The sequence below is a fragment of the Amycolatopsis sp. GA6-003 genome (assembly GCF_046267895.1).
Taxonomy (GTDB): domain Bacteria; phylum Actinomycetota; class Actinomycetes; order Mycobacteriales; family Pseudonocardiaceae; genus Amycolatopsis.
In genome coordinates this window covers 171235-1074545 of sequence record NZ_CP176499.1, presented here as the reverse complement: position 1 = coordinate 1074545, position 903311 = coordinate 171235, and the positions used below count along the sequence as shown (strand labels likewise).

Here is a 903311-nt window from a genome sequence, read left to right as displayed (position 1 = left end):
CGCCGACGCCGAACTGTCCACACCGGACTACTGGGCGGCGCACGCCCGCGAGGCCGTCCGGTTCTCCGCCGGCATGCGGACCCTCGCCGGCGAGGGCGTCACCACGTTCCTGGAGATCGGCCCCGGCGCGACCCTGACCGAGCCTGCCTCGGACTGCCTGGACGACGCCGAGGACGCGGCCGTGCTCCCCGCGGTCCGGGACGACGACGTGCGCGCCGCGATCGCCGCCCTGCACGTGCGAGGGCACGGACCGGACTGGGCCGCCTGGTACGCCGGAAGCGGAGCGCGCCCGGTGCCCCTCCCGACTTACGCCTTCCAGCGCAGCCGGTTCTGGCTGCCCCCCGAAACCGCACCCGCCGCGGAAAGCAGCGAGGACACGGAGTTCTGGGAAGCCGTCGCCGACGGCGACCCGGAGCGGTTCGGCAAGCTCCTCGGCACCGACCTCGACGTCACCCGGCTGCTGCCCGTGCTGGCGCGCTGGCGACGCGGCCGCGACCGGGACGCCGAGGCGGACCGGCTGCGGTACCGGATCAGCTGGCAGCCGGTCGCCGACCGCGACGCCACCGAACGGAACTGGGCCCTGCTGCACCCCGCCGGGCACTCGGTCCCCGAGCCCTTGGCCGCCGCGCTCGGCGGAGCCGTGCGCGCCGTCGAGCCCGGCTCCTCGCGCAGCGAGATCGCCGCGCTCCTGCGCGAATGCGGACCGGTCGACGGCTTCGTGTCCTTGCTGGCGCTGGACGAACGGCCGCACCCGGACGCTCCCGGCGTCCCCGTCGGGCTCGCCCTGACCACCGCCCTCGTCCAGGCCGCGGCGGACCTCGACCTCGAAGTCCCGCTGTGGTGCGCGACCCAGTCCGCCGTCTCGACCGGCCCCGGCGACCGGCTCGACGCGCCCGCCCAGGCGATGGCCTGGGGTCTCGGCCGGGTCGCGGCGCTGGAGCATCCGCGCTGGTGGGGCGGGCTGGCCGACCTGCCGGGGACGGTGGACCGGGCGGCGGCCGAACGGCTGGCCGGGGCGCTGGCCGGGGACGAGGACCAGATCGCGGTCCGCGCGTCCGGGGTGTTCGCGCGGCGGCTGCTGCGCGCCCCGGCGGCGGACGGGGCAGGCGGCTGGCCGCGCCGCGGCACCACCCTGGTCACCGGCGCGTTCGGCGCGCTGGGCCGCCGGCTCGCCCGGTGGCTGGCCGCCGAAGGCGTCGAGCGGCTGCTGCTGACCGGCCGCCACGCCGGCGACCCCGGGTTCGTCGCCGAACTGACCGCGCTCGGCGCGGAGGTCGAGGCGGTCGCCTGCGACGTCGGCGACCGGCAGGCGGTGGCGGACCTGCTGGCCGCGATTCCCGCCGACCGGCCGCTGACCGCCGTCGCGCACGCGGCCGGGGTGCTGGACGACGGCGTCCTCGGCGCACTGGACCCGCAGCGCCTCTCGCGGGTGCTGCGCGGCAAGGCCGGCGGCGCCCGTCACCTCCACGAGCTCGCCAGCGGACTGGAAGCCTTCGTGCTGTTCTCCTCCGCGACCGGAGCCGTCGGCAACGCAGGACAGGCCAACTACGCGGCGGCCAACACCTACCTCGACGCGCTCGCGGACCAGCGGCGCGCGGACGGGCTGCCCGCCACTTCGCTGGCCTGGGGGCCATGGGGCGGCAGCGGCATGGCGGTGGACGGCGCGGACGCGACGGCGGTCGAGGGTCGGTTGCGCCGCAACGGAATGACTGTGCTCGATCCCGACGTCGCCCTCGCCGCGATGGCGAAAGCGGTCGCCCGCGGCGAGTCCGGTCTCGTGCTCGCCGACGTCGACTGGGACCGGTTCCTCCAGGCGTTCGCCGGCGCCCGGCCCAGCCCGCTGCTCCGAGAGCTGCCGGAAGCCCGCCAGAGCCAGGCCGCCGCTCCGGCGGCCGAACCGGCCAGGCTGCGGCTGACGGGCCTGTCGACGGCGCAGCGCCGCCGCGAACTGCGCGAACTGGTCTGCGAGCGCGCCGCGTCGATCCTCGGGCACGCCTCGGCCGCGCAGGTCCAGCCGAACCGGCCCTTCCACGAGCAGGGGCTCAGCTCGCTCGGCTTGGTCGACCTGCGCAATCAACTCGGCGCGCGGACCGGGCTGCGCGTGCCCGCCAGCGCCCTGTTCGACCATCCGACCCCGGTCGCGCTGGCCGCGTACCTGGAAGCCGAACTCGCCGGCGCCCCGGCCGATCCGCCGCCAGCGGCCGAAGAAGGTTCCGAAGCGTCCGAAGCGGACGTGCTCGGCCGGGCCGAACGGGAAGTCCTGCTGGCGCTGGAGGAGCTCATCGATGACTGACAACGGCGAGTTGCTGGCCACGCTGGACCGGGTGACCGCCGCGCTGCGGGACACCCGGGAGCGGCTGCGCGCGACGCGGGAGCGGGCGCGGGAGCCGATCGCGATCGTCGGGGCCGGCTGCCGGTTCCCCGGAGGGGTGACCGACCCGGACGCGCTGTGGCGGCTGCTCGAAGACGGCAAGGACGCGGTGACGGCGTTCCCCGCCGACCGCGGCTGGCCCGCCGACCTCTCCGGCGCGGGCGGCTTCCTCTCCGACCCCGCGTGGTTCGACGCCGCGTTCTTCGGCATCGGCCCGCGCGAAGCCGAGTCGATGGACCCGCAGCAGCGGCTGCTGCTGGAGGTCTCCTGGGAGGCGCTGGAACGGGCCGGCATCGACCCGGAGGGCCTGCGCGGCTCCCGCACCGGCGTGTTCACCGGCACCAGCGAGCAGGACTACCGGCAGCTGCTGCTGCCCCGCCTGGACGAGCACGCCGACCATCTGGCGACCGGCACCTCGGCCGCCGTGGTGTCCGGGCGGGTCGCTTACCTGCTCGGGCTGGAAGGGCCGTCGGTCTCGGTCGACACCGCGTGCTCGTCTTCGCTGGTCGCCCTGCACCTGGCGGTGCGCGCGCTGCGCGGGGGAGAATGCGACCTCGCGCTGGCCGGCGGCGCGCTGGTGATGTCCACTCCCGGCATCTACCGCGCGTTCGAACAGCAGGGCGCGCTCGCCGCCGACGGGCGCTGCAAGGCCTTCGGCGACGGCGCGGACGGCGTCGGCTGGGGCGAGGGCGCCGGCGTGGTCGTGCTGGAACGGCTGTCCGACGCCCTCGAACACGACCGTCCCGTGCTGGCCGTGGTCCGCGGCACCGCGATCAACTCCGACGGCGCTTCCAACGGCCTGACCGCGCCCAGCGGACTGGCCCAGCAACGCGTCATCCGCGCCGCCCTCGCCGACGCCGGGCTGCGCCCCGAGGACATCGACGCGGTCGAGGCGCACGGCACCGGCACCCGGCTCGGCGACCCCATCGAGGTGGCCGCCCTGCAAGCGGTCTTCGGCGGGGACCGGGCCGCGCCGCTCGCCCTCGGCTCGGTCAAGTCCAACCTCGGGCACGGCCAGGCCGCCGCGGGGATCGCCGGACTGCTGAAAATGGTGCTCGCCCTGCAGCACCGCACCCTGCCCCGCACCCTGCACGCGGACACCCGTTCGTCCCAGGTGAACTGGACCGGCTCGGTCGAGGTGCTCACCGAGAACCGCCCGTGGCCGGCCGGGGAAGGGCGGCCGCGCCGGGCCGGCGTGTCCGCGTTCGGCATCAGCGGCACCAACGCGCACGCGATCGTCGAAGAGGCGCCGGACCGCCCCGCCGCCGCACCGGCCGGGAAGGACCAGCTGCCCTGGGTGCTGTCCGCGCGCACCGAATCCGCTTTGCTGGCCAGGGCCGGCCAGCTGCTGTCCCATGTGGACGGACGCGATCCGGTGGCGCTGGCACACGCGCTGATCGCTTCGCGCAGCACCTTCGAGCACCGCGCCGTCGTGCTGGACGAAGACCCGCGGACGGCGCTGGACGTGCTGGCCTACGATTCGATCGCCCCCGGCCTGGTGCGCGGGACCGCCGATCTGACCGGCAAGGTCGTGTTCGCCTTCCCCGGACAGGGCGGCCAGTGGGCGGGCATGGCCGCGGACTTGCTCGACAGCTCCCCGTTGTTCCGCGAGCACCTCGAACGGTGCGCCCGGGCGCTGGCCCCGCACACCGACTGGGACCTCCTCGCCGTCCTGCGGCAGGAACCGGACGCGCCGTCCTTGGAGCGCGTCGACGTCGTGCAGCCCGCGTTGTTCGCGGTGATGGTGTCGCTCGCCGCCGTCTGGCGCGCCTCGAACATCGAACCGGACGCGGTGATCGGCCACAGCCAGGGCGAGATCGCCGCCGCGCACGTCGCGGGAGTGCTGAGCCTGGAAGACGCCGCGCTCGTGGTGTGCCGCCGCGCGAAGGCGCTGACCGCGCTGTCCGGCCTCGGCGGCATGGCCTCGGTCGAACTGTCCGCCGAGCTGCTGCGGCCCCGCCTGGACGAGCGGCTGGTGCTCGCCGCGGTCAACGGACCGGACGCGGTGGTCGTCGCCGGGGATCCCGAAGCGCTCGACGCGTTGGTGACCGAGATGGCCGAGTCCGGGATCAAGGCCCGCCGCCTGGAGGTCGACTACGCCTCGCACTCTCCGGCGGTGGAGGCGGTCCGCGAACGGCTGCTCGCCGAACTGGCCCCGGTCACGCCCCGGGCCGCGAAAATCCCCTTCCACTCCACGGTGACCGCTTCCGTGCTGTGCGGAGCCGAACTCGACGCCGGGTACTGGTACCGGAACCTGCGCCAGCCGGTGCGGTTCGCCGAAACGCTGGCGGGCCTGCCGGCGCCGGAGTTCGCCTTCTTCGTCGAGGTCGGCCCGCATCCGGTGCTCGCGCCCGCGATCGCCGCGACGGTCGGGGAGGACGCCGTCGTCACCGGCACCCTGCGCCGCGGCGCGAGCGGCCGGGAAGCGTTCTTCGGCGCGCTGGCCGAGGTCTACGTCCGCGGGTTGCGTCCGAAGTGGACGGAGCTGGGCGAGCCGGGCAGTCCCGGGTTCGCCGCGCTGCCGACCTACCCGTTCGAACGCAAGCGGTTCTGGCTGGCGCGGAAGGAAATCCGCCGCAGCACCCATCCGGTGCTCGACCCGCCGGTCGAGCTGGCGGGCGCCGGCGAACTCGTGCTCGCGGGCAGGCTGTCGACGGCGGAGGCGCCGTGGCTGGCCGATCACCGCGTGCTGGACGCGGTGGTGTTGCCCGGCACCGCTTGGCTCGAACTCGCCTTGACCGCCGGCGCCGCGGCCCGGTGCCCGGCGGTCAAGGAACTCACCCTGGAACGTCCGCTGATCCTCCCGAACGATGCGACGGCGGCGGTCCAGTTGCGGGTCGGCGCCCCGGACGCGGACGGGCAACGCGGCTTGGAGCTGCACGCGAAAGTCGACGGTTCGGCGTGGGTGCGGCACGGCGAAGGGATTCTCGGCCCGCGGCAGGCGGAGCCCGAGCCGCTCGGCGCGTGGCCGCCGGAAGGCGCGGAACCAGTCGCGCACGACGGGCACTACGCCAGCCTGATCGAGCGAGGATTGCGTTACGGCCCGGCCTTCCAGGGCTTGCGCGAGGTGTGGCGGCGCGGCGACGAGGTCTTCGCCGAGATCAGCTGCCCGGTCGACCCCAAGGGTTTCACCGTGCACCCGGCGCTGCTCGACTCCGCCTTGCACGCCCTCGGTTTCGCGGCCGGCGTCCCCGCCGTCGACGGCCCGATGCTGCCGTTCAGCTGGACCGACGTGACCGCGCATTCCGCGCGCCCGGCGGCGTTGCGAGTCCGCCTGCGCGGAGGGCTGGACGGCTCGGTGCGGCTGGACGTCGCCGACGGCCATGGCGCTCCGGTGCTGTCGGTGGGCTCCCTGGCACTGCGGCCCGCCGCGGCCCGCGACGGAGTGCCCAGGGACGCGCTGTTCCGGGAGAAATGGGTCGAGGTTCCCGCCACCGGCGGCGCCGCGGGCACTGTCGTGGCTGTCGGCACGGACACCGCACAGTTCCCCGCGTACGCGGACCTGAACGCGCTGGCCGCCGCTGTCGTGGCGGGAGAACCGGTGCCGAACGCGGTGCTCGTCAACGCTTCCGAGGGCTCGGTGCGGGACTCCGCGCACCGAGCGCTGGCGCTGGTGCAGTGGTGGCTCGCCCATCCGGCGTTCGCCGCGTCCAAGCTGGTGTTCCGCACGACGGGCGCGGTCGCGGCCCGCAGCGGTGACGAGCTGCCGGACCTGGCCGGCGCGGGCGTGAGCGGCCTGGTGCGCTCCGCCCAGACCGAGGAGCCCGGCCGGTTCGTCCTGCTCGACGCCGACGAGGTCACGCCCCTGACTGTGGCTGCCGCGCTCGGCTCCGGCGAACCCGAACTCGCCCTGCGCGGGGGAGTGCTGCTGGCACGCCGCCTGGTGCGGGCGTTCGCCCCGACGCCCACGCGGTTCGCCGGCGCGGACGACGTCGTGCTGATCACCGGCGGCACCGGCACTCTCGGCGGACTCCTCGCCCGCCACCTGGCGACCGCCCACGGCGTGCGGCGGCTCGTGCTGCTCAGCCGCCGCGGCTCCGCCCCGGACCTGGTCGCCGAACTCGCCGGGCTGGGCGCGACGGCTGTCGTGGAGTCCTGCGACGTCGCCGACCCGGCCCAGCTGTCCCGCGTGTTCGCCGAACACCAGCCCACCATCGTCGTGCACGCGGCGGGCGCGCTCGCCGACGGCATCGTGGCGGCCCAGACCCCGGAGCAGCTGGACACGGTGCTGCGGCCGAAGGCGGAGGCCGCGCTGCACCTGCACGAGCTCACGAAAGACAAGCCGCTCAAGGCGTTCGTGCTGTTCTCCTCGGCCGCGGCCGTCGCGGGCAGCGGCGGCCAGTCGAACTACGCCGCCGCGAACGCGGTCCTCGACGGGCTCGCCCGTCGGCGGCACGCACTCGGCCTGCCCGCGCTTTCGCTGGCGTGGGGGCGATGGGCCGAGCGCAGCGAGCTGACCCGGCACCTCGCCGCCGGCCCCGGCGAACTGGCCACCGGGGAAGCGCTCGCGCTGTTCGACGTCGCGGTGTCGCTGCGCGATCCCGTGCTGGTGCCCGCCCGGTTCGACCCGGAGGGCGCCGAGGACCGGCCCCTGCTGCGGGAACTGGCCGAACGGCCGGACACCGAGGACGGCGACCTCCGGCAATGGCTGGACGGCCTCGCCGGCCGGGAACGGGAGCAAGCGCTGCTCGACTTCGTCCTCGCCGTCGTCGCGGGCGCGCTCGGGCACGAGGACGCCGCGGACCTGCGCCCCACCGCCGGGTTCCTGGAGATCGGCGTCGACTCGCTGGCCGCGGTCCGCATCCGCAACCAGCTCGCCGGGGCCCTGCGGCTGCGGCTGCGCGCGACGGTGACCTTCGACCACCCCAGCCCCGCGGTGCTGGCCCGGCACCTGGCCGAACTGCTGTCCACCGGCGCGGAGGAGGCGATCGACGAGGAAGGCGCGCGGATGCGCGAATCGGTGCTGCTCGCCCGCGACTCCGCGTGGCAGGCGACCCGCGTCTTCGCCGACTCCGTCGCCGAGCTTGCCGAGCGGCCCGCCCCGGTCCGGCTCGCCGGCGGCGACGCGCGCACCGCGCTGGTCTGCGTCCCCGGCATCGTCGGCATGTCCGACCCGGTGCAGTTCGCGCGGCTGGCCAGGTCCTTCAAAGGCGAGCGGGACGTCTGGGCGGTGCGGCACCCGGGGTACCGCCGCGCCGAGGCACTGCCCCGGACCCGGGAAGTGCTGGTGGACCTGCACGCGGAGGCCTTGCGCGCCGAACTCGGCGACCGGCCGTTCGTGCTGACCGGACTGTCCGCCGGCGGACTGGTCGCGCACCAGATCGCGCGCCGCCTGCACGAACTGGGCACGCCGCCCGCCGGGGTGGTGGTGCTCGACAGCTACGTGCCCAGCGAGCACCAGCGGCTGGTCCGGCTGCTGCCGGGGCTCGGCGAGGAAGCACAGGCCCGGATGGACAACCCGGACCTCGCGGTTCCCGGCGACGACGGCTGGATCACGGCGATGCTGCACTACCAGGACTTCGACTGGGCCCCGGCCGAACTGCCGATCCCGGTGCTGTTCGTCCGCGCCGCCCAGCCGCTGGAGGGCTGGCCGGCGGACTGGGCGCCGGTCTGGCCGTTCCCGCACACGCTCGCCACCGCGCCCGGCAACCACTTCACCATCCTCGAGGAGCACGCGGCGGACACCGCGGCGCTGATCGGGGCGTGGCTGCGCGACACCCTCCCGCCCGCGGGCGGCGAGCACTCCGACCGGACGACCACCTGAGGGGATCCACCGTGGCACCCATGCGAACCGCCCGGCTGGCCGGGCACACCCTTGGCGAAAGCCTTGCCCTGCTGGCGAAATCGACCCCGGAGGCGCACGCCAGGTTCCCCACCGCGGGCGACGGGATCACCGCCGCCGAACTGGATCTCGCCGCCACCTCCGCCGCGCACGAGTTCCTCCGCGCCGGGGTGCGCCCCGGCGACGTGGTCGGCGTGCTGGTGCCGACCGCCGCCCGCTTCTTCACCACGATCTTCGGCCTCTGGCGAGCCGGGGCCGCGGTGAGCGTGCTGCCGGTGCAGGCCGGATTCGCGGACGTGCCCAACACCGCGCGGCGGCTGGCCCGCATCGTGACCGCCGCGGGCATGCGCGACCTCGTGCTCGATCCCGGCTACGCCGAACTCGGCGAGGCGCTGCGGGAACTCGGCACCGGCGTGGCGCTGGCGCCGCCGCCGGACCCGCACGGCACCGGCGACGCGCGTTCGCTGCCGGCCGTCGAACCGGACTCGCTGGCCGTCGTGCAGTTCACCTCGGGCAGCACGAGCCTGCCCAAGGGCGTGATGCTGCCGCACGCCACGACCATGGCCGGGCTGCGGGCCTGCGTGGTCTCCGGCGCGTTCAGCCCCGACGACGTGTTCCTCCAGTGGGTGCCGACCTTCCACGACATGGGATTGATCGGGCTCCAGTCGCACTGGCTGAACGGCGCGGACGTGCACGTCTTCGCGCCGACCACCTTCCTGCGGCGCCCGGAAGCGGTGCTGGCGCACTTCGCCGAGCACCGCGGCACGGTGATGACCGGCCCCAACTTCTCCTACGACTACCTCGTCGACCGCGTCCCCGCCGAGCGGCTGGCGGCCATGGACCTCTCCAGCTGGCGGCTGGCCTTCAACGGCGCGGAACCGGTCAGCGCGGCGACCGTCCGCCGGTTCGCCGAAGCCTTCGCGCCCAGCGGCGTGGACCCGTCGGTGATGTACCCGGTGTACGGGATGGCCGAAGCCACCCTGTCGATCAGCTACCCCAGCGCGGGTTCCCTCCCGCGGATCCGCGCGGTGGACCGCCAGGCGCTCAGCGGCGCCGGCCTCGCGCGTCCGGTGCCCGAATCCGCGGCCGCGGCCAAGCCGGTGGTTTCGGTCGGCCGCGCGGTGCACGGCCTCGAGCTGCGGGTGATGCGCGACGACGGCGCCGTCGCCGCCGACGGCGAACTGGGCGAAATCCAGATCGCCGGCGAAGCGGTGACCACCGGCTATTTCCGGGACCCCGAAGCGACCGCCGCGGCGTTCGACTCCGGCTGGTTCCGCACCGGCGACCTCGGCTTCGCATTGGACGGCGAGCTGTACGTCACCGGGCGGCGCAAGGAGATGGTCGTGGTGCACGGCCAGAACTTCTTCCCCGACGACGTCGAGACTGTCGCCCGGACCGTGCCCGGGATCTACCGCGGCCGCTGCGTCGCCTTCGCCGACACCGACGGCGAAGGCGGCGAACGGATCGGCGTGATCGTCGAGACCGCCGAAGACGCCGCCGCGGTCAGCGAGGCGGTCCGCCGGCGGATCGCCGCCGAGGTGGACCTGCCGCGGGTGGCGGTCTACCCCGTCAAACCGCGCTGGATCCCGCGCACCACGAGCGGGAAATGGCAGCGGGTCCTGGCCGCGCGGCTCCTCGCCGAGGGCGCCGGGGGAGCCGCGGGCGCCAAGGACCGGGCCGAAGTTTCCGAGACCGCACCCGACGCGCAAGGAGAACGAGTGTGAACGCCAGGACGACTTCGCGGGCCGGCGTGCCCCTGCTCGCCGACGAGCAGATGCACAGCGCCCGCATCTTCGCCGAATACCAGCACGCCACCTGGGAAATGCACCACATCCCGTGGCAGGAGTTCGATCCGCGGGCGGTGCGGCCCGAGCACGTGGTCTTCGCCAAGGGCGCGATCATCGGCGAGTCCAATGTGGTCGCCGCGACGCACGGGCTGCTCAACGAGTTCGGCGCGGACTACGACTTCTCGCAGTTCGCCTGCATCTGGGGCTACCAGGAAATCCAGCACCACCTCGCGTTCCAGACCTGGCTGCAGCTGGCGGGTCACCGCATCGAGCACCGCACCATCGCGTCGATGCGCGAGGCGTACCCGCCGGGCGTGACCCGGGCGGCGACCTTGGCCACCAATGTGATCTGCGAGGTGCTTGCCACCCACGCCTACAAGTGCGTGGCGCGCAGCATGGAAGAACCGGTGCTGGCGGAGATCCTGCGCAAGGCGAGCGGCGACGAAGCCCGGCACGCGCGGGAATTCGTGTACTACACGGCGCAGCAGCTGGCCGAGCGGCCCGAAGAACTCGCTTCGGTGGTCGAGACCCTCTACATCTACATGGGCACGACCCGCGACCTGTACCGCCACCCGGTGAGCCGCTTCAAGGGCAACCTGCCCGAGCTCGAGGGCCACGAGACCATCGACGAGATGTTCGCCTACTTCGCCGAGGTCGACGAGGACGGCGCGGAGTGGGCGAAGTGCTGCGAGCAGCTGTTCAAGTACTTCTCCGCGATCACCGGGTACAAGCTGACGAAGATGGCCGACGTCCGGCGCGCGATCGCCGAGGAGTCGATCAAGGCCGAGGCGGCCGCGGTATGACCGTCGCGTCGTCTCCGCCGGGGGAGGAGATCGACTTCCCCTGGCACGCCGAACCGTCGTTCAACTGCTTCGGCTGCGGGCCGGGCAACCCGGTCGGCCTCAAACTGCGGATGCGGAAGCTGCCGAACGGCGAATTCGGTGCGGTGACGATGTTTTCGCCCGACTACGCGTCCTATCCGGGGATCGTGCACGGCGGCATCGTGCACGTGCTGCTGGACGAGGTCATGGGCGACACCCTCGCGCTGGTGCACGGCATGCTCGCCTTCTCGGTGAGCCTGAGCAGCCGGATGCTGCTGCCGCTGCGCGTCGGCGTGCCGTACACGACGGCCGCGCGGATCGCCGGACAGGGCAACGGCGTGCTGCACACCGAAGCCGAGATCACCGGACCGGACGGCGAGGCGCACGTGATGGCGCGCGGCACCTTCCAGCCGATCCGCTCCGAACAGGCGAAGGACCTGATGGACCTGGACGAGGCCGCCTTCGGCCGCGTCAGCCACTATTTCGACCACGGAACAGGAGAATCATGAACGCCGACACGATCACCCGCGAGGAGATCGCGGCCGCGACCGCCGAGACCCTCGCCGGGGAGCTGAAGATCCCGGCCTCCGACATCGCCGCCGGCGACGTCCTGCGGGACCTGCCCGGCGCGGACTCGATGAAGATGCTGCGCGTGGTGTCCAAACTGGAACGCCGGTGGGACGTCGAGTTCGAGGACGAGCAGATCTTCGCGGTCAAAACCGTCGACGAACTGGTCGAGCTGGTGCGGAAGGGCATCGGGGCCGAACTGGCGGGGTCATGACCGCGCTGACCCCGCAGCAGGCGCGCGACGCGACGAACCGGCATTACGAGCTGCCGCCGGAGCTGTTCGCGCTCTATCTGGACCAGCGGCTGAAGTACAGCTCCGCGCTGTACGACGCCGAGCACACCGGCCTCGACGAAGCGCAGACGAACAAACTGCACTTCGTCGCGCGGCAACTCGGCCTTCGCGGCGGGGAGCGGCTGCTCGACATCGGCTGCGGCTGGGGAAGCCTGCTGCTGTTCATGGCACAGGAATACGACTGCCGCGTGACCGGCGTGACGCCGTCCGGGCCGCAAGCGGACTTCATCCGGGCGCGCGCGGAGGAAACGGGCGTCTCCGAACTGGTCACGCTGGTGCCCGGGGCGTTCACCGGCGCCGAGGTCTCCGGGCCGTTCGACGCGGTGACCATGCTGGGCTCGATCGTGCACATGCCCGACCGGACCGACGTGCTGCGCAAGGTTCGCGGGCTGCTGCGGCGGAACGGGTCGCTGTACGTGTCGGAAAGCTGTTTCCGCGACCACGAGACCTACCGCGAGTTTTCCCGGCGGCCCGGCACCGTGCACGTCACCGACAGCATTTTCGGCTTCGCCGACATGGTGCCCGCGTCGGTGCTGGTGGAGGCGATGGAGACCGCAGGATTCAGCCTAGCCGGGCTGACCGACCTGACCGCGCACTACCACCGCACGATCGAGCAGTGGGAGGAACGCGTGCACGCGCGGCGCGAGCGAGTCGAAGAGATCGCGCCCGGCATGAGCGAACCGCTGGTCCGGTATCTGCAGACGGCGAACGCGGGCTGGGGCTACACCACCAAGCACTACGCGTTCACCGCGGTCAAATCGCGCATGGGCCCGACGGAGGTGCGATGAACCCGGCCGCGGGGCCCGGCGCCCGTGCGGGACTGCCGCCGGAGGAGATGCGGCGGCTGGCCGGCGTCGCGGTCAGCCGCGCGGGCGCCCGGCAGTGGTCGGCCGACGACCTGGCGTGGGACGCGCTGCGCCCGGAGGAGCTGACCGAGACCGACAGCTCGGTGGTCCGGTTCATCACCTTCATCGAGGACCACATTCCCGGGTACCTGACGTATTTCCTCGAAGCGTTCCCGGTCTCCGGCGGCGACCAGGCGATCGAGGAGTTCTGTTTCAACCGGGAGTACTTCCGGTTCCTGATCTCCTGGGCCAACGACGAGGAACGGCACGCTTCGGTGCTGACCAGGTACCAGATCGAGGCGGGCATCAGCGATCCGGACACGCTGATGCGGGAGCTGGCGCAGGAAGGGCGGAAGAAGTTCGCGCTGCCCTACGAAACGCCGGTGCAGGCCTTCACCTACACGCTGGTGCAGGAGAAGGCGACGCAGCTGTTCTACCAGCGGTTCAAGGCGGTCGCCGCGGAGCCGGTGCTGCGCGATCTGCTGCACCGGCTGGCCCGGGACGAAGCCCGGCACTTCGCGTTCTACACCGAACTCGTCGGCGCCTACGTCGAGCGGCACGGACTCGGCGCGACGGTGGCGGACCTGAAGGACGTGCTGGCCACGTTCCGGATGCCGCTGGCCGACACGCTCAAGGGCTACTGGCGGTGGTCGATGAAGGTCGCCGACGCCACGTCGTACGACCACACCGAGGCCTACGACGCGCTGGTGCGGCTGGTCACCGGCTTCGCCGGCGAGAGCGGCCGGGCCTCCGCCGCGGACCTGACCGAGTTCGTGCACCGGATCCGCGCCATCTGACCAGTCTGACCAGTCTGACCAGGGACGAGACGAGATGAGCACACTGTTCGACCCCCGCGATCCCGCGATGCGCACCGATCCGTACCCGGTGTACCGGAAGCTGCGGGAAACCGATCCCGTGCACCGGTCGGACTTCGGGTTCTGGGTGCTCTCGCGCTACGCCGACGTGGATGCCGTGCTGTCCGCCTCCGGCGTGTCCAGCGAGTTCTACCGGAGCCGGAGCTGGACCGAACGGCGGGGCGGCCCGGACAGCCCGCTGGTGACCAGCGTGCGAAGCTGGATGCTGATGCTGGACGGCCCCGCGCACCGGCGGATCCGCGCGGTGATCGGGAGAGTCTTCACCCGCGCCGCGGTGGACCGCCTCCGCCCGAGGGTGGCGGCGGAGACCGGCCGCCTCCTCGACGCCGTCGGCGAGGGGCCCGCGGACTTGATCGCCGACCTGGCCTTGCCGCTGCCGGTCACGGTCACCTGCGATCTGCTGGGCCTCCCGGCGGAGCACCGGGACCGGTTCCGCCGGTGGACCGAACAGATCAGCCGGGTGATCGACCCGGCGATCACCGCCGGGGACTCGGCGGAGATGAACCGGGCGGAGACGGAGTTCCGCGAGTACGTCGAGGAGGAGCTGGCCCGGCGCCGGGCCGAACCCCGGGAGGACATCCTGTCGCTGCTGGCCCATGCCGAAGTGGACGGCGCACGCCTGAGCGACCACGAGATCGTCGCGAACGTCCTGTTCCTGTTCGTGGCCGGGCACGAGACCACGGTGAACCTGATCGGAAACGGGTTGCTCGCGCTCTTGCGCCACCCGGACCAGCTGGAACTGCTGCGGTCGGATCCGGACTTGATCCCCGGCGCGATGGACGAGCTGACAAGGTACGACGCCCCGGTGCAGATCGTGTCGCGACTGCTGGACGAGCCGGTGAAGCTAGGCGAGGCGGTGTTGCCTGCGGGATCCAAGGCAATGCTGCTGTTCGGTGCGGCGTGCCGCGACCCGGAACGATACCCGGACCCGGACCGGCTGGATGTCACCCGGGGCGCGGTGAAAAATCTGGCGTTCAGCGGCGGCCCGCATTACTGCCTGGGCGCGGCACTGGGGAAGATGGAAGCGGCGACGGTGTTGCGGGAATTGCTGGGGCGGTATCGGGGGATCGGGATGGTGGACGAGGGGGAGTTGCGGTGGCGGGGGAATGTGAGTTTCCGGGGGTTGGAGAGTTTTCCGTTGATGCTTAAGCGGTAGGGGGTGTTCGGCGGGGGGTTCTTTTGAAGCGGCGCGCAACCTCTGGCTGCCCTCGCGTGCTCATTGGCCTGGATGCGCAGCCCCGTCCGGTCGAATCCGGAGAATCCGCGGTACGCGTTCTTCGAGCGGTGGGCGTGGCAGGAGATGCTGCTGGATCCGGACGACGCCGCGGCTGGGCCTCCGTCGAGAACTTCACTGCGGTGCAGCTGTCTCGCGCGGCGGGCGGTCTCGAAGCTCGGCGGAAGCAGTTACGAGGCCTGAAGGCCACGAAGCGGACGTACGTGTTTCGCGGGCGAGTCTGCCTCTACGGGATGCGGTGAACGGCTGGATTGGGGAGCTGTTCGCTCCGAGGACGTCCGGTCGTTGATGGCCCAGCCGGTTGTGGAGCAGGGTACGGGCGGAAATCCGGCCGGACCTGTCCACGTGGCCCAGCGCGTACGTCATGGACCCGTCGGGTGTATCCGGCCGGACCGTCGCGAGGTACAGCGGGTCGCGGCGCAAAGAGGTGACGGTGTTGGGCAGGGGAAGCGCGTGGACGATCTGTTCTGCTGTCGACGGTTGACGGGTCACGAGATCCTCCGCTGCCGCGTTCAGGGGTGTGTCGAGGCACGCGGTTTGGCGGGCGAACTGATGCGACGGAGGAGGTCTTCGGGGCCGCTCACACACGGCTTAATGCTGCGCCTGCGGCGGTCTGATCAGAGCGCTCGGCGGCAGTGTTGTCGCGGCGTTGGCAGGCTCGGCGCGGTGTTGAAGGAGGCGTGGATGGGGTGTGGTCGTGGACGGCGATTCAGCATCACGATCGGCGACCATGTCCCTGACCTTCCGAGGCGAGCCAGATCAGCGACAGTCCATAGTGGAGGCGTTCGGAACGGCCGTCCCTCAGGATCAGTCGAGGTGACCAGGGCCCGGGTGACTCCCTCGAGTCGATGGCGAGCGGGGCCGAGACCGGTACGGTTTCGGCCCCGCGTCAGCGATCTTCCGATTACTACGTCGTAATCGTCGTGCGTGCCTGCGCGCGCGGTCCGCCGCCGCACGTGACCGTGGTGCCCTCGTAAATCAAGCTGGTCGAACAACCTTCGTCATCGGTGACAGTCACCGTGACGGTCCAGTTTCCGGGCTTGGCGTACGTGTGCGAGACGTCGGGCGTGGTAGTCACCAGCCGCTGGCCGTCGCCGAAATCCCAGGCGTACTGGGCTACTGTGCCGTCCGGGTCCGAGGAACCCGCTGCGGTGAAACTGCGGGTTTTGCCGGAGGTGGGTCCGGATTCGGTGAGTGCGGCCTGGGGGCCTTGGTTCGGGGTGAGGAACGCGTTCGAGCCGTCGTGCGAGACCAGGCCGGTGTCGGCGGGCGGGAGGCCGCTGGGGACTGGCTGGCCGTCGGGCTGCAGCACATAGCTGTACACCTGACTGTGCAACGTCGGGTTGTCCACCGCGATCGCCTGGATGACGAACAGGTACTTGCCGTCCGCGCTGAGTGTGACCCGGCCCGGCATGACCGGCATCTGGTACGGCGAGCCGGGCAGTGGCGTCAGCTGGCCGGCGGTGCCGATGCTCCAGCCGGTTACCGTGTTGGCGGTGGTGTTGGGCACGTAGAGCCGGTGCGAGTCTGGCGTGATGACGGCGCCGTGCGTGGTTCCGCCGCTGGGGTACGGCGATCCGGGGACCGACGTCAGCGAGCCGTCCCGGCCGACGGCATAGGCCGAGAGATCACCGCTGCCTTCGTTGCTGACATAGAGGTATTTCCCGTCCGGCGTGAATGCGGGGATGACTGGCTTGTTGCCTGCCGCCACTGGTGCGCCGATCTGGGTCAGCGTCGCGTCAGGGGAGATCGCGAAGGACGTCACGGTGTTCGCGAGGTAGTTCGTGACGATGAGGTGGCTGGCGTCCGGCGAGATCGCGACCTGGCTGATCGCACTGTCGATCGGTGCGTCGGCTGCGGCCGTTCGGCTGAGTGTTCCGGACGGGGAGATCGCATACGAGCGCACTGATCCGCCTCCGAGCGTCACGAACAGGCGTGCTCCGTCCGGGGTGATGGCGGCTCCGACGACAGGCAGTCCCACCAGGACGGTGCCGCCTTCGAACCGGCTCAGCGCGCCGTTCGAGCCGATGCGGTAGCCGATGATGGTGCCTGACCCGCTGTCGACGGAGTAGACCTTCCGCGCGTCGGGCGTGATCGCCATGCCCAGTGAACCGAGGCCTCCGGCGAACGGGGATCCAGGGACGGTGGTCATCGCGCTGTCCCGGGTCACGCTGACCGAGCTGATGCCGGGCGAGGCGAATCCGCCGACGAGGAGGTAATGGTGCAACGGAAGCGGGGTGTCCGCGCTCGACGGTGCGGACGACATCGCCAGCATCAGTGCCGAGGTCACCGCGATGCATCCGGCGGTTCGCCGGTTCCTTCTCCGTCCAGTCCGGCCGGACCGGACGGAGAAGGTGTGTTCAGGTTCTGCCTGCTGACCGTTGCCCGTCACCATCGCTCGTTTCCTTCCGCCAGACGAGAATTGCCCGCAACGGCAAATCTAGGGCGGTCGAGGGAGCCTGACTGTCCAGCTTCTCGGACAGTCAGACGGTCTGTGCAGCGGAGCCGGACTGGGCCGGTGTCGTTTTCGTGCTCAACCGGGGGAGTTCCCGCAGCAGCAACCCGGCCACAACGGAAATCAGTGCGGCACCGCCGTTGTAGATCGCGACAGTCGTCCAGCTTCCGCTCGATTTGAACAGCGCGGCCGAGATCAGCGGGGCGAACGAGCCGCCGATCACCGCGCCGAGACCGTAGGACACGGCCAGCCCGCTGTAGCGGATCGACGGCGGGAAAGACAGCGCGAAGAATGTCGGCTCCGCGGCGGAGTTCGCGCTGACCGCCATGAACAGCAGCACGAAACCGGCCACCATCGGCAGGTAGCTGCCGCTGCCGAGCAGCGGGTAGAACGCGAACGGCAGCAGCACCAGGGCGATCGCCGACACGACGAACACCTGCTTGCGCCCGAACCGGTCCGCCAGCAAACCGAACAGCGGTGTGGTGACCATGTACATCGCGGTCACGATCAGCAGCATCGAGAGCAGCGTGCTCTTCGGCTCGTGCAGCACCGAGGTGCCGTAGGTCAGCGAATACACCGTCACCACATAGAAATTCACGTGCGTGCCGAGGCAGCACAGCATCACCAGGAGCATCGGACGCCAGCCGCGCTTGATCGCGTCCGCCAGCGGGACCCGTTTCACCGCCCGGGCGTTTTCCACGCGGACGAACTCGGGGCTTTCGTCGAGCTTGACCCGGATGTACAGGCCGACCAGGACCAGCACCGCGCTCAGCAGGAACGGGACGCGCCAGCCCCAGGTGAGGAAGGCGTCGCCGGGCAGTTCGTTCAACACCAGGAAGAGCAGGTTCGCCAGGAGCAGGCCCCAGCCGGCGCCCGAGTTGACGAACGCGCCGGCCAGGCCGCGGCGTTTGTCGGCCGAGCTTTCCACGCTCATCACGAAACCGCCGGCCTGTTCGCCGCCGAGGGCGAGGCCTTGGATCAACCGGCAGAGGACGAGCAGGATCGGCGCGGCGATGCCGATCGTGCGGTAGGTCGGCAGCAGGCCGATCGCGAAGGTGCCCACGCCCATCAGCATCATGGTCAGGAACAGGACGCGTTTGCGGCCGACGCGGTCGCCGAGGTTGCCGAAGACCGCCGCGCCGATCGGGCGCATCACGAAGGCGATCGCGAAGGTGGACAGCGACAACAGGACGCCGGCCGCGGGGTCGACCTGCGGGAAGAACAGCTTGCCGAAGACCAACGAGGCGGCGACCCCGTAGACGAGGAAGTCGTAGTACTCGACGGTCGTGCCGACCATGCTCGCCACGACGGCGCGGCGGCCTGACCTGGCGCGGGCGGCGGGTTCCGGTGCGGACGGGGATTTCGGCGTCGTCATTGAACGCCCCTCTCCGAATGGGGTGCGGCGGACCGGGGAAGGTGATCGAGATAAAGCCCCGAGCGGGGTCGCCGTAGCGTAAGCAGGCCGTTCGGGGTAATCAATTCGGAGTTCCCGAAGTGCTGCTTCGGGTTTGCGAAATAGGTTTCCGCCCCGCGCGCGCGTAGCGTCGCGAGGATGGAAGACACGCATTCCGGACCGCTCGCCGGGGTACGGATCGTCGAACTGGGCGGGGTCGGCCCGACGCCGTTCGCCTGCATGCTGCTGGCCGACCTCGGGGCCGAGGTGCTGCGGATCGAGCGCCCGCCCGGCTACGACGGCGGCGCGCCGATCGAACCGCGCTTCGAGCTGATGAACCGCGGACGCCGCGGCGTACCGCTGGACCTCAAGACTCCGGCCGCGGTCGCTGCCGTGCTGCGGATGGTCGAACAGGCCGACGCGCTGGTCGAGGGGTTCCGTCCCGGCGTCGCGGAGAAGCTGGGACTCGGGCCGGACGACTGCTTGGCCGCGAACCCGGCGCTGGTGTACGGCCGGATGACTGGCTGGGGCCAGGACGGGCCGCTGGCCAAAGCGGCGGGCCACGACGTCAACTACGTGTCGCTGACCGGTGTCGTGCACTCGATCGGCGAGGCGGGAGGCCCGCCGGTGATCCCCCTGAACCTCGTGGGCGACTTCGGCGGCGGCTCGCTCTACCTCGCCCTCGGCGTGGTGTCCGCGCTGCTGGAGAGCCGCACGTCCGGCAAGGGGCAGGTGGTGGACGCGGCGATGGTCGACGGTTCGGCGTCGCTGATGACCGCGTTCTACGGCTTCCGCGCGGCGGGCTACTGGACCGACGAACGCGGCACGAACCGGCTCGATTCCGGCGCGCCCTGGTACCAGGTCTACGAGACCGCCGACGGCGGCTGGATCAGCCTCGCCGCGAACGAGACCCGGTTCTGGCGCAACACCCTCCGGATGCTCGGCTTCACCGCGGACGAACTGCCTGGTCAGCACGACCGGGAGCACTGGCCGGAGATGAAAAAGCGCTTCGCCGAGGTGTTCCGGACGAAGACGCGCGACGAATGGTGCGCGCTCGCCGAAGGACAGGATGTCTGCCTCGCGCCGGTGCTGTCGATGGCCGAGGCTCCGCAGCATCCGCACCTGCGGGCGCGCGGGACGTTTGTCGAGGTCGACGGCGTCGTGCAGCCCGCTCCGGCGCCGCGGTTCAGCCGTACGCCGGGAGCGATCCAGCGGCCGCCGGCCGCGCCGGGGGAGCACGCGGACGAGGTGCTCGCCGACTGGGGGTTCTCCGCCGCCGAAGCGGCGACGTTGCTGGGCTGAGTTCGGAAACCCCGAATCCGGCCTTCGGGAATCGTCAATTGGCTTTGCGGTCCGGCCGCATTAACCTGATGGAAACCGCGATGGGAGTACGAGAAAATGTGCGCGAATTTCCTCAATGAATCGCAGGCGGAATGGCTGAAGACTGTCAACGACTTCATGGACAACGAAATCACCGTCGAGTACGTGCGCAAGTGCGATTTCGAACGGCAGTACCCGTACGAGGCGTATGCCAAGATCGCGAAGCAGGGCTGGCTCGGCATCCTGATCCCGGAATCCGAGGGCGGCTCCGGCGGGGACATCTTCGACTACTCCCTGATGGCCGAGGGGCTCGGCAAGTTCGGCTTCGACTTCGCCTGCTCGGTGCTGGTGCCGACGTTCACCGCGATGAACATCATCAAGTACGGCACCGCGGAGCAGAAGGCGCGTTACGTCAAGCCGTTCATCGACGGCGAGATCCGGTTCTCCGTGTCGATTTCCGAGCCGGACGCCGGTTCGGACGCGGCCAACACCAAGACCCACGCGCGCCAGGACGAGAACGGCGACTGGATCGTCAGCGGCTCGAAGCTGTGGTGCAGCGGCGCGGCGGCGAAGGACACCGTCATCGCGATGCTGGTCCGCACCGACAAGAACGACAAGCACAACGGCCTGTCCGTGCTGCTGATCCCGAATGACACCCCGGGGCTGGACATCCGCAAGCTGCCGACGCTGTCCCGGCACGCCACCGGCACGACCGAGATCTTCCTCGACGAGGTCCGGGTGCCCGCGGACGCGCTGCTCGGCGAGGTCGGCCAGGGCTGGAAGATCATCACCGAACACCTCGAGCTGGAACGCTGCGCGGTCGCCGCGGCCTACGTCGGCAACGCGCAGGAGGCGGTGCACAACGCCAACCGGTACGCCCACCAGCGCACCCAGTTCGGCAAGCCGATCCGCGATTTCCAGGTGCTCAAGCACATGCTGGCGGAGAACCAGACGCGCGTCGACGCCGCCCGGCTGCTTTGCTACCGCGCCGCGCAGATGAAGGCGGACAACCTGCCGGCCGCCCGCGAGACGTCGATGGCCAAGCTGTACGGCTCGGAAACCCTCAAGCAGTGCGCGCTCGACGGCATGCAGATCCTGGGCGGCTACGCGAACCTGCCCGAGGGCGACATGGAGCGCTACCTGCGCGAAAGCATCCAGTCGACGATCGGCGGCGGCACCTCGCAGATCCAGCGCACGATCATCGCCAAGTCGATGCGCCTGCCCGCCTGACCCGCTCGTTTTCCTGAGGAGAGAAGATCAATGGGGATCAACAACCGCATCGACATGCCCTACGACGAGCTGGAGGTCGGACAGACCTTCCGCACCGGCGGGCGGACGATCACCGAGGCCGACGTCGTCAACTACTGCGCGCTCACCGGCAACTGGATCGAGATCCACTCCAACAAGCACTACGCCGAGCAGACCCGGTTCGGGAAGCGGCTGGTGCAGGGCTCGCTGACGTACTCGATCATGACCGGGCTGATCCAGTTCGGCCCGTCGATCCAGGCGAACTACGGGATCGACAACCTCCGCTACCTCAAGCCGGTCGCGATCGACGACACGATCTACGTGACCGCCGAGGTCGCCGCGAAGAAGGAAAAGGACGAGAAGTACGGCGTCACCACGTTCCTGATGAAGGCGCTCAACCAGGACGGTTACGTGGTGCAGCGCAGCGAGTGGAGCCTGTTGATGCTGCGCCGCCGGGAGGATCTCGAAGCACTGCTCGCGGCCTCGCTGCCGACGGAGAAGCAGCCGGAGCGGAAGTGAGCGCCGGGGAACCGGTCGCCGCGATCGTCGGGATGGGCGACGCGTACGCGTCGAAAGCCGACCGGAAAGATCCGTTGCAGCTGGCCACCGAAGCGACGATGGCCGCGCTGGCCGACGCCGGCATCGGCAAGCACCAGGTCGACGCGGTGTTCACCGGGCGCTCGCCGTGGGCGGACAAGCGGTCCCAGTGGAGCAACATCTTCATCTCGCACCTGCAGATGCCGGTGACGCTGAACAGCGAGATCACCCTGCACGGCGCCGGGCTGACGTCGACCATCGCGGTCGCGTCGCAGATGATCGCGGCCGGTGCGGCGGAATACGTGCTGTGCGTGCAGAGCGACGCGACCGAGTTGTTCGTGGACGCAGTGGCGATGGGCTCCGAAGCCGATTCGGACCCGCAGTACGAGGTGCCCTACGGCCCCACCATCCCGTCGCTGTACGCGCAGGCCGCGTGCCGGTACTTCTACGAATACGGAATGACCGAAGAAGATCTCGCCGAAGTCGCCATCGCCAATCAGCGATGGGGCGCGCAGCATCCGCACGCGGCGAAGCGCAAACACGGCGAGATCGACCGCGAGAAGGTGCTTTCGTCGCCGTACGTCGCCACGCCGCTGCGCCGGTGGATGTGCTCCACCTGGGGCGGCGGCACCGGCGGCGCGCTGGTGGTGACCTCGCCCGAGCGCGCGAAGGAAGCGCGCGACCCGGTCTGGGTGCGCGGCTACGGTTCGGCGACCACGCACGAGTACCTCACCGACCGGATGAACATGCGCTCGGGCCGGTTCGCCGGGCTGGGCGAGTTCCCGAACCTGACGCACACCGCGACCGTGGAGGCCGCCCGTCAGGCATTCACCCGGTCCGGGCTGACTCCGTCCGATGTGGACATGCTGCAGCTGTCGGTGAACTTCGCGCACATGGGTCCGATCATCATGGAGGACCTGGGTTTCGCGAAGAAGGGCCACGGCATCGACGTGTACCGCGAGGGCCGCACCGGCGTCGACGGCGACCTGCCGACCGACACCAACGGCGGCTGGCTTTCCTTTGGGCAGCCGGGGATATCGTGCAATATGGACAGTCTGGTCGAGGCTGTCCGGCAGTTGCGCGGGACCGCGCTGGGGCTGACGCCGAAGCGGAAACCGCGCACGGTGCTGGTGCAAGGCGCGGGCGGGATGCTCGCCGCGGCGGGCGTGATGGTGTTGTCCGGCAACGACGCTGGGAGGCCGTGATGAGCGAGGACTGGCCGCAGCCCTACCGGCTGCCCGACGCCGAACCGTACTGGTCGGCGCTCGACGAGGAACGGCTCACGTATCAGCGCTGCGGCGCGTGCAGCGAGGTCGTGTGGCCCGCGCACTCCTACTGTCCGCATTGTTCGGCGCGCTCGCTGGCTTGGGAACAGTCGGCGGGGCGCGGCACGGTGTGGTCCTACAGCACGGTCATGCGCGGCCCGACGCCGACATGGGCAGCGATCGTGCCCTACACGGTCGGGTTCGTCGAACTGGCCGAGGGCTACCAGTTGTTCACGCAGATCGAGGCGGAACCGGACGCGATCGGGATCGGCATGCCGGTCGAGGTCCGGTTCGTGCGGCGCGGGGAGCAGACGCTCCCGGTGTTCGCCCCGGCAGCGGAGGGATGACATGGCCGGACCGCTCGACGGAGTGCGGATCCTGGACCTGACCTCGAACTTCATGGGTCCGTACGCGTCCCTGCTGCTCGCGGACCTCGGCGCCGACGTCGCGAAGGTGGAGTCTCCGCAAGGGGACACCACCCGCGGCGTCGGCCCGCGGCGCAATCCCGGGATGGCCGCGATCTTCCTGCACCTCAACCGGAACAAGCGCAGCCTGGTGCTCGACCTGAAGCATCCGGACGGCCGGGCCGCCCTGGTCCGGATGCTGCGCTCGGCGGACGTGCTGCTGCACAGCCTGCGCCCGGCGGCGATGGAGCGGCTCGGACTGTCCTATGCGGACGTCCGGGAGATCAACCCGCGGCTGGTGTACTGCGGCTGTTTCGGGTTCGGCCAGAACGGCCCGTACGCGGGCAAACCCGCCTATGACGACCTGATCCAGGCCGCGGTCGGGATGCCGGTGTTGCAAAGCCGCAGGCAGGGCGAACCGGAGTACGTCGCCGCCGCGATCGCGGACCGGGTAGTGGGGATGGCCGCCTCGAACGCGGTGACCGCGGCCTTGTTCCATCGCGAGCGCACCGGGCGCGGGCAGGAGGTGCAGGTGCCGATGTTCGAGACGTTCGCGCATTTCGCGATGGGCGACCACCTCTACGGGCACACCTTCGTGCCGCCGATCGGGGACTGGGGCTACGCGCGGATGATGAACTCCGACCGCCGTCCTTACCGGACCCTCGACGGCTACCTGGGCGTCAACATCTACACCGACCGGCACTGGCAGCGGTTCTTCGCCGCGGTCGGCCGGGCGGATCTCGCCGCGGATCCGCGGTTCGCCGACATCCACGGGCGGACCGAGCACATCGGCGAGCTGTACGCGTTCCTGGCGGAGGTTTTCGCGAGCCGCTCCACCGAGGACTGGCTGAAGGTGCTCACCGAAGCGGACATCCCGGCGATCCGGATGAACACGCCGGAGACGCTGCTGAGCGATCCGCACATGAGCGAGGTCGGCTTCTTCGCGGAACAGGACCACCCGTCGGAGGGGCGGCTGCGCACCATCGGCATCCCGCAGCAGTGGAGCGAAAGCGCTCCCGAGCTGCGGTATCCCGCGCCCCGGCTGGGCGAGCATTCGGCGGAGCTGCTGAGGGAGTTCGGATTCGGCGAGGACGAGGTCGGCGCGCTGCTCGCGGCGGGCGCGGCCGGGATTGGAGTGCGTGATGACGCGTGAACTGCCCCTGACGGGCATCGTCGTGGTGGAGCTGAGCGACAGCGCGTCCGCGCCGTTCGCCGGCAAGATCCTCGCCGAACTGGGCGCCGAGGTGTGGAAGGTGGAACGGCCGACCGGCGACTCCGCGCGCGGCTGGGGACCGAGCGAGTGGAAGGGCGACGGAGCCGCGTTCCACGCGCTCAACCGCGGCCGCCGCTACCTCAGCCTGGACATCAAGGACCGCGAGCAGCTCGCCACGCTGCACCGGCTCATCGCCGAGCGGGCCGACGTGTTCCTGCACAACCTGCGGCCCGGCACCGCCGCGAAGTACGGCCTCGACGCGGACAACCTGCGGGTGACCAAACCGGAGCTGGTGCACTGCGAGATCGGCGCGTTCGGCAAGGCGGGCCCCCTGCGCGAACTGCCCGGCTACGACCCGCTGATGCAGGCGTTCTCCGGCATCATGGACATCACCGGCGAACACGACGGGGGCCCGGTGCGCGCCGGCGTGTCCATTGTGGACTTCGGAACCGGGATGTGGGCGGTGATCGGCATCCTCGCGGCGCTGAACCGGCGGCACGTGAAACACACCGGAGCCGCCGTGGACGCGTCGCTGCTGGAGACGGCGATCGCGTGGAACTGCGTCGGCATCGCCGGATACCAGGCCGACGGCTATCCCGGCAGCAGGCACGGCTCCGGCGTGGCGTTCATCGTTCCGCACCGCGCGTTCCCGGCTTCGGACGGTGCGCTGATCATCAGCTGCGCCAACGACGCGTTGTTCGCCCGGCTGTCGGAGGCCCTCGGCCATCCGGAATGGGCGGCCGACCCGCGATTCGCGACCAATGCCGCACGGCTGGACAACCGCGCCGAAATCGACCGGCTGATCGGCGAGCGGATCGCGACCGGCACCCGCGCGCAGTGGCAGGACCGGTTGCAGGCGGCCGGGATTCCGTGTGCGCCGGTGCAGACGACCCCGGAGCTGGTCGGCCACGAGCAGACCCGCGAACTCGGCATCATCGGCACGGCCGACGAGGGCGAGATCGGCGTCGTCGGGCTGCCCTTGTCCTTCGACGGCAGGCGTCCGCCGCCGCTGCCCGCGGTCCGCCCGATCGGCGCGGACAACGACCTGCTCGGCTCGGTGCTGCCGACCCGGGCCTGACCCCGTCCCCGGACAGAAGTGGAAAGTGTCATGGCTGCGCCGTATTCGGAAAAGCAGTGGAGCGCGATCGAGTCCGCGTCCGCGAGCGAGGCTCGCGCGGTTCAAGAGGACCGGTTGCGGGAGCAGCTGGCGTACGTGGCTGCGCGCAGTGCGTTCTATCAGGAGAAGTTCGCGGGGATCGACCTGGCGAAGGTGCGGACGGTCGAGGATCTGGCCGGATTGCCGTTCACGGAGAAGCAGGAACTGCGCGAGAGCCTGGCCGCCGTACCGCCGCTGGGCGCGCACGTGGCGGCGGGCCCGGAGGAGATCGTGCAGATCCAGGCCTCCTCGGGGACCACGGGCAGCCCGTCGTATGTCGGGCTGACCCGCGGCGACATCGAAACGTGGTGCGAGCTGGGCGCGCGGGCGCTGTATGCGAACGGGTTCCGGCCGGGCGACCGGCTGCTGCACGCGTTCGGGATGAGCAAGGGGTTCGTCGGCGGGCTGCCGGTGGTGCAGATCCTGCAGCACATGGGGATCGTGGACATCCCGATCGGCGCCGAGGCGGGCGCGGAGAGGCTGCTGCGGGTGCAGGCGGACCAGCGGCCGAACGCGCTGATCGGGACGCCGTACTTCCTCGCTTACCTCGCCGAGCAGGCCCCGTCGATCGTCGGTCTGGACGCCCGTGACCTGGGCGTTCGCGCGATCAGCGTCGGCGGCGAACCGGGCGGCGGGCTGCCCGCGGTGCGGGAGAAGCTGGAATCGCTGTGGGGCGCGACCTCGCGGGAGATGCTCGGCGGTACCGACATCGCGTGCACTTACTGGGGCGAATGCGAGGAGGCGAACGGGATGCATTTCCTGTCGCCGGATCTGATGGTCGCCGAGCTGATCAACCCGGACACCGGGGAGCAGATCACGCCGGTGGAGGGCGCCCAGGGCGAGCTGGTGTACACCGCGCTGCGGCGGCAGGCGTCGCCGCTGGTGCGGTTCCGCACGCGCGACCACGTGATCGTCACCGGCACCGAATGCGCGTGCGGGCGGACCGGGTACACGGTGCGCTGCATCGGCCGGACCGACGACATGCTGATCGTGCGCGGGATCAACGTGTTCCCGTCGGCGATCAAGCAGCTGGTGGCGGAGCTGGCCCCGGTCACCACCGGCGAGATGCGGATCCGCGCGGACTTCGAGGGGCATTCCACGCAGAAGCCGCTGCCGCTCGTGGTCGAACACGCGGCCGGGCTGCCCGCGGAGAAACAGGATGAACTCCGGACGTCCCTGGAAAGCCGGATCCGGTCCGCGCTGAACGTGAAAACCGCCGTCACGCTGGTCCCGGACGGCACCTTGAAGCGCCCTGACCACGTGAAAGTCGCTCTCGTCGAACGGGTGCCCGCGCAGACCGCGTGATAGAGGTAGAGCGTGAGCGCGTTCAACAGGCTGCACCTGATCCGGCAGGTCGACCTTCTGACCCTGCGGCTGTTCCTGTCCGCGGTCGAGGAGAAGCAGATCGGGCTGGCCGCGATCCGGGAGAACGTCTCGGCGTCGACGGCGACGAAACGCATCCACGACCTGGAGGCCATCGCCGGCATCGAACTGCTGGACCGCGGCCCGCGCGGCGTCGTGCCCACGCCCGCGGGCGCGGTGCTGGCGCGGCACGTGCGGAAGATCTTCGGCAGCCTCGAGGACATCCGGTCGGAAATCGCGGCGTTCACGGAGGGAATGCAGGGAGATCTGACGATCGCGTCGGCCCGGTCGATCTTCGCGCCGTTTCTCGCTCGGGAACTCGGCGAATTCTACCGGCAATACCCGCAGGTCCGGTTGATCGTCCACGAAATCGAAAACCGGGAAATCCTGCAGGAGGTCGCCCGCGGCGAAGCGGACCTCGGCGTGTTCGCCGCGGCGCACGAACTCGACCTGACCGGCGTCGACGTCACGCCGTATCGCCGCGACCGGATCGTGGTGGCGCTGCCGCGCGGGCACCGGCTCGCGGACCGGCTGAGCGTGACCTTCGCGGAACTGCTGCCGGAACCCCTGATCGCGGTGGGCCCGATGGCGGGCGCGTTCCGGGCCGCGGCGCGGCGCCTCGGCGAGGAGTTCGAACCGGCGTTCAGCGTGCGCAGCGGGGAGGTCGCGCTGAGCCTGGTGCAGGCCGGGCTCGGCGCGACCGCGCAGCCGGAGTGCATGGTGACGCGCGAATTCCTGGAGCGGGTGGCGGTGGTCGAACTCGCCGAACCGTGGGCGGAGCGGAAGATCCACCTCGCGACCGCGGCGGGCCGTCGTCCGGCGGCGGCGTGCCGGGCGCTGCTTGAGCAACTGCTGGACCGGCCGGTGGACGAACCGCCAGCGGGCGACTGACGCGGTTTCCGTTCCTCGAATTGCCGATTCGGGGATTCCGAATTGATTCTTGCGGTGTGCGCTGCCTAACATCGAAACCGCGGCAGGAAATCATCTGAATGTCATCGAGCGCGGTGAGCGCTATTCCGTGCTGCCGGAAACAAGGAGGCCGAAAACGATGGGCGCACATCGGGGCGCGGTGGTCGCGTGCTGACCCGCGGGGCGGTGCTGCGGGAGACCCCAGGGCGGTACGAGGTGGTGGAACTGGAGGTCGAGGACCCGCGACCCGGCGAGCTGCGGGTGCGGATGGTCGCGAGCGGCCTGTGCCACTCCGACGACCATTTCGCGACCGGCGACCAGACCCCGCCGATCCTGCCGTTCGCGGGCGGGCACGAAGGCGCCGGAATCGTCGAGGCGGTCGGGACGGGAACGCCGGGCTTCGCCGAGGGCGACCACGTCGTCTTCTCCTTCCTTCCGGTCTGCGGCCGGTGCCGGTTCTGCGCCCGTGGCCTGCAGAACCTCTGCGACCTCGGCGCCTCCCTCGGCACCGGTGCCCGGCCGGAGGACCCGGCGTCGTTCCGGCTGTCGCTCGACGGGCAGCCGGTCGGCCAGATGGCCGGCTTGTCGACCTACTGCGAGCACACCACCGTCTCCACCGCCTCAGCGATCAAGATCGACCCGGACATTCCGCTTGAGGTCGCGTGCCTCACCGGCTGCGGTGTCGGCACCGGGTGGGGAGCGGCGGTCAACTCGGCCGCCGTGCGGCCCGGGCACGTCGTGATCGTGATGGGGATCGGCGGCATCGGGATCAACGCCGTTCAGGGTGCCGCGCACGCCGGTGCTGCCGCCGTGATCGCGGTCGATCCCGTGGCGTTCAAACGAGAATCCGCGCTGAAGCTCGGCGCGACCCACGCGGTCGCGGACATGGCCGAGGCCACTGAGCTGGCGCGGTCGATGACCAACGGGCAGGGCGCCGATTCGGCGATCGTGACCGTCGGCGTCGTGACCGGACGGCACCTCGGCCAGGGTCTCGAGGCGGTGCGAAAGGCGGGGACCTGCGTCGCGGTCGGACTGGGCGAGACCTTCGTCCGTGACGGCGACTTCAACCTGCACGAGCTGGTCCTCTACCAGAAGCGGCTGCAGGGTTCGCTGTTCGGCGCGAGTTCGCCGACCGCGGACATCCCGGCGCAACTGGAGATGTACCGCCAGGGCGTGCTGAAGCTCGACGAACTGATCACCACGCGTTACCCGCTTGACGACATCGCCGCCGGTTTCGACGACCTGAAGGCGGGCCGCAACATCCGCGGCGTCGTCCTGCATTCCGACTGACGACCGAACTTCGAGAGGACGACGATGTCCGCACAAGCTTCACCCCGCGAAACTATCTGCGTCGGCGACATCGGCATCAGCTACCTGCCCGACGGCGAGGCCGTCGTCTCGGCGGCCGCGCTGTTCCCGGCAGGCACCACCGAACTCTGGGGCGCACACCGGGAACTGTTCGACGCCGACGGCAAACTCGTGCTGTCTCTGGGCAGCTTCCTCATCCGCACGGGTGATCGCAAGATTCTCGTCGACCTTGGCTTCGGCGACCGCACTGTGGCTTTCCCCGCGGCGGACGGCGAGTTCCGCTCCGGCCGCCTGCTCACCAGCCTCCGCGAGGAAGGCCTCGCCCCGGAAGACATCGACACGGTCTTCTACACGCACATGCACATCGACCACGTCGGCTGGACCGCGCAGGACGACGCGCTCACCTTCCGCAACGCCCGGCACCTAGCCGGCGAAGGCGAAGTCGAGTTCTGGCAGTCCCTCGGCGACCATCCGCTGGCCGCGGTCGGTCCCGATCCGAACGGCGTGCTGACCCCGCTGGAAGGCCGGGTCGACACGGTCGCGGACGGTGCCGTCATCGCGCCCGGTGTGTCGATCGTCGCGACACCCGGGCACACGCCAGGTCACTGCTCGCTGGTCGTCTCGTCCGGGAAAGACCGAGCGATGATCCTCGGCGACGTCCTGCACTGCCCGGCGCAGCTCACCGACAACGAGGTATCGCTGGCTTTCGAAGTGGACGCAGAACTGGGCAAACAGACCCGCGCCCGGATCATGGGCGAGCTGGAAGGCGACACCAATACCGTTGCCGCGCAATGCCATCTCACCGGCTCGGCGTTCGGGCGGGTGATGCGTGGCCGCTCGCGCCGGACGTGGACCTCGCTCATGTCCCAGGGCGTGTCGTGACGATGCCCGCGCCGGGTGCCGCGACCGAGTACTTCGAGATCGACTCGGCTGCGGTCGGCGCCCGGTTCGCAGTGAGCGTGTTCCTTCCGCGCGGTTACGAACGCGACGGGGCCTGGCCGCTGGTGTACGCCACGGATGGCAACATCATCGCGCCGCTCACCGAAGGACTGCGCGGCGCGCTCACCGACCAGCAGCAGGCACGCCCGGTCGAACCGTATGTCCAGGTGAATGTCGGTTACGTCGAGGAGGATGCGCCGAACCAGCTGGTCTTGCGCAACCGCGACCTGGTGCCGCCGGGCGAAGGCGTGCCGGACTTCATGCACGCGCACATCCGAAGCCGGCTCGGCGTCGACTCGGGCGCGGCTCCGGAATCGGTGTGCGACGCCTTCTTCGCCCAGCAGAAGAACGCGAGGGCGGACAACTTCCTCGCCTTCCTGGAGACGGAGCTGCACCCGGAAATCGAGTCTCGCTACCGGGTTCGCGCCGACAACGTCGGACTGTTCGGCTACTCCTACGGCGGTCTGTTCACCCTGTTCGCACTGACTGCGGGAGCTGCCCTCTTCACCCGCTTCGGCGCCAGCAGCCCCGGGATCGTCGTGCCGGACAGCCGCATTTACGAACGCTACGAAAGCCTGCGCGGGCTTCCCGGGGAGACCTCCCTGCATCTGACCGTCAACGCGTACGAAATGCTCGGCCCCAGCAAGTTCTACCGGCACCTCGCGATCGAGTTCCTGCGTTTTCTCGACGTGGTGACCGAGCGTCCGCTGCCGGGCCTGCGCGTCAGCACTGAGCTGATCCCCGGCGAATCGCACAGCACCGGAATTACCGACGCGTACCGGAGTTTCCTGCGTGCCTGCTATCCCGGAGGTGCTTCATGAAGACAACCGCCGCGCTGCTGTGGGAAGCGCCGGGCACGTGGGACGTGCGCGAGGTCGACCTGGATCCGCCCAAGGCGGGAGAGGTTCTCGTGCAGATGCTGGCCTCCGGCCTCTGTCACTCCGACGACCACTTCGCCCAGGGCGACATCCCCTTCCACTCCTATCCGGCCTGCGGCGGGCACGAGGGCGCCGGCATCGTGCGCGAGGTCGGGCCGGGCGTCACCCGGGTCGTGCCCGGCGACCACATCGTCACGTCGTTCATCCCGGCCTGCGGGCACTGCCGGATGTGCGTGGCCGGGCGGCAGAACCTCTGCGACAACGGGGCGCTGATCACCGTCGGCACCCAGCTCGACGGCACGTTCCGGATGCACGCGGACGGTCGCGGGGTCGCGCAGAACGCCTGCCTCTCCACGTTCTCCGAATGGACCGTCATCCCCGAGGCGTCCGCCACGCCGATCCGCCGCGACATCCCGTTCGAGGTCGCCGCGATCGTCGGATGCGCGGTCCCGACCGGCTGGGGCTCCTCGGTGCGGGCGGCCGGGATCGACGCCGGTGACGTGGTGATCGTGATGGGAGCCGGGGGCATCGGGATGAACGCGGTGCAGGGCGCGCGCTACGTCGGGGCCGAGCATGTCATCGCGGTCGATCCGGTCGCCATGAAGCGCGAACTGGCGCTTGAACTCGGGGCGACGGAGGCGTTCGCGGACATCGGCGAGGCAACCGAACGCGCCCGTTCGCTGACCAACGGCCAGGGCGCGGATTCGTCGATCGTGTGCGTCGGAGTGCTCGCCGCGGAGCATCTCGCGCAGGCGTACGCAGCGGTGCGCAAGGGCGGCACACTCGTGGTGACGAGCGCGGCCAAGCACGACCTCGTCGGGATTCCGGTGCCGCTGCTCGAATTCACCATGTCGGAGAAACGGATCCAGGGCGCGCTGTACGGAATGGGCGGCCCGGCCAGGGAAATCCCGCTGATGCTGGATCTCTATCGGAACGGCTCGCTGAAGCTGGAAGAACTGATCACCCGGACTTACGACCTCGAACAGCTCAACGAAGCGTACGCGGACCTGCACAACGGGCTGAATATCCGCGGCGTGGTGAGCTTCGCGGACCGGCACCGCGGATGAGCGGACTGCTGCCGGATTCGCTGCGCGGGCGCTGGTACAACTCACCGGCGTTCGACCCGGACGACCCGTGGGCCGGGTTCGCGCCGCACCGCACGGCGGTGGTGCTCGTCGACCTGATCAACTGGCAGGCCCATCCCGACGGATTCAGCTCGCGCACAGCCAGCGGGGACTACAAGACCACTCGCTGCGCTGACGTCGTGGTCCCGGCCCTGTCGCGGGTGCTGCCCGCTGCTCGCACCGCGGGCGCCGCGATTGTGCATTCCCGGCTTGCCAGCCGGGCCGCCGACTACGCCGACATCGTGCCCGCGCTGCGCGAGTACGTGCGGGCAGCGGGTGCTCTCGAAGGCAGGTGGGCGGCGGAACCTCTGGACGGCTTGCACGAGCCGGGCGACCTGCTGGTCACGAAGTCCGGCTCGGGTGCGTTCGGCAGCTCGGACCTCGATCAGGTGCTGCGGAACCTCGGGGTGCGGACGGTGCTGTACGCGGGCGTGGTGACCGACCGGTGCGTCCTGCTCACCGCTGCGGGCGGGTTCGACCTCGGCTACGAGCAGTACTTGCTGACCGACTGCACTGCCGCCACGACTGCTGCGGATCAAGCTTCGGCCGAGCGGCTGGTCAGCGGGTATCTGGCACGACCGGCTACTGCTGCCGAGGCAGCCGGGGCTTTCGAGACGAGTTGAGGAGAGTCTTCGCGATGCTCGACCATCACGACCACCACATCGGCGGGGTGCGCGGCCCGAAGAAGCTCGTCGTGCTCGAGGGCGGCACGCACCTGGACCTCTACGACGTGCCGAAGCACGTCGACCGCACGGTGGCCGGAGCGGTGCCGTTCTTCCGGGAAATCTCGCCGTCACCGCGGTGAAGAGACCGGTTGGGCCCGCCGGTGACCCCGGCGGGCCGCCCCGGCCTCGTTTGAACCAGGGCTCAGCAGCGCATATATTGTGCTTCAGCGCGGCGGCGATGCCGCGCCCTCGGAAGTACCAGAGGTGGCCGATGGACGTGGACAGCACCGTCTCGGGGGCTGCCGGGCTGGGCGCTCGGTACCGGGACTTGTGCGCGGATGTCGGGGCCACGCTGGGTCTCGACGTGCCGGTGCCGCGGCTCGACGGGCCGTGGGCCGGGGAAGCGGCCGGGGCGATGAGCCGGTTGTGGAACGCGGTGCTCGCGGAGACCTTGCAGATCGCCGACGAACCCGGCGTGTCCGGTGCCCGGCGGCGGGAGCTGGCCGAGCTGCTCGGCCGGATCCGCGCGGTCGAGGCCGAACTGGCGGAAGCGCGGCTCGCCGACCGGCACGTGCTGCTGCGCCAGGTGGCCGCGTCGCTGGCGTCGGTCCGCGACGCGAAGTCCGTGGACGAATTCCTCGGCCGGGTCCCGGAAGCGGGGTGCCGGCTCGGGTTCGACCGGGTCCTCGTCTCCCGCGTGGTGGATTCCGTGTGGCGGCTGCACACGATGTGCGTCGTGCACGAGCCGCGGTGGGCGGACGAGATCGTCGCGGTCGGGAAAGCTTCGCCGCCCGACTTGCGCGGCGGGTTGATCGAGGCCGATGTGGTCGACCGGGCCGAAACCCGGCTCATCTTCGACACCCAGCACAGCGCACGGGTGGACCGCGACCTGATCCGGGTCACGAAGTCCACTTCGTACGGAATCGCCCCGTTGACGGTGCAGGGCCAGGTCGTCGGACTGCTGCACGGCGATCGCTATCACCAGCGACGCGACGTCGACGAAACCGACCGCGCGCTGCTCACGCTGATGGCCGAGGCGCTGAGCCATTCGCTCGGCCGCCTCACGATGCTGGAAGGCCTGGCTTTCCTGCGCGACACCGCCGACGGCCTGATGACGCGTCCGGCGGCTCTCCCCGCCCCGGTCGCGCCACCCGCGGCGAGCCCGCAGATCCCGTTGACCGCAAGGGAAAACGAGGTGATGGAGCTGCTCGCGGCGGGCCGGTCCAACCGGCACATCGCACGCGAACTCGCGATCACCGAACGCACCGCGAAGTCCCACGTCACGCAGATCCTGCGCAAGCTCGGCGTGGCCAGCCGCACGGAGGCGATCGCGCTCTGGCTGCGCGGCGGGGGACTGTCCTAAGGTACGGCTCCGTCCCGGACCCTTGGCCGATGTGACCGCGGTCGCACCGGCCACAGAATCACCTCACACACCACGACCCGTGGAGGCATGAGGTGACTGAGCAACGAGGCTCGGCAGGATGGCTGGTCGGCATCGACGTCGGCGGGACCTTCACCGACATCATCGGGCTGGACCGGGCCACCGGGGAGATCCGGGACGGCAAGGTGCTGTCCACGAAGGAACAGGAACACGGCGTCCTGGAGGCGCTCGCCGCGATCGGCGTCGAGCCGCCCGAGGTCGCGGAGATCGTGCACGGGCACACCGTCGGCATCAATGCGCTGCTGAGCCGGGCGGGCGCGAAGACCGCGCTGCTGGCCACGCGCGGGCACCGGGACCTGCTCGACATCGGCCGGATGCACCGCGAGTTCGGCGACCGGTTCTACGACCCGACCTGGCTGCGCCCGCACCAGGAGCGGCCGATCGTGCACCGCCGCGACCGGATCGGCATCCCGGAGCGGATCGGCTACGACGGCACGGAGCTGCTGGCGCTGGACGAGGACGCCGTCCGCGCGGCGGCCCGCGAGTTCGCCGCGCAGGGTGTGCAGGCGGTCGCGGTGTGCTTCATGAATTCCTACCGGGAACGCGGCCACGAACGGCGCGCGGCGGAGATTCTCGCCGAGGAGATTCCGCACGCCTACGTGCAGACCTCGGACCTGTATCCGGTCACGAAGGAGCACGAACGGACCACGACCGTCGCGCTGGACGCGTATGTCGGCCCGGCCGTGGTCGGCTATCTGCGGCGGCTCACCGTCGCATTGGAGGAGCGGCAGTTCGGCGGCACGCTCTGGATCATGACCACGAACGGCGGCGTCGCGACCGTCCAGGACGCGGGCAAAGCTCCGGTCTTCCAGCTCGTGTCCGGGCCGGTCGGCGGCGTGACCGGCAGCCTTCAGCTGGCGCGCGAATCGGGCAAGCGCAACCTGCTGACCATGGACGTCGGCGGCACCAGCACCGACGTCGCCGCGATCGTCGACGCGCAGACCCCGCTCACCGACCTGTGGACCCTGGAAACCGGCCTGACGCTCACGTTGCCGCTGGTCGATGTGGAGAGCGTCGGCTCGGGCGCGGGCAGCGTCATCGGGCCGAACGCGCTCGGGCAGGTCGCGGTCGGACCGAAATCGGCGGGCTCCAACCCCGGTCCAGCGTGTTACGGCCGCGGCGGCACCGAGGCGACGCTCACCGACGCCTGCCTGCTGCTCGGCGTGCTGCAACCCGATCTGTTCGCGAACGGCCGGATCTCCCTGGACGTCGAGGCCGCGCGCGCCGCGCTGGCCCGGACCGGCGAGCAGTGGGGGCTTTCCGCGCTGGAGCTGGCCGAGGCCGCCTACCAGATCGCGTGCGAGGACATCGCGGCGAAGATCCGCACCATCTCGGTCTACCGCGGGCTGGACGTGCGCGAGTTCGCGTTGCTGCCGTTCGGTTCGGCGGGCCCGATGCTGGCCGATCGCGTCGCACGGATCCTCGGTCTGGACACGGTTGTCGTGCCGTCGACGCCGGGCCAGTTCTCCGCGCTCGGGCTGCTGCAAAGCGACCTGCGGACCACCCGGGCCCAGTCGCTGATGGTCCCGCTCACCGCCGATAACGCCGAGACGGTCGAAGCGGAATTCACCGCTATGGAACAGAGCCTCACCGAGGAATTGGCCGCGCAGGGAGTGGAACTGGACGGGCTGGCCTTCGACCGCGCGGTCTTCGCCATGTACCGCGGGCAGACCTGGGACAACCGGCTCCCGCTCGCACCCGGGCCGATGACCGCGGAGCGCGTGCCCGGCGTGGTCGCCGACTTCCACGCCTTCTACCAGGATTCCTACGGTTTTTCCGCAGCCGAAATCCCCGTCGTGGTCTCCACGCTCGAAGTGACCGCGGTGATCCCGAGGCCGAACAAGGTGCCGTCCACCGCGGCCGAACGAGGCGAATCCCTGCTCGGCGAGCGCGAGCTGCGTGTTCCCGGGTCCGGGGAGACCACGAGGGTCCCGGTGCACGTCCGCGAACGGCTCGCCGTCGGCGCGGTCGTCGACGGACCGGCGATCGTCTCCGAGAAATTCGCCACCACGGTCGTGCTGCCGGGCCGCCGAGCCCGGGTGGACGCGGACCGTCTCCTGATCATCGAGAACCAGGGCTGAGGAGCGCCGACATGACTATTTCCGCGGAACCCGCCGCCGGGACGGCCGAGTTCGAGCTCGACATCCTGCGCTACGGCCTGATCGAGGTCGCCCGCGAGATGAACGAGGCGCTGATGCGCAGCGCGTTCTCCCCGGTATGCCGCGACATTCTCGACTGCACCACCGCCATCCACGTCCGCAGCGGCGACGGCTGGGAGACCGTGGCGCAGTGGGAAGGCTGCATGCAGCACGCGTTCACCTCGCCGCACATCGTGAACTTCGTGATGGACGAATTCGACCTGGACTCGCTGCAGCCCGGCGACGTCATCTTCGTCAACGACCCGTGGCGCGGCACCATCCACCAGTCCGACGTGAACCTGCTGCGGCCGGTGTTCGTGGACGGCCGGGTCGAGTTCATGCTGCATTCGACGTCGCATCTGGTCGACCTCGGCGGCCCGATCCCCGGCGGGTTCTCCAACGGCACGCAGACGTCGTTCGAGGAACAGATCAAGCTGCCGCCGTCGCTCCTGTATGCCAACGACGTGCCGGTGCGGCCGCTGTTCAACTTCATCCTGGAGAACAACCGGGTGCCGCACCTCGTCCTCGGCGACCTGCGCGCCTTGCACGGCTGCCTGGTCGTGGGGGAGCGGCAGCTGCAGGCGCTCGTCGCACGCGGCGGTCTGGAGAAGGTGAAGGCGGCCGGTCGCTACGCGATCGAGGCGACCGAAGCGAGCATGCGGCGCGGGATCGCGGGCATCCCGGACGGCGACTACACCGTGGAGGACTTCCTCGACGAGGACGGCGTCACCGACGAACCGATCCCGGTGCGCGTGACGGTGAAAGTGCGCGGCGACAGCATGGAGATCGACTTCTCCGGTTCCGGCCGGCAGCCGCTGGGCAACTGCGGCACCGCGTGGTGCGAGGCGGTGCGGTGCATCGAAGCGGTCAAGCTGATGGTCGACCCGAGCACACCGGTCAACAGCGGCACGCTCCGTCCTATTGAGACACTCCTGCCGCAGGGCAGCGTGGTGTGCGTGCTGCCGCCGTCGAGCTGCTCGAACCACGCCGACATCGGAGCCCGCGGCATCAACGCCGTCGCCAGCGCGCTGAGCCAGGCCGTCGGCGACCGCGCGATCGCGTGCGACACCGGTACCGCGCTGGTGGTCAGCCTCGGCGGGATCGACACTCGCACCGGGCACGAGGGCATGCCGTGGGGCGCGTTCGCTCTGGCCGGCGGCGGATGGGGCGGAACGTGGAAGGAAGACGGGATTTCCTTCTGCGTCACGCCGATCGGCAACTGCCGGACGTCGGTGCAGGAGCACGTCGAGATCGAAAGCCCGTTGATCGTGGCGCAGCACGAGATGGTGCTGGACACCGCGGGAGCGGGCGAGTACCGCGGCGGGCTCGGCTCGGTGTACACGCTCACCGCGCAATCGGACACGATGGTCACGATCACCTGCGACCGGGTGCGCGTCGGTGCGCCGGGTGCTGCCGGAGCTGGTCCGGGCGCGCCCGCTTTCGGCTGGTACATCGAGAACTTCGACCTGGCGCGGCACGCGGATCCGCTTGACCTCCGCGGCGCGGAACCGCTTTTCGGCATGTTCGACGACGACGGCCGCCCGGACCCGAACAACGGCGGGTTCTGCCGGGGCGCGCGGTACCGGACCGGCAAGTTCTCCGGGCTGGTGCTGAAAGCGGGCGACGCGATCCGGTTCCTGATCGGCGGAGGCGGCGGCTGGGGCGATCCGCTCGCCCGGGACCTCGACCGGCTCGGCCGCGACCTCGCCGACGGTCTGTACAGCGAGGAATTCGCCGCGGAGGCGTTCGGGGCCGTGCTGCGCGACGGCCGGATCGACGAGACCGCGACCGCCGAGCGCCGCGCGGAGCTCGCCGCCCGGCGCGACGCGGGCACCTGGTCGGTGCCGGTCGCCACGCCCGTCAACTGGATCCTGGGATAGGAGCACCCATGTCTGTCGACCGACTTCTCTTCCCCCGCCCGGAAACCCCGCGCGTGTCCGTCGAGCGCACGCCGGTGGACGCCGCCTGCCCGTCGTGCGGGAGCACCGACGTCAAGCGGTACCCGGTGGCCAACTATCTCGGCCCGCGCATGGTCGTGAAGTGCCAGGACTGCTTCGCGCATCTGTCGGTGACCCGGCCGGAGCCCGAGGACAACTGGCCCGCGTGGCGCTCGCCGACGCGCGACTGGGCGCCCTCGCGGCTGGGGTGACGCACATGTCCCCGACCCCACTGGCCCGGCTGTACACCCAGGCGTACGCCGAATTCGCCGACCGGCCCGCGATCCGCGACTCCCGGCGCGAGCTGACCTACGGCGAACTCGGCCGCCGCGCCCGGCGGATCGCCCAGGCGTTCCGGGCGCTCGGCGCGGAACGCGGCACCCGCGCGGTGCTGCTCGGGCCGAACAGCTGCGAATGGGCCGAGGCGTACCACGGGCTCGTGCTCGGCGGCGGAGTCCGCGTGGGCCTGCTGCCCCGGCTGCACCCCGCCGAACTGGCCCAGATCGCCGCGGACGCGGAACCGGCGTTCGTGCTCGTCGACGGCGAATGGCTCGGCGAGCACGGCACCGCGTGGATTCCGCCGCAGGTCAAGGAAATCATCGTGCTGGGCGAAAGCCCCGGAAGCGGCATCCCGTTCGAGGAGTTCGTCGCTTCCGGCTCGGACGACGAGTTGCCGCTGCCCGATGCCGAGGACGATGCCTGGCTGCTCTACACGTCCGGCTCGACGGGGCAGCCCAAGGGCGTGCGGGTGCCGCACCGGACGGTCGGCGCGCTCGTCCGCAACGCCCGCGAGGTGCTGCCTCCGCTCGGCCCGGGCGACGCCGCCCTGCACACGGCGCCGATCAGCCACTTCAGCGGCGGGATCGCGGACGTGCTCACCGCCAGCGGCGGGCTGAACGTCTACGCGCCGAGGTTCGACGCGGCGGAGGTCGCGGACGCCGCGGCCGGCGGCGAGGTGACTGTGCTGCCGCTGGTCCCGACGATGATCACGATGCTGCTGGAAGAACTCGCCCGGCGCGGCTCTCCATCGGGCCGGGTCGGCAACGTGCGGGTCCTCCCGTACGCGGGTTCAGCCATCCAGCCGGATCGGGCGGCCAAGGCGCGCGCGTACTTCGGCGAGGCGATGCAGCAGCTGTACGGCGCGAGCGAAGCCCAATTGCCGATCGCGACGCTCCGCCCGGAGGACCACGTCGAAACGCTCAACGAGCGCGGTCTGCCGCGGCTGGCGTCAGCGGGCCGGGTGACCGCGCACGTCGAGGTCGAGATCGTGGACGCGGACCGCCGTCCGGTGCCGCCTGGGACGACCGGCGAGATCCGGACCCGCGGCGCGCACGTGAGCGCCGGGTACTGGCGGAAGCCGGAAGCGACAGCGGAGACCTTTGCGGACGGCTGGGTGCACACCGGCGACGTCGGCTGCCTCGACGAGCACGGGTACTTGTTCATCCTCGACCGGCGCAAGGACATGATCATCACCGGCGGGTTCAACGTCTACCCGCGGGAAATCGAGAACGTCGTCTCCGAACTGCCCGGGATCCGGGAGGTCGCCGTCGTCGGCGCGCCGGACGAGCGGTGGGGCGAGGCGATCACCGCCTTCGTCTCGGCGGAACCCGGGAACGCTGTGTCCGCCGACGGGGTGCTCGCACATTGCCGGGCGCGGCTCGGCGGCTACAAGGTGCCGAAGAAAGTGGTCTTCGTCGAGGACTTGCCGAAGACCGGCACCGGGAAGATCCAGAAGCAGATCCTGCGCGAGAAATTGTGGACCGGCCTTCAGCGCCGCGTCTGAATTCCGCGTGAACCAGAAGGAGTGAAACACATGGCGGCGCCGACTTTCGACAGCCGGAGTCTGTTCTTCGCGTGGAGCACCTACAGCACGGACTACGACACCTACGCGAAGTGGTACGACGAGGAGCACATTCCGCAGGTGATGGACGTGCCGGGAATGGTGGGGGCGCAACGGTTCCTGCTCGCGGACACCAAACCGCTGCCGGGGGTGCGCGCCCTCGATTTCGGGCACCTCGCGATCTACGAGATGGAGGGCTCGGCGCAGCCGTTCCGCGAGGAGGTCAAGCGCAAGCTGATCTCGGGCGAAATGGTGCTCCCGGACTTCATGAACCGGCCGTTCCAGGCGTTGTTCCTCGACGCGGTGAGCGAACCGTTCCTCGCTGACGGGTTCGCGAAGGCGGAGAACCTGGACGACCGGCATCTGTTCTTCGCCTGGAGCCGGCACACCGGCGACGACGCGACCTTCGCGAAATGGTACGACGAGGAGCACATCCCGCAGATCATGTCCGCGCCGGGAATGCTGCGCGCGCAGCGGTTCGAGGTCTCGGCGCTCAAGCCGCTGCCGGGCGTCGAAACTCCGGATCTCGGGCATCTGGCGATCTACGAGATCGCCGGGAGCCTGGAGGGATTCCGCGGCGAGGTCAAACGCCAGCTGATCTCCGGGGAGATGGTGCTGCCGGACTTCATGATCCCGCCGTTCGCGGCGATGTTCCTGAAGCCGGTCAGCCCGTTCTTCGTGGCCGCGCGATGAGCTATCCACCACGGCGAGACAAGCCGGAACTTGCCCTGATCACCGGTGCCGCGGGCGGCGTCGGCTCCGCGACCGCGCGGCGGCTCGCCGAGGGCGGCGCGAAGCTGGTCGTCACCGACATTGACGAGGAGCGGTTAGCCAAAGTCGCGAAGGACACGGGCGCGCTCGCCGTCCCTGCCGACGGCACCGACCGCGAAGCGATCCGCGCCTTGGTCGCGCGAGCGGTCGAGGAACTAGGCGGCCTGGATACCGTGATCGCGACCCAAGGCGCGGCGATCGGCGGGGGAGCGCACCCGAAACACGTCGACTCGTACCACCGCGCGCTCGACGTCAACCTGCACGGGTCTTTCTACTTGGCCGGGGAGGTGCTCCCGCACCTGGCTGCTGCCGAAGGCTCTCTGGTCCTGTTCGCCTCGACCGCCGGGCTGATCGCCGGTCCACCCGGAGCGGCGGGCTACACCGCGGCGAAAGCGGCGATCATCGGCCTCACCCGCTGGCTGGCCCGGGATTACGGGCCGAAAGGCGTGCGCGTCAACGCGGTGTGCCCGGGATTCGTGCGGACCGCGCTCGCCGCGGGCAGCATGGCGCACCTCGCCGAGCGCGAAGGCATCAGTCTGGACGAGGCGTACGCGCTGAGCGCGGCGCACGTGCCGCTGCGCCGCGTCGCCGAGCCGGAGGAAATCGCCGCCTGCTGCGCATTCCTGGCTTCGGGCGACGCCTCGATGGTCACCGGGCACGTGCTGGTCGCCGACGGCGGCGGCGCGGCGGTGGACGCCTCGACGGTGGCCTTCGACAGCTGAAGTGTCCAAGTATCCGGACAGTCGAGCGGTCAGCGCGCGCTTAGCGTTCTTCGCATGTCAACGACGACTCATGAAGAACTGGCCAAGGGCTGGATCCGCGCGCTCTCGGACGTCGAAGTGTTCTACTCGCTGTGCGCGGACGACTGCAAGGTCTGGCACAGCGCCGACGACAAGTGGATGACCGTCAAGGAAGCAGTCGACGCCGTCCACGAACGCGGCGGCCTTCCGACGTTCGAAAACTCCCGTTACACGTTGACCGACAAGGGTTTCTTCGTGCAGACCTCGGCCACGCTGGCAGCCGCACGGGTGCACCTGATCCAGGTGGTGACGGTGAAGGACGGCAAGGCGGTCTCGGCCGAGGAGTACATCGGCCCCGAGATGGACATCGCCGTCTAGGCGGGAAACGGACTTTCGATGAGTGCAATCGCAGGACGCTCCATCATCGTCACCGGCGGCGCCAGCGGGATCGGCGAAACGGCCGCGCGGCTGTTCGCCGAGAACGACGCGCTGGTGACCATCGCGGACATCAGCACCGAAGCCGGCGAAGCGCTGGCGGAGGAATTGTCGGGCAAGGGCTACGAGGCCCAGTTCGTCACCACCGATGTCACCGACGAGGCGCAGGTGGCGGCGATGGTGGAGGCGGCGGAATCCGCCTACGGCAGGGTGGACGGCGCGTTCAACAACGCGGGCGTGCCGAACAACGGCAAGAAGCTGGCCGATCTCACCCGCGAGGAGTTCGACCGGGTTTTCGCGATCAACGTGACCGGGCCGTTCCTCTGCATGAAGCACGAGGTGCCGGCGATGCTGCGCGCGGGCGGCGGCTCGATCGTCAACACGGCGTCGGTCGGGTCGTTCATCTACATCCCGCTGGCCGCGGAATACACCGCGTCCAAGCACGCGCTGATGGGCCTGACGAAAGCGGCGGCGGCCGAATACGGCGAACACGGCATCCGCGTCAACGCCATCGGCCCGTCCACCGCGCGCACGCCGATGTACCTGGAGTACCTGAAGCTCAATCCGGAGTACGAGAAGACCGTCGCCGCCACGCACGCGCTGCGGCGCGGCAGCGAACGGGTCGAACAGGCCCAGGCGGCGATGTGGCTGCTGTCGGACGCGGCGTCGTTCGTCACCGGCGTGACGGTCCCGGTCGACGGCGGCTACACACTGTACTGAGCGGGCCGTTTCATTGACCCGGCGGATGGCCGCATGAAATATTATGTTCCATGAGTGCGGTGCCGACTCGCGGCGCGCTGGCCCGCACCGCGGGTCCGGTGCTCGACCGCGTGCAGGCGGAAGTGCGGGGCAGCGCGGTCGCGGTGCTGCTGGCCGACCCCCAGGCCCGGGTGGTGGACATCCGGTACGGCGAACGCTCTTTCGGCCGGGAGGTCGCTTCGCTGGGCGTCCTGCCGGGCGTGCGGCTGGGGGAGGACGACGTCGGCGTGAACGCGATCGGCACGCCGCTGGAAACCCGCCGGAGCCTTCTGCTGCGCGGCGCCGAGCACGCGTTGCCCGCGTTCCACGGGTTCACCTGCTTCGGCCACCCGATCGTCCACCCCGGGACCCGGCGGGTCGCCGGAGTGCTCGACTTCGCGGTGCCGGCGAGCCGGGACGAGCGGCTGGCCCCGGCGCTGGTGCGCCACCTGGTCACGGAGATCGAGGGCAGGCTGCGGACGGACGCGGCGGAGGCGCAGCAGCGGCTGCTCGCCGCGTTCCAGTCCGCGGCCCGGCGGCGGGACCGCCGGGTGCTGGTCGTCGGGCACGGCCTGGTGCTGGCCACTCAGCCCGCGCTCGACCTCCTGGCGCCGGCCGACCATGCCGCGGTCCAAGCCTGCGTCGAGCACGGCGGGGAGAACACGCGGATCACGTTGGCGTCCGGCCAGCCGGTGCGGCTGTCCTGGGCGCCGGTGGACGGCACCGAGGGGACCATGGTCGACCTGGTCGCCGAGACGCGGCCGCGGCCCCGCGCCGCGGTACCGGTGCGATGGCCGTTGCTGGTGGCGGGGGAGCCGGGCACGGGCAAGACGACCGTCGCGCGGGAGGCCGCCGGGGACGGCGCGGTGGTGCTGGACGGGGTCGAAACGGTCCGGGTCGGCGAGGCGGAATGGGCCGAGCAGGCCAGCCGCCTGCTGGACGGCGACGGGCCGGCCGTGATCGTCGAAAACGTCCAGCTGCTGTCGGAGCGGCTGGCCGCGCTGGTCGCGGCGCGGGCCAGGACGTCGAAGCGGAACCTCGTGCTGACCTCCGCCCCGGGCGACCCTCACCCGCCGATCACGGCGTGCTGCGGCGAGCGGCGGGAGCTGGCCCCGTTGCGCGTCCGCCGCCACGAGATCCCGCGGCTGGCGCAGCGAATGCTCAGCGGGGAGTGCGCGGCCCGGTTCACGCCGGAGTCCTTGCGGGTGCTGGCGGCTCAGCCGTGGCCGGGGAATCTGGCCGAACTGCGCCGGGTCGTCCGCGCGGTGGCGGAGCTGCGTTCGGCGGGCGACGTCGTCCCGGCCGACCTGCCGCCGTCTCACCGGGACGGATCGGCGCTCGCTTCGCCGTTCGACCGGGCCGAGCGCGAAGTGATCGTCGCGGCGATCGCGGCCGCGGGCGGCAACAAACTCGAAGCCGCCCGGGCGCTGGGGATCAGCCGCTCGACGTTGTACAACCGGATGAAAGCCTTGCGCATCCGCTGATTCCCCGAGCCGTTCTCCGCGCTGCTTGACCCGGTCTCCTAGCTAGATATTATATATTTCATGCGCGCTGCCGGGTGGCGGCCGACCTGACATCGACGAGGAGCAGGCATGGCGACGATCATCGAGCAGCTCGCGGGATTCGCCGCGGGCGCGGACGCCCGGGAATTCCCCGACGAGGTGATCCGCGAATCCCAGCGCATCCTGCTCGACTCGCTCGGCTGCGCGGTGGCTTCCCTCGGTGACGAAGGCGCGCAGCGCGGCGTCGACTACGCGCGATACCTCGGCGGCGCTGAAGGTCCGGCGTCGATCCTCGGCACCGGCACGAAGACTTCGGTCCCCGCCGCCGCGTTCGCCAACGCCGAACTGATCAACGCGCTCGACCAGGACGCAGTCCTGCCGCCCGGACATGTCACGCCGTACGTGCTGCCCGGCGCGCTGGCCACCGCGGAGTCGTTGCGGACGTCCGGCACGAAGCTGCTCGAGGCGATCGCGGTGGCCCACGAGATGTCGTACCGGATCGGGAAGGCGACCGACTACCTGCGCGACATCAAGGACGGCGTTGTCACCATCCCCGACGTCATCGGCTACAGCAGCACGCTTTTCGGCGCCGCGGCCGCAGTCGGCGTCGTGAAGGGCCTCGACGGCGAAACTCTGGCCGACGCGCTCGGCATCATGGGCTCCACCGCGCCGACCAACACTCAGCGCGCGTGGATGATGCACGCCCCGTCGACGACGATCAAGTACCAGCTCGCCGGCGGAATGGCGCTGTCCGCGGTCACCGCGGCCAACCTCGCCGAACGCGGCCACGCCGGCGACCGGCAGATGCTCGACGACCGCGAATACGGCTTCCCGCGCTTCATCGGCACCTCCCGCTGGGAACCCGCGCCGATCACCGCGGACCTCGGTGCAAAGTGGACGTTCACGCCGTTCCAGTCGTTCAAGCCGTATCCGCACTGCCGGGTCATGCACGCACTGTTCGACGCGCTGACCGAAATCGTCGAGACACACGACCTCCGTCCCGACGAGATCGACGCGATCACCGCGTATGGCGAGAGCTTCGTCATGCAGCCGGTGTGGGTGAACGAGACCATCCGCAACCCGCGCGACGCGCAGTTCAGCATGACGCACGGCCTCGCCCTCGCCGCGCACCGGATCCCGCCCGGCAAGGACTGGCAGACCCCGGAAGCGGTGCTGGACCCGTCGGTGCTCGACCTGACCAAGAAGGCGTCGTTCCAGGCGCACCCGGACTACACGGAGGCGTTGAAGAACAACCCGGCGGCTCGCCGGTCGCGCGTCGAGGTGCAGGCGCGCGGTACCACCTATCGCGGCGAGCGGGCCTACCCGAAGGGCAGCCCGTCGCCCGACCCGGCCACGTATCTGACTGACGACGAACTCGTCGCGAAGTTCCGGCACAACGTGGAGGGCGTCGTGAAGGACCCGGACGCGATCGTCCAGGCGGTTTTCGATCTGCAGAACGTCGAGGACGTTTCGGTGCTGCTGAACCAGGTCGGAGGTGCGGCATGATCGACGTGGTCAACCCGGCGACGGAAGAAGTGATCGGGTCCATTGTGGACAGCGACGCGGCGACCGTCGACGCCGCCGTGTCCGCCGCCAGTGCCGCTCTTGGGCCGTGGGCGGCTCTGTCGCCCGCCACCCGCGCCGGCTGCCTGCGCGCGCTGGCGGACGAGTTCGAAAAGCGATCCGAGGAAATCGCGGAGCTGGTCACCCGCCAGAACGGCACGCCGATCAGCATTACCCGCGCCATGCAGAGCCAAGTTCCGGTCTGTTACCGGTACTTCGCTTCGCTCGCGGAAAAACTCTCGGTCGAGCAGCACGTCGAGACGGCGAGCGGCGACGCGATCGTCCTGCGCGAGCCGGTCGGCGTGGTCGCGGCCATCACTCCGTGGAACGGCCCGCAGCCGCTCATCGCGTGGAAGCTCGGCCCCGCGCTGGCGGCCGGCTGCACCGCGGTGATCAAGCCGGCGCCAGAGACGTCGCTCGATGCGTTCGTCTTCGCGGAAATCGTTGCCGCGGCGGGAATTCCCGAAGGCGTGGTGAACATCGTGACCGGCGGACGCGAAACTGGGGCGGCGCTGGTCGCGCATCCTGGCGTGCAGAAGGTGGCGTTCACCGGCTCGACCGTGGCGGGCAAAGCTATCGCCGCTGAGTGCGCGAAGCAGCTGAAGCACGTCACGCTGGAGCTGGGCGGAAAGTCGGCGGGCATTTTGCTCGACGACGTCGATCTCGACGCGTTCCGGCCGCTGGTGCTTTCCGCCTGCTCGCCGAACACCGGGCAGACCTGCCGGGCGCTGACCCGGGTGCTGGCCCCGGCCTCGCGCTACGACGAGGTCGTGGAGATGCTCGCGACCACGATGACCGAAATCCCGCAAGGGGATCCGCTCGACCCGGCGGTGTTCTTCGGCCCGCTGGTGAACGCGACGCAGCGGGAACGAGTGGAGTCCTACATCGAACTCGGCAAAGCGGAGGGCGCCGAACTGGTGATCGGCGGCGGCCGCCCGTTCGAGCGCGGCTACTACGTCGCACCGACGATCTTCCGCGGGGTCACCAACGACATGCGCATCGCCCGCGAGGAAATCTTCGGCCCCGTGCTCACCGTGCTGCCGTACCGGACGGTCGACGAAGCGGTCGCCATCGCGAACGACTCGGAATACGGCTTGGGCGGCGGAGTGTTCTCGCCGGACCGCGATCGGGCGACGGAAGTGGCCCGCCGGATCGTGACCGGGAGCGTCGGAGTGAACACCTCCACGCTGCCGATCGAGACGCCGTTCGGCGGCGTCAAGAACAGCGGGATCGGGCGGGAGCTGGGACCGCAGAGCGTGGACGCGTACCTGGAGTACAAGACGATTTTCCGGGCGTAGCACCGGTTCCCGGCTCTCGGCCGGCGTCGTGCGCTACGGCGGAGCAAGAGCGGAGGAGATGATCGCGATGACTGTGCCCGAGGTCGTTTCGCGGCGCGGCGGCGATGCGGGCGCGGTCGAGACCCGCGCCGAGCGCAAGCGGGCGCTCCGGATGCGGCTGATCGAACACGCCGCGGCTCGGTTGTTCGCCGAACGCGGGTACGAGGCGGCGAATTTCGAGGATGTCGGAGCGGCCGTCGACATGCGCGGGACCAGCCTCTATTACTACTTCTCCTCGAAGGAAGAGCTGTTCTTGCGCTGCATGGAGCACGCGGCCGCCGAGGTGTTTCCCCGGCTCCGGGACATCGCCCGGTCCGAAGGCCCGCCGTTGGCCCGGCTGCGGGCGATGTTCCGGGAAGAAGTCGTGATCACGCTTCGCGAGTACCCCGAGTTCATCCCGCTCTTCCTCAAGGTGCGAGTGCCGATCGAGGCGCTCGAACGGCGTCGCCGGGAACTGCGGCGCGAGCAGACCTCGATCTTCCGCGAAGTCGTCGACGAGCTGGACGGCCGCGCGGTTCCGGGCCGTCCGCATCCGACGCTGAATCTCGCGCTGGGCGGGATGGCGCTCGTCGGCGAGTGGTACGACCCGGAAGGGCACCTGAGCGTCGAAGGGTTCGCCGACGAGGTGTCCTTGACTCTGGCCGGGATGTTCACGCCGCGGTAACCCTCGCACACTGGCAGAAGCCCAGGTTTCGCGTCCGGCGAGACCTGGGCTTCTCTCGTGCCCCGGCGGAATTCGAGGCTCGGCTTGAAAACCGAGCACAGAATAGAATATATTATCCGTAGATGAGCGCGGCGGAGTCGTCGCGCGGCGCCGGACCCGACCACAGCGAAGTGGAGTGCACATGCCCGGACGGTTCGAAGGCAAGGTCGTCGTGGTGACCGGAGCCGCGCGCGGGCAGGGGCGCAGTCACGCGGTGCGCTTCGCCGAGGAAGGCGCGGACGTCATCGCGGTCGACGTGTGCGCGCAGGTGGCGACCGCGCCGTACCCGCTGGCTGCCGCGGACGACCTGGCGCAGACCGTGAAGGAGGTCCGGGCGACCGGCCGGCGAGTGGTCGCCGCCGAGGCCGACACCCGGGATTTCCCGGCGCTGAAAGCCGCGATCGACCGCGGCGCCGAGGAGCTGGGCAGGCTGGACGTGGTGGTCGCCAACGCGGCGATCGTGTCGTTCGGTTCGCTGCTCGACCTTTCCGAGGAGACGTGGCGGGACGTCGTCGACATCAACCTCACCGGCGCCTGGCACACGGTGAAAGCGGCGGTTCCGCATCTCGTGGCAGGGGGACGAGGCGGCGCGGTCGTGCTGACCAGTTCGGCGGCCGGACTGCGGGCGTACCCGGGACTCGGCCACTACGTCGCGGCCAAGCACGGGCTCGTCGGCCTGATGAAACCCTCGCGATCGAGCTGGGTCCGCATTCGATCCGCGTCAACTCGGTGCACCCGACCCAGGTCGACACTCCGATGCTGCAGAACGACGCGGTCTACTCGGCGTTCCTGCCCGGCACGGAGAACCCGGGCAAGAACGACTTCGCGCCGGTGTCCCAGTCCATGCACGCGCTGCCGGTGCCGTGGGTCGAGGCGCAGGACGTCTCCGGCGCGGTGCTGTACCTGGCCTCCGCCGAGGCCCGGTACGTGACCGGTGCGGCCCTGCCGGTCGACGCCGGAACGCTGCTCGTCTGAATCCGTTGCCCAATACATCCTGCAGACTTTTGGGAGCCATTCGATGCCCGCTTCTTCGACCGTGCGCCGCGTCTGGGCGCTCGACGCGCCGGAACTGACCGTGGACTGCAGCATCCTGATGCTCGGCACCGGCGGCCAGGAGGACACCATCCCGTCGCCGTCCTTTCTCGTCGAGCACGCCGAGGGCCTGCTGCTGTTCGACACCAGCCTGGCGACCTCCGGCGCCGGCGACCCGGCCGCCGCGTACGGCCCCCTCGCCGACGCTTTCAAGATCTCGATCCCGGAGCACTGCCGCTTGGACCGCCAGCTCGAGTCGATCGGCTGCAAGACGAGCGACGTGCGCCGGATTGTCTTGTCCCACATGCATTTCGACCACACCGGCGGGCTCGACCTGTTCCCGCACGCCGAGGGCTTCATCGGCGCCGGCGAGCTGCGGTACGCGCGCACGCCGTCGAGTCTCGACGCCGGGTTCTTCCGCGAAGAAGACATCGCCGCGGCGGGGAAGATCGCGTGGAACGAGGTCCCGGCCGGTTACGACCACGACATGTTCGGGGACGGCAGCGTCGTCCTGCTCTCCCTGCACGGGCACACCCCCGGCACCCTGGGGTTGAAGGTGCGGCTGCCGGACGAAAGCACACTGGTGCTGACCAGCGACGCGGCGCACAAGCGGGCGAACGTGGAGGCGACGACCGGGATGCCGTTCGACGTCGACCGGCTGAACAAGAACGCCTCCCTGCAGAAGGTGAAGCTGCTGCGCACGCAGCCCGGCACGACGGTATGGATCAGCCACGATCCGCGGGACTGGGCGGATTTCCGGCCGGACAACGGAGAAATCACGAGCGCCGCGGAGCTCAACCGCGCTGCTGCCCAAGCTTGACCGGCCGACCCGGAGGAACGCTGAAATGAAAACCGTCGCCGCGGTCGTGGACGAGGGAAGCACCGGACTGGAGCTGCGCGAGCTGGAGGTGGCCGAGCCGGGGCCCGGCGAGGTCACCGTCAAGTTCGTCGCGTCCGGACTGTGTCATTCGGACTATCACTTCCTCGACGGAGTACTGGGCGGGCGCAAGCCGATCGTCCTCGGCCACGAGGGCGCCGGAGTGGTCGAGGCGGTCGGGACGGGGGTGACCCGGCTGCGGCCCGGAGACCACGTGGTGGGCAGCTTCGTGCCGACCTGCGGATCGTGCCGCTACTGCGCGACCGGCCGGTCCAGCCTGTGCGACCTGGCCGCGGACACGATGAACGGCACTTTCCCGGACGGGGGCTTCCGCTTCCACGACGCGAAGGGCCAGGGCTACGGCAGCCTGTGCATGCTCGGCACGTTCGCGGAACGGGCCACCGTCCAGGAACGTTCGGTGATCAAGATCGATCCGTGGATCCCGCTCGAGGTCGCGGTCCTGGCCGGATGCGGAGTGCCGACCGGATGGGGCACGGCCACCCGAGCCGGGGGAGTGCGGGCCGGCGACACCGCGGTGGTGTACGGGATCGGCGGGATCGGCATCAACGCGATCCAGGGCGCCGCCTACGCCGGGGCGAAGTTCGTGGTGGCGGTGGACCCGGTGGAGTTCAAGCGGGAAACCGCGCTGAAACTCGGCGCGACACACGCTTTCGCCACGGCGGAAGAGGCGGCGGAGCGCGTGCACGAACTGACCTGGGGCCAGGGTGCGGACCAGGCGTTGGTCACGGTCGGCGTGGTGGACGAGAAGGTGGTCAGCGACGCGTTCGACATCGTCGGCAAGGGCGGCACCGTCGTGGTGACCGGTCTCGGCGCGCCCGATGACCTCACGGTGCACGTTTCCGGCGCGGTGCTGACGAAGTGGGAGAAGACGATCAAGGGGTCGATGTTCGGCACCCTCAACCCGCACTACGACATCGTGAAGCTCCTGCGGCTCTACGACAGCGGGCGGCTGAAGCTCGACGAGCTGGCGACCAAGCATTACCGGCTGGAAGACATCAACCAGGGATACGCCGACATGAAGGCCGGGAAGATCATCCGCGGCGTCATCCGGCACGACCGCTGACCCTGCGGACGCCGGAAGGAGGCTCATCATGGAAACGACTCGATGCGTTCCGTTTCGCGGGACAATCGCTGAGCCAACCGTTGCGAGAATGCCTTCGCCGAACCCGACGGAGCGAGGGAAATGAACATTTCGTGGATCACGGACGCGGTCGCCGGGCAGGTCCCGAGCGTCTCGCCGGACAGTCCGGCGCTGGCGCTCGGCACCGGAGACCCGCTCTCCTACGCGGAACTGCGGGAACGCGAGCTGCTGCTCGCGACTGCACTCCGGCGTGACGGTGTGCGGCCCGGCGACCGCGTGGCGCTGCTGCTGCGCAACTGCACCGATTACGTAGCGCTCTATCTCGCGCTCGGCCGGATCGGCGCGATCTCGGTGCGGTTGAACTGGCGGCTCACCGCGGCCGAATTGAGCTATCAGTTGCGGGATTCCGCCGCGGGAACGGTGATTTTCGACGCGGAGTTCGGCGAGCGGCTCGCCGGGATCCGGCGCGAAGTGCCTGCCCGGACTTACGTCGCGCGGACCGGCTCGGACGCTGCCGCACCAGAGTGGGCCGTACCGCTGGAGGAATTCGCCGGCAGCGCCGCGGACGGCGAGTTCCCGGAGATCGGGCCGGACCAGCCGCTCACACTGATGTACACCTCGGGCACGACCGGCCGTCCGAAGGGCGCGCTCCTCTCGCACGGCAACGCAGTGTGGATCGGGACGGTCCAGGCGCTGAACTGGAAATTCGATCACACCACGGTCGCGCTGACGCAGGGCCCGCTGTTCCACGCGGGCGGGTTCGAGGTGTTGCTCCTGCCCGCTCTGCTCCGGCACGGGACCGCTGTCACCTTCCCGTCCGGCGGATTCACCCTGGAAGCCATGCTCGAGGCGGCCCGCCGGCACTCGGCGACGGCCATGCTGGTCTATTCGTTCATGCTCGCCGAGTTCGGCGGCATCGAAGGGCTGGAAACCCTGGTTCCGCCTTCCCTGCAGCGGATCGTCACCGGCGGCGACACGATCATGCCGTGGGTGTACGACGTGTTCGAGAAGCGGCTGCCGGGAGTGAACCTCACCCAGTCCTACAGCCTCACCGAAGGCGGCGCGGTCGCGCTGCACCTGGACCACACGGTCGCCCGGGGCAGGGAAACGAGCGTGGGCGTGCCGCAGCCGATGACCCAGGTGCGCATAGCCGACCCGCTCGGAACGGAAGTGCCGACGGGCGAGGTCGGCGAAATCCACCTGCGCAGCCCCGGGGTCAGCATCGGCTACTGGAACCGTCCGGAGGAGACCGCGGAGACGTTCGCCGGCGGCTGGTGCCGCACCGGCGACCTCGGCCGGGTCGACGCCGACGGGTTCGTGACGCTTGCCGGGCGGGCCAAGGACATGATCCGCACCGGCGGCGAGAACGTCTACCCGGCCGAGGTGGAGAAGATCCTCACCGGCCATCCCGGCGTGCACGACGCCGCGCTGATCGGCGTGCCCGACGCGAAACTGGCGGAGGTCGGCTGCGCCGTCGTGGTGGCCGAGCCCGGCGCGGCGCCGGGCGAAGCGCAGTTGCGGCGCTACCTCGCCGAACGGCTCGCGAAGTACAAGATCCCCCGGTACTTCGTCTTCGCTCGCGAACTCCCGCGCACGGCCTCCGGAAAAGTCCTGAAGTACCTGATGAAGGAAACCTACGCGAACCTCGGCGAGCGCCCCGGCGCTCCCGCGGGAGGAGAAGACCCGGCATGACCCAGACCGGACGAGCGGCCCTGTTCTTCGGGCCCGGCGCCAAGCTCGAACTGGCCGAACTCCCCGTTCCCGAGCCGGAGCCCGGGGCGCTGGTGATGCGCGTGACCCGGGCGAACGTCTGCGGCTCCGACGTGCACATCTGGCGCGGCGACGGGGTGCTCGCCAGCCGGGGCCGCCGCGAGGACGGCCGGGTGATCGGCCACGAGATGACCGGCGTCGTGCACAGCCTCGGGCCGGGCGTGGACCGGGACTGGTCCGGTGCGCCGCTGCGGCCGGGCGACCGGATCGTGTGCCAGTACTTCGCGCCCTGCGGACGGTGCCGGCCGTGCTTGCGCGGCCGGTCCGAAGCGTGCCTGCGGCAGCACCGCGCGTTCGTCGGCAAACCTTCGGAGTTCCCGCATTTCCGCGGCGCGTTCGCGGATTACTTCTACGTGCGCCCGACGATGGCCGTGTTCAAGGTCCCGGACGAGGTCGGCGACGTCCTGGCCGCGGGAGTGAACTGCGCGCTCGCCCAGATGGTCATGGCGTTCGACCGCGCCCAGGTGTCGATGGGGGACCGGGTCGTCGTCCAAGGCGCGGGCGGACTCGGTCTCTACGGCGCCGCGCTCGCCCGGGAATGCGGCGCCGACCAGGTCGTCGTGATCGACGGAGTGGACGAGCGGCTCGAGCTGGCGCGGCAGATGGGCGCCGACGAGACAGTCGACTTCCGCGAGTTCGGCTCGCCCGAGGACCGGGCCGCCCGGGTGCGCGACCTCACCGACGGCGGCGGCGACGTCGTGTTCGAACTCGCCGGGCACCCGTCGGTGATCCCGGAGGGGATCCGGATGACCGCGCGCGGCGGGAAGTACCTGGAGCTGGGCACCTTCTACGAGGGCTCGCCGGTCGAGGTGGACCCGGGTTTCCTGGTCATGAACAACATCACGGTGCAGGCGGTGTCCTTCTACGACGCGCGCAGCCTCGCCAAAGCCCTGGCTTTCCTCGCCCGCAGGGCAGGAGACCTGCCCCTGGCGCGAGCCGCCGCGGACTACCCGCTGGCGGAGATCAACGAGGCGCTGGCCGACCAGGCGGCGGGCAAAGCCGCCCGGGCGTCGCTGGTCATGTCCTGAGCCGGCGGCCGAACGAGAACGGAGACCACGAGTTGTCGAACTCGATCGAGATCGCGGGTGTCGAGGTCCGGCACCCGGACGAGGTGTACGTCGGCGGCGAATGGCTGCCCGCGAGCGGGGGGCGGCACGAGATCGTGTCGCCCGCGGACGAAAAGGTCGTGGCCGAAGTCGGACTGCCGGGAACCGGCCAAGCCGAGGCGGCGGTAGCCGAAGCGCACCAGCGGGGCCTGTCGTCGTGGGGTCGACTGCCCGTGGCGGAACGAGTCGAGGCCGTCCGGCGGTTCTGCGCCGCCATGGAAGAACGCCTCCCGGAAATGGGTGCGGTGTGGGCGGTCGAGGCCGGGATGCCGGTCCGCTACAGCGCGACTCTGCATCGTTTCGGCGCGGTCGGAGCGTGGACCGCGGCACTCGACCAGGCCGAAGACGCACTGCGGCCGGAACGGCGCAGCACTCCGCTCGGCGACGTGCTCGTGAAGCACGAGCCGGCCGGGGTGGTCGCCGGGATCATGGCGTACAACGGCCCGCTGGTCACGATGGCCACCAAGATCATCCCCGCCCTGCTCGCCGGTTGCCCGGTGATCGTGAAAGCGGCGGTGGAATCGCAGCTGATCATGCGCCTGGTCGCCGAGTGCGCCGAAGCCGCGGGGTTCCCGCCCGGCACGCTGTCCATTCTGGCCGGGAGCACCGACGTCGCTCGTGCCTTGTCGGCCGATCCGCGCGTAGACCTGGTTTCCCTGACCGGCGGACGCGTCGCCGCGCAGGACATCATCGAATCGACCCGCGGCCGGTTCGCCCGCACGCACCTGGAACTGGGCGGGAAATCCCCGGCGCTGATCCTTCCGGACGCCCCGCTGGACAAGGTGCTGCGCAGCCTGCTCCCGGGCGCGACCGGCGGCACCGGGCAAGTCTGCGCCCTGCTCACCCGCGTGCTCGTCCCCGAATCGAGGCACGACGAAGTCGTCGAGGCGATGACGAGCGCGTGGTCGCGGCTGAAGATCGGCGATCCGCTCGACCGCGGCACCGACATCGGCCCCCTCGCCAACGCGGCCGCTCGCGACCGCACCGAACGGGCCGTCCGGCGCGCCGTCGCGGAAGGAGGCCGCGTCGTCGCCGGGGGAGGGCGTCCGCCTGGTCCTGGGTGGTGGTTCGAGCCCACCATCGTCACCGACGTCCAGCGGGAGTCGGACCTGGCCCGGAACGAGGTTTTCGGCCCGGTCACGGCGGTGCTGACCTACACGGACCTCGACGACGGCATCGCACTCGCCAACGACACGTCCTACGGCCTCGCCGCGACGGTCTACACGACCGACCTCGAACGCGGCCAGTACTGCGCGGACCGCATCACCGCGGGCTCGGTCGCGCTGAATTCGTTCGGGCCGAGCGTCGCCGCGCCCTGGGGCGGGCGGAAAGGATCCGGCTGGGGACGGGAAGGCGGGCCCGAAGGAATCCGGGAATTCGCCGAGACCAAGCAGATCCTCCTCGGACCCGGCCTGTCCTGACCGGCGCCGCTGGAGATCGAGGAGCACAGCCAAGCGGGCATGGCGAACCGCCATGCCCGCAGGTGCTTCCGGGCTGCCTAGGTGTTCTCCGCCGGTCGGCGAGCGACCGCGGCGGGGTTCGGGGCAAGCGCCACCACGGTTCCCGGACGAGGGAGCGTCGCCGCGCGGATCGCGGCAATCAGAGGGCCGAAGGTGCCGCGCGGCTGTCGGGCGTGGCTCGGGCCCCCGGCCGGGGCCGTCTTGACCGCACCGCTGCGGAAGTTTAATATAAAATATTATTTCTGCGGCAAGGAGGTGCGCGATGGCGCCTCGGACGGATCCGGACCTGAGCTGCCGGGCGCTGGCCCTCCTCCGCGTCGTGGCCGCTGGACGGGCCGAGATCACCTGCAGCCGCGAGCCGGACATGTTCGTCGACGGCGTGCCGTGCTGCGACCAGTACACCGCGCACGCGCTCGCCCACCGAGGGCTGATCGTCCAAACTGGACCGGCTGTGCTCGGGCAGCGGGTCCGCGCCCGCCTCACGCCGGCTGGTGCGGCAGCGCTGGGGGCGGCCGGCGAGGCGGCCTGAAAGAAAAGCAACGGGCAGGACAGCGGCTGGACAGGCCGCGGTCCTGCCCGTCTCCATGTCCGCCCCCGCGGTCGCTTCGTTTTGCGGACTCGGCTGTGCGCTGAGCGGCTGTTGCCCCGGTCTCACCCGGCCTACCGTTCGGAGGTGCGGCAGCGCCGCACTGATCGAGCCGACAATGGAGTTGCGCCGGAATGGACCAAAAAACACACCCGCCTTCCCTCGAGCGGGAACCAGTCGAGGGCGTCTGTCCGCGGTGCCGGGCCGCCGAGTTGTCCCGCTATCCGGTCAATTCCGAGGGCGGCTGGTTCGAGGTCGTGAAATGCCAGGCCTGCCTGTTCTCGGTCAGCCGGGAGCGCGGACCGCGGCTCGGGCCGATCCAGTTGCTCTCCGACTTCGTGGAGCGAAAGGACCGACGATGATCGCAGTCGACGTGGGCGGCACTTTCACCGACGTGGTCGCCCTGCGGGACGGGAAGATCCGCACCGCGAAGGTGTCCACCGACTACACCGATGTGACGCGCCCGGTGCTCGAAGGCGCCGCGCTGCTCGGCGTGGCGGGAGCCTCGGTGTTCAACCACGCCAGCACGCACGGGCTGAACGCGGTGATCACCCGCGACGTGCCGAAGATCGGGTTCCTGGCCACCGAGGGACACCGCGACATCCTGGACATGGGCCGGGTGTGGCGGCCGGCGGAGGCCATTTTGGACCCGGGCTGGCGACGCAGTTTCGGCGACGCCGCGCGGCCGCTGGTGCCGCGGTACCTGCGCCGGGGAATCCGGGAGCGGCTCACCGCGACCGGCGACGTGCTGTTCGAGCTGGACGAGGCGCAGGCGCGAGCCGAACTCGAAGTGCTGCGCGGGTGCGGCGTGACCGGGGTGGCCATCTGCCTGATCAACGCCTATGTGAACCCGGCGCACGAACTCCGCCTGCGCGACCTGGTCCGCGAGGTGCTCGGGGACGTGCCGTGCTCGTTGTCCAGCGAGGTGTCCCCGCTCGCCAAGGAGTACGCGCGGGCGTCGACGACGGTGGTCGACGCGCTGATGAAGCTCATCTACGCCGACTACACCGCGCGGCTGGAAAAGGGGCTGGCCGAACTGGGCTTCACCGGCCAGCTGAACTTCGCCGATTGCGCGGCCACGCTCGTGCCGTCGCACCGCGCGATGGAACAACCGTTCCGCATCGTGTTCTCCGGGCCCGCGGCGGGCACCGTCGCCAGCGCGCACTTCGGCTCGCTGATCGGCGAGCGCCACCTGCTGTGCGCGGACGTCGGAGGCACGTCGTGCGACATCAGCGTGGTCACCGGCGGCGAACCGTTCGTCGACACCACGTTCGAACTGGAGCACGATCTCGTCGTCAACGCGCTGGCCAACGACGTCAGCGCGATCGGCGCGGGCGGCGGCAGCCTGGTGACGATCGGCCAGACCGGCGAGATCCAGGTCGGCCCCGGCAGCGCCGGTTCGACGCCCGGCCCGGCCTGCTACGGCCGCGGCGGCGCCCAGCCGACCACGACCGACACCTGCCTGCTGATCGGCATCCTCGACCCGGGAACGTTCGCCGACGGCGAGCTGACGCTGGATCCGGAGCTGGCCCGGCAAGCGTTCGAGAACCTCGACTCGGAGTTCTCGCTGGCTCAGCGGGTGCGCTACGCGTACGAGATGGCGGTGCACAACATCGCCGAGGGCGTCTTCAACGTCGCGATCAAGAATGGCGTCGACCCGCGGGACTACACCCTGATCGCCTACGGCGCCGCCGGGCCGATGCTGCTGCCCGCGGCGATGGACGCGGTGCACTGCAAGCAGGTCGTCGTCCCGCCGAACCCGGGGCTGTTCTCCGCGCTGGGTCTCTTGTCGGCCGACCAGGTGTTCACCGTGAACCGCAGCGCCTACACCGTGCTCACGCCGGACGCGGCGGAGCGGATCGACGGGCTGTTCGCCGAGATGGAGGAGCAGCTGCGCGAGCGGCTGACCCCGGACGTCGCGGTGACTTTCGAACGCAGCTACGACGGGCATCTCGTCGGGCAGAGCTGGGACACGCCGTTCGTGCCGGTGCCGGCCGGGACCCTCGACGAGCCGGCGGTCGCCGCGATGATCGCGTCGTTCCACGACACCTACCAGGAGCGGTCGGGCAATCGCTTCGAAACGGTCCCGGTCGAGGGCGTCACGTTCCGGGTCCGCGCGGTGCTGGACACCCCGAAGGTCGAGTATCCGGAACTGCCCGCCCGCGCCGCGGACGAGCCGCTCCAACCGGTTCGCACGGCGACCCTGCGGTATCTGGGCGAGGGCGCGGAAGACCAGGAGGCGCCGGTGTACGACCGCACCGCGCTCCGGGCGGGCGACGAGTTCGACGGCCCGGCGATCGTCCACGAAGGACTGTCCACGACCCACGTCGGCGCCGGCCAGCATCTCGTCGTCGGTCGCTACGGCGAACTCGTCATCCGGAAGAAGTGAGCGTCATGACCACTTTGGACACTCCGCCGGTCCGCATCCGCGATCTCGCCGACGACGAGTTCGCCGGCGCCTACCGCACCGACCGCTTCACCGCGTCGGTGATCGTGAACCGGTTGAAATACGCCGTGGGGCACATGAGCACCGCCTTCCTGCGGGAGGCGTTCTCGCCGATCATCCGCGACTGGTACGACTTCGCGTGCACCATCAGCGGCCCGCCGTCCCAGGACTACCGGATGGCGGTCGTCAGCAACAGTCTGACGCCGTTCCTCGGCACGATGCCCGACGCCACCCGCAACGCGGTCGAGGAATTCGGCCCGGAGAACCTGTCCCCGGGCGACGTGCTGATCTGCAATGACCCCTACCGCGGCGGACGGCACGTCAACGACGTGCTGTTCACCCGGCCGGTGTTCGCCGACGGCCAGATCGTCGCGTTCGTGACGATGTGCGCCCACCAGCTGGACATGGGCGGCACGGTTCCCGGCGGCTTCTCCGCGACCAAGACCACCGTCTACGAGAACGGCCTCGTCCTGCCGCCGATGCTGCTGTGGGCGAAGGACCAGCCGGTGCGGTCGACGTTCAGCCTGATCTTCGACAACACCCGCTGGGGCGGCCTGCTGCTGCCGGACTTCCACAGCATGCACCAGCAGCTGCAGCTGGGCGAGCGGCTGGTGCGGGAGAACATCGAGCGCTACGGCCTCGACGCGTTTCTCGGCGCGCTCGAGTACTCGTGCGACACGTCCGCCGAGCAGATGCGCGAAGCGATCGCGAGCATTCCGGACGGCGATTACACCGGCCGCGCGCTGATCGACGCGGACGGGCTCGACGACACCGTCGATTACCAGGTGCACGTGACGCTGCGCAAACGCGGGCACGACATCGAGGCCGACCTTTCCGGCACCTCAGCGCAAGCCCGCACCTGCGTCAACTGCGGTGTTCTCGACGCGAAAACCGCGCTGGGCGTGGCGCTGACGATGCTGCTCGACCCGGCGATCCCGTTCACCTCGGGCACCTGGCGGAACGTCGACCTGGTCGCGCCGCCGGGGACGCTGCTGAGCGCATTGCCGCCGGAGGGCGCGCCGATGATGTTCTGGGAGCCGTCCGGGGCGCTGATCTCCGCGATTTTCGACGCGCTGAACCCGGTGCTGGGCGAACGCGCGATCGGCGGGGACTACGGTTCCACCAACACGCACAACGCGAGCGGCGTGCGGGCAGACGGCACCCCGTGGACGAGCGCGACGCAGTGCGGCGGCGAGCACGGTCCGTGGGGCGCCACGAAAGAGGGCGACGGCGACAGTTACACCGTGCTGTACAACCTCAACAATCTGGATCCGGCCACGGAGACGATCGAGCACGATTCGCCAGTCGTCCTCCTGCGCAAGGAGCACGCCATCGACACCGGCGGACCGGGCAAGCACCGCGGCGGCGCGGCGAACCTGAAGGACACGCTCTGGCTGACCGCGGCCGCGCAGCACCTGTCTCCGTTCCGGACCAAGGAGCCCAGCGGCGTCGGCGCGGACGGCGGGAAGCCGGGGCCGACCGGCGCCATGTGGATCTTCCCGCCGCGGGAAGGGAGCTCCGGGCCGGACGGGCTGCTGGGGGTCGCCCCCGACGTCTACGCCGGGAGCACGCCCGTCGCCGGGGTGCTCGACCCGGAAACCAAGGCGCTGGACCCGGACGGCGGGGTTTACCACTACTTCGCGAGCCGCAAGGCGTGGTTGACCGAGGCGGGTTCGGTCCTGCGGTGCCTGACGAACGGCGGCGGCGGATGGGGGTCGCCGTTCGACCGCGCGCCGGAGAAGGTGCTCGCCGATGTGCGCGACGAATACGTGAGCGTCGAAGGCGCGGCGCGGGACTACGGCGTGGTCGTCGTCGGCGACCCGCACTACGACCCCGAGGGGCTGCGCGTCGACGAGGAAGCAACTGCCCGGCTGCGTTCCGGCCGGTCGAACGAACAAGGAGTGAGCTGATGGTTTCCGCCGCGGTCCCGGTTTTCGGGGATCGGAACCTGTTCTTCGCGTGGAGCACCTACACCACGGACTACCCGACGTACGCGAAGTGGTACGACGAGGAGCACATCCCGCAGGTGATGGACGCACCCGGCATGGCAGGCGCGCAGCGGTTCGTCATCGCCGACACGAAGCCGTTGCCGGGCGTGCGCTCGCTCGACTTCGGGCACCTCGCGCTGTACGAAATGGACGGCAGCGCCCAGGGATTCCGGGACGAGGTCAAGCGAAAGCTGATCTCCGGGGAAATGGTGCTGCCCGATTACCTGGTGCAGCCGTTCCAGGCGCTCTTCGCGAAGCCGGTGAGCGAACCGTTCCACACCGAACAGTTCGCGGCGGCGGAGAACCTGGACGACCGGCATTTGTTCTTCGCGTGGAGCCGGCACACGGGCGACGACGCGACGTTCTCGAAGTGGTACGACGAGGAGCACATTCCGCAGATCATGTCGGCGCCGGGAATGCTTCGCGCGCAACGGTTCGAGGTGTCCGACGTGAAGCCGCTGCCCGGCGTCAAGCCGGTCGACGAGGGGCATCTGGCGATCTACGAGACCGCCGGCGGCCTCGAAGGGTTCCGGGCGGAGGTCAAACGGCAGCTGATGTCCGGCGAGATGGTGTTGCCGGACTTCGTGATCCCGCCGTTCGCGACGATGTTCCTCAAGCCGGTCAGCCCGTTCTTCCGCTCGAGCCGCACGTCATGACGTTCACCCGGATTCTCGACGCGGCGGCCGACCAGCTCCCGCCGCCGGGCGGCGACGGGATCGCGGTCAGCTACGAGGGCCGCGAACGGCTCACCTACGCGGAGCTGCGGGACAAATCGCTGCGGTACGCGGCGGCGTTGCGGGAACTCGGCCTGAGCAAGGGCGACCGGCTGGGACTGTTGCTGTGCAACGACCCGGAGTACCTGCCGCTGTGCTTCGCGGCGATGCGCCTCGGGGTGGTCGCGGTGCGGCTCAACTTCCGGCTCGCGTCCGCCGAGCTGAAGTTCATTCTCGCCGACTCGGGCTGCAAGGCGGTGATCGCGCACCGCAGCCTGCTCGACCGGGTCGAGCCGGTGCGCGCGGAGACCGGGGTCGAGACGTTCGTGGTCCGGCAGGATTCGGCTGATCCGGTGCCGGAATGGGCGCTTCCCTTCGAGGTGTTGCTCGGCGGCGAGCCGCTGGCCGACGCGCCGGAGGTAACGGACGCGGACCCGATGTCGCTGCTGTACACCTCAGGCACGACCGGGCTGCCCAAGGGCGCCGTGTGGACCCATGCCAATACGGTCGCGGCGGCGACCGCGCAGGCGCTGCGCTGGGGGTTCTCGCCGGGGACAGTCGCGCTGGTGCCGGGCCCGCTCTACCACGCGGGTGCGTTCGAGGCGATGAGCGCGCCGGCATTCCTGATGCACGGCACCGTGGTGTGCCTCCGGTCGGGCAATTTCACCGTCGACCGGCTGCTCGAAGTGCTCGAAACCGAGCAGGTGACTGACTGCCTGCTGTTCTCCTTCATGCTGCACGACCTGCTGCGCGTGGACGGGATCGAGGACCGGCTGCCGAAGTCCGTCACGCATTTCGTCATCGGCGGCGACACGATGATGCCGTGGGTCGTCGAGCGGATGCGCGCGAAGCTGCCCTGGGTCCGGCTGACGCAGGTCTACGGCTTGACCGAGGGCGGCGCGATCGCGACGTCGCTGGACGACGAGGATTTCGACGCCCAGCCGAAGAGCGTCGGCAGGCCGCTGCCGTTGACCGAGGTGCGGGTCGCGGGCGACGGGCTCGCGCCGGCCGCGCGCGGCGAAGCAGGCGAGATCCTCGTCCGTGGTCCCGCGGTGTGCGCCGGGTACTGGCAGCGCCCCGAAGCGAACCGGGACACCTTCGTGGACGGCTGGTGCCGTACCGGCGATCTGGGGTACGTCAACGCGGACGGCTTCCTGGTCCTCGCGGGCCGGGCGAAGGACATGATCCGCAGCGGCGGGGAGAACGTGTACCCGGCCGAGATCGAGCGAGTCCTCACCCGGCATCCGGCGGTGCTCGACGCGGCCGTCGTCGCGGTGCCGGACCCGAAGTACCTCGAAGCCGGCTGCGCGGTCCTGGTCCTCGCCGAAGGCCGGACGCTCGACGAGGCCGAACTGCGCGCGTATTGCCGTGCGCACCTGGCGGCTTACAAGGTGCCCCGGCACTTCGTCGCGCAACCGGAGTTGCCGCGCAACGCGTCCGGGAAAATTCTCAAGTTCAAGTTGCGCGAGAAGTACGAAAAGCTCGCTGCTCCCAAGGATTCCGGCACGCTCGCGGGAACGCGGCCGGGAGAGGAAGGCACACGATGAACAACCTGGTCCGGCGCCGCAAGCCCGAACTGGCGCTGGTGACGGGCGCGGCCGGCGGGGTCGGCTCGGCCACCGCGCGGCGGCTCGTCGAGGACGGCGCGAAGGTCGCGCTCACCGACCTGAACGCCGCACGGCTCGAGGAGCTGGCGGACGAACTCGGCGCGGTCGCGTTGCCCGCCGACGGCACCGATCGCGCGGCGATCCGCGAGGTGGTCGAGCAGGCCGCGGCCCGGCTGGGCGGGCTCGACACGGTGATCGCGGCTCAGGGCGCGGCGGTGTCGGGAACCGCGCGGCCCGAGCACGCGGAGGCCTACCAGCGGGCGCTGGACGTGAACCTGCACGGGTCGTACTACCTGGCCGGGGAGGTGCTGCCGCACCTGGTGGAGCGGCAGGGCTCGCTGGTGCTGTTCGCGTCGACCGCCGGGCTGATCGCCGGCCCGCCCGGGACGGTCGGCTACACCGCCGCGAAGGCGGGGATCATCGGCATCACCCGGTGGCTCGCCCGGGACTACGGCCCGAAAGGGGTCCGGGTCAACGCGGTGTGCCCGGGCTGGATCCGGACCCCGCTCGGCGAGGGCGCGATGGCCTACCTGGCGAAACGCGAAGGAATCACGCTCGACGAGGCGTATGCGCTGACGACGAAGCACGTGCCGCTGCGCCGGGCCGCGGAGCCGGAAGAAATCGCGTCGGTGTGCGCGTTTCTCGCGTCGGGCGACGCCTCGATGGTGACCGGCCACGTCCTGGTCGCGGACGGCGGCGGCGCGGCGGTGGATTCGTCCACTTTGGAGTTCGACGCGCCGTGAGCGGTGCCGGCGGGCTGAACCGGATCACTGATCGACGCAGGTCACCGCCTCGTCGAGACCGGCCCGGGCGGTGCGGTGGCTGTTCGCCGGATGGTTCTCGTCGGGGTGCCGAACGAGATGCCGAGCAGGATCTTCCGGTCGCCGGGGATCGTGACGTGCGGGGCGGCGAAGAAGCGGAAGTTCTCGAACGCCTGCCGCGCGGACGCTTCCCGGCCTCCTCGTTCGACGCCGACCGCCTGGTACAGCTGCCAGCCGGCGGTCCCGGTACCCGCCGCGATATTCGGCGGGCGGGGCGAAGTCGAACTTCGCCGGGTGGTCGTGCGCCCACTCGGTCATCGTGGAACGGAAGCGTTCGGTGGCCGCGCCGCTGGGGACGATGACTTGCCAGGGCGGCGTGGTGCACCACGACGCCGTTCGCTGGGAGAGCGTCAGCAGCCGCTCGACGACCGGTTCCGGCACCTGCCGATCCTGGCAGGCGCGGCAGCTCCACCGCGCGGCGAGCAGGTTGGCGGCTCAGTTCCGCAGCCAGTACGCCACCGCCTCCGCCCGGTTCGCCGCGCCGAGCTTGCGCAGGATGTGCGTGATGTGCGTCTTCACGGTCCCCTCGGAGATCGAGAGTTTCCGCGCGATCGCCCGGTTCGCGTCGCCGCGCGCCATCAGGTCGATCACCTCCGCTTCGCGGGCGGACAGCAGCGGATGGCGCGGCGGGCCCGGCTCCGGCGGGGGAGCGATGCGCACGTCGGCGGCCAGCCGGGTCATTCCCTCCCGCAGCGAGGCCAGTCCTTCGAGGACGGACACCCGGGCCAGCGTCTCGCTCACGCCTTCCGCGTAAAGGTTCAGCACTGCGCGGTCGGTGGCGTCGACTTCCCGGCGGGGCGAGTAATAGCTGTCCGCGTGCAGTAGCCCGACGACCTTTCCGTAGGCCCGCAACGGCGCGATGGCGTACGAGGTGCAGCCGGACATCGAAACCAGCTGCCGGTTCACGCGCGGGTTCTCCTGCACGTCGTAGACGAGACCGGCACGGGCCTGCCGCACGACATCGGATTCGACCAGTGAGCCGTCCAGCCGTGGCGGGGCTTCGCGGCCGGCGGCGAGCATTTCCGCGGCCAGCCGGGGGTCCTGTTCGATCACCATTTTCCGCAGTACCCAGGTCGCGTCGTCCACTGTGGAAACCAAGACCCGGTCGAACCCGATCGTGCAGGCCTCTTCGGCGGCGCGCGAGAGCACTTCGTCGGCGGTCGACGAGGTGTGCAGGCGGGTCAGCGCCCGGCGGACGCGGCGCATCGTCGCTACCCCGTCGGCGACCTTGGCATCGTCCACCCGGGACTCCAGCTCCCGGACCCGGCTCAACAGGGCGGTCAGCCCCGGCAGCCGGTCTGGCGCCGGAGCCGTGCCCAGCTCGGCCATGGCGGCGTCCCAGACCTGGCCGAGCAGCCGTTTCGCGGGCAGCACCTCGGCGCAGCGGCCGACCGGCAGCGCGCGGTCGAGGAGAGCGCACGCGTCCAGCCCCAGTTCGCGGACCTCTTCGGCGAGTTCGGCGCCGAGGCGGACGCTGTCGAGCCGCGGAAAGCCCGTCGCGTTCATGGCAGCTCCCTTGCCGACATTTCGCACATTATATATCCGCACCGGCACCGGGGCCAGCCGGGCGATCGGCCGAACGGGGTAGCGGAATACGACCGGCGACAGATGCGGAGCCGGGGTGACGGCCGACACACTGGCCGCGCTGTCCCACCCATCGAACCGGGAATCCCATGACTACCGCATCAGTGGCAACGAAGCCACGCGTGCCGCTCCGGGCACGCCTCGGCGGCTTCGACCAGACCTACCTGGTCCTCGTCATCACCGTGCTGCTCGCTCTCGCCGCAGGCGCCACGACGACGAATTTCCTCACCGCAGGCAATTTCGGCAGCATCCTGAACCTGTCCGCCGCGTTCGGCATCCTCGCGATCGGCGAGGCGATCGTCATCCTCGGCAAGGGGCTGGACCTTTCGGTGGCGGGGATCGGGCTCGGCTGCGCGCAGGCGACGCTCGCGTTCCTCGGCGAAGGCATGCCGGAATGGCAGGCGATCGCGCTGATGACCGCGCTCGCGCTGGCGATCGGGCTCGTCAACGGCGTCCTCGTCGCCGTCTTCGAGGTGCCTGCCCTGTTCACGACCCTGGCGACCGGCATGCTGGCGATCGGCGGGATCGACATCCTGTTCCTCAGCCAGAACGTCTACAGCGTGCCGGCCGGGTCGCTCCTGTCGCACCTCAGCGGCGGGTCCGTGCTCGGCGTGCCGCGCCCGGTGCTGATCGCGGCGGGTGCGTTCCTGCTCGCCTGGCTGTTCGCCGCCTTCACCTCGCCCGGCCGGCTGATCCGCGCGATGGGCGACAACTTCGAGACCGCCCGGTCGACCGGCGCGCCGGTGCGGCCGCTGCAGATCCTCACCTACGTGCTGTCCGCGCTGCTCGCCGCGCTGGCCGGTTTCGTGACGGTGTCGATCCAGGGCAGCGTGCAGACGACGGTGACGTCCTTCGACCCGATCCTGTTCACCGCGCTGACCGTGGTGGTGATCGGCGGCGTCTCGCTGTCCGGCGGGCGCGGCACGATCCTGGGCGTCCTCGCCGGGGCGCTGTTCGTGGGCGTGCTCAACAACCTGCTGGTGCTGCACGGACTGAGCACGGCCGTGCAGGACCTGATCCGCGGCGCGGTGCTGGCCGCCGCGATCGCGTTCGACGCGTGGCTGCATCCGCGCAACGAGGAAACCGAGAAATCCGGCGAACTGTGACCGGCGACGACGCCGGGGAACGGAAGTAGGAAGCACATGAAGACCACCAGGAAGCTGTTCGTGCTCGCCGCGTCGGCGGCGCTGGGCGCCGCGGGCCTGTCCGCCTGTTCGGTCGGCGGCGGGTCGTCGGATTCGGCGGCCGCCGCGGCGAACGCGGTGTTCGGCGCGAACGAGCAGCTGATGCCGATGCGGCAGAAGTCGCACGACGCGATGAAGGGCAAGCGGATCGCCTTCGTCCCGATTCTCTACAAGGGCTACAAGCTCACCGAGAACTGGGGCACCACCATGCAGCGCACGTTCGGCAACCTCGGGGCCGAGTTCAAGGTCTACGACTCGAACTTCAGCAGCGACCGGATGATCAGCACGATCAACGACCTCATCGCGCGCAAGGCCGCCGACGTGCTCGTGCTGCAGAACCAGGACCTCGGCCTGCTCGACAACGCGATCGACCGGGCGCAGAAGGCGGGCATCTACACCGTGGTGCTCAACATGCCCTCCACCCGGCTCGGCGACGCGTTCGTCGGCGTCGACGTCTACGGTGCGGCGCAGTCGATCGCCAAGCGCGCGGTCTCGGACTGCAACTCCCGCAACGCCCCCAAGACCATCTCCGTCATCGACGGCCCCGGCAACGACCCGGCCTCGATCCTGTGGGACCAGGGCATCAAGGACGTCGTGGAGAAGGAGGGCTACCAGACGCTTGTCGCGCACTCGCAGTTCCAGAACGCCCAGGCGCAGGCCGCCGCGGAATCGGTGCTGCAGCAGCAACAGGGCAAGGTGTGCGGCTTCCTGGTCACCTTCGACCTGAACTCGATCACCGTCGGGCAAACCGTCAAGGCGGCGGAAGGCCGTGGCCAGGTCGCCCCGGGTTCGGTCGGCGTCTACACGCTCGACGCGGACGCGGACTGGTGCAACGCCCTCAAGCAAGGCACGGTGACCGCCTCGGCCGCCTATGACGTCCAGGGCATCGGTGCCGCCGGTGCGGTGGCGGTGCAGAACCTGCTCACCAACGGGGCGAAGCCGGGCGCCGCGCATTCGGTCGGATACGTGTCGAGCACGGTGGTCGACAAGGCGAACATCGACCAGACCACCATCGCGTGCTACCAGAGCAAGTGAGCGGGGACCGATGATCACGTCTCCGCTGCGGCGCGGGCTGGACGCGTTCGGCATGACCGGCGGCCGGCCCTCGGAAAGAATCGCCCGCTACCGCACCGTCTCGGAGCTGTTCGAGAAACGGTGGATGGAAGGCGCGGTGCCGCTGGTCCTGGCGCTCGCGCTGTGCGTTTACGTGCTCGCCACGACCAACGTCGGGGCGGCCAACGCGCCGCTCGTGCTGGACGAGGTGTCCGAGTACGGCCTGCTCGCGATCGGCCTGACCGTCGTGCTCGTCGGCGGCGGCATCGACCTCTCGGTCGGCTCGGTCGTCGGGTTCTGCGGGCTGGGCGCGATGGTCGCCGACCGGGTGTGGCTGTGGCCGACCGCCCTGGTCGTCCCGGCCGCGATCGCCGCCGGCGCGGTGCTCGGGGCGATCAACGGGTTCCTCATCGCGATCCTGCGGATGCGCCCGTTCATCACCACCCTGGTCACGCTGATCGCTTTCGGCGGCGCGGCTTCGGTGCTGCAGAACGCGAACAGCACGCAGATCGGCGTGACGAAACCGTCGCTCGTCTGGGATTTCCTCAGCGAGGGCCGCGTGCTCGGGATCCCGACCGCGTGGTTCCTCTTCGCGGTGGTGCTGCTCGTGGTCCACCTCGCGCTCACCCGGTCCCGGTGGGGCTGGTGGGTCACCGCGACCGGTTCGGACCGGAGGTCCGCGCGGCGCAACGGCATCCCGGTCACCGCCGTGACGTTCTGGACCTACGTCCTGTCCGGCGCGCTCGCCGGCACCGCCGCGATCCTCACGTCGGCACGGCTGGCCCGGACCGACCCGAACGTCGGCAACAGCTGGGAGATCATCGCGCTGACCGCGGTGGTGCTCGGCGGCGTCAGCATCAAGGGCGGACGCGGTTCGGTGCTCCGCGCGGCCGTCGGCGTCGCGGTGGTGACGATCATCGAGCAGGCGACCGTTTCGGACGGGGCGCAGGGCTCGTACTACACCGTCATCCTCGCCGCGGTGCTGCTCGTGTTCACCGTGCTGGACCTCAAATGGGGCAAGTACCGGCAGCGCGCGGTGGAGAAGCTGAAGATCGACCCGGCGCGGTTGCGGCTCGGTCCGCTGATCGACGTCACGAAGCCGGGCACGGTCTGGTCGCTCAACCGCCGGCTGACCGGCGCGCCTCCGGTCGGACTCGGCAAGATCCGCGGCGCGGAGGACTGCGCGGTGGACGCCGAGGGGAACGTCTACTGCGGCGACCAGCGCGGCTGGGTGTGGCGGTTCCGCGGCCTGGACGACTCCGAGGGCGAGATCTTCTCGCGCACCGGCGGATTCCCGTGCGGCCACGCGTGGGACGCGCAAGGACGGCTGGTGGTCGCGGTCGGCGGCATGGGCATCTACCGGATCGGCGCCGACGGCGAACCCGAACTGGTCGCGAACAAGGTCAAGCGCAGCCCGCTGTCGCTGATCGACGACTCGGGACTGCGGGCGATCGACGACCTCGACATCGCGCCGGACGGCTCGATCTACGCCTCGGACTTCTCGACCCGCACGAACACCGCCGACTTCCTGCTGGAGCTGGTGGAATTCCGCCCGAACGGCCGGGTGATCCGGGTGACGCCCGACGGAAAGACCGAAGTCGTGGTGTCGAACTACGTGTTCCCGAACGGCATCTGCACCGCGCACGACGGCGAATCGATCCTGATCGCCAGCACCGGGCTGTGCCGCGTCGACCGGCTCTGGATCGCCGGGCGGAAGAAGGGACAGCTGGAACCGGTGCTGGAAAACCTGCCCGGCTATCCGGACAACATCAACCGGTCCTCCGACGGCAACTACTGGATGCCGTTGTGCGCCATGCGGACCCCGATGTCCGACCTGCTCGGCCGCTACCCGGCGGTGCGGCGGCGGATGACCCGCGAGGCGGCGGTCGACAACTGGGTGGTGCCGCAGCTCAACACCTCCTGCGCGATCAAGTTCAGCGACCGCGGCGAGATCCTCGCCGTGCTGTGGGACGAGACGATGGAGAACTACCCGATGGTGACCGCGGTCAAGGAACGCGACGGGCGCCTGTACCTGTGCGGCGTCAGCAACAACCGGATCGGCAGGCTCGAACTGGACCCGAGCGAGATCGGCGACATCGACCCGGCCGCCGTCCCCGGGACCGCCGTGCGCGAGGCGGCGGAGGCGGCGCGATGAGCCCGGTACTGGACACCGTGAAGGAATGGATCAACCCGAACTGGGGCCGCGCCCGCACCGTGCCCCCGATGGACACCGGGCTGCGGCCGAACCTCCGGCTGGACGCCGCGGCGGAGCTGCTGCCCGCGGGCGAGTACGAGCCGGACGACGTGGTCGTGACCGCCGCGGGACTGGTGTTCAGCAGCGGCAACGACGTCTGCACAGTCCGTGCGGACGAGGTGACGCGGCTGGCTTCGTTCGGCAGCCCGGTAACGGCGCTGACCGTGCGCGACGAACAGGTCATCGCGGCAGTCGAAGGGCGTGGCCTGGTCGCGGTGTCGCAATCCGGCGAGACCGAGGACTTGTGCACCGACGCGCCGGTCACCACCTGCGTGACGGCGCTCGCGACGGACGGGGCCGCGCTGCTGGCGACTGTCGGTTCGACGAAGGTCGCGGAGTGGCCCCGGGCGCTCGTCACCGGCGACCGGTCCGGGTTGCTCGTGCGAGTCGACGGTGCGCGGGCGGAAGTGGTCGCGGAGCGCCTTGCGTGGCCGTCGGGCGTCGGCGTCGCCGGAGACGAGGTGCTGCTGTCGCTGAGCTTGGACCACCGAGTGGAAGCACGGTCTGCCCTGGGCAAGAGCGGCCGGGTGCTGAGCGCGAACCTTCCCGTCTACCCGGGGCGAGTGCACGTCGCCGGGGAGGGCTGGTGGTTCGCCGCGCCTTACGTCCGCAACCGGGTCACCGAACTGCTGCTGGACGAACCCGCGCTGCTGGCCGAGATGACGGAGACGATCAGCCCGGAGGAATGGTTCGTGCCGCGGCTGCGCGCGGGCGACCCGTTCACCGACACGATGCAAATGGGGCAGTTGCGCGTGCTCGGCGTGGTCAAGAGCTGGGCCCCGGCGCGGTCGTGCGGCCTGGTGTTCCGGATGGACTCCACCGGCCGCGTGGCCGAAAGCGCGCATGCCCGGGTCGACAGCCCGCGGCACGGGGTCACCGGCGTGACCGTCCACAACGGACAACCAGTCGCCGCCGCGCGCGGCGCCCGGAACCTGCTGCGGCTGGAGGACGCATGAACACGGTGTTGCGGCTGACGAACATCAGCAAGCGCTACAGCGGGACGTACGCGCTCGACGGCGTGGACTTCGACGTGCGGCCAGGCGAAATCCACGCCCTGCTCGGAGAGAACGGCGCGGGCAAGTCCACCATGGTCAAGATCGCCTCCGGGGCCGTCGCGCACGATTCGGGCACCTTGGAGGTAGACGGGACGCCGCGCGCGTTCACGACGCCGCGCGAATCGGTCGAGGCCGGCGTGGCGATGGTCTACCAGGAGGGCTCGCTGGTCGAGTCGATGACCGTCGCGCAGAACCTGTTCATGGGCGACGAGAAGGTGTTCAACAACCTCGGCCACCTGAACGTGGCGGCGCGGGAGCTGCTGGAATCGCACAACTTCCACATCCGGCCGGACGTCCCGGCCGGCGCGCTCGGCGTCGGGCAGAAGCAGATGGTGGAGATCGCCCGTGCGGTGCACCGCAACGCGAAGCTGGTGATCCTGGACGAGCCGACGTCGTCGGTGACCCCGGAGGAGCGGCTTCAGCTGTTCCTGTCCATGCAACAGCTTAAAAAGCGCGGGATCGGCGTCATCTTCATCACGCACATGCTCGACGAGGCGTTCGAACAGGCGGACCGGATCACGGTGCTGCGCGACGGCGTCGTCCAGGGGACGCTGGACAGGCCGGAGTTCAGCCGCGACCGCGTGGTGAAGATGATGGTCGGCCGCACGGTCGAGATGGGGCGGGTGGAGCCGAACCGGGCACCCGAGCCGACGCCGACGCTGCAGGTCGAGGACGTGACGCTGCTGCCGGTCGTGCGGAACATGGCGTTTTCCGCCTACGCCGGGGAAATCGTCGGCATCTACGGTCTGGTCGGCGCGGGGCGCAGCGAGACCGCGATGATCGTCAGCGGGATCCTGAAACGGCGCCGCCTTCGTGGCGGGCGGGTGCGGCTCAACGGCGAGCCGGTGCGATTCCGCACGCCCCGGCAGGCGCGCAAAGCCGGGATCGTGTACATCACCGAGGACCGGAAGGCCTCCGGCTTCTTCAGCCATCTCACGATCGCCGACAACATCTACCTCGGGCACCTGTGCGGTGCGCGGCGGTTGCCGTTCCTCTTCCGGCCCGGTGCGCGCAAATCGGTCGCGAAACGGTTCGTCGAACAATTCCACGTCCGCACGCTGCGGCCGACGAAGGCGACCGTCGAGGAGCTGAGCGGCGGGAACCAGCAGAAGATCGTGCTGGCCAAGGGACTCACCCGGAAACCGCTCGTCGCGATCATCGACGAGCCGACCCGCGGCGTGGACCTCGGCACGATCCCCGAAATCCACGCGATGATCCGGGCGCTCGCCGACGACGGGGTCGCGGTCGTGGTCATCTCCTCGTACCTGCCGGAGATCCAGGCGCTGTCCGACCGCGTGCTCGTGGCGCGCGCGGGCAGCATCGCCGCGGAGTTCTCCCCGGAGGAAGCCGACGAGGAAAGCCTCATGTTCGCCGCGGTGCACTGACAAGGACGGAATTCTCATGCGCGGAGCGATTTTCCAAGGCGACCGGGTCCTGCAGATCCAGACCTTCGCCGATCCCGAACCCGGCCCGGACGAAGTGGTGCTGGAGATGAAAGCCTCCGGGATGTGCGGCAGCGACCTGCACTTCTACCGGGCCCCCGCCGGTCAGGCGCTGGCGGCGTTCGGGATGACCGGCGACGGCGCCGGGTTCATCGGCGGGCACGAGCCGTGCGGCGTCGTCGCGGCGGTCGGGCCTGCGGTCGACCCGCGCGCCGTGCGGGTGGGGGACCGGATGATGGTCCACCACTACGACGGCTGCGGGTTCTGCGATCTGTGCCGGACGGGCTGGCCGCAGATGTGCGAGCGCGACAACGTGATTTACGGTGCGACCGCGCACGGCGGGCACGCGGACTACCTGAAGGTGCCCGCGCGGACGCTCGTCCCGTTGCCGGACGAGCTGAGTTTCGCCGCCGGCGCCGCGATCTCGTGCGGCACCGGCACCGCGTACGGCGCGCTGACCCGGCTGGAGGTGAATGCCCGCGACACGCTGGCGGTGTTCGGCCAAGGCCCGGTCGGTCAGGCCGCGGTACAGCTCGCCGCGGCGATGGGCGCGGAGGTCGTCGCGGTGGACATCGCGCCGGAACGCGTCGCGCGGGCGAAGGAGTTCGGTGCGGCGCACGCGATCGACTCCACCGCGGCCGACCCGGTCGAAGCGATCCGGGAGCTGACCGGAGGCAAGGGCGTGACGAAGGCGGTCGACTGTTCCGGTGCTCCGCCCGCACGGGCCGCGGCGGTGAAGTCGGCGGCGAAGTGGGGCGCGGTGGCATTCGTCGGCGAAGGGTCGACGGTGACGCTCGAGGTCAGCCCGGATCTGATCCGCAAGCAGCTGACGGTGGTCGGCTCCTACACGTTCTCACCGGCGGGCCAGGCGGAGTGCGCCCGGTTCATCGCCCGGCACGGCGTCGAGGCGGACCGGGTGTTCACCGATCGCTGGCGGCTGGACGACGCGGCCGAGGCTTATGCCGCCTTCGACAAGCAGACCGGCGGCAAGGCGGTCATCGAGTTCTGAAACCGGGAAAGCGCCGACGGGTTCCTCCGGACCCGTCGGCGCTTTCGTCCGCTCAGAGCCGGAGCAGCTTGGCGAATTCGGCGACGGGCTGATCGAGGTCGCCTTCCTTGATCGCGCGCAGAAGTTCGGTCCGCCGGTCCTCGGGCAGCGCCGAGGAGAGCACGTCGTGGAACTTCGCGTCCAGATCCGCCTGCGACATCGGGTTTTCCGCGGTGCCGACCGGATTGTCCACGAACACGTGCTCGGCGGCGCCGTCCCGATAGGACACGGTCAGGTCCGCGACCCAGCGTCCGGCGTACTGCTCGTCCAGGTCGGGTCGCACCTCGATCTTCACCTTGCGGGCCAGCGCGGCGACGTCGCTGTCCTCGCTCAGATCCAGCTGCCCGGCCAGGTATGCCTGATGCGTCGAGAAGCCGTTGCCGCGGCCGAGCATCGAGAGCGCGAATTGGAAGGGGAGGCTGTACTGCAGGTGCTCGATGATCGTCGGGGCGTACGCGTGGCGGTTCTGGTTGCCGATGATGACGTCGCCGCCGGTCTGGATGCCCAGCAAGACGGACTCGACCTGGTCCGGATTCCCGGTCAGCTGCCGGGCGCCGTCGACGTACGCGTGGTTGATGCCGCAGCAGCAGTAGGGCTTGAGCCAGACGCGGGAGATTTCGAAGGTGCGGTCGAGTCCGAAATGGACTGCGGCGTCCTCGCCGACGTCCAGCCCGGCGAAGGCGCGGAAGAACCCCTTGCCGCCGGTGAGGAAGGTCGTCGGGCCGGTGATCCCGGCGGCCGCCAGTTCTGCCGCGCGGATGCCGTTCCGGGTGCCGATGCCGGAGTGCACGCGTTTGATCGACCCGCCGCCGGAGGTGTACTCGGTGGTGCCGGACGCGTGGCTGAGCGCGATCGACAGCGCGTGTCCGGTGGTCTCCGCGTCGAAACCGCGCAGCTTGGCGACCACCGCGGCGGCCCCGAAGGCGGACAGCAGGCCGTGCGGGTGGAACCCGCGGATCAGCAGGTCCGGATTCGCCAGCGTGCCGATCCGGGTGTAGACCTCGTAGCCCGCGACGACGGCGGCGAGCACGTCGCGCAGGTCGGCGCCGAGTTCTTCGCCGACGGCCAGCGCCGCCGAGACCACGCAGCTGCCCGGGTGCGCGGAGCTGGCGCGATGCGCGTCGTCGTATTCGAAGCCGTGCCCGAACGTCGCGTTGACGAACGCCGCGTCGGCCGCGCTCATCGCGTCGCCGCTCGCGACGACATGCGCGGTTCCCGGGGCGTGCGAAGCCCGCGTCACGTCGAGCACGGCTTGGCTCCACGGCAGAGCCGCGCTGCCGACCTGGAGAGCGAGCTGGTCCTGCAGCAGCCTGCGGGCCCCGGCGAGGGCCTCGGCCGGGATCGCGTCGAAGGTCAGGTCGGTCACGAGCCGGGCGGCTGCTTCTTCGACCGGGGAGAAGGTGCTCACTGTGGTTGCCTTTCAGGAGAGGGGCAGGCCGTAGGACTTGAGTTCGACGTAGGCGTCGAAGCCCTCCGGACCCGCCTCGCGGCCGATGCCGCTGTTCTTGAAGCCGCCGATCGGCGCGGTGAAGCCGACCGGGTTGCCGTTGACCTCCACGGTGCCGGTGCGGATCCGCCGGGCGACGGCCAGCGCGTGCTCGGGATCGGCGGAGAACACCGACCCGTTGAGGCCGTAGTCGGAATTGTTGGCGATGGCGACCGCCTCCTCCTCGGTGTCGAAGGTGTGGACGGTCAGGACCGGGCCGAAGATCTCCTCCTGGGCGATCTTCGCGTCCGGGTCGACGTCGGCGAAGACAGCGGGGGAGACGTACCAGCCGCGCTCGAGCCCTTCCGGCCGTCCGCCGCCGATCAGCAGCGACGCGCCGGACGCCTTGCCGTCGGCCAGATAGCCCTCGACACGGGTGCGCTGGGCCGCGCTGGCGAGCGGCCCGATCTCCGTCGCCGGGTCGAACGGGTCGCCGACCGGCATCGACCCGATGAGGTCCACCAGCCGGTCGTGGAGTTCGTCCCGGAGCGAGCGGGCGACGACGATGCGGGTCTTGTTGCTGCAGACCTGGCCGGTGTTGCGCAGCGAGACGGCGCGGACGGCGGCGATCGCGGCGTCGAGGTCGGCGTCGCCGAGCAGCACCGCCGCGGACTTCCCGCCGAGTTCGAGCGTGCACCGGCGCAGGTCCTGGCCGCACAGCGCGCCGATCCGGCGTCCGGCCGCGGTGGACCCGGTGAACGACACCTTGTCCACGCCGCGGTGCCGGACCAGGTACTCGCTGACTTCCCGGTCCGCCGGAACGATGTTGACCACCCCGCCGGGCAGCCCGATCGTGTCCAGCAGGTGGCCGAGGAGGTACGCGTCCAGCGGCGTCTCCGGGGACGGTTTGAGCACCACGGTGCACCCGGCCAGCAGCGCGGGGGCCAGTTTGATCATCGTGATCAGCAGCGGCGCGTTCCACGGCACGATCGCGGCGACCACGCCGACCGGCTCGCGCGTGACGAGCGCGTGCCCGGTCGCCGAGCGGCGGGTGTCCTGCCACGGGTAGTCCGGGGCGAGGTCGAGGAACGCGTCGAGGAGCAGCCGGGGGCCGATCGCCTGCATCTTGGTCGACAGCGTGATGGGGCAGCCCATCTCGGCGCTCACGAGCCGGGCGATCTCGGTTTCGTGTTCGGCGAGTGCGGCGCTGAGCTTGCGCAGCGCGGCGATGCGCTCGTCGAGCGGCATCCGGGGCCACGGACCGTGGTCGAACGCGTGCCGCGCGGCGGAGACGGCGGTGTCGATGTCCGCTTCGCCGCCCTCGGCGACCTGGGCGAGGACCTCTTCGGTCGAGGGGGAGACCACGTCGAAAACCCGGCCGGACGCGGGCGCCGCCCACTTGCCGTCGAGGAAGAGCTTGTCGTAGTGGCCTTGCCACAGCGGGGGTTGCGCGGGCATCAGTGCACGCTCCTTGCCGTTCCGGGGAAGTCTCCCGGAAGCATACGTAATATAAAATATCTAGACCAGGGTCTCGCTCCGGCGGGTTGACGCGCACACCGTTGAATAATATAAAATATTATCTAGACCCACCCCTGAACGAAGGCGGGCGACATGCAGCACAAGCCACTCGACGGCATCCGGATCCTGGAGATCGGGGGCTACATCTCGCTCCCGTTCGGGACCTCGATGCTGTGCGGCCTCGGCGCGGAGGTCGTCAAGGTGGAGAAGCCGGTCCTCGGCGAGGACTTCCGGCGGCGGATGAACGACGGCAGCCCGTACTTCCGCCAGTACAACGCGGGGAAGCGGAGCCTGTCGGTCGACCTCAAGACGGCCGAAGGGGCCGACCTGGTCAAGGCGCTGGTGCCGCGCTTCGACGTGCTGCTGGAGAACCTCCGCCCCGGCAAGCTCGCCGCGATGGGCCTCGGCCCGGAGGACTGCCGGGCGCTGCGCCCGGACCTGGTCTACGGCTCGGTGACCGGGTTCGGCTCCACCGGGCCGCTGGCCGACCGGCCCGCCTACGACACCATCGGGCACGCATTCGGCGGCCTCTACTCGCTGTTCAGCGACGAGGGGCGGCCGCAGCTGGCGGGCGGGTTGAGCGCGGACCTGGTCACCGGCCTGACCACGGCGGCCGGCGTGCTCGCCGCGCTCGTCGGCAGGCTGAAGACCGGACAGCCGCAGCGCATGGAAACCTCGATCATGGAAGCGGTCAGCACCTTGACCGCCGACGGGATCACCCAGGCCTTCGAACTCGGCCACGACCCCAGCCGCACGAGCCGGCATCCGCAGGCGCAGAACTTCTGCGTGCCCACTTCGACGGGGGAGTACCTCGCGGTGCACCTGTCGTCGTCGCAGAAGTTCTGGCAGTCGCTGTGCCGGGCTCTGGAGCGCACCGACCTGCTGGAGGACCCGCGGTTCGCCGAGTACCGGGCGCGCGAGGCGAACTACTTCGAGCTGGTCCCGGTCGTCGAGGCGGAGTTCGCGCGCAAGCCCAAGGAGCACTGGGAGCGCGTGCTGACCGAACACGACGTGCCGTTCGCTCCGGTGCTGTCCATGACCGGCTACCTCGACCACCCGCAAGTGCGGCATTTGGACCTCGCCGACCGCCAGCCGGACGGTCTCGCGCTGCTGCGCCCGCCGTGGACGTTCGGCGGAGAGCGCCCGGACCGCTCTCCCGTCGCGCCGAAGGTGGGCGCCGATTCCCGTGCGATCGCGAGCGAGGTGCTGGCGGCCGAAGACGTCGAAAAGCTGTTCGCGACCGGCGTCCTGTACGAATCCTGACCGACAACTGGAGAACACTGATGAAGCCGTACCGTTCCATGCTTTTCGTGCCCGGCCACAAGGCTTCGTGGGCCGACAAGGGTCTCGCGTCGGGCGCCGACGCGCTGATCCTCGACCTCGAGGACTCCGTGCCCGCCGCGAGCAAGGACGAGGCGCGCCCGGTTGTCGCGGAGACGATCGACCGGCTGCACGCCCAGGGCATTCGCCCGGACCTCTGGGTGCGGCCCAACGCGTCGGTCAGCGGCCTGCAGGGCGCGGACCTGGAAGCGGTCATCCGGCCCGGACTGGCCGGGCTGTTCCTGCCGAAGGTGTTCGACGCCGAGGAACTGGTGCGGATCGACGCGGTCGTGTCGCACATCGAGGCGCGCGAAGGGCTGCCGGCCGGGAGCGTCGGGCTGATCGTGAGCTACGAGACCGCGGCGTCGATGGCGCGTTGCGAGGAGATCGCGGCGGCGACGCCCCGGGTCGCGAGTCTGCTCGGCGCGACCGGCCCGAGCGCCGACGTCGGCCGTGAACTGGGCTTCGAGTTCACTCCGGCCGGGCTGGAGACGCTCTATCTGCGCAGCCGGATCGTGCTCGCCGCCCGCGCGGCCGGGCTGCACCACCCGGTGGCCGGGGTCTGGCAGGACATCCGAGACCTGGACGGCGCCCGCCAGTTCTGCGTGGACAACAAGCAGCTCGGCTACCGCGGCATGGTGTGCATCCACCCCTCGCACGTGGCGATCGCCAACGAGGTGTTCACGCCGGCGCCCGAGGCGGTCGACCACTCGCGCCGGCTGATCGAGGCGTTCCGCGCGGCCGAGGCCGCGGGCAGCGCGGCGGTGGACTTCGAAGGCCAGCACGTCGACATCGCGCACGTGAAGACCGCGGAGGGGATCGTCGCGCAGGCCGAGGCGATCGCGGCGAAAGCCTGACGGCTTCGCGCCGGTCGGCAAAAGGCCGGGCTCCCGCGGGAGCCCGGCCTTTTGCCCGGTGCGGACTATTCGGCCTCGTCTGCCCAGAGACCGCGCTCTTCGAGCATCCGGACGACGTTGTCGGCCCCGTCGAGGATGTGCCGCTCCGCGATCGTCCGGGCTTTGCGGGCGTGGCGGCCGCGCAGGGCCTGCACGAGTTCGGCGTGGTCGGCGAGAGTGTGGTCGACGTGGCCTTCGATCGCGGCGTAGAAGCGGTTCGGCAGGTGCTTGACCACGGAGCTGAGCAGCAGCGTGAGCCGGTGGGAGTCGGCGGCCAGGTTGAGCTGGCGGTGGAACTCGTGGCCGAGCCGGGTGATGGCTTCGTCGTCGCCGGCGCCTGCGGCCTTCTCGAAATCCTCGTTGATCGCTTCGAGCCGGGCGACCTGGTCCGGCGTGATCTTCTTGGCGGCGCGCGCGGCCAGTTCGGCGGAGAACTGCGCCTGGGCCCAGAACAGGTCGCGCACGTCCTGGCGCGACACCGGGGCGACGACGAACCCGCGCCGCGGCACGAGTTCGACGAAACCCTCGCTGCGCAACGAGAGCAGTCCCTCGCGGACCGGGGTGTTGCTCACCCCGACCGCTTCGGCGATCGGTTCGGTGCGCAGGAACTCGCCCGGTTTGACCTTGCCGGACATGATCAGTTCCCGGACGTAAGTCGCCACTTCCTCGGGCAGCTGCTGGCGGCGGTCGCCGCTGCGCAGCCGGGCCAGTTCGTCAGCCACGTGCCACCTTCCCGCTGCCTCGAAGCGATTTCGAGGGACCTTGCCGTCAGTCGGACGCCGTCTCGTGCCGTCCAAGAAATAACATCATATACAAAGGGCAGGTCATCGTGGCACGGGCGGCAGGCTCTCCGGCGCGCCGACCCGCCGGGGATCCACCGGCGCGGCGGCGAGCAGCGCGCTGCCGCTGACAGTGCCGAGCGGCCCTTCCCGGTCGAAGAGCGTCGCGGTCGAAGCGACGACGCCGTCGTGCTCCACGCGCTGCCCGGCAGCGAGGCCCAGGTGCAGGTCGGCCGCGGGCGCGCGGCCGAGCGAGAGGGTGAGGTCGGCGTTGATGAACTCGAGGCCGGCGTCTCCCCAGTTCGTCACGAGATTCACCAGGTCGGCCACGGTGGCCGCGTGCTGGAACGGGGTGGGCCGTTCCCCGCGCACGATCTCCTGCGGGAACACCCAGAGGGTTTTGCGCGCGGCGTTCTGATGGGGATCGGGCGATCCCGTCCAGCCGACTCCGTCGCTGTGGAACACCCGGGGTTCGTCCGTCGCGGGGGACACGTCCGGCGGAGGCGGCGCGGAGCAGCGTTCCGGAGCCCACGCGGTGCCGACCGAGGGGGAGCCGCCGGCGAGGAAGAGCCCGGAAGCCTTCCCGACGAGGACGTCCCCTTGCCACAGCGTCGCTTCGACCAGGCAGAGCCTCCGCCCGCGCCGCACGACCTCCGCACGGGCGGCAGCGGGGACATACCCGGCCGGGCGGAGCAGGTCGACAGTCCAGCGGACAGGGCGGAGAAGTCCCGGTGCGACGATCCGTTCGGCGGCTCGCGCGAGCGCTCCGCTCGTCGCCATCCCGCGCAGCTGCGCGCCGCCGCCCCAGCTCGCGCGTGCTTCGGGGAGCGGGTGCAGGATCTCGCCGTCCGGGCCGGGTTCCGCGGTGAAGAAGGCCATGGTCACTTCACGAATATAACATTATATATGGAAGAGGGGATGCACTGCGGCGGAGGCGTTTCCCGGATCGAGTTCCCTCCGGCAACGAGCCCGTGGCGGCAAGCAGTCAGGCAGAGTTCGTTCGGCACGGCAGGTGTCCGGTGGAGAGAAGGGCTCGTCGCTCGGGTGCGGCACCAGCTGGGGCAGACGGGCCGGTCGGGTGCTGGCTAGTCCGAGAGGCTGCCTTGGCTCGCCCGCCAGCTTGCTGACCGGGTCCGGCTGGTCCCGCCGAGTGTTGCGGTGCGCGCTGCTGCTTCACCGGCTTGCGGAGGTCGGCAGTACCTCGTCGTTGTGCTGTCCCACTTCCGGCGCGGGCTGGGGCGCCAGCCGGTGTCCGTTGACCTGGATCGGCGATTTCGGGGCCCAATGTGGTCCCGCGCCGGGCTGGTCGACTTCGCTGAACAGTGCCAGTTCCCGTAGTGCCGCGCCGCCGTCGCGGCCGAGTTCGGCGAAGCTTCGGTAGCGTTCCCACAGGATTCGGTGCCGGGTCAGTGCTTCCGCCACTTCCTCGTACGGCGTCTGCCCGAACCACCGGGCCAGCAGCGGGGTGATCACGTCCCGGTGCTGGTAGCGGTCGGATTCGGTGGCGAACGAGATTCCGAGCGTTTGGCTCAGTCCGGCGAAGGCGTCGGACAGTCCGGTCGCGGCGAGCATTTTGTGCCAGTGTCGTTCGGTGAGCAGGACGATCATCACGCGGACGCCGTCGGCGGTTTCGAAGTCGTCGCCGTAGGTGCCGTAGATTTCGTTGCCGGATTTGGTGCGCGAGTGGTCGGTGAGCTGGGCTTCGGCGAGATAGCCGAGGTTTCCGGCGGTAGCGAGCGCGACGTCCTCCAGCGCGACCCGGATCGACCGGCCCTCGCCGGTGACCTGCCGGTGCCGTTCGGCGGCCAGAAGGCCGACGGCCAGGTACAGCCCGGCGCAGACGTCCCACGCGGGCAGGACGTGGTTGACCGGTTCGGGTCCGGTGCCGGTGAGCAGCGGGAAGCCGGTGGCGGCCTGCACGGTGTAGTCGACCGCGGCGCCGCCGTCGGCTCGGCCGGTGAGCAGGACGTGGATGAGGTCCGGCCGCCGCTCGCTCAGCGCCTCGTAGCCGAGGTCGGCGTGCCGTTCGGTGTTGGTCACGACCACGCACGGGCCGCCGTCGACGATCAGGTCGGCCACCCGGCGGCGGTCCACTTCGGACTCCAGGTCGACCGCGATCGCGCGTTTCCCCTTGTTCAGTCCGGACCAGTAGAGGCTGGTCCCGGAGTCGGAGAGCGGCCAGCGGGTGCGGTCGGCGGCGCCGCCGAGCGGTTCGACCCGGACGACGTCCGCGCCGAGCTGAGCGAGGGTGAGTCCGCACAGCGGGGTCGCGACGTAGGCGGACAGTTCCACGACCCGGAGTCCGGCCAGCAGTGCGGGGTTCATGCGTCGTGCACCCGGGAGAAGTCCGGCTTGCGGCGTTCCCGGTGCGAGGCGAGGCCTTCGTGCACCTCGGGCCCGCCGAAGCCGTAGAACTCCAGTGCCAGCGAGGAGTCGAAGATCCCGCCGGCGAGCTGGCGGTACCAGAGATTGAGGCTCTGCTTGGTCCAGCGGATCGCGGTGGGCGCGCCGTTGGCGAGTTCGTGTGCGATCTCGCGGGCGGTGGGCAGCAGGTCGGCTTCGTCGTCGACGCACAGCGACACCAGGCCGATCCGTTCGGCTTCGGCGCCGTTGAGCGGGCGGCAGGTCATCAGGTAGTACTTGGCTTTCGCCATGCCGCACAGCAGCGGCCAGCACACCGCGGCGTGGTCGCCCGCGGCGACGCCGAGGCGCGTGTGGCCGTCGATGATTTTCGCGTTGGCGGTGACGACGGAGACGTCCGCGAGCACGCCGGCGACGAGTCCGGCGCCGACGGCGGGGCCGTGGATCGCGGAGACGATCGGCTTCGAGCAGTCGATCACGTTGTAGACGAGGTCGCGCGCCTCGCGCATGGTGCGGGAGCGCGCTTCGAAGTCGGTGGCGAGTTTTTCGACGAGATCGAACGATCCGCCTGCGGAGAAGCCTTTGCCTTCGCCGCGCAGCAGGACGGCTTTGACCTCGGGGTCGCGGTCGAACTCGCGCCAGATGTCGGCGAGGTCGGCGTGCGCGGCTTCGCTGACCGCGTTGAGGTTCGGGGCGTCGAGGACCAGTTCGAGGACGCCGTCCTCGTCGGGTCCGTCGACTCGCAGGTTTGCGAATCGTGCGTAGCGGCTCATGCCGTTCCTTTCCTGCCGTCGCCGAGGAACAAGCCCTCGCGGTCGTATTTCCGCAATTGCTGGACGTCGCCGGCGGTCACCTCGGGCAGCTCGCTCAGGTCGTCCGCGACGGCGAGGTCCCAGCCGCAGCGGGAGCGGACGTGCTCGACGCGTTCGGCCAGCGGCTCGGGCCCGGGCGCGATCGCGGTGAGCACGAGTTCGCCGTCGCGCCGGGTCAGAACGCCGAGGTCGGTGACCACTGCCCGGACTCGCGCGCCGGGGCTGGTGACGTAGCTGCAGTTTTCGATGAACCGCCGCGGGCTCATCGTCCCGACGACGTAGGTTTCGTCGGCTCCGGTCACGACGTCGTTGCCGCCGCCCGAGCCGACAAGATACGGGCCGCCTTCGATGCGCGTGGTGTTGATGTTGCCCTGGCGGTCGATCTCCGCCGCGCCGACGCAGGCGATCGACCGGGTCGCCGGGCCGTTCACCAGGTTCCCGAGCGCCTGTTCGGTGTCGAGCAGCATCGAGGACGAGGGGAAGTTGGCGAAGCTGAAGATGAACGGGTCGCCGGGCGTCGGGGTGTAGTCCCAGAGGCCGAGTTCGGCCGCCAGCGCGACGTCGTGCCCGTCCGCCTTCGCCTGTTCGACGGCCGCCCAGGCGGCGAGGTTCGCCAGCCCGGCTCCGGCCAGCACCCCGTCGGCTCCGGTCTCGGCGATCCGGGACCGGACCAGCGCGGCGAGCCAGGTCGCCGCGCGTTCCGGCCGCGTCACGGGTCCGGTGTGTTCGCCGCGTCCGGTGGGCGGCGTCGGCTGCCCGAGGGTGCGGGTCAGCCGGTCGAGTCGCGGTTTGCCGAGTTTCGCCAGGTAGGTGTCATGGTCGAGGAGGATCCACTCGCGGATCCAGCCGTCGAAGTCCTCCGAGCGGCTCGCTTCCCGGGCGGCGATCCAGAATTCGACGTCCTCGACGTAGCCCTCGACCGGCAGCCGCGCGCCCTCGGTGCCGGGGAAGACGCCACCGGGATGGGCCCCGAACGGAGCCTCGACCACGGCCAGCACCCGGTGCGCCGGAACACGGACGAACGGTGCCCAGGGACGCAGGTCGTCCACGACCTTTTCCACCGTCGCCAGCACTCCGCGCCGGGCGGCGAACGCACCGATCGACCCCTCGAACATCGGCGGTGCGATCGCCAGATTGCCCTGCCGGTCGGCGACCGCGGCGTGCACGATCGCGACGTCCGGGGTGAGCGGCGCGACCAGCCCGACGCGGCCGAACGGCGTGTCGACCTCCGCGTAGCCGGGGTTCTCGGTCATCGAGGAATCGCGCACCGAGCCGGTGACCACCGCGGGCACGCCGGTCGCGGCGGCGCGCAACCCCTGGATATAGCTCAGGAACGACCAGTTCTCGACCTCGACCGTGCCGTCCGCGTAGGCCTGCTGGAACACCGGATTCGGCGTGAACACGGGAAACGAGTCTCCCGAGTAGACAGTCACCACCTTCTCCAGGCACCCGGAGCGGAACAGCACCGCGCCGAGCGAGGACAGGCTGGCCATGATCAGTGTGAACCGCGACGGCCGCTGCCAGTGCTGCCGCGCGATCTCGCGCACCAGAGCGCTCCAGCGGCTGTGTCCCAGGATGACGTGCAGCGCGTCGCCCTCGCGAACATGGCGGGCAACAGCTTCGTCCAGACGGCAGAACTCGGTCATCCGGCCACGACCACCAAAGTTTCGGCGACACACGCCGGTTTCTCCGTGCCTTCGAGTTCCACCGTGTACCGCGTGGTGACGGTGACTCCGGCGGCACCGTCTTTCACCTCGGCGAACGACGCGCTCGCGCGCAGCCGCGAGCCGACCGGAACCGGCGCCGGGAAGCGAACTTTGCCCAGGCCGTAATTGATCCGCGCGGACCCGAAGTCGAGCCGGACCAGCTGCGCGCTGAAGTACGGGATCAGCGACAGCGTGAGGAAACCGTGCGCGATCGTCGACCCGAACGGTCCGTTCGCGGCCCGCTCGGGATCGGTGTGGATCCACTGGCGGTCGCCGGTGGCCTCGGCGAACGCGTCGATCCGCGCCTGGTCGACGGCGAACCATTCGGTCGGCCCGATTTCCTCGCCGATCGCGGCCCGCACCTCGTCCGCCGAGCCGAAAACGCGGGTCATGCCGTGACCCGCTCGAACACCGCGGCCAGGCCCTGACCGCCGCCGATGCACATCGTCTCCAGCCCGTACCGGGCTTCGCGGCGGTGCATTTCGCGGGCCATGGTGGCGAGAATCCGGGTGCCGGTCGCGCCGACCGGGTGGCCCAGCGAGATCCCGGAACCATGCACGTTGAGCCGGTCGAAATCCTTTTCGCCGAAACCCCATTCGCGGGTGCAGGCGAGTGCCTGGGCGGCGAAGGCTTCGTTGAGTTCGATGAGGTCGATGTCGGAGATCGTGAGCCCGGCGCGTTCCAGCGCGAGCGCCGAAGCGGGCACCGGCCCGATGCCCATCACCTTCGGCTCGACTCCGGCCACGCCGTGGGAGACCAGTCGGACGAGGGGGCGGAGGCCGAGTTGCTCGGCTCGTTCGCGGGTGGTGACGATGCAGACGGCGGCGGCGTCGTTCTGTCCGCTGGCGTTGCCCGCGGTGACGGTGGCGTCGGGATCTTGTTTGCCGAGCACCGGCCGGAGCTTGGCAAGCGTTTCGACGGTCGTGTCGGGCCGGGGGTGCTCGTCGGTGTCCACGACGACGGTGCCCTTCCGCGTCTCCACCGGCACCGGGACGATCTCCTCGGCGAACACCCCGGACTGTTGCGCGGCGACGGCCCGCTGATGAGAGGTAGCGGCGAGCCGGTCCTGCTCTTCGCGGCTGATGTCGTACTGCCGCCGCAGGTTCTCCGCGGTTTCGAGCATGCCGCCGGGGACGGGGTAGTGCTTGCCGCCGGGGGTTTGGCGGCCGCGGGTGAGGGAGTCATGGAGGTGGACGCCTGCTCCGGTGGCTCCCCAGCGGAGGTCGTTGGCGTAGAAGACGGTGTTGGACATGCTTTCCGCGCCGCCCGCGACGATCAGCTCGCTCGCGCCCGCCTGGACCTGCAGCGCGGCGAGCAGCACGGATTGCAGTCCGGAGCCGCAGCGGCGGTCGACCTGCATGCCGGGGACGGTGACCGGCAGCCCGGCGTCGAGCGCGACGACGCGGCCGATCGCGGGGGCTTCGGCGGTGGGGTAGCAGTGGCCGAGGATGACGTCGTCGATGGCGTCGGCGGGCAAGCCCGTGCGATCGAGGAGGCCCTTGAGCGCGATGGTGCCGAGGTCGGCGGCGGGGACGCTCTTGAGCGCACCGCCGAAGCGGCCGATCGGGGTGCGGACGGGTTCGCAGATGACGGCGTCACGCATGGGGAGTGCCTTCCTGGTGGTAGTCGGCTTCGAGGCTGGTGCGCGGTCCGGCGTCCCCGAGGAGGGTCAGGGTCGCGCCGCCGGGGCGGGGTTCGGTGTGCAGGCGCGCGGGCTGGCCGCAGAACAGCGGGGCCAGGTTGCGGTGGGCCAGCCGGGCGACCCGCGCGCTGGGGTGGTCCAGGCGCAGCACTTCGGCCAGCGCCAGCGACATCAGCGGTCCGTGCACGACCAGGCCGGGATAGCCCTCGACCCGGGTCGCGTAGGGCCAGTCGTAGTGGATGCGGTGCGGGTTCGCGGTGGCGGCGGAGAAGCGCATCAGCAGGGCGGGATCGGTCGCGAAGTCCCACCCGTCTTCGCCGCGGCGGAACGGGGCGCCGGCGAGGCCGGCGGGTTCGGCCGGGGCTTCGGAGGCGGTCGCGCCCGCTTCGCGGTAGATCAGGTCCTGCCGTTCCTCGACGAGCGGCACACCGTCCACTCCGGACAGTACGGTCCGAACCACGACGATCACCAACCGTCCGGAGCGGCCGGTCTTCTCCGTCACCGAGTCCACAATGGACCTCCGGGTCACCGTTTCGCCGATCTTGGGCGGGCGGTGTATCAGGACTTCTCCACCGGCGAACATCCGCCGGGGCAGGTCGATCGGCGGGAGGAACGTGCCGCGGGCGGGGTGTCCGTCGGGGCCGAGTTCGGAGGAGGCGGGCCAGCGAGGGAGGGCGACCCAGTGCCACAGCGGCGGCAGATCGTCGCCCGGCCGGGGCGTGGGCAGGCCGTTGTCGAAGAGCGCGGCCAGCGCGGTGACCGGGGCGGGGTCGACGAGTTCCGCGGTGGTGACGGCGTGCGGTTCCCAGCTGGTCACATGAACCGCCCGCCGGTCACCTCGAGCACTGTGCCGGTCATGTAGGAGGACAGGTCGGAAGCGAGAAACAGTGCCACCGAAGCGATTTCGCCCACCTCGCCCGCGCGGCGCATCGGGATTTCGGCCATCTTCTGGTCCCAGGCTTTCTGCGGCATGGCCTCGGTCATCGCGGTGCGGATCAGGCCCGGCTGGATCGCGTTGACCCGGACCCCGTGGTGGGCCATCTCCTTGGCCGCGGCCTTGGTCAGCCCGACGATCCCGGCTTTGGCGGCGGAGTAGTTGGTCTGCCCGACCATGCCGACCTTCCCCGACAGCGACGACAGGTTCACGATCGAGCCGCTCTTGCGTTCGCGCATGATCGCGGCGGCTTTGCGGGTGCCGTTCCAGGTTCCCTTGAGGTGCACGGAGATGACCTGGTCGAAGTCGTCCTCGGTCATGGTGCGCATGGTCGCGTCGCGGGTGATGCCCGCGTTGTTGACGAACACATCGACCGGCGCGGGCGCCGCGGCCAGGAGAGCGTCCACATCGGACGCCTTGGTGACGTCGCAGGCAACGCCGACGGCGTCCAAGCTCTCGGCGGCTTTCGCGGCTGCCGCGCCGTCGATGTCGCCCAGCACGACCCGGGCTCCGTGGGCGACGAACAGTTCGGCGATGGCGAGTCCGATGCCTTGGGCGGCTCCGGTGATGACGGCGGTCCGGCCGGCGAGGAGAGTCATGGGGTTCCCTCAGATCTTGTTGCGGGCGATGAGCTGGGCGGCGATGACGTTGCGCTGGATTTCGTTGGTGCCTTCGCCGACGATCATCAAGGGAGCGTCGCGGAAGTAGCGTTCGACGTCGTACTCCTTCGAGTAGCCGTAGCCGCCGTGCACGCGGATCGCATCGAGCGCGACCTGCATCGCGGTCTCCGACGCGAACAGCTTCGCCATCCCGGCCTCCATATCCGCGCGTTCGCCCGCGTCGAGCTTCTCCGCCGCGTCCAAGGTGAGCAGCCGGGCGGCGCGCATCTTGGTGGCCATGTCGGCGAGGAGATTCCCGACGGACTGGTGTTTCCAGATGGGTTTGCCGAAGGACTCGCGTTCCTGGGCATAGCGGACGGCGTCGTTCAACGCGGCCTGCCCGACCCCCAGCGCCCGCGAGGCCACCTGGATCCGGCCGACTTCCAGCCCCCGCATCATGTGCGCCCAACCCCGGTTCGGCTCACCGCCGAGAACGGCGTCGGCGGGGACCTTCTGACCGTCGAAAACGAGTTCGCACGCTTCGACGCCGCGGTAGCCGAGTTTCGGGAGCTTCTTGGAGATGGTGAGTCCGTCCCCGGGTTCGACCAGCAGCACGCTCATGCCGCGGTGCGCGGGTTTCGCGTCGCGGTCGGTGATGCACAGCAGCCCGATCAGGCCGGAATGCGCGGCATTGGAGATCCAGGTTTTCGACCCGGTGATGGTGTAGCCGTCGTCGCCCGGCACGGCGTGGGTGCGCATCGCCTGCAGATCGCTGCCGCCGCCGGGTTCGGTGAGCGCCATGGTCGCGCGGATGCGTCCTTCGGCCATGGCGGGCAAGTACTTCTCGCGCTGCTCAGGCGTGCCGAATGTCTTGATCAGATAGGTGATGACCGAGTGCCCGCCGATCGCGCCCGCGAGGCTCATCCAGCCGCGCGCGAGTTCCTCGGTGACGCGCGCGAAACACGCAGTGCTCACATCGACACCGCCGTACTCGGCCGGGGCCAGCAGCCCGAAAAACCCGAGCTTCTTCATCTCGTCGATGAACTCGGCCGGGTAGACGTCGTCGGCTTCGAATTCGCGGACCCGGGGCCGGACCCGCTCGTCCACGAACTCCGCGACCAGGGCGACCATCTGCTGTTCGTCGTCGGTGAGCGTCATCGCCCGTTCCCTTCCCGTGTCTGCCGAACAATGCGCTCGACCATCTGCCCGGCCGCCGCGGCCGTGCGGCTGGTCATTTCTGTGCCTTCTTGGCTTGGCGGATGAGGCCGCTGCCGATGATGAGGCGTTGGATTTCGCTGGTGCCTTCGTAGAGCCGCAGGAGGCGGATGTCGCGGTAGATGCGTTCGACGGGGACGTCGCGCATGTATCCGGTGCCGCCGTGGATCTGGACGGCGAGGTCGGCGACCTTGCCTGCCATCTCGGTGCAGTACAGTTTCGCCGCCGAGGGGCCGATCCTGCGGTCTTCGCCGGACACGTACCGGGCGGCGGTTTCGCGCACCAGGGCGCGTCCGGCCATGATTCCGGTCTGCTGGTCGGCGAGCATGGCTTGGACGAGCTGGAAGTCGCCGATCGGCTGGCCGCCTTGGGTCGCGGAGGCGGCGTAGGCGAGGGATTCGTCCAGTGCGCGTTGCGCGGATCCGACGGCGAGCGCGGCGATGTGGACGCGTCCGCGGGCGAGGGAGGTCATCGCGGCGCGGTATCCGGCGTCTTCGTTGCCGCCGACGAGCGCGGAGGCGGGGACGCGGACGTTGGTGAGGGTGACGTCGGCGGTCCAGGCGCCTTCCTGGCCCATTTTCTTGTCTTTGGGCCCGACCTCCAGCCCGGGCGTGTCGGCGGGGACGAGGAAGACGGCGATGCCGGGTCCGGAGTCGTCGGCGGGCCGGGTGCGGGCGAAGACGACGAACAGGTCCGCCAGGGGTGCGTTGGTGATGAACCGTTTCTGCCCGTCGAGCACCCAGCCGTTCCCGTCGCGTACGGCCTTGGTGCGCAGCCCCGCGGGGTTGGACCCGGCGCCCGGTTCCGTCAGCGCGAAGGACGCGACGACTTCGCCGGTGGCGATGCGTTCGAGCCACTGCGCTTTCTGTTCGTCGGTGCCGAATCCGACCAGGACTTGTCCGGCGATGCCGTTGTTGGTGCCGAACATCGACCGCAGCGCCAGCGAGGTGTAGCCGAACTCCATGGCCAGCTCGACGTCCTGGGTCAGGTCGAGTCCGAGTCCGCCCCATTCCTGCGGGATCGCGTAGCCGAACAGGCCCGTCTCCGCGGCTTGCGCGCGCAGGTCGTCGGGGATGGCGTCGCCGTCCATGATTTCCTGTTCGCGCGGGACGACCTTGGTGCGGACGAAGTCGCGCACCAGGTCCAGGATGGGCCGGAAGTCCTCGGGGGTCACCGATGCTGCCATGGGTCCCACTATGGCCTACCGGGCTGGCGCAGAAAATAGTTTATCAGAAATCATCGAATGGCTCACACCTTCGGACGCGCCGCGTTGCGGGTGTTCTCCCAGGTCGGAGGGGGATTCGTGGGGTGGGGGGCGCTCGTGGCGGAGGCGGCATGAGCTCCCCGGTCGTGTAATACTTGATCCGAAGCAGCAGGCAAGTGGAGGGGAGCAGGCGGTGGCGATGTCCACGGGCGCCGGGTCGCGGCGCACTGGTCCGGCGAACCTCAACGCGATGGCCGCGCAGGAAATCCGGCGCCGGGTTTTCTCCGGCCGGCTGCGGGCCGGGGCGAAGATCGACCAGGACGCGCTCGCCGGCGAACTCGGCATCAGCAAGCTGCCCGTCCGGGAAGCGTTGATCACCCTCGACCACGAGGGCGTGGTGGAGCACATCGCCCGCCGGGGCGCGTTCGTTGCCCGGCTGACCCGCGACGACATCCGCGACCACTACCGCGTGTTCGGCGTCGTGTCCGGACTGGCCGCCGAACGCGCGGCGAAAAACCTGACCCCAGGAAGCCTGCAAGCACTGGAAGATCTCGTCGACCGGATGGGACAAGAGGCGGATCCCGCGGAGCTGGAAGGGCTCAACTTCGAGTTCCACCGCCGAATCAATCACGCGTCGGATTCGCGTCGGCTGATCTCGATCCTGGCGATCCTGGTGAAGACTGTGTCGCACGGGTTCTACGAAGCGCACGCGGATTGGCCGGACAAGGCCGCCGAGGATCATCGCCGGATCCTGAAGGCGCTGAGCACCCGGTCGGCCGCGCGTGCCCGGTCGCTCGTGGAGAAGCATTTCTCCGACGGGGGCGAGCGGGCGGTGGCGTTGCTGGAGAAGCAGGGTTTCTGGGAGCACTGACCGGGTCTTTCGGCGACTGCGCTGAACCGGCCCCGGCGATGGTGCGGGAGCTGAGCCCGCAGACTTTCCCTGGGCAGAAGGTCGAGGGGGTAGCACCGGCAGTAGATAATACATAATATGTTCGAATGCGTGCCCGAACTGCCGAGGGAGTGCCGATGACGACCGAGACGAACCGCCGTGGACCGCTCGCCGGGGTTCGGGCGGTGGCGCTCGCCGGGATGGGGCCGACGCCGTTCACGAGCATGCTGCTGGCCGACCTGGGCGCGGAGGTGGTCCGGGTGGCGCGGCCGGCGAACAACCGGGGCCGCGCGCTCGGTCAGACCGAGGGCATGGCCGCCGAGCACGATCTCGCCAACCGGGGGGTCGACACGGTCCAGGCTGATCTGAAATCGGCCGACGGCGTGCGCGCGGTGCGGCGGCTCACCGAAGCGGCCGACGTGTTCATCGAGGGATACCGCCCCGGCGTCGCGGAGCGCCTCGGGCTGGGGCCGGAGGTCCTCCTGGCCCGGAATCCCGCGCTGGTGTACGCGCGCCTGACCGGGTACGGGCAGTCCGGCCCGCTCGCGCAGCGGGCGGGCCACGACATCAACTACGTCGCCCAGACCGGTGCGCTGCACGCGATGGCCCGGGAAGGGGAGGCGCCGCGGCCGCCGATCAACCTCCTCGGCGACTACGCGGGCGGGGCGCTCGTGGCCGCCTTCGGCATCGTGAGCGCGCTGTTCGAAACCCGCGCGTCGGGCCGCGGCCAGGTGCTCGACGCGGCGATGATCGACGGCGTCGCCTTGCTGACCGCCAAGCTGCAGGGCCTGCGCGCGGCCGGCCGCTACTCCGACGAACCCGGTACGAACTACCTCGATTCGGGCGCGCCGTTCTACGACACCTACCGCTGCGCGGACGGCCGGTATGTCGCGGTCGGCGCGTTGGAGCCCGATTTCTACCGGGAGTTCGTCTCCCGGCTCGGCGTCGACTCGGCCGAGTGGCCAGACCAGGACGACCGCGCGGCGTGGCCTCGGCTGCGCTCGCTCATCGCGGCCGCTTTCGCGGCGAAGGACCGCGACGAATGGGCCCGGATCTACGCGGGGACCGATGCGTGTGTAACGCCGGTGCTCACGTTCGACGAGGCGGCCGAGCATCCGCACAACGCCGAGCGGGCGGTGTTCGGCCGGGTCGGCGACGTGCTCCACCCGCGCCCGGCCCCGCGGTTCAGCCGAACCCCGGCGCGCGAGCCGTCCGCGCCCGACGCGGCGGTGCTGGACTTGGACCGGCTGCTGGCCGCGTGGACGCAGCCCCGGGAGCGGTCGGCCTGACCCCCGCGGAGACCGCCCGTCAGCCGCGGGGGCGGGCGGTCTCCGACGGAAGCATCCCGAACCGTTCGCGATACTGCTGCGCGAACCGGCCGGGGTGGTGGAACCCCCAGCGCGCCGCGACGTCGGTGACCGAGTCCGCCGCGCCGGACAGCAGCTCCCGGCGCACCCGGTCCAGCCGGACCGCGCGGAGGTAGGCCATCGGGGACTTGCCCACCGCCTCTTGAAAGCCCGCCTGCAGCGCGCGGGGGCTGATGGCGGCCATGGCGGCCAGGTCCGCGGTCGTGACGCTCTTCTCGGGATTCCGGTCGAGATAGTCGACGACTTCCCGGATGCGCGACCCCCGGGTGTGCGCGGGGCGGCTGTGCAGCCTCGCGCTGAGGCTGCTGGGCACGGTCATGAGCAGCTGGGTCATCAGCGCCGACTCGAACTCGTGGCACGCGGCCGGAACGGTGGCGAGCCCGCCGTCGCGGCTCAGTTCGGCGTAGAGGAAGCCCACTGTCGCGAGGAACGACTGCGCGGTGCTCGACCGGAGGGAGAACGTGAGGTCGAAGTCGATCTCCTCGCGGACCGGTTGCCCGGTCAGCTTCGCCGCGTGCGCCTCGAGCAGGTCTTTCGGGAGTTTGACGTGGTACTGCCACGAATCCGCGCTCCACCGCACCAGGACCGGGGACTGCGGCACGAAGGCCACTCCCGCCTCGCCGGCCGCGAACGTCCGGTGCGCGCCGTGCTGCTCCACCGTGCTGGTGCCGGTGGCGGGCAGGTTGACGTGGTAGCACAGCCGCATCGGCGGGCCGACGATCGTGGTGTCCGCGCCGTAGGCCATCCGCCCGATCGTGAGGTGCGCCGACGGCGCGAGGTCGAGCCGGAATCGCATGCCGGCGCGGTCGGCGACCCGCACGTCGTGGCTCGCGAAGGCGCGCGTCACCTGCTCCCGCGCGGTCTCGAGGTCGGCGGTGCGGAAACGGACCGGTCCGGGCGGCACGGCGGGCCGCGGGCGATCAGGCATCGGCGCCTCCTCGGGGTGTCCCAGACGGTCGTCAAGAATATATGATGTGTGCAACCTGGCTAGACGGTGACCGGTCGAGAGTATATTTTATATTTGTTGCGAGCGAGGCGGCCGCGGAGGCGCGGGCCTGCCCGGACCGCAGCGGCCGAGACGATCGACCAGGCGCCGCGCCGAGCGCGCGGCGGGGAGAGGACACCGGATGGCAGGCCTGTACTTCGAGGAGTTCGAACCGGGGATGGTCATCGACCACCCGACGCGGCGCACCGTCACCGAGGCGGACAACACGCTGTTCAGCGTCATGACGCTCAATCTCGCTCCGTTGCACCTCGACGCGGAGTACAGCAAGAACAGCATTTACGGACAACGGCTGGTGAACAGCCTGTTCATCCTCGGCCTGGTGTCCGGGGTGACGGTGCCGGAGACGACCCAGGGGACCACCCTGGGCAACCTGGGCTTCGAGAAGATCACCTTCCCCAAGCCGGTGTTCCACGGCGACACGATCCACGTGCGCACCGAAATCGTCAGCAAGCGCGAGTCCAAGAGCCGCGGCGATTCGGGCATCGTGATGTTCCGCCACCTCGGCATCAACCAGCGCGACGAGATCGTGTGCGACGCCCTGCGCGCGGGCCTGATGCTGAAGCGGTCCGCCGCCGAGGCGCCCGCCGCGCAGAGCTGAGCGGAAAGGGGCCGGACATGGCCGAGGACGAGACAGGCTACGCCTGGATGCCGCCCGGGGAAGTGCGCGACCGCAGCCGTTACCTCGGCGCGCTGCGGAAGTGGGGCCTGCCCGGAGACGCGGAAGGCGTGTCCGAGGCGAACCGGCGGGCGATCGCCGACCCGGAGTGGTTCTGGCGCGCGGTCGTCGAGGACCTGGACATCGCTTTCGCGGAACCGTTCGAGCGGGTGCTCGACGAATCCGAGGGGAAACCGTTCCCTCGCTGGTTCCCCGGGGGCCGGATCAACGTCGCCGAACTGGGTGCGCACCGGCATGCCCGCGGCGAACTCGCGGGCAAGACCGCGGTGGTCTACGAGGGAGATTCCGGACAGCGGCGCACGCTGACCTTCGGCGAACTGGACGAGCAGGTGCGCCGGTTCGCGGCGAACCTCGCCGCGCTCGGCGTTTCGCGGGGCGACCGGGTCGTGCTCTACCTGCCAGTGGTGCCCGAGGCGGTCGTGGCGTTCCTCGCGATCGCCCTGCTCGGGGCGATCGCGGTACCGACGTTCAGCGGCTACGCGGCGGACGCCCTTGCCACCCGGCTGCAGGATTCCGAAGCTGTCGCGCTGATCACCGCGGACGGGACGACCCGGCGCGGCAAGGTAGTCCCGCTGAAGGCGACCGCGGACGCGGCACTGGCGGAGGCGCCGTCGGTGCGCGCGGTCGTGGTAGTCCGCCACCTCGGCATCGACGTGGCGTGGACGGCTGGCCGCGACTGGCACTTCGACGAGCTGGACCCGTCGCCCGCGCCGGTCGAGACCGCGGCCACCGAGGCGAACGACCCGCTCACCGTCGTCTACACGTCGGGCACGACCGGTCGTCCGAAGGGCATCGTGCACTCCCACGGCGGGTTCGCGGTGAAGACCGCCGTCGATTTCGCTTACGGCTTCGACGTGCACGCCGACGACGTCGTCTGCTGGATCACCGACCTCGGCTGGCTGGTCGGGCCGATGCTGATGACCGGCCCGCTGCAGCTCGGCGCGACCATCGTGATGATCGAGGGCCTGCCGACGCATCCCACGCCGGACCGGATGTGGGAGGTGGTCGAGCGCAACGGCGTTACCGTGCAAGGCATCGCGCCTACCGCGGCACGCGCATTGCGTGCGGCGCAAGGCAAACCAGGCCACGAACTGGCGACGTTGCGCTCGTTCGTCTCCACCGGTGAAGCGTGGGACGAGCCGACCTGGTGGTGGCTGTTCGACCAGGTCGGAAAACGCCGGGTGCCGATCGTCAACTACAGCGGCGGCACCGAGGTCGGCGGCGGGCTGCTGATCGGCTATCCGTTCCTGCCCGCCGCGGCGGCCGCGTTCACCGGCCCGCTGCCCGGAGTCGACGCGGCGGTGCTCGACGACGACGGCTCGCCGATCGCCGACGCGATCGGCGAATTGGCGGTGCGCAACACCTTTCCCGGGATGACGCACGCGTTCTGGCACGACCGCGAGCGCTATCTCGACACGTACTGGGCACGGTTCCCGGACGTCTGGGTGCACGGTGATCTGTGCAGTGTGGACAGTGCCGGGCAGTGGCGGATCCACGGCCGCTCCGACGACACGCTGAAACTGGCCGGCCGCCGGGTCGGACCGGCGGAGATCGAAGCGGCCCTGCTGCGGGACAAGCGGATCGCCGAGGTAGCCGTGATCGGCGCGCCGGACGAACTGCGCGGCCAGCGCGCGGTGGCGTTCGCGGTGCTGCGTGCCGGTGGAGCGGAACCTGACGACCTGCAAGAGGTCGCGCTGGAGAACGCGGGGAAGTCGTTCGCCCCGGAGGTGCGCGTCGTGCCGACGCTGCCGAAAACCAAGAACGGCAAGATCATGCGGCGCGCCATCCGGGCGCGGTTCGTCGGGGCGCCGGTCGGCGACCTGTCGTCGCTGGACCCGGCCACGCCGCTCGAAGACATCCCGGTGCTCGCGGAGGAGAACGCGCAATGACCGACCCGGAAAGCAACGTCGAGATCGTCCGGAAGGCGACGCGGGAGCTGGCCCGCAAGTTCGACCACGATTACTGGCTGGACAAGGACCGCAGGCATGAATACCCGTGGGACTTCGTGAAGGCGTTCGCGGCGGGCGGCTGGCTGGGCGCGATGATCCCGGAGGAGTACGGCGGCATCGGCCTCGGCCTGGAAGAGGCCGCGGTGATGATGGGGGAGATCTCCGCGTCGGGCGCTGGGATGGCGGGCGGTTCGGCGATCCATTTCTACGTGTTCCCGCCGGCTCCTTTGGTCAAGTACGGCTCGGAGGAGCTGAAGCGGGAGTTCCTGCCGAAGCTGGCGGCGGGGGAGCTGTTGATGGCGTTCGGGGTGACCGAGCCGGACGCCGGGGTGGACACGTCGCGGATCAAAACCAAAGCGACCAAAGTGGACGGTGGCTGGAAGATCAACGGCAAGAAGGTCTTCATCACCAATGCGCAGAACGCGCAGAAGATCCTGCTGCTGGCGCGCACGTCGCCGCGGCGGGAGGACAAGCCGCTGTACGGGATGTCGTTGTTCTTCGCGGACATGGACCGGGATCGAATCACGGTCCGGGAGATCGAGAAGCTGGGCCGCGCGGCGATCGACACGAACGAGCTGTTCATCGACGATCTGTTCGTGGCCGACGACCGGCTGGTCGGCGAGGTGGACAAGGGGTTCTACTATCTGCTGGACGGGTTGAACCCGGAGCGCATCGTGGTCGGCATGGAGGGCATCGGCCTCGGCCGGGCCGCGCTGGACATCGCTGCCGAGTACGCGAAGAACCGGGTGGTGTTCGACCGGCCGATCGGGCAGAACCAGGCCGTGGCGCATCCGCTGGCGGACTCGTGGATCCGGCTGGAGGCCGCCGAAGGCATGGTCCTGCGGGCGGCGAGGCTGTTCGATGAGGGCCAGCCGTGCGGTCCGGAAGCCGCGGCGGCGAAATACCTCGGTGCCGAGGGTGGTTTCGAGGCGTGCGACCGGGCGTTCTCGACGCTGGGCGGCTACGCCTACGCGAAGGAGTACCACGTGGAGCGGCTGTGGCGGGAGGTCCGGTTGCTGCGCAACGCGCCGTTCTCCCAGGAGATGGTGCGGAACTACATCTCGCAGCAGGTCCTGGGGCTGCCGCGCTCGTACTGAGGTCAGCGGCAGAGGAACGGGCGGGGCTTCCGGCGGATCGCCGGAGGCCCCGCCCGTTTTCGCGTGGGTTGGCACTGACCGGGAATCCCGCGCATAGCAAACTGGCCGGGAGTCCCCCTTGCGGCGAACTCCCGGCCAGCGGCCCGGGGACTCATCCGGCGACGAGTTCTCCCCGGTCCATTTCGTAGTGCCGGGTCTCCTTGAGCCCGAGGGTGCAGACGGCGCTGATCAAGGCCAGCACCGCGAGGAATCCGCCCAGTGCAAGGGATCCGGCGGCTCCGATGATCGGGGCGGCCACCAGCGGCGGAACGGCGCCGCCCAGGATGCCGGCGACGTTGTAGCAGAATCCGGCCGCCGTGTAGCGGTAGCGAGTGATGAACAGCTCCGGCATGAACGCGCTGACCGGACCGAAGACGAGCCCGGCGAAGACCAGCGTCAGGCAGACCCCCGCGCCGTAGGAGAAGGCCGTGCCGATGTCCAGCACCGGGAACAAGGCGAGTGCCCAGGCGATGGAGACGAAGGTGGACACGAGGATGACCCGGCGCCGGCCGAACCGGTCGGACAGCACCGCGCCGAGAATCATCGAGACGCACCACACGACGCCGGCGAGCACGCCGATCGAGAGCACTGTGGTCTTGGCCAGGTGCAGGTGGGCGGTGCCGTAGGAGGCGAGGAAACTGCCGCTGAGATAGAAGAAGGCGAACACCATGACCAGCACTCCGGAGCCGAACAGCATCTGGCGCGGCTGGTTGCGGAACGCCTCGGCGAGCGGGGCGGACGAGGTGCCGGACCGGCTGGTTTCGCGGCGGAACACGGGCGACTCCTCGATCTTCAGCCGCACGACGAGGCCGACGCCGATCAGCACCACGCTGGCCACGAACGGGATGCGCCAGCCGTAGCTGACGAAGTCCTCGTTGCTCATGGTGAGGCCGGCGATCAGGAACGTGAGGTTGGCCAGCACGACCGCGACCGCGCCGCCGAGCGAGCCGAACATCGAGTAGAAGCCGCGTTTGGCCTTGGGGGCGCTTTCCGCCGCGAGCAGGGTCGCGCCCGCCCATTCACCGCCGACCGCGAGACCTTGCAGGACGCGCAGCAGCAACACCAGCAGGGGCGCGGCCACCCCGATCTGCGCGGCGGTCGGCATCAGTCCGATGAGGACGGTGGAGAGCCCCATCAGGAAAAGCGTGGTGATCAGAGTCTTCTTGCGGCCGACGCGGTCGCCGAAGTGCCCGAACAGGATCGCGCCGAGCGGCCGCCCGAGAAACGCGACGCCCTGGGTGGCGAACGCGGCCACGGTCCCCGCGGCCGGTCCGAGGGCGGGGAAGAACACGTGCGGGAACACCAGCGCGGAGGCGGTTCCGTAGATCAGGAAGTCGTAGTACTCGATCACAGTCCCGGTGCTGCTGGCGATCGCGATGCGGCGCATGTCCTTCTTGGACGCCGTGACGGCGGGAGGCGGCTCGACGCCGGCGGTCTGCTGAGGCTGGTCCATAGCTCTTCCTTGAGGGGGCCGAGTGTCAGTAAGAAGTAAAATATAAAATGCAGAGTCACACTCTCCGTGGGGGAAGCGCGGGTGTCAACCGGCAGGCGCCGCCTCGCGAGGATCGGGCAGGAAGCGTTATCTCTGAGAGTTTTTCGCGACTTGCGCACGAGGTTGAGAAGCGTGACCGGGCGTGGAGGCGGGGCCAGGAGGACGGCTGCGCCTCGCCGGGCTCGCCCGGTATCCAGGGATGAATCCTTCCTAGGAAAAAACCCGATCTGGTACGGCCCCGCGCGGAGGACGAGTGTGGAAGACAGGCCGGGGAAACGCCCCGAGCACGAACGAGGAGGCAGCATGGCCACCGGCACCGTCGAACACGTGAAGTTCCGCAACCGCGACATGTACTGGGACATCGCGGCGGATCTGCACTTCCCGCCGGGCTTCGACGAGACCACGACCTATCCCGCGATCGTCGCGGCCCACCCGATCGGCAGCTGCAAGGAGCAGACCTCCGGCAACGTGTACGCCCCGGCGCTGGCCGAGGCCGGATACGTGGTCATCGCGTTCGACGCCAGCTTCCAGGGCGCCAGCGGCGGCGAACCGCGGTTCCTGGAAGACCCCGCCCAGCGCGTCCAGGACTTCAGCCGCGTCGTCGACTACCTGGTGACCCTTCCGTACGTCGACGCCGACCGGATCGGCGTGGTCGGGGTCTGCGGAGGCGGCGGGTACACCCTCGCGGCGGCGAAGACCGAGAAGCGCTTCAAGGCCGTGGTGTCGGTCACCGGCGTCAACTTCGGGCGGCTTCAGCGGGAGATGGCAGGCCAGAACGGCGGCGTGCTCCAGGCACTCGGCGCGGTCGGCCAGCAGCGCACCGCGGAGGCGCGCGGGGAGCAGAGCGCGGTCAACGCGTTCCTGCCGGACACGGCCGAGGCGGCGCAGCAGACCGGGGACATCGACATCATCGAGGCCTTCGAGTACTACCGCACCGACCGCGGCCAGGCGGAGCACGGCTGCGTCCTGTTCGAGGTCGCGCACGGCACGGCGGCGCTGGGCTGGGACGCGTTCCACCTGGCCGAGGAGCTGCTCGACCAGCCGCTGCTGATCGTGATCGGGGACAAGGGCAAGCAGGGCGCGTTCGGCGCCTACCGCGACGGCCACGAGATCTACGAACGGGCCGCGTCCGCCGACAAGACTCTCCTCGAGGTCGACGGCGCTTCGCACTACGACCTGTACGACCGCCCGAACGGAGCGGGCGAGGCGCTGAAGACGATCGTCCCCTTCTTCGGCGACAAGCTCTGAGCCAACCCGGGAAAGCTTCATCCCCGGATAGCCGAGGGCCCTAGGATGGCAGACATGGCCGACGCGACGGCGGAACTGCGCGAGCTGGGACAGTTCTTCCAGCATCGCCGCGCTGAGCTGCAGCCGCACGAGGTCGGCCTCGACGTCCCGGCGGCGCAGCGCAGGCGTGTTCCTGGGCTGCGCCGCGACGAGGTGGCGCAGCTGGTCTCGATCAGCACGGACTACTACACGCGGATCGAGCAGGGCCGCCTCGCTCCGTCCGAACCGGTGCTGGACGCGCTGGAGCGGAACCTGCGGCTGGACGACGAACAGCGCGATTACGTCCGCACCCTGCTGGCCCGCACGAGCGCCCAGCCCGCACCGGCTCGGCGCAAGCGCGCGGTCCGCCCCCAGCTGGAGCGGCTGCTGGGCCAGCTGGACCGCGTGCCCGCGCTGGTGTTCGGCCGGTACCTGGACATCCTCGCGTGGAACGATCTCGCGGCCGCGCTGCTGCTCGATTTCAGCGAGATTCCCGAGCGGGACCGCAACTACGTCCGGCTGGTCTTCACGAATCCGGAAATGCGCGCGCGGTACCCGGAGTGGGAACAGGTCGCCCGCACGTGCGTCGCGGTGCTGCGAATGAACGCCGCGGGCAACCCGACCGACCCGGCCCTGTCGCGCCTGGTCGGGGATCTCTCCCTGACCAGCCCGGACTTCGGCCGCTGGTGGGCGGAACGCCGGGTGGCGCACCAGAACTTCGGCACGAAGACGGTCGCGCATCCCGAGGTAGGGGAGATGTCGCTGGACTGGGACAGCTTCCAGCAGGCAGGCAACGTCGACCAGCAGCTGGTGATCTGGTCGGCGGAGCCGGAGTCGGAATCGGCGGAACGGCTGGCCCGGCTTCGAGAGTCGGTTGCCTGGAAGTCCGGGCAACGCACGAGTTGACCTCGCTCAGCGCCGGATGGCGGACGAGAGCTCTAGATGTGAAGCGGCACGGCCGGCCGTTCTCGTCGCTCAGGCGACCGACGTGCTTCTCGGCACGCCGGCGATTCCTCGTGAAATTCTTGACAAGGTCGTCGGAAACCTTGCGCAGTACGTTCCCGGCATGACTACGAGGCACTGAACGCGGCAGGTCGCGGACACCACGGAGGTCGCGATGACGGTGGCGGCGAGCCGGACCGAGGTCCGCCACCGCAGCCGCGCCAAACCGTGGTCGCCGACAGCGTCGAGACGGGACAGCGCGTAGACCCAATCCGTCTGCCGGGCCGGACCTCGGAACGGAGGACGACGAGATTGGTCAAGGGGCCGACCATTTCCGCTGCATCCGTCATGGTGCGGTTGGGCACTGCCGTAGCCACCGCGATGTCCTCCTCCCGGCAGTAGCGCGAGAGAATCGTTTGGCATACCGCGAGCAGGCCTTCGAACAAGGTTCCCCCGTTGACTGCGGCTGTTTCGGTGATCCTGCGGGCGATTTGCGCCGGTATCCGGAACTCGCAGGGCACGCTGGTAATGCCAGACGCGTCGGGGCGCGCGCGGTCGGCCGGGAGGTGCAGGATCGGGAGGCCGGCGAGCCGGGCGCGCCAGTAATCGAGTTGGCTGGCTAAATCCTCGCGGGCCAGCCGGTCGCGCTGCCCTCTCACATAATCGGCATAGCGCAGCGCGGGCGCGGCCGCCCGGCCCGGCTCGACGGTCGAAGCCGCCGCGTACCCGGCGGCCAGTTCGGTAGCGAGGAATTCCAGGGAGGCGTCGTCGACCGCAAGGGCGTGCGCGCACAGCACCACCAGGTATTCGGCAGCGCCGAGCCGGAATGCAGCCACGCGCAGCAGCGGGCCGGAGCCCAGGTCAAAAGGTTCCCGGACCCAGGCGAGGAGGCGCGCGTCTAGCTCCGGTTCGCGCTCGGACCTGGTCAGCGAACGCAGATCGGTGAAACCGGCGCGGACTGGGCCGATCGGACGGACAGTTTGGCGCGGTTGTCCGCCTGTCTCGGAGAACGTCGTGCGCAGGAGTTCGTACCGGTGCCCAAGAGGCCGGGGGTCCGTGCTATAGGCACTTCGCTGGTGCGGGCGCGCCGCCGCGACAATGCCGAGCGAGCATCGTGATCCCTTACGGTGCTGCAAATTGCTCGGCAGTCAGATCGACCATTACCCAATCCGTGGGTGCTGTCACAGACGGTGGAGTAGGCCGGTCGATGTGGTGGTACCGTCCGATCCTGCGTCGCGTTGGTGTCCGGTCGGCAGGACATCTCAGGCACGCCGTATCGTGATGTCTCCGAACTGGGTCTGTGCGCGAACTTCGACGGTCTCGGCGGCGTCCCCGGGGCCTGAGGCCGAGCTGTCCAGGAGGGTATTCAGCCGGCCGTAGCCGGTGTTGACGTCGAGAAGCGCTGCGGTGCCTTCGGCGATGCCGACCTCGAGGTTGCCGGACGAGGTCCGCATCACCACAGAACCGCGGACGGTCTCGCCGATGCGGACGCTGCCGTTCGCGGTCCGGGCTTCGACCCGATCGCCGAGGGCGCGGTTGACGGAAATACTGCCGTTGGCGGCGCGCAGAACCGCCTCGTCGGAGACCGTACCGATCTCAGCGTCGCCGTTGGAGGTTTTGACTACCGCTGGACCGTCGATCGTGCCGATGTTGACCCATCCGGTGCCGGACGTGACGTCTGCGCGCCCGGCGACGTGGTCGACTCGTATGTTGCCGGCCGTCGTGTCGAGATGCACCGGACCCGCGGTCTCGAGGTGGATATGGCCGTTGGAAGCCTTGTACCGGCATTCCCCGAGTTGGCCGGTGCAGTGCAGGTCGGCCACCGCTGCGGTGCCCTGCACCCGCGAGCCGGTCGGCACCGAGATCGAAACGTCGACCGATTTGGTCCTGCTTGTGAAGTCGAGGACATGCTGTTTCGGCACCTTCACCACGAGACAGCCTTCGTTGTAGTCGACACGGGTGTTCTTGGCCGCATTAACGTCGGATCTGTCCGACTCATTCGTCGGGTGCAGGTCGACTACGGTGTCGGTCCGGTCGCTCGCGGCGATGTGCACTGAACCGACCCCCAGTTCGATCATTACGGTGATCGGCTCGGGTGTGGCGAATGTGGGCACGGCTGTCCTTTCCCGGTGTACTGGCGGTTGGAAGCTGGGCTAGCGGACCCAGCCCGTCCTGCGTTGCGGGGCGCGGGTGCTGCGTCGGTCGGGCTGCGGAGCGCGGTCGCGCTGCAGCGCAGCCGAAACCACTCGGATCAGCCATGCGTTGACCGAACTGCCCTCCTTGGCGGCCGCCTCGTCGATCAGGGCTTTGAGCTGGTCCGAGGTGCGGAAGTTGATCCGGGCCATCCCGGTGTCCTCGAGGCCCGCCGGAACGGGACTGGGCGACGGCGGGCGATCGTCGGCGAAGTCGTGACCGGCTGGGTCCGCAGGGCCTGATTCGGGTGCCGGCGGAGTGATGACGAACTCCGGACTGCTCCCGCGCAGGCGCAACTCGACCGATCCTGGCGCCAAATCGCGGGTGATCTCGCTCGCGGCGGTGGTGAGCAGGTCCAGCAGGACAAGTCTGATCAGGGATTCCAAGGGCGTCTTCCGGCGCTCAAGAAGGGCGAGAATGTCGTCGTCATCAGCCGCGACAAGCCCCGCGAACTCGCGACCGAGACGATCTACATACACGCTCAGATCCATGGTGCCATGATGGCGCACGTGTGGCGTCACGGCAAGCTGAATCGAGAGCTTTTTTGGCGCCATAGCGAGTAGTTCGGTGGCGCGTCCTGGGCTTCGCTACTGCCGTGCGTTGAGTAGCGCGGCCGTGGCAGCCAGGTGTTTTAGGAAGGACGGCCGGTCGTCAGGGGGCGGTGTCGGCCTCTTCCAACGGGCAACTCCGTACCGCCCGGGCTGAAGTTTCCTGCGGGTGCGTTTTCTAGTAGCGGGCGTGGTGCAACCGGGCGGACCGGTAGAGCGACACGTCGGACCGTGCCCAGCCGAGACGTCGCCGGGAGTACCCGCAGATCGTCGCTAGTGAGCGTGATTCACCGTGGTGCAACCCTCGCCGGTCTCGCGGATCTGCGGAACGCCACGAATTTCGTTGGCCCGCTCGGAGGAGAGGTAGCTGCGCAGTACTTCGACGTTGGCCAGTCGCGTTCGATGCCGTGGGAGCGGCGGGATGCGGGTGCGCAGTTGCTGGCCGCGCTGAAGGATCCCCTGCGAGAGTGGACCGGCGTTGTGGTTGGGGAAGGGACGAGGTGCTGGTTTGGCAACCAGTTCTTGCTGATTGCTCTGCGCTTCGCGGCCTACGGGGTTGACCTGTGGGTCCCAGAACTCGGTGGCAAGTTCGACGCACGCAACCCGTCGCACAAGATGCTGATGAGCGTCCTCGGTGGGATGAGCGAGTCGGAGCGCCAGCACGTTCAGGCGCGGGTCGGGTCGGCGATGGACGCGCAGGTGATCAACGAAGGACGGCATCAGGGCGGCCGAGCACCGTACGGGTACCGGGTGGTGGACGGCGGTCCGCATCCGAATCCGCGGAAGGCGGCCGAGGGGTTTCGCCTGCGGGTGCTGGAATCGATGAGCCTGCGGCGGATGTGGTGCGCCGGATGGTCGCCGAGTACTTGGCTGGCGTGGGCGACCGGGTGATCGCCCGGGGGCTGAACCAGGACGGCATCCCGTGTCCGTCGAAGGTGCGGCCGGAGCAGAACCGGCACCGGCAGGGGGATGGCTGGCAGAGCTCGACTGTCCGTGCGATCCTGGAAAATCCCCGGTACACGGGCTATGCGGTCTTCGGACGGTGGACGAAGCATGAGCGTTTGCTGAATCCGGATGATGTGAGCGCTGGTTACGTCGTGCGGTTCCGGAAGTCGGATCCGGGCACGGTGGTCCGGTCCCGGCGGCAGTCTCATCCGGAGATTGTGTCGGTCGAGACGTTCGCGCAGGCGCAGTTGCTGCGGCGGTCGCGTGGGGCTGGCGGGATGCGCGATATTGCGAAGCTGGAGCGGGACCGTCCTGCGGCAAAGAACAGCTACCTGCTGAAAGGTCTGATCCGCTGCGAGATCTGCGGGAGGAAGATGCAGGGCGCGCCGATACGGCAGGCGGTCTACTACCGGGGCATAGCCCGAACACTGGCACCGGGATCACCCGCGCTGGAAAGCCATCCGAAGACGGTCAATCTGCGGAAGGACCTCGTGATGCCGTCGTTGAACGGCTGGCTGTGTCAGGTGTTCGACCCGGCGAACCGGGATGAGACGGTCGCCGCGCTGGTGGCTTCGCAGGGTGGGACGCACTCGACCGGCAGAGAGGCGGTTGAGAAGCGGCTGGCTGACGCGGAGTCGCGGCTGCGCCGACATCCGACGGCGATCGAAGCAGGTGTGGATCCGGCCGCGGTGGTCGAGGCGATCAACACGGCGCAGGCGGAGCGGGAGGCAGCTCGCGCCGAGTTGCAGCACTTGCCGAAGGCGACGGTCATCGAGGCGGCGGAGGTGTACGCGCGGCTGGACTCGATGGACGACGTGGCCCGCGCACTGAACTCGCGGACGCCGGAGCGGATCACGCAGGTCTACCGAGACCTCGGTGTGCAGCTCCGCTATGACAATAAAACAGAGGCGGTCGTAGTGACCGCCTCTCCCCGTGTGTCTAACGTGTGTGTCCGAGGGGCGAGCTGCACACTAACCACACGCTTGAAGCTGACCAGTTGACGTCCGAGCCCTTGATCCGCGCAGCGTGGCAACCCGAAAGCGAGACTCGCTGACGAGACTGCCGCTTGCTGCTCCGGGCTGGGATATTTCCGGCGAACGCGTGCTCAACGCGGATTTGAACACGCGGCTGTGGCACCCCTGCAACGGACGCGTGTCCATGTGGCAGAACCAGTGTCGATCGGCGATGCGACGCAAGCTGGGATTGGTACCCCTTTCAGGGCTGGAATTGGTTTGCAGACCGCGTTCATCCGAACCTGCTGTGTCAGCACTACTCGCCGCATGTGCAGAACGCGGGCCGGGTGTTTCGAATGAGGACCTCTCGACCAACGCGTCGATCTTGCTGCCTATCAGGGAGTCTGCCTCGTTGTTCATGTGTCGGCCCGCTTCTCCAGCCGATGGTGGTGCCGATGCGGGATCTGCGTGACTGGAACCACGGAGCGGGACTCGCTTCGGTTCGGGATACGACGTGATCAGCTACTCCTGCGTCTGTCAAGGCTTTCCGGGGCTGGGCAGGCTCGGCGCGGGGTAGCTCACCGCGGCACTTGGCTACTAGGAGTACCCCGTCCGGCAGGCGTGCAGCAAACAGGCCAGCACCTGTTCTGCGAGCATCCCCACAAGGGACTCGACGATGGCTGGTTCCGCGCCGACCAATCGGGTGACCTCGGCGATCAGTGCCGGCCGCCGATCCAGCGCATGACACAGCTGGGGGCTCGCAACAACTGCGCGTGCCGCGTCGTCAGCCCGAGCAGGGCCGCGCTCACCCCGCCGCCGACTCCAGTCGTGCGGCGACGACGCCCAGCCGCTGCGGTCACGGCTCATCGAGCACGTCCGGTCGCGGCGGGCCAGCACCGTCGCGAGGCCCCGCCGGTCGAGCGCCGCGAGGCGGCCGAAGGAGTCCGTCGGCGGTGGTCACCGGCCCAGGCCGAGGACAGCCGGATGGCGTGGTCCGCCAGGGCCGAACGGGTGGATTGATCGCGTGAGGTGTGACAAGGGCGTACTGGTAAACGATCTCTCACCGGAAACCTGTGAGGAGACTGGTGATCGCACACGAGGTACGCCTATCGGGCAAGTTCCGTTGGGCGCGATCTTCTGGCATGCTGGAGGGCTCGTCGCAGAACGTCGGGCCCGCACGTGCCAGGTGCGTGCGGTCGACCGTTCCGTTCTGTCGAAGGGGATCAGCGGCATGACCGCACAGCTGGACACCGGGCGGCTCGAGGTCGTCGCCGGGAAGGCCGCCGAGTGGCGGCGCAATCTCATCGACCTCAGTTTCCGCAACACCTTGCTTTACTTCAAAACCACCAAGCTGGGCAGCCTCGACCTTACCGATGCCGACCCGGCCGCCCTGGCCGAGCTGACGACTCGCGCCAAGATACGGCTGAGCAAGCTGGTGCCCGAGCCCGGGAAGCTCAAAGAAGCCTGCAGCCGGACGCGGACCCTCGGCAAGCGGATCCAGCTCTTCGAAGAGGAGCAAGGACTTGACGTCGGCCGGATCGCGTTTGGCTTGATTCGCACCACCCCTCGGCAGCGGCAGGGCTCGGTTCCGGTGCCTCCGCTGCGGGCGCCTCTTCTGCTGCGGCCGGTCACGATCAAGGCCAGGACGAACTCCGAGAGCGACTACACGCTTGAACTCACGGACGAACCCGAGTTCAACCCGGTGCTTTTGCACGCGCTGGACGAGCAGTACGGCGTCGATGTCGCAGGGCTCGCGGACCGGCTCGGCGACGTGATCGACTCCGCCTCGGATCACACGATCCAGATGGAGAGCGCTTACTCCCGGCTGACCGAGGTCGCCGCGGCTCAGGGGATCGAGCTGGAGCTGGAGAAGGCTGTCGTGCTCGGCACCTTCAACTACGAGAAGCTCCCGATGGTCGAGGATCTGGCGAACGCGACCGAACTGCTGGCCTCGCACGACCTGGTCGCCGCCATGGCCGGGTTCGCACCGGCTGCCGAGTCGCTGGTCGCGGAGGGCGGGTTCCGCCCGCCGGCCGTCGATTCCTTGTCGCCCGCCGACGAGTTCCTGGTCCAGGACGCGGATTCGTCCCAGCACCGGGCGATCATGACGGCCTTGTCGGGCAGGCACGTCTTCATCGAAGGCCCGCCCGGCACGGGCAAGAGCCAGACGATCGCGAACATCATCGCGGGGGCGGCGGCGGCCGGGAAGAAAGTGTTGTTCGTCGCCGAGAAGCGGGCGGCGATCGAAGCAGTGCTCAACCGGCTGGCGGCCGTCGATCTCGACAGTCTGATGTTCGACCTGCACCAGCAGAAGATCAGCAAGCGGGAAGTAGCCCAGCAGCTCGCGCTCAGCCTCGACCAGCTGTCGAAGGAGCCGCCGGTCGACGCCACCACATTGCACAACCGGCTGTCCGACGCGCGGCAGCGCTTGCTCGACCACTCGCGGGAGCTTCACACACGGCGACGGCCGTGGGACTTGAGCGCGTACGAGGTCCGGCAGCGGCTGCTCGACCTGCCGCCAGGCCCCGAAATTCGCGGTGCTTTCCGGGGAAACCATCTGCGTGCCTTGGACGCAGCAGTCGTCGGCGAACTCGAGCAGGCGATCAAGGACTTCGTCGACCGCGGCGGCTTACGGATCCTGAGGCGCGAGACGCCGTGGTGCAATACGCAGGTCCGCACCGACGACGAGGCCGAAGCGGTGCTGATCCAGCTCGACCAGTTAGCCAACCAGACGCTGAAACGCAGTCAGCACGGTGTCCAGCGGCTCGTCGCGCAAACCGGCCTGCGCCAGCCGCAGGACTTCGCAGGGTGGGAGGAGATGCTCGGTCTGCTCGACGGCATCACCCAAAGCGTCCGCGACTTCGGGCCGACGATCTTCGGGACCCAGCTGGATCAGTTCGCGCAGGCGACTGCGGACCGTGCCACGCGGGCTCGGTACTCGCAACCTCTCTCGTGGGGACAGCGGCGAGCGTTGGTGAAGCAGCTCCGGTCGCTGACCACGACCGGCTTGCGCAAGAAGCCGGCACTCCACGCGGCGTTGACGACGGTACTCGGGCAGCGGCAGCGCTGGCAGGAACTCGGCGGCCGCGAGGTGGCGCCGTCCGAAATCATCGGGCTCGACCAGGTCGCGCGTGACTACACCGAGCTGCGTCGCCAGCTCGCGGCAGTGGCCATGTCGGCACAGTGGCCGGATCTGGCTGCCGGCCCGGCGCCACAGGTCGAACAACGGTTGACGGCCTTGGCCAGCGATAAGGAGATGCTGTTCAAGATGCCGGGACTGAATGCGCAGCTGGATCGGTTCCGCCAGCTCGGTCTCGAGCCGTTGCTCCAGGACATCGCGGATCGCAACCTTTCGTCCGACGAGGCTTGGCGAGCGTTCGAATGCATTTGGCTCTCGTCGATCGAGGACGACTTCAAGCTGCGGATCCCGGAACTCGGGCAGTTCGTGGCGACCCGGCAAAGCCGGGCCGCGGCCGACTTCCGCACTGCGGATCGAGAGCACTTCGCGATGGCTGCCCGGAGGGTCCGGCGGCAGGTGGCCAGGCACGCCCGTCAGGCCCAGGACACCTATCGTGACCAAGCCCAGATCCTCAAGAAACAGGCCAGCCTGAAGACGAGGCACATGCCGACCCGCAAACTTGTGGAGAAGGCGTCAGACGTGCTGCTCTCACTTCGGCCATGCTGGGCCATGTCGCCGCTGGTGGTGAGTCGGATGCTGCCGGCCGAGCGGTTGTTCGACCTGGTGATCTTCGACGAGGCGAGCCAGATCCGCCCGCACGACGCGATCACGTCGATCATGCGCGGTGCGCACCTGGTTGTCGCTGGTGACGAGAAACAGCTGCCGCCGTCGAACTTTTTCGACCGGGCCATCACTGTCGACGACGAGGATGACGACAACGACGAAGGTGAGCTTTCGGACTACGAATCGGTCCTGACCGCACTCCGGCCGATCATGCCGTCGCAGGAGATGCTGCGATGGCACTACCGCAGTGCCGACGAACGCCTGATCGCGTTTTCCAATCAGGAGATCTACCGCAACGGGCTGGTCACCTTTCCCGGTGCGGAGAGGGAAACCCCGGTCACTCTCGTCAGTGTGGACGGTCAGGCCGCACCGGGGCAGAAGGGCTCGTCCCCGGCCGAGGTCGAGCGCGTTGTCGAACTGATCATGGAGCACGCGCGGAACCGGCCGGGAGAAAGCCTCGGTGTGATCACTCCCGGCACCACACATCAGGCGCGGATCGAGCAAAGTCTGATGCGGGCCCGTCGTGACCATCCAGAACTCGAAGATTTCTTTTCCGACGACGGGAAAGAGCTGGGCCGGCGGTTCTTCGTCAAGAACCTGGAGAGCGTGCAGGGTGACGAGCGGGACGCGATTATCCTCACGATCGGCGTGGCACGCGGTGCGTCGGGCAAAATCAACAAGACGGGCTTCGGGTTTCTCAACCGGAAGGGCAGCGAGCGCCGGGTCAATGTCGCGGTGACACGTGCGAAGCGCCGAATGACCCTGGTGGCTTCGTTCACTCACCACGACATCGAGCCGTCCGCCGAGATCACCGGCACCGAATTGCTCCGGCGCTATCTCGACTTCGCTACGCACCTGAACGCCGACCAGGTCGGGCGGCCGTTGCGTGTGCCGTTGAACGGGTTCGAACGTTCGATCGCTGATGCCCTGGCACATCGCGGTGTCCCGGTCCATCCGCAGTGGGGCTTCTCCGAGTATCGGATCGACTTCGCTTTGGAACACCGTGATCAGCCGGGGCGGATGGTGCTGGCTCTCGAAGCGGACGGGCATGCATACCACCAGGCGCACAGTGCCCGAGATCGGGACCGGCTTCGCCAGGCCCACTTGGAAAACCTCGGCTGGCACTTCCACCGGGTCTGGTCCTCGGCGTGGTTCGCCGACCCGGAGCACGAAGCCGACAACATCGTCGAGGCGTGGCACCAGGCCATGGCGGCCGTCGACACGGCCGTACCGGCGGTTGCGGAGCCTGCGCCACGGCCGGTCGGCTCGCCGCCGTCGGCCGTCCGTGGTCCACGGCCACCGGTCCCGGCCGGTCTGTCCATCCAGGAGTACAGCGAGCGGCAACTCATCGAGATCTGCCGCTGGCTGATGAGCGACGGCCTGCTGCTCGACGCCGATCAACGGCTGGCCCAGGCGATGTCCGAGCTGGGTTTCCGGCGCCGCGGCCCTCGAATCGTCGCGCGGCTGAACCGGGCCATCGAGATCGCGCAGCATCTCGCGGACAAGGAGGAGAACTGATGTTCCCGTTGGACTACCGGACGGCCGTCCGGCTGGCCGAGGTCATCGTCGACATGGACGGCTCCTACGAACGGAAGGGATATCAGTTGGAGGAGCTGCTGCGGCACGCCGGATGGGCCGACCCGCCCGAGTACGACGGCTCGCCGCGGGTGCCGTGGTTGCGTGATCAGCTCGTGGAGCGCGCCGACAACCACGCCGAAATCGAGCGCCTGCTCTGCCGGGTGTGTGATCCGATCGAGTACGACGACGGGGCGGCGGTCGCGGAGCAGTTCCGTCTGGTCGTCAACGAGAAGCTGGCTCCGGAGGGGCTGGTCGTCACCCTGGTCGGCGGCCGGCCGGTGATCGGTGAACTCGCCGCGGACGGGGGCAATCCGGTCTTCGCGGAGCCGCCGGACCTCCAGCGCCGCCTGAAAAGCCTGATCACCGATGAGAAAACCATCGAAGTGCTCATGGGCCGGGTAGCCGAGACGCGGATCTGCGTCGAGGGTGGCGCGTACCGGATGGCGACGATCGGAATCGGTACCTTCATCGAAGGCCTGCTGCTGTCGGTTCTCCTGGAGCGCGACGAAGATCTGCGGAAACACGGGTTCCCGGATGTGCGTCAGCGAATCGCCCCTGACAAGCGTTCGACGAAGCGTTCGAGCCCCGACTGGGTTTCGATGGAACTACTGATTGACACGGCCTTTACGAAGGACTGGGTGCAACTCGACGCGACGGCGTTCGCGCACACCGTGCGAGATTTCCGGAACTTCATCCACCCGCGCAAAGAACTGGCGGAAAGCCCTCGGTTCGACGCGGACACCGTGATGCTGTGCTGGGGTCCCGTGCAAGCGTTGCTGAGCGATCTGGAGCAGAATCTGGATCCGGTCGGGAAGTGACAAGCTGGCCCCGGCCGAGGAGGCCGGGACCAGCTTGGTCGGGTTCTTGTCGCAGGCGGTGCCGTCCCCTTCGCAATCCAGCCCGGGTCGATATCCGGGCTGGCCGCGATGAATGGGTGCTACGCCCGCACCTTTCGCCGTCGTGCTGACCGGCTCGAAGCTGGAGAAGCCGGCCCAGCTTTACCGAGGCCTCGATCTTGACCTGCGGTTCGACCGCGAAACGGGGGCTGTCGACGTGACGGCCTCTCCGCGGAGAAATAATGCGTGCGTTCGAGGGCGAGTCGCACACTATCCACCCGCTTCGAGTTCTCTCCGTGAACGGCGGCAGGTCTGTGCGAGTCCGAGACTTCAGGGCAGTTCGGACGGCATCGATATCGGTAAAAATGGCTTTCAACTGAGGGTTTCCGCCGCGTCGGGGTCGCGAGTTCGGAGGGAGCAAGTTGCGGTGATAGCCGGTACAGCCGTTGCCGCGTGGTGGGACGGGGCGAGCGCGCCGTAGCCTGAACTGTGCCGAGTTCCACGGCGGAGGGGAGAAGCTCGTGGATGCACCGACGAAGGTCTGGCGGCGGCCGTCGGAGGCCGGGCCGATGGGCATCGAACGTACGTTGCTGGTCAAATTGGTCGCGAACACCGGCGACCCGGTGATGGCGGAATTTGCCCGAGAACTGCTGGCCGGGAATGTGACCCCGAGGTGGGTCGTCGAGTCCCAGCTCTACGCCAGCGCGCTGGAGGTACCAGCCAGCGGTCTCGCCGCCTGGTACAGCGGCTTGTCGGAGTCCGAAAAGGACGCTGAAGCAGCCGAGAGCGAAAATGCGCTGCTCGGACTGACGGGCGAGCCCGTCGAGGCATCGCCACGTGTCCGGAAATCTCCCCCTGCGCGCCGTCGGAGCGAAGGGCGTGGAGTATGTCGAAGATTTTTCCGAACGGGACTGGTTTGATGAGGAGCAGTCGTCGAACCTCGGACGAGGGTCCGCTGTATTGGCAGAGCGCGATCCTCCGGCAGGCGTGGTTTCAGCGCCCTGCTGATCAGCGTGGCCTTGGCGGCGCTTGCGCTGCTTCGCCTGTTCGTGCGACCCCGTTGGTTGTGGGCAGCGCCGCTCGTCTGCGCGGTGCTGAGCCTGATTCTGGCTCTGCGGCTCAGGTTCGCGCCCACCCGCGGCACGGTAGCGATCCTGAGCAGGCATCCCGACGGGCGAAGAGCAAGGCCAGACCGCCGCCGCCCACGCGAGCACAGCCCTGGAACGCGCTGACCAGCACGGCGCGGTCCGACACCGCTGCAACGGACAGGGGCGCGGTTAGCTCCGCGTCACGGGGCGGCCCGCGGCCTTCACAGCTTCTGAACGCCGAGTTCGGCGAAGAGCCTCCTCGTTCCAGGATCGACCGAGTAGAGGACCGTGCCCCGGATCGAGCGGGTCATCAAGACCCCGTACGCGTTCCGGATCGCGAGGGCGAGGTCTTTCTCCTCGCGGATCCGGCTGGCCTTGCTCAGCACGTGCTCGCGGTGGACTTGCCAGCCGACACCGTTCCAGGTGAGGTCGGGCCCCATGATCACGCCGCCCCACTCGTACTCGAGGCCCTGCGCGGTGTGGACGCAGCCGATCTGTCCGAAACCGCCGGGTTCCGTAGCCCAGTAGCGTCGTTTCGGCACGCCGGGGGTGTCGTGCTGGTCGCCGGCGTTCCACGGGCGCGCCCACCCGGGTTCGGGTGCGACTTCCGGGTCCGTGCCGCTCCGGTCCTCCCACTTCCAGCAGATTCCGGCGGACATCCTTGCGCTTTCCTTGTTGCGCTCCTTGTCCTGCAAAAAGCGTTCCATGGTCGAGGCGCTGTCGGTGTAGCAGAGCTGGAACGGCTCCGGCTCGTCCCCGTCGTCCGGCCTCCACGGGAGCGGGTCTTCGGCGAGCAGCCGGCGGATCCACGTGTCGTAGGTCGAACTGCCGACAGCGCGCAGCACTCGGTCCAAACTGATCGGCACCACCTCCGCGCCGAGGCTCTGCACCTCCCGGAGGAGCGCTTCCGGAGACCAGACCTCGTCGGAGAACAACCGCTGGTCGCCGTCGATGAAGAACACCGGCACCTTCGCTCGGGTGACCACCACCGAGACCGAGGACTCGCCGGGACGCATGGAATAGGAGCCCTTCATCGGCCGCTCCGTCAGCCGGTGCGCCTCGTCGCACAGGATGAGGTCCAATTCGTCCGCCGTGCGGTTGTCCGCGATACTGTTCAGAGTCGCGAAAGCGGAGCGCCGCCCCAGCGCGGCGCGCTTGAAGGTCTCGCGAGAAGCGACGCCACCGGAGACATAGCAGGCATTGCGCCCCGTACTGAGCGCCCAGCCCAGCAGTGTGAGCCCGACGAGCGATTTTCCGCTCCCGGCGCGACCGCTGACGACGAACACCTTCTTGGCGCCCGTCGACGGGCTGGCCACCTCTTCAGTCACCTTCTTCACCGCGGTCAGCTGGTTCTCCACCAGGCTGAACCGCGTGTGCCCGGCCACGACCGCTCCGACGTCCGAGTCGATCAGCGAGCTAGTCCGGCGACGTTCGAGCAGGGCTTCGGCGGCGCCGGCGCCTGACTCCGCGCTGAAGGTGGCCTTGAGGAATTCCTCGAGCTCACGAGGGACGCGTGCGGTGAAGGTCGGTACCCCGGGCCGAGGAGAGACATTTCTGATCCACTGCGAATCGGGGTCCTTGAGATTGTGCAGGTACGACGCACCCGCGAGGTGTACGTAACGGTCGTCGAACATGGCGTGGTGCACCTTGAGCGACTGCATGTTCTCGTATACCTGCACAGCCGGATGCTTCTTGTTTCTTCCGTACGAGTCCACATAGACCAGGTCGAGTGCGCACCGACCGCACAGGGCCCCCGTTCCCGCCCGGCGGCACTCGGCGCACAGCCCTTTGGCAGGGTTCGGCTGGGGACGTCCTGCCTGGCTCCACTGCTTCAGCTCGATCACCGCGTAGCTCAAGCCGCCGTTCGGGTGGTAACCCGCCAAGACGACGTCCACCGGATTCATCGCCCCGACCCGGTACTCCACGAACATCCAGACCTGGTCCAGCCCGACGCGATCGAGCAAGGACGCCAGCCAGTACACGCTTTCCCGCCAGGACCGCACGTCGCCGGGACCGGCGTCCTCGTTGTTCGGGTGCGCTTCCCGGTAGCGGTTCTCGATTTCCGGGATCAGCCGGTCACTGTCCCGAAGGAGCTCTCGTGCCGGCCAGAACGCTTCCAGCGGCTTCCACGCGTTCGTCGTCGTTCTCCTTCGAACCATTCCGCCGGAATTTTCGGGATCCCGCACCGCGCAGCGGAACGAGGCCGAGAAAGCGGAATATTCCATGTGAGATTGGTCTGTCAGACTCAAGCTTGCGGGGTGCAGCGATGCGCTCCGATCGTGCAGTCGTCTGCGATCAGAGCACGTTTTCGAGCTTCACCCCCTGCTCTCGGAACCGGAACTGTCTTGGTTCGTAAACACGTTCTACACGATTAGGTGAACGAGTGCCGTCCCGGCCCCTCCGGGACGACCGGGCAATCTGGGCCGAATGGATGGTCTTACCGATGGCTATTGCGGAGTGACTGTCTGTGCGTACCGTGGATGAGGCCGCCGGCATGGGGAGAGCTAGCGTGGGTACCTCGAGCAGATGGACCGGGCCTAGAACGGACGTCTGGAAGGCAGTTTCCCGGAGCGTCGCGCGACTGCGGCCGGCCGAGGACGCCGCAGCGACAGCCGCGGAGATTCCCGGGCCGCGGCAGCCGCACGATCACCCGATTTCGGACGAGTCGGCGGCAAGGCGAGGACAACGCTGCCGGGAGGCGCTCGCGGCGGCAGTGCGCGACGACCCGGACGCCTTTGGCTTGCGGGTGACGATGACTGCAGCGGGCGAGTCGCTGATCGGATTCGTCGAAAGCTTCGGAGAGGGCAGCGGGCAGAAGAATCTGGTACCCGATTCCGGCTGGCCCGGGACTCGCGAGGAGTGGTTCCTCTGCCGATTCGTGTCCGCAGTTGCCGGAGAAGGCACCACAATCGCCGACGCTGTCGCGCGGCGTTCCGCCGCGGTGTGCGCGCCGAGCCCTGGCCTGGTGTTCGAGTGGGCACGCCGAGAGGACGGCGGCCTGCTCGGCCAGTCGCCTGCCAGGTGGTGACCGTCGACGGCCAGCGGTCGCCGTCGGTCATGCCGGAGCGGCGACCAACTGCGGCGAGGTGGACAGCTCCGGTGGAGGCTGGAGCGCGCCTGACGGCCTGCCCTCGTCGAAGAGATTGTGGCCGTTGGTCTGTTCAGGGGGATGCGCGGTTGTTTGTCGCCCTCGGCCTGTCCGCATGTCGTCCCGGTTCCAGGCCGGCGGAGGGAGCCGGGGTGGGTGTGTTGACTGATGCGGGGTTCGCTGAGGCTGTGGCCGCTCGGAAGGGTGTGGCGCGGTTGCCTGGCCGGGTCGCGAGTGGTGCGCGGTTCGCGTTTACGGGCGGATGTCGGCCTTTGAGTTCCAGGATTCGCGGACGTCGCGTGCGTGGCAGCGTGCGGTGGCGGACGAGCTGGTGGAGGAGGCTGGCGAGGTGGTGGTGGGGTTTGCGATTAGGGCCGGTCGCGGCGGTGGTCGTGGGAGGAGCGTCCGGCATCGGCGGAGTTGTTGGCGGCTGCGGAGTGCGGGGATCGCGGGTTTGATGCTGTGGTGGTGGGGGAGTATGAGCGGGCGTTCTAGGGCGACCAGTTCCGCGAGGTAGTCGCCCGGCTTGCCGCGGTGGGTGTGCAGGTGTGGTTGCCGGAGGCGGGCGGCCCGGTGGAACTGGACAGTCCGGTGCGTCAAGCATTGATGAGGTTGCTGGGCGCGCAGGCGCAGCGCGAGGTGGTGCGGGCCCGGCACCGGGTCTTGGCGGCCATGGCTGCCCAGGTGCGGTTGCAAGGTCGTTTTCTCGGCGGTCGTCCGCCGTACGGGTACCGGTTGGCCGACGGCGGGCCGCATCCGAACGCGGTCCATGCGCGGTGGGTTCGGCGTGTGCATATGCTGAAGCCGGATCCGGCGACGGTGCGGTGGGTCGAGCGGATGTTCACCGAGCGTGCGCGTGGCCGGTCGATTGCGTCGTTGGCGCGGGAGTTGAACGGGCGCGGTGTCGCGTGCCCGTCGGGTCCGGACCGGGTGAGGAATTCGCACCGGTCGGGGTCTCGGTGGATCGTCCGTACCGTGGCGATGATCCTGGAGAATCCGCGTTACACCGGCCGGCAGGTGTGGAACCGCCAGTCCACGAAAGGGCATGGTGCCGGTGGACGGCGTGGGGATCGAGGCTCGGGTGCCGTGCGCCGGAACGACGCGGTGGGGTGGGAGGTGTCCGAACGGCTGGCGCATGCCCCGCTGGTGGACGAGGCGACGTTCCTCGCCGTGCAGCGTATCCGCGCCGAACGGCGCACCAAGGACGGCGGCACGCGCGAGTACGCGCTGTCCGGGCTAGTCGTGTGCGGGCTGTGCGGTCGTCGTATGGAGGCGCACTGGGTCCACGGCCGGCCGGGGTACCGGTGCCGGCACGGCTACAGCACGGCCACGCCTCGGCCGAAGGACGGGCCGCGCGACGTCTACGTCCGCGAAGAACACCTGCTGCAGGCTGCGGCACACCTGCTTCCGGCGGACCGACCGGACGGCACCCGCAGCCCGCGCGAGATACGGGAGGCCCTCAACGATGGGCAGCTGGAGATCTCCTGCAGTCTCGAGGGGCGCGAGCTGCGGCCGGCCGAAGCGCGACAAGCGGTCTGCCCGGCGCGACCACCGGATCAGCTCACTCTCGACCTCGGCTGCGGCCTCCACCCGGACACGGAACCGGAGCACCGGTCGGAGGCTGCAGAAGAGGACTTCCGTACACCATCTGCCGCCGCCGAGCAGTCGCCATCAGCAGCCGGGTTGCGAGCACCGCGTACCGGCATAGAAACTACCCCACGGATCTTGGAATCCGTGGGGTAAGGGAGTGTCCGAGCGAGTTGCACACTATCCACACGCCTGCACTTGGCCTCGTGAACGACATAGCTTCCCCGCCGAAGCCAGCCCGTCGGTTTGGCTGTGGCTTACCGTCGGCGGAAGCTGGCTCCACGGCCGTAATGTGCGTTGGTTATCCGAGCGCGCCGAGCCGCTGCAGGCGTGCCAGCGCGGCGGCGGCGTGCTGGCGCAAGGCTTCGTCCAGGTCACGGCGCTCTGCCGGCGAAGCCTCGGGCGATACGAAATACTCGTCGACCTCAGAGAACAGCTTGTCGAGCACGGCGAACACGTCGTCGGGATGCAGAGCCTCGTCGTTCTTCATCAGGTCGAGGTATTGCTGCTCGAACTGGCCAGCGTCGATCGTGCAGTCGACGAATCGCGCGATCAGCTCGCCGTAGTCGGCAGCGTCGCGCTTGTTCTCTGCGGAAGCGCTCATCTTCACCCTCCACCCAGGGATCCTCGTTCGATCACGTTGCGAAGCTGCTGGACGTTGAGTTTCCAACCTGTCCAGTATGTTCCATCAGGTCTGAGCACCTCGCAGACGCGGGTGTTCTCGTTGTAGATCAGGATCGCGGGCTCCCCGCGGTAGCGGCCGACGTCTGCCGCCTTGATCGAGTTCGCGGGGTCTTCCGCGAACTTTCGCAGCGCATCCTCGTACGCTTTGGCGCCGGCGTTGCTCCAGTTCTGGTCGACGCCGAAGTCCTTCGCGTGTTTGAAGTGGCTCTGCAGCTGGCCTTTCGGATAGCTCGGTTCAGGGACTTCGTGAGCGGCGAGTTCGTCGCTGATTTTCGCCGCGTCGGCGCTTTCAATGTTGGGGTTCGGGGTGCTGCTCATCGCTGTCTGCATGGCGGGCACGACGCCTTGCGTGATGGCGATCGCGCCGCCCGCGGTGATCAGGATGGCTTCGGCTGCGGTGACCACTTCGGCGACTGGGGCGACGAGTGCGCCGGCGGCGTCTACGCCGAAGAGTTCCAGGCCTTCGATGACCGCGGCGATGAGGACGTCGAGGGCGCCGTCGGTGGCGATGCTGCCGATGACGAGGATGACGCCGACGACGGCCAGGTCGTCGACGACTTCTTTGATTTTGTCCTTGATTTTCTGCTGGGTGTCCACGTTCCAGACGCGGAAGTCGACGAGGCTTTCGCCGAGCCGTCCCAGTGCCGCCGGGAGTTCGGCGAGGATCGACTGCGGTCCTGCGGCTCGCTGCCAGAATTGCTCGAGTGCGGTGAGGTCGTCCGAGGTGTTGTTGCCGACCAGGCTTTGCAACTGCGCGTGGAGGCCGTTGACGAGATCCTGGACCGCTCCGCCCGCGTTGCGGCACGCAGTTGCGGCGTCGTCGAGCCGGCCGGTGTCCGCGGTGGGGATGTATTTTTCCAGGAAGCCTGGCATCCACCAGGGCGATTCGCCGGTGAGCACCGGGAAGTCGGTGTTCCCCGGCCATTGTTGCGGTGTCAGCGGTGCGCGTGGTGGGCCGCCCGGGTTGCCGGGCACGCTCGACTGGTCTGCGCCGACGTGGTTGAGAGCGGAGACATCGATGCCCTTGCCGATCGATCCGAGCAGGTCGAAGGCGGTGCGGAAGCCGTCGTTGACGATCGAGTCCATCGCGGCGGCCCAGCCATTCTGGTACTGGCGGGCGCCGTCGCACGCTCCTGCTGCGCCGGAGGCGGCGTCGAGAGCGTTGAGAAAATTCTGCCGGATCTGTTCGAGACCGCCTTGGGCGTCGACGAAGCGCTGCGCCACGGAGTGGAAGTCGGCCGGTACGACCCTGACCGGCGTCGACGGCGCGGCTTGAGCCGCGGCTGCCGCGGGCGGCATCAGGACGCCTGCCAGATCGAGACGTTGGCGTGCACTGCCCGCGCGTGGTTGTCGTGGGTATTCAGGACGACTTCGCGGACCCAGTGCAACTGGTCGCGAAGCTCGCGGGCTGAGCTGAACCATTCGTCGATCGCGTCGTGGAAGCGGTCGTGCGCTTCGCCGTGCCAGCTCCGTCCGAGGTCGCGCACGAGTTCCTCGACACTGTCAAGGTCTTCGGTTGTCACGTCGATGTGCCTGGCGATCGAATCCGCCAGATCGCGGAGTACGGCGAAGTCCACCGTCAGCTGATCCACTGGCCTCTCCCTCGGAAGGTCCGCACCTTCTCCCCGACGTCAGGCTAAACCAGCGAAGGGCGGGCCGTGATGCTTTTCCGTAGTCAGTCCATAACGCCCGGTATTGTCCGGTTTCTCGAGCCACGGTGCGCTTGGCGGTCTCCGAGGGGCCAGCCACGCCTGTCCTCATCGCGTAGGCCGTGATCGATCTGCTCGGGCGGCTGACTCTCAAGCAGAGCCACGACATTGTGGAGTAGTTCATCGGTTCTTGGGAGCTATGAAGCGCCAGAGGTCGCAGACCGGCTTCGAGTGTTCAATGACCAGGTGGAAGGGAATGTGCAGCGGGAGGACATTTCCAGGATGTCGCTTGACAGCCGGTGAGAGGTGACGAAACGCGAGGGGATCTGAGCCGCCAGGCGATGTAGACGTGGATGCTGAGTTGCTGGAGCGGTCGCGGCGTGAGGATCGGCGGCATCGTGATGCTCAAGGGCAGCGCCGGAAGGCGGATCGAGCGGTGGTTCTTCGAGCTGGGTGCCGAGAGTGGCTCCGCCGACGTTCCTGCCTCCGTCGTGGCCCTATGGGAGAACGGCTGCCCAGGCTGGGTCGTCGTTGAGAGCGACCACATGGTGGCAACCCGGCCGAGCTGACCATGCTCGGATTCCAGCACCGTCCGGAATCCCAGCCGCAGCAACGGTTCATCGTCCAGGAGCAGAACGGTGATCGTCATGTCGATTCCTCGCCAGTTTCCCGAGCTGCCGGCTGCCTGCAGAAAGCGTTGCGCGGCCCGCCTCGACCTGGCCGTCGAACACCGCGGCGCGCTCGGCTTCCCGTTCAGTCCGTGGCCGCCTCCGGCCGGAACGGGCGGGGCCCCTGCAACGGCCATACCTCGCCACCGAAGTTGGGCCGGTGCTGTCTGCCGCCGTCATCCATGTCAGCTTCGCTGACCGGTTCGACCGGTTGCATGCCACGGCGCTCAAGCAAGCGCTGCCGTCCGTGTGCGGCGAGCGCAGGCGGGCCGCGCTACGACAGTCAGGTGATTTCGCCGTGCGGAACGCAATACCAGTTGCCGGTTAGCGACCTTCTGAGCAGATTGAGCGGGTGCCCGGCCTGGGGAGGTCCGGGCAGGGCGGAGGGCTTGCCGATGTCGTCGCTGACCGAGTCGTGGGAGCTGCCGCCGGACGGCTGGGAACCGCTGATCCCGACGGACGACGAGTCGATCACCCGGCGGCGGCGTGCACTGGCTCCGATCCAGGTGCTCACCGACATCGAGCGCACCAAAGGCGCGTTGGACGGCACCTACTGGGACCGCTACGACCTGTTCACGATCTCGCTGGCGGTGATCGACCAGGTCGCGCTGGCGATGGGGATCTCGGCAGGCCGCACCTGGGAAGAGGCCCTCGGCTACGCGACCGCCCAAGCCGCCCGGCAGGCACCGGACGCCGACGAGGCCGAATGGGCGTCGGTGGCGGAACGAGTGCTCGTTTCACTGGTCACGACGGACGTCGAAGTCGTCAAACACCTCGTGCACACCGCGGCCGGGCCGGCGTGGCGGAACCAGCGGTTCCGGCTGCTCTACCTCCATCCGACCGGCAGCGAGGGGATCGAGCACCTCCGCGCGTCGGAACAGGCGATCAACATCTTCGTCGAGGCGCTCGACGTCGACATCGAGGCCGCGCAGATCGCCAACGAGGCACAGCTCAACGCCTTGATCGCGCGGGGCGCGGTGGAATCTGCGGTGCAGATCGCCAAGCTCGCCCGGTACCGGTCGATCCAGTACCAGGAGCGCATCCGGCGGATCGTCGCCGACACGCTGATCGATCCGGACGTCCACGACTGGCTCGGCGAGGTGCCCGTGCTGCTGCGGGAGGCGCTCGACCACGTCAAGGACCGGCTCGACGCCGAGTCGGCGCTGCTCGACGCGGTCGCGGACCGCCGCGCGGAGCTGGAGGACCAGACGAAGCTCGACGCTGCCAACCAGCTGATCGAAATCCTCCGCGAGTGCCGCCGTCGGCACGACGACCTGCACCGCCACTTGATCAGTGCCCGCAGCCGGTTGCGGGAGGCGTTGGACGACCGGTTCCGCCGCGCGCCTCGGACAGCGCGGCGATTCGACCTCGGCACCGACTTGCTGATGCCCTATCTCGCGCGCAGTACTGCCGTCGCCGCCACGGCGGCCGATCGCATGGTGGCCGTCTGCGGCGGGTTGCCGGTTCGCTGGTGGCCGTCGCTCACGACGCTGACGGACGAGCTGTGCACGCCAGTGCCGCCGCCGCGGCCCGGAGAGGAGTACCAGCCGCCCGAGTTCGTCGATGACCCAGGCCGCGAATGGTGGGAGCCCTATGAGGACACCGTGGAAGCGGTGCTCTCGGGTGTGGACGATCCGGTCCGGCTGTCCCAGCTGCTCGCGCGGGCCGATCGAATCGCCGACGAGGCCGGTGCCGACCCCGAGGAACCGCCGCTGGACGCGGGCCTGCTGGCCGCGGCGATCGTGCACGCCGCGCACCGCGCCTGGGCGGCTCGCCTTGCGGGTCGCTCGGCCGGCGACCGGGTCGTGGTCGCGGTCGCCACCGGGACCAGGATCGACAGCGGCGGGATCCGCGCCGACGACCTGCTGCTCGTGCCCGGAGAAGTGCTGACGGACATCAGCGAGCCGATCGAGGGGCGGCATCCCCGTTCGGACGCGGGAGAGGAACTGGCCGAATGAGGTCCGCCGCCGACGACATCGACATCGGGAAGTTCTTCGCCTGGGCCGCCCGGCCCCGGGAAACCCCGGCCCGCAGCGAGGAACTGCATCGCATCGTGCGCCGGTATCTCGACGAGCCCGATTTCGCGTCGGCAGTGGACCACGTGTTCTCCGGCGCGGGGCTGGACCTGCGCGTCGACGGCAGGGACGGCATCGTGGTCACGGCCCGGCACCATTCGCTGCTCCGCCTGACTGCGGGCGACATCATCAAACGCGCCCAACCGTCGCATCGGTCCGTGATCGGCGCGGTACTGCTGGCGGTGGCCCGCACCGCCTACCCGGAACCGGGGATGGTCGACGACCCCGACCGGGTCGCCGTGTTCACCACCCAGTCCGTCGTGGACATGCTGGACCGGACGGCACAGCGGCTGGCCGACGAGTCCGGCTCGGACAGCGATGTCGACGACGACTTGGTCGAGGGCTGGCGGCGGTGGCTGGACCTGCCGCAGGCGCGGCCCAACGCGCGCCGCCGATCGGCCGGGGACCGGCCCGGTGCCGTCAACCGGATCTGCAAGCTGCTCGTCGAATCCGGCTATCTGAACGCGAGGGGAGACACCGACGGCGGCACCTGGACGGCGCGGCCGGCGTTCCGCCACGCGGTCGCCGCCCTCGCCGAGGACTCGGATCTCTACGCGCTGGTCAACGATCTGCCCGAACCGATCGGACTCGACCCGGCGGACCCGGCATGACCGAAACGTTGTTCCCGCTCCCCGACGATCCGCCTGTCCTGCCGGTGCCGCCGCTGCGGCTGCGACGGGTCAAGCTCTGCGGTGTCGGCCCGGAGGGAGCCCGCTTCGACCCGCTGGATCTCGACTTCACGACCCGCGAAGGCGCGGCGGCGCGAGTTCTGCTCTCGCTGACCAACACCGGCGGCAAGTCGACCCTGATCACCTTGGTGTGCAGCCTGATCGTGCCCGCCGCGCGCGCTCAGGTCGGCGGAAAGGTGCTCGGCGACTACGTCCTCACCGGCGACACGTCGCACATCGTGTGCGAGTGGGAGGACGCCACGACTGGCAAGCGCACGGTCACCGGCGCGGTGATGGAGTGGAAGGACGGCAGGCGCCAACCCCCGCACTCGTCCCGTTCGACGAGCAATCTCTTCCGTTCCTGGTACCTGTTCACGACCGGACCGGAGCTGCCCGGACTCGACGACCTGCCGTTCTTCGACGGCGATCGCCGACAGCCTTACCGCGCGTTCTGCGCCGCTGTGGACGACCTGATCGCGCAGCATCCCGGTGCGCAGGGCGTGATCACCGACATTCAGCAGAAGTGGACGAAGGCGCTCGAAGAACGGACGAGTGTCGATCCCACGCTGTTCGGCTACCAGATGCGCATGAACGATTCCGAAGCCGGCGCGGAGAAACTGCTCGCGTCCTTCGATTCGCCGGACAACGTGGTGCGCTTCTTCGTGGCCGCGCTGAACGACCAACGCGAGCTGGAGACATTCACGGCCAGCCTGGAGGAATACGCCGTACTGGCCGCGCAACGGACCGATTTGGAAGCGATTGCCGCCTTCGGCGAGGAGATCGCGCCGCTGGTCGAACTCGTCGCGGACCGCAGCATCGACGCGGATGCGGCCGCAGGCGCTGCGCGGCGAGCGAACGCTCGGGGCGGCGAGCACGCTGCCGCCTTGGACAACCGGATCAAACAAGACGAAGCGTCCCTGGTCGCGCTCACCAAGGAGGCGGAGGCGGCCGGTGCCGAGGCCAATCGTGCGCGCCAGGCGTACGGGAGGATCAGCGACATCCGCCAGCAGCTGCTGCTCGAAGAAGCCCGGGTACGAGTGGAAGCCGCTGGTGCGGCGGTCGAGGAAGCGCGTGCCGAGGCGGACCAGGCGGAGCGGGACGAATTGGCTTGGCGAGCGGTCGACGCGGTGATCGATCTCGAGACCGAACGGAAGGCGAGCGAGGCCGCTGAACGCGCCTACGAGGCGGCGGACAAGGGGCTCGACTCGCTGCGCGCGGCGGTCGGCGAGGCTGCCGCGCGGACCGCGGGCCGTCTCGACGCGCTGGCGATCGAGGCGGCCCAGCTGGCGGAGTCGGCGGACGCGGCCGCTCAGTCCGCGAAGGAGCGCGGGCAGGAAGCCGCTGACCTGCTCGGCGACCTTGCTGTTCGGCTTGAGCGCATCAAGCACGAGCTGAACCTGATCAAGCAGTCTCGGGAGGAGGCCGAACGGCAGGTCGCTGCGGCAGTGGCCGCTGGCTGGCTCGCCGACGGCGAATCCCCGGCGGCGGCCGTGCGCCGTTGGCAGGACGCCCGGAGCGAGGCGTCGCAGGCGGCTGGCCGGGCCGATGCTGAAGCCGAATCAGCGGATCGGACGGCAGAGCGACAGACAGGCGAGATCGAGGAGCTGGACCGCGAACTGGTGGGCCTCCGCTCGTCGGCACAGCGCAGCGAGACGAAGCTTGCCGACTTCGACGAGGATCTGGCCGGCGTCGGCGATGACGAAACTGTGGTGCAGTTGGTCGGAGGCCGCCCCAGGGACGGAGCGGAGCTGGCCCGCGCCGGGCAGATGGCGGACGAGTCCGCTCGCCGCGCCGACGAAAGGGCCGCGGGGCATTCCGAGCGTGCCCGGGCCGCGACCGAAGAGCTGGCGCTGATCGACGAAGCGGGGATCGCGCCCGCCGGACAGGACGCGCTGGCCGTGCTGAAGCGGCTGACCGACGCCCGGATCGGGGCGTCGACCGGCTTGAGCTGGATCGAGCGCAACATCGCGAACCCAGAGCGCCGTGCGGCGTACATCGCGGACCGCCCCGGATTGGCCGGCGGTGTGGTCGTCAGCGATCCGAACCGATTCGACGACGGGATCGCGGTCTTGACCGCGCAGCCGGTGCACACCAAGACGCCGGTCACCGTCCAGCTCGCTCCGTCCTTTGTCGACGATTTCCGGCACGAGGACGTCGTCCGGTGTCACGTCGTCGTCCCGCACCGCGCTACGTGGGATCGGGAGTGGGCGGCGGAGTCCAGGCAGGAGTTGGAGCGCACCGCCGAGTCGGAAGGAACAGCTGCGCGGGACGCGGCCGAGGCGGCGCGGCGGTATCGCGTCGCCTCGGCGCGGTGCACGGACTTCGGCCGGCGCTGGGGCCAGACCTCGCGGGACGAACTCGAGCACGCCTCCGACGTTGCGGCACAGGCCGTCTCGGAGACGGATGCGCGTCGCGAAACCTTGGTGGGGAACCGCGATCAGCAACTGCGCAAGGCCCGAACAGCCCGCGCGGAAAGCGCGGCCCAGCGCATGGCCGGTCTGGAAGCGGACCGCCACGTCGAACAGGCGTCGGCCCTCGCTGACGCGGTGGAGGAGGTCGAAGCGGCGGTCGCGCAGCTGCCGGGACTCAACAGCCGGCGCACGCGCTTCCTCGCGGACGAACAGAGTGCGAAAGCGACGATCCAGACCTCATCCGGACTTTTCGCCGAGCAGACCCAGAAGGCCGCGGACGCGCGCAGCGCGGCTGACGCCTACCACCGGGAGCGCGGACAACTCGGCGTCGACGAAGCGGCCCCGGACCCCGGCGGGAACTTGCAGGTGCTTCGGAACGCCTGGCAATCCTTGCAAATTGAGCTGGCCAGCGCCGAGCAGGGGATGGTCGAGGCCGAGGCGCTGAACCGCGCACGGCTGAGGGTCGGGCAAGCCGTGGAGCGAACCCGCCGGTTCGCCGCTGAGGTGCTTTCCGCCGCGCGAGAGCTGGCGGCCACTAGCGAGGCGTCGTCGCCCGCGAGCCGGACTGGAGCCCAGAACCGGGCCCGGACGGCGTTCGACGCCAAGCGGACTGCGCTGGCCTTGGCGGCTGTCGAGCGGGCTCAGGCGCACAAAGCGCTGGCCGAGGCGCGCCCGGCGGCATCGGACCACCAGAATTTCATCGACCTTGCCGGGACGGAGTGGTTCCCCGCGGCACCGCGCGAGATCCCCGGTCTGCTCGAACGGCTCGAGGTCCGCAACGCCGAACTGCGCCGGGCGCGCGACGAAGCGGAAACCGTCGAGAAGGAAGCTCAGGAGTTCGTCAAGGCGGTCTCCGAGGACATCGAGTCATTGCGGGACATCGCGGAATTGTGGACCGCGGCGCGGCTGCCGACTCCGCGCGTGTTCGAAGGCACCAAGACGATGGCCCGGGACCAGATGCGGGTGTGCCTGAAGGAGAAGGCCGACGCGGATCACGACGCGCAGGAAACCAGCGGGCGGTTGCGCGCTGCCGTCGTCGCCACGCGCAACAGTGCGATGAACGCCCGCTGGTCGACGTTGGAGGCAGCGGCGGCGATCCGGGTGCGGTCCCTGCAGGAGGCCGATCTGGTCGCGGAGGCGGAGCTGCTGGCGAAGCGGATCCGGGCGATGGCCGAGTCCGCCGCCGCCGACTTGGGCGAGCTCGATCAGCATCGGGGCATGCTGCGGGACAGTTTGCTCTCGCTGTGCCGTGACCAGCGCCGGATGCTGCGCGAGGTGTCGCGCTATTCGAAGCTGCCCGGCGGGCTCGGCGACCTTTCGCATCAGGCGGCGCTCAAGATCGGGTTCGACGACGCTCCCGACGAGGAAGCAGCGGCCCGGTTGGCGAGCCGGATCGACAGCTGGTCGGTCGAACTGGGCGAGAACCCGAAGCGGGCAAAGTCGTCCGACGTCCGCGCGCGGTGGCTTTCGGACGCGGTGCGCGACACCGTGCACGACCGGGTCCGGGCCGGTGCGTGGTCGATCGAGATCCTCAAGCCGTCGATCGACGGCCGGGTCCGGTACTGCCCGCCGGACCGGATCCCGATCGAGTTCTCCGGCGGCCAGGTGCTCACCTTGGCGGTCCTGGTGTACTGCGCGCTTTCCCGCGTACGGTCGGCCCACCGGCTGGGCGGCCCGCGGCCGGCCGGGACGCTGCTCCTGGACAACCCGTTCGGCGCGGCGTCGGCGGAAGCGCTGATCCAGATGCAGCACCGGCTCGCGGCCCACTCCGGGGTCCAGCTCGTGTGCGCGACCGGCTTGCACGATCCGGCCGTGGACGCCGCTTTCACCGGAGACGGGTCGGTCATCGTCAAGCTGCGCAACGACGGCGACCTCCGCCGCAACCTGTCGTACCTCCAGCTTCGCGCCACGGTCGTGGACGGGGTGGACGTCGTCGAGTCGATCACTCGCGGACGTGACCGCGGTTCGCCGCGCAACTGGGTCGACGCGACGCACTACGAGGCGGGCCGATGATCGTGCGACCGTCCGAGATCGAGTCCTTGCGGAACGCGATACTCGGAACGAACTCGGTGAAAATCGAGTTGGGCCGGCTTTGGCGGCTGTGGAACGACGCCGCACCGCGGTTCACCGGCGATCCGGACCAAGCCGCCGCACTGCACCACGCGCTGCAGAAGCTGTCCGACTCCGCGGTGCTCGAGTTCCCCAAGCAAGCCTGGGACCGCTCGACCGTGCCGGCTTTGCCTCGCCACGTCATCGTGCCGGCCGCGCGGCGTGCAGCCAACGGACGAGCCTGGATGACGTTCCCGTGGCGCCGCCAGCTGGGTTGGGTCTCGTCGCTGCCCACGCTGCCTCCCGCTCTGTTCGACGATCTGACCGTGCTCAACGACTGGTTCGGCCGGGTCGTCGTGGAAGACCTCCCGGTGGTGCCGGTCCGTTACCGCTCCGGCGAGATCTTTGCCCGGGAGAAACGGCTCGACGAGTTGGAGCGGACCACGCTGTTCGGCCCTGGCCGGCTGAATCTTGCGATGCTGGCCTGCCGGCGGCTCGCGCCTCCGGTTCCGGCCGCGGTCGTGGGAACCGGTCCGGACGTGCTCGTCGTGGAGAACAGCGATACCTATTGGGTGGCGGTGGAACAGCTCCGCGGCAGCGCGGAGCACGGCATCGGTGCCGTTGTCTGGGGCTCCGGCAAGACCTTTCCAGCGCAAGTCCCTTCGCTCGCGGTCGACGTGGCCGGACAAGGGCCGCTGCGCGGGATTGCTTGGTACTGGGGCGATTACGACCCGATCGGAACCGCTACGGCAGTGGCCGCGGCCCGCGCGGCCGACGGGATCGAGGTCCGCCCGGCCAGGGGATTGTGGGCGGAGATGGCCCGGGTCCCCGTGCAGGAAGCGGGCACTCTCGACTGGTCGGCGGCGGTCGGCGAGGAGTGGCTGGGGCCGGAGGTATGGGCGCAGCTGTCCTACGTCCGGGCCGCGGGCGGTCGGGTCGCGCAGGAACTGGTCCCGGTGGAAGCCGTTGCCGCGTGGGTCGCCAGTCTCTCGGCGAGTGCACGCGGCTAGGCAATTCCCCGTCGGCAGGAGCGGTCAGTTCCGAAGTGGTCAGGATCGGACGGTGCCGGGTAATAGCGGGCAGTGTCTTTTCGCCTCGCCTCGTCGCGGACGCGCGTGGTGCTGTGGGTCGAGGAGTCGGGTGCCGAGAACGTACAGCGAGCGGTACTGGGCAGCGTACTTCTGGAACGTGAATGCGTGCCCAGACCTCGGGCGGGCTCATCCGAGTATTCGAAGATCTTGCTGGCCGGGACTGTCGCCCCGGCCAGCAAGATCTGTCTGATGACGCGGGTCAGTGGACGCGTGGGTCGTCCGTGCCGCCTTCACTGCTGATGGTGATGTTCACGATGTACACCTCCTTTGTGGAGTACCCCGGCAGGTCTGGCCACGCGCACCGGCACCTGCACCATACGAGCAAGATAGCCATGACCAGCAGTTGCATCCATGCGTGGATGCTGCCGGACGTGGCGCTGCCGGCAAGACCGGTCAGTTCGCAGTCGAGCAGTGGGTGGTTCATGGCGCTCCTTTCTGGTCTTGCGGACCGCTTTGCAGCATTCGCGAGTGCCGTGGCTATGACGTGGCCATTTCGTGGCCAACCGCAGGGAGGAGAGGCCGATGTTGATCAGGCTGCTGGGACAGCCCGCCGTGATGCAGAAGTACGGAGAACTGAAGGTCCTGCCTCGGCGGGTCGGCGAGGCGGTGGCAGTCCTCGCGACGAGGCGCGGGCAGAGGACAAGCACCCGGCAGTTGCCAGAGCTGTTGTTCCCCGGCGTGCCGCCAGAAAAGGCGGACTGGCGCACACTCTTGAAGAAGGCCCGGAAGGAACTGCCAGCAGGGACCTTGCCGGATGCCTACGGCGGCGCGGCCCGGTTGATTGTCGAGCCGGACGAAGTCGACTGCCTGCGTTTCGCGGACCTCGTGCACAAGGCCGAGCATGAACAGGGAGGTGCCCGTGCTCGGCTGTTGCTGGAGGCGTTGGCATTGTGGACGGACGACGTGCCATTCGAAGGATCCGAGCTCCGGTGCCTGGACGAGGAACGCGCCAAACTGGAACGCCACCGGGCCGACGCGCACTGCTCATTGGTGGAGGCGTTGATCGCGGACCACCAGCTCGGTGTTGCTTGGACGCACGCGCGGAGCGCCCCGCCCGAATGCATGGATTCTGAGCGGTTCCTCGCGGCGCTGGCAGCCTTGCTGGCTGAGCGGGGCGAGATGCTCGAGCTGAGGTCACTGATCCCCGGTTACGAGCAGCGAACGGCCGCCCCGGCGAGCCGGGCGCTCCGCGAACACGTCGATCGCTTGCTGGCCGAAGGATTCTCCTCGCAGAAGTTGCAGGCTATCCGCATGGGGCCAGGCGTGCCGAGGGAGCTGCCGCACGGGCGCGCCGAGCTGACTGATCGGGAAACAGAACTTAGGGTGCTCGTCGATCGTCTTTCACGAAGGGGCGGCATCACTGTCGTATACGGGCAACCAAAAATATCAGTCTGTGTACTAGTCGGCGTGGCAGCTCGTGTAGAGGCTCGCCTGGAGCGTCGTCGAATACCGTGGAGCAGAGCCAGCGTCGGCGACCGCCGCGTTCACGGGCATCTGGTCGCCCGCCTGGCCCAGCCTGTGCCGGCGTCCCGGCTGCATGCCGATCGTCGGCGCGACAACGGCCCGGTTCCTGGCTCGCGCAGTTCCCGGCTGGTGGTTCTTCGTCGGTGCCGAGTGGTCGCCGCTGTGTTCCCTGATGTCACATTCGGCATGCGGGCGTCGTCCTGGAGTCGTGCGGGCGATCAGGCCGAGGACGGTCGCAGGCCGCGTGTGCTGATCCGGCCCGACCGTGAAGTCAGAGAAGCGAAGGGGACAGCGTCATGAAGTCCGTCATCGTGTGCACCTCCGTGTCGCACGGCAACACCACCCGAACTCACGGGTCGTCGTTCCCGGACACACCGAGATTTCGGATCATCTACCTGAATCCTCAGACGTTCCCCATTGGTTAACGCACGAGGGGCCGGGATGCGGTGATTTCGGGGAATGCCGTCCGGGTCAGTTCGCGAGGGCGGTTTTCCGGAGCTACTCTTCGAAGGTCATCTCCGGCGGCGGACGGCGAAATCCGCGGGTGATCGCGGCCAGCACCACGATTCCGATGCCCAGCCACGCCAGGCCGAAGACCAGCGCGATGCCGTCCAGGTTGACCAGCAGCCACAGGTCCACCGCGGCGCCGATCACCGGGAAGACCAGCCAGCTCAGCGTCCGCTTCCCGGAACGGTCGCGCAGCCAGGTCGCGAGCACGCTCAGGTTGACGAACGTGAACGCGGTGAACGCGCCGAAATTGATGAACGAGGTCGACGTGCTCACGTCCAGCGCCAGCGCCGCCAGCCCGACCGCTCCGGTGAGCAGGATCCCGAAGGCCGGGGTCGCGAACCGCGGGTGGAGTTTGCCGAAAACGCGCGGCAGCACGCCGTCGCGGCCCATGGCGAACATCAGCCGCGACGCGCTGGCCTGCGCCGCGATCCCGGACGCGAACTGCGCGACCACCAGCCCGGCCAGGAAGACCGACGCGAACAGGTCGCCGCCGATCGTGGTGGCGATTTCGAAGGCCGCCGAGGATTCGTCGGCGAACGCGCTGCCCGGGTGCGCCAGCTGGGTGAAATAGGCGAGGGCCACGAAGATCCCGCCGCCGATCAGCGCGGTGAGCAGGATCGCCCGGGGGATCGTCCGCTGCGGTTCGGTGGTTTCCTCGGTCAGCGTCGTCACGGCGTCGAAGCCGAGAAAAGAGTACGTCGCCAATGCCGCGCCGCCGGAGATCGTGCCCAGCGTGCTGCCCGCGTGGAAGAACGGCTGCGTGCTCGCCAGCGCCTCGCCGGAGTGCAGCACGTGCCTGATCGACAGCGCGACGAAGAAGCCGATCACCAGCAGCTGGAACGCCATCAGCACGAAGTTGGCCTTTTCGGCGACCTTGATGCCGAGCACGTTGAGCAGCGTGGTCAGGACGATGAAAGCGATCAGCCAGACCCAGCCCGGCACTCCGGGGAATTCGGCCGACAGGTAGGCGCCGCCGATCAGCCAGATCACCATCGGCAGGAAGAAGTAGTCGAGCAGCACCGCCCAGCCGACGAGGAAACCGGCACGCGCGTCGATGGCTTTCCGGACGTAGGTGTAGGCCGAGCCGGCGACCGGGTGCGCGGCCGCCATCTTCCCGTAGCTCGCGGCGGTGAACAGCATCGCGACGAGGGCGAGCAGGTAGGCCGACGGCACCGTGCCCGCGGTGGTCGTCGCGACGATGCCGAACGTGCCGAGCACGATCAGCGGGGCCATGTAGGCGAGGCCGAACAGGACGACGCCGGGAAGGCCGAGCCGGCGCCGCAGCGCGGCCGGGGCGGTGGACGGGGCGGTCATCGGTCGTCTTCTCCTCGGGGGCGCCAGCGGTCCGGGTGGATGCGGCCCTGGTAGAGCGGCAGTCGCAGCGGGGCGTCGGAGGGACGGAACTGCGCCCACATCCGGTTGGTCCCCGCAGTGCCCTCGCGGCGGACGCGGGGCACGTCGTCGAGGTCGATCGTGTGCGCGAGGACGCCTTCGGCCGCGCCGGGCAACGCGGCCAGGACCTCGCCCTCGGGCCCGACGAGGACACTGTCGCCGCGGCCGAACGGCCCGGCGGTGTTCACGCTCGCGACGAAGACCTGGTTGACGATGGCGTTCGCCCGGGCGAGCACGAGTTCCTGCGCGCGGTCCGGGGTGGTCGTCTGCACGGGGTTGAGCACCACCTCGGCGCCCAGCCAGGCGAGGTGCCGGGCGACTTCGGGAAACCAGGCGTCGTAACAGATCGAGAAGCCGATCCGCCCGGTGCCGGGCAGGTCGGCGACGACGAAGCGGTCGCCGGGGTCGTACGGCTCGTGGGGCCGCCAGGGGAAGATCTTGCGGTACCAGCCGGCCAGTTCCCCGCCGGGGGAGAAGAGCAGGGCGGTGTTGAACAGTTCGCCGCGGTCGCCGGCCTCGCACACCGTGCCCGGCGCGAGCCAGATCCCGAGATCGCCGGCCAGCTCGGCGAGTTCCCGGGTCCGGGGGCCGTGCAGCGGCTCGGCGGTTTCGCGGAGCCGCCGGGTGCGGTCGTCGCCTTCGCCGTCGACGCCGCAGAGGTGCAGTTCGGGGAAAGCGGCCAGGCGGGTGTCCGGGAACCGGTTCAGGACGGCCTCGACCTCGCCGGAGAACCCGGGGGTTCCGGCGGGCCGGGGCGGCGCCTGGGCGAGGGCGATCGGCAGTGGTCGCGGCATGGACGGAAAATAGACCATCTTGAGCACTTATACAAGAGTGCTCACGATGAGCAATTTGTGCGGTAAGGTCGTTCCATGACCACGGCAGACCTCAATTCCCTTGCGGCGACCGGGATCCGGCGGCTGTCCGCTTTGGACACGGTCCGGGCGCGGATCGCGCTCGCGGTGGAGCTGGGCCTGCTGGCGCCGGGGGAGCGGCTGCCGTCGAACGCGGAGATCGCGCGGGCGCTGGACGTCGCGGAGATCACCGTGCGGCGGGCGCTGGAATCCCTGGCCGAGGACGGCGTGATCGAACGCCGTCGCGGCCGGGGCGGCGGCACGCTGGTGGCCGAACACCCGCCGGCGCGGCGGGTGCGGGAGGTGGGCGCGTATCGGGCGTCGGCCGCCGAGGTGCGGGAGCTGATCGACCACCGGCTGGTGCTGGAGTCCGGGCTGGCGCAGCTGGCGGCGACCCGGTCGCCGGACATCCCCGGCTTGCGGGCGTTGGTGGCCCGGATGCGGGAGGCGGCAGGCTGGGCCGAGTTCCACGAGCTGGACACGGAGTTCCATCGCGCGGTGGCGGCGCCGGGCCCGGCCGCGGCGGTGCGGCAGTACGAGGTCGTGCTGAGGGAACTGCACCGGTTCTACCTGCCGTACCCGATGGCGAAACTGCGCGAGTCCAACCGGGAGCACGCGAGACTGGTGGACGCGCTGGAAGCGGGGCGTCCGGAAGCGGCGGCCCGCGTCGTGCGCGCCCATGTGGGCCGCCTGCACGAGACGATGTTCGTGGGCCTGGAATGACCCCGGCCGCCGGTGCGCGCTCGTTCCCGTCCGGCGCGGACCGGACGGATTGCTAGGCTGCCCGAGTGTCGGTCATGCAGAATCGCCCCAGTCGCCGTACGCAGGAAGAGCGTACTGCGGCGACGCGGCAGCGCCTGCTGGAATCGACGATCGACTGCCTGGTGGAATACGGCTACGCGGGGACCACGACGACGCGGGTCGCCGAACTCGCCGGGGTCACGCGAGGCGCGCAGGTGCACCACTTCCGCACCAAGAACGACCTGGTGACCGCCGCCGTCCGGCACCTCGCGGTCAAACGGTCCAACGCCGCGCTGGAGCAGGTGGACCGGCTGCGCGGGGCGGACGACGTCCTCGACGCGGCGCTCGACCTGCTCTGGGACACCCATCAGGGCCCGATTTTCGCGGCCACGGCGGAACTCTGGACGGCCGCGCGCACCGACCCGGACCTGCGGGCCAAGATGCGCCAGGTGGAGCCGATGGTCGACGCCGCGCTCCTGAGCTTCGGCGCGGAACTGGTGCCGGGCTTCGCCGACCATCCGCAGTTCCTGCACTGGGCCTACACCGCGATGGACACCGTGCGCGGAATCCTGATGGGCAGCAGTGTGGTCGGCGACGCCCAGCTCGACCAGCGGTGGCGGCGGGCGAAGGCGCATCTCAAGATCGTCGGCGAACAAGTGCTCTCCGCCGCCGGAGTGACGCTCGTGCGCGAGTCCGCCGAATAGCCTCGGTCTCGCGAGGGGTCGCCGCCGACTGACCCAACTTACCTGCAATCTTGTTTGTAAGTTGAGACCCACAACATCCCTTCTGCGCTGGCGTTTAGCTACCGTGCCCCGATCTGGGTGCACTGTCTGGTCTTGATAAATACAGGACGGCATGTATGTTTGTGCCGTGGACAGCGTCGCGGCCCGCGGCTGTCCGGTGGGCAGGCGACGAGGAGGTCCGCGGGTGGCGAACAAGGTGTACGTCGTCGGCGTCGGCATGACGAAGTTCGAGAAGCCGGGCAGTCGCCCGGACTGGGATTACCCGCAGATGGCGAAGGAGTCCGGCACCAACGCCCTCGCCGACGCCGGGATCTCCTACGACCTGGTCGAACAGGCCTACGCCGGGTACGTCTACGGCGAATCCACCTCCGGCCAGCGCGCGCTCTACGAACTGGGGATGACCGGCCTCCCGGTGGTCAACGTCAACAACAACTGCTCGACCGGTTCGACCGCGCTCTACCTCGCCGCGCAGGCGGTGAAGAGCGGCCAGGCGGACTGCGCGCTGGCGCTCGGTTTCGAGAAGATGCAGCCGGGTTCCCTCGGCTCGACGTTCAACGACCGGGAACAGCCGCTGGGCAACCACATGCAGGCCCTCGCCGAGATTTCCGAGGTGCTCTTCCCTCCCGCGCCGTGGATGTTCGGCGCGGCCGGCCGCGAGCACATGAAGCAGTACGGCACCACGGCCGAGCACTTCGCGAAAATCGGCGAGAAGAACCATCGGCATTCGGTGCACAATCCGTACGCGCAGTTCCAGGACGAGTACACCCTCGACGACATCAAGAACTCGCGCGTGGTCTACGACCCGCTGACCAAATTGCAGTGTTCCCCGACCTCCGACGGCTCGGGCGCGGCGGTGTTGGCCAGTGAGTCCTTTGTGGACAAGCACGGGCTCTCCGGCCAGGCGGTGGAGATCGTCGGCCAGGCGATGACGACCGATTTCCGCTCCACTTTCGACGGCACGGCCAAGAACATCGTCGGCTACGACATGAGCGCTCAGGCCGCGCGCAAGGTGTACGAGCAGTCGGGGCTCGGTGCCGCCGACTTTCAAGTCATCGAATTGCACGACTGCTTTTCCGCCAACGAATTGCTGACCTACGAAGCACTCGGGCTCTGCGGCGAAGGCGAGGCCGGGCACCTGATCGACAACGCCGAGACGACCTACGGCGGCAAATGGGTGGTGAACCCGTCGGGCGGCCTGATCTCCAAAGGACACCCGCTCGGCGCGACCGGTCTCGCGCAGTGCGCCGAACTCACCTGGCAGCTCCGCGGCACCGCGGGCGCCCGCCAGGTCGACGGCGTCACCGCGGCGCTGCAGCACAACATCGGCCTCGGCGGTGCCGCCGTGGTCACCGCCTACCAACGCGCCGAACGCTGAACCACGCGCATTTTCCCGCCAGCAATCAGGAGGAACCCATGGGTCAGGTCAACGCCGTCGCCGAACTCGCCGCCCCGCCGGAGCGGGTCTGGGCCGAATTCTCGAACCCCCGGAATTTCGAGCACTGGCTGACCATTCACAGCAAGTGGAAGGGCGAGGTGCCCGCCGAGTTCAGCAAGGGCGCCCAGGCGACCCAGGTGGTCACCATGCTCGGCATGCCGAACACCATCACGTGGACGGTCGACGAATACGACGCGCCGAACCGGCTGGTCATTTCCGGAGTTGGCATGGCGGGGGTCAAATGCACTTTCACCCTCTCCGTCGAGCCCGAGGGCAGCGGGTCCAAGGCATCGATCGCCGCCGGATTCGAAGGACAGATGATCGTCGGCGCGATGGGCAAGGCCGTGGAAAAGGACGCCAAGAAACAGCTCGACGATTCGCTGGGCAAGTTCGCCGTGCTGGTCGGCTGACCATGGCCGACACCGCACTCCGGTTCGACCGGAACGGGCTGGACACCTGGACCGGGGAAACCTCCTTCGAGGTCACCCGGGAACGGCTGGCCGAGTACGCCGAGGCGACCAACGACCCCATCCCCGCCCATCGCGCCGGGGACATCGCCAGCCCGGTGTTCGCGATCGTCCCGGTGTTCCAGTCGCTGCTGGAACCGGCGCTGGAAGTGGTGCCGACCGCGCTGCTCGGCAAAGTGCTGCACGGCGAACAGGACTTCCGCTTCCACCGCCCGATCCGGCCCGGTGATCAGCTGTCCGCCAAGGGAAAGATGACGGGCTGGAAAGGGTTGAGCAACGGCACCGCCGCCTGTGTCTACCTGGAAACCCGCGACCACGACGGTGTTCTGGTCAACGAGCAGTACGTGACCTTTTTCGTCCGCGGTTTCGACACCGGCGACACCGTCGGCACGCCGCCGCCGGAGCACCGGTTCGACGAGTCCCTGCGCGGGCGGGAGCCGGTCGCCGTCCGGACCCAGCACCTCGACGAGGACCAGACTTTCCGGTACGGCCCGGCCGCCGGCGACCCGATGCCGATCCATCTGGACGAGGAGGTCGCGAAGGCCGCCGGGCTGCCGGGGATCATCGCGCACGGCCTGTGCACGCTGGCCTTCGCTTCCTGGGCGGTGCTGACCGAGGTCGGCGGCTCGGACACCAGCCGGCTGAAACGGCTCGCGGTGCGCTTCGCCAAACCAGTGCTGCCCGGCCAGGACATCACCACTCGCGTCTGGAAAGCCGGGTCGGCCGACGGCGTGACCTCTTATGCCTACGAGACCACTGTGGGCGAGACCGTCGTGCTCAAGGACGGCCTCGCCGAGCTGGCGGACTGACCGCGCGGAAATCCATGCGCACCAAGGAGAATCACCATGGGACAACTGGACGGACGGGTAGCCGTCATCACCGGCGCGGGGCGCGGCATCGGTCGGGAGCACGCGCTGTTGTTCGCCAGCGAGGGAGCGAGCGTCGTCGTCAACGACCTGGGCGGCGCCAATGACGGAGCCGGTTCCGACGCGGGCCCGGCCCAGCAGGTGGTCGAAGAGATCACCGCGGCTGGCGGAAAAGCCGTTGCCAGCACCGAAAACGTCGCCTCCTGGGATGGCGCGAAGGCGCTGATCGAGCAGGCGGTGGCCGAATTCGGCAAGGTGGACGTGGTGGTCAACAACGCGGGCATCCTGCGCGACGCGTTCGTGGCCGGGATGACCGAAGCGCACTGGGATTCGGTCATCAACGTGCACCTCAAGGGACACGCGGCTGTATTGCACCACGCGGCGGCGTACTGGAAGGCGCGGTCGAAGGCGGGCGAGCAGGTCGCCGGGTCGGTGATCAACACAGCGTCGGCGTCCGGGGTCACCGTGCCGAATGCGGGACAGGCGAACTACGGCGCCGCGAAAGCCGGAATCGCCGCGCTCACCCTGGTCGCCGCCGAAGAACTGGAGCGCTACGGCGTGCGGGTCAACGCGATCGCGCCGATCGCCCGCACCCGGCTCACTCTCGCGACGCCGGGAATGGGCGCGATTTTCGCTCAGGAGGTGCCCGAGGGAGAGTTCGACGCCTTCTCCCCGGCCAACATCGCTCCGCTGGTCGCCTATCTGGCCACCGAAAAGTGCCCGCACTCCGGCCAGGTTTTCGCCGTGCAGGGCGGTTGCATCCAGAAACTCCAGGGGTGGACCGTCGCCGAGACGACCGAGACCGACCAGCCGTGGACACTGTCCGAAGTAGAGTCCCGGCTCGCCGGCTGGGCCTGAATTCCCTTTCTCGCTGGAGAACTCCATGATCGAGTGGTCCGAGACAGATATCCTGATCCGCGATGCTGTCCGCGAGTTCGTGGACAAGGAGATCCGCCCGCGCGCGGACGAGCTGGAATCCGGTGAACTCCCGCCCTACGACCTCATCCGGAAACTGTTCGCCAGCTTCGGCATCGACGCCATGGCGCGGGAAGGCATCGCGAAACTGCTGGAAAGCCAGCGGCGGAAGGAAACCGCGCTCGCGGCGGGCGAGGCGAAACCGTCCGGCCGGAAGAGCGCGTTCGGCGGGCAGGAAGCGATGGCGGTGATCGCCGCGAGCGAACTGGCCGGAGTCAGTCTCGGGCTGGTCGCCTCGATCGGTGTCAGCCTCGGCCTCACCGCGCAGACGATCCTGGCGAAAGGCACCCTGGCGCAAAAGGAACGCTGGCTGCCGAAGCTGGCCACGTTCGAGCACGTCGGAGCCTGGGCGATCACCGAACCAGACTCCGGCTCCGACGCGTTCGGCGGCATGAAGACCTCCGTCCGGCGTGACGGCGACGGCTACCTTCTCAACGGGCAGAAGACCTTCATCACCAACGGCCCCTTCGCGGACGTCATCGTGGTCTACGCCAAGCTGGACGAGGGCGACGGCACCGAACCGCGCGCCCGCAAGGTGCTGACCTTCGTGCTGGACAAGGGAATGGACGGCCTGACCCAGGGAAAGCCGTTCAAGAAGATGGGAATGATGTCGTCGCCCACCGGTGAACTGTTCTTCGACAACGTCAAACTCGGCCGGGACCGGCTCCTCGGCGAGAAAGAACCCGACGGCGACAGCAGGGACGAAGTCAAATCCGGTTTCGCACTGGAACGCATCGGCGTGGCGGCTCTGGCACTGGGCATCATCAACGAATGCCGCCGGCTGTGCGTGGACTACGCGAAGAACCGCACCCTCTGGGACCAGGAGATCGGCCGCTTCCAGCTCGTCCAGCTCAAGCTGGCGAAAATGGAGATCGCCCGGGTCAACGTGCAGAACATGGTGTTCGCCGGCCTGGAGAAAATGCGCGAGGGCAAGGAAATCACGTTAGCCGAAGCCTCCGCGATGAAGCTCTACTCCTCCGAAGCGGCGACCGACGTGGCGATGGAAGCCGTGCAACTCTTCGGCGGCAACGGCTACATGGCCGATTACCGGGTCGAGCAACTGGCCCGGGACGCGAAATCACTGATGATTTACGCGGGCAGCAACGAGATCCAGGTGACCCATATCGCCAAGGCGCTGCTGGGCTGGTGAGCACGAGCGGGCAAGGCTGCCGGGACGGTCGCTGAACGCCCCTCGAACACGCCCGGACACCTACGCGGAACCTTTGGCGTCTTGCCCGCGATCGCTCTCCGGCAGCCCGTGCTCGTCGACTGCCTGCCGTTGGTGCCGATGGGCGAAGTCCTGGGCAGGCTTCGTCAGGTTTCAGCCGGTTCGTCGTCTCCGGCAGCCGGTGTGCCGACGAGGTTCTGCACGACCTGGTCGAAGTCCTGCGCGAAGGCGTGAATCCGGCTGGGCGACCAGCCCGGGAGAGCCTCCAGCACGAGATCGTTGAGCCGGGCGCGCAGGGTTTGGATGCAGCGTTCGCCCTCCGCGGTCAGCTGGAGCACGGTGGCTCGCAGATCGTGGGGGCTGGGTTGCCTGGTCAGCAGGCCTGCCGCCTGCAGCCGGGAGGCGTAACGGGTCGTCACAGTGCGGTCGAGACCGATCTGGTCCGCGAGCTCGCTGGCGGACGACGGCCCGATCCGGGCGAGGCCGGAGAGCACTGGGTAAGTCCACCGGTCGATGCCAGTGTGTCCCTCGAGAAGCGTGTCGTAGAGGTGCATCCGGTTCGCGCGCAGCAGCAGGGTGCCGATCGCCGAGGCGATGCGCTGCGCGTCGGCGTGCGCCGGTTTGTCCTGTGACATGTCCACGATTTTACGTGCGCCGTGCACGCACATGCGCTAGGGTCAACTGCGTGCACGGTGCACGCATATTCAGGAGGAGACATGCCGAAGCCGATCCGCCCCGAAGACGTCCTGCCCGACGGCGTCGACCGCACCACCCTGGGCGGCCTTGATGTCCGCAAAGGCGCCGTCGCGGCGTTCGTGGCCAATGTGAAGCAGCTTGAGCAGGCCGAACCGGGAGGCGCCGAGCACGAGCAGATCGTCGACCAGCTCAAGCAGCTGGTCCCGACCTTGCGGGCAGTGGGCGTGCTGGACGTGTTCCAGCCCCGCTCGGATGCGGTGGCCCAGCTCATTGACGCGGTGTAGGCGTCCCGCTTCCCGCAACGGCTGTCTCGGCGAGGCGATCGTTGCGGGGAGCGGATCGAGTGCTTCCGGGGTTCGGACGGTCATCGCCTATGCTTTTGCGATGAGTGAGCACTCTCCGGAGGAGAAGCTCCGAAACAAGATGCTGCACGACGCGGGTCTTGCAGTGGTGGAGGCGAGTTGCTCTTTCGACGGGCCTTCTCCGGAGAGCGTCTGGAAAATTGTCGTCAGGGGAGATGCCATTCCGGATGTCCGCGTCAATCACGAGTCTGATGTGGACGAATACCTCAGCGAAGTCGACCGAGCCTGAGAGGCGACCGCGAAAGAACTCGGAATTTTCGGGAGCGACGGCCACTTTTTGATCAGTGTCGCGGGCGAGCGGGTCGGAAGCATGCCGTGGGCGCGTGTCCGCCGCGGTCGAACTCGAGGCTTGGCTGGGTGTCACCATCCAACGCCTCGCTGATGGGGGAGGCGGCGTTGGTGGCGGGCCTGGCTCGCGGATTGTGGTTCGTCGAGTGTGCGCGTCTGCGGATTCGGGGTCAGCTCGGTCTTTCTGGCATCGGCGGATCGGCGAGCGCGCCGGGCGACACGAGGCTTTGGCACCAGGCCCTCGGTCACTAGCGAAAATGGTTCGCGGTGCCTTGTTCGGCTTGCCGTCGGACATGGGCGATGCGCAACACTGTCGCGAGCCGCGGCCAGGATGTCGCGTCCGCTGGCGAGGTGAAAGTGACGGGGTCGGCTCGGGACGGCTATACCGGCGATTTCATCAACCTCGACAGCGGGCACTATCAGCCGTATCGGGCCGGTTCCCTGGGGCGGGCTTATCTGCGCATCGGCAAAGACGCGTTCGCTGAGTTCGGGGTATTCTTCCGATGATCCCAGCTCAAGCGGAGTTGCGGGGACTGGGGTTTCGGGAACTGGCGGCCAAGCTGGCGGCCGCTCGTCTGACCGATCCGCCGCGAGGCGAACCCGCGGACCCGAACGCTTACTACTATGACTGGTATCTCGCAATCAGGTGGTTCACCGAAAAATTTGTCGAGACCTGCTGTGAACTGACCGATGCCGAATGGCCGCGGTACTCCGCGCTGGCCGGCGAACTCTTCCAAGCAGCCGCCGAATTCAGTGGAATAGAACGATGGAAACTGTATTTCGACCAGTTTCGGCTCTCCGCGGCGCTGCTGATGCGAGTGCCGCCGCGGCCGGATGTTCCGGTGCTCGACCCGGACCGGCTGCTGAAGGACTATCTGTCGGTGCTTTCGATATCGCCGGAGGAAGCGGGGCGCAGGAAAGCCAGGCGCCGCGAGCTCAGCAAGGCGGAGGAACAACAGCTGTGGGAAACGAGCTGGCTGATGTCGCAAATCAAATTCGTCGAGCACCTCTTCTCCGAATCGCCCGAGCTGGATGAATACCGCAAATGGAGGCAGCTGTGGCCGGAACCGCCGCGCTGACGAAAGAAAGATCGAGGAACGCCGATGGCAGCGACTAAGAGACCGGACGGCGACAGACGGGCGCGAAGACGAGGGCGGATCACCGTGCTCCCCGCGGTGGTCGCCGTGCTCGCGTCGGGGCTCGCCGGACCGGCGGTGGCGGCGGGGCGGGCCCCGGCCGCTGTCGGGAAAGCACCCGCGATCGCCGCGGCGGGCTCGGCGGAGAAGATCAAAGTGCTCGGCGAGATGAGCATGCTGGACGACGCGAGCAGGCTGCTTCCCTTGAGCGACTGCAGCTTCACCGCCGAGGTGGGAAAACGCGCGCTGGCCGTGGGGAAGAACGCGGTAGCCGGAACCGCTCGGCTGGCCTGGACCGACGGGGACAGCGCCTGCACCCGGTGGATCCAAGAGCTGTTCTTCCACGCGCTGCGGTCAGACCAAGAAAGCGAGTGGAGAACGCTCACGCTGAAGCAGCACGCCGCTGAAGTGGTGGGGCTGAACGCCACGCAGCAGATGCTGGCGTTGGGCGTGAAGAACTTCGTGTTCGAGGTCTACAACTGGGCGGTATCGTCGGGGCAGCCGAAGGTGAAGGCGGCCGCGTTGGCTGCCTACCGGAGTACGGAAGCCGACCAGTTGGCTTTTCTCGACGCGGGGGTCGTCGAGGCGCACAACGAAGACGTGCAAGCCAAAATCGATCAGGATGAGCAGAAGGACGAGGAACAGAAAAAGCTGGAAAAGTCGCGCGCGGCGAAGCGGAACGCGTTGAGCGTAGTTCGCGTCACGCCGACCGACGAGCTGATCAATCTGCCCGATCAGCAGTTCGTCTCGGAAATCGTGCGTCGAGCCGAGCGGGACACCAAGGTCTACGCGGCGGCGCTGACCGCGGTGCTGAGCGAGGATCCAGCGGCGTGGAAGGAGTTCATCAGCTCCGGCATCTACCGGGCACGCGACGCCGACCTGCACCGGGACGCGCAGCAGCGAGCGGAAGAGGATCGCCGCCGGGCACTGGAGATCAGAACGAAAGCGGCGCAGAGCCTCGTGCACCGGCGCTGGTCGCGGAGGCGGACGCGGCGCTGGCGGGCGGTCCCGCGGAGGTCGGCGACTTCCTGATCTACGGGCAGTACCAGGCCCTGTCCCAATCGATCGAGTCCGGCGCGGCGGGCGAGCGCGGGAAGTACCTCAACGGCGCCGCCGGTTCCGTGTGGCTCGGTGCCAGCGAGCCGGGATCGGCGGGCGGCGCGACCTGGACGATCCGGGCCGGCCTCGCTGATCCTGGCTGCCATTCGTTCGAAATGCCCGGGAGCCTGAACACCTACCTGATCCCCGCGGTCGAGGGGCTGAGCCCGAACGGCAACCCGCTGGCTTCGGGTTTGACTGTGGCGCCGAGCGACGGCAGCGACGCGTTCCGCCGGAAGGCCACCTGGTGCGTCGAGCAGCGTTCGGCGGAGGTGCTGGCCCTCAGGTCGCTGGCTTACCCGAAATACTATCTGCGGCGGGCGGGTTCGGCGGTCGGGCTCGGCAGGAACGGGCCGGAATGCGAAGCGACCGAAGTGCCGAAACCAGGCCAGCTTCCGCCGACGATCTGCCAGCGGATGTGGGCTTCCGCCGGTTTCGCCGCCGAGACCGTGTGGCGCGTCGGCGTGCCGAACCCGCCCGACACGTCCTCGCCCATCGCCCAGCGGTTGCTGAACGACGACGGACTCCGCGCCCGGGTGGGCGATCCGGTGGGCGCGGAGCAGGCGGACGGCCCGGTGCGGTGGCGCGACTACCAGCACGCCCGGTTGTACTGGCGTGCCGACACCGGCGTGCACGAGGTGCGCGACCAGATCCTGGACGTGTACCTGAACCGCTTCGGCGGTCACCGGTTCGCGAATTTCGGTCCGCCGGTCAACGACCAGAGCGTCACCCCGGACGGCATCGGCCGGTACAGCCATTTCGTCAACGGCGGCTCGATCTACTGGACCCCGAACACCGGTGCGTACGGCGTGTGGGGCTCGATCCGCGCCAAGTGGGCGGAACTGGGCTGGGAGCGGTCGTTCCTCGGCTATCCGATCAGCGACGAGCACGACATCCCCGGAGGACGGCGCAGCACCTTCCAAGGCGGCTGGATCGACTGGATCGCCAACCCCGGCCGGATCGTGGTCTGCACTGGTTCGCCCGAAACCTCGACGTCGTGCAAGACTCCTGCTTGACCGCTGTTCGGCGGGACCCGACGACCCCCGTCGGGTCTCGCCGAACAGCGCGAGCGAGGACCGCCGGAAGAGGCGGAACGCAGCGGATTTCGGGGTCGGCGGGACTGAACGACATGCGATAGCGGGGAGCGGCGGTCGCATGGTCTGTTGATATCGCCCTGAGTCCTTGCAGCCGAGTGCGAGGGCATCGCCCCAGACTCGCCGACGGAGCTGTCGTGGTCGGCTTGACCAGAACGGCCTGACCCCTGCTTCCACATCCAGGGACATCGCGAGCGGTCTCGGCTGCTGAGTGGCGGCTCTGAGCCGGATTTTGTTGAGAACCGCACGTCAGTCAGGGTTGGTAATGGTCATAATTGCGGGCGAACGCGTTTAAGCATTGACGAACTGGGTCTGGTCGTTTCGACACTCACTAGTCACCCGACATCGCTGAACCTCGCCGCTGCCCCCTCCAACGGCAGCGCGAGCCCGTTCACCAAATAGCTGATCATCCGGTAAAACCCGGCCAGCATCAGCAGTTCCAGCAGGGCCTCGTCGGAGTGGCGGCGGGCGAGTTCAGCCCACAGGTCGTCTTCCACGGTCGCGCTCTCGTGCAGAGCGTCGCACAGGCGGATCAGCACCCGGTCGTCCTCGCTGCCCCAGCACGGGTCGTCCGGGCCGCCGAACGTGAGCGACCGGATCTGCTCCGGCGTCAGCCCTGCCTTGGCCGCGTAGACCGCGACGTGGACGCCCCACTCGTACTCCGCGCCGCATCGGGCGGTCGTTCGGTCGATGACGATTTCACGCTCGCGGATCGTGAGGTTTCCGCGGTCGAGGAGTCCCGAGCGGAAGAGTTTGAAAAACAGCCGACGGTCCCGCGCGAGCGTGGTGAACAGCAACAACGGCGGCTTGCCGCGCATCACCTCGGCGATGGCCGTCGCGATGTCGTCGGGCAGCGGCTCCGGCGCGGGTGCCACCCGGCCGCTATAAAATTCGAAGCTTGTCATGGTCGCATCGTAGGCGCAGATGCTACGCTTTTCGAAGCATGAGCATTCCCCGACCTGGCAGTCCGGCCCGCGGTTCGTCGACGGGGCGGCCGCTCATGGTCGCGCTCGATGTCCTCGGCCGCCGGGGCGCCTTGCGGATCCTCTGGGAACTGCGCGACCGGCAGTTGACCTTCCGGGCGTTGCAACAGGCCTGTGAAACCAACCCCGGTCTGCTCAACACTCGGCTCAAGGAACTGCGGGCCCTGCGGATCGTCGACCACGCCGACGGCGGCTACCTGTTGACAGCGCATGGCACCTCGCTCGTGCGGGCGCTGCGCCCCTTGAACGGCTGGGCGGCCGCCTGGGCCGATGCCATCGCGCACGATGAACCCGGCGACCCTGCCCCGTGAAACGCCGAGTGGCCCACGTTCTAGGAGCCAGCACCCGCTCGTCGCGACGTGCGGGTGCTGGCGGCGGCAAGCAGTGCGAAGGCGAGTAGGACGATCAGGCCGACGCGCAGGCCGCTGAGCTGAGCGAGCGCACCGGCGAGCAGGGGTCCGGCGATCTGGCCTAGACCGGCGACGGTGAGGATCTGGCCCAGCGCTTGATCCGCGGTACGGGGGCTGGCCGCGACGTGCAGGGCCGCGGCCAGCGGGAACGTGCCCCCGATCCCGACGCCGGTGACCACCAGGCCGACGGTGGCCAGCACTGGACCGTGGGCAGCGAGCAGGATCGGGGCGCCGACCAGCGCGGTGGCCAGCGACAGCCGCAGGACCGCCGTCGTGGACAGGTGCCGGGCGAGTCTGCTGGCCAGCAGGCGTCCGGCGAGGTTGGCGGCGTAGAGGGCGCTGACCAGGGCGACGGCGGTGTCCTGGCCGATTCCGACGTCGTCGTGCAGGTAGCTCGCGGCCCAGAAGCTGGTCGTGAACTCCAGGGCGACCACCGCGGCGATGGCGGTCAGGGTCCGCAGTGGCGTCGGACCCGGCACGGCGCCGGTGTGCGCGGGGTCGGCCGCGTCTGGTGCCGGAGTGGCGCTGGGTACGCGGGTGAGGCGCAGTGCGATTGCCGCGGCGGCGACCAGGGCGGCGGCGATGACGAAGGAGAATTGCCAGCCGAGGGCGGTGGCGGCGCAGGCGCTAATGAGGGCGGGAGTGAGGATGCCGGCCAAGCTTACGGCGACCTCGCCTTCGGTCATCGCGACGGCGCGGTGGCGGTGGTGCAGGTCGGCCAGCACCGCCCAGATGCGGATGAGAGCGGCGGTGGCGAACGCGCTCAGCAGGAAGGCCGCTGTCATCGTCGCCGCGAACGCCCGGGCGTAGCCGAGGACCACTCCGGCGGCGGTCGCGACGAGAAGGCCGGTGATGATCATGGGCCGCCGCGGGGCGTGGGAGCGGCTGGCATGGATGCCCGCGGCCATGCCCCCGAGGGAGAACGCGACCTGGTGCAGCGCGCCGGCGAGGTAGGAGGTGTGCTGGATTTCCCGCAGGTAGGGCAACGCAGGGCCGAGTGCGGCGTTGAGGATGCCGAAGGCGAACAGCGCCGCGAACGCCGTCCACGTCGCGGCGTCACGCCGGTAGACCGCCGTCTCCGGTTCGGCGGAAGCTGTTCGGCCGTGGCGGCTCATCGGGACACCCGGCTGCGGCTGGCCCAGCGCGCGAGCATCTCGGCGTCCATGACGCGGTCGAACACCGACAGCCCGACGCCGATCAGTGACGCGTCCGGCCCCGACCGCGCGGCGACGATGCTCGGCGGCGGGTCGCGGTGCACCGTCATCAGCCCGTTGTGCACGGCGCGCTCGAACTCGCCCGGAGCCGAGTCGCGCAGCGGTGCGGCGAGGCCGCCGAGGGTGACGAGGTCTGGGTCGAGGGCGTTGATCAGTCCGGCGATCCCGCGGCCGAGGTCGGCGGCCAGTGCGGTGCGGATCCTCCGGACATCCGGTGCGGGGGCCGGGTCGGTGTAGAGACTGTGCAGCCACGCGCGCGGATCGTCTCCGACCGGCTGATGGGCGCCTCGGGCGACCGCCGGCACGTCGAAGGCGACGGTCCAGCAGCCGCGAGCGCCGCACGGGCATTCGGCGGCCGGGTCGCCGAGGGGCAGGTGCCCGAATTCGCCGTGCAGCCCGCGGGCGCTGGGCGCGGGCTGGCCGCCGACGACGAAGGCGCCGCCGATACCGACTTCGACCACCACGTGCAGCAGCGTGTACGGGGGCGGGGTATGCAACCGGGCTTCGGCCACCGCGGCCATCGTCGCGTCATTGCCGACGACGAGCGGCACGTCCGGGTCGGGTGCGACGCGGGTGACCTGCAGGTGGTGCCAGCCGAGCATGGTCGCTTGCACCAGCCGGTCCTCGGCCACCGGGCCGGGCACCGCGACCCCGATCCCGGCGACCCGGTCGCCGAGCGACGTGGCGAGCGGCGCGATCCGCGCGGCCAGGCGGGTGAGCAGTGCCTCCGGGGCGGTGCCGTCATGCCGGCCGGCGGCCGTGATGGCGACCTCGCCAGCCAGGTCGCAGGTCCCGATGCGCCAGTCGCCGTGCCGCAGGTCCACCACCACTGCCAGCGGGCCGGACGGATGGGCGTGCACGGTGGTCGTCGGCCGCCCTGGACCGCTCGACGGCGCGCGGCGTTCGACGATCAACTCGGCGCGGGTGAGTCGTTTGACCAGGTCGGAGGTGGGGCCGCTGTCCAGGCCGAGATGCTGGCCCAGCTGGGGCCGGGTCAGCCGGGTTTCGCGGCGCAGCACCGCGAGCGCGTCGGCGGCGGAACGCCAGTGCCGTGCCTGCGCGGAGGTCATGACAGCTCAATATACTCGTTCAGCGAGGATATTCCAGCGCGGTCAAGGCCAGGGAAGCTCGCCCGGCTGATGACCTGCGTCGTCTCGTGAAACGAGCGGTTCCCGGCGGCCAGCTGCCGCGACGACGGCGAATGCGCAGACCGCCAGAACTGACCCGGCCGCGGCCGGGTTCGAGCCCGAGCAAGAGCGAACGTCGCGGGGAGAACCGTTTGCTTGCCGGGACGTGTCGAAACCGCCGTGGCCCGTTCGTAGACGAAGTGACAATCCGGCAGCGGGCCGGGCGGCGCGGAGAGGACACCCCCATGGCTGACACGACCAAGCGCGAAACCAAGTCGTTGCGGTTCGGAGTGCTCGCGCCGATTTCTTCCGACCTGCCGCCTGGCGCGACCAGCTGCGTGGCCTGGCGGACAGCGGCTATTCGACGATCTTGATGCCCCACGTGCCGCAGTGGCAGCCTGCGCCGGGTCCTGCGCTCGCTACGGCCGCGGCGGTCACCGACCTGCGAGTGGGCACCTGGGTGTACGCCTCTCCTGTCCGCCCGGCGTGGAGCACGGCGTGGGAGGCGCACTCGTTGTCGGTGGTCACCGAAGGGCGTTTCGAAATGGGTATCAGGACGGGCCGTCCGGGGATCGCCGTCCAGCTCCGCGAGCTTGGCCTGCCGGTCACTCCCGCGAGCCGGCGGTTGGACCAGGTGCGTGAGGTCGTCACTGCCTTGAGGGAGCTGGACGGTCCGGACCTGCACACGCCGGTCGTCATAGCCGCGGGCGGCCCGAAATCGCTGGCGCTCGCTGCGGAGGTCGCCGACACGGTGACTTTCGTGATGCCGCAGATCGAGACCCGGGAGCAGACCATGCAGCGGGTGCGGCAGTTCGACAACCGGCGTGGTCTCGAACTGGCGTTGCACGTGCCCGTGATCGGTGATTCTGTGGCCGCGTTCATGGCCGGGCCCGATACAGATGTCGCCGCGGTCCGAGCGGCGGTCTCGGTGGCGTTCCTCCGCAGCGATCCCGCGGCCGCGGCTGAGGAAATCCTGCGGCGGCGCGAGGAAATGGGCTTCTCTTACTTCAGAGGATCGCCGACGTCATGGGCCGGGTTCTGGACGCCCCGGTCGCCGCCCCGGACGAGGTCGACCCTGCCAGCCTCGCTGCCTGCGACCTCGTGGGGTTCGGCTCGGGGATCTTCCCGGGCTCCTTCCACTCGCAGCTGCGCGCGTTCGTCCGGTCGCTGCCGCAGGCGCGACGGGGCGCGGTGTTCGTGTTCGCCACCTGCGCGAGTTTCATGCAGGCACGCCCGTAGTCGCACCGGGTACTCCAGTATTCGTGCGTGTGGTCGGCCTGGGCGGGAGTCGCGGCAACACAGGCGAGCGCCGCGATCAAGCCCGCGGCGGCAATGATTGCCGCCGCCTGGCCGCGTGAGGTGGTCAGTGAGTCTGTCATCGGATCTCCGATCAGGCGTAGTGCGTGAGACTGGGCTTCTTGCCGGCCCGAGGGCTCCGAGCGGGTCCGCCGCCGTCTCCAGGATCGGCGCATCTGCGGCTGCCCGGGCAGCTTCTGCGGTTACAGCGGCCGTTGAACACCGCCGAGGCGGGTCGGGAGGCGGACTCGCGCCCCGGCTGCGGCAAGACGGGCGCGGGGCGGCCATGACGGCGGCCCCGCGCTCCATCGGTCCGCGTGCCGTGTCAGCAGTCGAGGTATTTGCTCGCGATCCAGTACAGACTGTTGTAATCGGGGCCCCACAGATGGCCCTCAGACCAGTTTCCGCTGCGCCCGACGACGTCGAAGCCCTGTCCCTTGTTGACTGTGCCGCGGCTGGGGAAGGTGATACCGGGCCCTGTGCGGAAGTTGACGTTGTAGCCGTTGACGAAGCACACCTGGGTTGGCTTCGCGTGGTCGACGACGGCAGTCGGGGCGGTTTGCGGGGCGGCGGACGCGGCGGCCGGGGCCGCGGCGAGGCCGAGCCCGGCGATGGCTGCTGCGCCGGCGATCCAGGCCGCTGCGCGGCTGCGGGAGATCTTCGAGGACGTGGACACGGTTGTCTCCTGTCGGTTGTGGTGTGGCGGGTGTTTCGGATCGGCCGGTGCGTTCAGGGCTCCTGCTGTCTGGCGGAGCCGGCGGCCGGGTTCCAGGTGTAGCCCGCCGTTCGTGTCCGGTGTCGGTTCGCACCGGCCCGGACAACAGTTCCGGACAACCACGCCACGCCCGGCCGGTCCGCCGGCGGCCGGGGCAGAGCCGCATACACGCTGGACAGCTGCACGGCGACCGTGAATGCGATGCCCGGCGACAAAGGGTCCGCTCGCCGCGCCGACTGATCGTCGGGTTGCTCTGTTCGAGGTTGTCCGCCGGACGGCCGACGCGCGGCAGGGCACTGCTTTGGGACCCTCAGGAACGGGGAGGGAAGGCGATGCCGCGTGCGGAACAGCCGTTGCCGGCGGACGGCACGGTGCTGACCGAGTTCGCGCAGGCGCTGCGCCAGGTCCGGAAGGCGGCGGGAACGCCGACGTACCGGGCGTTGGCTCGGCGCGCGCACTACTCGTCCAGCACCCTGGCCGAGGCGGCCGGAGGGAAGATACTGCCGAGCCTCGAGGTGACCGTGGCGTTCGTGCAGGCCTGCGATGCAGACGCCGGGGAGTGGGAGCGGCGGTGGCACGCGACGGCGTCCCGGATCGCCGCCGACGCGCCGCCGCCCGCGGCCTGTCCCGAAGAATCCGAGGACGACGCTGCGGCCCCGTACCTCGGGCTGCGTGCCTACCAGCCCGGCGACGCGGCGCGGTTTCACGGGCGGGACGAGCTGGTCGCGCAGGTCCGCGACGCGGTCACGGATCACCGGTTCGTGACGGTGGTGGGTGCTTCGGGCGCGGGGAAGTCGTCGTTGCTGCGCGCGGGCCTGGTCGCGCAGGCCGATGAAGCCCGCCAGCCAGTCGTCGCCGTCACACCGGGGCGGTGCCGGTGGAGGAGATCGCGGTCGCGCTGGCCGCGGCGTCCGGTGGATCGGCGACGGCGTTGCGCCAGGACATCGTCGGCGATCCGGAGGGGTTGCCCCGCGCCGCCAGGCAGTTGCTTGCAGCCCGCCAGGCCGAGGGCGATCTGCTGGTGGTGGTGGACCAGTTCGAGGAACTGTTCACGCTCTGCCATGACCCCGGGGAAAGAACAGGCTTCCTCGCCGCGCTGATCGCCGCCGCGACCGCCGAGACCAGCCGCGTCCGCGTTGTGGTGGGGGTGCGGGCCGACTTCTACGCGCACTGCTGTGCGCATCCGGATCTCGCGCGCACGATGAACGGCAGCGCCCAGGTCGTGGTCGGGCCGATGACCTCCGATCAGCTGCGCACGGCCGTCACCGGGCCCGCAGCGGCGGCCGGGCTGAGCGTCGAGAACGCACTGCTGGCCGAACTGCTCGCCGAGGCAGTCGGCGAGCCCGGTGCGCTGCCGCTGGTGTCGCACGCGCTGCTGCAGACCTGGCGCCGTAGGCGCGGTGTCGTGCTGCCCCTGGCCGGTTACCGGGAAGCGGGCGGAATCCGGCACGCTCTCGCCGAGACAGCCGAGACGGTCTACGAAAGCTTCGACGCGGCACAGCGGTCAGCGGTTCGTGAACTGTTCCACCGCCTCACTGCTCCGGGCGAGGGCACCGAAGACACCAAACGCCGCCTTCGGCGCGACGAAATCGACGATCCGGACCTGCCGGAGGTCCTGGCTTCGTTGGTCGCCGCCCGCCTGGTCGTGATGGACCGCGACACGGTCGAGATCGCTCACGAAACCCTGATCAGATCCTGGCCCCGGCTGCAGAGATGGCTCGACGAGGACCGGGAGGGCCTGCGTGTGCACCGGCGGCTGACCGAGGCAGCCCGCGCCTGGGAAGCGACCGGACGGGACCACGGCGGTCTCTATCGCGGCGCGCAGCTGTCGGCGGCGCGCGAGTGGAGCATGCGGAGCGCGCCTCGCTTGAACGCGAGCGAGCAAGCATTCCTCGAGACCAGTGTCCGTGCGTCGGCGCGGCAGGCCCGCAGGCGCAAGCAGATCGTCGTGCTCGGGGCTGTGCTGCTGGTCCTGACTCTCGCGTTCGGCGTTGTCGCGGCGGCGCAACGGCAGGACGCGGTGCAGCAGCACGACCTGGCGGCGTCGCGGGAGATGGCGGCCCGGTCGGCCTCGTTGGCGGCCACGCAGCCGGAGCAGGCGATGCTCCTTGCTCTCGCGGCGTTCCGGCAAGCTCCCACGGTGGAGGCCCGCAGTGCGCTGCTGAGCATTCAGGCGTCGCCATTCCGCGGCAGGATCAGCGACACCGCCCCTTTGTGGGGAGTGGCCATGAGCCCGGACGGGCGCGTCGTGGCAACGGCCAGCATCTCCCCACCGGCGGTGCGGCTGTGGGACCGGGCGACCCGGCGCGAGATCCGCACCCTTCCGACACCGGCGCCCGCGCTGTTCGGCCTTGTGTTCAGCCCCGACGGACACGTTCTCGCCGCGGCCTCCAGCAGTCGGCTGACCGACCCGATGACGGTCAGTCTCTGGGACGTCGCAACCGGTCGGCGAACCGACCTCCGGACAGGGCGCCGCGGACTCCCGCTGGCGGTGGCTTTCAGTCCGGACGGCCGGCTGCTGGCCGTCGCCGGGTCCGGCGGCGCGGTGGATCTGTGGGACGTGCCCGGCGGACGGGTCGCCGAGACGGTGGTCGCCCATGGATCGGCCGTGTCCGGGGTCGCGTTCGGCCGGGACGGTCCCTTCCTCCTCACCACTGGTGAGGAGGAAGGCGTTGTCTGGAAGCACGACCTGCGCACCGGCCGCGAGTCAGCTCTGCTGACCGGGCTGCCGGGAGTGACCGCGATCGCCCTCAGCCCGGACGGCCGCACGCTCGCCACAAGCAGCGCCAACGAGAGCATCACCAGGCTCTGGGACCTCGCCACGCGACGTCAGCTGTTCGCCGTGGGCGGGCACACGGGCAACACACTGGCGGTCGCGTTCGCCCCGGACGGCCGCACCCTGGCCACCGGCAGCGACGATCACACCGTCGCTATCTGGGACGTCGGCGTCGCGATCGACTCCTCCTCCGGCAAGCCGGTCGTCGACAGCGACGGTTCCAGAGCGGCCGCGCCACGGCACCGTGCGGATGTGGGAGGTCGGTACCGGCCGGGACCTCGCCACGATTCCGGCAGACCCGGCCGCGCCACCGAACCTGAGCTTCAGCGGCGACGGGCGGCACCTGGCGATGTGGGGCACCGACGGGAACGTACGCCTGCACGACCTCGGCAACGGCCAGGCGGCCGACGGTCCGGACGCTGTCCATTACGGCCTGGCTCTCAGCTCCGACGGGACGAAAGCACTGTCCGCCGCCGCCGACGGTTCGATGAAGCTCTGGGACACCGCGACCCGTTCGTCGACGGTGCTCGCCGCCGGAACCCGCCCCCAGGCCATAGCCTTCAGCCCGGACCGGAAACTGGCCGCGCTCGCCGGGGTCGACGCGGCCGTCAGCCTCTGGGACGTGGCCACCGGACGACGGACGGCCGTCCTCGGCGGACAACCCGGCTCGATCCTCACAGTGCGCTTCAGCCGCGACAGCAGCCTGCTCGCCACCGCCGGCAGCGATGGAGCCGTCCACCTCTGGAACGTCGCGTCCCGTCAGGAAATCAGTACGCTCCAGGCCCGTCCCGGGAGCGTGTTCGCACTCGCCTTCGACGCCACCGCAACCACCCTTGCCTCGGCCAGAGCGGACGGGAGCATCTCTCTGTGGGACCTTCCCGCCCGCCGCGAAACCGCCGTCGTGACCGGCCACCCCGGGCCGATCCGAGCGGTCGCCCTCTCCCCGGACGGCCACCGCCTGACCGCGGCAGGACAGGACGGCGTAGTACGCCAATGGGACACACGCGCCGAGGAAGCGGCGGGCACAATCTGCGCGACCATCGGCTCAGACCTGACCGCTGAACTCTGGCAGAGCGTGATTCCCGATGCGCCGTACCGTCCTCCCTGTGCATAAGAACCTGTCCCTGCCTGACCTGTACGACCGCGTGTCCGCCGCGTTCACGCCGCGCCGGAACAGTCCGGCGAGCACGGCCTCCGAGGCGAGTGCACGTCGGAGTTTCCCCGCAGAACGCCCGTTTCTGCGCGGACGGCACTAGTGAGGATCTTGGCGGAAATCGTCGGGTGTGTCGAGCGGTCTGGCCAGCAACGGGCCTCGGTGCTCACGACTGCGCGTCGCGAATGCAGCTCGCCGTGCGGCCGGAGATTTCGCAAGGGCGACGCTGACCGAAGGGTTTCATCGGCGCCAGGTGTGTTGTCGCGAAGTACGCAGTGGTGATTGTCGTTGCCGTCGTGGCTTCCTGCTCTGTCGGCTGGACGCCCCGAGTGTCGTCGCTCCGGTGGAAACGATCGGCAGTGCCACTGCGCCAGCGTCTTTCAGAACGGCCGTGGAGCTGCTGGATTGCTCTTTCCTGCGGCAACTGTCCGGGTGCCGTGTCAGCAGTCGAGGAATCTGGTGGCGATCCAGTAGTCGACGGATCCCTCTTCACCCCACGGGTGCCCCGCGGACCACACTGGGCCCGGCGCGACGACCACGAAGCCCTGGCCCTTGTTGAGTCGCCGGACAACGGGGAATTGGATGCCGGGTCCGTTGCGGAGGTTGGCGTTGTTGCTGTTGACGAAGCACAGTTCGGAAGGCTTCGCCTGGTCGGCACTTGCCGCCGAGGGGGTTGGTGTCGCGGCGGTCGCGGCGGGCGGGGCTGCGGCGGCGAAGCCGAGCCCGGTGACGGCTGCTGCGCCGGTGAGCCAGGCTGCTGCGCGCCGGCGGGACGTCTTGGACGGCATGAACATGGTCGTCTCCTGTTGTTTGTTGTGTCGTGCGTGATGTCGGACGGGCCGCGGTGCTGTCTGTCGTTCTCCGGGCCCTCGCGCGCGGAACGCGCGATGACCCGGCCCTGTCTCCGGGGCCGGCTCGCCCGAGCGGAATGCGCGCGGCCCCCGAAGCTTGACGTGACGATCAGGGGCCTACCGCAGTGACGACACCTGTCCGAACGTCGCGAGGTCGTGCGGCTCCAGCAGGATCGACCATCCCAGGACCTGTCCGGAGCGTGCGTCGACCGTGGCTGTCAACACGTTCCCTCTGGGAGCTTTGCTCCCGGGAGGAACCTTGGCGGCGTATCCGATGAAGTTTCCCGTCATTTGGATCAAGTAGACCGGGTCGTTGGATTTCGGCGCCGTTCCGTCGACGCGCTGGAGCGAGTTCCGGTCGGTTTTCACGTATGTTATATCTGCGGGACTGCTTTCATCGTTGGCGGCTGCCAGGCTCGTTGCCGTGTTCAGCAGGTCTGACGCGGAAGGAGGTGTATTGCTGCGGTCAGCGGTCATCTTTTCTTTCTTGTCTACGCAGGGTTTGCGGGTTGAAGCCGTGATGCCTTGCCCGTTCGTGTAGATGCTGAACAGATCGCGGCTTTGATTGTACGTGTCCGTTTGCGCTGGATGCCAGACGTTATCGGTGTCCTGGTATTGGAACCTGAGGGAGCTGCCGAAGACCCGTGCGCCCGGAGTCGTTACTTCCAGTCCGTTGTACGCCTGGCCGCCGTACGCACCGTTGCCCGCAGAGGTCCCGACGCGTTCTCCGTTCTGGTAGACCTCCCAGTCGGGGCTGTTGGGGACCCATTTGAAGGTCACGTTCTCGTGAACGAGTTCATGCGCGGGTTTGATGAAGAACTCACGGTAGGGGACTCCTGGGCGCTGATCGGCCCAGTACCAGAGGAAACCCTTCTCTTGCCCGGGGGAGCGCTGCAGCGTCCCGGCGGTCATCCCCGCTTCGACCCACGTGTCCGACTTCGGATCGTTCAGATTGGTGAGGATCCACGTCTCCCAGTTCGCGAAGTCGGTGTCTCGGTCGTCAACGTGAAGGCAGCCGACTCCGAGGTCGGAGCCAACCGCGTTCATCCACAGCGGCTCCTGCCTGGATCCGATGAACCCGACGGCGTAACAATGGTCGACCGTATTGCAAGCCGCTGACGGGCCCGCGGAAGTTGCCTGAGCTGATCCCGTGGCGAACAACGAGGAAAGGACAACTGAAATCCCCAGCGATGCTAGAATGCGCGTATTACTCGGCATTTATTCTCCTGTTATCGTGATGTATTACGGGCTCTCCAATTTCCTGTCTTCCTTCTTCCGTGCGGCAATCGAGGGATGGGGGCGTCGGCAAGCGGCGCTGGAGCGGCCCCTGGCCGGGCAGGTGCCGGAATCGACGGCCTGGTCCGCTCAGAGGCCGTGCGACCGCGAGTCGTGCCGATTTCGGATTCTGGAACTCGGGTCGGATCTGCTGGCTGCGGGGCGGCTGTGCGAAGGGTTGTGTCGCAGCCAGGAGCGGTGTCGCGGAGCGCGCGACGGCGGTTGCCGTTGTCGGTGAGGTTTCAGGGCGATCGGAGAGGTTGCTTCGGCTGTGGTCGCTCACACGGGGCCGAGTGCCATGGGCGCTGCGGCGGCGTGTTCCGGGAGCACCGCGCGGACCGCTCTGTTCCTGTGTCGTCCGGCATTCGTCCGCGTGCTGTGTTCAGCAGTTGAGGTACTGGCTGTCGATCCAGTAGAAGCTGGTGTAGTCCGGGCCCCACAGGTGGCCCGCCGACCAGTGTCCGCGGCGTTCGACGACGTCGAAGCCTTGGCCTTTGTTGACCCAGCCGGCGATGAGGTATTCGGTGCCCGGCCCGTAGCGGTAGTCGATGTTGTAGGCGTTGACGAAGCACACCTGGGCGGGCTTCGCCTGGCCGACTGCCGCGAGGACGGCGGGTGCGGCGGCGGAAGCGGCGGTCGGCACTGCGGCGAAACAGAATCCGGCGATGGCTGCTGTGCCGGTGATCCGTGCTGCGCGCCGGCGTGCGGTCTGGGACGGCATGACGATGGTCTCTCCGATCAGGTGTTGTTTCGAGCGGGATTTCGGATCGCCGCCGCGGCGCGGTGGAACGCGGGTTCTCCGGCGGAATCCGCAGGACGGTTCCAGATATAGCCGGTCGTTCATGTCCGGTGTCGCCGTGCGTCGCACCGGACAACAGTTCCGGACAACGACTCCCGGGCCTGGTCGGGCCGCGATCCCGTGGCATGAGCGCATAGACGCAGGAACGCCATGACGCGGCCGGGAGAGTGTTGCCCGAACGACAGGAAACTGCGTGCTGCGGGTTTGGTCCGTTCGGGGATGTCCGCCGGACAGCCGTCGCGCAGACGTCCGCAGTTTTGGGACCCTCGGTGACGGGGAGGGGACGCGATGCCGCGCGGAACAGCCGTTGCTCGACGATGGTTCGGTGCTGACCGAGTTCGCCCAGGCGCTGCGCCAGGTCCGGACTGCGGCGGGGAATCCGTCGTATCGGGCGTTGGCGGTGCGTGCGCATTATTCGTCGACGACGTTGGCCGACGCGGCGGGCGGAAAGAAGCTGCCGAGCCTCCCGGTCACGCAGGCGTTCGTGCGCGCCTGCGGCGCGGACACCGCTGAGTGGACGCGACGGTGGCAGGAGACCGCGGCCGCTCTCGCGGCGGAGGCATCACCGCAGGACGCGGCTGCCCGATGCCCGGACGATGACGACGCCGCGCCGTACCTCGGGCTGTGCGCCTATCAGCCGGGTGACGCCGCGCGTTTCCACGGGCGGGACGAGCTGGTCGCGCAGGTTCGTGCGGCGGTCGCGGATCACCGGTTCGTCACGGTGGTGGGTGCCTCGGGCGCGGGGAAGTCGTCGTTGTTGCGCGCGGGCTTGATCGCGGAGGTCGAGGCAACGGGCCAGCCGGTCGTCGCCGTCACACCGGGGCGGCGTCCGGTGGAGGAGATCGCGGTCGCCCTGGCCGTCGTGTCCGGTGGGTCGGTGACGGCGTTGCGCCAGGACATCGTCGGCGATCCGGCCGGGTTGCACCACGCCGTCCGGCAGTTGCTGGCGGCCCGCGAGGCCGAGGGCGATCTGCTGGTGGTGGTCGATCAGTTCGAGGAACTGTTCACTGTGTGCCACGACAGCAGCGAGCGGGCGGCGTTCCTTGCCGCGCTGATCATCGCGGCGACGATCGAGACCAGCCGCACTCGCATCGTGATGGGGTTGCGCGCGGATTTCTACGCGCACTGCTGCGCTCACCCCGAGCTGGCGCAGGCGATGAACGGCACCCAGGTCGTGGTCGGGCCTATGACCTCCGATCAGCTGCGCGCCGCGATCTCCAGACCGGCCGTCGACGCGGGATTGAGCGTGGAGAGCGCTCTGCTGGCCGAGGTGACTGCCGACGCGCTGGGCGAGCCCGGTGCGCTGCCACTGGTGTCGCATGCCTTGTTGCAGACGTGGCGGCGTCGCCGCGGCACCGTGCTGAGTCTGAGCGGGTATCAGGCGGCGGGCGGTATCGCGCACGCGCTGGCCCAGACCGCCGAGAGCGTGTTCACCAGTCTCAGTCCGGCGCAGCAGCGGGCGGCGCGGGAGCTGTTCCTCCGGCTGACCGCGCTGGGCGAGGGCACCGAGGACACCAAACGCAGGCTGGACCGCAGGGAACTCGACCTGCCCGACAGCGATCTCGAGACCGTGCTGGACAAACTCGGCGCGGCACGGCTGATCGTGCTGGACCGCGACACCGTCGAGATCGGCCACGAAGCCCTCATCCGGGCGTGGCCGCGGCTGCGCGGCTGGCTCGACGCGGACCGCGACGGACTGCGGCTTCATCGCCGCCTTTCCGGCGACGCGAGCGACTGGGCCGGGCTCGACCGCGACCCCGGCACGCTCTATCGGGGCCTGAGGCTGGCCGCTGCCTGCGACTGGGCCGACGAAGCCGATGTTCGGCTCACCGCCCGGGAACGGGAATTCCTGGATGCGAGCCGGGTCGCCGAAGCCCGCGAGCATGCCCGGCAGCGTCGCCGAACCCGGCAGTTGCGCTGGCTCGCCGCGAGTCTGGCCGTCCTGATGGCCGCCGCGCTCACGGTCGCGGTGGTGGCGGTGCGGCAGCGGGAACACGCGCTCGCCCAGGAACGCATCGCCACCTCACGGCAACTCGCCGCCGAAGCGCAGACCCAGGCCGGGCTGGACCCCGCCGCGGCGATCCGCAAGAGCCTCGACGCCTACCGCGCGCATCCCACTGCCGAAGCCCGCGGCGCGATTCTCAGCCTCGCGTCGAAGCGTCGGTTTGACGCGCTGTTGCCCTCGCCGTCCGCGACCACAGCTGAAGTCGCGTTGAGCCCCGACGGGCGCTGGCTCGCCGCGCCGGGGGAGGGACGCCGTCTCACGCTGTGGGACGTGCCCGGTCGTCGCCGCACGGTCGTGTTCGACGCGCCGCTTGACCGGGTGATCGTGGTCAGGTTCAGTCCCGACGGGCAGAGGCTCGCCGTCGGGACGCTCGACGGTCACATCCACATCTGGGAGCTGGCTTCCCGCAGGATCATGGCCTCGTTCACAGCGGCGGAGCCCACGGTTTCACTCACTGCGGTGCGATTCAGCCCGGACGGGCGGCTGCTGGCCTCCGCTGATCTGCGCAACGCGGTGAAGCTGTGGGACATCGCCGGGCACACAGGCCCCGTCACCCTCGCTCCGCAACACGAGGGCCCCGACCTCGCCAGCCGTGCCGCCGTGGAGTTCAGCCCAGACGGCACGCTGCTCGCGTTCACCGACGCCACCGGCGCGCTCGCGCTCCGGGATCTGCGCACGGCGACGCGAGCAGGCGCGCTGCCGTCGGCAGGCGGGTGGACGAGCTCGGCGGCCTTCGCGCCCGACGGGCACACCGTCATCATCCCGAGCCGCGATGCCCCGACAATCCGGCTCTGGGATGTCACCACCCGTCGGCAGATCGCCGAATTCGGCGGCGACGCCTTTCCTCAGCTGAGCGTCGTGGTCGACCGCGTGAATGCGCAGCTGATCACGGTGAACACCCGGGGCTCTGTCAACATTTGGGACCTCGGCCGTCGAACGCTCCTGGCCGGTCTCGTGAAAGACCGCTCACTGCCGGGGCCAGTGGCGATCAGCCTCGACGGGAAGACCATCGCCGCGGTCGTCGACAACGGCATCGCCTTGTGGGACCGAGCGCGTCTGCCGCTCATGGGTCTCACCGCCTCCGCGGGTTCCCTGCAGGTCAGCGATTCAGGCCGCGCGGTGGTCGCGAGCGGCGGCGGCTCGCCGACCGTGATCTGGGACAGCCGAACGCGGAAAGGCAGGGTGATCGCATCACCTCCCAAGTCCGACCTTGTCAGCGGGTTCGCGATCCTGAGTCCTGACGAGAAATCGGTGGCGATCAACGACAACGGTCGCGTCGTCGTGCGCGACGCGAACACCGGCGGGCTCGTTGCCGAGGTGCCGCGACCGGCGGGCGGGTTGTACGTCATGTCGTTCGCCTTCAGCCGCGATTCCCGCACCTTGGCAATGACGACGACGCAAGGCGGCGGCATCTGGTTCTATGACCTCAACGCACGACGGTTCGTGCGAAAAGTCGCCGAAGGCGCCGTCGCCGGCGGTTTGCGCTACAGCCCGGACGGGCGCATGTTCGCCTATACCGGCGACGGCACGACCATCAACATTCTGGACGCCGACGGCTACCTCCCGATCGCGAAGTTGAAAGTCGTCGACGATACCCCCACAGGCAACTGGCCGGCATATGAGTTCAGCCGCGACGGATCGATGCTGATGTCCAATGATCCCCAGCTGACCGCCGCGGGAAAGATCACCATCTGGAACACGGCCGACTTCGCCAAAGCAGCCGAGTTTTCCACCCCCGCCACCGAGGCACGCTCACCGCGCTTCAGCCCGGACCACCGCTACATCGCCGCCTTCGGCAACAACGACGCCGTGACGGTATGGGATGCCGTCAAGGGCGACCGCTGGGCGACACTCACCGGTCACACCGCAAAGATCACCGGCATCTACTGGAACGCGACAGGCGTGCTCGCCAGCAGCAGCGAAGACAACACCGTAATCCTCTGGAACACCAACGTCGACGATGCGATCCGGCAACTCTACGACAGCATCGAGCACGACTTCCCCGGCGCCGGTCCTGCGCCCGCTATCTGCTCCGCGCCGTCGCAGAGCGGGCAGAGTTGAGCTGCTCGTGCCTGTGGCACTGGCGAAGCCCTCCGTGAATGCCGAAAACCAGGTGCGTGCCGTCCTGGGGCCGGGATCTACTTCCCGGACTTCCTGACCCCGCCAGAGGCTGGACCGGATTTCGATGCGGGCGTGGAGGCCCTGCTGAGCACGCCGCGGCGGCGTTTGCGACGGGACACGACCCAGCTGGCGGAGGCCACCTCCGCACCGGAGTGGCTTCGGCCTCTCGCCGAGGGCGACACGGCACAGGCAGGTCGTTGCATTGGACGGACATGGTCAGCCGTCCGGGGGAGCGAGTGGTCAGCGGGGCGGCCGGTAGACGGGCAGGTCGGGGAAGACGCCGAGGGTGCGGCCGGTTGCGGCGAGGTCAGTGGCGGAGAAGCAGGCGCGGCAGATCCGGACGCCGATGGTGACGTCGGTGGCGGGGACGGTGCTGTCGGCGGAGCCGGTGGCACTGGAGACGAGCTGGTTGTCACGTGCCGGGTTCGACCCCTGCCGCCTTGGCGTCGAACCCGGCGGGCCAGCGGGTCTGGTCATCGATCTTCGCGCCGTGCAGGTCGGCGCCGGACAGATCGGTCCCCGAGAGGTCGGCGCTGCGCAAGATGGCTCCGCGAAGGTCGGCGCCGACGAAAAGTGATCCGTCCAGTGTGCAGCCGACCAGGCTGCAGTTGCGCAGGCTGGCCAGAATGAACGCTGCGGACCTCAGGTCCGACCATGACAGATCGGCGCCGTCGAAGTTCGCGTTGCGGGCGACCGCGCGCACCATGGAGCTGCGCCGCAGATCGGCTCCCTGGCCGTCGAGCCGGATCAGGTTCGCGTCAGTCAGGTCGAGGGCATCGATCCGTGCGCATTCCAACGACGCGTCAGCGAGGTCGGCGCGAGCCAGGTTCAGTGCGCGCAGCCGGAGGTAGCTGAGGTTCGCGCCGGACAGGTCGAGCGGGTCGAGACCGGCGCTGAGGCCGTTGAACCGGTCGAGTGACGAGGCCATGGCGGTGACGTCCGGGGCGGCCCGCCCGCGGCGCGCGGCGTCTCCGTTACCGCGGTGTTCGCGCAGCAAGGTGCAGAAGATCTGCGAAACGACCGCTTGGTCTTCCGGCGAATCCTCCGCCATGCGACGCAGGACGTGAATGCCTCCCAACCGGACCTCGAGCCGGTCTTTGTCTCCCAGGCACTTGACGGCTCGCGAGAACCGTTCGATCGACTGCTGGGTGGTGCTGGCCGAAAACGCTCGTCGGCTCAGGCGGAGGTTCTGCAGGGTGAAGTAGAGCCCGGAGATAAGCGCCATGCTGCCGACGAGCTGGACGATGCTTGTCCGGATCGCGGACACCGACTGCATCCTGGCGTCCGCGGTGGGCCCGGAGGCCGGGATCAGGAAGTAGGGCAGGAACAGCACCAGGCACAGCAGTAGCATCGCGACGCCTGCCACGCCGAGGGCGAGGCGGGCATTCCGTTGTGTGCCCGCGGTTTCTCCAGAACCGGCCCGCTGTTCGCCCATGCCGCGATGCGGGACGACGGTCAGTGCGTCGGCGGACAGCGTGATCGGCGGGCCGACGGGGAGCTTCGCCATGTCCGCCGGAGGCAGTTCCACGACGTCGAAGTAGTTCAGCTTCAGCGATTCGAATGTGCGGGGATCGGTGAGGTGCCGAGCCTTGCCCCGGGGCGTGACACCGGGCTGACCGACCGGACGGTTGAGCCCGCGGGCGCTCCGCGTCGTTCGACGCCAGCGCTTGGCGGTGCTGCGCGAGGCGACGGGCTACGGCGGCAGCGAATAGGCCGATGGCGGGCACCGGTCAAACTGTCGGCGGGAGCGATGGCGGGCTGACGGCTCTGAGGCGGTTGCAGCCGCCTGTGTTCCTGCAGGCCCCGGCGCATGCGCGATCGGCAGCTCGCCCTATAAAGGTCGGGTGACGGCGTCTTCTGGATCTTCCGAGCCTGACGGTGACGGTGCGCACCACCAGGCGCCCGCCCAGGGCCAGGGCAGCGGCGGTGTTCTTCATGATCATGCCGCCGAGCGAGCGACGCTCGGCGGCATGCTGCTGAGCACCGCAGCGATTGTCGACGCGGCGGAGACCCTGGATCCGCGCGACTTCGACGACCCTGTGCACGCGGCTGTCTACGAGGCCGTCATCGACCTGTACGGCGAAGGCCAACCGACAGACCCGGAGGCGGTGGCCCGGAAGTTGGGCAACCGAGCCGGGACGGCGGACGCGGGCGGCGTGGCCCACTTGCTGCAGACTCTGGCCGACAGCGTGCCGACGGTCGCGAACACCGGATACTACGCCGAGATCGTGGCGGAAAAAGCGGTATTCCGCCGGTTGCGGCTCGCTGCGGCGATGATCGCCGAACTTGCCGAGAAACAGAGCGAGGATTCCGCCGGCGACACGGAAGAGGCCATCCGGTGCGCCCGGTCGCTTGTCGACGACGCCGGGTCGGACCGCACGGGCAGGCGCGTCCCGGAGCTGGAAGGTCTGCTCCAGTCGACCATGGACGAGCTCGAGGCCATCGAGTCCGGCGGGGGAGCCGGGCTGAGCGTGCCGACGGGATTCGGCGAACTTGACGGGATCACCGGCGGTCTGGCGGCGGGGTCCCTGACCGTGATCGGCGCTCAACCTGGCGTCGGCGCCAGCACGCTTGGGCTCTGCTTCGTGAGATCGGCGGCGTTGCGGCACGGCATCCCCGCGGCGTACCTCGCGTTGGCCAGCACTGTCGGCCCGGTGGCCCAGCGGCTGCTCAGCAGCGAGGCCAAGGTGCGGCTGGAAGACATGCGGACCGGGCGTATGGACGACGAGGACTGGACCCGGCTCGCCCGGCGAACGGCCGAGATCAGTGCGTCGCCGATCGTGATCGCCCGGCCCAAGGACGTCGACGTCGGCTCCCTCGCCGCGGAAATCAGCGGCCTGGCCGCCCACCGGGGCGTGCGGCTCGTCGTCATCGATTCGCTGCACCTGGTCACCGCCCGGCGCGACCTGCCCTACGAGAATCGCGAACGAGAAATCGCAGAGGTAACCCGGCGTCTCAAACGCCTCGCTCTGGACGTCGGCATCGCCCTCGTCGTCACCTCGCAGCTGTCTGCCAACCCCGGACCGCGGAAGCCGATTCCCGCCTTGCCCTCCCTGGCCGATCTGCGCGACTCCGGGACCATCGCGCACATCGCCGACTACGTCTTGCTCATCCACCGCCCCGACGCCTGGGAACCCAACGACGTGCGCGCGGGCGAAGCCGACTTCATCCTCGCCAAAAACAAATACGGACGGACCGCCACGATCACCGTGGCCCACCAGCTCCCGTACGCACGCTTCGTCGACATCGTCAGACGCCCGATCGCAGGTTCGTAGGGCTTACACTTGCCGTCATTTTCTCTCCACCCGCTTCACCTTGACAGCACAAATGAGATTCGGAATGGGACTTCGCAGGGCAGGGGTGATGTGGTCTCGACGTGAGCCACCGCGCGCCACCGGTATATGACACGACCGATGAGTCTGATCTTGATCAAGCCGGTGCGAGGCAGGCGGTGAAACCCGGGATCGCGCACAGTCAACATGTCATCGGCGGTGGGACCTTCCACTGTTCGGCGGCGTCTCGAGGCCGATGTCATTTCCTCGCCGGCACTTCCATCGCGCCGTCCGTCGGTGGCCGACGCTCTCGCGGTCAGGGCCGGGCCACGTGGACTGGCGCGAGCACGGCGAACGTCGTCCCTGTGCGGCCGCTGCGGGGCGGACGGCCGCTATTTGGCGGCTGCTTTTTCGCGGCGCGTTCGCGGACGGATTTCGCGGTCTCGTTCCGGGCTTCCTCGTAGGCGTCTGCCACCTCGCGCGGAATGCGGCCGCGGTCGGAGATAGGCCAGTCGTTGGCCACAGCCCACGCGCGGATAGCTTGGGAGCGCTCGCGGTCTTCGGCGGTGGGGGCCGTGCGGGCGATTGCTTTGCGGCCCCCGGTGCGGCGGCTGGACGCGATGAACCTGGCGAGCTCCTCGCGCAGGGCTGCGGCGTTGTCGTCGGACAGGTCGATTTCGTACTGGGCACCGTCGAGTCCGAAGGGGTGACGCATTGCGGAGTTTCGACAATCTCATGCTGTTGTGCAAGAACCACCACCGGCTTATCGACGACCCTCGTGGCGTTTCTTGACGGCCCGCAGATACTCCACGGGGAAATCGTCGCGCGTGTTCTCGCGGCTGCGCGGGACGCTCGCGGCGGTTTGGCCGTGACTCAGTCGTAGCGCCCATCCACCGTTCGCGCGAGGGCGTCGGCGGTCGCCATTGCTGGCAGGAGCAGAGGGACCTCCCATCGTCGAGTCGGAGCGAATTGCCTGCCAGGAGCCATCGGATGCTGGCAGCCGTGTCGACCCACGCTGTCAGCAGCGCGCCATTCGGCTAGGTTACGTCGGTGGTGTTCGATTTGACGAGGTTGGGCAGCGAGCGTTTCGAGCACTTGGTGCAGGCGCTGTCGCTGGACCGTATCGGCCCAGGCACGCAGGTTTTCGGTGTCGGCCCCGACGGCGGCCGCGAGGCGACCTTCGACGGGGAAGTGCACCTCGGGGGCGGTCGGGCCTGGTCAGGGTACGGAGTCATCCAGGCCAAGTACCGGAGCCGGCTGACCAGCACTTCCGACGACCAGAAATGGTTCTTCGAGCAGGTCACAGCGGAACTCGATGAATGGGTCAACCCCAAGAGCAGGCGCAGGCGTCGGCAGCCCAAATATTTCGTGATCGCGACGAACGTGCGTTTGACCGCAGTCGCCGAATCCGGCGGAATCGATCGCCTCGACAAACTCATCGCCCGCTACCGCGACATGAAAGACGAGCAGAATCGTCCGATCGGCCTCCCCGGCCTCGAGGACTACGCCCTGTGGCATGCCCAGTACCTCGACCGGCTGTTGGAGACCACCAGCGGGAACATCCGTCGCGCCTACGCCGATCTTATTCTTCCGGGTGATGTTCTGAGCCGGCTCTTCGACTCCCTTGCCGACCAGGAGAATCGGATCGCCGAGGCATGGATCGACAATCTCGCACGGTCGACCACTGCTGACGCCGACGTCGGGCTCGGAGGGCCCGGCGGCGGCGAAAACACACCGCTCGCCTTGGCCGATGACGCCTGCGAGCTCTCTGCTGCGTCCGACCCGCACGACCCCGCCACCACAACCGCACTCGCTGCGGTTATCGACCGCAGCGACCAAATCCTGCAGCCCGACCTTCGCCGAAAGGCGAGCGATCGAAGGGGCGGCCTCGAGCACCCGTCCCCGGGACTGACGGGCGCGACCTTGTACATCACCGAGCACCTCGGGCACGCGTACAGCATTTCCGTGGACAATGAGCGCAACTCACTCCGGCGTGACTGGGAAGTGGTGCAGGAACACATCGACGAGGACGGCAAGCCCGTGAAAGACCGGCAACGCGGGTCGCGGGCGTTCCCTTCGCGCAGCGCTCAACTGGGATTCGTCCGCCGGCGGCTGGCTGCGTTGTCCCGTTCCGGTGCGAACTGGACGTGCACCGGCCCCCAAATCCCGGACGACGGCTGGCCCGCCGGCCGCCCACCGAGACTGCGGGCTGGCGGCTGACCCCCCCAGCTGTCGCAGACGGACGCGCCTACTCTGCATGAAGCGGTGCCGTGTCCAAGGCTTTGATGATGTCGTCCGGGCGTGCGCGAGCCTGCCAGAAGTAGCCTGCGGCGACGTTCGCGACGGCGCTCCGGTACGGCCTGGTGACGTTCGTGTCGTCCGGTGCCGGCTGCTTGCGCATCGAGCGCAGCACAGCTCTCGACACCTGGATAGCCTCTGCTCGCACCCGTTTAGGCTCCGCTGAGTCAGGGTGCGCGTCTTCGGGCGGGCTGTCCCGCGGCCGACGGACGGCTTGCTTGCGCATCTTGGCGAGGATCTTCGTCGCGGCTTCCTGAGCCTTGCCTGGTTCGTCGCCGGTCATGCCGTCTCCCTTCCTCGTGTCAAACCCTACGGCTGAGATCGCCGCCACGCGGCCATGAGGGTGCGGATTCCGTTGCTCTGGATGTGAAGGTCGACGATCCGCGCATCGGTGGAATAGTCCGGGTTCGGCTCAGTCGTAGAGTCCTTCCACCGTCCACGCGACAGCATCCCCGGTGATCTTGCCCGACAGGAGCATGGCGTCTTCCCCGGCGTCGGGGCGCGTCCCGGCGAGGACGACCTGGAACCGGACGACGCGCTGGGCGCCGCCCTGCCCGACGCGGACGGTGACGGCGGGCCAAGGTCCGGCCCATCGCAGGACCTGCCGCGGGGCGCGGTCGCCGACGGCAACCGTGTCCGGAGGTTCGGTGAGGCGGAAACGCGCGGTCCAGCCGACGGCGGCGCCGCTGGGCCCGAAGACCTGCGCGGACCGGGGTGTGTCCGGCACGGTCGCGGGCGAGGGCGAGGGCGCGGGCAGCCGGCCCGGCCACGGTGCGTCGGTGTCGACAGCGTCGGGTTTGTCGCCCCACGGCACGAGAACGACTTGTTCGGCAGGACCGCGCCCGCCCGTCAGCACGGCGGTGAACACGCGGTCCGGGGCCGAGGAGTCCTTGCACGCGGCCGATCGCGCGGGCGGCGCGGTCGTCGGCGTCCGGCTGGGTGCCGGCGGCGGGCAGGCTCAGCTGCAGCGCGCCGCCGGAGACGGTTTCGGCAGGTTCGAGCGTGACGCGCACGATGCCGGCGGAGGGCCGGTCGTCTTCGCGGCGTCGCAGCCAGCTCTCGCACTGCCATCGCACCCGGTCCGTCGGTTTCAACCATCAAGACGACGGCGTGCGCCGTGGAGCGTGCGGCCGATCGTTCGTTGCAACCGCCGCAGGATGTTGATCGTCTGCTCGTCCGAGAAGCCTGTCGTGATCGACCAATCAAGGCCAGATCCGAACACGTCACTGGCGAACACGATTTCTGTAGCTGCCACCACTCGTCGCCAGTCCTGGGGACTCAAAGGTTCGCTGGCGGCTAGTGCTGTCCGAAGCCGACGCCCGTCTTCCAAGAGATCCGCCACACTCCTGAAGCCCATCGCCACCGCGAGCGCTTCAGTGCAGCTCGCGGGACCACCCCACTCGGCCAATCCCCGACGCAGCACCTCGCGCTCGTCGTCGGCCAACTCGACTGACACCAACTCTTCACTGTCCACCGACGAATCATGGCCGTGCTATCAAGAGCCGACCGTCGAGGGCCTGCGACGGGGCTGCAACCCGCTGACAGACAGCAACATGCATCGCGAGATGTGGCCCAGCGGCTGTACACGACGCTCACCCGGCCACCTGGCGCTCACGGTCACAGGTCAGCGTTCAACGGAGTGCGGCGCGTCGGAGCTTCGTGCCAACTATCGCCTGTTTTTGATGCCAACCATCATCTGCCGTTCGGAAGGATCGCCAGGTCGCACCACGAACCCGATACCAACTAACACCTGTCGTCACAGGTGGTGAGGTTTCCCCCGGGAGCCGGTCACCGGGTTTCATGCTGCGTGGGTGGTCGGTGGACTGTAGTTGGTGCGGGTTTCGTGGGGTGTTCGGTAGTTGAGGGTGGAGTGCAGGCGGTGGTGGTTGTAGTAGGCGAGGTAGGCGAATACTGCGTGCCGGGCTTGGTGTCGGGTGGTCCAGGAGCGGGTGCCGATTTCGGTTTTGAGGGTGGCGAAGAAGGATTCGGCGGCGGCGTTGTCGTAGCAGGACCCGGTCCGGCCCATCGAGGCCCGGATCCCGTGTGCGGCCAGGGTGGCGCGGAATTCCGTTGAGGCGTATTGGGTGCCGCGGTCGGAGTGGAACACCGCGCCAGCGTTGATCAGGCCGCGGTCTGCGGCGAGGGTGATCGCGTCGCGGACGAGGTCGGCGCGCATGTGCGGGGCGAGGGCGTGGCCGACGATTTCGCGGGTGTGCGGGTCGAGCACGGTCGCGAGGCAGAGCCAGCCTTCGTCGGTGGGCAGGCAGGTGATGTCGCCGACCAGGCGCTGTCCGGGGGCGTCGGCGGTGAAGTCGCGCCCGATCAGGTCCGGAGCCGGGGCCGCGGTCTTGTCCTTCCGCGTCAGCGACCGGGGTTTGCGCCGGGTGATCCCGGTGATGCCGCGCTCGCGCATGACCCGCTCGACCCGTTTGTGGTTGACCGTTTCGCCGCGGCGGCGCAGCTCGGCGGTGATCCGCGGACTGCCGTAGGCGCCACGGTGGGCGGCGTGGATCCCGGCGATCTCCCCGGCCAGCCGGTCCTCTTCCCGCGCGCGGTGTTCGCGGGCCGGGGCGGCGGCGAGCCATTCGTAGAACCCCGGGCGGCGGACCTCGAGGACACGGCACAGCCGGGCGACGCCGTAGGCGGCGCGGTGGTCGGAGATGAACCGGTAGCTGCGGGTCAACGACCCATCTCCTGCGCGAAATAGGCAGCCGCTTTCCGCGGGATCTCCTTTTCCTTCTCCAGCTCCGCCACCCGCTTGCGCAACTGCCGCAGCTCCCGCTCCGCCGCATCGCCCCCGGCCGCGGCCGCCTGATCGGCACGGTCAGCGGCCCGCACCCACGTCCGCAGGGTCTCGTGATTCACCCCCAGCTCACGAGCCACCTGCGCCAACGGACGAGACGCGGACCGCGCCAACGCGACCGCGTCCACCCGGAACTCCTGCGAATACTTCGACGAACCAGACACAAACACATCCTTCCCCAGGCCAAAGGCCAAGGACCAGAGTGTCCGCACACCGGGGGAACCGCATGGTGTGCCTACAGCCGATAACTGTCACTTGCAGGAGATGGTTCTCACCGTGTGGATGGCACGGCCTTGTGCGTGTTGGGCGGCCTGGCGCTCAAACCTCCCCGGACGTTCCGGCATCCGGATCCGCTGCCTGTCGGCGAGCGAGATTGCATCAACGCGTGGTGCCTGCTGGTCCCTTCAGCGTTGCTCGGTCGGAGGACGTGAATCGAGCAATGTAATCGGATGACGGCGGGCGTCGTGTCCGGACACAATGCCGAACGTGCGACTTACCTGGACGCTGCGACACCACGGCTGGGCTTTCTGTTCTGTGACGGACGAGCAGACGACCGCCGAGGCGGTCGCGTCCTATGTCACCGGCGGTCCCGAGCAACTGCTGGAGGCCATAACCAGAATCACCCTGTTCGAGACCGACGCACAGACCGAATTCGAAGCCGAGCCCGACGTCTTCCGCTGGTTCTTCCATCGGCACCCGAACGCGGTCGCCATCCGGCTTGCCCACGCGGTCGACTCGACGGCACCGCAGCACGCCGGAACTGTGATCTGGCACAGCGAACAGCCAAAGGCGACGCTCGCCAAGGCGGCGCTCAGGGCGTTCGACGCCCTCGTCGCAGACCTGGGCGAGGTCGGCTACGAAGCCCAGTGGGGCCGCCCCTTTCCCCGGCACGAACTCGAAGCATTTCGAGCAGCTTGGCGCACAAACCGAGTCAGCGACGATTCGGCTGCGTCCTGAACAACCTCGCCGCCACGCCGCACCGCACGAGGTCGTCCGAAGACGGTAGTACGACGTCGTGCCAAGGGCTGGTTGCCGCAGCTGGGCAGCGTCGACGGGCAAGGAGTTCGTTGGCTGACGTAGCGGAGATCACTCGGACTGTTGGAGCGCGGCTAGCGGTGTTCTTCTGGTGTTTTCCGTCCTGTGGCAGGAGTACACGATGATAGGAAGACCGGCGAAACGTGGATCGGGCATGATCCGGGACCGGGTGACGGTTTCGGCGATCTTCATCATCCACGGCATGGTCTCTGGCACCCTCGCGACTCGTATACCGTTCATTCAGGAACGCGTGCACGCTGACATCGGCGGCCTGGGCATCGCGCTTCTCGCACCCTCCGCCGGTGCGGTCGTCGTGATGCCGTTCGCCGGTGCGCTCTACCGTCGAATGGGCGCGAGGTCCTTCACCGGACTCGCGATGGCGATGTGGGCAGCCGCGCTCGCGCCTCCGGCGCTGGCGACCAATCTGGTCGTGCTGTGCGGGTTGCTCGCCGTGTACGGTGTCGCGGCCGGCTTGTCGGACATCGCGATCAACGCGCAGGGCGCTGCGGTGGAGCAGGCCGTGGGTCGTCCCATCATGCCCGGACTTCATGGTCTCTGGTACGTCGGCGCGCTGCTTGCTTCCGGAGCCGGCGCATTGGCTGTCGGCCAAGACATTGACGGACGAGTCCATCTCGGTGGCATGGCCGTGGTTCTGCTGGCGGCGCTGTGGCCGATATGGCGGCGACTTCCGCTCCCCGTAACGGATCGGCTGCCTGACGAACCAGCTTCTCGTCGCTTGAGCTGGCCTACTCGCGCCATTCTGGGCATCGGGCTTCTTGGCTTCTGTGCGGTCTTCGCCGACGCGACCAGCACGAACCTGTCCGTCGTGTACATGGTGAAGGTTATGGGTGCCAACCCCGCACTGGCGGCGGTGACTTTTACGATCTACAGCTGCGCCCTCGCCGGCGCACGGATCTTGGGAAACGGTGTTGTCCGCAGAATGGGTGCCGTTAACGCGGTGCGTGCCGGATCGGTCATCGCTACTATCGGCGGGATTGTGCTCGTCGTGTCACGCACGCCTGTTCTCGGCATCGGCGGTTTCGTGCTGCTCGGTATCGGAATCGCGGTGACTTTGCCAGTCGTGTTCGCCAGCGTCGGCGCACCGGGCCCGCACGCCGGAGCCGCCGTGGCGAGGGTCGCGACGTTGACCTACGGTGCGGGTCTTGCCGCGCCGGCTGCGATCGGCGGCCTCGCCCAGGTTACGTCGATGCCGTTGTCCTTCGTCTTGGTCGTGCTGGCTGTCGCCGCGGCGTTCTTTCTCGCGCCGCAGATGAACCGGTATCAAGAGATGACACGGAATCAAGAAGTTTTGGCCAAGGAGAGGCAGTCTGACGAAATGCCCGCAGAGCGCCCTGAGCCTTAATCGTCGTCGGCCGGTGGCGCGTTCGCGGACCAGCCTCCAGTCAACTCGTTGCCGGAAGACCGATCTGTCCATGATTGTCGGTTGACGCGCACGTGTGCGTCCTTCTCATGCCGTGCCGGGGGCAGGAGCGAGGACGATCGTGCCGACTGACAGCGGGTTCATCCGCAGCCTGGCCACCCTTCGGAGGAGCTGTGTGAATACGGTGCGGGAACTGCTCGTGCCGCGTTCAGGCGTTGCCTGAATCGTTGGTGTGCCGGTGGATGTGCACCCCGCCGTGGATGGTGGCGGCCTGGACGACGTGCCCGCCGGCGGTCCCGTCCACCCGGTTCGCAGTGGTCGTCGACGCCGCACCGGTGCTGCGCGGCCGCGAGGTCGGCTCACGGGCGGCCAGCACCTCGGTCGGCCAGGCCAGTTCCCGCCACGGCAGGAGCCCCTGGGAACCGACGGGCTCAATCCCGAATTCGCCGGCGGCCGCGACGAGCGCAGCGCCGAGATGCAGTTCCCGTTCGCAGTCGTCTATCTGCGTTTTCAACTGCCCGATCCGGCGCTGGAGCGCGGATATCTCGTCGGCGAGCGCCGCCAGCCGCGTCACCACGTCGTGCGTGTCCGGGTAGCCGGCTGCGATTTTCGCAAGGGCGCGTTTCAATCGCTGAGGGACTTTTCCATGAATGCCGGCCGCGCCGAAGGCGCGGGCCAAGGCATGTGCCGACGCCTGCTTCTCGGCAGTGAAGTGCTTAGTGCCGGCGAGGTAGGACGCGACGCTGCGGCAGAGGGCGGCGTCGTTTTCGGGCAGGCTTCCGGCGATGACGCTCAAGTCCTGTGCCAATCTGTCCAACTGCCGGTGCCAGTCCCAGCCGACCCTCTGGGCTTTTGTACGCAAGTCGCCGATCCGGCGCTGGTGGTCCTGTCGGGCTGCCTTTGCTTTCTCGAGTTCCGCATCCACCCTGTCGATCGTGGTGAGGACCGGCTCCAGCCCGATCCTGATCCGCTTCAGCAGCGGGTAGAGGGTGGGCGTGCCGTCGAGTGCGACGACGACCGCTTTCCGCTCCAGCAGGCAGACGAAGACCGCGCAGGGAAGCAGCGCCTCGGAGACGCCGAAGAACCTGCGCATCTCGCTGGCAGCGACGGTGAGAGCGTCGCGGTGGCCGGCCACCTCTCCGGGCAGGGTTGGGGCCAGGGCGATCTCGTTGCCTTGCCGCGCGTTCATAGCGACCTTTGAATACGCGTTGACCGCTGGCGTGTTCAGTCCTCTGCTGTCGCTCAGGCACTCCACCCCGCGGATGACAGGACTGTCCTCCCTGAGGTGGGGACTCTGGCTGTCGAGCCGGATGACGCTCGGAGCGGGTGTGATGACGGCCAGGTAGCGGCGCGTCACATCGTGCATGTCGGTCCATTCGGTGAAGAACCGCTCGTGCAGCGCGGGGCTGTCAGCCGGGCGCGCTAGAAGGAACACCAGGCCGGCGTAGCCGCCGTCGCTCAGACGCCGGAACCGACGGCGGAGGAACTCGCTGACCGACATGTAGGACACGAATCCCATGCTGTCTCCCTGTCCGCTGGCTTGAGCGTGGTGTGCGTGCCGCTCCAGAGTGGCACACAGCGAGTGAGGCACAGCCTCGCGTCGCCCTGGCTTCCGGTCGCTTCACCGCCAAGCTCGCGTTGGTTGGTCGGCGATGGCTACCGGGCGGAGTGCGTGCAGGTCGCCGTGCGACTGTACGTGTCCTATTCCGGGACCTCGACACCGTGGAGACGACCGACCTGGCCTGCTCTGTGGGGGTCGCTGCCCGGGCAACCGCACTCACTCCGGTGAAGCGGGAGGCCATCCTCGAAGCTGGCTCTCTGCTCCTGAGGCATCGGTATTCCGCTGCGTGCGATTTCACCCCGAGCTGCCGTAGACGTGAACGTCACTGACCCGCTACCTGGATTCCGGAGCACTGAGCCTGCGGACCATCCGCACGATTCTCGCGGAGCAAAACGGCCCTCTCCTTGTCGTGGGGACCATGTGGCTCGCAGAGTTCGACCGGTTCTGCCTCCCGCCTGCACAGGACCACCTGCTGGATCCCCACGCCGACGCCGGGGCGATCCTCCGCCTCGCCACCCGGTTCGATCTTGCCCCTGCCTTCACGGAGTCCGAAATCCGGCGGGCTGGAGTGATCGGCGAATGGGATCCTCGCGTCCGCGAGGCGATCGAACGCTCGGAGGACGCGGCGATTCCGTCGTGCCTGGCGTGCGCGCCGGAACTGATCCGCCGCTGGGAACAGCCGAGCGACCCGGGCGACGGCGTCCGGGGTGACCGTGCCGGTCAAGAGCAGCGCGCCCTCGTCGCTGCCCGGGCACCGGTTTTCGACGACGGCCTGGACGCGAATGAGGCGACGGGCGCCGCCGGAAGCGACACTCGCGGTGACGGTCGGCCACGGCCCGGCCCAGTTCCGGAGCGCAACTATCGACGGACAGGACGATCTTTCCCGGGCGGCGGGTTCCCCGGGTGCGCGGCGGCGGATCTGCTCCCGCCGTGTTCTGTCGCGTGCGGACAGTCGGATTCGCCGGTCGTCTTTGCGCCGGGCTCGGAGGTCGGCGGGAGGTCGCGTGTCCCGGTGCCGGTCGGGCGCGTTCATCCCGCGACGACGGTCATCGCCGGGCGGCGCTCCAGCTCGGGCTCGGCCTCCGGGGCGGCGAGCGCTCCGCCGGGCCCGGGGAGGTGGACGGGGACCGCGGTCTCCGCCGCGACGCGTCTGCGGTCGCGGTGCACCACCGCGTCGCGGCGGGCGAGGAACCCGTGCCCGCCGGTGCCGACGCCGTGCCACTGGCCGGGTTTGCACCGGAACCGGACCTCGGCTCCGAGCCATGCGCCTGCCGCGACCAGAAGCGCGGACCGGTTCCTGGCGCGGCGGCTGAGCCGGTGCGCGATCGAGGGCGGGATCTCGCGGCACAGGTCGGGACCGAGGACGACGATGTCCACGCCGTCGAGCAGCGCACCGACGACGGCGGCCGGGTCCCGGCCCGGAGAGGGAACCAGGGCCAGGCGCTCGAGCGTCACTCCGAGCTCTTGGGCGGCCACGATGCCCAGCGACGGCATCCCCACCACGGCAGCCCAGGATCCTGCGGCGACCGGCGCCGCCAGCAAGCTCAGCAGCAGAGACGTCGAGCCGGTCACGGACACGGTGGTGCCGCGCCGGAGCCCGCCGAGCGCGGCCAACGGGGCCGCCACCGGCAGCGTGTTGCCGTCTGCCGCGGCCGATCCTCGTTCACCGGCCAGGGCTGTCGCTTTAGTTGATCACCCGAAGAACATCTACCTGCCCGAAGCGGCGTTGATGGAGCCGCTGAACAGCTACATCCATCACGCGTTCTCGGAAGACCAGCGTGACGCGACCGTGGAGGCGATGCTCGGCGTCGCTGGCGACGTGAACGTCAACCCGCAGCGCACCGCGGATGCTCAGCGGCGGCTGACCCAAGCGAAGACCCGGCTGGCGAGGCTTACGCAGGCCATCGAGGCCGGTGCGGACCTGGAAGCGCTGATCGAACCACTGAACCGCGCGAGGGAGGAACGCGACGCGGCAGCAGAGGAGCTGGAGAGAACTCCAGCCGGTTCAGAGCTGGTGAGAGCGGACGTTGAGGCGCTGGTCGACTCGCTGGCGGATGCCGGCCGGCAGGTGATCAGCGCGAGCCCGGCCCGGCTGCAAGAGCTGTACGAGGAGATCGGCCTGGAGCTGGTCTATAACGCAAAAGAGCGGATGGTCGCTGTGACCATCCGCCCACCCCGTAGGGTTAATGCGCGTGTCCGAGGGGCGAGTTGCACACTAACCACACGACTCGAACTGCTCGGATGAGCCGGGCTCAACCAGTCGGTAACGCGCGTCTGAAGGCCGGCGATGTCTCGCTGCAGGTTTCCTGACGGCGGCGTGTAAGGCGGTCACCTCGCTGGTGGACGACTTCAGCCTCTGACCCTCATGCCGGCATCCAGTCGACTCCCCACGCCTTGACTGACCCCGACTCACAACGGAGTCGAGCACGCCGGGATCGACAGCGGCCAACGCGGCCCTATGACCGACCGCTTGGACGACCGTCGAAAGTGACGCTAAATCACCCCTGCTCACAGAGCGAAAGGCCAGGTCGCCGGACTCGAGGGTCAGTAAGGTGGTTTCATGCCGAAGAACGAACCGTTCATCGTTGACGGAGTCACTTACGAGCGCGATTCAGCTCCGGGAGAGGGCGGATCAGCCGTGGTGTGGAAAGTCCGCCGCAAGCCAGACGGTCAGGTCCTCGCAGTCAAACGGATTAAGAAGGACCGCGACGCGGACTCTGCTCGCAACAAGCGTTTCAAGCAGGAGATCGAGTACGGGCAGGCATCGAGCCACCCGAACGTCGTGAGTATCCACGCGCGCTCAGAGGACGCGAACTTCTTCTACTACGTCATGGACTTCTACCCTATGACGCTGCGAAACGTGATCAACGACGAAACCGATGCTGACGTGCTTCTCGACTACGCGCGCCAGCTCTGCGACGCGCTCGCGTACGTGCACGGCGACGGCATCGTGCATCGCGACCTCAAACCTGAGAATGTCCTCGTCGACCCAGATGCTTGTCGTCTCGTCCTGGCCGACTTCGGAATCGCGCATTTCAAGGACTCCTCGCTCACGAAGCGCGGGGACCTCTTAGCGAACCGGAACTATCTCGCTCCCGAGCAGATGGTGAGGAACAACGCTATCGGCATCGGCAAGCCAGCGGACATCTTTGCACTCGGCCTCGTCATTACCGAGATGTTCACGAAGCAGAACGCTCGAGGGCGGCGGCACGCGCTTGTGCGCGACCGCTACCCCTTCCTAGCCGACCTCGACTTGATCATTGAACATATGCTGCTCCAAGACGACGCGAAGCGTCTCCCCATCGACACCGTACGCGGCATGCTTCGGGTAACCCTTCAGCGGCTCGACTCGGCAATCGAGGAGATCTCCGATCGTCTGTGCCCCGACGAAGAGTCCGCCAACAGCTCATCCGGCGAGGTCGAGCGGATCCTCGGCCGTGCAACCAAGGACGTGCTGTCGGCGAAGCATGTCTTCGAGCGGGTCGCCGACGGAGAGCTCGACCGATACAACCTCAACTATCACTGCGAGGTTGCATACCGGGTGGGCACGGAGCTGTTCAATACATGCGCTCAAGCCGTTATATATGCCTCATGCAAGGCGAAGTTCAGCTATGAGGGCGCCGGGCGGTGGGACGAGAACGACGACGCTCTTGTGTCGTCGGCCGCCAAGCCGGGACTCCAACGCGAGCTGGGGACGATTCTGGCTGATTTTCCCCTCCCCCAGTCTTCGCGCTGGGGAGGTCTGCCACGGCGGTCGGCTCACTTGTTCCGATTTTGCAAGGACTACCACTGCGAAGAGCTGCTGACGAGCATCCGCGAATCTGTCTATGGTGAAGGCAACGGCTCGCTCCGGGCGAATCTGATCAGCGCCCCGGTCCTCTGGATTACCCGCTGGATGCGTACGAATCTGGACACCGACTACCTGAAGTTCGACAAAACAGTTCGCGAGGACATCGGTTTCGAGCGCCACCTCTCGGTGTGCTGGGACGAGACGCTTCCGTTGGATTCGGCCCGAGAAGAGGTGGGAGTGGATCTGTTGACCGATCCGCTCAACGCGGACGACATCGCCGGCACACTGCGGGAGCTTGAAGCGAAGTGGCATGTCTCCGTGGGAGAGCTCGTAGACGGTGGGTACTCGGTCATATTCCGGTCACGCGACATGTACCGCTGCTTCCACGACGAGGCACTCGACCTCGCAGAACCGGGCTCAGTATTCGAAGCCGACGTTCTCGACCTGCTCCGCCCTGAGGCAGAGTTCGACGATCTCGTCGCACTCACGTGGGATCGGGACTTCGACGTGGCCATCACGCTCGGGAAGATCCTCGGCACCCCCACGCGCTAGCGTCCTGAGTCCAAAGTTCGAGGGCGGTCATAGGATAGGGCGATGCCTGGTCAGAAGCCGTTGTCGCTGGAGTTGTCTGATCACGAACGCCAGGTGCTGTGTGGCCGGTTGCGCAAGCGGACGGTGTCCCAGGCGTGTTGGTGTTGCGGTCGAGGGTCAGTGGCCGACCACTACGGGTCCTCGTCGGAGGACGTTGGTGAGTGGACGGCTGGACTTGATCCCGACCTGATTGAGCGAGCATGACAGATCGACGCGCGGCATCAGCGTCCGGTCACGGCGGAGGTGATGCGGAAGGCGTTGGGGCTCGGGGCAAACGCTTCCGAATTTTGACCCGGGTAGTCAGAGAGGAAGTGGTGCCGGGGCTGGTTCAGCTCCGGCGGTGGTTGCCTGAACGGTATCGGCTTCCACCGGGAGCGCTTCAGGATCGGCGATCCTGAGCTCTGCGGCAGCTATCACGGTTCTGCGTGCGAATGCGTTGGACCTGGTTCACTGTCGACCGCGGACCTATTGTGATCTGCATGAGTGAGTCGTCGACGGGTGGTTCGGGTGCGATATCGGGGTTGCTGAGCGATGATCTGCTTGAAGGCCAGCATGAGATGACGACCGTGCTGCGGCCGGAGCGATTGGCGCGTCCTGTGGACGCCGGTGACTCTGAGGCTCTCCTGGCGGAGATCGCCCGGTTGTGTCAAACCTGGGGTGGCGCCGGGCAGCCTCTGCTTCCGGTGTGCGACCGGAGGATGCCGTCGCCCTACCGGCGGATGCTTGACGTCGAGCAGATTGACGGCGTCGGCGGTTTGCAAAAAGTGGCTGTGGAACTGCCTTTCCGAGTCGAGGCCAGGCGTCCTGGGGACCATCCAATTCTGATGGTCGCAGCGCACGAGCCGCGGGATCAGTGGAGGCCGATTGAAGTTTGCGTCCTCGACGCTGCCGATCCCTGGACTCCGATCTACGCGGCGGTCCTCGGGACGCTGCCCGCCGTTCCTGATCCAGAGCTGAGCGAAGCTGCCAACCTTCGAGAAGACCTGCAGTTCGACGATGTGGTCCCAATGCGGCGAGTCGAGGTCACAGGTTCACTGGACGACCTTGCCGCTCGAGCGATAAATCGTGAGGCGATCACTCCGCGGCAGCTGGCGAACATGTTCCTGAGCTCCGGACTGAATCCGGATTCTTCGTTCCTCGGAGAAGGCCAGAAGGTCATACCTCAGCCTCGGCTCGCGCAGCGCTCGGCGGGACCGAATCTCGTCGTCGTGGTCGCGAAGGACTCGGTCGAAGACCTGGCGTTGTTATGGAACTTGCGTGCGGCGCACGGCGATCGCCGGGTGTTGCCGATTGGACTGCCCGTCGAAGAAGTCACGGGAGAAGCCCTCCAATTTCTCCAAGCGCCGGGCCGAGCGACGATGTTCGGGTTGGGAGGCGGACGAATCCATCTCGTCAGCTGCTCCGTGCCCGTCAGCAGTCTGCGCGACCTGGCGGCTCTCTCAGCGGGCGCTCGCGCGGTTGCCTATGAGGACATCTTGACTTGCGGCCCTGCGCCGGGCCGTCCACGCAGTCACCTCAGCACCTGGCAGGAGGGCCGCACCCGCCTGGTTCCGTTTTCCGACTCCGATCGCGAGGTTCTCCGCAACACTGCCGACAGCTTGCGGCCGGTTCCTCTCGTGCTCGACGTGACGGTTGTCGACAGTCGGCTTCCCGCCGCCCCGACCATGCGCGGAACCGATCTCTGGGGTCGTTTCCAGGCGGGTGCTGCCCAGGTTTCACCGTCGCAGCTGAACCGGCGAGAGACCGTGGAAGTGGTTTGGCCGTCGTCATGGACGTGTCTCGCTGCCGTCGCGCAGACGCGAGGGCTTGACGTCCGGCAATCGCAACCTGGTCTTGCTGCCGCGACCTTGATCCGGGCGCTCGGCGACACGAACCACATCTGGTGGCTTTCGCACCACGGGCTGATCGCTCTCATCTACGAGTTGGCGGAGCGCAGCGGGATGGCCTGGTGGAAGAAACGCTGGACTGACACCCTCCAGCAACTTCGCGAGGCTGGCTCCGATCCGGGCACGCTGGAAAACGCGGCAACTCTCCTCGGCCGCGACGATCCAGCCGTCGCACCGCCAGGAGAAGGACGGGCGTACGCGTTCGACAGGTTCCGTGCGGTGCTGGGCACTGAACCAGCTGCCCGGCACTGGTTGTCGTGGGCAGAGAGGCGACGGCTGCTTGTACGCGGTGCTGACGTTCGCTGCCCTGCGTGCGGGGCCTCGGCTTGGCTCCCGATGATCGCCATACCCCCGCCGGTGGCCTGTGCTGGTTGCGGCAGGGAGATCCTGGAGCCCTACGGGCCGCGCGAGTTGAAGTTCACCTATCGTCTCGGCGAGCCGTTGCGCCGGGTTCTCGAAACCGACGGCCTGGGACATGTCCTGGCCCTTCGCTGGCTGGTCGAGCTTTTCAGGAATCGAGGCCTCGTCGGTGCGCACCCGGGAGTTGAGTTCGTCGACCCCGAGTCCAAGAAGGTCGTCGGAGAAGCTGACGTGCTCTTGCTATTTGCGGACGGCTCGCTGGTCCCGGTCGAGGTCAAGCGACGCAGCGCGGGAGTCGACGACAAGGCGGTGCAGTCGATGGATGCAGTAGCTGACATTCTCGACGCACCATGGGACGCCTTGGTCGTGACGGAGCCAGCGCGCGACTGCGAATCAATCCGCGCCGTCGGACAAGAACTTCCCGAACGACCCCGTCTTATCCTGACTACCGATCAATTGCATGACAGCCGCGTCTTCTGGGCGATGGCAAGAAACCCGTTCGCGTGGGATCCGCGAACCGCGGAAGAAGACGCTGCCCGCGATGCGGACCTGGCAGACCAACTGCGACAACGGGACCCGGATCAGCCATGGAATAACGTGAGCGAGTTCCTCCTTGACCGGAGCCAGGGAGCGAACCACACGTACCCGGACAGCGGCAACTCTCCGGCTCATGCCGCCGGACAGGAGAAGGACTGAGCGCTACGACTGGACGTTTGACCGGCCAGCCTATCTGTTGCCAACGTCGCCTCTGACGCCGGAACGCTACGTGAGCGTCTCGTTCACTGCTCCTCCACGGCCGGATCGCCGCGGATCCGGGACATCAACGCATCCGCTTCCTCGTGTTTGTCGAGCCCCGAGAGGATCTCCGCCAGCCCTCGGTAGAGCGCGTACCGTCCGTTCTGATTGAGGTTCTCTGCCACCGTATCGAAGGCGGCGATGATCGCGTCCACCGTCTCTGGGGCCTCGTCCCCAGAGATGAGTTCCACTGTGTTCCGCAGTGTGGGGACGACAGCCTCGAGTTGCGTCACGTCGTGGTCATGCCGGCGCAACCACCAGCGCGCCGCTGACGAAAGGTCAGCGAAGATGGAGTTCTTCAGGTACCTCATTTCGGCGCGTTCGACTTCATGCTCAGCATCGAGGACCTGTTTCTCCCGAAGCCGCTTTGCGCGCTGCTGTGCCAAATCGAGCAAGTGCGGTTCGACCGAGATAGAAACGTCCTCTGCGCGTACCCGGATGGGAAGGGCACCGCCCAGTTCGCAGCCAGCAGCGAGTTCTGCGGCCAGTCGTGTTTCGGCCACGCTCGCGTGGATCGGCGAATAGCCGCTCAACCGCCAGGCGGCGTGTCCAGCCACTGCCTGGCGGGCGCTCTCCCGCCAGGCGACCGGACCGTTCCACACGATTGTGCAGCTGAGGTCGAAGTCGAAATGTGGCAGTTCGCTGGGGAAAGGAGCTTTCAGCGGCGTTCTCCGGTCAGGTTCTCTCGCCGGGACCGAGTGAATTCGACCGGCCAGCATGCGACGGTGCTGCCACATGGTCAGACACCTTCAGTTTCCGCCGATGGCTGGGCGATGGGGAGAAGGGGCGGCATCTTGTCGGCTGTTGCCTGGTACACGGCAAAGCGGGGATTCGTGTGGTCTTGGCCTGGCCAGTAGCGAGGACTGACGCCTAGCCATCCGTCAGCGGCTCGCCGCACTGCTCCGATCCGGTCGATTCGGCCGCCGGTCTCCTCTCCAGCGGCTTCGACGAGAGCGTCCAGCAGCGGATCTGTCCAGCCGGGCGGAGTAGCCAGATCGAACCACGCCGTGATCGCGTGGTGCATGAGCGCGAGATCGTCCTGCGAAAGCAGCGCCCGCCACACGCGGACCAAGGCCGGGTGGTGATCGCGTCGCGTGAGTTCGCCCACGTCGACCACACCGGCGTCCGCGGACATCAGAGTCAGCAGGATCCGGACCGCGACGGCCCTCTGCCGGACTTTCGAACCGCGCAGCCATTCGTCGATCTTCGCGAGAGCCTGCGGAAACGCATCGTTGTCCCGGACGATCGTCAGCACTGTCTCGACCACCTCGTCACTGACCTCACGGTTTTGGTGGTCGGCGAGGTTGCCAAGGCGGGTGAGAGCTTTGTCGGTATACCGGCGGGCGAAGTCCGACCGGCACACGGCCAGCACGAGTTCGACCAGTTCGTTGCTTAGATCGGGTTTTCTCGCCCAGGTGTTGAGCTGACGGTGTACCAGCGCGGCGCTGCGGTCGTCCAGGGCACCCTCGGTCAGCAGGCGCACCGCGAGTTGGGCGGGAGTCGCCTTGCCGGACTCCGCCCAGCGTTTTGCTGCTTGAGAGGCGAACTTGACGACATTCTGTCCTGCACAGAGGTCGAAGAAGCGGTCCACCATGCTTTGAGCGGCAGCGCCGTCTACCTTGATCTGCTGGCTGAACCCGAGCGCGATCACCCAGTCCACCAGTTTGCTGCGCAATTCCGGGTATCCGCGCCACACGTGCTGCAGGATGGAACGGTCGTAGTTCAGCCGGCCGAACCGGGCTCGGTCGTCTGTGAAGCAGATGCCATCGAGTTCAGTGAGCCGTCCGGTGAAGCCGCGGCCCTCCAGCAGCCGTCCTGAAGACACGGGATAGTCCGCCAGTTCGCGAATTTTGCGTTCCGCCCAGTATTGGGTTTCGGTGGTACCGCCTCCCAGAAGAGCGACGGTCAGCAGCAAACTGCGCTGTTCCGGGTCGTTGACCTTGTCGTAGGTTGCGACCAGCTCAGCCGACCAGTTGCCGTAGGCGCGGATTGCGTTGCCGACGATGATCCCCAGCGGGCCGACGCCGTTCGCGAGTTTGTATTCGTCGGCGATAAGACCGGCCATCCGCGCGACATCCTCCGGATGAGCTGAGGAGAGCGCCGACGACCAAGATCCTTCGGCGACAACATCGTTCGCTGGTACGTCGGTTTTGAGCAGGTGCGCGCGCAGTACGTCTTCGAGAGCTGGCTCCGTGATCGAAATGAGCCGGCCCTGACAGAGCGGTCGAAGACCTGGGGGAGGCACTTCGGGCAAGAGCACGACTAGTCGTGCTTTCGCCTTTGTAATAGTGCCAAGGAAAGCCTGGAGTTGTTCCTTCACCCTTTCGAGAACTTCGCTGCCGGCCTTGGTCAAGTCGAGCAGGACTCGCGCCTTCTGCGTCACCCTGCGCAACTGGAGTTGAGTTCCATCGTCGAAGTCGATGACGTTGATCGTCTGGTCTCCGGTGTCACGCCAACGGGCTAGTGCGCAGACCCCTGTTGTCCACCGGCCACTATGAGCGGGACCGTGCACGAAGACGGCGGCCGGTTCTCGCAAGGCCTCGACGATGTCGCCGAACTCGGGCGGTTCGGCAAACCGCTCCAGAATCCAACTGATGTAGCCGGGGTCGATCTCGTCCCGGATGATGATGTCGCGGAACCCGCGGACGTCGCCGAAGAACTGGTCTCCTTGCTTCTCGACGTTCACTAGGATGTCGCCGTCGACGTCGCCGCTCACGGCCACGTTGCCGTCGCCGTCGATCGCGATGGCTTCTTCCGGGACCGCGGGGTCGGTTGCGGTAGTCACCGGTCACCTCCCCGCGTCTTGCGGACGGTGCTCTTGGTGCTGCCGTGCACGCTGCCGCCGGTGACGATGTTTCCGTCGCCGACGGCGCTCTGGTGCGAGTGCCGGGATTTGTCCGTCCATTTGTATTGATCCCGCATTTGGACGGCGTTCCCCAGTACGGTGCGGTTGATCATGTTGGCAACGGAGCCTTCGGCCCCGGGGGCTTCTTCCTGCGGCGCGGGGCTGTTGTGGACCGGCTCGTCAGGTGTGGTGATTCCTCGGGACAGCAATTCGCCTGACGGTTTCGGCACGTGCAGGTATGCGTCGCCCACGTAGCTTTTGACGGAGACCGGTACCCGGACGAACTCGCCCGGCGCTTTCGCGGCGTAGCCGGAGAGCACGACGTCCTCGTAGACGCGAGCAGAGAGTATCGCGGCGACGAACGTTACTTCGGGGTCGGAACTCTCGAGCAGGTCGCGAACCGGTCCGCAGTCCAGGAGCCGGTGCGTTTCGACCATGGCTGCGCCCGAGCCGTCCCCGAGGTGGGCATTCCCGGAATCGGAGAGGGGACCGACCGCGATGCTCGCTCGCAGGCGCGTCGGCTCGCCGTTCCGTCCGAGGCGCATGCGGTGGTGATAAGCCAGTTCGTCTTGCAGTGCGTCGAGAAACGGCCCCACGATGATCGGCAGGCTCTCCGGGGGGAAGCCGACGACGAATCCGTCGCCGCGACCGGCGGGGAACCGGCGGTCTTCCCAGACCGCGGTCTGGTCCGCGCGTTCGAACGCGCGCTCGAGGATGGTCGGAATCAGCTCGGTCAGCGCGCGGTGGTCGGCAGGGGTGACGCCGCTGAAGTTCTTGACATCCACCGAGAGCACCGCGTGGTAAGGAGGCAGTTCGTGGGCTGGCGAGTCAGTGTTTGTGGTCATGGAGAGCACTGTGGCCTGAGGGCTCGCTCGGCGATGTCCGCTAGAAGACGATCAAAAGTGAGCTGAGTCACACCCGCGTGGGATATGCATGTCGACGGAGCTTGTCGAACCGCGCGACAGTCAGCGTGCGATCCACGCTGAGAACGCCCTCCTCGCGAAGCTGGCAAACTAGGTCAGCCACGAGGCTGCGGGACATCCCGAGGACTCGTCCGAGCCTCGTCTGCGACAGCGGAATCCGACAGGGGTCGTGGTCCGGGTCGGCCAGTTCGGCCAGCTGGACCATCAGCTTCGCGATTCGTCGCAACGGAGGCAGGCTCAACATGTCCACCGAGTCATGACCCGCCCGCTGCAGCTTGGCTGCGACGTACCGCCCGACTTCCCGGTGGACGCCGTCGCTTACGAGCACTCGCTCGAAGGTTCCGGACGGAACCGAGAAAGCCGCACAAGGTTCCAATGCTAAGACGTCCGCCGTACGGATCCCGCCCACCTCGGAGGCCACTTCTCCGATTACGTCACCGGCACCGCGCAGGGCGATGAGGCGATAATCGCCCTCCTCGGTGTGGCACCCTACTTCGACCCGCCCGGACGTGAGCATGAGAACCGAGGTCGCGGGTGCGCCGCGTACGAAGATGGGCTCGCCCTTGCTGAACGTTCTGGGAAGCCCGAGGTCGCGCAGCGTTGACCAGGTGCGGTCGGGGACAAGAGCGCGAAACCCGCGGTGTGTGTCATTTTCTGGCACGAAAGATCACGATAACCGGTCACGGCCTGAGCGCAGACAGGATCACCCGTTTAGCCGGGCCTTCGTCTCCTGCGTGCCAGCGCCGGGACGACGTGAACACGGGCGTGTGGCCGAAGGATTGCGTCGCCTGAACCGGCAGCTCGTACTTTTCGGCAGTGGGTCCCGGCATTCGAAGCCAGATTTCGGATCTGGCCGATTCTTGAGCCTGCTGAGCGGGCATACACGCCGGTCAAGGAAGAACTCCCGCTCCGTGCAGGCGGAGTGCAAGGGCCACGAGGCCGCCGCTGCCCATCGGAACCCAGAGGAGCTTGAGAACCTTGAACGCGTCCGCTCGTCGTTGTTTGTTGCGACATGAGATGGCGACATGTGCCGAATACGCAATGAGGACTGCGATGAGCACCGCGTAGCCGCCGACGAACCAAGCCCACATGGGCTTCCTTTCGTGGGTGGCGAACCCTGGCGCGAAAGGTCGTCAGACGGCCACCAGCGAGTCAGCGCACGCGATGGCTGCGCATGCCGGGCTGGTGGCTGGCCGATGACCTGCGCTTGTCGGGTTCGCGAGGGTCATCGGAGACTCAGGCGTGGACCAACTCGCGGAACTTGGCCTGGGTTTCGGGGTCGGTGGAGTACAAGACGGTGCCGCGCATGCCGCGGGTGAGCAAGACCTTGTACGTGTGCTTGATCAGCCGGTCGAACTCGCTGGGTTTGGCGCGGGCGACGACGGTGTCTTTGCTGGCGGCGGGGTCGGCGACCCAATGATCGGTGCGCCAGACGAGGTCGGGGCCGAAGATGACGCCGTTCCAGTCGTATTCGAAGCCTTGGGCGGTGTAGATGCAGCCGACCTGGCCGAACCCGGCGGGGTCGGTGGCCCACAGCTGAGCGGGGGGTGCGCCGTTGATTCCGCGGTCGCCCTTGACGTTCCAAGGGCGTTGCCAGTCGCCGATGACAACGTCGTCGACCAGACCGGTGCTGGGGTCGGCGTCGCTCCACTTCCAGCAGAAACCGGCGGTCATGCGGGCTCCGAAGCCGTCGGCCAGTTTCGCGGCGAGGCGGGTTTCGAGGTCGGCGGGGCTGTCGGCGACCTCGACGTCGAAGCGGTCATCGCCTTGCCAGGCGGCCGCAGTGCCGTCGGTCAGGCCAAGCAGGTTCAGCACCCACTGTTCGTAGGCTCGGCTGCCGCCGCAGCGGAATTGGCCGTTGAGGTCGATCGGCCGGACGGTGAGGCCTTTTTCGTTCGCTTTGGCGGCGATTTCGTCGTAGGAGCCGAGTTCTCCGGGGCGGACGACTTGGTGTTCGTCGAGGAGGAAGACGGGCACGCGGGCGGCGTCGAGGAGTTCTTCGACCTGCGGCTTTGTGCTGCGTTTCGCGGCGGGGGTGTAGCGGTTGTTGGAGGTTTCGCGGATGCGGTGGGCCTCGTCGCAGATGAGGACGTCGAGCCCGTTGCGGTCGGCTTGGCCGAAACTGTTGAAGTACTGGAACAGTTTCTGGACTCGCGTGGTGCCTTTGCCGGCGGTTTTGCGCAGGGTGGTGGTGAAGGACTTGGATCCGGTCGCGTGGATCGCGCTGTGGCCGTTGCGGTACAGCTCTCCCAGCAGCTCAAGCGCGATGACGCTTTTGCCGGAGCCTGGTCCGCCGGTCACGACGATGACTTCTTTGTTGTCCGCCTGGCGGGCTTGCCGTACGGCGCGCAGGACCATCAGGTAGGCGACCTGCTGCTCGTCGAGGAGCACGAAGTTGCGCTGGTGCTTGATCTCGTCGGCGGCGACGGTCATCAGCTGGCGGCTCGGGGCGATCTTGCTGCTGGTGAGGTCTTCCGCGGCTTGGACTCCGGATTTGGGGGCCAGCCGGGTGTTCAGGAACGTTCGCAGCGCGGACCGGTTCGACGCGGTGAACAGGTGCCCGTACTGGCGGGGCGGGAGTTCCAGCAGCGAGGCGACTCCGGCGTCGTCGGCGTTGTGGAGGTAGGCGACGCCGACGAGGTCGTCGGTGCGGTCGTGCAGGACGCGGGTGAAGTCGGCGAGGTATTCGCAGTACTGCTCGACCTGCGCCACCGGATGCAGCAGGGAGCGGTTGAGGTTCGGCACCGTGCACAGCCGGGGTTCGTCCGGGTCGGCGGTCGCGGTGCTCCACTGCTTGAGTTCCACGACCACGTACGACGATCGGCCGGTCTCGGGATGAATTCCGGCGAGGACGACATCGGCGCGGAGACTGGACAGCGGCAGCTGGTACTCGATGAGCATCTCGACGTCGCCGAGACCGCTTTCGACCAGCTCCTGGGCCAGCGCGGGGAGGCTCATTCGCCAGGACCGCTGCTCCGACGCGGAGGGCCGGAACCCGTACTTGACCGCGAACTGGGTCGCGAGCTGGTCGACGAGAGTTCCGCCGGCGGCGAGCTGCTGGATGCTCTGCGCGGACCGGGAGAGCAGGAACGATGACACGGAAGCACTCCTATACATGGGTGGCGTGTCCGCGGGGCGAGCCCGGGGAAGCCAGTCGGCTGTATGTGGATCACCATATCGGACGTCGAACGGGTGTTCGCGCCGACGCGCCGAAGACCTGCTAGCCGAGGGTGTGGAAGGTTCCCCGCTCTTCGTAGATCACCTTCACCTGGTGGGAGTGCAGGACCTCGGCGATGCTCGGTGCCGGGCGGGCCGGGAGCAGGCAGGCGAGTTCGGCGCCGGTCGCGAGGTGATGGCGGTAGTCGAGGAGCTGGCCGAGGGCCATGCGGACGCTTTCTCGCTTGTTGGAGGATTTCGCCTCGATGAGGGTGTTCGCCTCGGCGTCGAACAGGTCGCAGACGAGCCGTTCTCCGGTGGGGAACTTCGCGCTGAGACAGCACAGGTCCCGGCCGAGGAAAGCGGTGTAGCGCTTGACGAGCTTCGCCTCGGGGAAGTCGACCACGCGAGTGCCCGAGGAGTTGTTCGCGGTCGTGGTCTCGGGAACGTCGCCCACCGGGCGTGCCGTGACCACCGTCTCGGCGGGCGTGGCTGGGCCGGTCTGGCCCCGCTCGCCCGCCGATGCTTGGATCACCGCCCACTCGCCGGGTTCGAGCAGGATCGGGTTGGCCGCGAACGCCATCCGGATGATCCGCGCCTCGGCGAAGGCCGGATTCGAGGTCAATTCCTGCTTCGTGAGCGGCCGGTCGAACAGGAAGCGGTCGAACCGCACGTCGACCACCTGGCGCGATTCCGGTCGCTCGGACCAGTATTCGTCGAAGTCGTCGGTCTCGTACGGCCCCGAACTGACAGTGCCGAGGGCATAGACGCCCGCAGCGTCACCGGAGACCCACATCGCGAAACGGTCCCCTGCGCGCAGATCGCCGAGGTGCTGGGCGACAGTCCAGGTCGTCTCGGGCTCCGCGTGGCTTTCCCACCAGGACCACACGTCCCACTTTTCCGGGTTGCACTGCAGGACCCAGTGCCAGGGCTGGCGGGTTTCGCTGGTCGTGACCAGGTCGTCGACCAGAGCGTGCTTCTCGGCGGGCACCAGCGTGATGCTGCGCAATGGTGCTGTCATGCCCAGCGGTTTCAAGACCTCGTCAGCGGGGATCGGCTGCTGGAACTCGCGGACGTCGCCGAGCGCCATGACGTGTTCCCACGTGGCTCCGTCCTTGTCGGTACGCCACACCGACTCCGCCAAGGCGCGATTGTGGCAGAGGTAGACGATGGTTGCTTCGGCGAAGAACCCCATGTCCGCGTAGAACAGCACCCGGTCGCCGACCGCTCGGTCGCGCAATGCCACCGCCTTGGCGTTGCCGGTCGAGTCCGTCGGGGTGGAGCCCCAGAGCTTCGCCACACCGTCCGGATACAGCCGCTCGAGCGCCGCGAGGTCGGAGCCCAGGGCGTTCGCGTGCTCGGCGAGCCGCACGCCGCGGCGCACCGAGTGCTCGAAGTTGACTGGCCCGTTGACCCGGGCGGTGCCGCGGGGCTGCAACACCAACTGCCTGTTACTCATGATCGGCACGATAGCGACAGGCCCCGACAAGAAAGAGAAGCGACGAATTGCCCAGCCCTGCTGGAGCACCTGGCGCGGACGAACAGGCCGGATCGGGCTGTCCGCGGGTTCAGCGTCGTACCGCTCTGGTAAAGATGGATCATGCTCTATGGGGGACGGGTCGAGGCAATCCACGCCGCGTTAACGGCATCGACAGACGAATTCGTAGTACAGCTGGCTGAAAAATTCGAAAAAATGTCTGGAGCTCCACTGTCACCGCAGGAACAGCGGAGCTGGAAGCGCAGCTGGCCGCCGTTGCTGGAGGCACTCGTCGCGGCCGGGCTCGGCGGTTTGTGGATGTCTCTGGAGTTCGGGCTGCCGCGGACCGGCGAACGGGTGGATGTCCTGCTGATCGGCATGCGGCAGGATGGCGTGCTGGTGACGGTCGTCGTGGAGCTAAAGCAGTGGACGAAAGCCGATGTGGTGGTCGGCGACGGGCTGTGGGTCTATGCAGGTGACCGGGTGGTCGCGCATCCCGCCTGGCAGGTGGCTGGCTACGAGCACTACCTCCGCGAGTGGGTGGACTCGGGGCCGCGCGAGTTCGAGGTTCGCGGGACTGTGGTGCTGCACGACGCCGCTGCGGAACTGATCGTCCAACTACGGCAAGCCGTCGCGAGCACGGCGAGTTGCCGGGAAGTGCCGATCCTCGGGCGCGACGATCTGCGCGGGACAAAAGAACAGCTGGCGAAGCGCCTTGGATGCGCGGACCTCGTTCCGCCCCCGGGTTCTGAAGTGGAGTGGTTCCTGGATTTGCCGCACCGGCCGTCCGCGGCACTGTTCGACGAACTGCAGCGGGTGTTTGCGGTCGATTCGCGCTTCCGGCTCATCGGACGCCAGCAGGACGCGTACGCCGCGCTGCTGGAGGCAATCAGCGACGCCGCCCGCCTAGGCACCCGTCGCGTGGTCGCGGTGCGCGGCGGCCCCGGCACCGGAAAGACGGTGATCGCGGCGCGGCTGCTCGCCGAGATACCTCGCTATGTGCGCGCGCACGGCATCGACTGCACCGCGCAATTCCTGACGCCGACGAAGACCCTGCGCAGCCAGCTCGTCCGAGCTGCGGCCGGGCACTCCGGAAAGGGACTGTTCAATTTCGTCAAGTCCTGGAAACCGCGCGCTGACGGCATGGAGGTGGTCATCGTCGACGAAGCCCAACGGATCAACGCCGCTCAGCACAATCTCAAGAGAATCATGCGAAAGGCCGCAGTGACGGTGGTGTTCTATGACGAGCGGCAGGTGATCCGCCCGCACGAGGGGTTCACCGTCACCGAACTGCGTGCCGTCGCCGCCGACGTGGGCGTCAAGCCGGGACCGATGGAGGTAGATCTCCAGGCCCAGTTCCGGTGCGGCGGGTCGCAGCGCTATCAGAACTGGCTGGAATCGGTGCTGAGTCAGAGCGAGGCCGCACGGTCCTGGCCGGCCGACGCTGACTACGACTTTGGCGTGGCGGAAGACCCGGACGCCCTGCAGTCCTGGCTCGACAAGCACAACGCCGACGGTCATCGTGCGCGGATGACGGCCGGATACTGCTGGGAATGGCACAAGACGACATCCTCGCAACCGCTGGTGGCCGACGTGAAGATCACCTGGCGGGACGAGCGGGGCATGGACCGCGAGTGGCGGCGGCCGTGGAACGCCGACGTACAAGTTCTCGACGCCGCGCACAGGCCGGTCGCGCCGGAAAGCGTCTACTGGGCCACCGACGGCGGCGGCGAAGGCCAGGTCGGCTGCATCTACACCGCACAAGCCATGGAATACCAGTACGGCGGAGTCATCATGGGCCGCGACCTGGTCTGGCGCGACGGAGGCTGGGTGGCGGATCCGGACAAGAACGTCGACCCGGTGTTCCAGAAAGCCGGCCTGACTCCGGAGCGTTACCTGCCATTGGCGCTGAACATCTACTGGGTACTGATGACCAGGGCCAGCCGAGGCTGCCGGGTCTACTCCGTGGACGAGCAGACCCAGCAGCACCTCCGGGCTCTTGTTTCCACGCACGGCGGCTGAACGACGGCGCTTGCCGGTGGACGAGACATCGGGGAGCGGAAGTGCTGGCGTCTCTTCTGCAACCTTCGACGCGAAGTTCTCTGACTGACGAACTGTTGCAGCAGGCCGTCTTCGGTTGCTGACCAGGTCTCGTGGCCAGCCAGAGTCGTGTCCAGTGCGATGATGGGTCGCTCATCGCCGACCGAGTCGGCAGATTCCGGGGGAATCAGTTGGCGGCTGGCCACGCGCGCCACGGCGCGTTCGATGCCGTCGGCGTCCATGACCGAAAAGTAGGCCGTCGTATCGCCTGTGTCGGCTCGAAGGTCCGCGGTGAGATCCGCATGACGCGGAGTGGAAACTGGCGGGCCCGGGTAGACGTAAATAACGGTCAAGGTGGCATTCGGCTCGGAGAGGACCTGTCTGGCGTTGTTCAGCCGCTGTTCGAGAGCTGTCGACGCGCCCTGTATCCGATCGCTCAAGAACCCCTGCGCTGTCTTGATCAGCTTCGCAGTTCCGTTGGCGATGCGACCGGTCTGCCCGGCTGCCCAGGAGACGCCGAGCAGCCAAACCTGGGACGTGGCCGGTTTGATCGCCACCGCATCGATCCCGAGGTCGGCAGGCCCGTCGGTGATCGCGCCGAGCGCCTCGCCCAGTGAGATTCCCGCTAGATCTGCGACCACCACGGCCGTCAGTACACGCGAGGCGCCGTTCGAGCCAGCCATCGCTTCGCCGAGCAGTGCATCGGTCCTGGCTAAGTCACGGAGCAGGTTCTCGACACCTTTGCGTCGATCTTCGGGCACTCGCAGTCCTTCGGTCGCCAATCAGGAAGGTTGCATCGTATTCGGGGTTGCACGCTGGTGGACCGATTATCTACTCGGATCTAGGGAAGAGGGCCAGGCCCAGGACGGTGTCGGCGTTCTGGGTCGCAGCACAGAGAGGCAAGTTGCACGCTAGCCACAGCGCTCGAGCTTGAGTTGAGCGAATGCACCCCTGCTAGGGCTGCTCGACTCCGGCCCGTTGGCATCGCCGGCAGACGCGGTAGTCGATCTCGAACACTGGCTCGTCGATAGGTGCTGCTGGCCCGCGATCTCGCCGACACCGATGCGCTGTTCGACGGACGCCTGGAGATCGCGTTCGGAATCCAGGTTCGGTGGGCTGGAGCGGAGGCCGGGTAAGCCATCGCAACGAGAGTAGCGCAGTTCTTGTCATGATGACCAAAAACGGCTACCGTGACGGCGTGGACAAGTGGGAGATGCCGCGATGCTCGGTAGCGGTCGACCTGGCGGTCCTGACCATTCGGCAGAACTCCTTGCAAGCGCTCGCGGTCGTCCGGAAGTTTCCGCCCTATCAGGGCCGGTTCGCGCTGCCTGGGGGATTTCTGGAAGACGACGAGGATCTGGACGGGGCGGCGCAGCGCGAGCTCGCCGAGGAGACCGGCTTGGACGCCGCACGGCTGGCGGTACGACAATTGGGCAGCTACGGGGCACCTGGTCGCGATCCCCGAGGCCGCGTCGTCTCGGTCTGCTACGTCGCGGTGATGCCAGATCTGCCGCTGCCGGTCGCGGGAGGCGACGCCGCGGCCGCGCAGTGGCTTCCTGTCGACCGGCTCCAGCACGGTCCCCGGCGTCTTGCCTTCGACCACTGCCGGCTGCTAGCGGACGCCGTCGAGTACGCCCGAGATCAGCTTGCCCAGACGACGTTGGCAACAGCCTTCTGCGGCGAGGAGTTCACGATCGCGCAGCTCCGTGAGGTATACGAGATCGTCTGGGGGGTCGAGTTGGACCCGTCGAATTTCCATCGAAAGGTTACTAGCACCGCCGATTTCGTGGTCCCGACGGGAACCCGGGTGAGCGGTGTCGGCGGCCGTCCGCCCGCGTTGTATCGCGCCGGAACGGGCACTCGCCTGCACCCCGCCATTGTCCGGGACGCGGTCGTCGCGCATCGCGGAAAGGGGAGCAAGTGAAGGAGTCGCTGGGTACGGTCGTCATCGGTGTAGCTATCGACGAAGAATACCGCGAAGTGCGCAAGCATCTCGAAGGATCGCTGGAGTCCGAAGAGGACGGCGGTTGTCTCTACCAGATCGGGCACTTTCCCGCCCGGTACGGGGACTGGAAGGTGGTTCTGCTGCAAACGGGTGCTGGCAACACTCAGGCAGGTGTGCAGATCGCGCGCGCGGTCGACCGATACCAGCCGCAACTGGTCCTATACGTGGGGGTCGCCGGCGGCGTCAAAGATGTCGTTCTCGGCGATGTAGTCGCGGCTGAGTCAGTTTACGGCTACGAGGAAGGAAAGGACACGGCGGCCGATTTCGAACCGCGGGTCAAGTCGTTTTTCGGGGCCTATAGGCTGGTGCAATATGCCAAGAAAATCGCGCGGGACGACGAATGGCAGCATCGGATCATCGGGCCGGTGCCGGAAGCGCAACCACGAGCGGTGTTGGGGCCGATCGCGGCGGGCAGCAAGGTCGTCGCCGATCGGGACTCGGGCACGGCTGCATTCTTGCGCGCGGCGTGCGGCGACGTACTTGCGGTGGAGATGGAAGGACACGGCTTTCTCTACAGCGCTTACGTGACTGATATCCCCGGTTTGGTGGTGCGCGGCGTCTCCGACCTGCTCTCCGGAAAGACCGGGGCTGCCGACTGCGAGTGGCAGCCGGCCGCGGCCCGGCACGCGGCCGCGCTCGCGTTCGAACTGTTGAGCCAGCTCCCGCCGGACGACCGGGCTTTCCAGGACGATCTTGCCGCAGTGCGGGAGGTGACCGCCGCGAACCGGTCGGCGCTGGCGGACCATACGACACTGCCGGGAACGACAGAACGGCTCAGCGTCGAACGGCGGGAATTCCAGACGTTGTTCAGCGCAGACCAGAACTTCGTGGTGACCGGCGAACCCGGGTGCGGCAAGTCGGGTGCGCTGAACCGCCTCGCGCGCGAGCTCGACGACCGTGGGGAGCAGGTCGTGTTGCTCACCGTCGACACGCTCGGACCGCAGTCCTGCGATATCCGCGAGGGGGTGCGGCTGAGCCGTTCCTTGCTCGCGGTCTTGAAGAAGTGGCCCGGCGAAGGCCGGGCGAACCTGCTGATCGACGGCTTGGACGCGGCGCGCGGTGGTCCGGTCGACTGGTTGGTCCGGGTGGTCGCCGGACTTGCCGGATCGCGGTGGCGGGCGATCGCCACCATGCGGCAGTTCGACCTGCGCCACAGCCACGACTGGCGGAATGTCTTCGCCGGCCCACCGGTGTCCGCCGCGGCGGCGGACACCGATCTGGGACGAGTCAGGCACTTTCTTCTCGGCGGCTTCTCGCGCGACGAGCTTGCGTTGCTCGCCGGTCGGCACCCCGTCGTCGGAAGTCTCGTCTCGGGTGCCAGCGAGCATCTGATCGATCTGGTCCGCAACCCGTTTAACCTGCGCCTGGCGTGCGAATTGCTCGAATCCGGACTGAGCCGGGCGTCCTTGGCCACTACCCGAGATCAGCTCGACTTGCTGCAGGCGTACTGGCGGACCCGAGTCGAGCAGCACCCGGACAAGGAGCGCCGGCTGCGGGTCTTGACTGCGATCACCGAAGAGATGCTGACCCGCCGCGCGCTGCGGGCCAGCGGATCGACAGTGCCCGACGGACTTCTCGACACGCGAGCCGGGCTTGTCCGGGACGGCGTGCTCGCCGAGGTCCGAAGTCGGCTTCGCGCAGCCGGTTCGCAGTCGGTCGCCTATACGCATCACATTCTGTTCGACTACAGCGTTGCTGCTCTGATTTTCGCCGGCGATGACGACTTGCAGCTGGTGCCGAGGCTTCGGCAGGACAAGAACCTGGTCCTCGTCGCCCGGCCGAGCATCGACCTGCATCTGGCTGACCTCTGGCATGCCGACGACGGACGCACGATGTTCGCAGAGGTGGTTGCTGAGACAGCCAGGTACGCCGACAGCCTGACCGGGGTTGCGGCAGTACGGGTGTTCGTCGCCGAAGCTGACGCGCCCGCTGATGTGCAATGGCTGCTCGATCTCGCCTCCGCCGACGTTGCGGTGTTCTCCGCCGTCGTCGGATGGCTTGTGGGTGTGCTAGGCCTGGACGACTACAAGCTGCGTCGGCAGGCGAGCGACCGGATAGAGCTGTGGGCCGCGGTGCTTGCCCGCGCGACGGCGTCCTTGAGGGCAAGGTTCGACCGAACGCTGGCGAACCAGACGATGTCGCTCTTGCAGCAGCTCGACGCTGTGCGCCCGATGGCACCGGGCGCTGTCGCGGCTGAGGTTTGGGCGGGCTGTGCTGCAGCTCTGATGGACATCGCGGTGGAGGACCCAGCCGAGTTGGAACCGCTCGCAAGTGCGGTCGTACGGTTTCTGCCGCGCGCGGTGGCCGTCGATGCCTCGCTCAGCGGATCGGTCCGGTCGTCGCTGCGAGCTGGGATCAGTGCGTCCTGGCCTCCACGCTACCTCTATCACCTCGTGGACGGCGCGGCTCTGATAGCTGGAGCCGATCCGGATCTCGCCTGTGACCTTCTTGCGTTTGTTCTGGGTGCTGGAACCGACAGCGACGAACCTCTTCCGCTCCATGAAGGGGTCGTTTCGCTGACCACGACGCGGCGGCAGGATCTAGAGATGGCCAAACACGCCGTGGGCACGGTCATAGAAGAGTTCATCGAACTCGCCGGCCTCGCCCGGGCGGTGGACGTGGTCGCAGCCGCGCTGCCTGGCAAACCCGAGATGCCCGCGTACCCGCTCGCTTGCCGGTCCGCGCGAGGCCAAGTCGATCTCTTCGGCCCATACCTGAGATATGGACCTGGCCACGGCGTGGCGGCAACGGTAGTAACCGCGTTCGCCGAGGCACTGGAACGTCGCCACGACGCTGAGGCCGAACTGGACCCGGTGGTGGACAGTCTGGTCGGCCGGATCCGGCATCCCGAGGCATGGACGGAGTTCCTGGCAGCCGCGGCACGGCGTCCCGCGGGCCTGGGACACAAATTTCTGCCGACGCTGAAGTCCGGCGCACTGCTGGCCCACAACGACACCCGCCATGCAGCGGGGGCGCTGATCCGCGCGGTCAGGCCCACGTTGTCGCATTCGGAGCACCATGCTGTCGAACAGGCGGTCCTTGCCGCGCCCGGCCTGTTGCCCGATCCGTGCGGCCCGGGCGCGGAAATCATGCTCGATCAGCTGTGCGGCTGCCTCATTGCCGACCAGATTCGAGATCCGTCGCTGGCGTGGCGAGCGCGGCGGCTGGCGGACGGAGAAGGTCCTCCGGAGATCCTGCCGCCGCAGCCGCCAGTAGGCAGCATTGTTCCAACGACGTTGAGCGACTACCTGGGAGAGCGCGATGCGGAGATAACCAATCCGGAGCAGCGTGCGGCACTTGATGCCCTTCGCGGGCTCCTGGCCGCGCAATCGGACACGCTCGCGTCCGAAGATGCGGCTGCGTTGAAGGCGGCGCTCCGTCGCGCTCTTGACCTTGGCGTCACCGGTGCCGACTGTCGCGCGCCAGGCGCGGAAATAGTGTTCCGGGCCATCGAACGCCTTATCCGAGCGAGCGCTCCGCAGCCCGATTCGGAGTTGGCTGCGCTGGTGATGCCGGTGCTGCTCCGCGCTGCCGGGCAGACGGACCCGCCTGCCGCGGAGGGAGCTCAACCGTTGCGGTCCTGGTCGCCCACTCCGGCGCGCTGTGCCATCGAATCGCTCGCCCGATTGTGGTGCTCGCCCGGCTGGCGGTTCTCGGCGTTCGCGGAGGAGATGAGGACTCGGTTGACCGCCAAACTCGACGATGCCGATCCGGTCGGCCGGCTGACGGCCAGCGCAGTGGCGCATCTGCTCTCGCCTGACGAGGAATCGGCGTTCTCCTTAGTGTGCGAGCTGGTGGTGAAAGAAACGAACCCGACAGTCGCCGCGCAACTCGTTGGCACCCTGGGCAGGTTTCTGCCACACCGCGTGTCGGGGATCGATTCGCTGCTGGGCCAGCTGTCGGAGGGTGCGCCGTGGTCGACGTTGGCGGCGGGCACCGGTGATGATCCGGCGACGGTCGATTCGTTGGCTGTCTTCACCGATCTTGCCCTGCACCTCGCAGTTCGGCATCGAGCGCCGGTGGCGACCGTGCTGGTGACGACCTGGTTGACCGACAACGTCGAAACTTCCGCAGCGTGGCAGACCATAAGCCAGCTGCGCGGCTGGCTTGAGTTGCCAGCCAGCCAGGAAGCCGAGCGTACCCGAGCGTTCGGTTTCCTGAGGAAGGCGATCGAAGCGCTGAACCGGCTGCGCGACAGTGCCGATCTTGATCGTCAAACCCGGAGTTACCTGACAGCGGACCATGTCGCCGACGAGATTCAGTTCGCGTCCGAAACCCAGGCCGAGTCCGGCGTCGACCCGAACTTCGCCGGTGAGGCATTATCCTCGTTGGAAGGGATGACGCAGTTCAGGCATCCGTCGATCACTCACTCCATGCTCGAAGCGCTCGGCACTCTTGCCGTGGCCGACCCGACGCGCGCCTTCCGGGTCGCGGCCGCGGCGATCGACACCGGCGACCGGTACACCTTCGATCAGTTGGCCGCTGCGCAGGCGATCGCCTTCATCACGCGGTATCTCACGGAATTTCGAGCTCACGTGGTCGGCGACGAAACCATGCTGTCCGCTGTGCGGTCGGTCCTGAATTCTTTTGTCGACGCCGGATGGCCGTCGGCCATCGCTCTCGCCTACCGGCTGAGCGAGCTATTCCGCTGAGTAGCGCTATTAGCATTTTTCTTCGCGCTGCCCGAAGACGCACCAGAGTTGCTTCCGGACAGGAGGTTCGAGTGGTGAGATCAGTGACGGGGACGTTTCCGTTTCGGGGAACGTATGCCCGGTTGTGCTCGGCGCTTGCCGGTTCCCCGGCTCGGCTGGAAAGCTGGGCTGTTTCCGAAGATCTTCCCGACGGGGTGCTGTCTCCGCTCGAAGTCGTAGATCTAGTGCGGTCGGCGACGACCAGCTCGGACGTCAAAGCCGCGATCTGGGCGGAAGTGGTGCGCCGGGCGCAGGACGATCCTCATTCGTGGCGAGTCGTAGCCGTGGCCTTGGCCGCGCCCGCTCTCGTGGCGATGGCTCGGAAAATCGCCGACGAGCACGGGATCGAGCCGGACGATGCGGAGGGCGACCTCCTGGTGGGTTTCCTGGAAGCTTTGCCCGTGACCGATCCGGGAACTCCGAGGCTGGCGGCTCATCTGAAACGCGTTGCCCGCTCGAGGGCGGTGGCGTCCGCGGCCAGCCGGGTTGGCCGCGAGGGAGGCTCCCTGCCAGCCGGGCAGGTGCCAGTGACCCGCAGCGGTGGGCACGTGGATCTAGTTCTGGCCGATTCGGTCGCCCGTCATTTTCTTACCCGCGCGGAGGCTGAACTGATCGCACGAACGCGGATCGAAGGACTCGAGCTGCCGTCGGCAGCGCATTCCCTCGGTTTTCTGGCCGGCGAAGGAGCTGCGGCCCGGATGCACGCCGAACGCAAACTCCGGGAGTACTTCAACCGGGCGGATCGCTAAGGCTGAGTCTGGCTGGCTGCGGTGCAGCACCGAAGCGAGCGAGCGGCGGCCGGTCTGGCACAACAGCACCTCAACAGGGAAACTCGATGCGCAGTTGCGGGTTCGACGAAGACGAAGTGATTGACGTGACTGAGCCTGCAAGGAGTTGGTACGGCACCGTCCCGCATCTCGGGGATGCCAGCGTTCGGTGCGGGGAGGTCTCATGAGGCTGGTCTTGCGTGTTAGTACTGCACCAAGCCCTGATGACGGCCGGGAGCGCAGGGATGAGGTGAGGAAAGACCGCCATCGACGCCGGGTGCATCAGCTGGTCTGCATCTCGAATCTGGCACAATCGGCATTCTTGTCTCGGGAGGGTGTGCCATGACGCGAGTGACCTACCAGGATGCGGTGAGAACCTTGGGCGCCGGGAACAGCCCGGTCGTGCAGGCTATGGACAAGGTCTTCGGCGGGCTGCTGCTGGGCGGAGCCCCGTTCATGCCGAGCCTCTTGTCGCTCTTCGGTGCGAAGAACGAACTGGCGAGGCTGACGAACGACCTGGTTTCATATGGAATCGACAAGCGGCGCAAGCTGACTCAGTTTGATCGTATCCAGCGGCTTCATGCGGCGCGTGGCGTCTTGATGGTCGCAGCGTACTTCGATGCTGTAGAGCACGCTGACCTTCCGTTCCAACTCGACGACGCACAACTCTCACGTGAAAACTCCGTCAGCATTGCGATCTCGACGAACGGGGGAAGTTCGTACGCAAAGATGATGTCCGCGATTCTTGCGACTGAACTTCCACTGCTTGGAGTGGAGGTTGACAGTGTCCGTGCGGGAACGGAGTTAATTGCCTGTTACAAGGATATGAGCGTACGTTTCGCGGTATTTATTGAGGGGCTGAGTGTCTGGGAGGGGCTGAGCACCGCCCAGCAGAAAGAGGCGACCAAGACGTTGCTCACCATTGTCCCTACCGTTGCTGCTCGACAGTTCGAGGCATCGATCCAGCAGTTCGCGGCGGAGTCTCCCGAGTTCGCGATCTGGCTGAATCTCGCTGGCCACCAGACCACTCGCGATCAGCTTGCGAACATCGACGATTCTATGCGGATGCTCCTCGCGCGTGCTGAGTCGGTCGAACAGATTCCACCGGTATTGCAAGCGGTGGTGCGGGTCAACAGGGCGGTCCTGAGCCGTAAACTCCTCCCAGTCGAGGAGTTGCTCGACGGGCTTGACGCGCCTCGGGTCAGCCGGGCTTATATCGACCCACACTTTAGGATCGCTGAAGCTGATATGCAGACTCCGATCAACAGTGAAGACTTCTGGCAGGCCCAGGACGTAAGGCGGGAAGTCAGTAAGTTCCTGCTCGGTTATCTGTCGACACCATTTGCATTGTTGAACCCTTTGGTGATCTTGGGACACCCAGGCGCTGGGAAGTCTTTGCTCACGCAGGTGCAGGCAGCAAAGCTGCCTTCACCTGATTTCGTAGCCGTTTGTGTCCCGTTGCGCGATGTTCCAGCGGACATCGAGATTCACGAGCAGATCGAGTATGCGATCCGGTTGGCTACGCATGAGTCGGTGTCGTGGGCGGAGTTCGCAAGGGCTGCTGGGGAGTCGGTGGTGGTGATTTTTCTCGACGGGTTCGATGAACTTGTCCAGGCCACCGGCATAAGCAGGTCCGACTATCTGATTCGGGCGAAGCGGTTCCAGGAGATAGAAGCGACGCAGGGCCGGCATGTCGCGATCATTGTTACTAGCCGAGTAACAGTTGCTGACCGAATGCGAATCCCGGGTGGAACCGTTGCAGTGCGACTGGATGCATTTAATCTTGATCAGGTGAAGCGATGGCTCGACGGATGGAATAACACCAACCGCGACTTCCTGGTCAGAGTGGGGCACGGCCCTCTTGACCTCGAGGTTATCGAACGCTACTTCGATCTAGCTTCGCAGCCTCTGCTGCTTTTGATGCTCGCGGTGTATGACGCCGAGAGCGGCGCTCTGCGCGACGCTCTTGGAAAACTCACTCAGACTGAGCTTTACGAGCGATTAGTGCAACGATTTGTCAGTCGGGAAGTTTCCAAGCGCAGCCGGGTTGGATATGAGGATGGTGAGACTGTTGAGAATGAACTACTGCTGCTTTCGGTTATCGCTTTTGGGATGTTCAATCGTGGTGCGCAGTGGGTAACGGACGAACAGGTAGCCGAAGACCTCGTCGCGCTAGATATTACATCTCAACCAAAGCAAGTTGTGACTGCGGAGCATCGACGGCTGGCTGGACCGGCCAAGGACGCATTGGGTCGCTTTTTCTTCATTCATCGCGCTAGGACGTCACTCGAAGACGTCGATTTTGGCACTTATGAGTTTTTGCATGCGACTTTTTCTGAGTATCTGGTAGTTCGGCTTGTCTGGCGTTTCCTGACGGACATGGTCAATCGTGCAAAAGTGGCGGATGCGCGCACTTTTTCGGCGCGCCGGCGAGCCGACGATTTGGATCTCAAAACCTTCCTTTCGTGGACCGTCCTTTCTGTGCGAAATACAATAGTTGATTTCCTTGAAGGTCGCATGGGAGACGCTTCGGATGAGTTCCGTGCGAGCATTCGTTCAGAATTGGTAAATGCCTTTCATGCGCTTGAATACCCGGAAGTAACCGTGTCGAATAATGGTTATTGTCCAGCAGCTAAGACTCAGACGGCTCGGCTTGCCGTTTATGGTGCGAATCTTGTTATCCTAATTGTTGCAACCGGACCAGATGTTTCCTCTCATGAGCTTTACCCAAATGTTCGAAATCGTGCAGAAGAATGGAGTCGAACGGCGCGCTTCTGGCAGTCGCAGTTGACGTTCGATGAGTGGTGTGGCCTGCTTGATACTTACGCGGTTAGGCGAGATGTCAACGACGAAGGTGAGCGACTGGTGCATCTGAGCCGCCGGCAAAAGAAATCTTCACCGCGGTCGAATTCGGATTTTTCATGGCCTTGCTCAAATAAAGTACAAGTTGATTGCGCAAATGTTGAACCATTGGAGCCTTCTTTGTTCCTTTCTTCGAATGAGTTTATCTGCGACCTTGGCTCCGATATTGCGTTGAGTTCGTTACTTGGGCAAGATGCTCATCTCCATTGATTTCCTTCCGCGCTGAGCGGGATGCCGTTGCGCTACCGCATCGACCTCGGTCGTGACGTGACGCGTTTCGTGGAGTCCGTTGCCCCGTCAGTCAGGAGCGCGACGGCTCGCGCGCCTCGACGGCGATCCCCGATCCCAGTATGATCGCGCTGCCGGAGATCAGGAGTATTGGGCGGGGCTGGTCGAGGAGATTCTCGGCAATCGTCGAGGCTGTTGGCCCGGACGGCGACAACGTCTAAGCAGCCGAGGCTAAGGAAGCGGCGACGCTAGAACGCTAACCCTGAACCGGACGTCGAAGGGAGGCTGAGTACTTTGCCATGGCTGGCCGCGATCTGCCGGACTAGCTCGACGTCTTTATGAAATGGACTTCCAGTCTCGCGCGGGTCGACCGTGAAGATGCCAAGGCCTCTTTGTCCGCAGTAGACGACTGATTCTCCGCTGTTCATGGCGTACCGATCGAATGCCGTTGTAAGGCCTGCTCGCCAGGCTATATCAGCAGGGACGACGTGAAGTGCGAATTGTCGTGACTCCGCGGCAGCGCGGATAACGGATCGTACGGTTTGACTTATGTTCCCAACTCGGTAGTTGAGAGCGCGATCGGATACGAACGCCTCCAGCGGGGCAAGCTGCGTGTCCGGATGCGTACGTGCGATCGGCAGTACCTCTGGGATCGCGAATGGATCCCAAGAGACAATTGACTGCGCGGACTCGTTGTGCGCGGCCAGAGCTATGGTCCGAGCCGGAGACCCTGGCGTGCCGCGGACGACCCAGCACTGTTCTGCTGTGCCTTCGGCAATGCGGAGAATGTCGCGCCTTGCGTTGCCGACGGCGCCGATTGCACCCAGGATGCCGGCGACGTCCGCGAGGCTCGGCGTGCGACGTGCTTGTTCCCAGCTGGACAGCATTGCGGGCGCAACGCCGATTCGGCGTGCCAGTTCGCGGAGTCCGAAGTTGGCGACGATGCGCGCGTTTCGGAGACTGGCTCCGAGGATGCGCGTTCGAGGAGTCGGGGGCATCGCAGTTCGGGTCTCTCGGGGGCTACCGCGACAGTGCGGGATGGTTCGGCGGGATCGGAATGCCGTTGGCGCGGCGGTACTGGTAGTCGCAGTGGACGCACGTCACGAGAACGCAGTTGGGGTCGCGGCTGTCGCGTGACTTGAAACCGGCCGGCGCGGTGAGGCCGCACAGCATGGTCACGTCTTCGCCGGGGTCCGGAACAGAGTCGAGGAGGGCGCGGTGCCACACGCCGTCGACGACGGGATGGACGTGATCGAGATCGATGAAGATCAGCGCTTGCATGAGGATCCCCGTGCCGGTGGTTGGTGCGTCTCGGAGCTGTCACAGAGTGCCGGGCGGCTGCGGAGTGGCATGACGCGACAAAAGGGGCTTTGATCTGGGCGAATCACGGTTGTGACGGCTGTGACCTGTCCCAGGCCCATGCTCCCTAGAGCGTCTGAGACGCCCAGTTCGAGCCGGAGTCGAGTGCCGCGTCTGGTGTCACTGTGTTTCCGCACCAACTCGCATCGGACCTCTCCTCGACAGCCTGTGATCTGTTGAAATCATTCAATGCGTCCGGCTGGTGCGAGACCACGGCGCTCGTGTGGCGAGGCTGTGGCACTTGTGCGGATAACCTGCGTCTGCATTTGCTATCGTCCAACTTGGCTGGCCGGAAGGGGTGAGGTGCGGCGATGGCAGAGCGGCGAGAAGCGCTGATTTTGGCTCGCGAAGACGCTGGTCATACACAGGAGACGCTCGCCGCGGTGCTCGGCGTCGACCGGACGACCGTCGCGCGCTGGGAATCCGGCGGGCATCGTCCGCTGCCGCACCAGTGGCCGGAGCTGGGAAGAGTGCTCGGGCGACCGGTGGCGGACGTTCGGGCATTCTTCGGGCAAGGCTCGCCCGAAGCGGGAGGCCCTGCGCTTACGTCCGCGTTCGAATGGTTGGACAAGTCGGCGGGCTGGGCTGCGGGGACAGCTCGGAGCGCTGTACGACCGAAGTCGGGCCGTGAGCGTCGGATCGGTCGCCGAGCTGAGGAGGCGGAGGTACTTCGACAGTTCTACGGCACTCTCGAGGGCCAACACTGCTACTTCGGTGCGGAGGTCGGCATCGAACTGGTTACCACGAGCGTGGTGACCAGACCTGACTGGACAGATCTCCGATGTCCGCTGGACCCCGGGCGGGATGTGCTCGTCCTTGATGCGCGAGTTGCTGCAGAGCAGCGAGCTGGGACAACGGACGCGGCCTTGGCTCGGCTGGCAGATGCAGCGACAGCGGACGTCCGGATTGCCGATCGGCCGCTGTACCGGCTGCTTGACGTCGACGTTTGCGCCGATCATGTCGGCGGCACAGTCGGCACTGCGTCGTTTGTCGAGTACGCGTTGGGTCCGGACCTGCTCGAACGGGAGTTAGCGGCTGGCGAGACCCAGTTGCGGAGCGAGTTGCTGCCAGACCTTGCTGGCGTTCTCGACATGCGCAGTCGTCTTTGTGCTGGTGGGGTGCTGGCGCTGACCGCGATCGCGCGGCCAGCGGATCCCATGCGCGGCGAAGCTGACTATCTCCTGCTCGTACAGGAACGATCCGGTCATGTGGTCAACGGGGCGGGTCGACTCGCCGTGATCCCGAAGGGGTTCCACGGTCCGCTGGCGGACCAGCGGGGCGACGCGCGGATCGGCGCAACGCTGCGGCGTGAGCTGGAGGAAGAGTTGTTCGGTCGGCAAGATGTCGACACCACGACTGATGTGCAACGTGCGGCCGACCCGATGCACCCGACACGGCTGTCGGAACCGATGCGGTGGTTGACAGCGGAGCCGGATCGGATGCGGATGGAGTGCACCGGGTTCGGGTTCAACCTGGTCAGCGGCAACTATGAGTTCGCGGCGCTCGTCGTGATCGAGGACGAGGAGTTCTGGCTGCGGTTCGGTGGTGTGGTCGAGGCGAACTGGGAAGTCTCTGGTCTGCGGCAGTACTCGACGCTCGACGGGGAGCTGGTCAGCGAGCTGATCGCAGACGAGAAGTGGACGAACGAGGGCCTATTCGCGTTCTTGCTCGGCCTGCGCCGGTTGTCGGAGATCGGCGGTGCGCGGGTGTCGTTGCCACCGATTGACCTACGTTGCTGACGGCCACCGGACGGTCAGCACGACGGAGTCGGCGAGCGCCTCCCACGAGTGGTCGATTCCTGGACCCCACATGACGTAATCGCCTTGGCGGGCCATTGTTTTCGTTCCGCCGGTGACGTCGATGCGGAACTCGCCGGAGATGAGCATGACGAGCGTGGTGCGCTGGTCGTCGGCCGTCCACTCGGGACGCTTGTCTCCTGCGGGGTGGTTGGCCCACTTGACTTCTACGTCGTTCGTGGCTCGGACTCCGTGCGTGGGGTCGAGGAAGTGTCCGACCAGCCAGCCGCGGTTGCCTGCGGCGTCTTCGTTGGCGTTGCCGCAGGTCCAGCCTTCGGTCACTCGCTGATCTCCCACTCGATCGTTGGCAGGCGCACCCGGTCTCCGCCGATTTCCGCGAGGCGTCGGAGCCCTTGCGTCATGGCGAACAAACCTTCGTTGCTCCACGCTACATCAGTCAGCAGTTCGGTCAGAAGCTCGGTGTCTGTGGTCGAATATTGGCGTAGCGTCGAGGATTCCCAGTTCGCGGCGACGACTCCGCCGTACTGGTTCCAGAACTCTTCGTCTTCGATGACGATGAGGCTGGCGAACTCGAAGTTGCCGCTCACCAAGTTCAGCCCGAACCCGGTCGTCTCCATGCGGAGGCGGCCGGGTTTTTGCATGAGCCAGCGCATCGGTTCCGACATGAGCGTCGGGTGCATCGGGTCTGCGGTCAGTGAATCGGTGACGGTGTTGTCGATGTCGGGGCGGCCGAACAGTTCTTCTTCCATCTCGCGCCGAAGCGTCGCGCCGATCTGTGCGTCACGGCGGACGTCGGTGAGGGGCTGGTGGAAGCCCTTCGGGATGACGGCCAGGCGGCGGGCGGCGTTCAGGACGTTGCCCGAGCGTTCTTGGACTAACAGGACGTAGTCGGCTTCTCCGCGGAACGGGTCGGCGGGGCGGGCGATGGCGGTGAGGGCGAGTGCGCCGCCGGCGCAGAGTCGGTCTCCGACATCGAGGACGGACGCCAGGTTGGGGAGGTAGCGGTCTCGCAACGGAAGCTTGAGCGGTCCGCCGGCGATGATGGCGTCGACCAGCTCGCCCTCCAGCAGATCCAGCGTCAGTGCGTAGTGGACGAAGTGCGTGGTGCCGAAGGATCCGGCGAGCTGGTGTTCAGCGATGTCCAGGGCGAGCGCGCGGTACAGCGGGCTGTTCACGAGGCGGGTGTTCATGGCCAGCGACTCGGCGAGCCGGTGAACTGCTGCGGTTGCGGCGGCATCGTCGAGGGCCAGGTCTGCCTCGGGCTGCGCGGTGGCGACCCTGAATCGGTCTGATGCGGGGCGTAGCTCGCAGTCGAGATCTAGCCAGTTCGCGCAGGTCAGGATGCTCGTGTTCACGAGTTCGGTGCTGACTCGCGCGGTGTACAGGCCGTGGTCGCCGGTTCGGCTGCCGTAGTAGGCGGCAAGTGCGTCGGCGGTGTCGCGTTGGGTGACCCAGCTGCGGCGGGTGCTGCGGTCGCGCAGGGCTTGGGTGTCCAGTTGCGCGGCTTTGGCGGCGACTGCGCGGCGCGCGGTTCCGGGAGACCAATGTGCGTGCTGGTCGATCCATTCGAGCGCGGACGCGATGTTCGGGTCGTCGTGCAGGCGGGGATTCGCGGAGGTCTCGGCCGGTGCGATGCCGGCCAGTTCGGCGAAGCGGGCGCGTTCGGCATCGCCGACTTGCTCGTATGCGCGGTCGAGCACCTGTTGCATCTCCGACCGCGGGCGGAGGTCCGGCTTCTGGTGCCAGGACGCGACGGTCCGTACGCCGATGCCGAGGTGTGCGGCGAAACCTTCATTGCTCATTCGGAGAGCGGCTTGCAGCGCTGATGCGGTGCGGCCGGTCCATTCGTCGGCCGGATTCATCGGTGCGCGCTTTCCGAATTGGAAGCTGCATTAGTCGTGCACTGCTCATGCACTGGCGATGCATGGGAACGGTCGCCGTTTCGGCCTTGAATTCGGGGTATGGAAATCACCTGGTTCATCAGCCCGAAGCGCAAGCCGTCAGCGCTTCTTCTGCACGTGGTCGACGACGGTTGCCAGGCTGGTCTGGACATCGTCCAGCCGGTCGAAGATCTCGTCCAGGCGCTGCTCCAGCGCGTCGAGACGGGACGAGAGTTCGCCGCCGTCGTCGGTCGGCTCGTCGGGGTGTGGCGGCGTGCGGTTCTGCAGCACTGCCTGCAGATGTTGCGGGTGCCAGCCGAGCGTGGTCGAGAGTGCTTCGAGCGTGCGCGCGCTCCGTCGGCGCTCGACCGTGTGGTGCTGCAGCTCGCGCACGATCGCCTGCGACACGTGCGACCGCTCCGCCAGCTCTCGCTGTCGCCAGCCGAGTTCGTGCACGCGCATGTCGATCGCCTTCGCGACCGCCGCCCAATCCTCCGACACCTATTCCTCCGCGCTCCGCCTCAGCGCCGAGATTAGCGCGTCATTGCGCTTTTCTCGCGCCGCGTAGCGGGTGTGCCGCGGCGCGTCGGATATCTATGCCCGTCGGGCAGCTGAAATCAACAACATAGTCTTGAAATCATCAGATTGGCCTTTTCTTATGAACTCGAATGTCACTTTTCACACGCCGGATGAAGCGGCTTGGCTGCTCGGTGTCTCGCGGGGCGCGGTCAGCCGGGCCATCCGGAGTCGCAAGCTGCGGGTGGTCCGTCGTCGGGAGGGGCTGCGGATCCCGTCCACCGAGTTGACGCGCGTCCTTGGCGGGGGTGCGGCGTGATGGACGAACTCACTTTGATCGGGATTGCTTGGCGGCTCGACGCGCTCCGTTGGGTGCCGTCCGACGTGCTCCACGACGTCGTGACCAGGGATGGACTCTGTATGTGGCCACCGGACGGTGACCCGCCGCCCGCGTCGTCGGATGCGGAACTCGCTGCCCGGATGTGCGGTGGTTGCCCAGTACGGGACATGTGTCTGGAGCTGGAGTTGCGGACTGCCGGGGAGGCGACGGTTGGTGTCTGGGGCGGGATGACGGACGACGACCGGCGGGCGTTGCACCCGCACTGGCTGCGCCGCGGCGAGAGGGCCGGGGGTGCGCGATGAACGGGCTGATCGTGACGCCGACGCAGGTCGTGGCCGGGGTCGGCGTGCTGCTGGTGCTGTTTTGGGTGTGGCGTGCGGGTGCGCGCCGGGCGAAGGCGGCTGCGGAGAAGGCGCGGTCTGGGGCGCGGCTGGTGTCGTTGGCCGGGCGGGTCGTGTTCAACGCGGCGCTGATCGTGGCGGTTCAGTGGGTGGTGATCGCTCACCAGGGCGGGACGTGGGTCTTGCTGGCGGTGTTGGGGTTGCCTGCGCTGTTCGCGGCGCATGCCCTGACCCGAGCGCTGACCGTAACGACAGTCGACACCTCGAAGCGGGGTGGTCGGCGATGAGTCGGGCACAGAAGTTGGCGCAGGACGCTGCTGAGGCAGCGGAGGTTCGGGCGTATCAGACGGATCCGGACGTGGTGGCGTTGCGGATTGAGCGGGTGCGGCGGCAGGTCGACTGGATGGCGTGGTCCGGGATAGTGCTCGGGCTGGGCTTCACGATGACGAACGTGCAGACCTTCGCGTCGGCGGACACGGCGGTGTGGTCGTTGCCGTGGTTGGCGGCGTGGGTGCTGGATCCGACGGTTTCGTTAGTACTGCTGGCGATTCTCCGGGCGGAGCAGGTGACGGCGCGGTACCAGGTGCGGACTGGTCCGTGGGTGCGGCGGGCGAAGTGGTTCACGCTCGCGGCGACGTATGTCATGAACACCTGGACGTCGTTCATGGCCGGTGAGGCTGCGGCAATCGTGTTGCATTCCGTTCCGCCGTTGGTGGTGTTCGTGGCGGTGGAGGCGGTTACGGATCTTCGGGACAAGCTGACCGATGCCGTGCTGGTGGCTGCTGGTGAGCGTCGAGTCGTTCGGCCGGTCGAGGGCGGGCGGCGGAAGCTGTTCGCGGACTACCTCGCCGAGGCACGGGCGGCTTGGGCTCCGGGCGTGGAGATCACGCCGGCGTGGGTTCGGCAGGAGACCGGGTGTTCGCGCGGGTTGTCGCCGCGGCTGGCTCGGGCGCTGCGCGCGGAGGTGACCAATGGCTGACGACGCGCTGGTCAAGGCCGATCCGATACTCGACGGCGAGTTGGTGGATGACACGTTGCCGCAGCCTCGGCGGCGGAAGCGGTTTGAGTCCTGGTGGCTGCGGTCCCGGTGGGTGCCGACTTGGTTGAAGGACCGGAACCAGGCGCGGCAAGCGGCTAAGGACTTCGTTGCGGGTGTGGTGCGCTCGCCATTCCGCTGCCTGGGCGCGGTGGCGCGTGGGCTGGTTGCGGCTGCGCGGTGGTGGCGGGCCTGGGTGACCGTCCGGGACTTCCGGGAGGCGGCGGAGCAGTCGGAGAAGCTTGCGGACAAGTTCGCCGACATTCGGGCGCTGACGTTGTTTCGGTGGAAGGTCACCGGTGCGGTTGCGGCGGCCGCAGCTGCGGTCACGCTGATGGCCGAACTGGTCTACGGCACCGTTGCTCTTTGGGCTCTCGGTGGAGTCTTGGCGGTTGCGCTGGCCGTGCTCGGACGGCAGCGCGAAGGGAGTCCGGGGCGAAAGGCGGTGCTGGCCGGGCCGCGGACGTTGCGCTGGACGATGGATCCACAGGTGCTGGTCGACGCGTTTCGGGACGCAAAGCTGGTGGGCAAGGACGAGACGTTGCGGCTGGTCGAGCGCTCCACGCGGGTGGGTGACGGCTGGGCGATCACCGTGGATCTTCCGGCTACGCGGAAGGCCGCGGACGTGATCAAGAACCGGGAGGCGTTGGCGTCGGCGCTCGCAGTCGATGAGGTGCAGCTGATCGTGGAGCGGGTGCGCGGTAACGGCGGGCACGCTGGCCGGGTCGCGATGTGGGTTGCCGATGAGGATCCGTACGCATCGGCGCCGCGGAGGACGCCGTTGCTCGACGCGGCGCGGTGGGACGCGTGGCGGCCGGTCCCGTTTGGACGGGATGCGCGGGACCGGCGGGTGGATCTTCCGTTGGTGTGGACGTCGTTGCTGGTCGGGGCGATTCCGCGGCAGGGCAAGACATTCGCGGCGCGGTTGGCTGCAGCTGGGCTGGTGCTCGACCCGTTCACGCGGCTGCATGTGGCGGATTTCAAGGCAGGCAAGGACTGGGACGCGGCTGGGCGTGTGGCGCATCGGTTCATGTCGGGTGATGAGCCGGAGCACGTGTTGGCGCTGGTCGGGTGGCTCGTGGAGCTGGTCAGCGAGGTGCAGGGGCGGTTCCGGCGGATGCGTGAGCTGGACGACGAGACGTGTCCGGAGTCGAAGGTGACGCCGGCGATGTCGCGGGACCGGGCGTTGGATATGCCGATTACGGCGATTTTTGTGGACGAGGTGCAGGTTCCACTGGAGGACCGGACGCCAGTCAAGGTCGAGGGCAAGACGTTGACGGCGGGTGAGTACGTCGGCGAGTTGTTGACGTGGCTGGCGAAGAAGGGGCCTGCGGCCGGGATCGTGCTGGTGTTGGCGACGCAGCGACCGGACTCGAAGACGATTCCGTCTGGCCTGCGGGCAGTGCTTGGGTCGCGGTTCGCGTTGCGGGTGATGGACTGGCGGGACAGCAACATCGTGCTCGGTGAGCAGATGAACACGCGTGGGTATGACAGCAGTCGGTTGCTGGCATCGCACAAGGGAGTCGGGATTCTTCGGCCGGACGGGGATGCACAGGCTGGCGGGGATGTGCTGGCGCTGACTGTGCGGACGTACTACATGCCGAATGAGGACTGGCAGACGATCTGTCGCCGTGGTCGGGAGCTGCGTGAGGCGGAAGGCACGCTGACCGGGCACGCAGCCGGGTCGGACTTGGCGCTGGAAAACACGTTGAAGGTTCTTGGGCGGGCAGAGGCCACGGAGCCTGCCGCGCTGCCGGAGCCGCTCGCGTCTCTCGCTGGCTACTTGGACGGCGACGAGCGGGAGTTCATCCCGACAGCTGAGCTGGTCGAGGCGTTGGCGGTGGACGCGAAGGAGTTCGCACAGCTAATGGCAGACCTTGGCTGCCAGGGCAGGCGGGGGCGAGTATCCGGTGAGGACGGGAGTGTCAGGCAGGTTCGTGGATATCTGACGGCTGAAATCAGTACATCGATTGACCGAGCACGAACGCGAGCCGACGAGGTGCGCGGGGGTGGCGCATCATGACTCGCCGCGAAACCTCAACCAGTGCCGTTCGGTTTATCCTGCCAGTAAAGACGCCGACGCTGACCGTGCCTGCGGCACGAGCACTGCTGGCGATCCTGATCGAATTGACTGCGGTTCCGGTCTTGGAACCGGTCGAGGGGGTGCAGCATGACGGCTGATTTCATCAGTGACCCGTGGGCGACTCTGGACGAGATTCTGGGTGTCCAGGCGGTAGAGCCGGTCGACGAGGGAATCGGGTCGGTCGCGTTCTACGGGCGGTGCTCGACGGAGGACAACCAGGACCCGGAGACGTCGTTGGGCTGGCAGCTCGGGAACGCGCGGAAGTTCGTGGAGCCGTTCGGCGGGCGGGTGACCACCGAGTATTTCGACGTAGGTCAGTCGCGGTCAGTCCCGTGGGAGCGGAGGAATGAGGCTTCGCGGCTGTTGGCTGCCCTCAAGGATCCGCATCGCGGCTGGGATGCCATCGTCGTCGGTGAGGGCACGCGGTGCTGGTTCGGCAACCAGTTCTCGCTGATCGCACCGCGGTTCGCGGCGTACGGCGTGGACCTGTGGGTGCCGGAGCTGGGCGGGAGGTTCGATCCGCGGAATCCGTCGCACAAGATGCTGATGAGCGTGCTCGGCGGGATGAGCGAGTCGGAGCGGCAGCACGTGCAAGCCCGGGTGCGGGCGGCGATGGATACGCAGGTGATCAACGAGGGCCGTCACCAGGGCGGTCGCGCGCCGTACGGATACGTAGTGGTCGACGGCGGGCCGCATCCGAATCCGCGGAAGGCGGCGGAGGGGTTCCGGCTGCGATTGTTGGCTGTGGACGAGTTCGCCGCCGATGTGGTCCGGCGGATCTTCGCCGCCTACCTGGACGGCTGGGGTGACCGGGCGATCGCGAATGAGCTGAACCGGCTCGGGATTCCTTGCCCGTCGGCGCACAAGCCAGCGCAGAACCGGCACCGGTTCGCGGACGGTTGGCAGGGCAGCACGGTGCGGTCGATCGTGGAGAACCCGCGGTACACCGGCTACGCATTCTTCGGGCGTTGGACGCGGCAGGAGATGCTGTTGGACCCGGAGGACGTGGCGGCCGGGAACGTCGTGCGTTTCAGGCGGGCAGCGCCGGAACGCGTTGTCCGCTCGCGCAAGCCCGCGCACCCGGAAATCATCTCGGTGGAGGACTTCACGCGGGCTCAACTGCTGCGCCGCTCCAAAGCCGCTGGCGGACTCCGGACCGCGCGGAAGACCGAGCGGTCTGCGCGGGCGGTCAAGCACCAGTACTTGTTCCGAGGATTGATTCGCTGTGTGGCGTGCGGACGGAAGATGGAGGGCAGTCCGCGCAAGCACGGCATGTATTACCGCTGCCCGGCGCGGACGCTCGCCCCGGGGTCACCGGCCTTGGCGAGTCATCCGCCGACGATCTACCTGCGGGAAGAGCCGCTGCGGGATGCGGTGAACGGCTGGATCGGGGAACTGTTCGATCCGAAAAACGTGGATCGGACTGTGAAGCGACTGGTGGAGGCGCAGCCTGCGGCCAAGTCAGGGAATGACGGCGCAGTTCGGCGGCGGTTGGAGGAGGCCGAGGCCAAGATTCGGAGGTTCCAGGACGCCATCGCGGCTGGGATCGACCCGGCGGCGGTCGTGGAGAGCATCAACCAGGCGCAGGCGGACAGAGCGGTGGCGCAGGCCGAGCTGGCGAACCGGGGAGAGCCCGCCGGTCTGAGCGAGGCCGAGGTCTACGCGATGATCGACTCGCTCGGGGACATCGGCGCTGCGCTGGCCGACTCGGAACCGGGAAAGCTGGCCCAGCTCTACCGGGACCTTGCTCTTGACCTGCGGTTCGACCACGAAAAAGAGGCCGTCGATCTGACGGCCTCTCCACGGGTGAATAATGTGTGTGTCCGAGGGGGGACTTGAACCCCCACGTCCGTTAAGGACACTAGCACCTCAAGCTAGCGCGTCTGCCATTCCGCCACTCGGACTTGCTGATGAAGAGAGTATACGACGGCGGGGCACGCCTTTTCAGGGGGGTGCGGAACCGCTCCGATGGACCGCATGAGATGATCATCTGTTCTCGCCATTCGGCAGCATGAGGGAATATCAGCAGGTCAGCGAGATATTCAGGTCCGGGCAGGGCATGGGCTCCCGCGACCGGGGCGGGGCAAGCTGCCGATCTTGCCAGGGCCGATCCAGCGGGACAGGGCTTCTCCGACTGAGGCGATAGGACCGGGCGGTGCAGGGGCTTGGCCGACGGCAGTCCCCAAACCAACTGGCCAGGGGAGCGAGCACGCCCGGGTCAGGAGCTGATCATCGTCACCACGCCGGACACCACGATCAACCCGACAATCGCCCGGTCGAACACTGTGCGCGGGACTCGGCCGATGAGGCGGCCGCCCAGGATGTTGCCTGCCAGGGCGGTCAGGACGAAGAGCGGGAGCTGCGGGCCTAAATCCGCGGTGTGGAACTGGCCTGCGGTGAGCAGGAGCAGCAGGGACAGGCAGTTGGTCACCACGAAGTAGCCGGCCAGGTCGCCGACGAAGGTTCGGGGCGGGACTTTTGCCGAGGCGAGCAGGACGGCTGGGGGTGCGCCGTTCAAGGACGTCGTGGTGGAGAGGTAGCCGCCCAGGAGGCCGGCGATTGTTTGTTTCGCCGTGGTGGCTGGGTGTGGTTCGCGGGTGGGGCGCAGGAGCAGGCGCAGGCCGGAGAGTACGACGACGGCGCCTGCCAGGATGCGGAGGGCGTGGGGCGGGAGCAGGTGCAGGGTGAGGGCTCCCGCGGCGGCGCCGGGGAGGCTTGCGGCGCCGAGGACGGCTACTCGCCGCCAGTCGATGTGGTGTCGTTCGCGGTGGAGCACGGCGAGTCTCGTGATCATGGTGGCGATCAGGTTGATGACCACCACTTGCGGCAGCGGGAAGCCGATGAGCAGCAGCAGGGGAGTGCCGACCAGCGAAGCGCCGAATCCGGTCAGGCCGCCGATGAAGCCGGCGAAGGCTACGGCTAGTGCGCCTAGGATCATGCGGTCGCCAGGCCGGTGTGGGGCTTGCGGGGGCCCGGGCGGATCACGCGGCTGCCTGGCGGGTGCGGGGGAGTGGGGCGAGGGGAGACTCTTGGTGGGTGTGGCGGCTTCCTGGCCGGTGAAGGGCCCGCGGGGAACGAGCCCGGGCGGATGACGCGGTCGCCTGGCAGAGCAGGGGCTGGCGTGTCGGATGCGGGCGACGGCGTCTGGCATGTCACGCGACCACCGCTTGTCCCACCAGCGCCAGGGACAACACAGCGAGAATCCCCAGCACGATCCGGCGGACGTCGCCGCGGGCGTGGTGGTACAGCCAGGTTCCGGCGGCGACTCCGGCGAGCGCGACGGGGAGGAAGAGGGCGGTTTGCCAGAGGACCTCACCGGTGAGCAGGCCGCCGGCGGCCGCGGTCGCGACTGTCATCGAGTCGGCGGCCAGGAAGAAGACCACGAGGCTCGCGCGGCTCATGGCCATCGGCAGCGGGGAAGCCAGGTACATCAGGACAACTGGCGGGCCGCCCATGCCGCAGGCGCCGTTCAGGGCTCCGAAGGCGGTGCCCATGCCCGCGCAGGCGGCGCGGCCGGGCAGGCGGTGGGTTCGGCGGCTGAAAGCCAGCGCCAGCGCGGAGAGTCCGACTACCAGTCCGACGGTCAGCCTGGTGGCGCGTTCCGGCAAGGCCGCCAGGAACCAGATTCCGGTCGGCAGCCCGAGGAGCGCGCCGGTGAGCAGCCAGCGCACTGACGGGCGGTGGGCGTCCGGCCAGGACTTCGGCAGCAGGGTGACGCTGGAGGCTACTTCCAGCAGGAGCGTGCTCGGGATGACGGCGGGCGGTGGGAGCACCAGGCACAGGCAGCTCACCCACACCAAGGACGCGCCGAAACCCGAGTAGCCGCGGATCAGGCCTCCGGCCAGCAGGGCGGCGACGGCGAAGGCCATCGCCGCGGGAGACAGGTGCCAGAAGGTCATCGGCGGGCTGGGGACGAGCGCGGCATCGGACCTCCACGGCGCGGGCGGGTCGCTCCACCTTGCGGCATGGCTGGTCGTGGCGGTAGGTCCAGAAACGCGGCATCGCAGGGCGCCAGACGGGCGGGCGGGGAAACCGGCGCGGCCCAGCCGGGCAGAGCGCCCGGCTGGACCGAAAAGGCCGAGTCGTCAGGGGGAGGCGACCCCGGCTTCACCTCGCGAAGCGTCCCTCTGCGCGGCCGCCTCGGGTCCGGGGCGGCGCTTCCGGAACTGGTACGCGATCAGGATCAGCGTCAGAGTCACCGCGCTGAGCCAGAACTGCGAACGGGTCGTCGGGAGGAACGCCATGGCCAGGATGACCGCGGCCATCAACGCGATGGTGGCGTAGCTGAGCCACGGGAACAGCCACATCTTCAGGCCCAGCGCGCCGGGATCGGTGTTCTGCAGCCGCTTCCGCAGGCGGACCTGGGCCAGTGCGATGGCGAGGTACACGAACAGCGCGACCGCGCCGTAGGAGTTCACCAGGAACTGGAAGATGAGGTTCGGCGAGGTGTAGGCGGCGATGACGGAGACGTAGCCGATGACGGTCCCGGCGATGATGGCTCGGCGGGGGACGCCGCTGCGGGACAGTTTCGTGAACATCTTCGGGGCGTCGCCGTTGCGGGTCAGGGCGAAGAGCATCCGCGACGACGTGTACAGCGCCGAGTTCAGGCAGGAGAGCACGGCGGTCAGGACGATCGCGTTCATGATCGTCGAAACGGCGGGGATGCCGAGCACGTCCAGGACCGCGGCGTACGGGCTGACGGCGGTGTCCGGCGAATTCCAGGCCTTCACCGCGACCACGACGAAGACCGAGCCGACGTAGAACAGCACGACGCGGAACACGATCGAGCGCATGGCCTTGGCGATCGCGCGCCGGGGCTCGGCGGATTCGGCGGCGGCGATGGTGACGATCTCGGCGCCGGTGTAGAAGCCGACGCAGGGGACGACCGCGGCCAGGACCGCGCCGATGCCCATCGGGGCGAAACCGCCGTGCGAGACCAGGTTGCCGACGCCGCCGTGCGAGCCCGGCCAGACGCCGAACAGGTACAGGGCTCCGACCACCAGGAACACCAGGATCGCGATGACCTTGATGGACGAGAACCAGTACTCGAACTCCCCGTACGACCGCGCGGAGACCAGGTTCGTGGCGGTCAGCAGCAGGAGCAGCCCGAGGCTGAGCACCCACAGCGGCACGTTCGGCAGCCACAGCTGCAGGATCCGGCCGCCGGCGACCGCCTCGACGGCCACCACGATGACGAAGAAATACCAGTACATCCAGCCGACGGTGAAGCCGGCCCGGTTGCCCATCGCCTCCCTGGCGTAGACGTAGAACGAGCCGAGCGCGGGCCGCGCGACGGTCATTTCGGCCAGCATCCGCATGATGAGCACGGTGATCAGCCCGGCGATCAGGAACGAGACCACCGCCGCGGGCCCGGCCGACTGGATGACCACGCCGCTTCCGACGAACAGGCCGGCGCCGATCACGCCGCCCAGTGCGATCAGATTCATGTGGCGTTGCTTGAGGCCCGGTTTGAGGCCGCTCTCGGCGGCTGTTTCCGGTGCAGAACCCACGTCTCCTCCTTCCGGCGGCGCCGGGGGACCTCGATGTCCCCGCGCCGGCCGCCGCCGCGATGTCGCTGAGAGCTGCTGTGTGGTTCCCGTCACCGTAAGAAGGAACAGGCCCCGCCGCGAGAGCCAGATGCTAGCCATGCTCCGGTACCAGAACCGCCTGATCCCGGACAGCAGGACGGGCGCCGGGCACCCTCGGAACAATGAGGTACCCAGCGCCCGTCCCGGCCATCCGTCAGGGCTGGATCGCCTTCTCCACGTCGGTGAGCATGCCGTCGACGCCGTGCAGGAGCTCGTCCAGCACGTCCGTGCCGGCCACCAGCGGCGGCGAAATCATCAGCATGGTCGCGCCCCGGTCGTCGCCGCGGAGGATGACCCCGGTGCGGCGGAACGACTCCGGCAGGACCTCCCGCAGGACCGTCAGCGACTCCTGGTCGGTCAGCTCGCGGCCGCCGTCGCGGTCGGCCATCAGCTCGATCGCGTAGAAGAACCCGGTGCCGCGGACGTCCTTGACGCACCGGTGCGCGTCCTTCAGCGACTCGAGCGCCGCGTGGAGCTTCGGGCCCTCGGAAAGGACGTGCTCGGGCACCTTCTCGTCGCGCATCGCGCTGATGTTGGCTACCGCGATGGCCGTCGAGACCGGGTGGCCGCCCCAGGTCGCGCCGTGGGTGAAGACGCCGCCCTTCGGGGAGTCGTACAGCTCGGTGACCAGCTGTTCCCGCACGATCACGCCGCCGAGCGGGGCGTAGCCCGAGGTGGAGCCCTTGGCGAAGGTGATCAGGTCGGGGACCACGCCGGTCAGGCCGTGGCCGAAGAAGTGGCCGAGGCGGCCGAACGAGCAGATGACCTCGTCCGAAACGAGCAGGATGCCGTACTTGTCGCACAGCGCCCGCAGCGCCGGCCAGTAGCCGTCCGGCGGGACCAGCGCGCCCCGGCCGTTCTGGACCGGCTCGGCGAAGACCGCGGCGACCGTCTCCGGGCCTTCCTCGAGGATGACCGCCTCGATCGCGCGGACGCAGTCCAGCTGGTCGGCCGGGCCGCAGTCGCCGGTGAAGCCGAGGGTGTTCGGCACGTGCCGGACGCCCGGCAGCAGCGGGCCGAACGGCTCCTTGATCTTGGGCAGGCCGGTCACCGACAGCGCGCCCATGGTCGTGCCGTGGTAGGCCATTTCGCGGCTGATGATCTTCGTCCGCTCCGGGGCGCCCTGGCTGCGGTGGTACTGCCGGACGAACTTCAGCGCGGTCTCGACCGCCTCGGAGCCGGAGTTCACGAAGAACGTGGTGCCGAGGTCGCCGGGGGCGAGGTCGGCGATGATCCGGGCGGCCTCGATCGACGGCGGGTGCGCCGAGCCCCAGTTGCTGGCGTAGGCGAGGGTGCCGACCTGCTCGGCCGCGGCCTTGGCGATGTCCGCGCGGCCGTGGCCCATGTTGACGCAGAACAGCCCGGCGAGGCCGTCGAGGTGGCGGCGGCCCTCGGTGTCGATGAGATAGCTGCCCTCGCCGCGGACGAACACCGGGAAGTCGCTCTGCCAGGTGTCCTTGCGCGTGAAGTGCGGCCCGAGGTGTCGGCGGGCAGTGGCCCGCAGCTCCGTGACGTTCACCTGGCGACCTCCTGTGTGTGCGAGAACGGGGATGTGTCGACGATCGCAATCTTTCTGGCACTGGCCCAGAGCCAGAAAGCGGCCGGTCGCCGGTGCCAGATTCCGCGCGGGGCACGAAAAAGCCCGGCCGGGCGCAAAGGGCTCGGCCGGGCAGGGGGTCGTGAGTGTTCATCACGGTTCTAACCGTGATGAACACTCACGAGGCGATTACACGTAGTCCTGGTACTTCTCCAGGAACCGCACCGGCTTCGACAGCGCGTCGCGGCGGAACGGGTCGCCCAGCTCGCGGGTGCACATGATCTCGATGACCGTCGTGCGGCCCTCGTTCATCTGCGCGTCCACGGCCTTCTTCAGCGCCGGGCCGACGTCCTCGAGCTGGTCCACGACGATGCCGTCCGCGCCCATCGCCCGCGCGATCCCGGCGAAGCTCTCGCTTTCCAGCTCGCCGGCGACGAACCGGCGGTCGTAGAAGTCGACCTGGTTCTTCTTTTCCGCGCCCCACTGGCGGTTGTGGAACACGACCGCGGTCACCGGGATGTCATGCCGCACCGCGGTCATGACCTCGCCCATGCTCATGCCCCACGCGCCGTCGCCGGCGTACGCGATCGCCGGCCGGTCCATCGCCGCGGCCTTGGCTCCGATGATCGTCGGCAGCGCGTACCCGCAGTTGCCGAAGGACATCGGCGCGAAGAACGACCGCGGCTCCTCGAAACGCAGGTAGCTGTGCGCCACCGAGTTGATGTTGCCGATGTCGGTGGAGACCATCACCCGCGGCGGCATCGCCTTCTCCAGTTCGCGCAGGACCTGGCGCGGGTGCAGCCAGTTGCCCTCCTCCTGTTCCTGCTCGGCGATCATGTCGAGCGAGTACGGGTCCTTCTCGTGGGTCCACTCGGTGAGTTCTTGTTCCCACGCGTCCTTTTCGGCCTTGGTGCGCGCGGCGCGTTCGCCGCGGGTGGCGTCGCAGGCGAGGGTGCGGTCGGCGAGGCGTTCGGTCAGCGCCGCCGCGGCGGCCTTGGCGTCGCCGCAGATGCCGACGGTGATCTTCTTGACCAGGCCGAGCATCTTGTGGTCCGCGTCGATCTGGATGATCTTCGCGTTCTTGGGCCAGTAGTCCATGCCGTGCTGCGGCAGGGTGCCGAACGGGCCGAGCCGGGTGCCGAGCGCGATCACCACGTCCGCCTGCGAGATCAGCTTCATCGCGGCCTTGGAGCCCTGGTAGCCGAGCGGGCCGCACCACTGCGGGTGGCTGGCCGGGAAGCTGTCGTTGTGCTGGTAGCTGTTCACCACCGGCGCGCCGAGGCGTTCGGCCAGGGCCTTGCATTCCTCGACGCCGTCGGACATGACCACGCCGCCGCCGGAGATGATGACCGGGAACTCGGCGGTGGCCAGCAGTTCGGCGGCCTGGGCGAGGCTCTTTTCGCCGCCGGGGCCGCGGTCCAGCCGCTGCGGCTCGGGGATCTCGGTCTCGATCTCGCCGTAGAAGAAGTCGCGCGGGATGTTCAGCTGGGTCGGGCCGATCTCCGACAGCGCCCGGTCGAAGGCCCGCGCGGTGTACTCGGCCATCCGCTTCGGGTTGTTGACGTGCGCCTGGTACTTCGTGAACTCCTGGAACATCGGCAGCTGGTTGGCCTCCTGGAAGCCGCCCAGCCCGGTGCCCATCGTGCCCGCCTCGGGCGTGATCATCACGACCGGGCTGTGCGCCCAGAACGCCGCGGCGATCGCGGTGACGCAGTTGCTGATGCCGGGGCCGTTCTGCCCGATGACCACGCCGTGGCGGCCGCTGACCCGGGCGTAGCCGTCGGCCATGTGCGCGGCGCCCTGCTCGTGCACGACCGGGACGAGCCGGATGCCGGCCGGCGCGAAGATGTCCATCGCGTCCATGAACGCCGAGCCCATGATGCCGAAGATGTCGGTGACGCCGTTGGCCACCAGCGTCTCGACGAAGGCCTCCGACGGGGTCATCTTCGCCGTCCCGCTGACGACGGTGCGGCCGTCGCCCGTCTTCCTCTCCGCCATGGTGAACTCCTTCGACGCTGAAAGTCTTGGTTTTCGGTACGTGGTGTTCGTAAAACCTGAACGCGATGGACGATAGGACGCCGCGGACGGGAGGTCAACCGGCAGTTGATGGAAAACGAGACAGTATGTGCTAGTTTTCGGAACGTGAGTGAGTTGCGGAAGAGCGGCGCCGTGGAACTCGTGCGCGAGCCGGACGGCGCGGGCCTCGACGGAGACACCCCGACCATGCGGCTGTTCTCGCTGCTCGAGCTGATCGCGGCGAAGGACCAGCTGGTGACGCTGCAGAGCCTGGTCGAGGAGACCGGCCTGCCGAAGCCGACGCTGCACCGGATGCTGCAGCAGCTGGAGGGCGCGGGGCTGCTCGTGCGCCAGGCCGACGGGCGGCATTACGGCACCGGCGACCGGCTGCGCCGGCTCGCGGAGAACCTGCTGCTCAACGCCACCCACCACGGCGCGCGCCGCGCGGTGCTCACCCATCTGGTCGACGAGCTGGGGGAGAGCTGCAACATCACCGCGCTGTCCGGCAGCGAGATCGTCTACCTCGACCGCGTCGAAACGCCCGAGCCGCTGCGGTTCTACCTGCGGCCGGGTTCGCGCGTGCCGATCCACTGCTCGGCCAGCGGCAAGATCATCCTCTCGCAGATGAGCCCGGCGCAGCGGCGCAAGCTGCTCGCGCACGCCCCGCTCAAGCGGTACACGCCCAAGACGGTCACCGATCTCGACGTGCTCGAGGAGGAGTTCGCCCGCATCCGGCGCGACGGGTTCGCCCTCGACGACGAGGAATTCCTGCCCGGGCTCGTGTGCGTGGCGGTGCTGGTGCCCAGCCGCGGCGGGCGGTCGAACCTGGCGGTGGCGGTGCAGGCCCCGGTCATGCGGCTCACCGCCGACAAGGCTTTGCAGGCGCTGCCCGCGTTGCAGCGGGCCGCCGAAGCGATCATGCGGGTCGAGGCCGAGGGCGCGGCCGACGACGCCGACAGCATCCCGTCCTGACGGAGGTCCCCCTGATGAACCCGTTGTGCGGCAACGGTCCCGACGCCCGGATCGCCGTGCGCGACGCGTTCGGTCTCGACTCGGACCTGGTGGTCCCGGGCTTTGCCGAACCCGACGAGCACGTTCCCGAGATCGATCCGGCCTACCGGTTCAACCCGGACGTGACGCTCGCGCTGCTGGCCGGGTTCGCGCACAACCGGCGCGTGCTCGTGCAGGGACTGCACGGCACCGGCAAGTCCACGCACGTCGAACAGGTCGCCGCGCGGCTGAACTGGCCGTGCCTGCGGGTGAACCTCGACGGGCACCTCAGCAGGCTCGACCTCGTCGGCAAGGACGCGGTGGTGCTGCGCGACGGCAAGCAGGTCACCGAATTCCGCGAGGGCATCCTGCCGTGGTCGCTGCGGCGGCCGACCGCGCTGATCCTCGACGAGTACGACGCGGGACGGCCGGACGTCATGTTCGTCATCCAGCGGCTGCTCGAACGGGACGGAAAGTTCACGCTGATCGACAGCAACACCGTGCTGCGGCCGCATCCGGGGTTCCGGCTGTTCGCCACCGCCAACACCGTCGGGCTGGGCAATCTCAACGGGCTCTACCACGGCGTCCAGCGGCTCAACCACGCGCAGATCGACCGGTGGAACATCGTCGCGGCGCTGGATTACCTGGCCCCGGAGGAGGAAGCCGCGATCGTGCTGGCGCGCGTGCCGCGGCTGTCCGGGCAGTTCGCCGAGGCGATGGTGGCGGTGGCCGGGCTGACCCGGGAAGGGTTCCGGGCTGGCGACCTGTCCGCGCTGATGTCCCCGCGCACGGTCATCACGTGGGCGGAGAACTGCGAGATCTTCGGCGATCCGGCGCTCGCCTTCCGGTTGACGTTCCTCAACAAATGCGACGAGGCCGAGCGCCCGGTCGTCGCGGAGTACTTCCAGCGCTGCTTCGACCTGGAGCTGGCCGCGGCGTGAGCACGCCGGATACCCGGCATCGCCGGCAGGTCGAGGAGCTGTCCGCGGCGGCGATCCGGGCGGTCAGCGGGTCGCCGGACGCGCATTTCCGGGGCGGGCGCCTGCATCGCGGCACCCGTCCGGTGCCGATGCCGGCACCGCATTTGCGTGCCGAAGACGAGGATGTGCTGTCCTTTCGCGGCGCGGCGGACGGGATGGCGCTGCACCTGAGCCGGTCGGATCGCGAGCTGCACAAGCGGTTGCGGCCGGACGGCGGGGTCGAGCGGCTGCTGTTCGAGCTGCTGGAGCAGTTCCGGGTCGAGTCGCTGGTTCCGGCTGGATTGCCTGGCGTGACGGCGAATCTGCGGCGGCGGCACGAACGCTGGTCGCTTTCCGCGCACCACAATGGACTGACCGAGACCGCGCGCGGCGTGCTGATCTACACCGTCGCGCAGGTCGCGCGGGCGCGGATCACCGGCGAGCCGGTCGTGGAGGAAACCGAGGACCTGATCGAGGCGACCCGGGCGGCGATCGCGCCGATGCTCGGAGCGCACTTGGCCGGGCTTCGGCGGAATCGGGCCGATCAGGCGGCGTTCGCCGAGCATGCGCGGGCGCTGGCGGAGGCGGTCGCCGGACTGCTGGAGCCGGAGAAGTCCGAAGACTCCGAGGACGAAGAAGACACTGCGGCGTATGCGTTGCTGCTGGATTTCGACGACGAAACCGGCAGCGAGGAAGGCGGTACCGCAGGTCTCGGCGACCACAAAGGACCGGTGGCGGCCGGGGCGTATCGGGTGTTCACCACTGCGTACGACCGCGAGGACCGGGCGGGACCGTTGGTGCGGCCGGATTTGCTGCGGGAGCTGCGCGAACGGCTGGACGCGCGGGTGTCGAAGCAGGGCGTGAACGTGGCTCGGCTCGCGCGGGAACTCACCGCGGTGCTCGCCGAGCCGGAACGGTCCGGCTGGGACGGTGCGCAGGAGGAAGGCCAGATCGACGGCCGGGCCCTCGCGCGGCTGATCGCGACGCCCGCGGACCATCGGGTGTTCCGGGTCGAGCGCACGGAGCCGGTCGCCGACGTGCTGGTCACCTTCCTGATCGACTGCTCGGGTTCGATGAAGGCGCACCGGGAAACCGTTGCGGTGCTGGTTGATCTCTTCGCTCGCGCGCTCGATCTCGCCGGGGCCAGGTGCGAAATCCTCGGCTTCACCACCGGTGCCTGGCACGGCGGGCGGGCGCGGCGGGACTGGCTGCGTGCCGGGCGGCCGAAGCAGCCGGGGCGGCTCAATGAGCGTCGGCACCTGGTGTTCAAGGACGCGGCGACACCGTGGCGGCGCGCTCGGCGGGATGTCGCGGCGTTGCTCAAGGCTGATCTGTTCCGCGAAGGCATCGACGGCGAGGCGTTGGCTTGGGCGGCGGAGCGGGCGCGGGCCTGCGAGGCTCGGCGGCGGCTGGTTTTCGTGCTGTCGGACGGGAGCCCGATGGACGGGGCGACCGCGTTGGCGAATGAGGAGCGATACCTCGACCGCCATTTGGTGCAGGTGGCCGATGGGGTGGAGCGGGGCGGCACGGAGGTGTACGGCATCGGGGTCGGGCTGGATCTCAGTGCGTATTACCGGCGCAGCGTGGCTTTGGACGCCGCGGAAGGCACGGGGTTCCGTGCCTTCCGCGAGATCCTTGCCCTGATCGCCCGCCGCTAGGCCGCTGGCTGCGCGACCGGTGCCGCTCCAGCGGGTTCGCTGCGCTCCAAGGCGATCGGAGACCGCTTCGGGCCGGGCGCGAGCAGGCTCCAGCCGAATACGATCACCAGGTTGACGCCCATCGACACCAGGCCGGTGTTGAGGCCGCCCAGCTTCACGCCGGTGACGTACAGGACGACCGCGGTCACCACTCCGACCACCATCCCGGTCGCGATCGCGGCCGTGCGGACCCGCCGCGCGAACAGGATCGCCAGCCAGCCCGGGACCACCTGGGCCAGCAGGTTGTAGGTCAGGTTCAGCACGGTGAGCATGAGCGTCGAGGCGGTCAGCGTGAGCACCGCGGCGAGCACCAGGAACACCGCCACCGCCACGACCGTCCAGCGCCGTTGTGCCGCGGGCCGGACGTTCGGGGCCAGGTTCCGGCTGACCATGCCGCCGATCGCCAGCGCGGTCGCGGACAGCACCAGCACGCCGGACAGCGCGGCGCCGGCGGCCACGAGGCCCAGAACCGGTTCCGGGAGCAGGCCTTTCGCGGTCACCATGAAGACCGTGTTCGGGTTCTTCAGCCCCGGGTGCTGCTTCAGCCCGTAGTAGGCGGCGAAGACGAGGAACGGGTAGATCAGCATGTACAGCGGCATCCACACCGTCGAACTCTTCACCGCCCGCTCCGAACGCGCCGGGAACACGTACGCGCCGCCGAAGCCGAGGTAGAAGACCACGCTCTGGAACAGGATCGTGGTCATCGCGAACCACAGGTCCTGGCCGCCCATCGTGGTCTGCGCCCGGGCCAGCGCCTCCGGCCCGGTCACGCCCGACGTCCCTCCGGCGACCAGCACCGCGGCGAGGCCGACGAGCACCACGCCGAGCAGCATGAAGACGTCTTTGAGGATCGACACGAACGCGGGGGAGCGGATGCCGGACACCGCGATGTAGGCGAACGCGATGATCCCGGCCAGCAGCACGCACTGCACGGGCGTCAGCTTCAGGCCGAGGTTGCTCAGCACCACTTGCAGGCCGATGAACTGGTATTGGCCCCACGGAACGAGCGCGATCAGCATCGTGACGCAGGTGATCAGCTCCAGCGTCCGGCTGCCGTAGTGGCGGCCGAAGACGTCCGGGACGGTCATCGCGTCGTGCTTGCGCGCGGCGCGCCAGACCAGCGGGGCGAGGAAGTAGCCCAGCGAATAGGCGAGCAGGATGTAGCCGAGGAACCAGATTCCGTAGCTCGCGCCGTGGGCGTAGATCCCGCTCGGGAAGCCGATCATCGTGCCGATGCTGTACACCTCGCCGACCGCCAGGAAATACAGCAGCCACGGCGGGAACGAGCGGCCGCCGACCAGGAACTCGGAAATCCCGCCGCCGCGCGACGAACGGCCCGCCCACAGCGCCAGCAGGATCGACAGTCCCATCACGACCGCGACGATGAGAATCAGCATTGCTGGTCCTCCTTCCCCGCCGGGGTGTCCGCCGGGTAGTGCTTGCGGTCGAAGAACCGCCAGCTGACCCACAGGCACAGGGTGGTCAGCGGGAAGCAGAGGAACATCCAGAAGAACACCAGCGGGAACCCGGCCACCGTCGCGGGCGAGCCCGCCACCAGCGGGATGCCGCCGAGGATGGCGACCGCGGGGATGCCGAGCCCGATGCACAGGCTCGGCCAACTCCGGATCATCGGACACCTCCCGTCTCGGCCGGATCGCGTTGCCAGACCAGCTGTCCGCCGATCACCGTGGCGTCGACGGTCAGGTCGCGAATGCGGCTCGGGTCCACTGTGGTCGGATCCTCGGACAGCACGATGAGATCCGCGAGCTTGCCGGCTTCGAGGCTGCCCTTGATTTCTTCCTCACCGGCGAGGTAGGCCGCGTCGATGGTGTAGCCGCGCAAGGCGGCTTCCACGTCGATCGCCTGCTCCGGCCCGAGGAGCTGGCCGCTGCTGGTCTGCCGGGCGACGGCGCACCAGATGCCCTCCAGCGGCGGCACCGGCGTGACCGGGGTGTCGGAGTGGAGCCCGAAGCGGATTCCGCGGGAGCGGGCCGACGCGAGCGGGCTGATCCGGCGCGCGCGTTCCGGGCCGAGGAAAACGTCCCGGTGCCGGTCGCCCCAGTAGTAGACGTGCTTGATGAAGAACGACGCGGCGATGCCGTTTTCGGCCATCCGGTCGAGCTGGTCCTCGCGGGCGGTCTGGCAGTGTTCGATCCGGTGCCGGCGGCCGGTGCCTTCGGGCGCGCCGAGGCGGGCGTAGCCGTCGATGATGGCGTCGATCGCCGCGTCGCCGTTGCCGTGCACGGCGACCTGCCAGCCCGCGGCGTCGAGCGCGGCGATGCGGCGGGACAGGTCGTCCGGTTCGAGCAGCATCATGCCGTGCTCGCCGGGGTCGCAGGTGTAGCCCTCGGCCAGGCATCCGGTGCGGCCCTGGATCGAGCCGTCCGCGACGATCTTGATGCCGTTCATGGTGAAACCGTCCGGATTGGCCGGATTGGTCGGATCGGGCGGTTCGGGCGTTCCCTCGGCGAGGCCGGGCAGGAGGGTGTGGAAGAGGTAGCCGTGGACGCGGGTGCGCAGCTTTCCGGCGCGGGTCAGCATCCGGTACGCGGCGAGTTCCTGTTCGCCGCCGATCAGGCCGATCCCGGTGTCGTGCACGGAAGTGACGCCGTTGCGCAGGTACTCGGCGTCGGCGAGTTGGAGGGCATGGGCCAGTTCGTCGGGGCCTTGCGCGGGCATCGCGGAGTTGACCAGGAACGCGGCGGTCTCGATGAGCAGGCCGGTCGGTTCGCCGCGTTCGTCGCGGGCGATGGCGCCGCCGGGCGGGTCCGGCGTGGCCGCGGTGATGCCGACGGCTCGCAGCGCGGCGGAATTCGCCACGGAGAAGTGGCCGGTCACGTGGGTGAGCAGGACCGGGTTGCGCGGCGCCGCCGGGTCCAGGTCGTGCCGGGTCGGGTGCCGGTTGTCGGCGAGAAGCGTGTCGTCGTAACGGAAACCCTTGATCCATTCGCCCGGGCCGAAGTCGCGGGCCGCCTGCCGGACGCGGTCGGCGATGTCGCTGATCCGGTCGTTGGGCGGGCTGCCCGCGTCGACCGGGGCGGCGAGCGCCATCCCGAAGAACGACGGATGGTTGTGCGACTCCACGAAACCCGGGACGACCGTGCGCCCGGCCAGGTCGAGCACTGTCGTCCCGGGGCCGGCGAGGGCGGCGATCGCGCGGTCGTCGCCGATTTCGGTGATCCGGCCGTCGCGGGCGGCGAGCGCGGAAGCCCGCGTGCCGCCTCGGTCCAGGGTCAGCACCGTGCCCCCGAGCACCACCAGGTCGGGGGCCGGACGAGCGGATGCGGCGGGTTCGCCCACGATGGGACCTCCTTGTCCACGTGTCCTGCCCCCAAGACAGTGCCGGGGGAGCCGGTCCGCGAACAGGTCCAGAAAGCGACGCGCGCGTGGGTCCAGCGCGGCGCCGGTCAGCTGTCCAGCAGTTCCCGGCAGAGGTCGCCGAGCAGCCGGATCCCCGGGTCGATCGCGGACGGCGGGGTGGCGGAGAAGCCGATGCGGAAGTGGTTGCGCGGCGGGTCGTCGCCGAGGAAGAAGATGTCGCCGGGTTCGACGAGGATGCCCAGTTCCTCCGCGCGCTCGACGAGGATCCGGCAGTCCAGTTCGGACGGTCCGGTCATCCACAGGCTGACGCCGCCGGGCGGGTACGGGCTTTGCGCCCACGGCAGGTATTCGGCGACCGCGGCGGTGGTGGCGGTCCACTTGCGCATCAGTTTCGTGCGGTAGCGCCGCAGCGAGCGGTGGTACTCGCCGCTTTCGATCAGCAGCGCCAGCGCCCGTTGCAGCTGGCCGGGCGGGTGGCGCAGGACGTAGCGGCGGGCCTCGCGCAGCGCGCGCACCAGCTCGCGCGGCCCGACCAGGTAGCCGAGGCGCAGGCCGGGGGAGAGGAATTTGGAAAACGTGCCGAGGTAGACGGCGTCGCCGGTGTTGTCGAGCGCCTTCAACGCCGGGGTCGGGCTGCCCTGGTAGCGGAATTCGCTGTCGTAGTCGTCTTCGACCACCACGGTGCCGGACGCCGCTGCCTGGGCCAGGAGCTGGCGGCGGCGGCCGATGCTGAGGGTCGCGTTGGTCGGGTGCTGGTGGCTCGGGGTGAGGTAGAGGAGGTCGATCCCGTCGAGCGATTCGGGCGGCTGCAGGCCGCGGGAGTCGACGTCGATGCCGGTCACCCGGGCGCCGGTGCGGAGGAAGATGTGCCGGGCGTCGAGGTAGCCGGGGTTTTCGATGGCCACGACCTGGTCCGGGCCGAGCAGCACGCGGCCGAGCAGGTCGAGCCCCTGCTGCGAGCCGACGGTGATCAGGACTTCTTCCGGGTCCGCCTCGATGCCGCGGGTGGTCAGCAGCTGCCGGCAGACCATCTCGACCAGCATCGGATCGTCCGAGCCGACGCTGTCCTGCAGGCTGTGGAAGACGTGCGGCCGGTAGAGCGCGTCGCGCAGGCAGCGCGTCCACGACCGGGCCGGGAACGCGGTGATGTCGACCTGCCCGGCGAGGAACGGGTACGGGTAGCTCGCCCAGTCGGTGCGCTTTTCGATGTGGGCGACGCCGGCGTCCGGGAACCGGCGCACCCGGCCCGCCCAGTCGATCCGCGATTCGGTGTCCCGGGCTTCCACCGCGCAGTGCGGGCGCATCTCCCCGTTGACGAACAGCCCGCTGCGCTCGCGGCTTTCGACGTAGCCCTCGGCGACCAGCTCCTGGTAGGCGAGGTTGATCGTGTTCCGGGAAACGCCGAGTTCGACGGCCAGTTCCCGCGAGCTGGGCAGCCGGCGGGCCGGGTCGAACGTGCCGATGGCGATCCCGTGCTCGATCGCCCGCCGGACCTGGCGGTACAGCGGTTCGTCCGACGAGCGGTCGATCTCGATCAACGTGCGGGGCAACTGCGCTCTCCCAAGTGGCCGGCGTGCAGCGGGGTGGGCTGAAACGTAACTCGCGGCGGTCGGTTTTCCCACCCCGCGCCACGCCGGTGCGGCTCAGGCCAGCGCGTCGGCGACGTCGGTGCAGGACAGGCCGTGCGCCCGGGCGACCGGTTCGTAGGTCAGGGCCCCGGCCACCGTGTTCACGCCGCCGCGGAGTTCGGGCGTGTCCCGCACCGCGGTGCGGAGGCCCTTGTTCGCGATCTCCAGCGCGTAGGGGAGCGTGACGTTGGTGAGCGCGTGCGTGGAGGTGTGCGGGACCGCGCCCGGCATGTTCGCCACGCAGTAGAACACCGATTCGTGCACCCGGAAGGTCGGCTCGGCGTGGGTCGTCGGGCGCGAGTCCTCGAAGCAGCCGCCCTGGTCGATCGAGATGTCCACCAGCACGCTGCCCGGCTTCATCCGCGAGACCGTCTCGTTGGACACCAGGCTCGGGGCCTTCGCGCCCGGGACGAGCACCGCGCCGATCACCAGGTCGGCCTCGAGTACGGCCTGCTCGATGGCGTACGAGTTGGCCGCGGCGGTCCGGATGCGGCCTTGGTACATCCGGTCGGCGGCGCGCAGCTTGTCCACGTTCTTGTCGAACAGCACGACGTCGCCCCAGGTCCCGGCCGCGACGGCGACCGCGTTCATCCCGGCGACGCCCGCGCCCAGCACGACCACGCGGGCCGGCGGCACGCCCGAGACGCCGCCGATCAGCACTCCGCGCCCGCCGTTGACCCGCATCAGGGTCTGCGCGCCGACCTGCGGGGCCAGTCGTCCGGCCACCTCGCTCATCGGGAACAGCAGCGGGAGGGAGCCGTTCGGCAGCTGGACCGTTTCGTAGGCCACCGCCGTGGTGCCCGCGTCGAGCAGGGCCTTCGTGCACGGCTCGCTCGCGGCGAGGTGCAGGTAGGTGAACAGGAGCTGGTCGGACCGCAGCCGGTGGTACTCCTCGGCGACCGGCTCCTTGACCTTCAGCACCATCTCCGCGGCGCCCCACACGTCGTCCGCGCGGTCGAGCAGCTTCGCGCCGGCGGCCGTGTAGTCCTCGTCGCGGATGGACGAGCCCTCGCCCGCGCCGCGTTCCACGAAGACCTCGTGGCCGGCCGAGGTGAACTCGTGCACTCCGGCCGGCGTCGCCGCCACCCGGTATTCGTGGTTCTTGACCTCGCGAGGCACACCGATCTTCATCGCCTGCTCCCATCTGCCGTGTCTGGTGCGACCGAGCGTGCGGGAGGACTGGCCACCGCGAAAGTGCCAGAAACCGCTCGGTCGACAGGTCCAGCTCTCCGCCGTTCTGGACCTGTCAACGGGTGCTGTTCTGGCTCTGTCCCTGGGGGCCAGCGGTCGGGATCCTGCTCGGGGAGCACTGCCGTCCGCGAGGGAGTTTGCGAGATGACCATGGCCCCTCTGGCCGAGACCTGGCGGGAACGCGTCGGCGACGCCCGCCCGCGCGTCGCCCTCGCCGACGGCGCCGACCCGCGCGCTGTCACCGCGGCCGCGCATCTGGTCGAGCGGGGTGAGATCTCGCCAGTGCTCATCGGGCCCGCGGAGGAGATCGCTGCTGCCGCGGCGGAGCTTGGTTTTTCGGTGCCGCCTTTGCTGGACACTGCCGCGTTGGCTGCGGACGACGCTGTCCTCGCGCGGTTGGGTACGGCGTTTCCGGACCGGGTGGACACGGTTCGCACCGATCCGGTCGCCCTTTCTGCCGCGCTTCTCGCGCTGGGCCGGGTGGACGCGTGCCTGGCGGGGGCGACGCGGCCGACGTCCGATGTGTTGCGGGCCGGCTTGCGGATTGTCGGCCTTGCTCCCGGGGTGCGGACGCTGAGCAGCTGCTTCCTGATGTTGTTGCAGGACGGCCGATCGCTCACTTTCGCCGACTGCGCGGTGGTTCCGGAGCCGGACGCGGACGCGCTGGCCGACATCGCGGTCGGCGCGGCGGCCACGCACCGCGCGCTGACCGGAACCGAGCCGGTGGTGGCGATGCTCTCCTTCAGCACGCAAGGCAGTGCCAAGCATTCCGCGGTGGACAAGGTCCGGCAGGCGACTTCGCTGGTGCGGGAACGGCTGCCTGGCGTGGATGTCGACGGGGAATTGCAATTCGACGCCGCGGTGGTGGATGCGGTCGGGGTGGCGAAGGCGCCGCGGTCGACTGTCGCCGGGCGGGCGAATGTGCTGGTGTTCCCCAATCTCGATGCCGGGAACATCGCTTACAAGATCGCGGAACGGCTGGGCGGGGCGACCGCGCTCGGGCCGATCCTGCAGGGCGTGGCGGCCCCGCTGCACGACCTGTCGCGCGGCTGCAGCGCGGCGGACATCGAGACGATGGCCCTGATCAGCGCGGTGCACGCGGTGACCGGGCGGGAAGTGGAGGGGGTCCGGTGACGCGAGCGGTGGAACTGGTCGTGCTGGACATGGCGGGCACGACGGTCCGGGACGACGGCGCGGTCGAGGCGGCTTTCTCGGCGGCGCTGGAGGCGGTCGGGGTGCCTGCGGACTCGCCGGAGCGCGAGGACGTGGACGCCTACGTTCGCGACACGATGGGGCAGTCGAAGATCGAGGTTTTCCGGGCGCTTTTTCCCGCGGACGGGGTGGCGGAGAAGGCTAATCGGGTTTTCGAGACGGCTTTTGCTTCGCAGGCCATTGAGGTTGCTGCGCCTCTTCCCGGGGCGGAGGAGGCGATCGACAAATTGCGGGCGCAGGGGCGTCGGGTGTGCTTGAGCACGGGCTTCTCGGCCCGGACGCGAGATGCGTTGCTGAAGCGGCTGGGGTGGACGGATCTGGCGGATCTGGTGGTGTGCCCGGCTGATGCGGGCGGGCGGGGGCGTCCATTCCCGGACATGGTGCTGACCGCGGTGCTGCGATTGGGAATCACGGACGTGCGCGCGGTCGCGGTCGCGGGGGACACCGGATTCGACATGCTGACCGGCCGCCGGGCGGGCGCGTCAGTGGCGGCGGGGGTGCTGACTGGGGCGCATGACGAGGCGACGTTGCGGGCTCATGGGGCTACGCATGTGCTGGGGTCGGTGGCGGAGTTGCCGGCGGTTCTTGAGCACTAACGCGGCGTCGGCGGTCAGGCGGGCGGAGCCACCGCAGCAGCGATCAACGCCCCCGCCGCGACTTCGATCCTCTCCTCGTCCCCGGTCACCATCCGGTCCAGGCACAGCCCTCGCAGGCCGGAGATCAGCAAGCTCGCCCGCGCGGCCGCCTCGGGCTCCGGGTGGCCCAGCTTCCGGTATACCGGCACCAGCGGCTCCACCATCGCGGTGATCGCTTCCCGGGCGACCTCCAGATACCGCTCCGGCTGTGTCGGGGCCAGTGCCAGCACCTGGAACAGGATGTTGATCGGCCGTCGCTGGCGGCCGCGGGTGATCGCGTGCCACAGGGCGTGCGCGGCGGCGGCCAGGGAGTCCTCGTCGTGCACGGAGCGGAAGAGTTCGGCGATGTCCGGGCGGCTCGCGGCGATCGCTTCGGTGATCAGGTTTTCCCGGCTGCCGAAGTAGTACAGCAGCATGCGCTTGCTCGTCCCCAGCGCTTCGCCCATCGGGGCCAGCGACAGGTCCGCGATGCCGTGCGTCGCCAGGTACTCCACGGCTTGCTGCAGCAGTTCGGCGCGGCGGCCGGTCCGGGAATCCACCGCTTGACTGTACTGATCGGTACGCCGTACCGTCCAACCGTGTACCGATCGGTACACGGGCGAGGAGGGGCCATGGCGCTTTCGGTGGCGGTCGTCGGCGGCGGGATCGGCGGGCTGACGCTCGCGCTCGCCTTGCGGGAGCGCGGGATCGGGGCGGAGGTGTACGAGCGGTCCGCCGAATTGCGGGAAATCGGGGCGGCGGTGGCGTTGTCCGCCAACGGGTCCCGGGTGCTGGCGCGGCTCGGGTTGCGCGACGCGCTGTCCGCGTGTTCGGCGGTGCCCACCGAGCTGGTCTACCGGCATTGGCGGGGCGGACACCGGGTGGTCGCGTATCCGATCGGCGATGCCTACGAAAAGCGGTTCGCCGGGCCCTATTTCGGGGTGCACCGGGCGGATCTGCAGCGGATTCTCGCGGACGCGTGCGGGAACGTCCATCTTGGCCGGCGGGTGACCGGGGTGGTCGCGGACGGGGCGCGGTACCGGCTCGAGTTCGCCGACGGCGCAAGCGAAATCGCGGACGTGGTGGTGGGCGCGGACGGGGTGCATTCGACGGTTCGCGCGTGGGTGGACGACACGCCGCTCGCCCGGTATTCGGGTTCGAGCGGGTTTCGCGGGCTGGTGCCGGTCGAGCAGCTGCCGTCGTTGCCGGACGCCGGGGCGATCCAGTTCTGGATGGGGCCGGGCGGGCATTTGCTGCATTACCCGATCGGCGACGGGTCGGTGGTGAATTTCCTTGCGGTGCTGGACGAACCGGAGACTTGGCCGGGGGAGTCGTGGACCGAGGACATTCCGCGCGAGTGCATCGACGCGGCCTTCGCGGGCTGGCATCCGGCGGTGCGCGAGATGGTCGGCGCGACGACGCTCCATCAGCGGTGGGGGTTGTTCGGCCAGCATCCGCTCAACCGCTGGCATCGCGGAGGGGTGGTGCTCCTCGGCGACGCCGCGCACGCGATGCTGCCGCACCACGGGCAGGGCGCGAACCAGACGATCGAGGACGCGGTGACACTCGCCGAGTGCCTCGCGCGGGATTCACGCGAGGCGGCGCTTGCCCGCTACGAGAAGCTGCGGCGGCCGCGAACCCGGGCGGTGCAACGGAGTTCGTGGGTGGCGAACGCGCTGTTGCATGTGCCGGACGGTCCGGCGGCGGACGCCCGGGATGCCGCGCTGGGGCGGATCGGGGAGACGCTGGAGTGGATCCACGCGCATGACGCTGTGTCTATGGCGTCGGCTTCGCCGCCGCGCGCGGAGACGCTGTGAGGTCGGCGTCTGGAGGGCGACGCGACCGCCTGGGGGCGATCACGTTGCCCTCCAGACGCCGACGCGACTCCGCGGGTGGGGTCAGGGTTTCGTGGCGAGGGTGGTGAATTCGGCCGTGGTCAGCACGTCCGCGGTGGACTGGGCGAGCACGACCAGCGTGGCCGCATGGACCTCGGCGGCGGACATCGCGCCGTGGCCGAGGTCGGGGTGGTCGTAGGTGGCGCACGCGTCGGACAGCACCCCGGTGCGGAAGTCGCGGAACATCGCGTCGCGGACGGTGGCGTGCACGCAGTCCTCAGTGGTCACCCCGGCGGCGATCAGCGTGTCCACGCCGCGGCCGCGGAGTTGCATTTCGAAGTCGGTGCCGTAGAAGGCGCTGTAGCGGTGCTTGGCGATGAGCGGTTCGTCCGGGCGCCGGTCCACTTCGGAGTACAAAGCGGCGCCGGGCGTGCCCTCGATGAGCGCGGCGCCGGCGGCGATCGGCGGGTACAGGTCGGCGAACCGGCCCATGTCGGAGCCGTCGGGGCGGTGGACGTGCGCGGTGAAGAACACCGGGATGCCCGCGGCGCGGCAGAACCGGACGGTGTCGTTGACGACGGGGACCATGGCGCGTCCGGCCGGGGATTCCAGCGGGGCGCCAAGAGCCAGGAAGTCGTGCTGCAGGTCGATGACGACCAGCGCGGTGCGGGCCGGGTCGACTGTGGACAAACGGTAGCCCATGGAACGCTCCCTCCGAGCGGAGGTCCATGAGATATCACGGCTTTGCGCCGGTCGTCAAGAAAGCGACAGAGGGCTTCAGGCGTCCTCGATCTGCGCGGCGACGGTGTGCAGGGACTCGATCAGCGCCTGGGTGGCCGGGTTGAGCCGGCGCCCGGCGGCGAGGGTCAGGCCGACGCTGTGCCCGATGTTCTCCAGCGGCGTCGGCAGGGTGACCAGCCGGGGGTCGTCCATCCCGAGCAGCCCGGGCAGCGCGGCGACCATGGCGGTTTCGGTGAGCAGCTGCCGGACGGTGAGGAACGACGTCGCCTCGACGCGGTTGGCCGGCAGGTCGAGGCCGTGCTGGGCGAACAGGCTCTCCAGTTCCTGGCGCAGCGTCGTTTCGGTGCCGGGCACGATCCACGGGAACTCGGCGAGGTCCTCCAGCGACACGCTCTCCCGCGCGGCGAGCGGATGGTGCGCGCCGGCGACGACGCGGATCGACTCCTGGTACAGCGCGTGCCGCCGGGTGCCTTCCGTGCCGGGCCCGCTCAGCCTGCCGACGATCACGTCCACCCGGCCCGCGGTCAGCTCTACGAGCAGCGACTCCGGCGTTCCTTCCCGGACGACGACGGTGACCAGCGGATGGTCTTCCTTCAGATGCGCGATCGCCCGCGGCAGCAACAGGTTCGAGCCCGCGAGGTGAATGCCCGCGACGACGCGGCCGCGTGTCGCGTCGGCGATTTCCACGACGTGCCGTGCGGCGTGGGTGAGCTGGGCGAGCACCGCGCGGGCGTGCTCGGTGAACGCGGTCCCGAACTCGGTCGGGGTGATCCCGCGCGGCCCGCGTTCGTAGAGCGGCACGCCGAGGATGGCTTCGAGATCGTGCAGGCCGCGCGTGACGACCGGCTGCGTGACGTGCAGGGCGGCCGCCGCGCCGACGACGCTGCCCTGCTCGGTGAGGGTGTCCACCAGCACGAGGTGCCTGAGCTTGAGCCTGCCGTCGAGCAGGCGGGGCATCTCCATTCCGGCGACATTACTGTCCGAATCGGATTCCGGCGTCACGAGAGGGCGAGCCCGACCAGCGCCTGGCTGAGCGCCGAGGCGGGGTCGGCCAGGTCGAGGAAGACGTCGTAGTGGTTCCGGCCGGGCACGAGCGACCAGGACGACGTCGGCCAGTGCGCGTGGAAAGCCTTGCTCTGCCGATGAAATCCGGCGGCTTCGTGTTCGGCGACCGCCACGTGCAGGGGTGCGGTGCCCGGCGGCAGCGAGATCGGGCTGAGGGCTTCCGCGCGCGTGAGGTCGAGGGTCAGCCAGGCGTTGGCGAACGACCCGACCAGCGGGCGGAGGTCGAAGAGGCCGCTGATCGTCATCGCGCCTTTGACGACGTCCCCGGGCAGTCCGGCGGCGCGCTGCCATCCGGCGACGGCGGTCATGGCCGCCAAATGCCCGCCGGCAGAGCTGCCGACGACGTGGATGCGCTCCGGGTCTAGGCCGTGCTCGGCGCCGTGGTGGTACACCCACGCGACTGCGGCGCGGACCTGGCGCACGATCTCCTCGAGCGGTGCTGCCGGAGCGAGGGTGTAGTCGGGCACGACGGTGGCGATTCCGGCGTCGGCCTGCACTCTGGCCATAAACGCGGTGTCGTGCCGCGAGAGCATCCGCCAGTAGCCGCCGTGGACGGCGAGGACGACCGGGCGCAGTTGTCCGGTGGAGGTGCCCCAGACGTCCAGCCGTTCGTCGCTGAGCGGGTCGAAGGCCAGGTCCGCGGTGCCGTCGAGACCGGTGGTGGCGGCTTCGGAGGCGGAGCGGTAACGGGCCATCACGGCGTCGAACTCGGCCTTGGTGACCGTGGCCTGCGCGCTGTAGTCCCGGTCGACGTTCGGATGGTTCACGGCATCCATCCTTCGCCGCCGTCGCCATGCCTGGCCAATGCTCATTTCGGCGATGGCCATGCCGGGACAGGCATGGCCGGGAATATGCCTGGACAGGCATGGGTGCGGCGGCAAAGAGCATTGGCCAGGCATTCCTGGCGTCCTTACGGTCAGTTTCATGGCTGCGGAACTCCACAACGTCGTCGGCGGGACCCGGGTCGCCGGGCGGCGCACTTTCGAGAAGACCGACCCGGTCGACGGGTCGGTCGTCGCGCACGTCCACGAGGCCGGGCCGGACGTGGTCGACGCCGCGGTCGCGTCCGCGCGCGCCGCGCTGGACGGACCGTGGGGACGCGCCTCGGTGGCTGAGCGCGCGGCCTTGCTGCGCCGGATCGCCGAGCGGATCGAAGAGAGGTTCGAGGATTTCGTCGCCGCCGAGGTTCGCGACACCGGCAAGCCGGAACACTTGGCGCGCGACCTGGACGTCGCGCGGGCGGCGATGAACTTCCGCTCCTTCGCGGACACGGTCGCGGCGGCCGGTCTCGATTCCTTCCTGACGGATCTGCCTCACGGCCGGAAGGCGCTGAACTACGCGGTGCCCAAGCCGCTCGGCGTGGTCGCGGTGATCGTGCCGTGGAACCTGCCGTTGCTGCTGCTGACCTGGAAGGTCGCGCCCGCGCTCGCGTGCGGCAACGCGGTGGTGGTCAAGCCGTCCGAGGAAACGCCGTCGACCGCGACCTTGCTCGCCGAGGTGATCGCGGAGGCAGGTGCGCCGAGCGGGGTGTATAACGTCGTGCACGGCTTCGGGCCGGACTCCGCCGGGGAGTACCTCACCACGCACCGCGGCATCGACGGCGTCACGTTCACCGGCGAATCCCGGACCGGTTCGGCGATCATGCGCGCGGTCGCTCCGTCGGTCCGGCCGGTTTCCTTCGAGCTGGGCGGGAAAAACGCGGCGGTGGTGTTCGCGGACTGCGACCTCGAGAAGACCCTCGACGGACTCGCCCGCTCGGTTTTCCTGAACACCGGCCAGGTATGTCTGTGCACGGAGCGGGTCTACGTGCAGCGGCCCGTTTTCGACGCGGTCGCGAACGGGCTTGCCGAGCGGGCGAAAGCGTTGCGGCTGGGACGGCCGGCCGATCCGGATACCACGACGGGGCCGTTGATATCCCAGCAGCACCGGAAGAAAGTACAGTCCTATCTGGACTTGGCGGTGGCCGAGGGAGCGACGGTGCTGACGGGTGGTTCGGTTCCGGAACTGGGGCCGGACCTCGCGGGCGGGTCGTGGATCGAGCCGACGCTGTGGACCGGAGTGGACAATTCCGCGCGGGTCGTGCGCGAGGAGGTCTTCGGGCCGGTCGCGGCGCTGATCCCGTTCGACGCCGAGGACGAAGCCGTCCGGCTGGCGAACGACACCGACTACGGGCTCGCCGCCGCCGTGTGGACGACCGATTTGGAGCGCGGCCACCGGGTCGCGCAGCAGATGCGGGTTGGGATGGCCTGGGTCAACACCTGGTATCTCAGAGATCTCCGCTCGCCGTTCGGCGGGGTCGGGCTTTCCGGCATCGGCCGGGAGGGCGGCCTGCACTCGATGCACTTCTACACCCAGCCGACGAATGTGTGCGTGCAGCTGTGACGACCGTCGAGGAACGAGCCGGACTGCTCGATCGGGCGACCGCCGCCGGGCAGGCGATCCCGCAGCTCACCAGCGCCGGACCGATGAGCCTGGACACCGCTTATGCGGTGCAGCACGCCGGAATCGCGTTGCGCGAAGGGCGCGGGGAGCGGCTGGCCGGGGTCAAACTGGGTTTCACGAGCAAGGCGAAGGCCGAGCAGATGGGCGTCTCCGACGTGATCATCGGCTCGCTGACCGACCGCATGCGGATCGGGGACGGCGGGACGTTCGACGTCGGCCGCGGCGTCCATCCCCGGGTCGAACCCGAGGTCGCGTTCCGGCTCGGCCCGGACGCCGAACTGGTCGCCGTCGCGCCCGCGCTGGAGATCATCGACAGCCGGTACCGCGACTTCACGTTCAGCCTGGCCGACGTCGTCGCCGACAACACCTCGGCGTCGGCGTTCGTCCTCGGGCCGTGGGCACCGATCGGTCAGGTGGCCGCGCTGGCCGTTGATTTGCTCTTCGACGGCGAGATCGTGGCGACCGGTTCGACCACCGACATCCTCGGCGACCCGCTGCGCGCCCTTCCCGCCGCACAGCGGATGGCTGCCGCGTACGGGCATCGCCTGCTGGACGGGTCGGTGCTCCTGGCCGGTGCGGCGACCGCGGCCGTGGCACTGAAGCCCGGCACGCACGTGGAGGCCCGGGTCGCCGGCCTGGGTTCGGTTTCCGTTCGCACCAAGGAGGGATGAGCGTGGCGCAAGCCCATGTCGTCGCCGGGAAGGCGACGCCGCGCGGGCGGTTCCCGCACGTCAAGGTCGTCGGGGACCTGGTGTTCGTCTCCGGCACCAGCAGCAGGCGGCCGGACAACACGTTCGCCGGCGCGGAGGCCGACGAGTTCGGTGTGACCACTTTGGACATCCGGGCGCAGACCCGCGCGGTGATCGAGAACATCCGCGACATCCTGGCCGCGGCCGGGGCGGGGCTCGAGGACCTCGCGCAGCTGACCGTGTTCCTGGTCAACATGAACGATTTCGGCGGCTACAACGAGGTCTACGGCGAGTTCTTCGACGAGAACGGCCCGGCCCGCACGACCGTCGCGGTGCACCAGCTGCCGCATCCGCATCTGCTCATCGAGATCCAGGCGATCGCCCGGATCCCCGGCAAGGAGGAAGAACGATGACCGCCATCCCGCCCGTGTTCGACTTCGCGAAGTGGATCGCCGACCACGAGGACGAGCTGAGGCCGCCGGTCGGCAACAAGCAGATGTGGGCCCCGATGGGCGATTTCATCGTGCAGGTCGTCGGCGGGCCGAACCAGCGCACCGACTACCACCTCGACCCGTACGAGGAATGGTTCTACCAGTACAAGGGCGACATGCACGTCAACCTGATGACCGAGGACGGCCCGCGGCGGGTCGACATCCGCGAGGGCGAGATGTGGATGCTGCCGCGGAACGTGCACCATTCGCCGCAGCGCCCGCAGGAGGGCTCGATCGGGATCGTCATCGAGCGCATCCGCGAGGAGGGGACGCTGGAGAAGTTCGTGTGGTTCTGCCTGGAGTGCGACGCGAAGGTGCACGAGGTGGAACTGCAGGTGCGGGACATCGTCGACGACCTGCCGCCGGTGTTCGAGCAGTTCTACTCGTCCGAGGAAGCCCGGACCTGCGGCAAGTGCGGCGCGCTGCACCCCGGGAAGGGCTGAGCGTGCGCGCGATCGACGTCCACAGCCATTTCGTCCCGCACGGCTGGCCCGACCTCGGCGAGGGAATGCCGTGGCTGCGCGCGGAAACCGAGCGCGAGGCCGTGATCATGGTCGGCTCGGAGGAGTTCCGCCGGATCCGGTCCGACTGCTGGGACGCGTCCGTCCGGCTGGCGGACATGGACGCCGACGGGATCGAGGCGCAGGTCGTCTCGCCGACGCCGGTGTTCTTCGGCTACGACGCCAGCCCGGGCCAGGCCGAGAAAATCGCCCGGGTCTTCAACGACCTCGCGCTGGAGATCTGCGCGCCCGCGCCGGACCGGCTGATCCCGTTCTGCCAGGTCCCGCTGCAGGACACCGACGCCGCGTGCCGCGAACTTGATCGGGCGGTCGCGGCCGGGCACCGGGGCGTGGAGATCGGCAACCACGTCGGAGACCGCGACCTCGACGACGCCGGCGTGGTGACGTTCCTGCAGCACGCGGCGTCGCTCGACGTCCCGGTCTTCGTGCACCCGTGGGACATGCCGCTCGCGCCGCGGCTGGACCGCTGGATGGCGCGATGGCTCACCGGAATGCCCGCGGAAACGCACCTGTCGATCATCGCGATGATCCTCGGCGGCGTGTTCGACCGGGTGCCGCCGAGCTTGCGAATCTGCTTCGCCCACGGGGGCGGCTCGTTCGCGTTCTGGCTGGGACGGCTGGAAAACGCTTGGCATCAGCGGGCGGACATCATCGCCATGTCGGAGAAACCGCCGTCGGAGTATGTGGGGCGGTTCAGTGTCGATTCGGTGGTGTTCACCGAGGCGGCGTTGCGGAATCTGGTGGACACGCTGGGGGCGGAGCAGGTGATGGTGGGGAGCGATTATCCGTATCCGCTGGGGGAGCGTCCGGCTGGCGGGGTGGTGCGGAAGGCGGAGTTCCTCGGTGAGACTGAACGGGAGTTGTTGCTGCGGGGGAACGCGAAGCGGTTCTTGGGGTAGGCGGTGTCAGTTTCGTCGGCTGCGGACGGGTTCCTCCCAAGCAGGGGCGGTAGCCGTCGACATGCTGCAAGTACCCGGGATTTCCGCAGCATGGCTCTGCAGCGACTCAGGTGCTCCGCCGGTCACCCTGGCGTCGAGGAGTCAGCAGGAAAACGATGAGATTCGGGAGTGGTGCCATTGTGGACCGCGAGGAAAACGTGCTCCCGGTGCCAGGCGTAGTACTTCTCCCGCTCGGGGTTCCACCAAGCGCTGATGCGGCCCTCGAGCCTGCTTTCGACGAATTCCGCGACGGTGGAGGATTCGGCGACCATGTCGCTGATGAGTATTTTTCCGCCCTTGTCGACCGAAATGTAACCCCGCTCGAAAAGGCTGTCGCAGCCCAGGACGCATGCGAGCATGCCGACGTTGTCGAAATCCTTCCGTTCGTCCTCTGTGCAGAGGGCTCGTTTCTTGATGTGCGCGCCGACGAGGAAAGCGGGCGGGAGGCCTTCTCCGCACAAGCCGCACGTATCGCCCGCCAGTTCGACGAGCCGTTTTTTGAGAAGAGGATGTTCGCGTCGCCAGCTCGCCGTCCGGGTGCCGTCGGTTGGACCGTCGGGCGCGGTCACCGATCGCACCTTGCGCGTGAAAGCTTCGCAGGCGACCAGGAGATTGCCGGTGTCCTGAAGGTTCACGAGTTCGGCCAGCTCGTCCGCCCGATGGCCCTCCACCACGGTGAACCCTTGGATGAAGGCTTTGTCGCTCCAGTCGAGGGCCGCCCGGATCTCGTCGATGGGCAGCGTCACGTCGCGGAGGTTGACGAGTGCGAACATGAGTTCCCACGTGAGCCCGTTCGCGTTGCGGCCCCAGAGGCGGTCGGCGAGGGCCCGGTTCTGGAACGGGAGAGCGATGTGACCGGCGAGGTAGATCTTCTTCTCGCCGTAGAAGAATACCGCGTCGCCAGGCATCAGCTTCTTCCATTTGCCGACGTTGGCGCCGCTGACGCCGGGTGTCACGCCCCAGAACTGGGCGGTGCCGTCGGGATAGACGTCATGCAGCGCCGCGAGGACCGGGGGATCGATGACGTCCGCGTGCTCGGTGAAACGGATCCTGGTGTCGATCGTGTCGTGGTAGTGCCGCGCCACGTCGCGGTCGTTGCGAGCCGCGGGCTGCAGAGCGATCCTCATGAGCGCTCCGATCCGAGGCGGTCGTACTTCCGCGCGGAGCCTCGCGCCAGGTCGACGGGGTATTTGGCGCCGTTCACGGCGATCTTCTCCGACAGCGCGGCGGGGAGGTCGATGTCGAGCACGTCCGCCAGCCGAAGCAGGTAGGCCAGCACGTCCGCCATCTCGTGGCGCACCTGTTCGGCCGTGTGCGGATCGTCCATGATTCGCGCGGATTCGTCCGGCGAGAGCCATTGGAAGAGCGCCGTCAGCTCTCCTGCTTCCCCGGCGAGTGCCATGACGAGGTTCTTCGGGGTATGGAACTGATGCCAGTCGCGGGCTGACGCGAACTCGCGCAGCTGCCGGGTCAGCTCGTCAAGATCCATGATTCGGACCTTACCGAAGTCCGCGTCAGGAAGTCATGAGAACGTCTCAGGTTAAGGGAAGCCAGGTCAGGCCAAACCGAGGTGGTCCCTTAACGTCGGTCCGCTGTAGTCCTCCCGGAACACCCCGCGTTCCTGCAGCCTCGGCACCACCTCGTCGGCGAACCGGTCCAGGCCGCCCGGCGTTACGTGCGGGACCAGGATGAAACCGTCCGACGCGTCGGCCTGCACGAGTTCGTTCATCGTGGCCGCGACCGTTTCCGCGGAGCCGATGAAGTTCTGCCGTCCGGTGACCTCGATGATCAGTTCCCGGCTCGACAGGTGTTTCGCTTCCGCCAGCTGGCGCCATTCGTTGGCGGTCGCGATCGGGTCGCGGTGCATGCGGACGCTCGCGCGGCCCTTCGAGATCAGGTCGCCGACCACCGGGTCGAACGACGGCAGCGGGCCGTTCGGGTCGTGGTCGCTGAGGTCGGTGTTCCAGAGCTGTTCGAGGAACTTGATCGCGGTCTGCTCGCTGACCTGCTGCAACCGGACCTCGTGGGCGAGTTCGTGCGCTTCGGCGTCGGTGTCGCCCAAGACGAAGGTGGCGGCGGGCAGGATGACCAGCTCGTGCGGGGAGCGGCCGTACTTCGCCAGGCGGCCCTTGACGTCGGAGTAGAACGCTTGGCCCGCTTCGAGGGTGCCGTGGCGGGTGAAGATGGCGTCGGCGGTCGCGGCGGCGAATTCGCGGCCTTCCTCCGAGTCACCGGCTTGGATGGTGACCGGGCGGCCCTGCGGGCTGCGCGGGACCGGGAAGCGGCCGGAGATGGCGAAGTGCTCGTCGTGGTGCGCGAAATCGCCGCCGCGGTCGGCCAGGAAGCGGCCGGATTCCTTGTCCGCCAAGACTTCGTCGCCGCGCCAGGAGTCGAACAGTTCCCACGCCGTCCGCAGGAAGGTTTCGGCCCGGGAGTAGCGCTGGTCTTGCGGGAGGAAGCCGCCGCGGCGGAAGTTTTCGCCGGTGAAAGCGTCCCAGGACGTGACGACGTTCCACGCGGCCCGGCCGGCGGAAAGGTGGTCGAGGGAGGCGAATTGCCGGGCCACCTCGAACGGTTCGTTGAAGGTGGAGTTGATGGTTCCGGCCAGGCCCAGGCGGTCGGTCACCGCGGCGAGCGCGGACAGGACGGTGAACGTGTCCGGGCGGCCGACGACGTCGAGGTCGTAGATCTGGCCGTTCTGTTCGCGCAGCCGGAGGCCTTCGGCGAGGAAGAAGAAGTCGAACTTGGCGCGTTCGGCGGTCTGGGCCAGCTTGACGAACGAGCTGAACTCGATGTGGCTGCCCGCTTCGGGATCGCTCCACACGGTGGTGTTGTTGACCCCGGGGAAGTGCGCGGCGAGGTGGATGTGCTTGGCAGTCATGGAAATCTCCCGGGACTCAGGCGGCGTAGCGGTTGGCCGGGCGCGGCAGGCCGAGCAGCCCGCGCAGGGTCGAGGCCTCGTATCCGGTGCGGAACGCGCCGCGGTCGCGCAGTTCGGGGACCAGGGCGCGGGTGATGGCGGTCAGGTCGTGCGGCAGGGCCCCGGGACGCAGCCGGAAGCCGGTCAGGCCGGCGGCGTGCCAGTCGAGCAGGAGGTCGGCCAGCCGGGCCGGGGTGCCGGTGAAGACGCGGGCGTCCGAGGTGAACTCGGCGCGGTCGTCCAGCCGGGCCTTGCGGTCGGCCGCGGCCTGTTCGGTTTCGTCGAGGAAGACCACGAGGTCGGCGAAAACCTGAAGCGGCGCGCCGATTTCGTCGATGATCGACGCGGCGTGCGCGCGGTCGTCCGGGGTCACGTACACGACGTCGGCCTGGCGGGCGGCGAGGCGGTAGGCGTCGGGACCGTGCGCGAGCGCGGCGACGATCGGCTGGCCCTGCGGCGGGCGCGGCGTGATGGACGGTCCTTTGACGGAGAACCAGCGGCCCTCGAAGTCGATGTAGTGCAGTTTGTCCCGGTCGATGAACCGGCCGGTGGCGACGTCGCGGATCTCGGCGTCGTCCTCCCAGCTGTCCCACAGCCGGCGCAGCACCTCGACGTAATCGGCGGCTTCCTCGAACAGGTCGGCCGGCTCGGGCGGCGTGCGGCGGCCGAAGTGCCGGAACTCGTCCGGGCTCCCGGAGACCTGCACGCGGACCCCGGCGCGGCCGGTGCTGACGTAGTCGAGCGTCGCGATCGCCTTCGACAGGTGGAACGGCTCCGTGTGGGTGACGACGGCGGTCGGGACCAGGCCGATGTGCGAGGTCAGCGGCGCGATCCGCGAGGCGAGCAGCACGGCGTCCAGCCGGGTTTGCGCGTGGTCGGGGCGGGCGGCCGGTTCGCTGGGGTCGCGCAGGGAGAGAAAGTCCTCGAAGGTGACGAAGTCCAGGTGCGCGGCCTCGGCTTCCTGGACCAATCCGGTCCAGTATCCGGCGGTGAGCAGGTCGGCCGGGCGGGCGTCCGGTTCGCGCCACGCGGCCGGATGCCAGCCGGCGCCTTCCAGCGCGACGGCGAGCCGTGGTCCGGTGTGCCCTGTCATGCTGCGTCCTTTCCCCGTGGATGCCAGCAGTGTGGCGCGGAAACCGGGGTGCGGGCGACGGTAACCAGCGTCTGGGACAGTCCGCGGGAACGGGAATAAACCGGTTGCCCGCCGTCGCGGCGGCGCGGTTTGCTGGATGCCGATGAATCGGATGCACACCGGCGAAGCGGAAATCGACGACGACCTGGTCCGTCGCCTCGTCGCGGCGCAGTTCCCGCGGTGGGCCGGGCTGCCGGTCTCGCGGGTTGCCTCGGCGGGGACGGAAAACGCGATGTTCCGGCTCGGCGACGAGCTGGTGGCGCGGCTGCCCCGGCTGGAACGCGGGCCCGCCGAAATCGGCCGCGAACGGCGATGGCTGCGCTGGCTCGCGCCGCGGCTGCCGGTCGCGGTGCCGGAAGTGCTCGGCGAAGGACGGCCGGGCGAGGGTTTCGAGTGGGACTGGTCGGTGCTGCGCTGGCTGCCCGGCGTCAACCCGGATTTCGGCGACGCTCGGGTGGCGCGGGAGCTGGGCGCGTTCGTGAAAGCGTTGCGGGGCCTCGATACTTCCGGGGTGCCGGAGATCAGCCGAGGCCGCCCGCTGCGCACGCGGGACGCGCCGACGCGGGAGGCGATCGCACAACTCGGCGGCAATCCGGCGTATGTCGCGGCGTGGGAGAAGGCGCTCGCGGTGCCGGAGTGGACCGGGGAGCCGGTGTGGCTGCACGCGGATCTGTCGCCGGGGAACGTGCTGGTCGACGACGGCGGGTTGAGCGCGGTGCTCGACTTCGCGGGGGTCGGGATCGGCGACCCGGCGGTGGACGTGATCCCGGCGTGGAACACGTTCGCGGCGGCTGAACGGGAGGTGTTCCGCGAGGCGGTGGGGGTGGATGCGGCGACGTGGGAGCGGGGGAGGGGCTGGGCGTTGTCGATCGCGTTGATTCAGTTGCCGTATTACCGGGAGACGAATCCGGTGCTGGCGGCGAATGCTCGGCGCACCATCGAGGCTGTGTTGGAAGACTGAACTCCAGGGGCAGCGTGGGGCCCGCATACCTGCGGCGGAACTGACCTACTCCAGGTCGATCCGGATCGTCAGCAGGTCGGTGCCGAACGCCTGCACCGCGGCGCTGTTCCAGCGTGGCAGCGACTTCAGCCGCGCGCGGGCGTCGTCGTCTGGGAGCAGGTGCGCGGTCCCGCGCAGCCAGCGGCCGTGCAGGCGCAGCCGGACATGCGGGTCGGCCTGGAGGTTGCGTACGTACTGCGATCGTTCGCCGAATTCGGATACCAGCCAGAATGCCTCCCCGACGCGGCGGCCGCCGATCGGGGTCCGGCGGGGGAGGCCGGAGCGGCGGCCGGTCGTTTCGAGCAGCGTCTGGCCGGGCAGCCGCGACAGGACGGGGTTGCCGAGCCGTCGTTGGAAAGTCGTCACGATTCGGTGCTGCAGGTCGCCGGGGCGAGAGGCGCCGGCGACCTGGCGCAGCCGGGCCGGGACGACGAGTTCGTGGATCGGTGCCGCCAAAGCCCACAGCTGGCGGGCGGGGAACCGGTCGTAGCTGACTTCAGTGGTCCAGTACACGCGGTCCGCGTCGAGGTGCACGGTGTTGCGCGTGGTCATCAGCGGCGACGGTGCTTCGAGCACGACCCGGTCCGGCGTGGCCGAAGCGATGGTCCAGCCCAGCACTCGGTCTGGAGACAGGCGGGTGGGCAGGCCCAGGCCGAGCCAGCCCGTGCGCAGGAAAACGCGCAGCGGCGGCGGAGCGTCCTCCCAGACCGCGCGGGCCCAGGCGAGGGCGTCGCGCTGGTCTCCGGCTGGGCGGGCAATGTCCACTGTGGACGTGAAATCCGGCACCCTGCCACGCTAGCCCGTCAGGCCGCGGGTTTCCAGCCCAGCTCCGGGCCCAGCCGGGTGGCCAGGTCGGTGAGGATCTGCACGTAATCCTCGTGCTCGAAGGTGAACGGCAGCGCGAAGGCGACCTCGTCGATTTCGCGGAAGGCGGCGTGCCGGTACAGCTGCTCGGCAAGCTGAGCGGAGGTGCCGACGTAATCGCGCGAGAACAGCAGACCGCCGGGGCCCTGCGGGGTTTTCGTGCGCGGCAGGCGTTTTGCCGCATAATCCTCGTACTTCGCGCGCTGCTCGGCGGTGGCGCTGTCGGTCGGAATCACCACCAGCCCTTGCGAAACCCGGGCCCGCGCGCCGTCTGGATGGTGCGACCGGAACGCCCGCACGTGCGAGAGCTGGATCTTCTCGAAATCCGTCGAGCCTTCCTCGGCGCGGACGACGCTGCTGGTCAGGTAGTTCATCCCGGCCTGCCCCGCCCAGGTCGCCGAGCGGGTGCTCGCGCCGCCGTACCACAGGCGGCTGGCGAGGCCGGGCGAATGCGGCTGCACGCGGTCGGAGAACGTCTCGATGCCTTCGACGCCGCTGAACGTCGACGCGGGCTCGCCGCGGACCAGCGACAACAGCCGCGACACCCGGTGGTAGCCGAAGTCTTCGCGGTCGCCGGTGTCCGGGTACAGCGCGCCCCGCACGTCCTCGTAGTGCATCGGCGGGCCGACGCTCACGCCCGGGTTGAGCCGTCCGCCGGACAGCACGTCGACGGTCGCCAGGTCTTCGGCGAGGCGCAGCGGGTTTTCCCAGCCCAGCGGGATGACCGCGGTGCCCAGTTCGATCCGGCTGGTGCGCTGGGTGGCCGCGGCGAGCACCGCGACCGGCGACGAGATGCCGTACTGCAGGTGCCGGTGGCGGACCCACGCGCTGTCGAATCCGAGCTGCTCGCCGAGTTCGAGCACGCGCAGCGTCGATTCGTGGCCCGGCCGCGGGTCGTCCCCGTCGAACAGGCCGATGGTCAGGAAACCCAGTTTGCGCAGCGGGTGCGTTTCGCTCGGCACGGCGAGTCCTTCCTCGGGTGAACTAAGCCGGAATAACCGCGGACCGGCCCGGGTTGTTCCGGCTCGCTGACACACACGCGGAACACTGGGGAGTACGCACGATGCGCGCTTTGTCCATCACTCGCTACGGCGGTCCCGAGGTCCTCGAAGAAATCGAGGTGCCCGAGCCCGTTCCGGGGCCGGGCGAAGTGGCCATCACGGTTTCGCACGCGTCCGTCGGGCTGATCGACGCGCTGATCCGCCGCGGCACGCTCGCCGAGTACGACTACGCGCCGAAGCCGCCGCTGGTGCCCGGGCTCGAGGTCGCGGGGACCATCCGCGCGGCTGGACCGGGCAGCGGCTTCTCGGTCGGGGACGAGGTCGTCACGCTCACGCTGCCCGGAATGGGCGGATACGCCGACGTGAAGCTCGCGCCCGCCAGCCTCGTCGTGCCGCTGGCGGGGACCGGAGTGGAGCGCGCCCAAGCCGTGGCCGGGCTGGCGAACACCGTGACGGCCTACCTTTCGCTCACCGAAGCAGTGCGGCTGCCGAAGGACGCGCGCGTGGTCGTGCACGGCGCGCTCGGCGGTCTCGCCTCGGTGTACCCGGAGGTCGCGCGGCTGCTCGGCGCGCGCGAGGTCGTCGGCACGGTCCGGCGGCCCGAGCAGGTCGAGGCGGCGAAGCAGCTCGGCTTCGACCGGGTCGTGCTGTCCGGGGAACTCGGCGAGCTGCGGGACGAGCGGTTCGAGATCGTCGTCGACCCGGTGGGCGGCGACCTGCGCATCGCCTCGCTGGACCTGCTCGCGCCGATGGGCCGGATGCTCGTGGTCGGCAGCGCGGGCAGCGAAACCGCGCCGATGGTCGATTCGAACGCCGTGTGGGGCAAGAACATCGGAGTGGTCGGCTTCAACGTCGGCGGCTTCCTGGCGGCCGATCCCACGCCCGCCCGTCCCGCCGCGGACGCGGTGCTGCCGCTGTACACCGACGGCCGCATCCGGCTGCCGGTCACCGTCCTGCCGATGGCGCAGGCGCGCGAGGCGCATCGGCGGATGGACGCGGGCGAGGCCGTCGGACGGCTGGTGCTCGCCAACTGACCTCACGCGCTGACCTGCTCGCCGCCGGGGATCGCGGCCAGCAGGTCGCGCGTGTACTGCTCGCGCGGCCGCCGCAGGACGTCGTCCGCCGGGCCGAATTCGAGCAGCTTGCCTTGGCGCATCACCCCGACCTGGTCGGCGATTTCCCGCACCACGGCCAGGTCGTGGGTGATGAACAGGTACGTCAGGCCGAGTCCGTCCTGCAGTTCCACGAGCAGGTTCAGGATCTGCGCCTGCACCGAAACGTCCAAAGCGGACACTGGCTCGTCCAGCACCACGAGGTCCGGCCGCAGCGCCAGCGCACGGGCGATCGCCGCGCGCTGCCGCTGGCCGCCGGACAGCTCGGCCGGTTTCCGGCGCAGCACCGACGACGGCAGCGCGACCTGGTCCGCCAGCTCGGCGACCCGTTCGGCCCGGCCGCCGACGCGGAACGCGCGCAGCGGTTCGCCGATCACGTCGGCGATGGAAAAGCGAGGGTTCAGCGAGGCGTACGGGTTCTGGTAGACGAGCTGGAACCGGCGGCGCAGCCGGCGCAGTTCGGCGGGCGGAAGCCGGGTGACGTCCTGTCCGGCGAAGCTGACCGTGCCCGCGGTCGGGGTTTCCAGGCCGACGACCATGCGGGCGGTCGTCGTCTTTCCGGAGCCGGATTCCCCGACCAGCGCCAGGGTTCGGCCGCGAGTGAGCTGAAACGACACGTCGTCCACGGCTCGCACGGAACCGGCGCGCGAGGAGGCGAAGGTCTTCGAGACCGACTCCACCGACAGCAGGACCTCCGGCCCCTCGGCGCGGCGCGGCCGGAGCGGTTCGCGGCTGAGGCTCGGCGCGGCGGCGAGCAGCCGCTGCGTGTAGTCCTGCGTCGGCGCGGCGAGGAGCTCGCGGGCCGGTCCCTCCTCGACCAGCCGGCCTTCGGACAGCACGGCGATCCGCCCGGCCCGGTCGGCGGCGACGCCCAGGTCGTGCGTGATCAGCAGGATCGCGGTGCCGTCGTCGGCGGCCAGCTTCGCGAGATGGTCGAGGATTTCCTTCTGCACGGTCACGTCGAGCGCGCTGGTCGGCTCGTCGGCGATGATCAGCCGGGGCCGGCCCGCGAGCGCGATGGCGATCAGCACCCGCTGCCGCAGCCCGCCCGACAGCTCGTGCGGATACTGCCGCGCCCGCAGTTCCGGCCGGTCGACGCCCGCCCGGCGCAGCAGTTCGATCGCGCGTCCGGCGGCTTCGCCGCGGGCGGCCAGGCGGTGGATCAGCAGCACCTCGGCCACCTGCTCGCCGATCCGCCGAACCGGGTTGAGCGACACCGTCGGGTCCTGGGGCACCAGCGCGATCCCGGTGCCGCGCACCCGCCGCCAGTCCTTTTCGGACAATGCGGTCAGCTCGCGTCCGTCGAAGGCGATCCGTCCACGGTGGACTCGCCCGCCGCGCGGGAGCAGGCCGATCGCGGCGTGTGCGGTGGTGCTCTTCCCGGAACCGGACTCGCCGACCACCGCGACGATCTCGCCCGCACCCACCCGCAGGCTCACGTCGCGCACGGCGGGCACCACGCCGCCCGAGGTGCGGTACGAGACCGCCAGCTCGCTGATCTCCAGCACTTGTCAGCTCCGTTCGCCGTCGAAAGCCCGGGACACGCGGTTCGCGGCCAGCACGACGGCCGCGACGGTCAGGCCCGGGAACGTGGTCATCCACCAAGCGGTGGCCAGGAAATTGCGTCCGCCGGCCACGAGCGCGCCCCATTCAGGCGTCGGCGGGCTCGCGCCGAAGCCGAGGAAGCTGAGCGCGGACACTTCGAGCACCGCGATCCCGACCGTCACCGTGGCCAGCACCAGGACCGGCCCGAGCGCGTTGGGCAGCACGTGCCGCCCGAGCACCCCGGCCCAGCGCACGCCCGACGCCCGGGCCGCCTCCACGAACACGCCGGAGCGCACCCGCAGCACCTCGGCCCGCATCAGCCGGGCGAACGACGCGAGGTGCGCGACCCCGACGGCGATCGCCACGTTCGTCGTTCCGAAGCCGAGCGCGGTCACCAGCGCCAGCGACAGCAGGATCGGAGGGACGGCCTGCAGCACGTCCACGATCCGCATCACGACCGAATCGAGCCAGCCGCCGCGGAACCCGGCGAGCAGCCCCAGCGCGGACCCGGCGACGAAGGCGACCAGAACCGCGAGCACGGTCGCGCGCAGGGACAATCCGGCCCCGTGCACGACGCGGGCGAACACGTCGCGGCCGGTTTCGTCGGTGCCGAACAGATGCCCGGGCGACGGGCCTTGAAGGCGTTCGGACGGGACGCCGGCGATCGGGTCCTGACCGGTGAACAACGTGGGCGCGAAGGCCGCGACCAGCACCGCGGCGAGCAGCAGCCCGGAGAGAAGCAAGCCCGGCCGGCGGACGAGGAATCGTTGCGACAGCACCGCTTCAGACACGCGCGGGCACCTCCTTGCGCACGGAGACCCGCGGATCCAGCAGCGGGTACACGAGGTCGACGACCAGGTTGAGCACCACGAAGAAGAACGCGGCCAGCACGATCACGGCCTGCACCACCGGCAAGTCCTGCGCGGTCACCGCCGCCGCGGTCACCCGGCCGAGCCCGTCGCGCGAGAACACGGTTTCGGTCACCACCGAACCGGCCAGCAGGTTGCCCGCGACCACGCCCACCAGGGTGAGCGCGGGCAGTCCGGCGTTGCGCAGCGCGTGTGCGAAGTGGACTCGGCGACGGCTCGCGCCCTTCGCCCGCACCACCTCGACGTACGGCTCGGCGAGCTGCGTCTGCAGGCTCTTCGCCAGCACCTGCCCGATGATCGCCCCGGTCGGCAGGGAGAGCGTGACCGCGGGAAGGATCAGCGACGCGAAGCCGGTCGAGCCGAGTGCCGGGAACAGCCGCAGCTGGAACGAGAACAGCTGGATCAGCAGCAGCCCGACCCAGAACGTCGGCAGCGAAGTCCCCAGCGGCGGCAGGGAAAGCAGCAGCTGGCTCACCCAGCGGGTGCGGGTGAAAGTGCCCAGCACGGCGATCCCGCCGCCGAAGACGAGCGCCAGCAGCAACGCCAAGCCGGAGACGGCGAGCGTCGGCGGCAACGCGGTGAGGACCTGGTGCGCCGCGTCGTCTCCGGTCGCCACGGAGGTGCCGAAGTCGCCGTGCAGCGCGGCGAGGAGGTGCTTGCCGTACTGCACGAGGACCGGGTCGTCCAGCCCGTACTCGGCGCGCAGGGCGGCGATCTGCTCCGGCGACGCGCTGGGGCCGCCCTCGGCCGAGCCGAGTTTGGTCAGCACCGCGTCGCCGGGCAGCAGGTACAGGATGACGAACGACAGCGTGAACGCCGCCCACAGCACCACTACGGCCTGCAGGACGCGGCGAAGCAGCGGAAAGCCTTTCACGAGCCCGAAACCCAGGCGTCGAACAGCTGCAGCCGCGAGGAAGCCTCGAAGCCGACGTCATGCGCGTTCGGGCCGACGCCGAGCACCTGGGTCAGCTCGAACACCGGGATCGAGTAGGCCTGTTCCACGATGGTCCGCTGCGCCTTTTCCGCGGCGGGCTTGCGTTTCGCGAGGTCGACGGTGGCGGACTGCTCGGCCAGCGGCGCGTCGAGCGGGTTGTCCGCGGACAGCCTGCTCCGGTTGTTCGTCTTGGTGGAGAACTGCTGGCGCAGGATGTCCGGGTCGGCGCGGGTGACGTTGTACCAGAGGAAATCGTAGTCGCCGGCCTGCTGCAACCGGGTGACCTCGGCGTTGGTGTGCAGCTCGATCTTCAGCTCGAAGCCGATCTTGCGCAGCTGCTGCTGGATCAGCTCCAGCACGCTCTGGTTCTGGTTGAACACCGCGGAGAACAGCACGGACGCGGTGAGCCGCTGGCCATTCTTCGTCCGGATGCCGTCCGGGCCGGGGAGCCAGCCGTCGGACTGCAGCAGCGCCTGCGCGCCGGCCGGATCGTAGGCGAGTTCCTTCGACAGATCGGTGTACAGCGGCGTCGCGGAGCCGAGGATGCTCGTGGCGGGCTTGTAGTTCGGGGTGAGCACGGTGCTGGTGACCTCGGGCCGGTTCACGCCCTTCAGCACCGCCTGGCGCACCTTCTGGTCGGCGAGGACGCCGCGGGTCACGTTCGCGTGCAGGTTGAACACGATGCCGGGATTCGGCCGCACCGGTTCGGCGAAGCCGTTGCCGGAGAACTGCGGTTCGTCGACCGGCTGGACGTCGGTGATGGCGTCGAGCTGCCCGGACGTCAGGCTGCCGGACCGCACGCCCGGCTCCGGCACGACGCGGAAGTCGATCTTGTCGACGTACGCCTCGCCCTGGTGCCGCCACAACGGCGAACCCCAGCGGTAGCCGGTGCGCTTGCTGAGCACGATGTCCTGGTTCGGCTTCAGGCTGGTGAACACGAACGGCCCGGACCCGATCAGCCCGGCGCCCTGGCAGCGCTGCTCGGCGGTGTGCCGGAACGCCGCGGGCGCGAGCACGCCGAGCGACATGGTGGAGCTGGCCTGCAGGAACTGGGCGCTGGGCTGGGTGAAGTCGAGCCGGACCGTCGCCGGGTCGACGACCGTCGCGCCGCGGTAGGCGGCCAGGTAGCTGGACCCGAGCAGGGCCTTCGCGCCGAGCGCCTTGATCCCGTCGAAGCTGGTCTTCACCGCGGCGGCGTCCACCGGCGAGCCGTCGGAGAACGTCGCGCCGGAGCGGAGGTGGAAGGTGAAGCTCGTGGAATCGGGGCTGACCGTCCAGCGGTCGGCGAGCCAGGGCGTGATCGCGCCGGTTTTCGGGTCCTGGTCGGTGAGCGAATCGACCAGCTGGCGGCCGACGTTCACCGAGGCGTTCGTGCTGACCTGCTGCGGGTCGATGCAGTCCGGATTGGACGAGATGCCCAGCCGCAGCGTGCCGCCCGGGCGCGGGGGACCGGCGTCCTGCGGGCCGGCCCCGCCCGCCGTGCCGCAGGCGGCGAGCAGCAGCGGAAGGGCCAGCGCGAGGGCGGAACGGGACCGTGCGCGGGCAGGGCGCGCGGGCCGGGACGGGGTGTGGCGGGGCACGGGTTTCCTCCAGCGGGGACGGAACGGATGCGTCCAGCTCAACCGTTCGCGGCGGTTCGCTGAAGCCCGTCCCAGCAGGTGAACCGCTGTCCCGCGATCCGGCCGGGCGCGCGGATTCCGGTTGACGGGCAAGGGAAAGCGTGGCCCGCGCCCGCGTGATAACCGGAGAGGTTTTGTTCGGCGAGGAGGTCCGGAGAGCGGGAGGCCGGGCCCGGGTGCTGCGGAAAACCGGTTGCGCCGCGGAGGACACTGGCGGACATGGCGGGGCGGGGCGGGCGCGGAACGGCTTGGGTCCGGCTGCAAGCGGTGGCGGTATCCGGTTCAACCTGTGAAGGGCTTTTGCTTGCCGCGCTGCCCTTGTTAGCCGTCTCGATCACCACTGATCCGCGTGCGGTGTCTTTGGTGAACGTCGCCGGGCAAGCGCCGTGGCTGCTGCTTTCGCTGTTCGCCGGAGTGGTGATCGACCGGGTACGGCGGACGACCGTGCTCGCTTCCGCGTACGCGGTGCAGATCGTTGCCGCGCTCGTGCTGGCGCTGCTGGGTTCCACCGGTTCGCTGAGCCTGCCCGCGCTGCTGGTGGTGGCCTTCGTGCTCACGACGGCGCAGGTCTTCGGCGACGGCGCGGCGGGCTCGGTGGTCCCCGAGGTCGTGTCGCCGGATCAGCTCGACCTGGCCAATTCCCGGTTGCAGGTGATCGACCGCGGCATGGTCCAGTTCGTGGTGCCGCCGGCGACCGGGCTCTTGATCGGGATCAGCGCCGGGCTGCCCGCGTGGCTGGCCGCCGTCGCCGCGCTGGTCGCGTTGCTGCTGGCGCGCGGGATTCCGTCGGCGAAGCCGGTGCGGACGCCCGCGCATCCGCTGAAGGACGTGACGGCCGGGCTGCGGTATCTGGTCGGCACGCCGCTGCTGCGGTCGATCACCATCACGGTCGCGCTGGGGTCGTTCGCGGCGGCCGCGGGCAACTCGATGCTCGTCCTCTACGCCACGCAGGAACTGCGTCTCGGGGCGGTCGGGTACGGCGTGCTGCTGGCCTGCCTGGCGGTCGGCTGGGTGGCGTCGTCGTTCTTCGTGGACCGCTTCGTGCGGCGGTTCGGCTACTCGGCGGCGATGCGGATCGCGCAGGTGTGCGCGGTGCTGAGCCAGCTGCTGATCGCGCTCGTGCCGCCGTGGCCGGTGCTGGTCGGCGCGGTGCTGATCTTCCTGACCGGGACGACGCTGATCTGGAACGTGTGCTCGCAGTCCAGCCGCCAGCGGTTCACCCCGTCGGAGCTGCTGGGCCGGGTGCTGACCAGCCACCGGGCGCTGGCGTGGGGCCTGACGCCGCTGGGTGCGCTCGCCGGCGGGTTTGTCGCGGTGCACTGGAGTTTGCGCGGCGTGTGGGTGATGGCGGCGGCGGTGCAGTTGCTGGGGACGTCGTTGGTGTGGCGGCAGCTGTCCCCGGCGGCGTTCCGGGAAGCCGAGGCCGCGATGGCGCGCTGAGGCGTCAGGCGCGCTTCGGGAGTTTCCAGCCGGGGCGGGGGAAGTGGCAGGTGTAGCCGTTTGGGTAGCGCTGGAGGTAGTTCTGGTGTTCGGGTTCGGCTTCCCAGAAGTCGCCGGCGGGGGTGACTTCGGTGACGACTTTGCCGGGCCAGAGGCCGGAGGCGTCGACGTCGGCGATGGTGTCTTCGGCGATGCGTTTTTGCTCGTCGGTCGTGTAGAAGATGGCGGAGCGGTAGCTGGTGCCGATGTCGTTGCCTTGGCGGTTTTTGGTGGTGGGGTCGTGGACCTGGAAGAAGAATTCGAGCAGGGTGCGGAAGTCGGTCTGCGAGGGGTCGTAGGTGACTTCAATGGTTTCGGCGTGGGTGCCGTGGTTGCGGTAGGTGGCGTGGGGGACGTCACCGCCGCTGTAGCCGACGCGGGTCGCGGTCACGCCGGGCTGGTGGCGGAACAGCTCCTCCATGCCCCAGAAACACCCGCCGGCCAGAATCGCCTTCTCCGTGGCCATGCCGCCTCCTCCGTGCTCGAACCGCTTCGCCTGCCATGCTAGTCCCCCGGCAGCAGCTCCAGGACCAGGGCGAGCGGCGGCCACGCGTCCCGGCCCCGCCGGGTGCAGGCGAAGGCCCGAAGCCGGACGTCCGGCCCGGTCAGCGGCAGGACGGCGACGTCGGGCCGGGTCGGCCAGGATTCCGGCAGCAGGCCGACCCCGCCACCCGCCGCGATGAGGTCCTGCACTAGGTCGAGGTGGTCCGCGCGGTGGGTGAACCGCGGCGAGAAGCCGGCCATCGACGCCAGCGTGCCGACGACCGTTTCGTCCGCGCCGTTGCGGGAGTTGCCGATCCAGTCGCGGTCGCGGAACGCGGAGAAGACCTCCAAGGTTCCCTTGCCCCGCAATGGTTTCGCGTCCGCGCGCGGCACCGCGAGCCCCCACGGTGCCGTCCACAGCGGACGGACGGCGAGCGACGGGTCGGCGGCCGCGGGCGCGAGGTTGTAGTCGTAGGTGAGCGCGAGGTCGATGTCGTCGGTCCGGAGCCGCGCCAGCGCTTCGGCGGGTTCGTGCTCGCTGATCACCACGCGGACCCGCGGATGCCGCTGCGCGAGAAGGTCCGCGACCGGGAGCACCGCGTGCCGCACGCCGGTCCCGAACCCGGCGACCCGCACGGTTCCGGCGGGTTCGGCTTCGGGATCGAGATCCACGCGGGCGGCTTCGACCGCGGCCAGGATCGTCACGGCGTGCTCGGCGAGCCGCCGCCCGGCGGGGGTGAGCCGCACGCGGCGGCCGTCCGGTTCGAGCAGCGCGACGCCGGTTTCCTTGGCCAGCACCGAGATCTGCTGCGAGACGGTCGAGGTGGTGGTTTCGAGCACGTCCGCGACCGCGCGCATCGAGCCGAGCCGCGACAACTCGAGAAGGAACTGCAGCCTGCGGGTGTCCATCCCCCGATTGTTCAGGATATTCGGACGATACGTCCAGGATTGGCAGGTGGACACGAACGGTCCGGATGCGTTCTCCTGGACGGGTGCTTCCCTCCACTCCCCGGGCCGGTGCCGCCCTCGCCGTTGGAGCCATGCTGTCCGTCCAGCTCGGACTCGCGGTTTCGGTCGGCCTCGCGAACCAGATCGGGCCGACCGGCGTCGCGTGGCTGCGGCTGGCCTGGGCCGGCGTGCTGCTCCTGGTGCTCGTGCGGCCGCGGCCGTCGGCGTTCCGGCGTCCGGCGTTGCTGGCGTGCGTGGTGCTCGGCTTCGCCACCGCCGGGATGACGATCCTGTTCATGGTCGCCGCGACCCGGTTGCCGCTGGGCACGGCGAGCGCGCTGGAATTCCTCGGCCCGCTGACCGTCGCGATCGTGCGCGGCCGGAGCGGGGCCCGGGCGTGGCCGGTGCTGGCGGCGGCCGGGGTGGTGCTGCTGACCCAGCCGTGGCAGGGCGGGACCGATCTGATCGGCCTCGGCTGCGCGCTCGCGGCGGCGGCCTGCTGGGGCGCGTACATCGTGCTGACGCAACGAGTCGGGGACGAGGTGTCCGGCCTGCGCGGGCTGGCGGTGTCGATGCCGGTGGCCGGTCTGGTGGCCACCGCGGTGCACGCCCCGGAGGTGGCCGGCGAGCTGACGTGGCCGCTGGTGCTCGCCGGGCTCGGGCTCGCGGTGCTCGTGCCGGTGGTGCCGTTCAGCCTGGAGATGATGGCGCTGCGCCGGTTGACGGCCTCGGCGTTCGGGACGCTGATGAGCCTGGAACCGGCGATCGCGCTCGTGCTGGGGCTGATCGTGCTGCACCAGGTGCCGAACCTCGCGGCGGTGGCCGGGATCGCGTTCGTGGTGGCGGCGGGCATCGGCGCGGAACGGACCGGGGCGCGGGAGCCGGTGAAAGCGGGGGTCTCGTGAGTGGCAATCCCGGTTAGAACCGGCATTGCCGCTCACGAGCTCTACGCTGGCGGCATGCAGGTGGAAATCTGGAGCGATGTCGTGTGCCCGTGGTGCTACCTCGGGAAGGCGCGGTTCGAGAAGGCGCTGGCCGGGTTCGAGCACCGGGACGAGGTGACCGTGACCTACCGGTCGTTCGAACTGGACCCCGGGCGGACCGGGACCGAACCGCTGCTGGACATGCTCACCGCGAAGTACGGTCCGCAGGCCGCCGAGATGGAGCAGCGGGTCGCCGGGCTCGCGGAGGCGGAGGGGCTCGGCTACCGGACGGACCGGGAGATCGGCAACACCTTCGACGCGCACCGCCTGCTGCACCTGGCCCGCGAAAAGGGGCTGGAGAACGAGATGGTCTCGGCGTTGTTCCGCGCGAATTTCGCCGAAGCCCGGGCAGTGTTCGCTTCGGACGTCCTCGCCGAGGTCGCGGAAGAGGCCGGGTTGCCGCGCGGCGAGGCGGAAGCGGTGCTGGCGGATTCCTCGCGGTACGCGGACGCGGTGCGGGCCGAGGAGCGCGAGGCCGCGGAACTGGGCGCGGGCGGGGTGCCGTTTTTCGTGCTGGGACGGCGGTTCGGGGTTTCCGGCGGCCAGTCGGTCGAGGTTTTCGCGCAGGCGCTGGAAAAGGCCTGGGAGGCTGCTGCCGGGCGGTGAGGGCTTCGCGGCCCGGCAGGCCCTCCCGAGTGCTTACTCGGACCAGGTGCTGAGCCGGTTGAGCAGCCGTTCGAGCACCTGCGGGTCCGCGGTGACCGGTTCGCCGGAGACGGGTTCGTCCACGAGCGTGCGCCGGTCGCCCCGGCGCGGCAGCCGGACCTGTCCGGCCGAAATCCCGCCGGGCAAGGGCAATTCGCACCACGTGGTGCGGCCGCGGTCGCCGGTGCGCACGCCGATCCGCTCGTCGCGCGGCGGCGTCGGGGCGACGAGGTCGTCGTCGACCTCGACGACGAGCCGGTCGCCGCGCAGCTGGAGCCGGACGGTGACGAAGGCGGGCGCGGACGGGCTGCTCTGGTCGACCACGTCGCCGACGAGCCGGACCGCGGCGTTCGTGACCTGCTCCAGCATCGGGAGCAGGGACCAGTCGGTCAGGATCAGGCGGACGAACAGCTCGGTGCACGGGACCGCGCTCGGCTGCGCCACCAGCCGGAGGTCGTCCACCTGGGTAGTGCGCGTGCTCAAGCGTCACCTTCCTCCTCGGCGAGCGGTCCGATCGGCCGGGACCGTGCGGGCATCATGCCACCGCCGCCGGGCCGGTCCGCGGCGGGAGGGCGGTGCGAGCGAGAACCGCAGGTCACCGGGCCGGGCGGGCTTCCGGGCCGGCGAACCTCTTAGGCTGCCCGGATGTCGGCAGACTCGGCCCGGTGGGCGATCCAGGACCTGATCATGACCTACGCCGCTCTCATCGACGCGGGCGATCTGGCCGGGGTGGGGGAGCTGTTCCGCGAGGGCACCCTGCACAGCGGCGGCGGCCGGACCGGGCGGGAGGCGGTGGAGAACTGGTTCCGCGACATCCTGATCCTCTATCCCGACGGCACGCCGAGGACCCGGCACGTGACGACGAACGTCCGGATCACGGTCGGCGAGGACACGGCTTCCGCGCACAACTATTTCACGGTTTTCCAAGCCGCGGCGGGCTTTCCGCTGCAGCCGATCGCGGCTGGGCACTACGACGACCGGTTCGTCCGGCGCGGGGACGAGTGGATGTTCGCGGAGCGGACGCCGGTGCTGCAGCTGACCGGGGACCTGACGCGGCACCTCCGGCTGGATGTCGTGCGGGCGGCCGGTTCTAGCCGGTGACCGAGTGGTCCGGACCATTCCGGCGAGCTGTCCGTGAGGGGAGCCGGAGAGGGTGGTGGGGAGTCTGGTGATCGGGTCGGGTGTGTGTCCGCTGGGCCGACGAGAACATCGAGACCGTCGCGGCGCCGCTCGACGCCGGGCAGCGAGCGGACCCGGCAGGTCAGTCCCGTTTGCTCAGCTTGCGCCGCAGGCCCCGCCCGGCCGCCAGCGTCGGGAGCGCCAGCAGCGCGCCCGCGCCGAGCGGGATTCCCTGCTGCCACGCGGGGGCTCCGAGCGCGGCGGGCGCGGCTTGCGGGTCGTGGTCGCTGACGCCGCCCCAGCGCGACGGCGGCAGGACGATCACCCGCGCCTTGCCGATGACGTCGTCCACCGGGACGGTGCCGTTCACCCCGCCGCCGCCCTGGCAGCGGGAGTCGCACGAGTTCTCGCGGTTGTCGCCCATCACCCAGAGGCTGCCCTTCGGGACGGTGACCGGGGCGAAGGTCTGCCGCGCCGTCGGCGGCTGCTCGAGCCAGTGCACGTACGGCTCGTCGAGGGGTTTGCCGTCGACCAGGACGCGGCCCTGCGGGTCGCAGCACTGGACGGTCTGGCCGCCGACGGCGATCACGCGTTTCACGAAGTCGCGTTCGTCCGGCGGCGCGAAGCCGACGAGGGAACCGAGGCCGCGCAACGCCTTCGTGAAGACGTTGCCCGGCTCCTGCGGGGCGATCTCGTTCGCGTTCCACGACTGCGGGCCGCGGAAGACGATGACGTCGCCGGGCGCGGGATCGGTGAAATCGTAGGTGACGCGGTCGACGACGACCCGGTCGCCGAAGCAGCCGTCGCAGCCGTGCAGCGTCGTCTCCATCGACGCCGACGGGATCAGGAACACCTTCGCGACGAACTGCTGGATCAGGATCGTCAGCACCAGCGCGATCCCGATCAGGATCGGCAGCTCCTGCCAGAACGGACGCTTCCGCCGCGCTTTCCGGGGCGGTTCGCCCGCGCCGGGACGGTCGGATCCGGGCTCGCCGGGGGCGGGGACTGGGGGGATCGGGTCGGCCACGCCGTCAGGCTACCCAGATCCGCCCGCCCGGCGGCGGACCGCGCGCGGCCACGATCGGGGGGTCGTGCCGGTGACCGGGACGGCAACCGGAGATTTCGCCCTCGGGGAAGGAAACCGGGCCGGGACCGGGGGTGGATTCCGGAATCCGGCCGGGAGGCGGCGCGCGGGGGCGGATGCCGTCACCGCGAGGCCGGGGCTGAGTGCGGATCGAGGGCTTCCCATGGATCGGCTCCACGCGAGTTCGTCGGCGTTTCCCTGGTGGAGTGTTCCCTGGAACGGGGTCCGGCCGGGACGCGTCGGGCGAGCGTCACCGGGAGGCCGGGGTCGGGCGCGGATCGAGAGCGGTCAGCTGCTGCGTGAACTCCGCGACGCGATGGTTCCACGTATACCGGCTCCGCACGAGTTCGTAAGCGTTCTCCCGGATCGCGTGCGCCAACGCCGGGCTGCTTTCGAGGCGGTCCAGCTCTCCAGCCAGCGCTTCGGGCGAACCCGGCGTGGCGAGCAGTCCGGTGACGCCGTCGCGCACCAGCGCGGCAAGCGGGCCCACCGCAGTGGCGATCACCGGGACCCGGCTCGCCCACGCTTCGAGCAGTGCGGTCGGGAAGGCGTCATTCGGGCTGGTCGGGCAGAGGACGAGCGACCGGGCACTGCGCAGCGCCCGGAATTTCGCGTCGCCGCCGAGGTTTCCGGCGAAGGTGACGTTTTCGGCGATCCCGAGTTTCCGGGCCAGAGCCTCGTACCCGGGACGCGCGGTGCCATCCCCGATCACCAGCAGGCGGGCGCGGTGCAGGCGCATCGCGTGCAGAAGCTGCGCCAAGCCCTTCCACGCGTGGGTCGGTTCGAGCCGGGCCAGGAAGGCGGCGGCGTAAGGGCGCTCCCCGCCGACTGGTGCGGCTAAGGCCTCGGGCGCGATGGCGTTCTCCAAGACCCCGACTTTGTCGCCGTAGCGGCGGCGGAACCGGTCGGCGACGTAGTCGGACACGCCGAGGATCAAGTCCGCCCGGCGCAGCAGGAAACCTTCGGCAACGGCATAGGCGCGCGCGACGGCGTTGAAGAGCGGGTGACCGTCCTTGGCCAAGGCGGCGGCGTGATAGGTCACCACGACCGGGAGGTCTCCGGCGGCCAGCGCCGCGGCGTCGGCGAGACCGGGCACCGGGGTGTGCACGTTGAGATAGTCGGCCCGCTCGGCGCGCAGGATGCGGCGGATCTGCCGTGGCCAGCGCGGGTCGAGCGGGGTGTTGGACAGCTTCGCGAGCGCAGGGAGCCGGTGGACCGGGAAGGGCTCGCCGGATCGCGCTGGGGGGCCGGTGGTGATGACGACCGGCCGCCATCCGGGGACTTCCCGCAGCGCGGCGGCCAGGCTGTGCACGTAGGTTTGCACGCCGCCGATGTCCGGCGGGAAGTACGGCGTCACGAAGACGACGGTGCGTTCTCGGCTCACGGAGGCTCCTGTCCTCATTGGTCCGGTTGGCTGGCCGCGCGCGGATGTGATGGTGTGTGTGCGGGGATGGGGGACTTCGAGGAGGCGCAGGATGTCCGGGATCCGGATGCCGTGGGCGACGGTGCGGTGCCGCGCGTGCGGCCACGAACGCAGCGAGCACCAGCATTTGCGCGGCGGCACCGACTGCGGGCGCTGCGGCTGCCGCCGGTTCCGGTGGCTGCGCCGGGGCTGACCGCGGTTCAGGCGGCATCGAGCAGCGCGCTCAGGTCGCGGGCCCGGCGCGCGTACGGGGGAAGCACTTCGCGCAGGTGCCGCCGGTAGGTGTCGCGGTGGTCGACGAGGGCGTCGAGCAGCGCGGGCAACGTGGTGTCGCGGACCTCGCCGATGCCGACCACCCACTGTTCGAGGCCGAGATCGCGCATGATGCCCGCGGTTTTGTGGTCGTACTCGATCGCCAGGCACGGGACGTGCGCGGTGAGGGCGAAGATGACCGAGTGGAAGCGGGTGCCGATGACCAGGTCGGCTTCGGCGTAGAGGGCGCGGGCGTCGCGGTGGTCGAAGGAGTCGTCGCCGAGGACGCGCAGCCGGGGGTGCTCGAGTCCGGCGGCGAGGCGGGTGTTGATCCGGCGGTCGTCGTCGCCTTGGTAGGCGCAGGTCACCTGGGGGACGAGGACGACGTGGTACCCGCGGCCGAGCAGATGCCGGATTCCCGCGGTCAACGCGCGTTCGTACCGGAGCTGTCCGGCTTCGTCGAGCCACTGGCGGGCGGTGACCATCGCGATCCGGGCGTCGGCGGGGAGGCCGAGAGCGGTGCGCCAGTCGCGGTCGGACCGGGTTTCGAAGGCGAAGGCGCTGTCCACGCTGCGGGTGAGCAGCTGCGCCGGCAGCCCGATTTCGGTGAGCCGGTCGCGGCTGATGTCTTCGCGGACGAGCACCGCGTCCGCGCGGCCAAGGACGTGGCGCACCAGCACGCGCTGGACGCGGCGGGGGAACGGCCCGTAGGACTGCGGGCCGGTCACGACCCGGACGCCGAACCGCTCGGCGAGCCACAGCGGCAGCAGCAGGAACAGGATGTTCAGGTCGGAGGCGAAGTCCGCGCGTCCGTTCAGGTGGCCGCCGCCGACGGAGACGACGAGATCGGCGGTGGCGAGGGCGCGCAGTTCGCGGCGGGGCTCGGCGGGCAGCAGCCGGGCCGCGGCCAGCCGAATCCGCCGCGGGAGCCGGGCGGCGGCGAGGGCGACGACGGGCAGCAGGCTGAGTTTCCGCAGGATCCGCCGGAGCCGGGGGATGTCCTCCTCGCCCGAGTAGCGGCGGAACGAACCGAGGTTGGGCACGCCCTCGAACTCCGGCCAGCGCGCGGGATGCTCGAAACCGGCGATCGCGATCCGGGCTCCGGGCAGCGCGCGGCGGATCTGGTCGAGCAGCACGCTGAGCAGGGCGGCGTCGCCGCGGTTGCCGCGGTCGAACGCGTTGACTACGACGACGCGGGTCATCGGCGGGCCTCCCGGCGGGGGCGGAGCGGGTGTGCGGGCAGCGGAGTGGGGAAGCGAGTCACGGCTAGGGCTCCCTGTGAGGTCGCGCGGTCCGGGCCGCAGTGGCGTGCGGCGGCTCCGGGACAGGGCGTGGGGTCGTCGGCGGGCCTCCCAGCGGGCGGCGGGCGCGGAACGCGGGTGATGACCGGGGCTGGCGAGCTCGCGCCGCGGCGGGGCGGGGAACGCGGGTCATCGCCGGACCTCCCGGTAGTGCTGTTCCAGCCGGTCGAGGAAAGTGCCGAGGCGGTGGCACGCGGCGAGCCCGGCCGAGCGCGCTCCCATCGCCCGGCGCAGGCCCGGGTCGCCGAGGAGGCGGGTGAGGGCGTCGGCGAGGGCGCGCGGCTCTCCCGGCGGGACGAGGATCCCGTTGTGGCCCGCCCGAACCAGCTCGGGGATGCCGCCGACGTCGGTGGCCGCGACCGCCCGGCCCACGCCGAGGGCTTCCAGTGCGACCGTCGGGAAATTCTCCGGCCACACCGACGGGATCACCACGACCGAAGCGGCGCGGTAGGCCTCCGTCAGTTCGCGGCCGCGGAGCCAGCCGGCGAACCGGACGCGGTCGGCCAAGCCGTGTTCGCTGACCGCCTTTTCCAGGGTCGCTCGCTGGGCGCCGTCGCCGGCGAGGGTGAGCCGGGCGTGCGGCAGGCGGCGGGCGACCGTCGCGAAGGCGGCCACGAGCACGTGCGCGCCTTTCACCGGTTCGAGGCGGCCGACGAACAGCGCGTCCGGGGCGTCGGGGACCGGAGAGGCGGCGGGCAGCGGCACGCCGTTGGGGACGACGTGGATCGGGGTCCGGGGCAGGTCGTGCCGGACGGCGTCGGCGAGGAACCGGCTCGGGGTGAGGATCCGGTCGACCATCCGCAGGCGGCGCAGGTAGGCGGGGCGTTGCAGGAAACGCAAATAGGCCAGCCGGGCGACGTCCATTGTGGACAGCCGGGCGCGGCCTTCGGTGCGGCTGCGCAGGTTCCACGACAGCAGCTGACCGGTCCAGTCCTCCGGGCCGTGCACGGTGAGCACCCGGGGATAGGCCGCGGACGCGCTGAGCACGGCCGGGCTGAACTCGCCGATGGTGTGCAGGTGCACCACGTCGGGCCGGAAAGACCGCAGCGCGGCGGTCACCCGCCGGTAGGCGGGCCGGTGCCAGAAGTAGCCCGCGACGCGCGCGGCCGGGCCGCCGCGGATGGCGGGCACCAGGACGTCGGCGAACACCTCCCGGTCGCTGACGGCGGGGTCGTCGAGCAGGTGGTCGGTCGCGACGACGAGGACCTGGTGCCCGCGGCGGCGCAGCCCGTCGGAGACGAGGCGGACGCTACGCTCCGCGCCGCCGGCTTCGAAGCCGACGTTGACGACGTGCGCGATCTTCATCCGAACCTCCTTTGCCAGACGGAGACAGTCCGCGCAGGGCGAGCGCGGCGACCGCGACCAGGCCGGACGCGAGATTGCCGGCGCCCCAGGCCGCCGCGATCCAGACGAGGCCTCGCTGGGCCCCGAGCGCGGCGAGGCCGACGGTGACCGCCGCGTAGACCACATTGGACAGATTCAGCGCGGGCAGCTGCCGGGTCACTTTGAGCAGAAACCCGGACCACGTGGTGAACGCGACCGCGAGAGCGGAGACCGCGAGCACGACGAGGCAGTTCCGGGCCTCGGCGGCGTAGCTGGCGCCGAACAGGGCCAGCACCGGTTTCGCGAGGACGACGGCGACGCCGACGGCGGGCAGCACGATCGCGAGGATGAGCAGCGCCGAGCGTTTCGCCAGCCGCTTGAGGTCTTCCTGTTCGTGCGAGCCCTCGGCGAACAGCGCCTCGCCGACGGCGAACGGGACGGCGTTGACGAAGTTGGCGATCTGGAACGCCACGAAGTAGGCCGCCGACGCTTCCGGCCCGAGCGAACGCAGCACCAGCAGCGGAATCACCAGCAGCGGCACCAGATTCAGGCAGCTGGAGGCGTAGTTGCCGAGCGAGTACGCCAGCGTGGAGCGCAGCGTCGCCGGGTGCACGCGGGGCCGCACCGGGATCCGCAGGCGGCGGCGGATGACGAGCACGCTCGCGACGGCGGCCACCGCGGAAGCCACCGTGCTGGACAGGAAAACGCCGATCGCGCCCGCGCCGACGAAAACGATCGGAAGGGCGATTTTGACCGCGCTCATCAGGACGCCGTTGAGGAGCAGGTTGTACTTCGCCGCGCGCGAGGCGACGAACACGGAATCGGTGAGCAGGTTCTGCGCGACGGCCATCGCCAGCAGCGCGAACAGCACGACTTGCGGGAACGAGCCGCTGAGGAACGCCAACTCCGGCGAAACGAACGGCGCCACGAGGGCGAAACCGGCCCCGAGAACAGTGCCGGTGACGGCCACCGCGGTGAGCGCGGAACTGACGTGCGCCGCGCGGGACGAGGCCGTGGGCAGGTACCGGACCAGGCTGGAGCTGAGCCCGAGCCCGCTGAAGTAGCTCAGCAGGGTCACCGCGGAGAGCAGCGAACTCGCCAGCCCCACCTCGGCGGGCGGGTACAGCCGGGCGACGACGATCCAAAACACGAATCCGGACCCGGCGCCGAGCGCGGTCGTGGCCATGAGGAAGAACGAGTTGCGCACCAGCGGGTCGGATTTCAGCCGCGCGGCGAACGACGGCTCGGGGTCGGCGACCGCGGTCATGCCGGAACCTCGGCCGGGCCGAGCGCTTCGCGGTAGCTCTCTTCGAGGCGCTGGGCGTGGCGCGGCCAGGAGAAGTGTGCGGCGGCGAACCAGGCGGAGTAGCGGCCCATGGCGGCGCGGAGGGCGGGGTCAGCGGCGAGGGAACGCAGCGTCGTGCGCAGGATCGCCGCGTCGCGGGGGAGCAGCGCGACTTGCGTCCGGTCGAGGCCGTAGCAGGCGTAGCCCGGGTCGTCGGTGGTGACGACCGGGAGGCCGGAGGCCATGGCTTCTTGGACCGTCAGGGGGAATCCTTCCGCCGTCGAGGGCAGGGCGAAGACGTCGCAGGCGCGGTAGAGGCTGCTGAGGCGGCCGGGGCTCTGCGCGCCGAGGTGGTGCACCGACGGATCCTCGGGGACGTGTTTCGGCCGTTCCCCGGCGAAAACCAGGTCGTAGTCGGGATGCCGGGCCGCGAGCAGCAGGTCGTAGCCCTTCTTCGGCACCGGCCGTCCGACGAACAGCACCAGGACCCGGTCGTGCGGCAGCTGCCAGCGTTCGCGCAGCCGCCGGGCTTCTCCGGGGAACGCGGGCCGGTAGCGGGCGGTGTCGACGCCGTTGGGCAGCACCTCCACGCGGCCGCCGCGAAACCGCCGCACGAACGCCGCCACGGAATCGTTGACCACGAAAACCTCGCGGCTGGCCCGGAACGATCGCCGTCCGATCGACCGGTACACCGCGTGCTGAACCGCGCGCACCAGCGCCGACGGATGCTCGACGACCGCGACGTGCTGGGTCAGGAAGAGCGGCGTGCCGGTCCGCGCCGCTCGCCGTCCGGCGCTCCAGGAGGACGGGTACAGCGTGTCGTGCACGTGGACGACATCCGCCCACCCCACCCATTCCCGGACCGCGCGGAACAGCTGGGGCCCGAACACCGGAAACGGCACTCCGGTCCGGTCCTCGATCCAGTTGAAGGCGGGGACGCGCACGACCCGGAAGCGGGCGGCGGGGGCCGGGCGGGCGGCGGGCAGCGCGCTCGTCAGCACGGTGACCTCGGCGCCGCGGGCGGCGAGCGTCCGGGCCTGCTGGGCGGCGACGTTCTCGATTCCCCCGACGTGCGGCGGGTAGTAGTGCGAGACGAGCAGGATCCGGAGGGGACGGGAGGGCGTCATCGGTACACACTCGTTCCATTGCTGCTGTAGACCTTGTTTTTGGTGGCGTCGAGGAACTGCAGCGGATAGCGGTAGGTGACGAGATCTCCTTGGTAGAACACGGTGACCTCGCCCTTGCGGACGGCCGGGTAGCCGAGGAGGACGAACGAGCCGGGCCGCACGAGCGGGGGATAGATGTCGTCGCCCGGACGGCCGTCGAGCAGCGTCTGGAGCCGGCTGAGCGTGTAGCGGTCGGACTGGATGCGCTGGGCCGCGGTGTGCTGTTCGAGCCACGCGAGGGCGGCGCGTTCCTGCGGGTGCGCGTAGTAGATGTCGTAGTACTGCCCGGCGTTGTCCAGTTGCAGTTGCGCGGGATAACCGCCGAACAGCCGGGGCAGCGCGCCGGTGAGGTCGAGGAACAGCAGCAGCGCCACGGCGGTGGCGGCGGGCATTCGCCACCGTTTCCGGAGCCACGACAGCGCCCAGACCGAGCCCATCGCGATGAACGGGGCGAAGCCGAACAAGCCTTGCTGGAACGTGCGCAGGAGCCCGTAATCGACCGAGAGCTGCGGCAGCGCGAGTTCGGCGGCGAGCACGCCCAGGCCGCCGGCGGCGAGGACGAACAGGTCGTGCGTCGGCCGGAACACGGTCGCGGTGGCGACGAGGGTTCCGGCTAGGCCGAGGAGCAGCAGCACTTGCAGCCCGTCCGCGCACCAGGTGCGGAGGAGGGCGTTGATGCGGGGGACGTCGAGGCCAAGCTGGTCGAGCGCGGAACCGGCCGCGGTCAACGGCAGCTTGCTCGGCGGCGCGACCTGAGTGGCTGCCGCGCGCAAGGCCAGGGGCGGCGCACTGCCGGTGCTCGCTCGGGTCGATTCGGCGTAGTCAAGCAGCCGTTGCTGCGGGCTGACCCGGGCGGAGCTGAAGATGCTGTACGCGGTGTCGGACGAGCCGCGTTGAACCTGGTCCGGGTGGAACAGGCCCTGGGCGGTGGCGGCCGCGGTGTGCTGGAGCTGATGCCAGGTGCCGGTGACCGGTCCGGTCCACAGCGCGGAGCACAGGACCGCGACGCCGATCATCGGCCAGGCGACGAAATCGGTGGCCTCCTTCGGCGCGCGCTCGGCGAGACGGCGGCGCAACGGCGGAACCACCCGGATGACGCCGCTGGCGAGCTTTCCCAGCAGCAGCACGCCGATCAGCACGTAAGTGGTGGAGTAATGCGAGAGCACGATTCCCGCGAACAGGACGGTGAATGCGATCCGCCGCGCGCGCCGCGGGGCAGTGCGGTCGCTCAACGCCAGAACCGCGCAGCCCAGCAGGAGAAACGCGATCTCCTGGCGGCCGAGGAACGGCATGTCGGTGAAAAATGTGGGGAAGGCGAGGAAATAGGTCGCGGCGAGCAGGGAAATGCGTTTAGACGTGAGATTGCGCGTCGTGCGGTACACCGCGACCGGTGCCGCGGCGAACAGCATCGGCAGCACCACCTTGAAGATCGCCAGGCCGGGCAGGCCGGTCAGCTGCGCCAGCGAGGCGGGCAGGAGGGTGATGCTGAGGCAGGCCTGGTACGCGTCGGGATCGCCGGAAACATCCCAGTGGCCCTTGGCTGAAGTGAGCTGGAAGAGCAGGTATTCGCGCTGGATGTCGTGCCCGGTGACGAACCAGCCGCGCAGCGAGGTCAGCAGCAGCAAAGCCGTTGCCGCGCACAGGATTCCGCACGCGAGGACGCCGTCCCCGTAGCGGTCCGCCTGGACGAACAGGAGCCCGAGCAGCGCCGCGACGAGGAACAGTGCGACCAGGCTCGTCGCGCCGGTGAACCCGTTGTTCAGCCGGATGGCCCCGGCGATCGCGACCGTCAACGCGAGGAGTCCGAGAACCGCGACCGGTGCGACGTCACGCACCGGCATCAAGCGCGGCGCCCGCACCGGCGGCGAAGTGCCGGTGAGCCGTCGGTCCACCACCGCGAGCGCCGCCGCGGTCAACGTTTGGGCCACCGCCAGCGACGCGGCCGTCAACGGGCGTGAGACGCCGAACCAGGGGAGCACGGTGTTGACGGCCAGCGCGGCGACCATCGCGGCCAGCACGGCGAAACCCAGCCCCAGCAGCCACTGAGCCTCGCGGGTGGACGCGACGCGGGTGGAAATCCGGCGGCACAGCCAGGCCGGGGCGCCCAGCACGAGCCACAGACCGGCGACTGTCACCAGTACTGCTGGTCGCCACGGCAGCAGCTCCACGAGACCGGCGGCCAGCACCGTACCGAGCACGACGGTGCGCTGACTGGGAAGCATCACGGCAGCACCTCGGCGTAGACGGCCTCGACCTGGTCCGCCACCGCGGTCCAGGTGAACTCCCGAGCCGCTCTCGCGCTGGCCGCGGCGGTCCGTTGCCGGAAGTCCTCGTCCGCGGCGAACTCGTCGATCGCCGCGGCCAGTGCGGCGGAATCGGCCGGGGCGAGGGCACCGATTCCGCGGAGGAGTTCGGTGTTTCCCGGAACGTCGGTCGCGAGCACCGGCAACCCGGCGGCCATCGCCTCGAGCGCGGCGAGCGACATTCCCTCGCGATCCGAGGGCAACACGAACAGGTCCGCTTGCTCGTAGCGGTTTCGCAGAGCGGCACCGTGCAGCCGGCCGTGAAACCGCACTCCCGGAATCCCTTGCTGCTGCACGGTTTCCTCGAGCTGCTGCCGTTGTTCCCCGTCCCCGGCCACATCGAGGACCACCGGCCGGCGCACCAGCATCAGCGCGCGCAGGAGCCGCGCGAGGTTCTTCTGCGGGCTCAGCCGTCCGACGAACAGCAAGCGCAGCACCGGTTCCCGGCGCGGGCGCGGCGGGAGGAAGAACTCGTCGGACACTCCGTTCGGCACCGCGAAGATCCGCCCCGGGTCCACCCGGTACGCGGTGCGGACGAATTCCCGCTGCGCCTCGGTCAGCACCAGCACCCCGGCGGCGGCCCGCAGAACGCGGCCGAACACGTGTTTTTTGTAGTGCGGCAACAGCCATCCCAGTTTCCCGGACTGGTCGACGTCCAGGTGGAAGTGGAGCAGGAACGGCTGGCGGCGCACGGCCGCGGCGAGCGCGACCTGCTCGGGCAGCACCGCGTGGGCGGCATGCAGATGCCACACCGCGGTCCTCGGCGTGCGCAGCAAAGCGGGAACGAGACCGGCGGACACCGGCGTATGCGCGACATCGAGCGCGGCCGTGCGGATGGTGGCGACGTTGTGCACCAGCTCGCGCCGCGGCGAGTCGCGCGCGCCGGCGGTCGTGGTGAGCACGGTGACTTCGTGGCGTTGCGCCTGCTGCCGGGCGAGATGCTGCACTACCGCTTCCATCCCGCCCAGATGCGGCGGGTAGTACGGAGTGATCTGGACGATCCGGCGGCGCTTCACGGCCTGCCCCCGGAAGCGTTGCCGGGCAAGCGGAACCGGAGGTTCTCCAGGCCGCCCGCGACGTTCACCGCGATCGCGTCGACGACCTGACCGGGCGGGACCGGCAGCCGGAAGTCCACCGCGGTGAACTGGCCGGGCTCGAGGGTCACGTGCCGCGAGAGTCCCGGGAGCCGGTCCGCGGCCGGGGTCTCCAGCGCGGCCACCACGGTGTAGTCCGCGCGGGCGGGACCGTGGCGCACCAGCGCGACCTCCGCGGCGACCGCTCCGTCCCGGAACGTCGGCGTGCCGACGAAGTACAGCTCGGTGTAGGTCTCGGGCTGTTCGGTGAAGGATTGCCGGAACAGCGTCCGGGCGGCCGGCCACCCCAGGACCGTCACCGTCGCGAGCACCGCCACCGCCGCGACCGCACCGGCGAATTTCAGCCAGCCGCGGCCGTTGCCCCGGTCTTCTTCCGCGGAGTCGGCCACGCTCAGTCCGCCATCGCCAGGACGCATTCGGCCTCGCCCGCGCAGAGCGCGTTCGCCGGCCCCCGCGCGGTGCGCGCCCGGTGGGCGGCCAGCTGCGCGAGGTTGCGCAGGCCGTCGCGCACGGCGTGCAGTTTCACGTCGCCGCCGCGAATCCGGTACTCGATCGGCGTTTCGCCGCAGCGGAAACCGCGGACGTAGGCGTCGTTCTTGATTTCCTGCGAGAACGGCATCCCGCCGGAGCGGATGTCCAGGTGGCGCCAGACGTGCCGGCGGAACACCCACATCCCGGACTGCGAATCCCGGAACGGCGAACGGAAGAAGAACCGGCTGATCAGCGTCAGCGCCCGGTTGCCGATCCGGTGCGACGGCTTCATCGCGTCGCGGTTCTCGCGGCCGAGCCGGTTGGTGGACAGGAAATCGAGCTGCCGCTCGGCCAGCGTGGCCAGCAGTCCCGGAAGGTGGTCGAACGGGTAGGTGCAGTCCGCGTCGCCGGTGGCGATCACGTCGCCGGTCGCCGCGGCGAACCCCGCGTGGTAGGCGTGCCCGTACCCGCGCAGCGGCTGCCGGATCACCCGGGCGCCGAGCGCGGCGGCCACGTCGCCGGTCCCGTCGGTCGAGGCGTTGTCGACCACGAGCACCTCGGTCTCGTAGCCCAGCGCCGCGAGGCCGGAGTGCGGGATCGTGGCCAGCACGCGCGGCATGTTGACCCGTTCGTTGAGCGCGGGGATGACGACGGAGAGCCTGCGCGGGCGGGCCCTTTCGGCGCGGGTGCCGCGGCTCGCGGTCCGGAGGCGGCAGCAGGGCCCGGCGGCCGGGCTCGCGGCGGTGTCGTCCGACGGCGAGGAGCTGGAACGCTCGATGTTCGACGTCATGGAGGAACCTCGGTTCTGGTCTGGTGCTCGGCGGGGACAGGCGCGGGAGAGCACGCGGGCGCGGCCGGATCCGGAGGCGGGAAGCACCGATTGCCCGGCCTCGTCAGGCCGGGTGGTCGGAGTCCGCCGGCGGGGAGCCTGCCGGCGACGGGTCGGGGGGCGGGGTTGTGTTGTGGAGGCGGGCGGTGCGAACGGCCGCGAGGGCCGTGCGAGCGCGCTTCGGCGCCCGGCCTTGTATCTGTATCGATGCCGAGCACCTGGGCGCTACGTGCGGTTAGCGAATTTCTCGTGCGCTCGACCAGTGCGGCGCCGAATGCGGCCGCGAGAATGAACGGTCGTCGCAGGTAATGGTGACGGGTGCGCAAAAAACCGAAAGGGATTCGCGTGCGGTTTCACTCGGTCGGCCTACTACGAAAAGCGCGTCCGGCGGGCCGGAAAAGGCGGCCTCGTGCCGGATGCGAGGTATGCCCGCATGCGGTCCCCGGTTGCCTGGACGCGGGTATATGCCTTGCTGTGCAACGGTAATCGGACGGGACTAACGCCCGAACGATCCGTGTCTTCCCTCGCCCTCGGCGAAACGGGAGGCTCCCGCAAGGGCATCCGAGCGCAGCGACTGAATCCCGTGCCGGGATTCGTTTTCCAGTGCGGATTCCTCGCTCAACGACTCGTTCTCCAGCAATGCCGCCCGGTCCTCTCGCAAACACGTCTGCGGAAACGCGGCGAGTTCCCGGGCGAGCGCGATCGCGGCGGGCAAAGCCTGCCCGGACGGCACGACGCGGTCGGCCAATCCGATCCGGTGCGCTTCCTCCGCGCCGACCGGCCGCCCGGTGAGCACCAGATCGAGCGCGTGGCCGCGGCCGATCAGCCGCGGCAGCCGGACCGTGCCGCCGTCGATCAGCGGGACGCCCCAGCGGCGGCAGAACACGCCGAACACCGCGGTCTCGTCGGCGATCCGGAGGTCGGCCCAGATCGCCAGTTCCAGTCCGCCCGCGACGGCGTGCCCGGACACCGCCGCGAGCACCGGCTTGCGCAGCCGGAGGCGGGTCGGCCCCATCGGGCCGTCGCCGTCCGGTTCGGTGCGGTTGCCGCGGCCCTCGCTCACCGCCTTGAGGTCCGCGCCCGCGCAGAAAGTCCCGCCAACGCCGTACAGCACGGCGACGGAGGCGTCCGAAGCGTCGAAGTCCCGGAAGGCGTCGGCCAGCGCCTCGGCGGTGGCCCGGTCGACGGCGTTGCGGCGTTCCGGCCGGTTGATGCCGATGGTGGTGACCGGACCGTCGTGTTCGACCAGCACAGTGCTCAACGGGGCCTCCTGCGGAAGAAGCGGCTGTCCGCGCAGCATGCCACGGCCCGTAGGCTCCGGCAGGGAAGACGGCATGGGAAACGGCACGGGATCGGGAAGGGGACCGCGGAATGGACGGCCTGGCGGCGTTCGGATTCGAGCTGGGGGTGCTCAAGCGGGTCCGCCGCGCGGGCTGGTGGCAGGCGGGGGTCCGCGACCCGGAATCGGTGGCCGAGCACAGCCTCCGGGCGGCGCAGCTGGCCGCGCTGCTCGCTGCCGAGGAGGGTGCGAACCCCGAGCGCGCCGCGTTTCTCGCGCTGTGGCACGACACGCAGGAGACCCGCACCGGCGACCTCCCGCACACCGCCGCGCCGTACCTGACGAAGCCGGAACCGCGTGCGATCACCGCGGACCAGACGGCGGGCTTGCCGCGTGCGTCGGCGGAAACCGTGCAGACGGCGGTAGACGAGTACGAAACGCGCGAGTCGCCCGAGGCGCGGTGTGCGAAGGACGCCGACAAACTCGAGATGCTTTTCCAGGCACTGGAATACCGCGCGACCGGAGTATCCACAGTGGACGAATGGCTCGCGTCGGCGCAGGCCGGGCTTTTCACTGATACGGCCCGGCGGGTCGCCGAGGCCGCGCTGGCGATGGAGCCGCTGGCGTGGCGGTCTCGTTAGGGCTCACCCACATGGGCGCATTTTTGGTTTAAAACTGTCCTCTCTGGGAAAGATCCAATATACGACCATCTCGGGGAGGCACAGGATGAACCGGAAACTCACCGCAGTGCTGGCCAGTGTCGCCGCGATGGCGGCAACGATCGGATTCGCGGCCACCGCGGAGGCGGCGGGACCGCCGTGCGGGCCCCAGGCGAAGGCGTGCCTGAAGCTGTCGTCTAACACGGCGTGGCTGATGGACAACGGCAAGGTCACCCGCGGCGGCGTGCCCGTCACGGTCGGCAAGCCCAAGTACCCAACCCCGGTCGGCACGTTCCGCGTGCAGTACAAGGACATCGACCACTACAGCAAGCAGTTCAACGGCCCGATGCCGTACTCGGTCTTCTTCACCACTACCGGGGTCGCGTTCCACCAGGGCAGCCTGAAGGTCCAGTCGCACGGCTGCGTCCACCTGTCGCACGCCGACGCGGTGGCGTTCTACAACACGCTGCAGCCGGGCGACGTGGTCCAGGTGGTGCGCTGATCACCCGACGGGCGCCGGCCGCCGCAGCGCTTGCCGGCGCAGGCGGCCGAACCCCCTCGGGTTGTTGAGCCCGAACACCGCCACGGTCCGGCCGTCGCGGTGGTAGGTGGCGAGGAAGGATTCGTCGTCCGGACCGCCTTCGGCGAAGCGCACCTCGTCGCCGGGGGCGGGATGCCCGGCGAGCTGGATCGTCCCGGCGTATTGATCGGACCAGACGTAGCCGCTCGGCTCGTACTCCCGGACCACTTGCCCGGCCAGCAGATTGGCGACCGCGACCGAGGCCTGTTCGGTGGCGTTGGTCCAGTGCTCGTGCCGGGTGCCTGCCGGGCCGTACGCCGCGACATCGCCCGCCGCGACCACGTTCGGCAGCGAAGTGACCAGGCCGGCGTTCGTATGCACGCCGTTGCCGGTCGCCAGCCCGGAGCCGGCAAGCCATTCGTCGGCCGGAACCATGCCGATTCCGGCGACGACCACGTCCGCGGGCAGAATCTCCCCGGTTTCCAGCTGTACCCCGGTGACCCGGCCGTCGAGCGTCGACAGCCCGGCCACTGAAGCGCCGCAGCGCAGGGTGACGCCGTTCCGCCCGTGCAGACGCGCGCATACCGCGCCAAGTTCCGAACCCAGTACGCGGGCCATCGGCGTCGGCAATGCCTCCAGCACGGTGACGTCCAGGCCCAGAGCGTTGGCCGTCGAAGCCACCTCAGCCCCGATGAACCCGCCTCCGACGATCACCACGCGCGCACCGGGAACCAGTTCCTCGCGCAGCGCGAGTGCGTCGTCCACAGTGCGCAGAACATGAACTCCGGCAAGGGATTCCGTCCCCGGCAAGGCGCGAGCGCGTCCGCCGGTGGCAAGGACGACGCCGTCCGCCTCCAGCTCGCCCTCGGACAGCACGACGCGGCCGGTCGACGGGTCGAGCCGCTCCGCGCGGGTGCCGAGCCGGACGTCCAGCGTGGCGAGGTCGTCGGCGTCGAGCAGGTCCAGCGACTCCCGCGACGCGGTACCAGCCAGGAAGGCTTTCGACAGCGGCGGCCGGTCGTAGGGGAGATGCGGCTCCTCGCCGATCAGCACCACGCGACCGTCGAACCCCTGTGCGCGCAGCTCCTGCGCGGCGCGGGCGCCGGCGAGCGAAGCGCCGACGATCGCGACCGTTTTCACGCAGCGTCCTCGGCGGCGTCGGCGAGCACGTAGATCACGCCGTCGTCGACCCGCACCTGGTAGGTGCGCACCGGCTGCTTGGCGGGCAGGCAGGACGGCATCCCGGTGCGCAGGTCGAACAGCGCCGCGTGCAGCGGGCATTCCACGAAGCAGCCTTCGAGCCAGCCGTCGGCCAGCGACGCGTCCTGGTGGGTGCAGGTGTCCCCGATCGCATACAGCTCGCCGTCGGCGTTGAAGACGGCGATGGGCTCCGGCCCCGCGATCCGGACGGACTCGCCCGGGGGCAGCTCGTCCACAGTGCACGCGCGCAGCATTGATTCCTCCGAAGCTGGGGATTGTTGCGTATTGAGGAACACCAAACGTGATACGCAACAGAGTCTGAGCGCGCGGAAGGGGCGCCGTCAAGAGGTTCCGGGGTGGAGTTTTTCGGAGCGCCGTTCCGGGTGAAAGCCGTGGTCGAAGGCGGTTCCGGCGAACGGGTGCGGCACCGGGAAGGGTGCTTGACAGCGCCCCGGCCGGGCCTCATCTTGTTCCGGAGAGGGCAACAAGACGCGTAATACGCAACTTCGACCGTGTTCGAGAGGAGCCCTGCCGGTGACCGCTATCGACCTCCCGCAGAGCCTGCTGCCGACTCTGCCCGGGCCGCACTACACCGACCCGGCGATCTTCGCCCGGGAGCAGGAGCGGATCTTCGAAGCGGGGTGGTTCTGCGCGGTGCGCAGCGCCGACCTGCCGTCGCCCGGCCAGTTCGAGACCGTGCAGATCGGCCGCGAAAGCGTGCTGATCGCCCGCGGCCGGGACGGGGCGCTGCGCGCGTTCCTGAACGTGTGCCGGCACCGCGGCGCGCGGCTGTGCACCGACGAAAAGGGTTCGGTGAAGCGCGCTTTCCAGTGCATGTACCACGCCTGGACCTACGGCCTCGACGGAAAGCTCGTCGCCGCACCGAATTTGACCGGCATGCCGGACGTCGACCGCGTCGAATACGGCCTCACGAAGGTGCATTTGCGCGAATGGCTCGGCTACGCCTGGGTTTGCCTCGCCGAAGAAGCACCGTCCTTTGCCGACACGGTGATGGCCGACGTGAGCGAACGGCTCGGCGGCCCGGGCGAAATCGAGGCTTACGGCATCGAGAGTCTCGCGCTGGGCCGGCGCATCGAGTACGACGTGCGCGCGAACTGGAAGCAGATCATCGAGAATTTCATGGAGTGCTACCACTGCGCGACCATCCATCCGGAACTCACCGAGGTGCTCCCGGAGTTCGCCGACGGATACGCCGCGCAGTATTTCGTCGGCCACGGCGCGGAATTCGGCGCGGACGTCACCGGGTTCACTGTGGACGGCGGCGACGGCCTGCCGCGGCTGCCCGGCGTCGGCGAGCACCAGGACCGCCGGTACTACGCGATCACGATCCGGCCGCAGGTGTTCGTGAACCTGGTGCCCGACCACGTGATCGTGCACCGGATGTTCCCGCTGGCCCCGGACCGCACCCTGGTCCGCTGCGACTGGCTGTACCTGCCGGAGGTCGTGGAATCGGGCGCGGACCTCGACCGGTCGGTGGAGCTGTTCCACCGGGTGAACCAGCAGGATTTCGAGGCGTGCGAACGCTGCCAGCAGGCGATGGGGTCCCGCGCGTACGCCCGCGGCGGCGTGCTGGTGCCGAGCGAACACCACATCGGCGAGTTCCACGCCTGGGTGCGCGCGAAGGCCGGGGACTAGATCAGCGCCCGGATCGCCTCCTCGAAACCGGTCACGTGGTCGAGCGTCAGCGCCGCCGCCTTCTTCGCGTCCCCCTCGACGATCGCGGTCAGCAGCGGCGAATGCTCGTCCACGTGCCCGGCCATCCCGCGCAGCCGGGGGAGGAACACGCACCAGATCCGGGTGGCGAGGTTGTCGTAATGGATCAGCGTGTCCTCGAAGAACGGATTGTGCACGCAGCGGTAGATCGCGCGGTGGAGTTCGAGGTCGGTGCGCAGCAGTTCGGCGTTTTCCCTCGGCGTGGCCGAATCCAGCTGATCGCGCAGGGCGACGAGCCGGGCGCGGTCCTCGTCGCTCGCCCGCGTCGCGGCGGACGCGGCGGCCGTCGGCTCGAGGGTGCGCCGGACCTCGGAGATGTGCGCGAGGTCGGAGATGTTGACGTCGGTGGCGAACGTGCCGCGGCGCGGGTACGCCACCACGAGGCGTTCGGTTTCCAGGCGTTTCAGCGCTTCGCGGATCGGCGTGCGGCCCATCTCGAGCACGCTGCCCGCCCATTCCTCGTTGATCGGGTCGCCCGGCTTGATGTCGAGCATGACGAGGCGGTCGCGCAGGAACTCGTAGGCGCGTTCGGCCAGCGACGGGGCGGGGGCCGGGATGACGTGGTTGACCGGGGTGCTCACCCGCCCTACTCTACAGCGAAGATTGATATATCAGTAGTCGACCAGTTGTCCGATACGGGAGGCCAGCCGGAATGACCACGACCGACCAGCCTCGTCCGCCGGGTGCGGACCTGCCGGAGCACCCGGATTTCCTGTGGCGGGACCCGGAACCGCGGCGCGCGTACGACGTCGTCGTGGTGGGCGGCGGCGGACACGGCCTCGCGACCGCCTACTACCTCGCCAAGGTGCACGGCATCACGAACGTCGCGGTACTGGAGAAGGGCTGGCTCGCCGGCGGGAACATGGCCCGCAACACCACGATCATCCGGTCCAACTACCTGTGGGACGAAAGCTCCGGCATCTACGAGCACTCGCTGAAACTGTGGGAGGGCCTCGAGGAAGACCTCGGCTACCCGATCCTGTTCAGCCAGCGCGGCGTGCTCAACCTCGCGCACAGCCTGCAGGACGTCCGCGACAGCGTGCGCCGGGTGAACGCCAACCGGCTCAACGGGATCGACGCGGAATGGGTCGACGCGGACGGCGTCAAGGAACTCTGCCCGATCGTGAACACCTCGCCGGACGTGCGCTACCCGGTGCTCGGCGCGACCTACCAGCCGCGCGCCGGGATCGCCAAACACGACTACGTGGCTTGGGGTTTCGCCCGCGCGGCGGCCGCGCTGGGCGTCGACCTGATCCAGAACTGCGCGGTGACCGGCCTGGAAACGCGCGACGGCAAGGCGGTCGCGGTCGAAACCAGCCGGGGCCGGATCGCCGCCGGGAAGGTCGCGCTGTGCGCCGCCGGGCACAGTTCGGTGCTGGCGAAGATGGCCGGGATCGACCTGCCGCTGGTGTCGCATCCGCTGCAGGCGCTCGTGTCGGAACTGCTCGAACCGGTGCACCCGACGGTGGTCATGTCGAACGCCGTGCACGTCTACGTTTCCCAGGCGCACAAGGGAGAACTCGTGATGGGCGCGGGCATCGACTCCTACGCCGGCTACGGCCAGCGCGGCGCGTTCCACATCATCGAGGACCAGATGGCCGCCGCGCTGGAGCTGTTCCCGGTGTTCGCGCGGGCGCACCTGCTGCGGACCTGGGCGGGCATCGTCGACGTGACCCCGGACGCGTCGCCGATCATCGGGCTGACCCCGGTGGAGAACCTGTACCTCAACTGCGGCTGGGGGACCGGCGGTTTCAAGGCCACGCCGGGCGTCGGCGACTGCTTCGCGCACACCGTCGCGAAGGGCAAGCCGCATCCGTACGCCGAACCGTTCACCCTCGAGAGGTTCACCACCGGCGCGCTCGTCGACGAGCACGGCGCCGCCGCCGTCGCGCATTAGGAGCCACTGTGCAGCTGATTCCCTGCCCCTGGTGCGGTCCCCGCGAGGAGACCGAGTTCCACTACGGCGGCCAAGCCCATGTCTCGTACCCGCAGGACCCGGCGGCGCTGTCGGACGAGGAGTGGGCGAAGTACCTCTTCTTCCGCGCCAACCCGAGCGGCCCGCTCGCCGAGCGCTGGTCGCACAGCGCGGGCTGCCGCCGCTGGTTCAACGCTGTCCGCGACACCCGCACCCACGAATTCGCGGCGGTCTACCGCCTCGACGAACCCCGGCCGGTGATCCCATGACCTTCCGCCTCCCCAGCGGCGGCCACGTCGACCGCGACACCCTGCTCCGGTTCGCCTTCGACGGCCGCGAACTCACCGGCCACCCCGGAGACACGCTCGCGTCCGCGCTGCTCGCCAACGGCGTGCACCAGGTCGCTCGGAGCGTCAAGCTCGGCCGCCCGCGCGGCATCATGGCGGCCGGCGTCGAAGAGCCGAACGCGGTGGTGCAGCTGGAAAAGCCGTTCCCCGAGCCGATGCGGACCGCCACCACCGTCGAGCTGTACGACGGCCTGGTCGCGCGCAGCCTGTCCGGCCAGGGCCGGTTGGCGACCGAACCGGACCCGGCGCGGTACGACGCGAAGCACCTGCACTGTGACGTGCTGGTGGTCGGAGCCGGGCCGGCCGGTCTGGTCGCGGCCGTGACGGCGGCGCGGGCCGGAGCGCGGGTCGTGCTGGTGGACGACCAGCCGGAGCCCGGCGGTTCGCTGCTCGGCTCGAACGAGTACGTCGACCTCAAGCCCGCCGTCGAATGGGCGCGCGCGATCGCCGACGAACTCCGCGCGACCCCGGACGTGCACGTGCTCGACCGGACCACCGCGTTCGGCGCCTACGACGACGGGTTCGTCCTGGCATTGCAGCACCGCACGTCCGGCGCGGCCCGGCAGCGCGTGTGGCGGATCCGCGCGCGGCAGACCGTGCTCGCGACCGGCGCGCACGAACGCCCGATCGTGTTCCCGGACAACGACCGCCCCGGCCTCCTCCTCGCGAACTCCGCACGGACGTACCTGCACCGGTACGGCGTCGTCCCCGGCCGCCGCGCCGTCGTGTTCACGATGGACGATTCCGCCTACGCCACCGCGATCGACCTCGCCGACGCGGGCGTGGAAATCCCGCTGGTGGTCGACGTCCGCCCGGCCGCTCCGGAAAACTGGGCCGCCGCCTGTGCGGAACGGGGCATCGAAGTCCGCACCGGCGCGGCGGTCACTGGCACGGAAGGAACCGAGCGCATCACCGGCGTGCGCGTTGGCGGGGAACTGATTCCCTGCGACACGCTCCTGGTCTCCGGCGGCTGGACCCCGGCAGTGCACCTGTTCAGCCAGCAACGCGGTGCTCTGCGCTACGAACCCGCGCTCGGCGCGTATCTCCCGGACGGCGATCTCCCGACCGCACGCGTGGCAGGCAGCGCGAACGGCACTTTCGACTTCGCCGGCTGCGTGCGCGAAGGCCGCGCCGCCGCCGCGAAGGCCCTGGGCGAAGCACCCGCGGAAATCCCGCTCCCGGTCTCCGACGCCCGGCCGCGCGAGCTGGCTCCGGCCGTCGCATGGCAGATCCCCGGTCCGGAGTCCGAAGTGGACACCCGGTTCGTGGACCTGCAGCGCGACGCGACCGTCTCCGACGTCCTCCGCGCGACCGGCGCGGGCCTCGCCTCGCTGGAGCACGTCAAGCGCTACACCACCATCGGCACCGCGCACGACCAGGGCAAAACCTCCGGGATGCTGGCGGCCGGGATCACCGCCGAAGCCCTCGGCGCCGACCTCGCGGACCGCCGCCCGACCACCTACCGCCCGCCGTACACGCCGGTCGCCTTCGCCGCGCTGGCCGGCCGGAACCGCGGCGAGCTGCACGACCCGGTCCGCGTCACCGCGCTGCATTCCTGGCACGTCGAACACGGCGCGGAATTCGAGAACGTCGGCCAGTGGAAGCGACCGTGGTACTACCCGCGGCCGGGGGAGGACCTGCCCGAGGCGGTCCGCCGCGAATGCATTGCCGCGCGCACCGACGTGGCCATGATGGACGGTTCCACCCTCGGCAAGATCGACGTGCAAGGCCCGGACGCCGCCGAATTCCTCGACCTGCTGTACACGAACCTGATGAGCACGCTCAAGGTCGGCCGGATCCGGTACGGCGTGATGTGCGGGGTCGACGGCATGGTGATCGACGACGGCACCGTCATCCGCGTGGCCGAGGACCGCTTCCTCGTCACCACGACCACCGGCAACGCCGCGATGGTGCTGGACTGGATGGAGGAGTGGCTGCAGACCGAGTGGCCGCACCTGCGCGTGTTCGCCACGTCTGTCACCGAGCACTGGGCCACCGTCGCGCTCGTCGGCCCGCGTTCGCGCGCGGTGCTGGCCGGGCTCGCGCCGGAGCTGGACGTCAGCAACGAGGCCTTCGGTTTCATGACCTGGCGCGACGCCGAGGTAGCCGGGATCTCCGCGCGGGTATGCCGGATCAGCTTCTCCGGCGAGCTGGCCTACGAGATCAACGTGCCGTCCTGGTACGGCCTGGCGCTCTGGGAAGCCTTGGCCGCGCAGGGAATCACGCCGTACGGCACCGAAACCATGCACGTCCTGCGCGCGGAGAAGGGCTACCCGATCATCGGCCAGGACACCGACGGCACGGTCACTCCCCAGGACCTCGGCATGAGCTGGGCGGTGTCCAAGAAGAAGGCCGACTTCCTCGGCAAACGGTCGTTTTCCCGGGCGGAGAACCTGCGCCCGGACCGCAAGCAGTTCGTCGGGCTGCTGCCGGTCGATCCGACCGTGCTGCTGCCGGAGGGCGCGCAGATCATCGAGACCGCGCACGTGCCGCGCCCGCCGGTCCGCATGCTCGGACACGTCACGTCCAGCTACCCGAGCGCCACGCTGAACCGCACCTTCGCGCTGGCTCTCGTCCGCTCCGGCCGGGAACGGATCGGGGAGACGCTGTACGTCCCGGTCGGCGACGAGGTGGTGCCGGTGACGGTGACCGAATCCGTGCTCTACGACAAGGAGGGGACCCGCCGTGACGGCTAAGACCCTGTCTCCGCTCGCGGAGCACGCGGGCTTGCTCGCCAGCTGCGCACCAGCCGTGCTCGCCGAGGAGCGCCCGTTCGTTTCGCAGCTGAACGTCCGCCTCCGCGAGGGCCACGACGCCGCGGCGGCCGTGCTCGGCACCGCGCTCCCAGAGGCCTGCCGGTTCACCAGCGGAATCGGCGACGTCCTGTGGCTCGGCCCCGACGAGTACCTCGTGCTCGGCGCTCCCGAAGGCACCGAAGCCGCGCTGCGGGAAGCCATCACCGTCGGCGCGGTGACCGACGTGTCCGCGCAACGCACCACGGTGCAGCTGGCCGGACCGGCGGCCCGAGACGTCCTCGCGCACGGCTGCGCGCTCGACCTCCACCCCAAGGCCGCGCCGCCGGGCACCTGCGTCCAGACGCGGTACGCGCGCACCGGAATCGTCCTGCTGGTGCGGGAAGCGGACGAATTCACCGTCCTCGTGCGCCAGTCGTTCGCCCCCTATTTCGCCGCCTGGCTCGCCGACGCGGCGCTGGAGTACCGAGAGGAGGAGTCTTGACCCAGTTCACCTTGACCCTGCACTGCCCCGAGCGCTCCGGGATCGTGCACGCCGTCACGACGTTCCTCGTGAGCAACGGCTGCGACATCGTCGAGCATCAGCAGTTCGACGACGACGTGCACGGGGAACTGTTCCTGCGCACCGAATTCACCTGCGCCGGACCGGCCACAGCGGACGATCTCACCCGCGAATTCGACCTCGTCGCCCGCGACTACGCCATGCGGTACCGGTTCTCCGACCGCACCCCGGACCGGCTGCTGGTGATGGTCTCCAAGGCCGGGCACTGCCTCAACGACCTCCTCTTCCGCTGGCGGGCGGGCGCGCTCGGCGCGGAAATCGCCCTCGTCGCGTCGAACCACGAGGACCTGCGCCCGATGGCCGAGGCCGCCGGGCTGCCCTTCGTGCACATCCCGGTCACCCCGGCGACCAAACCGGAGGCCGAGCAGCGGCTGCTCGACCTGGTGCGCGAACACGACATCGACCTCGTCGTGCTCGCCCGCTACATGCAGGTCCTCTCCGACGAGCTGTGCCAGAAACTGCAGGGCCGCGCGATCAACATCCACCATTCGTTCCTGCCCGGGTTCAAGGGCGCGAAACCGTACGCGCAGGCCTACGACCGGGGCGTGAAGTACGTCGGCGCGACCGCGCACTACGTGACTCCCGAACTCGACGAGGGCCCGATCATCGAACAAGAGGTGCAGCGGGTCGACCATTCGCACTCGCCGCGCGCGCTCGCGACCGTCGGCCGCGACGCCGAAGCCCTCGCGCTTTCCCGCGCGGTGCGCTGGCACTGCGAGCGGCGCGTGCTCCTCAACGGCAACCGGACCGTCGTCTTCCGCTGACCTATCCCAGGGAGTTCTCATGACCCGTGTCGTGATCATCGGCGCCGGAATCGTGGGCGCGAACCTCGCCGACGAGCTGACCCTGCGCGGCTGGACCGACGTGACCGTGCTCGACCAGGGCCCGCTGCCGCTGACCGGCGGTTCGACGTCGCACGCGCCGGGACTGGTGTTCCAGACCAACCCCTCCAAGGCGATGACGGAATTCGCCGGCTACACCGTCGCGAAACTGCTCGACCTCGGCTGCTTCCACCAGGTCGGCGGCATGGAGGTGGCCAGTACCGCGGCGCGGTGGGAGGACTTGAAACGCAAGCACGGCTGGGCGACGTCGTGGGGCGTCGAAGCGCGGCTGATCGACCCGGACGAATGCGTCCGCCGCTGGCCGCTGCTCGACCGGAACCGCATCTTTGGCGCGTTGTACGTCCCGAGTGACGGGCTCGCCGTCGCCTCGCGGGCGGTGGACGAGCTGATCAAACGGGCTTCCTCGCGCGGCGCGCGGTTTGTCGGCTCGACGCGGGTGACCGGCATCGAGCAGGCGCACGGGCACGTCACCGGCGTCCAGACGGCCGGCGAGGTGATCCCGGCCGACATCGTGGTGTCCTGCGCCGGGTTCTGGGGCCGGGAGATCGGCGAGATGGCCGGCATGACCGTGCCGCTGCTCCCGCTCGCGCACCAGTACGCGAAGACGGGCCAGCTCGCCGAGCTGGCCGGGGCCGACCCGGCGCACCCGGCGCTGCCGATCCTGCGGCACCAGGACCAGGACCTCTACTTCCGCCAGCACGGCGACCGGCTCGGCATCGGCTCGTACGCGCACCGCCCGATGCCGGTGGACAAGTTCGCCGAACCCGGCGCGGTGACCGCGTCCGCGATGCCTTCGATGCTGCCGTTCACCGAGGACGATTTCGCGCCGTCGTGGGAGGAAAGCAAGCTCCTGCTGCCCGCGCTCGGCCAGACCAAGGCGGAGGAGGGCTTCAACGGCATCTTCTCCTTCACCCCCGACGGCGGTTCGCTGGTCGGCGAATCGAGTGAAGTACGCGGATTCTGGATCGCCGAAGCCATCTGGGTCACGCATTCCGCGGGCATCGCGAAGGCGGTCGCGGAGTCTATTGTGGACGGCCGCGCCGAAACCGACCTGCACGAGCTGGACGTGCACCGGTTCGAGGACGTCCAGCTCGCCCCGGAGTACATCCGCGAAACCGCGCAGCAGAACTTCGTGGAGATCTACGACGTGCTGCACCCGCTGCAGCCCCGGCTTTCGCCGCGCGACCTGCGGGTCAGCCCGTTCCACGCGCGCCAGCGGGAGCTGGGCGCGGTGTTCCTGGAAGCGGGCGGCTGGGAACGGCCGCACTGGTTCGAGGCCAACGCGTCCCTGCTGAAAGACCTGCCGCACGACTTCCTCCCGCCCGCGCGCGACGCGTGGGCCGGGCAGTTCCATTCGCCGATCGTGGCGGCGGAGGCCTGGCACACCCGAAACGGCGTCGCGCTGTACGACATGACGCCGCTCAAGCGGGTCGAGGTCAGCGGACCGGGTTCGCTGGAATTCCTGCAAGGGCTCACGACGAACCAGCTGGCGAAGTCGGTCGGCTCGGTGACGTACACGCTGATGCTCGACGACGCGGGCGGCGTCCGCAGCGACATCACCGTGGCGCGGCTGGGACCGGAGCTGTTCCAGGCCGGCATCAACGGCAACATCGACGTCGCGTACCTGCGCAGCAGGGCTCCGGAAGGCGTCCGGGTGGTCGACACGACCGGCGGCACCTGCTGCCTCGGCGTCTGGGGCCCGCTCGCCCGGGACCTGGTGCAACCGCTGTCGGCGGAAGACCTTTCGCACACCGGGCTCAAGTACTTCCGCGGCCGCCGCGCCCGGATCGCCGGGGTGCCGGTGACGATCCTGCGGCTGTCCTATGTGGGCGAACTCGGCTGGGAGATCTACACCTCCGCGGACAACGGCCAGCGCCTGTGGGACGCGCTGTGGCGCGCCGGGCAGCCGCTCGGCGTGATCGCGGCCGGGCGGGGCGCGTTCAACAGCCTCCGGCTGGAGAAGGGCTACCGGCTGTGGGGGACCGACATGACCACCGAACACGACCCGTACGAGGCCGGGGTCGGGTTCGCCGTGCGCCCGGCGAAGGGCGAGTTCGTCGGCCGGGCAGCCATCGAGGGCCGCAGCGAAGAAACCTCGGCGCGGCGGCTGCGCTGCCTCACCGTGGACGACGGCCGGACGATCGTGCTGGGCAAGGAACCGGTGTTCGTCGGCGGCGCCCCAGCGGGTTACGTCACGAGCGCCGCCTACGGCTACACGATCGGCCGCCCCATCGCCTACGCCTGGCTGCCGGGCACGACGGAGATCGGCGACCCGGTGGAGATCGAGTACTTCGGACGGCGAGTCTCCGCGACCGTGGCCGCGGAACCGCTGGTCGACCCCGGGATGGAGCGCATCCGGCGCTGAGCGAGAAGGAGATCGGCCATGCGGGACCAGATCGTGAGCGACTTCCTGAACACCCTCGCCCGGCCCGCGGTCGCGGCTCCGGCCGGGGCGACGGTCGCGGCTCTCGCGCTCGCCCAGGCGGCGGCGCTGCTGAGCCGGGCGGCCGGCGGCGACACCGAAGCGGACCACCTGACGCGGCACGCGTTGCGGCTGGCGGAGATCGACGCGCACGCCGTCACGCACGACGTGCCCGACCGCGCCCAGCCCGCCGCGGACGTGGTCGCCGCGGCCGGGGAGGTGGTCCGGGTGGCGGAACGCCTGCTGTCCACTGTGGACTCTCGCGCGCTGCCGGACGTGGCCGCGGCGGCGGAAATGGCCGGTTCCTCGGCGACGACCGCATGCGTCGCGGCCGAAGCCCGAAACGGTTTCGCGGCCGGCGCGGACGCGGTGGCCGAACGGGCCGCCCGGGTGACCGCGGCGGTCCGTTCGGGGGTGCCCAGCGGGGGGTGACGGCAGCGGCGGCCGGGGAGTGGCAAGATCTGCGGTGTTCGCCAGGAGACCCGTCCCCGAGAACACCGCAGTGAGGATCGCCGCATGGCTGTGCCGCCCCTGCTCACGCTGAACAACTCGGTCACCGTCCCGCAGCTCGGACTCGGCATGTACCAGGTCCGGCCCGACCAGGTCGGCAAGGTCGTCGCGACGGCGTTCGAAGCCGGGTACCGCAGCCTCGACACCGCCGCGATGTACGGCAACGAGGCCGAGGTCGGCGCGGCGGTGCGGGAGTCCGGGCTGCCGCGCGAGGAGGTCTTCGTCACCACGAAGGTCTGGAACACCGACCACGGCTACGACAACACCCTGCGCGCGTTCGACCGCAGCGCCGAAGCCCTCGGCCTCGGCCCGGTCGACCTGTACCTGATCCACTGGCCGAACCCGGAGCTGGACCGCTACGTCGAAACCTGGCGCGCGCTGGAACTGCTGCTGAACGAGGGCCGCGTCCGGGCGATCGGCGTGTCGAACTTCGGCATCGACCACCTGCGCCGCCTGCTCGACGAGACCGACGTGGTGCCGGTGGTCAACCAGGTCGAACTGCACCCGTGGCAGCAGCAGGCCCCGCTGCGCGAGTTCCACGCCGAGCACGGCATCGCGACCGAGGCGTGGAGCCCGCTGGCCCGCGGCAGGCACCTGAACGACCGGGTGATCACGGCGCTGGCCGCGAAGTACGGGAAGTCGCCCGCCCAGCTCGTGCTGCGCTGGCACCTGCAGCAGGGCATCATCGCGATCCCGAAATCGGCGACGCCGTCGCGGATCCGGGAGAACGCGGACGTGTTCGACTTCGAACTGGCCGAGGACGACCTGCTGGCCCTGGCCGAACTCGACTCCTGAGCGGGGGGACGCGGAGCGGGGCGGCGGCGTGCAGTCGGGGTCGTGAGTGCCTCTGCCGGTTAGAACCGCGATAGGCACTCACGACGCCCGAGGCGCTCAAGCCCGCGCTGACGGCGAGGTGGCTCAGGCGGTCCGCTCGGCCAGGGCGCGGTGAGGTGGCGCGCCTGGCTGGCCCGGATGCGCGACACCGCCCCAGCCCAGACGCGGGCGGGGGCGGTGCCGGTGCCGGTGTCAGGAAGCGCGGATGCCCGCCGCCGCGAAGTCGGCCAGCTGAGCCGGTTCCTTCAGGAATGCCCGGAAGCTCTGCGTCCCGCGCTGCTGCACCTCGTCGATCGTCTTCCCGGACAGGCCGACGAACGGGTAGTCCGCGGGCGGGCCGGAGCCGATCGGCATCGCGGGGGAGCCGATGACGTCCGGCTTGGCCTTCGAGAGCTGGGCGATCCAGTACGACGATTCCGGGATCCAGCCGTCGGGCAGGCCGCCGATCGCGTCGAGCGAGGACTTGCCGGTGAGCGCGTTCAGTACATCGGAGGCGGGCTTGCTCTGCACGGCCACGTGCACGCAGCTGCCGTGCACCTGCGTCAGGTCCTGGTTCCAGCGCGCCGCCGCGGCCTCGACCGGCTTGGTGATCTGCGGGGTCACCACGATCCGGATGTCGGTGCGGCCGCCGTTGCAGCTCGCGGCCTGCGCCTCGGCGCGGTTGTTGAGCACGCTGTCGGCCCAGTTCCAGCCGACCACGCCGAGCGTGGCCAGCACCACGAACCCGAGGGCCACGAGAGGCCACTTCGCGATCCGCCGGCGAGGCGCCTTCTTGGCGACGATCCGGTGCGACCCGGTCGTCTCGCTGCGGCCGGCCGGCCGCTTCGGCGGATCGAGAGGGTGCGGCACCGGCTCCTCGGGCAGGCTGTGACGCCCCATCGTTGTCCTTTCGTGACATGCACAACACGCTCAGTTATGCAATCGAACCGTTATCACTCTATCAGGCCAGCGACCTGCAGTGAATACCGTTACGCAGAGTTGTCGGCTCCGCGGCCGGCCGACTCCGGCACGGGATCCGGCGGCTTCGCCGGATCGGCGAGCAGGCCGCGGCAGAGGCCGATCAGGCGGGCCCGCAGCGGCGCGGCCCGCTCGGCGAATCCGGCCTGGGCGCGGGCGTAGGAGGCGCGCCCTTCGGCGGTCTCGATCGGCACCGGCCGGTAGCCGTAGTCCGCTAGATCGTACGGGCTGGCCCGCATGTCCAGTTCACGGACGTCCGCGGCGAGCTCGAAACAGTCGCCGACCAGCTCGGCGGGCACGAACGGATCGAGTTTGTACGCCCATTTGAATAGATCCATGGTGGCGTGCAGGCAGCCCGGCTGCTCCAGCGCGACCTGCGATTCCCGCGTCGGCGCGAGCGTGTTCCGCGGCCGCGCCGGGCCGGTGAAGAACCGGAACGCGTCGTAGTGCCCGCACCGGATGTCCATCGACTCCACGACCTCGTCGGTCCCGGCCGAGCCGAGCCGCAGCGGGACCTGCGCGTGCCGCACCGAGTCCGCGGGCTCGCGGTAGACCATGGCCCATTCGTGGAGCCCGAAGCAGCTCAACCGCGGCGCGCGGGACGCCGTGGCCGTGAGCAGCTTCAGCACGAACTCCGCGGTGCGCGCCCGGCGGCCGGTGAACGCCGCCGGGTCGAGCAGCACCCCGGCCTCGGTCTCGACGTAGGCCGGACGGTCGAGGAACCGCCGCGCGGACGCGCCCGCGAGCACCACGCCCGGGCCCGGCTGCCAGCGTTCGAGATGCCCCGGCCGGTGCGAGTAGTAGGTGAACAGGAAATCCAGCACGGGATGCTTCTCGCCCCGCGCCCGGCGTTCCTGGTGCGGCCCGGTCCACGCGCGCATCCGCTCGGCGTGCGCTCGCTCCCGGGCCTGCCACTCCGCCTCGGCGAGCACGACCGTGCTCATGCCGCCACGTGGGTGCCGTCGCGCACGGTCCCCACGTATTCCTCGACGAGGTCCTCCAGCGCCACCACGCCGACGGCCGCGCCGGAAGCGTCGAGCGCCCGCGCGAGGTGGCTGCCTTCCTTGCGCATGGCCGAAAGCGCGACGTCCAGCCGCGCGTCCGACCGGAGTTCGGTGAGCGGCCGCGTCTTGTCGTCCGGAATCACCGTGCCGGGGTCCTGGCCGACGAGGTCCAGGACGTCCTTCACGTGGATGTAGCCGGTGAGCGAACCGTCGTCGGTGCACACCGGGAAGCGCGAGAACCCGGTGGTGGACACCGCGCGCTCGACGTCGCCGAGCGTCGGGCCGCAGGGGAGCGTCGTGAGTTCCGAGGTGGGCACCAGCACGTCCGCGACGGTCTTGGCGACCGACGACAGCGTCTGCGAAAGCCGCCGGTGCTCGGACTGGTCGAGCAGCCCTTCCTGGCGCGATTCGCTGAGCAGTTCGGCCAGCTCGTCCGAGCTGTACGCGGTCTCCAGCTCGTCCTTCGGCTCCACCTTCATCAGGCGCAGCAAGGAGTTCGCGACGAAGTTGAGGAAGGCGATGATCGGGTTCGCCACCTTCACCCACGCCACGTGCACCGGCACGAGCCACAGCGCCAGCCGCTCCGGCTCGGCGATCGCCAGGTTCTTCGGCACCATCTCGCCGATCAGCACGTGCAGCATGGTGATGAACGCCAGCGCGATGGCGAACGAGATCGGGTGCAGCAGCTGGTCGGGCAGGCCGAGCAGGTCGAACAGCGCCGACAGCCGGTGCGCGACCGCGGGCTCGCCGAGCCGGCCGAGCAGCAGCGAGCAGATGGTGATCCCGAGCTGCGCCCCGGCGAGCATCCGCGACACGTGCCTGCTCGCGTTGATGACGGTCTGCGCGCGGGTCTTCCCCTGCTCCAGCAACGCTTCCAGCCGGTCGCGGCGCGAGGAGATCAGGGTGAATTCCGCGCCCACGAAGAACGCGTTGGCCAGCAGCAGGACCACGACGAGGGCGATGTTCAGCCAGTCGCTCACGCGGTCACCTCGCGTTCGGCCGGGCGCACCTGGACCTCGGCGACGCGGTGCCGGTCCATGCTGGTGACCGCGAGCCGCCAGCCGTCGACCTCGACGGCGTCGCCCTCGGCCGGGATGGCGCCGAGCCGCTCCAGGATGAGCCCGGCGATCGTTTCGTAGTCGCCCTCGGGCATCCGGAAGCCGGTGATGTCGCGGACCTCGTCCGCGCGCAGCTGCCCGGACACGAGCCAGCGGTCCGCGCCGAGCTGCTGCGCGGCCGGGGCCTCGCGGTCGTCGTGCTCGTCGCGGACGTCGCCGATGATCTCCTCGACCACGTCCTCCAGCGTGACCAGCCCGGCGGTGCCGCCGTACTCGTCCACCACGATCGCGAGCTGGTAGCGCGAATCGCGCAGCCGGTTCAGCAGATCGTCGCCGGGCAGCGATTCCGGGACCGTCGGCACCGGCCGCATCGCCGACCGGATCCGGGTGGTCGCGCGGTCGGCGGCCGGGACGGCGAACGCCTGCTTGACGTGCACCGCGCCCTGCACGTCGTCGAGATCCTCGGTGTAGACCGGGAACCGCGAGAATCCGGTGCGCCGGGAGATGTCGATGAGGTCGTCGATCGTGTCGTCCACGGTGAGCGATTCGACCTGCACGCGCGGGGTCATCAGCTCGTCCGCGGTGCGGTCGCCGAAGCGCAGCGAGCGGTCCAGCAGCTCCGCGGTGGACGTGTCGAGCTTCCCGCTTTCCGCGCTGGAGCGCACGATCGAGCCCAGCTCCTGCGGCGACCGCGCCGAACGGAGCTCCTCCTGCGGTTCGATGCCGAACTTGCGGACGAGGAAGTTGGCGCTGTTGTTCATCAGCGTGATGAGCCAGCGGAACAGCGCAGAGAACCGGGCGTGGTAGCCGGAAACCGCGCGCGCGGTCGGCAGCGGCCGCGCGATCGCGATGTTCTTCGGCACCATCTCGCCGAGGATCATCGACAGGAACGTGGCCAGCACCAGCGCGACCGCCACCGCGACCCCGGACGCCGCCGAAGCGGGCAGGCCCAGCGCGTCGAGCAGCGGGCGGACCAGGTCGCCGATGAGCGGTTCGGCGAGGAAACCGGTGACCAGCGTGGTGAGGGTGATCGCGACCTGCGCGCCGGAGAGCTGGAAGCTCAGCGTGCGGTGCGCTTTCTGCACCGTGCGCGAACGCTTGTCACCGACCTGGCGGACATCCGCGTCGACCGTGCTGCGCTCGAGCGCGGTCAGCGAGAACTCGGCGGCCACGGCGAGGCCGGTGCCGATCGTGAGGAGAAGGAAGAGCAGCACGCCGAGCACGGAAAGCAGGACGTGGATCACGGCGCACCGTCCGGGACGGCCGAGCGGACGGCGGGCGGGAAGCCGGGTCGGGCGGGACCCGGCCCGGTACTGTCACCGGGCGATGGCGCAGCGCGCACGGATGGAAGTCACTCCTCGCGAAACTGGTTTGTAGTGCGACGATGCCGACAATCGTACCGGGTCCGGGCGGCCGCGCCGCGATCGGACGCGAACCCGGCTCCGGTTTTTTCCTCCCGGCGGGGCGCCTGCGGCGGGGGAGCAGGCGCCGCCTCTGTCCACTGTGGCGGTTCGGCGCGGCCGGTCGGGAAGCTAGCTCCGCGCGCCCGGCCGGTGCCGCCGCACGGTCTCCTCGACCAGGTCCAGCACCGGGCCGAGGTCGTCGCCGGGAAGGCCCATCGCGAGGTGCGAGACCAGTCCTTCGAGGACGAGTTCCAGGAACGCGGTCAGCACGCTGACGTCGACGTCGTCGCGCAGGTTCCCGGCCTTGCGCTGCCATTCGAGCCGGTCGCGGGTGGCCTCGGTCAGCTGCTGGGAGCGTTCGGCCCACCGGCCGCGGAACTCCGGGTCGGTGCGCAGCCGCCGGGACACCTCCAGCCGGGTGCCGAGCCAGTCCGCCGGGTGTTCGCTGTTCCCGGCCAGCAGGTCGCGCATGACCTGGACCAGGCCCTGTTCGGCGACGACGTCGGCCATCCGCACCGCGTCGTCCTCGGCGAGGGCGAGGAACAGCGATTCCTTGTCGCGGAAGTGGTGGAAGATGGCCCCGCGCGACAGTCCGGTCGCTTCTTCGAGGCGGCGGACGGTGGCGCCCTCGTAGCCGTAGCGTGCGAAACACACGCGCGAGCCGTCGAGGATCTGCCGGCGGCGTGCGTCGAGGTGATCCTGGCTGACCCGTGGCATCCTGAAATCCTGACATCGCGGACCGGGTTCTCGCAATCCGTACGTACGTACTGTGACGTGACGGGGGAACGGACGCGCGCCGGCGCCCCGCCGCGCGCTCGGCTGACACGGCCGGGCCGGATGACTACGCTGTGCGCAGCACGACCGCACCGCACGACGCGAGCACCGGAAAGGGAGCGGCCTTGGTCATCGGCGAGTCGGGCCGCGCGCGCGGCGGTTTCGCCATGGACGCGGCGGAGCTGACCGCCGTCATCCGGCTGTGGGAGGACCAGCTCGGCAAGATCGCCGCCGACGGCCGCGCGATCGACGAGATCCTGGCGGTCTTCGCCGCCCCCGGCTCCGACCCGGCGAGCGCGGAGTACGCCGCCGCCGGCGCGGATTCCCTGCGCACGCTGCGCGACCAGAACGAGGCGCTGCGCCGCTACGCCGCCGGATACCTCGACAAGCTGCGCGCCGCGCGGGACCGGACGGCCGCGGCGGACCAGGCCGGCGCCGACCTCGGCCGCGGCCGGTAACGCGGACGAGCCCGGTCGCGCACGAAGGGAACCAGGTGGACGGCAAGCAGATCTTCGACAACTTCCGCGGCGGCGACACGTCCGGGTTGCGGGCCGCCGCGGTGAAGGTCCAGGAGCTTTCGGCGGCCTATCTGGAGCGCGCGCAGAGCGTGAAAGACCTGCAGGAGCGGATGGTGCGCTCGTGGACCGGCGACGCCGCGGACGCGGCGAAAGCGGGTGCCGGACCGGTCGAGGCCGGGTTCCGGGAGTCGGCCGATCCGCTCGACCTCACCAGCGCGTCGATGGACACCCAGGCCAGCAGCTTCGAAAGCTCGCGGCACGCGGTCGTCGACGTGCCGCCCCGGCCCGAACGGCCGCAGCCGTGGACCGGGCCGCTGCAGGCGGTGCTGCCCGCGTCGGCGGCCCCGGCATCCTTTCAGGACAGAATCGACCGGTTCCACGGCGCGAACGAGAACAACGTGCGGGTGATGGAGCAGTACTACGGCGTCACGATGAACACGAAACGCGTGCTGCCGAAGCAATACGGCCCGATCGTCCCGGACAGTGCCCCGGTCCGCCGGACCTCGCCGGACAGCACGACGACGCAGGCCGCTGCGGGCCATGACCGGAACGGCCCCGGCGCCGCGGTGCTGCCCGCTCCGGCCAGCGAACCGTCCCAGCGCGGCGCGGGCCCGGCGGTCGGCGGCGCTCCCGGCGCGCAGGGCGGTCCGGGCGACGGCTTGCACTGGCGGCCGGATTATCTGCTCGAAGCCGATCCGGAGGGTGTGTTCGGCGTGGACGGTTCGGCGACCCCGCCGGTTCTCGGCGACGAGGAGGAGTAGCCGGTGGCCGATCCGGCGGGACGGGTGGATGTCCCGGTCGAAGCGCTCGCGGCGCTGGCCGAACGCGAGCAGGTGGGCCGGTTGCACGTGACGCTGCGGCCGGATCCGGCGTGGCTGTCGGAAACCGAGCGCGACGAAGCCGCCAAGCGGGTGGACGACGCGCTGGCGCTGGCCGGACTGGTCGACTCGCGCGGCCGGGCCACGGTGGACTTCCTCGACTGGCTGCCGCTGCTCGTGCGCCCGGTGGTCGAGTACTACGGCTGGGTCGCGACCGGCGACCGCACGTACGGGGTGCTCGCCGCGGCGAGCGGACTGCAGGCGGTGCTCGCGGTGTCGGACGGCGAACACGTCGGCGTCCAGGAGATCGACCGCGAACGCGTGCTGGAAACCCTCGTCGAGCAGCTGCCCGCGGTCGGCCCCGGCGGCGGGCACGAGCGCACCGTGCGCGTCGCGGACCTGACCGACGCCGCGCGCCGCGGCGAGGAGGCTTTTCCGTTGGACCCGGTGCTGTCGGACGTGCTAACCCTGGTGCAGCGTCCGGTGCACGGCAGCGGAGAGCTGTACGCGGGACGACGCGACGACGTCGGCCGGTACGTCCGGCTGGAAGAACCATTGCACTACGCGGACACCGACTGGGGCCGGTACCTGAGCTACACCGTCGGGACCGGGCCGGACGCGGAAATCCGGATCGGGCCGGCCGGCCCGGCTGAACTGTGCGGTGCGCTGCGGGCTCTGGAGCGCACCCTGAACTGAGGGGAACGGCGTTGCGCTATCCGGAAATCGAGCCGTACGACAGCGGCCTGCTCGACGTCGGCGACGGCCACCGGGTGTACTGGGAAACCTGCGGCAACCCGGACGGCAAACCCGTCGCGGTCCTGCACGGCGGCCCCGGAACCGGCTGCAGCGACGGAATGCGCCAGTTCTTCGACCCGGCGCGCTACCGCATCGTCCTGCTGGACCAGCGAGGCAGCGGCCGCAGCACCCCGCACGCGGGCGACACCGTCGACGCGCTGAAGGCGAACACCGCCGACCACCTGATCAGCGATTTCGAAATGCTCCGGGAAAAACTGGGCATCGAACGCTGGCAGCTCTTCGGCGGCTCGTGGGGCTGCGTGCTGGGCCTGGCCTATGCGGAAAAGCATCCCGGACGAGTGACGGAAATCGTCATGATGGGCCTGGCCACGGACCGCCAGGTCGAAATCGACCTGCTGACCGGCGGACTGGCGGAAATGTTCCCGGAAGCCTACGCCCGCTTCCGAGACGGAGTGCCGGAGTCCGAACGAGACGGCGACCTGGCAGCGGCCTATTGCCGCCTGCTGACCGACCCCGACCCGGCAGTGCACGAGAAAGCCGCACAAGATTGGTGCGACTGGGAATCCGCCATGCTCCCCGGCGTCCCGCCCTCCCCGAAATTCGACGACCCCCGCTTCCGCCTGGCCTTCGCCCGCCTCGTCACCCACTACTTCTCCCAGGGTTGCTTCCTGGAAGACGGCGGAATCCTGCGGAACGCGGCAAAACTGTCCGGAATCCCCACCGTCCTGGTCCAAGGAATCCTGGACCTGAGCAGCCTGGCCGGCACCCCCTGGCTGCTGGAACGCGCCATCCCCGGCGCAGAACTGATCCTCGTCAACGGCGCAGGCCACACCACCGCAGTCCCCTCCATGGAAACCGCCCTGATCGCCGCCACGGACAAATTCGCCACCAGGTAGGCGAAACCTCAGCTTCACCACCCTAAAAACCGCACCGCTGCACCCAAACAGCGAGGCACCCACACCTCCCCCCCCGCCCCCGATACGAAGCCTCCCTGCGGTTCGGGGGTGCTTGTCAAGGCATCTTTCCCGCCTTGACAAGCACCCCCGAACCGTCAGCACAATCAAGCTTCGGGGGCCCCACGCAACCCAACAAGGCGCAATGTCGCCCGCCAGGGCGACGAGCCACAGTCAGGGAATCATCAACGCAGGCACCCCAGCATCGAGCGACTCCTCCGCCCGAGCAGCCCGGACCGCCTCCGCCTGCCGCAACGCGGTGACCCGAGGCGGAACCCGATCCAAATGCCACTCCGCCAGCACCAACGCCACCTTGGCCTGCATCTCCGTCCGCAACCGCAGGAACGAATCCGCCGGATCCGCCCCGACCTCGCCGAGCAGCAACCACCAGGCCCACGCAGCCGCCCCGGCATTGGCGATGAAGTCCGGAATCACCGCCACCCCACGAGCCGACAACGCCGCCTCCGCCTCGGGAGTAGTAGCCGCATTCGCCGCCTCCACCACCACCTTGGCCTTGACGAGATTCTCGTTGTCCACCCGCAGCGCATAAGAAATAGCCGCAGGCACGAGAATATCCGCCTCCGCGGCCACCACCGCCTCCCGCGGCAACGCCTGCACCCCCTCCGGCAACCGTCCCCGGTCGACCTCCCCGAACCGGTCGCGCAACTCCAGCAGCGCCGGAATGTCCAACCCGTCCGGGTGGTACAACGTCCCAGCAGCATCCGCGACGGCCACGACCTTCATCCCCGCCTCATGCAGGTACCAAGCCGCGCCACCGCCCATCGTCCCGATCCCCTGAATCGCGACAGTCGTCTCCGGCACCGCCCAGCCCCACGTATTGGCCGCACCGAGACAAGCCTGCGCGACCCCGTACCCCCCGATCACGTCCCCGAGCAACTGCCCGCCGGGAACCGGCGCGTTGAGCCCGGCCTGAACCCGCCGAAGCGTGCGAGCCGGATCGGCCGACCGGCGGATCGCGGCGTGGTACGACTGCTCCAGCCCCAGCTTCGCGAAAACCTCGTCGATGAGGTGCTGCGGCACCCCCAGGTCCTCCGCGGTCACCCAGCTGGAGTCCAGCCAGGGGCGCAGGAACTCGCAGAATCGCGTGAGCACGCCGGTCGCGCGCGGGTCCTTGGGGTCGAAGTCGATGCCGCCCTTCGCGCCGCCGACCGGGAGGTTGAACGCGGCCGTCTTGTTGGCCATGCCGCGCGCGAGGTCGGCCACCTCGTCGACCGTGCAGCCGGCGCGCATCCGCGTGCCGCCCGTGGCGACGCCGGAGACCAGGCTGTGCACGACCAGGTAGCCGTGCGCGCCCGTGACCGGGTCGGTCCACGTGAGCTTCATCAGCGGTTCGGCGATCCGCGGGTCCATCGAGCCACTCACCTCCTCGAGTCCTCGGCGGCGCGGTTCGCCGCCTGCTTCCGAGGGTGGGGCCGGAGCCGGGCCCGCGTCCATTTACCGAATGTGCACGAAGTTGTTTAGGGTTCGTACATGGAGCTTTCGTTGCACCGCTTGAGGATGCTCCGCGAACTGCACCGCAGGGGCACGGTCACCGCGGCTGCCGCGGCGTTGCATTACACCGCTTCGGCGGTATCCCAGCAACTCGCGCAGCTCGAACGCGACGTCGGCGCGAAGCTGTTCGAACGGCTCGGCCGCCGGGTGCAGCTGACCGAACTCGGCATCCTGCTCACCGAGCACGCCGAGGAGATCCTGGGCTCGGTCGAGCGCGCGACGCTCGCGCTGGAGGAGGCGCAGGGCACGATGTCGGCGCGGCTGACCGCGGGCGTCTGGGCGTCCGTCGCGTCCGGTTTGCTGCCGACCGCGCTCACCGCGCTGGCCGCGGACTACCCGGGAATCCAAGTGCGGACGAAGGAACTGGCCCCGGAGGCCACCGCGGATGCGGTGCGCGACGGCACGCTGGACCTGTCGTTCGTCATCGACTATTCGGATGCCCCGATGGAGTGGAGCGCCGGGCTGGAACGCGCGGTCGTGGCCGTGGAACGGCTGCACGCGGCGGTCCCGGCGGGCGCGCTGCCGTCCGCCACGGCTCCGCTCGACGCGCTGGCCGAGCACCCGTGGATCCTGGCGAGCCCGAAGTCCCATTTCGGCCGCGCGATCCGGATTGCCTGCCAGCGGCACGGTTTCCAGCCGAAAATCAACCACGAGGTCGAGGAGCAGTCGACGGCGATGGCGATGGTGGGCGCCGGGCTCGGGGTCACGCTGGTGTCCGATCTGGGGCTGCGGCTGCTGCGCCCGCCGGGGATCGACGTGGTCGCGCTGGCTCCGCCGCTGCTGCGGACGGTGTCGATCGCCTACCGCCGCACGGAGATCCGGCGCCCGGCGCTGCATCTGGTGGTGGGCGCGGTGCAGGAGGCGGCGGCGGAGCTGGGGCTGGGGACCGAACCCGCCCTGCCTTGACCGGAGTGTCCGGTCCGGGGTCCGCGGACGGTGCCGTTCGCGCCCGGTGCGGTGCGGGCCCGACCCGCGCTGCCGTGCTCCGGGGTGCCCCGGATGGAGCAGTCCGGCCGAGTGTGATCTGTTCGGCGAACTCCCAGGTCAACGCAGATTACGAGAGTATTGCCGCGCGGCGCTGAGCGTTCTCGGCCCTGTTTTTGTCGGACCCCGCGTGTAGCGTCGCGAAGCGACGAGGTCCGGCCCCCGGACCTCCCGATGGGGACGGCGACAGATGATTGCAGTGCACGACTTTCCGGACAGATCCGGGAGTGCGGCGAACCTGACGGCGCGGGTGCTTGCCGACCGCGCGGAGGGGGAGCGGTACGTCGCGTCGGTGTGTTTCAAGCACGGGCCGCCGAGACTGCTCGGGGTGGAACTGGAGTTCACCGTGCACCACTCCGGCGACCCGGTCCGCCCGCTCGACCCCGATGTCCTCGCCGCGGCGCTCGGCCCGCACACCCCGCGGACGCTGCGTCCCGACAGTCCCGCGATCCCGCTCCCGGCCGGCGCGCCGGTGAGCCTGGAACCCGGGTGCCAGGTGGAGATCTCCGCTCCGCCGCAGGCCTCGCTGCGTGCGCTGCACGCGGCTGTGGAGGCCGATCTCGCTCATCTCGCCGGTCTTCTCGCCCGCCACGGCCTCGAACTCGGGACCGCGGGCATCGACGAACACCGTCCGCCCCGGCGCGTTCTGCGCACGCCTCGCTACGCCGCCATGGAACGCCGGTTCGCCCCGATCGGGGCGGGCGGCATCACCATGATGTGCAGCACCGCGGGCCTGCAGATCTGCGTCGACGCGGGCGAAGCCCACGAGGTCGCCGCGCGCTGGGCGGCCGCGCACGCGATGGGTCCGCCGCTGCTGGCGCTGTTCGCGAATTCGCGCGTGCACGCCGGAACCGACACGGGATTCGCGTCGGCGCGCTGGCTCGCGGTGATGGAAACCGAACCGGTCCGCACGCAGTCGCCCGAGCCAGGGGAAGACCCGGCGCGCGCCTGGGCCCGCCGGATGATGGACACGCCGCTGATGGTGTTCCCGCGCGGAGAACGGCCGTGGGACGCGCCGGAGGGGCTGACCTTCGCCGACTGGATCAGCGGCCGGGGCGCGGCCACCGTGCTGCGCCGTCCGACCGTCGCGGACCTCGACTACCACCTCACCACGATGTTCACCCCGGTGCGGCCGCAGGGCTACCTCGAGCTGAGGTACCTGGACGGGCAGCCGCCGGGGGAATGGCTGCCGCCGGTCGCGCTGGTCACCGCGCTGCTGGCCGACCAGTCCACAGTGGACAAAGTGCGCGAGGTGTGCGCGCCCGCGGCCGGCCGCTGGGCCGACGCCGCCCGGTGCGGGATGGCCGACGCGCGACTGGCGGCGGTCGCCCGGGAACTGGTGGAGCTGGGCATCGCCGGGCTTCCGGCCACCGGGCTTCCCGGCGACACCGTCGCCCGGCTCGCCGCCGGGCTGCGCGCCCGGGCCGCCGGAGTGCCGCGCCAGGACCGATGAGCAGGACCGAGAACACCGCCGGGCCGGGCGCCCGGCGAACCGGACTCGAGGAGTCAGGAGCCATGAGCACCATCCCCGAACAGAACCCGTTGCTGGAGCTGAGCCCGCAGGACCTGCGGGCGCACGCGGCCGCCGCCCTCACCCGGGCGCGCGAGCGCAGCGTGGCCCTCACCGACGCGGTCGACGACGAAGACCTCGTGCGGCAGCATTCGAAGCTGATGTCGCCGCTGGTGTGGGACCTCGCGCACATCGGAAGCCAGGAAGAGCTGTGGCTGGTCCGCGACGTCGGCGGACGGGAGCCGCTGCGGCCGGACATCGACGACCTCTACGACGCCTTCCAGCACGCCCGCGCGGACCGTCCGGCGCTGCCGCTGCTCGGCCCGGCCGAAGCCCGGGCCTATGTGAAGGAAGTGCGCGAAAAGGCGTTCGACGTCTTGGAAACCGCGCCACTGGAGGGCCGCCGGCTCACCGAGAGCGCGTTCGCGTTCGGCATGATCACCCAGCACGAACAGCAGCACGACGAGACCATGCTGGCCACCCACCAGCTGCGCAAGGGGGAACCGGTGCTGCACGCCCCGGAGCCGCCGCGCGCACCCGCGCGCAAACTGCCCGCCGAGGTGCTCGTGCCCGGCGGCCGGTTCACCATGGGCACCACCGCCGAACCGTGGGCGCTGGACAACGAACGCCCGGCGCACGAGGTCGACGTGCCGGCCTTCGTTCTCGACACCACCCCGGTCACCTGCGGCGCGTACGTCGAGTTCCTCGAGTCCGGCGGCTACCACGACCAGCGGTTCTGGAGCGAGCCCGGCTGGGCGTACCGGCAGGAGCACGACATCACCGCGCCCCGGTTCTGGCACCGCGAACCGGACGGCTGGTGGCGCACCCGTTTCGGCGTGCGCGAGCGCGTCCCGGAGAACGAGCCGGTCGTGCACGTGTCGTACTACGAGGCGGACGCGTACGCGCGCTGGGCGGGCAAGCGGCTGCCCACCGAAGCGGAATGGGAGAAGGCCGCCCGGTACGACCCGGAGAGCGGCCGGTCGCGGCGTTTCCCGTGGGGCGACGAGGAACCGACGGCCGAGCACGCCAACCTCGGGCAGCGGCACCTGCGCCCGGCCGAGGCGGGCGCGTACCCGGCCGGTGCGTCGCCGCTCGGCGTGCACCAGCTGATCGGCGACGTCTGGGAGTGGACGAGCACCGATTTCCACGGCTACCCGGGCTTCGCGGCGTTCCCGTACCGGGAGTACTCGGAGGTGTTCTTCGGGCCGGAGTACAAGATCCTGCGCGGCGGGTCGTTCGGCACCGACGCGGCGGCGATCCGGGGCACGTTCCGCAACTGGGACTACCCGATCCGGCGGCAGATCTTCTCCGGCTTCCGGTGCGCGCGCGATCCGCGGCCGGGCGAGGCGGGCTAGCCGGATGTGCCGTCATCTCGCCTATCTCGGCGCGCCGGCGTCCCCGGCGGAGCTGATGTTCGCCGCGCCGCACGCGCTGCTCGTGCAGTCGTACGCGCCGCTCGACATGCGCGGCGGCGGTTCGGTCAACGCCGACGGCTTCGGCCTCGGCTGGTACCCGGAACCGGGCGCGCCGCCGCAGCGCTACCGCCGCCGCGAACCGCTGTGGACCGACCAGACGCTGCCCGCGCTGGCCGCGTCGGTGCGCACCACGGCGTTCGTCGCGGCGGTGCGCAACGGCACCACCGGAATGCCGGTCACCGAAGCGGCCGCAGCGCCGTTCGCCGAGGACCGCTGGCTGTTCAGCCACAACGGCGTGGTCCGCGGCTGGCCCGGTTCGATGCGCGGGCTGGCCGGGCAGCTGGACGTCACCGAGCTGTTCACGCTCGAAGCGCCGACGGATTCCGCACTGCTGTGGGCGTTGCTGCGCGCCCGGCTGCGCGCGGGGGAGGAGCCGCTGGAAGCGGTGACCGGCCTCGTGCGCGAGGTCGAGGCGGTCGCCCCGGGCTCTCGGCTGAACTTTCTGCTCACCGACGGCGAACTGCTCGTCGGCACCGCTTGGACGCACTCGCTGTCCGTGCGCCGCACCGAAACCGGAGTGGTGCTGGCGTCCGAGCCGTGCGATCCGGACCCGGCCTGGACCGCCGTGCCCGACCGCCACGCCGTGCGCGCCACCGCGGCCGGCGTCGACGTCCTTCCCCTGACCCTGGAACGGAGCACCGCCCGATGACCGAAGCGGACCTGGAGAGCCATCGCCGCGACGTGACCGCCGAGTTGCGCGCGGACGTGCGCGAGGGGCTCACGGCCGACCAGAAATGGTTGCCGCCCAAGTGGTTCTACGACGCCGAAGGCAGCAAGCTGTTCGAGAAGATCACCGCGCTGCCGGAGTACTACCCGACCCGCAGCGAGCGCGAGGTGCTCGCGGACCGGGCCGGCGAGATCGCCGAACGCACCGGCGCGCACACGCTCGTCGAGCTGGGTTCCGGGTCGAGCGAGAAGACCCGGCTCCTGCTGGACGCGCTCACCGCGCACGGCACGCTGGAGGCGTTCGTGCCGATGGACGTGTCGGAAACCGCGCTCGCCGAGGCCGCCGCGGCGATCACCGCGGACTACCCGAAGCTCGAGGTGCGCGGGGTGGTCGGCGACTTCACCCAGCATCTGCAGCTGCTGCCCGGCACCGCGCCGCGGGTCGTCGCCTTCCTCGGCGGCACCATCGGCAACTTCCTGCCCGGCGAACGCGCCGAGTTCCTGCACTCGGTGCGGGACGTGCTCGGCGAAGGGGAGTGGCTGCTGCTCGGCACCGACCTGGTGAAGGACCGCGAAACGCTGGAGCGGGCCTACGCCGACGCGGCGGGCGTCACCGCGGCGTTCAACCGCAACGTGCTCCGCGTGATCAACGCCGAACTGGGCGCGGACTTCGACCCGGACGAGTTCGACCACGTCGCGTACTGGGACGCCGAGCACGAGTGGATCGAAATGCGGCTGCGCGCCCGGCATCGGACGGAGGTGCGCATCCCCGGCGCGGACCTGATCGTGCCGTTCGCCGAGGGCGAGCACATCCGCACCGAGGTGTCGGCGAAGTTCCGGCCGGACGGCGTCGAGGCGGAACTGAACGCCGCCGGGTTCGCGCTGGAACGATGGTGGACAGACTCACAGCAGCGGTTCGGGGTGAGTTTGGCAAGATCAGTGCGTGCGTAACCCTCTCGCGGCACTCGCCCGCAAGCTCGGCACCCAGCCCCGGCTGATGGGCGCCTCGCGCGCCATCATCGCGACCGACCGGCAGCTGCACCGGTGGTTCGGCGGCCGGATCAGCCTGGTCGGCCTGGCCGGGCTGCCGTCGCTGCGGCTCACCACCACCGGACGCCGCAGCGGCCTGCCGCGGAGCACGAACTTGCTGTACTACCCGCACGGCAGCGAGTTCGTGCTCACCGGGTCCAACTGGGGCCGCCCGAAGAATCCGGCGTGGACCCGCAACCTGCGCGACAACCCGAAGGCGACGGTCGCGCTGCGCGGCCGCGAGATCGAGGTCAAGGCGCGGGAGCTGGAAGGCGCGGAGTACGACCGGATGTGGGCGGAACTGCTCGAATTCTGGCCGGGCTACGAAATGGAACGCGACGCGGCGGGGAGGGAGCTGCCGGTCTTCGTGCTGACCCGCTGCTGAGCGGGCCGGGAAGGGGCGGACGAATCTGCCGGCACCACGGCTGGTTCGAGCTGGACGAATCCCCGGCCGAGCCTGCCTGGGGCTAGGGAAGTTCGACGAGCTGCTCGCGGAGGTCAGCGAGCGGGCAGCCGGTTCCTGTTCCGGTTCCGGCGAAGCGCGGATCAAGGTGGTCAACGGCAGGCACGTCCTGATGGCGACCGGCATGCCTGACCGTCGGGGCCGGGAAGGGTCCGATCTGCTCGAACTCCTGGAGCACGTCGCTTCCCGGCTCGCACGGCCTCTTGTCCATCCGGGACGAGGAGCCGCCCGGATTCAGCGGCTACCGGGTCGGGTCGTACGGGGCGAGCAGACCTTCCGGTTCGCCCCGTTCCTCTCGCCGCTCCAGCCGGCCGTCGAGGATCCCTGAGCCGCACAGCGCGGTGCCGCTCCTTCCGAACCCGCACTTCCTCCTTTTGGCCGGTGCCCGGCTTGGCCGGATTATGCCAGTCTCGGTGACGCCCCGTAATCAGACGGGTGTGCAACCAGGGGAGATTCCACGTGCGCGGAGCGAAAAGAGCACGAACCGGAGCTGTGGTCGCGGCGATCGCGACCGCGTTGACCGGATTGGCGGGCACTGCTGGGGCGGCGCCCGCCGATCCGGCTGCGCAGCAGGCCAAACCCGCGGAGATCGCGCGCACCGCGCCGGTCCAGTGGGAGGACTGCACCAAAGAGCAGCTGCGCGGGGTCCCGCAAGACCAGCTGAAGCTGTACAGCTGCTCGCGGTACCGCGTGCCGATCGACCACGATGACGCGTCGCTCGGCACGATCGACATCGCGCTGATGAAGCGCGCCGCCAGGGTGCCCGGCCAGCGGATCGGGTCGCTGTTCCTCAACCCGGGCGGCCCGGGCGGGTCCGGGCTGCGGATGCCGATCGCGGGCGACCGGTACTTCCGCCCGCAGGTGCTGGACCGGTTCGACCTCGTCGGGTTCGACCCGCGCGGCGTCGGGGCCAGCAATCCGCTGCGCTGCTTCACCACCGCCGAGGACTCCGCGGACGTGCAGGGCCAGATGGTCGCGGTTCCGTTGTCGCGCAAGGAAATCTCCGGCACGCTCGCCGCGTACCGCGACTACGGCCAGTTCTGCCGCCGCAACGCCGGCGCGCTGCTCGACCACATGTCCACCCGCGACGTCGTGCGCGACCTCGACCAGCTGCGCGCCGCGGTCGGCGACAAGCAGCTGACCTACACCGGGTTCTCCTACGGCACCCTCGTCGGCGCCACCTACGCGGCGATGTTCCCGAAGCAGACCCGGGCGATCGTGATCGACGGGAACGTCGATCCGCAGCTGCGCACCAACGACGGCGTCACCTACGACCTCGCGCGGGCGCAGGGCTTCGAGATCGCGCTCGACGCCTTCCTCAAGCGCTGCGCCCAGGTCGGCGACAAATGCGCGTTCAGCGCGGGCAATCCGCGGGCGAAGTTCGACGAACTGCGCGAGCACGTGCGCACCGACCCGATCACGCTGCCCGACGGCACGAAGGTCGACATCGGCACGCTGACCGGCTCGGTGTCCAGCGCGCTGTACAAGCCGGCCCAGTTCAGCGAGCTGGCCGAGGGCCTGCAGCAGGCGTACTCGGCGCTGCACCCGTCGCTGCAGGCGCAATCCACGCGCAAGGGCACCCTTTCGGCTGGGCACGGCGGTCTGCTCGACCTCGCCCCGGACAGCCCGTACACCGGCGACGACTCGTACTTCGCGGTGAACTGCGCGGACAAGCCGATGCGGATCCGGCAGGAGCAGGTCCCGGGCATCGCGGCCAAGGCGGACCGGGAATCGCCGACGTTCGGCCGCTACCAGGTGTTCTCCGACATCGCCGCGTGCCCGGTGTGGCCCGCCGCGAAGACGTCCGACCCGTACCGCGGGCCGTGGCGCGCCAACACCGCGACGCCGGTCCTCGTGGTCAGCAACTTCTACGACCCGGCCACCCGGTACCGGTTCGGCCAGCGGATGGCCGAGGAACTGGGCAACGCGCGGCTGTTGTCGGTCGACGCGTTCGGCCACTGCGTCCTCGGCAGCGCGCGGGGCGTGGACGACGCGACCGCCGCGTACCTGATCGACCTGAAGGCGCCCGCCGACGGCCAGGTGTTCCAGCCGGACCGGCAGCCGTTCACGACGCCCGCGAACGGCTGATCGGTTGATCTTCGGGCCGATCTCGGCCCGGAATCGGGCATAACGGCACAACCCTCTTGTCAGCGCCCGGCGGATCGGTGAAAGTGTCCGCCAGATGTTCACCTGAGGGGAGTTGACGTGCGGCGCTGGGCGGGCGGGTTCGGCGCGGCCGCGGTCCTTGCCGGGACCGCGGTGCTCGCGAGTTGCTCCGGCTCGCCCGCCCCGGCCGGCCCGATCGCGGTTTCGCGCTCGGCCTGCGGCGACGGCTGGACCGCGCCGCCGGCCGGGCCGCAAACCCTGCAGGTCCGCAACGACGCCGCCGTCACGATGGAAGTCGAACTCGTCGACCCGGCCACCGGCACGGTCTTCGGGGAAGTGGAAGGCGTCGGCCCGGGCACGACGCGCGCGTTGCCGGTGAACTTCGGCAACGGCGCCTACGCCTTGCGCTGCGCGCCCGAGGACGGCACCCCGTTCGTCGGCCCGGCTGTGCAGGTCACCGGCGGCGCGGACCGCCCGGGCCCGGCCGTGGTGCCGGTGACCAACGCGGATTTGCTCGGTCCGCTCAAGCAGTACCACGGCTATGTCGCCGACGGGCTCGGCACGCTCACCGGCCAGACCGCGGCGCTGGCGCAAGCCGTCCGTTCGGGCAATCGCGGTGCGGCGCAACAGGCTTGGCTCACCGCGCACCTCACCTACGAACGGCTCGGCGCCGCCTACAACGCCTTCGGCGATTCGGACGGAGCCATCAACGGCACCACCGCCGGATTGCCGAACGGGGCCGCCAATCCCGGCTTCACTGGCTTCCACCGCCTCGAAAACGGCCTGTGGCACAACGAAGCGCTGCCCGCGCTGAGCCCGGTCGCCGACCAGCTCGACCAAGCGGTCCAGAAGCTGCGCACGTCGTTCGCCGACGCCCAGATCGACCAGAACGACCTCGGCCTGCGCGCGCACGAGATCATGGAGAACACCCTCCAGTTCGAGCTGACCGGCCGCACCGACTACGGCAGCGGCTCGAACCTCGCGACCGCCCGCGCGAACCTCGCCGGGACCCGCGCGGTCCTCGACGTGTTGCGCCCCCTGCTGACCACGAGGTTCCCCGGCCTGAAAGCCCTCGACGCCTGGATCGCCCGCACCGATCGCGATCTCGGTGCGGTGGCCGGAAAGCCGCTGTCCGCTTTGGACCGGAAGGAGCGGCAGCGGATCAACGCCGACGTCGCCGAACTGACCGAGCGCCTGGCCCCGGTCGCGGCGATCGCGGAGCCGAGGAGGATCTCGTGACCCTGGGGCGGCGCGCGTTCCTGCGCGGAGCGGCGGCCGCTGGAGCGGGCGCGGGTCTGGCCGGCCTGTCCGGAAGCGCGACGGCGGCCGGGACGGCGGTGCCGTTCCACGGTCCCCGGCAGACGGCCGTGCTGGCGGAGCCCGCGCGACATTCGGTCGTCGCCGCGTTCGACGTCGTCGCCGAGAACCGTGCCGAACTCGCCGACCTGCTCAAGGAACTCACCGCTCGCGCGCGGTTCCTCACCGGCGGCGGCGCGCCCGCGTCGGTCGGGATCACCGGGCCGCCCGCGGATTCCGGCGTGCTCGGTCCGGAGGTCCCGAAGGGCGAGCTGTCCGTGCTGGTCGGCGCGGGGGCGTCGTTGTTCGACGACCGGTACGGGCTCGCCGCGCGCAAGCCGCCGAAGCTCAAGCAGATGCCGATGTTCCCGGACGACGCGCTCGATCCGCAGTGGTGCCACGGCGATCTGAGCCTCGTGCTCAACGCCGCCGAACCGGACACCGTGCTGCACGCGTTGCGCGACATCGCCCGCGCGACCCGGGGCGGGATGCAGCTGCGCTGGAAGATCGACGGGTTCAGCTCTCCGCCGCGTCCGGCCGGGACGCCGCGCAACCTGCTCGGGTTCAAAGACGGCACGTCGAATCCCGCACCGTCCGAAGCGGACAGTCTCGTGTGGACGGACGACGGCGGCAGCTACCAGGTGATCCGGCTGATCCGGATGCTGGTCGAGTTCTGGGACCGGGTGTCGCTGTCGGAGCAGGAGAACATGATCGGCCGCCGCCGCGACACCGGCGCGCCGCTCGACGGCGCGGCCGAACACGACGTCCCGCGCTACGCCGAGGACCCGATCGGCGCCGTCATCCCGCTGACCAGCCACATCCGGCTCGCGAACCCGCGCACGCCGCAGACGGACGGCCAGCGGATCCTGCGCCGCGCGGTCAACTACGACCGCGGCGTGGACGCCAACGGCAACCTCGACATGGGCCTCGTCTTCACCTGTTACCAGCGCGACCTCGAGCAGCAGTTCGAGGCCGTGCAGAAGCGGCTCGCCGGGGAGCCGCTCACCGACTACGTCTCGCCGTTCGGGGGCGGGTATTTCCACCTGTTCCCGGGCGTGACGGACCCGGCCGACCACTACGGCCGGGCAGTGCTGGGCTGAGCGGAAGGAGTTCTGCAGTGAAGCGGACCAGGAAGCGGGCCACCGCGGCGGCCGCGCTGGCGGCGACCGCGGCGCTGGCCGCGGCGTGCGCGAGCAGTTCGGCGTCGACCTCGGCCCCGGCGCACGCGATCGCCGCCGAGACGTTCGCGACGGCGACGCCGATCAAGCACGTCGTGGTGATCTTCGGCGAGAACATCTCCTTCGACCACTACTTCGGCACCTACCCGAACGCCACCAACGAAAACGGCACCCCGTTCCACGCCGCGCCCGGCACCCCGAAGGTCAACGGCCTCACTCCCGACCTGCTCCAGCACAACCCGAACGCCTACAACCCGAAGCGGCTCAGCCCGGACCAGGCGCTCACCTGCGACCAGGCGCACGACTACAAGAAGGAACAGGCCGCGTTCAACGGCGGCAAAATGGACAAGTTCGTCGAATACACCGAGAAGGACAAGTGCACCGGGCAGCCCGTGCTGTTCGGCGAGCCCGGTCTGGTGATGAACTACTTCGACGGCAATACGGTCACGGCGATGTGGAATTACGCCCAGCGTTACGCGCTGAACGACAATTCCTTCAATACCGTTTTCGGGCCGTCCAGTCCCGGCGCGATCAATCTGATCTCCGGTCAGACGCACGGTTTGCAGCCGGTCGATTCGGTCACCGGGGAGCCGAAGGTGGATCCGCACACGGCGGCTTCGCCGGATTCCCGCGGGGTCGGCACCATGATCACGGATCCGGACCCGGCGTTCGACGACTGCTCGGACAAGAACCACACGGCGAAGGACAACCTCGGGGCGTTTCAGGGGCGCAATGTCGGCGATTTGCTGAATGCGCGCGGGGTTACGTGGGGGTGGTTCCAGGGCGGGTTCCGGCCTACTGGCGAGGCGAACGGGTATGCCGTTTGCGGGACTAAGCACGCGAATGTGGGCGGGCAGGCTTCGGTCGATTACAGCCCGCATCACGAGCCGTTCCAGTATTACCGGTCTACTGCCAACCGGAAGCATTTGCCGCCGTCGTCGTTGCACGCGGTGGGGCAGCAGGATCAGGCTAATCATCAGTACGACGTCCGGGACTTCAACGATGCGCTCGCGGCGGGGACCATGCCCGCGGTGAGCTTCCTGAAAGCGCCGGAATACCAGGACGGGCACGCGGGGTACTCGGATCCGTTGGACGAGCAGGCGTTCGTGGCCGATGAGATCAATCGGATCCAGGCGTCGCCGCAGTGGAAGAACACCGCGATCGTGCTGGCATACGACGATTCGGACGGCTGGTACGACCACGTCGCGCCGAAGATCCTCAACGGCTCGCATGATTCGGGGCAGGATGCTGCGATTTGCACGGCGAAGCCGGTGAAGCTGGGCGGGTTCGCGGATCGGTGCGGGTATGGGCCTCGGTTGCCGTTGCTGGTGATTTCGCCGTACAGCCGGGTGAATCACGTCGATCACACGATGACGGATCAGACTTCGGTGTTGCGGTTTATCGAGGACAATTGGCATTTGGGGCGGATCGGCGGCGGGTCGTTCGATGTGATGGCGGGGTCGTTGTCAGGGATGTTCGATTTCTCGCGTCCGAAGGCGGGATCGGTGAGGCTGGATCCCCGGACTGGGGCGGTGGTTGGGTAAGGGGGGTGCTGGGGGTTCGGCTCGTCGCCCTGGGGGGCGACATTGCCGGTTGATGGGTTGCGTGGGGCCCCCGAAGTTTGATTGTGCTGACGGTTCGGGGGTGCTTGTCAAGGCGGGAAAGATGCCTTGACAAGCACCCCCGAACCGCAGGGAGGCTTCGTATCGGGGGCGGGGGGAGGTGTGGGTGCCTCGCTGTTTGGGTGCGGCGGTGTCTGTTTAGGGCTGTGAGGGGATCAGGGGGCTGTGAGGGTTTCTCTCACGGACGTTGCGGGGGCGGAAAACAAGCGTGGCCCGCCCGGGAGAACCGGGGCGGGCCACGAGCTTGGGGTCAGGCCGTCAGGACTGGGTCATCTTCCGCAGCACGTACTGCAGGATGCCGCCGTTGCGGTAGTAGTCCGCTTCGCCGGGGGTGTCGATGCGGACGACCGCGTCGAATTCCACCTTCGAGCCGTCTTCCTTCGTGGCCGTCACGTGCACCGTGCGCGGGGTCTCGCCCTCGTTCAGCTTCGTGATGCCCTCGATGTCGAACGTTTCGGTGCCGTCCAGCTTCAGCGACGACGCCGACTCGCCCTCCGGGAACTGCAGCGGGATGACGCCCATGCCGATCAGGTTCGAGCGGTGGATGCGCTCGAACGACTCGGTGATCACCGCGCGCACGCCCAGCAGGCTGGTGCCCTTCGCCGCCCAGTCGCGGGACGAGCCGGAGCCGTACTCCTTGCCGCCCAGCACGACCAGCGGGATGCCCGCCGCCGCGTAGTTCTGGGCCGCGTCGTAGATGAACGCCTGCGGGCCGCCCTCCTGGGTGAAGTCGCGGGTGTAGCCGCCCTGCACGTCGTCCAGCAGCTGGTTGCGCAGCCGGATGTTCGCGAAGGTGCCGCGGATCATGACCTCGTGGTTGCCGCGGCGCGAGCCGTAGGAGTTGAAGTCCTTGCGCTCGATGCCGTGCTCGGTCAGGTAGCGGCCGGCCGGGGTGTCGGCCTTGATCGCGCCGGCGGGGGAGATGTGGTCGGTGGTGACCGAGTCGCCCAGCTTCGCCAGCACCCGGGCGCCCGAGATGTCCTGCACCGGGGCCGGCTCGGCGGTCATGCCGTCGAAGTACGGGGGCTTGCGGACGTAGGTGGACTCGGCGTCCCATTCGAAGGTCTTGCCGGTCGGCGTCGGCAGCGACTTCCAGCGCTCGCCGCCGTCGAACACGTCGGCGTAGTCCTTGGTGAACATCTCCTGCGTGATCGCGGAGTCGATGGTCTCCTGGATCTCCTGCGGCGACGGCCAGATGTCCTTCAGGAACACGTCGTTGCCGTCGGAGTCCTGGCCCAGCGGCTGGGTCTCGAAGTCGAAGTCCATCGTCCCGGCCAGCGCGTACGCGATGACCAGCGGCGGCGACGCCAGGTAGTTCATCTTGACGTCCGGGTTGATCCGGCCCTCGAAGTTCCGGTTGCCCGAGAGCACCGAAACCGCGGTGAGGTCGTTCTCCTGGATCGCGGCGGAGATCTCGTCCGACAGCGGGCCCGAGTTGCCGATGCAGGTGGTGCAGCCGTAGCCGACCAGGTGGTAGCCCAGCTTCTCCAGGTACGGCCAGAGGCCGGCCTTGTCGTAGTAGTCGGTGACGACCTGCGAACCCGGGGCCATCGACGTCTTGACCCACGGCTTGACCGACAGGCCCTTCTCGACCGCGTTGCGCGCGAGCAGCGCCGCGCCCAGCATGACCGACGGGTTGGAGGTGTTGGTGCACGAGGTGATCGACGCGATCACCACGGCGCCGTGGTCGAGCACGAACTCGCCGCGGTCGGCGGTGGACACCTTGACCGGCTTGGTCGGCCTGCCGGTGGCCCCGTTGGCCGCGGACTGGACCGGCACGGCGGTCTCGTCCTGGAACGACAGCGCGGCCGGGTCGGAGGCCGGGAAGCTCTCCTCGACGGACTCGTCGACGTTCGTGTGCGGGGTGGGCTGCTCGTCCCCGACGTAGTCGTGCACCGACTTGCGGAACGAGGACTTCGCGTCGGACAGCTCGATGCGGTCCTGCGGGCGCTTCGGGCCGGCGATCGACGGGACGACCGTCGACAGGTCCAGCTCGAGGTACTCGGAGTACTGCGCCTCGTGGGACGGGTCGTGCCAGAGGCCCTGCTCCTTGGCGTACGCCTCGACCAGCGCGACCTGCTCGGCCGAACGGCCGGTCAGCTTGAGGTAGCGCACGGTCTCGTCGTCGATCGGGAAGATCGCCGCGGTGGAGCCGAACTCCGGGCTCATGTTGCCGATGGTGGCGCGGTTGGCCAGCGGCACCTGCGCGACGCTCTCGCCGTAGAACTCGACGAACTTGCCGACCACGCCGTGGCGGCGCAGCATCTCGGTGATCGTGAGCACGACGTCGGTCGCGGTGACGCCGGCCGGGATCTCGCCGGTCAGCTTGAAGCCGACGACGCGCGGGATCAGCATGGAGACCGGCTGGCCCAGCATGGCCGCCTCGGCCTCGATCCCGCCGACGCCCCAGCCCAGCACGCCGAGGCCGTTGACCATGGTGGTGTGCGAGTCGGTGCCGACGCAGGAGTCGGGGTAGGCCTGGCCGTTCCGGGCCATGACGGTGCGGGCCAGGTGCTCGATGTTGACCTGGTGCACGATGCCGGTGCCCGGCGGGACGACCTTGAACTCGTCGAAGGCGCCCTGGCCCCAGCGCAGGAACTGGTAGCGCTCGCGGTTGCGCTCGTACTCGATCTCCACGTTGCGCTCGAAGGCGTCCGCGCGGCCGAACACGTCGATGATCACCGAGTGGTCGATCACCATCTCGGCCGGCGCGAGCGGGTTGACCTTGTCCGGGTCGCCGCCGAGAGCGGTCACGGCCTCGCGCATGGTGGCCAGGTCGACCACGCAGGGCACGCCGGTGAAGTCCTGCATGATCACCCGGGCGGGCGTGAACTGGATCTCGATCGACGGGTCCGCGTTCGGATCCCAGCCGCCGAGCGCGCGGATGTGGTCGGCGGTGATGTTCGCGCCGTCCTCGGTGCGCAGCAGGTTCTCGAGGAGGATCTTCAGGCTGTAGGGCAGCCGGGCGGAGCCTTCGACCTTGTCCAGGCGGAAGATCTCGTAAGAGTTCTCTTCCACCCGCAAGGTGTCCTTGGCTCCGAAGCTGTCCTTGCTAGGTGCAGTCACGTCTAACTCCAGTGGCATGGATTCCACGCCGCGGCGGGCGTGTCCTCCCGGGTCAGTTCGGTGTCGGTCTCCGGGTCGTCGGGATCGACCCGCGCGAGTCTTGCGCACCCCCACCGTAGAACCGGAACCGGGAGGGCACACCTCGTCTTCTCGCCCTCAAACAGTACGCGTGTCCTGTATTTCGTTCAAGACGACACGCGGAGTGACGTGCGCCATCCGGACACGCCGTCCCGCCCCGTCCCCCGAACAGGGGAAATGATCTCCGCGGTGTGTAAGTTCTTCCTGAGGCTTGTGATAGTGGTGTGACTGCAGTGGTACGCGGTGTGGCCGGAACGCGGCAGCCGGCGAGCGGAGGTGGCGGGCGTGAGGGTCCGGCGGGGACGGTCCGGGACGGCGGGCGCGCTGGTGCGCGGCGCGGGAGCCCGGCGCGGCCTGACGGTGGCGACAGTCGCGCTGGCGGCGCTGCTCGGCGCGGCGGGCACCGGGCTCGCGGTGCCCCCGCCGCCGCCGAACCCCAGCGATTCGGCGATCGACTCGGCCAAGGGCGACGCGAACGCGAAGGCGGGCGAGGTCGGCAGGCTCACGAACCAGCTCGCCCAGGCCGAGCAGAAGCTGAGCGCGCTGCAGGACGAGGTCGAGCTCAAGCAGGAACAGGCCATGAAGGCCCTGGTCGACCTGCAGACCGCGCAGGACGAGGCGACCCAGGCGCAGAACGACGCGAAGTCGGCGCGCCAGGAAGCGGACGCGGCGGCGGGCGCGATCGAGAAGGCCCGCGCGGACGCGAAGAAGTTCGCCGCCGCGAGCTTCGAGCAGGGCAGCACGATCGGATCGGTCTCGGCGTACCTGACCTCGGACAGCCCGAAGGACCTGCTCGCCCGCGCCCAGCTGCTCAACGCCATCGGCGGCTCGCGGCTCAACGCGATGGAGCGGCTCCAGCAGGCGCAGACCGACAAGGCCAACAAGGACTCCGCCGCGCGCAAGGCGCTGGAACTCGCGCAGCAGAAGCAGGACGCGGCCACCCGGGCGAAGGGCACGGCGGACGCCGCGCAGTCCGCCGCGGTGGCCGCGCAGCAGGCCCAGGCCGCGCAGAACAGCCAGCTGGAAGCCAACAAGAACTCCGTCGAGCAGCAGCTGTACGCGGCGCAGGCGAAGGTCAACGGCCTGCAGGGGCAGCGCCAGCGCTACCAGGACTGGCTCGCGCAGAAGCAGCGCGAGGACGAGGAACGCGCGCGGCAGGCGGCGCTGCGGGCAGCCGCGGCGAACAACGACGACGACAACGACAACGGCGGCGGAAGCCGCGGCCGCCCGTCCCCGGCGGCGGGCAGCTCGATCGAAGCCGTGATCGCGCGGGCGCTGTCCAAAGTGGGCATGCCGTACGCGTGGGGAGGCGGCAACGGCAGCGGCCCGACCCGCGGCATCCGCGACGGCGGCGTGGCCGACCGGTACGGCGACTACCGCAAGATCGGCTTCGACTGCTCCGGCCTGATGATCTACGCCTTCGCCGGCGTGCAGGGCCTGCCGCACTTCAGCGGCTACCAGTACACCGCGGGCCGCCGGGTACCGCTGTCGCAGATGCGCCGCGGCGACATGCTCTTCTGGGGCGGCTCGGGCGGCATCCACCACGTCGCGCTGTACCTGGGCAACGGGCAGATGGTCGAGGCGCCGCAGTCGGGTTCGTACGTGCGCGTGACGTCGGTCCGCTACGGCGGGATCATGCCGTACGCGACGCGCCTCATCGGCTGAGCGGGCTCCACACGTACGGCGTCGTTTCGGTGACCGCGGTGAAGCCGAGCCGTTCGAGGATCGGGCGGCTGGTCGGCAACGCGTCGACCTGCAGGTAGCTGACGCCGCGGGCCCGGGCCGCCTCGACCCGGTGTGCCACGAGGGCGCGGTAGAGGCCCCGTCCGCGCCATTCGGGCAGCGTCGCGCCGCCCCACAATCCGGCGAATCCCGTGCCGGGCACCAGCTCCAGCCGGGACGCGGCGACGAACCGGCCGTCCGCTTCAGCCACGACATGCGTGGTCGTTCCGGCATCGGCGCGAGCCCGGGCCAGCAGATCCGCGGCGACCGCGGCCTCGTCGTGGCCGAACACCGAGGCGGACAGCGCGGCGATCCGCAGCAGATCGTCGCAGCCGCCGGCTTCTCGCACGACGACGCCGGCCGGCGGCGGGGCCGAGGCGGCGACCGCGTCCAGCGGGGCGATCAGGACGGTTTCCGTTTCTTCCGGGGCGAATCCGGCGGCGAGCAACCGTTCCGGCAGTTCCGGGGGACGGTCATGGCTGCGGGTCTTCCACTCGAACTCCTCGCCGCGGGCGGCGAAGAACGCGCACTGACGGGCGATCAGCGCGTCGAGCGCCTCGCCGGTCACGCCGAGGTCGGGCGGGCCGGAGACGAACCCGCGGCGGCCGCCGGTGAGGCGGGCGAGCGGGCCGTCGGGCGTCAGCTGCTGTCCGGGTTCGGCTTGGGTCAGCTCGGCTTGCCGGACCTCGCGGTCGTAGGCGGCGAGCAGTGGCGCGGAGTCGGGCACCTCGGGAACTTAACGCGAGTAGTCCTGGAGCGCGCGCGGGTTTCCGGCCTCGTGAGTGGCGATCCCGGTTCTAACCGGGATCGCCACTCACGACCCCCTGGCGCGCGCGGCTTACGCTGGCCCCCATGACTCACCACCCCCGGTTCGCCGGGATCGTCCTGGCGGGCGGGTCCGCGCGCCGCTTGTCCGGAGTGGACAAGCCGGAGCTGCGGATCGGCGGGATCTCCTTGCTGGGCCGGGCGGTCGAGGCGCTGGCCGGGGCGGAGCCGGTCGTGGTGTGCGGGCCGCGGCGGCCGGGATACGACACGGTCGTCTGGACGCGTGAAGCCGTTCCGGGCACTGGGCCGGTCGCGGCGCTGGCCGCGGGGCTTGCGGCGGTCGACGCGGAACTCGTCGTGCTGCTCGCCGCTGACCTCCCCGGCATCCGGCGCTCCACTGTGGACCGGTTGCGGTCCACAGTGGGCAACGCGGACGGCGCGGTGCTCGTCGACGCGGCGGGGGAGCGGCAATGGCTGGTGAGCGCTTGGCGCACCGCGGCTTTGCGCCAGGCGCTGCCGGAGCGTCCGGAGAACGCGTCGCTGCGCCGGACGCTCGGCGGCTTGCGGATCGAAGAGGTCGCCGCCGAACCCGGCGAGAGCGACGACATCGACACGCCGGAGGACCTGGAAAAGCACCGCTGACACCGGCTTCACAGCTGTCACACTGGCGATGCGATTGGCTACCGTCGCGGGAAGTTCCCGACCCAGTAGGGTCGCGGGCGAGCACGCAGACGCGGAACCCCCTGGAGGAAGAGTGACCGAGCCCGGCTTCGCCGAGGGAGCGAACGGGCAGCAGCCCGGCACCCCGGCGCGGGACGCCCAGCTGCTGGAACGCACCGTGTTCGAGGTGAAGCGCGTCATCGTCGGACAGGACCGGCTGGTGGAGCGCATGCTCGTCGGGCTGCTGGCGAAGGGGCACCTGCTGCTCGAAGGCGTGCCCGGGGTCGCGAAGACGCTGGCGGTCGAGACGTTCGCGCGCGTCGTGGGCGGGTCGTTCTCGCGCGTGCAGTTCACCCCCGACCTGGTGCCCGCCGACATCCTCGGCACCCGCATCTACCGCCAGGGCGCCGAGCGCTTCGACGTCGAACTGGGCCCGGTCGTGGCGAACTTCGTGCTCGCCGACGAGATCAACCGCGCGCCGGCGAAGGTGCAGTCGGCGATGCTGGAGGTGATGGCCGAGCGGCACGTGTCGATCGGCGGCAAGACCTTCCCGATGCCCGACCCGTTCCTCGTGCTGGCCACGCAGAACCCAATCGAGAACGAGGGCGTGTACCCGCTGCCGGAGGCCCAGCGCGACCGGTTCCTGTTCAAGATCCTGGTCGAGTACCCCTCCGCCGAGGAGGAGCGCGAGATCATCTACCGGATGGGCGTCACGCCGCCGGAACCGCACGAGGTGCTGAGCCCGGCGGAGCTGGTGCGGCTGCAGGGCGTCGCGTCGCAGGTGTTCGTGCACCACGCGCTGGTCGACTACGTCGTGCGGCTGGTGCTCACCACGCGCACCCCGAACGACCACGGCCTGTCCGACGTCGCGGGCTGGGTGTCCTACGGGGCCTCGCCGCGCGCGAGCCTCGGCATCATCGCCGCGGCGCGGGCGCTGGCGCTCGTGCGCGGCCGGGACTACGTGCTCCCGCAGGACGTCGTGGACGTCGTGCCGGACGTGCTGCGGCACCGCCTCGTGCTGTCCTACGACGCGCTGGCCGACGGCGTCCCGGTGGACCACATCGTCACCCGCGTGCTGCAGACCGTGCCGCTGCCGCAGGTTTCCGCCCGGCCGCAGGGCGGAGCCGGCCCGGTGCCGGCGGGCGCCCCCGTCAGGTAGCGGCGTGGCCGGCACCTCCTCGAAAGAACCGGGCGGACGCCCCGCCTGGGCCCCGCCGGTCCTGCGCGGCGACCGGATGGAAGCGGGGCTGCGCACCCTCGAACTCGAAGTGCGCCGCCGGCTCGACGGGCTGCTGCAGGGCAACCACCTCGGGCTCGTCCCGGGGCCGGGCTCGGAGCCCGGCGAGGCCCGGCCGTACCAGCCCGGCGACGACGTGCGCCGGATGGACTGGGCGGTCACCGCGCGCACGACGACGCCGCACATCCGCGAGACGGTCGCGGACCGCGAGCTGGAGACGTGGGTCGTCGCGGACATGTCGGCGAGCCTCGATTTCGGCACCGCGCTCTGCGAGAAGCGCGACCTGGTGGTCTGCGCGACCGCGGCGGTCGCGCACCTGACCGGCGGCGGCGGGAACCGGATCGGCGCGCTCGTGTCGAACGGCGAAGGCATCGCCCGGATCCCGGCGCGCGGCGGGCTGCCGCACGCGCGCGGGCTCGTCCGGCGGCTGGCCGAGACGCCCCGCGCGGCCGAGGGCGTCCGCGGCGATTTCGCCGGTGCGCTGGAAAAGCTGCGCCGTCCGCCGCGCCGGCGCGGCCTGGCGGTGGCGATCTCCGACTTCCTCGGCCCGCTGGACTGGGAGCGCCCGCTGCGGGCGCTCGGCGGCAGGCACGAGCTGATCGCGATCGAGATCGTCGACCCGCGCGACGTGGACCTGCCGGACGTCGGCACCGTCGTGCTGGCCGACCCGGAGACCGGACGGCAGCGCGAGGTGCACGCTTCGGCGTTGCTGCGCAAGGAATTCGGCGCGGCGGCGAACGCGCACCGGCAGGCGGTCGCGGCCGGCCTGCGCCGGGCCGGGGCGGCGCATCTGGTGCTGCGCACGGATTCCGACTGGATCGCGGACATGGTGCGCTTCGTGGTCGCCCGCAAGCGCCGCTGGTCGGGAGGGGTCGCGTGACCGCGCCCGCGACCGCTGCCCGGACGACCGGTAAGGAGGCGACGGCATGAGCCTCGCCGGATTCAGTTCGCCGTGGTGGTTCCTGCTGCTGATCGCGGTCGCCGCGGTGGCCGTCGCGTACGTGGTGTCGCAGCGGCAGCGCCGCCGCCGGGTGATGCGGTTCGCGAACCTGGAGCTGCTGGAGAAAGTCGCGCCCAAGGCGCAAGGCTGGATCCGGCACGTGCCCGCGGTACTGATCGTGCTGTCGCTGCTGTTCCTGACGGTTTCGCTGGCCGGTCCGACGGCCGAGCAGAAAGTGCCGCGCAACCGGGCGACGGTCATGCTGGTGATCGACGTGTCGCTGTCCATGGAGGCCACCGACGTCGCGCCGACGCGGTTGAAGGCGGCGCAGGACGCGGCGAAACAGTTCGCGCAGAACATGACCCCGGGCGTCAACCTGGGCCTGATCTCCTTCGCCGGAACCGCCACGGTGCTGGTCAACCCGACCACGGATCGCGCGGGCGTGTCGAAGGCGATCGACAACCTGAAGCTCGCCCAGTCCACCGCCACCGGCGAGGGCATTTACGCGGCGATGCAGTCGATCCAGAGCTTCTCCGCGGTGGTCGGCGGCGCGGAAGGCCCGCCGCCCGCGCGGATCGTGCTGATGAGCGACGGAAAGCAGACGGTGCCGGAGGACCTGTACGCCCCGCGCGGCGCGTACACCGCGGCGCAGGCGGCGAAGCAGGCGCAGATGCCGATCTCGTCGATCTCGTTCGGCACCGAGCACGGGTCGGTCGACATCGAGGGCAAGCAGCAGGACGTCCGCGTGGACGACGAATCGCTGCGCGAGATCGCCCGGTTGTCCGGAGGGGAGTTCTACAAGGCGGCGAGCGCAGACGAGCTGAAACGCGTGTACGCCGACCTGGGCGAGCAGATCGGGTACGAGCTGAAGAACGCCGACGCGAGCAAGCCGTGGGTGGTGCTCGGGACGATCATCCTGATGGCCGGCGCGGCTACCGCGCTGGTGTTCGGTCAGAGACTGCCGTAAGCGGCCCGGCGGCCGCCTGCCACGCGCCCGGGCGGACGCCGGTCGCAGTGCGGAAGAACACCGAGAAGTTGGACGCGTCGGGAAAGCCGAGCGTGCGCGCGCAGGCGGCCGCGGTGAGCCGGTCGTGGGCGAGGAGCCGTTTGGCTTCCAGGACGATCCGCTCGACGAGGTACGCCTTCGCGCTGCGGCCGGTGGCCCGCTGCACCGCCCGGGTGAGGGTGCGGGGCGCGTAGCCCAGCGTCCGGGCGTAGTAGCCGGCGTCGTGATGCTCCCGGAAGTGCGCTTCGACGCTGGACTGGAACCGCCGGAACACCGGATTGGCCGATGCCGCTCCGGCGGGGCGGGGGCGGAGCCGGGCGAGGAGCGCGGAGAGCAGGATCCCGGGCAGCTCCGCCGGGATGTCCTCGGGCGGGGCGGAGGTTTCGAGGACGAGATGGTCGCGCGCGGCGGCGACGAACGGCCAGTCGGCTTCGGGAATGCTCCACTGCGCGGCCAGCTCCGGGGACGCGGCGAGTTCCCGGGTGGCGCGGGTGACCGGTGCGGTCGGCACGAACAGCACAAGATGCCCCGCCACCCCGGCGATGTCCTCCCACCGGTGCACCGCTCCGGGCACGACCCACACCGCGGACCGCTCCTGGAGCGGGTGCCGGAGGAAATCCACGGCGACTGATCCGTGCCCGGCGTCGACAACGGCGAGGACGTGGAAGTCGGCACGCTGGGTCCCGCCGTCGTTCAGCTCGCGAAGGCGGTCGAACGGCATGGTTTCGACAGCGGCCGCGCGGCGCCCGGCGGGCTGGTAGGTCATCTGCCGGATCATCTGTCCAGTTTTCACCATGAGGCGACCAGTCCTGCCGATGCCTCGCCCGCGCGGAAGAGATTCGATGGAGACACCGAAAACCAGCCGCGCAAGCCCTGATTGAGAGGGTCCTGATGACCACGACACCGCAGTCGCTCCTGCCCGTTTACGACCACCGGCCGGGGACCGGGCCGACCCTGGTGTTCCTGCACTACTGGGGCGGCTCCGCCCGCACCTGGGACCTCGTCGTCGACCGTCTCGCCGGACGCGACACGCTCGCCGCCGACTTCCGCGGGTGGAGCCGCTCGAAGAACCTGGCGGGCCCCTACACCCTTCGCCAGCTCGCCGACGACACGCTCGCCGTGGTCGCTGACGCGGGCGTCACCGACTACGTCCTGATCGGACATTCCATGGGCGGCAAGGTCGCGCAGCTCATCGCAGCGACGCGGCCCACCGGTCTTCGAGGGATCGTCCTCGTCGGTTCCGCTCCGGCGAAGCCCGCCGCTGCCGTCACGCCCGAGTACCGGGAAGGCCTTTCCCATGCCTACGACTCAGCGGAGTCCGTCGCCGGTGCACGGGACCACGTCCTCACCGCGACCGAGCTGCCCGAGCGGATCAAGGCGCAGATCGCGACCGACTCGCGGGCGTGCGCCGACGCCGCCCGCACCGAGTGGCCGCTGCGCGGAATCGCGGAGGACATCAGCGGACAGGCCCGCAGGATCAGCGTCCCGGCCCTCGTGCTCGCCGGAGAGAACGACCAGGTCGAGCCCGCCGACGTCCTCGTCGGCAACCTGCTGCCCTACCTGCCGGGAGCCGGCTTCGCGGTGCTCCCGGAAACCGGCCACCTGATCCCGCTGGAAGCTCCGGCCGCTCTTGCCGACGCGATCACGGCCTTCGTCCCCGCTGCCTGATCGCCTACGGCGTCGCGAAGCCGTTCTGCCGCCAGCCTTCGTAAACCGCGATGGCGGCCGTGTTCGCGAGGTTCAGCGACCGGTTGTTCGGCAGCATCGGCAGCCGCAGCCGGTCGGTGACCTCCGCGGCTCGCTGGACCTCGTCCGGCAGCCCGGCGGATTCCGGCCCGAACATCAGCACGTCCCCGGGCGCGTAAGAAACGTCCGTGTACAGCCGGGTCGCGGTCGCACTGAACGCGTACACCTTCGCCGGCAAGAGGACTTGCCACGCCGCGGCCAGATCAGCATGCACGTGGACGCGCGCGAGGTCGTGGTAATCCAGCCCGGCGCGGCGGAGCTGCTTGTCCTCCAAGGTGAATCCGAGCGGCTCCACCAGATGCAGCTCGCATCCGGTGTTCGCGGCCAGCCGGATCGCGTTGCCGGTGTTGGGCGGGATTTCGGGGCGGTAGAAGAGCACCCGGAACATCACGCCGCCTCGGGAAGGTGCTTCGCGTAGGCCGCACGCACCTCCGGCGGCGGCTCCGCCTTGCGGTAGTCCGCGGTGTCCACGAACACGTACCGCAGCCGGATCTCGGTCGTCACCGTCTCGCCGCGGCGGATCTCCAGCTCGAACTGCATCGACGTGGTGCCAAGGTGCGCCAGGTACACGGAGACCACCAGCTCGTCGTCGAACCGGCACGGCGCGAAGTACCGCAGGTTCGATTCGGCGACCACCACGTCGACCCCGGTGGCGAGCAGCGCGTCGTGCGAACCGAAGAGCGCTCTCTCCACCTCGAACGCCGCCATGTCCGCGTAGGCCAGGTAATGCGCGTTGAAGACGATCCCCTGGCCGTCGCATTCGTGGTAGCGCACGCGAAGGGGCATTTCGACGATGGGTCGGCGTTCGGTCACCCGGCCAATCTAGCGATCAGCCGTGCAGGGCGCGGTAAGTGTCGGCCGCGCCGCGGTGCAGGGGGATGGGCTGGGTGCCGATGAGGGTGCGCACGTCGAGGAACTGGGTTCCGACGGCTTGGGCGGGCACGAGTTCGGCGGCGCGTTCGGCGAGTACCCGGACCACCGCCGCGGCGACGTCGAACGGCAGTTTGGGCGAGCAGACCAGCAGGTTCGCGACCCCGATGGTGCCGAGCGCGCCGACCCCGCGGTAGGCCCCGGCGGGGACCTGGACCTGTTCGTACAGCGGGCCGTACGCCTTGCGCAGCTGGGGGAGCACCGACGTCAGCGGGATGAGCGAGAGCGGCGTGGTGCGGTTGAGGTCGGCGAGGGCGGGCGTCGGGATTCCGCCGGACCAGAGGAACGCGTCGATCCGGCGGTCGTGCAGCGCGGCGACCGCGTCGTTCAGCGGCAGGTGCTGCGCCTGGACGGGAACGCTGCTCGCGGCGAAAACCCGTTCGCCCAGCTGCGCGGCGCCGGAGCGGCTCGCACCGACCGAAATGGGGCGTCCGGCCAGCGAACGCAGGTCGGTGAGCCTGTCTTCGGCGCGGACGACGAGCTGCAGGTAGTTCTCGTAGACCCGGCCGAGTGCTTGCAGCGGAACGGCTTTCCCGAACGGCGAGCCGCCGGTGATGGCCGATTGCGCGACGTCGGCGAGCGCCAAGCCGAAGTCGGCCGTTCCGTCCTGGACCCGTTGCACGTTCTCGACGCTCGCTTCGGTGGGGAGCGCGCTGCAGTGCAGCCGCGGTTCGGCGCGCGACAGTTCGGCGGCCAGGACCTCGGCGAAGGCCAGGTAGAAGCCGCCGGGTTCGCCGGACGCGATGGTGATCTCGCGGTCCGGGCCGCGGTAGGTGTCGTCGCAGGCGGCGAGCGCGAGGGCGAGGCCGCCGAGGAGCGCGGTGCGGCGGGTGAGGCTCATGGCGTCCCCGCCGCGGGCAGCGTGACGCGGACCTGCAGGCCGTGCGGTTCGACCCCGCGCAGCTCCAGAACCCCGCCCCGGGCCCGGGTCTGCTCGCGGGCGATGGCCAGCCCGAGGCCGGTTCCGCGCGGTGCGCCGTCGCCGCCCGCGCGCCAGAACCGTTCGGTGGCCCGGGGGAGGTCCTCCGGCGGCAGGCCGGGCCCGTCGTCGGAGACGATCAGCGTGACACTGTCCGAAGCGGACTCCCAAGCGGCGGTGATGGTCGCTCCCTGACCGGCGTGGTGGACGGCGTTGTCCAGCAGGACGTCGAGAATCTGCGCCAGTTCGCTTTCCGGGGTGCGCACCAGCAGCGGCTCAGTATGCACCTCGCACGGCACCAGGGTCGCGCCGGCTTCCTCGGCGGACAACCGCCACGCGTCGACCCGTTCGGCCACGACCGCGGCCAGGTCGGCGGGTTCGTCGTCGGCGCGGGCGGCGAGCCGGGTCGCGGTGCTTTCCGCGGTGGCCAGGGCGAGCAGGCCGTCGAGAATCCGTTCCAGCCGTTCGACTTCCGCCACGGTCGCCTCGTAGGCCGGGCGGTTTTCGACCTCGGTGCCGAGCAGGTCGAGCCGCAGCCGCAGCGCGGCCATCGGGTTCCGCAGCTGGTGCGAGGTGTCCGCGACGAGCCGCCGTTGCTGATTCGCCGATTCGACCACCGCGTCGGACATCCGGTTCACCGACGCCGCGAGCGACCGCAGTTCGCGCGGCCCGGACCGCTCCGGCACCTGCGCCCGGCGCCCGCCCGCCACCGCCAGCACGCCGGTCTCCAGCTCCACCAGCGGCCGCACCATCCACCTCGACAGCAGGACCGCGAGCAACACGAACAGCGCCGCGACCACCATCGCCCCGGCCGCGATCGCGCTCCACGCCGCCGCCACGTCCTCCGCCGCGGCGGTCACCGACGCGCGCAGCAGGACCACGCCGGACACCCGCGTCCCGGTGCCGACCGGACGGGCGAACAGCACCGGATCGTCCGACCACGGCCGGATCCGCTCGACCGGCGCCTCCGGCTCGTTCCGCAGGGTCGCCTCGATGAGCGTCCGCGCGGCTGGATCACTGCTGGTCAGGCCGCCGGTTTCGACCAGCGGCCGCCGTTGCGCGTCGACGATCAGCACGCCTTCGCTGTATAACGACGAATACTGCCGGGCGTCGGCGCTCAGCGCGGTCGCGTCGCCGGAATCGACGGCCTGTTGCGCGAGCACCACGAAGCGGTCGACGTCGCTGCTGCGCGAAATCACCAGCTGCTGGGTCCGCTGATCGGCGGTCGCGGACAGCAACGGCACGGCGAACGCGGCCACGACGGCGAGCGCGAGCGTGACCAGGACAGCCAGCAGGCGAGTGCGCACCGATCAGCTCCGGCCGAGCCGGTAGCCGAAACCGCGGATCGTGGTGAGCAGGCCGGGCCGGTCGAGCTTCGCGCGCAGCTGCGTCATGTGGACGTCGAGCGAACGCGACACGGCCAGGTACGCGTCGCCCCACACCTCGTCCATCAGCTGCTGGCGGCTCACCGCCGTGCCGGGACGCGCGGCGAGCACCGCCAGCACCGCGAACTCTTTCGTGGTCAGCCCGACGTCGCGGCCGCCGACGACGACCCGGCGCGCGCCGAGGTCGATCTCGACGTCCTCGATCCGCACCACCGGGTCTTTCGGCTCCGGGGACGAGCCGCCCGCCCGCCGCGCCACCGCGTCCATCCGGGCCAGCAGTTCGGCCATCCGCACCGGTTTCGCCAGGTAGTCGTCCGCGCCGAAGCGCAGCGCCCGGACCACCGACCGCTCGTCGTCGCGCGCGGTCAGCACGATCACCGGCACCGGGGAGACCTGGCGGATCTTGCGGAGCACGTCGAGCCCGTCGAGATCCGGCAGGCCGAGGTCGAGCAGCAGCAGGTCCGCGTCCCGGTGCCGGGTGAGGGCGTCCGAGCCGCGGCCGACCGAGGCGACCGAGTGGCCGTGCGCCTGCAGCGTTTCGGCGAGTGCCCGGGCGACCCCGGTGTCGTCCTCCACGAGCAGCACGCGCACGGCCGTCCTCCCGATCAGTCCTCGCCGCGTTCGAGAGCCGACGAACGCGAAGTTTCCCGCATTGTCGCGTACACGACGAGCGAGACGAGGACGCAGCCCGCGACGTACCAGAAGAAGAGCGATTCGTGCCCCGCCTTCTTCAGCGCCTGCGCGATCAGCTCGGCGGTCCCGCCGAAGATCGCGACGGTGAGCGCATACGGCAGGCCGACGCCGATCGCGCGGATCCGCGTCGGGAACAGCTCGGCCTTCACGATCGCGTTGATCGAGGTGTAGCCGGTCACGATCACCAGCGCGCCGAGCAGCAGCAGGAACGCGAGGAACGGCTGGCTGGTGTGCGCCATCAGGGTCATGATCGGCACGGTCAGCAGGGTGCCCGCGATGCCGAAGAACATCAGCAGCTTCCGGCGGCCGATCCGGTCCGACAGCCGTCCGGCCAGCGGCTGCAGGATCGCGAAGACCAGCAGCGCCAGGAACATGATCACGGTGACCGTGCGCCGCGGGATGTGCGCGGTGTTCTCCAGGAACTTCTGCGTGTAGGTGGCGTAGGTGTAGAACGCGACCGTGCCGCCGAGCGTCAGGCCGACGACCAGCAGGATCTCCCGCGGGTACTTCACGAGCTGGCGCAGCGTGCCGCGTTCGCCCTTGCCGGTCTCCGCGCCTTCGGTGACGCGCTGGTAGCTCTCGGACTCGTCCATCGACCGCCGCAGCGCCATCACGATCACCGCCGCGAGCGCGCCGACCACGAACGCGATCCGCCAGCCCCAGTCGCCCATCTGCTTGTCGGTGAGCACGCTCTGCAGGATCAGCTGCAGCCCGAGCGCGAGCAGCTGCCCGCCGACGAGGGTCACGTACTGGAAGCTGGAGTAGAACCCGCGCTTGCCCGGAGTGGCCACTTCGGACAGATACGTCGCCGAGGTGGAGTACTCGCCGCCGACCGAAAGCCCTTGCAGCAGCCGGGAGAACACCAGCAGGATCGGCGCCGCGATGCCGATCGTCGAGTAGCCCGGCGTCACCGCGATGAGCAGCGAACCGGCCGCCATCATCGAAACCGAGAGCACGAGCGCCGAACGCCGTCCGTAGCGGTCGGCGAACCGGCCGAGCAGCCAGCCGCCGAGCGGGCGCATGAGGAAGCCGACGGCGAACACCGCCGCGGTGTTGAGGAACTGCGCCGTGGCGTCGCCGCCGGGGAAGAACGCCTTCGCGAAATAGACGGTGAACGCGGAATAGGCGTACCAGTCGTACCACTCGACGAGATTTCCGATCGAGCCGCGCAGCACGTTGCCGACCACGCGCCGCTCGTCCCGCGCCGAGCCGGCGTCCTGGATCCGGGTAGTCATCCTTGACCTCCTGTGTCGCGACTCACGGTGACCAACCGGGCAGTAACCATCAAGGTCGAGACGCGGTTCCTTACCTCCGCTTAGGACGGGAGTGCCGGGTGCGCCGCCGGTCAGCGCAGCCGATAGCCTCAGGCGGGCGCAGCAGCGAAGACGACGAGGAGAACTCAGTGGGACGGTCGGTCTTGGTCACCGGCGGCAACCGAGGCATCGGGCTGGCGATCGCCCGCGACCTCGCGGAGCAGGGCCACCGGGTCGCGGTCACGCACCGCGGGTCCGGCGCGCCGGAGGGGCTTTTCGGCGTGCAGGCCGACGTCACCGACGCCGAGCAGGTGGACGCGGCGTTCAAGCTCGTGGAGGAGCACCAGGGGCCGGTCGAGGTCCTGGTGTCCAACGCCGGGCTCACCGACGACACCCTGCTCATGCGGATGTCGGAGGAGCAGTTCGAGCGCGTGCTGAACGCGAACCTCACCGGGGCGTTCCGCGTCGCCAAGCGGGCCTCGCGCGGCATGCTGCGCGCCCGCTGGGGCCGCTTCGTGTTCATCTCGTCCGTGGTGGGCCTTTCCGGCTCGGCCGGGCAGGCGAACTACGCCGCGTCGAAGGCCGGTCTGGTCGGCTTCGCGCGTTCGCTCGCGCGGGAGCTGGGCTCGCGCAACATCACCGCGAACGTGGTCGCGCCCGGCTTCGTGCACACCGACATGACCGACGCGCTGAGCGAGGACCGGCGCAAGGAGATCCTCGCCAACGTCCCGTCCGGCCGCTACGCCGAGCCGGCCGAGATCGCCGCCGCGGTGCGGTACCTGTCCTCGGACGAGGCGGGCTACGTCAACGGCGCGGTGCTGCCCGTCGACGGCGGCCTCGGCCTCGGCCACTGATTCTTCTTTCCCGTACCCAACCCCACGACCTGGAGGACGCGTTGCCCGGATTGCTCGAAGGCAAGCGGCTGCTGATCACCGGCGTCATCACCGACGCCTCCCTCGCGTTCCACGCGGCCCGCATCGCCCAGCAGGAGGGCGCGAAGGTCGTGCTCACCGGCTTCGGACGGCTTTCGCTGGTGGAGCGCATCGCCAAGCGGCTGCCCGAGCCCGCGCCGGTGCTGGAGCTGGACGTCACGAACTCCGAGCACCTGGACTCGCTGGCCGACCGCGTCCGCGAGCACGTCGACGGCCTCGACGGCGTGCTGCACTCGATCGGCTTCGCGCCGCAGAGCTGCCTCGGCGCGCCGTTCCTGGACGCCCCCAGCGACGACGTGAAGGTCGCGGTGGACGTCTCGGCGTTCTCGTTCAAGTCGCTCGCGGTCGCGACGCTGCCGCTGCTCGGCCGCGGCGCCTCGATCGTCGGCATGGACTTCGACGCGCGCGTCGCGTGGCCGGTCTACAACTGGATGGGCGTCGCGAAGGCCGCGCTCGAGTCGGTGAACCGGTACCTGGCCAAGGAACTCGGCCCGCGGGGCATCCGGGTCAACCTGGTCAGCGCCGGCCCGATGAAGACCATGGCCGCCAAGTCCATCCCCGGCTTCGGCGAACTCGAAGGCGGCTGGGACGGCCGCGCGCCGCTCGGCTGGGACTCCTCGGACCCGGAGCCGACCGCCAAGACGGTGTGCGCCGTGCTGTCCGACTGGCTGCCCGCCACCACCGGGTCGATGATCATGGTCGACGGCGGAGTGCACGCGCTCGGCATCTGAGCTGGTTTGTGCGATGGCCCCGCGGGATCCTTTCCCGCGGGGCCATTTCTCTTTAGACGGTCGCCAGTCGCGGCGTGTGGTCGCGGTGGTGCAGACGCAGGGCGAATGTCAGGGCCGCCAGCGCGAGCGCTCCGAGCGCGACGCTCACCCACGCCACGCTCGAGAAGCCGAGCCCGGCGCTGATTGTGGTGCCGCCAAGCCACGGGCCGACGGTGTTGCCGACATTGAACGCGGACGTCGTGCTCGCGCCGACGAGGGTCGAGGTGCCGCCTGCCTCGGCATAGGCTCGGACATTGAGCGCTGGGTTCGCTGCGAATCCCGCTGCGCCGAGGACGAGTACAGCGGCGACCGCGACGACCGGGTTGGTGGCGAAGGCGAGCGCGACGAGAGCGGCGACGGCAATGCCGAGGCTGCCGTAAAGGGTCGCGAACGGATACGCGTCAGCGAGTTTGCCGCCCGCGAAAATTCCGATTACCGCGCCGCCGCCGAACAGCGCGAGCACTACTGGCACCGCGGATTCCGGCAGTCCTGCGACGGAGACCAGCAGGGGAGCGAGGTAGCTGAACGTCGCGAACACCATCGCCTGCAGGAGGGCGATCACGCCGAGCGCGAGCCACAGTCGGCTGCGGCGGAACACGCGCAGTTCTTCGGCGATTCGCGGGGCTTCGGTGTGCTTCGCGGTGCGCGGGACCGTCAGCAGGACGGCGATGGCGGCTACGACGGTCAGTGCGGCTACTGCCCAGAAGGCGCTCCGCCAGCCTGCGTGCTGGCCGAGAAGGGTGCCTGCCGGGACGCCTACGACGTTGGCGATGGTGAGGCCGCCGACCAGTACTGCGAGCGCTTGTCCGCGGCGGGCTTCCGGGACGAGGCTGACGGTGGTCGCGGCGGCTACCGCCCAGAATCCGGCGCAGGCGACCGCGCTGATGATTCGGGTGGCGAAGAGGATGGCGTAGCCGTCGGAGACCGCGCCGACGACGTGTGCGGCGGCGAAGACGGCCAGCAGGCCCAGGAGGGTGGTCCGGCCGGGGAGGCGGAGGGTGCTGACGGCGAGCAGCGGGGCGCCGACGACCATGCCGATGGCGAAGGCGGAGATCAGGAGGCCCGCGTCCGGGATGGTGACGTTCAGGTCGGCGGCCATGCCGGGGAGGAGGCCGGTGATCATGAACTCGGAGGTGCCCAGCGCGAAGATGCTGAGGCCGAGCACGAAGACGGCTAGGGGCATTGTCTGGGGTCGCTTTCTGGAATCGGTGGTACAAAATTGGGTCGGGTTTTGGGGCGTGTTCGGCTCGTCGCCCTGGCGGGCGACATTGCCGGTTGATGGGTTGCGTGGGGCCCCCGAAGTTTGATTGTGCTGACGGTTCGGGGGTGCTTGTCAAGGCGGGAAAGATGCCTTGACAAGCACCCCCGAACCGCAGGGAGGCTTCGTATCGGGGGCGGGGGGAGGTGTGGGTGCCTCGCTCGTTGGGTGCGGCGGTTGCTGTTGGTGCGTGGTGTGAGGGAGGGGCTGGGTGCTTCGATTTTTGGGTGTAGTGGTGCGGTTTTGGTGTGTGTGGTTGGGAGGTTGTCGGGGTGGTGTCAGTGGGTGGTTAGCGGCGGGCTACTGCGCTCGTCGCGATTTCCGCTACTGACGTCAGTGCTTCTCGTTCTGCTCCGCGGCGGGACATTGTGCGGAGGCCCGAGATGGTGGCGTGGATGAAGTTCGCGATGTCGGCGGCGTCGCGGTCGCGGGTGACGCTGCCGTCTGCTTGGCCGGTGCGGGCGAAGTGGGTCAGTGCCGACAGGTGTGCTTCGGTGTCGGCGTTTACCTGTGCCGCGAATTCCGGGTCGGTGGTGCCGAATTCGGCGATGGTGTTCACCATCAGGCAGCCGCGTCTGCCGTTTTCCAGTTCGTCGTCGATGGTCGACGCCAGGAGCAGGCGGATGGCTCCCAGTCCGTCCGGTGCGTTGTCCAGCAAGGTTTCCCGCAGCCGGATGCCTCGGTGCGAGTAGTGGTCGAGCACGCGCCGGAACAGTTCGTGTTTGCTGGAGAACGTGTTGTAGATGCTGCTGCGGCCCAGTCCGGTGGCGGCGCACAGTTCCTCGGTCGAGGTCGCTTCGTATCCGCGTGCCCAGAAGGCGTTCATCGCGCCTTCGAGCGCTTCGGTCTCGTCGAACTCTCGTGGCCTCGGCATACCGACCACGCTAACATATTTTAGATAGCTCAGTACACAACTGGCCCGCCGAGGCGTGCGGAGCGCCACAGGGGCAGGATGAGCACCGTGGGTTACGACGCGTTGCTATGGCTTTCGTTCGGCGGTCCGGAGGGGCCCGACGAGGTGATGCCGTTCCTGGAGAACGTCACCCGGGGGCGGGGCGTGCCGCGGGAGCGGCTGCTCGAGGTTGCCGAGCACTACCAGCACTTCGGCGGGGTCTCGCCGATCAACCGGCTCAACCGGGCCGCGATCGCCGCGGTCGAGAAGCAGCTCGCGGCGGAGAACATCGAGCTTCCGGTGCACTTCGGCAACCGCAACTGGGCGCCGATGGTCGAGGACACCGTGGCCAGGATGAAGGACGCGGGCGTCCGTCGCGCGTTGGTGTTCCCGACGAGCGCGTACGGCGGCTACTCCGCGTGCCGTCAGTACGACGAGGACATCGAACGAGCCCGCGCCGCCGTCGGCGAGGGTGCGCCGGAACTGGTGAAACTGCGCCAGTTCTTCGACCACCCGCTGTTCGTCGCCGCGGTCGCCGACGCAGTCCGCGCCGCCCACGCGAAACTCGGCAACCGTCCCGGCACGCGCACGGTCTTCACCGCCCACTCGATCCCGGAAAGCGCCGACCTGGCCTCCGGCCCACCGTCCGAAGGCGGCCGCCGTTACTCGAGCCAGATCGCCGAAGCCGCCCGCCTCGTGGCCGCCGAAGCGGGAATCGCCGAGTACGACGTGGTCTGGCAGTCGCGCTCCGGCCCGCCGCAGATCCCGTGGCTGGAACCGGACATCGTCGACCACCTCGACGCCCTGCACGCGCAAGGCGTGGACTCGGTAGTGGTCAGCCCGATCGGCTTCGTCGCGGACCACCTGGAGGTAATCTGGGATCTGGACAACGAAGCAGCAGACCGAGCCGCCGAACACGGCATGGCCTTCGCCCGCGCCGCAACGCCAGACGCCGACCCGAGGTTCGCGGAAATGGTGGTCGAACTGGTCCGCGAACACCTGACGGACGCCCCCGCGCGAAAACTCTCGCCCTTCCCAGCGGCAGGCTGCACCGTCAACGGCGCCCCCTGCGCACTCAACTGCTGCGAACCCCCGCGCCGCCCCACCCGCTAACCGCCCCTGTTCCCCCCCCACGGACTTCACGGAGCCACCACGGCCGCAGGGCGGGGCGCTAGCCCCACCCAAAAACCGCACCGCTGCACCCAAACAGCGAGGCACCCACACCTCCCCCCGCCCCCGATACGAAGCCTCCCTGCGGTTCGGGGGTGCTTGTCAAGGCATCTTTCCCGCCTTGACAAGCACCCCCGAACCGTCAGCACAATCAAGCTTCGGGGGCCCCACGCACCCCATCAACCGGCAATGTCGCCCCCCAGGGCGACGAGCCGAACCCCCCACCCCCTCAAACCTGCCGATCCCCCTGCTCAGCAAAAACCCGCACCGCCTCATTAACCGACGCCGTCCGAGCCCCCCGAACCGCCTCCGTCAACGGCCGCAACGCCTCCGCCCGCCGATTCACCGCCGAAGCCGACAACGCCCCACCGGGATCATCCGCCTGAGCCACAGCCAAAATCGCCGAAATCTCCTCGGCCCGCTGCAACACCCGCAACGCCCGCCCCGGCGTCCCGGCAGGCCACTCCACCTGAGGCCGAGCCCGCAAATGCGCCGACAACTCCGCCCGCACCCCAGGCCGATCGCTGGCCACGTCCAACGCCTGCAACGCCCCAGCACTCGCCCGGATAGCGTCAGTCAACCCGTGCTCAGCATCCGGCAACGGCTGATACTCCAGCGAAACCGGCGCGGGAAGCGAATACACCGTCCACCGCATCAACCCTTCGGCGATCGGCTCCGGCACCAGCCCGAACCCCAGCCCGCCGAGCACCACGGCCTCCCCGCACCGCAACGCCGCCTCCGCGAACGGCCCGCCCCCGCCGAGACCCCGCACATCGCCCGGCACCGGCAGCACGAGCTGAACACTGACCGCCCCCTGCGCCCGCAACGCGAGGAGCAGCTGCACCGGAGTGGCCGCCCGGTGAAAGGCGAGCGGCAGATCGAACGCCTCGGCCGCGGCGGGATCGGCCGCTACGACGTCGTGGGCCTCGGCCCAGTCCTGCAAGGCGTCGAGGACGTCGTCGGACGCCGCGGCCCCGTTCAGCCACGCGGAGGACCAGACGGCGAGAGTCGCACTGGGTCGGCACACGACTGCTCATTTTACCGGTTCCTCCCGGCTCCGCCGATCCCCGCCCGGCTGGAGCCGCTCCACATCGACGGATGCCGGAACGGTCAGTAGCGTCGAAGGGGTGAACGCTGTTCCCGACGCTCTTCCCCGCACCGCCGGCGAGCTCCGCGCCGCCGGATACGCCCCGCGCCCGATCGCGCGCGAGATCCACGACAACCTGCTCGCCGCGCTGCGCGAGGGCCGCGACGCCTGGCCCGGCATCGTCGGCTTCTCCCGCACCGTGCTGCCCCAGCTCGAACGCGCCCTGCTCGCCGGGCACGACGTCGTCCTGCTCGGCGAACGCGGTCAGGGCAAGACCCGCCTGCTGCGCACCCTGGCCGGCCTGCTCGACGAGTGGACCCCGGTCATCGAGGGCTCCGAGCTGGGCGAACACCCGCTCGAGCCGATCACGCCCGCCTCGATCCGGCGCGCCGCCGAACTCGGCGACGACCTGCCGGTGGCCTGGCGGCACCGCAGCGAGCGCTACACCGAAAAACTGGCCACGCCGGACACGAGCGTGGGCGACCTGATCGGCGACGTCGACCCGGTGAAGGTCGCGCAGGGCCGCAGCCTCGGCGACCCGGAGACCATCCACTTCGGACTCGTGCCGCGCGCGCACCGCGGCATCGTCGCGATCAACGAGCTGCCCGACCTCGCCGAGCGGATCCAGGTCGCGCTGCTGAACGTGATGGAGGAACGCGACATCCAGGTCCGCGGCTACACGCTGCGGCTGCCGCTGGACGTCCTCCTCGTCGCCACCGCCAACCCCGAGGACTACACCAACCGCGGCCGGATCATCACGCCGCTGAAGGACCGGTTCGGCGCGGAAATCCGCACGCACTACCCGCTGGACGTCGAGTCCGAGGTCGCCGTGGTGCGCCAGGAGGCCAATCTCGTCGCGGAGGTCGGCGAGCCGCTGCTGGAGGTGCTGGCCCGGTTCGTGCGCAACCTGCGCGAGTCGCCGGTGATCGACCAGCGTTCCGGCGTGTCCGCCCGGTTCGCGGTGGCGGCGGCGGAAACCGTCGCGGCGGCGGCGCTGCGCCGGGCCGCGGTGACGGGGGAGGACCCGGCGGTCGCGCGGCCGGTCGACCTCGAGGCCGTGCCCGCCGTGCTGCGCGGCAAGATCGAGTTCGAGCCCGGCGAGGAAGGCCGCGAGGTCGAGCACCTCGTGCACCTGATGCGCCGGGCGATCGCGGAAACCGCCCGCGAACGGTTCGCCGGGCTGGACCTGCGGCCGCTGTCCGACGCGGTGGCGGACGGCCACCTGGTCGCCACCGGCGAGCGCGTCCCCGGCTCGGAAGTCCTTGCCGCGCTGCCGGAACTGCCGGTGCTGCACGAGGTCGCGCAGCGGGCCGGAGTGGGCGCGGACGAGCCGGCGGGCCGGATCGCGGCGGCGGTCGAACTGGCGCTGGAGTCGCTGTTCCTCGCCCGCAGGCTGGCGAAGGACTCCGACGACGGCACGACGGTGTACGGCGAATAATGCCGCTCTTACCGGAGGGATATTCCTACGGCCCGTGGCACGACGGGCCGGATCCGCTGGCCCCGCCCGCCGACCTGCGCGACGCGCTGGACGAGATCGGCCGCGAGGTCATGGGCGGCTCGTCGCCGCGCGCGGCGCTGGAGGAACTGCTGCGCCGCGGCACCGAACGCACCGCCGGCCTGGACGAGCTGACCCGCCGGCTGTGGCAGCGCCGCTCGCAGATCCAGCGGCGGCACCGGCTGGACGGCACGCTGCGGGAAGTCCAGCAGCTGCTGCAGGAAGCGCTTCAAGCCGAACGCCGGGAACTGTTCCCGGACCCCGACGACGAGGCCCGCTTCCGCGAAGCCCAGCTCGACGCGTTGCCGCCGGGCACCGCGGCGGCGGTCCGCGAGCTGAACGAGTACGACTGGCGTTCGGACGAAGCCCGGCAGAAGTACGAACAGATCCGCGACCTCCTCGGCCGCGAAATGCTGGACGCGCGCTTCCAGGGCATGAAGCAGGCGATGCGGAACGCCGGTCCGGAGGACGTCGAGCGGATCAACCAGATGCTCGGCGACCTCAACGCGCTGCTCTCCGCGCATGCCCAGGGCGCGAGCGACATCGGCGAACGCTTCAGCGAGTTCATGCGGCGGCACGGCGAGTTCTTCCCGGAGAATCCGCGGAACGTCGACGAGCTGATCGACGTTCTCGCCGCCCGTTCCGCCGCCGCGCAGCGGATGCTGAACTCGATGTCCGAGGAACAGCGCGCCGAACTGGCCGAGCTCGCGAACCAAGCGTTCGGCGACCCGAGGCTGGCGCAGCAACTGTCCGCTTTGGACTCCCAGCTGCGCGCGTTGCGGCCGGGGGAGGATTGGACGTCGTCGTCGCGTTTCCGCGGCCAAGACCCGCTGGGCCTCGGCGAGGGCGCGCAGGCCATGGCCGACCTGGCGGAACTGGACGCGCTCGCCGAGCAGCTCGGCCAGTCGTATCCCGGCGCCCGGCTGGAAGACATCGACCTGGAGGCACTGGAACGCCAGCTCGGCCCGGACGCGGGCGTCGACGCTCGCCGGCTGTCCGAATTGGAACGAGAACTGCGGCAGCAGGGCTTGTTCGAGCGTGCCGCGGACGGCACCCTGCGGTTGTCTCCCAAGGCATTGCGCCGCCTCGGCGAGACCGCACTGTCCGATGTGGTCAATTCGCTGCGCGGCAAGACCGGGGAGCGCGAGACCGAATCCGCGGGCGCGGCGGGCGAACCGACCGGATCGAGCCGTCCCTGGCGGTTCGGGGACATGCAGCCCTGGGACGTCCCGCGGACCGTGCGCAACGCGGTGTTGCGCTCCGCTGCGGTGGGCGAGGGGAGTGTTCGCCTCGACGTCGAGGACGTCGAGGTCGTCGAGACCGAACACCGCTCCCGAGCCGCGGTCGCGCTGCTGGTCGACACGTCGTGGTCGATGGTCCAAGAGGGCCGCTGGCTGCCGATGAAACGCACCGCGCTGGCGCTGCACCAGCTGATCAGCACCAGATTCCGCAACGACGCCCTGCAGCTGATCACCTTCGGCCGCTACGCGATGCCGGTGGAGCTGCCCGAACTGGTCGGCCTGGAAGGCACCTGGGAACAGGGCACCAACGCGCACCACGCGCTGCTGCTGGCCGGACGGCACCTGCGCCGCCACCCGGACGCCCAGCCGGTCGTCCTGATGGTCACCGACGGAGAGCCGACCGCCCATCTGGAACCGGACGGCGAGGCGGAATTCTCCTATCCGCCGGAACCGGCGACCATCTACAAGACACTGTCCGAAGTGGACCGGATCGCCAAGCTGGGCGCGTCCGTGACCGTTTTCCGGCTGGGCGACGACCCGCGTCTGGAAGCCTTCGTGGACACCATCGCCCGCCGCTCCGGCGGGCGGGTCGTGGCCCCGGACCTGGACGGCCTGGGCGCCGCGGTCGTAGGCGACTACCTCCGCACGCGCCGCCGCTGACCCCCGGGCAAGGTCCGGGAAGGGCTCGCTGACTCACTCGCCGAGCCCTTCCCGGACTTACCGGCGGTGCACCAGGATCCGGGCGCCGTCGCCGGGCACGAGCGTGATGTGCCGCGTCTTGGTCCGCTCCGGCCGCGGGCTCGGCGCGCTGACCCGGTATCGCGCGAACAGCTCCCGCAGCACGATCGTCGCCTCCAGCAACGAGAATCCCGCCCCGAGACAGCGCCGCGCGCCGCCGCCGAAGGGGAACCAGCTGCCGGTCGGCGGTCCGCTGCCGAGGAATCGCGTCGGGTCGAACACCTCCGGCGACGGATGGTGCTCCGCGTCCGCGTGAATCATCGAAATCGACGGCAGCACCAGGTACCCGGCCGGAACCGTATACGGCCCCACGCGGACGTCCTTGGTCAGCTTCCGCGAAACCTCGGAAATGATCGGCCGCAGCCGCATCGCTTCCTTGGCAACGGCTTCCAGGTACTTCTCGTCGCCCTCGCCGGCCGCGCGGGCGGTCTCCGCGGCGGTGACCGGATCCCGGGCCAGCTCGTGCAGCGCCCAGGCCAGCGCGGTCGCCGTGGTCTCGTGCCCGGCCAGCAGCAACGTGATCAGCTGGTCGCGCAGTTCGAGATCGGAGAGCTGATCGTCGCCGGGAACGGTCAGCAGCCGCGACAGCACATCGCTTCGCTCCGCCAGATCCGGCGCGGCCCGCCGTTCGGCGATCTCCGCGTACAGCAGCTGGTCGACCCGCTCCTGCCGCTCGCGGTTCCGCCGCCACGGCCCGAACTTCTGCAGCGCCGGGCTGTGCCAGCCGAAGAGATCGAGCGCGCTGATGTCGATGACCTGCTCCAGCGCCACGCGCAACTCCGCGAGCCGAGGCCCGTCGGTCACGCCGAAAACGACCCGCAGGATCACTTCCAGGGTCAGCGCGCGCATCCGGTCGTGCGCCCGGAACGCCCGGCCCTGCGGCCAGCGCTCCAGCTCCGCGACGGTCAGCTCGGTGACCAGGTCGCGGTACCCGCGCATCGCCGCCCCGTTGAACGCGGGCATCAGCAGCTTCCGTGCCCGGCGGTGCTCCTCCTCGTCGGTGAGCAGCACGGAATGCTCGCCCAGCATGGGTTTGAGCACCATGTTCCCCTCGCCGGCGTGGAACGTCTCGACCGGACCGGCGAAGATCTCGCGGACCAGATCGAGGTCCCCGATCAGCACCACCGAACGCTCCGGGTAGAGCTTCAGCCGCACGACGTCGCCGTAACGCCGCCGCAGCAGCGGAAGCAGGGAGTTGCGGAAAGCGCCGAAAAGGACGGTCTGGACGGCGAGCGGCAGGCGGGGACCGGGGGGAAGAGGAGAATGGGCGCGGAGGGGCGTGCGCAAAGCCATGCTTCGTTCGTACTCGCGCCGGAGCGCGGTGTCCACCAGACTTGACCCTCACGCGACGTGAGGCGCGATCGTGGTTTCTCGCAAGGGCCATTCGGCCGAAGAAACGGGGGGAGAGCGATGGGCTACCGGGTGGGCGAGGCGGCGGCGCTGGCCGGCGTCACCGTGCGCACGCTGCACCACTACGACGAGATCGGCCTGTTGTCGCCGAGCGGGCGCACCGCGTCCGGCTACCGGCGCTACGCCGCCGCCGACCTCGACCGGCTGCAGCGGATCCTGCTCTACCGGGAGCTCGGCTTTCCCCTGGAGACGATCGCGTCCGTGCTCGCGGAGCCGGGAACCGACGCCGACGGCCACCTGAAACGGCAGCGGGAGCTGCTGGTGGCGAAGGCGGAGCGGATCGCGCGCATGGTCGCGGCCGTCGATCGATTGCTGGAGGCGAGAGCCATGGGCAACGCGTTGACGCCCGAGGAGAAGTTCGAAGTGTTCGGCGGGTTCCAGGTGCCGGACGGCTACTCGGAGGAGGCGGTCCGCCGGTGGGGCGGCTGCGCCGAGTGGCAGCAGACCCAACTGCCGGAGAGCAAGGAGGAGTGGGCCGAGGCGGAGCGGCGGCGGAAGGACTGGGTGCGGCGGCTGGTCGCGCTGGTCGACGACGGCGCGCCCGCGGACAGCCCGGCGGTGGCCGAGCTCGCCGAGGAGCACCGGGCGATGCTGGCGGCGGTGATGGGGGAGTGCGGGTACGAGATGCAGCAGAAGATCGCGGACCTGTACGCCGACGAGCCCGCGCAGCTGGCGTTCCTCGTCCGGGAGGACGAGCAGCGGCCCGGCATCGGGGCGTATGTGCGGGACGCCGTCCGGGCTAACGCCGTCCGGCAACGGGTCTGATCCCCGGGGGTGGGAGGGACACCGCGGTCGTCCCTCCCACCTCATGGGAAAGCGGACGGACGTCACGCTTACAGTCGGAGGCATGCAGACTTGGTCCTCCGTCGCCGTGCCCCGGCTGCCCGGCACCCCTCGCCCCCTCCGGCTCCACGACACCGCGACCGGGCAGGTCCGCCCGAGCGCGCCCGGGGCCGTTGCCCGGATGTACGTCTGCGGCATCACCCCCTACGACGCCACCCACCTCGGCCACGCCGCCACCTATCTCGCGTTCGACCTGGTCAACCGGATCTGGCGGGACAACGGGCACGAGGTGCACTACGTCCAGAACGTCACCGACATCGACGAGCCGCTGCTGGAGCGCGCGGAACGCGATTCGGACGACTGGGTCGTGCTCGGCATGCGCGAGACGGCGCTGTTCCGCGAGGACATGGAAGCGCTGCGGGTGCTGCCGCCGAAGCAGTTCGTCGGCGCGGTCGAGGCGATCCCGGAGATCGTCGAGGTGATCGCGAAGCTGCTCGCCAACGGCAGCGCCTACCGCGCGGACGACGCCGAGTTCCCGGACGTCTACTTCGACCACAACGCGACCGGCCGGTTCGGCTACGAGTCGAACTACGACGCCGAGACCATGGCGAAGTTCTTCGCCGAGCGCGGCGGCGACCCGGACCGTCCCGGCAAGCGGCACCCGCTGGACGCGCTGCTGTGGCGCGTCGCCCGCGAAGGCGAACCGTCGTGGGAGTCGGAGCTGGGCGCCGGACGGCCGGGCTGGCACATCGAATGCAGCGCCATCGCGGTGAACCGCCTCGGACTCGGCTTCGACGTGCAGGGCGGCGGTTCCGACCTGATTTTCCCGCACCACGAGTACAGCGCCGCGCACGCCGAGGCCGTCGCCGCCGATCACCCGTTCGCCCGGCACTACGTGCACGCCGGGATGATCGGGCTCGACGGCGAGAAGATGTCGAAGTCGCGCGGCAACCTGGTCTTCGTGTCGCGGCTGCGCGCCGACGGCGTCGACCCGGCGGCGATCCGGCTCGCGCTGTTCGCCGGGCACTACCGCGAGGACCGGGCCTGGACCGGCCAGCTGCTGGTCGACGCGCAGGACCGGCTGGCCCGCTGGCGCGAAGCGGTCGCGCTCCCGGCCGGACCGGACGCGGAGGACACCGTGGCGCGGCTGCGCGACCACCTCTCCGACGACCTGAACACCCCGAAGGCCCTCACCGCGATCGACGCGTGGGTCACGTCGGCGCTGCGTCGCGACGGCACCGACCAGGCCGCTCCGGGCCTGATCAAGGAGGCCGTGGACGCCTTGCTGGGCATCGTTCTCTGAGTTTCAGCCGCGGGCAGTGGCCGGAACTCCCGGCCACTGCCCGCCGACTCAGCTGTATAACGACCTATACATCCTCGCGATGGCCGTCCGCCAGTGCGAGGTGGTCGCCCTCCCAACGGCGGCGCAGCCACCGATCATGGGAAGCGAGGACGACCGCGCCGGGCGCGCTGTCCAGCGCCTCGGACAATTCCTCGGCCAGGCTGAGCGACAGGTGGTTGGTCGGCTCGTCCAGCAGCAGCACGTCCGGCGGTTCCGCGAGCAGCACCGCCAGCGCCAGCCGGCGACGCTGCCCCACTGAAAGCTCGCCGACCGGCCGGTCGTGCTCCCTCGGCGGCAGCAAGCCGAGCGTGGACAGCGAAGGAGCCGCCTCGCCGGCCGCGGCGCGGTACACCTCCTGCGCGGTCCGCTTCGGCCGAGCGAACGCGACGTCCTGCTCCAGCAGCCCCACTCGCACGCCGGGTCCGAAGTGGACAGTCCCGGCCGACGGCGTGAGCTGACCGGCCAGCACCGACAGCAGCGTGGACTTCCCGGCACCGTTGCCGCCGGTCACGAGGAGCCGCGCGGTGCGGTCCACGTCCAGCTCGTCCAGGTGCACGCGGCCGGGCACCGCGATGCCGCGCACCGACACGGCAGGGCCCTCGCCGCCGGTGTCCGCGGTGAGCGGGGCCCGAAACCGCAGTGGTGCGGGCGGTTTGCGGACCTGCTCGCGCTCCAGCGTGTCGAGCTTGAGCTGGGCGTTGCGGACCCGGCGGGAAATCTGCTTCTGCACGCGGCCGGTCTTGAAGTCGTAGAGCATCTTCGCGTTGTCCCGGGGAGCGCGGTCGTGCGCTACCCGCCGCGCGGTGCCGTGCACGGCTTCCCGCAGTTGTTTGAGTTCCTCCTGTTCTTCGCTGAACCGCTGCTCCCACCGGGCTCGTTCGGCCTTTTTCTGGCCGAGGTACGCGGTGTAGCTGCCGCCGTAGCGCGTCGCGCCGCCGACGCGGCGGTCCGCCGGCGCTGGGTCCAAGTCCACGATGTCCGTGCAGACCGCGTCGAGGAACACGCGATCGTGCGAGGACAGCACGACGACGCCGGTCAGCTCCGCGAGGTGGCGCTCGAGGAACTCCATGGCGTTGTCGTCGAGGTGGTTGGTCGGCTCGTCGAGCAGCAGAATGCGCGGCCGCCGGACCAGCAGCGCGGCCAGCCCGAGCCGCGACCGCTGGCCGCCGGAAAGCGTCTGCAGCCGCCGGTCGTGCTTGATGTCGCCGAGTCCGAGACCGGCGAGGACGAGGTCCGCGCGCCGGTCCGCGTCCCAGAGGTCGTGGGCCTGAGCCCATTCCAGGACGTGGCCGTACTCGCTGAGCGCCTCCGGATCGTCGGGGCGTTCGGCGAGCACGGTGGCCAGTTTGTCGAGCGTTGCGGCGGCGGTGCGGATCTCGGCCAGTGCCTCGTCGAGGACGTCGGAAACCGTTGCGGTGCCGGCGAACGGCAGCTCCTGGAAGAGGAAGCCGAGATCGCCGTGCCGCACGACGTCGCCGGCGCGCGGGACTTCGAGCCCGGCGAGCAACCGCAGCAAGGTGGATTTCCCGACCCCGTTTTCGCCGACGAGACCGATCCGCCTCCCCGGCGACGCGACGAGCGAGACGCCGTTGAGGACGGTGCGGGCGCCGTAGCCGAAAACGAGATCGGAGGCGTGCAGGACAGTAGACATGAGTGATCACCGGGCCTTTGCGGTGGAAGCAGAAATCCCCGACGGGCAACGCGCGGCTTCCCGGGAGCAGGGCTCGACCGGGAGCGGCCTCGATGCGGGGAGGGCTCGGATCAGCTGTACATGATGGCCAGGAGGATAACTCGGGAGCGGCGGGGGAGGGCAACCGGTTTTTCTCCGGACGCGGTCCGCGAACCTGGCTCCGAGCGGCCGCGCGAGGAGCTGTTCCGCCACCGCGGCGACTAGCGCTCGCTGCCCGCGTACGACCCCGAAGCGGCCGGTTCGCTCTGAGCGTCTGGCGCTCCTTGCCGCGCGGTGCCGGTCTGCTTGACGTCGCCCGGTCGGCCTGCAACTCTGAAAGAACTGTTTCGAAAGAAACCCTTCAGAGTTTGGACCGCTGATGACTGAACTGCCCCCGCGGAAGCGAGTCGACGACGTCGAGCTGCTGCGCGCGCTCGCCCACCCGCTGCGGTCCGCCCTGGTGCACCACCTGATGGCAGTCGGCCCGTCGACGGCGAGCGAATGCGCGGACGCGGTCGGCTCGACGGCGTCGAACTGCAGCTGGCACCTGCGCAAGCTGGCGGAACACGGCCTGGTCGAGCGGGCCGAAGGCGGCGACGGGCGGGAGCGGCCGTGGCAGGCCTGCCAGGTCGGGCTGGTGCTCGGCGGCTCGGGGGACGACCCGGCGCTCGCGGCGGCGCAGCTGGCGGTCACCGGCACCGAACTGGCCGAGGAGCAAGAGCTGACCCAGCGGTACCTCGACACGATCGAGCAGCTGGACGAGGACTGGCGCGAGGCAGGCGGCTTCTTCTCCTACGGATTGAACGCGACCCCGGAGGAAGTCGCCGCCCTGACCAAGGCGATCGACGACCTGGTCCGGCCGTACGTCAGCACAATCCGCACAGACGCCCCGGCCGGCGCCCGCCCGGTTTTCCTCGGCATGCGCGCGTTCCGCCGGATCGGGCACGACGGGAAACCGGCATGAGACGGCTGCTGGCGGCACCGGGATTCGCCCGGCTGTGGGTTTCCGCGTTCTTCGGCGAGACCGCCGAATGGATGCTGCAGGTCGCGCTGCCGGTGTACCTGTTCGTCCGCACCGGATCCGCGGTCACGACGGCGCTGAGCATCGTGCTCGGGCTGCTGCCCGCAGTACTGCTGAGCCCGGTCGCGGGGATCGTCGCGGACCGGTGGGACCGCCGGGTCGTGCTGGCGGTCGTGTGCGCCGGGCAGGCGGTCGTGGTGCTGCCGCTGCTGGCCAGCGCCGAACTGCCGGTCGCGGCGGTCTACGCGGTGATGGCGGCGCAGGCCGGGCTGGCGTCGGTGTTCGAACCGGCGCGCAGTGCGCTGGTCCCGGAGCTGGTGGGCGTCGAGGACGTCACCCCGGCGAACGGGCTGATGAGCGTGAACAGCAGCGTCGCGCGGCTGGCGGGCGGCTGGGCCGGGGGAGCGTTGCTGGGCTGGGGCGGGCTGGACCGGGTGGTCGCCGGCTACCTCGTCGCGCTCGCGGCGGCGGGGATGCTGCTCGCGTTCCCGTTCCGCCGGGTCGCGGTCCGCACGACCGCGCCGGAGCGAGCGGACTGGCTCGCGGGCGTGCGCGATCTGGCGGGAGATCGGCTGCGGGCGACCAGTGCGTCTGCGCTGCTGACTTCGCTCGCGCAGGGCATGTTCCTGGTGCTGTTCGTGGTGTTCGTGCTCGACCTCCTCCGGGGCAGCGAGGCGGACGCCGGGCTGTTGCGCGGAGTGCAGGCGATCGGCGGCCTGGCGGCCGGATTCGCGGTGGCGACGCTGGCGCGCCGGGTCGCGCCGGTGCTGCTGCAGGGCTGGGGCCTGGTCGCCGCGGGGCTGATGTCGGCGGCGATCTGGAATCTGCCGGGCGCGACCACGGTGCTCGGGGTATACGTCGGCCTGTTCATGGCCGTCGGCGCGCCCGCCGTCGTGGCCGGGGCCGGGCTGCTGTCGCACGTGCAGGCCGAGACCGGGCCGGACCGGGCGGGACGGGTGCTGAGCACGGTGTACGCGCTGATGGCCGCGGGCACGGCGGCCGGTGCGCTGCTGGCCGGCGCGCTCGTCGCGGTGACCGGGCCGACAGTGCTGCTGAACGTGCAGGCAGGCCTCCACGTGAGTGCCGGGCTGGTCGTTCTGGGGTGGGGGAATGGGCGGTTCCGGCGCTCCCGGGCGCGGAAAGTCGTTACGGTGGACGGGTGCCGTCTCTCTTCGCCACCAGCGACCTCCACGTGACCCACGAGGGCAACGGCCCGATCGTCGACGAAATCGTGCCCGGCGGTCCCGGCGACTGGCTGCTCGTCGCCGGCGACGTCGCCGAGTCCGCCAAGGTCGTCCGGGAGACGCTCGCGACGCTGCGCGAGCGGTTCGCCAAGGTCGTGTGGGTCCCGGGCAACCACGAGCTGTGGACCACGCCGAACGACGAATGCCAGCTGCGCGGGCAGGCGCGGTACGAGTTCCTGGTGGAGCAGTGCCGCGCGATCGACGTGCTCACGCCCGAGGACGAGTTCCCGGTGTGGGACTTCGGCCCGGAGCCGCTGACCGTGGCGCCGCTGTTCGTGTTCTACGACTACAGCTGGCGCACCCCGGCGACCGAGGGCAAGACCCGCGAAGAAGCGCTCGCGCACGCCCGCGAGATCGGCGTCGTGTGCACCGACGAGTACTACCTGCACCCGGATCCCTACGAATCGCGCGCGGCCTGGTGCGAGCAGCGGCTGAAGGTCAGCCGCGACCGGCTGGACGCGATCCCGGCCGGGCGCCGCACGATCCTGATGTCGCACTGGCCGCTGCACCGGCACCCGACGAACCCGTTGTACTACCCCGATTTCGCGCTCTGGTGCGGCACCACGCAGACCGAGGACTGGCACCTGCGCTACCGCGCCGAGCTGGCCGTGTACGGGCACCTGCACATCCCGCGCACGACGTCCGCGGACGGGGTGCGCTTCGAGGAGGTGTCGCTCGGCTATCCGCGGGAGTGGCGCAAGCGGGAACGCGGCGCGGTTCCGGTGCGGAGGCTGCTCACCGCCTGAGCGCGACCGGCCAGCCCGGTCGCGCTCCTCGGCGGATCAGTCGAACGAGAGCCGACAGGCCGTCGCCGCGACCTGTGCGGGGACGTAGGCGCGGCGAAGCACCCAGTAGCACTCCTCGAACGAGTCGGCGTCGCACGCGTCGTGGGCGAGCCAGGGCTCGACGTCGTACTCGCCCACCGCGTAGTCCATGCAAGCGCCGAAGTTGTTCACCTTCACCGGCGAAACCGGTGCCGCCGACGCTGTCGCCGCCGACGCGGTGAGCGCGCCCGCCGCGAGCACTGCCGCCGCTAGTGCCTTGCCGAACATTCCCATACCTCCTGGTCCGCGCGATGTCGCTCGCGCAAGGCCAGTCAACGAGACGCACTCGGGACGGCACCAGAGCCGCGCGGCGCGATCAGTCAACGGCGCAGGCGCCGTCATCCCGCCGGGCGGCCCGGATCACTGTTCGGAGTTGCTCGATCACGGTGCGTTCCCTCGCTCGGGCAAGGGGAACACCCGGTCCCGAGGCGGGTCAGCGGAGGCCGAACCCGCCGTCCTGCCCGGGGCGGCGGCGCCGCAGGTAGCGCTCGAACTCGGCGGCGATCTTGTCGCCGGAGACCTCTTCCATGGTGAAATCGGTCTCCGCGTCGCCGCGTTCCTCGAGGCTGCGCACGTACTCGCTGATTTCCTCGTCCTCGTCGGCCATCTCGCTGACCGTCTGCTGCCACTCCTCGGCCTGCTCCGGCAGCGCGCCCAGCGGGATCTCGACGTCGAGCACGTCCTCCAGCTTGTGCAGCAGCGCCAGCGTGGCCTTCGGCGACGGCGGGTGCGAGACGTAGTGCGGCACCGCGGCCCAGATCGACACCGCGGGGATGCCGGCCTGCACGCAGTAGTCCTGCAGGATCCCGACGATCCCGGTCGGGCCCTGGTAGTTGTTCACCTCGAGCCGGTACTTGCTCGCGGTGTCCTTGTCGTGCGCCGTCCCGGTGACCGGGACCGGCCGGGTGTGCGCGGTGTCGGCCAGCAGGGCGCCGAGCGCGACCACCATCGCCACGTCCAGCTCCTGGACGTGCTCCACGATCTCCGCGCAGAACTTGCGCCAGCGCATGTTCGGCTCCGGGCCGGTCACCAGCACCAGGTCGCGGTCGTAGCCTTCGGGGCGGCACACCGACAGCCGCGTGGTCGGCCATTCGACCCGCCGGGTGATGCCGTCGACCATCTTCACCGTGGGGCGGCTGACCTGGAAGTCGTAGTAGTCGTCCGGTTCGAGCTCGGCCAGCGGGGTCGCGTCCCAGGTGAGCTGGAGGTGTTCGATCGCCTGGCTGGCCGCGTCGCCCGCGTCGTTCCAGCCTTCGAAGGCCAAAATCATGATCGGGCGCGGGGCATCGGCGCGGTCCTGCTCCGGGTCGCCGGGCCGCGGGGTGTCGTCGACAGGCTCACTCACCTGACCAGCCTACGGCCTCGGCCACCTACGCTGCGCAGCGTGTCCGCCCCCGCGTGTCACGGGACGGGTGTGGCCCCGCTCACGGCGGACCGCGTGGGACGCTGGAGGGGAGCGCGCCCGGCCGGGGCGCCGCGCCGGACAAGGAGACACTGTGACTGCACCGTCCTCTTCGGACGGATTGGCGGCTGTCCTCTGGGACATGGACGGCACCCTCGTCGATTCCGAGAAACTGTGGGACGTCGCGCTGTACGAGGCCGCCGAGGCACTCGGCGGCACGCTTTCGGAGGAAGTCCGGATGACGCTCGTGGGGTCCAACATGGACGCCACCGCGACCGTGCTGCTGGAGCAGACCGGCCGCCCGGTCACGCCGGAAGCGGTCGCGGAAACGGGGGAGTGGATCCGCCGCCGCACCGCCGGGCTGTTCGACGACGCGCTGCCCTGGCGTCCCGGCGCGCGCGAGGCGCTGGCCGCGGTCCGCGCGGCCGGGCTCAAATCCGCACTGGTCACCTCCACCGAACGGGCGCTGACCGAACTCGCGCTGGACACGATCGGGCGGGATTTCTTCACCGTCACGGTCTGCGGCGACGAGGTCGACGGCCAGAACAAGCCCCTCCCTCGGCCGTACCTGAAGGCCGCCGAACTGCTCGGCGTGGCCCCGGAGCGCTGCGTCGCGGTCGAGGACTCGCCGCCGGGCGCGGAGTCGGCCGAACGCGCCGGCTGCACGGTGCTCGTGGTGCCCAACGACGTGGCCGTCCCGGACGGCCCGCGCCGCGTGTTCCGCACGTCGCTGGCCGGCGTCGGCGTGCCCGAACTGGCCGCGCTGCTGCCGCCGCTGTGACCTCGGCGGCTTCCGGGTCACCCGGAACGGCGCGGGCGAGCGCGGGATGAAAGGATTCGGCCCCGTGAAGACCTTCGATGAGCTGTTCGCGGAGCTTGCCGAGCGCGCGCGTACCCGTCCCGACGGGTCCGGCACCGTCGCCGCACTGGACGCCGGAGTGCACGCCCAGGGCAAGAAGGTGCTCGAAGAGGCGGGCGAGGTGTGGATCGCCGCCGAGCACGAGTCCGACGACCGGCTGGCGGAGGAGATCTCGCAACTGCTGTACCGGGTGCAGGTGCTCATGCTCGGCCGGGGGATCTCGGCCGAGGACGTGTACCGCTACCTGTGACGCGCTCGCGCACCGGAGACCGAGGAGAGACCGAAATGCTGCGTGTTGCCGTGCCGAACAAGGGAGCCCTCGCCGCCGCGTCGGCGGAGATGCTTTCCGAGGCGGGCTACCGCAAGCGACATGACGGCAAGGACCTGACCGTCCTCGACCCGGTCAACGAGGTCGAGTTCTTCTTCCTCCGCCCCAAGGACATCGCCATCTACGTCGGTTCCGGCGAGCTGGACCTCGGCATCACCGGCCGGGACCTCGCGCTCGACTCCGGAGCCCCGGTCGAAGAGGTGCTCGCGCTCGGGTTCGGCGCGTCGACGTTCCGGTACGCCGCTCCCGCCGGGCGCGACTGGAAACCGGCCGACCTCAAGGGAAAGCGGCTCGCGACGTCGTACCCGCGGCTGGTCCGCGACGACCTCGCGCGGCACGGGGTCGAGGCCGAGGTGATCCGGCTCGACGGCGCGGTGGAGATCTCGATCCAGCTCGGGGTCGCGGACGCCATCGCGGACGTCGTCGAATCCGGGCGCTCGCTGCGGCAGCACAATCTCGTCGCGTTCGGCGAGCCGATCTGCGCGTCCGAGGCGGTGTTGCTGCAGCGCGCCGGCAGCGAAGGGTCGCGGGCGAAGTCGCAGCTGGCGGCACGGCTGCAGGGCGTGGTTTTCGCGCAGCACTACATGATGCTCGACTACGACTGCCCGCGCGACATCCTCGAGCAGGCCATTTCGATCACGCCGGGCCTGGAGTCGCCGACGGTGGCCCCGCTGGCGGACGAGAAGTGGGTCGCGGTGCGGGCGATGGTGCCCCGCAAGGAAGTCAACCGCATCATGGACGAACTCGCCGAAACCGGCGCGAAAGCCGTGCTGGCGTCCGACATCCGCTCCTGCCGGCTCTGATCGCGATCGCTCCGCCGGCGCGGCGGGATCGCCTTCAAGCCGACGTGGGGGCGGAGCGGCGTGCGGGCCTGGCGGCCTGTCACACCCCTCCGCCCCGACGCCGGCGCGATCCCGCGTTGTTGTCAAGTCCGAAGTGGACAGTCTTCAGCGCGGGCGGTTCGGCCGTTTCGGCATCAGGTCGTACAGCTTCTTGCGCGCGCCGTTGTCGTTGACGTTGCGGGCCACCGCGACCTCGGAGATGAAGTCCTCGAAGACGAACTCGTCGTCAGCGGGAACCTCGGTGGGACCGGGATTCTGCGCCAGGTACCCGTCCAAGGTCTCGGCGATCTCGCGGAACGACACCGCCTGGATGGTCTCCGGGGCGAACGTCGTCACCGGGACGCCGTGCGCGGCCGCCTCGTTCATCACCACCCCCAGCGGGATGTGCGAGAGCATCGGCACGCCGAAGGAGTACATCTCCTGCAGCGCGGCCGCGGCGTAGTGCGAGATCGGGCGGCGGTACAGGCCCGGCACGATGCCGAACCACGAGATCGGGGCGCGGCCGGTGGTCTGCTCGACATAGCGGACCTGCTCCGACAGCAGGCGCAAGGCCCGGATGCTCGTCTTGTCCGGCTGGACCGGCACCAGGATGCCGTGCGAAGCGGCCAGCGCGTTGTTCGTCAGCACGTCCTGGGCGGGCGGGCAGTCGATGATCACGTGGTCGTAGTGCGCGAACTGGATCACCCGCGCCAGCTGCCAGCCGGGCACCCGGAACTGGTCCAGCCTGCGGATCAGGTCGAACATCCCCGGCGACGTCGGGATCACGTCGAACGCGCCGCCGCGGCCCAGGTTGCTGCGCGGATGCGGCACCGCCAGCTGCTCGATCGGGCCCTTCCACAGCTTCGTCAGCGCCTTCGCCAGGCTCGGCGCGTCCGCCGGGACCTCGTCCATGCCGAGCATCTCGGTCGTCGCGTGCCCCTGCGGGTCGAGGTCGACGAGCAGCACCCGCCTGCCTCGTTCGGCGAGGGCCGCCGCCGCGCCCACGCTCAGCGAGGTCTTGCCCACCCCGCCCTTCTGGTTGACCACCGAGGTGATCTGCATGCCGGAGCGCTCCCTTGTCGGTCGTTCCGCGAAGGCTATCGGACTTGCCCGCGCCAGCGCGCTCATCCGCCCCCGGCCTGTCGCGGACGCACCAGCAAAGCCTGCGCGCCCGTGCCGACCGGACCGGACCGGTCGTGCAGCGTACTGGTCGCGGTGCCGATCCCGTGCGGCCCGACCAGCGTGACCGCGTCGAGCCCGATCCACTCGCCCTCGGGCATCCGGCGCAGGTGCACGGTCAGCTCCGAATTGATGAACCACCAGTCCGCCGCCGGCAGGAAATGCGACACCCCGCTGCCGGAATCGGCGATCACGAACAACCGCTGCAGCCCCGTCGGCTCCTCGCCGTCGACCAGCGGATACCGCTGCCGCGCCCACACCGCGGCCGGACCCGGCCCGGAAATCGCCCCGCGCACCGAACGCCATTCGATCGCGTGCAGGTAACCGCCCTGCCAGCCGTCCGGGAAAGCCGCTTCGCTGCCCGCCTCGGCCGCGGGCAGCAGCGGACCGCCGTCGGTGGCGATGCCCGCCGTGTCGGACGTCGCGATCCGCCACCCCGACGCGCGCGCCACCGTCCGTCCGTCCGCGGACAGCTCGGACTGGACCAATTCGACCGTCCGGCCCGGCCGTTCGATCCACGACCGCTGCTCCAGCACGCCCACCGGAGCCGGGCCGAGAATCTCGACCGTCACCCGGGCCAGCTCCGCCGGACGATCCGACCCCAGCCGTTCGAGCCCGCGCACCAGCAGCGCCGACGGCGGGCCGAAATGCTGCGCGCCCGGACTCCACGGGCCGGTGGTGTGCTCAGTCGCCTCGTACCGCTCGCCGCCCAGCGGGAGGAAGAACGCGTCGCCCATCAGTCGGCCCGGTCCAAGACCGTCTCCTCGCCCGGATCCGGCTCCGGCCAGCCCGGATACTCCGGCGGCGTCCCCCCGAACTCCGGGCAATGCGCCTGATGGTCGCACCACGAGCACAGCTTGCCCTTGTTCGGCCGGAAATCGCCGGTCTTGCCCGCCCTCAGGATCGCCTGCCAGATCGCCTCCAGCGTGCGCTCGAACCGGACCAGCTCCGCCTCGTCCGGCGTATACGCCAGCGACTGGCCGTCGGTCAGGTACATCAGCTTCAGCTGCCGCGGGACCACCCCGCGCAACCGCCACAGCACCAGCGCGTAGAACTTCATCTGGAACAGCGCCTTCGCCTCGCCGATCTCGCGAGGAGCCGCCCCGGTTTTGTAGTCCACGACCCGGATCTCGCCGGTCGGCGCGACATCCACCCGGTCGATGTACCCGCGCAGCAGCACCCCCGAGCCCAGCTCGATCTCGACGTGCAGCTCGCACGCCTCCGGCTCCAGCCGGCGCGGATCCTCCAGCTCGAAATACGCGTCGAGCAGCTTCTCGGCCGAAGCCAGCCACTTGTCGGTCTCGCCCGGCTCGCCGTCCGCGAACAGCTCCGTCCACTCCGGACTCTCGCTCGACAGCTCGCTCCACGTCGGCGCGAGCAGCTCCTTCGCCCGCGGAGCGACCCGCTCCGCGGCGGGAAGCGCGAAAAGCCGCTCCAGAACCGCGTGGACGAGCGTGCCGCGCAGCTGCGCCCGGGTGGGCACCTCCGGCAGCCGATCGACCGCGCGGAACCGGTACAGCAGCGGGCACTGCTTGAAGTCGCTCGCCCGGGACGGCGACAACGCGGGCCGCCTCCGGGCGGGCGCGTCGGCCCCGGGAGGGGTGGTGACCGTGGCGGTGTCGGACATGGCCAGAGCGTAACGCGGGGGTACGACAATTGTGTTTGCCCCGCCTTCGGCGGGGCGGGCGGGATCGCCTTCAAGTCGGCGTGCGGAGGGGCGCTGCGCCCGGCCCGGGGGGCCGTGCACAGCGCCCCTCCGCACGCCGACGCGATCCCGCGTGGTGGCTGGGTTGGGAGTGGCTGGGGTCGGGGTTGGGGTGGTTGGGTCGGAATGGTTGGGGCCGGGGTGGCTGGGGTCGGGGGAGACGGGAGTGTGGCGTGGGCGGGGTCGGTGTGGTGGGGAGGCCGTCGGGGATGTCGTCTCGGGGGGCTGGGTGGTTGCCTGGCGGGTTTCGGATGGGGTGGCATTCCCATGCGGGCGGGCAGTTGGTTTATGCGGCCAGCGGGGGGTTTGCCACCAGTACGGAGTTCGGGACCTGGGTCGCCGTTGCGGATCGGGTGGTGTGGACGCCGCCTGGGGTGGGGCATTCGCATCGGTTTTACGGGCGGACTGACGCGCGGGTGGTCGAGGTTCCGGTGGAGGAGTGCGGCGGGGTGGCGCGGCGGCCTGGTGTGTTTGCTGTTTCGCCGTTGCTGCGGGCCGGGATTTTGGCGTTGACCGGCGGGAAGGAGCGGTCTCCCGAGGAGGCCGGGCGGGTTCGGGCGGTGGTGCTCGACGAGCTGCGGGAGGTCCCGGGGGAGTCGTTGCATCTTCCGGAGCCTCGGGACGATCGGCTGCGGGTCGTGAGCGAGCTGCTGCACGAGGATCCGGGGCGGGACGGGACGCTGGCCGAGCTGGGGCGGGCCGCGGGGGCCAGCGAGCGGACGCTCAGCCGGTTGTTCCAGGCCGAGCTCGGCATGAGTTTTCAGCGGTGGCGCACGGTGTTGCGGATCCACCACGCGTTGTTCCGGCTGAGCGAGGGCGAATCGGTGACGGATACCGCGATCGCGTGCGGGTGGTCGAATCCGTCGGCGTTCATCGGGGCGTTCACGGCGCTGGTCGGGCAGACGCCGGGGCGGTATCAGGCGGGGTTGCGCGGCCGCGGCGAGTAGGTTGGCGGGTTTTCGGGATCGGGTGTCCGGTGCGTGGTGGTCGGCGTCGCAGGGCCGGGAAGAGAGTGGTGATCGTCAGGTTCGCCAGCACTCTTTCGGAGAAAACATGACACAGGCAGACGAGAAAACCACGGTGGTCGTGGTGGGCGGCGGGGTGGCGGGGCTCGCGCTCGGCACGTTTCTCCTGCGCAGCGGGATTCCTTGCGTGGTCTTGGAAAAGAACAGCCGCGAGTACGTCGAGCAGCGGCAGAGGGCGGGATCTCTCGACGGTCGCGGCGTGCGGATGCTGCGCGACTGGGGCGTGGGCGAGGCCGTGGAGGGGCACGGAGACGGGCCGTCCGACGTCGTGCTGCCGCTGATCGTCCACGGCGAGCAGCGCGCCTGGCGGATGGACACCGACGAGGAGGGCGCGGGGGCGTTCATCCCGCAGCAGGTGCGCGTCCGCAACCTCGTCCGGATCTTCCTCCGCGACGGCGGCGACCTCCGGTTCGGGGCGGAGGACGTCACGCTCGAAGGGCTCGGCACCGAGCAGCCCCGGGTGCGCTACCGGGACGATCGCGGCGCCAAGGCGATCGACTGCGCGTTCGTCGCCGGCGCTGACGGCTTCCACGGCGTCAGCCGGACGGCGATCCCGGACGGCTTCCTCTCCTGCCACAGCCACGAGTTCGGCTACGCCTGGCTGACCGTCCTGGCGGAAGTGCCCGCCGATCCGCTAGCTGTGATGGCAGTGCATTCCCGGGGCTTCGCCGCGCAGATCACCCGCGGGCCGAACGCCAGCCGGATCTACTTGCAGTGTCCGGTTGACGACACCATCGGCGACTGGCCGGACGAGCGGATCTGGGAAGAACTCGGCGCCAGGTTCGCCGCACCGGTGCCGCGCGGGCCGATCGCGACGAAGCAGGTGGTGCCGCTGCGCGGGGTGGTGTTCAGCCCGATGCGCTACGGCAGGTTGTTCCTTCTCGGCGACGCGGCGCACCTGATCTCGCCGATGAGCGCGGAGGGGATGAGCCTCGCACTGCACGACGCGGAGGCGCTCGCCCGCGCGGTCGTGCACCAAGTCGAGAAGGACGATCCGAGCGCGCTGGAGAACTACTCGGACACCTGCCTGGCGCATGTCTGGGAACGGCAGGCGGCGGCGGTCTGGATGACCGACGCGATGCACGACTCCGGCGACGCGTCCTATCGCGGCGAGTTCCGGAAGCAGGTCGCGCTCGCGAATCTGGAGAACCTCGTCCAGCCGCGACCCGCCTGACCCGGGCGGCGAGACGGACACCACCCGTCCGGGGAGACCGGGTCACCGGCTTCCCACACGCGGCCCCCTACTCTGTCCGGCATGGCCGCGACCAGTCAGCACGGCGCCGGTCCCGCCCGGCGCGCCGGCGGGGACGGCGGCCTGCTGCTGTTCCGGGTCGGCGGGGTGCCCGTTTTGCTCGCCCCGTCGTGGTGGATCGGGTCGCTGATCATCGTGGTGCTCTACGCGCCGCTGGTCGGGCGGCTCCTGCCGGACGTTTCGACGCCGACCTCGTGGCTGCTCGCCGCCGCGTTCGCCGTGCTGCTCGGGCTTTCCGTGCTCGCGCACGAACTCGGGCACTGCCTCGTCGCGCTGCGGCTCGGGATCCCGGTCCGGCGGCTGCGGCTCTTCCTGCTCGGCGGACTGTCCGAAGTGGCCCGTACGCCGCGAAGGCCGGGCCAGGAAGGGCTGGTCGCCGCGGCGGGGCCCGCGGTTTCGCTGGTGCTGGGCGGGTTCTGCTCGCTGCTGCTGTTCGCGGTGCCGCCGGACGGCGCGGTGTGGCTGCTGGTCGCGGAGTGCGCGGTGGCGAACTTCGCGGTCGGCTTCTTCAACCTGCTGCCGGGATTGCCGCTGGACGGCGGACGGCTCGTGCGCGCCGGGGTCTGGGCGATGACCGGATTCCGCGCCAAGGGGACCAAGGCGGCGGTCGCCGGCGGCGCGCTCGTCGCGACCGGGCTGATCGTCTGGGCGCTGCTCGGGCTGGCGATGCAGAGCCCGGACCGGTGGCTGCGGCTCGGCGTGTGCGTCGTGACGGCGTGGTTCGTGATCCTCGGCGCGCGGTCGGAACTGGCCGCGGAAGCCCGGCGCGGCTGGCCCGCCGGACTGGAACTGTCCGATTTGGTGCGTCCGGTTCTGCAGCTGCCGGCGGAAAGCCCGGTGTCCGACGCGCTGGCCGCGTCGGCGGGACGCGGCGTCGTGCTGGTGCGCGCGGACGGGGTCGCGGCGGGACTGCTGGACGAGCAAGCCGCGCAACAGCTGGCGAGCGTCAGCCCGCACGCGCCCGCCGAACAGGCCGCCGAGCCGATCCGGGCGGAGACCGTGCTGCTCGCCTCGGAGCCGGGGGAGGAGATCGCCGAGCGCGTGCGCGAGACGCCCGCCTGGCAGTTCCTCGTGGTCGACGACGAAGGCCGGCCCGCGGGCGTGCTGCGCCGCGAAGACCTGCGGACCGCGCTGATGCAGGGCCGTCGTGCGCAGTGAGGGGCACCCGCGCACGACGGGCGCGGGACGACCTGCGAGGATTCGACGTCGGCGTTCCGGGTTTCGCAGTGGAGGAAGAAGTTGTCGGTCAGCGGACCGTTTCGTGCAGGTGACCGGGTTCAGCTGACGGACTCGAAAGGCAGGCACTACACCCTTACCCTCGCCGACGGCGGCGAGTACCACACGCATCGCGGCGCGCTCGCGCACGACGATCTCATCGGCCGCCCCGAGGGCAGCGTGGTGACTTCCGCGGGCGGCAGCACGTATCTCGCGCTGCGGCCGCTGCTGCCGGACTACGTGCTGTCGATGCCGCGCGGCGCGCAGGTGATCTACCCCAAGGACGCCGCGCAGATCGTGATGTGGGGCGACATCTTCCCGGGCGCCCGCGTCCTCGAAGCAGGCGCCGGTTCGGGCGCGCTCACCTGCTCGCTGCTGCGCGCGGTCGGTCCGGCGGGACAGGTGTTCTCGTACGAGATCCGCGACGACCACGCGGAGCACGCCGAACGCAACGTCGTGAAGTTCTTCGGCGAGAAGCCGGACAACTGGACGCTCACCGTCGCCGATCTGGCCACGCACACCGGCGAGGTCGACCGCGTCGTGCTGGACATGCTCGCGCCGTGGGACCAGCTGCCGAACGTCGCCGAGCACCTGGTGCCCGGCGGAGTCCTGACCGTCTACGTCGCCACGGTCACGCAGCTGTCGCGCGTCACGGAATCGCTGCGGGAACAGCAGTGCTGGACCGAGCCGGAGTCGTGGGAAACGCTGATGCGGCCCTGGCACGTCGTCGGCCTCGCGGTGCGGCCGGACCACCGGATGGTCGCGCACACCGCATTCCTGCTCACTGCCCGTCGACTGGCGGACGGCACAGTGTCGCCGCGCGTTTCACGGCGGCCCAGCAAGGGCAAAGGCTAAACAGGGACGCACCATCGGCCGTTCTCGCGGCGCAGCGGGAACGGCGTCTCCTTGTGCCCGCCTGCGCCTTCGACCCGGACAGTCACCGTCGCGTCGTCGCCCGCGATCGCCGGTTGTCCAACCAGTGAGACGCGCAGCGGGCCCGCGGCGTCCCATTTCTCCTGGAGTTCCTTCAGCGCGGCCGCAGTTTGCGGTTTGCACGCGAGAGTGCCGAATTCGGCGGAGTCGGCGCGCGTGATCGCGTCGACGAGAGTGCGGGCCAGCGCGGCGATCGCGGCCTGATCCGCGGCGGGCGCGGGACTCGGGGACGTGCTGACCCGCGGCGGAGGCGGCGGAGCGGGCGGTTCCGAAGAGGGGCGGGCGGGCCCCGGCAGGCCGATCGAGAGCAAGCCGAGGACACCGCCCGCGACAACGACTGCGAGCAGGCAGAGTGCCGTGCCGAGCCGGCGTCTCACCTAGTGGTCCGTGCTGACCTTCCCGAGGCACCAGGCCCCGCCCTGGCGCAGCGCGGTGAGGGTGCCGTCGGCGGTCTTGCTGGTCATGCTGACGTGGTACTTCACCGTGGCCTGGTCGCCGTTCTCCTGCGGGCTGCTGGTCAGCTCGAAGTGGATGCCCGAGGGCATCTTCTCGGTCGGCTTCTGGCCCTTGGTGAGACTCGTGCACAGCAGCGAGAACAGGCCGTCGGTGTCGGAGCTGTTGTACGCCTCGGACGCGGCCTGGAACAGCTCGCCCGAGGTCGCCTTCGCCCCGGCTGCCGCGGGGTAGTTGCCGCTGCTCGAACCCGACGACGACGAGGACGACGGGGAGGACGACGAACTGCCGCCCGGGCCGCTGGACTGCGGGCCGGCGGCGGGAGCCGAGGACGACGCGGGCGGAGCCGCGGTCTTGGAGTCCTTGCTGTCGCCGGTGAGCCAGATGACCAGGCCGGTCGCCCCGCCGAGCACGACCACCGCGCCGATCGCGAGGCCGACGATCAGGCCGGTCTTCTTCTTTTTCGGCGGCTCCTCGCCGAACCCGCCGAACTGCCCGCCCGGCTGCTGCCCGAACGGCCCGCCGGGCTGCCCCGGCTGTCCGAACTGCCCCGGCTGGCCCGGCTGCCCGAACTGGCCGGGCTGCTGTCCGAACTGCCCGAACTGGTCCGGCTGCTGCCCGTACTGCTGGGGACCGCCCTGCTGCGGGTATCCGCCCTCGTAGGGGCCGCCCGGACCGGGGGTTCCGGGCGCGGCCGGGAACCCGCCGGACTGCGGTCCGGGCTGCCCGCCCTGGTTCCATCCGCCCTGCTGGGGCTGGCCGTACTGCGGCTGCCCGCCCGGCTGCTGCCCGTACGGGTTCGGCTGCTGGCCGCCCTGGTCCCAGCCGCCGGGCTGCTGCGGCGGATAAGTCATCTCGGTTCCCCCTGCCGTGCTCGCGAAAAGTCGAGGCCGCGGACGGAGCGCGGCCACCCGGGGATGCTAGCCAGCCGCGGGCGTTCGTGCGCAGCCAACCCGCAACTCGGGTTTGCCGGGCGCCTGGCGGGGCAATCCGCAGCGTGTTCAGTTCCGCGTTGCGGAAACCCGCGCGGAGCGGATTCCCGTCCGCGGCACCGAATCGGCCGCTTGCGCTGCGCTCGCAGCCGTGCTTCCCCGGAAGAAAAAGCGCGACGCGCCGGTCTTGTGATGCGGAAAGGCCTTTTCTTGTCGGTGATCGCCGGTACCGTGGAATGAAAAGCACTCCGAGGAGGTGCCCGATGCATCATGACCTTCCCGGAGGTCGGCGCGAGGAGGCCGACCCTTCAGCAACCGGCGGAGCAGGGCAGACACCAGAGGAACAAGCCCGGCAGATCCGTTTTCTCGAGGAAGAAGTGGCGCTGCTGCGCCGCAGGCTCACCGATTCCCCGCGACAGAACCGCGTTCTCGAACAACGTCTCGCCGAGGCGTCGGAACGGGTGAGTCAGCTCACCGAGCGGAACACGAAACTCGTCGAAACCCTGCGCGAAGCACGGGGTCAGCTGCTCGCCCTCCGCGAGGAGGTCGACCGGCTCGCCCAGCCGCCGAGCGGGTACGGGGTGTTCGTCGAGGCGTACGAGGACAACACGGTGGACGTCTACACCGCGGGGCGCAAGATGCGCGTCTCGGTGTCGCCCGCGGTGGAGGTCTCGTCGCTGCGGCGCGGGCAGGCGTTGCGGCTCAACGAGGCGCTCACGGTCGTCGAAGCCGGCGATTTCGAGCGCACCGGCGAGGTCTGCGCGCTGCGCGAGGTGCTCGCCCCGGAGAACGAGGGCGGCGTCACGCGCGCGCTCGTGGTCGGGCACGCGGACGAGGAGCGGGTGGTCCTGCTGTCGGACCCGCTCGCCGAGCAGCCGCTCAAACCGGGCGATTCTCTCCTGGTGGACTCCAAGGCGGGCTACGCCTACGAACGGGTGCCGAAGGCGGAGGTCGAGGACCTCGTGCTGGAGGAGGTGCCGGACGTCCGCTACGAGGACATCGGCGGCCTGACCCGGCAGATCGAGCAGATCCGCGACGCCGTGGAGCTGCCGTTCCTGCACGCGGACCTCTACGAGCAGTACCAGCTGCGCCCGCCGAAGGGCGTGCTGCTCTACGGCCCGCCCGGCTGCGGCAAGACGCTCATCGCGAAGGCGGTGGCGAACTCGCTGGCCAAGAAGGTGGCCGAGGCTCGCGGGGACAACGCGGACGGCAAGTCCTACTTCCTCAACATCAAGGGCCCGGAACTGCTGAACAAGTTCGTCGGCGAGACCGAGCGGTCGATCCGGCTGATCTTCCAGCGGGCCCGGGAGAAGGCCTCCGAGGGCACCCCGGTGATCGTGTTCTTCGACGAGATGGACTCGATCTTCCGCACCCGCGGCTCGGGCGTGTCCTCCGACGTGGAGACCACGATCGTGCCGCAGCTGCTGTCGGAGATCGACGGCGTCGAGGGGCTGGAGAACGTCATCGTCATCGGCGCCTCCAACCGCGAGGACATGATCGACCCGGCGATCCTGCGGCCGGGCCGGCTCGACGTCAAGATCAAGATCGAGCGGCCGGACGCCGAGGGCGCGAAGGACATCTTCTCGAAGTACCTGGCCGAGGGCCTGCCGATCCACGCCGACGACCTGGCGGAGTTCGGCGGGGACCAGAAGGCCACGTTCGACGCGATGATCCAGCACACCGTCGAGCGGATGTACGAGGAGAGCGACGAGAACCGGTTCCTGGAGGTCACCTACGCCAACGGGGACAAGGAAGTCCTGTACTTCCGCGACTTCAACTCGGGCGCGATGATCCAGAACATCGTGGACCGGGCGAAGAAGTCGGCGATCAAGTCGGTGCTGGAGACCAAGCAGCCCGGCCTGCGCGTGCAGCACCTGCTGGACGCGATCGTCGACGAGTTCGCGGAGAACGAGGACCTGCCCAACACCACCAACCCGGACGACTGGGCCCGGATCTCCGGCAAGAAGGGCGAGCGGATCGTCTACATCCGCACGCTCGTCACCGGCAAGAACCAGGAATCGGGGCGGGCGATCGACACCGCCACGAACACCGGTCAGTACCTGTAGGACAGTGCGAACGCCGCGGGGCCGCCGGATCTCCTCCGGCGGCCCCGCGGTCGTCTTCAGACGCGTTCCAGGACCGGTTGCCGCGCCCGGGAAAGCCGTCCGTGCGACGCCAGGATCCCGAGCACCACGAGCACCGCTCCGACGGGTTCGTTCCAGTGCACCGGCTCGTCGAGGACCAGCACGCCGAGCAACACTCCGACCACCGGAGTGAGGTAAGTCACAGCGGATGCGTTGGCAGCGCCCCAAGCGGCGGCGATCGCGGCGTTCCAGGCGTAGGCCACGCCGGTGCCGAGCACGCCGAGCGCCACCATGGACAGGATCACGCCGAGATTCAGGCGCACCGGCTGCGCGGCGAGCACGGGTGCCGCGGCCAGCAGGACGATCGTGGCGAAACCGGTTTGCCCGAACGCGACCACGACCGGGTCCGGATTGTGCGGCGATACGAACTTCCGCAAATACACGAAAGCCAAGCCATAGCAGGTGGTCGCGCCGAGGCAGGCGAGCTGGGCGAGGACTTCGTGGCTGAGGTCGATGCCGCGCCAGACGCCGACGAGCGTGAGGACGCCCGCGAAACCGATCAGCAGCCCGGCGGTTTTCGGCCGGGTGAGCCGTTCCGCGGGCAGCGCGGCCGCGGCGAACAGCATGGTCAGCAGGGGAGTGGTGGCGTTGAAGATGCTGGCGAGCCCGGAGGCGACGTACTGCTCGGCCCACGAGAACAGCAGGAACGGCCCGACGCAGAACAGCAGCGAAACCACCGCGAGATGCGCCCACAACGCGGGATCGCGGGGGAGCGATCGCCTGCGCAGCACCAGGAACGCGCCGAGCGTCAACGCGCCCAGCGCGACCCGGGCCAGCGCCACCTGAGCCGGCGACAACCCTTCCAGGCCCACCTTGATGAACAGAAAACTCGCGCCCCACACGGCGGCGAGCGCGACGAACCGCGCGGCGATGCCGAACCTCACTGAACCTCCGAAACGACCAGCGGACTGCCTCGGCCAGTCAACGTCCGCGCCACGCCCGGAGTCCAGCGGGTTTCGGTCACCGCGTTCGACCTCGGTGTATAACGCCCTATACTGCGCCGCGTGAGCACAGAAAACGCCCGCCCGCGCCCGCCGATCACCGAAGCCGACGTCCTCGCCTGGCTCGAGACGACCGCCGCCGCCGTCCAAGCGGGGGAGCTGAACGCCAACGACCTGATCGACCTGCTGGGGGAGCTGCGCCGCGCCTCCGCGGCCTGCGCCGACGCGTCCGACTGGGCACTCCTCGCCGCCCGCGAGGAAGGAGCCAGCCTCCGCCAGATCGCCCCGGTCTTCGGCAAAGGCTACGTCCGCGCACCCGCCGCCCGCCTCGAAAAACTCCACCGCCAAGCCCAGAACTCCGGCCAATGGCTCGCCATCCTCCGGCACAAACAAAGTGTATAACGACCTATACGGCAGGCGATGTGAAAGCACCACCGCTCGTCTTGCCTGAGCACACCGTGCTCACTCCCGAAAACCGCTGAAGACAAGGGGATTCCGATGGACCGCATCGCGGTGGGGCTGGCCGCGCTCGGCCGTCCGGCATACATCAATCTGGGGCGGGACCTGCCCGAAGTGCGGGACGTCCCGTCGATGCGAACCGCGACACACGAGGTGCTCGACGCGGCGTACGCGGCGGGAATCCGGTGGGTTGATGTCGCGCGGTCTTACGGCCGTTCGGAGGAGTTCCTCGGCGGCTGGCTGGCCGAACGCGGGCACCAGGACGTGACCGTGTCCAGCAAATGGGGCTACCGCTACGTCGGCGACTGGCGGCTGGACGCGGACGTCCACGAGGTCAAGGAGCACACCCTGCCGCGGTTTCGCGAGCAATGGGCGCAGACGCGGGAACTCCTGGCGGATCACGTGCACCTGTACCAGGTGCATTCGCTCACTGTGGACAGTCCACTTTTGACTGATCGGCCCTTGATCGACGCGCTGGCCGGGCTTTCCGCCGAGGGTGTCGAGGTCGGTTTCTCCACCTCCGGACCCGCGCAGGCGGACGTGGTGCGCCGGGCGTTCGAGCTGGAATCGGCCGGGCAGCCGGTGTTCGCGTCGGTCCAGTCCACGTGGAACGTCTTCGAGCCTTCGTCCGGGCCGGCGCTGGCGGAAGCGAAAGCGGCCGGGAAACGGGTGCTGGTCAAGGAAACCCTCGCGAACGGACGGCTCGTCGCGGAGGCTCCGGAGCCGTTGCGGCGGATCGCCGAGGCGCACGGCGTCGGCCCGGACGCGATCGCGGTGGCGGCGGTGCTCGGGCAGGAGTGGGCCCCGGTGGCGGTGCTGGGCCCGTCGAGCCCGGCGCAGCTGGCCGCGAACCTCGCCGCGACGCGGGTGCGGCTCGGCGACGGCGACCGCGCTGTGCTGGGAGAACTCGCGCAGGACGCGCGGGAGTACTGGACGCGCCGATCCCACCTCGGGTGGAGCTGAGCGATTGCATTACCCTCGGGGCCCAGCATGGCCCGGGGCGAACGGGCAACACTGAGCGCGGAGGGGCAACGTGCGTCGTCGGCAGGTGCCAGCAGTCGCTGTGCTGGTCGGGCTGGGGGCGCTGGCCGGGCTCGCCGGATGCGGCAACCGGCCCAACAATCTCGAGACCTACTACGACGATCCGGCTCCGGCGCCGGGCACGAGCGCTCCGGTCGCTCCGCCGGTGTCGCGCGCGGTCGATCCTCCGGCCGTTTCTTCTTCGCCGGCCCCGGATCCGAGGCGCGCGGAGGCGGCGCTGCTGTCCGATTCGGACGTTGCCGAGGAGGGCGTGACGCCAGGCTCAGGGCGCGTTTCGGGGTGCCTGACCGGGTTGGCCGCAGGCGAGCGCAAGTCGGTGAGCTGGGTGTATCCGAGCGGTTCGGCGTTGACGCACGAGGTCACGGCGTACCCGGACCGCAACGGCGAGGACGTCGTGGCAGCCACGCATTGCGCAGGCACAGAGATCTCGTTGCCGCCGCAGCCAGGAATCACCGTGCAACGAGCCTGGTGCGAAGGCTCGACCTGCGCAGTACTGGTGGCGAAGGGCAACCTCGTCTCAGCCCTGAGCGTCGCCGCGAGCACCCCCGCCCGCGCCCAAGACGCAGCCAAACGCCTGCTGCCCAAACTCACCGCAAAGCTGTAACCCCACCCCACCCCGCCCCCACTTCTTGAAACCGGACCACCACCGCGGGATCGCGTCGGCGTCTGACCGAGCGGTGTGCCCGGCCCCCCGGGCCCAGCACACCGCTCGGTCAGACGCCGACTGAAGGCGATCCCGCGCGCGCCGACGAAGTCGGCGCAATCAAACACAGTTCCGGAACCACTCTCGAATGCCCTCCCGCCCGTCGGGAATGAACGGCAGCTCGGGTTCGGGGTCGAAGACCCACTCCCGAAGCTCCTCCAGCGAAATCCAGCGCCCCTCCACGATTTCCTCGGCCTGCAGCCGGACCGGCCCGTCCCAGCGGACTTCGAAGGCGAAGTTGTGGCAGCGGATCGTGCCGTCGTCGTAGATTTTGGTGAACAGCGGTTCCGGTTCCACTCCGTGGACGCCGAGTTCTTCGGCGAGTTCGCGGCGGGCGCAGTCGGCGGGGGTTTCGCCGGCGGCGACGATTCCGCCCGCCCAGCAGTCCCAGGTGGAGGGGAAGATGTCCTTGTCCGCCGTGCGGAGGTGCACGTAGACCGAGCGGCCGTCGCCCGATCGGACGAGGACGACGCCGGCGGCGTGCCAGAGGCCTTCGGCCCGCACGCGGGAGCGGAGCGTCTCGCCGATCGCGCGGCCGGTGTCGTCATAGAGGGCAACGAGTTCGTCACTGCCTGGCATGGGGGCATCGTCGCACGCGCCGAACCCGTAGGGTGGTGGCATGCGTCGGATCATGGGAACCGAAGTCGAGTACGGCATCGCCGTGCCCGGGGACGCCACGGCGAACCCGGTGCTCACCTCGACTCAGGTGGTGCTGGCCTACGCCGCGGCTGCGGACATCCCGAGGGCGCGCCGGGCGCGCTGGGACTACGAGGTGGAGTCGCCGTTGCGCGACGCGCGCGGGTTCGACCTGACCGGGCCGGGCGGTCCCGGGCACGACCCGGACGTCGAGGACCTCGGGGCGGCGAACGTCATTCTCACCAACGGCGCCCGGCTGTACGTGGACCACGCGCATCCGGAGTACTCCGCGCCGGAGGTCACGAACGCGCGGGACGCGGTGATCTGGGACAAAGCGGGCGAGCGGGTGATGGAGGAGGCCGCGCTGAAGGCGGCCACCGTGCCGGGGCAGCCGCCGTTGCAGCTGTACAAGAACAACGTGGACGGCAAGGGCGCGAGCTACGGCACGCACGAGAACTACCTGATGCAGCGGTCGACACCGTTCACCGCGGTGATCGGCGGGCTGACGCCGTTCTTCGCGTCGCGGCAGGTGGTCTGCGGTTCGGGCCGGGTGGGGATCGGGCAGCAGAGCGAGGAGGCGGGTTTCCAGCTTTCGCAGCGCTCGGACTACATCGAGGTCGAGGTCGGGCTGGAGACGACGCTCAAGCGCGGGATCATCAACACGCGCGACGAGCCGCACGCGGACGCGGACAAGTACCGGCGGCTGCACGTGATCATCGGGGACGCGAACCTGTCGGAGTACTCGACGTATCTGAAGGTCGGGACGACGGCGCTGGTGCTGGACCTGATCGAGGCCGGGGTGCGGTTCGACGACCTGAAGCTGGACGAGCCGGTGCGGGCGGTGCACAAGATCAGCCACGACCCGACGCTGAAGACGAAGGTCGAGCTGGCGAACGGGAAGAAGTTCACCGGGCTGGACCTGCAGTTCGCCTATCACGAGCTGGCGGCGGCGAACCTGGAGCGCACGGGCGCGGACGAGGCGTCGAAGGAAGTGCTGCGGGTGTGGGGCGAGGTGCTGGACGCGCTGGCGCGGGATCCGCAGGAGTGCGCGGACCGGCTGGACTGGCCCGCGAAGCTGCGGCTGCTGGAGGGCTACCGGGAGCGGGACCAGCTGGCGTGGGGCGCGCCGCGGCTGCGGCTGGTGGACCTGCAGTATTCGGACGTGCGGCTGGGCAAGGGCCTCTACAACCGGCTGGTCACGCGGGGGTCGATGAAGCGGCTGGTGACCGAGGAGGAGGTGCAGGCGGCGATCACGAATCCGCCGTCGGACACGCGCGCCTACTTCCGGGGCCGGGCGCTGGAGAAGTACGCGTCGTCGATCGCGGCGGCGTCGTGGGATTCGGTGATTTTCGACGTGGGCCGGGAGTCGCTGGTGCGGATCCCGACGCTGGAGCCGTTGCGGGGGACGAAGGCGCACGTCGGGAAGCTGCTGGACGCGGCGGCGACGGCGGAGGAGCTGGTGGAGGCGATCACCGGTTCGGACTAGCGCGATCCCGGCGTTTCGGGCCGAGGGAAGGCCCTTTTCGTCGGTACCGCTGGGTAGGCTAGGGAACATCGGCCAGACCGGGAGGCGAGATGGCGCAGGAGAAGATCGAGAAGCACGGCGGCGGCGATTCCGACGAGGAGTTCGACGGCGCGGGTGCGGCGGGCCAGGAGCGGCGGGAGAAGCTCGGCGAGGACGTGGACACGATCCTCGACGAGATCGACGACGTGCTGGAGGAGAACGCCGAGGACTTCGTCCGCGCTTACGTGCAGAAGGGCGGCGAGTAGCCGTCCGCCCGTCGCGGCCGTCCCGGGTGCGGGGCGGTGCGGCGGGCGCGCGCTGGGCCGGAGGTTTCGCGCGGCGGCGCCGGGGGCAGTTCCCGGCGTTGCCGGGCACGGGATGAAGATGGGAACCGAGAGCACGTATGGACAACACCTCCTCTGGGGCGGGTTTTTCCGGGCCCGGACTGCCGTCGGCCTACTTTTCGCCGACGACGTCGTCGTTCGCGGATTTCGTGCGCGCGACCGCGCCGGAGCTGCTGCCGGCGCGGCGGGTGCCGGCGGGCGCGGCTGAGCTGGACGCGCCGCACGGCACGACGATCGTGGCGGTCGCGTTCGCCGGCGGGGTGCTGATCGCCGGCGACCGGCGGGCGACGTCGGGGAACCTGATCGCGAGCCGGGACATCGAGAAGGTGCACGTCACGGACGAGTACTCGGCGGTGGGCATCGCGGGGACCGCGGGGCTGGCCGTGGAGATGGTCCGGCTGTACGCGGTGGAGCTGGCGCATTACGAGAAGATCGAGGGCGTTTCGCTTTCGCTGGACGGCAAGACGAACAAGCTGGCCGGGATGGTGAAGGCGAACCTGGAGATGGCGATGGCGGGGCTGGCGGTCGTGCCGTTGTTCGTCGGGTACGACCTGGAGGCCGAGGACGCGAAGCACGCGGGCCGGATCGTGTCGTACGACGCGGCGGGCGGGCGGTACGAGGAGCACGCCGGGTACGCCAGCGTCGGTTCGGGGTCGTTGTTCGCGAAGTCGTCGCTGAAGAAGCTGTACGACCCGGACGCGGACGTGGACGCGGCGGTGCGGACGGCGCTGGAGGCGTTGTACGACGCGGCGGACGACGACACCGCGAGCGGCGGGCCGGACCTGGTGCGGCGGATTTTCCCGAACGTCATCACCATCACCGCGGAGGACGGCGCGGTGCTGCTGTCCGCGGAGCAGACGGGTGCGGTGGCCGAGGCGGTGGTGGCCGGGCGCGCGGAGCGCAATCACCACCGGCCGGTCTGAGGCCGCCGATGTCCGCTGAGTCAATGATTGCCGAGTTTTCGGAGAACGTGGAGCCGACACCGTGACGATGCCGTTGTATGCCTCTCCCGAGCAGTTGATGCGGGAGCGTTCCGAGCTGGCGCGCAAGGGGATCGCGCGGGGCCGGAGCGTGGTGGTGCTGAAGTACGCGGGCGGGGTGCTGTTCGTGGCGGAGAATCCGTCGGCGACGCTGCACAAGGTGTCCGAGATCTACGACCGGATCGGGTTCGCCGCGGTGGGCCGGTATTCGGAGTTCGAGAACCTGCGGGTGGCGGGGATCCGGCACGCGGACCTGAAGGGCTACCAGTACGACCGCCGGGACGTGAGCGCGCGGGCGCTGGCGAACGCGTACGCGGCGACGCTGGGCAGCATTTTCACCGAGCAGCTGAAGCCGTTCGAGGTCGAGGTGTGCGTGGCCGAGGTCGGGGCGACCGCGGCGGAGGACCAGCTGTACCGGTTGACGTTCGACGGGTCGATTTTCGACGAGTCGCCGTTCGTGGTGATGGGCGGGCAGACGGAGCCGATCAGCGCGAAGCTGAAGGACGTCGTGGATCCCGGCCACGATCTGCGCACGGCGCTGGCGACGGCGATCGAGGGGCTGCGGGCGACCGCGGCGTCGTCGAACGGGAACGGGTCGGCGGCGGAGGCGGAGATCAAGCTCGAGGTCGCGGTGCTGGACCGGGCGAAGCCGCGGCGGGCGTTCCGGCGGTTGTCGGGGGCGGCGCTGGAGGCGTTGCTGCCGGCGAAGGCGGAGCCGGCCGAGAAGGCGGACGATTCCGGCGAGGGCGATTCCGGTAAGGGCTCGGACCAGGATTCCGGCAAGGGCGAGGGTTCGGCCGAGAAGGAATGACGTAACGGACTGCGGGCCGTCGGGGAAATCCGGCGGCCCGCAGTCGTTTTCCCCAATGCCGACGGGTGCGCTGGTGACTGCGTGGTGGCGTCGCCGGGGGCGGGGTTCGTGCAGTCAGCGGCTGGCGATTCCGGAGGGAGTCGCGCGGGCGCGGGCGGTGTGGCCGGAGTTCCGGATCGCGGATGGCGATCGACTGGGACGGCATCACCTGCGAGAGCGGGGGAGGAGCGTGCGACGTGCTGCCGCGACGACCAGTTCCGGCAGCACGGCCAGAAGCTGTCCGGACCGTTGACGGCGCTCGTCGACCCCGTCCTCAGCAGATGGGCGCCGAGCTAGAGCGACTCCAGCCGTTGACGCAAATGGGCGCGTTCCGGCTCGGTTCCCGCGTTGGCCAGCGCTTCCTGGTACGCCGCCGCTGCTTCGGCGTCGCGGCCGAGGCGGTGCAGCAAGTCTCCGCGCGCCGCGGCGTACGGGTGGTATCCCTGGAGCCGGGGCTCGTCGGCCAAGCCGTCCAGGAGTTTCAGCCCTGCTTCGGGCCCGTCGCGCATCGCGACCGCGGCCGCGCGGTTGAGCGCGACCACCGGGGTCGGCGTGAGCGTCAGCAGGATGTCGTACAGCGCGACGATCTGCGGCCAGTCAGTGCGCGCGACGTCCGGTGCTTCGGCGTGGAGCGCGGCGATCGCCGACTGCACCCCGTACGGCCCGGGCGGCCCGCCGGTGAGCGCGACCGGCACCAGCGCGCGGCCCTCGTCGATCAGCGCCGCGTCCCAGGACGTGCGGTCCTGGTCTTCGAGCAGGACGAACTCGCCCTCGGGTCCGGTGCGGGCCGCGCGGCGGGCGTGCACCAGCAGCAGAAGCGCGAGCAGCCCGGTGACTTCGCGTTCGTCCGGCAGCAGGCGGTGCAGGATCCGGGCCAGCCGGATGGCTTCCTCGGCCAGGTCGGGCCGCTGGATGTCCGGGCCGGAACTGGCCGCGTAGCCCTCGGTGAACAGCGAATACAGCACCTGCAGCACGCCGGGCAGCCGGGTGCGCAGCTCGTCGCCCGCGGGGACGCGGAAGGGGATGCGGTGGTCGCGGATCCGGTTCTTGGCCCGCACGATCCGCTTCGCCATCGTCGCGGTCGGCACGAGGAACGCCCGCGCCACCTCGGGCGTCGTGAGCCCGGCCAGGCAGCGCAGGGTGAGCGCGAGCCGGTCCTCGGCGGCCAGCGCGGGATGGGCGCAGGTGAAGAACAGCTGGAGCCGGTCGTCGGGCAGGTCGCCGTCGGCCCCGGGCGGCGGGGGAGGGTCGGTGCGGTCGGATTCCGCTTGCAGGACAGCCAGTTTCGCCGCGTACGCCTGGTCGCGGCGGAGCCGGTCGACCGCCTTGCGGCGCGCGGTCGTCATCAGCCACGCGCCGGGTTTCGGCGGGACGCCGTCGATCGGCCACCGCACCAGCGCGGCCTCCACCGCCTCGGCGGCGACCTCCTCGGCCAGGTCGAGATCGCCGAACCGGCGGACGAGCGCGCCGAGCAGGCGGCCGTGCTCCTCGCGGAACACGGCCGCCACCGACGCTCGTGCGTCAGGCACTGAAGTCGGCGATCGGCCGGACCACGATCGAACCGTCGCGGGCGCCCGGGCAGCGGGCCGCCCAGTCGAGCGCGGCGTCGAGGTCCGGCACGTCCAGCACGTAGAACCCGCCGAGCAGCTCGCGGGTCTCGGCGAACGGGCCGTCGGTGGTGATCGAGCGCTCGCCGTCCGGGCCGACCTGCACCTTGGTCGCGGTCACGAGGTCGGCGAGCGACTCGCCGCTGACGTACACGCCCGCGTCGCGGACTTCCTTGTCGTAGGCCATCCAGTCGGCGGGCTCGCAGCCGGCGGCCCCGCCCTGCTCGGTGGCCGCGGAAGCGTGGATCAGCAGCAGGTACTTCATGGTCGGGCTCCTTCGTCGGTCGGCGCGGCCGGAGTGCCGCGCTGACCTCACCACGAACGGCGCCCGCCCGGATGGACAGGGCCGGGAAGATATTTTTCCCCGGGCGATCCGCTCAGAAGGAGGCAGGGGCGCTGCGGAAGTTCTGATCGGCGAAGGCGAGCATGTAGGGCAGCGTCGCGCGGGCGGTGTGCCAGGTGTGGTTGAACCCGCGTTCGGCGTGCACCACGACCTCCTGGCCGCGCCGCTGCAGCGACCCGGCGATGCGGTGCGCGGTCGCCACGTCGGTCGGCGCGCCGGTGCCGACGGTCAGCATCACGGCGATCTTCTGCGGGAACGGCATCGTCGGGATGTAGCGGCGCGGGGTGTTCGCCGCGATCGCCGCCTGGTTGCCGCCGAGCACGCCGACCGAGTCGTTCAGGTCGTCGTAGGGCAGCGAGATCAGCAGTGTGCCGAACTCGTCGAGGTGGTGCAGCCCGATGTTCAGCGCGCCGAACCCGCCGCCGGACATGCCGCCGAGCGCGCGGTGGCCGCGGTCGGCGAACGTGCGGTAGTGCTTGTCGACCGACGGCACGATGCCGCTGGCGAGGTACGTCTCCAGCTGCGGCCCGCCCGGGACGTTGAGGCATTCCCAGTCGGTGCTCGGCCGGTTGGCGGTGAGGTCGACGCTCACGATGATCATCGGCTGGATCACGTGGGCGTCCTCGAGGCTCTTCAGCGTCTGCGGCGCGGAGCCGGAGGTGAGCCAGTCGCGTGGGCCGCCGTAGGGGTAGCCGTGGATGAGGTAGACGACCGGGTAGCGCTTGTTCGCGTTCGCCGGGTCGTGGTAGCCGGCCGGGAGGACCACGTAGTTCTCGCCGTTCGGCACGCCGTGCGCGGGGTCGGGCACGTTCAGCACCTCGATGCTGCCGTTGCCGCTGGGCGGGGCCGCGGGCCGGGCGGCGGTGGGGGAGCTGCCGCTGGTCCCGCCGGTGGCGCTGAGGTCGGAGTCCTCGGCCGGATCGTCGCTGGTGCTGCGCAGCAGGGTGCCCGCGACGTTCATCGCGCCGCCCCCGCGCTGCAGGAGCCTGCCGAGGTCGCTGGGCGTGCGGACGTAGCCGACGTAGCTGTTCACCGCGGTGACCGCGGCGATCAGGAACAGCGCGATCGAACCGCTGATGCCCCAGCGGCGCACGCGGCGGCGGTGCGCGAGCGCGATGGTGACGGCGAGGACCGCCGCGGCGGCTCCGGCGAACGCGAGCCACAGCAGCGGGGATTCGAGCGGCCCGAGGTCCCTTGCCTGGGAGGTGACCGACGGGGGCAGGACCGGGTCGACCGCCCGCGGGAGCAGCTGGCTCATCCGCGGCCTGCCGGAGACGGGCAGCTGCGACCGCGGGAGGAAAAACGCACTGAGAAGACCCCTGCCGTGAACTGGTGCGGACAGGGCAGTCCGCACCTCGAAGATCACGCTAGGGAGGGCTCGCTGTGGATTCGTTGAGAAAAGGTAAAGAAACGGTCAAGTGCCGTCGAGGGGCAGCCCAGCTGGCGGTAATCGCGCAGGTCAGGGCGGTGAGAGCCGAGCGTCGAGTGGCGAAGGCCTCGGTGCCCGAGCACGCGCTCTCCGAGGGACCTTAGGGCACGAAGCGGTCAGGAGTCACCGTCCGGATTCCGGTAGACGGTCAGCGCGCTCGGCCGCGACCGGAACCGGAACTCCCGCCCGAGCGGGCCCACCTCGCCGTCGGTGGCGACCCGGCGGTTCCCGTCGAGCAGCCGCACGTGCAGCTCCGGCAGGTCCCGCTGCCGGTAGACGTGGCTCGCGTGCAGGCTGTTGGTGAGGCTCGCGAGCACGAACCGGGTCCGCGACCAGCGCACGTCGGCCCGCACGTAGCGGACGTCGAGCAGGCCGGTGTCGAGCGCCGGGCGCCGCGACGGCGCGAACCCCTTCGGCGCGTACGTGCCGTTGCCGACGAAGATCAGCCACACCTGCGTCGGCTTCCCGTTCAGCTGCACGCGCAGCGGTTTCGCGCGCCGCAGCACGCGCACGAGCGCGAGCGCCGCGGACGGCCACTTCGGAAACCGGCTCTGCAGCTTTTCCCGCAGCCGCACCATTTCCGGGTACCCGCCGAGGCTGGCGGTGTTGACGAACCAGCGGTGCCCCGGTTCTCCGGAGCCGTCGATCTCGACCTCGGCCAGGTCGATGCCTACCGCGTGCCCGCCCTCGGTCGCCTCGTCCGCGTCCGGCATCGAACGCACCCCGATGTCGCGGGCGAAATGGTTGAGCGTCCCGGCCGGGATGAGCGCCAGCGGCAGCCCGCGTTCGGCGGCGACCGACGCCACGGCCGCGACCGTGCCGTCCCCGCCCGCGACGCCGAGCGCGCGGACCGAGCCGTGCGCTTCGATCTCGGCGGCCAGCTGCTCGCGCAGGTCCCGCGACGGATCCGGGTAGATCAGCGACGCCTTCGGCCAGGCGTAGCGGACGTCCTCGGTCGGGTCGAGCCCGTTGACGCCCGAATTCGGGTTCACCAGCGCCAGCATGTCCTCGCCGTCGCGCATCTCCGGCGCTTCCGCGGCGTGCGCGGTGCGGGCCCGCGCGTCCGGGTGCAGCGGCCACCAGTGCCGGGTCAGCACGGCGATCCCGGTCCCGATCGCCAGCCCGGCGGCGACGTCGCTCGGCCAGTGCACCCCGGTGTGGACCCGCGAGTACGCGACCGCCCCGGCGAGCGGGACGACCACGAGCCCGGCCTTCGGCGACTCCATCGCGACTGCGGTCGCGAACGCGGCGGCCGAGGCCGAATGCCCGGACGGGAACGACGACGATGTCGGCCGTTTCCGCAGCTGACGGTGCGCCGGAACCTCCTCCTCGGCCGGACGGCGGCGCGGGAACAGCGGCTTCGCGACCAGGTTCGCCGCGGCGCTCGCGCCGGCGATGGCGGCGATCCCGCGCAGCGCGCCGCGGCGCGCCGGGCCCTTCCGGACCGCCAGCACCGCCGCCACGCCCCACCAGAGCCGCGATTTGTTCGCACTCCGGGACAACGCGGTCACCACGTCGTCGGCCCGGGTGCGGGGAATCGCCGCACTGCGCCGCATCAGCGCCCGGTCCCGCTGCCCGACCTGCCGGAATGCCCGGCCGACCTGCTGGAACACTCTCGTCCACCTCCGCTGGCCGCGCCGGATCCACCCCGGTCCCGGCGACCGGTTTCCGCCGCAATGTCACCACTTGCAACGTACCGACCGCGTGTCGCCGCCCGAACGGCGCACCTTCCGCGGGGGTCCAGCGCCTACTCTGGGGGGATGCAGCGGCGGATCTTTGGCATCGAGACCGAGTTCGGGGTCACGTGCACCTTTCACGGCCAGCGCAGGCTCTCCCCCGACGAGGTCGCGCGCTACCTCTTCCGGCGGGTCGTCTCGTGGGGACGCTCGTCCAACGTGTTCCTGTCCAACGGCTCCAGGCTCTACCTCGACGTGGGCTCGCACCCGGAGTACGCGACGGCCGAGTGCGACGACCTGACCCAGCTCGTCACCCACGACAAGGCCGGCGAGCGGATCCTCGAGGACCTCCTCGTGGACGCCGAGCGCCGGCTCGCCGACGAGGGCATCGGCGGCGACATCTTCCTGTTCAAGAACAACACCGACTCCGCGGGCAACTCCTACGGCTGCCACGAGAACTACCTGGTCACCCGGGCCGGGGAGTTCTCCCGGATCGCCGACGTGCTGCTGCCCTTCCTCGTCACCCGCCAGCTCATCTGCGGCGCGGGCAAGGTGCTGCAGACCCCGCGCGGCGCGGTGTACTGCCTCTCCCAGCGCGCCGAGCACATCTGGGAAGGCGTCTCCAGCGCCACCACCCGGTCCCGGCCGATCATCAACACCCGCGACGAACCCCACGCCGACGCCGAGCGCTACCGGCGCCTGCACGTCATCGTGGGCGACTCGAACATGGCCGAGCCCACCACCATGCTCAAGATCGGATCGGCCAACCTCGTGCTCGAGATGATCGAGGCCGGGGTCCAGTTCCGCGACTTCACGCTCGACAACCCGATCCGCGCGATCCGCGAGATCAGCCACGACCTCACCGGACGCCGCCAGGTCCGGCTCGCCGGCGGGCGCGAGGCCTCCGCGCTGGACATCCAGCGGGAGTACCACGCCCGGGCGGTCCAGCACCTGAAGGAGAACGGATCCACGCCCGCCAACGAGCGGGTCGTCGAACTGTGGGGCCGCGCGCTGGAGGCGGTCGAGGAGCAGGACTTCAGCAAAATCGACACCGAGATCGACTGGGCGATCAAGCACCGGCTGGTCGAACGCTACCGGGCCAAGCACGACCTGGACCTCTCCAGCCCGCGAGTGGCCCAGCTCGACCTCGCCTACCACGACATCCGCCGCGGCCGCGGAATCTTCGACCTGCTGCAGCGGAAAGGACTCGTCCGCCGGGTCACCGACGACGGCGAGATCGAGGCCGCCAAGGACACCCCGCCGCAGACCACCCGGGCGAAACTCCGCGGCGACTTCATCGCGGCGGCCCAGGCGGCCGGGCGGGACTTCACGGTCGACTGGGTGCACCTGAAGCTGAACGACCAGGCACAGCGCACCGTGCTGTGCAAGGACCCGTTCCGGTCGGTGGACGAGCGAGTGGAACGGTTGATCGGGTCGCTGTAATTTTGGCGCCGACTTCGTCGTCGCGGGCGGGATCGCCTTCAAGTCGGCGTGCGGAGGGGCGATGCACCCGGCCCTGGGGGGCCGTGCCCATCGCCCCTCCGCACGCCGACGCGATCCCGCGTTGGGGTTGCGTGAGCGGGAAACCGTTGGTGCGGGCGGAGAATCCGACGAAAGTCGTCGGGCGGGTGCGGCAGGATTCTGGCATGCGTGCGTTCCGGGCTGTTTTAGTTCTGGTGGCGGTGTTGTCGGTGTCTCTCGGCGGAGTTGCCGCGGCTTCTTCGCTGCCGTCGTGGCAGCTGCTGTCCACGGGCACCACTGCGCAATTCCGTGGGCTGTCCGCCGTCAGCGAGCGGGTCGCGTGGGTCAGCGGGACTCAGGGCACGGTGCTGCGGACGGTCGACGGCGGGCGTAACTGGCTGTCGGTCGGGCCGCCGGGCGCCGGGAAGCTCGAGTTTCGCGACATCGAGCCCTTCGACGCCGGGCACGCCGTCGTGCTGTCGATCGGGCCTGGTGCGGATTCCCGGGTCTATCGCACCGACGACGGCGGGAAGCACTGGCGGCAGACGTTCAGCAACCCGGATTCCGCCGCGTTCTACGACTGCCTCGCCTTCTTCGACCCCTGGCGCGGGCTCGCGATGAGCGACCCGGTCAACGGGAAGTTCCGCGTCCAGGCCACCTTCGACGGCGGCCGCAGCTGGAAGCAGATCCCGGAGGACGCGTTCCCGCCCGCCGAGCCCGGAGAAGCCGGGTTCGCGGCCAGCGGCCAGTGCGTCACCACGTCCGGGCCGTTCGACGCGTGGCTCGCCACCGGCGGCGGCCCGCAGGCACGCGTTCTGCACTCGGGAGACGGCGGCAGGCACTGGACCGCGGCCCGGACGCCGTTGCCGAGCAGCGCGTCGGCGGGGGTTTTCGCGGTCGCGTTCCGCAACCCGTGGCAGGGCGTCGCGATCGGCGGCGACTACGCCAACCCGACCGCGCCCGGTCCGGCTGTCGCGGTGAGCCATGACCGCGGCCGCAGCTGGCGTACTCCGCCGGAGCATCCCGCCGGGTACCGCTCCGGGCTCGCTTGGCGCGGCGGCACGGTGCTGGCCGTCGGGCCCGGCGGGAGCGATCTGAGCCGCGACGGGGGACGGCACTGGACCTCGTTCGACACCGGCGGTTTCGACACCGTCGACTGCGCCTGGACCGGGGCGTGCTGGGCCAGCGGGGCCAAGGGGCGCGTGGCGAAGCTGGTTCCGTAGGAGGGAACCCGTTCCGGGCGGCAAGGCTGTCCGGAACGGCGGCGCGTGACCGGGCGCGCGCCGAGGGTCCCCTCGCCGCGCCCATCCTGACCAGGCGCGACGCGCGCGGGCTGGACCTGACGATCGCGCGCGACGGGGAGAGCTAGAGTCGTCTGGTGTCCACCGCACGCGCCGAACGGCTGGTCAACCTCGTGCTGGCCCTGCTCTCCACCCGGCAGTACCTCACCGCGGAGCGGATCCGCGGGATCGTGCCCGGGTACGCCGACGCGGCCAGCGACGACGCCTTCTTCCGCACCTTCGAACGCGACAAGACCGAACTGCGGGAACTCGGCATCCCGCTCGAAACCGGCCGCAACTCCGTCTTCGACCCCGTCGAGGGCTACCGCATCGCCCGGCGCGACTACGAACTCGGCGAGATCGACCTCGCCCCCGACGAGGCGGCGGCCGTCGGGCTCGCCGTCCGGCTCTGGGACTCGCCCGAACTCACCGGGCAGGCCCAGGGCGCGCTGGTGAAACTCCGCGCGGCCGGCGTCGAGGTCGACGACCAGGCCCCGACCCTGATCGAGCCCCGGGTGCGCGCCGAACCGGCGTTCGCGCCGATGCTCGCCGCCGTCCAGGCCGGACAGGCGGTCCGGTTCGAATACCGGCGCAGCGGCTCGCCCGAACGCCGCATCCGCACGCTCGAACCGTGGGGCGTGGTGTCCTGGCGCGCCCGCTGGTACGTCGTCGGGCACGACCGCGACCGCGACGCGCCCCGCTGCTTCCGGCTCTCCCGCGTCACCGGGAAAGTCGCCGCGATCGGGAAACCGGGCGCGGTCGTGCGGCCCGAGGGCGTCAACCTGATGCAGCTCGTGTCGGTGACCGGCGGCAGCGAGGAACCGGCCCCGGTCACCACCGCCCGGCTGTGGGTCGCCGACGGCCGCGCCGCCGGAGTCCGCCGCCGCGGCGACGTCGTGGGCCGCGAAACCGTCGCCGGCGAGGAAGGCGACGTGATCGAGATCGGCCTGTACTTCCCGGAATCGGCCGCCGACTGGATCGCCGCGCAAGGCCCGGACGTGCTCGTGCTCGAACCGGACGTGCTCGCCAAATCCGTGCAGCACCGGCTCGAGGCCGTGCTGGCCCGCGCCGGGCAGGGGAGCGCCCGATGAGCGCCTCCGCCGAGCGCATGCCGAGACTGCTCGCGCTCGTGCCCTACCTGCTGGCCCGCCCCGGCATCCGGATCGACGAGGCCGCCCAGGACTTCGACGTCACCCCGCGCCAGCTGCGCAAGGACCTCGAACTGCTGTGGATGTGCGGCCTGCCCGGCTACGGCCCCGGCGACCTCATCGACCTGTCCTTCGAAGGCGACACGATCGTCGTCACCCACGACGCCGGGATGAGCCGCCCGCTGCGCCTCACCGGCGGCGAGGCCACCGCGCTGCTGGTCGCCCTGCGCGCCCTCGCCGAAACCCCCGGAGTGGCCGACGGCGACGCGGTCCGCCGGGCCATCGCCAAAATCGAGGACGCCGCCGGGCAGGCCCGCCCGGCCGGGGTCGTCGTCGGGGGAGGAGTGCGCGAAGGAGCCCGCGCCGCCCGCACCCGCGAAACCGTGGCCGGCGCGCTGCAGGACGGCCGCGCGCTGCGGATGCGCTACTACACCGCCTCCCGCGACCAGATCACCGAACGCACCGTCGACCCGATGCGGCTCGTCATCGTCCAAGGCGTCGGCTACCTCGAAGCGTGGTGCCGACGCGTCGAAGGCGTCCGGCTCTTCCGCCTCGATCGGGTGGATGCGCTCACCGTATTGGACGAACCCGCCGCCCCGCCCGCCCACGCGCGGCCCACCGACCTGTCCGACGGCGTCTTCTCCGCCCGTCCCGATCAGCGGGTCGCCCATCTCGTGCTCGACCCCGACGCCCGCTGGGTCGCCGAGTACTACCCGTGCGAGGAACTCGACGAACTCGACGGCGGACGGCTGCGCATCGCCATGCGGTACAGCGACGAGCCCTGGATGGTCCGCCTCGTGCTCAGCCTCGGCGGGGAAGCCCAGGTGGAGAGCCCCGCCACACTCGCGCACGCAGTCGGTCGCCGGGCCGCCGACGCCGTGGCGCGTGCCCGTCACCTCACGTCCATCTCCGACCGATAAGGTGGTTTCAGTGCCGTACCTGCCCGTCTACGTGCTGCTCGCGGCCGGCCTGCTCGTCCTGGCCCTGCTGCTGGTACGGACCGCCGGAGTCTTGCGCCGCTTCCGCCGCACCATGAGCATGGTCAGTGCGGACACCCACGACCGGACCGGACTGCTCCGGGCCCGGTCCGCGGCACTCCGTGTGGCCGTGGCCGAACGCCGCCCGGCGCCCGGCAACAAGTAACATCGGCACAGACCCCAGACAAGGAGGGCAGGCGACCATGAACGCGCTGCAGCCGTGGCACATCATCGTTCTGGTGCTCGTGGTGGTTCTGCTGTTCGGAGCGAAGCGGCTCCCGGACGCGGCCCGGTCCATCGGCAAGTCCATGAAGATCTTCAAGGCCGAGACCAAGGACCTGACCGGCGAGCAGAAGGCCGAAGCCGAGGCCGAGTCCGCCGACACCCGGCACATCGCCGCGCCCGCGCAGACCGCGCAGGACAAGCAGGTCGCCGACCTCCAGCGCCAGCTCGACGAACTGAAGAAGCAGCAGGCGGCCTCGGCCGACCAGCCGCAGAAGAACGCGAGCTGACCCTCCGCGCGCACCACCCGGTCCCCGGTCCACGGCGGCGCGCCGGCGCGGCGCGCCCCGGCGGGCTCTGACGAGAACGGAACGACCAGTGGCGGAAGCCGCCCACGGCAACGGCAGCCGGTCCAGCAAGCGGAGCCGGCGCAGCCGTCGGAAAAACCCCGACGGCACGATGACGCTCATCGAGCACATCTACGAGTTCCGCCGCCGGCTCGGCTGGGCGGTCGTTTTCGTCGTCATCGGCGCGATCTTCGGGTTCATCTGGTTCGGCCAGCGGTTCGGGCCGATCCCGTCGCTCGGCGACATCATGACCCACCCGTACTGCGCCATCCCGAAGGAACAGCGGTTCGGCGGCGAGAACGGCTGCCGCCTGCTGCAGACCGTGCCGTTCGAAGTCTTCATGCTCCGCCTGAAGGTCGGCGTCGCCGCGGGCGCGGTCCTGCTGTCCCCGGCCTGGCTGTACCAGCTGTGGGCGTTCATCGCGCCCGGCCTCTACGCCAAGGAACGCAAGTACGCGCTGACCTTCGTCGGCTTCGCCTCGGTGCTCTTCGCCGCCGGCGCGGTGCTGGCCTACCTGCTCGTCCCGCACGCGCTCGCGCTGCTCGCCGGATTCGGCCAGGACCAGTTCGTCACCGCGCTCACCGGCGACAAGTACATCTCCTTCATCCTGTCGCTGCTGGTGATCTTCGGCGTCAGCTTCGAGCTCCCGCTGCTCGTCGTGATGCTCAACCGCGTCGGCGTGCTCAAGTACCAGCAGCTCAAGAAGTGGCGCCGCGGCATCGTGTTCGCGCTGTTCGTGTTCGCCGCGTTCGCCACTCCCGGCTCGGACCCGTTCTCGATGCTCGGCCTGGCCGGCGCGCTCACCCTGCTGTTCGAGATCTCCATCCAGATCGCCCGCTTCCACGACCGCAAGCTCGACCGCGTGCGCCAGGACGAGGGCTGGGACCAGCTCGCCGACGACGAGGCCGCGCCGTTCCACTACACGCCGACCACCGCCGACGGCGAGGAACCGGCCGCGCAGAAGCCGCCTGCCGGCCGCTCCGGCCCGACCGACGACATCACCTGACCGTGGGCCTGAACGCAGCACTGGCCGTGCACCCGGCCTCCGGGCGCGGCGCGGCCGCCCGCGCCGCCGAAGCGGTCGCCGCACGGCTGCGGCCCGCCGTCGACCGGCTCGACCTCCTCGTCGCCACCAGCGTCGAGGAATCCCGCGCCCTCATGCGGTCCTCGCACGCCGAAGGCCTCGACGTGCTGATCGTCCTCGGCGGCGACGGCGCGGCCCACCAGGGCGTCCAGTTCTGCGCCGACCACGGCGTCGCGCTCGGCCTCGTCCCCTCCGGCACCGGCAACGACTTCGCCCGCGCCCTCGGCGTCCCGCCCGACCCGCGCGCCGCCGCCGACGCCCTCGCGAGAGCACTGCGGGCCGGCCGCCGCCGCAGCCTCGACCTCGGCCGGCTCGGCGACACCTGGTTCGCGACCGTGCTGTGCGCCGGATTCGACGCCGCCGTCAACGCCCGCGCGAACGCGATGCGCTGGCCCGCCGGACCCCGCCGCTACGACCTCGCGATCCTCGCCGAACTCGCCGCGTTCACCCCCCGCCCGATCGTCCTGCACACCGACGACGGCGTCCTCGAACTCGACGCCACCCTCGTCGCGGCAGGCAACACCCCGTACTACGGCGGCGGAATCCCCGTCTGCCCCGCCGCGACCCCGGACGACGGGCTGTTCGACGTGACCGTCATCGGCGCGCTCGGCCGCGCCCGCCTGCTGCGGATGCTCCCGCACCTGCGCACCGGCGAGCACGTCGGACGGCCCAGCGTCCAGACCTTCCGCACCCGCACGCTGCGGATCGAAGCACCCGGCTGGCCCGTCTACGCCGACGGCGAGGACCAGGGCGGCACCCCGGCCGAAGCGGTCTGCGTGCCCTCCGCGCTGACCGTCGTCGCGTGAGCCTGGGCGTTGTGCACACCGCGTGCGGAATGTCGGTGGCGTATGAAACCCTGACGGGGTGGCCACTAGCCCTTCACCATCGCCGGCCGAGGCCTACGCTGCCTCCCGTCGCCGCGCCAAGCACCCCCAGCTGACCCGGTTTTCCGCCGAATCGGCCTTCGAATTCGACGATTTCCAGATCCGCGGCTGCGAAGCGCTCGAAGAGGGCCACGGCGTCCTGGTCTGCGCCCCCACCGGGGCAGGCAAGACCGTGGTCGGCGAGTTCGCCGTCCACCTCGCCCTCGCCGAGGGCCGCAAATGCTTCTACACCACCCCGATCAAGGCGCTGTCGAACCAGAAGTACGCCGACCTCGTCGAGCGCTACGGCAACGACGCCGTCGGCCTGCTCACCGGCGACACCTCGATCAACGGCAACGCCCAGGTGGTCGTCATGACCACCGAGGTGCTCCGCAACATGCTCTACGCGGGCAGCTCCGCCATCCCCGAACTCGGCTACGTCGTCATGGACGAGGTCCACTACCTCGCCGACCGCTTCCGCGGCGCGGTCTGGGAGGAAGTGATCCTCCACCTGCCCGAGCACGTCCGCGTCGTCGGGCTGTCCGCCACCGTCAGCAACGCCGAGGAATTCGGCGAATGGCTCGTCGAGGTCCGCGGCGACACCGCCGTCGTCGTCGACGAGCACCGGCCGGTCCCGCTGTGGCAGCACATGCTGGTCGGCAACCAGCTGCTCGACCTGTTCGCCGGCCAGAACGAGGCCGACCCGGGGGAGCAGCTGCGGATCAACCCCACGCTGCTGCGCAAAACCGACGACCTCGGCCGGTTCGCGCCGACCTTCCGCGGCCCGCGCGGCGGCCGCCGGGGAGCCCCGCCGCGCGGCCCGAGGTTCCGGCCGCCGTCGCGCGTGGACGTCGTCGAACGGCTCGACCACGCCGGGCTGCTGCCCGCGATCGTGTTCATCTTCTCCCGCGCCGGCTGCGACGCCGCGGTCGCCCAGTGCGTCCGCTCCGGCCTGCGGCTCAACGGCCCCGAGCAGGTCGAGGAGATCCGCCGGATCGTCGACGAGCGCACCGCCGAACTGCCCGAGGGCGACCTCGGCGTCCTCGGCTACTGGGAATGGCGCGAGGCCCTCGAACGCGGCTTCGCCGGCCACCACGCCGGGCTGCTGCCCGCGTTCAAGGAAACCGTCGAGGAACTGTTCGTCCGCGGCCTGGTCAAGGTCGTGTTCGCGACCGAAACCCTCGCCCTCGGCATCAACATGCCCGCCCGCACCGTCGTGCTCGAACGGCTCGTGAAATACAACGGCGAGGCGCACGTCGACCTCACCCCGGGCGAATACACCCAGCTCACCGGCCGCGCCGGGCGCCGGGGCATCGACATCGAGGGCCACGCCGTCGTCGCCTGGCAGCCCGGCGTCGACCCGAAGGCGGTCGCCGGGCTCGCCTCCACCCGCACCTACCCGCTGCGCTCGTCGTTCCGCCCCGGCTACAACATGGCGGTCAACCTGGTCTCCCAGGTCGGCGCGGACGCCGCCCGCGACCTGCTGGAACAGTCGTTCGCGCAGTTCCAGGCCGACCGGTCGGTGGTCGGCACCGCACGAAGGATCGAACGCAACAAGGAAGCCCTCAAGGGCTACACCGCCGCGATCACCGGCGACTTCGACCAGATGCTGGAGTACGTCGAACTCCGCGCCAAGATCTCCGCCCGCGAGAAGACCCTGTCGCGGCAGAACACCTCCTCCCGCCGCGCCGAGACCGCCCAATCGCTGGAAAAACTGCGCAAGGGCGACGTCATCGCGGTCCCGGCCGGCCGCCGCGCCGGGCTCGCCGTCGTCGTCGACCCCGGCCTCGACCCGATCCGCGAACCCCGCCCGGTCGTGGTCACCGAGGACCGCTGGTCCGGACCGCTGTCGGCGGCCGACTTCCCGGCCCCGGTCGAAACGCTCGGCCGGATCCGGCTGCCCAAGCACCTCGAACTGCGCTCGCCGAAAACCCGCCGCGACATCGCCTCGTCGCTGCGCGACTCCGGGATCGCCCTGCCCGGCCGCCAGCGCCGCCGCACCGCGGCCGCCGACGACGCCGAACTCGCCTCGCTGCGGCGCGCCCTGCGCGCCCACCCGTGCCACGGCCTCGCCGAACGCGAAGCGAACCTCCGCTGGGTCGAGCGCTACCAGCGCCTTTCCGCCGAAACCGAACAGCTCGAACGCAAAGTCGCGGCCACCACGCACTCGCTGGCCCGCGCGTTCGACCGGATCCTGCGGCTGCTCGGCGAACGCGGCTACGTCCGCCCCGGCGACGGCGAGGACCGCGTCACCGAACACGGCCGCCGCCTCACCCGGCTCTACAGCGAATCCGACCTGCTCGCCGCCGAATGCATCCGGCACGGCGTCTGGAACGGCCTCGGCCCGGCCGAGCTCGCCGCCGTCGTCTCCACGCTCGTGTTCGAGGCCCGCCGCGACACGGCGGGCGAACCCCGCCTGCCCGGCGGCGCGGTCCCCGGCGCGTGGCAGGAAACCAGCAGGCTGTGGGTCGAACTCACCGAGGACGAACGCCGCCACCGCCTCGACCGCACCCGCGAGCCCGACGCCGGGTTCGCGTGGCCGGTCTACCGCTGGGCGCGCGGCGAATCCCTGGAAAAGGTCCTCACCGCGGCCGAGACCAACGGGCAGGAACTGTCCGCCGGCGACTTCGTCCGCTGGTGCCGCCAGGTGATCGACCTGCTCGACCAGATCCGCGACGTCCTCGGCAAGGAGGACCCGGTCGGCTCGGCGGCCGCGCAGGCGGTCCGGGCGCTGCGCCGCGGCGTGGTGGCCGCGGGCGCGGCGTGACCGCGAGGGCACACCTTGGTAGCGACTGCGCGCGGACACGTGTGCTAGGTCCAGACCTGTGGTTGGATCGCGCACGACACCCGCGGCCCGGCCTGCGGATGCGGACACACGAAGGCGGAGGCTAACGATGAGCACGCCGTATGGCGGCAACGACCCGCGGCAGCAGCCCCAGTACGGGCAACAGCAGCCCTACGGCCAGGACCCCCACTACGGGCAGCAGCCGGGGGGCGCGTACCCGCAGAGCGGGCCGCAGCAGCAGCCGTACCCGCCCCAGCAGTACGGCCAGCAGCCCTACGGTCAGGACCCGCAGTACGGCCAGCAGCCCGGCGGCTACCCGCAACAGCAGCAGCCGCCGCAGCAGCCCCAGTGGGGCCAGCAACCGCCGCAGTACGGGCAGCAGCCCCAGTGGGGCCAGCAACCGCCGCAGTACGGGCAGCAGCCCTCCTACGGCCAGCAGCAGCAATACGGCGAGCCGCAGCAGCAATACGGCGGCCAGCAGCCCGGCCAGTACGACTACGGGCAGCCCGGCGGGGCCGCGCCGGAATCCTCGGGCGGGTCGAAGAAGGGCCTGTTCATCGGGATCGGCGCGCTCGTCGTCGTGGTGGCCGTCGTGGCGATCCTCGGCTTCGTCGCGCCCGGCTTCTTCAAGACCCAGGTCTTCAACAACAACCAGATGCAGACCGACGTCGCGAAGCTGCTCACCGACACCTACAAGATCCAGGGCGTCAGCGGAGTCACCTGCCCGGCCGAGCAGAAGGTGGAGGACGGCGCGAAATTCGAGTGCACCGCCACCATCAACGGCAAACCGCAGCAGGTGCCGATCACCGTCAAGGGCACCGACGGCAACTACGAGGTCTCGCCGCCCGCGGCGAAGTGACGCCCGGGCAATTCGGTGGCGATCCGGCGGCCGCCCCGGGAATGATCGGGGCATGAGCGACCACACCGTCCGGACCCTCCGCCCCGACGAGCATCGCGCGGCCTGGGACCTGTTCCGGGCCGCGCTGCACGTCCAGCCCGGCACCGACGAGGAATGGGAACGCGCCTCCGCGGCGCACCAGGACGGCCGCGTCCTGGGCGTGTTCGGACCCGACCTGATCGGCACCGCCCGCTCGTTCGACTCCGAAATGGTCGTCCCCGGCGGAAAGCGGCTCCCGCTGGCCGCGGTCACCGGCGTCGGCGTCCGCGCCGGACGCACCCGCCGCGGCGTGCTCAGCGCACTGCAGGCCGCGCAGCTGGCGGACTTCGCCGAACGAGGCGTCGCGCTCGCGCTGCTGTACGCGTCGGAAGGCGCGATCTACGGCCGCTACGGCTACGGAATCGCGACGCTCGCCAAGAAGGTCGTGGTGGACCGGCACCGGGCTCAGCTGCGCCCGGACGTGCCGGCCGGGGGAGAGGTCACCGTCCTCGGCGTCGACGAGGCCGCCCCGCAATGGCCGGAACTCTACGCCGCGACCGCGATGGGCCGCGTCGCCGCGATGACCCGGCCCGAGGTCTACTGGCCGGGCTACGAAGCCCAGGTGCGCCGCCGGGCGAAACTGGTCCAGACCGCCGTGCACCGCGGACCGGACGGTGTCGACGGCTACCTGACCTACCACGTCGAGAGCGGCGACGACCGCGCCAAACTGGAAGTGCTGGCGTTCCACTACGCCAACCTGGACGCGTTCGCCGGGCTCTGGCGGTTCCTGCTGTCGGTGGACCTGGTCGACGAGATCGTGCTCGCGATGCGCCCGCTCGACGAACCGCACGCGCTGCTGTTCACCGACCCGCGGATGGCGAAAACCGAGAGCACCGACGACGAAAGCTGGCTCCGGCTGGTCGACGTGCCCGCCGCGCTCGCCGCCCGCGCTTACGGCCCGGCCGAACCCGTCGTGCTCGAAGTCTCCGACCGGTCGCTGCCGGCCAACGAAGGCCGCTACCTCGTCGGCCCCGACGGCGCTTCCCGCACCGACGCGGAACCCGCGCTGCGGCTCTCGGCGGACACCCTGTCGATGCTCTACTTCGGAACGTGGCGCGCGTCCGCGCTCGCCGCCACCGGCCGCGTCGAAGTGCTCGACCCGGCCGCGCCCGAAGCCGCCGACGTTCTCTTCGGCACGCGCGAATCCGTGTGGTGCGGTACGTTCTTCTGACCGTTGACCAGACGTTTTCGCGCAGAGGAGCGGGTTTGATGCGCGCCGTGCGGGTGCTGCTGTTGTGCGGCCTGGGAATGCTCGCCGCCGCGGGCTGCGACAGCGGGACGCCCCCGGCCCCGGTGCACACGGTCACCGTCACGCCGAACAGTCCCGCGCAGCCGGGCGTCGCGTCGTCGTCCGCGCCCAGCTCGTCCTCGGCGACGCGCGTGTTCGACTCCCGGGTGATGGCCTCGGCCGTCACCCGGCTCCTCGCCGACGACTACAAGCTGGCGAACGTCGGCACGGTGTCCTGCCCGGACCGGCAGCCCGTCGCCGACGGCTCGCGCTTCCAGTGCACTGTGGACATCGCGGGCACGACGAAACACGTCCCCATCACGGTGACCGGCGCGGACGGCAAGTACCGGGTCGATCCGCCGCAGTAAATCCGTTGGCCGCGCGGCCGTCGCGATTGGTTCAATCGGGACATGAGCGACTACGTGGTACGCCAGATCACCGACTCCGAAAGCCGCGCGACTCTCGACCTTCTGGTGCGGTCCCTGCACGGGAACCCGGTCTCGGACGAGCGCTGGGCGAAGATCGGCGGCTCCTGGACGGCGGACGGCCGGACCGGGGCGTTCCACGACGGCGAACCCATCGGCATCGCCAGCTCCTTCGCCACGAAGCTCACCGTCCCCGGCGGCGCCGCCGTGCCGATGGCCGCGGTCGACGGCGTCGGCGTCCGCGCGGACTGGACCCGCCGCGGCGTGCTCACCGCGATGATGGACCGGCAACTGCACGACTTCGCCCAGCGCGGCCACGTCGTCGCCGCGCTCCACGCGAGCGAAGCGCTGATCTACGGCCGCTTCGGCTACGGCGTCGCGACCCGCATGGCCACCCTGCAGGTGAAGAAACCGGCTCCGCTGCGCGAAACCGTCGTCGCCCCCGGCCGCGTCCGGCTGCTCTCCGCCGACGAGGCGGTCGCGACGATTCCTTCGCTGTACCAACGGATCGACACCGGCAGGCCCGGCACGATCGCCCGCCCGGAGCTGTGGTGGCCGATCGCGTTCAACTGGCACCTCTACCCGGACGGCGGCAACCACCGCGTCGCTGTCCACACTGGACCGGACGGCGACGACGGCTACGCGGTCTTCCACGTCGTGCCGCAGAGCAGCTACCTCGACCCGGAACGCGGCGCCGCGCTCGAAGTCCACGACCTGCACGCGGCGAACCCGGAAGCGCTGGCCGGGCTGTGGCGGTTCCTGCTGTCGGTGGACCTGGTCGAGGTCGTGAACGTGCGCGGCCGCCCCGTGGACGAGCCGGTCGGCCTGCTGCTCGTCGACCCGCGCCGGGCGCAGACGGTCGGCGTGGACGACGAACTGTGGCTGCGGCTGATCGACGTGCCGGCGGCGCTCGCAGCCCGCACGTACGGCTCGGCGGAACCGGTGGTGTTCGAAGTGAACGACCGCATGCTGCCGGACAACCGCGGCCGCTACCGGGTCGGCAGCGGCGGCGTCGAGCGCACCGAGGCCGAGGCCGATCTGCGGCTCGACGTCGACACGCTGGCGATGCTGTACCTCGGCGCCTGGGAAGCCGGCCCGCTCGCGCTGTCCGGCCGGATCACCGGCGCGAGCGCGGAAACGCTGTCCCGCGTCGACGCGCTGTTCCGGACCGGCGTCCAGCCCTGGACCGGCACGCACTTCTGACCGGCGGGGAGGGTTCCACCACGCGGCGGAACCCTCCCCGAGCGGGTCACGCTCCGGGCAGCGCCGCCAGCAGCCGCTCCACCGAACGGCCCAGGTTCCACCTCTCGGCCAGCTCCGCCACCCGCTCCGGATCGGCGGGCGCGGCCGGCACCGCGTCCGGCCCGGACTGCACGACCGGCGCGTCCACCGCGACCCGCACCACGGTCGGCGCGACGGCCAGATAGTCCGCGGCCTCGGAAAGCCGCAGCCGGGTCTTCAGCGGCACCCGCGCATCCCCGGCCGAGGCCGCGGCGACGAGTTCCTCCAGCGAACCGAACTGGGTGATCAGCTTCGCTGCGGTCTTCTCGCCGATCCCCGCCACGCCGGGCAGCCCGTCCGACGGGTCGCCGCGCAACGCGGCCATGTCCGCGTAAGCGGGCCCGGCGGACTCGGCCGGAACGCCGTACTTCTCGGCGATTTCCCGCTGCCCCAGCACTTCCGCCTTCGCCCAGCCCTTCCCGACGTACACCACCGACGTCGGCGTCGGCTCCTCGCGCACGAGCTGGAACAGGTCGCGGTCGCCGGTGATCACCTCGACCGGCGCGTCCTTCTCCCGCGTCGCGAGCGCGCCGATCACGTCGTCCGCCTCGTAGCCGTCGGCCTCCGCGACGGCGAACCCGAACGCCTCCAGCACTTCCAGGATGATCGGCACCTGCGGGGTCAGCGTGTCGGGCACCTCTTCGACGTCCGCCCCGCCGTCGCCGGGCACCGCGACCCGGTGCGCCTTGTAGCTCGGCAGCAGATCGGTGCGGAACTTCGGCCGCCAGTCCGCGTCGAGACAAGCGACCAGCCGCGACGGACGCCGGTCGGTCAGGATGCGCGCGATCGTGTCGGTGAACCCGCGCACGGCGTTGACCGGCGTCCCGTCGGGCGCGGTCATCGAATCGGGCAGCGCGTAGAACGAGCGGAAGTAGAGGCTCGCGGAATCGAGGAGAGCGAGTGGTCCGGTCACCCGCACAGCCTGCCACGTCCGGCCCGCGCGGGCCCGAAAGTCGCGCCGGGCGCGTCCGGCGCGCCTTCCCGCGGAAACCCGGGCGGCACGCCGGATCGGGGAGCACGGGCGGCTGCGCGGGGACGCCGGTACTAGGCTCGGCGTCATGTCGAGCCGATCCCTCCATTCGCCCGCCCCCGACGCCGCCGCGCTCCGCGCCCGTCTCGACCGCGCCGCGAAAGCCGCTGCCGCCGCCGGCGCCGACGCGCTGCTCGTCGCGCCCGGATCCGACCTGCGGTACCTGCTCGGCCAGGCGGGCGGTTCGTTCGAGCGGCTGACCACTCTCGTCGTTCCCGCCGACGGCACTCCCGCGCTCGTGGTGCCGAAGCTCGAGGCCCCCGGCTACGCCGGCGTGCCCACCGACGAACTCGGCGTCGAGGTGCTCACCTGGGTCGACGGCGACGACCCCTACCGGCTCGTCGCCGACCGGCTCGGCAAGCCCGGCCGGATCGCGGTCAGCGACTTCACCCCGGCGCTGCACGTGCTGTCCCTGCGCGCCGCGTTCGGCGACGCCGAGCAGACGCTCGCCGGGCCGATCGTGCGCGAACTGCGGATGCGCAAGGACGCCGCCGAGATCGACGCCCTGCGCAAGGCGGGCGCGGCGATCGACCGCGTGCACGCGCGGATGGGCGAATGGCTGCGCGCCGGCCGCACCGAGGCCGAGGTCGGCGCGGACATCACCGCCGCCATCGTCGAAGAGGGCCACACGCACGCCGACTTCGTCATCGTCGGCTCCGGTCCCAACGGGGCCAGCCCGCACCACGACGTGTCCGAGCGCGTCATCGAACGCGGCGACGTCGTCGTGATCGACATCGGCGGCCCGGTGCCCGAGGGCTACAACTCCGACTCCACCCGCACCTACTCGATCGGCGAACCCCGCGACGCCGACGTCGCCGAGACCTACGCCGTCCTGCAGCGCGCGCAGCAGGCCGCCGTCGACGCGGTCCGCCCCGGCGCCACCGCCGAGAGCATCGACAAGGCCGCGCGCGACGTCATCGCCGCCGCCGGGTTCGGCGAGTACTTCATCCACCGCACCGGCCACGGCATCGGCCTCGACGTGCACGAGGAGCCCTACATCATCGCGGGCAACGCGCTGCCGCTCGAGGCGGGCATGGCCTTCAGCGTCGAGCCGGGCATCTACCAGCCGGGCCGCTGGGGCGCCCGGATCGAGGACATCGTGCTCGTCACCGAGTCGGGCGTCGAGCCGGTGAACACGCGGCCGCACGAACTGGTCGTGCTGGACGCATGAGCGCGGCCGGCAACCGAAGCACCGCCGTCCGCCCCGGCGCCGAGGCGACGGCATGAGCGGGCCGCTGGAACCGCTCGACCAGGCGATCGTGCAGGAGCTGGCCGCCGACGGCCGGCGCAGTTTCACCGACCTCGCCGAACGGGTCGGGCTGTCGGTGTCGGCGGTGCACCAGCGGGTGCGCCGCCTCGAGCAGCGCGGCGTCATCCTCGGCTACACCGCCCGGCTCGACGGCGAGCAGATCGGCCTCCCGCTCACCGCGCTGATCTCGCTCACCCCGAACGACCCGGCCGCGCCCGACGACTACCCGCAGCGGATCCAGCACATCAAAGAGATCGAGTCCTGCTACTCGGTGGCCGGCGACGAGTCCTACATCCTGCTGGTGCGGGTCGCGTCGCCGCTCGGCCTCGAAGACCTGCTCCGGCGGATCCGCGAGGCGGCGAAGGTCTCCACCCGGACCACCGTCGTGCTGTCCACCCCGTTCGAGGGGCGGTCGCCGACGTTGTGAAGGCCGCTGGAGCGGTGAGAGTGGTACGGTAAAAGGTATGGCGACACGTAAGGTGACACTCTCGCTCGACACCGGTGCGCTCGAGTACGCCGAGCGGGCCGCGAAAGCACACGGGATTTCGGTCTCGTCCTGGCTGTCCAAAGCGGCTCGGCGCGAGGCGGTCCGGACCGGGTATACCCCGCAGCGGGCTCCCGCCACGCCTGCCGCCGAGGCGGACGAGGCGGAGCGGGCGGCTGCGGAGAAGGAGATGCGTGCGCAGGGGTGAGGTCTGGACCTACCACCCGCCTACGGATCCCGCGCGGCAGCGGACTGTGGTGCTGCTGTCTTCGGACGGGGTGAACGAGTCCGAGCGGCCTTGGCTGCTCGGGACGGAACTGCTGGATCGGGATCCGCAGGACATTCTCGGGGTGGCGGTGGATGCTCGGTATTGGGTGTCCACGTTGAATCTGACGCGGCTTTATCGGCCTTGGCTGGCGGAGCGGGTCGCGGAGGTGGATTCGGATGTTCAGGAGCAGATCGATGTGGCTTTGAGGGCTGCGTTGGATTTGTGAGTCTTCCTTGGGGGCGGCTCGTCGCCCTGGCGGGCGACATTGCGCCTCGGGTGGTTGCGTGGGGCACCCCGAAGCTTGATTGTGCTGACGGTCTGGGGGTGCTTGTCAAGGCGGGAAAGATGCCTTGACAAGCACCCCCAGACCGCAGGGAGGCTTCGTATCGGGGTGCGGGGGAGGGGCTGGGTGCCACGCTGTTTGGGTGCAGCGGTGGCGGTTTGTTGCGCGGGTTGGGTGCGTTAGGGCTTGGGTTCGCGCGTGCGGGTAGTGCCCTGATGCGGTATTGGGGCGCATTCCGGCGGCGGGTGCTGGTCGTGAGGGGAAACGCTGAGGGGCTCCGGGGGCGGTGAAGGTGGCCCTCGCGGAATTGGCCTCGGGGTGCGTTGCGCGCGGCTAGCTCACTGGTTCTGGGACTGCGTGGAGTTTTCCGTCTGGGCCTGCCAGGCAGGATGCGTTGCCTTGCTGGGTCGTGAGGAAGTCGGTGAGGCAGTCGGCGATCGCGGCGTGTCCGGCGGCGTTCGGGTGGAAGGATTCCTGAAGTGCGTGCGTCGCGCGTTCTACCTGCGTTAGGTCGTTCAGGTGCAGGGTCAGGCGCGTGAACCATTCCGTGGCCAGGTTCGGGCCGCCGGAGCAGGCTTCGTGTTTTTCTCCTGCTCGGGCCAGATCCAGGAAACGCGCGCCGGATTGGGCGGCCGCTTGTTTGATTCCCGCGGAAAGGGTGCTGATTCCCGTCGTCGAGATCCACTGCAGGTCGTCCGTGCGGAAGGGGCAGCCGTTGAGGCTTTGCAGATCCGCGGGGATGTCCGGGCCTACTGGGGCGGCGTAGGACTGAAGCACCAGTTGGTAATCGGCGGGGACGTAGCCGGCGTCGGCCAGTACTTTTTTCACGTCGCCTACCGCGTTCGCCACCTTCGGGACCATGGCGTCCACTTTGGACTTCCAGGATTGCTTCAGCGCGACGCTGCAGGACGGGCCGTCGGAGGAGAACCACGCCTTGAAGCATTCGCTGACCTGTGCGGAGAACTTCGGGTCGTCGTTCGCGCCCACGGCGATCACCACCGCGGCCACCCGGTGGTCCTTGACGACGTCGGCCAGTTGCGCGGCTTGCGAGCGTTCGCCCCACTGTTTGGCGTCGCCTAGGGCGACCTGGGCCGCGGGTGCGCCCGAGCAGGCCAGGTTGACCCGGGCGGTGATGCCGGGGATCCGGACCTTCTGCACGAACGCCGCCGACGAGCGGTGGCACCAGTCGCCGTTCTTGCCGTCGGTGTCGGGGCTGTAGGCGCCGGCGCCTTCGCCGGAAACGGTGCTGTCGCCGATCGAGACGATGGTCAGCGGGCCGCGGCCGGGCGGGCCCTGGCGAGGAAAGGGCTGGCCCGGCCGGCTTTCGGTGCCGAAAAAGACGAAGAAACCCACCAGAACAGCTACGCAGGCGAGGACCAGCGCCCCCCACCACCACCGGAATCGTCGCATCGCTCGCCAAGTCTAGCGAGAACCCCGGCCCCGCCGGCAGGGCTTGAGGGGGCTGGGACGCGGGTCACCGCCCGGCAACTGTCTACTGTGGACTCAAGCTGTCATTCGCCTGCCCAGACCGGCGGGCGGCGGTGGGTCCACGGGGCGGCCTGTTCGAGCTGCCCGGCCAGGCGGAACAGCAGGTCTTCGCGGCCGAACGCGGCGGTGAACTGCATTCCGACGGGCAGTCCGGCAGCCTCGGCCAGCGGGACGGACATCGACGGAACCCCTGAAACGTTCGCGGCCGCGGTGTAGGGGGAGCGGTCCAGGACGCGGTTCAGCCAGCCCAGGCCGTCCAGGTGCTCGGCGCCCTCGCCGTAGACGCCGAGCGGGACCGGCGGCTCGGGCAGGGTCGGGGAGAGGAACAGGTCGTAGTGCTCGAAGTGCCGGGCGAAGGTCCGGGAAACGCTGTTGCGGATCATCAGGGCGCGGACGAACTCGTCGGCGGTGACCTGGTGGCCGTAGCGGTAGCTGGCGAGGGTGACCGGTTCCAGCGTGGTCTCGTCGACCGGGCGGCCGGTCGCGGCGGCGACGCTGTCGATCCACGGGGCCAGGTTCGCGGCCCACATCCGGGCGTTGCCGAGGACGAATTCCTCCCAGGAGACGCCCAGCGCCAGTGAGGTTTCCTCGACCTCGTGGCCCAGGGATTCCAGCAGGCGCATCGTTTCGGACAGCGCCGCGGAGACCGGTTCGGTCGGCTGCCGTCCGCCCCACGGCTGCCGCAGAACCGCGATTCGCAGACGGCCGGGATCCGTCTTCGCCTCGGTGGCGTACGGGCGGTCCGGGCGCGGGGCGAAGTACGGGTCGCCGGGTTCCGGGCCTTCGATCAGGTCCAGCAGGACGGCGCTGTCGCGCACGGTCCGGCTCAAGCTGCCCTGCACGGCCAGGCCGTTGAAGACCTCGTCGGCGCCCGGTCCCTGCGAAACCCGGCCGCGGGAGGGTTTCAGGCCGAACAATCCGTTGCAGGAAGCGGGAACGCGAATGGAACCCGCGGCGTCGGTGGCGTGCGCGAGCGGGACGATCCCGGCCGCGACCGCCGCGCCGGAACCGCCGCTGGAGCCGCCCGCGCTCCGGTCCGGGGACCACGGGTTGCGGGTCGCGCCGTAGAACTCCGGTTCGGTGGTGGTGCTGTAGGCCATTTCCGGCGTGGCGGCGCGGCCGATGGTGACCAGACCGGCCCGGCGGAAGCGGCGCATCAGGAACGAGTCCTCGGCCGCGACGAACCCCGCGGCCAACCGGCTGCCCAGTTCGCTCCGCTTGCCCGCCATCGCGACGCCGAGGTCCTTGATCAGGAACGGCACGCCCGCCAAGGGCGCGGAACCCGGGGCGTTCTCCGGCGGCCAGGTTTCGACGACCGCGGTGATCCGCGGATTCACCGCTTCGACCGCTCGTGCGGCCGCGTCGGCGACCTCCGCCGCCGTCACCTCGCCCCGGGAGATCAGGTCTGCCAGGCCGACCGCGTCGTGGCTTGCGTATTCGGAGAGTTTCACCGGCACGTCCTTCGCGATACTTGTGCGTATTGAGTGATACCGAGTGGTATCACGGGGGACGGTTGTGTACCGTAGCTCGTGACGCACCGCACTGCCAGCCCCGAGGACGAACCGATGACGAGCACCTCCGCCCGGCGGCCGACGAGGGTCGCGACCCTGCCGCCTCGCGAGCGCATCCTCGACGCGGCCGAGGAACTGTTCCTCAACGAGGGCGTCGTCCGCGTCGGCGTACAGGCGATCGCGGACCGCGCCGGGACCACGAAGATGGCGATCTACCGGCACTTCGGCACCAAGGACGCGCTCATCGCGGAATGGCTGCGGATCGTCGTGCACGACTACTCGGCCGCGTTCGACGCGGCCGAACAGACGCATCCAGGCGATTACGCGGAGCAGATCCGCGCGGTGGGCCGGTTCATCGTCGACGGCCTGCCCGGCTTCTCCCACCGCGGCTGCCCGTTCACGAACTCCGTCGCGGAACTGCCCGACCCGGACCATCCCGCGCGGCGGCTGATCCGCGAACACAAGACCCGCCAGTTCGGCAGGCTTCGCGCGATGTGCGAGGGGCTCGGCCTGCCGGACCCGGAGCTGGGCGCGGCGGAACTGACGTTCGCGATGGAGGGGGCGCAGATCGCGGTGCAGAACGGCGGCGTCGAGAACGTCGGGGCGCACCTGACGAGGATTGTCGAGGGCGTGATCAGCCGGGGGAAGTCCGGCTGAGAGCTGACGTGCGCGTCGGGAGTGGTCAGCCGGGCGGAGCGCGGCGTGTTTTCGTTGGAGCAGCGCGCGTTCGGTCTCGTTGGCGCGATTCGGTGGGCAGGTGCGGCGCGAGCAAGCCCAGTACCTCGGGTTCGCCGCGCAGCAGGGCGGCCAGGACGCGGGACTCGGCGGAAGTCCTTCCGCCCGCCATTTCCCGGTGGCGCTCGCGCACGCTTCCTGGACCGCGTCCTCGGCGAGGTCGAGGTCGCCGAAGACCCGGGCCAGCACCGCGACCGCACGGCCGTGCTCGGCGCGGAAGACCCGCTCGAGCACGGCCGCCGAGATCGGTCACCGCTTCGAGGCGCGCCGCGATGTCCGCCAGCACCTCGGGGCCAGGGTTCCGCAGCCGGATCCCGAGCAGGTACTGCGGCGCGGCTTCCTCCTTCGTTCAGCGTTGTCGGGCCGGGCGCACGATCATCTCGCTGACGTCGACGTCGGCCGGCTGGTCCAGAGCGTAGGCGATGGCGTCGCCGATCGCTTTCGGTTCGATGGCGTTCTTCCGGTAGCTCCGCATGAACTCCTGCGTTGCCGGATCGCTGATCGTGTCCGCGAGTTCGGAGGTGACGACGCCGGGGGAGACCGTGGTGACGCGGATTGACGGGTCGCATTCCAGCCGCAGGCCCTCGGTGATCGCCCACGCCGCGTACTTCGTGCCGCAGTACACCGCCGCGGTCGGCGTGACCTGGTGCGCGCCGATCGACGCGACCGTGACGAAGTGGCCCCGGCGCTGGCGGGTGAAGTGCGGCAGCGCGGCGGCGATGCCGTGCAGCAGGCCCCGGACGTTGACGTCGATCATCCGGTCCCACTCCTCGACCAGCCCGGCGTCCAAGCGGGACAACGGCATCACGCCGGCGTTCGCGATGAACGCGTCGATCTCGCCGTGGTCGCGCACCGCGCGGTCGACGAACTCGGTGACGTCGGCACGGTCGGTCACGTCGAGGCGGTGGACCTCGATGCCGTCCGCGCCGGCGGCGAGTTCGGCGAGGCGGTCTTCGCGGCGCGCGCCGGCGATCACGTGCCAGCCGTCCGCGGCGAGGCGGCGGGCGGTGGCTTCGCCGATGCCGCTGCTGGCACCGGTGATCAGGACGGTCTTGCTCATGCGGATTCCTTCGGGAAATCGGCGGACAGGGTGACGTCGCGCCAGTCGTCGAACGTCTTGCGGAGGGCGTCGAGGCGGGCGGTGGCGATGTCGTAGGCGGCTCGGCCGAGCAGCAGGCGCAGCGGCGGTTCGGCGCAGGTGACGGCGTCGATGACCGCGGTCGCGGCGCGGTCCGGGTCGCCCGGCTGCTTGCCGTAGGTGGCGAGCGTGGAGGTGCGGCGCGCGCCCGCGGTGTCGGCGTAGTCGTCGATGCGGATCGCGGATTCCCGCATGGACGGACCCGACCAGTTGGTGCGGAACGCGGCCGGTTCGACGATCGTGACGCCGATCCCGAGCGGCCCGACCTCGGCGGCCAGCGATTCGCTGAAGCCTTCGACGGCGAACTTGGTCGCGTGGTAGTAGCCGGTCGCGCCGAAGGCGGCCAGCCCGCCGAGCGACGAGACCGAAACGACGTGGCCGCTGCGTCGGGCTCGCATTCCCGGCAGGACGGCGCGGGTCATCGCCATCAAGCCGAATACGTTGGCCTCGAACAGCGCGCGGATCTCGGCGTCCTCGCCTTCTTCCGCGGCGGCCAGGTAGCCGTAGCCCGCGTTGTTGACGAGGACGTCGATCTGGCCGAAGACGCGGTGTGCTTCGGCGACCGCGGCGGTGATCTGCTGCTGGTCGGTCACGTCGAGCGCGACGGCCAGCGCGCGTCCGGGATGCGCGGCGACGAGATCCGCGACGCGCTCGGGATCGCGGGCCGTCACGACCGCACGCAGGCCGCGTTCGAGGACGGCGGTGGCGAGTGCGCGGCCGAGCCCGGTGGAACATCCGGTGATAAACCAGACGGGTGCGTTGTTTTCAGACATGGAGATACCCCTGAAGGAATTCGGAAATCGCGGAAAAAGCGGCGGTTAGGACGGTTCGCCGGCGGCGAGACTGCCGAGCAGCCCCAGCGCGGCCTCCGACGGACTGCCCGGATCCGCCTGGTACACCACGAGTTGCTGGCCGGGAGCGCTGTTCACGGTCATGGTTTCGTAGTGCAGGGTGAGCATTCCGACGAGCGGGTGCCGGAACCGTTTCGTTTCGTGCGTTTTCTGCCGGAGTTCGTGGCGTGCCCACAAACGGCGGAAATCGGCGCTCTTGAGGGACAATTCGCCGACCGCCTCGATCAGCAGCGGATCGTCCAGATCGGTGCCCGCCGCCGACCGCAGCCCGCCGACGGTGTTGACCGCGACTCGTTCCCAATCCGGGTAGAACGCCCGGGCGTCGGGGTCGAGGAAGACCAGCCGCAGCAGGTCGCCGCTGTGCTCGTGCCCGGCGAACAGCGCCTCGCCGAGCAGATTCGCCGCGAGCACGGTCATGCACCGGCCGAGCACGACCGCGGGCGTCTGCGGCCACGCGTCCATCAGCTGCACCAGCCGCGGACTGACGCGCTCCTTCGCCGGCCGCCGCCTCGGCCGCTTGGGCCGGGCCAGCGAGTGCAGGTGGGCGAGCGCCTCGTCGTCGAGCCGCAGCGCCCGGCCGAGCGCCTCCACGACCTGGGCCGACGGCGTGCGCTCCCGGCCCTGCTCGAGCCGCACGTAGTAGTCGGTGCTCACCCCGGCGAGCCGCGCGACCTCCTCCCGGCGCAGCCCGCTGACCCGGCGCCGGGTGTCGGCGAGGTCAGCGTCCGCCGGGACGGTGGTTCCGCGCCGGGCCCGCAGGAACTCGCCGAGGAGGTTGCTGTCGCTCATGAACCCAGGCTAGATCGCGTCCGGCGGCGGTGGGGTGCGCAGAGGGGGTGTGGTTCTCCCACCCTCGCGGTGCCCCCGGGGCGCGGTGCACGAGTCCCGGGGGCGGGGAGGAGCATCGACTCGTTTTCGGTGAAGGTCAGCGAAAGCTGATCCTCGGCAACGGGTCGATCCGGACGCGGGTGCGCCGCGGCGTCGACCGTTCGACACGCTCAGCCGCGACGGGATCGGTCGAAGACGACGACGTCCTCGACCGGGCCGGTGGGGCCGCCGTCCGGGCAGTGCTCCCGTACCGCCATCTCCACCCCGGCCGCGACTAGATGCGCCTGCCGCGCAGCGAGTCGAAATCCCGCGCCCGCTCGATCGTCCACTCGTCGTCTGCCACCGCGGAAGCATGTCGGAACGTCAGCCCGCGCCGGAAAGATCCGTTGTCTCCGCCAGCCGGGTCACCACGTCCAGCAGTGCGGACGGGCGCGGGCCGTCGGACCGCCACACCACCATCGTGCGTGCGGACTCTCCTTCCAGCGGCACGAAAACCACCCCGGTGCGGCGCAGGCTGTGGGCGGACCGGGCCAGCCGCGTGACGCCGACCCCGGCCGCGACCAAGCCCAGCAAGCCTTGCACCGTCGCGGTGCGCTGGACGACCTCCGGAGTGAATCCGGCCGCGGCGAAATCCGCGTCGTACTTGCGGTGCCAGGGAGCCCAGGACGTGCGCGGCGTCAGCACCCACGGCTCGCCCGCGAGGTCGGCCAGGCGCACGGCGGAACGGTCGGCCAGGCGGTGGCCGGACGGCAGGACCGCACAGACTTCCTCGGTCAGCAGGAGGTGCGTCGCCAGGCCGTCGACCAGCGGCGGGCGGGTGAAGCCAGCGTCGAAGCGGCCGTGCAGGACGCCGTCGACGAGTTCCGCGATCGAGACCTCCGCAGTGGTCACGGTCAGTTCCGGGAGCTGCTCCCGCACCGCGCGCACGACTGGCGGGAGCAGGTAATTCGCAGTGCTGGCAAGGAAAGCCAGCCGCAGGGCGCCGATCTCGCCGCGGACTGCGCGGGCGAGCGTCGCGACCGCGGCGTCGGCGCGGGCGAGTACGGCGCGAGCTTCCGGAAGGAAGAGTTCGCCGATCGCGGTCAGCCGGGTGCCGCGAGGGTCGCGGGTGAAGAGTTTCGCGCCGAGTTGGCGTTCCAGCACGGTGATCTGCTGCGACAGCGACTGCTGCGCGATGTGCAGGGCCGCGGCGGCGCGCGTGAAGCTCGTCGTTTCGGCGACGGCGACGAAGTAGCGCAGCTGCCGCAGCTCAGGGGTCACAGGCGGAGACTGTAGCCCGCCAGCGAACCGGTGTTGGCGGACCCCGGACGGGGCGCGCCACGATCGGAGGCGGAAGAAACCACGGGAGGGACTGCTCAATGACCGAGGAAACCGGCGGCCGCGTCTGGCTGATCACCGGGTGCTCGAGCGGCTTCGGCCGCGAACTCGCCCAGGCCGCGCTGGCCGCGGGGGACCGGGTCCTCGCGACCGCCCGCAAACCGGAGGCGCTCGCCGGCCTTGTCGCGGAAGGCGGGGACCGGGTGCGCGCGGTCGAGCTGGACGTCACCGATCCGGCGCAGATCGACGCCGCCGTCCGGACCGCGCTGGAGGAGTTCGGCCGGATCGACGTGCTCGTCAACAACGCCGGCCACGGCTCGGTCGGCGCGGTCGAGGAACTGGCGATGGCCGACCTGCGCGCGGTGCTGGAGGTGATGTTCTTCGGCGCGGTCGCGATGACCAAGGCCGTCGTGCCGCTGCTGCGGGAACAGGGGAGCGGCACGATCGTGCAGATGAGTTCGATGGGCGGGCTCCTCGCGCCGCCTGCCTTCGGGGCCTACTGCGCGGCGAAATTCGCCCTCGAAGGCATGTCCGAGGCGCTCGCGGCCGAGGTCGCGCCGTTCGGGGTGAAGGTGCTGATCGTGGAGCCGGGCGCGTTCCGGACGTCGTTCGGCGGCGCGGCGATGCACCGCTCCCGGACCATCGACGCCTACGCCGAATCCACCGCGGCCACGCGGGCCGCGGTGGAGGGCATGGACGGGACCCAGCCCGGCGATCCGGCGAAAGCGGCGGCGGCGATCCTGCGCGCGGTCGACGCGCCGGACGCGCCGCTGCGGCTCGCGCTCGGCGGCGACGCGGTGGACGCGATCCGCGGCAAGATCGCCGCGCTGGCCAAGGACCTCGACTCCTGGGAGACGGTCAGCCGGGCGACCGCGCTGGACTGAACCGCTGGTGGCCGCCCGCGCGGGCGGCCACCAGACCGGATCACGGATAATTCGGGACGTTGACTGGCTTGGTGCCGTCCGGCGTCACGTCGCCGGTGTCGTTCACGACATGGGTGATCGTGCCGCGGTGGTTCAGCGAAACCGTGAGCAGGCTGTGCAGCTTCACCCCGCCGTTCTGCGGCACCTCGAACGCGTGATAGCTCGAAACCGCCGGGTTGGCGTCGAAGAAGCAATAGCTGCCCAGCCCCCACGCCTCGTGGGCCGTCACGTCCGGGCCGACCTTGTACGCGGCGTATCCCGCGGTGCCGGGCGCGGAATTCCACGAAGCCTGATCCGGGACGTCGTAAGGCATTTCGTTCTGGAAGAAGATCGTCTTCCCGTTCTGCCCGTTCCACACCACCTGGAACTTCTGGTAATGCTCCACGAACAGCCCGGTCGCGATCACGTTGTCGCCGATGACGAGCACCCCGGTGTCGGCGGTATTCGTCGTCCAGCCGACCGTGCCGCTCTTGCCGTGGTCGGCACGCCACGCCCAGACGTGGTCGACGATCGTGTCGTCGCTGTTCACCACCAGGCTGGTGGTCGCCTTCCCGGCCAGGTCGCCGCCGACCCGGAAGAACACGTCCTGCAGCGACGTCGGGTTCGCCGCGTGGCTCGTGTGCTTGCCGCTTTCGCCGACGGTCAGCAGGGCCGGCGAGTTCTGGACGCCCGCGTCGAACAGCAGGCCCTTCACCCGCACACCGTCCACATCGGACACGTGCATCGCGTCGACGCCGTTGTCCGGGATCAGCGTCGGATAGCCGATGCCGAGCACGGTCGTGCCCGGGCGGGTCACGTTCAGCGTCTGGTCGAGGTGGTAGGTGCCGGGGGTGAAGAACAGGTTGCAGCCGGAGTCGAGGGAGCTGTTGATGCTCGCCGCGGTGTCGCCGGGCTTCACGACGCGGAACTGGCTCATCGGGACGGATTCGCCGGGCGTGCCGCCGTTCGCCCAGCTCGGTCCGGACGCGTTCGTGCGCAGCGACGGCAGGAAGACGCGGTAGTCGCCGCCCTCGTCCACATACAGGTACGGCACGTCGCGCGAAACCGGCGTGGTCGCGAGCGTGGTTTCCGGCGGGTTCGGGAACGAGGTGGCTGGCGCGCCGGTGGTCCCGGAGAAGACCATGTTCCACACGCCGCCGTCCCAGCTGCCCAGCGCCGAATCCCGCGTGTACCACTGCTGTTGCGAAACCGACGCGGCCTGACCGGACACGCGGGTGTCGGCGACGTACCCGCCGCTCGCGTAGCCGTAGCTGGCCGGGAACAGCTGCAGCCCGCCCTTGATGTCCATCCGGCGGAACGGCGCGGCCTGCGACGCCGCCCACCGGTCGCTGCCGCTGGACGGCGTGACGGCCAGGTTCTCCGCCGACCGCCAGAAGTTCTGCAGCGCCGAACCCTGGTCGGACTCGTTGAAGGCGTCCACGGTGATGTCGCCGTTGATCTGCACGTCGTCCGGATTGCGGCCGAGACCGGCGACGGAGGTGTAGAAGCCGACGTTGTCGTGCACCGCGTAGGCGCCCGGCTTGAACAGATGCGCGACGCGGCCCGGGCCGAACTGCGCGGTCTGCGTGTCCGTCTGCGCCTCGAAGTCCTTGTCCAGCTGGGCCTGGATCGTCGCGGAAGGCATTCCCGGGTCGAAAACGTGCACGTTCGGCCCGAAATCCGGCTGGTCGGGCTGGCCGGTGCAGTCCGCCTGCGCGGACGCTGGGGCCGCCGCGGCGGGGACGGCGAGCCCGGCCGCGGCGAGCAGCGCCAGCGGGAGCAACGCGGGTCCGCGGGGTCGATGAGTCCTGTTCACGTGGGGACACCTCCGCCGGTAGGGAATTTGCCAACAAGTTTGTGGTAGGCCACAACAAATTAAACGCCTCGCTCGTCGCCGCCGGTCACAACTCGGTCACAGTTGTCTGGACCACTGGCGCGAATTCCGGCTATCGGAATCTCGTTCACGTCCGGGTGACGCAGCCAGCCCCGCGCCGCGTCGTGCCCCAAGATGACCTTGGACCTGCTGCCGTGAAGATCGGAGTCTCGGTGACCCGGACAGCGACGGACAAGACCTGGCGGCTGGGCTTCGCCGCCGCCGCGTCGGCCTTGGCGATGGCGTGCGGCGTCGCGACCGCCGCACCGGCCGAGGCCGCGGACTACTCGAAGGCCGGCGAAAACGTTGCCGGTTCACAAATTCTGCGCCACGAGGGCGTGCGGAGCGGGAGCCCGCGGCTCGACCCGGCGGCCGGGCAGACCCTCGGCCACGACGTCAGCGGCCACCAAGGCACGGTCGACTGGGGCCAGGCCGCCGGAGCGGGCGCCCGGTTCGCCTACGTCAAGGCGACCGAGGGCACCGGATTCGTGAGCCCGCAGTTCGACCAGCAGTACAACGGCGCGCACAACGCGGGCCTGATCCGCGGCGCGTACCACTTCGCCCGCCCGGACGTCTCCAGCGGCGCCCAGCAAGCGGACTACTTCATCGCCCACGGAGGCGCGTGGCGCGGCGACGGCACGACGCTGCCGGGCGCGCTGGACATCGAGTACAACCCTTACGGCGACGCCTGCTACGGCAAAAGCCAGGCCGACATGACCGCGTGGATCGCCGACTTCACCCGCCGGTACCTGGCGAAACAGCGGCGCAGCGCGATCATCTACACCTCGACGTCGTGGTGGAAGCTCTGCACCGGCAACGCGGGCGGATTCGGCGACACCAACCCGCTGTGGCTGGCCCGGTACGCCCCGGAGATCGGCGAACTCCCGGCGGGCTGGGACAAGCAGAGCATCTGGCAGTTCTCCCGCACCGGCAGCCTCCCCGGCGACCAGAACTACTACAACGGCCCGATGAACCGCGTGCAGGCGCTCGCCAGGGGAGGCGGTTCGTCGGCCTGATCGCCGCAAAGCCGTGCCGGGAGGGGCCCGGTCGTAGTTGGATCGCCGGGTGACTTTCGCGATCGGACTCTTCGACATCTTCACCTACGCGATCCCGGGCGCCCTGCATCTGGCGGTGCTGGCCTACGTCGCCGGACGGCTGCACTGGGTCGACCTGGCCGCTGTCGCCCGAGGGCCGGGCGTGGTCGTGGTGATCGGGATCGTGGTGGCCAGCTACCTGCTCGGGTACCTGGCGTACCCGCTGGGCGCGCGGGTGTCGAGGTGGCTGCCGCGGCGGCGGAAGCGGAATGCGCGGGAGGAGTTCCTGCGCCGCAATCCCGCCGCGCGCGGATGCGCGTTCGTCGAGGCGGATTCGTTTCTGCTGCTTTCGGCGCTGCAGCTGCACGACGCGGACGCGGCGATGGAGGCGACGCGCGTGCGCACCACCGGCCTGATGCTGCGCAATTCCAGCCCGGCGATGGCGTTCGGGTTCGTAGCGTCGGCGGTGGAGCTGATCGCCGGGCCGCACCGGGTGTTCGCGGCGTGCGCGGCGGCGCTGTTCGCGGTGGCGTGCCCGGTGCTGGTCGCGCAGAGCCGCGTGCTGACGCACTGGGCGAACGTGAAGACGCTGGAGCTGAGCTTCTGGGTGCCCGAGGTGGAGGAGACTCTGGCGGCTCGGCGGAAAACGGAGTGATCGGATCTCTTGCCCGGTCAAGGAAAATCGCTCGGCAGGGCGCCGGTCAGCTGCTGGCGGCTTCGGGCCAGGCGAGGGCGGCGGGTCGGCGGGCCACGCGGTGGACCTGGCTGGCGGCGAGGGCGGGGTCTAGGTCGCGAGCGCGACGCTCGGGCCGAGGAGGACATCGCCGGGTTGTCCGACAATCCGGCAACGCACGCATCGGGCCGCGACGCACGAAGCCCCGGCCGCGACGGGAATCGCGGCCGGGCTTCGAAGGCAGAACTCGCTCAGCGGCCCCGGAACCGGGCAGCCAGCGCCGCGATCGGCGAGCGCCGTCCCCGCAGCGGAACCGCGCCGGAGGTGATGTCCGCCAGCAGCGTCGCCACCGTTTCCCGTGCGCAGGTCCGGTTCGCGCCGATGCCGCCCGACGGGCCGCGCTTGATCCAGCCCACCACGTACGCGCCGGTCCGGCCTTCGACCCGGCCCGCGGTGTTCGGGATGGTTCCGGCCGCGTCGTCGAACGGGAGCCCGGGCACCGGGCGGCCGCGGTAGCCGACGGCGCGCACGACCTGGCCGGCCGCGATCTCGACCGGACCGGAAGGCCCGTCGGCCCGCAGGCCGCGCACGTGGCGGTCGCCGGTGATCTCCAGCGGAGCCGAGTGGAAGCGCAGCACGATCCGGCGCGGGCCGTCCGCGGGAGGGGCGGTCCAGTCGATCGGCTCGCGGTCCAAGTCCTTCAGCAGCGCGGCTTTTCCGGCGCCCGCGTCGATCGCCGCGGCGGTGCGCGGGTCTTCGGCGTCGACCACGAGCGGCACGTTCGCCCGCTGGGCCAGCGCGATCAGCTCCGGCGAGGTGTAGGCGGCGTCCTCCGGGCCCCGGCGGGCGAGCAGCACCACCTCGCGGACCTTGCTGGAGCGCAAGCGTTCCAGGGCGTGCGGGGCGATGGTGGTGCCGTCGAGCTCGTCCGGGTCGGCGGTGAGGATCCGGGCGACGTCCAGCGCGACGTTGCCGGTGCCGATCAGCACCACTCGCTCCGCGGACAGGTCGACCGCGTCGGCGGGGACGTCCGGATGGCCGTTGTACCAGGCCACGACCGTCGTCGCGGCGAGGCTGCCGGGCAGGTCCTCGCCGGCGAGGCCGAGCGTGCGCGCGGACGACGCACCGACCGCGTAGATCACCGCGTCGTGGCGTTCGGCCAGCTCGTCCACCGTCACGTGGCGGCCGACCTCGACGCCGAGCTTCAGCTTCAGCCGCGGGTGCTGGTGCAACCGCGAGAAAGCCTCGCCGATCCGCTTGGTGTCCGGGTGGTCCGGGGCGACGCCGAAGCGCACCAGCCCGCCCGCGACCGGCAGCCGGTCGATCAGCGTGACCCGCGCGTTGGTGTGCAGCAACAGGTCTTCCACCGCGTACATCCCGGCCGGGCCGGTGCCGACGACGGCCACGTCCGCGGGCTCCAGGTCGCTCGGGATCTCGCGGTCGAACGTCGGCGGGCCCCACCGGTGGAAGTTCGGCGCCGGGTTCGCGGCGGCCGCCGGGCGGTCGGCGAAGAAGTCCGCATTGATGCCCGCGTATACCTTCAGCGAGTCGGTCAGCAGATCCACCGGGAAGATCGCGTCGACCGGGCACGCGTCGGCGCACGCGCCGCAGTCGATGCAGGACGCCGGGTCGACGTAGAGCATCTCGGTGGTGCCGAAGTCCGGTTCGTCCGGCGTCGGATGGATGCAGTTGACCGGGCACACCGACACGCACGTCGCGTCGTTGCAGCAGGTCTGGGTGATCGCGAAGGCCATGTCAGATCAGATTCGCCCGCTTGTAGAACACCAGAGCCGGCTTGGTGAGCAGCCCGCACGAGCCGAGGAACTCCATCAGCCCGGCACAGCTCGACCGCATCATCGACTTGTGGTGCTCGTTGGCCTTCGCCTCGCGCACCGCGCGCTCGGTGTCCAGCCCGGCGTTCTTGTACACGTCGCGGTTGACCATGCTGCTGACGATGAAGTACGACGCGATCGCGATGACCAGCGCGTTGACCTGGCGGCGCACGGCTCCCGCGCCCTCCAGCTGCTGGCGGGTCTCCTCGCGGGCGAACTTCATGTGCCGCGACTCTTCGACGACGTGGATGTTGTTGATGGTGCGCACGAACGGGACCACACGCTCGTCGCGCATCCAGTCGCGCTGCATCACGTCGAGGACCTCTTCGGCGACCAGGATCGCCGCGTACGCCGCTTCGCCGCTGGCGACCGCCTTGAAAACGCGGCCCAGTTCGACGGCGAGCCGGCGCGGCCGGTACGGGGGAGCGCCGAGCTTCTGCGCGCCGCGGGCGAACATGATCGAGTGGCGGCATTCGTCGGCGATCTCGGTGAGCGCCCACTGGAACGCCGGGTCGGTCGGGTCCTTGGCGTAGAAATCGCGCAGCACCATCTGCTGCAGGATCATCTCGAACCAGATCCCGGTGCTCGCCACCGACGCCGCCTCCTGGCGGGTCAGTTCCTTCTGCTGCTCCGGGGTCATCTCGGCCCAGTAGCTCGTGCCGTAGAGGGTGCTCCACTCCGGGCTGGCCCCGTGGAAGTCCTTGTCCAGCGGGGTTTCCCAGTCGACCTCGGTGGCCGGGTCGTACGACAGGGTCGCGGAGGAGTCGAGCAGCCGCTGCGCGGTCTCGTGCCGGCCGGACAAGGCTGCCTCCGGTGCTCGCTGCACGTCTGCGCTGGTCATACGGTCCTCCCTGAGCGACATTGATTAGGCGTTACCGCGATTCACTGTTACCTAAGGTAACACCTATCTGGCCGCATCGCGAGAGGTGCCGGCGAACCGCGTGTCGCCCGTTCGGGCAATCGGCCCGGAAAGGCGCGGCTGACCTGGCAGGATGAGCCGCGAATGTCTTCCTGACCCCCGGAGGAACCGCCGTCGTGACGCAACCGCCGCAGCCCTACCCCGGCGCGGAGCCGCCGCAGTACTCGCCGTTGCCGCCTGCCTACGGCGGGCAGCCCCCGTACAGCGGCCAGTTCCCGGCGCAGCCGCCGCCGACCGCGTACTTCGGGGCGACCGCCGTCGCCGCCGCGACGCTGTCCTCGGTGATCGGCCTCGTGGGCACGATCGGCTTCATCGTGGCGGTGATCCGGATGATCGACAATCCGTCCTCGTCCAGGCTGCTTTCCGTCGGCATCGTCGGTGCGCTGTACCTGGCGATCGCGGCACTGGCGGTCGCCGGCGCGATCGGCCTGTTCAAGCGTTCGCAGGCAGGCCGGATCTGCGTGCTCGTCGGCGCCAGCCTGGCGGTGCTGGACATCGTGGTGCTGATGATCGTCGGCTTGGGTTCCAGCTTCGTCCGCAAGAGCGCGCCGCCGACCCTGCAGATGACCTTCCCGAGCGGCTTCCTGTGGCTGATCGTCCCGGTCGCCGCGATCGTGCTGGCCGCGCACCGGGCGACGGGTGCGTGGCTGCTGCCGAAAACCCCGCCGACGCCGTACCACCCGGGGTGGTGACCGCCCGGGAAGAAATCCTCCGCACCCCGCGGCTGCGCCTGACCACCTGGCTGCCCGAAGACCTGGACGAGCTCGCCGAACTGCACGCCGACGACGCGGTCATGCAACACCTGACGACCGGCCCCCAGACCCGGGAGGCGACCCGCGAACGGCTGGAGACGTTCATCGCCGAACACCGGACGCGCGGCTGGTCGAAATGGCGCGTCGAGGGCGCCGCGGGATTTCTCGGCCGGGCGGGGTTCGGGATCGCCCATCGCAGCGGGCACCGGGAAGTCGGCTATGTGCTGACGCGCGCGGCGTGGGGTGCGGGGCTGGCCACGGAGCTGACGCAGGCGTTGCGGCGGTGGCATTACGACCATCCGGAGCCCGCACTCGCGGCGGAGCTGCGGGCGTATGTGCTGCCGGGGAACGCGGCGAGCTGCCGGGTGCTGGAGAAGGCGGGGTTCCGGGAGGTCGGCGAGGAGGACGGTCAGCTCGTGTTCGAGTCAAGCCCCTGATCGGCGCAGCCGGGGCAATACCGCCAACCACAGCAGCATCGTCGCGATTCCGTACGCCACCGTCATGGTCAGGCTCATCGACAACGGCGTCGTCCCGCTCAGCGATACCAGCGGTGCGACAATCGGGCCGATCGCGAACGACGACGTTCCGAGCAGCGCGGCTGCGGTTCCGGCTCGCTGGCCGTGGTTGGCCAGGGCTAGTGCGTTGCCGTTCGCCTGCGTGGTGCCGCCCGCGAACATCAGCAGTGCCAACGGAATCAGCAACGCTGCCAGCCCCGCTCCGAACAACACCGCTCCCAGCATCGTCAGCGCGGCTGCCGCGGTGAAGGTCGTGCCCAGCACGTACATCCGGACCGGACCCGCTCGGCGCACTGCTGCTCGGTTCACTTGTGCGCCGAGTACGGACATCACCGCGTTCGCCGCGAAGCAGGCGCTGAACAGTTGCGGCGACAACGAGAATCCGTCCTGCAGCACGAAGCTGATCGACGCCAGGTAAGTAAAGAACGCCGCGCCGCCGCAAGTGCTTACGAGCAGGAAGCCCAGGAACAGCGGGTCTTTCAGCAGGAGCCGGAACTCGCCGCTGCCGCGCCGCGGATGTCGTGCCTCGGGTGGCAGGCTCTCCGGCAACGCGGTCGCGGCGACGATCAGCAGGGCCGCGCCGATTCCGGCCAGGACGCCGAAGATGCCGCGCCAGCCGATGATTGCCGCCAATTGTCCGCCGATCACCGGGGCGACGATCGGTGCCAGCGCGCCGACGGTGGTCAGCAAGGCCAGCAGCCGCACCAGTTCGACGCCTTCGGCTAGGTCTCGGGCAACGGCCAGCGACAGCACGATCCCAGCCGAACCGCACAATCCTTGGAGGAATCTCGCGGCGAGCAGCACCTCGACCGACGGGGCGAACGCGCACACCACAGACAGCACGGTGAACAGCCCGATCCCGGTCAGCAGCGGCCGTCGCCGGCCGAAGCGGTCGCTCAGCGGGCCTACGACGAGCTGGCCGAACGCCAAGCCGAGCATGCACACCGACATGGTCGCCTGCGCGAGGCTCTGCCCGGCCCGGAGGTCGTCGGCCAGCTGGGGGAGCGCCGGCAGGTAGAGGTCCATGGAGATCGGGCCGAAGACCTCCAGCAGCCCCAGCACGACTGCTATCCGGAGCGCGCCCGGGCGGTTGTTGGGCAAAACCGGGCCCGGCTCGGTCTGGACTCGCTTCATCCGGCACGCAGGATCCGGCGCAGCCACGACAGCCGGGCCGCGACCGCGGAACGCGAGACCTCCGCTTCGGGGGAGAAACCGGCGAAACCGTGGTAGCCGCCCGCCCAGACGTGCAGTTCCGCCTGTCCGCCGGTGGCCCAGATCCGCAGCGCGTATTCGGTGGTCTCGTCGCGGAAGATCTCCGCGGCGCCGACGTCCAGGTACGCCGGAGGCAGACCGGACAGATCGGTCATCCGCGCCGGGACCGCGTACGGCGAGACGGCGTCGGTGCCTCGCGCCGGGCCGAGCAGGGCGTTCCAGCCGGTGTCGTTGTTGTTGCGGTCCCAGGCGCCGATTCCGTCGTACTGCCGGGTGGAGACCGTTTCGTTGCGGTCGTCGAGCATCGGGCACGCGAGCAGTTGCCCGGCGATGGCCGGGCCGTTGCGGTCTCGGGCCAGCAGGGCGACGCCCGCGGCCAGGCCGCCGCCCGCACTGGCCCCGGTGACGACGACGCGGGACGGGTCGATACCGAGTTCTTCGGCGTGTTCGACTGTCCACAACAGACCGGCGTAGCAGTCTTCGACGGCGGCTGGGGCCGGGTTTTCCGGGGCCAGCCGGTATTCCACGGAGATGCCGACCGCGCCGAACCGCAGGACGTCGTCGATCAGGCCGTCCAGGCCGAAGAACCGGTTGCCCAGCACCATTCCGCCGCCGTGGATGCTGTACAGCGCGGGTGCGCCGGCGGCTCCCGAGGCGGGACGCACGACGGTAAGCACGATGTCCGGCGCGCCTTCGGGACCGGGCACGGTGTGCTCGCTCAGCTCGACCGGGCGGTCCCCGACGATCTGCTCGGCGGGCGGGATGATCGTCGCGAAATGCGCGCGGTTGGCCAGAATCGTGTCGGCGCGCAGCGGGATCCGCTCGACCAGGTCGAGGAACGCGGCCAGTCCGGGCTCCAGCTCCGGGTCGTAGGGCACCGGAGGGATGCTCATTTGCCTGCCTTCCCGAGGATCCGGCGCAGCCACGAGTTCCGGGTTTCGAGGGCGGCCTTGCTGATCGGCCAGTCCGGCACGTACATGTCGAACCCGTGGAAGGCGCCCGCCCACACGTGCAGTTCGGCCTGTCCGCCGGTCGCCCAGATCCGCAGCGCGTACTCGGTGTCCTCGTCGCGGAACGGTTCCGCGCTGCCGACCTCGATGAACGCCGGAGGCAGATTGGACAGATCGGTCGCGCGCGCCGGGGCGGCATAGGGGGAGACGTCGTCGGTGCCGGCCGCGTCGCCCAGCAGCGACTTCCATCCGGCGAGGTTCGATTCTCGCGTCCAGGTGCCGATCCCGGAGTACTGCTGGCTCGCGACGGTCGTGTTGCGGTCGTCGATCATCGGGCACAGCAGCAGCTGGCCCGCGATGGCCGGGCCCTTGCGGTCGCGGGCCAGCAGCGAGACCGCGGCGGCGAGACCGCCTCCTGCGCTGCCGCCCATCACCACGACGCGCGACGGGTCCACGCCCAGTTCGTCGGCGTGCTCGACTGTCCACACCAGACCGGCGTAGCAGTCCTCGACCGGCGCGGGGTGCGGGTGCTCGGGCGCGAGCCGGTATTCGACGTTCACCGCCACCACGTTCAGCTCCAGCACCAACGCCAGCAACCGGCCGACGTCCATGTTGCGGTGGCCGACCATCATGCCGCCGCCGTGGATGTTGTAGAGCACCGGCAGCGCGCCGTCGTTCTCGTGCGGGGACAGGATGGTGATTTCCAGGTCCGGCGCGCCTTCCGGGCCGGGGATGGTCTGTTCGACGACGGTCACCGGTGCGTCGCCGACGACTTCCGCGGCGGGCGGGAACATGTCGGCCATCGCGCGGCGAAGGCCGGGGATCGTCTCTCGCGTGAACGGCGGGGCGTCGGCCGGAACGATCTCGGCGAGCGCGGGCTCGATCTCCGGGTCGAACGGGACGGGGGGATAGGTCAAGGCAGCCTCCTGGGCCGGGCGGGCGGGTGCGGTCCGTGAGGGGAACCGCCTCACGGACGCGAGGACGGGGGACGGCGGGTCAGGGGCCTTCGGGATCGACGGCGTCGCGGTCGGCCCAGAACGGTTCCACCAGCGCGCGGATCTGCTCGGCCCCGACCTTCTCGACCAGGTCGACCGCGGCGAGGTTGTCCTCCAGCTGCTCCATCCGGGTCGCGCCGAAGAGGGTCGTGACGTTCGCCGGATGCGTCAGCGTGAACGCGACCGCGAGGCGGGCCGCGCTGGTGCCGAGTTCCTCCGCGACCTTGACGACCTGGGGGGCGTCGCGGGTGATCCGCTCGCGGACGTCGCCGGGGTCGCGGCCGATCTCGCGGGTCAGCTTGGTCCGCCCGGCGAGGATGCCGCCTTCGAGGACGTCCGAGGCCTGCATGACGAAACCGTCGGCGAACAGCCGGGCGAACGGTTCGCCGTCCGGAATGGACCGGCGGCCGATGCTGTACTTCAGCTGCGCGATCTGCGGGCCCGGCACCTTCAGCGCCTCGGCGATTTCGCGCAGCCGCGCGATGTTCCCGGCCGACCAGTTGTTCACGCCCCAGGCCCGGATCAGCCCGGAGCGGGCCAGCCCGGCGAGGTCTTCGACCAGGTCCTCCAGCGCGACGTCGTCGCGGCGCAGGTCGCCGAGGATCACCAGATCGGCGACGTCGAAACCGCCGCGCAGGAACGCGTTTTCCAGCTGCGGCCGGAATCCCTGGTCGCCGAAGCCTTCGATCCACAGCTTCGCCGAGACCAGGTAGTCCTCGCGCGGAATGCCGGCGGCGCGGACGATCGCGCTCCAGAGCACGTCGGTGAACACCGGCGGGTGGCCGGGCATGCCGTAGACGCCGACGTCGAACAGGTTCACGCCGGCTTCGACCGCGGCGCGGATCATCGCGACCGCGTCGGCGAAATCCATCCGGTCGTAGGTGTGCCAGGAACCGAGCGAGAGCAGCGAAACGTCCAACCCGGACGTGCCGACCTTGCGGCGGGGAAGGGGCGACGATGCGGACACGAGACCTCCTTGGCTCGTAAGGGAAACGGTCGATCAGGGAAGCCGGGGGTCGACGACGGCTTTCGTCTCGTCGAGGCGGTGCATGGCCTCGATCCGCTCGCTCGCGCCGGACAGGCCGACCGGGCTGCCGAACAGCCGGTCCCACGGCATCCGGGCGGCGAACGTGCCGAAGAACTCGATCGCGTGGTGGTAGTCGGCGATGTCGCCGTTGAGCGAACCGACGACGGTCAGTTCCTTGCCCATCACCGTGCCGAGCGGGACCGGCGTCGGCTCCGGCCCGGTGCTGCCGACGACCACGACCCGCCCGCGCTGCGCCGCCATCGCGACCGCCTCGCGGCCGACCGACGGCGCGCCGGCGAAGTCCAGCACGAGGTCGCCGCCGTGTCCGCCGGTGAGTTCGGCGACGCGCTCGACGATCGCGTCCGAACCGCCCGCGACGTCGACCACCTCGTCCGCGCCGAATTCCTTCGCCAGCTCCAGCCGCGAAGCGGGAGCGCCGACGGTGATGACGCGACCCGCCCCGCTCAGATGCGCGACCGCGGTCGCGAACAGGCCCAGCGCACCCGATCCCTGCACCACGACGCGGGATCCGGGCCGAACCCCGCCGACGCGGTCGAACGCGCGCAGCACGGTTTTCGCCGCGCACCCGGCCATCGCGGCCCAGGTGTCCGGCACTTCGGCGGGCAGGAGGAGCTTCGCCGCGCCGGGGACGACGTAGGCGTACTCGCACAGCCCGGCGGTCGCGAACGGCGCGACGTCGGATCGCTGCAGGAATCCGTAGCCGCGACGCGAGCACGCGACCGGTTCGCGCAGCACCGTGCAGCCGTAGCACTCGCCGCAGGTGGATTCCGACCAGCCGATCCGGGACCCGACGGCGATCGCGCGGCCGAGCGCGTCGCGCGTGTCCGGCCCGGCCGCCACGACCTCGCCGACCATTTCGTGGCCGAGCACCATCGGCAGCATGCCCGGGAAACTCATCTTCCCGGACCAGATCTCCACGTCCGTGCCGCACAGCGTCGCGCACGAGACGCGGACCAGCGCCGCGCCGGCCTCGAGGTCGGCGGGCAGCGGGAGTTCGGTCAGCTCCAGCGGCGCGCCGTGCTCGGTCAGCACCGCGGCGCGGGTGGAAGTCGGGACGGTCATGGGGAACCTTTCCGGGGACTGGCGGGCCCTGCGGGACCGGACGATGGGTTAGTCTACGGACGTCGACAAAAATGTCGAGTCCCCGAATCCCCTCCAGGAGCGCCTGTGCCGACCTCAGTTGCGGATCTCGTCTTGCGGGCAGCGGCGGTGCACACCATGGCCGGCGCCGCGCCCGCGACCGCGCTGGCCGTGCGGGACGGACGCGTGCTGCGCGCCGGAACCGACGCGGAGACGCGGGAGCTGATCGGACCCGGCACGAAAGTGCTCGACCTCGGCGACCGCGCGGTGCTGCCGGGCATCAACGACGCGCACCTGCACGCCACGTGGCTCGGCGCGCTGTGGCCGGACACGCTGTTCGCCGACGAAGGCGCGCCCGGACCCGGCCCGGAAAAGCCGCTGCGCACCGCCGCCGAACGCCGGGCGGCCATCCTCCGCGCGGGCGAAATCCTTGCCGCACTGGGCATTACGAGCTACACCGAACCCGGTCTGGGCCCGGGGGAGGACGACGGGCACCTCGGCGCGTTCGGCATGTCCGTCGTCGAGCAGTACCGGGAACTGGCCGCCGAAGGGCTGTTGCGGGCGCGGGTGACCGCGCTCTGGCTGTACGGCGAACTCGACGGTCCGAGCACGTTCGACAACTTCCGCGCCGGACTGGCCACAGTGGACGGACCGGGTCCGGACCCGCGCCGGCTGAACTTCCGCGGGGTGAAGATCTTCGCCGACGGCATCCCGCCGATGCGCTCGGCCTACACCCACCACTGCTACGCCGACGGCAGCCATGCGCACCTGCTCGTCGGCGGCGCGGACGACCCGGAGCGCGAGGAGAACTTCACCCGGATGGTCCGCACCGCGCACGAGGCCGGACTGCAGGTCGGCGTGCACGCGACCGGCGACCGGGCGATCGAGCTGATGCTGGACGCCGTCGAACGGGCCCGCGAGGAGCGCGACGTCGACCTCGGGCACTACGTCATCCACGGCGACCTGGTCAACGCGGAGCAGCTCAAGCGGATGGCCCGGCTGGGGGTCGGGCTGTCCGCACAGGCCGGGATCGCGGTGCGGACCGCCTCGGTGGTCGACGCGGCGCTCGGGCCGGGCAGTTCGGACACCGCGTGGCCGCTGCGGGACGCGCTGGACGCCGGGATCCCGCTGTGCCTGACGTCGGACGCCCCGGTGCTCCCGCCGGACTGGCGCAAGGAAATCGCCGCCGCGGACCAGTGGATGGGCCCGGCCGAGGATGTGCGGCAGCGGATGGAGACCCTGCTTCGCTGCTACACCGTGCACCCGGCTCGGCAGGACGGTGCGGCGGCGTGGAAGGGCACGCTCGAGCCGGGGATGGCGGCCGATCTGTGCGTGTTGTCCGCGGATCCGTTCTCGGTGACGCCCGCTGAGCTGCCCGGGGTCGAAGTCGACCTGACTGTCCTGGATGGACAGATCGTGTACGACCGCTCGGGCCTTGCGTGACGTCCGTGCGGGGAACCCTGAAGGAATCAGAGTCCTTCAGAGGGTGGTGCGGAACCTGAGTGGTTTAGTCGTTGGGGTCTTCTGTTAGGCGGCGGGCGGCTTCGGTGTCGATGGGGCCGCGGGGTTCGATGTGTTCGTCGGCGAGGCGCGCGGCCATCAGCCGGACCATCGCGAACTGGATCATGGCCTCGCCCAGGATCAGCCCGAGCGTGTCGACCAGCGGATGCCGTTCCGGCCCCGTGCCCGTTTCCCCGCGTCGTAGCCGACACCAGCCGACGCGAACGCACCCGCGGCCGCCTGCCCAGACGCGGATGCGTTCGCGACAGCAACGGCTCCACCGCCGCCCACTGCGCATCGGTCAACGACGAGTCATACGACAGCTTGCACACACAGACGCACACCCGACCCGATGATCACCACACCGGACCGGCTACCACCACCGACACACCGAGCCGATCACCGGGTTCCACAACACCCTCTGAGGTTCCCCGCACGGACAGCCGGGTCAGGTGAGCAGCTGGCCGCCGTCCACCGGGAGGCTCGTGCCGGTGATGTGCGCGGCGGCCGGGCTCGCCAGGAATACCACCGCCGCGGCGACGTCCTCGACCGAGGCCATCCGGCCGTCGGGGATCCGCGCGACCCACGCGTCGTGCGCGGGCGAGCCGGGCGGCATCGCGGCGGCTAGCATCGGCGTCGCGACCGGGCCGGGAGCGACCGCGTTCACCCGGATCCTGTGCTCCGCCAACTCGATTGCCGCCCAGCGGGTCAGCGCGTCCACCGCCGCCTTGCTGCTTTCGTAACCGCCCATTCCCGGCGTCGGCTGCCGTCCGCCGATCGAGGACAGGTTCACCACGACGCCCGGTTCGCCGCGCTCGACCATCCGGCGGGCGACCAGCTGCGTCATCAGGAACGTGCCGTGCACGTTGGTCGAAAGAATGCGCAGCAGGTCCGCACCGGGCAGGTCCAGCAACCGGCCGTGGACGCTGAGCAGACCGGCGTTGTTGACCAGGACGTCGACCGGACCGACCTCGTCGAGCGCCGCGGAGATCGCCGCCTCGTCGGTGATGTCGAGCCGGATTCCGCGCCCGCCAAGCGGTTTGGCGGCTTCTTCGGCGCCGTCGAGGTCGGCGAGCACGACGGAATCGCCGGCCTGGGCGAAGGCGGCGCCGATCGCGCGGCCGATGCCGCCGGCGCCTCCGGTGATCAGCACGGTACGGGCAGCGGGCATCGTCGTTTCCTTTCGCCGGGAGCGGGGTTCGCGGGCTTATAGTATACGAGCGTAGAAAATAAATCCTTTGAACCGCAGGAGGAATCGTGGCGACGGATCGACCTGGACTGGGCCCGGCGTTCCCGCGCGTGCCGGCGTTGTCGCTCGGCTCGTGGAACACCTGGGACCGGATGGAGTTCGGCGACGCGGTCGCGCTGATCGCCCGCGCGGCCGAACTCGGGCTCGCCTTCTTCGACGTCGCGCACTACGACATGGGCCCGCACGCCGAGGGCTCCACGACCGACCAGATCTTCGGCCGCGCGGTGCGCGAGGCCGGTCTCGCTCGCGAAGATTGGCTCTACTGCGGGAAACTCTGGCTCTGGGACTACCCGAACGTCGGCTTCGCGCAGCAGATGAACACCTCGCTGGAACGCGTCGGCGTCGAATCGGCGGATTTGGTCGTGGTCGGCGACTACTTCGGCGAAATCGACCTCGAGCGGGTCGTCGCGGACGTCGCCGAACAGATGGAAGCTGGCCGGTTCCGCGCGTGGGGTGTGAACAATTGGCGCATTGACGATCTCCGCACGGCTATTGCCGTTGCGCGCAAACAAGGCGTTGCGCCGCCGTCCTTCGCGCAGCTGAAGTACGGGCTCGCGCGGCGGTCGATGGCCGAGGGCGAATTCTATGCGCCGCTGTTCTCTTCCGGAGAGCTGACGCTGCAGGCGTCGGACATTTTCGAAGGCGGGCTGCTCGTCGGGAATGTGAAGCCGAATCGCAAGATCGGCGCGGACGTCGGCGGCATCCGGGAGAAAATCGCCGCCGCCTGGCCGGCCGTGCAACGGATCGCCGCCGAACTCGACGCGTCGCCCGCGCAGCTGGGAATTGCCTTCTGCCTGGCCAATCCCGCGACTGCCAACGTCCTCGTGGGCGTGTCGCGGCAGGCGCAGCTGGAGGACAACGCGGGCGGGATCGCCTTGCTGAGGCGCGTCGGCGCGGACCGGATCCGCGAGCTGACCAAGGAGTTGTGGCTCGACCGCGAAGTCGCCGCCGACGGAACCTGGTGAAGGGGCTGGTGTTTTTTGTCGACGTGCGTAGACTAAAGCTCCCCGGGGTGCCCGGAGAGGCACCCCCGACGCCGTGAGGAGCCGCCACATGACGAAACCAGCGCCGGACCGCATCGTCGACATCGCCATCGGGTACATGGGCGCGAAACAGTTGTTCGCCGCCTCGCGGATCGGCTTGTTCCGCGCGCTCGCCGACGGTCCGCGCACCGCGGCGGAACTCGCCGCCGCCACCGGCAAGGGCGAGCAGCTGACCCGGATCCTCGCCGACGCGATGAACGCGCGCGGCCTGCTGGAGCGCACGGACGGCCGTTACGCGCTGGCCGAGGACGCGCGGGAGTACCTGGGCGGGGACGGCGCTACGGATCTGGCGCCGTTCCTGACCTTCCTCAACGAAATCAGCTACGGCCACTGGCTCCAGTTCGACACCACTGTGGACAGTGGCAAACCCGGCGACCTTCAGATGGACGAGGGCCGCTGGGCGACCTTCATGGCCGGCGTGATGCGCTACAACGCGCTGCACGCGTCGATGCTCGCGCGCGCATTCGATTTCTCGCCCTACCGCAGCCTGCTCGACCTGGGCGGATTGTCGCCGGAATTCGCGATCGGCGCGTTGCGGGCGAATCCCGCACTGACCGCCCGTTTCGTTTTCGGACCCGAGTCCACGCAAGGGATCGCCGACGCGGTGAATGCGGCCGGATGCGCGGACCGCGCGAGCATCGACCCCGCGCCGACGGAATCCGCGGAACCGGGCGGCCAGCACGATCTGGTGATGGTGAACCACGTGGTACACCGGTTCACCGCGGAGCAGAACCGGAAAATCCTGGCGAACGCGCGCGCGGCCGCCGGGGACGGCGCGACGTTGCTGCTGCTGGACTTCTTCCTCGACGACGACGAACGGCAGCGCCCGATCGACGCGCTGCACGCGGGGGAGTACTTCGTGATCGACGGAACCGTCGTCTATCCGGAGGCGGAAGTCCGCGAATGGCTGGACGGTGCAGGATGGCGCGTATGCGATGTTCTCGCACTGCCCGGAAGCCCGCGCGTTCTGGTCGCCGACGCCGTCTGAAAACGGCGCCGGGGCCGGGACATAACGAACGCATCCGGCCCGTTGATTTTTTATCCGACAATCGTAGACTATCCCGCACCACGGCGAGCCGGGCCGCACTCGAAGGCCCGCCGTTCCCGGCGGGGCGCGCAGCGTTCCCGCCGGCGGTCCAGCACCCTGAGAGAGGGACTCAATGACGAGGAGAAGGACAGCGGCGTTGTTCGCGGCGGCCGCCGCGGCGCTGCTCGCGATCGCCGGATGCACCGGCTCGGGCGCCGCCGGGGCGGGCGCGGGCACCGACGAGCTGAAGGCGGGCGTGTTCCTCGACGTGACGTCGTGGGACCCGGCCAACGCCGACATCGGCTTCGACGGCCCGTACCTGTCCGCGGTCTACGACCCGCTGGTCGCCCTGGACAAGGACGCCAAGCCGGTCCCCGCGCTCGCGAAGTCGTGGGACTGGTCGGCCGACCGGCTGACCCTGACCATGCACCTGCGCGACGACGTGGCGTTCGACGACGGCCAGAAGTTCGACGCCGCCGCGGCGGTCGAGAACCTCAACCACCTCAAGTCCGGCACCCGGTCCGGCCAGGCCTACATCGACGTGAAGAGCGTCGAGGCGAAGGACGCCTCCACCGTCGTGCTCCATCTGTCCGAACGCGACGACGCGCTGCTGTACTTCATGGGCCTCGGCCGCAGCTGGATGGCCTCGCCCAAGGCGATCAAGGCCAACTCGCTCGCCAACGGCCCGGACGGCTCCGGTCCCTACACCTTCGACAAGGCGTCCTCGCAGCCGCAGTCGCAGTACGTCTTCAAAAAGCGCGCGAAGCACTGGGACAGCGCCACCTACCCGTTCCCGACCGTGCGGCTGTTCCCGATCACCGACCAGGCGGCCAGCTTCAACGCGATGCTGTCCGGACAGCTGAACGTCCAGTTCGCCAACGCGGCCAACCTGCCCAAGGCGCAGCAGAACGGCTGGAACGTCGCGAAGAAACCGGCGTCGTGGGTGGGCGTGCAGTTCGCCGACCGCACCGGCAGCCAGGTGAAGGCGCTCGGCGACCAGCGCGTGCGGCAGGCCATCTCCTACGCCTTCGACGCGGCCGGAATCCTCAAGGCGGTCGGCAACGACGCCGGCACGGTCACCGACCAGCTGTGGCCGAGCGGCAGCGCGGTCTACGACCCGGCGGGCAACGGCAAGTACAAGACCGACCTCGGCAAGGCCAAGCAGCTGCTCGCCGAAGCCGGATATCCGAACGGGTTCGGCCTGAAGATGCCGATGTCCACGATCTTCCAGGCGTGGCAGCCCGCCGCCGAGCAGACGTTCGGCCAGCTGGGCATCAAGGTCGACTGGCAGAACATGTCGATGCCGGACTACCAGAAGAACGCGCCGACGTACCCGATGTTCCTCGCGGTGATCGCGATGGACGGCAACGACATGGCGACGCTGACCGACCAGGTCACGTCCTCGCAGTGGTACAACCCGAAGCCGTCGGTGGACGCCTTCCCGGAGGTGAAGGCGCTCGTGCAGAAGGCGGAACAGGCCCCGCCCGGCCCGGAGCAGACCGCGGCGCTCAAGCAGCTCAACACGAAGCTCGTGGACCTCGCCTGGTGGAACGTCTGGTACCAGGCCGACAACCTCTACTTCAGCGTCAAGGGCATCACCGTCACGCCGATCACCGGCATGATGTTCCCGACGCTGCGGTTCATCCAGCGCGGCTGACGCGCCCGTCGTCCCGGGCCGGGTCCGCCCGAAGACTCCACAGTGGACGGACCCGCCCCGGGGAGGAGCCGGAACATGCTCACATTCATCGTCAAACGCCTGGTGTCCGGGATCCTGCTGCTCGTGCTCGTCACGAGCGGCACGTTCTTCCTGGCGCACACGGCGGTGGGGGACCCGACCGCCGGGCTGCTCGGCAACAGCGCGACCCCCGCGCAGCAGGCGGCGCTGCGCGCCCAGATCGGGTACGACCGGCCGCTGCTCGTGCAATTCTGGGACTGGCTGTCGCACGCGGCGACCGGCGATTTCGGGACTTCCTGGCGGAATTTCCAGCCGGTCGGCGAACAGATCGCGCTGCGGGTGCCGGTGACGCTGTCGGTGGTGATCGCCGCGACGCTGCTCGCCGCGGTGCTCGGCGTCCTCGTCGGGGTCGTCTGCGGCCTGCGCCCCGGCGGCGTGGTCGACCGGGTGCTCAAGCTGGCTTCGGTGGTGCTGTTCGCGCTGCCCGGGTTCTGGGTCAGCCTCGTGCTGGTCACCTGGTTCGCGATCCAGCTGCAGTGGTTCCCGGCGGTCGGCTACGTGTCGCCGGACCAGTCGGTGTCCGGCTGGCTGCGCTCGATCGCGCTGCCGTCGATCTCGCTGTCGCTCGGCGCGATCGTGATGATCGCCGAACAGCTGCGCAACGGCTTCCTCCAGGTCGCCAACCAGGACTTCGTGCGCACGCTGCGGGCACGCGGCCTGTCGTCGCGCCGGGTCACCACGCACGTGCTGCGCAACGCGTCGCCGTCCGCGCTGACCGTGCTGGCGCTGATGTTCGTCGGCCTGCTCGGCGGCGCGGTGGTCGTGGAGATCGTGTTCAACCTGCCCGGGATCGGCAGCCTGACGCAATCGGCGTCGCAGATCGGGGACATCCCGGTGCTGCTCGGCCTGACCGCGGTGACCGTCGTGTTCGTCGTGATCGTCAACTTCCTGCTCGACCTCGTGCTCGGGTGGGTCAACCCGAAGGTGCGCGACCGATGACCGCTGCCCCGTTCCCCGCCACGCTCGCCCCGGTGAAGCGGATTTCCCTGCTGCGCCGGTACTTCCGCCGTCCGGTCGGCGTCGTCGCGCTGGCCGTGTTCGCGCTGGTCGTGCTGGCCGCGGTGTTCGCGCCGTGGCTGGCCCCCTACGACCCGAACCACGTCGACTTCGCGCTCACCCACGCCGAACCCGGCAACGGGCACCTGCTCGGCGGCGACTCCGCCGGGCGCGACATCCTGAGCCGGCTGCTCTACGGCGCGCGGACCACGCTGTACGGCGGCGTGATCACCTGCGTCACCGGAATCGTGCTCGGCGTCCCGACCGGTGTCGTCGCCGGGTACTTCGGCGGCGCGACCGACCGGATCTGCTCGTGGATCAGCGACGCGCTGCAGTCGGTGCCCGGGATGATCGTGCTGCTGGTCGTCGCGGCCGGCACCGGCCAGGACTTCACCGTGCTGATGATCGCGCTCGGCGTGTTCCTCTCGCCCGGCTACTACCGGATCACCCGCGCCCGCGCGCTGACCGTGCGCCGGGAGCCCTACATCGACGCCGCGCGCGTGGCCGGGGTCGGCACGCTGCGGATCCTGCGCACGCACCTGCTGCGCGCGGTGTACGCGCCGATCATCGTGCAGACCGCGCTCACCGCCGGGCTCGCCATCGGCATGCAGGCCGGTCTGCAGTTCCTCGGCATCGGCTCGGCCTCGACGCCCAGCTGGGGCCAGACGATGAACGACGGCTTCGTGAACATGCTGACGTATCCGCTGATCCTGCTGTGGCCGTCGATCGCGCTGGGCGTGACCATCGCCGCGCTCGCGTTCATCGGCTCGACGCTCGCCGACCTGGTCAGCATCCGCGCGGAACAGCCGACGCGCCGGGGCCGGGCCCGGGTGCGGGAGGCGCTGGCGGCTCCTTCGCCGGACGCCTTGGGCAGTGGCGGCGCTTCGGGCGCGCACGAGCACGCGGCGGCGGATTGCGCGCTGCGGATCGAGAACCTGCGGGTCGGCTACGCCACCGACAAGGGCGTCAAGGAGGTCGTGCGCGGGGTGTCGCTGGACGCGGCGCCCGGCGAGGTGCTCGGAATCGTCGGCGAATCCGGCTCCGGCAAGACGCAGACGGTGTTCTCGGTGCTCGACCTCCTGCCGCCCGGCGGGACCGCGGTCGCCGACGGCATCTGGGTCGGCGGGCGCGAGGCCGGGAACGCGGCGGCGCGGGCGAAACTGCTCGGCCGCGAGATCGGGTACGTGCCGCAGGAACCGATGACGAACCTCGACCCGTGCTACCCGATCGGGCACCAGCTGGTCGAGCCGCTGCGTCGGGTGCACGGGCTGGACAAGGCCGCGGCGAAGAAGCGGGCGCGCGAGGTGCTGGAGCGGGTCGGCCTGACCGATCCGGACCGGGTGATGGCGAGCTATCCGCACCAGATCTCCGGCGGCATGGCGCAGCGCGTGCTGATCGCCGGCGCGGTGGCCGGGCGGCCGTCGCTGCTGGTGGCCGACGAGCCGACGACCGCGCTGGACGTGACCGTGCAGGCCGAGGTGCTGGAGCTGCTGCGCGAACTGCAGGCCGAGTACGGGATGGCGCTGGTGATCGTCACGCACAACTTCGGCGTCGTCGCGGACATCTGCGACCGCGTCGTGGTGATGAAGGACGGCCGGATCGTCGAAACCGGCCCGGTGGAACGGATCTTCCGCGCGCCGGAGGACCCCTACACCGCCGAGCTGATCAGCGCGTCGCTGGACGACACCGAAGGACGGGACGAGTTGGACGAAGCCTGGGAACGGCGCGGCCTCGCCCACGCGGCCGGAGAGGAGGCCGGGCGATGACGGCTCCGCTGCTCGCGATCGAGGACCTGGTCGTCGACTACCGGCTCAGCCGCCGGGTGCGCTTCCGGGCGCTGAAAGGGATTTCGCTCGACGTCAAGCCCGGCGAATGCGTCGGGCTGGTCGGCGAAAGCGGGTCGGGGAAGTCCACTTTGGGCAAAGCCGTGCTGGGGCTGGCCGCGCCGGAGTCCGGCCGGATCACCTTCGACGGCGAGGACATCACCCACGCCCGGGGCGCGACGCGGCGGCGGCTGGCCAGCGACATCCAGGTGGTGTTCCAGGACCCGTACGGTTCGCTGGACCCGACCATGACCGTCGGCGAGGTCCTCGCCGAACCGCTCCTGGTGGCGGGAACGTCGCGCGCGGACGCCCGCACGGTGGTCGCGGACATGCTGGACCGGGTGCGGCTGCCCGCGGACGCGGTGCACCGGTATCCGGGCGAGTTCTCCGGCGGGCAGCGGCAGCGGATCGCGATCGCGCGGGCGCTGGTCCGGCGGCCGCGGCTGATCGTGTGCGACGAGCCGGTGAGCGCGCTCGACCTGACCACGCAGGCGACGATCCTCGACCTGTTCCTCGAACTGCAGCGCGAGACCGGGGTGTCGTACCTGTTCGTCTCGCACGACCTGGGCGTGGTGCACCGGATCTGCCACCGGGTCTCTGTGCTGTACCAGGGAGAGATCGTGGAATCCGGGCCGACGGCTTCGGTCACCCGCACCCCGGAGCATCCGTACACGCGGCGGCTGCTGCTGGCCGCCCCGGTGGCCGATCCCGCGCGGCAGGCGGAGAGACGGGCGGCTCGGCTGGGGCTGGGGTAAGCGCTCCGTTCGTTCGCCCGGGTCGCGGCTTGCCGCCGTGCCCGGATTCCGGGCTCGCCGCTCCCGCGGGCGGACGAGCAGGGCCACCTCCATCGCGGGAGAATACGGGTTAGAGTCTGTAACCATGCCGAAGGTCATCGATCACGACCAGCGCCGACGGGAGATCGTCGAGGTCGCCAAAAAGCTGATCATCGAGGGCGGGTTCGAGGCTGCCACGATGCGCAGCATCGTGACGGCGGCCGGGTTCGCGAACGGTGCCCTCAAGCATTACTTTCCCAGCAAAGACAGCATCATCGCGGCCACGTTCGAGAGCGTGCTGCAGGAGACCTCGCAGCGGATGTCGGAATTGGATCCTTCATTGGGTCCGAAGGAGTCGTTGCGGGGATTTGTCGAGGCGGCTATTCCGTTCGACGAGCATCAGATCGCGTCGGCTCGGGTGCTGCTGGTGTTGTGGGAGCATTCCGTCGCCAATCCGGATCTCGCCCGGCAGTATCGGGATTTGCTCGATAGCTGGCGGGCGGAGTTGACGGTGCGGATCGTTGCTGCCCGGGGGAAGGGGGAGGCGGCTGATGAGCCGGTTATCGGGGTGTTGGCGGATGAGATTATCGCGGTTTCTATTGGGGCTAATGTTACGTCTTTGATGCATCCGGTGGGGAAGGTTGCTGGGCGTTATCGGGCTTATATCGACGGGTTGATGGCTCGGATTGGGGATTGAGGTTCTCGTTCGGCTCGTCGCCTGGCGGCGACATTGCTCTTGATGGGTTGCGTGGGGCACCCCGATTTTTCATTGTGCTGACGGTTCGGGGGTGCTTGTCAAGGCGGGAAAGATGCCTTGACAAGCACCCCCGAACCGCAGGGCGGCTTTGTATCGGGGGCGGGGGAGGGGCTGGGTGCCTCGCTTTTTGGGTGCAGTGGTGCGGTGTTTTAGGGCTGCGAGGGGAGTCAGGGGTCGTGAGGTGGCCCTTGCGGGCCTCGGCTGGTCGTGAGGGGAATCAGATTCCGCGAAGGTGGCCTCGCGGAACTCTGGACCGGGTGGCTGGTTTTGTCTACGCTCGGAGAATGACTTCCGCGTTTCCGGTTACTCGCACGCTTTCCCGTCGTCCTGTCGCCGGGCCTCCGGTTGTGCTGATTCATGGGTTCGCGTCTTCGGCTACGTCTGATTGGCCCGCCGAGTACTGGGCCGATCCGTTGGCGGCTGCCGGGCGGGAGACGGTCGTGGTGCATTTGCCGGGGCATCCTGGCGGGCCCAAGGTCGCGAAGGCCGAGGAGGTGAGCACGACGCGGGTGGTTGACGCGCTGGCCGAATGCGCTGGCTCGGAAGAGGTCGACGTCGTGGGCTACTCGCTCGGGGCGCGGCTCGCGTGGGATCTCGCGGTTCATCCCAAGGCGTCCGTGCGGCGGTTGGTGCTGGGCGGGTTGAGTCCGCGGGAACCGTTCGCGGCGGTCGATCTCGTGGCTGCCCGGGCGGCTGTTCGCGGCGGGCCGTCGCCGGAGGATCCGTTGACCGGGGCGATCGCGGCGATGGCGGCGGCGGGGGACGGGGAGTCGCTGCTCAATCTCGTGGAGGGGCTGGCTCGCGAGCCGTTCGATCCGGGGGCGGGCGTGCCGCGGGTGCCGACGTTGTTCCTCTCCGGGCGGCAGGACTTCATGGCGCACGGGATCGAGCAGCTCGTGGCTCAGGTGCCGGGCGCGCGGTGGCGGCAGGTCGCGGGGGATCACCGCGGGGCGCTGGTCGGGGTCGAACTCCGGGAGGCGGTGTTCGACTTCCTCGGGGCCGCTCAGGGGTGAGCCCCGAAATGGCTTCCGCGGCGCGGTCGTGCCAGCCTGGAGCGCATGACGACACCGGCGCAGCTCCGCAGAACCGCCCTGTCCTATCCGGAAACGGCCGAGCTTGCCGTCGACGGCACGGTCGCGTTCACGGTGCAGGGCAAGGAGTTCGCCGCCCTGCGGCCGGATCGCCAGGTCGTGCTCCGGATGACCGCGTCCGATGTGGACGAAATGCGGGCGCAACATCCGACGGCGCGGCGCGTGGCTAGGGCTGGCGTGCGGTTTCCGATCGAGGACCTCAACGGGCAGCAGCTCAACTACTGGGTGCGCCGGGCCTGGCTGGCTCGCGCGCCGAAGAGGCTGGCTGCTCCGGTGGCTGCCGCCGGGACCGCGGTGGCGGGGGAGGTCGGCGACTTGCCCAAGGCGATCGGCAGTCCGGCGACTCGCGCACTGCACGGTGCCGGGATCACCACGTTGGCGCAGACCGCCGAGTGGACCGACGCCGAATTGCTGGCATTGCACGGCGTCGGTCCGAAGGCGGTCCGGCTGCTGCGCGAGGCGCAGAGCTGAACCGCCGTCAGCGGCGGAGGCGGGCGGCTGCGGCCAGAATAGGGGTGCCGACCGCGGTGGCGGCGGCTCCGAGGGCGGTGTCGGTGGCGAGGATCCAGCGGACGGTCTTCATCGCCAACGTCAGGACCTCGCTTCCGCGTTGCCGCATCTCGGCTTCGAACCGTCCGACGGCGGTGGCGGGGTCGCTCTCGCCGAGGTGCCGGACCAGGCTGGCGGCGTCGCGGATGGCCGCTCCCGCGCCCATTCCGGCGGTCGGCGGGGTGGCGTGGACGGCGTCGCCGAGGGCGGTGATCCGGCCGGCTGGCCAGGGGGCGAGATCGGCCGCGCGGGTGGAGGCGGCGTTGAAGCGGAACGCGGCGACGCTTTGCGGGTCGGCTTGGGCGATCACCTCCAGGGTGTGCTCGGACCAGCGTCGCTCGCGGAAGATGTCCAGGATCGCGGTCTGCAGTTCGCCGCCGCGGAGGGTGCGCAGGGTGTCGGTCGCGGCGGATTCGGGGAGCATCGCGCCCCAGATGTAGGTGGGGCCGGTGGTGACGGACATTCGCAGTTCGGGAGCGTCGAGGGCGGCGTTGCCTACCGGGTCGAGGAAACCGACGTACAGCGCGGCTCCGCGGGGTGCGATGGCGGTGCCGGATCGGGAGCTCAGGCGTTGCTGTTCGGCCGGGCTCAGGTCTTGGCGGAGGGTACGGCCGGAGAAGCCGACGATGCCTGCCGGGCGGTTCGTCGGGCCGCCTGCCAGGTGCCGGGCGACGACCGAGTGTGCGCCGTCCGCGCCTACCACCAGGTCGGCCGAGACAGCGGTGTCGGCGAAGAGCACCTGCGGTGTGTCGCCGTCGTAGCCGACGCCGGAAACGGTCCGCCCTAGGTGCAAGTCATCGCCGACCGCTTCGGCCAGCAGGGTGCGCAGGGTGATCCGGTCGACGTCCACGCTGCCGCTGGCGCTCAGATCCGGGCCGTGGCCGAGAAGCCGGCCGCGGCGGTCCCAGAACGCGTCTCGTTCGCGGAGCCGCAGCGCCGAGCCCGAGGCGAGCAACCGCTGCATGATCTTCGGCTCCACCAGTTCCGCCAGCGCGGACTGCGCCCGGTCGTCCAAGGTGAGGTGGTAGCCGCCAGTGACGGTCACGTCGGTGTCGCGGTCGAACACCGTCACCTCGAATCCCCGGCTGCGCAACCCCGCGCCGAGCGCCAGCCCGCCGATTCCGCCGCCGACCACAACCACTCGCATGCCTGACTGTCCTTCCGCTCTTTCTGGGAACGGAACTCAGCCTGCCCCGAGTAGTGGACACCGAGTGGCCAGTACAGGATGGGTCCATGGCGAACACGTCGCACCGGGCGCTCCGGCTGCTGTCTCTGCTGGGGTCGGGGCGGGTGTGGCCGCTGCGCGAACTCGCCGCGCGGCTCGAGGCCAGCGAGCGCACTGTCCGCCGAGACATCGAAACCCTGCGCGGGCTCGACTATTCGATCGCGACGGTGCACGGTCCCGACGGCGGCTACCGGCTCGGTGCCGGAAACACGTTGCCGCCGTTGCTGTTCGACCACGACCAGGCCCTCGCGGTGGCGGTGGCGTTGCAAACCGCGCCCAGCACGATGTTCGGGCTCGGCGACGACGCGTCGCGAGCCTTGGCGACCCTGCATCAGGTGATGCCGCCTGCGCTGCGGGCGTCGATGGAATCCCTGCGCTTGACCCGGCTGCGCAATTACTGGGAATTCCCCGGACCACCGATCGACCCGGCGGCCCTGACCGCGGTCGGAACCGCGGTGCGGGAGCGTCGGGTGCTGATCGCCGAGGTCCTGCGCCCGGACGGCAGCCGCGCTGACCCCGGCGACGCCGACTTTCGGCCTGCTCACCGGATCGAACCGCACCATCTGGTCGTCTGGGCCGCGCGGTGGTATCTGGTCGGCTACGACCGCACCGACCGTCGATGGCGGGTGCACCGCGTCGACCGGTTGCGCCCCCGGCCGACCACCGCGCAGTTCACCGCCCGCGAGCTACCGGCCGACGACCTGGCCCAGTTCGTGATGCGCACGCACGACCGCGGCGACACCCCGGCGGAATGGCCGTGCACCGGCTCCGCCCGGCTCGCGCTCCCGGCGGACGTCGTCGCTCGCTGGGCACCGGGCGGTTCCGTCGTCGAACACCTCGACGCGGAGCACTCCCGGCTCACGCTCGGCGCCTGGTCGTGGGCCGGGATCGCGGGCATCCTGGCCACGTTCGACAGCGAAATCACCGAGGTCCGCCCGGCCGGACTCCGGGAAGCCTGCCGACGGCTCGCCCAGCGGTGAGCCAAGTCAGGACTGCGGTGAACCCGCTCCGGTCGGCGCGGTGGCCCTCTGTTGGCGCTGCAGTCGATCCAGCACAAGATCGCCGACCTGGCCACTGCGTACTACGCCGTCCGCGCCATGACCTACGCCGCACTGTCCGAATTGGACTCCGGCGGCAAGCCGAGGACGGAGGCGTTCATGTGCAAACAACGGTATTTCTCCGCGGTCGGCATCATGCCGCGTCCGGCTGGCTGCGCCGGGCCGGCCAGCGGGAAGGAACGAAACACCGAAGCCCCGCGCCGCGGCGACCAGCTGACCGGGCAGCGCCGGCTGTTCTCTCTGCTAGCGTCGTCGTTGTGGCGCAGAAGGTCCAGGTCTCCGAGGCGCGGTCGCGGCTGCTCGCGACCGCGACCCGGATCTTCTACGCCGAAGGCCTCCACTCGGTGGGGATCGACCGGCTCGTGGCGGAGGCGAAGGTCACCCGGGCCACGCTGTACCGGCATTTCCCGGGCAAAGAAGACCTCGTCGTCGCGTATCTGCGGGGCGTTTCCGAGATGGAGCGCGACGGGATCGGCAAGATCCTCGCCAGCAACCCGCCCGCGGCCGACGCGCTGCGCGCCATCGCCGAACTGATCGCCGAGAGCATCCAGTCGGCGCACTTCCGCGGCTGCGCCTTCCTCAACGCGGCAGCCGAATACCCGGACCCGGAACATCCGGTCCACCAAGCTGTCCTCGCGCACCGCGAATGGTTCCTGCGCACGGTCACGGACTTGCTCGCACAAATCGGTTCGACACCGCCGGAGCCCGCGGGACGGCATTTCGTGCTGCTGCGCGACGGTGCGATGGCGTCGGGCTGTCTCACGGACGCGGCGGAGGTCGGCGAGACATTCCTCCAAGGCGTCGACGGCATCCTGCGGTTCCGTCTCGGCTCCGCGGCGGAGTAACGCGTCGTAAGACTTCGGAAAGACCGTTCGGCATTGACGCTGCCCGGGCGGGCCGCCAGGCTCAGAGGGAGACAGAACGTTCGTTCTACCTGAGTCTGGGAAGGATCACCGTGACCATCGTTGACAAGCCCGCCGCCGGAACCGCGGCCCCGTTGCGCCGCCTGTATTTCGTGCGGTTCGGCTTTGCCCTGGTCTGGGCCGCGCTGCTGTTCCTCACGACGAAGTCGCACCTCGGCCCGCTCGGGGTGGTCCTGGTCGTCGCGTATCCGCTGTTCGACGTCGCCGCCGCGGTCGCGGACGTGCGTTCGTCCCGGACCGCGGGGTTGTTCGTGAACATCGCGATCAGTCTGCTGGCCGGAATCGGCCTCGCGATCGCCAGCGCGTCCGGCGTTCCCGCGGTGCTGCGCGTGTGGGGCGCCTGGGCGGTCGTGGCCGGACTTGTCCAGTTGATCGTCGCGGTCGGCAGGCGCCGGATGGGCGGCCAGTGGCCGATGATCCTCAGCGGCGGCATTTCCGTGCTGGCCGGGGCGAACTTCGTCCTCAGCGCCGGCGGGCCGAACCCGTCGCTGACCGCCGTGGCCGGATACGCGGTGCTGGGCGGGATCTTCTTCCTGGTCTCGGCGATCCGGCTGGGCCGCGCGCCTTCGGAGAGCTGACGTCGAGCGTCACTGGTGCGGAGCCCGGTAGCCAAGCAGAAGGCCGAGCAGATCGTCCCGGTCCCCGCTCAGGTCCGGCGGCGCGGGCGGCGACGCGCGCCGGGTCCGGGCGTGGACCGCGCGGACGAATTCCCGGACTCGGGAAGGGGACGGCACCAGTTCGCCGCCGAGGTAGGCCACCACGAGCAGGTCCTCGCCGGAATGGGTTTCGATGGTGAACGACCATCCGTGCCGTTCGTCCCAGACCAGCGCCGTGTCGCGTCCGGGATGGACGGCGAGCCTGCCGTCGAGCGCGAGGTAGGCCGACATCGGCGCGTCGAGGTCCATCGTGGTGGACTCCGGCCCGACCCCGGCCGCGGCGCTCACCGCGTCGAGATAGGCGCTCATTCCGCAGAGCAGACGGTATTCGTGATCGGTGGTCAGCGACTGGACGGTCATCGACTCTCGTTTCCGCTGCCCCGGCCCGCCGTTTTTCGCGGCGGCCAAGCCTTCGGCAGCCCGCTTCAGGCTGCTCCCGGGGGCGGCGGCGGGACAAGGGCCGAAGGTCACCTGCTCCGGCCGTTGTGGACGGAGGGACCTGGTCCACTGTGGACCGAATCGTGCCCTGCGGTGCGGACCGGGACAGCCGGGGCTGGCTCGGGCAGTTCGCTACGACAGGAGTGCCCGCGATGGAGAAGACAGCTGCCGCGGCTGGACGCTCGCCGAAGCGGAGGTGCCGGGGTTGACGACACGCGATTGGACCACCTCCGCGCCGGTTACGCACTGGAGCGCTGCTCGAAGGCGTGACCCTCGGTCTCGTCGGCGCGGTGCTGACGCAGCCGTTGCGAGTGCCGGAGGTGCGTTTCGGCGTTGTGCGAGGACTACCAGCTGACCGGTTTCCCTCAGGCGCTGCTGCGGCTGGGGCGGTCGACCCGGGTGGCGCCGTCGAGCCTGCGCCGCGGAGTGGCCGAAGTCCTCGGCGAGAAGTGGCGGAAGCGGTGACGAACTGAACCGATTGGCACCGTTGGCAAGAACCCGGCGAAACTTGGCTCGCCGCCCGGTTATGCGCGCGGGGCAGCCGTCCTAGCGTCGGACTGTGATCATCATTTCGGCCGTTCTCATCGGCATTGCCTACTGCTTGCTCAACTCCTTCCTCGCCGAACCGCACCGCCGCAGTTTCAACGCGATCATGGTCGCGGGCGCGGGAGCCGCTTACCTGAGCAGCGGCGCTTTCGGTCCCGTGGAACTGGTTTTCACCGCCGCGGTCACCTACTGCGCCTACCGGGGCCTGAAATCCTGGCCCTTCATCGGCGTCGCGTGGCTCCTGCACACGGCTCTCGACGTGCTGCACCACCTCAAGGGCATGCCGATCCTGCCGTTCGCGCACACCTCGTCGCTCGGCTGCGCGATCTGCGACCCGGTGATCGCCGCCTGGTGCTTCACCGGCGGAATGTCGGTGAAGGAAGCCCGCGCGAAACTGGTCTCCGTCCGGGCCTGAAAACCGTGAGCGCGTCACTGCTCGCGTTGGGCGGAGGGGCGCTGGCCATCGGGTCGGGCAGGTGCTCAAGCCTCTTGCGTCGCAGGTCGAGGTGATCTGTGTCCAGCCGCTGGGCGCACCGGCGACGCGGCCGCCTATCACCGCTGGGGCGGCGCGGCCACCCGTTCTGACGACCCCGCCCGGTTTGCCCCGGGCCGGTCCTTGCGGCATCTTTACGCGTGGTGTGCCGGGAAGTCTGGTCGGCCTGCCCGTGCCCAGCCGGGCGACGGGCGGTCCGGTCGACCCCGAGGAGTCCGATGACGCTGACGGCCGCGTCAGGCGTGCGGAAAGAAATCACGAGGTCCAGCGGAGCCGCCCGGCTCGCCGTAGCCTGGGGGCATGCGCGCAGCGGACCTGGCCGAGGAGTTCCCGGTCGTCGATCTCGACTCGGACGCGCTGGCCGCCGCGCGCCTGCTGGCCGAGCACCGGCTGCCCGGGCTGGTGGTGACCGAAGCGTCCGGGTGTCCGCACACCGTGCTGCCCGCCTCCGACGTGGTGCAGTTCCTGGTCCCGCCCTACGTGCGCGACGATCCGTCGCTGGCCGGGGTCCTCAGCGAATCGATGGCGGACCGCGTCGCGGACAAGCTCGGCGGGCGAACGGTGCGCGAGCTGCTGCCGGACGAACCGCGCGAGCTGCCGAGGGTGGACGCCGACGACACGATCGTGGAGGTCGCCGCGACGATGGCCCGGCTGCGGTGCCCGCTCGTGGCGGTCCTGCGGGACCGGACACTGCTCGGCGTGGTGTCCGCCTCGCGGCTGCTGGAGCACGCGCTGACGCCTCGCTGAGCCGGGCGGGACTGATCCGGGCGGTCCGCCGGTGAGCACGGTGATCGCGGTGGTCGTGTTCGTGGTGGCCTACGTCCTGATCGCGACCGAGAAGATCCCGAAGATGACCGCCGCGCTGGCCGGGGCGGGCGTGATCCTCGCGACCGGGGTCAGCGGATCGGCCGACGCGTTCTTCTCCGAGGACACCGGCGTCGACTGGAACGTGCTGTTCCTGCTGCTCGGCATGATGATCATCGTCGGGATCCTGCGCCGCACCGGGGTGTTCGAGTTCGTCGCGATCTGGGCGGCCAAACGCGCCAAGGGCTCGCCGCTGCGGATCATGCTGCTGCTGGTGCTGATCACCGCGGTGGCCTCGGCGTTCCTGGACAACGTGACGACGGTGCTGCTCATCGCCCCGGTGACGCTGCTGGTGTGCGACCGGCTCGACATCAGCCCGGTCCCGTTCCTGATCGCCGAGGTCCTCGCGTCCAACATCGGCGGCACCGCGACCCTGATCGGCGACCCGCCGAACATCATCATCGGCAGCCGCGCCGGGCTGGCGTTCAACGATTTCCTGCTCAATCTCGCGCCGATCGTCGCGCTCGAACTCGTCGTGCTGGGGCTGGTGCTGCCGTGGCTGTTCCGCGGTTCGTTCACCGTCGACCCGCGGCGCGTCGCCGACGTCATGGCGCTCAACGAACGCGAGGCGATCCGGCAGCCGAAACTGCTGGTCAAATCCGGCGTCGTGCTGCTGCTGGTGTTCGCCGGATTCGTGCTGCATTCGGTGGTGCACCTGGACCCGTCCGTGGTCGCGCTGCTCGGCGCGGGCCTGCTCGTGCTGCTTTCGGGCACGCCGCCGAAGCAGTACCTGGACGGCGTCGAATGGGAAACCCTGCTGTTCTTCGCCGGGCTGTTCATCATGATCGGCGCGCTGGTCAAAACCGGCGTGATCGACTGGCTGGCCAAGCTCGCCGCCGGAGCCACCGGCGGAAACGCGCTGCTGGCGGTCTTCCTGATCCTCGGGGTGTCCGCACTGCTGTCCGGCGTGATCGACAATATCCCTTACGTGGCAACGATGAGCCCGCTCGTGCTCGCGCTGACCCACGACATCCCGGACCCCGCGCATTCCGAGGCGCTGTGGTGGTCGCTGGCGCTCGGCGCGGACTTCGGCGGCAACATGACGGCGGTCGGGGCCAGCGCGAACGTGGTGGTGCTGGGACTCGCCGCGCGGGCCGGGGCGCCGATTTCGTTCTGGGAGTTCACGAAGAAGGGCGCGGTCGTCACGCTGATCACCGTGCTGGTCGCGGCACCGTATCTGTGGCTGCGGTACTTCGCGTTCTGACCTCTGCGGGAGCCGTGCCGCCTATGCACCGCACTCACCCGCGCGCCTCGGGGAGTTCGACGACGAACCTCGCCCCGCCGCCCGGACGGTCTTCCGCCCACACCCTGCCGTCGTGGCGGGCCACGTGGTCGGCCACGATCGCCAGTCCCAGTCCGGTTCCCGCGTCGGGGTCTCGCCGTCCGGCGTGCACTCCGCGGGAAAACCGCTCGAAGATGCGTTCCCGGAGTTCCGCGGGCACTCCCTCGCCGGCGTCGTCCACCTCCAACCGGACTGTGCCGCCGCAGGCGTGGGCGGCTACGCGGACCGCGCCGCCGCCGTACCGGGACGCGTTGTCGAGCAGGTTCGCCAGGACGCGGTCGAGGCGGCGGCGGTCGGCGGCCACCAGCAACGGTTCCGCGGGGAGTTCGAGCGCCGGTCGCGGGGCGGGGATGCTCGCGACCCCGCTGCGGACGAGCGGACCGAGATCGACGAGTTCGCGTTCCTCGCCGGGGTCGGCTTGGTCGACGGCGGAGATCTCCAGCAGGTCGAGCACCATGCCGCGGAACCGGTGGAGTTCGGCCAGCAGGAGGTGGAGCGCTTTCTGCGCGGGTTCGGGCATGGCGTCGCGGCGGCGGTCGAGGACTTCCGCGACCGTCGTCATCGTGGTGAGCGGCGAGCGGAGTTCGTGGCTGACGTCGGCGGCGAACCGGGCGTCGCGGCGGACGCGCCGTTCCAGGGCTTCGGCGGTGGAGTTGAACGTCGCGGCGAGGGGAGCGAGGTCGGGCCCGGCTTGTTCGGGCAGGCGGGCGCTCAGGTCGCCGCGCGCGATCCGGGCCGCGGTCTCGGTGAACGCGGCGAGCGGGCGCAGCGCGCGCCGGGCGGCCCACGCGCCGACGGCGACGCCGAACATCCCGCACGCCACCGTGCCCGCGACGAGGATCATCCGGAGCTTGCGGAAGGTCCGTTCGAGCCCGAGCAGCGGATGAAGTTCGACGTAGAAGCCCTTAGCGGCGCTGAGCGGCTGGGCCACCGCGAGGACCGGGACCCCGTCGGCGGTGAACTGCTCGTGCGCGGGCGCGCCGGGGCGGGCGCGCGCGAGCAGGCCGGGCGGCAGATCTTGGGGGCCGACCGGGCGTCCGGCGGTGTGCCAGCCGCCGGGCAGGGACACGAGGATCGTCGAATTCGGTCCGGTGGTGAGGCCGGACAGCAGTTCGGCGAGATCGTCGGTCCGTTCGCGGACCTCGTTGTCGACCAGCCGCGCGTTGATCCGGGAATGGCGGTCGGCGCTCTGCAGGCGCTGGTTGAGCAGGTAGTCGGTGGCGAGGTGCCAGGTCGCCGCCGACAGCGCGCTGACCACGGTCAGCAGGCCGAGCCCGAACGCCGCGGAAACCCGGCAGCGCAAGGAAAGCCGCGACCCCGGCGCCGGGCTCACGGCCGGGGCTCGGCGCGGTAGCCGATTCCCCGGACAGTCAGCACGAGCCGGGGGCAATCGGGATCCGGCTCGACCTTGCGGCGCAACCGCCGGATATGGACGTCGAGCAGCCGCGTGCCGCCGAAGCAGTCCCGCCCCCAGATCCGGTGCAGCAACTGCTCCCGCGTGACCACCTCGCCGTCGGCGGCGGCCAGTTCCGCCAGCAGGCGGAATTCGGTGCGGGTGAGCCGGATCTGGGCGCCGTCGCGGGAAACGGTCTCGTCGTGCGTGCTCAGCACCAGATCGCCGACCTGGAGGCAGCACCTGCGAACCGGGGCCGCCCGGCGCAGCAACGCGCGGATGCGGGCCGCCAGCTCGCCGGCGACCAGCGGCTTGGTCACGTAGTCGTCGGCGCCGGCCTCCAACCCCGCGATGACGTCCTGGCTGTCGGCGCGCGCGGTGATGACGATGACCGGCAGGTCGCCGCGCACGCGCAGCTCGTGGCAGACGGCGAGCCCGTCCATGCCGGGCAGCATCAGGTCGAGCAGGACGACGTCCACCTGCACCGATTCGAGCATCGCCAGCGCGTCCTCGCCGGAGGCGGCCTGCGTCACCGCGCAGCCCTGGTCAGCGAGAGCGAGCGAAAGTGCTTCGCTGATCAGGGCGTCGTCCTCGACCAGCAAGACTCGCACCGTCATCGGGTCGCCCTCCGCCGCGGAACATGCTTAAAAATTGTTCCCTATCGCGGCAAGTGCGGGACGGCTGCGGATTCCTTCGCGTATTTCGGCGGACGGTGGGGTTTTCGGCGGAATTGCGGACGACAGCGGACCGGCGGCTCAGGGCAACTGCCGCACCAGGTAATCCCACACCGCCTGAACCGCGCGCGGGTGGTAAATATGCTCCCGCTTCGCGTGCGATTCCTCCGGCGGCGACCAGCTCGGCCAGCCGCCGAACGACTGGGTCAGCAACTGCTGCTCGCACGCCCGCTCCAGCACCACCGCGGCGACCGTAGCGCTCTCCACGGAATCGCCGACCGCGACGATTCCGTGGTTCACCAGGAACACCGCCCGCGCGTTGCCGAGTTCCGCCGCCAGGGATTTACCCAATTCGGGCGTCAGGATCAGATCCGCGGTCTCGGCATAACGCGGCACCTCGGGCGGCACGAACAGGTTCGCGGCATGGCTCACCGGCCGCAGTTGCTGTCCGGTCGCGGCGAGGGCGACGGCGTGCGGGGCGTGCGTGTGCACCACCGCGTTCACGTCCGGCCGCGCGGCGATGACCTCGGTGTGGATCGGGTATTCGCTGTGCCGCGCGCCAGTGCCGGAGACGACTTCGCCGTCGGCGTTGACGAGCTGCACCCGTTCCGGCATCACCTCCTCCATGCCCCATTCCGCGGATTTGATCCACACCCCGCGGCCGTCGGCGTCGCGGCACGAGACGTGGCCCCAGATGAGGTCGCCTTGTCCGGCGGCGGCCAGGATCCGGGACGACAGCGCGACAAGTTCCCGCTGCGTGCTCATCGGTGCACCAGCCCGCCGTTGACGCTGAGGGTCTGGCCGGTCAGGTAGCCGGCGTCGTCGCTGAGCAGGAACGCGGCCAGGCCGGTCATGTCGTCGGACCCGGCGGGGCGGTGCAGCGATTGGGCCCGCAGCATGGCCTCGCGTTGTTCCGGGGTCACCGTTTCCCGCGCGACTTCGGTGTAGACCGGGCCCGGCGACAGGGTGTTGACCCGGATGCCGAACTCGCCGAGCTCGCGGGCCATCGAGAACGTCATGCCGTGCACGCCTCCCTTGCTGGCCACGTAATGCAGATAGCCGGGACGGCCGAGTTGCACGGCGTCGGAGCCGATGTTGACCACGCTGGCCGACGGCGAAGCCTGCAGCAGCGGGAGCAGCGCCGACACGAGCAGCCACGGGCCGCGGAGGTTGACCGCCATCAGGCGATCCCATTCCTCGTCGGTGATCTCCCAGAACGGCTTCATGGTGATGGTGGAGAAGATCGCGGCGTTGTTGATCAGGCCGTCGACCCGGCCGTGCGCCTCGGTCAGCTGCGCCGCGAACTCCGCGCAGCTGGCGCGGCTGGAGACATCGAGTGCATACGCACTGGCTTTGCCCGGGCCGTCGAGAGAATCGGCGGTGGCCTGGACACCCTCGTGGTTGAGGTCGGCGAGCACCGCGGTCGCGCCTTCGGAGACCAGGCGGCGGGCGTAGGCCGCGCCGATGCCTTGGGCCGCGCCGGTCACGACGACGACCTTTCCGGCGAGTCCGTTGCGGGTCATGTCAGGCTCCAGCTTCGGTAGGAGGGTTCGCCGTCCGGGACGATCTCGGTGGACAGCAGCGTCAGGCAGCCGGGGCAGAACGCTTGGCGCAGCAGGACTTTCCGGTCGACGAACGCGGCGGGATCGGCGTGCACCCCCGGTCCGGCTTCGGTCGAGGGGCGTTCGTGGCGCAGCGCGTGCGCCATCGGTTCGGCGGTGGTGTCGCCGATCCGGGCCGCGCAGTGGCGGCAGACGACAGCTCCGGTCGTGTCGTCCACGCGGAGGTTGAGGTCGAGGTTCACTGGTGCGCTCCTTCCGGCGGGGTGAGCCCGGCGCGCTCGTACCGCAGCCGATCGCGGTGTGCCGCCGTGGCCGCGAGGTCGGGTTCGCCGTCGGTCAGGACGACGCCGTAGACGTCGCGAGCGGCGGCCGCGGACACCCTGCCGTTACGGACATCGGCGGCGACGCGTTCGGGCTCGCGGTGCAGCGGGTCGCCGATTCCGCCGCCGCCTTGCCAGTGGGTGAAGTAGACGTCCGCTTCGGCGAGATCCGTTTCCAGATGCGGCGGAAGGGTGTCCGCGCAGCCGCGCAGTTCGTCGATCGTCTGCGGGATCCGGCCGTTCGCGAGCTGGTCGCGCACGGTGGTGTCGCGGACGAGGACGTCCCATTGCGTGGCGGCGGGGTAGCCGCCCGAGATGCCGGGAGCCTGCGGCACCGCCTTGCCGTTGGCGGAGACGACGAGGTGCACGCTGCCGGCGGGGGAGTCGTAGGGGATGAAGCAGCTCGACGCACCGACGCCGCCGCGCCACCGGCCCGGTCCGCCGGAATCGACCTCCTCGCGCCGCCACAGGTAGAGCATCGGGAAGCTGAACTCGTTGATCTCGATGTCGGCGATGCGGCCCATCGGAATGCAGTTCTCGCCGCCGGTGTCGACGCCGTCGCCGTCGACCTTCGCGCCCAGCCCGCCGGACATCGCGTCGCACAGCATCGTCGCGAAACCGCCGCCGCGCTGGTCGACTCCGGCCAGCAGGGTGAGATCCCAGGTGCCGCAGCACACGCTCATCGCCGACCGGCTCAGTTCCGCGTGCGTGCTCAGCATCTGCGCGACGGTTTCGGAGACCGCGTTCTGCGTGGACCAGGCCGAGTTGACCGACGCTTTCCCGATGCCCGCCGGGAAGGTGCAGTTGTTGATCGTGCCGGGTTCGCTGACGATCTCGACGCACCGGTAGATCCCGCCGGGCGACCAGGAGATGTCCGGGCACAGCATGGTCAGCAGGATCGGCAGGATGCCGCCGCGCAGTCCGGCGAGCGTGCAGTTGATGATCCCGTCGACCTGCGGGTCGGTGCCGGTGAAGTCGAACGTCAGCGTGTCGTCCTGTTTGGACATCGCGACCACGATCTTGTGGATGTCCCGGTCGCCCGCTCGCGCGCCGTCCTGATGGGCCACCGCCGACCACGTGCCGTCCGGCAGCGCCCGCAGTTTCGCGCGCAGCTGGGATTCGGCGTCGCCCATCATCTTCTTCATCACGGCCTTGACGGTGTCCGGGCCGTACTTGTCGATGAGCGCGGTCAGCCGGTCCCGCGCGACGTTGTTCGCGCCGATCTTCGCGCGCAGGTCCAGTCCGACGAGCCGCGGCACGCGCGAGCGCCGCAGGTACATGTCCTCCAGGTCCGAGCGCAGCGTGCCGCCTTCGACGATCTTGACCGGCGGGATCGGCAGCGCCTCCCAGAACACGTCGTGCCCCTCGACCGACCAGCTGCCCGGCGACACGCCGCCGAGGTCGACCTGGTGCGCGACCGCGCCGGTCCAGCAGAACAGCTGGCCGTCGTAGAAGAGCGGGGCGAGGACGGTGACGTCGTTCTGGTGCAGTCCGCCGCCGATCCACGGGTCGTTCAACAGGAACTGGTCGCCCGGTGCGATTCCCGGGTTCTCCGCGCGGTGCTCCAGCGTCCAGCGCACCGCCATGTCCAAAGCGGACCCGAGCTGCATGTTGTACAGCCCGACCTGCACGGTTTCGCCGGTCTCGTCCAGGATGCCCGCGCCGAAGTCGTTGCAGTCGGTGACCACGACGGAGCCGGACATCCGCTTGATCGCGTCGCCCATGTCGTCGGTGATCGCGACCAGGCGGTGCCGGACCACTTCGTAGGTCAGCGCGTCCACGCTGTCGGAGCCGACGCGGTGCAGTTTCAGGTCGCCGAACCGGGCGTCCGGGTCGAGGGGAGCGCCGGACTGGACGAATCGCTCGGATCCGGCGACGGGGATGACAGCCATCAGGAGTGTTCCTTCCGTTCGGGGAACCGGATGACGAGGTTGCCCAGCCGGTCCACGGTGGCCTGCGTGCCCGGCGGCAGGGCGACGGTGGTGGTCGGCGCTTCGACGACCGCGGGGCCCGTGATCTCGTGGCCCGCGCCGAGTGCGCGGTAGTCGTAGATCGCGGCGGGCTGACGTCCGGCGCGCACGTCGAGCAGGACCTCCCGCTCGCCGCTCGCGGCGGGTTTGCCGGGCCGGGTGCCGTGCTCGGGCAGCTCCGGCTGGATCTGCAGGATCCCGGTCGCGCGGACGCGGTAGGTGATCAGCTGAAGTCCGGCGTCGGGGAAGCCGGAACCCTTGCCGTACAACGCTTCGTAGCCGGCCTCGAAGTCCCGGCCGAGCTGCTCCACCGACGCGTCGGTCAGCTGCCCGCCGGGCACCGGAGTCGCCACCTCGGCGAGCTGCATCGTGTAGCGGAGGTCGGCTTCGCGTTCGTAGCTGATCGCGGAGAACGTCAAGCCTTGTTCTGCCAACCGGCGTTCGAGTTCGCGTTCCAGGCCGGCGAAAACCTCGTTCGCGGTCTTCGCGGGCACCGGCATCGCCACCGGTCGCGACTGTTCGGCCGTCAGCACGATGTCCGAGGCGGCCAGCCCGTAGGCGGAGAACACCGCCGCGGTGGAGCCGAGCGGAACCACGACCTCCTTGACTCCGAGGTCGGCCGAGTAGCTCGCGCAGTGCATCGGGCCCGCGCCGCCGAACGCGTAGAGCGTGAAGTCCCGCGGGTCCTGGCCGGAGTTGACCACGACCTTGCGGACGAGGTCGGCGGTCTGGGCGTTCTGGATCGCGTAGATCGCCGCGGCCGCGTCCTCGACGGACATGCCGAGCGGGGTCGCCACCACCTTGTCGATGGCGTCCCGGGACAGCTGGACGTCCAGTTTCTTGCGCCCGCCCAGGAAATTGTCCGGATTGATGATGCCGAGGACGAGGTCGGCGTCGGTCACGGTCGGCTCCCAGCCGCCCTCGCCGTAGCAAGCCGGTCCGGGCCGGGCGCCCGCGCTGCGCGGCCCGACGCGGAGGTTGCCGCCCGGGTCGACCCAGGCGATCGCGCCCCCGCCGGCCCCGATGGTGTGCACGTCGACCATCGGAGTGCTGATCGTGTACTGGTTGAGGATCGTGCTCGTGGTGGTCACCGGCTTGCCGTCGACGACCAGCCCGACCAGGAACGTGGTGCCGCCCATGTCGGTCGAGATCACCTTGTCGTGGCCCAGCGACGCGGCCATCCGGGTGCAGCCGACGACACCGCCGGTGAGCACCGAACCGATGGTGGTGATCGCGTGCGCCGGTGCGTCGGCGGCGGTGACGCAGCCGCCGGAACCCTGCATCACCAGCAGGGCGCCGGTGAGCCCACGCGCGCGCAGTTCGGCTTCGAGCGGGCGCAGGTAGCTGCCGAGCCGGGGGCCGACCTGCGTGTTCATGATCGTGGTGACGTTGCGCGGGTACTCCCGGATGCGCGGGCTGACCTCGCTGGACAGCGCCACGTACACCTCCGGCGCTTCCTCCCGCACGATCTCGCGCACCCGCTGCTCGTGCGCGGGATTGCGGAACGACCAGAGGAACGAGACCGCGATCGCCTCGGCGCCGTCGGCGAGCAGGTCGCGGACCGCGGTCCGGACGCCGTCCTCGTCGAGCGGGACGACGACGCGGCCCTGGTAGTCCACGCGTTCGTCGATCTCGCGGATCCGGTGCCGGGGCACCAAGGCCGCGGGTTTCGCGGTGCGCGCCATGTGCTGGATGTCGTCGCTGCCGAGACCGGCGTAGCGGCCTTCGAGGTTCATGATGCTGATCGAGTCCGCGTGCCCGTGCGTGGTGAGGAAGCCGACCTGCGCGACATCGCCGGTCACCAGCGCGTTGAGCGTGGAAGTGGTGCCGTGCACGAGATAGTCGGTGTCGGCGAGCAGTTCGCGGACCGGAATGCCGAGTTCCGCGGCGAGTTCGTCGATCGCGGTCAGGAAACCGGTCGCGAAGTCCGGGGGAGTGGACGGGGTTTTGGCCGCGGCGAGCCGGTTGTGCTGGTCGGCGACGAAAGCGTCGGTGAACGTGCCGCCGGTGTCGATGCCGATGACGTACGCCATGAGGGCCCCTTTGCCTTCGTGCCGTCAGAACATGACGTTGATGGATTTGGTTTCGGTGTAGCTGAGCAGTTCTTCGAGGCTTTCTTCGCGGCCGACGCCGGATCCCTTGACGCCGCCGAAGGGCACGTTGGGGAAATGCCGGGACGAGCCGTTGATCCAGACGAACCCGGCCTCGAAGGCTCGGGCGACGCGGTGCGCACGCGTGACGTCGCAGGTCCACACGCTCGCGGTCAGCCCGTAGTCGACGCTGTTGGCGATGCGGACCGCTTCGGCCTCGTCAGTGAACGGGATGACCGACAGCAGCGGCCCGAAGACCTCTTCGCGGGCGATCCGCATGTCCGGACTCACGCCGGTGAAGACCGTCGGGGCGACGAACAAGCCCTGCTCCACGCCAGCCGGTCGGCCGCCGCCAGTGGCCACCTTCGCCCCTTCGGAGACCGCGATGTCGATGTAGGACAACGACTTCTCGTACTGCGCCTGGTTGATCATCGTGCCCTGCTCGGTGCGCTCGTCGAACGGATCGCCGATCCGCCGGGCTTCGATCAGTGCGACCACGCGGGACACCAGCGCGTCGTGGACTTCCTGGTGCACCAGCAGCCGCGAGTTCGACCCGCAGGACTGGCCGGACCAGGTGAAGTTCATGCCGAACACCGCACCGGCGGCCGCGGCTTCGAGGTCCGCGTCGGGGAACACCACCATCGCGTTCTTGCCGCCGAGTTCGAGGCTGACGTCCTTGACGCCGCTTTCGGCGGCCGCGCGCTGGATAGCGCGTCCGGTCGGTTCGGACCCGATGAACCCGATCCGCCGCACCTGCCGGTGGCGCACCAGCGCGTCCGGCACCGCCGGGCCGTCGCCGACGACCACCGACAGCACACCGGGCGGGAAGATGTCCTTCGCCAGTTCCGCGAGCCGCAGCGCGGACAGCGGCGCGGCCTCCGGCGGCTTGAGGATGGTCGGATTGCCCGCGACCAGCGGCGCGGCGACCTTGCCCGCGAACATCAGCGGATGGTTGTAGGGCACGATCCGGGCCACCACGCCGACCGGTTCGCGCGTGGTCACGTGCAGTGCGGTGCTGGCGGGCACCGTGGTGCCTTTCAGCTCCAGCGCCTGTCCGGCGAACATGCGCAGCTGCGCCACCGTCACGCCGACGTCGGCGCGCGAGTTCGAGATCGGCGAACCGGCGTCCACGGTGTCGAGCAGGGCCAGTTCCTCGCCGTGGCGTTCGATCGCGTCGGCCAGTTCCGCGACCAGCTTCGCCCGCTCGACCGGCACGGTGTCCCGCCAAGCCGCGCGGGCGTCGGCCGCGGCGCGCACTGCCTCGTCTACGTCGTCCGCGCCAGCGTCCGGAACCTCGGCGATCGTGGTGCCCGTGTAAGGGGACACCCGGGCGAAGGTGGCGCCGGACCGAGCCGGGACGAGCTTGCCGTCGACGAGCAGGCGCCACTCGCGGTCGAGAAGTTCGGCGACCCGGGTCGGGATTTCCGGGCCGGAATGTGCTTCGAGCATCGTCGCTCCTGCGCTTCCTGAGTCCCGCGGGGACCTGGAGCCCCGCGTGCCGTCGGCTCATGCTAACCCGGCAACCCGGCCCGCAGTCCATCCTGCAGACTCATATTCTGTTATCCAGAAACTCTTCCGAATCATTCCGGCGGAAGCACCAGGAAACTCCCTGGTCCGGATACGATGTCTGCTATGCAGACATCTGGTCCCGCGCGGCCCGCTCCCCAGTACCCGATCGAATCCGTGGACCGCGCGCTGCGGCTGCTCCGGATGTTCAGCGCCACCAGGGAACTCCGGCTCTCCGACGCGCGGGACGCGCTGGGCGTCGGCCAGTCGACCGCGCACCGGCTGATGGCGATGCTCGTCCACCACGGGTTCGTCGACCAGGACCCGGCCAGCCGCGTGTACCGCGCCGGGCCGGCGCTGGTCGAGATCGGGCTGTCCGTGGTGAACCAGATGGACCTGCGCGCGGTCGCGCGGCCGGTGCTGCAGTGGCTGCGGGAAACCACTGGAGAGACCGTGCATCTCGGTTCTCTGGAAGGCAATCAGGTGCGCTTCCTGGACGTGCTCGAGAGCGACCGGGCGCTGCGGGTGTCCGGCCGGGTGGGCCGCACCCTCCCGGCGCACGCGACGAGCCTGGGCAAGGCGATGCTCGCGCACCTGCCGGACGACCAGATCGCGCAGCGTTACCCGGACGAAGTGCTCGGCCAGGTCACCACGAAGACGATGACGAGCCGCAGCGCGCTGCTGGCGGAGATCGAGCGGATCCGGCGGCGTGGCTACGCGCTGAACGCGGGCGAGAGCGAGGACGGCGTCAGCTCGATCGGCTGCGCGGTCGCCCGCCCAGACGGTCCGCTGCTGGGCGGGCTGAGCGTGGCGGCGCCGACCGGCCGGATGACGAAGGCCCAGCGGGACGAGCACGCGGTGGCGCTGGTGGAGGGCTGCCGGCGGCTGGCGGAGAAGCTGGGGTGAACGAAAAAACCGGCGGCGAACGGGTCGTTCACCGCCGGTCCTGGTCATCGGGTGGCAGTCAAATCGTCCGCTGTGGACAGCGGGATCGGCTCGAACATCGCCGGTTCGTCTTCGGGGAACAGGGCTGTCGGGCCGTACAGCCAATCGGTGAACGAGTAGTCGTCCGAAGCCCGGGCACGGAGCAGGCTGTTGCGCTGTTCCCGCTCGACACCGTCCAGATGCCACAGATTTCCCCAGGCCCGGGCGGTCAGCACGACCCGGCGGCAGTGTTCGGTGCGGACTGCCTGGTAGGCGGCCAGCGCACCGTCCCAGTCTCCCAGCCGTTTCACGTGTTCGGCCAGCACCCAGCCGTCCTCGACGGCCATGATCGCGCCTTGGGCGAGGTACTGCAGGGGCGGGTGCGCGGCGTCGCCGAGCAGGGCGAGCCGGCCGTCGACCCAGGTCGAGATCGGGTCCCGGTCGTACATCCGCCACCACTTGTCCCGCCACATCCGCGGAATGCCGGCCCGCACCTCGTCGCAGGTGGCGGCGAACGCGGTGTCCAGTTCGTCCGGCGTGCCCCAGTCGGCCAGGCCCGCCACGGCTTTCGGCGACTCGAAAACGGCTACCTGATTGAGCAAATCGCCGCTGCGGAGTCCATAGTGGACAAAATGGCAGCGCGGGCCGACATAAACCACGACCTCGGACAGATCCACCGGACGGCCGACCTCGGCGATCGGCACGGTGCCGCGGTAGGCGACATAGGCCGACGACACCGGCTGGTCGTCCGCGAAGTGCTTCCGGGCCACCGAATGCAGGCCGTCGGCGGCGAGGACGACCGGTGCACTGTGGACGGTTCCGTCGGCGGCGACCGCGGTCGCCGGGTCCGGCGTGTACGACACGATCCGTTGCTCGGTGAGGAGTTCGACGCCAGCGTCCCGGCAGGCGTCGAGGAACAGCCGGTGCAGGTCGCTGCGGTGGATGACCAGGTACGGGAAGCCGTAGCGGCGTTCGAGGTCGCGCAGGTCGAGCGCGGTCAGGTCGCGGCCGTCGACGGCGTCGCGCATGACCATCCGGTCCGGGACCACGCCGCGGGCCTTCGCGGTGTCCAGCAGGCCGTAGGCGTCGAGGATCCGGGTGCAGTTGGGCGCGAGCTGGATGCCGGCCCCGACCTCGCCGAACTCCTTCGCCTGTTCCAGCACCCGGACCGCCACGCCGAGCCGGGACAGCGCGAACGCGGTGCTCAGCCCGCCGATCCCGCCGCCGACGACGAGCACGTCAGGGGTGTCCATGGGGTTCTCCTCACAGCCAGGGGCCGAGGCCGGGGACCCCGGTCAGCGAATGCGGCCGCCCGGCCAGGTATGCCGCGACGTCGGGCAGCGGGCCGTCCGGCAGCCGGTCGAGACCGCGTTTGGCCTGGATTTCGGCGACGAGCGCGGACAGGAACGCCTCCGGCAGGTCTGCGAACGTCAGCCCGGAGCCGAGGTCGACCGCGTGCACGCAGACTTCGCGGGCCCGCAGCCAGGGGATCTCGGCGGCGGGAACCGTCCGGCCCTGTGCGGTGACCACCTCGGCCTGCCACTGCTGCGGAGTCAGCGATGCCATCGCGGACTCCAGCGAGCGGGCCGAATCCTGCAGCCAGGACGTGAGCTGGGCTTCGGGCAGCTGCGAGCCTGCCTCGATGTCGGCGTTGCGCTGCTCCGGCGAGGTGTACATCGGGGTGCGCTCGCCGGTCCGCGCCCAGTGCACGAGGTTCCCGAGAGCGTCCGCGTTGGCCGCGACGTGCGCCGCGAGGTGCTTGCGGGTCCAGCCCGGGAGCGCGCTGGGTCCGGACAGTTCTTTCGCGTGGGTAAGGAAAAGCTCGGTCCCGAACGCGGCCCAGTCCCGCGCGGCGCCGGCGGCCATCAGGATTCCTTCACGATCTGGTTCACGCACGCGCCGATCCCGGCCACCTCGGTGACGACGGTTTCCCCGCCGGTCAGGTAGACCTTCGGGTCGCGCGCGTGGCCGACTCCGGCGGGCGTGCCGGTCGCGATCAGGTCGCCCGGGTTGAGCTGGACGATCGTGGAGACGTACCGCACCAGGTGCACCGGGTCGAACAGCAGCGTGCCGGTGTCGTCGTGCTGCATGACGCGACCGTCCACAGTGGTCTTCACCTCGAGCGCGGGCCGGACGCCGCCGACCTCGTCCGGCGTGACGACGTACGGGCCGACCGGCGTCGAGGACTGCCAGATCTTGCCCTGCGTCCACTCGACGGTGCGGAACTGCCAGTCCCGGACCGAGACGTCGTTCATGACAGTGAACCCGGCGATCGCCGCCGCGGCCTCGTCCTCGTTCGCGCGCCGGACGGTTTTGCCGACCACGACGACGAGTTCGACCTCCCAGTCGAGCGCGTCGGTCTCGGCCGGTTTGACGATCGGGTCGGCCGGCCCGGTCAGGGTGTCGGCGAACTTAGCGAACAGCGTCGGGTACGCGGGCAGCTCGCGGCCCATTTCCCTGATGTGGTTGGTGTAGTTGTGCCCGACACAGACCACTTTGGACGGATTCGGCACGACCGGGGCGAGGCCGGCGCCCTCGGCGGGCCAGGTCCGGCCGGTCGCCTGGGCGGCGCGCGCCTCCCAGCCGTCCTGGGCGAAGAGCGCGCCGAGGTCGGGACAGCCGAGGTCGACCAGCAGGTCTCCGTCGAGGCGGACGGCGCGGGTGCGGCCGTCGACGCGCAGGGTGGCGAGCTTCATCGGAGGGTCTCCTGACGGTTGAGGTGGAGCGCCTCGAACACGGGCGCGTCCGAGAAACGGAACAGGTCGAGGGCGCCGGAGTCGGAATCCGTCGCACCGGCCTCCGACTTCACCGAGAACGGCTGCCACGACGGGACGACGAACAGGTCCCCGCGCGAAACCGCCCACGAGGCGTCGCCGACGGTCACCGTGCCGGAGCCGTCGAACACCTGGCAGACCGACGAGCCGGTCTCGCGCACCGGCGCGGTCTCGGTGCCCCGGGCCACGCGGTGGAACTCGGCGCGGATGGTCGGCAGCACGTCGGAACCGTCGTGCGGATGGGAAAACCGGACAGCCGCGTGGCCTGGTTCGACCGTTCCGGCGTAGCCCTCTTTCTCCAGCTGCAACTGGTCGGACAGGGCGGCGTCGGTGTGCTCCCACTTGTAGGCCAGCAACGGCGAACCCGGCGCGACGGCGCCGGCCGAGAGCGGCCGCAGGCCCGGATGCGCCCAGAGCCGTTCGGACCGAGACCGCTCCGGCGTGATCCGCTCCGCCTCGCTGATGGCTTCGCGGCCGAATTCGAAGAACTGCGCGTCGATGCCGTACTGGAACGGAATGTCGAGGCCGTCCAGCCAGGCCATCGGCTCGCGCGTGGCGTTGTGGTGCGCGTGCCAGTTCCAGCCCGCCTGCGGCAGGAAGTCGCCGCGGCGCATCGGGACCGCGTCGCCGCCGACGACCGTCCACACGCCCGAGCCCTCGACGACGAACCGGAACGCGTTCTGCGTGTGCCGATGCTCGGGCGCGTCCTCGCCGGGCAGCAGGTACTGGATCGCGGCCCACAGCGTCGGAGTCGCGAACGGACGGCCGCCGAGCCCCGGGTTGGCGAGCGCGATCGCCCGTCGTTCCCCGCCGCGTCCGACCGGCACGATCTCGCCCGCCTGCTCGGCGAGCCGGAGCAGGTTCTCCCACCGCCACCGGTGCGGCACCGCCCGCGACCGCGGGTGCGCGGGCATCAGGTCGCCGATCTCCGTCCACAACGGAACGAGCAGCTCCTGTTCGAAGCCGCGGTAGAGGTTCCGCAGGGCGGGGGTGACCGCGGGCTGGTCCGGTGCGTCGACCGCGGCGAGCTGGACGGGAGTTGGCGCTGGTGTGCTGGGCATGGGGTTATGGTGGGCGCGTCCCGGTCTGCGGAAAACGGGATTCTGGTGTGCGGAAAGGCGGCCGGATGGAGAAACGGTTCAAAGCGCCGCCGCCGTACGCGGTGGCCAGCGTCGACAACGCCCTGCGGATCGCGGCGATGCTGCAGCTCGAAGGCCCGTTGACGGTCTCCGAGGTGGCCGAGCGGATCGGCGTCGCGCCCTCGACCGCGCACCGGCTGCTCGCGATGCTCGTGTACCGCGATTTCGCCGTCCAGGACGCCAACCGCGCTTACCGGGTGGGCCCGGTGCTGGAGCTGGCCGCGCACTCGCAATCAGCCGCGTCGAAGCTGCGCGCGGCGGCGCTTCCGCACCTGCGGAGGCTGGTGGACCTGCTGGACGAGTCGGTGAACCTGACGGTCCGGACCGGCGACACGGCCCGGTTCATCGCGAGCGTCGAGTGCTCGCAGGCGTTGCGGGTCGGTTCGCGCGAAGGGATGGTGTTCCCGGTCCATCAGACGACGGCCGGCCTGCTGCTGCTCGCCGAACTGCCGCCGGAACAGGTGGAGGAACTGTACGCGGTCGACAAACCCGGCGAGCGCCCGGACCCGGCCGAGCTGCGGGCGGACCTGGCTCGCGTGCGCCGCAGCGGGTTCGCGCTCAACCAGGGCCGCTCCGAACGCGGAGTGGTGGCGGTCGGCGTGCCGGTGCACGGGCCGGACGGAGTGGTCGTCGCGGGGTTGTCGGTGTCGATGCCGAGCGTGCGGTACCGGAAGGATCAGCTGCCGACGCTGGTGGCGGCGCTGCGCGCGACCGCAGCCGCGTTGGAGGCGGATTTACGCGGTTAGCGCTGGTCTTCTCCCGCGAGCGCGGTGGCGAAAGCCGCGTGCACGCTGAGGAATTGCTGCACCGACAGTTCCGCCGCGATGCCGGGGTACTGCGGGGCCAGCCGTTGGGCCGCCCAGGCACCCCACCGCACGTGAGCCTCGGCGACGCTCAGGTGCGCCGCTTCGGCGGCATGGCGGGCGTTCACGCCGTCCAGGATCGCTTGGTGCATCAACGCGGGAGTCGAACGTTGTTCCCACGCCCGCAGAGACGCCATCGAGGAAAGCCGGTGCAGCGTCGCGGAAACTGTCGGCGGCGCGGGACGGGGGAGCGGAACGCCGCGTTCGAGCGGTCCCCTTCGCTGCGGCGCGCCGTCCAGCGCGTCGTCGACTGCGGCACCGGTCGAAGTGGCCAGGCCGCGGCTTTCGGCGTCGTCAGTCATCAAGCTCGTCATCAGAGTCCCTCCGACGTGCGGTTACCCGCCTTCGCACGCGCGAAACCCTTGATCGGCGGGAACCGGTGGCGCGGGCGTTGCCGGGCAGCAGCGGGTCGATGTCGACCGGATCCAGCCGCGGGTCGCGCTGCAGGGAGCCGAGCGCGGCCTTGGCGACGGCGAGGATCGGCACCGCGAGCAGCGCCCCGACGATCCCGGCGATTTCCAGGCCGAGCGCGATGCCCACGACGACGGCCAGCGGATGCAGCCGGACCGCCCGTCCGAGCAGGAACGGCTGCAGCACATGGCTTTCCAGCTGCATCACCGCGACCACGACGGCGAGCACGATCCCCGCCGCGACGAATCCGTTGGCGACCAGCGCGACCAGCACCGCGACCGCGCCGGTCACCACCGCGCCGAGGATCGGCACGAACGCCCCGATGAAGATCAGCGCGGCCAGCGGCACCGCGAGCGGGACCCCGACCAGCCAGATGCCCAGTCCGATGCAGACCGCGTCCACACAGGCCACGGCCACGGTCGCGCGCACGTAGCTGACCAGCGAGGCGAACCCGCGGCGGCCGGCGACGTCGATCTCGTCGCGGGTGGCGGCGGGCACGATCTTCAGCAGGAAATGCCACACCTGATTGCCGCTGTACAGGAAGAACACGAGCACGAAAAGCGTCAGCAGCATCTCGGTGAGGACGCCGCCGACGGTCGCGGCGGTGGACAGCACGCGCGTGGTGAGCTCGGCGGTGTTGCCCTGGATCGCGCTGACCGCTTTGTCGAGCAGCTGCTGCAGCTGGGGCAGGTGCAGCGGTCCGTGCTGCAGCCAGTTGTTGATGCGCGCGAGACTGGCCCCGACCTGGTTGCCCAGCTGCGGCAGGCTCGCGGTGACCGTGGTGATCACCAGGGTCAGAACCCCGCCCAGCACGGCGAGCCCGACGATGATCGCGATGAGGGTGGCCAGCGCGCGGGGCACGTGCCAGCGCACCAGCCGCTCCACCAGCGGCGCGAACAACGCCGACAGGAGCAGGGCGATCCCGATCGGCACGGTGACGTCCGCGAGGTAGCCGAGAGTCCACGCGATGACGCCGAGCATGGTCAGCACGACCAGGAAGCGCCAGCTGGCCGCCGCGGCGACCCGGAGCGACCACGGCACCGCGTCGGCGGCGTCCCGGCGCCGATGACGGTGCGCCCCCGCGATCCGGCGGGCTGGCGCGGTCATCACGCCGCTGCCTTGGCCGACAACGGCTCCGCGACCGATTCGAGCGAGCGCCGTTCGGCCTTGACGCCCAGAACCGCCTCGGCGATCCCGCCCGCGATCATCATGCCCGCGCCCAGGTAGTAGCCGAAGGCCACGTTGCCGACGACGCCGGTTTCGACCAGGCTGCCGAACAGCACCGGGCCGATGATCCCGCCGAGCCCGGTGCCGACGGAGTAGAAGATCGCGATCGCCAGCGCGCGCACTTCGAGCGGGAAGATCTCCGACACCGTGAGGTACGCGGAGCTGGCCCCGGCCGAAGCGAGGAAGAACACCGCGCACCAGGCGATCGTCAGGGTGAGCGCGGACAGCACTCCGGCTTGGAACAGCAGGCCGGTCGCGACGAGCAGCACGCCAGAGCCCAGGTAGCTGGTGACGATCATCGGGCGGCGGCCGATCGAGTCGAAGAACCGCGCGAGGACCAGCGGGCCGACGAAGCTGCCGAGGGCGAGTGGGACGAGGTAGAGCCCGACGGACCCGCTGGAAATGCCGAAGAACCGGCTCAGCACCAGGCCCTGGGTGAAGTAGACGGCGTTGTACAGGAATGCCTGCCCGACGAAGAGGGCGAGCCCGAGCAGCGTCCGTCTCGGGTAGCTGCGCACGAGGGTCACCGCGACTTCGGTGAGGCTGGTGCGCGTGCGCTCCTCGACCTCGATGGTGTCGTCGACGGGTTCGAGCCGCTCACCGGTCGCCCTCTGAACCCGGTCTTCGATCCCGGTCACGACCTGGTCGGCCTCGTCGGCGCGGCCGTGGGTGAACAGCCAGCGCGGGCTTTCCGGGACGGTCCGGCGGACGATCAGGATGAACAGGCCGAGCACCGCGCCCAGCCCGAAGGCCAGCCGCCAGCCCAGCCAGGCCGGGATCAGGCCGACGTCGAGCAGCACCAGGCTGAGCGCCGCGCCGCCGGCCGCGCCGAACCAGTACGAGCCGTTCACCGCCAGGCTGACCGTCGCGCGCCAGCGGGCCGGCACGAGTTCGTCGATCGCGGAGTTGATCGCCGCGTACTCCCCGCCGATGCCGGCTCCGGTCAGGAACCGCATCACGAAAAACCACCACGGCGCAAAGGAAACCGCGGTCAGCACGGTGGCCAGCAGGTAGAGCCCGAGCGTCAGCAGGAACAGCCGTTTCCGGCCCCAGCGGTCGGTCAGGTAGCCGAAGACGAGCGAACCGCAGACCGCGCCGGTGACGTAGCACGAGGTCGCCAGCCCGACCTGGGTCGCGGAAAGGACCAGGCCGCCGCCGGGTTCAGTGAGCCGGTCGGACAGCGCGCTGACGATGGTCACCTCGAGCCCGTCGAGGATCCACACCGTGCCCAGCCCGACGAGCATCAGCCAATGCCACGACGACCAAGGCAGCCGGTCCATCCTCGCCGGCACGTCGGTTCGCACCACATCCATCACCTCGCGGCGCGAATTCCCGGCGGAGATCACGCGCAAACGGCTTGGCTACCACCAGTCGAGCGCGCGCAGCACGAAGAACGCGGCCACCCCGAGCACGAGGACCGCCACCGCGACGAGCCACGCCACGGGGAGTTTGCGCGACGGCATCGGCTGCGGATGCGAGAGTCCCGAAGTCTGCCCGGCGTCGGGCGGGGTGTCGCCGGGCGGCACGGAGCCGCCCGGTTCGAGGCCCGGCACTTCGTCCGGTTCGGGCCCGGGTGCGGTCATGTCCGGTCTCCTCGTCGGGGGCGCGGTCACCGGACGGGTTGCCGCCCCGGACGGCCATAAACCCGGACCGGCGGGTGTTTGCTCGCGGACCGGGCGGGTAGGCGAAGGCCCATGGCTGAACTCAACCCGATCCAGTTGCAGAAAGACCTGGCAGGCGTCGACTACCCGGCGACCCGAGACGACCTGGTCTCAGCGGCCGAACGGAACGGCGCGGACTCCGGCACCCTGGAGGTGCTGCGCGGCCTGCCCGACCGCACCTACGAGGGACCGAGCGGCGTCAGCAAGGAAGCCGCGCAGAAGTAACCACCTGGCCCGGCTCGAGGCGGACCCGCTGCCTCGAGCCGCTCTCTGTGGGCCTTAACCGGGGAGGACGCGTTCGATGATCTCCTTCGCCTCGACGTCCGCGACCGCCTTCGGCATTCCTCTGCAGGATCAGGTGCCGCCCACGGGAAGTCGGGCTTCGCGACGAAGACCTCCCCGGTGCGCTGCAGAAACCAGCCGAGCAGTCCGGCCAGCAGTGCAGGGTTCATCCGGCGAAACCCGGGTCACTCCGACACCCGTTCGAACACCGCGGCGAGGCCTTGTCCGCCGCGGATGCACATGGTTTCGGACAGGGCGAGCAGCCCGAAGAACCCGAGTTTCTTCATCTCGTCGATGAACTCGGCCGGGTAGACGTCGTCGGCCTCGAATTCCCGCACCCGCGGCCGAACCCACTCGTGCTTCGCGACCAGGGCGACCAACTGCTGAGCGTCATCGCCCGTTCCCTTCCCGTGCCTGCCGCAGCACGCGCTGAGCCCGTTCCAGCACCGGCTTGTCCACCATCTGCCCGCCCACTGCGACCGCCCCGCCCGTGCTGGCGGCGTCCAGGATCGATTGTGCCCAGCGGACTTCCTCGCGCGTCGGCCGCAGCGCCGCGGCGGCGACGGGCACCTGTTTCGGGTGCACGCACAGCTTTCCGGTGAACCCGAGCCGTCGCGCGTAGTGGACTTCGTCGGTGAGGTGCAGTTCGTTGTCCAGGTCTGCGGTGACGCCGTCGATCGGCCCGGGCAGCCCCGCTGCGGCGGAGGCGAGGACGAGCGCGCTCCGGGCGGCGACGAACGCGTCCCGGTCGGCCGGATCGGCGCCGAGTTCCGCGGCCAGGTCGAAGCTGCCGAACGCGAGGCGCTGCACGTTCGGGACGGCCGCGGTGTCCCGCGCGTCCAGCACTCCGCGCGCGGTTTCGACCAGCGCGATCACGACCGGCAGGACCCCGAGCTGCTCAGCCGCGGCCCGTGTCGTCGCCGGTTCGGCTTTCGGCAGCATGACGGTGCACCGGCGTTTCCTGAGCGCGGCGAGGTCTTCGTCGTGCCAGGGGGTGCCGGCGGCGTTCACCCGTACCGCGCACTCGGGGTTCTCCTCGAGCCACGCGACGACCTGCTCCCGCGCGTACTCCTTGCGCTCCGGCGCGACCGCGTCCTCCAGATCGAGCACGACCAGGCTCGGCCCGGCCGCCATCGCCTTGCCGAAACGCTCCGGCCGGTCGCCCGGGACGAACAACAGGGTCGCCGCTTCCCGCGCTCGCGTGGCGGCGCGGCTAGTCATTTCTGTGCCTTCTTGGCTTGGCGGATGAGGCCGCTGCCGATGATGAGGCGTTGGATTTCGCTGGTGCCTTCGTAGAGGCGCAGGAGGCGGATGTCGCGGTAGATGCGTTCGACGGGGACGTCGCGCATGTATCCGGTGCCGCCGTGGATCTGCACCGCGAGGTCGGCGACCTTCCCCGCCATCTCCGTGCAGTACAGCTTCGCCGCGGACGGCCCGATCCGCCGGTCCTCGCCGGACACGTACCGGGCGGCGGTTTCGCGCACCAGGGCGCGTCCGGCCATGATTCCGGTCTGCTGGTCGGCGAGCATGGCTTGGACGAGCTGGAAGTCGCCGATCGGCTGGCCGCCTTGGGTCGCGGAGGCGGCGTAGGCGAGGGATTCGTCCAGTGCGCGTTGCGCGGATCCGACGGCGAGCGCGGCGATGTGCACGCGTCCGCGGGCGAGGGAGGTCATCGCGGCGCGGTATCCGTCGTCTTCGTTGCCGCCGACGAGTGCGGAGGCGGGGACGCGGACGTTGGTGAGGGTGACGTCGGCGGTCCAGGCGCCTTCCTGGCCCATTTTCTTGTCTTTGGGCCCGACCTGCAGCCCGGGCGTGTCCGCGGGGACGAGGAACACCGCGATGCCGGGTCCGGAGTCGTCGGCGGGGCGGGTGCGGGCGAAGACGACGAACAGGTCCGCGAGGGGTGCGTTGGTGATGAAGCGTTTCTGCCCGTCGAGCACCCAGTCGTCGCCGTCGCGCACCGCTTTGGTGCGCAGTCCGGCGGGGTTGGACCCGGCGCCGGGCTCGGTGAGGGCGAAGGAGGCGACGACTTCGCCGGTGGCGATGCGTTCGAGCCACTGCGCTTTCTGTTCGTCGGTGCCGAATCCGACCAGGACTTGCCCGGCGATGCCGTTGTTGGTGCCGAACATCGACCGCAGCGCCAGCGAGGTGTAGCCGAATTCCATCGCGAGCTCTACGTCCTGGGTGAGGTCGAGTCCGAGTCCGCCCCATTCCTGCGGGATCGCGTACCCGAACAGGCCCGTCTCCGCGGCTTGTGCGCGCAGGTCGTCGGGGATGGCGTTGCCGTCCATGATTTCCTGTTCGCGCGGGACGACCTTGGTGCGGACGAAGTCGCGCACCAGGTCCAGGATGGGCCGGAAGTCCTCGGGGGTCACCGCTGCTGCCATGGGTCCCACTATGGCCTACCGGGCTGGCGCAGAAAATAGTTTATCAGAAATCATCGAATGCCTCACACTGCCGGACGCGCCGCGTTGCCGGTGTTCCCGCTGGTCGGAGGGAGGTTCGTGGCGTGGGGGGCGCTCGTAAGCGGAGACGGCATGCATGCCCAGTCGTGTAATACTTGATCCGAACCAGCGGGCGGTGGAGGGGAGCAGGCGGTGGCGATGTCCACGGGCGCCGGGTCGCGTCGCGCTGGTCCGGCGAACCTCAACGCGATGGCGGCGCAGGAGATCCGGCGTCGGGTTTTCTCCGGCCGGCTGCGGGCCGGGGCGAAGATCGACCAGGACGCGCTCGCCGGCGAACTCGGCATCAGCAAGCTGCCCGTCCGGGAAGCGTTGATCACCCTCGACCACGAGGGCGTGGTGGAGCACATCGCCCGCCGGGGCGCGTTCGTCGCCCGGCTGACCCGCGACGACATCCGCGACCACTACCGCGTGTTCGGCGTCGTGTCCGGACTGGCCGCCGAACGCGCGGCGAAAAACCTGACCCCAGGAAGCCTGCAGGCGCTGCACGATCTCGCGGACCGGATGGAGTCCGCAGTGGACCGTGCCGACCAGGAACGGCTGAACTACGAGTTCCACCGGAGAATCAATTACGCCGCCGATTCGCGCCGCCTCCTGTCGCTGCTCGGCATTCTCGCCAAAACCGTGTCGCACGGTTTTTACGAGGCACACGAGGACTGGCCGGTCAAGGCGCGGGACGACCACCGGCTGATCCTGGCCGCATTGTCCGCCCGCTCCGCCGCCCGGGCGCGCACGCTGGTCGAGAAACACCTCGCGGACGCGGGCGAGCGCGCGGTGGCGTTGCTGGAGAAGCAAGGATTCTGGGACCGCTGACCCGTTGCGCGAATTCAGTTTTTATGGCTCCGCCGAGTGTCCATTACGGTCGAATTCATGGAGCGGAACTTTGACTCGGCCGAAGAACTCGCGGCCGCTTTGCATACTGGTGAAGTGTCCTCAGCGGAATTGACCGACGAGGCGATCGACCGCATCGAGCGGGAAGACAAGGCGCTCAACGCGATCTGCGTGCCGGATTTCGACCGGGCCCGCGCCGCCGCCCGCGAGGCCGACCAGGCCCGCGCCCGCGGCGAAGATCGGCCGCTGCTCGGGATTCCGGTGACGGTCAAGGAGTGCTACAACGTCGCCGGCCTGCCCACGACCTGGGGCCTGCCGGAGCACCGGGGCTTCCGGCCGGCCGAGGACGCGGTCCAGGTCGCGCGGCTCAAGTCCGCGGGCGCGGTCATCCTCGGCAAAACCAACGTGCCTCTGGGACTTCAAGGCTTGCAGAGTTCCAACCCGGTGTACGGCACCACCAACAACCCCTGGGACCACGACCGCACGCCAGGCGGTTCCTCCGGCGGATCGTCAGCGGCTCTGGCGGCGGGCTTCGGCGCACTGTCCATCGGCTCCGACATCGGCGGCTCGCTGCGCACCCCCGCGCATTTCTGCGGGGTCTACGGGCACAAACCGTCCCTCGGCCTGGTGCCGAACCGCGGGATGGTCCTGCCCGACACCCCCGCCTTGCCGGTCGACCTGGACCTCGCCGTCGTCGGCCCGATGGCGCGCACCGCCCGCGACCTCGCGCTCCTGCTCGACGTCATGGCCGGACCGGACCCGCTGACCTACGGCGTGGCGCACGAACTGGCCCTCCCTCCCGCCCGCCACGAGAAGCTGAGCGACTGCCGGGTCCTGATCCTCGAGGACCACCCGTTCATCCCGACCGGAGCCGCGGTCCGAGCCGGGGTGCACCGAGTCGCCGACGCACTCGCGGACGCTGGTGCCCAAGTCGAACGACACAGCCCGCTGCTGCCCGACTTGGAAGAGGCCGCGACGCTCTACACGCAGCTGCTGTTCTCCGGCTCGGTAGCGCGTTTCCCGGTCGACGCGTACGAGCAACTCCAGACCCGCGCCGCCGGACTGAGCCCGGCCGACCAAAGCCTCGACGCGTCACGGTTGCGCGGAATGGTGCTCACCCACCGCGACTGGCTCCAGCTGAACCACCGCCGCGAACTCCACCGGCACGGCTGGCGGCAGTTCTTCGCCGAGTTCGACGCCGTGGTCTGCCCGGTCACGCCGACGCCCGCGTTCCCGCACGACCACACCCCCGACCTGCTGGCCTGCCGGATCGACATCGACGGCGTCGAGTACCCGTTCTTCGACCAGCTCGTCTGGGCCGGTCTGGCCACCATGCCCGGCCTGCCCGCCACCGCCGTGCCCGCGGGCCTGTCCCCGGAAGGGCTGCCGGTGGGCGTGCAGCTCGTCGGCCCGATGTTCGAAGACCGGACGCCGCTGCGCCTGGCCGCACTGCTGGAAGAGCGGATCGGCGGTTTCCAGGTGCCGCAGTAGCGGGCCTATTTCTCGTTCGCGAGCGGGCGGTCGTTCTCCTCCTTGACCGCCCGCAAGTGGCTCCAGGACTCGACAGCGCGCACGCCCGGCAGCTCCCGCAGTCGTTCGAGCGTGTCCAGCACCTCGTCGAGCGACTGTGCCTGAATGCTGCCGATTCCGTTGCACCATCCCACTCCGGTCGCGAAGCAGTCGATGTTCTCGAACTCCGCGATCCGCCGGGCCACCGGTTCGGCATCGCCGGTCGTGTGCACCGCGAAACCGACGGTGTGCGTGCGCGTCGAACGGCTGAGCCGCACCAACGCTCCAATGTGGACGACGCCGGACTCGATCAGCCGGAGCACCCGGGCGCGCGCGGCTCCCGGCGACAGCCCGGTCGCTTTCGCCAGTTCGGCGAACGACGCGCGGCCGTCATCGCGCAGCTGGGCCAGCAGCGTGTGATCGACGCCGTCCAGTTCGAGGCCGGCGAGCGGCCCCGGGCTTTCCAGCGGCCCCGGCGGAAAATACGGGTCTTTCCAGACACGCAGATACGTGATCGTCTGCACCGCCCGGACGCCCGGAACGGCCTGCACGCGCGCGAGACCCCGGGCGAAGGATTCCAGGTCGGCGGCCCGCAGTTCGGCGGTGACCGCGAACCGGCCCGCGGTCGTGGTGACGAACGAGGTTTCGCCGAGCGCCGCGATCCGCTCGGCGACCGGGCGGGCGGCGCCGTCGGTCTCGACGATCACGTGCCCGAGCTGATGGAGCCCGAACACCGCCGGATGGATCGCGCCGACCAGCCGGAGCCCGCCCTCGTCGATCAGCCGCTGCACCCGCGCCTTGGTGGTGGAGCGGGCGAGCCCGACCAGCCGGGCCAGCGTTTCGAACGACGCGCGCCCGTCCTCCTGCAGAGCCCGGATCAGCAGGTCGTCCACGTCGTCGGTGTTCCCTCGCACGGGAAGAACCTAGCCGATCCCGCCTCGATCGGCGAATCCGCTTATCCAACCGCAACAACGCAGACGAAGCGACGGCTATTCAGAGATCATACAGTCGAATCGTCTATTGCTCCGCCTATCTGGCAGAGGTACCGTCTGCTCCCATCGGAGCGGCGGTCGACGCGGAAGGTGCGGGTGGGCATGGGGACGGAACGGGCGTTCTTCGGTCAGCCCCGCGGCCTGGTGGGGCTGTTCTTCGCCGAGGCGTGGGAACGGTTCTCCTACTACGGCATGCGCGCGCTGCTGCTCTACTACATGACCGACCGGCTGTCCGACGGCGGACTCGGCCTCCGGCCGGAGAGCGCGAAACCGATGATCGCGGTCTACGGTTCGGCGATCTACCTGGCGGCGATCCTGGGCGGCTGGATCAGCGACCGGCTGCTCGGCGACCGCAAGACCACCCTGGTCGGCGGTGTCCTGATCATGTGCGGGCACGTTTGCCTGGCCGTCCCGGCTGGCGCCGGCGCGCTGTTCGCTTCGATGGTCTTCATCGCCGCCGGGACGGGACTGCTGAAGCCGTCGATTTCTTCCTCGGTCGGCGACCTCTACGCGGCCGACGATCCGCGGCGCGACTCCGGGTTCAGCATCTACTACATGGGCATCAGCGTCGGCGCGGTGGCCGCCCCGCTGGTCGTCGGCACCGTCGGCCAAGATTACGACTACCACGCCGGGTTCGGGATCGCCGCGGTCGGCATGGCGGTCGGCCTCCTGGTCTACCTCCGGACGCAGCGGCGGCTCAGCCCAGCGAGCAGCCGGCCGAAAAACCCGTTGCGGCTGGCCGAGATCCCGCGGCCGCGGCTGGTCGCGGCGATCGCCGGAATCGCCCTGCTGGCCGTGCTGGGCGCGGCGGCCGCCAGCACCGGAGTTCTCGACGCCGACGTCGCCGTCAACCTCATCAGCGTGCTGGCGATCGCGCTTCCGGTCGGCTATTTCACGGTCATGCTGCGCAGTCCGCGCACCACCGCGGCCGAGCGCGCCCGGGTGCGCGCCTACGTTCCGATGTTCGTCGCGGCAGTCGCGTTCTGGTGCATCCAGGAGCAGGGCGCGACCGTGATCGCGCAATACGCGGGCGAAAGCACCGATCTCGACGCGTTCGGGTTCGCGATCCCGGCGTCGTGGTTCCAGTCGGTCGGCTCGCTGGTCCTGATCGTGCTCACCCCGCTGTTCGCGATGCTGTGGCTGCGGCTGGACCGTTCGCCCCGGTCGCCGTCAACGGCGCACAAATTCGCCGCGGGACTGGCGATCGCCGGTCTTTCGTACCTGCTGCTGGTGGTCCCGGCCGCGCATCCGGGGCAGACGAATCCGTTGTGGCTGGCCGGAAGTCTCGCGGTGGTCACCGTCGGCGAAATGTGCCTCTCGCCGATCGGGCTGTCCGCGACGACGAAGCTCGCACCGGCGGCGTTCGCGACGCAGACGATGGGGTTGTGGCTGTCGTCGAACGCAGCCGGGCAAGGCATCGGCGCCCAGCTGGTGAAGTTCTACGACGCCCGTTCGGCGGCGGGCTACTTCGGCGCGCTCGGCGCGGGCGCGGTCGTGCTGGCCCTGCTGCTGTTCGCGCTGGCTCCGCTCATCCGGCGGCAAGCAACGAGAAGGGAGTCCACAATGGACCACGAGCAAGCGGCGGCGGGCCGGTGAAGCGCGTCGTTTTCCGGGGCGGGACCTTGTTCGACGCGGAGTCCCGCTGTGCGGATCCGGCGGACGTGGCGGTGGAGGACGGCCGGATCGTCGACGTCGGGACCGGCCTCGACGGCGACGAGGAGGTCGACTGCACCGGCCGGGGAGTGCTGCCCGGGCTGATCGACTGCCACGTGCACCTCACGATGACGAGTTCGGACCTGTTCGAGAGCGTGCAGCAGCCGTTCTCGCTCCAGTTCTACGAAGGCGCGCGGAACATGGCGCGGACGCTGGCCGCGGGCGTCACCACCGTCCGCGACGCCGCGGGCGCCGACCTCGGGATGCGCGTGGCGCAGGAACGCGGCCTGATCGCCGGGCCGCGCATGCGGATTTCGCTGAACATGCTGAGCCAGACCGGCGGGCACGGCGATCCGTGGTGGCCCTCGACCTGCGTGGTGGACCTGCTGCCGCCGCACCCGGGCCGCCCGCCCGTGGTGGTGGACGGCCCGGAGGAGATCCGCCGCAAGGTCCGGGAGCTCGTCCGCGCCGGAGCCGACGTCATCAAGGCCGCGACCAGCGGGGGAGTCGTGTCCGGCGGCGCCGGGCCGAAGATCGCGCACTTCCGGGACGACGAGATCGCCATGATGGTGACCGAGGCCGCGGCGGCGGGACTGCACGTCATGGCCCACGCGCACGGCGACGGCGCGAAGGCCGCCGTCCGCAACGGGGTCCGCTCGATCGAACACGGCCACTTCCTGGACGACGAAACGCTCGAGATGATGGCCGAGCGGGGCACCTGGCTGGTCCCGACTCTCAGCGCCGGAGTCGGTCTCCGGCAGGCGGTCGAGGCCGGGGCCGGATATCCCGACCACATCGTGGAGAAGATCAAGGAACGCACCGAAAGCAGCGTCCGGCGCGCGATCGAGGCAGGCGTCCCGATCGCGATGGGCACTGACGCGCCGCTGTACCCGCACGGGGAGAACCTGCTGGAACTGGAGCTTCTCGTCGAACAGGGCATGCGTCCGGCCGACGCGTTGCACGCCGCGACGCTGTCCGCGGCGAACCTGATGGGCCTCGGCTCGGAGCTGGGCTCGCTGACTCCCGGCAAGCGCGCCGATCTCGTTGTCGTGGACGGCGATCCTCTCGACGTGCGGGACGTGGGCAAGCGGATCCTCGCGGTGTACCAGGACGGGCGGCTGGCGCACGCGGCCGGCCGCGAGTGAGCCGAGCCGATTGACACACCGGCTCGTCATTCATACATTATCTCCAACTTTGTATGATCGACGAGCGGAGCTGGTTCGGATGAAGCTCGGCAAGACCGCGGTCGTCCTCGGCGGAAGCGTCGCGGGCCTGTGCACGGCCGGCGCGCTGTCCCCGTACTTCGAGCGGGTGCTCGTGCTGGAGCGGGACGTACTTCCGGAGGGGGCCGAGCACCGGCGCGGCGTGCCGCAGAGCAAGCACCCGCACTTCCTGCTGAACTCGGGCCGCCGGGCGATCACCGCGCTCTTCCCGGGCTTCGAGGACGACCTCGTCGCGGCGGGCGGGCTGCACCTGATGCCGTCGATGGACGCCGCCTACCTGGACCGGGAGGGCTGGTCGGCGCGCAAGCGCAGTGCGATGACGATGGTCTACAGCTCGCGCGTGCTCATCGAGCGCGTGCTGCGGGACAAGGTGCGCGAGCTGTCCAATGTGGACCTTCGAGAGCGGGTCGCGGTGCGCGGGCTGGCCACCGCGGGCGGCGCGGTCACCGGAGTCGAGATCGCCGCGCCCGGCGGCGAGGAGCGGCTGGACGCCGACTTCGTCGTGGACGCGATGGGCCGCGGTTCGTCCGTCGCGAACTGGCTGGTGGCGGCGGGCTGGCCGGAACCGGAGGTGCGGACCCTCGACGCCAAGGTCACCTACACGTCGCGCTGGTACGAACTGCCCCCGCCGGAGAGCCGCCCGGCGTCCTGGTGGTGGCGGCATCTGGTGCTGATGCCGACCCAGGACCGCGGCCGGCATCCCGCCGAGCACGAGTTCCTGGTGAACTTCTTCCCGATCGAGGGCGACCGGGTCATCGCGTGCATGGGCTCGTGGGGCCTGGAAATGCCGCGGACGGCCGACGCCTTCGTGGCCTCGGCCCGGCGGACGCGGACGCCGCTCTTCGCCGCGGCGATGGACCGGTGCACTCCGGCCTCGGAGGTGCACCTGACCCGGTCCACCGGCAACCGGTGGCGGCGCTACGACCGCTGGGCGAACCCGCCGCGAGGCCTGGCGTTCGTCGGCGACTCGATCTGCGCGTTCAATCCGTTCTACGCCCAGGGCATCAGTTCCGCGTCGAGTTCCGCGCTGCTGCTGCGCGAGCAACTGGCCCGCGCGACCAGTCTCGACGCGGGTTTCAGCGCGCGATTCCTGCGGGCGCAACGCCGTCTGCTCGAAGTGCCGTGGACCCTGGCGATGGCCCGCGACCGGGGTTACGAGTGCGCGGAGGGCACTGAACGGCTGCCCAAGTGGCAACGCCGTCTGCTTGCCGCCGTTTCCGCGCCGGCGTTCAGCCTGATCGTCGGCGCCGCCCGGGAGGACGACGTCGTCGACGAGCATTTCGCCAAGGTGTTCAACCTCGACGAGTCGCTGGGCGAGATGATGCGCAATCCGCGTCCGCTCCGTGCTGGGCAGGCACCGGGTGCCGTTCGGCTTCGACCCGCAGGCCGAGCCGCCCGCCACGGACTATTCGCCGGCCGCGGTCGCGGGATGAGCGCCGCCTGCGGGCCGGAGGCGGCGGAGGTCACCCGGCAGCTCGGCTTCGACTGCCACCAGGTCAGCCCGGTGGTCTCGGTCCGGGCGCCGTGGGACCTGGCGCACTGGACGATGCCGCTGCTGGAAGTGCTGATCGTCGGCGGCGCCGTTTTCGCGCTGTGGCACGCCGTGCGCCGCTACCGCGCGGGGGATCCGGTCAACCTGGCGCTGTGGTGGGCTTCGCTGGTCTATCTCGTCGTCACCGAACCGCCGCTGTATTTTCCCGAATGGTTCGGGCTCGACCGGCTGTACGGATTCATCTTCGCGCACAACCGGTTCACCGTGCAGTTCATGGGGGACCGGCTGCCGCTTTACATCGTGGCGTTCTACCCGGTGATCAGCCAGCTCGCCTACGAACTCGTGCGGTCGCTGGGGATCTTCCGCCGCCGCGGCCCGCTCGCCGGGTCGGTCGCGGTCGCGTTCGCCTGCCAGGTCTTCTACGAGGTGTTCGACCAGGTCGGCCCGCAGCTGAAGTGGTGGGCGTGGAATCCGGCGAACCGCATCGTCAACCAGCCCGCGCTGGCCGCGGTTCCGATGACCAGCATGCTGCTGTTCGCCTCGGTCTCGATGGCGGCCATGACCTACCTGGTGGTCCGTTTCGCCGGCAACCCGCCGCGCCGAGGCTGGCGGCTGGTGCCCCGAGTCCTCGCCGCGGGCGTCCTCACCCCGTTCACCATGGCGGTCGCCGGGCTCCCGGCGAGCCTGTTAGACGGCAACCGCACCGGGCAGGCGTGGGTGCTGGGCACGGAACTGGCCCTCGTCTGGCTGGGCGGCGCGTGGATCGTCGTGGCACAGCTGCGCTCCGCCGCTCGCGTCGACGAGCCGCTTTCGTCCTTCGGCCGGTACTACCCGGCCCTCTACCTGGGCGGAATGGCGGTGTTCTGGATCGGCGCACTGCCTGCCTACCTCGCCGCCCGGGACGGCGTCACCAGTGCCGGTTCCCCGATCGGAAGCGGCCCGTACGCGCTCGCGTGCTTCGCCGCCGCCGGTCTGCTGCTGGCCGCGCAACGAGCCGTCCGCCGCTGACCCGCGGTCCCCGTCTGCGACGATAGGCGCCATGGGGTACCACGGATGGCAGGGCGACCCGCCCGGCGCCGAGGACGAGGCACGCCGCCGGATCGTGAAGGCGGCGATCGCGTGCATCGACCGCGCCGGGCTGGCCAAGACCAACCTCTCCCACGTCGCCGCGGAAGCGGGCGTGACCCGGCAGACCGTCTACCGCTATTTCCCCAGCCTGGCCGAAATCCTGCGCGCCGTCGCCCACGCGGGAGCCCAGGAGTTCGCCGAACGGATGCGGGCGCACCTGGCCACCTTCGACAGCCCGGTCGAGGTCGCCGTGGAATCCGTCGTCTTCGCCGTCCGCAGCCTGCCCGACGAGCCATATCTCGGACTTCTCCTGCAGGCCGGGGAAGCCGACTATTTCACCGCCGGAACCGCGACGCCGCCGTCCTTCTCCCTGGGCGCGCGAATCCTGCGCGACACCGAGGTGGACTGGTCCGCCGCCGGGGTGCGCACCGACGAGGAACTCCAGGAACTGGCCGAGATCTTGATGCGGCTGTTCATGTCGTTCCTGCAGTACCCGTCGACGCCCCCGGCGACAGACGACGAACTGCGGGCGATGGTGCGCCGCTGGATCGGCCCGGCACTGCGCGGGTGATCGCGTCGGCTGTCCACGATCGGCGCTGAGGATCCGGTTGCTGTGGTAGCTGCCGCTGCCCGCGCGTCGCACCGGGAGGACGCTCCTGAACTCCAAAGTGGACGGTCAGGACCAGGCAACCAGAAGCTCATGCACCCCGTAAATGTTCATGTTCGTCCGCAACGGCACCTCCCCAGCCGGAACCGCCAGCCGCAGGCCGGGGAAGCGGCGCAGCAATCCCTCGAACCCGACGCGCATTTCGATCCGGGCCAGTTGCTGTCCCAGGCACTGGTGGATCCCGTGCCCGAACGCGACCTGTCCGCGGACCTTGCGGTGCAGGTCGATCGTGTCCGGGTTCTCGAAATGCCGCGGATCGCGGTTCGCCGCCAGCAGCGACACGACCACCGTCGAACCGGCCGGAATCGTCTCCCCGCCGAGTTCCACGTCCTCGGTCGCGTAGCGGTAAAAGATGTCAGCCACCGACAGGTAGCGCATCAGCTCCTCCACCGCGTTCGGGAACAACGTCGGATCGGCGCGCAGTTCGGCTAGCTGCGCGGGGTTTTCCAGCAGCGCGAAGGCACCCAGCGACAGCATGTTCGCGGTGGTCTCGTGTCCGGCCAGCAGCAGCAGGAACGCCATGCCGGTCAGTTCTTCGATGCTCAGGTCCTCGTCGCGGGCGAGGTCGGACAGGATGTCCTCGCCGGGCTCGGCGCGCTTGTCCGTGCACAGCTGGCCCAGGTAGCCCATCATCGCGCCGAACGCGGCCATCTTGTCTTCGAGGTTCACGTCCCGTTCCATGAACTTCGACGAGTTCGACTGGAAGGTCTCGCGGTCGGCGTAGGGGACGCCGAGCAGTTCGCAGATCACCAGCGACGGCACCGGCAGCGCGAACTCCCGTACGAGGTCCACCGGCTGCGGGAGCTTCGCGACCGCGTCCAGCTGCTGTTCGGTGATCGCGACGATGCCGTCCTCGAGCTGCTTCATCCGCTTGACGGTGAACGCGCCGGTGAGCTTGCGTCGCAACCGGGTGTGGTCGGGGGCGTCCATGCTGATGAACAGGCCGGGGATCTGCGGCGACGGCTCGGTGGCGACCGGCATTCCCGGCGTCTCGTACGGCACGTGGACCACGCCGAGGTCCTGGCGGCTGCTGAACCGGGCGTCGGACATGACCTGGCGCACCGCGTCGTATCCGGTGATCAGCCAGCCCTCGTGGCCGTCCGGGAAGCGCATCGGGCTGACCGGGCGGGTCTCGCGCAGGGCGGTGATCGCGGCGGGCGGGTCGAACGGGCCGGCGTCGCGGTCCATCGGCAGGCCGTCGAGCGGGGAAAGCTGCTGGCTCATCGGAAATCCTTTCGTGGTGGCTTGGTGTCACCACGATCGCCGGGAGGCCAGACACGAAGCCGTCACGGCGCTGACACGGGATCAGACCCGCGTCAGCGGCACCGTCACCAGCTCGGTCCACACCCCCGCCGCGCCTTCCCGAGCGGCCTGGGCGAATGCTTCGTCGCCGAGGTGGCGGCGCGCTTCCTGCTCGATCCGCACTACATCCGGGTTGGACAGGTCTTTCCGGCCGAGCACCCGCGTGCTCGCCGCGAGCAGCCGTGCGGCGTGGTCGTATTGCGCGCGCCGCAGCGCCAGGTCGGCGACCCCGACGACCGCCCGCGCGATTTCCGGCGCGCGTCCGGTTTCCTCCGCGGCACGGCAGGCGGCGGCACGGTGTTCGCGCGCCTCGTCGAGGTCGGCGGCGAACCAGGCGTGCAGGTCGTGGGCCACGGCTCGCAGATGCGGTTGCTTCGCTTCCTCGCCCAGCAGGCTCATCGCGTGGCCGAACTGGTCGAAGGCCTCCTGCGCGTTTCCGTTCCACCGGGCCAGTTCCGCGCGCACCAAGGCGAGCGAGGCCAGCGTCCCGGGCCAGGTGACGCCTTCCGCGAGCCGTTCCGCTTCGGCGACCGCGGCGGCGCAGGCGTCCTGGTCTCCCGCGAGCCAATGCAGCCGGGCTTGCCGCATGCGCAGCTGGGCGACGTCGTCCAGCGCGTCCAGTTCCGCGACGACCGAGACCGCCTGCTCGAAGTGTTCGTTGGCCTCGGCGAACTCGCCGCGCATGGCGAGGCAGCCGGCGAGTTCGGTCTGCGCGAACGAGATGCCGAACCGTTCCCCGAGCACCCGGAACTCGACCAAGGCTTCGTCGAACCAGGATTCGCAGTCCTGGCCGAGCATCATCCGCAGCTTCCCGAGATGCAGCCGGGACAGCGCGCGCACCCACGGGTCCTCGTCGTCCAGCAGCGACTCCCAGGCCGGCTGCAGCGCGTCCGGGTCGCCGAGCATCATCTCCAGCGGCACCACCAGCCGCAGCGCCGCGTGCCGGTGCCGGCCGTGCTCGCCGAGTTCGTACGCCTGGTGGATCCACTTCGCGGCTTCGGGCATGTCGCCGGGGCCGGAGGTGACGAACATCGAGGTCAGGGCGTACACGATGGCCCTGATGTCGTCGGGGACCTCGCCGGGGGTGGCGATCGCGGCGGCGATCAGCTCCATGCCCTCGGCCTTGCGGCCCACCAGCCACCAGTACCAGCCGCAGGCCGCCGCGAGCCGCATCGCGGCGTGCGCATCTCCGGCCGCGAGCGCGCCGCGCATCGCCGAGACGAGATTGTCGTGCTCTGCGTTGAGGACGGCGAGCCACTCCAATTGCTCGCCGCGGCGCAGGCGGGGTTCGGCGTTTTCGGCCAGTTCGGTGAAGTACGCGAGATGCGCCTGCCGGGCCAGCTCGGTCTCCCCGGCTTCGGCGAGCCGGGCGGCGCCGTACTCCTTGATCGTGCCGAGCATCCGGTAGCGCGGCGCGCCTTCGCCGAACGCGACGAGCAGGGACTTGTCGCTCAGCGCGGCGAGCAGGTCGAGCACTTCGTACTCGTCGACCAGCTCTCCCGCGCAGACCCGCTCCGCCGCCTCCAGGCTCGCGCCGCCGGCGAACACCGAGAGCCTGCTCAGCACGAGCCGTTCGCCGTCGCTGAGCAGTTCCCAGCTCCAGTCGACCATCGCGCGCAGCGTCCGGTGCCGGGGCAGCGCGGTGCGGCTGCCGCCGGTCAGCAGCCGGAACCGGTTGTCGAGGCGGTCCGCGAGCTGCTCGGCGGACATCGTGCGGAGCCGGACCGCGGCCAGTTCGATCGCGAGCGGCATCCCGTCCAGCGCGGTGCAGATCCGAGACAGCGTCCGGTCGTCGGCGAGGTCCTGCCGGCCCGCCGTCGCCCGGTCCCGCAGCAGCTGGACGGCCTCGGTCCGGGGGAGCGGCTCGACCGGCCACAACGCTTCTCCGGTGATCCCCAGCGGTTCACGGCTCGTCGCGAGAATCCGCAATCCGCGGCACTCGCCGAGCAGCCGGTGCGCGAGGGCGGCCGCGGACTCGATGACGTGCTCGCAGTTGTCCAGCACCAGCAAGGTTTCGCGGTCGCGGATCGCGGAGACCAGCCGCTCCACCGGGTCGGAGGACGACGCTTCGCCGAGCAGGGCGTCGCGCAGGCCGAGCCCGGACAGCGTGGCCTGCGCGACGTCGTCGCCGCTCCCGACGGCGGCCAGCTCCACCAGCCACGCGCCGTGGTGCAGGCCGTCGACCAGCGTGCGGGCGGTTTCCGTGGCGAGCCTGGTCTTTCCGGAGCCGCCGGGTCCGGTCAGGGTGGTGAGCCGATGGCGGGACACCAGATCGCGGACTGCGGCGACATCGGCTTCTCTGCCGACGTAGCTGGTGAACTCGGCGCGCAGGTTGGTCTTGCGGTTCTCTTCGCGCCGTCCGACCTCGCCGCGCAGCAACGCGACGTGCAACGCGGACAGTTCGGGCGACGGGTCGGCGCCCAACTCGTCGGCCAGCGTTTCCCTGATGCGCTGAAACGCTTGCAGCGCCTCGGTATTGCGGCCCGCGGCGGCGAGCGCTCGCATCAGCGCGCCCACGAGCCTTTCCCGCACCGGATGCGCGGCGACGAGGTCGGTCAGCTCCGAGACGAGGTCCGCGCCGCGCCCGAGGTCGAGCTCCGCTTCGAACCGGTCTTCCAACGCCGCCAACCGCAAGGCTTCCAGCCGCGTGGCCGCCGCTTCGAACGCCTCGCTGTCCTGCAAGCCGACGTCCTGCATCGCCGGACCACGCCACAACTCCAGCGCTTCGCGCAGCCGCCCAGGCCCGCGGTCTTCCCGGGCCTGGGCGACGAGCCGCTCGAAGCGCACCGCGTCGACTGCGTCCGCCTCGATCGCCAGCCGGTACCCGTCGGTCACCCCTTCGACTACCGCGCCCGGCAATGCCTTGCGCAGCCGGGAAACCAGGCGTTGCAAGGCATTCGCGGCGTCCGCCGGCGGATGCTCGCCCCAGATCCAGTCGATCAGCGCCGCCTTCGGGACGACCTGGCCCGGCCGGAGCGCGAGGGCGACGAGAAGTCCGCGCAGCCGCGCGCCCGGAACGTCGGCCACGTCGCCGTCGCGGACCTCGAACGGACCCAGGATCTTGATCTGCACCCGCCCGATCCTGCCATCCGATCGGGTGGTCAGGCAGCGGAATAGAGGACGATGTCGTCGTGCCGCGTACGAGCGTGGACCTTGAGCGTGCCGCGGGGACGATCCGGCGTGCCGAGTGTGCTGCGCACTGCGCCCTTCGTGCTCTTCGCGTCCACGTCGGCGGCGATGTCCGCGCTGACGCCGACCTCGATCCCGCCGGCCGCGTTCGACAGCTCCACCTGGCCGCGCATGACCCGCCCGATCCGGATTGGACAGTGCGCGGCCTTGGCGACGACGCTGCCGTCGGCGGTGCCGATGTCGAAGCTGCCGTTCGACCCGCCGAGATCGACGTCGGACCGGGCGTGGCCGATCCAGACCTCGCCGCCGGTGCCCTGGTAGCGGACCTCGCCGTCGGCCTCGCCAATCCGCAGGCCCGCCGTGCTGCCCTCGATGACCGCGTCGCCCGCGACGTGCCCGACCGCGAGCGCGCCCGCGCCGAGGTTGCCGCGCAGCGCCGCGACCCGGTCGAGCTGCACCTGGCCGGAGCCGATGTTGACCTCGCAGTCGCCGAGGCGGCCGTCCGCCCGCACCTCGGTCCACGCGGTGTTGAGGACGAGCTTGGACCCGGCGGGCAGTTCGATCGCGATCTCGACGGAGCCGGTCTGGCGGCCGGACTTGGTCGTCTTGACGGCCAGCACGCCGTCGGCGAACTCGACCTTGGTCTTCTCGGCGACCTTCACGTCGATGGAGTTGGCCGCGTCGACGGGCTGCACTCGCACGACGGTCTCGGCGTGCTCGCCCGCGCTGATCCGGACGCGGGCGCCGGCGGTGGTGAGGGCGGCGGTGATGGGGTTCGGGGTAGGGAAAGCGGACATTTTCGGTCTCCTCGGCTGGCTCAGTGGTTCGTGGGGACCACATTCGCCTGGCAGGCGGACACGCGGCTGTCACGGCTCAGACGCGGGGGAGACGCCCGTGTCAGCACTTGTGTCGGACGCCAAACCGCGCATACCCCCGGTCGCTCGCGGGTAGTGCTTGAAGACGCTGTTGTGGAAGCTGGTGCGAAGGGAACGGTGAACGTGAACGTCAACAAGCTGATGTACCGGCCGATGGGCATGGTGTTCGGCGTGCTCGGCGGTCTGGCCGCCAACGCGGCGTTCGAACGAGTGTGGAAGCTGATCTCCGGCACCAAGAAGGCGCCCACCCCGACGCAGAAAGACCGGGGCTGGGGCGAGGTGCTCTTGGCGGCGTCGATCCAGGGGGCGATCTTCGGCCTGGTCAAGGCGGCTGTCGACCGCGGCGGCGCGACCGGCTACGACAAGCTCACCGGCCAGTGGCCCGGGGACACCGCCAAGCACGGCAAGGGATGAGATCTGCCGGACGCGGCAGGTGTGCCGGGGGCGCGCAACGGATACCCGGAGAGTGCGCCGTGCGAGGAAGAGGGCCAGATGGACGAGGTGGACGAGGTTCGCCGGGCGGCGGTGCCGTTGCACGAGCCGGGAGAGCTGGAGCCGCTGCTGGACCGGGTCGGCGGCGCTCGTTATGTGCTGCTCGGCGAAGCGTCGCACGGCACCTCGGAGTTCTACCGGTGGCGCGCGGAAATCACCCGGCGGCTGATCGCCGAACAGGGCTTCTCCTTCGTCGCGGTGGAGGGCGATTGGCCGGATTGCCACCGGCTGCACTGCTGTGTCTCGGGCGCGCCGGGCGTCCCGAAGGATCCCGCGCAGGTGCTGTGGGAGTTCGACCGGTGGCCGCGGTGGATGTGGGCCAACGAGGAAGTCGTCGAGTTCGCGCGCTGGCTGCGGGAATTCAACACGGCCCGCTCCGCCGGGCACCCGCCGGTCGGGTTCCACGGCCTCGACGTCTACAGCCTCTGGGACTCATTGCGCGCGGTGCTCGACTACCTGCGGGAACATCGCCCGGAACAGGTAAACCGCGCGTTGGCCGCGTGGCGCTGTTTCGAGCCGTACGCGCAGCAGCCGCAGCAGTACGCGCGCGCCAGCGCGATCGTGCCGGACGGCTGCCAGGACGAGGTCGTGGCACTGCTGGCCGAGCTGCGCCACGCGAGGGACGGCTCGTCGCCGCTCGGCCTGGACGCGGGCTTCGTCGCCCGGCAGAACGCCGAGGTGGTGGCCGGAGCGGAGCGCTACTACCGCGAACTGGTGCGCGGCGACCGTCGGTCGTGGAACGTCCGAGACCGGCACCTCGCCGACACCCTCGACCGGCTCGTGCGCGCATACGGCCCCCACGCCAAAGCCGTGGTGTGGGCGCACAACACCCACATCGGAGACGCGCGAGCCACGGACATGGCCGCGGCCGGAATGCTCAACCTCGGCCAGCTGGTGCGCGAACGGCACGCCCGAGAAGGCGTCGTGGCGGTCGGATTCGGCACCCACCGAGGTTCGGTGCTCGCCGGCGAACGCTGGGGCGCGTCACCGCGCCGGGTACCGGTCCCTCCGGCGCGCGAGAACAGCCTCGAAGGGCTGCTGCACGAGGCCGTTCCCGACGACGACACGCTTTTCCTGTTTCCGGACGAGCCTTCCGGCTGGGCCGACCAGCTTCGCGGCCACCGCGCGATCGGCGTGGTCTACCGCCCGGACTCCGACCGCAACCACTACGTGCCCACCGTCGCGGCCCGCCGCTACGACGCCTTCGTGCACTGCGATTCCAGCAGCGCGCTGACCCCCTTGCACCCGCTGGAGGACGAGCTGGTCCCGATGGCGGAGGCCGAGACGTATCCGAGCGGGCTGTAGGAGAGTCCCGGAACTGCGCCTGGGGAACTGTTTCGCCGCAAGGATTCTGCTCGTCGGACCGCTTTGCGCGAGGGCCGAACGGGCCAACCACAGCTCGTTGGCCGAGTACTGCCCCCACCTGGGCGAAGCCCACCCATCGCTCGTTCAAGCTCGACCGGGCGTCGCGAGGCCGATCGCCGGATGCCCGTGACTCTCAGGTCGAGAACGCTCTCGGTCAACTCGCTTCTTCGACTGGCGCGGTGGTCGGCGCGCCCTGTTCGTGCCCGGCCCGTCCGGCGGTGCGGCGGCGGCGTTTCATGCTTTCTTCCGCGAGGTGCCGGCGGCCGTGGGTGAGTGCCGCGCGCACGTCGCGCTCGAGCGTGGTGAAGACCCGGTAATAGCCGTCGTCGTACTCCTCGAGGACCTGGAAGGTCCAGCGGTCCGGAAGCACGTTGAGGCCGATGAGCTCGGTGCTGATCCGGTCGGCCCACGCGGGATGGCCTGCCTCGCGCAGCAGCCGGACGGCGTCGTCGAGGGCGAGGTCGGCGCTGCCGGTCAGCTGGTGGAACGCGTACAGGTGCCCGCGGGCGCGTTCGACGGTTTCCAGCGCTTCGCTGACCTTGCCGGCCGCGGCCACGGTGGCCGGGTCGGGCTGAGCGGAATCAGGCATCGCGGGCTCCTTCCGGGTCGTCGTTGCACAACCGTTGCATGCCGGGAAGGGGATGTCGACGCGACGGCGGCCGGTACCCCGGAAATAGTTCGTTAAACTCGCCGTTCGCCGGATCCGGACGCGGGCCCGGCGGCGGGGAACGGATGGTGGCGGATGGACGCGCGCACGGCGGAGACGACCGCCGGGGCCTGGCCGCCCGGCAAGGTCGCCGAGCTGCTCGGGGTCTCTCCGGTCACCCTCCGCAGCTGGAGCGCGCGTTACGGGATCGGCCCGGAGCCCCGCGGCCGGCAGCGCCGGTATACCGATCTCGACGTCCGCCGGCTGCAGCACATGCGCCGCTTGATCGAGAGCGGCATCCGTCCCCGGGAAGCCGCCGCGACAGCGTTCGCGGACGCCGTCCGGCGGGCCGGCCTCCCCGCGGACGAGCGCATCGACGACCTGGCCAGCGCGGCGGAGTCCCTGCGGCCGGACGCGCTCGCGGTGCTTCTCGACGACACGATCGCCGATCTGGGCGCCAGCGGGGCCTGGACCGGGGTCTTCCAGCCGCTGCTGCGCCGGTTCGGGGACCGCTGGCAGGCCGGGGACAGCTGCTTCGGCGTCGAATGGCTGCTGGCCGCCGAGATCGCGCAGGCATTCGAACGGTTCTCCCGCGGCCGCCCGCCGTCCGGTGCGCGGCCGGTCCTGCTCGCGTGCTGCCCGGCCGAACGGCACTCGCTGCCGGTCGAGGCACTGCGCGCGGCCCTGCTGGAAAACGGCGTTCCGGCGCTCTCCTGCGGGCCGGCGGCTCCCGCCGAGGCCACCGTCGATCTCGCCGCGAAACTGGCCCCGCCACTCGTCGTGCTCTGGGCCCGGTCGGCGCCCGCGGCAGACGACCTGCTCGCCGCCCGGCTGCGGCAGGCAGGCACGCCGGTCGTTTTCGCCGGACCCGGCTGGGCACCGCTGGCCCACCGGATCGGCCCGTGGGTCGGCGATCTCCCCTCCGCTGTAGCGGTCATCGGCGAGCGCGTGCGCTGATCCCGTTGCAAGACCGTTGCGCTCAGCGCACGATGGGAAGCGACGGCGCACCCGGGCCGTCCGCCCAGCGCTCCCGGCCGACCGAGCTCCCGGAGGAGCGAACGGATGCAGACGTTCTTGCCCTATCCCGATTTCGCCGCCACCGCCCGCGTTCTCGACCGTCGCCGCCTCGGCAAACAACGAGTGGAAGCGCTCCAGGTCGTGCGAGCCCTCACCCGGCCCGGCTACGGCTGGCAACACCACCCGGCCGTCGCGATGTGGCGCGGATATGCCGAAGCAGTCGCTCGGTACGGAATCGACATCTGCCACGCCTGGCGCGAACGAGGCGGCGCGGACACCTGCGCCGCCACCATCGCCGCCGACCTCGCCGCCGCCGGAATCCCCGAAGCCCGCTGCCAAGCCGAACTCGCCCGGACCGGCGAACTCCCGCCCTGGCTGGGCGAACCGGACGTGCACCGCAGCCATCAAGCCGCCCTTGTCCGCAAGGACCCCGCGCACTACCGGCGTTGGTTTCCGGACGTGTCGCCGGATCTGCCTTACGTCTGGCCTGCTTCCGACCGCGCGGGGTGAGCAAGGTGCGGGGTGTCGGGACCCGGCGAGCTTGCCGAGCCCTCGCGTGCTTCCAGAAGCTCCGCGCGACCGCGAGCCCCATGGGAACGCCCGAAAGTCCGGCACACTGCTCACTGTGACAGTTTTGCCCGCCTCGCTCGAGGTCTGGCCCGATTACGGGAAGGCGTCATGGTCGCGGGCGTAGCGCTCGGCGGCGAACGAGAACGGCGCATCCCATATCCAGGCGTCGGTTCCGGTCACCCGCACCCCCTGGTCGAGCAGGTGCAGGGTGGCGGCGCGGCCGACTCCGCACCCGGAGCTGACATAACACGGCCAGTTCCGGGCACTGGCTACCTGGACCTGCGCACCGCCGCGGTCAGCCGACGAGGATCCGCTCCACTCCCTCGCGATAGGCGGTGGTCCGGAAATCGGGGAAGCGGGCCGCGAACTTCGAGCTGTCGAAAATGTTGTCGTCGCGGTAGCGGACGAGCAGCTCGTACATCTCGTCGAGCGGCTTGACGAAGCGGCGCCCGAGGCGGAAGGCGAGCATCGGCAGCACCGTGTAGCCGATCTTGCGGCCGGTCGCCTCGGCGGCGAGCTCGACGAGCTGGGCGTAGGACAGCCGGTTCGGGTCGACCGGCAGATGCCACGTCTGGCCGTAGGCATCCGGGGTGTTGCCGAGCAGGGCCAGCGCCCGGCTCGCGTCGGGGGTCCAGATCAGGGAGCGCTTGGCGTGCGCGTTGACCGGGACGAACGGCCGCTTGCCCGCCCTGATCCGGTCGAACACCAGCGTATTCGTGTAGCTCTTGGTCCGGCCGGGCCCGTAGAACTCGGGAGCGCGGCCGATGAGGCCCTCGACCCGGCCCGCCTGGATCGCCTCGAGCACCATCGTGGCGAGCTCGCCGCGGACCCGCCCCTTGCGGCCGCCCGGTGCGAATTCGGTCGACTCGGTCTGGGGTACTGCCGTTCCGGGATACATGTAGGTGTTGTCGAAGAAGACGAGCTTCGTCCCGTGTTCGGCGCAGGCGTCGATGACGTTGCGCATGATGACGGGGAACTGACGCTCCCACAGCTGCGAGTCCAAGGGCAGGCCGACGGTGAGGTAGGCGATCTCGCTGCCCGCGACCGCATGGCTGGCGGCCTCGGCATCGGTGAGGTCCGCGGCCACCAGCTCGTCGGTGTCGTTGACCGGCGACGGCTTGCGGCTGACGAGGCGGATGTCCTTGGTGTGGTTGCGGTAGAGCTCGTGCACTAGCTCGTCGGCGATCGGTCCGCCGGCGCCGAGAACGGTCTGCATTAGGGTCTCCTTGAAGTGATGGGGGCGTGTGGACGGCCGCTCAGTCGCGAGCAGCGTCGCGCCACCGGATGACGATGCGGTCGACCACCGAGGCCGGGGCCGAGAAACTGGCCACCCGGGCGACTCTGCCCGCGCCGCGGAGACTGCCTGTGCGATGTCGTCGATCTCGTCGCGGTAGGCCCAGTCCTCGCGTCGGCTCGAACCCCCGCCGCCGCGGCACCCGGGCCTGCCCACCCGCGCCGTTCGAACTCGGCGACCAGCGGCTGGCAGTAGCCGGAGCCGATCGCCATCCCCGGCGAGATGAGGACGATCGGCGGGCTGGCACCACCCTTGTCAGCGTCCGCCACGGGTCGCCGTCGTCGAGGTGAGCACGGTGAAGCTGATGCCGGCGTCCTGGAGCCGGCGCAGCAGGTTCTCGCCCATCGCGGTCGCGGTGGTGACCTGGCCGGCGGTGGGCGGGTTGTCGTCGAAGGCGAGGCACAGCGCCGATTCGGCCAGCATCTTGGCCGTCTCGGTGTAGCCGGGGTCTCCGCCGCCGACCTGGGTGTGCACGGTCTCGCCACCGCCCTCGCCGACGAAGTCGACGGTGAACCAGGCGCGCTCGCGCCGCTCCGCCGATGGGCCCTCGCCTTGCGGGATGCGTCGGCCGATGGCGCGGCGCAGGGGCGGGATCTGCACTGCGGTCAGGGCGGCGGCGAAGCCGGCGATCGCGCCGGCGACGGTCGCGACGCGCCGGGCCCCGATGTAGTGGGAGTAGGCGAAGTCGGGCCCGTAATCCGGGCGAGCGAGCGCGGACCGCCGGACGACGTCGGGGTCGATCGTGGGCAACGGGATCAGCCAGGTCCCGAGCACGGGGTCGCGATGGGGGCGGCCGATGCGGGCGCGAACCCGGCGTCCCCGCGGTCGCGGCTCGAGCCGACGGCGTTCGGACGCGGCCCGCAGCATGGCACGCGGTCGCGACAACTGGCCGAGACCGGAGTGCAGCGTGCCGCCGGAGATGGCGGCGTTCGTGCGGACCACTCCCCGGAGGGTCACCGGCACGCCGGACGGCAGTTGCTGGACGGTGAAGAGCGCGCCGAGATCGTGCGGGATCGAGTCGAAGCCGCAGGCATGGACGAGGCGGGCGCCGGTCCGCTCGGCCGTCGCGTGGTGCTCGACGTACATCCGGTCGACGAACTCGGGCTCGCCGGTGAGGTCGACGTAGTCCGTGCCGGCCGCGGCACAGGCGGCCACGAGCGGTTCGCCGTGTTCCAGGTACGGGCCGACCGTGGTGATCACGACCCGGGCGGACTCGGCGACGCGGGACAGGGACTGAGGATCCGAGGAGTCGGCGTGGAGGAGCGCGATGTCCTCCAGCTGCTGGTCGCTCCGGAGGAGACGGCCGCGGACGGCCTCCAGCTTGGCCCGGTTGCGTCCGGCGAGGGCCAGCCTCGCCCCGGAAGGGAGACGGGCGGCGAGGTGCTCGGTGGTCAGTCCGCCGGTGAAGCCGGTGGCTCCGAAGAGCACGACGTCGAAGGGGCGCGGGTTCGGGCGTGGGTCCATCGGATCTCGGCTCCTCCGGAAGTGCGCTATGTTTACAGTGCTAACCGCAGCGTAGAAGGGTGAAGTAAGCGATGTCAACTTCGGAGAGGGGCGGCTACCATCACGGCGACCTTCGGGCGGCGCTGCTGTCGGCCGCGATGGAGATGCTCGAGGCCGGCGAGCCCTTCTCGCTCCGCGCCGTCGCGCGCAGGGCCGGCGTGTCGCCCACGGCGCCGTACCGCCATTTCAAGGACCGCGATGCGCTGGAGTCCGCATTGGCCGCCGAGGGTTTCCGGGACCTGCTGACGGACCTGGGCGACGAGGGCCGCCCACCCGCCTCGCTTTCGGACCTGGCCGAATTCGCGGTCGCCTACGTCGCCTTCGCACTGCGGCGCCCGGCCCTCTTCCGCGTGATGTTCGGCAAGCCGTGCGACGACGCGGACGACGAGCGGGTCAAAGCCGCCGACGCCCTGCACCAGCTGCTGGCCGCGGCTCTCGACCGGGTCTTCCCCGAGGCGGACGCGTCGGCTCTGGCGTCGGCCGGCTGGGGGCTCGCGCACGGGCTGGCCTGCCTGTACCTCGACGGCAAACTGCAGGCAGCATCGGACGAGGAGGTCGCCGAGCGGGTGCGCGGCGCCTTCCTCGCGATCGCGTCGGTCAGCCCCTGACGCGTGGCCCGCGGCACCTGTTGTTGACAGTGCTCACATGCCGTGCGACCCTCGGTGTTAACGCTGCTTACATCGGAGGAGAGGGCTCATGGCATCGACCGGCAAGCTGACCGACCGGACCGTGGAGGTCGACCTCGGAGGCCGTCTGGTCACCGTCCCCGAAGGCGGCCTCTACGACCGGTTCCGGATGGACACCGACCTCGACGAGGTCGTGCGGGACCCGCGGGTCAGCAGCGTCGACTTCTTCCGCCGGATGCCGAAAACCCGCGTGGACTCGCGCATCGGACCGACGCTGACGCCGAACTTCTACTACCGCATCTCCACGGCCCGGCTCACGATGCTCGCGCCGGCGAAAGCCATCCGGGCCCGCCTGCCCAAGGAGCTGGACCCGCTCGAGATCGCCCCGGGGCTCGGGATCGTCTCGGCGATGGCCTTCCGGTACGACGTGTGCGACATCGACTTCTACACCGAGGCCGCCGTCGGCATCGCCGTCAAGCCGGCCCGGCACGGCGGCGGGCTCGGCTTCCTCGACCTGGTCGCCGGGCTCAAGAACGACTCCCTGCACTCCTACGTGCTCTCGCTTCCGGTCAGCACCGAGATCGCGCAGGTGCGCGGGCACGACGGCTACGGCTTCCCCAAGTGGGTCACCCGGCTCGACGTCGACATCGACCCCCAGCGCACTTCCTTCCGGGTCGCCAACGACCAGGGCGGCCTCGACCTCGCCCTCTCGGCGCCCACCCCGAAGCAGACCGCCCGGCGGACCGGCGAGCACGTCTCGACCCTGACCTCCTACACCACGATCGACGGCGCTTGGCACTCCACGACCAGCCAGATCAACCTGCTGTCCTCGGGCGCCACGCGGTTCCCCCGCGGCCTCGACCTGCGGCTCGGCGAGGGCCGGATGAGCGAGGACCTCCGCTCGCTGAAGCCGATCCGGACGATCCGCCTCGACGTCGCCACCGAAGGACAGCTGGCACTGCACCTGCCAGTGCCCACCTCCGTCCAGGACCGGAGCTGAGGAGTACGAGACGACCACCACGATCGCCAGCCGCGTCGACGTCGCCGACAAGATCCACGATGCGTTCGTCGAACACGCCAGCGCCATGCGCCTGGGCGCTGCGGGCACCGGGCGTCCAATGACCACAAAGCCGCGACGGTTCGCCGTCCGCACCCGGATGAAGGAAGATCAGCCATGACCAAACGTGTCCTCCACGTCGTCACGAACGTCGGACACTACGACGATCCGTCCCATGCCACTGGGCTGTGGCTGTCCGAGCTCACGCACGCCTGGCACGTGTTCGACGAGGCGGGCTTCACCCAGACCCTGGTCAGCCCGGCAGGCGGAGCCGCGCCGCTCGAGCCGCGGTCGCTGAAGTTCCCCAGCTACGACAAGACCGCGAAGGCCTGGCGCTCCGACCCCGCGAAGATGGATCTCCTCGCGACCACGAAGAGCCCCGAAGAGATCGATTCCGCAGACTTCGACGCCGTCTACTTCACCGGCGGCCACGCCGTGATGTACGACTTCCCCGACTCCGAGGGCCTGCAGCGCATCACCCGCGAGATCTACGAGCGCGGCGGCATCGTCTCCTCGGTCTGCCACGGCTACTGCGGCCTGCTCAACACCCGGCTCTCCGACGGCTCCTACCTCATCGCGGGCAAGCACCTGACCGGCTTCGCCTGGCAGGAGGAGGTGCTCGCCCGCGTCGACAAGCTGGTGCCCTACAACGCCGAGGAACGCGCGAAAGAGCGCGGCGCGCTCTACGAGAAGGCCAAGCTGCCGTTCGTCTCCTACACCGTGACCGACGGCAACCTTGTCACCGGCCAGAACCCGGGCTCGGCCAAGGCCACGGCGCGAAAGGTCGTGGAGGCCCTCGCCGGCAACACGTCGCAGGCCCACCCCTGAGGCGCGTTCGTTCCGCGGAACGCCGTCGGCAACTCGTCATCGAGGGGGCATCTGGCCGCCAGGTCGCGCACCGGCCGACGCTCGGGCCTTCGCCGAGGCCGTGCAGGCTGGTGCGGACGCCGCTCAAACCCCGACCAGCAATCATCGGGTCGTCTTCAGGCCTGCCTTGCCGTGCTGGTGGAGAGCACGGCCGGGCTGTTTCACCGCACCGAATGCGACGCCGCACTGCTTTGAGGGCGGTTCCCCCGCGGCAGGGCGCGGATCCCGCGACGGTCAGCCGCTTGCGGATCCGTCGCCCTGCTGCGGGCAAGCGCTCGAAGTCCTGTGTTCGAATCAGCGGGGCTGCTCGGCCCACCATTTCTGCCCGGCCTCGGGCAGGGTCTGGATCGGGTCGTAATACGGGTATTTCCGCTGCAACGCCTCCGGGTCCTCGTGCTCGATCCCAGTCCGGTAATTCTTGGTCCAGTACGAAATCCCCAGATCCCGGTCGTACTCGGCCAGCTGGTGCACCCAGCGCTTCCCGACATACGGCACGTCGCACACGATCCGCGGCGTCGCGTACCCCGGCAAATACCCCATGATCGAGTGCTGCAATTCCTGCGCTTCCCAAACGGCCACCCGCCAGTGTTCCGCATTGGGAATCATGTCGCACATGTAAAAGTAATAAGGCAGAATATTGGCCTCGCCCTGCAACGCGAAGCAAAGGTCCAGAAGCTCGGCCGGAGTCGCATTGACCCCGCGCATCAGCACGCCCTGATTCCGCACATCCCGCACCCCGACCTGCAACGCCGTCCGGGCCGCTTCCGCGACCAAGGGCGTCACCGACTGCGCGTGGTTCACGTGCGTGTGAATCGCCAGGTTCACCCCGCGCGCCTGGGCCGTCAGCGCGACCCGCTGCAAGCCCTCGGTGACCTTCGGCTGGAGCCAGTGCTGCGGGAGCGCCGCGAGGGCCTTCGTGGCCAGACGGATGTCGCGCACGGTCTCGATGTCCATCAGGCGCATCAGGAACGACTCCAGCTGCGGCCACGGCACGTTCGCCACGTCGCCGCCCGACACGACCACGTCGCGGACGCCGGGGGTGCGCTTCAGGTAGTCGATCATCGCGTCCTGGCGGTCGACCGGCTTGAGCGCGAGCTTGTGCTTCTCGACCTGTTCGGTCGAGTTGCCGACGAGGTCCATCCGGGTGCAGTGCCCGCAGTACTGCGGGCAGGTCGAGATCATCTCGGCCAGCACCTTGGTCGGGTAGCGGTGGGTGAGCCCCTCGACCACCCACATCTCGGCCTCGTGCAGCGAGTCGCGTTCCGCGTGCGGGTGGCTCGGCCAGACCGCGTGCCGGTCGCTGCGGACCGGGAGCATGTAGCGGCGGATCGGGTCGGCGTAGAACGCCTCGGTGACCTTCGCCGGGTCGGTGCCCGCGTGCGGGGCCATCGTGTTGATCATCTGCGGCGGCAGCAGCATCGACATCGTGGCCATCTCCCGCTGGTCGGCGAGCAGGTCCTCGTAAAACCGCTCCTCCAGCAGGTCGCCCATCAGGGCGCGCAGCTGTTTGACGTTGCGCACGCAGTGCACCCGCTGCCACTGGGCGTCCCGCCACTCTGCCTCGGTCACGTCGTGCCAGCCGGGGAAGCGGCGCCAGTCGGGTTCCACCAACTCGGCGCGGACGTACTCGTACGGCTGGTCGAAGGCGGCGGCAGTCGGCACAGGTTCCTGGATCGCAGTCATCTGTACTCCTAGTCGTCGGGAACGCGTGAAAATATCCTGCCATAACGTTAGTCGACCGTAAATCTTTCTGCAGGATGACCCGGTCTGTCCTGCTCGGAAGACCAGGCGGGAGACTCGGGGAGTGAACGACAGCACCACGCTCCTGCTCGGCGGCCGCGTCTACACCCCGTCCTCGCCGGACGCCACCGCGATGGCGGTCTCCGGCGGCACCGTGGTGTGGGTCGGCCAGGACGCTCCGGCCCGCGCGCTGCATCCGGACGCCGAGGTCGTCGACCTGGACGGGGCGTTCGTCGCGCCGGCGTTCGTGGACGCGCACGTGCACGCCACCTCCACCGGGCTGCACCTGACCGGCCTCGACCTGACCGCCGTCCGCGGCTCCGCCGAACTGCTCGCCGCGGTGCGCGGGGCCGTCGTTCCCGGGCAGGTGCTGCTCGCGCACGGCTGGGACGAGTCGTCCTGGACCGAGCAGCGGCTGCCCAGCCGCGCCGAACTGGACGACGCCGCGGGCGACACTCCCGTCTACCTGAGCCGCGTCGACGTCCACTCCGCACTGGTCTCGAGCGCGCTCGTCAAACTCGCCCCCGGCGTCGAGTCCGCCGCCGGATGGTCCGCCGACGGCCCGCTCACCCGCGCGGCGCACCACCTGGTCCGCGGCGCGGCCCGGGACGCGGTCACCCGGGCGCAGCGCCAGGCGGCCCAGCGCGCGTTCCTCGAGACGGCCGCCGCGCGCGGGATCGTGTCCGTGCACGAATGCGCGGGCCCGGACATCTCCGGCGAGGAAGACTTCGCCGACCTCCTGGCGCTGGCCGATCCGGCGCTGCCCGAGGTCGTCGGCTACTGGGGCCAGCTGAACGGCCTCGGCACCGCCCGCCGCCTGGGCGCGCACGGCGTGGCCGGAGACCTTTTCGTGGACGGGGCCCTCGGCTCGCGCACTGCGGCCCTCACCGCGCCGTACTCCGACGACCCCGGCACGTCCGGCTCGCTCTACGCCGACGCCGCGGTGATCGCCGACCACCTCGTCGCCTGCACCGAAGCCGGGCTGCAGGCGGGCTTTCACGTCATCGGCGACGCCGCGGTCGGCGAAGTGGTCGAGGGGTTCCGGCTCGCCGAGAAGCAGATCGGCCAGCGTGCCCTCGCCGCGCGGCACCACCGGCTGGAGCACCTGGAGATGGTCACTGCGGACCAGGCGCGCGCCCTCGCCGGATGGGGCGTCGTCGCGTCCGTGCAGCCGCTGTTCGACGAAGCCTGGGGCGGCGATTCCGGCATGTACTCCGAACGGCTCGGCGCCCGCGCGGCAGCGCTGAACCCCTTCGCGCAGCTCGCTGCCGAAGGAGTCGTGCTCGCGTTCGGCAGCGATGCCCCCGTCACCGCCGTCGACCCGTGGGCCGCCGTACGCGCGGCCGTGCATCACCACACGCCCGAAGCCCGCCTCTCCGCGCGCGCCGCGTTCACCGCGCACACGCGCGCCGGACACCGCGCGGCGGGCGTCAACGACGGCGTCACCGGCAGCCTCGTCCCGGGCGCGCCCGCGCACTACGCGATCTGGGACGCGGCCGACCTCGTCGTCGCCACCGCGGACAGCCGCGTGCAGCGCTGGTCCACCGACCCGCGGTCGGGCGTGCCGCCGCTGCCCAGGCTGGAGCCGGGCACGCCGCTGCCGCGCTGCCTGCGCACGGTCCGCGGTGGCACGGTCATCTACGACGAGTTCACACCGGCCGCTTAGAGTTCCGGGTGTGGCAGTGAGCGTGGCGGACGCCGATTCGGGCGTTGCGCCCAAGACCAAGCGAAAGCGGGCGTGGAAGCCCTGGCTCGCGCGCGTCGCGGCGACGGCGGCGGCGGGCTACGGCTACTACCTCAGCTTCGCGCCGCGCCCGCTGTGGTGGCTGGCCCCGCTGGCGTTCGCCGCGTTCGCGCTGGTCCTTCGTGGACGGTCGTTCCGCGGCGCGTTCGGGTACGGCTTCGTGTTCGGCATGGCGTTCTTCGTGCCGCTGCTGGTGTGGCTTCAGGACTTCCTCGGCCGCGACTTCGGGCCGCTGCCGTGGCTGGCGCTGTCGTTCGCGCTGTCGCTCTACTTCGGACTCGCCGGGTGGCTGATCCGGGTCGTGGCGCGGCTGCCGCTGGCGCCGCTCTGGGGCGCGCTGGTGTTCGTCGCGCTCGAAACGCCGCGCACGTGGTTCCCGCTCGGCGGGTTCCCGTGGGGCCGGGTGGCGTTCAGCCAGCCCGAGGGCCCGTTCCTGTCGCTCGCGTCGGTCGGCGGCGCGCCGCTGGTCGGGTTCGCCGTCGTGCTCACCGGTTTCGGCCTGGCAGCGGCGATCAGCAGGCTCTGGCGCACGCGCAAAGCCGGGGACCGCGCGCTGGTGTGGCCTGCCGTGTTCACCGTGCTTCCCGCCGCGGCCGGGCTCGCGGTCTGGCCGACGATCGGCACCGAGGCGCAGGACGGTTCGCTCACCGTCGCGTCCGTGCAGGGCAACGCGCCGGACATCGGCCTCGCTCTGCAGGGACAGCGCGGGGTCCTGCGCGCCAACGCCCTCGCCGAGAGCGCCCGCCTGCTGCAGAAGGTCCAATCAGGACAGGCGCCGAAACCGGATCTGCTGCTGTGGCCGGAAACCTCGACCCCGCTCGACGGCGCCGACCCGGGCGTCGACCAGATGGTGTCGGCCTTCGGGTCTCCGGCGATCATCGGCGCGCTCGTGCGCACGCCGGACGGGGCGGCGGAGAACTCCGCGGTCGTCTGGGACCCGAACACCGGCCCGGGCCAGCGGTACGTCAAACAGGATCTGGTGCCCTTCGGCGAATACGTGCCCGCACGCGCCGTCGCGCGGCTGGTGACGCCGTTCATCGACGACACCCGCGACATGCGTCCCGGCGACGGCTCCAACGCCGCGCTGTCGGTCGCGGGCACGAAGATCGGCGTGTTCATCTGCTACGAGTCGGCGTTCGACGCTCCCGCGCGCGACGCGGCGAACGCGGGCGGCGAACTGCTCGTCGTGCCGACGAACAACGCGTGGTACGGGCCGGGGGAGATGAGCTACCAGCAGCTGGCGATGGCGCGGCTGCGCGCGGTCGAGCACGGGCGCGCGGTGGTGGTGTCGGCGGTGTCCGGGGTGAGCGCCTTGGTCGCCCCGGACGGGACGATCACCAGCTCCACCGGGCTTTTCACGGCGGATGCCCTGGTCGGGCGCGTGCCGCTGCGCACGCAGACTACGCTGTCGGATCGAATCGGTGCGTGGACGGAGTACGGGCTGCTGGCGTTGGCGATCGCGGGTGTCGCCGGCGGGTTCGTGCTCCGTTTTCGCACCCGGCGCGGCACGGCGGCGCCGACGGGGACCACAGCAGGGGAAGCGGCGGGCTGACCCGCCGGATGCGGAGGACACGGATGGCGCAGGCGCCGCGGGGGGCCGAATCGATCGAACCGGTGCTGGTGGTGATCCCGACCTACAACGAGCGGGACAACCTCGGCCCGGTGCTGGACCGGCTCCACAAGGCACTTCCGGACGTCGACGTGCTCGTCGTCGACGACGGCAGCCCGGACGGCACCGGCGAGCTCGCCGACGAGCGCGCGGCCGCGGACAAGCGGGTGCACGTGCTGCACCGCACCGCGAAGGAAGGCCTCGGCAAGGCCTACATCGCCGGGTTCCATTGGGGGATGGAGCGCGGCTACGCGACGTTCGTGGAGATGGACGCCGACGGTTCGCACGCGCCGGAGGACCTGCCCCGGCTGCTGGACGCGGTGGGCGACGCGGACCTGTCGATCGGGTCGCGGTACGTGCCCGGCGGCAGCACGGTGAACTGGCCGCTGCGCCGGACGCTGCTCTCGCGCGGGGCGAACCTGTACTCGCGGATCGCGCTGGGGATCAAGGTGGCGGACATGACCGCCGGGTTCCGCGCGTACCGCCGCCCGGTGCTGGAGAAGCTGGCGCTGAACGAGGTCGCCTCGCACGGCTACTGCTTCCAGATCGACCTCACGCGCCGCACCGCGGACGCCGGGTTCGACATCGTCGAGGTGCCGATCACCTTCACCGACCGGGAGATCGGCGTGTCGAAGATGAGCGGCGGCATCATGTCCGAGGCGTTCTTCCGGGTCGCCGAGTGGGGCGTGCAGCGCCGGCTGGCCCAGCTGAAGAAGCTGCTGGGCCGGGGCTGAGCGGCGGTTACTTCAGGACGCGGTAGGTGAGGTGCTCGGCGCCCGGCGTCGACACCGCGCCGAGCGGTTCCAGGCGCACCGGGCCGGGGTTTCCCTTGGGGAACAACGGGGTTCCGTCGCCGAGGACGATCGGCGCGAGGTGGATCCGCAGCACGTCCGCCAGTCCGGCGCAGAGCACCTGCGACGCGATCGACCCGCCGCCGATGACCATCACGTCCTTGCCGCCCGCGGCGGCGCGCGCCTGTGCGACCGCGTGCTCGAGGCCGTTCGTGGCGAACCGGAACCGTTCGCCCAGCCGGGTTTTCTCCGGCCGCGTGTGGGTGACGACGAACACCGGCGGCGCGGGGACGCGGTCCTCGCCCTCGCCGTAGCCGTCCTCGTCGGCCCACCCGTTCGGGCTGTCCACGACGTCGAACATGGTGCGGCCCATGAGCACCGCGCCGGTCTCGGTGAAGGAGCGGTGCAGGATCTCCGCGTCGCGCGGCGTCGGGTCGGACACCCAGGCGTGCAGCGGTTCGCCGCCGACGCCAAGGCCGTGGTCGGGACCGGCTCCCGGCGCGGTGACGTAGCCGTCCAGCGACATCGAGATGTCCACGACCACCCGGCTCGCCCCCGGCTGCTCCGCGTCGCGCACGAGGTCGGCGAGCCGGTCCATCGAATCGCGGACGCCGCGTTCCATCCCGCTCGCGACCATGGCGTCGCGCGCCTCGACGCTCGGGAACACCGACCGGGTCCGCAGCCGCGTCCGGCCGCCGAGGTCCTCGAAGGTCAGGGTTTCCAGGCTGACCTGGCCGGGCGCGCCCTCGTACTCGAAGGTCTGGACTAGCCGCTCGGCTCTCTCCACGGCGTGGAAGACGCCGCGGAACACGTGCTCGCTGCCGTCGTGGCCGACGTGCGCGTAGCGGTACGCCCCGCCGGAACGCGCGTCGAATTCGAGGATCCGCATCTCGACGTCGCGCGGACCGAGCCAGCGGGTGAGCAGCTCCGGGTCGGTGTGGGCGCGGAACAGCTGGGCGGGCGTCGCGTCGAACTCGCGGACGATCTCGATGAACGGGGTGCCGGGCTGGGCGGTGATGGCGGTCGGGTTCATTCGTCCTGCTCCTTGGTCTCTTCGAGAAGGCTGTCGAGGCGGCGGTACTCGCGTTCGCGGGTGAGCCGGTAGGTGTCGATCCAGCTGGTCAGCTCTTCGAGGGCGGCCGCGTTGAGGTGGCACGGGCGGCGCTGGCCGTCGCGGCTGCGCGTGATCAGCCCGGCCGCCTCCAGCACCTGGACGTGCCGCGACACGGCTTGTTTCGTCACCGGGAACGGCTCGGCCAGTTCGTTCACCGTCGCTTCGCCGCGCGAGAGCCGGGCGATCAGCGCGCGGCGGATCGGGTCGCCCAGCGCGGTGAACGCCCGGTCGAGACGGTCCTCGGCGTTGTCAACGGACATCTTTATCAACCGATCTCTTTATCAAGCAGTTCGTTGACTGTATGCCCGTCGCGTCGTCGATGCAAGGGGCGGCGCAGGGTCAGCTTGTGCGGATTTTGCGGACCGAGGTCGTCTCGACGCCGGCCGCCGCGCCGCTCGCCGTGACCGGCTTGAGCGGCGGGACCGGCTGTCCGGCCTCGTCGACCAGCACGGAGTGGTCTTCGCCGGGGGAGAAGGCGTGCCGTTCGCCCCACTGCCGGAGCGCGACGACGACGGTGAACAGGTCCCGGCCGGCCGCCGTGAGCGAGTAGACCTGCCGTTTGCCCGATTCGGCGGCCTGCCGGTCGAGGACGCCGCGCTCGACCAGGCGGCGCAGCCGGTCGGTGAGGATGTTCCGGGCGATGCCGGTGCGCTGCTGAAAGTCGGTGAACGCCCGCGCGCCGTCCATCGCGTCGCGGACGATCAGCAGGCTCCACCGGTCGCCGACGAGGTCCAGCGTGCGGGCCACCGGACACGACGGGTCGGTCCAGGCCGGATGTTCGCCCACGTTCGCGTGCCTCCTCGATGAGTTGCTCTTTGAAACCATTCTGCCGTACGGTGCGATCAGTTGCAATTCGCTACTGATTGGGAGACTCATGGGCCTCACCACGGGCCGCCGGACCGTGTTCGCAGCGGTGTGCGCGGTCGCCGTCGCGAGCATTTACGCCGCTCAGCCGGTCCTGGCGCGGATCGGCGCGGACCTGCGCGTGCCGGACGCCGCACTGGGCTGGATCGTCGCCGCCGGCCAGCTCGGCTACCTGGCCGGGCTGGCCGCGCTGGTTCCGCTGGGCGACCTCGTCGACCGGCGCAAGCTCATCGCCGCGCATCTGCTGCTGACCGCTGTCGGCACCGGGCTGGCCGCGGTCGCCGGGCAAACCTGGTTGCTGCTGACCGGATTGGTGCTCGCGGGCTTGTTCGCGGTGGTCGTGCAGACGACCGTCGCCTACGCCGCCGCACTGTCCACACCGGACGAACGCGGCCGCACCCTCGGCGTCGTGACGTCCGGCGTGGTGCTCGGCATCCTCGGCGCGCGCGTCGCCGCCGGGGCACTGGCCGAGCTGTGGGGTTGGCGCAGCGTCTACGTCGTGCTCGCGGTGCTGCTGGCGACGCTCGCCGGTCTGGTGCTGAGGACGATGCCGCCGGACCCGCGCCGCGAGGGCACGACGTACCGGCAGGTGGCGACTTCGCTCGGCGGCCTGTTCCGCGAGCCGCTGTTCCTCTCGCGGGGGCTGATCGCGTTCTTCCTGTTCGCGTCGTTCGGCACGCTGTGGAGCGGCCTGTCGCTGCCGCTCGCCGCGGCGCCGTGGAACCTGGGCACCGCGCAGATCGGCCTGTTCGGCTTGGTCGGCCTGGCCGGTGCGCTCGGCGCCGCCCGCGCCGGACGGTGGGCCGACCGCGGGCACGCGAGCCTCGTCACCGGCGGAGCGCTGGTCCTGCTGGCGGCGTCCTGGCTGGCGATCGGGCAACCGTCGTTGTGGCTGCTGGCCCTGGGCGTGCTGGTGCTCGACTTCGCCGTGCAGGCGGTGCATGTCAGCAATCAGCACCTGCTCACCGCGGCGCGTCCGGACCGCACCAGCAGCGTCATCGGCGGCTACATGATCTTCTACTCGCTCGGTTCCGCCCTGGGCGCGGCCACGACGACGACCGCGTTCGCCGCGGCGGGCTGGACCGGCTCCGCCGTCCTGGGCGCGGCGTTCGCCGGATGCGCGTTCGCGGTGTGGGCCTGGGCTAGGGCCGGTGCTCGGCGGCAGTTGCTGCGAACGCCTTGACCAGCGCGGTCTCCCCGGCGCTGCGCCACATGAGCCCCCACTGGGCCGGTGGGGCGTCGCGGAAGGGCACGAAGGCGATGCCGGGCCGCGAGAAGTACTCCGCGGCGTGCGCGGCGAGCGGGCAGATCCCTTCCCCCGCGCCGATGACCAGCAGAAGTTCCTGGAAAGTGCGGCAGGCGCGCCCGCGGGTGATCGGGACGCCCGCGGGGGTCGCCCACGGTTCGGGCGGCTCCCGCCAGTAGGCGGGCGGCGGGTGCGCGGCGCGCAGGACCGGGTCGCGCCCGAGGTCTTCCAGCGTGACGAACTCCCGGCGGGCGAACGGATGTCCGGACGCGACGGCGAGCACCATCGGTTCGGTGTGCACCACCGGTCCCGTCGTGAGCGCGGGATCGGCGACCGGCAGCAGGACCACGGCCAGGTCGGCCTCGCCGGAACGGAGCGTGGCCAGCGGATCCTCGAAAGGAGCCTCGCTGAGGTCGACCTCGCAGCCCGGGTACCGGACCCGGAAAGCACTGGTCACGTCGGAGATCAGGTTCGCCACGGCCGGAGCCTCGAAGGCGAGCCGCACGACGCCCTCGACGCCGCGGCCCGCGGCGACCGCGCGCTCGATCCCGGCCAGCAGCTGCCGGTAGGCGGGCCGGATGTCGGCCTCCAGCGCGCGGCCGATCGGGGTCAGCGAGACGCGCCTGCTGGTGCGGTCGAACAGCCGGGCCCCGATCCGGCGCTCCATCGTCTTGACCGATTGGCTGACCCGCGCCTGCGACACCCGCAGCCGTTCCGCGGTCCGGCCGAAGTGCAGCTCCTCGGCGAGCGCGAGGAAGACCTCGATGTCCCGGTGTTCCACCCGCGCCTCCGATCGATAACCCAGAGCTTATCAACCGATGCGGACTTCTCCGTTGTTCGCCCAGCTCAGCGGCGGAAAGCTGGATCTTGTCCCGCCCGTCCCGCCCCGGAGGAACCGATGACCGAACCGACCCTGATCCGCGCCGGCGACGCCGAAGTCCTCTCCGACGCTCCCGGCAGTCTGATCACGCTGCTGGCCGACTCCGCCGCCGCCACGACCAACCGCGCCACCCTGAGCCAGGGCGTCTTCGGCACCCCCGCGCACTTCCACACCCGCGCGACCGAGTTCTTCTACGTCCTCGACGGCGCGCTCCAGGTCTTGGCAGGCGAGGACCTGCACACCCTGGAACCCGGCGATTTCCTCGCCGTGCCGCCGACCGTCCCGCACGCCTTCGGCCCGGCCGCGGGCTCCGCCGCCGACGTGCTGGTGGTCTTCACCCCGGGCATGGCCCGCTTCGGCTACTACCGGCTGCTCGACCGGGTCGCCAGGGGCGAAGCGGACCCGAAGGAGATCGCCGCGTCCTCGGAGCAGTACGACAACCACTACGTCGACAGCCCTCGGTGGCGGCAGGCCCGCGCCGACGCGGCGGCCTGACCCGGCCGATGCCGGACGCGCACCCGGCAGAACGGCCGCGGACGCGGAACGGCCCCCGCGGGGGGAGGTCGCGGGGGCCGTTCCTGTTCGGTGGTGGGAGCCAGCTACTGGCCGAGGCTCAAGCGGACCGGCTGGTCCGGCGTCCCTTGAGCTCGGCGAGACGTTCGTTCAGCAGATCCTCGAGCTCGGGGATGGAGCGGCGCTCCAGCAGCATGTCCCAGTGGGTCCTGGGGGGCTTGACCTTTTTCTGCTCGGGCTGCCCGCCGTCGACGATCTCGGATTCGCTGCCGTGCAGGCGGCACTCCCACACCGTCGGGATCTCGGCGTCGTCGGAGAACGGCACCTCGAACTCGTGGTTCTTGGGGCAGGAGTAGCGCACGGTACGGCGCGGAGCGAGATCGTGATTGCGGTCGGTCTCGTAGCTGACCGCTCCCAGCCGGCTTCCACGGAGAACACGGTCGGCCATAGTGGGATTCCTTTCAGTCAGCTCCGGGTGGAGCCAGGGTGATGCTCACCCTATGCAACGAACGAGGCGTCCGAGGGATTCCCGGCACGCCATGTCGCTGCTCACGATGAGCTGCGTCACCCGTGGTCTTCAGCTTCCTCCAGAGGGAGTCGTTTCGCCCTCTGACGTGACGCGGATACCGCCTTCTTAGTGCGGATATCCCCCAGTCGGGCTAGTTAGGTTAGCGCTAGGACAACCGTAACTGACCGTGCTGGGCGGCAGCGGGTCCCAGATCCCCTGAGCGGAAGTGGCGACGGCACAGTACCTGATAACGGACCGTGACCGTTTCGGCATCAGACCGTGCTGAAGCTGAAGGTTCAACTACGGAGTGTTCGGTATCTGCCACCACAACGGTGTCTCCGTCACGGAGAATCACGTCGTCGCGCACGCGCGCGTTGAACCGCCCCGGCAGCCCGCACCAGCAGAGCACCTCGACCTGGACCGGCTGGAGCTCGTCGGCGATCTCGAACAGCCGGGCCGCGCCCGGGAACAGCCGGCTGCGGAAGTCGGTCGCGATGCCGAAGCAGTACACGTCGACGCCCGCCTCGTCGGCGAGTTCGGCGAGCTGGTCGACCTGGGCGGGGGAGAGGAACTGCGCCTCGTCCACGATCACGTAGTCCACGTGCTGCCCGCGCGCCCACTGCTCGCGCACCAGGTCCCGGATGTCGGTGCCGGTCGCGACCTCGGTCGCCCGCCGGACGATGCCGATCCGGCTGGTGATCTGCGGCGCGCCGGACCGGTCGTGGCGGACCAGCACCAGGCCGCGCCGGCCCTGGCGCGCGTGGTTGTGGTCGATCTGCAGCGCGAGCGTCGACTTCCCGCAGTCCATCGGGCCGTAGCAGAACTTCAGCCGTCCGCGCGCGGGACCGTTGCGCCGGGCCCCGGCGGGCGGGGCCGCGGAAAGCGCGTCGGTGGGGTCGTCGAGCACAACGTCGTCTGCAGCGGTCACGACGACCGACCCTATCTGGGCCTCACAGCACCTCCGGCGGACGGTTCCCGGCGGCCGCGATCGCGCGCCGCACCGGCACCAGCGCGACGAACACGAAGCCGAGCACGAAGAACGCCACGAGCGCGACGATCGCCAGCCGGAACGACCCGGTCGCCTGCCCGACGCCGGCGAACACCAGCGGCCCGAGCCACGACGTGCCCTTCTCGCCCACGACGTAGAGCGAGTAGTACTGCGCGTCCTTCCCGGCCGGGATCATCTGGCTGAACAGCGACCTGGCCAGCGCGTTCGTCCCGCCCAGCACCAGCCCGATGCCGATCGCCACGGCGAAGAACTGCAGCGGCTGCCTCGGCTGCACGAAGTACGCCCCGCCGAGCACCACGACCCACAGCACGAGACTGACCAGGATCGTCCGCTTCGCGCCGAGGCGGCGCGCGAGCAGGCCGTGCAGCACACCGCCCGCGTAGGCGAGGAACTGGATCACCAGCACCGTGATGATCAACACCTCGTCGGAGAACCGCAGCTCGTCCTTCCCGTACTGCGCCGAGACGGTGACGACGGTGTTGATCCCGTCCGCGAAGAGCAGGTAGCTGCCGAGGAAGGCGAGCGTGAGCGGATACGCCTTCGCCTCGCCGAGCGTCTGGCGCAGCTCGCGGAAACCGGCCCGCAGCACCGAAACCCCGCGCTGGGTCGCGGTCGGCACGTGGACGCGGGGGAGCCGCCGCAGCGTCGGGACGGTGAACACGGCCCACCAGATTCCCGAGGTGAGGAAGCAGATCCGCACCGCGAGTCCGGTGTCGATGCCGAGCGACTCGCGGCTGAGGTAGAAGGCGAGCTGCAACGCGAGCGCGAGCCCGCCGCCGAGGTAGCCGAACGCCCAGCCCTTGGCCGACACGTCGTCGCGCTCGTCCGGCGTCGCGATGTCCACCAGGAACGAGTAGTAGACGACCAGCGATCCGCCGTACCCGATGTTGGCGAGAACGAACAGCGCCGCGCCCAGCTGCCAGTCCGAACCGGCCATGAAGAACATCAGCGCCGACGCGACCGCGCCCAGCGCGGCGAACCCGCCGAGGATCTTGCGCTTGTTGCGACTGCGGTCGGCCACCGCGCCCGCGATCGGCAGCACCAGCACCTGCACGATCGTCGCGACCGACAACAGGTAGCCCCACAGCGAACCGGCGGGGAAGTGGAGGCCGAACAGCGACACGTCGCAGTGGTTGAGCTTGTCGTCCGCGCCGGACGCGTTGAGGCAAGCCCTGTCCCCGTTAAGGGTGATGTTCTGCTTCGCGTCGGAGGCCGCGACACTGCTCATGTAGAGCGCGCCGAACACTGTCGTGACCGACGAATAGAACGGCGAGTTGGCCCAGTCGTAGAAGTACCAGCCCCACCGTTCCCGCTTGCTGTCCCGGGTCTCGGCCAGCGTCATCCACGGCTCCTCGATCGGTCGCGAATCTCCAGGTCGCGCCGGACATTACTGGCGCGGGCCCGGTCGGTACCGCCGAAGGGGGCAAACCGTGTCCGGTTCGTCGCTTCCGGTTTCCGCCACGCCGCGCGGCGGAACGCGCGACACGCCGGGCCGGGCGTGTCGCTGCCGGGTTTTCCGGGCGTGTCATGTGAGACTGCTGAGCGTGGTGTGACTCTTGTGGTCGATGGGTCGCGTGCTTAGTGTGCGTGACATGACCAACCGCGTTCGCACTGCCAGACGGGCCGCCGCGAGAGCCTTGCTGCTCGTGGCCGCCGTCCTCGGCATGGAACTCGTCGTCACCGGCCCCGCCTCCGCGGACCCCGCCTCCAGCACCTGGGCCAAGCTCCGCATGTGCGAGTCGAGCGGCCGCTACTCGATCAACACCGGCAACGGCTACTACGGCGCCTACCAGTTCGACCTCCCCACCTGGCGCAGCGTCGGCGGCCAGGGCCGCCCGGACCTCGCCAGCCCCCGCGAACAGGACTACCGCGCGCTCTACCTGTACCGGATGCGCGGCTGGCAGCCCTGGGAATGCGGCGGCATGCTCGGCCTGGCCAACGACGGCGACGCCCGCAGCAAACGCGTCCCCTCCTGGGAAGAAGCCGCCTACATCGGCGGCGGCGGACTGCCGGCCCCGCCCGCGCCCAAACCGCGGCCAACTCCGCCTCCCGGCCCGCCCGGCGCGGCGCCCGCGTGGCCCGGCCTCGTCTACGCCTACGGCGACTGCGCACCCGCGCTGCGCACGTTCCAGCTGCGGATGAACGCCTTCGGCTACGGCTTCAGCGGCACCGGCTGCTACTACGACAAGACCCGCACCGCGGTACTGGACCTGCAGCGCGCCAACGGCATCAACGATTCCGGCCGGCTCGGTCCGAAGACGTGGAAGGCCGCGTGGGAGGGCAAGGCTCCGCGCTGACCCGCCCCGCCTCGGCGTAGCGCGCGGCGAGCTGCCGGAACGCCTCCTTCAGCTCGGCCGGGCCGACGACCTCGAGATCGGCGTCGACCCGGCCGAACGAAGCGGCCAGCCCGCGCCACGACCAGGCCCCGAGGCTCACCCGGCACCGGTCCGGCCCGAGCGCCTCGACCACCCCGTCGGCCAGGTAGCTCGCCGCTTCCGTGGCCGGGAGACGCAGGATCACCTCGCCGCGGCACGGCCATTCGCCGGACAGATCCGTCCCGCGAAACCGCGCGGCCACGAACGCGGCCACATCCGACAGCCCGCGGCCGGCGAACTTCGGCCCGGTGGGCGTGCGCGGCGTGATCCGGTCCGCGCGGAAGATCCGCCAATCCTCCCGATCGAGATCCCACGCGACCAGATACCAGCGCTGACCCCACGTGACGAGATGATGCGGCTCCACGCGCCGGGGCGGAGTATCCGTTGGGGCGTAATCGAACCGCAGCACCTCCCGGGCGCGCACGGCAGCGCTCAACGCGACGAGAGTCTGCGGATCCGCCTGCGGCGCCGGGCGCTCGACGGCGGTGAAGCTCAACGCGTCGACGCGATGCCGCAGCCGCGCGGGCAGCACCTGCCGCACGGTCTGCAACGCCCGCTGCGCCGCCTCCTCAATCCCCGCCCCGGTCGCCGACTGCAACGCGATCGCCAGCGCGACCGCCTGGTCGTCGTCGAAGAGCAGCGGCGGAAGCCGCGCCCCGGCATCGAGCCGGTAACCGCCGTCCGGACCCTTCGTCGTGACGATCGGATAGCCCAGCTCCCGCAACCGGTCGACGTCCCGGCGCACCGTGCGCGGACTGACCTCCAGCCGCTCGGCCAGCAGCGCACCCGGCCAGTCCCGCCGAGCCTGAAGCAACGAAAGCAGCGACAACAGCCGCGCAGAGGTCTTCGGCACGCCTTCGATCCTGCCTGCGGCAGCGGTCAGGTTCAGTCCGCTACTTCCACGCACCCCGCTCCCGCAGCACCTCGCGCAGCAGGTCCGGCCGGTCGGTGACGATCCCGTGCACGCCGAGGTCCAGCAGCGTCCGCATCTCCTCCGCCTCGTTGATCGTCCACGTGTGCACCTCGAACCCGCGCCGCACCGCCGACTTCACGAACGCCTCGTCCACCACCTTCAACGGCCCCTGCCGCACCGGCACCTGCGCGAGCCAGCCCGCCGAGAACCGGCTGATCTGCAGCAGCGGAGCCCAGCCGTTCGCCCACAACAGGAACGCCGACCGCGGCCCCATCGCCGTCAGCAGCTTCGGCCCGGCCAGCTTCCGCAGCCGCGCGAGCCGCGAGTCCGAAAAGGACGCCGCCGCCACCCGATCGATCGCCCCGGTCCGCTCCAGCGCCCGCACGAACGGAACCACCGCGCTGTCGGCCTTCACGTCGATGTTGAAAAACGCGTCCGGCAGCTCCTCGAGCAGATCCTCCAGCCGCGACAGCGGGGCCCGGCCGTCGATCTTGACGTCCTTGAGCTGAGCCCAGGTCTGGGTCGCGATCGCCCCGCGCCCGTCGGTCGTGCGATCAAGCGTCGGGTCGTGGTGGACGACGACGACGCCGTCCGAGGTGGCGTGCACGTCGGTCTCCAGATAGCGGTACCCCTCGGCGACCGCGCGCTGGAACGCCGGCAGCGAGTTCTCCAGCCCCTCCAGGTCGCCGATGTGCCAGCCGCGGTGGGCGAAGGCGCGGGGGAGCGAGTCGGCGAGGTACGGAAACGGTGGACGCATGCTTCCAGTCTGCGCCATCGGTGTGGCCCCGTCGTGAGAACGTGATGGACAGCTAGAGTCCGGCGGGTGAGGGAACTGGCCGAACACGCTCTGACCGGCGACGAACGCGTCGTGCCGCGCCGCACGAACGCCCCGAAACACTGCGGCTGGTGCGGCCGCCGCCTGCCCGAAGCGGGCAACGTCGGACGCCGCCGCCGCTACTGCGGACAGTCCTGCCGCCAGCGCGCCTACGAACGCCGCACCGCCCTGCAGCGCAGCGGCCTGCCCGAGGACGCGGTCGTGCTGTCGGACACCGAGATCGCCGCCCTGCAGGACCGGCTCTTCCAGCTCCGCTGCGCCGCGGAGGACATCGTGACCGCCGCACAGGACGGCGCGTCGGCGAACGAGCTGCGGCAGCTCGCGGAGGAGATCGCGGCTTCGGCGAAGGATCTCGAACAGCTCCGCTGACGTCCCTCGCTTCCTGGCTCGGAAAGCGGTCCCGACCTGCTGACTATTTTCTGTTATGCCAATTGACACAAGTGTCGTTGGCGCTCTACTGTTCCCGCCGTGGACGCACCCCGAGGGCGAGGCCGGCCCCGCAAGAACCCCGAGGCCCCGGCTCGCTGGACGCCCCCGGAAGGCTGGTCGCGGCTCGTCGCCTGGATCTCCCCGGAGGAGAAGAAGGCGCTGAAGCACGTCGCGGTCGAGGCGGACGTGCCGGTGGCGGACCTCGTCCGGTCGCTGGCGAGCGGACTGGCCGAGGGCGTCATCAGCCATGAAGAACTGCTGGGGCACGTCAGAAGAGGGAAACAGGTCATGGAGAAAATCCCCACGCTTTTCGAGCGCGACGAGCGCTTCCAGGTGATCGACCGGCCCCGCGCCGAATGCGCGTGGGTCTTCGACGGAGCCGGAGTGGGGACCGAGAAACTCGACGGCACCAACGTCCGGCTGACCGTCCGCTCCGGCCGCCTGGTCCGCGTCGAAAAACGCCGCAACCCGAGCAAAGCCCAGAAACAGCAGGGAATCGTCGACGGCTGGTACGTCGACACCGACGAGACGTCCGCCGACGACAAGTGGATCCTCGCCGCCGCGGGAAACACCGACGTCTCGGCGTGGCCGGACGGCGAGCACCCGTGCGAAGCGCTCGGGCCGCGCATCCAGGGGAACCCGCTGGCGCTGACGGACCACCTCTGCGTGCCGTTCGACTTCCAGGCGCCCACCGTGCTGGACGTCCCGCGCAGCTACGAGGGACTGCGCGAGTTCCTGGCCACTTTGGACAGCAAGTTCTCCCCGGGACACCTCGCGGAGGGCATCGTGTTCCACCACCCGGACGGACGCCGCGCGAAGATCAAGCGCAAGGACTTTCCCCGGAGCACCGCCGCGGCCTGAATGCCTGGTTGAGGGGAACGACCGCGACCGGATCGGGGAACCAGTTCGCCGCACCGGACTTCCCGCACGCACGATCTGGTTCTGGCCGGACAGCGGAGCAGTGCCGCCCGCGGACCCGTTCGGCGGGCGGCTACCGGCTCTGCCGCGCCGAGGCGAGCGGCCGCCTGGCTCTGCGGCTTAGCTCCGTTTGGGACGCGTCGGGTTCAGCTGAGCCCGAGGCAGGGGAGGAGCAGCACCTCGCGGTGCTCGCTTCGGATGGCCGAGCTTTCGCTCGGATACCGCACGCCTGCTTACGGCTGCGGACGTTCCGTCGCCTTCGCCAGAAGCTCCAGCGACGCCTCCAGCCGGTCCGCCGTCGTCCACCGGGCGCGGGTATTCCGCCTCACGTCGTCCGGATCCAGGGCGGACCAGTCGTAGGTCTGCGTCACCTCGGTACGCGTCGCGCTGAGCGGGTTCAGCTCCCAGCGCCACAGGTGCCCCGGCGCTTCCTGGCCCGGTTCCGCCGGCTGCCACGCGATCCGGCGGCCCTCTTCGAACTCGATGACCCGGTTCTCGCGGACCTTGCCGTTCTTGAGCGTGGTGATGAACGCGTCGCCGACCGCGTGGACGCGCTGACCCGGCTGGGCCTCGCCAAGGTTGTCGTTGCCGTCCCAGCTCGGCTGCTGCGACGGGTCGGCGATCAGCTCGAAAATCCGTTCCGCGGGGGCCTCGATCTCACGGCTGGCGCGCACGACGCGCGCGGGTTCGTCAGTCACCCGTTCATGCAATCACATCGGCCTCCCGCGCAGTGCCCTCTCGAGAAGAGTCGTCCCGCGCCAACCCGTTCAGCGCCCGATAGGTCCGGTTGCTCGCCGCGGCGGCGCGCTGTTCCCGGCCGGTCGCCTCGATGTAGTTCTGACTCGTCGCCAAGCTCGCGTGCCCCAGCAGGGACATGATCTCCGACGCCGTCGCACCGTCCTCCGCCAGCCGCGTGGCGAAGGTGTGCCGCAGGGCGTGGAGATTCGCGCCCGTCGGCACCCGGTCGTGCAGGCCCGCCCAGCGGTAACACGACTTCACCAGGTACTCCAGCGCACCGCGGCCGATCGGATTGCCCGCCCGGTCCCGCAGCAGCGGTTCGCTCGCCGGGAAACGCTGCCGGGGAAAGCGCCGGCGGCACGAAGCCTGGTAGTCCTGGATCAGTTTCGCCATCGCGGGCTGCACCGGAATCGACCGGTCCCGGCTGCCCTTGCCGTGGACGTGCAACCGCAGTTCGCCGTCCCGCCCGACCACCGACCGCGGGGTGAGCGCGCGCATTTCCGCTGCCCGCAAGCCCGCGACCAGCCCGAGCGCGAGTACCAGCACGTCACGTTCCGGCCAGGGATCCCGCGCGCGCCGGGCGCCGTCGGCCGCAGCGGCGAGCAGCTGCTCGGGAGTTTCCTCGCCCCGCAAGGGTTTCGGCGTGAGCGGGGGAGTCTTGGGCCGCGCGACGGCTCCCATCGGATTGCCCGGGAGCAGTCCGTCCGACACGCAGAAGGTGAGGAACTGGTTCCACGTCGACCACGCGCGCAACACCGAGCTTTTCGCGTGGTTGTCGGCAAACGCGCCGAAGGCGGCCCGCAGCACCGGCGCGGTCAGCTCCTCGACGTCCACCTCGTCGCGCCCCAGCTCCGCCAGCAGGAGAGCGGTGATCCCGGCGAGGTCGCGCCGATAGGCGGCAGTGGTGTGCGGCGAGTCCTTGCGCGGCCGCCGTGCCGCGAAGAACGCTTGCTGTGCCTCGGAAACGAGCATAGTGATCTTGTACCGCACGGCACCGACAATTTCGACGCCACCGGTTGTCTGATATATGATGCATAATCGCTATTATGCATGAAACATGGCCGCGGAAGGGGTTCGACGGGGCTTGAGAAGGGGTCGAATCCCCTTGGGGGACAGCGCTTTCCGAACCACCCTATGAACCCCGGCGGGTCTCTGCTCGATGCGCAAAGACCGCGTTCAGGCTTGCTTCGGCGTGGTGAACCGAGCTGACGCCGGGCTGGATCTGCGCCGCGTTCATCTGGTCGAGTGGATCTTCAGGACGGCCGAGTCGGCTTTGGCGCGGTGGAGAAAGTTGTTGTGCTCCAACCTCAACGTCCAGCCAGTCGTGCTTAATTCGTCACGGTGACGAATTAAGCACGACTGGGACGACCGTTCCCGTCGGGGATCCCGAGTTGTTCTCCGAGGCAGCCGCCCTCAAGGCCTGACCGGAGACCCGGATCGGGAAGCAACTGCCCGCTGGCTCCGGAGCGATCGAGCTTCACTCCGCCGCGTGCGGAGACAAGTCGTGCGACTGCGTCAGAAGCCCTCGGGAAACCTCTCCTCAACCCGCTGACCAGCAGGTCGCCGAAACGCCGATAATGTACATTATGTCAAGTAAGCGGCGGGACCGTGCTCAGCTCCGCTCGCCCAGCCGGAGCTTGATATGGGTGTTCCGGAAGGATTCTCGCAGCCCTTACCAGGCCAGCGGGCCGTTGATGTCCGAGTAGGTGCCGGTCGGGCCGTCCGTGCCGATCTGGGCCATCCGGACGATGATCTCCACGCCCTGTTCGACTGGCTGTCCGCCGCGGCGTCTGTTGATGTCCGTCTGGGTGTAGCCGGGTTCGACGGCGTTGATCCGGATTCCTGGGTACGCCTTCGCGTACTGCACGGTCACCATGTTCACCGCGGCCTTCGACGCCGGGTACGCCACTCCGCGGTAGGCGTACTGGCGCGTGGCCTGGTCGGTCATCCTGCCCAGCGATCCCAGCGCGCTGCTGACGTTCACCACCACCGGCGCGGACGATCGTTGCAGGAGCGGCAGAAACGCGTGCAGCACCCGCACGACGCCGAAGACGTTGGTTTCGAACGTTTCCCGCATCAGATCTGCGGTGGTTTCCGCCGCACCGGCCGGTTCCCCGTCGCTCTTCAGTTCGACGGCGATGCCCGCGTTGTTCACGAGGACGTCCAGTCCCCCTTCGGCCTCGACGGTTTTCGCCGCGGCGCGGACCGACGCTTCGTCGGTGACGTCGAGCAGAACGGTCCGCGCGCCGAGTTCCTCCGCCGCTCGTTGTCCTCGGGCGGCGTCGCGGGCTCCGAGGTAGACAGTGTGCCCGGCAGCGACCAAACGGCGGGCAGTTTCGTAGCCGAGTCCTTTGGTGGCACCGGTAATGAGCGTTCTGGTCATGGCGGCGAACGTAGGTGCTGGAGCGCGGACCAGGTCAAGGATCGGTGGCAGGATGGATGGATGCCGCTGCCTGAGCCGACGACGCACGACTGGTCCCGGGATCACGATCCGGAGCATCTGCGGTTGATCCGGGAGCATCCGGATCGGTACGCGCCGACCGGGAGGTGCCACCTGATTCTCGAGGTGCTCGCCTACGCCGCCGACGAGGCCCAGCATCAGGGTTCCGGCCGTGCGGTCGTCGAATTTCACCTGGACGGTTCGGTTTCCGTCGCGGACGACGGCCGCGGGACGCAAATGGCGGTCGGTGCCGACGGGCGGCCGGTGCGGAAGCCGGTCATGGCGACCAAGGACCTCCGGTACTTCGATTCTCCGCCCGCCACTCCCCTCCCCGACGGGCATCCGCGGTACGGGATGTCGGTGGTCGCGGCGTTGAGCGAATGGCTGGTGCACACGAACCGCCGGGCCGAGGGCGCGTGGACGCAGCGGTACCGGCACGGCGTTCCGGTCGGCGAGCTGGTCGCGGTGCCGTCGGACGGCACTACCGGGACGACGGTTCGGTTCCTTCCGGCGGCCGGGTTGGGCGGCGAGGTGTCGCCGGAGTCGGTGCGGCCGTTGGCGGAGCGGGTGAGCCGGGTGCTGGTGGTGGAGGTCTAGTCCACTCCCCTGGGCGGTCCCTGGCTGATGCGGCGCAGGGTGGGTTCGAGCCGGTCGAGGTCGCTGGTGGTGATCAGCTGCCGTTCGTCCCACCAGGTCGCGCCGGCTTCGGCGAGCGGGGCGATCAGGTCGCGGGCTCGGGCCGGTTCGCCGGGGCTGGCTCCGCCGACGACGAATTCGAACTTCTCCCCCGCGCCGTGTTTCCGGGCGTAGGACACGAGGTCGCGGACGTCTTCGGCGGCCGGGGCGACGCCGTGGGTGGCGTTTTTGAACAGCGGGGCGACGCCGTCCCAGCGCGCGGCGCGGCGGACCGGGCGGCGGTTGGGCCAGACGGCGGCGAGCCAGACCGGCGGGCGCGGCTGCTGGACGGTGGCGGGCCGGAGGGTGACGTCGCGGACCCGGTAGTGCTTGCCGTCGTGGTCGACGGGGTTTCCGGACCAGTAGCGGTCGAGGAGGCCGAGGCTTTCGTCGAGGTGTTCGGCGAGGACGACCGGGTCGGTGGGTTCGCCGAAGCTGCCGAATTCGTCCTGGATCGGTCCGCCGAGGCCGGCGCCGAAGACGACTCGTCCGCCGCTGAGGGCGTCGAGGGTGGCGACTTGCCGGGCCAGGTGCTCGGGGCGGCGGCGGGGCACCGCGGTGACGAGCGTGCCGATTTTGAGCTTGGTGGTCGCGAGCGCGGCCGCGGTGAGCAGGATCCAGGGGTCGCCGAAGGGCTGGTTCCGGCGGATGTCTTTGTCGTGGACCACGTGGTCCCAGAGGAACAGCGCGTCCCAGCCTTCTTGTTCGGCCGCTGCCGCTACTTTCGCCACCGTCCGCGCGTCGGCGAAGTCGCCGAAGTTCGGGATGTTGATCGAGAAGCGCATGTCAGGCATGGTCCCGGCGGGAGAGCTGGTGCGGCAAGCGAATAACGGGAGCCGTGCCCGCACCGGGCGGTGCGGGCACGGCGTTGGTTCAGACCAGGATGCCGGTGCACTTGTCGTCGATGTAGGCGCGCTTGGCGGCCTCGTCGCGGGCGGAGGTCAGGTAGCGCGACCAGGCCCGGCGTTCGTGGGCGGTGCAGTCGAGTTCGAAGATGTTCTGGGTCGGCTTGAGCGCGCCTTCCTTGGGCGGGTACGGGTGGAAGCCGTTCTCGTCGCGGCCGTAGAGCGTTTGCCACATTTCGTTGGTGTTGCGCCAGACGACCACGAGCAGGAAGTAGCCTTCGCCGTCGAGGTGGAGCATGGCGTAGCCCAGCTCGTCGCGGAATTCGAGCTGGCCCGCTTCGACTTCGGCGCGCAGGAATTCGCGGGCCTGGTCGCGGATCTCGGCCGGGGTGTCGCGGCCGGCGAGGTAGATGTCGTACCACTTGAGATGGGCGCCGGGCAGGCTGAGGTCGTCGGCGGGCACGATGGACTTCTCGACGTGCTGGTAGTCCGCGCTGATTTCGGCCAGCCGGGTGATTGCCTGGGTCATCTGCTCCCCTGTCGGTGATGGGTTCACTGGTGCGGGCGGTAGAGGGTGGTGCGTTCGAGCTCGCGGACCCGCTGGTAGTCGGCGTCGAGCCGGTCGGGGTCGGCGTTGGTGAGGTAGAGGTTTCCGGGCGAGGTGGCCAGGTCGACGGTGCGTTCGATGCGCTTGCCTGCCGGCTGGGTGACGATCAGCTCGAGGAACGATTCGAGTGCGCGGACCGGGTTCCAGCCCGCGTCGTCCGGGACGACGCCGTCCAGGGGGACGATCAGGTTCATGAACCGGACGTGGTTGAGCAGCTGGTAGGTCGGCAGCTTGCCTTCGATGACCTCCTCGGGTGCGGCGATGGTCTTGGCCAGCAGGTCGACCTGGTTCGTGCCGATCGACCGGGTCACGATGTCGGGCAGGTGCGCGCCGCCGAGCCGGGCTCCGCTTTCGACCAGGACCGGTCCGTTCGCGGTCTGCATGATCTCGGTGTGCGCGGCGCCGTTGCGGATTTCGAGGGCGTCCAGGACGCCGAGCGCGTATTCGCCGACCTGTTTGGCGTCGGGGTCGTCGTACGCCACCGGGTGTTCGTTGCTGACCATGGAGCGGGTCGCGTCGATCTGGTGCTTGCGGTAGCGCCAGATTTCGACGATGTGGTGTTTGCCTTCGCGGCTGACGGTGTTGACGAAGTATTCGTCGCCGTCGAGGTAGCCCTGTGCGAGCGCGGTGTCGTTTTTCTGGCCGTAGCGGGTGCTGGCCGCCATGATGCTGGCGTGGCCGGCGCGGATGTCGTCGGCGGTGTGGCAGAAGTGCACGTTGTCCATGCCCGCGCTGGTGGTGGGTTTGAGCACGACCGGCCATTCGCCGCGGGTCTGGGCCCACGCCACGACCTCGTCCGCGGAGGGCGAGGCGAAGCTGTCCGCGACGGCGAGGCCCGCGCGTTGGACGGCTTGCACCATGAGGTGCTTGTTCCGTCGCGCGGCCGGGGTGGTCATGCCGTTGCCCGGGGTGCCGAGTTCGGCGGACAGCGCGTCCGCCAGCAGGACGCCCGATTCCATGGCGGCGACCACGAATCCGACGCCGAGTTCGCGCAGTTTCGCCGCGGTGGCCGTGAGGTCGCCGTCGTGCTGGAGGTCGATCTCGAAGTCCTCCGGCCGGTAGCTCAGGTGCACGTCGGGGAACTCCGAGCGGACGTGCACGGGTTCCACGCCGTGGCGGCGCAGCGCGGCGGGCAGGTAGCGGCCGATGCCGTACGCGTCGACGATGGCGCATTTCATGAGCTGGCCCCCGCTTCCTCCGAGGTCTGTGCCGCGGTTTTCGCGTCGTGTTTGGTCCGGGCCACCGTGCTGATCGCGACGAGCGCGACGATGCCGACCACGCCCGCGAAGGTGATCGCGGACGGGGTGAGCCGCTGGTCCGGCAATTGCAGGAAGAACGCGAACAGCGGCGAGAGCGTGAGCAGGATCGACGCGGTGATCGGCTCGGTGTGCTTGATGCCGACCTGCAGCAGGTACAGCGGCACCGCGACGCCGACGACCGCGATCATCAGGGACGGCAGGAACGCCGTCCCGACGCCCGGGTGGTCGTTGACCGCGACGAGCGTCCAGGTCACGGCCAGCATCAGGAAGAACCGCACCGCCAGCACCGATTGCGGCTTCAGGTCCGCTTCGCTGAGCCGTTTGGAGTAGATCACGTTCGTCACCGAGCCGAGTCCGGTGAGCAGGGTGAGCGCGATGCCGATCGCGGTGTCCACAGTGGACCGTTCGCCCAGTGCGCTGCGCCCGGTGAACGATCCCCAGACCAGCATCGCGATCATCACGCCGATGAACAGCGAGATGACGACCTCGGTGCGCAGCACCTTCGTCCCAGGCCGGAGCACGGGGCTGACCAGCACGGTCAGCAGCGGGCCGAGCGCGAGCCCCACCACGTTCACGATCGCCGGTTCGAGGAACTTCAGCGCGTAGAGCATCGACAGCCAGGTCACGGCGGTCGTCACGTTGATCATGATCACGTCGGAGCGGTTGTCCCGCAGCGGCCGCAGTGCCGCGGCGGGGCCGCGTCTGATCATGTCGCCGCCGAGGAAGAACACGGCGGCGAGCGTGAACGAGATGGCCGCGACCGTCGCCGGGTCGTGTGCCTGGAGCTGGTTTCCCGCGAAGACGTCGAGCGCGGCGGTGAGGAACGCGAAGCCGGTCAGGGGCAGGAGCCCCTGAGCCAGCCGCGTCCTGGGAGTTTCGGTCACAGAAGAGTCACCTCGGGGATGCTCGCGGCAGCCCGGTTCAGAGCCTCGTCGTCGACGATCTCGTCTTCGAGCTGGCCCGCGAAGTATTTGTCGTATGCGGTCAGGTCAAAGTGTCCATGACCGGACAAGCCGAAGAGAATCGCCCGCGACTGTCCCTCTTCCTTGCAGCGCGTCGCTTCGTCGATGGCCGCGCGGATCGCGTGGGTCGACTCCGGCGCGGGCAGGATGCCTTCGGTGCGGGCGAATTGCACGCCGGCTTCGAAGCAGCCGAGCTGGCCGACCGCGATCGGGTCGATCAGCTTCTCCTCGATGGCGCGGCTGATCAGCGGGCCGATGCCGTGGGCGCGCAGGCCGCCCGCGTGCACGGCGGGCGGCACGAATTTGTGGCCGAGGGTGTGCATCCGGAAGAGCGGGCCGAGCTGGCCGGTGTCGCTGTAGTCGTAGGCGATGCTGCCCTTGGTGAGCGTCGGGCAGGCGGCGGGTTCGACGGCGACGACGCGGACCTGGGGGCCGCCGCGCAGCTGTTTGCCGAGGAACGGGAACGACAGTCCGGCCAGGTTGCTGCCGCCGCCGGAGCAGCCGATGACGATGTCGGGGTAGTCGTCGGCCAGGTCCATCTGCAGCAGCGCTTCCTGGCCGATCACGGTCTGGTGCGCCAGGACGTGGTTGGCCGCGCTGCCGAGGGTGTAGCCGAGCGTCGGGTCCTGGCTCGCGACCTCCAGTGCTTCCGAGGTCGCGATGCCGAGGCTGCCCGGCGAGTCGGGGTCTTCGGCGAGGATCGCGCGTCCGGCGGCGGTTTCGACGCTGGGGCTGGGGATGCAGACCGCGCCGAAGGACTCCATCAGCGCGCGGCGGTAGGGCTTCTGCTCGAAGCTCACCTTGACCATGAAGACCTTGGCGGTCATGCCGAACATCGACGAGCTGAGCGCGGCCGCGCTCCCCCACTGGCCCGCGCCGGTCTCGGTGACGAGGCCGGTCTTGCCGGCGAGCTTGTTGTAGTACGCCTGCGGGATGCCGGTGTTCGGCTTGTGGCTGCCGGTCGGGGCGACGCCTTCGTACTTGTAGTAGATGCGCGCCGGGGTGTCGAGCGCGCGCTCCAGCCGGCGGGCGCGGAACAGCGGCGAGGGCCGCCACTGCGCGAGGAGCTGGCGGACCGGCCCGGGGATCTCGAATTCGCGCTCGGTGCTGGTCTCCTGGTCGGCCAGCTGCTCGGGCATCACCTGCAGCAGTTCGTCGCGTGAGAGCGGCTGTCCGGTCGCCGGGTTGAGCGCGGCGGGCTGGTCGGTTCCCGGCAGGTCGGCGGCGATGTTGTACCAGGTGGTCGGGATGTCCTTCTCGGCGAGCTGGAACTTGATCTTCTCCACCATCGTCCTTACGTGCTCTGGGTTCAGTGTGCGGTCGGGATCGGAGCGGCTTCGTCCGCGAGGGAGCCCGCGGTGGTTTTCTTGCCGGAGCTGGCGAAGAGCAGCGGATGCGCCTGCCGGATGCCGTCGACGACCTGGTCGTAGGGCACGTCGTCGAAGTCGCCGTGCATCCGCAGGAATTCCATGTGCCTGCGGCCGAGTTCGTCGTAGGGGTGGTACAGGCTGTCCGAGCGGCCGTCGAACTCGAGCGGCGCGATTTTGTACAGCCGGCACAGCAGTTTGTTGAAGACCGGGGTGGCCTTCACCCACTTTCCGTCCAGGTGCACGGAGGCGAGGCTGTGGTAGCGGAAGACGTCGCCGCCGACGAGCTGGCGCAGCCGTTCGGACGCGAGGTGGTTGCGCACGTCGCCGTAGACGATCCGGCTGGGGATGCCGACGGAGCGCACGGCGGCGGCGTACACGATGGATTTGTGGACGCAGAAGCCGAATCCGGCTTCGATGACCGAACTCGCTTTCAGGCCCGACCGCGAGAGGTCGGCGCCGTACACCTCGTAGCGGATGCCGTCGCGCACCGCGTAGTAGAGCGCGATCGCTTTGTCCGTGTCGGTCTTCGCGTCCTTGCCCGACAGTGCGTTCTCGACGAACGTCCGCACGGTCGGCGATTCGTAGTCGAGGAATTCGGTGGGACGGGTGAGCCGGTCCGGCTCGGGATTCATTGCTGGTCACGCCCTTTCGCTGAGGTGGCGCGGTGGAGGCCGAGGAGGGTGGAGATCCGCTGTTTCTGGACCTCCGTGGTGCCCGAGTAGATGGTTCCGCCGACGGCGTTGCGCAGTTCCTTCTCCAGGCCGTATTCGGCGGTGTAGCCGTATCCGCCGAAGATCTGGATCGCCGAGAGCGCCGAGCGCACGTTGGCTTCGCTGCTCACGAGCTTGGCGATGGCGAGGTCGGTGGCGACGTCCTCGTTCGCGGCGAGCTTCTCGGCGGTGTCGAAGAGCCATTTGCGCGAGGTCTCGACGTCGATCTTCATCTCGACGATCCGGTTCGCGATCGACTGGTAGGAGCCGATGTGCGCGCCGAACTGGGTGCGGGTGCGGGCGTAGTCGACGCACCGCTCCAGCCGGTGGCGCATCTCGCCGGCGTTGATGACGAAGGAGCACAGGATCTCCCACTTCATCACGTGGTCGAGCACCAGGAACCCGGCCCCGACCGAGCCGACGACGTTGCTCTTCGGGACGCGGACGTCGTCGAGGAACAGCTCGCACAGCGGCGACGTCCGCAGGCCCATCTTCTGGATCGGCTTGCCCGCGGAGAGTCCCGGCGTGCCGCGTTCGACCAGGAACGCGGTGAGGCCCGCCGGGTTCTCCGGCTTGCCGGTGCGGGCGTAGACCACGATCAGGTCGGCGATCGGGCCGTTGCTGACGAACGCCTTGGCTCCGTTGAGCACGAAGCCGTCGCCGTCGGCCGCCGCGGTCGTGCGCATGCGCATGATGTCCGAGCCGCCCTCGGGCTCGGTGATGGCGTGCGCGCCGATCGCGGTGCCCGCGCAGATCCCCGGCAGGTGCCGGGATTTCAGCGCCGCGCGGCCGAACCGGTTGAGCGCGACGCCCACGCTCACGATCTGCGTCGACGCGGAGAAGTTGAGCCCGCCGTCGCGGCAGCTCTCGCCGAGCGCCTCCAGGACGTGCATCGTGGTGACGAGGTCCTGGCCGAGCCCGCCGTACTCCTCGGCGAAGGGAAGGCCGAACAGCCCGGTCTCGGCGAGCTGCTTCCATCCGGTTTCGGAGAAGGAGCCGGTGCGGTCTCGTTCGACGTGCCCGGCGCCGAGCGCGGGGCCGATCGCGCGGATCGCCTCCCGCAGCTCGCGCTGGTGGTCGTTCGCCTTCGGCACGGGGTCGGTCCTCAGTACTCGGAGAATTCGTCGGTGTCGAGCTGGTGGCGTTCGTCGCCGTGCAGCGGCGGGTTGAAGACGCTGATCAGCACGAGGTCGCTGTCCGGCGCGGCCATCAGGAAGTGCGGGTCGTGCTCGTCCAGCGCGTACATCACGCCGGGCGTGATCTCGTGCGTGACGGCGCCGTCGCTGGTCATCACCGAGCCGCGGCCGGCGATGCAGTAGCACGCCTCCAGGTGCCTGCGGTACTGCAGCAGCGACTTCGTGCCCGCTCGCACGAGCGTGTGGCACAGGGTGAAGCCCATGCCGTCGGTTTCGAGCAGAAACCGGTGGCTGGTCCCGTTGCCCCATTCGACGACCTTGACCTCGTCTTTTCTCCGGACGATCATGCTGGTCCCCCAAGGAGGTGAGGTGGGTTTACTTGCGGGTGGCGGTGCTCTCGACGAACTCGCGGATCGCGTCGACCGACCGGAAGTTGTCCGGCGAGATCTCGACCTCGTCGAGCGGGATCTGGAAGTGCTGCTCGACCCACGAGATGAGGGCGAGCAGGCCCAGGCTGTCGACGACGCCGTTGTCGAGCAGGTCGTAGGAGGTCTCCAGCTCTTCGCTCGGCGTGTCCGGCAGATACTTCGCGAGGATGTGCGCTTTGACGGCTTCGGTGGTGGTCATGACTCCCCTGCCAGCAGTTCTTTTCTGATCCGCTTCCGGTCGACCTTGCCGGTCGAGGTGAGCGGCAGCGCGGTGTCGACGATCTGGATGACCGACGGGATCGCCGCCCGGACGAGCCGCTGCGCGCAGTGCTGCCGCAGTCCCAGTCCGGTGAGGCGTGCGGAGCGGCGCCGGACGACCGCGTGCAGCCGTTGCCCCGCTTGGGGATCCGGCAGCGCCACGACGCCGACCTCGGCGGTTTCCGGGTGCTCGGCGATCACGCGCTCGACGTCTTCGAGGCCGACGCGCACGCCGCGCACCTTGACCTGGAAATCGGTGCGGCCGGCGAGCGTCAGGACGCCGTCCTCGGTGCGCGAGACCAGGTCGCCGGACCGGAAGTACGGCACGCCGTCGGGCCCGGTGACGAAGCGCGCGTTGTCCTCCCCCAGGTAGCCGCGGGTCTGGAACGGCGTGGACACCCACAGTTCGCCGGTGCCCGCGCCGGTCAGCTCGGTACCGTCGTCGGCGACGATCCTCGCCCGGACTCCCGGCAGCGGCCTGCCCAGCGGCAGCACTTCGTGCGCGTCGGCCTCGTGTCCGTCGAACGAGTGGAGGAAGCTGTCGTTGGTTTCCGTGCAGCCGTAGACGTTGTGGAACCGCGCGCTCGGGAACATTTTCGGCAGTTCGGCGCGCAGCGGGCGCGGGGTGTGGTCCCCGGTCAGCACGACGTGCCGCACGCTCGGGAACTGGGTGCCGGACGAGCGCACGGCGTCGGCGACGATCCGGAAGAACATCGGCACGGCCTGCACCACGTGCGGTTCGGCGTGCAGCAGTTCGACCAGGTGGCGCGGGTTCACCGCGTGGTCGGCCTCGACCAGCGTGGCCCGGCCGCCCGCCCGCAGGGTCGCCCAGACGTCGAGCAGGCACAGGTCGAAGTTCAGCGGCGCGTAGTTCAGCACGTCCACGCCCGGGCCGAGCCCGAACTGCTCGACGGCCCAGTGCATGAACCGGTCGGTGGGCTCCTCGGCGAGCGGCACGATCTTCGGCGTTCCGGTGGACCCGGAGGTCGTGAGGAGGAACCGGACGTCGCCGCTCGGGCCGGCGGGCGTTTCCGTCGCGCGCAGCTCGATCCCGGACGCGCCGCCTTCGGCCACGTGCTCGCAGCCTGCCCGCTCGACCAGTTCGGCCAGCGCTGTCCGGCCGAGGTCCGGCGAGGGCAGCAGCACGGCGCGGCGGGCCAGCACGCAGGCGAGCACGAACGCGACCGTCTCGGGCGATTTCGGGGCCACGACCGCGACCGGGCCTTCGCCGGGCTGGGCCGCGAGTTCGGCTTGCGCCTGCCGGACGAGGCCGGCGAGTTCGGCGTAGCTGACGTCGGCGCCGCGCCACCGCAACGCCCCGGCCCGCGGCTGCGTTTCCGCGAGCGCCAGCACGTCCTCGGTCAACCCGGTCACGTCGCGTTCCCGTTGCCCGCCGGAGCGACCGCGCGCGTGCCGCGAAAAAGATTTTCCGGGTCGTACTGCTGTTTGACCCGGACCAGCCGGGCGTAAATGTCCGCGCCGTACGTTTCGACCGCGCCCGCCGGATTGTCCTCGAGGGAAATGTAGTTCACGTAGCCGCCCGGGCATTCCCATTCCCGCAAATCGGCCACGGTCTGCCGGGCCCACGCGATTCCCGGCCCGTCGAGTTCCGGATCGTCCCAGGATCCGTATGCGCTCACCATGAACGGGGCCTGGCGCTGCGGAAAGGCGGAATCGTCCGTGCTGCCGCGCGCGATCGCGCCGAGCAGGAATTCGATGTCGATCGATCCGGTGCCCGACGGATTGGCTCCGGCCGCGGCGACCAATCGGTCGACGGCCTCGTCGCTCAATTCGGAGACATATCCCGATTTGGTGTAGTACCGGCGTCCGTCCGGCGCGCCTTCGTCGCCCATCGTCTGCAGTTCCAGGTACGTCATCGCCTTCTCGGTGACCGGGGCCTGCGGCAGCGCGGCGAAGAGCGCGTCCGCTTCGTCCCGGCTCTTTTCCTCGTCGGCCGAGCAAACGGAGAGGAACTCCAGCACCGGACGGCCGCGCAGCCCGTCCGGGACCGGGTCGGCGGGTTTCGCGTGGCGCAGCCCGCCGAGCAAGTGGAAGTCGTCGGAAAGCGTTTCGGTGAATGCGCGGTAAACGCGCAGCGCCGCGGCGGCGTCGTCGCCCGCGTACAGGCCCGTCCGCACGAGGAAACCCCCGACCGGGCGCAGGCGCAGCCGGAACTTCGTGACGATGCCGAAGTTCCCGCCGCCGCCGCGCAGGGCCCACAGCAGGTCCTGGTGCCGGTCCGCCGATGCCTCGACCACCGAGCCATCGGCGAGCACCACCTCGGCCGAGACGATGTGGTCGCAGGTCAGGCCCCATTTGCGCGCCCGCCAGCCGTACCCGCCGCCCAGCGCGAGCCCGCTGAGGCCGGTGTAGGAGAACACCCCCGCGGGGCAGGCCAGGCCGTGTTCGGCGGTGGCGAGGTCGACGTCGCGCAGCAGGCAGCCGCCGTCCGCCTCGGCGATCCTGCTCCCGGCGTCGACCCGCACCCGCCGCATCGGGGACAGGTCGATCAGCACCCCGCCCTCGACCACGGAGGTGCCCGCGACATTGTGCCCGCCGCACCGCACGGACAGCGGAAGCCCGGCGCCGCGCGCATAGCGCACGGCCGCGCTGACGTCGGAGGCGGAACGGCACCGCGCGATCACCGCCGGCCTCCGGTCGATCATTCCGTTCCAGATCCGGCGGGCTTTGTCGAACGCGCCGTCCCCGGGCGAAAGAAGTTCTCCTTGAAAAGCCTCGCGCAGCTCTTTAAGATCGGAAAGATCGCGCAACGAATGATCGACGGTCGACGAGTTCACCGAAGTTCCCCACGTTCTTTCTGCGGCCGCCGGGCGGCCGCGGTCAGATACCGGAAGAAATAGCTCGAACACCGGCCGCCAGGACACGGCGGACAGTTGTTCGCACACCACCGCAAAGCAAGGATTCGCGGACGGGCGCCGCGTCACGTCCCGGTGATTATCACGGCGCACACACCGTTGAAGCCCCCCAGCCCCTCTGAGCGCACCCCTGTCGGCAGCGCCTCCCGGTAGTTGACAGTAGCGTCGAGGAACGGCCGGAGGCAAGCGACCGGACCCAAATTCCCCAAATTCCAGGGCGCAATTTCCCATTGTTCCCCGAGTGTGTTCCGCGGGCGAGTTCCGCCGCGGGCGCGCCCCCTATCTGCGAAAACGCTATTATGGCGCAGAACTGTTCCGCCAACGGGCTCACCGCGGCTGCCCCCGTTGGCCGGAACGGCGCGGGCAGAAGGCCGACGCCGAGAGTCTGATCGTCTTTTTCCGGCCGGCCGCGCAGATCGGCGGAGATGCGGCGTCCGGCCAACGGGATCGGACCGGCGGGCGGCCGGAGCTGCCGAACTCGTCGTCGATCCGGCTCCCGGGGGCCGGCTCCGCAGCTCGCGCGTCAGCGGGAGCGGGCCCGCACCGCCGCACTCCGGCCAAAGACCGGTTACCCGGGGATTCCTATTCGCTGCGATGCGTTATCGAGGAATCGCCGCCGGAAACACTTTTATGGCTATACAATTAATGCGCATGCAAAAGAGGGCGGGCGGCGAGCCGGCTGCGCGCGGCAGGCCGGTCCCGTTGACGCAAGTTGTGAATCGGTGGTTCACTTCTTCCCGTGGCCTACCGCAGAACGCCCAAAGTCCAGGAGCGGCTCGACGCGCTCCGGGAGACGATCCTGGACGCCACCGTGCGGCAGCTGGCCGAGCACGGGTACGCCGGCTGTTCGGTGGCCGCCGTCGCCGAGCGGGCGGGCGTCGCGGTCGGCACGGTGTACCGGCACTTCCCCACCAAGGCCGATCTCGTCGTGCGCGTCTTCCGGCAGGTCGTCTCGCGCGAGGTCGAGGCGGTGCGCTCGGCCGCGGCCGGCCCGGCCGATCCGGTGGCGCGGGTCGTGGCGGTGTTCGAGACCTTCGCGATGCGCGCGCTGAAGGCCCCGCGGCTGGCGTATGCCCTGCTGGCCGAGCCCGTGGACGCGGTGATCGACGCCGAGCGGCTCGAGTTCCGGCGGGTGTTCCGCGACGTCGTGGCCGAGCACGTCGGCGAAGGCGTGCGGACCGGGGCGTTGCCCGCGCAGGACGCGGCGGTCAGCGCGGCGGCGCTCGTCGGCGCCGCCGCGGAAGTCTTGATCGGCCCGCTGACCAGCGGCGGGTCGGCGGAGGTCAGCGAGTTGAGCACGTTCGTCGTGCGGTCACTGGGAGGTTCGGATGCCCGCAACCCATGAGGTCGTCAATCAGGTCCCGCCGCTGGAGCACGACACCGCGGCCGATCCGGCGCTGGCCGAGGCGGTCGGCCGCACCGAGGCGGCGTGGGTCGTCGACGAGCTGCACGAGCTGGGGCGGCTGGCCGGCAGCGGGCAGGTGCAGGAGTGGAGCCGGCTGGTCAACGAGAACGAGCCGGTGCTGCGCACGCACGACCGGTACGGGCACCGGATCGACGAGGTCGAGTTCCACCCGCACTGGCACGACCTGATGAACGTCGCGGTGTCGCACGGGCTGCAGGCCGCGCCGTGGCGGGACGAGCGGCCGGGCGCGCACGCGGCGCGAGCGGCGAAGTTCTATGTCTGGAGCCAATCCGAGGCGGGGCACACCTGCCCGATTTCCATGACGTACGCGGCGGTTCCGGCGCTGCGGGCGAACCCGGAGCTGGCCGCGGAGTACGAACCGCTGCTGGCCTCGACCGAATACGACTTCGGGCTCCGCGTGCCGGGCACGAAACGCGGGCTGATCGCGGGCATGTCGATGACCGAGAAGCAGGGCGGTTCGGACGTCCGCGCCAACACCACCGCGGCCCGGCCCGCGGGCGACGGCAGCTACCGGCTCGTCGGGCACAAGTGGTTCACCAGCGCGCCGATGTCGGACGTGTTCCTCACGCTCGCCCAGGCCCCCGGCGGGCTGTCCTGCTTCCTGCTCCCCCGCGTGCTCCCGGACGGCAGCCGGAACCCGATCCGGTTGCAGCGCTTGAAGGACAAGCTCGGCAACCGGTCGAACGCGTCGTCGGAAATCGAGTACGACGACGCGGTGGGCTGGCTCGTCGGCGAGGAGGGCCGCGGGGTCCGCACGATCATCGAGATGGTCAACAACACCCGCCTCGACTGCGCGCTCGGCAGCGCCTCGGGCATGCGGCTGGGCGCGGTCCGCGCGGTGCACCACGCGACCCACCGGCACGCGTTCGGCAAGGCGCTCGTGGACCAGCCGCTGATGGCGAACGTGCTGGCGGACCTGGTGCTCGAGGCGGAGGCGGCGGTGGCGGCGTCGATGCGGCTCGCGGCCGCGGGCGACCGGCCCGGCGACGAGCAGGAGCAGGCGTTCCGCCGCCTCGGGCTCGCGGTGACCAAGTACTGGGTGTGCAAGCGCGCGCCGATGCACGCCGCCGAGGCGCTGGAATGCTTCGGCGGCAACGGGTACGTCGAGGAATCGGGCATGCCGCGGCTGTACCGGGAAGCGCCGCTGATGTCGATCTGGGAGGGCTCGGGCAACGTCGCCGCGCTCGACGCGCTGCGCGCGATGGGGCGGCAGCCGGAGTCGGTGGCGGCGTTCTTCGCCGAGGTCGAACTCGCCGCGGGCGGCGACGCACGGCTGGACGACGCGGTGGACCGGCTCAAGAAGGATCTGTCCGATGTGGACGATCTGGAGTTCAGGGCGCGGCGGGTCGTCGAGTCGATGGCGTTGGTGCTGCAGGGTTCGCTGCTCGTGCGGCACGCCCCGCGCGCGGTGGCGGACGCGTTCTGCGGCACGCGGTTCGGCGGCGACTGGGGCCTGGCTTTCGGCACTTTGCCCGCTGGAACCGACACTTCCGCGATCATCGCCCGCGCCCGCGTCTAGTCCGCGCGTTTCTCCGGACAACGCGCGGCGGCGCGGGCTACTGTCTCTGCCCGTGACCGAACCTGTTTACGTAACCGAGACGCGGACCGCGTACGACACCGTCGCCGAGAATTACGCCGAGCTGCTGAAGGACTTCCTTCAGGACGCCACCTGGGACCGCGCGGTGCTCACCGCCTTCGCCGAACTCGTGGGCGAAGGGCCGGTCGGCGACCTGGGCTGCGGCCCGGGACGGCTGACCGGGCATCTCGCCTCGCTGGGGCTGGACGTGTTCGGCGTCGACCTGTCCCCCGCCATGGTCGAGGTCGCCCGCCGGACGCATCCGCGCCTGCGCTTCGAAGTCGGGTCGCTGGCCGCGCTGGACCTCGCCGACGGATCGCTCGCCGGCGCGCTCGCGTGGTACTCGCTGATCCACACGCCGCCGGAGGAGCTTCCGGTGCTGGCCAAGGAACTCGCCCGGGTGCTGCGCCCCGGCGGCTGGCTGCTGACCGCGTTCCAGGTGGGCGACAACCAGCGCCGCCGCATCGAAAACGCCTACGGCCACGACATCGCCGCCGACGCGTACCGGCTGGACCCGGATTTCGTCGCGCAGCTGCTCACCGATGCCGGGTTCGTGGTGGACGCGCGGCTGGTGCGCGAGCCAGGACCGAGCTACGAAGCGACGCGGCAGGCGTACCTGATGGCCCGCAAGGAGGGCTGAGGACAGGCCCCGGGCACAGAAATGGGCAGGGAGTTCTCCCTGCCCATTTCAATATATAGCGCACCCCGGGGCTTGCGGCAAGGCCCGGGTGGTGCTCCACAATCGTCCGCCGGAGCCACTGCCTGCGGAAATACCGCGGGCGGCCGCGGCTCCGGTACAGGGGACGAAAAGTTCATGGTGGACGTGATCGTGGTGGGGGCCGGACCGGCGGGCGTCATGCTGGCCGCGGAGCTGCGGCTGCACGGGGTGCGCGTGGTCGTGCTGGAAAAGGAGGAGGAACCGCCGAAGTACGTGCGCGCGCTGGGGATGCACTCGCGCAGCATGGAAGTCCTCGACCAGCGGGGGATGCTGGAGCCGTTCCTGGCCGAGGGGTCGACGCACCCGGTCGGGGGTTTCTTCGCGGGGATCGCGCGGCCCGCGCCGGAGCGGCTGGACACCTCGCATCCGTACGTGCTGGGGCTCCCGCAGCCCATCACCGACCGGCTGCTGGCCGAGCACGCGGTCAAGGCGGGCGCGGAGATCCGGCGCGGATGCAAGGTCGTCGGGCTGAGCCAGGACGACGACGGGGTCAGTGTCTCGCTGGCCGACGGCAGCGAACTGCGGGCGCGCTACCTGGTCGGCTGCGACGGCGGGCGGAGCACGGTCCGCAAGGCGCTCGGCGTCGCGTTCCCCGGCGAGCCCGCGCGCCGCGAGGTGCTGCTGGGCGAGATGGAGGCGACCGCGGATCCCGCCGAAATCTCCGCCCTGGTGATGGAAATCCGCAAAACGCAGCTGTGGTTCGGCGTCGGGCCGCTGCGCGACGGGATGTTCCGCGTGGTCGTGCCCGCGGCCGGGGTGGTCGAGGAGCGGGAAGCGCGGACGCCGACGCTGGAGGAGGTCAAACAGCAGCTGCGCGAGTACGCCGGAACGGACTTCGGCGTGCACTCCCCTCGCTGGCTCTCGCGGTTCGGCGACGCCACCCGCCAGGCGGAGCACTACCGCGTCGGCCGGGTGCTGCTGGCCGGCGACGCGGCGCACGTCCACCCGCCGCTGGGCGGGCAGGGGCTCAACCTCGGGATCCAGGACGCGTTCAACCTCGGCTGGAAGCTCGCCGCCGAGGTCAACGGCTGGGCCCCGGAGGGGCTGCTGGACACCTACGAGGCCGAGCGGCACCCGGTCGCGGACGCCGTGCTGGACAACGTCCGCGCGCAGGCCGTGGTGATGTCGCCGGACCCGGACGGGCGCGCGATGCGGCGGCTGCTGACCGAGCTGATGGCGTTCGACGAGGTCAACAAGCTGCTGCTGGAGAAGGTCCTCGCGCTCGACATCCGCTACGACTTCGGCGACGGGCATCGGTTGCTCGGACGCCGGATGCCGGACCTGGCGCTCAAACGAGGACGGCTGTACGAGCTGATGCACCGGGGCCGCGGGCTGCTGCTGGACCAGAACGGGCAGCTGTCGGTGCGGGGCTGGGCGGACCGGGTCGACCACGTCGTGGACGTGAGCGAGGACCTCGACGTGCCGGCCGCGCTGCTGCGACCGGACGGGCACGTGGTCTGGACGGGCGAAGATCAGCGGGAGCTGGAGATGACTTTGTTGCATTGGTTCGGCGCCGAGCGATGAGGACGTAGCGGGTTGGGCGGTTTCCCGGCCGCTGGGGGTGCCGGGAAACCGCCCAACGCCGGTCAGGGGTGCACTGGGCCGCCCCAGCAGTCCTGTTTGCCCAGCCGCACGGACGTGTTGGTGTACACGCCGTCGGCGATGGTGTCCCCCATGATCGACCGCTGGTCGGTGGGCCGCGGCCACTGGTAGCACCAGTGCTGGGCGAGGTAGCCGCCCGCCGCCTGGATCGGGTCGAAATCGCAGATGCCGTCGGTCTGGATGCAGTAGCGGATGGACCGGACGCCGGCGAAGTCCGGGCGGCCCGCGCCGAACGACACGTATCCGCCGAACGGCGACGGCAGCCCGGCGCCCGGCGGGAGCGTCGCGCTGATCCCGGTCCCGGCCGGGCCGGGCGGCTGCATCGGGTCGGCGAACAGTTTGGCGCTGAACTTCGCCTTGTCCACGCCGAGCCGGTCGTCGGCGATGTCGTCCAGCACCAGGTTCGCCACGATCGCGCCCTGGGAGTAGCCGACGACGGTGAACTCGGCGTCGGGGTTCTCGCGGTAGGCGTCCTGGACGACCTGGCGGCCGCGGTCGTGTCCGATCGCGACGCTCTGGTCCATCGGCGTCTGGTCGCAGTTGGGCGCGCCGGCGGCTCCGGCCGGATAGTCCACGACCCGCGCGATGCCGCCCCGCAGCCACTCCGGACGGTAGACCGACGCCTTCCCGTCGCAGGTGCCGCCGATCAGGATGTAGTAGTGCGCGTCGTCGGCATGCGCCGGCGCCGCGCTGGCGAATCCCGCGCCGAGCGTGGCGACGACCGCGCCGATCAGCGTGGCCTTCCTGGCTTTTTTCCCCATCGGATCCCCTCCGCGTCGAATGGTCAGCACGTTACTGAACGCATTCGCGAAACTACGGAGAATCGATGAAATCCTGCTGAAAGCATGATCGCCGAGGAACTGCCGGGGTCGCCGATCCCGCTGGTCAGACCACGCGACCGCCGGATTCGAGTCCACCGGATCGGGTGACCGCCCGCCGCCGGGCCCGCGGTGACTGTGCGCGAGCGCGGTTCAGCGGACCCGCGGCGTGAACTCCGCGAGATCCGGCAGCGGCGGCACCTCCCGGGCGTACGCGTCCGAGGCCAGCACTCCCGTGGTGACCCGGGTGGCGGTGCGGCGGCCGAGTTCGTCGAGGATTTCCTGTTCGGTCCGGCCGCGGGCGAGCAGCAGCAGGAACGGGTCGGCGTCGAGCAGCCACGCGACCTGGAACGACAGCGCCGCGGCGTGCCGGCACGGGAGTTCCCAGCCCGGGCAGTCGCAGTCCGGGTCGAGGTCGCCGATGCCGGGCAGCAGCGGGACGACCTCGGCCAGCTCCGGTGGCAGATGCCGGTCGAGCAGCGCGGCGAGGTGCCCGGAGTGGTCAGCCGCGCGGTCGAGCAGCAGCTCCCAGTCCGCTGTGGACAGTTCGGCCAGGTGCACGCCGGTGCGGTACGGGCCGTCGTCGGCGTCCTCGGTGGTCGCGGTGATGCGCCCGGGGCTGACCGTGATCGGGCCGACCAGTCCCGCCGCGGCGTAGCGGCGGCCTTTCTTCAGCTGCCGCAGGTCGAGCGCGGTGTCCTCCATCGCCTGCAGCCACGCGCGGCCCCACCAGGTCCGGGCGAACGGACCGCGGCCGGTGCGGGCGGGGAACGCGGGGAATCCGCGGACCCGGTCGGTCATCGCTGCCTCCGGAGGGTGACGAGCTCGGCTAGCTCGGCGTCGGTCAGTTCGGTGAGCGCCGCCTCGCCGGAGGCGAGCACCGCTTCGGCGAGCGCGCGTTTCTCCCGCAGCATCACGGCGATCCGGTCCTCGACCGTGCCTTCCGCGACCAGCCGGTGGACCTGCACCGGCCGGGTCTGCCCGATCCGGTACGCGCGGTCGGTCGCCTGGTCCTCGACCGCCGGGTTCCACCACCGGTCGTAGTGCACGACGTGGTCGGCGCGGGTGAGGGTGAGGCCGGTGCCCGCGGCCTTGAGCGACAACAGGAACACCGGCACGTCGCCGTTCTGGAAGCCGCGGACGAGTTCCTCGCGCCGGGCGACCGGGGTGCCGCCGTGCAGCAGCCGCGCCGGGACGCCGCGTGCGGCGAGGTGCCGTTCGAGCAGCCGCGCCATCACCACGTACTGGGTGAACACGAGCACCGCGCCGTCCTCGGCGAGGATCGTGTCGAGCAGCTCGTCGAGCAGTTCCAGCTTCCCGGACCGGCCGGCGAGCGTGCTGTCCTCAGGCTCGCCGAGGAACTGCGCGGGATGGTTGCAGATCTGCTTGAGCGCGGTGAGCAGCTTGACCACGCGGCCGCGGCGGGCCATCCCGTCGCTCGCGGAGATGTCGGCCATCAGCTCGCGCACGGTCGCCTCGTAGAGCGCGGCCTGCTCGGCGGTGAGCGACACCGGCCGGTCGGTCTCGGTTTTCGCGGGCAGCTCGGGCGCGATGCCCGGGTCGGATTTGCGGCGGCGCAACAGGAACGGCCGCAGCAGCCGGGACAGCTGCTCGGCGACAGCCGGATCGGCCCCGGATTCGACCGGCTTCCCCCAGCGCCTGCGGAAATCGGCGAGCGGGCCCAGCAGTCCGGGCGTCGTCCAGTCGAGGATCGCCCACAGCTCGGTGAGCGTGTTCTCCACCGGCGTGCCGGTGAGCGCCACCTTCGCCGCGGAAGGCAGCAGCCGCAACGCTTTCGCCGTGTCGGAGCGGTGGTTCTTCACGTGCTGCGCCTCGTCGGCGACCAGCAGATCCCAGTTCACCCCGGCCAGCGGCGCGGGATCCGTGCGCAAGGTGCCGTAGGTGGTCAGGACGAAGCCGCCGCCGAGATCGTCCAGCGACCGCGCGGCGCCGTGGAACCGGCGCACCGGCACGCCGGGCGCGAACCGGCGGATCTCCGTTTCCCACGTGCCCAGCAGCGAAGCCGGGCACACGACCAAGGTCGGGCCGGCGGCGCGGTGCAGGTGCAGGGCGATGAGCGTGACGGTTTTGCCGAGCCCCATGTCGTCGGCGAGACAGCCGCCGAGGCCCAGGCCGGTGACGGTGTCGAGCCACTGCAGGCCGCGCAGCTGGTAGTCGCGCAGGGTCGCGGCCAGCCCGGCGGGCTGCGGCACCGGCTCCGGATCGGCCGACAGCCGTTCGCGCAGTTCCTCCAGCCAGCCGTCGGTGCGGACCTCGACCTGCTCGCCGTCGACCTCGGTGCGGCCGGTGAGCGCGACGCCGAGCGCCTCGATCGCGGTCAGCGGCTTGAGCGTGCGATCCCGGGCGCGGTCGGCGGTTTTCCGGTCCAGCAGCACCCACCGGTCGCGCAACCGCACGACCGGACGCTGGGCCTCGGCGAGCGCGTCGAGTTCCGCCGCGCTCAGTTCGCTGCCGCCGAGCGCGAGCTGCCAGTCGAACTGCAGCACCCGGTCCCCGCCGAAGAACGACCGCGCGTCGGACGGCGCGTCGCCCGGCCGCACGACCGCTCGCGCGGCCAGCCCGGTCAGCTCCGCGGGCCAGTGCACCGCGAGTTCCGCGGCGTCGAGCGCCCCGGCGAGCAGCTCGGCGATTTCGCGGTCTCCCAGCGCGACCGACGACGGAACCGCCGCGGACAGCAGCGGAGCCAGCGCGGGCCACACCTCCGCCCCGTGCCGCAGGGCCAGCAGGACCTCGTGCCGCGCCTGCTGGCTTCCGGTGCGCCACAGCTCTTCCGCGTCGACCAGCGGCTCGGTCCCGCCGTGCACCTGGACGACCGCGCGGAACCGGCCGCCCGCCAGGTCGGCGGACTCGATCCGCAGCGACACCCGCAGCGCGGGCTCCACGCCGGCGACGTCGCCGAGGAACCGCAGCAGCAGCGGATACGGCTCCGGCAACCGCGCCGGGTCGCCCGGAATCGGCGTCGCGTGGGCGCGCGGGGGCATCGCGTCGGCGAGGCGGCGCAGCCACGCCTCCTCGTCCGGATCGAGCGGCCCGGTCCACCCGGCCGCGGCGAGCCGTTCCGCGGCTTCGGCGGCCAGCGCCCAGAACCGCGCGGACGGATCCGGCGAAGCCGCCATCGACCGCAGCACCGGCGCCGCGTCCGCGGCGGGCAACCGCAGCGCCGGCACCGTGCGCACCCCGTCCGGCAGCACGACCTCGACCGTGCCGGGCTGCCCGGGACCGTCCGGCTCCGCGCCGTCCGGTCGCCAGAACACGACCCGGCCCGGCTCCACCACCGCTGAATTCAGTGCTCCGCCCTCCCCTGGCCCGCCTGTCCGGGATAGTCTACCGCAAAACTCTGTACTGCGTACGAGGAGCGAAATGGACACCGAGGAACCGGGCGATCCGCGGCGGACCATCGAACTGCTCTGGGGCGTGTCCGGCCCCCCGCGCCGCGGCCCGAGGCCGAAGCTGTCGGTCGAGCACGTGGTGTCCGCCGCGATCCGGATCGCGGACGCGGACGGGCTGGACGCGGTCACCATGCGCCGGATCGCCGACGAACTGGGCGTCGCCACGATGACGCTCTACACCTACGTGCCCGGCCGCGCCGAGCTGCTGGAGCTGATGCTCGACCACGCGCACGGCGAGCTTCCCGGCGATCTGCCGGAAGGCTGGCGGGCCGGGCTCGCCGCGGTCGCCGAAGACCTGTGGCGGCTCTACCACCGGCATCCGTGGCTGCTGGAGATCCGGGTCGGCCGCCCGACGCTGGGTCCGCACACCTTCGCCAAATACGAGCGCGAGCTGGCCGCGATGGACGAACTCGACCTCGACGACGTCCAGCTCGACGCGATCGTCAGCCTGCTCAACGGACTGGTCGCCGGAGCGGCGCGCGGATCGGTGGACGCGACCCGCGCCGCGCGGCGCAGCGGGATGACCGACCTCGACTGGTGGAACCGTTCCGCACCGGTGCTGGCCGGGATCCCGGCGGCGGATCCGGTGCACTTCCCGCGCGCGAGCCGGGTCGGCACCACCGCGGGGCAGACCTACGGCGGCTCCTCGGATCCCGAGCACCATTTCCGGTTCGGGCTCGAGCGCATCCTCGACGGGATCGGCCAGCTCGCCGGAGCCTGACCGCGCGAAATTGTCGGTACCCCGGTCTACCGTGCGAAGAGTGCCGGCGGAATCCGTTCGCCGGTCCGGAGAGGGAGGGAGTGCGCAGTGACCGGGCAGCCCGACGCGGCGATCGCGCAGGCGTTCCGCGATGAGTGGGGCTCCGTCGTGGCCACGCTCATCCGCGTCACCGGCGACTGGGACCTGGCCGAGGAATGCGCACAGGACGCGTTCGCGCTCGCCGTGCGCACCTGGCCGCGCGACGGCGTGCCCGAACGCCCCGGAGCCTGGCTCACCACCGCCGCCCGCAACCGCGCCGTCGACCGGCTCCGGCGCGCGGCCGTCGGAGCGGGCAAACTCCGGGAAGCCGCGCTGCTGGCCGTCCCGGACGAACCGGGCACCGTCCACAGTGGAGACGGCAGCGTGGAGGACGACCGGCTGCGGCTCATTTTCACCTGCTGCCACCCCGCGCTCGCCTTCGAAGCACAGGTCGCGCTCGCGCTGCGCACGCTCGTCGGGCTCAGCACCGCGGAGATTGCGCGCGCGTTCCTGGTGTCGGAATCGACGATGTCGCAGCGGCTCGTCCGGGTGAAACGCAAGATCCGCGCCGCCGGGATCCCGTACCGGGTGCCGCCCGCCCCTCTGCTGCCCGAGCGCACCGCCGCGGTGCTCGGCGTGCTGTACCTGTTGTTCAACGAGGGCTACTCGGCCAGCGAAGGCGACGACCTGCAGCGCCCCGGCCTCGCCGCCGAAGCGATCCGGCTGGCCCGATTGCTGCATTCCCTGCTGCCGGACGAACCCGAGGCCGCCGGGCTGCTCGCGCTGCTCCTGCTGCAACACGCCCGCGGCAGCACGCGAAACGGCCCCGACGGCGAGTTGATCCCGCTCGACGAACAAGACCGGAGCCGGTGGGACACCGCGGCGATCGCCGAAGGCACCGCGCTGCTGGAAAGCACGTTGCGGCGGCGCAGTCCCGGGCCGTACCAGGTGGAGGCAGCGATCGCCGCGTGCCACGCGACCGCTGCGCGCGCCGAGGACACCGACTGGGCGCAGATCGCCGCGCTCTACCTCGAGCTGGCGCGCTTCCGGCCGGGGCCGGTGGTCGAGCTGAACCGCGCGGTCGCGGTCGGGATGGCCTTCGGACCGGCGGCCGGGCTCGCCCTCGCCGAGCGGCTGGCCGACGACCTGGCGGGCTATCACCTGTTCCCCGCCACCCGCGCGGACTTCCTCCGCCGGCTCGGCCGCACCGAAGAAGCGCGGGCCGCCTACGCCGAAGCGCTCGCCTTGGCCCGCACCGGAGCCGAGCGCGGCTACCTGCGGAGACGGCTTTCGGAAATTTCTTCGCCGGAGGTGTCGGTCTCCGCCCCGGCCGTTCGTCGGGAGGGCGAACCGACCCCGGAAGGACAGCCGTGATCACTGAAATCCTCCGCGCGCCCGGCGCGGAGATCCACTACGACGTCGCGGGTTCCGGCCCGCTGCTGCTCTTGGTGCCCGGCGGGCCCGCGGACGCCACCGCGTTCGCCGCGCTGCGCCCCTTCCTTGCCGACCGCTACACCGTCGTCACCTTCGACCCGCGCGGACTCTCGCGGAGCCGGCCCGCCGAACTCGACGACGACCTGGTCGGCCAGCACGCCGAGGACGTCCAGCGGCTGCTGGCCGAGCTGGACGCCGGACCGGTCTCCGTGCTGGCCAACAGCGGCGGCGCGATCACCATGCTCGAGCACACCGTCCGGTATCCGGGCGCGGTGCGGACGCTCGTCGCGCACGAACCGCCGGTCAGCCGCTATCTCGGCGAGCTGCTCGCCGATTTCCCGGACATCCCGGCGATCTACCGGGACCAGGGCGTCGACGCGGCGCTCGGGGCGTTCATGGCCGCCAGCGGGCTCCAGCCCCCGCCGCCGCCGGAGCACCCCACCGCCGAGGACGTCGAGCAGGACAAGCGGATGCTCGGCAACTTCGAGGTGTTCTTCGGCAAGCTGATGGGCGCCATCGGAGCCTGGGAACCCGACCTCGAAGCGCTCGCCGCCGCGGACACGCGGATCGTCGTCGCGGTGGGCGGCGCGGCCGGGACCCCGGCGTACGAGGCCGGGGTCGGGCTGGCCGGCGCACTCGGCGGCGAGCCGGTCAAGTTCCCCGGCGACCACGGCGGTTTCGCCGCCGAACCCGAGGCGTTCGCCGCGCGCCTCGCCGAAATCCTCGACGAGGAGAAGTGATGCGCTACCTGCTGATGATCGCCGGCTCGCAGGAGCCGACCCCCGAACAGCTCGCGATGGGCTGCGGCGGCTGGTCCGAGGACCTCGCGGAACGCGGCGTCCTCGTCGGCGGCGGAGGCCTGCACCCGCCCGCGACGGCCACCACGGTGCGCGTGCGCGACGGCGAGGTCCTGCTCACCGACGGGCCGTTCGCCGAGACCAAAGACCAGATCGGCGGCTACGCCGTGCTCGAATGCGCCGACCTCGACGAGGCGGTCGGACACGCGTCCCGGCATCCGGCCGCCACCTACGGCACCATCGAAGTCCGCCCGCTCCTCGGCTGACTCCCGCCCCCCCCGGAACCGGAAGGAATCCCCCTTGCCCTCCATTGTGGACAGAAAGGAACAGCGCTACGTCGGCTACCGCGCGACCGTCCGCCACGACGGCATGGCCGACGTCGCGCACCGGATCGCCGCGATCGTCGGCGAACTCGCCGAACGCGGCCTGGCGCCCGCCTGCGCCCCGTTCCTGCGCTACCTCGTGCTCGGCACGGACATGCAGACCGTCACCGTCGAAGCCGGAGTGCCCGTCGCCGAGCCGGTCGACCTCGGCGACGAGTACTTCGTCGACGTCCTCCCCGCCGGGAAATACGCCCAGGCCACCCACCACGGCGCGCCCGGCGGCCTCTTCGCGGCCACCGCCGACCTGCTCGCCTGGGGCGAGAAGGAGAACGTGCGCTGGGACCGCACCGTCGAGGCCGACGGCGAGCACTGGGCCGCGCGGCTCGAGATCTACCGCACCGACCCGCGCGTGGAACCGGACGCGAACAACTGGGACACCGACCTCTGCTTCCGGCTCGCGGACTGACCCTCCGGTGGCCCGGGGTCACGCGCCCCGGGCCACCACCGCACCGACGAGACACCCGAAGCCGGCCGCCGACAACACCGTCCGCACCAGGTTCCACCGCACCCACGGCTCCTCGAACCGCGTCCGCAGCACGGCGAAGTCGACCGTGTCCGCGGTGAGGGCGTTGTTCATCGGCACATTGACCGCACCGGTCACGACCACCGTCGCCACCAGAAGCACGGCACCCGCGACAAGCCACGGCAATCCGCCGTGCGCGCCGCTCGTGAAGTGCAGGACCGCGGCCGCGACGGCGAGCAGCGGCGCGCCCAGGAACGACAGCATGAACCAGCCGTTGAGGATGGCGTCGTTGATCCGGCGCATCGCGGTCACGAACGTGTGGTCGTCGGCGTGCGCGAGCCCCGGCATCACCGACACCGTGTACGCGTAGAACAGCCCCGCGATCAGGCCCGCCGCGAGCACCGCCGCCACGAGAACCGCCTTGGAAACGATCACCATCGCCTTGCCTTCCGTCCTGGTCCCCCAACGCACCTCAGTCAACCCGCGAACCGCGAGACGATCCATCGCTCATCCGCTCGGAACCATGCGTCATCGTCTCGCGGCCGCGCCACTGGTTCTGCGGACGGCACGTCGGGCGCTACGACCTGGACCACGCGGGCACGTCCACCACCCTCGACCCGAAAACCCCGGCCCAGGGGCTGGACACCATAAGCGAAAACCGGCGATGAGTTGATCTTGGGCTGACGCAAGAGTCGGTGACTTGTCCCCGCGGGCTGGTTCGCCAGTCTCGGGTCTGCGCCGTGACCGAGAGTGCGGGCATCGCAGCCGAGGCGCCGACGCCGCTGCTGGAGGGGGTGACGGTGCGCGGCCTGCACGATCCCCGCGCCGACGCGAGCAGCGGCGAACCCGGCCTGCACGTCCGACCGGGTTCGCCGCTGCTCGATCATCCACCCGGCAAGGACGCCGCCGGGAGCCGCAAGCAATGGCTGTCCTCCTGGCCAGCGGTACGTCAGGTGCAGGCCTGCTGGGCGGTGAACTCGGCCTGGGCCGCCTCGACGGCGGCGGGACAAGTTCGGGCCTTCTGATGGCCGGCGAGCGCGCCGCAGATGGCGGCCCGGCTCGGATTCTTCCCTTGCGCGCGCCGGTGAGGATGATCAGCTCCGGCCGGATCTCCTCCACAGGCTTGCCGTTCGCCCTGGCGCAGCATGTCCCCGGTGATCGCCGGGGGCCGTCAGCCGTGGTTTCCCTTGCGGGCGGCGGCGTTCGGGCATTCGAGGGTGGAGCCGCGGATGTGCTCGCGGTCGGTTTTCGGCTATCGCGGCGAAGAACGCGAACGGTTCATCTCGTAGACGGCAAGGACGACGCGGCAATGCGGGGCGTCGGCTTTGATCTCGCCGCACCTTCATGAACCGGCCGGTGGCGCTGGTCCCGCCACAGGGAAGGCGCGAACACCTGCGCGCGGCGTCACACTTGACCCTAAGAGGCCTAACAGTTAGAGTTCTAAGTGTTCAGAGCGAGCACGCGGGAGCGGCCCGCCGGAATCTCGTCGAAGGAGTGCGACATGCATGCGAACCAGCCGGGAATGGTGCTGAAGGTCAAGGCGAAGCCCGGAAGGGGGGACGAACTGTTCGAGGCCTGCCGCGATCTCCACTTCAACGGCGACCCGGACGGCCCGGTCGACTGGGTCCTTGCCCGCTCGGACGAAGACCCCGACCTCATGTGGGCCTTCGAGTTCTATCGCGACGACGCGTCGTTCGACCGCCACTACTCGAGCCCGGCTCTCCAGGAGGGGCGGCTCGATGAAGGGCACCAGCGGATCGCCGACCTCGTCGCCGACGGCGCTGAGGAATGGGGCGTCCGGACGCCGGTGCACATCGTCTCGTCCAGCTGAGCGGGCGAAGCATGGATACGCAGGGAACGACGCCCACCAGCAGCCTCGACCTGATGCGCTGGATCGTCTGGGCGCAGCGGAAAACCGGCGAGGACTGGATCCGGGAGCGCGGGCTCAGTCACGAGCAGAGCGCCGCGCTCGTCTACCTGGTCGCGAACCCCGGTGCGATCCAGCGCGACCTCGCCCAGATGAGCCGCACCAGCGCGGCGAGCGTCTCCAGCCTCCTGCGGGGGCTCGAGCGCCGCGGTCTCGTCGAGCGGCGCACGGAGCCCGGCAACGAGCGCAGCAAACGCGTCTACGCGACACCGGCGGGAAGCGACCTGATCGCCGGGTTCGACACCGCGATGACCGCCGTCGAGGAGACGATCCTGGCCCCGCTGGACCAGCCGGAACGGGCCGCCCTGCAGGCCCTGCTCGCGAAAATCGCCGCGGAGCTGCCGCGGCCGAGCCCGTCCTGACCCGCCGCGCTTTCCATCCCACGTCCGCGCCACGCGGACGTGCGCCCGACCCTGTCCGGGAAAGGACCATCATGAACACCCCTCACGTCACCATCATCGGCGCCGGCCTGGGCGGCCTCACGCTCGCCCGCGTCTTGCACATCAACGGAATCCCGGCCACGGTCTATGAAGCCGAGCCCGCGCCGACGGCCCGCGCGCAGGGCGGGATGCTCGACATCCACGACTACAACGGGCAGCTCGCCATCGAGGCGGCCGGCCTGACGGACGAGTTCCGCGGCGTCATCCTCGAAGGCCGCCAGGCCATGCGGATCCTCGCCCCCGACGGGACCGTCCTGCTCGACAAGGCCGACGACGGCCACGGCGGACGACCCGAAGTGCAGCGCGGCGACCTGCGCCGGATCCTGCTCGACTCGCTCCCCGCCGGTGCCGTGCGGTGGGGCCGCAAGGCCGTCAGCGCCCGTTCCCTGGGCGAGGGCCACCACGAGGTGACCTTCGCCGATGGCACCACCATCACCACGAGCCTGCTCGTCGGAGCAGACGGCGCATGGTCGCGGGTGCGGCCGTTGCTCTCCGACGCCACACCCCAGTACACCGGCATGTCCTACGTCGAGACCTACCTGTTCGACGTCGACACTCGACACCCGGCTACCGCGCAAGCTGTCGGCAGCGGCTCCATGGCCGCACCCGCGACGGGCGGCAAAGGAATCCAGGCCCACCGGGAAAAGGGCCAGACCATCCACACCTACGTCGTGCTCCGCGAGCCGCAGGAATGGTTCGACGCCATCGACTTCGCCGACAGCACGGCCGCGGCCGCGCGGATCGCGAAGGAGTTCGACGGATGGGCACCCGAACTCACCGCACTGATCACCGATGGCGACGTCCCACCGGTTCTGCGTCCCATCTTCGCCCTGCCGCTCGGGCACAAATGGGAACGGGTGCCCGGAGTGACCCTGCTCGGCGACGCCGCCCACCTCCTGACGCCGAACGGCGAAGGAGCCAACAGCGCCATGTACGACGGGGCCGAACTCGGCAAGGCCATCGCCGCACATCCCGGCGACATCGAGACCGCCCTCACCCAGTACGAGGAAGCCATGTTCCCCCGCAGCGTGGAGTTCGGCTCCATCGGCGCGGAACTCCACGACAACCTCGGCGAAGACGCGGTCGAGGGCTTAATCAAGCTCTACACGGAGAACAGCAACTGAACGGCAGAGCCTCACGAGCGCAGGGACGCGCCTCGAACACCGCTCGGCTGGTCATCCCGAGCGATGCCGCGAGCGCGTTTCCGGGCAGCGCGGCCGGAAGAGATCACCGAGGTGATGCTCGCGGCCTGAACCGGCGACTGATCCGAGGCTGTGCCGCGAGATGCCGGATTTCCTTTGCCGCGCACGGCAGTGCGGGCTCCCTCGACACGAAAACGGCGGAGACTTTCGTTGCCGCAGCGCTACTCTCGGCGATGTGGACCCGCTCACCGCGTTGCTCGAAGGACCCCGCGCGCACGGCGCGTTCCTGCTCCGGTCCGTGCTGCGGCCGCCGTGGTCGTTGCGGATCGAGGACGAGGCGCCGCTGACCGTGCTCGCCGTCGTCCGCGGCGATGCCTGGCTCGTGCCCGACAAAGCCGACGCCGTCCGGCTCGGCCCCGGAGACGTGGCCGTGATCCGGGGGCCCGAGCCGTACCTCGTCGCCGACGATCCGGGGACCCCGCCGCAGGCCCTGATCCGGCCGGGGCAGGAGTGCATCACGCCGGACGGCGGGCATCTCACCGGCCTGACCGAATTCGGCGTCCGCACCTGGGGAGCCGACGCCGACGGGCCGACCGCGCTGCTCACCGGCACCTACCCGACCGTCGGCGAGGTCTCGCGGCGGTTGCTCGCCGCGGTGCCGGGCGTCGTCACCGCGCGCGCCGGAACCGCCGCCGATCCGCTCGTCGCGATGCTCGCCGACGAAATCGAGCGCGCCGTCCCCGGCCAGGAAGCCGTCCTGGACCGGGTGCTGGACCTGCTGCTCGTCCGCGTCCTGCGGGAATGGCTCGACCGCCCGGCCGCGCCCGCCTGGTACCGCGCGCACGGCGACCCGGTGGCCGGGCACGCGCTGCGCCTGCTGCAGGACCGGCCCGAGCACCCGTGGACCGTCGCCGGCCTCGCGAGCGCCACCGGCGTTTCCCGCGCCGCGCTCGCGAGGCGGTTCACCGACGCGGTCGGCGAGCCGCCGATGACCTATCTCGCCACCTGGCGGCTCGCCCTCGCCGCCGATCTCCTGCGCCAGCAGCCCGACGCGACGCTCGCCGCGATCGCCCGGCAGGTCGGCTACCGCAGCCCGTTCGCGCTGAGCGCCGCGTTCAAACGGGAGTACGGGCGCAGTCCGCGGCACTACCGGCTGCGCGAACCCGCCTGACGCCCGGGAGAGGCTCAGTCCTCCTCGCCGGACATCTTCGCGAACAGGTGCCGCACCTTCTCCGCCGCGCCGTCGGACAGGAACAGCTCCAGGTTGTCCGCCGACATCCGCGCCGCCGGTTCAGCGCGTTCGAACATCGCCAGCTCGAACTTCCGCACCTCGCCGCCCTGAGCGAGGGCCAGGGCGAGCTCGGCGCCGTCGCGCATCGCGAGGTTCGCGCCCTGCCCGGCGAACGGCGACATCAGGTGCGCCGCGTCCCCGATCAGCGTCACGCCCGGCGTGTGGTCCCACCGCAGGCCGATCGGCAACGCGGTCAGCGGATACACCTCCACCGGCCCGGACGCGGCGTCCACCAGCGCCAGGAACTCCGCCGGCCACCCGGCGTACCGCTCCTTCAGCGCGGCGCGGGCGCGATCCGGGTCGGCGAACGGGATCCCCGACGTCTCGGGCCAGTCCTCGGCGCACCGCAGCGCCAGGTTGACCCGGATCGTGCCGTCCCCGTTGCGCTGCGCGGAAATCGTCTGATGATCCCCGAGCGCGGAGAAGCTGCCGCGCCCGACGAGCGCCGAAGCCGCCGGGTGCGCCCGGTCCGCGTCGTGGATGACCAGCCCCACCCCGTGCACGCCGCAGTAGGCCGGTTCCGCGTCGGTGAGCAGCGGGCGGATCCTCGACCGGCCGCCGTCCGCGCCGATCAGGAAATCGCACTCCAGGGTTTCGCCGCCGGACAGGTGCACGCGGTGCCGTCCGTCGCCGAGCGGCTCCGCGCGGGTCACCGCGCGTCCCCAGCGGACAGTCTCCTCGGGGAGCGCGTCGAGCAGCAGTTTCCGCAGCGCCGGCCGGTCGGCCTCGGGACGGCCCCAGCGCTGCGGCCCCTCGTCCGGGGCGACTTCCTGCCGCAGCAGCGTCCCCGCGGAGTCGTAGAGGACCATGTCCTGGCCCTCCGGGCGGGCGATCTCGCGGTAACCGGCTTCCAGGCCGGCCTCGCGCAGCGCCCACTGTCCTTCGCTGACCGTGAGGTCCAGCGTGCCGCCCTGGACCCGCGCGTCCCGGCTGGCGTCGCGTTCGCAGACCACGGCGTCGACGCCGTGCGCGTGCAGCACCCGCGCGCAGGTGAGCCCGCCGAGCCCGCCCCCGGCAATGACGATTCGCATGATGACATCCCTCGATACACTGTATTGACGCAATACACCGTATCGGAAGCGCCCCGGTACTGTCACCCGAAAAAGGAGCGAGCATGGACGAACTGGTGTGGGAACGGCCCGAACCGCCGGCGCGCGCGGCGCCGACGCCGTTGAGCCGCGCCCGCATCGTCGAGACCGCCTGCGCGCTCGCCGACGAAGGCGGGCTGGAAGCGGTGTCGCTGCGCAAAGTCGCGGCCGCGCTCGGGGCCGGGCCGATGCGGCTGTACGGCTACCTCGACACCAAGGAAGAACTGCTCGACCTGATGACCGACGCCGTCTACGGCGAGATCCCGCTGCCGGACCCGGAAACCGAAGGCGTGGCCGCCCTCCGCGCGCTCGCCCACGGCTGCCGCGCCGCGGTGCAGCGGCACGAATGGTTCGCCGACCTGATCGGCGGACGGCCGGGCCTCGGCCCGAACGCGCTCGCGTACCTCGAGGCGTCGCTGGCCGCCGCGGCCGGTCCGGGGCCGATCGAGGACGCCATGATCACGGTGTTCACCGTGCACTCCTTCGTGACCGGCGCGGTGCGCAGCGAGATCCGCGAACGGCGGCTCATCAGCGACACCGGTCTCGACGAGGAAGGCTGGCACCGCGCCTCCGCGCCGTACCTGAAGCGGATGTTCGACACCGGCCGCTACCCCACTCTCCTGCGCACCGCCCGCGACGCGGTCCACCCGGACGGCGACGCCGTCTTCGCGGCCGGCCTCGAACGGGTGCTCGCCGGGCTCTCCCTCGGCTAGTTACCGCTTAAGCGGCAAGATAGCCGCATGGACACCGCCGCGCTGGGCCCGACGACCCGGGTCATGCACGCCATGGAACAGCTCTGGGCCGCGATCCGGCGGCGGCACGCGGACGTCCCCGAAGCGATCCTGGTGCTGGCGTCCGGAACGATGGGCACCGCCACCGAAATCCACGGCCACTTCGCGCGGTCGCGCTGGCACGTCGGCGAAGGCGTCGAACCGCGCGCCGAGTTCTTCCTCGGCGCGGAGGGACTGCGGCGCGGCGCGGCCGAGATCCTCTCCACCACCCTGCACGAGGCCGCGCACGGACTCGCCGCGACGCGCGACATCGTCGACGTCAGCGACGGCCGCTACCACAACAAACGCTTCGCCGCGCTCGCCGCGGAACTCGGGCTGCGGGCCGAACAGGCGGACCGGATCGGCTGGTCCTCGACCACCGCGCTCCCCGCGACTCTCGAGGCGTACCAAGCAGAACTGTCCCGGCTCGAAGCCGCGCTGACCGTGTGGCGGCACACCGAGCAGGAGGTCGCCCGGCGCGCGGTCGCGTCCACTCCGGACGACCCGGAAGCACCGGACGAGGCCGGCGAACCGCTCGCGCCGCCGGTGGTGCTCGCCCCCGTCGACGGCCGCGGCGCGCACCGCGGCGGGCCGAACTACGTCGCGGCGATCTGCCGCTGCGAACCGCCGCGCCGGATCCGCGCGGCCCGGTCGATCCTGGAACTGGGCCCGATCGCCTGCACGTTGTGCGACGAGCCGTTCATCGAGGCCTGACCGCTCGCGCGGGAACCCGGGTACACCCGGATAAGCGCGATCAGCCGAGCCAGCCGCGGTGCAGCGCCGGAGCCAGTTCGTGCGCGGCCGAGTCCCGGACGGCGTTCTCGTCGTGGAGATATCCCTCGGTGGTCGACAGCGCGGAGTGCCCGAGGTCGCGCTGCACCTGCCGCGGCGGGACCCCGCGCTCGATCGCGTGCGTCGCGTAGGAGTGGCGCGCCGAATGCGGGTGGATGGTGTCGCACAAGGGCTGCAGGTGCGTCGCGACGAACCGGGCCTCGGCCGTTTCGAGCAGTTCCCGCATCCGCGCGGTCTTGGCCGGCTGGCAGAACGTCGCGCACAACCGGCGCAGCAACGCCGTCACGTGCGAAACATGCACCCGCGCGCCGGTGCTCGTGACGAACAACGGCTCGGCCCGCCTGGCGCCGACCTGTCCGCGCACCGCGGGGACCTGCGGCGTGACCCGGTCGGCGAGGTAGGCGTCGAGCGCGTCCGCCACCGGTGCGGCCAGAGCGACCTCGCGGTCCTTGGCTCCCTTGCCGTGCACGCGAAGCACGCCGAAACCGCCCGCCGTCGGCCGCCGGTAGTCGCCCAGGTCGACGCCGACGAGTTCCTCCGCCCGCACCCCGGTGCCGATCAGGATCTCGACCATCGCCCGGTCGCGCAGGCCGTTGCGGCTGTGTTCGACCAGCAGCCACGCGGCGAGCAGCAACGCCCGGCACGCGTCGAACGACCACCGCGCGGTCTGCGAGGGGACGCCGGACGGCCGGTTGAGATGCTGGGCACGGCGGTCCACGAGCGCCGCGGGATTGTGCCCGGCCAAACCTTCCCGCAGCAGGTACTTGCGGTAGAACGCGGACACCGCCGACAGCATCCTGCCGCGCGTCGAATCGCGGTACCCGGCTTGCGCCAGCTCGTCCAGCCACTGTTCGACGTGCTCTACCCGGACGTCGGCGAAGGAGGTGAACCCGTTGCGCAGGCACCAGGGCAGCCACGCGAGCGCGTCCGGATCGGTCCGGCGTGCGCGGCCGCGGCGGCGTCCGGGATCGGGCGGGCGGTAGCCGGGAACCCAGTCGAGCGGAATGCCGAGATCGGTCGCGTAGGCGACGCGGGTGTTGAGCGACGCGTACACGCGCAGGAATTCCCCGAACCGCTCGCGCGCGTCCTTGCCCGCTCCCCCGGCATCGGTGAGCGCGAGGGTCATCCGCGCCCGCCCGGATACAGCGCCGCGACCCCGGCGAGCACCAGATCGATCCCGGCCAGGAACTGCTCGCGGTCGTCGTGCTCGCGCATCTGGCTCGCCATCAGCCGGGTGGTCTCGTACTCCTCCGGATCGAGGTTCTCCCACGTTTCCGCCGCGGCGGCGAGGAATTCGGCGCGGTCCGCGTCCGGCTCGGCGATCCGGCTGTTCGCCGCGTTCTGCCCGGCCGCGCCCAGCACGTAGTGCATCAGCACCGACGTCGCGGTGAACCAGTGCTCCTCGGGCACGCCCAGCGCGCGGACCCGGCGGCCGAGGCTTTCCAGGATCCGCGGCGTCACCGGACCGCCCGGGCTGCGGGACAACTGGAGCAGCAGCTGCGCGGCGAGCCACGGATGCGCTTCGATCGCGGAGAACAGCCCGAGCGCGACGGCGTGCACTTCCTCCCGCGGCGACCCGGCCGGCTCCGCCGCCAGCGCGTCCGCCACCACCGCGTCGGTCGCGGCGACCAGCAGCTCGCCCTTGTTCGCGACGTGCCAGTAGATCGCGCCGGGGCCGGTCGCGAGCCGCTCGGTGAGCACCCGGAACGTCAGCCCGCTCTCGCCGGCCGCGTCCAGCAGTTCCACCGCCGCCTCGACGATGCGCTCCCGCGAGAGCGCTTCCGTGCGCCGCTGTGCCCGGCGCGTCCCCGTAGCCATGCGCCTATCTTGACATACCTGGAGCGCCGTTCCAATATGGAATGGCGTACCAGAACTTGTCCTGTGAAGGAGCCCTGTCATGAACACCGTCCCGAACCCCTCGGTCACGATCGTCGGCGCCGGACTCGGGGGTCTCACCCTCGCCCGCGTCCTGCACGTCCACGGGATCCCGGCCGCCGTTTACGAGGCCGAGCCGTCCCCGTCCTCGCGCGCGCAGGGCGGCCTGCTCGACATCCACGACTACAACGGTCAGCTCGCCGTCGAAGCCGCCGGGCTGACCGACCGATTCCGCGAGCTGATCCTGGAAGGGAGGCAAGAGATCCGGATGCTGGCGAGGGACGGGACGGTGCTGTTCAAACGACCCGACGACGGCACCGGCGGCCGCCCCGAAGTCCACCGCGGCGAGCTGCGGCAGATGCTGATCGACTCGCTGCCGGAGGGCACTGTCCACTGAGGACACAAGGTCACCGGCGTGCGCGCGCTGGCTCGGGGCTACGAGGTCTCCTTCGCCGACGGGAGCACGGTCGCCACGGATCTGCTGGTCGGCGCGGACGGCGCGTGGTCGAAGGTCCGGCCGCTGCTCACCCCGGCGAAACCGGAGTACACCGGCGCGGCGACCGTCGAGACCTTCCTCCACGACTCCGACCGCCGGTTCCCCGCGACGGCCGAAGCGGTCGGCGGCGGGATGCTGCTGGCCCTCGCACCGGACCACGGCATCACGGCGCACCGCGAGCGGAACGGAACCCTGCACGCCTACATCGGGCTCGCCCGGCCGCTGGAATGGTTCGACCGCATCGATTTCGCCGATCCGGCCGCCGCGACCGCCCGGATCGTGGCGGAGTACCAGGGTTGGTCGACGGCGTTGACCGCGTTGATCACCGAAAGCGACACCGCGCCGGTCTTCCGGCCGCACTACGGCCTGCCGATCGGGCACGAGTGGGAGCGAGTGCCGGGCGTGACCCTGATCGGCGACGCCGCGCACCTCGCACCGCCGAACGGGGAAGGCGCGAACCTGGCCATGCTCGACGGCGCCGAACTCGGGCGCGCGCTCGCCGCCCATCCCGACGACGTGGAGGCCGCGCTCGCCGAATACGAACAGGCGATGTTCCCCCGCAGCGCGGAAATCGCCGCCGAGGGCGCGCACCTGCAGCAGCAGATGTTCGGTCCCGACGCGCCGCACGGCCTGCTCGCCGAGTTCGTCGCCGGGACGTAGGAACTCCCCGATCCGCCGGTCCCGAGGTCGGCGCGGCTCTGGTTCGTCAGCCGGGCCGCGAACAGCCTCAGCGTCCCTCGCGGACCACCGCCAGCCCGCCGACCCGGGTCGTGATGCCCTCCGGTCCGCGCCGGGCCGAAGCGAGCACGCTGGCCGGACGGCCGAGGCTGTCGCCTTGCTCCACCTCGATCGCGATCGCCTGCGCCCCTGCCGCGTCGAGCAGGTGGGCGGCCAGGCAGCCGGTGCTGTTGGCGTTGGCGACGTCCTCGTCGACGCCGATCGCCGGCGCGAACATCCGCGCCGCGCCCGGCCGGTCGCCCGCCGGCGGTACGTGCACGAAACAGCCGAGCAGCTCGTACCGCCGGCACGCCGCGGCCAGCCGGTCGAGGTCCGGGCGGATGCGAAGCAGCGTCGACCGGTCGCGAACCGGCACCAGCATGCGGGGTGCGCCGGGCGCGGCGATCCGGGGCACGTCGGCCGGATGGAGATCGTCCGCGGCGAGCCCTAGCGCGGCGACGATCGCGGCGTGCTCGTCCGGCCGCGGCTCCCGCAGCGCGACGAGGCCCTGATCGAACCACACCTCGATGCCGGCGGGGCGGCGGATCGCGACGGTGTCGAACGTGCGCCCGCCGGTGTGCTGGCGGTCGTTCAACTCGCTCAGCCCGGCGCGGGCCAGCCGGACGGCCTGAGCGGCGACGGTGCCGTGGCCGCAGCCGGGCAGTTCGGCCGCGGCGGTGAAGAACCGGACCGGCCAGCCGCCGTCCGGCGTCCGCCCCGGGCCGAGGAACGCCGCGTGCGAGGTGCCGGCCGCAGCGGCGACTGCCCGCCGGTCCGCGTCCGTCGCCGCCAGGTCGTCGTCGGTCACGGCCGTGGGGCTGCCGCCCCCGCCGTCGCGCCGCACGCACGCGTCGACCACCGTGACATTCGGCCAGGACATCGGTCAGCCGAGGCCTTCGACGATGCGGAAATCGCGCTCGACGGCGTCGCCGAGGGCGACCAGCGCCTCCTGGTAGGCCGCGCTCTCGCGCGTCGCGGCGGCCTGCTCGAAGCTGTCGAACTCGATCACGATGGTGCGCTCGGCGATCCCGGCGTCGTGCGCCGCGACCCGGCCGCCGCGGACGAGGACCCGCCCGCCCCCGGCCTTGACGGCCAGGCGCGCCAGCTTGTCGTACGCAGCCAGCTTCTCCTGATCCGAAATGCTGCGGTAGACGCTGACCCAGTAGCCCTTGGACATGGAACCTCCCGTGTTCGGCCCGGCTTGCCGGGGGCGTCCGTTTCGGAATCAGAAACGCCGCGTGGATGCTAGTGTTTCGAATAACGAAACGCAAGGAGGGCCATGCCGACACCGCGCCCAGGAAAACCGGTTCGCGGATCGACGACCGGCCGTCCCCTGATGGCCGCGATGGACCTGTTCGGCCGTCGGTGGGCGCTGCGGATTCTCTGGGAACTGCGCGGGGGTCCGCTCGGCGCCCGGGCACTGCTGGCCCGGTGCGACGGGCTTTCGTCCAGCGTCCTCTACCAGCGGCTACGCGAACTCTCCTCGAGCGGGATCATCGCCCCCTCCGCCGACGGCTACGAGCTGACCCAGCTGGGGACCGCGCTCCGCGACGCGCTCCGTCCGTTCGACGAATGGGCGAGCACCTGGGCGCGAGAGCAAGAACGCGCCGACCAGGAGCCCGCGCCCGGCCGACCGCTTCCGGACTAGGGACACGCGCCGGCCAGGATCCGGCCGTGCAGCTCCGCCAGCCGCGCTCCCGGATCGACGCCCAGCTCGTTGCGGAGCCGGCGGCTCAGCCCGGCGTACCGGCGAAGCGCGTCCGCCTGGCGGCCGTGCCGGCACAGCACCGTCATCAGCTGCGCCGCGATCCGTTCGTCCAGCGGATGCTCGGCGGCGTAGTGGTTCAGCGGGCCGAGCAGTTCGGAGGAGTTTCCTTCCCGCAGGCGGAGGTCGAACAGGTCCAGCTCCGCGCCGAGCCGTTCCGCGGCGAAGCGGGCGCGCAGCTCCACCAACCACGCGGCGTCCACGTCGACGAACGGGACACCGCGGCACAACGCCAACGCCTTCTCGTAGGCCTGTTTCGCCCGCCGCCGGTCGGTGCCCGACTGCCGCGCCCGCGACACCAGGCCGCGGAACCGGCACAGGTCGATGTCGTTCTCGTCGACGACGAGCACGTATCCGCGGTGCCCGCGCGTCAGCACGAGCCGATCACTGCTCTGGACCACCCCGCGAAGCCGGGAAACGTAGCTGTAGAGCGCGTTGTGCACGCGCGCCGGCGGAGAGCCGTTCCAGACCCGGCTGATCAGCTCGCCGGTCGAGATCTGCACGTTCGGCTGGATGAGAAGCGCGGCCAGAAGCCGGCGCTGCCGCGGCGGGCCCAAGGCGAGACTCCGCCCGCCGACCCGTATTTCGACCTCTCCGAGAACCCTGACCTCGGTGCCGCACACGGAACCTCCCTGGGTCCCTTCCGGGATACCAGTCCCGCCGCCGCGGTTTCAAGGTCGCCGCAAGGTTTCGACAAGGCGGCCCGGCCACGATGGGCCACAGCCCGGGCAGCGCCGCTCCCCCTCCGGGAACGCGCCCGCCCGCTTTCGCCCCCGGCGCGGGTTTCCCTTTGCCGCGAACAGGAATCGGGAGGTGAGAGCTCATGCTGTACGTCCACTGACCGGCAAGCCGCAGCGCGGGCGCGTCGTGACCGGTCCGGCCGCGACGCGCCCGCTCCGACCCGACCGCGGCGTGCTCGCCGGGGAACCGGAGGACGTTTTGGCCCCGCACGACGACCCGTACTACGAACCCCTCGACCCGCGCGTGCTCGCCGATCCGCACCCGTACTACCGCAGGCTGCGCGAGGCGCATCCGGTGCACTGGCACGGAATGCTGGGCTCGTGGGTCGTCACCGAGCACGCCGCCGGGCGCCGGGTGCTGGCCGATCCCGCCCGCTACGCCTCGGATTTCCGCCGGGCCGGGATCGAGGTCCCCGCCGCGTCGGTCAGCCTGCAGCGGCTCGACCCGCCGGAGCACACCGGCATCCGCCGGCTGCTGATCGCCGCGCTGCACGAGATGCCCCAGCGCGCACTGGCCGACCGCCTGCGCGAGACCATGACCTCGCGGCTGCTCGGCCTGGCGGATTCCTGCCCGGCCGACCTCGTCCGGGGCTTCGCCCGCCCGGTCGCGCTCGACACGATCAGCCGGTATCTCGGCGTGCAACCGCCGGGCGGCGAGGAGTTCGAGCGTTACTCCAACGCCATAGTGCGCAGCATGGACGCCGGTCTCGACCCGTCGCGCGCGGAAGCCGGGAACGAGGCCAGGGCGAAGCTGCGCGACCTCGTCGCCGGCTGGCTGGCCGCGGAGAACCAGACCGGTTTCGTCGCCGCCGCCCGCCGCGCCCGGCACGTCCGGCCCGGCATTTCCGCGGACCTGCTGGCCAATTCGCTCCGGGCGGTCCTGCACGCGGGCTACGAATCCTCCAGCCGCCTGCTCGGCGCGGTCCTGCTGCGCCTGGCGCGCCGCCCCGGGCTGCTGGACCTGCTGTCCGGATCGGACGGCGCGGACGACCTCGCCGACGAATTGGTCCGCCTCGACGGTTCCGTCCAGGCCGACGGCCGGATCTGCGTCGCCGACGGAGAACTGGGCGGCCAGCGCGTCCGGCGCGGCGACGTGGTGATCGTGCTGCTGGCCGCCGCCAACCGCGATCCCGCGGTGTTCCCCAGCCCGGACGAAGTGAATCCGCGGCCCCGGCGCGGCCTGCACCTCGGATTCGGCCGCGGCGCGCACTCCTGCCTCGGCGCCGCGCTGGTCACCCTCCAGCTGCGCACGCTCTTCTCCTGCTTGCGGGACAACGGAATCACGTTGACGCTGGCCGACTGCCCGGTCTGGGAGGACACCGCGACCCTGCGCGGGCTGACCACGCTGCCGGTCCACGTGTCGGTCCGGCGGAAAACCGCGCTGCGCTGGCGGTGATTCTCGGAACGGTTGCCCGCGGCCGGGTAGGCTGGAGCACCGATTCCCGGGGGGACACCGTGACCGACGCACCGACCTTCGACTTGTCCAACGCCGATCAGTTCCGCTCCTGGGACGGCGGCAGCGGAGCGTTCTGGACCGAGCGTGCCGAACGCTTCGACCAGGGCATGGCCGGTTACCACGGCGAACTGGTGAAAGCAGCCGGTATCCAGCGGGATTCGGCGGTGCTGGACATCGGCTGCGGCAGCGGTCAGCTCACCCGCGACGCGGCCCGCATCGCGGCTGACGGTTCCGCACTGGGCGTCGACCTGTCCTCGGCGCAGCTCGACCTGGCGCGCGCACTGGCCGAGAAGGACGGTCTGGCCAACGCGACGTTCGTGCAAGCGGACGCCCAGGTCCACGATTTCGGCGAGTCGTGCTTCGACGTCGCCGTCAGCCGGCACGGCACGATGTTCTTCGGAGACCGGCAGGCGGCCTTCGCCAACATCGCGCGCGCGATCCGCCCGGGCGGCCGTTTCGTGCAGCTGACGTGGCAGGCGCTCGACCGCAACGAGGGCATCAGCACGTTCCGCACCATCGCGGCCGGCGGCCGGGAACTGCCGCCGCCCCCTGCCGAAGCGCCAACGCCGTTCTCGCTCAGCGATCCGGACCGGGTGCGCCAGCTGCTGCACGAAGCGGGCTTCGTCGACGTCGAGCTGACCGGCCTGACCCTTCCGATGTACTACGGCCGCGATGTCGACGACGCGTTCGACTTCATCGCCAGCCACTTCGCCGCGGCCTTCGCGCAACTCGACGACGAGTCCCGCGCCCGCGCCCTCGACGCGCTCAAGGCCGACATCGCCGAGCACCTCACCGACGAAGGCGTGCGGTACGGCGCTGCGCACTGGCTCATCCGCGCCACTCGCCCGTAGGCCCGGAATCCCCGGATCTCTGATCGCCGAGTTCGCCGCGACAGCGAACCGGACTCCGGTGGGGCAAAGGTCACCCTCGGCTCATCCCACTGCGACTGCGCGGGCGGGCACACCCGTGCTCAACCACTCGGGCGGCACGGAACTTCGACCTCCGCGCGCTCCTGCTGGCACAGCTGACCGGTCGTCCCGGACTCCGGATTACCCCGCCTGGTCCGGCCAGCCGAGGCCTCTCCCAAGTTTATATCAATAATCTCAGTTATCCATATACTCCTTGACTCCGACTCCGCTCTCGATGATTTGGTTTTAAATCTGATACTTGGTGTTCCAGTATCGAAATTCAAACTGTAGAGTGAGTCCCACCTGCGGAAAGGGGCACTGATGGAGACGGCGGGACCGCCGATCCGGCGCGGAAGCCGGGACGAACGCCGGGAGGCGACCGTGCGCGCGCTGGCCGCCGGAGGCGAGGCCGGATGCGCGTACTGCGGTCAGCCGCTGCCGCCCATCCCCCGGCAGGGCGGGCGGCCGACGCCGTACTGCCCGGCCGATCCGGAGCGGTACGGCCGGTGGGGCGCGAAGGTCATCACGTGCGCGATGCTCGACGAGCAGCGCGAGATCTGGGTGACCGTCTACGGCCCCGACCAGCCGATGACCCGGCTCGACACCGGGGCGCTCGACGAGCGGCTCGGCTCGGCGCTGTCGGCGTTGGACCCGCTGCGCGAGGAGCTGTCCGCGCTGCGCACGCACGTCACCGACGAGACGGCGGCCGCGCTCAGAGCCCGCGAAGAAGCCGAGGCCGCCCGTGACGAGGCGGTGGAGCAGGCCCGGGTGGCGAACGCGGAGCGCGCGCAGGCGGTGGCTGCTGCGGAAGAGGCGCGCGAGGTGGAGGCCGCGGCCAGGAAACAGTCCGAAGTGGACCGCGCCGAGCGGGACGCGGCGCTCGAAAAGGCCGAGGCGGCAAGGAAAGCGCAGGAAACCGCACTGGCCGTCCGCGATGAAGCCGAGAACAACCGGCAGCGTGCGCTGGAGCAGGCAGCGGCCGCCCACGACCGGGTCACGGCGTTGCAGCAGGAGATTTCCGCGTTGCGGGCGACCGCGGTCGAGGAGCTGGAAGAGGTCCGTCGCAACGCGGCGGAAGCGCAGCAGCAACTCCGGGCAGCGCTGACCGCCGAGCACGAAAGCCGGATGCGGGAGCAAGAGCAGCGGCTGCGAGACCAGGCGGCGGAGGCGGACGAACGGGTGCGCGGTGTGCAACTCGCGGCCGATCAGCGGGTGGCCGAGTCGGCAGCCCAGCTGAGCCAGGCGACCAAGGCGTACGCCGAAACTCTGGCTCCGCTGCACGCTGAACTGGGAGAACTGCGTGCTCGCGTCAGTGCGCAACAGGCGGAACTGGACGAGGTGCACCGGCTCCGGGAGGCGGAGAAAGCAGAGCAGGCCGGCAACGCGTCCGACGAGGTCGTGGTTGAATACCCGGAGTCGCCGGATCTTCCCGGCTGACGGTCATCGCCCGCGGTGCCTTTCCCGGCCCGCCTTGGCGCATTTCCCCGCTGCGAGCACCGGCCTCGTCAGCCCTGCCCGGAAACGGAGCGAAACCATGCCCACCGAACGCCTCACCAACGGCACCGAACGCGAACTGCTCGAGAACACGCTCGACCGCAACCGCGAAGCGCTGGTCGAGACCCTCCGCGGCCTGTCCGAGGCCGATGCCCGGCGGAAGCTCGTCGCGTCGCTGTCGACGCCGATTTCCGTGGTCAAGCACGCCGCCGCGGCGGAGCGGATCTGGTTTCAGCGGTTCTGGGCGGGGCTCGACGAGTCCGAATGCGACGGATACTCCAAGCGGGACGTCGGCACCTTCGCGGTCGCCGACGACGAGACGGTGGCCGACGTGATCGCCGAGTACGAGCGCGCCAGTCAGCGGTCGCGGGAGATCGCGGCGCGCTTCGCACTCGACGACACCAAGGAGTTCCCGGGCGAGGGAACCGTCAGCATGCGCTGGACGCTGCTCGCGATGATCCACGAATTCGCCCGGCACGCCGGACACGGCGACATCCTGCGCGAGCAGATCGACCAGCCGCTCCCCTGACCTCGGCGGAGCCGACCGGCCAGGCGAACCGCGAGGATGTCCCCCGACAAGCTCCTGCTGCGGCTCGGCCAGCTTCGACCAGCTTGGTCGAGAGGTCAGGCCCGAGGGAGCACTGAACGGACCTCGATCTCGCCGTCGTAGCTCAGCCAGGCCAGCCAGGCCGCCGGTGTCATCGCCTCGGCCTGGGCGATGGTCGCCGCGGGCCAGCCCTTGTCGGCGAGCCGTTCGAGCCGCTTCTGCCAGTCCTGCCGCACCTCGGCGGTCAGCTTCGTCGCGGCGAGCCGCTCGGCCGTGCGGCGGAGTTCGCGCAGCCCGTCGTCCGGGCGCGGCGCCGAGGTGCGAGCCACTGGTGCGGGGCGGCCGCGTCGTCGTGCGAGGTCGCAGCGCAAGGCCACGGCGATCAGCAGCAGCACGACCACCCCCGCCATCGGGATCCACCAGCGCAGGTCGGCGCCGGTGAAGCCTCGGCGGTCGGAGGCGCCGACCACGAGGCGGTAGACGAGAATCCCTGCTGCGATCAGCGCGATGAGCACCGCTCCCAGTCCTCCGACGGCCCCGCTGCGCGCATCGGGCACCGGCACGAGCGCCACGACGAGCAGGAGCAGCCCCGCCGCCAAGCCCGCGACCAGCGCGATCGCGGCACTTTCCCGCGGTTCGCTGAACGCGTTCTTGCGATCGGCGGGACCGAACTCGACGACCAGCACCAGGGCGCCGAGAAGGCCCGCGACGACCAGCGTCGACCAGATGGCGCGCCAGGCGCGAGCAGGCCCAGCGGCGCGGTTCCCCTGGACGACGGCCCGCGCCGCGGGCCTCGATGCCGCACGCGTGGCGACCAGCTGCCGACGGTGCCGGTGCAGGTCGCGCAGCGCGGCGAACAGGTCGGATGCTCCCGCGCCGCGCTGGAGCGCCTGCACGGCCTCGCGTCCGATGGCGCGCACCTCGGCGTCTTCGCCGACGAGACGAACGACAGGCTTCATGAAGCGCGCACCGTGGACCCGATCCAGCTCACGGCCATCGCGAGTTCTCCTTCATCGGCCGCCCCCGGGCGGTTTTTCGTCCTCGGCCCGAACGCCCTGAGCAATCCCTTGTTCCGAGTCGTCATCAGGATTCTCCTTCCCCGTGGGCCGAGGACAGGAAATCATGCGGGCTGCTGGTGCTTGGCGAGGAACGGCAGGAGCGCGTCGGCCATCTCGTCGGGCACTTCCTCGGCGAGGTCGTGCCCGGCGTCGAAAACGAGGCCGGTGACGTCGCCGGCGACGATCCGCGCCTGGGACTCGGCGCGCTCGCCGATGAACGCCGACCCGCCGAGCGCCAGGACGGGCAGGTCCAGTTTCCGTTGCGCCGCTTGCCGGTTCTGCTCCGCGTCGACGAGCATCGCCCGGTAGATCGCGAGCATCGCGCGGATGCCGCCGGGCATCGAGTAGCAGCGCACGTACTCCTCGATCGCGTCCGGGGTCGCGCTGTCCGGGCGGCTGCGCTCGAACTTGATCAGGTAGGTGATCAGCTCGCGCTCGCGGCCGGCGATGAGCATTTCGGGGACGTCCGGCTGGAAGTAGAAGCCGAGATGCCACAGGTGCATGCCGCTGGCGACGTTCTCGGCGGTGAGCGCGGTGTGGTCCTCGAAGCCGAACCCGGGGAACAGCGCCTCGGCGAACACCAAGGACGTGACGCGGTCGCGGTGGCGGGCGGCGAGCTGGTAGCCGATCACCGCTCCCCAGTCCTCGCCGACGACGGCGTAGGTCTCGTGGCCGAGAGCGGTCATCAGCTCGGCGACGTCCTCGCTCATCGTCACGGAGTCGTATCCGTCCGCGGGGCGGGCGGAATCGCCGAGACCGCGCAGGTCCGGGACGACGACCGTGTAGTGCGGCGTGAGCTTCGGGAGGAGGTAGCGCCAGTGGTAGCCGGTCTTGGGCACGCCGTGCAGCAGCACCACCGCGGGGCCGGAGCCGGCGGTCCGGTAGTGCAGGCTCGTTCCGTTGACCGCGGCGCGGCCGGTGCGGACGGGATTTCCGTCGTGGTCGAACATCGTCCTTCTTTCTTGATCGAGCGATCCAGATTGCGGGCAGCACACCTCAGCCGAGGGCGGCCAGGGCCACCTCCACGAGGGGTTCGAGGGCGCGGGCGTCCGGGGTGATCTTCGCGGAGACCAGCAGTCCGTTGAGGAACGTGACCAGGAAAGCGGCCAGCGTGTGCGGATCGTGCCGCGCCGCGATCTCACCGCGTTCCGCCGCGACGCGCAGCACCTCGGCGATCGCTTCCTGGCTGGCGTCCTGCATGTCCCGCACGGTGCGCCGGGTCGCCGGGTCCCCGGGCAGGCGCTCGCAGACCGCGTTGACGGCCAGGCACCCTCGGCCGTCTTCGGCCGCGGCGATCCGGACCCGCTCGACCAGAAGCGTCCGGATCGCCGAACGAGCGTCGGCGCCTTTTTTCAGGCTCTCCAGGGCGTTCGCCGCCAGGGTCGCGCGGTAGTGCTCGAGCGCGGCGCGGTACAGGCCGTCCTTGTCGCCGAACGCGCCATACAGCGAGCCCTGCCCGATCCCGAGGTGCTGGGTCAGGTCCCGCACCGAGGTCGCCTCGTAGCCGCGCGACCAGAACAACTCCATCGCGCGACTCACCGCGGCCTCGGTGTCGAACTCTCGGGTGCGGACCATGACCGCAGCCTACCGCATTCTGGATCAGTCGTTCAAGAAAGGTGGCCGAGCCAGGTTTCGAAGTCCAGCAGGCCGGGGTGCTCCTCGCGCAGCGCGGGGAGGTCCGCGTGCCAGCCGACGTCGTTGGCGAAGTCGTAGCCCGCCGCCGCGTCCGGATCGCGGCCGGTCAGTGCCTCGCGCGGGATCGGCCGGTACGTCACCGGCCGGCCCAGCGCCCGGGTCATCGCCTGGGCGATCTGCGGCATGGTCAGCTCGTCTCCGGCCAGTTCGATCGTGCGCCCGGCGTACTCGACGGGGCGGGTGAACGCCAGGGCGGCGAACGCGCCGATGTCGGCGGCCGCGATCAGCTGAACCGGCGTGTCCGGCCGGAAAACGTCGGTCAGGACGCCGTCGCGCACGCCCAGCCGCGGGTGGATCTGGTTCTCCATGAACCGCACCGGCCGCAGCGCGGTCACCGGGAGGCCGCGGTCGCGGGCGTAACGCTCCAAAGTGGACTTGGTCCGCCAGCGCGCGATGCCGTGCGGGGCGTCCGCCGAGGCGACGGAGGCGTATACGAAGGTCTGCACCTCGGCCGCCGCCGCGGCGTCCGCGACGTTGCGGCCGTAGCGGAGTTCGTCGTCGAGGGTGAAATCGGGAGGCGTGCCGGGATAGCCGAGGGTCGGCTGGACGCTGAAAACGCCGTCGACCCCTCTGGCGGCCGTCTCGAGCGAAGCGCGGTCCCCCAGGTCGCCGCGGACGAGTTCGGCGCCGGCAGCGGCGAGTGCGCGCGCGGCAGGAGCGCCCGGGTCGCGGACGAGGGCGCGGACTCGCTGTCCGGCGGCCAGCAGCGCGCGGGCGGTCGCGCCGCCTTGGGCGCCGGTGGCCCCGGTGACGAGAACGGTGGTCATTCTTCCTCCTGCGGCGGCGATTTCGCTTAACCGGGGATAGTCCCCGTTTTTCTTCGGCTACGATACGGGGACACTCCCCGATTAAGCAACCAGGAGGCGGCGATGCGGGCGGACGCGCAGCGCAACTACGACCGTCTGGTGGCGGCTGCGCGAGAGGTCTTCGCCGAGCAGGGGGCCGACGCGCCGCTGGACGACATCGCGCACCGCGCGGGCGTCGGGAACGCCACGCTCTACCGCCACTTCCCCACCCGGCAGGCGTTGCTGGAGACGGTCTTCCGCGACCACGTCGACGCGCTGTGCGGCCGGGCGCGCGAGTTGAGGTCCGCGTCGTCCCCGGGCGCGGCGTTGAAGGAATGGCTGGGCGAGGTCATCTCCTACGGGAGCGCGGAACGCGGGCTCGCGGCGTCGCTGCTGGCCGCGCTCGGCGAGGAAAACTCCTCGGTTTTCGAGGCAGCGGACGGGCTTCTGGCCCGGGCGCAGGACGCCGGCGAAGTCCGGCCGGGCGTCTCGGTCGGGCAGGTGTTCAAGCTGGTCAACGCCGTCGCGCTGGTCACCGAGACGGAACCGGACGCCCCCGGCCAGGCGGCTGGCCTGCTCGAACTGGTCTTCCGCGGGCTTGCCGCGCCGGGCGGCCGGTGAGCGGCGACTACCCTTGACGGGTTCGCCCGCCTTCGCTGGAGAGATCTTGCCCGACCGCCGTGCCCTGACCGCCGACTGCGCGAGCTGTTTCGCGCTCTGCTGCGTCGCGCTCACCTTCACCAAATCCGCCGACTTCGCCATCGACAAGCGGGCCGGCGACCCGTGCCCGAACCTGCTGGCCGACTTCCGCTGCGGCATCCACGATCGGTTGCGCCCCAAGGGTTTCTCGGGCTGCACCAGCTACGACTGCTTCGGCGCCGGGCAGCAGGTGTCGCAGGTGACCTTCGGCGGCCGGAGCTGGCGCGACGCGCCGGAGACCCGCGAGCGGATGTTCGCCGCGCTTCCGGTGATGCGGCACCTGCACGAACTGCTCTGGTACCTCACCGAGGCGCGCTCGCTGGCCGTGACCCGCGAGATCCACGCGGAGCTGGACGCGGAGATCGCCGGGCTCGAACAGGCGGCTTCCGGCGACGCGGACGCGGTGCTGGCCATCGACGTCGACGCCCGCCGCGCCCAGGTCAACCCGCTTCTGGTGCGCACCAGCGAGCTGGTCCGCGCCGGAGCCGGGCGCAAGAAGGACCGCCGCGGCGCCGACCTGATCGGGGCGAAGCTCGCCGGAGCGGACCTCCGCGGCACGAACTTCCGGGGCGCCTATCTGATCGCGGCCGACCTCCGGGGCGCGGACCTGCGCCGCGCAGACCTGATCGGCGCGGATCTGCGCGACGCCGACGTCCGCGGCGCCGACTTCACCGGCAGCATTTTCCTCACCCAGTCCCAAGCGAACGCGGCCCGCGGCGACGCGGCGACCAAGCTGCCGCCGCGACTGGCCCGCCCCGAGCACTGGTAGTCAGCGCGGCCGGGTGGAGCCGACGACGACCCCTCCGAACCGGGCGATCCAGCTGCCGCACACGCAACGCACGTACTCGGCCCGGCTGCCCGCCGACGCGGGAACGACGGCGGAAGCGGGCAGTTCGGCCAGGGGCCAGCCACAGCGGGGGCAACGGTTTTCGTCCATGTCCGCCATCGTGCGGTAATGGTTCAGTACAGTTCAACCCTTACGGATTCCCGCGCAGCGGAGAGCTGCCCTGGAGTCGCCCCGGGGGTGTCGAGCACGTTGGCGGGGTTGATGAGGCTCCGCTGGTTGCCGAACCGCGCGCGGGGTGGTGCGGAGATTGACCGATGAGGACGGAGGTCAAGGGCGCCCCTTGCGGAGGCGGTCCGGCTGTCGGGTGCTGGCGGCACCGCACGAGGTGGCGGCGGCGGCTTTCCGAGTCGTCGTCAGAGTGGGACCGCTCAAACACCGCGCCCGATCATCGTCGAGGGTGTTTCCGGCGGGCGCTTCCGGGTACGCAGTCCGCGACCGAGTCCAGAGCGGCTGCGCCGGGACGAACCCGGCGCAACGCGGACCGTGCCATCTCCCAGGCACGGCCGCCCCGTCCGAGTTGAGGAGGAAGGCCGTTGTCATCGGAAATCCGCCGCCGCTATGCCGGCGAGGCCGAACGGCCGCTGGGCGGCTATCTGGCCGTATTGGCCGCGTACGGCGGGGCCGCCGGAGGGCTTGCCGTGCTGGGCCGGGCCACCGGAGCGCGCTTGCCCGAACGGTGGGGACTCGGCGACACGATCTTGCTGACCACCGCGACGTTCAAGGCGAGCCGGCTGCTCAGCAAGGACGCCGTCACCAGCCCGTTGCGGGCGCCGTTCACGCGCTATGAGGAGCCAGCGGGCGACGGCGAGCTGAACGAATCGGTGCGCGGGCACGGGCCGCGGCATTCGGTGGGCGAGCTTCTCACCTGTCCGTTCTGCCTCGCGGTCTGGGTCGCGACCGGGCTGGGCGCCGGCCTCGTCTTCGCGCCCCGGGCAACCCGTTTCGCGGCGACCGTGCTGACCGCGGTGGCCGGTTCCGACACCCTCCAACTGCTCTACGACGCCGGGAAGAAGCTGGCGAGCAAGTAGCGGCGCGCGCTCCGGGAGCGGATCCGCGCATTGGCCTGCCGACAGTTGCGGCGGTTCCGCGCTCTGAACCGCGGGAACAGGGGCGCGATCCACCGCTCAGCGAAGAGCACGGTTCCGGCACCAGCGTTCTTCCGGCCAGCGACGCGCGGGCGTCGGCACGGCGGGGAAACCGTGCCGCAATTCCACCGACGCGGACTTTTTTGTCCCGTTCCCGCGCCGCGGAATATTCTCTGCCGCCACGCCGAAACCGGCCACCGCCCCGGTTCGACCCGATCAAGCGAGAACGCGGAAAAACCCGCTGCGGCAAGGACGCGGTCGGCAACCGGACCACCGGGCGACCCGAGAAGCGGAACCGGAAAGGAAAAGGCTCACGCCACGTTCCACCCCGCCTACACTATCAGGTAAACGCCCGGTTCTCGCGACTGAATCCCGTTGTGTTCCCGTGCGGGCACTCGCATTCTGTTGTTCGGAAATCCATCGACCGCCCACTACCCTAGGGGACTCATCAGATGGCTAGCGCACCCACGGATTCCGTCGACACGGTGATCGCGGCGGAGTTCGACACACTGGACCTCAACCACGACGGCCGCCTCGACTGGTCGGATTACGAACTCCTCATCGACCGCTACCGGAAGACGGCGGGGGTGAACGAAGACGACCGGCGGATCAGGGAACTCCGGGCGTTTTACCAAATGCACTGGATGGAACTGCTGCGGCACGCCGGAGCCTCCGGGGACCGCCTGTCGAAGAGCGAGTTCGTCGAGGCCACCCGGCGCGCCACGGGCGACGCGAGCCGGATGGACAGCGCCAAGGTCGGCGGGCACGTGATCTTCGACCTCGTCGACGCCGACGGGGACGGCAGCATCAGCAAGGAGGAACTCGGCCGCTACCTCCGCGGCGTATGGCAGATCGACGAGTCCGACCCGCGCTACGACTTCGACGCGATGGACGCCAACAAGGACGGCGTGATCTCGCGCGAGGAGTTCGTCACCGGGATCCAGGAACTCCTTCAGGGCTAAGCGCCGCAGCTGCCCGTCGCGGCCGGAAAAGCGCCGCGGGAGCACGGAAACGGCGAGTGCCGCCCGATTCTGCTCCGGGCGAAGCGTCGGCACGTATGCCTTTCGTCGCGAAACGATTCGCGCGGACGGCATGCGTGCCGACAATGCGTTTCGGCCCGGTCACGACAGCCGGGCGGCGAATAGGGGTTTTTGGCACCCGGCGAAAAGCGGCCGCGCAGCGCACGAACACCCGGCCGCCACCACGCCCCTCTCACACGCCGGTTCAGGCGAAGGCGGCCTCCGCGCCGGGCCGCCCGGCACCCTCACCACCGCACCAGCAGCCGCTCCAGCCCGCCGACCACCAGGCCTTCCCGCACCCCCAGCTCCGAGGGCGGCTCCGCCAGCTCCAGCGAAGGCAGCCTCCGCGCCAGCACCCGCAGCACGGCGTGCAGTTCGACCCGGGCGAGCGCCTGGCCGACGCACACCTGCGGCCCGACGCCGAACGCGAGATGCGAGTTCGGGGTGCGGCCCAGATCCATCCGGTCGGCGTCGGCGAAAGCGCGCTCGTCCCGGTTGGCCGCGCCGACGCTGCACACCACCATCGAACCGGCGGGAAGGGTGCGGCCCGCGACCTCGATTTCGACGGAGAGGTACCGCGGCACGCCGAAGCCCGGATTGGCGTCGAAGCGCAGCGCCTCCTCGACGGCGGTGCGGACGAGGCCTGGTTCGGCGCGCAGCCGCGCCCAGCGGTCGGGTTCGGCGAGCAGCAGCGCGGCCGTTTTGCCGATCATGCCCGCCGTCGTCTCGTACCCGGCGACCAGCAGGCCCTGGCTGGTGCCGATCAGGACCTCCTCGGGAAGCTGCTCGCCGAACCCGTCGGCGAACCGGATGAACTCGCTGAGCAGATCGTCGCCGGGAGCGGCGCGTTTGGCGGCGATGTGCGTCGCGAAGTAGGCGGCGAACTCCGCCTGCGCGGCGTCGATCTCGGCCTGGGTGAAGCGGGTCATCGCGAGCATGGTGTCCGACCAGTGCGCAAACCGGTCCCGGTCGGCGTCCGGCACCCCCAGCTGGTCGCAGATCACCCATCTCGGCAGCGGAAAACCCAGTGCCCGCAGCAGGTCCGCGGGCGCCCCGCGCTCGATCATCGCGTCCACGAGGGAGTCGGCCATCGCCTCGATCCTCGGCCGCAGCGCCCGCACGCGTTTCGGCGTGAACCCCCGGCTGATCATCTGGCGCCAGCGGTGGTGCAGTTCGTCTTCCGTCAGCTTCTCGCCGAAGACGCCGCCGCCCTCGTTCGCGGTGACCCGCGCGGCGCCCGCACCCGCGGGGTGCCGGGTGAACCGGGAGTCGGACAGCACCCGCCGCACGTCCTCGTACCGCGTGAGCAGCCAGGCCCGGTCCCCGCTGGGCAGCCGCACCTCCGCCACCGGCTCCTCCGCCCGCAGCGCCGCCCATTCCGGCGGCGGGCTCAGCGCGTCGGGAAGGCGGAACGGGTAGGCGGGCGCGTCGTCGCTCATCGTGGACTCCCGAAATCGGCTCGGCTGCTCGAAATCCGCTGGGCTTTCGCCTGGAACGGTTGAGGACGATAACGCCTGGGGCCAGGTCGGCGCATCCCCGGAATTGTCGCTCCCCCGCCCGTTATTCCGGCAAAGGCCAGCACGGAATATTCTGCTCCGCGAGGCCGTCAATTGACTGGACGACAATTCCCTGACGGGGAGCGACGCGGGGTCACCTGTCCGGGTCTCCGTGCCGCCGGAATCCCGCCGCGTCCGCACGGAAACGGTTGTCCCGGAGCGAGTTCCCGCCGCGCGCACCGCCCGCGAATATCACCCGGAAGACTGCCCCCGCCGAACCCGAAATCACCGTAACCCCTGTTCAGAGGGCATCCCGCGAATCGTTTTTCCGGAGGCGCCGGCCGGGCGCGGACTTTTCGCCCGCTCCGCCGAACGCGCCGGGCGGAACACCCGATCTCGGGAAAAGTCCCCCGAGGGGTTGTTGTTTGTCGGGCTCCTCCTCAATTGTTGAGATCACCGCCGGCGGCGAACGCCCCCGGCAAGCGACCGCGCACGGAAGGGTGGGCACCGGATGGACCGCGAACCTCGCGAGGCAGCTCCGCACGCCGACCCGCCGTCGATCTGGCGCAGGTACAACGCGGACGGGGCGTCCCCGGAGCTGGTGCCGGTGCAGGCGCTGCGGCCGGGCGACTCGCTGCGGGTCGCCGGGGTGGACGACGAGCACGCGGGCGTGCTGGCGAAGCTGGACGTCCGGCTGCCGCCGATCATCGTGCACCGGCCGACCATGCGGGTGATCGACGGGGCGCACCGGCTGCGCGCCGCCGAACTCGGCTCCCGCCAGCTCATCGAGGCGCGGTTCTTCGACGGCGACGCCCGCGACGCGTTCGTGCTCGCGGTGGAGGCGAACACGGCCAACGGCCTGCCGCTGTCGCTGACCGACCGCAAGGCGGCGGCGGGACGCATCATCCTGAGCCACCCCACGCGGTCGGACCGGTGGATCGCGCAGGTCACCGGGCTGGCCGCGACCACCGTCGGCGCGATCCGCAGGTGTTCGAGTGTCGAGGACGCACGGTCGAACGCGCGGGTCGGCCGGGACGGCAGGCTGCGCCCGCTCGACAGTTCGGCGGGCAGGCGGCTGGCCGGGGAGCTGATGCGGGCCGATCCGGCGCGGTCGCTGCGCGACATCGCCCGGGCCGCGGGCATCGCTCCCTCCACCGTGCTCGACGTGCGCAACCGGCTGGAGCTGGGCCAGTCGCTGGTGCCGGTCCAGCGGACGGGCGGGCCCCGGCCGGGGCGCCGCCCGGAGCCAGGGCCCGAGCCCGACCCGGCGGCGACCATGCAGACCCTGCGCCGGGATCCGTCGCTGCGGTTCAGCGAGGCGGGCCGGGCGCTGCTGCGCTGGCTGGACGCGCACGTCCTCGCCAGCCAGGCCACCATGCCGCCGACGGACGGCATCCCGCGGCATTGCCTCGGCACGGTCGCGGACCTGGCCCGGCAGAACGCCCGGTTCTGGGCCGCGTTCGGCGAGCAGGTCGACCCCTTGCGGCACAACGGCCCGCAGGCCGAGCGCGCCTGACCGCACGGCGCGCCCCGGCGTCCCGCGACGACCGCCGGCCGGTCCGCCGCCGGACGCCCGCACCCAGCCCGAAGCCCAGATCGGAAATTTCGCATGCAGCGCACCGACTCCGCCCGCGTGGCTCTGGTCACCGGCGGCCACGGCTTCATCGGCACGCACCTGGCCGCCGGCCTGGCGCGGCGGGGGTTTCGCGTGGTCGCCGCCGACCGGACCGCCTCGCCGGACGAGCGGGTCGAGTCCGCCCGCCTGGACGTCACGTCGTTCGCCGAATGCCTCGAGCTGGTCCGCGCGGTGCGGCCGCACGTGGTGTTCCACCTCGCCGCGTTCTCGACGGTCGACTCGGCGTTCAGCGATCCGCACGCCTCGCTGGCCACGAACATCGGCGGGACGGCGAACATGCTCGAAGCGGCGCGGGCGGTCCGCGGCGGCCTCGCCCGGTTCGTGCTGGCCTCGACGGACAAGGTCTACGGCGAGCTGTGCGGCGACGCGTACGTGGAGACTTCGCGGCTGGACGCCCGCGGCGTCTACGACGTGGGCAAGATGGCCGCCGACCACCTCGTGCGGCTCTACGGCGGCGAATTCGGCCTGCCGGTCGCGATCCTGCGGCTGTGCAACGTCTTCGGGCCGGGCGACCCGCACACCGCGTCGCGGATCGTGCCGCGGACGCTGAGCAGGATCTTCGCCGCCGCGGGGCCGCTGCCGCCGGTGGTCTACGAGGGATCTATGGCGCACGGCCGCGACTACGTCTACGTGACGGACGTGGTCCGGGCGCTCGCGACGCTCGCTTTCGACCCCCGGGCGTGCGGCGAGAGTTTCAACATGGTCCCTGCCGCGCATCGCGCCACGCTCGACCTGGTGGCGGAAATGATCGAGCGGTCCGGGGAAGCGTGCGAACCGCACGACCGGGACCGGGCGGACGCCATTCGCAAGAACGGCTACGAAGTGATTCCCGGAGCCGGACTTCCCCGCGCGCTGGAAAAACAGCACTGCGACGGGCGGAAACTGGGCGCGCTGGGCTTTTCCAATCAGGTCTCGATGGCCGAAGGACTGCGCCGCACCATCAGCTCGTTCCTGCGCAGCGGGCCGGTCCGGGGTCGAACACGCTGATCGCTTGCCGCCCGCGGCGGGCGTGGTTACGTTCGGGAAACACGGCCGGAGAACTGCGTTTCCCGAACGGATTCCCGGACCCCGAACCCTCGTATCGGAGGATCGCAGCAATGGCGGCACTCGGCCGACAACCGGTTTCCGGCGCTGCCGGAAACGAGACGCGCGGGCAGGCTCCCGAGCGCGGTCAGGAAATGGCTTTCGCCGCTTTCTCCCGGACCCACGGGAAATATCGGGACCGCCGGACATCGCGGCGGAATCCCCGCCTGACGCCCTGGCGAAGCCCGCGCCTGCTTCGGGGAGAACGCGGCTGTCCGGCGGTGCTCTCCCGTCGCCAGGACGGCGACACCTATCGGATCGTCGCTGCGGCGCGCTGACTTTCGCGGCAACGTTTCATCACACGGGAAGGCGGAGCGGATTGGACGTCCAAGAGCTTCAGGCACGAGCGGAGAAGGCCGCCGAACGCGCGATCGCGAACCTGTACGACCGGCAACGGGAGGACGGGTCCTGGGTGGACCGGCTGTCGTCCTCCGCGATCTCCACCGCGCTCGGCGCGCTTTCGCTCAGCCGCGCCGATCCGGTCGGCTACCGCGACCGCGTCGACGCGGCTGTCCGGTGGCTGCGCGCCTACCAGCGCGGCGACGGGGGCTGGGCGATGGCCGACGCCGAGTGGCCGAGCAGCCCGGGGATGACCGCGTTCGGACTGGCGGCGTTGCACGAGATCGACCCGGAGGGCGCGTCCGACGCGATCGCACGGGCGCGCGCGTTTCTCGACGAAAACGACGCGGTGAACGTCGTGCCCGGCCTGTCCGGCGAGGCGCCGAAGACGTGGCCCGCCGCGCTGCCGACCATCTGGGCGCTGACCGGCCTGCGCGACTTCGAGCGGCAGCCGGATCTGCCGGTCGAGACAGTGCTGGTGCCGCGCCGGTGGCGCAACAAGGTGTCCATCGCGCTGCCCGCCGTGCTCGGCCTCGGGATCATGCAGAGCCGGACGATGAAGCGCGGCCTTGCCCGCAGGCTTTCCGGCCGGATCGCGGAGCCGAAGGCGCTGGACTGGCTGCGGGAGGTGTCCGGGACCAACGGCGGCATCGAAGAGTGCCCGATGATCGCCGGCTTCGTCTACCTCGGCCTGCGGCGGGCCGGCGTCGGCATCGACCTGCAGCTGGCGTCGCTGCACTATCTGCTGCAGACCCAGCGCGAGGACGGCTCGTGGGCCATCGACCGGGACCTGGAAATCTCGGTCACCGCCTACGCGGTCATGGCGCTCGGCGAATTCCGGGACCCGGCGGACGATCCGGCGCTGCGCAGGACCCGGGAATGGCTGCTGCGCAACCAGTGGATCAAGCCGTTCCGCCAGTTCGGGATCCCGCCGGGCGGCTGGGGCTGGGCCAATCCGTCGGGCTGGCCGGAATCCGAGGACACGGCCGTCGTGCTCGGCGCGCTGGCCGACCTCGGCGTGCCCCGCACGCACCCGGCGGTCCAGCTCGGCATCCAGTGGCTGCTGAAGATGCAGAACCGCGACGGCTCGTGGTCGGAGTGGGTGCGGGACACCCACCTGATGAACGACCGGCCGTGTCCCGGCGTCACCGCGCACGCGGTACTGGCGCTGCGGCGATTCGGTCTGCCGGACTCCCCCGGTTCGGCTCTCGCACGCGCCCGCGAGTACTTGCGCGGCCATCAGGGCAACGACGGTTCGATCGCCTCGGTGTGGTTCCGCGACAACACGCACGGCACCAGCAGGCTGCTGGAGGTGTTCGCCGGCGACGGCCGCTCCCCCGCCGCCGCGGCGGCCCGGAAGTGGTTGCTGGCCAACCAGGCCGGCGACGGCGGCTGGCCGCTGCGGCACGAGCTTCCGCCGAAGGGCAGCACCGCGGAGGAGACAGCCTGGGCGCTGTTCGCGCTGCTGGCCGACGGCGAGGACCCGGGCGGCCCCGCCGTGCTGCGGGCCGTGGAGTGGCTGGTGAACCACCAGGACGACCAGGGCACGTGGCGGCCGGGCAACGTCGGGCTGTACTTCGACGACCTCTGCTACACCGACGACCTGATCGCGCACACGTTCGCGCTGCGCGGCCTCGGCCGGTGGCTCAAGACGATGGCCGCCCGATGACCGAACCGCGCTCACGACGGCGCCGGTCCGCCGCACCGGCTCTCCGGTCCCTGCCGCCGGGACCGCGGCTGCCGGCGCTCGTGCAGACCCTGATGTGGGCGGCGGCCCCGGTGCGGTTCGGCCAGTCCTGCCTCCGGCGTTACGGTCCCCTGTTCACCGCGCGCATCCTCGGGTTCGGCGAGGTCGTCTACGTCTGCGAGCCGGACGGCATCCGCCGGATCCTGCGCGACGACGCCGGTTCGTTCGGCGCGGCCGCGGCGAACGAACCGATCGAGTTCGTGGTCGGCCGCCACTCGCTGCTGACGTCCGACGGAGCCCGGCACGCCAGCCGCCGCAAGGAGCTGATGCCGCCGCTGCACGGCGACAACGTCGCCGCGTACGTCGAGGTGATGGTGTCCATTGTGGAGCAGGAGATCCGGCGATGGCCCGCCGGGCGCACGGTCCGGCTGCTCGACTGTTTCCAGCGGGTCACCCTGGAAGTGATGATCCGCGCGGTCTTCGGCATCACCGACTCGTCCCGGCTGGACCGGCTGCGCGTGCTGGTTCCGCGCCTGCTCGCCCTCAACCCGATGCTCATCCTGCTGCCCGCGCTGCGCAGGAGCTTCGGCGGATTCGGGCCGTGGGCGGCGTTCCAGCGGCTGCTGAGCGAGGTCGACGGGATCGTCTACGCCGAGATCGCCGACCGGCGAGCAGCGGGCCCGGCCGCCGGCGGCCGCGACGTGCTCTCGATTCTTCTCGCCCGCCAAGGCGAACCGGTCTCCGACGAGGAGCTCCGCGACCATCTCGTCACGCTGCTCGCGGTGGGCCAGGAGACGACGGCGACCCAGCTCGCGTGGTTCTTCGAACGCGCGCTGCGGGCGCCCGGCGCGCTCGGCCGGATCAGCGGCGCGGACCCGAAGGTGCTCGACGCGGCCATCCACGAGGCGATCCGCACGCGTCCGGCCACTTTGGACGTGGGCCGGATCGCGACCCGGCCCTGGCGGCACGGCGGATGGGAGTTCCCGGCCGGGACGATGTTCGCGGTGTCGCTCGGCCTGCTGCACCTGTCCGCGGACCTGCATCCGCGGCCCGAGGTCTACTCGATCGGCCGGTTCTACCCCGCCGGACCGCCGAGCGCACACTTCCTGCCGTTCGGCGGCGGCACGCACCGGTGTCTCGGCGCGTCGCTGGCGATGGTCGAGATGCGCACGATCATCAGCGCGGTCCTGCGGCACGTCCGGCTGGAACTCGTGCGCACCGCGCCGGAAGCGGTCGCGCCGAAGGGGCCGATGCTCGTCCCGCGCCGGGGCGCGGAGGCGGTCGTCGCGGAGAACCGTCTGCTGGAGGGCCGGGGATGAGGACCTCGAGCGTGGTGTTCCCGTTCCCGCGCGCGTCCGGACTGGACCTGGAGCCGGAATACCGGCTCCTGCAGCGATCCGACCCGGTCAGCCGGGTCGAGTTCCCGTACGGCGAGCCGGCCTGGCTGGTCACCCGGTACGCCGACGTCCGCACGGTGCTGACCGATCCCCGGTTCTCCCGCGCCGCTTCGCTGGAGCGCGACGTCCCCCGGGTCACCGAAGAGAACTTCTCCGGCGGCATCGTCGCGATGGACCCGCCGGACCACACCCGGCTCCGCTCGGTCTGCCGGCGAGCGTTCACCCCGAAGACCGTGGGGCGGTTGCGCGAGCGGGCCACGGCGATCGCCGCCGAGCTGATCGGCAACGCGGGCGAGGAATTCGACGGCGTCGAGGAGTTCGCGGTGCCGTTCACCCTGAAGATGATCTGCGAACTGCTCGGCGTGCCCTACGCCGAGCGCGGGTCGTTTCGCGAGTGGGCCGAAGCGGGGCTGGCCACCACCGCGATCTCCGAGGAGCAGCGGCTGGCCGCGACCGGGAAGATGTGGGACTTCGTCGTCGCACTGGTGGCGCGGCGGCGGCAGCGGCCGCGGGACGATCTGATCTCGGCGATGCTCGCGGCCCAGGCGGAAACCGGCGACATCACCGACGACGAGCTGGTGATCGTGGTGATGACCGTGCTCGTGGCCGGGTACGAGACCACGTCCGCCCAGCTGCCGAACTTCCTGTACCTGCTGCTGTCCGACCGCGCCCGGTTCCGGGCGCTGGCGGCCGACCCTCGGCTGATCCCGTCCGCGGTCGAGGAGCTGATGCGCTACGTGCCGCTGGAGGCCAACGGCACGACCCCGCGCTACGCGGTCGAAGACGTCGTGCTGAGCGGGACGCTGATCGAGGCGGGTTCGCCGGTCGTGCCCGCGTCCGCGGCCGCCAACCGGGACCCGGACGTCTTCGCCGACCCCGACCGGCTCGACTTCGCCCGCTCCCCCAATCCGCACCTCGGGTTCGGGGCCGGCGCGCACTTCTGCCTCGGCGCGCCGCTGGCCCGGCTGGAACTGCGGGTGGCGCTGGAGGTGCTGACCTCGGCCGCGCCGGGGCTGCGGCTGGCGCGCGGGGAGGCGGGGATCGACTGGAAGACCGGGATGCTCGTGCGCGGCCCGTCCCGGCTCGCGCTGACCGAGAGGACGTGAACCGATGCCCCACCGCGGCGCCGAAACGCCCGCCCCGCCCGCCACCTCCCGGCAGCCGCCGCCGGTCGAACGGTTCCGGCCGGCCGATCTCGACGGCGTCGACTGGCGAAAGCTGCGCGCGACCTGCCCGGTGTCCCCGGCGGAAGCACCGGACGGAACGCGGGTCTGGCTGGTCAGCCGCTACCCGGACATCCGGAAGGTGCTGGGCGGCCCGGCCTTCAGCGTGTCGCCGATCGACCCGGAGCGGGGCGCGGGCACGGCCGAGGCCAACGAGTCGATTTTCCAGGACCCGCCGGAGCACACCCGCCTGCGCGGTCTGGTGGCGGGCCCGTTCGCGATCGGCCGCGTCGAGCGGTACCGGGACTCCGTACGGGCCACCGCCGGCCGGTTGCTCGCCGCGATGGCCGGACGAGCCGACGTGATGGCGGACTTCGCCAAACCGCTCACGATGAACGTCATCTCCGAGGTGGTCGGCGTGCCGGAGCCGGACCGGGCGATGTTCCAGCGGCTGTCCGACCAGCTGCTCGTGCCGGTTTCGGAGGCCCACGGCGTGGTCGCGCTCGAAGGCTGGAAGCAGCTCAACGACTACGTGCGCGAGCTGATCGCGCACCGGCGCCGCACGCGCGGCACCGACGGCGGCGACCTGCTCGCCCACCTCGTCCGGGCCCAGCGGGACCAAGCCGCGGTGGACGACGTCGAACTCGCCACGATGGTGCTCGGCCTGCCGGTCGCCGGGTACGTCAGCACCGCCAACGCGATCGCGGTGGCCGTGCGCTACCTGCTGGAGTTCGGATGGCTGGCCCGGTTGCGCGCCGAGCCGGACCTGTGCCCTCAGTTCGTCGAGGAGGTGCTGCGCGTCCAGTCCGGCGACAACGGCGAGTCGATGCCGCGGTTCGCCGCGGAGGACGTCCGGATCGGCGACGTCACCGTCGGCAAGGGCGACATGGTGGTGGCCCCGCTCGTGGCGGCCAACCGGGACGAGGACCTGTTCGCCGACCCCGACGTGTTCGACCCGCGGCGGCCGGGGCTGGCCAGGCACCTCGCGTTCGGCTTCGGCATCCACCGCTGTCTCGGGGCCAATCTCGCCCGGCTCGAACTGAGGGTCGCCGTCGACGCGCTGATCGGGTGCGGGCTGGACTTCCGGATGCTGGAGGACTGGAAAGCCGTGCCGTGGAAGGTGAACATGCTGGGCGACCGGTTCCCGGAACGGATGCCGGTCGAGGTGCGCGCCGCGGACGGGGGCTCCTGATGGGGCGGCAGGTGCTGTTCGCGTCCGTTCCGGCGTGGGGGCACGTCTATCCGGTGCTGGCGGGGCTCGCCGAGCTGGTCCGGCGGGGCCATCGCGTGCGCTGTCTCGCGTCCGCGAGTTTCGCGGCCGAGATCGGCAAGGTCGCCGAGACAGTGCCGTACGAGTCGCCGATGGACTCCGCGCAGGCGGACCTCACCGACCTGGGCAAGGTGCTGCCGTTGCTGCTCAAGGAGACGCGGGCGTCCTACGCGGCGCTCGACAACGCCGTCCGCGCGCATCGGCCGGACGTGCTCGTGGCGGACGTGCTCGCGACGTCGGGATGGCTGCTCGGCCGGGCGCGCGGGATCCCGGTGGTCCGCACCTGGCCCGTTTTCGCGTCGAACTCCGAGTTCTCGCTGCATCAGGACTACCGGTCGCGAACGGACACCAGCGAGTCGATGTCCGCGTTCTTCGGCGCGGTGGCGGATTTCCTGCGGGAGATCGGCCTCGCGTCCGAGGTGTCGCCGGAGGAGTTCTTCGACAACGAGGCCGAACGCAACCTCGTGCTGTTCCCGCGCGAGATCCAGCCGCGCGGGGAGACGTTCGGCTCGCGGTTCACCTTCATCACGCCGTGCTTCCGGCCCGCCGAGCAGTCGCCGGAACTGGCGTGGCTGCGCGAAGCCCGGCCGCTCGCGGTGGTTTCGCTCGGCACGGTCTTCACCGACAACATCGGCTTCTTCCGCACCTGCGTCGAAGGGGCCGACCGGCTCGGCTGGCACACCGCCGCCGCGCTGGGGGCGAAGGTCTCCCCCGCCGCCGTCGGACCGGTGTCCGACCGGGTGCTGCTGCGGGCGAGGCTGCCGATGATCGACGCCCTGCGGCACGCGTCGGCCGCGATCACCCACGGAGGGCTGACGAGCACGCTGGAGGCGCTGGCCCAAGGGGTTCCGGTGCTGATCGCGCCGCAGATCGGCGAGCAGCGCGGGGTCGCGGACCGGGTCGAGGCGCTCGGCCTCGGCGTCCGGCTGGCGGAGCCGTTCACCGCCGACCAGCTGGCGGACGTGCTCAAACGCGTCGCCGACGACGCGGACCTGGCGCGGCGGCTGGCCCGGTTCGCGCGCCGGCTGCGCGGCGGACGCGGCCCCGAGGAGTTCGCCGACGCGGTCGAGGCGGCGTTTCCGGCATGACTGAAGCGAAGGAGGCCGCCGACGTGCGGCGAGAACTGGCCGAACCCCTGCCGGACTACCCGTTCGAACGCGATTCGGTCATCGACCCCTCGCCCGCGCTGGCCCGGCTGCGCGAAGCCGCGCCGATCCGGAAAGTCCGCACCGCGGGCGGAAACGAAGCCTGGCTGGTCACGCGCTACGCCGACGTGCGCGAGGTGCTGAACCACCCGGCGTTCGGCACCCAGTACCCGGGCGTGCTCCCGGCCGCGGACGAGAACAATCTCGCCGCCGGGTTCATGTTCCTCAAGGACCCGCCCGAGCACACCCGGTTGCGGCGCAGCGTGAGCCGGGCGTTCACCGCTCGCCGGATCTCCGGGATGCGCGAGCGCGCGCAGGAGGTCGCCGACGGCTTGGCGACCGCGATGCTCGCCCGGGGCGGGGTGGTCGACGTGCAGGAGGCGTTCGCCTACCCGCTGCCCATCGCGATCGTCAGCGACCTGCTGGGCATCCCGGAAGCGGACCGCACGCGGTTCCGCGGCTGGGCGGACGTCGTGCTCCGTTCGGCCGGCGGGTCCGAGGAGGACCTCGGGACGGCTTTCGCCGACCTGCAACGGTTCGTGCTCGACCTGGTCGCGGCGAAGCCGGACGGCGGGGACCTGCTCAGCGACCTCGCCCGGCAGGCGGGCGAACCGGACGGGCTGAGCAGGCTGGAAATCTCCTCGATGGCGATGGGCCTGCTGATGGCCGGGTACGTCACGACCGCCTCGGCCATCGCGCACGGCCTGCTCCGGCTCTTCGGGAACCCGCCGGTGCTGCGCGGGATCCGGACCGGCAAGCTGGACCTCGCCGTCGTCGTCGAGGAACTGCTGCGGCTGCAGGACGAGGAGGTGGGCATCCAGCGGATCGCCCAGTCCGATGTGGACATCTGCGGGGTGCGGATCTCCCTTGGCGAGACGGTCATCGCGTCCCGGGCCGGGGCCAACCGCGACCCGGCGGAGTTCGCCGCCGCCGAGGCGATCGTCCCGGACGCCGCGCGCAGCCCGCACCTGGCGTTCGGCCACGGCATCCACCACTGCCTCGGCTCGGCGCTCGCCCGGATGGAGCTGACCGTCGCGCTCGGCACCCTGTTCTCCCGGATCCCCGGCCTCCGGCCCGCCGGTCCGCCGCACGAGGTGCGGTGGCGGGCCGAGGGCATGGACGTCAGCATCGAGCGGCTTCCCGTCACCTGGTGAACCCGCGTCGCCACGGCAACATCGAATCGGAAGGTGGTTCCCCCCATGGACAGCATCGTCCCGCGGCTGGCCCGGCCCTACGACCCGGCGGCGATCGACGCCGCGTTCCGGAAGGAGGGCGCGGTCGTCCTGACGGGTGCGTATCCGGGCGAGGAGTGCGACACCTACGTCGCCGAGGTCCAGAAGTACCTCGCCGAAAACCCGGACGAAGCGGAGTACGCGGCCAACTCGGTGCTCGCCCAGTTCCAGGGCGACACCTCGGTCACGCTGCACCAGCTGATCGGCGCCGTCCCCAGCGCGGCGGACATGGTGCTGCACCGCGACATCGTCGGCGCGGCCCGCCGGCTGCTGAAGCCGCTGTCGGACACGATCCTGCTGATCATCGCCGAATACATGGGCCGCAAGCCCGGCGCGCCTCGCTAGGAGCTGCACCGCGACACGTTCTCGTGGCGGCACGCCCCGTACGGGGAGAATCCGATCGCGCTCTCGGTGATGTGCGCGATGAGCGACTTCACCGCCGAGAACGGGGCGACGTGGGTCGTGCCGGGAGCGCACGGCGGATCACCGGTCGATCCGCCGCCGGACTGGAGCGAAGCGGCCCAGGTCGAGATGGCGAAGGGCGACGCGCTGCTGTTCCGCCAGGACCTGTTCCACGCGGGCGGCGCGAACACGACCGCGTCGGACGAGCGGCACATCCTCTCGTTCGGGTTCCAGGTCGGCTGGCTGCGTCCGGTGGAGAACAGCCTGCTGAGCGTTCCGCCGGAGACGATCGCGGAGCTGCCGGCCGAACTGCGGGAGCTGCTGGGCTACTCGCACGAACTGGTGCTCGGCCTCTACAAGGGCGGGGACCCGAGGAACGCGCTGAAGGTCTGAACCGGGCACGGCGAGGGGGCGCGCCCGTCACCGCGCCGGCTCGTACCGCCGCCGCATCAGCCGCCGGGCCAGGACGGTCAGCAGCAGCGACGGCGCCCCGACCGCCAGTGCCAGCCCCGGCCGTCCGGCGGCCGCGATCAGGAACGTGCCGAGCACGATCCGCTCGGCCACCACGATCTCGTGCGCCCGCACGCCGATCGCCCTGGCGATCGGCCGCGGCGCGCGGAGCACGCCGCGCAGCGAGACCCAGCCCAGCGCGATCGCGACGGAAAGCGGCGCGTAGTACGCCGCCGGATCGACCCGGTCGCCGAGCACCGCCGGGGCGGCCAGCGCCAGAGCGACCCAGCCGGCGTAAAACCCGGCCAGGCCGCGGACCGTCGCCTCGTCGCCGCGCTGGACCGGATAGGTCAGGTAGCCGCCCCGGCGGTCCCCGTCGCGGTCGCACAGCGCTCCGAGGAGGTTCGACCCGGAGTCGTGCACCCAGAACATCAGCGACAGGACGACCAGCTGCGGCACGGGCAACGGCTGCGCGGTCATCGAGCCGTAGAGCACCGTGAGCGCGCTGGGCAAGCCGCGACTCGCGTTGCCCCACAGGCCTTTTCCCTTCAGCCACCGCGCATACGCGATGCCGAAGACCGCCGCCGGGATCGACAGCAGCACAGTCAATGGATTGACCAGCACCGCGAACAGCGCTCCCGCGCCGATCAGGAACACCATCGCGTTGCGCGCGGTGCCGGGCTGGATCCGGCCGGACGGTATCGGCCGGTGCGGTTTCGTGAGACCGTCGAGTTCGCGATCGAAATAGTCGCCGCCGTACAGCGACGCGATCCAGGCGAGCGTCGGGACGAACCAGGCCGGAAACAGCACGGAAAACCCCGCGTCCGGCCGGGTGAGAATCGCACCGCTCAATCCGATGGCGCCGGCGTAGAAGACGGTGTCCGGACGGCACGCCTCGACGTGGGCGAGCAGCCGGACTTTGAGGGAATGGGCGCTGCGCATGACTGGAAAAGTAGCAAGAACGGCTTCTGTTTCGAACGGAGATCGCGGAATGGCGCCTTCGGTGAATGTGATCGGCGCGGGAATAGCCGGGCTGGCCGCCGCGGCGGCGTTCGCCGGTCGCGGGTGGACGGTGCGCGTCCTCGAGCGCGGCCCGGGCCTGCGCGCCGCCGGCGGCGGCATCGGCATCACCCCCAACGGGATGCGCGCCCTCGACGCGCTCGGCGTCGGCGACCCGGTGCGAGCCCGCTCCGTCGTCCAGCGGGAGGGCGGGGTGCGGGCGCCCGACGGCCGGTGGATCGCCCGCAGCGCCCTGGGTTTCGTGGAAGAGCGGTACGGCGAGCCGATTCGCGCGCTGCCCAGGACGGACCTGATCACGGCACTGGCCGCGGCGCTGCCCCCCGGAACCGTCCGGTTCGGAGCGCGCGTCGAGCCGGCGGGCGCGGGCGACGCGACCGCGCCCGCCACGATCCGGGTGGACCGCGCCGAACTCGAGTCGGACCTGGTGATCGCCGCCGACGGCATCCGTTCGGCCGCCCGGCGCGCCCTGTTCCCCGAGCATCCCGGGCTGCGGCCCGCCGGTTCGGTGAGCTGGCGCTGCGTGGTGCCCGCCGACGGGCTTTCCCTTGCCGCGGCCGAGACCTGGGGCGCGGGCCTGCGATTGTCGATCCTGCCGCTGCCTGGCGGGCGCGTGCACTTCTCCGCGCTCGCCAGGACGGCCGGAGGGCGCGAGGCGAAGATCGCGGACGGCCCGGTCCCGCTCTTCGGGCACTGGCACGAGCCCATCCCCCGGCTGCTGGAACGGTCGGCGCGGGAACCGCTGTTCTTCGACCGGATCGAGGAACTGGGGCGTCCGCTGGACCGGTTTTTCGCCGGGCGCACGGTCCTGACCGGCGACGCGGCGCATCCGATGACGCCCAACGTCGGCTCGGCGAACCTCGCGCTGGAGGACGCGGTGGAGCTCGCGCACGCCGTCGGCCCGGCCCGGTCGTGGGACGAACTGCGGACCGGCCTCGTCCGCTACGACGCGAGCAGGCGGCCGCGCACGTCCCGGCTGAGCCGGATGTCGCGGTGGATGGGCCGGTTCGCCGAACTGTCCTCGCCCGTCGCGGTCGCCGTCCGCAACAGCGGCGTGCGGCTCGGCGGATTCCTTCCCGAAACGGTTTCCCGGCGTTCGATGGACGCGATGGTCCGGTGGGCGCCGCCGTCCGGCTGACCGGCGTTCGCCGCCCGACATTGCGCCGGGGGAACAGAACTGTTTGACTTCGTTTCGCCCACCGCGCCGATCCGACAATTCCGAAGCGGAGACGGGAAAGCATGGAAACGCGACACTTCGAACTGCGCATCGGCCGGCACATCATCGAACAATACCGCGCCGACCGGCACCGGCCCGCCGTTTTCGCAGCGGCCGGACTGGAATGGGATCTGCTCGACGAGGTGTGGCCGCCGACCTACTCGCCGGGCGGCGAACTGTTCGCCGACCGGATTCCGTTCGGCCGCATGTCCTCGTTTCTGGAAATGGGCTGCGGAACCGGGATCATGGCGGTGCTCGCGGCGCGGGCGGGGGTCGGGCGGGTGGTCGGGCTCGACCTCAATCCGGCGGCGGTGCGCAACACCGAGCTGAACGCGAAGCGGCACGCGGTCGCCGACCGGGTCACCGCACGGGAAAGCGACCTCTACTCGGCGGTCGGGCCGGACGAGCGGTTCGACGGGATCTACTGGAACCCGCCGTTCCTGAACGCTCCGAAGGACCGCGTGGACGCCTCGATCTGGGACGAGACGATGTTCGACCCGGAGTACGCCAAGCTGCGCCGGTTCCTCGCCGAAGGCCGCGAGCTGCTCACCGCGCGGGGCAAGGCCTACCTGTGGTTCGGCGAAGCACTGGGCAATCCGTCGCTGGTCGCCGATCTGGCCGAGGAAACCGGCTACGACCTCGGCGTGCTGGCCAAGATGGAAATGGCCGAGGTCCCCGAGGCGCTGGCCGGAGCGTTCCCCGCGGACCTGGCGGGCGGGGACGGCGGCGACGCGGCCTGGCACCTGCACCTGCTCGAGCTCAGCCCCCGCCGGCCCTAGAAAGCGACCGCGCCCGGAAACCGTCCACCAGCACGAGGGGAATCAGCAATGTCGGATCGGCCGCTTCGGGTCTGGCTCGTACAGCAGGGAATCTGGGCGATGTCGCTCGAATCGATGCCGCTGGCGTCGGGCTACCTGAAGGCGACCGCGCTGGCGGACGAGCGCGTCGCGGCCGCCGCGGAGATCGAGATCCGGAATTTCGACGGCGGAGCCACGCTGTTCGGCATGGCCAACGAGCTGTTCGCCGACGGTGCGCCGGACGTGCTGGCCTTCTCCGTGCTCGGCTGGAACTACCGGGAATTCGGCGCGCTGGCCGAGACGTTCAAGCAGCTCAACCCGGACGGCTGGGCGGTCTTCGGCGGCAACCACGTCTCCGGGCAGGCCGAGCGGGTCTTCGGCATGCACCCGTATGTCGACGTCGTGGTCAACGGCGAGGGCGAATTCGCCTTCCGCGACGTGCTGCTGGCCCGCCTCGACCGGGAATCGGCGAGGTCGCTGCACCGCGTCGACGGCATCTCGTTCCGCGACCAGGACGGCGCGGTGACGACCACGAAGGACCGGCCGCGGATCGAGAACCTCGACGAGATCCCCTCCCCGTTCCTCACCGGCGCGATTCCGCTGACCGGCGAGGACGGCCGGTTCCGCTACGACGTCGCGCTGCTGGAAACCAACCGCGGCTGCCCCTACAAGTGCTCGTTCTGCTACTGGGGCGGCGCCGTCGGCCAGCGCGTCCGCGCGTTCTCCCGCGAGCGGCTGCGCCGGGAGATCGAGATCTTCGCCCGGCACGAGGTGCACACGCTCGTCCTGTGCGACGCGAACTTCGGGATGCTGCCGATCGACCTGGAATTCGTCGAGGACGTCATCGAAACCCGGGCCCGGCACGGCTATCCCAAGAGCATCGAGACGTCGTGGGCGAAGAACAAGTCCGCGGTGTTCTACAAAATCGTCAAGGCGATGAAGGACGCGGGCCTGCACAGCTCGTTCACCCTCGCGCTGCAGACGCTCGACGAGGACACGCTGGACCTGATGAACCGGCGCAACATGAAGGTCAACGACTGGGAAGGCCTGGCCGCGTGGCTCGGCAAGGAAGGCCTCGACTGCTACGCGGAGCTGATCTGGGGCGCGCCCGGGGAGACGGTCGAGACCTTCATGAAGGGCTACGACCGGCTGGCCGGACACGTGTCGCGAGTCGCGGTGTACCCGATGCTGATCCTGCCGAACACGACTTACCACGCCGAACGCGAACGCTTCGGCCTGGTCACCGTGCGCGGCAACACCGACGACTTCGAGTACCTGCTGTCGCACGACACCATGTCGCCTCGCGACAACCAGTACCTGCACCGTTTCGTCTTCGTGTCGCGGCTGGTCGCGGAGAACCCGGTCTTCCGCTACGTCTGGGGCCCGATGCGGACCCTCGGCGGCATCGCCCAGTCCGAGCTGATCCGGTCGCTGATGGAATTCTTCGAGAACGACCCGCATCCGGGCACCGAGCCGTTCCGCTCCGGCATGGTCGCCTCGTTCACCGACTCGGACGTGCTCGCTCCGGCGGTCGCCCTGCTTTACGGCAGCGAAGAGGCCAAAGACATGCTCCGCCGCTGGTGGCGCGAATCCGTGCTGCCGCTGGTGCCGGAGAATGTCCGGTCCATTGTGGACACCGTATTCGAGTTCGACTTGCTCACCCTGCCCGCCTACACCCTGCCCGGACGGATCCCGTCGCCCCGCCGCGCCGGCGAAACGCTTCCCGAGGTCGAGGTCGACGGCGAGCGCTACTACGTGCGACGCGACATCTGGAAAGGGTTCGACGTGCCGGCGTTCACGCTGGCGCTGCGGCGCGAGGAACCGTGGGAGCACCTGCTGTCGGGCACCGTCAGCTCCGTCTATTACAAGGTGGGCGCCGACCGCTTCCTGCCGTCGACCAACCACGAGGAAATCATCTACTACATGGGCAGGCTCGAAACGCAGCTGGCCCGGCCGCGGCGCGGGCTCGCCCAGCAGGAAGGACGACGATGACCAGTCAGGCAGCGACGGAGGCGGCGGAAAACGGTGCGCGAGCCTTGGCCCGGTCGCCCGGCTCCGGAGCGCTGGCTGGAAAGGTCCGCGACCGGCTGGCCGAACGGTGGCGGCGGGAGACGGGCCTGCTCGGCACGATGTGCACGGAGGCGCTCGTGCCGTCCGGCAAGCTCTTCCGGCCGATCCTGCTGCTGGAATCCGCGCTGGCCGTCGGCGGCGACGCCGAAGTGGTGCTGCCCGCGGCGATCGGCGCGGAGTGCGGGCACGTGGCGAGCCTGGTGCACGACGACATCATCGACAAGGACGACCTGCGCCGGGGAAAGCCGTCGGTGCAGCACAAATTCGGGGCGGACAACGCGATCCTCGCCGGGGACGCGCTGATCTTCGACCTGTTCTCCGCACTGGCCGAATGCCGCCGCACCGGAGCCAGCGCCGAACGGATCGTGGCGGCGCTCGAGGTGGTGGCCCGGTGCGGCATCGACCTGTGCCGCGGCCAGAGCCTCGAGGCGGAGCTGGGCGAACGGATGGACTTCGACCTCGACGCCTACCTGACCGTGGTGCGGTTGAAGACCGCCACGCTGTTCAGGAGCGCGTGCGAATGCGGAGCGCTGCTGGCCGGCGGGGACGAGCGGATGGTGCGGACGCTGGGCAGCTACGCGGAAAACCTGGGCTGCGCCTTCCAGATCCACGACGACCTGATGTCCTACACGCGGGAGACCGGCGTTATGGGCAAGCCCGACACCAGCGACGTCCGCAACGGCAGGCCGACGCTGCCGGTGATCCTCGCCTACCAGGCGGCGACCCCCGCCGACCGCGCGGCGATCACGGACATCCTCGTCAGCGACGGGGCTCCCGACGTCCGCCGGGAGCTGCTCGTGGCCGTCATGGACCGCACCGGAGCGCTGCGCACCGCCGGCCGCTTGGCCAGGAAGTACTCGGAGAACGCCGTCGCCATGGCGAGCAGGCTGCCGGTCGCCGCGAGCCGCGACCGGTTGTGCGGCTACGCGCGGGCGGCCGTCGAAAGGGACCGGTGACCGCCCGGACGGGCGATTTCCTCGGGAGACACCATGAGCCAGCACCCTGACCTGCCGACCAGTCCTTTCCCCGGGCCGGACCTGCTCGGCCTTCCCGCCGTCCTGCGCGAGACGCGCGACCGCTGCCCGGTTTCCCGGTTCCGGACGATGGTCGGCGACGAGGCGTGGATGGTCACCGGCTTCGCCGAGGCGAAGCGGCTTTTCGCCGACCCCCGGCTGACCCGGTCCCATCCCGATCCGGAGAACGCCGCGAAGGTCACCCACTCGGCGTTGGTCGACGGCTCCGGCTGGGAGTACGAGGACGGCCAGTCCGAATTGGACAATGAGGCCGCGATGCGCGGGCTGTTGTCCGCCTCGTTCTCGGCGAAGCGCATCGCCGCGCTGCGGCCGTGGATCGAGGGGCTGGTCGACCGGCTGCTGACGGCGATGGCCGGGCACGGACCGCCGGCGGACCTGATCGGCGCGCTGGCCGGTCCCCTGCCCGCGCTGGTCATCTTCGAACTGCTCGGCGTCCCGCGAGCCGACCACGACCGGTTCCTGTGCTGGTCCCGGCAGAGCGCCGACGCGGCGGACGCACGCGCGTCCCGCGCCGCGATGGAGAACCTTTTCGCCGGGATGCGCGAACTGCTGGAGCGCAAGCGGACCGAACCGGCGGAGGACGTGCTGTCCGATCTCGCCGCCGCGTGCCGGTCCGGGGCGCTGACGATGTCCGAAGCGAGCATGACGGCCGCTGGCCTGCTGTTCGCCGGGAATTCGACCACTGCCGACGTCATCCAGTGGGGCGTCGTGCATTTGCTGGCCAACCCGGACCAATCCGAGGCGCTGCGCCGGGACCCCGCGTTGCTTCCGTCCGCGGTCGAGGAAATCCTCCGCCGCCGGATGACCGGCGGGGACACTCTGGCGCACTACGCGGACGCGGACATCGACATCGGCGGCGTGACCATCAAGGCAGGGGACGCCGTGGTGATCAACTTCGTCGGGGCCAACCACGATCCGCGCGCGTTCGCCCGGCCGGAACGGTTCGACATCGCTCGCCGCCCCAACCCTCACCTGGCCTTCGGGCACGGCAGGCACCTGTGCGTCGGCCGGAACCTGGCACGCACAGAACTGCGGGCGGTGTTCGGCCTGCTCTTCGCGAAATTCCCGGCCTTGCGCCTCGCGGTGCCAGTGCGGGAATTGCGGCCGAACAACAACCCGATCGTCGGCGGCCTGCGCGCATTGCCGGTGGCGTGGTGACCGCGCCGCGGCCCGGCCGAGAGGAGCCGACGACGGCGGAACCGGACCCGGACCGGCTGACCAGCCTCGTGCTCGGTTTCATCCCGGCGCAGATCATGCGCACGATGGCGACCCTCGACTTGGCCGACCGGCTCGCCGGCGGGCCCGCCTCGGCGGAAGAACTGGCGAAGCTGACCGGCTGCCACGCGCCGTCGCTGCGGCGGCTGCTCCGCGGAGCCGCTTTCGTGGGCCTGCTCGCCGTGAACGACGACGGCGCCTACGAACTCACCCCGGACGGGCATCTGCTTCGCGCGGACGTCCCGGGGTCGGTGAAGCAGCTGGCGGTGTACTTGACCGGCGAGCCGACCTGGAGCGCCTGCGGAAGCATCGAGCACACCGTGCGCACCGGGCAACCCGCCGTGGACCACGTTTTCGGCCAGTCGGGTTACGCGTGGCTGGCGAAAGACCCCGCCGCCCAGGCCGAATTCTACGAATCCTGTGCGGGAGTGGCTCGGCAGGACGTGCCGGCACTGGTCGAGGCCCTCGACCTTTCGGCCGCCCGCGACATCGTCGACGCGGGCGGCGGCAACGGCCTGCTCATGACCGGGCTGCTGGTCGCGAACCCCGCGCTCGCCGGGGTGGTCTTCGACCAGCCGGCCAGCCTCGCGAGCGCCCGGACCACGCTGCGGGACGCCGGGGTCGCCGACCGCTGCGAGCTGGCCGCCGGGGACTTCCTCGCCGATCCGCTTCCGCCGGACCGCGACGTCTACGTGCTCAAAAGCGTGCTCTGCGACTGGGGCGACGACGACGCCGTCCGCATCCTGCGAGCCTGCTCCCGAGCGATGCGCGCCGACAGCGTTTTGCTGGTGATCGACCTGGTCCTCCCCGAAGGAAACGCCAGGCCCGACCCGGTGGCTCTGATGAGCGACCTGTGCACCCTCGCGTGCGGCGGCGCCGTCCGGACCGAGCGGGAGTTCGCCGACCTCGCCGCCGCGGCCGGCCTGCGGTTGACGGAGAGCAGCGAGACCGGGGCAGCCACGAGCATTTTGCGCGCGATCAAGGCCTGAGCGCAGACCCTCACCTCCGCGAGGACGCGCGGCCGTGTTCCCCGGGTGCGCCATTGAGCCGATGCCGCTCGTGCACGTAGATCGCCTGCCCGATCGCGCCCAGCATCATCCCGAAGGAACCGACGATGAACAGCCAGATCGCGAGCAGTTCGGTCGCGTCCGAAATGAACAGCACGCTCCCGACGAAGAAGATCACGTTGCCGATCACTCCGACAGCCAGGTGAATCGTGGGGAATTCCCGGACGAAAGACTTGACGTTCACGTCGCTCCTTTCGACAGACGACAGCACACCGCTGGCTACCCGCCGACGCCGCTCGCAGACAGTTGGATAGGCCACCCGCCCGCGAGGTTTAGCCCGGCTCCCCCGGGCAACACGGGCCGGACGGCGACAGGAAGGGACCGGCATGTGCCGTCTGTTTGGTCTGTCCGCTGCCCCGCGGCGCGTGCCCGCCACGTTCTGGCTGCTCGAAGCGCCGGACAGCCTCGCCGCCCAGAGCAGGCGCGAACCGGACGGGACCGGGCTCGGCGTCTTCGACGAGCAAGGGTCGCCCCAGGTGTGGAAACAGCCATTGGCCGCCTATGCGGACGAACAGTTCGCCCGCGAGGCCAAGGAATGCGCGTCGACGACCTTCCTCGCCCATATCCGTTACGCCTCGACCGGCGGCCTCGAGCCGGCCAACACCCATCCCTTCCTCCAGCACGGCCGGTTGTTCGCCCACAACGGCGTCCTCGGCGATCTGCCCCGGCTGGAGCAACGGCTCGGCGAGTACCGGGACCTCGTCCGCGGCGATACCGACTCCGAACGGTTCTTCGCCCTCGTCACCAAGGAAATCGACGCGCACCACGGCGACGTGAGCGCCGGGATCGCCGCCGCCGCCCGATGGGCCGCGCTGAATCTGCCGGTCTACGCGCTCAACATCGTCGTCACCACTCGCGACGAACTGTGGGCGTTGCGCTATCCCGACACCCACGACCTCTGCGTCCTGCAGCGCTGCCCAGGCGGCCCGCACGGCGGCCGGCACCTGGAACACGCGAGCGCCGCGGGCCGGATCCGGGCGCGGTCCGGCGGTCTCGCCCGCCACCGCGCCGTCGTCGTCGCCAGCGAGCGCATGGACGAAGACCCTGGCTGGCAGAACCTCCGTCCGGGGGAACTGCTGCACGTCGGCGCGGACTTGACCGCCACCCGCCGGATCGTGCTCGACCGGCCGCCGCGGCATCCGTTGGCCCTCGACGATCTCGGCGCTCGCGCCGCCGCTTCCCAACACGGCCAGTGACTCATCCGGAGGACCCGCCATGCCCCTGACCCACCCGGCACATCCGCACGACCACAGCACCGGCGACGTCGCGGTCAACCCCGTCTTCACCCGCGAACCGGTCGCGATCCCCCGCGACCGCATCCCGGACGGCGAACTCGACAACGACACCGCCTACCAGGTCGTGCACGACGAACTGATGCTCGACGGCAACGCCCGGCTCAACCTCGCCACCTTCGTCACCACCTGGATGGAACCGAAGGCCCGCGATCTCATGGCCGAGTGCTTCGACAAGAACATGATCGACAAGGACGAGTATCCGCGCACCGCAGACCTCGAACAGCGCTGCGTCCGCATGCTCGCCGACCTCTGGCACGCACCCGACCCCGACACGGCCGTCGGCTGCTCCACCACCGGGTCCAGCGAAGCCTGCATGCTCGCCGGCCTCGCGCTCAAACGCCGCTGGCGCCACCGCCGCCGCGCCGCCGGTCTTCCCGCCGACCGGCCGAATCTGGTCATGGGCGTCAACGTCCAGGTCTGCTGGGAGAAGTTCGCCAATTATTGGGACGTCGAAGCCCGCCTCGTGCCCATGGACGGCGACCGCTTCCACCTCACCGCCGACCAAGCCGCCGCGCACTGCGACGAAAACACCATCGGCGTCGTCGCGATCATGGGCTCCACCTTCGACGGCAGCTACGAACCCGTCGCCGAAATCTGCGCCGCCCTCGACCGCCTCCACGACGAACACGGCTGGGACATCCCGGTCCACGTCGACGGCGCCTCGGGCGCGATGATCGCCCCGTTCTGCGACCCGCACCTGGAATGGGACTTCCGGCTGCCCCGCGTCGCCTCGATCAACACCTCCGGCCACAAATACGGACTCGTCTACCCCGGCGTGGGCTGGGTCGCCTGGCGCGCCCCCGAAGCACTGCCCGACGACCTCGTTTTCCGCGTCAACTACCTCGGCGGCGAAATGCCGACCTTCGCGCTGAATTTCTCCCGCCCCGGAGCCCAAGTCGTCGCCCAGTACTACAATTTCCTCCGCCTGGGCCGCGACGGTTACCGCCGCATCCAGCAATACTGCCGCGACGTCGCCACCGATCTCGCCCGCCGCATCGCCGAACTCGGCCCGTTCCGTCTCCTCACCGACGGCAGCCAGCTGCCGGTGTTCGCTTTCACGCTCAAGGAAAGCGAGGCCGGTTACTCGGTATTCGACGTCTCAGCCGCATTGCGCGAGCAAGGCTGGCTCGTTCCGGCTTATACTTTTCCCGCGCATCGCGAGGACCTCGCCGTGTTGCGCATCGTCGTCCGCAACGGCTTCAGCCACGACCTCGCCGACCTCCTGGTCGAAGCCCTCCGCCTCGCGCTTCCTCGGCTGCGAGGACAGGAGAAACCCCAGCGGGGCAAGGAAGCAGCGTCGTTCTCCCACGGGGCCGACACTCGCGACGCACGCGGCCGCGACTGATTCAGCGACGAACCGGCTGGCCCGTTTTCAGAGTCGGATTGCCGCGTCCGGCGGAAAATCCCGCCCCGACCGGGGCCGGCGCGCCCATTGACGCCCCGGTCAGGTCGCGTCTCGAAGAACTCGCGCCGGCGCGGCCTCGCGAGGTGGCCATCCTGCGCCAGAAACTCGCGCAGTGGCTGGGGGAACTGCCGTTGGACCCGAGCAGCAGGTTCGACATCTCGCTGGCGGCCTACGAGGCCTTGGCCAACGTCGCGGCGCACGCCTATCCCGGCGGCAGCGGCTGGACCCGGCTGTACGCGGACTGGGCGGGCGACACGGTCACCGTAGCGGTGAGCGACGCCGGCTGCGGCCTCGATCCCGAACGGAAGCCCACTTCAGGCGGCCGGGGGCTGCCGCTGATCGACGAGGTCACCGACCGGATGGTCGTCGACACCGGCGAGCACGGCACGACCGTGACGATGGTCTGGCGGCCCGCTGCCCTGCGGCAGAACACCGCAGCCTGATCCTCCTGGGCCGAACCGGACCACGCACGGGAAGTTAGGCGTGGCGTCCCCAGTGGGGCAGACTGACTCGATGACCGACCCCGTTGAGCCTTCGACCAGCAGTCCGCTGCCTGTGGTGGACCGAGTCGTGGGCGGCCGTTCCCACGCCATCGGCAGCTTCCGGTTCCGCTTCGCCGACCAGCGCTGGGAATGGTCCGACGAGGTCGCCCTGCTCCACGGCTACGAGCCGGGGACTGTCCAGCCCACGACCGAGCTGCTGCTGTCGCACAAACATCCGGAGGACCGCGACCAGGTCGCCGGAACCCTCGCCGCGGCGGTGCGCGACGGCACCGCGTTCTGCAGCCGCCACCGCGTCATCGACACCGCGGGCGCCGAACACCACGTCCTCGTGATCGCCGACCTCCTCAGCGACGACGCCGGCGCCGCGGTCGGCACCGGCGGCTATTACATCGACCTGAGCCCCGATCTGGCCGAACAGCGCCAGCAGATCCTCGACGAAACGATGCCCGAGATCGTCGACGCCCGTGCCCCGATCGAACAGGCGAAAGGCGCGCTGATGCTCGTCTACGGCATCACCGCCGAGCACGCCTTCGCCCTCCTGAAATGGCGCTCCCAGCACACCAACAGCAAGCTCCGCGACCTGGCCGCCAAACTCGCCGACGCCCTCACCGCCTTCGGCGGAGCCCCGGTCCTGACCCGGGTCCAGTTCGACCACCTGCTGCTCAGCGTCCACCAGCGCCCGTCCCCCGCCGCGAGCGAATCCGGAATCCCCGACCCGTCCTGAAGCCGGAATCGCCGCGGTTCCCCTCTCGACACTTCGGAGGAAACCGGAAGCAGTCTCGACGGCCTGGTCGCCGCAGACCGGACTCGTCGCATTCACGCCGAGCACACTGGCCTGGACAGTGCAAACTCAAACCCAGGTCGCTGACACCGGTGAGTGAGAAAGTGGGCCGCCAGGGACTCGAACCCTGAACCCGCCGGGTAAAAGCCGGCTGCTCTGCGCGATTGAGCTAACGGCCCGCGTCTGGTGCGGTGCGCTGCCCGTCGAGGGTTCGAACCTCGATTTCCGCGTCCAGAGCGCGGCGTCCTGCCAGTTGGACGAACGGGCATGGGCTCCCGGTCCAGGATTCGAACCTGGGCCCGCGGATCCAAAGTCCGCGATGCTGCCGGCTACACCAACCGGGAACGCGGGGGACGAACAGTCGGATGCCCGCGGATCGAACGCGGTGTCTCCTGGTCCCGAACCAGGCGGGGTCGCCGCATCCGGGTGCGGACCGCGGGAAGGGCGCCGGCGCCCCCTCGGCGCCGGGCCCGTGCCCCTGCCAGGACTCGAACCTGGGACCTCCGCATTCGTAGTGCGGCGCTCTTTCCCGCTGAGCTACAAGGGCGTGCGTCCGGCGCCGATCGGAGCCGGACCGCGAGCGGCCGGAGGGCATCGAACCCTCTTCTTCGGTTTGGAAGACCGACGTGTCCGCCGAGTTCACCACGACCGCGAAGCGCCCGGGCGGGGCGCAGTGGTGAAGGAGGGAGTCGAACCCTCGTCGCCCCCGTTACCGCCGGGTGGGGCTGCCACCGCCCCGTCTTCACCGTGCGGGTCCGGCGGCGCGTGGCTGCCGGACCCGGCGCTCGTCCTGGCCGCGGGTGAGGCGACGGGGACGAGTCTCGGAAAATGTCTTGCTCCGCTGTGCAGTTGTCAAAGAACCGCGCCGGTCAAAAAGGAAATACCGGCGCGGGAATAGCCGCGGCGGCCGGAATGAATTGCGTTCGGAGTCCTGACGAAAAAGCCGCCCGGATCGGTTTCCCGACGGGCGGCTCCCGGTGCGCAGCTGCTGCTGCGTCAGGTCAGGGAGCGGATCCCGTTCGGGTAGCCGCCTTTCCGGCACGCTTGGCGCTGGCAGAGCGGAGAACCCTGGACAGCGCGGACCGCGGCCGGATAGTGGCCTCGCCTCTCCCGCTGTCGCATGTTCGTCATGTCCGCTCCTTCATCCGCTGTGGTGGATTCATCTTCACCTACGGCGAAGCGGTGCGTCAATCTTATTTCCGGGAAAAGCGATTCCGGCCGGTCTTTCCCCGGGCGGCGGATCGTGTTGTAATGGCTGAGTGCACTTCAACCCTTACGGCGGCGCGGGCGCGCAAGTAGCCGCGGACCTGGCGACCCTTGCCCAGCGCGACGACGTCACGGCCGCCGAGGTGCGGGCCGCGGGGCAGGCGCGCGACATGGTGCTGCCTCGGATCACCGCGGACGAGGCGGCGCGGATTCTCGCGTGGGGGCGGCGGCTGCATCAGGTGTTCGTCGCGGAGACGACGGCCGAACGGATCGATCTCCTGAACGAGCTGCTCGCCGTCGCCGCGTGCCGGCCGAACATCGCCAGCCACGACGGGAAAGCGCCGCATCTGCATTACTCCAGCGAAGGCGCGGGCGTGGTCGAGCGGTTCTACGCCTACACCGCGGGCGGCCTGGCGCATCTGGTGTGCGAGGAGCCGCACCGCCTCGGGGTCTGCGCGCGCGAGGGGTGCGGCGTCGCGTTCGTGGACACTTCGCGCAACGGGCGCCGGCGGTTCTGTTCCACTCGCTGCGGCACGCGGGTCAACGTCGCAGACCATCGCGCGCGGCAGCTCGCGGGTTAGTCGGCCGCTGCGGCGGTCTCCTGGAAGGAGTGCAGCTCCGGGTACTTCGGGGCGATCGTGTCGCCGGAGGATTCGCCGCGCAGCCGACGGCCGATCCACGGCAGCGCGTGTTCCCGGCCCCAGCGGAGGTTGGCCGCGCGCTGTTCGCGCGGGGACAGGCGGGGGCGCGGTCCCAGCGCGGCGTGCGCGAGGCTGTGCTGCACGCCCAGCGCGTCGAGGACGGCGATGGCGATTTCGGTGTGCCCGGCGGCGTTGAGGTGCAGGCGGTCCGGGGACCACATCCGGCGGTCGCGCAGCTGGCGCATCGACCACATGTCCACCAGCAGCGTCTCGTGCCGTGCCGCGATGCCGCGCACGTGCTCGTTGTAGATCGCGACCCGGCCGCGGATCTGCCGGAACAGCGCGTCCTCCACCCCGTCCACGCCGGTGAACAGCAGCACCTGCGCGCCGGCCGCGCGGAACCGGGCCACCGCGCGTTCGTAGGAGTCGGCGAGGCTGTCGATGTCGACTCGCGGCCGCATCAGGTCGTTTCCGCCCGCGTAGACCGTGACCAGGTCCGGCTTCATCGCCAGCGCCGGTTCGACCTGTTCGTTCAGCACCTGCGGCAGGAGCTTCCCGCGCACCGCCAGATTGGCGTAGCGGAACCCGGGCTCCCCGGCGGCCAGCACCTCGGCGACCCGGTCGGCCCAGCCGCGCACCCCGTTGCGCGCGGACGGATCGTCGTCCCCGACGCCTTCGGTGAACGAATCGCCAATACAGACTAAGCGGTTGGTCATTCGCTCAGTTTAGGACTGGCGGCTCCGGCTCAGGGACGGAGGCCGTCGAACAGGATCGCGATGGTGCGGTCGCGCAGTTCCCGGTCGGAGCCGACGTGCTCGGCCGCCTTCGCGGTGCCGATGATCACCGGGATCAGCTCGGTCGTGGTGACGTCGCGCCGCACCGCGCCGCTGTCCTGGGCGCGGCGCAGCAGCACCCCGAGCGATTCGCGCAGCCGCTCCCCGATCACCGAACCGGTGCTGGGGACGCACACGCCCGCGGAGGTGAGCGCTTCGAAGTAGGCGTTTTTGGCGCTGGACATCTCGATCCAGCTGGTGAGGAAGGTGAAGAAGGCGGCCCCGGCGTCCTCGGCGTTCTGCGCGACGACGGCGTCCGCCTCGTCGACGAACCGGTGCAGCCGCGCGTAGAGCACGGCCTCCAGCAGCGCTTCTTTCGTGGGGAAGTGCCGGAACACCGTGCCGATGCCGACTCCGGCCTCGCGCGCGACCTCCTCGGTCGGCGCGCCGGTGCCCTTCGCCGCGAACACTGTCTCGGCGGCTTCCAGCACCTTCGCGCGGTTTCGCCGCGCGTCGGCGCGCAGCGGTTTGTCCTCCGTCACGGCTGTGATGGTAGTCGCGCGCCCTGGCCGCGCGGCGCCCGATCCGGGTCCGCGCGACCCGGCGGACGGTCGGAAACAACCCGTCCGGAGCAAGCGTCCGGAATCGTCAAACCGCGGCCGCTCGTACACACTATGGTGTGACGACCGTCACGAGAGGTGCACGACCATGACTCTAGGCGACAACGAGGTCACCCAGTCAGTCCAAGCTTCCTCCGGCGACCGCCGGGTGCAGGTACGCCGGGCGGCCCTGGCCGGTTCGATCGGCACCACCATCGAGTGGTACGACTTCTTCCTCTACAACACCGCCGCGGCGCTGGTCTTCCCCCATCTGTTCTTCCCCGCGTCGTCGTCCTACGCCGGGGTCATGCAGTCGTTCGCGACGTACGCGGTCGGGTTCGCGGCCCGTCCGGTCGGCGCGGCGATCTTCGGGCATTGGGGCGACCGGCTCGGCCGCAAGGCGACGCTCATCGTGACGCTTCTGCTGATGGGCTTGTCCTCGGCGGTGGTCGGGCTGCTGCCCGGGGCGGCGACCATCGGGATCGCGGCCCCGCTGATCCTCGTGCTGCTGCGCCTGGTGCAGGGCATCGCGATCGGCGGCGAGTGGAGCGGATCGGTGCTGCTCGCGATGGAATGGGGCGACCAGCGGCGGCGCGGGCTGCTGGCGAGTTTCGCGCAGGTCGGCGTTCCGGTCGGGCTCGTGCTCGGCACCGGCGGGATGACCCTGCTGTCGGCGACCCTGTCCCCGGACGCGTTTTCCTCGTGGGGCTGGCGGATCCCGTTCCTGCTGAGCCTGGCGCTGGTGGCGATCGGCCTGGTGATCCGGCTGCGGATCCTGGAGACGCCGATGTTCGCCGCGGCGGTCGCGGCCAAGCGCACCTCGAAGGCCCCGGTGAAGGACGTGGTCCGGCGGCACTGGCGGGAAATCCTGCTGTCGGCCGGGTTGCGGTTCAGCGAGCAGATGCCGTTCTACCTGTTCACCAGCTACGTGCTCGTCTACGTCGTGCAGCGGCCGGAGTTCAGCAAGACGTTCGTGCTCAACGCGGTTCTGGTCGGCGCGGCCGCGGAACTGCTGCTGATCCCGCTGTTTTCCCAGCTCTCCGACCGGATCGGGCGCAAACAGGTGTACCTGACCGGCGCGGTGCTGACCGGGGTGCTCGCGTTCCCGTACTTCACCGTGCTCACCCACAGCGGCCACGCGATGATCTTCCTGGCGATCATCGTCTCGCTGGTCGCGCACTCGATGCAGTACGGCCCGCAGGCGGCGCTGATCGGCGAGAGCTTCCCGACGCACCTGCGCTACGGCGGCGCGGGACTGGGATACCAGCTGGCGTCGGTGTTCGCGGGCGGCCCGGCTCCCCTGCTGGCGACCTGGCTGCTGCACGCCACCGGCACGCCGTATTCGATCTCGATCTACATCGTCGCTTCGGTCGTGGTGACGGTGGTGTGCGTGATCGCGCTGCCGGATCGTTCGAAGGCCGACATCGACGATCTCCGCGTTTACGCTCGCTGACCGCACGAAGAAGGGGCTGCCACACCGGATTCCGGTGTGGCAGCCCCTTTTCCATGACGTGCTCAGCGCTGCGGCGGCGGTCCGCCCTGGGGTCCGCCGAACGGGCCCTGCTGCGGGAACGGCCCGTTGCCCGGTCCAGGTCCCTGCGGGCCGCCGAACTGCTGCGGCGGCGGGCCCTGGTATGGGCCGCCCGGCGGAGGTCCGGCCGGGGGCTGCGGCTGCGGGAGCGACTGCTGCTGGGCGGGCGGCGGCGCGCTGGGCTGCGGGCGCTCCGGCGGCGGAGGCGGTTCCTCTTCCCGCGCCGGCTCGGGGGCCTCCGGCTTGGCCGTCGCGCCGCCGATCGCGCGGCGGGACTCGGCCGAGGCGCCCAGCGGACCCTCGACTTCCTTGCGCGCCACGGCTTCCGCGGCCGCGACGGCTTCGGCGACCTTCGGGTCGCTGCTGGTGTCGAACCAGCTGGCGACCTCCTCGTCCTCGAGTTCCGGCTTGGCGGGAGTGTCGTCCTGCGGCGGCTCGTAGCGGAACACGCCGTCGTCGCCGGGGGCGCCCAGCGCGCGGGCGAAGCCTTCGAGGGCCTTGCCGTAGTCGCTCGGGATCATCCAGACCTTGTTCGCGTCGCCCTGCGCCATCTGCGGCAGGGTCTGCAGGTACTGGTAGGCGAGGACTTCCGGCGTCGGGCGGCCGGCCTTGATCGCGGCGAACACCTTCTCGATCGCCTTCGCCTGGCCTTGCGCCTGCAGGTAGCGGGCGGCCCGTTCACCCTGTGCGCGCAGGATCCGCGACTGCCGTTCCGCTTCCGCGGCGAGGATCGCGGCCTGCTTCTGGCCTTCCGCGGCGAGGATCTGGCTCTGCTTCTGGCCTTCCGCGGTCTTGATCGACGATTCCCGCTGGCCTTCGGCGGTGAGGATCATCGCGCGCTTCTCCCGGTCGGCGCGCATCTGCTTCTCCATCGAGTCCTGGATGGAGGGCGGCGGCTCGATCGCCTTCAGCTCGACGCGGGCGACGCGGATGCCCCAGCGGCCGGTGGCCTCGTCGAGCACGCCGCGCAGCTGGCTGTTGATCGCGTCGCGGGAGGTCAGCGTTTCTTCCAGGCTCATGCCGCCGACCACGTTGCGGAGCGTGGTGGTGGTGAGCTGCTCGACGCCGATGATGTAGTTCGAGATCTCGTAGACCGCCGCGCGCGAGTCGGTGACCTGGAAGTACACCACGGTGTCGATGTTCACCGTCAGGTTGTCCTCGGTGATCACCGGCTGCGGCGGGAACGAGACGACCTGCTCGCGCAGGTCGATCCGCGCGCGCACCTTGTCCAGGAACGGGACGAGGAAGGTCAGGCCGGGCGAAGCGACCGTGCGGAACCGGCCGAGCCGCTCGATCACCGCCGACTGGGCCTGTGGCACCACCATGATCGCCTTGACCACCGTGATGATGACGAACAAAGCCAGCAGTGCGACCACGACGATCGCTATTGTCGACAAGAGCGTTTCCCCTTACCTAGTACCGTTTTTCCTCGGACGGCGCCTCACGAGACGATGTCCACCACGGCCGTGGCGCCGGAGATCTCGACGACCGTGACGCTGGTGCCCGGGGCGATCGGCGGCTGGGATTCGTGCACGGCGCGCGCCGACCACACCTCGCCGCCGATTTTCACCTGGCCGGCATCGTAGTCCACAGTGGACACCACGACGGCCCGGGAGCCGACCAGCGCGTCGATGCCGGTGGGGACGCCCGACCCGGCCAGGAAGCGGCGTTTGAGCGCCGGGCGGACGAGGGCGAGCAGCCCGACCGAGCTGACCGCGAACACCGCGACGTCGATGAAGATGTTGCCGGTCAGCGCTTCCGAACCGGCTCCGAGCAGCGCGCCGACGCCGAGCATGATCAGCACGAAGTCCCCGGAGATCACCTCCGCGATCATCAGGACGATGCCGATGATCAGCCAGATCAGAGCCGCTGCCATGCCCTCATGCTCTCAGATCGCGTCGTTTCGCACCGGGCAAACTACTCGACGTGACCGACGCGTGACCTTGGATTTTTCCGGCAAACCGGACACTACGGAGCGTTGTCGCCCGGTTCGGTCACGAAGTCGATGAGCCGTTCGACCGCGCCGATCAGCGGCGTTTCGAGATCGCGGAAGCTGCGCACCCCGGCGAGCACGCGCTGCCATCCCTCGTACGGTTCGCCCCAGCCGAGCGCGTCGCAGACGCCGGTCTTCCATTCGACGCCGCGCGGGATTTCCGGCCAGGCGCGGATGCCGACCGACGCCGGTTTCACCGCCTGCCAGACGTCGATGTACGGGTGGCCGGTGACCAGCACGTGCTCGTCGCGGATCTGCCCGACCAGGCGGGATTCCTTGCTGCCGGCGACGAGGTGGTCGACGAGCACGCCGAGGCGGCGGCCGGGCCCGGTGCCGAACTCGGCGATCCGGCCGGCCAGCACGTCGACGCCGTCGAGCGGTTCCACGACGACGCCCTCGACGCGCAGGTCGTGTCCCCAGACGCGTTCGACCAGTTCGGCGTCGTGCTTGCCCTCGACCCAGATCCGGGAGTCGCGCGCGACCCGCGCCTGCAGCCCCTGCACGCGGACCGAGCCCGACGCCGACACCTGCCGCGCGGGGGCGGCGGCCTTCTTGACCGGCACGAGCGTGACCGGCTTGCCTTCCAGCAGGAACGCGGCGGGCGCGAGCGGGAACACCCGGTGGCGGCCCTTGGCGTCCTCGAGGACGACGTTGCCGTATTCGATCTTCACCACCGCGCCGCAGTAGCCGCTGGCCGGGTCTTCGACCACGAGCCCGGGCTCGGCGGGGACCTCCGGGACCTTCCGCTTGCGGGGGCCGGACAGCACGTCGTGATAGCGCACGGTCGGGCACGTTATCGCCCGCGGCGAGGGCGCGTCCCGCCGCCACGCCGGAAGGAGCCGGTCCTCCGGCTGCGCTCCAGCTCCTGGCGTCGGCGGCGTTCGTGGAGGCACCGCCCGTTCCGCCGGGGCAAGCTGCGCCGCCTCGCTGCTGCGGCTCGGCGTCGACGTGATCGACCTCTGCTCCGCCCATCGCCCGCCCCAGGACGTGGAGGTCAAGAAGCTCACAGCGCGGCAGTCGGGCCTGGTGCGGGGCCGGGTCATCGGGCCAGCCGCAGCACCGCGTCGGTGAACGGCGTCGGCCCGGTGCGGTTCAGCGGGCCCATCGCCACCAGCGGGGCCAGCGCGGCGCACCACGCGCGCACGCGGTCGCCGTCCAGGTGCGGCAGCCGGGCGATCCCGTCCTCGACCGCGCCGCCGCGGGCCATCGGCAGCACCGCCCAGTCGACGGCGTCGAAGGCCGGGTCGCCGACGCACGGGCGCGGGTCGATCGCGACCGCCCCGCGTTCCGGTCCGGCGTCCAGGACGTTGCCCGGGTGCAGGTCGCCGTGCACGAGCGCGATCGGGCCGCTGGCGGCGAGTTTCTCCGACCGGGCCAGGCCGGTGCGCAGCGCTTCGGGCGGCAGGTGGGCTTCGGCCGGGGAGCCGGCGAGGCGCTGCCCGGCGAGGCCGAACATGAACCGGACGCGTTCGAGCTGGGTCGGGAACGGCCCGGCCGCGGGAACGCCGTGCACGTCGGCGAGCAGTTCGCCGATCTGGTCCCAGGGGACGTCGGCGCCGCGCTCGGTGAACGGGTCGCCGGGTTCGAGGCCTTCGAGCAGCACGGCGCCGTGGTCGAGGTCGGCGTCGAGGATCTGCACGACGCGCGACAGCCCGGCCCACGAGCCGAGCGCGGTGGCTTCCGCGGTCGCGATCGCGCGGTCCGGGCAGAGTTTGAGCACCTTCAGCACGCCCTCGCCGTCGCGGCAGAGCAGGGTGCGGCCGGTGTTGCCGGACCGGGCCTCGGTCACGGTGAGGCTCCACTGCCGGCAGAGCCGGTCGACCAGTTCGGGCAGCGCGTCGCACCACGCTTGCGCCGCTGGGCCGAAGCGGTTTACCAGCCGGGCGCGGGCGGCGTCGTCCATCAGGGCCGCCATCAGAACAGCGGCCAGGGGATCGCGCGCCAGTCGTCGCCGGGCTCGGGGAACACCGCCTCGGCGAGCAAGTAGTCGGTGCGCTGCGAGAGCGCCCGGATCTCGAAGGCGGTCAGGTGTTCGCCGAGTTCCGCGCCGAGCCGTCCGTCGAGGTCCGCGCGGAGCTTGCGCAGTTTCTCGACGGCTTCCTCGGGCAGTTCCTCGCCGATCCAGCCCCACAGCACGGTGCGCAGCTTCGGGTCGGTGTGCAGGCAGATGCCGTGGTCCACGCCGTAGACGCGGCCGTCGGTCCCGGCCAGCAGGTGCCCGCCCTTGCGGTCGGTGTTGTTGACGACGATGTCGAGGACCGCGAGTTCGCGCAGGTCCGGGTGGTCGGCGTGGACGAGCACCGCCGGTTCGCCGAGCCGGTCGTGCGCGTGCAGCACGGTGCGCCAGCCGTCGGGGACCTCGTCGGGCGCGCAGACGTCGACCACTTCGGCGTCCTCGTCGGTCTCGACCCACAGCTGCACCATGCCGGGCCCGAACGGGCCGTCGCGCAGCACGGTCGGCGGGATCGCGCCGAGGCCGCAGGCGTCGGAGATCATCGCGGTCGCGACTTCGCGGCCGGCGAGGGTGCCGTCCGGGAAGTCCCACAGCGGCCGCTCCCCCGACACCGGCTTGTACACGACGCGGCCGGTGACGCCGTCGAGTTCGATCGCGCAGAACAGCGTCACGTTGGAGGCGTCGACCAGCCTGCCCTCGACGTCGATGCGGCCGCGGGAGACGAAATCGCGGGCGGCGGGGTCGGCGGGTCCTGGCGCGGTGCTCGCCACGGCCGCCCTCAGTCCTCGGTCACGTCGACGTCGCGCCGGTACCCGTTCTGCCGCGGGCAGATGTGCCCGGCCGGGTCGAGCGGTTCGCCGCACAGCGGGCACGGCTTGCGGCCGGCGTTGACGACGCGGTCGGCGCGTTCGGCGAAGGCGCGGGCGGCGACCGGGGTGAGGAACACGCGGACCGCGTCCGGGCCCTCCTCGGTGTCGTCGAGCACGACCGTCTCGTCGATTTCGCCCTCGGTGATCGCGAGCAGCTCCACGACGACCGCGCCGGAGTCGGCGTCCCAGCCGAGCCCCATCGTGCCGACCCGGAACTCCTCCTCGACGGGCACCGTGAGCGGGTCCACGTCGACCTCGTCGTCGGGGGCGTGGGCGGGCACGTCGGCCCCGAACCGGCTGGCGACTTCCTCCAGGAGCGAGCCGAGCCGCTCGGCGAGGACGACCACCTGCTGTTTTTCGATCGTGACGCTGATCGTCCGCACGTCCTCCGTCGCCTGGAGGTAGAAGGTGCGGTCGCCGGGCTCGCCGACCGTGCCGGCCACGAACCGGTCGGGCTTGCGGAAGACGTGGATTACGCGTGACATAGCGTCTTCGACCCTAGGCCACGGACGCATGATCGGCATCCGCCGCCCCGGGTTCGGGGAAGTTCGCGCGCGATTCCTGCGCGGTGCGTGCGGATCCGGACACGCAGCGGATCCTCGTTAGGCTTCCCGGGTGCCTCGCATCTCTCCTTATGGAACCTGGACCTCTCCCGTCACCGCGGCCGACGCGGCGGCTGCCGGCGGCGGCGCGCAATGGCTCGCCGCGGTCGACGGCGCGCTGTGGTGGGCGGAAGCGCGGCCGGCCGAAGGCGGCCGGGTCGCGCTCGTGCGCGCGCTTCCCGGCGGCGCCGTCGAGGACGTGCTGCCCGCGCCGTGGAACGTCCGGAACCGGGTGCACGAGTACGGCGGACGTCCGTGGCTCGCGGTCGGCGGCGTCGTGGTGTTCACGCATTGGGCCGATCAGCGGGTGTACGCGCTGAAGGACGGCGAGGTCGCCGCTTTGACGCCGGAACCGGCCACGCCGCAAGGCGTCCGGTACGGCGACCTCCGGCCCGGCCGCGAGGGCGAGGTGTGGGCGGTGCGCGAGCGCAGCACCGGTCCGCGGCGCACCGACATCTCGCGCGAGCTGGTCGCGATCCCGCTGGACGGCTCCGCCGAACGGGTGCTTGTCGAAGGGCACCGGTTCTTCACCGCGCCGCAGCTGTCGCCGGACGGCGCGCACGCCGCGTGGCTCGCCTGGGACCACCCGGCGATGCCGTGGGACGGGACGGAGCTGTTCGTCGCGCCGGTGGCGGCCGACGGTTCGTTCGGCGACGCGCGCGTGCTGGCGGGCGGGCCGAAGGTCGCGGTGTGCCAGGTGGCGTGGGAGACCGCGGACCAGCTGCTCGTGCTCGCCGACCCGGACGGCTGGTGGAACCTGCACCGGGTCGGGCTCGACGGTTCGGCGGTCAATCTCGCGCCGGCGGAACGGGAGCTGGGCGGGCCGATGTGGAAGCTCGGCGCCAGCTGGTTCGCCCCGCTGGGCGGCGGGAAGCACGCGGTCCTCGACTCGGGCAAGCTGGCGATTCTCGACGAGAGCGCCGGTTCGGTGACCCGCGTCGACACCGAGCTGACCGTGTGGTCGGCGAGCGGGCTGGTCGCGACGGCGGACGGGATCGCCGGGATCGCGGGCGGGCCGCGGCACGAAAGCGCGGTCGTGGTCTTGGACCCGGGCACCGGGAAGTGGCGCGCGCTCACGCCGCAGCCGGATTCGCTGCCGCCCGCGGAGTACCTGCCGGTGCCGCGGGAGCGCGTGTTCACCGGTCCGGACGGCGCGGCGATCCCGGCGTACGTGTTCCCGCCGACGAACCCGGATTTCGCCGCGCCGGAAGGCGAACTGCCGCCGTACGTGGTGCACGTGCACGGCGGGCCGACCGGGCACAGCGACGAATCGCTCGATCTGGACTTCGCGTATTTCACCAGCCGCGGCATCGGCGTCGTGGCGGTGAACTACGGCGGCTCCACCGGATACGGGCGGGCGTTCCGGGAGCGGCTGCGGGAGCAGTGGGGCGTGGTGGACGTGCGCGACTGCGCGGCGGTCGCCGAAGCCCTGGTGGCGGAAGGGATCGCGGACCGGGCGCGGCTGGGCATCCGCGGCGGCAGCGCGGGCGGGTTCACCTCGGCCGCGTCGATCACCATGACCCGCACCTACGCGGCGGCGACGGTGAAGTTCCCGATCCTCGACTTCGTCGGCTGGACCGGCGAGGGCGGCGAGACGCACGACTTCGAGTCGCAGTACCTGGTCAGCATGGTCGGCCCGTATCCGGAAGCGGCGGAGCGGTACCGGGAGCGCTCGCCGATGACGCACGTGGGCTCGCTGGCCGGGCCGGTGCTGTTCCTGCAGGGCCTGGAGGACGAGATCTGCCCGCCGGAGCAGGCGGACCGGTTCGTCTCCGAGATCGACGGCAGCGGGATCCCGCACGCGTACCTGCGGTTCGAGGGCGAGCAGCACGGGTTCCGGAAGGCGGAGACGATCGTCGCCGCGCTGGAGGCGGAACTTTCCTTCTACGGCCAGGTGTTCGGCTTCGAGACGCCGGACGTGCCGCGGCTGGAGCTGTCCCGGTGAGGCCCGCGAGACTCGCCGCCGGGGACACCGTCGCGCTCGTCGCGCCGTCCGGGCCGGTGCCGCAGGACCTGCTGGACGCCGCGCTGCCGGTGCTGCGCGGCTGGGGCGTGAAGGTGCGGATCGGCGCGGGAGTGCGGGCTTCGGGCGGGTCCTACCTGTCCGCGCCGGACCAGGCGCGGGCGGCGGAGTTCACCGAGGCGTGGCTGGACCCGGAGGTCCGGTGCGTGCTGGCCGCGCGCGGCGGCTACGGGGCGCAGCGGATGCTCGATCTGGTGGACTGGGCGGCGTTGCGGGCCGCCGGGCCGAAGGTGCTGGCCGGGTCGAGCGACGTGACCGCGCTGCACCGGGCCGTGCAGACCCATCTGGATCTCGCGACGCTGCTTTCGCCGATGCCGGCGAGCGTGCTGTTCGACGAAGCCGCGTCGGAGCACTTGCGGCGGACGTTGTTCGAGCCGGACCACACGCGGGTGCTGCGGGCGCGGGAGCCGGACGTGGTGGTGCCCGGCCGCGCGCTGGGCGTGCTGGCGGGCGGGAACCTGTCGCTGCTCGCGTCCGGGATCGGCACGGCCGAGCAGGGGTCCGCGCGCGGCGGGATCGTGCTGCTGGAGGACGTGACCGAGAGCCCGTACCGGATCGACCGGATGGTGACGCAGCTGCTGCGTGCGGGCTGGTTCGACGGCGTGCGCGGGGTGGTGCTGGGTTCGTGGGCCGCGTGCGGCGATCCGGCGGAGGTCCGCGAACTGCTGGCGGAACGGTTGTCGCCGCTGGGGGTTCCGGTGCTGAGCGGGTTCGGCTTCGGGCACGTGGCGGGTTCGCCGACGCTGCCGCTGGGGGTTTCGGCCTCGCTCGACACCGAACTGGGCACGCTGACCCTCGACTCCCCCGCGCTGGACTGAGCATGCGGCTGTCCACTGTGGAGGCCCGGGCGCGGTTCGCGGCCGCGCGGGTGGCTCGGCTGGCCACAGTGGACAGTCGCGGGGCGCCGCATCTGGTGCCGGTGACGTTCGCGGTGCGCGCCGACACGGTGGTGTTCGCGGTCGACCACAAACCGAAGAGCACCACGTCCCTGCGGCGCCTGGCGAACATCGCGGAGAACCCGGCGGTGTCGTTCCTGGCCGACGAGTACGACGAGGACTGGTCGCGGTTGTGGTGGGCCCGCGCGGACGGAGTCGCGAGGGTGGTCTTTGACGCTTCGCGGGACTCCTACGTCGAGTGGTTGACGGAGAAGTACCCGCAGTACGCGGAGCGGCCGCCGGAGCACGCGGTGGTGGTGACCGAGGTGCGGACCTGGCGGGGCTGGGCGGGTTCGTAACGCTGGACCGGACTACGGCGATCTTTCTCCCGAAATGGGGAGGATCATGCGTATTCCGCTTGCGGTGACCGGTCTTGTCCTGCTGCTCGCGGGGTGCGCCGCGGAAGCTCCGGCAGCGGCTCCGGGTTCTGCGCCGCCGTCGAGTTCGGCGCCGGCCTCCAGCTCGGCTTCGGCTTCCTCGGCTCCGGTCGCCAAGGACCTCACCAAGTACCTGCCGAGCGAGGAGCAGCTCTCCGCGGCCGGCGCCCGGCGGCAGCGGGATCGCCTGCCGTATGTAGTCGGCGCCAACACTCCGCTGCGCATCGTGCGGGCGTGCGATGCGGACCAGCCGTGGGATTCGGCCGCGTACAACGGCGCGCAGGCGATCTCGGTGACCGACAAGGCGCAGGTCCAGCAGCTGCTCGCCCAGTACCAGGGCTACTCCGGCGAGCAGGTGGTCTCCGGCCTCGGCAAGGCGCTCGACTGCGGGAAGGCCGTGGTCGAGGGCGAGCAGCTGGCCGTGAAGACGCGGTTTTCGGTCCCCGGCGTCGCCGACCCGCAACTCGGGTTCTGCGGCCAGTTCCGTGCGGTCCGGGTGGCCGGGTGCGTCCTGGTGCTCGCCCACGGGGACCGCGCCCTCGCGGTCACGTCGATCGGCTGGCGCGCGAACGCGGCGGAACATCAGGCCGAGCTGAAACGGCTGGCGCCGACCTTCGCCGCGGCGTTCGACCAGGAGTGACCGGGGCGGGCGTGCGGAAGGGGATTTCGCTGCTGGCGGGGCTGGTGCTGTGCCTCGCGGGTTGCGCGAGCAGGACAGCGCCCGCGTCGTCCTCGGCGGACGACTTGACCCGGTATCTGCCGGGCGAAAAGCAGTTGCGCGACGCGGGCGCCCGGCAGAAGGAGGCTCCTTCCTCCTTCTCCGGCATCTGGATCACCCCGTTGCACGTCGTGTCGTCGTGCGAGGGCAAGGATCCGTGGGAAGCCGCTCTGCGAATCCACGCGCAGGCGAGCGCCGTCGCCGGGGAGCTGAATGTCTGGGCGCTGGCGGCCGAGTACGTGGGCTACTCCGGCGAGCAGATGGTCGCCGTCCTCGACGGAGCGCTGGGCTGCGGCGAGAACGCCTCCTCGAGCACGCGGTTCTCCGTTCCGGGCCTCGCCGACCGGCAACTCGGGTTCTGCCGCCGGTTTTGGGAGCCGAGGTTGTCCGCCTGCGTCCTGGTGCTCGCCCGCGGCAACCGGCTGCTCGCGGTGCGGACCGACAGCACCAGCGTGGAATCGGCACCGCTGCAGGCCAAGCTGCGGCAGCTGGCTCCCACCTTCGCCGCGGCGTTCGACCGGGCTTGACGAGCGCGAAACGGCGCCAGGCGGCCCGGGAGGCGCCCGAAGCGCCGAGTTCAGCGGGTCTGCGCCAGATCTCCGAAGTACCCGGTCCGCCAGAGGATCCGGGTGCGGACCTCGGTGATCCGCCAGCCGTCGCCGGTCTGGCGCAGGTCGGCCGTGACCACGCCGCCCGCGGTGAACGCGCGGTCTTCCATCCGCACGGTGACCGGGCGGTCTTTCCAGAGGTGGATCGCGACGAGGTTCGCGCGGACCTCGGCGGTGGCGCCGTCGAGGTCGACGTCGTGGCCGGTGAGCAGGTGCTGGCTCGCCTCGAAGCGGGCGAAGCTGCGGGCGTGGCTGTCGGCGATGTCGGCCGGGCCGGACAGTTCGGCGCCGTTGGGGCGGACGATCTTCCCGTCCGGCGCGAAGACGCGGCGGAAGCGCGGGGCGTCGAACTGCCGCTCGTCGACCGCGCGGTAGTAGCTGTTGACGGTGCGGATGATCCGGGACGTGGCGAGCAAGGCGTCGAGTTCGTGGTCCTGCACCGGTTTCTCCCCTCGGCTGTCTTGGTTCATCGTCTCGTGCCGGGGCGGTGTGACAGTCCGCCGTGCCCGGGCGGCGCTTGACCGGGTTCGGCAAGACTCTTACCTTTGACCTGCCAGACATCGGATGTACTGCGCCGCCGGCCGATGTGCCCCTTTCGTTCCTGCCTGAAAGGACACTTCCCGATGCCGGAATCACCGGGTTTTCCGCGCCGTGCGGCGCTGCGCGCGATTGCCGGGTCGGCGCTCGCCGTCCCGTTCCTGTCCGGTCCGCTGGCCCGGTTCGCCGCGGCCGCGAGTCCGTTGTGGCATCCCGATCCGGCGAAGGACGGGCTGAAGGCGTTCGAGGGGGTCGAGGCCGATCGCGGCGGGCTGCATCCGGACCGGAAGTACGTGGTGGTGGAGGGGAATCACTACCGCTTCGCCATCTGGCGCGACGACCGCGACACCACCGGCGGCGGTGATCGGCAGCGGACCGAGACGAAGGGCATGGTGCGGAACGGTTCCGCGCTGAAGATGCGCGACGGCGAGACGTGGACGCTGTCCTACGAGATGTTCATCCCGGCGAGCCTGCACGGGACGAGCCGGTTCACGCACATTTTCCAGACGAAGACCCCGGCGACGAACGCCGGTCCGTGGGTGACGCTCGATCTGGTCCGCGACGGCGGCACCGAGATGATTTCCGCTCGCGCGTACGCGAATCCGGGTTCGCCGTCGATCGCGGCGGCGAAGCTGGCTCCGTTGCGGGAGAAGTGGATCACGGTCGAGTGGACGCTCACTCCGGGCGACGCGGGCGCGGCGGCGTGTGTGATCCGCAGCGGCGCGGGTGCGGGTGCGCCGATCGCCGCGCAGGGCCGCAAGACCGGGGTGAAGCTGCCGGACCAGGGCGACTACGTGCGGCCGAAGTGGGGCATCTACCGGTCGGTGGAGAGCGATCCGGCGGACATCCTCGACACGTACCTGCTGTTCCGGAATTTCCGCGCGGACCGCGGGTAGCCCCGGCGAGCGGTGGTCCCGGCGCGGTGCCGGGACCACCGGCTCAGGAGGATTTGGCGGGGAGGAATTCCTCGTCCTTCGGCTTCTTCCGCCACGCGGCGACGAGGCCGAGCGGGTCGGGGCGCAGCAGGGACGCGGCGGCGTAGAGGCTGACCACGACGACGATCGCGATGAACCACCAGTCGTAGAGCGCCTGCTCCCCCGTCGGGTAGTACACGAGGGTCACGAACACCGAGATCGCCACGATCGCCGACAGGTTGCGCCGTTCCCAGGGGAACGCGGAGATCAGCACGAAGCCCCAGGTGAGATACCACGGCAGGGTGGGCGGCATGAGGATCGCGACGGCGAGCAGGGTGATCGCGGCGCGGTAGACGGCTTCCTTGCCGCCGCCGCGGGCGAGCCACCACTGCCGGACGCCGAACACGACGAGGCCGACCATCGCGATGGCGCGGGCGACGGTGACGAACGGCGAGGGCTGGACGTTGGCGATCAGGTGGACGAGGTTGTAGACGGCCTCGCCGATGCCGCTGGGGAAGTTCAGCCAGTTCGTGATGAGCTGCGGGGCCTTGAGGCCGGACCACCAGCCGAGGTTGAGCGAGCCGAGCGAGACCCAGGTGCCGACGACGAACACCGGCAGGAACAGTCCGACCGCGGCGGCCCCGGCCTTGAAGAAGTTCCTCGTCTTCGACGGGCCGGCCATGTCCGCGGCCCACATCCACACCATGAACGGCAGCGCGACGGCGGCGGTCGGCTTGATCAGCATGCCGATGGTGACGAGCACGACCGCGACGACGTGCTTGCGCTCGAGCGCGGCGAGCATCCCGATGGTGAGGAAGCCGAGCATCATCAGGTCGTTGTGCGGGCCGCCGAAGAGGTGGATGACCATCATCGGGCTGGCGACCGCGACCCACAGCGCGACCGGGAGCTTCCCGCCGAGGTGCTTGACGAGCCGGGGCAGCGCCCACAGCGTCATGCCGAGCCCGACGAGCAGCACGAGCCGGGTGAGGATGACCCCGGCGATCATGTGGTCCTGGGTGAGCGCGACGATGCCCTTGGAGATCAGCAGGAACAGCGGCCCGTACGGGGCGGGCGTGGTCTGCCACAGCGGGTGCACGTTCTGCACGACGTTGGGCAGCACGGCCAGTTCGGCGGGGCCGTTGGCGTACGGGTCGAGCCCGTAGAGCAGCTGCGCGCCCTGGCCGAGGTAGGAGAAGACGTCGCGGGTGAACAGCGGCGGCGACACGAGCAGCGGCGCCATCCAGCACAGCGCGGCGATGAGGATCGGCTTGCTGCCGATGCGCCCGGCGAGCGCGTAGCGGCCGAGCCGGACCCACGCCCACACGACGAGCGCGAAGCCGGTGTAGAGCAGCGCGTTGGCGAGGGCCCGGCCGTGGCCGTAGCGGATCCACGAGAGCGGGCCGTGGCCGAGGACGGGGTCGCGGATGAGGATGCCGCCGGCGCCGAGCGCGGCGAGCATGAGGAGGGCGCTGCCGACCGTGCCCATCGCGATGGTCCGGTACGGGAAGCGCGAGGGCGTCAGGAATTGCCGGTCGAGGCTTCCGGCGTTCGGCTGCGCGTCGTCGATGGTAGTGGCCATTTCGATCCAGAAGATTACCGGGTGCAGTCGTCCGGCCCCGCACGGGCTCCGGGCGCGCCCGGTTCGGCGCGCGCCCGGAACGGGCCGCGGTCAGCGGTCGGCCGCGGTCCGCTGCGCGGTGCCCCCGGGGAGCGCCGCGAGCAGCGACTTCGTGTACTCGTGCCGCGGGTCGAGCAGGACTTGTTCGACGGTACCGGTCTCGACGAGTTCGCCGCGGTACATCACCGCGACGCGGTCGGCGATGTTCCAGGCCAGGCCGAGGTCGTGGGTGATGACGAGCGCGGAAAGGCCGAGCCGGCGGCGCAGCCGGAGCAGCAGCGCGAGGATTTCGCCGCGCACGGACGCGTCGAGGGAGGCCACCGGTTCGTCGGCGAGCAGCAGCGCCGGTTCGAGCGCGAGGGCTCCGGCGATGACGACGCGCTGGCGCTGGCCGCCGGACAGCTCGTGCGGGAGCCGGTCGAGGTATTTCCCCGGCGGGCGCAGTTCGGCGGATTCGAGCGCCTTGAGCACGATGTCGCGTTCGTCCGGCAGGCCGTGGATGCGCGGGCCTTCGGCGACCGCCTCGTACACCGTGTGGGCCGGGTTCAGCGCGCTGGTCGGGTCCTGGAGCACGAGCTGGACTTCCCGCCGGTACGCGCGCAGCCCGGCCCCGCCCGAGGGCACCGGCTTGCCCGCGTAGCGGACCGTGCCGGAATCGGGTTTCTGCAGGCCGAGCAGCGTGCGGGCGAGGGTGGTCTTGCCGGAGCCGGACTGGCCGACCAGAGCGACGATCTCGTCCCGGCGGACCTGCAGGTCCACCCCGTTGACGGCGTGGATCCGCTGGCCCTTGCGGTCGCGGAACGTGACGTGCAGGTTCTCGGCGGCGAGCAGCGGCGCGTCGTCGGAGCTGGCGCGTTCCTCCGGTTCCGGCGGCAGCGGCGTCGCGGTGGCCGGGGCGTAGCGCGAGGCCGGGTCGCCGACGGTCGGGAACGCCGCGGCGAGCGCTTTGCTGTGTTCGTGCTGGGGCGAGGACATCAGCTCGGCGCTGGGCCGTTCTTCGACGAGTTCGCCGTCGTACATCACCGCGATGCGTTCGCAGGTGGCGGCGAGCACGGACAGGTCGTGGCTGATCATGATCAGCCCGATGCCGCGTTCGGCGACCAGTTTCGACAGCACCGACAGCACCTGGGCCTGCACGATGACGTCGAGCGCGGTGGTCGGTTCGTCGGCGATCACCAGCCGCGGTTCGCAGGCCAGCGCCATCGCGATCATCACGCGCTGTTTCTGGCCGCCGGACAGTTCGTGCGGGTACGCGCTCGCCCGCGAGCGGGGCAGGTCGACCTGTTCGAGCAGTTCCGTGACCCGGGCCCGCACCTGCGTTTCGGACAGGGCTTTGCCCTCGGGCGCGTGCAGCCGGATCGGTTCGGCGATCTGCTCGCCGACGCGGCGGACCGGGTTGAGCGCGTGCATCGCGCCCTGGAACACGACCGACGCCTCGGCCCAGCGGACCGCGCGCAGCCGTCCCCAGCGCATGTCGCCGACGTTCTCGCCGTCGAGCAGGATCTCGCCGGTGATCTTCGCGCTGCGCGGCAGGAGCCGGAGCACGCTCATCGCGACGGTGGACTTGCCGGAGCCGGACTCCCCGGCGACGCCGAGGGTGCCGCCCGCGTCGAGGCGGAGGTCGACGCCGCGGACCGCGGGGACGTCGCCGCCGCCGGTGCGGTAGGTGACGCCGAGGTTTTTCAGTTCGAGCAGCGCGGTCACGAGTGCCGTCCTTTGAGCCGCGGGTTCAGCACGGTTTCGAGGCCGCGGCCGACGAGGGTGAACATCAGGACGACGGCCACGATCGCGAGGCCCGGCGGGAGCAGGTTCCACCAGGCGCCGCGGGTGACCGCGCCGTTGTTGAGCGCGGTTTCGAGCATGCCGCCCCAGGAGATCGCGGTGGGGTCGCCGACGCCGAGGAACGACAGGGTGGCGTCGGCGATCACCGCGTTGCCGACCACGAGGGTGGTGTTGGCGAGCACGAGCGGGGCGACGCCGGGCAGCACGTGTTTCGCGATGACGTGCAGGTGGCCGCCGCCGAGCGCGCGGGCGCGTTCGATGTAGGGCCGGCTTTCGATGGTGAGGGTCTGGGCGCGGACCAGCCGGGCGGTGCTCGGCCAGGCGGTGACGCCGATGGCGAGCACGATGGTCCAGATCCCGCGCGGCAGCACGGCCGACAGCGCGATCGCCAGCACCAGCGACGGCAGCACCAGGAAGAAGTCGGTGAACCGCAGCAGGACCGCCGACACCCAGCCGCCGAAGTGCGCGGCGGCGATCCCGATCAGGGTGCCGATGAACACGCTGAGCACGGTGGCGCAGAACCCGACGAGCAGCGAGATCCTGGTGCCCCACAACGTCATCAGCAGCACCGAGCGGCCGTCGATGTCGGTGCCGAGCCAGAACCGGCCGTCCGGCGGGCTGAGCGGTTCGCCGGTGACGCGGGTGACGTCGAGCCCGCTCGGGTCGCTGATCAGCGGCAGCGCCAGGGCGAGCAGCACGGTGAGCGCGAGCAGGAAAAGCCCGGCGAGCGCGGCTTTCTGCGTGGCGAACTCGTGCCAGGTGCGGGCGATTCCGGCGCGGCGGCGGCGCCACGCGATCGCGCGGGCGCTTTCGGCGGCGGTGGCCGCGGGGGTTGTCATGCGGTACGCACCCTCGGGTCGAGCACGCGGTAGAGCAGCTCCGCGAACAGGTTCATCAGGACGACGGCGCCGGCGAGGACGATGAAGACCCCTTGCAGCACCGGGAGATCCGGGCCGTGCAGCGCGTCGTAGGTGAGCTGGCCGAGTCCGGGCCAGCTGAACACCGCTTCGACGGTGACCGCGCCGGCGACCACCATGCCGAACTGCATGAAGATCAGCGTCACGGTGGGCAGCAGCGCGTTCGGGACGGCGTGCCGCCGGCGGACGAGGTCGTCGCGCAGGCCTTTCGCGCGGGCGGTGGTGAGGTAGTCGGCGTTCATCTCCCCCAGCAGCGACGAGCGCATCACCAGCATGTACTGCGCGTAGAACACCGCGAGCAGCGTCAGGCACGGCAGGAACAGGTGGTGCAGCACGTCGAGGCTCTGGGCGAAGAACCCGGGCCCGGCGTCGGGCGAGTGCATGCCGCGGCTGGGGAACAGCCCGTTGGTGGCCACGAGCAGCAGCAGGCCGAGCCAGAACTGCGGGACCGACCATAAGGTCAGCGCGATCCCGGTCTGCGCGCGGTCGAAGAAGCTGTCGCGCTTCCACGCCGCGCGGACGCCGAGCCACAGCCCGAGCGCGACGGCCAGGATCGTCGCGCTGCCGACGAGCAGCACGGTCGGCCACAGCCGTTCGCCGATCATGTCCAGCACCGGGCGGCGCTCGATGTAGGACTCGCCGAAGTCGCCTTGGAACAGGCCGACGAAGTAGTTGCCGAACTGCGCGAGGACGGGCTTGTCGATGCCGAGCCGTTCGCGCAGCTCGGCGATCTGGCCGGGGTCGGTGGGCCGTTCGCGGGCCATGAACGCGACCGGGTCGCCGGGCAGCAGCCGGAAGAGGAAGAACCCGAGGACGATCACCAGGAACACGCTGCCTGCGGCTTCGGCGATCTTCGTGAGGACGAACCGGAGGGTCCCGGTCCCGCCTCGGTGCTCGTCGGGGTCGGCGAGCACCGAGGCCTGGTCGGGCGCGAGGGCTTGGCTCACGTTCTCCTACTCCCGGTCGTCGGCGGACTTGCCGCGGCGGGACAGCGCGATGCCGCCGCCCACGAGCACGACGAGCACCACCGCGCCGACGACGATCCACACGACCGGGCTCGAGCCGCTGTCCGACGAAGCGGCCGAGGCGTCGGCCGGGACCGCGCCGTAGACGCCCCAGTAGGCGGTCTGCTCGAGGATCGAGCCCTCGGGCTGCGGCTGCTTGCCGAAGGAGGAGAACTTGTCGGAGCGGTAGGCCTCGAGCACGTTGTCGTAGTCGTAGACGACGTTCACCGCCTGGCTGTACAGCCGCGCCTGGGCCTGCTTGACGTAGCCGGCGCGGACGGCCGGGTCGGTTTCGGCGAGCTGCTTGGCGTAGAGCGCGTCGTACTGTGGGTCGCAGAAGAACGTGTCGGTGGTGCCGCCCTTGCCCTGGGCGTTCGGCCGCGCGGCGCAGGTGTGCAGGGCCAGCGAGTAGTCCGGGTCCGGGTTGTTCGCGTAGCCGGAGATCGCGAGGTCGTAGTTGCCCGCGTTGGTGCGGTCGTTCAGCTCGTCGTCGGAGACGAGTTCCTGTTTCACCGAGATGCCGATGTCGTGCAGCCAGCCGGTGAGGTACTGGGCGAGCCGCTGGTCGCCGGCGCGGTTCGCGTGCCCGGTGAGGCGCAGTTCGAGGCGCGCGCCGCCGGGCGCGGTGCGGATGCCGTCCTGGCCCTTCGGGTAGCCGGCCGCGTCGAGCGCGGCGTTGGCGGCGGCGAGGTCGAACTTGCGCGCCTCCCCCGGGGCCGGATCCCAGTGGTAGGTCGAATAGATCGGCGGGATCACGCCGCCGCCGGGCTGGGCGTAGCCGCCGGCGACCTTGTCCACGATGGTCTTGATGTCGATCGACTGCGCGATCGCCTGGCGCACCCGGATGTCCTTGAGCACCGGGTTGCCGTTGCCGATCGGCTTGTTTTCCGAGTTCTGGACGCCGAAGTTGAGGTTGAGCGCGTTGTAGCGGCGGCCGGGAGCCTTGTTCAGCTCGATGTTCGGCTGGCCCTTGAGCGCGTCGAACTGGATCGGGGTGAGCCGGTTGATGACGTCGACCTCGCCCTGTTTGAGGGCGTTCACCGCGGCCTCGACGTCCTTGAACACGAGCAGCTGCAGTTCGTCGACCTTCGGCGCGCCGCGCCAGTAGTTCTTGTTGGCCTTGAACTTGACGTACTCGTTCTGCTTGTACTCGGTGATCTGGAACGGCCCGTCGTCGACGCCGACGACCGGGATCGTGTCGGTCTTCGGATCATTGAGGTCCTTGATCTGCGACCACACGTGCTCGGGCACGATCGGGACGTCGAGCAGCGTCATCGACGACTGCACCGTCTTGGTCTTGATCACCAGCGTGCGGTCGTCCGGCGCGTTCACCGACTCGAAGCTCGCGACGTAGTTGCCGTTCGCGGTGCGCGCGGTGGAGTCGGTGAGCATCCGGTTGAAGGTGAACGCGGCGTCCTTCGCGGTGACCGGCTGCCCGTCGGACCACTTCGCGCCCTGGCGGATCTTGAACGTCCAGGTCAGCTTGTCCGGCGACGTCGTCCACGATTCGGCGAGCGCCGGGGCGGCCTCGGCCTTGTCCTGCGACGGGATCGTCAGGAACTCGTAGACGAACCGGCCGACCTGGGTCGACGCGGCGAGCCCGGCGGTGAACGGGTTCAAGTGGTCGATACCAGTGGTCAGCGCGACCCGCAGCACCTTCGGCTGCCCCTGCTGCTGTGCCGGCTGCGCCGCGGCGGTGCCCGCGAGCGGCAGAATCGCCAGCGTTCCCGCCATCGCGACACCGAAAACGCGGCGCAACCCGTGCCGCTTGTGCTTATTTCGCACTTGAGAACCACCCCATCGTCAATCCCCGACCCCAGAGACGAAAAGTAACCACATACGGCGGGAAGCGCGCAATATGTGACGGCGCCGCTGCGTGTCCGATCGTTATGGTCGCGGCGGGGATCACTAGAGTGCCCGGCATGCGGATCCTGATCTCGGCCGACATGGAAGGCGCCACGGGGGTCACCTGGACCGACGACGTCGTGCCCGGGAGCCCGCAGTGGCAGCGGTTCCGGGGCCTGTTCACCGGCGACGTCAACGCGGTGCTGGCCGGCCTGTACGCGGCGGGCGCGACCGACGTGCTCGTCAACGAGGCGCACTCGTCGCAGCGCAACCTGCTGCTGGAAGACCTCGACGAGCGCGCGCGGATGCTGACCGGGCGGCACAAGCCGCTGTCGATGATGCAGGGCATCGATTCCGGTGTGGACGGTGTGGTGTTCCTCGGCTACCACGCCGGGGCCGGGTTCGACGGCGTCCTGTCCCACACGTATCTGGAGAACCAGATCACCGGAGTGTGGCTGGACGACGTGCCGGCGAGCGAAGGCAGGCTGAACGCGGCGATGGCCGGCGAGTACGGCGTGCCGGTGCTGCTGGTCAGCGGCGACGACCAGACCTGCGAGGACGCGCGCGACTACGCGCCGGACGCGGAACTGGTGCAGGTCAAGGAATGCGTGAGCCGGTACGCGGCGATCTGCCTGCCGCCCGCGCGCACCGCGCGGCTGCTGGAAACCGGCGCGCGGGAGGCGATGGCGCGGGCCGGGCGGACCGAGCGGACGCCGGGGCGGCACCGGATCGAGGTCGAGTTCGACGCGAGCCATCTGGCGCAGGCGACCGCGGTGATCCCGACCGTGGAGCAGACCGGGACGCGCCGGGTCGCGTTCGAGGCGCCGAGCATGACCGAGGCGATGAAGGCGTTCAAGGTGGTCACGGCCATCGCGGCAGGGGCGGTGCAAGGCATTTATGGCTGAGGTCGACGTTGTTTCGCTGTGCGCGGACCTGATCCGGTTCGACACCACCAACTACGGCGGCGGGGAGGCCGCGGGCGAACGGCTCGCGGCGGAGTACGTCGCCGAATTCCTTGACCGGCACGGGGTTCCGGCGCGGATTCTGGAGCCCGAGCTGCAGCGGTCGAACGTCGTCGCGCGGATCCCGGGCACCGATCCGACGCTGCCCGCGCTGCTCGTGCAGGGGCATCTGGACGTGGTGCCCGCCCGCGCCGCCGACTGGTCTGTACCGCCGTTTTCCGGCGAGGTGCGCGACGGGTTCCTGTGGGGCCGCGGCGCGGTCGACATGAAGGATTTCTGCGCGATGGTGCTGGCCGCCGTCGCGTCCGGGCTGACGCCGCGGCGGGATCTCGTGCTGGCGTTCGTCGCCGACGAGGAGGACCGCGGCGACTACGGCGCGCACTGGCTGGTCAAGGAGCACGCGGACCTGTTCGAGGGCTGCGCGGCGGCGATCAGCGAGTCCGGCGGGTACAGCTATCACGTGTCCGCGGCGGACGGCCGGAAGGTGCGGCTGTATCCGGTCGCCACTGCCGAGCGCGGCACCGCGCACCTGCGGCTCACCGCGCACGGGCGCGCCGGGCACGGGTCGCGGCCTAATGCGGAGAACGCGGTCGTGCGGCTGGTCGGGGCGCTGCAGCGGATCGCGGACCACCGCTGGCCGGTGCAGCTGACGCCGACCGTGCGGGCGTTCCTGGAACGGACCGGCGCGGCTTTGGGCGTGCCGGTGGACCTGTCGTCGGGCGAGGCGGTCGACGAAACCGTGGCGCGGCTGGGAACCGCCGGGTCGCTGGTGGCGCCGACGGTGCGCAACAGCACCACGCCGACGATGCTCGACGCCGGGTACAAGGTGAACGTGATCCCGTCGACGGCGACCGCGCAGGTCGACGTCCGGGTGCTGCCGGGAACCGAGGACGAGCTGTTCGCGGTGGTGGATTCGTTGCTGGGCGAGGGCGTCGCGCGGGAATTCGTGGCGCATCAGCCGCCGGTGCAGGCTCCGGTCGATTCGCCGTGGTTCGAGGCGATGGCCGGCGCGCTGCGGGCGGAGGACCCGGAGGCGGTCGTGGTGCCCTACTGCATGGGCGGCGGGACGGACGCGAAAGCGTTCACGCAGCTGGGGATGGCGTGCTACGGCTTCGCTCCCCTGGCGCTGCCGGAGGGCTTCCCGTACCGGGCGATGGCGCACGGCGTGGACGAGCGGGTGCCGGTGGACGGGCTGCGGTTCGGGACGCGGGTTCTGACGCGGTTCCTGGAGTCTTGCTGAGGGTTCCGGCGTGGCCTCGCGTCCGGTTCGGCTCCGGACGCGAGGCTGGCCTTCTTTCGTGGGTGCGCCGCCGCGGTTTTGCCGTCGCGGTGTCCACAATGGACAGTCCGGCGGCGAGGTGCGCGATCGCCGGTCGCGGTTCGTCGCGGGACTGTCCGGTGCCGTCAGCGGGTGAACTCCGCCCACCAGCGGCTGTCGTCGCGGACGCGCTCCAGCGAGGTCAGGGTGACGCCGTCGCGGGCGAAGGACTCGACTTCGGCTTTGCTGAGCGGCCACGGCGGGCCCTCCCAGCTGTCGAGGTCGATGCTTTCCTCGGCGACCGCGCCGACGACGAGCGTTCCGCCCGGCGCGACGAATCCGGACACCGAGGCGATCGCGGGGTCGTGGACGTCCTTGGGCATCGACTGGACGGTCATGATCTCCACGACCAGGTCGAAGGCGTAGTGGAATTCCGCGGGCGGGGCGAGCAGGTCCGCGGTGCGGTAGGAGACGGCGGTGTCCGGGAAGCGGTTGAGCACGGCTTTGATCGCGCTGGGCGAGACGTCGAAGGCGGAGGTTTCGTATCCGGCGGCGGCGAGGAGTTCGGCGTCGTCGGCCATTCCGCAGCCGACGACGAGCGCGCGGCGTCCGTTGCCGGGACGGCCGTCGAGCCAGGCGGCGAGTTCCGGCGAGGGCTCGCCGCGGTACCACGGCAGGACGGCTTCGCCCGCTTCCGCCGCGGCGTAGAGGGGCTCGAACCACCCGGTGGGGTCGCCGTGGGCGAGGGCGAGTCCGGCCCGGCGGCGGGCGTCCTCGTCGGGATCGATGGCGTCGTCTGGCATGGGGTCCGTTATACCCGCCGGGCCGCGAGGCCGGTGCGTTCGCGGCGCCGAGCCCGCCGGCCGTCGCTTCGGCCAGCCGCGGAGAGCCCTGGCGGGCCGGCAGACACCCGGTTGCCGTAGCCGGGCCGCCGGGGGGTTGTCCGTTTCCGGTCAGGATTCCGGGGTGGTCTTGACATCGATGTCACCCGCGCGTTGAGCTTCCGGGGCCCCGGGACGTCCGTTGTCCCGGGGCCCCGATCCCCTGACGAACTGGGAGCAATGATGCCCCGAAGCGCCAGACCGTTGCCCGCCGTGCTCGCCGCGGCGATGGCGGCGGCGGGCCTGGTCGTCCTGCCCGCCGCGGCCGGTGCCGCGCCGGGCGAGGCCGCCCCGCCGGACTTCGTGTCTTCGTTCGAGCCGAACGACCCGCAACCGATCCAGGACGCTGTCGACACCGATGCCGCGGGGAAGCCGCGGGCCTCGGGCGTCGACGGCGCGAACGGGACCGCGATCCCCGGCGACATCCGGGGCAAGGTCACCGACGTCAGCGCGACCAGCGAGAATACCGGCGGCGGCGAGGTCGCCGCGAACCTGATCGACGGCAGCACCGGGACGAAGTGGCTGTCGTGGGACCCGGCGGCGTCGGTGACGTTCGCGCTTTCCGCGCCGACGTCGATCACGCACTACGCGGTCAGTTCGGCCAACGACTTCCCCGGCCGGGACCCGCGGGACTGGACGCTGCAGGGCTCGAACGACGCGCAGCGGTGGACCGATCTGGACAAGCAGTCCGGGCAGTCGTTCGCCAGCCGTTTCCAGCAGAACGACTACAAGCTGGCCGCGCCGAGCGCCGCGTTCGCCTACTACCGGCTGAACGTCACGCGCAACAACGGCGACGACATCATGCAGTTCTCGGAGCTGCTGCTGGCCAACGACGATCCGGCCCCGCCGCCGCTGCCGAACATGCGCAGCGTGGTCGATTCCGGACCGACGTCGGGCTACACCAACAAGAACCGGGTCGGGTTCACCGGCAAGAAGGCGTTCCGCTACTCGGGCGGCCAGCCCAAGGCCGGGCACGGCTACTCCTACAACAAGGTCTACGACGTCGACCTGCCGGTGACCGCGACGACCGAGCTGTCGTACAAGGTGCAGCCGCAGTTCGTCGAGGGCGATCTGAAGTACCCGAGCACGAACGTCGCGGTCGACCTGGACTTCACCGACGGCACGCATCTGCGCGACCTCGGCGCGACCGACCAGTACGGGTTCCCGCTGACGCCGGAGGGCCAGGGCGCGAGCAAGGTCCTCTACGCGAACCAGTGGAACCTGGTGCGTTCGGCGATCGGGCGGGTCGCGGCGGGCAAGACGATCGACCGGATCGCGATCGGCTACGACAATCCCAGCGGCCCGGCGCAGTTCGCGGGCTGGCTCGACGACCTGAAGATCTCCGCGACGCCGACGCCGCCGGCCAGCACCCGGCCCAGCGACAACGTGCGCACCACGCGCGGCACCATGGCGAACGGCACGTTCTCCCGGGGCAACAACTTCCCGGCGACCGCGGTTCCGCACGGCTTCAACTTCTGGACGCCGGTGACGGACGCGGGTTCGGCGAGCTGGCTGTACAACTACCATTCGCAGAACAACGCGGAGAATCTCCCGCAGCTGCAGGCGTTCAGCGTGAGCCACGAGCCGAGCCCGTGGATGGGCGACCGGCAGAGCTTCCAGGTGATGCCGTCGGCCGCGAGCGGGGTGCCGGACGCCAACCGCGACAAGCGGGCGCTGCCGTTCACGCACGACAACGAGGTGGCGCGGGCGCACTACTACGGCGTCACGTTCCAGAACGGGATCAAGACCGAGATCGCGCCGGCCGACCACGCGGCGATGCTGCGGTTCTCCTTCCCGGGCAATGATTCCAGCCTGATTTTCGACAACGTCAACAACTCTGGCGGGCTCACGCTCGACCCGGCGAACGGCACGCTCAGCGGCTATTCCGACGCCAAGAGCGGCCTGTCCGCGGGCGCCGGGCGGATGTTCGTCTACGCGACGTTCGACAAGCCCGTCACGACCGGGGGCAAGCTGACCGGGCAGAACCGGGACAACGTGACCGGGTACCTGCGGTTCGCCGCGGGCGCGGACAAGACCGTGACGATGCGGATCGCGACGTCGCTGATCAGCGTGGACCAGGCCAAGAAGAACCTGGAGCAGGAGATCGCCCCGGACGCCGGGTTCGACCAGGTGCGGGACGCGGCTCAGCAGGCGTGGGACAAGCAGCTCGGCGTGATCGAGGTCGAGGGCGCGTCGAAGGACCAGCTGGAGACGCTGTACTCCAACCTGTACCGGCTGTTCCTGTACCCGAACGAGGGCTTCGAGAACGTCGGCACGAAGGAAGCGCCGAAGTACCAGTACGCCAGCCCGGTGTCGCCGAAGACCGGCGCGGACACCGCGACCCGCACCGGGTCGAAGATCGTCGACGGGCAGACGTATGTCAACAACGGCTTCTGGGATACCTACCGGACCACCTGGCCGGCGTATTCGCTGCTCACGCCGGACATGGCGGGCAAGATGGTGGACGGGTTCGTGCAGCAGTACCGCGACGGCGGCTGGATCGCGCGCTGGTCCTCCCCCGGTTACGCGGACCTGATGACCGGCACCAGTTCGGACGTCGCGTTCGCCGACGCGTATCAGAAGGGCGTGACGAACTTCGACGTCAAGTCCGCCTACGACGCGGCGCTGAAGAACGCGACGGTGACGCCGCCGAACTCCGCGGTCGGCCGCAAGGGTCTGGACCAGTCGATTTTCCTGGGCTACACCCCGAATTCGACCGGCGAGGGCTTCTCGTGGGCGATCGAGGGCTACGTCAACGACTTCGGCATCGCGAACCTGTCGAAGAAGATGTACGACCAGGCGGCGGCGAACGACCCGCGCAAGGCGGAGTACCTGGAGAACTACCACTACTTCACGAGCCGGGCGCAGCAGTACGTGAACCTCTTCGATCCGAGCACCGGGTTCTTCCAGGGCAAGGACGCGAGCGGGAAGTTCACGAAGGCCAAGGCCGATTACGACCCGCGCCAGTGGGGCGGGGACTACACCGAGACCGACGGCTGGAACATGGCCTTCACCGTGCCGCAGGACGGGCAGGGGCTGGCGAATCTCTACGGCGGCAAGGACAAGCTGGGCGCGAAGCTCGACGCGTTCTTCGCCGACCAGGAGACCGCGAACTTCCCGGGCAGCTACGGCGGCGTGATCCACGAGATGCGGGAGGCGCGGGACGTGCGGATGGGCCAGTACGGCCACTCCAACCAGCCTTCGCACCACATCCTCTACATGTACGACTACGCGGGCCAGCCGGCGAAGACGCAGGCGAAGGTGCGCGAAGCGGTGTCGCGGCTGTACACCGGCAGCGAACTGGGCCAGGGCTACGCGGGCGACGAGGACAACGGCGAGATGTCCGCGTGGTACGTCTTCAGCGCGCTGGGCTTCTACCCGCTGCAGATGGGCAGCCCGGACTACGCGATCGGGTCGCCGCTGTTCACCAAGGCGACCGTGCACCTGCCCGGCGGGGACCTGGTGGTCAACGCGCCGAAGAACTCGGCGAAGAACGTGTACGTCCAGGGGCTGAAGGTCAACGGGAAGAACTGGACGTCGACGTCGCTGCCGCACGACGTGCTCGCCCACGGCGCCACGCTCGACTTCGACATGGGCCCGAACCCGTCGACGTGGGGCACCGGCGCCGGCGACGCGCCGAAGTCGATCACCACCGGCGACGCGGTGCCGACGCCGCTGCACGACGAGACCGGGCCGGGGCTGGGCACTTTGTCCACTTCGGACGGTTCGGACGCGTCGGCGTTGCTGGACAACACTTCGCGCACGCAAGCGAAGGTGACCGGCGCGGTGCAGTACCAGCTGAAGTCGGCCGACGAGGCGGTCACGCACTACACGCTCACCTCGGGCACCGGCGCGGGCGACGCGAAGAGCTGGACGCTGAAGGGTTCCTATGACGGGAAGACCTGGACGGTCGCCGATCAGCAGACCGGCCAGTCCTTCCCGTGGCGGCAGCAGACCCGGGCGTTCGCGGTGAAGAACCCGGCGCATTACGCCTACTACCGGCTGGAGGTCACCGCGACCGCGGGCGGTCCGGCGACGCTGGCGGAGTTCGAGCTGCTGGGCCGCCCGGACGCGTCGTGCACGAAGACGCTGACCGGCGTGCAGAACGGCCCGCTGACCGTGTCGAGCGGCGTGGTGTGCCTGAACGGCGCGACGGTGTCGGGCCCGGTGAACGTGGCGCGCGGCGCTTCGCTGCTCGTGCGCGGCGGCCAGATCACCGGCCCGGTCGCGGCGGCGGGTGCGGCGCAGGTGGTGCTGAACCGGACGAAGGTGTCCGGTCCGGTGTCGATCACCGGCAGCGCCGGCCCGGTGTCGATCGAGCTGACCGACATCTCCGGCCCGGTGAACTTGACCGGCAACCAGGGGCCGCTGATCGCGAGCAGCACCGTGGGCGGGCCGCTGGCCTGCACGGGCAACTCCCCCGCCCCGACGGATCACGACCTGGCCAACACGGTCCGGGGTCCGATGGGCGGGCAGTGCGCGCAGCTCTGACCGGCTGACTGCGAAGGGGCTCTTGGGGGAAGCTGATTCCCTCGAGAGCCCCTTTTTATGGCGGTACCGGCTTGGGGAAAACGACGTGCTCTTCACGGGTTCCGGCCGGCGGGAACTGCTTGAGCTTATTGGCAGCAGCGGGAGCGGGCGTCACATGAGCACATCCCCGTGCCGAAAGAGGAGCCACCAGAGGAAGCGTGCAATAGCCGATTTCACCGGGGAAAGGCTTGAAATGCTTCGTTCGCTTCGCGTCTTCGCATGCACTTTGGCAGCGCTCGTCGCCTCTGTTTTCGGTTTCCGAGGCGGCTGGGCCAAGACGATCGAAGACCGCCCGCCGCAATTGTTCGTCGAAACCGGCGGACTGCGATTCGCGGCGGACGGCAGTCGAGTCGTGACGGACTGCTGACGTCAGTCGACCGGAGTCAGTTCCGGCAGGCGCGTTATCGAGTGGTCACCAGCACCCCAACGTGAGAGCGTCGCGTGATGAAGATCAACTACTCCTGGCGCGCCGACCTGACCGACGCGCAGCTCGTCGCCCTCACCCAAGCCCACGGCGGCGACCCCGAGACCGGCTGGTGGGACCGGGCGAAGCAGCACAGCCTCGGCTGGGTCAGCGCGCACGACGGCGACCGGCTGGTCGGCTTCGCGAACGTCGCGTGGGACGGCGCGGACCACGCGTTCCTCCTCGACCCGAAGGTGCACGCCGACTGGCAGCACCGCGGCATCGGCACCGAACTCGTCCGGCGCGCGCGGGACGCGGCGAGGGACGCGGGCTGTGAGTGGCTGCACGTGGACTTCGAACCGCATCTGCGTCCGTTCTACTTCGACGCCTGCGGGTTCGCCTCCACTGACGCGGGGTTGATCCGGCTCACCGCGAGCTGAACCGGCGAAGCGGGCGCGGGAGCGATTACCGTGGGGGCGTGACCACGGCTGCGTTCTTCTCCTCGTTCGAAGCGGGCGATCCGCAGCCGGTCGCTCCCGGACTGCGGGTGGACAGCGGGCCGCGCCGGTCGCCGACCGCGAAGACCGGCGTCGGGTTCACCGGGGCGAAAGCCTTGCGCTACCAGGCCGGGCCCCCTCTCGTGCTGTTCGAGGTGGACATTCCGGTCACCGGCCACAGTGCACTGTCGTATGTGGTCTTCCCCGCCTCCGACGATCGCAGCACGCACGTCGCGCTCGATGTCGAGTTCGCCGACGGCAGCCGCGCCGGGTTCGCCCCGGACCCGGAGACGCTCTACGTCGACCAGTGGAACCTCGTGCGTCGTCCGCTGAAGGCATTCGCCGGACGGCGGGTGCGGCGGATCCTGCTGGTGACCGAGTTCGACGGCGAGGCGACAGGCTGGCTGGACGACGTCCGGATCGCCGAGCGTCCGCCGCGGCACCAGGACCCGGTCGACTGGGTCCGCACGACTCGCGGCACGCATTCCAGCGGCGAGTTCTCGCGCGGCAACACCTTCCCGGCCACCGCGGTCCCGCACGGGTTCAACTTCTGGACCCCGGTCACCGACGCACGCGCGCTGAACTGGTTCTACTCCTACCACCGGCACAACGACGAGCGGAACGAGCCGCGGCTGCAGGCGTTCGGGCTCAGCCACCAGCCGAGCCCGTGGATGGGCGACCGGCACACCTTCCACCTGATGCCCGGCGCCGGACCGGTCGAGCCGGACCGCGGGCGGCGTTCGCTGGCGTTCAGCCACGACGACGAGACCGACCGGCCGCACCATTACCGCGTCCGGTTCCGCGGCGGGATCACCGCCGAGGTCGCGCCGTCCGAGCACGCCGCGATGTTCCGCTTCGGCTTCCCGGACGGCCGCGGCTGGGTGCTGTTCGACAACGCCCGCAACCGCGGCGGCCTGCGGATCGACGCCGAGCGCGGGATCGTCACCGGGCACACGTGGGTGCGGAGCGGGCTCTCGACCGGCGCGCGGCGCATGTTCGTGTACGCCGAAGCCGACCAGCGGCCGGAGAAAGGCGGGCGGATCCGGCGGCCGTTCTGGCGGACGGTGACCGGCAGCCTGGAGTTCGCCGTCCCCGAGGCGACGCTGCGGATCGCGACGTCGCTGATCAGCCTCGCGCAGGCGAAACGCAACCTGGCGCTGGAAATCCCGGCAGGCACGACGTTCGACCAGGTCCGGGACCGGGCGCGGGAACGCTGGCAGGAGGTGCTCGGCCGGGTCGAGCTGGAGGGCGCGTCCGAGGACGAGCTGACCACTTTCTACTCGTGCCTCTACCGGCTGTTCCTGTACCCGAACGTCGCGCACGAGAACACGCCGCGCGGCATCCGGCACGCGAGCCCGGTCGTGCGGAGTTTCCGGCCGAGCACGCGGCGGCGCACCGGCGCGAAGGTCGTTGACGGCGAGCTGTACGTCAACAACGGCTTCTGGGACACCTACCGCACCGCCTGGCCCGCGTACGCGCTGCTCGCGCCGCGCCAGTGCGGCAGGATGATCGACGGTTTCGTGCAGCAGTACCGCGAAGGCGGCTGGATCGCCCGCTGGTCCTCCCCCGGATACGCCGACCTGATGACCGGCACCAGCTCCGACGTCGCGTTCGCCGACGCGTACCTGAAGGGCGTCACGAACTTCGACGTCGAGGCCGCCTACGACGCCGCGCTCAAGAACGCCACTGTCACTCCGCCACGCAAGGGCGTGGGCCGCAAGGGTCTCGACCGTTCCGCGTTCCTCGGATACACGCCGACCTCGACGCGCGGCGGCCTGTCCTGGGCGCTCGAAGGCTGTCTCAACGACTTCGGCCTCGCCAATCTGTCCGACGCGCTCGCCCGGGAAAGCAGCGGCGCGCGGGCCCGCCGGTTCGCCGACAACGCCGTCTACCTCCGCCAGCGCGCCCAGCACTACGCCAACCACTTCGACGCCCGGATCGGCTTCTTCCAGGGCCGCACCCTCGACGGCGGCTGGCGCCACGCACCCGCCGGATTCGACCCCGGCGCGTGGGGCCCGGACTACGTGGAGACGAACGCCTGGAACACCGCGTTCTCCGTGCCGCACGACGGCCCCGGTCTCGCCGCGCTGCACGGCGGACCGGCGGGTCTCGAGGCGAAGCTGGACGAGTTCTTCCGCACCCCGGAGACCGGCCAGGACGGCCGGATCCACGAGATGACCGAGGCCCGGGACGTGCGGATGGGCCAGTACGGGCACTCCAACCAGCCCTCGCACCACATCCCGTTCGTCTACGCCTTCGCCGGGGCGCAGGCGAAACTCCAGCGGACCGTCCGCGAGGTGCTGCGCCGGCTGTACCTCGGAAGCGAGATCGGCCAGGGCTATCCCGGGGACGAGGATAACGGGGAAATGTCGGCCTGGTATGTCTTCACCGCCCTCGGTCTCTACCCGCTGGCCGTCGGCAGCCCGCGGTACGCGGTGTGCGCGCCGCTGTTCCGCTCCGCCACCGTGCACCTCGACAACGGAAAGGACCTGGTGATCCGAGCACCCCGCGCCGCGACCGGCACGCCCTACGTGCACGGCCTGACCGTCGACGGCGAACCGCACCCTTCGGCCACCCTCGCGCACGCGGTCCTCGCCCGCGGCGCGGTGCTGGAGTTCGACGTCCGCGCCGAGCCCGGCGACTGGGGCGGCGAACCGGTCGCCCCGGTCGCCCCCGCGCCGCTGAAAGACCTCGCCGGCACCGGAATCGCCGCTCTGTCGGACAACACCAGCCGCACCCAGGCCGTCTTCCGCACGCCCCGGCCGACCATCACCTTCACCGCGGACGGCGAACCGCGCGAGGTCGTCCTGTACACGCTCACCTCCGGCAGCAGCGCGGGCGATCCGCAGGACTGGGTGCTCGAAGGCTCCGACGACGGCCGGCGATGGCGGACCCTGGACGAACGCTCCGGCGAGGTGTTCCGCTGGCGGCGCCAGACCCGGCCGTTCGTGCTCGCCGACCCCGCCGCGTGCCGGCACTACCGGCTGCGGGTCCGCGCCTCGACCCGGCGGCGCGTCGCCCTCGCCCAGTGGGAGCTGCTGGCCCGATGATCACCGCCGTGCGCAACGCCTTCCTCGACCGGCTGGCGGCAGCCGACCCCGGCCTCGTCCGGCTGCGGCTCGCCGCGTCGGCGGTGCTCGGCATCGTCCTCGCGGTCCTCGCGATGCTGCCGCTGCACTTCCCGCTCACCACCACGCTCGTCGCGGCCATCGCGGCGATGATGAGCGCGTTCACCGTCAACGACGCCACCAGCGGCGGCCAGGCCGTCACGCTTCTGCTCGCGTTGCTGGTGGGGGCCGCCTCGATCACCGCCGCCTGTTTCGGCTCCGCCTACGCACCGCTCGACAGCGTCGTGTTCGTGCTGCTGATCTTCGTCGCGGTGTACGTGCAGCGGTTCGGCGCGCGCGGCATCGCGCTCGGGTCGATGGCGTTCTTCCTGTTCTTCTTCCCGATGTTCCTGCAGGCGCATCTCGCGCAGGTGCCGCACCTGCTGATAGCGCTGACCATCGGGATCGCGGCGAACGCGGTCGTGCGGTTCCTTCTGTTGCGCCGCAACGCCGAAAGCGAGCTGATCCGCTACCGGCAGGCGTTCCGCGCGCGGCTCGGCGCGGCGGTGCGGGCGGCCGAGGCGTACATCTCGTCCGGCGGCTCGGACCGCAGCACCCGCCAGATCCGCACGGCGGTGGAGCGGCTGCACGAAGTGGTCCTCTTGATCGAGGACCACGCGCCGGACGTCGTCGACGACCGCCGCGCCGACCAGCTGCGCCGCCGGGTGATCGAGGTCGAACTGGCCGTGCAGTGGCTGGTGATCACCGTGCGCCGGACGTGCTCGCAGCCGCTGCCCGAGGGCGTCGCGGACGATCTGGTGGCCCGGCTGGCCCGGTTCCGGTCGCTGATGGAACGCGACCCGCGCGACCTGCCGCTGATCAGCGAGACCGGCGAGTACAGCCGGATGCTGGTGGAAGGCAGCCGGATCGACGAACGCGCGCACCCCGGCGACGGAGTCCGCCGCGCGATCGCCGAACTGGCCGTCGCGGACGACCGGGCGCAGCGCATCGCGAGCCGGTCGTCCACAGTGGACTTCCCGGCCGAAGAGGACGAGGAGGAAGAACCCGCCAAGGCGTTCGCCTACGACAACCAGACCCGCGGCGCGATCCAGGCCGTGCTCGGCGGCGGGCTCGCCGTGCTGGCCGGGCAGCTGATCTCGCCGCAGCGCTGGTACTGGGCGGTGCTGACGGTGTTCGTCGTGTTCATCGGCACGTCCAGCGCCGGGGCCCGGTTCGTGAAGGGCATGCGCCGCACCGGCGGGACCCTGCTGGGCATCGTCGGCGGCGTCGCGCTGGCGCTGCTGGTCAGCGGCAACACCCCGGCGATCCTCGCGCTGCTGCTGGTCTGCGTCTTCGGCATGGTCTACACCGCGCGGGTGTCGCAGTTCCTGATGGCGTTCTTCGTGACCAGCATGCTGGGACTGCTCTACAGCCTGCTCGGCACGTTCAGCATCGAGGTGCTGTGGATCCGGGTCGCCGAAACCGCGGTCGGCGCGGCGTGCGGGCTGCTCGCCGCCGTGGTGGTGCTGCCGGTCCGCACCCGCGCGGTGATGCTGGACGACATCGCGGTCGCGCTCGACGAACTGCACGAGTTCATCGAATCGGCCGCGAAGCTGCTGTCCGGCCGCGAGAACGTGAACATCATCGAGATGTCCCGCGACCTCGACCGCGCGGTCGAGCAGGTGCGGCTGACCATCGAACCGCTCACCCACCCGATCAACCTGCGCAGCGCCCGCCGCGACTACGGCTGGCACGTGCTGACCACGCTGGAGGGCATCGCCTTCCGCGCCCGGCACGTCGCCGCCCGCGCACAGCCCGGCCAGCTCGCCGGACCGGTCTCGGAACGGCTGGACCAGTTCGCCGGCCGGATCATCGCGAACGTCGACCTGGTGCACGAGGCGGTCAGCAACCCGGGCAGCACGCGGACGCGCAAACTCGTCCGCGACGACGGAACCCCGGTCGCCGACCGGATCGACGAGGCCGAGACCCGAGCCGTGCTCTCCAGCCTCAGCCACCTCGACGAGGGGCTCATCGCACTGGGCCGCGTTCTGGGCGTCGGAGCGCAGGACCCGCTGCGGCACAGCTGACCGCCCGGCCCGGGTGACCCGGATTCGCCCCTCCGGCGGCCGCGAACCTGGCAGGATAGCTCTTCTCGGACAGCTCCGGGGAGGCAGCTGATGAGAAGACCGGCGCTCGGCGACCCGCTCTGGCTCGGACAGTACCGAGTGCTCGCGGAACTGCGCCGGGACGAAACGACCAGGGTGCTGCTCGGCAGCGGACCGGACGACCGGCTCGTCGCGCTCACGCTCCCGAACACCGCCGAGGACAACGGATTCCGTGCTGAGGCCGCGGCGTTGAGCGCGGTGTTCGAAGCCGACCCGGACGCGGCCACGCCTTGGCATGCCTCGGAATTCCATCCCGGACCCGCGCTCGAGGACGTGCCCGGCGCGCTGCCCGAACCGGCGGTGCGCCGGCTGGCCGCCGGGATCGCAGCCGACCTGACCCGGCTCCACAGCGCCGGGCTCGCACACGGAAATCTGGACCCGTCCCACGTCCGGCTCACGAACCACGGGGCCAGGCTCGTCCCCCGCGCGACCGGCACCGACCCCGCCGCCGACCTGTTCGCACTCGGCACGCTTCTCGCCGCGGAAACCGCCCTCCCCGAGGCGATTCGCCCGTGTCTCGCGGAAAACCCGCCCGACCGGCCCACCGCCTCGCAACTGCTCGAAACGATCGGCCCGGCTGCCGCCCCGTGGCCGCCCGCCGTCGAAAAGCTCATCGCGGAACAGACGGCCGAACTCGCCCCGTTCCTCGACGCTCAGCCGGCAGAGGACAAAACCGACCCGGTGATCCACCAGGTCGCAGAAGACTTCCCGGCCGCCCCGCCGCCCCCGCTCTCGCGGCGGCGAATCCTGCTCGGCGCGCTCGCCCTGGTCCTCCTCGGACTCGCCGGATGGCTCGCGTGGCCGGGCCCGCCCAAGCCGGACGCGCTTCCGCCCGCACCGCAGCCGCCGCTGGTCGAATCCGGGTTCCTCGTCGCCCGCGGGCATCCGCAGTTCCTCCAGTACAACCACGACGGACGCCTGCTCGCCACGGCGGACGCCGACTTCACCCTGGAGGTGCTGGACGTCGACACGCGCAAACCGGTCGGCCGCCGCCTCGGCCCCTTCCCCGAGACGAGCGTGGCGGGCATGGCTTTCGGCCTCGACGGACTTTCCCTCGTCATCGCGCGGGTCAAAGACACCCAGCTCACAACGCAGACCTGGAACGCGTGGACCGGCCAGGAAACCAGCGCACCGCTCGTATTCGACGGCATCGACCGCGACGGCGGCTGGCCCGCGCTCAGCCCCGACGGCAGCCTCCTGACCGTGCCGATGGCCTCCCCGCGCAGGCTCGACGTGTGGCGGGTCGCCGACCGCACCCGCGTCGGCAGCATCGACACCCCGGCCGCCTTCCGGTACTCGGAGTTCAGCCCCGACGGGCACACGCTCGCCGTCTACCAGCGGGACGGCCACTCCGACCACCCCGGCCAGTTCCGCCTGTGGGACATGGCTTCGCTCAAACCAGCGGGCGCTCCGATCACCATGGCCGCGAACGAACGGCTCTGCTGCTTCGCTTTCCGCCCGGACGGCCGAACGCTGATCACCACCAGCGGCGAAGCCCGCGAACCAGCGAAAGTGCACCAGTGGGACACCGCCGCGCACCAGGAACTCCGGCCAGCCTTCACGCTCGCCCCCACGCGGATCGACCAGCAAAACGGGACCGTCTGGATGACCATGGCCCTGGCCGGGCTCGACGACCAGCACCTTCTCGCGCTGTCGGCGGGCACCCTCGTCGTGCTCCGGCTCGACGGGAAACAGGAGGGCGCGGGCCTGCCCGGAATCGCCTCGCTCTCGGTGAGCCCGGACCGGAAGACCATCGCCACCACGTCCGGCTCGACCGCGGACAACAACGTCCACCTGTGGCACAAACCCTGACCCCGCCACCCGAACGTCCGGGAGGGGAACCTGGGGAGCCAGATTCCTTCAGGGCTCCTTCAGGCCCGCTCCGACCCCGGCGGATCAGCGTGCGAAAGCGGGCGGCGCGCCCATCGGGCTGAGGTGCATTCCCGCGATCCGCCAGCCGTCTTCGCCGCGGACGAGCACGTGGGTGGCCCGGAACGTCCCGTCGACGCGGTTGCCCTGATGGGTCGCCTCCTGGTCGTGCACGCCGATCGCGATCGCGGTGTCACCGTGCACGCGGACCTCGACGTCCCGCCAGTCGAGCCGCAGCGTCGCCAGCGCACCGGACTCGTACCGGCCCAGCCACTGCTCCCGGTCAAGCACGAAACCGAGCGGCCCGACGAGCCGGAACTCGTCCGCGACCAGCGAGCCCAGCGTCTCCGGGTCAGCCGCGACCTCCGCGGCGGCCCAGCGTTTGCCCAGTTCAGCGATGTCCGCAGCGGTCATGACGCCCTCCAGTGCCATTCGATGAGACAGCACAAACGTTAGACATCTAATCATTCGTCGTCAAACGGTTAGAGTTCGACGATCCTGCGGTACCGTCCTCTCGTGCCCCGACCCGCCACCCCGCCGCTCGGCGTTCTCCTCGCCCGCACCGCCAAGACCGCCGGCCAGGCGTTCGACCGCGCCCTGGCCGAGGTCGGCGGATCGCAGCCGGTCTGGCAGATCCTCATCGCGCTCAAAACCCGCCGGCACGCAAGCCAGCGGGAACTCGCCGACGCCGTCGGCATCCAGGGCGCGACGCTCACCCACCACCTCAACGGCATGGAAACCGCCGGCCTGCTCACCCGCACCCGCGACCCGGAAAACCGGCGCGTGCACCAGGTCGAGCTGACCGACCACGGCGAGCGCACCTTCCACCGCCTCGCCGACGCCGCGATCGCGCACGACAAGCGGATGCGCCGCGGTTTCACCGACGACGAAATAGCGACCCTCGCTGCATTGCTGACCCGGCTCGCGGAAAACGTGGCACAACCGGACCCGTGAACGCTTCCTCGCGCGCTCACGGGTCCGGGCCGCGCAGTTACCGCGTGGGCGGGCAGGTCTTCCAGGCGAAGTGGTAAACCGTCTGGACACTGCCGTCCGTCGAGTCCATCGTCAGGAAGCTCGTCGTCTTCGCCGGGTCCGAAGTCCCGGCATACGCCCGCAATTCCGTGTTGATGTTCAGGTTGCGTTCCTGGCCGCACGGCTCGTAGATAATCGCGTCGATGTCCGTCGAATCCGAGAACTGCCAGTCATTGTCGTAGAACCCGTCGAGCCGATGTGTCGCGTAGGCGGTCGGCGAGTTTCCCTGGAAATAGTAGTTCGCGCGTTCCACGCCGTACGCGCCCTTTTCGAGGTGCCCGAATCCGCGGTAGTCCGCCGAGGCGATTCCGTACGTGAACCCCTGCGGGACGTGCACGCGAAGGCCGATCTGGCAGTTCTTGCGGAAGTCGGTCGGCTGCGCGCCGACGCCGACCTGCGCGGTGTATTGGCTGTAGGTGACGGTGAACGCGGTGTTGTCCGTGGAAACCGAAACCGCGGCCGTGTCCGGCGGGCAGCCGGTCCCGTTCACCGTCGCCACGTCGATGATAATTTTGTCCGGCGGCGGATTCTGCGGCCAGGAATGCGGGGTAATCGTCGAAGTCAGCGCCAAAAGCGCAGCGGACATCGTGGCAAGCATGGGTTCCTTCCCATTACTTCCGAGGGGTGGGGGGTTTCGACAGGGTAGCGCGGCAACCACTCTCCGAGTCCCACTGAATGGAGCAACGTTTATGCTTAGCTGCGCACAGCAACGTGTTAACAAACCGTTGACACGAGCTATTATGGACAATTGACGAATCAACAAAAATGATTCAAAAATACACCACGCAGAACCACTCTTCCCGGCTGGTCCGGACAATCCGGCGAAAAAGGCCGCGAAAACCGGGGCAATCGGGACAGTTCGCGCACCGCGCCCGGTACCGCGCAGACCCCGCTCCCCCGGGCGATCCGGCCGCCCGCCCGCACCGCCGCCGCGCCCCGCGCCACCCGCCGCGGCCGGGCCCGGCACGCCCGGACCCGGCCGCAACTCGATCGTGATCTCGAGTTACGCCCTTCGCCCCACTACTCAAGTCGCATCGAGCCGCGTCCCGCCGGGCCGGAACGTGATCCTGGCTACCGTGACTGGACGCACCCGGACGACGCCCGCCGGTAGGGCTAGCATCCTCGGTACTAGCCAAAGTCGTCTCAAGCTGGAGAAGCGCAATGACCCAAGCCCCTGTCAACGTCACCGTCACCGGTGCGGCCGGCCAGATCGGCTACGCGCTGCTGTTCCGCATCGCGTCCGGTCAGCTGCTCGGCGCCGACACCCCGGTGAAGCTGCGGCTCCTGGAGATCCCCCAGGCGGTCAAGGCGGCTGAGGGCACCGCGATGGAGCTGGACGACGGCGCGTTCCCGCTGCTGGCCGGCATCGACATCTTCGACGACCCGAAGCAGGCCTTCTCCGGCGCGAACATCGCCCTCCTGGTCGGCGCCCGCCCGCGCAGCAAGGGCATGGAGCGCGGCGACCTGCTCGAGGCCAACGGCGGCATCTTCAAGCCCCAGGGCGAGGCCATCAACGCCGGCGCGGCCGACGACATCAAGGTGCTGGTGGTCGGCAACCCGGCCAACACCAACGCGCTGATCGCCCAGTCGCACGCCCCCGACGTGCCCGCCGAGCGCTTCACCGCGATGACCCGCCTCGACCACAACCGCGCGCTGGCCCAGCTGGCCAAGAAGCTCGGCGTCGCCGTGACCGACCTGAAGAAGGTCGCGATCTGGGGCAACCACTCGGCCACGCAGTACCCGTCGGTGCAGCACGCCGAGGTCAACGGCAAGAACGTCGCCGAGACCATCAACGACCAGACGTGGCTCGCCGACACCTTCATCCCGACCGTCGCCAAGCGCGGCGCCGCCATCATCGAGGCCCGCGGCCTCTCCTCGGCCGCCTCGGCCGCCTCCGCCGCGATCGACCACGTCTACACCTGGGTGAACGGCACCCCGGAGGGCGACTGGACCTCGGCCGGCGTCGTCTCCGACGGCTCCTACGGCGTCCCGGAAGGCCTCATCTCCTCCTTCCCGGTCACCGCGAAGGACGGCAAGTACGAGATCGTCCAGGGCCTGGAGATCGACGAGTTCTCCCGCCAGCGCATCGACGCCTCCGTGGCCGAACTGGCCGAGGAACGCGACGCGGTCCGCAAGCTGGGCCTGATCTGAGGTTCGTTTTCCACGATGGCCGCCCCGGTTTCGGGGCGGCCATCATTCGTTTTCGCGTCTTTGGCTGGTTTTGGGGTCGTGGATGTTGGGCTTGGTCTCACGATGTGGGTGTGTTTTCTCATCGCCCGCCGTATAGGTCGTTATACAGTGGAGAGTAGGTCGTGTAGTCGGCGGGCGGTGCCGGGCACGATCCGTGTCCCGTCGCGGAGGTCGGCGGTCAGCTGGTCGTAAACCCGGCCCACATTCGCCGCCTGGACCGGCAACGCGCTGGGATCGGCAGCACCGTCCATTCCGGACTTCCGGGATGCGACCTGCAGTTGCGCTCCCCCGTCTCGGATCGAGGTCCGGACGGTCACATCCCGGACCTCTCCCCCGCATCCGCGAGCGCCGTGGCTTGCGTGCTTGGCCGCGGTCCTGCGGGCGCAAAGAAGGCCGGCCCCCCCCCCCCCCCCCCCCCCCCCCCCTTCGCGCTCGCCACCGCGATCCCGCCGGGCCGCACGATCGGGCTCGTCCCGGGCGAGGACCAGTGGCGGCGGAATCGTCCTCGACGGTCTGCGCCCGGCGGGATCGGCGCACCCGCCGCTAGGGTCGGGGGAATGGCCCGGCTGATCCACCTCAACGGCCCCAGCGGCATCGGGAAATCCACTGTCGCGCGGCGCTACGCCGATCTGCACCCGGGAGTGCTCGATCTCGACGCCGACCAGGTGGTGACGATGATCGGCGGCTGGCGGACCGCGTTCTGGGACACGCTGCCGGCCGCGCGGCGGCTCGCGCTCGCCATGGCGGAGACACATCTGCGGGCCGGGCACGACGTGGTCATGCCGCAGTTGGTGGCGAAGGTCGAGCAGGCCGAACGGTTCGAGGAGGCCGCTCGCGCGGCAGGCGGCGAGTACGTCGAGATCATGCTCGCCGCGCCTCGTTCGCAGGCGAAAGCCCGGTTCGCCGCGCGCGGCTACCACGCGGCGGCCGACGCGATGGCCGAACTGGGCGGCCCGGTCGTGCTCGACCGGATCCACGACCACGTCGCGGAGTACCTCCCGCTCCGTCCACAGTGCACAGTGCTGGACACCGGAGGCCTCGACGCGGACGAAACCTGCGCGAAGGTCGCGGAAATCGTTGCCCGCCGAGCAGCGGCGGAGGCACCGCGTGCACGGAACGGGGACCAAACGGGAAACGCGCCGCCCAGCCCGGCCTGAGCGCGGTATATGTCGAGGAGTGCCAGGACACAGACCCGACGCGGTCCGTCCGCCGCCAACCGGGCGGACCGCGTGCCGCGCGCGAACCTGCCCCGCCGCACCCCCGGCCGACGCGGTCCGTCCGCCGCTAACCGGGCGGACCGCGTGCCGCGCGCGAACCAGCCCCGCCGCGCCCCTGGCCGACGCGGGAATCGCAGCCGATTCCCGCGCGATCCTGATTCTCGACGGCCCTCGACAGGTCAGCCCGCCGCCAGCGCTCGTTCCCGGCCTGTCGCCGTCCTTCCTCGATCCGCGCCGGCCTCTCCGGAAGAGACTCCCATGCCAGAATCCGCTGCCCGCCCGGACTTCCCCGCGCCGCCCTGGCTGCTCAGCGCTCGCGACGGCGTCGCCCTGCGCGCCCTCGCCGCGGCCTTGCTCGACAGCACGGCGTCCGACCTCGACCTCTCCTACTCGCTCGCAACCCGCGTCCCGCGAGCGCACCGCGTCCTGGTCCCGGCCGGCGACCGGACCGCCCTCGAAGCGGTCGCGAGCGGCGCGACACCCGGTCAGCCCGTGCCGATCCGCCCCCGGCTGACCTTCGTCTCCCGCGGCAGCAAACTCTCCCCGGGCCGGGAAACCGAGTTCTCGCACCGGTTTCCGCTCTTCGCCGAAACTTTCGCCACGATCCTGGCCGACTATCAGGACTGGCTCTTCGCCTTCCAGGCCGCCCTGAGCTGCCTGCTGGAATCCTGGGGCCTCCGCCCGGAAGCCGTCGCCCGCGTGACCACCCGGCCCCGGGACGACCTCAGCCTCCAGCTCGACCTCACCCCGCCCTCCGTCCACGCCCTCATCGCCGAACTCGCCCGGCTGCACACCGCGGGCATCCCGGTGGCCTGGCACGAGGTCTTCGCCGGAAGCGGAGCCCAGCGGGTCGACCTGCCCGCCGAAACCCTGCTCTACCGCCCCCGATGGGTCCCGGTCCCCGCGCGTCCCGGCCCGGCGGAACTCCTGGAACTCCCCACCGGCAACGACGTCCACGCCCGCACCGCCCGCACTCTGGACGTTCTGCAGGGGCGCGAAGACCGGCTAGCCGTCACGATCAACGCCACCGGACCCGACCCGGATCTGGCCAGCGCCGCGGTCTGGGGTCTGCTCAGCGCTGCCGGAATCACCGCGGTCGACCTAGACCAGCCGATGCCCGCCGCCGAGATCCTCGACCTGGTCGGCGGCAGTACCGAACCCCGGCTCGCCATCCGCGACGGAATCCCGCACGCCTTCCGCGTCGCGCCCGTCACCGCCTCCCCCGTCCGGCTGATCGACCCGTCCGGCACTGTCCTCGCCACCGGCGGCACCGGCCGGATCGGCACCCTGCTGGCCGCGCACCTCGTCGCCGAGCACGGCGTCCGTCACCTCGTGCTGGCGAGCCGCAGCGGCCCCGCCGCCGAACGCCTCCCGACCGATCTCGACGCGGACGTCCGCATCGCCGCCATCGACGTCGCCGACCCGCATCAGGTCGAAAGCCTCCTCGCCTCCTGCACTCCGCCGCTGACTGCGGTCATCCACTGCGCCGACGCTCTCCTCGGCGCGCCACAAAGCCCGGACCCGGTTTTGCGCGCGAAAGCCGACTCCGCCTGGATCCTCCACGAGGCGACCAAACACCTGCCGCTGTCCGCGTTCGTGCTCTTCTCGTCCCTCGCCGGGGCCTTCGGCGAACCCGGACAAGCGATGTACGCCGCCGCCAACCGATTCCTCGACGCCCTCGCCGTCCACCGACGCGCGAACGGGCTGCCCGCGGTGTCAATCGCGTGGGGCCGATGGGATCCCGCCGTCTTCGACGCCGCGCTCGGCAGCGAAGAACCGGTCTTGTTCGGCCCCGGTGCGCCCCGCGCCGAGCGGACCCGCCCGACCGAGGAAGCCTTCCCCGGCCTGCTGACCAGTGTCCCGGCCGGAAGATGACCTCGGGTCCTGAGCTTTTTCTTTAACGGAAGCTGGGCGCTGGCCGATTTTCTCGCCCAACGCCCAGCCGTATAGGTCGTTATACAGCAATCAGCTGACCGAAATGTCGTCCGCGTAGATCGGGCTCTGGCCGTACCAGCCGTGGACGTACACCGTCACCGCGCCGGACGAGCCGGTCGTGAACGGAACCGTCAGCTTGGTCCAGCTGGAGTTCGCGGTCCACGAACTGGCCGTCGCTCCCCCGCGGACGCCGGCGTAGGCGTAGCCGCCCTGGACCCATGCCGTCAGCGTGTACGCGTGGTTCGGCGCGAGCGTCAGGTTCTGCGTCGCTTCCCCGGTCGTCGACGCGGTCGGCGACACCTGCAGTGCGTGGCTGCCTCCGTGCACCGGCGAGGACACGATCGCTCCCCCGGTCCACGGGCTGAGCGCGCCGGTCTCGAAGTTGCCGTTGACGACGCTGCCGGTCGGGCTGGTTCCGTTGACAGTCAACGTGTACGTCGCGCTGTGGCTGCCGCCGCCTGCGACCGAACCCGTGATGGTCAGCGGGTAGACGCCCGGCTGAGTCGCCGCCGTCGTGGTGATCGACAGGTTCGCGCTCTCCCCCGCCTTCACCGTGGCCGGGCTGACCGACGCGGTCACGCCGCCGGGAGCGCCGCGCACCGAGAGCGAAATCTGTTGCGCCGTACCGGAAGTCACCGCGGTGGTCACCTTGCCGGTCGCCGAACCGCCCGGGTCGACCGAGGCCGCGGCCGGGCTTGCCGACACCGAGAAATCGTTGCCCGGCTGCGGGGTTCCGCCGGTGAACGGGGCGAACGTGTGGCTGAAGTACCACTTGTCCTGCGGGATGCCGGAGCAGTTGTCCTGCGCGCCGGTCCCCGGGCAGGTGCCGTTGTCCCGCTGCAGCGCCCAGAACGACAGCAGGTTGATGCCCTTGGACACGGCCCAGTTGTAGACCGTGACCGCGTCCGCCGTGGTGAACGTTTCGGCCGCGCCGAAGTCGTCGATGCCCGGCATCTCGGTGACGCCGACCATCCCCCAGAGCTGTTCCTGCGTCTTCTCCGGGTACAGCGACGCCAGCTGCGACACCAGTCCGGCCGCCGCCGTCTGGGTGTCCTGGGCCATGTTGTGCGTGGCGTTGTCGTAGTAGTCGAAGGTCATCAGGTTGACCACGTCGACCCTGGCCCCGTTGGAAACCGCGTTCCGCAGCACGTCCAGCGCGCTGGCCAGGCCGCTCGTGGTGGTCGGCAGCGTGTAGGAGATCTGCACCTGCCGCCCGTTGGCCGCGGCCCAGTCCTGGACCTTCTTGATCGCCTTGTTCCGGCGGTCGATGCCTGCGGAGTTGGTCAGCGAGTTGTCCTCGATGTCCATGTCCAGGCGCGGCACGTCGTAGGTGGTGATCAGCGATTCGTACGCGGCCGCGATCTGGTCGACGTTCGTGCAGCTGTCGGCGATCTCGGTGGCGTTGTGGTCGGCGGTGTAGCCGCCGAACGACGGGATCACGTCCCCGCCGCGCGAGCGGATGGCGCGGAAGTCCGCGCCGAACGTCGAGTCCGCCACCGGCATGCCGGCGTCGCCGTTCCAGAGGACGGTGCACGAACCCGACGAGGCGGTCTGCAGGAACGCCATCGTCAGGTGCTTGACGCCGGCCTCCTGGGCCATCGCGGCCGGGCTCTGCCCGTTCCAGGATTCGAAGTAGGGCGCGAACACGTGGTTCGGCAGCGGCGTCGCGGCGTGCGCGGGCGCCGCGGTGGCGACCAGCACCCCGAGCGGAGCCGCCGCGGCGGCCAGGACAGCGGACAATCGGGACAAGTGACTTCTTCGTCGCATGCGGGCTCCAGTGCCGAAAAAGGGGCCGTGCGGCGCGGCGGCGCACGACCGGAACTTTCCCAGAATTGGACTGGACCAGTCACCCGTCAAGGTCTAGACCACTAATGCGGCCGAACGGCCGGGTCGGATCGTCGGGCGCCACCGGGGGCCGGTGGTCCGGCGCCGGACCACCGGCCCCCGGTGGGTCAGCCCACCTGTTCCCTGGCCGGGGCCGGCGCGCCGAGCGAGAGGTTCGTCGACCGCGTGGTCAGCGAAATCGCCGCCGCGGCCAGCGTCGACACCGCCAGGAACCCGAACGCCGCGGCGAACCCGAACCGGTCCGCGAGCCAGCCCATCACCAGCGGCGCGAGCACGCCGGCGAGCTGGCCGCCGGTGTTCACCAGGCCCATCCCCGCGCCGACCAGGTCGCGCGGCAGCACCCGCAGCGGGAGTCCGACGATGCCGATCGAGGCCAGGCCGCTGATGAACATCGCGACGGTCTGCAGCACGGTGAACCCGGTCGCCGAATCCGACAGCAGCATCGCGACGAGCACCCCGGCCGCGGCGACGAGCGCGGGCACCACGAGCCAGCGCGGCCTGCGGTCGAAGTACCGGCTCATCAGCCAGCCGCCGAGCAGCACCGCCGCGGCGCTCACCAGCTGCGGGATCGCCGCCGACACCCCGGCCGCGACCAGCGAGAGCCCCTTGGTCTCGACCAGGTACGACGGGACCCAGGTGATCATCCCGTAAGCGAGCATGTTGAAGCAGGCGAACATCGCCGCGCAGCGGATCACCAGCCGGTTCCGCAGCACCCGCGAGACCGGCACCTTCACCGGGGCGACGTGCGCCTCGGGTTCGGTCAGCTCGCGCGGCAGCGGCGCGGGCAGGATCCGCCACAACGCCAGCCCGACGATCAGCCCGGCCACCGCGACGATCCAGAACGTGTGCCGCCAGCCCGCGGCCACCACGAGCGGCGCGACCAGCAGCGGCCCGAGCCCGGCCCCGACGGAGTTCGACGCGAGCAGCAGCCCGGCGCCGCGGCTGCGGCCTTCCTGCGTCGTGCGCTCGGCCAGCGCCTTGAACGCCGCGCCGGGGAACAACGCCTGCGCGAACCCGAACGCCGCGCGCAGCACCAGCAGCACGACCAGCCCGGGCGCGAACCCGGTGGCGGCGGTGAACACCGACCAGGCCACCAGCGAAATCACCAGCAACGGCCGCGCGCCCACGCGGTCCGCGAGCAGCCCGCCGGGCATCTGCCCGACCAGATAGGCGATCGCGAACGCGGAGACGACCAGCCCCTGCGTGGTCTTGGACAGCCCGAACTCCGCGCCGATCAGCGGCAGCGCGACCGCGATCATGACGCGGTCGATGTAGTCGATGATGAAGACGCCGACCAGCAGCGCCAACGTGGTCCGTTCGGTCCGCCGCACGCCCGGCGCGGAACTGCCAATGCTCACCGTCGGATCCTCCTTGATTCGGCGACGCCGCATTGTGCGGTCAGGCACCCCCTCCGCGGCTTCGTCGGATCCGCCGAATCCCGGGCCCGGGTGTCAGCGGATCCGACGAAGCCGCGGTTTCGCGGAGGCGCGGACGCGGGGAAACCGGCGGCCGGAACCGGCCGTTCGACGCCGGAACGCAGCGGAGTTCCCTACGATGGCGAAGCTGACGACCGCGGGCGGAGAGGGACGGTGGGGATGGCCGAGGGGCGACCGGGTGCGATGATCGGCGGCCGTTACCGGCTGATCGGCGAACTCGGGTCCGGCGGTTTCGGCCGGGTGTGGCGGGCTCGCGACGAAAGTCTCGACGTGAGCGTCGCGGTGAAAGAGATGCGGCTGCCGCCGTCTTCCAGCGACGCGGAACACGCCGACCGGCTGAAGCGGGCGGAGCGGGAAGCCCGGCACGCCGCCCGGCTGCGCGACCATCCGAACATCGTCGCCGTCCACGACGTCGTGATCGAGGGCGGCGTCCCGTGGATCGTGATGCGCCTGGTCGACGGCCAGACCTTGGCCGACCGCCTCGCCGGCGGCCCCCTCTCCCCCGAACAGGCGGCTCCGATCGCGGCGGCGCTGGCGGACGCGCTCGGCGCCGCGCACGACGCGGGCATCGCGCACCGCGACGTCAAACCCGGCAACGTCCTGCTGACCGGGGCCGGCCAGGTGCTCCTGACCGATTTCGGCATCGCCACCCACGAGTCCGACACCCAGTTGACCTCTACTGGCATGTTCATCGGCTCGGTCGAATACACCGCCCCGGAACGGCTCGAAGGCCGCGGCCGCGGCGCGGTCAGCGACCTTTTCTCGCTCGGGGCCACCCTCTATCACGCCGTCGAGGGCGTCTCCCCGTTCGGCCGCGACAGCGCCAAGGCGACGATGGCCGCCATCCTCTTCGAGCAGCCTCCGCCGCCGGAGCGCGCGGGCGCGCTGGCCGAGCTCATCACGCGCCTGCTGGACAAGGACCCGGACCGCCGTCCTTCCTTCGCCGAAGCACGGCAGCTGGCCGCCGCGCCGAGCCCGGCCAAGCGCGAAACCCGCGTCGAGACCGGACTCCGGCCGACGCGACCCGAGCCGGCGCCGAAGGCGCCGCACCAGCGCACCGGCCGCAAGGGGTTCTTCGCCGGGACTTTCACGATGGCTGCGGGGCTGGTCCCGGCGGTCGTCGCCTCCGGGGCCGTCCTTTCCGGCTCTTCCCACGCTGCCGACCAGAGGACAGCCACCCTCGTCCCGTTGGCGTTCGCCGCCGGGATCGCCGTCTTGGTCGGAATCGGGCTCTGGCTCTGGCCGATCAAGCACAACAAGCCGATCGGTTTCGGCGCCGGCCTCCTCACGTTCGTCGTGCTGCTCGTTTTGTGGCTGCCGAACATCGTGATCAGGTGAGCCGCGGGTCCCGGCTGGAGACCCGCGGCGGGGCCGGGGCGAACGGCCCCAGCCCCGCCGTATAGGTCGTTATACACCCAGCTTACGCGCCCGCGAGCCCCCGGCGCTTCAGCAGCGGTTCGATTTCCGGCGCGCGGCCGCGGAAGGCCGCGAACGCCTCCATCGGGTCCACGCTGCCGCCGAGGCCCAGCAGGGTCGACCGGAAGTGGTCGCCGTTTTCCCGCTTCAGGCCGCCGTTTTCGGTGAACCACTCGACGGTGTCCGCGTCGAGCACCTCGCTCCAGATGTAGGAGTAGTACCCGGCGCTGTAGCCGCCCGCGAAAACGTGGTTGAAGTAGGTCGTCCGGTAGCGCGGCGGGACGCTTTCCAGTGCCACGCCCGCCTTTTCCAGCGCCTCGGCCTCGAACCGCTGCACGTCCTCCACCCGGTCGTCCGGGCCGAGGCGGTGCCACGCGAGGTCGAGCAGCGCCGCGGCGAGGTACTCGGTCGTGCGGAAGCCCTCGCCGTACTGCTGCGCGGCCTCCAGCAGCTCGACCTGCCCGGCGGGCAGCGGCTCCCCCGTCTCGTGGTGCTTGGCGTAGTTGGCCAGGATTTCCGGCCACAGCATCCACATCTCGTTGACCTGCGACGGGTATTCCACGAAGTCGCGCGGCACGTTGGTGCCGGTGAACGTCGGGAATTCGACGCCGGACAGCAGCGAGTGCAGCGCGTGCCCGAACTCGTGGAACGCGGTGCGCACCTCGTCGAGCGAGAGCAGGGTCGGCTCCCCCTCGCGCGGCTTGGTCACGTTCAGCACGTTGACCACCACCGTGCGCCGCCCGAGCAGCCGCGACTGGTCCACGAAGTTGTTCATCCACGCGCCGCCGCGCTTGGAGTCGCGGGTGTAGTAGTCCATCAGGAACAGGCCGAGCCCGCTGCCGTCGGCGTCGAAGACCTCGAAGATCCGCACCTGCGGGTGGTACTTCGGCAGGTCGTGCCGTTCCGTGAAAGTCAGGCCGTACAACCGGTTCGCGGCGGCGAACACGCCGTCGTGCAGCACCCGGTCCAGCTCGAAGTACGGCCGCAGCGCCGCGGTGTCCAGCTGGAACCGCTCGCGCTCCACCTTCGAGGCGTAGAACGCCCAGTCCCACGGCTGCAGCGTCGCGCCGGGCACGTCCGCTTCCAGCAGCTGCTGGAGTTCCGCGGCCTCGGTGCGCGCGTTCGCGACCGCCACCGGCGCGAGCCGTTCCAGCAGCCCGCCGGCCGCCTCGACGGTCTTGGCCGTCTCGTCCGCGATCACGTACGCCGCGTGGTTCGGGTAGCCCAGCAGCGCGGCCCGCTCGGCGCGCAGCCGGGTGATCTCCTCGACGATGGCGTTGTTGTCGTACTCGTTGCCGCGGTTGCCGCGCGACACCGAAGCGGTGTAGACGCGCTCGCGCACCGCGCGGTTTTCCAGCGACGCCACGGCCGCCTGCGCGGTGGGCAGCGTCAGGGTCAGCACGTACTTGCCTTCGAGACCGCGTTCGGCCGCCGTCTGCGCCGCCGCCGCGATCGCGCTTTCGCCGAGCCCCGCCAGTTCCGCGGCGTCGTCGAGCACGACGGCGAGATCATTGGTGTCCCGCAGCAGGTTCTGCGAAAAACGGGTCTGCAGCGTGGAAAGCTGCTCGTTCAGCGCGCGCAGCTTCGCCTGGTCCTCCTCGGGCAGCCCGGCGCCCGCGCGGCTGAAGTCGGTGTACCGGCGTTCCAGCAGCCGCAGCTCTTCCGGGGTCAGGCCCAGCTCCGCGCGCTTGCGGTACAGCGTCTCGATGCGGGCGAACAGCCGCGGGTTGAGGTGGATCGCGTCCTGGTGCGCGGCCAGCTTCGGGGCCAGCTCGGCCTGGATCTCCTGGATCTCGTCGGTCGCGTTCGAGCTCGAGATGTTGAAGAACGTGCCGGACACCCGGGTCAGCAGCGCGCCGGCCCGCTCGAGCGCCGCGATCGTGTTCTCGAAGGTCGGCTCGGCCGGGTCGTCGGCGATCCGTTCCACGTCGGCGGCGTGCTCGGCGAGCCCGGCCTCGAACGCGGGCCGGTAGTGCTCGTCGGAGATGCGGTCGAACGGCGGCAGCTCGTACGGCAGGCCGCTGGGGGCGGCGAACGGGTTGTCCGGGGAAATCATTCGGGTTTGCGCTCCTGGTTCTCCACAGGGTTCTCCACGTGGTTCCGCCCACCCTACGGGGTCTCGCATCCGACGGAAGGACTGTCGATCGTCAGCGGCCCGTGCTTCCGCCCACGACGGCGTCGCTCGAAGCCTTCTTGCCGCGGCCGCGCTTCTTCTTCGGCGGCGGCGGCACGATCCCGGCCAGGTCGCCGCCGTGTTCGTTCACCCGGAGCACGAACGGCCGCGTTTCGGTGTAGCGGACGACCGACACCGCGGCCGGGTCCACCACGATCCGCTGGAAGGCGTCCAGATGCTGGCCCAGCGCGTCGGCCAGGATCGACTTGATCACGTCGCCGTGGCTGCACACGACCCACACCGCGTGGTCGCCGTGCTCGGCGGTGATCCGGGCGTCGTGCGCGCGGATCGCGGCCACCGCGCGCGCCTGCATCTCGGCGAGCCCTTCGCCGCCCGGGAACACCGCCGCCGACGGGTGCGCCTGCACCACGCGCCACAACGGTTCCTTGACGAGGTTCTTGAGTTCCCGGCCGGTCCACTCGCCGTAGTCCACTTCGGACAGCCGCGGCTCGACGACCTTCGTCAGCCCCTGCGCGGCGGCCAGCGGCGCGACGGTCTGCTTGCAGCGCAGCATCGGCGACACGACCAGTTCGGCGACCGGCACCCCGGCGAACCGCTCGACGAGGGCGGCGGCCTGGGCCCGGCCGGTGTCGTCCAGCCCGACCTTCGGGGTGCGCCCGGCGAGGACGCCCGAGCCGTTGGCCGTGGACTTCCCGTGCCGGAGCAAGATGACCGTACTCACGACGCCACCCTAACCGGTGATCGGCGGGGTCAGCCCCCGGCGGGTCCCGCGTTCGGGTCGAGCACGCCGCCGAAGACCAGGCCGAACAGCACGGCGCCGAGCACCACGCGGTAGATCACGAAGGGCACGAAGCTGCGCTTCTTGATGTAGGCCATCAGCCACGCGATCACCAGGTAGCCGACGCCGAAGGCGACCAGCGTGGCCAGGATCGTCGGCCCCCACTGCGCGTTCTCGCCGTTCTTGCCGATGTCGGTCAGCTTGTACAGCCCCGAGCCGAACACCGCGGGCACCGCCAGCAGGAAGGAGTACTCCGCGGCTTCCGAACGGGTGTAGCCCATCAGCAGGCCGGCGCTCGTCGTGCCGCCCGAGCGGGAGACGCCCGGGATCAGCGCGAGCGCCTGCGCGAAGCCGTACGCCAGGCCGTGCGGCACGTTCAGGTGGTCCAGCGTCCGCTGCTGCTTCGCGGTCCGGTCGGCGAACAGCAGAATCAAGCCGAACACGATCAGCGTCGTCGCGGTGATCCGCAGGTCGCGGAAGGCCCGGTCGATCTCGTCCTGCAGCAGCAGGCCGAGCACGACGATCGGCAGCGAGCCGACGATGATCAGCCAGCCCAGCCGCGCTTCCGGGTCGCGCCGCCAGTCCGGGCGGTAGAGCGAGAAGAACCACGCGCGCAGGATCCGGCCGATCTTCGGTCCGAAGTAGAGGATCACCGCCAGCTCGGTGCCGATCTGGGTGACCGCGGTGAACGCCGCGCCCGGGTCGCCCCAGCCCGCCAGCGCCGCGACGATCCGCACGTGCGCGCTCGAGGAGATCGGCAGGAATTCCGTGAGCCCCTGCACCAGCCCCAGCACCAGGGCCTCGAACCATCCCATCACGCCGCTCCCGCCGGTTCGCCCGCCCGCTGGGGGCGCTGTCCGATTCGCACGGCCGGGAACCTATCGGGTGGTTCCTGAGAACTCCCGCGAGGGCCCCGGTCCGACACGGGGTCACCTTGCCCGGGCGCGGGCGGGTGCGCCCACTAGGCTCGGCGGTCGTGGAAAAGCGACAGCTCGGCCGGTCGGGACTGCGGATATCGCGGATGGCCCTCGGCACCATGACGTGGGGCGGCGACACCGATCCGGACGAGGCGGCCAGCCAGCTGGTCGCGTTCGTCGACGCGGGCGGCACGCTCGTGGACACCGCCGACCTCTACGCCGGCGGCGAGGCCGAGCGGATGCTCGGGGAGCTGCTGTCGGACCTGGTGCCGCGCGAGGACGTCGTGCTGGCCACCAAGACCGTCGCCCGCCGCACCGACGGCCCGTTCGGCGGCGGCGCTTCGCGCGGCGCGCTGCTGTCCGCGCTCGAAGGATCGCTGAAGCGGCTTCGCACCGACCATATCGATCTGTGGCAGCTGCACGCGTGGGATTCCTGCGTGCCGATCGAGGAAACGCTGTCCGCGCTCGACTACGCGGTCACCAGCGGCAAGGTCCGCTACGTGGGCGTGTCCAACTACGCGGGTTGGCAGCTCGCCACCGCCGCCTCTCTCGCCGCGGTGCCGTTCGTGTCCGGGCAGTTCGAATACTCGCTGCTGGAGCGCGGCATCGAACGCGAAGTCGTCCCGGCCGCGGCGCACCACGGGATCGGCATCCTGCCGTGGGCTCCGCTCGGCCGCGGCGTGCTCACCGGCAAGTACCGCACCGGCACGCCCGCGGACTCGCGCGGCGCCTCCGCCGAGTACGCCGGGTACGTCGAGCACCACCGCACCGAACGAGCCGCGCGGATCGTCCAGGCGGTCGTGACCGCCGCCGAGGGCCTCGGCACGTCGCCGCTCGCCGTGGCGCTCGCCTGGGTCCGAGACCGGCCGGGGGTGGCCGCGCCGGTCGTCGGCGCGCGCGACACCGGCCAGCTCACCGGCTCGCTCGCCGCCGAAGACCTGACGCTGCCGCCCGCGATCCGCAGCGCGCTGGACGACGTCAGCGACATCGAATTCGGCTATCCGGAACGAGGCACCCGGTGAGCCGCAGGTGTCGGGTCGGTGACACGGGCGTGACGGGTCGGCGTTCCTGGAGGATGCTGGAGGGACCCGTTCGCCGGAGCTTGGGTGGAGGTTTCAAGGTGCGTCGGCTCACCGCCGCGTCGCGGATCGCGATCCCGCTGGCCGGTGCGCTCGCGCTGTCCGCCTGCTCGTCCTCGGAGCAGCCGAAGGACAACCTGCAGGTCGTGGCCAATCCGACGGCCGCGAAACCCGCCGTCTCCCCCGCCCGCGCGGTGCCGCCCGCCGGGCAGGTGCTGCCGATGCCGGTGGTGTCCGCGATCGCGGCAGACCAGCAGAGCCGCACGCTCGTCGTCGCGCTTTCCCAGCCGCCTGAGCTGCGGCTTTACGATCTCGCCTCGCTCGGCGCGCCGAAGAAGACCGTCGCGCTGCCGGGTCCGGCGGAATCGCTCAGCGTGTCCGCGGGCCAGGCGCTCGCCGGGATCCCGGGCAAGGGCGTGCTCGCCCGGGTCGCGCTGCCGAGCGGGCAGTTGACCGCCGAGAAGGTCGCCGGGCAGCCGGCCGCCGGGGTCGCCGACGGCCCGGACACGCTCGTCGCGGTCCGCGACCGCAAGGCCGTCGAGGTGCTGGCGAACGGCTCGGTGGCGAAGACGATCACCGGGCAGCTCTACAGCGCCGACGACGTGGTCGACACCGGCAACGGCGTCGTCGTCCTCGACCGGCTGCGCACCGCGGTGTTCAGCGTGGACGTCCGGGCCGGGACCATGGACGAAGGCCTGCGCGCGGGCGACGGCGCGGCCAACGCGGTCGCGGATTCCTACGGCCGCGTCCTGGTCACCGACGCCCGCGCGGGCGCGCTGCTCGCGTTCTCCACCAGCCCGCTGATCCTCCGCCAGCGCTACCCGGTGCCGGGCAGCCCGTACGGCCTCGCCTACGACGCGAAGCGCAGCCTGGCGTGGGTCACCCTGACCGCCCGCAACGAGGTCGTCGGCTACGACGTCCGCGGCGGAGAGCCCGTCGAGAAATACCGATTCCCGACCGTGCGCCAGCCGGACACGGTGGGCGTCGACGACCAGACCGGCCGCGTCTTCGTCGGCTCGGCCGCCGGAGAAGGGACCCAGGTGATCCAGCCATGACGACAGTCGACGAGGCGGTGGTCGAAGGGGATTGGGAGTATCGCCGCCTGCGCCTCCCCCCGGCGGTGTCCCGGCGCGCGGCGATGATCCAGCTCTCCATCCACGCGGAGTTCGCGGGCTGGGAACTGCGCACGGTCCGGCTGTACGCGGACGGCACGCGGAGGGTGTGGCTGCGGCGGAAGCGCACGGCGGCGGACCATTCGACGGGGCTCGCGACCTGACCTGCTTGACTGTCCGTTGTGCGCAAGTTGGTCTATCTGGTCGCGTCCACCCTCGACGGCTTCATCGCCGCTCCGACCCGGGAGGACCCGACCGGCTCGGTCTTCCAGTTCGAGGGCGACCACGCCGAGCCGCTGCTGCGCGAATATCCGGAAATGGTGCCGACGCACCTCCGGTCAGTGCTCGGCATCGAGGACGTCCCGCACCGGCATTTCGACACGGTGGTCGAAGGCCGCGTCTCCTACCAGATGGGCGTCGACCTCGGCGTTCCGGACGCGTATGCGCATCTGCGGCACTACGTCTTCTCCCGCACGATGACCGAGGCGCCCGGCCCGGCCGTGCAGGTGGTCAACACCGACCCGGCGGAGAAGATCCGCGAGCTGAAGAAGGAAGACGGCAAGGACATCTGGCTCGTCGGCGGAGGCGCGCTGGCCGGAGCGCTGCGCGACGAGGTGGACGAGTTGCACCTGAAGCTGTACCCGGTGGTCATCGGCTCCGGCGCGCCGCTGTTCGACGCCGGGTTCTCCGTGGACAGCTACCGGATGGCGGACAGCCGGACATTCGAGAGCGGCGTCGCCCTGCTGCGGTACGTCCGCGCCTGAACCCTTGTGAACGACGTCGCCGAGCTGACCGGACGCATCTGACGCACCGACGCCGCCAGGATGCGGTATCGCCGAGGCACTGAAGCGCTGGCCCGACGAGGGGGTGCCGTCCAGTCCCACCGGGTGGCTCGTGACCACCGGCTGGCGCGAGGCGATAGACCGGGTTCGCCGGGACGCGGTCGGCCACGAGAAGGCCGTCCGGGCAGCGGCGGAACCGCCTCCGGAACCGGAGGTCGCCGGGCTGGCCGCGTTGCTGCATCGCCGCGATGCACGACCGGCTTTTCGGACTGGACCCGTCGCCCGTCGTCCTGCTGAACCAGGCGGTGGCCACGCGGTACGCCGTCGGTCCGGCTCCGGCGGGAAAAGGCGGCCCATTCGACAAGGCTCAGCCGAGCGCGGCCATCCACTCCGCCCACTTGGCTTCCTCCGCCGCCACGTCCACGTCCGGCGCGACGATGTGGTGCGTCGCCACCAGCGGTCCGCGGAAGCCTTGCATGAAGCAGAAAAGCCCCTCTTCGGTACGGATTCCGACGGTCTGCTCGTTCACCGCGTACACCACACCATCCGAACCGGCCAACCGGACTTTCGCGCCGACAGCCAGCTTTTCGACCCCGACCTCCTTCGCCAGCGCAGCCCACAACGCAGGCCAATCCGTGACAACCGCAGGCCCGAACGCGGTCACCGGCACAGCCGTCCGGCCCGGGAAGTGCCGCACGAACTCCACCAGGTTGCGGAAGAACAGCGCGCCGCCCGCCTGCATGGCCTCGAACTCGTCCGCCCAGTCGTCGCCCGGCAGGAAGCCGCTCGTGACACACCGAATCACCGAGCTGCCGCCCTCGCGGCCTTCGACGAGGAATTCGTAAGCGATCCGCCGTCCGTCCGGATCCGGTTCGCCGCCGTAGGCCAGCCGGTTCGGCGGGTCCCACGCGGTGATCGCGTGTGTCGGTTCGTAGGCCGCGAAAGCCCCGCGCACCGCGCCGCCGACCCCGCCTTCGACCTCGTTGCGGCCCATGAACCACGAGTCGATGCCCGGTCCGGTCGCGATCGCGGCCCAGACCTGTTCCGGTTCGACCGGGACCTCGGCGACGTCGATCTCCCGGAATTCCTTACCCATCCTGGTTTTCCTCCCCCATCGGCACGCTCGGGTGCACCGCCAGCACCACTCGGTGCGCGCGGCCGTTCTCGGCTTTCTCGTCGTGGTACTTCCCGACCAGCGTGGTCACCGCCGTCGCCAGCTCCTCCGCGAACGCCGCCCGGTCGGCTGCCGAAGCGAACCGGACCTCGCCGTCGAGCGCGAAGGTGGCGACGCGCTTTTTCGCTTTCGCCGCACCGGTGATCAGGATTCCGACGTCGCGCACCAGCCGTCCGGCGACGGCCAGCAGCCAGCGCGCGGAGAGCCGGTCCGGCGACTGCGCCGGATCGGGCTGCACGGCCGCGAGCGCGGACGGCGAAATCACGTACGAGGCTGCGGTCGCCCGCATCATCCGTTCCGTGACGTTGCCCTTGCGCCGCTCCTCGACCAGCTCCACGAGCCCGTGCTTTTCCAGCGCGCGCAGGTGGTAGTTGACCTTCTGCCTGGGCAGGTCGACGCGAGCGGCCAGCATCGTCGCCGACGCCGGCTGCGCCAGTTCGGCCAGGAGCCGGGCCCGGACGGGGTCCAGCGACACCTCGGCCGCGGCCGCGTCCTCGATCACCGCAACGGGAAACATGCGTCCCATCGTCGCGGCTGAACACTCACATTGTCAAGACAGGTTTTGTTGTCGGTAGACCTCGTGCACGACCGAGGCGATCCGCGGGACCACCTGCGCGGCCGCCTCCAGCGGCACGACGTGCCCGACGCCCGGCAGCACCACGGCGTACCCCTGGGCCAGCCCGCGTACGAACTGCTCGACGTCGGCGGGCGCGACGATCCGGTCCCGCTCCCCCACGATCGCCGTCACCGGCAGGTCGCCGGCCAGCGACAACGCGGCTTCGCGGGCGTAGGCGTCAAGGGCGGGCCGGAACTGCGCGACGGTGTGCGGCCAGTTGCCGCGGATCATCTTCACGGTCAGCTCGACCAGGTCCGGGTCGGGATCGTCGCCGAACAGCCACCAGCGCAGCCCGGCGCTCACCGCCCGGCTGGTGTGTTCGCGGAACACCCCGTACAGCTTCGCGCCCAGCACCATTTCCAGGTCCTGCGCGACCTTGCCGAGCGCGTTGGGCCAGGCCGCGGACGCCTCGGTGGCCAGCCGCCCGGACGACGTCGACAGCAGCACCAGCCCGCCGACGCGCGCGGCGAACAGCTCCGGATGCCGCTGGGTGAGCGACATGACCGCGAGCCCGCCCATGTCGTGGCCGACGAGCACGACCCGGCCGTCCGGGACTTCGCGCTCGAGCACCTCGGCGAGGTCGTCGGCGAGCTGCCCCATGGTCGCGGTGCCGCGGGCGGCCCGGCCCGACTCGCCGTGCCCGCGGTGGTCGTAGCTGACCACCGCGAGCGGATGCTCGACGGCGTCCGGCAGCACCGGGGCGATCCGGCCCCAGCTGCGCTGGTCGAGCGCGTAGCCGTGCAGCAGCACGACGGTCACGGCCGCCGCCGGGTCGCCCCTGCGCACGAGGTGCAGGGGCGTGCCGTCAGCGAGCCGGAACCCGGACATCAGGACGAGCGGAGGAACCGGTCCAGCACGCGGACGCCGAACTTCAGCGCGTCGACCGGGACGCGCTCGTCCACGCCGTGGAACAGCCCGGAGAAGTCGAGGTCGGCGGGCAGTTTCAGCGGCGCGAAGCCGAAGTTGCGGATGCCGAGCTGCTGGAAGGACTTCGCGTCGGTGCCGCCGGAAAGCATGTACGGCAGGGTGCGCGCACCCGGGTCCTCGGCGAGCACCGCGGCGGTCATGGCGTCGACGAGCGCGCCGTCGAACGTCGTCTCGACCGGCGGCAGCTCCATCCACTCCTTCTCGATGTCCGGCCCGAGCAGCTCGTCCAGCTCGCGATCGAACGCCTCGATCCGCCCCGGCAGGATGCGGCAGTCGACCGCCGCCTCGGCCACCGAAGGAATCACGTTCGACTTGTACCCCGCGGTGAGCATCGTCGGGTTCGCGGTGTCGCGCAGCGTCGCCCCGATCATCCGGGAAATGTTGCCCAGCTTGGCAACTGCTCCCTCGAGGTCGTCCTCCGGAAAATCCCAGCCGGTGATCTCGGTGACGCCGGCGAGGAACTCGCGCACGGAATCGGTCAGCACCAACGGAAACTGGTGCTGCCCCAGCTTCGCGACGGCTTCGGACAGCTTGGTGACCGCATTGTCGCGATGAATCATCGACCCGTGGCCCGCAGTGCCGCGAACCCGCAGCTTCATCCAGCGGATGCCCTTCTCGGCCGTCTCGATCACGTACGCGCGGACGTTGTCCTTCAAGGTGATCGAGAAGCCCCCGACCTCGCTGATCGCCTCAGTAACGCCCTCGAACAACTCGGGCCGGTTCTCGACGAGCCACTGCGCCCCGAACTTGCCGCCCGCCTCCTCGTCGGCGACAAAGAGGAACACCAGATCCCGCGGCGGCACGATGTTGTTGATCTTGTAGTGCCGGGCCAAGGCCAGCGTCATGCCGACCATGTCCTTCATGTCGACCGCGCCGCGCCCCCACACGTACCCGTCCTGAACCGCGCCGGAGAACGGATGCACCGACCACTCGGCCGGGTCCGCAGGGACGACGTCGAGATGCCCGTGGATCAGCAACGCCCCGCGACTGGGGTCAGCCCCAGGAAGCCGCACGAGCACGTTGTGCCGGTCCTTGCCGCCGGACTCGACGTAAGTGATCTCGTACCCGGCGTCAGTCAGCTTCTCCGCGACGTACTCGGCCGCGACCCGCTCGCCCACGAGGGTTTCGGGGTCGCCGGTATTGGTGGTGTCGATGCGGATCAGCTCGCTGGTAAGCGTGACAGCCTCGTCCGCAGCAACGTCGATCAAGTTCGGTTCGGTCACCGGCCATTCCTATCATCCCATGCCCCAAGACGCCGCCGTCCCGCCGAGTGGACCCCCACACCCCGCGCGACGAGCAGCCCATACAGCAACAAACCGCACCGCTGCACCCAAAGAGCGAGGCACCCAGCCCCTCCCCCGCACCCCGATACGAAGCCTCCCTGCGGTCGGCGGGTGCTTGTCAAGGCATCTTTCCCGCCTTGACAAGCACCCGCCGACCGTCAGCACAATCGAGCTTCGGGGTGCCCCACGCAACCACCAACCGGCAATGTCGCCCGCCAGGGCGACGAGCCGAACCAACTGATCCGCCAGTCAACCCAAGATCGCAACTCCTTACCCCACAACACTTCCCCCGCCCCGTTACACCCCCCACCCCCAAGAGTTGCGATTTTCGCAACCCACAACTACCGTCACCGCCCATGGACGAAACAGACCAGCTGAGAGAACGAGTACGCCAGCTGATCCAGTCCATGCCCGTCCCCCAACGCGAATTCGCCGCCGCCATCGGCCTCGACCAGACCAAACTCTCCAAGGCCCTCAACGGCACCCGCCGCTTCTCCCCGCACGAACTGGTCCGCGTAGCCGAATACTCCGGCGTCACGGTGAACTGGCTGCTCAACGGCAGCGACGACGCCAAAACCGTCACCGCCGTCCCGGCCCCGGCGGCGGGAACCGCGAGCGAGCCCGACGACCCGGCGCACTCCGAGCCACGGCGGCGGATCCTCGAAACCGCCTGGCAGCTCATCGCCGAACGCGGCTACCACCGGGTGCGCATCGCCGACATCGCGCGAGCGTGCGGCACCAGCACCGCGGCCATCCACTACCACTTCCCCACCAAAACCGAGGTCCTCGACGAAGCGTTGCGGCGCAACGTGAAGCTCGCCTTCGACCGGCAGGTCGCCGAGCTGCACGCGGTGCCCGGCGCGCACGACCGGCTGCTCAAGCTGGTCGAACTGCAGCTGCCGACCGAGGGCCTGCTGCGCGCCGAATGGTCGGTGTGGCTGCAGGTCTGGAACGAGGTCGCGCTCGACCCGCGGCTGCGTTCGCTCTACACCGATTCCTACGACCGCTGGTACCAGACCATCCTCATGACCATCCGCACCGGCCAGGAGCAGGGCGTCTTCCGCCTGGCCGACCCCGAGGCCGCCACCGCCCAGCTCACCGCGCTGATCGACGGCCTCGGCATCCAGGTGCTGACCGGGCGGCCCGGCAGCACGGTGGGCGCGATGCGCGCGCACCTGCACGACTTCATCGACCGCTCGATCGTCCAAGGAGCCTGATGAACCACGAGGTCATCGTCACCTGCGCGCTCACCGGCGCGGGGGACACCACCCGCCGGAGCCCGCACGTCCCGGTCAGCCCGGCGCAGATCGCCGAGAGCGCCATCGAGGCCGCCAACGCCGGCGCGGCCGTGGTGCACATCCACGTGCGCGAACCCGAAACCGGCGCTCCGTCGCGGGACGTCGCGCTGTATCGCGAGGCGGTGCGGCTGGTCAAAGAGTCCGGGGTGGACGTGGTCGTCAACCTCACCGCGGGCATGGGCGGCGACCTCGTCATCGACGCCGAGGACCCGCTCAAGCCGGTCGACGGCACCGACCTGGTCAACGCACTCGACCGGCTCCCGCACGTCGAAGAGCTGCTGCCGGACATCTGCACGCTCGACTGCGGCTCGCTGAACTTCGGCGAGGGCAACCAGCTCTATGTGTCCACTCCGGACATGCTGCGCACCGGCGCGAAACGCATCCAGGAGCTGGGCGTCAAGCCCGAACTGGAGATCTTCGACACCGGCAACCTGTGGTTCGCGACGAAGATGGTCGAAGAAGGCCTGATCGACCCGCCGCCGCTGTTCCAGCTCTGCATGGGCATCCCGTACGGCGCGCCGCCGGACCCCGGGCTGCTGCAGGCGATGGTGCGCCTGCTGCCGGAAGGCGCGCAGTGGGCGTCGTTCGCCATCGGCCGCGACCAGATGCCGTGGGTCGCGCAGTCGGTGCTGCTGGGCGGGCACGTCCGGGTCGGGCTGGAGGACAACCTCTACCTGGCCCGCGGAGTCAAGGCTACCAACGGCCAGCTCGTCGAACGCGCGGTGGACATCGTGCAGAAGCTCGGCGCGGACATCGCCACCCCGGACCGGGCCCGCGAAATCCTCGGGCTGAAGGAGCGCGCGAATGCCTGAAGCATCCACTGTGGACACGGTCGCCTGCGTCGGAGCCGGAGTCATCGGCGGCGGCTGGGTCGCGCATTTCCTCGCCCAGGGCTTCGACGTCCAGGCCTGGGACCCCGCGCCCGACGCGGCGGAGAAGCTCGAAAGGCTCGTCGACGCGGCTTGGCCCGCGCTCACCGAACTCGGCCTCAAACCGGGCGCGAGCCGCGACCGCCTCACCGTCACCTCGACGCTCGCGGAAGCCGTCGACGGCGTCGGCTTCGTGCAGGAAAGCGCGCCGGAAGACCTCGCACTCAAGCAAAAACTGCTCGCCGACATCGACGCGGTCACCGCGCCGGACGTCGTGATCGCCTCGTCCACCTCCGGCTACGGCATGACCGAAATGCAGGTCGCGGCGAAGACGCCGGAGCGGCTCGTGGTCGGGCATCCGTTCAACCCGCCGTACCTGATCCCGCTGGTCGAGGTCGTCGGCGGGAAGCTCAGCGCGCCGTGGGCGGTCGAGCAGGCCGCCGCGTTCTACCGGAGCGTCGGCAAGTCCGTGCTCACGATGGACCGCGAGGTGCCCGGCTTCATCGCGAACCGGCTGCAGGAAGCCTTGTGGCGCGAGGCCCTGCACATGGTCGCGAACGGCGAGGCGACCGTCGAGCAGATCGATCTCGCGATCACCGACGGACCCGGCCTGCGCTGGCCGGTCCAGGGCCCGATGCTGACGTTCCACCTGGCCGGCGGCGAAGGCGGCATGGCACACATGCTCGACCACTTCGGACCGTCCCTGAAGTCCCCGTGGACCCGGCTCGAAGCGCCGGAACTCACCAAGGAACTCCGCGACGCCGTGGTCGCCGGTTGCGACGACGAGGCGGACGGGCGGACCATCGCCGACCTGGTCGCCGAACGCGACCGGGCGGTCATCGCGATCCAGCGCGCGGTCGGGCAGGCCCGTCGTGGCTGAGTACCGCGACCGCGTCCGTCCAGAGTGGATCGACTACAACGGCCACCTCTCCGAGCCCTATTACGTGCTCGTCTTCGGCGACGCGACCACGGCGCTGATGGACATCGTCGGCCTCGGCCCCGGCTACCGCGAGAGAACCGGGGCGTCGCTGTACACGGTGGAGGCTCACGTCCGGTACCTGCGCGAAGTCGGCGCGGACGCCGAACTCGAGGTGAGCACCTCCGTGCTGGCAGTCGGCGCGAAAAAGGTGCGGCTGTGCCACGAAATGCGGGTCGGCGGCGAACTCGTCGCCACCGAAGAGCTGTTGTGCCTGCACGTTTCCGGGGGCCGCGCGACGCCGTTCCCCGCCGAAATCGCCGCCGCGCTCGCACCGCATCTCGCCCCGGTCCCGGACTACGCGGGACGTGCCATCGCCTGATCCCCTCCCCCACCGTGTCGTGAGCGGCAATCCCGGTTCTAACCGGGATTGCCGCTCACGACACCCGCTCGAAAGTCGCCCATGGAAGCCCGATGTAAACCGACCCGCGTTTCCCGCCGCCGCATTCTCACCGCGGCCCTCGCCGGCGCCACGCTCGCCGGGACCGCTTCCCTGCTGGCCGCCTGCGGCTCCACCGTCGCCGCGGCCGTGCCCTCCGGGCCGCCCAAACGAGGCGGCACCCTCCGCGTCGGAGTCACCGGCGGCGGCGCGGCCGACACGCTCGACCCGCACATCCCCGCCACCAACCCGGACATCGCCCGGGTGCTCAACCTCTACGAACCGCTGCTGCTGCGCGATCACGACTACCGGCTCCAGATGCTGGTGGCCGAATCGCTGAAGCCCTCGCCGGACGCGCGCACCTGGACCGCCGTGCTGCGGTCGGGCATCCGCTTCCACGACGGCCGCCCGGTGACCCCGGCCGACGTCGTCGCGACCTTCCGCCGGATCACCGACCCGAAGGACCCGAAGAGCGGCGCGGCCGGGCTGACCATGCTCGGCGAGGTCGTCGCCACCGGCGACCGGACCGTCGAATTCCGCCTCACCTCCCCGAATTCCGGTTTCGACGACCTGCTCGGCCAGTACAGCCTCGGCATCGTCCCGCGCGATTTCGACGTCAAGCGGCCGATCGGCACCGGGCCGTTCAAAGCCGAGACGTTCACCGCCGGGCTGCAGAGCACCTTCGTGCGCAACGAGCACTACTGGCGGCCTGGCCAGCCGTATCTCGACCGGTTGTCGCTCATCAACTTCGCCGACGACGACGCCCGGATCAACGCCCTGCTTTCGTCCCAAGTGGACGCGATCGACCAGGTCCCGGTCGCGCTCGTGGACGTGCTCCGCAGCGACCCGCGGATCCAGGTGCTGCGGTCGGAAACCGGCACCTGGCTGCCGTTCACCATGCGCGTCGACCGGCCGCCGTTCGACGACGTCCGGGTACGGCAAGCGCTGCGCCTGGTGGTCGACCGCGAGCAGATGATCAACCAGGTGCTCAGCGGACAGGGCCGGGTCGGCAACGACCTCTACGCGCCCTTCGACCCGGCGTACAACCGGCAGCTGCCGCAGCGGAAGCAGAACATCGCCGAAGCGAAACGCCTGCTCGCCGAGGCGGGGAAGCCGAATCTGGACATCGAACTGGTCACCGCGCCGATCCAGGCCGGCGCGGTCGAGGCCGCGCAGGTGTTCCAGCAGCAGGCCAAGGCGGCCGGCGTGAACGTGCGGATCCGGAAGGTCGACACCACCACGTTCTACGGCGAGAACTACCTGTCCTGGGATTTCGCACAGGACTTCTGGTACACGCGCAACTACCTGCCGCAGGTCGCGTCCGGCGCGCTGCCGAAAGCGCCGTACAACGAAACCCATTGGAACGACCCGGAATTCACCGGCCTCGTCACCCGGGCGAGCGCCACGGTGGACCCCAAGGCGCGCACCGAGCTGCTGCACCGCGCGCAGCAAATCGAGTACGAGCGCGGCGGGCTGATCGTCTGGGGCTTCGTCGACCAGGTCGACGCCTACCAGTCCTATGTGGCCGGATTCGTGCCGGACCGGACCGGGATCTCGCTGTCGGGCTACCAGTTCCGCCAGGTCTGGCTCGGCACGGCGGAAGGAGGCGCGGCATGAGCCGGCTGATCCTGAAACGGCTGCTCGTGAGCCTCGTGGTGCTGTGGCTGGTCACGCTGCTGGTGTTCGTCGCGACGCTGCTGCTGCCGGGCGATCCGGCGCGGGCGATCCTCGGCCAGCAGGCGACTCCGGAGCGGATCGCCGCGCTGCAGCACCAGCTGCACCTCGACGAACCGGTCTGGCAGCGCTACCTCTCGTGGCTGGGCGGCCTGTTCACCGGCGACCTCGGCACCTCGACCTCGACCCAGGGCCCGGTCACGACGCTGCTCGCGGACCGGGTGTCGGCCTCGCTCGTGCTGCTCGTGCTCGCCGCGGTGATCGCCACGCCGCTCGGGCTCGCGCTCGGCACCTGGACCGCGATGCGCCGCGGCCGCGCCAGCGACCAGGTGGTATCCGGCATCAGCCTGGTGATCGCCGCGCTGCCGGAGTTCGTGATCGGCGTGGCGCTCATCGTCCTCTTCGCGACGACGGTGTTCCGCGTCCTGCCCTCGGTCACGCTCACGCCGCCCGGCGAAGCGGTGTGGGCGCAGCCGAGTCAGCTCGTCCTGCCGGTGCTCACGCTCGTGCTCGTCGTGACCCCGTACATCACGCGGATGATGCGCGCGACGATGAGCGAAGTCCTCGACTCCGGGTACGTGGAAATGGCGCGGCTCAAGGGAATGCGCGAGCGGACGGTGCTGCTGCGGCACGCCTTGCCGCACGCGGTCGGGCCGGTCGCGCAGGTCGTGGCGATCCAGCTGGCCTGGCTGGCCGGCGGCGTCGTGGTGGTCGAATTCCTGTTCCGCTATCCCGGCATCGGCCAGGCGCTGATCGACGCGGTCGGCAAACGCGACGTCGCCGTCGTCCAGGCGGTGACGCTGCTGATCGCCGCGGTCTACATCGTGGTGAACCTGCTGGCCGACGTGATCGGCATCCTCGCCGACCCCAAGCTCCGGACGGAGGCAGTGCGATGACCGCGGTCGAAGAAGAACAGGTGGTGCCCGCCGTCCCGGAAACGCCGCCGCGCGCGGCCGGGCTGATCCGCACCGCCTGGGCGTTCCCGCAGGCCAAGGTCGGCACCGTGCTGGCCGGAGTCGTGATTCTGGTGGCGCTGCTCGGCCCGTGGCTCGGACCGGTCCTCACCGGGCACACCACCACCGACTTCGCCGGGAAACCGTTCAAACCCGACGGCCTGATGGGCACCGACGGTCTCGGCCGCGACGTCCTCACCCGGTTTTTGGCGGGCGGCACCACGCTGCTGCTGTACGCGGTCCTGGCCACCGCGCTCGGCATCGTGCTCGGCGCGCTGCTCGGGATGATCGCCGGGTACGGCGGCGGCTGGCTGGACAGCCTGCTGATGCGCGGCAACGACGTGCTGCTGTCGTTCCCGCAGCTGGTCATCGCGTTGCTGGCGATCGCGGTGATCGGCCCGAAGGGCTGGCTGCTGGTGCTGGTCATCGGGCTGACGCACGCGCCGCGGACCGCGCGGGTCGCCCGGCAGGCCACGGTTTCGGTGCGCAACCACGACTACATCCGCGCCGCCGAGATGTACGCCGTGCCGCGCAGCCGGATCCTGCTGCGCGAGATCCTGCCGAACATCACCGGCCCGCTGATGGTGGAACTGGGACTGCGGCTGACGTATTCGATCGGCTACATCGCCTCGCTGTCGTTCCTCGGGCTCGGCATCCAGCCGCCGGCCGCGGACTGGGGCCTGATGATCAACGAGAACCGGATCGCGCTCGTCGTGCAGCCGTGGGGCGTGCTGCTCCCGGTGGCCGCGATCGCGGTGCTGGCCGTCGGGACGAACCTCGTCGCCGACTCGCTCGCCTCGGCCGCGGCCGGGCGGACCCGGGAGGTGCGCGCATGACCGCTGCGCTGGAGGTGACCGGACTGGCCGTGCGCACGACGGCGGGCCGCCCGGTGCTGCATTCGGTTTCGTACGAGATCGCGCCCGGCGAGGTGCTCGCGCTCGTCGGCGAATCCGGTTCCGGCAAGACGACCGCCGGGCTGGCCGCGCTGGGCCATTTCCGCCGCGGGCTCGTGTCCGGCGGCGGCCAGGTGCTGCTGCGTCCACGCGACGGCGAACCAGTCGACGTGCTGACGCTCGACGATGCGGCCCGCCGCCAGTTGCGCGGCAGTGCCGTCGCGTACATCCCGCAGGACCCGGCGCTGTCGCTGAACCCCGCGCTGCGGGTCGGCCGGCAGATCGCCGAGGTGCTCGAAACGCACGGCTACGCCGGGTCCGTTGACCAGCGGGTGGCCGAGGTGCTCGCCGAGGTCGGGCTGCCGTCCGACGAGGCCTACCAGCGGCGATACCCGCATCAGCTGTCCGGCGGGCAGCAGCAGCGGGTCGGCATCGCGATGGCTTTCGCGTGCCGCCCGAGCGTGGTCGTGCTGGACGAGCCCACCACCGGCCTCGACGTGAAGACGCAGGCGCTGGTGCTGGAAACGGTGCGGCAGCTGACGTCCGAGCACGGCGTCGCGGCGCTCTACATCACGCACGACCTCGCCGTGGTCGCGCAGCTCGCGGACCGGGTTGCCGTGATGTACCAAGGAGATCTGGTCGAATGCGGCGTCGCCGACGAGGTGCTGCGGCGGCCGAAGCACGCATACACGAAGCGGCTCCTCGCCGCGGTGCCCGACCTCGACGCGGAGCCCGCCGCTGCTCCCCCGCCAGCCGACGCGGTGCTGGCCGCGCGCGACATCCGGGTGTCCTATGGGCAGCAGAAAGTGTTGCGCGGCATCAATCTCGCCGTGACGCGCGGGGAAAGCGTGATGCTGCTCGGCGAGTCCGGTTCCGGGAAAACCACGCTGTCGCAGTGCATCGCCGGACTGAACCGCGGCTTCACCGGGACCGTCGCGCTCGAAGGCACCCCGCTCGCCCCGGCGGCCCGGCAGCGCAGCACCGATGAGCTGAGGCGGATCCAGTACGTCTTCCAGAGCCCGTTCTCGTCGCTGAACCCGCGCAAGACGATCGCGCAGTCGATCGAGGTTCCGTTGGTGCGCTTGACTTCCCTCTCCCGCGCCGAGCGGCGCGAACGCGTCGCGGAGACGCTGGACCGGGTCCGCCTGCGCCACGACCTCGCGAACCGGCTGCCGGACCAGCTCAGCGGCGGCGAACGGCAACGCGCCGCCATCGCCCGCGCGCTCGTCACCACGCCGGACGTCCTGGTGTGCGACGAGGTCACTTCGGCGCTGGACGTCTCCGTGCAGGCCACGATCGTGGAACTGCTCGGCGAGCTGCGCCGGGAGCTCGGCATGGCGATGCTGTTCGTGACGCACAACATCGCCCTCGCCCCGGAGGTCGCGGACCGGATCGCGGTGCTGCGCGGCGGCGAGATCGTCGAGGAAGGCCCGGTCGAAACGGTGCTCAATTCCCCTTCGCACGAGTACACCAGCGAACTTCTCGCTACGACCCCGAGGTTGTGAATGACTTTCAGCGGTGCGGTGAAGCCCGGTTACGAGGCCGTGCGGGAAGCGTTCGGCGACCTCGTCGAAGCGACCACCGGCGGAGCCGCGTTCAGCGTGTTCCGCGACGGCACCCCGGTGGTGGAACTGTGGGGCGGCTCGGCGGCGGACGGGGTGCCATGGACCCAGAACACCCGCGCCGTGTTGTTCAGCGGCACCAAGGGCGTGGTCGCGACCGGCCTGGCGATGCTGACCGCACAGGGAAAACTCGACCCGGACGAACGCGTCGCCCGCTACTGGCCGGAATTCGCCGCCGCGGGCAAGGAGGACGTGCCGGTCTCGCAGGTTCTCTCGCACACCGTCGGCCTGCCCTACGTCGAGGCCGACCTGCCCATGCTGGACAACGCGGCGAACGCCGAGGCCCTCGCCGCCCAACGTCCACTGTGGACACCCGGCACGAAGGTCGCGTACCACGCGCTCACCTACGGCTACCTCGCCACCGAACTGGCCCGGCGCGTCACCGGAGCGGACCTGGGCGCCCTGATCCGCGACCTCCTCGCCGCGCCGTACGGCCTCGACCTGCGGCTCGGCACCCCGCCGACCGTCCCGGTCGCTTTCCTGCGGCGCGCGCCCGGCTACCGGATCAGCACGTTCCTCCAGGACGAGGAACGCCGCCGGATCGTCGAACGGATGTACCGCGGCCTGCTCGATTCGGGCGACTCGATGAACTCGCCCGAGTACCGCGGCGCCACGCTGGCCGCAGGCGGCGCCGTCGGCACCGCGACCGCGATGGCCCGCCTCTACGACCTGCTCCGCTCGGGCGACCTCGTCCCCGGCGACGTACTGGCCCAAGCCACCCGCACCTGGTCCGAAGGCATCGACGCGATCAACGACCGCCCACTCCGCTTCGGCCTGGGCTTCGAACTGGCAGACCCGATCGGCACCTACGGCCCCGCCGAAGCCGACCCCGCAGCCTTCGGCCACTCGGGCGCCGGCGGCGGCCGCCATGGAGCGTGGCCGACGCGGGGGTTGTCGTTCTCGTTCGTGACGAACGAACTCCAGGCCGAGGATGTGGACCACCGAGCGTCATCACTGCTGGCGGCCCTGCACGAGGCCAGCTGACCTCTCTGCGGGTCGTCTTCCTGCTGCCCGGCTGACCCGACCTGCCCGCGGCGGCTGGCTCCTCGACGGCTCGTCCTGCTTCAACCGCCGCCGCCCCGTGCGGTGACCCTGGCAACGGCCCTGCTCCGCCGAAGCCCGACAGGTCCAGCCGACTCCCGAAAAGATCGCCCGTCCGGGAAGCCATTCACCCCCTTTCGCGTTGTCCCCAAGCAGGACCGGCACGGAATGGGGTGCGTCGCATGGCAGTTCCCGAACGGCACGCGGCGGACTACCCGGTGCCTCGGCCCGCCGTCGATCTCCCGGTCGCCGCGCTCCTCATCGCCTCCCTCGCGCACTGGATCCGCGACGCTCCCGCCGACGGCGTGATCTTCTTCGCCGCCGCGCTCCTGCTGATCTTCACCGAACGCCGCCCCGCCCCCGCCGACGTCCTCCTCGCGCCCGCCATCCGCCTGCCCAGTGCCTCGTTGATCGTCGCCGTCAGCCTGGTAGCGCTGGTGTTCGGCCGGCAAACCGTGCCGATGTTCCTCGCCATCACCGCGATCGGCATCGGCGCGCTCGTCGTGGAATGGCGGGACCCCTCGCTCCCTCCGCAACCAGTCCCGCGCCGCGGCTGGCTTTGGGTCGCGCTGGCGATCTCCTGGTGTGTCTGGGAACTCGTCTCGTTCGTCTACGAGCAAGCCGCGGGCGGGCTCTCCCTGACGCATCCCACGATGAGCGACCTCGTCGACCCGATGCTCGACAACCGCGTCGTGCAAGCTCTCGCGCTCGGGGTCTGGGTCGCCGGCGGGCTCGCCATGCTGCGTGCGGCCGCCGCCGCGAGGAGGACGGCGTGAGCAGCAGGGTGATCACCGAAATCGGCTTCGGCGCGATCGTGGCCGCCGCTCTCCTGCTGTGGCTGGGCAGCCATCTGTTCCCGAAGAAGATCCCGCCGCTGACGCGCGTGCTGGCCGCGCTGATGCGCAAGCGGTCCACCCGGATCGCGCTCGTGCTGGCCTGGTGGTGGGTCGGCTGGCACTTCTTCGTCCGGAGTTGACCGTAAATCATCGATTATTTCTGCTATGGTCGATGATATGAACGAACGTCTCGAGGTCTCCCGCTTCATCCCCGCCCCGGCCGCCGCCGTCTTCGCGGTTCTCTCCGACCCGCAGGGCCACGTCGACATCGACGCGTCCGGCATGCTCATGGACGCCGAGGGCGAACCGGTCACCCAGGCCGGCGACCGATTCGTGGTCCACATGGACCGGGAAGCGCTCGGCGACCGGCCGCTGGGCAAGTACGACGTCGAGGTGGTCATCACGAAGTTCGTCCAGGACGAGGAAATCGCCTGGACCGTCGAAGGCAACTTCCGCCCGCCTGTCCGCCACATTTACGGCTACCGGCTGGAGCCCGCCGAGGGCGGCACCCGCGTCACGTCCTACTACGACTGGTCGGAACTCAGCGACGAGTGGAAGGAGCGGCTGACCTTCCCGGTCGTCCCGGAATCGGCGCTCAAGGCGACCCTCGGCATCCTGGAGCGGACCGTCCGCCGCCGGGCCGCGGCCTAGCGATACCGCAGCGCGGTCGGCTTGCCCTGCTCCACCAGATACTGCTCGAAGGTGACGACGCCGTCCGCGTGGTCCGGCGCCAGATTCGCGCCAGTCGCATAACCCCGGGCAACCCGCCCCGGCACCGGCACCGAAACGAGCCGTTTGTCCTTTCCGGACGCGGCGAGCAGGGCACGCGCCAGGTCCGCGGTCGTCCGCACCTCCGGGCCGCCGAAGTCGGCGACCCGGCCCTGCGGTCCGCCCTGGGCCAGCGAGACGAGCCGGGCCGCGACGTCGCGCACGTCGACGGGCTGGAACCGGAACTTCGGCACCGGCACCACCGGCAGCCGCGCGGCGCCGGCGAGAATCGTCCGCACCAGCGAGTGGAACTGCGTCGCCCGCAGGATCGTGTACGGCATCCCGGAGTCCGCGATCAGCTGCTCGGCGGCCAGTTTCGCCTGGTAGTACCCCATCGGGATCCGGTCGGCGCCGACGATCGAGACGTACACCAGATGCGGCGCCTGCCCGCTCCACCGCGCGGCCTCGACCAGCGTGCGGACCGTCTCGACCTCCCGCCGGTAGTCCGTCGCGCAATGAATCACGGTCCCGACCCCGGCGACCGCGACGTCGATGCCTCGTCCCGTGCGCAGGTCGCCGGCCGTCCAATGGACGCCCTCGCTGGACCGCCGCCGCCGGCTCAGCGCCCGCACCGGCGCCTCCGCGGCCCGGAGCCGTTCCACGACCACCCGGCCCAGTTGTCCGCTACCGCCGGTGACGAGGATCTGCTCGGCCACGTGGTCCTCCCGCTGCCGCACTGCCCGGGCTCAGCCGGCTGTCGCCCGCCATCCTGGCATGCCTCGCCCGGCGCCGGGCAAAACCGCGCGGCTCAGAACTTCGAACGCCACCGCACGGTCGGCTCGTCCGCCGCGTCCCGGCGCGGCGTGTCCTTCCGCAGCAGCACCGACAGCCGTCCGTACGCGGTGATCAGCTCCGACGTCGCCTCGTTGCCCCGGCCGACCCGGGCGTGCTCGAACCCCTGCCGCAACGCGGCCAGCGCGGCCGGTTCCGCGGTCGCGAGCAGGCCGGCCGCCTCGGAAACGGTCTCCTCGAGACCGTCGAGCATGACCTTGGTTTCCGGCCGTCCGGGCGCGACGGTCAGCACCGGCGACAGCACGCGCAGCTGGTGATGCAGCCGGTAGAGCACGGCAAGCGGATCGTTCCGCCCGGCACCGTCCATCGTGGCATCCTCCGCTCGCTCCCCGGGGAGACGCGGCGGAGACTCCCCCATGACGCCAGGCGCCCGATTGAGTTCGCTCAGGAGTCTTCTGCCTCCAACCCGTCCCGGTCGGCCCACTCCAGCAACGGCTCGAGCGAGTACGCCGTGTCGTCGATGCCCGCGTGCAGATCGCCGAGTTCGGCGAACCGCGCGGGCACGGTCGCGATCGTGCAGTCGTGCGGGTCGACGTCGTCGACCTCGTCCCAGCGGATCGGCGTGGACACCAGCGCCTCGGGCACGCCGCGCACCGAATAGGCGCTGGCGATCGTGTGGTCCCTGGCGTTCTGGTTGTAGTCCACGAACAGCTTCTTCGGGTCGCGGTCCTTGCGCCACCAGGTGGTGGTGACGTCGTCCGGGGCCCGCCGCTCGACCTCGCGGGCGAACGCCAGCGCCGCCCGCCGGACGTCGGCGAACCCCCAGCGCGGTTCGATCCGGACGTAGACGTGCATCCCGCTGCCGCCGGACGTCTTGGGCCAGCCGCGGATGCCCAGCTCGCCGAGGACCTCCTCGGCAACGTGCGCGACCCGGCGCACCGTGCCGAACCCGCATTCCGGCATCGGGTCGAGGTCGATCCGCCACTCGTCCGGCCGTTCGGTGTCGGCGCGCCGGGAGTTCCACGGATGAAACTCCACAGTGGACATCTGCACCGCCCAAACGACATGCGCCAGTTCGGTCACGCACAGCTCGTCGGCGTGCCGGTGGTAGCGCGGGAACTGCACCCGCACCGTCTCCAGCCACGGCGGCGCACCGTTCGGCACGCGCTTCTGGTGCACCTTCTCGCCGCTCACGCCGGAGGGGAACCGGTGCAGCATGCACGGCCGTTCCCGCAGCGCGCGCACGATCCCGTCGCCGACCGAGAGGTAGTAGCGGACGAGATCGAGCTTCGTCTCGCCGCGCGCCGGGAAGTAGACCCGGTCCGGGTTGGACACCCGGACCGTCCGGTCCCCCACCTGAAGCTCGACGGCCTCGCCCTTAGCCATGGCACCGACCGTATCCGGAAACCGCCCGGCGCGTCAGCGGTCGAACGGCACGAGGGTGAAATGCCCGACGCCCTTGGCCGCGGAGTAGACCGTCCACTGGTCCGGACCATGGCCCGGGCCCTTGTCGTACAGCAGCCGGTAGTCCGGCTTGCGCAGCGGCAGCCGCTTGAACCAGTGGTAGTTGATCCGCAGGATCGTCTTGCTGACGAAACCGTCCTCGGCGAGCCGCTTGTTCACGATCATCGTGACCTGGCTGCGGTCGGAGAAGACGTCGAGGATCTGGCAGTCGCAGTAGTACGCCAGGGTGCCGATCTCGCCCGGCCCGGCCACCGACTTGCCCTGCAGCCGCGCGCCGAGTTCCTTGCCGACGCGGGCGTAGTCGGTCGAGCTGGCCCAGTTGCCGAAGATGACCGGCGACGGCCACGGCACGCCCTGCGCGAGGTCCACGCCCACGTTGGCGAGCGCGACCGCCCCGCCGAGGCCGAGCGCGACGAGCGGCGGGACCCGGTTCAGCTTCGGCCGCTTCTTCGTCTCGGCGTGCCAGACGCCGATCATCAGGACCGCGAACGACGCCGTGCTGACGATCGGGGTCACGTAGTACCAGTGGTACGGGCCGACGCCGAGGGTCGAGTAGACGATGTAATAGATGACGCCGCCCGCGCCGAGCGCGACGACCGGGGCCAGCCGCGGGAAGTCGTCCCAGCTGCGGGCGAAGCGCAGGGCGAGCCAGCCGAGCAGCACGGTCACGCCGACCAGCGCCGAGGCGAAGGCGACCATCACGGTGAAGGGCAGGTACAGGAAGTACATCATCGGGCCGCTGAAGTAGCCCCAGGCGCCGAAAAGGCCTTCCTGGTCCTGCTTGATCACCAGCGTGTCCGGGATGAACGAGCCGAGCGCGAACCAGCTGGTGAGGAACCACGGCGCGGACACGAGGACCGCGGTGGCCACGGCCGTCCAGAACTTCTTCCGGATCGCCGCCGTCGAGAACGCGATCACGAGGACGAACACGACCAGGTCGAGCCGGGTCAGCACGGTCAGCGCGGCGACCGCGCCGAACAGCACCGGCCGCTTCTCCAGCGCGGCCACCACGAGCCACAGCAGGACGGTCGGGACCAGCAGCACCTCGAGGCCGGTGGCCGACAGCAGGAACGGGTTCGCGATCACCAGCAGCAGGCCGAGCACGCCGACCCACGGCGAGAGGCCGAAGCGGCGGGTCAGCCGCGCCCACGCCCAGCCGATCGCCGCGCTGCTCAGCACGGTGAGCGCGCCGAGCGCCAGCACCGGGTGCGCGGAGCCGCTGATCCGGGTGACGAAGGTCAGGAAGCCGAGCAGCAGGACGTCGAGCGGCGACGTCGCCGAGTTCGCCACCGAGCCCGGCACGAGCGCCCATTCGCCGTGCACCGCGAGATTCTTCGCGTAGGACAGGGTGATGTACCCGTCGTCGGTGAGGCTCCCGCGCACGAGCAGGAACGAGAGCAGGCCGAGCGCCGCGGCGGCGAGGGGCAGCCACGCGGCGAGGCGGGACCGGACGGGAACGCTGGCCGAGGCGGCGGAGCCGTTCGCGTCGTCCGAAGTCGTGAGCACAGATTCATCCACCGACATGATCCCGGAACAGTAGAGGGTGTCCGACACGCAGATGCTAACGGGCTGTCCGAAACGGCGAGGCCGCCGCACCCGCTCTCCCGGCGGTACCGGTTTCGCAACGGTTTCCCGCCGCGCTGGGGAATTTCCCCCCGATTTCACGTCAGCGCGTGCCGTCCTCCGGCCCGGTCGGCGCCCTGGTCGAGGATCCGGGTCGCCACCCGGGTGATCGCGGCGTCCAGTCCGGCCCGGTCCCCGCCGCCCCAGTCGCCGAGCCGTTCGGCGATCCAGTCGTGCCACGCGCGCACGAGCTTGTCCCATTCGCGCGCGCCGGACGCGGTGAGAGACCAGCTGCCGCGCGCGTACTCCAGGTGCCCGGTCAGTTCGAGCCGCGCGAACGCCGGTTCGAGCACCTGCGCCGGGACGCCGTGGTCCTCCCCGATCGCTTCGAGCGTCGCGGCCCGCCCGGCGCGCTGCCGGAGCCGGACCTGCAGAACGCACCAGAGGCCGCCGACGTCCAGTTCCGAACCGGCGCGCGCGACGATCGCCGGCGCGGCTTTGCGGCGTTCGCGGAACAACAGCGTGGCGATGGCCCGTTCGAGTTCCCGGTCGTGCTCGTGCGCTTCGGGCATCGCGAATCCGTCGCCGAGATCCGGCGCGGCGGCGCGGGCGGTGTCGCGCAACGGCATTTCCTTGAGAAAGAACGCGAGCACGAAAGCGACCAGCCCGACCGGTGCGGCATAAAGGAAAACGATGTGCAGCGAATCCGCGTACGCGCTGATCACCGGTTCCGAAATCGCCGCGGGCAACTGGTGCAAAGCCAGCGGAACCTGGACCGCCTTCGGGTCGACGCCCGGCGGCAGCGGATGCTCGGCGAGCGCCTTGGCGAGATTCGGGCCGAGCTGATTCGCGTAGACGGTGCCGAAAATGGCCGCGCCGAACGAACTGCCGATCGAGCGCAGGAACGTCACTCCGGACGTCGCGACGCCGAGGTCCTGGTAGTCCACGGTGTTCTGCACCGCGATGGTCAGCACCTGCATGCCGAGCCCGATCCCGAGGCCGAGCACCGCCATGTAGAGCGCGGATTCCCAGAACCCGGTGTGCGCGCCGAGCCGCGACAGCAGATACAGCCCGGCCGTCATCACCGCGGAACCGGCGAGCGGATAGATCTTGTACTTCCCGGTGCGGCTCACCAGCGTGCCGGACAGGATCGAGGCGACCAGCAGGGCGAGCACCATCGGCAGCAGCCGCACGCCGGACGTCGTGGCCGAGACGCCCTGGACGTACTGCATGTAGGTGGGCAGATAGGACAGCGCGCCGAGCATCGCGAACCCGACGACGAAGCTCATGATCCCGGCGACGGTGAACACCGGGTTCCGGAACAGCCGCATCGGCAGCATCGGCTCCGGCGCGCGCAGTTCGACCGCGACGAACGCGCCCAGCAGCACCACCGAGCCCGCGGCCATACCGAGGATCACCGGCGAACCCCACGCGTACGTGGTGCCGCCCCAGCTCGTGACGAGCGTCAGCCCGGTCGCGGCGAGGCCGATCAGCAGGATGCCGAGGTAGTCGATCACCGGTTTGACCGCCGCGCGCACGCTCGGCATCGCCGACGCGGCGACCGCGAGCACCACCACGGCCAGCGGGATGTTGACGTAGAACGCCCAGCGCCAGGACAGGTGGTCGACGAACAGCCCGCCCAGCATCGGCCCGGCCACGGTGACGACGCCGAACACCGAACCGAGCGCGCCCTGGTACTTGCCGCGTTCGCGCAGCGGGACGACGTCGGCGATCAGTGCGGTCGAGGTGACCATCAGCCCGCCGCCGCCGAGGCCCTGCACGGCGCGCCAGACGATCAGCCAGGTCATGCTGTCGGCGAAGCCGCAGAAGAACGAGCCGATGCCGAACACGACCACCGAAAGCTGGAACATCAGCTTGCGGCCGAAGAGGTCGCCGAGCTTGCCGACGACGACCGTCATGATCGTCTCGGCCAGCAGGTACGCGGTGACGACCCAGGACAGGTGCCCGGCCCCGCCGAGGTCGCCGACGATGGTGGGCAGCGCGGTCCCGACGATCGTCTGGTCCAGCGCGGCCAGCAGCATGCCGAGCAGCACCGCGCCGAACACCGCGCGGATCCTGCGCCGGGACAGCGCCGCCGGCGCCGGTTCCTCCCGGATCCCCTCCGCCGTGGCCGTCATCGGCACCTCCTCGCGCGCCCTCGCCGGGCCGCTCCCGGCGCGTCCACGTAAGCACCTCGGTCCACTGTGGAATAGCCGCCCGGCCGGAGCGTCGCCCGTTCCGGTGACCGCCGCGGGCCTTTGCGCGCCGAATACCCTCGCGGACGCCCCGGATTACCCGAAAGTCTCCGCCCGCACCGTCCACCGTGGACGTCCGCGCAGCTCCAGCGCGATTTCCGGAAGTCAAACGGGTCCTGCCCGATTTACCCGGTTCCTCCACGGTGATCTGGAGCACACCTTAAGTCCAGCCTAGGTGTGCTGCGTCACGCGGGGCGGTACCGCTAGCGTCACGCAACCATGGAATCCACAGTGGTCGCCAAAGAGGGCGACAACTACACGAAAGCACTGGGCAACCGCCAGGTGCAGATGATCGCGATCGGCGGGGCGATCGGGGTCGGGCTCTTCCTCGGCGCGGGCGGGCGGCTCCACGAAGCGGGGCCGTCGCTGGTCCTTTCCTACGCGCTGTGCGGCATCGCGGCCTACTTCGTGATGCGGGCGCTCGGCGAGCTCGTGCTGCACCAGCCCAGCTCCGGCAGTTTCGTCACCTACGCCCGCAAGTTCATCGGCCCCTGGGCCGGGTTCGTGTCCGGCTGGATGTACTGGCTGAACTGGGCGATGACCGGGATCGCGGAGATCACCGCGGTCGCGATCTACGTGCACAAGTGGCTGCCGGACGTGCCGCAGTGGATCACCGCGCTCGTCGCGCTCGGCGTGCTCATGGCGGTCAACCTGCTGAGCGTGAAGCTGTTCGGGGAGCTGGAGTTCTGGTTCTCCGTCGTCAAGGTGCTGGCGATCATCGTGTTCCTGGTGACCGCCCTCGGGCTCGTGCTCACCGGCGCGAACATCGGCGGCAGCCCCGCCGGCGTGCACAACCTGACCAACCACGGCGGGTTCTTCCCGGCCGGCGTCGGCATCGCGCTGATGACGCTGCAGGCGGTCGTGTTCGCCTACTCCGCGATCGAGGTCGTCGGCATCGCGGCCGGCGAGACCAAGGACGCGCGCAAGGTGCTGCCGAAGGCGATCAACGGCGTCGTGTGGCGGATCGGCGTCTTCTACGTCGGTTCGGTGCTGCTGCTGGCGATGCTGCTGCCGTGGCCGTTCTACAACGGCGGCGAAAGCCCGTTCGTCACGGTCTTCTCGCGGCTGGGCATCGGCGGCATCGGCGACGTGATGAACGCCGTCGTCCTCACCGCCGCGCTGTCCTCGTGCAACTCGGGGCTGTACTCCACCGGCCGCATCCTGCGCGCGCTCGCCGACGAGGGCGAAGCGCCGAAGTTCGTCGGCAAGATGAACTCGCGGCACGTGCCCTACGGCGGGATTCTCTTCACGTCCGTGGCCTACGTGCTCGGCGTGGTGCTGAACTACCTGGTGCCGAAGGAAGCCTTCGACATCGCCACCGCGGTCGCCTCGCTCGGCGTGGTCGCGACCTGGGCGACCCTGGTGTATTCGCAGATGCGGATGCGCCAAGCGGCGTTGCGCGGCGAACTGGAGCGGCCGGGCTACCGCATGCCCGGCGCGCCCTACACCGGCTGGGCCACGCTCGGATTCCTCCTGCTGGTCGTGGTGCTGATGGGATTCTCCGACGGAGCCGAGAAGATCGCGTTCTACTCGATCCCGGCGATCGTCGTGGTGCTCGCCGTCGGCTGGCGGCTGGTCTCCCGCAAACGGCAGGCGCGCACCGGCGCCTGAGCGGAGCCCGCGTTCCCCCAACCCCGCGAACGCGGCACCGGCCCGGCCGTCCTTCCGATACCCACCGGAAGGGCGGCCGGGTTCTTTTCTTTCACCACAGTGCTTTCACCATAGTGGGAAATCGGCCCCGCGCTCGGCTTCCGGCCGCGGCCCGAAGATGCGCCGCTCGGACTCCTCGATCCGCCGGTCGTTGATCGACGCCTCGCGCCGGCTCATCAGCCCGTTCTCAGCGAACTCCCACAGTTCGTTTCCGTAGCTGCGCCACCATTGCCCGTCCGCGTCGCGGCTCTCGTACTGGAACCGGACCGCGATGCGGTTCTCGCGGAATCCCCACAATCCCTTGCGCAGCGCGTAATCCCGCTCGCGTTCCCACTTCGCGGCGAGGAACTCGACGATCGCGGCCCGGCCGACCACGTGGGTGTCGCGGTTGCGCCACACCGAATCCGGCGTGTACGCGAGCGAGACCTTCTCCGGGTCCCGGGTGTTCCACGCGTCCTCGGCGGCCTGGACTTTCTGTAGTGCGGCGGAGAGATCGAACGGCGGGAACGGCGGTCGTGCTTCGGTCATCACAAGGGTCCTTTCACGGGATGAGCTGGGGATTGCGCGGATACGGCCGGTGCGCGACCTGGCGGGCCACCGGACGGCCGGAAACGACGCGTTGCACTCTGAGCCGGACGATCCGGCCGGTATAACCGTCGTCGCCGGAGCGGCCCGCTTCGCCCCATTCGATCGCGGCAGCGCCGGAGACTTGCAGGATCCGGCCGGCGGCGAAGTCGAAGAAGAGCAGCGCGGCTTCCGGGTTCGCGGCGATGTTGCCGAGGCTGTTGAACAGGTTGTTGCCGGGATAATCGGGCCACCACACCGCATTTCCCTCGACCCGGACGAAGCCGGGCGCGCCGCCGCGGTGGGACGCGTCCGCACCGTGGTCGGGGTTGATGGTGCCGAGGAAGAACGTGTCCGCTGCCCGGATCAGCTCGGTGTCGCCCGGGCTCAGTTCCGGGCGCTCTTGGGCCGCTGTCGTCGGCTCGACTTCCTCCGAAAGCACGCGCTGCTGGATGTACTGCGGGCAGTTGCCGTACGCCTGCTCGACCGCCACGATCAGGTGGTTTTCGGCCGCGGCGACGAGGCTGCCGTTGATCCGGACCCGGCGGCGCGTGGCGAACTCGATGCTCGTCATGCCGAGCAGCTGCCCCGCCGGGAGGCCGTGCAGCGGATCGCCCTCCGGCCACGCGCCGCGGACGGCGAGCGTGGTCTCCGACGTGGTTTCCAGAAACCCGGGCGGGCCGACGATGGGCGAGGTCCACAGCCGCCCGCCGGCGTCGCGTCCGGTCACGACCAGGACCGTCCGCTCGGCCAGGAAGCCCGCCATTCCCGCGGAAATCCCGGCCGGTTCGGCCATCCGCGACAGGCGCGCGGCCTGCTGTTCGACTCCGGCCTCGCGCTGGACCGCCAGCTCGCCGGCGTGGAAAGCCTGGTGGATCGCCGGGCTCATGACACCCTCCCTTTCTCACGGGTTGATCCGTGAGTTCCCGTGAGAAGTTCTAGCAGCTGCTTCTCACGGATGCAACCCGTTCCATCCGTGATACGGTCTCGGCCATGGGCATGCTGGCGGACGAGGTCGTGCCGGTCCGCCTGATGGCGACCGTCTGGGCCGACACGAGCGGGCTCCACGACGACCTCCGCACGCGCGAAGACCTCGACGCGTGGCTCGACGACGTCGGCATCGAACGCGGAGCCCGGCAGTCGTCCGCGGCCGAACTCGCCCTGGCGCGCCGGCTCCGCGACGCCGTCCGCCGGCTCGCCGCCCAGGTCACCGCCGACGACCGGCAGCCCGCGACCGTGAATCTGGACACCGCTCTCGGCGACCTGAACGACCTCGTGACCCACCTGCCGGTCCCCCAGCTGGCCCTCGTCGGCGGGAAACTGCGGGAGAGCTCCTCGCGCGGCACTTCGCCGATCGTCACCGGATTGGCCCGCGTGGCACGAGAATCCATCGCACTCCTCGGCGGACCGGACGCGGCCAAACTGCGCGCCTGCCACGCGCCGGGGTGCGTGCTCTACTTCATGAAGACGCATCCGCGGCGCGAATGGTGCTCCGTCGCCTGCGGCAACCGGGCACGCGCCGCGCGGCATTACGAGAAGATCCGTTCGACGCGCTGACGGCTCAGCCCAGCAGCACCACCGCCGTTTCGGCCGCCCGCGCGAAGACGTTCTCCGCGACCCGCATTCCCGCCATCACGACCGCCCCCTCGTGCAGCAGCATGATCTGCTCGGCGACCCGGTGCGGGTCGGAAACGCCCGCCGATTCGGCCAATTCGGCGAAAACGCCGAGCATCCACCGTTTGCTCTCGATCACCACCGCGTACGCCGGATGCGCGGGATCGCTGATCTCCGCGTGCGCGTTGATCATGCCGCAGCCCTTGCCGCCGTACTTCTTCGCCCAGGATTCGGACGCGTCGAACGCCGCCGCCAGCCGGTCCCGCGGCGCCGGCCCGGCCTTCTCCAGCGACTCGCCGAGGAACTCGCGCCAGCGCGCGTCCCGGGCGGACAGGTATTCCACGACCAGCCGCTCCTTCGAGCCGAACCGGTCGTAGAGCGTTTTCTTCGTGACGCCCGCCTTCGCCGCGATGACGTCGACGCCGACCGCGTGGATCCCCCGCTCGTAGAACAACTCCGACGCGGCCGCCAGCACCGCTTGCGCCTTCGGGGTCCAGTCGATCGCCATGGCCCCAGTGTATACCGATCTGTATAGTCCGGTGCCATGGGTAAACAGATCGGTATAGTCGGAGCGGCGATCCTGTTCGTGGGGTGCTGGTCGTCCGGATTCATCGGCGCGAAGCTCGGCGCGGCGGACGCGGCCGTGCCGACCGTGCTGATGTGGCGGTTCGTGCCGCTCGCCGTGCTGCTGGCGCCGTTTCTGCGCTTCGGCTCGCTGCGCGAAACGGGCAGGCAGGTCCTGATCGGCCTGCTGTCCCAGTCCGGCTATCTGCTGACCGTCTACTGGGCCATCGGCGAAGGCGTCAGCACCGGCACGACGGCGCTCATCGACGGCGTGCAGCCGCTGGTCGCCGCCGCGGCCGCCGGGCCGCTGCTCGGTGTCGCGGCGACCGGGCGGCAATGGGCCGGGCTCGCGCTGGGCCTCGTCGGCGTCGTCCTGGTCAGCTGGTCGGACGCCGCTTCGCACGCGCCGGCCTGGGCGTACCTGATCCCGTTCGCCGGAATGCTCGGGCTGGTCGCCTCCACCGTGCTCGAACGCCGGTCCCGCGTTCCCGCTCCGCCGATGCGCGCGCTGGCGATCCACTGCGCCAGCTCAGCGGTCGTGTTCACCGCGCTCGCGCTGGCGACCGGGCACGCGGCGCCGCCCGCGTCCGGGCACTTCTGGTTCGCGATGACGTGGCTGATCCTGCTGGCGACCTTCGGCGGCTACGGGTTGTACTGGCTGCTCGTCCGCCGGATCGGCATGACGGCGGTCAACAGCCTGATGTTCCTGATCGCGCCGGTCACGTCGGTGTGGGGCACGGTGCTCTTCGGCGAGCCGTTCACCTTGCTGACCGGCGTGGGGCTCGGCTTGGCGCTGGTCGCCGCCGTCGTCGCGAACGGCCGGTTCAGCCGGCGTAGCGCTGGCGGACCACCTCCGGAGTCTCCAGGTTCTTCCCCGCGTCCATGTTCTGCGCGAGCCGGAGGTACTGGCCTTCCGCCCACATCAGCGGCCCCGCGCTCCCGGTAGGCCGGCCCAGCCCGAAGCACGCGACGTCGGCGCGATCCCAGACCTGCTCGGGAATGAAGTAGCCGTCGTTCGCCGAGTCCGCCATCGACTTCAGGTACTTCGCGGCCGACCGTCCGTTGGCCAGCTCGTACTCGCCGCGCTCGCCGGACAGGACCGGCCAGAGCCGCCCGAACCGCTGCGGTCCGTTCGCCGGCCAGCCGGTGCAGGTGGTGGTGCTCTCACCGTAGTTGTCGTGCGGGTAGCGGTGGAAGTAGACGTCGCCGTTCGGGGTCGTGACCTGCATCGGCGCGTTGCCGTCGCGGGCCGCGGCCGTCGGGGCCAGCGATTCGGCGACCTCCGGGTCGGCCGGGCCGCGGAGCCCGAGCCGGACGAGGTCGAGGAAGCCGAAGTCGGTTACGTCGTGCTCGTAGAAACAGCCTTCGTCGAAACAGATCTGCCCGGTGTCGTTCGGGTCGGTTCCCTTGTCGATCCGCTCGTAGTAGGTGTGGCCGCCCCAGTACCCGGCGGTCGTCCGGGTCCAGCTGTCGAGCTGCGCCCGCCACGAGTCCGCGGTGGACTCCCACTGCCGCGCCGCCGCCGGGTCGCCGTTGGCCCGCGCGATCGCCCCGGCCGCGACGAGCCCGGCCACCTCCGCCGCGATCGACGACGGCGAGCGCCCGTACTGCTCCTCCCACCGCTCGGTGGTCGCGGGCCCGCTCGTCCGGATGTGCTCCGCCGTCACCTTCACCCGGGCATACGTCACCGCGTCGGTCAGCCCGGTCGTCCAGGCGAGGATGATCGCGTCGGAATCCTGGTCGAGCTGCTCGCAGCAGCCCAGCTGCTGCGGCGTCGCCCCGCGGACCCCGCTCACCGGGCTGTAGCGGGGAAACGCGCCGGCCGGGTAGGTCGTCCCGTCGCCTTGCGTGGGCGCGGAAATCCACTGCGAGGACCACAGGAACTGCGCCATCCGCTTCGCCTGCGCCGCGTCGCCCGCCGCCAGGAGCCCGGTCGCCTGCTGGTACAGGTCCCGGCCCCACACGCGGTGGTACCCGTCGTTGAGCACGTCGCCGTTCACGACGTCGCCCCACGGCGTGGCCAGCCCCGCGACACTCGCGCCGCGATGCGTCTTGTCCTCCGCCGCGTGCAACGCCATCAGCGCGACGTAGTACGCCCGCCGCTGCCGCTCGTCGCCCGCCACGCTGTTCGGCGCCGCCTTCAGGCTGCCGACATACTCCTCCCAACCGCGCCGATACGCCTGCTCGAGATTGTCGAACCCGCTCGCCAGCGACCCGTCGGCGGCCGTCGCCGCGCCCTGGGCGTCGCCCCCGTACCCGAGCGCGACCGAGAACGTCGTGTCCTGCCCGACCGGGATCTGTCCACACTGGACTACATTGCCGTGATCAGTGGAATCGAACTGATTCGTAAGACGTTGATGTGCCCGCAAGTCTACCAGGCAATCGCTCGCCGCGCCGGAATATCCGTTGTCGTGCGCCACGAATCCGGTCGAAGCACGCAACGCCGACGCGACAGTTGTCCTGGCCCCGAACAAGTCTTCCGTCCCGCTGGCCGTCAGCCCGGTCCCGTCCCACGCGGCCGTGTCGTTCGCCGCGCCGCCCGCCATCGAGGGATTCGCCAGCAGGTAGACCTGGTACTGCCCGCCGTCGAGCGACTGAAACCGCGTACGGGCAAGAAGAGTCGGCCGTCCCGCGTCGGTCACGTACGTCGTGGTGATGCGATAACGCCCGTTCTTGGCGGTGTTCGTGACCGTGTACTCGAGCGCCTTCTCGTCCGGCATCGCAACGACGTGCTCGGTCGCGTCGCGCTCAAGGTCCACAAAGGACTTCCCGTCGGTGACGACGTACTGGAGGTCCTGCATGTTGGCGACGTCCGCGCGCGGATAGAACACCTCCGACGTGACACCGCCCGCGACGGTGAACCACAACGGGCTCGCGGTCCCGGCGGCCGTGCCGAGGGCGGATTTGTCCCCGGTTGTCCACGATGACGGCCCGCCGCAGCAATCCCCCGCTCTGCCTTCGGCCACCGGACCGGGCTTCGCCCCCACTTGCGCGGGCGAAATCCCCTGCCCCGCCACCGAAATCCCCACGACCGCGACCACCGCCGCCGCCCGTCCCCACTTCCCACCGGCCATGCCGCCCATGCTGCCCGCCGTCCTTCCCGCGAACAACAGCCGAACGGTGGGAACCGCCCCGTTCCGCCGGTCCACCCGATGGAGTGACCGCGAAGCCCCGGAAACTGTCGTACCCGGATGGTCTCCTTGTTCCCGAGGCGGCACCCGGTCCCGGGTCCGCACCGAACAGAGGAGCGTCACCATGACCGGAGAAGCCGTCCGCACTGCCGTCGGGAACCTGCCCGCAGCCCCGGAGCCCGCCTTTTTCCCGAAAACCCGCGACACCAGGACTCGACATACCAGCGATCGATTCGCATCGATTCACCGAGCAAAGGGAGCTTGATCATGGCCGGAGAAACTGTCGTCACGGTGGTCGGGAATCTGACCTCAGACCCGGAATTGCGTTTCACCCCGTCCGGAGCGGCGGTCGCGAACTTCACGGTCGCGTCCACGCCGCGCACGCTCGACCGGCAATCCGGCGAATGGAAGGACGGCGAGGCGCTGTTCCTTCGGTGCAGCGTCTGGCGGCAAGCCGCGGAAAATGTCGCGGAGAGCCTGACGCGGGGAGCGCGGGTCCTGGTCACCGGGCGCTTGGTGCAACGGTCTTTCGAGACCAAGGAGGGCGAGAAGCGCACTGTGGTGGAGCTGCAGGTGGACGAGATCGGCCCGTCGCTGCGGTATGCCACCGCGAGGGTCACCAAGGTGAGCCGGAACAGCGCCGAAACGGGCGGGCTGAGCGGGGACGGCTGGGCCGCACCAGTGTCCGCCGGGGTCGGGGCGGGCGAGGAGCCGCCATTCTGATCATCTCGACCACGCAGGCTCTCTGGACAACGTGATTGGAGGACGGTTCACCGACGTCATCGCCCGCACGCTCGGGGCGAGCACAGCCGCCGACTGCCGTAACCGGCAACGGTGCCGAGACCAGCCCTCTCCAGGAGAACGGGGCAGGCCCGCTGACGCGCCAGGGGCCATGCCCATGGCTCTCTCCACCGGGGAGCGGCCGGAGTGCCCGAGAACCGAGCATTCCGGCCGCGACCGGCTCCGGACCGTGGTCGGCCCGGCCGCCGGGGGGATGCACGTGCCGGAGAACGCCACCCGGGGTGGGTGCTCATGCTGGAGAACGCCACCAGGGCGGGTGCTCGTGCCAGAAAACGCCACCGGAGCGGGTGTTCGACCTGGAGGACACCGCCGAGGCGGGTACTCGTCCCGGAGAACATGGCGGCGCACGTGAGCCAGATGGCCGCGACCGTCGCCCGGCCGGGCGCCTGGAGCTGCTTTCCCGCGAAGACCTCGAGCGCGGCGGCGATGGCGCACCGACTCCGGTACCGGTCTGGCCTGTTCGCCGGGTCGCACGCCCGGAACTGAGAGCCGGTTTCCACAAAGACCTCAAGCACGACAGGCGACGGCCCCCAAGCCCCGGCACCCGTCCAGCCTGTTCGCCGGGTCATGCGCCGGAACTGAGAGCCGGTTTCCGCGAAGGCCTCGAATGCGGCGGGCGGCGGCTCCCGGGCCCCGGCACCGGTCCGGCCTGTTCGCCGGGTCGCACGCCCGGAACTGAGAGCCGGTTTCCGCGAAGGCCTGGAGTGCGACAGGCGGCGGCTCCCGGACCCCGGCACCAGTCCGGCCTGTTCGCCTGGAGAGGTAGTGCGAGGTCATGCCCGGCGGTGGCCGCAACCTCGCACGCCTCCGTGCGCGCTCGACCCCGGCGTCGCACGTCCGATCCCGAGGGTGCCCTGCCACCCCGCGGCCCCGTCCTGCTGAGCCGGGTGCCCGGTGCAGCAGCAAAAGCAGTCGAGTGGTCTGGTCCTTTCCCGCAAAGGTCCATACCACTGACCCCAGAAGCCGACTATCGGCCCTGACCGGAAAGGAATCCCGCTGGTAGCTTCCGAATCATGCCCGCATCTCGCCGGACCAAGGCCGGAATCACCTCCCTCGCCGCGATTTCCGTACTGCTGCTGGCTCCGCTCTCCGCACCAGCGGCCCAAGCCGCACCGACCGGCCACCCCGCGGCCGGTATTCAGGACGAGTGCAGCACCCCGTCGATCAACCGGCTGCAGAAGTGGCTGGCCAGCGGCGAGGGCACGACCGTCCCGGCCACCGGAAGCCTGCTCGTCCCGGAGGGCGACGGTTACGCGGCGAAGATCGTCTTCCAGAACAACGAATGGCACGTGGCCGTCGTCTGGCTCGGCAACCAGTTCGACGCCCAGGCCGACCTCAGCCATTCGTCCGGTTTCTGGATGACCTACGCCGCCGACGACGACCTCTACGTCCAGCTGCGCCCCGCCTCGCACTGGAGCGGCGGCGACAAGTGGCTCACCCGCATCCCCGCGACCGGCGGACAGCTGGTCCGCAAGTTCTTCCCCTTCGACCCCGGCGCCTGGACCTGGCTCCCCGAACTCGGCCAGCCGCAGTACTCGTTCGCGTCCGCGCTGAGCGAGGCCCGCGGCCTGGTGTTCGTCGGCAAGACCCCGAACAGCCTCGACTTCCGCGAACTCCTCATCGACGGCTACCAGCCGCCATGCCTGTGACCCCTCCCGACACCTCAGCCCAGACTCTGCCTCTGCAGGCCGAGCACCGCTAGCTTCGCCCTGGACTGCCGGTTCCAGCACTGCTCCCGCCCCAGCCTCCCGCGCCCGGCGATGCTTCCACCCCGGGCCACCCGCGGCCGCGCAGCTCCCGGCCCGACCTCCCACGCCCGGTGCAGCTCCCACCCCGGACCTAGTCCGCCACGCCTGCAGGACCGGGACTCGACCCGCTAATTCTGCACAGCGGGCCGAATCGTGATGTCGCCGATCTCCACGTCGTCGGGCTGCTCCACCGCGAACGCGATCGCCCGCGCCACCGCGGCCGGATCGAGCGCGAATTCCTCGACCTTGCGCCGGATCTGCTCCCGCTCCCCCGGATCGTCGATCGAATCCGTCAGCTCCGTCCGGACGAACCCCGGCGACACCGACGTCGTCCGGACAACTCCGTCCGTGGACTCCTGCCGAAGGGCCTCCAGAATGGTCCGCACCGCGTTCTTCGTCCCGGCGTAAACCGCCTGCCCGGGCACGATCTTCAGCCCCGCCGTCGACACCGTGGTCACGAAATGCCCGCACCCCTGCCGCCGGAAAACCGGCAACGCGGCGGCGATCCCGTGCAGCACACCGCGGACGTTCACGTCGATCATCGCCGACCATCCGTCGACGTCCGCGTCCGCCACCGGCCCCAGTTTCGCGATCCCGGCGTTTCCGACCAGCACGTCGAGCTGACCGAACTCGTCCACCGCCCGCCGCACGAGCCGATCCAAGTCCGCGCGCTGGGTCACGTCGGTGACGCAGGCGGCCGCGCGACCGCCGCCGTCGCGGATTTCCTTCACCAGCACGGCAAGCCGATCCGCGCGGCGTGCGCCCAAGACCACCGCCGCGCCCCGCTCGGCGAGCAGCCGCGCGGTCGCCTCGCCGATCCCGCTGCTGGCCCCGGTGACGGCGACGACTTTCCCAGCGATACCAGACATTCCTACCCCTGAACCTCATGCGGACACGTGTCCGGATAGCTTACCGGACACGTGTCCGAATCTGCCGACGGCGGGATCGCGTCAACATCGGCTGGAGCGCAGTCAAGGAAGCGTGAGCGTCGGCGGGATTCGCCGCCGCACCAGGTCATGCTCCACCTCGAGACGACCTACCGAGAAAGGCCCACCAAGGTGAGCGACCTAGCTGCCGCACTGCTGCTGATCGGCGTATTCATCGCACTGGCCCTGACGTTGCGGACCATCCAGCAACGCCTGACCCGCGATCAGCAGCAGTGCTCGCCGCGCCAGGCCTCGAGCCCTTCGCGGACCGCCACCGCCGCGATCGCCAATGCCGCGACCGGATCCGCCCAGTACCAGCCGAACACCGCGTTCACCAGCAGCCCGGCCAGCAGCACGCCAGAGAGGTAAGTGCAGAGGAGCGTCTGCTTCGAGTCGGCGACCGCGCTCGCGGAGCCGAGTTCCCGCCCAGCCCGGCGTTGCGCGCCCGAGAGCACCGGCATCACGACCAAGGACACCGCGGCAAGCACGATGCCGACGGTCGAATGCGAAGCCTCTTCGCCGAACAGCGACCGCGCCGAATCGACCGCGACATACCCCGCCAGCAGGAAGAACGACACCGCGATCACCCGCAACGCCGCCCGCTCCCGACGCTCCGGATCCGCACTGGCGAACTGCCACGCCACCGCGACCGCGGACAACACCTCGGCCACCGAGTCCAGCCCGAACGCGATGAGCGCCGACGAGGACGCAACCGCCCCCGCCGACACCGCGACGATCGCCTCGACCACGTTGTACGCGATCGTTCCGGCGACCAGCCACCGCACCCGTCGCCGCAACACCTCCCGCCGAGCTGGGTCCACCGCTGGACGATGCTGACCCGCCGCCGCACCGCAACCGCCCGAGCCAGTCAGCGACAAGGTTTCGCCGCCCGGCGGATCCGCGCGACAGTCCGGACAGGGCTCACTCATCGCAACACCTCACGCCATCCATCACCGAAGAGCCAGCCCACGACGAGGCCTCGCCGCCCAGCCGATGCACACGACAATCCAGGCAATATTCCGCCACGCACCACCGCCGGAGGCCCCTCCCGCAACAAGGACTCGGCGCTCGGCCGATACACCCGACAACCCGGGCAACAACCAGTCGCCCCGCCCGCGAGACCGCCGCGCGACCCGGCGGATCCCCGCGACAATCCGGACCAGGCCCCGGCATCGCACCACCGCAAGACCACCCGCCGCACCGCCGAAGAGCCAGCCCATGACAAAGTCCTCGCTGATCGACCGATGCGCACGGCAATCCAGACGACACTCCGTCATTGCGCCACCGCGAGACCACCCGCCATCCATCCGAGACCCCGCCCAGGACAAAACCTCGCTACCCGGCGGACCCACGCGGCAATCCGGACCAGACACCGTCACCGCGCCCCCTCCGGCTCCTCGTCGCACGCATCCGTCGGCGCGACCGCCAGCACCACCTGCGTCAGCTCCGCCAAAGCCCGCGCCAGATGCGGATCTGCGATCGAATACCGGACCTGCCGACCCTCGTACGTCGCGATCACCAGGCCGCAGCCGCGCAGGCAGGCGAGGTGGTTCGAGACATTCGACCTGCTCAGCCCCAGCTCCGCGGCCAAGCGCGCCGGGTACGCGGTCCCGTCGAGCAGGGCCACGAGGATCCGGCAGCGCGTCGGGTCCGCGAGGGCGCGGCCGAGGCGGGCTAGTGCCAGTTCGCGGGTCTCAGAGGTCAGCACAGCCACAACAGTACAGCGTCCAATGAATCAAATACACTGCCGGAGTGGACAACCTCCTCGGCGACTTCCTCCGCGCGCGGCGGGAGCGGGTCTCCCCGGCCGACGTCGGGCTGCCGGACAGCGGGCGCCGCCGCGTGCGGGGGCTGCGCCGGGAGGAACTCGCGCTCCTGGCCGGGATCAGCAGCGACTACTACATCCGGCTGGAGCAGGGCCGCGACCAGAATCCGTCCGTCCAGGTGCTCGACGCGCTGGCTCGGGCGCTCCGCCTGGACGAGCCCTCCCGCCGGCACTTGCATCAGCTCGCGGCCCCGACCCGATCCAGCCGAGCCGAGCCGCGCGTGCCCGCGAGCATCGTCGAATTGATCTCCGCTTGGGCGACGAATCCGGCGTACGTCCAGGACCGGCTCACCAACGTCCTCGCCGCCAATCCCGTCGCCGCAGCGGTTTCGCCGAACTACGCCGTCGGCCGGAACCTGCTCCGCGCGGTCTTTCTCGACCCGGCCGAGCGCGAACTCCGCCGGGACTGGGAGCAGATGGCGGCCGACGGGGCAGCCGGCCTGCGCGCCGCGCTCGGGCCGGGCATCGCCGACCCGGCGGCGGCTGGACTCATCGCCGACCTCGCCGCCGGCAGTGCCGAGTTCCGGGAACTCTGGGCCCGGCACGACGTCAAACCGCGCACTGGCCACCTCGTCCGCTTCCGTCACCCGGCGGTCGGAGACCTCGATCTGCACAGCGACAAGCTCGACATCCCCGGCCCGGCGCCCCTGCAGCTGGTGGTCTTCCACGCGACCCCGGGCACCCGCGACGCCGACGCGCTCGCCTCGCTGGCGAACCTGGTTTCCGCGCGATAGCACCGGAAAACCGGGCCGGAGCACGCATCGCCCCGGCCCGGTCCCGGGTCAGCCGGCCGCTTCGAACTCGCGCACCGAGTCCAGTGCGGCGCCCATCGCGGCGTTGCCCTCGCGTTCGATCATGATCTCGACCAGCACCGGCCGCCGGGTGCGTTCGGCTTCCTTCCGCGCCCATTCGAGCGACGAGCGGATCTCGCCCGGGTCCTCGACGCGCGTGCCCGAGCAGCCGTAGGCCTCCATGATCTTCACGTTGTCCGTGCCGCGGTCGTCGTAGTGGATGTCGACCTGGTAGTTCATCTCGTACGGCAGCTCGGACTGGCGGATCAGGCCCAGGTACTCGTTGTTGAGCATGACCAGCACGAACCCGACGTCGTACTGCGCGGCGACGGCCAGCTCCTCGACCAGGAACTGGAACGAGTAGTCGCCGACCACGCCGACGACCTCGGCGTCCGGCCGGGCCTTCTTGACGCCGATCGCGGCCGGGATCTCCCAGCCGAGCGGGCCGGCCTGGCCGCAGACCTGGTAGTGCCGCGGCAGGTGCGCGCGCTGGAACTGCCCGGACCAGATCTGGTACAGCCCGATCGCCGTCACGAAATAGGTCTCCGGGCCGTAGAACTCGTTGAGTTCCTTGAACACCCGCGGCGCCTTGATCGGCGTGCAGTCGAAGTCCTCCTTGCGCGGCAGCTCCGCCTTCAGGTCGCCGAGCCGCTTGACCCACGCGCGGTCCCGCGCCGGAGGGGTGCGCGCGTCGAGCGCCGCCAGCAGCGCGTTCAGGAACTCCCGGGTGTCCGACACGACGCCGAGGTCCGGGCCGAACACCTTGCCCAGCTGCGTGGGCTCGATGTCGACGTGGATGAACTTCCGGTCGCCGCGGTACACCGACAGCTCGCCGGTGTGCCGGTCGCCGAAGCGCGCGCCCAGCGCCAGGACCAGGTCGGACTCCAGGAACGCGGCGTTGGCCCACCGCTGCGAGGTCTGGATCCCTGCCATGCCCGCGAACAGCTCGTGGTCTTCCGGGAAGCTGCCCTTGCCCATCAGCGTCACGCCGACCGGGACGCCGAGCCGTTCCGCCAGCCGCCGCAACGGGTCGCTCGCCTCGCCGAGCACGACGCCGCCGCCGGCCAGGATCAGCGGGCGTTCCGCGGCGAGCAGCAGGTCCAGCGCCCGTTCGACCCGCGCCGGCGACGGTTTGACCGTGCTGACCGGCAAGGCCGAATCGATCGACGAATCCCATTCGATCGTCTGCTTCTGCACGTCGATCGGGAGGTCGATGAGCACCGGGCCGGGACGTCCGGACCGCGCGATCCGGAACGCCTCGCGGAAGATCCACGGCAGCTGCGCGGCTTCCTTCACCTGGACCGCCCACTTCGTGACCGGCCGCGCGATCTCGACGATGTCGACCGCCTGGAACGCTTCCTGGTGCAGTTTCGTCGTCGCGGCCTGGCCGGTGATGCACAGGATCGGGACGGAATCCGCGTGCGCGGTGTAGAGGCCGGTGATCATGTTCGTGCCTGCCGGACCGGACGTGCCGATCGCGACGCCGACGTTGCCGGTGGTGCGCGCCCAGCCGTCGGCCATGTGCGTCGCGCCTTCTTCGTGGCGGACCACGAGATGGTCGATGCCGCGGCCTTGCATGGCGTCGTACAGCGGCAGGATCGCGGCTCCAGGGCAGCCGAAGGCGACGTCGATCCCTTCGTCGACCAGCACGTCGACAACGGCTTGCATAGCGGGGACCCGGGCCATGGTCACACCTCCTCGGACGAGCGGCCGGACAGTTCTTCGACGACCTTCAGCAGCGCGGAATGGTCCAGCGAGCCGTAGCCCATCGCCCGCCCGGCCGCGACCAGCTGCGCGACCAGGCCGGTCAGCGGAAGCGCCACGCCGGACTGCCGGGCCGCGGCGAGCGCGATGCCCATGTCCTTGTGGTGCAGGTCGATCCGGAACCCCGGCGCGAACTGCCGCGCGACCATCGACTTCCGTTTCAGTTCCAGGATCCGGCTGCCGGCGAGCCCGCCCGCCAGCACGTCGAGCCCGGTCCCGGCGTCCACTCCGGACGCTTCGAGCAGCACGATCGCCTCGGCGACCAGCCCGTAGATCCCGCCGACCACCAGCTGGTTGGCCGCCTTCACGACCTGGCCCGCGCCGTGCGGCCCGACGTGCACCACGGTCTTGCCGAGCGTGTCGAAAACCGGCTTGGCCGCGGCGAAATCGGCCGCCTCGCCGCCGACCATAATGGACAGAGCGGCCTGCTCGGCCCCGGCCTGGCCGCCGGACACCGGCGCGTCCAGCACGCGGATCCCCTTGGCCGCACCGGCTTTCGCGACCTCGATCGAGGTTTCCGGCCGGATGGTGCTCATGTCGGCCAGCAGCGTGCCGGGCTCGAGCGTGTCGAGCACGCCGCCCGGGGCGAGCACGACCTGCTCGACCTGCGGGTGGTCCGGCAGCATGGTGATCACGACCTCGGCCCCGGACACCGCGTCGGCGACGTCCCCGGCCGCGCGGCCGCCCGCCGCTTCCAGCTTGGCCAGCGCGTCGGCGTTGAGGTCGAACCCGCTCACCTCGTGCCCGGCGGCGGCCAGGTGCGCGGCCATCGGCGTGCCCATCACGCCCAGTCCGATGAACCCGATCCTGCTCATCACTTTCCCCTTCGCTCGTACGGCAGCCAGGCCAGCGAGTCCACAGTGGAGCCGTCCGGTTTGTACTCGACGCCCACCGGTCCGGCGTAGCCCGCCGCCTGCAGCTTTTCCAGGTATGCCTCGAGATCCAGCTCCCCCGTGCCCGGCTGGTGCCGGCCCGGCGCGTCGGCGATCTGCACGTGCCCGGTGCGCGGGGTGCAGCGGGCGATCACGGCGTCGAGGTCGTCGCCGTTGACCGCCAGGTGGTAGAGGTCCGCGAGCAGCCGGACGTTGTCCAGGCCCAGCTCGTCGAGCACCGCGACCGCGTCGGCCGCGGTCTTCAGCGGGTACGCCGGGGCGCCGGACAGCGGTTCGAGCACCAGCTGCGCGCCGATGCCCTCGGCCGCCTTCGCCGCGACGGCGAGGTGCGTGCGGGCCAGATCGTCCTGTTCGGACGGTGCGACACCGTCGATCCGGTTGCCGTACAGCGCGTTGAAGCTGCGGCAGCCGAGCCGTTCGGCGAGGCCGAGCGCGACCGTCAGGCTCGTCGCGAACTCCGCCTCGCGGCCGACCCACGACACGAGCCCGCGCTCGCCCGCGGACATGTCGCCCGCGTAGAAGTTCAGCCCGGTGAGCTGGACGCCCGCCTGCTCGATCGACCGCGCGAACCGGTCGACCTCGGCCCCCGAGGGGTCCGCGCTGTCGAACGGCCACCAGTACTCCACCTTGGCGAAGCCCGCTTCCCGAGCGGCCCGCGCGCGCTCGAGCAGCGGGAGTTCGGTGAACAGGATCGACAGGTTGGCGGTGTAGGGCAGCGAGTGCCGCTCCCCGGCGGGACCGGTCATGAGTACCTCGGCTCCTCACATCTCGATCAGCTAATTTCGCTTTGCGGAAGTTTTCTTCCGTAGTTCGAGAATAGCCGGACGCGGAGGCTTCGGTCAACGGGCAACGCGCAGGTTTCGCCGCCGCGGCGTCGTACGGCTCCGCCGCGGTGGACTGCCCGGCCTGACGACTGTCCACAGTGGTCGCCAAGTGCTCCACAATGGACAGTCAGGGATTTTTCTTTTCAGAAAAGGGGAAACTCAGCAGCCGCGCGGGTGATAAGCAGTGGCGCGGGCTCGGCTCAGACCTCGCGGACCGACTCCGCCACGAATCCGGTCAGCACCAGCCGCGCGGTGCACCGGCTGTGCCCGGAAGCCGTCCCCGCGGTCCGCCGCACCACGACCTCGTACCGCCGTCCGCCCGCGCGAACGAGGACGCTCCGGGTCTCCCCGCGGGATTCTTCCGCCACGGCCAGCACCGAATCGAGGCCGCGCAGGCCGGTGCGGCCCCGGATTTCGATCTCGGCGAACTGCGACCACGCGCTTTCCGCGGAGGTGCGGCCGCGCAGGTTCTCCAGCCGGACGTTGCCGCCGAGCGCTTCCTTCGCCGCCAGTTCGGCGTCGGGCACCGCGAGGCTCCCGTGGAGGCAGCCGTCCGGGACGGTCAGGAGGTTGCCCGCCCAGCGGTCCCCGCCGACGTGGCTGACTTCCCACACCCGTCCGGGATGGTTCTGCGCCAGGCTGGTCGCGAGCGGGCGGCCGAACACGGCGCAGCACATGTCCTTGCTGCCGTGGGTGCACACGAGAAAGAGCGGCCCGGACACCGGTTCGCCGTGCCCGCCGCGTCCGGCGGCGACCGCTTCGAGGTCGAGGTGGGCGATTTCGGCCAGGTCGGCGACGTCGAGCCGTTCCGTCCAGCGGCGGCCGGGCTCTCCGCTGGCGACGTAAACCGTGCGCGGGGCCCCGGGCGTCCGCGCGTGCCGCCCCGGCTTCCGGATCAGCAGGGGACGCAGGCCGGCGGCGCGCGCGGCGTCGAGGCGGCCGGCGGGGAAGACGGTGGCCAGTACTTCTTCGAGAGCGTCCGGGCCCCACGAACCCGGGTGCTCGATCAGCAGCCACGACGTCATGCGCGCGGCGGTCCCGGCGGGCTCGCCGCCCAGCTCGCGAGTCAGCGCGGCGCATCCGGGCGCGGCGTTCCGGCCCGGGAAGCAGATCCCCGGGCCCGAGTGCTGCACGTCGGGCTTAGGCATGCCTAAGTATAGCTGACGGCGCGCGCCGCCCCTTCGACCCGACCGTTCCCGGTGCGCGACATCACTCGATCGGGTAGCACCCGCCTCCGGTCCGCGACCGGCTGACCGCGCCGTGGCTCGACGGCCCCCACAGCGCCCCACTCCGCGTGCGAGACAGCGCGGATGAACGGCGTACCGACGAAGGCGGCGAACGACGCCCCGCAGATCCGCCGAAGGCGCCCCGGCTCAAGCCCGAGCCACGAGACCCTGGACCACCAGCTCCTTCAGCAGCGCCCGCACCGTCGCCGGAGGCAGTCCCGGCGCGGCGTCGGCCAGCACCTTGAACGGCTGCGGCCCGCACCCCAGCAGCGCGGCGAGCACCGGTCGCGCGGCCTCGGCGAAGACCAGCCGCTTGCCCGCTCCGACCAGGGCCACCGTGCCCTCGCCCGTCACCAGCGCGGCGCGCGGGACCAGCAGCCGGACTTCGAAATCGTCGTCCGGGGGAAGCAGTTCGGCCGTCGCCGCCCACGGCAGGCCGACGCGGGTCTGGGCCGGGGCCTGGGCGTCCCGGTCGGCGAGGAACCGGTCGACCACGTCGCCCGCGGTCAGCTCGGCCAGCCGGCGGCGCAGTGCCTCGGCTCGCTCGGCCCGGACGTCCGGGCCGGCGAAACGGGGCAGGTCGGCGCGGAACAGCTCGTCGGACCGCAGCTGGTCGGCCAGCCACGCGACGAGGTCCACGCCGGTGGCGGCATTGAACCCGATCGTCAGGTGCAGGGATTCCTCGCCGACCGCGGACACGTCGTGCCAATGCCCGCGCGGCAGGTAGAGAACGTCGCCGTCCTCCAGCAGGAAGTCGTCGTACGGCTCGCCCTCGGGGCGCTGCGGAAGCTCGACGTCCCGCTGCAGCGGCGAACGCCGGGTGACCCCGTGCAGGCGCCACCGCTTCCGCCCGGAAAGCTGGATGATGAACGCGTCGTGGTCGTCCCAGTGCACGTCGAAGCCGTGCGTGGTGCCCCAGCCCGCGTACAGGTTCACCTGGATCCGCTCGCGCAGGTCGTGTTCGAGCCTGGTCGCCAGTTCTCCCACCTCGGTGACCAGTTCGTTGACCGAGTCGAGCACCAGCGTCGCGCCGGCGCGCAGGTGTTCGGCGAACGGGGCCGGCAGCACGCGCGGGACCATTCCGTTGCGCCGCGTCGACACCATCTCCGTGTAGGTGTGCGCGGGGACGACGTCGCCGTCGCGCGCGAGCCGCAGCCGGGGGAATTCCAGCCGGTGCTGGCGCAGCACCCGGTCCAATTCCGGCCACGGGAGCAGGGACGCGAACCGGCCCTTCTCCCCCGGGAACCGCCGCGGCGCCTTGCCGAGGACGTCCGCGAAGAACTGGCCGGCCTCGAGCGGTGCGACGAGGCCGGCCAGTCCGGGAATCTCCGTCATGGAGCCCGGCAACGGCTAGTCGTTGCCGTCGTTGTCGGCCACGGCGCCGTTGGCCTTGCCGCGGTCCACCGCGGCGGTCAGCGGCTCCACGCTCAGCAGCAGACCGCTGGCGGCCGTGTCGGTGTCGGTTGTCATGGGTTCTTGAGCCATCCGGACCTCGCAACGTCGACGACTGGGCGCGCCTCACGCTACGGGAGATCGCCGGGGCGGACATCGGTCATTTGAGTGCTCTTCGGCGGGGCGATGATCACCCTCGGCAGCGCCGTTCAGCCGGAGGCCCAGTCGGCCCGGATGTGCTTCAGATGCGCCCGCACCTGCGCCTCCAGCCGAACCCAGTCCCGGGCGACGATCGTCGCCAGCATGTCCCGGTGTTCGCGTGCCGAACCGGCCAGCCGGCCGTGCCCGGCGAGCTTTTCCAAGCCGTACAGCCGCGTCTGGTCGCGCAGGGCGGCGATCGCGTCGGTCAGCCGCCGGTTCCCGGCCAGTGCCAGCAAGTCCAGATGGAACCGGCGGTCCGCCTCGAGGAAGCGCGCGACGTCGCCCGCCTCGGCCGCGGACTCGATGTCCGCAGCCAGCCCGTCCAGCCGGGCGAGGTCGCCGGGAGCGGCGGCGGCCGCGGCGGACAGCGTCGCCGGGACCTCCAGCAGCACCCGCATCTCGTAGATCTCGTCCAGGTCGCGTTCGGTCATCGCGACGACCCGGTAACCGCGGTTGCGGACCGGTTCGAGCAGGCCCTGGTTGACCAGCGTGAGCAGCGCCTCGCGCACCGGGCTGCTCGACACGCCCAGGCGCGTCGCGAGCGCGGCGGCCGAATAGATGTCGCCGGGCCGCAGTTCGCCGGACACCATCGCCTGCCGCACCACTTCGAGCACTTGCTCGCGCAGGTTCGTGCGCTGCAGCTGCGGCATGCGACGCTCCTCCGGCTTGACTCCGCCCGCTTCCCTCCCGCATCGTAGCCGAGTAACCGGTAGCCGGTTACTAAGGAGTAACTATGCCTGAGGTCCGGGGTTACTGCACGTTGTGCCGGTCGCGCTGCGGCGCGGTCTACACGGTCGAGAACGGCGCGCTGCGCGGCGTCCGGCCGGATCCCGCGCATCCCACCGGCGCCGCGCTGTGCCCGAAGGGCCGGGCCGCGCCCGAGCTGGTGCACTCCCCCGAGCGGCTGCGCACGCCGTTGCGCCGCACGACGCCGAAGTCCGACCCGGATCCGCGCTGGCGCGAGATCACCTGGGACGAGGCGCTGGCCGAGATCGCCGAGCGGCTCGGCGGCATCCGCGCGGCGAGCGGGGCCGAAGCCGTCGCGTTCTCGGTCACCTCCCCCAGCGGCACGCCGATGTCCGACTCGATCGACTGGGTCGAGCGGTTCATCCGGCTCTTCGGCAGCCCCAACACCTTGTACTCGACCGAAATCTGCAACTGGCACAAGGACTTCGCGCACGCGTTCACGTTCGGTTCGGCGTTGCCCGCCCCGGATTACGCGGGCACCGAATTCGCGGTGCTGTGGGGGCACAATCCGGCCAAGGCGTGGCTCGCGCAGTCCGCCGCGCTGGCCGGGGCTCGCCCGCCGAAGCTGGCCGTCGTCGATCCGCGGCGGACGGCCAGCGCGGTCCAGGCCGAGCACTGGCTGCGGGTCCGGCCGGGCACGGACGGCGCGCTCGCGCTCGGTGTCGCGCGGGCGTTGCTCGAGCGCCGCGGGCACGACGAGGCGTTCGTGCGGTCGTGGACGAACGCTCCGCTGCTGGTCCGGGCCGACACGGGCCGGTTTCTTCGGGCGGCGGAAATCGATCCCGCGGCGACCGGGTTCGCGGTGTGGGACGAAGTCGCCGGCCGAGCCGAGCCGTACGACCCGGAGTTTCCCGCGCTCGGGCCGGAAAGGTTTGCCCTGCACGGAAAACGTCGCGTGCGCACGGTGGCCGGTTCGGTCGACTGCGTTCCCGCGTTCGAGCACTACGCGCAAGCCTGTGCCGCATGGCCGCTCGATCGAACCGAAGCGGTGACAACCGTCGAGGCCGCGGCGATCGAAGCTTTCGCGGCCGACCTTGCCGAGGCTAAGTCCGTGACGTACGCGGCGTGGTCGGGCGTCGGTCAGCACGCGAACGCCACGCAGACCGAGCGCGCGATCGCCACGCTCTATGCACTCACCGGCAGCTACGACTCCCCCGGTGGCAACGTCGTACTGCCGAAGCTGCCGATCGCCCCGGTCACGTCGCCGGATCAGCTCACGCCCGAGCAACGCGCGAAAGCCCTTGGCCTGGCGGAGTTTCCGCTCGGACCGCCGGCGCAAGGCTGGGTGACCGCGCGCGATTTCTGCCGCGCCGTTCTCGACGAGAAGCCTTATCCGGTACGAGCATTGGTGTCGTTCGGCGGGAATCTGCTGCTGTCCCAACCGGATCCGCGGCGAACCGCGGAAGCGTTGCGGCGGCTGGAATTCGCGGTGCATCTCGACCTGTTCGAGAATCCGACCTCGCGATTCGCCGACCTTCTGCTTCCGGTTCAGACGCCGTGGGAGCACGAGGCGGTCAAGGCCGGTTTCGAGATCAGCCAGGCCGCGCAGGAGCGCGTGCAGCTGCGGCCGCGGCTGACCGCTCCGATCGGCGAGTCGCGTTCGGACACTGAGGTGGTCTTCGAGCTGGCCCAGCGGCTCGGGCTCGGCGCGGAGTTCTTCGACGGCCGCATCGAGGACGGCTGGGATCATCAGCTGGCCCCGCTCGGGCTCACTGCCGCGCAGCTGCGCGAGCGGCCGGGCGGAGTCGATCTGCCGCTCCACACCGAGTACCGCAAATACGCCAAGCTCGCCGAAAACGGTGCGGTGGCAGGGTTTTCGACGCCCACCCGGCGCGTCGAGCTGTATTCCGAACGGCTCGCCGAGCATGGCCAGCCCGCCGTCCCGGCCGCTGAGCCGCCGGCCCCGGACGCCCGGCTCCCGCTGGTGCTGACCTGCGCGAAGAACGGCTACTTCTGCCACAGCCAGCATCGCGGGATTTCGTCGCTGCGCAAGCGGTCGCCCGAACCGGCCGTCGACCTGAGCGCGGAACTCGCCGCGGAGCGCGGGATCGAGGACGGGCAGCGGGTCCGCATCACGACCGCCGCCGCGGACGTCCGGATGCGGGCGCGGATCGATCCCGCGCTGCACCGCGACGTGGTCGTGGCGGAGTACGGCTGGTGGCAACCCGCCCCGGACCTCGCACTGCCCGGGTCGGACCCGCTCGAGGACGGCGGGACGAACTACAACCTCCTCGTCGGCGACGCCGCCCACGACCCGGTGAGCGGGTCCGTTCCGCTGCGCTCGACGTACTGCGACGTCCGGCCGGACGAACCGGAGCCGTGGACCGGACAGCGGGAGTTCGTGGTCCAGCGGGCGGAGTTCGAAACCGAGGACATCCGGTCGGTGCTCCTCGAACCGGCGGACGGGCGGTCCGTGCCGGAGTTCCGCGCCGGGCAGCACATCACCGTCGCCTGGCCGGACGCCCCGGAACTGGCCCGCAGTTATTCGCTGACCGGGCCCGCGAACGCCCCGGACGGCGGGTACGCGATCGCGGTGCGGCGGGTGCCGGGCGGGCGGTTCTCGCCCGCTGTGCACGACCGGCTCCGGCCGGGGACCCGGTTGCTGGTCACGGCTCCCTCGGGCGGGTTCGCGCTCCCGACCGTCCACCCGCGACCGATCGTGCTGCTCGCCGCCGGGATCGGGATCACGCCGTTCTTAAGCTATCTGGAATCGCTCGATCCCGCGTCCGCGCCGGAGATCGTGCTGCACCACGGCAGCCGCGACCGTTCCCGGCACGCCTTCCGCGAGCGCCTCGCCGCGTTGGCGGCCCGGCTGCCGAGCGTCCGGATCGTGAACCACTACAGCCGCCCCGGCCCGGAGGAGCCCCGCGACTTCACCGGCCGGATCAGCGCCGACCGGGTAGACGCCGACCTGATCCGGCGGCGGGCCCGGTTCTACCTGTGCGGTCCGGAAAGCATGCTCGACGAACTGACCGCCGGACTGGTCGAGCGGGGCGTGCCGCGCTTCGACCTCTTCACCGAGAAATTCCACGCCGCGCCCGCCCCGGTCGAGATCGCGGACGACGCCGCGGCCACCGTGCGGTTCGCGCGCTCCGGCCGCCAGCTCGCCTGGCGGGCCGGGGACGGCGACCTGCTGCGGTTCGCCGAGGCTTCCGGGATCACGCTGCCCAGCGGATGCCGGCTCGGGCAGTGCGAAAGCTGCGCCGTGCCGGTGCTGGCCGGCACCGTCGCGCACCTGGTCGCGGTCGCCGACGATCTGCCCGCTGACCAGTGCCTTTCCTGTCAAGCGGTACCCACCGCGGACGTGGTGCTCGATGCGTGAGCCTGGTCACCCCTAACCTCGCAAACCCCGTCAGGGGTGCGAAATCCGGCATCGGGACGGCATCATCGGCGAATGCCACTCGACCAGACATCGCGCGCAGTGTACGAGGACATCGTCCGGAAGAACCCGGCCGAGCCGGAGTTCCACCAGGCTGTCTTCGAGGTGCTCGAAGCGATCCGGCCCGCGCTGCAGCGGGACCCGGGCCTGCGCGACGCGGCGATGCTGGAGCGGCTGTGCGAGCCGGAGCGGCAGGTGATGTTCCGGGTGGTCTGGACCGACGACGCGGGCGCGGTGCACGTCAACCGCGGCTTCCGGGTCGGGTTCAGCTCGGCGCTCGGGCCGTACAAGGGCGGGCTGCGCTTCCGCGGCGACGTCACGCTCGGGACGGTCAAGTTCCTCGCCTTCGAGCAGATCTTCAAGAACGCGCTCACCGGCCTCGGCATCGGCGCGGGCAAGGGCGGGTCCGACTTCGACCCGGCCGGCCGCAGCGACGGCGAGATCATGCGGTTCTGCCAGGCGTTCATGACCGAGCTGGTCCGGCACATCGGCCCGGACACCGACGTCCCGGCCGGCGACATCGGCGTCGGCGGGCGCGAGATCGGCTACCTGTTCGGCCAGTACAAACGGCTCACCAACCGGTACGACGCGGGCACGATCACCGGCAAGAACCCCTTGCTGGGCGGCATTCCGGCGCGTCCGGAGGCCACCGGATACGGGACGGTGTACTTCCTCGAAGCGATGCTCGGCGCCCGCGACGACTCGTTCTCCGGCCGCACCGCGGTCGTGTCCGGTTCGGGCAACGTCGCCTGCCACGCGATCGCGAAACTCCAGGAACTCGGCGCGAAGCCGGTCGTGTGCTCGGATTCCGGCGGGTACGTCCACGATCCGCGCGGGATCGACCTGGAAGTGCTGCACGAGCTGAAGGTCGCGCGGCGCGGGCGGCTTTCCGAGTACGTCGACCACGTGCCGTCGGCGAAGTACGTCACCGGCGGCACGCCCTGGGACGTCCCCTGCGACCTCGCGCTTCCGTGCGCGACGCAGAACGAGCTGGACGAGCAGTCCGCGCTGCGGCTGGTGAAGAACAACGTGCTCGCCGTCGCCGAAGGCGCGAACATGCCGTGCACGCCCGGTTCGCTGCAGGTCTTCCGCGAGGCCGGAGTCGCGGTCGGACCCGGCAAGGCGGCGAACGCGGGCGGGGTCGCGGTGTCCGCGCTGGAGATGCAGCAGAACGCCGCGCGCGAGCGGTGGACGTTCGAGCGCACCGACCGGACCCTGCGCGACATCATGACCGACATCCACCGCACCTGCCTCGAAACCGCCGACGAGCACGGCGTGCCCGGGGACTACGTGAGCGGGGCTAACATCGCCGGGTTCCGCAAGGTGGTCGCAGCGATGGACGTCTGCGGCTACATCTGAGCGGCAGGAGGGCCGGCCGGTTCCTCACCGCGCGGAAGACAGCGTGACCAGGAGGTAGAGCAGGATCAGCAGCCCGGCGACGCCGAGCACGGCGGCGACCGCGCTGCGCACCCAGGTGACCAGCCCGGTGGCGGTGCGCTGCCGGTAGCCGGTGAAGCGGGCGTGGGTCTGGCTGGCTCTGTCCAGCAGCCCGCCCACGAACAGACCCGCGCCCAGGACAAGCAAAATGATGAGCAACGTCGGCATGACCGGGCGCCTCCTTCAGCAGCACGCTGTTCCCCGTTCAGACAACGAGAATCCCCGGGCCGGGCGGCGGGCGGCTACGGGAGAAGGTCTTCCGGTGCGGGGACTTGTGACCCGGCCCGGCGATGCTTTCCCCCGTACTGCGGTCCCGTCCGGAAAAGTGCTGCCGCGCAACGCCGTGCTTGACGCGCGCCCGGCGGAGCGCTTCGGTACGAAGATGACCGCGTATGTGGAACGTCCGCCGATTCCGGGCCTGGCGGGAGCCGTGCGGACGGTGTGGATCCAGCGCACCGGCGACGCGCCGTACGCGCAGCGGCATCTGCCGACCGGCGGCGTCGAGATCCACTTCCCAGTCGGCGGGCGGCCGCGGCTGCTCGGGCCGTTGACCGGGCCGCGGATCGAGGTCCTCCCGCCGCACACGACGGTCGTGGGCGTGCGGTTCCGGCCCGGGGCCGCCCCTCCGCTGCCTGCCGGGCTCGACGAACTGGCCGACCAGCACGTCGGGCTGGCCGAGTTGTGGGGGCGGACTGTCGAGCGGCTCGTGGAGACGGTTGCCCTCGCCCCGACGCCCGAACTGGGACTGGCCGCGCTGCAGGCGCATCTCGTGCGGGAATTCCGCCGGGCCGGCGGCCTGGACCCGCTGGTCGGGGAAGCGGTGCAGGTGCTGATGCCGTGGGACCCGGTCGGCGTCGACGCGGTCGCCGCGCATCTCGCGCTCTCGGCCAGCCAGTTGCGCCGGCGGTGCCTGCAAGCGGTCGGAATGAGTCCGAAGGTGCTTCAGCGGACGTTGCGCTTCCAGGGGTTTCTCGCGCTGGCGCAGGCCGGTGCTGTCGCGTCCGGACGGCGGGGCGCGGACGGGATGGCGAGTCTGGCGGTCGACGCCGGTTACGCCGACCAGGCTCATCTCAGCCGCGAATGTCTTCGGCTGACCGGGGTTACGCCGAGGCAGTTGCTCGGCGGCGACCTCGACCGGTGCGCATGCGGGCATGACCATTCGGCTTCGTACACGCCGTTCCTCGCTACCCGGAGACGGTCGCCGGTCCGGCTCTGAGCGCCCTGCCGTGCGCGTTTTGTTCAAGAACGGCGCGCCGGGACTCCGTAGCGTCTGTTCCGTGCTCGACCTGACTGCATTCGACGTCCTCTCCCCCGGTTCGCCGGGCTACGAGGCCAGCCCCCGAGCGAGGCTGGTCGTCCGGTGCCATTCGGTCTCGGACGTCGTTCAGGTCCTGGCCTACGCGGACGCGACCGGCGCGCGCTTCGTGCCGCGCGGGGGCGGACATTGCTTTGTGGACCGCTGCCCGGCCGACGGGATCGTGGTGGACCTGTCCGGAATGGACCGCATCACGGTGGACGACAGCGGCGTCGCGACTATCGGAGCAGGCGCTCGGCTGGGGGCGGTCTACGCGGCGTTGCACGAGCACGGCCGCACGATTCCGGCTGGCTGCGGCGACACGGTCGGCATCGCCGGGCTGACGCTCGGCGGCGGGATCGGGCTGCTCGGCCGCCAGTACGGGCTGACCTGCGATCGTCTCGTCGGCGCGCGGGCGGTGCTCGCGGACCGGAGCGTCGTGGAGTGCTCCGAAGACTCGGAACCCGACCTGTTCTGGGCGTTGCGCGGCGCGGGCGGCGGGCAGTTCGGGATCGTCACGGAGCTGCGGTTCGCGACGGTGCCGGAACCGTCGGCCTGCCGGATCGAAGGGCATTGGGCAGAGCCGGAACCGCTCGTCCGGGCCTGGCAGGACTGGGCGCCCGACGCGCCCGACGGAATCACCGTGAACCTCTCTGTCCAAACTGGACACGCGACGCTCTTCGGCGCCTCCGTTCTTCCGTCGGCGGAAACCCACGACCTGCTCCGGGAGTTCACCGCGCGGGCCGGTGTCCGGAACGCGACAGACCTCCGGCCGGACGTTCCCTACCGCTTCGTGAAGCCGACTTTCGCCGCGCTGGACCCGCCCGGAGCGAACCGCCGGTCCCGGTCGGAGTTCTTCGCCCGCCCGTTGTCGGAACGCACCGCGGCCGACCTCCTCGAACGGCTGGAGGGCAACCGGCGGCTGGCGTTCACCGCGATGGGCGGGGCGTACCGCCGGGTCGCCGAGGAGGCCACCGCGTTCGCCCACCGGGGCGAGCGGTTTCTGCTGGAGGAGGCCGGCGACCCGGACGATCTGTGGGTGGACGAGGCCTGGCGCACGGCGCACGCGGAGGGATCGGGCCGGGTTTACCCGAACTTCCCGGACCTCGCGCTCGAGGATCCGGCCGCCGCCTATCACGCGGGCAACCACCCCAGGCTCGCCGCGCTCAAGAAAAGCTACGACCCGCATCGGGTCTTCGACTTCCCCCAGGCTCTGTGAGCGACTACCAAGGAGCGTCATGACCAAAGTGTTCAGTGCCCTCTCCGTCTCGGTCGACGGGTACATCAGCGGCCGCCGCCCGGAGGGGGCCGACGAAGTCGGGAGCGGGCTCGGCGACGCCGGGGTGCTGTTCGACTGGTACTTCACCGGAGACACACCCAGCGAAGTCTTCGACGGGTTCAAGCTTTCCGAGCCCAGCGCGCGGGTTTTCGACTCGCTCGCCGCCCGCGTCGGAGCGACCGTGGTCGGGCACGCGACCTACGACCACTCAAGCCACTTCGGCGGCGGTGGCCCGCATCCGACCGCACCGCTGTTCGTGGTCAGCCGTAACCCGGTGCCGGAGCTGAGCGGGGCGCAGACCCACGCGACGAGCATCGAGGAGGCCGTCGCCGCCGCGCGGGAGGCCGCGGGCGGCAAGGACGTCGCGCTCATGGGCGGCGTCCTGGTCACCGAGGCGATCAAGGCCGGGCTGGTCGACGAGTTCGTCCTGCACCAGGTCCCGATCCTGCTCGGCGGCGGGCGGAGCTTCTTCGGCGAGCTGCCGGACCACGTCCGGCTGCGGCTGGTCGAGGCCGTCCCGGCGCCGGGCGTCACCCACCTGCACTACGAAATCCTCCGCTGAAAGGAACCCTCGTGCTGAACCCCGAAATCCGCCGCGTCCTCGACGGCGCCCCGATCGCCCACCTCGCCACCGTCCTCCCGGACGGGTCGCCGCACGTCGTCCCGGTGTGGATCGGCACGCGCGGCGACCGGATCGTCTTCCTGACCGGCCCGGACAGCCGCAAGGCCCGCAACCTCCGCCGCGACCCCCGCGTGGCGATTTCCCTGACCCCGCCGGACAACCCGTTCGAGCCGATCGTCGTCCGCGGCCGGGTGGCCGAATGGATCGAGGGCGACGCGGCGTGGGAGATCGTCGACGAGGTGGCCGAGAAGTACCTCGGGCAGCCGTACTCGCGCGAACAGGAGCGCGTCGTGGGATTGATCGAGCCGGAGACCCAGTCGGTGGGGATGTAGCGGACAGTCCGCCGCCGTCAGCCGACGAGCGGGCGCGTGCCGGGCGGCAGCTGAGCCACCCCGCCGCCCAGGTACCGCACGACCGCGTCCTGCAGCGCCCGCACGGCGCGCGGCTGCTCGACGTCCCGCCGGTACGCCAGCCGCACCACGCGGTTCAGGCCGGGCTCGGTGAACCGCGTGCGGCGGAAGCGGTCCCCGACCACGGTGCTCGGCACCACCGCCAGGCCCAGCCCGGCCTGAACCAGCTCCAGCACCGCGTCCATTTCGCCGCCTTCGATGGCGAAGAGCGGGTCGAACCCCTCGGCGCGGCAGGCGGCCACGGTCGCCTCGCGCAGGTCGTAGCCCTGCCGGAACATCACCAGCGGCCGGTCGCGCAGCGCGGCGATCGGCATCCGCCCGCGCACCGGCGCGGGAGCGTTCTTCGGCGAGATCACCACCAGGTCCTCGACGAACAGCGCACGGCTGGACAGCCGGGAATCGTCGTGGACGCGGCTGTCCACGATCATCGCCAGGTCCAGCCCGCCTTCGGACAACGCGGTCTGCAGGTCGCGCGACCCGCTTTCGTGCAGCACCAGTTCGATCCCCGGATAGTCCCGGCGGAACGCGGCGAGCATCGCGGGCAGCAGGCCGGTGCACAGGCTCGGGGTCGCGCCGAGCCGCACCCGGCCGCGGCCCAGTTCGTCCAGCTCCCGGATCGCCCGGTACGCGGTCTCCGTCTCGGCGAGGATCCGGCGCGCGATCGGCAGCAGCGTCTCCCCCGCCTCGGTGAGCGTGACGTTCCCCCGGATCCGGTGGAACAGCGCCGCGCCGACGTCCCGTTCCAGCGCGCGGATCTGCTGCGACAGCGAGGGCTGCGCCACTCTCATCCGTTCCGCGGCCCGGGTGAAATGCCGCGTCTCGGCCACTGCCAGGAAATACGCCAGCTGCTGGAACTGCATGACCCTCAGCATAGGCTCTGGCTATCGAGTTGAGAGAAATCATGTGTTTGCCCTCTCGTGGCCGCCGACTTACCGTCGGTGGCGTGGCACTCGCACCCGCTCCGCCCCGCCCTCGCCCGGCGCTCGTGAGGTTCTGGCGTTCGACCATCGGCAAGAAGGCCGTCATGGCCGTCACCGGGCTGATGTTCGTCGCGTTCCTGTTCGTGCACATGGCCGGGAACCTCAAGGTTTTCCTGGGACCGCGGCATTTCGACGACTACGCGGCCTGGCTGCGCACCATCGGCGAACCCGTGCTGCAGAACGCCTGGTATCTCTCGATCCAGCGCGTGGCGCTGCTGATCGCGTTGGTGCTGCACGTGGTCGCCGCGGTGCAACTGTCCAAACGGGACCGGCGAGCCCGCCCGGTGAAGTACGCGCACGGCCAGCGGCGCAAGGCCAGTTTCGCGACCCACACCATGCGCTGGGGCGGCGCGACGCTCGCGCTCTACGTCGTGTGGCACATCCTGGATCTCACCGTCGGCGTGGCCAACCAGGACTTCCGCGACGGCCAGCCGTACCACAACATCGTCGCCGACTTCCAGGTCTGGTGGGTCAACCTGATCTACATCGTCGCCCTGCTGATGCTCGGCCTGCACATCAACCACGGCTTCTGGAGCGCGGCGCAGACCCTCGGCATCACCAGCAAAGCGCGGGACCGGGCGCTCAAAACCGCGGGCTCCGTGCTCGCCGTCGTGATCACCGGCGGCTTCCTGATCGTGCCGATCGCCGTGATGGCGGGATGGGTGGCCTGACATGAGCGACTACACGCTCGGCGAGCCGATCGCCGACACGCGAGCGCCGGGCGGTCCGATCGAGGACCGCTGGGACCGCCGCCGCTTCGACGCGAAGCTGGTCAACCCGGCCAACCGGCGGCGGCACCGGATCATCGTCGTGGGCACCGGCCTCGCCGGGGCGTCCGCCGGGGCGACGCTCGCCGAACAGGGCTACCACGTGGTCCAGTTCTGCTTCCAGGACTCGCCGCGGCGCGCGCATTCGGTCGCCGCGCAGGGCGGGATCAACGCCGCGAAGAACTACCGCAACGACGGCGATTCGGTCTACCGGCTCTTCTACGACACGGTGAAGGGCGGCGACTTCCGGTCCCGGGAGTCCAATGTGTACCGGCTGGCGCAGGTCTCCGCGCAGATCATCGACCAGGCGGTGGCCCAGGGCGTGCCGTTCGCCCGGGAGTACGGGGGGCTGCTCGACACGCGCTCGTTCGGCGGCGTCCAGGTGCAGCGCACGTTCTACGCGCGCGGCCAGACCGGACAGCAGCTGCTGCTCGGCGCGTACCAGGCGCTGGCGCGGCAGATCGACGCCGGCGGCGTGGAAATGCACCCGCGGACGGAAATGCTCGATCTCATCGTGTCCGGCGGCAAGGCGCGCGGGATCGTCGCCCGCGACCTGGTGACCGGCGAGGTGACCACGCATCTCGCGGACGCCGTCGTGCTCGCGACCGGCGGCTACGGCAACGTCTTCTACCTGTCCACCAACGCGAAAGGCTCCAACGCCACCGCGATCTGGCGAGCGCACAAACGCGGCGCGTACTTCGCCAACCCGTGCTTCACCCAGATCCACCCGACCTGCATCCCGCGCTCGGGCGAGCACCAGTCGAAGCTGACGCTGATGAGCGAATCGCTGCGCAACGACGGCCGGATCTGGGTCCCGAAGCAGCCGCGAGACCCGCGTCCGCCGCGGGAGATCCCGGAGTCCGAACGGGATTACTACCTGGAGCGGATGTACCCGAGCTTCGGCAACCTGGTTCCGCGCGACATCGCCTCGCGAGCGGCGAAGAACGTCTGCGACGCCGGGTTCGGCGTCGGCCCGGGCGGGCTCGGCGTGTACCTCGACTTCGCGGACGCGATCGAGCGGATGGGCCGTCCGGCGGTGGAGGCCAAGTACGGCAACCTGTTCGAGATGTACGAGCGGATCACCGCGGAGAACCCGTACGAGGTCCCGATGCGGATCTACCCGGCGATCCACTACACGATGGGCGGGCTGTGGGTCGACTACGACCTGCAGAGCACGGTGCCCGGCCTGTTCGTGATCGGCGAGGCGAACTTCTCCGACCACGGCGCGAACCGGCTCGGCGCGTCCGCGCTGATGCAGGGCCTCGCCGACGGCTACTTCGTGCTCCCGGCCACGCTCAACGACTACATCGCCCGCGGCGGCTTTCCCTCGCTCGACCCGGCCGATCCGGCGGTCGAGGAAGCGGAAACCGCCGTCCGCGACCGGCTGGAGCGGCTGCTGTCCGTGCGCGGCGCCCGCAGCGTGGATTCGTTCCACCGCGAACTGGGCCACCTGATGTGGGACCACTGCGGGATGTCCCGCTCCGCCGAAGGCCTGCGAAAAGCACTCGACCGCATTCCGGAGCTGCGCGCGGAATTCTGGCGAGACGTCCGGGTTCCCGGCGCCGGCGCGGAACTGAACCAGGAACTGGAAAAAGCCGGTCGCGTCGCCGATTTCCTCGAACTCGCCGAACTGCTTCTCCTCGACGCACTGGTGCGCGAGGAATCGTGCGGCGGCCATTTCCGCGAGGAACACCAAACCGAAGACGGCGAAGCCCGGCGCGACGACGAGCGGTTCTCGCATGTCTCGGCCTGGGAATACGCCGAGAAGCCGGTGCTGCACCGGGAACCGCTGAACTTCGAGCACGTCCACCCCACCCAGCGGAGCTACACGTGAAACTCACCCTGCGGGTCTGGCGCCAGTCCGGCCCGGACGACGACGGCAGGCTGGTCGACTACCCGGTCGACGACGCCAGCCCGGACATGTCCTTCCTGGAACTGCTCGACGTCCTCAACCAGCACCTCATCGAGGACGGCGCCGAGCCGATCGCGTTCGACCACGACTGCCGCGAGGGCATCTGCGGCTCGTGCGGCGTGGTGATCAACGGGCGGGCGCACGGCCCGGAACGCACCACGACCTGCCAGCTGCACCTGCGCTCGTTCCGCGACGGCGACGTCCTCGACGTGGAACCGTGGCGGGCCAAGGGTTTCCCGGTGATCAAGGACCTGGTGGTCGACCGTTCGGCGTTCGACCGGATCATCGAGGCGGGCGGCTACGTCACCGCCCCCACCGGCAGCGCGCCCGAGGCGCACGCGACGCCGGTGCCCAAGCCGGACGCGGATCTCGCCTTCGACAACGCGACCTGCATCGGCTGCGGCGCGTGCGTGGCCGCCTGCCCGAACGGGTCGGCGATGCTGTTCGCCGCGGCGAAGGTGGCGCATCTGAACTCGCTTCCGCAGGGCCAGCCGGAACGCGCCCAGCGGGTGCTCGACATGGTGGAAACCATGGACGCCGCGGACTTCGGCGGCTGCACGAACACCGGCGAATGCGTCGCGTCGTGTCCGAAGGGGATTCCGCTGGCCAGCATCGCGAACCTCAACCGCGAGTTCCTGAAGGCCAGCCGCTCGCGGGGGTAGCCGCGCGCGCTGTCTCCCGCCCGGAGCGGGTCCGGCGGGAGACAGCAGCAGCGCGGGCGGGGTCAGGACTTCTTGCCCCGCCTGGTGTCGTCGTCGATGTCGATCTGCTCCTTGCGGACCTTGCCCTGGACGGTCTGCTCCTCGGTCACCTGCTCGGTGCCCAGGCGCACCCGCTCGACCGGCACGGTTTCCTTCTGCACCACCGGCTTCTCGGCATGCAGCACGACGTCCTGCTCCGCCTCGCCGATCTCGGCCCGGCCGGCCGCCTTGGCGTCGGTGATCGGCTCCCGTTCGACGCGGACTTCCTCGTGCGTGACCGGCACGGTCACCTGCTGGTCCTCGGTCACCACGTACTTGCGCAGCCGGACGTGGCCGGTTTCGACCTGTTCGGTGCCGACCCGCAGGCGCTCCTCGGAACGCACCACGTCGCCGGACGCGTCGCGCCGTCCGCCCTTGGCCGTCTCCTGGCCGGTCGTACGACCCCGGCCCGCGGCGCCGCCCGTCGCGGCCTCCCGGCCCGTGGTGCCGCCGGCCATGCCGCCTGCCGCCGCGTCCCGCCCGCGGTTCTGGGTGGTCGGGCTGTCCCCGGACCGCGGAGTCGGCAGGCCGTAGTACTTGTACAGCTCGACGCTCTCCTTCTCGGAAAGGTGGCCTTCGGCGTCGATCCGCGGCGCGTCGGACACCTGGTCCTTCGCGACCTGGACGTGCAGGCCGTCCTTTTCCAGGCCCGCGCCCGACAGCGGCACGAAGCTCTCCTTCTGGCCGAACAGGCCGGTTTTCACCGTCACCCACTCCGGCCTCTTGGTGTCGTCGGCGAGGTAAACCGTGCCGACCTTGCCGATCTTGCTGCCGGAATTGTCCATCACGGTGCTGTCGACGAGATCCTGCGGCTGGATTGCGCGTACCATGGATCCACTCCATTTCCCCGAATCGGAATTTGCGCTTCCGTCCCCACTGTCCGGCTGGTCAAACGGCCGCGCAAGCGCCGCACCCCTCAAGCGAGCGACCCCGTTTCGTGTCAGTTTGCGGGCCGAAATCAGCGGGTACCTGGGCAGCAAGCGGTCCGTTCGCGGACGCGCGGCGGAATGGCCGGAAATTGTTCCTCCGCCGGGCCGGGAAAGGCCGCGCGCTTATCCGGACGGCCCCGCGCCGAGCCCGGACCGAAAACCGGATGCTCCCGTCCGGCCGGGTCGGCTAGGCTCGGCCCCATGGGTGCCACTTTCGCCGCGTACGCCTTGATCCGCCTGCGCAACGCCTGAGCGCCGGACGCACACCGCTCCGCCGCGCTCTCCCCCGTTGCCCGTCCGGGCTGCCTGTCCTGGCGCCCGGGTCGCTTCCTCATGCGCGGAGTACGCACCCCATGTCTGCCCAGCCCTACGGCGGACGGCACGAACTCGGCCAGAACTTCCTGGCCGACCCCGCCGTCATCGCCGCCGTCTGCACCGCCGCTGACCGCACGACCGGTCCCCTCGTGGAATTCGCCGCGGGCGACGGCGCGCTCACCCTCCCGCTCAGCCGCACCGGCCGTCCGCTCACCGCGGTCGAACTCGATCCCCGCCGCGCCCGCCGCCTCGCCCGGCGGACCGGCGACCACGTCGAGGTCGTCCACGGCGACCTGCTCCGGCACCGGCTGCCCGCCGTCCCGCACACCGTCGTCGGCAACCTTCCCTTCCACCTCACCACCGCGACCCTGCGCCGGCTGTTCCGGCAGCCGCACTGGGAACTCGCGGTGCTGGTGGTGCAATGGGAGGTCGCGCGCCGCCGGGCCGGGATCGGCGGCGCGTCCCAGATGACCGCCGCCTGGTGGCCGTGGTTCGCATTCTCCGTCCCCGCCCGGGTCCCGGCGCACGCGTTCCGCCCGCGCCCGGCCGTGGACGGCGGGATCCTCGTGATCGCCCGCCGGGCCAAGCCGCTCGTCGCCGAGCAGGCGGAGTACCAGGAGTTCGTCCGCGAGGTCTTCACCGGCCGCGGCCGCGGTCTGGCCGGGATCCTGCCCCGCACCGGCCGCCTCAGCGTCCGCGCGGCCCGGACCTGGCTTGCCCGGCAACGGCTGCCGCCGCAAGCACTCCCCCGCGACCTCACCGCCGGGCAGTGGGCCGCGCTGTGGGAAGTGGTGCGGTGAGCGTGCATCGCTCCGCCCGGTGCACGGCCGCGACGAAAGACGGTTCCGGGAATGAACCACGGCGACTGGGTGCGCGCGGCTGCGCACCGCGGCCTTTGTGGACGGTGACCGGCGGGAAGCCAAGTCCGGCAAAACTTTCGCCGACGTCGACCGGCCACCCAGTCGCGCACGTGGCCGAAGGCGGCCAGGACGAGTCCGACGCCGCGGTAGCGGCCAGCGTTCGAGGACGGCCGCTGCTCCCGGCTCGCGCGCCCACCACTCCGGGCAATTTCGCCGCGACACGCCCAAGCCCAGCGGGTCCTCCGACGCCAACCCCGCGCTGGACACGCCCGCGCCGAAACCGCAGCATCCCGGTTGCCGCCGCTGAGGCAGGATGTCCGCATGAGCGAGCCTTCCTTCACCCTCGTGCAGCTGCGCTATTTCGAGGCGGCCGCGCGGCACCTGAGCATGACTGCCGCGTCGAAGGAGCTGATGGTGTCGCAGTCGGCCGTTTCGACGGCGATCGCGCAGCTGGAGAAGGAAATGGGCGTGCAGTTCCTGCTGCGCCACCACGCTCGCGGGCTCAGCCTGACCACGGCGGGCGAGGAGTTCTACAAGCGGGTGCTGGACTTCCTGGCGCATGGCGCGGAGCTGGTCGAAACGGCGCGGCAGTCCGGCACCGACCTGGTCGGGACGCTCACCGTCGGCTGTTTCACCACGCTCGCGCCGTTCCGCCTGCCGAGCCTGCTCGCCGAGTTCGAGAAGCGGCATCCGCGCGTCCACGTGTCCCTGCGCGAGGGCGAGCACAAGGCGCTCAAAGCTGCTTTGCGCGCCGGCGAGACGGAGCTGGCGATGCTGTACGGCTACGACCTCGACGACGACATCGACCGCGAGGTGGTCGGCACCGCCGCGCCGTACGCGCTCGTCTCCGAGGACCACCGGCTCGCCCGGCGCAAGAGCCGCAAGGTGTCGCTGCGGGAGCTGGCCGACGAGCCGATGGTGCTGCTCGATCTGCCGCACAGCCGGGAGTACCTGCAGTCGATCCTGAGCGATGCCGGGGTTTCGCCACGGGTCCGGCACCGGACGAGCGGATACGAGACGGTGCGGGCGCTGGTCGCGTCCGGGCACGGATTCGCGTTGCTCAACCAGCGCCCGCCGAACGACACCACTTACGCGGGCGCGAGCGTGGTGCCGCTGACGCTGACCGACGAAGTCCCGTCGCTGGAAATCGTCCTCGCCACCATGCGCGGGGTCCGGCTCACCCGGCGGGCACAGGAGTTCCGGGAACTGTGCCGCACGCTGTACTCCCCGTGAGAAAGCCCGACTTCAGAACAACCGCTCCAGCGCCCGGCGCGCGCGGGCCGGAGCCTGCCGGTCGCCGTGCAGCTGCAGGAAATGGTTGAGCGCGAGCATGATCCCGACGAACTCGTACAGCAGTTGGTCGATGTCGGTGTCCGCGGGCAATTCCCCCAGGCTCACCGCACGCCAAAGATTCACACGCAGCTCCCGCTGCCAGAACGAACTCATCCGCACGATGGCGTCGCGCACCGGGCCGTCCCGGCCGTCGAACTCGGCTGCCGCAGCGGTGAAGAAGCAGCCGCCGGGCAGCAGTTCGCGTTCCAGGTAGGAGATCCACGCCTCCCCGGCCGCCCGGAGGTAGGGCAGGCCGCGCGGCACGCCGCGGGCGCGTTCGGGCACCTCGCGGACGAACATCTCGGCGGCGGCGTCGACGACGGCCAGCTGCAGGCTCTCCTTGGTGCCGAAATGGCCGATCACACCCGCTTTGCTCATCCCCAGCTCGGCGGCGAGCCGCCCGATGGTCAGCCCCTCCAGGCCCTCGGCGGAGGCGAGCACCAGGCCGAGGTCGAGGATGCGCCGTCGGGTGAGGCGCGTGTCGGCGGCGGACTTCCGGGGACTCACGAAACCCACTATAGATTACGAACGATCGGTCGCTATATTGGGCCAAACCCCGTGAGGAGAGACAGATGCCCGGCTCCCGCATCACCGCGCTCGGCCACCACCAGCCCGCCCGCGTGCTGACCAACGCCGACCTCGAAGGCATGGTCGACACGACCGACGAATGGATCCGCCGCCGCACCGGCATCGCCACCCGGCACGTCGCGGACGGCTCGGTCGCCGACCTGGCCGTCGAAGCCGCGGCGAAGGCGCTGGCCGCGGCCGGGCTCGAACCGGGCGAAATCGGCCTGGTCGTCGTCGCCACCTGCAGCGCGATCGACCGCTGCCCCTCGATCGCCGCCCAGGTCGCGGGCCGCCTCGGCATCCCGGCCCCGGTCTGTTTCGACCTCAACAACGGCTGCGCCGGCTTCTGCACCGCACTCGCCACCGCCGACCACGCCGTCCAGGCCGGGGCTGCCCGGCACGCGCTGGTCGTCGGCGCGGAGAAAATGTCGGACGTCACCGACTGGACCGACCGCAGCACGTGTGTCCTGCTCGGCGACGGCGCGGGCGCGGCGATCCTCAGCGCGGCCGATACGGCGGCGGTCGGCCCGGTCGTCTGGGGCTCCGACCCGACGCGCCGCGACCTCGTCCGGCTGGCGGGCGAATGGCAGCCCGCGTTCGCCCAGGACGGCCAGTCGGTGTTCCGCTGGGCCACCCGGGAACTGCCCGCCGTCGCTGCGGAAGCCTGCCGACGCGCGGGCATCGCGACCACGGACCTCGCCGGGGTCGTCACCCACCAGGCCAACCTGCGGATCATCGAAGCCCTGACCGACCGCCTCGAGCTGCGCGAGGACGCGGCGATCGGCCGCGACGTGGTCGAATCGGGAAACACGTCGGCGGCGTCCGTCCCGCTCGCACTGTCCAAAATGGTCTCCCGCGGCGAACTGCCGCCGGGCGAGCCGGTGCTGCTGTTCGCCTTCGGCGGCGGGCTCTCCTGGGCCGGACAGGTCGTGACCTGCCCGTGAAAGACCTCGTCTGCCTGCACGCCGCCGCCAGCGGCCCGGCGACCTGGGATCCGCTGCGCCCCGGGCTGGCCGCGCTCGGGTTCCGGCCCTGCCCGGCGCGGCGCGGCTCGAGTCCTATCCGCTGCTGTCCTTCCGGGACTAGGTCCTGCGCACGCTGGACGGGCTCGCGCGGTTCACGCTCGTCGGGCATTCGCTCGGCGCGTTCGTCGCGTCCATGGTGGCCGCGGCGCAGCCGGACCGGGTCGAGCGGCTGGTGCTCGAAGAAATCCCGGTGCCCCCGCGCGACGCCGGCGACCGGCCACCGGCCTGCGCACTCCGCAACCCGAGTGGTGGAGCAGCCTCGCGGCGATCAGCGCACCGACGCTGATCCTGGCGGGCGGGCCCCTCGACCAGTCCCGGTACGCCTTGCTTGAGAAGGCGTTACCGGACGCGAAGACGGTGCGGGTTGGCGTCGGGCACCGGATTCATTCCCGCGCGCCGGAACGCTGGCTGGCCGCGGTCTCGGACTGGCTCTGATACCCGCGCTGGATCGCGAGGTGATCGGCCACGAACTTCGCGTCGTGCCATACGCCCCAGATGAAACTCGACCCGCGCCGCGCCAGCCACGGCAGGCCGAGGAAGTACACGCCCGGCTCCGCGGACACTCCGCGGCGATGCTTCGGCCGTCCGTTCTCGTCGAAGGCGTCGACCTGCAGCCAGCTGTAGTCGGTCGCGAACCCGGTCGCCCAGACGATCGAGGTCACTCCCGCCGCGGCCAGGTCCAGTTCCAGCAATGGATCGGTGACGCACGCCGGGTCCGGGCCCAGTTCGCGGGCGGACGGCTCCTCGGGCAGGTCGAGACCGTTGCGGGCCGCGTAGGCGTCGGCTTCGTCCAGCAGGGCGAGGTAATTCTCGTCGCCCGCCGCGATGTTCTTCGCCAGGTCGCTCGCGAAGCTGAGCTTGCCGTCGGCATACGCGCCGGTCATGCCGACGAGCGTGATGCCGAGCCCGGCCAGCGCGCGGAAATCCACGGTGTGCCCGCCGCGCGCGCCGCTCACCGCGATGGTCACGTGTTCCGCTCCGGCGGGCGGCGTTTCGGCGTCCCACTTGCCCAGAACGCCGAGCCACCAGCAGAAGTCGCGGTCGCGGTAGCTGCGCGGCGGGCGGTCGTGCGGGCCGACGGACAGGTACACCTCGCGTCCGGCCCGGCGCAGTTCCTCGGCGATCTGCACGCCCGACGAACCCGCTCCGACCACGAGCACCGCGCCTTCGGGGAGCTGCTCCGGGTTCCGGTAGCCGCTGGAGTGCAACTGCACCGGACCGGCGTCCGCGGGCACGATCGGCGGGATCACCGGCCGCTGGAACGGGCCGGTCGCCGCGATCACGAAGCGGGCGTCGAGGGTTCCTTCCGAGGTTTCGACGCGGAATCCGGGCCTGCCCTCGTGCCGCCGGACCGAGACCACCTCGACCCCGGTGCGGACCGGCGCGGCGATTTTCTCCGCGTATGCCTCGAAATAAGCCGCGACCTGGTCCTTCGACGCGAATTCGCCCGGCGCGACATCGGGGAACTCGAGGCCGGGGAACCGGTCGTGCCACGCGGGTCCGTTCGCGACGAGCGAGTCCCACCGCTGCGAGCGCCAGCGTTCGGCGATCCGGTCCCGCTCCAGGACCAGGTGCGGCACGCCGCACTCGCTCAGGTGCTCGCTCATCGCCAGGCCGGCCTGTCCCCCGCCCACGACGAGGGCCTCCACCTGTTCGCTCGACATCCCAGACCTCCGCTCCGGCTCCGGCGCGGTTCGGCGCCGCCTCCCCGGATCCTCACGGCCCGCCCTGCCCGTGTCCAACAGATGTTTCCGGCACACAAGATCTGCTTTTCCGATGCACTCTGCATCTCTCTAACCGATGCGCTGGTCCGGAAAGATCTACTGGACAGAACCTCGGCGGCGCGGTCAGGCTGAGGCGTCCGACGACCGCCGCAGGGAAGGCCACGCAGTGACTGTCCACCGTCGCATCCGCCCGTTCAACACGCGGGACACCTACCCGGAGCAGAACCTCGACAACGACCTCTGCCAGGCCGTCGTCGCCAACGGCACGGTCTACGTCCGCGGCCAGATCGGGCAGGACCTCGACACGAGCGAATCGGTCGGGATCGGCGACGTCGCCGCGCAGGCCGAGCGGGCGATGGCGAACATCAAGATGCTGCTCGAGGAAGCGGGCAGCCGGATGGAACACCTGGTCAAGCTCACCATCTACCTGGTCGACCCGCGCTACCGCGAGGCCGTCTACCGCACTGTCGGGCGTTGGACCAAGGGCGTGCACCCGATCTCGACCGGCGTGGTCGTGTCCGCGCTCGCCCGGCCGGAATGGCTGTGCGAGATCGACGCTATCGCGGTCGTCCCGGAGGAGGAGAAGTGACCTTTTCGATCGTCGCCCGCGAGGTGTCCGGCGGCGCCGTCCGGTTCGGCATCGCGGCCAGTTCGTCCAGCCCGGCGGTCGTCGCTCGCGTCGCGCATCTGCGTCCGGGCCTCGGTGCGGCGGCCTCGCAGAACATCACCGACCCGCGGCTCGGCGGACGGCTGCTGGACCGGCTCGCCGAACACGGGGATCCGGAAAAGGCGCTGGCCGAGGTCACGTCGGCGGCGGAGCACATCGAGTACCGGCAGCTCACCGTGCTCGGCGCCACTGGACCAGGTTTTGCTTACAGCGGCGCGAAAACCCTCGGCACGCACGCGTCGGCGACGGCGGACGGCGTGGTCGCGGCGGGCAACATGCTCGCCGGTGACCACATTCCGCAGTCCATGGTGGACGCTTTCGCCGACGCGACCGGCGAGCTGGAACAGCGCCTCCTCGCGGCGATGCGGGCCGGGCTCGCGGCGGGCGGCGAGGAAGGCCCGGTGCGGTCCGCCGGGCTGGTCGTGGTGTCGGCGGCGGAGTGGCCGGTCACGGATCTGCGCGTGGACTGGGCGGACGAGCCGATCGAGCAGCTCGCCGGACTCCTCGACGTCTGGCTCCCCCAGCGCGACGACTACGTCACCCGCGGCTTGAACCCGGCCGCCGCGCCGTCCTACGGCGTGCCGGGAGACGAGTGATGGCCGCGCCCAAAGCGGCCGCCCGCGCGGCGGTCGAACGGCATGCCGACGAGCTGATCCAACTCTCCGAACGGTTGCATGCCGACCCGGAAACCGCGTGGGAGGAACATCGCGCGGCCGCCCTGGTGCCGGAACTGCTCGACCGTGCCGGGTTCGCGGTCACGTCGAAGTACCTCGGCCTCGACACCGCGTTCCACGCGAGTTTCGGCTCCGGGCCCAAACGGATCGCGCTGTGTGCCGAGTACGACGCGTTGCCCGGCCTCGGCCACGCGTGCGGGCACAACCTCATCGCGGCCAGCTCCGTCGGCGCCGCGCTCGGGCTCGCCGAAGTCGCCGACGACCTCGGGATCACCGTCGAGGTCTACGGCACCCCGGCCGAGGAGGGCGGCGGCGGGAAGATCGAGCTGCTCGAACGCGGCGCGTTCACCGGCGTGGACCTCGCGATGATGGTGCATCCGGCGCCGGTGGACGTCGCCGAAGCGCGGCCGTTCGCGGTCAGCCACTCGAAGATCTCCTACACCGGCAAATCCGCGCACGCCGCTGCTTATCCTGAAGCCGGGGTCAACGCGGCCGACGCGTTCACCGTCGCCCAGGTCGCGATCGGCCTGCTGCGGCAACAACTTCCGTCCTCGGTGCGCGTGCACGGCATCGTGACGCACGCCGGAGACGCCCCGAACGCGATCCCCCAGCACGCGTCCGGCCGCTGGTATGTGCGGGCCGAGACGCTGGCGGAACTGTCCGAAGTGGAGCCACGGGTCCTGCGGGCTTTCGAAGCCGGGGCGCTCGCCACCGGCTGCGAGCTGAGCGTCGAACCGGAAAGCAAGCCGTACGCCGAATTCCGCGCCGATGAGCAAGCTTTGGCCGCCTACCGCGCCAACGCGCTCGAACTCGGCCGCGAGTTCGCCCCGGACGGCACGGCGGCGCGGATGAACCGGGCGTCCACCGACATGGGCAACGTTTCGCAGGTCGTGCTCGCGATCCATCCGTACATCGGCATCGGGTCGCTGCCCGCGATCAACCATCAGCGCGAATTCGCCGCGCACTGCGTCGGCGGCACCGCGGAACGGGCCCTGCTCGACGGCGCCATCGCACTGGCCTGGACCGGCGTCGACCGCACCTTCTGAACCTCCTGCCCCGGGAAGGACACCGATGTCCAGCAGCCGCTCCCAGCCCGACCCGCCCGGCGAGATCTCGGACAGGCGTGCGCGGAAATCCGAGAAGGGCGGCCGTACGACCAGTTCGTCGTGGACCCCATCCAAGAGCGGATGGACTTCGGCGTACTCGCCGCGGGCGTGGCCGAGCAGTTCCAGGGCGCGGTTGGCGATGACCTCGTTGGCGTTCATGCTCGTCGAGGTCCCGGTGCCGCCCAGCAACCGGGCTTCGGCGAGCCGTTGGTCGTCCTCGCCGAGCGTCGCGCCGAACTCCTGGCCCAGCGTCATCGGGACGGCGTGCTCCAGCTGCGTGCGGCCCAGTTTGAGGACGTCGGCGAGGCTGCTGACCGACGACCAGGTCGATGCGCTGCGAACCCCGCAAGCTCGCACGGGCGGCCCGGCCCGCACGTGAACGCTGTGTTTCGCCGCGGTCAGCCCCTGATGTCGGCACAGCTGAGCGGCTCTGCATAAGCCGAACAGATGCATTGCTTTGCTTATTACTTCTTGTTAGATGCCGTGGGCCGCTCTTAGCGTCCTCCCGAAGAACCGGTCCAAGGAGGCCACTCATGACCGCACCCGACGCCTCTCCGGCGCCCGATCTCGTCGAGCAGACCGCCGATCCCGCCACGTTGCGCCGCAGCGTCGCCGCCGGCGCCGTCGGCGTCTTCGTGCACTGGTTCGACTGGGCCGCCTACGCCTATCTCGCCGGCACCATCGCGTCCGTGTTCTTCCCGGCGGGCAACTCGACCGCCGGGCTGCTGGCGGTCTTCGGCGTCTTCGCGGTGTCGTTCGGGATCCGGCCGGTCGGCGCGCTGATCTTCGGGCCGCTGGGCGACAAGATCGGCCGCAAGCGCACGCTGTCGGTGGTCATCTTCGTGATGTCCGGGGCCACGCTCGTGATCGGGCTGCTGCCCGGCTACTCCGCGATCGGCATCGCGGCCCCGATCCTGCTGGTGCTGCTGCGCCTGCTGCAGGGCCTCGCCGCGGGCGGGGAATTCGGCAGCGCGGCCAGCTTCCTCGCCGAGTACGCCCCGCGGCGGCGGCGCGGGTTCGGCGTGAGCTGGCTGGAAGTCGGCTCGCTGCTGGGCTTCCTCGCCGGTTCGTTCGTGTTCCTGCTGCTGTCGATCGGACTGACGGACGCGCAGCTGGCGTCGTGGGGCTGGCGCGTCCCGTTCCTGATCGCCGCCCCGCTGGGCGTCATCGGGTTCGTCATCCGCAGCAAGATCGAGGACACCCCGGAGTACCGCGCGCTCGAAGCGACCGACAACGTGCCGCGCAGCCCGGTCCGGGAACTGTTCCGGCACAACAAGAAACAGCTGCTCCAGGCCGCCGGGTTGATGACCATGATGCACGTGCCGTTCTACGCCGTGCTGACCTATCTGGTCACCTACGAGACCGACTACCTCGGCCACTCGTCCGGCAGCGCGGCGGCACTGTCCACTGTGATCTCGCTCGTCGGACTGGTCCTCGTGCCGTTCTTCGGCCGCCTTTCCGACCGGGTCGGCCGCCGGCCGGTCCTGATCGGCGCGGGCATCGCGCTGTTCGTTCTCGCCGTCCCGGCATACCTGCTGATGCGCACCGGCCTCGCCGGCACCTGGATCGGCGGGCTCGCCCTCGGCGCGATCCTGGCCGCGATCCTCGGCACCTACGCGGTGTGGTCCGCGGAGATCTTCCCGACCCGCACCCGGCAAAGCGGACTGTCCATCGCGTACAACATCACCGCCGCGCTGTTCGCCGGCACCGTGCCGTACCTGATGACCGTGCTGATCTCCGCCACCGGCAGCACGCTCGTGCCCGGCCCGTACCTGATGGCCGCGGCGGCCGTCGGCCTCGTCGCGGCGTTCTCGATGCGCGAGACCGCCGGAACCCCGTTGCTGCACAAGGAAGACCTGCAGAACCCCGAAGCCTGACTCCCGATTCGCCAACGGCGGTGAAGCGGGTCAGACCTTCCGGCCCACCACGCCCGCCACGCACTTCGCGGCATCGCTCAACGGCTTCAGCCGCGGACCGTCCTGCCACCACTCGTCGGCCACCGACAGGCCGGGCCCGTCCGTCCGGCTCGGCGGGAGCAGCTCAAGACCGGGCAGCATCGCCTCGATCTCCGCGCGCGTCCGGAACCGCCCGGCTCCCAGCGGTCCGGACACGAGGATTTCCTCGATCCGCTTCGCGACCGCGGTCAGCTCCGGCACCTCGGGGTCGTAGAAATGCGCGAGGGCGACGTACGAACCGGGCGCGAGCGCGTCGATGTACTCGCGCATCACCTCGGCCGCGCCGTCGCCCTCGTAGTGGTGCATCGTGCCGATGTGCAGGAGCGCGACGGGCTCCGAGAAATCGAGGTGCTCCCGCACGGTTTCGTGCCCCAGCACGGCCTGCGGTTCGAAGATGTCGGCCTCGACCATGTGCGTGAACTCGTTGTCCTCCAGCAGCGCGCGGCCGTGCGCGAGCACCACCGGGTCGTTGTCGACGTACACCACGTGCGCGTCGCGGTGGTAGCGCTGCACGATCTGGTGGGTGTTCTCCGCGGTCGGCAGTCCGGAACCGCAGTCGAGGAACTGCCGGATGTCGGTCTGGCTGGCCAGCATCCGCAGCACGCGGTTGTGGAAACCGCGGTTGCCGCGCGCGATGTGCACCGCCTCCGGGACCGCCGCGCTGATCTTCCGCATCACCGCGCGGTCCACCTCGTAGTGGTGGCTCCCGCCGAGGAATCCGTCGTAGATCCGCGCGATGCTCGGGCGGTTCGGGTCCACCCCCACCGGCACCTGGCTGGGCGACAACGGGGACGACGAGCCGGTCATGGACACCTCGCGGGGCGGTCGGTCGGCAGTGACCTGCTGAGAGTAGTACCGCCGCTCAGCCGTGCCAGCGGCGCGGCCGCTCGCCGTCGCCGCCCCACTGCTCCAGGTACGAGCTGACCGCCGAGCGGAACGCGTCCTCCAGCGAATCGTGAGACTGGTTCTGGCTGTCCTGCTGCGGGTTCTGCGTCGGCTGAATGCGAGGCGGCGCGGTGGTCGCGGGACGGCTGCTGGCCCGGAGCACGGTGTCGCGCACCTGGTCGCTGGCCGGGGCCGGCGACGCACTGAGCGTGCCCACCGCGGGCGGCGCGGACGACGTGGTGCGGACCGGGGCCGGCGGCGGCTGCACGGGCTGCGGATCTGTCCCGCCGGAAGCCGACGGCCACAGCGCCCACGAGCCCAGCCCCGCGCACGCCAGCACGGCCGCACCGGCGAAGACGCCGTAGCGCGCGGACCGGCGCTGGGGCGGCGGCGCGGTCTCCGCGGGCGGTGCGGTCTCGGCGGCGGGCACCGGGCCGCGTTTGGCGAGCTGTTCGATCGGGGAGCCGGTCGAGACGTCGAGGACCCCGCCGAACGCCGACGCCGCGTCGTCCGCGCCGCCGGTCCGGGAAAGCCCGGGCGGCGGGGGTTCGCTGCCGTCGATCCGGGGCATCGGCGCCGTCTCGGACAGCCGCACGAGCTTCGCGACCGACTCGAGGTCGCTGCCGGACTCCGGGTTCCCCATCCAGACCTCCACCCCGCCGGGCCGCGCGTCCGCGGCGCCTCCGGCGCGCCAGATCCTAGGGACCCCCGGTCCGCGCTGTAAACCCGCCTTGAGCGTGATCCAGTACGCTCGACGGGTTTTCCGTCCCGGGGAGGAGGCCCGCGATGCGGCCGTATTCGGTCGAACCCGACGCGACCGGCATGCTCGACGTCGGCGAAGGACAGCAGATCTACTGGGACGCCAGCGGCGCCGGGCAGCCGGTGCTGTGCGTGCACGGCGGCCCCGGCGGAGGCGGCGAGAGCTTCGGCCGCGGCGGCTTCGACCCGGAGAAATTCCGCGTCGTGGTCTTCGACCAGCGCGGCTGCGGGCGGAGCACCCCGAGCGTCGCGGACCCGGCGGTGAGCCTGGAACACCAGACCACCGACCGGCTGATCGCCGACATGGAGAAGCTGCGCGTCCACCTCGGCGTGGAAAAATGGCTGCTCTACGGCGGTTCCTGGGGCACGACGCTCGCGCTCGCCTACGCGCAGCGGCATCCGGACCGCGTCAGCGGCCTCGTGCTGGTCGCCGTGTTCACGTCGTCGCCGGACGAGATCGACTGGCTGTACCGCGGCGTCCGACGGCTGCTGCCCGCGCAATGGGAAGCGTTCCGCGCGGGCGCCCCGGACCCGGACGGCGACCTCCTCGCCGGGTACTCGCAGCTGCTCGAGAGCCCGGACCGGGAGGTCCAGCTCCGCGCCGCGCGGGATTGGTGCGCCTGGGAGGACGCGGTGATCTCGCACGAATGGGTCGGCGGCCGGACCGGCCAGTTCAGCGCGGGCACCGACGAGGAGCTGATCACGCTCGCCCGCCTCTGCGCGCACTACTACGGCCACCACGCCTGGCTCGAGGACGACCAGCTGCTGCGCGACATCCATCTGCTGCACGGCATCCCGGCGGTGCTGATCCACGGGCGCGCGGATCTCAGCGCGCCGCTGCGGAAGGCGTGGCAGCTGGCCCAGGCTTGGCCGGACGCGGAACTGGTCGTGATCGACGACGCCGGGCACACCGGGAGCCCGTCGATGGGGACGGCGGTGCTGGAGGCGATCGCCCGGTTCGAGGACCGCTAACGCCGCCCCGCGCCGCCCGCGCTTGGCCCGCGCTAGTTCAGCAGCGGCAGCTCTCCCAGGCCTGGCCGGACGCGGAACTGGTCGTGATCGACGACGTCCGGGTCAGCACCACCTGCGAAGCCGCCGACGGCCTTTCGGTTCCGCGATACGGGTCGTCACCGGAGAAGGTGCGGCGGCCTACGTCGCGAGCAGATTTCCCACGCCAGTCCGTCTCCCGGAAGGGCGCGAACTCATCGCCTCAGCCCGACAGCGCGCGCCAAGCCTCCCGGCGTTCCCGCTGCCGTTCCGGATCCGCCACCGGCGCCGCCGCGACCAGACGGCGCGTGTAGTCCTCCTTCGGCGCGCCCAGCACCGCCGCCACCGGGCCCTCTTCGACCACCCGGCCGTGGTGCAGCACGACGACGCGGTCCGCGACCCGTTCCACCACCGCGAGGTCGTGGCTGATGAACAGGCACGCGAAGGCCAGTTCCCGCTGCAGGTCGGCCAGCAGGTCCAGCACCGACGCCTGCACCGACACGTCCAGCGCGCTCGTCGGCTCGTCCGCGATCAGCAGTCTCGGCCGCAGCGCCAGCGCCCGCGCGATCCCGACCCGCTGCCGCTGCCCGCCGGACAGTTCGTGCGGGTACCGGCCGCTCCAGCCCGGGTCGAGGCGCACGGCGGCGAGCAGTTCCGCGACCCGCTCCCGGTGTTCGCCGCGTTCGCCGTGCACCACCAGCGGTTCGGCGATGCTCGCGCCGATCGTCGCGCGCGGGTTGAGCGCGGAAGCCGGGTTCTGGAACACGATCCCGATCCGCCGCCGGATCTCGCGCCGCTGCCGCGCCGACGCCCGCGCGAGGTCCACGCCGTCGATCAGCACGGTGCCCGCCGACGGGGCGACCAGACCGGTCAGCACCGACGAGATCGTGCTTTTGCCGGAACCGGATTCGCCGACGAGACCGAGCACCTCGTCGCTCCCGATGGTCAGCGACACCCCGTCGACCGCGCGCACCGGCGGAGCGCCGCGGCCGACCCGGTAGGTCACCGCCAGATCCGTCACCGACACCAGCGGCGCCGACGTCGGCCGCACCGCGCCGGACGGCTCGGAACCCAGCGACAGCACCGAATCCAGCAGTTCCCTCGTGTAGCCAGCCTGCGGCGAGGCGAACAGCCCGGTCGCCGTGTTCTGCTCGACCACCTCGCCGTCGCGCAGCACGACCACCCGGTCCGCGACGTCCGCGACCACGCCCATGTCGTGCGTCACCAGGAGAATCGCCGTGCCGAGCCGGTCCCGCAGCGACCGCAGCAGCTGCAGGATCCCGGCTTGCACGGTGACGTCGAGCGCGGTCGTCGGCTCGTCCGCGATCAGCAGCTTCGGGTCGTGGAGCAGCGCGATCGCGATCACCACCCGCTGCAGCTGCCCGCCGGACAGCTCGTGCGGGTAGGCCCGCAGCACGCGCCGCGCGTCCAGTTCCACCAGCTCCAGCAGTTCCCGGGCCCGCTCCCGCGCCGCCGCCCGCGACACCTTCCGGTGCGCCCGGACCGCGTCCACGAGCTGCGTGCCGATCCGGAACACCGGGTTCAGCGCGCTCATCGGCTCCTGGAACACCATGCCGATCTCGCCGCCGCGCACCGCGCGCAGCGCCGGACCGTCCACTGTGTACAGATCGCGGCCGTCGAGCACCGCGGAACCGGTCACGGTCGCGGTGTCCGGCAGCAGGCCGAGCAGCGACAGCGCGGTGACCGACTTGCCGGAACCGGATTCGCCGACGAGGGCGACGACCTCGCCGAGGCGCACGTCGAACGTCACGTCCCGGACGGCGGGGGCGCCGCCGAACCGGATCGAGACGTCGCGCAGGGAAAGCAGCTGCTCGGACACGGGATTACTTCGCCAGGCCCATCTGGAGGTAGTTCGGGTACGCCGGGAACGCGCCGATCGCGAAATTGCCGACCTTCGCGCCGTGCAGGAAGGAGTTGCGCGTGTAGATCAGCGGGACCACCGGCGAATCCTGCATGATCCGCTTGTCCGCCTTGGCCCACAGCTTCCCGGCCGCGGTCGGGTCGACCGTCCCCTGCGCCTCGGCGATCAGCGCGTCCACCTCCGGCACCGAGTAGCGCGACTCGTTGTATCCGCCGTTGCCGATCTCCGACGTGCCGAACAGCGGCTCGATGTTGGCGTTGGCGCTCGGGAAGTCCGGCTGCCACGAACCCAGGGTCAGGTCGTAGTTGCCGTCGTTGCCGGTGACCAGCGTGGTCCAGGCTTCGTCGTCGAGCGGGCGCAGCTTCGTGCGGATGCCCGCGCGCTGCAGCGCGGCCTGGATCGCCTGCGCCTTGTCCGCGTCGTTGTTCGCCGTCGACACCGGGAAGTCCAGGTTGTCGAGGCCGTTCGGGAAACCCGCCTCGGCGAGCAGCTGCTTGGCCTTCGCGACGTCGCCGGACGGCGGGGCCGGGTAGAGGTCGTACACCTCGCGTCCGGCGATGCCCTCGGTGATCAGCGTCGTGGCGATCGGGCCGGCCAGGTCCGCGCTGCCCGCGGCGGCGACCTGGTAGGCGGTCTTGTCCACGGCGTACTGGAACGCCTGGCGCACCTTGGGATTCGCCAGCGGGCCGCGTTTGGTGTTCAGCGCCAGGTAGGCCAGCGCGCCGGACTTCGACGTGACGAGCTGGTTCTTCGCCGCCGGGTTCGTGCGGATCTGCGCCAGCTGCGCCGGGTTCACGAACGACGAGCCGAACGCGAACGCGTCGTTGCCCTGGCTGGCCAGCAGCCGCTTCGCAACCACGCCGGTGTCCTGGCCCATCTGGATCACGACCGCGTCCGGCAGGCCGGTGCGCGCGAGGTCGGTCTTGGCGTCCCAGTTGGGGTTCCGGACGAACTTGACCTGCACGCCCTTCTGGTACGACTCGACCTGGTACGGGCCGGACGCGACCGGCTTCGTGTCGTAGGTCGCGTCGGTGCCCTTGCCCTTCGGCACCGGGGCGAACGCCGGCATGCTCGCGATCCACGGCCAGTCGCCGTACGGGCGGGCCAGGTGGAACACGATCGTCTGCGGGTTCGGCGTCTCGATCGACGCCAGCTCGCCGCCCTTGAACGGGCCCTTGTAGTCCGGGCCGCCGGCGAGCAGGTTCTTGTGGTAGCTCAAGCCGCCGGAGAACGCCGAATCGAACGACCGCTCGATGCCGTACTTGATCTCGGCGCTGGTGATCGGCGTGCCGTCGGCCATCTTCAGGCCGTCCTTGAGCGTGTAGGTCCAGGTCTTGCCGTCCGCGCTCGCCCGGCCGGTGTCGGTGGCGAGGTCCGGGACCACGGTGGCCGGGCCGTCCGCGGAGGTCTTCCACGCGGTGAGCCGCCGGTGGATCAGGCTGATCGTGGTGATCGCCAGGTTCTGGCTCTTCGCCGGGTCGAGGTGCTGCGACGTGGTGTCGCTGAGGATGTACAGCGTCCCGCCGGACGACACCGCGACCGCTCCCCCGCCGCCGGACTGCTCGTTCGCGTTGCACGCGGCGAGGAACGCCCCGGCTCCGGTGACCGTCGCGGTGACGCCGAGCGCCTTCAGGAAGTCCCTGCGATCCATGGTTTTTCCGTTCCCTTTCTCACGAACCGAGCCGAGCGCGGGGGTCCAGGACCCCGTAGAGCACGTCCACCGCGAAGTTCGCGAGGACGACGAAGAAGGCGGCGAACAGGCTGACGCCCATCAGCACCGGCAGGTCCACCTGGTGCACCGCGTCGACGAGCAGCCCGCCGAGCCCGGGCAGCGCGAAGACCCGCTCGGTGATCACCGCGCCGCCGAGCAGCGCGCCGAGGTCGACCGCGAACACCGTCACCACCGGCAGCAACACGTTGCGCAGCGCGTATTTCCCGATGACGGTCCGCTCCGGCAGGCCGACCGCCCGCGCGGTGCGGATGAAGTCCTCGCCCATGATCTCGAGCATCTGCCCGCGCGAGAGCCGCGCGTAGACCGCGGCGTTGATGAACGCCAGCACCAGCCACGGCAGCACGAGGTGCCACGCCCAGTCGACCGGGCTTTGCGCGAACGTCACATAGCCGCTCACCGGCACCACGTCGAGCGTGAAGCCGAACAGCAGAATTCCCAGCAGGCCCACCAGATACGCGGGCGCGGACACCCCGGCGAGCGTGATCGTCATCGCGGCCCGGTCGGCGAACTTCCCGCGGCGCAGCGCGGAGAACACGCCGGTGGCGACACCGGCGAGCAGCCAGATCACCGACGCGCCGACGGCCAGCGAAACGGTGATCGGCAGCCGGTCGCCGATCAGGGTCAGCACCGGTTCGCTCTGCTGGAACGAATAGCCGAAGCAGGGCGCGGAGCAGACGATCGCCGTCACGCCGGCGCCGAACGTGCGGCCGGCGAAGATGCCGCCGAGGAAGTCGAAGTACTGCTGGATCCACGGCTTGTCGAAGCCCATGAACTCCCGGGCCAGCGCCAGGTTCTCCGGCGTGCACGGCTTGCCGCAGGACATGTACGCCGGGTCGGTCGGCAGCAGGTAGAACACCGCGAAGGTGCCGAAGCTGACCACGAGCAGCACGCCGAGCATGCCCAGCAGGCGGATGCCCACGAAACGCAGGGTGCGGTTCACCGGCGCACCGCCGTTTTCGGGTCGAGCGCGTCGCGCAGCCCGTCGCCGAGCATGTTGAACGCCAGCGTCGCGACGAACAGCGCGGCGCCGGGGAAAATGAGGAACATCGGATCGGTCTGCACCCAGTTGATCGCGTCGCTGATGGAACGGCCCCAGCTCGGCGTGGGCGGCGGGATGCCGACGCCGAGGAACGACAGCGCGGCTTCCAGGCCGATGTTGGCCGGGATGCTCACCGTCGCCAGCACGATGACCGGTGCCCACAGGTTCGGCAGCAGCTCGCGGCGGAACACGTGCCCGCCGCCCGCGCCGAGCGCCCGGGCCGCCTTGACGAAGTCGCGGTTGCGCAGGCTCAGCGTCTGCGCGCGGACCACGCGGGCCACCCTCGGCCAGCCGAACAGGCCGATCACCGCGATCAGCAGCAGCGGCCGCGGGATCGACTGCGGGGCGACCGCGCCGAGCGCGATCATGAAGATCAGCTGCGGGAACCCGAGCAGCACGTCGGTCACCCGGCTCACCGCGGTGTCCCACCAGCCGCCGAGGTACCCGGCGCTCGCCCCGAGCAGCACGCCCAGCAGCATCGACACCGCGGTCGCGGCGAGCCCGATCAGGAACGACGTGCGCGCGCCGTACGCGACGACCGCGAAGAGGTCGCGTCCGGTCAGCGGTTCGACGCCGAACCAGTGGCTGCCGCTGATGCCGCCGAGGAATCCCGCGCCGGTGCCGTCGGCCGGATTGAGCAGGTCGGTGTGGTAGGTGTACGGATCCTGGCCCTCGACCAGGGCGAGCAGCGGAGCCGCGAGAGCGGTGACGATCACCAACACGATGACGACCGCGCTGGCTCGCGCCCAGCGGTCGTGCCGCAGCGCGCGCCACAGGTTCCGGGAGGCCGGAGCGGCCGCCGGGACACTGGCGCCGCCCGGCGACAGGATGTCGGACAACGGTTCCCTATGCAGATCAGCGTTACTTGACGTCGTGACAGTAAAGAACCCGAAGGAAATTCACCACGATGGCGGCGCCCGTCCCGGATCGTGAGACATCGCCGACGTCGCCCCTCCCTCCGGGAGCCGTGCCGTTTGCCCAGGTCGCGGGCCGTCCGACAGCCCGGCTCAGTGTGCCGTGCGGACAGCTGTCCGGCCAGTGTTGTCCTCACCCGTTCGGACGGAGTCCCGGGACAGTCGGCTGACTCGGTTTGTGCCGCCGTCCGCCCGGCACTGGACTGGGCGCACGTGATCAGTCTCCTGTGGACGGAAGGACCCGCCGATGTCTCGTTGCTCGCGCCGCAAGTGGGCCGGAGTGCTGCTTTCCGCGGCTGCGACCGCCTTGCTGGTCAGCCCGGCCGCGTCAGCCAGCGCGGCGGTGAACGGCGGCGACGCGATGTACACGGTTTCCCCCGGCCCGGGCCGCGAGCCGTACTACTGCTCCGCCGGGTTCGCGATCCTCGTCAAGGGCGTCCGGTACCTCCTCACCGCCGGGCACTGCACCGAGCACGGCCTCGACTGGAAAGACATCGGGCGCAATGTGGACAGCCACTTCCCGGTGACCGACTACGGGCGGGTCGAGGATCCTTCCGGTTCCGGACACAGCCGGGTCGACCTGTACGACGGCAGCACGCAGCGGATTCTCCGCGCCGGGACCCCGCAGGTGGGGCAGCTGGTGTGCAAGAGCGGGATGACGACGAAGAAAACGTGCGGGAAGGTCCTCGGGCTCGGCCAGACGGTGAACTTCGGGGACGGCAAGCAGGTGGTGGGGACGATCGCCACGGACATCCCGGTCGGGGCCGGGGACAGCGGCGGTCCGCTGTTCTACGCCGGGGTCGGCTACGGCGTGCTCTCCGGCGGGAACGACCAAGTCAGTTTCTTCCAGCCGCTGCCGCCGGTGCTCGCGGCTTACGGGGCGACGCTCGCCTGAGCGAGTTCGATCCAGAACCGGTCCTCGCCGCGCTTGCGGCCGTCCGGCACGCCGCCGTTGGACAGGATCGCCCGGCGCGAGCGCTCGTTCTCCGCGTCGCAGGTCAGCAGCACCCGGCCGAGCCCGAGTCGGCGGCACTCCGCGAGCCCGGCCGCCAGCATCCGCGTGGCGTGGCCCTGCCCGCGCCACGGGGACACCACGTGGTACCCGACGTGGCCGCCGGACTCGGCGAGTTCGGCCGTGAGCCGGTGCCGGACGACCAGGCTGCCCAGGTAGTACTCGCCGGAGACGTACCAGAAGAGCGTGGAAGGCACTCCCCAGCGCGGCTGCACCTCGCGCCGCGCGGCGACGAACCCGGCGAAGTCGCCGCTCGCCTCGTCCAGCCAGTCGGTCGGGCGGCCTTCGAGCAGGCAGTCCGCCTGTTCTCCGACGAGGTACGACGTGCGCACCTCAGTCGTGGGCAGGACGAGACGGGGCGGCTCGGCGAGACGGATCATCGGCCCAGTCTTCCCGCCGAGCGTCCGGCGCACAGCTCATTTTCGCGCCAGTCCGGAGTGTTCCTCCCGCAGCGCCCGCTTGACGATCTTCCCGCTCGGGTTCTTCGGCAGCGCGTCCACGAACACCACGTACTTCGGGCACTTGTACCCCGCCAGGTGTTCCCGGGCGTGCGCGAGAACCTCCTCCTCGGTGAGCGTGGCGCCCTCACGCGGGACGACCGCCGCGGTGACCGCTTCGATCCAGCGCGGGTGCGCGACTCCGAAGACCGCGACCTCGGCGATTCCGTCCAGCAGGTACAGCGCTTCCTCGACCTCGCGGCTCGCCACGTTCTCGCCGCCGGTCTTGATCATGTCCTTTTTCCGGTCCACCACCGAGAGATAGCCCTCTTCGTCGAGCACGCCGAGGTCGCCCGAGTGGAACCAGCCGCCTTCGAAGGCCGCGGCGGTTTTCTCCTCGTCCTCGTAGTAGCCGAGCGTCGCGTGCGGGCTGCGGTGCACGATCTCGCCGACCTCGCCGGGCGGGAGTTCGCGGCCCGCGTCGTCCACGATCCGGGTCTCGACGTTGATCGACGCCCGTCCCGCCGAACCCGCCTTCGCGAGCTGTTCGTGCGGGCGCAGGATCGTCGCGAGCGGGGCCATTTCGGTCTGGCCGTAGAAGTTCCACAGCTGCACGTCCGGCAAGCGGCGCGAGAGTTCGCGCAGCACTTCGACCGGCATCGCCGACGCGCCGTAGTAGCCCTTCCGCAGGCTGGACAGGTCGGTGGTGTCGAACGCCGGGTGGCGCAGCAGCGAGATCCACACCGTCGGCGGCGCGAACAGCTTCGTCGCGCGTTCGCGTTCCACCGCGGCCAGCAGCGCCGCCGGGTCTGGGCCGGGCAGGATCACGCTCGTCGCGCCGAGATAGACGTCCACGGACAGGAAACAGTCCAGCTGCGCGCAGTGGTAGAGCGGCAGCGAATGCACCTCGATGTCGTCGCCGGTCATGCTGCCGTCGATCGCGCACGAGACGTACTGCGCGATCAGCGAGCGGCTCGACAGCAGGACGCCCTTCGGCCGCGATTCGGTTCCGGAGGTGTACATCAGCCGCAGCGGGTCGTCGTCCGCGACGGCCACCGCGGGCGCGGTTTCGTCGCCGGGCTGGTCGATCCAGTCCGCGACGCTCTCCCATTCCCCGCCGCTGCCGCCGATCCGCGCGCGCAGCACGCCGGCGCGGCCGGAGCGTTTCAGCGCCTCCGCCGCGGTGTCCAGCAGCGCGTCCTCGGCGATCAGCCCGGACACTCCGGCGTGGCCGAGGATGAACGCGACCTCCTCCGCGCCCAGCATGAAGTTCACCGGCACCAGCACCACGCCCAGCTTGGCGGCGGCGAACACGAGCACCGCGTACTCCCAGCAGTTGCGGCTGAGCAGCGCGAGCCGGTCGCCCTTGGCGAGGCCGCGCTCGGCGAGCCGGTGCGCGCAGCGGTTGACCGCCGCGTCGAACTCGCGGTAGGTCGCCCGCCGCTCTCCGGAGACGATCGCCAGCTTGTCCGGGACGCGCACCGCGGTGCGCCGCAGGAGATCGCCGACGGAATGCTGGCGGGCGTGCTGGATCGCTTCCGCCGTTTCGGCGCTGAACGGGCTCGGCATAGCGGGAGTCTCATCCACCGGCGCGGCGCGCGCAAGCACTGCCGGGGAGCCGCTGTCTCAAGTGGACCCGCCGGAACTGGTGCCCCGCCCGGGAAATCCGCTCAGCCGTCCTTCGCCCACACCCGCACGGCCACCGCGACGGCGATCCCGGCGACGCCCAGCACGATGCCCGCGACCAGCAGCCCGGACGCGATCAATCCCAGCGCGGCCACCGCGAACAGCCCGACCTCCAGGAAGAACCGGGTCGGCTCCGGGCTGCGCCGTTTCGCCTTCGGCGCGATCACGAGCCACCAGATCGCCCCCGCCAGCGCCGGCCACAGCACCGCGGACAGGACGTCGAGGAACACGCTCCCGCCGAGCCGCGCGCCGGCGACCGCGAGCCCGGCCAGCAGCGCCAGTTCGGTCAGGAAGCGGATGACGAGCACCGCGCCGGGGAAACCGCGCAATTCGGGTCGAGTGGTGGTCACGCCGGGAAGCCTAACGGCCGGGCCCGCGTTCCGTGCGCGGAGTCGCGGACCCGGCCGGAGTCAGCGGCGGGCGACCATCCGGGACAGCGTCATCAGGATCGCCCCGAACACCAGCAGCGCCGCGCCGAACACCGCGAGCCGCGGGGTGCTCACGCCGGTTTTCGCCAGCGCCTGCTGCTTCGGCTGGCTGGCTTCCGGCGCGGAGGTCTGCGCCGGCTGGCTGGTCGTGACCTTCTGCGGGGCCGCCTTCTGCACCGCCGGGGCCTTCGGCGTCACCTTCGCCGCCTCGTGCACGCGGGCGGTGAGCGAATCGGCGTGCTTGGCGTCCGACAGCGAGCCCGGCGGGTTCGCCTGCTTGCCGCCGGCCCAGACGAGACCGCTGATGTCCTTCTTCGCCGCGGGCGACGAGGTGGACGTGGCCGGCTTCGTCGCCGACGACGTCGGGCTGCTGGACGTAGTCGGCGAAGTCGTGGCCGAACTCGTCGGCGTCTTGGCCGGAGTCTTCGTCGCCGAGGAGGCCGGCGGCGCGCTCGTGGTCGGTTTGGCCGACGTGGGCGGCTTCGTCGACGTGGTCGGCTTCGGGGGAACCGGGGCCTCGCTCTTCGGGGCTTCTCCCCCGGCGAGCTTGATCAGCTGCTCCATCGAGCCGTTGAACGAGTCCTGGTCGCCGGGCTTGTTGCCGGAGTCCGAGTACTGCCAGATCGTGTAGTAGCGCCAGCCCGACGGCAGCGGGCCCGGGCTCTGCGCGTACCGGGCGATGAACAGCGGATGCGTGTCGCCGAACGCCGCCGAGTTGCCGGTGCAGGTCTTCCACCAGTCGGTGGTCGTGTAGAGCATCGGCCAGCGCGAGGTTTTCGCGTGCACCCGCTCGGAGAACGACCGCACCCACGACACCATCGCCGACTGCGAAAGGCCGAAGCAGGTCGAGCCGTAGGGGTTGTACTCGATGTCCAGCATCGGCGGCATCGTGCGGCCGTCCCCGGACCAGCCGCCGCCGTGCGCGACGAAATAGTCCGCCTGCGTCGCGCCGTCGGACACGTCCGGGCGCGCGAAGTGGTACGCGCCGCGGATCATCCCGACGTCGTACGAACCGTTGTACTGCTGCGCGAAATACGGGTTTCGGTACCCGGTGCCCTCAGTCGCCTTGACGTACGCGAAGCGCGCGCCGGCGTTCCAGGCCGCTTTCCAGTCCACATTGCCCTGATGCCCGGACACGTCCATGCCCGGCACTTGAGCAGGCGCAGCCACCGCCTGGGGCGCGTGCAGCAGCCCCAGCGCTCCGACCGCAGCAACCGCTGCCGCCGCGACGACCGCACCCGCCCGAGCCGCTATCCGCCCGGAGCCCGTCATCCTCTACTCCCTCTTCTTTTCCCGCCCTGGGAGCGCTCCGGCCGTCCGAGTCTCTTCCCCAAGATCGGCACCGGATCACCTGGGCGAGCCCCAGTGTGTGTGACACGCGGGACGCCTGTAAACCACTGGGAGTGATGCGACGCGTGGTACACAAGAGGTTTTCCGAGGTCACCGGGGGTACGGCCGCCGCGGGGCGGGACGAAACTCACCCACCCCGGGTCACTGTCGGCGTCGGGCCCGGCACTCGTCGCAGCGGGTAACCAGCTCGCCGGGACTGGCGCACCGAGCCGGACCCGAGCGGTCGCGAGTGTGCGGTTCCGTCTTCGCGCTAGGGCCGAAGGTCGTTCGCCGGGCACCGCCGCGGACGCGCCCGCGGCGCGCGACACGCCCGGCCCGGCGAGGCGTTCACGAACAACCTCTCCACGCCGGAAACCCTTGCCCGCACTGCGGAAATCGGCCGTCACCAGCACTTTTCGCCGCAATGCCGGTAATTGCCCGGACACGCAGCGTCAACCCGGAAGCCGTCTTCGCAACATCTTGGCAACCGGCTTGACACCGGCTGTGGTCCGGACCACCCTGCAGGACATTGGTCTACACCATTTGTCATTCAGCCCCGGTCGCCGACGACCGGGCACCGAAAGGACGAGACACGTGAAGCGCTGGCTCAAGCTGGCGGCGGGAGCCGCCGCCATCACGCTCGCCACGGCCGGGTGCGCCGGCTCCGGCGGGAGTGAGAACGCCTCGAGCGCTGGGGGCGCGCAGGACGGCAAGCTGACGGTCTGGCTGATGACCGGCTCCGCGCCGGACAGCCTGACCTCCGCCCTGAACAAGGAATTCGAGGCCGCCCACCCCGGCGTCAAGGTCGACTACCAGATCCAGCAGTGGAACGGCATCCAGCAGAAGCTGACCACCGCGCTGGCGAGCGACACGCCGCCGGACGTCATCGAGGTCGGCAACACCCAGACCCCGGCGTTCGCCGCGCAGGGCGTGCTGGCCGACCTCTCCGCCGACGTCGACAAGCTCAACGGCGGGCAGTGGCTCGCCGGGCTCAAGGCGTCCGGCCAGTACGACGGCAAAACCGTCGGCGTGCCGTTCTACGCCGCGAACCGGGTCGTGCTGTACCGCAAGGACATGTTCGAGCAGGCGGGCATCGCCAAGCCGCCCGCCTCGAACGACGAATGGCTCGACGACATCGCGAAGCTGAAGGCGAAGTTCGGCAGCGATTCGCAGTTCCAGCCGCTGTACATGCCGGGCCAGAACTGGTACGCGCTGTCGTCGTTCATCTGGGACAACGGTGGCGACATCGCCAAGGGCGAGGGCAAGTCCTTCAAGTCCTCGCTGAACACGCCGGAAGCCAAGGCGGGCCTCGAGTTCTACAAGAAGCTCGTGGACGTCTCCGGCACCACCGCGCCCAAGGACAACGACGAGGCCACGCCGCAGCAGGCGGGCATCTACGGCGCGGGCAAGGTCGCCATGTTCATCGGCACCCCGAACGAGGTCGCGACCGCGGCCAAGACCGACCCGGGCATCACCGCCAAGACCGGCGCGTTCCCGATCCCGTCCAAGACCGCGGGCCAGACCGCCCCGGTGTTCCTCGGCGGCTCGAACCTGGTCGTCCCGCTCAACAGCAAGCACCAGGACCTCGCCAAGGACTACCTGAAGCTGCTGACCAGCACCAAGTACATGACGCAGCTCTCCGCCGGCGGCTACGTGCCGGGCACCTCGACCGATCTCAGCGCCCTCGACAAGGACCCGCTGGGCTCGGTGATGGCGAAGGCGTCGAAGAACGGCCGCGCGATGCCGGCCAGCCCGAAGTGGGGCGAGGTCGAATCCGGCCAGAACCCGCTGAAGGACATGCTGACCGCCTACCTGACCGGGAAGAAGACCCTGGACCAGGCCGCGGCCGACGCGAACACGGCCCTCGACAAGATCATCGGCGGATGACCGCGACGAAGGACAAGCCGATGCCGGCGGGGGCGACCCCGCCGGCATCGGCGCACGTCGGGGCGGCGCGGAAGCGGGGCGGCGGCTGGTTCAGCGAACGGCTCATGCCGTACCTGCTGCTCCTGCCCGCGCTCGCCGCCGTGCTGGTGCTGCTCGGCTGGCCCACCGTCCAGATGCTCGGCATCAGCCTCCGCCAGCTCGACCTGCGCGAGCTGGTGACCGGCAAGATGGTGTGGATCGGCTTCAAGAACTACACCGACGTGCTGTCCGACCCCGAGTTCTGGGCAGTCGCGCTCCGCACGGTCCTCTTCACCGCCGCGCTCGTCGCCGCGACCCTCCTCGTGGCGCTGCTGATCGCGGTGCTGATGCGGCACCTGCACCCGGTGCTGCGGATCTGCGTGCAGATCTCGCTGGTGCTCGCGTGGGCGGTGCCGGTCATCGCCACCACCACAGTGTTCCAGTGGATCTTCGACCAGCAGTACGGCATCCTCAACAAGACGCTGGACCGGCTGGGATTCCATTCGTTCATCGGCTATTCGTGGTTCTCCACCGGCACGAGCACGCTCGTGGTGATCGGCCTGCTGGTGCTGTGGCAGGCGGTGCCGTTCGTCGCGTTCACCCTCTACGCGGGCCTGATCGGCGTGCCGCGCGAGCAGTACGAGGCGGCGGGCATCGACGGGGCCGGGCCGTGGCAGACGTTCCGCGCGGTCAGCTGGCCCGCGATCCGGCCGATCCTGACGATGGTGACGTTCCTGTCGATGCTGTGGGACTTCAACATGTTCGCCCAGGTGTGGGCCGTCCGCCAGGGGGGCCCGGACGGCGCGAGCACGACGCTGGCGATCCTGCAGTACCTCAAGGGCATCGCGGGCAGCCACTTCGGCTCGGCCGCGGCCATCGCCACCATCATGCTGGTGCTGCTCCTGCTGGTCACCGGCCGGTACGTGCAGCTGCTGGTCCGGACCAAGGACGGGGAGATCGCATGAGGAAGTCCCTGCCCGCCCGGGTGCTGGTGTCGCTCGCCGGCCTCCTCGTGGCGCTGCTGTTCCTCTTCCCGACGTACTGGATGTTCACGACGTCGCTGAAGACGCCGGGCGACGTGCTGTCGCCGAAGTACGACCTGATCCCGACCTCGGCGACGCTGTCGAACTTCGCGTCGGCGCTGACCAAACCCGGCTTCGTCACGTACCTGAGCAACAGCCTGATCGTGACGCTCGGCGCGGTGCTGGCCGCGCTGGTGGTGGGCGTGCTCGCGGCGATCCCGCTCGCGCGCTTCCGCTTCCGCGGCCGCAAGGGGTTCCTGCTGCTGATCCTGGTCGCGCAGCTGGCCCCGCTGTCGGCGCTGTTCATCCCGATGTACCTGCTGATGCGCGACATCGGGCTGCTGAACACGCTGCCGTCGCTGCTGCTGGTGTACTTCGCGACGTCGCTGCCGTTCACCGTGTGGATGCTCTACGGGTTCGTCAACGGCATCCCGTACGACCTCGAAGAGGCCGCGATGATCGACGGCTGCAGCCGGGTCGGCGCGTTCCGCCGGGTCACGCTGCCGCTGCTCGGGCCGGGACTGGTGACCACGTCGGTGTTCAGCTTCATCACCGCGTGGAACGAGTTCCTGTTCGCCCTGGTGTTCATGCGGGACCAGTCGAAGCAGACGCTGCCGGTGTGGCTGTCGTCGTTCAAGACTGCGTTCTCGATCGACTGGGGCGGCGTCATGGCCGCGTCGGTGATCTATGCGATCCCCGCGGTGATCTTCTTCCTGATCGTGCAACGGAAACTCGTGTCCGGCATGACCGCCGGCGCGGTGAAGGGATGACGGTGGCTGACCTGTCCGACGACCCCCGCCGGCTCGCCGAAGCCGTTCTGCTGCCCGGATTCGCCGGGACCGCCGCGCCGGACTGGGTGCGCCGCCGCCTCGCCGAGGGGCTGGGCGGCGTGATCCTGTTCGGCCGCAACGTGGTCGACGACGAGCAGGTCGCCGCGCTCACGTCCGCGCTGCGGGCCGAGCGGGACGGCGTCGTCGTCGGGATCGACGAGGAGGGCGGCGACGTCACCCGCCTCGACGTCGGCAAGGGCTCGTTCGTGCCCGGTCCGCTCGCCTTGGGGGCGGCCGGGGATCCGGAGCTGACCGCGTCCGTCGCGGCCGCTCTCGGCGAGCGGCTGGCCGCGTGCGGGGTGACGGTCAATCTCGCGCCGTGCGCGGATCTCACGCTCGCCGCGGAGGATCCGGGCATCGGCGTGCGGGCGTTCGGCTCGGACCCCGTCGCGGCTTCGCCGCACGTCGCGGCGTTCGTCACCGGCATGCAGAAGTACGGCGTCGCCGCGTGTGCGAAGCACTTCCCCGGGCACGGCGCGGCGACCGAGGATTCCCACCTCTCGCTGCCGGTGCTGCCGCGGACCGCGGCCGAACTCCGCGAGGTCGAGCTGGTCCCGTTCGCCGCGGCGATCGAGGCGGGCGTCCGGACGGTCATGTCCGGGCACCTCGTGGTGCGGGAATGGGGCGAGGAACCGGCGACGTTCAACCGGACCGCGCTCGTCGACGTGCTGCGCGGCGAACTGGGGTTCACCGGCGCGGTCATCACCGACGCGCTGGAGATGGGGGCTGTCTCCGGGGCCTACGGACGGCACGACGGTCTCGGCGAGGCTTCGGTCCGGGCCCTGCTGGGCGGTGCGGACGCGCTGTGCCTCGGCGGGGCGGCATTCGACGCGGAGACGCTGGACCGGACCGCCGCGGCGATCGTCGCGGCGGTGACCGAGGGGCGGCTTCCCTTGGCGCGGCTGGCCGATGCCGCCGCTCGGACCGCGTCGCTGGGCGTCTCGCCCGCTCCGGCGAGCGTGCGGCCGGTGGACTACTCGCTCGGCCTCTCCGCCGCGCGGGCCGCCCTGCGGATCACCGGCACGCCTCAGCTCAAGGGGCCGACGCTGGTCGTAGACGTGCAGACTGAGCCGGGAATCGCGGCCGGGCCGATGCCCTGGGGGCTCGGGGCGCATCTGGCGGAACTGGTCCCGGGCACCCGGGCGCTGGCGGTCTCCCCGGACGAGGTCTCGACGGTCCTGGCGGAGGCCTCGTCCGCGGAGAGCGTCGTGGTGGTCACCCGGGAAGCGCACCGGCATCCGGCGGTGCGGGAGTTCCTGACCGGGCTGTCCACTGTGGACTACATCCGGGTCGAGACCGGGGTCCCCGGACCGGAAACCGGTGCCGGGCCGAGGATCGACACGTTCAGCGGCTCCTACGTGAGCCTGCGGGCCGCGGCCGAGCACCTGGCCCGTTCCTGACCCCCGGGAGGGGAACCCGGAAGGAAGCTGCTTGGGTTCCCCTCACGGGCCGGCGAAACGGTTCACGAGCGAGGACCTGCCGCGCGGCGAAGGCGGTTCGCGATCGCCAGGCCCAAACCCTTCTCCTCCGGAAGGGACGCGACGATCAGGTCGCAGCCCTTCCGGTCCAGCTCGCGCAGGAAGCCGTACAGGCCGCGGGCGTACTCGGCCAGCGAGGCGGGAACCTCCACCACGGCATGGGCTTCCGGCGCGCTCTGCTGAGAAGGCGGCAGGAAGACCCCCACCTGATGCCCGAGTTCCCGCGCGCGTTCCGCTTCCGCGGCCACCTGTCCGGGCTCGACCAGAACGACCCGGGCGCGCGGCGCGTAATGCGAAGGATGCTGGCCGGGGACCCGGATCGGGCTCGTGGCCGGCACCTCGAGAGAACTGCCGAGCACCGCCTCGAGATCTTCCCGGGGCACCCCGCCCGGCCGCAGGATGCTCAGCGTGTCGCCCGTCGCGTCGACGATGGTCGACTCGACGCCGACCTGGCAGGGGCCGCCGTCCAGCACGAAATCGACGGCCTCGCCCAGTTCCGCGCGGACGTGCTCCGCCGTGGTCGGGCTGACCGAGCCGAACCGGTTGGCCGACGGGGCCGCCGCGCCGCCGCCGAACGCCGACAGCAGGGCCAGCGCCACCGGATGGTCCGGAACGCGCACTCCGACCGTCTCCAGCCCGCCGGTCGCCGCCGACGACACCCGCGGGCCGCGGCGCAGCACGAGCGTGAGCGGGCCCGGCCAGAACCGCTCGGCCAGCAGCCGCGCCGGCTCGGGCAGCTTCTCGACCCAGCCGTCCAGGAATTCGGCTCCGGCGACGTGCACGATCAGCGGATGCGTGGGCGGACGGCCCTTCGCCTGGAAAACGCGAGAAACCGCGGCCGGGTCCGAGGCGTCGGCGCCCAGGCCGTAGACGGTCTCGGTCGGGAAGGCCACCAAGCCCCCGCCGCGCAGCACCTCGGCCGCCTTCTCGATGTCGCCAGCTGCCGCGGTCACGCTCGCACTCTCCTGCCCGACGGGTCGTTCCTCTTGCCCCGTCAGCCTAAGACTCGCGCGCCGGCGCCCTTCACCCGGCGGCGAACCGCGCTTCGACGGTCGACCCGGACGGGTCCGAATGCATCCGCACCAGGTCCGCGAGATGGTTCACCAGCAGCAGTCCCCGGCCGCGGACCTGGTCCGGGGAGGCCGGGACGCGTCCGGCCATCGGATCGGCCAGCCAGGTCTCGTCGCGGACCTGGCACACCAGCTCGCCGTCGGCGAACCCGAGCCGCACCAGCGCGGTGCCGCTGCCGTGCTCCACGCTGTTGACCGCCAGCTCCGACACCGCCATCACCGCGTCCTCGACGCGTTCCTCGGCCAGGCCGTGCCGCCGCGCGATCTCGGCGGTCCGCAGGCGGAGTTCGACCAGGTCGGGCTCGGCGACGGCGAAGGACTGGGCGCCGGGCGGGGGCGGCAGCTCGCGGTTGTAGTCGGCGACCACCGCGTCCGGCGCGTAGTCCCCGCTCGCGCGCCACTCCCCCGTGCCGTCGATCAGCCAGGGATGCGTCCGGTGCGCGTCGGCGAGTTCCCTCGCTCCGAGCGCTTCGGCGTCGTACGGGCACAGGATGGTGACCCACCGGCCCTCGAACGCGTGGTTGATCAACGCCTCGTGCTGCGCGCACGCCGGGTATTCCGCCGCCGAGCGGCCGGCCCAGATCGGCTCCCCGACGATCCGCACGTGCCGGTCCGGGTGCCCGTCGGCGAACGCGCGCAGCACGCCCGGAATGATCCGCCCCGGATTGCGGCCGGCCTCGGTCATGTCGACCAGCAGCACCCGGGAAGCGTCGGCGCCGAGCGCCGCCCGGACCAGGCTCACGTGCTCCGGCGGCGCGGCGACCGCGACCGGCTCGCCCGCGGCCAGCCCCTCCTGGACGAACTGGCCCACGCCGGAGGAGAACTCGTCCTCGCTTCGATAGAACAGCGCCGGATGCAGGAACGCCTGATCCGCGCCCATCACCGACGCCCCGCCGGAAACCACGGCTTCTCCGCGGGCATCACGATCACTACCTCGCCTCTGCCGTCCGTCGGGACGGCTCGGTTCGCCTTGCCAGCCAAGGCTACCCAGGTTCCGGAGAACCACGCATCGCCAGCGCCCGGGCCGGGCGCCTGCGGTGTCGGGTCGACAACGTACCGCAGTTTGTCAACAGCTCCCGGCCGATCCGCGACGCGCCCCAGGAGGCCGAGACCAGGGACCGGAGAGTTCTCCGGCGGGAACTCGGGAATTCCCCGGCGCGAGGCGCGAGGTCGGCGGGCGAATACCGGGACGTGCCCGGCACCGAGGCGCTCCGGCGCGCCGTCGTCATCCGGGAGCACGCGGGCCGGACGGATCCTCCGGGGAGAGGTCCAGCTCGGCCCAGACGGTCTTCCCGCCGGGCCGGGGCGTCTGGCCCCAGCTCTCGGCGATCGCGTCGATCAGGGCCAGCCCGCGTCCCCCGCCGGCGTACCCTTCGCGGCCGCGGGCGAAGTCCGGGAGGGAATCGGAAACCTCGATCAGGATCCGGTCTCCGCGCAGCGACAGGGTCAGCTCGCACGGCGGGCGGGCGTGCCGCATCGCGTTGCAGGCGATCTCGTCCAGCACCAAGCGCACGTCGGCCAGCGTGTCCGGGTCCGTGCTCGGGCGGTGCCGGCGCACGAACGCCTCGGCCTCGCCCCGGATCACCCGCAACGTCGTGAAATCCTGTTCCAGGGCCAACTGCAGCCGGGCGGCGGCGCCCGCGTCCTCCGGCGGTTCCGCTCCCGCGGGCAAGCGACTGTGCTGAAACTCCTCCACACTCACGCTTGACCTCCTCCTCGGCCTGCATTGTGCCCGCCCGGAACCGCGCGGTTCGACGCGGACACTCCCCACGTGCTCGCGGCGCTCGGACACCCCCGCGTCCGGCGGCAACTCCGGTCGCCGCCCGCCCCAGTCAACGGCCGCGGCATCCCGCCTCTCGCGAGTGCCGGTTCTTCCTCCTGTCGAAGACAGCGAGTACCCGCTGCCCGAAACGGCAAACCAGAATCGCGGATCACCCCGGACAGCGGGCCCGTCCCGGCATTTTCCGGGCCGCACTTCGGCATTCTTCGCTCGCGGCCCGCGGTTTGAACCGATCCCGGCGCGGGAATTCGGGGTGCGCTGAGCAGCGCTGCTTCCCCGCGCGGGGTTCGAGGAACACCTTGCACGAGAAGAGGTCATCGACGTGAGCGACACCACTGAAAACAAGGCCGAGGAACTCAAGGGCAAGGCCAAGGAGGCGCTCGGCAACGCCACCGGGAACGAGCAGTGGCAGGCCGAAGGGAAAACCGAACAGGCCAAGGGCGCGCTCAAGCAGGCGGGAGAAAAAGTCAAGGACGCCGCCAAGAGCGTTAAAGACTAACCCGTAAGGCAGGCCTGCGGCCGGGACTTCGGTTCCGGCCGCAGGCCTGTGTCGCGCCGTGGCGCCTCTCGGGAGAGCCGAATCTCCGCCGGCGGCGGGCACTGCGTCCGTCAGCCCGCTGGTCCGGTTCGGCGGGCCGGTAGAGTGGGCCGGTGCTGCCAGTCGACTGGGCAGGGACGAGGAGGCTCAGGTGACTGACGTCGGCACGCGGAACGCCGAAGACTGGGAGGCCGACCGGATCGCGTTCGGCGCGGACCCGGCCGGCGACGGCTGGTCCCGGTGCGGCGTGGCTCTCGAGGGGCCGCTGGCCCGGCAGTTCGGCGCGCTCGCGGCGATCCTGCTCGACGCGGATTCCCTGCACGAAGCGATGGAACGCGTCCTGTCCGCCGCGCTGCGGATCGTCCCCGAGGCGGATCTGGCCAGCATCACGCTGCGGTCGCCCGACGGCGGGTTCCACACCCCGGTCTGCACGAGCGCGACCGCCGAGGAACTCGACCGGATCCAGTACGAAACCGGGGAGGGCCCCTGTGTGGAGGCCGCCCGGCACGAACGGCCCGGCCACGCGCTGGCCAACAATCTCCCGGTCTCGGACGCGTTCCCGGAATTCGGCAGGCGCGCCGGACAGCTCGGGTTCGGTTCCCTGCTGGCCGCGACCCTGCTGCCGGACCGCAAGTCCGACCTGCCGCCAGGCGCGATCAACCTCTACAGCCGCCGCGCCGGGGTCTTCGACGACGCCGCTGTCGACAACGCCCTCGTGCTGGCCTCCCACGCGTCGCTCGCGCTCTCCGGAACGGCCGCGCACACCGCGGCCGCGCTCAAGGAGGCCCACCTCCAGCGCGCCGTCGACACCCGGGACGTCATCGGCCAGGCCAAGGGAATCCTGATGAACCGCCGCGGGATCTCCGCGGACGAGGCGTTCGACATCCTGCGCCGCACGTCCCAGGACCTCAACGTCAAGCTCGTCGACCTCGCGCACACGCTGGCCGAACGGCACCAGGAACTCGACGTCTGACCGGCCCCCGGGAAGCGCGGGCAGCCGGACGTCCCGGTCACCCCTGGTCGAGTTCGCCGTGCCGTCCGGCGAGGGTGCGGGCCAGGTCGACCAGTTTCACGTTCAGCTCCTGAGAAGTCCGGCGCAGCAGGTCGAACGCCTCGTCGGCGGTGAGGCCCTGCCGGTTCATCAGGATGCCTTTCGCCTGGCCGATGACGTCGCGGGTGTCGACGGCGCGCGCGAACTGGGCGCGGCGGACCTCGGCCAGCTTTCTCTGGTGCGTGTTCGCGAGCGCCAGCGACGCGTGCGTGGCCAGCAGCAACACGGCGCCGCGGTCGATCCCGGTCAGGCCGTCGGGGCGGCGGGAGTAGATGTTCAAGGAGCCCGCCAACTGGTCCGGACCGGGTGCGGCGGCGAGTCCGGCGGAGAGCACCGCGCGGCAGCCGAGTGCGCTCGCCGCGGCGGTGAACCGCGGCCACCGGGTCTCGGCGGTCAGGTCCGCGCTGGCGACGAAGCCCGGTCCGTCCGCGCGAACCGCTTCCACGCAGGGACCTTCTCCGGCGCGGTACTGGACCTGGTCGAGCCGGGCGGCGGCCTCCTCGCTCCGCGCCGGGGTGGAGAACCGGCCGCCGGGCTCCCGCACGGTCACGCTGACCAGGTCCGCTCCGGCGACCAGCGGCTCGGCCGCGCGGACGACCTGGCGCAGCGCGTCGGCGATCGAGGTCGCGGAGAGCAGCGACCTGGTCAGCGAGCCGAACCGGCCCGCGGACTCCCCGGCGGCCCGGCCCGGCTCGGCAGCTGGCGGGTTCGTTTTCCTCGCAGCGCATTCGTTTTTCGTCTCGCCCGGCAGCCGGACCGGGCTTCGGCGGACCGGAAGGCGATTTCCCGGGCCGGTCTCGTGCCGCAGCGTCGCCGACGGGGCCTCCCCGTAGGCGGCGCGGTAGTGCGCGGCGAACACGCTCGGCGCGTAGCCCCATCGAGCGGCGATCCGCGCGACGGTGTCCTGCTCCGGCACGGCGGCGCGCAGTTCCGCCCGGGCGCGGTCGAGGCGGGCCCGGCGCAGGTAGGCCATCGGGGTGGTGCCCAGGTGCCGGCGGAAGGCCAGCTGGACCGCCCGGGCCGAGACCCGGGCCGCGGCGGCGATTTCCGCGATGTCGAGGGGCCGGTCGAGGTTGGCTTCGATGAACGCGATCGCGCGGCGGAGCGTCCGCGAATGGGTGTCGAGCCCGTCTCCGGCCCGCTCGCCGGACGCGGTGTTCGGGAACGCGTTCAGCACCGCCGCGGCGAGGTACTGCGACACCGTCGCCACGGCCAGCGGATTCTCCCCGACCCCCGGCACGCCGAGTACGTCGTCGCGCAGGTGCGCGATCGCGGACCGCAGGTGCTGCGCGGAGCTGGTGTCGACCGGCCGGTGGCCGAGCAGCCGCACCGGCTGTTCCGCGCCCGCCGCCTGGCTCAGCAGCGCCGGATCGACCATGGTGACGCTGTACTTGGCGCGCGCGATCCGGCCGGTGAAGGGGCGGTCCGAGGGCGAGAAGGACACCAGGTCCCCCGGGCCGAACGTTTCCGCTTCCGGCCAGCCGTCCACGCGGTGGTCCTCGATCGTGCCGGTCGCGATGTCGCACAGGCAGAGCATGCCCAGCGCCTCGACGTCGTAGCGCATCTCGAAGGACAGGTCGAACTGGTCGGCGCTCAGCCCGTCCACGGCGAGCCGGCTGATGTGCGTGCCCGCCCGGCCGGTGTCGCTGCCGATGCGCATCGGTGCGTACGCGCTGTTCAAGAACGCTTCGGTCCGGCCGAGATCGTCGCTGTCGAAGGCCAGCGAGCGCACCGGGACGGTCGCGGCGAACGGCTGAGGCCCGTCGTCGGCGAGCGCTTCGGCCAGCGAGGCGGCCCGCCGGACGGCCGGACCGGCACTGTCCAAAACGGACTCGGGGGTCCGCTGCGGGTCCGCCACCAGCACGCAGTCGCGCTCGCGGGCGAACGAGAGCACCGCCCGGGCCAGCCCGGCGGAAACCCGGCCGACGCCGCGCAGATCGACCACCGCGCGCGTTCCGGGCGCGAGGCCGCCGGCCGCGCTGCGCAGGGCGTCGAGGATCTCGGCCGGGCCGGTCGTCTCGAACTGGTCCGGCAAGGTCAGCACCACGGCGTTCCCGATGTGCCGAGGGGTGATCTTCAGGTCCGTCACGGCCGCGGCGCGCCCGCCGTCCGTGCGGCCGGACGCCGGGCGGCACCCGGAACGGACTGGCGCGCCGGTCGCTGCGGCAAGCGGGATGTTCGGCACTCGGCGGTCGCCACACGCACTCCTCGGAGCGGGCTGGACCGGGCGCCGGGCGCGCCACAGCCAGCGGGTTGTGGACGCTGCCTGCTTAACGCACCGAGGAAAAAGCTTACCGGCACCGCCTTCCGCCAGCGCAGGGCCTCGGGCATCGCCCGCCGCGGGCTTCAGCTCTTCCGCCGCCTCCCCCGCGATTCCGCCGGCCGGCGGGATCGCCGCCGCCAGCACGGCGCACCGCACCGCGGCCGATCGTCCACTGTGGACCGGCCGGCCGCGCGAGTACCTCGAGCCGCTGTCCGCCCCGGCGGAAAGCCGGGAAGCCGCCGGTTACCCGCGGCCGTGCCGGGTATCTCCGCCCCCATGGACACCTTGCTCGGGATCTACCTCAACGACCAGCTGGCCATGGGCCTGGCGTGGCGCGAACTGGCGCGCCGGGCCGCCCGCGGCAACCGGGGCACCGAGTTCGAGGTGCCGCTGCGGGAGGTGGCCTCGGCGATCGCGGAGGACGTCCGGACTTTCCGCGGAATCATGCAGGCGGTGCCGGTGCGCGCGAACCCCGTCAAGGCCGGGATCGCCCTCGCGGCCGAACGGCTGGGGCGGCTCAAGCCCAACGGCAGGCTCACGTCGTACTCGCCGCTGAGCCGGTTCTGGGAACTTGAGGCGCTGGCCATGGGCATCGAAGGCAAGAAGATCCTCTGGACCACGCTCCGCGACGCGGCACACCTCGGAAACCGGCTGGCCGACGTCGACTTCGACGCGCTCCTCGTCCGCGCGGACCGGCAACGCGACCTGTTGGAACCGGCACGGGTGCGGGCTGGCGAGGAGGCGTTCGCCGGAGGCTGACGCGACCTGAACTCGCGCAGCCCCGGCACGCAGAAGCCATCGGCCCCGAGGAAAGGAAAACCCATGAACCAGCACGAGGCCGCCGCTTCCCGGCGGCCGGTCCAGACCGCGGCTCTGTTCGCGGCGGCGGCCTTTCTCGTCGTCGGCGTGCTCGGCTTCATCCCGGGCGTGACGACCCACTACGGCGAACTCCGGTTCGCCGGTCCGCATTCCGCGGCCGCGTTGTTCGGCGTGTTCGGGGTTTCGGTGCTGCACAACCTCCTCCACCTGCTCTTCGCCGTCGCCGGGTTCGCCGGCGCCCGCACGCCCACGGCCGCCCGCATGTTCCTGATGCTCGGCGGTCTCGCCTATCTCCTGCTCTGGATCTACGGCGCGGCGATCGACAAGCACAGCGCCGCGAACTTCGTCCCCCTCGACCACGCCGACGACTGGCTGCACCTCGGTCTCGGAGCCGGCTTGCTCGTCCTCGGCGTCGCGGGCACCGCCGTCGAACGCGCGCGCGGCCAGTACCCGCGGCGCAGTCCCGCCGGAAAACTCCCGGAAGACGCCTCCGCCGACGACGAAGGACAACCGTGACCGGTTTGCCGCCGCGGCGGCCCGGGTAGCCGGAGAATTCCCAATCGGACCACCGAGGAAAGGCACCATGGCTGCTGCAGCGCATTATGTCGAGGTCAACGCTCCCGCCCAGGCGTGCTACGACTGGTGGCGCCCGCTGACCCGGCTCCCGGAACTGTTCTCCGACGTCCGCTCGGTCGAAGCGCTCGACCACGACGGGACGCGCACCCGGTGGAAGGTCGCCGGACCGGCGGGGTCCACAGTGGAATGGGAGGCCCGGATCGCCGAGGACGCGCCGCCGCGCAAGATCGCCTGGACCACGGCGGACGACGCCGATCCGGACGTGCGCAACTCCGGGGTCGTCCGGTTCGAGGACAAGGGCGACGGGCGCACCGGCGTGGAGATCTCCCTCGAATACCAGCCCCCGGCGGGCAAGCTCGGCGAGGCGGTCGCGTCGCTGCTGGCCGATCCGCAGAAGAAGGTCGAGCGCGCCGCCGAGCAGTTCCGGACCGTCATCGAGGCCCGCTGACCTGCTCTCGGGCGGATCGGGTCGCGGTCAGGCTGATTCCAGCCTGCGCGTGAACGCGACCCGGTCCAGCCCCGGCCCGTCGTAGTCCGGGAGTACGTCGGAAACCTCGAACCCCATCCGGGCGTGGTAGGCGCGGGAGGCGGCGTTCTGCGGGCTGGTGATGCACTTCACCTTCCGCACCCCCCGTTCGCGCACCTGGCCGAAGAACCATTCGTACAACGTCCGGCCGATCCCCCGCCCGTGCAGTTCCGGGTCGACGCCGACGAAGTGGATGTAGGCGGTGTCCGGGTCGGTCTGCGAAACGAAGCCGATCAGGAACGCCGCCAGCGTCCCGTCCGGACGTTCGGCCAAGCGGCTCGTCGTGGTGAAGTGCTGGAAGTACAGGCGCGGCACCAGCAGCGCCCGCTCCTTCGCACCGGCTTCGCCCTTCAGCCCGCCCCACCACGGGCCCAGCGCGGCCAGCACGCGCGCGTGGTCGGCTTCGGTCGGCTGGCGGAAAGTCAGGTCGGCGCTCATGCCCCGAGCCTCTCGTTTCCGCGCCCGCCGGGCAACCGGGTTATCGGCGCGGATCGACGTGCACCTTCGGCGCGCCCGGCGGCCGCTGCCCGCCCAACACCGCCGCGACTTCGTCCAGCCCGACCGTCGCGGCCACCAGCGGGCGCGGGTCGACCTCGCCGGACGCGTACGCCTCGATCGCCTGCGCCAATCCCGGCGATCCGCTCAGCACGCCGATCGCCGTGACGTCCTTCAACGCCAACATCCGCGTGTCCAGCAGGCTCGGGGTCCCGGACAGTCCGATGCAGACGATCCGGCCCGCCGGTTCGACCGCCTCGGCGGCGAGCGCGGGAGCCGCGGGATCGCCGGTCGCGTCGACCACCGCGTCGAACGGCAGCTCCGGAACGCTCGTCCCGGCCGGGAAACCCAAGCCCCGCGCGAAATCCACCGACCACGGCGTCGCGCCCACCAGATGCACCTCGCTGCCCGCGGCCCGGAGGAACAGCGCGGTCAGCAGTCCGATCGTCCCCGGGCCGAGCACCAGCACCCGCTCGCCCGCGGCCGCCCGCGCCGCCCGGCAGGCGTTGCCGCCCGGTTCGGCCAGCGCGCCGGCGACCGGGTCCAGCCCTTCCGGCAGTTCGTGCAGGGAGCGCACCGGCACGGCGAGGCGTTCCGCGAGCGCCCCGGCCCGGCCGCCGCGGATGCCGACTTCCTGCCGGTCCGCGCAGACGTGCTGGTGCCCGGCCCGGCAGCGGCGGCAGTCCCCGCAGCCGAGCATGGTGTCGCCGGTGACGCGGCGGCCGACCCACGCGGGATGCACGCCGGGACCGGCCTCGCAGACCCGGCCGCACCATTCGTGGCCGAGCCGCATCGGGTAGCGGGCGTGCCCGTCGGCGAGGTACTGCATTTCGCCGGTGAAGAACTCGACGTCGGTGCCGCACACCCCGGCCCGCTCCACGTCGACGACGACCTCGCCGACCCCGGCCACCGGCTCCGGCACCTCGGCCGGACCGGCCTCCCCCGGTCCGGTCACCACGAACGCCCGCATGGCCCGATCGTAGCCGCGCTCAGCCGGTCCCGCGCTCGCGCAGGAACGCCGCCGTCGCCGGATCGGCCGGGTAGAACGACTCGATGACCAGTTCGGCGAGCGTCACGTCCAGTGGCGTCCCGAAGGTCGCGACCGTGCTGAAGAACGTCAGCTCGAGGTCTTCGTGCCGGTAGCGCAACGGCACGAAGATGTCGCCCGGCCCCGGGATTTCCACCTCCGGGACCTCGTCCTCGCACGGATAGCCGCGCAGTTCCGCGAGCAGCTCGGCCAGCCCGGCGTCCGCGGTCTGCTCCACCTGGCGGCGCAGCCTTCCCAGCAGATGCGCGCGCCACTCCCCCAGATTGAGCACCCGCGGAGCCATCCCGTCCGGGTGCAGGGTCGCACGCAGGACGTTCACCCGGCCGGTCAGCAGCGCCGGGGAAATGCCCTCGGTCAGCACGCCGAGGCTGAGGTTCGCGTCGACGAGATTCCAGCCGCGGTCGACCACCGCCGCCGGATACGGGTCGTGCCCGGCGAGCAGCCGCCGGACGGCCTCGCGGACCACGGTCATCTCCGGCGCTCCCAGGTCGGACTCGCCGTACGCCGGCGCGTAGCCCGCGGCCAGCAGCAGGCGGTTCCGTTCGCGCAGCGGGATGTCGAGGTGCTCGCTCAGCCGCAGCACCATGTCCCGGCTCGGCTTGGACCGGCCGGTCTCCACGAAGCTCAGGTGGCGCGTCGAGATGTCCGCGGAGATCGCGAGGTCGAGCTGGCTGACGCGGCGGCGGTCGCGCCATTCCCGGAGCAGTTCGCCGATCGGGGCCTTCACCGTGGTCGTCACCCGACCGACGCTACGGCGTCGCCGGGCGCGAGACCATTACCCGCGAGGTAACGGCGCGTGCACCACCAACGCCTCGGCGAGCGGCTTGCGGTCGAGGTCCGGCACCTCGCAGTCCGGCGCGGGATAGCCGACCGGGAACAGGATGTACGGCCGTTCGGTCGCCGGGCGCTCGAAGACCTCGTTGAGGAAACCCATCGGGTTCGGCGTGTGGGTGAGCGTCGCCAGTCCCATCGTGTGCAGCGCGGTGATGAACATGCCGCACGCGATGCCGACGCTTTCGTTGACGTAGTAGTTCTTCCGCAGCGAACCGTCCGGCAGCGGAGTGCTCTTCTGCGCGAACGCGACCACCAGCCACGGCGCGATTTCGAGGAACTCCTTGTGCTCGTCGGTCTCGAGCCGGGCGAGCGCCGCGTGCCAGTCCGGCGCGTTGCGCTCCCGGTAGAACTTCCGTTCCTCCACCTCGGCCGCCTCGCGCACCGCGCGTTTCACCTGCGGGTCGGAGGTCGCGACGAACGTCCACGGCTGGTGGTGCGCCCCGCTCGGCGCGGTGTTCGCGATCCGCACCGCGGTCTCGATCGCCTCCAGCGGCACCGGGTCCGGGGAAAACCAGCGGACCGACCGGCGCCGGTCGAGCAGCCGGTACAGCTCCTGCCCGCGCGCGAGGCTCTCCTCCGGGGACAGCCGCGGCGGCGCGTAGGGGACGAACGGGTGCTTGTGCCGGGTCATGCTCCGACCCTGCCGCGTCCGCGGTCATCGGTCCAGTTCACATTCCTCGTAAAGGACATAAGCTGGACTGATGTCTCCCTCGTTGCGCCAGCTCGAGTATCTGGTCGCGGTCGCGGACACCGGCGGCCTCACCGCCGCCGCGGACAGCTGCCACGTGTCGCAGTCGGCGGTCTCGCTGGCGCTCGCTTCGCTGGAACGGACTTTGGGCGTGCAGCTGATCCTGCGCGGCCCCGGCCGGACGACCGCGCTGACCGACGCCGGCCGCCAAGTCGTCGGCGAGGCCCGCGCGGTGCTCACCTCGGTCGCCGAACTCGGCACCCTCGCCCGGGATTTCGGCCAAGACCTCGCCGGACGCCTGAACTTCGGCTGCTACACGCCCCTCGCGCCGCTGCACGTGCCCGCCGCGCTGGCGACCTTCCGCACCCAGCACCCGGAGGTCGAGGTCAGCTTCGTCGAAGGCACCCTGCCGGACCTGCAGCACCTCCTGCTGGAGGGCCGCTGCGACCTCGCCGTGCTGTACCGGCAGGACCTCGTGCCCGGAATCGCGGTGGACAAGCTGTACGACCAGCCGCCGAGCGCGCTCCTCCCTGCCGCGCACCCTTTGGCCCGCCGCAAGACGGTTTCGTTGCGCGCCTTGGCCGAGGAGCCGTTCATCCTGCTGGACGTGCCGCCGTCGGAGCGCTATTTCCGGGACGTCTTCGCTTCCGTGGGCCTGCCCATGCCGGTCGCGCACCGCACGACGAGCTTCGAACTGGCCCGCGCATTGGTCGCCCGGGGTCTCGGCTACACGCTGTCGGTGCAGCGACCGCCGCTGGAGCTTTCCGTGGAGGGCACGCCCTTCGCGGTACGTCCGCTGCGCGAGCGAGTCCCGACGACGCCGGTCGTGCTGGCCCGCGCGGAGGGCGCGCGGCTGACCCGGCGAGCCGAAACGTTTCGCGCCTTCTGCCGGGAGTTCTTCGGGTCTAGAGCGTAATGCCGCGCGGTTCGCGCCCGAGAAGCTCGGCCAGCAGCGGACTTGTCTCGGCGAAGTGGCCTTGGCGGGCCGCCTGGAAGAAGGCGAGCTTCATGCGCGCGATCTCCTCCGGTTCGCCCGCGGTCCACTCGTCGTCAGGCACGACTACCCGCTTCACCTCGCGTCCGCTGACCCGCGACGCCAGTTCGGCCACGTCGTCGAACGTCACCGCCTTTCGCGCGGTCAGCGTCACCGGTCCGGCGAATTCCTTGTCCCCGGCGAGAATCACCGCCGCCGCTTCGGCGACGTCGGCCCGGTCCGTCCAGGACACCGGTCCGTCCGCCGGCGCCTGGATCACCCCGTCCTCCCGCCAGTTCCCGAGCAGCCAGCCGATGCTGTGCGCGTAAAACCCATTGCGCAGCGCCGTCCACGCGACGCCGGACTCGGCGAGAATCCGTTCGGTCGCCGCGTGCTCCGGCCCCGGCGGGAATGGGGTGTCCATCCGGGAATTCTGATGACTGGTGTACAGAATCCGTTGCGCCCCAGCCGCTACCGCCGCCTCGATGCCCGCGCGATGCAAGCTCACCCCATCCGCGTGCGGATCATTCGAGGACACCAGCAGAACTTTTTCCGCCCCCTCGAACGACTTTCGCAGAGCCTCCGGATCCGCATAGGAACCCTGCCGCACTCGCACTCCCCGATCCGCGAAGCGCTGCGCCTTCGCGACGTCCCGGACGCTGACGCCGATCTCCCGCGCGGGAACACGCTTGAGCAGGTGCTCCACAGTCGCCCCGTTCAGCGCACCCGTTGCCCCCGTGACCACGATCATTCCCGAAACTCCTTCCGTCCCAGCAGCGGCAGCAGGATGTCCTCCACGAGATGCCGCAGAAACCGGTCGTCGCACGGCTCTCCGGCGAAAACGATCCGGTGCACGATCACCGCCGGTGCGACCTCGCCGAACAGCTCCGCCGCGCCGGGCGCCATTTCCTTGCTCGGCAAGGACTCCGCCATCGCCGCTCCGTCGCGGCGCAGAATCCGGCGCATCTCGCCGGCGAGCCGGGAATCCCCGCGCATTCCCGCGAACAGCGCGCCCAGCAGTCCGATTTCCTGCTCGGCGATCTCGCGCGCCAGCCACCGCACGACGGCCAGCAGGTTCTCCCGGAGCCCGCCGGCCCCCGGCGCGGGCGGGGCCGAAGTCTGCCGCTGCTCCACCGCCGCCGCGACGAGAGCCGCTTTGTCGCGGTACCGGCGGTAAATCGTCGTCTTGGCCACCCCCGCCCGCGCCGCGACGGACTCGATGGACAACTGGTCGTAACCCACCTCGGTCAGCAACGCCAAGGCCGCCTCGTGCATCGCGGCGTCCCTGCGGGCATCGCGCGGCCTGCCCACGCCGGAGGTCTCCATCGGCGGCCCCTTTTCGATACGCTACCGTCTCGTATCGAAACTACGCCCGAGCGAGTCCCGCGTCAACTCGGCCACGGCAGCACCGTCAGCTCCGGCCACTGTTCCTGCCAGCGCCGGGCTTTCGCCTCGTAGCTGCTCCGCGGCGCGTGCCCGGGATTGGGCCGCACGACGAGGTTGAACATGTCCGCGAACCCGTGCGGCGCGTAGACCTGCCACTCCCCTTCGCCGTCCAGCCGGATGCCGAGACAGGGCGTCGTGGACGGAAAGGAGTCGATGGCCGCTTCGGTCGACGGGTACGGCGCGCACGGCACGCCGAAGCGGTCCTCGTACCAGAGATGCACCCGTGCCTCGTTGCGGATTTCCACCACGGCCGGAAGGTCCCCGAACTTCCGGGCTCCCGCCTCGATCACCGAGTTCTCCGCCTCCCAGCTGAGGTCGGAGTCGTCGAAGTAGAACAGGTCGTAGTCCTTGATGCCCTCGGCGGGCGGGCGTCCGGTCACCACGTTCCACACGGTCTGGCACAGGCAGCCCGCGGTCAGGTACCAGCCGGGGAGAGCCAGCTCCGCCGCGCGCGCCAATACTTCCGGCACCAGCTCGTTGCGAGTCACGATCTCGCGGAATTTGCCGAGTTGCCCGTCGATCGCCAGACGTCCGTAGTCCATGCCCCGGTTTAGCACGGCGAACCGATTACCTCCCGCGTAATCGACCAGCCGCCGATCCTCCGACAGGCTTGGCCCTACCGAAAACGGGACGACACAAGGAGAACCCCGCAATGACCACCACCGCACCGACCGCCGCCGACCTCGCCCGCCGTTACGTCGACGTCTGGAACGAGACCGACCCGCAGCGGCGCCGCCGGCTCGTCTCGGAGGTCTTCGCCCCGGGCGCCACCTACACCGATCCCCTCGGTTCGGTCGCCGGGCAGGACGGGATCGACGGGTTCATCGGCGGCGCGCAGGCGCAGTTCGCCGGGATGGTCTTCAGCCTGCCCGCGGAGCCGGACGCGCACCACGATCTCGCACGCTTCCAGTGGCACCTCAGCGCCCCGGGCAGCCCCGAGCCGGTCGCGATCGGGTTCGACGTGATCGAGATCGCCGGCGGCCGGATCGCCAAGGTGCACGGCTTCCTGGACAAGATTCCGGGCTGACGCGCCGCGACTGTGGTCTTGACCACAGCCTGAGGTTCAGACCACCCGGGAGGTCTGAACCTCACCGGCGCGGCCGCCACGCCGAAGCGCAGGCGTGGCCCTCCCCACTCTGTCCGTACCCCGCGGGGCGCCTGAGAGTTTCACCCGCGTGGATAGCCGGGTTTGCACCGTCGGCGGCACCGGCTGGTGGTCTCCTGCCGATGCGCTTTCCAGAGGCGTCTCGTCCGCGCGGTCCAGGGTGCCTGAGAGGTTCCGGGGAGGACTTGCTCCTTCGGCGCCGGGCCGGGGATGCCGGTCCGGTCTCTCCCGCGCGGGTTCGTCGATCGCGCGCCCAGTCTAGCGCGGACGAAGATCAGCCCGTGCGGCGGGCGTTGCGGCGCTGGGTCAGCTCGTCCGGCACGACGGCCTCGACCAGCCCGCCGTCGGCGCGCTCGGCCGGGAACTCGTGGATCGTGCCGCTGATCTCCTGCATCGCCCCGCTGACCGCGATGCCGAACACGCCCTGGCCGCCCTGGAGCAGATCCACGATCTCCTCCGGCGAGGTGCATTCGTACACCGTGGCCCCGTCGGAGAACAGCGTGACCTTCGCCAGGTCGCGCACCCCGCGCACGCGCAGGTGGTCCACCGCGACGCGGATGTTCTGCAGCGAGACCCCGGTGTCCAGCAGGCGCTTCACGACCTTGAGGACCAGGATGTCCTTGAACGAGTACAGCCGCTGCGACCCCGAACCGTGCGCCGTCCGGATGCTGGGCGCGACCAGCTTCGTGCGCGCCCAGTAGTCCAGCTGGCGGTAGGTGATCCCGGCGATCTGGCAGGCCGCGGGACCGCGGTAGCCGACCAGTTCGTCGGGCAGCGAGGCGTCGGGGAACAGCTCGCCCTGCTCGCCGTCGGCGACAGGTCCGGCGGGTATCTCCGGACGACCAGCCTCGACCACCGCAAGCCTCCCCTCGCCCGGCCTCGCGGCGGGGCGTTCGACAGGCCGGTCGAGCCCAGGATCGGGTTCGGCCGGGGAAAACTGCCACGAGCGCGCCGGGCCGGCGAATCACATCGTGGCGATTTACCGCCTTTGACGGTAAGGCTGCGCCGCGAGCCGGTCAACGCGACGCGCGGCGGACCTCGAGGCCGTGTCGAGGCTTTGGCCCGTTCGCCGTACGGGATTGCCATTTTTTATCCAGCCGAGTAACTTATTACTCATGCAAGTAAGCATCGACACGCAAGCCGAACTCGGCCTCAGCGTCACCGAGGCCACCACCCGGGCGCAGATCATCGGCGCGACCATCGCCACGATCGCCGACCACGGGTACGCGCGCACCACGTTCGCGCGCATCAAGGAGCGGGCCGGGCTCAGCAGCACGAGGCTGATCTCGTACCACTTCACCAACAAGGCCGGCCTGATGCAGGCGGTGCTGAGCACGGTGTCCGAGACCAAATCGGAATACCTGCGCAAGCGCAGCGAGGGCGTCGACCCGGCGGACCGGCCGGGGAACCTGCGCGCGTACATCGAAACGTCGGTCGCGTTCCTGCGCGACTACCCGCAATGCGAGCGGGTGCTGGTCGAAATGGCCGCACACGCCGACGACCGCGACGGCTGGGCGATGACCGGCGTGCTGGTCGGGCAACTGCGCACCGGGGCGCTGCAGCGCCAGCTGGAACAGGGCCGCAAAGAAGGGGCCTTCGGCGACATCTCACCCGAGATCGTGGCACTGTCCATCGCCCAGGCCATCGACGGAGCCGCGGCCGCCTACGCCAACGACCCCTCGCTCGACCTCGACCGCTACGGGCGGGAGCTGGCCGACCTGTTCACCCGCGCCACCGCGCCGTGAACGCTTGCCCGGCGGGAGACCGCCGGGCAGGGGCGCTCAGGTGTCGGCGCCGCGGAAGTCTTCCGGGGAGACGGAGTCGAGGAACTCGCGGAACTTCTCGACCTCGTCCTCCTGCTCGTCCGGGATGATCAGCCCGGCTTCCTCGAGCACCGCGTCGACCGCGTGGATCGGGACGCCGATCCGCAGCGCCAGCGCGACCGAGTCGCTCGGGCGGGCCGAGACCCGGATGTCGCCGTCGAAGACCAGCTCGGCGAAGAACGTGCCTTCCTTGAGGTCGGTGATCACGACCTGCTCGAGCTCGCGGCCGAGCGCGCCGATGACCTCTTTGAGCAGATCGTGGGTCAGCGGCCGGGCGGGCCGGACGCCTTGCTGTTCCAGGGCGATCGCGGTGGCTTCGACCGAGCCGATCCAGATCGGCAGGTACCGCTCGCCCTCGGTCTCCCGCAGCAACAAGATCGGCTGATTGGCGGGCAGTTCGACCCGCACTCCGACGACGCGCATCTCGCTCATCGGGCTTCGCCTCCCTCTCGTGCACACGGGCCGCAGCGCTCGCGACGGCTGACGACCGTTGTCTCCGACGCTACCCGTCATCCGGGCGCTGTGCTCGCTCGCAGCGGACTTTCTCGGTTCGTGGTCTCGCGAACCGTCTCTCACGGTACGGCATCCCGGCGCTGAGGTTCAGTCATTGACAAGTGACGGAAACCGCGTCTCGGGAATACAGGGGTCAGTCGCCGGCGACGCCGCGGAGGCCGGCCTTGACGAGCAGCGTGTGCAGCGTGACCGACAGCGCGGCCAGTTCGCGCACGACCTCGTCCGCGCGCGCCTTCGCGTCCGCGTCCCGATGCCGGTACGCCGGGGTCACGATCTGCTCCAGCAGGCCGACCTCGCGGTCGGCCGCGGCGCGGAACGCGCGCAGGTGCCGCGGTTCGAGCCCGAATTCGGTCATCGCCTTGACGGTGCGCGCGATCAGCACCGACTCCGGGCCGAAAAACCCCGCCGCGCCGGGGCGCAGCAGGCCGTACTGGCACAGCTCGGCGAGCAGCGCGTCGTCGATGCCCGCCTGGTCCAGCAGGTCTTCCTGGGTGAGCCGGGTGTCCGGCCCGGTCGCGAAGTCCGCCGCCGCGGGCAGTCCGGCCGGATCGCTCCCGTCGCCGAGCGGCACGAGCCGCCGCGGCAGCTGCGGAGCGGACGGGACCGGCGCGGGCGGCTGCGCGCCCGCGTCGGCCGCGTCGAGCTGCTCCTTGATGACCTTGAGCGGGAGGTAGTGGTCGCGCTGCGCGGACAGCACGTACCGCAGGCGTTCCACGTCCGCCGGCGAGAACTGCCGGTACCCCGAGGGCGTGCGGCCCGGGCGGACCAGGCCTTCCGCCTCGAGGAAACGGATCTTGGAAATCGTGACATCGGGGAAGTCCCCGCGCAGCTGCGCGAGCACCGCCCCGATGCTCAACCCGTCCCGCCGGGCCTCCTGACGACCGGGCTGCCCGGCCGCCGTCACTGCGCCCCCTGGCCCCCGTGCCCCGGGCCGGTCAGGAAGACCAGGCGGAACTTGCCGATCTGCACCTCGTCGCCGCCGGCGAGGACAGCCTGGTCGACCGGCTCGCGGTTGACGTAGGTGCCGTTCAGGCTGCCGACGTCGATCACGACGAACTCCCCGCCCTCGCGCCGGAATTCCGCGTGGCGGCGGGAAACCGTGACGTCGTCGAGGAAGATGTCGCTGTCGGGGTGCCGTCCCGCGCTGGTGGTGTCGCGGTCGAGCAGGAAGCGGGAGCCCGCGTTGGGGCCGCGCTTCACGACCAGGAGGGCGGAACCCGGCGGCAGGGCGTCGACGCCCTGCACCGGTGCCTCGGCGGCCGGCGCGGACTCCTGCTGGCCTTCCATGTCGGCCAGGAAATCGGCCCGGAAGACAGAGGTCCGCTCCGGAGACTGCTCCGGGGGAACGCCGGGCCCGTCGTTCGTGCTCACCTGAGCTCTCCTCTACGCATGAAGTGTTGTCATCGACCAAGAACGTGTAGCTGTCAACGTACCGTGCCCGACCGGCCCGGAACCCTCGGGCTCCCCTTGCGGCCCGCGGCGCCGGGCCGGGCGGCTCAGCCCTTGATGAGCGCCTGGTACGCCTCGGCCTCGAGCAGCGCCTCGAGACCGGCCGGGTCGTCGAGCCGGATCTCCACGAGCCAGCCCTCGCCGTAGGGGTCGGAGTTGATGAGCTCCGGCGAATCGGAGACCGCGGAGTTGACCGCGACGATCTCGCCGTCGACCGGCGCGAACAGCTCCGAGACGCTCTTCGTGGACTCGACCTCGCCGAACGGGTCGCCCGCCCCGACCTGCTTGCCGACCTCGGGCAGGTCGACGAACACGACGTCGCCGAGCTGGTCCTGCGCGTATTCGGTGATGCCCACCCGCACGAGCGAACCCTCGCGGGTCGCGACCCACTCGTGCTCCTCGGTGTAGCGCAGTTCTTCCGGAGTGGTCAACGCCGCTCCCCTTCCTGGTGCTGGCTTCAGTGCCGACAATCTTCTATCACCGGGTGCGCAGCGCGCGAGCCGCCTGCACGACGTAGAGCGCGCCGGACCAGACATACAGGACGCCGCCCCAGACCATGAACGCGTACGCGATCGGCCGGGCGACCGCGGCGACGTCCGAACCGCCCTGCGTGAGCAGCAGGAACGGGAAGGCGTACATGAGCACGAACGTCGCGCCCTTGCCGAGGTAGGTCACCTCGGGCGGCGCGAACCCGCCGCGGCGCAGCAGGATCACGCACACACCCAGCACCAGCTCGCGCAGCACCAGCGGGACGACGACCCACCACGGGATGATGTCGCGGATCAGGAACGCGACGAGGGTGGCGAGGATGTTGAGCCGGTCCGCGGCGGGGTCGAGCAGCTGCCCGAGCCGCGACATCTGGTCGAGCCAGCGGGCGAGCTTGCCGTCGAGCCAGTCGGTGAGCGCGGAGAAGACGAGGACCGCGAGCGCCCAGCCGTCCTCCTTCGGGCCGAGCAGCAGCCACAGGAACACCGGGACGCCGGCCAGGCGCAGCAGGGACAGCAGGTTCGGGATGGTGAGCGCCTGCCGCCACAGGGAGGGCTCGGTCTGGGGCTCGTCGGGGACCGTGGTCACGCGGCCAGCCTAGAGCGGGCGGGATCGCGAGGTTTGTCCTGGCGGGGTGAAAGCCGGGGCCGCGGCTGTGCTGCGGCGGGGCTTCCGGCGCGGGAGGCTCCGGCGGGTGCTCCGTCCGGGCCCGCGGCGCCTCCGACGGCGGGATGGACGGTGCGGGCTCGCTCGCCGATGCTGCAGGGGGCGTTCGCGGTGCGGCCAGGGGTGATCGGCGCACCGGCGCGGCTGGATCGGTTCGGCTCGACGCCGGATCGGTTTGGCTGGGTGCCGGATCGGTTTGACTCGGCGCTGGAACGATTCCGCCGGAGCCGCGAGCAGGTCGGTGCGGCGGGCGAATCAGCCCGGCAAGCCCCGCGGCGCCCGTCGCGAATCGACCCGGCAAGCGGATCGGCGGGCAGGCGAATCGGTGCGGCTCGCGAACCGGCGCGGCGGATGGATAAGCACGGCTGACGATCGGTGCGGCTGGCAGACCGGCGCGCCTGGCGGATCAGCACGGCTGGCGAATCGGTGCGGCAGTCGGATCAGCACGGCTGGCGATCGGTGCGGCAGTCGGATCCACGTGGCGGGCGAACCGGCGCGGCTGACGATCGGTGCAGCGGCCAATCGGTGCGGCGGACGTATCCGCGCGGCAGTCGGATCCGCGCGGCAGTCGGATCCGCGCGGCAATCGGGATCCGCGCGGCAGGTGAATCGGTGCAGCGGCAGGGAAAACCCGGATCCGCCGGGCGGCGGCCGGAACCCCTCCCCGGTTCCGGCCGCCGTCCGGCGGAAGTCTCAGCGGGTGCGGCGCCTGCCGGCCGCGCGGCGGTGGCTCCAGCCGCGGCGGCGCAGCTGCGCGGTGCTCAGCGTTTCCGGGCGGCCGCGGCCGTCGGTGCCCACCCAGCGGGGGCGCACGCCTCCGGCTTCGAGGACGTAGGGGCGGCCGCCGCACCACACCACGCTGCAGGGTTCGGTCGGCGGATCGGCCGGGTCGTCGTCGGTCTCGGCCGCGGGGGCGGTTTCGGTGCTCATGCTCTCGGTGACTCGTGCTCTCTGGCGTCGGGCTTCGGGGACCTGGAACGCGCGGGGCGCCTGCCTTCTACGTCGGCGCCGGACCGCCGGGCGTTAACCGTCCCGGAGCGAATTCCTCCGAACGATGGGTCCCGGCGGTGCGGATTTCCCGGTCCGGACCCGGAAATCCACCGTCCACAGTAGACTCAAGAAGGCGCGTCCCGGTGTGTCGGTGCCGCTCAGCGGGGGCGCGAGGGGCCAGAATGGGCTCGACCCCGGCGAAAGGATCGCGGTGCTCCCGTCGAAAACCGTGTACGGGCCGCTGTGCGCGGCTGTGGTGGTTTTGCCCGCGCTCACCGCCTGTTCGGGGGATCAAGCGCCGCCGGCAGCCGTGTCGTCGGCGCCCTCCGCGATCGCCTCGGCCGCGCCGAGCACGCACGCTCCCCCGCCGCTGCCGCAGACCGGGACCGCGAGCAGTCCGCCCGCCGCGCCCAGCGGCGCCCCGGCCGCGCCGAAACCGTCGAAACCGGCTCCGCCGGCGACCCCGGGCACGTGCGGCACCGTCACCGCGGCGAGCGGGACGACGTTGTACGTCTACGACACCAAAGCCATCCCGTGCGCGGACGCGATGGCGCTGGTCAAGAAGTTCCACCAGGCCATCGACGGCCGTCAGGCTCCGGGCTCGAACAACCCGGTCAACGCGACGGTCGACGGCTGGCTGTGCGTTTCCGGCCCGCCCGCCGCGCAGGGCGGCACCACGTGCAGCAAGGGCGAGCAGACCGTGCTGGCGGCGGTGGTGCCGGCCGAATGAGGCCGGCGCCGCCGCGGCTCAGGACTTGAGGTCCGGGAAGTCGTCCTCGCGGAACTCGCCCTCGGGCCGCTCGCCGCCTTCGCGGCCGCGCAGTTCGACCCGGCGGATCTTGCCCGAGATGGTCTTCGGCAGGTCGGCGAACTGCAGCCGCCGGATCCGCTTGTACGGCGCGAGGTGCTCCCGCGCGTACGCCAGGATCGCCCGCGCGGTTTCGGCGGTCGGCTCGTGCCCGGAGGCGAGCACGACGTACGCCTTGGGCACGGCCAGCCGGATCGGGTCCGGCGCGGGCACCACGGCCGCCTCGGCGACCGCTTCGTGCTCCAGCAGGACGCTCTCCAGCTCGAACGGCGAGATCCGGTAGTCCGAGGCCTTGAAGACGTCGTCGGTGCGGCCCACGTAGGTGATGTAGCCGCGTTCGTCGATCGAGCCGACGTCGCCGGTGTGGTAGTAGCCGTTCGCGAACGCGGCGGACGTGCGCTCGTCGTCGTCCGCGTAGCCCGCCATCAGGCCGACCGGCCGGTGCGCGAGGTCGAGGCAGATCTCGCCCTCGTCCGCGCGCTCGCCGGTGACCGGGTCGACCAGTGCCACGACGAACCCGGGCAGCGGACGGCCCATCGAACCGGCCACGACGTCCTGGCCCGGCGTGTTCGCGACCTGGACGCTGGTTTCGGTCTGGCCGAAGCCGTCGCGGATGGTGACGCCCCACGCCTTCTCGACCTGCTCGATCACCTCGGGGTTGAGCGGCTCCCCCGCGCCGACGACCTTCTTCGGCGGCGTCCGCAGCGCGGTCAGGTCGGCCTGGATCAGCATCCGCCACACCGTCGGCGGCGCGCAGAAGCTGGTGATCCCGCAGCGGTCCATCTGCGCCATCAGCGCGGCCGCGTCGAACCGCGCGTAGTTGTACAGGAAGACGGTCGCTTCGGCGTTCCACGGCGCGAAGAAGTTGCTCCACGCGTGCTTGGCCCAGCCCGGCGACGAGATGTTGAGGTGGACGTCGCCCGGCTCCAGCCCGATCCAGTACATTGTGGACAGATGGCCGACCGGATACGAAACGTGCGTGTGCTGCACGAGTTTCGGCTTCGCGGTGGTGCCCGAGGTGAAGTACAGCAGCAGCGGGTCCTCGGCCCGGGTGACCCCGTCCGGGGTGAATTCGGCCGCCGAGGCGTACGCGGTTTCGAAGGCGTGCCAGCCGGAAACCGGTTCGCCGACCGCGATCCGCGTGTAGTCGCCCGCGACGCCGGCGAACTTCTCCGTGTCGGCCGAACGCACGACCACGTGCTTCGCGTTGCCGCGCTCGACCCGGTCCGCGAGGTCGGCCGGGCCGAGCAGCGTGGACGCCGGGATCACGACCGCGCCGAGCTTGATCGCCGCGAGGATGGTCTCCCACAGCTCGCCCTGGTTGCCGAGCATGACGATCACCCGGTCGCCGCGCGAGACGCCGAGGCCGCGCAGCCAGTTCGCGACCTGGTTGGACCGGGCCGACATCTCCGGGAACGTCCAGCGGTTCTCGGTGCCGTCCTCTTCCACGATCCACAGCGCGTACCGCCGCGCGTTCGCGGGATCCGCCGCGATCCGGTCGAACCAGTCGGCGGCCCAGTTGAACTCGTCCAGCCGCGGCCACGCGAACTCGCGGTAGGCGGTGTCGTAGTCCTCGCGATGGGCCAGCAGATAGTCCCGCGCCGCGCGGAATGCCTGGTAGCCGGTGACCTCAGCGCCGTTGCTCACGTCGTGCTCCTCGTGCTCGCTTTCCCGTGCCTGTTCTACTCGCCCTTGAACTCCGGCGCTCGCCGCTCCAGGAACGCCTGCACGGCTTCCTGGAGGTCCTTGCTGGGCAGGAACGCGGAGTTCCACGCGGCGACGTAGCGCAGGCCCTCGGCGACCTGGCGTTCGGTGTTCGCGGACAGCACCTGCTTGGTGCCCTGCACGACCAGCGGCGGGTTCGCGGCGATCTCCGCGGCCAGCTCGCGGGCCTTGGCCAGCAGCGTCTCCTGGTCCGGGTATACGTCGTTGACCAGGCCGATCTTCTCCGCGCGCGCGGCGTCGATGTCCTTGCCGGTCAGGGCGAGCTCGCGGACGTGCCCCTCGCCGATGATCGGGGCGAGCCGCTGGAGGCTGCCGATGTCGGCGACGATGGCGACCTTCACCTCGCGGACGCTGAACTTCGCGTCCTCGCTGGCCAGCCGGACGTCGGCGGCGGTGATGACGTCGACGCCGCCGCCGATGCACCAGCCGGACACCGCGGCGACCACCGGTTTGCGGCATTCGGCGATCGAGCTGACCGCCTGCTGCAGCCGCTGGACCTCGCGGTGGAACTCGGTGCGCGGCCCGGCCAGCGCGTCGCCGGCCAGCAGCGGGGCCCAGTTCCCCATCATCGCGGGCAGGTCGAGGCCGTAGGAGAAGTGCTTGCCGCTTCCGGCGAGGACCACGGCGCGCACGCGCGGGTCGGCGTCGAGGGCGGCGAACACGAGCGGCAGCTCGCGCCAGAAGTCGGGGCCCATCGCGTTGCCCTTGCCCGGGCCGAGCAGGGTCACCTCGGCGACCGGGCCGTCGAGGGCGACACGGAGCGAGACGAGTTCGGGAAGGGCGGCTGCAGGTTCGGTCATGCGGTCATCTTGACTCATCCCCGCCACCCCGGCCCAACCGGTTGACACTGTGCCAACGACGCTCCGGGATGCTTTCCTGGAGACCCGAGGTGGAGAGGGAGGCGCCCGTATGGACCCGGCACCCGCGCCCGTCGCCGACGCCCCGCCGGCGGAACCCCCGGCGGCCCGCAGGACCCGGCCGATCGAGCTGTCCGGCTCGTTCCGGCACGAGGGCCAGCGCCTGTGCTACACCGAATACGGCAGCGGCGACCGCGTCGTGGTGCTGATGCACGGGATCATGTTCACCCGCCGGATGCACGCGCCGCTGGCCCGGCGGCTCGCCCGCGCGGGGTTCCGCGTGGTGACCCTCGACCTGCTCGGGCACGGCGATTCGGACCGGCCGACGCAGTCGTGGCGCTATTCGATGCCCGCGTTCGCCGAGCAGGCCGTCGCGCTGCTCGACCACCTGGAGATCGAGGACGCGGTGGTCGGCGGCACCTCGCTGGGCGCGAACGTGGCGCTGGAGGTCGCGGTGGCCGCCCCGTCCCGGGTGCGCGGGCTGGTGGTCGAAATGCCGGTGCTGGACAACGCGATCATCGCCGGGCTGCTGACGTTCGCTCCCCTGTTGTTCGCCGCGCGCTTCCTGCCCGCGACGGTGCGCGGCGTCGCGCTGGCCGCGCATCTGGTGCCGCACGGGAACCAGTGGGTGGATGTGCTCACGGACACGCTGAGCCAGGAGCCGGCTCCGATGGCCGCGCTGCTGCACGGCGTGCTGTTCGGCCGGATCGCTCCGCCCAAGTCGATCCGGGGCACGATCGCCGCGCCGACGCTGGTGATCGGGCACGAGGGCGACCCGATCCACCCGTTCGGCGACGCGGGCAGCCTCGCCGAGGACCTGCCGAACGCCGAGTTCGTGCAGGCCCGCAGCCCGGTCGAGCTGCGGTTCGACCCGAAACGGCTGACCGCGGCGATCCGGGACTTCGCGTTTCGGCGTTATCCCCCTGCCTAGTCGCGAGGGCGCGGGTCAGTCGGCGGACAGGTCCGGCGGAGCCTGCAGGTCGTGGGCGCGGAACAGCACGGCGTGCTCGACGCCCATCGCCTTGCCGCTCATCGCCGCGAACTGCGGGATGAAGTCCGCGGGTGCCGGATGGTCCGGAAGCGCGGCCAGGTACGCGGCGTGCGCCTCCAGGGACGCGACCCCGCGCCGCAGCGGTTCGCCGGTGACGTCGACGCCGTGGGTCGCTCCGGAGCCGGGCAGTCCGGGGACGAGGTACCAGCGGGCCGAATGCGGCGCCAGGCCCTCGTCGTCGATCTGCTCCGGGAAGACCCACCGGTTGCCCGCGTCGAGGGTCGCGAGCCCGGCGGCGCGGTGGTCGGCCTGGTCGAAGCCGTAGGGCGTTTCGAGTGTCGAATCCGCAGCCGAGCACGACGTCGGGCTTGAACCGGCGGATCTCGCGGCAGATGTCCCGGCGCAGGTCGAGGCCGTACACGAGCACGCCGTCCGGGTGTTCGAGGACGGTCAGGTGCTCCACGCCGACCGCCGCACAGGCGTTGCGCTGTTCGGCGACGCGCAGGCGGGCGGTCTCCTCGGGCGGGTTCGGCATGCCTGCCTCGCCGCGGGTGAGCAGGAGGTACCCGACTCGATGCCGCGCGCGGTCCAGCGCGCGACGGCCGCGGAGGTGCCGTACTCCATGTCGTCCGGATGCGCGACGACGCACAGCACCCGCCGGAAGGACTCTTCGGGCAAAGCAGGCAGTGTCATGCGGCCATCTTCGCGCTCCGACGGCCCGTTGTCCGCGTTATCCGGCCTGATTCCGGTCCAGTCCGGCGACCGGGCCGAACACGATCACCGCCGGCGGCCGCACGCCCGCGGCCGCCGCTTCCTCGGCCACCGAGGCGAGCGTGGACCGCAGCACCCGCTGGGTCCGCATGGTTCCGTCTTCGATCACCGCGACCGGCGTGTCGCCCGGGCGGCCGCCTTCGAGCAGGGCGGCGGCGAACTTCGGCAGCCGTTCGACGCCCATCATCAGCACGATCGTCCCGCGCATCCGGGCCAGCAGCGACCAGTCGACCAGCGACCGCTCGTCGCCGGGCGCGACGTGCCCGGACACGACGACCACCTCGTGCGCGACCCCGCGGTGCGTCACCGGGACGTCGGCCACCGCGGGCACCGCGAACGCCGAGGTGATGCCCGGGACCATGGTCACCGGCACGCCGGCCTCGGCGCACGCCTGGACCTCTTCGAAGCCGCGGCCGAACAGGTATGGGTCGCCGCCCTTGAGCCGGACGACGAACTTGCCTTCCTTGGCCTTCTCGACGAGCGTCCGGTTGATCACGTCCTGGCTCGCCGCGCGGCCGTACGGGATCTTCGCCGCGTCGATCACCTCGACCTCCGGCGCGAGCTCGTCCAGCAGGTCGCGCGGGCCGAGCCGGTCCACGACCACGACGTCGGCGCGGGACAGCAGCCGCCGGGCGCGGACCGTGATCAGGTCCGGGTCGCCGGGCCCGCCGCCGACCAGCGCGACGCCGGGCAGCGTGCCTTCCGGATGCGGCTGGCGGCCGTCCTCGACGGTGCCCGCGTGCAGGCCGTCCAGCATGGAATCGCGGACCGCGGCCGAGCGGAGCGGCTCGCCGCCGGACAGGACGCCGAACAGGAGACCGCCGTGCCGTCCGGTCGCCGGGGTCACCGCCGAACCGGATTCGCCCTCGTCGGCGCGGACGCAGAAGACGCGCTCCCGCTCCGCCTCAGCGCAGATCGCGGCGTTGGTCTCCGGATCGTTGGTGCAGGCCAGCGCGTACCACGCTTCGCGCAGATCGCCCTCGGCGTAGCGGCGCTGATGCCAGACCAGTTCGCCCGCGTCCGCCATCCCCTGCACCGACGGCGTCGTGTGCGGCGACACCAGCTCGACGCGGGCGCCCGCGCTGATCAGCCGGGGCAGCCGGCGCTGGGCAACGGAACCGCCGCCGAACACCACGACGCGGCGTCCGGTCAGGTTCAGGCCGGAAAGGTAGTGCGGGTCGTCCATGCGCGGAAGTTTATGGGCGAGGCGCCGGTTCGCACGGCGACCGTGGGTCATGCCACGCCGGAGGGCCGGCTTACGCCGCCGGGGCTAACGCCGCGGGGAAACACCTCGGCTGTTCGCACCCAAATCCGAAGCCGCGGGAGTAATTCGCGATTCGGACGTACCACCGGCGCGTCCGGGAGCGACTGCGGAGCACACACGGCAGCACATGGGGAGGCATCATGGCCAGGAACAGAGTGAGCAGGCGAAGACGCGCGGGCGCGGTGGCGGCGGCGCTGCTCGTGTTCGCCGCCGCGACGACCGGGACCGCGCAGGCCGACCCGGCCGCGCCGACCGATCTCGCTCCGCTGCCCGGGGACGACCAGAGCATGGCGCTGGCGGTCAACGAGTCGGGGGTGGTGGTCGGCACCTCGTCGGCAGGCCGCGACCCGCGCCTCGACCACCCGGTCCGCTGGGACCCCGCCGGCCATGCGACGGCGCTGCCCACGCCGGGCGCGGCGCAGGGGCAGGCGCGCGCCGTCAACAGCCACGGGGTCGCCGCGGGTTATGTGCTGACCCCGACCGCCGCCATCCCGGCGCGCTGGGACGCCGCGGGCCAGCCGACCCTGATGGAGCTTCCGCCGGGCTACCACAACGCGATGGGCGAGGCGATCAGCGACACCGGCGTCGTCGTCGGGGAATGGCTTACGCCGGACGACCTGGAACACCCGTTCCGCTGGGACCCGGACGGCCGGGTCACCGACCTCGGCACGCTGCCCGGCGACACGTGGTGCATCGCCACCGGCATCTCCGCCGACGGCACGATCGTCTCCGGCCTGGACACCAACCCGGTGAAAGCCCACTCGGTGCGCTGGGTGAACGGCGGGCCGATCACCGACCTGGCCCCGACGGCGTGGGCGAGCGCGAACAACGTGATGAACCGGGACGGCACGATCGGCGGGCACCTGACCGACGTCGAGCACGGCACCTCCGCTCCGGTGACCTGGGACCGGAACGGGGTGCTGCACCGGCTGGACTGGCCCAGCCCGCATCCGAGCTGGCTCGACCAGGTCGGCCCCACCGGATACGTGACCGGCAGCGGCTATCTCTATCCGCCGGACCGGGATTCGGTGCTGTGGGACCCCGACGGCAACGTCGACGTGATCGACGGCGACATCGCGGGGGTCGATTCGAACGGCAACGCGGTGGGAGCTTCGCAGAACCGCGCGACGGTTTGGTACGAGAACGGGAACATCGTGCGGTTCGGGATCCTGCCGGGCGGCAGTTACAGCAAGGCGGAGTGGATCACCGACAGCGGGTACGTCGTCGGGAGTGCGAACACTACTGGCTACAAGACGCATGCGGTGGCTTGGAAACTCCGTTAGCACCGGTCGCGGCTGGGCGGATCTCGCGTCCGCCCAGCCGCGCGTGCGTGATCGCGGCCGTCCCGGGTTTCCGTTGCCGCAGCGTCATTCCACGCGGAGAACCGGCCCGCGCGGCACGAACGGCAGCCGCGCGCCGCGCGGAACCAGAAAAGCGTGTTCCCGCGAGGGCCGGACGTGGTCGCACCGCGCGTCGGTGATGATCAGGACCGGCCCGTCCGGCGGGAAGTCCGGGGCGCGGCGCAGCAGGTCGACGCCGGGCTGCAGGCGGGTGCCGCCGCGGCCGCGAACCTTCACGCGGCCCGCGATGTCTTCCACCGCGAGGTATCCGGCGTCGTAGGCGGCCGCGTCGCAGAAGACCACCCGGGCGGCCGGGACGTCGCGGGCCCGCGCGTACGAGGCGATCGCGCCGAGTGCTTTGCCGAGCAGTTCCGCGTCCATCGAGCCGGACGTGTCCAGCACGACGCCGAAGGTCGCGCGAAGCTCCCGCTGCTCCGGCCAGACCCGGCCCGGGCGCGGGATGTCCGGCGTCGCCGGCTGACGGCGCGACGCCCGTGCGTAACTGCGCGCCGGCTGCTCCGCCCGGACGTGCTCGTCGAACCACTGGGCCAGCTGCGCGTCCCAGGGCAACGGCGGGTGGTCCAGCGCGCGGATCTCCTCTTCCAGCCCGACCGGCAGGAGGCCGCGGCCCTGTGCGTGGTGGTAGACCAAACCCTGGCTGAGCGCGCGGCGGTAGAACTCGTCCAGGTCGACGCCACCGGTCCGGTCGCCGTCGCGCCACGGAAGCGGCTTCGGCTCCGCGCGACGCGAGGAGCGGCGGGCGGCGGCTTCCGGTTCGGACAGCCAGTCGCCCAGGACGTCTCCGGCTTCGCGGCCGCCCAGCGTGCGCAGCTTGCGGGCGCGGCGAAGGTCGGTCGTCAGCGTGTCGTACACCGATTCCGCGGAAAGCGCGGCGAGTTGCGGATCGTGCAGGCTGTCGCTCGGCAGCTCGCCGACGCCGAGAGCGACCAGCCAGCCGTTGATCACGTAGTCGCACGCGACGTTCCACAGGTACGGGTCGCGGCCGAGCGCGCGGCGGTCGTGCCGGAGCGCGGCGTGCAGCATTTCGTGGGCGAGCACGAACCGCCATTCCCCGGCGGTCAGCGCGGCGTCCGGGTTGACGTAGATCTCGCCGTGCTCGGCGTCGACCGCCGCGATCGAGATGTCCCAGGCGCGGACCACTTCGGGATCGACGACCAGGGTGAATCCGGCGGCCACCGCGCCGAGCAGCGGGAACGACGAAGCGAACCAGCCCAGCGCGCGGTCCCACTCCCCCGGACGCCGCTGGAGCCGGGTCCGGCCGCGTGCTTCGGCGGCCTGCTCCATCGCTTCGGTGGCCGAGGCGATCAAGCCGCGCGCGAAGCGCTCGGTCCACGGATCAGGCTTCCCGTAGTGCTGGACCTCCCAGCGGTTCGGCGGTTCGGCGAGCACCAGGCACGGCCGGTCGCCGCCGGTGCCGAGCGAACGGAAAACCTCGGGCACGCCGGTCTCGCGCCAGGCGCGGGCGAGGGAAAGCTCGTCCGTGCCGGGAAGTTCGGGCAGGAGCGTCAGCGGCGTCCCGACCCGCACCGCCTCCGCGAACCGGTGCACCGCGACGCAGCACGCCGCGCTGTAGCTCGCGTCCACGCTTCGGTCGGCGGTGATCGCGTCCGCTTCGGCGAGCTGCCCTTCGTCCAGGTGGCCGAGGCCGAGGTGCAGCAGCAGATGCGCGAACACCCACGCCCATTCGGCGGGCTCGGCGTCGCGAGCGCGGTTCGGGGTGAGCACTCCGCGGTCGGAAACGACAGCCCAGCTTTCCTTGCCGGGCAGGCTGAGCCGGTCCAGGCTCGCCCGCCGGGAAAGATGGTCCAGGACGGTGTTCGCGCGGACCAGCGCCCAGCCCGCGTCGATCGCCTTGGCGCGGCGCTCGCGGAGCCGCGCTTCGGCGTGGGCCCCGCTCATGCCCGGGCCGCCACCAGCCGCGGCAGGTCGCGTGCGGTCTCGACCAGGAACCAGGACGGCAGGCGCGGGTTGCCCGCCTCGTCGTCCGCGATCACCAGCTGCGCCATCTCCAGCGAGAGCTCCGCCAGTTCGACCAGCAGGCTCTTCGCGCGGAAGGCGAACTGCCGCACCGCCGCCGACGCGTGCCGCTTGTCCGAGGGGAGATCGCGGGCCAGCCGGACCCGGAACGTCTCGGCGAGGAAGTAGAGCAGGTCGCGCTCGTCCGGCCCGGCGGGCCAGCGCGCGTCGCCCTTGAGGATGGCTTCCAGGTCGAAAGCGTGCCGGGCGACCTTGAGAAAGGACCGGAACGCACCGGCGTGTGCCGGGGTGAGCGTGGCGTACGCGAGCAGCCCGGCGGTTTCGTCGTCGAGCGGATCGCCTGCCGAGCGCAGCAGATCGGACAGCATGTGCCAGGACCGCGGGGTGGAGAACGGCTCCTCGGTCTTCGGCGGCTGGCTCCACAGATGGTCCGGGCGCTGGGCGAGGTACTCGACCACCGCCGGGTGGATGTCGTGGCCGGCCGCCCAGGCGAGCCAGTCGGCCGCCGACGCGCGCAGGTGCAGGTGGACCAGCCGGTTCACCAGCGCGGACGCCATCGGCCGGGCGAGCGCCTGGTCGGTGGCGCGGTTGCCGGCCCCGATCACCACCGAACCGGGCGGCAGTTCGTACGAGCCGATCCGGCGGTCGAGGATCAGCGAGTAGAACGCTTTCTGCACGTCCGGCGAGGCGGCGTTCAGCTCGTCGAGGAACAGGCAGTACGGCTCGTCGCGGGCGATCTGCTCGGGCGGGCAGAACCGGCTGCGGCCGTCGGCGATCTGGGGCACGCCGATCAGGTCCTCGGGCGCGAGCTGGGTGCCGAGCAGCGAGACGCATTCGAGGCCGAGCGCCGCCGCGAATTCGCGCACCAGCGAGGACTTCCCGATTCCGGGCGCGCCCCAGAGGAAAACCGGCCGGACGACGGCGGTGGCGAGCAGGATGTCGGGCAGCTGGGCAGGCGTGACGGTGAGCTGGGCGTGCAAAGCGGGGACCTCTCCGGTAGCGGGACATCCTCGTGCGGCGCCCGCTTCGTGCCGTCATGGTCGCGCGCCGGGCCAGCTGCCCGCATCCGGTTTTTCAGCTCCGCGCCGCCGTCGGGTACGGCAGCAGCGCCATCTCGCGCGCGTTCTTGATCGCGGTCGCCACCTGTTTCTGTTGCTGCGGCGTCAATCCGGTGACCCGGCGGGCCCGGATCTTGCCGCGGTCGGAGATGAATTTCCGCAGCAGGTCGACGTCTTTCCAGTCCACCCTGGTGATTCCGGCCGCGTGGAAGGGGTTCGGGCGGCGGCGCGGCGTCCGGTCCGGTTTCGGCATCGCGCTCACCAGCTCGACTTCGAGACGCCGGGCAGTTCCCCGTTGTGCGCCATCTGCCGCATGCGCACCCGGGAGACGCCGAACTTCCGCAGGTATCCGCGCGGACGGCCGTCGGCGGCGTCGCGGTTGCGGATGCGCGTGCGGCTCGCGTCGCGCGGCATGCGTTGCAGCGCAACGACTGCGTCCGCCTTTTCCTCGGCCGACGCGGACGGAGACGCGATCAGCGCCTTGAGCGCGCGGCGGCGTTCCACATACCGCGCCGCGAGGACCTTCCGCTGCTCGTTCTTCGCGATTTTCGACTTCTTAGCCATCAGCGTTCTTCCTTGAATTCGACGTGCTTGCGCGCCACCGGGTCGTATTTGCGCAGCACCATCCGGTCCGGGTTGTTGCGGCGGTTCTTCTTCGTGACATACGTGTAGCCGGTGCCCGCGGTCGACCGCAGTTTGACGATCGGCCGGATGTCGGTGCTTTTCGCCATCTAGAACTTCGCTCCCTTCGCCACAAGTTCGGCGACGACGGCGTCGATGCCGCGTTTGTCGATCGTCTTCATGCCCTTCGCCGACACCTTGAGCCGCACGGTGCGGCCGAGGCTCGGCACGTAGTACCGGCGCGTCTGCAGGTTCGGCTCCCACCGGCGCGAGGTGCGGCGGTGCGAATGCGAGACCTGCTTGCCGTAGCCCGGCTTGCGGCCGGTGACCTGGCACACGGCTGACACGGACCCTCCCAAGTTGATAGTGACATTCATGTTCAACTACGCTCGACACCGTACCCCGCCCCGTCGTCTGGAGATCCAGTGCCCCCACGCCCGCGTGTCCCGCTCGTGCTCTGCAGCGGGATCGCCCGAACCGACTCCCTCGCCGCGCTCCTGCTCCGCGCGAGCCCCGGCACCGCCGTCGTCCACCACGACCTGCGGGACATCGGGTCCGGCGTCGTCCGCCGCCGGATCCTGCTCCGCGGCCGCGACGAGCTGACGCCGCTCGAACTCGCGCACGGGTGCGTCAACTGCACGCTGCGCGAGGACCTGCTGCCGCTGCTGCGCCGGCTGGCCCGGATGCCGCAGGTCGACCGCATCGTGGTGCGGCTGGACGAGGCGATGGAGCCGGAGCCGGTGAGCTGGGCGATCCGCAACGTGCTGGTCGGCGACCGCCCGGTCAGCGACGACGTCGAACTCGAAGCGGTGTTCACCGTGCTCGACTGCGCGACCTGGCTCGCCGACGTCACCGGCGACGACCTGCTCGCCGAACGCGGTCTGCAGGGCAGTCCCGAGGACGAGCGGACGGTCGCGCAGGTCGCACTGTCCCAAGTGGAATCCGCGGACGTGCTCGTGCTGGCCGGAGCCGCGCAGGACGCTTGGAGCGCGGCCAAGTCCGCCGCGGTGCTGGACCGGGTCGCGCCGTCCGTGCCGCGGGTCGAGCTGGCCCGCACCGACGCCGCCGGGTTGTTCGCCGCGATTCCGGCCGGCGCCCGCCGCGGCGAGGTCACCGACCTGCACGGCGCGCTGCTGCGGGGCGCGCCGCCGCTGCACCCGGATTGCGGCATCGAACTGCTGCGGTTCACCGCGCAGCGCCCGTTCCACCCGGAGCGCCTGCACGAGGCGATCGACCTGCTGCTCGACGGCGTGGTCCGCACCCGGGGCCGGGCCTGGGTGGCGAGCCAGCCGGACGTCGCGTTCTGGATCGAATCGGCGGGCGGCGGGCTCGGCATCGGCCACGCCGGGCCGTGGCTCGCCTCGCCGGACGGACCGGACTGGGCCGAGGTCTCCCCCGAACGCCGCACGCTCGCCTCGCTGCGCTGGGACCCGGTGCACGGCGACCGCGCGCAGGAGCTCGTGATCGTCACTGACCAAGCCGCCCCAGCGGAGATCGAGGCCGCCCTGCACGCCGCCCTGCTCACCGACGCCGAACTGGCCGAAGGCGAGGCGGCCTGGCGCGAGTACCCCGATCCGTTCGGGGACTGGCACGAAGACCCCTGCGAAGAAACCGAAGAACCGGACCGGCACGCCAGCGCCGCCAACCAGAAGGACGAAACCCTGTGAAACCCGGCATCCACCCCGACTACCACCCGGTGGTCTTCAAGGACTCGTCGACCGGCGACGCGTTCCTCACCCGCTCCACCGCCACCTCCGACCGGACGATCGAATGGTCCGACGGGAACACCTACCCGCTCGTGGTCGTCGACATCAGCGCGTGGTCGCATCCGTTCTGGACCGGCACCCAGCGGATCCTCGACTCCGCGGGCCAGGTCGAAAAGTTCCACCGCCGCTACGGGCAGCGCCGGAGCGGGGGTGCGCGCTGATGGCCGTCCCGAAGCGGAAAATGTCGCGCAGCAACACCCGGTCCCGGCGCTCGCAGTGGAAGGCCGCGGCGCCGGACCTGGTGCCGATCGTCGTGGACGGCGAGCGGAAACTGGTGCCGCGCAAGCTGATCAAGCACTTCCAGCGGCTCGAGAAGTGAGCGTCCCGGTCAGCGCAGTTCCGGTGACTGTCCTTTCCGGATTCCTCGGGGCCGGGAAAACCACGCTGCTCAACCGGATCCTGGCCAACCGCGAGGGCCTGCGCGTCGCGGTGATCGTGAACGACATGAGCGAGGTCAACATCGACGCCGCGCTCGTCCGGGACAGCGTGTCGCGGACCGAGGAGCGGCTGGTCGAGATGACCAACGGGTGCATTTGCTGCACCCTGCGCGAGGATCTGCTCGACGAGGTCGCCCGGCTGTGCGAGGACGGGCGGTTCGACCACCTGCTCATCGAATCGAGCGGGATCTCCGAGCCGATGCCGGTGGCCGCGACCTTCTCCTTCCTCGCCGGCGACGGCTCTCCGGTGCTGTCGTCGGCGCGGCTGGACACGATGGTCACGGTGGTGGACGCGGCCAATTTCGCCCGTGAGCTGGCTCGCGGGGACGGCCTCGCCGAGCGCGGGCTGGACCAGTACGAGGGCGACGAGCGGACGGTCAGCGACCTGCTGATGGACCAGGTCGAGTTCGCCGACGTGCTGCTGCTGAACAAAACCGACCTGGTCGCCGAGTCCGAAAAGGACCGGTTGCTCGCCTCGTTGCGCCGCCTCAACCCGGCCGCCGACGTCCTGTCCGCCGAGTTCGGCCGGGCGCCGCTGGAACGGGTCTTCGGCACCGGCCGGTACGACGCCGAACGCGCGCAGCAAGCACCGGGGTGGGTCGCGGAACTGAACGGCGACCACGTGCCGGAGACCGAGGAGTACGGCATTTCCAGCGTCGTGTTCCGCTCCGGCCGCGCGTTCGACCCGGTGCGGTTGTGGGAGTTCGTCACCGCGCGGCTGGATTCCGGCGAATTCGGCGCCGTGCTGCGGTCGAAGGGGTTCTTCAGCCTCAGCACCCGTCCGGGGACGCTCGGCCTGTGGTCGCAGGCAGGCAGCGTCGCGCGGTTCGAACCGCAGGGCGTCGCCGCCGAACCCCGGCAGGAACTGGTGTTCATCGGCGTCGGCCTTCAGCACGCCGCGCTGCTCGACGCGCTCGAAACCTGCCTCTCCGACACCGTCGCCGCCGACGACCCGTTCCCGGAATGGGAACCGGTGCACGTCCATTGAGGACAGTTCCGGCTCACGGCCGCGGCACCGTGAGCCGGAACCGCCCTCCGGATCAGGTCAGTCCATCGTGAGCACGATCTTGCCGTGGATGTTCCCCGCCTGATAGGTCCGCAGCGCTTCGACCGCTTCGGCGAGCGGGAACGTCGCCATGACGCGGTGCGTCAGCTCGCCGCTCGCGCACAGGGCCGCCAGCCGGGCGAGCCGGGCCGCCGAGCGGTCGTTCGGCGTGGTCCGGATGCCCAGTTCCCCGGCGCGGTCGTGGTCGACCAGGGTGAGAATCCGGGATCGGTCGTCGACCAGCTCCAAGGTGTACTCCAACGCGGCGCCGCCGACCCCGTCGATCGCCGCCGTGACGCCGTACGGAGCCACCCGTTCGACGAAATCCTCGCTGTAGGCAAGGGGAATCGCCCCGAGCTCCCGCACCTGCCGGTGCCGCGCCGGACGGGCGACGCCGAGCGCCTTCGCCCCGCGCAGCCGGGACAACTGCACCGCCATCGCCCCGACGGAACCGGCCGCGCCGTGCACCAGCACCGTGTCGCCGGGGCCGACGCCGATCTGCTCGACCGCGATGTCGGCGGTCTGCGCCGCCGCGGTGAACCCGCCCGCGACCTCCCACGGCATCTCCGGCGGCTTCGGCACGATCTGGTCCTGCCCGGCGACCAGAAACTCCTGATACCCGCCCAGCCGGCCGAACCCGAGCACCTCGTCGCCCGCCGCGAAGCCTTCGACGCCTTCGCCGATTTCGTCCACGACCCCGGCGAACTCGTTGCCCGGCACGGTGAACGCGCCCGGTTCCGGCACCGGGAGGACCCCCGCGACCACCGCGAGGTCGAACGGCTGCACCCCGGCCGCCTTCACCCGCACCCGCACCTGCCCCGGTCCGGGACGCGGCTCCGGCGCCTCCTCCAGCCGCAGCACCTCGGGCCCGCCTGTTTCGCGAAACCCCATCGCCTTGCCCATTCCGCCTCCAGCGTTCGTGTCGATCACCGGAAGTCTCGGACCTCAAGCGGACTTGATGTCAAGCGGCGGGCTCGACCAGCGCCGCCCGATCGGCTAAGTTGACCACCGATGACTACCGGGACGGCTTCGCGCCACTCACGGATCGGCTACCCGGTGCTCTGCTGAGCGCCGCGCGGGCCCCGCCTCCTTTCGTCGTGACCGCAGAACCTCGACGACGACAGGAGAATTCATGCCCGGCACCACCTTGCAGATCCCCACCGCCGACGGACTCGCCGACGCCTTCGCGGCGTTCCCCGACGACGGCGAACCGCATCCCGGCGTGCTGATGTACGCCGACGGCTTCGGCCTCCGGCCCGTGCTGCGCGACCTCGCCCGCGAACTGGCCCAGCACGGCTATTACGTCCTCGTGCCCAACTTCTTCTACCGGCACGGCCCCGCACCGGTGCTCGACCTGCCCGGGTTCATCGGCGAAGACGAGCGGCCCGAGGTCTTCGCGCGGGTGCTGCCGTTGATCGAAGCGCACCCGCCTGAACTGGTCCTGCGCGACGCCGGCGCTTATCTCGCCTTCCTCACCGCCCAGCCGGAAGTGCGCCCCGGGCCGGTCGCGGTGACCGGCTACTGCATCGGCGGGCTCCACGCGGTCCGCACCGCCGCGGCGCATCCGGACCGGGTGGCGGCGGTCGCCGCATTCCACGCGCCGGTGGGCGCGGCCGGACCGGACGCCTTCTCCCAGCTCGCCGCCGAGGCGCACTTCGGCCATGCCGCGTCCGATCTGACGCCGGAGACTCTCGGAGAACTCAACCAGGCCCTGGACGCGGCCAGCGTGAGCTGCACGTCCGAGATCTACCCGGACACGGTCCACGGGTTCACCATGGCCGACACCGACGCCTTCCGTCCCGCTGGGCTGCGACGGCATTGGGAACGGCTGCTGCCGCTGCTCGATCGCGCCCTCTGAGCCTCCGCTACTCGACCCACCACCATCCGTCGCCCAGCTCGACGGTCGGCCGGACGGCGCAGCCCGCCCCGTCGAGGTAGTCGTCGGAGTCCACCGGACGGCCGGGAAGGTACTTCTCCGGGTACTCGGTGAAGTGGGCGAATCCCGAGGCGCAGTCCGGGATCCCGGACCAGACGCGGACGAACCACACCGGCCGCTCCGGGTCGTTGTTCATCCGCGAGATGCCTTCGGGCGGGCCCATCCCCTTCTCGAGGTAGTCGAGGTAGGTCAGGGCGTCGGCGAAGTCCGACCGGTGCGTCGAGTACCAGGTGGTGGCGTAAAAGTGCACCCAGTCCGTGGTGGCCATCAGCACCGCGCAGACCGCGGCGACCGCCGCGCATCCGGCGAGACCGGGCCAGCGCAGCCGCCGCCACACGAGCCACGCGCTGATCGCCGTCGCCGCCGCGGCGATCAGCCACGCTCCCTCGACCAGCCCGGGGATCGACACCGGGAGCACGAAACTGAGGAACAGCTTGTGGTAGTTCACGGCGGCGGCCAGAAGCCAGCCGAACAGGAAGACCACGACAGCCAGCACCAGACCCGGTCTTCGGTTTTCCTCAGCACTCCCCATGGTCCGTAGACGGCCGGCCGGCCGTTCGGTTGCGCTACCGCGGCGACGGCGTGTAGAGCGCGCCGAGACACTCCACCAGCAGCCGCTCCCGCAACGGTTCCGGCGCGGCCGCCAGCAGCGCGTTGACCGGAGCCATCCGCTCCGGCAGCCCGTCGCCGCCGGTCAGGCCCGCCGCCGCGAGCAAGCCGCCGAACTGCTCGGACGTCAGCGTTTCCGGGTCCAGCGCGGCCACGAACGCGGCGACGTCCGGATCGACCCGCACCGGCCCCGCCGCCCGCGCCGCCCCGACGGAAGCCGCCAGATCGGCGAGGAATTCCGGTTCGCTGCCGTGGTTCGCGGCGGTGACGGTGAGGTGCAGGTTCAGCGGAGAGGTCCCGTGCGCGAACTGCGGCTGGACGTACCAGCCGCGCGCCTTCATCTCGTCGGCGACGGTGAACAGGTCGAACCCGTCCGAGCCGGTGAACGCGACCAGCGTCGACACCGGATCGCCCAGCACGCGCAAGCCCGGAATCTCCGCTACGCCAGCACGAATCCGCTCGACGGCTTCCCTCGCGCGCGAGGCCAGTTCCAGGTAGCCGTCCTCGCCGAGATGCTGCACGACGGCCCACGCGGCGGCGAGCGGACCGCCGGAGCGGGTGCTCTGCAGCGTCGGATTGAGCATCGTGTAGCCTGGCCAGGCCGCGCTCGCGAAGAAATGCGTCCGCCGGAGTTCCGCGGAGGCGTGCAGCAGCACCGAGACGCCCTTGGCGCAGTAGGCGTATTTGTGCAGGTCCACCGAAATGCTGGTGACGCCCGGAACGCGGAAGTCGAACGGCGGCAACTCCGCGCCGAGTTTCGCGAAGTACGGCAGCACCCAGCCGCCGATGCACGCGTCGACGTGCATGCGCACCTCGCGCGCCGATGCCGCGGCGGCGATCTCCGAGATCGGGTCGACGACACCGTGTGCGTACGAGGGCGCGCTCGCCACCACCAGCACGGTGGAATCGTCGATCGCCGCGGTCGTCGCCGCCGGGTCCGCGCGGAAGGTGTCCGGATCGACCGGCACGACGATCTTCCGCACCCCGAACAGATGCGCGGCCTTGTGGAACGCGGCATGCGCGGTTTCCGGAAGCACCATGGACGGCGAGGCGAGGTCCGGGCGCGCGTCGCGAGCGGCGAGAACCGCCAGCAGGCACGATTCGGTGCCGCCGGAGGTCACCGTGCCGACCGTCTCCGGCGTCCCGCCGAGCAGTCCGGCCGCGCGGGCGACCAGGTCGTTCTCCATCCGCAGCAGGCTGGGGAACGCGGTCGGGTCGAGTCCGTTGGCCGAACTGGCCAGCGCGTGCGCGGCGGCGGCGATTTCGTCCACTTCGGACAGTCCGCTGTCGTACACGTAGGCCAGCGTGCGCCCGCCGTGCGTCGGCAGGTCGCCGGAGCGGAGTTCGCGCAGCCGCGCCAGGATGCCGGTCACGCCTGCTTCTCCAGCACCGAACGGCGCAGCAGCGGGATGCCGAGCGCGATCAGCACCGCGGGCAGCACGGACGCTCCGATCACGATCGCGGTGATCGCCGAGGACGGCTGCGGGACGGCGGTCGCGCCGGTGCTCGACACGTAGCTCCCGGCCTGCAGCACGAGCCCGAACAGGCCCGGCCCGAGCGCGAGCCCGAGCGTCTCGGACGCGGTCCACACCCCGGCCGTGACGCCCGCGCGGGTCTCGCCGGTCCGCTCCTCCTCGGCGCTGATCAGGTCCGGCAGGATCGCCAGCGGGAACACCGAAATCCCCGCGTAGCCGACGCCGGCGAGCGCGACGAACACCAGGGTCGCGGCGAACGGGAGCCGGTCGGCGAAGTACATCGCCACCAGGCCGAGGAAGAACGACGTGGTGGCGACGCGGAATCCGGCGAGCTTGCCCCAGCGCGCGCCGAGCCGGGGCCACAGCGGCATGGTGACGAGCGCGGGCCCGACGAACCCGACGAACAGGTAGGTGCGATAGCTCGGATCGCCGAGCACGTGCTGGGCGAAGTACGGGATCGCGGCCAGCACGGTGCCGATGCCGAGCGCCTGGATGAAGTAGACGCCGAGCAGCCACCGGAAGGAACGCCACCGCGCGATGGTGCGCGTCAGTTCCTTGAGCCGCACCGTGTTCGGCCGCAGCGAGCCGACCGGCGCGCCCTTCAGGCCGAAGTAGACGGCGAGCGTCGCGGCCAGGATGATCACCGCCATCACCAGGCCCATCACCCGGTAGCCGGCCACGCCGGGCAGCAGGTCGGTGATCGCCGGGGCGACGCCGCCGGACACCAGCACCGCGACCGCCAGCACGCCGATCCGGACGCTGGTGAGTTTCGTGCGCTCCTCGGCGGAATCGGTCAGCTCGGCCGGAAGCGCGTTGAACGGCACCTGGAAGAACGCGTACGCGGTGGCGCACAGGAAGAACATCGCCACGACGTAGGTCGCGTCCCACACCGGCGTGCCGAAGCCGGGATGCGCGAACAGGGCGAAGAACAGCACCGCGACGCCGATGCCGCCGCGCAGCAGGAACCGCCGCCTGCTCCCGGTGCGCGAGAGGTCGGCGTCGGACAGCCGTCCGGCGACCGGGTTGAAGACCACGTCCCACGCCTTGGGCACGAACACGATGATCCCGGCCGCCGCCGCGGGCACCGCCATGGTGTCGGTGAGGTACGGCAGCAGGAGCAGCCCCGGCACGGTGCCGAACCCGCCGGTGACGAAGGAGCCGAGCGAGTAGCGGAATCTCGTGCGGCGGGACAGCGGCGCCAAAGGTCCTCCTCGAAGGCGGAACGACGAACGCATGCCTAATGGATCTTCGCCGGTTCCCGGAAGTGGTCGGGAGGAATCGTGCCACCGTCGTGATGCACCGGCCGTACCGGGCCGACTACGGACTCGTGAGCGCCTGTCGCGGTTCTAACCGGGACAGGCGCTCACGACTCGCCTTCAGGACAGCGCCTTCGCCGCCCTCGCCAGGGATCCCGCGTCCCCGCGCAGCAGCAGCGTCGTCACCACCGTCTTCTCCCACGCCGGCAATTCCTCGCGGATCTTCTCCGCCGGGCCGATCAGCGAGGTGTCCTCGACCAGCGACGTCGGAATCGCCTTGACCGCTTCTTCCTTGCGTCCGGCCAGATACAGCTCCTGCACCTTGTCCGCCACGTCCGCGTACCCGAGCCGGGCGAAGACGTCGTGGTGGAAGTTCACGGTCTTCGCGCCCATCCCGCCGATGTACAGCGCGAGCGCGGGCTTGATCCGGCTCGCCGCCTCCTCGACGTCGTCGTGCACGATCACCGGCACCGACGCGGCCACCTCGAAATCGGCCAGGCTCCGGCGCGCGCCCGGGCGGGCGAACCCCTCCTCCAGCGCGGCCCGGTAGAAGCCGTCCGATTTGGGCGAGAAGAACAGCGGCAGCCAGCCGTCGCAGATCTCCGCGGCCAGCGCGACGTTCTTCGGCCCTTCCGCGGCGAGGTAGACCGGCAGGTCGGCGCGCAGCGGGTGCACGGTCGGCTTGAGCGGTTTGCCCAGCCCGGTCCCGCCCTTGAGCGGCAGCTGGAAGAACTGCCCGTCGATGGTCACCGGTTCCTCGCGGGCCAGCACCTTGCGCACGATCTCGACGTACTCGCGCGTGCGCGCCAGCGGCTTCGGGTACGGCTGGCCGTACCAGCCCTCCACCACCTGCGGCCCGGACGCGCCCAGCCCGAGCACGAACCGGCCGCCGGACAGGTGGTCCATGGTCAGCGCGCTCATCGCGGTGGCGGTCGGGGTGCGCGCGGACATCTGCACGATGTTGGTGCCGAGCTTGATCCGGCTGGTCGCCGCGCCGGCCCAGGCCAGCGGCGTGAACGCGTCCGACCCGTACGCCTCGGCCGACCACACCGAGTCGAACCCGAGCCGTTCCGCTTCGAGCACGGCCTCCTGCGCGCCCGGGATCGGCCCGCTCCCCCAGTACCCGAGGTGAAAGCCCAGCTTCATCCAGCCCTCCTGATCTCCGAGTCCGCGCGGAAGCCCGTGCGGCTCACGGCACGTCCGGCGAGTAGTGCTCCGGTTTCCCGCGCTCGGCGAGCGGGGGAAGATTGCGGCGCGGGGTTTCGGCCGGCGGCGTCCCCGGGGCCAGTTCGCCGCGGGCGCGCCGCCAGCCCGCCCGTGCCCGCGGATGGTAGCGGCGGTCGTGCGGGAGCAGCGAAAACGCCGCGTTGACCAGCTTGCCGACGCGGCGGTGCCGCCGGGCGTCGCGCGCGGTCCAGCGGAAGCCGAGCAGCTCGCGCACTTCCGGGTCGTACATCCCGACGGTCAGCCACACGAACTGCTTCGCGATCACCTTCGCGACCGGCTTCCACAAGGGATCCGGCAGCCACGGCAGGAAGGGCGGTTTCGCGATGCCGCGGAGGTCGAGGACGTCGCGGGTGGCCTTGTTGTCCTCCAGCACCTCGGCGCACATGTGCTTCCAGTACCGCTGGAAGTCCTCCCAGGACTCCGGCACCGGCCGCATCGTCATGTCGTACATCCGCCACCAGCGCACGTGCTCGTCGAACAGCGTGCGCTTTTCCTCTTCGCCGATGCCGCCCATGAAATTGTCGGCGATCAGGATGGTGCTGACGAAGAACGTCGCATGCGCCCAGTAATACGTGTCCGGGTCGAGTGCGTGGTAGCGGCGGCCTCGCGCGTCCACGCCCTTGATCCGGTCGTGGTAGCCGCGCACCTGCAGCGCCGTGCGGTGCGCGAGCGGGCCGTCGTAGACCACGCCGCCGATCGGGTACAGCGACCGGAACAGCCGCTGCCACCGTTCCTCGAAGAACTTCGAATGCTGCTCGACGCCCGCGCCGAGCCCGGGGTGCATGTTCTGCATCGACCCGGCCCACAGCGCGATCAGCAGGCCGCGCCAGTCGCCGAAGTACTTCCAGGTCAGCGAGTCCGGTCCGAGCGGTTCGGGTGCTTCCCGGGGCATCGCGGCTCCTCGGCGGGTCGGCGAAGCGACTACGGCTGTGGTCAGGCTAGGATGTGACAACAGCTGTGGTCAACTCTGGACGGGAGCGGGTATGCCGGGCCGCACGTGGGCGGGCACGACGCTGGACGACCGCAAGGCCCAGCGCCGCGCGCGGCTGCTGGCCGCCGGGCTCGACCTGCTCGGCGCGCAGGGCAGCGCGGCGGTGAGCGTGCGCGCGGTGTGCCGGTCCGCGAAGCTGACCGAACGGTACTTCTACGAAAGCTTCGCCGACCGGGAAAGCCTGGTGGCCGCGGTCTACGAGGACGTCGGGGAGCAGGCCCGGAAAGCCTTGGCCGACGCGGTGTCCGGCGAAGGCGATCCGCGCCGCCGCGCCGAACGCGCCGTGACCGCGTTCGTGGAGCTGATGCTGGACGATCCGCGCAAGGGCCGGGTGCTGCTGCTCGCGCCTCTGACCGATCCGGCGCTGACCCAGCGCGGCCTGCACCTCCTCCCGGCGTTCACCGCGCTGGTCGGGGAACAGCTTTCGCGCGGCGACGAGACCGGCCGCCAGCTCGTGGCGATCGGTCTCGTCGGCGCGCTCAGCAACGTGTTCATCGCCTATCTCGACGGCACGCTGAAGGTGAGCCGCGAGCGTCTGGTCGAGCACTGCGTGCAGCTCGTGCTCGGCGCGGACGCTTTCGACTCGGGTACTCACTGAGCGGCTGCCCGCTCGTCGCGCAGCCGCAGCGCGATGTCGATGATCATGTCCTCCTGGCCGCCGACGTAGCGTTCTTCGCCGACCTTGTACAGGATTTCGTGCGCCGGGACGCCGTAGCGCTCGGCGGCGCGCTCGGCGTGCAGCAGGAAGCTGGAGTACACGCCGGCGTAGCCCTGGATGATGGACGAGCGGTCCATCATCGGCAGCCGGGTCAGGTACTTCTTGACCACGTTCTCCGCGGCTTCCATCAGAACGTCTTTGTCCACGCCGGTTTTGACGCCGAGCCGGTCGAAGGCGGCGGCGAGGACTTCCGTCGGCGAGTTGCCCGCGCCGGCGCCGAGCGCGGCGAGCGAACCGTCGATCTGCCGGGCTCCCGCGCGGTACGCGAGCACCGAGTTGGCGACGCCGAAGCTCAGGTTCTGGTGCCCGTGGTAGCCGACCTGGGCTTCGTCGCCGAGTTCCGCGACGAGCGCGGCGACCCGTTCGGACGCGTCGTCCAGGATCAGCGCGCCCGCGGAGTCCACGACGTACACGCACTGGCAGCCCGCGTCGACCATGACCCGGGCCTGTTTCGCCAGGTCCTCCGGCGCCGACATGTGCGACAGCATCAGGAATCCGACGGTTTCCAGGCCGAGATCCCGCGCCGCGCCGAAGTGCTGGATGGACACGTCGGCCTCGGTGCAGTGCGTGGCGATCCGCACCGCGCCCGCGCCGAGATCGGCCGCCGCGCGCAGGTCGGCGACCGTGCCGAGACCGGGCAGCAGGAGCACGGCGATCTTCGCCTGCTTCGCCTCGTCGACGGCGGCGGCGATCAGCTTTCGCTCGTCCACCAAGGAAAAACCGTAGTTGAAGGTCGAGCCGCCGAGGCCGTCGCCGTGGGTCACCTCGATCAGCGAGATGCCCGCGTCGTCCAGCGCGCGGACGGTGTCGCGCACCTGCTTTTCGGTGAACTGGTGCGCCATGGCGTGACTGCCGTCGCGCAGAGTGGTGTCGACCAGCCGGACGTCGGTGTTGTTCACGCGGCCACCTCCTGAGCGGCGAAGAGATCGCCGACGCGCGCGGCGGCGGCGGTCATGATGTCGAGGTTGCCCGCGTACTTGGGCAGGTAGTCGCCGTTGCCCGCGACCTCGAGGAAGACGCCCACGCGGGCTTTGCCGCTCCAGTCCGGGCGCGGCGGGTCGAACTGCGGGTCGGCCTTGAGCGTGTAGCCCGGCACGTACTGCTGGACGTCTTTCACCATGCGGTGCACGGATTCGCTGATCGCGTCGAAGTCGGCGTCCGGGTCGACCGCGCAGAACACCGTGTCGCGCATGATCATCGGCGGGTCCATCGGGTTGATGATGATGATCGCGCGGCCCTTGTCCGCGCCGCCGACCTTTTCAATGGCGTGCGCGGTGGTCTCGGTGAACTCGTCGATGTTCGCGCGCGTGCCGGGCCCGGCCGACCGCGACGACACCGACGCGACGATCTCCGCGTACGACACCGGCGTCACCCGCGAAACCGCGTGCACGATCGGGATGGTCGCCTGGCCGCCGCAGGTGATCATGTTGACGTTGCGGTCGGTCAGCTGGTCGGGCGGATTCACCGCCGGGCAGGTGAGCGGGCCGACCGCGGCCGGGGTCAGGTCGATCGCGCGGATGCCGGCCTCGGCGTACCGCGGCGCGTTGGCCTTGTGCGCCTTCGCCGACGTCGATTCGAACACCAGCTGCGGCAGTTCCGCGCGCGAGAGCAGCCAGTCGACGCCCTCGGCGGACGTTTCGAGGCCGAGCTTCGCGGCGCGGGCGAGCCCGTCCGACGCCGGGTCGACGCCCACCATGTAGCGCACTTCCACGTGCTCGCTGCGCTGGAGCTTTGCCAGCAGATCCGTACCGATGTTGCCCGGGCCGACGATCGCGGCCGTCACCTTGCGTTCCGCCATGCCGCCACGGTGCTCGCCGGGATGGGGCACACTCAACCCATGCGTACCACTGGACGGAACGGCGACGGGCTCGTGACCGCACGGGTCGCCGCCGTGCTGGAAGCCTTCCGCCCCGGCGACGACGCGCTGGGCGTCTCCGAACTGGCGCGCCGGACCGGCCTGGCGAAGACGACCGTGCACCGGCTGGCCGGGCATCTGGCCGATACCGGCCTGCTGGAACGCGACGGCACGTCCGTCCGGTTGGGGCTGCGGCTGTTCGAGATCGGCCAGCTCGCGGTGCGCCGCCGCGGCCTGGTCGAGGCGGCGCGGCCGTACCTGGCGGACCTGCGGGAGGCCACCCGGAACACGGTGCATCTCGCGGTGCTGGAGGGCACCGAGGTGGTGTACCTGGACGTGCTGCGCGGACCGGACGCGCCGGATCTGCCGTCGCGCACCGGCGGGCGGTTCCCGGCGCACGCGACGGGCGTCGGGAAGGCGATCCTGTCCCGCTCCCCCGACGACGTCGTGACGCGCGTGATCGACGCCGGGCTCCCACGGGTCAGCTCTCGGACGATCACCGCGCCCGGATTGCTGCGGCGTCAGCTGGCGCGGATCCGCGAAGACGGGATCGCGTTCGAGCGCGAGGAATCCGGCGTCGGCGTGGTGTGCGCGGCGAGCCCGCTCGTCGACGCGAACGGGCTCGCGGTGGCCGCGGTGTCGATCTCCGGATGGGCGACGCGGATGCGGACCGAACGGGTCGCGCCCGCGGTGCGGACAGTGGCGTTGGCCTTGTCGCGGACGGTTTCCGAGACCTGATCAGCCCTTGCTCAACCGCAGGAGCAAGGCGACCGCGTCCTCGGAATGCCCCTCCGGGGTCAGCACTTCCTGCAGCAGCAGACCGCGGATCGCGGCGACGGCGACGGTCGCCATGGTCCGCGCTTCCTGGGCACTGCGCCCTTCGCGTTCCGCCAGCGAGGCCAGCATCTTGGTCAGGTCGTCCAGCGAATCGACCAGCTCGCGAAAGTCTTCCGGCCGGTACGCGGCCAGGCCCGCGACGTGAAAGAAGCCGCGGACCCGCGACAGCTGCTCCGGGCGGGTGTAGGTCCGCCAGATCGCCACGACGAAGTCGTCGAAGGTGCTCTGCTTCGCCCTCTCGAACAGCACCTCGTTGTCGCGGGCGCGCTGCGCCTTGAGCATCGCCGCCAGGACCCCCGGCAGCGACCCGAAGTGGTACCGCAGCAGGGCATGGCTGGTGTCAGCCCGGGCGGCGACCTCCCGCAGCGACACGTCCGGCGAGGGAAGCGTCCCGTCGAAGGCGTCGAGGAGCCGGGCCAGGAGCCGCTCGCGGGCGTCGCCGGCGGGTTCCGTGCTTGACAAGGTCACCGCCGCAGTTTATCCATTGGAAAAGACGGGTGCAACGGCGGAGGGAACGGCTTGTGGGACGATTTCAGGTAGTCGGCGCGACGGTCGTCGACGGGACGGGGCGCGATCCCGCCGAGGGCACCGTCGCCGTCGAAGACGGGCTGATCGCCCAGCCCGGCGCGGCCTGCGAGCGCCTCGACGCCGACGGGCTGACGATGACGCCCGGCCTGATCGACGCGCACGTCCACTTGGGACTGTCGAGTCCGATCGAACCGCAGTTTTCGTTCCAGCTCAGCGTCGCCGAGCTGGCCGCGGACATTTTCGCCACCGCTGGCGCAACGCTGGACGCCGGTTTCACGACCGTCCGAGACACTGGCGGGATCGACGGCGGGGTCGTCACCACGATCGCGAAGGGCAAAGTGCGGGGACCGCGCGTGCTGTCGTGCGGACCGGTGCAGTGCCAGACCGGCGGGCACGGCTATTACGGGGCCGAGTGGGAGCCCACCGAACTGTGGAGCAGGCACCACATTCCGGGTCTTTGCGCCCTGTCCATGCAGTCCGGCAACGCGAACGAGCTGCGCAGCAACGTGCGCGAGGCCTTCCGGCGCGGCGCCTCGTTCCTGAAGCTTTGCGTGACCGGCGGGGTGGTCAGCGCGCACGACCAGCTGACCGACACCCAGTTCACCGTCGAGGAAATCGCCGTCGCGGTACAAGAAGCCGCCGCGCGCGGCACCTACGTGACGGTGCACGCGCACAACAACGAAGGCATCCGGAACGCGGTCGGGGCCGGGGTGCGCTGTGTCGAGCACGGCACCGACATCGACGCGCCCACGGCCGCTTTAATGGCCGCTCACGACGTCGCGCTGGTCCCGACATTCGCGGTTGTGGAGCACCTGCTGCGAGACACCGCGAGCACCGGTCTCAACGAGTCGATCCGCGACCGGGCGCTGGGCGTCCGCGAGCGGATGGCCGAGGCGCTCGCGTGCGCCAAGGAAGCCGGGGTGCGGATCGGGCTGGGCTCGGATCTGATCGGCCCGGCCCAGGAGCGCCGCGGCGAAGAACTCGCCCTGCGGGCCGCGCTCGAGACACCGATGGACGCTCTCGTGGCGGCCACGAAAACCAACGCCGAGATCCTCGGCCTCTCCGGCGAGGTGGGCGTCCTCGCTCCCGGCCTGCGGGCGGATTTCGTGCTCTGGAACGGAAACCCGCTCGAAAACCCGCGGCTTTTCGCCGACCCGGCCAACGCGGTCGTCGTCGTCCAAGCCGGCCGCGTAGTGAAGGACCTCCGATGAGCGCCATGTGGCACGGCTGCCTCGCCGACACCGACTACTTCGAAATCCGTTCCAGCGCGGGGCACGCGTACGGCGTCTGGGTCACCACCCCGCCGGGCTACGACCCCGCCACGACGCGAGCGCCGGTCGTGTACGTGCTCGACGGCAACTGGGCGGTCGGCCTGACGGCCCCGCTCATCGTCACCCAGGCGGACCCCATGCAGCCGATCCAGCCGTATCTCCAGGTCAGCGTCGGCTACGCGGGCGAGGAGGCGCAGCATTGGTCCCGGCTGCGCAACCGGGACCTCGTGCCGCCCGGCGAGCCGATCGGCCGGGAGTTCGTCGACGCCGTCGAGATGGGAGTCGAAACCGGCAGGATGACCCGCGAACAAGCCGACGCCTACCTCGCCGAACTGCGCGACACCCGGGCCGACGCGTTCCTGGCCTTCCTCGCCGAAGAACTGCACCCGCGAATCGAACGCGACTACCGGACGGCCGCGAGCGGGCACGGTCTCTTCGGCTACTCCTACGGCGGGCTTTTCTGCCTCTACGCCTGGCTCAGCGGCCGCTCGCTCTTCGAGAGCATCGGAGCGGGCAGTCCCGGCGTCGTCGGGGAAGACAGCCGGATTTTCGCCCAGCTCCGCGAGCTCGGCGACGGCCTGCCCGCCGCCAAGCTGCACGTGACCTTCAACGAACAGGAGCTGCTCGGCGAGCTGCCCGTCTACCAGAACCTCGCGAAGAACACGGCCACGCTCCTGCACCGCCTCGCCTCGCCCGCCGTCACCAGCGAGGTCCTGCGCGAAACGCACGTGACCGGGCTGCCAGCGTCGTTTCTCAGCTACCTCAGGACTTGCCGGTCCCGGTAGCGACGTGGACCGCGGGTCGCCGAGCTTCCCACGGCATGGCCTGTTCCAGGAACGCCGCGACCCGCAGCAGCACCGACTCCGAACACACCGGACCGCCCAGTTGCACCCCGATCGGCAGCCCCTGCACCGACTGGCCGAGCGGAAGGCTGATCGCCGGAGCGCCGGTCTGGTTGAACAACGGCGTGAACGAGCACGCGTCGAAAAGCTGCCTCGTCCACTCGCCCGCGGCCAGCTCGGCGTTCGCGTCCAGCCGGCCCAGCGGCAGCGCCGGGGTGTTCGTCGTCGGGGTCAGCAACAGGTCGTACTCGGTGAAAAACCGGCCTGCCACCCGGGAAACGACGTTCATCGCCCCCAGCGCCGCGGTCAGTTCCATCGCGCTGAGGGAACGGCCGTACTCGACGCACGCCCACGTGGTGCGTTCGAGATTCTCCGGACCCGCCGCGACCCCGGTCATCTCTTCGATCCCCGCGACCGCCCCGGCCAGGAATCCCGACCACAGCACCTGGTTGGCGTGCAGGAACGACTCCCATTCGAAGACCGGCGTCGCGCGTTCGACGTGGTGGCCCGCCGCTTCGAGCACCTCGGCGACAGCTTCGACGGCGCGCGCCACCTCCGGGTCGACGTAACTGCCCGACCAGGATTCGGTGTGCACCGCGATGCGCAACCGTCCCGGGTCGGCGCCGACTTCTTCGAGCCACGGGCGCGCGGGCGGCGCGAGGACGTACGGGTCGCCCGGACAGCTCACCGCGACCTCGTCGAGCAGTGCCGCGGTGTCGCGGACCGTCCGCGTCACCGCGAGTTCGACCCCCATGCCGTACAACGGATCCGAGAAGTCCGGACCGGCGGGCACCCGGCCCCGGGTCGGCTTCAGCCCGACCAGGCCGGTGCACGCCGCGGGCACGCGGATCGACCCGCCGCCGTCGTTGGCGTGCGCGATCGGGAGCGCCCCGGCCGCGACGAGGGCCGCCGAACCGCCGCTGGACCCGCCGGCGCTGTGCCCAGTGTTCCACGGGTTGCGCGTCGAACCGTAGGCCAGCGCTTCGGAGTTGCCGTTGAACCCCAGTTCCGGCGTGGTGGTGACGGCCAGCGTCGCCAGGCCCGCCGCGCGGAACCGCTCCATCAGGTGCGTGTCCTCCGGCGGCACGACACCCTTGCCGAGCAGCCGCGTGCCCATCCGGGTCGGCACGCCGGCGGCGTGCAGGACGAGGTCCTTGATCGCGAACGGGACCCCGGCGAACCGGCCGTCGCGCGCGTACTCGAGCGGACGGTCGAACGGGCCGTCGGCGACCGCGTTCAGCTCCGGGTCCACCTTGCCGATCGCTTCGACGGCCAGCGCGGCGACCTCCGCGGCGGCGACCTCTCCGGAGGCGATGAGCGCGGCCAGCGCGGTCGCGTCGAGGGCGGCGTATTCGTCGAGGCGCATCGAGTTCTCCTTCAGCCGGGGAACCGGAACGCTACGAGCGGGCCACGGCGGCCGCATCGGCCTAAAAGCCGATCCGCTCCCGCCGCGTTGACATTACGGACAGCGGGCGTTCATGCTCGCCTCCGGCAGCGGAGGTTCGGACATGGCCGCGGATGTGCAATGGTGGGCTCGGCTCGCTCGGGAAGTGCGCGCGGCGGGCCGGGGCGACCTGCCCGTCGAGACGCCGTTGCGCAGCGTGCGCGACGCACTCGGGTTCGACTGCGCCGCCCTGGTGAGCGGCAGCAGACAGCGCACCACGACGGTCAATCTCGGCTATCCGGCGGACATGCTCGGCTACCTCACCACGACCTACCGCTGGAAATGCCCGATCCACCGGCGCGCGGCGCGGCTGGGCCTCCCGCTGCGCTTCGTGGACGTCCCGGACGTCCACCAGACCAGGACGTACCGGGAAGGCATCCAGCCCTACGGCTTCCGCGAAGGGGTGACGCTGCCGCTCGCGCCGGGTGCCGGTCCGGAGCGGAGTTTCGTAGCGCTGAGTTCGACTCATGACCGGCCGCTCGACGACGGATCCGTTCTCGCGCTCACGATGCTGTCCCACGATCTCGCCGCGCTGGCCGACCCCGGCGCCGAGCCCGGCGATCCCGCGGCCGACGTCGTGCTGTTCGTTTCCCCGGGCAAGGTCGAGGTGCGCTCGGCCTTGCCCGCGCGACTGCCGCTGAACGAGCGCGAGGCCCGGCTCGCCGCGCGGTGCGCCACGGCCGAGCGGACCGGATTCCGGCACCGCGACGCGGACGGCGGCTGGTGGCGGGTGCTGGCGCGGGCGCGCCGCCCGGACGGCGTGCTGCTGCGGATCTCCCGCGTGCCCGAGCCCGGGCCGCTGACCGGGCGGGAACTGGACGTCGTCGGGCTGGTCGCGCGCGGATGGTCGAACGAGCGGATTTCGGCGGCGCTGGGGATCGCGGTCCGGACTGTGCGCAGCCACGTCGAGTCGGCTCTGGTGAAGCTCGACTGCGCGAACCGGACCGCGCTGGCCCGGCACGCGCTCGAACACGACCTCGACACACTGGCCGCACTGGAGGCCGCACACCGCTGATTGTGTCACAATCCTTGCGCTCATGCTGGCTCCGTGCTTCACTCCTTCCGCCAGTTCTTTGCACAAACGCCGATGCAGCACGCAGTTCATCGGCTCGCGATTGTGTACCAATTTCCGGTGGCCAGGAGGCAGCGGATGACCACGTTCGAACCCGAGCACCTGCCCCGCCAGCCGATCCGGCGGCGGCTGCCCCGGCCGTCCGAAATCCGGCCGCTGCTCACCTTCCGCCAGCCGCGGTTCGACGTGCGCGAGCGCCGCCTCGCCGCCGCGCACACCATCGACGACCTGCGCACCATCGCGCGCCGCCGCACGCCCCGGCCGGTTTTCGACTACGTCGACGGCGCGGCGGAGCAGGAAATCAGCCTCGGCCGGGCGCGGCGGGCCTTCGAGGAGGTCGAACTGCACCCGCGCGTGCTGCAGGACGTCACCGAGGTCGACCCGGCGACGGCAGTCCTCAGTGGACAGTCCGCGCTGCCGCTTGTGCTCGCGCCCACCGGGTTCACGCGGATGATGCACCACGAGGGCGAGATCGCCGTCGCCCGCGCGGCCGCCCGCGCCGGAATCCCCTACGTGCTTTCCACCATGGGAACCACCGATCTCGAGGACGTCCGGGCTTGCGCCCCGTCCGCGCGGCAGTGGTTCCAGCTCTACCTCTGGAAGGACCGCGCGGCGAGCGAAGCGCTGGTCGAACGCGCCGCGCGAGCCGGGTACGAAGCGCTCGTCCTGACCGTCGACACCCCGATCGGCGGGGCGCGGATGCGCGATGTCCGCAATGGACTGACGATTCCGCCCACGCTGACCGTCCGCACGCTCGCCGGGATCGCGGTCCGGCCGTCCTGGTGGCTGAACCTGCTGACCACCGAACCGCTGCGGTTCGCCGCGTTGAACAGCTTCGACGGCACGGTCGAGGACCTGATCGGGACGATGTTCGACCCGTCGCTGACCGGCGAAGACCTGCGGTGGCTGCGCGGTATTTGGCCGGGAAAGCTGGTCGTCAAGGGGATTCAGAGCGTCGCGGACGCCGAGGTGCTGGCCGGTTCCGGCGTCGACGCCCTCGTGCTCTCGAACCACGGCGGCCGCCAGCTCGACCGCGCGCCGACCCCGCTCGAGCTGCTGCCGCGCGTCGTGGACGCCGTCGGCGACGACTGCGAGGTCATCCTCGACACCGGCGTCCGGACCGGTGCCGACCTGGTCGCCGCGCGGGCCCTGGGCGCGTCGGCGGCGATGGTGGGCCGGGCCTACCTGTACGGCCTGATGGCGGCGGGCGAGCAAGGCGTCGAGCGCGCGATCGACATTCTCCGCGCCGAGTATGTGCGGACGTTGCGGCTCCTCGGCGTCCCGCGCACCGACGACATCACCGCGGAACACGCGTCCCTGCGGCTGCCCGCCCGGATTTGACGGTGGGGTCGGCTAAGATCGGAAGCGGCGGTGGGAAGTTCTGCTGAAACGAGTGGCGAAGTGCGCGAACAGGCGGGCAGCACGCCGGGAAGCATCGCGCAGGCCCTCCGCGACGATCTCCTGGACGGCCTCCTCGAACCCGGAACCCGGCTCACCGAGGAATCGCTGAGCGCCCGCTTCGGCGCCGGCCGCCATTCGGTGCGGTCCGGCCTGCAGACGCTGGTGGCCGAGGGACTCCTCGAACACCAGCGCAACAAGGGAATCGTCGTCCCCGCCGTGACGTCCGAACGCATCGACGCGATGTGCTCGTACCGCTCCATCCTGGAACTCGGCGCCCTGCGGCTCGCGCTGCTGCAGAACGCGAGCTTCGACGCGGTGGACGAGGCGGTGCGGCGTCTCGAGTCGATGACCGCGGAAACCCCGTGGCGGCACGTGATCGAGGCGCACAGCGCGGTGCACACGGAAATCGTTGCGGCCAGCGGAAACCCTCGCGTGCTGGCGGCGCACCGAGCCTGCGCGAACGAACTCAACTGCATGCTCGCGACGATCCGGGCCGAATCCTCCGCCGCACACCTGGCGGCGACGCACCGGCACCTCGTCGGCCAGCTCCGCGCGGGCGGCGAGACCGCGCTCAAGGCGCTGGAGGACGACCTGGAGCTGGGCGGCCGCGCGATGATGCACCTGGCGCTGCGCCGCCGGAACGAGGTGCCCCTGCTGCTGCCCGGAGACCTCGACGCGTGACCGCCCGCGCCGGTTCTCACCGGCACGGCCACCACCCGCACCGCGATCAGCCCAGCGGCTCGTGAGCGCTGATCCCGGTTCTAACCGGGATCAGCGCTCACGAGGGCCCCGGCAGCCCACCCCCGCACGCACGCCCCCGCCAGCCCCCGGCCCGTGAGCCCTCGCCCCGGCACCGCCCCTACTGCGCGGCCACCGCCCTCTCCCCCGGCACCGCCCGCACCGCCGGCGCCTCCTCCAGCAACCCGCGCCGCGCCAGCTCCGGCCGCACCCCCTCGCCGAACCAGTACGCCTCCTCCAGATGCGGGTACCCGGACAGCACGAACTCCGCCACCCCGGCGTCGTGGTACTCCTCGATCAAGTCCGCGATCTCCGCGAAACTCCCCACCAGCGCCGTCCCCGCCCCGCCGCGCACCAGGCCGATCCCGGCCCACAGATGCGGGTGGATCTCCAGGTCCCGCGCCGTCGTCCCGGCCCGGCCGCCGTGCAGCGCGACCATCCGCTGCTGCCCCACCGACTCGCTCGCCGCCAGCTGCGACTGGGCCTTCGCGATCTGCTCCGGGCTCAGCGCGTCCAGCAGTTTCTGCGCCTCCGCCCAAGCCTCCGCCGAGGTGTCGCGCGCGATCGTGTGCAGCCGGACGCCGAACCGGACCGTCCGGCCTTCCCGCTCCGCCAGCTCCCGCACCTTGCCGATCTTCTCCGCGACCTGCGCGGGCGGCTCACCCCACGTCAGGTAGACATCCGCGTGCCGCGCGGCGACCGGGAGCGCCGCCGCCGACGAGCCGCCGAAGTACAGCGGCGGCACCGGGTCCGGCGCGGCGAGCGTCGTGGCCCCTTCGACGCGCAGGTGGTCCCCGGCGAAGTCGAACGGCTTGCCCGACCACACGCCGCGCACGATCGACAGGAACTCGTCGGTCCGGGCGTAGCGGGCGTCGTGGTCGTGCCAGTCGCCGAAGCGGCGCTGTTCGACCGCGTCGCCGCCGGTCACGATGTTCAGCAGGACCCGGCCGCCGGACAGCCGCTGGAAGGTGCCGGCCATCTGCGCGGCGAGCGTCGGCGAGATGACGCCCGGGCGGAACGCGACCAGGAACTTCAACCGGCTCGTCTCGCGGATCAGCGCGGCGGTGGTCAGCCAGGCGTCCTCGCACCAGGTCCCGGTCGGGGTCAGCACGCCCTCGAACCCGAGCCGCTCGGCCGCGCGGGCGACCTGCGCGAGGTAGTCCAGGTCCGCCGGCCGTTGCGCGCTCGGGCCCTGGGATTTGTTGGCGTGGAAGCGTTCCACGATCGTCCGGCCGTCCCCGCTGGTCGGCAGGAACCAGTGCAGTTTCACGCTCATCCGTTCCTCCTCGCGGCCTCGATGTCGGGCCCGTAACGGCGGTCGACGAACGCCGCGAAGTCGACCTTCCCGGGCAGCGTGCCCTCGTTCGTGAACGCGTCGGAAAGCTGCTGTTCGGACGCGACGACCGCGTCGTCCAGCGGGATCGGCCGGTCCCGGCCTGCGGAAACCGCCTTCTTCGCCACTTCGAGCTTCAGCCCGGTTTCGGCCGCCCACGCGCGCGCCCACTCGTCCGGATGGGAGTTCGACCAGAGCTGGGCTTTCACCACGCGCTGCACGAAATCCGTGATCGCCGAATTCTTGCCCGGATCGGCCAGCGCGGTGGTGCTGGCGGTCTCGAAGGCGAGCCCGTTGGACGCGCCGCGACCGTCGGCGAGCACCCGGGCGTGGGCGTCGATCTGCGCCTGCGCGGTGTAGGGATCCCAGATCGCCCACGCGTCGATCTGGTGCTGGGTGAACGCGGCGAACGCCTCGGACGGCTGCAGGAACGAGAGCTTGATGTCCTTTGTGGACAGACCGGCCTTCTTCAGCGTGTTGAGCAGCTGCCCGTGCGCCGAACTCCCCTTCGCGACGCCGACCGTCTTGCCCCGCAACGAAGCCACGTCGGTCAGCGGCGAATCCGGCGGCACCAGAATGGTTTCCCGCTCCACATTGCTCTTCGCCACGCTCACCACGGAGATCTTCGCCTTCGACGCCGCGGCGAAAATCGGCGGCGTGTTGCCCACCCGGCCGATGTCGATCGCTCCCGCGGATGCCGCTTCCAGCAACGGCGGGCCGGAGGTGAACGTGGACCATTCGATCCGATACGGCGTGCCGCTCAGCTGATTCGCCGCGGTGAGCAGGGATTTCACCCCGCCCTTCTGGTCGCCGACCCGGAGCGTGACCTTCTTCAGCTCCGCGGGCGAAACCGCGGCCGGAACCGGCGCGCGCCCGTCCGACGCGGCCGACGAGCAAGCGGCGAGCCCGGTCAGCAGCAGCGCCGCGGCCAGGACGTTACGCAGATGCACCTTCGGTCACTCCCAAATCGGCCAGGACGCGGCTGCGCACCTCGGCGTTGTCGGCGGCCTGCCGCGGACGCGGCTGGCCGAGAACGTGTTCGGAGACGATGCGGCCTTCGCCGAGGACGAGGATCCGGTCGGCGAGCACGAGCGCCTCGTCGACGTCGTGGGTCACCAGCAGCACCGCGGGCAGGTGCGTACGCCACAGATCCTCGACGAGCCGGTGCATCTCCAGCCGGGTCAGCGCGTCGAGCGCGCCGAACGGTTCGTCCAGCAACAGCAGATCCGGCTCGCGAACCAGCGCGCGGGCAAGCGAAACCCGTTGCGCCTCACCGCCGGAGAGCGTGAGCGGCCACTTGTCGGCGTGCTCCGCCAGCCGCACCTCGGCGAGCGCCTTCTCCGCGACGGCGCGGTCATTGTCCTGCCGCAGCCCGAGCACGATGTTGCGCCAGACTCTCCGCCACGGCAGCAACCGGGGCTGCTGGAACGCGACGGAAACCGTCCCGTCGACGCCGGCGGTGCCCTCGATCTCCGGATCCAGCCCGGCCAGCACCTTCAGCAGCGTCGACTTCCCGGATCCGCTCCGGCCGAGCAGTGCGACGAACTCGCCGCGGCCGATGTCCAGATTGAGTCTGTTGAGGACAGTCCGGTCGCCGAATTTCTTCGTCAGGTCATGGACTTCGACTACCGGGCTCGCCATCGCAAGACCCTCCTTTCGAGCAGCCGGACGAGCGCGTCGGTGACGAGGCCCAGCACGGCGTAGACCACGAGCCCGACCACCACGACGTCGGTGCGCAGGAATTCGCGGGCGTTGTTGATGAGATAACCGATTCCGGCGTCGGCGTTGACCGTCTCACCGACGATCAGCGCCAGCCACGCGACGCCGAGCGACTGCCGCAACCCGACGAGCGCCTGCGGCAGCGCACCCGGCAGCACGACGTGCCACAACCGTTCGGCGCGGGTGAATCCCAGGGCCCGCGCGGCTTCCACGAGCTGCGGGTCGGCCGTGCGGATTCCCGAGTGGACATTCAGGTACAGCGGAAACGCCACGCCCAGCGCGACCAGGAAGATCTTGGTCTCCTCGCCGATCCCGAACCACAGGATGAACAACGGGATCAGTCCCAGGAAGGGCAGCGTCCGCAACATCTGCACCGGCGGGTCGACCAGCGCCTCGCCCCAGCGCGACAACCCCGCGACGGCCCCGAGCAGCAGCCCGGCGAGCGCCCCGAGCGCGAATCCGGCGCCGACGCGGCCCAGCGAAACCGCGAAGGCGCTGCCGAGTTCGCCGCTGCGGGCGACGTCGACGCCGGCTTGCAGGACGGTCCAGGGCGAGCTGAGTTTGTCGGGCGGCAGCGCGCCGGTCGAGCTGGCGATCTGCCACGCCGCGACCAGCGCGACCGGGCTGATCCAGCGGCGCAGCGACGGCAGCCGCCGCCGCGCGCGCTTCGGCGCCGCCGTTTCGGCGCGCGGCAGCACGCCCGTGGTGGAAATCGACACGGATTTCTCCCGGGTGGGGTTTTCGGTTCAGGGAAAGGAATTCAGCGGCGGGCCGGACAGACCGCGCTCGCCTGCTGCCGGAGGTCGACGTGCAGGCGGCAGACAAGGAGGACGCCGCGCTTCATGCCCCGAGCTTCGATCCCCGGACGGGTGAAGTCAATGGCGTGCCGGACTGCTCTCACGCACTGGAATCCGCGCGGCGGTGTGCCGGGTTTGTTCACCGGGCGGACCGGCGAATGCCCGGGATGCGGGACAGTTTTCCCGCCCGGTTGCCGAACATGGCGGTTGCTCCGGGGAGCGCTCCTCGCCGCCGCTACGGCACGCGGCGATGCGGACTCGGCCCGAAATTGTCGGTGCCGTGCGGTACAAGAGGACCATGGTCATTTTCCAGGCACTGCAAGCGTTCTTCGCCCGTACCCTTCACCGCGCGACCCGTCGGCCCGCGCACCCCGCAGCGGCACCACACCGCCGGCGGCCTGAACGCGGCTCAGCCGCCGAACATCCTCCGCCATTCCTCGAGAGACCGGGGCCGGAACACGAAGTTCGAACTCTTCACCCGGGACAGCGACGCCGACGATTCCGGCGAATACTGGTGCCCCGGATACACCACCGGGTCCCCCGGGAGCGTCGCCAGCCATTGCAGGCTGCGGAAAATCGCGTCCGCGTCGCCGCCAGGGAAGTCGGTCCGGCCGCAGCCTTCCAGGAACAGCGTGTCGCCGGAGACCAGCCGGTCGCCGACCAGGAAACACTGGCTGCCCGGCGTGTGCCCGGGCGTGTGGAGCAGCCGGATGTCGATCGAGCCGACCGTCACGACGTCGTCGTGCTCGTGGGCGCGCAGGTCGGTGTCCGAAACCCCGGTCACCCGCCGCACCCACTCGCTTTCCCGCGCGTTGACGTGGATCGGCACCGGCCGCAAGGCGAGCAGCTCCGCGATCCCCGGCAGCGAGAAGCCCATCATGTCGCCGCCGACGTGGTCGGGATGGTGATGCGTGGCGAGCACGCCGGTCAGCCGCATCCCGTCGGCTTCCAGCGTCTCGACCAGGTCGCCCACCGCGTAAGCCGGGTCGACCAGCACCGCCTCGCCCGTTTCGCGGTCCCCGATCAGGTAAGCGAAATTCACCATCTGGGTCGCGACGGGATCCCCGACGGCGAAATCGCGGCCGGCGAGCAGTTGGCGGAAGTAGAGCTGGTCTGCCATGCCCCGCAGCCTAACGGTTGCCGGTCATTCGTCCGCGCAGCCGTCAGCCAACTCCCGCAACGCGTCGAGGTGCCCGACGTGCCGCGCCGTCTCCTCGGTCAACACCCACCGCACCGCGAACTCCCCCGACCCGTCCTCCCGCGTCAACCCAGCCGCACCACCCTGCTCAACGCAGTCAGCGACAATCCCCGGTCACTCGCCCACAGAACCGTCAGCCAACTCCCGCAACGCGTCCAAATGCCCCACATGCCGCGCCGTCTCCTGCACCACATGCGCCAACACCCACCGCACCGCGAACCCCCCAGACCGCCGCGACCGGTCCCCCGGCTCCAGCCCGGCCAACGCCGCCGCCGCGCGACCCCATTCAGCGCGGTAGGCCGCGACGACCCCGGCCACGTCGTCCTCCGGAGTCAGGTCCCAGCTCGGGTCCGGCGAGCCCGGCCACAGCGAAGGCTCGTCGGAGCCTCCCGCCTCGATCACCAGCCACCACCGTTCGACCGCGGTCAGGTGCTTGAGCACGCCCAGCGCGCTGGTCCGCGGCGAACTCGGCAACGGAGCCGCGGCCGCCTGCTCCCGGCTCAATCCGGTGATCTTCTGCACGGCGGTCGCCCGGAGGAAGTCGAGGAACCGCGTCTGGACGGTCATCTCGTCGCCGTCGAGCGGATCCGGCCACACGCGCGCTACCTCCGCCATGGCCCCGACCCTACCGCCGCCCGGCAGGAATACCCTCGGCGTCATGGTGTGGGGATTTCTGTGCGCACTGCTGTCCGCGGTGGCCTACGGCGTCGCTTCGGTGATGCAGGCGGTGGCCGCGAAGGCCGCGCCCGACGAGGGCGGTGCCGGGGTCGACCCGCGTCTGCTGCTGCGGGTGTTGAAGCAGTGGAAGTTCGTCGTGGGGCTGCTGCTCGACGGCGTCGGCTTCGTCGCGCAGATCGCCGCCCTGCACGTCCTGCCGCTGTTTCTCGTGCAGGCCACGCAAGCCGCGAGCCTCGCGGTGACGGCCGTCGCGGTGCGGGTGTTCGGCGTCCGGCTCGGGGCGCGGGAATGGACCGCCGTGGGCGTCGTGGTCGCCGGGCTCGCGCTGCTCGGTTCGGCCGCGGAAAGCGAGGGCTCCAGCGAGGTCGGCCTGGGCTTCCGGCTGGCGCTGGCCGGGGCCGCCGCGGTGCTCGGGATCGCCGGGCTGCTCGTCGGCCGTGCCGGCGAGCGCGTCCGCACCGCCGGGCTCGGGCTGGTCGCCGGGCTGTGCTTCGGGCTGGTCGCGGTGGCGGGCCGGGTCATCCCGAGCCTCGCGCCGCTCGACCTGCTGCGAGACCCCGCGCTGTACGTCGTCGCCATCGCGGGCGCGCTGGCCATGCTGTTCTTCGCCACCGCCCTGCAACGCGGCAGCGTCACCACCGCCACGGCGATGCTGGTGCTCGGCGAAACAGTCATGCCGTCGCTGATCGGCGTCCTCCTGCTCGGCGACCGGACCCGACCCGGCTTCGCGCTCGTCGCCCTGACCGGCTTCGTCCTCGCCGTAGCCGCCGCACTCGCACTGGCCCGATTCGGCGAACCCGAACCAGCAGCCGCCTCGACCGGAGAGCAACCACCGGAGACAGCACGCCGATAACCCACCCGCCCCAACCGCAGGCAACGGCCACCCCGCCGCTGACCGGCGTCCTCCTGCTCGGCGACCCGACCCGACGCGACCCGGCTTCACAGTCATCGCGCTGACCGGCTTCGTCCTCGCCGTAGCCGCCGCACTCGCACTGGCCCGATTCGGCGAACCCGAACCAGCAGCCGCCTCGACCGGAGAGCAACCACCGGAGACAGCACGCCGCTAACTCTCCCGCCCGAAAGTTAGGCTAGCCTTCCCTCGTGGACGAAAGGGAGGAACCGGCGACCGGACCGGCCTCGTCCGCGCGAACGGAGGCGCCGATGACCAGCGGCCGGGACGTCCTGCGCAGTGCCCTCGCCGGACAACGGAAATCCGTCCTCGCCGCGGCTGTCCTCGCCGCCGGGCACCAGGGCGGCGAAGCGCTCGTCCCGGTGGTGATCGGCGTGGTGCTGGACCGGGCCGTCGCCGACAGCTCCGCGCTGACGCTCCTCGGCTGGCTGGCCGTGCTGGCGGTCGTCTTCCTCGTGCTCTCCACCAGCTACCGCTTCGGCGCGCGGGCCGCCGAGCGGGCGGCCGAGCGGGCCGCGCACGAGATCCGCCTCGCGGTCAGCCGGCGCGTCCTGCATCCTCGCGGCGGCGCGGAGAACGGTTCGCTCGCCGGGGAACTGGCGAGCGTCGGGACCTCGGACGCCCGCCGGGTCGGGATGATCAACGCGGTGCTCCCGTTCGGCATCGCCGCGCTCGCCGGGCTGGTTGTGAGCGCGGTCGTGCTCCTGCGGATGTCCGTGCCGCTCGGGCTGCTCGTGCTCCTCGGCACCCCGCCGCTGCTGTTCCTCGCGCACCTCATCGGCAAGCCGCTGGAGAAGCGCAGCGAACTGGAACAGGAACGCGCCGCGCACGCCTCCGGTGTAGCGGCCGACCTCGTCAGCGGGCTGCGGGTGCTGAAGGGCATCGGCGCGGAACCGGCGGCGACCGCGCGGTACCGGCGCACCAGCCGGGATTCCCTGCGGGCGACGATCCGCGCGGCCCGCGCGCAGGCCTGGCACAACGGCGCGCTGCTCGCGCTCACCGGCATCTTCATCGCGATCGTCGCGCTGGCCGGCGGCTCGCTGGCGGCGAACGGCGAGATCTCCGTCGGCGACCTCGTCGCCGCGGTCGGGCTTGCCCAGTTCCTGCAGACGCCGTTCACCATCTTCGCCTGGGTCAACGGCCAGCTCGCCCAGGGCCGTGCCTCCGCCGGGCGGGTCGCCGCCGTGCTTAGCGCGCCTCCAGCCGTCCCCGAAGGAAGCGGAGAGCTGCCCGCCCCGGCGCGCGGCAGCGTCAGGCTTTCCGCCGTATCGCACGGAAAACTCCGCGAATTCGACCTCACCGTCCCGCCCGGCGAGCTGCTCGGCGTCGTGACTCCCGATCCCGCCACAGCCACCGATCTCCTCGACTGCCTCGGCCGGTTCGCCGATCCCCGCGCCGGGTCCGTCCACGTCGACGCGGTGGATCTGTCCACTGTGGACCCCGACCGCGTCCGCGACGTCGTCCTCGTCGCCGCGCACGACACGGATCTGTTCGAGGGCACCGTGGAAGACAACGTCCGCGGCCGAATGCCCGCTGTCCCAGATGGAGTACTCACCGCCTCAGCAGCCGACGAAGTCGCCGCGACTCTCCCTTCCGGCACCGCCACCGCGGTCACCGAACGCGGTCGATCGCTGTCCGGCGGACAACGACAACGGGTCGCCCTAGCACGTGCCCTCGCCACCGAGGCCCCGGTCCTGGTGCTGCACGATCCGACCACCGCCGTCGACACCGTCACCGAAGCCCGCATCGCCACCGGCCTCGCGGCACTACGGCGAAACCGCACGACGATCGTGGTCACCACCAGCCCGGCGCTGCTCTCCGTGACCGACCGCGTCGTCCTGATCGAAGACGGCCAGGTCGTCGCCGAAGGCAGCCACACCGAACTAGCCAGCACCGAGGCGGCCTATCGAGCGGCGGTGCTCTCGTGACCGAACGCGAACTCCTCCCCCTCGCCACCGCACCGCGCACCCGGGCAGTCCTCCTCGACCTTCTGCGACAGGCAAAAACCCGCGCAATCGCGTCCTTCGCGTTCGTCGTCGGCGCGACCGCGATCAGCCTGCTCACCGCTCCCCTCCTCGGCCGGGTCGTCGACCTCGTCGCCACCCGCCGGCCCGCCTCCGCGCTCGTCTACCCGGTAGCCGGCCTGGTCCTGGTCGCCGCCACGTCCGCGGTCGCCACCGCCGTCGGCGCTTCGATGCTCGCCCGGCTCGGCGAAACCATGCTCGCCGACCTGCGCGAACGGTTCGTCGACCGTGCCCTGGGCCTGCCGCTGGAGCAGGTCGAGAAGGCCGGTTCCGGCGACCTGACGGCCCGGGTCACCACCGACGTCTCGGTGGTCGCCGACGCGGTCCGGCAAGCTCTGCCCGCGCTGGCCCGTTCGGTGCTGACGATCGTGCTGACCCTCGTCGCGATGGCGGTCCTCGACTGGCGTTTCCTCGCCGCGGCCCTGCTGGCGGTCCCGATCCAGCTGCACACTGTCCGCTGGTACGTCCGCCGCGCGACCCCGCTCTACGCCGCCCAGCGAGCCGCCGTCGGCGCTCAGCAGCAGCAGCTTCTCGACACCATCGGCGGAGCCAAAACCGTCCGCGCGTTCCGGCTCGCGGACGCGCACGTCGACCGGGTCCGCGAACGGTCCAACGGCGCGGTCGAGCTGGCTTTGCGCGGCGTCCGGCTCGCCACCCGGTTCTACGGGCGGCTGAACCTCGCCGAGTTCGTCGGCCTTTCCGCGGTGCTCGCCGCCGGTTTCCTTTTGGTGGGCGCGAATCTCGCGACCGTCGGCGTCGCGACGGCGGCCGCGTTGTACTTCCACAGCCTCTTCGGGCCGATCAACACCGCGCTCGCGCTGGTGGACGACGCGCAGGCGGCGACGGCGAGCCTCTCCCGGCTGATCGGGGTGGCGGATCTTCCCGCACCGGCCGAACCAGCCCGGGCGAGCCGTCCGGTCGACGCGTCGGTGAAGGCGGCCGGCCTCGGACATTCCTATGTGGACGGCCATCCGGTGCTCCGCGACGTCGACCTCGAAGTCGCGCCGGGCGAGCGCGTCGCACTGGTCGGAGCGAGCGGTGCCGGGAAGACGACGCTGGCGAAGCTGATCGCCGGGATCCACCAGGCCAGCAGCGGCACGGTGTCGATCGGCGGCGTCCCGCTCGACCAGCTCGGCCCGGCCGCCACCCGGCGCGCGGTGGCGTTGATCAGCCAGGAAGTGCACGTCTTCAGCGGACCGCTGGCCGACGATCTGCGCCTGGCCGCTCCCGAAGCCACCGACGAGGAACTGCAGGCCGCGCTGGCCAAAGTCGGCGCCGCCGAGTGGGTCGAAGCGCTGCCCGACGGGCTCGCGACGGTCGTCGGCGAGGGCGGGCATCGGCTCACGGTCACGCAGGCACAGCAGCTGGCCCTGGTCCGGTTGGTGCTGGCCGATCCGCCCGTGGCGATCCTCGACGAGGCCACCGCCGAAGCGGGCAGCGCCGGCGCGAAAACGCTGGAAGCCGCCGCGGCCGCCGCGCTCGAAGGCCGCACCGGCCTGATCGTCGCGCACCGCCTGACCCAGGCCGCGGCCTCGGACCGGATCGTCGTCCTGGACGCCGGGGCGGTCGTGGAATCCGGGACGCACGACGAACTGGTCGCCGCCGGCGGCCGGTACGCCACGCTCTGGACCGCCTGGTCCGGCCTGCGCAGCCGCCGTCGGTGAGGATTTCCCCTACCGGACTTCAGGATTCCTCTCGCGCCAGAAGCGAGAGCGGGCGCAGATCGGCCCAGGACCGCTCGATGTAGTCCAGGCAGGCCTGCCGCGCGTCCGGGCCGAAGACAGTCCGCCAGCCGTCCGGCACGGCCACGAAATCCGGCCACAGGCTGTGCTGGCCCTCGTCGTTCACGAGGACCCGGTAAACGCCGTCGGGGTTTTCGAACGGATTCGTCATCGCTCGCTCCTTTCCTGGTTCAGCGGATCCCGCTGACCGCGTACTCCACCGGGCCGGATTCGGCCGCCCGCCGGTCCACAATGGACTGCAGGATCTCGCCCACCCGCACCGCGGTGTTCGACAGCAGCGACGACGTGATCCCGTGCGTGTGCTCGGTGCCGCCCTGCAGGTAGAGGCCGCCGCGCACGGCCGGGTCGGTAGTGATCCGGTAGTCGCGCTCGACCTTCAGCCGGCCTTCGCCGTCCCGGCGGCACTGGCTGGCCAAATCGCCGAGCAGCGCCGTCGGGTCCGCGGGCAGGTAGCCGGTCGCGTAGACGACCGCGTCCGCGTCCAGCACCGAACGTTCGCCGGTCGCCAGCGATTCGACGGTCGCGCGCACGTGCGTGCCCTGGTCGGCGACCTCGACCGGACGCGAAACGTTGAACAGCCGCAACCGTTCCACGCCCAGCACCTTCTCCTGGTAGCGCCGCCGGTACAGCTCGTCGATCAGGTCGAGATCGACCGCGGAATAGTTCGTCGCGCCGTGGTAACGCATCAAGCGTTCCTTGACCGGTTCGCTTGCCGCGTAAAAGGAATCGACCGCTTCGGGGTCGAAAATCCGGTTGGCGAACGCACTGTCGTCGGCGGGGCTGTAGCCGTAGCGCGCGAACACCGCGCACACCTCGGCGCGCGGGAACTCGTCGTGCAGCAACGCCGCGACTTCGGCCGCGCTCTGCCCGGCGCCGATCACGACGAACCGCCGCGCGTCCGTGCCGCGCAACGACTCGACGCGGTGCAGCAGCTCGCTGTTGTGCCAGATCCGTTCCCCGGCGACGACCCCGTCCGGCAGCTTCGCGCGCAATCCGGTGCCCAGCACGAGGTTCCGCGCCCGCAGCTCGGCGATCTCGCCGTCCACCTCGGCGCGCACGTCGAAGAACGCGATCTCGCCGCCGTCGCGCACCGGTTCGACCGAGACGACCTCGCTGCCGTAGGACACCAGGTCGTCGACCTTCGCCGCGGCCCATTCGAAGTAGTCGTGGAACTCGACGCGCAGCGGGAACAGCGTCTTGTGGTTGATGAAATCGACCAGCCGCCCCTTTTCGTGCAGGTAGTTCAGGAAGGTGAACGCGCTCGCCGGATTCCGCATCGTCACGAGGTCCTTGAGGAACGACACCTGCATGGTCGCGGTGTCGATCAGCATCCCGCGATGCCAGCCGAAGCGGGGCTGGCGCTCCAGGAAGTGCGCCGTGACCGTCTCCCCCGGGCCCGCGTTGTGCTCGGCGAGCGCGATCGCGAGCGCCAGGTTGGACGGCCCGAACCCGACTCCGACCACGTCGTACACCGGCACCCGGCGGTCCCCGGCCCCTGCTCGTGACATGAAAGTCCCCTAGCGCGGCACTGCCGCATCACCGTTCCGACTGACCAATGCTCAAGAAACCCTAACCTAACTTAGGTAAGCCTCAACTAGTACTGTCTGGGTGATGTTCGTCCCGACCACGAAAGGTGCACCGCCGATGCGCGTGGCCATGTTCGGCTACCAGACCTGGGGACACCGCACCCTGAAGGCCCTCCTCGACGCGGGCCACGACGTGCGGCTGGTGGTCACCCACCCGCCGAGCGACCACGCCTACGAACGGATCTGGAACGATTCGGTCGCCGGACTGGCCGAAGAGCACGGAATCCGCACCCTGCTGCGCACCCGCCCGGACGACGCGGAGCTGCTGGACGAGCTCAAGGCGGCGGACCTGGACCTGATCGTCGCGAACAACTGGCGCACCTGGCTGCCGCCGGAGATCTTCGCCCTGCCGCGCCACGGCACGCTCAACGTCCACGACTCGCTGCTGCCCGCGTACGCCGGCTTCTCCCCCATCATCTGGGCGCTGATCAACGGCGAGCCCGAAGTCGGCGTCACCGCGCACATGATGAACGAGGAACTCGACGCGGGAGACATCGTCGCTCAGCGCGCGGTCGCGGTCGGCCCGCGCGACACCGCCACGGATCTGTTCCACCGCACCGTGGACCTCATCGAACCGCTCGTCACGGAAGCCTTGGGCCGCATCGCGTCCGGCACCGTCGTCCCGATCCCCCAGGACCGGACGAAGGCGAGCTTCTTCCACAAGCGCGCCCCGCGCGACAGCCTCATCGACTGGACCTGGTCCGCCGAGGAACTGGACCGCCTGGTGCGCGCCCAATCCGACCCGTACCCCAACGCCTTCACCTACCACCGCGGCGAGCGGCTGCGCATCGTGCGCGCCTCCGTTTCGGACGGTCATTACGGCGGAACTCCCGGCCGCATCTTCATCCGCGAAGGCGAAGGCGTGGTGATCGTCGCCGGTCGGGACGCGCGGCGCGGCCAGTCGCCCGGACTGCGGATCGAACGCGTGCGCACCGCCGACGACCGGGAACTTTCGGCGGCGGAGTACTTCACACAGATGGGCGGGTATCTCACCGACCGCCCCTAGGCGGCGCGCGCGACGGTGACGATCGACCGGCTGTCCGCGGTCAGCGGACCGCCGCGGAAGTCGCCGTACTGGTGCTCGACGGCGAACCCGGCTCGGCGCAGCGCGGCGTTGAGCGGGTCGACGTCGAGAAACCGGAGCGTCGCGCGGTCGGTCCGCAACGGGGTCAGATCGGGTTCGCCGACGGTTTCGGTGAAGGTCACGACGCCGTCGGCGACGGATTCGACGTGCCACCACGACACGAGCTTCCGCCCGCCGTACTCGAACGGCGCCGGTTCGGCCGCTGCCCAGACCTCCCACGCGCGAGCCTGCGGATGCCGCGTCTCGAAGACGAACTGCCCGCCGTCGATCAGCGCGGCGCGGACGGCGGTGAGCGAAGCCGCGATGTCCGCGTCCGTGACCAGGCACTGGAACGCGTTGTTCGCCATGGTCGCCAACGCGAATTCGCCGCGCCACGGGATGTCCGCCGCCGGTCCTTCGACCCACTCGACGTCCGTCCGGCGGCGCGCCCGCCGCAACGCCGCGGCGTCGGGATCGATGCCGGCGAGCCGTCCGGGATGCCCTTGCTCGCGCAGCGCGTGCAGCATCTGCCCGGTGCCGCAGCCGACGTCGAGCACCGATCGCGCAGCTGTCGCGAACTCGGTGTAGAAGCCGTCGCTCGTGCCAGGCTCGGCACGCCACGGGTTGGTCACGTCGTACCCGGCCGCGGCGTCGTCCTCGGTGAATTCCACCCGGCCGACCGTACTCAGGCTCGGCGGCGCACGGCACCGGCTAACGTTCGGAAACCTTGCCGCCGTCCACTTCCAGCCGCCGGGTCACCGAAACCGCGTCGAGCATCCGCCGGTCGTGCGTCACCAGCAGCAGCGTGCCCGGGTAATCGTCCAAAGCGGACTCGAGCTGTTCGATCGCTGGCAGGTCCAGGTGGTTGGTCGGCTCGTCCAGCACCAGCAGGTTCACCCCGCGCGCCTGCAGCAGCGCCAGCGCCGCGCGGGTGCGCTCGCCGGGCGAAAGCGTCGCCGCCGGGCGCAGCACGTGCGCGGCCTTGAGCCCGAATTTCGCCAGCAGAGTACGGACTTCCGCGTCCGCCAGCGACGGGACCTCGCGCGCGAACGCGTCCGCCAGCGGGAGGTCGCCGAGGAACAGCCGGCGGGCCTGGTCGACCTCGCCGACCACCACGCCCGGCCCGAGCGCGGCCTCGCCCTCGTCCAGCGGCAGCCGGCCGAGCAGCGCGGCCAGCAACGTGGATTTGCCCGCGCCGTTCGCGCCGGTGATGGCGACCTTGTCCGCCCAGTCGATCTGCAGATCCACCGGTCCGAGCGCGAACTCGCCGCGCCGCACGACCGCGCCTCGCAGCGTCGCGACCACCGCGCCCGCGCGCGGAGCGGTGGCGATCTCCATCCGCAGCTCCCACTCCTTGCGGGGCTCCTCGACCACCTCGAGCCGCTCGATCATCCGGTCCGTCTGCCGCGCCTTCGACGCCTGCTTTTCGGTGGCTTCGCTGCGGAATTTGCGGCCGGCCTTGTCGTTGTCGGTCGCCTTGCGGCGGGCGTTCTTGACGCCCTTCTCCATCCACGCGCGCTGCATGCCCGCCCGGGCTTCGAGCGCCGCGCGGGTATTGGCATATTCCTCGTAGTCCTCGCGCGCGTGCCGCCGCGCGACCTCCCGTTCCTCCAAATAGGACTCGTACCCGCCGCCGTAGGTCTTCACCTGCTGCTGCGCCAGATCCAGTTCCACGACGCGGTCGACCGTGCGGGCCAGGAATTCGCGGTCGTGGCTCACCAGCACGGTGCCGGCGCGCAGTCCGCCGACGAACCGCTCCAGCCGGGCGAGCCCGTCGAGGTCGAGGTCGTTCGTCGGCTCGTCGAGCAGGAAGATGTCGTAGCGGCTGAGCAGCAGCGATGCCAGCCCGGCGCGCGCGGCCTGCCCGCCGGAGAGCGAAACCATCGGCTGGTCGAGGTCGACGGCGAGCCCGAGGTCCGCGGCGACCTCGCCGGCGCGGTCGTCCAGGTCCGCGCCGCCGAGCGCGAGCCAGCGGTCGAGCGCGGTGCCGTATGCGTCGTCGGCGCCGTCCTCGCCCGCGGTAAGCGCATCGGTCGCGGCGTCGAGTGCGGTTTGCGCGGCCGCGACTCCGGTGCGCCGGGCGAGGAAGCCGCGCACCGATTCCCCCTCGCGCCGCTCCGGTTCCTGCGGCAGGTGCCCGACGGTGGCGGCCGGCGGATTCAGCCGGACCTCGCCGGATTCCGGGCGGGCCAGCCCGGCGAGCGTGCGGAGCAGGGTGGACTTCCCCGCGCCGTTGACGCCGACCAGGCCGATCACCTCGCCCGGGGCGACGACGAGATCGAGACCGGAGAAGAGAACGCGGTCACCGTGGCCCGCGGCCAGGTCCTTCGCGACGAGTGTGGCGCTCATATCGGAGCCGAGTTTACGGGCGCCTCCCGCGCCGCGTGCCGCGTGTCGGCTCCGTCACTCCCAGTGGGTACTCTGGGCGGGTTGCCGGGTCCAACGAGAGCAGTGAGGTCGGTGAAAAGCGATGGCGGAACCCGCCCCGGTCCCGTTCGGACGGGGGAAGCAGCGGGCTCCCCGGCCGACCGTCAGCAGACGGCGCGAGGTGAGCCACGCCAGCGCGCGGTCGCTGCTGATGACCGTGCTGGGCGAGTACGTGCTGCCCCGCGACCGTCCGGTGTGGACGTCGCTGCTGGTCGAATCCCTCGGCATGCTCGACATCGAGGAGAAGTCGGCACGGCAGGCGCTGGCCCGGTCCGCGGCGGAGGGCTGGCTGGTGTCGGAGCGCATCGGCCGCCGCGTCCGGTGGTCGCTGACCCCGCCGGGGCGGCGGCTGCTCACCGAGGGCGCCGAGCGGATATACGCCTTCGGCCGCGACGCGCGCCCGTGGGAGAACCGCTGGCTGATGCTGATCGTCTCGGTCCCGGAGGCGAAACGCGACCTGCGGCACCGCCTGCGCACCCGCCTCACCTGGGCCGGTTTCGGCTCGCCGGTGGCGGGCGTCTGGGTGAGCCCGGATCCGAGCCGCGAGCCCGAGGCGCAGAAGATCGTCGCCGAACTGGGCCTCGAAGCGCAGGCGATGTCCTTCACCGCGGAGTACGGCGCGATCGGCGACCAGGAGAGCATGGTCGCGCGGTCGTGGGACCTGTCCGAGCTGACCGACCGGTACGAGGACTTCATCGACCGCTTCACCGGCGTGTCGCCCTCCGGCGCGCAAGCGGTGCTGCGCGCGCAGACCGAACTGGTCCACGAATGGCGCCGCTTCCCGTTCCTCGACCCGCAACTGCCCGCGGAGCTGCTGCCGGCGAGCTGGAGCGGAGCCAAAGCGGCGGAACTGTTCCACCGCAAGCACGTCGAATGGCGGCCGGCCGCGCAGGCGTACTGGGACCAGCTCACCGCGAACGAGGAGCAAGCATGACGAAACTGGAACGCGACGGCGGGCTCGCCGTGCTCACCATCGACGAGCCGCCGCTCAACCTGTACACGAAACCGCTCCAGGACGCCCTGCTCGCGGCCATCGGCTCGCTGGAGGAAACGCCCGCCCGAGCCCTCCTGATCCGCGCCGAAGGCCGCGTCGTGAGCGGAGGCGTCGATGTCGCGCTCTTCGATGCACAGTCGTCTCCTGCCGAGGCGAAAGTGCTCTTCGACGAACTGCTCACCGTCCCCGATCGCCTTGCCGCACTGCCGTTTCCGACAGTTTTCGCCGCACACGGTTTATGTCTGACGTGGGCTTTCGAAGTCGCGATGGCGTGCGATCTGCTGCTGGCTTCGTCCCGCGCGAAGTTCGGCTTGGTCGAAAAGGTCGTCGGCCTGACCCCCACCATGGGCGGCACGCAACGCCTGGCCGCCCGCGCCGGGGTGGCGAGGGCGAAGGAGTTCGTCTTCACCGGCGAACCTTTCGACGCGGCGACCTTGGAGCGATGGAACGTCGTCAACCGGGTCCTCCCGGACGAGGGTTTCGACGAGGCAGCCCGAGAGTTCGCCCGCGACCTGGCCGAAGGCCCGACGCAGGCACATGCCGCCACGAAGCGAATCCTGGCCCATTTCGAACACGGCGGAGTACCGGAAGCCAACGCACACGTGACGGCGATCGCCGCGGAGCTGTACAACACCGAGGACTTGCGGGGTGCGGTGAAGTCGTTCCTGACCGAGGGCCCCGGGAAGGCTCGATTCACCGGCCGCTGATGCGGATCCCTGTCCCCCGGCCCTGGTCCCCGCGCGGGACCAGGGCCGGTTGTGGATCTGGCGGGTTTGCGCAGGTCAGGGGGTAATGGAGACCTCGCTGCAGGGGCGGTTGGGGGACCCGCTAGAGTAGTCGCATCGCACTCCACGAGGGGTTCCTCGGGGGGTGAGGAGTCCGGGCTGTGGCGCAGTTTGGTAGCGCACTTGACTGGGGGTCAAGGGGTCGCAGGTTCAAATCCTGTCAGCCCGACCGGACGACGGGTTTCCGCAGCTCAGAGCAGCGGGAGCCCGTTTTTTCATGTGGTCGCAGGTGTCCTTCCGGTCTAGCACAGCGCTCGGTGACACCTTGACTGGAGGCTCTCCTCATGCCGGCCGATGTGACCAAACAGGGTCTGCCCCGCCCAATCGACGACGCATGGCGCTCCTACGTCGAAGAGTGGGACCGCAGCCTCCGCGCCGCCAACCGCCCCCACACCACCCGCTACCACTACGAACTCGCCGTCACCCAGTTCGCGGACTTCCTCGGCGGCGACGAACTCCCCCGGTTCCTCGCCGAGATGGACATGGACTGCACCGACGACAGCGACGCGGCTCAAGACCCGACAGACGTCGGCCGCAAGCACATCGAATGGTTCATCGCCTGGATGATCCACACCCGCTCCGCCTCGACCGCCCTGAACAAATACAAAGCACTCCAGCAGTTCTGCAACTACCTGGTCGAGTCCGACGAGATGGACCGCCACCCAATGGCAAAACTCAGCCAGCCGGCCACCACCGAAAAACTGGTGCCCATCGTCGACGACGACCAGCTCGCCCGCCTGCTCGGCACCTGCCGCGGCAAAACCTTCCGCGACCGTCGAGACACCGCCCTCATCCGGCTCTTCCTCGACACCGGCGCACGCCTCAGCGAGGTCGCGAACCTCACCACGGACGACCTCGACCTCTCCCGAGACGGCATCGTCGTCCGAGGCAAAGGCGACCGCATCCGCTTCATCCCGTTCGGCGAACGAACCGGCCAGGCCCCGAGACTTCGCGCCGACTGCCGCGGGATGATCGCCGCCGTCGCCTCCGCCGCCGCGAACGCCACCTGAGGCAGGACCGTGGTGTAGGTGTCGGAGGTGACCGTGATCGACGAGTGCCGCAGCATCCGCTGCACCACCTTCATCACCACTCCCGCCGCGAGCGCCAGCGTCGCTGCGCCGTGGCGCACGTCATGCAGGCAGATCGGCGGCAACCCCGCTTGGCGGGACAGCTCGTGGAACACGTCGGTGACATGCGCCGGGTGCAACGGCGAACCGTCCCGCTGGGTGAAGGCCAGGTCGTGCTTTTTCCACTGCGATCCGAGGCGTGTCCGGTCCGTGTCCTTCACGGGCGAGGTGTTGGGTGAGCACGAGCGCGGTGTCCTGGTCGATCGCGACCGCGTTCACCGACTCGTCCGTCTTCGGCGACGACTCGCCCGTCTCCCAACCCCACTGCACGATCTGATTCGAGATCCGGACCTCACCTGTAGAGCCCGCACGCCTCGGCCTTGGCCCAGCGCCGACAGAGTGCCGAACTCCGCCGTGTCGTCCGGGAATTGGCCATCACCACCAACGCCAGTGCCGGGCGGGAGCAGACCACAGTCGCATTCTCCCGCCGCGCCTTCGCAAGCAAGCGCGAAGTTCAGAACGGCATGCTCCCGTCGTCGACCGGGAGCACCGGCGGGTCCGCGATGCGGCCACTGTCGTCGATGAGCAGGATCCGTTTGAACGAGCGCAGGCAGAACGCGCGGTCGATGACTTCCGCTTCCGGGGCGGCTTGTGCGACCGCGCGTTCGAACTGGTGCAGTTCGCGCACGTCCCGCAGCCAGGCGAACAGCATGAGGTTGCTGCGCCCGGTCGTGGTCAGGCACGCGCGGATCACCGGCAGCACCGCGAGTTTCCGCGCGACGCCGTCGAGCACCCCGACCGGCGCGCGGGCCCACAGGATGCCGGTTTGCGGCCAGCCGGAGATCTGCTGGGAGATCTCGCAGCGGAACGTCGCGCGGCCCTCGGCGAGGAGCCGGTTCAGGCGGCGCCGGGCGGTCGCCTCGCTGACGCCGATCCGGCGCGCGAGTTCGCTCGTCGACAGGCGGCCGTTCGCGGCGAGCTCGCGGACGACGCGTCCTTCGTCCGGCTGCACGGGCGCGGTGCTCGCCGGGGTGTCCCGGCGCGGGTACGCGGCTTGGAGGGCGTCCTGCTGGGACGGCGACAGCGCCCGCAGCCGCCACTCCCCCGCGTCGCTGTATTTGCCGGTGACGATCTCGGCTCGGATCGCGACGATTCCGTCAAGCGTGGCAAGCGATTCCGACACGTAGTGCGACACCTCGGCCGGATCGCGGCCGACCACGCTCGCGACCAGCGAGCGGGCGCCCGTCGTGTGGTGGACGCTGACGATTTCGCGGTGCTGCGCGAGCCGGGCGGCGACGTCGGTGACCTGCGCGCCGGCGATCTCGATCTCCAGGTAGGCCATCACCCGGTCCGCGCTCGGGAGGCCGAAGTAGCAGGTCACCCAGGCGAGCCCGGCCTCCTCCAGGCGTTCCCAGCGGCGCGCGATGGTCACCGGGTCGACGTCGAGGACGCGTCCGAGCACGCTCCAGGTCGCGCGCGGCCGGATCTGCAGGCAGTTGATGATCCGCAGGTCGAGCTCGTCGACGAGATTCTGCGTCATGAGCCTCCTTCTGACCGCGAAACCGCCGGAAACCGGTCGCGGTGACGAATATCTGGGATTCTACGGCCCTTTCGCGCTCGACTCCGACACTTGTCGCCACAGATTCCCACGTCCCCACGCGAGGAGCGGCGATGACCTCTTCGACCCCCCGTCTCGGCCGGCCGGCGACGTCCGGCGCGAAGGCGCCCGCGGGCTCGAACCTGCGGTCCGCGGTCGGTTTCCTGATCTGCGTCGAGCTGGTCAGCGGCATGGTGCAAGGCTTCTACCCGCCGCTGCTGGCCGGCTTCGGCACGGAACTGCACGTCGGAGCCGGGCCGTTGAACTGGTTCAGCAGCGTGCACCTGCTGGCCGCCGCGGTGTCGGTGCCGGTTTTCGCCGCGCTCGGCGACCGGTTCGGCCACCGGCGCCTGCTGAGCGTCGCGGTGTGGAGCGTCGCCGCCGGAGCCTTGCTCGTCGTGCTCGCGCCGGTCTATCCGCTCGCGTTGCTCGGCCGGGTGCTGCAGGGCCCGCTGGCCGCGTGGATCGCGCTCGAGATCGCGCTGGTGCGGGACAAGGCGACCGGCCCGGCCGCGAACCGCGCCATCGGCTGGCTCGCCGGCGCGCTCACCGCCGGGCTCGTGCTCGGCGGGCTGGTCAGCGGACCGCTGGAGGAACTGCTCGGCGGGGTTCGCCCGGCGCTCGCCGTCCCGGTCGTCCTGACCGCGGCGTGCGGACTGGTCACGAAATTCCTCATCCCCGAGTCTTCGGTGCGGACAGTGCGCAAGATCGACTGGACCGGCGCGGCCGGGCTGTCCGCGGCGCTGGCTCTGGTGCTGCTCGGGCTGTCGCAAGCCGGCCGGGCAGGCTGGGGTTCGCCGACGGCGCTGGCCACGCTCGTCGCGGGTGCGGTCGTGCTCGCCGCCTGGGTCTGGTGGGAGCGGCGGACGCCGGGACCGCTGGTGGACACGCGGATGTTCACCAGCCGGGCGATGTGGCCGGCGATGGCCGCGACACTCCTGTTCGGCGTGTGCTTCTTCGGCAACCAGGTTCCGCTCGTCACGTTCCTCGCCGCGAAACCGGCGGCCGCCAGGTACGGGTTCGGGCTGTCCGCGCAGTCGATCTCGTTGGTGGTGGCGCTGAACTTCCTCGCCGCGGTGGCGGGTTCGGCCGGGTACGGCAGGCTCGCGACCCTCGCCGGCCCGCGCGGCGTGCTGGCGATCGACATCGGCCTTTCCGCCGCCGGTTTTCTCAGCATGGCGTTGCTGCACGCCACGATCGGCGCGGTGCTGGGCGCGCTCGTCGCGACCGGGCTGGGCATGGGCCTGCTGCTGGGCGGCTTGCCCGCGTACATCTCCGGCGCCGCGCCGAAGGACCGGGTCGGCATCGCCTCGGGCACCTACAGCACGGTCAAAGTGCTGGGCGGATCCGTCGCGACCGCGGTCGTCGGCACCTTGCTTTCGAGCTTCCTCTCCGGCGGGGCGGGCGCTCCCGCGGAGACCGGATACACCGTCGTCTGGTCCGTCTGCGCCGGGTGCGCGGCGCTGGGCCTCCTCGTGCTCGCCGCGGCCTGGGCCCGGCGGGAAGAACCCGAACCGATCGAGAAATGAGGACGAATTCCATGAGCAACCGCGGGACCATCCGGCTGGTCGGCGTGCGAATCGTCGACGGGACCGGCGCCGAGCCGGTGGACGACGGCGAAATCGTCGCGACGGACGGGCGGCTCACCTACGTCGGCCCGCGCCGCGACCGTCCGGACGGCCCGGCCCCGGTCCGCACTGTCGACGGCGGAGGGCGGACCGTACTGCCCGGTTTCTTCGACACCCACGTCCACGCGACGATCGCCATCGAAGACGGACCTCGCTCGGTGATCGCCGATTCGGGCAGCTACGCGGCATACAAGACCGCGCAACGGCTGCGCGCGACGCTCGACGCGGGCATCACGACCATCCGCGATCTCGGCGGCCTCGACCACGGTACTCAGCGCGCACTCGCCGAGGGGCTCATCGAAGGGCCCCGGGCGCGGATCGCCGTGTCCGTGCTCTCGCCGACCGGCGGGCACGCGGACATGACCCTGCCCAACGGACTGCTGATGCCCGTCGTCAGCGGGCCGAGCCTGCACCTGGTGGACACCGACGACGACGTGATCACCACGGTCCGCAAACTGCTCCGCTCCGGTGCCGACGTGATCAAGGTCTGCACCACCGGCGGCGTCTCGAGCCCGACCGACCAGCCGGACGACCTCGGCGTCACCGAACACCAGATCAGGCTGATCCGCGCCGAACTGGACCGGCATTCGCGCCCGCGGCAGATCGCCGCGCACGCACAGGGAACCGCCGGGATCCTCGCGGCGATCCGCGGCGGCGTCGACAGCGTCGAGCACGGGTACGAGATCGACCAGGAAGGCATCGATCTGATGCTGGAGAAGGGAACCTGGCTCGTCCCGACGCTCAGCGCCGCCTTGCGCGTGCCGGACCCGGCGCTGGTTCCGGCTTACCTGTACGAGAAGAAGGTGCGGTGGTCGGCGAAAGCCCGCGAGAACATCGCCAAGGCGATCGCCGCCGGAGTCAAGATCGCTCTCGGCACTGACGTCGGCGTGTGCCCGCACGGCCGCAACCTGCTCGAACTGTCGCACTTGGTGGAACTCGGCATGACACCGGCCGACGCTATCGCTGCCGGCACCGCGAACGCCGCCGAACTGCTCGGCCTCGCCGACGAGGCCGGCACCCTGGAACCGGGCAAAGCGGCCGATCTGGTGGTGGTTTCCGGGGATCCGCTGCGAGACATTTCGGTGCTGGCGGATCCCGACTCGATCGAACTCGTGGTGCAGGAGGGCAAGGTCGTCAAGGACCTGCTCCCGGCAGAGGAGCCCGGGCTGGCCCGCAGCGCGTGACCGACCGGGTCTCCTCGGGTCGGCAGCGGCGCATTCTTGACGAATGCGCCGCTGCCGACCACGCGGAATCGTTCAGGTCGAGCATTTCCGCAGAATGCCTTATACCGGTGAAGAGTTGTCCTGAGCCGTCGCATGCGACTCAAACATCGCGCGCTCGGCTTCGGTGATCGGGCGGGGCGCGCGCCGTTCCGCGTCCCACAACACGAGCGTGGCTTCGGAACGGGCGCAAACCGTCGATTCCGCCGACAAGGACTCCACGATGTCGACGCTCGATTCCCCCACCGTACGCACGGCCAGCGAGACGGTGACCGGTCCGGCATCCGGCATCGCCTCGTGGACGAAGTCAAGGCGCTGACTGGCCACGACACAGCGAACAGCGGTCGCCTGCAACGACTTCATCAGCCAGTCCGCTCGCGTCTCCTCGAAGAGGATGAAGCACGCAGTCGCGGTGAGCCGGCCCAGGCCGTCGAAGTCGCTGACCCGCAACCCGAATTCTTTTCGCCACACGCGCCGTTCTCCTATCGCGACTCTCGGACGGCGAGGCAGCACTGTCCTTCCCGGACCGGACCGCGTCGCCGTTGACCCCCCAAGTTTGCCTCAACCCGGCCCGGGCAGCACCGCGGATGTGGCGGGAGTTTTCCGGCTAGGACAGCGCGAGGAGGATGTCGTTGACGCGGTCTTTGGCGTCGCCGAAGAGCATCGCGGAGTTTTCGCGGAAGAACAGGGGGTTCTGCACGCCTGCGTATCCGGAGGCCATGGAGCGTTTGAACACGATCACGTTCTCCGCTTCCCACACCGTCAGCACCGGCATGCCCGCGATCGGGCTGCCCGGGTCCTCCGCCGCGGCCGGGTTCACGGTGTCGTTGGCGCCGATGACGAGGACGACGTCGGTGTCGGCGAAGTCGTCATTGATCTCGTCCAGCTCCAGCACGATGTCATACGGCACCTTCGCCTCGGCGAGGAGCACGTTCATGTGGCCGGGCAGTCGTCCGGCGACGGGGTGGATGCCGAACCGGACGTCGATGCCCTTGTCGCGCAGTTTCCGGGTCAGTTCCGCCACCCCGTACTGGGCCTGCGCGACCGCCATCCCGTAGCCCGGCGTGATGATCACCTTGGACGCCCCGGTGAGCAGTTCCGCCGCGCCCTCGGCGGTGATTTCCCGATGCTCCCCGTAATCCTTGTCGCCGGACGGCCCGGCCTCGATCCCGAACCCGCCCGCGATCACCGAGATGAACGAGCGGTTCATCGCCTTGCACATGATGTAGGACAGATACGCACCCGACGAGCCGACGAGCGCGCCGGTGATGATCAACAGGTCGTTCTCCAACAGGAACCCCGACGCCGCAGCCGCCCACCCGGAATACGAGTTCAGCATGGAGACGACCACCGGCATGTCCCCGCCGCCGATCGAGGCGACCAGATGCCAGCCGAGCGCGAGGGCGAGGATCGTGACGACGATCAGCAGCCACAACGCCGGACTCGCCACGAACCACGCGGTGAACGCCACGAACAGCACCAGAGCGCCGAGGTTGAGGACGTTCTTGCCCGGCAGCATCAACGGCGCGGACTTCATCTTCGCCGACAGCTTCAGGTTCGCCACGATCGACCCGGTGAACGTCACCGCCCCGATGAACACCCCGATGAACACCTCGGCGTGATGGATCCCCAGCGTGCCCAGCGCATCCAGGTGCTGGGCTTCGCCCCCGGCGGGGTCGCACTCGACCTGCAGGTAGCCGTTCCAGCCCACCAAAACCGCGGCGAGACCGACGAACGAATGCAGCAGGGCGATCAGCTCGGGCATCCCGGTCATCTCGACCACCGCCGCCCGCCGCAACCCGATCCCCGCCCCGATCACCATCGCGACGATCATCAACGCGATCGACGTCCCGGTGATCTCCCCGGTGACAGCCTGGGCGATGGTCGCGATCAACGCGACGACCATCCCGGCCATCCCGAAATAGTTCCCGACCCGCGCGGTCTCGTGCCGGGACAATCCGGCGAGCGCGAGAATGAACAACAGCCCGGCCACGATGTAGGCGGCCTGGCTGGCAGTGTGCACAGTCATCAGAACAAAAGGCCTTCCGGGTCAGCTGCGGGAGAACATGGCCAGCATCCGGCGGGTCACCGCGAACCCGCCGAAAATGTTGATCGTCGCCAGCAACGTCGCCACCGCCGCCAGCACCACCACCACCGTGTTCCCGCTGACCAGATTCAGCAGCGCGCCCACCACGATGATCCCGGAAATCGCGTTCGTCACCGACATCAACGGCGTATGCAACGCATGATGCACATGCCCGATCACGTAATAGCCGATCACGATCGCCAACGCGAACACCGTCACATGCGGCAACAGCGCCGCCGGAGCCAACGCCGCCAGCACCAGCACCACCGCCGCGATCCCCAGCACGACCCCGAGCCTGCGGCCGGAGGACATCGGCTGCTTCTCCGGCTCCTCCTTCTTCACCACCGCCGCGGGTTTCTGCGGCGCCGCCGAGACCTGCACCGGAGGCGGCGGCCACGTCAGCTCACCGTTTTTCACGACCGTGATCGACCGGACCACCACATCCTCGAAGTCCACGACCAATTGGCCGTCCTTCTCCGGCGTCATCAGCTTCATCAGATTCACCAAGTTGGTGCCATACAGCTGCGACGCCTGCGCCGGAAGCCGCCCCGCGAGATCCGTGTAACCGAGAATCGTCACCCCGTTCGCGGTCACGACGCTCTCCCCGGCGACCGAGCCCTCGACGTTCCCGCCGTTCGCCGCCGCCATGTCCACAATGACCGAACCCGGCTTCATCGACGCCACCATCTCCGCCGTGATGATCCGCGGCGCCGGACGACCCGGAATCAACGCCGTCGTCACGATGATGTCGACCTCGCGACACTGCGCCGCATAGAGCTCTTTCTCGCGCGCCTTGTAGTCCTCGCCCATCTCCTTCGCATACCCCGTCGCCGAAACCTCCGCGTTCGGGTCCTCGATGGACAGATACTCCCCGCCCAGGCTCCTCACCTGATCAGCGACCTCCGGACGCGGGTCCGTCGCCCGCACAATCGCACCCAGCGACCCCGCCGCCCCGATCGCCGCCAACCCCGCGACACCCGCCCCGACCACCAGCACCTTCGCCGGGTTCACCTTCCCCGCCGCGGTCACCTGACCGGTGAAAAACCGCCCGAACGTGTGCGCCGCCTCCACCACCGCCCGATACCCCGCGATATTCGCCATCGACGACAGCACATCCAGCGACTGCGCCCGCGAGATCCGCGGCACCGCATCCATCGCCAACGCCGTGACCGGCCGCCGCGCCAAATCCTCCACCAACTCCGGCCTCAACGCCGGAGCCAGCAAACTCACCACCGTCCCGCCCGGCTTCACCGCATCCAACTGCCCAGACGACGGCGCATTCACCCCGAACACGACATCCGCCTCGGCAATCGACCCGACCGCCGCACCCGCCTCCGCATACGCCTCGTCAAAAAACCCCGACAACAAACCCGCGCCCGGCTCCACCACGACCTCATAGCCCAGCCCGCGCAGCTTGCCCACCGTCTCCGGAGTCGCCGCGACGCGCGTCTCCCCCGGCTGGGCCTCCTTGAGCACCCCGATCAGCATGCCGTCTCCTTCCCGCCCCCCGCATCTGCCAGGTCGGGCACTGTCCATGATGGACACTTCTCGAACTTCATCCTTTTCGGGCAGCGTCCCAGCAAGCCGCCGTGATCCCGCGTTCCCGGACCTTGCCCTTCTCGATCCGTTCCGACGGCGTCTTCGGCAAGCTCTCGACCACCTCGACGTAGCGCGGCACCGCGAAACGAGGCAGATCTCGGCGCAGGAACTCCACCAGCTCGGCGGGGTCGATCACCGCACCGGGCGACGGGACCACGAGAACGGCGACGTCCTCCTCCCCGCCCTCCGACGGGACGCCGATCGCCGCGACCTCGAGAACCTGCGGGTGCGCGCTGGCCGCCTGTTCGACCTCCCAGGAGGACACGTTTTCGCCGCGGCGGCGGATCGAATCCTTTTTGCGGCCGACGTATTCGAACATCCCGTCGGAGTGCTGGCGGAGCAGATCGCCGGTATGGAACCAGAGATTGCGCCAGGCTGCGGCGGTCTCCTCCGGTTTGGCCCAGTATCCCTGCATCATCGCGAACGGTTCGCCGGTCCGGTAGACGAGTTCGCCCGCCTGGCCCGGTGCGACCGGGAAGTCGTGGTCGTCGACCAGGCGGATCTCCATGCCCGGAACTGCCCTGCCGACGCGTCCCGGCACGGTGCTCCCGGGCGGCGCGGCGGTCAGCAGCGTGCATTCGGTCATGCCGTACGCCTCTACGACCTGGACCCCGAAGCGTTTCTCGAAGCCGCGCAGGATTTCGCTCGGCGTCGAGGAGCACATCGCCGTGCGTGCGGGCAGATCGGCGTCATCGGGTCGCGGCGGCTGCTTGTACAGCATCCACAGCATGGTGCCGATGGTGGCGAAGACCGTTGCCCCGCTTTGCCTTACGTCGTCCCAGAACCGGCTGACGCTGAACTTGCGGCCGAGCACTCCGGTGCCTCCCGCCACCAGCGCGGCGGTGAGGAAAGCGCGAGCGTCGATGTGGAACAACGGTTGTACACAAAGGATGACGTCCGCGGCATCGACTTCCATGACCTGGACCATGTTGTGCGCTTGCACCACATAGGACCGTTGGGGCAGCATCACGCCCTTCGACGGACCGGTCGTCCCCGAGGTGTACATGATCGTCGCGATATCGCCCGGAGCCGGGTCGGGCAGTTCTTCGGCTGAAGCGGCGCCCAAGGCCAGCAAGTCCTCGAAAGAAAGCTGACGGCAGCGGTCACCGAACGGCTGCGAACTGCACTCGCCGATGCAGACCACGAACTCGGGGTCACAGTTGCTCGTCTGCGCGAGGATCTGAAGGTAGTCCTCAGTCCCGACCAGCACTCGCGGCGACGCGTCGGCCACGAAGTACTCCAGGAGCCTGCCGCGGGCTTCCGCATTGAACGGAACGTCGACGGCGCGGGCGGCGTTGGCGCCGAGCCACGTCCACACGTACTCGGCCCGGTTGCCGCACATCACGCCGACCCGGTCTCCGGGTTCGACCCCGAGCGCACGCAGACCGCGAGCTGTCTGCTCCACACACCTGAGCGCCTCCTGCCGCGTGAAGCTCTCGCCGACGATCCGGAGGCATTCGCGACCGGGATCTTCTGCGGCTGCCGCGCGGAGCGTCAGCAGAAGGCTGTTCTCGATGCTCATGCCCCGATGATGCTCCTCCGCCGCGGAGAAACGGCTGTCCGCACTCGCCTTATGCCCGCGTGGGGGAAAGATTTCCGGCACGCCCAACGCCTCCGGTCAGCCCACTGGCAACGCGGTCGGCGGATGCAGGCCCGCTGGCAGCAATCGGAGTCCGCGAACCGCCTGCAGCATCCGGGCAGCCGTGCCGGGGTACGGGTCGACAGGGGTGTTCACCCGCACCACCAGTTCGCTGCCGTCGCCGCCGGTGAGCGTCAGGACGACGTCGGTGCTGGCCTGTCCCGGCTTGGCCGCCGAGCCGCCGAAACCCGACCACTCCAGTCGAAGCCGTTCGCTCTCTCCGTCATGGAGGACGACGCTCTGGGAGAAACCCTCCACCTCGCCCGGGTGCACCACGATGTCGCCGATCGTCGACTCGGTCTCCGCCGCCGCCAGACCGCCCTCCGAAACCAGGGCGTGGTCTCCCAAGCCCAAGACGTCCGCGACGAGGCGAGCCGATTCGCGCAGCAACGCGTCCGCCCGCCACGACAGTCCGGAAGTCCTGGTGCCCACGCCGAATTCCTGCGCCAGGACGTCGCGTCCCCACGAGGAGATGTTCGAGACCCGCTGGCCCCGCACCGACACCGGCCCGGGCACACCGCTGGAGAGCAGAGCCGGGAGCACGTCCAGCCACAGACCGGGGATCATGCCGGTGCCGACCATCCGCGATCCTGATTCCCGCGCCGCGGTCTCGACGCGCTCGCGGACCTCCGGGGCCAGCGCCGCGCGCGGATCGACGAAGCAGGCGTGCACCTGGTCCACCCCTGCGGCCGCGCAGGCGGCCAGGGTCTGCTCGTGGCGTTCGCCCGTGAGACCGGCGTAGAGGAGGACGTCGAACTCGCCGCTCGCCAGCGCCGCTTCGAGGTCCGCAGTGGCCGGCACGCCGACCGGAGCTTGGCCCACGAGTTCGCCGATGTCCTTGCCCGCCTTGCCGGGCGAGTGCACGATCGCGCTCGTCAGGAGAAACGGGGTTTGCGGAAGGGCCGCCAGCAGTTCCGCCGCGGTGCGCCCGGTGCCGTAGATGCCGACTCTGATGCGAGAGCTCATGCCACCAGCATGCGGGGTGACTCCTCCCGGATTCATCCCCCGCCTGGGCACTGTTGGTCTTCCCCGGCACATGAACCGTCGGCCGCCGACACGCTCCACATTGGACACCGCTGATGCCGAAACAGCCCGTGCGCCACCAAAAGCCGCCGCGACGCAGTCGGCCCACCCAGGTGGGCGCTCTTCGCATCGCAACCGCCCGATTCGCCGGTTGCCCGGCCATCGTGGCGGCATGACTACTTCCACCTCCGCCGACCTCTTCGATCTCACCGGGAAACGCGTTCTCGTCACCGGGGCCAGCCGCGGCATCGGCCAGGCCATCTCCGTCGGACTCGCGCAGCGCGGAGCCCGCGTCGTCGGGGCGGCACGGTCCGTCGAAGGCCTCAAGGAGACCGCCGGCCTCGTCGCGGACGGTCCGGGCAGCTTCCAGCCCTACGCGGTCGACCTCCGTTCCCCGGAATCGATCGACGCGTGCATCGCCGCCGCGGTCGAGGAACTCGGCGGGCTGGACGTCCTGGTGAACAACGCGGCCGACGATCACGACTCCTCGATCGAGGACACCGATCTCGCCACCTTCCAACGCGTCCTCGAACTCAACCTGCAATCGTGCTGGCTCCTGCTCCGCGGCGCGTCGCCGCACCTCAAGGCGAGCGAGGGCCGGGTCATCAACATCGCGTCGATTCTGGGACTCGTCGCCATCCGCAACGACACCGCCTACATTTCCGCCAAGCACGCCCTCATCGGCCTCACCAAAGCCGTCGCGCTCGAATGGGCCCGCCAGGGGGTGCGCGTCAACGCCGTCTGCCCCGGCTACGTGGAGACCTCGATGCTGCCGGACCTGGAGGCCAACGAGCCGGTGGCCAAGTACATCCGCCGGATGACCCCGATGGGCCGCTGGGCGCAGCCCGAGGAATACATCGGGCCTGCCGTGTTCCTCGCGTCCGACGCCTCCAGCTTCATGACCGGGCAAACCCTGGTGGTCGACGGAGGGCTGACCGCGCAGTAACCCCGGGCCACCCGAAACTCGCAGACCGGAGAACAGATGTCAGCCAGCAACCGCAATCGCCCGCTCCGCGTGATCGCCGTCGGCGGGGCCGGGTCCATGGGCCGCTGGGCGGTCCGCACGATCGCCCGGCTCGGCAGCGCTTCCGTACTGACCGTCGCCGACCTCGACCTGGAACGGGCTGGTCGGGTCGCCGAGTCGGTCGGCGCACCGTGCCGCACCGTCCGGCTCGACGCCACCGAAAGCGCGCAGCTCCGCGCCGCCTTCGCCGACCACGACGTCGTCGTGAACACCATGGGGCCGTTCGCCACGTTCGCGCGGCCCATTCTCGAAGCCGCCGTCGAGTCCGGATGCCATTACCTGGACATCAACGACGACTGGCAGCCCACCCTCGACGCGTTCGACCTCGACGGGCAGGCCCGCCGGCGAGAACTGCACGTGGTGGTCGGGCTGGGCGGCAGCCCCGGAGTCACCAATCTGTGCGCCGCGTACGGCGCCAGCAAGCTCGACACGGTGCACGAACTCCACACCGGATGGAAGCTGAGCGGGGCGACGATCGTCGACGAGCCCGGTTTTCCCGCGCCCGCCGCGTCGGCGGCGGTGGAGCACTGGCTGCACCAGTGTTCCCAGCCGGTCCGGGCGTGGGTCGACGGGGCCGCCGGCTGGGTGGAGCCGGTCGAGGAAGTCGAACTGGCATTCCCCGGTCTGGGCAAGGTGAAGGGATACACCATGGGCCACCCCGAACCGGTGACCCTTCCGCGCCGCTATCCCGGGCTGCGCTCGTCGCTCAACCTGCAGTCCGGGCCGGCCTGGCTTCTCGAATACCTCCGGGAGGTCAGCAGTCGTTTCGCGGCCGGGGAATTCGACCTGCGCACCGGCGCCGCGATGCTCGCCGACCCGCCGCGCGGCGACGCACCCGCGGAGCGGAGCCCACTGCCGGTCGAATGGTCCTTGGCGATCGGCGAGAAGAACGGCCTTCCGTGCCGTGTCGCGGTGTACCCCAAGGCATTCCACCCGGCGAAGATGGGCGGCAACACGGGAATTCCGCTCGCCGTCGGCGTCGAACTGCTCCGGCGCGGGGAACTGCTCGACACCGGCGTTCACGCGCCCGAGACCGCAATCGATCCCCGCACTTTCTTCGACCTGCTGGCTCCGCTCACCGAGCCCGGCCTGCGCGGCGCGGACGACTTGCTGGCCGTCGTCGAAGAAACCGGCTGAACGGCCACGGGACCGCCAGGCGGATCAGTGATCAGTGCCTGGCGGTCCCGTGCGGAGCAAGGATCAGGCGGCTCCCGCAGCCTCCGCGTCCCACGCCGCGCTCGAGAGACCCCGCTCGCGCACGATCCCCTTCGCGATCCGCTCCGAAGGGGTCTTCGGAAGACTCGCCACGACTTCCACAAACCGCGGCAACGCATAACGCGGCAAATCACGCGCCAGGAACGAACGCAGCTCCGCCGGGTCGGGATCGCCGTGGCCAGCCGGTACGACAAGCAGCGCGACATCCTCGTCGCCCACGTCGGACGGGACGCCGATCGCCGCCGCCTCCAAAACCCGCTCGTGCCGCACCGCGGCCTGCTCGACCTCCCAGGCCGACACGTTCTCGCCGCGGCGCCGGATCGAATCCTTCAGCCGCCCGACGTACTCGAAACGGCCGTCGGGCCGCTGCACCACCAAATCCCCGGTGTGGAACCACAACCCGCGCCAGGCCTCGACAGTCGCGTCCGGCCGGTTCCAGTACCCGGCCATCATCAGATGCGCCTTCTTCGGCCGCGCGAGCAGCTGTCCGGGCGTGCCCGCGGGAACCGGGCGGTCGGCGGCGTCGGCGACCCGGACCTCGACCCACGGCGGCGGCGTCCCGAGATTGCCCGGCTCGGCGTCGCCCGCCCGCTGCGCCAGCAGGAGCCCGAATTCCGTCATGCCGTAGCCCTCGATGAGCGTGCAGCGGAACCGTTTCTCGAAGTCCCGCTGCACGCTGGCCGGCGTGGCGGATCCGATGCCGATCCGCGGCCGGGCCGACGGCGAGAGCGGCCGGGGAGGCTGTTTGTGGATCAGGTGGATCATCGTGCCGACGTAGAAAAAGAAATCGACGTCGTAGTTCTCGACTTCCGCCCAGAACCGGCTCGCGCTGAACCGCGTGCCCAGAAAGAGTTCCCCGCGCAGGAACAACGCCGTGACCACCGCGGACCGGCCGTCGACGTGGCACAGCGGCTGGACGCAGTAGGACGTCGCGCCCGGCCGGAGCCCGAACAGCTCGAAGTAGGCCGGCGGCAATGCCGCGTAGTAGCCCTGCGAGAGCATCACGCCCTTCGACGGGCCAGTCGTGCCCGAGGAGTACATGATCGTGCCCACGGTGTCCGCGTCCGGCAGCACCAGTTCCTGCGCCGAGCTCGCGCCGAGGGCACGCAATTCGGCGAAGCTGAGGTGCCTGACGCCCTGGCCGAAGGGCGGCTCGTCTCCCTCTGGTTCTCCGATGAGGACCGCCAGTTCCGGCGGCGTGGAAACGACCTGGGCGAGCCGGGAGAGAAGCGCCCAGGTCCCGATGACGGCCTTCGGCGACAGATCCTCGGCCAGGTACCGGAGAAACGCGCCCGGGGCTTCCGCGGAGATCGGCGCGTCGACGGCTCCCCTCGCTTGCACGCCGAACCACGCCCAGACCGCCTCCAGCCGGTTCGGCGTCAGGATGATCACGCGGTCCCCCGGCAGCACGCCGACGTGCGCGAGCCCGGCCGCGGTCTCGCGGACCGCATCCCAGGCTTCGCCGTAGGTCGCCTGGGCGCCCTCGATGGAGACCAGCGGGAGGTGCGGGGTCTCGGACGCGGCGAGCGCCAGTTCGCGAACCGGCGTATTTCGTGGGTCGAAATCCATGGTCACCCGGCGATCCTCCCCAGCGGGGCCCGATGCGCGCCAGCACGTCGCCGCGAAATACGCCCAGTCAGGGGGGATCCATGCGCGCCGGCTTTCCCCCGGGTGGGCGTATTCGGTGATCAGGTGCGCGAAAACCCGCTCCGGACAACGATTCTTGCCGCACGGCAGTCATCGCACGGCCGGTCCGAACCTCCGCAGCCGACCCGCTGCGGGGCCCTCGCCGCCGCGCCCCTCGGGCACAGCCGACCTTTTCCGTCCAGCACGGTCGAAAACCCGGGACCGGGCCGTCCGGTGACCAACGCGAAAGGAGAACAGCGTGCGACTCATCATCATCGGAGGAGCCGGCGACATGGGGCGGGTCGCCTGCCGGACGACCGTCGCCGATCCGGCGATCACCTCGCTGACCGTCGCCGACCGGGACGGCGCCCGCGCCGCCGCGGTCGCGGAGGAGCTGGGCGCGAAAGCCCGCGGCATCGAACTCGACATCACCGACCAGTACGCGCTTCGCGCCGCGATCGCGGACGCGGACATCGTGCTGAACACCGTGGGCCCGTTCTACCTTTACGGCCGTCCGGTGCTGGAGGCCGCCCTCGACGCCGGCAAGCACTACACGGACATCGCCGACGACTGGGAACCCACGATGGAGATGCTGGAGCTCGACGAGGTCGCGCGCGCGAAAGGCGTCACGGCCATCATCGGCATGGGCGCCTCTCCCGGAATGTCCAATCTGCTCGCCGCGGTCGCCTACCGGCAGCTCGACGAGGTCGGCAAGCTGTACACGGTGTGGCGCGGGGGTTCCGGCATCCCGAAAGCCCCGTCGAACCCCGACGAGGTCAAGCCCGCCGCCGCGATCGAACACTGGATCCACAACCTCGCCGAGCCGATCCTGGTCTGGCGCGACGGCGCCTTCCAGGACTCGGAAGCCCTCGAGGAACTGGTCGTGGACTATCCCGGCATCGGAGCCGCCCCGGTGTGGACCTGCGGCCATCCGGAACCGATCACGCTCCCCCGCTACTTCCCCGACGTCAAGGAATCGCTGAACCTCATGTTCGCCCGCCCCGGCCTCATCGCCGCCGCCCGCGCGGTCCGGGACCGCGTCCGCTCCGGCGAGCTGACCGTTCCCGACGCCAGCAAGGCTTTCATCCTGGAACCCGGCCGCCGCGGACCGGAAGCGGGGCCTGTCCCCGAGTTCCCCGGGGTCTTCGCGTACGCCGAGGGAACCAAGGCAGGCCGCCCGGCGCGGGTCGCGGTGTCGACCAATCACATGCCCGAAGGCGAGATGGGCGAAGCGACCTGCGTGCCCACCGCGATCGCGGTCGGCATGCTGGCGCGCGGCGAAATCTCGGCGACCGGGGTGTTCGGTCCCGAAGGATGCGTCGATCCGCTGGCATTCTTCGACCGCCTCGGTCCGTTCGCGGGCGACCGAGCCTCGCTCGCCCCGCTCGACATCCGGGTGGAGGCAGCCTGATGCCGGTCACCGATTACGTGAAGCCCGAGGGTCTCTACCGGCCGCGCGGTTTCGTGCACGTCGCCGTCGCCACCGGTGCCAAGGTGGTCGAAATCGGCGGACAGATCTCCGTCGACGTGAACGACCAGCTGCAGCATCCGGGCGACTATGCCGGACAGACGGAACTGGCACTGCGCAACGTCGTTCGCGCCGCCGAGGGAGCGGGCGCGCGCGTCAGCGATATCGCGAAGCTCCGCATCTATATCGTCGATTATCGGCCTGAGATCAACGACGCGGTATTCGGCGGGTTCGGCGCCGCCGTAGCCGCCACCGGACTACGCGTCCCCGCGATGCTCGTCGTAGGCATCGGCGCTCTCGCCTTCGAAGGCGCACTCGTGGAGATCGACGCCACCGCCTACTGCTGAGCCCCGACCGCACACCGAACGCCTCCGACGCGCTCCCCGGCGCGGCGGAGGCGTTCGCATGCGCGGAGCGCGGGGGATTCGCGAAGCTCCCGGCACCGGCCGTACTATCGGGCCATGAGCGCTGCTTCTGACGCCGGCAACCCGGACGCGGAGCCCGCAGCCGACGGCGTCGGCGTGCGGGAACGCATTCTCGCCGCCGCGGTCTCCCTGTTCCAGGAGTCCGGCTACGGAAGCACCTCGATGACCCGGATCGCGCGAGCGGCGCACATCACTCCTGCCGCGATCTACTGGCATTTCCCGTCGAAGCAGGAACTGCTCGCCGAAATGCTGAAGGACATGTACCGCCGGTCCTATGCCGACCTCCGGGATTCGGTGCGCGCCGAAGGCACCGCGACCGAGCGGCTGGGCGACTACATCCGCTCCTACATCCGGATCCAGCTCGAAGACGCCGGGGAACGGCGGAACCACAGCTACTCGACGCTCTCCTCCTCGCTGACCGCCGAGGGCCAACGCGAATTGGGCCGGCTCAGCCGCCCCTATCTCGAACTGCTCCGCGAAATCCTTCACCAGGGCATCGAGAGCGGCGAGTTCGACCCCGTCGACGTGCCGGTCATGTCGCACGCGATCGCGACGATGTGCGAATACGTCTTCACCTGGTTCCGCCCGCACGGACGTCTCACGATCGGCGAAGCGGCGGACCGGCACTTCGAATACGTGCTCCGCATGGTCCGCACCACGCCGGGCCGCTAAAGCGCCCGAAGCAGGCCACAGCCGTCCGCTGCCGCCGCCCTTACGACGGGACTTCACGCTCCCTGACTTGACGGCCGCGCCGTCCCCCAGGTGGGCCAACAAGTGTGGCGTACCGCACCGAGATCTCCGCAGTCCGAGGCATCCTCACACATCGCTTCGAACTGACGAGAGGTGAGATCGTGACGGCCAAGCCAAAGGTGGCGCTCGCCATGGTTAGCGCGCTGTGCCTCGCCGCGATGTCCGCGTGCGGCTCATCATCCGGCTCGGGCCCCGGAACAGGCGACGACTTGTCCGGGCAGAAGCTCGTTTACGTGAACTACGGCGGCGATTCGATGAAGGCCGCCCAGCAAGCGTGGCTCGACCCGTTCCGGAAGAAGACCGGGGTCCAGATCGCCACCGACTCCCCCTCGGACCCGGCCAAGGTGAAGGCGATGGTCGACGCGGGCAACCCCACCTGGGACGTCATCGACCTCGACACGGCCTCGGGGGCCAACGGCTGCGGCACGATGTTCGCGAAGCGTTCCGAAACCGGCGTGGACATCAAGGACGTCGACCCCAAGTACGTCACCGACGAGTGCGGGGTGCCGATCCTTGTCCAGGCCGTCGCGCTCGTCTACAACACCGCCAAGTTCGGCGGCAGCCCGCCGACGAAGATCACGGACTTCATGGACACCGCGAAATTCCCGGGCCAGCGGCTCATTTTCAATTACGCGCTCGGCGGCTTGGACCCGATCCTGCTGGCGAGCGGCGTCACGCCGGACAAGCTCTACCCGCTGGACACCGACCGAGCCGCCGCGAGCGTGCGCGCGCTCGGCACAAACCTGACGCTCGAGGCCACGCTCGCACAGCAGACTCAGGACCTCGAAGCGGGCAATTTCTCGATGTGCCTGTGCTACGTCGGCCGCGCCGCCCTTTCCGCCCAGAACGGCGCACCCATCGGCGTCGTGTGGGACAAGGCTTGGGAGGCATGGGACGCCGTCTACGCGATCAAGGGCTCGAAGGCGCCCAAGGCCCAAAGCGCGCTCCTGAACTACCTCGCGACGCCTGAGGCACAGAGCGCCTTCACCGAACAACTGCCTTACGGCCCCACGACACCAGCGTCGAAGCCCCAGGTTCCCGCGGAGTTCAAGAAGTGGCTCCCGCAGGAAAACCTCGCCCAGATGGGCCCGCAGGGTGAAGTGGTCTCCGACCTGAAGTGGTGGACCGCGAATTCCGACCAGGCATTCGCGGCGTGGACCGCGATGACCGCCGGCTGACGCGGCACGCGAAAGCTAGCGAAGGAGGAATGACCCCATGAACTGGTTGATCGGCATGCTGCATCGAGCGAGGTGGATCGTCGCCGCAGGAGTGTCGATGGCCTTCCTCGCCGTCTTCTTCGCTTATCCGATCGGCACGATGTTCGTGCGCAGCTTCACGGATTTCATCGGGCACGGCGATTCCGGGCTCGCCAACTACCACTGGTTCTTCGCCAACGAAGAGCAGATGACGATCCTGCGGAGAACGTTCGTCACCTCCGCGATCGTGACCGTCCTGTGCCTGGCGATCGGCTACCCCTACGCCTACCTGATGACGCTCGTGACCACCCGCTGGCGCATGGTGCTGCTCGCCGCGGTGCTCATGCCGTTCTGGACCAGCCTGATCGTGCGCACCTATTCCTGGATCATTCTCCTTGGCAGCACCGGCCCGGTCGCCAAAGCGCTCGGGGCGCTCGGTTTCGGCGACGTCAAGCTGCTCGGCACGACGACCGCGGTGGCGATCGGCATGACCCAGATCATGCTCCCGTTCCTGGTGCTCCCCCTGTACTCGCAGCTGACCCAGATCGACAGGACGCTCCTGCGTGCCGCCCAGATCCACGGCGCCACCCCGCGGACCGCGTTCCGCACCGTGTACCTGCCGCTGTCGGTGCCGGGAATCACCGCCAGCTGCACCATCGTCTTCGTGCTGTCGCTCGGCTTCTACTTCACCCCCGCGCTGCTGGGCTCTCCGCAGAACAGCTTGCTGTCACAGCAGATCGTCAGCCAGGTGACCGCGCAGCTCGCCTTCGGGCGCGGCGGTGCGATGGCGTTGGCGCTGTTGGTTTTCACCCTCCTGGTGCTCACCGCCGGTTCGCTGCTCGGGAGGCCCCTGACCCGCGCACTGGCAACGGATAGCGAGGCCCGCCGATGAAGGAACCACGCCGCATCAGTCTCAAAGTCTTCTGCGTGCTCGTCGCGTTTCTCTTGGTCGCGCCGGTCCTGGTCGTCGTCCCGATGGCCTTCACCAGCGCGCGCACGTTCCAGTTCCCGCCGCCCGGCTTCTCGACGCAGTGGTTCCGCCAGCTCTTCTCGGACCCGGACTGGACCGAGTCGTTCGTCCTCTCGTTCCAGGTCGCGCTCGTCGTGGTCGTGCTGGCCACGACGCTCGGGACCCTCGGCGCGTTCGCGCTCGTCCGCGGCCGGGGCAGATGGCGCGGCCCCGTCTCGGCCTTCCTGATGGCCCCGATGATCGTGCCGGGTGTGGTCATCGCCATCGGCGTGTACTACGTCTTCCTGAAGTGGCATCTGGCCGGTTCGTTCGGCGGCTACGTCATCGCGCACACCGCGCTGGCGATCCCGATGGTCGTCATCCCGGTCCGCGCTTCGCTCCAGGGTTTCGACCGCCAGCTCGAACGGGCCGCCGCTTCGCTCGGCGCGGGCCCGGTCGTGACCTTCTTCCGCGTCACCCTGCCGCTTCTCGCCCCGGGGATCCTGACCGGAGCCCTGTTCGCCTTCCTCGTTTCCTGGGACGAAGCGATCGTTTCGCTCTTCCTGGCCAGCCCGTTCGCCAGGACCCTCCCGGTCCAGCTCTACCAGAGCGTGACCAGCTCCCTGACCCCCACGATCGCCGCCGCGTCGACGCTGATCATCGCGGTGAGCACGACGCTGCTGATCGTCGCGGGCATCATCGCGGCCAGAAAAGAGGGCAACAATGTCTGAACCCGTCCACGGCGCGGCCATCCGGCTCCGGAATCTGAGCAAGCACTACGGCGAGGCGAGGGCGCTGTCGGACGTCTCGCTGGACCTGCCCGCCGGCGAGTTCGTCACGCTCCTCGGGCCGAGCGGCTCCGGGAAGACCACCACCCTCAACATGATCGCCGGTTTCCTCCAGCCCGACACCGGCCATGTCCTGCTGGACGGCGAACCGATCGAGCGGGTGCCTCCGCACAAGCGCAACATCGGGATGGTCTTCCAGAACTACGCCCTCTTCCCGCACCTGACGGTCGCGAACAACGTCGCGTTCCCGCTGAAGCGCCGGCGGACCGGCAAGGCCGAGATCGCCGAGCGCGTGGCCCGCAGCCTCGGCCTGGTCGGCCTCGCGGACTTCGGGGCGAGGTACCCGCGCGAATTGTCCGGCGGCCAGCAGCAACGCGTCGCGCTGGCCAGGGCGCTGGTCTTCGAGCCCCGCGTACTCCTCATGGACGAGCCGCTCGGCGCCCTCGACCGGCGGCTCCGCGCCAGCCTGCAGCTCGAGTTCAAGCGGATCCATCGCGAACTCGGCATCACCTTCGTCTACGTGACCCACGACCAGGACGAGGCGCTGGTGATGTCGGACCGGATCGCCGTCTTCAACAACGGGCACGTCGAGCAGGTCGGCACGGCGACGGAGCTCTACGAACACCCGAAGAGCCTGTTCGTGGCGGAGTTCCTCGGCGACTCCAACGTGCTGCCCGGCGTCGTCGAGGACACCGCAGTGGGCCGCCTCCTGCGCGGCGCCGGATACGAATTGAAACTGCCGACAGCGGGCCCGGCACTGCAGGCAGGCACGTGCGGCGTCGTCACCGTGCGTCCCGAGCGCGTGCTCGTCCACTCCGCCGCGACCCGGGCGAGCATTTCCGGCAACGCGCTCCCCGGCCGGGTCGTCCAGCTGATCTACCTGGGCGGCCTCCGCCGCCTCGAACTCCGCCTCGACGCGGGATTCTCGATGATCGCGCAGGAACAGTCCGGCAACCAGTCCCCTGTCTCGGTGGGCGACGCGGTTCTGGCGACCTGGGACCCGGAGCACTCCGCCGTGCTCGCCACCGACGACGCTCCTGCCCGGGCCGGGGTCGCCATCGGCACGGCTTAGCGTCTTCTCCCCGCGACGGACTGCAGACCAGTCCGTCGCGGGGAGGCACGGGTGCTATTCCTCGCCCGAGATCACGGTGCGGCACGCCGCGTCACCGGCACCTCATAGGCCCGGCTCCGCGGCGCCTCCGGAGAAGCTTCGACACGGACAAGACAAGTCTGCGCCGAACTGGCCTGGGCAAGCCGCGAAGTCCCGATGTCCGGCGTCAAAACGTTCGGATTGCCTTGCAGGTCAAGCGATCCCGGTTCACCCGGACGAACGGGGTCGTACCAGCCCCCGGTCGCCATCACGACGACCCGGCGGAGGATCCCTTCGGTCGTCCGGACCGCGGCCAAGCAGGCGCCGCGAGCGTTGCTGACCCGGACCACGTCGCCATCGGTCACCCCCAGCCGGTTCGCGTCGTCGACGTGCAGCACGATCGCCTCGCGCCCGTCGATCTTCGTGGCCATGCTCGCCGGGGAGAAGTCGATCTGACTGTGCAGCCGTCCCCGCGGCTGGTGACTGAGCAGATGGAAGAGGTTCTCGTCCGCCGCCGCCTCGGTGCTGCCCAGCCATTCCGTCGGCGCCAGCCAAACGGCGTGCCCGGGACAGTCGTCGTAGCCGAACCCGGCGACGGTGCCGGAAAAGATCTCGATCCGGCCGGAGGGGGTCGCGAGGGGATTCGCCTCGGGGTTTTCGCGCAGCTTGGCGAAGATGTCGTCCCCTCCGCGCAGCGGAAGTTCGACGCCGTCCGGCAGCTTGACGAACTCGTCGTAGTCCGGAAGCTCCACCCCCCGAGCCGCGAGGCGTGCCGCGGTTTCGGCGAAGAGCCGGCGGACCCATCCGTCGGCGTCGAGGCCCTCGGTGAACTGCTCCGCGAAACCGCGGCGAGCGGCGATCTCGGCGAAGGCCCCGAAGTCGGTGGGGACCCCCTTGGGCGGATCCTGGACCCGGCGCATCGCGAGCAGGGTCGTGTCCCGGCTCCCGGCGGCGAGGTCGTCGCGTTCGAGCGGCGTCGCGACGGGGAGGACGATGTCCGCGTACCGGGCGACGGGCGTCCACCAGGAATCGTGGACCACGATCGTCTCGGGCCGGTTCCACGCCCGGAGCAGCTTGTTGAGGTCCTGCTGGTGGTGGAACGGATTCCCGCCTGCCCAGTACACGAGCCGGATGTCGGGATACGTGAGCACCTCGCCGTCGTAGTCCACGGTGTCGCCGGGACGCAAAAGCATGTCGGAGACGCGGGCGACCGGGATGAACGCGCGCACCGGGTTCCGGCCCTGCGGCAGGCTCACGACGCCCATCGAACCGCGGTGCAGGCCGATGCCGTGGGTCATGCTCAGCCCGGCGGCGAAGCCTCCCCCCGGCCGCCCCATCGAGCCGGACATCGCGGCAAGGGTCGCGCCCGCCCAGTACGGCTGCTCCCCGTACTGCGCACGCTGGAGCGACCAGGTCAGCGAGACGACCGTGCGCCGGTGCGCGACGGCCTCGGCGAGTTCCCGGACCGTGGCCGCCGGGACCCCCGAGATCTCCGCCGCCCATTCGGGGGTCTTCGGAACGCCGTCGCGCTCGCCGAGCAGGTACGAGCGGAACCGCTCGTATCCCACGCAGCAGCGCTCCAGGAATTCGCGGTCTTCGAGTCCCTCCGCCGCCAGGTAGCCGGCCATCGCGAGCATCAGCGCGGTGTCGGTCCCCGGGCGGATCGGAATCCATTCGGCCCGCAGTTCCGGTGCGAGGTCGTCGCGCAGCGGGCTCACCAGGACGAACCGCACACCGGCGTCGGCACAGGCTCGTTGCGCCTCCGCCGCCCGGTTGCGGCGCAGCCCGCCCTGGTTCACCCGGGTGTTCTTCAGCGGCGCGCCGCCGAAGCTCACGACCAGTTCGCCGTGCTCGGCGATCTCGGACCACTGCGGGCTCCAGTCGAACATCCCCATGCCCGGGCCGCCGAGGACGTGCGGCAGCACGACCTCCTGCGCGCCGACGCTGTAGCTGTTGCGGGAGGAGACATAGCCGCCGTCCAGGTTCAGGAACCGGTGGATCTGGCTCTGCGCGTGATGGAACCGGCCGGCGCTGCCCCAGCCGTACGAGCCGCCGAACACGGCCTCGTCGCCGTGCTCGGACCGCACCCTGGCGAGTTCCCTCGCGACGAGGTCGTACGCGTGGTCCCATCCGACCTCGACCATCGGTTCGCCGCCGCGCCGGTTCCCGCCCGCACGCGGACCGTTTTCGAGCCACCCCTCGCGGACGTGCGGGCGGACGATCCGGAGCGGATGGTCCAGCGTCTCGTGCAGCCCGTTCGCGAGCGCCTCGCCGAACGGGTTGTCCGGCGGCGCGGCGGTGGCCCGCGCGCGCCCGTCCCGCACGGTGAAGTCGTAGGTTCCCCAATGCGTGGTGGTGCGGCGGATCTCAGCGGACGCGGCCACCACCCGTTCGTCCGGGCGCGCGACGCCTGCGCTTTTCGGGTCTCCCACAACTCCTCCTCATCGAACCGCGCGATCGAGGCGGCACCCAGATTCCCGGTCCGGACGGCCGATTCTCCCTTCGCCCGGCCTTCTTCCGGCGCCCCGGGCCGGGCATTACCCGCCAGCCGGGGGAGCCGCTGCGACGCCCAGGTCCCGGCACTCCCCCGCGTGGACTAAGTGCGCGACGGCAACCCGGCGGCTCCGGCGATCAAGCGCATCATCTCCCCACCCTGAACCCGAACTGAGGTCACACATGAGCATCAAGGGCAAGGTTATCCTCGCGGCGCTGAGCACGGTAAGTCTCGTTCTCGCCGCCGCGTGCGGTTCATCGGCGGGCGCCGGAGGCCAGTCCGGCGGCGATCTTTCCGGCGAGAAGATCGTCTTCGTCAATTACGGCGGCGACACCTTGACGGCGGCCCAGAAAGCGTGGCTCGACCCCTTCGCGAAGAACACCGGCGCGCAGACCGCGACGGATTCGCCGTCCGACCCCGCCAAGATCAAGGCCATGGTCCAGGCGGGCAACCCGACGTGGGACGTCGTCTGGCTGGACACCGGCAGCGGCGCCCAAGGGTGCGGCACGCTGTACGAGAAGCGCTCCGACTTCGGCGTCAGCGTCAAGGACGTCGACCCCCGCTACGTTTCCGACCAATGCGGCGTGCCGGTCTCCGTCGAGAACGTCGCACTCGTGTACAACACCAAGAAATTCGGCGGGAACCCGCCCGCGAAGATCACCGATTTCCTGGACACCCAGAAGTATCCGGGCCAGCGCCTCATGTACAACTACGCTTCCGGCGGCCTCGAGTCGCTGCTCCTCGCCAGCGGAGTGGCACCGGACCAGCTGTACCCGCTCGACCTGCAACGGGCGGCGGCCACCGTCAAGACGCTCGGCAGGAACCTGACCCTCGACGCCACTCTCGCCCAGGAAACCCAGGAGCTCGAAGCGGGCGATTTCGCGATGTGCCTGTGCTACCTGGGCCGAGCGGCGATCGCGGCCCAGAACGGAGCGCCGGTCGGCGTCACCTGGAACCACAGTTTCGCCGCGTGGGCGGCCCTGTACGCGGTCAAGGGCTCGAGGTCTCCGAAGGCGCAAGCCGCGCTGCTGAACTACATCGCGACGCCGCCGGCACAGGCCGCCTTCACCGAGAACATCCCGTACGGCCCGACGACCCCGGCCTCGAAGCCCAACGTCCCGGCGACCTTCCACCAGTGGCTCCCACAGGAGAACGTGTCCAAAATGGACGGCGAGGCCCTGTCCGACAGCACCTGGTGGGCCCAGAACGCAGACAAGGCGTTCGCGGCCTGGACGGCGATGACCTCCGGCTGATCAGCGCTCCTTGTCCGGCTCCGCGGCGATTCCCGGCTGGAATCGCCGCGGGGCTTTTTCGCGCAGGAGGACGGGGCCGGACACGCGCCCACCGGCTCGTACCGCCGCCAGAGCTGAACTCCCCTCGGCGGGCAGGTTCCGGACCGCCATCACCGCGACCTCGACCGTCCGCGAAGCCCGCCCGGGGCGCCGAGAACCGGGCGCGCGACCCATGCCGCCCGTCGGGGTCACGCCCGCCACCCCTCGCCTCAGCAGCTGAAATCCGTGCTCTTGACACTTACTGACCGTCCATTTAAGGTCGCTAAATGAACGTTTAATAGGAGGTCGGGCATGACGATTACCGCGGACCGCTCCCCTGACGTTGCCGATGTGGTCAAGCCGGAGCCTGATCGCTGCGGACCCCAGACGGTCCTCATCGTGGACGACAACGAACTGGTCCAGGTCGGGCTGCGAGCGCTGCTCGCCGCACAGCCGTGGGTGGCGAGCTGCCTCGAGGCGGACTCGGTCCGGACCGCGAGGGACGTCGCCCGCCGACGCCAGCCGCAGCTCGTGCTCGTGAGCGCCGCCGTCAACGGGGAATCCGGGCTGGCGCTCTGCCGGGAACTGCACGCCGCGCTGCCGATGGCGAAGATCGTGATCATGTCCGGACAGGGCCGGGTCGCGCGCACCCGCGCCTGCGCCAACGGAGCCGTCGGATTCGTCTCGCTGGGCATGCCCGCGAAAGTGATCGTGGATGTCGTCCAGCGAGTCGCCGAGGGCGCGCGGATGTTTCCGCGGGAACAGATCGCCAAACCGAACGGGCTGCTTTCCAGCCGCGAATTGGACGTTCTGCACCACCTGGTCGCAGGGCTCAGCAATCCCGAGGTGGCCGCGGCGCTCAATCTTTCCCGGCACACCGTGAAACAGCACACCAGCATGGTGTATCGCAAGCTGGGCGTGCGCAATCGGGTCCAGGCGGCGTCCCGGGCCCGGGAACTCGGATTAGTGGCATGAGCCGCCCGAGCGAGACCAGCCGGTGACCATGGACACCGCCAAAACCGGACGGAGGCGATCGGCGGCCGTCGCCGCCGATGACCCGGCCGGAGCACGAGAACGGATTCTCGCCTCCGCCATCCGCTACTTCCAGAAATACGGGTACGCGGGCACCTCGGTTTCCCGGATCGCGTCCGCGGCCCGGATGACCCCGGCCAATATCTACTGGCATTTCCCGTCGAAAATAGATCTGCTCGCCCAGGCACTGCAGACGCTCTACCGAGAAGCGTACGACGCACTCGCACAGGCGGTTCGCGAAGGCACCGCCGAAGAGCGCCTGGCGAACTACGCACGGACCTACGTGCTCATCCAACTCGCGGAATTGGACTGCAATTTCGGCTATGCGACCCTGGCGTCCTCGTTGACCCCGGAGATGCGCAAGGAACTGCGTGCGTCCAGCCGGCCCTACCTCGACCTCCTGCGCGACATCCTCGACCAGGGATGCAGCGAGCGCGTCTTCACCACGCATGAAGTCACTGTGACGGCAATGGCGATCTCGACAATGTGCGAGTACGTCTTCACCTGGTACCGCACCGAGGGACATTTGTCCGTGGCCGAGATCGGTGAATGCTACGCACGCCTGGCCCTGCGCATGGCGCGCGGCTGAACCGCGGTCAGCCGCGGCGGTCCTCCAGTACATGAAAAAGCGCGCCACCCAACGACTTCGGATGCACGAAGACCTCCGCATAACCACCGTGGTCGTCATCGCGACCGACCGGCGGAAGCCCCACCGCGTCGATGTGCTGAGCCGCAGCACCGAGGTCGAAAGTCTCGAACGACACATGATGCAGGCCGCCGCCCCGCCGCTCCAGATAGCGCACCAGGCTGGTCGGCCGGTTCCCGCGCGGGGCCGCGACTTCGATCGGCGGATTGCCCGCTGACGCGATGAATGCCCACCTCATGTCGAGCGGTTCGTCCTCCCCGCTCTCGGTCACCGCCCCGCCGAGCAGGGCGCACAGATTGGCGATCGTGTCGGCATAGCGGCTCGGCTCCACGACAATGCCGATGTGGTGGAGACGGCCGAACGGGCACGTGTCCTGGTCGGCGGGGTTCATGGAACGACCTCCTCGTCGTCATTGCGGATCACAGCAGGGGACGGGACCCGGCACGAGACGCACCAGCCGCGCGCTGGCCGTCTCGTGCCGGGTCCCTCGGTCTCTCCGTTCCGAGATCAGGCCAATTGCCCTTGCCGGGCACGGTGTTTCAGCAGAATCTCGTCGGCGGCGCGCTCGCCGGAGCGCGCCGCGCCTTCCATCGCGGTCGCCCATCGGGAGCCGATCGCCTCGCCCGCGAAGTGCAGCCCTCCGACGGGAGCCGCGATGACCTGTCGTCTCGTGGCTCCCCCGCTCTGCGAGCTGACCACGCCGCCGAAGAACTCTTCCCGCGTCCAGTTCTGGACGACGCCGCCGATCCGCACGGGCTCGAATCCGGTCATCGCCCGGATCTGGTCGTCCAGCACCGCCAGCGCCCGGTCCTGGTCGTCCAGCAGCCCGTCGCCGGTGTCGGGCATCGTGCCCAGCACCGTGACCGTGTCTTCCGCGGTGCGCCGGAGCCAGAACATCGCCGCGCCGCTGTCGGTCAGCACCGACGGCCCCGCCGCGTCCCAGATGCGCCGGCCGTCGCGGTACTGGCCGACGATCTTCCCGCCTTGGGTCATCGGCGACCGCAGGAGCGCCGCGGTCTTCCAGTCCGGCAGGACCGGGTCGAAGCCGATCCTCCTGATCGCGTGCACCGACGCGGTGATGACGACCTCGTCCGCGACGAACTCGTCGTGCTCGGTCGCGACCCGGTAGGAGCTGCCGCTCCGCGAGATCAGCCGCACCGGCTGCTCGTAGCGGATGTCGAGGCCCTTCGACGCCTGCCGCGCGATCACGTCCGTGCTGCCGTCGAGGAGCCAGCAAAGCCGGCCGATGTCGCCGGGATGGACGTGCCAGGACGACGTCACGGCCGGGCGCTGGACCGGGTTGAACCCCGTCTGCATGGTGTAGCGGGCGAAAGCGGCCGGGGACAGCCCGGCCCGGCGCCCCCACGCCGCTACCGTCTCGGCCGTGCCGGGCGGCGTTGCCTCGAGCGCCTCGCCGACCTCCTTGGCCAGCCGTTCGCGCTCCTCCTCGCTCACCCGCTGACCGTCTTCCACCAGATTGCCGAGCAAGATGGAAGCGCCGCTGTAGCGCTCGCCGGGTCCCTTCGGATACAGCGCGAGCTCGGCCGAGAGCTTGATGCCGTGCTCGAGGCAGAAGCGCAGCAGGAAATCCTGCCCTCGGTCCAAAAAGGACGCTCCGAGGTCGGCTACCGCGCCGAAGCGGAGCGCCTCCCGGTCGCCCCGGGTCCGCCCGCCCAGGTGCGGGGTGGCCTCGAGCACCACCACGTCCTCCCCGGCAGCGGTGAGCCGCCGGCCCGCGAAAAGCCCAGCCAAACCTGCTCCGACGACTACCGTGGTCATGAGTGCGAGAGCCTTTCCGTCACGTAGCTGGTATGGAAGATTTCCGCGGTGCGCAGGATTTCCCCGGCGGCCCGGAGCCCGGACCTGGCCGCGCCTTCGAGCGTTCCGCACATCGGCGCGTCCGTGTAGTCGCCCGCGAAGTGGACCGGGGGCTCTTCGCCGCCGAGAATCCCGGCGACCGCGGCGCGAGCGCTTTCCGGCGGTGCCACCGTCACTCCTAAGTGGAGCGGATCGGCCCACCAGTTCTTGACATCGCCTCGCAGGCGCGTGACCGGCTGTCCGACCACAAGTTCCACCAGTTCGTCGAGCCTGGAATACGCCGCGGGCGGATCGGCCAGGAGACCGCGTTCCGCGCCGGCGATGAAGGCGGTGACGATCGCCGGCGTCCCCGGTTCGCCCGGCACGCTCACCCAAGCCGTATTGATCGCCCCGTCGGTGCAGACCAACGCCTTGAACGCCTCGCGCACCGCATCGCCTTGCGCATACTGGGCGATCACCTTGCCTGCCATCGCCGGCAGCAACGACGTGGCGGTCATGACCCGGTCGTCCGACAACGGAGGGTCGAAACCGATCGTCGAGACGGCATACGGCCCCACCGCGCAGAGAACGGAACTCGCGGTGAATTCTTTGCCGGAAGCCGTGGTCACGGTCGCATTGCGAGTGCGCCGCACCCGGACGACGGGGTCGCCGAGCCGGACGTCCAGCCCCTCCGCGAGCACCCGCAGCAACGACTCCGTCCCGCCGCGGCACCGCTGGAAGGTCCCTCGCTGAGCGGAAAAGAGGAAATGCACGTCGCAGTCCCACGGATCAAGCTGTGCGAACAGCCGCGCCAGCGATCGCGTGACCGCGGCCGCGCGCCCGGAAAGCCGGGACCGCCGGATCCACTGCTCGACGATTTCGCCGGAAGCGGGCGGATGCGCGATCGCGGCGGCCCGAAGCTCCGCGCCGATCTCGTCGCGCGCGTCCTGGCTCAGGACCCGGTCGCCGACGACGAACCGGTTCACCCGGAGATAAGCCTCCATGAGCGACTCGTCGCCGTCCTGCGGGGCTCCGTACCGTTGCGGCGCAAGGAGTTCCACTCCGACCTCGGCGCACAGTGCACGCACCGCGTGGTAGCTGTCGTCGATGAGTTCCCCGCCCAAGTCGGCATACTGTCCTCCGCCCCACTCCACGGCCGACTGGATGGCGCGACCGCCGATCCGGTCGGAAGCTTCGAGTACGACGACCTCACGCCCTTCGCGACGCAGCTTCCACGCCGCGGTCAAGCCGGCCAGTCCCGCACCGATGACAACTGCTGGCGCATCCTCCAAGAACCGCACTGTGTGCTTACCTCCACCGTCGTGCTCGCGTCGGCCCGATCCACGTGTCCTCATTTGACCGTGCCGTCCGCTCATCCGCGGCCGGCGGACGCGGCATGATGCCCGGGTGGGGGATCCGTGTTCGGCGACTCGCGCGAGCATTGGCCGCGACCGGCTGTGCTCGACAGGTGAAGGTTCGTACTCTCCGCCGCTTGAGCGGTCAATACGACCGCGGCAAGCCGAGTGTGTGGCTCGCGACGTAGTTCAGAATCATCTCCCGGCTGACCGGTGCGATCTTGAGCAGGCGCGCCATTCCCCACAGGTGCGCGAGACCGTATTCGGTCGCCATGCCGTTGCCGCCGTGGGTTTGGATGGCAGCGTCGAGGGCTTTCAGTGCGGCATCGGCGGCGCTGTATTTCGCCATGTTCGCTGCCTCGCCCGCCGGGCGGCCCGCGTCGTGCAGCCACGCGGCTTTCGCGGTCATCAAGCGTGCGAGTTCGACGTCTACCGCCGCCTCCGCGAGCGGATGGGCCACTCCCTGGTGCGCGCCGATCGGCGTGCCCCAGACCGAGCGCTCGTTCGCGTAGCGCGCGGCTTTCGCCAGTGCGTACCGCGCGATGCCGGTTTCGATCGCGGCACCGCCGATGCGTTCCGGGTTGAGGCCGCGGAAAACGATGCGCAGTCCGTCGCCGACCTCGCCGATCCGGCGGTCGTCGTCTACCCGGACGTCGTCGAAACTGAGCGTGTACTGCTTCTCCGGCGCGCGCATTTCGACCGGGATCCGGCTGCGGTGCAGACCGTCGGCGTCCGTGGGCACGACGAACAGCGTCATTTCGCCCTGTCCGGAGTCGCTGGCACCGGTGCGAGCGACGACGAGCAGGTTCGCGGCCTCGTCCACTCCGGAGATGTAGTACTTCGTGCCCGACAGCACCCACCCGTCGCCGTCGCGGCGCGCGGTGGTGCGCAACTGGTGGCTGTTCGATCCGGCGTCCGGTTCGGTGATCGCGAAGACCATTTTCTCCGCACCGGAAGCCATCGCGGGCAGCCATCGGCGCTGTTGCGCGGGCGTGCCGAATTCCTTCAGCACCTCGCCGGAAATCGCGGCGGACACGAGCAAAAGCAGCAACGGCATCCCGGCCGCGGCGGTCTCCTCGACCACGATCGCGAGTTCGGTGATGCCCGCGCCTCCCCCGCCGTGCTCCTCGGGCAGGTTCACGCCGACGAAGCCCGCTTCGCCGAGGGCGTGCCACAGCTCGTCGGTGCGCCCGTCCTCGTCCAGCACGCGCCGGAAATACCCGTCGCCGAACCCCGCGCAGATCTTGCCGACCGCGGCCCGCAGGTCGGCGTGCTCGGGCGATTCGTCGAAATCCATCAGTGCCGTCCCGAGGCTTCCGTGGCCGGCGCATATTGCCGGCGCAACTTGTACTTCATGACTTTCCCGCCGACCGTTTCCGGCAGCGCGTCCACGAACCGCACCGTTTTCGGGGTTTCGAAGCCGGCCAGGCGTTCCCGCGCGAAAGCGATCAGCTCCTCCTCGGTGACCGCCGCGTCCTCGGCCAGCACGACGAACGCCGCCACTCGCTCGCCCCAGCGTTCGTCCGGAACCCCGATCACCGCCGCCTTCGCGACGGCGGGATGCAGGTGCAGTGCCGACTCCACACGAATCGTCGAGACGTTCTCGCCGCCGGATTTCACGATGTCCTTGTACCGGTCGACCATCACGCGCTGGCCGCTTTCGCCGTACGAGCAACTGTCGCCGGAGTGAAACCAGCCGTCGCGGAACGCTTCGCGCGTAGCCGCTTCGTCGAGGTAGTAGCCCGCGGTGGTGACAGGCGAACGGTAGACGGCTTCGCCGGGCACGCCTTCCTGTCCCTCCAGGGAAACGCCCTCCGGATCCACAATCTGCGACGCCAGCAGCGGACTGGGCGCTCCGACGTAGTTGTCCTGCGGCGCGGTCCGCGCGTACAGGTCCGGGTGCTGGTCGGGCCAGAACCGGTGGCAGGCAATGGATTCCGTTTGCCCGAATATTTCCGTGACTGTCAACTGTGGACAGTGCTCGCGAAGACCCGCGAGCACCGCGGGCGGGAGCGCGGCCCAGCCGTAGACGGCGATCCGCAGGGACGACACGTCGCGCGGGTGCGCGTCGAGTTCCTGCCGCAGCGCACCGAGCATCGCCGGCGAACCGCCCCACAGCGCGGTGCTCCGCTCGCGCTCGATGCAGTCGGCGGTCGCGACCGGGTCCGGCCGCCGTCCGATGACGGCCGAGCCGCCTGCCGCGAACGCCGCGAGGAGAAATATCTGATGGCCGACGTGATACATCATCGGCAGGAAGCTGGCGACCTTCACCGCGCCCTCGAACGGGACCCCGCGGGTGAGAGTGAGCGCGAAGCCGTGCGCGGCGAGCGTGGACGCCGCGTGCGAGCACATCACGCCCTTCGGCATCGCCGTCGTGCCGGAGGTGAAAAGGATTTCGTAGATGTCGTCGCCGTGGATCGTGGTGTCCGGCGCGGTTTCGGAGACGCCGGAGACGAAGTGCGAGAACGACTCGCTGCCTTCCGGGGCGGGTCGGCCGATTTCCATCGCCACGTCCGGAGAAACCCCGGCGCCGCGCCACTGCTCCGGCGCGGCGGTCCAGATGTCGGCGTCCACCACGCACATTCGCGGCTGGACCCGGTCGATCAGGTAGCGCACCACGTCCGGCGCCATGGCCGGGTTGATCGGTGCCGCGACCATGCCCGCTTTCGCGACGCCCAGTTTGAAGGCGTAGCCCTCGACGGAGTTTTCGCACACCATCGCCACCCGGTCGCCCCGGTGCAGACCCCGGGCGAGCAGGGCGTTCGCGACTTGGCTGGTGAGCGCGTCGAGCTCGGCGAAGGTCAGCCGGGCGAAGCGGGGATTGCCGAACGCGCCGGGCCAGCCCGCGATCGCGGTCGCGTCCGGGACGCTCCAGGTGAGGCGTTCGACCAGATCGGACACGCAGATGCGGTTCCAGCGGTCGTCCGCGCGGCGGTTGTAGAGGCTGGTGACATCGAAGGCCATGAAGCTCCCCCTTTGGAACTCCGCGGTGAGCACGCCGCGTGCTCGGATGCCCCTCACCTTAGAGAATCATCATTCACTAAGCAAGGGGCTCGGCGGCGGGGGGTCACTGGTCCGCGGCGATCTCCAGCACGAGCTCGGCGGCGCGGGCGAGGCAGTCGAGCAGCCGGTCGGCTTCGAGGCCGACGTTGTGGAACAGATTCGACTGGACGGCGCCGACCGCGGCGTGGACGAGCGTGCGCGCCACCGCGTCGTCGAGGTCCGGATGCGCCTCGCGGGTCAGGTGCACCCACTCCTCCAGGTACAGCCGCTGCTTGCGGCGCAGCCGGACCTGGTCCTCGGCGGGCAGGCTGCCGATCTCGTTGTGGTAGACCCGGGCCAGCGCGCGCTGGCGCACCACGAACTCGGCCTGCCCGCGCACAAGCCGCCGCAACGTCTCGCGCGGCCCGGCGTGCTCGGCGAGCGCGACGTCCTGGTCGGCGATGAGCCGGTCGATGATGTCGTCGAAGAGCGCGACGAGGATCGCCGCCTTGCTGTCGAAGTGCCGGTAGATCCCGGAGCCGACAATGCCCGCGTCGCGGCCGATTTCGGCCATCGACACCGCGTGGTAGCCGTTGCGGCTGATCAGATCGCCCGCCGCGACGAGAATTTTCGCTCTCCGGTCGGGATCCCGCGTCCGGGTGGCCGAACGTGCCACACCCACCACCTCCAGCCTGTCGCTTCCGCCACGATATCGGCCTCGCGGCGAGCACGCCGAGGCGGACCCCTCTGGGTGAACGGCGAGTCACTCAGGGTTGGCGGGAATGCGACGGGAGGACGGGCGCATGCGGGAGACCGGCGCGGCGCTGGAAGCCGTTCAAGAAACCGGCACGCAGGCGTGGAGCGGGTACTTAGGCGGCGGTGGCATCGGGACCGCGAACCGCCCCGGCCGCGCCCTCCCCTGGGCGGAGTGGCGAAGTCCCGGCCCCAGCTCAGCCGCGGAACTGCCCCGCCCGCCGCCCAACCCCAGGCGGGCCGGCGAACGCCTGGGCCACCCGCATCCACTCCCCGGCCGTATCACCGCGCGTGCGCAGCGCCGTGTCCGCCACATGCCGCCGCTGGGTCACTACCAGGCAGAAGTCCTCGGCCGGTCCGGTCACCGCGTTCGGGGAAGCCGGGTCGCCCCAGGTCCAGTGGCTGCCGTCCGGGGCGGTCAGGGCCACGTGCGTCTCGGCGTCGGGCACTGGCCGACCCCGCACCCGGTAGCTGTTCGGGAAGGCCAGCACTCCGATCCGCGCCACGTGTCGCAGCCGCGCGGTCGCCTCGCGGCGCACGCCGAAAGTGTCCGCGACGTCCTGCCCGTGCGCCCAGGTCTCCATGATCCGCGCCGTCAGCTTCGACGCCAGGCTCATCGACGGCCCGAACCACGGCACCCGGACCGCGGGATCCGCCGCCTCGGCCGCCGCGCGCAAACGGCGGTGTTCGTCGTTCCACCAGGCCAGCATCTGCGCACCGGGGCGATCCGCGTGCGCCGCTCCAATCCCGTCTACATAGGACTGCAGATCTTTTAGGGAATCCCGCAGCGCGACGAATTTCTCGGGCTCCCCGACGCACAGCGCGGTGACTCCGTCGAAATGCGCCAGGTGCGCGATCTGGTCGCGAACAGTCCAGCCAGGCGCGGGCGTCGGCGCGGACCAGTCGCGGTCCGGGCGTCCGGCCAGCAACGCGGCGAGCGCGTCGTGCTCCGCCGCCAAGTCCGTCAGCAATCCGTCGATCATCGCGCCCGCCACCGCGGCGCCCGCTTCTCGGCGAACGCGCGCGGACCCTCCTGCGCGTCCTCGCTCAGATAAACCGGTTCCCAGATCCGCTCAGCCACCTCGAAGGCATCCGACCGGCCATGCTCGGCGACCGCGTACACCATTTCCTTCGCCGCCCGGACCGAAAGCGGTGCGTTGGCGGCGATGCGTGCGACCAGCTCCCGTGTCGCGTCAAGCAGTTCCGCGCCCGGCACCACGCGGTTCACCAGTCCGATCTCGTAAGCGCGCCGGGCGCTGACCGGTTCGCCGGTCACCAGGATCTCCATCGCGACGCGCGGCGGGACCAGCCACGGCAGCGGCGCGGCCCACGGCGAGCCACGGCCCACTTTCGCCTCCGACACCGCGAACTTCGCCTCTTCCGCCGCGATGACCAAGTCCGCGGACTGCGCGAGCAGGAAGCCGCCGCCGTACGCCCCGCCGTTCACCGCGGCGACGACCGGCTTGGCGAGCTTCAGCGTGCGGCCGGGTTGCGGCACGAAGTCCGGCGGCGGCACAGTGAGCTTCGTACTCGCCATCTCCTTCAGATCGCCGCCCGCACAGAACGCCCGGTCCCCGGCCCCGGTCAGCACGATCACCGAGACCGCTGGATCAGCGTCCGCCTCCTCGAAGCGCGCTTTCAGGCCGCGCCGAACCGCCGCGTTGAGCGCGTTGCGCGCCTCGGGCCGGTTGATGGTGATCCACGCGGCGCCGTCTTCCACCGCGTAGCGGACCTGGTCAGCCATCCTCGCCTCCGGTTTCCTCGAGCACGATCAGCACCGTCCCGGTGTCCACAGTGGACCCTTCAGCGACCGGGACACTGCCCACGACGGCGTCGGCGGGCGCGGTGACGGCGTGCTCCATCTTCATCGCCTCCAGCACGATCAGCTGCTGCCCGGCCCGCACCGGCTCGCCGGGCGCGACCGCCACCCGGGTCACCGTGCCCGGCATCGGCGCGACCAGCGAACCCTCCAGCAGGTGGTCGGCAGCGTCCGGGAACCGGGGCAGCACCGCCAGTTCGACCGTCCCGCCCGGCCAGCCCGCGTAGACGGTCGCGCCGGCCCGGTCGAGCGAGAACGCCCGGCGGACGCCGTCCACGACGAGATCCGCGCGCCGCGGTGTGCAGGCGTGCACGACGACATCGTGCGGCTCGCCGTCCACTTCGAACCGGACGTCGCGGCCGAGCCGGTAGCCGACAGCCAGTTCGCGGTCCAGATGCCGGTACGACCGCGTCTGCAGCTGCGCGGGCGAGGACCGGAAACCCGACGTCACGTGCGGCAGGACCCGCGCCGACACCCGCTCGTGCGCTTGCTCGGCCAGCGCGGTCGCGAGCGCCGCGGCGCGCACCACCTCGGCGTCGTCGACCTCGATCAGCGTCGAGGGCCGGCGCCGGTCGAGGAAATGCGTGTCGATCCGCGCGGCGGCGAACTCCGGGTGTTCGAGGATGCCGACCAGCAGCGCCCGGTTGGTGGTGACGCCGTGCACCCGGGCTCGCCGGAGCGCCCGGACGAGCCGCGCGGTCGCTTCTTCCCGCGTCCGCCCGTAGCCGACGACCTTCGCCAGCATCGGGTCGTAGTTGGTGGACACCACCGAACCCGACTCGACGCCGCCGTCGACCCGCAGTCCCTCCGTTTCCGGGATCTCGAAGCGCTCCAGCAGACCTGCCGCGGGCAGGAAATCGCGCGCCGGGTCCTCGGCGTAGAGCCGGGCTTCGATCGCGTGCCCTCGGATCCGCGGCTCGTGCGCCTCCGGCGGCAGCGGCGCCCCGGCGGCGACCTCCAGCTGGAGCCGCACCAGGTCGAGGCCGGTGACCAGCTCGGTGACCGGGTGCTCCACCTGCAGCCGCGTGTTGACCTCCAGGAAGAAGAACCCGCCGTCCGGCGCGACGATGAACTCCACCGTGCCCGCCCCGACGTAGCCGAGCGCGCGCCCGGCGTCCACCGCGGCCGCGCCCATCCGGGCCCGCAGCTGCTCGTCCACCACCGGCGACGGGGCTTCCTCGACGATCTTCTGGTGCCGCCGCTGGATCGAGCACTCCCGCTCGTTCAGGTGCACCACGGTGCCGTGCCGGTCGCCGAAGATCTGGATCTCGATGTGCCGCGGATTGTCCACGTAGTGCTCGAGGAACACCGTGTCGTCGCCGAACGCCGCTCCGGCCTCGCGGCGGGCCGACGCGATCGCCTCGAGCAGCTCGCCCGGTTCGCGCACCTCCCGCATCCCGCGCCCGCCGCCGCCGAACGACGCCTTGACCAGCACCGGCCAGCCGATGTCGGCGGCGATGCCGAGCACCTTGTCGTCGGCGACGCCGGTCAGGTCGCGCCCGGGCAGCACCGGCACCCCGGCGCGTTCCATCATCTCCCGCGCGGTCAGCTTGCTGCCCATCGCGGCGATCGCTTCGGCGGGAGGGCCGACGAACGTGACGCCCGCGGCCTCGCACGCCCGCGCGAATCCCGCGTTCTCCGAAAGGAAACCGTAGCCGGGATGGATCGCGTCCGCACCGACGCGTTCCGCCGCGGCCAGCACCCGGTCGGCACGCAGGTACGACTCGGCCGGCGTCGCCCCGCCGAGCGGGACCGCTTCGTCAGCCTCGTGCACGAACGGCGCGTCGGCGTCCGGATCGGCATAGACCGCGACCGTGGCGATACCGAGTTCGCGGCACGTCCGGAAGACCCGGCGGGCGATCTCGCCGCGGTTGGCGACCAGCACCTTGGTGATCATGTGTCCCTCGCCTACATCCGGAAGACCCCGAACCCGCGGGTCCCCTCGATCTCGTTGTTGTGGCACATCGACAGGGCGATGCCGAGCGTGTCCCGCGTGTCGCGGGGGTCGATCACGCCGTCGTCGTAGCACTGGCCGCTCATGTACAGCGCGAGCGATTCGGCCTCGATGCGTTCCGCCAGTTCGGCGCGGCGGCGCGCGTCGGCCTCCTCGTCGAACGGCCGCCCGGCCGCCGCGGCGGCTTGCCGCGCGACGATCGACATCACCCCGGCCAGCTGTTCCGGGCCCATGATCGCGGTCTTCGAGTTCGGCCAGGTGAACAGCAGCCGCGGATCGTAGGAGCGGCCGGACATGCCGTAGTTGCCCGCGCCGTAGGAGGCGGCCAGGTTGACCGTCAGGTGCGGCACCCGGCTGTTGGTGACGGCGTTGATCATCTTCGAGCCGTCCTTGATCATGCCGTTCTGCTCGTACTGCGTGCCGACCATGAACCCGGTGGTGTTCTGCAGGAAGACCAGCGGGGTGTCGGTCTGGTTGCACAGCAGGATGAACTCGCTGCCCTTCTTGGCCTCCTCGTTGAAGAGCACGCCGCGCGCGTTCGCGAGGACGCCGACCGGGAAGCCGTGGATCGAGGCCCAGCCGGTGACCAGAGCCGTGCCGTAGAGCGGTTTGTACTCCTCGAACCGGGAACCGTCCACGATCCGCGCGACCACCTCGCGCGGGTCGAACGGGACCTTCAGGTCGACCGACGCGATCGACAGCAGGTCTTCGGCCGGGTACAGCGGTTCGTCGGCCGGTTCGGTCGGGCCGGGGCCGAGCTTGCGCCAGTTCAGGTGCTCCACGATCTCCCGGCCGAGCGACAGGCATTCGTGCTCGTCCCGGGCGAGGTAGTCGGCCAGCCCGGACGTGCGGGCGTGCATGTCCGCGCCGCCGAGGCTTTCGTCGTCGGCGTCCTCGCCGGTGGCCATCTTCACCAGCGGCGGGCCGCCGAGGAACACCTTCGCCTGGTTTTGCACCATCACCGCGTAATCGCACATGCCCGGCACGTACGCGCCGCCCGCGGTCGAGTTGCCGAAGACCAGCGCGATGGTCGGGACCCCGGCCGCCGACAGCGCGGTCAGCTCGTGGAACAGCCGCCCGGCCGGGACGAACAGCTCGGCCTGGCGTTCCAGGTCGCCGCCGCCGGACTCGACCAGGTTGATCACCGGGAGCCGGTTCTCGCGGGCGATCTGCATGGCCCGCAGCACTTTCTTCCAGGTGTAGGGGTTCGACGCGCCGCCGCGCACGGTCGGATCGTGCCCGACGATCATGCATTCGACCCCGCTGACCACGCCGATGCCGGTGACGACGCTCGCGCCGACCGGGTACTCGGTGCCCCAGGCCGCGACGCCGCCCAGCTCCAGGAACGGCGCGTCCCGGTCGAGCAGCAGCTCGATCCGTTCCCGCACCAGGAGCCGGCCGCGTTTCCGGTGCCGTGCCACGTATTTCTCGCCGCCGCCGTCGACCGCGCGGCCGAGCTGGCGGCGCAGTTCGGCCAGCCGCTCGAGGTTGCCCTCGCGGTTGGCGGCCGCGGTCGCCGAGGAGAAGTCGAACGTACTCGTGAGTGTCTTCATCCGGCCTGGATTCCTTTCCCGCACCGGGTCCGCGCCGCCGCTCCGGCGAGCAGCGCGGCGGTTTCGGCGATGTCGCCGGCACTGCAGCCGCGCGACAGGTCCGCCCAGGGCCGGCGCAGGCCGAGGACGAACGACCCGAGCGCCCGGGCGCCGCCGACCCGTTCGGCGACCTTGTACGCGATGTTGCCCGCCTCCAGCGACGGGAAGACCAGCACGTTGGCCCCGCCCGCCAGCACCGAGCCGGGCGCCTTGCGCGCCGCGACGCCCGCGTCCACCGCGACGTCGAACTGGATTTCCCCGTCGGCGGCCAGGTCCGGGCGCGCCGCGCGCAGCAGCCGGGTCGCCTCCCGGACCTTGTCCGCGCGCGGGTGGACCGCGCTGCCGCCGGTGGAGAACGACAGCAGCGCCACCCGCGGCTCGGTCCCGAACAGCGCCCGGTGGTGATCGGCCGCCGCGGCGGCGATCCGCGCCAGCTGCTCCGCGTCCGGGTCGGGCACGACCACGCAATCGGCGTAGGTCGCCCATGTGCCGTGGTGGCGGATCGCGAAGCAGCCGCATACGAGGTCCGCCGTCCGCAGCTGCCGGATGCCCGCCCGCAGCACCGCCGCGCTGGTGGTGAGACTGCCGCTGATGCCCGCCGCGAGCCCGGCCGGTTCCAGCACCCGGGCCAGGTAGTCCACTGTGGACTCACCAGGCGGCGGGGTCAGCTCCTCAGTCCCCGAGGGCGCGGTGCCGGGCGCGGCGCCGATCAGCACCGGCGTGATGCCGCCCTGCTCCGCCAGCCGGGCCGCCGCTTCGATCACCCGCTCGTCGCTCGCGTCGGCGAGTCCGATTCGGACAGTCATCGCGCGAGGTCCGCAGGAGCGTCGAATTCCATTTGCAGCAGGCCGAGCGAAAGGGTTTTGCCTTGCGCGTCCGTGCGCAGCGAAGCCGCTCCGCCGCCGTCGAGCGCGTCGTGGAGGATGAAGTTCAGCGCCCGCAGGTTCGGCAGTTCGTAGCGCACGACCTCGCCGCGGCACAGCGCGTGGAAATGCGCGGCGACGCGTTCGGCGGTCAGGTTCTCCCGGAGGAACTCATACGCCGCGTCGGTTTCGGTCCAGACGCCGATGTTCGCGTCCGCGCCTTTGTCTCCGGAGCGCGCCGAAGCGAACTCGCGCAACTGCGTCGTCCTGGTCATGCCGCCACCTCGCTGACTCGCACCGCCGGGCGCACTGCGGATTTCTCGAGCAACGCGGGCCAGAACCCGACGATCGCGCTGGCCTTGGGCCGCCCGCCGGCGAAACCGGTCAGCCCGGGCGGGCCGGACGTGAGCAAGGAAGCCAGTTCCGCGCCGAGCCGGTCGACGGCCGCCTTGTCCTGCGACCGGACCGACACCCGCAGCACGACTTCCGACGGCGGTGCGGCTGGCTCCGGCAGCATTCCCTCGTACAGCACGTTGGTGCCGACGACCTCCACCCGGCAGTCTCCCTCGGGAAACCGCACGCCGTCCTCGGCGAGCCTCGCCAGCAGAAGATCAGCGGTGCAGCGCGCTTTCGCCGCCGCGTCCGGGCCGCCGACGGTCAGCTGCGCGGTGGTGCGCCAGCCGTCGAGCGTGCTGACGGAAACCTTATAGGTGTCCGTGGGCGCGCTGCCGCGCACGCCATGCACACGGACGCGGTCCGGGCCGTCCTGGGTCAGCTGGATCGAGGTGAAGTCCGCGACGACGTCCGGCGTGAGGTACCGGGCGGGGTCGCCGAGTTCGTACAGCAGCTGTGCGGTGACGGTGCCGACGTCCACCAGTCCCCCGGTGCCCGGTTTCTTGGTCAGGACGAATTCGCCGGATTCGCCGACCTCCGCGATCGGGTAGCCGATGCCGGCCAGGTCGGGCACGGATTCCCAGCGGTCGTAGTTGCCGCCGGTGCTCTGCGTGCCGCACTCGAGCAGGTGCCCGGCGACGGTGCCGGCCGCGAGCCGGTCGTAGTCGCCCGCGGTCCAGCCGAACTCGTGGATGAGCGGGGCGAGCACGAGCGACGGGTCGGTCACACGGCCGGTGACGACGATGTCCGCGCCGTCGGCCAGCGCCTCGGCGATCGGGAACGCGCCCAGGTAGACGTTCGCGCTCTGCACGCGCGCCAGCTCGCCGGCCAGCGGAGTGCCGGTCGTGAGGTTCGCCAGTGCGTGCCCGTCCTCGATCAGCGCGGGCAGCCTGGCGAGGATGTCGTCGCCGCCGACCGTGGCGACCCGGACCGGGACGCCGAGCCGCCGCGCGACCACCTCGACCGCGGCCGCGCACGCCGCCGGGTTCACCCCGCCCGCGTTCGCGACGATCTTGATGCCGTGCTCCGCGCAGTCCGGAAGGATCCGCTCGAGCTGCGCGACGAAGTCCGTCGCGTACCCGGCCTCCGGGTTCCGCGCCCGCAGCTTCTGCATGATGCTCATCGTGACCTCGGCCAGGAAGTCCATCGTCAGATAGCCGATGCCGCCGCCGCGCACCAGCTGCAGCGGCCCGCGCACCGAATCGCCCCAGAAGCCCTGGCCGTTGCCGATCGAGACGGTTCTGCCGGTCATGACCCCTCCTCGCTAGTGAATTACTATTCACTATGGGCATCCCGCTCGCGCCTGTCAAGACGAGCCCCACGCCGTGATCGCCGCGCTGGCATCCGGCCCGGACACGCGTTACAGTGCCGCATTAGTGAATGGGAACTCACCTGAAGATCCCGGAGGACCGCCCCGGTCGGGATTCCCGCGATCCGTGGAGGAGCAATGGAGCTCGCCGCCAACCTGATCCAGCGCGTCAACGTCGCGGATTCCCTCCGCCGGAGCGCCGCCGCCCGCCCGGACCGCCCGGCACTGGTCGACGGCCCGCGCGCCTGGACCTACGCCGAACTGGACGACTGGGTCGACCGCCTCGCCGGCGGCCTCTCCGCGAAGGGCTACGAACGCGGCGACGTCCTCGCCCTCGCCTCCGGCAACAGCGCGGAATTCCTCGCGGCCTACTACGCCTGCGCCCGGCTGGGCGTCGTCTGCGTGCCGATCAACCTGGGCTGGCGGCCGAAGGAAGTCGGCTACGTGCTTACCCACTCCCGGGCCCGCGGCCTGGTCGTGGAAACCCAGCTGGTCGCGACGATGGCCGAGTCGCTCGCCGAATGCGCCCAGGTGTCCGACGTCTTCGTCGCCCCCGGCACCGATGCGCAGTGGTCCCCGGCACCGGAGGACCGCTCCTGGACCACGCTGGAGGAGATCGCCGCCGGACCTGCCGCCCCGGGAGAAACCCTGGTGGCCGATCGCGATCCGCTGAGCTACCTCTACACGTCCGGCACCACCGCGTTCCCCAAGGGCGTCGTCGGCACGCATCTGGGCATCTACCTGGAGTCCATGTCAGCCGCCCTGGACAACGGCTGGAGCGCGGCCGACCGGTTCCTCGCGATGATGCCGATGTTCCACACCGCGCAGCTCAACGCGTTCTGCACGCCCGCGATCCTCGTCGGCGCAACGGTGCACATCCATCGCGGTTTCGGGCCCGGACGCTTCCTCGAAACGATCGAAGGCGAAGGGATCACCCAGGTGTTCGGCCTGCCGATGATGTACCGGGCGGCGCTGGAACACCCGTCGTTCGGGGCGCGGGACCTGTCTTCGCTGCGCCGCGCCACCTACGCGATGGCCCCGATGCCCGAAGCCCAGATCAAGGCTTGCCTCGACGGCTACGGCTGCGAATTCGCGCTGCTGTTCGGGCAGACCGAGATGTCGCCGGTCACCACCCTGTTCCGGCCCGAGCACCAGCTCACCCACGTCGGAGCCGTAGGCACCCCGCTCACCGGCGTCCACGTCGCGATCATGGACGAGCAGGGCGCGCTGCTGCCCCGCGGGGAAACCGGCGAGATCGTCTACCGCGGGCCGTCCACAATGGAGGGATATCTGCGCGACCCGGAGGCGACGGAAACCGCGTTCCGGCACGGCTGGTTCCACTCCGGCGACGTCGGCCGGTTCGGCCCCGACGGCGTGCTGTGGTTCACCGACCGGGCGAAGGACGTCATCAAGACCGGCGGCGAGAACGTCGCGTCGCTGGAGGTGGAACGCGCGGTCTACGACGCCGAGCCGAACGTCGCGGAGGTCGTCGTCGTAGGGCTGCCGCACGAACGCTGGACGGAGGCGATCACCGCGGTCGTCGTCCCGAAACCCGGCTGCCGGATCGACGCGGAAACCCTGCGCACCGCGCTCAAGGACCGGCTGGACGGGTACAAGGTGCCGAAAGCGGTGATCGTCGCCGACGAACTGCCGCGCACTTCGACGGGGAAGATCCAGAAGAACGTGGTCCGGGAACAGCACGCGAACCACTACGGGGAGCGGTGAAGGAGTTCCTTTTCGGACCACCACTCCCCCGCGAGCAGCCCGAGCACGACCTGGTCGGCGAACTCCCCGCCGACCCACCCGACGCGCCGCAAGGTGCCCTCTGGCACGAAGCCTGCGGCGGTCGCGGACCGGATCATGGCGGCGTTGTCTGCCAGCGTTTCGCCTTGGAGCCGCTGCAGGCCGCGGACGGTGAAGGCGTAGTGGCACAGGACCTGGACCACGTCGGCGCCGAGGTTCTGGCCCCGATAATCCGGACGGAGAGCGACACCTGCGTGTGCGGTCCGGTTGTGGAGATCGATGCCCCAAAGCAATGCTTCTCCCGCCAGCGTGTATTGGTCCCAGAACCACTTCATGCCGTCGCGGGTGAGGTAGTAGCCCTCGGCGAACTGCAGGTAGGACGGGGTGTCGAGGTCGGCGTTGGCGACCGGGTAGAGCAAGACCTGCGCTTTGAGGTCGATGCCGCTGCGGTCTTTGTTCATCAGCGCGAAAACCGCCGACCTGCAGCCGCCGACCGCAGCAATGCTGCGGGCGTGACGATGCGGCAGGCCCACGGGGATTTCGACAGGAGCCGGGACAGAGCCGCGAGCACCGCCCGGTCGGCCCAGTCCAGTCGTGGGCGAGAGCTGGTGCGGCTCAGAACGGCGACCCCGTGACGCAGAGCCAGTATCTCCGCGCGTCCTTGGAGGCTGAGCCCCGCGCCAGCAGCGTCAGCCAGGACAACACCTGGACCAAGATCCCTTACGACTGCCGAACAGTCGCAGACCACCGATCGACGAACACCACACACAGCAGGCCAAGGCTAGCGACCAAGTTCGCGACCAGGACAGTGAGCCGTCGACGTTGCCTTCGAGGGGTCTATACCTCCGGCGGCCACACCGTCTGCACCGGTGCCATGACGTCCGGGACTGCGCCCACCGTCTGACCGGCACGCTGCGACGGCTGCGGGACCGAATGATTCGGTCCCGCAGCCTTCCGCGCCGTGCTCCGCTGTGGACCGGCCAACTGGGTATGGTCCCGGGGCGAGCGGACCAGCCGCGGGTGGTCTGGCCGCCCGCCCCGGAGTTCTCGGGGAAGCCCCGCGTTGCGCTGGTCCGTCGTGGCGACCGTCGGTTCCAGCCCGGTCAGTGCAGGAATCCGTCGACGACCGCGAAAGTGGCCTCAGCGGCTTCGACCTGCGGAATGTGCCCGGCCCCCGGCACGATCGCGACCTTGCTCCCGGTGATCCGGGCGGCGAACTCGTCGGCGTACACCGCCGGAATCAGCTTGTCCTGCTCGCCCCAGACGATCTGGGTCGGCGCGCTGATCCGGTGCAAGCGTCGCTCCAGACCCTTGTCGGGGATGGGCCAGACGAATTTGCCGGTGCAGCCCAGCGCCCACACCAGGCCCGCGCCCGCGGCGATCGCCTCTTCCGGATCTTCAGGCGGGGTCAGCATCGCTTTCGCCGCGTCGCCTTCGGGATCGGCGAACAGCAATTCCGGCAGCGCGGAGGGCGGGGCCGCGATCCAGTTCGCGACCGGATGCTCGTCGCGCCAGAGGCCGATCGGGTCGAGCAGGACCAGTTTCGCGAACCGGTCCGGGTAGGCGGCGGCCAGTTCCGCTGCGAGCATCCCGCCGAACGACTGTCCCATGAGGACTGGCGTGCCGATTTCCAGTTTCCGGATCGCCTCCTCGTACATGAGCACGAGCTGCCACAGGTCGTCGACCTTGTGGACGGCGTAGGGATCGGCGGGCGAAGTGCCGGGGAACTCGGGGGCGTAGACGGTGAAGTCCTGGGCGAGGCGCTCCAGGAACGGATCCCACGCGAGCCCGGCGGCCGGGTGCAGATAGACCAGGCCGGGGCCCTGGCCTGTTGCCTTGACCCGGAGCTGGATCTCGCCGCCCCAGACGTCGACGGTCTTCTCGGTGAGGTCGAGGGTACTGGTCATGCGAGCGCTCCTGTCAGGCGGGCGGAATCGGCCAGCGGCGTGCCGCCGAGTCGTTCGGGCCACCAGTGGTGCCGGTAGCCCTCGTCGGTCCACAGTTCCTGCAACCGCGGCATGACCGCGCTGGCGAACAGGTCGATGTTGTCCTTCGCCAGTTCGTGCGGCATGGAACCGAACTGCAGCATCGCGTGCAGGTTGCCGATGCGGTATTCGCGGGCGTAGGCGAGCAGCTGTTCGGCGACGGTGTCCGGCGAACCGCAGATCACCGAGCCCGCGTCGACCAGTTCGGCGAAGCTCGCGGTGCGCATCTTGCTGTAGATGCCGAAGTCGCCGGGGTCGCGCATGATCGCTTCGACGCCGCGGATGTCGATGCCGCCGGGCAGCGCGAGCCGCTCCATCGGGATCGAGCCGATGCCTTTGCGGAAGAAGTACTCCGCATGCTGCGCATACAGCGCTTCGGCCTTCGCGTCGGTGTCGGCGACGCACACGGTCTGCATGAAGCCGAGGCGGTACGGGTTGGCGTCCTTGCCGAGCCGGTCGGCGATTTCCCAGAACCGGTCGAAGATCCGGCGCCCGGTGACTTTCAGGCCGAACCAGCCGAAGTAGTTGAACCCGAATTCCCGTTCCAGCGTCATCTGCATGGTGCGCGGGTTGCCGATGCCGGTGATCCACACCGGCGGATGCGGCGCCTGCTGCAGCGGGCGCGGCCAGAGGTTGACGCCCGGGTACTGCCCGAACCTGCCGTTCCACGGGAAAGCCCCGCCCTCGTGGGTCCACGCCTTCAGCACCAGTTCGAGGTTCTCGTCGAACCGCTGCCGGGTCTGCGCGGGCGGCACGCCGTTGTTGAGGTTGGCGTCGTAGGCGAGGCCGACCGGGAACCCGGTGACCAGGCGGCCGTTCGACATGCAGTCGAGCATCGCCAGCTCCTCGGCCGCCCGCAGCGGTTCCCGGCTCTTGCCGAGCGACCGGCCGACCGGGTAGATCGCCGTCTCGATGTTCTCGGCCTCGGTGGCGTAGGCGAGGGCGGCCTCGATGATGTCGGGATTCGGCGCCATGTCGTAGGAGCTTTGGCCGTGCTCGGTGACGGCGAGACCGTCGAATCCCGCACGGGCGGCGTGCATCAGCTCGTCCATCGCCTCGCGGAACGCGGCGGCGACGTGCTGCGGTTCGGTGACTTCGTGGTACGGCGTGGTGATGACGGATTCGAACCGCTGCTCGAAATCCTCGGCGAGCCGCCGGTACGGAACCTGTTGGAAGTACGTGACTTTCACGGTGTTCTCCAGTTCGTTCGAAGGTCAGATGTCGAGCGGTTCGCCGCTGTTCCCCGCGTCGGACAGGGCATGCAGTTCATGCACCCGGCCGACCCACGCGCAGGCGGGCCGCCCGTCGAAGGCCGCCGTGCGCGGCAGCTGCGGCAGTTTCAGGCCGGAGCGGCGGAATTCGCCGCGGTGGAACGTCAACGGTTCGAGCCGGCGGGCGTCGTGGCACGCGACCTCGCCGAGCACCAGCACGTGGTCGCCGCCGTCGTAGGTGCGCCACGGCCGGCATTGCAGCCACGCCGCCGCACCGGTCAGCCGCGGCGGACCGGTTTCCGGTTCGTGCCAGGAAACCGCGCCGTTCCGCGGTTTTCCCGCGAAGTGCAGGGCGACGTCGAGCTGGCTGGCGGCGAGGATGTTGACCGTGAACTCGTTGCCGGTCAAGCCTTCGCACGCCCGCGCCTGCCGTGCCACGGACACGAGGACCAGCGGCGGATCCATCGACACCGACGTGAACGAGTTCATCGTCGCGCCGCGCGGTTGCCCGTCGGCGTCGCGATAGGTGACGACGGTGACGCCGGTCGAGAACTCGCCCAGAACCGTGCGGAGCCGTTTCGCGTTGCCCGGTGCGTGCATTGTGGTCATGTCGTTTCTCCGGTCAGGTCACGACGTTGAGGAAGTCGGGGTCGAGTTCGCGGTGGGTGTAGTTGATGCCCTGCGCGGCCTTGTCCATCGTCCAGGTGATCGTGCGGAAATCCGGGCCGGTGCGGTAGCCGCCCGCGAAGACCTCGTTGCGGTTGCCCGCCGGGTCGAAGAAGTAGATAGTCTCGCCGCGGGTGATGCCGTGCCGCGCCGGGCCGAAGTCGATGGGCACGTCGTGCATCGAGAACAGGTCGCCCGCGCGCAGCAGGGTGTTCCAGTCGTCGACGTGGTAGGCGAAGTGGTGCAGTTTTCCCTGCTCCCCCTTCACGAACGCGATGTCGTGCGGCTGTTCGCCGCAGAACATCCACGAGCCGACCAGCTCGTCGTTGTCCGCGCCGCCGACCAGCCGTTCCGCCGCCCGGAAGCCGAGGACCTCGGAGAAGAACCGTTCCAGCAGCGCCGGGTCCTCGGTGGTGATCAGCGTGTGGTCGAGGCGCGGCACGCCGATGCCGCGCAGTCCCGAACGCGGCCAGGGGTCGGGATTCCAGTTCCCGGTCGCGTTGCCGAGGTATTCGACGTCGCTGTACAGCTCAAGCGTGTGCTCGGACGGCAGCGTCAGCCGCAGGCCGTCGCCGACGCCTTCGTTGTCGCCCTTGCCCATCCGCTCGACCCGGACGCCGAACGACGCCGCCCGGCGCTCGAATTCGTCGAGATCGCCGGACTTCTCGACCTTGTAGCCCAGTTTGACCAGGCCGACGCCGCCCTCCTCGAGCACGACCGAATGATGGTCGTGCTCGTCCCAGGACTTGAGGTAGAGCCGCCCGTCCCGCTCGGCGACCTGGTCCATGCCGAGCGTCTCGCGGTAGTGCTCGGCCGAGCCCGGCAAATCGGTGACTCGCACGTGGACGTACCCGAGTCTGATCACACCCATGTTCGCTCCCGGTTTTCAGCTGGCGGGCCGGAAAGCTCCGAAGACCCGCGTCAAAGCGTCCTTTTCGGACAGCCGGACGACGACCTCGCCCTCGGGCCGCGCCCGGCAGGGAAGGCATTTGCCCGCGGCGCGCTCTTCCGCGCTGAGCGCGGATTCGGCGACCGGGACGGGATAGTCGACCCGGCCCTCGACCAGATCGGCCTTGCAGGCGCGGCATCCGCCCCGGCGGCAGCAGTAGCGCGTCCGGTAGCCGTGCCTGCGGACCGCGTCCACGATCGACTCTCCGCTGTGGACAGTGAGCCGCACGCCGGCGGGAAGGATCCGCACCGCGCCGCAGACTTCCGGTTGGTCGCTCATCGGCACCGCCGCCTCGTCGTCGAGTCGATTGGTTCGCGCTGTCCGACGGACTGTAGGCGGGCTCCCGGGCCCGGTTCGATCCGTTGCGCGCGAGCCTGATCCGGTTCGCGCAAGCATTTGTGCGCTACCGCACGCAAGCCGTTGCCCAGCAGTTCTCGCGCGTGTCAGATTCGCAACAGCCGACCACTGACGTAACGGAAAAAGGAGTTCGCGATGACCGGAGAATCACCCGAGATCGGACTGACGGTCGACGTCCGCGGCGTCGCCACGAACTACCACGACCAGGGCACTGGCGATCCGGTGCTGCTGATCCACGGTTCGGGCCCCGGCGTGTCCGCGTGGGCGAACTGGCGTCTCGTCCTGCCCGAACTCGCGAAGCGGCATCGGGTCCTCGCCCCGGACATTCTCGGCTTCGGCTACACCGAACGCCCCGAAGACGCCTCCTACGACGCCGAGAGCTGGCTGGACCACCTCGTCGGCTTCCTCGAAGCGCTCGGCCTCGACCGGGTGTCGGTGGTCGGCAACAGCTTCGGCGGCTCGCTGGCGCTGCGGCTCGCCACCCGGCATCCCGACCGGGTCGACCGGCTCGTGCTGATGGGCAGCGTCGGCGTACACTTCCCGATCACCCCGGGGCTGGAGGCGGTCTGGGGCTTCGAACCGTCGGTGGAGAATATGCGCCGCCTGCTCGACGTGTTCGCCCACGACCCCCGGTTCGCCACCGACGAACTCGCCGAACTCCGCTACCGCGCCGCGACCCGGCCGGGCGTGCACGAGGCGTACGCGGCCATGTTCCCGGCACCGCGGCAGGAGAAGGTCGCGGCCATGGCCGTCCCCGAGGACGCCATCGCCGCGCTGCCGCACGAAACGCTCCTCGTGCACGGCCGCGACGACCAGGTCATCCCGCCGTCCACCAGCTACCGGCTGCTCGACCTCATCCCGAACAGCCAGCTGCACGTGTTCGCCCGCTGCGGGCACTGGGTCCAGATCGAACACGCCGCCGCCTTCGCCGCGCTTGCGGACGCCTTCCTCTCCGGGGCACTCTGAACCGCGCCCCGTCACCACGTGGACAACGACGACTGCGTCAGGTGATCACCATGACCGCGACACCGAACCGGCGCCTCCCCCGGACTTCGCCGAGGTGGGCCACCGACGTCGTGCGCACCGCCGACCGGGACGAGGCCCAGCGGGAGATCTCCGAGGTGTTCAGCACGCACACCCTCGAGGTGGCCGGACCCGGGGCGGACCTCGACGTCGCGCTCCGCGCCCGGCGCACCGACGACCTCACCATCGCCGACATCCGGCACGGCACCGAGGTCGTGGTCCGCCCCGGCCGACTGCACTCCTACTACGAGATCAACGTCCCGCTCCGCGGGCACACCCTCTCGCAGTGCGGCCCCGACGAGATCGAATCCGGCCCCGGACGGGCGGCCGTGCTCACCCCGACCGAGGAATCGAGCATGCGCTGGAGCGCCGACTGCGCCCAGCTCGCGGTGAAAGTGAGCAGGCAGGTGGTCGAGCGGACCGTCGAAGGCGTGCTCGGCTGCCCGCCGGACGAGGCCGTGCACTTCTCCATCGGATTCGACCTCGCCGACGGCCCCGGCCGGAACTGGCTCCGCGCCGTCATGCTCCTGCGCGACGCCGTCGACTCCGACGCCCCCGACCTGGTCCTGCGCCCGCTGGAAGAACTCGTCGTCGGCCAGCTGCTCGCCGCGCAGCCCAACAACTTCTCCGACCGCCTCCTCCGCGGCACCGCCCGCCCGGCCCGGCCCCGCCTGCTGTCCCGCGTCCTCGACGTGATCGACGCCGACCCCGCCGCCGCGCACACTGTCTCCGACCTCGCCCGGGTCGCCGGGACCAGCGTCCGCTCCCTGCAAGCCGCCTTCGCCGAACACCTCGGGCTCACGCCGATGGAATACCTCCGCCGCGTGCGGCTTTCCCGAGCGCACGAAGACCTGCAGAACGCCGAGCCGGGCGACGGGCTCTCGGTCGCCGATATCGCGTTCCGCTGGGGGTTCGGGCACGTACCCCGCTTCGCGGCGGCCTATCGGGAGCGATACGGGCAGCTGCCGTCGCAGACCCTCCGCACCTGATCCGGGCGTGGGCGGGACACTCGCGTCCCGCCCACGCGTTCCGGGCTAGGCAGCCTTCCCCCCGCCTGCAAGCGGGAAAGCTGCATGTTGCGTCTCGGTTTCCACTGCTCGCCGGTCGACATGCTGCCGCACTTCCCGCGTAATGTAGACGCACTTCTGCGGATCGCCTCTGAGATCTTCGTGATGGTTGATTCTCACAGCCGCAAAACCGCCAGAACGCTTGAACGAGTGCATATTCCACGCCAGCGCTGCTCCCGCCACTGCGAGAGACAGTACCGACACCGCCAGCCACGCGACCACGCGAACTCCTTTCCCCTGGAGAACCTCAGCCTCGTCGCGGCGTTGACGGCCACAAACGGAGTGCTGCCCATGGACAGCCACCGCGATGACTGATCCGGAAGTCGTTGGAGAGAAGCGTCTTCGTCGCCCAGTCAGCAAGGATCAGGTCCGCATAGTCCGTGCGGACGCCAGCATGGTCAGGCCGACGCGTTACCGCGCTTGCCGACGCCACGGAGCGCCGGACCAGAGGATGCTTCGCCGTGCTGCCCTGTGGGGCTCGAAAAGTCGTCGCTGCAGCTCAGGCGGCGTATCGGCCTGCGGGAAAAGAAGATCGAAACCGTGGCGCGCCGACGCAGTGGTCAGGCTGCTGCCAACGCCCGGATAGGTCAGGGATCGCGTAGCAGGCGAATCGGCGGCCAAGCAGGCCATGACCAGGCCGGATCTTGGGGACCATTTGGGGACCACACGTCCTGCCCAGGCCCACACGACCGGGCGTTTCAGGAACGCCAGTCGATCATGCAACCGCCCTCTGAGCTGCGAAAACCCTGACTCCACCGTCCTGGGGGTCAAGGGTCGCGGGTTCAAATCCTGTCAGCCCAACCGGACGACGGGTTTCCGCAGCTCAGAGCAGCGCGAGCCCGTTTTTTCGCGGACCGGCACGGCAGGCAGCGGGTACTCGTCCTCGGCGGAATCGGTCTGACAGGTTCGACGGCGGCGCTGTTTCCCTGCTCAACACGAAGAGTCTCGCTCCCATCCTGCTCGGGATGCTGGTCGTCGGGGCGTTCATCGGCGTGACCTACGGCCCGATTGCCGCACTGCTGGCAGACTTGTTCGATCCGCGAGTGCGCTACAGCGGGACCTCGCTGCCTGCCAGATCGGGGCGATCCTCGGCGGGGTATCGCGCCCACCGTCGCCAATCCGCGCCCCGCTTCACAACCCTCGCGTCCGAACAGGCGTGTCGGTTCTCCAGCACGACGGAAACGGCACCAGGCCAGTTGCGTGGCAGGCGTCCCACTCGAGAGTCGCCGGAGTCGCACGCGGGCAGCGAAGTTCGCTACTCGGGATCCGCCTCCACCAGGCCCTCTCGCACCGCGACGAGCGCGGCCTGGGTGCGGGTGCTGAGGTCCAGTTTGGTCAGGAGATTGCTGACGTGCGTGCGCGCGGTGCGCTCGCTGATCGCCAGGCGCTCGGCGATCGCCCGGTTGGACAGTCCCCGTCCGACGAGCACGAGGACTGCCCTTTCCCGTTCGCTCAGCGCGCCAACGCCGTGGGCGGGACCGCGCAGCCGTTTGGTGAGCTTGCCCGCCACTGCGGAGTCGATGAAGATCTCGTCGCGCTGGGTCGCGCGGATCGCGGCCTCGACCTCGCCCGCCGCCGCGTCCTTGAGCACGTATCCGGACGCGCCGTTGGCGAGGGCGGCCTGAACTCGCTCCACCTCCGAGAAACTGGTGAGGATCACCGTGCGAACGTCGGGATACCGCTCGGCCAGGACCGCCACCGTCTCCGCGCCGTCGAGACGCGGCATCTGCAGGTCCAGCAGCACGACGTCCGGGAGCTGGCCTTGTGCGTCCATCACCGCCAGCCGGTCGAGGGCTTCCCGGCCGTCCGAAGCCTCGCCGACGAAGGCGATGCCGTCCGCGAACTCCAGGAAGCTGGCGATCCCGCGACGGACCACTTCGTGATCGTCCACGACGAACACCGCGATTGCCTCCTGCTCGGTCGTCATGGTTCGTCTCCTCGTTCTGCGCAGTTCCTGGGCATTTGCAGCTCCGCGCGGACCGTAGTACCCACGCCCGCTTCCGTGTCGATCTCCACCGAGCCGCTCCACCGCCGTGCTCGATCCCGCATGGACGTCAGTCCGAACCCGCCAGTCCCCGACCGGTGGGAAACCAGTCCGCTGCCGTCGTCGGCGACCTCGACCCGGAGCACGCCGCGGTCGACGGTGAGTGTTGCCCGGACTCGGGTCGGCCGTGCGTGCTTCACCGCGTTGTGCACGGCCTCGGCGACGATTTGGTAGACGTCCTCGGCCTGCTCGGAACCGTCGAGCTCCTTCTCGGCGATGGCGTCCACGTCCAGTTCCACGGCGACGCCGTCACGCCGTTCGACCGTCCGCGCGAGCCGGTCGAGCGCCTCGCCCAGACCGAGCTCGGCGGCGACGGAGGTGCGCAGGGCCAGAACGACGCCGCGCAAGTCCCGCTGCACGTTTTCGATCAGTTCGGCCATCTCGTCGGAAATGGACAGCACCCGGTCGTCGTACGGTTCCGGAAGGCGTGACGCGATCCCGGACAGTGCCCGCGCCTGCATGCCCAGCGAGAAGACGTGCTGGACGACCGAGTCGTGCAGGTTGCGGGCCAGTCGCTCACGCTCTTCGCGCCGGGCGGTGAAACGCTCGTTGGCGATCAACGTCGCGTAGTCCACCGCGAGGGCGGCCTGTTCTGCCATGGACTCGAGGAAGCTGAGCATCGCCGGCGTAGCCCGCTGGCCGCTGGCCACGTAGACGTTGAGCACCCCCAGCGCCTTGCCGCGGGAGACCAGCGGCGTGCTGATGAAGTCGTCCCATTCGATCTGGGCCACGTAGTCGTGCAGGGGTTGCCACGCCGGGTCGGCGAGCATGTGCGCTCGCCGGCCCGGAAGCACGAACTGGCGGCGCTCGTGCAGGCAGCGGTAGGTGATGAGGTCCGCGCCGCGTTCCCTGGAGGCCATCAGCAGGTCGAAGAACGTCGACACCTCGGCGAACCCGGCGGACCCCATGACCTGCAGCTGTTCCCCATCGGAGGTCACGACCACCACCTGGGCTCCCGCGACCCCGTGCGAACGCTGGACCTCCTCGGCCATCGCGTTCAGCACCACGGTGAGAGAGCTGTCGGAGGCGGTGCTCGCGGCAGTGCGCGCGAGTGCGGCGACCCGCCGATGCTGGTGCCGCTGCTCGGTCACGTCCCGGAACTCGACGAGCACGACCCGGCCCGAACCGAGGTCGAGCGTGCCGCCCACCGTGCAGGCGAGTTCGATCGGTTCCCCGGTCCCGCGTCCCCACGTGACCTGTCGCTCGGCGCCGGGGCGGCGGTCGTCGTCGCCGGACAGGACGAACGGCGTCCCCAAGCTGGTCAAGTCGTCGCGGGAAACGCGCAGGATCGACTCGCCGGCGCGGTTCATCCAACGGACCCGTTCGTCGGGTCCGACAAGCGCCACGCCATGGGCGAGGGCGTCGAGCATCGCCGCCCACGGCTCGATGATCGTCATCCAGAGCTCCTCGCAGCTGCCGGCCGCTGCCCCAAGTATCCCGGTTCCGGCCGATCAGGCGCTTTGCAAGTCCGCTCGCCTGCGGTCGGTCTTGTACGGCGCCGGGGCGACGGTCGCCCGGATCTCCTTCTGCCGGCCGCGAGGGTTGCCCCAATGCACGGTGAGAGCCGTCCCGATCTCGGCGTGCTCCACGTCGACCGTGCACAGGGACAGCATTTCCCGGAAAAAGTAGCTGTACCCGCGCGAGGTCGACACGCCGACAAGTTCGCCGCCGCGGGTGACGCGGTCCGCCCACATGAACCCCCGCTGGTCGCGCGGCATGTCCATGAAAAGGTAGTTCTCGCCTGGACGGAACAGCGAGGCCTGCACGTCGAGGACGTCCTCGGGGTTCCACACCAGGGTGCGCATCACCCGACGCGGGTTCGCCTTCTCGTCCTCCAAGGCCTCGCGGCCCAGGAAGTCGTGGTCGAACTTGATGTTGCGCGCCCAGCCGAGCTCTACGGGACTGCGGTAGTAGTCGGAGATCTGCTGTCCGTCGAACGAGCCCGCGATGTAGGCCGGCTGCGCGAACGACGGCATCGAACTGGTGAACGCCTTCAGGTAGTCCGCGGTCTCCGGCTCGAAGATCGCCGGGAGGTAGTCCGTCGCGATCGTCGGGAAGCACGCCTCGAGGTGGTTGATGGCAGCCGTGCGCCCCCCGAGTTTGCGGATCCCGAACTCCCGGCCCGCATCCACGATCGCGTCGTAGACGTCCTGCTTGTGGGCCATCGGACCTTGGAGCTCGAAGCCGATCTCTCCGGCCATGCCCTGGCGCAGGGCGTAGATCTCGTGGCCCGCGACGGTGATCGTGTTGACGCGCATGAAGCCGGTGTCGCGCAACCCGCTCCCCGCGACCTTCTCCAGGACACGGATCGAGTGCGGGCCGGAAACCTGGAGGATGAACCAGTCGTCCTGTTCGACCTTGACGTCGTAGTCGGTGGAGGCCAGGTAGTGGGCCGCCCAGAAGCCCCCGCGGCCGTGGAGCACGTACTCGTCCCGCCCCAGGCGGCTCAGGACGCCCTCGTGAATGACCTTGCCGTCCCGGTTGGTGTGAATCGCGTGCTTGGACTGCCCGATGTCGAACGTCGTGAAGCTGTTGACGGTGATGTCGCCGAGCATGGTGAGCACATCAGGGCCGGTGAAGCGGTGCTGCCAGAGGAATGACCAATCTCCGATGTAGCAGGTCTGCTTCCAGGACAGGCTCTCGTCCAGCCAGTCCGTGTACTCGGGCTCGCCGAACCGGCTCCAGGCATACCCTTCCGGAGCCTTGCGCATGCTGCTGACTGAGTGACTCATCGGCTTCCTCGCTGTGATGTCGGACTGTACTGGCCCTGCTCAGGACCGTAGGGCGGCATCCGCGGCGGCGGGACGCCCTGATGACCTCGAGTCGAGGCCCATGTGGGCGCCTTCCGCCAGGACAAATGACGTAGCCGGGACAGGGCCCAGCGCCGTGGAACACCGGTCATTCGCGCGTTACGTCGACGTTGCGGGCTGCCTAGCGTCTACCACCACGAGGCCGGCGAGCGGTCGAACACAACGACAGGAAGGGTTCGGCGAAGATGGCGACGGACAAGGCCCCCTCAGTGCTGGTTGTCAGCGCGCATTCCGGCGACTTCGTGTGGCGCGCAGGAGGGGCGCTCGCCCTGTACGCCGAGCGCGGCTACGACGTGCGGATCATCTGCCTGAGCTACGGCGAGCGCGGCGAGTCCCAAGGGCTCTGGAGGCGGGACGGGATGACGCTGGAGAAGGCCAAGGAGAGCCGCCGCGCTGAGGCTGAGGCCGCCGCGGCCGCGCTCGGCACCTCGATCTCCTTCCTCGACCTCGGCGACTACCCGCTGCGGGTCGATGCCGGCGCCCTGGACCAGATCGTCGCCGCGATGCGCGAGGCGCAACCGGAAGTCCTGCTCACCCACGTCGCCGCCGACCCGTACAACCGCGACCACAACGCCGCCCACGAGGCCACCCTGCTCGCCCGCCAGGTCGCCCAGGCCGCCGGCCACGACCGCTCGACCAGTCCCCTCGGGGCCCCGCAGGTCCTCCAGTTCGAGCCGCACCAGCCCGAGCAGTGCGGTTTCCTGCCCAACCTCCTGCTCGACATCACTTCGGTGTTCGACCGCAAGCGCAAGGCCATGGAATGCCTGGGGGCGCAGTCCCACCTCGTGCAGTACTACACCGATCTCGGGTCGCGCCGGGGCGTGCAGGCCGTGCGCAACGGCGGGGCGAAGTCAATCGCGTACGCCGAGGCCTACCAGCGGGTCTTCCCGATCGTCGGGGAGGTCCTGCGATGACCGACAACGTGATCGTCCGCACCAGTCGCGGCCCCTCGGCCGAGGTCGTCGCTGCGCTGGCGAAGTACGGAGTCGCGACCGCGCACGAGGCCCACGGGCGCCGCGGTCTGCTGGGACCGGAGCTGCGCCCCATCTACCCGGGCGCCCGCGTTGCCGGCCGTGCCGTCACGGTGCTGTCCCACCCAGGCGACAACCTGATGATCCACGCCTGCATCGAGCAGTGCAGGGAGGGCGACGTGCTGGTGGTCGCCACCACCTCGCGGTCGACCGACGGCATGTTCGGCGACCTGTTCGCGACCCAGCTGCTGCAGCGGGGGGTTCGCGGCCTGGTCACCGACGCGGGCGTCCGGGACATCGCCGACCTGCAGGCGATGGGATTCCCGGTCTGGTCGCGCGCCGTGCACGCCCAGGGCACCGCGAAGGCAGTCGCCGGGTCGGTCAACGTGCCGGTCGTGGTCGCCGGACAGCTCGTCAACCCCGGCGACATCATCGTCGCCGACGACGACGGCGTTCTCGCTGTCCCGCTGGCCGAGGGCGAGAAGGTCGTCGAGGCCGCCGTCAGGCGAGAGGCCAACGAGGAGGCCAAGCGGCGCCGGTTCCGCGCGGGCGAGCTCGGCCTCGACGTCTACGACATGCGTCCGCTTCTGGAACGGCTCGGTGTGCGCTACGTCGATGCCGACGACGGCGAAGCCGACCCGTCCGAGGAGTCCCGATGAGCACGTTCGTCCTCGTTCACGGCGCCTGGCACGGCGGGTGGGTTTGGCAGCGGGTGATCCCCGCGCTCCGCGCCGCCGGCCACGAGGTGCTGGCCCCGACCCTGACCGGGCTGTCCGATCGTGCCCACCTGATCACTCCCCAGGTCGGGTTGTCCACGCACGTCCAGGACGTCGTCGCGATGCTCGAGGCGCACGACGCCCGCGATGTCGTGCTGGTCGGGCACAGCTACGCGGGGCAGGTCATCACCGGTGTCGCAGACCGCGTCCCGGAGCGGATCGCCCTGCGCATCCACCTCGACGCGTTCGTCGGCGACGACGGCGACGCCGCCATCGACCTGTTGCCGCCGGCGATCGCCGGGCACTACCGGGAGTCGGTCGAGGGACCCGGTTTCGGCTGGCTGGTCCCCGTCCGTTCGCTGTCCAAGCTCGGCGTGACCGACGAGGCGGACGTGGACTGGCTGACGCCCCGGCTGACCCCGCACCCGTGGCTGGCCTACACCGAGCCGTTGCGCCTGACCGGCAAGGGCGACCAGGTGCCCGCCGCCTTCGTCGAATGCGTGGAGTGGATGCGGGTCTTCACACCGCAGGCCGAGAAGGCCGCCGCCCTCGGCTGGCCGACCCACGAGATCGCCGCCGGCCACGAAGCCATGGTCACCGCACCGGACGAGCTCGGCGCCCTGCTGCTCGAGATCGCGCCGGCCTGAGCCGGAAGGAGAAACCGTGGAATTCCTGGTCCGCACCGAGAACCTCCTCCCGAACGACACCCCGGAGGAACTCCGCGACGAGCTGAGGAAGGGCGAGCGCGAACGCGCGATGGAGCTGCGCGAGCAGGGCATTCTCAAGCGGCTGTGGCGGGTTCCCGGTCGCAACGCCACCATCGGCCTCTACGAAGCCGACGACCCCGCCGCACTGCACGACGCGCTCGTCTCCCTCCCGATGTGGAAATGGATGGACGTCCGAGTCGAGGCGCTCGCCACCCATCCCCAGGAAAAGCAGCAGCGGCTCAGCTGACCGCGACCGCACAGCTTTGTCCCGTTGGGAACGTCTAGTCGAGGGCGCGAGCGTTCGCCCTCGGCTAGACCACGAGGTTCGAGCGATCGACGACGTCGCCAACTCGATGCACGCGGACGGCCTTCTGAAGCGAGGAGCCGCGTCGAACCGCCTGCCGGTCGACTCCGTCAGCACGGCGTTGAATGTTGGGCGTTCTGGGGCGTGAGGGGCGAGCGCGGGTGTGCCAGCCGGTAGCTTGTGCTGGCCGGGTGCTCACGGACCTGTCTCCGACAAGACAGTGCGCCGTGAGCAGCCGGCCCTTTTGTTTCCGGTTGTTTCCGGCCGTGGAAGCGGGCATGGCGAAGCCCCGGTGCGCCATTGGCCGTCTACGGAAACAAAGTGCCAGTCATCTTCGGCGTCAACCGTGCCGTCGAGCATCCGGGCCCAGAAGCTGCTCTCAGCAGCCAGGTCAGCGGCGTCGAACACAACAATCTGGCGGTTGATCTTCACCAACGTCGTCCCCCATGGTTGCTCTGAAGAGACAACGACAACTCAGGCGGCGCTGAGCTCCTCCAGCGCCATGCGGACGGCAAGGATCTCCAGTGCCTCGTCGCGGGGGACGGCGCGAACCCGGGCGCCACGATGAGGAATCCGCTCGATCATCCCCTCAGTGCTCAGCTGGACCAAGGCCCCGCGGACGTCGGCCTTGGCCGCCGCCCCGCGGACACCGGCCTCGGCGGAGACCGCGACTTCCCGAGCCAGCGGCCTCGGCTCATTCCGGCAGTCATCGCTTCCTCCGGTTCATTCGTGGCTGCGTGCCAGGACCGTGCGCACCGAGCGCTCGACCGCGGCCGCACGCACGGTGAGGGCATCGACCTGATCCAGAACACCGAGAAGGCGGGCGCGGACCGCATCGCCGCGGATGCCGCCGAGGTTGATCTCGACGTTGAGCCGAGCCGTGGTCGCGGCCGCCCGCGCCGCCTCGGAGGCAGCCGCGACATCGGTGATGACATTGCGATTCGCCACCGGCAGCAGGCGTTCGGCCAGCGACATCAACGAGCACGCGATCCGGATCACCGCGGCCGGCGGACGAGCCGCTTCCGCGAGCGCCTCCGCGATCGCCGCAGACCGACGTTCCTTCTCGTGCGAGGTGGCACGCGGCAGGCGATACGCCTCCGCCACCGCGCCGAATGCCGTCGCGTCATCGGTGGCGAGCTGCAGGGCGACGGCGCGTTCCGCCTCGGCCTGCTCGAGGATGCCGCTCACCAGATCGACGCTGTCCCCTCCGGTGGTGTACCGGGCGACCATGCTCAGCAGCGCCGCTGCCTGAGCTGCGTGCAGCGCGCCGGCAGCGCCGCCGCCCGGAGCCGGGGTCCGGGCGGCGAGCTGGTCGAGGAAACCACCGACAGTCAGCTCGGACACTGGGGTCTGCGATGCGCTCATGGGAAGACGACAGTCCGGTTCCCGGCGACGGCGATCCGGTTCTCGGAGTGCCACCGCACGGCGCGAGCCAGGGCGCGGCTCTCCGCCTCCCGACCGCGAGCAGCCAACTGGTCCGGGCCCAGCGAGTGGTCGACGCGGATGAGCTCCTGTTCGATGATCGGCCCCTCGTCCAGGTCGGCGGTCACGTAGTGCGCGGTGGCTCCGATGAACTTCACGCCGCGCGCGTGGGCCTGGTGGTAGGGCTTGGCGCCCTTGAAGCTCGGCAGCATCGAGTGGTGGATGTTGATCGCTTTCCCGTCGAGCTGCTTGCACAGGTCGTCCGAGAGGATCTGCATGTAGCGCGCGAGCACCACGAGGTCGACGTCTTCCTCGCGCACCAGATCGACGAGCGCGGCCTCCGCCTGCGGCTTGGTGTCCTTCGTGACCGGGATGTGCTTGAAGGGGACGCCGAAGCTGTCCGCGATGCGGCCCAGGTCGGGGTGGTTGGAGACCACGGCCGCGACGTCGAGGGCGAGCTCGCCGATCGAGTTGCGGAACAACAGGTCGTTGAGGCAATGCGCGAACTTGCTGACCATCAGCACGACCCGCAGCCGCTGCCGGCCGTCCGCGAGGCTCCAGTTCATCTCGAATCGCTCGCCCACGGACCGCATTTCCTCGCGTAGCGCCTCGAAGTCGAGAGGCGTCCCGTCGGCGTGAGCGAACTCGACGCGCAGGAAGAACGTTCCGTTGATCGCGTCGCCGAACTGCTGGCTCTGCACGATCGTGCACCGCGCCCGCACCAGCATCTCGGCGACGGCGTGCACGATCCCGGGCGCGTCGGGGCACGAGAGGAGCAGGACGGCGCGCTGAGCGCCGGCGGGCGGGGTCATGACGCCTCCTGGAAGGACGCGGCGGCGAGCGCCGGGCTCGGGTCGGCGAGGGAACGGACGGCCTCAGCAGAGGTCATTCCCGACAGGATGCGGGCGGCCAGAACGGTGTTGCGCACCAGCCACACGTCCGTGACCGGCCCGACCCCGCCGGGAACCGGCGTGATCGCCCGGACCCGCGGGGCGACCGAGTCGTAGTCGACGTCGCCGACCATGCGCACCCGGCCGTCGTCGCCCCGCTGCGGATTGATGCCGACGTCGATCACCACGGCGTTCTCGCTGACGTGCTCGGCTTTGATCAACCCGGCTTTGCCCGCGGCCACGATGAGCACGTCGGCCCATCGGGTGTGCCGGCCGATGCCGGTGGTCCTGTCCGCCCACTCGTCCACGGACTCGACGGTCGTCTGCCGCTCGTAGCCGAGGGAGATCGCGGGCTTGCCCACGTTGTTCGAGCGTCCGACGACCACGATCAGCGACCGATGGTAGAAGTCCGCCCGGTCCTCCCCCGCCGCGTCGAGCCAGGTGTCGAGCAGGTGGAACACCGCAGCGGCCGTCGAGGGGACGAACCGCGGAACACCGAGCGCCAGCAGGCCCGCGTTCTCCGGGTGCACCGCCTCGACGTCCTTGCGGGGGTCGATGGCCCGGAACACCGCGGCCTCGTCGACGTGTGCGGGAAGAGGACGCAGGACCAGGATGCCGGACACGTCCGGGTCCGCGTTCAGCCCGTCGACGAGCTCGACCACCTCGCCCTGAGCCGCGGACGCGGGCAGAGCGCAGCGTCGGTGCGGAACTCCCAGCTCGGACGCCAGCCGCGCCAGACGGCGCTCGTAGGCCGCGGAGCTGTATTCCTCGCCGACCACGACGGTCGCCAAGCCGATGCCGGCGCCATCGGCCTTCAGACGGGCAACATCGGCCGCCACACCTCCCTTCAGCGTTCGGGCGGCTGCTCGGCCGTCGATGACCTCTGCACTCATCTCTCAGCAACTCCAGGTGTCGTGCCGGCGGGCTGCCGGGCGGGCGTTCAGGACGTCTGGTCCGCGCGGTCAGCGGGCCGGTTGTCGAACAGCGCGAGTCCGGCCGCCGTGTTGGAGGCCGGAACGTGATAGGCGGAGTGGACCTTGCGGATCCGCTCGTTCAGAGCGCCCCGCATGATCAGCCACATGATCAGCTCGATGCCTTCGGAACCGGCCTCGCGGATGTAGTCCTCCCGGCTGAGGGCGGCGAGCTTTTCCGGGTCGTTCTCGATCGCGTCGAGGAACATGCGGTCGAAGGCAGGATTGACGAAGCCCGCACGGGCGCCGGCGAGCTGATGCGACATCCCGCCGGTGCCGAGCACGCCGACCGTTTTCGCTCCGTCGTAACTCGCGATCGCGCGTCCGAGCGCCTTCCCCAAGGCGTAGCAGCGCGCCGCGGTCGGCTGCGGGTAGCGGATCACGTTCACCAGGATCGGGATCACCCGGCAGGGCCAGGACTCGCCGGGCTCCGGGGTCCAGACCGACAGCGGCACGGTGAAGCCGTGGTCGACGTCCAGCTCGGAGAACACCGTCATGTCGAACCCGTCGTCCACCAGGCTCTGCAGCAGGTGGAACGACAGGTCGGGGTCTCCCTCGATGTCCGGCACGGGACGACGGCCGAAACCCTCGTCGGCCACCTGGTACCGCTCCGCGGCGCCGATCGCGAACGTCGGAACGATGTCGAGGTCGACGCCGTTCGCGTGGTCGTTGTAGACCAGGATCGCGACGTCCGGAGTGCGCTCGGCCAGCCACTGCCTCGCGGGGCGGTAGCCTTCGAACAACGGCTCCCATCGCGGATCCGCGTCCAGGCCCCGGTCGATCGCGGCCCCGATCGACGGCACGTGCGACGTGCCGAGTCCCCAGACGACCTCAGACATCGGTGCGTCCTCCTTCCTGCATCGCGGCGATGAATTCGTCCTCGGACATCCCGGCGAACACGCCGCCCAGGTACTGCATGGACCGGCCGTCGATCATGGCCAGCTTGTAGATGCAGAAGATGCTGCCGCCGAGTTCCGCCATCGCCTGCCAGTCCCGGGCGAGCACAGCGGCGGTCTGCTCCTCCGACAACGCGAAGCGTGCGCAGTAAGCCGGTTCGTCGGCGAGGAACTGCTCGCGGCTGTCCCGGTCGATCAGCGACATGAACAGCTTGTTCATGGTGCGCCCGCGCAAGCTCGTCGGGCCGTCGAAGACGTAGGTCGGCGGCGAACCCGGCCTGCTGCCTGTCATTCGATACTCCCTGCGTGGTGCAGCGCGAGACGCGCCGTCGTCGATGCCCTTCGACGTTAGGTGCCCGCATCCGCGCCGCCATCGCTCTGCTGTCCCGTTCGCCGCTGGCCGACTGGAGGACGTGGCGCGGACAAATGACGTATCGCTCGGGATCGTGCGGTGCGCCACCGGCACCGCAGCAGGGTCCCCGTGGCCATCTTCAAGATCGCAGATGAGCTGCATCGTCCGTTGCTTCGGCGAGCCGCCCGCCGTCATCCGGGGCGTAGAGGGGACGGCGTTCACGATCGCGGCGGCGCTCCTGGCGCCCACGGCAGTTTCCCGCCGCCCTCCGCCATCCGGTCCGCCGCCGGAACCGGCGATGAACCGCTGAGCGGGAACCCTTTCGCGGTTCCCGCGTTCCGGGGGATCCGGCGCGGCAAAACCCATTGTCAGCACCCGTTTCACCCACGCGAGAAACATTCACTCGTTCGGGTCATAACCCGTCACTGTTCCATGATCCGGGAGGCGGCCCCGCGCCCTCGTGACAGAATGGCTCAACCCGACCGGAGATCGCGGGTAAGCAACCCGAAGCCGTCCGCCGCCGAGAGGAGTCCGACCGCTTGGGAGCGAGTACGTTCGGTGACTTTCTGCGCTTTTACCGGGTGCGTTCTTCGCTCACCCAAGAAGAATTGTCCGAACGCACCGGCATCAGCGTCCGCGCTATCAGCGACATGGAACGCGGCCGCGTGCGCAGCCCCCAGCGCCGCACGCTGGAACTGCTGTCCGAGGGGCTGGGGCTGACCGGCGAAGAAGCGGAGTCGTTCGAGGAAGCAGCGCGGGCCGGGAGGAAGATGGCCGTTGCCGCGCCCGTCCCCGAACAGCCGGACGCGCCGCCGCGCGGCGCGGCGTGCTCGCTGCCGCCGACGCTTACCGAGATCACCGGGCGCGACGCCGAACTCAAGGCGCTCGAGGAGTACGCGCACGACGCGATCGCCTCGTGCCGGCTGCAGATCGCGATCGTCCACGGGCTGCCCGGCGCGGGCAAAACCGCGCTCGCCATCGAAGCGGCGCACCGGCTGTCCGGGCAGTTCGCCAACGGGTGCCTGTTCCTCGACCTGCGCGGGATGGACCGCGAGCCGCTGTCGGCCGACCGGGCGGTGCAGCGGCTGCTGCGCGCGTTCGGGGTCGAAGAGCGCAGGATCCCCGCCGACCCGGAGGACCGGCTGTCCCTCTACCGCTCGCTGCTGCGCGACCAGACCGTCTTGCTCGTCCTCGACAACGCCGCGAGCGAGGCCCAGGTGCGGCCGCTTCTGGCCACCAGCAACGGTTCGCTGGTGCTGGTGACCAGCCGCAGCACGCTCGCCGGCCTGGACGTGCGGCGGCGGACGGCGCTGGACCTGCTCGGCCCCGGGCCCGCGGTCGACCTGCTGCGCCTGGTCGTCGGCGAAGAGCGGGTGGCGGCCGAGCCCGAGGCGGCGCGCCGGGTGGCGGTGCTGTGCGGCGGGGTGCCGCTGGCGCTGGTCATCGCGGGCAACCGGCTGGCCAGCCGTCCACAGTGGACGATCGGGTACTTCGCCGACCAGCTGGAGGACGAACGGCGCCGGCTGTCCGTGCTCACCGCGGGCGACCTCCAGGTGCGCAGCGCGTTCGAAGTTTCCTACGACAGCCTGGAACCCGCGGTGGCCCGGATGTTCCGGCGGCTCGCCCTGGTGCAGGGCCCGGACACTTCGGTCGAGCTGGCCGCGGTGCTGTGCGGCGACAGCGCGCACGCGGCCGAGGCCACCCTGGAGAAGCTGGCCGACGTCGGCTTGCTGGGTCTCAGCGGCACCTGCGGCCGTTACACCGGCCACGATCTGCTTCGGGTGTTCGCCCGGGAGCGGCTGGAACTCGGCGAGAGCGCGGAGGAGGTGCGGCTCGCGCTCGACCGGATGCGGAACTGGCTGCTCGCGGTCGCGACGAAGGCCGCGCTGTTCTTCGACCACGACCGGGACGAGGTGACCGTCGAGATCGACGGCCCGGATCCGGTGTACGACCGGGATTCCGCCGCCCACTGGCTGGCCCGGGAGCAGCCGCACTGGCTCTGCGCGCTGCGCGGCGCCGCGGCGCAGGGCGACCACCAGCGAGTCCTCGACCTGGCCTCGGCGATGCATTGGTACTCGGACTTGCGAGGCACCGGCGAGCTGTGGCGCGAGGTGTTCGGCGAGGGCGCGAAAGCCGCGGCCGCGCTGGGCGACGCGCGTGCGGTCGCCGAGCAGTCGAATTACTTGTGCTGGGCGTTGTGCGCGTTGTCCGGCCAGCAGCGCGAGGCGCTGGCCGTGCACCATCGCGCGCTGGCCGCGGCCCGGGAGGCCGGTGACGTCCTGAACGAGGCGTGGGCCTGGTACTACCGGTCCGTCATCGAGCTGCGGCTGAGTTCGCCGTACGACGCGATCCGCCACAGCCGGCGCGCGGTCGAGATGTTCGAGCAGGCCCGTTTCCCCAACGGCTTGTACCTGTCCCTGTCGTTGCTGGGCAAGCAGCTCGACGCGGCGGGCAAGTCCGACGAAGCCGCGGCCGCGCACCGCAGGGCGATCGCCTACTACCGCGGCCTGCCCAGTTCGCCGGGCAACGACGAACTGCTCTCCCTCATGCTGACGCGGCTGGCGGAGAGCCGGACCGCGGCCGGCGACGTCGCGTCCGCGCTGGTCTTCCTCGACGAGGCGGAAACGTTGTTCCGCAAGCACGAAGCGGGCGTCGGCATCGCCCGGGTGCGGCATCTGCGCGGCGCGGCACTGGCGCGGGCCGGCCAGGTGCGCGAGGCCAGAGACCAGCTGGAGTCCGCACTGGCGGAAGCACGCTGGTCCGAGAGCCGCATCGAACTGCTGGTACGGCTGTCCGACCTGTGCGACGAATGCGGCGACCCCGGCCGCGCCCACCAGTACCGCGTACGCGCACTGGCCGAGTGCTCCCGCTACGACGCGCCCGCGGTCCGCCGCACCGCGCAACGCCTCGCCGCGGAATTGGGCATCAACTGCCCGGCGCACCACAGCGCCGGCTAGCCCGCGCTTTCGTTCCGCCGCGGTCCGGAGAACCCGCGCGGCGTCCGCCTCCCGGTCATCGGGACATCCGGCCTGGCACCTGACGTGCCAGGCCGGTTTCGTTGTGCGGCAGAGCGAAATTCCCGCTGCTTCGCCATGCGGAACCACCGGCAGAAATTCCGGTTGTCGCCGGTTCTGCCGGTACTTCCGCGTACCCGTCCGCGGCCGCTCGCTGTTGAATCGGATCCGGAGCCGCAAGCATCCAGCGCAGACAATCAGACGTGAAATTGCTTCAGCTATTTTCCGGGACGCGCTCTCGGGAACAGCCGCCGATTCATTCGCGGCCGCCCGCCGAAAGCGCGGAAGCGAATCCGGCGCCCGGCCATTCGTTCCCGTTTCGGCGGGACAGCGAAAAAGAACTGAGAGTGGTAGCAATGGCGAACTTTGCCCCGATCGGCACGCGGCCCGCGTCGAGCCGGGCCGCGGCACTGCGGGAGCGGCTGTCCCCCATCGTGGGCCGGCTCGGCCCGGTCGCCCCGCCGCACCGGCTTCCGCTCCCCGCCGGCGTGCCGGGCCTGCCGATCGCCGGGGCTTCGCTCGGCGACGTGGCCTGTGCGCTGCCCGAGGTCGCCGGGTTCGCCGAGCGGACCGGCGGCGCGACCACCGGGCTCGACGGCGCGGGCGGCGGTTTCGACGCCGGCCTCGCCGAGTGGGTTGCGGTGGCCGAAGCCGTGGAACGCTACTGCGCCGCCGTCTACGACCGCGACCAGCTGCTGGTCGCCACCGCACAGGAACTCGGAGACGACGCGCTCGACCTCGACACGATGCCGCGGCTTTCCGAACGCGAGCTGGCCGACGACCGGCACCGGATCGGCCCGGCGCGCAAGGACGTGCCGCGCTCGTGGGTCCGCGGGATCCGGCTGTCGGACGCGTGTCCGAAGTGGATTCCGGCCGAGCTGGTCTGGCTGTGCTTCGACGAACCGGGCGTGCAGCGGTTTTCCGCGCCCAACACGACCGGATGCGCGATCCACTCCGATCCGGACCAGGCGCTGCTGAACGGCCTGCTGGAGACGGTCGAGCGGGACTCGATCGCGATCGTCTGGCGGCAACGGCTGCCGTTGCCGGAGATCGAGCTCGACTGCGGACCGCCGGAACTGCACGAGCTGCTCTCGCGGTTCACCGACGACGCGGGCGTGTCGCTGCGCTTGTTCGACGCGACGCTGGATCTGGGCGTCCCGACCGTGTACGCGGTGTATCAGGAGCACCGGTCGGAGCGGTTCCGGCACGTGCTCGGCTGCGGGATCGGCCCGCGGCCGGAACAAGCCGCCGCGAACGCCGCTCGCGAGGCGCTCAGCTGCCGGATCGCGCTGGAGCACGCGGGCGAGCCGCCCGCCGACCCCGGGACCATCGCCAACACCGTGGACGGCGCGCTGTACATGGGCAGGGCGGAACGGGCCGGAGCCTTCGACTTCCTCGTCGGTCCCGGCCGGGACCGGGAGAAGGCGCCGCTTTCCGGGCTCGGGTCCGGCGACTGGCCGGACGAGCCGCGCGACTGCCTGCTGCGGCTGCTGGGCCGGATGCGCGCGGCCGGGCTCGAAGCGTTCGCGGTCGACCTCGGCTGCGACGAATCCCGCGAGGTCGGGCTCACCGCGGTCAAGGCCGTGGTGCCGGGCCTGCAGCCGCTGTCGTTCACCCACCGCGCGCAATTCCTCGGCACGCCCCGGCTGTTCGAAGCGCCCGCCGCGTGCGGCTACCCGGTGCACCCGCCGGGCGAGCTCAATCCGTGGCCGCAGCCCTTCGCCTGAGACGCCCGTTTTCCCGGAAGGAGACCAGATGCCCGGCATGCGCGATGTGCTCGTCCGGCACGACGCCGGCTTCGGAGCCGAGGTCGCGGCACGGCTGGCGGCCATGCTGCCCGCCGCTCGCCGCGAACCTCTGGACGGTCCGCTGGCCGCGGACGACGTGCCGCCCGGCGGGGTGCTGGTGCTCGCCCTCGACCAGCCCGCGCCGCGGCTGGAACGGCTCGCCGACGAGCTGGCGCTGTCCCGGGACGCGGTGCTCGTCCCGATCGCGGCCGAGCACCAGGTGGTGCGCATCGGCCCGGTGCTCGGACCGGGTGCACAGGCCACAGTGGACTGTTACTACCGCCGCGTCCGCCAGCACTACTACGGCACCGGGCTGACCGAACTGCACGCGGCGTACGACCGGGCAGCCGCCCGCCGCACCGACGGGTACCTGCCGTCGACGGCCGCCGCCGCGGCGGCCTTGACGGCCGCGCTCCTGCGGCGGCTGGCCGACGGCGACCGGAGCGACCTGCAGCAGGTGACGGTGCTCAGCGGCCTCGCGCCGCGGCTCGACCGGGCCCGGCTGACCGGCGTGCACGGCAACGCCCGCTCCGCCTCGCCGGTGCCCCGCGCGGACCGGTCCTGGGCGGCTCTGCTGCCGCTGGCCCGCGATCTCGCCCGTGGTCTGTCCGCAATCGACACTGCTGCCGAAGGAGCGCCCCGGTGACCACGTCCACGACCCCCCAGCGGGTCACCGCCGCCCGGATGACCGCCGCGGTCGCCGGCGACCCGCAGTTCACCCTGCCCGAGCGGGCGCGCACGCTGCCCGGACTGCTGCGCGTCCCGCTGCCGGCCGGCCTCCTCGTCGAGGGAGCCGCCGCTCGGCAGGTGTTCTCCGGCAAGGCCGCCACGACCGTCCTGCCCCGCGTGCTCGACCTGCTGGACGGCACCCGGACCTACGCGGAGATCGCCGCGTCGCTGGGCTTGCGCGAAGCCGAGGTCGTGTCAGTGGTGTCGCTGCTCTACGTCCGCGGGCTGGTCGAAGAAGGCATCGACCCGGCAGTGCCCGCGCAGCCGGTACCGCTGTGGCTGAGCCGGAACATCGATTCGAGCCGGGTGCACCGCAGCGGGCACCGGGCATTGCGGGAGCTGCGCTCCGCACGGGTCGCCGTCGTCGGCCCGGCGCACCTCGCGGCTGAACTCGCCGCGCTGCTGGAAGCGAACACCGTGCGCGCGGAAACCCGGCCAGTCGAGACGCACGGCCGGCTCGCCGTCGGCGACCTCCCCGCGAACGCCTTGGTGATCGGCCTGTCCGACACCGCGAAGACGCCCGGCTGGATGTACGACCTCGACCGCGCCGTCCGCGAGCGGAACGGGGTGTGGCTGCGCGCGGTGACCGCCGGCGCCCGCCTGGAGATCGGCCCCCGGTTCGACGCCCGGGTCGGCTTGGACCTTGCCCGCTGGGAACTCGGCGCACCGTCTCCGTCGGACGACAGCGCGGGCGGCGCGGCGGACCGGTCCGCGGCGCTGGCCATGCTGGCCACCGAGATCACCCACGTGCTGGCCCGGATCGGCGGCGGCGAGGGTCTCACCGCCGCGATCCGGATCGACCTGGCGTCCGGGAAGACGAGCGCTCTCGCGGTCGCGCCCGGACCGCTGGCCACGCGGGCCGGCGACGGCACTCCGTCGGTGGCGATCAGCTTCGACGAGATGGTCCGTTTCCCGCCGAAGGACCAGGCGTTCCCCAAGGGCCACCTGATGCACTACCTGCCCGCCAACACCGCGAAGCAGTTCGACCACAAGGTGTACGCCCAGGTCCGGCGAGTCGCGCTGCCCCCGGTCACCGCGGCCGACCTGCCGGTTCTTGCCGCCGCGGACGCGCCGGCCGGCCTGGAGCGGCTCGTGCTCGCCGTGCGGACCGCGTTCGGGCTGCGGCCCGGCGGCGGCGAGCCCGCCGACGGACATGTGCGCCGCTACCACGCGACGGGCGGCAACCTCGGATCGCCGCAGGCGTATCTCGCGATCCGCGAGGTCGACGGGCTCGCCCCCGGCTGGTGGAGCTACGACCCCTTCGCACACGAGTTCGCGGCGGTCTCCCGGTTCGACGGGGCGAGCGAACGCTGGCTGGCCGAGGCCGCGCCGGACGCGCCCGCGGTCGTCGTCGCCACCGGCGCGCTGACCCGGGTCGCGGGCAAATACGCGGCGTTCGGGGCGCGCGTGGTCCACATGGACGCCGGGGTCGCGCTGCACCAGCTCGGCGAATCCTGCCGCCTGCTGGGTCTCGCCGCCCGGCGGATCGGCGGCTTCCGGTTCGGCGACGTCGCCCGGCTGCTGGGCCTCGACCCGGCCGCCGAGCCGGTGACCGAGGTCGTCCGGATCGACCGCGCCGGCCCGGCGGCCGAGGCCCGCGGCGGCTCGTTCTTCACCGGCGCCGCCTCGGTCCACAGCGGACCCGAGTTCCTGGTCCCGAAGGCGCTCGGCTCCCGGGAGGACATCGTGACGACGTTGATCGCGGAGCTGCAGGAGCAGCCCGCCCCGGTCGCGCGCGGCCGGCTCGGCGGTGCGGCGTGGTCGGCGCGGGAATACGCCTCGGCACTCGCGAACCGGCACGGCGGCCGCCATTACGGACCCGGCGAGATATCCAAGGACGAGCTGGAAACCTGGCTGCGCCGGGCGGACCGCGCGGGCAGCCTCGGCTGGGCCGAGCCCGGCACCGGGCAGCTCGGCTACCTCGTGCTGGCGGTGCGGGTCGCCGGCCTGGAACCCGGTTTCCACCGCTTCTCCCCCGCGACCGGATTCGCCGAGGCGGCCGCGCTGCCGCCGGGGTTCCGCGTCGAAGACGCCTCGCTGCAGGCGGAATTCGGCCGGGCGGCGGCCATCGGTGCCGTCCTCGGCCGCACTCCGCAGGCAGTGCACGAACTCGGCGCGCACGGCTACCGGACGTTGCTCGCCCGAGGCTGCGCGGCCGTCAACGAAGTGTGGCTCGCCGCGCTGGCCGCCGGGCGGGAGTGCTGCGGTTTCGCCGGGCTCATCCCGCACGCCCTGACCCGCCACGGCCGCCTCGACCTCCGCACCGAAGCGCCGTTGTTCACCTTCGCCGTCGGCGAATCCCCTGGACTGGGCTGACCGAGCCCGCGGTCCGGCTCCCCGTGCCGGGCCGGCTCCCCTCATCGCACCCGGAAGGCCTATCGCATCCACCGATCCCCTTCGCCGGTAAATCCGACACGGAAAGGAAAAACCATGGAAAACCCGATGTCCGAGCTCGAAGCCGAGCTGGACTTGTGGGCCGAGGAGTCCGACACCGCGATCGCCGCCGACTGCTGCAGCGGCACGTCGGCGAGCGCCAGCACGCTCAGCACGCCGCTGGTCTCGGTGGGCACCGCCAGCAGCAAGGCGTGCGCATGCTGACCGCGGGGGAAACCGGGAACCGCCGGGAACCCGCCGAACTGGAAGCACAGCTGGACCTGTGGGCCGAAGAGCCGGGCGCCGAAGTCGCCGCGGCGTGCTGCGGCGGTTCCGGGAGCAGCGTGGCGTGCGCGAGCACTCCGTGGAGCAGCGTGTCGACCGGCGGCTCCGCCGGTTCCGCCTGCTGAGCACCACCCCCAGGAAAACTCAGGAAGGAAAGCCATGAACAACGTCACCGCCGGGCAGCACGACGAACTGCTCGACCTGTGGGCCGAAGAGTCGGACGCGAACCTGGCCGCCGACGGCTGCACCCTCAGCAGCGCGGGCTGCAGCGGCTCCGCCAGCACGTTCAGCTGCCCCGCGGGCAGCGCCAGCACCGCCGGCAGCGGCAGCACCGCCAGCACCAAGTGCTGATTCGCTCCGCCCCCGCGCACCATTTGCCAGATCTGAAAGGAAAACCCGTGGACATCACCGCGATCGACCAGGACGTCGTCCTGGACCTGTGGGCCGAGGAGTCCGACGCGTCCGCCGCCGCCGACTGCTGCTCGGGCTGCGCCAGCTCCGCCGGCAGCGCGAGCAGCGCCGGCTGCGCGTGCACCACTGTCTCGACCGGCGGCTCGGTCGGTTCCGGCGGAAGCGCCTCGACCAACTGCTGACGCCCTGACCCGGGTGGGCGGCCGCCGCCCCCTTCGGCCGCCCACCCTTCCTTCTCTCCCCCGACCGCACCGCCGCTCGCAAGTCCTGGAGGCCCGTCATGTCCACGACCGTCGATCCGCCGCAGGCCGGCGAAGCGGCCGCCGCGCTGCCCGTCGCGGACGAGCACTGGCCCGCCGGCGACGACCTGCTGAAGCTGCGCCCCGGCGTGGAACTGCTGACCGGAGCCGACGGCCGGTCGATGCTGTTCGACGACGAGAGCGGCAAATACGTCTTCCTCAGCGCCGGAGCGTGCCTGCTGGTGCCGCAGCTGACCACGGGTGTCCGATATGGACAGTTGACCGGCGAACTGGCCCGGCGCAGCGGCGCGCGCGCCGAGCAGGTCGACCGTGCGTCGCGCCCGCTGGCGCGCGATCTGCTCCGGATGGGGTTGCTCGAGGGCATCGCGCCGGACGCCGGCGGCGTCACCGCCCGGCTGGCCCGCTCGCAGATCAAGATGCCGCATGTGCGGCTGCCGCTGTCCACCGCGCGCGCGGACCGGGTTTTCGCCGCGCTCGCACGGCTGTTCCGCGGGCGCGCCGGCGGCCTGGCGCTCGGCGCGGCCGGTCTCCTCGGCCTGGCCGGGGTCCTGGCCGCGCTGGCCGCGATCTTCTTCACCCCGTTCGCCCCGGACCTGTCCGCGGTCTGGGTCGTCTACCTGGTCATGATTCCGCAGACGCTGCTGCACGAGACCGCGCACGGCGTGCTGTGCCGGCGCTACGGCGTCCCGGCCCGCGAAGTCGGGGTGGCGCTGTGGTTCTACGTCATGCCGATCGCCTACGTCGACCGGTCCGACTCGGTGCGGCTGGAGCGGCGGTGGCCGCGAGTCGCGATCCTGCTCGCCGGCCCCGCGTTCGACGGCATCGTGCTCGGCGTGCTCGCGGTGCTCCTGATCTGCGGCGCGGGCGATCCCGGCGTGCTGGGCGTCCTGGTGGCGTTCCAGACAGTGATGCTGTGCATGAACTTCAACCCCATGCTGCCGACCGACGGCCAGCAGGCGCTGGAAAACGCGCTCGGCAAACTGAATCTGCGCAACCGCGCGATGACCTACGTGCTGCACCGACTGCTGCGCAAGCCGCTGCCCAGCGCGCTGGCCAAGACCGCCCGGCGCGACCGCGCGCTGTTCTGGGGATACGGCCTGGTCTGCCTCGGCTATCTGCTCCTGGTCTTCGGGATGCTCGGCGTGACCCTGTACACCCTCGTCGGCCACTTGTTCTGAGCACCGGTTGTTTCGAGCACCGCAGACAGGAGAAGCAATGACCCAGCAAGCCCTGGCGCCGCGGCACCGGCCCCCGTTGCCCCGCAAGCGGAAACTGCTCACCGCCGGACTGATCGCGCTGGTCGTCGCGGCCGTGGTCGGCGGCGGTCTGTTCCTCCAGCTGCGCACGACGGCCGCCGAGGCCGACGGGTACGGTCCGGCTCGCACCCCGGCGCGGATCACCGGTTCCGCCGTCGTGACGCTGGGCCCGGCGAACGCCCCGCACGCGGTGGACGTGTACGAGGATCCGTTGTGCCCATACTGTTCCCAGTTCGAGCAGCGGTTCGGCCAGCTGCTCGCCAAGGCGGCCGACGAAGGCAAGGCGCGCGTCAACTACCACATTCTGACGTTCCTGGACGAAAAATCGGCCAGCCGCAGCTACTCCACCCGCGCGGCCAGCACCTTGCTGTGCGCGGTCCAGTCCAACGGCGCGGCTTTCGGGCCGTTGCACGATCGCCTCATGGCGACCGGCACGCAGCCGAAGGAAAACGCGTCCGCCGACCTGACGGACGAGGAACTCGCGCGGTTCGCCGGCGAAGCGGGCGCCGGACCGGGAGTCGAGGCCTGCCTGCGCGCCGGCACTCACGCCCGCGTGCTCCGCGACACCACCGCGGCCGTGCACCCCACGATCCCCGGCACGCCGACCGTCCGGATCGACGGACGGCTCGTTCCCCGCGACGAGCTGCCCGGCGGCGACTGGGCGGATCCGCTGCGGTGACCCGCCCCGGAACGCCCTCGAAGGAAAGGAAACCGCGATGAGCCCGTCTTCCGCGCCGAGCCTGCGCGAGCGGCTGAACCCGTTGGCGGACCCGGTGGTCGGCCTGGTGGCGGAGCCCGGTCTGCTGCCGTTCCCGCTGGGTTCCGGAGCGATGCCGATCGCGACGGCATACCTGGGCGACGCGGGCGCGAGCATTCCCGCGATCCGCCGCTACGAACGCTGGATGCGCACGTCCCCCGAGCAGATCGACGGCAGCGGCGGCGGTTTCGACGTCGAGCTGGCCAAAGCGGTCTCGGTCGCCGAGGCGCTGGAGCGCTATTGCTGCGCCATGCACGATCCGGCCGACCTGCGCTGGGCCACCGCGACCGAACTCGGCGACGACGCGCTCGACCTGGACACGCTGCCGCGGCTGTCCGAGGCCGAGCTGTCCCGGCCGCGGCTCGCCGTCACCCCGGCCGCGAAAGACGCCCCGCGGCACTGGGTCCGCGGCGTCCGGCTGAGCGACGGGAAGCCGACCTGGCTGCCGGCGATGCTGGCTTATCTGTTCTTCGTGCCGTCCGACGGCGAAAATCTCGCGAACCCGATCACCACCGGCTGCGCGGTGCACACCGATCCGGTGCTGGCGCTGGTGAAGGGCCTGGTCGAGGTGATCGAGCGGGACGCCACCGCGATCGCCTGGCACCAGCAGCTGCCGTTGCCGGAGCTCGAACTCGACACCGGCGATCCGGAGCTGCACCGGCTGATGGCCGCCTACGACCGCAATCCGCACGTGGACGTGCGGCTGTTCGACGCGACCACCGACGTGGGCGTGCCCGCGGTGTTCGCCGTCCGGGTCGACCGCCGCAGCACCAGCCTGCGGCACGTGGCCATCTGCGCGGCGAACCTCGATCCGCGGCTGGCGGCGGTCAACGCGGTGCGGGAAGTGCTTTCCTGCCACATCTCGTTCCTGCACCAGGTCGGCGACGCCCCGGCCCGCGCCGAGGACTGCTACCGCACGGCGGACGGCGCGCTGTTCACCGCGCACGCCAGCCGCGCCGAGGCGTTCGACTTCCTGCTGAACCGCACGCCTCCGCGGCGCGCGCTGTCCGAGCTGCCCACACCGCCCGCGAACGACTCGGCCGAGTCGCTGCGCTGGCTGGTCGACCGGCTGGCGGCGGCGGGCGCCGAAGCGTACGCGGTGGACCTGACCACCGACGAGGCGCGCGCGGTCGGCATGACCGCCGTCAAGGCCATCGTGCCCGGCTTGCAGCCCATGTCTTTCGTGCGCACCGCCCAGTTCCTGGGCCATCCGCGGCTTTACGCCGCACCGGCGGCCATGGGCTATCCGGTGCGGGCCGAGGCCGACCTCAATCCGTGGCCGCAGCCGGTGGCCTGACCGCCCCGCTCCCGAAAGGACCCCCCTCGTGGACATTCTCGTCCTGCACGACGACGACTTCGGCGCGGCGCTCGCGGCCCGGCTGCCCGCGACGCTGCCCGGCCGCGTCGCCGCGGCCCGGCTGGACGACTGGCCGGACCCGGACGCGCTCGACCAGCTGATCGCCGGCGCGCGGCACGTCGTCTTCGCGTGGAGCCGCCCGGTGCCCCGGCTCGAGACCGCGGTGGACCGGGCAGTGCTGCGGCACCGCGCCACGCTGCTGCCGGTGGTCGCCGAGGCGATGAGCGTCCGGGTCGGGCCGCGCCTGACCCCGGACACGCCGGCCACCGTGGACTGCTACTACCGCCGGCGCGCCCAGCGGGCCGGGGCCCATGCCCGGCTCGGCACGGTGCACGAGTATTTCGACGACCATCCGGCCGGCGAACCGGCCGGGCATCTCGCCGCGACCGTCGCGATCGCCGCCGCGGCCGCGGCCGGGTTCCTGACCGCCGGGCAGCCCGGCGAGGCGCGGCTGGCGTTGATCCACCCGCACACCGGCCTGTCGACCAGTTCGGTGCTGCTCGGCGTCCACGGCAACGCCCGGTCGAGGGCGCCGTTCCCGCCCGGGCAGCGGACCTTCGCCCGGCTGCGGGGAATCGTGCGGGACGCGATGGGAGTGAGCGCGTGATGGCCGTCGTCCACCGGCAAACCGCCGGCGAAGCCCTGCGCGAAGCCGGGTCCGCCGCGCGCACGGACCGGCCCTCCCTCCTGCCCGGCATCACCCTGGTGCGCAGCGCGTCCGGCCTGATCGCCTACGGCGGGTTCCGGCCCCAGGTCTTCGGCGGGAAGTCGGCCCAGACAGTGCTGCCCGCGGTGTTGCGCGCGCTGGACGGCACCCGCACCACCGCCGAGGTCGCCCGCCAGCTCGGCCTGCCCACGTCCACAGTGGACGCAGTCTGCGCACTCGCCCGCACCCGCCGGTTGCTCGGGTCCGGCCCGGCGCCTGCCGACAGCACCGGCCGCTGGCTGGCCCGATCCGGTGCCGAGGCAACGAAACCCGGCGCGGCGAAAGCGACGGTCACCGGTGAGCACTCGCTGGCCGCGGAACTCGCCGATCTTCTCGCCGCAGACGGTGTCGTGAGCGAGGTCGTGGACTGGGCTGACGGCGAGTTCTCGCCCGGCGACAGCGATCTCGTCGCAGTGGTGCGGTCCGGCCCAGAGCCCTCCGCCGCGCTGGCTGCTCTCGACGAGCGCCTCACCTCGGCCGGCGTCCCGTGGCTGCGGATCGTGGTGGGCGCCGACGGCGCGGAGATCGGGCCGCGCTTCACGCCCGACGACGGACTGCGGTACGTCTCGTGGTGGCCGGTCGCGCCGCCGCGCGAACCGTCGGCCGCCGCGCCCGGGACACGCCAAGCCGCGCTCGGCTTCGCCGCCGTGGAGATCGTCAACCTGCTGCGCCGGGCGGGCCGTCCCTTCTCCGGTGCCGCCGTGGCCGAGTTCGACGCGGCGACCGGGGCGTGCCGCCTGCGGCCCCGGGTGCCGCGTCCGCCGGACGGCGCGTCGATCTGCCTCGCGGCCGACTACGCCGGCCGGAAGTCCACTTCGGACACTCCAGTCCCGGTCCTGCCCGAGCCGGACGCCACGCTGCTTCAGCCCGCGGCCTCCGCGGATCTCGGCGTCCTGCTCGACACCGCGTTCCCGGCGACGGCGGAATCCCGGCTCAACGCCTATCTGCTCACCCCGGACGGAGCGCGGCTGCACCGCCCCGGAGGCCTGCTCGACCTGTCCGGAGTCGCCGACGAACAACCCTGGCTGCGGCGGCGGGCAGCCGACGCACTCGCGGTGGTGGCCGTGTCCGTGACGCTGCCGGGCGGCACGGACGTGCTCCGGGCCGCCCTGCTCGACGCCGGTGCCGCGCTGCAGCGCCTCGCCACGGCCGCGCACCGGCTCGGCTACCGCGTGCGGCGCGAAACCGGCGGCACGCTCGGCGAACTGGGCGAGGCGCTCGGCATCCTGCCGCACGCGGAAACGGTGCTCGACGTCGTCGTCCTCGAACGCGAACCGGGAGGCTCACGATGACCGCGGAAAACCGCTATGCGCCCGAAAGCGACACCGCACTCTTCGAGCAGTTGCGGACGATGCTGGCAGACACCCCGCTGTCCAGCAGCAACTCCCCGCGTCCGGCCGCGGACACCACCGACGAATCAGCTGCCGCCGTCCTCACCGCCGCGCTCAAGACGGCCGCGCCGGCCTCGGCCCGGATCACCGTCGCCGTCCGGGACGTCGACGGGATCGCCCCCGGGCACTACGAGTTCCGCGACGGCGGCCTCCATGCTGTCGAGAACTTCGGCGAGCCAGGCTCCGACGCCCTCGCGACGGTCGCCTTCCACGACTGGGCCGACGACGTGCACGCCTGGCGCCACGTCCTGCTGGCGGCGGGCGCGATGCGGGAAATCGCCCGCAGCTCCGGGTTCTCGCTCCGGCCGGACGCCCGGAACCCCGGGTTGTCCGTCCAGGCGTGGGAATTCGCCCCGGCCGCCGGAGCCGCCTGATGCGGCCGGATCCGCTGGCCGGCCTGCGCGCCGTGGTTTCGCCGTACGGTCTGGTCGGGAAAACCGGCGTGTGCGCCGGGCCGCACGGGATCCCGGTCGCCTCGGGCAGCCTCGGCGAGCTCGGCGAGGTGCTCCCGCACCTGGCGGGCCGGCGGCGGTCCCTGGCGGCCGAGGGCAACTTCGACGGAGCGGGCGGCGACCTCGACCCGGACCGCGCGGAGTTGCTCAGCGTCGCCGAGTCGGTGGAGCGCTACTCGGCCCTCGCGGTCAGGGACGAGGCGCTCGTCTTCGCGAGCGCCGACGAACTCGGCACGGACGCCGTGGCCCCGGCGGAATGGCCCCGGGCATCGGCGGCCGAGTTCGCCGTGCCGAACTGCCCGCTGACCGAGCCGGACGGCACGGACCGCATCCGCTGGGTCCGCGCGTGGTCGCTCACCCACGCGCGCCCGCGGTACGTGCCCGCGCGCCTGGTCTGGCTCGGCCTGCCTCCCCGATGCCCGGCGGAGTTGTTCACGCTCGGCAATCCCAGCGGCAGCGCCGCGCACACGGACTATCCGCGCGCGGTGCTCGCCGGCCTGCTGGAGGTGGTCGAACGCGACGCGCTGATGCTGGCGTGGCTGCATCGGCTCCGGCTCCCCCGGCTCGACGTCCGGCCGGACGACCTTCCCGAATCGCTGCGCCCGTACCTCGACCGGAGCCGCGCGGCCGGGCTGGAGACGCGGGTGTTCGACGCGACCACGGACTTCGGCGTCCCGGTGTTCTTCGCCCTGCAGCTCGCCGACCGCGACCCGCTGCTGGCCCAGCTGGTGTGCACGACCGCCGGGCTCGATCCGGCGGCCGCGGTGGCCAAGGCCTATCGCGAACTGGCCATGCTGCGCGTGGCGCTCCAGGCGAACGCGCCGGCGGACCTCGCCCAGGCGCCCGCCGACGGCGTCTGCGGCGGCGCCTACCGCAGCGGCGCGCCGGAAGCCCGCGGGCAGTTCGACTTCCTCCTGCGCGGCCCGCGCCCGCTGCGCACCCTCGCCGAGCTTCCCGTGCCGTCCAGCGACGATCCGGTCCGGCAGCTGGACTGGGCGGTCGCCCGGCTGCGCGCCCGCGGCGCCGAAGCGCTCGCCGTCGACATCACCTCGGTCGAGGCCCGCGCCGCCGGCGCCGTCGTGGTCAAAGTCCTGGTGCCGCAGGCAGTTCCGCTCTCCTTCGGCACCGGCGTGCGGATGCTCGCCACGCCGCGGCTGCACACCGCGCCGGTCGCCATGAACCACCCGGCCCGCTCCGAAGCCGCGTTCAACCCGCACCCGCAACCGATGGCTTGAGGTCCACCATGCACAGCGTCTCGCACATCGCACCCGACGGCACCCGCGTCCGGCTGTTCAGCGACGGCGGTTTCGGCACCAGACTGCTCGCCGCGCTCGGCGGACCGACCGGCGGCGCCGAGCAGATCCTCGTGGGAGTCGCCGAGAACGGCGACCGGGGCGTGCTGGACTTCGTGGCGCACCAGGCGAAATCCCGCGATCTGCCGTGGCTGCCGCTCGTGCTGGACGGCGCGTCGCTGCGCTGCTGGCCGGCCACCGGACGCGGCGGCGGCCCCTGCCCCGACTGCGTCGAGCGACGGCGGCGCCAGCACAGCCGGGAGGCAAGACTGGCCGCGCTCCTCCCTCCGCCCGGCGAAGCGGCGTTCCTACCCGAGCACGTCGACGTCGCGGCCGCGCTGGTGCACCGGGCCGTCCGCGAGTTCGTCCACTTCGGACAGTCGGATGCCGTCTACGCCGCCGACCTGGTGCACGGGTCCTTCGAGCGGCACCGCGCGATCCCCGTGCACGCCTGCCCGCGCTGCGATCCGCCCCGGCCGGACGGCAGCACCTGGCGGTTTCTCGCGGCCGCGCTGCATTCGAACGCGGGAGCGATCGGATGACCCGGTTCCGCCGCCGCCTCGGGCTGCGCACGGCGATCCGCGACGACGCTTTCCTGCTCGGCGGCGCGGTGCCGCCGGTCCTGCTGCGCGGGAAGGCAGCCACCACCGCGGTGCCGATGCTGCTCGGCGCGTTGGACGGCGTCCGTGACACGGCTGGGCTCGCCTCCGCGATCGGGAGGCCGGAACGGCAGGTCGACGCGATGCTGTCCCTGCTCCGCCGGCACGGCGCCGTCGAAATCGCCGGCCACGCCGCGGAATCGGGTTCCCCCGAGGCGGCGTTCTTCGCACTCGCGGCGGGGCATCTGGCCGATCCCCGGAGCGGGGACGCCTTGCGCGCGCGGGTCTCCCGGACGCCGGTCGAGATCGTCGGGACCGACCCGATCACGGCGGTCCTGACCCCGCGCCGGGCCGAAGGCGCTCCTCTGTTCGCCGGCAGCGACGTCGAGGGCCTGACCGAAGGCTGGCGGGCCGGCGCGGCTGTGCTGCCGGTCCGGTCGGCCGGGAACGAACTCGTCATCGGCCCGGTTTCCCGGGCCGGGTCCGGTCTTTGCCCGCGGTGTCTCGCCGCGGGCACCGCGGAGCCGGGCGCGCTGCCGCAAGCGCACCACGCGCTCGCGGCAGCGCTGCTCGCCGCGCGGCTGCCGATGCTTCTCGCCCACGATCCCGGCCCGGACGCGCTGCATCTCGACCTCGAATCCGGGCGGACCCGGTCCGTGCCCCGGCGCCGCCGCCCCGGTTGCGCCGCCCCGTGCGGGCCGGCCGCCCGGAACGCCTCCACCAGCCCGCTCGGCCAGGAGAAGACAGCATGACCCGCAACCTCGCTCCGGCGCCCGTCCTCGCCCGCCCGGAGGCCGTGCTCGCGCCGTGGACGCTCGCGCGCGTCGCCGGATTGCCCGCCGCCACCTGCGATCTGGTCGGCCCCGAGACGCCGGCCCTGCTCGACCGGCAGGAAGCGCTGACGGGCGTGCTCGCCGAACTCGGCGGGCCGGTCGCCGACGCCTGCTACGAACTCGTCCCGTCGCTCGACGACGCGCCCCCGTTGCGGCGGCTCGCACTGGCGGCCAAGCGCGCGGCGTTCAAGGGTTCCGCGCTGCCGAAGGACGTCACGGAGCTGACTGCCCGGATGCCCGAGCCGGCAAGGGAAGCCGTCGACGAGTACCAGCGGACCGCAGCGGAACTGGCTCGCGTCCGGGACGAGCTCGCAAGCTCCGTCGCCGCCGACGGCGAGCGCGCACGCGCTGCCCTCGTCGCGCCGCTCGGCTGGGATCCGTTCGTCCGGTCAGTGGCCCTCGCCGCGCCGGAATGGGCCGAACACGGCCTCGGCAAAGCGCGTTCCGGCCGGCTCGACGCCCGCAACCTGCGCACGCTCTATTCGTACGTCACCCGCACCGCGCTCAAAACCAGCCCGTACTCGCGGCTGACCACGGTGGCCCTGCCCGGTGTCTCGACCACTGCGTCGCGCAGCTACGCCGGCGCGGCCGTCGCCTACACCGCACTGCACGCGGTGGCGCGCGAACACGGTCTGGCCCGTCTTCTGCGATACCGCGTCGCCCCGCGGGCCAACTCCGCACAGGGCAGGTTCGTGGCACACGGTCAGGCCGAAGGACTCGGCGCCCTCCCGTGGATGTCGCTCTCGATCGCGCACGCCGCCGCGGCACCCGCTTGGCTGGCGGACGCCGATGACGAGCGCGACTACGAGTTGCCGGAGCTGCTCGCGCTCCTCGGCGGCCGCGATCCGTGGGCGCGTTTCCTGCGCGCGCTCGACAGCGGCTGGGTGCATCCGGTCGCCTGCTGGCACGGCGGCGGCGATCCGCTCGACGGGCTGCTCGCCGCCGTCGAAGTGGCGGAGAACCGGCATCCGATGACCCGCGAAATCCGGCGGGTGCACCGCTCCGCCGCCGCGCTGGCCGGATCGCCGGCGACCGAGCGGACGGCCGCGCTGGCGGCGGTCCGGCAAGCGCAGGCGAGCTGGCGCGCGATGAGCGGCCTCCGGCTCTGGACCTCCGATCTGGTCTACGAGGACGCCGCGACCGGGTTCGCCGTACCGGATCCGTTCGGCGCCGACGGCACCGACGGCACGCCGGACCTGGCCGCCTTCGCCGCGGAACTGCGGCCGCGGATGTTCCGCAGCCACCTGTACGACTTCCTGCTGACCGCGTTCGTCTCCCGGTTCGGCCGGGGCGGCCGGTGTGCCGACTTGTTCGGCTTTCTCGCCTCGCTCGCCGTCGAAGACCGTGCGGAACAGGCGATGGCAGCGGCGGCGGCGAAGGATCTGACGGACGGCTCCGGCCGGGCTTGGCTGCCGGTCGGGAGCACCAGCGCTCCGCCGACTACGGGCGTCCTGTTCCAGCTCGCCGACACCGAGCGCGGCCGGTATCTCGTGGTGAACCAGCTGTGCGACGGCGTCGGCGGCATGGTGAGCCGGTTCACCGGCGTGCTGGGCGATCGGCTGGCCGCCGCGCTGCGGGAGTGGTACGCCGCGCTGTGGCCGGGTGTCCCGCGCCATGAGTACGCGCCGAGCCGGGCCTGCACCACCGCCCAGCACGCGTCCGCCGGGCTGCTGCCCGCGCTGGCCGTGCCCGGCGACGGGATGCCCGGCCGGCCCGGCGACCTGCGGTTGCGCGACGTCGCACTGGTCCATGACGCGGACCGCGACGTGCTGGAACTCCTCGACCCGGACGGCTGCCCGTTCGGGCTGGTCCCGGCCGGGCTCGTGCCGAGCCGGATGAGCAGCGGCGTGCAACGGCTGCTGACCGTGCTGGCCGACCCGTGGGTGCGGCCGCTGGGCTTCGGGGACAGCCTGCTGCCCTTCGACCTGCCCGTGCGCGAGGAAGTCGTGGCGCGGCCGCGCCGGACCATCGGACGCGTCGTCGTGGAGCGGGCGAGCTGGCTGTGCCCGGCGGGACAGTTCCCGCGGCCGGAGAAGGGCGACCGGGACGCCGACACAGTGGCGCGCGCGGACCGCTGGCGGCGGGCGCACGGCATTCCGGCCGAGGTGTTCTGCCGTCCGGTCGAGGACTTCCGCGCGAAGCCGCTCTGGGCCGATCTCCGCAGCGCGGTCTCCCTGGCCGTGCTGGGGCGGGAACTTCCGGGCACCGGCCGGATCCGCGTGGTCGAAGCGCTGCCGGGCAAGGCCGGCCATCCCCTCCGGTCGCCGTCCGGCGACCGGCTGGCCTGCGAATACCTCGCGGGTCTTCGCTGGCCCCGACCGGAAGGAGCGGCATGACCGGCACCGAATGGTGGTTCGCCCGGCTGTATCCCGGCACCCCGTCCGGAATGGACGCGGCGGTCGCCGGAGCAGGCGCCTGGGCCCGGCAGACCGCGCGCGACATCGACGCCGACTGCTGGTACTTCATCCGCTACGTGGATCCGACCGGCGTGCACGTCCGCCTGCGCCTGCGCGCGCACCCCGACGCGCTCGACGAACTGGCCGAACGCACCGGTCCGCTCCAGGAAATCGTCTCGTCCGCCGCCCCGTCCGCCCCGCGCCTGCTGCCCGAAGCCGGGACGCTCGACCTCGCCGGCCCGGCAGGCATCCGCCTCGGCGTCTACGAACCCGAGGTCGACAAGTACGGCGCCGGCCATCTCCCGGACGCCGAACGCTGCTTCCAGGAATCCAGCGAACTGCTCCTCGACCTCAACGCCCCCGCGAGACCGGCGAACGGCGCGCGGACCGCGCTGGCCGTGCACCTCATGCGCCGCGCCGCGGCCGCCGCGCTCCCCGCCGGCGAGATCGGCGGCTTCTGGGCACATCACCGTTCCTACTGGGGAAACGCCCTGCGGGCGCTCCGGCTGCCGAAAGACACACTGCGTTCGCGAGTCGCCGCAATCACCCTCGAACTGGACCGCGCCGCCCCGCCCGCCGCGGAACTGGACCGGATCAGCGAGTGGAGCACCCTCCTGGCCCGCCGGATCAGCGCCGCCGGACCGGCGCGACGGCAGCACCTGCTCTTCCACCACGTGCACATGACCTTGAACCGGCTCGGCTATCTGCCCGCGGAGGAGGCGTTGCTCGGGTTCGTGGCCCAGGCGGGCCGGTGACTCGGCGAGACGTCGCGCAGCGAATTCCTTGCGTCACAAGGGTTCCCGGTTGCTCGGCTGGGTGGCGGACGCCGGATCGCAGCCGCATTTCACGTCCGTCGTCGGCACGACCGCCGCGCGGCTCGCGGCGATTCCCCGCTACCGGATCGAACGGGTGACCAGTTCGTCGAAGTCGCGGTCCGGCAAGGTCCGGTTGAGCTCCAGCAGTTGCTCGGCGTGCAGGCCCACGGCGTAGCGGGTCCGCGGCGGATCGGCTTCCACCGCTTGCCGGACGGTCTGGGCGACGACCGCGGGATCGGTGCCGTCCGCGAGGCCGGTTTCGGACTGGCTCGCCATTTTCTCCGCCATTTCCCGGTAGGCGCCGCGGCCGGAGTACTCGCGCAACTGCGCGGCGGTCCGGTCTTCGAATTCGGTCTTGATGATGCCGGGCTGAACGATCACGACCTCGATGCCGAAGGGACGGACTTCCATGCGCAGAGTGTCGGAGTACGCCTCAAGCGCGTGCTTCGAGGCGTAGTACCAGGCGCCGAGCGGCAGGCTGATCACGCCGCCGATGGAGGAGACGTTGACGATGCGGCCCGACCTTTGCTCGCGCATGGCGGGCAGGACGAGCTGGACGAGCCTGGCCGGCGCGAACAGGTTGACCTGGAACTGGTCGCGGGCCGCGTCCAGCGGGACGTCTTCGGCGGCTCCGTGCAGCACTGTCCCGGCGTTGTTGACCAAGACGTCGATCCGTCCCTGTTCGTCCAGGACCGTGCGGACCACGCGGTCGAGGTCGGACTCGCTGCGGGCGTCCATCGCCAGCGCGTGCCCGCCCGCCGCGCGCAGTTCGTCCATTTTGGACACCCGGCGCGCGGCTCCGTAGACGAGGTGGCCCGCGCGCCGCAGCTCCAGGGCGGCGGCGAGGCCGATTCCGGCGGAGGCTCCGGTGATCAAGCAGACTTTCGGCACGGTTCAGTCCTCCCAGGCGACGGGCAGCCGGTGCACGCCGTAGATGAGCATGTCGGTGCGCGTCGCGATCTCCCCGGAGGGAGCGGCGAGGCGCAGTGACGGGAATCTGGTCAGCAGGGCAGGCAGGGCGACCCGCAGCTGGACGCGGGCGAGCTGCTGGCCGAGGCATTGGTGGATGCCGTGGCCGAAGGCGACGTGCCCGCCGGCCTTGCGGCGCAGGTCGAGTTTCTCCGGCGAGGGAAAGCGTGCGGGGTCGTGGTTGGCCGCAGGCACCGAGACGGTCACCGACTCGCCCGCGGTGATCTGCTCGCCGGCGAGTTCCAGGTCTTCCAGCGCGGTGCGCACAGTGAACGGGATGATGCTGAGGTAGCGCAGCAGTTCTTCGACCGCGTTGTCGACCAGCTGCGGGTCGCCGCGCAGGAGCGCGAGCTGATCGGGGTGTTCGAGCAGCGCGAAGACGCCCAGCGCGAGCATGTTGGTGGTGGTGTCCAGCCCGGCGCCGAGCAAGGTGAAGCCGATGTTGACCAGTTCGGGGTCGGTGAGATCGCTGCCGGTCAAGTCGCTGAGCAGATCGTCGGAAGGGGCTTTTCGCTTGGCAGCCACCAGCTCGCCGATGACGCCGTGCACCGCGGCGTAGGCCGCGCCGGTTTCTTCGGGAGTGTTGCCCAGCCGGAACAAGGCGAGCGCCTGCTGCTGGAACCGGACCCGTTCGGAGTAGGGCACCCCGAGCAGTTCGCAGATCGTCTGCGCAGGCAGCGGCTGCGCCAAGGCGGCGACCACGTCGGCCGGGCCGCCCCGGGCGGCCATGGCGTCCAGGCACTCGTCCGCCACGGCCTGGATCCGCTCGGTCAGCCGCCGCATCCTGCGCACGGTGAACTGGCCGGCGAGCAGCCTCCGGTACCGGGTGTGCTCGGGTGCGTCCATGCTGCCGAACATCCCCGGCGGCGCCGGCTGATCGCTGCCGGGAGCGCCGGGAACCGGCAGGTGCCGCAATTCGGCTCGCGCGCTGAACCGGTGGTCGGCCAGCACTTCGCGGGCGAGCGCGTGCCCGGTGACCAGCCAGCCGGCGTGTCCGTCCGGGTAGTCCAACCGGCTCAGCGGACTCTTTTCGCGCAGTTCCGCCAACCCTCGCGGCGGGTCGAACGGCAGGCCGGCCGGCCGCTCGGTCGGCAGTGTCCTGGTCATCGCCAGCTCCCTTCCGTGCACCTCTTGCGGGAAACGCTAGGGCGATGTTTTATGGATGGGCAAACGATGTATTCGCATATTCGCAGGTCAGTGCGGTATTATTGATGCACTGGCTTGCAGGTGAACGCATCGGTGCCGCAGACGAGTTCGGAGACGAGCAGATGCCATCCGGCAGGTTGACCTACCCGGAACGACAGCGCGTCGCGGCCGGGTTGGCGGAGGGACTGAGCTACGCCGAGATCGGCCGCCGGCTGGGCCGGTCGAAGTCGACGGTGGTCCGCGAGGTCGCCCGCAACGGCGGGGCGCACGACTACCGCGCCGATCGAGCCGAGCGAGCCGCCCGGCATCGCGCGCGCCGCCGGGCCCCCGTTGCGCCCGCTCCCCCGCCGCCCCGGGCAGCGGCCGACCCGCGGACCCGGAGCGACTTCGAGGAGCGGTTCGCCCAGATGGCCGCCCAGACCGGGATGCCGTCGATGATGGCGCGGGTCCTGATCTGCCTGTTCACCGCCGAGTCGGGCAGCCGCACCGCGACCGAACTCGCCGCCCGGCTGCGCGTCAGCCCCGCGTCGGTCTCCAAAGCGGTGGCCTGGCTGGAAGAACGGGGAATGCTGCGCCGCCGGCGGGACGGCCGCCGCGAGCGCTACCTGATCGACGACGACGTGTGGCAGCGGGCATGGCTGGCCAGCATGGAAGGCATGGCCCAGTGGGCCGGCTTCACCCGGCAAGGCGCCGCGCTGTTCGGCGGGGACACGCTGGTCGGAGCCAGGCTCCTCGCCACCAGCCGCTGGCTTCAGCACATCCGCCAGGACATGATCGAAGCCGCCGAGCATTGGCGGCGGGCCGCACGGTGAAGATCCCCTTGGCTTCGGGTCGAGCAGAGCGGCGAAGGGGATCCGCGTTCCTTCTTGCCTGAACGGGCCCGGCTCGCGCGGCCGGGGCTCGCCGCCGCGGGTCTGCCCGCGAGGACCGAACGGAACCAGGTCGCGACGGTTTCGGCGCGGGCAGGGCGTCGCCGTCCGGTTCAGGCAGGTCCTCGCCGCAGCCGGTTTCCGCCGCGGCCGCCCAGCCGCGTTCGGCCCGCTCCGGCGGAATCTCGTCGTTCCCTGGTCCGTCAGCGGGTTCGGCCGACGGCATCAAGACCGCGGCAGGTTCCCGGCTGGCCGGATCTTCCGCGCGTTCGGGCCAGCCGGGCGGGCAGCGCGGTTCGGATGTCCAGGAGCCAGAGTCGCGGTCGCTGGTGTTCTCCGGGCGGGGTTCCTCCGTGACGACAGGAAAAGTCGACCGCGCGGACCTCGCAGCGGTGGTGGAACTTCGGACTGGCGTTGGCCGGGGTGACGCACGGGCCGGAGTCCGCGGTGTCGCGTTCAGCGGACCGTGAGCGAGGCCGTCCGCCGAGCCTGGACGCGGCAGGCGGACCGGCCCGGCCCGCCTGCCCGAACTCGTTGCGGCACAGCGAAAGAACATCTCCGCGGCACTGACCGCGGAGCCGGCCTGGCCTGGCGAGCACGCCTTCGGATCAGGCGTCGATCTCCTTGCGGGAAGCCCGCTCGCCGCCGATCTCGATCTTGCGGGGCTTGGCCCGTTCGGCGACCGGGATCCGCAGCGTCAGCACGCCCGCGTCGTAGGCGGCGTTGATCTCGTTGGTGTCCAAGGAATCCCCGAGGAACAACTGCCGGGAGAACACGCCCAACGGCCGTTCGGACACCTGCATTTCCACCGCCTGGTCAGTCATGGCCGGCCGGCGCTCGGCCTTGACGGTCAGCACGTTGCGCTCGATGTTCACCTCGATCGCGTCCGGGTCGACGCCGGGCAGATCGAAGGCGATGACGAACTCGTCGCCGACGCGATAGGCGTCCAGCGGCATCGCCGCGGGCCGCGACCAGGTCCCCGCGACGGCGCCGAAGGCCTGCTGGGCCATCCGGTCGAACTCGCGGAACGGGTCAGTGCGCATCAACATGACGTTTCCTCCCTGGCATGTCAGCTCTGGTGTCGACGCACACCCCAGATTTATCATGTCATCGAAACGATGACAAGCATCGATGTCACTGAAAGGACGACATGCTGGGCGACGCCGCGGGCGGGCTCCCCGCCGCCGAGGCATTCGGCCTGGTCCGCCGCGTGCTGGACCGGACCCGCGCGGGCACGGGAAGCCCCGGCGACCTCGTCGCGGCACTCGCCGCGCTGCGCCAGCTGCGGGAGGAACTGGCCGGCTGGGAACCCGAACTGATCGCCGCGGCCCGCGAGCAGCAGGTGAGCTGGGCGGCGCTCGCCCCGGCGCTCGGCGTCGCCAGCCGCCGAGCGCCGCCACCTGCGCCTGCGGCCCTCCGGCACCAGCGAACGGACCGGCGAGCAACGGGTCCGCGCTCAGCGCGACAAACGCGCCGGCGATCAGGCTGTCGCCGCTTGGGCTCGCGACAACGCCGCGATCCTGCGCCGGCTGGCCGGGCAGGTCAGCGCGGTGCGCGGCCTGTCCCGGCACCACGTCGACCAGGTCAGCCAGGCCCTCGCCGCCGACGATCCGGCCGTCCTGCTGCCCCCGCTGGCCGACCCGCACCCGCAGCCGGCGCACCTCCACGCCGGCCTGGCCGCCGAGGTCCAGTCGTGCACCGAGCAAGCAACACGGATCCGTCGCGCCAGCCACGCGACGCGGTCCGGCGCCACACCGGCAACGAAGCGATAGATCAGGTACCAGCCCCGCGGGACCGGTTGCGATCGCGAGGCGGGAGTGCTACATCAGAATTAGCACTCCAAGCAGTCGAGTGCTAACTCCGATCCAGCGCCCGCCGGAGGTCTGTGATGACCGCAGTAGTCCTGTTCGCCATGACCGTCCTCGGATGCGTGGTCGCGACCATGACCGCCGCGCGCCGCCACCACGTCTGAACCCGCCCGCCGCGAACGGAGGACCCGGAACCCATGGGGCTCGACAAAGTCTGGATACAGACGCTCAGCGACGGCCTCCTGCGCGCCGACCAGGTCGTCGGGCTGACGTCGCACGCCACGCCGTCCTTGCCGGGCAAAGCAGCGCGCTGGCTGCTGGACGCGACCGTCGCCGTCGCCGCCGGCAGCGGAGCCGCCGCGGGCGGCTGGGACGTCGGCATCCTGCACCGGACCCTCGCCCAGACCGCCGAAGAACCGACCGACGCGCCCGAAGCGCTCGCCCGCGTCCTCGCGCGGCTGGACCAGCCGGGCACCGCCGGGATCATCACCCCGTCGGCCACCCGGCACGGAGTCGAATTCTCCTTCTCGTCCTTCGCCGAGGCCCCTGCCGAACCCGGTTCCGCCGCCGAGGCGACCGAGCGAACCGGCTGAACCGCACGGCCGGGCAGGCACGGGAATCCGGCTCCGGCACCTGCATCGCTGCCGCAAGACAAAGAACCGCCACCCGCCACCCAGGGACCCGGTGCGACGAAACGGCCGCGAGTCTCGCGGCCAACCGCACCTCTCGCCGCCATGGTCTCGCGGTCCTTCCGTGGTGGCCGCCAGCGTCGGCACGTCCGGCGGCGCTGGTATTTCGTGCCCGGCTCCCGTGGAATCGTCGAGACGAGGCTGCCTGGCTTCGCCTGCCGAGGAATACGTCGAACCCGCAAGCTGATGCGGCGCGCGAACCGAGCCGGACGTGCGAGCGTCGCCGACGATCTCCGTCTCCGGATAGCGCACGAGCGTTTCTTCGAGCACCAGCCGGAATTCGAGCCCTCGGCGAGTCGCTGAGATTCGCCCGCGTCGGCGCAGGCGGCACTCCGCATCGGACGCGGACCCAGCCGTCCGCGAGGGTTCCAAGATCACCTCCGGTCCAGGCGCGGGCGGCCACGCGATATCGTGCCCCGTCGATGCCGAGAATCGACGCCCAGAACCGTTGCGGCTGCTGGCGAGCCTCGCTGCCGCCCGCGGCGCTTCCGACGGGTCGATTCCCTCGCTCAGGAAGGGTGGTCATGGTCCGTTCGCGCACAGCTCTCGCAGCGATCGCCGTCGGTGCGGCGCTCCTTCTCCCGCCGCCCGCGGTCGCGTCCGAGTCCTCCGGCGCAGAGCCAGCCTCGTTCTACGCGGACGTGCTCGATCTGCAAGGCGTACCCGCGTCGGCGCTGCCCGGCTCGGCCGGCGGGGACGTCAGCGACATCAACGTATTCGCCGACCGCGGCGCGTGGCACGCCTACGCGCTGCCCAAGGTCGGCGACACCAAGTCCTACGGCGCGTTCACCGGACCGCTGTACCTGGCGCAGGAATACCCGTGGTGGCTGAGCTCCGGGTTCAGCCGGCTCAGCCTGAGCGAAGCCGGGCGCCCGATCGACCTCGCCGACGCTCGCGACCCGGCCTTCAGCTCGCTGCCCGGCGCGCTGCGGCAGAGCTTCGAGGTCGACGGGCTGCGCGTCGTCATGGAACTGCGCTACGCCAGCAACCGCACCGCACTGGTCCAGGCCACCGTGGAGAACACCGGGCACCGGCGGCGGTCGGTCGACGCGGGCTGGAGCGGCACGCTGCTGCGGCCGGACACCGGACCCGAGCACGACGCGCCCCGGCTCTCCGCGACCGAGGACGGGGTCGCGGTCGGCTTCGCCAAAGTGCGCGAAAAGAACGACTACCTGACCGACGGCACCGAACGGTTCCAGGTCACGCACGCCGACCCGGTGACCACCACGGTCACCGGCGACACCTACACCACCACCCGCGACGCTCCCCTGCTGCTCGGCCCGCACGGCCGGCGAACGCTGACCTGGACCGAGTCCTACACGTTCACCCCCGCCGAGGCCGCCGCCGACGCACCGGCGGCGAGGCGCGCGCTGGCTCAGCCGTGGCGCACCGTCGCCGAGAACGACGCTCGCTGGCGCGGCTACGTCGCCGCGGCCACCCGCGGGGTGCCGCCGGACCGGCGGCGGCTCGCGGTGAAGGCGACCGAAACGCTGATCACCAACTGGCGCGGCCCGGCGGGCGCGTTGAAGCACGACGGCATCACCCCCGCGATCTCCAACAAGTGGTTCACCGGCCTGTGGGCGTGGGACACCTGGAAGCAGGCGGTCGGCACCGCCGTGTTCGACCCGGCGCTGGCGGAATCCCAGATCCGGTCCATGTTCGACTACCAGGTGACCGCGGCGTCGGCGACCCGGCCGCAGGACGCCGGGATGATCCCGGACGCCGTCTTCTACAACGACCCCGCCCGCGGCGGCGGCAACTGGAACGAACGCAATTCCAAGCCGCCGCTCGCCGCCTGGGCCGTCTGGTCGGTCTACCAGCGCAACGGCGACCTCGGGTTCCTGCGCGAGATGTACCCGAAACTGGCCGCCTACCACGCCTGGTGGTACCGGAACCGCGACCACGACCGCAACGGCCTCGCCGAATACGGCGCCACCGTCGATCCGGCCAACGCGACCGCCGAGGACAAACGCCTGGCGGCGGCGTGGGAAAGCGGCATGGACAACGCGCCGCGCTTCGACGCCAAGCTCGGCGCCACCGTCGTGGACAACGCCTCGCCGTCTGGACAGGTCGTCGGTTCGTCGCTCGCCCAGGAGTCGGTGGATCTCAACTCCTACCTGGTGCTGGACAAGAAAACCCTCGCCCTGATCGCCGACCGGCTCGGCGACCACCGGGCCGCCCATGCCTACCGCGCCTCGGCGGCCAGCGTCGCGGCCGCCGTCCAGCGCACCATGTTCGACCCGGCCACCGGCTGGTTCTACGACACGGAACTGGGCACCGGGCGACGGCTTACCGCACGCGGCAAGGGAATCGAAGGCGTCCTCCCCCTGTGGGCCGGCGTCGCGACCCCCGACCAGGCGGCAGCCGCGCGGAAGAACCTCCTGTCCCCCAGCGAATTCGACACCCGCCTGCCGTTCCCGACCACGGCGGCCAGTTCGCCGTACTACCAGCCGACCGGCTACTGGCGCGGCGCGGTCTGGCTGGACCACGCGTACTTCGCCTTGACGGGCCTGCAGCGCTACGGATACGGCCCCGACGCGGCAGCCCTCGCCGACCAGCTGCGCTCGAACGCGGCCGGCCTGCTGGGCAACGGACCGCTGATGGAAAACTACAACCCCGCCACCGGCGCGCCGATGAACTCACGCGGCTTCAGCTGGTCCGCGGCGATACTGCTGGCACTCGACCACCCGCAGCGAGGCTGACGCCCGGGGCGCTCCGTCGAACCAGGCGTCCAGCGGCCTCGCTGCGGGCCCGGCGCCGGACCGCTACTCACAGCGGAGCTCTCCCGCGAACTGCACGACGCCGACGCTGTGCTGAGCCAAGCCCTCGTCGCCAGGCGGGACCCGCAACCAGCCGCGGCTGCGAAACGTTCCGCTGCACCCCTCGAACCGACCTGTCGCCTCCACGACGGTGTACTCCACCTCCAGCGCCGACGCCCCACCCGGAGCACCCGCACTCAGGGCGGCTCGATCATGCGTGCGCAGCCTGGAACCGTCGCTGTCGAGGAACTGGTGAAACATGGTGTAGGCAATACGTCCGTCGCCGAGTTCCTCCACCTCGCTCGTCTGCTCGCCGTACGCGGCGCCGTTCACAGTGCCGGTCACGGCACCGATCCCGGTCGTCTTCGTCAGCGTGAAGAGCGTGGCCGAGCCCGTCATGCTCAGGCGGTCGCCGCCCTGATCGGTCATGGCTTTCCTTCCGTTGTGCCGAGTTTCCGGTCGGTTCAGGATCGGCCTGGCCCCCTGGATCGGGCGAAAAACTTTGCCGAAACCGCAAATCTCGTTCCCATGACGCTTCGCTGCTGCCGGGCAAGGCGGCCGGAGATCGCGCAGCGGCGCGACGGTTGGCACCGGCTCGGCATAACCGCGGGCGGGACCAGGCCGCGGAATGGCCGCCCAGGATCACCGCCGATCGAGCGGCCGTCGGCGTTGCCCTCGCCCAAAGGTTCGCAGGAGGGAAGCGTCGTGCTGTTCAGGGGAGGCTGGGCGGATTTCCTTTACTGGACGGCCCGGTCGGCAACGAGGCACCCGGGTGGCGCGATCCGCTCGACGGCGCGAAGTCCGCCCAGCTTCTGGGCCGGCTCACCCAGCTGTTCGCCTGACTGCCCGCCGACCCGGCTGAATGCTCTTCACCCGCCGGGAGGACCGCGCTCACACCGGAAGCAGCATCGGACGTTTCGCGGTGCGCCCGTCGCCGGAGGACCGGCCCAGCAGCCGTCGCATCAGCCAGGGGCCGAGGAATTCGGCGAGCCAGCGGAGTTCCGTGCTCGCTGTCCGCCAGGCCGGACGGCGGTCGGCGGGCGGCAGTGGGGCGCTCCAGCTGTCGTCGCTCCCGGGAAGGCCGAGGCTGTGCGCGACGGCGGCCGCGATCCGGGCGTGCCCGATCGGGTTGGCGTGCAAGCGATCCGCGCACCACAGCCGCGGGTCGCTGGCTACTTCGTGGCGGTCGCAGTCGACGACTGTCACCCCGTATCGGGTTGCCGCGGAACGAATTCGGCGGTTGAGGTCCGCGACTCGCGGACGCAACGGGGCCGCGATCGGGGCGATTCTCGCGATATCGGGGAAGGCGAGCGTGACCACGTCGGCACCGGCGGCGGTGAGCGCGGCGAACATGGCCGTCAAGTGCTCCTCCACCGCGTCGGCGGCGTAGCCGGGGCGGAGCAGGTCGTTCATTCCGGCGACGACGGTGGCCAGCGTCGGGCGCAAAGCCAGCGCCGGGGCGAGTTGTTCGGCACGCACTTGTCCCGCGAGGCGTCCGCGGACGGCGAGGTTGGCGTACTCCACCGGTTCGCCGGCGGCGGCGAGATGATCGGCGAACCGGTCCGCCCAGCCTCGGTAGCCAGTGGCCTCGTCGCCGTCGCCGATGCCCTCGGTCTGGCTGTCGCCCAAGGCCACGTAACGGATCGTCACGCACCGGCCTCCTGCTTGATCTGCTCGAACCGGGCGGCCATCGCTTCGCTCAGCGCGGTCGCCGCGGAGAGCGGGCGCACCATGACCACGAAGTCGTCGATCAGCCCGTTTTCGTTGGTGTGCAGGAAATCGCAGCCGTTGATCTCCTTGTCCCCGACCTTCGCGGTGAACACCAGGGCGTGGTCGCGGCCGTCCGCGCTGGAGATCTCCCGGACATAGCGGAAGTCTGCGAAGACTCCGCTTACGGCGCGCAGGATCGCCGAGGTGATCGGCTTGCCGGGGTACGGCCGGTACGCGACCGGGCTGGTGAACGTCACGTCGTCGGCGAGCAGGGCCTCGACAGCCGTGTGGTCGCCGCTTTCGACGGCCTTGCGGAACGGGTGCACGCTGCCTCCATAGTAACTTTTTTGATTAGGTGCGGAAGAGATTAATCACCCGGCTGCTACCGTGTCCAGGTGTCCTTGAAATTCGCGATCCTCGCGGCCCTGCTGGAGGGCGAGTTCTCCGGCTACGACCTGGCCAAGTCGTTCGACGCGTCGGTCGCCAACTTCTGGCAGACCACCCCGCAGCAGCTCTACCGCGAACTCGAACGGCTCTCGGCGGACGGCATGATCGCCGCGCGCGTCGTCGAGCAGGAACGCCGGCCCACCAAGCGGATGTTCCGCCTCACTCCCGCCGGACGGCAGGCTCTGCGCGAGTTCACCGCGACGCCGGTCCAGCCCACCACGATCCGGGACGACCTCCTGGTAAAGGTGCAGGGAAGCGACGCGGGCGACGCCGAAGCGGTGATCGCCGCCGTCGAGGAACGCATGGAGTGGAGCCGGGCCAAGCTCGCCCGCTTCGAGCGGCTGCGCGAGCGCATGCTGGACGGCCGCTCGGAAAGCGACTATCTGCGCGAGAACGACCGCGTCGGGCCATATCTGACATTGCTGCGCGGCATCTCGTTCGAGCAGGAGAACGTGCGGTGGGGCGAGCAGACCGCGCGGATTCTCCGGCAGCGAGCCAAATCGGATGCTTCCCGGCCTGCCTAGGGCAGCGCTTCGCTCGTGGCCGCGCCATTGACGGCTAGACTCGCCCGATGGCTGCTTCGACGGTCGGTCTGTTGCACCCAGGCCGGATGGGCTCGGCTATCGCACGGCAGTTGCTCGCAGGCGGGCACCGGGTGTTGTGGTGCCCGGCCGGACGGTCGGCGGGAACAGCGCGACGAGCCGCGGAGACCGGGCTGACCGCCGCGGAGAGCCTTCCCCGCCTCCTCGAACAGAGCGCGGTCGTGTTCTCGATCTGCCCGCCCGCCGCGGCCGAGGAGGTCGCCGAGCATGTCGGGGACTACCGAGGGGTTTACGTCGAGGCGAACGCCATCAGTCCACATCGGACGGTCGCGATCGCCGAGCGGCTCCGCGCGACCGTGGTGGACGGATCGATCATCGGGCCTCCCCCGGACGAGCGTTCGCCCGCGCGCGTCTACCTGTCCGGCCCGGACGACGCCGTCGAACTGGTACGGGGATTGCTGGCAGGCAGCCGGGCTGAACCGGTGCCGCTGGGCGGACGGATCGGTGCGGCGAGCGCGGTGAAAATGGCCTACGGCTCGTTCCAGAAGGCCTCGCGCGCGCTGGCCGCGGTCAGCCATGCGATCGCCGACGACTACGGCGTCGGCGAGCACCTCCTCCGGGAAGCGAACGCCTTCGGCGGCAACGCATTGGCGGACACCGGCGGGCTGCCGTCCGCGGCCGCGCGCGCCTGGCGCTGGGCGCCGGAAATGCTGGAGGTCGCCGAAACCGCGCGGGCGCTCGGCCTGCCGGACGCCCTCGCCACCGGCGCGGCCGAGGTGATGTCCCGCTGGGCCGACGACAAGGACGACTTCGACCTCGACCTTCCGGCCACGCTGCGCCGCCTGCACCGCGAGCAGCGGGTCGTGCCGCGACCGTCCCCCCGCGACTGACCGGAACGACGCTGCCTCTCGGCGCACGTCGTCGCCGGACGGCCGTTCGGCGAGCGCGGCCTGTCCGAGTGACCGCAGCCACTCGGCGCGCTCCTTGCCAGACCCCAGTTGATCTGTTGTGCTTAGCCTAACCTAAGCACCGAACCGGCAAAGGGGTGTCCTCGGCGATGTACGCATGTGTCTGCGCGGCTGTGCCGACGCCGCAGGTCGAGGCCGCCGTGCTGGCCGGAGCCCGCAGCGTCGAGGAGATCGGCGAGCGCTGCGCCGCCGGGACCGGCTGCGGAACCTGTCACGAACGACTGAACCGGATCCTTCTCGAGCACGCCGAACCGCAGGACCTCGCGCACACCGCCTGAGCCGCGGGCCCCGCTCCGGTTGTGAGGCGGATCACCCGTGGGTAGCATCCGGTCCGGTCGAGGCCGGAGGTGCGGACCATGCAAGGCGACGACGAGGTTCTCGCACTGCTCAACGAGCAGCTGACCAGCGAGCTGACCGCGATCAACCAGTACTTCCTGCACGCGCGCATGCAGGCCGACTGGGGATTCACGAAACTCGCCGCGAAAACGCGCGCCGAGTCGATCGAGGAAATGCACCACGCCGAATGGCTGACCGACCGCATCCTCCTTCTCGGCGGCCTCCCGAACTACCAGCGGCTCCTGCCGATCAACGTCGGCCAGACGATCCCCGAGCAATTCTCCTCGGACCTCGCCATCGAAATCGACGTCCTCGACCGGCTCCGGCCCGGCATCCCGATGTGCCGCGCCCACGGCGACGCGGGCAGTGCGAATCTGCTCGAGAAAATCCTCCTCGACGAGGAACACCACGTCGATTACCTGGAAACGCAGCTGGAGCTGATCGACAAACTGGGCGAGCAGCTGTACCTGGCGCAACTCGTGGACCAGCCGCCCACCGCGGGCTGACCTCCGCCCCCAGTAACGAAACACCGCGGCACGGCGACTCATCACCATAATCCGGCACTGTCGAACCCCGGAGGACGCCGTGTCCGACGACGACCGCAAAGAGACCACGCCGCCGATCCCGGTCGTGCCGCCGTCCCCGTCGACGGAATTCGCGTACCCGACCATCGGGACCGAGAAAGTCCTCGACCGAGGCATCAACCCCGACCCCGCGGAAGACCGCGACGAATGACGACCGGGTCCGGACCGGTGGGCGGCGAGAAGAAATCCGGGCCCGTCATCGCGAGCCTGATCGACAAAGAGATCGACAACGCCCGCGCGAACGCGAGTTCTTTGCAAGTCCGGGGACTCGCGGTGATCAGCTCTTCCGGAACGCTGGTCACGCTGCTTTTCGGGCTCTCCGCGCTGTCGACGAAAGCGCAGAATTTCGTTCTCCCGGACGCGGTCAAGCTTCCGCTGTACCTGGCGGCCGCCTTCCTGGTGCTCGCCGCGGCGGCGGGGATCTTCACGAACGCTCCCCGGAGAAGCGACGCGATCGCGCTGAAAAACCTCACGCCGTTGATCGCCGAGGACGTCTACTGGAACGCGCCGTCGATCTACGCGGAACGGGAAGTGGCCAAAACCCGGCTCACCGTTCTGCAGAACTCGCGGGCGATCAACATCAGCACCGCGCGGACGTTGCTCGTCGCGATCCTTCTCGAGATCGCCGGCGTCGCGTGCGTCACCTGGGCCGTCACGAGCCTGGTCTCGGCCTGAGCCCCGCGGCCGGAAACTGTCGGCGCCGCGTGCGAAGCTGGCGGCGTGGAAGTGCATTTCGACGCCGAACTGTGGATCTGGGACGCCCGGCGAACCGACACCTGGACCTTCGTCAGCCTGCCCGGCGACGTCTCGGAAGAAATCCGCGAACTGGGCGGGCCGCGCCGCGCGTTCGGATCGCGGCGGGTGCAGGTCCGGGTCGGCGCCACCACCTGGCGGACGTCGATCTTCCCGGACAGCACGCGCGGCTACGTGCTGCCGGTCAAACGCGCGGTGCGCAACGCCGAGAACCTCGATCCCGGCGATGTCGCCCGGGTGACTGTCACGGTCCTCGACCTTTGACGTCGGCAAAGCCGGTCGCGCCGGAGCGGCGGGAGAGATCGGCCGGGCAAGGGTTTCGCGTGACCGGACCCGCGCACGCCACTTCCGTTCGGGCCGCGGCTCGACGCTGAAGCCGCACACGGTGTCAACGACAGCCCGTGCGTGAAGTGCGCCTACTCCAGACCCGCGCTGTTTCGGATCTTGATCGCGAGCAGGCTGCCCTTGGCGAGGGCGAACAGCTGGTCCGTCCCGGCTCTGCGCAGCCCCCAGATTCTCCGTGCCACGCTGGTGCGCTTGGCGATCCGCCCGTCGGAAGTCAGGTGAAACAGCGTCCCGGAAGCGCTGGCGACCAGGAAGCCGTTCGCTGTCGGGACGACCTCGCCGACCAGCCGCTCCCCGACGTCGACGCGCCACTTCAGGACTCCCCCGGCCGGGTCCACCACCGTGTATCCGCCACGGCGTTCGGCCAGCCACAGCGATCCTCCGGCAGGATCCGGCGCCGCGGCCGCGAGGTCGGTATCGGCGCGGAAGAACTCGCGGGCGGTGTCGGCTGACAGGTCGATTTCAGCCAGTGCGCGCGGCCCGCAGCGCAGCAGGGAACGGCCGGGGCCGACCGCCGAGATAACCGATCCGGCGTCGTTGTCCGCGAGCGGTTGCGGCAGCCGCCATGCGGACAGTTCCCGGCCCTCGTGCCGGTCGAGCAAGCGGACTCGGGTGTCCCCCGGTTCGCCGAGGAGGAAGCCCTCCCCGGCGGGCACCGGCAGCACCGTGTGGCTTTCGGCTTCCCAGCGGAGCTGTCCCGTCGCGAGATCGAACGCGCGCAGCGGCGTGTATCCGCGCCAGCCGCCGACCAGCACCACGTTCGCTGCAACAACCAGATGTCCGGGGACAGCGGGAACCTCCGCGGACCAGATCGGCTGCCCGGTCGCGAGGTCCAAACAGGACAGTCGAGGGCGGTCCTGCGGGAGCACCAGGCAGCGGTCACCGGCGACGACCACCGCGCGCGGCCACGTGCCGACCGGAACATCCCATCGCACCGAACCGTCCGCCGGGTCGAGGCTCACCAGCCTGGTGCCGCGCTCGTGAACGACGACATGATCGCGCGTCACCGCGAGGCCCGAGGCGACGCCGCGTTGGTGCAGCGGCCGCTCCCACCCGATGTCGATCACCGCGCCAGACCACCACGATCGTCTGGCCCCGGGCAACCGCATTCCTCGCACCGCGAGGCCGGTCACCGGACGAGCAGCGCGGCTCACCGTGCGCACACCGGGGTTGCGCGGTTACCGTCCGGTCATGCAGTCAGGTGTGCAAGTCACCGCCCGAGGGCTCGGCGTGCGCGGGCCCCAGGGACCGGTGTTCGAGAACGTCGATCTGGACGTGCCCGCGGGCGCGATCCTCGTCGTGCACGGCGCGGCCGGGACCGGGCGGACCTGCCTGCTGCTCGCCCTCGCGGGACGGATGCGGCTCAACTCGGGCGCGGTGCGCGTCGGGGCGCACCTGCTGCCCGACGACCACCGGGAAGTCCGCCGCACGGTGGCGGTGGCCTCGGCGGGGCCGGCGCTCGAGCTGGAGCCCAGGCTGCGCGTCGACGAGCTGATCGCCGAACGCACCTGGCTCGCGCCCGGCGTGACGACCGCCGCCGTGCGGGACGCGCTCGACGTCGTCGGGCTCGACGTTCCGGGGAAGGCGACGGCGGAGGAACTCGGCACGGCCAAGGCCGTCCGGCTGGCGCTGGCGCTGTCCCTCGCCGAACGGCCGGGCGCGATCGTGCTCGACGATCTCGACCGGGAGTGCACCCCGGACCAGCGGCGGGAGGTCTGGGCGGCGGCCGGGAGGGTCGCCGCGAGCGGCGTCACCCTGCTCGCCAGCTCCGTCGGTCCCGCGCCCGCGGACCTGGACACGTTCCCGCTCGCCCTGCCGGCGCTCAGCACCGACCGGCTGCCCGGCGACCCGGCACCGGAGGAAGCCCGATGAAGGCGGTACGGCTCGCGATCCTCGAACTCCGGCGGTTCCGGGGCAGCCCGCTGCGCCGCCTCGTCCCCGTGGTCCTGTGCCTGGTTCCGCTGCTCTACGGCGCGATGTACCTGTGGGCGAACTGGGACCCGTACGGCAAGCTGAACAGCATCCCGGTCGCCGTCGTCAACGAGGACCGTCCGGCGCAAGGGCCGCAGGGCGAGCCGATCGACGCCGGCGCCCAGCTCGTCCAGCAGCTCAAGGCCGCGGGCACCTTCGACTGGCATTTCGTCGACAGCGGCGAAGCGCGGGACGGGCTGACCGACGGCCGCTACTACTTCACGATCACCGTCCCGCCGGACTTCAGCGGCAAACTGGCCACGGCCGCGAACACCCGCCCCGAGCAGGCCGGGATCCGCATCGAGCTCAACGACGCCAACAACTACGTGGTCGGCATCATGACCGAGGTGGTGCAGCCGGAGCTGCAGGACCAGATCAACGCCGCCGCCCACGCGGCGTACGTCCGCAGCATCTACGGCGAGCTGTCCGACGTCCGGGACAAGCTCACCACCGCTTCCGACGGCGCGCACCGGCTGGTCGACGCCACCACGGTCGGGCAGCAGGCGGCCGACGCCCTCACCTCGGGCACCGGCACGCTGCGCCAGGGCACCGCGCAGATCTCCAGCGGCGCGGACCGCGTCTCCCAGGCCGTGCACACCCTCGGCGGCCAGGCCCGGAAGCTCGGCCAGGTCGTCTCCGACCAGCTGCCGGGCGCGGCGGCCACCCTGAGCGGGGTCACCGGCGTGACGGCGCGGGGCCTCGCCGCCGCGCACACCGGCACCGCGCAGATCAGCCAGTACACCCAACGCGGAACCGCGGACCTCACCCAGCTCGCCGACACCTTCCCGCAGCTGCGGGGCAATCCGGCGTACCAGCGCGCGCTCGCGGACGCCCACCAGCTCACCGACGCGGCCGCGCGAGTGGACGGGGACACCGCGGCGGCCGATCACACCGCACAACAAGCGTTCCAGCAGGCACAGGCCTTGCAGGCGAACGTCGGCGCCGCACAGCAGAACATCAACGCGGTCAGCGGGTCCACTGTGCTGCTCGACAACGGCGCGCAAGACATCAGCGCCGGCACGCGCACGCTCACCGCCGGGATGACCACGCTGAACAAGGGCGCGACCACCGCGCAGACCGCCGCCGACCAGGCGCACAGCGGCGCGGCCGACCTCTCCGGCGTCATCGACGACAGCCTCAAGCGCATCCCGCAGACCAACCCCGCCCAGATCGCCCACGCGGCCGAGGTGCTGGGCAACCCGGTGCACGTCGACCGGCAGAACCTCAACCCGGCCGGGGTGTACGGGCGTGGTTTCGCGCCGTTCTTCTTCGGGATCGCGCTGTGGGTGTTCGGCCTCTTCGCCTATCTGCTCCTGCGCCCGCTGAACAAACGCGCACTCGCCTCCCGGGTGTCCGCGGCCACCGTCGCCGTCGCCGGATGGCTCCCCGGGGCCATGCTCGGCTGCGCCGGGGCGCTGGTCCTGTACGCCGTCGTGGACTTCGGGCTGGGGCTCGATCCGCTCCACCCGGTGCTGACCGTGCTCCTGCTGCTCGTCGGCGCGGCCTCGTTCGTCGCGATCGACCACTTCCTGCGCACCGCGCTCGGCGCCCCCGGCGACGTGCTGTCGCTGGTCCTGCTCATCCTCCAGCTGACGTCGTCCGGCGGCCTGTACCCGATGCCGACGACCCCGGGGTTCTTCCAGTTCCTCAATCCCCTGCTGCCGATGACCTACCTCGTCGACGGCCTGCGCGTCACCGTCTCCGGCGGCCTGGGCACCCACCTCGTCCGGGACTTCGCGGTCCTGGCCGGCTTCGCGGTCGTGGCGCTCGTGGGCACCAGCCTCGCCGCGAACCGGCAGCGGAGATGGACTGTCGCCCGGCTGCATCCCGAAATCGAACTCTGAGCTTGGTGTTCAACCCGGTAGCGGCGTGCGGTGACCCCGGCAGTGCGGTGCGCCGACGGGCCCGTCGCCAGCCTGGCCGGGCTGTCCGCGACGGCAGTGGGCCTTGCGGAATCTTGTTGCCGCGCAACCACACAAGTTAAACAACAAGCGGAGAGGGTGTTGCGGGACCTGGGCGGCTAATCGTTGCTGTCTTCTGTCAGGCGGCGGACTGCATCGGTGTCGATCGGGCCTGACGGGACCCGCTAACCCGCCAGAACCCGCACCGCTGCCGCGACGTCCTCCTCGGTGTTGAAGTAGTGGAACCCGAACCGCACGCGGTCGCCGAGGGCCGTCGCGCGCACGCGGGCCTTCGTCAGCTCCGCCGCCAGTTCTGGGGCGCGATCCGTTGCCACCACGGCGATCTGCGACAACGGCCCGTCCGTCACCCGGCGGTAGCCCAGCGCTCGGGCCTCGTCGAGCAGCGTTCCGGCCAACCCCACGACATGGCGATCCACCGCCGCCGTATCGAGGCTGGACAACAAAGTCAGCGCGGCGCACGCGCCGACCCACGAGAACCAGGCCGGGGACGCGTCACAGCGGGACGCCTCGGCAGCCAGTTCCAACGGGCCGCCGAAATAGCCGTGCGGCGGGGAGGCCGACTTCCACCCGGGTGCGAGCGGCGTCAGCTCGGCCACCCGGTCGGGGCGCGCCACCAGCCAGGCCGTGCCGCGCGGGCAGAGGAGCCACTTGTATCCGTGCACGGCGAGGTAATCCGGGCGGACCGCGGCGTAGTCGAAGTGCAGCGCTCCCAACGACTGGGTGAGGTTCACGAACAACCGGGCCCCGACCTCGTCGGTCGCGGCACGCAGCGCGGCGAGGTCGAATCGCTGTCCTTCGCGGCTGGTCACTTCGCTGACCGCGAGCAGTGCGACTTCCGGGTCCAGCGCGGCGATCAGGTCCTCGACCCCGCGAGCCGGGACGCTCACCACGTCGTGCCGCGCCAGCCATGGATACCGGTTGCTGCGGAACTCCTCCTCGGCTACCACGACCTTGCCGCGGGGCAGGGAATTCGCGACTGTCGCGGCGGCCTCGGCGAGGGACGAAACCGCGGCGACCGTTGCGGAAGACACCCCGAGGCAGTCCGCGAAAAGCGTGCGGGCCCGAGCGGACGCGCCGTCCCACTCGAGCCAGTCGAAGGTTCCGGACGACCAGCCGTCGAGGGCTTCCCGGAGCGCGGCGACGACCGGTGCCGCGCCCGGCGGAGCACCGGGCGTGTCCAGCCAGACCTGGTCGGCCAGTGCCGGGAACAGTGCGCGGAACTCGTCCGGGGTCATCGCGGCACCGCGGCGGTCGCCTCGATCTCGACGACGATCTCCGGCCGGGCGAGCGCCGACACGACGACCATCGACTGCGTCGGCCAGTCCGGGGAAGGAAACCACCGGGCGAACGTCTCGCCGACGGCGGCGCGGAAACCGGCCAGGTGCTCGGTTCCGGCGACCATGCTGAACACCTTCACCAGGTGTTCCGGACGGGCGCCCGCGGCGGCGAGCACGCGTTCGAGGTTCGCCAGCACTTCGCGCGTCTGGGTCTCGGCGTCCGGTCCGGCGAGGGTGCCGTCCGGCAGGGCACCGATCTGCCCGGAGACCACCACCAGATCGTGGTCCGCCTCTACCCGGGCGACGTGGCTGTAGAAGCCAACGGGAGCGCCGACGGTCTCGGGATTCCAGCGCTTCATCAGTTGTCCTCCTTCATCGCGAGGTGCACGGCCGACAGCGAGTCTCGAAGCACGGACAGGGCTTCGTCGGCTTCGGCGACGGTGACGGTCATTGGCGGCGTCACGCGCAGCACGTTGCCGAGCAGGCCGCCGCGGCCGATCAGCAGACCTCGCTCCCGCGCGGCTTCGAGCACCGCGCCGGTCGCGGCGACGGCGGGTTCGCGCGTGCCCGGAAGCACCAGTTCGACGCCGATCATCAGGCCCATTCCGCGGACCTCGCCGATCAGCGGGCTGTCGATCGCGCGCAGGCCGCGCATGAGGTGTTCGCCGACCTTGTCCGCGTTGGTCTGCAGATCGTGGTCCAGCAGATAGTCCACAGTGGCCACTCCGGCCGCGGTGGCCAGCGGATTGCCGCCCGCGGTGGAAATCGAGTTGGCGGTCAGGCAGTCCATCAGGGACGCGCTCGCGACGACCCCGCCGATCGCGACGCCGTTGCCCAGCCCCTTCGCGAAGGTGATCGCGTCCGGCACCACGCCGAAGCCGTTCATCGCGAAGAACGACCGCCCGGTCCTCCCCCAGCCCGACTGGACCTCGTCGGACACCAGCAGGATGCCGTACTCGTCGAGGATCTCCTTCATCGCCGGGAAGAACCCTTCCGGCGGGGTCGCGAACCCGCCCGCGCCCTGCACCGGCTCGGCCAGCAGGCAGGCGACGTCCCCGGCGGTCGACGTCTCGAGGATCGTCCGCAGTTCCTCGGCGCAGGCGGCGACGAACCCGGCGTCGTCGAGGTGGCGGAACGGGCTGCGGTAGCGGTAGCCGCTGTGCACGTAGGTGACCGCGAGCGGGCTGAGCGCGGTCGCGGACCAGCCGCGGATGCCGGTCGCCGCGACGGTGCCGAACGAGCGGCCGTGGTAGCTCCCGCGCAGCGCCAGCACCTGGTGCGACCGGCGTTGCTGGGTGGCCAGCAGCAACGCCGCCTCCACCGCCTCGGTGCCGGAGTTGACGAAGAAGACCCGCGCGTCGGCGATCCCGGACCGGCGGGCGATCCGCTCGGCCAGTTCGACCTGGTTGCGGATCATGTACAGCGTCGAGGAGTGCAGCAGCCGCCCGGCCTGCTCCCGGATCGCCGCGGTGATCTCCGGGATGTCGTGGCCGACCATGGTGGCCAGCAGGCCGCCGAAGAAGTCGAGGTACTCGCGGCCCTCGCCGTCGGTGACGCGGCGGCCGGTCCCGCGCACCAGCTCGATCGGGTCGTCGTAGTACAGGCTCAGCCAGCTCGGCATCACCTGGCGGTGCCGCTGCAGCAGCTCGGCGTGGGACACGGGGCCTCCTCGGGGCGGGCGACGGGGTCCAGCGGACCGTAGGCGCCCGCCCGGCCGCGCCACTTCCGTCCGCGCGCCGAATTTCAGATAATCCAAAAACGGGTTCACTTTGCTGCACCGGGCCCGGCCGGCGGCGCAGAGTTTGCCGATCCGACGACGGGGACGGCGAACTGGAGGTGGCGATGCCTCGACCGACTGGGCACGACGTGCGCTCGCGCGTCGACGCGGTGGCTGAGGACCTGCTGGAGCTGCTGGCCGCGACGGTGCGCGCGCCGAGCGAAAGCGGCTGGGAGGACCGGGTCGCCGGGGTGTACGCGGACTGGTTCGCCGGCCGCGGCTGGCCGGTGACGAGGCAGCTGATCGGCCCGACCGGCCTCGCCGGGGGCGAACCGCGGCCGGATTCCCGGGAGAACCTCGTCGCCTGGTATCCGCGGCGGCGCGGGCTTCCGTGCGTGGTGCTCAACGGGCACCTCGACGTCGTTCCCGCCGGCGACGAGCAGCAGTGGACCCATCCGCCGTACTCCGGGCTGCGCCAGGGCGGGCACGTCCACGGCCGCGGTTCGGTAGACATGAAGGGCGGCATCGCGGCCGGCCTCTACGCGCTGGCGGCGCTGGAAGACCTGGGCATCGAGCTGCCGTTCGACGTCGCGGTCCAGCTCGTCGTGGCCGAGGAAACCACCGGCGTCGGCACCCGGGCGGCGGCGCTGGAGGTGCCGGACCCGGTCGCGGCGCTCGTGCTGGAGCCGACCGACGGCGCGATCGTGCCGATCAGCACTGGGCTGCTCTTCTTCACCGTCGACGTCACCGGCGTCGCCGCGCACACCTCGGCTCCCTGGCGCGGAGTGGACGCGTTCGAGCTGCTGATCCGGGTGTGGGAGGCGCTGGCGGAGTTCGCGCGCAAGCGGTCGGCCTCCTACCGGCACCCGCTGTTCGACGAGGTCCCGACAGCCATCCCGTTCGCCGTCGGCACCGCGCGCGCCGGAAGCTGGCGTGCGGCCGTGCCCGACTTCGCGACGATGTCCGGCCGGATCGGGCTCAAACCCGGCGAGGACCCGGATTCGGTCCGCCGGGAGGTCGAGCGGGTGCTGGCGGAAGTCGCGGCCACCGACGACTGGCTGCGCGAGCATCCGCCGGTCGTCCGCTGGGACCACGAAGGTCTCCCCGGTTGGGAAACCCCGGTGGACAGTCCGCTGGTCGCCGCTTTGCGGTCGGCGCAGCAGGAGGCCGCCGGCGCCGAGATCCTGACCGGGTTCACCGCGGGTTCGGACGCGGCGTACTTCGGCTCGCGCGGGGTTCCGACGGCGATCTTCGGCCCCGGCGAAGTCACTAAGGCCCACGCACCCGACGAGTCTGTCGCCGAACGCGATGTCGTCGCGGCAACGGAGGTGCTCGCCTTGGCGCTGGCCCGGCTGGAGGTGGGCGATGGCTGACGGTTCGACGACGGTCCTGCACACGCTGGAGCGCGGCCTGCAGGTGCTCGAAGCGGTCGCGGCGGCGGACGGCTCGGCGACGGCGAAGGTGCTGAGCCGCCAGCTCGGCATCAAGATCGGCACTTGCTACCACCTGCTCCGCACGCTCGTCGCGGGCGGCTACCTGCTGCGCCTGCCCGGCGGCCGCTACGACGTCGGGCCGCGGGCGGCGTCGCTGAGCCGCCACCTGCAGCGGCGGTCCGGACCGTCGCCGGAACTGGCGCTGATCCTCACCCGGCTGCACAACAAGACGCAGGAAACCTCCTACGTCGCCGGCTGGCACCACGGAACGCTGACCCTGCAGCACTTCCTGTCCGGCCTGCACACGCTGAACGTCGGCAACCTCGACGTCGGCTACACCGGCAGCATGCACGCCCGCGCCTCGTGCAAGGCCGTGCTCGCCTTCCTGCCCGAGGAGCAGGTGGCCGCGATGTTCGACGGCGTGCCGATGGAACCGGTCACGCCCAACACGATCACCGACTACGAAGCGCTCGCCGCCGACCTCGCCGCGATCCGCCGCCGCGGCTACGCCTTGGACCTGGAGGAATTCAGCGCGGGCGTGTGCTGCGTCGCCGCTCCGTTCTTCGGCGAGGGCGGCGTCCCGGCGGGCGCGTTCACCGTTTCCGTGCCGCAGCCCCGTTTTGTCGAACGACAGGCGTGGCTGGTCAAGGAAGTCCGCGAGGCGGCCGTGATGGCCAGCGGCCTGCTGCGCACCGGACGCTTGGTCGTGCCCACGCCCGAACAATCGACGTGGTCCGGCCGCGACGTTTCCTGACTTTTTTCCCTGTCCCGAAAACGAAAGTGGGTACCCCCATGCCCGAAACCGCCGCACTGCTGCGCCATTTCGAGGCGATGCAGCGCATCCGTTCCTTCGAAGAGGAAGTCGCCCGCCTGCGCGGGACCGGCGACATCGTCGGCTCGGTCCATCTGTGCAACGGCCAGGAAGCCATTTACGTCGGAGCCTGCGCCGCGCTCGACCTCGAACGCGACGCGGTGTTCCCCACCTATCGCGGCCACGGCTGGACGCTCGCCTGCGGTGTCCCGCCGCGCGCGCTCTTCGCCGAGCTTCTCGGCCGCCAGACCGGAATCAACGGCGGACGCGGTGGTTCAGCTTACTTCACCGCGCCGGAACACGGGATGTACGGCGAGAATTCGATCGTCGGCGCCGGTGCCCCGATCGCCGCCGGAGCCGCGCTCGCCGCGACCTTCGACGGTTCCGGCCGGGTCGCGCTCGCCGCGTTCGGCGACGGCGCGCTCAACCAGGGCGCGGTGCACGAAGCGATGAATTTCGCCGCCGTACGCCGGTTGCCGGTGATTTTCCTGGTGGAAAACAACCACTACTCCGAGCTGACGCCCATCGCCGACATGGTGCGCATCGACAAGCTTTTCCGGCGCGCGTCCGCCTACGGCATGCCGGGCGCGCGGATCGACGGCAACGACCCGGAGGCCGTCCGCTCCGCCGTCGCCGAGGCCGCCCGCCGCGCCCGCGACGGCGAAGGTCCGGTGCTGCTCGAAGCCATGACCCAGCGCATCGTCGGCCACTACATCGGCGACGCCCAGCACTACCGCCCCGCCGGGGAGCTGGACGCGGCCGCCGCCGCGGAGCCGATCGGAGCGCTGCTGTGGGACCTCCTTTCGGCAGGCGTCGCACAGTCCGAAGTGGACATCGTGGTCGAGCGGGTGCGCCGCGAGATCGCCGACGCCTCCGCCCAAGCCCTCGCCGACCCGATCGCCGATCCCTCGACCGTTCTGGAGCACCTGTATGCCTGAGACGAAGAAACTGTCCTACTCCGAGGCCGTCAACGCCGCGTTGCGCCGCGCGCTCGACGAACGGCCTGAAACGCTGCTGTTCGGCGAGGACGTCGGCAAGCCCGGCGGCGTGTTCGGCGTGACCAAGGGACTGCACAAGCAGTTCGGCGACCGCGTTTTCGACACCCCGATCTCGGAGTCGGCGATCCTCGGCGGCGCGGTCGGGTCGGCGATGTTCGGCCGGCGGCCGATCGCCGAGATCATGTGGGTCGACTTTTCCCTGGTGGCGCTGGACCAGCTGGTGAACCAGGCGGCGAACGTCCGCTACGTGTCGCGCGGGGCGCTGTCCGCGCCGATCACCGTCCGCACCCAGCAGGGCAGCGCGCCGGGCGCGTGCGCGCAGCATTCGCAGAGCCTGGAAGCCTTCTTCGCGCACGTGCCCGGTCTGCGCGTCTGTCTCCCGGCCACCCACCAGGACGCCTACGACCTGCTTCTTTCCGCCGTCTGGTGCGACGATCCGGTGGTCGTCATCGAGAACCGCACGCTGTATCACGCGGGCAAGGAAGAGGTCGAGGTCGGCGGCCCGATCCCGGAAATCGGCGGTGCCGCGGTCCGTCGCCCCGGCACCGACGTCACGGTGCTGACCTGGGGCGCCATGCAGCACCGCGTTCTCGAAGCCGCCGAACGGCTTTCCGCCGACGGCATCGACGCCGAGGTCATCGACGCGCGCTGGGTCCGGCCGCTCGACCTCGACGCGGTCCTGGAAAGCGTGCGCCGCACCGGCAGGCTCGTCGTCGCCCACGAAGCGCACACAATCGGCGGATTCGGCGGCGAGGTGGTGGCCGCGGTCGCCGAAGCCGGGGTGCCGCTGAAAAGCCCGCCGGTCCGGGTCGGCGCGCCCGCCGCCCGCATTCCCGCCGCACCGGTCCTCGCTGGCGCGGTCATCCCGACCGCCGACGTGCTCGCCGAAGCCATCTCCCAAGCCGTCCGCGCCTGATCTCCGGAGACTCCCATGCCCCCTGCCCTTCCCGCGGTGTCCATGCCCGCGTTCGCGCCGCTGTACGGCGTCGGCGCGGAATCGGTGGACCTGCGCTGGCTCACCGTCGAATACCGCACCGATCCCGAGGTGCTCGCCGGGCTGCTGCCCGCCCCGCTCACGCCGGCCGGCGATCCGCGCGCCGCCGTTTGGGTCGCCGAATTCCTCGGCGCCGAGTTCCGTCTTCCCGACGGCACGGTGGAACGGCGTCCGCCCTACCTGCAGGCCGGCGTCTGCGTCCAGTGCCGCCGCCACGACGAGGTGGGCGCGTACCCGCTCACGTTCTTCATCGAGGGCCTCAACCACGGCACGCTCGGCCGGGAAATCTTCGGGCTGCCCAAGAAACAGGCCCGCGCCGTGACGCTCGACGAGGACGGTTCCGCCGCGACCGGCCGGATCGTGACCGCGAACGGCATCGAGGTCGTCACCGTCACCGCGCGGGCCGCCCGGCGGCACCGCGAGATCGACCCGATCCCCGGCTGGTTCGCCCGCCATTTCACGCTGAAGCTCATCCCGAGCGCCGAGGGAACCGGGTACGACATCAGCCGCCTGGTGCACGTCCCGTTCCGGACCTCGCTGCCCGGCGAGGGCTGGGAAGGCTCCGCCGACGTCGTCCTCCGGCCGTCCGCTTCGGACCCGATCAGCGCCTTGCCCTGCACCGAAGTCGTGACCGCACGGTACGGCCGGGTCCGGCTCGAGGTCGGCTTCGGCAAGTACCTCGACCACGTCGACCGGATCCCGGTCCTCGGCGCCCCGGACTGGGGCGCCGAGGCGGAGAAAGCGAGCGTCCGATGACCACCGCGGCGGCCCCGGTCCGCACCACGATCACCCGAGCCCAGCGCACGTCGATCATCGCCGCGTGCATCGGGAACTTCATCGAGTGGTACGAATTCGTCCTCTACGGCTACCTCGCCTCCACGATCGCCGTCCTCTACTTCCCCGTCGCCGATCCGACCGCCGGGCTGCTGCTGACCTTCGCGGTGTTCGGCGTCAGCTTCGTGGTGCGGCCGCTCGGCGGCGTGGTGTTCGGCTACATCGGCGACCGGTACGGCCGCCGCAGCGCGCTGTCGGCGATCATCCTGCTGATCTCGCTGGGCACCGCGCTCATGGCGGCGGTGCCGCCGTACGCCTCCATCGGCGTCGCCGCCCCGATCCTGATCCTCGTGCTGCGGCTGGCCCAAGGCCTGTCCGCGGGCGGCGAATGGACCGGCGCGGTCTCCTACATCATCGAAAGCGCGCCGCCGGGCAAACGCGCGTACTACGGCAGCTGGCAGACGATCACGATCGTGCTCGGCATGATGGTCGCCGGGCTGTCCAGCCTGCTGTGCACCGAACTGCTGAGCCCGGCCGACCTCCAGTCGTGGGGCTGGCGGATCCCGTTCCTGGCGGCGCTCCCGCTCGGGCTGGTCGGGCTGTACCTGCGGCTGCGGCTCGGCGAAACCCCGGCGTACGCCGAACTCGCCGCCGAGGACAAGCACGAACGCGCGCCGCTGCGGGCCACCCTGCGGCACGACTGGCGCTCGATGGTCCGCATCGCCGCGCTCGTCTGCTCGCCGACCATGTGCACCTACGTGCTGCTCGTCTACGGGCCCACCTATCTGGCGACCGAACTGCACGTGCCGCCCGGGCGGGCCAAGGTCGCCGGGTTCGCCGCGATGACGATCCTGATCGTGCTCACCGTCGTCTTCGCCCGGATGTGCGACCGGATCGGCCGCAAGCCGTTCCTCATCGCCGGCGCGGCGTGGGTCCTGGTGACCGCTCCGCTCGGATTCTTCCTGCTGCACCGCACTTCGCTGGGGTTCCTGATCGCCGGTCTCGGCGTCATGGTGGTCGGCGAAGCGCTGATGCTCGGGCCGCAGCCGGCGCTGTTCGCCGAACTGTTCCCCACCGCCCGCCGCTACAGCGGGGTCGGAATCGGCTACAACGCGGGCGTCGTCCTCTTCGGCGGCGCCGGGCCGCTGGTCGCCACCGCGATCCTCGAAGCGACCGGAAGCACCTACGCGCCCGCCTGGTATCTCGCCGGGGGCGCGCTGATCAGCCTGGTCGCGGCGTTCCTGACGCCCGAGACCCGGCACAACTCCCTCCAGGGAGGAACGCCATGACCGAAGCGTGGGCCGAAAACCGCGAGGACTACGCGCTGCGCCCGGTGCCGCCGAGCTACCAGAAGTGGAGCGTGCCGTCGCTGTTCGGCGTCATGTTCGGCATCACCACCGCGATGTTCTTCTTCTCGTGGGGCGGCACCCTGGTGCGCGCCTACGGGACCGCCAACCTCGTTCTCGGGCTGGTGCTCGCCACGGTCGTCGTCGGTGCGCTGGCATATTTGTGGACCAGCGCCGCGTCCCGCACCGGGCTCGGCTCCGACCTGCTCACCCGCGGCGCCGGGTTCGGCTTCCTCGGCTCCACCGTGACGTCGCTGATCTTCGCGGTGAACTCGGTGCTGTTCTTCGCCTTCGAGGGCTCGATCATGGCCAACGCGGTGATGGCGCAGTGGCCATCGGCGCCGCCGTGGGCCGTCTACGCCGGGGCGGGCGCGGTGTTCATCCCGCTGACCTGGTACGGCCTGCGGCTGGTGAACATCCTGATGTGGGTGACGCTGCCGGTGTTCGCGGTCTTCATGGCGCTGACCGTCTGGCACGCCGCGCACACTCCGGCCGACGTCGGCTTCTGGTCCTACCGCCCGGCCGGCGGCGCGGATCCGGCGGCCGGCCCGCCGGTGCTGCAATTGCTCGCCGCCGCGTTCGGGGTCGCCGGGACCATCCCGGTCGCCGCGGACTTCGGCCGGTTCATCCCGGCGAAGCGCCGCCGCGTCGGGTCCTTTGTGGTCGGTCCGGTGTTCGCCGCGGTGACCTTCCTCGGCCCGACGCTGCTCGGCGCGTGGCTGTCGCTGCGGTTCGGCGAGACCGACCCCGGCAAGTACCTGCCCGGCGTGTTCGGCGTGTGGGGCGTGCTGTTCGTCGTCACCACGCAGCTGCGGATCAACCTGAGCAACGCCTATTCCGGCTCGTTGCAGTTCGCCGGGTTCTTCTGCCGGGTGTTCGGCGTGACGCCCGGGCGGCACTGGTTCGTGGTGCTCACCGTCGTCCTGGGCGCGGCGGCGATGTTCGGCGACCTCTACAGCCGGCTCAACGCGGTGCTCACCTTCGGCGGCGTGTTCATGCTGGCGTGGATCGCCTGCGTGGTCGCGGACATGACGATCAACAAGCGGTTGCTGCGGCTTTCCCCGCCGCAGTTCGAGTACCGCCGCTCGCGGCAGCCGGCGTTCAACCCGGTCGGGCTCGGCGCCATCGCCGGTGCGCTGATCGTCTCCGCTCCCCCGGCCTTCGGGCTGTTCGGGCCGCTGGGCATGACGCTGGCTCCGTTCATCGCCGCGGCCGCCGCGTTCGTGCTGGTGCCCGCGATCGCGCTCGCCACGAAGGGCCGGTACTACTCCGTCGCCTCGACGGCCGGGGAAATCGCCGCCGAGGATCTCGTGGAGTGCGTGGTGTGTTCCGAACGGCACGCCAGCGCGGATTTCGTCTCCTGCCCGTTCCATCGCGGCAGCGTCTGTTCGGTGTGCTGCGCCGCCGAACGCGCCTGCCATTCCGTCTGCAAGACCGCATCCGTTGCCCTGGAAAGGACCCCGGCATGAACGACGACCTGCTCGCCCGCGTCCAGCGGCTGGAAGACCTGGAAGCGATTCGGCGGCTCAAGAGCGAGTACGCGCGCACTTGCGACCTCGGCGCCGATCCGGACGCGCTGCTGGCGCTGTTCGCCCCGGACGGGGATGTCGTGTGGCGCAGCAACGTGTTCGGCGAGCACCAGGGGCGTGAAGCGATCCACAAGTGGTTTTCCGGCGTCGCTGGGATGATGCCGTGGGCCGCGCATTTCATGGTCAACCCGGTGATCGGCGTGGCCCCGTCCGGCGACACCGCGCACGGCCGGTGGGACCTGCTCGAATTCACCACGATGACCCGCACCGACGGCTCCGGCGAATACGAACCGGTGGTGATGACCGGCTGGTACTCCGACGAATTCCGCAAGGTCGGCGGCAAGTGGTATTTCGGCACCATCGACATCGCCATGCAGCAGATGTCCGGCTGGCACGAGGGCTGGGTGCGCGAACCCCATCGCGGGGGCGACCCGCTGGTGGTCGCCGCCGGGCGGGCGCTGCGGTGAAGGCTCCCGACAACCGCAGGCAGGCCGAGCGGCTCGGCCTGCCGGTCAGCCCGGCCGAACTCGCCGCGGCGGAGGAACTCGTCGCGGAGATCCTCGAGACGGTCGGCTCGCTGCCCCGGCCGGAGCCCTCGGCCGCGCCGCCCCGGCCGGTGCGCGCTCCGTCAACAGAGGACGATCCGCTGCACGCGGTGTCCTGGTGGACGGACGCCGAACCGACCGGATCCGGTGCGCTGGACGGGGTCCGGGCGGCGGTGAAGGACTGCGTCGCGGTGTCCGGCGTCCCGATGACGGCCGGTTCCGCGCTGCTCGCGGACTTCCGGCCGGACGCTGACAGCACGGTCGTCGCCCGGTTGCGGGCCGCGGGGGCGCGGATCGTCGCGACCGCGCGGATGGACGAACTCGGCCTCGCCGCGGGCGGCGACACCGGACCGGGCGGCGCGGTCCGGAACCCGTTCGACCCGGCGCGCACCGCGGGCGGCTCGTCGGCCGGGTGCGCGGCCGCGCTCCACTACCCCGGAGTCGACGTCGCGGTCGGCGCGGACCAGGGCGGTTCCGTCCGCGTCCCGGCGGCCTGGTGCGGTCTTTTCGGCCTCAAACCCACCCGCGGCCTGGTTCCGGCGACCGGCACGCTGGGGATCGACCACACCGTCGACCACCTCGGCCCGCTCGCCCGCACGACCGCCGACCTCGCCCGGGTCCTGGACGTCCTCGCGGGTCCGGACGGCGAGGACCCCCGCCAGCGCGACCTGCCGCCGCCGGCCGGCTGTTCCGCCGCGGTCGCGGACGCTCCGGCCTCGCTCGCCGGGGTGCGGCTGGGGTTGGTCCGACTTTCCGGCACCGCACCTGAGGTCCAGGCCGCGCTGGAGCTGACGGTGGCCGCGCTGACCGAACTCGGCGCCACCGTCGTCCCGGTGGACCTGCCGGAACTCGCCGACGCGGGCGCGCTGTGCTTCGGCACGACCGTCGAAGGCACCGCCGCGCTGCTGGCCTCCGGAGGGAACGGGTACCAGTGGCAGGGCCGGTATTGGCCGGAGCTGGCACGCGGGCTCGCCCGCGGCTGGCGCGAACGGGCCGGGGATCTCGGCGTGGCCGCGAAAGCCGTCCTGCTCGCCGGTTCGCACCTGCAGGAAACCTACCGGGGCGAGTGGTACGCGCTCGCGCAGAACGCGCGGGTTCGTTTGGTGCGGGGATACGCGCGTGCCCTCGACGGCGTCGACGCGCTGCTCACGCCGACCACGCCCGGACTGCCGTATCCGGTCGAGGCCTCGTCGCCGGTCGAACGGATCCGGCGAGGCTGGGCGGTGCTCGCGAACACCGCGCCGGCCAACCTCACCGGGCACCCGGCGCTGAGCATGCCGCTGGCGGAAGCCGACGGCCTGCCGGTCGGGGTGATGCTGACCGGCAGGCACTTCGAGGACGCGCGGCTGCTGCGGATCGCCGCGGTGTGCGAACGGGAGATCGGCGTCCGGCCGGGCACCGCCACCAGCTTGCCGAACTGATCGCCTCGGGACGCTGGTGGCATCCGGCCGGGTCAGCCGATCGCTACCACCAGTTTCCCGAACTGATCGCCCGCCGCCAGGTCGGCGAGCGCCCGCGGGCCGTCCGCCAGCTCGTAGACCTGGTGCACCTCCGGACGCAGCCGGTGTTCGTTCACCAGCGCGAGCATCCGCTCGAACTCGCGTGCGCTGCCCATCGACGTGCCCAGCAGGCTGATCTGCCGGAAGAACAAGGCGCGCAACGACAATGCGACGTCCGCGCCGGTGGTCGCGCCGAGGGTCACCATGCGTCCGCCGGGGCGCAGGACGGACAGGCAGGCGTCGAAGGTCGCCGAGCCGATGCTGTCCACCACCAGGTCCGCCGGGGCGCCCAGCTCGGCGGACCAGTCTCCCCCGCTGCCGATCGTCCGGTCGGCGCCCAATTCCCGGGCCCGGGCCAGCTTTCCGGGGCTGCGCGAGGTGACGCTGACTGTCGCCCCGGCCGCTTTCGCCATCTTCAGCGCGAACGTCGCCACCCCGCTGCCGATGCCCGGCAACAGCACGTGTTCCCCGGCCGCCAAGCCGCCGCGGGTGAACAGCGCCCGGTACGCGGTGAGCCCGGCCAGCGGCAGCGCGGCGGCTTCCGTCCAGCTCAGGTGCCCGGGTTTCGGGAGGACGTTCCCCGCCGGGACGACGACGCACTCCGCCAGCGTGCCGTTCGCCGGAACCCCGAGGATGTCGGGGATTTCCGGCACGTCGCCCGGTTCGGCCCAGCCCAGCGTCGGGTTGACGACGACCTCGCTGCCGAGCGCGACCTCGGCCTCCGCGCCGGTTTCGACCACCACGCCCGCGCCGTCCGAGCCCAGCACGACCGCCTCGTCGGCCGGACCGCGACTGTCCACTAAGAACAGATCGCGGTGGTTCAATCCGGCGGCCTTCAGTCGCACGACCACTTCGCCCGGACCTGGGCGCGGCACTGGCACCTCAGCGACCCGCACCCCGCCCAGTCCTGTCTCGCCGCCGTGGACTACCGCGCGCATTGTTTTCGTTGTCACGTCAAGGAAGTTAACAGCGGGACGGCGCCGCGGACGACCCGACGCGAATCCTGTCACAGCAGGGAATTTTCAGATGGTGAACCGTGCCGGGGAACTCCGCCGGGCCCCGGCGGGTTCGAAACAGTTCTTCCGGCTTCAGCAAAGCGAGAGCAGCTCCGCGATCTCGATCCGCGCCAGCTGGGCGCCGACGCACTTGTGAAGAGAAACTACCCCGCGAACCGGTAACCCACCCCGCGAACCGTCTCGATCAGCTCGGCACTCCGCAGCTTCCGCCGCAACTGCCGGACCACCACCTCCAGCACGTTCGACTCCGGATCCGCCATCCGGTCCCACGCGTGCTCGATCAGCTCCTTCCGCGGCACCGGCGCACCGCCCGCCGCCATCAATCGTTCTAGGACCAGGAATTCCTTCGGGGCCAAGGTGAGCAGCACGCCCGCGCGGCGCACTTCGCGCGTGCCCGCGTCGAGTTCCACGTCGCCGCGGCGCAGGACGGCCGGGCGGGCCTGCGGTCCGGGGCTCAGCCGGCACAGGCTGCGCACCCGCGCGACCAGTTCGGCCATCTCGAACGGTTTGACGAGGTAGTCGCCGCCGAGGCGCAGGCCCTCGACCCGGTCGGCGGTGCTGTCGCGCGCGGTCAGGAACAGCACCGGCACCAGCCAGCCGGACTGGCGGCGGTACTGCACGTAGCCGAGGGAATCGCCGGCGGGCAGCATCCGGTCGAAGACCACGCAGTCGTAGGCGTTGACGAAAAGCGCTTCGTCGGCGACCGGCAGATCCGCCACCGCGTCCACGGCGAATCCGGCGCCGCGCAGCGAAACGTCCAGCGCCGTCCGCAGATTGTCATCGTCTTCGACCACCAGCACCCGCACGAAGCCCAGGTTAGCGGGCCACCGCCGCCTCGACGTCGGCGATGCTCAGGCTCCGCAGCTCCTCGCGCGTCGGCACCCGGCCGAGCAGCCGCAACCGCTGGGACTGCGACTTCCGCACGCCCTCGAACAACCGCCGCGCGTCGCGGGCGTTGCCGAAGTTCTCGTCGCCGGAGATCCGCGCGAAATGCTCCGCGAGCACCGGTTCCGCGGCCCCGTCGAGGGCGTAGTCCTGGCCGGCCGCCATCCGGCCGATGATGTCGAGCAGCTCGCCGGGGGTGTAGTTCTCGAATTCGATCGTCTTGCCGAACCGCGACGCCAGCCCGGGGTTCGCCGCCAGGAACCCGGCCATCTCCTTCGTGTACCCGGCCGCGATCACGGCCACCTCGTCCCGGTGGTCCTCCATCAGCTTGACCAGCGTGTCGATCGCCTCCTGGCCGAAGTCGCCGCCCGCCGAGCCCGCCCGCGACAGCGTGTAGGCCTCGTCGATGAACAGCACCCCGCCCCTCGCCTCTTCGAAGATCGTCGCGGTCTTCTCCGCGGTGTGCCCGATGTACTGGCCCACGAGATCGCGCCGCGACACCTCCCGGAACTGGCCGTGCGGCAGCACCCCCAGCGCTCGCAGCAGCCGCCCGTACAGCCGGGCCACCGTCGTTTTCCCGGTGCCGGGCGCGCCGGCGAAGATCAGGTGGTGGCTCGCGCCGCCGACCGGAAGACCCGCGTTCCGCCGCCACTCGTTGACCTGCAGTTCGTCCACCAGCGAGCGCACTTCCGCCTTCACCCGCGGGAGCCCGACCATCGTGTCGAGTTCGGCCAGCAGCTCGTCCGGGGCCCCGGAACCGGCCGGCCCCCTCGCCTCGACCACGGCCGGATTCGCGCCTTCCGCCAGGCGAATGCCCGGCTCGGCGGTGTTGTCCACCCGGCACTCCTCGATCGTGCCGCCGCATCCGGCCGCGAACGCGATGCCGACTCCGCGCGAATCCCGGACAGTGCACTTCCGGAGCACCGGCGCGCTGTGCTGCGCCACGGCGATCCCGTCCGAACCGGTCCGCGAGACGGCGCAGTTTTCCAGCACCGGGCGGCTGTATTGGTAGACGTAGACCCCGCGCAGCCCGCAGCCGGACACGGTGCAGCCGCGCAGCACCGGCGCGGCGCCCATCCCGATCACGATGCCGTCGCCGGTCACTTCCTCGACTACGGTGTCCGCCAGGCTTCCCGGGCTGCCTTCGATCAGCACGCCCTGTTCGACCGCCTTGAGCGAGCAACCGGTCAGCTCGAACGCCGCCGTCCCCTCGATCCGCACCGCGGGCCCGCGCCCGCCGGTGATCGAGCAGTCGCGCACGACCAGCTCCGCGTTCTCCGCGGACAACGCGGCCGCCTCCCCGGCGTGCAGCTCGATCCCGCGCAGCGTCAGGGATCCGCCGGTCGCGCGCAGCACCGGATGCTCCGACCCGCCGCCGTCCACGATCACCCGCGCCCCGGATTCCGCCGCCAGCGTCACGTGCAGGCCGGACAGCTCGAGCACCTCGCGGTACCGGCCCTCGGCGACGGCGATCACCGCGTGGTCCGGGGCGGCGGCGAGCGCTTCGCCGATCGTCGGGTACGCGCCGGGCCGGTCGGCGACCAGGAGCCGGCGTGCGTTCGGCGTCGTCATCAGCCCGCCTCGGCCATCAGCCAGCCCCGCCCGGCCGCCTTCGCCCCGGCCTGGAACCGGCTGCGCGCGCCGAGCCGGTTCATGATGTCCGCGACCATCCGCCGGACGGTGCGCACCGAGATGTCCAGCCGGGCCGCAGCGGATTCGTCGGTGCTGCCGGAACACAGCAGCGTCAGCAGATCGCGTTCGCGGCGGGTGAGCCCGGCGGCGCCGTCCCGGTCGTCCAGGCCGGTCGGGATCAGCGGCACGGCGTCGGGCCAGATCCGGTCGAACAGCCCGGCTGTCGCGGCGACGACGCCGGGCAGCCGGAAGACCGCGGCGGACGAACCCGTCCGCTCGTCCGGCAGCACCGCCGCCGCACGGTCGACGACCAGCGCGTCCATCGGCACGCCGGCCTCGGTCCGCACGTCCGCCCCGGCAATCGCCAGACCGCCGAGCGCGCCGGACAGCCGCGCCGAATCGGGGCACAGCACGCGGTAGCGCACGCCTGGCCGCAGCGTCGCCTGGCCCAGCCGGCGCACCGCGTCCGCCGGTCCCGGCCCGGCGGTGCTGCACATGATCAGCACCTCGCTCGTCGCGGACGCCAGCAGCCCGTCGATCCCGGCCGGCCGCGGCGCGGAACCGCCGCCCGCGACCAGGCTGAGCTTCGCGCCGGTGCCCGGCTGCCGGGCCTGCAGCACTTTTCGTTGCGCGGCAACGAGTTCCGGTCCCGGTTCCAGTCCGAGTTCGCGGGCCAGCAGCTTCCGCGCGTGCTCGAACGCGGCCAGCGCCTCGGCCGGGCGGCCGGCTCGCTGCAGCGCGAGAACGAGCCGCACCCATCCGCTTTCGCGGAGCGGGTCGCGGTCGGCGACCTCGCGCAGCAGCGTGATCGCGTCCGCCGCGCGATCCGACGCGAGATACGCCTCGGCGAGCAGGCAGCGGATCTCCGCGCGCCGCTCCTCCCATTTCGCCGCGGCCGCTCGCGCGCCGTCGAACTCGAGGCCCTCGAACGGCTCTCCCCGCCAGTGCCCCAGCGCCGCCGACAGCCGCTCGGCGGCGGTCTCGTACTCCGCGTCGGCCAGCGCGGCACGGCCGGACTCCGCCAGCGTTTCGACCAGTTCGGTGTCCAGCTCGCCCGGCAGCACCTTGATCCGGTAGCCGCCCGGCCGGCTCTCCAGCCGCTCCCCCACGCTCTGCCGCAGCTGCCACACGTAGCTGCGCAGATTGCGCAGCGCCGAGGCAGGCGCGGCCTGTTCCTGCCAGATTCCGCCGATCAGCTGATCGACTCGGACCCAGGCGTTAGCGTGCAGGAGCAACAACGCCAGGAGCGCGCCCGGCTTCGTCGCCCTCAGCTCGATGCGGGTGCCGCTCGACGGGCGCGCCTCGAGCGGACCGAGTAGTTGAAACTGCATGCGCTAACTTTCCATCGGGACACCTGAGGTTTGGATGACAACGGTGATGGTCGTCGAGGACGACGAGAACATGCGGGTCGCGGTCGCCGCGCAGCTGCGCGCGGCCGGGCTCGGCGTGCACGTCTGCGGAGACCTCGCCGCCGCCGGGAGAGCGCTCGGCGCGCACGGGTACGACTGCGCGGTGTTCGACCGGATGCTGCCCGACGGCGACGCGCTCGGCTACGTCGACGCGCTCCGCCGCCAGGGCTGGCACACGCCCGTGCTGTTCCTCACCGCGCGCGATTCGCCCGCCGACCGCGTCGCCGGGTTCGAGCACGGCGCGGACGACTACCTGGTCAAGCCGTTCGCCATGGCCGAATTGACCCAGCGGGTGCTGAACCTGTGCCGGCGCAGCGGGTCCGACCGGCCCTCGGTGCTCCGCCACGCCGACCTCGTGATGGACTGCGCGCGGCGCGAGGTCCGCAGGGCCGACGTGCTGCTCACCCTGTCGAACAAGGAGTTCGCCGTGCTCGAGTACCTGCTCGTCCGCTCCGGGCAGGCGGTGAGCCGGGCCGAACTGCTCGAGCACTGCTGGGCCGCGGCCGCGGACGAGATGGGAGACAAGTCCAATCCGGTCGACGCGGTGGTGAAACGGCTGCGGCGCAAGCTGCGGGAACCGGAACTCGTCCACTCCGTGCGCGGTCTCGGCTACCGGCTCGGCGTTCGGTGAACGGCTCCGCCGCCGACCGGCTGCGCCGGCTCCGCTGGGTCCTCACCGCGCTGTTCACCACGATGAACGCGATCGGGCTGATCGTGCTCGCCTGGATCGTGATCGACGAGGACGCCAGCCGCGGCATCGCCGAGACCACCGCGAGCCTCGACCGCGTCACGGCGGCGGTCAGCAGGCAGGTCGGCTACGACGGCGGCGTGGTCAGTTTCGCGCTGGTGAACAGCGACGAGCTGAACAACGGCTGCCCCCAGTTCGCGATCCTGCCCGGCGGCGCGCAGACCTTCCGGCCGCATTTTTCGAACCGCACCTGCGTGCCGATGGACACCGGCGTGCTCAACGGGCTCGCCGCCGACGCGATCCGCACCGGCGGCCTGGTCGAGGGCTACCAGCAAGGCACCGACGGCCGTTCCGTGCTGGTGCGCGCGCAGCCGCTGCTGAACCCGTCCGGGAAGTACCTCGGCGCGGTCGTCGCGGTCGCCGACCTGACCGGCACGCAGTCCGCGCACACCCGGTTCGTGCTGCTGGTGGTCGGCGGCTGCGTGCTGCTGATCGCCGTGCTCGGCTTCGCCGGGCACCTGCTGTCCGGCCGGTCGATCCGGCCCGCGGCGGCGGCGCTGCAGGAACAGGAAGTGCTGCTCGCCGA

838 protein-coding genes, 8 tRNA genes, 11 pseudogenes and 1 riboswitch (2 of these 858 only partly in view) are annotated in these 903311 nt (G+C 70.4%); of the genes and pseudogenes, 467 read left to right on the top strand and 390 right to left on the bottom strand.

Annotation, left to right across the window (positions count from 1 at the left end; all coding sequences use genetic code 11):
• The 10 genes from F9C12_RS04995 to F9C12_RS04950 all read left to right on the top strand — a co-directional run.
• Nucleotides 1-2293: the 3' end of a type I polyketide synthase gene (locus F9C12_RS04995; protein ID WP_409464948.1), read on the top strand. The gene continues 4274 nt to the left of window position 1, outside the view; only the last 2293 of its 6567 coding nucleotides appear in the window; its start codon lies off the left edge, out of view; its stop codon occupies nucleotides 2291-2293.
• Complete coding sequence (locus F9C12_RS04990; protein WP_409464947.1) at nucleotides 2286-8135, top strand: SDR family NAD(P)-dependent oxidoreductase; 5850 nt, start codon at nucleotides 2286-2288, stop codon at nucleotides 8133-8135. Before F9C12_RS04995 ends, F9C12_RS04990 begins: the two co-directional genes overlap by 8 nt.
• 20 nt (nucleotides 8136-8155) lie before the next feature.
• Complete coding sequence (locus F9C12_RS04985) at nucleotides 8156-9877, top strand: AMP-binding protein (RefSeq protein WP_409464946.1); 1722 nt, start codon at nucleotides 8156-8158, stop codon at nucleotides 9875-9877.
• The gene (locus F9C12_RS04980) at nucleotides 9874-10743 is read left to right on the top strand and encodes a ferritin-like domain-containing protein (protein WP_409180779.1); all 870 of its coding nucleotides are present in this window, start codon (nucleotides 9874-9876) and stop codon (nucleotides 10741-10743) included. Before F9C12_RS04985 ends, F9C12_RS04980 begins: the two co-directional genes overlap by 4 nt.
• A complete protein-coding gene (locus F9C12_RS04975; RefSeq protein WP_409464945.1) occupies nucleotides 10740-11270 on the top strand; it encodes a PaaI family thioesterase in 531 nt (176 codons plus the stop codon). Before F9C12_RS04980 ends, F9C12_RS04975 begins: the two co-directional genes overlap by 4 nt.
• Nucleotides 11267-11542 (top strand): acyl carrier protein, encoded by a 276-nt coding sequence (locus F9C12_RS04970; protein WP_409180777.1) that lies wholly within the window; start codon nucleotides 11267-11269, stop codon nucleotides 11540-11542. The genes F9C12_RS04975 and F9C12_RS04970 overlap by 4 nt, the downstream gene beginning before the upstream one ends.
• Nucleotides 11539-12408, top strand: coding sequence for an SAM-dependent methyltransferase (locus F9C12_RS04965; protein ID WP_409180776.1), 870 nt, complete (start codon nucleotides 11539-11541; stop codon nucleotides 12406-12408). The genes F9C12_RS04970 and F9C12_RS04965 overlap by 4 nt, the downstream gene beginning before the upstream one ends.
• Nucleotides 12405-13262, top strand: coding sequence for an acyl-ACP desaturase (locus F9C12_RS04960; RefSeq protein WP_409180775.1), 858 nt, complete (start codon nucleotides 12405-12407; stop codon nucleotides 13260-13262). Before F9C12_RS04965 ends, F9C12_RS04960 begins: the two co-directional genes overlap by 4 nt.
• A 34-nt stretch (nucleotides 13263-13296) precedes the next feature.
• Nucleotides 13297-14496 (top strand): cytochrome P450, encoded by a 1200-nt coding sequence (locus tag F9C12_RS04955; protein ID WP_409464944.1) that lies wholly within the window; start codon nucleotides 13297-13299, stop codon nucleotides 14494-14496.
• Between the two features lie 72 nt (nucleotides 14497-14568).
• Nucleotides 14569-14757 carry a hypothetical protein gene (locus F9C12_RS04950; RefSeq protein WP_409464943.1) on the top strand — a complete coding sequence of 63 codons (189 nt, stop codon included), beginning with the start codon at nucleotides 14569-14571 and terminating at the stop codon, nucleotides 14755-14757.
• A gap of 724 nt (nucleotides 14758-15481) precedes the next feature.
• Here the strand turns inward: F9C12_RS04950 and F9C12_RS04945 are convergent.
• Both F9C12_RS04945 and F9C12_RS04940 read right to left on the bottom strand, forming a co-directional pair.
• Complete coding sequence (locus tag F9C12_RS04945) at nucleotides 15482-16864, bottom strand: PKD domain-containing protein (protein WP_409464942.1); 1383 nt, start codon at nucleotides 16862-16864, stop codon at nucleotides 15482-15484.
• A gap of 193 nt (nucleotides 16865-17057) precedes the next feature.
• Nucleotides 17058-18404 (bottom strand): MFS transporter, encoded by a 1347-nt coding sequence (locus tag F9C12_RS04940; RefSeq protein ID WP_409180771.1) that lies wholly within the window; start codon nucleotides 18402-18404, stop codon nucleotides 17058-17060.
• A gap of 177 nt (nucleotides 18405-18581) precedes the next feature.
• On the opposite strand from F9C12_RS04940, the gene F9C12_RS04935 reads away from it, so the two are divergent.
• From F9C12_RS04935 to F9C12_RS04800, 28 genes are all read left to right on the top strand, one after another.
• Complete coding sequence (locus tag F9C12_RS04935; protein WP_409464941.1) at nucleotides 18582-19724, top strand: CaiB/BaiF CoA transferase family protein; 1143 nt, start codon at nucleotides 18582-18584, stop codon at nucleotides 19722-19724.
• A gap of 96 nt (nucleotides 19725-19820) precedes the next feature.
• A complete protein-coding gene (locus tag F9C12_RS04930) occupies nucleotides 19821-20972 on the top strand; it encodes an acyl-CoA dehydrogenase family protein (protein WP_409464940.1) in 1152 nt (383 codons plus the stop codon).
• A gap of 30 nt (nucleotides 20973-21002) precedes the next feature.
• Nucleotides 21003-21509, top strand: a complete 507-nt coding sequence (locus F9C12_RS04925; RefSeq protein ID WP_409464939.1) for a MaoC/PaaZ C-terminal domain-containing protein — start codon at nucleotides 21003-21005, stop codon at nucleotides 21507-21509.
• On the top strand, nucleotides 21506-22732 hold the full coding sequence (locus tag F9C12_RS04920; protein WP_409464938.1) for a thiolase family protein: 1227 nt from the start codon (nucleotides 21506-21508) through the stop codon (nucleotides 22730-22732). The genes F9C12_RS04925 and F9C12_RS04920 overlap by 4 nt, the downstream gene beginning before the upstream one ends.
• Nucleotides 22732-23139, top strand: coding sequence for a Zn-ribbon domain-containing OB-fold protein (locus F9C12_RS04915; protein WP_409464937.1), 408 nt, complete (start codon nucleotides 22732-22734; stop codon nucleotides 23137-23139). The genes F9C12_RS04920 and F9C12_RS04915 overlap by 1 nt, the downstream gene beginning before the upstream one ends.
• 1 nt (nucleotide 23140) lies before the next feature.
• Complete coding sequence (locus F9C12_RS04910) at nucleotides 23141-24349, top strand: CaiB/BaiF CoA transferase family protein (RefSeq protein WP_409464936.1); 1209 nt, start codon at nucleotides 23141-23143, stop codon at nucleotides 24347-24349.
• Nucleotides 24339-25487, top strand: a complete 1149-nt coding sequence (locus F9C12_RS04905) for a CaiB/BaiF CoA transferase family protein (RefSeq protein ID WP_409464935.1) — start codon at nucleotides 24339-24341, stop codon at nucleotides 25485-25487. The genes F9C12_RS04910 and F9C12_RS04905 overlap by 11 nt, the downstream gene beginning before the upstream one ends.
• 30 nt (nucleotides 25488-25517) lie before the next feature.
• Nucleotides 25518-26870, top strand: a complete 1353-nt coding sequence (locus F9C12_RS04900; protein WP_409464934.1) for a phenylacetate--CoA ligase family protein — start codon at nucleotides 25518-25520, stop codon at nucleotides 26868-26870.
• A 12-nt stretch (nucleotides 26871-26882) separates the two neighbouring features.
• Nucleotides 26883-27818: a LysR family transcriptional regulator gene (locus tag F9C12_RS04895; RefSeq protein ID WP_409464933.1), complete on the top strand. Its 936-nt coding sequence runs from the start codon at nucleotides 26883-26885 to the stop codon at nucleotides 27816-27818.
• Between the two features lie 186 nt (nucleotides 27819-28004).
• A complete protein-coding gene (locus F9C12_RS04890; protein WP_409464932.1) occupies nucleotides 28005-29126 on the top strand; it encodes an NDMA-dependent alcohol dehydrogenase in 1122 nt (373 codons plus the stop codon).
• 24 nt (nucleotides 29127-29150) lie between these two features.
• A complete protein-coding gene (locus F9C12_RS04885) occupies nucleotides 29151-30026 on the top strand; it encodes an MBL fold metallo-hydrolase (protein ID WP_409464931.1) in 876 nt (291 codons plus the stop codon).
• Between the two features lie 2 nt (nucleotides 30027-30028).
• Nucleotides 30029-30904, top strand: a complete 876-nt coding sequence (locus F9C12_RS04880; RefSeq protein ID WP_409466967.1) for an alpha/beta hydrolase — start codon at nucleotides 30029-30031, stop codon at nucleotides 30902-30904.
• Nucleotides 30901-32028 (top strand): NDMA-dependent alcohol dehydrogenase, encoded by a 1128-nt coding sequence (locus F9C12_RS04875; protein WP_409464930.1) that lies wholly within the window; start codon nucleotides 30901-30903, stop codon nucleotides 32026-32028. Before F9C12_RS04880 ends, F9C12_RS04875 begins: the two co-directional genes overlap by 4 nt.
• Nucleotides 32025-32708: a cysteine hydrolase family protein gene (locus F9C12_RS04870; RefSeq protein WP_409464929.1), complete on the top strand. Its 684-nt coding sequence runs from the start codon at nucleotides 32025-32027 to the stop codon at nucleotides 32706-32708. Before F9C12_RS04875 ends, F9C12_RS04870 begins: the two co-directional genes overlap by 4 nt.
• Before the next feature lie 14 nt (nucleotides 32709-32722).
• A complete protein-coding gene (locus F9C12_RS04865; protein ID WP_409464928.1) occupies nucleotides 32723-32890 on the top strand; it encodes a hypothetical protein in 168 nt (55 codons plus the stop codon).
• A 131-nt stretch (nucleotides 32891-33021) separates the two neighbouring features.
• Complete coding sequence (locus F9C12_RS04860; RefSeq protein ID WP_409464927.1) at nucleotides 33022-34113, top strand: LuxR C-terminal-related transcriptional regulator; 1092 nt, start codon at nucleotides 33022-33024, stop codon at nucleotides 34111-34113.
• 92 nt (nucleotides 34114-34205) lie between these two features.
• Nucleotides 34206-36272 (top strand): hydantoinase/oxoprolinase family protein, encoded by a 2067-nt coding sequence (locus F9C12_RS04855; RefSeq protein ID WP_409464926.1) that lies wholly within the window; start codon nucleotides 34206-34208, stop codon nucleotides 36270-36272.
• Between the two features lie 11 nt (nucleotides 36273-36283).
• Nucleotides 36284-38209, top strand: coding sequence for a hydantoinase B/oxoprolinase family protein (locus F9C12_RS04850; RefSeq protein WP_409464925.1), 1926 nt, complete (start codon nucleotides 36284-36286; stop codon nucleotides 38207-38209).
• A gap of 8 nt (nucleotides 38210-38217) precedes the next feature.
• The gene (locus F9C12_RS04845) at nucleotides 38218-38478 is read left to right on the top strand and encodes a hypothetical protein (RefSeq protein ID WP_409464924.1); all 261 of its coding nucleotides are present in this window, start codon (nucleotides 38218-38220) and stop codon (nucleotides 38476-38478) included.
• A gap of 5 nt (nucleotides 38479-38483) precedes the next feature.
• Nucleotides 38484-40049, top strand: a complete 1566-nt coding sequence (locus F9C12_RS04840; protein ID WP_409464923.1) for a class I adenylate-forming enzyme family protein — start codon at nucleotides 38484-38486, stop codon at nucleotides 40047-40049.
• A 30-nt stretch (nucleotides 40050-40079) separates the two neighbouring features.
• Nucleotides 40080-40799: a hypothetical protein gene (locus tag F9C12_RS04835; protein WP_409180751.1), complete on the top strand. Its 720-nt coding sequence runs from the start codon at nucleotides 40080-40082 to the stop codon at nucleotides 40797-40799.
• Nucleotides 40796-41599, top strand: a complete 804-nt coding sequence (locus F9C12_RS04830; RefSeq protein WP_409464922.1) for an SDR family NAD(P)-dependent oxidoreductase — start codon at nucleotides 40796-40798, stop codon at nucleotides 41597-41599. The genes F9C12_RS04835 and F9C12_RS04830 overlap by 4 nt, the downstream gene beginning before the upstream one ends.
• A 54-nt stretch (nucleotides 41600-41653) precedes the next feature.
• Nucleotides 41654-41995 carry a hypothetical protein gene (locus F9C12_RS04825; protein WP_344273679.1) on the top strand — a complete coding sequence of 114 codons (342 nt, stop codon included), beginning with the start codon at nucleotides 41654-41656 and terminating at the stop codon, nucleotides 41993-41995.
• A gap of 18 nt (nucleotides 41996-42013) precedes the next feature.
• Nucleotides 42014-42772: an SDR family NAD(P)-dependent oxidoreductase gene (locus tag F9C12_RS04820; protein ID WP_409464921.1), complete on the top strand. Its 759-nt coding sequence runs from the start codon at nucleotides 42014-42016 to the stop codon at nucleotides 42770-42772.
• A 50-nt stretch (nucleotides 42773-42822) separates the two neighbouring features.
• Nucleotides 42823-44274: a helix-turn-helix domain-containing protein gene (locus tag F9C12_RS04815; RefSeq protein WP_409464920.1), complete on the top strand. Its 1452-nt coding sequence runs from the start codon at nucleotides 42823-42825 to the stop codon at nucleotides 44272-44274.
• 108 nt (nucleotides 44275-44382) lie between these two features.
• A complete protein-coding gene (locus F9C12_RS04810) occupies nucleotides 44383-45798 on the top strand; it encodes an MmgE/PrpD family protein (RefSeq protein ID WP_409464919.1) in 1416 nt (471 codons plus the stop codon).
• Nucleotides 45795-47153, top strand: a complete 1359-nt coding sequence (locus tag F9C12_RS04805; RefSeq protein WP_409464918.1) for an aldehyde dehydrogenase — start codon at nucleotides 45795-45797, stop codon at nucleotides 47151-47153. Before F9C12_RS04810 ends, F9C12_RS04805 begins: the two co-directional genes overlap by 4 nt.
• Before the next feature lie 67 nt (nucleotides 47154-47220).
• Nucleotides 47221-47856 (top strand): TetR/AcrR family transcriptional regulator, encoded by a 636-nt coding sequence (locus F9C12_RS04800; RefSeq protein ID WP_409464917.1) that lies wholly within the window; start codon nucleotides 47221-47223, stop codon nucleotides 47854-47856.
• A gap of 112 nt (nucleotides 47857-47968) precedes the next feature.
• Here F9C12_RS04800 and F9C12_RS04795 read toward each other — a convergent pair whose 3' ends face one another.
• Complete coding sequence (locus tag F9C12_RS04795) at nucleotides 47969-48106, bottom strand: hypothetical protein (protein WP_409467172.1); 138 nt, start codon at nucleotides 48104-48106, stop codon at nucleotides 47969-47971.
• Here F9C12_RS04795 and F9C12_RS04790 point away from each other — a divergent pair.
• The 13 genes and pseudogenes from F9C12_RS04790 (at nucleotide 48068) to F9C12_RS04730 (ending at nucleotide 63325) form a co-directional block, all read left to right on the top strand.
• Nucleotides 48068-48870 (top strand): annotated as a pseudogene (locus F9C12_RS04790) (mycofactocin-coupled SDR family oxidoreductase). The gene F9C12_RS04795 and the pseudogene F9C12_RS04790 overlap by 39 nt on opposite strands.
• Nucleotides 48871-48913: 43 nt before the next feature.
• Nucleotides 48914-49747 (top strand): N-acyl homoserine lactonase family protein, encoded by an 834-nt coding sequence (locus F9C12_RS04785; RefSeq protein ID WP_409464916.1) that lies wholly within the window; start codon nucleotides 48914-48916, stop codon nucleotides 49745-49747.
• Nucleotides 49748-49772: 25 nt separating this feature from the next.
• Nucleotides 49773-50888 carry an NDMA-dependent alcohol dehydrogenase gene (locus F9C12_RS04780; RefSeq protein ID WP_409464915.1) on the top strand — a complete coding sequence of 372 codons (1116 nt, stop codon included), beginning with the start codon at nucleotides 49773-49775 and terminating at the stop codon, nucleotides 50886-50888.
• A gap of 120 nt (nucleotides 50889-51008) precedes the next feature.
• On the top strand, nucleotides 51009-52598 hold the full coding sequence (locus F9C12_RS04775; protein WP_409464914.1) for a class I adenylate-forming enzyme family protein: 1590 nt from the start codon (nucleotides 51009-51011) through the stop codon (nucleotides 52596-52598).
• Nucleotides 52595-53704: a zinc-binding dehydrogenase gene (locus tag F9C12_RS04770; protein WP_409464913.1), complete on the top strand. Its 1110-nt coding sequence runs from the start codon at nucleotides 52595-52597 to the stop codon at nucleotides 53702-53704. The genes F9C12_RS04775 and F9C12_RS04770 overlap by 4 nt, the downstream gene beginning before the upstream one ends.
• A gap of 32 nt (nucleotides 53705-53736) precedes the next feature.
• Entirely contained in the window at nucleotides 53737-55203 is a 1467-nt protein-coding gene (locus tag F9C12_RS04765; protein ID WP_409464912.1) for an aldehyde dehydrogenase family protein, read from the top strand.
• Nucleotides 55204-55504: 301 nt separating this feature from the next.
• Nucleotides 55505-55771 carry a hypothetical protein gene (locus F9C12_RS04760; protein WP_409464911.1) on the top strand — a complete coding sequence of 89 codons (267 nt, stop codon included), beginning with the start codon at nucleotides 55505-55507 and terminating at the stop codon, nucleotides 55769-55771.
• Nucleotides 55772-55962: 191 nt separating this feature from the next.
• Complete coding sequence (locus tag F9C12_RS04755; RefSeq protein WP_409464910.1) at nucleotides 55963-56190, top strand: hypothetical protein; 228 nt, start codon at nucleotides 55963-55965, stop codon at nucleotides 56188-56190.
• On the top strand, nucleotides 56187-58217 hold the full coding sequence (locus F9C12_RS04750) for a hydantoinase/oxoprolinase family protein (protein ID WP_409464909.1): 2031 nt from the start codon (nucleotides 56187-56189) through the stop codon (nucleotides 58215-58217). The genes F9C12_RS04755 and F9C12_RS04750 overlap by 4 nt, the downstream gene beginning before the upstream one ends.
• Before the next feature lie 5 nt (nucleotides 58218-58222).
• Complete coding sequence (locus F9C12_RS04745; protein WP_409464908.1) at nucleotides 58223-60184, top strand: hydantoinase B/oxoprolinase family protein; 1962 nt, start codon at nucleotides 58223-58225, stop codon at nucleotides 60182-60184.
• Nucleotides 60184-60918: a hypothetical protein gene (locus F9C12_RS04740; protein WP_409464907.1), complete on the top strand. Its 735-nt coding sequence runs from the start codon at nucleotides 60184-60186 to the stop codon at nucleotides 60916-60918. The genes F9C12_RS04745 and F9C12_RS04740 overlap by 1 nt, the downstream gene beginning before the upstream one ends.
• The gene (locus F9C12_RS04735) at nucleotides 60915-62522 is read left to right on the top strand and encodes a class I adenylate-forming enzyme family protein (RefSeq protein ID WP_409464906.1); all 1608 of its coding nucleotides are present in this window, start codon (nucleotides 60915-60917) and stop codon (nucleotides 62520-62522) included. Before F9C12_RS04740 ends, F9C12_RS04735 begins: the two co-directional genes overlap by 4 nt.
• Nucleotides 62519-63325: an SDR family NAD(P)-dependent oxidoreductase gene (locus F9C12_RS04730; protein ID WP_409464905.1), complete on the top strand. Its 807-nt coding sequence runs from the start codon at nucleotides 62519-62521 to the stop codon at nucleotides 63323-63325. The genes F9C12_RS04735 and F9C12_RS04730 overlap by 4 nt, the downstream gene beginning before the upstream one ends.
• A gap of 24 nt (nucleotides 63326-63349) precedes the next feature.
• Here the strand turns inward: F9C12_RS04730 and F9C12_RS04725 are convergent, their stop codons facing one another.
• Both F9C12_RS04725 and F9C12_RS04720 read right to left on the bottom strand, forming a co-directional pair.
• Nucleotides 63350-63784: a hypothetical protein gene (locus F9C12_RS04725; RefSeq protein WP_409464904.1), complete on the bottom strand. Its 435-nt coding sequence runs from the start codon at nucleotides 63782-63784 to the stop codon at nucleotides 63350-63352.
• A 54-nt stretch (nucleotides 63785-63838) separates the two neighbouring features.
• Nucleotides 63839-64909 carry a LuxR C-terminal-related transcriptional regulator gene (locus F9C12_RS04720; RefSeq protein ID WP_409464903.1) on the bottom strand — a complete coding sequence of 357 codons (1071 nt, stop codon included), beginning with the start codon at nucleotides 64907-64909 and terminating at the stop codon, nucleotides 63839-63841.
• Between the two features lie 200 nt (nucleotides 64910-65109).
• Here F9C12_RS04720 and F9C12_RS04715 point away from each other — a divergent pair, with 200 nt between their 5' ends.
• From F9C12_RS04715 to F9C12_RS04690, 6 genes are read left to right on the top strand one after another with little or no spacing between them, the layout of a single operon-like run.
• Nucleotides 65110-66093 carry an ABC transporter permease gene (locus F9C12_RS04715; RefSeq protein ID WP_409464902.1) on the top strand — a complete coding sequence of 328 codons (984 nt, stop codon included), beginning with the start codon at nucleotides 65110-65112 and terminating at the stop codon, nucleotides 66091-66093.
• Nucleotides 66094-66129: 36 nt separating this feature from the next.
• Nucleotides 66130-67206 carry a sugar ABC transporter substrate-binding protein gene (locus tag F9C12_RS04710; protein ID WP_409464901.1) on the top strand — a complete coding sequence of 359 codons (1077 nt, stop codon included), beginning with the start codon at nucleotides 66130-66132 and terminating at the stop codon, nucleotides 67204-67206.
• 10 nt (nucleotides 67207-67216) lie between these two features.
• Nucleotides 67217-69379, top strand: a complete 2163-nt coding sequence (locus tag F9C12_RS04705; RefSeq protein WP_409464900.1) for an ABC transporter permease — start codon at nucleotides 67217-67219, stop codon at nucleotides 69377-69379.
• On the top strand, nucleotides 69376-70434 hold the full coding sequence (locus tag F9C12_RS04700) for a hypothetical protein (RefSeq protein ID WP_409464899.1): 1059 nt from the start codon (nucleotides 69376-69378) through the stop codon (nucleotides 70432-70434). The genes F9C12_RS04705 and F9C12_RS04700 overlap by 4 nt, the downstream gene beginning before the upstream one ends.
• The gene (locus tag F9C12_RS04695; protein ID WP_409464898.1) at nucleotides 70431-71918 is read left to right on the top strand and encodes a sugar ABC transporter ATP-binding protein; all 1488 of its coding nucleotides are present in this window, start codon (nucleotides 70431-70433) and stop codon (nucleotides 71916-71918) included. The genes F9C12_RS04700 and F9C12_RS04695 overlap by 4 nt, the downstream gene beginning before the upstream one ends.
• A gap of 16 nt (nucleotides 71919-71934) precedes the next feature.
• Entirely contained in the window at nucleotides 71935-72984 is a 1050-nt protein-coding gene (locus F9C12_RS04690) for a zinc-dependent alcohol dehydrogenase family protein (RefSeq protein ID WP_409464897.1), read from the top strand.
• A gap of 52 nt (nucleotides 72985-73036) precedes the next feature.
• Here F9C12_RS04690 and F9C12_RS04685 read toward each other — a convergent pair whose 3' ends face one another.
• Together F9C12_RS04685 and F9C12_RS04680 are read right to left on the bottom strand one after the other, a co-directional pair.
• A complete protein-coding gene (locus F9C12_RS04685) occupies nucleotides 73037-74431 on the bottom strand; it encodes an MmgE/PrpD family protein (protein ID WP_409464896.1) in 1395 nt (464 codons plus the stop codon).
• A gap of 12 nt (nucleotides 74432-74443) precedes the next feature.
• Entirely contained in the window at nucleotides 74444-75907 is a 1464-nt protein-coding gene (locus F9C12_RS04680; RefSeq protein WP_409464895.1) for an aldehyde dehydrogenase, read from the bottom strand.
• 153 nt (nucleotides 75908-76060) lie between these two features.
• On the opposite strand from F9C12_RS04680, the gene F9C12_RS04675 reads away from it, so the two are divergent.
• Together F9C12_RS04675 and F9C12_RS04670 are read left to right on the top strand one after the other, a co-directional pair.
• Nucleotides 76061-77230, top strand: coding sequence for a CaiB/BaiF CoA transferase family protein (locus F9C12_RS04675; protein WP_409464894.1), 1170 nt, complete (start codon nucleotides 76061-76063; stop codon nucleotides 77228-77230).
• A 20-nt stretch (nucleotides 77231-77250) separates the two neighbouring features.
• Nucleotides 77251-78144, top strand: coding sequence for an HpcH/HpaI aldolase/citrate lyase family protein (locus F9C12_RS04670; RefSeq protein ID WP_409464893.1), 894 nt, complete (start codon nucleotides 77251-77253; stop codon nucleotides 78142-78144).
• A 65-nt stretch (nucleotides 78145-78209) separates the two neighbouring features.
• Here F9C12_RS04670 and F9C12_RS04665 read toward each other — a convergent pair whose 3' ends face one another.
• The 11 genes from F9C12_RS04665 to F9C12_RS04615 all read right to left on the bottom strand — a co-directional run bounded on the left by F9C12_RS04665 (nucleotide 78210) and on the right by F9C12_RS04615 (nucleotide 89417).
• The gene (locus F9C12_RS04665) at nucleotides 78210-78905 is read right to left on the bottom strand and encodes a GntR family transcriptional regulator (protein WP_409180719.1); all 696 of its coding nucleotides are present in this window, start codon (nucleotides 78903-78905) and stop codon (nucleotides 78210-78212) included.
• A 102-nt stretch (nucleotides 78906-79007) separates the two neighbouring features.
• A complete protein-coding gene (locus tag F9C12_RS04660) occupies nucleotides 79008-79841 on the bottom strand; it encodes a thioesterase family protein (RefSeq protein WP_409466966.1) in 834 nt (277 codons plus the stop codon).
• A gap of 294 nt (nucleotides 79842-80135) precedes the next feature.
• Nucleotides 80136-81287, bottom strand: a complete 1152-nt coding sequence (locus F9C12_RS04655) for a CoA transferase (RefSeq protein WP_409464892.1) — start codon at nucleotides 81285-81287, stop codon at nucleotides 80136-80138.
• On the bottom strand, nucleotides 81284-82096 hold the full coding sequence (locus F9C12_RS04650) for an enoyl-CoA hydratase/isomerase family protein (protein ID WP_409464891.1): 813 nt from the start codon (nucleotides 82094-82096) through the stop codon (nucleotides 81284-81286). The genes F9C12_RS04655 and F9C12_RS04650 overlap by 4 nt, the downstream gene beginning before the upstream one ends.
• Complete coding sequence (locus F9C12_RS04645) at nucleotides 82093-83781, bottom strand: CoA-transferase (RefSeq protein ID WP_409464890.1); 1689 nt, start codon at nucleotides 83779-83781, stop codon at nucleotides 82093-82095. The genes F9C12_RS04650 and F9C12_RS04645 overlap by 4 nt, the downstream gene beginning before the upstream one ends.
• Entirely contained in the window at nucleotides 83778-84233 is a 456-nt protein-coding gene (locus tag F9C12_RS04640) for a MaoC family dehydratase (RefSeq protein WP_409464889.1), read from the bottom strand. Before F9C12_RS04640 ends, F9C12_RS04645 begins: the two co-directional genes overlap by 4 nt.
• Entirely contained in the window at nucleotides 84230-85444 is a 1215-nt protein-coding gene (locus F9C12_RS04635) for an acetyl-CoA C-acetyltransferase (RefSeq protein ID WP_409464888.1), read from the bottom strand. The genes F9C12_RS04640 and F9C12_RS04635 overlap by 4 nt, the downstream gene beginning before the upstream one ends.
• Nucleotides 85437-86300 carry a MaoC family dehydratase N-terminal domain-containing protein gene (locus F9C12_RS04630; RefSeq protein ID WP_409464887.1) on the bottom strand — a complete coding sequence of 288 codons (864 nt, stop codon included), beginning with the start codon at nucleotides 86298-86300 and terminating at the stop codon, nucleotides 85437-85439. The genes F9C12_RS04635 and F9C12_RS04630 overlap by 8 nt, the downstream gene beginning before the upstream one ends.
• Nucleotides 86297-87016 carry a 3-oxoacyl-ACP reductase FabG gene (gene fabG / locus F9C12_RS04625; RefSeq protein ID WP_409180712.1) on the bottom strand — a complete coding sequence of 240 codons (720 nt, stop codon included), beginning with the start codon at nucleotides 87014-87016 and terminating at the stop codon, nucleotides 86297-86299. The genes F9C12_RS04630 and fabG (F9C12_RS04625) overlap by 4 nt, the downstream gene beginning before the upstream one ends.
• A gap of 9 nt (nucleotides 87017-87025) precedes the next feature.
• On the bottom strand, nucleotides 87026-88174 hold the full coding sequence (locus F9C12_RS04620) for an acyl-CoA dehydrogenase family protein (protein ID WP_409464886.1): 1149 nt from the start codon (nucleotides 88172-88174) through the stop codon (nucleotides 87026-87028).
• A 73-nt stretch (nucleotides 88175-88247) separates the two neighbouring features.
• Nucleotides 88248-89417 (bottom strand): acyl-CoA dehydrogenase family protein, encoded by a 1170-nt coding sequence (locus tag F9C12_RS04615; RefSeq protein ID WP_409464885.1) that lies wholly within the window; start codon nucleotides 89415-89417, stop codon nucleotides 88248-88250.
• Nucleotides 89418-89634: 217 nt separating this feature from the next.
• Between F9C12_RS04615 and F9C12_RS04610 the strand changes: the two genes are divergently transcribed.
• Complete coding sequence (locus tag F9C12_RS04610) at nucleotides 89635-90306, top strand: GntR family transcriptional regulator (protein WP_409466965.1); 672 nt, start codon at nucleotides 89635-89637, stop codon at nucleotides 90304-90306.
• Between the two features lie 155 nt (nucleotides 90307-90461).
• Nucleotides 90462-91613 (top strand): CaiB/BaiF CoA transferase family protein, encoded by a 1152-nt coding sequence (locus F9C12_RS04605; RefSeq protein ID WP_409464884.1) that lies wholly within the window; start codon nucleotides 90462-90464, stop codon nucleotides 91611-91613.
• Nucleotides 91614-91632: 19 nt separating this feature from the next.
• On the opposite strand, the gene F9C12_RS04600 is transcribed toward F9C12_RS04605, so the two are convergent.
• The gene (locus F9C12_RS04600) at nucleotides 91633-92619 is read right to left on the bottom strand and encodes an AraC family transcriptional regulator (protein WP_409464883.1); all 987 of its coding nucleotides are present in this window, start codon (nucleotides 92617-92619) and stop codon (nucleotides 91633-91635) included.
• 199 nt (nucleotides 92620-92818) lie between these two features.
• Here F9C12_RS04600 and F9C12_RS04595 point away from each other — a divergent pair, with 199 nt between their 5' ends.
• Genes F9C12_RS04595 through F9C12_RS04585 form a run of 3 tightly spaced genes read left to right on the top strand, consistent with a single transcriptional unit; the run spans nucleotide 92819 to nucleotide 96419 of the window.
• Nucleotides 92819-93295 carry a MaoC family dehydratase gene (locus F9C12_RS04595; protein WP_409464882.1) on the top strand — a complete coding sequence of 159 codons (477 nt, stop codon included), beginning with the start codon at nucleotides 92819-92821 and terminating at the stop codon, nucleotides 93293-93295.
• A 17-nt stretch (nucleotides 93296-93312) separates the two neighbouring features.
• The gene (locus F9C12_RS04590; RefSeq protein WP_409464881.1) at nucleotides 93313-95262 is read left to right on the top strand and encodes an AMP-binding protein; all 1950 of its coding nucleotides are present in this window, start codon (nucleotides 93313-93315) and stop codon (nucleotides 95260-95262) included.
• Nucleotides 95259-96419: an acyl-CoA dehydrogenase family protein gene (locus tag F9C12_RS04585; protein ID WP_409464880.1), complete on the top strand. Its 1161-nt coding sequence runs from the start codon at nucleotides 95259-95261 to the stop codon at nucleotides 96417-96419. Before F9C12_RS04590 ends, F9C12_RS04585 begins: the two co-directional genes overlap by 4 nt.
• Before the next feature lie 151 nt (nucleotides 96420-96570).
• On the opposite strand, the gene F9C12_RS04580 is transcribed toward F9C12_RS04585, so the two are convergent.
• Nucleotides 96571-97911 (bottom strand): MFS transporter, encoded by a 1341-nt coding sequence (locus tag F9C12_RS04580; RefSeq protein WP_409180704.1) that lies wholly within the window; start codon nucleotides 97909-97911, stop codon nucleotides 96571-96573.
• Nucleotides 97912-98253: 342 nt separating this feature from the next.
• Between F9C12_RS04580 and F9C12_RS04575 the strand changes: the two genes are divergently transcribed.
• Nucleotides 98254-99198 carry an alpha/beta hydrolase gene (locus F9C12_RS04575; RefSeq protein ID WP_409464879.1) on the top strand — a complete coding sequence of 315 codons (945 nt, stop codon included), beginning with the start codon at nucleotides 98254-98256 and terminating at the stop codon, nucleotides 99196-99198.
• Between the two features lie 54 nt (nucleotides 99199-99252).
• Nucleotides 99253-100122 carry a helix-turn-helix domain-containing protein gene (locus F9C12_RS04570; RefSeq protein WP_409464878.1) on the top strand — a complete coding sequence of 290 codons (870 nt, stop codon included), beginning with the start codon at nucleotides 99253-99255 and terminating at the stop codon, nucleotides 100120-100122.
• Nucleotides 100123-100286: 164 nt separating this feature from the next.
• Here F9C12_RS04570 and F9C12_RS04565 read toward each other — a convergent pair whose 3' ends face one another.
• From F9C12_RS04565 to F9C12_RS04555, 3 genes are all read right to left on the bottom strand, one after another.
• On the bottom strand, nucleotides 100287-101294 hold the full coding sequence (locus F9C12_RS04565; protein ID WP_409464877.1) for a condensation domain-containing protein: 1008 nt from the start codon (nucleotides 101292-101294) through the stop codon (nucleotides 100287-100289).
• A 126-nt stretch (nucleotides 101295-101420) separates the two neighbouring features.
• On the bottom strand, nucleotides 101421-102272 hold the full coding sequence (locus tag F9C12_RS04560; protein WP_409464876.1) for a DUF4097 family beta strand repeat-containing protein: 852 nt from the start codon (nucleotides 102270-102272) through the stop codon (nucleotides 101421-101423).
• A 39-nt stretch (nucleotides 102273-102311) separates the two neighbouring features.
• On the bottom strand, nucleotides 102312-102842 hold the full coding sequence (locus F9C12_RS04555; protein WP_409180675.1) for a DUF1778 domain-containing protein: 531 nt from the start codon (nucleotides 102840-102842) through the stop codon (nucleotides 102312-102314).
• Between the two features lie 333 nt (nucleotides 102843-103175).
• Here F9C12_RS04555 and F9C12_RS04550 point away from each other — a divergent pair, with 333 nt between their 5' ends.
• The 5 genes from F9C12_RS04550 (at nucleotide 103176) to F9C12_RS04530 (ending at nucleotide 111873) form a co-directional block, all read left to right on the top strand.
• Nucleotides 103176-103790 carry a hypothetical protein gene (locus tag F9C12_RS04550; protein ID WP_409464875.1) on the top strand — a complete coding sequence of 205 codons (615 nt, stop codon included), beginning with the start codon at nucleotides 103176-103178 and terminating at the stop codon, nucleotides 103788-103790.
• Nucleotides 103751-104845, top strand: coding sequence for a recombinase family protein (locus F9C12_RS04545; RefSeq protein WP_409464874.1), 1095 nt, complete (start codon nucleotides 103751-103753; stop codon nucleotides 104843-104845). The genes F9C12_RS04550 and F9C12_RS04545 overlap by 40 nt, the downstream gene beginning before the upstream one ends.
• Before the next feature lie 1183 nt (nucleotides 104846-106028).
• Complete coding sequence (locus F9C12_RS04540; protein ID WP_409464873.1) at nucleotides 106029-110057, top strand: AAA domain-containing protein; 4029 nt, start codon at nucleotides 106029-106031, stop codon at nucleotides 110055-110057.
• A gap of 86 nt (nucleotides 110058-110143) precedes the next feature.
• Nucleotides 110144-110935: a hypothetical protein gene (locus F9C12_RS04535; RefSeq protein WP_409464872.1), complete on the top strand. Its 792-nt coding sequence runs from the start codon at nucleotides 110144-110146 to the stop codon at nucleotides 110933-110935.
• Nucleotides 110936-111474: 539 nt separating this feature from the next.
• Entirely contained in the window at nucleotides 111475-111873 is a 399-nt protein-coding gene (locus F9C12_RS04530) for a hypothetical protein (RefSeq protein ID WP_409464871.1), read from the top strand.
• A 389-nt stretch (nucleotides 111874-112262) separates the two neighbouring features.
• Here the strand turns inward: F9C12_RS04530 and F9C12_RS04525 are convergent, their stop codons facing one another.
• On the bottom strand, nucleotides 112263-114200 hold the full coding sequence (locus F9C12_RS04525; protein ID WP_409464870.1) for a DNA/RNA helicase domain-containing protein: 1938 nt from the start codon (nucleotides 114198-114200) through the stop codon (nucleotides 112263-112265).
• Between the two features lie 593 nt (nucleotides 114201-114793).
• On the opposite strand from F9C12_RS04525, the gene F9C12_RS04520 reads away from it, so the two are divergent.
• On the top strand, nucleotides 114794-115069 hold the full coding sequence (locus tag F9C12_RS04520) for a hypothetical protein (RefSeq protein ID WP_409464869.1): 276 nt from the start codon (nucleotides 114794-114796) through the stop codon (nucleotides 115067-115069).
• 672 nt (nucleotides 115070-115741) lie between these two features.
• Nucleotides 115742-116872 carry a recombinase family protein gene (locus F9C12_RS04515; protein ID WP_409464868.1) on the top strand — a complete coding sequence of 377 codons (1131 nt, stop codon included), beginning with the start codon at nucleotides 115742-115744 and terminating at the stop codon, nucleotides 116870-116872.
• A gap of 145 nt (nucleotides 116873-117017) precedes the next feature.
• Here F9C12_RS04515 and F9C12_RS04510 read toward each other — a convergent pair whose 3' ends face one another.
• The 3 genes from F9C12_RS04510 to F9C12_RS04500 are packed head-to-tail and all read right to left on the bottom strand — an operon-like array spanning nucleotide 117018 to nucleotide 118992.
• Nucleotides 117018-117320 carry a colicin immunity domain-containing protein gene (locus F9C12_RS04510; protein ID WP_409180668.1) on the bottom strand — a complete coding sequence of 101 codons (303 nt, stop codon included), beginning with the start codon at nucleotides 117318-117320 and terminating at the stop codon, nucleotides 117018-117020.
• Nucleotides 117321-117322: 2 nt separating this feature from the next.
• Nucleotides 117323-118699, bottom strand: a complete 1377-nt coding sequence (locus F9C12_RS04505; RefSeq protein WP_409464867.1) for a colicin D domain-containing protein — start codon at nucleotides 118697-118699, stop codon at nucleotides 117323-117325.
• On the bottom strand, nucleotides 118699-118992 hold the full coding sequence (locus tag F9C12_RS04500; protein WP_409464866.1) for a WXG100 family type VII secretion target: 294 nt from the start codon (nucleotides 118990-118992) through the stop codon (nucleotides 118699-118701). The genes F9C12_RS04505 and F9C12_RS04500 overlap by 1 nt, the downstream gene beginning before the upstream one ends.
• A 437-nt stretch (nucleotides 118993-119429) precedes the next feature.
• Between F9C12_RS04500 and F9C12_RS04495 the strand changes: the two genes are divergently transcribed.
• From F9C12_RS04495 to F9C12_RS04475, 5 genes are all read left to right on the top strand, one after another.
• Nucleotides 119430-119618: a hypothetical protein gene (locus F9C12_RS04495; protein WP_409464865.1), complete on the top strand. Its 189-nt coding sequence runs from the start codon at nucleotides 119430-119432 to the stop codon at nucleotides 119616-119618.
• 494 nt (nucleotides 119619-120112) lie between these two features.
• Nucleotides 120113-121675, top strand: a complete 1563-nt coding sequence (locus F9C12_RS04490; protein ID WP_409464864.1) for a hypothetical protein — start codon at nucleotides 120113-120115, stop codon at nucleotides 121673-121675.
• Nucleotides 121672-122403 (top strand): hypothetical protein, encoded by a 732-nt coding sequence (locus F9C12_RS04485; RefSeq protein ID WP_409464863.1) that lies wholly within the window; start codon nucleotides 121672-121674, stop codon nucleotides 122401-122403. The genes F9C12_RS04490 and F9C12_RS04485 overlap by 4 nt, the downstream gene beginning before the upstream one ends.
• Complete coding sequence (locus F9C12_RS04480; RefSeq protein ID WP_409464862.1) at nucleotides 122400-126884, top strand: hypothetical protein; 4485 nt, start codon at nucleotides 122400-122402, stop codon at nucleotides 126882-126884. Before F9C12_RS04485 ends, F9C12_RS04480 begins: the two co-directional genes overlap by 4 nt.
• Complete coding sequence (locus F9C12_RS04475) at nucleotides 126881-127930, top strand: hypothetical protein (protein WP_409464861.1); 1050 nt, start codon at nucleotides 126881-126883, stop codon at nucleotides 127928-127930. Before F9C12_RS04480 ends, F9C12_RS04475 begins: the two co-directional genes overlap by 4 nt.
• Nucleotides 127931-128210: 280 nt before the next feature.
• On the opposite strand, the gene F9C12_RS04470 is transcribed toward F9C12_RS04475, so the two are convergent.
• Entirely contained in the window at nucleotides 128211-128435 is a 225-nt protein-coding gene (locus tag F9C12_RS04470) for a hypothetical protein (RefSeq protein ID WP_409464860.1), read from the bottom strand.
• A gap of 98 nt (nucleotides 128436-128533) precedes the next feature.
• On the opposite strand from F9C12_RS04470, the gene F9C12_RS04465 reads away from it, so the two are divergent.
• Nucleotides 128534-129775 carry a hypothetical protein gene (locus F9C12_RS04465; RefSeq protein WP_409464859.1) on the top strand — a complete coding sequence of 414 codons (1242 nt, stop codon included), beginning with the start codon at nucleotides 128534-128536 and terminating at the stop codon, nucleotides 129773-129775.
• A 198-nt stretch (nucleotides 129776-129973) separates the two neighbouring features.
• On the opposite strand, the gene F9C12_RS04460 is transcribed toward F9C12_RS04465, so the two are convergent.
• A complete protein-coding gene (locus tag F9C12_RS04460; protein WP_409464858.1) occupies nucleotides 129974-131299 on the bottom strand; it encodes an APC family permease in 1326 nt (441 codons plus the stop codon).
• Entirely contained in the window at nucleotides 131296-132171 is an 876-nt protein-coding gene (locus tag F9C12_RS04455; RefSeq protein ID WP_409464857.1) for a carbon-nitrogen hydrolase family protein, read from the bottom strand. Before F9C12_RS04455 ends, F9C12_RS04460 begins: the two co-directional genes overlap by 4 nt.
• 75 nt (nucleotides 132172-132246) lie before the next feature.
• Here F9C12_RS04455 and F9C12_RS04450 point away from each other — a divergent pair, with 75 nt between their 5' ends.
• From F9C12_RS04450 to F9C12_RS04420, 7 genes are all read left to right on the top strand, one after another.
• Nucleotides 132247-132951, top strand: coding sequence for a FadR/GntR family transcriptional regulator (locus tag F9C12_RS04450; RefSeq protein ID WP_409464856.1), 705 nt, complete (start codon nucleotides 132247-132249; stop codon nucleotides 132949-132951).
• 74 nt (nucleotides 132952-133025) lie between these two features.
• Nucleotides 133026-133673, top strand: a complete 648-nt coding sequence (locus F9C12_RS04445; RefSeq protein WP_409466964.1) for a TetR/AcrR family transcriptional regulator — start codon at nucleotides 133026-133028, stop codon at nucleotides 133671-133673.
• 223 nt (nucleotides 133674-133896) lie between these two features.
• Entirely contained in the window at nucleotides 133897-135087 is a 1191-nt protein-coding gene (locus tag F9C12_RS04440; RefSeq protein WP_409464855.1) for a lipid-transfer protein, read from the top strand.
• A 38-nt stretch (nucleotides 135088-135125) separates the two neighbouring features.
• Nucleotides 135126-135557, top strand: coding sequence for an SRPBCC family protein (locus tag F9C12_RS04435; RefSeq protein WP_409464854.1), 432 nt, complete (start codon nucleotides 135126-135128; stop codon nucleotides 135555-135557).
• 2 nt (nucleotides 135558-135559) lie between these two features.
• Nucleotides 135560-136423: a MaoC/PaaZ C-terminal domain-containing protein gene (locus F9C12_RS04430; protein ID WP_409464853.1), complete on the top strand. Its 864-nt coding sequence runs from the start codon at nucleotides 135560-135562 to the stop codon at nucleotides 136421-136423.
• Between the two features lie 36 nt (nucleotides 136424-136459).
• The gene (locus tag F9C12_RS04425; RefSeq protein ID WP_409464852.1) at nucleotides 136460-137338 is read left to right on the top strand and encodes an SDR family oxidoreductase; all 879 of its coding nucleotides are present in this window, start codon (nucleotides 136460-136462) and stop codon (nucleotides 137336-137338) included.
• 25 nt (nucleotides 137339-137363) lie between these two features.
• Nucleotides 137364-138605: an acyl-CoA dehydrogenase family protein gene (locus F9C12_RS04420; protein WP_409464851.1), complete on the top strand. Its 1242-nt coding sequence runs from the start codon at nucleotides 137364-137366 to the stop codon at nucleotides 138603-138605.
• A gap of 164 nt (nucleotides 138606-138769) precedes the next feature.
• Here F9C12_RS04420 and F9C12_RS04415 read toward each other — a convergent pair whose 3' ends face one another.
• Nucleotides 138770-139258, bottom strand: coding sequence for a MarR family winged helix-turn-helix transcriptional regulator (locus F9C12_RS04415; protein ID WP_409464850.1), 489 nt, complete (start codon nucleotides 139256-139258; stop codon nucleotides 138770-138772).
• A gap of 81 nt (nucleotides 139259-139339) precedes the next feature.
• Here F9C12_RS04415 and F9C12_RS04410 point away from each other — a divergent pair, with 81 nt between their 5' ends.
• From F9C12_RS04410 to F9C12_RS04385, 6 genes are all read left to right on the top strand, one after another.
• Nucleotides 139340-139603, top strand: coding sequence for a hypothetical protein (locus F9C12_RS04410; RefSeq protein ID WP_409464849.1), 264 nt, complete (start codon nucleotides 139340-139342; stop codon nucleotides 139601-139603).
• Between the two features lie 100 nt (nucleotides 139604-139703).
• Complete coding sequence (locus F9C12_RS04405) at nucleotides 139704-139910, top strand: hypothetical protein (protein ID WP_409464848.1); 207 nt, start codon at nucleotides 139704-139706, stop codon at nucleotides 139908-139910.
• Between the two features lie 359 nt (nucleotides 139911-140269).
• Complete coding sequence (locus tag F9C12_RS04400; RefSeq protein WP_409464847.1) at nucleotides 140270-140476, top strand: hypothetical protein; 207 nt, start codon at nucleotides 140270-140272, stop codon at nucleotides 140474-140476.
• Nucleotides 140473-141048 carry a hypothetical protein gene (locus F9C12_RS04395; protein WP_409464846.1) on the top strand — a complete coding sequence of 192 codons (576 nt, stop codon included), beginning with the start codon at nucleotides 140473-140475 and terminating at the stop codon, nucleotides 141046-141048. Before F9C12_RS04400 ends, F9C12_RS04395 begins: the two co-directional genes overlap by 4 nt.
• A gap of 24 nt (nucleotides 141049-141072) precedes the next feature.
• Complete coding sequence (locus tag F9C12_RS04390) at nucleotides 141073-142137, top strand: hypothetical protein (RefSeq protein WP_409464845.1); 1065 nt, start codon at nucleotides 141073-141075, stop codon at nucleotides 142135-142137.
• An 89-nt stretch (nucleotides 142138-142226) separates the two neighbouring features.
• Nucleotides 142227-143219 (top strand): AbfB domain-containing protein, encoded by a 993-nt coding sequence (locus F9C12_RS04385; protein WP_409464844.1) that lies wholly within the window; start codon nucleotides 142227-142229, stop codon nucleotides 143217-143219.
• A 413-nt stretch (nucleotides 143220-143632) separates the two neighbouring features.
• Here F9C12_RS04385 and F9C12_RS04380 read toward each other — a convergent pair whose 3' ends face one another.
• Nucleotides 143633-144202 carry a carboxymuconolactone decarboxylase family protein gene (locus F9C12_RS04380; protein ID WP_409464843.1) on the bottom strand — a complete coding sequence of 190 codons (570 nt, stop codon included), beginning with the start codon at nucleotides 144200-144202 and terminating at the stop codon, nucleotides 143633-143635.
• Nucleotides 144203-144297: 95 nt separating this feature from the next.
• Between F9C12_RS04380 and F9C12_RS04375 the strand changes: the two genes are divergently transcribed.
• A complete protein-coding gene (locus F9C12_RS04375; protein WP_409180658.1) occupies nucleotides 144298-144591 on the top strand; it encodes a winged helix-turn-helix transcriptional regulator in 294 nt (97 codons plus the stop codon).
• A 20-nt stretch (nucleotides 144592-144611) separates the two neighbouring features.
• Here F9C12_RS04375 and F9C12_RS04370 read toward each other — a convergent pair whose 3' ends face one another.
• Together F9C12_RS04370 and F9C12_RS04365 are read right to left on the bottom strand one after the other, a co-directional pair.
• Nucleotides 144612-145805 (bottom strand): MFS transporter, encoded by a 1194-nt coding sequence (locus F9C12_RS04370; protein ID WP_409464842.1) that lies wholly within the window; start codon nucleotides 145803-145805, stop codon nucleotides 144612-144614.
• Complete coding sequence (locus F9C12_RS04365; RefSeq protein WP_409464841.1) at nucleotides 145802-146974, bottom strand: ROK family protein; 1173 nt, start codon at nucleotides 146972-146974, stop codon at nucleotides 145802-145804. The genes F9C12_RS04370 and F9C12_RS04365 overlap by 4 nt, the downstream gene beginning before the upstream one ends.
• A 302-nt stretch (nucleotides 146975-147276) precedes the next feature.
• Between F9C12_RS04365 and F9C12_RS04360 the strand changes: the two genes are divergently transcribed.
• From F9C12_RS04360 to F9C12_RS04350, 3 genes and pseudogenes are all read left to right on the top strand, one after another.
• Nucleotides 147277-147405: a hypothetical protein gene (locus F9C12_RS04360; RefSeq protein WP_409464840.1), complete on the top strand. Its 129-nt coding sequence runs from the start codon at nucleotides 147277-147279 to the stop codon at nucleotides 147403-147405.
• Nucleotides 147366-147923: pseudogene (locus F9C12_RS04355) on the top strand (LLM class flavin-dependent oxidoreductase); the annotation flags it as partial. The gene F9C12_RS04360 and the pseudogene F9C12_RS04355, both read left to right, overlap by 40 nt.
• Nucleotides 147924-148057: 134 nt before the next feature.
• Nucleotides 148058-148270, top strand: coding sequence for a hypothetical protein (locus tag F9C12_RS04350; RefSeq protein ID WP_409464839.1), 213 nt, complete (start codon nucleotides 148058-148060; stop codon nucleotides 148268-148270).
• 382 nt (nucleotides 148271-148652) lie between these two features.
• Here F9C12_RS04350 and F9C12_RS04345 read toward each other — a convergent pair whose 3' ends face one another.
• Nucleotides 148653-149003 (bottom strand): hypothetical protein, encoded by a 351-nt coding sequence (locus tag F9C12_RS04345; RefSeq protein WP_409180654.1) that lies wholly within the window; start codon nucleotides 149001-149003, stop codon nucleotides 148653-148655.
• Between the two features lie 371 nt (nucleotides 149004-149374).
• Between F9C12_RS04345 and F9C12_RS04340 the strand changes: the two are divergent.
• Nucleotides 149375-151935: pseudogene (locus F9C12_RS04340) on the top strand (hypothetical protein); the annotation flags it as partial.
• Nucleotides 151936-152068: 133 nt separating this feature from the next.
• The gene (locus tag F9C12_RS04335; RefSeq protein ID WP_409466963.1) at nucleotides 152069-152932 is read left to right on the top strand and encodes a WD40 repeat domain-containing protein; all 864 of its coding nucleotides are present in this window, start codon (nucleotides 152069-152071) and stop codon (nucleotides 152930-152932) included.
• A 479-nt stretch (nucleotides 152933-153411) separates the two neighbouring features.
• Here F9C12_RS04335 and F9C12_RS04330 read toward each other — a convergent pair whose 3' ends face one another.
• The 3 genes from F9C12_RS04330 to F9C12_RS04320 form a co-directional block, all read right to left on the bottom strand.
• Complete coding sequence (locus F9C12_RS04330) at nucleotides 153412-153765, bottom strand: hypothetical protein (RefSeq protein WP_409464838.1); 354 nt, start codon at nucleotides 153763-153765, stop codon at nucleotides 153412-153414.
• Between the two features lie 174 nt (nucleotides 153766-153939).
• Complete coding sequence (locus tag F9C12_RS04325; RefSeq protein WP_409464837.1) at nucleotides 153940-154869, bottom strand: hypothetical protein; 930 nt, start codon at nucleotides 154867-154869, stop codon at nucleotides 153940-153942.
• A 610-nt stretch (nucleotides 154870-155479) separates the two neighbouring features.
• On the bottom strand, nucleotides 155480-155818 hold the full coding sequence (locus F9C12_RS04320) for a hypothetical protein (protein WP_409464836.1): 339 nt from the start codon (nucleotides 155816-155818) through the stop codon (nucleotides 155480-155482).
• A gap of 403 nt (nucleotides 155819-156221) precedes the next feature.
• Between F9C12_RS04320 and F9C12_RS04315 the strand changes: the two genes are divergently transcribed.
• The gene (locus F9C12_RS04315) at nucleotides 156222-159962 is read left to right on the top strand and encodes a hypothetical protein (RefSeq protein ID WP_409464835.1); all 3741 of its coding nucleotides are present in this window, start codon (nucleotides 156222-156224) and stop codon (nucleotides 159960-159962) included.
• Between the two features lie 472 nt (nucleotides 159963-160434).
• On the opposite strand, the gene F9C12_RS04310 is transcribed toward F9C12_RS04315, so the two are convergent.
• A complete protein-coding gene (locus tag F9C12_RS04310; RefSeq protein WP_409464834.1) occupies nucleotides 160435-161550 on the bottom strand; it encodes a pentapeptide repeat-containing protein in 1116 nt (371 codons plus the stop codon).
• A gap of 442 nt (nucleotides 161551-161992) precedes the next feature.
• Here F9C12_RS04310 and F9C12_RS04305 point away from each other — a divergent pair, with 442 nt between their 5' ends.
• Complete coding sequence (locus F9C12_RS04305) at nucleotides 161993-163297, top strand: DnaB-like helicase C-terminal domain-containing protein (protein ID WP_409464833.1); 1305 nt, start codon at nucleotides 161993-161995, stop codon at nucleotides 163295-163297.
• A 313-nt stretch (nucleotides 163298-163610) separates the two neighbouring features.
• Here F9C12_RS04305 and F9C12_RS04300 read toward each other — a convergent pair whose 3' ends face one another.
• On the bottom strand, nucleotides 163611-164009 hold the full coding sequence (locus F9C12_RS04300) for a histone-like nucleoid-structuring protein Lsr2 (protein ID WP_409464832.1): 399 nt from the start codon (nucleotides 164007-164009) through the stop codon (nucleotides 163611-163613).
• Here F9C12_RS04300 and F9C12_RS04295 point away from each other — a divergent pair.
• Both F9C12_RS04295 and F9C12_RS04290 read left to right on the top strand, forming a co-directional pair.
• Nucleotides 164009-164086: a hypothetical protein gene (locus F9C12_RS04295; protein ID WP_409466962.1), complete on the top strand. Its 78-nt coding sequence runs from the start codon at nucleotides 164009-164011 to the stop codon at nucleotides 164084-164086. The two genes, F9C12_RS04300 and F9C12_RS04295, sit on opposite strands and share 1 nt — an antisense overlap.
• A 258-nt stretch (nucleotides 164087-164344) precedes the next feature.
• Complete coding sequence (locus F9C12_RS04290) at nucleotides 164345-165514, top strand: hypothetical protein (RefSeq protein ID WP_409464831.1); 1170 nt, start codon at nucleotides 164345-164347, stop codon at nucleotides 165512-165514.
• Nucleotides 165515-165542: 28 nt separating this feature from the next.
• On the opposite strand, the gene F9C12_RS04285 is transcribed toward F9C12_RS04290, so the two are convergent.
• From F9C12_RS04285 to F9C12_RS04270, 4 genes are all read right to left on the bottom strand, one after another.
• Nucleotides 165543-165875, bottom strand: coding sequence for a hypothetical protein (locus F9C12_RS04285; protein ID WP_409464830.1), 333 nt, complete (start codon nucleotides 165873-165875; stop codon nucleotides 165543-165545).
• 129 nt (nucleotides 165876-166004) lie between these two features.
• Complete coding sequence (locus F9C12_RS04280; protein WP_409464829.1) at nucleotides 166005-166460, bottom strand: hypothetical protein; 456 nt, start codon at nucleotides 166458-166460, stop codon at nucleotides 166005-166007.
• Nucleotides 166461-166682: 222 nt separating this feature from the next.
• Complete coding sequence (locus tag F9C12_RS04275; protein WP_409464828.1) at nucleotides 166683-167066, bottom strand: hypothetical protein; 384 nt, start codon at nucleotides 167064-167066, stop codon at nucleotides 166683-166685.
• 324 nt (nucleotides 167067-167390) lie between these two features.
• Nucleotides 167391-168559 (bottom strand): IS3 family transposase gene (locus F9C12_RS04270; protein WP_409464827.1). Its coding sequence is split into 2 segments (ribosomal slippage): nucleotides 167391-168290 and nucleotides 168293-168559, totalling 1167 coding nucleotides; the frame shifts between segments, so codons are not numbered across the junction.
• A gap of 370 nt (nucleotides 168560-168929) precedes the next feature.
• On the opposite strand from F9C12_RS04270, the gene F9C12_RS04265 reads away from it, so the two are divergent.
• Nucleotides 168930-169352 carry a hypothetical protein gene (locus F9C12_RS04265; protein WP_409464826.1) on the top strand — a complete coding sequence of 141 codons (423 nt, stop codon included), beginning with the start codon at nucleotides 168930-168932 and terminating at the stop codon, nucleotides 169350-169352.
• Between the two features lie 232 nt (nucleotides 169353-169584).
• The gene (locus F9C12_RS04260; RefSeq protein ID WP_409464825.1) at nucleotides 169585-170793 is read left to right on the top strand and encodes an MFS transporter; all 1209 of its coding nucleotides are present in this window, start codon (nucleotides 169585-169587) and stop codon (nucleotides 170791-170793) included.
• Nucleotides 170794-171019: 226 nt separating this feature from the next.
• Here F9C12_RS04260 and F9C12_RS04255 read toward each other — a convergent pair whose 3' ends face one another.
• Nucleotides 171020-172330: a hypothetical protein gene (locus F9C12_RS04255; RefSeq protein WP_409464824.1), complete on the bottom strand. Its 1311-nt coding sequence runs from the start codon at nucleotides 172328-172330 to the stop codon at nucleotides 171020-171022.
• Nucleotides 172331-173401: 1071 nt separating this feature from the next.
• Nucleotides 173402-173827, bottom strand: a complete 426-nt coding sequence (locus F9C12_RS04250; protein WP_409464823.1) for a hypothetical protein — start codon at nucleotides 173825-173827, stop codon at nucleotides 173402-173404.
• A gap of 22 nt (nucleotides 173828-173849) precedes the next feature.
• Here F9C12_RS04250 and F9C12_RS04245 point away from each other — a divergent pair, with 22 nt between their 5' ends.
• The 3 genes from F9C12_RS04245 to F9C12_RS04235 all read left to right on the top strand — a co-directional run bounded on the left by F9C12_RS04245 (nucleotide 173850) and on the right by F9C12_RS04235 (nucleotide 179695).
• Nucleotides 173850-174617 carry a hypothetical protein gene (locus tag F9C12_RS04245; RefSeq protein ID WP_409464822.1) on the top strand — a complete coding sequence of 256 codons (768 nt, stop codon included), beginning with the start codon at nucleotides 173850-173852 and terminating at the stop codon, nucleotides 174615-174617.
• 315 nt (nucleotides 174618-174932) lie between these two features.
• The gene (locus F9C12_RS04240; RefSeq protein ID WP_409464821.1) at nucleotides 174933-176714 is read left to right on the top strand and encodes a serine/threonine-protein kinase; all 1782 of its coding nucleotides are present in this window, start codon (nucleotides 174933-174935) and stop codon (nucleotides 176712-176714) included.
• Nucleotides 176715-177232: 518 nt separating this feature from the next.
• Complete coding sequence (locus F9C12_RS04235; protein WP_409464820.1) at nucleotides 177233-179695, top strand: hypothetical protein; 2463 nt, start codon at nucleotides 177233-177235, stop codon at nucleotides 179693-179695.
• Between the two features lie 83 nt (nucleotides 179696-179778).
• Here F9C12_RS04235 and F9C12_RS04230 read toward each other — a convergent pair whose 3' ends face one another.
• The 6 genes from F9C12_RS04230 to F9C12_RS04205 all read right to left on the bottom strand — a co-directional run bounded on the left by F9C12_RS04230 (nucleotide 179779) and on the right by F9C12_RS04205 (nucleotide 188177).
• Nucleotides 179779-180531, bottom strand: coding sequence for a hypothetical protein (locus tag F9C12_RS04230; protein WP_409464819.1), 753 nt, complete (start codon nucleotides 180529-180531; stop codon nucleotides 179779-179781).
• Between the two features lie 2 nt (nucleotides 180532-180533).
• On the bottom strand, nucleotides 180534-182579 hold the full coding sequence (locus F9C12_RS04225) for a hypothetical protein (protein WP_409464818.1): 2046 nt from the start codon (nucleotides 182577-182579) through the stop codon (nucleotides 180534-180536).
• Nucleotides 182576-183484: a hypothetical protein gene (locus F9C12_RS04220; RefSeq protein WP_409464817.1), complete on the bottom strand. Its 909-nt coding sequence runs from the start codon at nucleotides 183482-183484 to the stop codon at nucleotides 182576-182578. Before F9C12_RS04220 ends, F9C12_RS04225 begins: the two co-directional genes overlap by 4 nt.
• A gap of 67 nt (nucleotides 183485-183551) precedes the next feature.
• Nucleotides 183552-184223, bottom strand: a complete 672-nt coding sequence (locus tag F9C12_RS04215; RefSeq protein WP_409464816.1) for a Crp/Fnr family transcriptional regulator — start codon at nucleotides 184221-184223, stop codon at nucleotides 183552-183554.
• A gap of 575 nt (nucleotides 184224-184798) precedes the next feature.
• Entirely contained in the window at nucleotides 184799-186661 is a 1863-nt protein-coding gene (locus tag F9C12_RS04210; protein ID WP_409464815.1) for a DNA/RNA helicase domain-containing protein, read from the bottom strand.
• A gap of 121 nt (nucleotides 186662-186782) precedes the next feature.
• Nucleotides 186783-188177, bottom strand: coding sequence for an EVE domain-containing protein (locus F9C12_RS04205; RefSeq protein ID WP_409464814.1), 1395 nt, complete (start codon nucleotides 188175-188177; stop codon nucleotides 186783-186785).
• Between the two features lie 141 nt (nucleotides 188178-188318).
• Between F9C12_RS04205 and F9C12_RS04200 the strand changes: the two genes are divergently transcribed.
• Nucleotides 188319-190217 carry a DNA/RNA helicase domain-containing protein gene (locus F9C12_RS04200; RefSeq protein WP_409464813.1) on the top strand — a complete coding sequence of 633 codons (1899 nt, stop codon included), beginning with the start codon at nucleotides 188319-188321 and terminating at the stop codon, nucleotides 190215-190217.
• Here F9C12_RS04200 and F9C12_RS04195 read toward each other — a convergent pair.
• Nucleotides 190154-190996, bottom strand: coding sequence for a hypothetical protein (locus F9C12_RS04195; RefSeq protein WP_409464812.1), 843 nt, complete (start codon nucleotides 190994-190996; stop codon nucleotides 190154-190156). The two genes, F9C12_RS04200 and F9C12_RS04195, sit on opposite strands and share 64 nt — an antisense overlap.
• A gap of 407 nt (nucleotides 190997-191403) precedes the next feature.
• Here F9C12_RS04195 and F9C12_RS04190 point away from each other — a divergent pair, with 407 nt between their 5' ends.
• From F9C12_RS04190 to F9C12_RS04175, 4 genes are all read left to right on the top strand, one after another.
• Complete coding sequence (locus F9C12_RS04190; protein ID WP_409464811.1) at nucleotides 191404-192159, top strand: NUDIX hydrolase; 756 nt, start codon at nucleotides 191404-191406, stop codon at nucleotides 192157-192159.
• Nucleotides 192156-196892 (top strand): hypothetical protein, encoded by a 4737-nt coding sequence (locus tag F9C12_RS04185; RefSeq protein ID WP_409464810.1) that lies wholly within the window; start codon nucleotides 192156-192158, stop codon nucleotides 196890-196892. The genes F9C12_RS04190 and F9C12_RS04185 overlap by 4 nt, the downstream gene beginning before the upstream one ends.
• 353 nt (nucleotides 196893-197245) lie before the next feature.
• Nucleotides 197246-197680, top strand: a complete 435-nt coding sequence (locus tag F9C12_RS04180) for a hypothetical protein (protein ID WP_409464809.1) — start codon at nucleotides 197246-197248, stop codon at nucleotides 197678-197680.
• A 369-nt stretch (nucleotides 197681-198049) separates the two neighbouring features.
• Nucleotides 198050-200770: an NACHT domain-containing protein gene (locus tag F9C12_RS04175; RefSeq protein ID WP_409464808.1), complete on the top strand. Its 2721-nt coding sequence runs from the start codon at nucleotides 198050-198052 to the stop codon at nucleotides 200768-200770.
• Between the two features lie 266 nt (nucleotides 200771-201036).
• Here the strand turns inward: F9C12_RS04175 and F9C12_RS04170 are convergent, their stop codons facing one another.
• On the bottom strand, nucleotides 201037-201786 hold the full coding sequence (locus F9C12_RS04170; RefSeq protein WP_409464807.1) for a helix-turn-helix domain-containing protein: 750 nt from the start codon (nucleotides 201784-201786) through the stop codon (nucleotides 201037-201039).
• A 22-nt stretch (nucleotides 201787-201808) separates the two neighbouring features.
• A complete protein-coding gene (locus F9C12_RS04165) occupies nucleotides 201809-202069 on the bottom strand; it encodes a zinc finger protein (protein WP_409464806.1) in 261 nt (86 codons plus the stop codon).
• Nucleotides 202070-202458: 389 nt separating this feature from the next.
• Here F9C12_RS04165 and F9C12_RS04160 point away from each other — a divergent pair, with 389 nt between their 5' ends.
• The gene (locus tag F9C12_RS04160) at nucleotides 202459-203886 is read left to right on the top strand and encodes a helix-turn-helix transcriptional regulator (protein WP_409464805.1); all 1428 of its coding nucleotides are present in this window, start codon (nucleotides 202459-202461) and stop codon (nucleotides 203884-203886) included.
• On the opposite strand, the gene F9C12_RS04155 is transcribed toward F9C12_RS04160, so the two are convergent.
• The 3 genes from F9C12_RS04155 to F9C12_RS04145 form a co-directional block, all read right to left on the bottom strand.
• Nucleotides 203875-204225 (bottom strand): signal peptidase I, encoded by a 351-nt coding sequence (locus tag F9C12_RS04155; RefSeq protein ID WP_409464804.1) that lies wholly within the window; start codon nucleotides 204223-204225, stop codon nucleotides 203875-203877. The two genes, F9C12_RS04160 and F9C12_RS04155, sit on opposite strands and share 12 nt — an antisense overlap.
• Nucleotides 204222-205766: a transcriptional regulator gene (locus F9C12_RS04150; RefSeq protein ID WP_409464803.1), complete on the bottom strand. Its 1545-nt coding sequence runs from the start codon at nucleotides 205764-205766 to the stop codon at nucleotides 204222-204224. Before F9C12_RS04150 ends, F9C12_RS04155 begins: the two co-directional genes overlap by 4 nt.
• 138 nt (nucleotides 205767-205904) lie before the next feature.
• Complete coding sequence (locus F9C12_RS04145) at nucleotides 205905-206285, bottom strand: XRE family transcriptional regulator (RefSeq protein ID WP_409464802.1); 381 nt, start codon at nucleotides 206283-206285, stop codon at nucleotides 205905-205907.
• Nucleotides 206286-206442: 157 nt separating this feature from the next.
• Between F9C12_RS04145 and F9C12_RS04140 the strand changes: the two genes are divergently transcribed.
• From F9C12_RS04140 to F9C12_RS04110, 7 genes are read left to right on the top strand one after another with little or no spacing between them, the layout of a single operon-like run.
• Nucleotides 206443-206619 (top strand): helix-turn-helix domain-containing protein, encoded by a 177-nt coding sequence (locus tag F9C12_RS04140; RefSeq protein WP_409464801.1) that lies wholly within the window; start codon nucleotides 206443-206445, stop codon nucleotides 206617-206619.
• Nucleotides 206619-206942 (top strand): WhiB family transcriptional regulator, encoded by a 324-nt coding sequence (locus F9C12_RS04135; protein WP_409464800.1) that lies wholly within the window; start codon nucleotides 206619-206621, stop codon nucleotides 206940-206942. Before F9C12_RS04140 ends, F9C12_RS04135 begins: the two co-directional genes overlap by 1 nt.
• A complete protein-coding gene (locus tag F9C12_RS04130) occupies nucleotides 206939-207268 on the top strand; it encodes a hypothetical protein (protein ID WP_409464799.1) in 330 nt (109 codons plus the stop codon). The genes F9C12_RS04135 and F9C12_RS04130 overlap by 4 nt, the downstream gene beginning before the upstream one ends.
• On the top strand, nucleotides 207265-207960 hold the full coding sequence (locus tag F9C12_RS04125; RefSeq protein WP_409464798.1) for a hypothetical protein: 696 nt from the start codon (nucleotides 207265-207267) through the stop codon (nucleotides 207958-207960). The genes F9C12_RS04130 and F9C12_RS04125 overlap by 4 nt, the downstream gene beginning before the upstream one ends.
• Complete coding sequence (locus tag F9C12_RS04120) at nucleotides 207953-210040, top strand: cell division protein FtsK (protein WP_409464797.1); 2088 nt, start codon at nucleotides 207953-207955, stop codon at nucleotides 210038-210040. Before F9C12_RS04125 ends, F9C12_RS04120 begins: the two co-directional genes overlap by 8 nt.
• Nucleotides 210037-210198 carry a hypothetical protein gene (locus F9C12_RS04115; protein WP_409464796.1) on the top strand — a complete coding sequence of 54 codons (162 nt, stop codon included), beginning with the start codon at nucleotides 210037-210039 and terminating at the stop codon, nucleotides 210196-210198. Before F9C12_RS04120 ends, F9C12_RS04115 begins: the two co-directional genes overlap by 4 nt.
• Nucleotides 210188-211939 (top strand): recombinase family protein, encoded by a 1752-nt coding sequence (locus F9C12_RS04110; protein WP_409464795.1) that lies wholly within the window; start codon nucleotides 210188-210190, stop codon nucleotides 211937-211939. The genes F9C12_RS04115 and F9C12_RS04110 overlap by 11 nt, the downstream gene beginning before the upstream one ends.
• Here the strand turns inward: F9C12_RS04110 and F9C12_RS04105 are convergent.
• The 6 genes from F9C12_RS04105 to xsc all read right to left on the bottom strand — a co-directional run bounded on the left by F9C12_RS04105 (nucleotide 211921) and on the right by xsc (nucleotide 219223).
• A tRNA-Leu gene (locus F9C12_RS04105) sits at nucleotides 211921-212004 on the bottom strand. The two genes, F9C12_RS04110 and F9C12_RS04105, sit on opposite strands and share 19 nt — an antisense overlap.
• 314 nt (nucleotides 212005-212318) lie before the next feature.
• Nucleotides 212319-213038 (bottom strand): sulfite exporter TauE/SafE family protein, encoded by a 720-nt coding sequence (locus F9C12_RS04100; RefSeq protein ID WP_409464794.1) that lies wholly within the window; start codon nucleotides 213036-213038, stop codon nucleotides 212319-212321.
• Between the two features lie 214 nt (nucleotides 213039-213252).
• Nucleotides 213253-213999, bottom strand: a complete 747-nt coding sequence (locus F9C12_RS04095) for a sulfite exporter TauE/SafE family protein (RefSeq protein ID WP_409180643.1) — start codon at nucleotides 213997-213999, stop codon at nucleotides 213253-213255.
• A gap of 186 nt (nucleotides 214000-214185) precedes the next feature.
• Nucleotides 214186-215547: an amino acid permease gene (locus F9C12_RS04090; protein ID WP_409187000.1), complete on the bottom strand. Its 1362-nt coding sequence runs from the start codon at nucleotides 215545-215547 to the stop codon at nucleotides 214186-214188.
• A gap of 295 nt (nucleotides 215548-215842) precedes the next feature.
• Nucleotides 215843-217207, bottom strand: a complete 1365-nt coding sequence (locus tag F9C12_RS04085; protein ID WP_409180642.1) for an aspartate aminotransferase family protein — start codon at nucleotides 217205-217207, stop codon at nucleotides 215843-215845.
• A 207-nt stretch (nucleotides 217208-217414) separates the two neighbouring features.
• Nucleotides 217415-219223, bottom strand: a complete 1809-nt coding sequence (xsc, locus tag F9C12_RS04080; protein WP_409180641.1) for a sulfoacetaldehyde acetyltransferase — start codon at nucleotides 219221-219223, stop codon at nucleotides 217415-217417.
• Between the two features lie 144 nt (nucleotides 219224-219367).
• Between xsc and F9C12_RS04075 the strand changes: the two genes are divergently transcribed.
• From F9C12_RS04075 to F9C12_RS04065, 3 genes are read left to right on the top strand one after another with little or no spacing between them, the layout of a single operon-like run.
• Nucleotides 219368-220213, top strand: coding sequence for an IclR family transcriptional regulator (locus tag F9C12_RS04075; protein ID WP_409464793.1), 846 nt, complete (start codon nucleotides 219368-219370; stop codon nucleotides 220211-220213).
• A gap of 14 nt (nucleotides 220214-220227) precedes the next feature.
• Nucleotides 220228-221172, top strand: coding sequence for an AAA family ATPase (locus tag F9C12_RS04070; protein ID WP_409464792.1), 945 nt, complete (start codon nucleotides 220228-220230; stop codon nucleotides 221170-221172).
• A complete protein-coding gene (locus F9C12_RS04065; RefSeq protein WP_409464791.1) occupies nucleotides 221169-222848 on the top strand; it encodes a cobaltochelatase CobT-related protein in 1680 nt (559 codons plus the stop codon). The genes F9C12_RS04070 and F9C12_RS04065 overlap by 4 nt, the downstream gene beginning before the upstream one ends.
• On the opposite strand, the gene F9C12_RS04060 is transcribed toward F9C12_RS04065, so the two are convergent.
• From F9C12_RS04060 to ald, 5 genes are all read right to left on the bottom strand, one after another.
• Nucleotides 222845-224284: a sodium:solute symporter gene (locus F9C12_RS04060; protein ID WP_409180637.1), complete on the bottom strand. Its 1440-nt coding sequence runs from the start codon at nucleotides 224282-224284 to the stop codon at nucleotides 222845-222847. The genes F9C12_RS04065 and F9C12_RS04060 overlap by 4 nt on opposite strands.
• Nucleotides 224278-224517, bottom strand: coding sequence for a DUF3311 domain-containing protein (locus F9C12_RS04055; RefSeq protein WP_409464790.1), 240 nt, complete (start codon nucleotides 224515-224517; stop codon nucleotides 224278-224280). Before F9C12_RS04055 ends, F9C12_RS04060 begins: the two co-directional genes overlap by 7 nt.
• Nucleotides 224514-226187 (bottom strand): amidohydrolase, encoded by a 1674-nt coding sequence (locus tag F9C12_RS04050; RefSeq protein ID WP_409464789.1) that lies wholly within the window; start codon nucleotides 226185-226187, stop codon nucleotides 224514-224516. The genes F9C12_RS04055 and F9C12_RS04050 overlap by 4 nt, the downstream gene beginning before the upstream one ends.
• A gap of 107 nt (nucleotides 226188-226294) precedes the next feature.
• Nucleotides 226295-227758, bottom strand: a complete 1464-nt coding sequence (locus F9C12_RS04045; protein WP_409464788.1) for a PLP-dependent aminotransferase family protein — start codon at nucleotides 227756-227758, stop codon at nucleotides 226295-226297.
• A 93-nt stretch (nucleotides 227759-227851) separates the two neighbouring features.
• Nucleotides 227852-228967, bottom strand: coding sequence for an alanine dehydrogenase (ald, locus tag F9C12_RS04040; protein ID WP_409464787.1), 1116 nt, complete (start codon nucleotides 228965-228967; stop codon nucleotides 227852-227854).
• A gap of 204 nt (nucleotides 228968-229171) precedes the next feature.
• Between ald and F9C12_RS04035 the strand changes: the two genes are divergently transcribed.
• On the top strand, nucleotides 229172-230161 hold the full coding sequence (locus tag F9C12_RS04035) for a phosphotransacetylase (protein ID WP_409464786.1): 990 nt from the start codon (nucleotides 229172-229174) through the stop codon (nucleotides 230159-230161).
• The gene (locus F9C12_RS04030) at nucleotides 230158-230835 is read left to right on the top strand and encodes a phosphonatase-like hydrolase (RefSeq protein ID WP_409180631.1); all 678 of its coding nucleotides are present in this window, start codon (nucleotides 230158-230160) and stop codon (nucleotides 230833-230835) included. The genes F9C12_RS04035 and F9C12_RS04030 overlap by 4 nt, the downstream gene beginning before the upstream one ends.
• Before the next feature lie 14 nt (nucleotides 230836-230849).
• Here F9C12_RS04030 and F9C12_RS04025 read toward each other — a convergent pair whose 3' ends face one another.
• Nucleotides 230850-231413, bottom strand: coding sequence for a TetR/AcrR family transcriptional regulator (locus tag F9C12_RS04025; RefSeq protein ID WP_409464785.1), 564 nt, complete (start codon nucleotides 231411-231413; stop codon nucleotides 230850-230852).
• Nucleotides 231414-231485: 72 nt separating this feature from the next.
• Between F9C12_RS04025 and F9C12_RS04020 the strand changes: the two genes are divergently transcribed.
• Nucleotides 231486-232670, top strand: a complete 1185-nt coding sequence (locus tag F9C12_RS04020; RefSeq protein ID WP_409464784.1) for an FAD-dependent monooxygenase — start codon at nucleotides 231486-231488, stop codon at nucleotides 232668-232670.
• A gap of 81 nt (nucleotides 232671-232751) precedes the next feature.
• On the opposite strand, the gene F9C12_RS04015 is transcribed toward F9C12_RS04020, so the two are convergent.
• The 3 genes from F9C12_RS04015 to F9C12_RS04005 all read right to left on the bottom strand — a co-directional run bounded on the left by F9C12_RS04015 (nucleotide 232752) and on the right by F9C12_RS04005 (nucleotide 235261).
• The gene (locus F9C12_RS04015) at nucleotides 232752-233390 is read right to left on the bottom strand and encodes a cysteine hydrolase family protein (protein ID WP_409464783.1); all 639 of its coding nucleotides are present in this window, start codon (nucleotides 233388-233390) and stop codon (nucleotides 232752-232754) included.
• A gap of 75 nt (nucleotides 233391-233465) precedes the next feature.
• The gene (locus F9C12_RS04010; RefSeq protein WP_409180627.1) at nucleotides 233466-234392 is read right to left on the bottom strand and encodes a LysR substrate-binding domain-containing protein; all 927 of its coding nucleotides are present in this window, start codon (nucleotides 234390-234392) and stop codon (nucleotides 233466-233468) included.
• Between the two features lie 35 nt (nucleotides 234393-234427).
• Nucleotides 234428-235261, bottom strand: coding sequence for an alpha/beta hydrolase (locus tag F9C12_RS04005; RefSeq protein ID WP_409464782.1), 834 nt, complete (start codon nucleotides 235259-235261; stop codon nucleotides 234428-234430).
• 157 nt (nucleotides 235262-235418) lie between these two features.
• Between F9C12_RS04005 and F9C12_RS04000 the strand changes: the two genes are divergently transcribed.
• Genes F9C12_RS04000 through F9C12_RS03980 form a run of 5 tightly spaced genes read left to right on the top strand, consistent with a single transcriptional unit; the run spans nucleotide 235419 to nucleotide 239536 of the window.
• Complete coding sequence (locus F9C12_RS04000) at nucleotides 235419-236876, top strand: 2-hydroxymuconic semialdehyde dehydrogenase (RefSeq protein WP_409464781.1); 1458 nt, start codon at nucleotides 235419-235421, stop codon at nucleotides 236874-236876.
• Nucleotides 236873-237607 (top strand): 2-keto-4-pentenoate hydratase, encoded by a 735-nt coding sequence (locus F9C12_RS03995; RefSeq protein WP_409464780.1) that lies wholly within the window; start codon nucleotides 236873-236875, stop codon nucleotides 237605-237607. The genes F9C12_RS04000 and F9C12_RS03995 overlap by 4 nt, the downstream gene beginning before the upstream one ends.
• Before the next feature lie 2 nt (nucleotides 237608-237609).
• Nucleotides 237610-238038: a RidA family protein gene (locus F9C12_RS03990; RefSeq protein WP_409180623.1), complete on the top strand. Its 429-nt coding sequence runs from the start codon at nucleotides 237610-237612 to the stop codon at nucleotides 238036-238038.
• Nucleotides 238035-238559, top strand: a complete 525-nt coding sequence (locus F9C12_RS03985; RefSeq protein WP_409180622.1) for a 3-hydroxyanthranilate 3,4-dioxygenase — start codon at nucleotides 238035-238037, stop codon at nucleotides 238557-238559. Before F9C12_RS03990 ends, F9C12_RS03985 begins: the two co-directional genes overlap by 4 nt.
• Before the next feature lie 2 nt (nucleotides 238560-238561).
• Nucleotides 238562-239536 (top strand): amidohydrolase family protein, encoded by a 975-nt coding sequence (locus tag F9C12_RS03980; protein ID WP_409464779.1) that lies wholly within the window; start codon nucleotides 238562-238564, stop codon nucleotides 239534-239536.
• A gap of 122 nt (nucleotides 239537-239658) precedes the next feature.
• On the opposite strand, the gene F9C12_RS03975 is transcribed toward F9C12_RS03980, so the two are convergent.
• From F9C12_RS03975 to F9C12_RS03960, 4 genes are all read right to left on the bottom strand, one after another.
• Entirely contained in the window at nucleotides 239659-240660 is a 1002-nt protein-coding gene (locus F9C12_RS03975) for a hypothetical protein (protein ID WP_409464778.1), read from the bottom strand.
• Nucleotides 240661-240698: 38 nt separating this feature from the next.
• Entirely contained in the window at nucleotides 240699-241064 is a 366-nt protein-coding gene (locus tag F9C12_RS03970) for a nucleotide pyrophosphohydrolase (RefSeq protein WP_409464777.1), read from the bottom strand.
• A 66-nt stretch (nucleotides 241065-241130) separates the two neighbouring features.
• Nucleotides 241131-242456 (bottom strand): NtaA/DmoA family FMN-dependent monooxygenase, encoded by a 1326-nt coding sequence (locus F9C12_RS03965; RefSeq protein WP_409464776.1) that lies wholly within the window; start codon nucleotides 242454-242456, stop codon nucleotides 241131-241133.
• Between the two features lie 16 nt (nucleotides 242457-242472).
• Complete coding sequence (locus tag F9C12_RS03960) at nucleotides 242473-243588, bottom strand: LLM class flavin-dependent oxidoreductase (RefSeq protein ID WP_409464775.1); 1116 nt, start codon at nucleotides 243586-243588, stop codon at nucleotides 242473-242475.
• Nucleotides 243589-243730: 142 nt separating this feature from the next.
• Here F9C12_RS03960 and F9C12_RS03955 point away from each other — a divergent pair, with 142 nt between their 5' ends.
• A complete protein-coding gene (locus F9C12_RS03955; protein ID WP_409464774.1) occupies nucleotides 243731-244588 on the top strand; it encodes an aminoglycoside phosphotransferase family protein in 858 nt (285 codons plus the stop codon).
• Between the two features lie 45 nt (nucleotides 244589-244633).
• Here the strand turns inward: F9C12_RS03955 and F9C12_RS03950 are convergent, their stop codons facing one another.
• Both F9C12_RS03950 and F9C12_RS03945 read right to left on the bottom strand, forming a co-directional pair.
• The gene (locus tag F9C12_RS03950) at nucleotides 244634-245413 is read right to left on the bottom strand and encodes a nitroreductase/quinone reductase family protein (protein WP_409464773.1); all 780 of its coding nucleotides are present in this window, start codon (nucleotides 245411-245413) and stop codon (nucleotides 244634-244636) included.
• 17 nt (nucleotides 245414-245430) lie between these two features.
• The gene (locus F9C12_RS03945) at nucleotides 245431-246453 is read right to left on the bottom strand and encodes an LLM class flavin-dependent oxidoreductase (RefSeq protein ID WP_409464772.1); all 1023 of its coding nucleotides are present in this window, start codon (nucleotides 246451-246453) and stop codon (nucleotides 245431-245433) included.
• Between the two features lie 101 nt (nucleotides 246454-246554).
• On the opposite strand from F9C12_RS03945, the gene F9C12_RS03940 reads away from it, so the two are divergent.
• On the top strand, nucleotides 246555-247526 hold the full coding sequence (locus F9C12_RS03940) for a zinc-binding alcohol dehydrogenase family protein (RefSeq protein ID WP_409464771.1): 972 nt from the start codon (nucleotides 246555-246557) through the stop codon (nucleotides 247524-247526).
• A 2-nt stretch (nucleotides 247527-247528) separates the two neighbouring features.
• Here the strand turns inward: F9C12_RS03940 and F9C12_RS03935 are convergent, their stop codons facing one another.
• The 4 genes from F9C12_RS03935 to F9C12_RS03920 are packed head-to-tail and all read right to left on the bottom strand — an operon-like array spanning nucleotide 247529 to nucleotide 252466.
• Nucleotides 247529-249112, bottom strand: a complete 1584-nt coding sequence (locus tag F9C12_RS03935; protein ID WP_409464770.1) for a dipeptide ABC transporter ATP-binding protein — start codon at nucleotides 249110-249112, stop codon at nucleotides 247529-247531.
• A gap of 3 nt (nucleotides 249113-249115) precedes the next feature.
• Nucleotides 249116-249940 carry an ABC transporter permease gene (locus F9C12_RS03930; RefSeq protein WP_409464769.1) on the bottom strand — a complete coding sequence of 275 codons (825 nt, stop codon included), beginning with the start codon at nucleotides 249938-249940 and terminating at the stop codon, nucleotides 249116-249118.
• The gene (locus tag F9C12_RS03925; RefSeq protein ID WP_409464768.1) at nucleotides 249933-250892 is read right to left on the bottom strand and encodes an ABC transporter permease; all 960 of its coding nucleotides are present in this window, start codon (nucleotides 250890-250892) and stop codon (nucleotides 249933-249935) included. The genes F9C12_RS03930 and F9C12_RS03925 overlap by 8 nt, the downstream gene beginning before the upstream one ends.
• Nucleotides 250889-252466, bottom strand: a complete 1578-nt coding sequence (locus F9C12_RS03920) for an ABC transporter substrate-binding protein (protein ID WP_409466961.1) — start codon at nucleotides 252464-252466, stop codon at nucleotides 250889-250891. The genes F9C12_RS03925 and F9C12_RS03920 overlap by 4 nt, the downstream gene beginning before the upstream one ends.
• A 324-nt stretch (nucleotides 252467-252790) precedes the next feature.
• Between F9C12_RS03920 and F9C12_RS03915 the strand changes: the two genes are divergently transcribed.
• Nucleotides 252791-254011: an MFS transporter gene (locus F9C12_RS03915; protein ID WP_409464767.1), complete on the top strand. Its 1221-nt coding sequence runs from the start codon at nucleotides 252791-252793 to the stop codon at nucleotides 254009-254011.
• 4 nt (nucleotides 254012-254015) lie between these two features.
• On the opposite strand, the gene msrA is transcribed toward F9C12_RS03915, so the two are convergent.
• The gene (gene msrA, locus F9C12_RS03910; protein WP_409464766.1) at nucleotides 254016-254516 is read right to left on the bottom strand and encodes a peptide-methionine (S)-S-oxide reductase MsrA; all 501 of its coding nucleotides are present in this window, start codon (nucleotides 254514-254516) and stop codon (nucleotides 254016-254018) included.
• Nucleotides 254517-254554: 38 nt separating this feature from the next.
• Nucleotides 254555-255442, bottom strand: coding sequence for a LysR family transcriptional regulator (locus tag F9C12_RS03905; protein WP_409464765.1), 888 nt, complete (start codon nucleotides 255440-255442; stop codon nucleotides 254555-254557).
• A 131-nt stretch (nucleotides 255443-255573) separates the two neighbouring features.
• Here F9C12_RS03905 and F9C12_RS03900 point away from each other — a divergent pair, with 131 nt between their 5' ends.
• Nucleotides 255574-256386 carry an EamA family transporter gene (locus tag F9C12_RS03900; RefSeq protein ID WP_409464764.1) on the top strand — a complete coding sequence of 271 codons (813 nt, stop codon included), beginning with the start codon at nucleotides 255574-255576 and terminating at the stop codon, nucleotides 256384-256386.
• 54 nt (nucleotides 256387-256440) lie between these two features.
• Nucleotides 256441-257070: a DsbA family oxidoreductase gene (locus F9C12_RS03895; protein ID WP_409180606.1), complete on the top strand. Its 630-nt coding sequence runs from the start codon at nucleotides 256441-256443 to the stop codon at nucleotides 257068-257070.
• A 33-nt stretch (nucleotides 257071-257103) separates the two neighbouring features.
• Here the strand turns inward: F9C12_RS03895 and F9C12_RS03890 are convergent, their stop codons facing one another.
• A complete protein-coding gene (locus F9C12_RS03890; protein ID WP_409180605.1) occupies nucleotides 257104-257592 on the bottom strand; it encodes an ATP-binding protein in 489 nt (162 codons plus the stop codon).
• 162 nt (nucleotides 257593-257754) lie between these two features.
• On the opposite strand from F9C12_RS03890, the gene F9C12_RS03885 reads away from it, so the two are divergent.
• A complete protein-coding gene (locus tag F9C12_RS03885) occupies nucleotides 257755-258210 on the top strand; it encodes a nuclear transport factor 2 family protein (protein ID WP_409464763.1) in 456 nt (151 codons plus the stop codon).
• A 160-nt stretch (nucleotides 258211-258370) separates the two neighbouring features.
• Here F9C12_RS03885 and lepB read toward each other — a convergent pair whose 3' ends face one another.
• A complete protein-coding gene (lepB, locus tag F9C12_RS03880; RefSeq protein WP_409464762.1) occupies nucleotides 258371-259255 on the bottom strand; it encodes a signal peptidase I in 885 nt (294 codons plus the stop codon).
• A gap of 307 nt (nucleotides 259256-259562) precedes the next feature.
• Nucleotides 259563-260696, bottom strand: a complete 1134-nt coding sequence (locus tag F9C12_RS03875) for a glycosyltransferase family 4 protein (RefSeq protein ID WP_409464761.1) — start codon at nucleotides 260694-260696, stop codon at nucleotides 259563-259565.
• Between the two features lie 91 nt (nucleotides 260697-260787).
• On the opposite strand from F9C12_RS03875, the gene F9C12_RS03870 reads away from it, so the two are divergent.
• Entirely contained in the window at nucleotides 260788-260928 is a 141-nt protein-coding gene (locus F9C12_RS03870; protein ID WP_409180601.1) for a hypothetical protein, read from the top strand.
• A 7-nt stretch (nucleotides 260929-260935) separates the two neighbouring features.
• Here the strand turns inward: F9C12_RS03870 and F9C12_RS03865 are convergent, their stop codons facing one another.
• From F9C12_RS03865 to F9C12_RS03825, 9 genes are all read right to left on the bottom strand, one after another.
• On the bottom strand, nucleotides 260936-262189 hold the full coding sequence (locus tag F9C12_RS03865; protein WP_409464760.1) for a polysaccharide pyruvyl transferase family protein: 1254 nt from the start codon (nucleotides 262187-262189) through the stop codon (nucleotides 260936-260938).
• 228 nt (nucleotides 262190-262417) lie between these two features.
• On the bottom strand, nucleotides 262418-263593 hold the full coding sequence (locus tag F9C12_RS03860) for a glycosyltransferase family 4 protein (protein ID WP_409464759.1): 1176 nt from the start codon (nucleotides 263591-263593) through the stop codon (nucleotides 262418-262420).
• The gene (locus F9C12_RS03855) at nucleotides 263538-264878 is read right to left on the bottom strand and encodes a lipopolysaccharide biosynthesis protein (RefSeq protein WP_409464758.1); all 1341 of its coding nucleotides are present in this window, start codon (nucleotides 264876-264878) and stop codon (nucleotides 263538-263540) included. Before F9C12_RS03855 ends, F9C12_RS03860 begins: the two co-directional genes overlap by 56 nt.
• Nucleotides 264875-266023, bottom strand: a complete 1149-nt coding sequence (locus F9C12_RS03850) for a glycosyltransferase family 4 protein (protein ID WP_409464757.1) — start codon at nucleotides 266021-266023, stop codon at nucleotides 264875-264877. Before F9C12_RS03850 ends, F9C12_RS03855 begins: the two co-directional genes overlap by 4 nt.
• A complete protein-coding gene (locus F9C12_RS03845; RefSeq protein WP_409464756.1) occupies nucleotides 266020-268287 on the bottom strand; it encodes a hypothetical protein in 2268 nt (755 codons plus the stop codon). Before F9C12_RS03845 ends, F9C12_RS03850 begins: the two co-directional genes overlap by 4 nt.
• The gene (locus tag F9C12_RS03840; protein ID WP_409464755.1) at nucleotides 268284-269381 is read right to left on the bottom strand and encodes a glycosyltransferase family 4 protein; all 1098 of its coding nucleotides are present in this window, start codon (nucleotides 269379-269381) and stop codon (nucleotides 268284-268286) included. Before F9C12_RS03840 ends, F9C12_RS03845 begins: the two co-directional genes overlap by 4 nt.
• Nucleotides 269378-269848, bottom strand: a complete 471-nt coding sequence (locus F9C12_RS03835; protein ID WP_409464754.1) for a hypothetical protein — start codon at nucleotides 269846-269848, stop codon at nucleotides 269378-269380. Before F9C12_RS03835 ends, F9C12_RS03840 begins: the two co-directional genes overlap by 4 nt.
• Before the next feature lie 2 nt (nucleotides 269849-269850).
• Complete coding sequence (locus tag F9C12_RS03830; RefSeq protein WP_409180593.1) at nucleotides 269851-270720, bottom strand: glycosyltransferase family 2 protein; 870 nt, start codon at nucleotides 270718-270720, stop codon at nucleotides 269851-269853.
• Between the two features lie 535 nt (nucleotides 270721-271255).
• Nucleotides 271256-272059, bottom strand: a complete 804-nt coding sequence (locus F9C12_RS03825; protein ID WP_409464753.1) for a crotonase/enoyl-CoA hydratase family protein — start codon at nucleotides 272057-272059, stop codon at nucleotides 271256-271258.
• 71 nt (nucleotides 272060-272130) lie between these two features.
• On the opposite strand from F9C12_RS03825, the gene F9C12_RS03820 reads away from it, so the two are divergent.
• Nucleotides 272131-272679 carry an HD domain-containing protein gene (locus F9C12_RS03820; protein ID WP_409464752.1) on the top strand — a complete coding sequence of 183 codons (549 nt, stop codon included), beginning with the start codon at nucleotides 272131-272133 and terminating at the stop codon, nucleotides 272677-272679.
• A gap of 85 nt (nucleotides 272680-272764) precedes the next feature.
• Nucleotides 272765-273199 carry a L,D-transpeptidase gene (locus F9C12_RS03815; RefSeq protein WP_409180590.1) on the top strand — a complete coding sequence of 145 codons (435 nt, stop codon included), beginning with the start codon at nucleotides 272765-272767 and terminating at the stop codon, nucleotides 273197-273199.
• On the opposite strand, the gene F9C12_RS03810 is transcribed toward F9C12_RS03815, so the two are convergent.
• Entirely contained in the window at nucleotides 273200-274357 is a 1158-nt protein-coding gene (locus tag F9C12_RS03810) for an NAD(P)/FAD-dependent oxidoreductase (protein WP_409464751.1), read from the bottom strand. It lies immediately after the preceding gene.
• Nucleotides 274354-274671 carry a bifunctional 3-phenylpropionate/cinnamic acid dioxygenase ferredoxin subunit gene (locus F9C12_RS03805; RefSeq protein WP_409180588.1) on the bottom strand — a complete coding sequence of 106 codons (318 nt, stop codon included), beginning with the start codon at nucleotides 274669-274671 and terminating at the stop codon, nucleotides 274354-274356. The genes F9C12_RS03810 and F9C12_RS03805 overlap by 4 nt, the downstream gene beginning before the upstream one ends.
• A gap of 280 nt (nucleotides 274672-274951) precedes the next feature.
• Here F9C12_RS03805 and F9C12_RS03800 point away from each other — a divergent pair, with 280 nt between their 5' ends.
• A complete protein-coding gene (locus F9C12_RS03800) occupies nucleotides 274952-276073 on the top strand; it encodes an aromatic ring-hydroxylating oxygenase subunit alpha (protein ID WP_409464750.1) in 1122 nt (373 codons plus the stop codon).
• On the opposite strand, the gene F9C12_RS03795 is transcribed toward F9C12_RS03800, so the two are convergent.
• Nucleotides 276070-276732, bottom strand: coding sequence for a GntR family transcriptional regulator (locus tag F9C12_RS03795; RefSeq protein WP_409464749.1), 663 nt, complete (start codon nucleotides 276730-276732; stop codon nucleotides 276070-276072). The two genes, F9C12_RS03800 and F9C12_RS03795, sit on opposite strands and share 4 nt — an antisense overlap.
• A 71-nt stretch (nucleotides 276733-276803) precedes the next feature.
• On the opposite strand from F9C12_RS03795, the gene F9C12_RS03790 reads away from it, so the two are divergent.
• The 8 genes from F9C12_RS03790 to F9C12_RS03755 all read left to right on the top strand — a co-directional run bounded on the left by F9C12_RS03790 (nucleotide 276804) and on the right by F9C12_RS03755 (nucleotide 286297).
• Nucleotides 276804-278048, top strand: a complete 1245-nt coding sequence (locus F9C12_RS03790; RefSeq protein ID WP_409180585.1) for a sarcosine oxidase subunit beta family protein — start codon at nucleotides 276804-276806, stop codon at nucleotides 278046-278048.
• An 8-nt stretch (nucleotides 278049-278056) separates the two neighbouring features.
• The gene (locus F9C12_RS03785) at nucleotides 278057-278335 is read left to right on the top strand and encodes a sarcosine oxidase subunit delta (protein WP_409464748.1); all 279 of its coding nucleotides are present in this window, start codon (nucleotides 278057-278059) and stop codon (nucleotides 278333-278335) included.
• Complete coding sequence (locus F9C12_RS03780; RefSeq protein WP_409464747.1) at nucleotides 278332-281109, top strand: 2Fe-2S iron-sulfur cluster-binding protein; 2778 nt, start codon at nucleotides 278332-278334, stop codon at nucleotides 281107-281109. Before F9C12_RS03785 ends, F9C12_RS03780 begins: the two co-directional genes overlap by 4 nt.
• Entirely contained in the window at nucleotides 281099-281650 is a 552-nt protein-coding gene (locus F9C12_RS03775; RefSeq protein WP_409464746.1) for a sarcosine oxidase subunit gamma, read from the top strand. Before F9C12_RS03780 ends, F9C12_RS03775 begins: the two co-directional genes overlap by 11 nt.
• Entirely contained in the window at nucleotides 281647-282492 is an 846-nt protein-coding gene (gene purU, locus F9C12_RS03770) for a formyltetrahydrofolate deformylase (protein WP_409464745.1), read from the top strand. Before F9C12_RS03775 ends, purU (F9C12_RS03770) begins: the two co-directional genes overlap by 4 nt.
• A 19-nt stretch (nucleotides 282493-282511) precedes the next feature.
• The gene (locus tag F9C12_RS03765; RefSeq protein ID WP_409464744.1) at nucleotides 282512-284935 is read left to right on the top strand and encodes an FAD-dependent oxidoreductase; all 2424 of its coding nucleotides are present in this window, start codon (nucleotides 282512-282514) and stop codon (nucleotides 284933-284935) included.
• 18 nt (nucleotides 284936-284953) lie between these two features.
• On the top strand, nucleotides 284954-285424 hold the full coding sequence (locus F9C12_RS03760) for a hypothetical protein (protein WP_409464743.1): 471 nt from the start codon (nucleotides 284954-284956) through the stop codon (nucleotides 285422-285424).
• A gap of 84 nt (nucleotides 285425-285508) precedes the next feature.
• Nucleotides 285509-286297, top strand: coding sequence for an aldo/keto reductase (locus F9C12_RS03755; RefSeq protein WP_409464742.1), 789 nt, complete (start codon nucleotides 285509-285511; stop codon nucleotides 286295-286297).
• A 231-nt stretch (nucleotides 286298-286528) separates the two neighbouring features.
• On the opposite strand, the gene F9C12_RS03750 is transcribed toward F9C12_RS03755, so the two are convergent.
• The 5 genes from F9C12_RS03750 to F9C12_RS03730 all read right to left on the bottom strand — a co-directional run bounded on the left by F9C12_RS03750 (nucleotide 286529) and on the right by F9C12_RS03730 (nucleotide 291475).
• Nucleotides 286529-287215: a hypothetical protein gene (locus F9C12_RS03750; protein ID WP_409180577.1), complete on the bottom strand. Its 687-nt coding sequence runs from the start codon at nucleotides 287213-287215 to the stop codon at nucleotides 286529-286531.
• 89 nt (nucleotides 287216-287304) lie between these two features.
• Nucleotides 287305-288237: a 3-methyladenine DNA glycosylase gene (locus F9C12_RS03745; RefSeq protein ID WP_409464741.1), complete on the bottom strand. Its 933-nt coding sequence runs from the start codon at nucleotides 288235-288237 to the stop codon at nucleotides 287305-287307.
• The gene (locus tag F9C12_RS03740) at nucleotides 288234-289277 is read right to left on the bottom strand and encodes a hemolysin family protein (protein WP_409464740.1); all 1044 of its coding nucleotides are present in this window, start codon (nucleotides 289275-289277) and stop codon (nucleotides 288234-288236) included. The genes F9C12_RS03745 and F9C12_RS03740 overlap by 4 nt, the downstream gene beginning before the upstream one ends.
• Nucleotides 289274-290599, bottom strand: a complete 1326-nt coding sequence (locus F9C12_RS03735) for a hemolysin family protein (protein WP_409180574.1) — start codon at nucleotides 290597-290599, stop codon at nucleotides 289274-289276. The genes F9C12_RS03740 and F9C12_RS03735 overlap by 4 nt, the downstream gene beginning before the upstream one ends.
• 288 nt (nucleotides 290600-290887) lie before the next feature.
• Nucleotides 290888-291475, bottom strand: coding sequence for a TetR/AcrR family transcriptional regulator (locus F9C12_RS03730; RefSeq protein ID WP_037814298.1), 588 nt, complete (start codon nucleotides 291473-291475; stop codon nucleotides 290888-290890).
• Nucleotides 291476-291606: 131 nt separating this feature from the next.
• Between F9C12_RS03730 and F9C12_RS03725 the strand changes: the two genes are divergently transcribed.
• Genes F9C12_RS03725 through pip (F9C12_RS03710) form a run of 4 tightly spaced genes read left to right on the top strand, consistent with a single transcriptional unit; the run spans nucleotide 291607 to nucleotide 294520 of the window.
• The gene (locus F9C12_RS03725; protein WP_409464739.1) at nucleotides 291607-291990 is read left to right on the top strand and encodes a hypothetical protein; all 384 of its coding nucleotides are present in this window, start codon (nucleotides 291607-291609) and stop codon (nucleotides 291988-291990) included.
• A gap of 35 nt (nucleotides 291991-292025) precedes the next feature.
• The gene (locus F9C12_RS03720; protein ID WP_409464738.1) at nucleotides 292026-292811 is read left to right on the top strand and encodes a hypothetical protein; all 786 of its coding nucleotides are present in this window, start codon (nucleotides 292026-292028) and stop codon (nucleotides 292809-292811) included.
• A 24-nt stretch (nucleotides 292812-292835) separates the two neighbouring features.
• Nucleotides 292836-293564, top strand: a complete 729-nt coding sequence (locus tag F9C12_RS03715; protein WP_409466960.1) for an ESX secretion-associated protein EspG — start codon at nucleotides 292836-292838, stop codon at nucleotides 293562-293564.
• An 11-nt stretch (nucleotides 293565-293575) separates the two neighbouring features.
• Nucleotides 293576-294520, top strand: a complete 945-nt coding sequence (pip, locus tag F9C12_RS03710) for a prolyl aminopeptidase (RefSeq protein ID WP_409464737.1) — start codon at nucleotides 293576-293578, stop codon at nucleotides 294518-294520.
• A 231-nt stretch (nucleotides 294521-294751) separates the two neighbouring features.
• Here the strand turns inward: pip (F9C12_RS03710) and F9C12_RS03705 are convergent, their stop codons facing one another.
• Nucleotides 294752-295948, bottom strand: coding sequence for a Glu/Leu/Phe/Val dehydrogenase dimerization domain-containing protein (locus F9C12_RS03705; RefSeq protein WP_409464736.1), 1197 nt, complete (start codon nucleotides 295946-295948; stop codon nucleotides 294752-294754).
• 120 nt (nucleotides 295949-296068) lie between these two features.
• On the opposite strand from F9C12_RS03705, the gene F9C12_RS03700 reads away from it, so the two are divergent.
• The 10 genes from F9C12_RS03700 (at nucleotide 296069) to F9C12_RS03655 (ending at nucleotide 308340) form a co-directional block, all read left to right on the top strand.
• Entirely contained in the window at nucleotides 296069-296995 is a 927-nt protein-coding gene (locus F9C12_RS03700; RefSeq protein WP_409180569.1) for a LysR substrate-binding domain-containing protein, read from the top strand.
• A gap of 268 nt (nucleotides 296996-297263) precedes the next feature.
• The gene (locus F9C12_RS03695; protein WP_409464735.1) at nucleotides 297264-298526 is read left to right on the top strand and encodes a glutamate-cysteine ligase family protein; all 1263 of its coding nucleotides are present in this window, start codon (nucleotides 297264-297266) and stop codon (nucleotides 298524-298526) included.
• 62 nt (nucleotides 298527-298588) lie between these two features.
• Nucleotides 298589-299938 carry an ergothioneine biosynthesis protein EgtB gene (gene egtB, locus F9C12_RS03690; protein ID WP_409464734.1) on the top strand — a complete coding sequence of 450 codons (1350 nt, stop codon included), beginning with the start codon at nucleotides 298589-298591 and terminating at the stop codon, nucleotides 299936-299938.
• Nucleotides 299939-299942: 4 nt separating this feature from the next.
• The gene (gene egtC / locus F9C12_RS03685; RefSeq protein WP_409464733.1) at nucleotides 299943-300707 is read left to right on the top strand and encodes an ergothioneine biosynthesis protein EgtC; all 765 of its coding nucleotides are present in this window, start codon (nucleotides 299943-299945) and stop codon (nucleotides 300705-300707) included.
• Complete coding sequence (gene egtD, locus F9C12_RS03680; protein WP_409180565.1) at nucleotides 300704-301675, top strand: L-histidine N(alpha)-methyltransferase; 972 nt, start codon at nucleotides 300704-300706, stop codon at nucleotides 301673-301675. The genes egtC and egtD overlap by 4 nt, the downstream gene beginning before the upstream one ends.
• Nucleotides 301668-302138, top strand: coding sequence for a nitroreductase family deazaflavin-dependent oxidoreductase (locus tag F9C12_RS03675; RefSeq protein WP_409464732.1), 471 nt, complete (start codon nucleotides 301668-301670; stop codon nucleotides 302136-302138). Before egtD ends, F9C12_RS03675 begins: the two co-directional genes overlap by 8 nt.
• Nucleotides 302139-302675: 537 nt before the next feature.
• Nucleotides 302676-304304 (top strand): alpha/beta hydrolase, encoded by a 1629-nt coding sequence (locus F9C12_RS03670; protein WP_409464731.1) that lies wholly within the window; start codon nucleotides 302676-302678, stop codon nucleotides 304302-304304.
• Nucleotides 304305-304421: 117 nt separating this feature from the next.
• Complete coding sequence (locus F9C12_RS03665; RefSeq protein WP_409464730.1) at nucleotides 304422-305561, top strand: EfeM/EfeO family lipoprotein; 1140 nt, start codon at nucleotides 304422-304424, stop codon at nucleotides 305559-305561.
• Nucleotides 305558-306718 carry a Dyp-type peroxidase gene (locus tag F9C12_RS03660; RefSeq protein ID WP_409464729.1) on the top strand — a complete coding sequence of 387 codons (1161 nt, stop codon included), beginning with the start codon at nucleotides 305558-305560 and terminating at the stop codon, nucleotides 306716-306718. Before F9C12_RS03665 ends, F9C12_RS03660 begins: the two co-directional genes overlap by 4 nt.
• Nucleotides 306719-306735: 17 nt before the next feature.
• Nucleotides 306736-308340, top strand: a complete 1605-nt coding sequence (locus F9C12_RS03655) for a phospholipase C (RefSeq protein ID WP_409464728.1) — start codon at nucleotides 306736-306738, stop codon at nucleotides 308338-308340.
• Nucleotides 308341-308676: 336 nt separating this feature from the next.
• On the opposite strand, the gene acnA is transcribed toward F9C12_RS03655, so the two are convergent.
• Entirely contained in the window at nucleotides 308677-311502 is a 2826-nt protein-coding gene (gene acnA / locus F9C12_RS03650) for an aconitate hydratase AcnA (protein WP_409180560.1), read from the bottom strand.
• A gap of 345 nt (nucleotides 311503-311847) precedes the next feature.
• Here acnA and F9C12_RS03645 point away from each other — a divergent pair, with 345 nt between their 5' ends.
• Nucleotides 311848-313227, top strand: a complete 1380-nt coding sequence (locus F9C12_RS03645; RefSeq protein WP_409464727.1) for an NlpC/P60 family protein — start codon at nucleotides 311848-311850, stop codon at nucleotides 313225-313227.
• Here F9C12_RS03645 and F9C12_RS03640 read toward each other — a convergent pair.
• Nucleotides 313217-314011, bottom strand: a complete 795-nt coding sequence (locus tag F9C12_RS03640) for a GNAT family N-acetyltransferase (RefSeq protein WP_409464726.1) — start codon at nucleotides 314009-314011, stop codon at nucleotides 313217-313219. The two genes, F9C12_RS03645 and F9C12_RS03640, sit on opposite strands and share 11 nt — an antisense overlap.
• A 125-nt stretch (nucleotides 314012-314136) precedes the next feature.
• Between F9C12_RS03640 and F9C12_RS03635 the strand changes: the two genes are divergently transcribed.
• The 4 genes from F9C12_RS03635 (at nucleotide 314137) to F9C12_RS03620 (ending at nucleotide 317853) form a co-directional block, all read left to right on the top strand.
• On the top strand, nucleotides 314137-314691 hold the full coding sequence (locus F9C12_RS03635; RefSeq protein WP_409464725.1) for a molybdenum cofactor guanylyltransferase: 555 nt from the start codon (nucleotides 314137-314139) through the stop codon (nucleotides 314689-314691).
• 112 nt (nucleotides 314692-314803) lie between these two features.
• A complete protein-coding gene (locus F9C12_RS03630; protein WP_037806526.1) occupies nucleotides 314804-315868 on the top strand; it encodes an AAA family ATPase in 1065 nt (354 codons plus the stop codon).
• A gap of 76 nt (nucleotides 315869-315944) precedes the next feature.
• Nucleotides 315945-316826 (top strand): DUF58 domain-containing protein, encoded by an 882-nt coding sequence (locus F9C12_RS03625; RefSeq protein WP_409186996.1) that lies wholly within the window; start codon nucleotides 315945-315947, stop codon nucleotides 316824-316826.
• Between the two features lie 46 nt (nucleotides 316827-316872).
• Nucleotides 316873-317853, top strand: a complete 981-nt coding sequence (locus F9C12_RS03620) for a VWA domain-containing protein (protein ID WP_409180557.1) — start codon at nucleotides 316873-316875, stop codon at nucleotides 317851-317853.
• On the opposite strand, the gene F9C12_RS03615 is transcribed toward F9C12_RS03620, so the two are convergent.
• Nucleotides 317819-318670, bottom strand: coding sequence for a helix-turn-helix domain-containing protein (locus F9C12_RS03615; RefSeq protein ID WP_409464724.1), 852 nt, complete (start codon nucleotides 318668-318670; stop codon nucleotides 317819-317821). The two genes, F9C12_RS03620 and F9C12_RS03615, sit on opposite strands and share 35 nt — an antisense overlap.
• Nucleotides 318671-318783: 113 nt before the next feature.
• Between F9C12_RS03615 and F9C12_RS03610 the strand changes: the two genes are divergently transcribed.
• Nucleotides 318784-319560 (top strand): alpha/beta fold hydrolase, encoded by a 777-nt coding sequence (locus F9C12_RS03610; RefSeq protein ID WP_409464723.1) that lies wholly within the window; start codon nucleotides 318784-318786, stop codon nucleotides 319558-319560.
• A gap of 4 nt (nucleotides 319561-319564) precedes the next feature.
• Here the strand turns inward: F9C12_RS03610 and F9C12_RS03605 are convergent, their stop codons facing one another.
• From F9C12_RS03605 to F9C12_RS03580, 6 genes are read right to left on the bottom strand one after another with little or no spacing between them, the layout of a single operon-like run.
• Nucleotides 319565-320026, bottom strand: coding sequence for a tRNA (cytidine(34)-2'-O)-methyltransferase (locus F9C12_RS03605; protein WP_409180554.1), 462 nt, complete (start codon nucleotides 320024-320026; stop codon nucleotides 319565-319567).
• Complete coding sequence (locus F9C12_RS03600) at nucleotides 320026-320451, bottom strand: acyl-CoA thioesterase (protein ID WP_409180553.1); 426 nt, start codon at nucleotides 320449-320451, stop codon at nucleotides 320026-320028. The genes F9C12_RS03605 and F9C12_RS03600 overlap by 1 nt, the downstream gene beginning before the upstream one ends.
• A 16-nt stretch (nucleotides 320452-320467) precedes the next feature.
• Nucleotides 320468-321409: a TAXI family TRAP transporter solute-binding subunit gene (locus tag F9C12_RS03595; protein WP_409464722.1), complete on the bottom strand. Its 942-nt coding sequence runs from the start codon at nucleotides 321407-321409 to the stop codon at nucleotides 320468-320470.
• A complete protein-coding gene (locus tag F9C12_RS03590; protein ID WP_409180551.1) occupies nucleotides 321406-322794 on the bottom strand; it encodes a sensor histidine kinase in 1389 nt (462 codons plus the stop codon). Before F9C12_RS03590 ends, F9C12_RS03595 begins: the two co-directional genes overlap by 4 nt.
• A gap of 3 nt (nucleotides 322795-322797) precedes the next feature.
• The gene (locus tag F9C12_RS03585) at nucleotides 322798-323463 is read right to left on the bottom strand and encodes a response regulator transcription factor (RefSeq protein ID WP_409464721.1); all 666 of its coding nucleotides are present in this window, start codon (nucleotides 323461-323463) and stop codon (nucleotides 322798-322800) included.
• A gap of 14 nt (nucleotides 323464-323477) precedes the next feature.
• Complete coding sequence (locus F9C12_RS03580) at nucleotides 323478-324800, bottom strand: MFS transporter (RefSeq protein WP_409180549.1); 1323 nt, start codon at nucleotides 324798-324800, stop codon at nucleotides 323478-323480.
• A 167-nt stretch (nucleotides 324801-324967) separates the two neighbouring features.
• On the opposite strand from F9C12_RS03580, the gene fabG (F9C12_RS03575) reads away from it, so the two are divergent.
• Complete coding sequence (fabG, locus tag F9C12_RS03575; protein ID WP_043826988.1) at nucleotides 324968-325672, top strand: beta-ketoacyl-ACP reductase; 705 nt, start codon at nucleotides 324968-324970, stop codon at nucleotides 325670-325672.
• 41 nt (nucleotides 325673-325713) lie between these two features.
• Nucleotides 325714-326481 (top strand): enoyl-ACP reductase FabI, encoded by a 768-nt coding sequence (fabI, locus tag F9C12_RS03570; protein WP_409180548.1) that lies wholly within the window; start codon nucleotides 325714-325716, stop codon nucleotides 326479-326481.
• A 52-nt stretch (nucleotides 326482-326533) separates the two neighbouring features.
• On the opposite strand, the gene F9C12_RS03565 is transcribed toward fabI, so the two are convergent.
• Nucleotides 326534-327703: a Cmx/CmrA family chloramphenicol efflux MFS transporter gene (locus F9C12_RS03565; protein WP_409464720.1), complete on the bottom strand. Its 1170-nt coding sequence runs from the start codon at nucleotides 327701-327703 to the stop codon at nucleotides 326534-326536.
• 364 nt (nucleotides 327704-328067) lie between these two features.
• A complete protein-coding gene (locus tag F9C12_RS03560) occupies nucleotides 328068-328652 on the bottom strand; it encodes a TetR/AcrR family transcriptional regulator (protein WP_409180546.1) in 585 nt (194 codons plus the stop codon).
• 87 nt (nucleotides 328653-328739) lie between these two features.
• On the opposite strand from F9C12_RS03560, the gene F9C12_RS03555 reads away from it, so the two are divergent.
• Nucleotides 328740-329783 carry a ferrochelatase gene (locus tag F9C12_RS03555; RefSeq protein WP_409186995.1) on the top strand — a complete coding sequence of 348 codons (1044 nt, stop codon included), beginning with the start codon at nucleotides 328740-328742 and terminating at the stop codon, nucleotides 329781-329783.
• 286 nt (nucleotides 329784-330069) lie between these two features.
• On the opposite strand, the gene F9C12_RS03550 is transcribed toward F9C12_RS03555, so the two are convergent.
• Complete coding sequence (locus tag F9C12_RS03550) at nucleotides 330070-330867, bottom strand: hypothetical protein (RefSeq protein WP_409180545.1); 798 nt, start codon at nucleotides 330865-330867, stop codon at nucleotides 330070-330072.
• 100 nt (nucleotides 330868-330967) lie between these two features.
• Here F9C12_RS03550 and F9C12_RS03545 point away from each other — a divergent pair, with 100 nt between their 5' ends.
• Together F9C12_RS03545 and F9C12_RS03540 are read left to right on the top strand one after the other, a co-directional pair.
• Nucleotides 330968-332365 (top strand): ATP-binding protein, encoded by a 1398-nt coding sequence (locus F9C12_RS03545; RefSeq protein ID WP_409180544.1) that lies wholly within the window; start codon nucleotides 330968-330970, stop codon nucleotides 332363-332365.
• Entirely contained in the window at nucleotides 332365-334323 is a 1959-nt protein-coding gene (locus F9C12_RS03540; protein ID WP_409464719.1) for a hypothetical protein, read from the top strand. The genes F9C12_RS03545 and F9C12_RS03540 overlap by 1 nt, the downstream gene beginning before the upstream one ends.
• 57 nt (nucleotides 334324-334380) lie before the next feature.
• Here the strand turns inward: F9C12_RS03540 and F9C12_RS03535 are convergent, their stop codons facing one another.
• Nucleotides 334381-335694: a cytochrome P450 gene (locus F9C12_RS03535; protein ID WP_409464718.1), complete on the bottom strand. Its 1314-nt coding sequence runs from the start codon at nucleotides 335692-335694 to the stop codon at nucleotides 334381-334383.
• Between the two features lie 117 nt (nucleotides 335695-335811).
• Here F9C12_RS03535 and F9C12_RS03530 point away from each other — a divergent pair, with 117 nt between their 5' ends.
• Nucleotides 335812-336576, top strand: a complete 765-nt coding sequence (locus tag F9C12_RS03530) for a MerR family transcriptional regulator (protein WP_409180542.1) — start codon at nucleotides 335812-335814, stop codon at nucleotides 336574-336576.
• Between the two features lie 82 nt (nucleotides 336577-336658).
• On the top strand, nucleotides 336659-337897 hold the full coding sequence (mshC, locus tag F9C12_RS03525; RefSeq protein ID WP_409464717.1) for a cysteine--1-D-myo-inosityl 2-amino-2-deoxy-alpha-D-glucopyranoside ligase: 1239 nt from the start codon (nucleotides 336659-336661) through the stop codon (nucleotides 337895-337897).
• A gap of 64 nt (nucleotides 337898-337961) precedes the next feature.
• Here the strand turns inward: mshC and F9C12_RS03520 are convergent, their stop codons facing one another.
• Nucleotides 337962-339587: an ABC-F family ATP-binding cassette domain-containing protein gene (locus tag F9C12_RS03520; protein WP_409464716.1), complete on the bottom strand. Its 1626-nt coding sequence runs from the start codon at nucleotides 339585-339587 to the stop codon at nucleotides 337962-337964.
• Nucleotides 339588-339984: 397 nt separating this feature from the next.
• Between F9C12_RS03520 and F9C12_RS03515 the strand changes: the two genes are divergently transcribed.
• The 3 genes from F9C12_RS03515 to F9C12_RS03505 are packed head-to-tail and all read left to right on the top strand — an operon-like array spanning nucleotide 339985 to nucleotide 342616.
• The gene (locus F9C12_RS03515) at nucleotides 339985-340569 is read left to right on the top strand and encodes a winged helix-turn-helix domain-containing protein (RefSeq protein WP_409464715.1); all 585 of its coding nucleotides are present in this window, start codon (nucleotides 339985-339987) and stop codon (nucleotides 340567-340569) included.
• Nucleotides 340566-341822: an MFS transporter gene (locus F9C12_RS03510; RefSeq protein ID WP_409464714.1), complete on the top strand. Its 1257-nt coding sequence runs from the start codon at nucleotides 340566-340568 to the stop codon at nucleotides 341820-341822. The genes F9C12_RS03515 and F9C12_RS03510 overlap by 4 nt, the downstream gene beginning before the upstream one ends.
• On the top strand, nucleotides 341786-342616 hold the full coding sequence (locus F9C12_RS03505; protein ID WP_409464713.1) for a metallophosphoesterase family protein: 831 nt from the start codon (nucleotides 341786-341788) through the stop codon (nucleotides 342614-342616). The genes F9C12_RS03510 and F9C12_RS03505 overlap by 37 nt, the downstream gene beginning before the upstream one ends.
• Before the next feature lie 36 nt (nucleotides 342617-342652).
• Here F9C12_RS03505 and F9C12_RS03500 read toward each other — a convergent pair whose 3' ends face one another.
• Nucleotides 342653-342922, bottom strand: coding sequence for a hypothetical protein (locus F9C12_RS03500; RefSeq protein WP_409464712.1), 270 nt, complete (start codon nucleotides 342920-342922; stop codon nucleotides 342653-342655).
• A gap of 205 nt (nucleotides 342923-343127) precedes the next feature.
• A complete protein-coding gene (locus tag F9C12_RS03495) occupies nucleotides 343128-344039 on the bottom strand; it encodes a PAC2 family protein (RefSeq protein WP_409180535.1) in 912 nt (303 codons plus the stop codon).
• 199 nt (nucleotides 344040-344238) lie between these two features.
• Between F9C12_RS03495 and F9C12_RS03490 the strand changes: the two genes are divergently transcribed.
• The 3 genes from F9C12_RS03490 (at nucleotide 344239) to hisG (ending at nucleotide 346086) form a co-directional block, all read left to right on the top strand.
• Nucleotides 344239-344877 carry an HAD family hydrolase gene (locus F9C12_RS03490; protein WP_409466959.1) on the top strand — a complete coding sequence of 213 codons (639 nt, stop codon included), beginning with the start codon at nucleotides 344239-344241 and terminating at the stop codon, nucleotides 344875-344877.
• A gap of 64 nt (nucleotides 344878-344941) precedes the next feature.
• The gene (locus tag F9C12_RS03485) at nucleotides 344942-345205 is read left to right on the top strand and encodes a phosphoribosyl-ATP diphosphatase (RefSeq protein ID WP_033287726.1); all 264 of its coding nucleotides are present in this window, start codon (nucleotides 344942-344944) and stop codon (nucleotides 345203-345205) included.
• 35 nt (nucleotides 345206-345240) lie between these two features.
• Complete coding sequence (gene hisG, locus F9C12_RS03480; protein WP_409464711.1) at nucleotides 345241-346086, top strand: ATP phosphoribosyltransferase; 846 nt, start codon at nucleotides 345241-345243, stop codon at nucleotides 346084-346086.
• 144 nt (nucleotides 346087-346230) lie between these two features.
• On the opposite strand, the gene F9C12_RS03475 is transcribed toward hisG, so the two are convergent.
• The 3 genes from F9C12_RS03475 to F9C12_RS03465 form a co-directional block, all read right to left on the bottom strand.
• Entirely contained in the window at nucleotides 346231-347166 is a 936-nt protein-coding gene (locus tag F9C12_RS03475) for a ParA family protein (protein WP_409180532.1), read from the bottom strand.
• 62 nt (nucleotides 347167-347228) lie between these two features.
• Nucleotides 347229-348020, bottom strand: a complete 792-nt coding sequence (locus F9C12_RS03470; protein WP_409464710.1) for a thioesterase family protein — start codon at nucleotides 348018-348020, stop codon at nucleotides 347229-347231.
• Complete coding sequence (locus tag F9C12_RS03465) at nucleotides 348020-348910, bottom strand: RecB family exonuclease (protein WP_409180530.1); 891 nt, start codon at nucleotides 348908-348910, stop codon at nucleotides 348020-348022. Before F9C12_RS03465 ends, F9C12_RS03470 begins: the two co-directional genes overlap by 1 nt.
• A gap of 494 nt (nucleotides 348911-349404) precedes the next feature.
• Here F9C12_RS03465 and F9C12_RS03460 point away from each other — a divergent pair, with 494 nt between their 5' ends.
• The 4 genes from F9C12_RS03460 to F9C12_RS03445 all read left to right on the top strand — a co-directional run bounded on the left by F9C12_RS03460 (nucleotide 349405) and on the right by F9C12_RS03445 (nucleotide 353335).
• On the top strand, nucleotides 349405-349935 hold the full coding sequence (locus F9C12_RS03460) for a helix-turn-helix transcriptional regulator (protein ID WP_409464709.1): 531 nt from the start codon (nucleotides 349405-349407) through the stop codon (nucleotides 349933-349935).
• 106 nt (nucleotides 349936-350041) lie between these two features.
• On the top strand, nucleotides 350042-351187 hold the full coding sequence (locus F9C12_RS03455; protein WP_409464708.1) for a 4-hydroxybenzoate 3-monooxygenase: 1146 nt from the start codon (nucleotides 350042-350044) through the stop codon (nucleotides 351185-351187).
• A gap of 81 nt (nucleotides 351188-351268) precedes the next feature.
• Nucleotides 351269-352423 (top strand): M50 family metallopeptidase, encoded by a 1155-nt coding sequence (locus F9C12_RS03450; RefSeq protein WP_409180527.1) that lies wholly within the window; start codon nucleotides 351269-351271, stop codon nucleotides 352421-352423.
• A gap of 81 nt (nucleotides 352424-352504) precedes the next feature.
• Nucleotides 352505-353335, top strand: a complete 831-nt coding sequence (locus F9C12_RS03445; RefSeq protein WP_009078143.1) for a tRNA (adenine-N1)-methyltransferase — start codon at nucleotides 352505-352507, stop codon at nucleotides 353333-353335.
• Here the strand turns inward: F9C12_RS03445 and F9C12_RS03440 are convergent.
• Nucleotides 353332-353790, bottom strand: a complete 459-nt coding sequence (locus F9C12_RS03440) for a hypothetical protein (protein WP_409464707.1) — start codon at nucleotides 353788-353790, stop codon at nucleotides 353332-353334. The genes F9C12_RS03445 and F9C12_RS03440 overlap by 4 nt on opposite strands.
• Nucleotides 353791-354720, bottom strand: a complete 930-nt coding sequence (locus tag F9C12_RS03435) for a hypothetical protein (RefSeq protein WP_409464706.1) — start codon at nucleotides 354718-354720, stop codon at nucleotides 353791-353793.
• Nucleotides 354721-355061: 341 nt separating this feature from the next.
• On the opposite strand from F9C12_RS03435, the gene arc reads away from it, so the two are divergent.
• Nucleotides 355062-356864 carry a proteasome ATPase gene (gene arc / locus F9C12_RS03430; protein WP_409180524.1) on the top strand — a complete coding sequence of 601 codons (1803 nt, stop codon included), beginning with the start codon at nucleotides 355062-355064 and terminating at the stop codon, nucleotides 356862-356864.
• Between the two features lie 56 nt (nucleotides 356865-356920).
• Here arc and F9C12_RS03425 read toward each other — a convergent pair whose 3' ends face one another.
• On the bottom strand, nucleotides 356921-357826 hold the full coding sequence (locus tag F9C12_RS03425) for a DMT family transporter (protein ID WP_409464705.1): 906 nt from the start codon (nucleotides 357824-357826) through the stop codon (nucleotides 356921-356923).
• Nucleotides 357827-357946: 120 nt separating this feature from the next.
• Here F9C12_RS03425 and F9C12_RS03420 point away from each other — a divergent pair, with 120 nt between their 5' ends.
• The 3 genes from F9C12_RS03420 (at nucleotide 357947) to F9C12_RS03410 (ending at nucleotide 359987) form a co-directional block, all read left to right on the top strand.
• Nucleotides 357947-358285 carry a hypothetical protein gene (locus F9C12_RS03420; RefSeq protein WP_409180522.1) on the top strand — a complete coding sequence of 113 codons (339 nt, stop codon included), beginning with the start codon at nucleotides 357947-357949 and terminating at the stop codon, nucleotides 358283-358285.
• A gap of 96 nt (nucleotides 358286-358381) precedes the next feature.
• On the top strand, nucleotides 358382-359305 hold the full coding sequence (locus tag F9C12_RS03415; protein ID WP_409464704.1) for an aldo/keto reductase: 924 nt from the start codon (nucleotides 358382-358384) through the stop codon (nucleotides 359303-359305).
• A gap of 70 nt (nucleotides 359306-359375) precedes the next feature.
• The gene (locus tag F9C12_RS03410; RefSeq protein ID WP_409464703.1) at nucleotides 359376-359987 is read left to right on the top strand and encodes a hypothetical protein; all 612 of its coding nucleotides are present in this window, start codon (nucleotides 359376-359378) and stop codon (nucleotides 359985-359987) included.
• A gap of 159 nt (nucleotides 359988-360146) precedes the next feature.
• On the opposite strand, the gene F9C12_RS03405 is transcribed toward F9C12_RS03410, so the two are convergent.
• On the bottom strand, nucleotides 360147-360665 hold the full coding sequence (locus F9C12_RS03405; RefSeq protein WP_409180519.1) for an NUDIX domain-containing protein: 519 nt from the start codon (nucleotides 360663-360665) through the stop codon (nucleotides 360147-360149).
• 40 nt (nucleotides 360666-360705) lie between these two features.
• On the opposite strand from F9C12_RS03405, the gene dop reads away from it, so the two are divergent.
• The 4 genes from dop (at nucleotide 360706) to prcA (ending at nucleotide 364361) form a co-directional block, all read left to right on the top strand.
• Nucleotides 360706-362208 carry a depupylase/deamidase Dop gene (dop, locus tag F9C12_RS03400; RefSeq protein WP_409180518.1) on the top strand — a complete coding sequence of 501 codons (1503 nt, stop codon included), beginning with the start codon at nucleotides 360706-360708 and terminating at the stop codon, nucleotides 362206-362208.
• Nucleotides 362209-362297: 89 nt separating this feature from the next.
• The gene (locus F9C12_RS03395) at nucleotides 362298-362492 is read left to right on the top strand and encodes a ubiquitin-like protein Pup (protein ID WP_037363480.1); all 195 of its coding nucleotides are present in this window, start codon (nucleotides 362298-362300) and stop codon (nucleotides 362490-362492) included.
• Nucleotides 362493-362629: 137 nt separating this feature from the next.
• A complete protein-coding gene (prcB, locus tag F9C12_RS03390; protein ID WP_409180517.1) occupies nucleotides 362630-363493 on the top strand; it encodes a proteasome subunit beta in 864 nt (287 codons plus the stop codon).
• A gap of 61 nt (nucleotides 363494-363554) precedes the next feature.
• Nucleotides 363555-364361: a proteasome subunit alpha gene (gene prcA, locus F9C12_RS03385; RefSeq protein WP_409464702.1), complete on the top strand. Its 807-nt coding sequence runs from the start codon at nucleotides 363555-363557 to the stop codon at nucleotides 364359-364361.
• A 332-nt stretch (nucleotides 364362-364693) separates the two neighbouring features.
• Here the strand turns inward: prcA and F9C12_RS03380 are convergent, their stop codons facing one another.
• From F9C12_RS03380 to F9C12_RS03365, 4 genes are all read right to left on the bottom strand, one after another.
• Nucleotides 364694-365929 carry an RNA polymerase sigma factor gene (locus F9C12_RS03380; protein WP_409464701.1) on the bottom strand — a complete coding sequence of 412 codons (1236 nt, stop codon included), beginning with the start codon at nucleotides 365927-365929 and terminating at the stop codon, nucleotides 364694-364696.
• Nucleotides 365922-366272, bottom strand: coding sequence for a YciI family protein (locus tag F9C12_RS03375; RefSeq protein WP_409464700.1), 351 nt, complete (start codon nucleotides 366270-366272; stop codon nucleotides 365922-365924). Before F9C12_RS03375 ends, F9C12_RS03380 begins: the two co-directional genes overlap by 8 nt.
• 112 nt (nucleotides 366273-366384) lie before the next feature.
• Nucleotides 366385-367608, bottom strand: a complete 1224-nt coding sequence (locus tag F9C12_RS03370) for an alpha/beta hydrolase (protein WP_409464699.1) — start codon at nucleotides 367606-367608, stop codon at nucleotides 366385-366387.
• Nucleotides 367609-367895: 287 nt separating this feature from the next.
• The gene (locus tag F9C12_RS03365) at nucleotides 367896-369335 is read right to left on the bottom strand and encodes a bifunctional phosphatase PAP2/diacylglycerol kinase family protein (RefSeq protein ID WP_409466958.1); all 1440 of its coding nucleotides are present in this window, start codon (nucleotides 369333-369335) and stop codon (nucleotides 367896-367898) included.
• Nucleotides 369336-369539: 204 nt separating this feature from the next.
• On the opposite strand from F9C12_RS03365, the gene pafA reads away from it, so the two are divergent.
• The 13 genes from pafA to F9C12_RS03300 all read left to right on the top strand — a co-directional run bounded on the left by pafA (nucleotide 369540) and on the right by F9C12_RS03300 (nucleotide 383415).
• Complete coding sequence (gene pafA, locus F9C12_RS03360) at nucleotides 369540-370898, top strand: Pup--protein ligase (RefSeq protein ID WP_009078177.1); 1359 nt, start codon at nucleotides 369540-369542, stop codon at nucleotides 370896-370898.
• A gap of 203 nt (nucleotides 370899-371101) precedes the next feature.
• A complete protein-coding gene (locus F9C12_RS03355; protein ID WP_409464698.1) occupies nucleotides 371102-372139 on the top strand; it encodes a WD40/YVTN/BNR-like repeat-containing protein in 1038 nt (345 codons plus the stop codon).
• Nucleotides 372140-372294: 155 nt separating this feature from the next.
• Entirely contained in the window at nucleotides 372295-373287 is a 993-nt protein-coding gene (locus tag F9C12_RS03350; protein ID WP_409180512.1) for a helix-turn-helix transcriptional regulator, read from the top strand.
• Nucleotides 373284-374264: a helix-turn-helix transcriptional regulator gene (locus F9C12_RS03345; RefSeq protein ID WP_409180511.1), complete on the top strand. Its 981-nt coding sequence runs from the start codon at nucleotides 373284-373286 to the stop codon at nucleotides 374262-374264. Before F9C12_RS03350 ends, F9C12_RS03345 begins: the two co-directional genes overlap by 4 nt.
• 10 nt (nucleotides 374265-374274) lie before the next feature.
• The gene (locus tag F9C12_RS03340; protein ID WP_037370413.1) at nucleotides 374275-374487 is read left to right on the top strand and encodes a bacteriophage holin; all 213 of its coding nucleotides are present in this window, start codon (nucleotides 374275-374277) and stop codon (nucleotides 374485-374487) included.
• 37 nt (nucleotides 374488-374524) lie between these two features.
• A complete protein-coding gene (gene tatA / locus F9C12_RS03335) occupies nucleotides 374525-374833 on the top strand; it encodes a Sec-independent protein translocase subunit TatA (RefSeq protein WP_409180509.1) in 309 nt (102 codons plus the stop codon).
• A gap of 88 nt (nucleotides 374834-374921) precedes the next feature.
• A complete protein-coding gene (gene tatC / locus F9C12_RS03330; RefSeq protein ID WP_409180508.1) occupies nucleotides 374922-375896 on the top strand; it encodes a twin-arginine translocase subunit TatC in 975 nt (324 codons plus the stop codon).
• 2 nt (nucleotides 375897-375898) lie between these two features.
• Nucleotides 375899-376780 (top strand): diacylglycerol/lipid kinase family protein, encoded by an 882-nt coding sequence (locus tag F9C12_RS03325; RefSeq protein WP_409464697.1) that lies wholly within the window; start codon nucleotides 375899-375901, stop codon nucleotides 376778-376780.
• Nucleotides 376781-376838: 58 nt separating this feature from the next.
• Complete coding sequence (locus tag F9C12_RS03320) at nucleotides 376839-379604, top strand: DEAD/DEAH box helicase (RefSeq protein ID WP_409464696.1); 2766 nt, start codon at nucleotides 376839-376841, stop codon at nucleotides 379602-379604.
• A gap of 127 nt (nucleotides 379605-379731) precedes the next feature.
• Nucleotides 379732-380481, top strand: a complete 750-nt coding sequence (locus tag F9C12_RS03315; protein ID WP_409464695.1) for a DUF4333 domain-containing protein — start codon at nucleotides 379732-379734, stop codon at nucleotides 380479-380481.
• A gap of 52 nt (nucleotides 380482-380533) precedes the next feature.
• Nucleotides 380534-381730 (top strand): GNAT family N-acetyltransferase, encoded by a 1197-nt coding sequence (locus F9C12_RS03310; RefSeq protein ID WP_409464694.1) that lies wholly within the window; start codon nucleotides 380534-380536, stop codon nucleotides 381728-381730.
• Between the two features lie 38 nt (nucleotides 381731-381768).
• Nucleotides 381769-382155, top strand: coding sequence for a DUF4333 domain-containing protein (locus tag F9C12_RS03305; RefSeq protein ID WP_409464693.1), 387 nt, complete (start codon nucleotides 381769-381771; stop codon nucleotides 382153-382155).
• 42 nt (nucleotides 382156-382197) lie between these two features.
• The gene (locus tag F9C12_RS03300) at nucleotides 382198-383415 is read left to right on the top strand and encodes a GNAT family N-acetyltransferase (protein ID WP_409464692.1); all 1218 of its coding nucleotides are present in this window, start codon (nucleotides 382198-382200) and stop codon (nucleotides 383413-383415) included.
• Nucleotides 383416-383461: 46 nt separating this feature from the next.
• On the opposite strand, the gene F9C12_RS03295 is transcribed toward F9C12_RS03300, so the two are convergent.
• Nucleotides 383462-384406 (bottom strand): 5'-3' exonuclease H3TH domain-containing protein, encoded by a 945-nt coding sequence (locus tag F9C12_RS03295; RefSeq protein ID WP_409464691.1) that lies wholly within the window; start codon nucleotides 384404-384406, stop codon nucleotides 383462-383464.
• A 145-nt stretch (nucleotides 384407-384551) separates the two neighbouring features.
• On the opposite strand from F9C12_RS03295, the gene F9C12_RS03290 reads away from it, so the two are divergent.
• From F9C12_RS03290 to F9C12_RS03275, 4 genes are read left to right on the top strand one after another with little or no spacing between them, the layout of a single operon-like run.
• Complete coding sequence (locus F9C12_RS03290) at nucleotides 384552-385694, top strand: M24 family metallopeptidase (protein WP_409464690.1); 1143 nt, start codon at nucleotides 384552-384554, stop codon at nucleotides 385692-385694.
• Between the two features lie 52 nt (nucleotides 385695-385746).
• Nucleotides 385747-386199, top strand: a complete 453-nt coding sequence (locus F9C12_RS03285) for an Lrp/AsnC family transcriptional regulator (RefSeq protein WP_409180499.1) — start codon at nucleotides 385747-385749, stop codon at nucleotides 386197-386199.
• 37 nt (nucleotides 386200-386236) lie between these two features.
• Nucleotides 386237-386464 carry a hypothetical protein gene (locus F9C12_RS03280; RefSeq protein WP_009078209.1) on the top strand — a complete coding sequence of 76 codons (228 nt, stop codon included), beginning with the start codon at nucleotides 386237-386239 and terminating at the stop codon, nucleotides 386462-386464.
• Entirely contained in the window at nucleotides 386451-386750 is a 300-nt protein-coding gene (locus F9C12_RS03275; RefSeq protein ID WP_409180498.1) for a hypothetical protein, read from the top strand. The genes F9C12_RS03280 and F9C12_RS03275 overlap by 14 nt, the downstream gene beginning before the upstream one ends.
• A 390-nt stretch (nucleotides 386751-387140) precedes the next feature.
• Here the strand turns inward: F9C12_RS03275 and F9C12_RS03270 are convergent, their stop codons facing one another.
• Both F9C12_RS03270 and F9C12_RS03265 read right to left on the bottom strand, forming a co-directional pair.
• Entirely contained in the window at nucleotides 387141-388217 is a 1077-nt protein-coding gene (locus tag F9C12_RS03270) for a GDSL-type esterase/lipase family protein (RefSeq protein WP_409180497.1), read from the bottom strand.
• A gap of 101 nt (nucleotides 388218-388318) precedes the next feature.
• Nucleotides 388319-389746, bottom strand: coding sequence for an amidase (locus F9C12_RS03265; protein ID WP_409464689.1), 1428 nt, complete (start codon nucleotides 389744-389746; stop codon nucleotides 388319-388321).
• 114 nt (nucleotides 389747-389860) lie between these two features.
• Between F9C12_RS03265 and F9C12_RS03260 the strand changes: the two genes are divergently transcribed.
• On the top strand, nucleotides 389861-390463 hold the full coding sequence (locus F9C12_RS03260; RefSeq protein ID WP_409180495.1) for a TetR/AcrR family transcriptional regulator: 603 nt from the start codon (nucleotides 389861-389863) through the stop codon (nucleotides 390461-390463).
• 427 nt (nucleotides 390464-390890) lie between these two features.
• Here F9C12_RS03260 and F9C12_RS03255 read toward each other — a convergent pair whose 3' ends face one another.
• The 5 genes from F9C12_RS03255 to F9C12_RS03235 form a co-directional block, all read right to left on the bottom strand.
• Nucleotides 390891-391601: an SDR family oxidoreductase gene (locus tag F9C12_RS03255; RefSeq protein ID WP_409464688.1), complete on the bottom strand. Its 711-nt coding sequence runs from the start codon at nucleotides 391599-391601 to the stop codon at nucleotides 390891-390893.
• Nucleotides 391598-392452, bottom strand: a complete 855-nt coding sequence (locus F9C12_RS03250; protein WP_409464687.1) for an oxidoreductase — start codon at nucleotides 392450-392452, stop codon at nucleotides 391598-391600. Before F9C12_RS03250 ends, F9C12_RS03255 begins: the two co-directional genes overlap by 4 nt.
• A gap of 45 nt (nucleotides 392453-392497) precedes the next feature.
• Nucleotides 392498-393319: a helix-turn-helix transcriptional regulator gene (locus tag F9C12_RS03245; RefSeq protein WP_409464686.1), complete on the bottom strand. Its 822-nt coding sequence runs from the start codon at nucleotides 393317-393319 to the stop codon at nucleotides 392498-392500.
• Nucleotides 393320-393528: 209 nt separating this feature from the next.
• Nucleotides 393529-393687, bottom strand: coding sequence for a hypothetical protein (locus F9C12_RS03240; protein ID WP_409464685.1), 159 nt, complete (start codon nucleotides 393685-393687; stop codon nucleotides 393529-393531).
• A gap of 34 nt (nucleotides 393688-393721) precedes the next feature.
• On the bottom strand, nucleotides 393722-394618 hold the full coding sequence (locus F9C12_RS03235) for a LysR family transcriptional regulator (RefSeq protein WP_409464684.1): 897 nt from the start codon (nucleotides 394616-394618) through the stop codon (nucleotides 393722-393724).
• A gap of 98 nt (nucleotides 394619-394716) precedes the next feature.
• On the opposite strand from F9C12_RS03235, the gene F9C12_RS03230 reads away from it, so the two are divergent.
• Nucleotides 394717-395559 (top strand): oxidoreductase, encoded by an 843-nt coding sequence (locus F9C12_RS03230; RefSeq protein ID WP_409464683.1) that lies wholly within the window; start codon nucleotides 394717-394719, stop codon nucleotides 395557-395559.
• Between the two features lie 40 nt (nucleotides 395560-395599).
• Here F9C12_RS03230 and F9C12_RS03225 read toward each other — a convergent pair whose 3' ends face one another.
• Entirely contained in the window at nucleotides 395600-397393 is a 1794-nt protein-coding gene (locus F9C12_RS03225; protein WP_409464682.1) for a hypothetical protein, read from the bottom strand.
• Between the two features lie 296 nt (nucleotides 397394-397689).
• On the opposite strand from F9C12_RS03225, the gene F9C12_RS03220 reads away from it, so the two are divergent.
• Nucleotides 397690-398466, top strand: a complete 777-nt coding sequence (locus F9C12_RS03220; protein WP_409466957.1) for a lysozyme — start codon at nucleotides 397690-397692, stop codon at nucleotides 398464-398466.
• 49 nt (nucleotides 398467-398515) lie between these two features.
• Complete coding sequence (locus F9C12_RS03215) at nucleotides 398516-399139, top strand: hypothetical protein (RefSeq protein ID WP_409464681.1); 624 nt, start codon at nucleotides 398516-398518, stop codon at nucleotides 399137-399139.
• A gap of 269 nt (nucleotides 399140-399408) precedes the next feature.
• Here F9C12_RS03215 and F9C12_RS03210 read toward each other — a convergent pair whose 3' ends face one another.
• Both F9C12_RS03210 and F9C12_RS03205 read right to left on the bottom strand, forming a co-directional pair.
• Nucleotides 399409-400911, bottom strand: coding sequence for an FAD-dependent oxidoreductase (locus tag F9C12_RS03210; protein WP_409464680.1), 1503 nt, complete (start codon nucleotides 400909-400911; stop codon nucleotides 399409-399411).
• Between the two features lies 1 nt (nucleotide 400912).
• Entirely contained in the window at nucleotides 400913-401830 is a 918-nt protein-coding gene (locus F9C12_RS03205) for an AurF N-oxygenase family protein (RefSeq protein ID WP_409180485.1), read from the bottom strand.
• A gap of 194 nt (nucleotides 401831-402024) precedes the next feature.
• Between F9C12_RS03205 and F9C12_RS03200 the strand changes: the two genes are divergently transcribed.
• Nucleotides 402025-402600 (top strand): hypothetical protein, encoded by a 576-nt coding sequence (locus tag F9C12_RS03200; protein ID WP_409464679.1) that lies wholly within the window; start codon nucleotides 402025-402027, stop codon nucleotides 402598-402600.
• Complete coding sequence (locus F9C12_RS03195; protein WP_409464678.1) at nucleotides 402597-403097, top strand: GNAT family N-acetyltransferase; 501 nt, start codon at nucleotides 402597-402599, stop codon at nucleotides 403095-403097. The genes F9C12_RS03200 and F9C12_RS03195 overlap by 4 nt, the downstream gene beginning before the upstream one ends.
• On the opposite strand, the gene F9C12_RS03190 is transcribed toward F9C12_RS03195, so the two are convergent.
• The 5 genes from F9C12_RS03190 to F9C12_RS03170 form a co-directional block, all read right to left on the bottom strand.
• Complete coding sequence (locus tag F9C12_RS03190; RefSeq protein WP_409464677.1) at nucleotides 403086-404309, bottom strand: multidrug effflux MFS transporter; 1224 nt, start codon at nucleotides 404307-404309, stop codon at nucleotides 403086-403088. The two genes, F9C12_RS03195 and F9C12_RS03190, sit on opposite strands and share 12 nt — an antisense overlap.
• Nucleotides 404306-405280: an alpha/beta hydrolase fold domain-containing protein gene (locus F9C12_RS03185; RefSeq protein ID WP_409464676.1), complete on the bottom strand. Its 975-nt coding sequence runs from the start codon at nucleotides 405278-405280 to the stop codon at nucleotides 404306-404308. Before F9C12_RS03185 ends, F9C12_RS03190 begins: the two co-directional genes overlap by 4 nt.
• Nucleotides 405277-406254, bottom strand: a complete 978-nt coding sequence (locus F9C12_RS03180; RefSeq protein ID WP_409464675.1) for an alpha/beta hydrolase — start codon at nucleotides 406252-406254, stop codon at nucleotides 405277-405279. Before F9C12_RS03180 ends, F9C12_RS03185 begins: the two co-directional genes overlap by 4 nt.
• Nucleotides 406255-406333: 79 nt before the next feature.
• Nucleotides 406334-407299 carry an aldo/keto reductase gene (locus tag F9C12_RS03175; protein WP_409464674.1) on the bottom strand — a complete coding sequence of 322 codons (966 nt, stop codon included), beginning with the start codon at nucleotides 407297-407299 and terminating at the stop codon, nucleotides 406334-406336.
• Between the two features lie 33 nt (nucleotides 407300-407332).
• Entirely contained in the window at nucleotides 407333-408442 is a 1110-nt protein-coding gene (locus F9C12_RS03170) for a zinc-binding dehydrogenase (RefSeq protein WP_409180475.1), read from the bottom strand.
• A gap of 105 nt (nucleotides 408443-408547) precedes the next feature.
• Between F9C12_RS03170 and F9C12_RS03165 the strand changes: the two genes are divergently transcribed.
• Complete coding sequence (locus F9C12_RS03165; RefSeq protein ID WP_409464673.1) at nucleotides 408548-409903, top strand: amidohydrolase; 1356 nt, start codon at nucleotides 408548-408550, stop codon at nucleotides 409901-409903.
• A gap of 64 nt (nucleotides 409904-409967) precedes the next feature.
• On the opposite strand, the pseudogene F9C12_RS03160 reads toward F9C12_RS03165, so the two are convergent.
• Nucleotides 409968-410304, bottom strand: a pseudogene (locus tag F9C12_RS03160) (hypothetical protein).
• A 104-nt stretch (nucleotides 410305-410408) separates the two neighbouring features.
• Nucleotides 410409-411131, bottom strand: a complete 723-nt coding sequence (locus F9C12_RS03155) for an SDR family NAD(P)-dependent oxidoreductase (RefSeq protein ID WP_409464672.1) — start codon at nucleotides 411129-411131, stop codon at nucleotides 410409-410411.
• A gap of 86 nt (nucleotides 411132-411217) precedes the next feature.
• On the opposite strand from F9C12_RS03155, the gene F9C12_RS03150 reads away from it, so the two are divergent.
• The 9 genes from F9C12_RS03150 (at nucleotide 411218) to F9C12_RS03110 (ending at nucleotide 420925) form a co-directional block, all read left to right on the top strand.
• The gene (locus F9C12_RS03150; RefSeq protein ID WP_409464671.1) at nucleotides 411218-412174 is read left to right on the top strand and encodes an aldo/keto reductase; all 957 of its coding nucleotides are present in this window, start codon (nucleotides 411218-411220) and stop codon (nucleotides 412172-412174) included.
• Between the two features lie 88 nt (nucleotides 412175-412262).
• Nucleotides 412263-413240 (top strand): methyltransferase dimerization domain-containing protein, encoded by a 978-nt coding sequence (locus tag F9C12_RS03145; protein WP_409464670.1) that lies wholly within the window; start codon nucleotides 412263-412265, stop codon nucleotides 413238-413240.
• 172 nt (nucleotides 413241-413412) lie between these two features.
• Nucleotides 413413-414936 carry an ABC transporter substrate-binding protein gene (locus F9C12_RS03140; RefSeq protein WP_409180470.1) on the top strand — a complete coding sequence of 508 codons (1524 nt, stop codon included), beginning with the start codon at nucleotides 413413-413415 and terminating at the stop codon, nucleotides 414934-414936.
• A gap of 75 nt (nucleotides 414937-415011) precedes the next feature.
• A complete protein-coding gene (locus F9C12_RS03135) occupies nucleotides 415012-415953 on the top strand; it encodes an ABC transporter permease (protein ID WP_409180469.1) in 942 nt (313 codons plus the stop codon).
• Entirely contained in the window at nucleotides 415950-417776 is a 1827-nt protein-coding gene (locus F9C12_RS03130; RefSeq protein WP_409464669.1) for a dipeptide/oligopeptide/nickel ABC transporter permease/ATP-binding protein, read from the top strand. Before F9C12_RS03135 ends, F9C12_RS03130 begins: the two co-directional genes overlap by 4 nt.
• On the top strand, nucleotides 417773-418588 hold the full coding sequence (locus tag F9C12_RS03125) for an ABC transporter ATP-binding protein (protein WP_409180467.1): 816 nt from the start codon (nucleotides 417773-417775) through the stop codon (nucleotides 418586-418588). The genes F9C12_RS03130 and F9C12_RS03125 overlap by 4 nt, the downstream gene beginning before the upstream one ends.
• Nucleotides 418589-418712: 124 nt before the next feature.
• Nucleotides 418713-419303, top strand: coding sequence for a TetR/AcrR family transcriptional regulator (locus tag F9C12_RS03120; RefSeq protein WP_409464668.1), 591 nt, complete (start codon nucleotides 418713-418715; stop codon nucleotides 419301-419303).
• A gap of 344 nt (nucleotides 419304-419647) precedes the next feature.
• A complete protein-coding gene (locus tag F9C12_RS03115; RefSeq protein WP_409464667.1) occupies nucleotides 419648-420376 on the top strand; it encodes an alpha/beta fold hydrolase in 729 nt (242 codons plus the stop codon).
• 45 nt (nucleotides 420377-420421) lie between these two features.
• Nucleotides 420422-420925: a hypothetical protein gene (locus F9C12_RS03110; protein WP_409464666.1), complete on the top strand. Its 504-nt coding sequence runs from the start codon at nucleotides 420422-420424 to the stop codon at nucleotides 420923-420925.
• Nucleotides 420926-420932: 7 nt separating this feature from the next.
• Here F9C12_RS03110 and F9C12_RS03105 read toward each other — a convergent pair whose 3' ends face one another.
• Entirely contained in the window at nucleotides 420933-422150 is a 1218-nt protein-coding gene (locus F9C12_RS03105; RefSeq protein WP_409464665.1) for an FAD-dependent oxidoreductase, read from the bottom strand.
• A gap of 86 nt (nucleotides 422151-422236) precedes the next feature.
• Here F9C12_RS03105 and F9C12_RS03100 point away from each other — a divergent pair, with 86 nt between their 5' ends.
• From F9C12_RS03100 to F9C12_RS03085, 4 genes and pseudogenes are all read left to right on the top strand, one after another.
• Complete coding sequence (locus F9C12_RS03100; RefSeq protein WP_409464664.1) at nucleotides 422237-423208, top strand: helix-turn-helix transcriptional regulator; 972 nt, start codon at nucleotides 422237-422239, stop codon at nucleotides 423206-423208.
• A 51-nt stretch (nucleotides 423209-423259) separates the two neighbouring features.
• Nucleotides 423260-423337 (top strand): annotated as a pseudogene (locus F9C12_RS03095) (hypothetical protein); the annotation flags it as partial.
• 206 nt (nucleotides 423338-423543) lie between these two features.
• Nucleotides 423544-424131: a TetR/AcrR family transcriptional regulator gene (locus F9C12_RS03090; RefSeq protein ID WP_409464663.1), complete on the top strand. Its 588-nt coding sequence runs from the start codon at nucleotides 423544-423546 to the stop codon at nucleotides 424129-424131.
• 110 nt (nucleotides 424132-424241) lie between these two features.
• Nucleotides 424242-424787, top strand: a complete 546-nt coding sequence (locus F9C12_RS03085) for a hypothetical protein (RefSeq protein ID WP_409464662.1) — start codon at nucleotides 424242-424244, stop codon at nucleotides 424785-424787.
• Between the two features lie 9 nt (nucleotides 424788-424796).
• Here the strand turns inward: F9C12_RS03085 and F9C12_RS03080 are convergent, their stop codons facing one another.
• The gene (locus tag F9C12_RS03080; protein ID WP_409464661.1) at nucleotides 424797-425225 is read right to left on the bottom strand and encodes a DUF6292 family protein; all 429 of its coding nucleotides are present in this window, start codon (nucleotides 425223-425225) and stop codon (nucleotides 424797-424799) included.
• A 411-nt stretch (nucleotides 425226-425636) separates the two neighbouring features.
• Between F9C12_RS03080 and F9C12_RS03075 the strand changes: the two genes are divergently transcribed.
• From F9C12_RS03075 to F9C12_RS03060, 4 genes are all read left to right on the top strand, one after another.
• Nucleotides 425637-425768 carry a hypothetical protein gene (locus F9C12_RS03075; protein ID WP_409464660.1) on the top strand — a complete coding sequence of 44 codons (132 nt, stop codon included), beginning with the start codon at nucleotides 425637-425639 and terminating at the stop codon, nucleotides 425766-425768.
• Nucleotides 425769-425865: 97 nt separating this feature from the next.
• Nucleotides 425866-426264: a DUF6010 family protein gene (locus F9C12_RS03070; protein WP_409466956.1), complete on the top strand. Its 399-nt coding sequence runs from the start codon at nucleotides 425866-425868 to the stop codon at nucleotides 426262-426264.
• Between the two features lie 378 nt (nucleotides 426265-426642).
• The gene (locus tag F9C12_RS03065) at nucleotides 426643-427089 is read left to right on the top strand and encodes a CBS domain-containing protein (protein WP_409180458.1); all 447 of its coding nucleotides are present in this window, start codon (nucleotides 426643-426645) and stop codon (nucleotides 427087-427089) included.
• 31 nt (nucleotides 427090-427120) lie between these two features.
• Nucleotides 427121-428410: an ArsB/NhaD family transporter gene (locus F9C12_RS03060; RefSeq protein WP_409464659.1), complete on the top strand. Its 1290-nt coding sequence runs from the start codon at nucleotides 427121-427123 to the stop codon at nucleotides 428408-428410.
• A 34-nt stretch (nucleotides 428411-428444) separates the two neighbouring features.
• Here F9C12_RS03060 and F9C12_RS03055 read toward each other — a convergent pair whose 3' ends face one another.
• The 8 genes from F9C12_RS03055 to F9C12_RS03020 all read right to left on the bottom strand — a co-directional run bounded on the left by F9C12_RS03055 (nucleotide 428445) and on the right by F9C12_RS03020 (nucleotide 437946).
• Nucleotides 428445-429821, bottom strand: coding sequence for a sensor histidine kinase (locus F9C12_RS03055; RefSeq protein ID WP_409180456.1), 1377 nt, complete (start codon nucleotides 429819-429821; stop codon nucleotides 428445-428447).
• Nucleotides 429818-430498, bottom strand: coding sequence for a response regulator transcription factor (locus F9C12_RS03050; RefSeq protein ID WP_409180455.1), 681 nt, complete (start codon nucleotides 430496-430498; stop codon nucleotides 429818-429820). The genes F9C12_RS03055 and F9C12_RS03050 overlap by 4 nt, the downstream gene beginning before the upstream one ends.
• Nucleotides 430499-430636: 138 nt before the next feature.
• Nucleotides 430637-431320, bottom strand: coding sequence for a class II aldolase/adducin family protein (locus F9C12_RS03045; RefSeq protein WP_409464658.1), 684 nt, complete (start codon nucleotides 431318-431320; stop codon nucleotides 430637-430639).
• Nucleotides 431317-432078: an SDR family NAD(P)-dependent oxidoreductase gene (locus F9C12_RS03040; RefSeq protein WP_409464657.1), complete on the bottom strand. Its 762-nt coding sequence runs from the start codon at nucleotides 432076-432078 to the stop codon at nucleotides 431317-431319. The genes F9C12_RS03045 and F9C12_RS03040 overlap by 4 nt, the downstream gene beginning before the upstream one ends.
• Nucleotides 432075-432359, bottom strand: a complete 285-nt coding sequence (locus F9C12_RS03035; protein ID WP_409464656.1) for an acetone carboxylase subunit gamma — start codon at nucleotides 432357-432359, stop codon at nucleotides 432075-432077. The genes F9C12_RS03040 and F9C12_RS03035 overlap by 4 nt, the downstream gene beginning before the upstream one ends.
• Complete coding sequence (locus F9C12_RS03030) at nucleotides 432356-434329, bottom strand: hydantoinase B/oxoprolinase family protein (protein ID WP_409464655.1); 1974 nt, start codon at nucleotides 434327-434329, stop codon at nucleotides 432356-432358. Before F9C12_RS03030 ends, F9C12_RS03035 begins: the two co-directional genes overlap by 4 nt.
• On the bottom strand, nucleotides 434329-436440 hold the full coding sequence (locus F9C12_RS03025) for a hydantoinase/oxoprolinase family protein (protein WP_409464654.1): 2112 nt from the start codon (nucleotides 436438-436440) through the stop codon (nucleotides 434329-434331). Before F9C12_RS03025 ends, F9C12_RS03030 begins: the two co-directional genes overlap by 1 nt.
• A 24-nt stretch (nucleotides 436441-436464) precedes the next feature.
• A complete protein-coding gene (locus F9C12_RS03020) occupies nucleotides 436465-437946 on the bottom strand; it encodes an aldehyde dehydrogenase family protein (protein ID WP_409464653.1) in 1482 nt (493 codons plus the stop codon).
• A gap of 183 nt (nucleotides 437947-438129) precedes the next feature.
• Between F9C12_RS03020 and F9C12_RS03015 the strand changes: the two genes are divergently transcribed.
• Nucleotides 438130-438909 (top strand): IclR family transcriptional regulator, encoded by a 780-nt coding sequence (locus F9C12_RS03015; protein ID WP_409180449.1) that lies wholly within the window; start codon nucleotides 438130-438132, stop codon nucleotides 438907-438909.
• A gap of 44 nt (nucleotides 438910-438953) precedes the next feature.
• On the opposite strand, the gene F9C12_RS03010 is transcribed toward F9C12_RS03015, so the two are convergent.
• The 4 genes from F9C12_RS03010 to F9C12_RS02995 are packed head-to-tail and all read right to left on the bottom strand — an operon-like array spanning nucleotide 438954 to nucleotide 442762.
• Entirely contained in the window at nucleotides 438954-440180 is a 1227-nt protein-coding gene (locus tag F9C12_RS03010; protein WP_409464652.1) for an FAD-dependent monooxygenase, read from the bottom strand.
• Nucleotides 440181-440190: 10 nt separating this feature from the next.
• Nucleotides 440191-440793 carry a maleylpyruvate isomerase family mycothiol-dependent enzyme gene (locus tag F9C12_RS03005; protein ID WP_409464651.1) on the bottom strand — a complete coding sequence of 201 codons (603 nt, stop codon included), beginning with the start codon at nucleotides 440791-440793 and terminating at the stop codon, nucleotides 440191-440193.
• Nucleotides 440793-441623 (bottom strand): fumarylacetoacetate hydrolase family protein, encoded by an 831-nt coding sequence (locus F9C12_RS03000; protein WP_409464650.1) that lies wholly within the window; start codon nucleotides 441621-441623, stop codon nucleotides 440793-440795. Before F9C12_RS03000 ends, F9C12_RS03005 begins: the two co-directional genes overlap by 1 nt.
• Nucleotides 441620-442762: a cupin domain-containing protein gene (locus tag F9C12_RS02995; RefSeq protein ID WP_409464649.1), complete on the bottom strand. Its 1143-nt coding sequence runs from the start codon at nucleotides 442760-442762 to the stop codon at nucleotides 441620-441622. Before F9C12_RS02995 ends, F9C12_RS03000 begins: the two co-directional genes overlap by 4 nt.
• A gap of 65 nt (nucleotides 442763-442827) precedes the next feature.
• Between F9C12_RS02995 and F9C12_RS02990 the strand changes: the two genes are divergently transcribed.
• A complete protein-coding gene (locus F9C12_RS02990; protein ID WP_409180444.1) occupies nucleotides 442828-443586 on the top strand; it encodes an IclR family transcriptional regulator in 759 nt (252 codons plus the stop codon).
• Here F9C12_RS02990 and F9C12_RS02985 read toward each other — a convergent pair.
• The 4 genes from F9C12_RS02985 to F9C12_RS02970 are packed head-to-tail and all read right to left on the bottom strand — an operon-like array spanning nucleotide 443583 to nucleotide 446924.
• On the bottom strand, nucleotides 443583-444005 hold the full coding sequence (locus F9C12_RS02985; RefSeq protein WP_409464648.1) for a hypothetical protein: 423 nt from the start codon (nucleotides 444003-444005) through the stop codon (nucleotides 443583-443585). The genes F9C12_RS02990 and F9C12_RS02985 overlap by 4 nt on opposite strands.
• Complete coding sequence (locus tag F9C12_RS02980) at nucleotides 443998-445221, bottom strand: AI-2E family transporter (RefSeq protein WP_409180442.1); 1224 nt, start codon at nucleotides 445219-445221, stop codon at nucleotides 443998-444000. Before F9C12_RS02980 ends, F9C12_RS02985 begins: the two co-directional genes overlap by 8 nt.
• Nucleotides 445221-446654 carry an MFS transporter gene (locus F9C12_RS02975; RefSeq protein ID WP_409464647.1) on the bottom strand — a complete coding sequence of 478 codons (1434 nt, stop codon included), beginning with the start codon at nucleotides 446652-446654 and terminating at the stop codon, nucleotides 445221-445223. Before F9C12_RS02975 ends, F9C12_RS02980 begins: the two co-directional genes overlap by 1 nt.
• Before the next feature lie 48 nt (nucleotides 446655-446702).
• Nucleotides 446703-446924 (bottom strand): DUF6480 family protein, encoded by a 222-nt coding sequence (locus F9C12_RS02970; RefSeq protein WP_409180440.1) that lies wholly within the window; start codon nucleotides 446922-446924, stop codon nucleotides 446703-446705.
• Between the two features lie 111 nt (nucleotides 446925-447035).
• On the opposite strand from F9C12_RS02970, the gene F9C12_RS02965 reads away from it, so the two are divergent.
• Nucleotides 447036-447227: a DUF2795 domain-containing protein gene (locus F9C12_RS02965; protein WP_409180439.1), complete on the top strand. Its 192-nt coding sequence runs from the start codon at nucleotides 447036-447038 to the stop codon at nucleotides 447225-447227.
• 242 nt (nucleotides 447228-447469) lie between these two features.
• Here F9C12_RS02965 and F9C12_RS02960 read toward each other — a convergent pair whose 3' ends face one another.
• Genes F9C12_RS02960 through F9C12_RS02950 form a run of 3 tightly spaced genes read right to left on the bottom strand, consistent with a single transcriptional unit; the run spans nucleotide 447470 to nucleotide 449671 of the window.
• Complete coding sequence (locus F9C12_RS02960) at nucleotides 447470-447664, bottom strand: hypothetical protein (RefSeq protein WP_409464646.1); 195 nt, start codon at nucleotides 447662-447664, stop codon at nucleotides 447470-447472.
• 10 nt (nucleotides 447665-447674) lie between these two features.
• Entirely contained in the window at nucleotides 447675-448505 is an 831-nt protein-coding gene (locus F9C12_RS02955; protein WP_409464645.1) for an HpcH/HpaI aldolase/citrate lyase family protein, read from the bottom strand.
• Nucleotides 448502-449671 (bottom strand): acyl-CoA dehydrogenase family protein, encoded by a 1170-nt coding sequence (locus F9C12_RS02950; protein WP_409464644.1) that lies wholly within the window; start codon nucleotides 449669-449671, stop codon nucleotides 448502-448504. The genes F9C12_RS02955 and F9C12_RS02950 overlap by 4 nt, the downstream gene beginning before the upstream one ends.
• Before the next feature lie 216 nt (nucleotides 449672-449887).
• Here F9C12_RS02950 and F9C12_RS02945 point away from each other — a divergent pair, with 216 nt between their 5' ends.
• Complete coding sequence (locus F9C12_RS02945) at nucleotides 449888-450559, top strand: GntR family transcriptional regulator (protein ID WP_409466955.1); 672 nt, start codon at nucleotides 449888-449890, stop codon at nucleotides 450557-450559.
• Nucleotides 450560-450616: 57 nt separating this feature from the next.
• The gene (locus F9C12_RS02940) at nucleotides 450617-452068 is read left to right on the top strand and encodes an amidase (protein WP_409464643.1); all 1452 of its coding nucleotides are present in this window, start codon (nucleotides 450617-450619) and stop codon (nucleotides 452066-452068) included.
• 5 nt (nucleotides 452069-452073) lie between these two features.
• Here the strand turns inward: F9C12_RS02940 and F9C12_RS02935 are convergent, their stop codons facing one another.
• Nucleotides 452074-453000: an Lrp/AsnC family transcriptional regulator gene (locus F9C12_RS02935; protein WP_409464642.1), complete on the bottom strand. Its 927-nt coding sequence runs from the start codon at nucleotides 452998-453000 to the stop codon at nucleotides 452074-452076.
• A 180-nt stretch (nucleotides 453001-453180) separates the two neighbouring features.
• On the opposite strand from F9C12_RS02935, the gene F9C12_RS02930 reads away from it, so the two are divergent.
• The 5 genes and pseudogenes from F9C12_RS02930 (at nucleotide 453181) to F9C12_RS02910 (ending at nucleotide 459085) form a co-directional block, all read left to right on the top strand.
• Complete coding sequence (locus tag F9C12_RS02930) at nucleotides 453181-454674, top strand: peptide MFS transporter (RefSeq protein WP_409464641.1); 1494 nt, start codon at nucleotides 453181-453183, stop codon at nucleotides 454672-454674.
• Nucleotides 454671-455876, top strand: coding sequence for an amidohydrolase family protein (locus tag F9C12_RS02925; protein ID WP_409464640.1), 1206 nt, complete (start codon nucleotides 454671-454673; stop codon nucleotides 455874-455876). The genes F9C12_RS02930 and F9C12_RS02925 overlap by 4 nt, the downstream gene beginning before the upstream one ends.
• A gap of 79 nt (nucleotides 455877-455955) precedes the next feature.
• Nucleotides 455956-457387, top strand: a pseudogene (locus F9C12_RS02920) (FAD-dependent oxidoreductase).
• The gene (locus F9C12_RS02915) at nucleotides 457384-458454 is read left to right on the top strand and encodes a hypothetical protein (RefSeq protein WP_409464639.1); all 1071 of its coding nucleotides are present in this window, start codon (nucleotides 457384-457386) and stop codon (nucleotides 458452-458454) included. The pseudogene F9C12_RS02920 and the gene F9C12_RS02915 overlap by 4 nt, the downstream one beginning before the upstream one ends.
• A 31-nt stretch (nucleotides 458455-458485) precedes the next feature.
• The gene (locus tag F9C12_RS02910) at nucleotides 458486-459085 is read left to right on the top strand and encodes a TetR/AcrR family transcriptional regulator (protein ID WP_409464638.1); all 600 of its coding nucleotides are present in this window, start codon (nucleotides 458486-458488) and stop codon (nucleotides 459083-459085) included.
• A 105-nt stretch (nucleotides 459086-459190) separates the two neighbouring features.
• On the opposite strand, the gene F9C12_RS02905 is transcribed toward F9C12_RS02910, so the two are convergent.
• The 3 genes from F9C12_RS02905 to F9C12_RS02895 all read right to left on the bottom strand — a co-directional run bounded on the left by F9C12_RS02905 (nucleotide 459191) and on the right by F9C12_RS02895 (nucleotide 464409).
• Complete coding sequence (locus F9C12_RS02905; RefSeq protein WP_409464637.1) at nucleotides 459191-460405, bottom strand: cytochrome P450; 1215 nt, start codon at nucleotides 460403-460405, stop codon at nucleotides 459191-459193.
• Between the two features lie 81 nt (nucleotides 460406-460486).
• Nucleotides 460487-463555: a BTAD domain-containing putative transcriptional regulator gene (locus tag F9C12_RS02900; RefSeq protein WP_409464636.1), complete on the bottom strand. Its 3069-nt coding sequence runs from the start codon at nucleotides 463553-463555 to the stop codon at nucleotides 460487-460489.
• Between the two features lie 29 nt (nucleotides 463556-463584).
• Complete coding sequence (locus F9C12_RS02895; protein WP_409464635.1) at nucleotides 463585-464409, bottom strand: hypothetical protein; 825 nt, start codon at nucleotides 464407-464409, stop codon at nucleotides 463585-463587.
• Nucleotides 464410-464610: 201 nt separating this feature from the next.
• On the opposite strand from F9C12_RS02895, the gene F9C12_RS02890 reads away from it, so the two are divergent.
• Nucleotides 464611-464901 carry a DUF4235 domain-containing protein gene (locus F9C12_RS02890; RefSeq protein ID WP_409180425.1) on the top strand — a complete coding sequence of 97 codons (291 nt, stop codon included), beginning with the start codon at nucleotides 464611-464613 and terminating at the stop codon, nucleotides 464899-464901.
• A 78-nt stretch (nucleotides 464902-464979) separates the two neighbouring features.
• Nucleotides 464980-466284 (top strand): erythromycin esterase family protein, encoded by a 1305-nt coding sequence (locus tag F9C12_RS02885; RefSeq protein WP_409464634.1) that lies wholly within the window; start codon nucleotides 464980-464982, stop codon nucleotides 466282-466284.
• A 214-nt stretch (nucleotides 466285-466498) separates the two neighbouring features.
• Here the strand turns inward: F9C12_RS02885 and F9C12_RS02880 are convergent, their stop codons facing one another.
• Nucleotides 466499-466933 carry a hypothetical protein gene (locus F9C12_RS02880; protein ID WP_409464633.1) on the bottom strand — a complete coding sequence of 145 codons (435 nt, stop codon included), beginning with the start codon at nucleotides 466931-466933 and terminating at the stop codon, nucleotides 466499-466501.
• A gap of 153 nt (nucleotides 466934-467086) precedes the next feature.
• Between F9C12_RS02880 and F9C12_RS02875 the strand changes: the two genes are divergently transcribed.
• Both F9C12_RS02875 and F9C12_RS02870 read left to right on the top strand, forming a co-directional pair.
• Entirely contained in the window at nucleotides 467087-467947 is an 861-nt protein-coding gene (locus F9C12_RS02875) for a MerR family transcriptional regulator (protein WP_409464632.1), read from the top strand.
• A gap of 105 nt (nucleotides 467948-468052) precedes the next feature.
• A complete protein-coding gene (locus F9C12_RS02870) occupies nucleotides 468053-468517 on the top strand; it encodes an MSMEG_6728 family protein (protein WP_409180421.1) in 465 nt (154 codons plus the stop codon).
• 355 nt (nucleotides 468518-468872) lie between these two features.
• Here the strand turns inward: F9C12_RS02870 and F9C12_RS02865 are convergent, their stop codons facing one another.
• Entirely contained in the window at nucleotides 468873-469793 is a 921-nt protein-coding gene (locus F9C12_RS02865; RefSeq protein WP_409464631.1) for an NAD-dependent epimerase/dehydratase family protein, read from the bottom strand.
• A gap of 333 nt (nucleotides 469794-470126) precedes the next feature.
• Nucleotides 470127-471335: a saccharopine dehydrogenase family protein gene (locus F9C12_RS02860; RefSeq protein ID WP_409464630.1), complete on the bottom strand. Its 1209-nt coding sequence runs from the start codon at nucleotides 471333-471335 to the stop codon at nucleotides 470127-470129.
• Between the two features lie 71 nt (nucleotides 471336-471406).
• Here F9C12_RS02860 and F9C12_RS02855 point away from each other — a divergent pair, with 71 nt between their 5' ends.
• The 3 genes from F9C12_RS02855 (at nucleotide 471407) to F9C12_RS02845 (ending at nucleotide 473885) form a co-directional block, all read left to right on the top strand.
• The gene (locus tag F9C12_RS02855) at nucleotides 471407-471982 is read left to right on the top strand and encodes a TetR/AcrR family transcriptional regulator (protein ID WP_409464629.1); all 576 of its coding nucleotides are present in this window, start codon (nucleotides 471407-471409) and stop codon (nucleotides 471980-471982) included.
• Between the two features lie 88 nt (nucleotides 471983-472070).
• Nucleotides 472071-473000, top strand: coding sequence for an acetoacetate decarboxylase family protein (locus tag F9C12_RS02850; RefSeq protein WP_409464628.1), 930 nt, complete (start codon nucleotides 472071-472073; stop codon nucleotides 472998-473000).
• Between the two features lie 174 nt (nucleotides 473001-473174).
• Nucleotides 473175-473885, top strand: a complete 711-nt coding sequence (locus F9C12_RS02845; protein WP_409464627.1) for a type 1 glutamine amidotransferase domain-containing protein — start codon at nucleotides 473175-473177, stop codon at nucleotides 473883-473885.
• Between the two features lie 333 nt (nucleotides 473886-474218).
• Here the strand turns inward: F9C12_RS02845 and F9C12_RS02840 are convergent, their stop codons facing one another.
• Complete coding sequence (locus F9C12_RS02840) at nucleotides 474219-475607, bottom strand: KamA family radical SAM protein (RefSeq protein WP_409180414.1); 1389 nt, start codon at nucleotides 475605-475607, stop codon at nucleotides 474219-474221.
• A 121-nt stretch (nucleotides 475608-475728) separates the two neighbouring features.
• Here F9C12_RS02840 and F9C12_RS02835 point away from each other — a divergent pair, with 121 nt between their 5' ends.
• The 3 genes from F9C12_RS02835 to F9C12_RS02825 are packed head-to-tail and all read left to right on the top strand — an operon-like array spanning nucleotide 475729 to nucleotide 479751.
• On the top strand, nucleotides 475729-477330 hold the full coding sequence (locus tag F9C12_RS02835; RefSeq protein WP_409464626.1) for an amidohydrolase: 1602 nt from the start codon (nucleotides 475729-475731) through the stop codon (nucleotides 477328-477330).
• Nucleotides 477331-477340: 10 nt separating this feature from the next.
• Nucleotides 477341-478960 (top strand): apolipoprotein N-acyltransferase, encoded by a 1620-nt coding sequence (gene lnt / locus F9C12_RS02830; protein WP_409464625.1) that lies wholly within the window; start codon nucleotides 477341-477343, stop codon nucleotides 478958-478960.
• A 23-nt stretch (nucleotides 478961-478983) separates the two neighbouring features.
• Nucleotides 478984-479751 (top strand): polyprenol monophosphomannose synthase, encoded by a 768-nt coding sequence (locus tag F9C12_RS02825; RefSeq protein ID WP_409464624.1) that lies wholly within the window; start codon nucleotides 478984-478986, stop codon nucleotides 479749-479751.
• A gap of 7 nt (nucleotides 479752-479758) precedes the next feature.
• Here the strand turns inward: F9C12_RS02825 and F9C12_RS02820 are convergent, their stop codons facing one another.
• The 3 genes from F9C12_RS02820 to F9C12_RS02810 all read right to left on the bottom strand — a co-directional run bounded on the left by F9C12_RS02820 (nucleotide 479759) and on the right by F9C12_RS02810 (nucleotide 481747).
• Nucleotides 479759-480841: an SRPBCC domain-containing protein gene (locus F9C12_RS02820; protein WP_409180410.1), complete on the bottom strand. Its 1083-nt coding sequence runs from the start codon at nucleotides 480839-480841 to the stop codon at nucleotides 479759-479761.
• Entirely contained in the window at nucleotides 480838-481182 is a 345-nt protein-coding gene (locus F9C12_RS02815) for an ArsR/SmtB family transcription factor (protein ID WP_409180409.1), read from the bottom strand. The genes F9C12_RS02820 and F9C12_RS02815 overlap by 4 nt, the downstream gene beginning before the upstream one ends.
• A gap of 79 nt (nucleotides 481183-481261) precedes the next feature.
• Complete coding sequence (locus F9C12_RS02810; protein ID WP_409180408.1) at nucleotides 481262-481747, bottom strand: winged helix-turn-helix transcriptional regulator; 486 nt, start codon at nucleotides 481745-481747, stop codon at nucleotides 481262-481264.
• Nucleotides 481748-481796: 49 nt separating this feature from the next.
• Between F9C12_RS02810 and F9C12_RS02805 the strand changes: the two genes are divergently transcribed.
• Nucleotides 481797-482969: an MFS transporter gene (locus F9C12_RS02805; protein WP_409464623.1), complete on the top strand. Its 1173-nt coding sequence runs from the start codon at nucleotides 481797-481799 to the stop codon at nucleotides 482967-482969.
• Here F9C12_RS02805 and F9C12_RS02800 read toward each other — a convergent pair.
• Entirely contained in the window at nucleotides 482929-483813 is an 885-nt protein-coding gene (locus tag F9C12_RS02800; RefSeq protein ID WP_409464622.1) for a LysR family transcriptional regulator, read from the bottom strand. The two genes, F9C12_RS02805 and F9C12_RS02800, sit on opposite strands and share 41 nt — an antisense overlap.
• A 117-nt stretch (nucleotides 483814-483930) precedes the next feature.
• Between F9C12_RS02800 and F9C12_RS02795 the strand changes: the two genes are divergently transcribed.
• Nucleotides 483931-484407, top strand: coding sequence for a cupin domain-containing protein (locus tag F9C12_RS02795; RefSeq protein WP_409464621.1), 477 nt, complete (start codon nucleotides 483931-483933; stop codon nucleotides 484405-484407).
• Between the two features lie 118 nt (nucleotides 484408-484525).
• Here the strand turns inward: F9C12_RS02795 and F9C12_RS02790 are convergent, their stop codons facing one another.
• From F9C12_RS02790 to F9C12_RS02780, 3 genes are all read right to left on the bottom strand, one after another.
• Nucleotides 484526-484873: an RNA polymerase-binding protein RbpA gene (locus F9C12_RS02790; RefSeq protein ID WP_009078445.1), complete on the bottom strand. Its 348-nt coding sequence runs from the start codon at nucleotides 484871-484873 to the stop codon at nucleotides 484526-484528.
• A 226-nt stretch (nucleotides 484874-485099) separates the two neighbouring features.
• Nucleotides 485100-485861, bottom strand: a complete 762-nt coding sequence (locus F9C12_RS02785) for a thymidine kinase (RefSeq protein ID WP_409180404.1) — start codon at nucleotides 485859-485861, stop codon at nucleotides 485100-485102.
• Nucleotides 485862-485883: 22 nt separating this feature from the next.
• Nucleotides 485884-487284, bottom strand: coding sequence for an MFS transporter (locus F9C12_RS02780; RefSeq protein WP_409180403.1), 1401 nt, complete (start codon nucleotides 487282-487284; stop codon nucleotides 485884-485886).
• Nucleotides 487285-487534: 250 nt separating this feature from the next.
• Here F9C12_RS02780 and F9C12_RS02775 point away from each other — a divergent pair, with 250 nt between their 5' ends.
• A complete protein-coding gene (locus tag F9C12_RS02775; protein WP_409180402.1) occupies nucleotides 487535-488239 on the top strand; it encodes a transglycosylase family protein in 705 nt (234 codons plus the stop codon).
• Here the strand turns inward: F9C12_RS02775 and F9C12_RS02770 are convergent.
• The gene (locus F9C12_RS02770) at nucleotides 488172-489170 is read right to left on the bottom strand and encodes a helix-turn-helix transcriptional regulator (protein ID WP_409464620.1); all 999 of its coding nucleotides are present in this window, start codon (nucleotides 489168-489170) and stop codon (nucleotides 488172-488174) included. The two genes, F9C12_RS02775 and F9C12_RS02770, sit on opposite strands and share 68 nt — an antisense overlap.
• Nucleotides 489171-489210: 40 nt before the next feature.
• Complete coding sequence (locus tag F9C12_RS02765; RefSeq protein WP_409180400.1) at nucleotides 489211-489987, bottom strand: glycerophosphodiester phosphodiesterase; 777 nt, start codon at nucleotides 489985-489987, stop codon at nucleotides 489211-489213.
• 66 nt (nucleotides 489988-490053) lie between these two features.
• On the opposite strand from F9C12_RS02765, the gene F9C12_RS02760 reads away from it, so the two are divergent.
• Together F9C12_RS02760 and F9C12_RS02755 are read left to right on the top strand one after the other, a co-directional pair.
• Nucleotides 490054-490434 carry a hypothetical protein gene (locus F9C12_RS02760; protein ID WP_409180399.1) on the top strand — a complete coding sequence of 127 codons (381 nt, stop codon included), beginning with the start codon at nucleotides 490054-490056 and terminating at the stop codon, nucleotides 490432-490434.
• 99 nt (nucleotides 490435-490533) lie between these two features.
• A complete protein-coding gene (locus tag F9C12_RS02755) occupies nucleotides 490534-491355 on the top strand; it encodes a hypothetical protein (RefSeq protein ID WP_409464619.1) in 822 nt (273 codons plus the stop codon).
• Between the two features lie 290 nt (nucleotides 491356-491645).
• Here the strand turns inward: F9C12_RS02755 and F9C12_RS02750 are convergent, their stop codons facing one another.
• The 3 genes from F9C12_RS02750 to F9C12_RS02740 all read right to left on the bottom strand — a co-directional run bounded on the left by F9C12_RS02750 (nucleotide 491646) and on the right by F9C12_RS02740 (nucleotide 494533).
• Nucleotides 491646-492110, bottom strand: a complete 465-nt coding sequence (locus tag F9C12_RS02750) for an SRPBCC family protein (protein WP_409464618.1) — start codon at nucleotides 492108-492110, stop codon at nucleotides 491646-491648.
• A gap of 4 nt (nucleotides 492111-492114) precedes the next feature.
• Nucleotides 492115-493140, bottom strand: a complete 1026-nt coding sequence (locus F9C12_RS02745) for a tyrosine-type recombinase/integrase (protein ID WP_409464617.1) — start codon at nucleotides 493138-493140, stop codon at nucleotides 492115-492117.
• Between the two features lie 682 nt (nucleotides 493141-493822).
• A complete protein-coding gene (locus F9C12_RS02740) occupies nucleotides 493823-494533 on the bottom strand; it encodes an SDR family NAD(P)-dependent oxidoreductase (RefSeq protein WP_409464616.1) in 711 nt (236 codons plus the stop codon).
• 60 nt (nucleotides 494534-494593) lie between these two features.
• Between F9C12_RS02740 and F9C12_RS02735 the strand changes: the two genes are divergently transcribed.
• Nucleotides 494594-495187 carry a hypothetical protein gene (locus tag F9C12_RS02735; RefSeq protein ID WP_409464615.1) on the top strand — a complete coding sequence of 198 codons (594 nt, stop codon included), beginning with the start codon at nucleotides 494594-494596 and terminating at the stop codon, nucleotides 495185-495187.
• Here the strand turns inward: F9C12_RS02735 and F9C12_RS02730 are convergent.
• The 11 genes from F9C12_RS02730 to F9C12_RS02680 form a co-directional block, all read right to left on the bottom strand.
• The gene (locus F9C12_RS02730; protein ID WP_409464614.1) at nucleotides 495184-496050 is read right to left on the bottom strand and encodes an LLM class flavin-dependent oxidoreductase; all 867 of its coding nucleotides are present in this window, start codon (nucleotides 496048-496050) and stop codon (nucleotides 495184-495186) included. The genes F9C12_RS02735 and F9C12_RS02730 overlap by 4 nt on opposite strands.
• An 88-nt stretch (nucleotides 496051-496138) precedes the next feature.
• Entirely contained in the window at nucleotides 496139-496639 is a 501-nt protein-coding gene (locus tag F9C12_RS02725) for a hypothetical protein (protein WP_409464613.1), read from the bottom strand.
• Between the two features lie 23 nt (nucleotides 496640-496662).
• Nucleotides 496663-497895: an ATP-grasp domain-containing protein gene (locus F9C12_RS02720; RefSeq protein ID WP_409180391.1), complete on the bottom strand. Its 1233-nt coding sequence runs from the start codon at nucleotides 497893-497895 to the stop codon at nucleotides 496663-496665.
• Nucleotides 497892-498860, bottom strand: coding sequence for an EamA family transporter (locus F9C12_RS02715; protein WP_409180390.1), 969 nt, complete (start codon nucleotides 498858-498860; stop codon nucleotides 497892-497894). The genes F9C12_RS02720 and F9C12_RS02715 overlap by 4 nt, the downstream gene beginning before the upstream one ends.
• Nucleotides 498857-500227 (bottom strand): TrpB-like pyridoxal phosphate-dependent enzyme, encoded by a 1371-nt coding sequence (locus F9C12_RS02710; RefSeq protein WP_409180389.1) that lies wholly within the window; start codon nucleotides 500225-500227, stop codon nucleotides 498857-498859. The genes F9C12_RS02715 and F9C12_RS02710 overlap by 4 nt, the downstream gene beginning before the upstream one ends.
• A 20-nt stretch (nucleotides 500228-500247) precedes the next feature.
• Nucleotides 500248-500940 carry a transglutaminase-like domain-containing protein gene (locus tag F9C12_RS02705; protein ID WP_409180388.1) on the bottom strand — a complete coding sequence of 231 codons (693 nt, stop codon included), beginning with the start codon at nucleotides 500938-500940 and terminating at the stop codon, nucleotides 500248-500250.
• Nucleotides 500937-502112 (bottom strand): acyl-CoA dehydrogenase family protein, encoded by a 1176-nt coding sequence (locus F9C12_RS02700; RefSeq protein WP_409180387.1) that lies wholly within the window; start codon nucleotides 502110-502112, stop codon nucleotides 500937-500939. Before F9C12_RS02700 ends, F9C12_RS02705 begins: the two co-directional genes overlap by 4 nt.
• An 11-nt stretch (nucleotides 502113-502123) precedes the next feature.
• Nucleotides 502124-502501 carry an ectoine synthase gene (locus F9C12_RS02695; RefSeq protein ID WP_409180386.1) on the bottom strand — a complete coding sequence of 126 codons (378 nt, stop codon included), beginning with the start codon at nucleotides 502499-502501 and terminating at the stop codon, nucleotides 502124-502126.
• A gap of 28 nt (nucleotides 502502-502529) precedes the next feature.
• Nucleotides 502530-502781 (bottom strand): phosphopantetheine-binding protein, encoded by a 252-nt coding sequence (locus F9C12_RS02690; RefSeq protein ID WP_409180385.1) that lies wholly within the window; start codon nucleotides 502779-502781, stop codon nucleotides 502530-502532.
• Nucleotides 502778-504214, bottom strand: a complete 1437-nt coding sequence (locus F9C12_RS02685) for an AMP-binding protein (RefSeq protein ID WP_409464612.1) — start codon at nucleotides 504212-504214, stop codon at nucleotides 502778-502780. The genes F9C12_RS02690 and F9C12_RS02685 overlap by 4 nt, the downstream gene beginning before the upstream one ends.
• Nucleotides 504211-505638: an FAD-binding oxidoreductase gene (locus tag F9C12_RS02680; protein ID WP_409464611.1), complete on the bottom strand. Its 1428-nt coding sequence runs from the start codon at nucleotides 505636-505638 to the stop codon at nucleotides 504211-504213. The genes F9C12_RS02685 and F9C12_RS02680 overlap by 4 nt, the downstream gene beginning before the upstream one ends.
• An 817-nt stretch (nucleotides 505639-506455) precedes the next feature.
• Here F9C12_RS02680 and F9C12_RS02675 point away from each other — a divergent pair.
• The 4 genes from F9C12_RS02675 to rox all read left to right on the top strand — a co-directional run bounded on the left by F9C12_RS02675 (nucleotide 506456) and on the right by rox (nucleotide 510960).
• On the top strand, nucleotides 506456-507061 hold the full coding sequence (locus F9C12_RS02675) for a TetR/AcrR family transcriptional regulator (protein WP_409180382.1): 606 nt from the start codon (nucleotides 506456-506458) through the stop codon (nucleotides 507059-507061).
• A complete protein-coding gene (locus F9C12_RS02670) occupies nucleotides 507045-508661 on the top strand; it encodes an acyl-CoA dehydrogenase family protein (RefSeq protein ID WP_409464610.1) in 1617 nt (538 codons plus the stop codon). The genes F9C12_RS02675 and F9C12_RS02670 overlap by 17 nt, the downstream gene beginning before the upstream one ends.
• A gap of 52 nt (nucleotides 508662-508713) precedes the next feature.
• Nucleotides 508714-509358 carry a class I SAM-dependent DNA methyltransferase gene (locus tag F9C12_RS02665; protein ID WP_409464609.1) on the top strand — a complete coding sequence of 215 codons (645 nt, stop codon included), beginning with the start codon at nucleotides 508714-508716 and terminating at the stop codon, nucleotides 509356-509358.
• Nucleotides 509359-509532: 174 nt separating this feature from the next.
• The gene (gene rox / locus F9C12_RS02660; RefSeq protein ID WP_409464608.1) at nucleotides 509533-510960 is read left to right on the top strand and encodes a rifampin monooxygenase; all 1428 of its coding nucleotides are present in this window, start codon (nucleotides 509533-509535) and stop codon (nucleotides 510958-510960) included.
• 62 nt (nucleotides 510961-511022) lie between these two features.
• Here rox and F9C12_RS02655 read toward each other — a convergent pair whose 3' ends face one another.
• The 3 genes from F9C12_RS02655 to F9C12_RS02645 form a co-directional block, all read right to left on the bottom strand.
• The gene (locus F9C12_RS02655) at nucleotides 511023-511799 is read right to left on the bottom strand and encodes a PE-PPE domain-containing protein (protein WP_409464607.1); all 777 of its coding nucleotides are present in this window, start codon (nucleotides 511797-511799) and stop codon (nucleotides 511023-511025) included.
• 210 nt (nucleotides 511800-512009) lie between these two features.
• On the bottom strand, nucleotides 512010-512657 hold the full coding sequence (locus tag F9C12_RS02650) for an SWIM zinc finger family protein (RefSeq protein ID WP_409464606.1): 648 nt from the start codon (nucleotides 512655-512657) through the stop codon (nucleotides 512010-512012).
• The gene (locus F9C12_RS02645; RefSeq protein WP_409466954.1) at nucleotides 512654-514993 is read right to left on the bottom strand and encodes a DEAD/DEAH box helicase; all 2340 of its coding nucleotides are present in this window, start codon (nucleotides 514991-514993) and stop codon (nucleotides 512654-512656) included. Before F9C12_RS02645 ends, F9C12_RS02650 begins: the two co-directional genes overlap by 4 nt.
• A 244-nt stretch (nucleotides 514994-515237) precedes the next feature.
• On the opposite strand from F9C12_RS02645, the gene F9C12_RS02640 reads away from it, so the two are divergent.
• The 5 genes from F9C12_RS02640 (at nucleotide 515238) to F9C12_RS02620 (ending at nucleotide 519025) form a co-directional block, all read left to right on the top strand.
• Complete coding sequence (locus F9C12_RS02640) at nucleotides 515238-515987, top strand: TetR/AcrR family transcriptional regulator (RefSeq protein ID WP_409464605.1); 750 nt, start codon at nucleotides 515238-515240, stop codon at nucleotides 515985-515987.
• An 87-nt stretch (nucleotides 515988-516074) separates the two neighbouring features.
• Nucleotides 516075-517379, top strand: coding sequence for an RNA polymerase sigma factor (locus F9C12_RS02635; RefSeq protein WP_409464604.1), 1305 nt, complete (start codon nucleotides 516075-516077; stop codon nucleotides 517377-517379).
• Nucleotides 517376-518179 carry an alpha/beta fold hydrolase gene (locus F9C12_RS02630; protein WP_409464603.1) on the top strand — a complete coding sequence of 268 codons (804 nt, stop codon included), beginning with the start codon at nucleotides 517376-517378 and terminating at the stop codon, nucleotides 518177-518179. The genes F9C12_RS02635 and F9C12_RS02630 overlap by 4 nt, the downstream gene beginning before the upstream one ends.
• The gene (locus F9C12_RS02625) at nucleotides 518179-518502 is read left to right on the top strand and encodes a YciI family protein (RefSeq protein WP_409180373.1); all 324 of its coding nucleotides are present in this window, start codon (nucleotides 518179-518181) and stop codon (nucleotides 518500-518502) included. The genes F9C12_RS02630 and F9C12_RS02625 overlap by 1 nt, the downstream gene beginning before the upstream one ends.
• Nucleotides 518503-518536: 34 nt before the next feature.
• A complete protein-coding gene (locus F9C12_RS02620; RefSeq protein WP_409464602.1) occupies nucleotides 518537-519025 on the top strand; it encodes a GyrI-like domain-containing protein in 489 nt (162 codons plus the stop codon).
• A gap of 18 nt (nucleotides 519026-519043) precedes the next feature.
• Here F9C12_RS02620 and F9C12_RS02615 read toward each other — a convergent pair whose 3' ends face one another.
• Nucleotides 519044-519520, bottom strand: coding sequence for a DUF1772 domain-containing protein (locus F9C12_RS02615; protein WP_409464601.1), 477 nt, complete (start codon nucleotides 519518-519520; stop codon nucleotides 519044-519046).
• 302 nt (nucleotides 519521-519822) lie between these two features.
• On the opposite strand from F9C12_RS02615, the gene F9C12_RS02610 reads away from it, so the two are divergent.
• From F9C12_RS02610 to F9C12_RS02590, 5 genes are all read left to right on the top strand, one after another.
• Complete coding sequence (locus F9C12_RS02610) at nucleotides 519823-520107, top strand: hypothetical protein (RefSeq protein WP_409464600.1); 285 nt, start codon at nucleotides 519823-519825, stop codon at nucleotides 520105-520107.
• Between the two features lie 476 nt (nucleotides 520108-520583).
• Nucleotides 520584-520913, top strand: a complete 330-nt coding sequence (locus F9C12_RS02605) for a putative quinol monooxygenase (RefSeq protein WP_409464599.1) — start codon at nucleotides 520584-520586, stop codon at nucleotides 520911-520913.
• 11 nt (nucleotides 520914-520924) lie between these two features.
• Nucleotides 520925-521371 (top strand): MarR family winged helix-turn-helix transcriptional regulator, encoded by a 447-nt coding sequence (locus F9C12_RS02600; protein ID WP_409464598.1) that lies wholly within the window; start codon nucleotides 520925-520927, stop codon nucleotides 521369-521371.
• 71 nt (nucleotides 521372-521442) lie between these two features.
• The gene (locus tag F9C12_RS02595) at nucleotides 521443-522573 is read left to right on the top strand and encodes an FAD-dependent oxidoreductase (RefSeq protein WP_409464597.1); all 1131 of its coding nucleotides are present in this window, start codon (nucleotides 521443-521445) and stop codon (nucleotides 522571-522573) included.
• Nucleotides 522574-522826: 253 nt separating this feature from the next.
• Nucleotides 522827-523762 carry an AraC family transcriptional regulator gene (locus F9C12_RS02590; protein ID WP_409464596.1) on the top strand — a complete coding sequence of 312 codons (936 nt, stop codon included), beginning with the start codon at nucleotides 522827-522829 and terminating at the stop codon, nucleotides 523760-523762.
• A gap of 14 nt (nucleotides 523763-523776) precedes the next feature.
• On the opposite strand, the gene F9C12_RS02585 is transcribed toward F9C12_RS02590, so the two are convergent.
• A complete protein-coding gene (locus F9C12_RS02585; protein ID WP_409464595.1) occupies nucleotides 523777-524913 on the bottom strand; it encodes an FAD-dependent oxidoreductase in 1137 nt (378 codons plus the stop codon).
• Nucleotides 524914-524996: 83 nt separating this feature from the next.
• Here F9C12_RS02585 and F9C12_RS02580 point away from each other — a divergent pair, with 83 nt between their 5' ends.
• Nucleotides 524997-525683: a TetR/AcrR family transcriptional regulator gene (locus F9C12_RS02580; protein ID WP_409180364.1), complete on the top strand. Its 687-nt coding sequence runs from the start codon at nucleotides 524997-524999 to the stop codon at nucleotides 525681-525683.
• Nucleotides 525684-525710: 27 nt separating this feature from the next.
• The gene (locus tag F9C12_RS02575; RefSeq protein WP_409464594.1) at nucleotides 525711-526454 is read left to right on the top strand and encodes a hypothetical protein; all 744 of its coding nucleotides are present in this window, start codon (nucleotides 525711-525713) and stop codon (nucleotides 526452-526454) included.
• 40 nt (nucleotides 526455-526494) lie between these two features.
• Here the strand turns inward: F9C12_RS02575 and F9C12_RS02570 are convergent, their stop codons facing one another.
• Together F9C12_RS02570 and F9C12_RS02565 are read right to left on the bottom strand one after the other, a co-directional pair.
• Entirely contained in the window at nucleotides 526495-527658 is a 1164-nt protein-coding gene (locus F9C12_RS02570; protein WP_409464593.1) for a tyrosine-type recombinase/integrase, read from the bottom strand.
• The gene (locus F9C12_RS02565) at nucleotides 527655-528350 is read right to left on the bottom strand and encodes a TetR/AcrR family transcriptional regulator (protein WP_409464592.1); all 696 of its coding nucleotides are present in this window, start codon (nucleotides 528348-528350) and stop codon (nucleotides 527655-527657) included. Before F9C12_RS02565 ends, F9C12_RS02570 begins: the two co-directional genes overlap by 4 nt.
• A gap of 79 nt (nucleotides 528351-528429) precedes the next feature.
• On the opposite strand from F9C12_RS02565, the pseudogene F9C12_RS02560 reads away from it, so the two are divergent.
• Nucleotides 528430-529563, top strand: a pseudogene (locus F9C12_RS02560) (FAD-dependent oxidoreductase).
• Nucleotides 529564-529630: 67 nt separating this feature from the next.
• On the opposite strand, the gene F9C12_RS02555 reads toward F9C12_RS02560, so the two are convergent.
• Nucleotides 529631-530500, bottom strand: a complete 870-nt coding sequence (locus F9C12_RS02555; protein ID WP_409464591.1) for a PhzF family phenazine biosynthesis protein — start codon at nucleotides 530498-530500, stop codon at nucleotides 529631-529633.
• Between the two features lie 3 nt (nucleotides 530501-530503).
• A complete protein-coding gene (locus F9C12_RS02550; protein ID WP_409464590.1) occupies nucleotides 530504-530797 on the bottom strand; it encodes a DUF1330 domain-containing protein in 294 nt (97 codons plus the stop codon).
• 102 nt (nucleotides 530798-530899) lie between these two features.
• Between F9C12_RS02550 and F9C12_RS02545 the strand changes: the two genes are divergently transcribed.
• On the top strand, nucleotides 530900-531268 hold the full coding sequence (locus tag F9C12_RS02545) for a winged helix-turn-helix transcriptional regulator (RefSeq protein ID WP_409464589.1): 369 nt from the start codon (nucleotides 530900-530902) through the stop codon (nucleotides 531266-531268).
• On the opposite strand, the gene F9C12_RS02540 is transcribed toward F9C12_RS02545, so the two are convergent.
• A complete protein-coding gene (locus F9C12_RS02540) occupies nucleotides 531265-532008 on the bottom strand; it encodes a BTAD domain-containing putative transcriptional regulator (protein WP_409464588.1) in 744 nt (247 codons plus the stop codon). The two genes, F9C12_RS02545 and F9C12_RS02540, sit on opposite strands and share 4 nt — an antisense overlap.
• Before the next feature lie 190 nt (nucleotides 532009-532198).
• Here F9C12_RS02540 and F9C12_RS02535 point away from each other — a divergent pair, with 190 nt between their 5' ends.
• From F9C12_RS02535 to F9C12_RS02520, 4 genes are all read left to right on the top strand, one after another.
• Complete coding sequence (locus tag F9C12_RS02535) at nucleotides 532199-533521, top strand: cytochrome P450 (protein WP_409464587.1); 1323 nt, start codon at nucleotides 532199-532201, stop codon at nucleotides 533519-533521.
• Between the two features lie 59 nt (nucleotides 533522-533580).
• Entirely contained in the window at nucleotides 533581-534432 is an 852-nt protein-coding gene (locus F9C12_RS02530) for a class I SAM-dependent methyltransferase (protein WP_409464586.1), read from the top strand.
• A gap of 378 nt (nucleotides 534433-534810) precedes the next feature.
• Nucleotides 534811-535926, top strand: a complete 1116-nt coding sequence (locus tag F9C12_RS02525; protein ID WP_409464585.1) for a hypothetical protein — start codon at nucleotides 534811-534813, stop codon at nucleotides 535924-535926.
• A gap of 97 nt (nucleotides 535927-536023) precedes the next feature.
• Nucleotides 536024-536512: a DinB family protein gene (locus tag F9C12_RS02520; RefSeq protein ID WP_409464584.1), complete on the top strand. Its 489-nt coding sequence runs from the start codon at nucleotides 536024-536026 to the stop codon at nucleotides 536510-536512.
• 95 nt (nucleotides 536513-536607) lie between these two features.
• On the opposite strand, the gene F9C12_RS02515 is transcribed toward F9C12_RS02520, so the two are convergent.
• From F9C12_RS02515 to F9C12_RS02500, 4 genes are all read right to left on the bottom strand, one after another.
• Entirely contained in the window at nucleotides 536608-537489 is an 882-nt protein-coding gene (locus F9C12_RS02515; protein ID WP_409464583.1) for a hypothetical protein, read from the bottom strand.
• A gap of 161 nt (nucleotides 537490-537650) precedes the next feature.
• On the bottom strand, nucleotides 537651-538538 hold the full coding sequence (locus F9C12_RS02510; RefSeq protein WP_409464582.1) for an alpha/beta fold hydrolase: 888 nt from the start codon (nucleotides 538536-538538) through the stop codon (nucleotides 537651-537653).
• 46 nt (nucleotides 538539-538584) lie between these two features.
• Nucleotides 538585-539163 (bottom strand): TetR/AcrR family transcriptional regulator, encoded by a 579-nt coding sequence (locus F9C12_RS02505; protein WP_409464581.1) that lies wholly within the window; start codon nucleotides 539161-539163, stop codon nucleotides 538585-538587.
• A 32-nt stretch (nucleotides 539164-539195) separates the two neighbouring features.
• Nucleotides 539196-540050, bottom strand: a complete 855-nt coding sequence (locus F9C12_RS02500; RefSeq protein WP_409464580.1) for an NmrA family NAD(P)-binding protein — start codon at nucleotides 540048-540050, stop codon at nucleotides 539196-539198.
• Nucleotides 540051-540152: 102 nt separating this feature from the next.
• On the opposite strand from F9C12_RS02500, the gene F9C12_RS02495 reads away from it, so the two are divergent.
• A complete protein-coding gene (locus tag F9C12_RS02495) occupies nucleotides 540153-540689 on the top strand; it encodes a TetR/AcrR family transcriptional regulator (RefSeq protein WP_409464579.1) in 537 nt (178 codons plus the stop codon).
• 46 nt (nucleotides 540690-540735) lie between these two features.
• Nucleotides 540736-541536 (top strand): pentapeptide repeat-containing protein, encoded by an 801-nt coding sequence (locus F9C12_RS02490; protein ID WP_409464578.1) that lies wholly within the window; start codon nucleotides 540736-540738, stop codon nucleotides 541534-541536.
• On the opposite strand, the gene F9C12_RS02485 is transcribed toward F9C12_RS02490, so the two are convergent.
• Nucleotides 541537-541704, bottom strand: a complete 168-nt coding sequence (locus tag F9C12_RS02485) for a hypothetical protein (protein WP_409180347.1) — start codon at nucleotides 541702-541704, stop codon at nucleotides 541537-541539. It abuts the gene before it with no gap.
• A 443-nt stretch (nucleotides 541705-542147) separates the two neighbouring features.
• Between F9C12_RS02485 and F9C12_RS02480 the strand changes: the two genes are divergently transcribed.
• The gene (locus F9C12_RS02480; RefSeq protein ID WP_409464577.1) at nucleotides 542148-542642 is read left to right on the top strand and encodes a DUF1360 domain-containing protein; all 495 of its coding nucleotides are present in this window, start codon (nucleotides 542148-542150) and stop codon (nucleotides 542640-542642) included.
• 509 nt (nucleotides 542643-543151) lie between these two features.
• Complete coding sequence (locus F9C12_RS02475) at nucleotides 543152-543661, top strand: EF-hand domain-containing protein (protein ID WP_409464576.1); 510 nt, start codon at nucleotides 543152-543154, stop codon at nucleotides 543659-543661.
• 302 nt (nucleotides 543662-543963) lie between these two features.
• On the opposite strand, the gene F9C12_RS02470 is transcribed toward F9C12_RS02475, so the two are convergent.
• Nucleotides 543964-545157: a cytochrome P450 gene (locus F9C12_RS02470; RefSeq protein ID WP_409464575.1), complete on the bottom strand. Its 1194-nt coding sequence runs from the start codon at nucleotides 545155-545157 to the stop codon at nucleotides 543964-543966.
• Between the two features lie 568 nt (nucleotides 545158-545725).
• On the opposite strand from F9C12_RS02470, the gene F9C12_RS02465 reads away from it, so the two are divergent.
• The 10 genes from F9C12_RS02465 (at nucleotide 545726) to F9C12_RS02420 (ending at nucleotide 556961) form a co-directional block, all read left to right on the top strand.
• The gene (locus tag F9C12_RS02465) at nucleotides 545726-546730 is read left to right on the top strand and encodes a streptomycin biosynthesis protein (protein ID WP_409464574.1); all 1005 of its coding nucleotides are present in this window, start codon (nucleotides 545726-545728) and stop codon (nucleotides 546728-546730) included.
• Between the two features lie 93 nt (nucleotides 546731-546823).
• Nucleotides 546824-547837, top strand: coding sequence for an NAD-dependent epimerase/dehydratase family protein (locus F9C12_RS02460; protein ID WP_409464573.1), 1014 nt, complete (start codon nucleotides 546824-546826; stop codon nucleotides 547835-547837).
• Nucleotides 547838-548252: 415 nt separating this feature from the next.
• Entirely contained in the window at nucleotides 548253-549941 is a 1689-nt protein-coding gene (locus F9C12_RS02455; protein ID WP_409464572.1) for a prenyltransferase/squalene oxidase repeat-containing protein, read from the top strand.
• On the top strand, nucleotides 549938-551278 hold the full coding sequence (locus F9C12_RS02450) for a cytochrome P450 (RefSeq protein WP_409464571.1): 1341 nt from the start codon (nucleotides 549938-549940) through the stop codon (nucleotides 551276-551278). Before F9C12_RS02455 ends, F9C12_RS02450 begins: the two co-directional genes overlap by 4 nt.
• A complete protein-coding gene (locus F9C12_RS02445) occupies nucleotides 551275-552462 on the top strand; it encodes a cytochrome P450 (protein ID WP_409464570.1) in 1188 nt (395 codons plus the stop codon). Before F9C12_RS02450 ends, F9C12_RS02445 begins: the two co-directional genes overlap by 4 nt.
• 4 nt (nucleotides 552463-552466) lie before the next feature.
• The gene (locus tag F9C12_RS02440; protein ID WP_409464569.1) at nucleotides 552467-553711 is read left to right on the top strand and encodes a cytochrome P450; all 1245 of its coding nucleotides are present in this window, start codon (nucleotides 552467-552469) and stop codon (nucleotides 553709-553711) included.
• Nucleotides 553711-554877, top strand: a complete 1167-nt coding sequence (locus F9C12_RS02435; RefSeq protein WP_409464568.1) for a nucleotide disphospho-sugar-binding domain-containing protein — start codon at nucleotides 553711-553713, stop codon at nucleotides 554875-554877. Before F9C12_RS02440 ends, F9C12_RS02435 begins: the two co-directional genes overlap by 1 nt.
• Complete coding sequence (locus F9C12_RS02430) at nucleotides 554874-556088, top strand: cytochrome P450 (RefSeq protein WP_409464567.1); 1215 nt, start codon at nucleotides 554874-554876, stop codon at nucleotides 556086-556088. Before F9C12_RS02435 ends, F9C12_RS02430 begins: the two co-directional genes overlap by 4 nt.
• Nucleotides 556089-556133: 45 nt before the next feature.
• Nucleotides 556134-556511 (top strand): hypothetical protein, encoded by a 378-nt coding sequence (locus F9C12_RS02425; protein WP_409464566.1) that lies wholly within the window; start codon nucleotides 556134-556136, stop codon nucleotides 556509-556511.
• 3 nt (nucleotides 556512-556514) lie between these two features.
• Nucleotides 556515-556961, top strand: coding sequence for a phytanoyl-CoA dioxygenase family protein (locus tag F9C12_RS02420; RefSeq protein WP_409466953.1), 447 nt, complete (start codon nucleotides 556515-556517; stop codon nucleotides 556959-556961).
• A gap of 27 nt (nucleotides 556962-556988) precedes the next feature.
• Here the strand turns inward: F9C12_RS02420 and F9C12_RS02415 are convergent, their stop codons facing one another.
• Nucleotides 556989-557960 carry a UbiA family prenyltransferase gene (locus F9C12_RS02415; protein WP_409464565.1) on the bottom strand — a complete coding sequence of 324 codons (972 nt, stop codon included), beginning with the start codon at nucleotides 557958-557960 and terminating at the stop codon, nucleotides 556989-556991.
• Nucleotides 557961-558009: 49 nt separating this feature from the next.
• Between F9C12_RS02415 and F9C12_RS02410 the strand changes: the two genes are divergently transcribed.
• The 6 genes from F9C12_RS02410 to F9C12_RS02385 all read left to right on the top strand — a co-directional run bounded on the left by F9C12_RS02410 (nucleotide 558010) and on the right by F9C12_RS02385 (nucleotide 565356).
• Entirely contained in the window at nucleotides 558010-559173 is a 1164-nt protein-coding gene (locus tag F9C12_RS02410; protein ID WP_409180333.1) for an FAD-dependent monooxygenase, read from the top strand.
• Between the two features lie 101 nt (nucleotides 559174-559274).
• Nucleotides 559275-560030, top strand: a complete 756-nt coding sequence (locus F9C12_RS02405) for a methyltransferase (protein ID WP_409180332.1) — start codon at nucleotides 559275-559277, stop codon at nucleotides 560028-560030.
• Nucleotides 560031-560129: 99 nt separating this feature from the next.
• Nucleotides 560130-562040, top strand: coding sequence for a KedN5 family methylcobalamin-dependent radical SAM C-methyltransferase (locus F9C12_RS02400; RefSeq protein WP_409464564.1), 1911 nt, complete (start codon nucleotides 560130-560132; stop codon nucleotides 562038-562040).
• Nucleotides 562037-563074, top strand: a complete 1038-nt coding sequence (locus F9C12_RS02395) for a polyprenyl synthetase family protein (protein ID WP_409464563.1) — start codon at nucleotides 562037-562039, stop codon at nucleotides 563072-563074. The genes F9C12_RS02400 and F9C12_RS02395 overlap by 4 nt, the downstream gene beginning before the upstream one ends.
• A gap of 33 nt (nucleotides 563075-563107) precedes the next feature.
• Complete coding sequence (locus F9C12_RS02390; protein WP_409464562.1) at nucleotides 563108-564310, top strand: cytochrome P450; 1203 nt, start codon at nucleotides 563108-563110, stop codon at nucleotides 564308-564310.
• The gene (locus F9C12_RS02385) at nucleotides 564307-565356 is read left to right on the top strand and encodes a methyltransferase (RefSeq protein ID WP_409464561.1); all 1050 of its coding nucleotides are present in this window, start codon (nucleotides 564307-564309) and stop codon (nucleotides 565354-565356) included. Before F9C12_RS02390 ends, F9C12_RS02385 begins: the two co-directional genes overlap by 4 nt.
• A 10-nt stretch (nucleotides 565357-565366) precedes the next feature.
• On the opposite strand, the gene F9C12_RS02380 is transcribed toward F9C12_RS02385, so the two are convergent.
• On the bottom strand, nucleotides 565367-565618 hold the full coding sequence (locus F9C12_RS02380; RefSeq protein WP_409180327.1) for a YrhK family protein: 252 nt from the start codon (nucleotides 565616-565618) through the stop codon (nucleotides 565367-565369).
• A 142-nt stretch (nucleotides 565619-565760) separates the two neighbouring features.
• Between F9C12_RS02380 and F9C12_RS02375 the strand changes: the two genes are divergently transcribed.
• The 4 genes from F9C12_RS02375 (at nucleotide 565761) to F9C12_RS02360 (ending at nucleotide 569361) form a co-directional block, all read left to right on the top strand.
• The gene (locus F9C12_RS02375) at nucleotides 565761-566630 is read left to right on the top strand and encodes a class II glutamine amidotransferase (protein ID WP_409180326.1); all 870 of its coding nucleotides are present in this window, start codon (nucleotides 565761-565763) and stop codon (nucleotides 566628-566630) included.
• A gap of 19 nt (nucleotides 566631-566649) precedes the next feature.
• Nucleotides 566650-568074 (top strand): glutamate decarboxylase, encoded by a 1425-nt coding sequence (locus tag F9C12_RS02370; protein ID WP_409464560.1) that lies wholly within the window; start codon nucleotides 566650-566652, stop codon nucleotides 568072-568074.
• A gap of 143 nt (nucleotides 568075-568217) precedes the next feature.
• On the top strand, nucleotides 568218-568577 hold the full coding sequence (locus F9C12_RS02365; protein WP_409464559.1) for an ATP-binding protein: 360 nt from the start codon (nucleotides 568218-568220) through the stop codon (nucleotides 568575-568577).
• Between the two features lie 70 nt (nucleotides 568578-568647).
• Nucleotides 568648-569361, top strand: a complete 714-nt coding sequence (locus F9C12_RS02360; protein ID WP_409180323.1) for a PAS and ANTAR domain-containing protein — start codon at nucleotides 568648-568650, stop codon at nucleotides 569359-569361.
• A gap of 162 nt (nucleotides 569362-569523) precedes the next feature.
• Here the strand turns inward: F9C12_RS02360 and F9C12_RS02355 are convergent.
• The 7 genes from F9C12_RS02355 to F9C12_RS02325 all read right to left on the bottom strand — a co-directional run bounded on the left by F9C12_RS02355 (nucleotide 569524) and on the right by F9C12_RS02325 (nucleotide 570549).
• Nucleotides 569524-569597, bottom strand: a tRNA-Lys gene (locus F9C12_RS02355).
• A gap of 17 nt (nucleotides 569598-569614) precedes the next feature.
• Nucleotides 569615-569686: transfer RNA gene (locus F9C12_RS02350), tRNA-Gln, on the bottom strand.
• A 4-nt stretch (nucleotides 569687-569690) separates the two neighbouring features.
• Nucleotides 569691-569762: transfer RNA gene (locus F9C12_RS02345), tRNA-Gln, on the bottom strand.
• A gap of 129 nt (nucleotides 569763-569891) precedes the next feature.
• Nucleotides 569892-569965, bottom strand: a tRNA-Arg gene (locus F9C12_RS02340).
• A gap of 32 nt (nucleotides 569966-569997) precedes the next feature.
• Nucleotides 569998-570070, bottom strand: a tRNA-Gly gene (locus F9C12_RS02335).
• A gap of 22 nt (nucleotides 570071-570092) precedes the next feature.
• Nucleotides 570093-570165 (bottom strand) — tRNA-Thr (locus F9C12_RS02330).
• A gap of 249 nt (nucleotides 570166-570414) precedes the next feature.
• A complete protein-coding gene (locus F9C12_RS02325) occupies nucleotides 570415-570549 on the bottom strand; it encodes a hypothetical protein (protein WP_409464558.1) in 135 nt (44 codons plus the stop codon).
• Between the two features lie 128 nt (nucleotides 570550-570677).
• On the opposite strand from F9C12_RS02325, the gene F9C12_RS02320 reads away from it, so the two are divergent.
• A complete protein-coding gene (locus F9C12_RS02320) occupies nucleotides 570678-571205 on the top strand; it encodes a CGNR zinc finger domain-containing protein (RefSeq protein ID WP_409464557.1) in 528 nt (175 codons plus the stop codon).
• Here F9C12_RS02320 and F9C12_RS02315 read toward each other — a convergent pair.
• Nucleotides 571202-571981, bottom strand: coding sequence for an SGNH/GDSL hydrolase family protein (locus tag F9C12_RS02315; protein WP_409180320.1), 780 nt, complete (start codon nucleotides 571979-571981; stop codon nucleotides 571202-571204). The genes F9C12_RS02320 and F9C12_RS02315 overlap by 4 nt on opposite strands.
• Before the next feature lie 29 nt (nucleotides 571982-572010).
• Nucleotides 572011-572580 (bottom strand): TetR/AcrR family transcriptional regulator, encoded by a 570-nt coding sequence (locus tag F9C12_RS02310; protein WP_409180319.1) that lies wholly within the window; start codon nucleotides 572578-572580, stop codon nucleotides 572011-572013.
• 166 nt (nucleotides 572581-572746) lie between these two features.
• On the opposite strand from F9C12_RS02310, the gene F9C12_RS02305 reads away from it, so the two are divergent.
• Nucleotides 572747-574090, top strand: coding sequence for an MFS transporter (locus F9C12_RS02305; protein ID WP_409464556.1), 1344 nt, complete (start codon nucleotides 572747-572749; stop codon nucleotides 574088-574090).
• Between the two features lie 62 nt (nucleotides 574091-574152).
• On the opposite strand, the gene F9C12_RS02300 is transcribed toward F9C12_RS02305, so the two are convergent.
• The 6 genes from F9C12_RS02300 to F9C12_RS02275 form a co-directional block, all read right to left on the bottom strand.
• Complete coding sequence (locus F9C12_RS02300) at nucleotides 574153-575493, bottom strand: SPFH domain-containing protein (RefSeq protein ID WP_409186985.1); 1341 nt, start codon at nucleotides 575491-575493, stop codon at nucleotides 574153-574155.
• Between the two features lie 116 nt (nucleotides 575494-575609).
• The gene (locus F9C12_RS02295; protein ID WP_409180317.1) at nucleotides 575610-576044 is read right to left on the bottom strand and encodes an NfeD family protein; all 435 of its coding nucleotides are present in this window, start codon (nucleotides 576042-576044) and stop codon (nucleotides 575610-575612) included.
• A gap of 92 nt (nucleotides 576045-576136) precedes the next feature.
• Nucleotides 576137-576943 carry a DUF3097 domain-containing protein gene (locus F9C12_RS02290; protein ID WP_409464555.1) on the bottom strand — a complete coding sequence of 269 codons (807 nt, stop codon included), beginning with the start codon at nucleotides 576941-576943 and terminating at the stop codon, nucleotides 576137-576139.
• A 257-nt stretch (nucleotides 576944-577200) separates the two neighbouring features.
• Nucleotides 577201-578064, bottom strand: coding sequence for a phosphotransferase (locus F9C12_RS02285; protein WP_409464554.1), 864 nt, complete (start codon nucleotides 578062-578064; stop codon nucleotides 577201-577203).
• 11 nt (nucleotides 578065-578075) lie between these two features.
• Nucleotides 578076-578885, bottom strand: coding sequence for an SCO1664 family protein (locus F9C12_RS02280; RefSeq protein WP_409464553.1), 810 nt, complete (start codon nucleotides 578883-578885; stop codon nucleotides 578076-578078).
• Between the two features lie 8 nt (nucleotides 578886-578893).
• A complete protein-coding gene (locus tag F9C12_RS02275) occupies nucleotides 578894-579469 on the bottom strand; it encodes a DUF3090 domain-containing protein (protein ID WP_037359506.1) in 576 nt (191 codons plus the stop codon).
• Between the two features lie 130 nt (nucleotides 579470-579599).
• On the opposite strand from F9C12_RS02275, the gene F9C12_RS02270 reads away from it, so the two are divergent.
• From F9C12_RS02270 to F9C12_RS02250, 5 genes are read left to right on the top strand one after another with little or no spacing between them, the layout of a single operon-like run.
• Entirely contained in the window at nucleotides 579600-581531 is a 1932-nt protein-coding gene (locus tag F9C12_RS02270; protein WP_409464552.1) for a prolyl oligopeptidase family serine peptidase, read from the top strand.
• Nucleotides 581528-582427: an LD-carboxypeptidase gene (locus F9C12_RS02265; protein ID WP_409464551.1), complete on the top strand. Its 900-nt coding sequence runs from the start codon at nucleotides 581528-581530 to the stop codon at nucleotides 582425-582427. The genes F9C12_RS02270 and F9C12_RS02265 overlap by 4 nt, the downstream gene beginning before the upstream one ends.
• Nucleotides 582428-582429: 2 nt before the next feature.
• Nucleotides 582430-582843, top strand: a complete 414-nt coding sequence (locus tag F9C12_RS02260; protein WP_409464550.1) for a TIGR03668 family PPOX class F420-dependent oxidoreductase — start codon at nucleotides 582430-582432, stop codon at nucleotides 582841-582843.
• 46 nt (nucleotides 582844-582889) lie between these two features.
• Complete coding sequence (locus F9C12_RS02255) at nucleotides 582890-583561, top strand: hypothetical protein (RefSeq protein WP_409464549.1); 672 nt, start codon at nucleotides 582890-582892, stop codon at nucleotides 583559-583561.
• A gap of 11 nt (nucleotides 583562-583572) precedes the next feature.
• Entirely contained in the window at nucleotides 583573-584166 is a 594-nt protein-coding gene (locus tag F9C12_RS02250; protein ID WP_409464548.1) for a hypothetical protein, read from the top strand.
• A gap of 50 nt (nucleotides 584167-584216) precedes the next feature.
• Here the strand turns inward: F9C12_RS02250 and F9C12_RS02245 are convergent, their stop codons facing one another.
• Nucleotides 584217-584687: a nuclear transport factor 2 family protein gene (locus tag F9C12_RS02245; protein WP_409180308.1), complete on the bottom strand. Its 471-nt coding sequence runs from the start codon at nucleotides 584685-584687 to the stop codon at nucleotides 584217-584219.
• 183 nt (nucleotides 584688-584870) lie between these two features.
• Here F9C12_RS02245 and F9C12_RS02240 point away from each other — a divergent pair, with 183 nt between their 5' ends.
• Nucleotides 584871-585680, top strand: coding sequence for a hypothetical protein (locus F9C12_RS02240; protein ID WP_409464547.1), 810 nt, complete (start codon nucleotides 584871-584873; stop codon nucleotides 585678-585680).
• 43 nt (nucleotides 585681-585723) lie between these two features.
• Here the strand turns inward: F9C12_RS02240 and mptB are convergent, their stop codons facing one another.
• From mptB to F9C12_RS02215, 5 genes are all read right to left on the bottom strand, one after another.
• A complete protein-coding gene (gene mptB, locus F9C12_RS02235; protein ID WP_409180306.1) occupies nucleotides 585724-587277 on the bottom strand; it encodes a polyprenol phosphomannose-dependent alpha 1,6 mannosyltransferase MptB in 1554 nt (517 codons plus the stop codon).
• Between the two features lie 90 nt (nucleotides 587278-587367).
• Nucleotides 587368-589020 carry a nickel ABC transporter ATP-binding protein NikE gene (gene nikE, locus F9C12_RS02230; RefSeq protein ID WP_409464546.1) on the bottom strand — a complete coding sequence of 551 codons (1653 nt, stop codon included), beginning with the start codon at nucleotides 589018-589020 and terminating at the stop codon, nucleotides 587368-587370.
• Complete coding sequence (locus F9C12_RS02225) at nucleotides 589017-589937, bottom strand: ABC transporter permease (protein ID WP_409464545.1); 921 nt, start codon at nucleotides 589935-589937, stop codon at nucleotides 589017-589019. The genes nikE and F9C12_RS02225 overlap by 4 nt, the downstream gene beginning before the upstream one ends.
• Nucleotides 589934-590962 carry an ABC transporter permease gene (locus F9C12_RS02220; protein WP_409464544.1) on the bottom strand — a complete coding sequence of 343 codons (1029 nt, stop codon included), beginning with the start codon at nucleotides 590960-590962 and terminating at the stop codon, nucleotides 589934-589936. Before F9C12_RS02220 ends, F9C12_RS02225 begins: the two co-directional genes overlap by 4 nt.
• Before the next feature lie 6 nt (nucleotides 590963-590968).
• Nucleotides 590969-592753, bottom strand: a complete 1785-nt coding sequence (locus tag F9C12_RS02215; protein ID WP_409180302.1) for an ABC transporter substrate-binding protein — start codon at nucleotides 592751-592753, stop codon at nucleotides 590969-590971.
• A gap of 188 nt (nucleotides 592754-592941) precedes the next feature.
• Here F9C12_RS02215 and F9C12_RS02210 point away from each other — a divergent pair, with 188 nt between their 5' ends.
• Together F9C12_RS02210 and F9C12_RS02205 are read left to right on the top strand one after the other, a co-directional pair.
• Nucleotides 592942-593769 (top strand): M55 family metallopeptidase, encoded by an 828-nt coding sequence (locus F9C12_RS02210; RefSeq protein WP_409180301.1) that lies wholly within the window; start codon nucleotides 592942-592944, stop codon nucleotides 593767-593769.
• Complete coding sequence (locus F9C12_RS02205; protein ID WP_409464543.1) at nucleotides 593762-595066, top strand: M20/M25/M40 family metallo-hydrolase; 1305 nt, start codon at nucleotides 593762-593764, stop codon at nucleotides 595064-595066. Before F9C12_RS02210 ends, F9C12_RS02205 begins: the two co-directional genes overlap by 8 nt.
• 164 nt (nucleotides 595067-595230) lie before the next feature.
• Here F9C12_RS02205 and F9C12_RS02200 read toward each other — a convergent pair whose 3' ends face one another.
• Nucleotides 595231-595887, bottom strand: coding sequence for a class I SAM-dependent methyltransferase (locus tag F9C12_RS02200; protein WP_409464542.1), 657 nt, complete (start codon nucleotides 595885-595887; stop codon nucleotides 595231-595233).
• Nucleotides 595888-596148: 261 nt separating this feature from the next.
• On the opposite strand from F9C12_RS02200, the gene F9C12_RS02195 reads away from it, so the two are divergent.
• The 5 genes from F9C12_RS02195 (at nucleotide 596149) to F9C12_RS02175 (ending at nucleotide 608419) form a co-directional block, all read left to right on the top strand.
• Nucleotides 596149-600456: a GH92 family glycosyl hydrolase gene (locus F9C12_RS02195; protein WP_409464541.1), complete on the top strand. Its 4308-nt coding sequence runs from the start codon at nucleotides 596149-596151 to the stop codon at nucleotides 600454-600456.
• Between the two features lie 483 nt (nucleotides 600457-600939).
• A complete protein-coding gene (locus F9C12_RS02190; RefSeq protein ID WP_409464540.1) occupies nucleotides 600940-601338 on the top strand; it encodes a GNAT family N-acetyltransferase in 399 nt (132 codons plus the stop codon).
• Between the two features lie 38 nt (nucleotides 601339-601376).
• Nucleotides 601377-604445 (top strand): GH92 family glycosyl hydrolase, encoded by a 3069-nt coding sequence (locus tag F9C12_RS02185; RefSeq protein WP_409464539.1) that lies wholly within the window; start codon nucleotides 601377-601379, stop codon nucleotides 604443-604445.
• Nucleotides 604442-606529 carry an FUSC family protein gene (locus F9C12_RS02180; protein WP_409464538.1) on the top strand — a complete coding sequence of 696 codons (2088 nt, stop codon included), beginning with the start codon at nucleotides 604442-604444 and terminating at the stop codon, nucleotides 606527-606529. Before F9C12_RS02185 ends, F9C12_RS02180 begins: the two co-directional genes overlap by 4 nt.
• A gap of 90 nt (nucleotides 606530-606619) precedes the next feature.
• Nucleotides 606620-608419 carry a hypothetical protein gene (locus F9C12_RS02175; protein WP_409464537.1) on the top strand — a complete coding sequence of 600 codons (1800 nt, stop codon included), beginning with the start codon at nucleotides 606620-606622 and terminating at the stop codon, nucleotides 608417-608419.
• 84 nt (nucleotides 608420-608503) lie between these two features.
• Here F9C12_RS02175 and F9C12_RS02170 read toward each other — a convergent pair whose 3' ends face one another.
• Nucleotides 608504-608890 (bottom strand): nuclear transport factor 2 family protein, encoded by a 387-nt coding sequence (locus tag F9C12_RS02170; protein WP_409464536.1) that lies wholly within the window; start codon nucleotides 608888-608890, stop codon nucleotides 608504-608506.
• A gap of 102 nt (nucleotides 608891-608992) precedes the next feature.
• On the opposite strand from F9C12_RS02170, the gene F9C12_RS02165 reads away from it, so the two are divergent.
• Nucleotides 608993-609430 carry a MarR family winged helix-turn-helix transcriptional regulator gene (locus F9C12_RS02165; RefSeq protein WP_409464535.1) on the top strand — a complete coding sequence of 146 codons (438 nt, stop codon included), beginning with the start codon at nucleotides 608993-608995 and terminating at the stop codon, nucleotides 609428-609430.
• Nucleotides 609431-609467: 37 nt separating this feature from the next.
• On the opposite strand, the gene F9C12_RS02160 is transcribed toward F9C12_RS02165, so the two are convergent.
• Nucleotides 609468-610106, bottom strand: a complete 639-nt coding sequence (locus tag F9C12_RS02160) for a DUF4360 domain-containing protein (protein WP_409180292.1) — start codon at nucleotides 610104-610106, stop codon at nucleotides 609468-609470.
• A 563-nt stretch (nucleotides 610107-610669) separates the two neighbouring features.
• Here F9C12_RS02160 and F9C12_RS02155 point away from each other — a divergent pair.
• The 3 genes from F9C12_RS02155 (at nucleotide 610670) to F9C12_RS02145 (ending at nucleotide 614790) form a co-directional block, all read left to right on the top strand.
• Nucleotides 610670-611659 carry a malate dehydrogenase gene (locus tag F9C12_RS02155; RefSeq protein ID WP_409464534.1) on the top strand — a complete coding sequence of 330 codons (990 nt, stop codon included), beginning with the start codon at nucleotides 610670-610672 and terminating at the stop codon, nucleotides 611657-611659.
• A 596-nt stretch (nucleotides 611660-612255) separates the two neighbouring features.
• The gene (locus F9C12_RS02150; protein WP_409464533.1) at nucleotides 612256-612855 is read left to right on the top strand and encodes an AAA family ATPase; all 600 of its coding nucleotides are present in this window, start codon (nucleotides 612256-612258) and stop codon (nucleotides 612853-612855) included.
• Nucleotides 612856-613173: 318 nt separating this feature from the next.
• On the top strand, nucleotides 613174-614790 hold the full coding sequence (locus F9C12_RS02145; RefSeq protein WP_409464532.1) for a KR domain-containing protein: 1617 nt from the start codon (nucleotides 613174-613176) through the stop codon (nucleotides 614788-614790).
• 90 nt (nucleotides 614791-614880) lie between these two features.
• Here the strand turns inward: F9C12_RS02145 and F9C12_RS02140 are convergent, their stop codons facing one another.
• Nucleotides 614881-616617, bottom strand: coding sequence for a glycosyl hydrolase family 18 protein (locus F9C12_RS02140; protein ID WP_409464531.1), 1737 nt, complete (start codon nucleotides 616615-616617; stop codon nucleotides 614881-614883).
• Between the two features lie 185 nt (nucleotides 616618-616802).
• The gene (locus tag F9C12_RS02135) at nucleotides 616803-618053 is read right to left on the bottom strand and encodes an MFS transporter (protein WP_409464530.1); all 1251 of its coding nucleotides are present in this window, start codon (nucleotides 618051-618053) and stop codon (nucleotides 616803-616805) included.
• Nucleotides 618054-618290: 237 nt separating this feature from the next.
• Between F9C12_RS02135 and F9C12_RS02130 the strand changes: the two genes are divergently transcribed.
• A complete protein-coding gene (locus F9C12_RS02130) occupies nucleotides 618291-619469 on the top strand; it encodes a serine/threonine-protein kinase (protein ID WP_409464529.1) in 1179 nt (392 codons plus the stop codon).
• Nucleotides 619470-619551: 82 nt separating this feature from the next.
• On the opposite strand, the gene F9C12_RS02125 is transcribed toward F9C12_RS02130, so the two are convergent.
• From F9C12_RS02125 to F9C12_RS02115, 3 genes are all read right to left on the bottom strand, one after another.
• The gene (locus F9C12_RS02125; RefSeq protein ID WP_409464528.1) at nucleotides 619552-621603 is read right to left on the bottom strand and encodes a M3 family metallopeptidase; all 2052 of its coding nucleotides are present in this window, start codon (nucleotides 621601-621603) and stop codon (nucleotides 619552-619554) included.
• A 91-nt stretch (nucleotides 621604-621694) separates the two neighbouring features.
• Nucleotides 621695-622402 carry a histidine phosphatase family protein gene (locus F9C12_RS02120; RefSeq protein ID WP_409464527.1) on the bottom strand — a complete coding sequence of 236 codons (708 nt, stop codon included), beginning with the start codon at nucleotides 622400-622402 and terminating at the stop codon, nucleotides 621695-621697.
• A gap of 29 nt (nucleotides 622403-622431) precedes the next feature.
• Nucleotides 622432-623274, bottom strand: a complete 843-nt coding sequence (locus F9C12_RS02115; protein ID WP_409180285.1) for an undecaprenyl-diphosphate phosphatase — start codon at nucleotides 623272-623274, stop codon at nucleotides 622432-622434.
• 161 nt (nucleotides 623275-623435) lie between these two features.
• On the opposite strand from F9C12_RS02115, the gene F9C12_RS02110 reads away from it, so the two are divergent.
• The 4 genes from F9C12_RS02110 to F9C12_RS02095 all read left to right on the top strand — a co-directional run bounded on the left by F9C12_RS02110 (nucleotide 623436) and on the right by F9C12_RS02095 (nucleotide 626331).
• Nucleotides 623436-624398 (top strand): aldo/keto reductase, encoded by a 963-nt coding sequence (locus F9C12_RS02110; RefSeq protein WP_409464526.1) that lies wholly within the window; start codon nucleotides 623436-623438, stop codon nucleotides 624396-624398.
• 98 nt (nucleotides 624399-624496) lie between these two features.
• A complete protein-coding gene (locus F9C12_RS02105; RefSeq protein WP_409464525.1) occupies nucleotides 624497-625510 on the top strand; it encodes a YncE family protein in 1014 nt (337 codons plus the stop codon).
• Nucleotides 625507-625731 carry a DUF5703 family protein gene (locus F9C12_RS02100; RefSeq protein ID WP_344275483.1) on the top strand — a complete coding sequence of 75 codons (225 nt, stop codon included), beginning with the start codon at nucleotides 625507-625509 and terminating at the stop codon, nucleotides 625729-625731. The genes F9C12_RS02105 and F9C12_RS02100 overlap by 4 nt, the downstream gene beginning before the upstream one ends.
• Before the next feature lie 18 nt (nucleotides 625732-625749).
• Nucleotides 625750-626331 carry a dihydrofolate reductase family protein gene (locus F9C12_RS02095; protein WP_409464524.1) on the top strand — a complete coding sequence of 194 codons (582 nt, stop codon included), beginning with the start codon at nucleotides 625750-625752 and terminating at the stop codon, nucleotides 626329-626331.
• A 385-nt stretch (nucleotides 626332-626716) separates the two neighbouring features.
• Here the strand turns inward: F9C12_RS02095 and F9C12_RS02090 are convergent, their stop codons facing one another.
• From F9C12_RS02090 to F9C12_RS02075, 4 genes are read right to left on the bottom strand one after another with little or no spacing between them, the layout of a single operon-like run.
• A complete protein-coding gene (locus F9C12_RS02090) occupies nucleotides 626717-627445 on the bottom strand; it encodes an SRPBCC family protein (protein WP_409464523.1) in 729 nt (242 codons plus the stop codon).
• Nucleotides 627438-628040, bottom strand: coding sequence for an ArsR/SmtB family transcription factor (locus F9C12_RS02085; RefSeq protein WP_409180280.1), 603 nt, complete (start codon nucleotides 628038-628040; stop codon nucleotides 627438-627440). The genes F9C12_RS02090 and F9C12_RS02085 overlap by 8 nt, the downstream gene beginning before the upstream one ends.
• Before the next feature lie 33 nt (nucleotides 628041-628073).
• Nucleotides 628074-628967: an alpha/beta fold hydrolase gene (locus tag F9C12_RS02080; RefSeq protein ID WP_409464522.1), complete on the bottom strand. Its 894-nt coding sequence runs from the start codon at nucleotides 628965-628967 to the stop codon at nucleotides 628074-628076.
• Nucleotides 628967-630289, bottom strand: coding sequence for a M20/M25/M40 family metallo-hydrolase (locus F9C12_RS02075; protein WP_409464521.1), 1323 nt, complete (start codon nucleotides 630287-630289; stop codon nucleotides 628967-628969). Before F9C12_RS02075 ends, F9C12_RS02080 begins: the two co-directional genes overlap by 1 nt.
• Before the next feature lie 416 nt (nucleotides 630290-630705).
• On the opposite strand from F9C12_RS02075, the gene F9C12_RS02070 reads away from it, so the two are divergent.
• The 12 genes from F9C12_RS02070 (at nucleotide 630706) to F9C12_RS02015 (ending at nucleotide 641541) form a co-directional block, all read left to right on the top strand.
• Complete coding sequence (locus F9C12_RS02070) at nucleotides 630706-631566, top strand: TetR family transcriptional regulator C-terminal domain-containing protein (protein WP_409464520.1); 861 nt, start codon at nucleotides 630706-630708, stop codon at nucleotides 631564-631566.
• Nucleotides 631566-632459: a 3-keto-5-aminohexanoate cleavage protein gene (locus F9C12_RS02065; RefSeq protein ID WP_409180276.1), complete on the top strand. Its 894-nt coding sequence runs from the start codon at nucleotides 631566-631568 to the stop codon at nucleotides 632457-632459. The genes F9C12_RS02070 and F9C12_RS02065 overlap by 1 nt, the downstream gene beginning before the upstream one ends.
• A complete protein-coding gene (locus F9C12_RS02060; protein ID WP_409464519.1) occupies nucleotides 632452-633396 on the top strand; it encodes a 3-hydroxyacyl-CoA dehydrogenase NAD-binding domain-containing protein in 945 nt (314 codons plus the stop codon). Before F9C12_RS02065 ends, F9C12_RS02060 begins: the two co-directional genes overlap by 8 nt.
• Nucleotides 633389-633814 carry a thioesterase family protein gene (locus F9C12_RS02055; protein ID WP_409180274.1) on the top strand — a complete coding sequence of 142 codons (426 nt, stop codon included), beginning with the start codon at nucleotides 633389-633391 and terminating at the stop codon, nucleotides 633812-633814. Before F9C12_RS02060 ends, F9C12_RS02055 begins: the two co-directional genes overlap by 8 nt.
• 81 nt (nucleotides 633815-633895) lie before the next feature.
• A complete protein-coding gene (locus F9C12_RS02050; RefSeq protein ID WP_409464518.1) occupies nucleotides 633896-635488 on the top strand; it encodes an ABC transporter substrate-binding protein in 1593 nt (530 codons plus the stop codon).
• A complete protein-coding gene (locus F9C12_RS02045) occupies nucleotides 635485-636441 on the top strand; it encodes an ABC transporter permease (protein ID WP_409180272.1) in 957 nt (318 codons plus the stop codon). Before F9C12_RS02050 ends, F9C12_RS02045 begins: the two co-directional genes overlap by 4 nt.
• Complete coding sequence (locus tag F9C12_RS02040) at nucleotides 636438-637334, top strand: ABC transporter permease (protein ID WP_409464517.1); 897 nt, start codon at nucleotides 636438-636440, stop codon at nucleotides 637332-637334. Before F9C12_RS02045 ends, F9C12_RS02040 begins: the two co-directional genes overlap by 4 nt.
• Nucleotides 637331-638896: an ABC transporter ATP-binding protein gene (locus tag F9C12_RS02035; protein WP_409464516.1), complete on the top strand. Its 1566-nt coding sequence runs from the start codon at nucleotides 637331-637333 to the stop codon at nucleotides 638894-638896. The genes F9C12_RS02040 and F9C12_RS02035 overlap by 4 nt, the downstream gene beginning before the upstream one ends.
• Nucleotides 638897-639997 carry a serine hydrolase domain-containing protein gene (locus tag F9C12_RS02030; protein ID WP_409464515.1) on the top strand — a complete coding sequence of 367 codons (1101 nt, stop codon included), beginning with the start codon at nucleotides 638897-638899 and terminating at the stop codon, nucleotides 639995-639997.
• Nucleotides 639998-640236: 239 nt separating this feature from the next.
• Nucleotides 640237-640830: a hypothetical protein gene (locus F9C12_RS02025; RefSeq protein WP_409464514.1), complete on the top strand. Its 594-nt coding sequence runs from the start codon at nucleotides 640237-640239 to the stop codon at nucleotides 640828-640830.
• Nucleotides 640827-641030 carry a DUF6186 family protein gene (locus F9C12_RS02020; protein ID WP_409180267.1) on the top strand — a complete coding sequence of 68 codons (204 nt, stop codon included), beginning with the start codon at nucleotides 640827-640829 and terminating at the stop codon, nucleotides 641028-641030. Before F9C12_RS02025 ends, F9C12_RS02020 begins: the two co-directional genes overlap by 4 nt.
• Nucleotides 641031-641067: 37 nt before the next feature.
• Complete coding sequence (locus F9C12_RS02015) at nucleotides 641068-641541, top strand: SRPBCC family protein (RefSeq protein ID WP_409464513.1); 474 nt, start codon at nucleotides 641068-641070, stop codon at nucleotides 641539-641541.
• Here the strand turns inward: F9C12_RS02015 and F9C12_RS02010 are convergent.
• From F9C12_RS02010 to F9C12_RS01990, 5 genes are all read right to left on the bottom strand, one after another.
• Entirely contained in the window at nucleotides 641538-642314 is a 777-nt protein-coding gene (locus F9C12_RS02010; RefSeq protein WP_409180265.1) for an SDR family oxidoreductase, read from the bottom strand. The two genes, F9C12_RS02015 and F9C12_RS02010, sit on opposite strands and share 4 nt — an antisense overlap.
• A 92-nt stretch (nucleotides 642315-642406) precedes the next feature.
• Nucleotides 642407-642757 (bottom strand): hypothetical protein, encoded by a 351-nt coding sequence (locus F9C12_RS02005; RefSeq protein ID WP_409464512.1) that lies wholly within the window; start codon nucleotides 642755-642757, stop codon nucleotides 642407-642409.
• Nucleotides 642758-642834: 77 nt separating this feature from the next.
• Nucleotides 642835-643776, bottom strand: a complete 942-nt coding sequence (gene ligD / locus F9C12_RS02000; protein ID WP_409464511.1) for a non-homologous end-joining DNA ligase — start codon at nucleotides 643774-643776, stop codon at nucleotides 642835-642837.
• Between the two features lie 33 nt (nucleotides 643777-643809).
• The gene (locus tag F9C12_RS01995; protein WP_409180262.1) at nucleotides 643810-645372 is read right to left on the bottom strand and encodes a hypothetical protein; all 1563 of its coding nucleotides are present in this window, start codon (nucleotides 645370-645372) and stop codon (nucleotides 643810-643812) included.
• Nucleotides 645373-645515: 143 nt separating this feature from the next.
• On the bottom strand, nucleotides 645516-647555 hold the full coding sequence (locus tag F9C12_RS01990; protein WP_409464510.1) for an MDR family MFS transporter: 2040 nt from the start codon (nucleotides 647553-647555) through the stop codon (nucleotides 645516-645518).
• Between the two features lie 336 nt (nucleotides 647556-647891).
• On the opposite strand from F9C12_RS01990, the gene F9C12_RS01985 reads away from it, so the two are divergent.
• Nucleotides 647892-649283, top strand: coding sequence for an amino acid permease (locus F9C12_RS01985; RefSeq protein ID WP_409180260.1), 1392 nt, complete (start codon nucleotides 647892-647894; stop codon nucleotides 649281-649283).
• A gap of 105 nt (nucleotides 649284-649388) precedes the next feature.
• Here the strand turns inward: F9C12_RS01985 and F9C12_RS01980 are convergent, their stop codons facing one another.
• Nucleotides 649389-649850, bottom strand: a complete 462-nt coding sequence (locus F9C12_RS01980) for a nuclear transport factor 2 family protein (RefSeq protein WP_409180259.1) — start codon at nucleotides 649848-649850, stop codon at nucleotides 649389-649391.
• Nucleotides 649851-649863: 13 nt separating this feature from the next.
• Nucleotides 649864-650775 carry a pyridoxamine 5'-phosphate oxidase family protein gene (locus F9C12_RS01975; protein WP_409464509.1) on the bottom strand — a complete coding sequence of 304 codons (912 nt, stop codon included), beginning with the start codon at nucleotides 650773-650775 and terminating at the stop codon, nucleotides 649864-649866.
• A gap of 104 nt (nucleotides 650776-650879) precedes the next feature.
• Here F9C12_RS01975 and F9C12_RS01970 point away from each other — a divergent pair, with 104 nt between their 5' ends.
• Nucleotides 650880-651443, top strand: a complete 564-nt coding sequence (locus tag F9C12_RS01970) for a CGNR zinc finger domain-containing protein (protein ID WP_409464508.1) — start codon at nucleotides 650880-650882, stop codon at nucleotides 651441-651443.
• A gap of 4 nt (nucleotides 651444-651447) precedes the next feature.
• On the opposite strand, the gene F9C12_RS01965 is transcribed toward F9C12_RS01970, so the two are convergent.
• The gene (locus F9C12_RS01965) at nucleotides 651448-652008 is read right to left on the bottom strand and encodes a TetR/AcrR family transcriptional regulator (protein ID WP_409464507.1); all 561 of its coding nucleotides are present in this window, start codon (nucleotides 652006-652008) and stop codon (nucleotides 651448-651450) included.
• A 36-nt stretch (nucleotides 652009-652044) separates the two neighbouring features.
• Here F9C12_RS01965 and F9C12_RS01960 point away from each other — a divergent pair.
• Nucleotides 652045-652818, top strand: a pseudogene (locus F9C12_RS01960) (DMT family transporter); the annotation flags it as partial.
• A gap of 70 nt (nucleotides 652819-652888) precedes the next feature.
• Here the strand turns inward: F9C12_RS01960 and F9C12_RS01955 are convergent.
• Complete coding sequence (locus F9C12_RS01955; protein ID WP_409466952.1) at nucleotides 652889-655147, bottom strand: glycoside hydrolase family 15 protein; 2259 nt, start codon at nucleotides 655145-655147, stop codon at nucleotides 652889-652891.
• A 315-nt stretch (nucleotides 655148-655462) separates the two neighbouring features.
• On the opposite strand from F9C12_RS01955, the gene F9C12_RS01950 reads away from it, so the two are divergent.
• Together F9C12_RS01950 and F9C12_RS01945 are read left to right on the top strand one after the other, a co-directional pair.
• Nucleotides 655463-655918, top strand: coding sequence for a single-stranded DNA-binding protein (locus F9C12_RS01950; protein WP_409180255.1), 456 nt, complete (start codon nucleotides 655463-655465; stop codon nucleotides 655916-655918).
• A gap of 1091 nt (nucleotides 655919-657009) precedes the next feature.
• Complete coding sequence (locus tag F9C12_RS01945; RefSeq protein WP_409464506.1) at nucleotides 657010-657645, top strand: hypothetical protein; 636 nt, start codon at nucleotides 657010-657012, stop codon at nucleotides 657643-657645.
• Between the two features lie 227 nt (nucleotides 657646-657872).
• Here the strand turns inward: F9C12_RS01945 and F9C12_RS01940 are convergent, their stop codons facing one another.
• From F9C12_RS01940 to F9C12_RS01930, 3 genes are all read right to left on the bottom strand, one after another.
• Entirely contained in the window at nucleotides 657873-658613 is a 741-nt protein-coding gene (locus F9C12_RS01940) for an SDR family oxidoreductase (RefSeq protein WP_409464505.1), read from the bottom strand.
• Nucleotides 658614-658894: 281 nt separating this feature from the next.
• Nucleotides 658895-659491, bottom strand: a complete 597-nt coding sequence (locus F9C12_RS01935) for a cation transporter (protein WP_409464504.1) — start codon at nucleotides 659489-659491, stop codon at nucleotides 658895-658897.
• A gap of 554 nt (nucleotides 659492-660045) precedes the next feature.
• Complete coding sequence (locus tag F9C12_RS01930) at nucleotides 660046-660378, bottom strand: ArsR/SmtB family transcription factor (RefSeq protein WP_409180250.1); 333 nt, start codon at nucleotides 660376-660378, stop codon at nucleotides 660046-660048.
• A 44-nt stretch (nucleotides 660379-660422) separates the two neighbouring features.
• Here F9C12_RS01930 and F9C12_RS01925 point away from each other — a divergent pair, with 44 nt between their 5' ends.
• Nucleotides 660423-661229: a helix-turn-helix transcriptional regulator gene (locus F9C12_RS01925; RefSeq protein ID WP_409464503.1), complete on the top strand. Its 807-nt coding sequence runs from the start codon at nucleotides 660423-660425 to the stop codon at nucleotides 661227-661229.
• Between the two features lie 48 nt (nucleotides 661230-661277).
• On the opposite strand, the gene gcl is transcribed toward F9C12_RS01925, so the two are convergent.
• The 6 genes from gcl to F9C12_RS01895 form a co-directional block, all read right to left on the bottom strand.
• Entirely contained in the window at nucleotides 661278-662972 is a 1695-nt protein-coding gene (gene gcl / locus F9C12_RS01920) for a glyoxylate carboligase (RefSeq protein WP_409180248.1), read from the bottom strand.
• Between the two features lie 2 nt (nucleotides 662973-662974).
• Complete coding sequence (locus F9C12_RS01915; RefSeq protein ID WP_409464502.1) at nucleotides 662975-663865, bottom strand: 2-hydroxy-3-oxopropionate reductase; 891 nt, start codon at nucleotides 663863-663865, stop codon at nucleotides 662975-662977.
• On the bottom strand, nucleotides 663865-664689 hold the full coding sequence (locus tag F9C12_RS01910) for a hydroxypyruvate isomerase family protein (protein ID WP_409464501.1): 825 nt from the start codon (nucleotides 664687-664689) through the stop codon (nucleotides 663865-663867). Before F9C12_RS01910 ends, F9C12_RS01915 begins: the two co-directional genes overlap by 1 nt.
• Before the next feature lie 278 nt (nucleotides 664690-664967).
• Nucleotides 664968-665915 (bottom strand): sucrase ferredoxin, encoded by a 948-nt coding sequence (locus F9C12_RS01905; protein ID WP_409464500.1) that lies wholly within the window; start codon nucleotides 665913-665915, stop codon nucleotides 664968-664970.
• Between the two features lie 225 nt (nucleotides 665916-666140).
• Nucleotides 666141-667328 (bottom strand): cupin domain-containing protein, encoded by a 1188-nt coding sequence (locus F9C12_RS01900; protein ID WP_409464499.1) that lies wholly within the window; start codon nucleotides 667326-667328, stop codon nucleotides 666141-666143.
• 266 nt (nucleotides 667329-667594) lie between these two features.
• Nucleotides 667595-668236, bottom strand: coding sequence for a GntR family transcriptional regulator (locus F9C12_RS01895; RefSeq protein ID WP_409464498.1), 642 nt, complete (start codon nucleotides 668234-668236; stop codon nucleotides 667595-667597).
• 83 nt (nucleotides 668237-668319) lie between these two features.
• On the opposite strand from F9C12_RS01895, the gene F9C12_RS01890 reads away from it, so the two are divergent.
• Together F9C12_RS01890 and gdhA are read left to right on the top strand one after the other, a co-directional pair.
• Nucleotides 668320-671655 carry a molybdopterin-dependent oxidoreductase gene (locus F9C12_RS01890; RefSeq protein WP_409464497.1) on the top strand — a complete coding sequence of 1112 codons (3336 nt, stop codon included), beginning with the start codon at nucleotides 668320-668322 and terminating at the stop codon, nucleotides 671653-671655.
• A gap of 72 nt (nucleotides 671656-671727) precedes the next feature.
• The gene (gdhA, locus tag F9C12_RS01885) at nucleotides 671728-673071 is read left to right on the top strand and encodes an NADP-specific glutamate dehydrogenase (RefSeq protein WP_409464496.1); all 1344 of its coding nucleotides are present in this window, start codon (nucleotides 671728-671730) and stop codon (nucleotides 673069-673071) included.
• 24 nt (nucleotides 673072-673095) lie between these two features.
• Here gdhA and F9C12_RS01880 read toward each other — a convergent pair whose 3' ends face one another.
• Nucleotides 673096-673317, bottom strand: coding sequence for a hypothetical protein (locus tag F9C12_RS01880; RefSeq protein ID WP_409180240.1), 222 nt, complete (start codon nucleotides 673315-673317; stop codon nucleotides 673096-673098).
• 94 nt (nucleotides 673318-673411) lie between these two features.
• On the opposite strand from F9C12_RS01880, the gene F9C12_RS01875 reads away from it, so the two are divergent.
• The 4 genes from F9C12_RS01875 (at nucleotide 673412) to F9C12_RS01860 (ending at nucleotide 676676) form a co-directional block, all read left to right on the top strand.
• The gene (locus F9C12_RS01875; protein WP_409464495.1) at nucleotides 673412-674365 is read left to right on the top strand and encodes a DUF6597 domain-containing transcriptional factor; all 954 of its coding nucleotides are present in this window, start codon (nucleotides 673412-673414) and stop codon (nucleotides 674363-674365) included.
• Between the two features lie 61 nt (nucleotides 674366-674426).
• Complete coding sequence (locus F9C12_RS01870) at nucleotides 674427-675662, top strand: FAD-binding oxidoreductase (RefSeq protein WP_409464494.1); 1236 nt, start codon at nucleotides 674427-674429, stop codon at nucleotides 675660-675662.
• Between the two features lie 19 nt (nucleotides 675663-675681).
• Entirely contained in the window at nucleotides 675682-676284 is a 603-nt protein-coding gene (locus tag F9C12_RS01865; RefSeq protein WP_409464493.1) for a dihydrofolate reductase family protein, read from the top strand.
• Nucleotides 676285-676295: 11 nt separating this feature from the next.
• Nucleotides 676296-676676, top strand: a complete 381-nt coding sequence (locus tag F9C12_RS01860) for a PPOX class F420-dependent oxidoreductase (protein WP_409464492.1) — start codon at nucleotides 676296-676298, stop codon at nucleotides 676674-676676.
• A gap of 17 nt (nucleotides 676677-676693) precedes the next feature.
• Here F9C12_RS01860 and F9C12_RS01855 read toward each other — a convergent pair whose 3' ends face one another.
• The gene (locus F9C12_RS01855; protein ID WP_409180235.1) at nucleotides 676694-677614 is read right to left on the bottom strand and encodes a LysR family transcriptional regulator; all 921 of its coding nucleotides are present in this window, start codon (nucleotides 677612-677614) and stop codon (nucleotides 676694-676696) included.
• A gap of 83 nt (nucleotides 677615-677697) precedes the next feature.
• Between F9C12_RS01855 and F9C12_RS01850 the strand changes: the two genes are divergently transcribed.
• Genes F9C12_RS01850 through F9C12_RS01840 form a run of 3 tightly spaced genes read left to right on the top strand, consistent with a single transcriptional unit; the run spans nucleotide 677698 to nucleotide 681075 of the window.
• Nucleotides 677698-678405, top strand: a complete 708-nt coding sequence (locus F9C12_RS01850; RefSeq protein WP_409464491.1) for a succinate dehydrogenase cytochrome b subunit — start codon at nucleotides 677698-677700, stop codon at nucleotides 678403-678405.
• A gap of 1 nt (nucleotide 678406) precedes the next feature.
• On the top strand, nucleotides 678407-680335 hold the full coding sequence (locus tag F9C12_RS01845; protein WP_409180233.1) for a fumarate reductase/succinate dehydrogenase flavoprotein subunit: 1929 nt from the start codon (nucleotides 678407-678409) through the stop codon (nucleotides 680333-680335).
• Nucleotides 680332-681075 (top strand): succinate dehydrogenase/fumarate reductase iron-sulfur subunit, encoded by a 744-nt coding sequence (locus F9C12_RS01840; RefSeq protein WP_409180232.1) that lies wholly within the window; start codon nucleotides 680332-680334, stop codon nucleotides 681073-681075. Before F9C12_RS01845 ends, F9C12_RS01840 begins: the two co-directional genes overlap by 4 nt.
• Before the next feature lie 62 nt (nucleotides 681076-681137).
• Here the strand turns inward: F9C12_RS01840 and F9C12_RS01835 are convergent, their stop codons facing one another.
• On the bottom strand, nucleotides 681138-681983 hold the full coding sequence (locus F9C12_RS01835; RefSeq protein ID WP_409464490.1) for a DUF2382 domain-containing protein: 846 nt from the start codon (nucleotides 681981-681983) through the stop codon (nucleotides 681138-681140).
• Between the two features lie 452 nt (nucleotides 681984-682435).
• Between F9C12_RS01835 and erm the strand changes: the two genes are divergently transcribed.
• On the top strand, nucleotides 682436-683197 hold the full coding sequence (erm, locus tag F9C12_RS01830; protein ID WP_409464489.1) for a 23S ribosomal RNA methyltransferase Erm: 762 nt from the start codon (nucleotides 682436-682438) through the stop codon (nucleotides 683195-683197).
• Between the two features lie 381 nt (nucleotides 683198-683578).
• Nucleotides 683579-684490 carry a LysR substrate-binding domain-containing protein gene (locus F9C12_RS01825; protein WP_409464488.1) on the top strand — a complete coding sequence of 304 codons (912 nt, stop codon included), beginning with the start codon at nucleotides 683579-683581 and terminating at the stop codon, nucleotides 684488-684490.
• Between the two features lie 12 nt (nucleotides 684491-684502).
• Here F9C12_RS01825 and F9C12_RS01820 read toward each other — a convergent pair whose 3' ends face one another.
• Nucleotides 684503-685096, bottom strand: a complete 594-nt coding sequence (locus F9C12_RS01820; RefSeq protein WP_409464487.1) for a TetR/AcrR family transcriptional regulator — start codon at nucleotides 685094-685096, stop codon at nucleotides 684503-684505.
• 65 nt (nucleotides 685097-685161) lie between these two features.
• Between F9C12_RS01820 and F9C12_RS01815 the strand changes: the two genes are divergently transcribed.
• Both F9C12_RS01815 and F9C12_RS01810 read left to right on the top strand, forming a co-directional pair.
• Nucleotides 685162-686100, top strand: coding sequence for a beta-ketoacyl-ACP synthase III (locus F9C12_RS01815; RefSeq protein ID WP_409464486.1), 939 nt, complete (start codon nucleotides 685162-685164; stop codon nucleotides 686098-686100).
• A gap of 145 nt (nucleotides 686101-686245) precedes the next feature.
• Entirely contained in the window at nucleotides 686246-686467 is a 222-nt protein-coding gene (locus F9C12_RS01810) for an alpha/beta fold hydrolase (RefSeq protein ID WP_409466951.1), read from the top strand.
• Nucleotides 686468-686564: 97 nt separating this feature from the next.
• On the opposite strand, the gene F9C12_RS01805 is transcribed toward F9C12_RS01810, so the two are convergent.
• Nucleotides 686565-687845, bottom strand: a complete 1281-nt coding sequence (locus tag F9C12_RS01805; RefSeq protein WP_409464485.1) for a flavin-containing monooxygenase — start codon at nucleotides 687843-687845, stop codon at nucleotides 686565-686567.
• A 226-nt stretch (nucleotides 687846-688071) separates the two neighbouring features.
• Between F9C12_RS01805 and F9C12_RS01800 the strand changes: the two genes are divergently transcribed.
• From F9C12_RS01800 to F9C12_RS01790, 3 genes are read left to right on the top strand one after another with little or no spacing between them, the layout of a single operon-like run.
• Nucleotides 688072-688494, top strand: a complete 423-nt coding sequence (locus F9C12_RS01800; protein ID WP_409464484.1) for a RidA family protein — start codon at nucleotides 688072-688074, stop codon at nucleotides 688492-688494.
• Nucleotides 688491-689168, top strand: coding sequence for a DUF1028 domain-containing protein (locus F9C12_RS01795; RefSeq protein ID WP_409464483.1), 678 nt, complete (start codon nucleotides 688491-688493; stop codon nucleotides 689166-689168). Before F9C12_RS01800 ends, F9C12_RS01795 begins: the two co-directional genes overlap by 4 nt.
• Nucleotides 689168-690292: a M20 family metallopeptidase gene (locus tag F9C12_RS01790; protein ID WP_409464482.1), complete on the top strand. Its 1125-nt coding sequence runs from the start codon at nucleotides 689168-689170 to the stop codon at nucleotides 690290-690292. The genes F9C12_RS01795 and F9C12_RS01790 overlap by 1 nt, the downstream gene beginning before the upstream one ends.
• Nucleotides 690293-690430: 138 nt before the next feature.
• On the opposite strand, the pseudogene F9C12_RS01785 reads toward F9C12_RS01790, so the two are convergent.
• Nucleotides 690431-690655 (bottom strand): annotated as a pseudogene (locus tag F9C12_RS01785) (lyase family protein); the annotation flags it as partial.
• Between the two features lie 230 nt (nucleotides 690656-690885).
• Between F9C12_RS01785 and F9C12_RS01780 the strand changes: the two are divergent.
• The gene (locus tag F9C12_RS01780; RefSeq protein WP_409180222.1) at nucleotides 690886-692229 is read left to right on the top strand and encodes an MFS transporter; all 1344 of its coding nucleotides are present in this window, start codon (nucleotides 690886-690888) and stop codon (nucleotides 692227-692229) included.
• A 30-nt stretch (nucleotides 692230-692259) separates the two neighbouring features.
• Here F9C12_RS01780 and F9C12_RS01775 read toward each other — a convergent pair whose 3' ends face one another.
• Together F9C12_RS01775 and F9C12_RS01770 are read right to left on the bottom strand one after the other, a co-directional pair.
• Nucleotides 692260-693114: an SAM-dependent methyltransferase gene (locus tag F9C12_RS01775; RefSeq protein WP_409464481.1), complete on the bottom strand. Its 855-nt coding sequence runs from the start codon at nucleotides 693112-693114 to the stop codon at nucleotides 692260-692262.
• 55 nt (nucleotides 693115-693169) lie between these two features.
• On the bottom strand, nucleotides 693170-693835 hold the full coding sequence (locus F9C12_RS01770) for a hypothetical protein (RefSeq protein WP_409464480.1): 666 nt from the start codon (nucleotides 693833-693835) through the stop codon (nucleotides 693170-693172).
• A 143-nt stretch (nucleotides 693836-693978) separates the two neighbouring features.
• On the opposite strand from F9C12_RS01770, the gene pip (F9C12_RS01765) reads away from it, so the two are divergent.
• Entirely contained in the window at nucleotides 693979-694923 is a 945-nt protein-coding gene (gene pip / locus F9C12_RS01765) for a prolyl aminopeptidase (protein WP_409180219.1), read from the top strand.
• 238 nt (nucleotides 694924-695161) lie between these two features.
• On the opposite strand, the gene F9C12_RS01760 is transcribed toward pip (F9C12_RS01765), so the two are convergent.
• The 4 genes from F9C12_RS01760 to F9C12_RS01745 are packed head-to-tail and all read right to left on the bottom strand — an operon-like array spanning nucleotide 695162 to nucleotide 700430.
• A complete protein-coding gene (locus F9C12_RS01760) occupies nucleotides 695162-696778 on the bottom strand; it encodes a dipeptide ABC transporter ATP-binding protein (protein WP_409464479.1) in 1617 nt (538 codons plus the stop codon).
• Between the two features lie 4 nt (nucleotides 696779-696782).
• Entirely contained in the window at nucleotides 696783-698471 is a 1689-nt protein-coding gene (locus F9C12_RS01755; protein WP_409464478.1) for an ABC transporter substrate-binding protein, read from the bottom strand.
• Between the two features lie 19 nt (nucleotides 698472-698490).
• The gene (locus F9C12_RS01750; protein ID WP_409180216.1) at nucleotides 698491-699492 is read right to left on the bottom strand and encodes an ABC transporter permease; all 1002 of its coding nucleotides are present in this window, start codon (nucleotides 699490-699492) and stop codon (nucleotides 698491-698493) included.
• Entirely contained in the window at nucleotides 699489-700430 is a 942-nt protein-coding gene (locus tag F9C12_RS01745) for an ABC transporter permease (protein ID WP_409464477.1), read from the bottom strand. Before F9C12_RS01745 ends, F9C12_RS01750 begins: the two co-directional genes overlap by 4 nt.
• Nucleotides 700431-700752: 322 nt before the next feature.
• Here F9C12_RS01745 and F9C12_RS01740 point away from each other — a divergent pair, with 322 nt between their 5' ends.
• The gene (locus tag F9C12_RS01740) at nucleotides 700753-701400 is read left to right on the top strand and encodes a S1 family peptidase (protein ID WP_409464476.1); all 648 of its coding nucleotides are present in this window, start codon (nucleotides 700753-700755) and stop codon (nucleotides 701398-701400) included.
• Here F9C12_RS01740 and F9C12_RS01735 read toward each other — a convergent pair.
• From F9C12_RS01735 to F9C12_RS01720, 4 genes are all read right to left on the bottom strand, one after another.
• The gene (locus tag F9C12_RS01735; protein ID WP_409180213.1) at nucleotides 701379-701897 is read right to left on the bottom strand and encodes a GNAT family N-acetyltransferase; all 519 of its coding nucleotides are present in this window, start codon (nucleotides 701895-701897) and stop codon (nucleotides 701379-701381) included. The two genes, F9C12_RS01740 and F9C12_RS01735, sit on opposite strands and share 22 nt — an antisense overlap.
• A gap of 36 nt (nucleotides 701898-701933) precedes the next feature.
• On the bottom strand, nucleotides 701934-703523 hold the full coding sequence (locus tag F9C12_RS01730; RefSeq protein WP_409464475.1) for an acyl-CoA synthetase: 1590 nt from the start codon (nucleotides 703521-703523) through the stop codon (nucleotides 701934-701936).
• A gap of 101 nt (nucleotides 703524-703624) precedes the next feature.
• Nucleotides 703625-703990 (bottom strand): YrdB family protein, encoded by a 366-nt coding sequence (locus F9C12_RS01725; RefSeq protein WP_409180211.1) that lies wholly within the window; start codon nucleotides 703988-703990, stop codon nucleotides 703625-703627.
• Nucleotides 703991-704050: 60 nt separating this feature from the next.
• Entirely contained in the window at nucleotides 704051-705340 is a 1290-nt protein-coding gene (locus F9C12_RS01720; protein WP_409464474.1) for a GH25 family lysozyme, read from the bottom strand.
• A 651-nt stretch (nucleotides 705341-705991) separates the two neighbouring features.
• Here F9C12_RS01720 and F9C12_RS01715 point away from each other — a divergent pair.
• Genes F9C12_RS01715 through F9C12_RS01700 form a run of 4 tightly spaced genes read left to right on the top strand, consistent with a single transcriptional unit; the run spans nucleotide 705992 to nucleotide 710554 of the window.
• Nucleotides 705992-707284 carry a sugar ABC transporter substrate-binding protein gene (locus tag F9C12_RS01715; protein WP_409180209.1) on the top strand — a complete coding sequence of 431 codons (1293 nt, stop codon included), beginning with the start codon at nucleotides 705992-705994 and terminating at the stop codon, nucleotides 707282-707284.
• Nucleotides 707281-708267, top strand: a complete 987-nt coding sequence (locus F9C12_RS01710) for a carbohydrate ABC transporter permease (protein ID WP_409464473.1) — start codon at nucleotides 707281-707283, stop codon at nucleotides 708265-708267. The genes F9C12_RS01715 and F9C12_RS01710 overlap by 4 nt, the downstream gene beginning before the upstream one ends.
• Nucleotides 708264-709094: a carbohydrate ABC transporter permease gene (locus tag F9C12_RS01705; RefSeq protein WP_409180207.1), complete on the top strand. Its 831-nt coding sequence runs from the start codon at nucleotides 708264-708266 to the stop codon at nucleotides 709092-709094. The genes F9C12_RS01710 and F9C12_RS01705 overlap by 4 nt, the downstream gene beginning before the upstream one ends.
• Complete coding sequence (locus F9C12_RS01700) at nucleotides 709091-710554, top strand: glycoside hydrolase family 3 protein (RefSeq protein WP_409464472.1); 1464 nt, start codon at nucleotides 709091-709093, stop codon at nucleotides 710552-710554. Before F9C12_RS01705 ends, F9C12_RS01700 begins: the two co-directional genes overlap by 4 nt.
• 62 nt (nucleotides 710555-710616) lie before the next feature.
• On the opposite strand, the gene F9C12_RS01695 is transcribed toward F9C12_RS01700, so the two are convergent.
• From F9C12_RS01695 to F9C12_RS01685, 3 genes are all read right to left on the bottom strand, one after another.
• Nucleotides 710617-711585 carry an L-threonylcarbamoyladenylate synthase gene (locus F9C12_RS01695; protein WP_409464471.1) on the bottom strand — a complete coding sequence of 323 codons (969 nt, stop codon included), beginning with the start codon at nucleotides 711583-711585 and terminating at the stop codon, nucleotides 710617-710619.
• Between the two features lie 70 nt (nucleotides 711586-711655).
• The gene (locus F9C12_RS01690; protein ID WP_409466950.1) at nucleotides 711656-712582 is read right to left on the bottom strand and encodes an anti-sigma factor RsbA family regulatory protein; all 927 of its coding nucleotides are present in this window, start codon (nucleotides 712580-712582) and stop codon (nucleotides 711656-711658) included.
• 345 nt (nucleotides 712583-712927) lie between these two features.
• Nucleotides 712928-713404, bottom strand: a complete 477-nt coding sequence (locus F9C12_RS01685) for an ATP-binding protein (RefSeq protein ID WP_409464470.1) — start codon at nucleotides 713402-713404, stop codon at nucleotides 712928-712930.
• Between the two features lie 400 nt (nucleotides 713405-713804).
• On the opposite strand from F9C12_RS01685, the gene F9C12_RS01680 reads away from it, so the two are divergent.
• A complete protein-coding gene (locus tag F9C12_RS01680; RefSeq protein ID WP_409180203.1) occupies nucleotides 713805-713981 on the top strand; it encodes a CsbD family protein in 177 nt (58 codons plus the stop codon).
• A 190-nt stretch (nucleotides 713982-714171) separates the two neighbouring features.
• Nucleotides 714172-714993: an ANTAR domain-containing protein gene (locus tag F9C12_RS01675; RefSeq protein WP_409180202.1), complete on the top strand. Its 822-nt coding sequence runs from the start codon at nucleotides 714172-714174 to the stop codon at nucleotides 714991-714993.
• Nucleotides 714994-715030: 37 nt separating this feature from the next.
• Here F9C12_RS01675 and F9C12_RS01670 read toward each other — a convergent pair whose 3' ends face one another.
• The gene (locus tag F9C12_RS01670) at nucleotides 715031-717160 is read right to left on the bottom strand and encodes an ANTAR domain-containing protein (protein ID WP_409464469.1); all 2130 of its coding nucleotides are present in this window, start codon (nucleotides 717158-717160) and stop codon (nucleotides 715031-715033) included.
• A 450-nt stretch (nucleotides 717161-717610) separates the two neighbouring features.
• Between F9C12_RS01670 and F9C12_RS01665 the strand changes: the two genes are divergently transcribed.
• From F9C12_RS01665 to F9C12_RS01655, 3 genes are all read left to right on the top strand, one after another.
• Nucleotides 717611-718093 carry a hypothetical protein gene (locus tag F9C12_RS01665; RefSeq protein WP_409180200.1) on the top strand — a complete coding sequence of 161 codons (483 nt, stop codon included), beginning with the start codon at nucleotides 717611-717613 and terminating at the stop codon, nucleotides 718091-718093.
• A gap of 63 nt (nucleotides 718094-718156) precedes the next feature.
• On the top strand, nucleotides 718157-718669 hold the full coding sequence (locus F9C12_RS01660) for a DUF4383 domain-containing protein (protein WP_409464468.1): 513 nt from the start codon (nucleotides 718157-718159) through the stop codon (nucleotides 718667-718669).
• Between the two features lie 67 nt (nucleotides 718670-718736).
• A complete protein-coding gene (locus F9C12_RS01655; protein WP_409180198.1) occupies nucleotides 718737-719177 on the top strand; it encodes an SRPBCC family protein in 441 nt (146 codons plus the stop codon).
• 27 nt (nucleotides 719178-719204) lie between these two features.
• Here the strand turns inward: F9C12_RS01655 and F9C12_RS01650 are convergent, their stop codons facing one another.
• Genes F9C12_RS01650 through F9C12_RS01635 form a run of 4 tightly spaced genes read right to left on the bottom strand, consistent with a single transcriptional unit; the run spans nucleotide 719205 to nucleotide 722263 of the window.
• Nucleotides 719205-719693, bottom strand: a complete 489-nt coding sequence (locus F9C12_RS01650) for a GNAT family N-acetyltransferase (protein ID WP_409464467.1) — start codon at nucleotides 719691-719693, stop codon at nucleotides 719205-719207.
• Nucleotides 719694-719733: 40 nt separating this feature from the next.
• On the bottom strand, nucleotides 719734-720720 hold the full coding sequence (locus F9C12_RS01645; protein ID WP_409180196.1) for a zinc-binding dehydrogenase: 987 nt from the start codon (nucleotides 720718-720720) through the stop codon (nucleotides 719734-719736).
• A gap of 19 nt (nucleotides 720721-720739) precedes the next feature.
• A complete protein-coding gene (locus F9C12_RS01640) occupies nucleotides 720740-721537 on the bottom strand; it encodes a helix-turn-helix domain-containing protein (RefSeq protein WP_409464466.1) in 798 nt (265 codons plus the stop codon).
• 36 nt (nucleotides 721538-721573) lie between these two features.
• Nucleotides 721574-722263: a nitroreductase family protein gene (locus F9C12_RS01635; RefSeq protein ID WP_409464465.1), complete on the bottom strand. Its 690-nt coding sequence runs from the start codon at nucleotides 722261-722263 to the stop codon at nucleotides 721574-721576.
• Nucleotides 722264-722333: 70 nt separating this feature from the next.
• Here F9C12_RS01635 and F9C12_RS01630 point away from each other — a divergent pair, with 70 nt between their 5' ends.
• On the top strand, nucleotides 722334-723236 hold the full coding sequence (locus F9C12_RS01630; protein WP_409464464.1) for a LysR family transcriptional regulator: 903 nt from the start codon (nucleotides 722334-722336) through the stop codon (nucleotides 723234-723236).
• Here F9C12_RS01630 and F9C12_RS01625 read toward each other — a convergent pair.
• The 3 genes from F9C12_RS01625 to F9C12_RS01615 form a co-directional block, all read right to left on the bottom strand.
• Entirely contained in the window at nucleotides 723226-724044 is an 819-nt protein-coding gene (locus F9C12_RS01625; RefSeq protein ID WP_409464463.1) for an SDR family oxidoreductase, read from the bottom strand. The genes F9C12_RS01630 and F9C12_RS01625 overlap by 11 nt on opposite strands.
• Nucleotides 724041-724619: a TetR/AcrR family transcriptional regulator gene (locus F9C12_RS01620; protein WP_409180191.1), complete on the bottom strand. Its 579-nt coding sequence runs from the start codon at nucleotides 724617-724619 to the stop codon at nucleotides 724041-724043. The genes F9C12_RS01625 and F9C12_RS01620 overlap by 4 nt, the downstream gene beginning before the upstream one ends.
• Before the next feature lie 62 nt (nucleotides 724620-724681).
• Entirely contained in the window at nucleotides 724682-725281 is a 600-nt protein-coding gene (locus F9C12_RS01615; RefSeq protein ID WP_409464462.1) for a nucleotidyltransferase family protein, read from the bottom strand.
• Nucleotides 725282-725391: 110 nt separating this feature from the next.
• On the opposite strand from F9C12_RS01615, the gene F9C12_RS01610 reads away from it, so the two are divergent.
• On the top strand, nucleotides 725392-725766 hold the full coding sequence (locus tag F9C12_RS01610; protein ID WP_409464461.1) for a nuclear transport factor 2 family protein: 375 nt from the start codon (nucleotides 725392-725394) through the stop codon (nucleotides 725764-725766).
• A 219-nt stretch (nucleotides 725767-725985) separates the two neighbouring features.
• Nucleotides 725986-726085, bottom strand: a riboswitch (glycine riboswitch).
• 33 nt (nucleotides 726086-726118) lie between these two features.
• Here F9C12_RS01610 and F9C12_RS01605 read toward each other — a convergent pair.
• The gene (locus F9C12_RS01605) at nucleotides 726119-726700 is read right to left on the bottom strand and encodes a MerR family transcriptional regulator (RefSeq protein ID WP_409180188.1); all 582 of its coding nucleotides are present in this window, start codon (nucleotides 726698-726700) and stop codon (nucleotides 726119-726121) included.
• A 259-nt stretch (nucleotides 726701-726959) separates the two neighbouring features.
• On the opposite strand from F9C12_RS01605, the gene F9C12_RS01600 reads away from it, so the two are divergent.
• Nucleotides 726960-727589 (top strand): TetR/AcrR family transcriptional regulator, encoded by a 630-nt coding sequence (locus F9C12_RS01600; protein ID WP_409180187.1) that lies wholly within the window; start codon nucleotides 726960-726962, stop codon nucleotides 727587-727589.
• Between the two features lie 36 nt (nucleotides 727590-727625).
• Here the strand turns inward: F9C12_RS01600 and F9C12_RS01595 are convergent, their stop codons facing one another.
• From F9C12_RS01595 to F9C12_RS01570, 6 genes are all read right to left on the bottom strand, one after another.
• Nucleotides 727626-728099, bottom strand: coding sequence for a bifunctional nuclease family protein (locus tag F9C12_RS01595; protein ID WP_009078856.1), 474 nt, complete (start codon nucleotides 728097-728099; stop codon nucleotides 727626-727628).
• Between the two features lie 214 nt (nucleotides 728100-728313).
• On the bottom strand, nucleotides 728314-729084 hold the full coding sequence (locus F9C12_RS01590; protein WP_409180186.1) for a MerR family transcriptional regulator: 771 nt from the start codon (nucleotides 729082-729084) through the stop codon (nucleotides 728314-728316).
• Nucleotides 729081-729551 (bottom strand): glycogen accumulation regulator GarA, encoded by a 471-nt coding sequence (gene garA, locus F9C12_RS01585; RefSeq protein WP_009078859.1) that lies wholly within the window; start codon nucleotides 729549-729551, stop codon nucleotides 729081-729083. Before garA ends, F9C12_RS01590 begins: the two co-directional genes overlap by 4 nt.
• A gap of 125 nt (nucleotides 729552-729676) precedes the next feature.
• Nucleotides 729677-730060, bottom strand: a complete 384-nt coding sequence (gcvH, locus tag F9C12_RS01580) for a glycine cleavage system protein GcvH (RefSeq protein ID WP_009078861.1) — start codon at nucleotides 730058-730060, stop codon at nucleotides 729677-729679.
• A gap of 46 nt (nucleotides 730061-730106) precedes the next feature.
• On the bottom strand, nucleotides 730107-730703 hold the full coding sequence (locus F9C12_RS01575) for a CDP-alcohol phosphatidyltransferase family protein (protein ID WP_409464460.1): 597 nt from the start codon (nucleotides 730701-730703) through the stop codon (nucleotides 730107-730109).
• A gap of 770 nt (nucleotides 730704-731473) precedes the next feature.
• A complete protein-coding gene (locus F9C12_RS01570; RefSeq protein WP_409180184.1) occupies nucleotides 731474-731710 on the bottom strand; it encodes a hypothetical protein in 237 nt (78 codons plus the stop codon).
• A 271-nt stretch (nucleotides 731711-731981) separates the two neighbouring features.
• On the opposite strand from F9C12_RS01570, the gene F9C12_RS01565 reads away from it, so the two are divergent.
• A complete protein-coding gene (locus F9C12_RS01565; RefSeq protein WP_409464459.1) occupies nucleotides 731982-732500 on the top strand; it encodes a hypothetical protein in 519 nt (172 codons plus the stop codon).
• 18 nt (nucleotides 732501-732518) lie between these two features.
• On the opposite strand, the gene F9C12_RS01560 is transcribed toward F9C12_RS01565, so the two are convergent.
• Both F9C12_RS01560 and F9C12_RS01555 read right to left on the bottom strand, forming a co-directional pair.
• Nucleotides 732519-734225, bottom strand: a complete 1707-nt coding sequence (locus F9C12_RS01560) for an AMP-binding protein (RefSeq protein ID WP_409464458.1) — start codon at nucleotides 734223-734225, stop codon at nucleotides 732519-732521.
• Between the two features lie 35 nt (nucleotides 734226-734260).
• Nucleotides 734261-735103: a crotonase/enoyl-CoA hydratase family protein gene (locus F9C12_RS01555; protein WP_409180181.1), complete on the bottom strand. Its 843-nt coding sequence runs from the start codon at nucleotides 735101-735103 to the stop codon at nucleotides 734261-734263.
• Nucleotides 735104-735212: 109 nt separating this feature from the next.
• Between F9C12_RS01555 and F9C12_RS01550 the strand changes: the two genes are divergently transcribed.
• Nucleotides 735213-736091 (top strand): alpha/beta fold hydrolase, encoded by an 879-nt coding sequence (locus F9C12_RS01550; protein ID WP_409464457.1) that lies wholly within the window; start codon nucleotides 735213-735215, stop codon nucleotides 736089-736091.
• Between the two features lie 15 nt (nucleotides 736092-736106).
• Here F9C12_RS01550 and F9C12_RS01545 read toward each other — a convergent pair.
• Together F9C12_RS01545 and cobA are read right to left on the bottom strand one after the other, a co-directional pair.
• Nucleotides 736107-736844: pseudogene (locus F9C12_RS01545) on the bottom strand (PIG-L deacetylase family protein).
• A gap of 37 nt (nucleotides 736845-736881) precedes the next feature.
• A complete protein-coding gene (gene cobA, locus F9C12_RS01540) occupies nucleotides 736882-738108 on the bottom strand; it encodes a uroporphyrinogen-III C-methyltransferase (protein WP_409464456.1) in 1227 nt (408 codons plus the stop codon).
• 218 nt (nucleotides 738109-738326) lie between these two features.
• Here cobA and F9C12_RS01535 point away from each other — a divergent pair, with 218 nt between their 5' ends.
• On the top strand, nucleotides 738327-739469 hold the full coding sequence (locus F9C12_RS01535) for an HAF repeat-containing protein (RefSeq protein ID WP_409464455.1): 1143 nt from the start codon (nucleotides 738327-738329) through the stop codon (nucleotides 739467-739469).
• 84 nt (nucleotides 739470-739553) lie between these two features.
• On the opposite strand, the gene F9C12_RS01530 is transcribed toward F9C12_RS01535, so the two are convergent.
• From F9C12_RS01530 to rpmB, 6 genes are all read right to left on the bottom strand, one after another.
• Entirely contained in the window at nucleotides 739554-741446 is a 1893-nt protein-coding gene (locus F9C12_RS01530) for a DUF2201 family putative metallopeptidase (protein ID WP_409464454.1), read from the bottom strand.
• Nucleotides 741443-742504, bottom strand: a complete 1062-nt coding sequence (locus tag F9C12_RS01525; protein WP_409464453.1) for an AAA family ATPase — start codon at nucleotides 742502-742504, stop codon at nucleotides 741443-741445. The genes F9C12_RS01530 and F9C12_RS01525 overlap by 4 nt, the downstream gene beginning before the upstream one ends.
• Nucleotides 742505-742598: 94 nt before the next feature.
• The gene (gene rpsR / locus F9C12_RS01520; protein ID WP_182889057.1) at nucleotides 742599-742844 is read right to left on the bottom strand and encodes a 30S ribosomal protein S18; all 246 of its coding nucleotides are present in this window, start codon (nucleotides 742842-742844) and stop codon (nucleotides 742599-742601) included.
• Nucleotides 742841-743146, bottom strand: a complete 306-nt coding sequence (gene rpsN / locus F9C12_RS01515; protein WP_409180174.1) for a 30S ribosomal protein S14 — start codon at nucleotides 743144-743146, stop codon at nucleotides 742841-742843. Before rpsN ends, rpsR begins: the two co-directional genes overlap by 4 nt.
• Nucleotides 743146-743313, bottom strand: a complete 168-nt coding sequence (gene rpmG / locus F9C12_RS01510) for a 50S ribosomal protein L33 (protein ID WP_037805699.1) — start codon at nucleotides 743311-743313, stop codon at nucleotides 743146-743148. Before rpmG ends, rpsN begins: the two co-directional genes overlap by 1 nt.
• A complete protein-coding gene (gene rpmB / locus F9C12_RS01505; RefSeq protein ID WP_409464452.1) occupies nucleotides 743314-743550 on the bottom strand; it encodes a 50S ribosomal protein L28 in 237 nt (78 codons plus the stop codon).
• A 78-nt stretch (nucleotides 743551-743628) separates the two neighbouring features.
• Between rpmB and mrf the strand changes: the two genes are divergently transcribed.
• The 4 genes from mrf to F9C12_RS01485 are packed head-to-tail and all read left to right on the top strand — an operon-like array spanning nucleotide 743629 to nucleotide 746394.
• On the top strand, nucleotides 743629-744870 hold the full coding sequence (gene mrf, locus F9C12_RS01500; protein WP_409464451.1) for a ribosome hibernation factor-recruiting GTPase MRF: 1242 nt from the start codon (nucleotides 743629-743631) through the stop codon (nucleotides 744868-744870).
• Nucleotides 744867-745130 carry a type B 50S ribosomal protein L31 gene (locus F9C12_RS01495; protein ID WP_009078888.1) on the top strand — a complete coding sequence of 88 codons (264 nt, stop codon included), beginning with the start codon at nucleotides 744867-744869 and terminating at the stop codon, nucleotides 745128-745130. Before mrf ends, F9C12_RS01495 begins: the two co-directional genes overlap by 4 nt.
• Nucleotides 745130-745288 (top strand): 50S ribosomal protein L32, encoded by a 159-nt coding sequence (rpmF, locus tag F9C12_RS01490; RefSeq protein ID WP_409180170.1) that lies wholly within the window; start codon nucleotides 745130-745132, stop codon nucleotides 745286-745288. The genes F9C12_RS01495 and rpmF overlap by 1 nt, the downstream gene beginning before the upstream one ends.
• 23 nt (nucleotides 745289-745311) lie before the next feature.
• A complete protein-coding gene (locus F9C12_RS01485; protein ID WP_409464450.1) occupies nucleotides 745312-746394 on the top strand; it encodes a GTP-binding protein in 1083 nt (360 codons plus the stop codon).
• Nucleotides 746395-746451: 57 nt separating this feature from the next.
• Here F9C12_RS01485 and F9C12_RS01480 read toward each other — a convergent pair whose 3' ends face one another.
• Entirely contained in the window at nucleotides 746452-747381 is a 930-nt protein-coding gene (locus tag F9C12_RS01480) for a zinc-binding alcohol dehydrogenase family protein (protein ID WP_409464449.1), read from the bottom strand.
• Nucleotides 747382-747583: 202 nt separating this feature from the next.
• On the opposite strand from F9C12_RS01480, the gene F9C12_RS01475 reads away from it, so the two are divergent.
• Nucleotides 747584-748309 carry a dienelactone hydrolase family protein gene (locus tag F9C12_RS01475; RefSeq protein WP_409464448.1) on the top strand — a complete coding sequence of 242 codons (726 nt, stop codon included), beginning with the start codon at nucleotides 747584-747586 and terminating at the stop codon, nucleotides 748307-748309.
• Between the two features lie 7 nt (nucleotides 748310-748316).
• On the opposite strand, the gene F9C12_RS01470 is transcribed toward F9C12_RS01475, so the two are convergent.
• The 5 genes from F9C12_RS01470 to F9C12_RS01450 all read right to left on the bottom strand — a co-directional run bounded on the left by F9C12_RS01470 (nucleotide 748317) and on the right by F9C12_RS01450 (nucleotide 753846).
• A complete protein-coding gene (locus F9C12_RS01470) occupies nucleotides 748317-748919 on the bottom strand; it encodes a hypothetical protein (RefSeq protein ID WP_409464447.1) in 603 nt (200 codons plus the stop codon).
• A gap of 34 nt (nucleotides 748920-748953) precedes the next feature.
• On the bottom strand, nucleotides 748954-750369 hold the full coding sequence (locus F9C12_RS01465; RefSeq protein WP_409464446.1) for a pyridoxal phosphate-dependent decarboxylase family protein: 1416 nt from the start codon (nucleotides 750367-750369) through the stop codon (nucleotides 748954-748956).
• On the bottom strand, nucleotides 750366-751673 hold the full coding sequence (locus F9C12_RS01460; protein WP_409180164.1) for an MFS transporter: 1308 nt from the start codon (nucleotides 751671-751673) through the stop codon (nucleotides 750366-750368). Before F9C12_RS01460 ends, F9C12_RS01465 begins: the two co-directional genes overlap by 4 nt.
• Before the next feature lie 174 nt (nucleotides 751674-751847).
• Nucleotides 751848-752873: an LLM class F420-dependent oxidoreductase gene (locus tag F9C12_RS01455; RefSeq protein WP_409464445.1), complete on the bottom strand. Its 1026-nt coding sequence runs from the start codon at nucleotides 752871-752873 to the stop codon at nucleotides 751848-751850.
• A gap of 43 nt (nucleotides 752874-752916) precedes the next feature.
• Nucleotides 752917-753846, bottom strand: coding sequence for an oxygenase MpaB family protein (locus tag F9C12_RS01450; RefSeq protein WP_409464444.1), 930 nt, complete (start codon nucleotides 753844-753846; stop codon nucleotides 752917-752919).
• A gap of 91 nt (nucleotides 753847-753937) precedes the next feature.
• Between F9C12_RS01450 and F9C12_RS01445 the strand changes: the two genes are divergently transcribed.
• A complete protein-coding gene (locus F9C12_RS01445; protein ID WP_409464443.1) occupies nucleotides 753938-754543 on the top strand; it encodes a TetR/AcrR family transcriptional regulator in 606 nt (201 codons plus the stop codon).
• On the opposite strand, the gene dmpG is transcribed toward F9C12_RS01445, so the two are convergent.
• Nucleotides 754537-755505, bottom strand: a complete 969-nt coding sequence (gene dmpG / locus F9C12_RS01440; RefSeq protein ID WP_409467168.1) for a 4-hydroxy-2-oxovalerate aldolase — start codon at nucleotides 755503-755505, stop codon at nucleotides 754537-754539. The genes F9C12_RS01445 and dmpG overlap by 7 nt on opposite strands.
• A gap of 53 nt (nucleotides 755506-755558) precedes the next feature.
• Nucleotides 755559-756461 carry an acetaldehyde dehydrogenase (acetylating) gene (locus F9C12_RS01435; protein ID WP_009078908.1) on the bottom strand — a complete coding sequence of 301 codons (903 nt, stop codon included), beginning with the start codon at nucleotides 756459-756461 and terminating at the stop codon, nucleotides 755559-755561.
• 39 nt (nucleotides 756462-756500) lie between these two features.
• Here F9C12_RS01435 and F9C12_RS01430 point away from each other — a divergent pair, with 39 nt between their 5' ends.
• Complete coding sequence (locus F9C12_RS01430) at nucleotides 756501-757256, top strand: IclR family transcriptional regulator (protein WP_409464442.1); 756 nt, start codon at nucleotides 756501-756503, stop codon at nucleotides 757254-757256.
• On the opposite strand, the gene F9C12_RS01425 is transcribed toward F9C12_RS01430, so the two are convergent.
• A complete protein-coding gene (locus F9C12_RS01425; RefSeq protein ID WP_409464441.1) occupies nucleotides 757257-757823 on the bottom strand; it encodes a TetR/AcrR family transcriptional regulator in 567 nt (188 codons plus the stop codon).
• Between the two features lie 53 nt (nucleotides 757824-757876).
• Between F9C12_RS01425 and F9C12_RS01420 the strand changes: the two genes are divergently transcribed.
• Complete coding sequence (locus tag F9C12_RS01420) at nucleotides 757877-759094, top strand: amidohydrolase family protein (RefSeq protein ID WP_409464440.1); 1218 nt, start codon at nucleotides 757877-757879, stop codon at nucleotides 759092-759094.
• Nucleotides 759091-759939, top strand: coding sequence for an alpha/beta hydrolase (locus F9C12_RS01415; RefSeq protein ID WP_409180156.1), 849 nt, complete (start codon nucleotides 759091-759093; stop codon nucleotides 759937-759939). The genes F9C12_RS01420 and F9C12_RS01415 overlap by 4 nt, the downstream gene beginning before the upstream one ends.
• On the opposite strand, the gene F9C12_RS01410 is transcribed toward F9C12_RS01415, so the two are convergent.
• Nucleotides 759917-761362, bottom strand: a complete 1446-nt coding sequence (locus F9C12_RS01410; protein ID WP_409464439.1) for an amidase — start codon at nucleotides 761360-761362, stop codon at nucleotides 759917-759919. The two genes, F9C12_RS01415 and F9C12_RS01410, sit on opposite strands and share 23 nt — an antisense overlap.
• Before the next feature lie 142 nt (nucleotides 761363-761504).
• Between F9C12_RS01410 and F9C12_RS01405 the strand changes: the two genes are divergently transcribed.
• From F9C12_RS01405 to F9C12_RS01395, 3 genes are all read left to right on the top strand, one after another.
• Nucleotides 761505-762455: a response regulator transcription factor gene (locus F9C12_RS01405; RefSeq protein WP_409464438.1), complete on the top strand. Its 951-nt coding sequence runs from the start codon at nucleotides 761505-761507 to the stop codon at nucleotides 762453-762455.
• Nucleotides 762456-762590: 135 nt separating this feature from the next.
• A complete protein-coding gene (locus F9C12_RS01400) occupies nucleotides 762591-763853 on the top strand; it encodes an alpha-hydroxy-acid oxidizing protein (RefSeq protein ID WP_409464437.1) in 1263 nt (420 codons plus the stop codon).
• A gap of 60 nt (nucleotides 763854-763913) precedes the next feature.
• On the top strand, nucleotides 763914-764594 hold the full coding sequence (locus F9C12_RS01395; protein WP_409464436.1) for a GntR family transcriptional regulator: 681 nt from the start codon (nucleotides 763914-763916) through the stop codon (nucleotides 764592-764594).
• Nucleotides 764595-764772: 178 nt separating this feature from the next.
• Here the strand turns inward: F9C12_RS01395 and F9C12_RS01390 are convergent, their stop codons facing one another.
• From F9C12_RS01390 to F9C12_RS01360, 7 genes are all read right to left on the bottom strand, one after another.
• Entirely contained in the window at nucleotides 764773-765927 is a 1155-nt protein-coding gene (locus F9C12_RS01390) for an LLM class flavin-dependent oxidoreductase (RefSeq protein ID WP_409464435.1), read from the bottom strand.
• Entirely contained in the window at nucleotides 765924-766934 is a 1011-nt protein-coding gene (locus tag F9C12_RS01385) for an ABC transporter substrate-binding protein (protein ID WP_409464434.1), read from the bottom strand. The genes F9C12_RS01390 and F9C12_RS01385 overlap by 4 nt, the downstream gene beginning before the upstream one ends.
• Nucleotides 766921-767625: an ABC transporter ATP-binding protein gene (locus F9C12_RS01380; protein ID WP_409464433.1), complete on the bottom strand. Its 705-nt coding sequence runs from the start codon at nucleotides 767623-767625 to the stop codon at nucleotides 766921-766923. The genes F9C12_RS01385 and F9C12_RS01380 overlap by 14 nt, the downstream gene beginning before the upstream one ends.
• On the bottom strand, nucleotides 767610-768422 hold the full coding sequence (locus F9C12_RS01375; RefSeq protein ID WP_409464432.1) for an ABC transporter permease: 813 nt from the start codon (nucleotides 768420-768422) through the stop codon (nucleotides 767610-767612). The genes F9C12_RS01380 and F9C12_RS01375 overlap by 16 nt, the downstream gene beginning before the upstream one ends.
• Nucleotides 768423-768909: 487 nt before the next feature.
• Nucleotides 768910-769620 (bottom strand): MBL fold metallo-hydrolase, encoded by a 711-nt coding sequence (locus F9C12_RS01370; RefSeq protein WP_409180147.1) that lies wholly within the window; start codon nucleotides 769618-769620, stop codon nucleotides 768910-768912.
• Nucleotides 769621-769644: 24 nt separating this feature from the next.
• Nucleotides 769645-769734 (bottom strand): DUF664 domain-containing protein, encoded by a 90-nt coding sequence (locus F9C12_RS01365; RefSeq protein WP_409464431.1) that lies wholly within the window; start codon nucleotides 769732-769734, stop codon nucleotides 769645-769647.
• 78 nt (nucleotides 769735-769812) lie between these two features.
• Nucleotides 769813-770313: a DinB family protein gene (locus F9C12_RS01360; RefSeq protein ID WP_409464430.1), complete on the bottom strand. Its 501-nt coding sequence runs from the start codon at nucleotides 770311-770313 to the stop codon at nucleotides 769813-769815.
• 43 nt (nucleotides 770314-770356) lie between these two features.
• Between F9C12_RS01360 and F9C12_RS01355 the strand changes: the two genes are divergently transcribed.
• The 3 genes from F9C12_RS01355 (at nucleotide 770357) to F9C12_RS01345 (ending at nucleotide 774974) form a co-directional block, all read left to right on the top strand.
• Entirely contained in the window at nucleotides 770357-771229 is an 873-nt protein-coding gene (locus F9C12_RS01355; RefSeq protein WP_409180144.1) for a hypothetical protein, read from the top strand.
• Between the two features lie 308 nt (nucleotides 771230-771537).
• Nucleotides 771538-773214, top strand: a complete 1677-nt coding sequence (locus F9C12_RS01350; RefSeq protein ID WP_409464429.1) for an ABC transporter ATP-binding protein — start codon at nucleotides 771538-771540, stop codon at nucleotides 773212-773214.
• On the top strand, nucleotides 773211-774974 hold the full coding sequence (locus tag F9C12_RS01345) for an ABC transporter ATP-binding protein (RefSeq protein WP_409464428.1): 1764 nt from the start codon (nucleotides 773211-773213) through the stop codon (nucleotides 774972-774974). The genes F9C12_RS01350 and F9C12_RS01345 overlap by 4 nt, the downstream gene beginning before the upstream one ends.
• A gap of 19 nt (nucleotides 774975-774993) precedes the next feature.
• On the opposite strand, the gene F9C12_RS01340 is transcribed toward F9C12_RS01345, so the two are convergent.
• Nucleotides 774994-775203: an MbtH family protein gene (locus F9C12_RS01340; RefSeq protein ID WP_409464427.1), complete on the bottom strand. Its 210-nt coding sequence runs from the start codon at nucleotides 775201-775203 to the stop codon at nucleotides 774994-774996.
• Between the two features lie 19 nt (nucleotides 775204-775222).
• On the bottom strand, nucleotides 775223-776560 hold the full coding sequence (locus tag F9C12_RS01335) for a lysine N(6)-hydroxylase/L-ornithine N(5)-oxygenase family protein (RefSeq protein WP_409180140.1): 1338 nt from the start codon (nucleotides 776558-776560) through the stop codon (nucleotides 775223-775225).
• Between the two features lie 136 nt (nucleotides 776561-776696).
• On the opposite strand from F9C12_RS01335, the gene F9C12_RS01330 reads away from it, so the two are divergent.
• The gene (locus F9C12_RS01330; RefSeq protein ID WP_409464426.1) at nucleotides 776697-777644 is read left to right on the top strand and encodes a methionyl-tRNA formyltransferase; all 948 of its coding nucleotides are present in this window, start codon (nucleotides 776697-776699) and stop codon (nucleotides 777642-777644) included.
• Here the strand turns inward: F9C12_RS01330 and F9C12_RS01325 are convergent.
• Both F9C12_RS01325 and F9C12_RS01320 read right to left on the bottom strand, forming a co-directional pair.
• Nucleotides 777641-778372 carry a class I SAM-dependent methyltransferase gene (locus tag F9C12_RS01325; RefSeq protein ID WP_409464425.1) on the bottom strand — a complete coding sequence of 244 codons (732 nt, stop codon included), beginning with the start codon at nucleotides 778370-778372 and terminating at the stop codon, nucleotides 777641-777643. The two genes, F9C12_RS01330 and F9C12_RS01325, sit on opposite strands and share 4 nt — an antisense overlap.
• Nucleotides 778373-778412: 40 nt before the next feature.
• Complete coding sequence (locus F9C12_RS01320) at nucleotides 778413-780050, bottom strand: ABC-F family ATP-binding cassette domain-containing protein (RefSeq protein ID WP_409464424.1); 1638 nt, start codon at nucleotides 780048-780050, stop codon at nucleotides 778413-778415.
• Nucleotides 780051-780279: 229 nt separating this feature from the next.
• Here F9C12_RS01320 and F9C12_RS01315 point away from each other — a divergent pair, with 229 nt between their 5' ends.
• The 4 genes from F9C12_RS01315 (at nucleotide 780280) to F9C12_RS01300 (ending at nucleotide 782917) form a co-directional block, all read left to right on the top strand.
• The gene (locus F9C12_RS01315; protein WP_409467167.1) at nucleotides 780280-781062 is read left to right on the top strand and encodes a PaaX family transcriptional regulator C-terminal domain-containing protein; all 783 of its coding nucleotides are present in this window, start codon (nucleotides 780280-780282) and stop codon (nucleotides 781060-781062) included.
• Nucleotides 781059-781829 (top strand): enoyl-CoA hydratase/isomerase family protein, encoded by a 771-nt coding sequence (locus F9C12_RS01310; RefSeq protein WP_409464423.1) that lies wholly within the window; start codon nucleotides 781059-781061, stop codon nucleotides 781827-781829. The genes F9C12_RS01315 and F9C12_RS01310 overlap by 4 nt, the downstream gene beginning before the upstream one ends.
• Nucleotides 781830-782002: 173 nt before the next feature.
• Nucleotides 782003-782076 (top strand) — tRNA-Pro (locus F9C12_RS01305).
• A 115-nt stretch (nucleotides 782077-782191) separates the two neighbouring features.
• On the top strand, nucleotides 782192-782917 hold the full coding sequence (locus F9C12_RS01300) for a tyrosine-type recombinase/integrase (protein WP_409464422.1): 726 nt from the start codon (nucleotides 782192-782194) through the stop codon (nucleotides 782915-782917).
• Nucleotides 782918-782979: 62 nt separating this feature from the next.
• On the opposite strand, the pseudogene F9C12_RS01295 reads toward F9C12_RS01300, so the two are convergent.
• A pseudogene (locus tag F9C12_RS01295) lies at nucleotides 782980-783195 on the bottom strand (site-specific integrase); the annotation flags it as partial.
• Between the two features lie 293 nt (nucleotides 783196-783488).
• Nucleotides 783489-784514, bottom strand: a complete 1026-nt coding sequence (locus F9C12_RS01290) for an Lrp/AsnC family transcriptional regulator (protein ID WP_409464421.1) — start codon at nucleotides 784512-784514, stop codon at nucleotides 783489-783491.
• Nucleotides 784515-784645: 131 nt separating this feature from the next.
• Between F9C12_RS01290 and F9C12_RS01285 the strand changes: the two genes are divergently transcribed.
• Together F9C12_RS01285 and F9C12_RS01280 are read left to right on the top strand one after the other, a co-directional pair.
• The gene (locus F9C12_RS01285) at nucleotides 784646-786100 is read left to right on the top strand and encodes an MFS transporter (RefSeq protein WP_409464420.1); all 1455 of its coding nucleotides are present in this window, start codon (nucleotides 784646-784648) and stop codon (nucleotides 786098-786100) included.
• A gap of 11 nt (nucleotides 786101-786111) precedes the next feature.
• Nucleotides 786112-787383 carry an amidohydrolase family protein gene (locus F9C12_RS01280; RefSeq protein ID WP_409464419.1) on the top strand — a complete coding sequence of 424 codons (1272 nt, stop codon included), beginning with the start codon at nucleotides 786112-786114 and terminating at the stop codon, nucleotides 787381-787383.
• Nucleotides 787384-787482: 99 nt separating this feature from the next.
• Here F9C12_RS01280 and F9C12_RS01275 read toward each other — a convergent pair whose 3' ends face one another.
• The 5 genes from F9C12_RS01275 to F9C12_RS01255 all read right to left on the bottom strand — a co-directional run bounded on the left by F9C12_RS01275 (nucleotide 787483) and on the right by F9C12_RS01255 (nucleotide 793709).
• Nucleotides 787483-787869: an acyl-CoA thioesterase gene (locus F9C12_RS01275; protein ID WP_409464418.1), complete on the bottom strand. Its 387-nt coding sequence runs from the start codon at nucleotides 787867-787869 to the stop codon at nucleotides 787483-787485.
• 157 nt (nucleotides 787870-788026) lie between these two features.
• Complete coding sequence (gene pntB / locus F9C12_RS01270) at nucleotides 788027-789448, bottom strand: Re/Si-specific NAD(P)(+) transhydrogenase subunit beta (RefSeq protein ID WP_409464417.1); 1422 nt, start codon at nucleotides 789446-789448, stop codon at nucleotides 788027-788029.
• Between the two features lie 21 nt (nucleotides 789449-789469).
• Nucleotides 789470-790993, bottom strand: a complete 1524-nt coding sequence (locus tag F9C12_RS01265) for a Re/Si-specific NAD(P)(+) transhydrogenase subunit alpha (protein ID WP_409464416.1) — start codon at nucleotides 790991-790993, stop codon at nucleotides 789470-789472.
• Nucleotides 790994-791060: 67 nt separating this feature from the next.
• Nucleotides 791061-792626, bottom strand: coding sequence for an AMP-binding protein (locus F9C12_RS01260; RefSeq protein WP_409464415.1), 1566 nt, complete (start codon nucleotides 792624-792626; stop codon nucleotides 791061-791063).
• 96 nt (nucleotides 792627-792722) lie between these two features.
• On the bottom strand, nucleotides 792723-793709 hold the full coding sequence (locus tag F9C12_RS01255) for a hypothetical protein (protein WP_409464414.1): 987 nt from the start codon (nucleotides 793707-793709) through the stop codon (nucleotides 792723-792725).
• 229 nt (nucleotides 793710-793938) lie between these two features.
• Between F9C12_RS01255 and F9C12_RS01250 the strand changes: the two genes are divergently transcribed.
• On the top strand, nucleotides 793939-794712 hold the full coding sequence (locus F9C12_RS01250; RefSeq protein WP_409464413.1) for an SDR family NAD(P)-dependent oxidoreductase: 774 nt from the start codon (nucleotides 793939-793941) through the stop codon (nucleotides 794710-794712).
• A 36-nt stretch (nucleotides 794713-794748) separates the two neighbouring features.
• Nucleotides 794749-795927 (top strand): saccharopine dehydrogenase family protein, encoded by a 1179-nt coding sequence (locus F9C12_RS01245; RefSeq protein WP_409464412.1) that lies wholly within the window; start codon nucleotides 794749-794751, stop codon nucleotides 795925-795927.
• 63 nt (nucleotides 795928-795990) lie between these two features.
• Here the strand turns inward: F9C12_RS01245 and F9C12_RS01240 are convergent, their stop codons facing one another.
• Nucleotides 795991-797574, bottom strand: a complete 1584-nt coding sequence (locus F9C12_RS01240) for an AMP-binding protein (protein WP_409467166.1) — start codon at nucleotides 797572-797574, stop codon at nucleotides 795991-795993.
• Nucleotides 797575-797890: 316 nt separating this feature from the next.
• Between F9C12_RS01240 and F9C12_RS01235 the strand changes: the two genes are divergently transcribed.
• The 7 genes from F9C12_RS01235 (at nucleotide 797891) to F9C12_RS01205 (ending at nucleotide 804279) form a co-directional block, all read left to right on the top strand.
• Nucleotides 797891-799042, top strand: a complete 1152-nt coding sequence (locus F9C12_RS01235) for a saccharopine dehydrogenase family protein (RefSeq protein WP_409464411.1) — start codon at nucleotides 797891-797893, stop codon at nucleotides 799040-799042.
• Entirely contained in the window at nucleotides 799042-799446 is a 405-nt protein-coding gene (locus F9C12_RS01230) for a RidA family protein (RefSeq protein WP_409464410.1), read from the top strand. The genes F9C12_RS01235 and F9C12_RS01230 overlap by 1 nt, the downstream gene beginning before the upstream one ends.
• A gap of 114 nt (nucleotides 799447-799560) precedes the next feature.
• Entirely contained in the window at nucleotides 799561-800196 is a 636-nt protein-coding gene (locus F9C12_RS01225; RefSeq protein ID WP_409464409.1) for a TetR/AcrR family transcriptional regulator, read from the top strand.
• Nucleotides 800197-800375: 179 nt separating this feature from the next.
• Nucleotides 800376-801452, top strand: a complete 1077-nt coding sequence (locus tag F9C12_RS01220) for an extracellular solute-binding protein (protein ID WP_409464408.1) — start codon at nucleotides 800376-800378, stop codon at nucleotides 801450-801452.
• 37 nt (nucleotides 801453-801489) lie between these two features.
• Nucleotides 801490-802362 carry an ABC transporter permease gene (locus F9C12_RS01215; protein WP_051729714.1) on the top strand — a complete coding sequence of 291 codons (873 nt, stop codon included), beginning with the start codon at nucleotides 801490-801492 and terminating at the stop codon, nucleotides 802360-802362.
• Nucleotides 802359-803150, top strand: a complete 792-nt coding sequence (locus F9C12_RS01210) for an ABC transporter permease (protein ID WP_409464407.1) — start codon at nucleotides 802359-802361, stop codon at nucleotides 803148-803150. Before F9C12_RS01215 ends, F9C12_RS01210 begins: the two co-directional genes overlap by 4 nt.
• A complete protein-coding gene (locus tag F9C12_RS01205; RefSeq protein ID WP_409464406.1) occupies nucleotides 803143-804279 on the top strand; it encodes an ABC transporter ATP-binding protein in 1137 nt (378 codons plus the stop codon). The genes F9C12_RS01210 and F9C12_RS01205 overlap by 8 nt, the downstream gene beginning before the upstream one ends.
• A gap of 71 nt (nucleotides 804280-804350) precedes the next feature.
• Here the strand turns inward: F9C12_RS01205 and F9C12_RS01200 are convergent, their stop codons facing one another.
• Complete coding sequence (locus tag F9C12_RS01200) at nucleotides 804351-806729, bottom strand: molybdopterin-dependent oxidoreductase (protein ID WP_409464405.1); 2379 nt, start codon at nucleotides 806727-806729, stop codon at nucleotides 804351-804353.
• Between the two features lie 244 nt (nucleotides 806730-806973).
• Between F9C12_RS01200 and F9C12_RS01195 the strand changes: the two genes are divergently transcribed.
• Nucleotides 806974-808044, top strand: a complete 1071-nt coding sequence (locus F9C12_RS01195; RefSeq protein ID WP_409464404.1) for an extracellular solute-binding protein — start codon at nucleotides 806974-806976, stop codon at nucleotides 808042-808044.
• On the opposite strand, the gene F9C12_RS01190 is transcribed toward F9C12_RS01195, so the two are convergent.
• The gene (locus F9C12_RS01190) at nucleotides 808045-808275 is read right to left on the bottom strand and encodes a hypothetical protein (RefSeq protein ID WP_409464403.1); all 231 of its coding nucleotides are present in this window, start codon (nucleotides 808273-808275) and stop codon (nucleotides 808045-808047) included.
• Between the two features lie 99 nt (nucleotides 808276-808374).
• On the opposite strand from F9C12_RS01190, the gene F9C12_RS01185 reads away from it, so the two are divergent.
• The gene (locus F9C12_RS01185) at nucleotides 808375-809037 is read left to right on the top strand and encodes a response regulator transcription factor (protein ID WP_409464402.1); all 663 of its coding nucleotides are present in this window, start codon (nucleotides 808375-808377) and stop codon (nucleotides 809035-809037) included.
• Nucleotides 809038-809065: 28 nt separating this feature from the next.
• Nucleotides 809066-809683, top strand: coding sequence for a TetR family transcriptional regulator (locus F9C12_RS01180; protein WP_409467165.1), 618 nt, complete (start codon nucleotides 809066-809068; stop codon nucleotides 809681-809683).
• A 7-nt stretch (nucleotides 809684-809690) separates the two neighbouring features.
• On the opposite strand, the gene F9C12_RS01175 is transcribed toward F9C12_RS01180, so the two are convergent.
• From F9C12_RS01175 to F9C12_RS01115, 13 genes are all read right to left on the bottom strand, one after another.
• Nucleotides 809691-810131, bottom strand: a complete 441-nt coding sequence (locus F9C12_RS01175) for a VOC family protein (RefSeq protein ID WP_409464401.1) — start codon at nucleotides 810129-810131, stop codon at nucleotides 809691-809693.
• A 116-nt stretch (nucleotides 810132-810247) separates the two neighbouring features.
• Nucleotides 810248-811519, bottom strand: coding sequence for a flavin monoamine oxidase family protein (locus F9C12_RS01170; RefSeq protein ID WP_409464400.1), 1272 nt, complete (start codon nucleotides 811517-811519; stop codon nucleotides 810248-810250).
• A complete protein-coding gene (locus F9C12_RS01165; RefSeq protein WP_409464399.1) occupies nucleotides 811516-812838 on the bottom strand; it encodes a flavin monoamine oxidase family protein in 1323 nt (440 codons plus the stop codon). The genes F9C12_RS01170 and F9C12_RS01165 overlap by 4 nt, the downstream gene beginning before the upstream one ends.
• Nucleotides 812839-813037: 199 nt before the next feature.
• Nucleotides 813038-814189 (bottom strand): acyl-CoA dehydrogenase family protein, encoded by a 1152-nt coding sequence (locus F9C12_RS01160; RefSeq protein ID WP_409464398.1) that lies wholly within the window; start codon nucleotides 814187-814189, stop codon nucleotides 813038-813040.
• A complete protein-coding gene (locus F9C12_RS01155) occupies nucleotides 814189-815856 on the bottom strand; it encodes an AMP-binding protein (RefSeq protein WP_409464397.1) in 1668 nt (555 codons plus the stop codon). The genes F9C12_RS01160 and F9C12_RS01155 overlap by 1 nt, the downstream gene beginning before the upstream one ends.
• 103 nt (nucleotides 815857-815959) lie before the next feature.
• Nucleotides 815960-816550 (bottom strand): TetR/AcrR family transcriptional regulator, encoded by a 591-nt coding sequence (locus F9C12_RS01150; protein WP_409464396.1) that lies wholly within the window; start codon nucleotides 816548-816550, stop codon nucleotides 815960-815962.
• A 274-nt stretch (nucleotides 816551-816824) separates the two neighbouring features.
• Nucleotides 816825-817610 carry a TIGR03084 family metal-binding protein gene (locus F9C12_RS01145; RefSeq protein ID WP_409464395.1) on the bottom strand — a complete coding sequence of 262 codons (786 nt, stop codon included), beginning with the start codon at nucleotides 817608-817610 and terminating at the stop codon, nucleotides 816825-816827.
• A complete protein-coding gene (locus tag F9C12_RS01140; RefSeq protein ID WP_409464394.1) occupies nucleotides 817607-818371 on the bottom strand; it encodes an enoyl-CoA hydratase/isomerase family protein in 765 nt (254 codons plus the stop codon). The genes F9C12_RS01145 and F9C12_RS01140 overlap by 4 nt, the downstream gene beginning before the upstream one ends.
• A complete protein-coding gene (locus F9C12_RS01135; RefSeq protein ID WP_409464393.1) occupies nucleotides 818364-820343 on the bottom strand; it encodes a biotin carboxylase N-terminal domain-containing protein in 1980 nt (659 codons plus the stop codon). Before F9C12_RS01135 ends, F9C12_RS01140 begins: the two co-directional genes overlap by 8 nt.
• An 11-nt stretch (nucleotides 820344-820354) precedes the next feature.
• Complete coding sequence (locus tag F9C12_RS01130; RefSeq protein ID WP_409464392.1) at nucleotides 820355-821953, bottom strand: acyl-CoA carboxylase subunit beta; 1599 nt, start codon at nucleotides 821951-821953, stop codon at nucleotides 820355-820357.
• Nucleotides 821950-822798, bottom strand: coding sequence for a phosphate acyltransferase (locus F9C12_RS01125; RefSeq protein ID WP_409464391.1), 849 nt, complete (start codon nucleotides 822796-822798; stop codon nucleotides 821950-821952). Before F9C12_RS01125 ends, F9C12_RS01130 begins: the two co-directional genes overlap by 4 nt.
• Nucleotides 822795-823130, bottom strand: coding sequence for a hypothetical protein (locus F9C12_RS01120; protein ID WP_409464390.1), 336 nt, complete (start codon nucleotides 823128-823130; stop codon nucleotides 822795-822797). Before F9C12_RS01120 ends, F9C12_RS01125 begins: the two co-directional genes overlap by 4 nt.
• The gene (locus tag F9C12_RS01115) at nucleotides 823127-824500 is read right to left on the bottom strand and encodes an acyclic terpene utilization AtuA family protein (RefSeq protein WP_409464389.1); all 1374 of its coding nucleotides are present in this window, start codon (nucleotides 824498-824500) and stop codon (nucleotides 823127-823129) included. Before F9C12_RS01115 ends, F9C12_RS01120 begins: the two co-directional genes overlap by 4 nt.
• A gap of 195 nt (nucleotides 824501-824695) precedes the next feature.
• On the opposite strand from F9C12_RS01115, the gene F9C12_RS01110 reads away from it, so the two are divergent.
• On the top strand, nucleotides 824696-826282 hold the full coding sequence (locus F9C12_RS01110) for an AMP-binding protein (RefSeq protein ID WP_409464388.1): 1587 nt from the start codon (nucleotides 824696-824698) through the stop codon (nucleotides 826280-826282).
• Here the strand turns inward: F9C12_RS01110 and F9C12_RS01105 are convergent.
• The 6 genes from F9C12_RS01105 to F9C12_RS01080 form a co-directional block, all read right to left on the bottom strand.
• Nucleotides 826267-826761 carry a GNAT family N-acetyltransferase gene (locus F9C12_RS01105; RefSeq protein ID WP_409464387.1) on the bottom strand — a complete coding sequence of 165 codons (495 nt, stop codon included), beginning with the start codon at nucleotides 826759-826761 and terminating at the stop codon, nucleotides 826267-826269. The genes F9C12_RS01110 and F9C12_RS01105 overlap by 16 nt on opposite strands.
• A 642-nt stretch (nucleotides 826762-827403) precedes the next feature.
• The gene (locus F9C12_RS01100) at nucleotides 827404-828207 is read right to left on the bottom strand and encodes an alpha/beta fold hydrolase (protein ID WP_409464386.1); all 804 of its coding nucleotides are present in this window, start codon (nucleotides 828205-828207) and stop codon (nucleotides 827404-827406) included.
• Entirely contained in the window at nucleotides 828204-829475 is a 1272-nt protein-coding gene (locus tag F9C12_RS01095; protein WP_409464385.1) for an LLM class flavin-dependent oxidoreductase, read from the bottom strand. Before F9C12_RS01095 ends, F9C12_RS01100 begins: the two co-directional genes overlap by 4 nt.
• 24 nt (nucleotides 829476-829499) lie before the next feature.
• Complete coding sequence (locus tag F9C12_RS01090) at nucleotides 829500-830105, bottom strand: flavin reductase family protein (RefSeq protein WP_409464384.1); 606 nt, start codon at nucleotides 830103-830105, stop codon at nucleotides 829500-829502.
• Nucleotides 830106-830118: 13 nt separating this feature from the next.
• Entirely contained in the window at nucleotides 830119-831033 is a 915-nt protein-coding gene (locus tag F9C12_RS01085; protein ID WP_037805816.1) for a catechol 2,3-dioxygenase, read from the bottom strand.
• 15 nt (nucleotides 831034-831048) lie between these two features.
• Entirely contained in the window at nucleotides 831049-831390 is a 342-nt protein-coding gene (locus F9C12_RS01080; RefSeq protein ID WP_409464383.1) for a 2Fe-2S iron-sulfur cluster-binding protein, read from the bottom strand.
• 213 nt (nucleotides 831391-831603) lie between these two features.
• Here F9C12_RS01080 and F9C12_RS01075 point away from each other — a divergent pair, with 213 nt between their 5' ends.
• Both F9C12_RS01075 and F9C12_RS01070 read left to right on the top strand, forming a co-directional pair.
• Nucleotides 831604-832434 carry an alpha/beta fold hydrolase gene (locus F9C12_RS01075; protein WP_409464382.1) on the top strand — a complete coding sequence of 277 codons (831 nt, stop codon included), beginning with the start codon at nucleotides 831604-831606 and terminating at the stop codon, nucleotides 832432-832434.
• 50 nt (nucleotides 832435-832484) lie between these two features.
• Nucleotides 832485-833480: an AraC family transcriptional regulator gene (locus F9C12_RS01070; protein WP_409464381.1), complete on the top strand. Its 996-nt coding sequence runs from the start codon at nucleotides 832485-832487 to the stop codon at nucleotides 833478-833480.
• Nucleotides 833481-833525: 45 nt separating this feature from the next.
• On the opposite strand, the gene F9C12_RS01065 is transcribed toward F9C12_RS01070, so the two are convergent.
• The 4 genes from F9C12_RS01065 to F9C12_RS01050 all read right to left on the bottom strand — a co-directional run bounded on the left by F9C12_RS01065 (nucleotide 833526) and on the right by F9C12_RS01050 (nucleotide 838334).
• A complete protein-coding gene (locus F9C12_RS01065) occupies nucleotides 833526-833780 on the bottom strand; it encodes a hypothetical protein (RefSeq protein ID WP_409464380.1) in 255 nt (84 codons plus the stop codon).
• 1033 nt (nucleotides 833781-834813) lie between these two features.
• Nucleotides 834814-835485, bottom strand: a complete 672-nt coding sequence (locus F9C12_RS01060; RefSeq protein ID WP_409464379.1) for a response regulator — start codon at nucleotides 835483-835485, stop codon at nucleotides 834814-834816.
• Complete coding sequence (locus F9C12_RS01055) at nucleotides 835482-836999, bottom strand: ATP-binding protein (RefSeq protein ID WP_409464378.1); 1518 nt, start codon at nucleotides 836997-836999, stop codon at nucleotides 835482-835484. The genes F9C12_RS01060 and F9C12_RS01055 overlap by 4 nt, the downstream gene beginning before the upstream one ends.
• 54 nt (nucleotides 837000-837053) lie before the next feature.
• A complete protein-coding gene (locus F9C12_RS01050) occupies nucleotides 837054-838334 on the bottom strand; it encodes a hypothetical protein (protein ID WP_409464377.1) in 1281 nt (426 codons plus the stop codon).
• Between the two features lie 263 nt (nucleotides 838335-838597).
• Between F9C12_RS01050 and F9C12_RS01045 the strand changes: the two genes are divergently transcribed.
• From F9C12_RS01045 to F9C12_RS01030, 4 genes are read left to right on the top strand one after another with little or no spacing between them, the layout of a single operon-like run.
• Nucleotides 838598-839326 carry a PIG-L deacetylase family protein gene (locus tag F9C12_RS01045; RefSeq protein WP_409464376.1) on the top strand — a complete coding sequence of 243 codons (729 nt, stop codon included), beginning with the start codon at nucleotides 838598-838600 and terminating at the stop codon, nucleotides 839324-839326.
• The gene (locus F9C12_RS01040) at nucleotides 839323-840042 is read left to right on the top strand and encodes a 4-carboxy-4-hydroxy-2-oxoadipate aldolase/oxaloacetate decarboxylase (RefSeq protein WP_409464375.1); all 720 of its coding nucleotides are present in this window, start codon (nucleotides 839323-839325) and stop codon (nucleotides 840040-840042) included. Before F9C12_RS01045 ends, F9C12_RS01040 begins: the two co-directional genes overlap by 4 nt.
• Nucleotides 840039-840746 (top strand): alpha/beta fold hydrolase, encoded by a 708-nt coding sequence (locus F9C12_RS01035; RefSeq protein WP_409180121.1) that lies wholly within the window; start codon nucleotides 840039-840041, stop codon nucleotides 840744-840746. The genes F9C12_RS01040 and F9C12_RS01035 overlap by 4 nt, the downstream gene beginning before the upstream one ends.
• A gap of 16 nt (nucleotides 840747-840762) precedes the next feature.
• Entirely contained in the window at nucleotides 840763-841053 is a 291-nt protein-coding gene (locus tag F9C12_RS01030; protein ID WP_409464374.1) for a muconolactone Delta-isomerase family protein, read from the top strand.
• A gap of 252 nt (nucleotides 841054-841305) precedes the next feature.
• Here F9C12_RS01030 and F9C12_RS01025 read toward each other — a convergent pair whose 3' ends face one another.
• The 6 genes from F9C12_RS01025 to F9C12_RS01000 all read right to left on the bottom strand — a co-directional run bounded on the left by F9C12_RS01025 (nucleotide 841306) and on the right by F9C12_RS01000 (nucleotide 845581).
• Complete coding sequence (locus F9C12_RS01025) at nucleotides 841306-841542, bottom strand: VOC family protein (RefSeq protein ID WP_409464373.1); 237 nt, start codon at nucleotides 841540-841542, stop codon at nucleotides 841306-841308.
• 291 nt (nucleotides 841543-841833) lie between these two features.
• The gene (locus F9C12_RS01020) at nucleotides 841834-842475 is read right to left on the bottom strand and encodes a cyclodeaminase/cyclohydrolase family protein (RefSeq protein ID WP_409180119.1); all 642 of its coding nucleotides are present in this window, start codon (nucleotides 842473-842475) and stop codon (nucleotides 841834-841836) included.
• The gene (gene purU / locus F9C12_RS01015; protein ID WP_409464372.1) at nucleotides 842472-843344 is read right to left on the bottom strand and encodes a formyltetrahydrofolate deformylase; all 873 of its coding nucleotides are present in this window, start codon (nucleotides 843342-843344) and stop codon (nucleotides 842472-842474) included. Before purU (F9C12_RS01015) ends, F9C12_RS01020 begins: the two co-directional genes overlap by 4 nt.
• On the bottom strand, nucleotides 843341-844315 hold the full coding sequence (locus F9C12_RS01010; RefSeq protein WP_409464371.1) for a bifunctional 5,10-methylenetetrahydrofolate dehydrogenase/5,10-methenyltetrahydrofolate cyclohydrolase: 975 nt from the start codon (nucleotides 844313-844315) through the stop codon (nucleotides 843341-843343). Before F9C12_RS01010 ends, purU (F9C12_RS01015) begins: the two co-directional genes overlap by 4 nt.
• A gap of 47 nt (nucleotides 844316-844362) precedes the next feature.
• Nucleotides 844363-845232, bottom strand: a complete 870-nt coding sequence (locus tag F9C12_RS01005) for a class III extradiol dioxygenase subunit beta (protein WP_409464370.1) — start codon at nucleotides 845230-845232, stop codon at nucleotides 844363-844365.
• On the bottom strand, nucleotides 845225-845581 hold the full coding sequence (locus F9C12_RS01000) for a protocatechuate 3,4-dioxygenase (RefSeq protein WP_409180115.1): 357 nt from the start codon (nucleotides 845579-845581) through the stop codon (nucleotides 845225-845227). Before F9C12_RS01000 ends, F9C12_RS01005 begins: the two co-directional genes overlap by 8 nt.
• A 668-nt stretch (nucleotides 845582-846249) precedes the next feature.
• Here F9C12_RS01000 and F9C12_RS00995 point away from each other — a divergent pair.
• From F9C12_RS00995 to F9C12_RS00905, 19 genes are all read left to right on the top strand, one after another.
• Nucleotides 846250-848598 carry an NB-ARC domain-containing protein gene (locus tag F9C12_RS00995; protein WP_409464369.1) on the top strand — a complete coding sequence of 783 codons (2349 nt, stop codon included), beginning with the start codon at nucleotides 846250-846252 and terminating at the stop codon, nucleotides 848596-848598.
• Nucleotides 848599-849011: 413 nt separating this feature from the next.
• Nucleotides 849012-850382 (top strand): YcaO-like family protein, encoded by a 1371-nt coding sequence (locus tag F9C12_RS00990; RefSeq protein ID WP_409180113.1) that lies wholly within the window; start codon nucleotides 849012-849014, stop codon nucleotides 850380-850382.
• A 28-nt stretch (nucleotides 850383-850410) separates the two neighbouring features.
• On the top strand, nucleotides 850411-851088 hold the full coding sequence (locus F9C12_RS00985; protein ID WP_409180112.1) for a TOMM precursor leader peptide-binding protein: 678 nt from the start codon (nucleotides 850411-850413) through the stop codon (nucleotides 851086-851088).
• Nucleotides 851085-853487 (top strand): nitroreductase family protein, encoded by a 2403-nt coding sequence (locus tag F9C12_RS00980; protein ID WP_409464368.1) that lies wholly within the window; start codon nucleotides 851085-851087, stop codon nucleotides 853485-853487. Before F9C12_RS00985 ends, F9C12_RS00980 begins: the two co-directional genes overlap by 4 nt.
• A 126-nt stretch (nucleotides 853488-853613) precedes the next feature.
• The gene (locus tag F9C12_RS00975) at nucleotides 853614-853769 is read left to right on the top strand and encodes a hypothetical protein (protein ID WP_409180110.1); all 156 of its coding nucleotides are present in this window, start codon (nucleotides 853614-853616) and stop codon (nucleotides 853767-853769) included.
• Nucleotides 853763-853954, top strand: coding sequence for a hypothetical protein (locus F9C12_RS00970; RefSeq protein WP_409464367.1), 192 nt, complete (start codon nucleotides 853763-853765; stop codon nucleotides 853952-853954). Before F9C12_RS00975 ends, F9C12_RS00970 begins: the two co-directional genes overlap by 7 nt.
• A 34-nt stretch (nucleotides 853955-853988) precedes the next feature.
• Entirely contained in the window at nucleotides 853989-854180 is a 192-nt protein-coding gene (locus tag F9C12_RS00965) for a hypothetical protein (protein WP_409180108.1), read from the top strand.
• A gap of 47 nt (nucleotides 854181-854227) precedes the next feature.
• Nucleotides 854228-854422: a hypothetical protein gene (locus F9C12_RS00960; RefSeq protein WP_409180107.1), complete on the top strand. Its 195-nt coding sequence runs from the start codon at nucleotides 854228-854230 to the stop codon at nucleotides 854420-854422.
• 98 nt (nucleotides 854423-854520) lie between these two features.
• Nucleotides 854521-855678, top strand: coding sequence for a site-2 protease family protein (locus F9C12_RS00955; RefSeq protein ID WP_409464366.1), 1158 nt, complete (start codon nucleotides 854521-854523; stop codon nucleotides 855676-855678).
• 37 nt (nucleotides 855679-855715) lie between these two features.
• On the top strand, nucleotides 855716-856435 hold the full coding sequence (locus tag F9C12_RS00950) for a DsbA family protein (RefSeq protein ID WP_409464365.1): 720 nt from the start codon (nucleotides 855716-855718) through the stop codon (nucleotides 856433-856435).
• Between the two features lie 37 nt (nucleotides 856436-856472).
• Complete coding sequence (locus tag F9C12_RS00945) at nucleotides 856473-857810, top strand: YcaO-like family protein (protein ID WP_409464364.1); 1338 nt, start codon at nucleotides 856473-856475, stop codon at nucleotides 857808-857810.
• A gap of 28 nt (nucleotides 857811-857838) precedes the next feature.
• Complete coding sequence (locus F9C12_RS00940; RefSeq protein WP_409464363.1) at nucleotides 857839-858477, top strand: hypothetical protein; 639 nt, start codon at nucleotides 857839-857841, stop codon at nucleotides 858475-858477.
• The gene (locus F9C12_RS00935; protein WP_409464362.1) at nucleotides 858477-859868 is read left to right on the top strand and encodes a hypothetical protein; all 1392 of its coding nucleotides are present in this window, start codon (nucleotides 858477-858479) and stop codon (nucleotides 859866-859868) included. The genes F9C12_RS00940 and F9C12_RS00935 overlap by 1 nt, the downstream gene beginning before the upstream one ends.
• The gene (locus F9C12_RS00930) at nucleotides 859865-860341 is read left to right on the top strand and encodes a hypothetical protein (protein WP_409464361.1); all 477 of its coding nucleotides are present in this window, start codon (nucleotides 859865-859867) and stop codon (nucleotides 860339-860341) included. Before F9C12_RS00935 ends, F9C12_RS00930 begins: the two co-directional genes overlap by 4 nt.
• Complete coding sequence (locus F9C12_RS00925) at nucleotides 860341-861654, top strand: YcaO-like family protein (RefSeq protein WP_409464360.1); 1314 nt, start codon at nucleotides 860341-860343, stop codon at nucleotides 861652-861654. Before F9C12_RS00930 ends, F9C12_RS00925 begins: the two co-directional genes overlap by 1 nt.
• Before the next feature lie 8 nt (nucleotides 861655-861662).
• The gene (locus F9C12_RS00920) at nucleotides 861663-862253 is read left to right on the top strand and encodes a TOMM precursor leader peptide-binding protein (protein WP_409464359.1); all 591 of its coding nucleotides are present in this window, start codon (nucleotides 861663-861665) and stop codon (nucleotides 862251-862253) included.
• Nucleotides 862250-863062 carry a hypothetical protein gene (locus F9C12_RS00915; RefSeq protein ID WP_409464358.1) on the top strand — a complete coding sequence of 271 codons (813 nt, stop codon included), beginning with the start codon at nucleotides 862250-862252 and terminating at the stop codon, nucleotides 863060-863062. The genes F9C12_RS00920 and F9C12_RS00915 overlap by 4 nt, the downstream gene beginning before the upstream one ends.
• A complete protein-coding gene (locus tag F9C12_RS00910; RefSeq protein ID WP_409464357.1) occupies nucleotides 863059-865479 on the top strand; it encodes a lantibiotic dehydratase in 2421 nt (806 codons plus the stop codon). The genes F9C12_RS00915 and F9C12_RS00910 overlap by 4 nt, the downstream gene beginning before the upstream one ends.
• A complete protein-coding gene (locus F9C12_RS00905) occupies nucleotides 865476-866294 on the top strand; it encodes a lantibiotic dehydratase C-terminal domain-containing protein (RefSeq protein ID WP_409464356.1) in 819 nt (272 codons plus the stop codon). Before F9C12_RS00910 ends, F9C12_RS00905 begins: the two co-directional genes overlap by 4 nt.
• 138 nt (nucleotides 866295-866432) lie before the next feature.
• Here F9C12_RS00905 and F9C12_RS00900 read toward each other — a convergent pair whose 3' ends face one another.
• Together F9C12_RS00900 and F9C12_RS00895 are read right to left on the bottom strand one after the other, a co-directional pair.
• Nucleotides 866433-867245 (bottom strand): oxidoreductase, encoded by an 813-nt coding sequence (locus tag F9C12_RS00900; RefSeq protein WP_409464355.1) that lies wholly within the window; start codon nucleotides 867243-867245, stop codon nucleotides 866433-866435.
• Nucleotides 867246-867248: 3 nt separating this feature from the next.
• Complete coding sequence (locus F9C12_RS00895; protein ID WP_409464354.1) at nucleotides 867249-868430, bottom strand: cytochrome P450; 1182 nt, start codon at nucleotides 868428-868430, stop codon at nucleotides 867249-867251.
• A gap of 161 nt (nucleotides 868431-868591) precedes the next feature.
• On the opposite strand from F9C12_RS00895, the gene F9C12_RS00890 reads away from it, so the two are divergent.
• Nucleotides 868592-869281 (top strand): helix-turn-helix domain-containing protein, encoded by a 690-nt coding sequence (locus tag F9C12_RS00890; protein WP_409464353.1) that lies wholly within the window; start codon nucleotides 868592-868594, stop codon nucleotides 869279-869281.
• Nucleotides 869282-869946: 665 nt separating this feature from the next.
• Here the strand turns inward: F9C12_RS00890 and F9C12_RS00885 are convergent.
• Nucleotides 869947-870387 (bottom strand): Hsp20/alpha crystallin family protein, encoded by a 441-nt coding sequence (locus F9C12_RS00885; RefSeq protein WP_409180092.1) that lies wholly within the window; start codon nucleotides 870385-870387, stop codon nucleotides 869947-869949.
• A 501-nt stretch (nucleotides 870388-870888) separates the two neighbouring features.
• On the opposite strand from F9C12_RS00885, the gene F9C12_RS00880 reads away from it, so the two are divergent.
• The 3 genes from F9C12_RS00880 (at nucleotide 870889) to F9C12_RS00870 (ending at nucleotide 874537) form a co-directional block, all read left to right on the top strand.
• The gene (locus F9C12_RS00880; RefSeq protein ID WP_409464352.1) at nucleotides 870889-871110 is read left to right on the top strand and encodes a hypothetical protein; all 222 of its coding nucleotides are present in this window, start codon (nucleotides 870889-870891) and stop codon (nucleotides 871108-871110) included.
• 233 nt (nucleotides 871111-871343) lie between these two features.
• A complete protein-coding gene (locus F9C12_RS00875) occupies nucleotides 871344-871739 on the top strand; it encodes a hypothetical protein (protein WP_409464351.1) in 396 nt (131 codons plus the stop codon).
• 620 nt (nucleotides 871740-872359) lie between these two features.
• The gene (locus F9C12_RS00870) at nucleotides 872360-874537 is read left to right on the top strand and encodes an MGH1-like glycoside hydrolase domain-containing protein (protein WP_409464350.1); all 2178 of its coding nucleotides are present in this window, start codon (nucleotides 872360-872362) and stop codon (nucleotides 874535-874537) included.
• A gap of 63 nt (nucleotides 874538-874600) precedes the next feature.
• On the opposite strand, the gene F9C12_RS00865 is transcribed toward F9C12_RS00870, so the two are convergent.
• The 3 genes from F9C12_RS00865 to F9C12_RS00855 all read right to left on the bottom strand — a co-directional run bounded on the left by F9C12_RS00865 (nucleotide 874601) and on the right by F9C12_RS00855 (nucleotide 876630).
• Nucleotides 874601-875023, bottom strand: coding sequence for a hypothetical protein (locus F9C12_RS00865; protein ID WP_409464349.1), 423 nt, complete (start codon nucleotides 875021-875023; stop codon nucleotides 874601-874603).
• Nucleotides 875024-875485: 462 nt separating this feature from the next.
• Nucleotides 875486-876244: an SGNH/GDSL hydrolase family protein gene (locus F9C12_RS00860; RefSeq protein ID WP_409180086.1), complete on the bottom strand. Its 759-nt coding sequence runs from the start codon at nucleotides 876242-876244 to the stop codon at nucleotides 875486-875488.
• Entirely contained in the window at nucleotides 876241-876630 is a 390-nt protein-coding gene (locus tag F9C12_RS00855) for a nuclear transport factor 2 family protein (protein WP_409180085.1), read from the bottom strand. The genes F9C12_RS00860 and F9C12_RS00855 overlap by 4 nt, the downstream gene beginning before the upstream one ends.
• 69 nt (nucleotides 876631-876699) lie before the next feature.
• Between F9C12_RS00855 and F9C12_RS00850 the strand changes: the two genes are divergently transcribed.
• From F9C12_RS00850 to F9C12_RS00820, 7 genes are all read left to right on the top strand, one after another.
• Nucleotides 876700-877275 (top strand): PadR family transcriptional regulator, encoded by a 576-nt coding sequence (locus F9C12_RS00850; RefSeq protein WP_409464348.1) that lies wholly within the window; start codon nucleotides 876700-876702, stop codon nucleotides 877273-877275.
• Between the two features lie 47 nt (nucleotides 877276-877322).
• Entirely contained in the window at nucleotides 877323-878183 is an 861-nt protein-coding gene (locus F9C12_RS00845) for a DUF1932 domain-containing protein (RefSeq protein ID WP_409464347.1), read from the top strand.
• Nucleotides 878184-878350: 167 nt separating this feature from the next.
• A complete protein-coding gene (locus tag F9C12_RS00840; RefSeq protein WP_409180082.1) occupies nucleotides 878351-878539 on the top strand; it encodes a bacterioferritin-associated ferredoxin in 189 nt (62 codons plus the stop codon).
• A gap of 78 nt (nucleotides 878540-878617) precedes the next feature.
• Entirely contained in the window at nucleotides 878618-879103 is a 486-nt protein-coding gene (gene bfr, locus F9C12_RS00835) for a bacterioferritin (RefSeq protein ID WP_409180081.1), read from the top strand.
• Between the two features lie 79 nt (nucleotides 879104-879182).
• On the top strand, nucleotides 879183-879332 hold the full coding sequence (locus F9C12_RS00830; protein ID WP_409464346.1) for a hypothetical protein: 150 nt from the start codon (nucleotides 879183-879185) through the stop codon (nucleotides 879330-879332).
• Nucleotides 879329-879856 (top strand): hypothetical protein, encoded by a 528-nt coding sequence (locus F9C12_RS00825; protein ID WP_409464345.1) that lies wholly within the window; start codon nucleotides 879329-879331, stop codon nucleotides 879854-879856. Before F9C12_RS00830 ends, F9C12_RS00825 begins: the two co-directional genes overlap by 4 nt.
• A gap of 45 nt (nucleotides 879857-879901) precedes the next feature.
• Complete coding sequence (locus F9C12_RS00820; RefSeq protein WP_409180078.1) at nucleotides 879902-880198, top strand: DUF1905 domain-containing protein; 297 nt, start codon at nucleotides 879902-879904, stop codon at nucleotides 880196-880198.
• Nucleotides 880199-880350: 152 nt separating this feature from the next.
• Here F9C12_RS00820 and F9C12_RS00815 read toward each other — a convergent pair whose 3' ends face one another.
• On the bottom strand, nucleotides 880351-881346 hold the full coding sequence (locus tag F9C12_RS00815; RefSeq protein ID WP_409464344.1) for a PQQ-binding-like beta-propeller repeat protein: 996 nt from the start codon (nucleotides 881344-881346) through the stop codon (nucleotides 880351-880353).
• Between the two features lie 124 nt (nucleotides 881347-881470).
• Here F9C12_RS00815 and F9C12_RS00810 point away from each other — a divergent pair, with 124 nt between their 5' ends.
• Both F9C12_RS00810 and F9C12_RS00805 read left to right on the top strand, forming a co-directional pair.
• On the top strand, nucleotides 881471-882151 hold the full coding sequence (locus tag F9C12_RS00810) for an ATP-binding cassette domain-containing protein (RefSeq protein WP_409464343.1): 681 nt from the start codon (nucleotides 881471-881473) through the stop codon (nucleotides 882149-882151).
• On the top strand, nucleotides 882148-884094 hold the full coding sequence (locus F9C12_RS00805; protein ID WP_409464342.1) for a YhgE/Pip family protein: 1947 nt from the start codon (nucleotides 882148-882150) through the stop codon (nucleotides 884092-884094). Before F9C12_RS00810 ends, F9C12_RS00805 begins: the two co-directional genes overlap by 4 nt.
• Nucleotides 884095-884336: 242 nt before the next feature.
• On the opposite strand, the gene F9C12_RS00800 is transcribed toward F9C12_RS00805, so the two are convergent.
• The 3 genes from F9C12_RS00800 to F9C12_RS00790 are packed head-to-tail and all read right to left on the bottom strand — an operon-like array spanning nucleotide 884337 to nucleotide 887109.
• A complete protein-coding gene (locus F9C12_RS00800) occupies nucleotides 884337-885407 on the bottom strand; it encodes an aminotransferase class V-fold PLP-dependent enzyme (RefSeq protein ID WP_409464341.1) in 1071 nt (356 codons plus the stop codon).
• Nucleotides 885404-885811: a RidA family protein gene (locus F9C12_RS00795; RefSeq protein WP_409467164.1), complete on the bottom strand. Its 408-nt coding sequence runs from the start codon at nucleotides 885809-885811 to the stop codon at nucleotides 885404-885406. Before F9C12_RS00795 ends, F9C12_RS00800 begins: the two co-directional genes overlap by 4 nt.
• A complete protein-coding gene (locus tag F9C12_RS00790; protein ID WP_409464340.1) occupies nucleotides 885808-887109 on the bottom strand; it encodes an aspartate aminotransferase family protein in 1302 nt (433 codons plus the stop codon). Before F9C12_RS00790 ends, F9C12_RS00795 begins: the two co-directional genes overlap by 4 nt.
• A 182-nt stretch (nucleotides 887110-887291) precedes the next feature.
• Between F9C12_RS00790 and F9C12_RS00785 the strand changes: the two genes are divergently transcribed.
• The 9 genes from F9C12_RS00785 to F9C12_RS00745 are packed head-to-tail and all read left to right on the top strand — an operon-like array spanning nucleotide 887292 to nucleotide 897017.
• Nucleotides 887292-888539: a M20 family metallopeptidase gene (locus tag F9C12_RS00785; protein ID WP_409464339.1), complete on the top strand. Its 1248-nt coding sequence runs from the start codon at nucleotides 887292-887294 to the stop codon at nucleotides 888537-888539.
• On the top strand, nucleotides 888532-889353 hold the full coding sequence (locus F9C12_RS00780; RefSeq protein ID WP_409464338.1) for an IclR family transcriptional regulator: 822 nt from the start codon (nucleotides 888532-888534) through the stop codon (nucleotides 889351-889353). Before F9C12_RS00785 ends, F9C12_RS00780 begins: the two co-directional genes overlap by 8 nt.
• Nucleotides 889354-889391: 38 nt before the next feature.
• The gene (locus tag F9C12_RS00775) at nucleotides 889392-890348 is read left to right on the top strand and encodes a thiamine pyrophosphate-dependent dehydrogenase E1 component subunit alpha (protein WP_409464337.1); all 957 of its coding nucleotides are present in this window, start codon (nucleotides 889392-889394) and stop codon (nucleotides 890346-890348) included.
• Nucleotides 890341-891324 carry an alpha-ketoacid dehydrogenase subunit beta gene (locus tag F9C12_RS00770; protein ID WP_409464336.1) on the top strand — a complete coding sequence of 328 codons (984 nt, stop codon included), beginning with the start codon at nucleotides 890341-890343 and terminating at the stop codon, nucleotides 891322-891324. The genes F9C12_RS00775 and F9C12_RS00770 overlap by 8 nt, the downstream gene beginning before the upstream one ends.
• Before the next feature lie 15 nt (nucleotides 891325-891339).
• On the top strand, nucleotides 891340-892158 hold the full coding sequence (locus tag F9C12_RS00765; RefSeq protein WP_409464335.1) for an acetoacetate decarboxylase family protein: 819 nt from the start codon (nucleotides 891340-891342) through the stop codon (nucleotides 892156-892158).
• Nucleotides 892155-893465, top strand: a complete 1311-nt coding sequence (locus F9C12_RS00760; protein WP_409464334.1) for an MFS transporter — start codon at nucleotides 892155-892157, stop codon at nucleotides 893463-893465. The genes F9C12_RS00765 and F9C12_RS00760 overlap by 4 nt, the downstream gene beginning before the upstream one ends.
• Nucleotides 893462-894991, top strand: a complete 1530-nt coding sequence (locus tag F9C12_RS00755) for a purine-cytosine permease family protein (protein ID WP_409464333.1) — start codon at nucleotides 893462-893464, stop codon at nucleotides 894989-894991. Before F9C12_RS00760 ends, F9C12_RS00755 begins: the two co-directional genes overlap by 4 nt.
• On the top strand, nucleotides 894988-895518 hold the full coding sequence (locus F9C12_RS00750; RefSeq protein WP_409464332.1) for a nuclear transport factor 2 family protein: 531 nt from the start codon (nucleotides 894988-894990) through the stop codon (nucleotides 895516-895518). The genes F9C12_RS00755 and F9C12_RS00750 overlap by 4 nt, the downstream gene beginning before the upstream one ends.
• Entirely contained in the window at nucleotides 895515-897017 is a 1503-nt protein-coding gene (locus tag F9C12_RS00745; protein WP_409464331.1) for an amidase family protein, read from the top strand. Before F9C12_RS00750 ends, F9C12_RS00745 begins: the two co-directional genes overlap by 4 nt.
• Before the next feature lie 32 nt (nucleotides 897018-897049).
• Here F9C12_RS00745 and F9C12_RS00740 read toward each other — a convergent pair whose 3' ends face one another.
• The 4 genes from F9C12_RS00740 to F9C12_RS00725 all read right to left on the bottom strand — a co-directional run bounded on the left by F9C12_RS00740 (nucleotide 897050) and on the right by F9C12_RS00725 (nucleotide 901959).
• Nucleotides 897050-898048 carry a zinc-binding dehydrogenase gene (locus tag F9C12_RS00740; protein WP_409464330.1) on the bottom strand — a complete coding sequence of 333 codons (999 nt, stop codon included), beginning with the start codon at nucleotides 898046-898048 and terminating at the stop codon, nucleotides 897050-897052.
• A gap of 206 nt (nucleotides 898049-898254) precedes the next feature.
• Entirely contained in the window at nucleotides 898255-898917 is a 663-nt protein-coding gene (locus tag F9C12_RS00735; RefSeq protein ID WP_409464329.1) for a response regulator transcription factor, read from the bottom strand.
• 10 nt (nucleotides 898918-898927) lie between these two features.
• Nucleotides 898928-900568, bottom strand: a complete 1641-nt coding sequence (locus F9C12_RS00730) for a right-handed parallel beta-helix repeat-containing protein (RefSeq protein WP_409464328.1) — start codon at nucleotides 900566-900568, stop codon at nucleotides 898928-898930.
• Nucleotides 900568-901959, bottom strand: a complete 1392-nt coding sequence (locus F9C12_RS00725) for a BTAD domain-containing putative transcriptional regulator (RefSeq protein WP_409464327.1) — start codon at nucleotides 901957-901959, stop codon at nucleotides 900568-900570. The genes F9C12_RS00730 and F9C12_RS00725 overlap by 1 nt, the downstream gene beginning before the upstream one ends.
• Before the next feature lie 34 nt (nucleotides 901960-901993).
• Between F9C12_RS00725 and F9C12_RS00720 the strand changes: the two genes are divergently transcribed.
• Nucleotides 901994-902668, top strand: coding sequence for a response regulator transcription factor (locus F9C12_RS00720; protein WP_409180071.1), 675 nt, complete (start codon nucleotides 901994-901996; stop codon nucleotides 902666-902668).
• Nucleotides 902665-903311, top strand: partial view of a sensor histidine kinase gene (locus F9C12_RS00715; RefSeq protein WP_409464326.1) — the 5' portion only. It continues 604 nt past the right edge of the window; the window shows 647 of its 1251 coding nt (coding positions 1-647); its start codon is at nucleotides 902665-902667; the stop codon falls past the right edge of the window. The genes F9C12_RS00720 and F9C12_RS00715 overlap by 4 nt, the downstream gene beginning before the upstream one ends.

What these genes read in the sequence shown, in the direction of transcription:
- F9C12_RS04990 (WP_409464947.1), top strand. Translation starts at nt 2,286, where the DNA reads ATGACTGACAACGGCGAGTTGCTGGCCACGCTGGACCGGGTGACCGCC.
- F9C12_RS04985 (WP_409464946.1), top strand. Translation starts at nt 8,156, where the DNA reads ATGCGAACCGCCCGGCTGGCCGGGCACACCCTTGGCGAAAGCCTTGCC.
- F9C12_RS04975 (WP_409464945.1), top strand. Translation starts at nt 10,740, where the DNA reads ATGACCGTCGCGTCGTCTCCGCCGGGGGAGGAGATCGACTTCCCCTGG.
- F9C12_RS04970 (WP_409180777.1), top strand. Translation starts at nt 11,267, where the DNA reads ATGAACGCCGACACGATCACCCGCGAGGAGATCGCGGCCGCGACCGCC.
- F9C12_RS04965 (WP_409180776.1), top strand. Translation starts at nt 11,539, where the DNA reads ATGACCGCGCTGACCCCGCAGCAGGCGCGCGACGCGACGAACCGGCAT.
- F9C12_RS04960 (WP_409180775.1), top strand. Translation starts at nt 12,405, where the DNA reads ATGAACCCGGCCGCGGGGCCCGGCGCCCGTGCGGGACTGCCGCCGGAG.
- F9C12_RS04955 (WP_409464944.1), top strand. Translation starts at nt 13,297, where the DNA reads ATGAGCACACTGTTCGACCCCCGCGATCCCGCGATGCGCACCGATCCG.
- F9C12_RS04950 (WP_409464943.1), top strand. Translation starts at nt 14,569, where the DNA reads ATGCGCAGCCCCGTCCGGTCGAATCCGGAGAATCCGCGGTACGCGTTC.
- F9C12_RS04940 (WP_409180771.1), bottom strand. Translation starts at nt 18,404, where the DNA reads ATGACGACGCCGAAATCCCCGTCCGCACCGGAACCCGCCGCCCGCGCC.
- F9C12_RS04935 (WP_409464941.1), top strand. Translation starts at nt 18,582, where the DNA reads ATGGAAGACACGCATTCCGGACCGCTCGCCGGGGTACGGATCGTCGAA.
- F9C12_RS04930 (WP_409464940.1), top strand. Translation starts at nt 19,821, where the DNA reads ATGTGCGCGAATTTCCTCAATGAATCGCAGGCGGAATGGCTGAAGACT.
- F9C12_RS04925 (WP_409464939.1), top strand. Translation starts at nt 21,003, where the DNA reads ATGGGGATCAACAACCGCATCGACATGCCCTACGACGAGCTGGAGGTC.
- F9C12_RS04915 (WP_409464937.1), top strand. Translation starts at nt 22,732, where the DNA reads ATGAGCGAGGACTGGCCGCAGCCCTACCGGCTGCCCGACGCCGAACCG.
- F9C12_RS04910 (WP_409464936.1), top strand. Translation starts at nt 23,141, where the DNA reads ATGGCCGGACCGCTCGACGGAGTGCGGATCCTGGACCTGACCTCGAAC.
- F9C12_RS04905 (WP_409464935.1), top strand. Translation starts at nt 24,339, where the DNA reads ATGACGCGTGAACTGCCCCTGACGGGCATCGTCGTGGTGGAGCTGAGC.
- F9C12_RS04900 (WP_409464934.1), top strand. Translation starts at nt 25,518, where the DNA reads ATGGCTGCGCCGTATTCGGAAAAGCAGTGGAGCGCGATCGAGTCCGCG.
- F9C12_RS04885 (WP_409464931.1), top strand. Translation starts at nt 29,151, where the DNA reads ATGTCCGCACAAGCTTCACCCCGCGAAACTATCTGCGTCGGCGACATC.
- F9C12_RS04880 (WP_409466967.1), top strand. Translation starts at nt 30,029, where the DNA reads ATGCCCGCGCCGGGTGCCGCGACCGAGTACTTCGAGATCGACTCGGCT.
- F9C12_RS04875 (WP_409464930.1), top strand. Translation starts at nt 30,901, where the DNA reads ATGAAGACAACCGCCGCGCTGCTGTGGGAAGCGCCGGGCACGTGGGAC.
- F9C12_RS04870 (WP_409464929.1), top strand. Translation starts at nt 32,025, where the DNA reads ATGAGCGGACTGCTGCCGGATTCGCTGCGCGGGCGCTGGTACAACTCA.
- F9C12_RS04865 (WP_409464928.1), top strand. Translation starts at nt 32,723, where the DNA reads ATGCTCGACCATCACGACCACCACATCGGCGGGGTGCGCGGCCCGAAG.
- F9C12_RS04860 (WP_409464927.1), top strand. Translation starts at nt 33,022, where the DNA reads ATGGACGTGGACAGCACCGTCTCGGGGGCTGCCGGGCTGGGCGCTCGG.
- F9C12_RS04850 (WP_409464925.1), top strand. Translation starts at nt 36,284, where the DNA reads ATGACTATTTCCGCGGAACCCGCCGCCGGGACGGCCGAGTTCGAGCTC.
- F9C12_RS04845 (WP_409464924.1), top strand. Translation starts at nt 38,218, where the DNA reads ATGTCTGTCGACCGACTTCTCTTCCCCCGCCCGGAAACCCCGCGCGTG.
- F9C12_RS04840 (WP_409464923.1), top strand. Translation starts at nt 38,484, where the DNA reads ATGTCCCCGACCCCACTGGCCCGGCTGTACACCCAGGCGTACGCCGAA.
- F9C12_RS04835 (WP_409180751.1), top strand. Translation starts at nt 40,080, where the DNA reads ATGGCGGCGCCGACTTTCGACAGCCGGAGTCTGTTCTTCGCGTGGAGC.
- F9C12_RS04830 (WP_409464922.1), top strand. Translation starts at nt 40,796, where the DNA reads ATGAGCTATCCACCACGGCGAGACAAGCCGGAACTTGCCCTGATCACC.
- F9C12_RS04825 (WP_344273679.1), top strand. Translation starts at nt 41,654, where the DNA reads ATGTCAACGACGACTCATGAAGAACTGGCCAAGGGCTGGATCCGCGCG.
- F9C12_RS04820 (WP_409464921.1), top strand. Translation starts at nt 42,014, where the DNA reads ATGAGTGCAATCGCAGGACGCTCCATCATCGTCACCGGCGGCGCCAGC.
- F9C12_RS04815 (WP_409464920.1), top strand. Translation starts at nt 42,823, where the DNA reads ATGAGTGCGGTGCCGACTCGCGGCGCGCTGGCCCGCACCGCGGGTCCG.
- F9C12_RS04810 (WP_409464919.1), top strand. Translation starts at nt 44,383, where the DNA reads ATGGCGACGATCATCGAGCAGCTCGCGGGATTCGCCGCGGGCGCGGAC.
- F9C12_RS04805 (WP_409464918.1), top strand. Translation starts at nt 45,795, where the DNA reads ATGATCGACGTGGTCAACCCGGCGACGGAAGAAGTGATCGGGTCCATT.
- F9C12_RS04800 (WP_409464917.1), top strand. Translation starts at nt 47,221, where the DNA reads ATGACTGTGCCCGAGGTCGTTTCGCGGCGCGGCGGCGATGCGGGCGCG.
- F9C12_RS04785 (WP_409464916.1), top strand. Translation starts at nt 48,914, where the DNA reads ATGCCCGCTTCTTCGACCGTGCGCCGCGTCTGGGCGCTCGACGCGCCG.
- F9C12_RS04780 (WP_409464915.1), top strand. Translation starts at nt 49,773, where the DNA reads ATGAAAACCGTCGCCGCGGTCGTGGACGAGGGAAGCACCGGACTGGAG.
- F9C12_RS04775 (WP_409464914.1), top strand. Translation starts at nt 51,009, where the DNA reads ATGAACATTTCGTGGATCACGGACGCGGTCGCCGGGCAGGTCCCGAGC.
- F9C12_RS04770 (WP_409464913.1), top strand. Translation starts at nt 52,595, where the DNA reads ATGACCCAGACCGGACGAGCGGCCCTGTTCTTCGGGCCCGGCGCCAAG.
- F9C12_RS04760 (WP_409464911.1), top strand. Translation starts at nt 55,505, where the DNA reads ATGGCGCCTCGGACGGATCCGGACCTGAGCTGCCGGGCGCTGGCCCTC.
- F9C12_RS04755 (WP_409464910.1), top strand. Translation starts at nt 55,963, where the DNA reads ATGGACCAAAAAACACACCCGCCTTCCCTCGAGCGGGAACCAGTCGAG.
- F9C12_RS04750 (WP_409464909.1), top strand. Translation starts at nt 56,187, where the DNA reads ATGATCGCAGTCGACGTGGGCGGCACTTTCACCGACGTGGTCGCCCTG.
- F9C12_RS04745 (WP_409464908.1), top strand. Translation starts at nt 58,223, where the DNA reads ATGACCACTTTGGACACTCCGCCGGTCCGCATCCGCGATCTCGCCGAC.
- F9C12_RS04740 (WP_409464907.1), top strand. Translation starts at nt 60,184, where the DNA reads ATGGTTTCCGCCGCGGTCCCGGTTTTCGGGGATCGGAACCTGTTCTTC.
- F9C12_RS04735 (WP_409464906.1), top strand. Translation starts at nt 60,915, where the DNA reads ATGACGTTCACCCGGATTCTCGACGCGGCGGCCGACCAGCTCCCGCCG.
- F9C12_RS04730 (WP_409464905.1), top strand. Translation starts at nt 62,519, where the DNA reads ATGAACAACCTGGTCCGGCGCCGCAAGCCCGAACTGGCGCTGGTGACG.
- F9C12_RS04720 (WP_409464903.1), bottom strand. Translation starts at nt 64,909, where the DNA reads ATGAACGCGACGGGCTTTCCGCGGCTCGACAGCGTCCGCCTCGGCGCC.
- F9C12_RS04710 (WP_409464901.1), top strand. Translation starts at nt 66,130, where the DNA reads ATGAAGACCACCAGGAAGCTGTTCGTGCTCGCCGCGTCGGCGGCGCTG.
- F9C12_RS04705 (WP_409464900.1), top strand. Translation starts at nt 67,217, where the DNA reads ATGATCACGTCTCCGCTGCGGCGCGGGCTGGACGCGTTCGGCATGACC.
- F9C12_RS04700 (WP_409464899.1), top strand. Translation starts at nt 69,376, where the DNA reads ATGAGCCCGGTACTGGACACCGTGAAGGAATGGATCAACCCGAACTGG.
- F9C12_RS04695 (WP_409464898.1), top strand. Translation starts at nt 70,431, where the DNA reads ATGAACACGGTGTTGCGGCTGACGAACATCAGCAAGCGCTACAGCGGG.
- F9C12_RS04690 (WP_409464897.1), top strand. Translation starts at nt 71,935, where the DNA reads ATGCGCGGAGCGATTTTCCAAGGCGACCGGGTCCTGCAGATCCAGACC.
- F9C12_RS04680 (WP_409464895.1), bottom strand. Translation starts at nt 75,907, where the DNA reads ATGCCCGCGCAACCCCCGCTGTGGCAAGGCCACTACGACAAGCTCTTC.
- F9C12_RS04675 (WP_409464894.1), top strand. Translation starts at nt 76,061, where the DNA reads ATGCAGCACAAGCCACTCGACGGCATCCGGATCCTGGAGATCGGGGGC.
- F9C12_RS04670 (WP_409464893.1), top strand. Translation starts at nt 77,251, where the DNA reads ATGAAGCCGTACCGTTCCATGCTTTTCGTGCCCGGCCACAAGGCTTCG.
- F9C12_RS04660 (WP_409466966.1), bottom strand. Translation starts at nt 79,841, where the DNA reads ATGGCCTTCTTCACCGCGGAACCCGGCCCGGACGGCGAGATCCTGCAC.
- F9C12_RS04655 (WP_409464892.1), bottom strand. Translation starts at nt 81,287, where the DNA reads ATGAACCCCGCACTGCTGGCCGGACTCCGGGTCGTGGAACTGTCCGCC.
- F9C12_RS04650 (WP_409464891.1), bottom strand. Translation starts at nt 82,096, where the DNA reads ATGAGCCGCTACGCACGATTCGCAAACCTGCGAGTCGACGGACCCGAC.
- F9C12_RS04645 (WP_409464890.1), bottom strand. Translation starts at nt 83,781, where the DNA reads ATGACCGAGTTCTGCCGTCTGGACGAAGCTGTTGCCCGCCATGTTCGC.
- F9C12_RS04640 (WP_409464889.1), bottom strand. Translation starts at nt 84,233, where the DNA reads ATGACCCGCGTTTTCGGCTCGGCGGACGAGGTGCGGGCCGCGATCGGC.
- F9C12_RS04635 (WP_409464888.1), bottom strand. Translation starts at nt 85,444, where the DNA reads ATGCGTGACGCCGTCATCTGCGAACCCGTCCGCACCCCGATCGGCCGC.
- fabG (WP_409180712.1), bottom strand. Translation starts at nt 87,016, where the DNA reads ATGACTCTCCTCGCCGGCCGGACCGCCGTCATCACCGGAGCCGCCCAA.
- F9C12_RS04620 (WP_409464886.1), bottom strand. Translation starts at nt 88,174, where the DNA reads ATGACGCTCACCGACGACGAACAGCAGATGGTCGCCCTGGTCGCGGAG.
- F9C12_RS04615 (WP_409464885.1), bottom strand. Translation starts at nt 89,417, where the DNA reads ATGGCAGCATCGGTGACCCCCGAGGACTTCCGGCCCATCCTGGACCTG.
- F9C12_RS04610 (WP_409466965.1), top strand. Translation starts at nt 89,635, where the DNA reads ATGTCCACGGGCGCCGGGTCGCGGCGCACTGGTCCGGCGAACCTCAAC.
- F9C12_RS04605 (WP_409464884.1), top strand. Translation starts at nt 90,462, where the DNA reads ATGACGACCGAGACGAACCGCCGTGGACCGCTCGCCGGGGTTCGGGCG.
- F9C12_RS04600 (WP_409464883.1), bottom strand. Translation starts at nt 92,619, where the DNA reads ATGCCTGATCGCCCGCGGCCCGCCGTGCCGCCCGGACCGGTCCGTTTC.
- F9C12_RS04595 (WP_409464882.1), top strand. Translation starts at nt 92,819, where the DNA reads ATGGCAGGCCTGTACTTCGAGGAGTTCGAACCGGGGATGGTCATCGAC.
- F9C12_RS04590 (WP_409464881.1), top strand. Translation starts at nt 93,313, where the DNA reads ATGGCCGAGGACGAGACAGGCTACGCCTGGATGCCGCCCGGGGAAGTG.
- F9C12_RS04585 (WP_409464880.1), top strand. Translation starts at nt 95,259, where the DNA reads ATGACCGACCCGGAAAGCAACGTCGAGATCGTCCGGAAGGCGACGCGG.
- F9C12_RS04580 (WP_409180704.1), bottom strand. Translation starts at nt 97,911, where the DNA reads ATGGACCAGCCTCAGCAGACCGCCGGCGTCGAGCCGCCTCCCGCCGTC.
- F9C12_RS04575 (WP_409464879.1), top strand. Translation starts at nt 98,254, where the DNA reads ATGGCCACCGGCACCGTCGAACACGTGAAGTTCCGCAACCGCGACATG.
- F9C12_RS04570 (WP_409464878.1), top strand. Translation starts at nt 99,253, where the DNA reads ATGGCCGACGCGACGGCGGAACTGCGCGAGCTGGGACAGTTCTTCCAG.
- F9C12_RS04555 (WP_409180675.1), bottom strand. Translation starts at nt 102,842, where the DNA reads ATGGATCTGAGCGTGTATGTAGATCGTCTCGGTCGCGAGTTCGCGGGG.
- F9C12_RS04545 (WP_409464874.1), top strand. Translation starts at nt 103,751, where the DNA reads ATGGTCGCCGAGTACTTGGCTGGCGTGGGCGACCGGGTGATCGCCCGG.
- F9C12_RS04540 (WP_409464873.1), top strand. Translation starts at nt 106,029, where the DNA reads ATGACCGCACAGCTGGACACCGGGCGGCTCGAGGTCGTCGCCGGGAAG.
- F9C12_RS04525 (WP_409464870.1), bottom strand. Translation starts at nt 114,200, where the DNA reads ATGGTTCGAAGGAGAACGACGACGAACGCGTGGAAGCCGCTGGAAGCG.
- F9C12_RS04520 (WP_409464869.1), top strand. Translation starts at nt 114,794, where the DNA reads ATGACTGCAGCGGGCGAGTCGCTGATCGGATTCGTCGAAAGCTTCGGA.
- F9C12_RS04510 (WP_409180668.1), bottom strand. Translation starts at nt 117,320, where the DNA reads ATGAGCGCTTCCGCAGAGAACAAGCGCGACGCTGCCGACTACGGCGAG.
- F9C12_RS04505 (WP_409464867.1), bottom strand. Translation starts at nt 118,699, where the DNA reads ATGCCGCCCGCGGCAGCCGCGGCTCAAGCCGCGCCGTCGACGCCGGTC.
- F9C12_RS04490 (WP_409464864.1), top strand. Translation starts at nt 120,113, where the DNA reads ATGTCGTCGCTGACCGAGTCGTGGGAGCTGCCGCCGGACGGCTGGGAA.
- F9C12_RS04485 (WP_409464863.1), top strand. Translation starts at nt 121,672, where the DNA reads ATGAGGTCCGCCGCCGACGACATCGACATCGGGAAGTTCTTCGCCTGG.
- F9C12_RS04480 (WP_409464862.1), top strand. Translation starts at nt 122,400, where the DNA reads ATGACCGAAACGTTGTTCCCGCTCCCCGACGATCCGCCTGTCCTGCCG.
- F9C12_RS04475 (WP_409464861.1), top strand. Translation starts at nt 126,881, where the DNA reads ATGATCGTGCGACCGTCCGAGATCGAGTCCTTGCGGAACGCGATACTC.
- F9C12_RS04470 (WP_409464860.1), bottom strand. Translation starts at nt 128,435, where the DNA reads ATGAACCACCCACTGCTCGACTGCGAACTGACCGGTCTTGCCGGCAGC.
- F9C12_RS04465 (WP_409464859.1), top strand. Translation starts at nt 128,534, where the DNA reads ATGTTGATCAGGCTGCTGGGACAGCCCGCCGTGATGCAGAAGTACGGA.
- F9C12_RS04460 (WP_409464858.1), bottom strand. Translation starts at nt 131,299, where the DNA reads ATGACCGCCCCGTCCACCGCCCCGGCCGCGCTGCGGCGCCGGCTCGGC.
- F9C12_RS04455 (WP_409464857.1), bottom strand. Translation starts at nt 132,171, where the DNA reads ATGCCGCGACCACTGCCGATCGCCCTCGCCCAGGCGCCGCCCCGGCCC.
- F9C12_RS04450 (WP_409464856.1), top strand. Translation starts at nt 132,247, where the DNA reads ATGACCACGGCAGACCTCAATTCCCTTGCGGCGACCGGGATCCGGCGG.
- F9C12_RS04445 (WP_409466964.1), top strand. Translation starts at nt 133,026, where the DNA reads ATGCAGAATCGCCCCAGTCGCCGTACGCAGGAAGAGCGTACTGCGGCG.
- F9C12_RS04435 (WP_409464854.1), top strand. Translation starts at nt 135,126, where the DNA reads ATGGGTCAGGTCAACGCCGTCGCCGAACTCGCCGCCCCGCCGGAGCGG.
- F9C12_RS04430 (WP_409464853.1), top strand. Translation starts at nt 135,560, where the DNA reads ATGGCCGACACCGCACTCCGGTTCGACCGGAACGGGCTGGACACCTGG.
- F9C12_RS04425 (WP_409464852.1), top strand. Translation starts at nt 136,460, where the DNA reads ATGGGACAACTGGACGGACGGGTAGCCGTCATCACCGGCGCGGGGCGC.
- F9C12_RS04420 (WP_409464851.1), top strand. Translation starts at nt 137,364, where the DNA reads ATGATCGAGTGGTCCGAGACAGATATCCTGATCCGCGATGCTGTCCGC.
- F9C12_RS04415 (WP_409464850.1), bottom strand. Translation starts at nt 139,258, where the DNA reads ATGTCACAGGACAAACCGGCGCACGCCGACGCGCAGCGCATCGCCTCG.
- F9C12_RS04410 (WP_409464849.1), top strand. Translation starts at nt 139,340, where the DNA reads ATGCCGAAGCCGATCCGCCCCGAAGACGTCCTGCCCGACGGCGTCGAC.
- F9C12_RS04405 (WP_409464848.1), top strand. Translation starts at nt 139,704, where the DNA reads ATGAGTGAGCACTCTCCGGAGGAGAAGCTCCGAAACAAGATGCTGCAC.
- F9C12_RS04400 (WP_409464847.1), top strand. Translation starts at nt 140,270, where the DNA reads ATGCGCAACACTGTCGCGAGCCGCGGCCAGGATGTCGCGTCCGCTGGC.
- F9C12_RS04395 (WP_409464846.1), top strand. Translation starts at nt 140,473, where the DNA reads ATGATCCCAGCTCAAGCGGAGTTGCGGGGACTGGGGTTTCGGGAACTG.
- F9C12_RS04390 (WP_409464845.1), top strand. Translation starts at nt 141,073, where the DNA reads ATGGCAGCGACTAAGAGACCGGACGGCGACAGACGGGCGCGAAGACGA.
- F9C12_RS04380 (WP_409464843.1), bottom strand. Translation starts at nt 144,202, where the DNA reads ATGACAAGCTTCGAATTTTATAGCGGCCGGGTGGCACCCGCGCCGGAG.
- F9C12_RS04375 (WP_409180658.1), top strand. Translation starts at nt 144,298, where the DNA reads ATGGTCGCGCTCGATGTCCTCGGCCGCCGGGGCGCCTTGCGGATCCTC.
- F9C12_RS04370 (WP_409464842.1), bottom strand. Translation starts at nt 145,805, where the DNA reads ATGAGCCGCCACGGCCGAACAGCTTCCGCCGAACCGGAGACGGCGGTC.
- F9C12_RS04365 (WP_409464841.1), bottom strand. Translation starts at nt 146,974, where the DNA reads ATGACCTCCGCGCAGGCACGGCACTGGCGTTCCGCCGCCGACGCGCTC.
- F9C12_RS04360 (WP_409464840.1), top strand. Translation starts at nt 147,277, where the DNA reads ATGGCTGACACGACCAAGCGCGAAACCAAGTCGTTGCGGTTCGGAGTG.
- F9C12_RS04350 (WP_409464839.1), top strand. Translation starts at nt 148,058, where the DNA reads ATGGGCCGGGTTCTGGACGCCCCGGTCGCCGCCCCGGACGAGGTCGAC.
- F9C12_RS04335 (WP_409466963.1), top strand. Translation starts at nt 152,069, where the DNA reads ATGTGGGAGGTCGGTACCGGCCGGGACCTCGCCACGATTCCGGCAGAC.
- F9C12_RS04330 (WP_409464838.1), bottom strand. Translation starts at nt 153,765, where the DNA reads ATGTTCATGCCGTCCAAGACGTCCCGCCGGCGCGCAGCAGCCTGGCTC.
- F9C12_RS04325 (WP_409464837.1), bottom strand. Translation starts at nt 154,869, where the DNA reads ATGAACGCGGTTGGCTCCGACCTCGGAGTCGGCTGCCTTCACGTTGAC.
- F9C12_RS04320 (WP_409464836.1), bottom strand. Translation starts at nt 155,818, where the DNA reads ATGCCGTCCCAGACCGCACGCCGGCGCGCAGCACGGATCACCGGCACA.
- F9C12_RS04305 (WP_409464833.1), top strand. Translation starts at nt 161,993, where the DNA reads ATGCTGCTGAGCACCGCAGCGATTGTCGACGCGGCGGAGACCCTGGAT.
- F9C12_RS04300 (WP_409464832.1), bottom strand. Translation starts at nt 164,009, where the DNA reads ATGCGTCACCCCTTCGGACTCGACGGTGCCCAGTACGAAATCGACCTG.
- F9C12_RS04285 (WP_409464830.1), bottom strand. Translation starts at nt 165,875, where the DNA reads ATGACCGGCGACGAACCAGGCAAGGCTCAGGAAGCCGCGACGAAGATC.
- F9C12_RS04260 (WP_409464825.1), top strand. Translation starts at nt 169,585, where the DNA reads ATGATCCGGGACCGGGTGACGGTTTCGGCGATCTTCATCATCCACGGC.
- F9C12_RS04255 (WP_409464824.1), bottom strand. Translation starts at nt 172,330, where the DNA reads ATGGGATTCGTGTCCTACATGTCGGTCAGCGAGTTCCTCCGCCGTCGG.
- F9C12_RS04245 (WP_409464822.1), top strand. Translation starts at nt 173,850, where the DNA reads ATGCCCAGCGACGGCATCCCCACCACGGCAGCCCAGGATCCTGCGGCG.
- F9C12_RS04240 (WP_409464821.1), top strand. Translation starts at nt 174,933, where the DNA reads ATGCCGAAGAACGAACCGTTCATCGTTGACGGAGTCACTTACGAGCGC.
- F9C12_RS04235 (WP_409464820.1), top strand. Translation starts at nt 177,233, where the DNA reads ATGAGTGAGTCGTCGACGGGTGGTTCGGGTGCGATATCGGGGTTGCTG.
- F9C12_RS04230 (WP_409464819.1), bottom strand. Translation starts at nt 180,531, where the DNA reads ATGTGGCAGCACCGTCGCATGCTGGCCGGTCGAATTCACTCGGTCCCG.
- F9C12_RS04220 (WP_409464817.1), bottom strand. Translation starts at nt 183,484, where the DNA reads ATGACCACAAACACTGACTCGCCAGCCCACGAACTGCCTCCTTACCAC.
- F9C12_RS04205 (WP_409464814.1), bottom strand. Translation starts at nt 188,177, where the DNA reads ATGAGTAACAGGCAGTTGGTGTTGCAGCCCCGCGGCACCGCCCGGGTC.
- F9C12_RS04200 (WP_409464813.1), top strand. Translation starts at nt 188,319, where the DNA reads ATGCTCTATGGGGGACGGGTCGAGGCAATCCACGCCGCGTTAACGGCA.
- F9C12_RS04190 (WP_409464811.1), top strand. Translation starts at nt 191,404, where the DNA reads ATGATGACCAAAAACGGCTACCGTGACGGCGTGGACAAGTGGGAGATG.
- F9C12_RS04180 (WP_409464809.1), top strand. Translation starts at nt 197,246, where the DNA reads ATGGCTCGGAAAATCGCCGACGAGCACGGGATCGAGCCGGACGATGCG.
- F9C12_RS04170 (WP_409464807.1), bottom strand. Translation starts at nt 201,786, where the DNA reads ATGCCCCCGACTCCTCGAACGCGCATCCTCGGAGCCAGTCTCCGAAAC.
- F9C12_RS04165 (WP_409464806.1), bottom strand. Translation starts at nt 202,069, where the DNA reads ATGCAAGCGCTGATCTTCATCGATCTCGATCACGTCCATCCCGTCGTC.
- F9C12_RS04160 (WP_409464805.1), top strand. Translation starts at nt 202,459, where the DNA reads ATGGCAGAGCGGCGAGAAGCGCTGATTTTGGCTCGCGAAGACGCTGGT.
- F9C12_RS04150 (WP_409464803.1), bottom strand. Translation starts at nt 205,766, where the DNA reads ATGAATCCGGCCGACGAATGGACCGGCCGCACCGCATCAGCGCTGCAA.
- F9C12_RS04140 (WP_409464801.1), top strand. Translation starts at nt 206,443, where the DNA reads ATGAACTCGAATGTCACTTTTCACACGCCGGATGAAGCGGCTTGGCTG.
- F9C12_RS04135 (WP_409464800.1), top strand. Translation starts at nt 206,619, where the DNA reads ATGGACGAACTCACTTTGATCGGGATTGCTTGGCGGCTCGACGCGCTC.
- F9C12_RS04130 (WP_409464799.1), top strand. Translation starts at nt 206,939, where the DNA reads ATGAACGGGCTGATCGTGACGCCGACGCAGGTCGTGGCCGGGGTCGGC.
- F9C12_RS04125 (WP_409464798.1), top strand. Translation starts at nt 207,265, where the DNA reads ATGAGTCGGGCACAGAAGTTGGCGCAGGACGCTGCTGAGGCAGCGGAG.
- F9C12_RS04120 (WP_409464797.1), top strand. Translation starts at nt 207,953, where the DNA reads ATGGCTGACGACGCGCTGGTCAAGGCCGATCCGATACTCGACGGCGAG.
- F9C12_RS04115 (WP_409464796.1), top strand. Translation starts at nt 210,037, where the DNA reads ATGACTCGCCGCGAAACCTCAACCAGTGCCGTTCGGTTTATCCTGCCA.
- F9C12_RS04110 (WP_409464795.1), top strand. Translation starts at nt 210,188, where the DNA reads ATGACGGCTGATTTCATCAGTGACCCGTGGGCGACTCTGGACGAGATT.
- F9C12_RS04100 (WP_409464794.1), bottom strand. Translation starts at nt 213,038, where the DNA reads ATGATCCTAGGCGCACTAGCCGTAGCCTTCGCCGGCTTCATCGGCGGC.
- F9C12_RS04095 (WP_409180643.1), bottom strand. Translation starts at nt 213,999, where the DNA reads ATGACCTTCTGGCACCTGTCTCCCGCGGCGATGGCCTTCGCCGTCGCC.
- F9C12_RS04090 (WP_409187000.1), bottom strand. Translation starts at nt 215,547, where the DNA reads ATGAATCTGATCGCACTGGGCGGCGTGATCGGCGCCGGCCTGTTCGTC.
- xsc (WP_409180641.1), bottom strand. Translation starts at nt 219,223, where the DNA reads ATGGCGGAGAGGAAGACGGGCGACGGCCGCACCGTCGTCAGCGGGACG.
- F9C12_RS04070 (WP_409464792.1), top strand. Translation starts at nt 220,228, where the DNA reads ATGAACCCGTTGTGCGGCAACGGTCCCGACGCCCGGATCGCCGTGCGC.
- F9C12_RS04060 (WP_409180637.1), bottom strand. Translation starts at nt 224,284, where the DNA reads ATGCTGATTCTCATCGTCGCGGTCGTGATGGGACTGTCGATCCTGCTG.
- F9C12_RS04055 (WP_409464790.1), bottom strand. Translation starts at nt 224,517, where the DNA reads ATGATCCGGAGTTGGCCGAGCCTGTGCATCGGGCTCGGCATCCCCGCG.
- ald (WP_409464787.1), bottom strand. Translation starts at nt 228,967, where the DNA reads ATGAAGATCGGTGTGCCTCGCGAGGTCAAGAACCACGAATACCGGGTG.
- F9C12_RS04035 (WP_409464786.1), top strand. Translation starts at nt 229,172, where the DNA reads ATGACCATGGCCCCTCTGGCCGAGACCTGGCGGGAACGCGTCGGCGAC.
- F9C12_RS04020 (WP_409464784.1), top strand. Translation starts at nt 231,486, where the DNA reads ATGGCGCTTTCGGTGGCGGTCGTCGGCGGCGGGATCGGCGGGCTGACG.
- F9C12_RS04015 (WP_409464783.1), bottom strand. Translation starts at nt 233,390, where the DNA reads ATGGGCTACCGTTTGTCCACAGTCGACCCGGCCCGCACCGCGCTGGTC.
- F9C12_RS04010 (WP_409180627.1), bottom strand. Translation starts at nt 234,392, where the DNA reads ATGGAGATGCCCCGCCTGCTCGACGGCAGGCTCAAGCTCAGGCACCTC.
- F9C12_RS04000 (WP_409464781.1), top strand. Translation starts at nt 235,419, where the DNA reads ATGGCTGCGGAACTCCACAACGTCGTCGGCGGGACCCGGGTCGCCGGG.
- F9C12_RS03985 (WP_409180622.1), top strand. Translation starts at nt 238,035, where the DNA reads ATGACCGCCATCCCGCCCGTGTTCGACTTCGCGAAGTGGATCGCCGAC.
- F9C12_RS03970 (WP_409464777.1), bottom strand. Translation starts at nt 241,064, where the DNA reads ATGGATCTTGACGAGCTGACCCGGCAGCTGCGCGAGTTCGCGTCAGCC.
- F9C12_RS03965 (WP_409464776.1), bottom strand. Translation starts at nt 242,456, where the DNA reads ATGACTGCCAAGCACATCCACCTCGCCGCGCACTTCCCCGGGGTCAAC.
- F9C12_RS03960 (WP_409464775.1), bottom strand. Translation starts at nt 243,588, where the DNA reads ATGACAGGGCACACCGGACCACGGCTCGCCGTCGCGCTGGAAGGCGCC.
- F9C12_RS03955 (WP_409464774.1), top strand. Translation starts at nt 243,731, where the DNA reads ATGAATCGGATGCACACCGGCGAAGCGGAAATCGACGACGACCTGGTC.
- F9C12_RS03940 (WP_409464771.1), top strand. Translation starts at nt 246,555, where the DNA reads ATGCGCGCTTTGTCCATCACTCGCTACGGCGGTCCCGAGGTCCTCGAA.
- F9C12_RS03915 (WP_409464767.1), top strand. Translation starts at nt 252,791, where the DNA reads ATGGCGGGGCGGGGCGGGCGCGGAACGGCTTGGGTCCGGCTGCAAGCG.
- msrA (WP_409464766.1), bottom strand. Translation starts at nt 254,516, where the DNA reads ATGGCCACGGAGAAGGCGATTCTGGCCGGCGGGTGTTTCTGGGGCATG.
- F9C12_RS03905 (WP_409464765.1), bottom strand. Translation starts at nt 255,442, where the DNA reads ATGGACACCCGCAGGCTGCAGTTCCTTCTCGAGTTGTCGCGGCTCGGC.
- F9C12_RS03900 (WP_409464764.1), top strand. Translation starts at nt 255,574, where the DNA reads ATGCTGTCCGTCCAGCTCGGACTCGCGGTTTCGGTCGGCCTCGCGAAC.
- F9C12_RS03895 (WP_409180606.1), top strand. Translation starts at nt 256,441, where the DNA reads ATGCAGGTGGAAATCTGGAGCGATGTCGTGTGCCCGTGGTGCTACCTC.
- F9C12_RS03885 (WP_409464763.1), top strand. Translation starts at nt 257,755, where the DNA reads ATGTCGGCAGACTCGGCCCGGTGGGCGATCCAGGACCTGATCATGACC.
- F9C12_RS03870 (WP_409180601.1), top strand. Translation starts at nt 260,788, where the DNA reads ATGTCCGGGATCCGGATGCCGTGGGCGACGGTGCGGTGCCGCGCGTGC.
- F9C12_RS03865 (WP_409464760.1), bottom strand. Translation starts at nt 262,189, where the DNA reads ATGACCCGCGTCGTCGTAGTCAACGCGTTCGACCGCGGCAACCGCGGC.
- F9C12_RS03860 (WP_409464759.1), bottom strand. Translation starts at nt 263,593, where the DNA reads ATGAAGATCGCGCACGTCGTCAACGTCGGCTTCGAAGCCGGCGGCGCG.
- F9C12_RS03855 (WP_409464758.1), bottom strand. Translation starts at nt 264,878, where the DNA reads ATGACCGCGGTCGCCGACCCCGAGCCGTCGTTCGCCGCGCGGCTGAAA.
- F9C12_RS03850 (WP_409464757.1), bottom strand. Translation starts at nt 266,023, where the DNA reads ATGACGCCCTCCCGTCCCCTCCGGATCCTGCTCGTCTCGCACTACTAC.
- F9C12_RS03830 (WP_409180593.1), bottom strand. Translation starts at nt 270,720, where the DNA reads ATGACGTCGAACATCGAGCGTTCCAGCTCCTCGCCGTCGGACGACACC.
- F9C12_RS03825 (WP_409464753.1), bottom strand. Translation starts at nt 272,059, where the DNA reads ATGCTGCGCGGACAGCCGCTTCTTCCGCAGGAGGCCCCGTTGAGCACT.
- F9C12_RS03820 (WP_409464752.1), top strand. Translation starts at nt 272,131, where the DNA reads ATGGACGGCCTGGCGGCGTTCGGATTCGAGCTGGGGGTGCTCAAGCGG.
- F9C12_RS03815 (WP_409180590.1), top strand. Translation starts at nt 272,765, where the DNA reads ATGAACCGGAAACTCACCGCAGTGCTGGCCAGTGTCGCCGCGATGGCG.
- F9C12_RS03805 (WP_409180588.1), bottom strand. Translation starts at nt 274,671, where the DNA reads ATGCTGCGCGCGTGCACTGTGGACGAGCTGCCCCCGGGCGAGTCCGTC.
- F9C12_RS03790 (WP_409180585.1), top strand. Translation starts at nt 276,804, where the DNA reads ATGACCACGACCGACCAGCCTCGTCCGCCGGGTGCGGACCTGCCGGAG.
- F9C12_RS03780 (WP_409464747.1), top strand. Translation starts at nt 278,332, where the DNA reads ATGACCTTCCGCCTCCCCAGCGGCGGCCACGTCGACCGCGACACCCTG.
- F9C12_RS03765 (WP_409464744.1), top strand. Translation starts at nt 282,512, where the DNA reads ATGACCCGTGTCGTGATCATCGGCGCCGGAATCGTGGGCGCGAACCTC.
- F9C12_RS03760 (WP_409464743.1), top strand. Translation starts at nt 284,954, where the DNA reads ATGCGGGACCAGATCGTGAGCGACTTCCTGAACACCCTCGCCCGGCCC.
- F9C12_RS03755 (WP_409464742.1), top strand. Translation starts at nt 285,509, where the DNA reads ATGGCTGTGCCGCCCCTGCTCACGCTGAACAACTCGGTCACCGTCCCG.
- F9C12_RS03750 (WP_409180577.1), bottom strand. Translation starts at nt 287,215, where the DNA reads ATGGGGCGTCACAGCCTGCCCGAGGAGCCGGTGCCGCACCCTCTCGAT.
- F9C12_RS03745 (WP_409464741.1), bottom strand. Translation starts at nt 288,237, where the DNA reads ATGAGCACGGTCGTGCTCGCCGAGGCGGAGTGGCAGGCCCGGGAGCGA.
- F9C12_RS03730 (WP_037814298.1), bottom strand. Translation starts at nt 291,475, where the DNA reads ATGCCACGGGTCAGCCAGGATCACCTCGACGCACGCCGCCGGCAGATC.
- F9C12_RS03705 (WP_409464736.1), bottom strand. Translation starts at nt 295,948, where the DNA reads ATGGACCCGCGGATCGCCGAACCGCTGATGAAGCTCACGTGGACCGAC.
- F9C12_RS03700 (WP_409180569.1), top strand. Translation starts at nt 296,069, where the DNA reads ATGGAGCTTTCGTTGCACCGCTTGAGGATGCTCCGCGAACTGCACCGC.
- F9C12_RS03695 (WP_409464735.1), top strand. Translation starts at nt 297,264, where the DNA reads ATGATTGCAGTGCACGACTTTCCGGACAGATCCGGGAGTGCGGCGAAC.
- egtB (WP_409464734.1), top strand. Translation starts at nt 298,589, where the DNA reads ATGAGCACCATCCCCGAACAGAACCCGTTGCTGGAGCTGAGCCCGCAG.
- egtC (WP_409464733.1), top strand. Translation starts at nt 299,943, where the DNA reads ATGTGCCGTCATCTCGCCTATCTCGGCGCGCCGGCGTCCCCGGCGGAG.
- egtD (WP_409180565.1), top strand. Translation starts at nt 300,704, where the DNA reads ATGACCGAAGCGGACCTGGAGAGCCATCGCCGCGACGTGACCGCCGAG.
- acnA (WP_409180560.1), bottom strand. Translation starts at nt 311,502, where the DNA reads ATGCCACTGGAGTTAGACGTGACTGCACCTAGCAAGGACAGCTTCGGA.
- F9C12_RS03635 (WP_409464725.1), top strand. Translation starts at nt 314,137, where the DNA reads ATGACTCACCACCCCCGGTTCGCCGGGATCGTCCTGGCGGGCGGGTCC.
- F9C12_RS03625 (WP_409186996.1), top strand. Translation starts at nt 315,945, where the DNA reads ATGGAAGCGGGGCTGCGCACCCTCGAACTCGAAGTGCGCCGCCGGCTC.
- F9C12_RS03620 (WP_409180557.1), top strand. Translation starts at nt 316,873, where the DNA reads ATGAGCCTCGCCGGATTCAGTTCGCCGTGGTGGTTCCTGCTGCTGATC.
- F9C12_RS03615 (WP_409464724.1), bottom strand. Translation starts at nt 318,670, where the DNA reads ATGATCCGGCAGATGACCTACCAGCCCGCCGGGCGCCGCGCGGCCGCT.
- F9C12_RS03610 (WP_409464723.1), top strand. Translation starts at nt 318,784, where the DNA reads ATGACCACGACACCGCAGTCGCTCCTGCCCGTTTACGACCACCGGCCG.
- F9C12_RS03605 (WP_409180554.1), bottom strand. Translation starts at nt 320,026, where the DNA reads ATGTTCCGGGTGCTCTTCTACCGCCCCGAAATCCCGCCCAACACCGGC.
- F9C12_RS03595 (WP_409464722.1), bottom strand. Translation starts at nt 321,409, where the DNA reads ATGAGCCTCACCCGCCGCACCGCGCTCCTCGGCGGCCTCGCCCTCGCG.
- F9C12_RS03580 (WP_409180549.1), bottom strand. Translation starts at nt 324,800, where the DNA reads ATGACTACCCGGATCCAGGACGCCGGCTCGGCGCGGGACGAGCGGCGC.
- F9C12_RS03565 (WP_409464720.1), bottom strand. Translation starts at nt 327,703, where the DNA reads ATGCCCCTAGCCGTCTTCGTGCTCGGCCTCAGCATCTTCGCGCTGGGC.
- F9C12_RS03560 (WP_409180546.1), bottom strand. Translation starts at nt 328,652, where the DNA reads ATGCCGAGGCCACGAGAGTTCGACGAGACCGAAGCGCTCGAAGGCGCG.
- F9C12_RS03540 (WP_409464719.1), top strand. Translation starts at nt 332,365, where the DNA reads ATGCCGCTCTTACCGGAGGGATATTCCTACGGCCCGTGGCACGACGGG.
- F9C12_RS03535 (WP_409464718.1), bottom strand. Translation starts at nt 335,694, where the DNA reads ATGGCTTTGCGCACGCCCCTCCGCGCCCATTCTCCTCTTCCCCCCGGT.
- F9C12_RS03530 (WP_409180542.1), top strand. Translation starts at nt 335,812, where the DNA reads ATGGGCTACCGGGTGGGCGAGGCGGCGGCGCTGGCCGGCGTCACCGTG.
- mshC (WP_409464717.1), top strand. Translation starts at nt 336,659, where the DNA reads ATGCAGACTTGGTCCTCCGTCGCCGTGCCCCGGCTGCCCGGCACCCCT.
- F9C12_RS03520 (WP_409464716.1), bottom strand. Translation starts at nt 339,587, where the DNA reads ATGTCTACTGTCCTGCACGCCTCCGATCTCGTTTTCGGCTACGGCGCC.
- F9C12_RS03515 (WP_409464715.1), top strand. Translation starts at nt 339,985, where the DNA reads ATGACTGAACTGCCCCCGCGGAAGCGAGTCGACGACGTCGAGCTGCTG.
- F9C12_RS03510 (WP_409464714.1), top strand. Translation starts at nt 340,566, where the DNA reads ATGAGACGGCTGCTGGCGGCACCGGGATTCGCCCGGCTGTGGGTTTCC.
- F9C12_RS03500 (WP_409464712.1), bottom strand. Translation starts at nt 342,922, where the DNA reads ATGTTCGGCAAGGCACTAGCGGCGGCAGTGCTCGCGGCGGGCGCGCTC.
- F9C12_RS03490 (WP_409466959.1), top strand. Translation starts at nt 344,239, where the DNA reads ATGGACGGCACCCTCGTCGATTCCGAGAAACTGTGGGACGTCGCGCTG.
- hisG (WP_409464711.1), top strand. Translation starts at nt 345,241, where the DNA reads ATGCTGCGTGTTGCCGTGCCGAACAAGGGAGCCCTCGCCGCCGCGTCG.
- F9C12_RS03475 (WP_409180532.1), bottom strand. Translation starts at nt 347,166, where the DNA reads ATGCAGATCACCTCGGTGGTCAACCAGAAGGGCGGGGTGGGCAAGACC.
- F9C12_RS03470 (WP_409464710.1), bottom strand. Translation starts at nt 348,020, where the DNA reads ATGGGCGACGCGTTCTTCCTCCCGCTGGGCGGCGAGCGGTACGAGGCG.
- F9C12_RS03465 (WP_409180530.1), bottom strand. Translation starts at nt 348,910, where the DNA reads ATGTCCGACACCGCCACGGTCACCACCCCTCCCGGGGCCGACGCGCCC.
- F9C12_RS03455 (WP_409464708.1), top strand. Translation starts at nt 350,042, where the DNA reads ATGACACAGGCAGACGAGAAAACCACGGTGGTCGTGGTGGGCGGCGGG.
- F9C12_RS03450 (WP_409180527.1), top strand. Translation starts at nt 351,269, where the DNA reads ATGGCCGCGACCAGTCAGCACGGCGCCGGTCCCGCCCGGCGCGCCGGC.
- F9C12_RS03435 (WP_409464706.1), bottom strand. Translation starts at nt 354,720, where the DNA reads ATGACTTATCCGCCGCAGCAGCCCGGCGGCTGGGACCAGGGCGGCCAG.
- arc (WP_409180524.1), top strand. Translation starts at nt 355,062, where the DNA reads ATGCATCATGACCTTCCCGGAGGTCGGCGCGAGGAGGCCGACCCTTCA.
- F9C12_RS03415 (WP_409464704.1), top strand. Translation starts at nt 358,382, where the DNA reads ATGGACCGCATCGCGGTGGGGCTGGCCGCGCTCGGCCGTCCGGCATAC.
- F9C12_RS03405 (WP_409180519.1), bottom strand. Translation starts at nt 360,665, where the DNA reads ATGCCAGGCAGTGACGAACTCGTTGCCCTCTATGACGACACCGGCCGC.
- dop (WP_409180518.1), top strand. Translation starts at nt 360,706, where the DNA reads ATGCGTCGGATCATGGGAACCGAAGTCGAGTACGGCATCGCCGTGCCC.
- F9C12_RS03395 (WP_037363480.1), top strand. Translation starts at nt 362,298, where the DNA reads ATGGCGCAGGAGAAGATCGAGAAGCACGGCGGCGGCGATTCCGACGAG.
- prcB (WP_409180517.1), top strand. Translation starts at nt 362,630, where the DNA reads ATGGACAACACCTCCTCTGGGGCGGGTTTTTCCGGGCCCGGACTGCCG.
- F9C12_RS03375 (WP_409464700.1), bottom strand. Translation starts at nt 366,272, where the DNA reads ATGAAGTACCTGCTGCTGATCCACGCTTCCGCGGCCACCGAGCAGGGC.
- F9C12_RS03370 (WP_409464699.1), bottom strand. Translation starts at nt 367,608, where the DNA reads ATGAGCCAGCTGCTCCCGCGGGCGGTCGACCCGGTCCTGCCCCCGTCG.
- F9C12_RS03365 (WP_409466958.1), bottom strand. Translation starts at nt 369,335, where the DNA reads ATGCGGCGCAGTGCGGCGATTCCCCGCACCCGGGCCGACGACGTGGTG.
- pafA (WP_009078177.1), top strand. Translation starts at nt 369,540, where the DNA reads ATGCAGCGGCGGATCTTTGGCATCGAGACCGAGTTCGGGGTCACGTGC.
- F9C12_RS03355 (WP_409464698.1), top strand. Translation starts at nt 371,102, where the DNA reads ATGCGTGCGTTCCGGGCTGTTTTAGTTCTGGTGGCGGTGTTGTCGGTG.
- F9C12_RS03345 (WP_409180511.1), top strand. Translation starts at nt 373,284, where the DNA reads ATGAGCGCCTCCGCCGAGCGCATGCCGAGACTGCTCGCGCTCGTGCCC.
- tatA (WP_409180509.1), top strand. Translation starts at nt 374,525, where the DNA reads ATGAACGCGCTGCAGCCGTGGCACATCATCGTTCTGGTGCTCGTGGTG.
- F9C12_RS03315 (WP_409464695.1), top strand. Translation starts at nt 379,732, where the DNA reads ATGAGCACGCCGTATGGCGGCAACGACCCGCGGCAGCAGCCCCAGTAC.
- F9C12_RS03310 (WP_409464694.1), top strand. Translation starts at nt 380,534, where the DNA reads ATGAGCGACCACACCGTCCGGACCCTCCGCCCCGACGAGCATCGCGCG.
- F9C12_RS03305 (WP_409464693.1), top strand. Translation starts at nt 381,769, where the DNA reads ATGCGCGCCGTGCGGGTGCTGCTGTTGTGCGGCCTGGGAATGCTCGCC.
- F9C12_RS03300 (WP_409464692.1), top strand. Translation starts at nt 382,198, where the DNA reads ATGAGCGACTACGTGGTACGCCAGATCACCGACTCCGAAAGCCGCGCG.
- F9C12_RS03290 (WP_409464690.1), top strand. Translation starts at nt 384,552, where the DNA reads ATGTCGAGCCGATCCCTCCATTCGCCCGCCCCCGACGCCGCCGCGCTC.
- F9C12_RS03285 (WP_409180499.1), top strand. Translation starts at nt 385,747, where the DNA reads ATGAGCGGGCCGCTGGAACCGCTCGACCAGGCGATCGTGCAGGAGCTG.
- F9C12_RS03280 (WP_009078209.1), top strand. Translation starts at nt 386,237, where the DNA reads ATGGCGACACGTAAGGTGACACTCTCGCTCGACACCGGTGCGCTCGAG.
- F9C12_RS03270 (WP_409180497.1), bottom strand. Translation starts at nt 388,217, where the DNA reads ATGCGACGATTCCGGTGGTGGTGGGGGGCGCTGGTCCTCGCCTGCGTA.
- F9C12_RS03260 (WP_409180495.1), top strand. Translation starts at nt 389,861, where the DNA reads ATGACGAGCACCTCCGCCCGGCGGCCGACGAGGGTCGCGACCCTGCCG.
- F9C12_RS03255 (WP_409464688.1), bottom strand. Translation starts at nt 391,601, where the DNA reads ATGAGCAAGACCGTCCTGATCACCGGTGCCAGCAGCGGCATCGGCGAA.
- F9C12_RS03250 (WP_409464687.1), bottom strand. Translation starts at nt 392,452, where the DNA reads ATGTCTGAAAACAACGCACCCGTCTGGTTTATCACCGGATGTTCCACC.
- F9C12_RS03245 (WP_409464686.1), bottom strand. Translation starts at nt 393,319, where the DNA reads ATGAGCGACAGCAACCTCCTCGGCGAGTTCCTGCGGGCCCGGCGCGGA.
- F9C12_RS03230 (WP_409464683.1), top strand. Translation starts at nt 394,717, where the DNA reads ATGACCGAGGAAACCGGCGGCCGCGTCTGGCTGATCACCGGGTGCTCG.
- F9C12_RS03220 (WP_409466957.1), top strand. Translation starts at nt 397,690, where the DNA reads ATGGCGTGCGGCGTCGCGACCGCCGCACCGGCCGAGGCCGCGGACTAC.
- F9C12_RS03210 (WP_409464680.1), bottom strand. Translation starts at nt 400,911, where the DNA reads ATGGCCTTCGCGATCACCCAGACCTGCTGCAACGACGCGACGTGCGTG.
- F9C12_RS03205 (WP_409180485.1), bottom strand. Translation starts at nt 401,830, where the DNA reads ATGACCAGCGCAGACGTGCAGCGAGCACCGGAGGCAGCCTTGTCCGGC.
- F9C12_RS03190 (WP_409464677.1), bottom strand. Translation starts at nt 404,309, where the DNA reads ATGAAGCGAGTCCAGACCGAGCCGGGCCCGGTTTTGCCCAACAACCGC.
- F9C12_RS03185 (WP_409464676.1), bottom strand. Translation starts at nt 405,280, where the DNA reads ATGAGCATCCCTCCGGTGCCCTACGACCCGGAGCTGGAGCCCGGACTG.
- F9C12_RS03170 (WP_409180475.1), bottom strand. Translation starts at nt 408,442, where the DNA reads ATGACCGTCCCGACTTCCACCCGCGCCGCGGTGCTGACCGAGCACGGC.
- F9C12_RS03155 (WP_409464672.1), bottom strand. Translation starts at nt 411,131, where the DNA reads ATGCCCGCTGCCCGTACCGTGCTGATCACCGGAGGCGCCGGCGGCATC.
- F9C12_RS03145 (WP_409464670.1), top strand. Translation starts at nt 412,263, where the DNA reads ATGACGAAACCAGCGCCGGACCGCATCGTCGACATCGCCATCGGGTAC.
- F9C12_RS03140 (WP_409180470.1), top strand. Translation starts at nt 413,413, where the DNA reads ATGACGAGGAGAAGGACAGCGGCGTTGTTCGCGGCGGCCGCCGCGGCG.
- F9C12_RS03135 (WP_409180469.1), top strand. Translation starts at nt 415,012, where the DNA reads ATGCTCACATTCATCGTCAAACGCCTGGTGTCCGGGATCCTGCTGCTC.
- F9C12_RS03130 (WP_409464669.1), top strand. Translation starts at nt 415,950, where the DNA reads ATGACCGCTGCCCCGTTCCCCGCCACGCTCGCCCCGGTGAAGCGGATT.
- F9C12_RS03125 (WP_409180467.1), top strand. Translation starts at nt 417,773, where the DNA reads ATGACGGCTCCGCTGCTCGCGATCGAGGACCTGGTCGTCGACTACCGG.
- F9C12_RS03120 (WP_409464668.1), top strand. Translation starts at nt 418,713, where the DNA reads ATGCCGAAGGTCATCGATCACGACCAGCGCCGACGGGAGATCGTCGAG.
- F9C12_RS03115 (WP_409464667.1), top strand. Translation starts at nt 419,648, where the DNA reads ATGACTTCCGCGTTTCCGGTTACTCGCACGCTTTCCCGTCGTCCTGTC.
- F9C12_RS03110 (WP_409464666.1), top strand. Translation starts at nt 420,422, where the DNA reads ATGACGACACCGGCGCAGCTCCGCAGAACCGCCCTGTCCTATCCGGAA.
- F9C12_RS03105 (WP_409464665.1), bottom strand. Translation starts at nt 422,150, where the DNA reads ATGCGAGTGGTTGTGGTCGGCGGCGGAATCGGCGGGCTGGCGCTCGGC.
- F9C12_RS03100 (WP_409464664.1), top strand. Translation starts at nt 422,237, where the DNA reads ATGGCGAACACGTCGCACCGGGCGCTCCGGCTGCTGTCTCTGCTGGGG.
- F9C12_RS03080 (WP_409464661.1), bottom strand. Translation starts at nt 425,225, where the DNA reads ATGACCGTCCAGTCGCTGACCACCGATCACGAATACCGTCTGCTCTGC.
- F9C12_RS03065 (WP_409180458.1), top strand. Translation starts at nt 426,643, where the DNA reads ATGCGCGCAGCGGACCTGGCCGAGGAGTTCCCGGTCGTCGATCTCGAC.
- F9C12_RS03050 (WP_409180455.1), bottom strand. Translation starts at nt 430,498, where the DNA reads ATGACGGTGCGAGTCTTGCTGGTCGAGGACGACGCCCTGATCAGCGAA.
- F9C12_RS03045 (WP_409464658.1), bottom strand. Translation starts at nt 431,320, where the DNA reads ATGAGCACGCAGCGGGAACTTGTCGCGCTGTCGTCCCGGATCCTGGCC.
- F9C12_RS03040 (WP_409464657.1), bottom strand. Translation starts at nt 432,078, where the DNA reads ATGACCCGCAACGGACTCGCCGGAAAGGTCGTCGTCGTGACCGGCGCG.
- F9C12_RS03030 (WP_409464655.1), bottom strand. Translation starts at nt 434,329, where the DNA reads ATGGCTGTCATCCCCGTCGCCGGATCCGAGCGATTCGTCCAGTCCGGC.
- F9C12_RS03025 (WP_409464654.1), bottom strand. Translation starts at nt 436,440, where the DNA reads ATGGCGTACGTCATCGGCATCGACACCGGCGGCACGTTCACCGACGCT.
- F9C12_RS03020 (WP_409464653.1), bottom strand. Translation starts at nt 437,946, where the DNA reads ATGCTCGAAGCACATTCCGGCCCGGAAATCCCGACCCGGGTCGCCGAA.
- F9C12_RS03015 (WP_409180449.1), top strand. Translation starts at nt 438,130, where the DNA reads ATGCAGACATCTGGTCCCGCGCGGCCCGCTCCCCAGTACCCGATCGAA.
- F9C12_RS03010 (WP_409464652.1), bottom strand. Translation starts at nt 440,180, where the DNA reads ATGGACACCCCTGACGTGCTCGTCGTCGGCGGCGGGATCGGCGGGCTG.
- F9C12_RS03005 (WP_409464651.1), bottom strand. Translation starts at nt 440,793, where the DNA reads ATGGCCGCCGGCGCCGCGCGGGACTGGGCCGCGTTCGGGACCGAGCTT.
- F9C12_RS03000 (WP_409464650.1), bottom strand. Translation starts at nt 441,623, where the DNA reads ATGAAGCTCGCCACCCTGCGCGTCGACGGCCGCACCCGCGCCGTCCGC.
- F9C12_RS02995 (WP_409464649.1), bottom strand. Translation starts at nt 442,762, where the DNA reads ATGCCCAGCACACCAGCGCCAACTCCCGTCCAGCTCGCCGCGGTCGAC.
- F9C12_RS02990 (WP_409180444.1), top strand. Translation starts at nt 442,828, where the DNA reads ATGGAGAAACGGTTCAAAGCGCCGCCGCCGTACGCGGTGGCCAGCGTC.
- F9C12_RS02985 (WP_409464648.1), bottom strand. Translation starts at nt 444,005, where the DNA reads ATGACTGACGACGCCGAAAGCCGCGGCCTGGCCACTTCGACCGGTGCC.
- F9C12_RS02980 (WP_409180442.1), bottom strand. Translation starts at nt 445,221, where the DNA reads ATGACCGCGCCAGCCCGCCGGATCGCGGGGGCGCACCGTCATCGGCGC.
- F9C12_RS02975 (WP_409464647.1), bottom strand. Translation starts at nt 446,654, where the DNA reads ATGGATGTGGTGCGAACCGACGTGCCGGCGAGGATGGACCGGCTGCCT.
- F9C12_RS02970 (WP_409180440.1), bottom strand. Translation starts at nt 446,924, where the DNA reads ATGACCGCACCCGGGCCCGAACCGGACGAAGTGCCGGGCCTCGAACCG.
- F9C12_RS02965 (WP_409180439.1), top strand. Translation starts at nt 447,036, where the DNA reads ATGGCTGAACTCAACCCGATCCAGTTGCAGAAAGACCTGGCAGGCGTC.
- F9C12_RS02955 (WP_409464645.1), bottom strand. Translation starts at nt 448,505, where the DNA reads ATGACTAGCCGCGCCGCCACGCGAGCGCGGGAAGCGGCGACCCTGTTG.
- F9C12_RS02950 (WP_409464644.1), bottom strand. Translation starts at nt 449,671, where the DNA reads ATGGCAGCAGCGGTGACCCCCGAGGACTTCCGGCCCATCCTGGACCTG.
- F9C12_RS02945 (WP_409466955.1), top strand. Translation starts at nt 449,888, where the DNA reads ATGTCCACGGGCGCCGGGTCGCGTCGCGCTGGTCCGGCGAACCTCAAC.
- F9C12_RS02940 (WP_409464643.1), top strand. Translation starts at nt 450,617, where the DNA reads ATGGAGCGGAACTTTGACTCGGCCGAAGAACTCGCGGCCGCTTTGCAT.
- F9C12_RS02930 (WP_409464641.1), top strand. Translation starts at nt 453,181, where the DNA reads ATGGGGACGGAACGGGCGTTCTTCGGTCAGCCCCGCGGCCTGGTGGGG.
- F9C12_RS02915 (WP_409464639.1), top strand. Translation starts at nt 457,384, where the DNA reads ATGAGCGCCGCCTGCGGGCCGGAGGCGGCGGAGGTCACCCGGCAGCTC.
- F9C12_RS02910 (WP_409464638.1), top strand. Translation starts at nt 458,486, where the DNA reads ATGGGGTACCACGGATGGCAGGGCGACCCGCCCGGCGCCGAGGACGAG.
- F9C12_RS02905 (WP_409464637.1), bottom strand. Translation starts at nt 460,405, where the DNA reads ATGAGCCAGCAGCTTTCCCCGCTCGACGGCCTGCCGATGGACCGCGAC.
- F9C12_RS02895 (WP_409464635.1), bottom strand. Translation starts at nt 464,409, where the DNA reads ATGTCCGCTTTCCCTACCCCGAACCCCATCACCGCCGCCCTCACCACC.
- F9C12_RS02885 (WP_409464634.1), top strand. Translation starts at nt 464,980, where the DNA reads ATGGACGAGGTGGACGAGGTTCGCCGGGCGGCGGTGCCGTTGCACGAG.
- F9C12_RS02880 (WP_409464633.1), bottom strand. Translation starts at nt 466,933, where the DNA reads ATGCCTGATTCCGCTCAGCCCGACCCGGCCACCGTGGCCGCGGCCGGC.
- F9C12_RS02875 (WP_409464632.1), top strand. Translation starts at nt 467,087, where the DNA reads ATGGACGCGCGCACGGCGGAGACGACCGCCGGGGCCTGGCCGCCCGGC.
- F9C12_RS02870 (WP_409180421.1), top strand. Translation starts at nt 468,053, where the DNA reads ATGCAGACGTTCTTGCCCTATCCCGATTTCGCCGCCACCGCCCGCGTT.
- F9C12_RS02865 (WP_409464631.1), bottom strand. Translation starts at nt 469,793, where the DNA reads ATGCAGACCGTTCTCGGCGCCGGCGGACCGATCGCCGACGAGCTAGTG.
- F9C12_RS02860 (WP_409464630.1), bottom strand. Translation starts at nt 471,335, where the DNA reads ATGGACCCACGCCCGAACCCGCGCCCCTTCGACGTCGTGCTCTTCGGA.
- F9C12_RS02855 (WP_409464629.1), top strand. Translation starts at nt 471,407, where the DNA reads ATGTCAACTTCGGAGAGGGGCGGCTACCATCACGGCGACCTTCGGGCG.
- F9C12_RS02850 (WP_409464628.1), top strand. Translation starts at nt 472,071, where the DNA reads ATGGCATCGACCGGCAAGCTGACCGACCGGACCGTGGAGGTCGACCTC.
- F9C12_RS02845 (WP_409464627.1), top strand. Translation starts at nt 473,175, where the DNA reads ATGACCAAACGTGTCCTCCACGTCGTCACGAACGTCGGACACTACGAC.
- F9C12_RS02840 (WP_409180414.1), bottom strand. Translation starts at nt 475,607, where the DNA reads ATGACTGCGATCCAGGAACCTGTGCCGACTGCCGCCGCCTTCGACCAG.
- F9C12_RS02825 (WP_409464624.1), top strand. Translation starts at nt 478,984, where the DNA reads ATGGCGCAGGCGCCGCGGGGGGCCGAATCGATCGAACCGGTGCTGGTG.
- F9C12_RS02820 (WP_409180410.1), bottom strand. Translation starts at nt 480,841, where the DNA reads ATGAACCCGACCGCCATCACCGCCCAGCCCGGCACCCCGTTCATCGAG.
- F9C12_RS02815 (WP_409180409.1), bottom strand. Translation starts at nt 481,182, where the DNA reads ATGTCCGTTGACAACGCCGAGGACCGTCTCGACCGGGCGTTCACCGCG.
- F9C12_RS02810 (WP_409180408.1), bottom strand. Translation starts at nt 481,747, where the DNA reads ATGGTTTCAAAGAGCAACTCATCGAGGAGGCACGCGAACGTGGGCGAA.
- F9C12_RS02805 (WP_409464623.1), top strand. Translation starts at nt 481,797, where the DNA reads ATGGGCCTCACCACGGGCCGCCGGACCGTGTTCGCAGCGGTGTGCGCG.
- F9C12_RS02795 (WP_409464621.1), top strand. Translation starts at nt 483,931, where the DNA reads ATGACCGAACCGACCCTGATCCGCGCCGGCGACGCCGAAGTCCTCTCC.
- F9C12_RS02790 (WP_009078445.1), bottom strand. Translation starts at nt 484,873, where the DNA reads ATGGCCGACCGTGTTCTCCGTGGAAGCCGGCTGGGAGCGGTCAGCTAC.
- F9C12_RS02780 (WP_409180403.1), bottom strand. Translation starts at nt 487,284, where the DNA reads ATGACGCTGGCCGAGACCCGGGACAGCAAGCGGGAACGGTGGGGCTGG.
- F9C12_RS02775 (WP_409180402.1), top strand. Translation starts at nt 487,535, where the DNA reads ATGACCAACCGCGTTCGCACTGCCAGACGGGCCGCCGCGAGAGCCTTG.
- F9C12_RS02765 (WP_409180400.1), bottom strand. Translation starts at nt 489,987, where the DNA reads ATGCGTCCACCGTTTCCGTACCTCGCCGACTCGCTCCCCCGCGCCTTC.
- F9C12_RS02740 (WP_409464616.1), bottom strand. Translation starts at nt 494,533, where the DNA reads ATGACCAGAACGCTCATTACCGGTGCCACCAAAGGACTCGGCTACGAA.
- F9C12_RS02735 (WP_409464615.1), top strand. Translation starts at nt 494,594, where the DNA reads ATGCCGCTGCCTGAGCCGACGACGCACGACTGGTCCCGGGATCACGAT.
- F9C12_RS02730 (WP_409464614.1), bottom strand. Translation starts at nt 496,050, where the DNA reads ATGCGCTTCTCGATCAACATCCCGAACTTCGGCGACTTCGCCGACGCG.
- F9C12_RS02725 (WP_409464613.1), bottom strand. Translation starts at nt 496,639, where the DNA reads ATGACCCAGGCAATCACCCGGCTGGCCGAAATCAGCGCGGACTACCAG.
- F9C12_RS02720 (WP_409180391.1), bottom strand. Translation starts at nt 497,895, where the DNA reads ATGAAATGCGCCATCGTCGACGCGTACGGCATCGGCCGCTACCTGCCC.
- F9C12_RS02710 (WP_409180389.1), bottom strand. Translation starts at nt 500,227, where the DNA reads ATGGTGGAGAAGATCAAGTTCCAGCTCGCCGAGAAGGACATCCCGACC.
- F9C12_RS02705 (WP_409180388.1), bottom strand. Translation starts at nt 500,940, where the DNA reads ATGAATCCCGAGCCGGACCGGCTCACCCGTCCCACCGAATTCCTCGAC.
- F9C12_RS02695 (WP_409180386.1), bottom strand. Translation starts at nt 502,501, where the DNA reads ATGATCGTCCGGAGAAAAGACGAGGTCAAGGTCGTCGAATGGGGCAAC.
- F9C12_RS02690 (WP_409180385.1), bottom strand. Translation starts at nt 502,781, where the DNA reads ATGACCACCACCGAAGCCGTCAAAGCGCACATCCTCGCGAAGTATCTG.
- F9C12_RS02670 (WP_409464610.1), top strand. Translation starts at nt 507,045, where the DNA reads ATGCCCGCAACCCATGAGGTCGTCAATCAGGTCCCGCCGCTGGAGCAC.
- rox (WP_409464608.1), top strand. Translation starts at nt 509,533, where the DNA reads ATGGTGGACGTGATCGTGGTGGGGGCCGGACCGGCGGGCGTCATGCTG.
- F9C12_RS02655 (WP_409464607.1), bottom strand. Translation starts at nt 511,799, where the DNA reads ATGGGGAAAAAAGCCAGGAAGGCCACGCTGATCGGCGCGGTCGTCGCC.
- F9C12_RS02650 (WP_409464606.1), bottom strand. Translation starts at nt 512,657, where the DNA reads ATGACCGACCGGGTCCGCGGATTCCCCGCGTTCCCCGCCCGCACCGGC.
- F9C12_RS02645 (WP_409466954.1), bottom strand. Translation starts at nt 514,993, where the DNA reads ATGGCGGCTTCGCCGGATCCGTCCGCGCGGTTCTGGGCGCTGGCCGCC.
- F9C12_RS02640 (WP_409464605.1), top strand. Translation starts at nt 515,238, where the DNA reads ATGGACACCGAGGAACCGGGCGATCCGCGGCGGACCATCGAACTGCTC.
- F9C12_RS02625 (WP_409180373.1), top strand. Translation starts at nt 518,179, where the DNA reads ATGCGCTACCTGCTGATGATCGCCGGCTCGCAGGAGCCGACCCCCGAA.
- F9C12_RS02615 (WP_409464601.1), bottom strand. Translation starts at nt 519,520, where the DNA reads ATGGTGATCGTTTCCAAGGCGGTTCTCGTGGCGGCGGTGCTCGCGGCG.
- F9C12_RS02605 (WP_409464599.1), top strand. Translation starts at nt 520,584, where the DNA reads ATGCATGCGAACCAGCCGGGAATGGTGCTGAAGGTCAAGGCGAAGCCC.
- F9C12_RS02600 (WP_409464598.1), top strand. Translation starts at nt 520,925, where the DNA reads ATGGATACGCAGGGAACGACGCCCACCAGCAGCCTCGACCTGATGCGC.
- F9C12_RS02595 (WP_409464597.1), top strand. Translation starts at nt 521,443, where the DNA reads ATGAACACCCCTCACGTCACCATCATCGGCGCCGGCCTGGGCGGCCTC.
- F9C12_RS02585 (WP_409464595.1), bottom strand. Translation starts at nt 524,913, where the DNA reads ATGCGAATCGTCATTGCCGGGGGCGGGCTCGGCGGGCTCACCTGCGCG.
- F9C12_RS02580 (WP_409180364.1), top strand. Translation starts at nt 524,997, where the DNA reads ATGGACGAACTGGTGTGGGAACGGCCCGAACCGCCGGCGCGCGCGGCG.
- F9C12_RS02575 (WP_409464594.1), top strand. Translation starts at nt 525,711, where the DNA reads ATGGACACCGCCGCGCTGGGCCCGACGACCCGGGTCATGCACGCCATG.
- F9C12_RS02570 (WP_409464593.1), bottom strand. Translation starts at nt 527,658, where the DNA reads ATGACCCTCGCGCTCACCGATGCCGGGGGAGCGGGCAAGGACGCGCGC.
- F9C12_RS02565 (WP_409464592.1), bottom strand. Translation starts at nt 528,350, where the DNA reads ATGGCTACGGGGACGCGCCGGGCACAGCGGCGCACGGAAGCGCTCTCG.
- F9C12_RS02555 (WP_409464591.1), bottom strand. Translation starts at nt 530,500, where the DNA reads ATGTCCTGGCCGAATGTCACGGTGGTCGACGCGTGCGTGCGGCGCGAC.
- F9C12_RS02550 (WP_409464590.1), bottom strand. Translation starts at nt 530,797, where the DNA reads ATGTCCAAGGGCTACTGGGTCAGCGTCTACCGCAGCATTTCGGATCAG.
- F9C12_RS02545 (WP_409464589.1), top strand. Translation starts at nt 530,900, where the DNA reads ATGCCGACACCGCGCCCAGGAAAACCGGTTCGCGGATCGACGACCGGC.
- F9C12_RS02525 (WP_409464585.1), top strand. Translation starts at nt 534,811, where the DNA reads ATGGAGACGGCGGGACCGCCGATCCGGCGCGGAAGCCGGGACGAACGC.
- F9C12_RS02520 (WP_409464584.1), top strand. Translation starts at nt 536,024, where the DNA reads ATGCCCACCGAACGCCTCACCAACGGCACCGAACGCGAACTGCTCGAG.
- F9C12_RS02515 (WP_409464583.1), bottom strand. Translation starts at nt 537,489, where the DNA reads ATGAAGCCTGTCGTTCGTCTCGTCGGCGAAGACGCCGAGGTGCGCGCC.
- F9C12_RS02510 (WP_409464582.1), bottom strand. Translation starts at nt 538,538, where the DNA reads ATGTTCGACCACGACGGAAATCCCGTCCGCACCGGCCGCGCCGCGGTC.
- F9C12_RS02505 (WP_409464581.1), bottom strand. Translation starts at nt 539,163, where the DNA reads ATGGTCCGCACCCGAGAGTTCGACACCGAGGCCGCGGTGAGTCGCGCG.
- F9C12_RS02500 (WP_409464580.1), bottom strand. Translation starts at nt 540,050, where the DNA reads ATGACCACCGTTCTCGTCACCGGGGCCACCGGCGCCCAAGGCGGCGCG.
- F9C12_RS02495 (WP_409464579.1), top strand. Translation starts at nt 540,153, where the DNA reads ATGCGGGCGGACGCGCAGCGCAACTACGACCGTCTGGTGGCGGCTGCG.
- F9C12_RS02485 (WP_409180347.1), bottom strand. Translation starts at nt 541,704, where the DNA reads ATGGACGAAAACCGTTGCCCCCGCTGTGGCTGGCCCCTGGCCGAACTG.
- F9C12_RS02475 (WP_409464576.1), top strand. Translation starts at nt 543,152, where the DNA reads ATGGCTAGCGCACCCACGGATTCCGTCGACACGGTGATCGCGGCGGAG.
- F9C12_RS02470 (WP_409464575.1), bottom strand. Translation starts at nt 545,157, where the DNA reads ATGAGCGACGACGCGCCCGCCTACCCGTTCCGCCTTCCCGACGCGCTG.
- F9C12_RS02465 (WP_409464574.1), top strand. Translation starts at nt 545,726, where the DNA reads ATGGACCGCGAACCTCGCGAGGCAGCTCCGCACGCCGACCCGCCGTCG.
- F9C12_RS02460 (WP_409464573.1), top strand. Translation starts at nt 546,824, where the DNA reads ATGCAGCGCACCGACTCCGCCCGCGTGGCTCTGGTCACCGGCGGCCAC.
- F9C12_RS02450 (WP_409464571.1), top strand. Translation starts at nt 549,938, where the DNA reads ATGACCGAACCGCGCTCACGACGGCGCCGGTCCGCCGCACCGGCTCTC.
- F9C12_RS02445 (WP_409464570.1), top strand. Translation starts at nt 551,275, where the DNA reads ATGAGGACCTCGAGCGTGGTGTTCCCGTTCCCGCGCGCGTCCGGACTG.
- F9C12_RS02440 (WP_409464569.1), top strand. Translation starts at nt 552,467, where the DNA reads ATGCCCCACCGCGGCGCCGAAACGCCCGCCCCGCCCGCCACCTCCCGG.
- F9C12_RS02435 (WP_409464568.1), top strand. Translation starts at nt 553,711, where the DNA reads ATGGGGCGGCAGGTGCTGTTCGCGTCCGTTCCGGCGTGGGGGCACGTC.
- F9C12_RS02430 (WP_409464567.1), top strand. Translation starts at nt 554,874, where the DNA reads ATGACTGAAGCGAAGGAGGCCGCCGACGTGCGGCGAGAACTGGCCGAA.
- F9C12_RS02425 (WP_409464566.1), top strand. Translation starts at nt 556,134, where the DNA reads ATGGACAGCATCGTCCCGCGGCTGGCCCGGCCCTACGACCCGGCGGCG.
- F9C12_RS02415 (WP_409464565.1), bottom strand. Translation starts at nt 557,960, where the DNA reads ATGCGCAGCGCCCATTCCCTCAAAGTCCGGCTGCTCGCCCACGTCGAG.
- F9C12_RS02410 (WP_409180333.1), top strand. Translation starts at nt 558,010, where the DNA reads ATGGCGCCTTCGGTGAATGTGATCGGCGCGGGAATAGCCGGGCTGGCC.
- F9C12_RS02405 (WP_409180332.1), top strand. Translation starts at nt 559,275, where the DNA reads ATGGAAACGCGACACTTCGAACTGCGCATCGGCCGGCACATCATCGAA.
- F9C12_RS02400 (WP_409464564.1), top strand. Translation starts at nt 560,130, where the DNA reads ATGTCGCTCGAATCGATGCCGCTGGCGTCGGGCTACCTGAAGGCGACC.
- F9C12_RS02395 (WP_409464563.1), top strand. Translation starts at nt 562,037, where the DNA reads ATGACCAGTCAGGCAGCGACGGAGGCGGCGGAAAACGGTGCGCGAGCC.
- F9C12_RS02390 (WP_409464562.1), top strand. Translation starts at nt 563,108, where the DNA reads ATGAGCCAGCACCCTGACCTGCCGACCAGTCCTTTCCCCGGGCCGGAC.
- F9C12_RS02375 (WP_409180326.1), top strand. Translation starts at nt 565,761, where the DNA reads ATGTGCCGTCTGTTTGGTCTGTCCGCTGCCCCGCGGCGCGTGCCCGCC.
- F9C12_RS02370 (WP_409464560.1), top strand. Translation starts at nt 566,650, where the DNA reads ATGCCCCTGACCCACCCGGCACATCCGCACGACCACAGCACCGGCGAC.
- F9C12_RS02360 (WP_409180323.1), top strand. Translation starts at nt 568,648, where the DNA reads ATGACCGACCCCGTTGAGCCTTCGACCAGCAGTCCGCTGCCTGTGGTG.
- F9C12_RS02325 (WP_409464558.1), bottom strand. Translation starts at nt 570,549, where the DNA reads ATGACGAACATGCGACAGCGGGAGAGGCGAGGCCACTATCCGGCCGCG.
- F9C12_RS02315 (WP_409180320.1), bottom strand. Translation starts at nt 571,981, where the DNA reads ATGACCAACCGCTTAGTCTGTATTGGCGATTCGTTCACCGAAGGCGTC.
- F9C12_RS02305 (WP_409464556.1), top strand. Translation starts at nt 572,747, where the DNA reads ATGACTCTAGGCGACAACGAGGTCACCCAGTCAGTCCAAGCTTCCTCC.
- F9C12_RS02300 (WP_409186985.1), bottom strand. Translation starts at nt 575,493, where the DNA reads ATGGTGGTGCCACAGGCCCAGTCGGCGGTGATCGAGCGGCTCGGCCGG.
- F9C12_RS02295 (WP_409180317.1), bottom strand. Translation starts at nt 576,044, where the DNA reads ATGGCAGCGGCTCTGATCTGGCTGATCATCGGCATCGTCCTGATGATC.
- F9C12_RS02285 (WP_409464554.1), bottom strand. Translation starts at nt 578,064, where the DNA reads ATGGACGACGCCGCCCGCGCCCGGCTGGTAAACCGCTTCGGCCCAGCG.
- F9C12_RS02275 (WP_037359506.1), bottom strand. Translation starts at nt 579,469, where the DNA reads ATGTCACGCGTAATCCACGTCTTCCGCAAGCCCGACCGGTTCGTGGCC.
- F9C12_RS02260 (WP_409464550.1), top strand. Translation starts at nt 582,430, where the DNA reads ATGCGGCTGTCCACTGTGGAGGCCCGGGCGCGGTTCGCGGCCGCGCGG.
- F9C12_RS02255 (WP_409464549.1), top strand. Translation starts at nt 582,890, where the DNA reads ATGCGTATTCCGCTTGCGGTGACCGGTCTTGTCCTGCTGCTCGCGGGG.
- F9C12_RS02240 (WP_409464547.1), top strand. Translation starts at nt 584,871, where the DNA reads ATGCCGGAATCACCGGGTTTTCCGCGCCGTGCGGCGCTGCGCGCGATT.
- mptB (WP_409180306.1), bottom strand. Translation starts at nt 587,277, where the DNA reads ATGGCCACTACCATCGACGACGCGCAGCCGAACGCCGGAAGCCTCGAC.
- F9C12_RS02225 (WP_409464545.1), bottom strand. Translation starts at nt 589,937, where the DNA reads ATGACAACCCCCGCGGCCACCGCCGCCGAAAGCGCCCGCGCGATCGCG.
- F9C12_RS02215 (WP_409180302.1), bottom strand. Translation starts at nt 592,753, where the DNA reads ATGGCGGGAACGCTGGCGATTCTGCCGCTCGCGGGCACCGCCGCGGCG.
- F9C12_RS02210 (WP_409180301.1), top strand. Translation starts at nt 592,942, where the DNA reads ATGCGGATCCTGATCTCGGCCGACATGGAAGGCGCCACGGGGGTCACC.
- F9C12_RS02205 (WP_409464543.1), top strand. Translation starts at nt 593,762, where the DNA reads ATGGCTGAGGTCGACGTTGTTTCGCTGTGCGCGGACCTGATCCGGTTC.
- F9C12_RS02200 (WP_409464542.1), bottom strand. Translation starts at nt 595,887, where the DNA reads ATGCCAGACGACGCCATCGATCCCGACGAGGACGCCCGCCGCCGGGCC.
- F9C12_RS02195 (WP_409464541.1), top strand. Translation starts at nt 596,149, where the DNA reads ATGCCCCGAAGCGCCAGACCGTTGCCCGCCGTGCTCGCCGCGGCGATG.
- F9C12_RS02190 (WP_409464540.1), top strand. Translation starts at nt 600,940, where the DNA reads ATGAAGATCAACTACTCCTGGCGCGCCGACCTGACCGACGCGCAGCTC.
- F9C12_RS02180 (WP_409464538.1), top strand. Translation starts at nt 604,442, where the DNA reads ATGATCACCGCCGTGCGCAACGCCTTCCTCGACCGGCTGGCGGCAGCC.
- F9C12_RS02175 (WP_409464537.1), top strand. Translation starts at nt 606,620, where the DNA reads ATGAGAAGACCGGCGCTCGGCGACCCGCTCTGGCTCGGACAGTACCGA.
- F9C12_RS02170 (WP_409464536.1), bottom strand. Translation starts at nt 608,890, where the DNA reads ATGACCGCTGCGGACATCGCTGAACTGGGCAAACGCTGGGCCGCCGCG.
- F9C12_RS02160 (WP_409180292.1), bottom strand. Translation starts at nt 610,106, where the DNA reads ATGCTTGCCACGATGTCCGCTGCGCTTTTGGCGCTGACTTCGACGATT.
- F9C12_RS02155 (WP_409464534.1), top strand. Translation starts at nt 610,670, where the DNA reads ATGACCCAAGCCCCTGTCAACGTCACCGTCACCGGTGCGGCCGGCCAG.
- F9C12_RS02150 (WP_409464533.1), top strand. Translation starts at nt 612,256, where the DNA reads ATGGCCCGGCTGATCCACCTCAACGGCCCCAGCGGCATCGGGAAATCC.
- F9C12_RS02145 (WP_409464532.1), top strand. Translation starts at nt 613,174, where the DNA reads ATGCCAGAATCCGCTGCCCGCCCGGACTTCCCCGCGCCGCCCTGGCTG.
- F9C12_RS02140 (WP_409464531.1), bottom strand. Translation starts at nt 616,617, where the DNA reads ATGCGACGAAGAAGTCACTTGTCCCGATTGTCCGCTGTCCTGGCCGCC.
- F9C12_RS02130 (WP_409464529.1), top strand. Translation starts at nt 618,291, where the DNA reads ATGGCCGAGGGGCGACCGGGTGCGATGATCGGCGGCCGTTACCGGCTG.
- F9C12_RS02125 (WP_409464528.1), bottom strand. Translation starts at nt 621,603, where the DNA reads ATGATTTCCCCGGACAACCCGTTCGCCGCCCCCAGCGGCCTGCCGTAC.
- F9C12_RS02115 (WP_409180285.1), bottom strand. Translation starts at nt 623,274, where the DNA reads ATGGGATGGTTCGAGGCCCTGGTGCTGGGGCTGGTGCAGGGGCTCACG.
- F9C12_RS02100 (WP_344275483.1), top strand. Translation starts at nt 625,507, where the DNA reads ATGACGACAGTCGACGAGGCGGTGGTCGAAGGGGATTGGGAGTATCGC.
- F9C12_RS02090 (WP_409464523.1), bottom strand. Translation starts at nt 627,445, where the DNA reads ATGGGTAAGGAATTCCGGGAGATCGACGTCGCCGAGGTCCCGGTCGAA.
- F9C12_RS02085 (WP_409180280.1), bottom strand. Translation starts at nt 628,040, where the DNA reads ATGTTTCCCGTTGCGGTGATCGAGGACGCGGCCGCGGCCGAGGTGTCG.
- F9C12_RS02080 (WP_409464522.1), bottom strand. Translation starts at nt 628,967, where the DNA reads ATGTCCGGGTTCCGGCTCGCTGACGGCACGCCCCTGCACCTCGTGCGC.
- F9C12_RS02070 (WP_409464520.1), top strand. Translation starts at nt 630,706, where the DNA reads ATGGACGAAACAGACCAGCTGAGAGAACGAGTACGCCAGCTGATCCAG.
- F9C12_RS02065 (WP_409180276.1), top strand. Translation starts at nt 631,566, where the DNA reads ATGAACCACGAGGTCATCGTCACCTGCGCGCTCACCGGCGCGGGGGAC.
- F9C12_RS02060 (WP_409464519.1), top strand. Translation starts at nt 632,452, where the DNA reads ATGCCTGAAGCATCCACTGTGGACACGGTCGCCTGCGTCGGAGCCGGA.
- F9C12_RS02050 (WP_409464518.1), top strand. Translation starts at nt 633,896, where the DNA reads ATGGAAGCCCGATGTAAACCGACCCGCGTTTCCCGCCGCCGCATTCTC.
- F9C12_RS02045 (WP_409180272.1), top strand. Translation starts at nt 635,485, where the DNA reads ATGAGCCGGCTGATCCTGAAACGGCTGCTCGTGAGCCTCGTGGTGCTG.
- F9C12_RS02040 (WP_409464517.1), top strand. Translation starts at nt 636,438, where the DNA reads ATGACCGCGGTCGAAGAAGAACAGGTGGTGCCCGCCGTCCCGGAAACG.
- F9C12_RS02035 (WP_409464516.1), top strand. Translation starts at nt 637,331, where the DNA reads ATGACCGCTGCGCTGGAGGTGACCGGACTGGCCGTGCGCACGACGGCG.
- F9C12_RS02030 (WP_409464515.1), top strand. Translation starts at nt 638,897, where the DNA reads ATGACTTTCAGCGGTGCGGTGAAGCCCGGTTACGAGGCCGTGCGGGAA.
- F9C12_RS02025 (WP_409464514.1), top strand. Translation starts at nt 640,237, where the DNA reads ATGGCAGTTCCCGAACGGCACGCGGCGGACTACCCGGTGCCTCGGCCC.
- F9C12_RS02015 (WP_409464513.1), top strand. Translation starts at nt 641,068, where the DNA reads ATGAACGAACGTCTCGAGGTCTCCCGCTTCATCCCCGCCCCGGCCGCC.
- F9C12_RS02005 (WP_409464512.1), bottom strand. Translation starts at nt 642,757, where the DNA reads ATGGACGGTGCCGGGCGGAACGATCCGCTTGCCGTGCTCTACCGGCTG.
- ligD (WP_409464511.1), bottom strand. Translation starts at nt 643,776, where the DNA reads ATGGCTAAGGGCGAGGCCGTCGAGCTTCAGGTGGGGGACCGGACGGTC.
- F9C12_RS01990 (WP_409464510.1), bottom strand. Translation starts at nt 647,555, where the DNA reads ATGACGGCCACGGCGGAGGGGATCCGGGAGGAACCGGCGCCGGCGGCG.
- F9C12_RS01985 (WP_409180260.1), top strand. Translation starts at nt 647,892, where the DNA reads ATGGAATCCACAGTGGTCGCCAAAGAGGGCGACAACTACACGAAAGCA.
- F9C12_RS01980 (WP_409180259.1), bottom strand. Translation starts at nt 649,850, where the DNA reads ATGACCGAAGCACGACCGCCGTTCCCGCCGTTCGATCTCTCCGCCGCA.
- F9C12_RS01975 (WP_409464509.1), bottom strand. Translation starts at nt 650,775, where the DNA reads ATGAGCCCGGCGATCCACCAGGCTTTCCACGCCGGCGAGCTGGCGGTC.
- F9C12_RS01970 (WP_409464508.1), top strand. Translation starts at nt 650,880, where the DNA reads ATGGGCATGCTGGCGGACGAGGTCGTGCCGGTCCGCCTGATGGCGACC.
- F9C12_RS01965 (WP_409464507.1), bottom strand. Translation starts at nt 652,008, where the DNA reads ATGGCGATCGACTGGACCCCGAAGGCGCAAGCGGTGCTGGCGGCCGCG.
- F9C12_RS01955 (WP_409466952.1), bottom strand. Translation starts at nt 655,147, where the DNA reads ATGGGCGGCATGGCCGGTGGGAAGTGGGGACGGGCGGCGGCGGTGGTC.
- F9C12_RS01950 (WP_409180255.1), top strand. Translation starts at nt 655,463, where the DNA reads ATGGCCGGAGAAACTGTCGTCACGGTGGTCGGGAATCTGACCTCAGAC.
- F9C12_RS01945 (WP_409464506.1), top strand. Translation starts at nt 657,010, where the DNA reads ATGCCCGCATCTCGCCGGACCAAGGCCGGAATCACCTCCCTCGCCGCG.
- F9C12_RS01940 (WP_409464505.1), bottom strand. Translation starts at nt 658,613, where the DNA reads ATGTCTGGTATCGCTGGGAAAGTCGTCGCCGTCACCGGGGCCAGCAGC.
- gcl (WP_409180248.1), bottom strand. Translation starts at nt 662,972, where the DNA reads ATGGCCCGGGTCCCCGCTATGCAAGCCGTTGTCGACGTGCTGGTCGAC.
- F9C12_RS01915 (WP_409464502.1), bottom strand. Translation starts at nt 663,865, where the DNA reads ATGAGCAGGATCGGGTTCATCGGACTGGGCGTGATGGGCACGCCGATG.
- F9C12_RS01910 (WP_409464501.1), bottom strand. Translation starts at nt 664,689, where the DNA reads ATGACCGGTCCCGCCGGGGAGCGGCACTCGCTGCCCTACACCGCCAAC.
- F9C12_RS01905 (WP_409464500.1), bottom strand. Translation starts at nt 665,915, where the DNA reads ATGCCTAAGCCCGACGTGCAGCACTCGGGCCCGGGGATCTGCTTCCCG.
- F9C12_RS01900 (WP_409464499.1), bottom strand. Translation starts at nt 667,328, where the DNA reads ATGACGGAGATTCCCGGACTGGCCGGCCTCGTCGCACCGCTCGAGGCC.
- F9C12_RS01895 (WP_409464498.1), bottom strand. Translation starts at nt 668,236, where the DNA reads ATGCCGCAGCTGCAGCGCACGAACCTGCGCGAGCAAGTGCTCGAAGTG.
- F9C12_RS01890 (WP_409464497.1), top strand. Translation starts at nt 668,320, where the DNA reads ATGCCTGAGGTCCGGGGTTACTGCACGTTGTGCCGGTCGCGCTGCGGC.
- gdhA (WP_409464496.1), top strand. Translation starts at nt 671,728, where the DNA reads ATGCCACTCGACCAGACATCGCGCGCAGTGTACGAGGACATCGTCCGG.
- F9C12_RS01880 (WP_409180240.1), bottom strand. Translation starts at nt 673,317, where the DNA reads ATGCCGACGTTGCTCATCATTTTGCTTGTCCTGGGCGCGGGTCTGTTC.
- F9C12_RS01865 (WP_409464493.1), top strand. Translation starts at nt 675,682, where the DNA reads ATGACCAAAGTGTTCAGTGCCCTCTCCGTCTCGGTCGACGGGTACATC.
- F9C12_RS01855 (WP_409180235.1), bottom strand. Translation starts at nt 677,614, where the DNA reads ATGCAGTTCCAGCAGCTGGCGTATTTCCTGGCAGTGGCCGAGACGCGG.
- F9C12_RS01845 (WP_409180233.1), top strand. Translation starts at nt 678,407, where the DNA reads ATGAGCGACTACACGCTCGGCGAGCCGATCGCCGACACGCGAGCGCCG.
- F9C12_RS01835 (WP_409464490.1), bottom strand. Translation starts at nt 681,983, where the DNA reads ATGGTACGCGCAATCCAGCCGCAGGATCTCGTCGACAGCACCGTGATG.
- erm (WP_409464489.1), top strand. Translation starts at nt 682,436, where the DNA reads ATGTCTGCCCAGCCCTACGGCGGACGGCACGAACTCGGCCAGAACTTC.
- F9C12_RS01825 (WP_409464488.1), top strand. Translation starts at nt 683,579, where the DNA reads ATGAGCGAGCCTTCCTTCACCCTCGTGCAGCTGCGCTATTTCGAGGCG.
- F9C12_RS01815 (WP_409464486.1), top strand. Translation starts at nt 685,162, where the DNA reads ATGCCCGGCTCCCGCATCACCGCGCTCGGCCACCACCAGCCCGCCCGC.
- F9C12_RS01805 (WP_409464485.1), bottom strand. Translation starts at nt 687,845, where the DNA reads ATGTCGAGCGAACAGGTGGAGGCCCTCGTCGTGGGCGGGGGACAGGCC.
- F9C12_RS01790 (WP_409464482.1), top strand. Translation starts at nt 689,168, where the DNA reads ATGGCCGCGCCCAAAGCGGCCGCCCGCGCGGCGGTCGAACGGCATGCC.
- F9C12_RS01780 (WP_409180222.1), top strand. Translation starts at nt 690,886, where the DNA reads ATGACCGCACCCGACGCCTCTCCGGCGCCCGATCTCGTCGAGCAGACC.
- F9C12_RS01775 (WP_409464481.1), bottom strand. Translation starts at nt 693,114, where the DNA reads ATGACCGGCTCGTCGTCCCCGTTGTCGCCCAGCCAGGTGCCGGTGGGG.
- F9C12_RS01770 (WP_409464480.1), bottom strand. Translation starts at nt 693,835, where the DNA reads ATGGGGAACCCGGAGTCCGGCAGCGACCTCGAGTCGGTCGCGAAGCTC.
- pip (WP_409180219.1), top strand. Translation starts at nt 693,979, where the DNA reads ATGCGGCCGTATTCGGTCGAACCCGACGCGACCGGCATGCTCGACGTC.
- F9C12_RS01755 (WP_409464478.1), bottom strand. Translation starts at nt 698,471, where the DNA reads ATGGATCGCAGGGACTTCCTGAAGGCGCTCGGCGTCACCGCGACGGTC.
- F9C12_RS01740 (WP_409464476.1), top strand. Translation starts at nt 700,753, where the DNA reads ATGTCTCGTTGCTCGCGCCGCAAGTGGGCCGGAGTGCTGCTTTCCGCG.
- F9C12_RS01735 (WP_409180213.1), bottom strand. Translation starts at nt 701,897, where the DNA reads ATGATCCGTCTCGCCGAGCCGCCCCGTCTCGTCCTGCCCACGACTGAG.
- F9C12_RS01730 (WP_409464475.1), bottom strand. Translation starts at nt 703,523, where the DNA reads ATGCCGAGCCCGTTCAGCGCCGAAACGGCGGAAGCGATCCAGCACGCC.
- F9C12_RS01720 (WP_409464474.1), bottom strand. Translation starts at nt 705,340, where the DNA reads ATGACGGGCTCCGGGCGGATAGCGGCTCGGGCGGGTGCGGTCGTCGCG.
- F9C12_RS01710 (WP_409464473.1), top strand. Translation starts at nt 707,281, where the DNA reads ATGACCGCGACGAAGGACAAGCCGATGCCGGCGGGGGCGACCCCGCCG.
- F9C12_RS01705 (WP_409180207.1), top strand. Translation starts at nt 708,264, where the DNA reads ATGAGGAAGTCCCTGCCCGCCCGGGTGCTGGTGTCGCTCGCCGGCCTC.
- F9C12_RS01700 (WP_409464472.1), top strand. Translation starts at nt 709,091, where the DNA reads ATGACGGTGGCTGACCTGTCCGACGACCCCCGCCGGCTCGCCGAAGCC.
- F9C12_RS01690 (WP_409466950.1), bottom strand. Translation starts at nt 712,582, where the DNA reads ATGGGCGCGGATCAGGCGTTCCTGCATCCGGCGCTGTTCTATCGAAGC.
- F9C12_RS01665 (WP_409180200.1), top strand. Translation starts at nt 717,611, where the DNA reads ATGGACACCTTGCTCGGGATCTACCTCAACGACCAGCTGGCCATGGGC.
- F9C12_RS01660 (WP_409464468.1), top strand. Translation starts at nt 718,157, where the DNA reads ATGAACCAGCACGAGGCCGCCGCTTCCCGGCGGCCGGTCCAGACCGCG.
- F9C12_RS01655 (WP_409180198.1), top strand. Translation starts at nt 718,737, where the DNA reads ATGGCTGCTGCAGCGCATTATGTCGAGGTCAACGCTCCCGCCCAGGCG.
- F9C12_RS01650 (WP_409464467.1), bottom strand. Translation starts at nt 719,693, where the DNA reads ATGAGCGCCGACCTGACTTTCCGCCAGCCGACCGAAGCCGACCACGCG.
- F9C12_RS01645 (WP_409180196.1), bottom strand. Translation starts at nt 720,720, where the DNA reads ATGCGGGCGTTCGTGGTGACCGGACCGGGGGAGGCCGGTCCGGCCGAG.
- F9C12_RS01635 (WP_409464465.1), bottom strand. Translation starts at nt 722,263, where the DNA reads ATGACCCGGCACAAGCACCCGTTCGTCCCCTACGCGCCGCCGCGGCTG.
- F9C12_RS01630 (WP_409464464.1), top strand. Translation starts at nt 722,334, where the DNA reads ATGTCTCCCTCGTTGCGCCAGCTCGAGTATCTGGTCGCGGTCGCGGAC.
- F9C12_RS01625 (WP_409464463.1), bottom strand. Translation starts at nt 724,044, where the DNA reads ATGATCGTGGTCACGGGGGCAACGGGTGCGCTGAACGGGGCGACTGTG.
- F9C12_RS01620 (WP_409180191.1), bottom strand. Translation starts at nt 724,619, where the DNA reads ATGGAGACCTCCGGCGTGGGCAGGCCGCGCGATGCCCGCAGGGACGCC.
- F9C12_RS01615 (WP_409464462.1), bottom strand. Translation starts at nt 725,281, where the DNA reads ATGGACTACGGACGTCTGGCGATCGACGGGCAACTCGGCAAATTCCGC.
- F9C12_RS01610 (WP_409464461.1), top strand. Translation starts at nt 725,392, where the DNA reads ATGACCACCACCGCACCGACCGCCGCCGACCTCGCCCGCCGTTACGTC.
- F9C12_RS01600 (WP_409180187.1), top strand. Translation starts at nt 726,960, where the DNA reads ATGCAAGTAAGCATCGACACGCAAGCCGAACTCGGCCTCAGCGTCACC.
- F9C12_RS01595 (WP_009078856.1), bottom strand. Translation starts at nt 728,099, where the DNA reads ATGAGCGAGATGCGCGTCGTCGGAGTGCGGGTCGAACTGCCCGCCAAT.
- F9C12_RS01570 (WP_409180184.1), bottom strand. Translation starts at nt 731,710, where the DNA reads ATGAGCACCGAAACCGCCCCCGCGGCCGAGACCGACGACGACCCGGCC.
- F9C12_RS01555 (WP_409180181.1), bottom strand. Translation starts at nt 735,103, where the DNA reads ATGACCGAACCTGCAGCCGCCCTTCCCGAACTCGTCTCGCTCCGTGTC.
- F9C12_RS01550 (WP_409464457.1), top strand. Translation starts at nt 735,213, where the DNA reads ATGGACCCGGCACCCGCGCCCGTCGCCGACGCCCCGCCGGCGGAACCC.
- cobA (WP_409464456.1), bottom strand. Translation starts at nt 738,108, where the DNA reads ATGGACGACCCGCACTACCTTTCCGGCCTGAACCTGACCGGACGCCGC.
- F9C12_RS01535 (WP_409464455.1), top strand. Translation starts at nt 738,327, where the DNA reads ATGGCCAGGAACAGAGTGAGCAGGCGAAGACGCGCGGGCGCGGTGGCG.
- F9C12_RS01530 (WP_409464454.1), bottom strand. Translation starts at nt 741,446, where the DNA reads ATGAGCGGGGCCCACGCCGAAGCGCGGCTCCGCGAGCGCCGCGCCAAG.
- rpsN (WP_409180174.1), bottom strand. Translation starts at nt 743,146, where the DNA reads ATGGCTAAGAAGTCGAAAATCGCGAAGAACGAGCAGCGGAAGGTCCTC.
- rpmG (WP_037805699.1), bottom strand. Translation starts at nt 743,313, where the DNA reads ATGGCGAAAAGCACCGACATCCGGCCGATCGTCAAACTGCGGTCGACC.
- rpmF (WP_409180170.1), top strand. Translation starts at nt 745,130, where the DNA reads ATGGCCGTCCCGAAGCGGAAAATGTCGCGCAGCAACACCCGGTCCCGG.
- F9C12_RS01475 (WP_409464448.1), top strand. Translation starts at nt 747,584, where the DNA reads ATGCCCGGCACCACCTTGCAGATCCCCACCGCCGACGGACTCGCCGAC.
- F9C12_RS01470 (WP_409464447.1), bottom strand. Translation starts at nt 748,919, where the DNA reads ATGGGGAGTGCTGAGGAAAACCGAAGACCGGGTCTGGTGCTGGCTGTC.
- F9C12_RS01455 (WP_409464445.1), bottom strand. Translation starts at nt 752,873, where the DNA reads ATGAAGCTGGGCTTTCACCTCGGGTACTGGGGGAGCGGGCCGATCCCG.
- F9C12_RS01450 (WP_409464444.1), bottom strand. Translation starts at nt 753,846, where the DNA reads ATGCCCCGGGAAGCACCCGAACCGCTCGGACCGGACTCGCTGACCTGG.
- F9C12_RS01445 (WP_409464443.1), top strand. Translation starts at nt 753,938, where the DNA reads ATGCCGGGCCGCACGTGGGCGGGCACGACGCTGGACGACCGCAAGGCC.
- dmpG (WP_409467168.1), bottom strand. Translation starts at nt 755,505, where the DNA reads ATGGCGCACCAGTTCACCGAAAAGCAGGTGCGCGACACCGTCCGCGCG.
- F9C12_RS01435 (WP_009078908.1), bottom strand. Translation starts at nt 756,461, where the DNA reads ATGGCGGAACGCAAGGTGACGGCCGCGATCGTCGGCCCGGGCAACATC.
- F9C12_RS01430 (WP_409464442.1), top strand. Translation starts at nt 756,501, where the DNA reads ATGCGTACCACTGGACGGAACGGCGACGGGCTCGTGACCGCACGGGTC.
- F9C12_RS01415 (WP_409180156.1), top strand. Translation starts at nt 759,091, where the DNA reads ATGAGCGCCATGTGGCACGGCTGCCTCGCCGACACCGACTACTTCGAA.
- F9C12_RS01410 (WP_409464439.1), bottom strand. Translation starts at nt 761,362, where the DNA reads ATGCGCCTCGACGAATACGCCGCCCTCGACGCGACCGCGCTGGCCGCG.
- F9C12_RS01405 (WP_409464438.1), top strand. Translation starts at nt 761,505, where the DNA reads ATGGCCGCGGATGTGCAATGGTGGGCTCGGCTCGCTCGGGAAGTGCGC.
- F9C12_RS01400 (WP_409464437.1), top strand. Translation starts at nt 762,591, where the DNA reads ATGACCACGTTCGAACCCGAGCACCTGCCCCGCCAGCCGATCCGGCGG.
- F9C12_RS01390 (WP_409464435.1), bottom strand. Translation starts at nt 765,927, where the DNA reads ATGAGCGTGAAACTGCACTGGTTCCTGCCGACCAGCGGGGACGGCCGG.
- F9C12_RS01380 (WP_409464433.1), bottom strand. Translation starts at nt 767,625, where the DNA reads ATGGCGAGCCCGGTAGTCGAAGTCCATGACCTGACGAAGAAATTCGGC.
- F9C12_RS01370 (WP_409180147.1), bottom strand. Translation starts at nt 769,620, where the DNA reads ATGGCAGACCAGCTCTACTTCCGCCAACTGCTCGCCGGCCGCGATTTC.
- F9C12_RS01360 (WP_409464430.1), bottom strand. Translation starts at nt 770,313, where the DNA reads ATGGCGGAGGTAGCGCGCGTGTGGCCGGATCCGCTCGACGGCGACGAG.
- F9C12_RS01355 (WP_409180144.1), top strand. Translation starts at nt 770,357, where the DNA reads ATGGTGTGGGGATTTCTGTGCGCACTGCTGTCCGCGGTGGCCTACGGC.
- F9C12_RS01350 (WP_409464429.1), top strand. Translation starts at nt 771,538, where the DNA reads ATGACCAGCGGCCGGGACGTCCTGCGCAGTGCCCTCGCCGGACAACGG.
- F9C12_RS01340 (WP_409464427.1), bottom strand. Translation starts at nt 775,203, where the DNA reads ATGACGAATCCGTTCGAAAACCCCGACGGCGTTTACCGGGTCCTCGTG.
- F9C12_RS01335 (WP_409180140.1), bottom strand. Translation starts at nt 776,560, where the DNA reads ATGTCACGAGCAGGGGCCGGGGACCGCCGGGTGCCGGTGTACGACGTG.
- F9C12_RS01330 (WP_409464426.1), top strand. Translation starts at nt 776,697, where the DNA reads ATGCGCGTGGCCATGTTCGGCTACCAGACCTGGGGACACCGCACCCTG.
- F9C12_RS01320 (WP_409464424.1), bottom strand. Translation starts at nt 780,050, where the DNA reads ATGAGCGCCACACTCGTCGCGAAGGACCTGGCCGCGGGCCACGGTGAC.
- F9C12_RS01315 (WP_409467167.1), top strand. Translation starts at nt 780,280, where the DNA reads ATGACCGTGCTGGGCGAGTACGTGCTGCCCCGCGACCGTCCGGTGTGG.
- F9C12_RS01310 (WP_409464423.1), top strand. Translation starts at nt 781,059, where the DNA reads ATGACGAAACTGGAACGCGACGGCGGGCTCGCCGTGCTCACCATCGAC.
- F9C12_RS01300 (WP_409464422.1), top strand. Translation starts at nt 782,192, where the DNA reads ATGCCGGCCGATGTGACCAAACAGGGTCTGCCCCGCCCAATCGACGAC.
- F9C12_RS01290 (WP_409464421.1), bottom strand. Translation starts at nt 784,514, where the DNA reads ATGACGCAGAATCTCGTCGACGAGCTCGACCTGCGGATCATCAACTGC.
- F9C12_RS01285 (WP_409464420.1), top strand. Translation starts at nt 784,646, where the DNA reads ATGACCTCTTCGACCCCCCGTCTCGGCCGGCCGGCGACGTCCGGCGCG.
- F9C12_RS01280 (WP_409464419.1), top strand. Translation starts at nt 786,112, where the DNA reads ATGAGCAACCGCGGGACCATCCGGCTGGTCGGCGTGCGAATCGTCGAC.
- pntB (WP_409464417.1), bottom strand. Translation starts at nt 789,448, where the DNA reads ATGACTGTGCACACTGCCAGCCAGGCCGCCTACATCGTGGCCGGGCTG.
- F9C12_RS01265 (WP_409464416.1), bottom strand. Translation starts at nt 790,993, where the DNA reads ATGCTGATCGGGGTGCTCAAGGAGGCCCAGCCGGGGGAGACGCGCGTC.
- F9C12_RS01260 (WP_409464415.1), bottom strand. Translation starts at nt 792,626, where the DNA reads ATGAGCATCGAGAACAGCCTTCTGCTGACGCTCCGCGCGGCAGCCGCA.
- F9C12_RS01255 (WP_409464414.1), bottom strand. Translation starts at nt 793,709, where the DNA reads ATGAGCTCTCGCATCAGAGTCGGCATCTACGGCACCGGGCGCACCGCG.
- F9C12_RS01250 (WP_409464413.1), top strand. Translation starts at nt 793,939, where the DNA reads ATGACTACTTCCACCTCCGCCGACCTCTTCGATCTCACCGGGAAACGC.
- F9C12_RS01245 (WP_409464412.1), top strand. Translation starts at nt 794,749, where the DNA reads ATGTCAGCCAGCAACCGCAATCGCCCGCTCCGCGTGATCGCCGTCGGC.
- F9C12_RS01240 (WP_409467166.1), bottom strand. Translation starts at nt 797,574, where the DNA reads ATGGATTTCGACCCACGAAATACGCCGGTTCGCGAACTGGCGCTCGCC.
- F9C12_RS01230 (WP_409464410.1), top strand. Translation starts at nt 799,042, where the DNA reads ATGCCGGTCACCGATTACGTGAAGCCCGAGGGTCTCTACCGGCCGCGC.
- F9C12_RS01225 (WP_409464409.1), top strand. Translation starts at nt 799,561, where the DNA reads ATGAGCGCTGCTTCTGACGCCGGCAACCCGGACGCGGAGCCCGCAGCC.
- F9C12_RS01215 (WP_051729714.1), top strand. Translation starts at nt 801,490, where the DNA reads ATGAACTGGTTGATCGGCATGCTGCATCGAGCGAGGTGGATCGTCGCC.
- F9C12_RS01210 (WP_409464407.1), top strand. Translation starts at nt 802,359, where the DNA reads ATGAAGGAACCACGCCGCATCAGTCTCAAAGTCTTCTGCGTGCTCGTC.
- F9C12_RS01205 (WP_409464406.1), top strand. Translation starts at nt 803,143, where the DNA reads ATGTCTGAACCCGTCCACGGCGCGGCCATCCGGCTCCGGAATCTGAGC.
- F9C12_RS01195 (WP_409464404.1), top strand. Translation starts at nt 806,974, where the DNA reads ATGAGCATCAAGGGCAAGGTTATCCTCGCGGCGCTGAGCACGGTAAGT.
- F9C12_RS01185 (WP_409464402.1), top strand. Translation starts at nt 808,375, where the DNA reads ATGACGATTACCGCGGACCGCTCCCCTGACGTTGCCGATGTGGTCAAG.
- F9C12_RS01180 (WP_409467165.1), top strand. Translation starts at nt 809,066, where the DNA reads ATGGACACCGCCAAAACCGGACGGAGGCGATCGGCGGCCGTCGCCGCC.
- F9C12_RS01175 (WP_409464401.1), bottom strand. Translation starts at nt 810,131, where the DNA reads ATGAACCCCGCCGACCAGGACACGTGCCCGTTCGGCCGTCTCCACCAC.
- F9C12_RS01170 (WP_409464400.1), bottom strand. Translation starts at nt 811,519, where the DNA reads ATGACCACGGTAGTCGTCGGAGCAGGTTTGGCTGGGCTTTTCGCGGGC.
- F9C12_RS01160 (WP_409464398.1), bottom strand. Translation starts at nt 814,189, where the DNA reads ATGGATTTCGACGAATCGCCCGAGCACGCCGACCTGCGGGCCGCGGTC.
- F9C12_RS01155 (WP_409464397.1), bottom strand. Translation starts at nt 815,856, where the DNA reads ATGGCCTTCGATGTCACCAGCCTCTACAACCGCCGCGCGGACGACCGC.
- F9C12_RS01145 (WP_409464395.1), bottom strand. Translation starts at nt 817,610, where the DNA reads ATGATCGACGGATTGCTGACGGACTTGGCGGCGGAGCACGACGCGCTC.
- F9C12_RS01140 (WP_409464394.1), bottom strand. Translation starts at nt 818,371, where the DNA reads ATGGCTGACCAGGTCCGCTACGCGGTGGAAGACGGCGCCGCGTGGATC.
- F9C12_RS01135 (WP_409464393.1), bottom strand. Translation starts at nt 820,343, where the DNA reads ATGATCACCAAGGTGCTGGTCGCCAACCGCGGCGAGATCGCCCGCCGG.
- F9C12_RS01130 (WP_409464392.1), bottom strand. Translation starts at nt 821,953, where the DNA reads ATGAAGACACTCACGAGTACGTTCGACTTCTCCTCGGCGACCGCGGCC.
- F9C12_RS01125 (WP_409464391.1), bottom strand. Translation starts at nt 822,798, where the DNA reads ATGACTGTCCGAATCGGACTCGCCGACGCGAGCGACGAGCGGGTGATC.
- F9C12_RS01120 (WP_409464390.1), bottom strand. Translation starts at nt 823,130, where the DNA reads ATGACCAGGACGACGCAGTTGCGCGAGTTCGCTTCGGCGCGCTCCGGA.
- F9C12_RS01115 (WP_409464389.1), bottom strand. Translation starts at nt 824,500, where the DNA reads ATGACCGGCAGAACCGTCTCGATCGGCAACGGCCAGGGCTTCTGGGGC.
- F9C12_RS01110 (WP_409464388.1), top strand. Translation starts at nt 824,696, where the DNA reads ATGGAGCTCGCCGCCAACCTGATCCAGCGCGTCAACGTCGCGGATTCC.
- F9C12_RS01105 (WP_409464387.1), bottom strand. Translation starts at nt 826,761, where the DNA reads ATGAACAAAGACCGCAGCGGCATCGACCTCAAAGCGCAGGTCTTGCTC.
- F9C12_RS01100 (WP_409464386.1), bottom strand. Translation starts at nt 828,207, where the DNA reads ATGACCAGTACCCTCGACCTCACCGAGAAGACCGTCGACGTCTGGGGC.
- F9C12_RS01090 (WP_409464384.1), bottom strand. Translation starts at nt 830,105, where the DNA reads ATGACCACAATGCACGCACCGGGCAACGCGAAACGGCTCCGCACGGTT.
- F9C12_RS01085 (WP_037805816.1), bottom strand. Translation starts at nt 831,033, where the DNA reads ATGGGTGTGATCAGACTCGGGTACGTCCACGTGCGAGTCACCGATTTG.
- F9C12_RS01080 (WP_409464383.1), bottom strand. Translation starts at nt 831,390, where the DNA reads ATGAGCGACCAACCGGAAGTCTGCGGCGCGGTGCGGATCCTTCCCGCC.
- F9C12_RS01075 (WP_409464382.1), top strand. Translation starts at nt 831,604, where the DNA reads ATGACCGGAGAATCACCCGAGATCGGACTGACGGTCGACGTCCGCGGC.
- F9C12_RS01070 (WP_409464381.1), top strand. Translation starts at nt 832,485, where the DNA reads ATGACCGCGACACCGAACCGGCGCCTCCCCCGGACTTCGCCGAGGTGG.
- F9C12_RS01060 (WP_409464379.1), bottom strand. Translation starts at nt 835,485, where the DNA reads ATGACGACCGAGCAGGAGGCAATCGCGGTGTTCGTCGTGGACGATCAC.
- F9C12_RS01055 (WP_409464378.1), bottom strand. Translation starts at nt 836,999, where the DNA reads ATGACGATCATCGAGCCGTGGGCGGCGATGCTCGACGCCCTCGCCCAT.
- F9C12_RS01050 (WP_409464377.1), bottom strand. Translation starts at nt 838,334, where the DNA reads ATGAGTCACTCAGTCAGCAGCATGCGCAAGGCTCCGGAAGGGTATGCC.
- F9C12_RS01045 (WP_409464376.1), top strand. Translation starts at nt 838,598, where the DNA reads ATGGCGACGGACAAGGCCCCCTCAGTGCTGGTTGTCAGCGCGCATTCC.
- F9C12_RS01040 (WP_409464375.1), top strand. Translation starts at nt 839,323, where the DNA reads ATGACCGACAACGTGATCGTCCGCACCAGTCGCGGCCCCTCGGCCGAG.
- F9C12_RS01035 (WP_409180121.1), top strand. Translation starts at nt 840,039, where the DNA reads ATGAGCACGTTCGTCCTCGTTCACGGCGCCTGGCACGGCGGGTGGGTT.
- F9C12_RS01020 (WP_409180119.1), bottom strand. Translation starts at nt 842,475, where the DNA reads ATGAGCGCATCGCAGACCCCAGTGTCCGAGCTGACTGTCGGTGGTTTC.
- purU (WP_409464372.1), bottom strand. Translation starts at nt 843,344, where the DNA reads ATGACCCCGCCCGCCGGCGCTCAGCGCGCCGTCCTGCTCCTCTCGTGC.
- F9C12_RS01010 (WP_409464371.1), bottom strand. Translation starts at nt 844,315, where the DNA reads ATGAGTGCAGAGGTCATCGACGGCCGAGCAGCCGCCCGAACGCTGAAG.
- F9C12_RS01005 (WP_409464370.1), bottom strand. Translation starts at nt 845,232, where the DNA reads ATGTCTGAGGTCGTCTGGGGACTCGGCACGTCGCACGTGCCGTCGATC.
- F9C12_RS01000 (WP_409180115.1), bottom strand. Translation starts at nt 845,581, where the DNA reads ATGACAGGCAGCAGGCCGGGTTCGCCGCCGACCTACGTCTTCGACGGC.
- F9C12_RS00990 (WP_409180113.1), top strand. Translation starts at nt 849,012, where the DNA reads ATGGCGAACTTTGCCCCGATCGGCACGCGGCCCGCGTCGAGCCGGGCC.
- F9C12_RS00985 (WP_409180112.1), top strand. Translation starts at nt 850,411, where the DNA reads ATGCCCGGCATGCGCGATGTGCTCGTCCGGCACGACGCCGGCTTCGGA.
- F9C12_RS00975 (WP_409180110.1), top strand. Translation starts at nt 853,614, where the DNA reads ATGTCCGAGCTCGAAGCCGAGCTGGACTTGTGGGCCGAGGAGTCCGAC.
- F9C12_RS00970 (WP_409464367.1), top strand. Translation starts at nt 853,763, where the DNA reads ATGCTGACCGCGGGGGAAACCGGGAACCGCCGGGAACCCGCCGAACTG.
- F9C12_RS00965 (WP_409180108.1), top strand. Translation starts at nt 853,989, where the DNA reads ATGAACAACGTCACCGCCGGGCAGCACGACGAACTGCTCGACCTGTGG.
- F9C12_RS00955 (WP_409464366.1), top strand. Translation starts at nt 854,521, where the DNA reads ATGTCCACGACCGTCGATCCGCCGCAGGCCGGCGAAGCGGCCGCCGCG.
- F9C12_RS00950 (WP_409464365.1), top strand. Translation starts at nt 855,716, where the DNA reads ATGACCCAGCAAGCCCTGGCGCCGCGGCACCGGCCCCCGTTGCCCCGC.
- F9C12_RS00945 (WP_409464364.1), top strand. Translation starts at nt 856,473, where the DNA reads ATGAGCCCGTCTTCCGCGCCGAGCCTGCGCGAGCGGCTGAACCCGTTG.
- F9C12_RS00935 (WP_409464362.1), top strand. Translation starts at nt 858,477, where the DNA reads ATGGCCGTCGTCCACCGGCAAACCGCCGGCGAAGCCCTGCGCGAAGCC.
- F9C12_RS00930 (WP_409464361.1), top strand. Translation starts at nt 859,865, where the DNA reads ATGACCGCGGAAAACCGCTATGCGCCCGAAAGCGACACCGCACTCTTC.
- F9C12_RS00925 (WP_409464360.1), top strand. Translation starts at nt 860,341, where the DNA reads ATGCGGCCGGATCCGCTGGCCGGCCTGCGCGCCGTGGTTTCGCCGTAC.
- F9C12_RS00920 (WP_409464359.1), top strand. Translation starts at nt 861,663, where the DNA reads ATGCACAGCGTCTCGCACATCGCACCCGACGGCACCCGCGTCCGGCTG.
- F9C12_RS00915 (WP_409464358.1), top strand. Translation starts at nt 862,250, where the DNA reads ATGACCCGGTTCCGCCGCCGCCTCGGGCTGCGCACGGCGATCCGCGAC.
- F9C12_RS00910 (WP_409464357.1), top strand. Translation starts at nt 863,059, where the DNA reads ATGACCCGCAACCTCGCTCCGGCGCCCGTCCTCGCCCGCCCGGAGGCC.
- F9C12_RS00905 (WP_409464356.1), top strand. Translation starts at nt 865,476, where the DNA reads ATGACCGGCACCGAATGGTGGTTCGCCCGGCTGTATCCCGGCACCCCG.
- F9C12_RS00895 (WP_409464354.1), bottom strand. Translation starts at nt 868,430, where the DNA reads ATGACCAGGACACTGCCGACCGAGCGGCCGGCCGGCCTGCCGTTCGAC.
- F9C12_RS00890 (WP_409464353.1), top strand. Translation starts at nt 868,592, where the DNA reads ATGCCATCCGGCAGGTTGACCTACCCGGAACGACAGCGCGTCGCGGCC.
- F9C12_RS00885 (WP_409180092.1), bottom strand. Translation starts at nt 870,387, where the DNA reads ATGTTGATGCGCACTGACCCGTTCCGCGAGTTCGACCGGATGGCCCAG.
- F9C12_RS00875 (WP_409464351.1), top strand. Translation starts at nt 871,344, where the DNA reads ATGGGGCTCGACAAAGTCTGGATACAGACGCTCAGCGACGGCCTCCTG.
- F9C12_RS00870 (WP_409464350.1), top strand. Translation starts at nt 872,360, where the DNA reads ATGGTCCGTTCGCGCACAGCTCTCGCAGCGATCGCCGTCGGTGCGGCG.
- F9C12_RS00865 (WP_409464349.1), bottom strand. Translation starts at nt 875,023, where the DNA reads ATGACCGATCAGGGCGGCGACCGCCTGAGCATGACGGGCTCGGCCACG.
- F9C12_RS00845 (WP_409464347.1), top strand. Translation starts at nt 877,323, where the DNA reads ATGGCTGCTTCGACGGTCGGTCTGTTGCACCCAGGCCGGATGGGCTCG.
- F9C12_RS00840 (WP_409180082.1), top strand. Translation starts at nt 878,351, where the DNA reads ATGTACGCATGTGTCTGCGCGGCTGTGCCGACGCCGCAGGTCGAGGCC.
- bfr (WP_409180081.1), top strand. Translation starts at nt 878,618, where the DNA reads ATGCAAGGCGACGACGAGGTTCTCGCACTGCTCAACGAGCAGCTGACC.
- F9C12_RS00825 (WP_409464345.1), top strand. Translation starts at nt 879,329, where the DNA reads ATGACGACCGGGTCCGGACCGGTGGGCGGCGAGAAGAAATCCGGGCCC.
- F9C12_RS00810 (WP_409464343.1), top strand. Translation starts at nt 881,471, where the DNA reads ATGCAGTCAGGTGTGCAAGTCACCGCCCGAGGGCTCGGCGTGCGCGGG.
- F9C12_RS00805 (WP_409464342.1), top strand. Translation starts at nt 882,148, where the DNA reads ATGAAGGCGGTACGGCTCGCGATCCTCGAACTCCGGCGGTTCCGGGGC.
- F9C12_RS00800 (WP_409464341.1), bottom strand. Translation starts at nt 885,407, where the DNA reads ATGACCCCGGACGAGTTCCGCGCACTGTTCCCGGCACTGGCCGACCAG.
- F9C12_RS00785 (WP_409464339.1), top strand. Translation starts at nt 887,292, where the DNA reads ATGCCTCGACCGACTGGGCACGACGTGCGCTCGCGCGTCGACGCGGTG.
- F9C12_RS00780 (WP_409464338.1), top strand. Translation starts at nt 888,532, where the DNA reads ATGGCTGACGGTTCGACGACGGTCCTGCACACGCTGGAGCGCGGCCTG.
- F9C12_RS00775 (WP_409464337.1), top strand. Translation starts at nt 889,392, where the DNA reads ATGCCCGAAACCGCCGCACTGCTGCGCCATTTCGAGGCGATGCAGCGC.
- F9C12_RS00770 (WP_409464336.1), top strand. Translation starts at nt 890,341, where the DNA reads ATGCCTGAGACGAAGAAACTGTCCTACTCCGAGGCCGTCAACGCCGCG.
- F9C12_RS00765 (WP_409464335.1), top strand. Translation starts at nt 891,340, where the DNA reads ATGCCCCCTGCCCTTCCCGCGGTGTCCATGCCCGCGTTCGCGCCGCTG.
- F9C12_RS00760 (WP_409464334.1), top strand. Translation starts at nt 892,155, where the DNA reads ATGACCACCGCGGCGGCCCCGGTCCGCACCACGATCACCCGAGCCCAG.
- F9C12_RS00755 (WP_409464333.1), top strand. Translation starts at nt 893,462, where the DNA reads ATGACCGAAGCGTGGGCCGAAAACCGCGAGGACTACGCGCTGCGCCCG.
- F9C12_RS00750 (WP_409464332.1), top strand. Translation starts at nt 894,988, where the DNA reads ATGAACGACGACCTGCTCGCCCGCGTCCAGCGGCTGGAAGACCTGGAA.
- F9C12_RS00730 (WP_409464328.1), bottom strand. Translation starts at nt 900,568, where the DNA reads ATGACGACGCCGAACGCACGCCGGCTCCTGGTCGCCGACCGGCCCGGC.
- F9C12_RS00725 (WP_409464327.1), bottom strand. Translation starts at nt 901,959, where the DNA reads ATGCAGTTTCAACTACTCGGTCCGCTCGAGGCGCGCCCGTCGAGCGGC.
- F9C12_RS00720 (WP_409180071.1), top strand. Translation starts at nt 901,994, where the DNA reads ATGACAACGGTGATGGTCGTCGAGGACGACGAGAACATGCGGGTCGCG.